General features: G+C 56.8%; 537 protein-coding genes, 8 tRNA genes, 3 rRNA genes and 1 riboswitch (1 of these 549 only partly in view). Of the genes, 239 read left to right on the top strand and 309 right to left on the bottom strand.

Features of this window, described 5'->3' with window-relative positions; all coding sequences use genetic code 11:
• The 4 genes from IEW09_RS05675 to rpsL all read right to left on the bottom strand — a co-directional run.
• Nucleotides 1–123, bottom strand: a 123-nt coding sequence (locus IEW09_RS05675; protein ID WP_229739126.1) for a GTP-binding protein, incomplete at its 3' end; no start/stop codon positions are given.
• A gap of 64 nt (nt 124–187) precedes the next feature.
• On the bottom strand, nt 188–2,281 hold the full coding sequence (gene fusA, locus IEW09_RS05670) for an elongation factor G (RefSeq protein ID WP_188553112.1): 2,094 nt from the start codon (nt 2,279–2,281) through the stop codon (nt 188–190).
• Nucleotides 2,282–2,373: 92 nt separating this feature from the next.
• Entirely contained in the window at nt 2,374–2,844 is a 471-nt protein-coding gene (gene rpsG, locus IEW09_RS05665; protein WP_188553111.1) for a 30S ribosomal protein S7, read from the bottom strand.
• 94 nt (nt 2,845–2,938) lie between these two features.
• The gene (rpsL, locus tag IEW09_RS05660; protein ID WP_014263802.1) at nt 2,939–3,322 is read right to left on the bottom strand and encodes a 30S ribosomal protein S12; all 384 of its coding nucleotides are present in this window, start codon (nt 3,320–3,322) and stop codon (nt 2,939–2,941) included.
• A gap of 647 nt (nt 3,323–3,969) precedes the next feature.
• Between rpsL and IEW09_RS05655 the strand changes: the two genes are divergently transcribed.
• The 3 genes from IEW09_RS05655 to IEW09_RS05645 all read left to right on the top strand — a co-directional run bounded on the left by IEW09_RS05655 (nt 3,970) and on the right by IEW09_RS05645 (nt 10,078).
• Nucleotides 3,970–5,502, top strand: a complete 1,533-nt coding sequence (locus IEW09_RS05655) for a tetratricopeptide repeat protein (protein WP_188553110.1) — start codon at nt 3,970–3,972, stop codon at nt 5,500–5,502.
• A 39-nt stretch (nt 5,503–5,541) separates the two neighbouring features.
• Nucleotides 5,542–7,590: a S9 family peptidase gene (locus IEW09_RS05650; RefSeq protein ID WP_188553109.1), complete on the top strand. Its 2,049-nt coding sequence runs from the start codon at nt 5,542–5,544 to the stop codon at nt 7,588–7,590.
• Nucleotides 7,591–7,705: 115 nt separating this feature from the next.
• On the top strand, nt 7,706–10,078 hold the full coding sequence (locus IEW09_RS05645; protein WP_188553108.1) for a hypothetical protein: 2,373 nt from the start codon (nt 7,706–7,708) through the stop codon (nt 10,076–10,078).
• Nucleotides 10,079–10,190: 112 nt separating this feature from the next.
• On the opposite strand, the gene IEW09_RS05640 is transcribed toward IEW09_RS05645, so the two are convergent.
• The 4 genes from IEW09_RS05640 to IEW09_RS05625 form a co-directional block, all read right to left on the bottom strand.
• Nucleotides 10,191–10,769, bottom strand: a complete 579-nt coding sequence (locus IEW09_RS05640; protein WP_188553107.1) for a nucleotidyltransferase family protein — start codon at nt 10,767–10,769, stop codon at nt 10,191–10,193.
• Between the two features lie 51 nt (nt 10,770–10,820).
• Complete coding sequence (locus IEW09_RS05635; protein ID WP_188553106.1) at nt 10,821–11,927, bottom strand: XdhC family protein; 1,107 nt, start codon at nt 11,925–11,927, stop codon at nt 10,821–10,823.
• Nucleotides 11,928–12,012: 85 nt separating this feature from the next.
• Entirely contained in the window at nt 12,013–12,849 is an 837-nt protein-coding gene (kdsA, locus tag IEW09_RS05630; RefSeq protein WP_188553105.1) for a 3-deoxy-8-phosphooctulonate synthase, read from the bottom strand.
• Between the two features lie 38 nt (nt 12,850–12,887).
• Nucleotides 12,888–13,223: a winged helix-turn-helix transcriptional regulator gene (locus IEW09_RS05625; protein WP_188553104.1), complete on the bottom strand. Its 336-nt coding sequence runs from the start codon at nt 13,221–13,223 to the stop codon at nt 12,888–12,890.
• Between the two features lie 155 nt (nt 13,224–13,378).
• Between IEW09_RS05625 and IEW09_RS05620 the strand changes: the two genes are divergently transcribed.
• The gene (locus IEW09_RS05620) at nt 13,379–13,786 is read left to right on the top strand and encodes an anthrone oxygenase family protein (protein WP_188553103.1); all 408 of its coding nucleotides are present in this window, start codon (nt 13,379–13,381) and stop codon (nt 13,784–13,786) included.
• Nucleotides 13,787–13,841: 55 nt separating this feature from the next.
• Here the strand turns inward: IEW09_RS05620 and IEW09_RS05615 are convergent, their stop codons facing one another.
• The 5 genes from IEW09_RS05615 to IEW09_RS05595 form a co-directional block, all read right to left on the bottom strand.
• Nucleotides 13,842–14,798, bottom strand: a complete 957-nt coding sequence (locus IEW09_RS05615; RefSeq protein ID WP_188553102.1) for a bifunctional helix-turn-helix transcriptional regulator/GNAT family N-acetyltransferase — start codon at nt 14,796–14,798, stop codon at nt 13,842–13,844.
• 83 nt (nt 14,799–14,881) lie between these two features.
• Entirely contained in the window at nt 14,882–15,106 is a 225-nt protein-coding gene (locus tag IEW09_RS05610; RefSeq protein ID WP_188553101.1) for a hypothetical protein, read from the bottom strand.
• A gap of 43 nt (nt 15,107–15,149) precedes the next feature.
• Entirely contained in the window at nt 15,150–15,611 is a 462-nt protein-coding gene (locus IEW09_RS05605; RefSeq protein WP_188553100.1) for a helical membrane plugin domain-containing protein, read from the bottom strand.
• A gap of 25 nt (nt 15,612–15,636) precedes the next feature.
• A complete protein-coding gene (fdhF, locus tag IEW09_RS05600) occupies nt 15,637–18,654 on the bottom strand; it encodes a formate dehydrogenase subunit alpha (protein ID WP_188553099.1) in 3,018 nt (1,005 codons plus the stop codon).
• A 90-nt stretch (nt 18,655–18,744) separates the two neighbouring features.
• Nucleotides 18,745–19,500: an ATP-binding protein gene (locus IEW09_RS05595; protein ID WP_188553098.1), complete on the bottom strand. Its 756-nt coding sequence runs from the start codon at nt 19,498–19,500 to the stop codon at nt 18,745–18,747.
• Nucleotides 19,501–19,729: 229 nt separating this feature from the next.
• Here IEW09_RS05595 and rpmE point away from each other — a divergent pair, with 229 nt between their 5' ends.
• The 3 genes from rpmE (at nt 19,730) to IEW09_RS05580 (ending at nt 21,534) form a co-directional block, all read left to right on the top strand.
• Nucleotides 19,730–19,966, top strand: coding sequence for a 50S ribosomal protein L31 (gene rpmE / locus IEW09_RS05590; RefSeq protein ID WP_188553097.1), 237 nt, complete (start codon nt 19,730–19,732; stop codon nt 19,964–19,966).
• A gap of 72 nt (nt 19,967–20,038) precedes the next feature.
• Nucleotides 20,039–21,268: a tRNA dihydrouridine synthase gene (locus IEW09_RS05585; RefSeq protein ID WP_188553096.1), complete on the top strand. Its 1,230-nt coding sequence runs from the start codon at nt 20,039–20,041 to the stop codon at nt 21,266–21,268.
• Nucleotides 21,269–21,270: 2 nt separating this feature from the next.
• The gene (locus IEW09_RS05580) at nt 21,271–21,534 is read left to right on the top strand and encodes a hypothetical protein (RefSeq protein WP_188553095.1); all 264 of its coding nucleotides are present in this window, start codon (nt 21,271–21,273) and stop codon (nt 21,532–21,534) included.
• 197 nt (nt 21,535–21,731) lie between these two features.
• Here the strand turns inward: IEW09_RS05580 and serA are convergent, their stop codons facing one another.
• The 4 genes from serA to IEW09_RS05560 all read right to left on the bottom strand — a co-directional run bounded on the left by serA (nt 21,732) and on the right by IEW09_RS05560 (nt 25,081).
• Nucleotides 21,732–23,348: a phosphoglycerate dehydrogenase gene (gene serA, locus IEW09_RS05575; protein ID WP_188553094.1), complete on the bottom strand. Its 1,617-nt coding sequence runs from the start codon at nt 23,346–23,348 to the stop codon at nt 21,732–21,734.
• Nucleotides 23,349–23,368: 20 nt separating this feature from the next.
• The gene (locus IEW09_RS05570) at nt 23,369–23,587 is read right to left on the bottom strand and encodes a type II toxin-antitoxin system HicA family toxin (protein ID WP_188553093.1); all 219 of its coding nucleotides are present in this window, start codon (nt 23,585–23,587) and stop codon (nt 23,369–23,371) included.
• On the bottom strand, nt 23,584–23,784 hold the full coding sequence (locus tag IEW09_RS05565; RefSeq protein ID WP_188553092.1) for a type II toxin-antitoxin system HicB family antitoxin: 201 nt from the start codon (nt 23,782–23,784) through the stop codon (nt 23,584–23,586). Before IEW09_RS05565 ends, IEW09_RS05570 begins: the two co-directional genes overlap by 4 nt.
• A gap of 109 nt (nt 23,785–23,893) precedes the next feature.
• Complete coding sequence (locus IEW09_RS05560; protein WP_188553091.1) at nt 23,894–25,081, bottom strand: pyridoxal-phosphate-dependent aminotransferase family protein; 1,188 nt, start codon at nt 25,079–25,081, stop codon at nt 23,894–23,896.
• Between the two features lie 77 nt (nt 25,082–25,158).
• On the opposite strand from IEW09_RS05560, the gene IEW09_RS05555 reads away from it, so the two are divergent.
• The gene (locus IEW09_RS05555) at nt 25,159–25,626 is read left to right on the top strand and encodes a GatB/YqeY domain-containing protein (protein WP_188553090.1); all 468 of its coding nucleotides are present in this window, start codon (nt 25,159–25,161) and stop codon (nt 25,624–25,626) included.
• Nucleotides 25,627–25,720: 94 nt separating this feature from the next.
• Nucleotides 25,721–26,557, top strand: coding sequence for a TIGR03435 family protein (locus tag IEW09_RS05550; protein WP_188553089.1), 837 nt, complete (start codon nt 25,721–25,723; stop codon nt 26,555–26,557).
• Nucleotides 26,558–26,726: 169 nt separating this feature from the next.
• Here the strand turns inward: IEW09_RS05550 and IEW09_RS05545 are convergent, their stop codons facing one another.
• Nucleotides 26,727–28,562 (bottom strand): TonB-dependent receptor plug domain-containing protein, encoded by a 1,836-nt coding sequence (locus IEW09_RS05545; protein WP_188553088.1) that lies wholly within the window; start codon nt 28,560–28,562, stop codon nt 26,727–26,729.
• A 118-nt stretch (nt 28,563–28,680) separates the two neighbouring features.
• On the opposite strand from IEW09_RS05545, the gene IEW09_RS05540 reads away from it, so the two are divergent.
• Nucleotides 28,681–29,184, top strand: coding sequence for a MarR family winged helix-turn-helix transcriptional regulator (locus IEW09_RS05540; protein ID WP_188553087.1), 504 nt, complete (start codon nt 28,681–28,683; stop codon nt 29,182–29,184).
• 8 nt (nt 29,185–29,192) lie between these two features.
• Here IEW09_RS05540 and IEW09_RS05535 read toward each other — a convergent pair whose 3' ends face one another.
• The gene (locus IEW09_RS05535; RefSeq protein ID WP_188553086.1) at nt 29,193–29,822 is read right to left on the bottom strand and encodes a ribonuclease HI family protein; all 630 of its coding nucleotides are present in this window, start codon (nt 29,820–29,822) and stop codon (nt 29,193–29,195) included.
• 228 nt (nt 29,823–30,050) lie between these two features.
• Here IEW09_RS05535 and IEW09_RS05530 point away from each other — a divergent pair, with 228 nt between their 5' ends.
• The 4 genes from IEW09_RS05530 to IEW09_RS05515 all read left to right on the top strand — a co-directional run bounded on the left by IEW09_RS05530 (nt 30,051) and on the right by IEW09_RS05515 (nt 33,959).
• On the top strand, nt 30,051–30,803 hold the full coding sequence (locus IEW09_RS05530; protein ID WP_188553085.1) for an RNA polymerase sigma factor: 753 nt from the start codon (nt 30,051–30,053) through the stop codon (nt 30,801–30,803).
• Nucleotides 30,804–30,884: 81 nt separating this feature from the next.
• Nucleotides 30,885–31,847, top strand: coding sequence for a HEAT repeat domain-containing protein (locus IEW09_RS05525; protein ID WP_188553084.1), 963 nt, complete (start codon nt 30,885–30,887; stop codon nt 31,845–31,847).
• Nucleotides 31,848–31,859: 12 nt separating this feature from the next.
• Nucleotides 31,860–32,837, top strand: coding sequence for a PDZ domain-containing protein (locus tag IEW09_RS05520; protein ID WP_188553083.1), 978 nt, complete (start codon nt 31,860–31,862; stop codon nt 32,835–32,837).
• 63 nt (nt 32,838–32,900) lie between these two features.
• Nucleotides 32,901–33,959, top strand: coding sequence for a radical SAM protein (locus IEW09_RS05515; protein WP_188553082.1), 1,059 nt, complete (start codon nt 32,901–32,903; stop codon nt 33,957–33,959).
• Between the two features lie 108 nt (nt 33,960–34,067).
• Here the strand turns inward: IEW09_RS05515 and IEW09_RS05510 are convergent, their stop codons facing one another.
• Nucleotides 34,068–34,754, bottom strand: coding sequence for a DsbA family protein (locus IEW09_RS05510; RefSeq protein WP_229739107.1), 687 nt, complete (start codon nt 34,752–34,754; stop codon nt 34,068–34,070).
• Between the two features lie 154 nt (nt 34,755–34,908).
• Here IEW09_RS05510 and IEW09_RS05505 point away from each other — a divergent pair, with 154 nt between their 5' ends.
• From IEW09_RS05505 to IEW09_RS05485, 5 genes are all read left to right on the top strand, one after another.
• Entirely contained in the window at nt 34,909–36,336 is a 1,428-nt protein-coding gene (locus tag IEW09_RS05505) for a TolC family protein (protein ID WP_229739106.1), read from the top strand.
• Between the two features lie 105 nt (nt 36,337–36,441).
• Nucleotides 36,442–37,779, top strand: coding sequence for an MFS transporter (locus tag IEW09_RS05500; protein ID WP_188553081.1), 1,338 nt, complete (start codon nt 36,442–36,444; stop codon nt 37,777–37,779).
• Between the two features lie 37 nt (nt 37,780–37,816).
• Nucleotides 37,817–38,560: a hypothetical protein gene (locus IEW09_RS05495; RefSeq protein ID WP_188553080.1), complete on the top strand. Its 744-nt coding sequence runs from the start codon at nt 37,817–37,819 to the stop codon at nt 38,558–38,560.
• 86 nt (nt 38,561–38,646) lie between these two features.
• Entirely contained in the window at nt 38,647–40,314 is a 1,668-nt protein-coding gene (locus IEW09_RS05490; RefSeq protein WP_188553079.1) for a molybdopterin-dependent oxidoreductase, read from the top strand.
• Nucleotides 40,315–40,340: 26 nt separating this feature from the next.
• Complete coding sequence (locus IEW09_RS05485; protein WP_188553078.1) at nt 40,341–40,973, top strand: HPP family protein; 633 nt, start codon at nt 40,341–40,343, stop codon at nt 40,971–40,973.
• Nucleotides 40,974–40,984: 11 nt separating this feature from the next.
• Here the strand turns inward: IEW09_RS05485 and gatA are convergent, their stop codons facing one another.
• Genes gatA through IEW09_RS05460 form a run of 5 tightly spaced genes read right to left on the bottom strand, consistent with a single transcriptional unit; the run spans nt 40,985 to nt 44,933 of the window.
• The gene (gene gatA / locus IEW09_RS05480; RefSeq protein WP_188553077.1) at nt 40,985–42,424 is read right to left on the bottom strand and encodes an Asp-tRNA(Asn)/Glu-tRNA(Gln) amidotransferase subunit GatA; all 1,440 of its coding nucleotides are present in this window, start codon (nt 42,422–42,424) and stop codon (nt 40,985–40,987) included.
• Between the two features lie 44 nt (nt 42,425–42,468).
• Nucleotides 42,469–42,795, bottom strand: coding sequence for an Asp-tRNA(Asn)/Glu-tRNA(Gln) amidotransferase subunit GatC (gene gatC, locus IEW09_RS05475; protein ID WP_188553076.1), 327 nt, complete (start codon nt 42,793–42,795; stop codon nt 42,469–42,471).
• A complete protein-coding gene (locus tag IEW09_RS05470; RefSeq protein ID WP_188553247.1) occupies nt 42,792–43,082 on the bottom strand; it encodes a DciA family protein in 291 nt (96 codons plus the stop codon). The genes gatC and IEW09_RS05470 overlap by 4 nt, the downstream gene beginning before the upstream one ends.
• Nucleotides 43,082–44,278 (bottom strand): glycosyltransferase, encoded by a 1,197-nt coding sequence (locus IEW09_RS05465; protein ID WP_229739105.1) that lies wholly within the window; start codon nt 44,276–44,278, stop codon nt 43,082–43,084. Before IEW09_RS05465 ends, IEW09_RS05470 begins: the two co-directional genes overlap by 1 nt.
• The gene (locus IEW09_RS05460; RefSeq protein ID WP_188553075.1) at nt 44,265–44,933 is read right to left on the bottom strand and encodes a sugar transferase; all 669 of its coding nucleotides are present in this window, start codon (nt 44,931–44,933) and stop codon (nt 44,265–44,267) included. The genes IEW09_RS05465 and IEW09_RS05460 overlap by 14 nt, the downstream gene beginning before the upstream one ends.
• A 426-nt stretch (nt 44,934–45,359) precedes the next feature.
• Here IEW09_RS05460 and rfbC point away from each other — a divergent pair, with 426 nt between their 5' ends.
• The 7 genes from rfbC (at nt 45,360) to IEW09_RS05425 (ending at nt 54,646) form a co-directional block, all read left to right on the top strand.
• Nucleotides 45,360–45,929, top strand: a complete 570-nt coding sequence (gene rfbC / locus IEW09_RS05455) for a dTDP-4-dehydrorhamnose 3,5-epimerase (protein ID WP_188553074.1) — start codon at nt 45,360–45,362, stop codon at nt 45,927–45,929.
• A gap of 11 nt (nt 45,930–45,940) precedes the next feature.
• Nucleotides 45,941–47,278 carry an ArnT family glycosyltransferase gene (locus IEW09_RS05450; RefSeq protein ID WP_188553073.1) on the top strand — a complete coding sequence of 446 codons (1,338 nt, stop codon included), beginning with the start codon at nt 45,941–45,943 and terminating at the stop codon, nt 47,276–47,278.
• Between the two features lie 363 nt (nt 47,279–47,641).
• Nucleotides 47,642–49,459, top strand: coding sequence for a CRTAC1 family protein (locus IEW09_RS05445; RefSeq protein WP_188553072.1), 1,818 nt, complete (start codon nt 47,642–47,644; stop codon nt 49,457–49,459).
• A gap of 150 nt (nt 49,460–49,609) precedes the next feature.
• Nucleotides 49,610–52,555 (top strand): sensor histidine kinase, encoded by a 2,946-nt coding sequence (locus IEW09_RS05440; RefSeq protein ID WP_188553071.1) that lies wholly within the window; start codon nt 49,610–49,612, stop codon nt 52,553–52,555.
• Nucleotides 52,548–53,174 (top strand): response regulator, encoded by a 627-nt coding sequence (locus tag IEW09_RS05435; RefSeq protein ID WP_188553070.1) that lies wholly within the window; start codon nt 52,548–52,550, stop codon nt 53,172–53,174. Before IEW09_RS05440 ends, IEW09_RS05435 begins: the two co-directional genes overlap by 8 nt.
• Nucleotides 53,171–53,692, top strand: a complete 522-nt coding sequence (locus tag IEW09_RS05430; RefSeq protein ID WP_229739104.1) for a hypothetical protein — start codon at nt 53,171–53,173, stop codon at nt 53,690–53,692. Before IEW09_RS05435 ends, IEW09_RS05430 begins: the two co-directional genes overlap by 4 nt.
• 105 nt (nt 53,693–53,797) lie before the next feature.
• Nucleotides 53,798–54,646, top strand: coding sequence for an IclR family transcriptional regulator (locus IEW09_RS05425; RefSeq protein WP_188553069.1), 849 nt, complete (start codon nt 53,798–53,800; stop codon nt 54,644–54,646).
• Between the two features lie 32 nt (nt 54,647–54,678).
• Here IEW09_RS05425 and IEW09_RS05420 read toward each other — a convergent pair whose 3' ends face one another.
• Nucleotides 54,679–56,031 (bottom strand): alpha-L-fucosidase, encoded by a 1,353-nt coding sequence (locus IEW09_RS05420; protein ID WP_229739103.1) that lies wholly within the window; start codon nt 56,029–56,031, stop codon nt 54,679–54,681.
• Nucleotides 56,032–56,337: 306 nt separating this feature from the next.
• On the opposite strand from IEW09_RS05420, the gene IEW09_RS05415 reads away from it, so the two are divergent.
• Entirely contained in the window at nt 56,338–58,923 is a 2,586-nt protein-coding gene (locus IEW09_RS05415) for a fibronectin type III domain-containing protein (protein ID WP_188553068.1), read from the top strand.
• A gap of 64 nt (nt 58,924–58,987) precedes the next feature.
• Here IEW09_RS05415 and IEW09_RS05410 read toward each other — a convergent pair whose 3' ends face one another.
• From IEW09_RS05410 to IEW09_RS05395, 4 genes are all read right to left on the bottom strand, one after another.
• Complete coding sequence (locus IEW09_RS05410) at nt 58,988–62,512, bottom strand: TonB-dependent receptor (protein WP_229739102.1); 3,525 nt, start codon at nt 62,510–62,512, stop codon at nt 58,988–58,990.
• Between the two features lie 322 nt (nt 62,513–62,834).
• Complete coding sequence (locus tag IEW09_RS05405) at nt 62,835–64,031, bottom strand: sialate O-acetylesterase (RefSeq protein WP_188553067.1); 1,197 nt, start codon at nt 64,029–64,031, stop codon at nt 62,835–62,837.
• A 38-nt stretch (nt 64,032–64,069) separates the two neighbouring features.
• The gene (locus tag IEW09_RS05400; RefSeq protein WP_188553066.1) at nt 64,070–65,302 is read right to left on the bottom strand and encodes a glycoside hydrolase family 88/105 protein; all 1,233 of its coding nucleotides are present in this window, start codon (nt 65,300–65,302) and stop codon (nt 64,070–64,072) included.
• Between the two features lie 98 nt (nt 65,303–65,400).
• Nucleotides 65,401–65,736: a cupin domain-containing protein gene (locus IEW09_RS05395; RefSeq protein ID WP_188553065.1), complete on the bottom strand. Its 336-nt coding sequence runs from the start codon at nt 65,734–65,736 to the stop codon at nt 65,401–65,403.
• A 66-nt stretch (nt 65,737–65,802) separates the two neighbouring features.
• Between IEW09_RS05395 and IEW09_RS05390 the strand changes: the two genes are divergently transcribed.
• A complete protein-coding gene (locus IEW09_RS05390; RefSeq protein WP_188553064.1) occupies nt 65,803–67,836 on the top strand; it encodes an EAL domain-containing protein in 2,034 nt (677 codons plus the stop codon).
• A gap of 40 nt (nt 67,837–67,876) precedes the next feature.
• On the opposite strand, the gene IEW09_RS05385 is transcribed toward IEW09_RS05390, so the two are convergent.
• From IEW09_RS05385 to IEW09_RS05365, 5 genes are all read right to left on the bottom strand, one after another.
• Nucleotides 67,877–68,053 carry a hypothetical protein gene (locus tag IEW09_RS05385; RefSeq protein ID WP_188553063.1) on the bottom strand — a complete coding sequence of 59 codons (177 nt, stop codon included), beginning with the start codon at nt 68,051–68,053 and terminating at the stop codon, nt 67,877–67,879.
• Nucleotides 68,050–68,463, bottom strand: a complete 414-nt coding sequence (locus IEW09_RS05380) for a DUF6677 family protein (RefSeq protein WP_188553062.1) — start codon at nt 68,461–68,463, stop codon at nt 68,050–68,052. Before IEW09_RS05380 ends, IEW09_RS05385 begins: the two co-directional genes overlap by 4 nt.
• Nucleotides 68,464–68,483: 20 nt before the next feature.
• On the bottom strand, nt 68,484–69,653 hold the full coding sequence (locus tag IEW09_RS05375) for a M24 family metallopeptidase (protein ID WP_188553061.1): 1,170 nt from the start codon (nt 69,651–69,653) through the stop codon (nt 68,484–68,486).
• A gap of 324 nt (nt 69,654–69,977) precedes the next feature.
• The gene (locus IEW09_RS05370) at nt 69,978–71,216 is read right to left on the bottom strand and encodes an ABC transporter permease (protein ID WP_188553060.1); all 1,239 of its coding nucleotides are present in this window, start codon (nt 71,214–71,216) and stop codon (nt 69,978–69,980) included.
• A complete protein-coding gene (locus IEW09_RS05365; RefSeq protein WP_188553059.1) occupies nt 71,209–72,126 on the bottom strand; it encodes an ABC transporter ATP-binding protein in 918 nt (305 codons plus the stop codon). Before IEW09_RS05365 ends, IEW09_RS05370 begins: the two co-directional genes overlap by 8 nt.
• A gap of 91 nt (nt 72,127–72,217) precedes the next feature.
• On the opposite strand from IEW09_RS05365, the gene recG reads away from it, so the two are divergent.
• Nucleotides 72,218–74,488 (top strand): ATP-dependent DNA helicase RecG, encoded by a 2,271-nt coding sequence (recG, locus tag IEW09_RS05360; protein WP_229739124.1) that lies wholly within the window; start codon nt 72,218–72,220, stop codon nt 74,486–74,488.
• A gap of 112 nt (nt 74,489–74,600) precedes the next feature.
• Here recG and IEW09_RS05355 read toward each other — a convergent pair whose 3' ends face one another.
• Entirely contained in the window at nt 74,601–75,038 is a 438-nt protein-coding gene (locus IEW09_RS05355) for a response regulator (RefSeq protein WP_188553057.1), read from the bottom strand.
• A 666-nt stretch (nt 75,039–75,704) separates the two neighbouring features.
• A complete protein-coding gene (locus IEW09_RS05350; protein ID WP_229739101.1) occupies nt 75,705–76,658 on the bottom strand; it encodes a PhzF family phenazine biosynthesis protein in 954 nt (317 codons plus the stop codon).
• 353 nt (nt 76,659–77,011) lie between these two features.
• On the opposite strand from IEW09_RS05350, the gene IEW09_RS05345 reads away from it, so the two are divergent.
• From IEW09_RS05345 to IEW09_RS05325, 5 genes are all read left to right on the top strand, one after another.
• Nucleotides 77,012–77,671 carry a peroxiredoxin gene (locus IEW09_RS05345; protein WP_188553056.1) on the top strand — a complete coding sequence of 220 codons (660 nt, stop codon included), beginning with the start codon at nt 77,012–77,014 and terminating at the stop codon, nt 77,669–77,671.
• Between the two features lie 90 nt (nt 77,672–77,761).
• Complete coding sequence (locus IEW09_RS05340; protein WP_188553055.1) at nt 77,762–78,424, top strand: peroxiredoxin; 663 nt, start codon at nt 77,762–77,764, stop codon at nt 78,422–78,424.
• A 114-nt stretch (nt 78,425–78,538) separates the two neighbouring features.
• Nucleotides 78,539–78,614, top strand: a tRNA-Cys gene (locus IEW09_RS05335).
• 177 nt (nt 78,615–78,791) lie between these two features.
• Nucleotides 78,792–79,685 (top strand): SMP-30/gluconolactonase/LRE family protein, encoded by an 894-nt coding sequence (locus IEW09_RS05330; RefSeq protein WP_188553054.1) that lies wholly within the window; start codon nt 78,792–78,794, stop codon nt 79,683–79,685.
• A 198-nt stretch (nt 79,686–79,883) separates the two neighbouring features.
• Nucleotides 79,884–82,214, top strand: coding sequence for a glycoside hydrolase family protein (locus IEW09_RS05325; protein ID WP_188553053.1), 2,331 nt, complete (start codon nt 79,884–79,886; stop codon nt 82,212–82,214).
• 71 nt (nt 82,215–82,285) lie between these two features.
• On the opposite strand, the gene IEW09_RS05320 is transcribed toward IEW09_RS05325, so the two are convergent.
• The 7 genes from IEW09_RS05320 to IEW09_RS05290 all read right to left on the bottom strand — a co-directional run bounded on the left by IEW09_RS05320 (nt 82,286) and on the right by IEW09_RS05290 (nt 94,476).
• On the bottom strand, nt 82,286–83,359 hold the full coding sequence (locus tag IEW09_RS05320) for a glycoside hydrolase family 172 protein (protein WP_188553052.1): 1,074 nt from the start codon (nt 83,357–83,359) through the stop codon (nt 82,286–82,288).
• Nucleotides 83,360–83,434: 75 nt separating this feature from the next.
• Nucleotides 83,435–84,763: a sugar porter family MFS transporter gene (locus tag IEW09_RS05315; RefSeq protein WP_188553051.1), complete on the bottom strand. Its 1,329-nt coding sequence runs from the start codon at nt 84,761–84,763 to the stop codon at nt 83,435–83,437.
• Entirely contained in the window at nt 84,760–86,343 is a 1,584-nt protein-coding gene (locus tag IEW09_RS05310; protein ID WP_188553050.1) for a ribulokinase, read from the bottom strand. Before IEW09_RS05310 ends, IEW09_RS05315 begins: the two co-directional genes overlap by 4 nt.
• A gap of 40 nt (nt 86,344–86,383) precedes the next feature.
• The gene (locus IEW09_RS05305; RefSeq protein WP_229739100.1) at nt 86,384–87,868 is read right to left on the bottom strand and encodes a fucose isomerase; all 1,485 of its coding nucleotides are present in this window, start codon (nt 87,866–87,868) and stop codon (nt 86,384–86,386) included.
• 241 nt (nt 87,869–88,109) lie between these two features.
• The gene (locus tag IEW09_RS05300; RefSeq protein ID WP_188553049.1) at nt 88,110–89,564 is read right to left on the bottom strand and encodes a tetratricopeptide repeat protein; all 1,455 of its coding nucleotides are present in this window, start codon (nt 89,562–89,564) and stop codon (nt 88,110–88,112) included.
• A 4-nt stretch (nt 89,565–89,568) separates the two neighbouring features.
• On the bottom strand, nt 89,569–93,303 hold the full coding sequence (locus IEW09_RS05295) for a TonB-dependent receptor domain-containing protein (RefSeq protein ID WP_188553048.1): 3,735 nt from the start codon (nt 93,301–93,303) through the stop codon (nt 89,569–89,571).
• A 129-nt stretch (nt 93,304–93,432) separates the two neighbouring features.
• Nucleotides 93,433–94,476: a LacI family DNA-binding transcriptional regulator gene (locus IEW09_RS05290; RefSeq protein ID WP_188553047.1), complete on the bottom strand. Its 1,044-nt coding sequence runs from the start codon at nt 94,474–94,476 to the stop codon at nt 93,433–93,435.
• A 246-nt stretch (nt 94,477–94,722) separates the two neighbouring features.
• On the opposite strand from IEW09_RS05290, the gene IEW09_RS05285 reads away from it, so the two are divergent.
• Nucleotides 94,723–95,868: a hypothetical protein gene (locus IEW09_RS05285; protein ID WP_188553046.1), complete on the top strand. Its 1,146-nt coding sequence runs from the start codon at nt 94,723–94,725 to the stop codon at nt 95,866–95,868.
• 4 nt (nt 95,869–95,872) lie between these two features.
• On the opposite strand, the gene IEW09_RS05280 is transcribed toward IEW09_RS05285, so the two are convergent.
• Genes IEW09_RS05280 through IEW09_RS05270 form a run of 3 tightly spaced genes read right to left on the bottom strand, consistent with a single transcriptional unit; the run spans nt 95,873 to nt 98,395 of the window.
• Nucleotides 95,873–96,523 carry a 3-oxoacid CoA-transferase subunit B gene (locus tag IEW09_RS05280; protein WP_188553045.1) on the bottom strand — a complete coding sequence of 217 codons (651 nt, stop codon included), beginning with the start codon at nt 96,521–96,523 and terminating at the stop codon, nt 95,873–95,875.
• Nucleotides 96,520–97,224 (bottom strand): CoA transferase subunit A, encoded by a 705-nt coding sequence (locus tag IEW09_RS05275; protein WP_188553044.1) that lies wholly within the window; start codon nt 97,222–97,224, stop codon nt 96,520–96,522. Before IEW09_RS05275 ends, IEW09_RS05280 begins: the two co-directional genes overlap by 4 nt.
• Nucleotides 97,225–97,282: 58 nt before the next feature.
• A complete protein-coding gene (locus IEW09_RS05270; RefSeq protein ID WP_188553043.1) occupies nt 97,283–98,395 on the bottom strand; it encodes an aldose epimerase family protein in 1,113 nt (370 codons plus the stop codon).
• 171 nt (nt 98,396–98,566) lie between these two features.
• Here IEW09_RS05270 and IEW09_RS05265 point away from each other — a divergent pair, with 171 nt between their 5' ends.
• The gene (locus tag IEW09_RS05265; protein WP_188553042.1) at nt 98,567–99,796 is read left to right on the top strand and encodes an SGNH/GDSL hydrolase family protein; all 1,230 of its coding nucleotides are present in this window, start codon (nt 98,567–98,569) and stop codon (nt 99,794–99,796) included.
• A 61-nt stretch (nt 99,797–99,857) separates the two neighbouring features.
• On the opposite strand, the gene ndk is transcribed toward IEW09_RS05265, so the two are convergent.
• Complete coding sequence (gene ndk / locus IEW09_RS05260) at nt 99,858–100,274, bottom strand: nucleoside-diphosphate kinase (protein ID WP_188553041.1); 417 nt, start codon at nt 100,272–100,274, stop codon at nt 99,858–99,860.
• A 104-nt stretch (nt 100,275–100,378) separates the two neighbouring features.
• On the opposite strand from ndk, the gene IEW09_RS05255 reads away from it, so the two are divergent.
• The gene (locus tag IEW09_RS05255; RefSeq protein ID WP_188553040.1) at nt 100,379–100,540 is read left to right on the top strand and encodes a hypothetical protein; all 162 of its coding nucleotides are present in this window, start codon (nt 100,379–100,381) and stop codon (nt 100,538–100,540) included.
• A 25-nt stretch (nt 100,541–100,565) separates the two neighbouring features.
• Here IEW09_RS05255 and sucD read toward each other — a convergent pair whose 3' ends face one another.
• Both sucD and sucC read right to left on the bottom strand, forming a co-directional pair.
• Nucleotides 100,566–101,441 (bottom strand): succinate--CoA ligase subunit alpha, encoded by an 876-nt coding sequence (gene sucD, locus IEW09_RS05250; protein WP_188553039.1) that lies wholly within the window; start codon nt 101,439–101,441, stop codon nt 100,566–100,568.
• Nucleotides 101,441–102,619 (bottom strand): ADP-forming succinate--CoA ligase subunit beta, encoded by a 1,179-nt coding sequence (gene sucC / locus IEW09_RS05245; RefSeq protein ID WP_188553038.1) that lies wholly within the window; start codon nt 102,617–102,619, stop codon nt 101,441–101,443. The genes sucD and sucC overlap by 1 nt, the downstream gene beginning before the upstream one ends.
• Before the next feature lie 180 nt (nt 102,620–102,799).
• Between sucC and IEW09_RS05240 the strand changes: the two genes are divergently transcribed.
• From IEW09_RS05240 to IEW09_RS05215, 6 genes are all read left to right on the top strand, one after another.
• Nucleotides 102,800–104,782, top strand: coding sequence for an ulvan lysase-like protein (locus IEW09_RS05240; protein ID WP_188553037.1), 1,983 nt, complete (start codon nt 102,800–102,802; stop codon nt 104,780–104,782).
• Nucleotides 104,783–104,810: 28 nt separating this feature from the next.
• The gene (gene trpD / locus IEW09_RS05235; protein ID WP_188553036.1) at nt 104,811–105,848 is read left to right on the top strand and encodes an anthranilate phosphoribosyltransferase; all 1,038 of its coding nucleotides are present in this window, start codon (nt 104,811–104,813) and stop codon (nt 105,846–105,848) included.
• Nucleotides 105,849–105,914: 66 nt separating this feature from the next.
• Entirely contained in the window at nt 105,915–107,138 is a 1,224-nt protein-coding gene (locus IEW09_RS05230) for an MFS transporter (protein WP_229739098.1), read from the top strand.
• Nucleotides 107,139–107,187: 49 nt separating this feature from the next.
• Nucleotides 107,188–107,898: a methyltransferase family protein gene (locus IEW09_RS05225; RefSeq protein ID WP_188553035.1), complete on the top strand. Its 711-nt coding sequence runs from the start codon at nt 107,188–107,190 to the stop codon at nt 107,896–107,898.
• Between the two features lie 100 nt (nt 107,899–107,998).
• Entirely contained in the window at nt 107,999–108,367 is a 369-nt protein-coding gene (locus IEW09_RS05220; protein ID WP_229739097.1) for a YbjQ family protein, read from the top strand.
• A gap of 43 nt (nt 108,368–108,410) precedes the next feature.
• Complete coding sequence (locus IEW09_RS05215; protein WP_188553034.1) at nt 108,411–109,010, top strand: thymidine kinase; 600 nt, start codon at nt 108,411–108,413, stop codon at nt 109,008–109,010.
• A gap of 9 nt (nt 109,011–109,019) precedes the next feature.
• On the opposite strand, the gene IEW09_RS05210 is transcribed toward IEW09_RS05215, so the two are convergent.
• Nucleotides 109,020–110,519 (bottom strand): S10 family peptidase, encoded by a 1,500-nt coding sequence (locus IEW09_RS05210; RefSeq protein WP_229739096.1) that lies wholly within the window; start codon nt 110,517–110,519, stop codon nt 109,020–109,022.
• A 176-nt stretch (nt 110,520–110,695) separates the two neighbouring features.
• Here IEW09_RS05210 and IEW09_RS05205 point away from each other — a divergent pair, with 176 nt between their 5' ends.
• The 5 genes from IEW09_RS05205 to IEW09_RS05185 all read left to right on the top strand — a co-directional run bounded on the left by IEW09_RS05205 (nt 110,696) and on the right by IEW09_RS05185 (nt 116,628).
• Entirely contained in the window at nt 110,696–111,223 is a 528-nt protein-coding gene (locus IEW09_RS05205; RefSeq protein WP_229739095.1) for a superoxide dismutase family protein, read from the top strand.
• Between the two features lie 728 nt (nt 111,224–111,951).
• Nucleotides 111,952–112,566: an RNA polymerase sigma factor gene (locus IEW09_RS05200; RefSeq protein WP_229739094.1), complete on the top strand. Its 615-nt coding sequence runs from the start codon at nt 111,952–111,954 to the stop codon at nt 112,564–112,566.
• Between the two features lie 154 nt (nt 112,567–112,720).
• Nucleotides 112,721–113,698 (top strand): anti-sigma factor family protein, encoded by a 978-nt coding sequence (locus IEW09_RS05195; protein WP_188553033.1) that lies wholly within the window; start codon nt 112,721–112,723, stop codon nt 113,696–113,698.
• A complete protein-coding gene (locus IEW09_RS05190; RefSeq protein WP_188553032.1) occupies nt 113,695–114,894 on the top strand; it encodes a B-box zinc finger protein in 1,200 nt (399 codons plus the stop codon). Before IEW09_RS05195 ends, IEW09_RS05190 begins: the two co-directional genes overlap by 4 nt.
• A gap of 3 nt (nt 114,895–114,897) precedes the next feature.
• Entirely contained in the window at nt 114,898–116,628 is a 1,731-nt protein-coding gene (locus IEW09_RS05185) for a DUF4097 family beta strand repeat-containing protein (RefSeq protein WP_188553031.1), read from the top strand.
• Nucleotides 116,629–116,678: 50 nt separating this feature from the next.
• Here IEW09_RS05185 and IEW09_RS05180 read toward each other — a convergent pair whose 3' ends face one another.
• The 6 genes from IEW09_RS05180 to IEW09_RS05155 form a co-directional block, all read right to left on the bottom strand.
• Nucleotides 116,679–117,827 carry an acyltransferase family protein gene (locus IEW09_RS05180; RefSeq protein WP_188553030.1) on the bottom strand — a complete coding sequence of 383 codons (1,149 nt, stop codon included), beginning with the start codon at nt 117,825–117,827 and terminating at the stop codon, nt 116,679–116,681.
• 108 nt (nt 117,828–117,935) lie between these two features.
• Nucleotides 117,936–118,052 (bottom strand): 5S ribosomal RNA (gene rrf, locus IEW09_RS05175).
• 150 nt (nt 118,053–118,202) lie between these two features.
• A 23S ribosomal RNA gene (locus IEW09_RS05170) occupies nt 118,203–121,145 on the bottom strand.
• Nucleotides 121,146–121,525: 380 nt separating this feature from the next.
• Nucleotides 121,526–121,601, bottom strand: a tRNA-Ala gene (locus tag IEW09_RS05165).
• 35 nt (nt 121,602–121,636) lie between these two features.
• Nucleotides 121,637–121,713: transfer RNA gene (locus IEW09_RS05160), tRNA-Ile, on the bottom strand.
• Between the two features lie 295 nt (nt 121,714–122,008).
• Nucleotides 122,009–123,508, bottom strand: a 16S ribosomal RNA gene (locus IEW09_RS05155).
• The 16S, 23S and 5S rRNA genes sit together here with 2 tRNA genes alongside, the layout of an rRNA operon.
• A gap of 885 nt (nt 123,509–124,393) precedes the next feature.
• Here IEW09_RS05155 and IEW09_RS05150 point away from each other — a divergent pair.
• Nucleotides 124,394–124,945, top strand: a complete 552-nt coding sequence (locus tag IEW09_RS05150; RefSeq protein ID WP_188553029.1) for a DUF4337 domain-containing protein — start codon at nt 124,394–124,396, stop codon at nt 124,943–124,945.
• Between the two features lie 17 nt (nt 124,946–124,962).
• Here IEW09_RS05150 and IEW09_RS05145 read toward each other — a convergent pair whose 3' ends face one another.
• The 6 genes from IEW09_RS05145 to IEW09_RS05120 all read right to left on the bottom strand — a co-directional run bounded on the left by IEW09_RS05145 (nt 124,963) and on the right by IEW09_RS05120 (nt 130,272).
• Nucleotides 124,963–126,243 (bottom strand): Gfo/Idh/MocA family protein, encoded by a 1,281-nt coding sequence (locus tag IEW09_RS05145; protein ID WP_229739093.1) that lies wholly within the window; start codon nt 126,241–126,243, stop codon nt 124,963–124,965.
• Between the two features lie 27 nt (nt 126,244–126,270).
• Nucleotides 126,271–127,215, bottom strand: coding sequence for a sugar phosphate isomerase/epimerase family protein (locus tag IEW09_RS05140; RefSeq protein ID WP_188553028.1), 945 nt, complete (start codon nt 127,213–127,215; stop codon nt 126,271–126,273).
• Between the two features lie 115 nt (nt 127,216–127,330).
• Nucleotides 127,331–127,777 (bottom strand): hypothetical protein, encoded by a 447-nt coding sequence (locus IEW09_RS05135; protein WP_188553027.1) that lies wholly within the window; start codon nt 127,775–127,777, stop codon nt 127,331–127,333.
• Nucleotides 127,778–127,858: 81 nt separating this feature from the next.
• Nucleotides 127,859–128,332 carry a carboxymuconolactone decarboxylase family protein gene (locus tag IEW09_RS05130; protein ID WP_188553026.1) on the bottom strand — a complete coding sequence of 158 codons (474 nt, stop codon included), beginning with the start codon at nt 128,330–128,332 and terminating at the stop codon, nt 127,859–127,861.
• 91 nt (nt 128,333–128,423) lie between these two features.
• Nucleotides 128,424–129,545: a DUF5700 domain-containing putative Zn-dependent protease gene (locus tag IEW09_RS05125; protein WP_188553025.1), complete on the bottom strand. Its 1,122-nt coding sequence runs from the start codon at nt 129,543–129,545 to the stop codon at nt 128,424–128,426.
• Between the two features lie 46 nt (nt 129,546–129,591).
• Nucleotides 129,592–130,272 (bottom strand): MarC family protein, encoded by a 681-nt coding sequence (locus IEW09_RS05120; protein WP_229739092.1) that lies wholly within the window; start codon nt 130,270–130,272, stop codon nt 129,592–129,594.
• 69 nt (nt 130,273–130,341) lie between these two features.
• On the opposite strand from IEW09_RS05120, the gene IEW09_RS05115 reads away from it, so the two are divergent.
• The gene (locus tag IEW09_RS05115; protein WP_188553024.1) at nt 130,342–131,301 is read left to right on the top strand and encodes a branched-chain amino acid transaminase; all 960 of its coding nucleotides are present in this window, start codon (nt 130,342–130,344) and stop codon (nt 131,299–131,301) included.
• Nucleotides 131,302–131,366: 65 nt separating this feature from the next.
• On the opposite strand, the gene IEW09_RS05110 is transcribed toward IEW09_RS05115, so the two are convergent.
• The 3 genes from IEW09_RS05110 to IEW09_RS05100 all read right to left on the bottom strand — a co-directional run bounded on the left by IEW09_RS05110 (nt 131,367) and on the right by IEW09_RS05100 (nt 133,971).
• Entirely contained in the window at nt 131,367–131,846 is a 480-nt protein-coding gene (locus tag IEW09_RS05110) for a DoxX family protein (protein ID WP_188553023.1), read from the bottom strand.
• Between the two features lie 194 nt (nt 131,847–132,040).
• The gene (locus IEW09_RS05105) at nt 132,041–132,541 is read right to left on the bottom strand and encodes a DUF6982 domain-containing protein (protein WP_188553022.1); all 501 of its coding nucleotides are present in this window, start codon (nt 132,539–132,541) and stop codon (nt 132,041–132,043) included.
• The gene (locus IEW09_RS05100; protein WP_188553021.1) at nt 132,541–133,971 is read right to left on the bottom strand and encodes a sigma-54-dependent transcriptional regulator; all 1,431 of its coding nucleotides are present in this window, start codon (nt 133,969–133,971) and stop codon (nt 132,541–132,543) included. The genes IEW09_RS05105 and IEW09_RS05100 overlap by 1 nt, the downstream gene beginning before the upstream one ends.
• Nucleotides 133,972–134,482: 511 nt before the next feature.
• Here IEW09_RS05100 and IEW09_RS05095 point away from each other — a divergent pair.
• Nucleotides 134,483–135,574 carry a sigma-54 interaction domain-containing protein gene (locus IEW09_RS05095; protein WP_229739091.1) on the top strand — a complete coding sequence of 364 codons (1,092 nt, stop codon included), beginning with the start codon at nt 134,483–134,485 and terminating at the stop codon, nt 135,572–135,574.
• Between the two features lie 72 nt (nt 135,575–135,646).
• On the opposite strand, the gene IEW09_RS05090 is transcribed toward IEW09_RS05095, so the two are convergent.
• The 6 genes from IEW09_RS05090 to IEW09_RS05065 all read right to left on the bottom strand — a co-directional run bounded on the left by IEW09_RS05090 (nt 135,647) and on the right by IEW09_RS05065 (nt 142,727).
• Nucleotides 135,647–137,023, bottom strand: coding sequence for a TIGR03013 family XrtA/PEP-CTERM system glycosyltransferase (locus IEW09_RS05090; RefSeq protein WP_188553020.1), 1,377 nt, complete (start codon nt 137,021–137,023; stop codon nt 135,647–135,649).
• A 316-nt stretch (nt 137,024–137,339) separates the two neighbouring features.
• Complete coding sequence (locus tag IEW09_RS05085) at nt 137,340–138,311, bottom strand: CpsD/CapB family tyrosine-protein kinase (protein WP_188553019.1); 972 nt, start codon at nt 138,309–138,311, stop codon at nt 137,340–137,342.
• Nucleotides 138,308–139,243, bottom strand: coding sequence for an ExeA family protein (locus IEW09_RS05080; RefSeq protein ID WP_188553018.1), 936 nt, complete (start codon nt 139,241–139,243; stop codon nt 138,308–138,310). The genes IEW09_RS05085 and IEW09_RS05080 overlap by 4 nt, the downstream gene beginning before the upstream one ends.
• Nucleotides 139,244–139,245: 2 nt before the next feature.
• The gene (locus IEW09_RS05075) at nt 139,246–140,772 is read right to left on the bottom strand and encodes a GumC family protein (protein WP_188553017.1); all 1,527 of its coding nucleotides are present in this window, start codon (nt 140,770–140,772) and stop codon (nt 139,246–139,248) included.
• Between the two features lie 9 nt (nt 140,773–140,781).
• Nucleotides 140,782–142,098, bottom strand: a complete 1,317-nt coding sequence (locus tag IEW09_RS05070) for a hypothetical protein (protein ID WP_188553016.1) — start codon at nt 142,096–142,098, stop codon at nt 140,782–140,784.
• On the bottom strand, nt 142,095–142,727 hold the full coding sequence (locus tag IEW09_RS05065; RefSeq protein ID WP_188553015.1) for a polysaccharide biosynthesis/export family protein: 633 nt from the start codon (nt 142,725–142,727) through the stop codon (nt 142,095–142,097). Before IEW09_RS05065 ends, IEW09_RS05070 begins: the two co-directional genes overlap by 4 nt.
• Before the next feature lie 556 nt (nt 142,728–143,283).
• On the opposite strand from IEW09_RS05065, the gene xrtA reads away from it, so the two are divergent.
• From xrtA to IEW09_RS05050, 3 genes are all read left to right on the top strand, one after another.
• The gene (gene xrtA, locus IEW09_RS05060; RefSeq protein WP_188553014.1) at nt 143,284–144,216 is read left to right on the top strand and encodes an exosortase A; all 933 of its coding nucleotides are present in this window, start codon (nt 143,284–143,286) and stop codon (nt 144,214–144,216) included.
• Complete coding sequence (locus IEW09_RS05055; RefSeq protein WP_188553013.1) at nt 144,213–144,890, top strand: exosortase C-terminal domain/associated protein EpsI; 678 nt, start codon at nt 144,213–144,215, stop codon at nt 144,888–144,890. Before xrtA ends, IEW09_RS05055 begins: the two co-directional genes overlap by 4 nt.
• Nucleotides 144,891–145,008: 118 nt before the next feature.
• Entirely contained in the window at nt 145,009–147,306 is a 2,298-nt protein-coding gene (locus IEW09_RS05050) for a tetratricopeptide repeat protein (RefSeq protein ID WP_188553012.1), read from the top strand.
• Between the two features lie 48 nt (nt 147,307–147,354).
• Here IEW09_RS05050 and IEW09_RS05045 read toward each other — a convergent pair whose 3' ends face one another.
• The 5 genes from IEW09_RS05045 to IEW09_RS05025 form a co-directional block, all read right to left on the bottom strand.
• The gene (locus tag IEW09_RS05045; RefSeq protein WP_188553011.1) at nt 147,355–147,936 is read right to left on the bottom strand and encodes a hypothetical protein; all 582 of its coding nucleotides are present in this window, start codon (nt 147,934–147,936) and stop codon (nt 147,355–147,357) included.
• Nucleotides 147,937–148,130: 194 nt separating this feature from the next.
• Nucleotides 148,131–152,093, bottom strand: coding sequence for an Ig-like domain-containing protein (locus IEW09_RS05040; RefSeq protein ID WP_188553010.1), 3,963 nt, complete (start codon nt 152,091–152,093; stop codon nt 148,131–148,133).
• A 1,369-nt stretch (nt 152,094–153,462) separates the two neighbouring features.
• On the bottom strand, nt 153,463–154,647 hold the full coding sequence (locus IEW09_RS05035) for a glycosyltransferase family 4 protein (protein ID WP_188553009.1): 1,185 nt from the start codon (nt 154,645–154,647) through the stop codon (nt 153,463–153,465).
• Nucleotides 154,644–155,792: a glycosyltransferase family 4 protein gene (locus IEW09_RS05030; protein WP_188553008.1), complete on the bottom strand. Its 1,149-nt coding sequence runs from the start codon at nt 155,790–155,792 to the stop codon at nt 154,644–154,646. The genes IEW09_RS05035 and IEW09_RS05030 overlap by 4 nt, the downstream gene beginning before the upstream one ends.
• Nucleotides 155,789–156,547, bottom strand: a complete 759-nt coding sequence (locus IEW09_RS05025) for a polysaccharide deacetylase family protein (RefSeq protein ID WP_188553007.1) — start codon at nt 156,545–156,547, stop codon at nt 155,789–155,791. Before IEW09_RS05025 ends, IEW09_RS05030 begins: the two co-directional genes overlap by 4 nt.
• Before the next feature lie 188 nt (nt 156,548–156,735).
• Here IEW09_RS05025 and IEW09_RS05020 point away from each other — a divergent pair, with 188 nt between their 5' ends.
• The gene (locus IEW09_RS05020; protein ID WP_188553006.1) at nt 156,736–157,683 is read left to right on the top strand and encodes a glycosyltransferase family 2 protein; all 948 of its coding nucleotides are present in this window, start codon (nt 156,736–156,738) and stop codon (nt 157,681–157,683) included.
• 8 nt (nt 157,684–157,691) lie between these two features.
• Here IEW09_RS05020 and IEW09_RS05015 read toward each other — a convergent pair whose 3' ends face one another.
• The 6 genes from IEW09_RS05015 to IEW09_RS04990 form a co-directional block, all read right to left on the bottom strand.
• The gene (locus IEW09_RS05015) at nt 157,692–158,672 is read right to left on the bottom strand and encodes a glycosyltransferase family 2 protein (RefSeq protein ID WP_188553005.1); all 981 of its coding nucleotides are present in this window, start codon (nt 158,670–158,672) and stop codon (nt 157,692–157,694) included.
• Between the two features lie 56 nt (nt 158,673–158,728).
• On the bottom strand, nt 158,729–159,319 hold the full coding sequence (locus IEW09_RS05010) for a serine O-acetyltransferase (protein WP_229739090.1): 591 nt from the start codon (nt 159,317–159,319) through the stop codon (nt 158,729–158,731).
• 33 nt (nt 159,320–159,352) lie between these two features.
• On the bottom strand, nt 159,353–160,144 hold the full coding sequence (locus IEW09_RS05005; RefSeq protein ID WP_188553004.1) for a holo-ACP synthase: 792 nt from the start codon (nt 160,142–160,144) through the stop codon (nt 159,353–159,355).
• Nucleotides 160,144–161,556 carry a 2-oxo acid dehydrogenase subunit E2 gene (locus tag IEW09_RS05000; RefSeq protein WP_188553003.1) on the bottom strand — a complete coding sequence of 471 codons (1,413 nt, stop codon included), beginning with the start codon at nt 161,554–161,556 and terminating at the stop codon, nt 160,144–160,146. The genes IEW09_RS05005 and IEW09_RS05000 overlap by 1 nt, the downstream gene beginning before the upstream one ends.
• Nucleotides 161,553–163,436, bottom strand: a complete 1,884-nt coding sequence (locus tag IEW09_RS04995; RefSeq protein WP_229739089.1) for a dehydrogenase E1 component subunit alpha/beta — start codon at nt 163,434–163,436, stop codon at nt 161,553–161,555. Before IEW09_RS04995 ends, IEW09_RS05000 begins: the two co-directional genes overlap by 4 nt.
• Before the next feature lie 230 nt (nt 163,437–163,666).
• On the bottom strand, nt 163,667–163,903 hold the full coding sequence (locus IEW09_RS04990; RefSeq protein ID WP_188553001.1) for a hypothetical protein: 237 nt from the start codon (nt 163,901–163,903) through the stop codon (nt 163,667–163,669).
• A gap of 45 nt (nt 163,904–163,948) precedes the next feature.
• Between IEW09_RS04990 and IEW09_RS04985 the strand changes: the two genes are divergently transcribed.
• Nucleotides 163,949–164,905 (top strand): glycosyltransferase family 2 protein, encoded by a 957-nt coding sequence (locus IEW09_RS04985; RefSeq protein WP_188553000.1) that lies wholly within the window; start codon nt 163,949–163,951, stop codon nt 164,903–164,905.
• Between the two features lie 8 nt (nt 164,906–164,913).
• Here the strand turns inward: IEW09_RS04985 and IEW09_RS04980 are convergent, their stop codons facing one another.
• Nucleotides 164,914–166,407, bottom strand: coding sequence for a lipopolysaccharide biosynthesis protein (locus tag IEW09_RS04980; RefSeq protein WP_373282798.1), 1,494 nt, complete (start codon nt 166,405–166,407; stop codon nt 164,914–164,916).
• Between the two features lie 385 nt (nt 166,408–166,792).
• On the opposite strand from IEW09_RS04980, the gene IEW09_RS04975 reads away from it, so the two are divergent.
• Genes IEW09_RS04975 through IEW09_RS04965 form a run of 3 tightly spaced genes read left to right on the top strand, consistent with a single transcriptional unit; the run spans nt 166,793 to nt 170,509 of the window.
• Entirely contained in the window at nt 166,793–167,905 is a 1,113-nt protein-coding gene (locus IEW09_RS04975) for a glycosyltransferase family 2 protein (protein ID WP_188552998.1), read from the top strand.
• Nucleotides 167,906–167,960: 55 nt separating this feature from the next.
• A complete protein-coding gene (locus IEW09_RS04970) occupies nt 167,961–169,298 on the top strand; it encodes an O-antigen ligase family protein (protein WP_188552997.1) in 1,338 nt (445 codons plus the stop codon).
• Between the two features lie 50 nt (nt 169,299–169,348).
• The gene (locus IEW09_RS04965; RefSeq protein ID WP_188552996.1) at nt 169,349–170,509 is read left to right on the top strand and encodes a glycosyltransferase; all 1,161 of its coding nucleotides are present in this window, start codon (nt 169,349–169,351) and stop codon (nt 170,507–170,509) included.
• A 69-nt stretch (nt 170,510–170,578) separates the two neighbouring features.
• On the opposite strand, the gene IEW09_RS04960 is transcribed toward IEW09_RS04965, so the two are convergent.
• The gene (locus IEW09_RS04960) at nt 170,579–171,946 is read right to left on the bottom strand and encodes a nucleotide sugar dehydrogenase (RefSeq protein ID WP_188552995.1); all 1,368 of its coding nucleotides are present in this window, start codon (nt 171,944–171,946) and stop codon (nt 170,579–170,581) included.
• Nucleotides 171,947–172,311: 365 nt separating this feature from the next.
• Between IEW09_RS04960 and IEW09_RS04955 the strand changes: the two genes are divergently transcribed.
• Entirely contained in the window at nt 172,312–173,283 is a 972-nt protein-coding gene (locus IEW09_RS04955) for an SDR family oxidoreductase (RefSeq protein ID WP_188552994.1), read from the top strand.
• A gap of 130 nt (nt 173,284–173,413) precedes the next feature.
• Here the strand turns inward: IEW09_RS04955 and IEW09_RS04950 are convergent, their stop codons facing one another.
• Nucleotides 173,414–174,124, bottom strand: a complete 711-nt coding sequence (locus IEW09_RS04950) for a PEP-CTERM sorting domain-containing protein (protein WP_188552993.1) — start codon at nt 174,122–174,124, stop codon at nt 173,414–173,416.
• Between the two features lie 505 nt (nt 174,125–174,629).
• Between IEW09_RS04950 and IEW09_RS04945 the strand changes: the two genes are divergently transcribed.
• From IEW09_RS04945 to IEW09_RS04920, 6 genes are all read left to right on the top strand, one after another.
• A complete protein-coding gene (locus IEW09_RS04945; RefSeq protein ID WP_229739088.1) occupies nt 174,630–175,409 on the top strand; it encodes a hypothetical protein in 780 nt (259 codons plus the stop codon).
• Nucleotides 175,410–175,546: 137 nt separating this feature from the next.
• Entirely contained in the window at nt 175,547–176,608 is a 1,062-nt protein-coding gene (locus IEW09_RS04940) for a type III polyketide synthase (protein WP_188552991.1), read from the top strand.
• A 220-nt stretch (nt 176,609–176,828) separates the two neighbouring features.
• Nucleotides 176,829–177,092, top strand: coding sequence for an acyl carrier protein (locus tag IEW09_RS04935; RefSeq protein WP_188552990.1), 264 nt, complete (start codon nt 176,829–176,831; stop codon nt 177,090–177,092).
• A gap of 27 nt (nt 177,093–177,119) precedes the next feature.
• Nucleotides 177,120–178,358, top strand: coding sequence for a beta-ketoacyl-[acyl-carrier-protein] synthase family protein (locus IEW09_RS04930; protein ID WP_188552989.1), 1,239 nt, complete (start codon nt 177,120–177,122; stop codon nt 178,356–178,358).
• Nucleotides 178,355–179,029: a ferric reductase-like transmembrane domain-containing protein gene (locus IEW09_RS04925; protein ID WP_188552988.1), complete on the top strand. Its 675-nt coding sequence runs from the start codon at nt 178,355–178,357 to the stop codon at nt 179,027–179,029. The genes IEW09_RS04930 and IEW09_RS04925 overlap by 4 nt, the downstream gene beginning before the upstream one ends.
• 96 nt (nt 179,030–179,125) lie before the next feature.
• The gene (locus IEW09_RS04920) at nt 179,126–179,944 is read left to right on the top strand and encodes a glycosyltransferase family 2 protein (protein ID WP_188552987.1); all 819 of its coding nucleotides are present in this window, start codon (nt 179,126–179,128) and stop codon (nt 179,942–179,944) included.
• Nucleotides 179,945–179,979: 35 nt separating this feature from the next.
• On the opposite strand, the gene IEW09_RS04915 is transcribed toward IEW09_RS04920, so the two are convergent.
• Nucleotides 179,980–180,318 (bottom strand): hypothetical protein, encoded by a 339-nt coding sequence (locus tag IEW09_RS04915; protein ID WP_188552986.1) that lies wholly within the window; start codon nt 180,316–180,318, stop codon nt 179,980–179,982.
• Between the two features lie 69 nt (nt 180,319–180,387).
• Nucleotides 180,388–180,792, bottom strand: a complete 405-nt coding sequence (locus IEW09_RS04910) for a DoxX family membrane protein (RefSeq protein WP_188552985.1) — start codon at nt 180,790–180,792, stop codon at nt 180,388–180,390.
• A 158-nt stretch (nt 180,793–180,950) separates the two neighbouring features.
• Between IEW09_RS04910 and IEW09_RS04905 the strand changes: the two genes are divergently transcribed.
• The gene (locus tag IEW09_RS04905; RefSeq protein WP_188552984.1) at nt 180,951–181,640 is read left to right on the top strand and encodes an RNA polymerase sigma factor; all 690 of its coding nucleotides are present in this window, start codon (nt 180,951–180,953) and stop codon (nt 181,638–181,640) included.
• A 2-nt stretch (nt 181,641–181,642) separates the two neighbouring features.
• Here IEW09_RS04905 and IEW09_RS04900 read toward each other — a convergent pair whose 3' ends face one another.
• A complete protein-coding gene (locus IEW09_RS04900; RefSeq protein ID WP_229739087.1) occupies nt 181,643–183,454 on the bottom strand; it encodes a mechanosensitive ion channel family protein in 1,812 nt (603 codons plus the stop codon).
• Nucleotides 183,455–183,553: 99 nt separating this feature from the next.
• Between IEW09_RS04900 and glmS the strand changes: the two genes are divergently transcribed.
• Nucleotides 183,554–185,422, top strand: coding sequence for a glutamine--fructose-6-phosphate transaminase (isomerizing) (gene glmS / locus IEW09_RS04895; protein ID WP_188552982.1), 1,869 nt, complete (start codon nt 183,554–183,556; stop codon nt 185,420–185,422).
• Nucleotides 185,423–185,847: 425 nt separating this feature from the next.
• Here the strand turns inward: glmS and IEW09_RS04890 are convergent, their stop codons facing one another.
• The 3 genes from IEW09_RS04890 to IEW09_RS04880 form a co-directional block, all read right to left on the bottom strand.
• Nucleotides 185,848–189,576 carry a TonB-dependent receptor gene (locus IEW09_RS04890; protein ID WP_188552981.1) on the bottom strand — a complete coding sequence of 1,243 codons (3,729 nt, stop codon included), beginning with the start codon at nt 189,574–189,576 and terminating at the stop codon, nt 185,848–185,850.
• A gap of 454 nt (nt 189,577–190,030) precedes the next feature.
• Nucleotides 190,031–191,251 (bottom strand): tetratricopeptide repeat protein, encoded by a 1,221-nt coding sequence (locus IEW09_RS04885; protein WP_188552980.1) that lies wholly within the window; start codon nt 191,249–191,251, stop codon nt 190,031–190,033.
• The gene (locus tag IEW09_RS04880) at nt 191,214–191,975 is read right to left on the bottom strand and encodes a GntR family transcriptional regulator (RefSeq protein WP_229739086.1); all 762 of its coding nucleotides are present in this window, start codon (nt 191,973–191,975) and stop codon (nt 191,214–191,216) included. Before IEW09_RS04880 ends, IEW09_RS04885 begins: the two co-directional genes overlap by 38 nt.
• A gap of 113 nt (nt 191,976–192,088) precedes the next feature.
• On the opposite strand from IEW09_RS04880, the gene IEW09_RS04875 reads away from it, so the two are divergent.
• The 6 genes from IEW09_RS04875 to IEW09_RS04850 all read left to right on the top strand — a co-directional run bounded on the left by IEW09_RS04875 (nt 192,089) and on the right by IEW09_RS04850 (nt 198,542).
• Nucleotides 192,089–193,057 (top strand): proline racemase family protein, encoded by a 969-nt coding sequence (locus tag IEW09_RS04875; RefSeq protein ID WP_308420530.1) that lies wholly within the window; start codon nt 192,089–192,091, stop codon nt 193,055–193,057.
• Nucleotides 193,054–194,175 (top strand): NAD(P)/FAD-dependent oxidoreductase, encoded by a 1,122-nt coding sequence (locus IEW09_RS04870; RefSeq protein ID WP_188552979.1) that lies wholly within the window; start codon nt 193,054–193,056, stop codon nt 194,173–194,175. Before IEW09_RS04875 ends, IEW09_RS04870 begins: the two co-directional genes overlap by 4 nt.
• Nucleotides 194,168–194,419, top strand: coding sequence for a (2Fe-2S)-binding protein (locus IEW09_RS04865; protein WP_188552978.1), 252 nt, complete (start codon nt 194,168–194,170; stop codon nt 194,417–194,419). The genes IEW09_RS04870 and IEW09_RS04865 overlap by 8 nt, the downstream gene beginning before the upstream one ends.
• Nucleotides 194,416–195,729: an NAD(P)/FAD-dependent oxidoreductase gene (locus tag IEW09_RS04860; RefSeq protein ID WP_229739085.1), complete on the top strand. Its 1,314-nt coding sequence runs from the start codon at nt 194,416–194,418 to the stop codon at nt 195,727–195,729. Before IEW09_RS04865 ends, IEW09_RS04860 begins: the two co-directional genes overlap by 4 nt.
• A complete protein-coding gene (locus IEW09_RS04855) occupies nt 195,726–196,649 on the top strand; it encodes a dihydrodipicolinate synthase family protein (RefSeq protein ID WP_188552977.1) in 924 nt (307 codons plus the stop codon). The genes IEW09_RS04860 and IEW09_RS04855 overlap by 4 nt, the downstream gene beginning before the upstream one ends.
• Before the next feature lie 102 nt (nt 196,650–196,751).
• A complete protein-coding gene (locus IEW09_RS04850; protein WP_188552976.1) occupies nt 196,752–198,542 on the top strand; it encodes a DUF885 domain-containing protein in 1,791 nt (596 codons plus the stop codon).
• A 66-nt stretch (nt 198,543–198,608) separates the two neighbouring features.
• On the opposite strand, the gene IEW09_RS04845 is transcribed toward IEW09_RS04850, so the two are convergent.
• From IEW09_RS04845 to IEW09_RS04830, 4 genes are all read right to left on the bottom strand, one after another.
• Nucleotides 198,609–200,123 (bottom strand): APC family permease, encoded by a 1,515-nt coding sequence (locus IEW09_RS04845; RefSeq protein ID WP_188552975.1) that lies wholly within the window; start codon nt 200,121–200,123, stop codon nt 198,609–198,611.
• 2 nt (nt 200,124–200,125) lie between these two features.
• Entirely contained in the window at nt 200,126–201,601 is a 1,476-nt protein-coding gene (locus tag IEW09_RS04840) for an alpha-N-arabinofuranosidase (RefSeq protein ID WP_188552974.1), read from the bottom strand.
• Between the two features lie 139 nt (nt 201,602–201,740).
• Entirely contained in the window at nt 201,741–203,672 is a 1,932-nt protein-coding gene (locus IEW09_RS04835) for a glycoside hydrolase family 127 protein (RefSeq protein ID WP_188552973.1), read from the bottom strand.
• Nucleotides 203,673–203,702: 30 nt separating this feature from the next.
• Nucleotides 203,703–205,994, bottom strand: coding sequence for a S9 family peptidase (locus IEW09_RS04830; protein ID WP_229739084.1), 2,292 nt, complete (start codon nt 205,992–205,994; stop codon nt 203,703–203,705).
• Nucleotides 205,995–206,274: 280 nt separating this feature from the next.
• Here IEW09_RS04830 and IEW09_RS04825 point away from each other — a divergent pair, with 280 nt between their 5' ends.
• A complete protein-coding gene (locus IEW09_RS04825; protein WP_373282795.1) occupies nt 206,275–207,468 on the top strand; it encodes a glycoside hydrolase family 27 protein in 1,194 nt (397 codons plus the stop codon).
• An 88-nt stretch (nt 207,469–207,556) separates the two neighbouring features.
• Entirely contained in the window at nt 207,557–210,337 is a 2,781-nt protein-coding gene (locus IEW09_RS04820) for a DUF5695 domain-containing protein (protein WP_188552972.1), read from the top strand.
• A 261-nt stretch (nt 210,338–210,598) separates the two neighbouring features.
• On the opposite strand, the gene IEW09_RS04815 is transcribed toward IEW09_RS04820, so the two are convergent.
• Nucleotides 210,599–210,982, bottom strand: a complete 384-nt coding sequence (locus IEW09_RS04815; RefSeq protein WP_188552971.1) for a DoxX family protein — start codon at nt 210,980–210,982, stop codon at nt 210,599–210,601.
• A 179-nt stretch (nt 210,983–211,161) separates the two neighbouring features.
• On the bottom strand, nt 211,162–212,034 hold the full coding sequence (locus tag IEW09_RS04810; protein WP_188552970.1) for an NmrA family NAD(P)-binding protein: 873 nt from the start codon (nt 212,032–212,034) through the stop codon (nt 211,162–211,164).
• A gap of 168 nt (nt 212,035–212,202) precedes the next feature.
• Between IEW09_RS04810 and IEW09_RS04805 the strand changes: the two genes are divergently transcribed.
• The gene (locus IEW09_RS04805; protein WP_188552969.1) at nt 212,203–212,883 is read left to right on the top strand and encodes a TetR/AcrR family transcriptional regulator; all 681 of its coding nucleotides are present in this window, start codon (nt 212,203–212,205) and stop codon (nt 212,881–212,883) included.
• Nucleotides 212,867–213,790, top strand: a complete 924-nt coding sequence (locus tag IEW09_RS04800) for a DMT family transporter (protein WP_188552968.1) — start codon at nt 212,867–212,869, stop codon at nt 213,788–213,790. Before IEW09_RS04805 ends, IEW09_RS04800 begins: the two co-directional genes overlap by 17 nt.
• A 63-nt stretch (nt 213,791–213,853) precedes the next feature.
• On the opposite strand, the gene IEW09_RS04795 is transcribed toward IEW09_RS04800, so the two are convergent.
• On the bottom strand, nt 213,854–215,140 hold the full coding sequence (locus tag IEW09_RS04795; protein ID WP_229739083.1) for an amino acid deaminase: 1,287 nt from the start codon (nt 215,138–215,140) through the stop codon (nt 213,854–213,856).
• A gap of 89 nt (nt 215,141–215,229) precedes the next feature.
• On the opposite strand from IEW09_RS04795, the gene IEW09_RS04790 reads away from it, so the two are divergent.
• From IEW09_RS04790 to IEW09_RS04775, 4 genes are all read left to right on the top strand, one after another.
• Nucleotides 215,230–216,678 (top strand): N-acyl-D-amino-acid deacylase family protein, encoded by a 1,449-nt coding sequence (locus tag IEW09_RS04790; protein ID WP_188552967.1) that lies wholly within the window; start codon nt 215,230–215,232, stop codon nt 216,676–216,678.
• A 33-nt stretch (nt 216,679–216,711) separates the two neighbouring features.
• Nucleotides 216,712–217,104, top strand: coding sequence for a RidA family protein (locus tag IEW09_RS04785; RefSeq protein WP_188552966.1), 393 nt, complete (start codon nt 216,712–216,714; stop codon nt 217,102–217,104).
• Between the two features lie 74 nt (nt 217,105–217,178).
• Nucleotides 217,179–218,525, top strand: a complete 1,347-nt coding sequence (locus tag IEW09_RS04780; RefSeq protein ID WP_188552965.1) for a GntT/GntP/DsdX family permease — start codon at nt 217,179–217,181, stop codon at nt 218,523–218,525.
• A gap of 65 nt (nt 218,526–218,590) precedes the next feature.
• Nucleotides 218,591–219,814: a lactonase family protein gene (locus IEW09_RS04775; protein ID WP_188552964.1), complete on the top strand. Its 1,224-nt coding sequence runs from the start codon at nt 218,591–218,593 to the stop codon at nt 219,812–219,814.
• Nucleotides 219,815–219,887: 73 nt separating this feature from the next.
• Here IEW09_RS04775 and IEW09_RS04770 read toward each other — a convergent pair whose 3' ends face one another.
• Complete coding sequence (locus IEW09_RS04770; protein ID WP_188552963.1) at nt 219,888–220,154, bottom strand: hypothetical protein; 267 nt, start codon at nt 220,152–220,154, stop codon at nt 219,888–219,890.
• 109 nt (nt 220,155–220,263) lie between these two features.
• On the opposite strand from IEW09_RS04770, the gene IEW09_RS04765 reads away from it, so the two are divergent.
• From IEW09_RS04765 to IEW09_RS04755, 3 genes are all read left to right on the top strand, one after another.
• A complete protein-coding gene (locus IEW09_RS04765; RefSeq protein WP_188552962.1) occupies nt 220,264–221,232 on the top strand; it encodes a hypothetical protein in 969 nt (322 codons plus the stop codon).
• Nucleotides 221,233–221,238: 6 nt separating this feature from the next.
• Nucleotides 221,239–221,577, top strand: a complete 339-nt coding sequence (locus IEW09_RS04760; RefSeq protein WP_188552961.1) for a hypothetical protein — start codon at nt 221,239–221,241, stop codon at nt 221,575–221,577.
• 75 nt (nt 221,578–221,652) lie between these two features.
• Nucleotides 221,653–222,294 carry a BON domain-containing protein gene (locus IEW09_RS04755; RefSeq protein WP_188552960.1) on the top strand — a complete coding sequence of 214 codons (642 nt, stop codon included), beginning with the start codon at nt 221,653–221,655 and terminating at the stop codon, nt 222,292–222,294.
• Nucleotides 222,295–222,401: 107 nt separating this feature from the next.
• Here IEW09_RS04755 and IEW09_RS04750 read toward each other — a convergent pair whose 3' ends face one another.
• The 4 genes from IEW09_RS04750 to IEW09_RS04735 are packed head-to-tail and all read right to left on the bottom strand — an operon-like array spanning nt 222,402 to nt 224,827.
• Nucleotides 222,402–223,190, bottom strand: a complete 789-nt coding sequence (locus tag IEW09_RS04750; RefSeq protein ID WP_188552959.1) for a LytR/AlgR family response regulator transcription factor — start codon at nt 223,188–223,190, stop codon at nt 222,402–222,404.
• 58 nt (nt 223,191–223,248) lie between these two features.
• Nucleotides 223,249–223,803 (bottom strand): zinc ribbon domain-containing protein, encoded by a 555-nt coding sequence (locus IEW09_RS04745; RefSeq protein ID WP_188552958.1) that lies wholly within the window; start codon nt 223,801–223,803, stop codon nt 223,249–223,251.
• Nucleotides 223,800–224,195 (bottom strand): hypothetical protein, encoded by a 396-nt coding sequence (locus tag IEW09_RS04740; protein WP_188552957.1) that lies wholly within the window; start codon nt 224,193–224,195, stop codon nt 223,800–223,802. The genes IEW09_RS04745 and IEW09_RS04740 overlap by 4 nt, the downstream gene beginning before the upstream one ends.
• Nucleotides 224,192–224,827, bottom strand: coding sequence for an RNA polymerase sigma factor (locus tag IEW09_RS04735; RefSeq protein WP_229739082.1), 636 nt, complete (start codon nt 224,825–224,827; stop codon nt 224,192–224,194). Before IEW09_RS04735 ends, IEW09_RS04740 begins: the two co-directional genes overlap by 4 nt.
• A 378-nt stretch (nt 224,828–225,205) precedes the next feature.
• On the opposite strand from IEW09_RS04735, the gene rlmB reads away from it, so the two are divergent.
• A complete protein-coding gene (gene rlmB, locus IEW09_RS04730; protein ID WP_188552955.1) occupies nt 225,206–225,991 on the top strand; it encodes a 23S rRNA (guanosine(2251)-2'-O)-methyltransferase RlmB in 786 nt (261 codons plus the stop codon).
• A gap of 2 nt (nt 225,992–225,993) precedes the next feature.
• On the top strand, nt 225,994–227,892 hold the full coding sequence (locus IEW09_RS04725; RefSeq protein ID WP_188552954.1) for a M1 family aminopeptidase: 1,899 nt from the start codon (nt 225,994–225,996) through the stop codon (nt 227,890–227,892).
• Between the two features lie 2 nt (nt 227,893–227,894).
• On the opposite strand, the gene IEW09_RS04720 is transcribed toward IEW09_RS04725, so the two are convergent.
• The 4 genes from IEW09_RS04720 to IEW09_RS04705 all read right to left on the bottom strand — a co-directional run bounded on the left by IEW09_RS04720 (nt 227,895) and on the right by IEW09_RS04705 (nt 232,763).
• Nucleotides 227,895–229,595 (bottom strand): AsmA family protein, encoded by a 1,701-nt coding sequence (locus IEW09_RS04720; RefSeq protein ID WP_188552953.1) that lies wholly within the window; start codon nt 229,593–229,595, stop codon nt 227,895–227,897.
• A gap of 43 nt (nt 229,596–229,638) precedes the next feature.
• Nucleotides 229,639–230,454, bottom strand: a complete 816-nt coding sequence (gene lepB, locus IEW09_RS04715; protein WP_188552952.1) for a signal peptidase I — start codon at nt 230,452–230,454, stop codon at nt 229,639–229,641.
• Nucleotides 230,455–230,744: 290 nt separating this feature from the next.
• A complete protein-coding gene (gene lepB / locus IEW09_RS04710) occupies nt 230,745–231,560 on the bottom strand; it encodes a signal peptidase I (protein ID WP_188552951.1) in 816 nt (271 codons plus the stop codon).
• Nucleotides 231,561–231,635: 75 nt separating this feature from the next.
• Nucleotides 231,636–232,763: an SIS domain-containing protein gene (locus IEW09_RS04705; RefSeq protein WP_188552950.1), complete on the bottom strand. Its 1,128-nt coding sequence runs from the start codon at nt 232,761–232,763 to the stop codon at nt 231,636–231,638.
• Nucleotides 232,764–232,808: 45 nt separating this feature from the next.
• On the opposite strand from IEW09_RS04705, the gene IEW09_RS04700 reads away from it, so the two are divergent.
• From IEW09_RS04700 to IEW09_RS04685, 4 genes are all read left to right on the top strand, one after another.
• Entirely contained in the window at nt 232,809–234,221 is a 1,413-nt protein-coding gene (locus tag IEW09_RS04700) for an APC family permease (RefSeq protein WP_188552949.1), read from the top strand.
• A 130-nt stretch (nt 234,222–234,351) separates the two neighbouring features.
• Nucleotides 234,352–237,003 (top strand): glycoside hydrolase family 3 protein, encoded by a 2,652-nt coding sequence (locus tag IEW09_RS04695; protein WP_188552948.1) that lies wholly within the window; start codon nt 234,352–234,354, stop codon nt 237,001–237,003.
• Nucleotides 237,004–237,225: 222 nt separating this feature from the next.
• Complete coding sequence (gene glpK / locus IEW09_RS04690; protein ID WP_188552947.1) at nt 237,226–238,725, top strand: glycerol kinase GlpK; 1,500 nt, start codon at nt 237,226–237,228, stop codon at nt 238,723–238,725.
• A complete protein-coding gene (locus IEW09_RS04685; RefSeq protein ID WP_229739081.1) occupies nt 238,722–240,290 on the top strand; it encodes a glycerol-3-phosphate dehydrogenase/oxidase in 1,569 nt (522 codons plus the stop codon). Before glpK ends, IEW09_RS04685 begins: the two co-directional genes overlap by 4 nt.
• A gap of 23 nt (nt 240,291–240,313) precedes the next feature.
• Here the strand turns inward: IEW09_RS04685 and IEW09_RS04680 are convergent, their stop codons facing one another.
• The 4 genes from IEW09_RS04680 to IEW09_RS04665 all read right to left on the bottom strand — a co-directional run bounded on the left by IEW09_RS04680 (nt 240,314) and on the right by IEW09_RS04665 (nt 247,134).
• A complete protein-coding gene (locus IEW09_RS04680) occupies nt 240,314–241,126 on the bottom strand; it encodes an MIP/aquaporin family protein (RefSeq protein ID WP_188552945.1) in 813 nt (270 codons plus the stop codon).
• A gap of 48 nt (nt 241,127–241,174) precedes the next feature.
• Nucleotides 241,175–242,332 carry an ROK family transcriptional regulator gene (locus IEW09_RS04675; protein ID WP_188552944.1) on the bottom strand — a complete coding sequence of 386 codons (1,158 nt, stop codon included), beginning with the start codon at nt 242,330–242,332 and terminating at the stop codon, nt 241,175–241,177.
• Nucleotides 242,333–242,600: 268 nt separating this feature from the next.
• Nucleotides 242,601–243,563 (bottom strand): sugar phosphate isomerase/epimerase family protein, encoded by a 963-nt coding sequence (locus tag IEW09_RS04670; protein ID WP_188552943.1) that lies wholly within the window; start codon nt 243,561–243,563, stop codon nt 242,601–242,603.
• A gap of 115 nt (nt 243,564–243,678) precedes the next feature.
• Nucleotides 243,679–247,134 carry a TonB-dependent receptor gene (locus IEW09_RS04665; RefSeq protein ID WP_229739080.1) on the bottom strand — a complete coding sequence of 1,152 codons (3,456 nt, stop codon included), beginning with the start codon at nt 247,132–247,134 and terminating at the stop codon, nt 243,679–243,681.
• 182 nt (nt 247,135–247,316) lie between these two features.
• Between IEW09_RS04665 and IEW09_RS04660 the strand changes: the two genes are divergently transcribed.
• Nucleotides 247,317–248,180 carry a sugar phosphate isomerase/epimerase family protein gene (locus IEW09_RS04660; protein WP_188552942.1) on the top strand — a complete coding sequence of 288 codons (864 nt, stop codon included), beginning with the start codon at nt 247,317–247,319 and terminating at the stop codon, nt 248,178–248,180.
• A 140-nt stretch (nt 248,181–248,320) separates the two neighbouring features.
• Here the strand turns inward: IEW09_RS04660 and IEW09_RS04655 are convergent, their stop codons facing one another.
• Nucleotides 248,321–249,508, bottom strand: coding sequence for a glycoside hydrolase family 27 protein (locus IEW09_RS04655; protein WP_188552941.1), 1,188 nt, complete (start codon nt 249,506–249,508; stop codon nt 248,321–248,323).
• A 303-nt stretch (nt 249,509–249,811) separates the two neighbouring features.
• Here IEW09_RS04655 and IEW09_RS04650 point away from each other — a divergent pair.
• Nucleotides 249,812–249,904, top strand: a tRNA-Ser gene (locus IEW09_RS04650).
• 671 nt (nt 249,905–250,575) lie between these two features.
• On the opposite strand, the gene IEW09_RS04645 is transcribed toward IEW09_RS04650, so the two are convergent.
• The 3 genes from IEW09_RS04645 to IEW09_RS04635 are packed head-to-tail and all read right to left on the bottom strand — an operon-like array spanning nt 250,576 to nt 256,388.
• A complete protein-coding gene (locus IEW09_RS04645) occupies nt 250,576–252,033 on the bottom strand; it encodes an efflux transporter outer membrane subunit (protein ID WP_188552940.1) in 1,458 nt (485 codons plus the stop codon).
• Nucleotides 252,026–255,220, bottom strand: a complete 3,195-nt coding sequence (locus tag IEW09_RS04640) for an efflux RND transporter permease subunit (RefSeq protein WP_188552939.1) — start codon at nt 255,218–255,220, stop codon at nt 252,026–252,028. The genes IEW09_RS04645 and IEW09_RS04640 overlap by 8 nt, the downstream gene beginning before the upstream one ends.
• A 13-nt stretch (nt 255,221–255,233) precedes the next feature.
• A complete protein-coding gene (locus IEW09_RS04635) occupies nt 255,234–256,388 on the bottom strand; it encodes an efflux RND transporter periplasmic adaptor subunit (protein WP_229739079.1) in 1,155 nt (384 codons plus the stop codon).
• A gap of 394 nt (nt 256,389–256,782) precedes the next feature.
• Here IEW09_RS04635 and IEW09_RS04630 point away from each other — a divergent pair, with 394 nt between their 5' ends.
• Both IEW09_RS04630 and IEW09_RS04625 read left to right on the top strand, forming a co-directional pair.
• Entirely contained in the window at nt 256,783–257,463 is a 681-nt protein-coding gene (locus tag IEW09_RS04630; protein WP_188552937.1) for a helix-turn-helix transcriptional regulator, read from the top strand.
• Nucleotides 257,464–258,339: 876 nt separating this feature from the next.
• On the top strand, nt 258,340–261,777 hold the full coding sequence (locus IEW09_RS04625; protein ID WP_188552936.1) for a hypothetical protein: 3,438 nt from the start codon (nt 258,340–258,342) through the stop codon (nt 261,775–261,777).
• 175 nt (nt 261,778–261,952) lie between these two features.
• Here IEW09_RS04625 and IEW09_RS04620 read toward each other — a convergent pair whose 3' ends face one another.
• Entirely contained in the window at nt 261,953–265,474 is a 3,522-nt protein-coding gene (locus IEW09_RS04620) for a TonB-dependent receptor (protein WP_188552935.1), read from the bottom strand.
• Nucleotides 265,475–265,985: 511 nt separating this feature from the next.
• Here IEW09_RS04620 and IEW09_RS04615 point away from each other — a divergent pair.
• A complete protein-coding gene (locus tag IEW09_RS04615; protein WP_188552934.1) occupies nt 265,986–269,705 on the top strand; it encodes a carboxypeptidase-like regulatory domain-containing protein in 3,720 nt (1,239 codons plus the stop codon).
• A 73-nt stretch (nt 269,706–269,778) separates the two neighbouring features.
• Here the strand turns inward: IEW09_RS04615 and IEW09_RS04610 are convergent, their stop codons facing one another.
• From IEW09_RS04610 to IEW09_RS04545, 14 genes are all read right to left on the bottom strand, one after another.
• On the bottom strand, nt 269,779–273,345 hold the full coding sequence (locus IEW09_RS04610) for a TonB-dependent receptor (protein ID WP_188552933.1): 3,567 nt from the start codon (nt 273,343–273,345) through the stop codon (nt 269,779–269,781).
• Between the two features lie 226 nt (nt 273,346–273,571).
• Nucleotides 273,572–275,083: a sialate O-acetylesterase gene (locus IEW09_RS04605; RefSeq protein ID WP_188552932.1), complete on the bottom strand. Its 1,512-nt coding sequence runs from the start codon at nt 275,081–275,083 to the stop codon at nt 273,572–273,574.
• Between the two features lie 102 nt (nt 275,084–275,185).
• Nucleotides 275,186–276,427, bottom strand: coding sequence for an MFS transporter (locus tag IEW09_RS04600; protein ID WP_188552931.1), 1,242 nt, complete (start codon nt 276,425–276,427; stop codon nt 275,186–275,188).
• A gap of 105 nt (nt 276,428–276,532) precedes the next feature.
• Complete coding sequence (locus IEW09_RS04595) at nt 276,533–277,693, bottom strand: acyl-CoA dehydrogenase (protein WP_229739078.1); 1,161 nt, start codon at nt 277,691–277,693, stop codon at nt 276,533–276,535.
• A 98-nt stretch (nt 277,694–277,791) separates the two neighbouring features.
• Entirely contained in the window at nt 277,792–278,679 is an 888-nt protein-coding gene (locus IEW09_RS04590; protein ID WP_229739077.1) for a tetratricopeptide repeat protein, read from the bottom strand.
• A 239-nt stretch (nt 278,680–278,918) separates the two neighbouring features.
• Complete coding sequence (locus IEW09_RS04585; RefSeq protein WP_188552930.1) at nt 278,919–281,021, bottom strand: DUF5054 domain-containing protein; 2,103 nt, start codon at nt 281,019–281,021, stop codon at nt 278,919–278,921.
• Between the two features lie 59 nt (nt 281,022–281,080).
• The gene (locus IEW09_RS04580; protein WP_188552929.1) at nt 281,081–283,975 is read right to left on the bottom strand and encodes a glycoside hydrolase family 38 N-terminal domain-containing protein; all 2,895 of its coding nucleotides are present in this window, start codon (nt 283,973–283,975) and stop codon (nt 281,081–281,083) included.
• 152 nt (nt 283,976–284,127) lie between these two features.
• The gene (locus IEW09_RS04575; RefSeq protein ID WP_229739076.1) at nt 284,128–284,604 is read right to left on the bottom strand and encodes a hypothetical protein; all 477 of its coding nucleotides are present in this window, start codon (nt 284,602–284,604) and stop codon (nt 284,128–284,130) included.
• A gap of 160 nt (nt 284,605–284,764) precedes the next feature.
• Entirely contained in the window at nt 284,765–286,825 is a 2,061-nt protein-coding gene (locus IEW09_RS04570; protein ID WP_188552928.1) for an alpha-L-arabinofuranosidase C-terminal domain-containing protein, read from the bottom strand.
• A gap of 81 nt (nt 286,826–286,906) precedes the next feature.
• The gene (locus IEW09_RS04565) at nt 286,907–287,860 is read right to left on the bottom strand and encodes a tetratricopeptide repeat protein (protein WP_188552927.1); all 954 of its coding nucleotides are present in this window, start codon (nt 287,858–287,860) and stop codon (nt 286,907–286,909) included.
• A 196-nt stretch (nt 287,861–288,056) separates the two neighbouring features.
• Nucleotides 288,057–291,740 carry a TonB-dependent receptor gene (locus IEW09_RS04560; protein WP_188552926.1) on the bottom strand — a complete coding sequence of 1,228 codons (3,684 nt, stop codon included), beginning with the start codon at nt 291,738–291,740 and terminating at the stop codon, nt 288,057–288,059.
• A gap of 660 nt (nt 291,741–292,400) precedes the next feature.
• A tRNA-Thr gene (locus IEW09_RS04555) sits at nt 292,401–292,476 on the bottom strand.
• A 56-nt stretch (nt 292,477–292,532) separates the two neighbouring features.
• Nucleotides 292,533–294,002, bottom strand: a complete 1,470-nt coding sequence (locus tag IEW09_RS04550; protein WP_229739075.1) for a glycoside hydrolase family 28 protein — start codon at nt 294,000–294,002, stop codon at nt 292,533–292,535.
• A 452-nt stretch (nt 294,003–294,454) separates the two neighbouring features.
• Entirely contained in the window at nt 294,455–295,636 is a 1,182-nt protein-coding gene (locus tag IEW09_RS04545; protein ID WP_188552925.1) for a DUF6599 family protein, read from the bottom strand.
• Between IEW09_RS04545 and IEW09_RS04540 the strand changes: the two genes are divergently transcribed.
• Nucleotides 295,635–295,775: a hypothetical protein gene (locus IEW09_RS04540; RefSeq protein ID WP_188552924.1), complete on the top strand. Its 141-nt coding sequence runs from the start codon at nt 295,635–295,637 to the stop codon at nt 295,773–295,775. The genes IEW09_RS04545 and IEW09_RS04540 overlap by 2 nt on opposite strands.
• Nucleotides 295,776–295,986: 211 nt before the next feature.
• Nucleotides 295,987–296,709: a carbohydrate-binding protein gene (locus IEW09_RS04535; RefSeq protein ID WP_229739074.1), complete on the top strand. Its 723-nt coding sequence runs from the start codon at nt 295,987–295,989 to the stop codon at nt 296,707–296,709.
• A 210-nt stretch (nt 296,710–296,919) separates the two neighbouring features.
• Here the strand turns inward: IEW09_RS04535 and IEW09_RS04530 are convergent, their stop codons facing one another.
• The 5 genes from IEW09_RS04530 to IEW09_RS04510 all read right to left on the bottom strand — a co-directional run bounded on the left by IEW09_RS04530 (nt 296,920) and on the right by IEW09_RS04510 (nt 304,423).
• Nucleotides 296,920–299,106 (bottom strand): N-acetylmuramoyl-L-alanine amidase, encoded by a 2,187-nt coding sequence (locus tag IEW09_RS04530; RefSeq protein WP_188552923.1) that lies wholly within the window; start codon nt 299,104–299,106, stop codon nt 296,920–296,922.
• Nucleotides 299,107–299,390: 284 nt separating this feature from the next.
• Nucleotides 299,391–300,575, bottom strand: coding sequence for a serine hydrolase domain-containing protein (locus tag IEW09_RS04525; protein ID WP_188552922.1), 1,185 nt, complete (start codon nt 300,573–300,575; stop codon nt 299,391–299,393).
• Between the two features lie 228 nt (nt 300,576–300,803).
• Entirely contained in the window at nt 300,804–302,774 is a 1,971-nt protein-coding gene (locus tag IEW09_RS04520; protein ID WP_188553219.1) for a 30S ribosomal protein S1, read from the bottom strand.
• 296 nt (nt 302,775–303,070) lie between these two features.
• Nucleotides 303,071–303,838 (bottom strand): class I SAM-dependent methyltransferase, encoded by a 768-nt coding sequence (locus IEW09_RS04515; RefSeq protein WP_188552921.1) that lies wholly within the window; start codon nt 303,836–303,838, stop codon nt 303,071–303,073.
• 60 nt (nt 303,839–303,898) lie between these two features.
• Complete coding sequence (locus tag IEW09_RS04510) at nt 303,899–304,423, bottom strand: hypothetical protein (RefSeq protein WP_188552920.1); 525 nt, start codon at nt 304,421–304,423, stop codon at nt 303,899–303,901.
• A 117-nt stretch (nt 304,424–304,540) separates the two neighbouring features.
• Here IEW09_RS04510 and IEW09_RS04505 point away from each other — a divergent pair, with 117 nt between their 5' ends.
• Nucleotides 304,541–305,155 carry an HIT family protein gene (locus IEW09_RS04505; protein WP_188552919.1) on the top strand — a complete coding sequence of 205 codons (615 nt, stop codon included), beginning with the start codon at nt 304,541–304,543 and terminating at the stop codon, nt 305,153–305,155.
• 80 nt (nt 305,156–305,235) lie between these two features.
• Complete coding sequence (locus IEW09_RS04500) at nt 305,236–305,517, top strand: hypothetical protein (protein WP_188552918.1); 282 nt, start codon at nt 305,236–305,238, stop codon at nt 305,515–305,517.
• Between the two features lie 112 nt (nt 305,518–305,629).
• Here IEW09_RS04500 and IEW09_RS04495 read toward each other — a convergent pair whose 3' ends face one another.
• The 4 genes from IEW09_RS04495 to IEW09_RS04480 form a co-directional block, all read right to left on the bottom strand.
• Entirely contained in the window at nt 305,630–306,214 is a 585-nt protein-coding gene (locus tag IEW09_RS04495) for a nuclear transport factor 2 family protein (protein ID WP_188552917.1), read from the bottom strand.
• A 248-nt stretch (nt 306,215–306,462) separates the two neighbouring features.
• On the bottom strand, nt 306,463–307,575 hold the full coding sequence (locus IEW09_RS04490; RefSeq protein ID WP_188552916.1) for a tetratricopeptide repeat protein: 1,113 nt from the start codon (nt 307,573–307,575) through the stop codon (nt 306,463–306,465).
• Between the two features lie 153 nt (nt 307,576–307,728).
• Complete coding sequence (locus IEW09_RS04485) at nt 307,729–308,016, bottom strand: putative quinol monooxygenase (protein WP_188552915.1); 288 nt, start codon at nt 308,014–308,016, stop codon at nt 307,729–307,731.
• A 9-nt stretch (nt 308,017–308,025) separates the two neighbouring features.
• Nucleotides 308,026–309,336 carry an adenylosuccinate synthase gene (locus IEW09_RS04480; RefSeq protein ID WP_188552914.1) on the bottom strand — a complete coding sequence of 437 codons (1,311 nt, stop codon included), beginning with the start codon at nt 309,334–309,336 and terminating at the stop codon, nt 308,026–308,028.
• A gap of 293 nt (nt 309,337–309,629) precedes the next feature.
• Between IEW09_RS04480 and IEW09_RS04475 the strand changes: the two genes are divergently transcribed.
• From IEW09_RS04475 to mutM, 3 genes are all read left to right on the top strand, one after another.
• Complete coding sequence (locus IEW09_RS04475; protein ID WP_188552913.1) at nt 309,630–310,850, top strand: acyltransferase family protein; 1,221 nt, start codon at nt 309,630–309,632, stop codon at nt 310,848–310,850.
• A gap of 80 nt (nt 310,851–310,930) precedes the next feature.
• Entirely contained in the window at nt 310,931–312,970 is a 2,040-nt protein-coding gene (locus IEW09_RS04470; RefSeq protein ID WP_188552912.1) for a fused MFS/spermidine synthase, read from the top strand.
• 37 nt (nt 312,971–313,007) lie between these two features.
• Nucleotides 313,008–313,814, top strand: coding sequence for a bifunctional DNA-formamidopyrimidine glycosylase/DNA-(apurinic or apyrimidinic site) lyase (gene mutM, locus IEW09_RS04465; RefSeq protein WP_188552911.1), 807 nt, complete (start codon nt 313,008–313,010; stop codon nt 313,812–313,814).
• A gap of 79 nt (nt 313,815–313,893) precedes the next feature.
• Here the strand turns inward: mutM and IEW09_RS04460 are convergent, their stop codons facing one another.
• Both IEW09_RS04460 and sthA read right to left on the bottom strand, forming a co-directional pair.
• Nucleotides 313,894–314,790: an ROK family protein gene (locus IEW09_RS04460; RefSeq protein WP_188552910.1), complete on the bottom strand. Its 897-nt coding sequence runs from the start codon at nt 314,788–314,790 to the stop codon at nt 313,894–313,896.
• Between the two features lie 30 nt (nt 314,791–314,820).
• The gene (sthA, locus tag IEW09_RS04455) at nt 314,821–316,218 is read right to left on the bottom strand and encodes a Si-specific NAD(P)(+) transhydrogenase (RefSeq protein ID WP_188552909.1); all 1,398 of its coding nucleotides are present in this window, start codon (nt 316,216–316,218) and stop codon (nt 314,821–314,823) included.
• 228 nt (nt 316,219–316,446) lie between these two features.
• Between sthA and IEW09_RS04450 the strand changes: the two genes are divergently transcribed.
• From IEW09_RS04450 to plsX, 6 genes are all read left to right on the top strand, one after another.
• On the top strand, nt 316,447–317,034 hold the full coding sequence (locus IEW09_RS04450) for a thiamine phosphate synthase (protein ID WP_188552908.1): 588 nt from the start codon (nt 316,447–316,449) through the stop codon (nt 317,032–317,034).
• Between the two features lie 276 nt (nt 317,035–317,310).
• Entirely contained in the window at nt 317,311–318,405 is a 1,095-nt protein-coding gene (locus IEW09_RS04445) for a hypothetical protein (protein ID WP_188552907.1), read from the top strand.
• 55 nt (nt 318,406–318,460) lie between these two features.
• Complete coding sequence (locus tag IEW09_RS04440) at nt 318,461–319,033, top strand: hypothetical protein (protein WP_188552906.1); 573 nt, start codon at nt 318,461–318,463, stop codon at nt 319,031–319,033.
• Nucleotides 319,034–319,076: 43 nt separating this feature from the next.
• The gene (locus IEW09_RS04435; protein ID WP_188552905.1) at nt 319,077–319,634 is read left to right on the top strand and encodes a YceD family protein; all 558 of its coding nucleotides are present in this window, start codon (nt 319,077–319,079) and stop codon (nt 319,632–319,634) included.
• A gap of 69 nt (nt 319,635–319,703) precedes the next feature.
• Nucleotides 319,704–319,889, top strand: coding sequence for a 50S ribosomal protein L32 (rpmF, locus tag IEW09_RS04430; protein WP_188552904.1), 186 nt, complete (start codon nt 319,704–319,706; stop codon nt 319,887–319,889).
• A gap of 36 nt (nt 319,890–319,925) precedes the next feature.
• Entirely contained in the window at nt 319,926–320,942 is a 1,017-nt protein-coding gene (gene plsX / locus IEW09_RS04425; protein WP_188552903.1) for a phosphate acyltransferase PlsX, read from the top strand.
• 143 nt (nt 320,943–321,085) lie between these two features.
• On the opposite strand, the gene IEW09_RS04420 is transcribed toward plsX, so the two are convergent.
• Nucleotides 321,086–321,472 carry a DUF1634 domain-containing protein gene (locus IEW09_RS04420; RefSeq protein ID WP_188552902.1) on the bottom strand — a complete coding sequence of 129 codons (387 nt, stop codon included), beginning with the start codon at nt 321,470–321,472 and terminating at the stop codon, nt 321,086–321,088.
• Nucleotides 321,472–322,308, bottom strand: coding sequence for a sulfite exporter TauE/SafE family protein (locus IEW09_RS04415; protein ID WP_308420529.1), 837 nt, complete (start codon nt 322,306–322,308; stop codon nt 321,472–321,474). Before IEW09_RS04415 ends, IEW09_RS04420 begins: the two co-directional genes overlap by 1 nt.
• A 129-nt stretch (nt 322,309–322,437) precedes the next feature.
• Between IEW09_RS04415 and IEW09_RS04410 the strand changes: the two genes are divergently transcribed.
• From IEW09_RS04410 to IEW09_RS04395, 4 genes are all read left to right on the top strand, one after another.
• Nucleotides 322,438–323,385 (top strand): oxidoreductase, encoded by a 948-nt coding sequence (locus IEW09_RS04410; RefSeq protein WP_188552900.1) that lies wholly within the window; start codon nt 322,438–322,440, stop codon nt 323,383–323,385.
• Nucleotides 323,386–323,648: 263 nt separating this feature from the next.
• The gene (locus IEW09_RS04405) at nt 323,649–324,830 is read left to right on the top strand and encodes a PP2C family protein-serine/threonine phosphatase (protein ID WP_188552899.1); all 1,182 of its coding nucleotides are present in this window, start codon (nt 323,649–323,651) and stop codon (nt 324,828–324,830) included.
• Nucleotides 324,827–325,270, top strand: coding sequence for an ATP-binding protein (locus tag IEW09_RS04400; protein ID WP_188552898.1), 444 nt, complete (start codon nt 324,827–324,829; stop codon nt 325,268–325,270). Before IEW09_RS04405 ends, IEW09_RS04400 begins: the two co-directional genes overlap by 4 nt.
• Nucleotides 325,271–325,290: 20 nt before the next feature.
• The gene (locus tag IEW09_RS04395; protein ID WP_188552897.1) at nt 325,291–325,656 is read left to right on the top strand and encodes an STAS domain-containing protein; all 366 of its coding nucleotides are present in this window, start codon (nt 325,291–325,293) and stop codon (nt 325,654–325,656) included.
• Between the two features lie 172 nt (nt 325,657–325,828).
• Here the strand turns inward: IEW09_RS04395 and IEW09_RS04390 are convergent, their stop codons facing one another.
• Together IEW09_RS04390 and IEW09_RS04385 are read right to left on the bottom strand one after the other, a co-directional pair.
• A complete protein-coding gene (locus tag IEW09_RS04390; RefSeq protein ID WP_188552896.1) occupies nt 325,829–327,874 on the bottom strand; it encodes a PP2C family protein-serine/threonine phosphatase in 2,046 nt (681 codons plus the stop codon).
• Between the two features lie 38 nt (nt 327,875–327,912).
• Nucleotides 327,913–328,515 (bottom strand): hypothetical protein, encoded by a 603-nt coding sequence (locus tag IEW09_RS04385; protein ID WP_188552895.1) that lies wholly within the window; start codon nt 328,513–328,515, stop codon nt 327,913–327,915.
• A 236-nt stretch (nt 328,516–328,751) separates the two neighbouring features.
• Here IEW09_RS04385 and IEW09_RS04380 point away from each other — a divergent pair, with 236 nt between their 5' ends.
• The 4 genes from IEW09_RS04380 to IEW09_RS04365 all read left to right on the top strand — a co-directional run bounded on the left by IEW09_RS04380 (nt 328,752) and on the right by IEW09_RS04365 (nt 334,294).
• Nucleotides 328,752–330,083 carry an MFS transporter gene (locus IEW09_RS04380; protein ID WP_229739072.1) on the top strand — a complete coding sequence of 444 codons (1,332 nt, stop codon included), beginning with the start codon at nt 328,752–328,754 and terminating at the stop codon, nt 330,081–330,083.
• Complete coding sequence (locus tag IEW09_RS04375; protein ID WP_308420532.1) at nt 330,080–332,098, top strand: YjhG/YagF family D-xylonate dehydratase; 2,019 nt, start codon at nt 330,080–330,082, stop codon at nt 332,096–332,098. Before IEW09_RS04380 ends, IEW09_RS04375 begins: the two co-directional genes overlap by 4 nt.
• Nucleotides 332,095–332,922, top strand: a complete 828-nt coding sequence (locus tag IEW09_RS04370; RefSeq protein ID WP_188552894.1) for a fumarylacetoacetate hydrolase family protein — start codon at nt 332,095–332,097, stop codon at nt 332,920–332,922. The genes IEW09_RS04375 and IEW09_RS04370 overlap by 4 nt, the downstream gene beginning before the upstream one ends.
• A 97-nt stretch (nt 332,923–333,019) precedes the next feature.
• A complete protein-coding gene (locus IEW09_RS04365) occupies nt 333,020–334,294 on the top strand; it encodes an ABC transporter permease (RefSeq protein WP_188552893.1) in 1,275 nt (424 codons plus the stop codon).
• A gap of 149 nt (nt 334,295–334,443) precedes the next feature.
• Here IEW09_RS04365 and rplI read toward each other — a convergent pair whose 3' ends face one another.
• The 8 genes from rplI to ispE form a co-directional block, all read right to left on the bottom strand.
• Nucleotides 334,444–334,917 (bottom strand): 50S ribosomal protein L9, encoded by a 474-nt coding sequence (gene rplI / locus IEW09_RS04360; protein WP_188552892.1) that lies wholly within the window; start codon nt 334,915–334,917, stop codon nt 334,444–334,446.
• A gap of 77 nt (nt 334,918–334,994) precedes the next feature.
• Nucleotides 334,995–335,342: a 30S ribosomal protein S18 gene (gene rpsR, locus IEW09_RS18765; RefSeq protein ID WP_188552891.1), complete on the bottom strand. Its 348-nt coding sequence runs from the start codon at nt 335,340–335,342 to the stop codon at nt 334,995–334,997.
• A gap of 164 nt (nt 335,343–335,506) precedes the next feature.
• Nucleotides 335,507–335,950, bottom strand: coding sequence for a 30S ribosomal protein S6 (gene rpsF / locus IEW09_RS04350; protein WP_188552890.1), 444 nt, complete (start codon nt 335,948–335,950; stop codon nt 335,507–335,509).
• Nucleotides 335,951–336,032: 82 nt separating this feature from the next.
• Entirely contained in the window at nt 336,033–336,662 is a 630-nt protein-coding gene (pth, locus tag IEW09_RS04345) for an aminoacyl-tRNA hydrolase (RefSeq protein ID WP_188552889.1), read from the bottom strand.
• A 72-nt stretch (nt 336,663–336,734) separates the two neighbouring features.
• Nucleotides 336,735–337,406 (bottom strand): 50S ribosomal protein L25, encoded by a 672-nt coding sequence (locus IEW09_RS04340; RefSeq protein WP_188552888.1) that lies wholly within the window; start codon nt 337,404–337,406, stop codon nt 336,735–336,737.
• 68 nt (nt 337,407–337,474) lie between these two features.
• Nucleotides 337,475–338,587: a ribose-phosphate diphosphokinase gene (locus IEW09_RS04335; RefSeq protein ID WP_373282792.1), complete on the bottom strand. Its 1,113-nt coding sequence runs from the start codon at nt 338,585–338,587 to the stop codon at nt 337,475–337,477.
• 244 nt (nt 338,588–338,831) lie between these two features.
• Nucleotides 338,832–338,905 (bottom strand) — tRNA-Gln (locus tag IEW09_RS04330).
• Between the two features lie 31 nt (nt 338,906–338,936).
• A complete protein-coding gene (gene ispE / locus IEW09_RS04325) occupies nt 338,937–339,986 on the bottom strand; it encodes a 4-(cytidine 5'-diphospho)-2-C-methyl-D-erythritol kinase (protein WP_188552887.1) in 1,050 nt (349 codons plus the stop codon).
• A gap of 150 nt (nt 339,987–340,136) precedes the next feature.
• On the opposite strand from ispE, the gene trpC reads away from it, so the two are divergent.
• The 3 genes from trpC to mug are packed head-to-tail and all read left to right on the top strand — an operon-like array spanning nt 340,137 to nt 342,218.
• Complete coding sequence (trpC, locus tag IEW09_RS04320; RefSeq protein ID WP_188552886.1) at nt 340,137–340,940, top strand: indole-3-glycerol phosphate synthase TrpC; 804 nt, start codon at nt 340,137–340,139, stop codon at nt 340,938–340,940.
• 3 nt (nt 340,941–340,943) lie between these two features.
• Complete coding sequence (locus IEW09_RS04315) at nt 340,944–341,627, top strand: phosphoribosylanthranilate isomerase (protein ID WP_188552885.1); 684 nt, start codon at nt 340,944–340,946, stop codon at nt 341,625–341,627.
• 36 nt (nt 341,628–341,663) lie between these two features.
• Nucleotides 341,664–342,218, top strand: coding sequence for a G/U mismatch-specific DNA glycosylase (gene mug / locus IEW09_RS04310; RefSeq protein WP_229739071.1), 555 nt, complete (start codon nt 341,664–341,666; stop codon nt 342,216–342,218).
• Between the two features lie 40 nt (nt 342,219–342,258).
• On the opposite strand, the gene IEW09_RS18825 is transcribed toward mug, so the two are convergent.
• From IEW09_RS18825 to IEW09_RS04285, 5 genes are all read right to left on the bottom strand, one after another.
• Nucleotides 342,259–342,762 carry a methylated-DNA--[protein]-cysteine S-methyltransferase gene (locus IEW09_RS18825; RefSeq protein ID WP_188552884.1) on the bottom strand — a complete coding sequence of 168 codons (504 nt, stop codon included), beginning with the start codon at nt 342,760–342,762 and terminating at the stop codon, nt 342,259–342,261.
• 102 nt (nt 342,763–342,864) lie between these two features.
• Complete coding sequence (locus IEW09_RS04300) at nt 342,865–344,397, bottom strand: DNA-3-methyladenine glycosylase 2 (protein ID WP_188552883.1); 1,533 nt, start codon at nt 344,395–344,397, stop codon at nt 342,865–342,867.
• 80 nt (nt 344,398–344,477) lie between these two features.
• On the bottom strand, nt 344,478–347,735 hold the full coding sequence (locus IEW09_RS04295) for a family 78 glycoside hydrolase catalytic domain (RefSeq protein WP_188552882.1): 3,258 nt from the start codon (nt 347,733–347,735) through the stop codon (nt 344,478–344,480).
• 318 nt (nt 347,736–348,053) lie between these two features.
• Nucleotides 348,054–349,388 (bottom strand): sugar porter family MFS transporter, encoded by a 1,335-nt coding sequence (locus IEW09_RS04290; RefSeq protein ID WP_188552881.1) that lies wholly within the window; start codon nt 349,386–349,388, stop codon nt 348,054–348,056.
• A 281-nt stretch (nt 349,389–349,669) separates the two neighbouring features.
• A tRNA-Val gene (locus tag IEW09_RS04285) sits at nt 349,670–349,746 on the bottom strand.
• 166 nt (nt 349,747–349,912) lie between these two features.
• On the opposite strand from IEW09_RS04285, the gene IEW09_RS04280 reads away from it, so the two are divergent.
• Entirely contained in the window at nt 349,913–350,398 is a 486-nt protein-coding gene (locus IEW09_RS04280) for a CDP-alcohol phosphatidyltransferase family protein (RefSeq protein WP_373282791.1), read from the top strand.
• A 6-nt stretch (nt 350,399–350,404) separates the two neighbouring features.
• On the opposite strand, the gene IEW09_RS04275 is transcribed toward IEW09_RS04280, so the two are convergent.
• Nucleotides 350,405–350,569, bottom strand: a complete 165-nt coding sequence (locus IEW09_RS04275; protein ID WP_188552879.1) for a hypothetical protein — start codon at nt 350,567–350,569, stop codon at nt 350,405–350,407.
• A 210-nt stretch (nt 350,570–350,779) separates the two neighbouring features.
• Here IEW09_RS04275 and IEW09_RS04270 point away from each other — a divergent pair, with 210 nt between their 5' ends.
• The 4 genes from IEW09_RS04270 (at nt 350,780) to IEW09_RS04255 (ending at nt 353,682) form a co-directional block, all read left to right on the top strand.
• Complete coding sequence (locus IEW09_RS04270; RefSeq protein ID WP_188552878.1) at nt 350,780–351,247, top strand: RrF2 family transcriptional regulator; 468 nt, start codon at nt 350,780–350,782, stop codon at nt 351,245–351,247.
• 72 nt (nt 351,248–351,319) lie between these two features.
• The gene (locus IEW09_RS04265; RefSeq protein ID WP_308420528.1) at nt 351,320–352,588 is read left to right on the top strand and encodes an IscS subfamily cysteine desulfurase; all 1,269 of its coding nucleotides are present in this window, start codon (nt 351,320–351,322) and stop codon (nt 352,586–352,588) included.
• Between the two features lie 54 nt (nt 352,589–352,642).
• Entirely contained in the window at nt 352,643–353,062 is a 420-nt protein-coding gene (gene iscU / locus IEW09_RS04260; RefSeq protein WP_188552877.1) for a Fe-S cluster assembly scaffold IscU, read from the top strand.
• Nucleotides 353,063–353,184: 122 nt separating this feature from the next.
• Complete coding sequence (locus IEW09_RS04255) at nt 353,185–353,682, top strand: HesB/IscA family protein (protein ID WP_188552876.1); 498 nt, start codon at nt 353,185–353,187, stop codon at nt 353,680–353,682.
• Here IEW09_RS04255 and IEW09_RS04250 read toward each other — a convergent pair.
• Nucleotides 353,679–354,410, bottom strand: a complete 732-nt coding sequence (locus tag IEW09_RS04250; RefSeq protein WP_188552875.1) for a DUF6624 domain-containing protein — start codon at nt 354,408–354,410, stop codon at nt 353,679–353,681. The genes IEW09_RS04255 and IEW09_RS04250 overlap by 4 nt on opposite strands.
• A 49-nt stretch (nt 354,411–354,459) precedes the next feature.
• Here IEW09_RS04250 and hscB point away from each other — a divergent pair, with 49 nt between their 5' ends.
• The gene (gene hscB / locus IEW09_RS04245) at nt 354,460–355,071 is read left to right on the top strand and encodes a Fe-S protein assembly co-chaperone HscB (RefSeq protein ID WP_188552874.1); all 612 of its coding nucleotides are present in this window, start codon (nt 354,460–354,462) and stop codon (nt 355,069–355,071) included.
• A gap of 5 nt (nt 355,072–355,076) precedes the next feature.
• Here hscB and IEW09_RS04240 read toward each other — a convergent pair whose 3' ends face one another.
• Nucleotides 355,077–355,556: a DinB family protein gene (locus tag IEW09_RS04240; protein WP_188552873.1), complete on the bottom strand. Its 480-nt coding sequence runs from the start codon at nt 355,554–355,556 to the stop codon at nt 355,077–355,079.
• A 43-nt stretch (nt 355,557–355,599) separates the two neighbouring features.
• Nucleotides 355,600–356,043: a VOC family protein gene (locus IEW09_RS04235; protein ID WP_188552872.1), complete on the bottom strand. Its 444-nt coding sequence runs from the start codon at nt 356,041–356,043 to the stop codon at nt 355,600–355,602.
• Nucleotides 356,044–356,197: 154 nt separating this feature from the next.
• On the opposite strand from IEW09_RS04235, the gene hscA reads away from it, so the two are divergent.
• Both hscA and IEW09_RS04225 read left to right on the top strand, forming a co-directional pair.
• Nucleotides 356,198–358,213, top strand: coding sequence for a Fe-S protein assembly chaperone HscA (hscA, locus tag IEW09_RS04230; protein ID WP_188552871.1), 2,016 nt, complete (start codon nt 356,198–356,200; stop codon nt 358,211–358,213).
• Between the two features lie 2 nt (nt 358,214–358,215).
• Nucleotides 358,216–358,650, top strand: coding sequence for a 2Fe-2S iron-sulfur cluster-binding protein (locus IEW09_RS04225; RefSeq protein ID WP_188552870.1), 435 nt, complete (start codon nt 358,216–358,218; stop codon nt 358,648–358,650).
• Between the two features lie 51 nt (nt 358,651–358,701).
• Here the strand turns inward: IEW09_RS04225 and IEW09_RS04220 are convergent, their stop codons facing one another.
• The 5 genes from IEW09_RS04220 to IEW09_RS04200 form a co-directional block, all read right to left on the bottom strand.
• Complete coding sequence (locus IEW09_RS04220) at nt 358,702–360,186, bottom strand: UbiA family prenyltransferase (RefSeq protein WP_188552869.1); 1,485 nt, start codon at nt 360,184–360,186, stop codon at nt 358,702–358,704.
• A 237-nt stretch (nt 360,187–360,423) separates the two neighbouring features.
• Entirely contained in the window at nt 360,424–362,220 is a 1,797-nt protein-coding gene (gene glgP, locus IEW09_RS04215) for an alpha-glucan family phosphorylase (RefSeq protein WP_188552868.1), read from the bottom strand.
• 168 nt (nt 362,221–362,388) lie between these two features.
• On the bottom strand, nt 362,389–363,774 hold the full coding sequence (locus IEW09_RS04210; protein ID WP_188552867.1) for a pyridoxal phosphate-dependent decarboxylase family protein: 1,386 nt from the start codon (nt 363,772–363,774) through the stop codon (nt 362,389–362,391).
• 3 nt (nt 363,775–363,777) lie between these two features.
• Entirely contained in the window at nt 363,778–364,071 is a 294-nt protein-coding gene (locus IEW09_RS04205) for a hypothetical protein (RefSeq protein WP_188552866.1), read from the bottom strand.
• 33 nt (nt 364,072–364,104) lie between these two features.
• Nucleotides 364,105–365,010, bottom strand: a complete 906-nt coding sequence (locus IEW09_RS04200; protein ID WP_188552865.1) for an alpha/beta hydrolase — start codon at nt 365,008–365,010, stop codon at nt 364,105–364,107.
• A 208-nt stretch (nt 365,011–365,218) separates the two neighbouring features.
• Between IEW09_RS04200 and IEW09_RS04195 the strand changes: the two genes are divergently transcribed.
• Nucleotides 365,219–367,540, top strand: coding sequence for a glycoside hydrolase family 31 protein (locus IEW09_RS04195; RefSeq protein ID WP_188552864.1), 2,322 nt, complete (start codon nt 365,219–365,221; stop codon nt 367,538–367,540).
• A 3-nt stretch (nt 367,541–367,543) separates the two neighbouring features.
• Here IEW09_RS04195 and IEW09_RS04190 read toward each other — a convergent pair whose 3' ends face one another.
• Complete coding sequence (locus IEW09_RS04190; RefSeq protein WP_188552863.1) at nt 367,544–369,175, bottom strand: adenosine deaminase family protein; 1,632 nt, start codon at nt 369,173–369,175, stop codon at nt 367,544–367,546.
• Nucleotides 369,176–369,379: 204 nt separating this feature from the next.
• Between IEW09_RS04190 and IEW09_RS04185 the strand changes: the two genes are divergently transcribed.
• Together IEW09_RS04185 and IEW09_RS04180 are read left to right on the top strand one after the other, a co-directional pair.
• Nucleotides 369,380–369,454: transfer RNA gene (locus IEW09_RS04185), tRNA-Phe, on the top strand.
• A gap of 892 nt (nt 369,455–370,346) precedes the next feature.
• Nucleotides 370,347–371,441 (top strand): LacI family DNA-binding transcriptional regulator, encoded by a 1,095-nt coding sequence (locus tag IEW09_RS04180; protein ID WP_229739070.1) that lies wholly within the window; start codon nt 370,347–370,349, stop codon nt 371,439–371,441.
• A gap of 98 nt (nt 371,442–371,539) precedes the next feature.
• Here the strand turns inward: IEW09_RS04180 and IEW09_RS04175 are convergent, their stop codons facing one another.
• The 5 genes from IEW09_RS04175 to IEW09_RS04155 all read right to left on the bottom strand — a co-directional run bounded on the left by IEW09_RS04175 (nt 371,540) and on the right by IEW09_RS04155 (nt 385,440).
• Nucleotides 371,540–373,558 (bottom strand): glycoside hydrolase family 97 protein, encoded by a 2,019-nt coding sequence (locus tag IEW09_RS04175; protein WP_229739069.1) that lies wholly within the window; start codon nt 373,556–373,558, stop codon nt 371,540–371,542.
• A gap of 146 nt (nt 373,559–373,704) precedes the next feature.
• Entirely contained in the window at nt 373,705–377,247 is a 3,543-nt protein-coding gene (locus tag IEW09_RS04170; RefSeq protein ID WP_229739068.1) for a TonB-dependent receptor, read from the bottom strand.
• A 349-nt stretch (nt 377,248–377,596) separates the two neighbouring features.
• The gene (locus IEW09_RS04165) at nt 377,597–379,030 is read right to left on the bottom strand and encodes a sugar porter family MFS transporter (protein WP_188552861.1); all 1,434 of its coding nucleotides are present in this window, start codon (nt 379,028–379,030) and stop codon (nt 377,597–377,599) included.
• Between the two features lie 2 nt (nt 379,031–379,032).
• Nucleotides 379,033–382,461, bottom strand: a complete 3,429-nt coding sequence (locus tag IEW09_RS04160) for a DUF5107 domain-containing protein (RefSeq protein ID WP_229739067.1) — start codon at nt 382,459–382,461, stop codon at nt 379,033–379,035.
• Between the two features lie 432 nt (nt 382,462–382,893).
• Entirely contained in the window at nt 382,894–385,440 is a 2,547-nt protein-coding gene (locus IEW09_RS04155) for an alpha-galactosidase D (protein ID WP_188552860.1), read from the bottom strand.
• 256 nt (nt 385,441–385,696) lie between these two features.
• Between IEW09_RS04155 and IEW09_RS04150 the strand changes: the two genes are divergently transcribed.
• The 3 genes from IEW09_RS04150 (at nt 385,697) to asnB (ending at nt 391,541) form a co-directional block, all read left to right on the top strand.
• A complete protein-coding gene (locus IEW09_RS04150) occupies nt 385,697–386,671 on the top strand; it encodes a DUF5107 domain-containing protein (protein ID WP_188552859.1) in 975 nt (324 codons plus the stop codon).
• 81 nt (nt 386,672–386,752) lie between these two features.
• A complete protein-coding gene (locus tag IEW09_RS04145) occupies nt 386,753–389,152 on the top strand; it encodes a glycoside hydrolase family 95 protein (protein ID WP_229739066.1) in 2,400 nt (799 codons plus the stop codon).
• Nucleotides 389,153–389,750: 598 nt separating this feature from the next.
• The gene (gene asnB / locus IEW09_RS04140; protein ID WP_188552858.1) at nt 389,751–391,541 is read left to right on the top strand and encodes an asparagine synthase (glutamine-hydrolyzing); all 1,791 of its coding nucleotides are present in this window, start codon (nt 389,751–389,753) and stop codon (nt 391,539–391,541) included.
• A 94-nt stretch (nt 391,542–391,635) separates the two neighbouring features.
• On the opposite strand, the gene IEW09_RS04135 is transcribed toward asnB, so the two are convergent.
• From IEW09_RS04135 to IEW09_RS04120, 4 genes are all read right to left on the bottom strand, one after another.
• Complete coding sequence (locus IEW09_RS04135; protein ID WP_188552857.1) at nt 391,636–394,728, bottom strand: TonB-dependent receptor; 3,093 nt, start codon at nt 394,726–394,728, stop codon at nt 391,636–391,638.
• An 82-nt stretch (nt 394,729–394,810) separates the two neighbouring features.
• Nucleotides 394,811–396,775: an anti-sigma factor gene (locus tag IEW09_RS04130; RefSeq protein WP_188552856.1), complete on the bottom strand. Its 1,965-nt coding sequence runs from the start codon at nt 396,773–396,775 to the stop codon at nt 394,811–394,813.
• On the bottom strand, nt 396,762–397,310 hold the full coding sequence (locus tag IEW09_RS04125) for an RNA polymerase sigma factor (RefSeq protein WP_188552855.1): 549 nt from the start codon (nt 397,308–397,310) through the stop codon (nt 396,762–396,764). Before IEW09_RS04125 ends, IEW09_RS04130 begins: the two co-directional genes overlap by 14 nt.
• 515 nt (nt 397,311–397,825) lie before the next feature.
• A complete protein-coding gene (locus tag IEW09_RS04120) occupies nt 397,826–398,026 on the bottom strand; it encodes a hypothetical protein (RefSeq protein WP_188552854.1) in 201 nt (66 codons plus the stop codon).
• 175 nt (nt 398,027–398,201) lie between these two features.
• Between IEW09_RS04120 and IEW09_RS18860 the strand changes: the two genes are divergently transcribed.
• From IEW09_RS18860 to IEW09_RS04105, 3 genes are all read left to right on the top strand, one after another.
• Nucleotides 398,202–398,534 (top strand): substrate-binding domain-containing protein, encoded by a 333-nt coding sequence (locus IEW09_RS18860; protein WP_188552853.1) that lies wholly within the window; start codon nt 398,202–398,204, stop codon nt 398,532–398,534.
• A gap of 267 nt (nt 398,535–398,801) precedes the next feature.
• Nucleotides 398,802–399,323 (top strand): hypothetical protein, encoded by a 522-nt coding sequence (locus IEW09_RS04110; protein ID WP_188552852.1) that lies wholly within the window; start codon nt 398,802–398,804, stop codon nt 399,321–399,323.
• A 2-nt stretch (nt 399,324–399,325) separates the two neighbouring features.
• On the top strand, nt 399,326–400,597 hold the full coding sequence (locus IEW09_RS04105) for a D-tagatose-bisphosphate aldolase, class II, non-catalytic subunit (RefSeq protein WP_188552851.1): 1,272 nt from the start codon (nt 399,326–399,328) through the stop codon (nt 400,595–400,597).
• A gap of 48 nt (nt 400,598–400,645) precedes the next feature.
• On the opposite strand, the gene IEW09_RS04100 is transcribed toward IEW09_RS04105, so the two are convergent.
• The 7 genes from IEW09_RS04100 to IEW09_RS04070 form a co-directional block, all read right to left on the bottom strand.
• Complete coding sequence (locus IEW09_RS04100; protein ID WP_188553209.1) at nt 400,646–402,076, bottom strand: efflux transporter outer membrane subunit; 1,431 nt, start codon at nt 402,074–402,076, stop codon at nt 400,646–400,648.
• A gap of 32 nt (nt 402,077–402,108) precedes the next feature.
• Entirely contained in the window at nt 402,109–403,371 is a 1,263-nt protein-coding gene (locus tag IEW09_RS04095; protein WP_188552850.1) for an efflux RND transporter periplasmic adaptor subunit, read from the bottom strand.
• Between the two features lie 3 nt (nt 403,372–403,374).
• Entirely contained in the window at nt 403,375–406,659 is a 3,285-nt protein-coding gene (locus tag IEW09_RS04090) for an efflux RND transporter permease subunit (protein ID WP_188552849.1), read from the bottom strand.
• A 467-nt stretch (nt 406,660–407,126) separates the two neighbouring features.
• On the bottom strand, nt 407,127–408,335 hold the full coding sequence (locus IEW09_RS04085) for a hypothetical protein (RefSeq protein WP_188552848.1): 1,209 nt from the start codon (nt 408,333–408,335) through the stop codon (nt 407,127–407,129).
• Between the two features lie 3 nt (nt 408,336–408,338).
• Entirely contained in the window at nt 408,339–409,541 is a 1,203-nt protein-coding gene (locus IEW09_RS04080; protein ID WP_229739064.1) for an alkaline phosphatase family protein, read from the bottom strand.
• Between the two features lie 84 nt (nt 409,542–409,625).
• Nucleotides 409,626–411,041, bottom strand: a complete 1,416-nt coding sequence (locus IEW09_RS04075; RefSeq protein ID WP_188552847.1) for a tetratricopeptide repeat protein — start codon at nt 411,039–411,041, stop codon at nt 409,626–409,628.
• Nucleotides 411,042–411,137: 96 nt separating this feature from the next.
• Nucleotides 411,138–414,959 carry a TonB-dependent receptor gene (locus IEW09_RS04070; RefSeq protein WP_188552846.1) on the bottom strand — a complete coding sequence of 1,274 codons (3,822 nt, stop codon included), beginning with the start codon at nt 414,957–414,959 and terminating at the stop codon, nt 411,138–411,140.
• A 536-nt stretch (nt 414,960–415,495) separates the two neighbouring features.
• Between IEW09_RS04070 and IEW09_RS04065 the strand changes: the two genes are divergently transcribed.
• Together IEW09_RS04065 and IEW09_RS04060 are read left to right on the top strand one after the other, a co-directional pair.
• A complete protein-coding gene (locus IEW09_RS04065) occupies nt 415,496–419,128 on the top strand; it encodes an FG-GAP-like repeat-containing protein (RefSeq protein ID WP_229739063.1) in 3,633 nt (1,210 codons plus the stop codon).
• A 99-nt stretch (nt 419,129–419,227) separates the two neighbouring features.
• A complete protein-coding gene (locus IEW09_RS04060) occupies nt 419,228–421,009 on the top strand; it encodes a CRTAC1 family protein (RefSeq protein WP_188552844.1) in 1,782 nt (593 codons plus the stop codon).
• 35 nt (nt 421,010–421,044) lie between these two features.
• Here the strand turns inward: IEW09_RS04060 and IEW09_RS04055 are convergent, their stop codons facing one another.
• Nucleotides 421,045–422,688, bottom strand: coding sequence for a tetratricopeptide repeat protein (locus IEW09_RS04055; RefSeq protein WP_229739062.1), 1,644 nt, complete (start codon nt 422,686–422,688; stop codon nt 421,045–421,047).
• 393 nt (nt 422,689–423,081) lie between these two features.
• Between IEW09_RS04055 and IEW09_RS04050 the strand changes: the two genes are divergently transcribed.
• Nucleotides 423,082–426,435, top strand: a complete 3,354-nt coding sequence (locus tag IEW09_RS04050) for a TonB-dependent receptor (protein WP_188552843.1) — start codon at nt 423,082–423,084, stop codon at nt 426,433–426,435.
• 37 nt (nt 426,436–426,472) lie between these two features.
• On the opposite strand, the gene IEW09_RS04045 is transcribed toward IEW09_RS04050, so the two are convergent.
• Both IEW09_RS04045 and IEW09_RS04040 read right to left on the bottom strand, forming a co-directional pair.
• On the bottom strand, nt 426,473–428,371 hold the full coding sequence (locus tag IEW09_RS04045) for a family 2A encapsulin nanocompartment cargo protein cysteine desulfurase (RefSeq protein ID WP_188552842.1): 1,899 nt from the start codon (nt 428,369–428,371) through the stop codon (nt 426,473–426,475).
• The gene (locus IEW09_RS04040) at nt 428,358–429,275 is read right to left on the bottom strand and encodes a family 2A encapsulin nanocompartment shell protein (RefSeq protein WP_188552841.1); all 918 of its coding nucleotides are present in this window, start codon (nt 429,273–429,275) and stop codon (nt 428,358–428,360) included. Before IEW09_RS04040 ends, IEW09_RS04045 begins: the two co-directional genes overlap by 14 nt.
• Before the next feature lie 238 nt (nt 429,276–429,513).
• Here IEW09_RS04040 and IEW09_RS04035 point away from each other — a divergent pair, with 238 nt between their 5' ends.
• Entirely contained in the window at nt 429,514–430,017 is a 504-nt protein-coding gene (locus IEW09_RS04035; RefSeq protein WP_188552840.1) for an Lrp/AsnC family transcriptional regulator, read from the top strand.
• Between the two features lie 79 nt (nt 430,018–430,096).
• Here the strand turns inward: IEW09_RS04035 and IEW09_RS04030 are convergent, their stop codons facing one another.
• The 3 genes from IEW09_RS04030 to IEW09_RS04020 form a co-directional block, all read right to left on the bottom strand.
• Nucleotides 430,097–432,622, bottom strand: a complete 2,526-nt coding sequence (locus tag IEW09_RS04030) for a glycoside hydrolase family 31 protein (RefSeq protein WP_188552839.1) — start codon at nt 432,620–432,622, stop codon at nt 430,097–430,099.
• A 96-nt stretch (nt 432,623–432,718) separates the two neighbouring features.
• Nucleotides 432,719–434,740, bottom strand: a complete 2,022-nt coding sequence (locus IEW09_RS04025) for a tetratricopeptide repeat protein (protein WP_188552838.1) — start codon at nt 434,738–434,740, stop codon at nt 432,719–432,721.
• The gene (locus IEW09_RS04020) at nt 434,643–438,251 is read right to left on the bottom strand and encodes a TonB-dependent receptor (RefSeq protein ID WP_188552837.1); all 3,609 of its coding nucleotides are present in this window, start codon (nt 438,249–438,251) and stop codon (nt 434,643–434,645) included. Before IEW09_RS04020 ends, IEW09_RS04025 begins: the two co-directional genes overlap by 98 nt.
• A 263-nt stretch (nt 438,252–438,514) precedes the next feature.
• On the opposite strand from IEW09_RS04020, the gene IEW09_RS04015 reads away from it, so the two are divergent.
• The 3 genes from IEW09_RS04015 (at nt 438,515) to agaR (ending at nt 442,994) form a co-directional block, all read left to right on the top strand.
• Nucleotides 438,515–439,780 (top strand): hypothetical protein, encoded by a 1,266-nt coding sequence (locus IEW09_RS04015; protein WP_188552836.1) that lies wholly within the window; start codon nt 438,515–438,517, stop codon nt 439,778–439,780.
• Between the two features lie 333 nt (nt 439,781–440,113).
• On the top strand, nt 440,114–441,943 hold the full coding sequence (locus tag IEW09_RS04010) for an MFS transporter (RefSeq protein ID WP_188552835.1): 1,830 nt from the start codon (nt 440,114–440,116) through the stop codon (nt 441,941–441,943).
• A gap of 229 nt (nt 441,944–442,172) precedes the next feature.
• Nucleotides 442,173–442,994 carry a transcriptional repressor AgaR gene (gene agaR / locus IEW09_RS04005; RefSeq protein WP_229739061.1) on the top strand — a complete coding sequence of 274 codons (822 nt, stop codon included), beginning with the start codon at nt 442,173–442,175 and terminating at the stop codon, nt 442,992–442,994.
• Nucleotides 442,995–443,023: 29 nt separating this feature from the next.
• Here agaR and IEW09_RS04000 read toward each other — a convergent pair whose 3' ends face one another.
• Together IEW09_RS04000 and IEW09_RS03995 are read right to left on the bottom strand one after the other, a co-directional pair.
• On the bottom strand, nt 443,024–444,790 hold the full coding sequence (locus IEW09_RS04000) for a chloride channel protein (RefSeq protein WP_229739060.1): 1,767 nt from the start codon (nt 444,788–444,790) through the stop codon (nt 443,024–443,026).
• A 6-nt stretch (nt 444,791–444,796) separates the two neighbouring features.
• Nucleotides 444,797–445,972, bottom strand: a complete 1,176-nt coding sequence (locus tag IEW09_RS03995) for a tetratricopeptide repeat protein (RefSeq protein WP_188552834.1) — start codon at nt 445,970–445,972, stop codon at nt 444,797–444,799.
• Between the two features lie 645 nt (nt 445,973–446,617).
• Between IEW09_RS03995 and IEW09_RS03990 the strand changes: the two genes are divergently transcribed.
• The 7 genes from IEW09_RS03990 to IEW09_RS03960 all read left to right on the top strand — a co-directional run bounded on the left by IEW09_RS03990 (nt 446,618) and on the right by IEW09_RS03960 (nt 458,885).
• The gene (locus IEW09_RS03990) at nt 446,618–448,186 is read left to right on the top strand and encodes a hypothetical protein (RefSeq protein WP_188552833.1); all 1,569 of its coding nucleotides are present in this window, start codon (nt 446,618–446,620) and stop codon (nt 448,184–448,186) included.
• Between the two features lie 70 nt (nt 448,187–448,256).
• Entirely contained in the window at nt 448,257–448,658 is a 402-nt protein-coding gene (locus IEW09_RS03985) for a hypothetical protein (RefSeq protein WP_188552832.1), read from the top strand.
• On the top strand, nt 448,658–449,350 hold the full coding sequence (locus tag IEW09_RS03980; protein WP_188552831.1) for a C39 family peptidase: 693 nt from the start codon (nt 448,658–448,660) through the stop codon (nt 449,348–449,350). Before IEW09_RS03985 ends, IEW09_RS03980 begins: the two co-directional genes overlap by 1 nt.
• A 16-nt stretch (nt 449,351–449,366) precedes the next feature.
• On the top strand, nt 449,367–450,644 hold the full coding sequence (locus IEW09_RS03975) for a transporter (protein ID WP_188552830.1): 1,278 nt from the start codon (nt 449,367–449,369) through the stop codon (nt 450,642–450,644).
• 444 nt (nt 450,645–451,088) lie between these two features.
• Entirely contained in the window at nt 451,089–452,924 is a 1,836-nt protein-coding gene (locus IEW09_RS03970; RefSeq protein WP_188552829.1) for an ABC transporter ATP-binding protein, read from the top strand.
• A gap of 85 nt (nt 452,925–453,009) precedes the next feature.
• Nucleotides 453,010–457,506: a glucoamylase family protein gene (locus IEW09_RS03965; protein WP_188552828.1), complete on the top strand. Its 4,497-nt coding sequence runs from the start codon at nt 453,010–453,012 to the stop codon at nt 457,504–457,506.
• 83 nt (nt 457,507–457,589) lie between these two features.
• Entirely contained in the window at nt 457,590–458,885 is a 1,296-nt protein-coding gene (locus IEW09_RS03960) for a DUF2264 domain-containing protein (RefSeq protein WP_188552827.1), read from the top strand.
• Between the two features lie 12 nt (nt 458,886–458,897).
• Here IEW09_RS03960 and tdh read toward each other — a convergent pair whose 3' ends face one another.
• Nucleotides 458,898–459,941: an L-threonine 3-dehydrogenase gene (gene tdh, locus IEW09_RS03955; RefSeq protein ID WP_188552826.1), complete on the bottom strand. Its 1,044-nt coding sequence runs from the start codon at nt 459,939–459,941 to the stop codon at nt 458,898–458,900.
• Nucleotides 459,942–460,188: 247 nt separating this feature from the next.
• Here tdh and IEW09_RS03950 point away from each other — a divergent pair, with 247 nt between their 5' ends.
• From IEW09_RS03950 to IEW09_RS03940, 3 genes are all read left to right on the top strand, one after another.
• Nucleotides 460,189–463,650 (top strand): DUF4450 domain-containing protein, encoded by a 3,462-nt coding sequence (locus IEW09_RS03950; protein ID WP_188552825.1) that lies wholly within the window; start codon nt 460,189–460,191, stop codon nt 463,648–463,650.
• Between the two features lie 158 nt (nt 463,651–463,808).
• A riboswitch (cobalamin riboswitch) is annotated at nt 463,809–464,011 on the top strand.
• Nucleotides 464,012–464,112: 101 nt separating this feature from the next.
• Nucleotides 464,113–466,509, top strand: a complete 2,397-nt coding sequence (locus IEW09_RS03945; RefSeq protein ID WP_229739059.1) for a ribonucleoside-diphosphate reductase subunit alpha — start codon at nt 464,113–464,115, stop codon at nt 466,507–466,509.
• A 15-nt stretch (nt 466,510–466,524) separates the two neighbouring features.
• Complete coding sequence (locus IEW09_RS03940; RefSeq protein ID WP_188552824.1) at nt 466,525–467,544, top strand: ribonucleotide-diphosphate reductase subunit beta; 1,020 nt, start codon at nt 466,525–466,527, stop codon at nt 467,542–467,544.
• A 17-nt stretch (nt 467,545–467,561) separates the two neighbouring features.
• On the opposite strand, the gene IEW09_RS03935 is transcribed toward IEW09_RS03940, so the two are convergent.
• From IEW09_RS03935 to fusA (IEW09_RS03915), 5 genes are all read right to left on the bottom strand, one after another.
• Nucleotides 467,562–469,088 (bottom strand): efflux transporter outer membrane subunit, encoded by a 1,527-nt coding sequence (locus tag IEW09_RS03935; protein ID WP_188552823.1) that lies wholly within the window; start codon nt 469,086–469,088, stop codon nt 467,562–467,564.
• A gap of 24 nt (nt 469,089–469,112) precedes the next feature.
• Nucleotides 469,113–472,232 carry an efflux RND transporter permease subunit gene (locus IEW09_RS03930; RefSeq protein WP_188552822.1) on the bottom strand — a complete coding sequence of 1,040 codons (3,120 nt, stop codon included), beginning with the start codon at nt 472,230–472,232 and terminating at the stop codon, nt 469,113–469,115.
• On the bottom strand, nt 472,229–475,546 hold the full coding sequence (locus IEW09_RS03925; protein ID WP_188552821.1) for an efflux RND transporter permease subunit: 3,318 nt from the start codon (nt 475,544–475,546) through the stop codon (nt 472,229–472,231). The genes IEW09_RS03930 and IEW09_RS03925 overlap by 4 nt, the downstream gene beginning before the upstream one ends.
• The gene (locus tag IEW09_RS03920) at nt 475,543–476,793 is read right to left on the bottom strand and encodes an efflux RND transporter periplasmic adaptor subunit (protein ID WP_188552820.1); all 1,251 of its coding nucleotides are present in this window, start codon (nt 476,791–476,793) and stop codon (nt 475,543–475,545) included. Before IEW09_RS03920 ends, IEW09_RS03925 begins: the two co-directional genes overlap by 4 nt.
• 260 nt (nt 476,794–477,053) lie before the next feature.
• The gene (gene fusA / locus IEW09_RS03915; protein ID WP_188552819.1) at nt 477,054–479,225 is read right to left on the bottom strand and encodes an elongation factor G; all 2,172 of its coding nucleotides are present in this window, start codon (nt 479,223–479,225) and stop codon (nt 477,054–477,056) included.
• 568 nt (nt 479,226–479,793) lie between these two features.
• Here fusA (IEW09_RS03915) and IEW09_RS03910 point away from each other — a divergent pair.
• Nucleotides 479,794–483,135, top strand: a complete 3,342-nt coding sequence (locus tag IEW09_RS03910) for an alpha-mannosidase (protein WP_188552818.1) — start codon at nt 479,794–479,796, stop codon at nt 483,133–483,135.
• 133 nt (nt 483,136–483,268) lie between these two features.
• Here IEW09_RS03910 and IEW09_RS18760 read toward each other — a convergent pair whose 3' ends face one another.
• The gene (locus IEW09_RS18760) at nt 483,269–483,400 is read right to left on the bottom strand and encodes a hypothetical protein (protein ID WP_268235724.1); all 132 of its coding nucleotides are present in this window, start codon (nt 483,398–483,400) and stop codon (nt 483,269–483,271) included.
• A 135-nt stretch (nt 483,401–483,535) separates the two neighbouring features.
• Between IEW09_RS18760 and IEW09_RS03905 the strand changes: the two genes are divergently transcribed.
• Both IEW09_RS03905 and IEW09_RS03900 read left to right on the top strand, forming a co-directional pair.
• The gene (locus IEW09_RS03905) at nt 483,536–487,060 is read left to right on the top strand and encodes a TonB-dependent receptor (protein ID WP_229739120.1); all 3,525 of its coding nucleotides are present in this window, start codon (nt 483,536–483,538) and stop codon (nt 487,058–487,060) included.
• A 57-nt stretch (nt 487,061–487,117) separates the two neighbouring features.
• Complete coding sequence (locus IEW09_RS03900; protein WP_188552816.1) at nt 487,118–488,725, top strand: GH39 family glycosyl hydrolase; 1,608 nt, start codon at nt 487,118–487,120, stop codon at nt 488,723–488,725.
• 3 nt (nt 488,726–488,728) lie between these two features.
• On the opposite strand, the gene ligA is transcribed toward IEW09_RS03900, so the two are convergent.
• The 4 genes from ligA to IEW09_RS03880 form a co-directional block, all read right to left on the bottom strand.
• The gene (gene ligA / locus IEW09_RS03895; RefSeq protein WP_188552815.1) at nt 488,729–490,855 is read right to left on the bottom strand and encodes an NAD-dependent DNA ligase LigA; all 2,127 of its coding nucleotides are present in this window, start codon (nt 490,853–490,855) and stop codon (nt 488,729–488,731) included.
• A gap of 59 nt (nt 490,856–490,914) precedes the next feature.
• On the bottom strand, nt 490,915–492,510 hold the full coding sequence (locus tag IEW09_RS03890; RefSeq protein WP_188552814.1) for a GH35 family beta-galactosidase: 1,596 nt from the start codon (nt 492,508–492,510) through the stop codon (nt 490,915–490,917).
• Between the two features lie 252 nt (nt 492,511–492,762).
• Nucleotides 492,763–493,590 carry a hypothetical protein gene (locus tag IEW09_RS03885; RefSeq protein ID WP_229739058.1) on the bottom strand — a complete coding sequence of 276 codons (828 nt, stop codon included), beginning with the start codon at nt 493,588–493,590 and terminating at the stop codon, nt 492,763–492,765.
• 35 nt (nt 493,591–493,625) lie between these two features.
• A complete protein-coding gene (locus tag IEW09_RS03880) occupies nt 493,626–494,843 on the bottom strand; it encodes a glycine C-acetyltransferase (protein ID WP_188552813.1) in 1,218 nt (405 codons plus the stop codon).
• A gap of 174 nt (nt 494,844–495,017) precedes the next feature.
• On the opposite strand from IEW09_RS03880, the gene IEW09_RS03875 reads away from it, so the two are divergent.
• Together IEW09_RS03875 and IEW09_RS03870 are read left to right on the top strand one after the other, a co-directional pair.
• The gene (locus IEW09_RS03875; protein ID WP_229739057.1) at nt 495,018–495,890 is read left to right on the top strand and encodes a hypothetical protein; all 873 of its coding nucleotides are present in this window, start codon (nt 495,018–495,020) and stop codon (nt 495,888–495,890) included.
• Between the two features lie 110 nt (nt 495,891–496,000).
• Nucleotides 496,001–497,437, top strand: coding sequence for an MBL fold metallo-hydrolase RNA specificity domain-containing protein (locus tag IEW09_RS03870; RefSeq protein WP_188552811.1), 1,437 nt, complete (start codon nt 496,001–496,003; stop codon nt 497,435–497,437).
• Nucleotides 497,438–497,560: 123 nt separating this feature from the next.
• On the opposite strand, the gene IEW09_RS03865 is transcribed toward IEW09_RS03870, so the two are convergent.
• The 5 genes from IEW09_RS03865 to IEW09_RS03845 are packed head-to-tail and all read right to left on the bottom strand — an operon-like array spanning nt 497,561 to nt 501,160.
• Nucleotides 497,561–498,070, bottom strand: coding sequence for a hypothetical protein (locus IEW09_RS03865; RefSeq protein ID WP_188552810.1), 510 nt, complete (start codon nt 498,068–498,070; stop codon nt 497,561–497,563).
• Complete coding sequence (locus IEW09_RS03860) at nt 498,067–499,017, bottom strand: heme-binding domain-containing protein (protein ID WP_188552809.1); 951 nt, start codon at nt 499,015–499,017, stop codon at nt 498,067–498,069. The genes IEW09_RS03865 and IEW09_RS03860 overlap by 4 nt, the downstream gene beginning before the upstream one ends.
• Before the next feature lie 29 nt (nt 499,018–499,046).
• Nucleotides 499,047–499,979 carry a tRNA (adenosine(37)-N6)-dimethylallyltransferase MiaA gene (gene miaA / locus IEW09_RS03855; RefSeq protein ID WP_188552808.1) on the bottom strand — a complete coding sequence of 311 codons (933 nt, stop codon included), beginning with the start codon at nt 499,977–499,979 and terminating at the stop codon, nt 499,047–499,049.
• A complete protein-coding gene (locus IEW09_RS03850; protein ID WP_188552807.1) occupies nt 499,973–500,131 on the bottom strand; it encodes a hypothetical protein in 159 nt (52 codons plus the stop codon). The genes miaA and IEW09_RS03850 overlap by 7 nt, the downstream gene beginning before the upstream one ends.
• A gap of 6 nt (nt 500,132–500,137) precedes the next feature.
• Complete coding sequence (locus tag IEW09_RS03845) at nt 500,138–501,160, bottom strand: energy transducer TonB family protein (RefSeq protein ID WP_188552806.1); 1,023 nt, start codon at nt 501,158–501,160, stop codon at nt 500,138–500,140.
• A gap of 153 nt (nt 501,161–501,313) precedes the next feature.
• On the opposite strand from IEW09_RS03845, the gene IEW09_RS03840 reads away from it, so the two are divergent.
• Both IEW09_RS03840 and IEW09_RS03835 read left to right on the top strand, forming a co-directional pair.
• Nucleotides 501,314–501,826 (top strand): MogA/MoaB family molybdenum cofactor biosynthesis protein, encoded by a 513-nt coding sequence (locus IEW09_RS03840; protein WP_188552805.1) that lies wholly within the window; start codon nt 501,314–501,316, stop codon nt 501,824–501,826.
• 14 nt (nt 501,827–501,840) lie between these two features.
• Nucleotides 501,841–502,497: a YqaA family protein gene (locus IEW09_RS03835; RefSeq protein WP_188552804.1), complete on the top strand. Its 657-nt coding sequence runs from the start codon at nt 501,841–501,843 to the stop codon at nt 502,495–502,497.
• A gap of 147 nt (nt 502,498–502,644) precedes the next feature.
• Here the strand turns inward: IEW09_RS03835 and IEW09_RS03830 are convergent, their stop codons facing one another.
• Nucleotides 502,645–503,193: a DUF6580 family putative transport protein gene (locus IEW09_RS03830; RefSeq protein ID WP_188552803.1), complete on the bottom strand. Its 549-nt coding sequence runs from the start codon at nt 503,191–503,193 to the stop codon at nt 502,645–502,647.
• 199 nt (nt 503,194–503,392) lie between these two features.
• Here IEW09_RS03830 and IEW09_RS03825 point away from each other — a divergent pair, with 199 nt between their 5' ends.
• Nucleotides 503,393–504,673, top strand: coding sequence for a hypothetical protein (locus IEW09_RS03825; protein WP_188552802.1), 1,281 nt, complete (start codon nt 503,393–503,395; stop codon nt 504,671–504,673).
• Here the strand turns inward: IEW09_RS03825 and IEW09_RS03820 are convergent, their stop codons facing one another.
• The 8 genes from IEW09_RS03820 to IEW09_RS03785 form a co-directional block, all read right to left on the bottom strand.
• On the bottom strand, nt 504,674–507,388 hold the full coding sequence (locus IEW09_RS03820; protein WP_188552801.1) for a TonB-dependent receptor: 2,715 nt from the start codon (nt 507,386–507,388) through the stop codon (nt 504,674–504,676).
• A gap of 155 nt (nt 507,389–507,543) precedes the next feature.
• Entirely contained in the window at nt 507,544–507,849 is a 306-nt protein-coding gene (locus IEW09_RS03815) for a carboxymuconolactone decarboxylase family protein (protein WP_188552800.1), read from the bottom strand.
• Between the two features lie 101 nt (nt 507,850–507,950).
• Nucleotides 507,951–509,024: a metal-dependent hydrolase gene (locus IEW09_RS03810; protein ID WP_188552799.1), complete on the bottom strand. Its 1,074-nt coding sequence runs from the start codon at nt 509,022–509,024 to the stop codon at nt 507,951–507,953.
• A gap of 35 nt (nt 509,025–509,059) precedes the next feature.
• Nucleotides 509,060–510,364 (bottom strand): dihydroorotase, encoded by a 1,305-nt coding sequence (locus tag IEW09_RS03805; protein WP_188552798.1) that lies wholly within the window; start codon nt 510,362–510,364, stop codon nt 509,060–509,062.
• The gene (locus tag IEW09_RS03800) at nt 510,361–511,371 is read right to left on the bottom strand and encodes an aspartate carbamoyltransferase catalytic subunit (RefSeq protein ID WP_229739119.1); all 1,011 of its coding nucleotides are present in this window, start codon (nt 511,369–511,371) and stop codon (nt 510,361–510,363) included. Before IEW09_RS03800 ends, IEW09_RS03805 begins: the two co-directional genes overlap by 4 nt.
• A complete protein-coding gene (pyrR, locus tag IEW09_RS03795; RefSeq protein ID WP_308420527.1) occupies nt 511,371–511,958 on the bottom strand; it encodes a bifunctional pyr operon transcriptional regulator/uracil phosphoribosyltransferase PyrR in 588 nt (195 codons plus the stop codon). Before pyrR ends, IEW09_RS03800 begins: the two co-directional genes overlap by 1 nt.
• An 81-nt stretch (nt 511,959–512,039) precedes the next feature.
• On the bottom strand, nt 512,040–512,720 hold the full coding sequence (locus tag IEW09_RS03790) for a zinc ribbon domain-containing protein (protein ID WP_188552797.1): 681 nt from the start codon (nt 512,718–512,720) through the stop codon (nt 512,040–512,042).
• 107 nt (nt 512,721–512,827) lie between these two features.
• Nucleotides 512,828–513,424 carry a hypothetical protein gene (locus tag IEW09_RS03785; RefSeq protein WP_188552796.1) on the bottom strand — a complete coding sequence of 199 codons (597 nt, stop codon included), beginning with the start codon at nt 513,422–513,424 and terminating at the stop codon, nt 512,828–512,830.
• Between the two features lie 178 nt (nt 513,425–513,602).
• Between IEW09_RS03785 and IEW09_RS03780 the strand changes: the two genes are divergently transcribed.
• Nucleotides 513,603–514,121: a MerR family transcriptional regulator gene (locus IEW09_RS03780; protein ID WP_188552795.1), complete on the top strand. Its 519-nt coding sequence runs from the start codon at nt 513,603–513,605 to the stop codon at nt 514,119–514,121.
• On the opposite strand, the gene IEW09_RS03775 is transcribed toward IEW09_RS03780, so the two are convergent.
• Both IEW09_RS03775 and IEW09_RS03770 read right to left on the bottom strand, forming a co-directional pair.
• Nucleotides 514,118–515,074 carry a YeiH family protein gene (locus IEW09_RS03775; RefSeq protein ID WP_308420526.1) on the bottom strand — a complete coding sequence of 319 codons (957 nt, stop codon included), beginning with the start codon at nt 515,072–515,074 and terminating at the stop codon, nt 514,118–514,120. The genes IEW09_RS03780 and IEW09_RS03775 overlap by 4 nt on opposite strands.
• Nucleotides 515,075–515,129: 55 nt before the next feature.
• Nucleotides 515,130–516,050: a LysR family transcriptional regulator gene (locus IEW09_RS03770; RefSeq protein WP_188552794.1), complete on the bottom strand. Its 921-nt coding sequence runs from the start codon at nt 516,048–516,050 to the stop codon at nt 515,130–515,132.
• A 90-nt stretch (nt 516,051–516,140) separates the two neighbouring features.
• Here IEW09_RS03770 and murJ point away from each other — a divergent pair, with 90 nt between their 5' ends.
• The 3 genes from murJ to IEW09_RS03755 all read left to right on the top strand — a co-directional run bounded on the left by murJ (nt 516,141) and on the right by IEW09_RS03755 (nt 522,085).
• Nucleotides 516,141–517,736: a murein biosynthesis integral membrane protein MurJ gene (gene murJ / locus IEW09_RS03765; RefSeq protein WP_229739118.1), complete on the top strand. Its 1,596-nt coding sequence runs from the start codon at nt 516,141–516,143 to the stop codon at nt 517,734–517,736.
• Between the two features lie 38 nt (nt 517,737–517,774).
• Nucleotides 517,775–518,941 carry a VWA domain-containing protein gene (locus IEW09_RS03760; RefSeq protein WP_188552792.1) on the top strand — a complete coding sequence of 389 codons (1,167 nt, stop codon included), beginning with the start codon at nt 517,775–517,777 and terminating at the stop codon, nt 518,939–518,941.
• A gap of 108 nt (nt 518,942–519,049) precedes the next feature.
• Complete coding sequence (locus IEW09_RS03755; RefSeq protein WP_188552791.1) at nt 519,050–522,085, top strand: LssY C-terminal domain-containing protein; 3,036 nt, start codon at nt 519,050–519,052, stop codon at nt 522,083–522,085.
• 43 nt (nt 522,086–522,128) lie between these two features.
• Here the strand turns inward: IEW09_RS03755 and fabF are convergent, their stop codons facing one another.
• Complete coding sequence (gene fabF / locus IEW09_RS03750; protein ID WP_188552790.1) at nt 522,129–523,379, bottom strand: beta-ketoacyl-ACP synthase II; 1,251 nt, start codon at nt 523,377–523,379, stop codon at nt 522,129–522,131.
• Nucleotides 523,380–523,384: 5 nt separating this feature from the next.
• Entirely contained in the window at nt 523,385–523,630 is a 246-nt protein-coding gene (locus tag IEW09_RS03745) for an acyl carrier protein (protein ID WP_188552789.1), read from the bottom strand.
• A 222-nt stretch (nt 523,631–523,852) separates the two neighbouring features.
• On the opposite strand from IEW09_RS03745, the gene IEW09_RS03740 reads away from it, so the two are divergent.
• From IEW09_RS03740 to IEW09_RS03730, 3 genes are all read left to right on the top strand, one after another.
• The gene (locus tag IEW09_RS03740; RefSeq protein ID WP_188552788.1) at nt 523,853–525,289 is read left to right on the top strand and encodes a DNA recombination protein RmuC; all 1,437 of its coding nucleotides are present in this window, start codon (nt 523,853–523,855) and stop codon (nt 525,287–525,289) included.
• Nucleotides 525,290–525,462: 173 nt separating this feature from the next.
• Nucleotides 525,463–526,512 (top strand): VWA domain-containing protein, encoded by a 1,050-nt coding sequence (locus tag IEW09_RS03735; protein ID WP_188552787.1) that lies wholly within the window; start codon nt 525,463–525,465, stop codon nt 526,510–526,512.
• Between the two features lie 21 nt (nt 526,513–526,533).
• Nucleotides 526,534–527,208, top strand: a complete 675-nt coding sequence (locus tag IEW09_RS03730) for a YukJ family protein (protein ID WP_188552786.1) — start codon at nt 526,534–526,536, stop codon at nt 527,206–527,208.
• Here IEW09_RS03730 and folP read toward each other — a convergent pair.
• Nucleotides 527,205–528,107, bottom strand: coding sequence for a dihydropteroate synthase (gene folP, locus IEW09_RS03725; RefSeq protein WP_229739056.1), 903 nt, complete (start codon nt 528,105–528,107; stop codon nt 527,205–527,207). The genes IEW09_RS03730 and folP overlap by 4 nt on opposite strands.
• 49 nt (nt 528,108–528,156) lie before the next feature.
• Here folP and dacB point away from each other — a divergent pair, with 49 nt between their 5' ends.
• The 4 genes from dacB to IEW09_RS03705 all read left to right on the top strand — a co-directional run bounded on the left by dacB (nt 528,157) and on the right by IEW09_RS03705 (nt 531,380).
• Nucleotides 528,157–529,788 (top strand): D-alanyl-D-alanine carboxypeptidase/D-alanyl-D-alanine endopeptidase, encoded by a 1,632-nt coding sequence (dacB, locus tag IEW09_RS03720; protein WP_188552785.1) that lies wholly within the window; start codon nt 528,157–528,159, stop codon nt 529,786–529,788.
• A 74-nt stretch (nt 529,789–529,862) separates the two neighbouring features.
• The gene (locus tag IEW09_RS03715) at nt 529,863–530,627 is read left to right on the top strand and encodes a sulfite exporter TauE/SafE family protein (RefSeq protein WP_229739055.1); all 765 of its coding nucleotides are present in this window, start codon (nt 529,863–529,865) and stop codon (nt 530,625–530,627) included.
• Nucleotides 530,628–530,654: 27 nt separating this feature from the next.
• The gene (locus IEW09_RS03710) at nt 530,655–530,999 is read left to right on the top strand and encodes a c-type cytochrome (RefSeq protein WP_188552784.1); all 345 of its coding nucleotides are present in this window, start codon (nt 530,655–530,657) and stop codon (nt 530,997–530,999) included.
• A gap of 18 nt (nt 531,000–531,017) precedes the next feature.
• Nucleotides 531,018–531,380 (top strand): hypothetical protein, encoded by a 363-nt coding sequence (locus IEW09_RS03705; protein ID WP_188552783.1) that lies wholly within the window; start codon nt 531,018–531,020, stop codon nt 531,378–531,380.
• A gap of 83 nt (nt 531,381–531,463) precedes the next feature.
• Here the strand turns inward: IEW09_RS03705 and IEW09_RS03700 are convergent, their stop codons facing one another.
• The 14 genes from IEW09_RS03700 to IEW09_RS03635 all read right to left on the bottom strand — a co-directional run bounded on the left by IEW09_RS03700 (nt 531,464) and on the right by IEW09_RS03635 (nt 544,945).
• On the bottom strand, nt 531,464–532,219 hold the full coding sequence (locus tag IEW09_RS03700; RefSeq protein ID WP_188552782.1) for a Yip1 family protein: 756 nt from the start codon (nt 532,217–532,219) through the stop codon (nt 531,464–531,466).
• A 152-nt stretch (nt 532,220–532,371) separates the two neighbouring features.
• A complete protein-coding gene (locus tag IEW09_RS18820; RefSeq protein WP_188552781.1) occupies nt 532,372–532,911 on the bottom strand; it encodes an acyl-CoA carboxylase biotin carboxyl carrier protein subunit in 540 nt (179 codons plus the stop codon).
• Nucleotides 532,872–534,386 carry an acetyl-CoA carboxylase biotin carboxylase subunit gene (locus tag IEW09_RS03690; protein WP_188552780.1) on the bottom strand — a complete coding sequence of 505 codons (1,515 nt, stop codon included), beginning with the start codon at nt 534,384–534,386 and terminating at the stop codon, nt 532,872–532,874. Before IEW09_RS03690 ends, IEW09_RS18820 begins: the two co-directional genes overlap by 40 nt.
• A 107-nt stretch (nt 534,387–534,493) precedes the next feature.
• Nucleotides 534,494–535,312, bottom strand: a complete 819-nt coding sequence (locus tag IEW09_RS03685; protein ID WP_188552779.1) for a tetratricopeptide repeat protein — start codon at nt 535,310–535,312, stop codon at nt 534,494–534,496.
• 216 nt (nt 535,313–535,528) lie between these two features.
• Nucleotides 535,529–535,963 (bottom strand): ExbD/TolR family protein, encoded by a 435-nt coding sequence (locus IEW09_RS03680; protein WP_188552778.1) that lies wholly within the window; start codon nt 535,961–535,963, stop codon nt 535,529–535,531.
• 64 nt (nt 535,964–536,027) lie between these two features.
• The gene (locus IEW09_RS03675; RefSeq protein WP_188552777.1) at nt 536,028–536,474 is read right to left on the bottom strand and encodes an ExbD/TolR family protein; all 447 of its coding nucleotides are present in this window, start codon (nt 536,472–536,474) and stop codon (nt 536,028–536,030) included.
• Nucleotides 536,475–536,638: 164 nt separating this feature from the next.
• Nucleotides 536,639–537,379, bottom strand: a complete 741-nt coding sequence (locus IEW09_RS03670; RefSeq protein WP_188552776.1) for a MotA/TolQ/ExbB proton channel family protein — start codon at nt 537,377–537,379, stop codon at nt 536,639–536,641.
• A gap of 121 nt (nt 537,380–537,500) precedes the next feature.
• The gene (locus tag IEW09_RS03665) at nt 537,501–538,229 is read right to left on the bottom strand and encodes an energy transducer TonB (RefSeq protein WP_188552775.1); all 729 of its coding nucleotides are present in this window, start codon (nt 538,227–538,229) and stop codon (nt 537,501–537,503) included.
• Nucleotides 538,230–538,334: 105 nt separating this feature from the next.
• Nucleotides 538,335–539,297, bottom strand: coding sequence for a protein translocase subunit SecF (gene secF / locus IEW09_RS03660; RefSeq protein WP_188552774.1), 963 nt, complete (start codon nt 539,295–539,297; stop codon nt 538,335–538,337).
• Between the two features lie 64 nt (nt 539,298–539,361).
• A complete protein-coding gene (gene secD / locus IEW09_RS03655; protein WP_188552773.1) occupies nt 539,362–540,969 on the bottom strand; it encodes a protein translocase subunit SecD in 1,608 nt (535 codons plus the stop codon).
• Nucleotides 540,970–541,101: 132 nt separating this feature from the next.
• Nucleotides 541,102–541,419 (bottom strand): preprotein translocase subunit YajC, encoded by a 318-nt coding sequence (yajC, locus tag IEW09_RS03650; RefSeq protein WP_188552772.1) that lies wholly within the window; start codon nt 541,417–541,419, stop codon nt 541,102–541,104.
• Between the two features lie 183 nt (nt 541,420–541,602).
• Nucleotides 541,603–541,995, bottom strand: a complete 393-nt coding sequence (locus IEW09_RS03645) for a DUF3037 domain-containing protein (protein ID WP_229739054.1) — start codon at nt 541,993–541,995, stop codon at nt 541,603–541,605.
• Nucleotides 541,979–542,761, bottom strand: coding sequence for a HipA family kinase (locus tag IEW09_RS03640; protein WP_188552771.1), 783 nt, complete (start codon nt 542,759–542,761; stop codon nt 541,979–541,981). The genes IEW09_RS03645 and IEW09_RS03640 overlap by 17 nt, the downstream gene beginning before the upstream one ends.
• Before the next feature lie 99 nt (nt 542,762–542,860).
• Nucleotides 542,861–544,945 carry a M3 family metallopeptidase gene (locus IEW09_RS03635; protein WP_188552770.1) on the bottom strand — a complete coding sequence of 695 codons (2,085 nt, stop codon included), beginning with the start codon at nt 544,943–544,945 and terminating at the stop codon, nt 542,861–542,863.
• A 137-nt stretch (nt 544,946–545,082) separates the two neighbouring features.
• On the opposite strand from IEW09_RS03635, the gene IEW09_RS03630 reads away from it, so the two are divergent.
• Nucleotides 545,083–545,589, top strand: coding sequence for a heme-degrading domain-containing protein (locus IEW09_RS03630; RefSeq protein ID WP_188552769.1), 507 nt, complete (start codon nt 545,083–545,085; stop codon nt 545,587–545,589).
• Nucleotides 545,590–545,591: 2 nt separating this feature from the next.
• On the opposite strand, the gene IEW09_RS03625 is transcribed toward IEW09_RS03630, so the two are convergent.
• Nucleotides 545,592–547,013 carry a phytoene desaturase family protein gene (locus IEW09_RS03625; RefSeq protein ID WP_229739053.1) on the bottom strand — a complete coding sequence of 474 codons (1,422 nt, stop codon included), beginning with the start codon at nt 547,011–547,013 and terminating at the stop codon, nt 545,592–545,594.
• A gap of 16 nt (nt 547,014–547,029) precedes the next feature.
• Nucleotides 547,030–548,160 carry a tRNA guanosine(34) transglycosylase Tgt gene (tgt, locus tag IEW09_RS03620; RefSeq protein WP_188552768.1) on the bottom strand — a complete coding sequence of 377 codons (1,131 nt, stop codon included), beginning with the start codon at nt 548,158–548,160 and terminating at the stop codon, nt 547,030–547,032.
• 259 nt (nt 548,161–548,419) lie between these two features.
• Here tgt and IEW09_RS03615 point away from each other — a divergent pair, with 259 nt between their 5' ends.
• From IEW09_RS03615 to IEW09_RS03595, 5 genes are all read left to right on the top strand, one after another.
• Nucleotides 548,420–549,289, top strand: a complete 870-nt coding sequence (locus IEW09_RS03615; protein ID WP_188552767.1) for a 2,3,4,5-tetrahydropyridine-2,6-dicarboxylate N-succinyltransferase — start codon at nt 548,420–548,422, stop codon at nt 549,287–549,289.
• A gap of 52 nt (nt 549,290–549,341) precedes the next feature.
• Nucleotides 549,342–550,079, top strand: coding sequence for a hypothetical protein (locus IEW09_RS03610; RefSeq protein WP_188552766.1), 738 nt, complete (start codon nt 549,342–549,344; stop codon nt 550,077–550,079).
• 11 nt (nt 550,080–550,090) lie between these two features.
• On the top strand, nt 550,091–550,576 hold the full coding sequence (locus IEW09_RS03605) for a hypothetical protein (RefSeq protein WP_188552765.1): 486 nt from the start codon (nt 550,091–550,093) through the stop codon (nt 550,574–550,576).
• Nucleotides 550,577–550,638: 62 nt separating this feature from the next.
• On the top strand, nt 550,639–551,544 hold the full coding sequence (locus IEW09_RS03600; protein WP_188552764.1) for a hypothetical protein: 906 nt from the start codon (nt 550,639–550,641) through the stop codon (nt 551,542–551,544).
• Nucleotides 551,541–552,302, top strand: a complete 762-nt coding sequence (locus tag IEW09_RS03595) for a hypothetical protein (RefSeq protein ID WP_188552763.1) — start codon at nt 551,541–551,543, stop codon at nt 552,300–552,302. The genes IEW09_RS03600 and IEW09_RS03595 overlap by 4 nt, the downstream gene beginning before the upstream one ends.
• A 54-nt stretch (nt 552,303–552,356) precedes the next feature.
• Here IEW09_RS03595 and IEW09_RS03590 read toward each other — a convergent pair whose 3' ends face one another.
• From IEW09_RS03590 to IEW09_RS03520, 15 genes are all read right to left on the bottom strand, one after another.
• Nucleotides 552,357–553,943 carry a phage baseplate assembly protein V gene (locus IEW09_RS03590; protein ID WP_188552762.1) on the bottom strand — a complete coding sequence of 529 codons (1,587 nt, stop codon included), beginning with the start codon at nt 553,941–553,943 and terminating at the stop codon, nt 552,357–552,359.
• 80 nt (nt 553,944–554,023) lie between these two features.
• Nucleotides 554,024–554,749, bottom strand: coding sequence for a PP2C family protein-serine/threonine phosphatase (locus IEW09_RS03585; RefSeq protein WP_188552761.1), 726 nt, complete (start codon nt 554,747–554,749; stop codon nt 554,024–554,026).
• 84 nt (nt 554,750–554,833) lie between these two features.
• Nucleotides 554,834–557,002, bottom strand: a complete 2,169-nt coding sequence (locus IEW09_RS03580; protein ID WP_188552760.1) for a 3-keto-alpha-glucoside-1,2-lyase-like domain-containing protein — start codon at nt 557,000–557,002, stop codon at nt 554,834–554,836.
• Complete coding sequence (locus IEW09_RS03575; RefSeq protein WP_188552759.1) at nt 556,999–559,644, bottom strand: ATP-dependent Clp protease ATP-binding subunit; 2,646 nt, start codon at nt 559,642–559,644, stop codon at nt 556,999–557,001. Before IEW09_RS03575 ends, IEW09_RS03580 begins: the two co-directional genes overlap by 4 nt.
• A gap of 9 nt (nt 559,645–559,653) precedes the next feature.
• Nucleotides 559,654–561,495: a type VI secretion system baseplate subunit TssK gene (tssK, locus tag IEW09_RS03570; RefSeq protein WP_188552758.1), complete on the bottom strand. Its 1,842-nt coding sequence runs from the start codon at nt 561,493–561,495 to the stop codon at nt 559,654–559,656.
• Between the two features lie 24 nt (nt 561,496–561,519).
• The gene (locus IEW09_RS03565; RefSeq protein ID WP_188552757.1) at nt 561,520–562,470 is read right to left on the bottom strand and encodes a type VI secretion system baseplate subunit TssG; all 951 of its coding nucleotides are present in this window, start codon (nt 562,468–562,470) and stop codon (nt 561,520–561,522) included.
• Nucleotides 562,467–564,173, bottom strand: a complete 1,707-nt coding sequence (locus tag IEW09_RS03560) for a hypothetical protein (protein WP_188552756.1) — start codon at nt 564,171–564,173, stop codon at nt 562,467–562,469. The genes IEW09_RS03565 and IEW09_RS03560 overlap by 4 nt, the downstream gene beginning before the upstream one ends.
• A 20-nt stretch (nt 564,174–564,193) precedes the next feature.
• Nucleotides 564,194–564,559 carry a hypothetical protein gene (locus tag IEW09_RS03555; protein ID WP_188552755.1) on the bottom strand — a complete coding sequence of 122 codons (366 nt, stop codon included), beginning with the start codon at nt 564,557–564,559 and terminating at the stop codon, nt 564,194–564,196.
• Nucleotides 564,560–564,658: 99 nt separating this feature from the next.
• A complete protein-coding gene (locus IEW09_RS03550; protein WP_188552754.1) occupies nt 564,659–565,108 on the bottom strand; it encodes a hypothetical protein in 450 nt (149 codons plus the stop codon).
• Nucleotides 565,109–565,135: 27 nt separating this feature from the next.
• Entirely contained in the window at nt 565,136–565,612 is a 477-nt protein-coding gene (locus IEW09_RS03545; protein ID WP_188552753.1) for a hypothetical protein, read from the bottom strand.
• A gap of 40 nt (nt 565,613–565,652) precedes the next feature.
• On the bottom strand, nt 565,653–566,132 hold the full coding sequence (locus IEW09_RS03540; protein ID WP_188552752.1) for a hypothetical protein: 480 nt from the start codon (nt 566,130–566,132) through the stop codon (nt 565,653–565,655).
• Nucleotides 566,133–566,206: 74 nt separating this feature from the next.
• A complete protein-coding gene (locus tag IEW09_RS03535) occupies nt 566,207–567,544 on the bottom strand; it encodes a hypothetical protein (RefSeq protein ID WP_188552751.1) in 1,338 nt (445 codons plus the stop codon).
• A gap of 2 nt (nt 567,545–567,546) precedes the next feature.
• On the bottom strand, nt 567,547–568,047 hold the full coding sequence (locus IEW09_RS03530) for a type VI secretion system contractile sheath small subunit (protein ID WP_188552750.1): 501 nt from the start codon (nt 568,045–568,047) through the stop codon (nt 567,547–567,549).
• Nucleotides 568,048–568,088: 41 nt separating this feature from the next.
• Entirely contained in the window at nt 568,089–569,531 is a 1,443-nt protein-coding gene (locus tag IEW09_RS03525; RefSeq protein ID WP_188552749.1) for a vWA domain-containing protein, read from the bottom strand.
• A gap of 43 nt (nt 569,532–569,574) precedes the next feature.
• Complete coding sequence (locus IEW09_RS03520; protein ID WP_188552748.1) at nt 569,575–570,525, bottom strand: FHA domain-containing protein; 951 nt, start codon at nt 570,523–570,525, stop codon at nt 569,575–569,577.
• A gap of 174 nt (nt 570,526–570,699) precedes the next feature.
• Here IEW09_RS03520 and IEW09_RS03515 point away from each other — a divergent pair, with 174 nt between their 5' ends.
• The 5 genes from IEW09_RS03515 to IEW09_RS03495 all read left to right on the top strand — a co-directional run bounded on the left by IEW09_RS03515 (nt 570,700) and on the right by IEW09_RS03495 (nt 574,433).
• Entirely contained in the window at nt 570,700–571,788 is a 1,089-nt protein-coding gene (locus IEW09_RS03515; RefSeq protein WP_188552747.1) for a ThiF family adenylyltransferase, read from the top strand.
• A gap of 95 nt (nt 571,789–571,883) precedes the next feature.
• A complete protein-coding gene (locus IEW09_RS03510; RefSeq protein ID WP_188552746.1) occupies nt 571,884–572,609 on the top strand; it encodes a hypothetical protein in 726 nt (241 codons plus the stop codon).
• A gap of 5 nt (nt 572,610–572,614) precedes the next feature.
• Nucleotides 572,615–572,875: a hypothetical protein gene (locus IEW09_RS03505; protein WP_188552745.1), complete on the top strand. Its 261-nt coding sequence runs from the start codon at nt 572,615–572,617 to the stop codon at nt 572,873–572,875.
• Between the two features lie 38 nt (nt 572,876–572,913).
• Nucleotides 572,914–573,444: a ubiquitin-conjugating enzyme E2 gene (locus IEW09_RS03500; RefSeq protein ID WP_188552744.1), complete on the top strand. Its 531-nt coding sequence runs from the start codon at nt 572,914–572,916 to the stop codon at nt 573,442–573,444.
• A complete protein-coding gene (locus IEW09_RS03495) occupies nt 573,441–574,433 on the top strand; it encodes a serine/threonine-protein kinase (RefSeq protein ID WP_188552743.1) in 993 nt (330 codons plus the stop codon). The genes IEW09_RS03500 and IEW09_RS03495 overlap by 4 nt, the downstream gene beginning before the upstream one ends.
• A 36-nt stretch (nt 574,434–574,469) precedes the next feature.
• On the opposite strand, the gene IEW09_RS03490 is transcribed toward IEW09_RS03495, so the two are convergent.
• The 9 genes from IEW09_RS03490 to dnaB all read right to left on the bottom strand — a co-directional run bounded on the left by IEW09_RS03490 (nt 574,470) and on the right by dnaB (nt 585,024).
• Nucleotides 574,470–575,471, bottom strand: a complete 1,002-nt coding sequence (locus tag IEW09_RS03490; protein WP_188552742.1) for a VWA domain-containing protein — start codon at nt 575,469–575,471, stop codon at nt 574,470–574,472.
• 170 nt (nt 575,472–575,641) lie between these two features.
• Nucleotides 575,642–577,993 carry a GH92 family glycosyl hydrolase gene (locus IEW09_RS03485; RefSeq protein WP_188552741.1) on the bottom strand — a complete coding sequence of 784 codons (2,352 nt, stop codon included), beginning with the start codon at nt 577,991–577,993 and terminating at the stop codon, nt 575,642–575,644.
• A 162-nt stretch (nt 577,994–578,155) separates the two neighbouring features.
• Nucleotides 578,156–579,040, bottom strand: a complete 885-nt coding sequence (locus IEW09_RS03480; protein WP_188552740.1) for a hypothetical protein — start codon at nt 579,038–579,040, stop codon at nt 578,156–578,158.
• A gap of 557 nt (nt 579,041–579,597) precedes the next feature.
• Nucleotides 579,598–580,635, bottom strand: coding sequence for a Gfo/Idh/MocA family protein (locus IEW09_RS03475; RefSeq protein ID WP_188552739.1), 1,038 nt, complete (start codon nt 580,633–580,635; stop codon nt 579,598–579,600).
• Complete coding sequence (locus IEW09_RS03470) at nt 580,636–580,842, bottom strand: hypothetical protein (RefSeq protein ID WP_188552738.1); 207 nt, start codon at nt 580,840–580,842, stop codon at nt 580,636–580,638.
• Nucleotides 580,843–581,123: 281 nt separating this feature from the next.
• A complete protein-coding gene (alr, locus tag IEW09_RS03465) occupies nt 581,124–582,308 on the bottom strand; it encodes an alanine racemase (protein WP_229739052.1) in 1,185 nt (394 codons plus the stop codon).
• A gap of 39 nt (nt 582,309–582,347) precedes the next feature.
• Complete coding sequence (locus tag IEW09_RS03460) at nt 582,348–583,076, bottom strand: helix-turn-helix transcriptional regulator (RefSeq protein ID WP_188552736.1); 729 nt, start codon at nt 583,074–583,076, stop codon at nt 582,348–582,350.
• A 10-nt stretch (nt 583,077–583,086) separates the two neighbouring features.
• Entirely contained in the window at nt 583,087–583,470 is a 384-nt protein-coding gene (locus IEW09_RS03455) for a VOC family protein (RefSeq protein WP_188552735.1), read from the bottom strand.
• A 156-nt stretch (nt 583,471–583,626) separates the two neighbouring features.
• Complete coding sequence (gene dnaB / locus IEW09_RS03450; protein WP_188552734.1) at nt 583,627–585,024, bottom strand: replicative DNA helicase; 1,398 nt, start codon at nt 585,022–585,024, stop codon at nt 583,627–583,629.
• A 132-nt stretch (nt 585,025–585,156) separates the two neighbouring features.
• Here dnaB and IEW09_RS03445 point away from each other — a divergent pair, with 132 nt between their 5' ends.
• Entirely contained in the window at nt 585,157–585,456 is a 300-nt protein-coding gene (locus IEW09_RS03445; RefSeq protein WP_188552733.1) for a DUF5076 domain-containing protein, read from the top strand.
• Between the two features lie 6 nt (nt 585,457–585,462).
• Here IEW09_RS03445 and msrA read toward each other — a convergent pair whose 3' ends face one another.
• The gene (gene msrA, locus IEW09_RS03440) at nt 585,463–586,083 is read right to left on the bottom strand and encodes a peptide-methionine (S)-S-oxide reductase MsrA (RefSeq protein ID WP_373282797.1); all 621 of its coding nucleotides are present in this window, start codon (nt 586,081–586,083) and stop codon (nt 585,463–585,465) included.
• Between the two features lie 109 nt (nt 586,084–586,192).
• The gene (gene mnmG / locus IEW09_RS03435; protein ID WP_188552732.1) at nt 586,193–588,202 is read right to left on the bottom strand and encodes a tRNA uridine-5-carboxymethylaminomethyl(34) synthesis enzyme MnmG; all 2,010 of its coding nucleotides are present in this window, start codon (nt 588,200–588,202) and stop codon (nt 586,193–586,195) included.
• A 92-nt stretch (nt 588,203–588,294) separates the two neighbouring features.
• On the opposite strand from mnmG, the gene IEW09_RS03430 reads away from it, so the two are divergent.
• Together IEW09_RS03430 and IEW09_RS03425 are read left to right on the top strand one after the other, a co-directional pair.
• Nucleotides 588,295–589,404: a mechanosensitive ion channel family protein gene (locus IEW09_RS03430; RefSeq protein ID WP_188552731.1), complete on the top strand. Its 1,110-nt coding sequence runs from the start codon at nt 588,295–588,297 to the stop codon at nt 589,402–589,404.
• An 18-nt stretch (nt 589,405–589,422) separates the two neighbouring features.
• Nucleotides 589,423–589,794: a VOC family protein gene (locus IEW09_RS03425; protein ID WP_188552730.1), complete on the top strand. Its 372-nt coding sequence runs from the start codon at nt 589,423–589,425 to the stop codon at nt 589,792–589,794.
• Between the two features lies 1 nt (nt 589,795).
• On the opposite strand, the gene IEW09_RS03420 is transcribed toward IEW09_RS03425, so the two are convergent.
• The 7 genes from IEW09_RS03420 to lpxC form a co-directional block, all read right to left on the bottom strand.
• Nucleotides 589,796–593,098, bottom strand: a complete 3,303-nt coding sequence (locus IEW09_RS03420) for a TonB-dependent receptor (protein ID WP_188552729.1) — start codon at nt 593,096–593,098, stop codon at nt 589,796–589,798.
• Between the two features lie 262 nt (nt 593,099–593,360).
• Entirely contained in the window at nt 593,361–596,798 is a 3,438-nt protein-coding gene (locus tag IEW09_RS03415; RefSeq protein WP_188552728.1) for a TonB-dependent receptor, read from the bottom strand.
• A 365-nt stretch (nt 596,799–597,163) separates the two neighbouring features.
• A complete protein-coding gene (locus IEW09_RS03410) occupies nt 597,164–597,652 on the bottom strand; it encodes a hypothetical protein (protein WP_188552727.1) in 489 nt (162 codons plus the stop codon).
• Nucleotides 597,649–598,215, bottom strand: coding sequence for an RNA polymerase sigma factor (locus tag IEW09_RS03405; protein ID WP_188552726.1), 567 nt, complete (start codon nt 598,213–598,215; stop codon nt 597,649–597,651). The genes IEW09_RS03410 and IEW09_RS03405 overlap by 4 nt, the downstream gene beginning before the upstream one ends.
• Before the next feature lie 10 nt (nt 598,216–598,225).
• A complete protein-coding gene (locus IEW09_RS03400; RefSeq protein ID WP_188552725.1) occupies nt 598,226–598,678 on the bottom strand; it encodes a hypothetical protein in 453 nt (150 codons plus the stop codon).
• A gap of 155 nt (nt 598,679–598,833) precedes the next feature.
• Nucleotides 598,834–599,313, bottom strand: coding sequence for a 2-amino-4-hydroxy-6-hydroxymethyldihydropteridine diphosphokinase (folK, locus tag IEW09_RS03395; protein ID WP_188552724.1), 480 nt, complete (start codon nt 599,311–599,313; stop codon nt 598,834–598,836).
• 266 nt (nt 599,314–599,579) lie between these two features.
• A complete protein-coding gene (gene lpxC, locus IEW09_RS03390) occupies nt 599,580–600,494 on the bottom strand; it encodes a UDP-3-O-acyl-N-acetylglucosamine deacetylase (protein ID WP_188552723.1) in 915 nt (304 codons plus the stop codon).
• A gap of 154 nt (nt 600,495–600,648) precedes the next feature.
• On the opposite strand from lpxC, the gene IEW09_RS03385 reads away from it, so the two are divergent.
• Nucleotides 600,649–601,785 carry a M20 family metallopeptidase gene (locus IEW09_RS03385; protein WP_188552722.1) on the top strand — a complete coding sequence of 379 codons (1,137 nt, stop codon included), beginning with the start codon at nt 600,649–600,651 and terminating at the stop codon, nt 601,783–601,785.
• Nucleotides 601,786–601,806: 21 nt separating this feature from the next.
• Here the strand turns inward: IEW09_RS03385 and IEW09_RS03380 are convergent, their stop codons facing one another.
• The 4 genes from IEW09_RS03380 to IEW09_RS03365 all read right to left on the bottom strand — a co-directional run bounded on the left by IEW09_RS03380 (nt 601,807) and on the right by IEW09_RS03365 (nt 604,788).
• Nucleotides 601,807–602,313, bottom strand: coding sequence for a P-loop nucleotide/nucleoside kinase family protein (locus IEW09_RS03380; protein ID WP_188552721.1), 507 nt, complete (start codon nt 602,311–602,313; stop codon nt 601,807–601,809).
• 96 nt (nt 602,314–602,409) lie between these two features.
• Nucleotides 602,410–602,997 (bottom strand): Maf family protein, encoded by a 588-nt coding sequence (locus IEW09_RS03375; protein ID WP_188552720.1) that lies wholly within the window; start codon nt 602,995–602,997, stop codon nt 602,410–602,412.
• 42 nt (nt 602,998–603,039) lie between these two features.
• Nucleotides 603,040–603,942 carry a D-hexose-6-phosphate mutarotase gene (locus IEW09_RS03370; protein ID WP_188552719.1) on the bottom strand — a complete coding sequence of 301 codons (903 nt, stop codon included), beginning with the start codon at nt 603,940–603,942 and terminating at the stop codon, nt 603,040–603,042.
• Between the two features lie 42 nt (nt 603,943–603,984).
• A complete protein-coding gene (locus IEW09_RS03365) occupies nt 603,985–604,788 on the bottom strand; it encodes an NIPSNAP family protein (protein ID WP_188552718.1) in 804 nt (267 codons plus the stop codon).
• Between the two features lie 114 nt (nt 604,789–604,902).
• Between IEW09_RS03365 and IEW09_RS03360 the strand changes: the two genes are divergently transcribed.
• Nucleotides 604,903–605,505 carry a hypothetical protein gene (locus IEW09_RS03360; protein ID WP_188552717.1) on the top strand — a complete coding sequence of 201 codons (603 nt, stop codon included), beginning with the start codon at nt 604,903–604,905 and terminating at the stop codon, nt 605,503–605,505.
• Between the two features lie 10 nt (nt 605,506–605,515).
• On the opposite strand, the gene IEW09_RS03355 is transcribed toward IEW09_RS03360, so the two are convergent.
• From IEW09_RS03355 to IEW09_RS03340, 4 genes are all read right to left on the bottom strand, one after another.
• Nucleotides 605,516–606,616: a hypothetical protein gene (locus IEW09_RS03355; protein ID WP_188552716.1), complete on the bottom strand. Its 1,101-nt coding sequence runs from the start codon at nt 606,614–606,616 to the stop codon at nt 605,516–605,518.
• Between the two features lie 164 nt (nt 606,617–606,780).
• On the bottom strand, nt 606,781–608,301 hold the full coding sequence (locus IEW09_RS03350) for an ArnT family glycosyltransferase (RefSeq protein ID WP_188552715.1): 1,521 nt from the start codon (nt 608,299–608,301) through the stop codon (nt 606,781–606,783).
• 19 nt (nt 608,302–608,320) lie between these two features.
• Entirely contained in the window at nt 608,321–608,953 is a 633-nt protein-coding gene (locus IEW09_RS03345; RefSeq protein ID WP_188552714.1) for a CDP-alcohol phosphatidyltransferase family protein, read from the bottom strand.
• Between the two features lie 58 nt (nt 608,954–609,011).
• Nucleotides 609,012–609,485 carry a GreA/GreB family elongation factor gene (locus IEW09_RS03340; protein ID WP_188552713.1) on the bottom strand — a complete coding sequence of 158 codons (474 nt, stop codon included), beginning with the start codon at nt 609,483–609,485 and terminating at the stop codon, nt 609,012–609,014.
• A 319-nt stretch (nt 609,486–609,804) separates the two neighbouring features.
• Between IEW09_RS03340 and mltG the strand changes: the two genes are divergently transcribed.
• The 5 genes from mltG to zwf all read left to right on the top strand — a co-directional run bounded on the left by mltG (nt 609,805) and on the right by zwf (nt 616,291).
• Nucleotides 609,805–610,812, top strand: coding sequence for an endolytic transglycosylase MltG (gene mltG / locus IEW09_RS03335; RefSeq protein WP_188552712.1), 1,008 nt, complete (start codon nt 609,805–609,807; stop codon nt 610,810–610,812).
• A 285-nt stretch (nt 610,813–611,097) separates the two neighbouring features.
• On the top strand, nt 611,098–611,982 hold the full coding sequence (locus tag IEW09_RS03330) for a DUF4292 domain-containing protein (RefSeq protein WP_188552711.1): 885 nt from the start codon (nt 611,098–611,100) through the stop codon (nt 611,980–611,982).
• Between the two features lie 75 nt (nt 611,983–612,057).
• Nucleotides 612,058–613,650, top strand: a complete 1,593-nt coding sequence (locus IEW09_RS03325) for a VWA domain-containing protein (protein WP_188552710.1) — start codon at nt 612,058–612,060, stop codon at nt 613,648–613,650.
• A 173-nt stretch (nt 613,651–613,823) separates the two neighbouring features.
• Nucleotides 613,824–614,846, top strand: coding sequence for a phosphogluconate dehydrogenase (NAD(+)-dependent, decarboxylating) (gnd, locus tag IEW09_RS03320; RefSeq protein ID WP_188552709.1), 1,023 nt, complete (start codon nt 613,824–613,826; stop codon nt 614,844–614,846).
• A 32-nt stretch (nt 614,847–614,878) separates the two neighbouring features.
• Entirely contained in the window at nt 614,879–616,291 is a 1,413-nt protein-coding gene (gene zwf / locus IEW09_RS03315; protein WP_188552708.1) for a glucose-6-phosphate dehydrogenase, read from the top strand.
• A 156-nt stretch (nt 616,292–616,447) separates the two neighbouring features.
• Here the strand turns inward: zwf and IEW09_RS03310 are convergent, their stop codons facing one another.
• A complete protein-coding gene (locus tag IEW09_RS03310; RefSeq protein ID WP_188552707.1) occupies nt 616,448–617,950 on the bottom strand; it encodes a sulfatase-like hydrolase/transferase in 1,503 nt (500 codons plus the stop codon).
• 223 nt (nt 617,951–618,173) lie between these two features.
• On the opposite strand from IEW09_RS03310, the gene obgE reads away from it, so the two are divergent.
• The 3 genes from obgE (at nt 618,174) to IEW09_RS03295 (ending at nt 623,257) form a co-directional block, all read left to right on the top strand.
• Nucleotides 618,174–619,310: a GTPase ObgE gene (obgE, locus tag IEW09_RS03305; protein ID WP_188552706.1), complete on the top strand. Its 1,137-nt coding sequence runs from the start codon at nt 618,174–618,176 to the stop codon at nt 619,308–619,310.
• Between the two features lie 195 nt (nt 619,311–619,505).
• The gene (locus tag IEW09_RS03300; protein WP_188552705.1) at nt 619,506–622,304 is read left to right on the top strand and encodes a response regulator; all 2,799 of its coding nucleotides are present in this window, start codon (nt 619,506–619,508) and stop codon (nt 622,302–622,304) included.
• Nucleotides 622,301–623,257: a GGDEF domain-containing response regulator gene (locus IEW09_RS03295; RefSeq protein WP_188552704.1), complete on the top strand. Its 957-nt coding sequence runs from the start codon at nt 622,301–622,303 to the stop codon at nt 623,255–623,257. Before IEW09_RS03300 ends, IEW09_RS03295 begins: the two co-directional genes overlap by 4 nt.
• A gap of 33 nt (nt 623,258–623,290) precedes the next feature.
• On the opposite strand, the gene IEW09_RS03290 is transcribed toward IEW09_RS03295, so the two are convergent.
• On the bottom strand, nt 623,291–624,352 hold the full coding sequence (locus tag IEW09_RS03290; RefSeq protein ID WP_188552703.1) for an oxidoreductase: 1,062 nt from the start codon (nt 624,350–624,352) through the stop codon (nt 623,291–623,293).
• Between the two features lie 145 nt (nt 624,353–624,497).
• Between IEW09_RS03290 and IEW09_RS03285 the strand changes: the two genes are divergently transcribed.
• The 6 genes from IEW09_RS03285 (at nt 624,498) to rsfS (ending at nt 629,970) form a co-directional block, all read left to right on the top strand.
• A complete protein-coding gene (locus IEW09_RS03285) occupies nt 624,498–625,103 on the top strand; it encodes a hypothetical protein (protein ID WP_188552702.1) in 606 nt (201 codons plus the stop codon).
• A 94-nt stretch (nt 625,104–625,197) separates the two neighbouring features.
• On the top strand, nt 625,198–625,809 hold the full coding sequence (gene nadD, locus IEW09_RS03280) for a nicotinate-nucleotide adenylyltransferase (protein ID WP_188552701.1): 612 nt from the start codon (nt 625,198–625,200) through the stop codon (nt 625,807–625,809).
• Nucleotides 625,810–625,989: 180 nt separating this feature from the next.
• Nucleotides 625,990–626,220: a hypothetical protein gene (locus IEW09_RS03275; protein WP_188552700.1), complete on the top strand. Its 231-nt coding sequence runs from the start codon at nt 625,990–625,992 to the stop codon at nt 626,218–626,220.
• Between the two features lies 1 nt (nt 626,221).
• Nucleotides 626,222–627,604, top strand: coding sequence for a class I SAM-dependent methyltransferase (locus tag IEW09_RS03270; RefSeq protein ID WP_188552699.1), 1,383 nt, complete (start codon nt 626,222–626,224; stop codon nt 627,602–627,604).
• A 25-nt stretch (nt 627,605–627,629) separates the two neighbouring features.
• Nucleotides 627,630–629,219 (top strand): sulfatase-like hydrolase/transferase, encoded by a 1,590-nt coding sequence (locus tag IEW09_RS03265; RefSeq protein WP_188552698.1) that lies wholly within the window; start codon nt 627,630–627,632, stop codon nt 629,217–629,219.
• 175 nt (nt 629,220–629,394) lie between these two features.
• On the top strand, nt 629,395–629,970 hold the full coding sequence (gene rsfS / locus IEW09_RS03260; RefSeq protein WP_188552697.1) for a ribosome silencing factor: 576 nt from the start codon (nt 629,395–629,397) through the stop codon (nt 629,968–629,970).
• A 250-nt stretch (nt 629,971–630,220) separates the two neighbouring features.
• Here the strand turns inward: rsfS and IEW09_RS03255 are convergent, their stop codons facing one another.
• Complete coding sequence (locus tag IEW09_RS03255) at nt 630,221–633,631, bottom strand: TonB-dependent receptor (protein ID WP_188552696.1); 3,411 nt, start codon at nt 633,629–633,631, stop codon at nt 630,221–630,223.
• A 460-nt stretch (nt 633,632–634,091) separates the two neighbouring features.
• On the opposite strand from IEW09_RS03255, the gene IEW09_RS03250 reads away from it, so the two are divergent.
• From IEW09_RS03250 to IEW09_RS03240, 3 genes are read left to right on the top strand one after another with little or no spacing between them, the layout of a single operon-like run.
• Nucleotides 634,092–634,547: a 23S rRNA (pseudouridine(1915)-N(3))-methyltransferase RlmH gene (locus tag IEW09_RS03250; protein WP_188552695.1), complete on the top strand. Its 456-nt coding sequence runs from the start codon at nt 634,092–634,094 to the stop codon at nt 634,545–634,547.
• 56 nt (nt 634,548–634,603) lie between these two features.
• On the top strand, nt 634,604–635,461 hold the full coding sequence (gene accD, locus IEW09_RS03245) for an acetyl-CoA carboxylase, carboxyltransferase subunit beta (protein WP_188552694.1): 858 nt from the start codon (nt 634,604–634,606) through the stop codon (nt 635,459–635,461).
• A 7-nt stretch (nt 635,462–635,468) separates the two neighbouring features.
• On the top strand, nt 635,469–636,314 hold the full coding sequence (locus IEW09_RS03240) for a class I SAM-dependent methyltransferase (protein WP_188552693.1): 846 nt from the start codon (nt 635,469–635,471) through the stop codon (nt 636,312–636,314).
• 76 nt (nt 636,315–636,390) lie between these two features.
• Here the strand turns inward: IEW09_RS03240 and IEW09_RS03235 are convergent, their stop codons facing one another.
• Nucleotides 636,391–636,720, bottom strand: a complete 330-nt coding sequence (locus IEW09_RS03235; RefSeq protein WP_188552692.1) for a hypothetical protein — start codon at nt 636,718–636,720, stop codon at nt 636,391–636,393.
• Nucleotides 636,721–636,739: 19 nt separating this feature from the next.
• Between IEW09_RS03235 and IEW09_RS03230 the strand changes: the two genes are divergently transcribed.
• From IEW09_RS03230 to IEW09_RS03210, 5 genes are all read left to right on the top strand, one after another.
• Entirely contained in the window at nt 636,740–637,519 is a 780-nt protein-coding gene (locus IEW09_RS03230; RefSeq protein WP_188552691.1) for a hypothetical protein, read from the top strand.
• A gap of 437 nt (nt 637,520–637,956) precedes the next feature.
• Nucleotides 637,957–639,489 carry a GGDEF domain-containing protein gene (locus IEW09_RS03225; protein WP_188552690.1) on the top strand — a complete coding sequence of 511 codons (1,533 nt, stop codon included), beginning with the start codon at nt 637,957–637,959 and terminating at the stop codon, nt 639,487–639,489.
• 61 nt (nt 639,490–639,550) lie between these two features.
• A complete protein-coding gene (locus IEW09_RS03220; RefSeq protein ID WP_188552689.1) occupies nt 639,551–642,076 on the top strand; it encodes an amylo-alpha-1,6-glucosidase in 2,526 nt (841 codons plus the stop codon).
• Nucleotides 642,077–642,110: 34 nt separating this feature from the next.
• A complete protein-coding gene (locus IEW09_RS03215) occupies nt 642,111–643,139 on the top strand; it encodes a tetratricopeptide repeat protein (protein ID WP_188552688.1) in 1,029 nt (342 codons plus the stop codon).
• A gap of 314 nt (nt 643,140–643,453) precedes the next feature.
• Complete coding sequence (locus IEW09_RS03210; RefSeq protein WP_229739050.1) at nt 643,454–646,963, top strand: TonB-dependent receptor; 3,510 nt, start codon at nt 643,454–643,456, stop codon at nt 646,961–646,963.
• A gap of 211 nt (nt 646,964–647,174) precedes the next feature.
• On the opposite strand, the gene mnmE is transcribed toward IEW09_RS03210, so the two are convergent.
• A complete protein-coding gene (gene mnmE, locus IEW09_RS03205; RefSeq protein ID WP_188552686.1) occupies nt 647,175–648,560 on the bottom strand; it encodes a tRNA uridine-5-carboxymethylaminomethyl(34) synthesis GTPase MnmE in 1,386 nt (461 codons plus the stop codon).
• Nucleotides 648,561–648,681: 121 nt separating this feature from the next.
• Between mnmE and IEW09_RS03200 the strand changes: the two genes are divergently transcribed.
• Together IEW09_RS03200 and IEW09_RS03195 are read left to right on the top strand one after the other, a co-directional pair.
• Complete coding sequence (locus IEW09_RS03200) at nt 648,682–649,185, top strand: GNAT family N-acetyltransferase (protein ID WP_188552685.1); 504 nt, start codon at nt 648,682–648,684, stop codon at nt 649,183–649,185.
• 77 nt (nt 649,186–649,262) lie between these two features.
• Entirely contained in the window at nt 649,263–650,342 is a 1,080-nt protein-coding gene (locus IEW09_RS03195) for a glycoside hydrolase family 88/105 protein (protein ID WP_188552684.1), read from the top strand.
• A gap of 89 nt (nt 650,343–650,431) precedes the next feature.
• On the opposite strand, the gene IEW09_RS03190 is transcribed toward IEW09_RS03195, so the two are convergent.
• The gene (locus IEW09_RS03190) at nt 650,432–651,256 is read right to left on the bottom strand and encodes a hypothetical protein (RefSeq protein WP_188552683.1); all 825 of its coding nucleotides are present in this window, start codon (nt 651,254–651,256) and stop codon (nt 650,432–650,434) included.
• Between the two features lie 114 nt (nt 651,257–651,370).
• On the opposite strand from IEW09_RS03190, the gene IEW09_RS03185 reads away from it, so the two are divergent.
• Nucleotides 651,371–652,243, top strand: a complete 873-nt coding sequence (locus IEW09_RS03185) for a TIGR03435 family protein (protein WP_188552682.1) — start codon at nt 651,371–651,373, stop codon at nt 652,241–652,243.
• 13 nt (nt 652,244–652,256) lie between these two features.
• Here IEW09_RS03185 and IEW09_RS03180 read toward each other — a convergent pair whose 3' ends face one another.
• Nucleotides 652,257–653,177 (bottom strand): SPFH domain-containing protein, encoded by a 921-nt coding sequence (locus IEW09_RS03180; RefSeq protein ID WP_188552681.1) that lies wholly within the window; start codon nt 653,175–653,177, stop codon nt 652,257–652,259.
• Between the two features lie 93 nt (nt 653,178–653,270).
• Between IEW09_RS03180 and IEW09_RS03175 the strand changes: the two genes are divergently transcribed.
• The gene (locus tag IEW09_RS03175; protein ID WP_188552680.1) at nt 653,271–653,963 is read left to right on the top strand and encodes a DUF2461 domain-containing protein; all 693 of its coding nucleotides are present in this window, start codon (nt 653,271–653,273) and stop codon (nt 653,961–653,963) included.
• Between the two features lie 14 nt (nt 653,964–653,977).
• Here the strand turns inward: IEW09_RS03175 and IEW09_RS03170 are convergent, their stop codons facing one another.
• Together IEW09_RS03170 and IEW09_RS03165 are read right to left on the bottom strand one after the other, a co-directional pair.
• Nucleotides 653,978–656,491, bottom strand: a complete 2,514-nt coding sequence (locus tag IEW09_RS03170; RefSeq protein ID WP_188552679.1) for an ABC transporter permease — start codon at nt 656,489–656,491, stop codon at nt 653,978–653,980.
• A gap of 32 nt (nt 656,492–656,523) precedes the next feature.
• On the bottom strand, nt 656,524–656,850 hold the full coding sequence (locus tag IEW09_RS03165) for a PadR family transcriptional regulator (RefSeq protein WP_229739049.1): 327 nt from the start codon (nt 656,848–656,850) through the stop codon (nt 656,524–656,526).
• Between the two features lie 170 nt (nt 656,851–657,020).
• Here IEW09_RS03165 and IEW09_RS03160 point away from each other — a divergent pair, with 170 nt between their 5' ends.
• The 3 genes from IEW09_RS03160 to IEW09_RS03150 all read left to right on the top strand — a co-directional run bounded on the left by IEW09_RS03160 (nt 657,021) and on the right by IEW09_RS03150 (nt 659,493).
• Nucleotides 657,021–657,746: a DUF899 family protein gene (locus tag IEW09_RS03160; RefSeq protein ID WP_188552678.1), complete on the top strand. Its 726-nt coding sequence runs from the start codon at nt 657,021–657,023 to the stop codon at nt 657,744–657,746.
• Nucleotides 657,747–657,843: 97 nt separating this feature from the next.
• The gene (locus tag IEW09_RS03155) at nt 657,844–658,626 is read left to right on the top strand and encodes a coiled-coil domain-containing protein (RefSeq protein ID WP_188552677.1); all 783 of its coding nucleotides are present in this window, start codon (nt 657,844–657,846) and stop codon (nt 658,624–658,626) included.
• A gap of 69 nt (nt 658,627–658,695) precedes the next feature.
• Nucleotides 658,696–659,493, top strand: coding sequence for a tetratricopeptide repeat protein (locus IEW09_RS03150; protein ID WP_188552676.1), 798 nt, complete (start codon nt 658,696–658,698; stop codon nt 659,491–659,493).
• A 132-nt stretch (nt 659,494–659,625) separates the two neighbouring features.
• Here the strand turns inward: IEW09_RS03150 and IEW09_RS03145 are convergent, their stop codons facing one another.
• Complete coding sequence (locus IEW09_RS03145) at nt 659,626–660,561, bottom strand: AraC family transcriptional regulator (protein ID WP_188552675.1); 936 nt, start codon at nt 660,559–660,561, stop codon at nt 659,626–659,628.
• Between the two features lie 329 nt (nt 660,562–660,890).
• Here IEW09_RS03145 and IEW09_RS03140 point away from each other — a divergent pair, with 329 nt between their 5' ends.
• On the top strand, nt 660,891–661,775 hold the full coding sequence (locus tag IEW09_RS03140) for an SDR family oxidoreductase (RefSeq protein ID WP_188552674.1): 885 nt from the start codon (nt 660,891–660,893) through the stop codon (nt 661,773–661,775).
• 135 nt (nt 661,776–661,910) lie between these two features.
• Here the strand turns inward: IEW09_RS03140 and IEW09_RS03135 are convergent, their stop codons facing one another.
• Together IEW09_RS03135 and IEW09_RS03130 are read right to left on the bottom strand one after the other, a co-directional pair.
• On the bottom strand, nt 661,911–662,498 hold the full coding sequence (locus tag IEW09_RS03135) for a dihydrofolate reductase family protein (protein ID WP_188552673.1): 588 nt from the start codon (nt 662,496–662,498) through the stop codon (nt 661,911–661,913).
• Between the two features lie 96 nt (nt 662,499–662,594).
• Nucleotides 662,595–663,344: a Type 1 glutamine amidotransferase-like domain-containing protein gene (locus tag IEW09_RS03130; RefSeq protein WP_188552672.1), complete on the bottom strand. Its 750-nt coding sequence runs from the start codon at nt 663,342–663,344 to the stop codon at nt 662,595–662,597.
• A gap of 181 nt (nt 663,345–663,525) precedes the next feature.
• Between IEW09_RS03130 and IEW09_RS03125 the strand changes: the two genes are divergently transcribed.
• Nucleotides 663,526–663,984 carry a VOC family protein gene (locus IEW09_RS03125; RefSeq protein ID WP_188552671.1) on the top strand — a complete coding sequence of 153 codons (459 nt, stop codon included), beginning with the start codon at nt 663,526–663,528 and terminating at the stop codon, nt 663,982–663,984.
• Here IEW09_RS03125 and IEW09_RS03120 read toward each other — a convergent pair.
• From IEW09_RS03120 to IEW09_RS03110, 3 genes are all read right to left on the bottom strand, one after another.
• Entirely contained in the window at nt 663,981–665,243 is a 1,263-nt protein-coding gene (locus IEW09_RS03120; protein WP_188552670.1) for an RNA polymerase sigma factor, read from the bottom strand. The two genes, IEW09_RS03125 and IEW09_RS03120, sit on opposite strands and share 4 nt — an antisense overlap.
• Entirely contained in the window at nt 665,240–665,662 is a 423-nt protein-coding gene (locus tag IEW09_RS03115; protein WP_188552669.1) for a YciI family protein, read from the bottom strand. The genes IEW09_RS03120 and IEW09_RS03115 overlap by 4 nt, the downstream gene beginning before the upstream one ends.
• Before the next feature lie 152 nt (nt 665,663–665,814).
• Nucleotides 665,815–667,284, bottom strand: coding sequence for an FAD-dependent monooxygenase (locus IEW09_RS03110; RefSeq protein WP_229739048.1), 1,470 nt, complete (start codon nt 667,282–667,284; stop codon nt 665,815–665,817).
• A 245-nt stretch (nt 667,285–667,529) separates the two neighbouring features.
• On the opposite strand from IEW09_RS03110, the gene IEW09_RS03105 reads away from it, so the two are divergent.
• The 3 genes from IEW09_RS03105 (at nt 667,530) to IEW09_RS03095 (ending at nt 671,028) form a co-directional block, all read left to right on the top strand.
• Nucleotides 667,530–667,943, top strand: a complete 414-nt coding sequence (locus tag IEW09_RS03105; RefSeq protein WP_188552667.1) for a nuclear transport factor 2 family protein — start codon at nt 667,530–667,532, stop codon at nt 667,941–667,943.
• 106 nt (nt 667,944–668,049) lie between these two features.
• Nucleotides 668,050–668,415, top strand: coding sequence for a PadR family transcriptional regulator (locus IEW09_RS03100; protein ID WP_188552666.1), 366 nt, complete (start codon nt 668,050–668,052; stop codon nt 668,413–668,415).
• Between the two features lie 3 nt (nt 668,416–668,418).
• Complete coding sequence (locus IEW09_RS03095; protein WP_188552665.1) at nt 668,419–671,028, top strand: ABC transporter permease; 2,610 nt, start codon at nt 668,419–668,421, stop codon at nt 671,026–671,028.
• A 94-nt stretch (nt 671,029–671,122) separates the two neighbouring features.
• Here IEW09_RS03095 and IEW09_RS03090 read toward each other — a convergent pair whose 3' ends face one another.
• A complete protein-coding gene (locus IEW09_RS03090) occupies nt 671,123–672,007 on the bottom strand; it encodes an aldo/keto reductase family oxidoreductase (RefSeq protein ID WP_188552664.1) in 885 nt (294 codons plus the stop codon).
• Nucleotides 672,008–672,130: 123 nt separating this feature from the next.
• Here IEW09_RS03090 and IEW09_RS03085 point away from each other — a divergent pair, with 123 nt between their 5' ends.
• Together IEW09_RS03085 and IEW09_RS03080 are read left to right on the top strand one after the other, a co-directional pair.
• On the top strand, nt 672,131–672,772 hold the full coding sequence (locus tag IEW09_RS03085; RefSeq protein WP_188552663.1) for a TetR/AcrR family transcriptional regulator: 642 nt from the start codon (nt 672,131–672,133) through the stop codon (nt 672,770–672,772).
• Between the two features lie 145 nt (nt 672,773–672,917).
• Nucleotides 672,918–673,487: a GrpB family protein gene (locus IEW09_RS03080; protein ID WP_188552662.1), complete on the top strand. Its 570-nt coding sequence runs from the start codon at nt 672,918–672,920 to the stop codon at nt 673,485–673,487.
• Nucleotides 673,488–673,520: 33 nt separating this feature from the next.
• On the opposite strand, the gene IEW09_RS03075 is transcribed toward IEW09_RS03080, so the two are convergent.
• Entirely contained in the window at nt 673,521–674,543 is a 1,023-nt protein-coding gene (locus IEW09_RS03075) for an LLM class flavin-dependent oxidoreductase (RefSeq protein ID WP_188552661.1), read from the bottom strand.
• A 178-nt stretch (nt 674,544–674,721) separates the two neighbouring features.
• On the opposite strand from IEW09_RS03075, the gene IEW09_RS03070 reads away from it, so the two are divergent.
• Nucleotides 674,722–676,245, top strand: a complete 1,524-nt coding sequence (locus IEW09_RS03070; RefSeq protein WP_188552660.1) for a PAS domain S-box protein — start codon at nt 674,722–674,724, stop codon at nt 676,243–676,245.
• Nucleotides 676,246–676,315: 70 nt separating this feature from the next.
• Here IEW09_RS03070 and IEW09_RS03065 read toward each other — a convergent pair whose 3' ends face one another.
• The 4 genes from IEW09_RS03065 to IEW09_RS03050 form a co-directional block, all read right to left on the bottom strand.
• On the bottom strand, nt 676,316–677,383 hold the full coding sequence (locus tag IEW09_RS03065) for an alpha/beta hydrolase (protein ID WP_188552659.1): 1,068 nt from the start codon (nt 677,381–677,383) through the stop codon (nt 676,316–676,318).
• Nucleotides 677,380–678,039: a hypothetical protein gene (locus tag IEW09_RS03060; RefSeq protein WP_188552658.1), complete on the bottom strand. Its 660-nt coding sequence runs from the start codon at nt 678,037–678,039 to the stop codon at nt 677,380–677,382. The genes IEW09_RS03065 and IEW09_RS03060 overlap by 4 nt, the downstream gene beginning before the upstream one ends.
• Nucleotides 678,036–678,365 (bottom strand): PadR family transcriptional regulator, encoded by a 330-nt coding sequence (locus IEW09_RS03055; protein WP_188552657.1) that lies wholly within the window; start codon nt 678,363–678,365, stop codon nt 678,036–678,038. The genes IEW09_RS03060 and IEW09_RS03055 overlap by 4 nt, the downstream gene beginning before the upstream one ends.
• 114 nt (nt 678,366–678,479) lie before the next feature.
• Nucleotides 678,480–679,385, bottom strand: coding sequence for a LysR family transcriptional regulator (locus tag IEW09_RS03050; protein ID WP_229739047.1), 906 nt, complete (start codon nt 679,383–679,385; stop codon nt 678,480–678,482).
• A 99-nt stretch (nt 679,386–679,484) separates the two neighbouring features.
• Between IEW09_RS03050 and IEW09_RS03045 the strand changes: the two genes are divergently transcribed.
• A complete protein-coding gene (locus IEW09_RS03045; protein ID WP_188552656.1) occupies nt 679,485–680,468 on the top strand; it encodes an aldo/keto reductase in 984 nt (327 codons plus the stop codon).
• Between the two features lie 59 nt (nt 680,469–680,527).
• On the opposite strand, the gene IEW09_RS03040 is transcribed toward IEW09_RS03045, so the two are convergent.
• Nucleotides 680,528–680,818 carry a YciI family protein gene (locus tag IEW09_RS03040; RefSeq protein ID WP_188552655.1) on the bottom strand — a complete coding sequence of 97 codons (291 nt, stop codon included), beginning with the start codon at nt 680,816–680,818 and terminating at the stop codon, nt 680,528–680,530.
• A 107-nt stretch (nt 680,819–680,925) separates the two neighbouring features.
• Between IEW09_RS03040 and IEW09_RS03035 the strand changes: the two genes are divergently transcribed.
• Nucleotides 680,926–681,891: a GlxA family transcriptional regulator gene (locus tag IEW09_RS03035; protein ID WP_188552654.1), complete on the top strand. Its 966-nt coding sequence runs from the start codon at nt 680,926–680,928 to the stop codon at nt 681,889–681,891.
• A gap of 37 nt (nt 681,892–681,928) precedes the next feature.
• On the opposite strand, the gene IEW09_RS03030 is transcribed toward IEW09_RS03035, so the two are convergent.
• From IEW09_RS03030 to IEW09_RS03020, 3 genes are all read right to left on the bottom strand, one after another.
• Nucleotides 681,929–683,470, bottom strand: coding sequence for an MFS transporter (locus tag IEW09_RS03030; RefSeq protein WP_188552653.1), 1,542 nt, complete (start codon nt 683,468–683,470; stop codon nt 681,929–681,931).
• A gap of 92 nt (nt 683,471–683,562) precedes the next feature.
• The gene (locus IEW09_RS03025) at nt 683,563–683,952 is read right to left on the bottom strand and encodes a cupin domain-containing protein (RefSeq protein WP_188552652.1); all 390 of its coding nucleotides are present in this window, start codon (nt 683,950–683,952) and stop codon (nt 683,563–683,565) included.
• A gap of 74 nt (nt 683,953–684,026) precedes the next feature.
• Nucleotides 684,027–684,827 (bottom strand): SDR family oxidoreductase, encoded by an 801-nt coding sequence (locus IEW09_RS03020; protein ID WP_188552651.1) that lies wholly within the window; start codon nt 684,825–684,827, stop codon nt 684,027–684,029.
• A 183-nt stretch (nt 684,828–685,010) separates the two neighbouring features.
• Between IEW09_RS03020 and IEW09_RS03015 the strand changes: the two genes are divergently transcribed.
• Complete coding sequence (locus IEW09_RS03015) at nt 685,011–685,250, top strand: hypothetical protein (protein ID WP_188552650.1); 240 nt, start codon at nt 685,011–685,013, stop codon at nt 685,248–685,250.
• A 56-nt stretch (nt 685,251–685,306) separates the two neighbouring features.
• Entirely contained in the window at nt 685,307–686,227 is a 921-nt protein-coding gene (locus IEW09_RS03010) for an RNA polymerase sigma-70 factor (protein ID WP_229739046.1), read from the top strand.
• 66 nt (nt 686,228–686,293) lie between these two features.
• Here IEW09_RS03010 and IEW09_RS03005 read toward each other — a convergent pair whose 3' ends face one another.
• Nucleotides 686,294–687,124 (bottom strand): hypothetical protein, encoded by an 831-nt coding sequence (locus tag IEW09_RS03005; RefSeq protein WP_229739045.1) that lies wholly within the window; start codon nt 687,122–687,124, stop codon nt 686,294–686,296.
• A 141-nt stretch (nt 687,125–687,265) separates the two neighbouring features.
• Between IEW09_RS03005 and pdxR the strand changes: the two genes are divergently transcribed.
• The 7 genes from pdxR to IEW09_RS02970 all read left to right on the top strand — a co-directional run bounded on the left by pdxR (nt 687,266) and on the right by IEW09_RS02970 (nt 694,238).
• A complete protein-coding gene (pdxR, locus tag IEW09_RS03000; protein WP_188552647.1) occupies nt 687,266–688,720 on the top strand; it encodes a MocR-like pyridoxine biosynthesis transcription factor PdxR in 1,455 nt (484 codons plus the stop codon).
• A 122-nt stretch (nt 688,721–688,842) separates the two neighbouring features.
• A complete protein-coding gene (locus IEW09_RS02995; RefSeq protein ID WP_188552646.1) occupies nt 688,843–689,544 on the top strand; it encodes a PEP-CTERM sorting domain-containing protein in 702 nt (233 codons plus the stop codon).
• A gap of 134 nt (nt 689,545–689,678) precedes the next feature.
• Nucleotides 689,679–691,376, top strand: a complete 1,698-nt coding sequence (locus IEW09_RS02990; protein ID WP_188552645.1) for a hypothetical protein — start codon at nt 689,679–689,681, stop codon at nt 691,374–691,376.
• A 217-nt stretch (nt 691,377–691,593) separates the two neighbouring features.
• Entirely contained in the window at nt 691,594–692,046 is a 453-nt protein-coding gene (locus tag IEW09_RS02985; protein WP_188552644.1) for a MarR family winged helix-turn-helix transcriptional regulator, read from the top strand.
• Nucleotides 692,047–692,099: 53 nt separating this feature from the next.
• The gene (locus IEW09_RS02980) at nt 692,100–692,660 is read left to right on the top strand and encodes an isochorismatase family protein (protein WP_188552643.1); all 561 of its coding nucleotides are present in this window, start codon (nt 692,100–692,102) and stop codon (nt 692,658–692,660) included.
• 19 nt (nt 692,661–692,679) lie between these two features.
• Nucleotides 692,680–693,009, top strand: a complete 330-nt coding sequence (locus tag IEW09_RS02975; RefSeq protein ID WP_188552642.1) for a hypothetical protein — start codon at nt 692,680–692,682, stop codon at nt 693,007–693,009.
• The gene (locus IEW09_RS02970) at nt 693,006–694,238 is read left to right on the top strand and encodes an MFS transporter (RefSeq protein WP_188552641.1); all 1,233 of its coding nucleotides are present in this window, start codon (nt 693,006–693,008) and stop codon (nt 694,236–694,238) included. The genes IEW09_RS02975 and IEW09_RS02970 overlap by 4 nt, the downstream gene beginning before the upstream one ends.
• 2 nt (nt 694,239–694,240) lie before the next feature.
• Here IEW09_RS02970 and IEW09_RS02965 read toward each other — a convergent pair whose 3' ends face one another.
• The 3 genes from IEW09_RS02965 to bla all read right to left on the bottom strand — a co-directional run bounded on the left by IEW09_RS02965 (nt 694,241) and on the right by bla (nt 696,876).
• Entirely contained in the window at nt 694,241–695,512 is a 1,272-nt protein-coding gene (locus IEW09_RS02965) for an RNA polymerase sigma factor (RefSeq protein ID WP_188552640.1), read from the bottom strand.
• Between the two features lie 11 nt (nt 695,513–695,523).
• Nucleotides 695,524–695,865, bottom strand: a complete 342-nt coding sequence (locus IEW09_RS02960; RefSeq protein WP_188552639.1) for a YciI family protein — start codon at nt 695,863–695,865, stop codon at nt 695,524–695,526.
• Between the two features lie 135 nt (nt 695,866–696,000).
• Nucleotides 696,001–696,876, bottom strand: a complete 876-nt coding sequence (bla, locus tag IEW09_RS02955) for a subclass B3 metallo-beta-lactamase (protein ID WP_188552638.1) — start codon at nt 696,874–696,876, stop codon at nt 696,001–696,003.
• A 252-nt stretch (nt 696,877–697,128) separates the two neighbouring features.
• Between bla and IEW09_RS02950 the strand changes: the two genes are divergently transcribed.
• Nucleotides 697,129–697,515, top strand: a complete 387-nt coding sequence (locus IEW09_RS02950) for a DUF2089 domain-containing protein (RefSeq protein ID WP_188552637.1) — start codon at nt 697,129–697,131, stop codon at nt 697,513–697,515.
• A protein-coding gene (locus IEW09_RS02945) for a hypothetical protein (protein WP_188552636.1) crosses the window boundary here: on the top strand, nt 697,512–697,658 show its 5' portion. The gene runs 114 nt beyond the window's last position; only the first 147 of its 261 coding nucleotides appear in the window; it begins with the start codon at nt 697,512–697,514; the stop codon falls past the right edge of the window. Before IEW09_RS02950 ends, IEW09_RS02945 begins: the two co-directional genes overlap by 4 nt.

Here is a 697,658-nt window from a genome sequence, read left to right as displayed (position 1 = left end):
CGGGTTGTGCTTCGACAACACCTTCGTAATCGCCGCCGTCAGCGTCGTCTTGCCGTGATCGATATGCCCAATCGTCCCTACGTTTACGTGCGGCTTTGACCGGTCAAACTTTTCCTTGCCCATGACTCTCTCCGTGTTTCGTTACTTCTAAAGTGATACTGCTAAATTCGTTTTACTTCGCGGCAGCTTACTTGCTTTCCTTGCCCTGCACCTTGGCAATGATCTCTTCCGAGACCGACCGCGGCGCTTCTTCGTACTGCTTGAACTGCATCGAGTAGTTCGCGCGGCCCTGCGTGGACGACCGCATGTGTGTCGCATAACCGAACATGGTGCTTAGGGGAACGGTCGCCTTGATCGCCTGCGTGCCGCCAACCATCTCCATGCCTTCGATACGGCCACGACGGCTGTTCAGATCGCCGATGATCGTACCCATAAACTCTTCAGGAACCGTAACTTCGACATCCATCATCGGCTCGAGCAGAACCGGCTTGGCCTTCTTCGCGGCCTCCTTGAACGCCATCGAACCGGCGATCTTGAATGCCATTTCGTTCGAGTCAACGTCGTGATAGCTGCCGTCGTAGAGCGAAACCTTGATATCGACCATCTCGTAGCCCGCCAGAATGCCACGCAGCATGGCGTCCTGAATACCCTGGTCGATCGGCTTGATGTACTCCTTGGGAATCGCGCCGCCCTTGGTGTCGTTCGTAAACTCGTAGCCCTTGCCCGGTTCGTTGGGGCTGATGCGAATCTTGGCGTGGCCGTAGTTACCCGAACCGCCGGTCTGACGGATGTACTTGCCTTCCGCTTCAGCGTTGGCACGGATCGTCTCGCGGTAAGCAACCTGCGGCTTACCGACGTTGGCTTCAACCTTGTACTCGCGCATCATGCGGTCGACGATGATCTCAAGATGAAGCTCACCCATACCGGCAATAATGGTCTGACCCGAATCAGCGTCCGTGTGAACGTTGAAGGTAGGATCTTCCTGCGCCAGCTTGGCGAGGGCCATACCCATCTTCTCCTGGTCCGCCTTCGTCTTCGGCTCAACCGCAACTTCAATAACCGTCTTCGGGAAGTCGATCGACTCAAGAACAACAGGGTTCTTCTCGTTGCAGATCGTATCACCCGTAACCAAGTTCTTCAGACCAACCGCAGCGCAGATATCTCCCGCCAGAATCTCTGTAATCTCTTCGCGCTTATTGGCGTGCATCTTCAGCAGACGGCCAATACGCTCGGTCTTGCCGGTGCGCGGATTCAGAACCGAGTCACCCGTCTTGAGCTGACCCGAATAAACACGGATGAAGATAAGCTGACCGACAAACGGGTCAGTCATAATCTTGAAGCCCAATGCCGCAAACGGCTCGTTATCGTCGGCCTTGCGGATGATCTTCTCTTCCATGTTCTCGGGGTTCGATCCGACAACAGCGGGAATATCGAGCGGGCTGGGGAGATAGTCCACCACCGCGTCGAGCAGCGTCTGCACACCCTTGTTCTTGAAGGCCGAGCCGCAGAGCACCGGGAAGATCTTCATCCCAATGGTCGCCTTACGAATGCCAGCCTTGAGTTGCACTTCGGTCGGCTCCTCACCCTCAAGATAGAGGTGCATCAGCTCGTCGTCGTTCTCCGCGACAGCCTCAATAAGGTTGTGGCGCGCCTCTTTGGCCTTCTCCAGAAGGTCAGCAGGAATCTCTTCCACCGAGTACTGAGCACCCATCGTCTCATCGTGCCAGAGGATGGCCTTCATGGTGACCAGGTCAACCACGCCGGCAAACTTTGCCTCTGCGCCGATGGCGATATTCAGAGGAACTGCACGTGCACCCAGGCGATCGACGATCGTCTTGGTCGCGTAAACAGCATCCGCTCCCGCACGGTCCATCTTATTAATGAAGCAGATACGCGGAACCTTGTACTTGTCAGCCTGCCGCCACACCGTCTCCGACTGCGGCTGAACACCGGCCACAGCGTCGAAGCAGGCAACCGCACCGTCGAGCACACGCAACGAGCGCTCCACCTCGGCGGTAAAGTCTACGTGGCCGGGGGTGTCGATGATATTGATGCGGATGTTCTTCCAGGTGCAGGTCGTCGCAGCCGACGTAATCGTAATGCCGCGCTCCTGCTCCTGCTCCATCCAATCCATAGTCGCAGTGCCCTCGTGCACCTCACCGATACGGTGCGTGATGCCCGTATAGAAGAGGATGCGCTCGGTCGTCGTCGTCTTGCCGGCGTCGATGTGCGCCATAATTCCGATATTTCGGCAACGATTCAGAGGTGTAGTGCGTGCCACGGTCAATCTCTCATCTGCGAGCTTCTGCTCGCGGTAAAAAAAGCGTTAAAGCAAAACCCAAGACAAAAGCTTTCTTACTAAAAAGCTTTTCTTTACCACCGATAGTGAGCAAACGCCTTGTTAGCTTCAGCCATGCGGTGAACATCTTCCTTCTTCTTCATCGCGGCGCCACGGCCATTGGCGGCATCGAGCAGCTCGGCGGTCAACTTCTCCACCATGCCCTTCTCGCCACGCGCGCGGCCATAAGTCACCAGCCAGCGAATTGCCAACGAGGTGCGGCGCTCGGGGTTTACCTCGATCGGCACCTGATAGTTAGCACCGCCGACGCGGCGGCTCTTAACCTCGAGTAAAGGCTTGCAGTTCTCAATGGCCTTCTTGAACAGCTTGAGGGCCTCGTCGCCACCCTTCTGCTCCAGATTGGTCATAGCGGTGTAGAAGATACCCTGCGCGGTCGACTTCTTGCCGCCCCACATCATGGAGTTGACAAACTTCGTAACCAGGGTCGAGTTGTACACCGGATCCGGTGCAACTTCACGCTTCGCGATATAGCCTTTTCTCGGCATTGCTTTCTCTTCTCGTCTTCCTTCAGGACCGTCGACTTCTCAAGGCCTGAACTTGAATTGCAACTCTAAAAATTCATGCGGCGAACCGCAGGGTTTACTTGGCAGCAGCCTTGGGACGCTTCGCGCCATACTTCGAGCGACTCTGCTTGCGGTTGGCAACACCCACCGAGTCCAGCGTTCCACGAACCACGTGGTAACGAACACCCGGCAGATCCTTCACACGACCACCGCGGATCAACACAATCGAGTGCTCCTGCAGGTTATGGCCGATGCCCGGAATGTAGGTCGTAACTTCAATTCCGTTAGTGAGGCGAACACGCGCAACCTTGCGGAGAGCCGAGTTCGGCTTCTTGGGGGTCTGAGTGTAAACGCGGGTGCAGACACCACGGCGCTGAGGTGAACCCTGCAACGCGGGGCTGGCGGTCTTATAACGTGTGGGCGTGCGGCCCTGCTTGACGAGCTGATGGAACGTAGGCACTCGAACTCCTTGATGATGCAAACCTAAACTTTTGTCAGGCGCGCAGAGGGGAGAGTGACTTCGCAATTTGTGCCGTACACACAAAAAGAATGAGGACGCTGAAGCGCCTCTTGCGAAGATCTGCCCTGCTTCGCGTCTGTAAAACCATAACCAGACGAAAACAGTCGACGGTGGCCGAGCGTATTTCCTAAACAGGAAGAGCCGACTCCGTTTCGCTGTTCCGGCCCGCATAGCCCATCCAGGGTGGAGGGTGTCGCAGGCACGATTGCGATAGGCCGCAGAGTAACGACACTCCAAAACCAAACATCGGATTCAGGAATGTCCTGCGGTGAAATCTCTTGTATCCAGTGTAACCCAAGCGGATATTCTCTGCCTGCGCGGGGTTTGTCTCCACCCCAATTACGCGTCAAACTGAGTCATTCTTAGCTGACAGCGCAATCTGGATACTCGCGGAACCTTCTAACAATAGCAATTCCATGTGATTCCGTCAACAAATTCCCGGCATTTCTTGGCCTCAATCCTCCCAAAACGCGCTGAAATCACCTTTGGCCATCACCGGAACCTGAATCCTGCCCGAATCGCTCTCTCCGAACGGCGAAAAACGCGCCGATTTTCACAAGGGTAAGCTCTCTTTAGAGGGATCACTCTTGCCGAAATACCGCCTTCTCCTCGCCTGCGCTCTGTCCGTCCTGTCACTGGCATCCGCCTCTGCGTCTGGAGCCGAAAAGTCCGGATTCGGTGACGTTCACTTTCCAACCTCGTGCCAACCCCAGGTCCAGGCCCATTTTGATTATGGACTCGCTCTGCTCCACTCCTTCGAGTTCAAGGAAGCCGAAGCAGCATTCAGCCAGGTTGAACAAGAAGATCCCAAATGCGTGATAGCCGCATGGGGGATTGCCCTTGCGACCACCGAACGCAACGGTGCTAACGCTCCCCCAAAAGATCTCGCGAAAGGGTGGTTGCAACTCCAGCCATGGCTTGCCATCAAAGCCGGTACAGAACACGAGCAGATGTATGTAGATGCCGTTCGCGCCATGTACGAGGGGTACGACAAAACATCCGGTGATGAACGATGGCAAAAATATCTCGTCCACATGCAGGAGCTTCGCCAGAAATATCCCGATGACATCAATGCAAGCCTCTTTTACGGTCTAGGATTGACCTGGACGGCAGGACCGGGAAAACAAGGGATAGAGCAGCGCAAGAAAGCGTTAGCGATCTTCTTGCCCATCTTCCAGCAGTATCCAGACAATCCCGGCGCAGCACACTACATCATTCACGCAGCCGACACCGCCGAGTTGGCCGAAATAGCGCTCCCCGCAGCTCGCAAATATGCATCGATCGCCCCTGACTCTCCCCACGCGCTCCACATGCCATCTCATATCTTCAATCGACTCGGTTATTGGAAAGAGTCCATCGAGACCAATCAGGCGTCAGCTCGCGTAGCCGCCGAGTGGGTGAAGACTGGCCGCGACGGCCGGTTCGACGAACTCCATGCCTTGAACAACATGGAATACGCCTATCTTCAATTAGGTCAGGACCGGCAGGCGCAACAGATCATCCGACAGATAGACGAGATCGCAAAGACCGACCCCTGGCTTCCCATCGACGCAAGAATCTACTATGACCTTGAGACGCACAACTGGCAGGATGCCGCCATCATTAAGCCGCCCGCAACATCTCAGTTTGACGAAAACTTTGATGCTTACTGGATACAAACCATTGCCGCAGCCCATCTGGGCGATCCTCATACAGCAGAGCAGGCCCTCGAGCAATATCGAAGATCATCAGCCGCATGGATCAAGGGGCATGGTTGGGGAGACGTTCTGGGACTGGCACTGACCGAGGCTGAGGCTTGGACGCTCTTCTCTAAAGGAAAGCACGACGAGGCGGTCGCTCACCTCAGAAACGCAGCCCAGTATGAGCGTGACCATCCAATGTACTACGCCGATATCCTGCCCCGCCCAACCGGCGAGATGCTCGGAGAGATGTTGCTGCGAATGAATCGACCAAAGGAAGCACTCGAAGCCTACCAAGCCGCGCTGAAACTCGCTCCGAACAAGCTCGATTCCCTTCTGGGAGCCGAGACCGCCGCCGCAAAGTCAGGAAATATCCCGCTGTCGCAGGATTACGCCGCCAAGATACGAGCGGAAGGTGGTCTCATCGCATCAAGACCGTGAAAGACGTCTGCTAATCGGCCTCCATGCTAGCCTTTTCGCATGAATTGCGCCCTCCTCCCGCTGCGGCTTTCGGCCATCTTCGTAGTCGTCTCAGCCTCTGCTCTCAGCCCTCTCGCTGCTCAAACCACAACTTCGGCGCCTCATCGGGACGAGCGCATCCCCTCCCTGATCCAGATGCTCGGCCAGACGAAAGAGCCGACCGAGGCCGCTATCTCTCCTGACGGCAAGACGGTGGCATGGTCGGTCGAGACCTCCGACGGCTCACAAATTCACCTGACCGATATCGCCAACCCGGCAAAGGACAACCTGCTCAGAACCGAGGCTGAAGCGACTGACTGCTCCAACGAAGTCCCCATCTGGTCGCCCGACGGCCAATGGCTAGCGTTCGAGTCCACTTGTGCAGCAAAAGAAGACAAAGCCGATCAGGAGCAGATCTTCATCTGGTCAAAGAAGACCGGCCAGTGCCGACAACTCACCCACATTGTTGGCGAGATCGACATGCCCGCATGGTCACCCGATGGCCGCTCCATCGGCTTTCTCTTCGTCGAAAACGCCACCCGCAACGCCGGAGCGCTCGCCGCGATGAAGCCGTGGAACGGCGTCATCGGCGAGGACGGCATCGAGATCCAACGGGTAGCCGCGGTGGACGTAGCCAGCGGCACGGTCACACAACTCACCCCGGCCAGCCTGCACGTCTACGAGTTCGACTGGTCACCAGACTCCAGGCACCTTGCCTACGTCGCCGCCAACCCTCCCGGCGAAAACAACTGGTGGGTCGCCCAACTCTACGTCCAGAAGGCAGACCAGACCGCACAGCCGCAATCGATCCTGAAGCCGACAGAAATCTCCGGCTCCCTGCACAACCTTCAGATCGCCGTCCCTCGCTGGTCGCCCGACGGCAAGCAAATCGCCTTCATCGGCGGCCTGATGAGCGATCAGGGCTCGACCGGCGGCGACATCTATTTAATCTCCTCCACCGGCGGCGAGCCGCAAGACCTTACTCCCGGAAGAACCTCGTCGGTGGCCTTTATCCAGTGGCTCTCCCCCAAGCTCATCGGCCTTGCCGAACACGTCGGCGGCAGCACGCACATTACGGCCCTCAATGTAGAGACAGGCACCGACGCAAAGGCGGTCGACATCACCCTTCCCGAAACCATTTGGGCAAACGAGCTGGTCATGAGCATCTCCACCTCGAAGACCGAGGACGTCGCGCTCGTGCGAACCTCCTTCGAGCAAGCCCCCGAGGTCTGGGCCGGCCCGATCAATCATCTCCGGCAAATCACTCATCTCAACGACGATCTAAAGCCGCGCTGGGGCAAGACGGAAGACATCAACTGGAGCAATGAAGGCTTCAACGTGCAGGGCTGGCTCCTCTACCCCGCAGACTACGACCCCGCCAAAAAATATCCGCTCCTCGTCTATATCCACGGTGGCCCCTCAGCAGCCGTCACACCCCGCTGGCCAAGCGCCAGCTATGGCGGCGTCCCCTTCTCTGCGCTCGGCTACTTTGTCTTCATGCCCAATGCGCGCGGCAGCTTCGGTAAAGGAGAAAAGTTCACCCAGGCGAACGTCAAAGACTTCGGCTACGGCGATCTGCGCGACACGCTCGCCGGAATGGACTTCCTCGAAGCGCACTTTCCCATCGACAAGTCCCGCGAAGGCATCACCGGCTGGAGCTACGGCGGCTTCACGACCATGTTCGCCGTCACCCAAACCGCCCGTTTCAAAGCGGCCGTCGCCGGAGCAGGCATCAGCGACTGGAAGAGCTACTACGGCGAAAACTCCATCGACCAGTGGATGATTCCCTTCTTCGGCAAGTCCGTCTACGACGACCCAGCCATCTACGCAAAAAGCTCTGCCATCAACTACATCAAAAACGTAAAGGCCCCAACTTTACTCGTCGTAGGCGATCGCGACGGCGAATGCCCCGCTCCACAGAGCTTCGAGTTCTGGCATGCCCTCCGCGCCGAAGGAGTAAAGACTCAGCTCGTCGTCTACCCCGACGAAGGCCACCATTTCGTCAACCCAGACCACACCCGCGACGTCCTTGAACGGGCCCTGCGCTGGTTCGAAACCGAGATGCCCTGATCTTCAGTTTCGCCCTCATTTGCTTCCCGCTCATGCACCTTTTACACTGGTGCTTCGGTAATTCAGAGTGCGGTGAGACCGTTCAACTGAGGGTCCGGTTGGACGGGGAGGTTCAATGCGTAGGTTTGTCGGCTTAGTAATCCTTCTTCTTTTCACGATTCCTTTTGGTGTCTCGATCTCAGGCTGCGCAAAGAAATCTGCAGCCGTAGTTTTTTGTAATGGCGGAGATTCCGGACCTCAGGTAGGCCAACTGACAACCATTACGCTGACGCCGAAGGTCTACGGCATCTCGCTTAATTACGGCTCGATCGGTCAGATCACCGCGCCTTCTGCGACCGATTGCAAAGGCAACAGCGTTAGCGTTCCCTCCTACACCTACGGCTCGTCCGACACCTCCAAGAGCATCGTCGACGTGCAGCCCACCACGGGCCGCGTCTGCGCCGGTACATGGAACCGCAACTCCGGCGCCGGTGTCGCGGATTACACCTACTGCATTCCCAACAATAAGACCGGAACCTTCTTTGTGGTCGCCAGCGCCGACGGCGCCAACAGCAATCCATTGCCGGTTTACGTGCACCCCGTCGTCACCAGCGTCGTTCTGGGTCCACCATCAGCGACATCGGCAGACTGCACAGGAAGCGATCCTGCGACCAACTGCAGCCCTGCCGCCTACTCCACATCGACGACCAGCTGCACGATCAACCCCAGCAACGGATGCTGCACCCAGCCCCTGGCAACCAGCACCGCCTACGTCTCTAATGCGTGTCTCTCTCAAGGGACCACCGGCCAGCTTGCTGCCCGCGTCTATGCCGGCACCGGCTCGTCGCAGGTTAACATCAGCTGCCAGGTCGGCCATCCCACGTATACGCCTCAAACCGCGTCCATTGTGACTATCGACCAGAACGGCGTCGCCACCGCACAGGCACCGGGCTCAACCATCATCACCTCCAACCTGTCCAATGCCGGCAGCTCCGCGGGCTTCTTCTCCACCTGCCCGCCAAAATCGATCGTTCTCAGCGCTCCCGGCTTTAGCGGGGACTCTGCCAGCATCAACCCCAACAATCCCCTTCCGCTCAACGCAGTCGTAACCGACACAAACGGCACTGTCCTCACCGGGCTTACGCTGGAGTTTGTCTCCACCACCCCGACGACGATTCCCGGCAACTCGACGATTACACCGCTCTTTCCCGGTGCCGCCGGCATCACTGCCATCTGCCAGCCCCCCTCGTGCAATCCTTCGCCGTTCAATCAGATCGGCCTCTTCGGCAACGGAACCCCGATCCTGTCTAACGAGTTCAACGTCACCTCCATCGGCAAGAACAGCACGGCGCTCTATATCGGCAGCACCAATTCGCAGTACATCGTGCCTGTGGATTTCACCACGAACGTGATCGGCAACCCGGTGCGTCTGCCCTACGTCCCCAACTCGATGGTCATCAGCAACGATGGCTCCTCGATCTACATGGGCAGCGCAAACGAGCTGATGACGTTCAACGCGCTGACCAACAGCCTCTCCGCCCAGGACATCACCGTCATGGGGCAGGTGCTGGCAGTCTCGCCCGACAACACTCTTCTGGTCGTCACCGATCCTAGCCGGCAGTTAATCTATCTCTACAGCACAACGGGAACCACCGCTACCGCCTCCGCCATCCAGACCCAGTATGGCGGCATCGGAACCCACGCCGAGTTCTCCCCCGATAGCCAGACCGCCTACATCACGACCACAACCAACCAGTTGCTGGTGCACTCCACCCTTACCGGATGGTCGAGCATCAACCTCAGCGATCCGGCAACCGACGTAGCCATCACCGTGCCCAGTGCAGGAGCCTTCCTCGCCGGCAGCACGACCACGGCGCGCGGCCAATGCCCCGTCACCACCACGACCACGATCAATGGGCTCCCATCCACCACCAACGTCTTCTACCCCGATGCCGGAGTCACCGCACCGGCAACCGATCTCATCGCCGCCACCAACGACGGCAAGCACATTCTCGGCGCCACCGCGGCGAGCGACAGCCTGATCGATATCTCGCTACCGAACGGTGTTCCGACTGGTCAGTGCGATCCAGCAGGGACGAAGTTTGATGCTACTCCGGGCGCTCCTCTGACCCTGGCCGGAGTCACCCCGACCGCAATCACCGGCGTCGATCCCACCTCGGACTCCACCGTCGCCTTCGTCACCTACACCGGCACCGGCGGAGTTGTCCCTTACTACACGCCAGGCACAGGCACCATCGCCAACATCCCGCTCCTGCAGGTGACCGGTAACCCCAGCGCACCGATTGCTCCGGTAGCCGGAGTCGTCAGCGCCGACAACTTCACCTTCTACGTCGGCACCTCCGGCGACAACGAAGTCCACCTGATCGACCGCACCACGCTGGTCGATCAACCCACCAAGGCAATCGCTCCCAACCTGCCTCCCATCTCAGGCAGCGGCTACGCCGTACCTAACCTGCTGGTACAGCGCCCTAGGAAGAGCACCTCGTAATCTCATACTGCTGTACCCCACAAAAAGACCCGCCCGAATGATTCGGGCGGGTCTTTTTATGTCTCATGCTCGTCGAAAAGACACGGTCAGCCATTGCAGCAAGACGCAACTCTCACTCGTGGCCGAACAGCTTCCGAGCTCGCTCCAAATCCTCTGGAGTGTCCACATCCAGCTCTCCTTCTTCCAGCTCCACGGTCTCGGCAGATCGCAGCAGCTCTCGCGCTCCCACATCGCCGCTCAACTCTTTCAACTCGTCAAAATACTGTGCGGGGAAGAACGCCGGAACACCCTTTCTTCCCGCGTATCGCGAGGCCTTCGCCACAGGCTGAGTCATCAGCCGCCGCAGATGCTCTGCCGTCACTGCAGGCTGATCACAGGTCATCACCACCACCCCAGCAACCTCTTTGCTCTCACAAGCCTGCACCCCCAGTGCAATCGAGGAGCCCATGCCCTGCTCCCAATCATCGTGAAGAACTGTTATCGCGTCACCCAACAGGCAACCTGCCGACACCCGCTGATGCTCTGCACCCAACACAACAATAACCGGCGAGCAACCAGCCGCACGTGCCACTCGTACCGCTCTCTCAAGCAGGGTCTCGTCTCCCAGCATCGCAAGCTGTTTCGGCGAACCCAGTCGCCGCGAAGCTCCTGCTGCCAGTATCACTGCCGCGATATCCGCCGAACCTTCCATGCTCTCCTCTGCCACATCGTCGAGCATCAGCGACGGAAGGCCTCTACCGCATCACTGTTCCATCGCGCACTGCATCTGCAGATACCGCGAAGCCCCACCCAGTTCTATCTGCCGCGCTATGCTCTCTGCCGTCAGCCGCCGTGAGATCCCTATCTTGCCCTGGCAGTACGCCTGCACCTCTGCAATCACTGCCAGCGCAATCGCCTCCGGACCCTCGCCCCCCAGGTCGAGCCCCACCGGAGCGTGAATCAACTCGCAGCACTCAGCCACCGTCCAGCCAAGCCTCGACGCAGCCTCGCTCACCAACAGGCTGCTGCGATGCCGGGCACCCAACAACCCGACATATCCCGGCGCCATCGGCAACAGCGACGCCAGAATCTCCCGATCCTGCTCATAGCTATGCGTCATCAGAACCACCGCGTCACTTCGCCTTATACCAAGTTCCGAAGCTCCTGCCTCGCCGAGTGTCACCACCCGCTCCGCCTCGGCAAACCGCTCCGCTCGCGCCAGCTGCGCTCTTCCATCCGCTACAATCACACTCCAGCCCAGCAAAGAAGCCATACTCACCAGCGGCCTGGCATCGTCTCCCGCACCCAGCATAAACAGACGTTGCGGAGCACGCAGTTCCTCCACAAACCGCCCCTCGTATCTTCCTCCCGCCAGCAGCCCCCTCGCGCTGTTAATCGTCTCCTGGTCCAACCCCGCACTCGCAAAGACAACCCCACCATCGGAGCCGAAGATCACCCGCCGCAACTCCTTCCCTTCTCCCGGCAGCCACGTCACGACGGTGGCCTCATTGCCGCGCAGCGAATCTTCCATAGCCTCCATCAGAGCGCGACACTCCAGGCTCTCCGCCGGCTCTACCAGCAGATCGACGATCCCTCCGCAGCCCAATCCAAACGGAATCTCTTCCGTGTCATCGAATGCGGTGGAGTATCGCTCCACCGTTGCCCCGTCTCGCACCATCCACGCCGCCTTGCGAGTCAACTCCGTCTCGAGACACCCTCCGCTGATCGTTCCTGCGTACTTCCCTTTGGTGTCGAGCAGCAGACGCGCCCCTACCTGCCGATAACTCGATCCCGCCACCCTGACCAGTGTCACCAGCACCGCAGCATTGCCCTGCCGCCATAGCCGAACGATCTGCCGCCGCTCCCTCATGCCAAAAGCTTAGTCCTTTTGCCAGTCACCATAAACTCCACCGTCACATCATCGAAGCCCAAGGCTGCGAGAGCGCGATGCATCTCTAAACCCTGGACGCGCTTACCGCCTGATGAACAGCAAGAAGCTGATCGAGAACCGGTTTCAACTTCTCAAGGTGAAGGGCGTTCGCGCCATCCGATTTCGCCTGGGCAGGGTTGTCATGCACCTCGAGGAAGACGCCGTCGATCCCGGCAGCTACAGCCGCACGCGCAAGCACAGGGATAAACTCTGGCTGTCCACCCGAAACTCCATTCCCGGCAGACGGCGTCTGCACGGAGTGGGTACCGTCGAAGACGACCGGTGCAAAGCCACGCATCACCGGCAGCGAGCGCATATCGACGACAAGGTTGTTGTAGCCAAAGCTTGCTCCTCGCTCAGTAAGGAAGACTCGTTGATTGCCGCTCTCGCGAATCTTCTCAACAGCGTGACGCATGTCCCACGGAGCCACAAACTGGCCCTTCTTCACATTGATGGCCCGGCCAGTCTCGGCCGCAGCGATCAGCAGGTCAGTCTGGCGGCAGAGAAAAGCAGGAATCTGCAGAACTGCTTCGACGTCGCCAAGCGCTTCGCTCGCATCCTTGCAATCCTGCGGGGTGTGCACATCGGTGAGAACAGGCAGGCCAGTGTCCTTGGCAACCGCGCGCAGAATGCGGCAGCCTTCAACCAGACCGGGGCCGCGAAAGCTCTTGATCGAGGTGCGGTTGGCCTTGTCGTAACTGGCCTTGAAGATATAGGGCACGCCAAGATCGGAGGCGATGCGCTGAATGGAGTCGGCCATCTTGCGAACATGAGCCTCAGACTCAATGACGCAAGGGCCCGCAATAAGGAAGAGTCGGCCGCGACCTACAGGCACGCCGGCAATGTCGAATGGATTGGTCACAGAGTTATTTCACCACATTCGGCAACAAATATTGCGCATCACCCGGCAGCCTGAAGCGCGAGATGCTTTCGTCCCCACGTGCAGATCTCTTCTAAGACAGGCAATAGCGTCAGACCATACTTCGAGATTGAGTAACGAACGCAAGGAGGCGTGCTTCTCTCCTGATGCCTCTCTAAAATCCCGTCCTGCACCAACTCATGCAAGTGCCGAATCAACATGCGTTGCGTAATCCCGGGGATAGTGCGATGCAGCTCACTGGTCCGCATCGGTCCCTCTGACAGCCGCCACAGAATCGTTCCCTTCCAACGCCCGTCGATGACCGACAGCATGGCGTCAATAGGGCACGCCGAAATTTCCTTCTTCGAAACCGCCATCCTTGGCACCTCGCTGCGCTACATCTTCTCTGTGCTGACAAATTTGTCAGTACAGATCTTTGAGTCAGTGTACGCCGCACACGCGTCTGAAGTTCAAGTTCAGGAGGGGAAGAATGGCTGGCTTTTTATATATCGCGACAACGATTTGCATTGGATTGCTGATTGGCACCGAGCTTGCCGTATCCGTCTTCATCAACCCGGTGCTGCAAAAACTTGATGACCGCGCACACGCCAAAGCAATCAGCCTGTTTGCAACCCGGCTCGGCCATGCAATGCCCTTCTGGTATGGGTTCAGCCTGGTGCTTCTCATCACTGAAACCATCGCCAAGCGCCACGAATCCGGCAGCACTTTGTTAATCGCAGCCAGCGCCATCTGGCTTGCCGTGATCCTCCTTAGCGTGCTCGTTCTCGTGCCCATCAATAACCGAATGATGCAGCTCGATGCCAAATCCTTTCCCGAAGAAGCGCAGCGCGAGCACAGAAGATGGACTAACCTTCACCACCTGCGAGTGGCAGCCCTCGTTGTAGCGATGATTTGCTTTCTTCTCGCAGCACATCAGTGAATCATCCGGCCTGCTTGCACCTCGGTCCAACCTCGCCAATGCCGTGCGATCGCAATTACCTCCCATTCAGCTTCAGGTCCCATGTCTGCTCTATCAGATCAACACCGAAGCTATGATGTGGGGCTTCATGTACCAATTTGAATCCGGCTTGCTGGTAGATGTGGTGAGCACTAGTAAGGATGCTTTGCGTCCACAGCGTTATTTTCTTATACCCCGCAGTACGGGCGAAGCTCACGCACTCGTTGACCAGCGCTTTACCAAGGCCAAGACCTCGCGCGCTTGGCTCTACTAACAGTAGACGGAGTTTCGCAACGTCTGCCTGTTCGGGATGCTTAACCAAAAAGATGCAGCCGAGGCGTTCGCCATCACGTTCGGCGATCCAGCAGCGTTCACGCTTTGGCTTGTAGCCGGTGATGAAGTCGGCGACGATGCGCGCAACCAGCGCTTCAAAGTGCTCGTTCCATCCATACTCCTGCGCATAGAGAGCACCGTGGCGCTCAACGATCCAACCCATATCTCCGGCACGATGCGAGCGCAGAATATAGGGTTGAGATGACGCGGCAGTGGCCGTTGGATTGAGCAATGATTCAATAGACGACATGGAGCCGATGAGTTGGCGCTGCTGATTAGCGTTGAGATGCTCAATCATCTGCTGGACCTGTTGGCTGGAGCGGCCATCAAGGGCAGCAAACTCCTTTCGGCCAGCCGGAGTGAGGGACAGAAGAGTCTGGCGACCATCGCTAGAGGAGGTCTTTCGGCTGATCAGCTTGCGGGCCGTAAAGGTACGAAGGATACGGCTCAGATACCCCATATCGAGATTGAGTTCGTTTGCAATCTCTGAGGCGGTTGGTTGATTGCGAGATGCAATCTCGTAAAGGACCCGGGCCTCGGCAAGCGAGAGTGCGCTCTTAAGGAGCCCCTCCTCCAAAGTGCCAATGGTGCTCGTGTAAAAGCGATTGAAGCGGCGAATGGCAGCTATCTGCTGAGAAGTAGAAACAGGATGTGGTTCCATGGCAGGCAACACCTCTGCTTGACATCGTCAACCATATAGTTGACGATGTCAAGTATCGAGATGCAACATCCCAGGCGTGATTGCTAGCTATCTTTCCGATAGAGCAGATTGCGCATCGCCTGCCTGCGCGCCTCGTTGGCCTCAGCGGCAGACTTGCGCTCGTCCGCGTCCATGCGGTGCTTTGCGGTGGAATCAGTTGACTCTTCGGGGACACTGCACTCTGGGCAGCGATTAGCAAAACCCGGCTTATCGGGCTTCAGCGCAAACTCTTCGTTGCAGACGACACAAACTTTGATCGGAAACGCCATACATCTTTATGATACGACGCCAAGCAAAAAGTCCACTGATCTGCTATGGCCTCTTGAGTGACTTGCCAAGGCCCGATAGCAGAAGCGTAAGAAAAGACAGGCCGCGACGACCATCCTCGCTGCTGGCGCGTTTGAAGAGCTGCCAGAGGCTGGGCGGCTTCTGCTCCTGCCCGTGCTGCTGCGATGCCTCAGCAATCGACCTCGACAGCCGATCCAGAGTCTCAGAATCAAGCGCAGCGACGATCTTGGCAGACGCCAGTACATTGCGGATGCCGGCCTCTCCCTCCGGCGTCTTCGCATACTCAGCGAGCTTGCCAAAGATGGCGTCTCGGGCACTCACGAGACCATGCGCAGTATCGAGCAAGCCATTGTCGTGAGCCGCCTGCAAGATGTCGTAGACCACAAGCAGTGCCTCTGCATGCTCGCGCGGAGCGGCATGCAGCCGACGCTCCAGCTCGAGATGTGGATCGACGGGAAGCGGCTTGAAGGTGATCGGATTGGCCATGATGAAAGCTCCTGCGTTTGAGCCGTTATACCGTAGTGGATTTTATCTGGACGAGTTTATCGGCAGACGAGGTTCCGGGCAGGCGATAGTCAGGCCGCGCCCACTTGCGTTCGACCTCGACCCCGCTCTGCGGCGTTCGCGTGCCGTAGCGGAAGTTGCGGCGCGGTAGCGGATTCTCGCCTTGCTCAGGCAGAACGGTCATGCTGACAGCGGTCTCCTTGAAGGCGGGCGTGTGTGTCTGACGATCGGTAAAGCTGCTGGTAGTTTTGTTGACCGGCTCTGTTACCGAGTTGAGGGTCATGTAGAGCTGCTTGCCCTGAACGCGACTGGAGACAAGGACCTGCACGCGCACCTTTCCGTGTTGCGAGGCAATCTGCACATAGCGACCGCTGGTTATGCCGCGTTCGGCAGCAAGCTCGGGGGAGACCTCGATGAAGCTGTTGGGCGTGATCTCTTTGATGCCGGGGGTGCGATAGGTCATACTGCCCTGCTCGAAGTGCTCGAGCAGGCGGCCGTTGTTGAGGTGAAGATCGTAGACATCGCTCGACTCTTCGCAAGACTCGAGATATTCGACAGGAAAGAAGCGGGCCTTCCCGTCAGGAAATGGAAACTTTTCTGTAAAGAGCAGCGGTGAATCTTTGCCATCCGCGGCAACCGGCCACTGCAGGCTTTTGAAGCCTTCAAGCCGCTCATAGTTCACACCCGCAAGCAGAGGCGTAAGCCGCGCAACCTCATCCATGATCTCGGAGGGATGCTTGTAACTCCACTTGGCGCCCAAACGGTTGGCGATCAACTGAATGATCTCCCAGTCGGCCTTCGAATCTCCCAGCGGATCAAACACCTTGTAGATGCGCTGAATACGGCGTTCGGTACTGGTGAAGGTGCCGTCTTTTTCGAGCGAAGCAGCTGCAGGAAGAACCAGGTCCGCATAACGGCAGGTCTCAGAGAAATTAATGTCCTGCACGACGAAGAACTCCAGCTTGCTCAGCGCGCTGGCGACGTAGTTGGCATTCGAGTCCGAGGTGATTGTGTCTTCGCCTTTGATGTAAAGCACCTTCAGACTGCCAACGAGGATGGCGTCGATCATCTGGTGATTGTCCTTGCCGGTCGTCGTAGGCAATGTCACTCCCCAGTCCGCAGCAAACTTGGCCCTGACAGCCTCATCGTCTACCTTCTGATAACCGGAAAACACATTCGGCATCGAGCCGAGATCGCTGGCTCCCTGAACATTGTTGTGCCCGCGCAGAGGATAGGCACCCGCGCCCGGACGCATGTAGTTACCCGTCAGCAGCAGAAGATTCGAGAGGCTGGTAGCGGTGTCGGAACCACCACAGTGCTGCGTCACGCCCATAGCAAAGAGAATGCAAACGCCGTCAGCAGCGGCGATCTCATTGGCAACGGTGATCAGCGTATCCTGCGAGATGCCCGTGATGCGCTCGACATATTCAAGCGTGTAAGGTTCAAGCGATTTGGCGTACGCATCGAAGTGATTGACCCACTGGTCGATAAACTCAGGCTTGTGCAGCTTGTGGTCAAGAATGTACCGGGCGACGCCGTTCATCCAGACCGCATCGGTAGCAGGCTTGGGGCGAAAGAAGATATCGGCGCGCTCGGCCATCTCGTGCTTGCGCAGATCGGCGACGATCAGCCTCTGACCGCGGTATTTGTGGCTACGCTTGATGCGAGTGGCAAGGACAGGATGGTTCTCCGCCGGGTTAGCTCCCACGATGAGAACAAGGCCGGCCTTTTCAATATCGGCAATAGAACCAGAGTCGCCACCATAGCCAACCGTCCGCTGCAACCCCATCGTTGCCGGGTTCTGACAGTACCGGGCGCAATTGTCGACGTTGTTCGTTCCGACAACAGCACGCGCGAGCTTCTGCATCAGATAGCTCTCTTCGTTGGTGCACTTCGAAGAAGCAATAAAAGCGAGCGCGTCCGGGCCATGGTCTTGCTTCACCTGCTTAAACTTCTTCTCGATGATGTCGAGCGCCTCGTCCCACGCGATCTCGCGAAAGGTATCGCCATCGCGCAGCAGCGGCTTGGTCAGGCGGTCTTCTGCATTGATGTGGCCCCAGGCAAACTTACCCTTGATGCAGGTAGAGATTCCATTCGCCGGTCCATGACTCGGCTCGATCTTAAGGATGTGACGGTCGCGCGTCCAGACCTCAAAAGAACACCCGACAGCACAGTACGTACAAACGGTCTTGGTGCGCTTCACGCGAGCATGGCGCATCTCCGACTCAATCTCAGAGAGCGCAAGAATAGGACCGTAACCGATAGGTGGTTCGATCGCCTTGACGACGTCGATCATGTCATCCAGAACCTTGCCCGGCAGGTTGGTGAGATAACCCGCATGGCCGAGCATCGACTTTTCCATCAGCGCGTTGCAGGGGCAGACAGTGACGCAATGTCCGCAGGAGACACAGCTTGATCCATCAATCTTTTCGCCGCCATCCCACAAAACGCGAGGATGGTCACTCTCCCAGTCAATCGAAAGCGTCTCGTTGACCTGCACGCTCTGGCACGACTCGACGCAGCGACCGCAAAGAATGCACTGGTCAGGATCGTACCGATAAAACGGATTGGAGTGGTCCTGTGGATAAGGCTTCGGCGTATATGGGCGCGACTGGTGCTTCACATCGAGCAAAGCCGTGGTGTTGTGCACCGTGCAGTTCTGATTGTTGTTATCGCAGACCGTGCAATAGAGCATGTGATTTTGCAGAATTCGGTCGAAGGCTTCGCGCTGGGCGATGTCGACAGCCTCGCCCGTAGTCTCGACAACCATGCCGGCAACAGCACGTGTGCCGCAGGCGCGAGCCAGCTCTCCGTTGACCTTGACCATGCAGGTATCGCAGGTCTGAATCGGACCCATCTGCGGCAAATAGCAGACCTGCGGAATCGGTTTGCGGCTCCGAGTCTCGGCATAGAGATTGAGGACATCAATCAGAGGTTCGCCGGAGTGAACAGGAACCTGAAGCCCGTCGATGCTGAGATGCGTATTCGGTGCAACGTCGGCAGGAGTGTTAAGCAGCTTTTTCATCGCGCCCTCTGTAGCCTTCTGATGCGTAGGAGCATAGTAGGCGTTTCACCGCAAGGAATCGAGACGCTTTACACAGCGGAACAGGATCAGTTATGCGAAGCTGGCCCGCTTGACCTTCTGGCGAAAATCTTCGCCCTGCATCTCAACCACGACACACATCTCCTGCAACCGCGAACGCATGCGCTCTCCGATGCGGTCGCCCAGTGTCTCTTCGCGCATCGACACCCGTGTACCCGGCTCCGCGCCAAGCGGACCCATGTTCGCATAGTTCGTGGTGATAATGGTGGTGCGGCGGTCGTTGTACCGAGTGTTCAAAATGTGCGCGACCGTGTCCCACACCCAGTCCGTCGGCTTCGATGCGCCCAGTTCATCCAGTACCAGGACCTCAGCCTCAAACACCGGCGCAAGAATCTCCAGCTCCGTCGCCGAAACCTGCCGGTTATAGCTGTTCTGCACCTGCTTCAGCAAATCGCGATAATCAAAAAATAGCCCCGTCGCCCCGCGCTCCGTCACCAACGCCTGCAAGATGCCGACAGCAAGATGCGTCTTACCCACCCCAATGGAACCAGTGAGCAAAAGCCCCGTCCCCGCAGTTTCAACGGGATACCCCTCCACAAACTTTCGCGCACGCAGATGCGCCGCTCCCAGTGTCCGGTGCGACGAGGGAAAGTTCGTCTCATAGCTCTCAAGCGAGCAGTGCTCGTAGCGCTTCGGAATATGCGCCCGCTCCAGCATCCGCGCCGCCCGCCGCTGCACGCGGCAGGTGCAGTCACGCACAAACTGCTTGCCATCCTGCCGGATCACCTGCAGGCCGGACCCCTCGCATATCGGACAAATCTCAATCATGGCCGTACCCTAGTATGGCAGCACCTGAATCGAAATGCCGCTGTGCGAATCTAGATGTGAATATCGGATAAGTAGGATAAACTGAAGAAAGCGCCTGCAGTCTCCCAAACAGGGGTCTGCCCGGCAATCGCGACAGGCATTCGATGTGACGTGACCATACCGTTCGCAAGCGAACCGCGACCCGGAAAGCGCCAATCAGCACTACATCAGCCAAAGGATAATTAGAATCATGCCCAAAGAAGGAATTCACCCGAATTACGAGACCATCACCGTCAAGTGCGCCTGCGGTAACCACTTCGAGACCCGCTCCACGCACAAGGGCGATATCGTCCTTGAAATCTGCTCTGCCTGCCACCCGTTCTTCACCGGTAAGCAGAAGCTGGTCGACACCGCAGGCCGCGTCGAGCGCTTCCGCCGCAAGTTCGCCAAGTCCGACGCCGGCAAGGCAGAAGCCGCCGCGAAGTAAGCGGAGCCAAGCAACCCGAAGGCCTCCGCTTTGGCGGGGGCCTTTCGTTTTCACCAACCTTATTTTGACCTTATGAAGAAGCGCTACACACTCGAGCAGAAGCACTGGGACGACCCAGCGGAGCACGCCATGCCCGAGCACGCGCGCGTCCCGGCCACACTCACCATCGGCAATGTGAAGATCGCTCCCGCGACCGTTCTCGCACCCATGGCCGGAGTGACCGATACAGTCTTCCGCCGCTTCATCAAGAACGCCAGCCAGTTCACCGCCAACGCCGACAGCGCAAACGTAGAACAGGCGACGACGAACCAGCAATCCGGCTGCGGCCTCATCATGACCGAGTTCACCTCGGCCGACGGCCTCTCGCGGATGCGCGAGACCAAGCGCAAACGCTACCTCACCTACTACGACGACGAGCACCCCATCTCGGCGCAACTCTTCGGCTCAAACCCCGAGACGCTTGCCGACTCGGCACGCATCGTTCAGGATGCCGGCTTCGATCTCGTCGACCTCAACCTCGGCTGCCCCGCCAAGCGCGTCGTTGCCTGCAACGGCGGCTCCGGCCTGCTGCGCGACCTGCCTCTGATTGAGACCATCTTCAAGGCCGTTCGCGCTGCCGTCACAATTCCCTTCACCGTAAAGTTCCGCATCGGCTGGAACGATGCCAACATCGTCTGCGTCGAGCTGGCAAAGATGGCCGAAGACTGCGGCCTCAACGCCGCCGCACTCCACGCCCGCACCCGCGAAGACGGCTACACCGGACAGGCGCGCTGGGAGTACATCGCCGCCGTCAAAGATGCCGTCAAAATTCCAGTAATCGGCAACGGCGACATTCGCACCCCCGAAGATGCTGCCGCCATGGTCGATGCCACCGGCTGCGATGCCGTGATGATCGGCCGCACCGCCCCGTCGAATCCGTGGATCTTCCGCCAGATCGCGCAGTACACCGCTTCAAAAGAAGCCACAGGCATCGGCACCTACGACAAGCCGACCGACGAAGACCGCTACCGCATGATTCGCACCTATTTTCAGATGATGGTCGACGAGATCGCTCTCGAAGAACAGGCCGAAGCCGCCCGCGCTGCAGCCATCACCGCCTCCGGCCAGATCGCCCGCGACCAGCGCCACCGCGACTGCGTCGGCAAGATGAAGCAGTTCGCCAGCTGGTTCACGCACGGCGTTCCCGGCGGCTCCGCGCTGCGCAAGCAGATCTTCGACGCGAAGAATGGCGCAGCGGTACTCGACGCCGTAGAACACTTCTTCGAGACGAAGCGGGAAGAAGTAGACGCTATACTCGTCTAAGAATGCAAACGCCCGCAAAGACGGCCAGATGGGCAAGATGCCTGGCTATCTCCGTTCTGGTCGGCCTGTCGATCGGCATCCTCACCATCGCCATCTCCAGCTTCTTCTTCTACCAGCACTACTCCAGCCAGTTCCCCGCCGACACACAAAACCTTCTGAGCGCATTGACCTCAGGCGTTCTGGTCGGCATCGGAGTCGGCGCAATCGCAGCAGTCGCCACCGCTGGCGTCTATCTTCTCTTCGGCACCCTCAGGGTCCAAGGCTAAACAGCTTGCCATTGATTGCTTGGAAGCTAATTCCCTTTGCAGCTTTAGACAAAGCCCCTCTCCTACCACAACCGAACGTCATCTCGACCGGAGCGAAGCGCAGTGGAGAAACCCCTGTATTTCGCTTTTAGGTTTACCACCCCCAAAAACAAAAGCCGTGGACTCATAAGAGTCCACGGCTTCGTTAGAGCAAATAACTACAGCTTGCCGAGTTCCACCAGCCGAACGCTGGCAATCGCCTCTACCTTACGCAAAGCCTCGACGGCAGCGTTGGCCGAAGCTGCGCTGGGAACGTCGATCTGCACCACCGCCAGCGCCTGTCCCTGCGGAACGCGGCTGGAGCGGCTGGAGCCGTTCGACCGGCCAAGAGCGAAGTTCGCAATATTGACCTGGTGTTCGCCAAGGATCGTGCCGATGCGGCCCACAACACCGGGAACATCGTGGTTGCGAATCGAAACCAGCGTTCCATTCAGGGGAGCCTCGATGTCGATGCCATCGTAGGTCAACAAGCGCGGCGAGGTTCCATGAAGAACCGTCGCCGATGCACTGGTTTCACCATCAGAGGAGTGCAGCACGAGCTTCAGCACGGAACCCGCGCCCCCCGTGGTGAACTCCTTCTTATCTTCCTGAATGCGAATGCCGCGCTCAGCAACCACCGAAGCTGCGTTGATGCGGTTGACGCCCTCTTCTTCAGCAAAGATGCCCGCGATAGCAGCGTTCCGAATAAGGTCGGTCTTACCCTGCGCGATGCGTCCCGTATAGGTGATCTGGATATTCTCCAGATTGCCCGGCGTAGCATGCGAGAGGAAGTGGCCAAGGCGCTCCGCCATCTCGATGTACGGCGCAACTTCGATGTACTCCTCGTGCGACAGGCTGGGCAGGTTGACCGCGTTCTGCACCACACCAAGCTTGAGGTAATCACGCACCTGCATCGCAAGCTGGATGCCGATGGCCTCCTGCGCCTCGTCGGTCGAACCGGCGATGTGTGGCGACAGAATGACGTTGTCAAGGTTGTGGAAGATCGACTCTTTGAGCGGCTCCTGATGGAAGACGTCAAGGGCAGCACCGGCAACGTGGCCGGACTTGATCGCATCGGCCAGCGCCTGTTCGACGATCAGCTCGCCGCGAGCGCAGTTAACGATGCGGACGCCCTTCTTCATGATGGCCAGCGAGGTCGCGTTGATCAGCCCCTCGGTCTGCGTAGTGAGACCGACGTGCAGCGTCAGATAATCGGACTCCTTGAAGATCTCGTCGATAGGAACCAGCGTCACATCGTTCTCGCGCGCGATCACCGGCGCGATGAACGGATCGTAGCCGATCAGGTTCATGCCGAACGCCTTGGCGCGACGTGCAACCTCAAGTCCGACGCGGCCCAGGCCGACAATGCCGAGCGTCTTGCCGCGAAGCTCCTGCCCCTGCAGCGACTTCTTCTCCCACTTGCCCTGGTGCATGGTCGCGTTGGCACGAGGCACGGAGCGGGCCATCGAGACCATCAAGCCAAGCGTCAGTTCGGCAACGGCGACGGCGTTGGCGCCCGGCGTGTTCATCACGACGATGCCGCGATGCGTGGCAGCCGGGGTGTCGATGTTGTCGACGCCGACACCGGCGCGGCCAATCACGCGCAGCTTCGGCGCGGACTCAAGCAGCTTGGCATCGACCTGAACGGCGGAGCGGACGACAAGCGCGTCAGCATCGGCAAGTTCGGCGGCGAGGCCGTTCTTAATCTGGTCAGGCGTGACAACATTCCAGCCTGGCTCCTGCTGGAAGACGGCAAGGGTGGCAGGCGAGACTTTTTCGGCGAGAACGATCTTCATGAGGCCTTTCTTTGTACGAGCTATAAGTCTTCCGGTTTGAGGCCGGTATGTTTGGCGATGCGAGCAAGCATCCTGGGGCCTATCTCTTCGCTATCGTGAAAGGCCCATGTAAAGTCCGGGTAGCCGGAGCGCTTGAGTTGCTGGTGTGAACTGCCTTTGACAATGTGATGTTCGACCCAGCCGATTCGTTGAAGTGCTTTCAAAACTTTTCTGGCTTTGGAGCTGGGCCACTGGCTCATGCGACTGCGAACTCGACCTGGCTCATGGTCTTATGTTCGCGTTCGATACGGTCTGCGATCACGCGCAGGGCCATGGCCTCAACATTCGATTCAGCATCGGTCTTCGAGGAGCCGTAAGCCATGACGCCGGGAAGATCTTCAATCTCTGCGATCCAGCGGCCATCTTCTTCCTGCTCAAAATCGATCTGATATTTCATGCCTGCTCCTGAAGCGCCACGTAAATATAGGGTATGACAACTTCCGTGTTCGCGAAAGATTCGGGAGCCCCCATCCGGACTTTCAGACGGGGGCTCTCGGAGTTATGGACTATTTTACGGTGGAGTCTTCGGCAAACGTCTTTTGCGCGGCAACAAGGCCGGTGCCGAAGGCAAGGTTCGAAAGCGGAAGCTTGGCTGCAATTGCTACCTGCTCGAGCGCACCAATAACCGCGATCGTGTCCATATAGTCGAAGAAGCCGATGTGAGCGATGCGGAAAAGCGACCCCTTCATCTCGCCCTGACCGTCGGTGACGATGATGGCGAACTTCGAGCGCAGGCCCTTCACGATCGTGCCGGAATCCGTACCCTCCGGAGCCATAATGGCAGTCGCAGCACCGGCCTCGCGGCCCTTCGGCGCGAAGAGCTTGAAGCCCATCGCGGTAGCAGCCGCGCGAGTCATGGCAGCGCAGGTCTGAGCGTTATCGACAAGCTTCTTACGGCCTTCGACAAGGTTGCCCTCAGCCTGTCCAGCAATATAGTCAAGCGCCGCGCCCATGGCTGCGATTAAGGCGACGGAAGGCGTATAAGCCGACTCACCCTTAGCTGCATTCTTGCGCTCCTTGCGGAGATCGAAGTAGTAGCGCGGGTTGTAGGTCGACTCCATGCGGTCCCACGCACGCGGGCTGACCGCGAGATACGAGAGCCCCGGAGGAATCATCAGCGCCTTCTGCGAGCCGCCGATCAGAACGTCGATGCCCCATGCATCCATGTCAATATGCGTGGTGCCAAGACCGGTGATGCCGTCGACAACAAACAGCGCCTCGGACTTCTCATCCTTCAGCAGCTTGCCGATGGCCTCGATATCGTGGCTCACGCCGGTCGAGGACTCAGTAGCCTGTACGAAAACAGCGCGGGTCTCAAGCTTCAGCGCGGCCTTGATCTGGTCGAGCGTAAAGGTGCTGCCATAAGGAGCCTCAACGACGTCGACATGGCAACCGAAGGCCTTGGTGATGCCGGTCCAGCGCTCGCCGAACTTTCCAGCAGTCAGCACGAGAACGCGATCACCCGGCGAGGTCAGGTTCGAGACGGAGGCTTCCATGGCTCCCGAGCCGGAGCTGGCGAGGATGAGCACATCGTTGGTGGTGCCGACGAACTCCTTGAGCTGCGAGAGGACGCGGGTGAAGAGGGCGCGGAACTCAGCGGTGCGATGGTGGATGTCTGCGGCAGCCATAGCAAACTGGGCGGCGGGAAGAAGAGGGGTCGGTCCAGGAGTGAAAAGGCGAGTTTTGCGGATCATGCTTATATTGTAGCGGCGGCCAGCCCGCTTGCGGGTTTTCTATAATGAAGTGTTTAGCGATTGAGGAGAGTGCGGCAATGAGTATCGGCGAAAAGATTCAGGCAGACATCATCACAGCCATGAAGGCCAAGGACGAGCACCGTTTGACGACGCTGCGCATGGTTAAGAGCGCTCTCAAGAATAAGGAGATCGACAAGCGCGAGGCCCTCACCGACGCCGAAGAGAGCCAGATCCTCACCACGCTGATCAAGCAGCGCAAGGACTCGGTCGAACAGTTCACCAAGGGCAATCGTCCCCAACTGGCCGAAAAAGAGCAGCTTGAGATCGCCATGATCGAAGCCTATCTGCCCAAGGCCGCCAGCGAGGACGACATCCGCGCCGTGGTGCAAGGCGCAATCTCGCACCTGACGCAGGATGGAAGCAAGCTCAGTCCGAAGGACATGGGAACCACAATGCGCGTCGTCCAGCAGCGGCTGCAAGCCAGCGGCGTCCGTGCCGACGGCAAGCTGGTCAGCGAGATCGTCAAGGCGGAACTGGCGAAGTAAAAGAGAAGCCGCTGCGCTCTCCGAAGCGATCATTAAAGTTCGTTAAAGTCGTCTGTCCATCCTGGGTATTGGCTTAATCGAGGAGATCACTTCAATGCGGGCCAACTGCGTTGTTCGAGAGAATCTGCACAAAGCACTGCTCTTCTTCGCAGCCGCTCTGCTCGTCTTCGCAACCCCGGTCGTCATCGCTCAACAAAGCGGTACAGGACAGCAAACTGCCTCGCCCATGTCACCCATGGCGGCGGACGCTCATCCATCCTTTGAAGTCGCAACAATCAAGCCTGCCGACCCCAGTGAAACCGGAAACTTCATCGTAGGCGGCCATCGCCTTGTCATCGAAGGCCAGACCGTTAACGATCTCATCTCCTTCGCCTACGCGGTCCATCGCAAGCAGATCGTAAACGGCCCGGCGTGGCTGGAGACCGAACGGTTCGACATCGACGGACAAGCCGATCAACCGGGCGTGGCAAATCTCCACCAGGTTCAGGAGATGCTGCAAAAGCTACTCCAAGACCGATTCGGCCTCAAGCTCCATCGTGAAAAGCGCGACCTCCCCATCTATGCGATCACGCTAGCCAAGGGAGGCCCAAAGCTCACGCCCAGCCCCAAGAACACTTACGGCCTACCGACACAGAGCGGTCACGGACAGGGCGGTCAACAGCAGAGGAAGTTCACCAACAACTCCATGTCAGACTTCGCCCTCGGCATGCAGAACTATATGGACAGACCGGTTATCGATGAAACAAACCTTCCCGGCAGATACGACTTCATCCTGAGATGGACCCCCGACAACGTACCCACCACCGAGCCGGGCGCGCCTCCCGGCATCTTCACCGCCATTCAGGAGGAACTGGGCCTGAAGCTCGAAGCCACAAAAGGCCCCGCCGACGTCCTCGTGATAGACCACATCGAGCGACCATCAGCAAACTAGAGTGCCATCTACCCACCTCAAACGCACGTCATCTCGACTGAAGTACTCGATCGAAGCAACTCAAACACACGTCATCTCGACTGAAGTACTCGATCGAAGCAACTCAAACACACGTCATCTCGACCGGAGCGAAGCGAAGTGGAGAGATCCCTGTATTTCGCCTTTGCACTCACCGTCGACGAGGCCACGTAAAAGCCGTCCCCGCCATAATCGTGCGCCCCTGCAAAGGCACACCCGGAATATCCTGATACCCCGTATTGCTCAGATTCAAAAGCCGCACATACGGGCGCAACCAGCCACTATTACGAGCCAGAGAAATATCCCACAACGGATAGGCTGTTTGAGTCGTCTTCTGAATAACTGCGACCTGCGTATGCGCCGTAAGCTGGTGAAAATCTCCCGTCCAGACAGCGATGGCGTTCTGCGCAGCATAGTTGAAGGCGTACTCAGAGATCAGCCCCTTCGGCGGCGAAGTGGCGCGCACACCCGTATAGCTGAGATCCAGATGCTCCGAGCCGGGAAGGCGCAGACGAAGCTGAGTCTCCGCCCCGTTGTAGTTGAAGTTGCCGACATTGGTAGCCTGCCACGGAGCGTCGAGCGAATACTTCGAGTAGTCGATGCCGTCCTTCTGATGAAGACTGAACCCCGTAGCCGTAAGCGTCAGACGCCCGTTCGCGGGCGTCCAGTCAACGCCCCCCTCATAGCTCCACGAAGACTCCGGCTTGAGGTTTGGATTACCGATATTGGTCGGATCGGAGTAGTAGAGGTCGACATAAGTCGGCAGCCGAAAGCCGTGTCCCGCCGAGGCTCGCAGCCGAACAGTGTGCGTCAGCGTAAATGCCGCTGCAGCATTCGGAGAAAAGATCGCATCCCCACCCGAGAAGATCTCTTCGCGCCCACCAAGCGAGAGCGAAAACCTCCCCAGCGAAGGCAGCGAGAGGTTCGCATACCCCGCCCCTTGATTGCGGGCATGGCGGCCCAGGTTCGTGCTCTGAATCGCATCGCCATTGGCTTCGAGTCCATAGGAGAGCGTGACATTCGCAGCAAGCTTGTCAGCGCGCCGCAACGCCGACTGCCACGCAGTATCGATGTGATTGTTCTCATAGATGCTGGGATCGTCGACGAAGAGGACGAACATATCCGTATGTCGGCGATAGGCAAAGCTCGCCGCAGTCCGTGTCCCCAACTGCTGCTCGATCGAGGCGAACCAGCCCTTCGTTCGCTCCCACGAGGGGTAAGCTCCATAAAACTGGTTGGCTCCGTAGGGGCGATCGCTGGCAGCGACAAGAATATCGGTCGTGCCCGGCTTGAGGTTCAGCCACGTCTCAGCAGAAATAGCGTTGCTGGCGTAGTTGCGGTCGGCGATGAAGCCGCCGGACGTATCCCTACTGGCGCTCAACTGAGCCGAGAACGGCTTGGTCGCGTAGTCGGCCCGAAACGACTGCTCAGTCGAAGAATAGTTCCCTCCCCCCGCCTTGGCCGTAAACGAGAATGGGCTTCCGGTAAGCGGCACAACAGGCTCGGTCGTGATGAGGTTCACCGCTCCCCCAATGGCGTCGGAGCCGTAAAAAGTCGAGCCCGAGCCATGCAGTATCTCGATGCGAGAGACCGCGTCGAGCGGTACAGGAATGTCGAGATTGAGATGGCCCGTCTCAGGATCGTCGATACGAAGGCCGTTGAGCAGAATAAGCGACTGCTCAAATGTAGTGCCTCGAATTGAAAGATCCGACTGCACACCTACAGGCGCGCGCGATTGCAGGTTGAGTGAGGAGTCGAGACTAAGGTAATCGACAACACTGTTGAACAGAAGCGGATACTGCCGTGTGTCGAGCGTCTGCACCGAGCGGTCGCTCTCCGACAGCGGAATGGGCTCTACCGTCGTCGTGACCGTAACGGATTGAGCAACAGGTTGAGCGGCAGGCGCAGGAGAAGCTTGTTGCGCAACGGCATCGAGACAAAGAAGTGCAGAGAGCCCGAAGAGGAAGAATTTTGTGTGGTTCAGCATGATCTGCTTCGATCATGCATCGAAATTCCGGCCTCGGGGAGGTAGTTTTGTTCGATAGTAAATAGTTTAGTCATTCAACTATTTAGTCTATAAACTATATTAGCTCTGGACTTCATTTATGAGAATCGAATCCTTCCTGAAACAAAGCCCTGTCTTTCAGATCAGCCGGGCCGCCCGCCGTCTGGATTCGCTACTCACCCGAATCCTTCGCAACGAGGAGATGACATTCCTTGAGGCATTGGTACTGGCGGCGATCTTCTTCGAGAAGAAGCGCGGCATCAAGCCGTCGGAGCTGGCGGAGACCTTTCACACCACGCGGGGCAATGTAAGTCATTGCATCTCTTCGCTTGAGGCCAAGGGGCTGATCCGGCGACGGATGGACCCCGAGGATGCACGGGCATTTCAACTGACCCTGCAGCCTGCCGGAAGGAAGCGTGCAGCCCGCGTCGTGGGGATTCTCGACAAGATGCAGAGTCAGTTCGAGGCAATCAGCCGCCCACATGACTTCGAAGCGATGCTGGCGCAAATACTCATCATTGAGTCGCTTTGCACAGGATTGGCGCAGTCGGCTGGTGAGCCCGAACAACGATCTGAAAGCGATTTGAAAAGCGCAGAAGAGTAAACGATCAGCTACTCGCGGATGATCTTGACGAAGATGCCGTCGGGCAGGGTCGCGCCGCCGAGCACGTGGATTACTCCGTCCTTGGTGAAGCCGCGCAGCATTGCGTCTGCCTTGGCGTAAGGATTGGGTGGGGCCTCGGCCTTCTGTGGATAGGGAGTCGCTTTGAGTGGTGCAGGAGCAGGGGTTCCGGGAGCGTGAGGCCGCTTCGTGCCCCGGTCCATAGCCTCGTTGGCGAGCCGGTCGGCGTCCTTGTTCTTGTGACGCAGGGCGTGACTGATCTCGAACTTCTCGAGTTTGGCGATGCGGCGCTTTGCCTCTTCATAAAGCGGCTTCAGGTCAGGGCTTTTGACCTGGTACTTCCCCTGAATCTGCTTGACCATCAGTTCCGAGTCCGAGACCACGCGGAGGCGGCGATGGTTGTTATCGAGGGCGAACTGGAGACATCCCAGCAGTCCGGAGTACTCTGCAAAATTGTTGGTGCGGATGCCGAGGAACTCGCTCAGTTCGGCCAGAACCATGCCGTTGGCGTCCTGAATGAGGGCTCCATAGCCGGCCGGGCCGGGGTTACCGCGGGCGCCGCCGTCGCAGTGGGCGGAGATCCAGTCGGTCTTCTCGGGAAAAAGGCTGCTTGAGGACATTTTGTGAGTTTACCGGATAGGGGTCGGGGCTTACGGTGGAGACGAAATGCAGGGATATCTCCACTACGGCGGCAAAAGCGCCGCCTTCGGGTCGAGATGATGTATTTTTGGGGCAGGAATTGAGCAAAACAGCAGATTTTTTCAATAAAAACGTTTCTCTGCTTACCTTTTGGGAAGTGGATGGGTCTATTGAAGCGAAATCGATTTCCTGACTCCGGGGTCAGACAGATGGGCATTGAAGCAATTGGGATAGATCCTCTTGGGCGGCGGCCAGGTCCGTTCGCTTTGGGATTGCGTGATGCCGCAGCGGTAGAATCATTGCCAGGGATGGCAAAAGCGGCCACACAATCCGGTGCCAGAAATGGCAAACTGACGCAGGCGCAGATCGAAGCGCGCGCGCAACAGCGTATCGAAGACGACGAGTTGATCCGCGAGGCCCAGCAAGGGCAGCGGACCGCCTTCGACGCCCTGGTGCGACGTTACGACCAGTCTGTGCTTCGACTGGCGCTGCATATGCTTGGCAATGAGCAGGATGCACAGGACGTTCACCAGGAGGCCTTTATCAAGGCGTACCGCCACCTGGGCAACTTCCGCTTCGAGTGCTCGTTTTACACGTGGCTGTACCGGATTGTTACGAACCTTTGCCTGGACCAGTTGCGCAGGCGAAAGAGCCGCCGGGAAGATCCGGCAACCGTGCTCGATTCGAGCGGCGGCGAGATGGACCTGATGGCGAATATCACCGACGACCGTTCGATGGCCAATCCGGCACGAGAGCTTGACCGGAAGGTGATGAGCCTGAGGATCGGCGAGGCGCTCGATAAGTTGACGCCGCGTGAACGAACCGTATTTGAGCTGAAGCACTACCAGGGGCTGAAGCTGCGGACGATTGGCGAGATGTTGAGCACGACCGAAGAGACGGCAAAGAACACGTTATTTCGGGCAACCCGCAAACTGCGGGCAAATCTTGCCGGAGTACGGTAGCAGTCCAATGAAAGAACGACGGGCAGATCTTATAGACCCGAGAACAGTAATAAATTTTTTGAGGCTGGTTGAGGTAGGGCGATGAAGTGCGAAACCGCAAAAGAGAACATCCTTCTGGCAAGCTACGGCGAGCTGCCCGATGAGTATGCGATTCCTCTGGAACAGCATCTGGATCAATGCGAAGACTGCCGAAGCGAACTCGACGCACTACGCGAACTCGATGAACATCTCGCACTGTATCCGGTCGTAGAGCCGTCACCGAACTTTCTGGCTCAGGCAAGGGTCAGGCTGGACGAAGAGCTGGACGCGATTCCTCCGCATGGAATCTTTACCCAGTTGCGTCGCGGCATGTTTGCATGGATCGGCCATGTGCAGAGCGCTCCCGCACTGGCTACGCTGCTGCTGGGAGTAGGTTTCCTGGCAGGCAACTTCACCTATCGCTATGAAGTGGCCCACGCGCCGAAGCCCAAGAGCCCGGTAACGCTGAGCAATCCCACGCAGGCGACGATTGCGAACGTGACCGGCATCGTGCAGACACCGAACTCCGAGCTGGTGCAGGTGAAGTACAACAAGGTAGTTCCCGAAACAATGGAAGGCTCGCTGGACTCGCCGGAGATTCGCCAGCTCCTGCTGGCAGGAGCGAATGCGGCAGCCAACAGTGGCGTGCGTGCCGACTCGGTTGCGCTGCTGGCGCATGAGTGCAATGCAGGCCACGAGTGCACCGGCGGGACTGATGGCCGGGGCATTCGCAGCGCTCTGCTGGTCTCCTTGCGCTACGACAAGAATGCGGGGGTACGGTTGAAGGCCCTCGAAGGCTTGCAGCGTTACATCGGACAGGACCAGCACGTGCGTGATGCTGTGCTCGAGGCGCTGATGCATGACTCCGACGCCGAGGTACGGACTACCGCGATCGGCATGCTTGAGCCGGTGCAGGCGGATTCGAGCGTGCGCGAGGTGCTGCGTACGGTCTCGACCCAGGACGAGAATCCTTATATCCGAACGGCCTCCTATCAGGCGCTGCAGGGCGCTGCAGACATTCAGTAGGCGATGAAACTAATGAAGATTCAACACCATGTACGAATGGTGACGCTGACCTCGGCGATGTTGCTGGTGTTGCCGGGATTTGCGTTTGCCCTTTCGCACACTGCGGCCAATACTGCCCTGCCTGTCTCGGCAAAGATCCACGGTGCTGCCAGGTCGGGTGCGCCGCCGCGCGTTCCCCAGGGATATCTGGGCATCGACCTGCGCGATGTGGGACAGGATGAGGTCTCGTCCCTGAAGCTGAGTGACACCCGCGGCGCAGAGATCGTACACGTCGATCACGACGGCCCCGCCGGCAAGCTGGGGCTACAGAGAAACGACGTCATCTTGCAAATGAACGGCGTCCAGATTCAGGATCAGGAGCAGTTGCGGCAGATGCTGCGCGAGATGCCCGCGGGCAAATCGGTGACCTTCGTGATCAGCAGAGACGGCCAGCAGCAGACGCTGACGACGCAGCTCGCCAACCGACAGGAGGTCGAGCGGCGGGCATGGGAGCAGCATCTCGTGGTGCCAGACCCCGGATCGGACTACGGGCCTCCGCCGCAGATGGGGAGCGGGTTTGTGCACTCTGACTCCGGCAACACCTCGCTGGGCAAGGGAGCGAAGGCGCATCGAGATTTCCTCGGGGCGACGACCGTTCTGAGCGCGTCGTTCACCGGCGCACAACTTGAGGTGATGGGGCCGCAGCTCGCCGAGTTCTTCGGAGTCGAAGGCAACGCCGGTCTGCTAGTACGCAGCGTCGAGGCCAATAGTCCCGCCGAAGACGCCGGCCTGCGCGCAGGCGATGTTGTCATGCAGGTAAACCAGGTTCCGGTGACGACCGCAAGCGAGTGGTCGAAGACGATCCATCAGAATCGGGGCAGGCCCGTCGCTCTGCTGGTGCTACGCGACAGGCACGAGCAGACCCTTACCATGACCCCAGACAGCAAGAAACGTTCGAGTGTGGCGTGGCCCTTTACCAGCACCAATTGCCCTCAGATCGCTGAGCTTTAACCCCGGTCCGGTCACGGCTACATACCCTTGTCGTCGACCGGTTCTATATACTTAGCAGTAAGTATGGAATCTCCCTCGACCCAAGGAACTGGCCGCCGTCCGATGACCGCAAAACGGCGATGGAAGGCCGTAACCCGCAAGCTGCGTGAGCTTGGCTCGATCGGTTCGGCGCTTGCCTCGACCGGGCACCCTTACATGGCGCATATCGTGCCCATGCGGCGTTGCAACCTGTCCTGCACCTACTGCAACGAGTTCGACGATGTCTCCGACCCTGTGCCGCTCGACGAGATGTTGCGGCGCATCGACCACCTTGGCCGCCTCGGCACCTCTGTCATCACTATCTCGGGCGGAGAGCCGCTGCTGCACCCCGACCTCGACCAGATCATTGCGCGCATCCGCAAGACCGGCGCCATCGCTGGAATGATCACCAACGGCTATCTGCTGATGCCTGATCGCATCGAGCGGCTGAACAAGGCCGGGCTCGACCACATGCAGATCTCCATCGACAACGTGATGCCGGACGCCGTCTCCAAAAAGAGCCTGAAGGTACTGGACAAGAAGCTCCAGATGCTGGCCGAACACGCCGACTTTCACGTCAACATCAACTCCGTCGTCGGCGGCGGAATCGCCAACCCGAACGACGCGCTGATCGTAAGCGAGCGGGCGCTGGGACTGGGCTTCAGCTCGACTATCGGCATCATTCACGACGGCAGCGGACAGTTGAAGCCGCTGGGCGAGGCCGAGCGCACCGTGTGGGACAAGGTCCGCAAGCTGACGCGGCGCAGCTACTCGCGCTTCAACCACTTTCAGGAAGCCATCGCCAACGGCAAGACCAACGACTGGCGTTGCCGTGCGGGCGGGCGCTATCTCTACATCTGCGAGTTTGGGCTGGTGCATTATTGCAGCCAGCAGCGCGGATATCCCGGCGTTCCTCTGGCGGGCTACACCACCACCGATGTGAAGCGCGAATTTCTCACAGAGAAGAGCTGCTCTCCCAACTGCACCATTAGCTGTGTGCACCAGGTAAGCTATATCGACCACTGGCGCGCGCCGCAGAAGACCACCATCACCCCGGGCGGTGCAGGACACGAGACCAACCCTGAGCTTGTGCAGATTCGCTAGGAGCCGGCTCGTTACCTGATATCGAAGACAAACAAAAATGCCGTCCTTCCTCGTGGAAAGACGGCATTTGATCTTTAGCCATGGTTGGCGACTGCTCGCCGAACCGGTCTAGCGTTGCGGCTTGGATGCGCGCCGCATCTTCGAGCTTGCCACTGCGGGCGTCTCCGCCAGAGCGGTATCGATCGTCTGATAAAGCTGGCTGACATCCGTCACCTGCACCCAGTGCCTTGGCGTGACCACAAAGATTGTGGGGGTCTGGGTCAGGCCGACGCGCTCGCCGAGCTGATAGTCCGTCTGCACCTCGCGGGAAAACTGGCCGGTGGGGTCGACAACAAAGGGCATCTCGCGCCCGTGGGTCTGGAAGAAGTGTCGCGAGAAGTTTTGCATATCTTCCTTGGAAGCGATGGAGTTCTGATTGGCAAAGACCGCGCGGCGATAATCTTCAGCCATCTGCGGAGAGATCTTGTCCTGTATGTAGCGGGCAATGACGGCCGCGTCCCGGCTCCAGATGTGCATGCTCAGGGGGAAGTCGTGGTGCAGCAGGGGAATCTTGTAGTGCTCGGCAGCAGCGCGGGTAATGGGGAAGGCGTGGGCGCAGGCCGGGCATTCCAGGTCTTCAAACTCGATGATGGCCACCCGCTCTCCGGCAGGGGGCTTCAGCATGGAAGTATCTTTAAAGGCCGTCCCTGTATTTGGCGGCATGGAAGTTTGTGCAAAGACGGGGGCACAAAGCGGAAGGGCGAGCAGGAGGCTGGCTGCGGACAGCGCGATGCGATTCATGGATATAAGACGCATAGGATTGTGTTAAGTATTTTAGCTGATCGAGTTTACCCTTCGAGAGATGGCCAGGAATTTGGGGTTCAGATTTCGCAACCGCAGGACGGTATAGGTAATCTAAACAAAGTAAGAGCTGAGAGGATATCTGAGTCGTTTTGCTTCCAATGCGAAGGTGTGTCTGCTGCTGGTACTCTGCGGCAGCCTAAGTGTAGCCGCGCACGCGCAGGGTTCGGCTGGAGATCTGCCCTCGGCGCCCACTCCTCACACGCTCACTACGAATTTTCCCGGCGGCGTCACCGTCGAGCAGGCCACGCCCTCGGCCCTGCCGTTAAGTCTCGACGACGCCATCGATCGTGGTGTGCAGCACAATCTGGAGATGGAGCTTGCGCGCCAGAACCAGCGGATCGTGCATGGCCAGGTTCTGACTGTCGCCAATAATCTTCTGCCCTCCGTCACCGCCGAAGCGTTTACCGAGACGCAGATGATCAATCTGGCAGCTCTGGGCTTCAAACCATCGCTGATAGCGAAGTTCGGTCTTGACCCGGCGACCTTTCCGACGATCATCAGGCTGGATACGACGGGCGCGCAGCTCAATCTGAACCAGCAGCTCTTCAATGTTCCGGCCTACTATCTTTATCGCTCCGCGCAGAAGGCTGAATCGGCAGCCTCGCTCACCACTCGCAACTCCGAGGGCACTGTTGTGCTGAAGGTGGGAACGCAGTACCTTCTGGCACTGGCGGATGCCTCGCAGATCGAGAACGCTCAGGCGCTCGAAAAGGCCGATGAGCTGGTCCTGCAACAGGCCACCGCATCGCACGACGCAGGCGTGGGAACTAATCTCGACGTGCTGCGCGCACGCGTGCAGCTACAGACGCAGCAGCAGACGGTCATCAACGCCGAAAATACCTTTGCCAAGGACAAGATCGCGCTCAACCGCCTGATCGGCCTGCCTGCGGAGCAGGAGCTGACGTTGACCGACAAGACGCCTTACTCCGAGTTTGCGGAGCTTCCGCTCGATCAGGCTAAGGCGCTTGCCTATACGCGACGTAAAGATCTGCTGAGTCTCCAGGCACAGATGGAGGTCGCACAGCGCGCGGAGAAAGCTGTGAAGTACGAGCGCCTGCCGACCCTCTCCTTCGACGGTCATTATGGAGTTCTGGGCGAGACCCACGGTCTCTATCACGGCATCTTTTCGGCAACGGGCAGCCTGAAGGTTCCCATCTTTCAGGAAGGGCAGCTTCGCGGAGAGCGTGAGGTTGCGGATGCGCAGGTCAGCGCTCTGCATCAGCAGATCACGTCGCTGCAAGTCACCATCGAGCAGCAGATTCGTTCGGCGATGCTCGATGTGCAGTCCTCCGCTCAGCTTGTAAAGGTAGCGCGCAGCAACGTCGATCTGGCCACGGAAGAGCTGCAACAGGCCAGCGACCGCTTCCAGGCCGGTGTCTCCGACAACCTTCCCGTCGTTCAGGCTGAAGCCGGACTGGCCGATGCACAGAGCAAGCTGGTGCAGACGCTCTATCAATACAACCAGTCGAAGTTGATGCTCGCCCGCAACACCGGTGTCGTCGAGACCCAGTACAAGGTCTATCTCGGACGCTGATTTGGAGCGTTTGCATTGTTAGAGCAATGCTAAAAAGCGGAATTTCCTGCGCGGATAAACCGATCGCTCGCTGCTTTTACTTCATGAAATGTGAAAACATACGGTATGTCTGAGGGTGGCAGTAATACAGCAATCACAGAGGCAGCCGCGGGAAGCGCCTTTCGCTCGCGTGATTTCCGCCTCTATCAGTCAGCACGCCTCATGGTCATTGTGGGAGCTGAGGCACAATCGGTTGCGGTAGCCTGGCAGGTCTACGCCATCACACACTCTGCGCTCGACCTTGGCCTCACCGGTCTTGCCCTCTTTTTTCCGGGATTATTTCTCGTACTGCCCGCCGGTCATGTCGCCGACAGGTTCGACCGGAGAAAGATCATCCTCCTCTGTTATGGCCTGCAGGCGCTTTGTACCGTCACCCTGCTCTGGCTCTCGCTGACGAAGACTTACATCTCGAATGGCCAGGTCTGGCCTATCTATGCGGTCCTCGTCGGCATTGGAGTGGGCCGCGCCTTTAGCGGCCCGGCATCGAGCGCCATGCTACCCAGCCTCGTTCCCAAAGACCACTTCGTCAATGCTGTCACCTGGGGAGCCACCATCTATCAGGCGGCAAACATGGCTGGACCCACCGTGGGCGGTCTGCTGTTCACGCTGCCGCTGACCGGCATGTTGCTGCGCTGGAACGGCGCCCCCATCGTCTATGCGCTGACCCTGGTCATGCTCATCGGCTTCCTCATTCTGGTGGGCATGATCCGGACCAAGATGGACGGCGCATCCAAAAAGGCCTTCAACGCTAAGACCGTACTCGCAGGACTTGAGTATGTCTGGAAGACCAAGCTGCTGCTGGGGTCGATCTCGCTCGATCTCTTCGCCGTGCTGCTTGGCGGAGCGGTTGCACTGTTGCCTATCTTCGCCACCGATATTCTGCACGCCGGCCCGCGCGGCCTCGGGCTGCTGCGCGCGATGCCCGCCGTGGGTGCTCTCTCCGTATCGCTGCTGATGGTGGTCAAGCCCATTCAACGCCGGGCGGGATGGCTCATGCTCGGCTGCGTCGGATTGTTCGGCGCGGCAACGATCGTCTTTGGCCTCTCGAAGAATATCTGGATCAGCCTGATTGCTCTTGTCATCGTCGGCGGCAGCGACATGGTCAGCGTTGTCATTCGAGGCAGCGTTCTGCAACTGGCTACGCCGCCCGAGATGCGCGGTCGCGTCAGCGCCGTCAACTGGCTCTTTATCGGCGCATCCAACGAGTTTGGCGAGTTCGAGAGCGGCCTCACGGCGCACTGGTGGGGAGCCGTCCGTGCCGTCGTCATCGGCGGCATCGGCACCATCGTCACGATGGCCGCAGCAGCAGCGTTCGTTCCTGCCCTTCGCCGCGCCGACGCTCTGACTGCGGAATCCCTGATGAACGCCGAACAGGAATTGAGTGTGGCCGAACCGGTCGATTAAATGAGAAAGTAGTGAGTGGCATCAGGAGGGGTAGCGAATGCAGAGTGGGGCAAAGGCAGCAATTGCAGGGACCATCATCTTGCTGGCGGCCGTCGGCGCACGTGTCGGCATGATCTACCACGAGCGTAACGCCCCCGCGAAGCTCCCGGCTGCAGCCGCAACCGAAAAACTCTCCGACGACGATCTCGTCTTCCTAAAGAAGAAGCGCCCCGATTCGATGGCCGACATCAAGACCCTCTACGGTACGACGGTCTGGGTCTCCGCCGGTGGCCAGTTGGACTACTACCCCTACGCCGCGCACCACGTCGCCTACGGTAAGAGCGCAGGCACACTGCTCGGAGCACAGGCGCTGCTCATCAAGGACGCAGTCGAGCAGGTCGCCCCCAAGAGCGCCACCTTCCGCATTCCCGGCGGCGACCGCCAGGTCTCACTCGTCTTTACCATGCCCCAGTCAACCGACCCGGCGAAGGAATATGCAGTCCCTGTAGGCTATCGGCAAGACGGCACGTACACCTTTTACACCGACGAGATCTTCTTCTACGACGATCCCCATCAGCTCTACCAACACTGGGGCCCGGAGATCTGGAAGGCCGTCGATGCGCATCAGGTCATCCTCGGCATGAACGAGCGCCAGGTCGAGCTCTCTCTCGGCCAGGTCAGCAAGAGCCTGAGCCAGGACTACGGCAACCGGATGGTCGTCTTCGCCAACCTCGGTCACCCTATGGCCGTCACCTTCGTCAAGAACAAGGTCACCGCCTTCCGCCAAGATCAGGGCTATTAACGGAAGACAGCGGTATAGCCTAATCTCGTGAAGTAACGTTTCAGTTGATTCCTTGCGTCGTTCTCTCCCTCTAAGCGAGGTATTCGATGATTCCCTTCGACGATGCGCACCGCGCCGTACACTATCCTCCCGACCGGCGTCTCCGTATCTGGATCCGGCCTTCTGCTCTCGTAATCCTGATCGTGCTTGTGCTGGTGCCGTTGCTCCTTGCCTGGACGCAGGCTGCGCTCTTCGGCATGCCCTATATCGCGCCGTCCTCCGCTTCGATCGAAGGCGCACTGAGCGGCCCGCACGGCTTTCCCGTCTGGATTCGCTGGACGCACTTCTTCAACATGTTCTTCCTCTTCATGCTGATGCGCAGCGGCTTGTCGATTCTGATGGACCACCCGCGCCTCTATCTGAATGACAACTGCACCCCCGGCAGCGAGTGGCTGCGCTTTACCCCGCTAAAGGTCCCCACCGATAAAGTCTGGACAGCCAAGCAGGACGCACGCTACCTCTCGCCCATCGTCTCCACACCGGGCTACCGGCACACCGTAGGCATCGCCCGTGCGTGGCACTTCATCACCGTCTACGGATTCGTATTCACCGGGTTCTTCTTCGTCTGCGGCCTGCTCACCAGCGACCAGTGGATGCGCCTCGTACCAACCTCCACCACCGTCTTCGTCGATGCGTGGAACACCTTCGTCCACTATGCCAACTTCCACTTCCCGCCCGAGCCGAACGGCTTCTACGGATATAATGCGCTGCAACAGCTCGCCTACTTCGCAACCGTCTTCGTCATGGCTCCGCTCTCCATCATGACCGGGATGGCCATGTCGCCGGCGCTGGTCAACCGCTGGCCACGCTACGCCAAGCTCTTCGGCGGACGCCAGTGCGCGCGCTCCATCCACTTTCTGATGCTCGTAGGCTTCGCCTGCTTCGTCGTCGTGCATGTCACGCTGATCGCGATGACCGGCCTGCGCCGCAACATGAACCACATCGTCCTCGGTGTAGACGACATGCAGTGGACAGGGCTCGTCCTCGGCCTCATCGGCATCGCCGTCGTCGTGCTCTCGTGGGTGGCGGCGCACTACATCTCGTGGTACTTCCCTCGCGGCCTGCAACACGCCGAGCGCACCATCACCGAACCGGTGCGGCTCATCACGCTCGACAGCCTCATTCCGCAGCAGACCTACACCCGCGACCAGATCTCGCCGCACTTCTGGCCCAACGGCAACATCCCGATCCGCGAGGACTGGAAGCAGATGGAGGCCAACGGCTTCAAAGACTTTCGCCTCAAGGTCGGCGGCCTCGTCGAAAATCCGGTGGAGCTCTCGCTCGACGACATGCGCGCCCTCGAGGAAGAAGAGACCATCACCATGCACCACTGCATTCAGGGCTGGTCCGGCATTGCCGAGTGGCGCGGCCTCTCGCTGCGCAAGCTCATCGAGCACGTCAAACCCAAGCCCGGAGCGCATGTGCTGGCCTTCTACTCCTTCGGCAACTCGCTCTATGGGGGCACTTATTACGACACGCAAAATATGGAAAACGCGATGAAGCCGCAGGCCATGCTCGCCTTCGACATGAACGGCGCGCCGCTGACCGGCGTCTACGGCGCGCCGCTGCGCCTGCGCGTCGAAAACCAGCTCGGCTACAAGATGGTCAAGTGGATCGAGCGGATCGAGTTCGTCGAATCGATCGAGCTGCTCGGCAAAGGCGAGGGCGGATCGAACGAGGACGACGAGTACTTCGATCTCATCCCCAACATCTAACCTGTCACGGTCCGCCGAGGTGAAGATTGCATCGTTCCCGGCATCAATCCTGGTTCGCAGAAGAAGAGCATCACGCAGCTCTCCATGTCGAAGAGTTCCTGCGCCGCATCCGCCTCGACTGGCTGCTCCGGCATCTGCCTCCGCGCCTTGTCTGGGCAGGCTATGTCTTCATCAATAGCTTCATCACCATCGCCATCCTCTCGCTGCTGGCAGGATTCACCGGCAGCCCCTTCGTCTTCCCCTCGCTCGGCCCCACAGCCTACCTCTTCTTCTTCGCACCCATGGGCAAGTCTTCGAGCCCACGCCACGCCATCCTCGGTCACGCCATCGGCCTCATCTGTGGATATGCCGCCTATGTTGTTATGGGGAGCCACGGCTTTGCTGTGACGTCGCTGGGTGAGGTCTCGTGGCGCGAGGTCATGGCCGCAGCGCTCTCGCTCGCAGCCACGGGAGCCATCATGGTGCTGCTCCGCGTCAGCCATCCCCCGGCAGGCGCAACCACGCTGATCGTCTCGCTCGGCATCCTCACCAAACCCGAGTACCTCGTCATCATCGAAGTCGCCGTCATCCTTCTGACCGCGCAGGCCTGGGCCATCAACCGCGTCGCCGGGCTCGACTATCCTCTCTGGGAGAAGAGCACGACCGACTCCGCAGCATAATGCCTGCGCCTTTAGCCCTGCATCTTCTCGACGGCCAGGCCCACCCGCAGCATGGTCCCCTCGTCGAAGTGCTTACCCATAATCTGTACACCGATCGGCAAACCGTCTTTCGTCTGCCCGCAGGGCACGCTCACCCCACAGATTCCCGCGAGGCTCGCCGCAACCGAGTAGATGTCCGCCAGATACATCGCCACTGGGTCGTCCGTTTTCTCTCCGAGTTTGAACGCCGGTGTGGGCGTCATCGGCCCGACGATCACGTCGACCTCGTTGAACGCGGTCAGAAAATCCCGCGTCAGCAGCGCTCGAACCTGCTGCGCCTTCTTGTAATAGGCGTCGTAGTATCCCGCCGAAAGCGCATACGTTCCCAGCAGAATGCGGCGCTTCACCTCAGGCCCAAATCCTTCATCGCGCGTCTTGCGGTACATCTCCGAGAGCGTCTTAGCCTCGGCGCTCCGCAGCCCGAACCTCACGCCATCGAAGCGCGACAGGTTCGACGAAGCCTCCGCCGTAGCGATCACGTAATAAGTCGGAATCGCGTACTTCGTGTGCGGCAGGCTCACCGGCTTGATCACGCACTTCTCCGCCTTGAGGCCATCGAGAACCTTCTCAATCGCGGCACGAATCTCCGGGTCCAGACCTTCGCCGAAGTACTCCGCGGGAACGCCGATCCGCAGACCTTCCACCGGCTTCTCCAGTGCGCCGACATAATCTCCGACAGGCCGATCCGACGAAGTAGCGTCCATCGCATCCTGTCCGGCAAGCACCTGCAGAACGGTCGCAGCGTCCTTCACATTGTTCGTAAATGGCCCAACGCGATCGAGTGAAGAGGCAAACGCAATCAACCCATAACGTGAAACGCGTCCATAGGTCGGCAACACACCCACGACTCCGCAAAACGCCGCAGGTTGCCGAATCGAGCCGCCTGTATCCGTCCCCAGCGTAGCCACGGCAAATCCAGCCGCAACCGCCGCCGCCGAGCCGCCGCTCGACCCGCCCGGAACACGGTCCAGAGCCCGGGGATTCAGCACCGGTCCATAAGCCGAGTTCTCATTCGAGCTGCCCATGGCAAACTCGTCGCAGTTCAACTTGCCCAGCAGAACTGCTCCCGCCGTCTCCAGCTTCGTCACCGCAGTAGCATCGTAGGGAGGCCGATATCCCTTCAGAATCAGCGAACCCGCCGTCGCCGGCGAGCCCTTCATCGTCAGCACATCCTTGATTCCTACCGGAACCCCGGCCAGAGCGGGAAGCTCTTCACCCTTCGCAGCCAAAGCATCGATCTTCGCTGCCTGAGCAAGCGCACGCTCCTTGCTCAAAGCAAGAAAGCTATTGATCCCTTTGCCTTTGTCTCCATCGTCGGCAGCAATCCGCGAGTAGTGCAGCTCCGCCATCGCCGTAGCTGTAGCCGACCCATTCGCTACACCAGCCCGCACTGTATCAATCGTAAAATCCATCACTCTATCTTTCTTTCTCTTTTGATATCTCGGAAGTCTTGGCGTTAGCGCTCAATCACCTTGGGAACCTTGAAGAACCGGCCATCCGTTTCGGGAGCAGCCGCCATCACCGCAGCGCGATCCAATGAGGGAACGACGACATCCTCGCGCAGCGTCTCGCCGCGCTCGTGCCGTTCTCCACCCAGCATCTCGCCCACCTGTGCCATCGGCAGAACGTCCTTCGTATCCAGCTCATTCAATTCGGCAATATGACCCAGAATTGCATTCAGATCTCGCTGCATGCGCGGCTCTTCCTCGGCAGTCAGCTCCAGATTCGCCAGCTCTGCCACCCGCCGAACATCCTCGATCGTTACCCCAGCCTGCTCACTCATCGCGCGTTATCCCTCTTCACCTTAAAGTGTATCCTGCTCACCTTCACGCCCGCGATGCGCCCCATCTGTCCGGCAAGCTGTCCCTGCATACTCATCATCTGCTGTAGCCACGCGCCCTCCTGCACCTCGATCGAGACCTCGCCGTCGACATATCCCACCACTGTTCCGCGCTCGGCCATGGCCTTACCGCAGGCCACCGGCCACGCCGCCGCCAGCTTGTCCTCAGGCCGCATCGCCTGCAAGCTCCGTCCCAGCGTTCCCCGCAGCAGATCCCGCATTCCCTCCATCACATCGTCTCCGCGATGCCGGGGGTCATCACACTGGCAGCCTCCGGTATCTTTTGCAGGATAAACTCGCGCATGCGCCGCAAAAATACCGGTGTAGCAAACTCTGCTGCCCATCGCTGCGTCTCCGCAGAGTCAAATCTCCCGGCGTCATCCGCAGCCTCAAATTGCAGGATTCCATCCATGACAGACGCTACCGTCTGCTCTGCAAAATAGATCCCTGTCGCCCGATCCTTGACCACATCCAATCCCCGAACCGTCTCCAACGATCCACCGGCCCCATACGCAACCACCGGACGTCCGCAGGCCTGCGCCTCCAGCGGAACCATGCCGAAGTCCTCATCGGCCGCAAACAGAAGCGCCCGGCACTTTGCATACTCCTGCCAAAGCGCCTCCGTGGTCATCTCCCCCAGAAAGCTGACATCTGCCGTGCCGGCAAGCTTTCTCAACCGGCTCTCCTCAGGCCCGGCACCGGCAATCCTCAGTTTTCTCCCTAGCCGCACACACGCCTCCATCATCAGCTCGGTGCGCTTGTACCCAACTAACCGTCCGGCACAAAGATAATGCTCTTCCGGCTGAGCCACGCACGCTCGATGGAGATCAATGGGAGGATGAATCACCACACTCTCCCGCCCATAGCAGCGTCGAATCCGGTCGGCCACGTACTCCGAGTTCGCAATAAAGTAACTCACCCTCTGCGCCGCACGCTCATCCCAGGCTCTTACCCGCCCCGCCGTGGCAGAAAATGCAGCGCGGGTCACGCTTCCCATCTGCGCCCGATAAGTCTCGTAACCGTCGTAGAGATACCGCATCGGCGAGTGGCAGTAGCAGAGATGCACTGCTCCCGCATCCACACGTACTCCCTTGACCGGACCTGAATCCGACGAGATCACCAGGTCGAATCCTCGCAGATCCAAACCTTCTGTAGCCATCGGATAAAGCGGCATCATATGCCGGTGATAGTTCCTGGCCAGCGGAATCCGTTGCAAAAACGAGGTATGCAGCCGTCGCTCCTGCAGCCCCTGCGGAATCCCGGGAGCGTCGGCCACCAGAGTGAAGATCTCCGCTTCCGGAAACAGCGAAGCGATGCACTCTGCCACGCGTTCGCCGCCGCCCCGCGTTACAAACCAATGATGAACAATGGCGACCCGCACCAGTCTTCCTAACTCTCCGCTGCGTTCTTTTTCAGAACGCGCCATCCTGGTTCACGACGGTAGAGAACGTCTTGAGTAAAATCACCGTGTCCTTCGACAGCGACCAGTTCCCCACATATTCGCAGTCCAGAGCCACCCGCTCGTCATAGGTCAGCGAGCTTCGCCCCGAGACCTGCCACAGTCCCGTCAACCCGGGCTTCACCTTGCAGTAGCAGCTAAAACAGCCGCCGTACTTCTCGACCTCAGCCGCCACAATCGGCCGGGGCCCTACCAAACTCATCTGGCCGGTCACAACGTTCCAAAGCTGCGGCAGCTCATCCAGGCTGTATCTCCTTAGAAATGAGCCAATCTTGGTAATTCGAGGATCGTTTCGCAGCTTGTGAGTCTTGTTCCACTCCGCACGGGCCTCGGGATGTTCCGCCAGATGCTGCTCGAGCACCTCGGCAGAGTTGACGCACATGGTTCGAAACTTCCACATCGAAAAGAACGCACCGTGCCGCCGAATCCGCCGGTGCGAGTAGAAGATCGGCCCCGGAGAGTTTAACGCCACCACTATCGCCACGATGCCAAGCACGAGCAGGCTCACCGGCAGCGACACCGCCACCAGGAACAGATCAACAGTCCGCTTGATCACACGGTAACGAAAGTACTCCGATGGCAGCTCCGTCTCCCACTGCAGTCGCCGCAACGGGGGTGCCATGACTTCCGAATACGAGTACGAATCTTCAATTACCGCAACCGGCGATTCGGGAGATTCAGCCTGCATTGCAATCCTATATCTGTGCAAACCATAAGCGACGCCATGCTCTGCGCCTGTAATCCGCACTGTTGTTTGCTTCTCTAAAGTTTGACGGATGTATGCCATCCTGCATCTCAACCAGCCTGCAGGCATCCGCAGCTCTGCTTCGTTTTCTGTCTCGCCGATTCTCTGCTTGCGCCTGTCTCTTGTTTGGACTGGTCGCTGCTCTATCGTCAACCCGGAAAAGGAGTTCAGCTACTTTATTTCGATTCAAACAGTTTACTAGCCCGATGCCCCACGGGAACAATCTCCCCTTATAGATTCGTTTTTTGTTCGTTCCATTTCGGTATCGAGTCTATTGTTGTCATCTCACGGTATCCTACTAGGATGCTCATTCTCAACACCACGCTCACAGATGTCAAACTGATTCAACCCAAGCGGTTTGGCGATAGTCGCGGCTGGTTCACTGAAATTTTCAATCAGAGCTCCTTCACCGAGGCCGGTCTGCCCTCCAGCTTCGTCCAGGACAACCAGTCCTTCTCCACGAAGGGTGTGTTGCGCGGGCTGCACTACCAGTTGGGCAAACCCCAGGGAAAGCTTGTCCGCGTGCTCTCGGGCCACATCTGGGATGTGGCCGTCGACCTGCGCCGCAACTCTCCTGATTTCGGCAAATGGGCCGGTTTTCACCTTAAACCCCTTACCGACGAGGGTGAGATCCAGTCGCTCTGGATCCCTGAAGGTTTCGCCCACGGCTTCCTCGTCCTCTCCGAGACCGCCGAAGTCCTCTATAAGACCACCAATCTTTACTACCCCCAGGGCGAGCGCTCCATCCTGTGGGACGACGCCACCCTTAATATTGCGTGGCCGCTGGAGGCCCTGAACGGCACTGCGCCTTCCGTCAGCGCCAAGGACGCGCAGGGTAAACTCTTCCTCGAAGCCGAGCTGCCGCCGGTATAGTCGAATCCGTGATGGAGAACGCCATTTTTTCAGAGACCACGTTTGTTCGATCATTCCGTCAGAGATCGACGAGCACCCAGCTCTCCATCATCGTCCTCACCGCTCTCGTCATTCGCCTTATTCTGGTCGCCTTCGTCTTTCGCCAAACCGTCGATCCGACCGACCACTTCGACGAGTTCGGCTGGGAGATGGGCTGGGTCGCCCGTTCCATCGCCCAGGGGCACGGCTTCAGCTCGCCTTTCTGGCCCGCGACCGGACCCACCGCCCTTGTTCCTCCTATCTTTCCTTATTTTGTAGCCGCCATCTTTCGCGTCTTCGGCGTCTACACTGCCGCATCGGCCATCGTTATCCTCTCCATTAACAGTCTCTTCTCGGCGCTCACCTGCATTCCGCTCTACTTCAGCACCCGGTACGCGCTGGACGAGCGCACGGCCGTCTTCGCCGCCTGGGCCTGGGTCTTCTATCCCTTTGCCATCTACTTCTCGGCGGCACGTGTGTGGGACTATGCCCTGACCGGCCTGCTGTTCACCACCTGCTTCTGTCTTGCCCAGCGCCTTCATCGCTGGCGGCGCATCCTCGGCTGGCTGGGATTCGGCCTCCTCTACGGCATCGCTGGCCTCTCCAACCCATCCGTCCTCTCCATGTTTCCGGTCTTTCTGATCCTCACGGTCATCGTCCTTCAACGCCGCAAAGAAAAGTGGCTGGCACACAGTCTCGTCGCCGCCCTCGGCGTAATCGCCGTCCTCACTCCCTGGACCGTCCGAAACTATCGCGCCCTTCATCTCATTACCCCTGTTCGCGACAACTTCTGGCTCGAGTGCTGGGCTGGCAACGACGGCAGCACCTTCGAGTCGAACGACCGCTGGGCGCATCCGGCCAGCAACCCCGCCGAGATGCATCGCTTCGAGTCGCTCGGCGAGGCCCGTTACCTTGCTGAAAAGCACACACTCGCCGTCAACTTCATCCGCCAGCATCCAGATCTCTTCCTCAAAAACTCTCTTCGCCGCGCGCTCTGCTTCTGGACGGCATACTGGAGCTTCAGCCGCGCCTATCTTGCAGATCAACCTACGCAGATACCGGACATGTTCTTCTCCATTGCCCTAACCTGCTTCATGCTCGTGGGAGCGCGAAGGTTATGGCGCGAAGACAGGACCGCAGCGCTTCCCTATATCATCCTCATGGCGCTTTTCCCCCTGACCTACTTCTTCACCCACGCCTCGCCTGACTATCGCCAGCCCATCGAGCCGGAGATCATCGCTCTGGTAAGCGCCGGGGTGCTCTCGTTGAAGTCAGCCAGATCGGCAAAAAAATCTGTCAAGCCCCCTCTGCCCTCAACGGTGTCCGATTAAATTCCATAAAGCAAACAAAACAAATTGTTTCCGCGACAGGGACATAAGCAGGGAAATCCTGCAAATCAGTTTCACCGAATTCGTTACACTGAAATAGCAGAGAAAAACCGATCAGGCCCAGCCGAAATGCTGGGCCTAAGTTATTTAGAAACAATGTTTTGGACCTATCTCTTGAAGAATGAAGACTTTACAAATTAAGTTCAATCAAATCAATACTTTGCATCAAAAGTACACCGGGGATATACCCCCTGAAAGAAACGCCTTCACTGTGATAAACCTGATGCGGGAACGGTCCGCTCCTTCAGCCGGTTCGCAAAAAGTATCTTCGCCACCCTTCAACAAATTGTGTCAGGAATTAGCCCTATGTCGTTTCACCGCCGCTCGCACCGGGACTTCGCAGCATCGATCCTTGCTCTCAGCACCCTTTTCGTCCTCGCCATAGGAGCGTCGATCGCACAACCTCCGGCACAGGAAAGCCAGCCTGCGGGCATGGGCGTCAACACCGGCGAAGCACACGCAGCTGTTCTTGACAGCGAGCATCGCCCCATCACGGCCGGCGGCTTCGTCAAAACCGGCCCTATCCTCTTTGAGGACATCGCAAAAAAGGCCGGTCTCACCTCGTGGACCCACATGATGGGAACGCCGGAGAAGAACTTCATCATTGAGACCAACGGCTCCGGCGTCGGGCTGCTGGACTACGACAACGACGGCTGGCTCGATATCTACCTGGTCAACGGCTCGACCTACGACGCGCTCTCGGGCAAGACGACTCCGCCTCATGCCGCCCTGTTTCACAACAACCACGACGGGACCTTTACCGACGTCGCCGCCAAGGCTGGAGTCACCAACGACCGCTGGGGCGTTGGCGTCGCTATCGCCGACTACGATAACGACGGCTGGCCCGACATCTATGTCAGCAACTTCGGCAAGAACCGGCTTTACCACAACAACCACGATGGGACCTTCACCGATGTAGCTGAAAAGGCAGGGGTTACCCTGGGCAACTGGTCGACCGGCGCAACCTGGGGCGACTACGACGGCGACGGCAGGCTCGACCTCTTCGTTCCCGGCTACATCCACTACGACATGGCGAACCAGCCCTCTTACGGCTGCCAGTTTCGCGGTGTGAAGGTCATGTGCGGCCCTCGCGGCCTCAAAGGTGAGCCCGACCACCTCTTCCATAACAACGGTGACGGCACCTTTACCGACGTAAGCGAAAAGGCCGGAGTCTCCGACAAGAACGGATATTACGGGCTTGCCTCCGCCTTCATTGATGTGAACAACGACGGCAAACTCGATCTGGTCGTCGCCAACGACTCCACGCCAAACTATCTCTATATCAATAAAGGTGACGGCACCTTTGAAGACGACAGCTATGCCTCAGGCTATGCCCTTAACGAGAACGGCCGTGAGACTGCCTCGATGGGCATCGCCATCGGCGACTATCGCAACAACGGCCTGCTCGACCTGTACAACACCACCTTCTCCGACGACTACAACCCTCTCTACCGTAACGACGGCGATGGAAACTTCACCGATGTCAGCTACCAGATGGGCATCGCCGAACCCACCATCCCCTTTCTGGGCTGGGGTGATGCCTTCCTCGACTTCGACAACGATGGCTGGAAGGACATCTTCATCGCCAATGGCCACGTCTATCCCCAGGTCGACCAGACCACCTGGGGCACGACATGGAAGCAGCGTCCTTTGCTCTTTCACAACATCGACGGCAAAAAGTTCGAGGTCGAGCCTGCGGTCGAAGGCACTGGTCTGGCCCAGTTGTATGTAAGCCGCGGCATGGCCGAAGGCGATCTGTTCAACGACGGCAAACTTGATGTTGTTATCAATGTCCTCGATGGACACCCCGCGTTGTTGCGCAACGTCTCTGCCGACCATCATCACTGGATCGAGTTCAAGCTGATCGGCGGTCCCAAGAGCCCGCGCGATGCCATCGGGGCCAAGATTTATGTGACGGCAAACGGGATGCGCCAGCGTGACGACATCTTCTCCGGCGGCAGCTTCGCCTCAACGCACGACCCGCGCGCGCACTTCGGTCTCGGCGATGCCACAAAGATCGATGCCATAGAGGTGAACTGGCCCGACGGCGCCAAAGAAAAATTCACTGTATCCAAAGTCGATCAGATTGTTACTCTCACTGAAGGCAAAGGAACGAAGATGTAGCGGGCAGGCTGGAAGCTGCCTTAGCAGGTTATGTATTTGGATAGAACAGGCGACCACAGGAACAACGGCGAAATACAGGGGTCTCTCCGCTGCGGCGGCAGAAACGCCGCCTTCGGTCGAGATGACGTTTTTATAGTTCTCCATTCGGTCGTGCGCCTGCTGTTCTTCTGGACGCTCTGCGGAGTTGTTGCTCTCTCCGCCAGCGCGCAGGACATTAATAATCTGGGGCATCAATCCTGGTCGACCGAAAATGGGCTGCCGCAGAACAGCGTCCATCAGATCTTTCAGTCGAGCGACGGTTACATCTGGATCGCCACCGAGGACGGCATCGCCCGTTTTGACGGCATCGACTTCAAGATCTTCAACCACGAGAACGTCCCCGCATTTACCAGCAGCGATACCTGCTGCATCGTCGAAGACGCTCATGGAGCGCTCTGGATCGGAACCTCCGATGGCCTTGTTCAATATGCCAAGAACGCCTTTCGTCATTACCCTCTTACCGATGTTGTCGTCTCTCTCGCAATCGGAGACGACGGCGATCTCGTCGTGCTGAGCGGCAATGGTCTGCTGCGCTTCGATGGAAAGAACCTTTCTCCGCTTGCGCTTCCCTCTTCGGCCACGCCGATTGCGCTCGCCAAGGCAGCTGACGGAGGGCTCTGGATTGCATCGACTGCGGGGGTCTTCGAGTATCGGCACGGAGACTTTCGCTCCGTACCGCTTCCAGGCATCGCAGCGGGAAGCATCGAAGCCATGGGCTCGCTGCCCGGCGGTATCTGGATACGCACCACGAGTCACATCACCCTGATTCAGAGCGGGCATCTGCGGACCCTTGAAGCTGGCCACGATCTCCCGGTGACTCGCATTCAGTCTGTGCTGGCCGACTCTCGCGGAGACCTCTGGATTGGGACGAATCAAGGTCTCTTTGTGCTGGACCTGCGGGATGGTAATAACAGTCCGCAACGCCAGTCGGCGCTGTCGACCAGCAGCATCCTCTCTACCTTTGAAGATCGCGAGGGAAATCTCTGGGTCGGGACCGAGACCAGCGGCCTCGACATTTTGCGCCGGCAGAACTTCCGAACGGTGCCGGAGCTCTCCGATCGGGTGATCACGGCCATCGTGCAGACATCGGACGGAGCGATGTGGGCAGGGACCAACGGCGATGGCCTGGACCGCTGGCAGGGAGGAAAGCTTCAACATTACTCCGTTCACAACGGCCTGCTCAGCGAGATCATCCTCGCACTGGCTCCCGGAGCCGATGGCAGCATCTGGGTTGGCACGCCTGATGGACTGAACCACATCGAAGCCGGCAAAGTTACGGCTTACACTTCCGCCGATGGCTTACCCGACGACCTGATTCGTTCGCTGCTGGTCGGCGGTGACGGCTCGCTGTGGATAGGGACGCGTCGCGGCCTCGCACACTGGGCGGACCAACGCTTCACGGTGTTTACCCAGGCCAATGGATTGAAGAGCAATCTGATCGGTGCTTTGCTACAGCCTCGCGCTTCTGATTCTTCGCATGACCTTTCTCACGATCTATCCCATAATCTATGGATCGGCACGCTGAACGGCCTGTCGCGGCTGCACGATGGCAGTATATCGACTTACACCACAAAAGACGGCCTTTCGGGAGACGTGATCACCTCGCTCAGCGAAGGCCAGCACGGCACACTCTGGATCGGCACAAAGGGCGATGGCTTGAGCAGCTACGCCAACGGCGTCTTCACCTCGCTGCATCGAAGCGACCTTCCGCAGACGATCGACTCTATTTTGAAAGACGATCATGGCAATCTCTGGCTAAGCTCGATCCACGGCATTACGCGCCTCTCTGCAGCCAGCCTCGTGGCCTGCGGTGCATCGCCCGAGTGTAATCCTCGGCCTATCTCCTATGGCCGCTCTGACGGCATGCCTACGGAAGAGGCATCCGCAACTGGACATCCGGCGGCGTGGAAGACCATCGAGGGCCAGCTCTGGTTTGCTACGCGTAAAGGTGTGGCTATCGCCGATCCCGATCATCTCTCGGAAAACCATATCCCGCCGCCGGTCGTCATCGAACGATTCATGCTCGACGACATGGAGCTTCCGCTCTCGGCGACAGAGCAGAGCATTCCGCCCGGACACAACAGTTTTGCCTTTCAGTATGCGGGCCTTAGCTACGCCGCGCCCGCGAAGGTGCGTTATCGCTATATGCTCGAGGGCTTCGATAAGCAGTGGACGCAGGCCGGATCGCGCCGCATTGCGTATTACACCAACCTGCCTGCCCGTCACTACCGCTTCCATGTGCAGGCGGCAAATAACGACGGCGTATGGAACGAAACCGGGGCATCACTTCGCTTCTATGTGAAGCCGCCCTTCTATCGCAGGCTATGGTTCCTTCTGCTGGTTGTTCTAGGCATCGCTGCCATCGTCGTCCTGCTCTATCGTCTTCGTCTTCGGCGGCTGCATCAGCAGTTTCAGGCAGTGCTGGCCGAGCGCAACCGCGTAGCCCGCGAGATTCATGACACGCTGGCACAGAGCTTCGTAGGGGTCTCGGTGCAGCTTGAGCTGACCGCACAGCTACTCGCCCACTCACAGATCGACGCAGCCGGCCAGCAGATCGACCGCACCCGCGAGTATGTGCGTGATGGCCTCGCTGAAGCGCGTCGAAGCATCTGGGACCTTCGCGCGGCGACCGCTCAGCACACGCTGCCTACGCGACTTACTCGGCTCGCCGAACGATCAAGCACCGAGAACCTCCCTATCCAACTCAACATCGGGGGCACCTACCGTCCGGTCGCCGCGGCGCTCGAAGACGAGATTCTTCGCATCGCGCAGGAGACCCTGAGCAATGTGGCCCGCCATGCAAATGCAAGCCGCGTCGCCATCGATCTGCGCTATCATTCAAATCGGCTGACATTGACCATTGCCGACAATGGCCGCGGCTTCGATGCGACCGACAACTCGCTGACCGCCAAGGGTCACTTCGGCCTGCAGGGAATGCGCGAGCGGGCAATGCAGATTCATGCTCAACTAGTGATAGAAAGCGCGCCGGGGCAAGGCACGACAGTGAAGCTGGAAGCTCCTATCCCCGCACAGAAAGGCACTGCAACCAATGGCTGAACCGATTCGCATTCTTGTAGTCGATGATCATCACGTCGTCCGACAGGGTCTCGTAGCGTTGCTGAACATCATGCCCGAGATTAAAGTCGTGGGCGAAGCCAGTGATGGGCTCGAGGCCATTGAGCTCTATCGCAGCCTGCGCCCCGATATCACGCTGATGGACCTCCAACTCCCCAAAATGACGGGCGTCGAGGCCATTCAGAAGATTCGCGAGGGCGATCCGAATGCGCGCTTTGTCGTTTTGACCACCTTCGATGGAGATGAGGACATCTTCCGCGCGCTGCAAGCCGGAGCTAAGGCTTATCTGCTGAAAGGCATGACGCTCGAGGAGCTGCTCTCGACCATTCAGGCCGTGCATAGCGGCAAGACGCGCATCTCGCCTGCGATTGCGGAGAAACTGGCCGAACGGATGAGCAGCCACGCGCTTACGGCACGCGAGCTGGGAGTGCTCGAACGCATCGTCGCCGGACGCGCCAATAAGGAGATCGCCTCTGATCTCGACATCAGCGAGGCGACGGTGAAATCGCATATCAACAATTTATTGAGCAAGCTGGGTGTCAGCGATCGTACGCATGCAGCCACCGTTGCCTTGCAACGCGGTATAGTACATCTCAAATGAAACGGCCCTTCATGAAGATCCTCGCCCTCGTCCTGCTTCTGCCCATGATGACTCCCCTGTTCGCGCAACCTAGGTCTTCCTGGCGTTCTGCAACATCGGCAGAACTTCAGAGTGTGCTGCCGGCGCGCGCGCAGGTTGAAAAAGAGCGTATTGAGACCGAGATGCGCACTGCCTCCGGCATCATCAACTCGCAGGGAAAGATCATCGCCGGGGTCGTTCTCATCACCGCCGGGTACTCGGCCGACGGAAAGTACTCTCACTATTTCCTGGTTCAGGCACCGATCACCATTGGGGACGTCGCTCTGCCTGCGGGCAACTACGTGCTGGGATGGCAGCGTGGTGAGGACAGCCTCGACGTCAAGTTTTATGACGCCGCGACCGGCGAAGAGAAAGGCACGGCAATCGCTCATCGCCTGCCGACGGGGTCACGTGTCGAATCGTTTCGCATCTGGCCTCCCTCGGACCACCAGATGATTCAGATTGGTCGCTTCGCTCTTTCGTATACCCCTGGCTCCTAGCAGCACAGGAGCCGGAATGCAGACCTCTGCCTGAATATTCGACACACCCGGTAGAACATTTGTTACCTTGGGTGGAGGTTTAATCCTTTATTTCCGGGTACGTTCATGGCAAAAGTGAAATCTGCGTTAAAGCGGTACTACCCAACTCCAGCCCTTGAAAAAGGCCTGGACATTCTGGAACTCTTCGCGAGCACGCCCTCGGGGCTTACGGTCAGCGAGGTTGCACGCAGGCTGAACCGCACCGTCTCTGAGATCTTTCGCATGTTGCTCTGCCTGGAGCAGCGGGGATATCTAGCGCAATCTGCAAATAAGGAACGCTATCAGCTCACGCTGCGGCTCTTTCGGCTGGGACAGGAGCATCCGCCGACGAAGCGGCTGGTCACCGATGCGCTACCTATCATGCATCAAGTGGCCCACGAACTTCGCCAGTCCTGCCATCTGGGTGTACTCGACGGAGGACACGTCGTTATCCTCGCCCAGGTCGATTCGCCGGAGTCTACCGGCTTCTATGTAAAGGTCGGCTCCAAGGTCGATCTGATGCATGCGGCAACCGGCCACGTCATCCTTGCGCATCAGGACGAAGATTCCTGCCAGCGAGCCATTGACGAGTGGTCGATGGAGACGAAGAAGAAAAAACCGGCTGACCTTGAAGAGCACCTCGCCAAAATTCGCGTGCGTGGATACGAGCGCCGCGCCAGCTACGAGGTAACCGGGGTCATCAATATCAGCTTCCCTATTCTGAATGCCCAGGGAAATGCAGTGGCAGGGCTCACTGTCCCCTACGTCAAGCGTATCGAGGACACCATCGGCATCCAGGAGATTATCGTCTCGCTGAGAAGGGCCAGCCAGCAGATCTCGGAGGCAATCGGAGCGCGGTCGCCGGTTGAAGAGGAAGAACAAAAGGCCGCGCAGAAGCGCGTGTCAAAGCCGAAAAATAAGGCCCTGCACGAGTAAGGCTTGGCAGGGCCTGGAGGTTGCAACTCTGGCTAAACTCCGGCGCGGGGCTTCTCCCTGCGCACGAAGTCGGTGTCCTGGATCGGCTCTGACTCGCACTCAAGCACGAGGGTGGTAACTGGCGAATCCGGTGCCTCCATCGGCAGCTCGACAAGATGTACGCGGTAGGGATCCTGCGTGAACTTCACACTTTGGCCGCCCTTGAGAAAGTGCGCGGATTTCACCTTGGTCTTCAGCCCCGAGATCGCAACATCTCTACCGGGCCAAAAGTGAACGTGCATAAACAGCGTATTTCCCGTGCGGGTAAAGCTGGCATAGGACGACCGGTGCGGCTGGCAGATATCGGATTGATAGATCGTCGCGCCATTCGTATCCATCCATTTGCCCACTTCATTCAAAACCTGAACTGACTCCTCCGGCACCGATCCATCCGGCTTCGGCCCGATATTGAGCAGATAGTTTCCGCCGCCGCTTGCGCATTTAATGAGGTTGCGAACGATCGTCTTCGACGACTTCCAGTCGTCGTCGGCGCGCTGATATCCCCAACTGTCGTTCAGCGTCATGCAGCTCTCCCACGCGCGACCGTTGGTCTCGGCGACGATCTTCTGTTCGGGAGTGGAGAAATCTCCTGTCAATTTGTTTCGGTTGTTCACGATGATGTCGGGCTGCAGCTCGAAGACCATCTTGTTCATGCGCTCCGACTCCCATCCCTGCGCATCCAGAGGCCAAGCAACGTCGTACCACAGCACATCGATCTTGCCGTAGTTGGTCAACAGCTCACGAATGAGGCCATGCGTATAGGCGACGAAGCGCTTACGGGCTGCCTCGTCGGTGGCGCACCGCGCACCATCAGGATGGTGCCAGTCCATCAACGAATAGTAGAAGCCAACATGCATGCCTTCGGCCCGGGCTGCCTCCACATACTCACGCACCAGATCGCGCTTCGGCCCCTGCTTCGTCGCACAGTAGTCCGTGAGCTTGGTGTCGAAGTTACAGAAGCCCTCGTGATGCTTGGTCGTCATTACCATGTACTTCATACCGGCAGCCTTGGCCAGCTTCGCCCATTCGCGGGCAAAACCAGGCTTGGGGTTGAACCGGGGAGCCAGCGCCTGATACTCGCCAATCGGAATAGCCTCGTTCTCCATCGCCCACTCGTGCCGCTCGTGAACGCTGTACAAGCCAAAGTGAATGAACATGCCAAACTTTGCCGCGTGCCACCACTGCATGCGTCGGATCTGGTCTGGCGTCGACGCCTGTGGAGCGGCATCCCCTTCTCCTGCCATGGGTTTCGCAGCAGCCTGCGCCGTCCCACTTACCGCCATTGCGGCAAGCGATGCCCCTGTGCCCAGCAACATATTCCGTCGGCTTATCTTGCAAGATTCCATCCGCACTCCCTGTTTTCTTCCGAGATAAACTCTCGAACCTGAAATTGTTCGCACTTGCTGCAATAAGGGTTTTATCGAGACGCGGAAACGATTGTCAAGAATAAAATGATTCTTTTATATGAAGAAGTAACTTGAGATAACGGATAGATATGGGCTTAACATTTTCATGTTCGGTCTCTGAATAAATAAAAAATGATTTTTGCATACAAAATATTGACAATGACGGATATGGTTTAAACGGAACGCGCAAATCATGCTCTCCATGCGCGACTTACTCACAACTTCTGCACGATGAACGGACCTAAAATGAATTTGAAAATCAATACTCTTCCCCGCATTCGTTGCCTTGCTCTCGCGCTCCCAACCATGGCACTGCTCTGTGCCTCATCAATTCAGGCACAGATCTACGTCTCTCCAAAAGGCAGCGACGCGGGCTTGGGAACGGTAGAACATCCAGTACAAACGCTCGTTCGCGCCCGCGATCTGGCACGCACGACGAAGCAATCGAAGATATTGTTGGCAGGCGGAACTTATCGCCTGACAAAGACGCTTGAGCTCTCAGAACAGGATTCTGGAGTGAGCTTTGCCGCAATCGGGGGGTCGCATCCCATCATCAGCGGGGCAGTGCAGATCACAGGGTGGAAGAAGGTCGATGCCAAGCGTAATCTGTGGCAAGCCCCTGCCCCTGCTGCTCTCACCGATAGCCGCCAGCTCTACGTCAACGGCGTTCGCACCCAACGTGCCAAAGGACCTGTGCCAGTTACGCTCGAGATGACGCCGACGGGATACATCGCCAGCGACGCAACCATGAGCCAGTGGAAGAACATCTCTGACATCGAATTTGTTTACACCGGGGGAAACTCTATCTGGAACCTTCCCTCCGAGGGCCTCGGGTCGTGGACGCAGCCTCGCTGTCCCATCGCATCCATCAAGGGAACAGTGATTACGATGGCGCAGCCCTGCTGGGACAACTCGACCAAGCGTGTCATGTTGCCTAGTGGAGTGCGCACGGCGAACCTTGTCGGGCCAATGAGCGTGGGCAAACAACCCTCGTATGTAGAAAATGCCTTCGAACTTTTGCAGACACCGGGCCAGTGGTACTTCGACCGCTCATCGTCGCTGATTTATTACATTCCTCGTCCGGGCGAAGACCTTGCGCGTGCCGATGTTGAAGTTCCGGTTCTTCAATTTCTGGTTGCGCTGAAGGGCACGGCATCACAGCCCATTCACGACGTAACCTTCTCAGGGATTCAGTTCTCTTATGCCACGTGGCTGGGACCCAATACTGGAACGGGCTTCTCGGAGATTCAGGCAAACTATCAGGTCACAGGGAAAGACGGATACTCCAAACAGGCGCTGTGCCATCTTGTTCCCGGCGGCGAGTGTCCTTATGCAAACTGGACGAAGGCGCCCGGCAACATCAGCGTTGCCTACGACCGCCACATCCAATTCCTGAACGATGTCTTTGCGCATCTCGGTGCGGCTGGACTGGACTTCGCCAGCGGCTCCCAGGATAACGTTGTTGAGGGCTCGATCTTTACGGATATCTCCGGCAACGGGCTTCAATTAGGCGGCGTCGAAGCTCCGCTTGCTCCCATCGCGGACTTCACCAGTCATAACCGGATCGACAACAATCTCTTTCGCAACGTAGGAGCGGAATATCGCGGAGGCATCGGCATCGTTGTCGGCTATGCGAGAGATACGGTCATCGCACATAACGAGATGGAGCAACTGCCTTATGCTGCCATCTCCATTGGTTGGGGCGGCTGGCCCGACAAGATAAAACTGCCGGGACAGGCCAATAATTCGGCCAATAACCTTATTGCAGACAACTCCATTCACGACTTCATGCTTGTCCTCTCAGACGGCGGCGGCATCTACACCCAGGGGCGCACGGGCAAGGATCTTACCGATGGCGAAAAGATTACCGGCAACGTGATTCGCGACCAGTACAGCTCCGGACATGGTATCTACGCCGACAATGGTTCAGCGATGATGACCATTCGCAACAACGTCGTCTTTCATACGGAGCATGACAACATTAATTCGCGCCACCGCGATTACTACGATGGGCAGCAAGGTGAAAACTTCAATCCGCTCGACATCAGCAATAACTGGTGGCAGCAAGGCGATGTCGATTCAGATAAGGAACAGGTACGCGTTCAAGGCAACCGCATTATCTACGCCCTCGCCGAGGCGCCTGCTGCTCTGCTGCACAATGCCGGATTGCAACCAAAGTTTCGCGGTCTTGAACAAAGGCAGTTTGCTGTGCCATCTGCTCCCGAGTCGCCAAGTCGCGTTGCCTCTTTCGGCGTCGATAGAGCCGCTTATGTTACCTGGAGTCCGTCGGTCTTCGAGGGCGGCTCGCCGGTGACCTCCTATACGGTCACCGCGTCCAATGGCAACAAGACAACCATCTCCGCAGCACAGTTTATGAAGATGACCTATATGAAGTTCAATGGCCTTACCAACGGGCAGTCCTACACCTTCACGGTCAGGGCGACCAACGCGCAAGGCACGAGCACTCCATCGCTTCCGTCGTATGCTGTAACAGCGACAGATCAGAAGATTGAGCTGCCCGGCCCTCCAGCCAAAGTCGAAGCCTTCATCGACCACGGTAATGCAAGCATCCACTTCCAGACTCCGGATTCCACCTTACCTAAGTCGCAGGAGCCGCCAATCATTGCCTACGTGGTCACCATTCACCCATCGGGCCGCAAGGTTTACTTCACGGGCAGAAACGTAATCGCACTTCAGGAATCGAAACACGTTACCTTCAGCGTGATCAACGGCCTCAAGCCAGGTGAGAACTACAGCTTTAGCGTCTCGGCCATCAACCCCGCGGGCGAAGGAAAGCCGGCAACCACGCAAGCGATCCCTGTATCCAAATAAATTACAGACAGTAAAAGCGGCGCGGAGAAATCTCCGCGCCGCTTTTGCTTGCTTGTTCGTTTAGTTAGAAGACCAGCTTCGCAGCAAACTGAAGCAAACGTTCCGTGCTTGCAGTGCCAGTGATCGTACCGAAGGCACCCTTCGCAGCGTTGATTGCAGTGCTAGGCGTGCCGAGAACAGTGTGGTTCAGCACATTGAATGCCTCTGCACGAAACTCGGCATGGAAGGAATCCCTGATGGGAAACTGCCGAAAGACCGAGAGATCGACGTTGTAGTATTTCTGGTCCTGTAGGTTATTTCGGCCGCTGTTTCCCTCACCGATCGTGGGGTCTTCGCTGACGACTCCTGTTTTGCTGACTGTAGCGTACGGCAGGCCATAGGCAGAGGTATTGAACCATGCTGCCGCAGTTGGATGCGCCAGATGCGGATCTCCCTGAACCAGCCCTCTTACATAGGTGTTGCCGTTGCCGGTGTTGGCAATGTCACCGGTAGCTCCGACTGTGAAATTCTGACCCGACCGGGCCAGAAAGATCGTGTTGAGCTGCCAGTTACCAAGAACATAATCGGCGATCCCGTTCCCGGTTGACCATTGTTTGTTCTTCCCTACAGGGAGAGCATAGTTGATGCTCGCCGAAAGCAATTGAGGAATATTGTAGGCAGCTACGCTTCTACTTCCGCGAATATTGTATGGATTTTGAAGTTCATTTCCTTCTACGCCGAAGTATCCCGACTGACCTTCGTCGATCGCCTTGCTCCACGTATAGGAGACGGTATAGGCCAGGCCATTGGTAAGGTTTTTGGCCAACGACGCCTGCAACCCATTGTAGGCACCTTTGCCGATCGATCGATCCCAGGATTTAACCGCAGGCATATAGCTGTAGAGCTGACCGTTCTGCTGTGGTCCTCTCGGGCCTTCCTGGTTGGCACGGCGCGAATCGTACATGGGATAGGGAGAAGGCATACCAGTGTTGTAGTAGCCACCAATATCGAGCCGGTGCGACTGCGAACCAACATAGTTCAACGAAAAGACCATGCTATTGCCGAACTGCTGCTGAATGCCGAAGTTGTACTGCTCGGAGTAGGGATTTTTCGTCAACGGATTTACGTAGTAGTTATTCGTACCCAGCACTAGCTTTCCAGTAGTTGGCGAGATGTAGTTGAACGGTGTAGGCGGCGGCAACGTCGCTGCTGTTGTGCCGAAGGGATTATGCGGATCGGTATAGGGCTGTCCTGAGGCATTGATCTGGCCTGTATCGAGTGTCGCCACATCGGGCCACGATCCCTGATAGTTCTGTGTCAATTGGATCGCAGCGGCCCAGTTGTCATAGAAGATTCCGAAAGAGCCACGAACGGCCATCTTGTCGTTCACGCGATACGCCAAGCCAAACCGTGGGCCCCAGTTATTGGTTGTGTCATGCATGATCTTCTTGTTCGAGCTGACAACGACATTCGCGGGCAACGGACCGGGCAGGCACGGTGCATGCAACCGTACGCTGCATAGCGGCGGTGCAACCTGCAGAATGTAGGTTCCGTTATTGAAGTCATAATCGCCCGTCTCAATGCTGCCCTGCTGCCCGACCGTGTCTTCTTTTCCATAAGCAGGGATGAAGGTACGGTCATAGCGCAGGCCGAAATTAAGCGTGAGACGCGAGGTGAACTTCCAACTGTCCTGACCATAGAAGCTCATGATCCCGCCGGGACGTTCGGTGATGTTGACGTTGCGCTTATTCGCATCGTTGGGATAGCCGAGCAGAAACGATGCCGACGCATCTCCTGCTGATGCCACCTTGGACACCGGATCGACGCCCGAAGTCTGCGCAGCGCCGAAGGTCTCGGTGCCGTTGCGAATCATTTCGCTGTAGTTGATCTGGTCCCAGCTACCGCCAAACTGAAGCTGATGCCTGCCTAGTGTCTTTGAGAGCGTCGCCTTGTATTGGTGAATGCTCGAAAGATTTGCTGCCGGGCTCGCATTTTCTCCACCGGAGAAGTATCCCGAGACATTCAGGTTTGCCATTTGTGTCTTTCCACCAACAAAGCCCGAGATCGACGGATCAAGGCCATAGATGGCAGTCACGTTCGGAATATCGAAGGTCGAGGCTGTATTTTGCTCGACGTGCGCTCGGCCATACTGCACCTGCAGGCTGGTCGTCGGGCTAAACATGTGTACCCAGCTCGCACCATATTGCTGTGAAGGAATCTGGGTCAAGCTCACAAGATGAAGTAGAGAGGACGGAGCGGTTGTGTCGATCTCCTGACCGGAATAACGAAAGAAGATGAAGTCTTTCGAGCCGATATTCTGATCGATGCGGCCGCTGTAGTTCCATTGCGTCGTTACGCTGGCTCCTACATTTTCGGCGTTGTGGGTGGTATCACCGGGAATGACGATCGGTGCAGGAAGCACTGCTTTCGCATAGGCAACAGCTGCCGGATCGACTTCCGATTTTCCGTTTGCGTCTACGAGTTGGTTATTAGGAAATGGCTGACCTGTGTGCGGATCGTAGAGCACTCCCTTGCCGTTCGGCTGTGCCAGCAGCGCGCTGTAGTCTCCATTCAGCTCCTCCGGCGTCGGCACGTTGAAATAAGAGTTCTGCGCCTTCGTATAGTGAAAGCCTTCGGCGGCAACGAAAAAGAAGGTTTTATCGTGGCCGTTATATAGCTTGGGAATCCACACCGGCCCACCCAGCGTTCCGCCAAATTGGTTTTGGTGATAGGGCGTCACAGACTTTTGGAAGTGGTTTCTCGCGTCGAAGGCATTGTTGCGAACATACTCCCAGGCCGATCCGTGGAACGCATTTGTCCCAGCCTTGGTCGCCACATTGATAACGCCGCCGCTTACCTGGCCAAACTGAGCGTCGTTGTGCGAGTTCACCTTAAACTCTTGAATCGAATCGATGATTGGAGCCACAGCATAGGTGTTGTACCATGCCTGCTGGTCGTTCATGCCGTCGACCATAAAGTAGTTTTCGCGATTCCCCTGACCATTGATTGAAGGAAAGGTGTAGGTAGAACCGGGAGTGACCGCGGTATTGCTGGCGCTGCTGTTTTGCCCAACGCTGATGGGCGTAACTCCTGGCGTCAAAGTCAGCAACTGAGTGAAGTTGCGGCCGTTCAGAGGCAGACTGTGTACCTGCTGCTGCGCGATCACCGAGCCAAGTTCCGCGGTAGAGCTTTCAACCGTGGCGCCCTCGGCCTCGACCGTCACCGAGGTATCCACACTGCCGACTGTGAGCACGCCTTCGAGAGTCAGGGTCTGGTTCACGCTCAGCTCAAACGCCGTAATCTTCTCTGACTGAAAGCCCTTCTCCGAGAACTCCATCGTGTAGCGCCCAGGCGGCACGTTCAGAAATGTGTAGTTGCCGGCGCCATTTGATACGGTCTGCCTCAGCGTATTGGTATCGACATTTTGCAGCTTAACCTGTGCGCCGGCGATATTGGCCCCCGTCGCGTCCTTCACCAAGCCAGTCACCGAGGCAGACGATTGCTGACCATACCCCACACTACTGAACATCAACACACAGAACACAATGACGCTGCTGAATACAGCCGCCTTGATGGCGATCTTACTACGCACTACGAACAAAATCTGCATCAAAAGATCTCCCTGTCGAGCCTTATAAGAATTGAAGGATGACCCGCGAATCCTATAAAGGATGCAAAGCAACTGTCAAGAAATTTTTCACTAATCGTTTTATTTTTTATTTAATGAAATCAATTCAACAATTTCAAGACGCACCAAGCTGTATATCTCCTAATGAATAAGGACGAGAATACATGCCAAAATTCAAGGAAATAACGAGTCTTACGATTGAGACACCGATAACCGCGCACGCTGGATCGGCTAATTGTTGCAACCAAGCCGTAATTGGGAAGAGCAGCCTCGAAAACCCGCGAGAGTACCGCGGTTACCTACCCTAACGCAATACTTTATCGAGGTAGATCTCCACCGCGTGAGCCCACAACGCCCCGTGCATCTTCAAACCCGCGTCGTTGAAGTGGACACCCTTCCCGTTGTTCTGCCGGTATTGCATCGTGAGGGTGTCGGTATCGGGTCCTTCTAATGCGATGCCGCTCTCCCACATGCTCCGCTGCGCAGCCCGAATCGGTGGACACTCGCGATCGGACGGCGAATGATAAGTAGCCTCCGCTACGAACCACGGCATATCCCAACCAGCCTGTTTTCGCGCGGCCAAGATCAAGCCTCGAAGCATCTTTTCATACACTGCGGCCGAGATATCGTGCCCCTCTGGCTGATGGGAGTCCGACTCCCCCTGATGCCACAACACTGCTCGAAATCCGTGCGCTCCAAGCTGATTCATCCGAGTCAGCATTCCATTAAAGAGGGTTCCATCGCTGACGAGCGTTCCGTCCTTACGCCGAATCACGTAGCTTTCCTTTGTCGGCATCACTTCAACCGGCTCGCCTGCAGGCAGCCACTGGCGCACACTGGTGGAACCATGGCCCACAGAAGCTACTCCAATCGGCACTCCATATTTGCGATATAGCTCATCGCCAAACGATGGAATGAAACTTCCTTTTGTGCTTCCATCCTGCACTCCAGGCTGAGGATCGTCAGCCAGTCTCCAACTCTCTCCACTGAAGGTCGAGACCATCTGCGTCTCAGTCTTTTGTCGCACTTCTCCGTAATTGGTTGAGTTCGACTGGCCTGCGATTACGAAGACCTCGCCCACGCCCACATGCGCGACTGAGACCTCAGCAGTCTCGTGTTTTCCCATCATCGCCTTGACATCGACCTCGTAGAAGCCACCCGCGACCTCTACCAGCTTTGCAGAAAAATCTCCTGTCTTTTTGTCGAAGGGGATATCTTTCCATCGTCCGGGGAGCGGGCCCAGCAATGATTTGCCTGCAATACGTACCTGCATGTGGTCGGTGGGCACAACCACATGCCCACTCACCACAATTGTTCCGCGTAGTCGACTCTGCCGTTGAAAGACCTGATAGTCCAAAGGTGACGACAGACGCACGACCGCGTCAGGCAGTGCAGGCGTACTGATCCCCTGGGCTGCAGCGGCGGCCTGGGCCACAAAGAACAGCATTGAACACCCCACCAGCTTCCAAGCTGCTTCAGGCCAGCTACCAAACGTTCCCATCACTCCCTCTCCATCACGATCAAGGCGCTTGCTCCAACTTATCGCGCCTTCGCTTCCTTGGCTCGTATCTTTGCTACACAGGGCGCATTGCGCATCTGCTCGTTCATGATCAGAAACGCTCCCAACCCATGCTCATCGTTCGTCTTGCGTGGGCGGTCCAAATAAAACTGGAGATCGCCAACGTTTGTCCCTATACAGATATTGGCGATTTCAACGCCACCGGCGGTGTTGCTTGAGATCTCACTCAACACACCACGATAACCTTTGCATGCTACCTTCTGATACTTTCTGGAGACATAGCCATGCTGCACTGCCTTTGAGATCGTGTACACATACATCGAAGACGCAGAGGTTTCCAGCCAATTGCCTGGCTGCTGCGGCTTATTTACGACGTTGTACCAAAGCCCGGTATGCGGGTCCTGATATCTGGCATAGGCCTGCACCAGTTGCCGCACCAGAGCAATCAGCTTCGGGCGATTGGGGTGATCCGCAGGCATCTTCTCGAGCACATCGACCAGCGCCATGCCATACCATCCGATTGATCGCGCCCAGAAGATAGAAGAGTGATGCGTCGCAGGGTCAGCCCACTTCTGCGTGCCCGACTCGTCGTATGCATGAAACAGCAGACCTGATGCCGGATCGTTCAAATGACTTGCGTAGAGCAGCAATTGCTTCGAAGCTTCGTCGTAGGCATACTTCTGCTGCCCAAAGTCATCTCCATAGTGCACCATGAATGGCAGCGCCATGTAAGTTCCATCCAGCCACAACTGATGCTGGCGCGTCGTTGCATGCCATAGGCCGCCATCGCTGGTTCGCGGATAGGTCGTCCTCAGCCGGTCCCATATCTCAGTTGCAGCCGCCTTGTACTTTGCCTCGCCCGTCTCGCGATAAAGCACCAGCATCAGATTGCCCGGAAGCATGTAGTCGAGTGCGTTGATCGGCTTGTCGATCTTTCCGTCGGCATCCACATGAGCATCGGCCCAGCTTTTGATGTACGCCAGGTAACGCGGATCATGGGTCCGCTCGTAGACCAGGTACTCTCCATAAAGATAGAGCGCCTGCGTATAGCCCCAATTGCCCAACGAGGTGGAGGCTGGATACTCGTTCATCGTTGTTTCGACGACAGCCCTGGAGAGATCGGCAGGTAGCTTTCTGCTCTTCAACGACGATTGCGTAGCATCCACCTGACCCCATGCAGAGGCAACAATACCTAGCACTGCTATCAGCAGCCAACCCCATCCGACACGCGCCAACACTTTTCTTCGATTCATTCGCTGCTCTCCCGAACTCACAACCTTATATCTGGAGAAGCATCGCAAATACAAATTTGCGCCGAACAACGAACAATATCAGCGGCAAAGAAAGTAGCCTACCTTACCAGCTCGCGATAGTCCTCGCGCACGGGCGTGAACACGTCCAGCACCTCGGAGGCCTCGAGCGCAGAGGCCTGGTGTTCGACGCCGCCATCAACGATGAAGCTGTCGCCTGTAAACACATCGAACTCTTCCCCTGCCACATTCACGTGCAGTGCACCTTTGACGACATAGACCAGTTGGTGGTGCGGATGACTATGTCTCTCTCCGACCCAGCCCTGTTCGAAATAGTGTCGAACCAGCATCAATGCATCGCTATGTGCCAGTACCTGCCGGATCATGCCCGGCTCGGGTGTAAAACTGCGCGCCTCGTTCGTTCTCATCAAACTCATTTATGACTTATCCTCAAGAAAATACAATGCAAAATTCACCTGTAAAGAGTATCCTTCTGCGCAGCTATGGTTGCCGCCCACCCAACCGATCTACGCAAGGCACTCAACGCGGACGAAATTACCCCTTACTTTCAGCCTATCGTAGAACTGCGTACCGGCGTCCTCACCGGCTTTGAGGCACTCGCGCGATGGCGGCATCCGATTCAAGGCCCGGTTTCCCCGGATATCTTTATTCCCCTTGCGGAAGAAAACGGCCTTATCGGCATACTGACTCGAAACCTGTTGCGCCGGGTCTTCACAGTCGCCACATCCATTCCCGAAGAACTTTCCATCTCGTTCAACATCTCTCCTCTTCAATTTGGCGACCGCTCCTTATCCCAGCAGATCAGCTCGGCGGCTAAACTCGCAGGCTTTTCCCTCAAGCGCTTGATCCTCGAGATTACGGAAAGCGCCCTGATCGGCAATATGGATCAGGCGCAGTCCATTGCTCAGGAACTGAAAGATCTCGGCGTATCGCTTGCGCTCGATGACTTTGGCACCGGTTATTCCAGTCTTCGCCATCTGCAGGCTTTGCCCTTCGACGAGCTGAAGATTGATGCCAGCTTCGTCCGCGAGATGTCGGATACGCGAGAGAGCAGAAAAATTGTCGCAGCCATCATCGGCCTCGGCCATAGCCTGAGCCTCACCACGGTTGCCGAGGGCGTCGAAACTACCGAACAGGCAGAGATGCTTCTGCGTCTGGGTTGCGATATCGGACAGGGATGGCTCTATGGGCCTCCAGTCCCTCCCAGCGATCTTGCGGCCTTCCTCTCGACACAGTCGTTGTCACCTTCGACCGGCATCTCCACAAAGACGAACGAGGGAGGCGCTCTGCTTAATCTCGAGGCCATGCCCACGCAGCGTCTCGCACAGTTGCAGGCCATCTACGAGGGAGCTCCCGTAGGCCTGTGCTTTCTCGATCGCAACTTGCGTTATGTCAATATCAACCGACAGCTCGCAGAGATGAATGGAGTTTCGATTGCACAGCACCTTGGCAGAACCGTAGCCGATGTAATTCCTGAGTTGTTTCCTGAGATCGAGCCATACCTGCGGCGCGTCCTTCAGGGTGAGACCTTCACTGATCTCGAAATTACTACTCCTCGCAAGGACGCCGAGGGTCACAACACTACCCTGCTGGTAGCCTATCTGCCAGTGCTCGACGAAGCCGATGAGGTTGTCGGTATCTCCGCCGCTATCATCGATATCACCAGCCGCAAGCGCATCGAGGAAGCACTTCGAGAGAGCGAAGAACACTTTCGCAGCTTTGTCGAACTCAATCCCCAGATTCCATGGACCAGCGATGCACAGGGCAGAATTCTCACCGCAGGGCCTCGTTGGGAGACGGCCACAGGATGGAAGCCGGAAGAGGCGCTCGATCAGGGATGGGTCAAGGCGCTCCACCCCGCCGATGTGATCCGCACCCTACGGCGATGGGCGGATTGCCTGCGAACCGGCGAGCCAATTGACGTTGAGTTTCGCATAGGGCGAGGTGACGGCGTCTGGCGCTGGATGCGTTCCCGCGCCGCGCCACGGAGAGATTCCGAGGGCAATATCGTTCGCTGGTATGGCACGGTCGAAGATATCGACGATCAGAAAAAAGCAGAGCGCTCGCTGCGTGAAAGTGAGGCACTGCTGCGAGCAGTATTTGATGCCGTTCCAGTGGGCCTCATTATCTCGGAGTCACCGAGCAACGGCATCATCATGTCCAATCCTCGCGCAGAGGCGATCTTTCAGCGAGGGATCCCACTTGGCTCAAAGATCGACAGCTATCGCAACACGAACCTGTTCCATCATGATGGGCGGCCCTTCGGGCCCGAAGAATATCTCTCGGAGCGCGCCGTCCGTAGCGGCGAGATCACAGAATCTGACGACATTCTCTATCGGCGTGATAATGGCTCCCATGTCTGGATCAAGGTCACAGCCGCTCCGGTCCATGGAAAAAACGGCGGCATCGCCGGAGTCGCGCTCTCTATTCAGGACATCGGCAAATCCACGCTGGAAAAACAGCGATTACTCGATCGGATCGCAGAGCTGGAACAGCAACTGAAGAATCGCTCCTGACCATCTGCAGAAAACGAGAGCCTTATATACGTATTGATTTTTAGTGCTTGACCAGCCACATCAGCCAGCTACCCAGAACTGTTCCCAATACAAACAGCACGAAGCAGAACGCGCCAAAGCGAATCATCATTCGCGGTTCCGTCCGTTGCGTAATACCGAAGACGATCGAGGCGAAGAGGGAGAACAGTAAAACAGCATCAAAGTGCGTAATCGTCACGAGGCCTTCCTTCCGGTCGCCAGCGAATGCGCATCCACCGCTGCAATCACATTCAACAACCCTGCCACTACGACGAACTTCGTCCCGTAGTCTGCCGAAACGGTTACTACGGCTGCAGCACCCAGATCGAAGATCTTTGCCACAACATAGAGCAGCCCGGTTCCCAGATCGCCTGCAAAGTTCAGGATATCCAGGAGATCGCCCGTATTTGGCGAGTAGATCTTACCCTGGAGCGCCAGGCCAATGCTGAACATCAGCACCAGGCTGACAAACAGCAGCAATCCCCGCACCCACTTGCCCAACATAAAGTGCCCGGCACCGGGAACCAGCCATCCGGCGATCAACACCAGAAGCGCCATCGAAGAAGACTTGCCAGCGGCGCGCGCTGGGACCTGTACAGTGTTCGCCATCTCAGTAGCCATCATAGCAGTTACACCCGTACCAGTTCGGTCTGTATCCGTCCCGTGACCTCGGCCCTGCCTGTCCGGGCCATCATATCCACCTCACTGCGTACCCCGAACTCACCGGGAAAGTAGATCCCCGGCTCAACCGAGAAGCAGGTATTTGGCAGGATCAGTCGCTCGTCATGCGTCTCGAGATTGTCCAGGTTCGCCCCGTTTCCATGCAGCACCGGGCCGATATTGTGCCCTGTCCTGTGGGTGAACCATTCTCCAAATCCGGCTTGTCGAATCACATTGCGCGCGGCATCGTCCGCCTCCCAACCAGCAATTGGCCTGCGTGCCGCAAACGCCTCTTGCACCTTCGCGATTGCGGCGTCACGAGCGTCGCGCACGGTCACAAAAATCTCCTGCTCTCGTTCGGTGGGCTCACGGTCCACCACTCCGGTCCACGTGATGTCGTAGAAACAAGCGTTGGCGCGCTCGAGCTTCGCCCATATGTCGATCAGCACAAAATCGCCCCGGCGGATCGGCTTTGAACTCGCAGGACTGGGATCATAGTGCGAATCGGCAGAATTCGCGCCTACACTTACGTTCGGCCCATGGTCCCACAGCAATCCCTCGCGCCCCATCGCCTCGCAGAAATACTCGACCATGGCAAACTCATCGGTTCCTCCTGAGCGCACCCGGCTGCCCATCTCTTTCCATCCGGCGTCCAGAATCGCATCGATCTTCTGCTGCGCTACGAAGTGTGTGGCAATCTGATCCTCAGTAAGGACTGCTTCAAACTGACTCACCAGATTGGCCGAGCTGACGATCTCTTTGCCCATGCCGCGCAGCAGTTCTACCGTGCCCGCGTCTACCAGCGAGATATACATAATGGCGTTTCGGGGGGAGTATTGCATCGCGATCCGGTTGCGGCCAGCCAACATCGCATCGAGTTGCTGCTCCAGTTCCTGCCACGAGGAGTAGGCCGCCTTCGACCCCGGGAGCGCATCCAGCTTCCCAGCCTCAATCCGATGCACCAGTTTCTTCGGCTCTCCCTCGGCCGGAATCAGGTAAAACCACCGCCGCGAGACCAATGACGTCTCACCCAATCCCAGAATCCTATATGCCAGAGGGTCCCGGTAGTGGTGGTCATAGAACAGCCATCCGTCCAATTTTTGGTCACGAAGTGCAGCCTGAATCGAAGCAAGGTTCATGCCCGCAATCTTAGCCGTCCGATGCACAAATATCCAAAGGCCGCGGCACAAGTCATGCGAATCACTCCTCGAAAAGCTGTCAAGTCCTGAATGGCCACTTTACCCAGGCATCTAAAACAAAATAAACAGCTTAGTCCGAAAACCAGAAGTGCGGATTAGTTCAGCTTGATTCAGTACACTATCCATAGAAGAGAAATAAACAAGGCTTCAGTTTTGAACTGGAGCCTAAGTCATTTAGAAACAAGACTTTGAAAATTAAGTCCTGAAGAATGAAGACTTTGCAACTAAAGTAGGGGGAGGGGGTACCCTCATCCCTATCAACAACTAGCTGTATTTGAGCCAGCGCAGAATCTCGGGGAGCGTCGGCTTTTTGCCGTACATCAGGATGCCAACGCGGTAAATCCGGCTTGCCACCCAGAGAATTGCATAGATCGTAACCAACATCAGCCCTATCGAGAGCGCGAGCTGCCATGACGGTACCGCCGTTATGGAGAGACGAAGATACATAATCAGCGGCGTCATGAATGGGATGAGCGAAAGAATCGTCGACAGAACAGAGTTCGGGTTCGAGACGATGATGCCCAGTGCAAAGAAGCAGCAAGCCAGCGGCATCACCAGAAACATATTGAGTTGCTGTAGCTCCTGCTCCGAGTTGGTCATCGCTCCCAAAGCGGCGGCAATGCTGGCATAGAGCATAAAGCCAAGCACAAAGAAGACGACAAAGAAGACGATCTGCATCGCGCTGAGCGAGATATGCACATGGCCGCCTGCCATCGACGACACCAACGATGTGCTGGTAAGCAGAATGGCGGCAATCAACCAGATAAATACCTGGGTCAACCCGACGGAACCCACTCCGAGCATCTTGCCGGCCATCATCTCTTCTGGCCGAATGGTGGCAAGCAGCACCTCGAAGACTCGCGAGGTCTTCTCTTCGATGATGGAACGCGCTACGTTCATGCCATACAGCATGATGACGAAGTACATCAGGAAAAACAGAACATAGATCGCAATAAAAGTTGACGTCGTGTCAGCGTTCTTCCCTGCTTGCGTCGTATCCACCTCAACCGGCTGCATCAGCGAGTTGACGTCCGCAGCCACCATGCCCTGGTGCGTAAGCCGCTCCCGCACCAGAACCGTTCGCAGCGCGGAGCTAATTGCGTTTTTGGTGGCGATGTCGCCTGCCGAGCGAGGCGTGTAGGTAAATTTGGGCCTGGCATTCGCCTCGGTTGCCGGCGTAATCCAGAGATAGCCGTCGAGACTCTTTTCTGCAAGCTCTCCGTCGAGAACGCTGTGAGTATCGCTGGCCGGAGGTGAGATGACATCGACCGTCATCCTGCTATCTTTGCCATCCTGCAACTCGGCCTGCAGATCCATAGCAAGCTGCTGATCGTGCGAGACCACAGCAATATGCGAGGTCGACTTTGCATGAGTGCTGGTAATCGCTTCGACGGCGATTCCCCCAATCATCAATAAAGGAAAAAGAACAGTGAAGAAGAGGAAGGCCTTGGTGCGGATGCGCTCAAGATACTCGCGCTTTGCGATCAGCCAGACGTTATGCATCGACCTTGCCTCCAACTTTTTCAATGAAAATCTCTTCAAGCGTCGGTTCCTTCACCTCGAAACGATTGATCCGAGTGCCGCGCTGAATGGCATCGGCGAGCAATGGCTGCGCGTCGGGAGCAATTCCGTCAGTCGTACGCAGCTTGATCTCGGCCCGTCCGCTGTAGGTCTTGGCTTCTTCGATAGAAGGGTGCTGAAGGAAACCAGTATCCCCTTCAAAGAGCATCTCGACCCGATTGCGTGGATACTTTGATTTGATATCGCGCATCGTGCCTGACAGGACGAGGTTGCCGTTGTGGATAAGCGAGATGGAATCGCAGAGCTTCTCAATCTGGTCCATGCGATGCGTCGAGAAGAGAATGGTCCGTCCTTGAGCGCGAAGATCAACCAGAGTGTCCTGCAAAATCGTAGCGTTGACAGGGTCGAGGCCGCTGAAGGGCTCATCCATAATGATGAGTTCAGGCTCGTGCAGCAACGTCGAGATAAACTGAATCTTCTGCTGCATTCCCTTGGAGAGTTCTTCGGTCTTTTTGTGGATGGAAGCCGATATGCCCAGTTTCTCGCACCATTCATGCGACCGGCGGCTGGCCGTCGAGGCGTCGAGGCCGTGAAGCTGGCCTAGAAAGATGAGCTGATCCATGACCTTCATCTTTTTGTAGAGGCCGCGTTCTTCGGGCAGGTAGCCGACGCGATGAAGATTCTTTCGTGTAAACGGCTGCCCGAAGAGGCTGATCGAGCCTGAATCGGGCACGGTAATGCCGATCATCATGCGGATGCTGGAGGTTTTTCCGGAGCCATTGGGACCAAGAAGACCGAACATGGTGCCGGGTTCGATGTTGAAGCTAATGTCGTTTACGGCGACTTTCGTGTCGTAGACCTTACGGACTTTCTGGAGCTCGACGATGGACATGGGTTCTCTTAATGTCAAGTTTAGCAGGGGTGATTGCGGCGGGCGGGCAGCTTCTTGGTAGCATCGCTTTGTGCTGGAACTCTCGACTCCAATTAAGTATGTGAAACGCGTAGGGGAACGCGTCGCCGATGCGCTGGCGAAACGAGGAGTGGAGACCGTCGAAGATCTGCTGTATCACCTGCCCTTTCGTTATGAGGACAGGCTCAATCCGCTGCCCATCGGCAGCCTGACGGCTGGAGCGATGGCCAGCGTAATTGGTGAAGTCCGCGGCACTGTGCTACTGCGGACACGCAACATGCCGCTATTTGAGATGACCGTCGGGCAGGGCCTGAGCACCGTAAAGTGCATGTGGTTTCACGGCGAATATCTGCGGGACAAGTTTCGCGTAGGACAGATGGTAGCGCTGTACGGCCGGGTCGAGGCGTCGCGGTCGACCGCCGGGCGATTCAAGATGATTCAGCCTCAGTTTGAGGTTCTGCCGACCAAGGATGGGCCGGAGGCAGAGTTCGTGCGGCTGGAGATGGGACGAATTGTCCCTGTCTACGAGTTTTTAGGCGGAACGACGGCGTGGGGCGCCAAGCTGACCTCGCGATGGCTGCGGCGGGTGTTGTGGGGAATCTTCGAGGAGTTGGAAGGGAATGCAGGCGCGGTTCCGGAGACATTACCGACAGCCTTGCTCGAGCGGCTGAAACTGCCGGGAAGAATGGAGGCGCTGCGGTCTATCCACTTTCCTGAGGCGGGAACACCGATGGTGGAACTGATGTCGGCGGCGACGCCAGGGCATCGGCGACTGATCTTTGAAGAGCTGTTTTATCTGGAGTTGGGGCTCGAGCTGAAGCGGCGCAGGATGCGCGAGCGCGAAGGCACAGCATTTGTAACCAATGTAAAAGTGCGCGAGGCGATCAAGCAGGTGTTGCCTTTTCATCCGACTACGGCACAGAAGCGTGTGCTGGGGGAGATTGCGAACGACATGCGCAAGGCTCAGCCGATGCGGCGTCTGTTGCAGGGCGATGTCGGCTCGGGCAAGACAATCGTGGCCATGCAAGCGGCCTTAGTGGCGATTGAAAACGGCTACCAGACGGCGCTGATGGCTCCGACAGAGATTCTGGCGACGCAACATTATCTGTCTGCTCGGAAGCTGCTGGGAGGTGTGCTCTCGCCACGAACCGGAAAATCTTATCGAATCACGCTGCTCACCGGCTCGCTCGATGAAGCGGCGAAGCGCGAGGCTCGCGGCAGAATTTTTCGCGGAGAGACCGACCTCGCAATCGGAACACATGCTCTGATCGAGGACAAAGTCGACTTTGAAAATCTCGGCCTCGTAATCGTCGATGAGCAGCATCGCTTTGGAGTGCAGCAGCGCTTTCGCCTGATGAAGAAGGACACCTCGCTCGATCCCGATGTGTTGGTGATGACGGCTACGCCTATTCCGCGGACGCTGGCGCTGACGTTGTATGGCGACCTCGACGCCAGCGTAATCGACGAGCTGCCCCCGGGACGGACTCCGATTGTGACACGGAGGACAACGGAGGAGCGAGCCGAGGATGTCTGGGGTTTTGTGCGGAAGCAGGTTGCGGCTGGACGACAAGCCTACATCGTCTACCCGGTGATCGAGGGAACGAAGGACGACCAGCCGGAGCTGGATTTTGCGCAGGACGAAGCCACACAAAGTGCTCAAACCGAGAAGCCGGCAAAGGCCGCGAAAAAAACACGAACACCTAAGACAGAAAAGTTGTTTGAGCCTAAGAAAGCTCTTCGCGCGGCCAGCGATATGTATGAAGAGCTGCGCAACGGAGCACTGGCCGGGCTACGTCTCGGGCTATTGCACGGAAGGCTGAACGCGGACGATAAAGAAGCGACAATGCAGCGGTTTCAGCGCGGCGATATCGATGTACTCATCGCCACAACCGTTATTGAAGTTGGCGTCGATGTTCCCAACGCTTCTGTCATGGTGATTGAACATGCAGAACGATTTGGCCTGGCGCAAATGCATCAGTTGCGCGGGCGCGTGGGACGCGGAGCGGCGAAGAGCTACTGCATCCTGATGACGGGTGGGAGAGTGAGCGAACAAGCCGAGGCCAGGCTGGATGCGATGGTGCGCACACAAAATGGGTTTGAACTAGCCGAGCTTGATCTGCAGCAACGCGGCCCGGGCGAGTTCTTCGGTACGCGGCAGGCTGGATTGCCGGAGTTTCGTGTAGCGAACCTGATGCGTGATCGTGTGTTGCTGGAGCTTGCCAAAGCCGAAGCTGCGCGATTCGCCGGGCAGCCTGATCCCGCGATTTCACGCGAAGAGACCGAGGCTGTGTGGGAGAGGCTGAAGCTGCAATGGCAGCGGCGATATGGGTTGGTCGAGGCCTGAACGCAAACTGCAAAGGCAACGGCAAATACAGAGGGTCTCTCCACTACGCAGCGCACGATGGCACTGTGCGCTGCTCCGGTCGAGATGACGTGGGGTAAGGGGCTCGCAATAACTAGGAAGCCACAGAGGTAAGCATTACGGCGTTTGCCGGTTGCAGGACGAACGCCTTCTTGGGGCCACGTTTGCGGGCTACTAGAACACGGATACGCTCGATCATCTCGGCGGCAGAGCACGCGCCCTTAGGCAGGAAGACGTCGGCTGAGCAGGCGCGATCGAAGGCGTTGACGGTGCCGGAGACGATCATTGCGGGCAAGCTTGGGTGAAGCTGCTTAGCGCGGCGTACAAGCTCATTGCCGTCCATCTGGGGCATCAGGAGATCGCAGAGAAGAAGATCGAGTGATCCGGGAGCCGACTGTTGAACAATGTCGAGCGCTTGTTGTGCGCCGGTTGCGGCGATGACGCGATAGCCGCGGGTTTCGAGCAAAAAAGTACGGACGGAAAGTACTTGTTCGTTGTCGTCAACACAGAGGATCGTCTTCTTAGGGCGCATGCGGTCTCACATTCTGCCGGACGCCACAGGTAGGTGGGCCGGCCGATGGGCCAGTCTGGAGTACCTGCTGGTTGGCAGGCGCTCCAGACTGGAGCGGTTGAACATTCCCCACGGTGCGGCGCATCGCCCGGAACTGACTCCGAAGCGTAAGAGGCCGGCTGCTCCGGAGGAGCGGCAGTGCGAGCGACAAAGCTCTCCTGTCCGCTCCACGAAGGAACAGTGCCACCAGTCTGGCAAACGATGCAGCCAAACCGCGGGGTGTGAGAGAGGCCGGTTGCGCAGGTTGCCACGCGACTCCTCGGACGCAGGAGATCGGTCTGTTGCGATTACAGTGAGGCCAGAGCCGGACGAACCGGATTGACCTCACTGCGTTGCAGGCAGCGATGGTGCGTGCGGGGGGAGGCGCGACTGCGGACAGTCGAAGCCTTCTCTCAACTCAAATTGTCAGAAAACCAGGCGAAAGCAATTTCGTTTCGCTAAGAAGGCATCCCACGTTGCATGCGATGACTTCGTTAACGCTTGCCAAGAGTAGGAAGGTTTGGCGCGTAACGCAACAGCGAAGTTTGAGCGAAGATAGGAGAGATTTGCGCTTGCGCATCCACCGCTCACTGCAAACCTGCATGAACACTGGGGATTTATGTTACAGTCCTGTTGAAATCTGGTGCATCACGGCAGGAAAAGGCGTCCCATTGCAACGGAAATGGTGCGTCCTCCGACGAACACTTCTGACACAACTTCTCCGTCGATTGTTGCACTCGTGTAAATGCGACTTGGGCGAAGCATCTCAACTCCCTGCTCGATGACCACCCTATGCCCGCTCGCAACGACACCGTGGCGCACAAGATATGCAATGGTACAGCCGGAGGCAGAACCGGTAGCAGGATCTTCTCCGTTGTAGAACTGCATGCGGGCGTGCCAGTCCGCGCCCGAACCTCCATCGGCGCGGGTGATGCAGTGAAAGAACTTCGCATCGCTGCGCTCGAGATAGGCACGCGCCTTTTGCATTGGAATCTCCAGTCGCTTTGCCACCTCCAGTGACTTCAAAGGCACAATGCAAAAAGCCATTCCGGTTGAGACCGTCTGAACAGGAAGATCCGGATCAAGATCTTCGACAGAGAGACCGAGCACTTCAGCAATTGTTACGCCATCGTGAATCTCTCCGAACGTTGGGTCGTTCTGCTTCATCGTGCCGAAGATACCCAACTCACCCTCCGCCGGAGAACTGAAGCGTACCGGAATAGGACCCACGCGAAGGTCGAGCGTGATCTGCTCTGAGCCGCGCAGAGTGGCATGGTTCTGGTAGAGCCAGCTTGCTGTGCCCAGAGTAGGATGCCCGGCAAACAGAAGCTCCTCGACGACCGTAAAGATGCGAACCTGGACACCGTGTACTCGCTCGACCTTCGGGTCACGCGGGAGAATGAAAGTGGTTTCAGAGAGATTCGTCTCGCGCGCAAGTGCCTGCATCTCGTCGTCGGAGAGACCGCGGGCATCGGTGAAGATGGCAAGCTGGTTCCCTTGAAGAGGACGCTCGGCGAAGACGTCTACAAGGGCATAGTTAAGCTCGCGGCTCGACGCTGTAACACGTGCAAATGATTGCATTGCGGGCAACTGGTTTGACATCGAAGCTCCCTGGTCGTATGTTTTTGGTAGACCGCAAATGGGCACAACAGTTCCATGCTAGCTTGGCTGGCAGCGGTACAAAAGATTTAGCGATGACGAGAATGCTCAACACGAACTCCACGCTTGACTGCTGTTGCTGTCGGCGAAGGTGGGCGTGCGCATAACCGAATCGTAGCGGACAGTTTACAGATTCGAGCAGCACGAAACCCACCCCAAAGAAACAAGCCGGGTGGGTTTTTTACTGGGTGCATAAGCATCAAGGCACATCCGGTAATTGTTCAGGGCCTGATATCTCTGTAGTCATTTGTTGGATAAAAATTCTCGAAAGAATATTTCAATAGAAAGAGGAAACAATGTCACTTCGCATTAACGATGAAGCTCCTAATTTCACTGCTGAGACTACGCAAGGCCCTATCAACTTTCACGAGTGGATCGGCGACAACTGGGTTATTTTGTTCTCCCATCCCAAGGACTTCACCCCTGTCTGCACCACCGAGCTGGGAACCATGGCCGGCCTCGAGGGCGAGTTTCAGAAACGTGGCGCCAAGATTATCGGTCTCAGCGTAGACCCCGTTGAAAATCATGCAAAGTGGGCCGTCGACATCGAAGAGACCCAGGGACACAAGGTGAACTACCCCATGATCGGCGACCCCGAGCTGAAGGTAGCCAAACTCTACAACATGTTGCCTGCCGATGCCGGCAACACCTCCGAGGGCCGCACCCCTGCCAACAACGCCGCGGTGCGTACCGTCTTCGTGATCGGTCCCGACAAGAAGATCAAGCTGATGCTGATCTATCCCATGAGCACTGGACGCAACTTCGACGAGATCATTCGCGTCCTCGATTCCATCCAGTTGACCTCGAAGCACAAGGTCTCCACGCCTGCCAACTGGAAGAATGGCGATACGGTCATCCTCGCCGGTACCGTATCCGACGAAGAAGGACAGAAGCTGTATCCCGATAGCTTCAAGAGAATCAACTCCTACATCCGCACGGTTGCCCAGCCTAAATAGCTGAATCACACGTTTGGTTTGTTGCGCTGTAAAAATCCGCCACGTAGCCCGGCTGCGTGGCGGTAAGCATTAAAGCGAAAGCGAGTATCGATGGCCGAATCACGCATCCCCCGCATCATGGAACCAGCACCGGACTTTGAAGCCAAGAGCACGCATGGGCTCATCCGGCTAAGCGATTACACATCGCGGGGCAAATGGGTGCTCCTCTTCTCACACCCGGCTGATTTCACGCCGGTGTGCTCGACGGAGTTCATTGAATTTGCGCGGAGCTACGATGACTTTGAGAAGATCAACGTACAGTTGATCGGCGTCTCGATCGATTCCGTGTTTTCGCACATCGCATGGGTGCGTGACCTGGAACAGATTGGCGGCGTCCAGGTGAAGTTTCCTGTAATAGCCGACCTCGATCAAAAAGTCTCGTCAGCCTATGGTCTGGTGCACGAGGCCGCAGCAGATACGGCAACGGTCCGAGCCGTGTTTGCCATCGACCCAAAGGGTACTGTTCGCGCGCTGATCTATTACCCGATGCAGCTCGGGCGAAATATCGACGAGCTATTCCGCATATTCCAGGCACTGCAGACTGCCGATGCGAACGGCGTCTCGTGTCCGGCAAACTGGCGTCCTGGCCAAGCGGTGATCGTCGCGGCTCCTGCAACGGTGGAGGATGCAGCTAAACGAACCAGTGGCGCCGGCAGCGGGTTGAATGTACAGAGCTGGTATCTCTCAAAGAAAGATCTACCCATCGCAAAGTAGTAAAAAATAGGTAAGATGAAGACAGGCATCTCGGTTCACTCTTTTTGGGCTTCTAACCCAAAAGAGAACAACCTGATCTCGTGTCGAGCCTGAAGTTCTGGCTGGCAGCGATGAGCACCGATGGCGAAGTGGCTAACGCGCTGGTCTGCAAAACCAGTATTCATGGGTTCAAATCCCATTCGGTGCTCCAACGATCCTTACTGGACCGATCTCTATACCTCACAGTTATCAGGATGATGTACTGCATTTGAAGAGCCGGAATGCTCTCGAGATGCGGAGACGTGTCTCGTGCGTGAAGATGTCGTAAATAGGGCCTGAAAAGATCGAAAGGCTGCTAATCTGGAACCGCAATCAGAGGAGATTGACGATGTTCAGGTTAGGTGCACGACAGCTTATCGCCAGCATTGCGCTATTAACGGGACTTGTACAGGCTGCGTCTGCCGCTGAAATTCTTATTGTCGATGCGAAATCTCAACCGGAGAGTTTGACTGTTGCACCGGGTGGGGTACTTTTCGTCGGCAGCGCCAGCACCCCGTTCGTCTATAAGGTTCACCCGGACTCAGCCACCGTCGAAAAGTTCGTTGATGCCAGCTCTGAAGGTGCCGGCACTTTCTTCTTCGGTATGCTCGCCGACGCCGCTACCAATACATTGTGGACCTGCCAACTGACTCCTTTGCCCGGGACAACAACGGTGAAGCGTCACACTGCCTTGAGGGGCTTTGATCTCTCCACTGGCGCCCAGAAGCTTCGCTGGAACCTACCTGGTGACAACAGTACCTGCAACGATTTCTCGGTTGGGCCGGACAAGGCTCTTTACATCACCGACACAGCCAACGGAAAAATCTACAGATTGCCAGCCGGTACTACGAGTGCCGAACTGTTTGTGGAAAGTCCCGCACTCGTCGGTGTTGATGGAATCACCTTTTTGAATGACACGCTATACGTGAACAATGTGATCTCGAACAACCTCTATCGTATTCCGGTAGACGCTGCCGGCAAGGCCGGGCGGCCTGTCGATATCTGGATGGATCAGCCCGTGAAAGGGCTGGATGGCATGCGAGCAGTCAACGGGAAGCTACTCCTTGCTGAAAATGGCAGTGGCAAGATCTCCGTGATTACTGTGAACGGCGATAAGGCCAGCGTCACCGTAATCAAGGAAGGACTCAAGACACCAACTGCAGTCGAACCCGCAGGCGATACGATTTGGATCGCCGAACGCGGCGCTGGCAAGGCGGTGTCGATTCCGATGCCGAAGTGGTAGAAGAAAATTTGGTGAACAAATTCTCCGATTCCACCGTGTCGTAGTGCCTGAGTCTGCCGACCACGTTAGAAAAGCGAATTGACGATCGCGCTCCAGAATGCTTCAATTGCTGTGTTTTAAATGTTTAAATTAATTGAAGCTGTCCCGAAAGGCTTTGGCCGGGAGCTTCAAGCACAGCATTACGGAGAACGCTCATCGATGCCATCAAGCATGCGAACCGCAATCATCTTTTCTTCTTTGATCCTTTCGACATTTCCGCTCTGCGCTGTCAACCGACTCGAGTCCGCTGGTGGGGCCATTCGAATCGAAGTCGACACAACGAACCCCGCTCAAAATGAGGTTGTATCCATCAAGGAAGACGGCGTCTGGGTTCCAGCTCTGCTGTCGACCGCATCGCCAACCAGAGTCATCTCTGAAGGGACCCCGGATGTTGTTCACTCCTGCACCATCAAAGAGATATCAGCCATTCCTAGCGGATTATTGTTGCGAGAGGACTGCTCCGTTGGCTCACTGGAAGAGAGGGTACTTCTTACCTCTGAACCGGACGTCCTTGCTGTAGAGGCAAGGTTCACGCCCAAAGCAAGCATAAAGATCCGCTCCGTTGAGGATCGTTATGACTTCGCGCCAGGAAGACGTGCATCGAGCTCTCTAACCTCGGGGCTCGTCGACTTCGTCTGGAGCCAGAACATTAAAAACGAGGCAGACGACATCGTTCCGAACTGGTCGTTTAAATCTCCCGCGGTCATGCTTCAACAAGGGAAGGTCTTCACCGCTCTCATGCCTGAGTTGAGCGACAGACACAGCGACCCACTTGCCCTCGATCTCGATGTAACCTCAGACAAGCTTCCCTGGCTCTCCTACGGCGCCGTGGCCTCTCAGCCATACGGGCACAGTTACTTCCGACGCTCTCCCGATGCCGGACCTCGCGTCGTTGCAGGAGAGATCGAGTATCGCTACTCCATCGTTGCGTCTGAGCAACCCTACAAGCTCGGCTATCGCAGAGTTGTGCGTCGTCTCTGGTCGCACGAGGGGCATAAAGAACTTCTGCAATCGAATGATCTGCAGCAAAACGTTACGCGACCGGAGTTGGTTACCTTCGATGATTGGCGAACAGATACCTGGGTACGCTATGCGAATACGGTGTATCGGGGATTCGATTGCGGTAATCAACGCTGCGGCACACTGGTCAGCAATCGAAATTCAGAGGGAGATTGGGGGAAGCCTGCTCCGGACGCCTGGTTTAATGCATGGTTTCAGACCCTGCGAAGTGCCTATGGCTGGTATCTCTATGGGCAGCGCAGCAATAACAAAGACATCGAAGAGAAGGCCGAGAGCATTCTGAATCTTGCGCTGAAGAGCCCACAGGATCATGGCGCCTTTCCTACCGTCTACATGCTGAATACGAAGCAGTGGATCCGGGATGACGGATGGGCTGGATATGCCGACGACTACCATACCTTTTGCATGTCATGGACGGCTTATTGGATGCTGCAATGGGGTAAAAATCTCACTCCAAACCGAGAGAAAGAGATTCTTGCATTTGTACGTCCCTATGGTGACTTCCTCGTCAAGCATCAGCTCTCCAGTGGGGTTATTCCTTCTTGGTATGACAGCAATCTTGAACCACGAAGCGAATTTCGCGACTTCAACGCGGAGACCGCTGCATCGGCGCTGCTGCTCGCATCACTCGGCGAGGCAACAGGAGATCACACCTATGCCAACGCAGCAGAGCAGGCAATGAACTTTATTACAAAAGAGGTGCTGCCCCGACAGCGCTGGTTCGATTTCGAGACGTTTAAATCCTGCGCTCGTAAACCTTTCGATTTCTATGATGCGTGGACAGCACAATATCCGCAAAATAATCTTGCGACCATTCAGGCAGCAAAGGCCTACCTTCAGCTGTATCAGGTGACAAAGAATCGTGAGTATCTCCAACAGGGAACGCAGGTACTGGACTATCTCTTGTTGACGCAGCAGGTGTGGAATAATCCGGCCTTCTCGCCAAAGGTCGTCGGTGGATTTACCACGCAAAACACCGATGCTGAATGGAGCGACGCTCGTCAGGGATACGCCGCAGTCTTGCTATGGGACTATTACAAAGCGACCGACAACCAAGAGTATCTGGAACGCGCTGTCGCCGCAGCCCGTTCCACCTTCGCGGTGGCGCCATGGGAGAACTGGGCGCACACCGGCTACCTCGACGAACAGGGAGCGCTTACAGGATTTCACTGGGGGCCTGGCAGCGCTCTGACCTCGGTTGAGATGATGTCACCCACACTGGGAGACGCATTCATCAACCTGAAAGAGAAGCAGGGCGTCGGCTTCAACGCTTGTTCGTTACGCAACATCACTGTGATCGGTCACTCGATCACATTTGATCTAGAGACTTTTCCGTCCTCGCGCTCGATCAAGCTTCGATTCTCAGGAGTCGATCCACACACCAAATACAAGATTACCTGGAACGGCAGCCACTCAAGCATGGTCGATGGCAGTACCTTAGCTCGGGATGGTTACGTCGTACAGCAATAAATCATCACTCGTGCGAACTGCTCTTTGATCAGAACTCCTCAAAGAAAGCGGCTCGCACGAGTGCTTTTCTTTTAATGAGTACTGCTTCCATTTCCAGGACCGCCCACCATCTGTAATGCAGGGATTCTCTGCTCTACAGGAGGCAGCGCAGGAAACGGCGCATGAGGCTCCGCCTGATACCAATAGGCGACCGAGTAGTAGTTATCGGAACGATGGTTTGCGTGACCATGCTCAATCGTTGCCTTGATGGATTTTGTGAAAGGAATGGGAGCATCGAAATGAAAACGGTAGACACTCGACCTTGCACCCGCCAGCTCCTCACCTACAACGGGCGCACCGTAGAGCTGATAGGAGAATGACTTGCCTCCGAAATCCCACGCGCCGAGAAAATAGTCTTCACTGCCGGTGCCGTTGATTGAAGGAAGCTTGGCTCCGTCGATAAAAAACATATCGTCGCCCTCGCCCCACCATCCGTCCTGATTCTGCAAGACGGACATCGTGACGCCAACATACTGACCGTGGCCCTTCGCATCGAGCCAGACATAATTATCTTTGCCGTCTAAATTCGCCTTGTTGTTTGTAAGTGGCACATAGTTATTCGGCCAGTCATTCGTCCATCCGTGATTGGGTTGTGCCTGCCGATACTGCGCATGGAAATATAGAGTGTCCTCCGGAAGCTGATGCGACTCCGTACGATAGTCGACGTTGTAATAAAGACTGTCGATCGGCTCCTTGCCTTCATTGGTCACTGTAATGCGAGCATGTTTTCGATAGGGCATTGGAAAGTAGCTATTCAATGCCTTGATACTGCCAACCGAGAGCATCTCCGATTGCCAGTTGTGATATGTCCCCAACCCAAGACCGAAGAAATCCCCAATGGGGGTCTCTACACTGGGGGTCGCTTCCCCGTCCCAGTAGATACGCAGAACAATCCGCTTGAGATGGTATGCTTCTCGGTCGTTAATCGTGAACCAGATATGCGAGATTGTGCCGGGGCCATCCGTATCTAAGACGGTATAGGTAGCGCCTGGGGCGACAGTACGAAAATCTGCATTGCCGCCGGAAGGATCGAAACTGGAGGCACGGTGCAAGGTATAGGTCTGTTGTTGCGTTATATCGGGCTGCCAATTTTGTGTTTGCGCCATAGCCATACAGCCGGCTGCTAATAGAAAAAGAGCAGCTATTTTCATCGTAATAACCTCATTAAAGTTGGAATGAATTTAGTCGATACCCAAATTGGTCTGCAGATGTTCAAGCGAGATATTGCTGGTTTCTGGGTAATAGAACAGAACCAGGAAAAAATCGATTACCATCATCGCGGCAAAAAATATAAACGGATATGCGCCGGAAGACATTGCCATCAGAGGAAACACCAACGAGATGGCAGCGTTGGTTACCCAGTGCGATGAACTACCCAGGCTCTGACCTTTAGAGCGGACCCGGGTCGGAAAGACCTCACTGATATAGACCCAGACCACCGCACCTTGAGACACCGCAAAGAAGGCGATGTAAATCATGAGGAGCCATACAAGCCAGTCGAGATGCCGGTGGGTAAGAAAGACATAGGAGACAGCGGACAGGCATAGCGCAAGCCCTGCAGTCCCAAAGAGCAAAAGCTTCTTGCGGCCAATCTTGTCGATCACTGACATTGCAAGCAATGTGGCCACAAGATTCGCAGCTCCGACAGCTACGGCCTGCAGATCGCCAGACACCTTCGAGGCCCCGGCCAGGGCAAAGATATCGTTCAAATAATAGAGGATGGCGTTGATACCCGATAACTGGCAGAACATCCCTACCGTAATGGCAAGAAACACCGGAAGCCGATACCGCTTGGAGAACAAGGGGTCGGAAGAAACGGATCGCTCCAAGTGGATAGAAGCAACGATCTCATCAAGATCTTCTTTCGGGTTTGGAATGCCAGTGAGGTTAAGCACATTTAATGCCTCTTCCAGCTTCATCTGCATAGCGAGCCAACGCGGGCTACGCGGAATACCAAACAAGGCAATCAGGAAAAGAATCGCGGGCACAGCAGAGATACCAAGCTGCCAGCGCCACTCATGCGCTCCCAGATGCATCGTGCCAATCAAAAAGTTAGAAACATAGGCGAGCAAAATTCCCACAACGATATTGACCTGAAAAAATCCGACCAGCCGTCCTCTCCATTCCGTGGGAGCAATCTCCGCGATATACATCGGCCCCAGCACGGACGAGCCGCCTATCCCAAGCCCTCCAATAAAGCGGAAGATGATGAGTGCAGGCCAATTCCAGGCAAGAGCGCATCCCAGCGCCGAGATGACATAAAAGACGGCCATCGCGCGAAGACTATCCCGGCGGCCAAATCGCTGGCCGGGGATGCCTGCAGTCATAGCGCCAATCACTGTACCCACCAGCGCGCTCGATACCGTTACTCCAAGGAGCGCAGGAGAAAGGTGGTAGACCTCTGTAAGCGCATGCGTCGTGCCAGAGATAACGGCCGTATCAAATCCAAATAACAGCCCGCCGAGTGCGCCTACGATAGTGCTTTTGATCACATGAGAATTGATTGTCATTTAAGCTCCGATACTTCGCTTGCCATCTTACGCAATGTGGGCAAGACATGCCCGATACATGCAGCAGGCGCATCCTGTGTGCCAAGGGAAAAATAAAGTTCGCGATAAAGAGAATAGAGTTTGTCGTACAGCGAGGCTTCACGCTCATCGGGCAGAAATAGCTTATGAGGCGGGCAGAGCGCGTCTTGGGCATCTTCGATTGAGGCATAGTCGCCGCTGGCAATAAAAGCAAAGATTGCCGATCCCAAGCTGGTTACATCACCCGAAGGCACAAGAACAGGCTTGTTCAGTACATTCGCGTAAACCTGATTCAGCACATCATTCTTTCGAGGAATGCCCCCGCCATTAATAATGCGCTTGACCGGGGTTCCTCCCTCTTCCATCCGTTCGAGGATGATGCGTGTATGAAATGCTGTTCCTTCAATCGCGGCGAAGAGCTCATCCTTCGCTGTGCTCATCAAAGTCCACCCAAAGGTGACACCACCAAGGTTCGGGTTCACCAGAACAGTGCGGTCACCGTTGTCCCACGACATTCGTAGAAGTCCAGTCTGTCCGGCACGGTAGCTGTCGAGCCCCTGCATGAGGGTAAGAACGTCCGAATCTGCCCGGCTGGCAATACTATCGAAGATGTCGCCAACCGCAGACAAGCCCGCTTCAATGCCAACAAATCCAGGCAACACCGAACCCGGTACGACTCCGCATACTCCCGGCACCAGCGTCTGCTGTTCGCTCACCCCAATGATGCAAGTCGAGGTGCCGATGACATTCACCACATCGCCAAGCCTAATGTTCGCGGCAATTGCATCCCAGTGCGCGTCCAGTGCCCCCACAGGGATCGGTATACCGGCACGCAAGCCAAGCCGTTCGGCCCATGGAACGCTCAGGTAGCCCGCAATGCGGTCTGAAGTCTGATAACACCCGCCAAGCTTCTCTCTTATTCCCTCCAAAAGCGGGTCGACCGATCTGAGAAATTCTGCCGATGGCAGACCGCCCCATCTCGCATTCCACATCCACTTGTGCCCCATCGCACATACACTGCGCGGCAGGTCGGCAACCGAGGTGAATCCACATAGCATTGCAACGACCATGTCGCAGTTTTCAAGGACAGTCGCAAATCGCTCGCGTTTTTCAGGATTATTTCTCAACCAATGCAACAGCTTGGAGAAGCCCCACTCCGACGAATAGGTTCCACCGCACCAATCAATGGCCTCAAGTCCTTGCGCGTGAGCAGCAGTTGTAATCTCCTGCGCCTCACGCCATGCCCGGTGATCGCACCACAGATAGTAGTCATCAAGCGGTTGCAGATCTTCTCCAACAGGAATGACGCTCGATCCTGTGGTATCGATCGCAAGCGCCTTCACTGCGTCGCCACTTACCTCACCTGCATCGAGCGCCTTCCGCATCGCACGTTCAAGAGCGTTCATCTGCGCCGCATGGCTCTGCGTAGCAAAGTTAGGGTCATGAACCGCTCGATCGAGCGGATACTCCGCGACTCCAGACGCCAGCCTTCCCTCTTCTTTATCAAAGAGCGATACGCGAACACTCAATGTTCCAAAATCAACACCCGCAACGATACCCACAACCTGCTCCTGATCAGAAGATCAATGCACTTTCATCTTCCTAATCGAAGCTGACGGCACCGCATAAATGGACCTTTACCCCGAGCTCATGAAACATCGCGGATTTCGCGGCTAATGCCTTACGAGCTGTCTTCGTATCGGGAGCATATGCAATGCTGACGTGATTCGCCCTATGCCGCGCCATAAATGAGTCGCGCGAAATGCCATTGAACACTGCGCTCACCATAGGCCATTGAATCGTCGTCTGCTGCCAACGGCGCATCGTCTCTTCATCGGGCAATCTAACCACCTCGCCAAGCCCAAGGTCCACGTGCAGCGCATTACCCTCAACAAATACTCGACTCCAGACAATCTTGCCCGGCCTGCCAACACCCTTCAAAGTTCCCCCGCCCAAAGGGAAATACATCGGAGGCTGCCGCTCGCTCGATGCTCCATGATAGCCACTGACAAAGTGGTTCGCCGGAGCAGCACCAGAAATCTGTAATACCCAAACAAAGTTATCGATGTCCTTACCTTGATAAGGCTCACCCCACCGCAGATCATGCAGTGTTGTAGAGGGATCCAGCTTAAGCGCATTCCAGCAGCGATTGGTGACCAGTGCATCCAGGCCAGCGCACTCGTCCACTTCGTTGAAGTGAGGCAGCGGCCCACCGGCATATAGCTCTTTGCCGGATTGCCTGTCATAGACAGGAGGCCGATCAGCATTATTAAGCAAGCCTTCTACGAGATCCGAAGCCGGAACCATGTCCTTGAGCCCTTGCTGATACTGAATACCAATCGCATCGCAACCAAACTCATCCGCCATACGCGCTGCTGCAATATACATCTTGCACTGCTCGTGAATCTGCGCATCGGTGAGTTCAGTCTTATCGTCTTTGCCAGTAACGAAGCGCACACCTTTCTCATCCAGCCATTGCCTTACTCCCTTTGCGTCATCGTCTGAGATGGTACGCATCCGCGCCACCAGTGCAGATTGACTGAGCCGCTCTTTAAACACTCCAGCAGCGTTAAGCAATTCATCGTCGATAATCGCGTTGTACATCCCCATGCATCCCTCATCGAAGACGCCAAGGATGGCCTTTCGTTTCTGAAGAGATTGCGCAAGCTCTTTGCCCAGATTCGCTGCATCGGCAGGTAACGCTGCGATGTCCAGATCGCGTACATGCGAAAGATCGTGCGTTACCCTTCCCTCTTTGATCCACTGCCTCATTCCGCGAAGGAAATAATCATCTGTAAAGTCTTCGCTCCAGAGCGAATTGAACTTCACGCCTGCCTTGATCAGAGAGCCATTGAGATTCAGCAGACCAACCAGTCCCGGCCATTGTCCTGACCAGTTCGCAACCGTCAAGATAGGGCCTCGATGGCTACGCATGCCCGGCAAAACATGATGGCTGTACTGCCATGCTGCTGTTGCAAATACGAGATTGGCATCGGGATCGATGCCGCTGAAGATATCCATCCCCATCCTCTGGCTCGAGATGAAGCCATGCCCTGCGCGAGTATCGACAGGAAAGGCTCGCTTCACCGTCACGCCTTCATCAGCAAAACATCTTGTCAGCTTGCGTTCTAACTCTTCCTGGGCCGGCCAACACACCTGGTTTGCAGATAGCCGCAAATCTCCGCTTGTAATTAGAACAACCTCTTTAATTGGCATACCTACCCGTGAAGCTGACATCGGCAAATCCTTTCATCATTTTGCATTTCTGTTTTTCGTCGATTCGAGATCATGGAAAGCTCCATGCCCTGCGCACATTAATGGTTATCGTCTACTTGCCTACTCCATCCTTTAATTCGGCTGAATTCTCTGCAATCTGGTTTCTGCCGCTAAGATAGTCAAGCTCCTTCTGCGCAACGCTTCGCTCCTGAGCATCCTGAGAAGTTGCTCTGTAAAGGTTGAGCGCATGGTCCATCTTCTCTTTATCCCCGTCCCCTCTGTACGCTTTTGCAAGCAGATAATAGGCGCTGGAGTTGTCTTTCACAACAGACACATAGTGCGTGAGCGCACTGATAGCGTCTCGATAATCGTTGCGTCTCAGATCGAGCTTTCCAAGCAGGCTATACGTCTCTAATGGAGGCCTGTCCATCTGAAGAGCGCTATTCAGCATCTTTCCTGCCCCCGCATCATCTCCCATCATCAACATAGCGCGCCCGGCATTCATATGCGCCGACGCAGAGCGTGGTTGAATTTCGATCTCCGCATTAAATTCTTTGAGCGCTTCCGGCAAGCTCCCGGCACGCACTAAATTACGCCCAATCGCCTCGTGTATCCCTGGCAAATCCGGCTTCAATCTCAATACAGTTCGATACTCCTGAATGGCCTTGCTGGGCTGTTGCGCCGCATCGAAGGCATCTGCCTGTATCTGATGGGCTCGATACGAGTCAGGCGCAATCTGCATGACATGCTCAAAGGCCTCGCGCGACTTTTGTTCTGCATTGTGGGCACGCAGGTAAAGAGCATCTTCCTCATCCGTCTTCTGTGGCGACATATCGCTCGGTCCTGTCGCTTTACCGCCCAACTCGATCACAAGCGCTCGCAACTCCTTGATGTCTGGACGGCGATCAAGAGCTGCTTCATAGATCTCAAGCGCCTTCTGGCGATCTCCACGCAACTGCAATTGCTCTCCAGCAAGCTGCTGAGCACGAGCGCCGTTTGGCGCGACTCGAAGCAGCTGAAGAGTCGCATCTTTTCCAATCTGCAGATAAGACTGGCCAAGCGCATACCAGGAGTCGACATCGTCAGGTGCAAGCTTGCAAGCTGCGTCAAACTCTTTTGCAGCAGCTTCATATCGAAGCTGTGCAACGTAGGCATATCCCAACCATGTATGCGCAACCGTATCCGAAGGATTGATCTGAACAGCCCTCTCCAGCTCCGGCACCGCGGCATCAGGATTTGCAAGCCGGTACCAGGCCAGCCCCGAGAAGAGATGCGGTGTAAATAGCTTTGGGTTAAGCATGATCGCTTGATGGAACACAGCAGTCGAACGCTCGAGATCATGATCGAAATACAAAGCCACTCCAAGATTGCTCAGAACTTCGGCGTTCTGAGGTAACAGTTTTGCCACACGTTCATATTCAGATACTGCCGTGTGAAAGTCGTTTTGCCGTTCTGCCTGCTGCGCTGCGCGAGCATGGGTGGCAATTTGGTCGGAGATAGTTTGTGCCATGACAGGCACAGCCATGCTTGCAAAAATAATTGATTTTGCAAGCATGGTCAGGGCCATCACTCTAGAACTCCAGTCTCATGCCGAATTGTATGATCCTTGGTGCATTCTGCTGAGCCGTCATCAACCCGAAGACTGTGTTCGAGTTTTGGAGACTGTTCGTACTCAGGTCTGGGGGAGCGCCATTGATGATGAATGTCTGCGCATTGCCGCCAGATGAAAAAATTGTACGGTTGAGTGCGTTGAAGAAGTTCGCCTGGAACAGGAGATCCATTCTGTCATAGATCATCGTTCGCTTGGTAAGCGACAAGTCCTCATTGATATAGGCCGGCATCCGCAACGATGAGAACAGATTCGGCGCGTCACCAAAATTCCCCGGTGCCGGAGTGGCAAATGCCGCCGGATTGATCAGGAACTGGCAAGGCGTGCGTCCCGAGGTCGCCAGAATCGGGCCTGAACACTTCTTACTATAAGCAGGGTTCTTCAGCGGCACTCCCGGAACAACGTCCGGACGGAAACTGAATCCATCGCTCGAATAGTAGGGATTGTTCGCGCCAAATGCATCGTACTCAATATGGATCGGACGTCCACTCTGATAGTGGTGAATCCCTGAGACCGACCATCCGCCCACAGCTCTGCCGACGACGCCTTTGTGATTGAGGAAGCGCTTGCCGGGCCCAACCGGAAGCTCATAGGTATAGCTGAGCGAAAGAACATGAGGGATATCGGAGCTGGTTACAGAACGCTGCGATTGAGGGTTGTAATAGTCCTGATAGAAAGAGCCCGCATAGATCGCATTCTCAGCTCCCGACGTAGCGCCATTGTTGGAATCTACGTCTCCAATCGTCTTTGAGAACGTATAGGAAAGCAGAAGCGTCAATCCGTTGGAATAGCGCTTTTGCAAGCTTGTCTGAAGTCCGTTGTACGATACGCTGCCGATCGGGTTCAAAGGATTGTCCACATCGCCATACTGCGGGAATGGCCGCAGAGACTGTCCTACTGTTGCACCCGCGCCGAACGTCTGGATGAAGCCAGCCCACGGAGTTTTAATTCCTGCCGCTACGGCCCTGGGGTCGTTGACGGGGAGAACCAAAAACTGGTTCAGTGGCAGGCCAGCCGTTGCCGCAGCACCGCTATATTGCGCTGCAACGGCCGGATCAACCTGGTTTGGCTTGGACCACACACCGAGATGGTAGGTGTGCATACCGACATATCCTATGCTGGCAACCATTCCTCCTGGCATCTCCTGTTGAACCTGCGTTGACCAATATATTTGAGTCGGCGGAGTTCCGGAGCTCGGACGAATCATCGGCGGATTGTCATTGCCGACAAGCGCCCCCGGATCCAGGTCCGGACCGTTGCTGATCGATGCTGCGGGGTACGGATTGTCCCAGTAGTAAGCAGGCGAGCCTACATAATCCTGCGGCCTGTTGACTGTAGCTAATCCGGCAAAGCCAGTGTTGTAGAGACCGCCACCGATTCCATTCTCTGCGTTGTCATTGCCGATAGGCCGGGTAATCGCGAAGCCTCCGCGAATTGCAGTCTTATGCGCCGCATCGGGAGAGTAGGCAAAGCCAAGCCGGGGCTGAAATCCGAGATAGTCGATATTGCCGATGCGGGTCTTTCCATTGCGTCCCGCGCCGTTGCCGTAATAGGTAAACGCACCAGGAAGTCCACCGGCTGCAGGGTTAGACAATGTCGGATTCATCGTAGAGACTTTTCCATTGATATCTGTCCGAGGAATCTGGAGATCGTAGCGCAGTCCAAGATTAAGCGTCAGATTCGGTGTTGCCTTCCAGTCATCCTGAGCATAAAGCCCTCCTTGCCACCAGCTATATGCCGCTTCTACCGGATAATCGAACCGCGAAAAATCGAGGCCGCCAAAGAGGAAGCTTGCGGCTGGTGCGCCCGTTCCGGCGGGAATGGAAACAGCTGTGTTCCCATTCACAAATCCTGTTCCGTTGAGGCCTGATTCGGTAGGCTCAAAGGTGAAGCTGCCACCCGGTAACCCACCTTCATCTCTTCTCAAACGCCTCAACTCGCCGCCAAAGGTTAGCGTATGTTCGCCGCGAACCAGCGTTACATTATCACTGACGATGTAGCGGTTTTCAGAGTCAGTCGACGCACTCGCAGAGCCAATACTGTTCTGTACCGTTCCAATTCCAATGTCAGGATATGGGCTGTCGCTCGCAAGCGGAGGCAGTCCCTGAATCCCCAGCGCGGCAAGTCCCGGTCCTGCCTGCAAAGGACCTGTGAACCCGGTATCTCGGATGAAGCCAACGTTCAGATTATTTACCAGCGTAGGCGAGTGCGTGTAGTTATAAGTGAATCGTATCTGCGTCGTCGGCGAATTGGTCGTCGATGAATCAAGCAGATTCAAACCGCCATTATTACTGTTGGAGTATCCACCGACAAAGACACTCCCGGCAAGAGCGTGCTTCTCTGAAAGATGCTCGTCGATCTTCACAACCAAGCGGTGCTCATCGATCTTCGAACTCTGAAGGCGGTGAAAATTGTTATTGATAGCGTCGTTGTCCGCCACGGGGAAGCTCTTCAGAATCGTCTGCGAGACTGTGCTCAAGCCAGGCAATCCGGCAGGGATGATATTACCCGGGAATGGATCGCGTACCTGATAACTACGGCCATCCTCCGGTCGTACGAATGTATGAACAGAGAGAGGATTATAGATTTGACCGCTGTAAATTGGGCGTCCCTCAGGGTCAAAGACAGGCTGGCCCGATGCGGAATCCACCAATTGCGGCCCCAGCGCCTGTGAAAAATTCCCTGCGCGAAATGCATTGGGAAATGTCGTCAGCGTGCCATTGTTAGAGCTGGGGCGGTATTTGAACCCGGTGTAATCGACAAAGAAAAATGTCTTATCGCGGCCGTTGTAGAGCTTGGGAATCCAGACTGGGCCACCGAACGTTCCACCGAACTCATTCTGTTTTAGCGGAGCCTTCTTCAACCCCAGGGCGTTCGTCACATAACCGGCAGCATTGAGAGCATCGTTCTGCAGATAATCGAACAGACTCCCGTGATAGGTATTCGTACCTGAATTGAACGCAAACGAGACGATGCCACTTGCCAGCCCATACTCTGCGCTTTGATTGTTGTTGATGATCTTGAACTGGCCGATTGCATCGATCGGTGGGTGATTGGCACCGATGTCGCCGCCAAGGTTCGTATTCATCACTGGAACGCCATCGATGTATACCTCGTTCGCATAGCTATTGGAGCCGCTGATGTGCAAGCGGTAATCCGGCGAAGGCCCCGGTGTTGAACCGCTAACGCCGGGCGTGAGCGTAACAAAGTTCAGCGGATTCCTCATGTCTCCGTTCAGCGACACAGGCAGGTCTTTGATCTCCTGCGGAGTAATTACGGTTCCGATATCCGAGGTCTGCGTCTCTACCGTGGCAGCATTTCCCGAAACGGTCACCGTCTGCTCTACCTGGCCAGGCTCCAGCGTCACAGTCACCCCAAACGTGCTTCCGACACCGACTGTAATGTGCTGCTGTACCGAGGTGTTGAACCCCTTGGCCGTCGAGTTCAGGGTGTAAACGCCTGCCGACAGGTTGAGAAAATTGAATTGCCCCGAGGAACCGGAGGTAGTCGTTACGACCACGCCGGTCGCTTCGTCTTTCAGCGTGATCTGGGCATCAGGAATACTCGCATGTTGCGTATCCTGAACCTCCCCTTTGATGGCGCCGCGATCCGCCTGCGCCCATGCCTTACTCGTCAAACCCAGGATGGTCATCAAAACCATAAAAACAACAACTGGCAGTGCTCTCCACGTCTTCATTGGCGCTCTCCTGAAAAAGGTCGATCCGAAGGAAATATTTAAACCTTTAAATTTCGAAGGTCATTTCAGCACGCAATGAAAACACCTGTCAAGATATTTTTTCAGTCGAATCGTAGATCAGATCGAAGTCTAGCGAATGGAATTACTTTCGCGGAGCGATGACCGCGGCTTTCGTGCCCGTGTCGACTCGCGAACCACAAGGGTAGGAACAATCCGGACAACAAATGGTTCATTCGTCAACTTGCCCTCAACCCTGTCCATCAGGATGGTTGCTGCCCGCGCGCCCATCTCGTAACCAGGCTGTACCACCGCGGTCAAATGAGGATGAAAAGAGCGGTCCACAGCGAGATCGTCGAACGTTGCCAGCGAGATATCTTCCGGGCAGCGCACGCCCAGCTCCTCAAATGCCTTCAGCACACCGACTGTCATCACGCCATTGCATACAAAGACCGCGGTGGGTTTTACGCGCCTCTTCAGCAATTCCTTTCCCAGCCGATAGCCCGATTCGTATCGAAAGTCTCCTTCAAGCACAAGGTTTCGATCGACCTCGATATCCGATTCGCGGAGCGCTTCCTCATAGCCTCGCAGCCTCTCAAGTCCCGTCTGCAACGACAGCGAGCCTGTAATAATCGCGATCTTCGAATGCCCCCCCTGTATCAGGTGCCGCACGCACTCGCGACCGCCGCGAACGTTATCTAAAAGAACCGCGTCGGTATTGATGCCGGCGACGGTTCTGTCCAGGCATACGACCGAGATACCTCCCTGCATAATGCTGCGAATGTGTCCAGAGTCCTTACCGGGCGCAGAGGCCAGTAGAATTCCATCGACGCGATAGGAGCGCAGCGCCGACATGATCCTTCGTTCACGGCCGATCTGCTCATCGGTATTAGCTGTCATCAGAAAGTAGCCGCGATCGAAGGCGGTATCCTCAGCTCCGCGAATGATCTCCGGAAAGAAGGGGTTTGTAATATCGGGCAACACCAGCGCGAGCATCCGAGTCTGCTTCACCTTCAGACTCCGTGCAATCTCGTTTGGCGAATAGTCCAGCTCGCGAATGGCCTTTTGGACACGGTCTTGCAACGCAGGACTTACGCGCCTTGTGCCTCTGATTACATTGGATACGGTTGCGATCGAGACTCGAGCATGTTTCGCTACTTCCACAATGGTGGGCATAAAATGTGAATCCAGCCTCAGTGACCAATTGGCGTATCTGGTTCTTCTACAGCTCTTTGTACACTCTTTATCCTATTCCGATTTTCCCCAAAACCGAGCATACAATCCATGGCAAATGAGCACTGCCCGCAGCTCTGGGGCTTAGCAATATCCAGCTCGCAATGCTCCATTAGCACAATAAATTCTTTAAAGGATTAAATTTAATGGCAAAATTACCCACAACCATTACAGCTTCCCTCTGATCTCATGAAAAATTATCTTCGCTTCTCTCGAATAACATCTGCGGCCTCATCACGCGTGCTGCTAAAGATCGTGATCCTGCTCATTACCTCGCTAGCTCTGTTCTCGAAAGCCCTTGCGCTTGAGCCTCCATCGGCGCAGGCACCAGTCGCAAATGCCGCAGATTCCCAGTGGATTCGCCCTCAAAAGCCAGGTGATCCTCTTATCTGGGGACGAAGAGACGGTATCGTATTCGGCCTGCCCTCCGCCGGAGGCCTGCTTGGCCCTCGCGGCCTGATCCGTGTCGGCGTCATCTCCCCTAAGACGGGAAAGCCCGAGTTGCTTAACTACATCGCAATTGAACCAGTCATACTCGGCCCCGGCACTCGCTTCAGCCGCATGGCCTTCAGTGAACTCGAGCCCAGCCGCATGGACCCCGGCTCGCGCGGCAAACGACTGTGGGTCGACCCCGGAACATCTGCTCCGAGCGATTCATACCGAGGCGAGCTGCACACCTTTCCCAACCATGACGGCCCTATTCAAAGGCTCTCCATACAGATCGATGTGGAACGGTTCACCGCAAACAACGCGCATGTCTACCTCATCGCATCGATCGACAGCGATCATCCCGACGAGCTTCGGCTCGCCGTTCATCAATACGACGATAGCCCCGCGCTGGAGGAACTCACCGTCACCGCAACCATGGGCAACTACGAGCGCCTGCGTCAGCTATGGCTCAAAGGCCGCATTGTGAACAGCCATGATTTATACGGCACCTACACCGCAGACGCATTCGTCGAGCACGAAAACTATCCGCTTGACGAGATGCTGCAGAACGCTGATGGCGATGCCATTGCACTCTGCACCTCTGACGAGACCGCGCCTTCAGAGGTTCCCGTCATCGGTGCCGAACACTGGCGCTATCGCCTTCCCAAGCTCACGCAGTACTGGAGAGTCCCTGCACACGACATCCAGCCTGACCTCCGCGTCCGAGTCAACGGCCGACGCGTCTATTGGGCATCGCACAATCCGCTTCCAGGCGGCGCAGCCTTCGAGAACTTCGAGGTTCGGCAGCGATATCTACCAGGCCAGGTCTTCATCTTCGGCGTGACCAGCAAAGCACCGTGGCAATTCGACCCTCCGATTCCCTACCTCTCTCCATCGCACCCTTGAAGCATCACAGCATCGGCTTCAAATCAGGCGAAACGATCAGCTTCGCCTCCGTTCGCGCCTGCACAGCAGCGACGTCGAAACCCTCAGCCACTTCAGTCAGCACCAGTCCTTCTTCTGTTACGCGAATCCAGCACAGCTCCGTCACAATATCATGGACGACTTGTTTGCCCGTCAGCGGCAGCGTACACATCTTCAGGATCTTCGGTGTCCCGTCCTTTGTCTGGTGCTCCATCGCCACCACTACACGCCGCGCGCCTGCAACCAGATCCATCGCCCCGCCCATCCCCTTCACCATCTTGCCGGGAATCGTCCAGTTCGCCAGATCGCCCTGCTCATCCACCTGCATCGCGCCCAGGACGCTCATGTCCATATGTCCGCCGCGAATCATGGCAAACGACTGTTCACTTCCAAAAAAGGAGCATCCTGCCAACTCCGTCACCGGCTGCTTGCCCGCATTCAGCAGATCAGGATCAGCACTCTCTCCCATCGGCGGAGGCCCAACTCCAAGCATCCCATTCTCCGACTGAAAGACGACATTGATTCCGGCAGGCACATACGCCGCGATCATCGTCGGCAGACCGATGCCAAGGTTGACGTAAAAGCCATCCTTGATCTCCCGCGCGATCCGTCGGGCAATGCGCTCCTTGCCGTTCATGCCGTGCCTCTCGCCTGAATGAACTTCGACTCGATCGGCTTCACATAAGCCGCGCCTACAACAACGCGGTCGACGTAGATGCCCGGCGTAACGATATGGTCGGGATCAAGCACACCCGGCTCAACCAACTCCTCTACTTCAACAATCGTAAGATCAGCAGCAGTCGCCATCACCGGGTTGAAGTTTCTCGCTGTCTTGCGATAGACCAGGTTTCCGTGGCGATCTCCTCGCCACGCCTTGATCAGCGCAACATCGGCGTGCAACGCCTCTTCCAGAACATAGTTCCGATCACCAATCGTGCGTGTCTCTTTACCCTCCGCCACAATCGTTCCTAGTCCTGTAGGCGTATAAAACGCTGGAATCCCCGCGCCGCCCGCGCGAATCCGCTCGGCCAGCGTCCCCTGCGGCACCAGCGTCAGATTCAGTTCTCCACGCAGTACCAGCGTCTCCAGCCTGCGATTCTCGCCGACGTAGCTGCCGATGTGCGACGCAATCATCCCCGCCTCCAGCATCAGTCCCATGCCAAAGCCATCGACACCCATATTGTTGCTGATCGTGTGTAGCCCGCTGATGCCCCGCCGCACCAACGCTGCAATAAGGTTCTCCGGAATCCCACACAGACCGAAGCCGCCCAGCATCACCATTGCACCACTGCCTATATCGGCGACAGCAGCATCGGCAGATGAGACAACCTTATCCATAGCCTCAACCCAAAACACCTCGTGCGCGGCAGACTCAATAGCCGCCGCGCACCGAGATTTACTTGGCCTGCGTGGTAAACGTAAACGTCGTAGTGCTATGCCGCGGTGCCCCCGGCTTCAACTCCGTGCTGGGAAAGTTCGCGTGATTGGGCGAATCCGGAAAGTGCTGCGTCTCCAGGCAAAGAGCGCCATTCTTGACGAAGGGCTTGCCACTTGGGCCGGAGATCGTCCCATCCAGAAAATTTCCGGTATAGAACTGCACGCCCGGCTCTGTCGTCGTCACCGTCAACACACGACCTGTCTCTGGATCATAGACACGCGCAGCCGTCTTCGTCTCTCCATTGGGTCCACGCAGCACCCAGTTGAAGTCGTAGCCGCCTGCACGCTTGAGCTGCTCATTGTCGTCATGAATGCGGGCTCCGATCGCCGTCGGCTTGCGGAAATCAAAAGGGGTCCCCTCGACCGGGGCAAGCTCGCCCGTCGGAATCAGACCTGCATCTACCGGCGTGTACTTGTCGGCGGGAATCGTTACGATATCGTGAAGAATCGTCCCATTGCCTTCACCCGAGAGATTGAAGTACGAGTGGTTCGTCAGATTCACCACCGTATCCTTGTCGGTCGACATGCTGTAGTCGATGCGCAGCGCGTTATGGTGCAGCGTGTAGCGCACATGCGCAGTCAGCGTCCCCGGAAATCCCTGATCGCCATCCTTGCTCACCAGCGTCATCTCAACGCCATCGGGAATCTCGCGCCCCTGCCACACCAGCGAGTCGAAGCCCACCGTGCCACCGTGCAGCATGTTGATACCGTGGTCATTCTTCGGAGCCTGATACGCTTTGCCGTCTACCTTGAAGCTGCCACCAGCAATGCGGTTGCCGTAGCGACCCACAATCGCACCGAAGTAGGTGTTCTTGTCCGACGTATAGCCTGCCAGCGTATCGTGTCCCAACACCACATCGGCCTTCTTGCCGTCTTTGTCCGGCGCCTCGAGCGAGACGATGCGCGCGCCGTACGTCATGATACGCACTTGCAACACGTCGCTCTTCAGCGTGTAGATGTCTACGGCCTTGCCGTCGGGTGTCGTTCCAAAAGCTGCCTTCGTCACTGCTCCATGTGCTGCCATTCCGGTTGTCATGGTAAGCAGAATAACCTTTGCCAGAGTCTTCGTCATTTCTTCCTCAGTTCTTTCGCCTTCAGCAAGTCTGTGGTGCGGTCCGATCTCATCTCGTTCAGCGCCCGGTTGCGCGCCTTTCAGCAACCACCGCCACTATACTGCAAGGCACCTGCGCCTACGAAACAGCGATAAGATGAGAGCGTCAACTCAATCCCACCAAGGATGGTTATGAACCTGAAACGCAGAACGCTCCTCCCGCTTGCCCTTCTCCTCTTTTGCCTTTGCTGCTTCAGCACCAACAGCGCCTCCGCCGCATCGCCCGACCACTGGGTCGGCACCTGGGCCACCGCTCCCATGGCCCAGGACAATCACGAAGTACGAGTCGCCGCTGACACCACCTATCGCGAGATCGTCCACGTCTCCATCGGCGGCCCCGCCGTCCGCGTCATCCTCACCAATGAGTTCGGCGTCGGTCCGCTCACCATCGGCGCTGGCAACGTCGCACTCAGCGCGGGCGGCAGCGACATCAACACCGCCGCCTCGGCCCCTCTCACCTTCAACGGACGGCCCTCCATCGTCATTCCTGCAGGCGCCTTAGTGGTCAGTGATCCGGTCAATCTGAAGCTTGCTCCCACTTCTGATCTCGCCGTCAGCGTCTTCATCCCCGCACAGCCCATTCAGCAGGTCTCAGCGCATGGCTTTGCGGACCAGACCAACTACACCGCCGCCGGCAACGTCGTCAGCGCGAAGTCTCTCGATGCCCCGCAGAAGATCTACTCCTGGCCCTTCCTCAAAGGCGTCGATGTCCGAGCCGATAGCAAAGCCGCAGCCATCGTAGCCTTCGGAGACAGCATCACCGACGGAGCGCACAGCACCCGCGACGCCAACGCTCGCTGGCCCGATGTCCTCGCCGCCCGCCTCCAGTCCAACAAGGACACCGTTGATCTTGGCGTGCTCAACGAAGGCATCGGCGGTAACCGAATCCTGCACGACGACACCGGCCCCAGCGCGCTCGCACGCTTCGACCGCGACGTTCTCGCTCAGGCTGGCGTCAAGTACCTCATCATTCTCGAAAGCATCAACGACATCGGCCACGCCCAGGACCCTCGCCGTCCCTACGACGTGGTCACCGCTGACGATCTGATCGCCGGTCTCAGCCAGCTCGCCACCCGCGCCCACACCCACGGCATCAAGGTCTTCGGTGCGACGCTCACCCCCTATGTCGGCGCTGGCTACTCGTCACCCGCTGGCGAAGCTATCCGCGAAGCCGTCAACCAGTGGATTCGGACCACCAACCAACTCGACGGCGTCATCGACTTCGACAAGGCCACAAGCGACCCCGCCCACCCCAACGTCTTTCTGCCTGCCGACGACTCCGGCGATCACCTTCACCCCAACGATACCGGCTATAAAGCGATGGGCAATTCGATTGACCTCAAAATCTTCAAAGATAAATAGCCGCAAACGCAGCAATGGCAGGAGCATCGCTCCTGCCATTGCTTTTTAAATCGAACCCAAACTACTTCAGTTCATAACCGGCGAAGAAGTAGCCAATCTCAAACGCCGCCGTATCCTCGGCGTCGGAGCCGTGGATCGCGTTCTCCCCAATCGAAGCTGCAAACTTCTTGCGGATCGTACCTTCCTCAGCCTGCGCCGGGTTGGTCGCGCCCATCAGCTTGCGCAAATCGGCAATGGCATTGTCCTTTTCGAGCACCATCGGAAAGATGGGGCCGCTGGACATGAACTCCGTCAGCTCACCAAAGAATGGGCGAGCCGCGTGAACGTGATAGAAACCCTCGGCCTGAGCCTTGGAGATAGACAAACGCTTGATAGAAACGATCTTGAAGCCCGCCTTTTCAATCTCGGCGAGAATGGCCGCGGCATGGCCCTTACGGACCGCGTCCGGCTTAATAATGCTGAATGTACGCTGTGACAACGGAGATCTCCTCTGTGAATGCTTATATATCCAGTGTAAAACAATCAGGTAAAGCCACACCCACAAGCCAAATGCCCGTCTAAGGTAAGACTGGAGCCTGCCGCATGCGTAAAACAGCCTGGATATGGTTCGCCGGTTTCGCCGCCTGGGTCATCGACGGCTTTGTCAGCATCCATTACCACAACTGGCTGCACGCCCGTCTGGCCTTCATCGTGGCCATGGTCTTCTTCGCAGCTGCCCTGTTCTACCGCAAGCAGCCTCGCTGAATCACGCGGCTGCCTGCCGGTTGAACTAAGCTTTACCCAGCACCCGGGCCATTGCCTCGCCGATCTCGGAGGGGGTCTTCACCACAGTAATTCCGGCATCGCTCATCGCCTGCATCTTGCTCGCAGCCGTACCTTCGCCGCCCGAAATAATCGCGCCCGCATGGCCCATGCGCCGTCCCGGAGGCGCCGTCTGGCCGGCGATAAAGCCAACCACCGGCTTCTTCACGTTCTTCTTGATAAAGTCCGCTGCCGCCTCTTCTGCCGAACCGCCGATCTCGCCTATCATGATGATCGCCTCGGTTTCGGGATCCTCATTCAGCAGTCGCAGCGCCTCAATGTGGGTCGTCCCGATGATCGGGTCGCCGCCGATACCAATCGCGGTGGACTGGCCGATGCCGCGAGTCGTCAACTGATAAACAGCCTCATAGGTCAGCGTTCCCGACTTCGAGACGATACCGACGTTGCCTTCCTTATGAATCCGGCCCGGCATAATGCCGACCTTTGCCTTGCCCGGCGAGATCACGCCCGGGCAGTTCGGCCCGATCAGGCGCGACTTCGACTCCTTCACAATCTCCCACGCCTTCACCATGTCCAGCGTCGGAATGCCCTCGGTAATGCAGATAACCAGCGGAATCTCCGCGTCCACGGCCTCGAGAATTCCATCGGCAGCAAACGGCGGCGGCACAAAGATCACCGTAGCATTCGCGCCCGTCTCCTTCACAGCCTCTTCCACGGTATTGAAGACCGGCCATCCCTCGTGGGTCGTTCCACCCTTGCCCGGCGTCACGCCGCCAACGACATTCGTTCCATACTCTGCACAGCCCTTGGCGTGGAAGGTGCCTTCACGCCCCGTAATTCCCTGCACAATCAGCCGCGTATTCTTATCGACCAGAACTGCCATTACTTACCACCTTTCGCAGCGGCCACTGCAAGATCAGCGGCTTCCTTCATCGTTGTTCCCACTTCAAACTTCAAACCCGACTCTTTGAGGATGCGGCGGCCTTCTTCAACGTTTGTGCCTTCGAGTCGCAGAATAATCGGCACCTGCACATTCAACTTCTTCGCCGCAGCAACAACCGCCGTAGCCAGCACATCCACGCGCAGAATTCCACCGAAGATATTGATAAAGATCGCCTTCACGTTCGGATCGCTCAGCAGAATGCCAAAGGCATTCTCAATCTGCTCCTGATTCGCGCCGCCGCCAACATCAAGGAAGTTCGCCGCAGCGCCGCCAGCGTGCTGAATAATGTCCATCGTAGCCATCGCCAAACCAGCACCGTTCACCATGCAGGCAATCGAACCATCCAGCTTGATGTAGTTCAACGCATATTTGCTGGCTTCAACCTCGAGAGGATCTTCCTCCGACAGGTCGCGCAGCTCCTTCAAATCCTTATGCCGGAACATCGCATTGTCGTCGAAGTTGATCTTGCAATCGAGCGCCAGCAGCTTGCCATCCTTGGTCGTAATAAAAGGATTGATCTCCATCAGCGTCGAGTCGGTATCGACAAAGGCCTTATAAAGACCGGTCATAAACGCGACCGCCTGGTTAATCTGTGTCGGCTGCAATCCCAGCTTGAACGCCAGCCGCCGCGCCTGATATGGCTGAAACCCTACCGCAGGCTCGATGTACTCCTTATAGATAGCGTCGGGCGTCTTCGCTGCAACCTCTTCAATCTCCATGCCGCCGGCCTGCGAGGCCATAAACACCACCTTCGCCGAAGCCCGGTCCAGCACCAGTCCGAGGTAAAGCTCGCGGTCAATCGCCGATCCCTCTTCGATCAGCAGACGCTGCACCTTCTGCCCCTGCGGCCCGGTCTGGTGCGTGACCAACTGCATCCCCAGAATCGCCTTCGCCGCGGCGTTCGCGTCTTCCAGCGACTTCACCACCTTCACGCCGCCGCCCTTGCCGCGTCCGCCTGCATGAATCTGGGCCTTGACCACCACCGCCGCATTACCGGCAGCAAACAGGCTCTTGGCAGCCGTATCGGCCTGCTCCAGCGTGGTCGCCATCTCCCCATTAGGGACAGGAACGTTGTACTTGCGAAGAATCTCTTTTGCCTGATACTCGTGAATTTTCATAGGTATTGTCGCGATCTGCCTGCCTCTGAAGTGTAGCGGACGCCAATAAGCCGTCGCAACCAAATCTCGCACAGCAGTGCGGTTATCGTCCCGAAACCTAACTCCTTTTACCTATTGTTTACGAAGCCGTCCGCCGCCCTCGTAAAGCACAAATTGTGCCATTGATCTAAGATGCCTTCGATGAGCAAATATAGTCCTAACCATGAACTAACTCGCCGCGACCTTCTCCGCCTCTCCACCGCCGGAGCAACCGCCCTCGCCGCCAACCTCGCCTTTCCGCATCTTGCCTCGGCAGCGCAGCCTCCAAACCAATCAGCTCCTAACGCGACAAGCGCAAATCTCTACGCTCAGCTTCTGCAAACCTGGTGCGATGGCCTGCTGGTCCATCAGGAAACCTCCATCCAAAGTCCCTCCCTCCATGGAGCACTTCTCTGCCCCGCCTGCGCGCTCATCCACGGACGCTGCGGCGACGCCGTCTACCCGCTGCTGCACATGGCTCACACCACCGGCAACGAAAAATATCTTCGTTCTGCACTGCTCGTACACGACTGGTCAGAGCGGCAGGTAAGCCGCGCCGACGGCAGCTGGATCAACGATGTCACTCTCAGCTCCTGGCAAGGAATCACCGTCTTCCACGCTATCTCACTCGCCGAAGCGCTCCACCACCACGGCTCCATCCTCGATACTGCTACCCGTCAGCGCTGGACCGATCGCCTTGCCCGCGCCGCAAAGTTCCTCGACGGCTTCATCACCATCGAAACCGGTAACATCAACTACCCCATCACTGCCTCTTTCTGCTTCGCTCTCTGCGCCGAGGTCCTGGGCGCCCCTCACTACCTGGATCGCGCCCGCACTCTCGCCCACACCGCACTCGACTACTTCACTCCCAATAACCTCCTCTTTGGCGAAGGCCATCCGCAAACCGGGCTCTCGCCAAAACACTGCCGCCCCGTAGACCTCGGCTATAACGTAGAAGAATCCCTTCCCTCCCTCGCCCAATACGCTCTGCTCGCCAACGACAAAGCCGTCCTCGACCAAACCATCTCCGCTCTTCGCACCCACATGGAGTTCATGCTTCCCGACGGAGCATGGGACAACAGTTGGGGCACCCGCAACTACAAGTGGAGCTGGTGGGGCAGCCGCACCAGCGATGGTTGCCACCCCGCTTACGTCCTGCTCGCCGCACACGAGCCGCGCTTCCTCGAAGTGGCCCATCGCAACCTCGAGCTCATGGCCGCCTGCACCCACAACGGGCTCCTCTACGGTGGCCCCGACTATTTCGAACACGGCGACCTCCCCTGCATCCATCACACCTTCACCCACGCCAAATCGCTGGCCACCGTACTCGATAGCGCCGCCAGGCTCGAACCCGCCCCACGCCTGTCGCTTCCGCGCGAAGAAGCCTACGGACTCAAGACCTATCCCGAGATCAACACCCATCTGGCCGCCATCGGCGACTGGCGGGCCACCGTCACCGGCTACGACTGGGAGTATGTCGAAGATGTTCAACCCGGCCATGGTGGTGCAGCAGGCGGAGGCCACGCATCCGGCGGTGCCCTGTCACTGCTCTACCACCGCGACCTCGGCCCTCTCCTCACCGCCAGCATGACCAAATACCAGATGATCGAAATCTCAAACCAGCAGGCATTCCGCGACTCGCCGCACATGCCGCTCACCCCGCGCATCGAGTACGCACCTCACGAAACCTACACCAGCCTCAGCGACTTCAACGCAACTCTCACCGCCACCAGCTCTCCCACCCAAATCGACATCGATGCCCGTGGACAGCTACTCACCGCCGCGCACCAGCCTGTCCCCGATAGCGGCCTGGATTACCACCTCGTCTACAACCTCACCGAATCCTCTATCCAAATCACTGCCGAAATCGCGCCGAGCACAATCTCTGCACCATCCCTACGCTTCATTCTCCCTGTCATCGCCGGTTCCGACGAAACCGTCACCCAGCCCAGCCCCCAAACCATCCGCATCACCAAGCCAAACGGAACCCTGATCATCTACACCGACGCTCCACAGGGCTTCGAGCCCGTCCCACAACAACGCACCTTCAACCTCGTTCCTGGCTTCGAGTGCGCCCCGCTCGCCATCACCATGCGTGCAGGCCAGCCCATTCACATCAAGATGGAGGCTGCCGCGAAAAAATAACAGTGCGTCACCTGCTACGCTTAACTCAATGCCCCCGCAATCTCATCTCAAGCAGATCGTCGAAGAGCGCCAGACGCTCAACCGCGAGGCCGCACGCGCGCTCATGCAGCAGATCCTCGCTGGCGAACTATCGGAGATCCAGCTCGCCGCCACACTCAGTGCTCTCGCCGCCCGAGGCGAAGTCCCCAGCGAGATCGCAGGTTTCGTCGATGTGATGCGCGCCGCCGCAACTCCCGTCCCGCTCGACCCAGCCGAGCGCGATCTGCTCGTCGACACCTGCGGCACCGGCGCCGATCTCAGCGGCACCTTCAACATCTCCACCGCCGCCGCCCTCGCCGCCGCCGCTGCCGGAGCCTCCGTCGCCAAACACGGCAATCGCGCCGTCACCTCCGAATGCGGTTCAGCTGACGTCCTCGAAGCCCTCGGAATTCCCGTCGGCCTCTCCCCAGCCGAGGGCGCAGCCGCTCTGCGTAAACATCGGTTCGCCTTCTTCCATGCGCCCGCTCTGCACCCAGCCATGAAGATTGTCATGCCCGTCCGCCGCGCTATCGGCATCCGCACGATCTTTCATCTCGTCGGCCCGCTCTCCAACCCTGCCGGAGCCTCCGCACAGGTCATGGGTGTCTACGCCGCGCATCTTGTCCCCGTCGTCGCCGATACCATGGCCCTGCTTGGCACCCGCCACGCCTTCGTCGTGCACGGAATCGCCGAAGCTTCCGACGGCACTCACACCGGTCTCGACGAGATCTCCATCTCCGGCCCCAGCCAGATCGCCGAAGTCCGCAACGGAACCGTCACGCTCAGCACCCTTACCCCCGAAGACCTCGGCCTCGAACGAGCCTCTATCGAAACCCTTCGCGGAGGCAACGCCGAAACCAACGCCGCCATTCTCGAAGCCATCTTCTCCGGCGAACGCAGCCCCCGCCGCGACATCGTTCTGCTCAACGCCGCCGCCGTCCTCGTAGCCTCCGACCTCGCAGACACCCTCACCGAAGGAATAGCCAAAGCAGCCCACGCCATCGACACCGGAGCCGTCAAAGCCTTACTCGCCAACCTCCGCACCTGATAAGCCTTCCACTTCGATACAATCCCGCATAGCTCAAAATGCAGGAGAACCCGCATCGAAGTTCTATTGCCATCGCAAAACGAGCAGAGCACCCCGGGCTGGCAGTTCGCCGTCACCTCCGGCATCCTCGGCTGGGTTCTCGACGCCTTCGACTTCTTCGTCGTCATCTTCCTGCTCGACGCTCTCGCCGCGCACTTTCACGTCGAAAAGAGCGCCATCGTCTGGACCATCTCCATCACACTGGCCATGCGTCCCGTCGGCGCTCTCATCTTCGGCGCACTCGCCGACCGTTACGGACGTAAAAAACCTCTCATCGCGTGCGTGGTCTACTTTTCAGCCGCCACTACCCTAAGCGCCTTCGCCCCCAACTACATCCTCTTCTTCGCTCTGCGTGCGCTTTACGGCATCGGCATGGGAGGCTACTGGGGTATCGGCGCGTCCTTTGCCATGGAGAACGCTCCTCGCGAGCGGCGCGGCATTCTCTCCGGCATGATGCAGGGAGGCTACCCCTTCGGCTATCTCCTCGCGTCCGTCGGCATGATGACCATCGCGCCGCACTTCGGATGGCGTGCCATGTTCATCGTTGGCTCCTTCGTAGCAGTCGCCATCGTCATCCTCACCGTCCTCTCGTCCGAATCCGAAGCCTGGAAGATGCACCGCATGGGCTCTATCGGCAGCATCTTCAAGACACTGCTGCAACACAAGCGCAGCTTCTTTTATCTATTGATGGTCATGGCCGTCATGACCTGCCTCTCGCACGGCACGCAGGACCTCTACCCCGACTTCCTCAAGACCCTGCCCAGCATCAAACACGCCCTTGTCCTCGGCGTCCAACCGCTCTACGGAATCCCCATCCTCTACAACATCGGGGCCATTGTCGGTGCACTCTTCTTCGGCCAGATCTCGGAGCGGATAGGCCGCCGCTACTCCATCATCGCGGCACTCGTAGTCTCATTGCTCTCCATCCCCGCATGGGCCTTCGGTGGTTCTATGGCCATCCTTGTGCTCGGCTCCTTCATGATGCAGGCAGGAGTACAGGGAGCATGGGGCGTCATCCCCGCGCACCTGAACGAGCTCTCTCCCGACTCAGTGCGCAGCCTCTTCCCCGGCGTCGTCTATCAGCTCGGTGTTCTCATCGCCTCACCAGCGGTCTCGTTCGAGTTCCTCCTGCGCGATCACTTCGGTTATCCCTGGGCGCTCACTCTTTTTGAAGGCGTAGTCATAGTTGCACTCATCTTCGTCTTCGCCTTCGGCCCCGAACAGCGAGGCCGCAGCTTCCGCCAGCAGTAGGTAACAGGCCATACCTGCGTACAATTGATCTCGTTTTGAAGGAGGCCATTTGGATAAGCAATCACTCCAACAGAGCATGTACGACATCCACGAAACCTCCTCAGCGCCCAAAATTGCTCTCGTCGGCTCTGTCGCTCTTTGGGTCGTGCTTTCATGGTGGCTTTTACTTGATGGCGGCCTCACGCAGCTCGGTGCACACCTCGGCCATATGTGGCTTGCCAGCAGCCTGCTTCGTCGCGATTGTCTCCTGGCAGCATTTTCTATATATTGCCTCCGGCTCTACTTCACCACCTTCGTCTTCCTCAAGCGGGGAGTCACCTGGAGCGGAGCCATCACAGTCAGCCTTTGGGTACTCTTCATTTTTGTGACCATGTGCATCGGTGGCGGTATCCATGCAGCTCCTTTCGGTACTGCGGCCATTCTGGGCATCCTTCTCTTTCTCTTCGGCTCGTGGATAAACTCCTGGTCGGAATATCAGCGGCATGTCTGGAAGCGGGATCCTGATAACAAAGGAAAGCTCTATACCCAAGGGCTCTTTCGCATCTCCATGCATCCGAACTACCTGGGCGATGTCATTCTGTTCTCTGGCATGTCGCTCATAACGGGCGCGTGGTTCACCGCTGCCATTCCCGTCATCATGCTCGCCGGGTTTGTCTTTGCAAACATTCCTATGCTCGACTCGCACCTGCACGACCACTATGGCGCAGCCTTCGACGACTATGCAAAACGGACCAGCAAGTTGATTCCCTTTATCTATTGATAGATCGGCTTATTACACTTCTTGATCGATCGTTTCAAACGTCAAATACTCCTCACCCTGACTTGGCAAGTACAATCCTCCCTAGCCAAAGGAGAGCCTCATGTCCTCATACCCACCACCATCCATCGCCTTCGATCCCACCATGATCACCACCGCCCTCGAGCTGCCCGGCTACCGCATCGTCTGCAACTTGGGGGTCGTTCGTGGCATCGTCGTGCGTTCGCGCTCGATCTTCGGCACCTTTGGCGCGGGCCTGCAGACCATCCTCGGCGGCAACATCACCCTGCTCTCTCAGCTCTGCGAAAAGACCCGTCAGGATGCCTTCGCCATGATGGCCCAGCACGCCGCCGAGCACGGAGCCAACGCCGTTATCAGCTTCCGCTACGACGCCAACGAGCTGATGCAGGGAGTCACCGAAGTTCTCGCCTACGGCACCGCCGTCATCGTAGAACGCACCAGCCAAGGATAGATACGGACGCAAAATCCACCGCCAATCCCGCTACCATAGCCCAATGACCACCGTCCCAGGCCGCATTGAAGTGATTACCGGCCCCATGTTCTCGGGCAAGTCCGAAGAGCTGATTCGCCGCCTGAAACGAGCCAGAATCGCCCGTCAGCGCGTCGCCTGCTACAAGCCCGACATCGATCTTCGTTATCACCGCACTGCCATCGCCAGCCACAGCTCCCAGACCCACGACGCCACCACCGTCGCCACCGTTGAAGAGCTGAAAGCCGCATTGTTTCCTCAACTTAACGAGGTCGACGTCATCGGGATCGACGAGGCCCAGTTCTTCGACACGCGCCTCATCCCGCTCTCGGTTGAACTCGTCCACCTCGGCAAGCGAGTCGTCATGGCGGGTCTCGACACCACCTTCAACGCCGAGCCCTTCGGCCCGATTCCCGCCCTGATGGCGATCGCCGACGAGGTCACCAAGCTCTCCGCCGTCTGCATGGTCTGCGGCCAACCAGCGATTCACACCCAGCGGCTAGGACAGAGCCAGGAGCTTGTAGTCGTCGGCGCCGCAGGCGTCTACGAAGCACGATGCCGCGCCCACTTTCAACCCTTCACCGACGAGCACAACTCCGAGCAGCTAGAGCTTCACGACTTGTAAGCTGCCGCATCAGTGCGCCTGGAACATCTCCATCACATCTTTCTGGAGCGCCATCTGACTTGACGGGCGGCTGTAGAACATATGACCGCCAGGATATTCCTTGACCTGCACGCGGTTGGGGTCGCCCATCATCGGCATCTGATCGACAGTCAGGATCGAACCCATGAACGGGCAGGAGAGATCATTCCAGCCATGGACGATCAGCACATGCATCTTCGGATCGTTGGCGACAGCCTCGCGCAACTGCTCGACTGAGCCTTTGCGCAGCTCGTCACCGCCGTCCCACAACCGATTTACGTTGCCGCTCAACGCCTCGTAGCGCGCATCCGTCTTCCAGCCAACGGTCTGGGTCACGAAGTTGACCATTGCTGTCGTCGTTGGAGCGATGATGCTTTCGAGAATGGGATCGTTGCTGCGCTGATCCGGATCGTTCGGGAACGGGTCCCATGCGGTGACGTTGGGATCATAGCGGCTGCCGAGTTTTCCTTCGGAGCGATAGACCTCGCGCAGATAAGCCTGCGTCTCCAGACGACCGCCGGAGCGCTTGACGAAGACCGGATCGAGGCCAGTGAGTTCGGTCACGTGCTGAATCATCTTTTCGGTCGCCTCAGGGTTGGAGCGGCCTTCCATCAGCGCGGCAGCGTAGTCGGAGCGCGTGTAGGCGATGACCGGAGCCATGGCTTCTGCGCTCAGCTTGTGCTCGCGCTCCATGTGGGCGGCGACGATTGAAGGCAGCGTCATCATCCACGGCAGCGGCGAGAGATCGCCGTTGTCTTCAACCGTCGGATTCAGATAGGGCGAGACCAGAACGACTCCATTGAGAGCCACGCCGAGCTGAGTCTGTAGATAATGCGTGACGCGCGGGCCGCGGAAACCGCCGTAGCTCTCGCCGACAAAGTATTTACGCGAATCGAGACGGCCGTTTTTGACCAGCCAGTCGTAGACCATTCTTGAGAGATATTGGATATCGGGAACGGTGCTGTAAAAAAGCTTTTTGGTCTGGTCCTCGGAGACGAGCGAGCGGCTGTAGCCGGTGCCGATGGGGTCGATGAAGACCAGATCGGTGAAGCCGAGCCAGGTTCCGGGATTATCGGTCAAAGTCGCCGGATCGGAGGGGCTGTCGCCCTCTGCGCCGAAGGCTACATGTTTGGGGCCGATGGCTCCGAGGTTAAGGTAGACCGATGATGCGCCGGGACCGCCGTTCATCGCGAAGGTGACGGGGCGGTCTTTTCCTTGGACCGTGTATGCGGTGTAGACGACCTCTCCGACCTTCTTGCCATCCTTATCGTTCACCGGCAGCGTTCCTACCGTGACGGTGTAATGTAGCGGCTTGCCGTCGAGCTGCATCGTCTGCTCGACGTGCGCGTCTGCGGGCAAGGGAGCCAGATCAGGCTTGGGCTCGGCTGCTTTAGCTGGCGCAGGCTTCGCATCGGGAACATCCTGCGCGTTTGCCATCGGCAGCAGGAACAGGGTTGAGGCAAACGCGAGACACACCGCAAATCGGGACACCGAGGAAACTCGTGACGAGGTCATCTAATTAAACATACATCCCAGACTTTTTATAAACATACACATCACAGGCTTTTAGTACCATCTATCGCACGGCTTAGAACGACGTTCTAAACTGTCAACATACAATTCCGGCATTCGCCGCAGGTCCACATCGCACCTCAGGAGACAGCACCATGCGCATGACCATTGGCCTACTGGCCTTAGCCACCGTTGCCGCCACACCTGCACTCGCCAAGCCCAGCAATAAGCTGGTTGTCCCCATTAAGACGAGCGCAGGTCAGGATGCCGGAACAGCTACCTTCCGACAACTGAAGGACGGCAAGCTCTCCATCAAGCTCAATCTCAAGAACCTTCCCTTTGGCGAACATGCCGTCCATATTCACGAGCACGCGGTCTGCAATGCGCCGGACTTCAAGAGCGCGGGAGGCCACTTCAACCCTGCTGGCAAGCAGCATGGGACGATGAACCCTGAGGGACATCACAACGGCGACCTGCCACAGAATGTCTCCATCGGCGAGGACCACATGGGCTCGATCAGCTTCAAGGTCGACGATCTCTCCATGACGCCGGGTGAGGCCAACAACATTCTTGCCGGAACGGCCATCGTGGTGCACGAGAAGGCAGATGACATGAAGACCGACCCGACTGGAAATGCCGGTAACCGGATCGCCTGCGGCGTGATCTCAGCGCCTACGCCCTAACCGGCAGCCAGTACCCGGGGCACCCCCCTGTACTTTTTCCGCAAAGTCTTCATTGCAAAGGGTTTAATTTCTAAAGTCTTGCATCGAAAGGAGTTAGGTCCAGCGACTATTGCTGAGCCTAACTCCTTTCTTTTCTATTTCTAGTTTAATAAATGGGGTGAAACTGATTTGCAGGCTCTCAAGGTTTATTTTCTGGGAAGCAAGATTCTTGTTTTGTAGTTGTTATGGGGAACGGTTCTGGATTTTTCTGCGTTCCAGGGCTTGACACTACTTAGACCGAGCGTTCAGCCCTCATCATTTTGAGGTGACAGAGGCAAAATACAGGGGGTCTCTCCACTCCGTAGCTGACATAAAGCCGTCCGCTGCTCTGGTCGAGATGACGTGGTTTTGAGTTTGGACAAGTTTAAGCAGCTGCTTCGCTGGAGCGAATTAGCTGGGGACAGCCGAGCTTACTGCTCCATGTAGTTTAAGTCGTGTCCCTGGTGCTTCTTCAGGCGGATCTCGCGATAGCATATTTCAGCTTTGTGTTGAACTACGGTGAATGCCTCTGCGTACAGGCATCCATGGGCGTTCTTCACATCGCGGTTCCAGCACCAGGCCGGCCAGCCGGACGCAAATCAACGCCCCGCGTACTTGCCCACTCCGGGCACGGAACCTCACATCCAAACACCTCGACGCCTGCGCCGCGAGGTACACTTCTTCCACCACTTAAGACGTCAGAGGCAATATTGGAGCGTACGCCCGAGCAGGAAGCCGCGCAGGAAGCTGTCGCCAGACTGGTACGCCAGTGCATGGCCGGCGACTCGCACGCCTGGCAACAGCTCGTAAGCTCGCAGCATCGCCGGATCTACGCCATCTGTTACCGCTTTACCGGTTCGAGCAGCGACGCCGAAGACCTGACGCAGGATGTCTTCCTTAAGCTCTACAAGAACCTCTCCAGCTTCGACACGCAAAAGGGCAGCTTCCAGACGTGGATTACGACGCTCGCCCGCAACCTGCTCGTCGACCACTTCCGGCGAACACGGCTGGACCGCGCCAGCGACTCGCTCGATGTAAGCTTCGACGGCGAGGACGGCAGCCCGACGATGGGCGACCGGCTGGCCGATAACCGCCCCTCGCAGGAGCAGCACGTTGCTTCGATGGAGATGAAAAGCCAGATACAGTGCGCCCTCAAGCAGCTTTCGCCCGAACTTCGCGAAGCCGTCATTTTGCGCGATCTGGAAGATATGGATTACAAGGAGATAGCACAGGTGCTTCGCATTCCCGAGGGAACGGTTAAAAGCCGCATCAGTCGCGGTCGCGGGGAACTTGCGAGGCTTTTGCAACGTATAGAAAGACAGTAGAAACAGTGGTTGAAAGACAGTAGAAGTAGTGGATTGAAAACAGGAAACGCGGTAGAAAGACAGGCAGTAAAAAGGCAAGCAGAACGGGCAACAGAAACAAGAGCAATACCGGAAGCAAGAAGTAACGGGATTGATAGAAAGGCAGGTGATGTAAGTGGCAGAGTTCAACCAATTCGGAAGCGCACAGCCTCCCCAGTCCGGGGAAGCCGGGCACTGCGCTCAATGCGAGGCGATGCTGGCCGACGCGCTTGACGGGACGCTCTCCCCGACAGAACAGGCGATGTTCGATCTGCATATGGCCTCCTGCCCCACTTGCAGCGCCATGTTGGCCGATGCCCGGCGTGGGGCCGCGTGGCTCGAGATGCTGCGGTCACCCCGGCCCGAACCCTCGGCGGCACTTTTGGAGCGTATTCTTGCCCAGACCTGCAACGCTCAGCCTGATGTCGGCACCTCCAACCAACTCCAACTCGTGTCCGACAAGCAGCGTGCCGGCCACGGTCTGTGGCAATCCAGCACTCTCCTTGGGCACTCCGGCCCGGTCCCGGCTGCGGCGCGATCTTCGGCAGGAGCAACGTACGCCCCGACCAACGTTCTTCCCTTCCGCAGCCGTCTACGCTCCATCGGGCAGACGCTGCTGCAGCCCAGGCTCGCAATGACCGCCGCGATGGCCTTCTTCTCCATCGCGCTTACGTTGAACATCACCGGGGTTCGCTTCAGCCAGCTTCGTGTCAGCGATCTTCGTCCTACCAGCATCAAGCGCAATCTCATTGATGCGAATGCTTCGGTGCATCGCTACTACGACAATCTGAAGGTCGTCTATGAACTCGAGTCGCGTGTGCGCGACCTGCAGCGCTCGAGCAACGACAACGACCAGTACAACCTGCCGTCGAGCCAGAGCGCTCCATCGGCCCAGCCCCAACAACCGGCCACACAGCAAGCACCGGCGCAGAAACCAGACTCCAAACAATCGCGCCCTAAACCCGGCCCCGGCTCCAGCCGTCGTGAGACCCAGAGCGGCAATGTGCAGTTTGCCGACTTCATGGAACGGCCAGCCCCTGTCCCCGCCACCCAGGTTTTTGTTGTCTTTACTCCCAGTGTTATGAAGTACCTGCAGGAAGGGGAACTTGTATGAACTGCGCAAACCATCCTGATCGTGAACGAGCTGCATTCTGCCAGAACTGCGGCAAGCCTCTGTGCCAGGAGTGCACCCGCGCTGTCGGCTCGAGCATCTTCTGCGAGCCCTGCCTGGTTACCAAACTATCTGGAGCAGGCACCCCCAATCCTGCTGGCGGTCCCGCTCCCGGAGCAAGTTATCCCGCCGACGGAACGATCCCGCCGCCACCTCCGCCGGACGAGCCTAATCCAGGTCTCGCCGCGCTGCTCGGCTTCATTCCCGGCGTGGGCGCGATGTACAACGGCCAATATGCCAAGGGCATCGTCCATCTGATCGTCTTTGCCGTGCTGGTGAGCCTCTCAGGTGAGAACGGCATCTTCGGCCTCTTCATCGCCGGTTGGGTCTTCTACCAGGTCATCGAAGCCCACCACACCGCTCAGGCACGCCGCGATGGTACGCCGCTGCCCAATCCCTTCGGCCTCAACGATCTGGGCGAACGTCTGGGCTTCGGCAAGGCATGGCCCAGCAGCACTGCCCAAGGAACAACGAATACGCAGTACACAGCCCCAGACACAACCGTTCCTCCCGCCGCAAACTACGTTCCACCGGCATCGGACTACCAGCCCTACACAACTCCACCCGCGGCGAATTGGAATACGCAGTGGGAGAACTATGTTCCGCCGGGAACACCTTTCGTCAGCCCGGTTACTCCCCCGGCAGCCCCCAATCCTCCTTATACCGATAACCGCTTCCCTAGCGGCGCGATCTGGTTGATTGGCCTGGGCGCACTGTTTCTTATCGGCAACTCCGGCCTGTTTCACGGCGATACGATGCGCTGGTTTCTGCCGATGCTCTTCATCGGGTTTGGAGTATGGCTATTCGTCCATAAGATGACGGAGTCCGGCCCGCTCGCCGACGACGGAACCGCCGTCTACAAGATTCGCTTCTTCCATGCGCTGCGCGGTGCAATCTGGATCATCCTGGTGGGCGTGCTCTTCCTGCTCGACAGCTCGCACATTCTTTCGTGGGGACGAAGCTGGCCGCTGTTCATCATCGTCGCCGGCGTCATGGCCGTACTGCAACGAGCGACCTTCAGTGCTGCCGCAGCCGCTCCGCCTTATCCACCTTATTCGGCTCCACCTCCCTCCAGCCCTGCCCCGACAACCAGCACATCGATCGTTCCCTCCAACACGCACGATGAGGAAGGGAAATAAGCCATGGCCACTAATCCTCCACCCTACCCGCCGCCCGGCCCTCCCTACGGCAATGACTGGAAGTATCAACGTCGCATCATGAAGGAGCAGGCCCGGGTGCAACGCGATGTGCTACGCGCCCAGGCTGCGGCGTATCGCTACCAGATGCGCGGTGCACGCCACGGTTCGATCGTCGGGCCACTGATCCTGATCGCGATTGGCGTTGTCTTCCTTCTGGTGCAGATGGGCCGTCTCGACGCCCGCCAGGTATGGGATTGGTACGGTCACTGGTGGCCGGTGGTGCTGATCGGCGCAGGCCTGGTGATGTTTCTTGAGTGGGCATTCGACCGCTACATCGCAGCCGATCCCTCCCATCCCGTCTATCGCCGGAGCATGGGAGGAGGAGTCTTCTCGCTGCTTCTGCTGCTGGTGATCGCCGGCGTTATCTTCAGCGGATTCCGGCATGGCAACGGAAGCTTCTACGAGCATAACTTCGGCATCAACCAGAACGACCTCGATCAGTTTCTCGGCGACAAGCACGAGAGCGATCAGACCGTCGTTCAGGCTCTTCCAGCCGGCAGCGGCTTCTCCATCGACAACCCTCGAGGCGATGTCATCGTCTCCGGGACCAGCGACGACAACCAGATCCATGTCGCCATCCACAAAGAGATCTATAGCCGCTCTGACTCCGACGCTACTCACAAGGCCGAGCAGCTCAATCCTCAGTTCAGCACTGGTGACAACACCGTTACGCTCAACATGCCTTCTCTTCCCGGTGGCCGCGGCGACCTGACGATCACAGTTCCCCCAACAGCAGTCATCAACGTCAATGCCAATCATGGCGACGTCCACGTCAGCGGCATCAAAGCCCCCGTAACCGTCACGGCAAACCACGGCGATGTCGAGCTGAGCGCCATCACCGGGCCTGTCACAGCGCGCATCAATAACAGCGACTCCTCCTTCTCAGCGCACAGCATCACCGGCCCGCTCATCATCGAAGGCCGCGGTCAGGACCTTACCCTCTCTGACCTGAGTGCGCCGGTCAAGATCAACGGCGACTTCTTCGGCACCACCCATCTTGAACACATTCGCGGTCAGATCATGTTTCACTCGACGCGCACCGACATGCAGCTCGGCCGCCTCGATGGCGAAGCCGATATCAGCAATAATGCTGACCTCTCTGCAAGCGAGGTCGTCGGACCGCTCACGCTTAGCACACGAAGCCGCAACATCACGCTCGACCGCATCGCCGGCGACATCTCCGTCAGCAACAGCAATGGCTTTGTGAACGTCACCAGCGCGCCACCGCTCGGAAACGTCACCATCGAGAACCGCAACGGAGACATCTCGCTCACTGTCCCCGAGCACTCCGGCTTTGTAGTCGACGCTCAGGCTACTGACGGCGATCTGGACAACGACTTCTCCTTCGCCACCCAGGGGACGGACACCCATAGAACCTTCAGTGGCACCGTCGGCAAGGGCGGCCCAACGCTTCGCCTCACCACCACCCACGGCGATATCTCGTTCAAAAAGACCTCTGTCCTGCCGCTACCGCCTGCTCCCCCCGCACCGCCGAAGCTGACGCTGATTGCACCGGATGCCAAGATCGCCATCGAAGGCGCCAGAGCTGAAGCAAAGGCAGCCGAGCGGATGGCCGCTCAAGAGGCAAAAGCAGCCAAAGCCCAGGCAAAGGAAGCTGCCGCCGAGGCAAAACGCGATGCGAAAGCACAATCCTCAAACGATAGCTCGCAGTAGTCAAGTCAACATCTTCATGCATGACGCGAATGCATGGAGATAGGTTCCTGTCATTGATCGGAGAGCCGATTTGGCCGCCAGGCCGACGCAGCAGCTATCCGCCTGGACGTTAAGTATCTGCGAATCGGAATGTCATAGAGCTCCATCACGACATATGCGACCCCCGAGAGAAGGAGCACGCCAGTCGTTACGATAAGAGCCAACTGCGCCGTCCCCGGCTTATGACTGTTGTAGTAATTCATAAATACCCAGATCGCGGCATAGTGCGTCATGTACAGCGGATACGAGATCTTCCCGGAGAATATGCAGATCGGCTCAGACCTCTTCGTAAGCAGAGCGCCAGCTCCCAGGCTGACTAGCAGAGGGAAATAAAACAAAATCACCAGCGCCTCTGCCAACACATTCCATTTGAAGTACGGCATCATGAATGCGGCCAGCAGCAACAGGGATAAGCTCGTAAAACCGAGCCTCGTCTTGATAATCCAGTTAGAACGATAGATAAGCAGGCCCGCTAAGAACGAATAAGCAACGCGGGCGCCTCCATCCCAGAAGGTTGGACCGCTCCACCCGCCACTTAACGATCCGGAGTGATAGCCGACCACGCAAAGAACAACCGCAGCGAGGGTAATCAACGTCAGCAACGAGCGTCGGCCGAGTCTGCAAAGGATAAAAGCATAGAAGATATTCGCGACATATTCCCAAAATAGCGACCACGCAGGAGCATTGAAGCTGAACAAATTAAAGCTACGCTCCGCCATCGCGGGGAAAGGGATAAGAAGGATCGAGGCGAGAAAGATGAGAGTAACTCTGCCTATGCTGTAGGCATGCTGAATACTCGTAAATGGATTGAAAAGAAACGCGAACAAGCCAAGAATCGACCCCAGAATCACCAAAGGGTGCAATCGGATCAGTCTTGATTTGAGAAATTCGATGATGCCGATCTTGCCTATCCGATCATCGTAGGCATATCCGATAACGAACCCGGAGAGACAGAAGAAGAAATCGACAGCAAGAAAGCCATGCCCGATGAAGTTCTTACTGTAGTCGCTGATGGCCATCTCCATGAAGTGGAAGGTGACCACCGACAAAGCCGCAATCCCTCTTAGTCCATCCAGAACATCAAAGTGCTGCTTGGTCTTCAGAATGTCAGCGCTTAGTTGGCTGGTTCCGGCCTTCGTCGTCTGCGTCGCTTCCCCCATTGGTTATTGCCTCTTAGTTGGCAGCGTGTGCCGCCGCGGAAGTGCGCTTAGTTGTCCTGGATCATAAATGAAAAGCCCCATCCTCGAAAGGATGGGGCTTCTGTATTATGCCGGCGATCACCTAATCTCCCACACACTTACGCGTGCAGTACCATCGGCCCAACGAGGCTTAACTTCCGTGTTCGGGATGGGAACGGGTGTGACCCTCGCGGTAAACTCACCGGCAAACTTGAGAATTTCGCTCTCGCGATCTTCCACAACTGAATAGATTGAGCAGACATTTACCAAAAACGTATTAGTTATATCTCGTATAACTACAAAGCTTGTATTGAATGACTCTTAGAACAGTGGACTTCACTGCGCAGAGTAAATTCTATGGACAAGCCGAACGGGCGATTAGTACTGGTAAGCTTCACACATTACTGCGCTTCCACATCCAGCCTATCAACCAGGTGGTCTTCCTGGGCCCTTCATTTCCCTTTTGGGTTGGGAGATCTCATCTTAGAGCGTGCTTCCCGCTTATATGCATTCAGCGGTTATCACAACCGAACTTCGCTACCCAGCCGTGCCATTGGCATGACAACTGGAACACAAGAGGTTCGTCCATCCCGGTCCTCTCGTACTAAGGACAGCCCTCTTCAAATCTCCTACGCCCACAGCAGATAGAGACCGAACTGTCTCGCGACGTTCTGAACCCAGCTCACGTACCACTTTAATCGGCGAACAGCCGAACCCTTGGAACCTTCTACAGCTCCAGGATGTGATGAGCCGACATCGAGGTGCCAAACCATTGCGTCGATATGAACTCTTGGCAATGATCAGCCTGTTATCCCCGGCGTACCTTTTATCCGTTGAGCGATGGCCCTTCCATACAGAACCACCGGATCACTAAGGCCTGCTTTCGCATCTGCTCGACTTGTAGGTCTCGCAGTTAACCACACTTATGCCTTTGCACTCGACGGTCGATTTCCAAACGACCTGAGTGTAGCTTCGCGCGCCTCCGTTACAATTTAGGAGGCGACCGCCCCAGTCAAACTACCCGTCTTACTATGTCCCTCTCCCGGATCACGGGAGCAGGTTAGAATCACAACACTCGCAGGGTGGTATCTCACCGTTGGCTCCACCGAACCCAAAAATCCGATATCAAAGCCTCCCACCTATCCTGCGCAGCAAGAGCCGTAACTCATAGTAAAAGTATAGTAAAGGTGCACGGGGTCTTTTCGTCTAGCTGCGGGTAACCGGCATCTTCACCGGTACTACAAGTTCGCCGAGCAACTCGTTAAGACAGTCGAACGATCGTTACTCCATTCGTGCAGGTCGGAACTTACCCGACAAGGAATTTCGCTACCTTAGGACCGTTATAGTTACGGCCGCCGTTCACCGGGGCTTCAGTTCAAAGCTTCGAGCTTGCGCCCTAACCTCTCCCTTTAACCTTCCGGCACCGGGCAGGAGTCAGCCCCTATACGTCGTTTTAGACTTTGCAGAGACCTGTGTTTTTGTTAAACAGTCGCCGTTCGCGTTTCACTGCGGCCCACCTAGGCTTGCACCCAGGGGGCGACCCTTCTCCCGAAGTTACGGGTCTAATTTGCCGAGTTCCTTAACAAGCTTTCACTCGAGCGCCTTTGGATATTCTCCTCGTCTACCTGTGTCGGTTTGTGGTACGGTTCCCAACCCCTCTCCTTAGAGGTTTTTCTTGGCAGCATGAAATCAGCAGCTTTCAGCCATACGGCTTACTGCTTTGCGCCTCACTGTTAAGTCTCTCCGGATTTGCCTAGAGAAACCAGCTTACGCGCATCGAACCCCATAGCCATAGGAGGTCCTGCTTATCCTTCTGCGTCACCCCATCGTATAACGAGGTATTGGGAGGTCCGGAATATTAACCGGATTTCCATCGCCTACGCCTTTCGGCCTCGGCTTAGGGACCGCCTAACCCTGAGCGGATTAACCTTCCTCAGGAAACCTTAGACTTTCGGCGTGAAGGGTTCTCACCTTCATTATCGCTACTTATGCCGGCAGGGTCTCTTCTCTAATGTCCACGTATCTTCCCAGTTACGCTTCATCCACGAGAGAATGCTCTCCTACCACGTCCTTACGGACATCCGCAGCTTCGGTATACAGTTTTAGCCCCGTTGTATTGTCGGCACCGGACCTCTTGACCAGTGAGCTATTACGCTTTCTTTAAAGGATGGCTGCTTCTAAGCCAACCTCCTGGCTGTCTGAGAGTTCCGACTTCCTTTCCCACTTAACTGTAATTTTGGGACCTTAGCTGGCGGTCTGGACTGTTTTCCTTTTGACTGTGAAGCTTAGCCCCCACAGTCTGACTGCCGGGCTGGTTGTAATTGGCATTCGAAGTTTGATTGGATTCAGTAAGCCGGAAAGCCCCCTAGTCCATCCATGTCTCTACCACCAATCCAAATCACCCGACGCTAGCCCTAAAGCTATTTCGGAGAGAACGAGCTATCACGGAATTTGATTAGCCTTTCACCCCTACCCTCAGCTCATCCGAGCTTTTTTCAACAAACACCGGTTCGGTCCTCCAATGGGTGTTACCCCATCTTCAACCTGGCCAAGGGTAGATCATCCCGCTTCGCGTCTATTCCTGCCAACTTATCGCCCTATTAAGACTCGCTTTCGCTGCGGCTCGCTCACGCTTAACCTTGCTGACAAGAATAACTAGCCGGCTCATTATGCAATAGGCACGCGGTCAGACATTCCCTTACGGGCATAGTCCTCCCACTGCTTGTAGGCACACGGTTTCAGGTACTTTTCACTCCCCTCAATGGGGTGCTTTTCGCCTTTCCCTCACGGTACTGGTTCACTATCGGTCAGAAACGAGTATTTAGCCTTACGGGATGGTCCCCGTGGATTCAAGCAGGGTTTCTCGTGCCCCGCCTTACTCAGGTACCTGCTTCGAGTCTGGATCAATTTCGCCTACGGGTCTGTCACCCTCTTTGGATCTCCTTTCCAGAAGATTCAGCTATCGACCAGATTGGTAACTCTACTGTTGCAGGCCCTACAACCCCCGATACACCTTGATGCAACGGGTTTGGGCTGTTCCGAGTTCGCTCGCCACTACTATCGGAATCGAGGTTTCTTTCTCCTCCTGGAGGTACTGAGATGGTTCACTTCCCTCCGTTCGCTTGTTCCTACCTATGAATTCAGTAGGACATACCATGGTTTTACCATGGTGGGTTTCCCCATTCGGAAATCTCCGGATCAACGCCTGTGTGCGGCTCCCCGAAGCTTATCGCAGCTTGCCACGTCCTTCATCGCCTGTTTCTGCCAAGGCATCCACCGTGCGCCCTTAGTAGCTTGACCATAGAATTTACTCGCACGCAGCAGAGTGAAAACCTCTGCAACATAGAGCGTTCTACGTTTGATATAGTCCACGCCTGTGTCGCACTCTCGTCATCTCAACTTGCGAGAATCAGATTGCTGACACGAAAAATTATTCTAAAGACACTCAATACTGATTGACAGCTTTCTTCGGAAACTACCCGAAGACATGCTGCTCAGCCTTGTAGTTATATTTACCCAATCTATTCAGTTGTCAAAAATCATAAGGCGAATCGTATTGCTACGTCATCGCATCGCGCCCTCAGGCGGCTTGAGCATTCCTGCTCAAGGTTCAAACTCCGTCTTGACGGAGTCTCAACCTCAAGCAGACATCGCTTGGTGAAACTCTAATCGAGTGATCATGGTGGAGCTGAACGGGATCGAACCGTTGACCCCCTGCTTGCAAAGCAGGTGCTCTCCCAACTGAGCTACAGCCCCATGACTACCAGTATAACCAGCAGTTTAGATAAAGATGGTGGGCCTGGGTAGATTCGAACTACCGACCTCACCCTTATCAGGGGTGCGCTCTAACCAACTGAGCTACAGGCCCGACTCTACAGCATCGAGCCCGAAGGCGTGATGCGCAGGCTGCTCTGTTGTTGACTCCTAAGAATCAAAAATCGAGCTCTCTCGAAAGGTTTCGAGGACACAGTTGAACGTGCATAGCAGCTACGCCGCTATTGACCATCGGTGTTGACAGATATCGAAAAAAAGAAGGTTTAGTTCAGGCTCATCTGCACTTGCCGAAGCTTATACAGATGGTGCTCGGCAACATCACTTCAACTCAGCTCGAAGGCTGCCTGCAATCGCAGGGCGTTGAAATGTGCCGAGGCGTTCTCTTTTAGAAAGGAGGTGATCCAGCCGCAGGTTCTCCTACGGCTACCTTGTTACGACTTCACCCCAATCATGAATCACACCTTGGGCGGCTGCTCCCTTGCGGTTAGCGTACCGACTTCTAGTGCAACCCACTTTCGTGATGTGACGGGCGGTGTGTACAAGGCCCGGGAACGTATTCACCGTGGCATGCTGATCCACGATTACTAGCGATTCCAGCTTCATGGAGTCGAGTTGCAGACTCCAATCCGAACTGAGGCCGACTTTTTCCGATTAGCTCCCCCTCGCGGGTTTGCAGCGGTTTGTATCGGCCATTGTAGCACGTGTGTAGCCCTGGACATAAAGGCCATGAGGACTTGACGTCATCCCCACCTTCCTCCCCGTTATCCGAGGCGGTTTCGACAGAGTGCTCAACTAAATGGTAGCAACTGTAGATAAGGGTTGCGCTCGTTGCGGGACTTAACCCAACATCTCACGACACGAGCTGACGACAGCCATGCAGCACCTATATAGCGGTCTATTGCTAGACGCCGACGTTTCTGCCGGATTCCACTACATTTCGAGCCCAGGTAAGGTTCTTCGCGTTGCGTCGAATTAAACCACATGCTCCACCGCTTGTGCGGGCCCCCGTCAATTCCTTTGAGTTTCAGCCTTGCGACCGTACTCCCCAGGCGGATTGCTTATCGCGTTAGCTTCGACACGGCAGGATTGGGTACCTGCCACATCAAGCAATCATCGTTTAGGGCTAGGACTACCAGGGTATCTAATCCTGTTTGCTCCCCTAGCTTTCGTGCCTCAGCGTCAGTAATGGTCCAGTGAGCCGCTTTCGCCACAGGTGTTCCTTCCGATATCTACGCATTTCACCGCTACACCGGAAATTCCACTCACCTCTCCCATACTCAAGCCCGGCAGTTTCTTATGCAGACTTTGGGTTGAGCCCAAAGATTTCACACAAGACTTGCCAAACCGCCTACGCACCCTTTACGCCCAATAAATCCGAACAACGCTTGCCCCCCTCGTATTACCGCGGCTGCTGGCACGAAGTTAGCCGGGGCTTCTTCTATAGGTACCGTCATTATCTTCCCTATCGAAAGGAGTTTACATCCCAAGGGATTTCATCCTCCACGCGGCGTTGCTGCGTCAGGGTTTCCCCCATTGCGCAAAATTCCCCACTGCTGCCTCCCGTAGGAGTCTGGACCGTGTTTCAGTTCCAGTGTGTCCGTGCGCCCTCTCAGGCCGGATACAGATCATCGTCTTGGTGGGCCATTACCCCGCCAACTAACTAATCTGCCGCGAACTCCTCTCCAAGCGCATTGCTGCTTTGACTCGTAAGTGTTATGCGGTATTAGCTAAGATTTCTCTCAGTTATTCCCCACTCGGAGGTAGATAATTCACGTGTTACTCACCCGTGCGCCACTTTACTCAGGTATTGCTACCCTTTCTCGTGCGACTTGCATGTGTTAGGCACGCCGCCAGCGTTGATTCTGAGCCAGGATCAAACTCTCGTTTAATCTTGGTTTGACTGCCGTCCATCGACAGGGGTCGGGACGGTTCAGTCGCCTTCGGATGCTCGAAAGATCCGAGGGATATAACTAGTGAGAATGACTAAACCAAATTTCGTATCATCTCACGACTGGCACGTTCAACTATGTTGTCAAAGATCCTGACTGCATCCACCTAAGCGGGCAGCTTTGGATCAAGGACGAAATCGGCAAAGCCAGATTCGTGTCCTCGAACTTGATGCGCTGTTTTCGTCTGTATTTGCTACTTACTCCGGCTTCGCTTGCTTCTTACTGGCTTTATTTCAACCGTTTAGCGTACCGTTCAGCAGCTCGTGACGTTTTAGCGAACTTTTTAAGTTTATCGAAGTTTTCATCGTCTGTCAACTTCTTTTTTCTAACTTTTTTCAGGCCGCTTGCTTGGCGCATTTGCCTGAAAATCATTGTTCGCACAGCACAGATATCTCAAAACATCGTGACGATCAAAACATGATCGCGGAGCACTTAGCTCCTGAACTTCATTCAATTGCAGTGGCTTGGGTTTGGTTACCGGCTGGCCGTTGGCTCATTGCCGATCAAACGCTTGGACTGCGCTCCGTCATCCCTTTACAATCTGCTCACTCACTTCAGAGCTAAGGTGCGAAGCTTTTACATCTACTTCTCTTACTGCCTATTCAGAGTACCGTGCTTTTCAATTCCTTGCAAGCACTGCGTTTCTGCGACTTCCTGAGATTAGCAGCGGTACCGGCTTCATGCAACCTTTCTGCCTGTTGAAAACTCTGCATTCCTGTAGAAAAGCTGTCCATCCCCTGTAAATACAGGGTTATTTTAATCTTTAAAACACCTGTTTTTCTTGCAGGCCCCTCGAAAAGGTCTGCTCAGGCTAGAATCCCCTTCATGGAACCCACAGAAATGCAGGAGTTCAGCAATCAACTCCACGAAGCCAATGAAGAGGGCGGCGAGTCGCTTACCCGTATCTCGCTATCCATCTCTATCCTTGCCGTCCTTGTTGCTATGGTCACCGTGCTTGGACACCGCAGCCATACCGAAGCCATTCTGATGCAGTCGCGCGTCGCTGATCAGTGGAATCTCTATCAAGCCAAAAAGATCCGCATGGATAATCTTTCAGTCACGGTAGATCTGCTCTCATTGCAGAGCTTCGCTAACGCCGCCGGCGCAGCCGCCAAGCAGCAGGAGTACAAAGCACACATCGAGAAGTGGAAGTCCGACTTGGCCGAAGAGCAGCAGAAGGCCCACGAGTACGAGCATGAGGTCCATCTCGCCGAGCGCCGTGCCAGTCATTATGATCTCGGAGAGGCACTGCTGCAGATTGCCGTCGTTCTCTCTTCCATCACACTCTTCACTCGCCGCCGATCTTACTTCTTTCTCGGCATCGGCATTGGAGCTGTCGGATTGGTTATCGCCTCGCTGGCTTTATTCGTGCACTAGCCAACCTTGTTCGCTCGCTAGCTGAAGCGGCTGACGTCCATCCCGAGCGCAAATTTCTCTCCATGCGTCTGCAGCTCCTCCCACGTCACCTCGCGCCGGGTATAGCCGGCCATGCGCCCCAGCATGCAACTCTGCGCGGTCTCCACACCTGCCGCAATCTGGTTGTGGAATTTCCCTGAGGTGATGCTTTCGATGAAGCTGCGATCTTTCTCGCGATCGGCGAACTCCAGGTTGTCCTTGAAGTCGCCGCTCGCGGAAAATTTGCCCGGCTCAGCCGAGGTGCCCTGACCATCCTGCCACGACCACGGCGACTTGCCGAGGATTCGTACCTGCCCGGCGTATGGAATATCCGCAGAACCCTCAGCTCCGAAGGCCCGCAGACCTGCCTCGAAGAAGCCATAGTCGCCAAACTGCGTTGAGGCGAAGCTCACGTGCACGTCATTGGGATAGGTGTAATCCACCTGGTAGTTGTCCCAACAGTCGCCTGCGTGCGTCAGGATATTCCTGCCTCCGGTCGCTGTGGCCTTCAGCGGATGCGCGCCCAGAACCCAGTTGCACAGGTCGATGATGTGGATGTTCTGCTCGACCAGAATGTCGCCTGAGAGCATCCTGTCCCACAGCCAGTTCCGCAGCCTCCACTCATCATGTGAAGCGCCCGCAGGCGCCGTCTTCTCCGTAGAGGCTGGCGCATAGTAGCTCGCAGAGATGGACGCTATCTTCCCCAACGCGCCGGCCTGCACCTTTTCGATCACCGCGGCAATCGGCGGAGCCTTACGCACTTGAAAACCTACATCGACGCTGAGCTTGCCCTCCACCCTCTTCGCAATCTCCAGCGCTTTCTTCGATTGAGCCACATCTACGCCGACCGGCTTCTCGCAATAGGCGTGCTTACCTGCGTTGACGACGCCTTCGAGGTGCTCGACGTGAAACCACGGTGGCGTCGAGATCTGCACCATGTCGATGTCTTTGGAGTGTGCAAGCTCCATAAAGGCATTGTGGCCATGAAACGTCAGCCTATCCTCGATGGCCGAATGACCGAGCCCTGCATTCAACTGGTCGAAGTGCTGCTTGCCCAACGCGAGCTTGTCGGGAAAGATGTCAGCAAGTGCCACTACACGCGCCGTCGTGTTTTTCGCGAACGAGCTGGCCACCGACGTTCCCCGGTTTCCGCAGCCAAGCAGCCCCATCCGCACAGCGGAGTTGGCTTCATAACCAAACGCCGTCTTCGACTTCAGTAGCAACAGGCCCGATGCCGCAGCTCCTGCCTTAACAAACTCCCTTCGATCCATCCCCTTCATGCGCTCTCCCTTTTCTGCTCGCAATCGTCAGCCAATCACATCAGCCAGAATCTTCTCTAAATACGTCTTTTCCTCGCGTACATCTGCAATCTGTTGTGGACCCGAGGTTTCGCGCTCAATCGTCACAGCGCCGTTGTAGCCCAAGTGGTGCAGCTTGGCGAACACCTTATGAAAGTCCACCAGTCCTGTACCAATCAGCACCTCTTCGCCGAGCTTGTTGGGATCAGTCGGCCATCGGCCATCCTTGGCATGGATGCTCTTCACATGCGGCCCCAGAATGTCGACCGCATCGACTGGATTCGCCTTGCCATAGAGAATCAGGTTGGCCGTATCGAGCCCGACGCCGAGATTTGGCAGCGCCACATCGCGCAGCATCCGCGACATTGTCGTCGGCGTCTCCTGCCCGGTCTCCATCAGGAAGTCCTGACCATTGCCAGCGCAGTGCTTTGCTACCTCGCGAATCGCAACGACTGCCTCCGCATAGAGCGGGTCGGCAGGGTCTTCGGGGATGAATCCACAGTGCGTCTGCACCTGTCCCACGCCCAGCAGCTTTGCAAAGTCTGAGACCTGGCGCAGCGCGTCCATCCGCACTGCACGCGTGGCTCGCGGAACTATCCCAATGGTCGACGGTCCCTGCATGAAATCCCACACCAGCTTGCCCGGCCCCACGACCTCCACTGTCGTCGCTCTCAGGCCATAGCGGTCCAGCAGACCGCGCATCTCGGTCGCCAGCTCAGGCGTGAATTTTCCAATATAGCCATCGAGTGAAAGAAAGCAGGTCGTCAGGCCCAGGTCATGCACCCGCTTGATCGTCTCCTCTGGCCCGTGAAACGGCGAGATCACCAGCCCCAGTTCCATCGTTCTGCCCACCCGCACCGGAGTTCCCCTCGCCGCAGGCGTCGCCTCGGCCACCCCAGATGCACCTGCCAGTGCAGCCCCAGCCGCTAAACCCAGAAAATCTCTCCGTCGCATCGATCCCCCTTGTTGAAGACATTCGCAACGCCGATGGGCGGCAAACGTCCAACGCGCCCACCTTACCAGAAGTGCATTGGGAATGACCAAATTGAGTGGAGAAAAGCAGACGTTTTTATCGAGCGAAGTGGCTGACCACAAGCGCAACAGGAAGCCCGACGAAGCAGATGTGGATCGCCAGCTGAACCAGGAACGCCTTTGCTGAAAACACTCGCTTGGGAGCCGCCGACAACGGAAGCACGATGCGGCTCATCACTACATGAACGGCAGCGCCGTAGACCGCTCCCCACACCCAAGGCGTCTCTACCAGAACCGGCCACACGCGACTCAGCGCGTAGTAGACAGCAGCGACCACGAATGCAATCACAAAGTGAAAGAGCAGGCCGACCGCAGCGATCTTCTTCCCCCCGCTGAATGCACGTGCACCCAATGCACCGCTGGCAATTCCCTGCCAGAGCCTCTCGAGCGAAAGGCCCTGCAGAGCGAACAGCGTCGATGTCGCTGTAATGTCTAACGTACCAGCCAACAAGCCGGCAATCGCAACCGTCCCGAGTCCTGTCAACGCATCCCTCGCTACCGATTTTTTTGAAATAGAAGTTGCGAGACCCCGGTATAGAAGGAGGCCTCGCGAAATAATTGGAGCCTACTGCGTGTGAGACTTATAGGCCCCAACCTTATACGTTCCCGGAGTCGTCCGCGCGGCAATACTAAGCCGGTTCCACGCATTGATCGTCGTAATGGCGATGCTGAGATCGGTCAGTTCTTTCTCATTGAACTGCTTACGCGTCTCTTCATACACTGCATCGGGAACATGGCCTTGCGTGATCAGCGTCAGCGCCTCGGTCCAGGCCAGCGCTGCCCGCTCGCGATCGCTGTACCATGGGCACTCCCGCCAGGCATCCAACGAGTACAGCCGCTGCTCCTCTTCGTCCAGCGCGCGCAGGTCCTTCCAGTGCATGTCAAGGCAGAACGCACAGCCGTTAATCTGCGATGCCCGCAGCTTGACCAGATGCAACAGACCTTCCTCGAGCCCACACCCGTGCAGATAAGATTCCAGCCCGCTCATCGCCCGATAAGCATCGGGTGCTGCCTTGAAGTAGTTAAAGCGCTGTTCCATGAACTAGAGATCTCCTTACAGGGATTTTTCAAATGTCCTTTGGATGAACGGAGAGAGAGCTGCGCTCCAAAGAAAACGCAGGAAACAATCCTCAGCGATCTTTCCCCATCGTCTCCAGCTTCTTCGCTAACTCAGGGGTGAATCGGAATGATTCCTGCCGCGTCTCCGCGCACTGGTTGTACACGGTAAGCAGGCTCCGGGGATCGTCCATCACGGCGAGAACACCCGCCTTGCCGCGCACTTCTTCGATCACATACAGCAGCTTTGCGCCGGTAGCGTGATATCCCTCGTTAAAGAAATCTGACAGCGCCGCCTGATACTCCTGCTCTGACAGCTTTCCATCCAGCAACTGCTGCAAGATCTGCTGCGACTCCGGCAGCAGCTTTGGCAGCCGCGCCAGATCAGCCTGAATGTGCCGTTGGCCTTCCAGCTCCTCCCAGCTTCCGTGCGCGTTGATCAGCAGTGTCGCACTTCCCTCCATCAATACATCCACAAGAAAATTCCATGCCTGTACCTGTCCGGCTTGTAGATGGAGCTGCTCGCGCTTTTTATCGAGAATACGGCCATAGCCGACGTGATGCGTCTCGTGGGCGAAGAACTCCACCATCTCCTGCTGCGTCATCGGGTCGGAGTGGTCCTTCGACCTCCAGAGATCGTCGAGCAGATCGATATAAATCCCTTGTTCGGAGGCCGCCGCACCTGCACGCCCGCCCATGACGAAGTACAACTTCGGCGACAGCTCTACTGGCTCTGGCAGATTCTTCTGGGCAAGGGGAATCACTCCGTCGAACCGCTGGTTGGCTTCTGCCTCCTCTAATCTTTTTTGCAAAAGATCAACGTGCTGCCTTGCCCAGATCAGGGATGGGGCCACGTCCTCGGTCAATCCTTGTACGCCCTTCTCTGCTCTCGCTCCTGCTTCAGACGGCTCTATGCGCGCAATTGCACCTTTGCACGCGGCGATAAGAACATCTCTGTACTGTGCCTTTATAATGCGGCGGGAGATATTCTGCTGGCCAATGATGAGCTGCGTACCCGGCATCGCGATCACCCGGTCGATAGTCTGTGCTGACGCGGACCCTACGCTGCATTGCCGCAAAAGTTTGAGCATTGCCTGAGCCTGTGTGGCATCCACATGAGTCATTGCGTAGCCGGGGGCGGCACTCGCAACGGCAACGCAAACCAGCACCGTTCTCACCAGCTGAATTCGCAGCATATTGATGGTACGGACGCTTCTCAGATTTAGTTCGAAGCCGCAGTAACTAGGGTTTCGCAATCACGCCCAGGTCCACCATGCCGTTCACGAAATACTGAACCGCCAGCGCCACCAGCAGCAGTCCCATGATGCGCACCAAAATCCTGATTCCGGTATCTCCCAGTGCTCGGGCCACCTTGTCGGAGTTGCCCAGTACGAGGTAGCAAATCGCTGCCGTAATGAAGATCGAAATCAGGATTGCCGCCATCTGCCACCGCGTCTGCGCCTGGCCTACCAGCACCATGACGCTGGTGATCGCACCCGGCCCGGCCAGCATGGGAATTCCCAACGGAACAATTCCGGCATCGTCCTTCGCTGCCGCCTCCGTCGTATCCTCGCTGGACTCCTGCGTCGGCGACCGCTTCGCCTCCAGCATGTCCAGTCCGATCAAAAGCAGGATAATGCCGCCCGCGATTTCGAACGCCGGCAGCGTAATCCCGAACATCCTGAAGATGTACTGTCCCGCAATCGCAAATGCCGACAGAAACACCAGAGCCGTCAGCGAAGCCTTCCAGGCCATCCTCCGACGCCGCTGTTTATTCGCCCCCGCCGTGACCGCCAGAAACGTCGGCAGCGCGGCAAATGGGTCTACGAGGAAGAAAATGGAGCTTAGCGCCAGCACGGAGAACCGCACGTACGCCGATCGCTCCAGCACCGCCAGGCTCATCGAATGGGCGTCAAGAATCACTCTTCATTCTCCCACGCCCCCGCCAACACACGGCTATAATTAAACATTCAGCCCTCAGGAGCGAATCGTATGGCCCTTCAGACCACCAACAATATCTGGCACAACGGCAATCTCATTCCATGGGACAAAGCCCAGATTCACGTCATGTCCCATGTCGTCCACTACGGGTCTTCGGTCTTCGAAGGCATCCGCTGTTATACGCAGCCCGGCAACGGCTCGGCTATGGGCACCGCCGGCGTCTTCCGCCTGCAGGAGCACATGCAGCGCCTGCTCGACTCCGCCAAGATCTATCGCATGCCCGTGCCCTATACCGTCGATCAGCTTTGCTCCGCCGTCGTCGATGTCGTCGAGGCCAATGGCATTGCCCCCTGCTACATCCGCCCCATCGCCTTCCGCGGCTATGGCGAGATCGGCGTCAATCCCCTCAAGTCTCCCGTCGAGGTCTACATCGCCAACTTCCCCTGGGGTAAATATGTTCCCGGCAACGAAGGCGCCGACGTCTGCGTCTCCAGTTGGAGCCGCCTCGCACCTAACACCATGCCTTCGCTGGCAAAGGCCGGCGCCAACTACATGAACTCGCAGCTCATCCGCATGGAGGCCGAGGTCAACGGCTACTCCGAGGGCATCGCACTCGACGTCAATGGCTACCTCTCCGAGGGCTCTGGCGAGAACCTCTTCATCGTGCGCGGCGGCGTTCTCTACACCACGCCTCTTGCCAACTCAGTGCTCAGCGGCATCACCCGCGCGTCGGTCATCACGCTGGCCAAGCAGCTCGGCATCGAAGTGGTCGAGCAGGCCCTGCCCCGCGAGATGCTCTACATCGCCGACGAAGCCTTCTTCACCGGCACCGCAGCTGAGGTCACACATCTGCGCTCGGTCGACCGCATCCTGGTGGGCGACGGCACCATGGGCCCCATTACCAGTGCGCTGCATGAAGAGTTCTTCGCCATCGTCAACGGGCTCAAGCCCGACCGCCACAACTGGCTCACCCCGGTCAACGTCAAGGTCGCCGAGCCTGTCGGCGCGTAGACTCCCTTACCGCTTCAATAAACTGGCCCTCCTTTTTTCGGGAGGGCCAGTTTATTGGCTCTGCATTACTCAGCAGCAGGCAATCGCCGGTTTCTAAGGAACCCGTCAATCGACCACGGTCCCGGGCCACCCAGAACAAGAGTTGCCAGACAAGCAAGGTATAGAAGATCGCACTCGTATCCTGGCGGCCCGAGCTTTGCCCCCGCAGCAGTCACAGCTATCAGCTTGATCGAGCTGAATCCATAGGGAAGATGCACGGTAAAGATGGCCACGATCAGAACGGCGGCCATCGGCAGGCTCGCCAGTGTTACAAAAGCACCTAGCAGAATTGCCAGGCCACCAAACAGTTCAATCAAAATCGTGGCCGACGCCATCAGGTGCGATGACGGCACGCCAAGCGCGTGCAGTATTGTGGCAAATGCCTCTGGGCCTTTAGTCAGCTTGGCCACTCCGTGCTCCATGAAGCCGTAGCCGACGATCAGACGCAGCGGCACCGTGGCCCACCTTCCGGAACCACCCCACCCGTACCTCGCTTCGCTCTTCATCTCGACATCCTCCAGTGAGCGCGACCGGACTGACGAACAGACAGATGCAGCACACCTTCACGAAGGATGGTCTGCTTTATAGGCTCACTGAATACGACGACTCAGTCACAAAAAGAGTTACAGGCGCTCGCAAGCGCCCGTAACGAAAAGAAGTGAAGATTGAAAGAGCAGGACCGAAGTCCTGCCGCAAAGGTCTAAGCCTTGTGAAGGCTCTTGGAGGGGTTTCGCAGGCCCAGCACGTGAAAATCTTTGAGGCCGCCCTTCAACACGTAGACCAGCTTATTGTTGCCGTTCGGGTCGGTCGGCATCAAAAAGAAGCCGTTCTGCAGCACAAAGTCGGAGTTGTTGCTGACGATCCCCTCGATCATCTCATTGTCGTTGAAATAGACACGCACCCAGAGGCCCTCAAGCACGGGGGCATGCCCATGAAAGTGGAGTGCCCGATGCTTCAGATCCCCCTCAAACGTCTTGACGAAAAAGACCGCTTTGGCGTCCTTGGTCGGCACCTCTTCGATCGTCTGCGAGTCCTGCAGACGCAGACGGATCGACTCGAGGGGAGACTCCTGCGTGCTATGCAGAAGTTCCTCCACCGATCCCAGATCATCTATTTCTGCAAAACCGCGCACCGCACGGTCTTCGTACCGGACCACGATCCGGTGTGTATTCGCTGCTTCTCCATCTCCTCGTTGTGCCACTAAGCCTGACTCCGTGGAGAGAGATCGTACTGCTTGATCTTGTAAAGCAACGCCTTGTAGCTGATCTGAAGGTCACTGGCCGCGGCCTTCCGGTTCCAACCCGTCCCCTCAAGCACACGGGCGATTGCCGTCGCCTCCGCGTCGCCTTTCAGGCCGCGCACCAAAGCCTTGAGTCCTGCTCCGCTCGATGCCTCCCCGGCAGTGCCGGAGGAGTTCTGCTCATTTCCGCTCGATGGGGAGAGCTCATCCAGGATTGCCTTCTCGTCTCCCAGAACCAGGTAGCGGTTGACGACGTTCTCCAGCTCGCGCAGATTGCCGGGCCACGCATGCTCGGTCAGCGTGTTCATCAGCCTTGGCGAGAAGGGAAGCTCATCACGCCCATACCGCTTTGCTCCCTTGCGCATAAAGTACTCGGAGAGCACAGGAATCTCCTCCCTGCGCTCACGCAGCGGGGGGATACTCAGGGTAAAGCCGTTCAGGCGATAGTACAGGTCCTCTCGAAACGTCTTCTGCGCCATCGCCTCTTTCATATTGATATTGGTTGCGGCGATTACACGCACATCGACCTTCATCGGAGCGCGGCTGCCCAAGCGCGAAAAAGTCCCATCCTGCAATACCTGCAATAACTTAGCCTGCAAGATCGCAGGCATCTCCCCGATCTCGTCGAGAAAGATCGTTCCGCCTGTGCAGACTTCAAACTTGCCCGGCTTCGTTTTGATAGCACCGGTAAATGCGCCCTGCTCGTAGCCGAAGAGCTCGCTCTCGAGCAGCTCGGCTGGGACCGCGGCGCAATTGACCTTGAGGAAGATATGTTGGCTGCGGGCCGACATCATGTGCGTGTAGAGCGCAAGAATCTCTTTTCCTGTGCCGCTCTCTCCAAGAATGAGCAGAGGAATATCGGCACGGGCCACCAGCGCGGCCTGTGACTCCAGATCGCGCATACGCTTGCTGGAGCGCACAAAGGAGTGCGTCTCGTTCAGAGGGATCTCGCGAGGCGTATCGGCCGTCGTCTTCCTATCGGCGGAGGCGAGATGCTCCTCGATCGTCGCTTCGACGTCGCAGCCGACAAACGGCTTCATCACGATAGCCTTAACACCCAACCTAATGACGGTCTCGATGTCGCGCAGCTCGGACGAGCCGGAGAGCACAATTACAGGGAGATGCGGCTTGCTGCAGCGAATCTGGGTCAGAAGCGGAAGCGGATCGCGATTGCTATGCAGCGCAAGCAGAAGAAGATCGGACTCCTCCTGGTGTTCGAGCCGGTCGAGCAGCATATGCTCTTCCGAGAACAGGCTCAGGGCGTACTTTCCTCCAAGCGTCGAACGGAGATAGTCAAGAACCGCCAGGTCCGGTTCCAGAATGAGAATCTGGGCCCGCGACTTCGCAGTGGACTTCGAGGCAGAGACCGGGTAAGACAGCGAAGTTGACATACCAAAAACCTCTTTTTGTCACAGACCCTGATCGAAACCAGAGCTTGCGATACTTCTGGGGCCGGATCTGCTGTCCGGATCATCCTTAACTGGAACCCAACTTGCTTTCAATCGATTCGTCAAAGGTGCTGACGACCTTGCTGCGCAGATTTTAGATCGTCACGAAACAATGACGATAGAAAAAATGTTAACAACTTTGCCGACAAAAGAGATAAAGGTTTTCCATTTCTCTTCCTCGAACAGGTCTAGCTTACTATGCAACTTATCGTCCGGAAGAGAAGAATATGCCATTTTTTTGCAGATTACTTTGGTAAACATTTTCACTGTAACCTGCCAAAAGCTGATGAATATGGGATTACATCGCCAATTCGGAGAGGTCTACTGCTCGAGTGCCTCAGTTTGCGACAGAAAGATCACCTCAGCTTCATCTCTTTGAGCCAATTGGTTATTGACGTGCAAGATAACAAGTATTGCATCACTGTGACTCCTGCACTTCGATAGGAAAATACTCTTGATTCACCATGCTGAATCCGTTGCTGCTCTGAACCTGCCGCCACTCGACATCATCTTCGGGAGGACTGCAGCCATGCAGGCCGTCCGAAATAAATTGGAACGGGTCGCAGAGACTGATGTCCCTGTCCTGATCCAGGGCGAAAGTGGTACAGGCAAAGAGGTTTGCGTTCGTCTGCTGCATGCTCTCTCCAAGCGTGCCAGTGGCTCTCTGGTTAAGGTAAGTTGTCCCGCGATTCCCCATTCACTGCTTGAAACCGAGCTGTTCGGATACGAAAAAGGCGCCTTTACCGGTGCCATGTCGACCAAACAGGGCCGGGTGGAACAGGCACACATGGGAACGCTGTTCCTCGACGAAGTTGGAAGCCTTGATCTCGCCGTTCAGGCCAAGCTCCTGCAAGTTCTTCAGGATGGGACGTTTACGCGGGTTGGGGGACATGATCCGCGCTCCATTACAACCCGGCTGGTCTCGGCTGCCAACTGCGATCTTCGCAATCAGGTAGAAGATGGGACATTCCGCCTCGACTTTCTCTTTAGAATCAATGCAGTAACGATCAACCTTCCGCCTCTGCGGCAACGCATTGCCGATCTGCCTGTTCTCATCGACTACTTTATCGAGCACTATGCAAAAGTTTTCCACCACGCACCGGAATTGCTCTCCAAGAGTGCCGTGCGATTGATGCAGAACTATCACTGGCCGGGAAATATCCGTCAGCTCGAGAACCTTATTCGGAGTTATGTCCTGATCGGGAGCGAAGATGCCCTGGTTGCAGAGCTGATGCCGGAGACTCCGCGCAGTGGAATCACTACGGAGATCGATCTGAGCGAACCGATATCGCTCAAGAACATTACCAAGAAGGCGACCCAAGACCTGGAGCGGCAGATCATCCTGAAGGTCTTGCAGGAGAACAGTTGGAACCGTCAAAAGACAGCTAAGTGGTTGCAAATCAGCTATCGGTCGCTGCTCTACAAGTTGAGCGAGGCGGGAATGCCGGAGGTTCCACCACGTCCGCTGCGGATTCCGGGGCTGGTGAAGAAGACCTCGGAGAGAACGCTGAAGCCGGCGCTTTCGTCTCGAAGCAGAATTTATTAAGGTATTTCTACTCAAAACCCCCGGCTTTGGCCGGGGTTTTGTTGTCTACCAGCTTTCAGGCAATCTCAGTATCTATTGAGCGCCCTGGCGGCGGATGATGGTCTTGACCGTCTCGAACATGATGAGCAGGTCAAGGCCGAGCGTCATGTGCTTGATGTAGTAGAGATCAAACTCCAACTTTTCGCGACTCTGTGCCAGCGTGGCTCCGTAGCCATATCGGACCTGCGCCCAGCCGGTGAGACCGGGGCGGATCATGTGGCGGAGATCGAAGTAAGGAATCTGTTCGGAGAGCCAGGGCACGAACTCGGGCCGCTCGGGGCGGGGCCCTACGAAGCCCATGTCACCGCGCAGAACGTTCCAGAGCTGGGGAACCTCGTCGAGCCGGGTCTTGCGCATGAACATGCCTACGCGGGTAACACGAGGATCGTTCTTGGTGGCCCACTTGGCGCCTGCGGCTTCGGCGTCGGTGCGCATGGTGCGGAATTTGTAGACGGAGAAGTTGCGGCCGCCCATGCCGACGCGCGTCTGTCGGAAAAAGATAGGGCCGGGCGACGACATGCGAACCAGCAGAACGACGAAGGGAAAGAACGGAAGAAAGAGAAGCAGACCGATGGCCGCGGTCAGGGTAGAGACGATACGGCGGGCGATCTGCTGTGAGGGCTTTACGCGAAAGCCTTCACTGTAGATAAAGTTGCTGGGACGCAGGCCATCGAGGTAGAGCTTGCCGGTCAACCGCTCCAGCAGCGCGCCGGCCTCTTCAATGACGACGCCGTTGAAGCGCAGCTTGAGCAGCTCACGCATCGGGAGAGTGCCGCGACGATCCTCGAGCGCGACCACTACCCGGTCGATGTGATGCTTCGAGCCGTCCATATCAGCCAAGGCAGCACCGAAGACCTGCTGCCTCTCTGCCTTGTCGTCAGTAAAACCGTCGCAGCCAACGACTTCCATTCCGGCGTCTTTGCGATTACGCAGAAGATTGACGACCATCTGGGCGCGTTCGCCCGCTCCGAGGACGTAGACCCTTTCACGAAAGGCATCCCTGCCGATGAGCCACTCATAGATACCGCGCCATACCACCAGCGCGATGGTCAGAAAGACAAGACCGAGCAGAAGAGCAGAGTGGGCAATGTCGACGGCAGGAAAAAGGTAGATGATGCCGGAGAGAAGGAAAGAGAGAAAGCCGAGGACGAGCAGGAGTCGGAAATAGATCTCCCAGCTTTCGGAGATGCGCTGTGGCTCGTAGAGATCGAAATAGTAGGAGATCAGAAGCGTAAGAATGATGAGGGCAGCGATCTTGACCCAACCGTATTCGAAGTTGAGGACGAGGTAGGTGTCCGGCCCGGCGATCAGGGCAGTCGCCAACAGGAAGCAACCACCAATAATCAACGCCTCGCACAACAGCAGAACAATGGTACGCGTCGGGTAGTACACGTTGAATAGGCGAATCATTGCTCTCTCTTACCAGTAATCTGCTGTAGACCGGGAACCATAGACGACGACATCAATATTCTCCATAGCTGATGCGCATCGGACGCTGCCATCATCCGAATACGATCAACCTTTGGCGAGTAACAACAACATAAGAGAGCATACCCCAACAGTTAGAGCTCTTTTTTTCATGCGCTTCCGTAACGGCCCGCAACGAAGATCCCAAGGCTCAGCCGTAAACGAAGTCGATTCGTCAATTTCCATTTAATTTACGGCAAGATAGAGATGACGGAATATCAATCTCCATCATTTTTCCGTATTGTCCCAAGTCCGTCACTCACTCGTTAGTGGAATCGTAGCCATAGTAGCTGCCGACCTGTGGAGCCTCATGCACCGCGTTGAGCACAAAACCGAGGACCTTCGCGGCCTTCAGCTCACTTTGCGCTCGTTGTGCAATGGGGAACTTGGTGACTCCACCACGGGCGACCAGCAGGACGCCATCGCAAGAGCGAGCGAGATTGACTGCGTCCGAGACCGGCAGAACCGGCGACGAGTCGACGATGATCCAGTCGAAGTAGGGAGATGCCTGGCGAATAAGATCGCCAAAGCGCGGACTGCCGGAGAGGTCCGCAGCCCTGTCTCCGCCATTGCCCCCAGCGATAAAGGTAAGGTTGGGCAGTGCGGGCTGCTTGACGGAGTCGGTGGACGGCATCTCCTGTGGGCGCTGCATTACTTCGACGAGACTGGCCTTCCCAGCTAGATAGTCGGCCAAACCGGGCTGCGATTCGCAACCGAGAATTTGGTGCATCGTATAGCGGCGCATGTCGCCGTCGATCAGCAGAACCTTGCTGTTTTTGTGACGCGCGAGGCTGAAGGCCAGGTTAACGGAGACGAAGCTCTTGCCCTCCTGGGGCAGACCGCTGCTGATGAGGATCGTCTTGAGCGGGCCGAGGTCGCGTAGCTCGAAGATACGCGAGCGCAGGCTGCGAAACTGCTCGACGGCAGGGCCGCGATGCAAAAGTGCCGGAAGCCGGGCAAAGACCGGGCTCCAGGGGCGACGTTCGATCTTATTGAGGTCGAGCGGCTCTTGCATGACGGCTGCGGCAGTCGGAGCAGCCGGGCGAGGACGCGCAGGCGCGGGGATGGCTGACTCATACTCTGCTTCGACGACAGCAGTCTGCGGGAGCGGCTCGAAGTTGACCGAAGGCGCCGGATTTGCCACTTGCTCCGGAGTGCGCGGCGTGCGGGTGCGATCTTCCTGGGAGCGCTCGGACTCTGCTTTTTGGAGTGCTTCGTAAATGCGACTCATCGATCTTGCCTTCCCGTGGGTTCACCATTAAAAACTGTGTTGAAGTTGGGAGCGTCGCCGGAGACGGTGAGCGGCGACGACATGCCCCCGCCGCCCATGGCCGCGGAGGAGATAAGAAATGGCTGCGTTTCAAGCTCAAGCTCTATCGCTACGCCTTCGACAATGGCTGGGGTGATCTCCCGGGCCTGTTCAACATAGCCTACGATCAGCGAGTGCTCGCACAGTAGGTTGATAATGCGCGGAATCCCGCGGCTGAAGCGATGGATCAGTCTCAGAGCCTCCTGCGTGAAGATAGGCCACGACGCACCGGCGATGCGCAGACGCTCGGCTACATAGGCGTGAGTCTGGCTCTCGCTGAGCGACTGGGTGCGGCACCACAAGGAGACTCGCTGACGAAGCTGGCGAACGCTGGGGTGGCGGAGCTTCTCTTCAAGCTCGGGCTGGCCGGAGAGGACGATCTGGAGCAGCTTCTCCGACGAGGTTTCAAGGTTGGTGAGCAGCCGAATCTCTTCGAGCAACTCCCAGGAGAGGTTCTGCGCCTCATCGACGACGACAACGCAGGTCTCTTCCATGCGGAAGCGTTCGATGAGCCAGCGATTAAGCTGGAGCAGCATTCCGGACTTGGTACGGGTCGCCGGGGTGATACCGAAGTCGGTGAGCACGAACTCGAGGAAGTCCAGCGTCTCGAGGCGCGGATTGAAGACGAACGAGGTGGACACACGGCGTCCGCTGAAAGAGCTGAGGGCCCGTCGCAGCAGCGTGGTCTTTCCGGTACCAACCTCGCCAGTGAGTACGGTGAAGCCCTTGCGCGCGGAGATACCATACTCCAGGCAGGCAAGCGCCTCCCGGGTATGCGGCATCATGTAGAGGAAGCGCGGGTCGGGACTGGTGCCGAAAGGATTGCTTTGCAGCTTGTAGAAGCTCTTATACATAATCAGCTACCTGTGTTCACGAGCGGCTTCGAGTCCGCTGCAAGCTCTGGCTGACGGCGGAACGGCCATCTGCGTTTGGACGGCACAGGTTGCTCCTCCTCGCCGGTGAAGCCGATGACAGCCAGCGTCGGCAGCTTGGTGAATGCCCAGATATCCCGCTCACTACGAACTGCGGTGTCACGATACTCGATGAGGCCCACAATCGCAAGACCGAGCACAAGCCCGCCGATAAAGCCGCCCAGTACGAAGACCAGCCGGTTGGGGAAGGTCGGAGCTTCAGGAAGGTTGGGCTCATCCATGACCTTGAAGTTCTCGCCCTGCTGCCGCTTCTCGAGATCTGTTCCCATCTTGGCAAGGTTCATCTTATTGAGGAGATCATCATAGAACTGTTGAGCAGTGGCATGGTCGCGGGTAATGTTCTTGAACTGCTCCTGCACCGCCGGAGTGGACTCGATACGTCCTTGATAGGCACGAATCTGGCTCTGAATCTGGGCCTGATCGCGCTTCTTCTGAATAATTCCCTGCTCGACGGCGCGAAGTTGAGCACGAAGCTGTTGCACGCTCAGAGAATCGTGGGTGCTGGGAGTGGAGATCGACGACGGCTTCGCAGGCTCGGGAGCTTTGGCCATCTGGGCGCGAAGCTCCTTGATCTTGCGTCGAACCGTAACCACATCGGGATAGTCGTCGGTGTAGCGGGCCGTCAGGTCGGCTTCCTGGCTGAGAAGCGAATCCAGTTCAGTCTGCTGCGCCTGCGGGGCTACAGCACCGCTAACGCTTGAGCTTTGAGCTGCGGTCTGCTGTGCCAGCATCGCCTCCTCGTAGCTCTTGTCCTGCTCCAGACGCGCGAGCGCCTGGGTGGCCGCATCCAACTGGGTGTTGAGGGTGGTCAACATATTCATGTTGGTCGCCTCTTCACCCGGAAGTCTGCCGGCGTACTGCTCCTGAAAGCGCGCCAGCTTGGAATCCTGGTCGTCGAGTTTGCTCTTGGCGTCAGCGAGCTGAGCCTGGAGGAAGGCGGTGGTGCCCTCGGCGGAAGCAGTACGATCGCTGAGATTTTCGCTGACGAAGAGCGAGGTGATCTCGCCGCAGACGAGCTGGGCCGTACGGGCATCACTCGCCTGATAGGAGATATAAAAACCTGGCATCCCCGACGAACCCGCCGATTGGATCGGCTTGATATCGATGTTCTTGCGGACGGCATCGATGCGGTCGTCCATCGACATCTTGCTGGTGCCGTACAGGTTGAAGCGCTCGATGATGGGTTGGATGCGGGAGCGACTGAGGATCTGCTCCTTCATCGAGGCGAGGCGGGCGCTGAGATCTTCGGTAACGACCGGCTTGACGTAGCTGTCGGGAACCTTCTGCTGCTCAACCAGGACGAGCGTCTGCGAGACGTAGCGGGGCTGGACGAGATGGCTGATCCCGTAGGTAAAGATGGGGAGGATAAGCGCCGGGATGACGATGATCCACCACCTGCGCTTGAGGATGGCGGTATAGTCTTCCAGACTGAGTGCGCGATGGCCAAGCATGATAACTCCTTAAAACTGACCGAGGCGGGTGGAGCGGGGAGAGAAGGTAATCCCGACGCCAAACGTCTGCGTAAGACCGCTGAAGGCATTCTGTAAAGCCAGCGAGCTGTCAATGGATTGATGTTGAACGTTATAGCTGGCGAATGCAGAGAGAGAATCCGACAATCTGCGCGATACCTGGGCACCACCGTAGGTCATATTGGAGGTTCCACCAAAGTAGAGAAAGTTAAGATTGGTGCCGGCAGCAGCTCCAGTCTGCACCAGACCTGAGGAATGAGTATAGTTTGCGCTGACCGAAGTCATCCAATCGCGTCCATAAGTCCGGCCGATCGAAGCCGAGACACTATCGGCCAGAGTGCCAGCCTGAACGCCTGAGCCGCCCTGGACGCCACGGGTGTAATTGAGGCCGCCTGTTACCTCGCGACGGGAATAGTTGAGACTGAGATCGGTAGCCACGGTAAGGTTCGAAGGCACCACAGCGCTGTTGGAGCTGCTAATCCACAAGGGGCCTGCGGAGGCGCTCATCGAGAGACTGCGGCTTAGAACGCGCTGGAATACGCCGTTGATGCCACGCGTCTGGATCGACAGATTGATTCCTGAACCGTAGCTCAGGGTGGAGTAGCTTACATTGCCACTGATCGTGTCGCGCACGTCGAGACGGTGATTCAGCCCAACCTCACCCATAACCTGCGAGTTGTCGAGGCCATTGCTGTTGGGAAAGCGGAGGATCGACCATGTGGCGCTTCCGCTTACCGAGGTGCGGCCGCTGAGGCGGCGTTCGACATCGCCGGTCAGGGCATTGCTGACGTTCGTAGCATTAGCAGTCAGAATTCCACCGGCAGGGCCGCTTGAGGGGCCAGAAGTCGGTTGCGAGCCGAGATCGCCGACACCGGGAATTCCGGAGAGGCCGGTGGTCGGGGACTCGGGCAGATAGCTCACAGAATCGGACACGCCAAAGTTCCATGCTCCCTTCACTAGCCCCTGCGAGATGGCGAAGTTCTGGTAAGGCGTCAGACTATTTTTGTAGAGATTTCCTAATAGAAGACCGCCTGCGTAGAGCATCCCGAACGGATGGGCGACGCTTCTCGAATTATAGGAAGCCGAACCGGACAGGGCGGTTGAATACCCTACGCCCGTATTGAGATCGCCGAACTGAAACTGCTCTGAGGCGCTCAGAGAATAGTGGAAGATACCGTCGACCGAGGGAAGCCCCGGACCGACACTCGGCGACATGGTGCTGGCCGGGGCCGCCTGGGCAAAGGCGACCGAGGCCGTGGCAGCAACGAGCGCCAGGCTAGCAACACAAATCTTGAGAGAACGGCTCATGGGACCACAATCGTGTCGCCAGGTTGAAGCGAAACGCCCTGTTTATCGTCGCCTTTCAGCGCCTTTTTATAGTCGTAGGGGATCTTCTTCTGGGTAGCTCCGGTGCCACGCAGAATATAGATGTGTTTGGAGTGAGCAAATGGCGACAGACCGCCGGCTGCGGCGATGGCCTGCAAGGGGGTCATGCCCGCGGTCATCGAGATGGCTCCGACATGTCCCACCTCGCCGATCATGAAGACCCTCTGGCTGTTGACGGCAAGAACGACGACCGAAACGATGGGGTCCTGAACGTATTTCTTAAGCCGCTGAGTGATATCGGCAGCGAGTTGCATGGGGGTCATGCCAGCAGCCTGCAGGTCGCCCAGAAGAACCAGCGAGATTCTGCCGTCGGGGCGCACGGGAACTGTGCCGGAGAGCGTGGGCTCCTTCCAGACCGTGATCTGAAGGGAGTCTTCGGGCCCGATAATATAGTGGGCAATATCGCTGGAGTCCGTTGTCGATGGCTTCTGCGTTGCATCCGACACGGTATTCTGCGCAGTGGCTGCGGCTGGAGATTGCGCTTGCTGGGCTACCGCAACAGCAGGCATCGCAGACGACATTGCCATGAGCAAAACAAGAGACCACTTCATCAGGTAACTCCCCCTATTCGAGCCGTTAACCGGCTTCTCCCATTTTGCCTCATCTGCTTGCTGGTGCAGCTTTTTTGTCCTGAACATCCAATCATGTCCCAATAGGGAACTCTGCGCCAGAGGAGTTAAATCAACTACCAGACGAGTTGGGTTACCCTCCCGATCGATGCACCCTCGATTTCGTTTTGTAAACCCTGCAATCATAGGAATCCTTTGCTTAGTACCCGGTTTTCAAGCACGAGGAATGCCAAACCGGAGAACGGGGCAGGGTTTTATCAGGTTTTATTAAACAGCTGCAATTTTTTGCCAGTTCTGCCGATAGTTGTCATGCCATCTCATTTGCTTATGGTCTATAGTTCCGAGAAGGAGCGCCGAGGCACCAATACGACTGCATTGGTGTGCAAATCGACAGCACTTGTAGGAAATGTTTTTCCTATCATTTGTCCGACCGTCTTCCACTTTGACGGTTATCGGAGTCCTTTCGACGGTAAACCGGTCGCATGACTGCGGCATGCAAATTGCATACAGGGGATATGTGAAGTATAACGTCTTACGAATGACAGGCAGCACTCAAGCCGAGTCCTACCCTCCTGAGCTGATCGCGGACCGGCAAGGCCGCGAGCCAAGCGGCTCGAACGCCGCGAACGGGACACAGAAATACGGCTGGCTACCTTATGCCATCATCGCCGCACTTCTGGTCGCAATCTACTACCATATTGCCGCCAAACTGGTTTACGACTGGTACACCATTCCCGACTACTCGCACGGTTTCCTGGTGCCGCTGTTTGCCGGGTACCTGATATGGGACAAGAGGGCAAAGCTAAGTACCATTCCGGTAGAGCCGACATGGCGCGGGTTCTCGCTGATCGTACTCGGGATTATCCTGCTGATTCTCGGCGTCTATGGGGTAGAGCTGTTTACCACCCGCATGTCCTTCCTTTTCCTGATGGCAGGACTGATATGGACGTTCTTCGGCAGCCGGATGCTGCGCGAGTTGCGGTTTCCCCTTTTGGTACTGATCCTCGCCATTCCGATTCCCGCCATTATCTTCAATCACATTACCTTTCCGCTGCAGCTTATGGCGTCGCACATTGCGAGCAACATTCTGCCGATGCTGGGTGTTCCGGTGCTGCAAGAGGGCAACGTCATTCAGTTGCCGGTGATGAAGCTGGAAGTAGCCGAGGCGTGCAGCGGCATCCGTTCGTTGATGAGCCTGTTTGCGCTGGCAGTCTTTTACGGCTATTTCCTTGAGCGCACTACATCGCGCCGGACGATTCTGGCGCTGGCCAGCATTCCCATTGCCGTCGCCGCCAATGTCGTCCGCATCGTCGGCACAGGCTTGTGCGTTCAATACTGGGACCCGGACAAGGCGCTTGGGTTCTTTCACGAGTTTTCCGGTTGGGTGATGTTCGTCATCTCACTCTGCTGCCTGTACCTGGTGCACCGGACTATGCAGCTCATTCGACCGACGACTGGGAAAAAAGCATGAAATCGCCGAAGTTCTGGACAGTCGTCCTTCTCCTCTTCGTTACCGCACTTATCCTGCACAGCCGTGGGGATAAAGATCGCGTACCGTTCAGCCAGCCTTTGAGCCAGATGCCGGAGACGATCGGCCAATGGACGGGCCAGGACCTGCCCATCGCAGACGATGTTCTCGCCATATTGGGAAAGGGTGACTTTCTCAATCGGGTCTACACCAGCTCGCTGCCCATCCAAATCGGCCAGGATTCAACGCCGGTTGGTTCTAATCTTCCGATCGGTCTGTTTATCGGCTACTTCCCCACCCAGCGTACGGGCCAGTCCATCCACTCGCCGCAGAACTGCCTGCCAGGTGCGGGCTGGACGTTCGATTCCCGCCGCTACATCACGATGCAGGATGTGAACGGTAAAAGCTATAGGGTCGGCGAGTACCAGATCAGCAATGGGGACACGAGACAGTTTGTCATTTACTGGTACCAGGCGCATGGGAGAAGCATTCCCAATGAGTATGTCGCCAGGGCTTACATGGTCGCCGACGCGATCCGCATGAACCGCACCGATGGAGCGCTGGTACGCGTCATCACACAGATTGCGCCGACAGAGACGGTTGCGGAGGCGCGGAAACGCGCACTTCGCTTTACTGCCTTAATGGCACCGATGCTGCCCCGATTCATCCCAAACTAGAGACGATATGGAACAAGAATTGCTCAGGGTATAAACAAGGGTCCAATACCATGCGACGGCAGGTATAGCACGCACTACAAGATAAAGTTTGTTTTGAACAAGGATCGAGGAAAGCGCAATGAAGAGATTACTGACTCCGGCAAGATATCGGGTTTTCGTGGTTTTGGGTCTGGCCGTAACACTGAGCCTCAATATGGGCTGCAAACGCGACCCCAATAAGCTGAAGCATCGGTATCTGGACAGCGGAAAGCGCTATGAAGACCAGGGCAAGCTAAAGGAAGCCGCAATCCAGTTCTCGAATGCGTTGAAGGTGGACCACAACTTCGGCGACGCGCACTATGAGCTGTCGAAGGTCTACCTGAAGCAGGGTGCGATGATGCAGGGCTATGCCGAGCTGATGCGTACCGTCGATCTGCAGCCGAACAACCTGAAGGCACGCATTGACCTGGGCAATCTGTTGCTCGCTGGTCATCAGCCGGACAAGGCCGCCGACCAGGCCAATGCGGTTCTCGCACTCGACAGCAAAAATGCCGATGCCTACGCTCTGCTCTCAAGCATTGCGGCGACGAAGGGCGACCGGGCCGAGGCTCTCAAGCAGATCAACCAGGCGCTTGCTCTCGATCCAAACCGTGCGGGCTTCCATGCCTCGCTCGGATTGCTCGAAAGCTCTGATCCGACCAGCGGCACTGCTGCTGAAGGCGAGCTTCGCAAGGCCGTCTCGCTTGACGGCAAGAATGTGACGGCGCACCTGGTGCTGGCGGCGCTGCTCGAAAAGAAGAACGATCTGGCAGGAGCTGAGACCGAGCTGAAGAATGCCATCGCCGCCGATCCGAAGAACATCATCGCGCGCGCGAGCCTCGCCAACTTCTATATCCGCCGGAACGATACGGGAAATGCAGAGGCGACATTGCATCAGGCGACCGAGGACCTGAACGATACGGGTACGGGCGCCGATCTGCTGGCTTCCTACTACTTGCGCACCGGTCAACTCGACAAAGCAAATGCCGCGTATGCCGACCTGGTATCGAAGCATCCGAAGAGCGCTCCGCTGAAGCTCGTCTATGCGCAGATTCTGCTGCGCAAGGGCGACATTCCGAAGGTGCGTGAGATCTCCGACGAGCTGAACAAGACGGACAGCAATCTTCCCGAGGTAGCTGTTCTAAAGAGCATGCTCCTCCTCAACGACAATAAGACGGACGAGGCGTTCGGCGTGTTGCAGAAGGCGGCCAAGGCCAATCCGGAGAACCTGCAGGTCAAGCTCTGGCTGGGCCGTGCGGCACTTGCAAAGGGCGACACCAATACAGCGCAGCAGAGCTTCCGCGATGCATCGCGCATCAATCCGAAGAGCCTGGAAGCGCAGAGCGGCCTGGCGCAGGTTTCGTTGCAGCTCCATGACTATACGACGCTGGCACAGGTGGCCGAGGCGAGCATCGCCATTGCACCGCAGTCGGCGATTCCCTACCTGTGGCGCGGTATGGCCGAGGGAAGCCAGAAGCTATGGGACAAGGCTGAGGCTGACTTCAACCAGGCCATCAAGCTTGATCCGAAGAACGCGGGAGCATATCTGGAGCTGGCCCAGCTTCGCCTGATCCAGAAGAAGGTTCCTGAAGCACAGAGCCTGCTGGAGCAGTCGCTGCAGAACAACCCCAACTCGGCACGAGCCCTGAGCCTGCTGGCCTCCACCTACATCTATCAGAAGCAGCCCGCAAAGGCGCTGAGCCGGGTACAGGAACAGATCGCCAAGTCTCCGCAAAACAGCGAGATGTATGACCTGCTGGCAGGGCTGCAGATGCAGTCGGGAGATGCCAATGGATCGCTCGCCTCGGCGCAGAAGGCAATGCAGATCAATCCGAAGGACCAGTCTGCCGTGATGGCCTATGCTCGTGCGCAGGTTGGTGTCGGCGATACACCGAAGGCGATTGCCACTTGGCAGCAGTGGACGAAGGACCATCCCAACGATGCTCAGGCGTTCACCGTGCTGGGTTCGTTGCAGGAGGCACAGGGCGATCGCAGCGGTGCTACCGATTCGTACAAGAAAGCGCTGTCGATCGAACCTGATCAAGCAGTCGCCTCGAACAACCTCGCCTACCTGATGACGGAGACGGGCGGCAATCTGGACGTCGCCCTGTCGCTGGCACAGACGGCACGCCGCCAGATGCCTAATTCACCCGATGCTGCCGACACGCTGGCGTGGGTCTACTACCAGAAGGGGAACTACGATTCAGCCCGCGATGTGCTGGAAGATACGGTCAAGACCTCCCCCGACAGCGCATCGATCCAATATCACCTGGGGATGATCTACAGCAAGCTCTCTGACAAGACGAACGCCGAGCTTCATCTGAAGAAGGCCGCTGCCCTGGCTCCAAATACGCAGACAGCGAAGGACGCAGAAAAGGAACTGGGCCTTATCGGTTGATAAGGCCCGGTCCACGGCGCGAAGCGATAGGAAGACTACTGAAGACGGCTAGCGGAAGCGAAAGACAAAACCGGTGCTGAAGCTAAGCAGCCTGGAAGCTGGGATACTTCCGGTGCCACCAATGGTCGAGCTGCTGGCAGTCTGAAGAGAGTTGAAGCCTACTTCGACGACACGGAAATCTACGTGCCGGTTGAGTGGGTAATCTGCTCCGCCGAAGACTCCATACTGAGCACGATTGATGCGCACGGTGCTGGTAGGTGGACGGGTCGTGCCGAGACCGACCGAGGCTTGGATATATGGCTTCAATGGGTTCTTGAAAGGCTGGGTCGCGACCCGAAGCCCCAGCATGAAACTGTTCAGCGATGCATTGTTGCCGTGCACGATGGAGTCGCGGACATCCACGCCGACCTCATTTTTACCCTGCTTATAGAAGTTGTAGTAGCCTCCCATATCCACACCGTAGAACATCCTGGAGGTGGTGTTTGCTCCAAGGAAAGCAAAGGGGCCTGTATCGGCCTGCGAGTTACTGACTCGAGTGGCAAGGGGGTTGAGATAGAGGCCGAACTGGGCCTGGGCCGCAACGGTCGTCAGAGACAGGCAGACGACGAAAGCAATAAACCGAAATTTCATGAATAAGTACCCTCGAAGCAAACGTACCTTATGAGTCTACCGAAACATTGCCATGAAGCGCGGGTGTGATGGCAGAAGCAGGCTCGTCGCAGAGTTGATTGCAGCGGTTCGCACCGGCGTTAAGCCAAAAGCCCCCGGATACAAGCCAGTTCCATGGCTGCTCCAGGGCTTATGGGAGATGCGGCTCGATGCGTCTAGTGGCAGTTCGAGTAGCGCGTGTTGTATCTGCCGCTTCCGGCTGCCTGGTTGATAAGCTCTGCGGTTTCGGCGATGGTATCGGTTGCGCCCACATTTGGGGTCGCTGTTCGAGGAACGGCGTAGCCCAGATTGGGGAGATAGGCAAACCGCGTCGGCATCTCGCAGACCGCGGATGGAACGCTCTGCACAGCGGTAATGGCGGTGCCGAGGGTCCATGAGGTGCGGTCAAACGGTATTGATCCGGAAGTTTTGATGTCGTTCTTGTCGAAGCCGGTCAGGTGGTTATCCAGAGGCAGACTTCCCTGGTAAGCAACGGCACTCGAATCCACGCTCCAGCCAGTGCCAGTGCCTCCCGTCGTAAGATCGCTTCCCCAATTCGAGGTCAGAAGGTTACCGCCACCAACTCCAATAAATGCAGAGTAGTTATTCCACTCGAAGTAAGGCTTGGCGACACTGTCCATCCATATAACGTTGTTATAGGCTTGAACGGTCTGAAACTGGGCCTGAGGAAAGTAAGTACCGTTTCCTCCCGTGGTATCGAACAAGGTCCAGACAGAAGAACATGTCGTGCAGGCTTTCTGGTAGAAGGTGTTGTTGTACCAGTAGAGCGAACCTTTTCGTGCAAGCTCGCCGCCAGCAGTATCCATCGAGAAGTGAATTGGTGCCGCGGAGGTGCTGTTCTGATAGATATTTCCGTAGACAAAGTGCGAGTTCCAAGCCTCCTGCTCGGCTGCAATGCGGTCGGCAGGATAGCTGTCCTTGCTATACAGCGCGTGGAAGGAGTTAGTTCCGCCACTTAGAAATCCTGTAAAAGACATGTAGGCTGGAGCATCCTTGACATCGACCAGATCCATCTCTCGCTGTGTGCCGTCACCGAGGTAGTTATAACGGATGATGTCGTTCAGGCCGCGCGACTTGATGTTGGCGCCTAGAGCTCCCTTAGTGTAGTTGTCGATGCGATTGAACTGCACAATATTGTTCCACGATTGTAGGTACATCTGATGATCCTGGTTCGAGCCGGCAATTCCGTTGTTATGGATATTGTTGCCCTCCCAAAGCACATTCACATCGGATGCTCCCCAGCCGGCGTTGCTGTTGAAGTCGCTCAGAACGCCGTTGCCGCAGCTTCCGATGTCGTTTCCAACAAATGTTACGTTCTGCGCCTCGCTGATATGAATGCATGCCGCAGAGCTCTGCCAGGCATGAGAAGAACCTGTCGGAGCGGTGTAGCTGGTTACGGGGTTTGCATCGCGGAACTGAATTCCTTCAACAACGATGTATTGTGCAGCTATAAACTTTGGCCAGTAGGCAAAGGCATCGGAGTTATGAAGAGTCAGAAGGCCATAACCTGCGATGTCCGTACTTGTATCAGGACGCCCGGTAGCCTTTGTTCCGTCGATAATTGGCAGGTGGCCTGAAGCATCGGGCACACCGCACAGGCGGAAGGGCTGCTCTGCCGTAGCAGGCTGCGATATCTCGACATACTCGTGATAGGTGGTTGGATTCAACCCAGTTTTATCTTCATTGTGTAACCGAACTGTCGACCCGGGAAGCATCGTCGGGAAAGGCACCGACGCCAGAGTCTTGAATGTCTGCGATGGCCCCACCTCGTAGACTGCACCCTGCATGGATGGATCTACCGAGCAATCAACAGGCTCGGTCAGATTTGGTGTAACGCGATACGGCATCTTGTGGCCGGTAACATAGAGAATTGCGGTCGCGCTCTTTCCTGTGTTCGCTACGCTTGTTGCGGTAAGCTCATAACGTCCTGGAACAGTTCCAACAAAGAGGGTGTCGCGAGAGGCGGAATCGGTTAATTTTCCGTCACCTCCCTTGGGCTGCGATGTAATTGCCCAATGTACATTCTGATTGACGGCACCAAGTACAAGGCTCTGTACATCGGCAGGCTGGTTGGCATAGAGCGCGCGATAGAACGGAACAACAGAGACTTCAACGGTCGGATTGCAAACATTAAAAGTGGCAGTCGCGACCTTGGCACCACTCTCAGCCAAGGCCGCTTCTATGGTGAATTGGGTCGACGAGCTTACGCCATACTGCGCGCTGGTCCCCGTGTAAGAACACGAAGACCCCGTTGCCGGTGCAGTCACATCAACCCATGGTCCAGTCGTCGAAGAGATCTGCGCCGAGCCTGATTTAACAGACCAGGTAATTTGGCTTGAGGTTGCATTGGTTGCCGTAGCAAAGACCCGCCGAGTCGAACCCGGGATCACATTGAACCCGTAGTTCGGCTGGCTGATCGTGATTGCTGCCGTCCCCGGGGACGAGCCCGTCACCGGAGGTGGCGAGCTCGTTACGGGTGGAGGTGTACTTGTCACCGGTGGCGGTGTGCCTGTTACAGGGGGCGGCGTGCCTGTTACCGGTGGAGGTGTAGTGCTGCTGGTACCGCTCACAGTAACGGCTACGGCGTTCGACGTTCCTGCACCGTAGTGTGAGTCGCCGGAATATACGGCGGTCACTGTGTAGTTTCCGGCAGCAAGAGATGAAAGTGACAAGGTGGCTGTGCCGGAATTACTCAAAGTGGCCGTACCAAGCGATGTCGATCCATTCATGAACGAGACCGTTCCGGTCGGCACCACACTGCCGCTCACAGCCAGCGTGGCCGAAAGCGTTACCGGCTGTCCCGCAGTAACAGTGCTCGACGGTACGGATAATGTTACTGTCGCGGGCTGGGAGGTTGGCGCAGTAGTGGTGCCTCCGGTTCCGGATCCATACTCAAATGCACCGATGGAAGGATTCGAAACAGGACGTGATGCATCGGCAAAGTCTGTAGCCATCCCAGTGATCGGTATACCTGCTCCGATTGCGGGACTACTTGCAGTCAGTGCCGGATTGATGTTGTCGTAATCCGTCTCCGCAACAAGTTTGGGGTTCGCGCACACTGCATTCGTCTCATAAGTGACATCCTGCGGACATGTTCCAAACGGAGCTGCACCCCGCACACCATACCAGAGGTTATGAGAGATCGAGCTTCCCTGATTCGCAAACGGATCGGTTACCGCAAACGGCGACTCGCCGAAGTACATACCGGCCGGAACAGGGTTATCTCCTGAGTCCGGATCATTAATCCCAAAGTTCAAATTATTGAGGAATACAACCTGGGTTGCGGTACTGCATGTCTGCCCTTCGACACATAAGAAAGCCCACATAGTCTGGCTGTATCCAACCGACGTATTATTCTCGATCGTCGAAGAACGGCCGTCTAAAAGCTGAATAGCTATAGAGATTGGACCTGCTCGGCAGAAGTCTCCCAATTGAGCGTTATACCCATTCGGATTCGGTGCAAATGGAGTGGAAAGTCGACGGCAATTTCCGTTGAACCAACTGTTCGTGAGCTTGATCGATCCGCCCGTCTTCAGTTGTTGGCCCATATTACCCTGCGCGCTCAGCCGAGTAATATTGACCACCGGATTTGTTGTTGGATCGTCTCCCATGTGAAGGCCATCAAACCCATCCTGCGTATTCCAATTGACGGAGATATCGGAGACATTCCAGGTGCTGTTACCTTCAGCAATCATGGTGAAACCATCGCCGTATCCTGAATGAGACTGGTCCGTACAGTCGGTGTAACCATTGCCTCCGATCGTGCCGCCGTTGGGCTTCACTTCAACGCAACCGTTCCAGTTAACGATCCAATGATTGATATTCACCGTGCCTACCGACTCACACGAATTTCCGCAGTTACCTGCATCTGAATCGAATCCGGCTCCGCCATTACCGTAGATGTAGATATCCGATAAGTTCATCACATCACTGGCTGATTGATTCATTTTGCCGCCGCTGACTGCCTCGTTCGAAAGTCCGTGAATCGAAAGGTCAGATACGGTTGAGTTAGAAGGACCCTGCCCAGTCAGATAGCTCAGCATCAAACCGTGTTTCACATAGTTATTGACGCCGTTCGAGCACACCTGATCGGCCGGAAGAAAACCAGTACCGCCCATTGAGCATTGATCAGGCTGTGTGAAGTCAAAGCATTCAACATCAACATAAGATGTGTTCTGAATACTTAGCATCCAGAAGTCGCCATTGAGTCCTATCCATTGTGTCGGATTTAAAGTTCCTGTATGACCAGCGGTATGACAACTCCCTGCGTTCTTTCCCAGAAACCTGGTTGGATTACCCGCAGTACCTGCCGGAAGGTTAGGAAGCACGCAATCAAGGTTGTCCGAGGCGCAAGCCAGCCACGATTGCCCGAGACCATTGAATCCTTGTCCAATGTAGTAAGGGCCAACATCTTCGAATTGGACTGTATCCCCTCCGGCAATTTTCCAGGCGAAGGGGGTTGTATCGACGTTATTTGTAACGAGGTAAAAAGGGTGGTTATAAGCACATGGCTGTGCAGTACCTGATCCGGAATACGCAGCGTTTACAAGACCTGTGCACTGTGTGGCCGTGCCACCATCGGTGCGGATATACCATGTTTTCGCATGTGCCGAGACACAGCTAAGAACAAGAAAAAGGGAAAGCAAAATTTTCTTCATTAAATCACCACGGGTGCTATGAGGTTCATTGAATTCTGGCCGCCCGCCTTGCACGTGTAGCGGAGAATTCTATTGAGGTCATGGGATCTTCGAGAGAAACACACCCGAGACTGCAGAAGCATTCCCATAGAAAAGAGTTCCACGCTATAGCACCTTGTCCTGAATAAAAAGGAGATCGAAATTTCAATGTGCTCTTCACTAATAAGAACGGTTTCCATTACAGATGGGAGAATAACTAGCAGCAACAATCCAAATTTAGGTAGTAACTCTCTTAGCTTTACATCCCACAGGGGCGTAGGGGTATTCCACGTTCGAGGTGCAAATACCTCTTTTGGGTCATATGGCGAACGCAGTATATGCGAGATATAAGCGGTAATTGCCCGAATAGGGTCCGAAGCCGTGTGTAAGTTCGCTGCACACTGCCTCTAGGAGCCCTGTTGAGTACAAGAAGAATTACAGATCGATCAAAAAATATAGCCATAACTGCCCAGGAACTATTCGATGGGGTCGAGTAGTTCAGTAAGGAGAAAACTAAGGCAGAAATAGCATAATGCTGTCCCGTTGCTCTACGTAGATGCGGAAACAAGCAGTTGGAGAATGTGATTTTTTTATATCACACAGAATTGCTGTGCGAAGAAGCGGATGAGAACAGTAACTATTCACCAGATAGTCGATGCAACAGCTAAATAGGGACAGTGCAATAGTTAGCAACATCGATTCGGCGAACCTTGAATTGCATTATTTTAAAAATCGATCTTAAGCGAGCATTGCAGCGAATCGTATTCGATAAAGAGATCAACGTTCACTGCATCTGCGCCAATCAGGAAGATCAGTCAGACAGGAGTTGCTCGTAGGCAGTCGCGGTCTGTTTCGCAATAGCACGCCACGACTCATCACCGAAGTTCATAGCCCGCACATTCTCCGCAAGTTCTGTCCGCAATTGAGGGTTGCTTACGAGCTTAATCAGCGCAGATGCAAGCCCGTCAGAATCCAGTGGGTCTACCAACAATGCATTCTCTCCGTCTCTCAATAACTCTCGAAAGACAGGAAGGTCGCTGGCAACAATGGTCTTACCCAGCGCGAGACCAGTGGCCAAAGCTCCACTAGTTGTTATCGCACGATAGGGGTAAACGACAATATCTGCTGCGCGATAGAGAGCGACTAGCTCCTGGGTCGAGATAAAACGGAAGTGGATTTTTACAGTCTTCAGGCCCAAATAACTTATCTGGCCACGTATCTGTTCCAGCAATTCAGGAGAACCTGTTCCGGCAATCACAAGACAGACAGCTTCATTCGCAACTTCAACTCTCTTCCAAGCTTCCAGTAATAGATCGATCCCTTTATAAGGGAAGATAATTCCCTGCCACAGAACAAGTGTCTTACCTAATCCGATTTCAAAATCTCGCAGTATGCCTTCCTCGCTCTTTTCCGGTAGATCATAAAAGAATGGGCCATGAGGAATAACAAAAATATTCTCCAGCGGAACAAGAAACTCTGTATTTAATCTAGTTTTAATATGATCCGAGTGGCAGATGATTCCATCAACCATGTGATACAGATTATGGAATGTATTTTTATGAGTTTCTGCTGTGTCGTGCGGGAGTAAGTCATGGACAGTTAAAATAATTTTGGCCCCACGTTTACGACAAAAGGTTAGAAACCAAAGATCTAGCGGCAATCGCCATTGCAGCATCGGCAGGTACTGCACATGAATTACATCAGGTAACAAAAATAGAAACCGGATTGATAGCGCGAGTAGATTCAGAAGCGCCTCAGCCAGCTTGAGAACCCTTCGCGGTAGCCGGGGCAAATTAAATCGACCCACAATATTAATTAATCCGGGATCTACTTTTATTCCACGTCTTGAGTAACAGTCGGGATCAAGATAATAAGTGATCGAACCTACAGTTAGATCAATGCCATCTTGCAGAAGAGCCCTCGAAAGATATGCCGTGTAGTACGGAACGATTGCCCATAGATCCATCATGAAGACAGTTGGACGACGATTACTCACCGCTCCACCCGCTTCAGGGTATCTGCATTTTTTGCGGCAAGAGAAATATCAATTCCTATTACTTCACTATAAATACGCATATAGTCTGTAGCCATCCGATCTGCTGAAAACTCGCTCTCGACACGTCTTCTCGCAGCAGCCCCCAAACGTCTTCGCAGTGCTTCATCCTGAAGCAATTTGATCATTGCCTTTGCCAGCAATTTCACATCTTCCGGAGGCACCAAAATTCCATTGGAATTGTCCTGAATTACATTTGGCACATAGCCAACCTTCGTTGCAACCAATGGGAGCTTGCTTGCCATGCCTTCCAGAATCGCCATAGGCAATCCTTCCTGTCGCGATGAGGAGGCCATAACATCCAATGATGCATAGATAGAAGGCATATCATCCCTGCGACCGATCAGAGATACGTTATCTCTAATGTCTAATTCATCGACAAGACGTACGAGAGTATCGCGCTCCGGTCCGTCGCCCACCATCACGAATTGAGTGTCCGGACAAACGGCCAAGACCTGCACGACAGCTCTAAGGAAGATGTCCGGACCTTTTTCACTAGAAAGTCTTGCAATCCAGCCAACAGTAAGCTTCCTTTTGTCCCTATTGAGCGAAGCTATAGGATCGTCAAATGGTCGGAGATCAATACCGTTACGAACGAAATGAATCTTGTCCTTACTAACTCCACTCTGCAGCAGCTTTTGTTGTATCTCATACGACACGGCTATAACTGCTGCAAACTTTCGAAGAACAAGTCGATCCATAACGCTATAGAGCATCGTAGCTAAACCATGGTTAAACCAGCTATGACAAGTGGAGATAAAAGGTATTGATCCTCGGCGAAGAGCGAGATAAACATAGACATCGGCTTTGTAGCCGTGTGCATGAACGACATCAGCACCTGTCTTCGCCGCCAGATTTCGGATACTTGCGATTACCGTCTTATCGATCTGGCCATTGCAGGGGATCAGGGTTGATTCCACATTTTCTCTGAGTGCGGTCTCGTGTAATTGGAAGTTAGGATTCGAGAAACTTGCAAATACACCAATGACACTTGAATGGTGGCTTTCATTGAGAGCCCGTGAGAGATTGAGAATCACAGCCTCAGCGCCGTACATTCCCCCACTGCTGATAATATGCAGTACTTTCATTCTCTGGTTGCCTCCGCAGCGTGGGCATCGGGCTCCTCACGATTCAATATGGCCCAGAGTTTTTCATACATACGATCGCCCATCAACGCCTGTGCAGCAGCCTTAACTTGATATAAACGCTCCAGGCGCGGCAATGCACTCTTGGATGGATTAAATAGATCTTCAATCCATGCGAGCTTCATATCTTTTCGAATATTCAAACGACCTATGGTCAGCCCGTGGCGCTCCGGTTCCGATCGAGGAATCGAAGTATAGATCTGCTTATATCCTGCCTCCTCACAAGCAGTGAGCACTCGGCGATTGTATCGCCCTCCCGGCAGAGACATAGCTGTAACAGGAGCACCTAATTTATCCTCTAATATCATCCGGGAATTATTCAGTTCAGCATGCAGCTCTTTTGCATTGCAATGTGTAAGAAGGGTATGGCTCCATCCATGTGCTCCAATCGCTTGACCGCTCGCATGGAGAGACCTTAATTCCTGCCAGCTCATGTAGCCGGGCTTATTTCCAGTCCAGCCGGCGGTTATAAAAAAATGCGCTTCAATACCTCTTTCTTGAAGAATAGGAAGTGCATATTCGAAGTTTGAGATATGGCCGTCGTCAAAGGTTACACAAGGATAGAGCTCTAGATCATTTCTGGCTCTCATCGCCACCATGAGATCAATGTGTTTTTTAAAATCTTCGACATCAATTACATACGAATACTCCGTCTGGGTAGGCCGTATTTCGTGATAAAGAAAATGGAGGCTGCGCAAGGGCCTTGTCCTTTGTTCCTTCGAGATTGATTTATTATCCAAAGCTGATTACGCTGATGCAGCATCCTTATTTCTGTTAAGAGTATCGTAATAATAGAGTTCTGAAATAATCACATCAATACGTCTTAACGGTGAATAGATTGAGTATGGCAAGTGATACGGCCCCCATCAATAACTCTGCCGACTTTGTGAGCGTTATCATTCCAGCCTATAACGCAGCTTCCTATATAAAAGAGACCATTGAATCAGTCTTCTCACAAACTTATCGCCATTTTGAAGTCATCGTAGTTAACGACGGCTCGCCGGACACCATCATATTAGAAAAAGTCCTGCAGCCTTACCTCGAATCGATCGTCTATCTCACGCAGGAGAACCGCGGCCTAAGCGGCGCGCGCAACACTGGCCTTCGTGCTGCAAAAGGCAATCTGATCTCGCTGCTCGACGCAGATGATATCTGGCTGCCGGATTACCTGGGGCAACAGGTTGCATTCCTACGCGACAATCCCGAAAGGGATCTGGTCTACTGCAACGCCGAATTCTTCGGCGAGGGCATCACGCCGGGCCAGTTTTACATGAATGCATGCCCCTCCGAAGGGGAGGCCGACGCTGCAGCGATCATTTCAAAGCGATGCACGGTCTTTGTATCCGTTACGGCACGCAAAGAGGCATTGCAGTCCATTGGATTTGATGAGTCGCTTCGGTCCTGCGAAGATCTCGACTGCTGGCTGCGTTTTGCCGCTGCAGGCTATCGCATTGGTTATCAGCGAAAGGTCCTTGCCCGATATCGCAGACATGCTGCAAGCCTCTCTGCCAATGCCGAGCGGATGCTCGGGTTCAATATTCAGGTGATGACGAACGCGCTTAGCTTATTTCCAGCCCAATCTAACGAAGCCGATCTTATCCATGAGGCAATCGAGAAGCGGAAGGCTGAACTGGATATAGTCAAAGGAAAGAAGGCGCTGAAGAGCAGGGAGATCGAAGCGGCAAAGGCTCACTTCCAAAATGCCAATCTGCATTACCACAGCGCTAAGAACTGGTGGCTTCTACAAGCTTTGAATGTAGCGCCAGTTTTAGTCGTATGGTTATTTCGGATGCGATCGATGGTGTCGATCAAACATCGGCAAAATAACGGATAGCTCAAGCATCACGCGGTAATATCTTTCACAACACTCTTCCAGCCATTAAAGTACCGACGGTATTGATTCACCCGGGGAAGAACTTTTGCCAATCGCATCAGCCGATTTGCGGGCAGCTCTGATCTCATCTTTAGCAGCGCCATTCTTCCTTCAATGTATTGAATATCCGGTTGGTATCTCGCATCCTGTTGCGAGACGAGGCGCTCGCGAAGCTCCGAAAGCTGTGGCTGCGATTCTATCCAATACTGCGCTGCCGACTGCTTCCATTTGCGTACCCGTTCTGCAAAGGATGGCACCGAGGCCCCCACCTGCTGAGTAGGATGAATGCGATAGCAAAAGAGCGGCTCGGAGACGAAGGCCAATCGGGAATAGACAGCCGTCGTACATGCGAACCAGGCGTCGAACCACCAGCTTGGAGGAACCGGAAGAATCTTTTCAAGTAGCCTAGCGTCAACCATCAGGGTGCAGCCATAGACCTTGGTCATAGCAAGCAGGATCGACAAAGTCTCTCCCTGCGCCAGCCTTGCCTGCTCCTGAGGTGTAAAACCACTTGTCTGCGATAATAGAGCGCCTGTTGGCTGCGACTGCCTGTCGACCAGCCGCGCATCCGAAAATACGCCTCCCAGGTTGTGGTCTTCTTCCATCGTTACTGACAGACGAGCTAATTTTTGCGGAAGCCAGATATCATCCTGATCACAAAAAGCGATTAAATCGCCGCAGCAAAGCCTACTGACGTTTTCAAAGTTCCTCGTAACTCCCTTTTTTGCAGATCCTATATTTTGAGGATTTTCAATGAGCCGTACCTCGAAAGGGGCCGTAGCTGCGAAGTCCTTGATGATAGCTACTGTTGTATCAGTAGAGCGGTCGTCACAAATAACTAGTTCGGACGGCAATCTGGTTTGGGCAGCAATACTTTGTAATTGCTCTGCCAGATATTTTTCACCGTTATATGTACACATCGCAACTGAGATACTTTTATTTTGCGCCATGACTCCTCTTCTGTATCTCTGCCACTTTTATTGCACCTAATAGGTGTTACTCCAGTTCACGATTGAGTATCTTCGCCGAAAACTCTATTCACATATCTTTCGGAGCCTGAATGTCCAACGATAATGCCGGGATTGCCTAAAACTACCCCGTTGACTGGAACATCAAAATAAACATAGGCTCCCGGGCCGATTAAGGCTCCGGACCCGATCGTGATCTTTCCCACGATGACCGCGTTCGCTCCGATCCACACCTTATCTCCAATGGTGGGAGCACCCTGCCGTGGGCCCGAGCTGGTGGAGCCGATCGTAACCCCCTGAGCGATGTTCACGTTCGACCCCAGAGTCGCATACGGGCTGATGACCACGCCACCAAAATGACCGATGTATAAACCATGGCCGATCGAGGTTGCAGGAGAAATATCGAATCCATACCTCATCCGATAGTGATGCAACATGATCCTGTTATAGACGTAGCCGAATATACCAAGCGATTTCTTTCGTGGGCTGTAGAACTTCACCTTACGCAGGTAATAAGTAAAGCGAAATCCTGGTTCATGAAGATATGCGGCCACCAGATCCCTGGCGCTTGCTTTGCCACGGTATCGGTACATATCTGCACACAACACGTTCCAGAGTTTCAGCGCCAATTTTGCTCCTCTTTCATCTTCTGTTCGTCGAGATTACTTCAGAAGGGCCAAGCCCACGGCAACCAACGATATCAGAAACGCCAGAATGGCCAGCACGAGCGGTTGTTTACTGGATTGGGGAGCTGGAATAGCTTCTGCCTCGGAGGGCCTTACTGCAATAGGTAGCGATACCTGCTGCACCGGCGGTTTCGATTCGAAGACAACAACTGCCAACGCATAGTCTTTCGTATGGCTCAAACTCACGGAACAAGGAATCTGATCCTCACCCGATTTGAAAGTCGGCACCCCGTCAGATGTATGAGCAATCTCCGTCTGTTGCCAGTCCACGCCAAGCCAGCGGCCATCTGCCTTTCTTAGAGCTTCTTTCGCACACCAGGTTGCAGCAAAGCTCTCGCGCGGAGCAGGCTGCAACAGCGCATAAGCGATCTCCTGCCGTGTGAAATGTTGCTGATAAAACTCGGCCTCCCAATAATCCGCCACCTCGGGTAGATCGGAAACTGATTGAATATCGACACCGACAGCAACATTCTGTCCTGTAACTTCACGCAAAATAGCCTGCTTGCCATTATTCGTGGGCAAAGAAGAGATGCTGGGACCTCCTACACCTTCGGTGCCTGCGAGCTTGCATAGCTCACCAAAGCTCTGAACGACGTATACGCCGGGATCGGAAAAGTTCAGCCGCGACCGCAACGCAGCATCCAGCCGTGCTCGCCCCAAAGAACTGGCCAGAACACTACCTGCAAAGACGGTCGAGTCCCCAATCTGATCTTCGGAGACCTGCATCAATTCGCTGACAATCGATCGAAGCTTCTCCGTCTCCGGCATTAGAGCCCCACCATGCAGATGTTGCAGAGATATCCGGGCGGAACCGCGGACTGTACCATATAAGACTTTTCATCGGGAAGATCGGCGCTGCCTCGTCCACAACGCGCACAGACGATCGCCTCAGGCTTAAGGGCATCCCTCATGACTGCCTTCTCATAGTGCAGCAGCCGATCCTTCAGGTCATTCAGGAACAAAGCGGCAGTGCGCCCCTCGCTAAGCTGGTGATCAAATCCAAGAGTCAGGGTATAAAAACCGTCCCTGCTGCCTGGGACAAACTGCTCGCCGCCAACTCCGAGAATTGCACTCTGGCCTTCGCTGATCAGCGGAGCAAAGCTGGAGACTCCAATGCCAGAGAGATCGCTGATCGTAAATGTTCCATCGGTGATCTGCACCGGTGTGAGCTTATCTTCCAGATAGTTAAGCACTAGCTCGCGCAGTTCAGCAGTGATCTCACGAAGGCTCTTCCGGTCGCAATCGCGCAGGACGACGACCTTCAGACCGCGGCCATCGTCGACTGCATAGCCAATGTTGACCTGGTCATAGCTCAACATCGTGCCCGAGCTGTGGGTAGCGTTGAAGCTGGGATACTTTCTCAGGAGACGCGCGCACTCATAAACCACCAGCGCGCCCACATTTCCGGCCAACGCCGGATCAGCCTCGAGCGCAGCCCGCAGACCGCGGGTCAGGCAGGTAACCGACACCGAACTCGGAATCGTATTCTTTGCTCCGCCGGCCAGGGATTTCGCCTCGCTCCTCTTCATGCGAGAGAGAGGTACCTCCGTCACAGGAAGCCGAGACAGGTTCTGTGGCTGGCATTCCGTCTCGCCTTCCGAGGATGTCTCTCTTATTCTTACCGGACTAGCCTTCACAGAGGACTTGCCATGCAGGAGCTCAAGAACATCGTCACCACGCACCAGAGAAATTCCAGCAAAGCGCTCCTCAGTGAGGTCATGCGCCTTCATCAACTCGCGCGCCTTATGAGAGACCTGCTGAACATAACCAGTCGAAGCCGTGAAGACCAGAGAATCCTTATGAGATGGGCGCACCTTCTCTGCTCGCGCTTGAGCCGCAACTGTAGTCTCCGCCACAACGGAACTGCTCTTTGCGCTCTGCGGAGGAGGAACCACGGAACTCTTCGGAGGGCTCGTCAGCAATGAACCTGCGGGCAAAGGTTCGGGGAGAATATGCCCGATGGGATCTGAGAGCGGAAGCTCTGCTTTTTCCGCGAAGCTCCAATGAAGATATCCGGAGTGCGATGCTAGCACTTCCACATTGGCCTTACTGGTTTCGATTTCGGCAATCAACGTACCGGCGTCAACCTTCTCGCCGTCTTTTACAAACCAGTGGGCAAGCACCACGACATCGTCGTTGACGTTGTCGCGCTCAAGCAGAATAGGTACTCCCGCATTCATCGATCTGCCCCCAGTACTAATGCTTCACGCACAATTCGCGCAGCATTAGGAAGCACTTCCAGCTCCAGCGGCTTCGCAGAAGGAATGTGCTGCGAATGCGAGTAGACTCTGCGAATACGCACATTGGGATCACGCTCGTAGATCTCCGCAAGCACCTCAGCAGTAAACCCGCAGAAGCCGTGCCCTTCTTCCACCAACAACAGTCTCCCGCTTTGCCGAACGATCGACAGGATCGCTTCTATCTGCAGAGGAAATATCTGAGTTGGGCAAAGAGCTTCTGCGATGATATCGTGCTCTAAAAACAACTGCCCAATCGCCTTCTCCACCTCTGACAACATTCCGCCCATGCACAAGATCACAAGGTCGGACGGTGTCTCTGTATGCAGGTAAGAGATGGGAAAGCGATGACTGCTATGAAACCACTTGTAGCCGTCGATGGCCTCAGAAGATGCCTTCTCGCCATACAGAACCTTGTTTTCGATCACCAGCGTTGGCCGGTCGATGTCTTTCATCAGCGAGCCGTAGATCAGGGCCGGATCGTAACGATTGTGGAGCGCAAGCACCTGCGTCCCCGGAACGCCTAGCAGATGCTTCTCCAACGACTGGCTGTGCGTAGGACCATAGCCGCGCTTACCGCCCATGGGCGTCCGCAGCACCAGCGGCACCGTTACTTGATTGGCGTACATATATTGAAACTTCGCTGCATGGTTAATCCATTGATCTGCGGCCAGCATGACGAAGTCGCCGAACATGATCTCCGTCACCGGATGCATGCCTCGCAGGGCCAGGCCATTGCTCACGCCTGTGATGGCAAGCTCGCTGATAGGCGTGTTCCGTACTCGTCCGGGGAAGATCTGGCTCAAATCCTTGGTGACTTTGAATGCACCACCGTAGGGGCCTTCGATGTCTTCTCCCAGCAATATCACCCGCTCGTCCTGCTCCATCGCAGAGCGCAGACCGGCATAGATTCGATTGACGACGCGATCTTTCTCCTCAATCAGCGTCTCACTCCATGTGGTTGCCGGTTCCGGAAGAGAAGTTTCCAGCTCAGACGAGAGAGGAGACTTCTCTGCCTGCGCTACGGCATCGTCGAGCATTTGCTCCAACTCCGCCGTCAGCGGCTCCATCACCTCGCGATGCGTCTCGCGTGCGCTGTGCAGTACATCCCTCTGCCAATACCCTTCCACCTCATCGCGGCTGCGATCATCGTCGGACTTGGAGTGCGCCATGAGGCGATAGGTGTCGATGCGGAAAAAGAGGGGCTGGCGGGTCTCGCGCACCTGCTCAACCGCTTTGCCGACCGATGCAATCAGCGACGTCGGCTCCCAGGTATTGCCATGCATCGTTGCGATGCCGAAGGCCTGTGGTCGTGCCAGAATATCTCCGCTCAAAGTCTGCTTCTGAGAAGTGCTCTGCGCGTAGAGGTTATTTTCGAGAATAACCAGCAGTGGCAAACCCCACATCGAAGCGATGTTCAGGGTCTCGTACACCGCACCTTCGCCGAGCGTCCCGTCTCCGATAAAGACAACGGTAATTGCATTGCCGTCCTCTATCTTCTGAGCGTAGGCAATGCCTGCCGAGACCGGCATAATGCCACCCTGAATGCCGTTGCTGAAGACATTAGAATCGCAGATATGCTGGCTTCCGCCGCGGCCTGCGCAGATTCCAGCCTCGCGGCCCATGATCTCGGCAAACAGTCCCTCAAAGTTTCCCGTCCGGGCAAGGTAGTGGCCATGGCAGCGATGATTGCTGAAGATGACATCGGCCGGCTGCAAGTGCTCAGCAACAGCAACGCCCGTCCATTCCTGGCCGATGCAGGTGTGCACAGTACCGAAGAGTCGCCCCTCTGAGAACAGCTTCAGAAGACGCTGTTCAAACAAGCGGATTCCCAGCGCTTTCCGGAGGAGTCGGATCTCCGGAATCGTTGAATTTGCCAAGGTTACGGGCTCAGTTGTAGAAGCTAAAGCCATCGCTTAAGACCACCAGAAACACTACACATATACTACATTCCATTCCGCAAAACACTTCCTCAAATTTGGCTTACAGGGTGGCTAAATCGTGGGATTCGCTCACCCGGCAAAAGGCCCTATGCTCCCCTCACAAGATCACATCACAGATAGAGGAAGCAAGCCGATTTCATCTTGATTTCATAGAGATTTAGCATTTTGCTTCGATCTTCCCTCTTGAAGACTACAATCAGCCCTTTGGCATTTGCGCCTTTGCCTGACGATACAATGAGAGAAAAAACAAGATGCAGAGCCCACCGCCAAGTGCAAATCGCTTTATCATCATGAGTTCCATCTAAAACTCTTCCTGCAAAAGGAGGAATCAGCAATAATGTCTTCAAAAATCGCGAGCTATGCTAACGGAAGGATTCCAACGGCCCCTCCCCATGACAAAGATCAGCATTGCCATCCCGGCCTATAACTCCGAACCCTGCCTCCGGGAAACACTGGAAAGCGCACTAGCACAAACATATCCGGCTCACGAAATTGTTGTAGTAGATGATGGGTCCAAGGATCGTACCGAGGACATTGCCCGCTCGTACGGAGATCGCATCCGCTATATCAAGCAGGAGAACACAGGCATAGCCGGAGCTAGAAATAGGGCTATCCAGGAAGCCACCGGCGACTGGATAGCCTTTCTCGACCACGACGATCTCATCCTCCCAGACAAGCTTGAAAAACAGGTGGCACTGATCGAAGCCAATCCAAACCTTGTGGTCGTGTACTCCACCTTCAAATATCTCTACACGGACGGCTCAACCAACAAGGTTCCGGTTTTCCCTGCAAAAGAGCTTTGGCCTGCAATCCGCTACAGGACGCCGATCCTCCCCTCAACATCGATCATCCGCCGATCCGCGATTCAGGAGATCGGAGGCTTCAGCACAGACCCTCGTCTGCGTATGATCGACGATTGGGACATGTGGTTTCGCATGGTTCGCCGCTACTCGTCCGATGCATTTCAGGAGATTCCCGAGAGCCTGACGCTGTATCGCTGGTGGGAGAACAATGCCAGCAAGAGCTTCATCCCCTTAGCAGCGAATGTTCTGGGGCTGCTCGATAGATCGCTATTGAACGATCTCTCAGGGATAACGAAAACGATCTGGAAGCGCAGGATTGAAGCCCGCGTCTATTACCGGCTGGCGCTTTCGATGCGCGAAGCGCAAAACGAGCGCTATTGGGAGTTTGCGGTCGAATCATTTTGCAAATGGCCGATGTGGGGAACCATAGTGCCGTTTGAACGCTATCGCGTCCTCGCTCATATGCTGTTGACGCGGCTACGCAACTTCCGCTTCGACCTACGCTATTGGTGGCCAAAACGTGACTGCCGCAATCTCATAGGCTGACCGATTGCCTAAGAGGAGACTTGTGTCCGAGCAAGCCGGGAGGCCTGCCATCGTCGGAAAACACTTCCCGCCTCGGACCGAAAGACGATCAGGACAACGATCACATAAACCGGCAGAGTGGCAAATACCTGTCCGAAAAAGATCGTTTTTGATGAGGCATGCCAATATTTGTCGGCGATCACGCACACAATGCCGAAGGGAACGGTGCACAGCGTAATCTTTGTCCACCCTTCCCATACATATTTCCGTATCGGAATACCAACCATCTTGCGAACATGCAAAGGCCAGAAGCAAAGATGAAAGAGGGCCATCGAAACCGTGGTGCCCCATGCAACTCCATAGATGCCGACAGTCTTTACCAGGATGATACTCAGCGTAAGGTTAGCGATCGCTTCGCCAATTGCCTGTTTAGCCACAGACTTGTGCTTCTCTGTTCCATACGCGATCTGCCCGGCCGTTGAATTTGCAATCGTAAAGAACTGGCTAACGATTAAAATCTGGAGGATAGTTCCCGATACTTCACTGTACTGGTGTCCCATCCACAAACCGATGAAAGTCTTGCCGCGCACCATCAATACGGCGCAGATCGGCAACACAAGCCCCAGCGCGGCTTGTGTGCCCCGCAAAAGCAGCTTCTGCAGATCATCCGATCTGCCCGATGCATCGAGACCACTTGCAAGCGGGATGAAGGTTGTTCCCATCGCCGAAGCCACCTGGCCTGAATATAGTGCCAGGCTTCCAGCAATGGAATAAAACGTCACCATTCCAACCGATAGAAACGCTCCAACAACTATATTGTCGGAGTAAAACACGATTTGCACGGCGATGATGATCAAGAACGTTGTAAAGCTATACGACCAAATCGCCCGCAGCATAGTCATGTCTGGCCGCGTGAACCTGACCCGGCATACCGGATAGATCTTCGCCGCTGCGCCCCACGTAGCGAGACCTGCCAGAGTGACAATGGTGAACTCCCAATATGCCAGCGCAATCAGGCCTCTCCCACTACGAAGAATCAGGATGACGCCGACCGCCCTGGCAAGCGTCTGCACCATCGTGATGGAGCTCAGAATATCGAACCGATTGATCGCCGAGAGCACGGCGCCGAAGACACCGGACGCAAGCGTAACCGCAACCCCCAAGGCGCAGAGAAGAACCGTGATCTGGCCTGCCCGTTGCATGTCGTGAGGAAGCTTGAACAGGTGCGGGAACACCAGCGCGAGGACGACGCTCAACACGGCAACGCCACCCGAGATCAGCAGCCTAAACCACAACGCGGCACCAATGGCGCTTCGCGCCTCATCGGTTTTGCCCTGAGTGTCTGCCTTGGATACGTACCGGATAATGGCGCTGCGTAAACCTAAATCCAAAAGCCCCAGATACGCTACGGTCGAAACCGCAAGTATCCAGACTCCATATGCGACTTCACCAAGACTATTGACGACAAACGGCGTCAGAAAAAAAGGCACGACCATGCTTACTGCCATAGCGGCCCAATTCATCATTACATTGAGTGCAAATCGTTTAGTGCTGGGCATGATATTCAGTGCACGAAACAACGATACTAACAGTGTTGTTCCTCAGATGCCCGCATATCGGCATCCGGCATTTTGCTCCCTGGTTAATTTCTGGGCCAAACACGACTCCTTCTGATACAGCGCATCAAGTATCATCAAGATGCGGCTCTCGTCTGGAACGGGCCTGGAATCGTGGCAAGTCAAAAGAGGAATCCTTGACTCCGGCAACCATTGGCGATCATCAAACGGCGAAGAGCCTTCATGAAACGAGCGTACGCCAGATTCACCGCTTTCACCGTTTCGATTCTGCAACTTACGGTCTATTGATCCGCTCCCGCTCCCTCATCATAATGCTTTACCTAGAGGGACAATGAAGCTTCTTTTCTGGCTCTGCTTCGCGGCCACGGTCTACACCTATGTGGGATACGCAATCTTTCTCTGGCTTTACGCCAGGTTGCGCCCGATGCCATTTTTAATGGCACCCATTGAGCCCAGCGTTTCCATCATCATCGCGGCACGCAACGAAGAGGCCAACCTGCCCGCTAAACTCGAGAACCTGAATCGCCTCGATTACCCGAAAGACCGTCTTCAGATCGTTATTGCCTCCGATGGATCGACCGATGGAACCGCTGACATTCTGCTCGCGCAGCCGTCCCAGGTTGTGGCCGTCATCTTGCCCCAATCAAATGGAAAGGCCGTCGCCCTGAATGAAGCAGTCAGACATGCCAGCGGCGAGATCCTGGTCTTTCTGGACGCACGGCAGAGCATCGAACACGATACCGTCTCTCATCTGGTCTCCTGCTTCGCCGATCCGGCAATAGGCGCGGCGAGCGGTGAGCTATTGCTCGATGCCGCGCTGGGTGCAAATACGGGCGATGCACTGGGGATCTACTGGAAGATTGAAAAGGTCGTGCGCAGGCTCGAGTCCGCTTCGGGCTCCGTCGTCGGAGTGACCGGGGCAATCTATGCGATGCGCCGCGAACTCTATGCAGAGATCCCCGCCGGAACCCTGCTCGATGATGTCTTCGTCCCGATGAATGTAGCCCGACTGGGCAGACGTGTCGTCTTTCAACCGCTGGCCATCGCTCGCGACCGCCTCTTCAGCGCAAAAGGCAAGGAGTTTTCACGAAAAGTCCGCACGCTTACCGGCAACTACCAACTGTTACGGCTCGCCCCGTGGCTGCTCTCCCCGGCAAATCCCCTGCTCTTCCGCCTGATCAGCCATAAACTTCTGCGTCTTTTGGTTCCCTTATTCCTAATTGGCATGCTGGCCACTTCGGCACTGACTACCGGGTTCTTCTATAAAGCAATCTTCTGGCTTCAGGTTGCGTTCTATTTGCTCGCCATCTTTGGAATGGCGAGTCCATCTTTCAGGAGGTTCAAGCCTGCCTCTATCTCCAGTACCTTTGTCATGCTCAATGCGGCTGCGGCGATGGCGTTCTACAATTTCATAGTGGGCAAAAATAAGGTATGGACCCGATAGCCGCCATTCCGTTCACCGTGCTGCTTCACCGGCTACGCTCCAGGGAGACTGTGTCTTGGGATTAGGACTCGTACATTACATTCCAATGATCGCCTACCTCGGCTTCTGGGTTGCGACTCTGCTGTCGCTAGGGGGACGCCCCCTGTGGGGCTTGTACTACCTCTTACCCTTCCTGCCCTACCGTACCCTGCGCGACCACTTCCTCGACTATCCACTGGGTGCCAATGTTACGACCATCCTGGTTCTGGCCATCGTTTTAGGCGCCCTGATCCATGGCAAAAAGCTTCCAAAATCGAAACTCTATATCACTTGGCTCGTCTTCGCCGTCTACACCTATCTGTCGATGTGGCTCGGAACAGCCCTTGGCCACGCCAACGCGCCCCTATGGATTCACGATGCCAACTTCGCGACATGGAAAGATTACATGCTGCTGCCGCTGGTCTTTGTGGCGGCAGGTTTAGTCGTCGAAGACCGTAAAGCCGTACGAACGGTGATTCTGATCACCGGCATCTCTTTGCTCTTTATCGATCGAAGCGCATTGATGGACAGCATGTCCCGGTCCTGGGGCACATTTGACGAGAACAAGCGTGACGGAGGCCCACTTGGCTTTGCCGGCTCCAATGGTCTGGCGGCATTTCTAGCTCAGTTTTCGATGTTTTTCTGGGGATTCGGTCAATTTCTCAAACGGAAAAAAGCTAAACTGCTGTGCTACGCCCTGGTCGCGACCACGATATTCGCGACAATGTATACCTTTTCGCGCGCCTCTTATATCGCCATCGTTGTGGGCACCCTGCTGCTTGGAATATTCAAGGATCGCAAGATGATCATCGTCGTTGTTGCCTTCCTGTTCACATGGCAGGCCATCGTGCCCGTAGCTGTCACAGAGCGCGTGATGATGACCACAAACGCCAACGGCCAACTGGAGGCATCGGCACAAGAGCGCGTCGATCTCTGGGAGAATGCGAAGAAAACCTTCTATAGCGAACCGATCTTTGGAACCGGCTTTGCCACCTTCCAATACGGCGATCATACTGACAACCTGAAAGATACCCACAACTGGTATGTGAAGGTCCTGATCGAGACCGGGATTATCGGCGGCATCATCGCCGTAATCCTTCTCGCCCAAATGGTTGCGCTGGGATACCGCCTCTTCAGAAATGCCAAGGATCCGCTCTATCAGGGGCTGGGGTTCGCCCTGTTTCTCACCATGTGCGCCAGCATTATCCTCAACTGTTTCGGAGATCGATGGATGTATCTGGAGATCAATGGGCTCCTGTGGGCGCTCATGGGAGCCGCAACGTCCGCAGTCTATCTCACCGAGCCGGAGGTCGTTACGGAACCTGTCGCTCGGGACGAGGCTGTCTCCGTCAACCCATATATGGCCTATCGCTAACGTAAAAAAGCCAAATCTTCTTTTCTGCAACCGGGTTCTTTATAAACATCATGATTACTTCTCTGCAGCGGACACCAAAGCTACACCGAAGCCAAGACGCCGATCTGCCCCACGTCCTCTTTGTCATCGATCAGTTCTCCAAAAATCTTGGCGGCGGCGAGCGAATCGCCCTCAAACTGGCCGCCCGGCTTCCGCAGTATGGATACCGGGCCTCAATCCTGACGTTTTCTGCCGATCCGGCTGATCCTGTCTTTGAATCCGCCCCTTGCCCGGTTTACCTTCTCCCGTTGCAGCGTACCTATGATCGGGCTGCACTGGCTGGCGCCATTGAGCTTCGCCAGTTTCTGAAGCAGCAGAAGATCCAGATCGTCCAGACCTTCTTTGAGAGCTCCGATATCTGGGCAGGATCTGTGACCAAGCTCTTCTCCAATGCGAAGCTGATCTGGAGCCGCCGGGACATGGGGATTCTCCGGACCCGCAAGCATGAGATCGCCTATCGCCTGCTGGCCGATCTCCCCGATGCAGTCTTTGCAGTCTCCGATCTCGTCCGTCAACATTGCATCGAAGAAGACCACATCGATCCGGATCGCGTCGAGACCATCTACAACGGCCTTGACCTCGACAACTGGGGTGCCTCCTCGCAATCCACACCTCAGCGCGACAAAATTCTTGTCACGACCATCGGCAACATCCGTCACGTTAAAGGCCACGATGTCTTCGTCAAAGCTGCAGCCGTTATTGCTCCGCACTTTCCCAATGTCTACTTCAGCATCGCAGGCGGCGTGCTGGAGCCGTCTTACTTTGAGGAGCTGCAAGCCCTCGTCCGCGATCTGAATCTTGAGGAGCGCTTCCACTTTACAGGCGCAATCACCAACCTTGAGCAGCATCTCTCAGCCGCCGATATCTTTGTCCTTCCCTCTCGAAGCGAGGGCTTCTCGAACGCTATCGTCGAGGCGATGGCCACCTCTCTTCCCGTCGTCGCGACCAACGTCGGCGGCAATGCCGAAGCCGTTCAGAACGACGTCAGCGGCCTCATTGTTCCAGCTGAAGATTCCGACGCTCTTGCCGCAGCCATCATCCGTCTGCTCGCCGATCCGGCCATGGCAAAGGCGATGGGCATAGCCGGCAAACAAAGGGTTGCAGAGAGGTTCACGACAGAGGCTATGCTTCTGCAAACAACTGCGACCTACAGAAAGCTACTCACCGAATAGCTCCCTTGCCGCAAAAATAAAGGGCGGGAGAGTATGAACTCCCCCGCCTTTCCGGCTTAAATCTAACTTCTAGCAGCGAACAACCTTGGGAGAACTAATCCCCTTGGTGGCATTGCGCGAATCCACAACAAGCTGCGATTGGCTGACGATCTCCTCATAGTTATAGTCGGAGTGGTCCGTCACAATCAGCACACAATCATACTGCCCCAGATTGTCCAGCGGCGTGCAGGTCATATCGAGGTTGTAGTGCCGTCCGCGTCCCACGGTCGGGAAGTACGGATCGTTGTATAGCACCTCAGCTCCCTCTTCGCGCAGCAGCTCAATGATCGTCAGCGACGGAGACTCGCGCAGATCGTCGATGTTCTTCTTGTAGGCCATGCCCAGCATCAGAATCCTGGCACCGTTGACAGCCTTCTTGTGCTGATTCAGAGCCTTGCCGACTGCATTGACCACATGCGCCGGCATCGCCTCGTTGACCTCCCCGGCCAACTCGATGAACCGCGTGTTGAAGTCATACTCCTTGGCCTTCCAGCTCAAATAGAACGGATCAATCGGAATGCAGTGACCACCAAGGCCGGGGCCCGGATAGAAGGGATGAAAGCCGAATGGCTTGGTCGCCGCGGCATCAATCACTTCCCATATATCGACGCCCATCTTCAGCGAAAGCTGCTTCAACTCATTCACCAGCGCAATATTCACGCAACGGTAGATGTTCTCCAACAGCTTGGTCATCTCGGCCACACGGGTCGACGAGACCTGCACCGCGCGGGTAAAGATTCCCTCGTACAAAGTCGCAGCCAGCGTCGTGGCAATCACTTCATGGCCGCCGACCACCTTGGGAATATCGCGTCGCGCCACCGTATCGTTGCCCGGGTCTTCGCGCTCCGGCGAGAAGGCCACATAGAAGACACCATGCTCGGCAGCCGCCCCTGCACTCTGTACCTTCAGCCCCTTGGTATTGCCCGCCTCAAGCACAGGAATCATCAGCTCTTCCGTCGTTCCCGGATAGGTCGTGCTTTCAAGCACAACGAGCTGGCCTTCGCGAACCCATGGAGCAGCAGCCTTGGCCGTATTCTCGACGTAGCTTAGATCGGGCTCGCGATGCTCTGTCAGCGGCGTGGGAACGCACATGATGATGGCGTCCATATCCGACAGATTGGAAAAATCAGCAGTAGCGGTAAATCCATGCGCACGCGCGCTCTGGATCTCGCTGGCTGGGATGCGGAAGATATATGAGCGACCGGCCTCAAGGTCCGTCACCTTCTTTTCGTCGATGTCGAAGCCCGTTACTCTAAAACCGGCCTCGGCAAGCAGCAGCGAAAGTGGCAATCCAACATAACCGAGTCCAATGACTCCAATTCTGGCAGTGCGACTCTTTAGGCGATCAAAGCGTTCCTGGGCAATTTGAGGAAGAACAACGGGGCTCTTGGTCAACATATACTGAATTATCGCATTCGCCCCGTGAAACCGGCAGCTTTCCTTTCGTTATAAACCGTTCTTTGATTTCCCCTGAATGCGGGCCATCTTTCATCATTCCTTTATCAAAACTCGCTATGCAACTGGTAGGCATGAGATTGCAGCGTCGATCATGAAAATGTCAGATAATGGGTCATCCAGTTTGATACGTCACACAGCATGAAGACACTGCTTATCTTCGCACCGCACCAACAGCACAAAAGTTGCATGGACGCTTCCAAAACGATATTGACAAACTGATTGTTCCTGACCGCACCGATAGATTTGCGAATCTCTCTGCTCGATAAACTTTGATGACACCCAGGGATGCTCCTGGTGGAGGATAGATGGCTCGTTATTTGATTACAGGAATTGCCGGTTTTATTGGTTCAACCTTGGCCCATGCATTGGTCGAGCAGGGACACGAGGTTCACGGCATCGACAACCTTTCGACAGGGAATCTTGAGAATCTGGCCGACATCCGGCAGCAGATCAATTTTCAGGAGATGGACCTGCAGGATGTCGCCGGAGTAAAGTCCGCCTGCGAAGGCGTTGATTTCATCCTCCATCAGGGCGCGCTCGCCTCGGTTCCCCGCTCGGTCAAAGATCCGGTCACATCGCACGAATCCAACATCAACGGCACCCTGAACCTTCTGGTCGCCGCCAAGGACGCGGGTGTGCGCCGCATCGTCTATGCCGCTTCGTCTTCAGCCTATGGCGACCAGCCCACGCAGCCCAAGCAGGAAGATATGCTGCCTCGGCCTCTGTCTCCATACGCCGTCCAGAAGCTCACCTGCGAGTACTACATCCAGTCTTTCTATCGCGCCTATGGGCTCGAAGGGGTCTGCCTCCGCTACTTCAATATCTTTGGGCCGCGGCAGGCGGCAGACTCACCCTACTCAGGCGTCATCGCGCAGTTCACCTACAAGATGATGGCCGGGCAGACCCCGACCATCTTCGGCGACGGGCTTACCAGCCGCGACTTCAACTACGTCGATAATGCCGTCAGCGCCAATCTGCTGGCTTGCACCGCGCCGAGCGAAGTCGCCACCGGACGGGTCTTCAATATCGGCACCGGCAAGAGCCATAACCTCAACGAGGTCTATGCCACCATCGCAGAACACCTCGGCTTCACCGCAAAACCTATCTACGGCCCTACACGCGAAGGCGACATTCAGCACTCACTGGCAGACATCAGCCGGGCGACCGCCGAGCTGGGCTATAGCCCCAAGGCCCACTTTCACGAGGGCCTGAAGAAGACGGTGGCGTGGTATCTCGAAGAAAAACAAAAGAACGAGGCCGCCGCTCTCAAAGCCTAAAGCCACCTTCGTCTTAATCAATTCTCCGACAAAGAAAATAGCCGCCAGAAAAATCTGGCGGCTATAACCTTTGCTTCTGACCCCATAGAAGATCGCTCCCGGCAATCTCCTCTAAAGCCAGGGCGCAAAGTTACGAGCGCATCTTGCGCATCAAGGCTCCGGCGCTACCAATCAGCCCTGTTCCCAAGAGAATCAAGGAGCTGGGTTCCGGAACAGTCGAAACCGATCCGCTGAAATCCAGACCGTAATCAGCATCGTTGGCCTGGGTTACCTGGAAGGTCAGCGTATTGACGCCGCTGATGAAGTCTCCCGAGTTCAAATCGATCAGGGTTGCCGTGCCAATGCAGGTCGGAACACCATTCGAGCAGTGAGGATAGCTTGTTCCCGTCGGCACATTCAATTGGTGCCCATTCAGAAACACTGTAACCGTGTCGTCCGCAAGCACGGTCAGATAACCGCTTGCATCGCCAGGAGTCGCAGTGGTCCCGATGTCAAATGTGCTGGTAAAGAAGTAGTTTCCGTTTGGGGTATTGACGAACGGGCTGGACGACGGCCCCGTCTGGGCATAGGAAACCCAACTGGAGTGCGCCTGTGCGACATCCCAAACCGAGCCATCCGAAGCCAGGTTCACTGTACCCGTGCTTGCCAGACCAAAGTTTGTAAACCCGTTGTTGTAAGCAAAACCGGGAACGGTAGTAGACCCTGCAAGGGCGCTGTTTCCATTTCCCATGTTAGAAGTGCCTGTTCCATAGCTTCCCAATTGAATGGTGTCAGCCGACGCGAAGGCGGTAGTAAGCACGAGTACCGCCCCCAGAGCAGAAAGTTTCGAGAAAAGCCTCATATAGTTCTCCTAGTTCCGCAAGGTGCGGGGTACGATCAAGGATTACCGCGATAACGTCTCTTCGAGATCTCCTGCCGTCCTTCTGCTTCGTCGATCTTTTGGATCTAGTGCAGGATTTCTTGACATTCTCGATTGCATCTGAAACACCAAAGTAAAATCCATACAGATCAACCAGATAGCTTTTCCTGCCCAAAATGAACTGCAAGAAGTTGCACAGCAAGTGACGATAAAAGTTACATCTCATCGCTCTCGGCGACACTTATGGAGATATCTACCCACTTTTGGCTCTTTCGTCCGCTCCATACGCCATCCGCCGATTACGCATCTCACTTCAAAATGGAGTCAGACCCTCGAAGTATTCATGCAGGATTATCAGAGCTATCTATTTATTAAAGGATCAGGCCATCAGAAGATGTCAGCACACCATGCGGAAAGAACCTCGACCAGCTCCCCCCGCATCCACCCCTTGGGTTTGCTTCTCCTTATTTTTCTAGCTACATGCCCCTTGGCCTTCGCGTTCAGCCCTCTGCTCAATGGCTCGGCCCTCGATCAGGGCTACTTCGACATGTACAACCTCGACTTCCCGGCCGCTCATCAGCAGTTTCAGCAGTGGATGTCGACCCACCCTCAAGACCCAATGGGGCCCGCCTCGGACGCCGCGGCGTGGCTCTTCGGCGAGTTTGATCGCCTTCATGTCATCGACGTTCAGCTCTTCGCCGACCAGAGTCGTTTCGACAACCGGCAGCGCCTCACTCCCGATCCTACGGTTCGCAAGTCGTTCGACGACCGAGCCGACCAGGCTGACCGGCTCGCCGACGCGGCCCTCCAGCGCAACCCCAAGGACACCAACGCGCTCTACGTCAAAACTGTCATCTGCGGGATGAGGTCCGATTACGCCCTCATGATCGACAAGCGCGATATTGCAGCTCTGAATCTAAGCAAGCAGGCCAGCGCCTTCTCCCGGCAGGCCCTTGCAATTAACCCAACGCTCTACGACGCCTATCTCGCCACCGGGGTTGAAAACTATATGCTTAGCCTCAAATCGGCCCCTGTCCGCTGGATTCTCAACCTGACCGGTGCCAACACGGACCGCGAAGAGGGCATCCGGCTGCTTCGCCTCACCGCCGCAAAGGGCCACTACCTTGCGCCCTTCGCCCGCATGATGCTCGCCGTCGCCGCTCTGCGCGACAACCGGCCGCAAGAGGCCAAGGACATCCTAGGCGCTCTCTCCAAAGAGTTCCCTCAGAACACCCTCTATCGGCGCGAACTGACAAGAATCCCCTGATTTTTCTCTCACTCCTCCGAATACGCGACCAAAATACACGTCTGCGTGTAGGCTGAAGGAACTATTTGCAATCGGCCATCGTCAGCATAGCAACTCACAGTTCAGTTATAGACAACAATAAAAAGGTCCCTATCAGCATGCGTATCTCGTCAGTTGGAACGGCCTACCCTTCTTATCGCTACTCCCAGGCAACGATTACGGAAGCACTCAGAAACCGCTGGCAGGACCGCCTCGAAGAGCCCCGTCTGCTCAACCGTCTGCACGCCAACTGCGGCGTCGACTTCCGCAACCTCGTCTTTCCGCTCGAGGTCTACGAGAACCTCTCCGGTTTCGGTCCAACCAACGACGCCTGGATCAAAGCCGCTGTCGAGTTGGGTCAGCAGGCGATCACTAAGGCGCTCGACCGCGTCGGTCTTACCCCAGCGGATATCTCCGCCATCTTCTTTGCCTCGGTTACCGGCATCGCCAGTCCTACCATCGATGCTCGCCTCATTAACCTGATGCCCTTCCCCACCAGCGTGAAGCGCACCCCCATCTTCGGCCTCGGCTGCGTCGCTGGAGCGGCCGGAATCTCCCGCGCCTCGGACTACGTTCGCGCCTTCCCCGACCAGTACGCCCTGCTCCTCTCGGTCGAGCTATGCTCTCTCACCTGGCAGGACAACGACCAGTCGATCGCCAACCTCATCTCCACCGGTCTCTTCGGAGATGGCTCAGCCGCCGTCGTCATCTCAGGCTCCGAGACCCCCCTCGCCAAAGAAGGATGCGGCCCGCGCGTTCTCGACACCCGCTCGACCTTCTACCGCAACACCGAATACATCATGGGCTGGGACATCGGTGACCTCGGCTTCAAGATTGTCCTTTCCCCGGACGTTCCCAAGGTCGTCAACGAGCACCTTCGCGGCAACGTCGAGAGCTTCCTCGCCGACAACAACCTCACCCTCGACGATATCTCCAGCTACATCTTCCATAGCGGCGGCCCCAAGGTTCTCGAGGCGATGGAGACCTCGCTGAACCTTCCCCCCAACGCTCTCGAGCCTTCGTGGAGAAGCCTCCGCGAGGTGGGCAACCTCTCCGCGGCGTCTGTGCTTGCCGTCATGGAAGACTACCTGCTCAACACTCCCGGAGCTCCCGGCACCTATAGCATCCTTGCTGCCATGGGACCGGCGTTCTGCTCCGAACTCGTCCTGCTGCAGTGGTAGTTGCACTAACGGTCATGGCGATTCGGCGCAGGGAACACTGAGGCGAGCAGTCTTTCTGCTGTTTCCGCTAAATATCTTTTGCTGCCGTTTTAACTAAAAATAATGTTGCCTGTTCTTGCGCTCCCGGCCTTTTCCTCTGCACCGGGACGCAAGCTGCCTTTACACTGACACAGGCATCCCTGTAAGTTGAGCTAGCACCAAGAGGAAGCTGGGTAGGACTATGGACGACATCACACAGCGCTGCATTGAGATCATCGCAAAGTCGAAGAGCATTCCCGCGGACTCAATCACCTTGGACAGCACCTTCGACTCACTCAATATCGACTCTCTCGACAAGATCAACATCTCTTTCGAGGTCGAAGAAGCCTTTTCCATCGAAATTCCCGACGAAGCACTTGGTACCATTAAGACAGTCGGCGACATGGTGCGCGGCGTCAGCGAACTCCGCGCCAGCCATCCCCCAGCGACCGTCACCACACCCTAGCCGCGGCTACCGCGAGGAAGAGATCAAGTGAATCGCGTTGTAGTTACCGGCCTCGGCTGTGTTACCCCCATCGGCAACACCCTCGAAGACTTCCGCACCTCTCTGTTCTCCGGCAAAACCGGCATCGCCCCCTTCCCGGACTTCCCCGAAGCCCCCGGTGAGACTCAGGGTCTTCGCTTCACCCAGTCGGGCCGCGTCAAGGACTTTGACCCGCGCCAACACCTCGAATCGGGTGTCGTCGTCTCCACCGACCGCACTACCCAGTTCGCCATCGTCGCCGCCCGTCAGGCCGCGCAGCACAGCAACCTTCTCCAGCACCATGCTCCGGATAACGTCGCCATTATCGTAGGCTGCGCCTGCGGAGGTCGTCAGGCCGAGGAGACCGAGACCGCTAAGCTCTACACCCGCGATGCCCGCGTGCATCCGCTGACCGTCACCCGCACCATGGCCTCCGCAGGAGCCAGCCATATCTCCATCGACCTCGGTATCACCGGGCCAGTCCTCAATATCTCCACCGCCTGCTCCTCCGGAACCCACGCCATCGGCCTCGCCTTCCAGATGGTCCGGGCGGGCATCGTCTCCGCAGCCATTACAGGAGGGCACGAGGCTCCACTGACCTTTGGATTTCTACGCGCCTGGGACTCCATGCGGGTCGTCTCCCCCACCCAGTGCCGCCCCTTCTCCGCCGACCGCGACGGCATGACGCTGGGCGAAGGCAGCGCGATGCTGGTGATCGAATCGCTCGAGTCGGCGCAGGCGCGCAATGCCCCCATCTACGCCGAGATCGTCGGCTTCGGCAGCTCCGCCGACGCCCACCACATCACCCAGCCAGCTCCCGAAGGCGCAGCCGCAGCGATGCGAAAGGCTTTGAGCGACGCTAACGCCTCACCCGATCAGGTTGACTATATTAACGCTCACGGCACCGGAACTCAGGCCAACGATGCCACCGAGGCAGCCGCCATCCAGCAACTCTTCGGCGACCGCGTACCCAAGATCCCGGTCAGTTCCACCAAGGCGCTCCATGGCCACTCCATCGGAGCCACAGGCGCCCTTGAAGCCTTGGCGACGATTCTCTCGCTTCATCACGGCCAGCTTCCCGCGAATGTGGGTGTTACCCAGATTGACCCGGCGATCAATCTCGACGTCATCCTAAATGCTTCCCGCGAAACCACCGCCGAGCTGGCTCTCTCCAACTCGCTGGCATTCGGCGGCCTCAACGCTGTGCTCGCCATCCGCCGGGCTGATCGTCATCAGGGCCAGCGATGAAGCGCAGCCGATATTGGGTGCGTCGCATTAATCGACACCTGATACTGGCAGTCTTCGCAACCGCCGCTACGGCGCTGATCTACCTCGCTACCGCTCCACCAGACCTGCGCCATCGCCTCAGTATGGCGACAGCGTACAGTAGCCTGCTCTTCCTTTGCGCCACCCTGCTGCTTGGCCCATGGAACATCTTTCGCTGCCGCCCCAATCCCGTCAGCTTCGATCTCCGCCGCGATATCGGCATCTGGGCTGGCCTGCTTGCCCTGCTGCACACTGGCATTGGGCTAACCGTCCATCTGCGCGGCCGCATGTGGATGTACTTCCTCAAGCAGCGTCACCCGTTAAAATTCCAGACGGGTCTCTTCGGTTCAGCCAACGATGTCGGCCTGCTCTCGGCCCTACTCTTCCTGATGCTCCTCGTAATCTCGAACGATATCTCCCTCCGCACCATGGGGTTACAACGATGGAAGTCGTTTCAGCGATGGACCTATGTCGCAGCCGGTTTAGCCGTCGCTCATGGGGTTCTGTTCCAACTGGTCGAGAAGCGCCACCTACCCTGGGTTATCTTCTTCGCTACGCTGGCGCTCTTTATCCTCGTCGTCCAGATGATTGGAATCCTATATACCCGGAGCGGCCACCGAAGTGAGAGTGAAGCTCCTGAGCAAAAGTCATAATTTAGAGAGCAAAAGCCTCGATACCAGATCCTTCGCTGCCATATTTTCAACTACGGCTGCGACAATGGTTAAAAGCGCTCCTTCAAGGAAACCTCTTTGATTTCGATCCTCATCCTCACTCGCAACGAGCAGCGCGACCTGCCGGACTGCCTCGCTTCTGTCGGCTGGTCCGATGATGTTCACGTCTTCGACTCCTTTTCGACCGACGACACTGTCTCCATTGCCAAGGCTGCCGGAGCCCACGTCCACCAACGCACCTTCGACGACTACGCGACCCACCGCAACGCCGCTTTTGCCACTGTCCCCTTCAAGCATCCCTGGGTTTTTTTGCTCGACGCCGATGAGCGCCCCACCCCGGAGCTCTCCCGCGAGATGCAGCAGATCGTTCTGGCCGCTTCGAACGAAATCTCAGGCTTCCGCCTGCGCCGCCGCGACTTCCTCTTCGGAACCTGGCTCAAACACGCGCAGATCTCGCCCTTTTACATCCGGCTCGTCCGGCCCGAGCACAGTCGATATACCCGCGCGATCAACGAAGTCATCGAGGTGGAAGGCACCATCGCCGACCTCAATTATCCGCTTGATCATTTCCCATTTTCGAAGGGGATCGCCCACTGGCTCAACAAGCACAACCTCTACTCCACGATGGAAGCCGAGCTGATCCACCATCAGCAAGGGCTACAGGATCCATCCTGGAAGACCGCACTCAGTGATCCTGACTTCCACACCCGCCGCCTGCATCAGAAAGCGATCTTTTATCGCCTGCCAGGCCGTCCCATCATTAAATGGCTTTATATGATGTTTGTGCGCAGGGCCATCCTGGACGGTCCTGCCGGTCTCACCTATGCGACCCTACAGTCCATCTACGAATACTTTATCGTTCTGAAAACAAAAGAATTGCAGCGCGGCGGAGCCTAACCGGTTCTCCGCCGTCCCAGTGCAAAGAACAAGCCCTAGAGCAGTTTGATCGAGTCAACCTTCAGCGTGTCGCCGTCGACATCGCCCTTGACGTTGACGCGGAGGTGATCGGCTTCCTTCGATTTCTGCAACTGCCTCATAATCTTGGCATTACCAGCCGCATCGAACTTCAGGAATTGCTTGTCTTCGGTGACAATACCGAAGCCGCTGTCCTTACACTTCAAAGCACATTCACGGGTGTGCGCGTCAGCATTATCGGCGACCTTGCTGGAACAGTTCACATCCACAACCGAGACATTTTTGAACGACTTTGGAGCGGCCAGTGCCGGCGTTGCCAGCAGGCCCGCAGCAAGTAGGGTAACCAGTGCTTTCATGATGTTCTCCATTCGTATTGAATTTTACTCATTCCGCGTTGCAACAAACTCTGGCACTGCAACGATACTCTAGTTCACTGCCTCCTGCCCATAGGTCTCGCGCGCTGCCGAAAGCTGCGAGAGCACAAATGCGCCGACGGCAATCTCGAGGTCGCGAACGGCGATGTCATAGAACATCCCCGTTGTCAGCAGGTTTAACGCAATCGCAACCAGCCACAGCATGACGATGTAGCTGCCGATCTTCGTCCAGCGGCTCAGCACGATCAGGCCGGCAACAATCTCCACCGCACCGACGACATGCATGAAGGTTGGCGTGCTGATGGGAACAATCTTCGTCGCATACGGACTGAGATACATCTCCCAATCCGTCAATTTGTTGAAATATTTATCAATGCCGGAGAGGATAGGCCCCACACCCAGCGCAATCCGCAGTGCCCACCAACTGGCATTGAGGCTCTTATTGAATGTCGTCATCTTTCGACCTCACGCAAAAGACTGCAGGCGGCGGCATCCGGTTACAGAGTTTCTATGGGCAAACCGTAAAGCAGGATGCGAAGGCGCATGATTGTAACCAGCCGTGCCTTACGCACTCTATTAAAAAGAGAACAGCACAGAAATAAGAAGAGCAGCCTATGGAGACAACCGGGATTCTCGAACGCTCGAAGGCGTTGACCGACGATGAGGTGGTAGCCCGCGTTCGCGCAGGAGATCTTGCCCTGTACGAGGTCATCATGCGCCGCTACAACCAACGTCTTTATCGCATCGCCCGGGCCATTCTTCACGATGACGTGGAAGCCGAAGATGTGATGCAGGACGCCTATGTTCGCGCCTATACGCACCTCGATCAGTTTGCAGGCCGCTCTGCATTTTCCACCTGGCTAAGCCGCATCACCGTCCATGAGGCGTTGACCCGTCTTCGCTCGCGCAATCGGCACCCGCAGGTAGATGTCACCGAATATGACGGAGAGATCTCGATGAAGACGCCCAGCAATGCACTCGATCCGGAAAAGAACGCCTCCACCGGCCAGTTGCGAGAGTTTCTGGAGGAGGCCGTTCTGAACCTTCCGGAGAGCTATCGAACCGTCATCATGCTGCGAGATATCGAAGAACTCAGCACGGCCGAGACGGCCCAGGCGCTCGACCTGACCGAGGAAAACGTCAAGATACGTCTGCATCGCGGCCACGGCATGATGCGCAACTGGCTCTTCGAGCGCATTGGACCAGCGGCAAAGGAGGCCTTCCCTTTCATGGGCGCTCGCTGCGATCGCGTCGTGCAGAATGTCTTCGAGCGTCTCATTAAGCTCGCCGATGTTCACCTATAAAGCTACGACTTCGACTCGGAGGGGAGTGCGTTTTTCTCCTCCGGCTTGTGCAGAAGATTAATGACGGACTGATAGAGACGGTTCCTCATCTCAAACCGGTCACCGGCACGCGTCACATAGCGCACCAGGATGTCGATCCCAGATCCGGCCGGACGCATCTCCACCGAGGGGGTGGCGGAGAACAGGCTTAAATTCGACTGTTTGGCCGCTCGCTGCCACTCCCTCTCTGCCTCCTTGCCGCCTTCCCTGGTCTCCTTCAGTACCACATCCTGAATCGCGTCGATCATCTTGAAGGTGTCTTCTCCCGTCGGCACATTCAGGCTGATCTCGTCCCACATCCACTGTCCGGTCGTCGAGAAGTTAAGGAACTGGCCCGAGATTGCGTACTTATTGAGGAAGGTTACTCGACGGCCAGTGGGATGCCCTTGCGCACTCCAGTTGCCTGTCTCCAGCAGCGAGGTGCGGAACAGGCCAATCTCGATGACCTCGCCGGCTACACCGTTAATCTCCACCCAATCGCCCAGACGGATGCCGTTTCTGCCCATCAGCACAAACCAGCCGAAGAAGGCGAGGATGAAGTCCTGAAAGACGACCGTCAACCCGGCCGTGGCCAGTCCAAGGATCGTCGGAGTTTGACTGGGAGGCCCAAAGATGACCAGCAGCACCAGTAATAGCGTGACAAATTGAATTGCGAGATGCGCGATGGTCCTTAGCGTATGCAGACTGCGTTGCTCCATCTTCGAGCGGTCCAGCATCATTCGGACAAATGCGCCCAGCAACGAAGCACACAGCAGCAGAAATGCGATCAATGCGAACGACTGGAAAAGCAGGTGAGTGATGATGCTGTGCTGCAACTGCACCTGTGCCAGCCACTGCTCGTAGACGCCCGAAAGCTGCTGCTGCGTCTGTAGCCTGTCATCCAGAATGGAATGGATCTGCGCGATGGCATGCATCTTTCCCATCTGCGCCACGCGTCCTCTTACAGCGTCAGAATCGGCTGGCGTTCCCGTATCGGTCGACGCAGAACCTACTCCGGCCTCAGCCGCACTGGCCTTCTTCTCGATCTCCGCGTGCTGCGCTGTCAGCGCCACAACATCGGCATCCGCCTCCGCCTTTGCCTGACTGATCAGGTCCATCCGGCTGCGCTGATCGAACCATGATTTCAACCGCGTATACAACGTCCCATGCTGCTTCGCCGAAGCCACCGCCGTCGGCGCAGCGCTATCCATCTGCTCATCGAACTTCTTCATCGACGCTTCCCGCGTCGTTAGTTCCTGCTGAATCGCTCCGCGCTTGTCTCCGCTTACCCTGGCGAGATCGTCCGTGGCATCCGCCAACTCGTCGCTATCCAGCGTCAACTGGGCCTTCGCCACATCCAGTTCGTCCGACTGCACCGTACCATCCGGCCCCTTAGGCAGCTTCGCCGTCGCCGCACTCACGCGGTCCACTGCCGCCTGGTCCTCTTTTACCGTCTCTTTCAGCGCAGTGACCTTCTGCGAGAGAGCCAGCGCATCCCCCTTCAGCACCGGAGGTTCGAGCGCCGCCATCCGCAGCGCCTGAGCAAATGCCTGATCGACTTCATGGTCTGCCAGACGCTCGGCGTTACGGGCAAGCCTCTTCTCTTCCACCGAGACCGCAAGCGGAGCCAGTGCCTGTGCCGTCTGCCAGGGTCGTTGGTCCACAAGCGTCCCAGCTGGCGTTCCGTGCGTTCCCCGCAAAAACGGGAGGTTCGCCATCGCACCCCGGGTCAGGTAGCTCGCTACCAGAAGCACCACTAACGCCGCTGCCGGCACTGCAATCAGAAGTTTCCTCATATCCTTCATCTCTACCAGCCTATATGTTTGATGCCCTCCCACAAAAGTCACACAAATTCATCTGGCACAAAATTGCCCGTCACCATCTACACTCAGTTCATGTGCGGAATTGTTGGTTACATCGGTCCCCAGCCCGTCGTCCCCGTCATCATTGAAGGCCTGCGTCGCCTCGAATACCGCGGATACGATTCTGCCGGCATCGCCGTTGCAGGTAATTCAACCGGCCTCGAGCTTCGCCGTGCCCCCGGCAAGCTCCGCAACCTCGAAGCCGTCATTGCCGACAACCCCATCCACGGCAGCTTCGGCATTGGCCACACTCGCTGGGCCACCCACGGCCGTCCGACCGAAGAAAATGCCCATCCCCACCGGGATTGCACCAAGACCCTCGTCGTCGTCCACAACGGCATCGTCGAAAACTATCTTGCTCTTAAAAAAGAGCTTGCCGCCGCCGGACACAAGTTCGTCACCGAGACCGACACCGAGATCATCGCCCACCTCATCGAAGAAGAGATCAAGCAGGCCCCCGGCATCGTGCTCGAAGAGGCCGTCCGCCGCGCCGTCCACCGCCTCACCGGAGCCTTCGCCATCGGCGTCCTCTCCGCTAACGAGCCCAACAAGCTCGTCGCCGCCCGCATGGGCCCGCCTGCCGTCATCGGTATCGGCGACGGCGAATTCTTCCTTGCCTCCGACGTTCCCGGCATCCTGCACCACACCCGCAACATTCACTTCCTGCAAGACGGCGAGCTCGCCGTCCTCACCCCCACCGGCGTTACCCTCAGCGACTTCGAAGGCAAGCCCCTGCCATTAAAGGTTCAGCGCATCACCTGGGACCCCATCATGGCGGAAAAGGCCGGCTACAAGCACTTCATGCTCAAAGAGGTGAACGAGCAGCCCCGCGCCATTCGCGACACCACTCTCGGCCGCGTCTCTCTCGACACCGGCAAAGTCTTCCTCAGCGAGATGCAGATCTCCGACGAGGACTTCCGCACCGCCAGCCAGATCACCATCGCCGCCTGCGGCACAAGCTGGCACGCCGGACTCGCCGGAAAATTCATGATCGAGCGCCTGGCTAGACTGCCTGTGGATGTCGACTACGCCAGCGAGTACCGCTACCGCGACCCCATCGCCGACCCGCACGCCATCGGCCTGCTCATCACCCAATCCGGCGAGACCGCCGACACCATCGCCGCCCAGCGCGAGCTCATCTCGAAGGGCAGCAAAACCCTCGCCATCTGCAACGTCGTCGGAGCAGCCGTCACTCGCGAAGCTCAGGGCACCATCACCACCAACGCAGGGCCAGAGATCGGCGTCGCCTCCACCAAGGCCTTTACCGCCCAGCTCACCGCCCTCTTCGTCCTCGCGCTGCACCTCGCGCAGGTCCGCGGAACCATCACCGACGCCGAATCCCTCCACCTCGTCACCGAGCTATCCAAGGTTCCCTCCAAGATCGAGGACATCCTTCGCTCAGTAGACGACCAGTGCCAGCAACTCGCCAAGGTCTTCCACACCGCCGACGACTTCCTCTTCCTCGGCCGGGGCATCCACTACCCCATCGCCCTCGAAGGCGCGCTCAAGCTCAAGGAGATCTCCTACATCCACGCCGAAGGCTACCCCGCAGGCGAGATGAAGCACGGCCCCAACGCCCTGATCGACGAGTCCCTTCCGGTCGTCACCATTGCGACCAAAGACCCTGACGACCCATCAAGCGTGCTGAAGTACGAAAAGACCTTGAGCAACATTCAGGAAGTAACCGCCCGCAGCGGCCGCGTCATTGCAATCGCCATCGAAGGCGACGAAGAGATCAAGCACCTGGTCGAACACACCATCCAAATTCCCCAGGCCCCCGAACTCCTCCTACCCATCCTAGAAGTAGTCCCCCTACAACTCCTCGCCTACCACATCGCCGTAAGAAGAGGCTGCGACGTAGACCAACCGAGAAACCTGGCCAAATCCGTCACCGTGGAGTGAGAAGACTTTTTTCCACCGAAACTTGGAATTGAATACTGATTCTGCCTACTGGTAACGGACACCAGTTCAATTAACTGGCGCTTTGACGTGGGCCAGCAGCCCGAATTAAAGGGAATGTGGCGTGACAACTATTTTGGTAACTTACAAATCGGACAAGTAATTCTGGCAATTTTAACAACCAACTATTTTGCTGAAACTGCTGATTTTGCGCTCTAATTCTGGACAGTAATTTGGTAACTGGATCTTAATTTCGGTAACCAACAATCTGGAAACGGACATCATTATCCCGAACTAGTGGCTCAAAATGTTGAAAGAAAGGGGGCCTTCTGCACTTGCAAAAGCTCTTTCCTTATTTTCAATAAAGACAACTAAAAAGAAAAGCCGGATGCCCTGTAAAGCGCATCCGGCAGAGAGATCAAATCGTTTTAGAAATCTACATTTGCTCGCAGCTCAATTAGGCGACTGCTATTGGAGATGCCGCCAAGGCCAAAGCTATTGCTCTGCACACTGGAATTGATGGAGCCTGCAGCACCTATTTCATTTGACGAGTTGCCAAAAACCGGATGATTGAAGGCGTTCAGAAGCTCTGCCTGAATACGGAAATTCATTTCGCGGCGAATTGGAACGATCTTTGTAACAGAGATGTCGTCATAAAACCCGTGAGGACCATGAAGATATATAACTCTGCCAATCGTTCCGGGCGTTGTGTTCGGGCTGATGTAAGTTGCGTTTGCGCCTCCTCCTGTGGCGCTAGCAAGATATTTCGGATCGATCAGTGCAACAAAGGTCTGCCCCGGGATTCGATGCACTCCGATCGATTTCTGCAGTTGCGCCGGCGTGACACCGTTAAGAGTAACTCCGCCATCTCCGTAGTCATTGAATGTCTGATTTCCGCCGGTGAGAGCGAAGGGGTAGCCGGTTTGGAAGGTGAGAATGGTACCAACGGTCCAGCCACCTACCACCTTGTCTGCGATCGCATTATTACTGAGGAAGCTTTTACCGTGCCCAAAGGGCAGGTCGTATGTTCCATGGATATGGGTAACGTGGGTCAGATCAAACTGGCTTGGACCATAGCTCCGATGGAGATTACGCAGGGTGAATATGTTGAGCGATCCAGTCCAACTCTGCGGAGTCGAAATTCCCAGGCTCTTGCTGTAGGTGTAATTTGCATCAAACTGAAGTCCTTTCCACGAAGCCTGGCGGAACTCGACCTGAAGCGCGTTGTAGTTTGAATAGCCTGCCGCGGTCATGTAACCGGTCTGCGCTCCGGCTGCATAAGGATTTGCCTGGAAGAAGTTGATGGGATATCCGGCACCAGCGGTCGTTACGCCAGCATTTGTCACGCACGGAGCGAACTTGCTGCCAACGAGGTTGCAGAAGTATGGATGCGTTCCGTTGACTCCGCTCAGAGTATTTGCAAAGCTACCGACATCGCCGTTGACCAGGTATTGAATGAACTGTCCGTTGCTAAAGTCAGAGTCATTTGCTGAACCACCAAACGCTGCGGTGATGATCGGCATACCCGGACCAGCGAAGGACGGATTTGCGGCGTTGGGTCCACCGTTAGCCGCAAGGTTAGCCTGCGCCTTCTTGAACTCGGCGAGAAAGCCATTTTCGAAGACATTGACTTCGTTAGGATTGATCGGAATCCACTGATGGATCGATCGGTTTCCGTTGTACCGAACCTCGAGGACTCGCGAACTCCCAAGAGCGCGCTGAACTCCGAAGTTCCACGATTCACTGTAGGGCTGCTTGATATGCGGATCCATCCCATTCACGCCAGGTGCTCCGCTAATAAAGGTGAACTCGGCTTGTTGCGCAGTAGTCTCGTACGTGGCGGGGGATATCGCATAGGGCGGTAGAGTTTGTCCAAGCAACAGACTACCGGGAGCAAATGTGCCGGTCGTTCCCGTGTTATTCGGATTGAGTGAGAAGTTCTGATAAAAGAAGGAGCCAAAGTCAGATGCCTGGTTCCAGTAGTACTGATATGGCTCCGTGAATCGTCTGAGGGCGAAGCCTCCGCGTATTACGGTGCTGCTGCCGCCTAACAAGGCGCCGAGCGGCCCGTCGCTAACAGTTGGATTCCAGGAGAAACCAAAAGCTGGCTGAGGCGTCACCTTCCAAGGAGCATAGGCATGCTCCTTGGCGGTCAATAATGGATTCATGTTTCCTGTCAGCGATCCAGGATTAAAAAGATTGCCGTATCCTGAGGGGCCGTAGATGTCGCCCGGAGATGCAGAATGATAAGCTCCGGTCAGGTCGTGCTGGTCGCCGACAAAGTCCCAGCGCAAACCGTAATTGAGAGTGAGGTCACGCCTGACCTTCCAGGAGTCCTCAGCGAACAATCCAGCCGCACTTGAGACTTCGTCAAGATTGTAGGCGCCTACTCCAGTTTGATAGGTATTATCGTGTGGATTTTTCGCAAACTGACCGTTGATGTTTGAGATTCTTCCGGTCAGGATTGCGTAGAGTTGCTGTGCTTCTACAAGATCGTTTGCGCTCGCTCCAGGGAAATTGGACCTATTGAATGCGTTGGCGGCCGGATCCCCACTCGCAAGACCTGAGGTAGTGCTGAGAGTGTAGTTGGGAAAACCTTCCGGTGGATTGTAGTAGTGGTCCTGCTCCCGGTACCAGGATGCGCCAAACGAGATGGCATGCGTCCCTTTCTCCCAGGTTACTGAATCCGAGGCGTTCATAATCGGATAGAAGGTGGTAATCGGAAGCGGATAAGCTTGGCCAGACATCGTTAGACCCGCAGTACATGTAGGGCAGGCCGAGGTAGACGAGCTACCGATGTTCCATGCCACCGTGGGAAGCGTAGCGTAAGAAGGTTTCACGCCAGGGGCATACTGCGTGTTGTCGTAGAGGTATCCCAGCTTAAGCTGATTGATGAGGCGTGGCGTGATGATGAGGTCGAGACCGTACGACGTCGTATAGTTTTTGGCCGAAGAACCAGCTACCTGGTAGGCAAATCCTGAACCCGGGAAGTTGGCCGCTGTCGATGTCGGTTGGCTGTTCTTGTTATAGAGAAAGGATAGATACATCCTGACCCGTTCCGAGAGGACATAGTCGAGACGGCCGCCGGGAAAGTAATTGGTGATGGAAGAGTTGTTGTTCCAACTGATCTGGTTGTAGTTGGGATCTGCCGTTGCGGTTACGGCTCCATGGCTTACTGCATCGTTGATCGCGGCTAATTGGGCACTCTGCTGTGAATTTACAGTCCCAGGGAGTGCTGGGTTATAGGCGCTCACAACATTGAGAACGTTGACCGTACCACCCGAATAGGTAAAGTTGCCCTGTTGTGCCGCCGCTGTGAAGACATCGTTTGAGGCTGTAAAAGACCCAGGCTGCTTGGACATGGCAAAGCTTCCGAAAAAGAAAAGCTTGTCGTGGAATATGGGACCACCAAAGTTGCCGCCAAAGTCATTCAGGATGAGTTTGTTTTTACGTACGCCAGCGGCATTGTTAAACCAGCTATTGGCATTAAGACCGGAGTTGCGAAAATCCTCATAAACGCTGCCGTGAAAGCGATTGCTTCCACGCTTCGAAACAAAATTTAGCTGAGTGCTGGATTGACCGAAGCCGGAGTTCAAGCTGAGCTGATCGGTCTGGATCGACATCTCTTCTATATTTTCAAGGCGAGGCGATACGGCGGGCTGGGTATTGCCTCCGAACTTCATACGGCTGGAGTTGCCAATGACACCATCGATGTTGCTTCCCTGGTCATTAGAGGGCAAACCGTTGAAGGTGCCGTTATAGCCGGCAACAAGCGTGGAGAACGATGTCAGATCGCGTCCTTCAAGGGGGAGATTCTGAATCTGCTTCATGTCGACGACAGTGCCGATTTCATTGGAGCTGACCTGCAGAACAGGGGTTCGGGTGCCGGTAACACTGACAACCTCTGACACCTCGCCGACTGGAAGGGCTGCTGCAATAGAACTGACCTGCGACGCTTGAACCAGCACAGAACTATAAACTTTGCTGGCGTAGCCTGTCTTCGAAATGGTGAGCTTATAAACGCCAATTGTCAGGTTCACGAACCGGTGAGATCCGTCGCTAGCTGTCTCAGCCTTGCGCAGACTATTGGTCGAAGCTTCTACCAGTTCAAGATCGGCGCCAGGAATAACCGCGCCGCTTGCGTCCGTAACTGTCACGATAACGGTTCCCTGAGAGCCGCTTTGTCCGAGAGCTGTAGACGTAAGCCCGAGCACGCAAACAACACTTAATGCCAAGCAGAACAGATAGCAACACTTCTTGCGCAACATAACGCCTCCTGAAATTTATCCCGCGTGAAAACCTTTTCTTTCTTTTGCAGCGGTGCCGCGCCCGGAGCTCTGATTCAAGTCAGAAGATCCACAGATGACTGGAAATTAATGGCCCTGAAACTTGGGAAAACTATTATGTATAGCTCTAACAGAAGCAGATACAACTTTGTATCCTTATATGTATTTAAAGTCAAACACCAAAATACATACTTTTCCCGAATTTATGGAGCTTTCGAGCATCCTTCTCTCGTTGTTAGGTTTAGCGGCACCTTCAGCACTGAGTGCCGGGATATTTCCAACAATTACTCCAGACAATGGGGCGCTCAAAGGAGCGAAGGAGGGTTTATTGCTTGGCGGACACTGCGCTTTTTTCCTGAAGCAGACCGGAGAGGACCTTCAAGCATTCCTGCGATCTTTCTCGCTCTCCCAGACGCCGATAAGCATCTGCGAGGCTGGGATAGATTGCAGGGTTGCGAGGCTCCAAACTGCGGCCGATCTCAAGATGGATTACCGCTTCGTTTGCGCGGTTCTCCATAAGATAAAGCTTTCCTAACGCTATCTGAGAGGCGGAATAGTTGGGACGCGCTGTCACCGAGGCCTCTAACGCTTTGCGGGCCTCGGCAAACTCTGGCTGCTCGGGCTCTACCCCCAAATGCAGAAGAATTGTCCCCAACAGAGAGAGCATTTGATAATCGCCATGTCCTGCCTTGATTGCTTTGCGGACAGAACGAAGTGCTTCAGTGAAGTTGTCCTCGTAAAGCTCCTTCTGGACAACCGCAAGATAGGCAATGTCGGTTTCAGGCGCAAGCTCACTCACGCGGTCAAACTCAAGCTTCGCATCTTCGAAGCGATCAAGGCGAGAGAGAAACATGGCTCGTTCATAGTGAAGCCGTGCAGATTGCGGGAGATCTTTTAGCCCCAGATCGACTACGCGAAGTCCGAGGGCATACTCGTAATGGTCAGTACATGCATCGGCGACATAGGCATACAGTTTTTCATCTTTTGGAGCCTTCCTGGAGGCCTCCGTTAGCGCTTTAATTGCCTGCTCTGGCTGCCGGTTGCCGACGTAGGCCTGCGCAAGCAAATTATTCACCGCCGCAGTGTTATGCGAGCTTGAACGCAGATCTTTCAGGATTTCTATGGACTGTCGATAATTGCCGGTGCCGAAGTAGCAGAGCGCAAGATTGAAGCGGTCCGCATATTCCTCAACGACCTTCCCTTGTGCTTGCAACAAAGGAACAATCGCCTCCTGGAACAAACCCCGTCGCGTCAGGGCAATGCCCTTCTGAAGAGCGTCTTCAGCATCAACGCCAGTCTGGGCCGATTTAACTTCCCCATTCTGTATCGGCGAAGCACTGGCACGCTGCGCCAATAAGGTGAGCGCAAGCGCAATACTAGCGACGATTCCTAATAGGGTTCCCTGAAGTGCCCCGCAGCGCAGCATTTTCTGATCCCGTCCGGCCAGAGTATTTATTGATAGCAATGCTGCGGCGTCTAGCTTCGAGAGGACATCTACTATCTCCTCATTACCAACTGCCACGCTCTCCGAAGATATCGATGACATGCCCAAGGCGCTCCGCGCCCTTTTGCCAGTTCTTTTGCAAGCCTGCCTCTACCGCTCCTGCATCTCCGGAGATAATACCCGCAATAATCCGCTCATGCTCCTCGACTGAGGTATGCAGGTTTTTGATAATCGAACTTGCATACAGACGCCAGTAGCGTTCCGTCTGAGGTTCGATGGCTGAATGCAGCGTTAACAGTCGTGTACCTGCACCGGAGCGCACCACAAGGCTATGAAAATTTCGGTCCAGCTCGAAGATCTCACCGGAATTACCACTTCCATCGGCAATTGCCAAAAGCTGATCATTAATCTTTGTGAGCTGCTTCGCAATCTCCAACCGTTCGGCCTTCGGAAGTTCAGCAACCCCACGTCCTGCAATTCCTTCGACACGGCCAATGATCATATAGAGTTCATTAGCGTCTTCTTTGGTAAGCGGCGCAACGATCATGCGCGATTTACTGACATTCCGATGCTCAATCACGTAGCCTTCACGCTGCAGCCAATGGATCGCGGCGCGAACAGGAGTTCGGCTCATGTTCAGCCTCTCAGCCAGATCTGCCTCAACAATCCACGTGCCCGGCGACATTCGACCATGAACGATCAGCTCGCGAATCTCCTGAAATGCCGTCGATAGGCTGGTTCCATGTTCTGCCTTCTCGCGCTTTTTTGCTGGGGGCGTGGATTTTGGATGCCGTTTCGCTTTAGCCGTCTGGGTCGGGTTAGACACTCTCGTATTCAAGGTTTAGCCTCTTGTCCCAGAGTAACGCAGGCAATGATTGAAAATACTTTGAGAGGCGAATAGAAATAGCAACATATTAGTATCCAAAATAGTCTACAATTATGACGATGACACCACGCAACTCAGTGACTAGCCACGTTCAAGTCGTTGATTCTCATACCGGAGGCGAGCCGACCAGGGTCGTAATCGCTGGTGCACCCCCTCTGGGAGAAGGCAGTTTGCAGGACAGACTAAACCTGCTCCGCGATGAGTACGACAGCTTTCGAGCGGGTGTTGTATGTGAACCTCGAGGCTCCGAGGTAATCGTCGGCGCTCTACTTTGCAAGCCCGTGGATCCAGAAGCAACGGCAGGCGTCATCTTTTTCAATGATGTCGGTTATCTCGGGATGTGCGGCCACGGGACGATAGGGCTAGTGACTACTCTTGCCCATTTGGGACGCATAAAGCCCGGCAAGCACGCGATTGAAACGCCCGTGGGGACTGTTTATACGCATCTCCATGACAATGGCAGTGTGTCCGTACAAAACGTGCTGAGCTATCGTCATCGTAGCGATGTTACAGTTGACGTTCCCGCTTACGGCCAAATTACAGGAGACGTGGCTTGGGGCGGTAACTGGTTCATGCTGGTCAAGGATCATACTTTTGATCTGAAGATTGAGAACCGGCTCAACTTGCTGGCGATAACAACTGCAATCCGCTCTGCGCTGGCAGATGAAGGCATTACCGGCAAAGGCGGAGCATTGATCGATCACGTCGAACTCTTTGCGCCCCCCTCAAATCCGGAGAATTCCAGCCGCAACTTTGTCCTCTGCCCAGGAGCATCTTTCGACAGGTCGCCCTGCGGTACCGGTACCAGCGCCAAGCTCGCCTGCATGCATGCTTCCGGCATGTTTGCTCCGGGGATGGAATGGCGCCAGGAAGGAATTCTGGGTTCCGTCTTCGTTGGGACGGTAAAAGAGACACCGGAAGGCGTAATCCCAACAATCACCGGTCAAGCATGGATTACCGCTGAATCAACTCTGATCTTCGATCCAACCGATCCGTTTCGCGATGGGATTCGCTTCGAATGAATAGCTTTGACGTTCTCATTCTTGGAGCCGGCATCATAGGATGCGCATGTGCGAGAGAGTGCGCGCAGGCAGGCTTGAAGGTGGGAATTGTCGAGGTCAATATCCCAGGCGGCGGAGCCACGGCAGCCGGCATGGGGCATTTGGTCGTGATGGATGACTCGCCGGCACAGCTTGCGCTGACGCGGTATTCGCGTTCGTTGTGGCAAGAGCTTATGACGCAGCTACCGCCGACGGTCGAGTACGAAAACCGCGGAACAATATGGGTAGCGGCAGATGAAGAAGAGATGGCGGAGGTTCATGCCAAACAAAATATCTATGCGTCGGCAGGGGTAGACTCAATTGTTTTAGACAGCGCTGCGATCGCGTCTGAGGAACCCGAGCTACGCGCCGGACTCGCGGGTGGTTTGCTTGTACCGGACGACGCTGTTATCTATCCACCAACAGCGGCAGCGTACTTCCTCGCCGAAGCTATGCAACATGGGGCACTATTGTTGCGCGGACACGCCGCGGTGAAGACAGGAACAGGCGTTGTCACTCTCGACGATGGGTCCACGCTGACTTCGGGACGCATCATACTGGCTACAGGGGCAGATAAGACCATTCTCCCGTGGCTGCCTCTCCAAAAACGCAAAGGACATCTGGCCATCACGGACCGGTATCCCAATTTTCTTCGGCATCAACTTGTCGAGTTGGGCTACCTGAAGAGCGCACACAAAATTACGGAAGATTCCGTTGCATTCAACATTCAACCTCGCACCACCGGACAACTACTCATCGGTTCCTCGCGGCAGTATGGCAATGAATATGCCGCGGCAGACAATGCTATCCTCCGCGAGATGTTGAATCGGGCGTGTAACTATATGCCTGCGCTTGCCCATCTTTCTGCAATCCGAGTATGGACGGGATTTCGTGTAGCGACTCCCGATAAGCTGCCGTACATTGGCCCAACAGAAGACCCAACATTATTCCTTGCAATGGGATTCGAGGGGCTGGGCATCACGAATGCTCCCGGAGCTGCTCGTTTGCTGGCAGACGAGTTTCTGAACCGCCAGTCTGAGATTGATCCAACCCCTTACCTCCCGTCGCGGGTTGCGAGGATGGAGGTGGCGCATGGCTAAGCCGCCGACTCTAATCGTTCATATCAATGGTCGCGCGACTACCGTTGACGCGGGGTCAGTCGTCAGTGCAGCAATACTTGCGGCAGGCGTCCCTTGTCGTCTCTCTATCTCTGGAGCGCCACGTAGCGCTCTCTGCGGCATGGGAATATGTTTCGAGTGCCGCGCGGTTGTCGACGGAATACCGCATTGCCGCACGTGCCAACTTGTCTGCCGCGATGGCATGACAGTGGGGACGCAGCGATGATGCGAAAGGTTGAGGTGCTTATTGTCGGTGCAGGACCTGCTGGAATCGCCGCTGCGACCGCAGCCGCACAGCATAGGCGAAGCGTGCTTTTGCTGGATGATAACGCCTCCGCTGGAGGGCAGATATGGCGGAACGGCGTAGCGTCGCTCAACCAGGAACGAGACGCGGCGAAAACAGCTGCCGTTGCCGCTCTGCACTCATCTGGCGCTGAAGTGCTTATGGGGCGCCGTGTTATCGATGCCCCGCAGCAGGGTGTTCTTCGTGCAGCGATTGAAGGCTCCTCTGCAAACGCAGTGGAAACTTACGCATGGGATCATCTTGTGATAGCCACTGGAGCCAGGGAGCGATTTCTGCCTTTTCCCGGTTGGACGCTGCCCAGTGTCTTCGGGGCGGGTGGCCTTCAGGCACTGGTAAAAGGTGGCTTCGATGTAGCAGGTAAGCGAATTGTAATTGCAGGCACCGGCCCACTTCTTCTTGCCGTGGCTGCTCATCTAAAGGAATACGGTGCAACTATCGTATGTATCGCCGAACAGGCACCGTGGCAGCAGATATTTCCCTTTATAGCCTCGTTGTGGTCGCAACCGGCCAAGTTGCTCCAAGGGGCGCAGTACCGCATTGCCCTGGCAGGTGTCCCCTACCAAACTGGATACTGGCCAACAGCGGCACTTGGAGAGGACTCTCTACGTTCTGTTCGTCTCTCCGATGGCAGACGAAGCTGGGAAGAACATTGCGATCTACTCGCCTGCGGATTTCACCTCGTTCCAAATACAGAGTTGCCCGCACTGCTTGGCTGTGCCTTTGAGGGAGACTTTATCAGAGTCGATGAACAACAACGAACCTCGATTGAGAACATATTCTGCGTCGGTGAACCTACGGGAATAGCTGGCCTCGGCGCTGCACTCCTACAAGGAAAGATCGCGGGGCTTGCTATTTCAGGGAAAATCCAGCAAGTCACAGCGCTGCAAAAACAGCGCGCGTCGGAACTCCTCTTTGGAGAACGTCTGAAGAAAGCATTCAGGCTGCGGTCGGAACTGCAGTCACTGGCAACCTCCGAGACGATTGTCTGCCGTTGCGAAGATGTTCGTTACGATCAACTCAAAGGGCAACCCTCGTGGACCGACGCGAAGCTGCAGACTCGCTGCGGCATGGGTCCCTGCCAGGGACGGATCTGTGGCCCTGCCACGCAGGCGCTCTTTGGATGGCGAACAACTTCGGTGCGCCCACCAATCTTCCCCGTATCGCTGAATCTTTTGTGCAACGACGATCACTCACTCTCACATGAAGCAATAGCCCCTCAGGAGAAGTTATGAATTGGTTTGGAGTAATGCCTGCGATGACCACCCCCTTCAACAGCGCCCTTGCAATCGATCACGAGTTTCTTGCGCGACATGCAGCATGGCTGTTGGAAAACGGATGTACTGGTCTTGTCATGCTGGGGTCGCTCGGCGAAGGTGCAACGCTTGAAGCCTCCGAAAAGGTTGCAATTTTGAAGACTGCTGTTCGCGCGGCAGGCAAGTCGCCTGTTGTTGCGGCAATCTCCTCGCTCTCAACGGTGGGCGCGGTAGATCTGGCCAAAGAAGCAGAAGAGGCTGGATGCGCTGGCCTTATGGTCTTGCCGCCGTACGTTTACACATCAGACTGGCGCGAGATGAAACAACACGTCGCCACTATTATTAGCGCAACCAATCTCCCCTGCATGCTCTACAACAATCCAGTTGCCTACAAGACCGACTTCATTCCTGAACAGATTGCTGAGCTGGCAAAGCAACACGAGAACCTGCGCGCAGTGAAAGAGTCCAGCACGGATGTCCGACGAATCGCAGCAATCCGAGAGATTCTCGACGACCGCCTGCAAATCTCAGTCGGAGTAGATGATGCGATTGTCGAAGGCATAAACGCTGGCGCAAGGGGCTGGGTCGCTGGCCTAGTCAATGCCTTCCCCGCAGAGTCCGTTGCACTCTTCAATCTTGCCAAAGCCGGTAAACACGAAGAGGCCTTTTCGCTTTATCGTTGGTTTCTTCCACTGCTTCGTATGGATACGGTGCCAAAGTTTGTACAACTGATCAAATGGGTGCAGAGTGAGACGGGGACCGGCAGTGCTGCAGTTCGGCCACCCAGGCTTGAGATCACAGGCGATGAACTGGCGGAAGCACAAAAGATGTTCAACACAGCACTCGCAAATCGTCCGGCAATTAGGTCATCCGAATTAATACCCGCTCAAAGAAGCTAGAGTGATTCTTGTGTTGCGGGCATAACTGCTCCCTTCAACTGCAAGTGAACTAAAAAGCAGTGTGCATCGCAGTTCGTCAAAGCGGAAGGAACATCTTAGGATATGAACGAGTTCCCTAAAGTAAGCGGCCTTCTTCTCGTGGTGCTACTCACAGTGCCTGTGCTGACAAGGACTTCTCCAGCGCAGGCGCCGAAGCCCTCTTTTGATGCACGACGGCTTGATGCTTTTTATGCAGCAGAGTGGGAGTATGAGCTTGAACACCACCCTGAGCTGGCCACTTATGTAGGAGACACGCGATTCAACGATCGTCTCAGCGATTACTCGGCCGAAGAACAGGCGCGGGAGGCAACACATGCTGCAGAGCAGCTTCGCCGCCTGCGCGCCATGTCTACAAACGGACTTGATAATCAGGAGACAATCAGCCGCGAGATGATGCTCAGACAGCTTGCAGCATCTGTTGAAAGCTATCGCCTCAAGGAGTGGGAGATGCCGGTCAGCCAGATGAACGGAGTTCATCTGGACCTGGCATCCATGTACTCGCAGATGCCCTTCCGCACCGTTCGGGACTATCGCAACTACATTTCGCGGCTGCGACAGGCTCCTCGTGTGTTCGCACAAGAGACTGCCGTGATGCGACTGGGGATGCGCGATCATTTGATGGAGCCCCGTTACCTGCTGGAGAAGGTCGCTGTGCAGGCAAACGACATAGCGGCGTCAACACCCGATAAAAGTCCGTTCGCTATGCCACTCGCACAGTTTCCTAAAGAGATCAGCCCCACAGACCAGGCAAAGATCCGCACAGAGCTGCTGGACGTCATCCGACAGGATGTCCTTCCTGCGTATGCTCGTTTCGCTGTCTTTGTTCGAGAGACCTATGCACCTGCAGGACGTACCGAACCAGGAATCTGGGCGCTTCCAAACGGTGAAGAACTCTATCGAAATGCCATTCGCGAGCATGTGCAAACAACGATGGATGGAGATGCCATCTTTGCCGAGGGCATGCGTGAAGTGAAGGAGATCCAGAAGCAGATGCTTGCGTTGGCTGAGACACAAGGTTTTCACGACCTGACCAGCTTCAACGCGCACATCCTTACCGATCCAAAGCTTCACGCAACCTCGGCCAAACAGCTTATGGGTCTTTACCGGCACTACGAAGATCAATCTCAGGCCAAGCTTCTGGAGGTAGTTCCAGTAGCACCGAAGCTGCGTTTGGAGGTCGTCCCGATGGACAGCTTTCGCGCACCGACAGCTGTACCTGCGGACTACTCTCCCGGTTCTATAGCAAGCGGGCGACCGGGCCGCGTCAATGTCAATCTCTACAATCCAAGCAGCCGGCTGTTATTGAATGTGGAGGCGATTGCCTATCACGAAGGCCTGCCTGGGCATCATCTTCAATTCTCCGTTGCCGATGGGCTGAAGGATCTGCCTGCATTTCGCCGCTTTGCTAGTTATGACGCCTACTCCGAAGGCTGGGCCTTATATGCAGAACAGCTCGGACATGAACTCGGCTTCTACCAGGATCCCTACAGCGAATATGGCCGTCTAGAAAATGAGATGTGGCGTTCGATTCGACTGGTGGTAGATACAGGCGTCCATCAAAAACACTGGACACGCCAGCAGATGGTCGATTTCTTCAAACAACATACTGCGATGGATGATCAGAATATTCAGACCGAGGTTGATCGCTACATCTCTTGGCCTGGTCAGGCACTGAGCTATCGCCTTGGTCAGCAAAAGATCCTTGATCTACGAGCCAAGGCCCGTGCACGGCTTGGAAAGCGCTTCGATATACGCCAGTTTCATGCCTGTGTTCTTTCGCTCGGGCCTGTGCCGCTGGATATATTGGACGAGAACGTAACACGATGGATCGACGAGCAAGCCAGAACCCACTGAAGACCTGCATCGCAGTCTTGAAAGGTTCTATAGAGAAGCGAACAATGCCTGTCCGAAGACGCGATACTACGGGGATACACTCTTCTTCGGCAGCCTATGCCGTAGCAGAAAATAAACAGGTACACCACTCGCAATAATCAATAGACCGGGCCATGTCGTAGCCGTGCGATAACAGAAGAGGGCAGCCAGAATTACGGAAGCGCCAGCAATGTACGTCGCAGGAAGCCAGGGGTATCCCCATGCGCGATAAGGACGATGGGCATCCGGCCGGATACGACGCAAACGGAACAGCCCTGCAACCGTAAAGATGTAAAAGAGCAAAGCGGCGGAAATCACGTAATCCAGTAGATTGCTATAGAGATTGCCGTATGCTCCTGTGGTTGCGGAATAGGTGCGGGAGAGAACCAGAAAGAGCGACCATACACACTGTAAAACCAGAGCCCAGCCGGGTACTTGTGAGCTATTAAGAAGGCCTGCGCGGCGAAAGAACAAGCCATCCTGCGCCATGGCATAACAGGCACGCCCGCCAGCAAGCGTCAATGCATTGACCGTGCCGTAGGTAGACACCATAATCAACAACGCCATAGCAAGCTTTCCAATTCCAGGCAAAACGGTATCGACGACTAGCGTGGCAACACGATCATCCGGCGCTGTCTGAATCGCATGTAGTGGGAGTACGGCGAGGTAGCAGAGATTACAAAGCAGATAGAGCACGATGACCAGCGAGGTTCCAATCCCTAGCGCGAGTGGAAGATTTCGCCTGGGATTGCGCACCTCGCCTGCGACGAAGGTGATGTCATGCCACGAATCCGCAGAGAAGAGAGAACCTGTCTGCGAAACGCAGACAGCGATGATCATGCCGAAAGCGGTCGTTATTTCAGTGTTGCCAATCTTCGTTACGTTGAGCGGTTTCCATGCGCCAGCGAAATTCACGTGGAAGATACCAGGATGCAGGAAGAAGGCAACCGCTCCCAACGCCAACAGCGCCACCATGCCGATAAGCTTGGCCATGGTGAAAAGGTTCTGAATGAATTTTCCCCACTGAACGCCATAGCAGTTGATGGCGGCTATTACCAAAATGATGCCAAGCGCGAGCGCCTGCGCCGTCGAAAGGGAGATAGCATAACCGGGCAGCACGTGAATAGGCGCAATAAGATAACGACTCTCACTAATAATAGGGAAGGCAACGCCACTGAAGCGAGCAAAGGCAATTGCCACCGCAGCGATAGTACCGGTCTGGATGACTGTAAGTAGAGTCCACCCATAGAGAAAGCCGAGCATAGGTGAAAACGCTTCGCGCAGGTAAACATACATGCCGCCCGCCTCTGGCATCATGGCCGCGAGTTCCCCATAGCTGAGTGCACCAGCAACGGTGAGAACGCCAGTGATGAGCCATGTCACGAGCAGCCATCCAGCAGAACCAACCTGCCGCGAGATCTCCGCACTAACAATAAAAATTCCCGAACCTACCATGATGCCAGCAACAATCATGATGGAGTCGAAGAGGCCGAGCGCTTTGCGGAACTCAGGTTCTACCGCAGTACTCCCGTTCGCGACAGATAGCTCAGGCAAGTTAGCCATGGTTATGCCTCTACCGTGGCTGTTGCAACTGAGAGCGGAGGCAACTCGACGATGAGAACTCCATCTTCGAGACGCGGCGAAAAAGTAGTGGGATGAAGAAGATCTGGCTGCTCAAAACTGTTATAAGCATTGAGATCATTAGAATGGAGCATCTGGCCGGAGACCCGCGTGCCGGGGAAGCCCAAGATCTTGCAACGCACCGTAACCGCCTTTGTCGCACTAGAATTAACCAGGCTGACTACCAAGCTGCGATCGGTGCGAGAAGCAGATAGAGATACAGAGTGGGGCGAATCGCTGTCGGCACGCGTCATGACCGACATATTTCCGCGATGGGCCTTGAAGAGCATGAAGGCAAAATATGTCGTTGTACGTACCGAGTTCTTTCCTTCTGGGCCGTCCGTCAGAAGTAAGGATTGCAGGACATTCATTACCTGGGCAATGTTGCACATATAAAGCTTGTCTGCCTGACGATTGAAGAGATTCAACCCTAGCCCAGCGGCGACGGCACTACGCATCGTGCTCTGTTGCCACAGCTTGCCGCGCTTTTGCTCGTCGATAGGATCGGTCGCATCCCACACGCCCCACTCGTCTAAAATGAGTGCGGTCTCGTCACCATGGTAGTAGCCGTTGACGACCTCACGTTGATGTATGATCGCCTGCTCCACGCTCTGAAAAATTGCGAACTGTTCTTCGGCTTGTTTTGCTGAAAAATGTGTCGCTTCTGCGGGACCACCGGAATAGTAGTGCATGCTGAGGCCCGCAGGCATGTGGGTTTGACAGACGTCCAATAACTCCCGCGTCCATCGCACATCGTCGCCAGAAGGACCGCTGGCAATCAGAAACAACTCCGTTCCGCCTATATCGTGCAAAAAGGTAGAGTAGCGCCGATAAAGCTCGCCATAGTAGTGCGCAGGCATATTACCTCCGCAACCCCAACTCTCATTGCCAACTCCCCAATACTTTACCCTGAAAGGTTCCTTCGCACCGTTACTGATACGCAGATCAGAGAGCGTCGTACCTGAAGGCTGGTTGCAATACTCCACCCAGTCGCGCATCTCGCGTGGCGTAGCGCTGCCGACATTGCCTGCCAGGTAAGGCTCGGCGCCGATTAATCTGCATAGCTCCATGAACTCATGCGTACCGAAGCTGTTGTCCTCAATCACATTTCCCCAACTGACGTTCAGGCTCCGAGGACGGCTCTTCGGAGGCCCCACCCCATCGCGCCAATGATAGTCGTCGGCAAAACATCCACCGGGCCAGCGCAGCACAGGGACACCCAATTCTTTTAGCCAACGCACAGCATCAGCACGAAACCCATTCGTATTTGGGATAGGGGATTCGCGGCCAACCCATAATCCGCCATAGATGCACGAGCCGAGATGTTCCGCAAATTGGCCGTGCAATTCAGGGTGGATTCGTGCGATCTCGACATCGGCTCGAATCAATATCTCCTGAGTGCCAGATGGGTCTGATGGCATGTGCTTTTTTCCATCAGCCCATGCTGGAAGTGCAAGAGCGCCAATGGCAAGCGATGTAGCGCGTAAAACATCCCTGCGAGAGTACCGCGTGCTGAACAATCAATCCCTCCCGAAATACACTACGAGACTTTGGCACCGACTACACTGACGTGTTTCTTAAATAGACCGAGTAGCGTTCATCTGTGATCTGGTTGAGAGGGACGAGCGAGTGAATGGGCTCGTGCCCCTTACTACGGAAGTGCAATGTGTAATTCGGTAACGCTTCCGCACGCTCGAACCAAACACCGGGCTCTGTGACCTCAGGCATCGGTATGCCTCGATCCGTGTCATCGGGTCCGTTGCTTGCGTAGATCATCGAGGTTGTTAGTCCCTCAGTCCCAAGACGGGCAGCAAGCACCACCGGCCCATACATCGCTGCCTGAACCTGCTTATCATCCGGTGCCATATTGATGTGCAACGTCATTGGCAGATCCATTTCAATGATGTCGCCATCCTTCCATGGATGTTCTAGCGTTAGATAGCTGGCGGGAGTGGCAACGGATTTTTGAATAGCTCCATTGATCCGGACAAAGACTCCATTCGTTGCCCAATATGGCACACGAATCTTGATTGCTGTTGCCCGCTGCGGCGCGCTTTCGATTGTGAGCGCGGTCTTCTCTTCGTTGGGGAACTTCGTCGTCTGGTGCAACTTTAAGCCGCGCTCCGTCCAGTCGAGCTTCGATGGAATAAATAAGTTGACATACACGGTCTGGTCATCATGAAAGTAGATAGAGTCGCTCAATTTTGCGTACTCCTCGCTCCCTGTTCCCGTGCAGCACCAGAAGGCATCGAACGGTGTTCCAAATGTCTTATAGAGCCCCGGATGCAGGGAAACGTAGTACATCAACATACCGTTCCGGTCCTGTGTGCCGTAGCGCATGTTCAACAGTTGACGCTCATAGTAATCGAAGTATTTCGCATCCGGCTGCTGTCCGAAGAGGTGTCGCGTCAATTTCATCATGTTGTACGAGCAGCAACATTCCTGCGCTGCTCCTCCTAACTCGGTCGATACAGCGTCAGGCTTGTGCCAGAACTCGCCATTGCTGGTGCCCCCCGTGCAATAGCTGTGATGCTCTACGACAGCGTCATAAAAAACTTGGCTGATGCGGCTGTAGCGCTCATCGCCAGTAAGTTCGTACCCGCGTGCTGCGCCAATCACCTTTGGAATATTGGTATTTGCATGATTGCCCGCAAGCTTGTCTTCGCCTGCCGCGAGGGGATCAAAGATCTTCTTATGCTCAAAGCGGTATCCAAGATCTCGATATTTCACCTGGCCAGTAATGGCGTAAAGATTGAATGCAGCTTCGTTCATGCCCCCATGCTCAGTGAGCAACACTCTCTGCCAATCCTCAGCCGTAAACGGCTTCGACCATGCATCGGCCCAATCAGCCATTCGAACTGCCACCTGTAGCGCCTGCCGATTGCCGGTATGCTGATACATCTCGAGCATCCCAGCCAGAATCTTGTGATAGGTGTAAAAGGGAGCCCATACCTTTTCATGATTACGCAGGCGGTCGTAGAACGTCGCAGGATATGCTCCCAAATAACCATCTTTCGCTTGGCACTCGGCGAGAATTGCCACCAGCGCATTCGCCTTGTTACGAATTTCAAGATCGCCGGTGCTTGCGTGAAGTAGAGCGCACCCAGATAGATAGTGCCCGACATAGTGCCCACGCAGTTCGCAATCCGGGGCCTCCCATCCACCAAGCGGAACCGCATCCGAAGGGAGTCCCGCCGTCACGCGAAAGTTATGCGCAAGCCGATCATTTGGAAGAGAGTATAGATAACTGCGATTCAACTCCATCATGTCCATCCAGAAGCTTGGCAATAGACGGACCTGAGGCATCGGGAAAGGCTTGGCCTTCCAGGCAACCTTCTCTACCGCAGAGTTGGTCAATGTAGCATTCTCAGTGTCTTCCACAATAGAGACGTTGAGAGTTTTTTGGGCTGCTGCGTCCTCCGGCATGAGCGCGATTCCGCTTGCGGCTGCTATCCCTGCCAGAAATCCTCTACGAGTCACGTTGTTGCTCATTGTCTTCCGCCTTCCTGCATTCTGTCTTTGCTATTTATGTTGAACCGTTGAGGGCGCCGCATTCCAGTTCACTGTTTTCTCTCCCTCAAGAGAACGAACGAAGAAGTCCAATAGACGGCGCTCGCCGTATTCCCCGCCTGCTCCATGGCCGCCGCCAGGAACCTCCAGCAGTTCAAAATCTTTATCTGCCTTGATCAAGGCATTGACGACCTGCAACGTCGAGGACGGGTCGACATTATGATCCATCTCTCCAAACACAAGTAACAATCTGCCCTGTAAACGATATGCATTATCCACATTCGACGAGGCCGCATACTGCGGTCCTATTGGCCATCCCATCCACTGTTCGTTCCACCACATCTTGTCCATACGGTTGTCGTGGCTCCCACTGTTTGCCACCGCAGCCTTGTAGAACTCCGGATGAAAGAGCAAAGCACCCAGAGCGTTCTGACCACCTGCCGAGGTGCCATAAATTCCGACGCGCGTGTCGTCGTACCAGGGAAACTTTTGCGCCGCTGCTTTGTGCCAAAGAATGCGGTCCTCAAAGCCGCCATCTTTCAGGTTTTTCCAAATGACATCGTGAAACGCTTTCGATCGATTGTTGGTTCCCATGCCATCAATCTGTACAACCACAAATCCAAGTTCCGTCAGCGGCATCCCACGGAGATTGAATGATTTCGGCACAAACGAGCCCTGTGGCCCTGCGTAGATTGCCTCGACAACCGGATATTTCTTTGAAGGGTCAAAATTAGCTGGCTTATAGATCAAGCCCCAGATATCTGTCTTGCCGTCGCGCCCTTTTGCAACAAAGACCTCTGGCGCATGCCAACCCGCGGTAGGGAGCTTTGTCAGATCGCCCTTTGCAATGGTTGCAATCGTTTGACGATCCGCCGTGCGCTTCAGCACTATCACCGGGGCAAGGTCGACGCGGGACCAGCTATCGGTATAGAACTGGCCGTCGGACGAATAGCTTATCTGATGATTCGCCGGCGCATCCGTCATTGCAATCATGCCGGTTCCATCAAAATTTATCCTGTACCCCTGCACGAAGTAGGGATCGAGCTTAGGATCGACCCCGCTTGCCTCAAAATAGATCTGGCGATGTTGCTCGTCGACTCGATCCACACCACGCACAACCCAGTCACCGTGCGTAATCTGGTTCTCTACCTTGCCCGTTGTTCCGTTGTAAAGATAGAGATGCGCCCAGCCGTCCCGCTCAGACAGCCAGAGAATCTCCTTTCCATCCTCTATATCGTGGCGATAGAACTTGCCCGTTCCAAACTGATCTGGATTGAGCGCAGTGTATTCAATAAACGTGCGACTGGTTTCGACGATGACCTCGCGGGTTTTTCCAGTCGCTGCATCAACCGAGATAACACTCAACTTCTGATGCCCGCGCTGGTTGTAGTTGAACGTAAACGCAGAGCTGTCCTTTCGCCATACGAAATCGGTTAGTTCGTAGGGATTTGGAAAGAGGTCTGATGAAATATTCAACTCGCTTCGAGTCTCGGGGTTGAAGAGCACAGGTTGTTCAAGATCGAGCACATCACCGGGCTTGGCGTAGAAGTGTTCTGATGCAATCGGCTGAATCTGACCGGACGGTGACGACTCTACATAATGCACCTGCCGCCGCATACCCTGCAAAACGCGGCGCGCTAATAAATGTTTTGAGTCCGGAGACCACGCAAGAGAACTACGCTGGTAGTAATCACCCTCATTTCCATTTGTACTCAAGGGAGTGGCTGGATCTTCGCTGCCAACCCGATGCAGAAATACATTGAAGTTCTGTATCGTCGCCTCCCATTTCCCGTCAGGAGACGTAACTGCGCGATGTTCGTCGTTGCCCTCAAAGCCAGGCGCCTTCGACCGGTCGTCGTCGGAATCCCCTCCCGAGTTCTGGTTCAAAGTGCAGGCATAGTCCGGAAGTGTGCAGTGCCATGCTCCCCGCAGCGTCACAAAGGAAAAGCCGGCCTCCTTTGCGTCGAACTGGAGGTCCATAAGAGCGAGATGGTCCGCTGCTATCGGCTTAGGAAGTCCTTTGCTGATAGCAGCAGCGATTTTCGCGTTGTCAAGACTAGAGCGCTGCTGCGTGTGCGCATCGTAGATCACATAATGGTGTGTTGTTCCATCACTTTCCTCGAACCAGAAACGCGAGGAATCATCAATCCAGTGGGGAGCTTCCGGCAACATTCCGGCCGCTTTGCGATATTCACTGCTCCGATCAAGCGCATGCGCGAAGGCTTCCCTGGTGACCTCGCATACGGCCACAGAGGCAGAGAGCGCGAGAACTGAGACCACTAACAGTGAACGTCCGAATCGCAAAGCATCTCCATTAGTTCGGTTGATATCGGTTCAGATTGCCGCCAGCCGACACAGTCGACGGAGAAAGAGAGAAGAAGAGGCGCAAAAATGAGTTCACTCCCTGAACCGCATATTGCTTCAAAATGAGTACAATGAAAAATACAATATTGCGTTTATCAACGATTGAATATTTCTTCTCTTGTGTCAATAGGAATATCGAAGATCTGGATCTTTCTTTCTTGAAGCAGTCCTGATGCAATTCTGAATTGGATAAGAGCACTACAACCTGGAGGTATCTGCTTTGAAGTCACCGGCCGCTATTTTCTGCCTGCTTCTACTTGTCATGCTGGGCTCTTCATCGATTAACGCCGCGGTGCCACTTGCTGCGACACCGCCTATGGGATGGAATAGCTGGAATCATTTTGGCGATAAGGTTGACGACAAAATCATCCGTGCCGCAGCAGATGCAATGGTCGCTTCCGGCATGCGCGATGCGGGATACGTCTATATCAACATCGATGACACTTGGCAGGGAACGCGCGACGCCAACGGCAATATTCACCCCAATAGCAAGTTTCCCGACATGAAGGCCCTTGCCGACTACGTGCACAGCAAGGGATTGAAACTCGGCATCTACTCCTCCCCTGGGGCAAAGACGTGTGCCGGCTATGAAGGCTCGCTCGGCCATGAGCAACAGGATGCGGACACCTATGCAAAGTGGGGTGTCGACTATCTGAAGTACGATCTCTGCTCCTATACCAAGGAGTTGAAAGAACGCGCGGGTAACGATCCCGATAAGTCACGTGCTGTCATGATCGAAATTTACAGCAAGATGCACGAAGCATTAGCCCACACGGGAAGGCCAATCATCCTTTCGTTTTGTCAATATGGTTGGCAGGCAGTCTGGCGATGGGGTGCAGCTTCTGGCGGTAACTTGTGGCGCACCACTGGCGACATCGAAGACAACTACAACTCCATGGCATCGATTGGCTTTTCGCAAGCTGGGCTCAGCCCATTTGCCGGTCCCGGACACTGGAACGATCCCGACATGCTCGAGGTTGGCAACGGCGGCATGACGCCCATGGAATATCGTACGCACATGAGTCTGTGGGCGCTTCTCGCAGCGCCGCTGCTCGCAGGCAATGACCTCTCATCGATGTCTCCCGACACTCGCAACATTCTCCTCAACCGCGAAGTCATTGCCATCGATCAGGATCCCGCAGGCCGCCAGGGCGACCGTGTCTACACGGAAGGGCCGCTTGAAGTTTGGAGCAAGACCCTCGCGGACGGCAGCGTTGCTGTCGGCATCTTCAACCGTTGGACGATGCCGTTAACGCTTGATGTGCCCCTCGCTCGACTTGGCTTCAACAAGGGCGTCGTCGCTGGCCGCGATCTTTGGGCACACGTTGATCTTTCACCGATCCACGACACCTATCATGCGCACGTACCCCCTCACGGAGTAGTGCTCCTGCGCCTCCGCCAGACTGTCCAATAACAGGCTTCTCTCACCCTTCGACGATTACATTTCACTTGTCGAAGGAGCTGCATTTATTCCTAATTCGATCATGCTGGAGTTGATTCTCATGCCCTCAACAAGTCTTTGCTATCGAACCTTTTTGCAACTGGCTCAACTCTCAGCATTCACGGTTGCGTTTTCCGTCGTCGGCATCGCGCAGGGCCCACCGAAGCCGTTACCGCCTGGCCCGATGCTCGATGAAGGCACCGTCAAGTTGATCGGCCCTTCACTCGACCTGACACTCCTGCGTTCCTCCGGCACAGTCGCTGCGCTCAATCCCGCTTCCGATCCAACTCTCGACTACACACCAGGAGACATTCTGAAGGAGAGATCAGCCGACACGTTCTATCATCTCGGCGATCTGGACCTGCGACTACGCATCGGCGATGCATCCGACTGGAAAGACTACTCCACTGCCTTCCGCCGTCAGCCTGTCCGCATGATCAGCATGGATGCGACACACTTCTCGGCAGATCTCGCTCCTACCTTACCTGCCGATATCCCCCTTGACGTTACGCGAACCTGGACTATGGAGAACGGCGAACTCTCCCTTCGCTACACTCTTACAAATCGCTCCAACGCAACCGTTCATCTTGGTGGCCTTGGCATACCAATGGTGTTCAACAACATCATGAACGGCCGCGACCTTGAGCAGGCTTACTCCAAATGCAGCTTTTACGATCCTTATATCGGTGAGGATGCTGGCTACGTCCAGGTCGCGCGACTTACCGGTCTTGGTCCGGTATTGCTGGCCGTGCCCGACGGCCATACGCCATTTGAAGTATGGAAACCAATCCTCGACCATCGTTCACGCGACGGCAAGGGTCTCCTTCTGAACGATCCTACGCCGCGCGGCGCTACCTTCGAGGGCTCGTATGACTGGATGGTGCACTCCGCAGGCTTCACCGAGACAGATTGGAAGGGAGTGCAGGAGTGGAACCCAGGAACGGAAGCCGCGATCGCACCGGGCGAAACGATCTCCTACGGGCTGCGCTTCTTCGTGGCCCCATCTCTTAGGCAGATTGAGCCAACGCTTGCGGCGCATCACCGTCCTGTCGCAGTCGGAATCCCCGGTTACATACTCCCCCAGGACATTCAGGCACGCCTGTTCCTGCGGTATCAGTCGCAGGTGCACTCAATCGTAAGTGAGCCTGCCGACGCCATCACAATCCATGACGACGGTTATGCGCAAGACAAAGATTGGCATGCCTATACCTTGCGAGGAAAGCAGTGGGGACGAGCACGGCTCGTCATAACCTACGACGATGGCACCACGCAAAGTATTGGTTACCGCACCATCAAGCCCGAAGCCGAAACTGTTGCTGACATGGGCCGGTTCCTCTTCCACCAACAGTGGTACACCGATACGGCAGATCCTTTTCATCGTGCTCCTTCAGTCATCAGCTATGACGATGAAGCTGGCAAACAGATACTGCAGGAGTCACGCGTCTGGATCGCTGGCCTCAGCGACGAAGCTGGCGCCGGTTCATGGATTGCAGCCTCCATGAAAGAGTTTGGAATGCCTGATCGAGAAGAGGTGGCAAAACTCGAGAGCTTCGTCAATCAAACCGTATGGGGACACCTGCAGGAGAATGCAGGAGAACACAAATACGGTGTCCATAAGAGCCTCTTCTATTACCAGCCCGATGCTATGCCCTCGGACTATTATGACTCGAAGATCGACTGGAAGAGCTGGACAAGCTGGAACCTTAAGGATGCAGCAGACGTAGGCCGATCGTACAACTATCCCCACGTTGTCGCGGCCTACTGGTCGCTCTATCACATCGCGCGCAATTCAACGGGCCTTACGACGAAGCCATGGCAGTGGTATCTCGATCAGGCATTCGAAACTACAATGGCGATGCATACCCAGGCACCGTATTACACGCAGTTTGGCCAGATGGAGGGCACAATCTTCCTACGGGTGCTTGATGACTTAAAGGCCGAAGGATGGACTACAAAGGCGTCCCAGCTCGAAGCGATGATGCGCGAGCGCGCCGACCATTGGCGAACCGAGCCTTACCCCTTCGGCAGCGAGATGCCCTGGGACTCAACTGGACAAGAGGAGGTCTACGACTGGACGAGATACTTCGGCTTCGACGATAAAGCTACCGTTACGCTCAATGCGATCCTTGCCTATACTCCCGTGCTTCCCTCATGGGGCTATAACGGAAGCGCTCGCCGCTACTGGGACTTTCTCTATGGAGGGAAATATCCACGCATCGAGCGCCAATTGCACCACTACGGCTCCGGACTGAATGCCATTCCACTCTTAGCGGAATATCGTTTGCACCCCACTGATCTCTATCTTCTGCGCGCAGGCTATGGCGGAGTCATGGGGCCGCTCGCCAATATCGATCAAAAAGGCTTCGCCTCTGCAGCCTTCCACTCCTTCCCCGATCGCATGGCCTACGATCCATACAGCGGCGACTATGGGCCAAACTTCTTCGGCCATGCCCTCAACACTGCCATGTATCTGACGCACGACAACAAATTCGGCTGGATCTGCTTTGGCGGTAACGTCGAGGAGCACAACGGGATTATTCAGGCTACAACGCTCGACTCTTTTCGCAATCGCATCTTTGTCGCACCAATCGGTCTCTGGCTGACGCTCGATGCCGGAAAGTTCAAGTCGATTGAGTACAACCCTGCGGGCCGATCCCTGCGCATCCACCTAGCTCCCGCCAGCGAGACCGTAGCGATAGCTCGCCTGCATGTGCACAAGACGAATGGAGCCGAGGGTCTCGGTCATACCATAAAAATAGAGGGGAATCCCAAGACAGAGCGCGGAGCCTACATCTTCCCGCTCGGCAATAAAGATCGCGTCGTACACATCCCTATTAATTGATGCAACTTCGTCTCGCGATTCAGCTGCCTTCGAGATGGGTCGACCCCTGACATGAGTGCCTGACCTCTGCTTGTGAGCTGTAATCATACCGCCAATCAGGCTCTTGCCTACAGCAAACGGTCTGCCCAAAAGTTTATCTGGCTGGAAATGCAAATTTGCTGGATGTGAAGTTCCAGTAAACTATTTTGAACATTCCGGACGCTCGTCCCTCTGGGCAGCATGTTCTTCATATCGACCACTTGTTTGCGCGCATGCAGCGTCTTAGAACATACGAAGCAAAGATGAACGCCATGACGAAAATCGGATCAAATTTATCCCAGGTACTGCCATCGCCATGCAGTTGTGAATAGAACCAAGTAAAAGGTTGATTGCGAGACCAGCATAAACCCACTCCGTCAATCGAGGCACATTGGGAATCAGAAGGCCCACACCACCAAGGATGTGGGTCACGCCAATCAGAGGGATGATATAGATCGGGTATCCGAGCTGATGATGGGCGATTCTCCATTCGCCAGGATCGTGAATTAGATATAACCTTCCGAAGTACATCCAGATGAAGGCGACAAGGCCGGTTATTACCATCGCGACTATTTGAGTTGCTCGACCTGTCTGCACGGATATATCTATTGTTTGTTCAGCTTTCATAGTAAAAGGATCCTCTTCTTGCGATCACAATGGGATGGCCTTTCGCCAGCGCGGAGCCGGACGATCAGCCGTCCGGTTCCGCCCATTGCACCCAAACAAGAACTTTCATGTTTGAACTCAATCTTTTTGACGTTAGCGCCGCAGTTTCTAATGAAACAAGATAGTTAGCTTGCCCGGACTTACGCCTTCACGGCGTTCTGTGCGGCCGCGAACATATCACGTGCGGACGTCGTACCCGCTACGTGTTCCGTCCCCTCGGCTCCGAGATCCATCCATCCCGCGTTCACGGCCTCAAACATTTCTTCGGCAGGCCCAGTGTGGCCCTTCGGAATGCCGAACTGCTCGAACGCTTCCGCCCACCCTGCACGCGGAATCGCAAAGGCTTTTACGTCGAGTGCAAGGACTTCACCCAATTGTGCGGCCACTTCATCCGCGCTTACCATCGAGCCCAGCTCGATGACGCGATGCCCCGACCACGCCGGCCCGGTCAGAAGCGTTGCCGCCTCTGCACCGATGTCCTCTGACGCAACCATTGTCGATCTACGGTTTGTAGGGTTGTAGAAGACCGGTAGTGTTCCGCCCTGTGCGGCCTGCAAGCCATAAAGAAAGTTTTCAAAGAAGCCGCCTGCGCGCACAAATGCGACCAAAGATGGCAAGCTGCGAAGACCTTGCTCCAAGAGGGATAAGGCCGTGACATTGCCCACCCCGCTTGTTCTATTCGCGCCCATCGACGAGAGCGCAACCACCCGCGGTGGCACTACCCTAGTCAATGCCTCGACATAGTTCGCAATCACGCCCTTTGCTTCTCTGTAATCAGGCGAGGGCGCCCACACAGCCGGCAGCATCACAAACACGCCCTCAACCCCTTTGAGCGCCGTCGCTATGGCTGTCGCATCGTTCCAGTCTCCATCCATCAACTCCACACCTCGGTCTGCCCACTTCGCCGCTTTCGCGTGATGGCGCACAAGTGCTCGCACCTGTTTGCCTTGCTTCAGCAGATGCCGCGCGGTCGCGCCCCCGACTTTTCCGGTAATGCCCATGACTAAATACATGCCCGTTTCCCCTTTTGCCTCGTATTCGGCCGCCCATCGCAAATAAGCGACCTGAGGATTAGAGGCTCATAGTAACCATTGGTTACAAAATAATCATCGGTTTATTTACCAATGGTCATAAATCAACGATCGGTCGAAAAAATCGTCAAAAAGGATTAGGCTGTTGAAGTGACGACCACATCGCCAAGTCGCCGGGTAGAGCGCAAAGAGAGGTTGCGGGCCGAAATCCTAGCGGCTGCAAGCAAAATGTTTGCCGATCGCGGCTACGAAGCCGTGACGCTTCGCGAGATCGCTAAAGAGATCGGCTATACGCACGCCGTGATCTATCAGCATTTCCCCGACAAATGGCATATTCTTGCCGAATTGAGCAGCGAGACGATCGGGCTGCTGATTCAGAACTTCGACGCGATTATCGCTAAACATTCTGCCCCGAAAGAGCGCCTCTTTGCGACTTCACGTGGCCTGATTCAGTTCTGCACGACCCATCCGCAGCAATTTCGCAACGTCTTCTTCGGGCCCGAGAACCGCAACGGCATCCGCGCCGGACAATATATCGACGACATTGGCAGGCCGTTGTTCCAACGTTTCGTACAGTTCTTTTTCGATGTTGCCAGGGCTGAAGGATTGCCAAGCAAGAATGACATCGTGGTAGCCCACACCTGGTGGTACACGATCTTCGGCCTCGCCACCCTCATGGTCATCCAAGGGGTTGTGCCTGACTTGCCTGACCAGGCTCTCGTGGTCGAACAAACGATCGCCACACTTTGGGCGGGAGTCCAGGCTGTTCCGCGATTGCCGAAGAGCGCAATCCCTAAGCAATCCGGCCTATCCCATGCCTCAAAGCAATAACAAGATGCAGAGACAGGGAGCACAGCTTTCGGATTTGAGGGCGATTGGGTTTGCACTGGCTGGATTCACCTTTTGGGTGCTGGCAGATACCTCAATTAAATTGGTAGGGCAGTCGGGGCTACCCGCTTATGAGATGGTCGCGTTTCTAGGGTTGTTTATGGCTATGTTTCTGGCTATGTATGCATTGTGGCGACATCAAATGCATACGTTGCGACCACATCGCCTGAACCGACAGGTGGCGCGGGCTTGTCTGGATATGGGGAACAATGTATGCGTCGTGATTGCGCTACGACATCTGACACTAACGCTTTTCTACATCCTCGTCTTCATGGCGCCGATGGTGATTGCGCTCCTGTCATCTGTGTTTCTGCGCGAGGGGTTGGCCTGGAAGAGGGTAACGGCGATTGGTGTCGGGTTTGCAGGAGTGGTTATTGCGGTACACCCGTGGAGCAGCATCCGCGAAGGCGACTGGATTGGGTTCGGCGCGTGCATGGTGTGCGTTGCATGCTTCTCCGTGAATATGGTGTGGTCGCGTGTGCTGACCCGGACCGAATCACCGGAGAGTCTGGCCTTTTTTTCTGGTCTGGTGACCGCAGCAGTAGGGCTTGCACTGATGATGATGCATGCCAAACCGCTAACCATTCGACTAACAGCGGGCTTATTTGCCATGGGCTTGTTTTGTGCACTTGGAACGCTCTGCTTCTACATCGCAGTGAAACACACCTCCGCAGCGAATGTGTCCCAGTACCACTACACCCAATTAGTTACTGGAACGCTGGTTTCCTATCTTGTGTGGCATAACAAGCCCGGCTTGTATGTATTGATGGGTGGATCGCTGATTCTAGGGTCAGGGCTTTACATTGCCATGGCGGCGCGTGAGATCGTGCCGCTGACCGAGGGGAACTGAGTTCCGAACCCACTTGGCGCACTGAGTCCACGCAACCTTTACCCCTGAGCTCTAACGATTGACTTAGAAGAAGGTCTGCACCGCGTCGATGATATCGTATTCAGCATTTAGCATCGGCAGGCAGCGCCACTTGTCAAAGGTAAGGCACGGATGCGAGATATCGAATCCGATCATGTCGCCAACGCGAATATCGTCGCCCTCGGCGATCTGAAGATAGGCGTGCTGGTCCATCATCTTGGTAAGTTGCCAGCCGGACGGAGCCGCCACAGGAGCCGCAGTTCCCGGCCTATAGCGCAGAACGGGTATAGGAAGACCGGCGTCGAATGCGGCATCCCGCTTTCCCAAAGCCACAATGGCGCGGTCTTTCTCCGGAACCGATTGGACATACGCCCACAGTTGCAGCGCCGGTTGCAGGCTCGAGTGCATCTGTTTCGCAATCGGATTGCGCGCGAGGATCTGTTGTTGCGCCTCGCGGTAGATACCGACATCGTGGGTCAGATAGCATCCGGGTCGCAACACCACATCGACCAAATCTCCCAGCTCGGCCTTTGAGAAGACATCGGCGACCACGTCGTACCAGGCAGAACCGGCACCCGAAAGCAGGATGCGTTTGCCACCAAATCGTTTTTCCAACATGAGCTTCCGCGTAATATCTACAGCGCGTTGCAGGAAACTACGAATAGACGCTCCATCTTTCAGTACGCCTTCATAAACCTCTATTCCGCAAAGAACCAGTTGTTCGTGCCATGCTTCCAAAGCTGTCAGAACGGATTGCACCTGCTCGGCATCGCGAACGCCGGTGCGGCCACCTTCTACTCCCAGTTCGATCAGCACCTGCAAGCGCTGGTCCTTTGCGCTAAAGAACTTGCCGAGTTGTTCTACCTGCTCCGCTGAGTCGACCAGACAGTAAAAATCGAACGTCTCGTCTTCGAGCAGCCTCGAGATGATGGCCATGTTCTGTTTGCCAACCAGTTGGTTCGCCATCAACACACGACGAACACCATGCTGATAGGCAACCGATACCTGATGTGCGGTAGCCAATGTGATTCCCCAAGCGCCGCCCTTCAGTTGCAGGTCAAACAGCTTCGGAGCCATGGTCGTCTTACCGTGCGGCGCCAGCTTAACTCCATAGGCCGTGATGAATTGCTGCATCCAGTGCAGGTTGTGCAGCAGCTTTTCCTGATACAGAACAGCCGTCGGCAGGCTCAGATCTTCGCGCAGCAGGTTCCATCCCAGCTTCGCCATCTCCTCCGGTGCAAGCGGATGGTCGAAGGTCCCTAAGCCTTTGTTGAGAGGTGTAATGTGCGAATCGAATGCGGCAATTCCGACCATAAAATTTCCCTCTGTCATCGAACAGATCTCATTGAAATCAATGTACAGGAATGGCTGCGATCGAGGTATTCTGACGCGCTACCGAATGTTTCCTGTAGAAAGATAGTATGCCTCTCTGCGACACGCTGATTCGCAACGCATACATTATGGACGGAAGCGGCGGCGAAGCCTGGGCCGGCGACGTCGCCATCGATGACGGCCATATCTGCGCCGTCGGGCAGATCCCGGAGTACAGCGCGCGTCAGGTTATCGACGGCAGCGGTCACATCCTCGCTCCCGGCTTTATCGATGTTCATACCCACGATGATACAAACGTAATCCGCACACCGGAGATGCTGCCGAAATTATCACAGGGGGTTACGACGGTGATCGTCGGCAACTGCGGCATCAGTGCTGCGCCTGTGCAACTCACCGGTGCACCTCCCGATCCGATGAACCTGTTAGGCACTGCGGATGTCTTCCGCTATCCAACGTTCAGATCCTATGTCGCAGCCATCGAAGAGGCGCAACCCGCGGTTAATGTAGCCGCGCTTGTAGGCCACACGTCGCTGCGCAACAATCACATGGACCGTCTTGACCGCGCCGCAACCGCAACGGAGACCGAGCGTATGCGCACGCAGTTGAGCGAAGCGCTGGATAGCGGAGCACTGGGTATGAGCTCAGGCCTGGCCTACCTGTCGGCCAACTCAGCACCCACAGAAGAGGTTCTAGCGCTAGCAGAGCCACTTGCAGAGGCCGGTGCGATCTATACGACGCATATGCGAACGGAGACGGAGGGAATCCTCGATGCGATGAGCGAAGCCTTCCGCATCGGTCGTCAAAGCTCCGTACCGGTAGTCATCTCTCATCTGAAGTGCGCCGGCATCGCTAATTGGGGACGCAGCGAAGAGGTATTGCAGGCATTCGATGCAGCCCTCGCCTCGCAGCCCGCAGGCTGCGACTGCTATCCCTATGCAGCGGGTTCAAGCACGCTTGATCTGCGTCAGGTCGATGAGCGCGTTGAGATCATGATCACATGGTGCGAGCCGCATCCAGAGATGGCAGGCCAAACGCTCGCCCAGATCGCCGCAACCTGGAAGGTCGAGCAGATAGAGGCCGCGCGACGCTTGCAGCCTGCGGGCGCCATTTATCACAGCATCTCGGAAGAAGACATGCGGCGCATCCTCAGCCATCCTGCAACCATGATCGGCTCGGATGGTCTGCCGAACGATCCCCTGCCCCATCCGCGGCTATGGGGAACCTTCCCTCGTGTGCTAGGCCGCTATAGCCGCGAGTTGAAGTTGTTTCCCATGGCAATCGCGATTCATAAGATGACAGGTATGCCCGCTGTACGATTTGGGCTGGCCAATCGCGGGTTGATCAAGGAAGGCTATTGCGCTGATCTTGTGCTCTTCAATCCAGAGACCGTGCGGGACACCGCCACATTTACCAAGCCAATCAGTCCGGCGGAAGGAATCGCAGCGGTGTGGGTTAACGGGGTGTTGTCTTATCGAGACGGCGCTTCAACCGGCGAGCGAGGCGGAAGATTTCTGTCGCGTCAGTCATCACACATTTGAGTGTCCACTTTAATAGGAGCAAAGGAGCAGATGATGAGCATCAAGCGATACGGCGTAGAGGGCGGTAAAGGAACCGGCGGTCAGCACCTGCCGTTTGCCAGAGCAGTCGAGGCGAATGGGTGGCTGTACGTTTCCGGTCAGGTCCCCATGGTCGACGGCGAGGTGGTCGTTGGAAATATTATCGTCCAATCGCATCAGGCCATTCGCAATGTGCTGTCGATCTTAAAAGAGGCAGGCTACGGTCCGGAGCACGTCGTACGCTGCGGCGTATGGCTGGACGATCCTCGCGACTTTCAATCCTTCAACGGAGTCTTTCGGGAGTACTTCGGCGCGAATCCGCCTGCGCGCGCTTGTGTCGTTTCGAGCATGGTGGTTGACTGCAAGGTCGAGCTCGATTGTGTCGCTTATAAAGAACCCACAACCTGATAGGCAGGGTCAGCCGTCTTCAAATCGTCTATAAGATTTACTTTGATCAAAGAAAGTTCAATGGTTCTCGGCCTATGATCGACCATCATGCGATGGTTCTGCTTGTCTCGGCATCCGTTGCGGTCATTACGCTCATCCTGCTGATTGCTGTCTGCAAGCTGAATCCGTTCATCGTCCTTTTTCTGACTTCGCTTGGTCTGGCAATGGCCACCGGCATGCCGATGCATGCGATTGTGCAGTCGTTTGAGGCCGGACTCAGCGGCACGATGGGGCATATTGCGATCGTGGTAGCACTAGGCACCATGCTTGGCAAGATGATGGCGGAGTCCGGCGGCGCCGACCGCATCGCATATACGCTGATTCACCTGTTCGGAGAAAAGCGCATTCACTGGGCCATGATGGTGATCGGCTTTGTGGTGGGGTTGCCGGTCTTCTTTGAGGTCGGCTTCGTGCTCCTTATCCCCATTGTGTTTACAGTGGCGCGGCGCACGCGGACATCGCTGATTCTTGTCGGCCTCCCTCTCGTGGCTGGACTCTCTGTGGTCCACGGACTCGTGCCGCCGCATCCGGCGGCACTCGTCGCAGTATCGATCTATAACGCCGATATGGGCCGCACCATCTTTTATGCCCTGCTCGTCGCCATTCCTACCGTTGTTATCGCTGGGCCGCTCTATGCGAAGTTCATCGCTCCCAAAATCCATCTCGATCTCGACAACCCCATGGCTGCGGAGTTCGTCGATCATGGCGAAGAGCGCAGTCTCCCCGGCTTCGGTCTCACGCTCGCGACAATACTACTTCCCGTCATATTGATGTTGCTGGGCAGTTGGGCCGACACACTATCGTCCCCCAAAAGCGCATGGAACAATGCCTTGCACCTTCTAGGCAATGCCGACATCTCGCTCCTTGTCGGCGTCCTTGTAAGTTTCATCACGCTTGGCAAGATGCGAGGGTTCAACCGCGAGTCAATCCTTAAATTTTCCAACGAATGCCTTGCTCCCACAGCAACCATCACCTTGCTGGTCGGTGCCGGCGGAGGCTTCGGCCGCATCCTGCAGGACAGCGGTGTCTCTCAGGCGATCGTCCAGGTCGCGCTCCACGCTCACGTGCCGATTCTTATCCTTGCGTGGACAGTCGCCGCCTTAATCCGTCTGTCCACCGGCTCTGCCACCGTGGCCATGACCACAGCAGCCGGCATCGTAGCTCCTATTGCCCTGCATATTCCAGGTGCCCGGCCTGAGTTGCTGGCGATTGCCACCGGCGCCGGATCGCTCTTCTTCTCACACGTCAATGATGGTGGTTTCTGGCTGGTGAAGGAGTACTTCAATATGAGCGTCGCGGATACGATCAAAACCTGGTCGGTTTGCGAGACCATTATCTCGGTCGTTGCGCTGTTACTGACCTTGGCGCTATCGGTAGCATAAAAAGAATCGGCTCAAGACAAAGAGGGGGATCAGTGGCAACGGAAGATTTGGTCAAACATATTGGCATGAATGAGACGTTCTCACGGCGCGGATTTTTGAAGGGCGCTGCGGCCCTTTCGATCGCCCACTCTGTTTCAGCGATGGCAGAGACCTCGGAAGGCGACTCGCGCAAAGGCAGAACTTTTGCATATGCCGGCTGCTACACAGGAGCCGTCGGCGACGGCAGCAACGGCAAAGGGATTTATCTGTTCGAGATGGATCCGCACACCGGGGCGCTATCGCTGCTCAAACTTGCAGCCGAAGCGGCCAGTCCCTCGTGGCTCTCTCTTGACCCCTCTGGACGATACCTCTATGCGGCCAACGAGATCACAAACTTTGATGGCACTAATGGATCAGTAAGCGCCTACGCGGTGGACCGCACCAGCGGCGATCTAAGATTGATCAACACGGTAAGTTCTGAAGGCGGCGGCCCGGCCTATCTCACCACCGATGCCGACGGAAAGTACGTCTTCGTTGCGAACTATGCCGGCGGAAGCATCGCAGTATTTCCTATCCTCGCCGATGGCTCTCTCGGGCGTGCCTGCGATGTGCACCGCGATAGCGGATTGGTTGGAAGCACAACTCCGACTAACGCGCCTCCGGGAAGCTTTGCATGGAGCGGCCACGATGCTCCTCATGCGCACATGATCCTAGCCGATCCAAAGAACCGCTTCGTTCTGCACACCGATCTTGGGCAAGACCGAATCTACGTGCATCGCTTTGACCAGAGCAAAGGCAAGCTGTCTCCTGCCGCCACTCCTTTCATCTCCCTTCCCACAGGCGATGGGCCACGGCACCTCGCATTTCATCCCAACAGCCGTTGGCTCTACTCCATTCAAGAAGAGGCCTCCACGCTGACTTTTTTCCACTACGATCCTTCCACCGGCTCTCTTGCCCCTCAACAGACGATCTCGACCTTGCCTTCGCGCTTTACCGGCACCAGCTTCGCTTCGGGTGTAAGAGTATCGGCTGATGGGCGATTTCTCTATGCGGCCAACCGGCTGCACGACACGATTGCCGTCTTTTCTATTGAGAGCGATGGCAGTCTGAAGTATCTCGGAGAAGTCTCCACCATGGGCGACTATCCCAACCAGTTCAACATCGATCCCAGCGGAAGGTTTCTGTATGCTTGCAATCGTAAAAGCGATGTCATCACGGCATTTTCGATTGACCGCGATACCGGGTTGCTGACCTTCACCGGCCACTATACCCCCGTCGGAAGCGCGAGCTGCATCGTCTTTGCGGGATAAAATTTCCGCCTAAGAGAATCGCCGCTTGATACTCGCGCCACTGCATATATTAGGCTGCTGTGATTTGCAGAAGCTACTCCCACTGCATCTTATGCCGCTCCACCCACCAGCAGGCGGGGTTTCCATTCTGGGGAAAGATTGACCGGCTGCAATTTACCGGCACCACACCCATAAAGTCGTACTCCATCTTGTTCCCCTTTAGCGGAGTGGCCAACAGCTGGTTCACCTGGATAACGCCCATCGGCCCTTTACGGGCCCGAAATACCACCCAGTCACCCGCGTAAATCAACGCTGCCAGAGCCACCACCGCCAACAAAATTCGCGCAATCCATCGCTTCATACGGCCCTCCGACCTAAAAAGAACAGCTTGCTGCAGCAGTTTTTCCTTGCACGATCCTAACTCTTTCGACCATAGTTGCTTCTTTACCTGCTTCTTCCAAGAGGCTGTGATGACGATCCCGCGCCAGATTTACGCACACCGAAGAGCGCTCCTCGCGCTTGTAATCCTGTTGCTGTTGACGGGCTGCGTCCCCGATCAGGACTACACTCCCGTCGTCAAACAGTTTCAGCAATCCTCCGATACCCTCGCTCGCTCCTTCGAGATGCTGTTGACCAACGCCAATCTGGTGGAGTACGAGCATTACATCGACACCCAGACCTTTGACCACGCTCAGCTCAGCCCGGCCGAGATCGATAGCCGCGCTGTTATCACTCCTCAAGAACTCAAACTCCGTTCAGACACCGTTGTTGCGCTCGCGCAGTACACCTCGACGCTGGCCACGCTCGCCCAAGGCAAGCAGGAAGGGAAGATCGTTGAGGATGCCACGACCGCCAGCACCGACTTTTCGACCCTGGCCAGTGATGCCCAGACAGCGGCCGCAGGCCGTCACCTCATCCCCAGTACTGCTGACTACGCCGGGCCCATCTCAAGCGCGGCCTCTGCAGCAGGCATCATCCTCGGCCTTATCGAGCGTCACCACACTCACGAAGAGATTCGCGAGAGCATCGAGAAAAATGACCCCGCTCTTTCTGCTCTCTTCGACACACTCGGCACCGAATCGCAGGTCATCTACGAGCGAATGAAGAGTACGCAGCGCGCCCAGGGCGTTCTCCTCTTCGCCGACTACAACCGCGAAATCACCCAGCCTGCCCCAAATCAAGGCTACCTTCTCCAGTTCAGCGACCATATCAAAGAGTTTCGCCGCAACCAGGCCCTTGTAGACAAGGCCAACCCGGCAAGGGCAATTGCGGCCTTCAAAAAATCTCACGACGCCCTTGTCACTGTCATCCTCGCACCCAAAGACGCCAAGCCTCACTCCCTCGACGAGCTTATCGCATCAGTAAAGTCCTTTGCTGCCGAGGTGGAACCACTGGCAGACGGTGTTCAGACGACCAACAGCAAGAAGGATAAAAACTAAGGAAAGGTGGCAGACCGAATGACCCAGGCCGACCTTGTTACCGCCATCGGGAACACCCTCACCCAGATCGATAGCACCCTGATGAATCCGGATCTCATTAACCAGGCTGCAAAGTGGCAGCAGGTCTACGCGATGCGAAAGCATCTCGACGATCAGCAGCGCGTGCTGGTCGCCGCTACCATTCAGGCCGATGACGCCAGCTTCCAGGCGTTGACAGCGCAGATTCAACAGGCCATCAAGCAACTTCAGCAAGTCATCGATAATCTGAAGAAGATTGACAGCATCATCAATACCATCGCGCAGATCTCCGCCGATCTTGATGAAATTCTGAAAGCCGTAAGCTAAACCGCTGGACTCAGCTATCCTCAGGCAGTATCTTTTTTTCGAGCCGCAAATTCCATCTGCTACAGGAGAGAATCAATGGCACGTTCGAAATTTCTAACAATTGCAGCCGCCGCTTTGCTCAGTTTCACTTTCTCCGCTGCTCCGACATTCGCTCAGAGCGCCCAATCCACCTGGTCGCAAGACGACACCGTTCGCATTATCAAGGACGTCCAGAAACAGATCGGCAGCCTTACTAACTATGCAGTCTTCGACTGGATCACCTTCGGTATCCACGGCAAGACACTTGTTCTTAACGGCTATGCCTCTCGCCCCACCCTCAAGGACGACGCTGGCCGCGCGGTCAAAGGTATTCCCGGCATCGCTTCGGTCGAGAACAATATCGAAGTCTTACCGAACTCACCGAACGACGACCGCGTCCGTGCCGCCGTCTATAACCGCATCTACACCGCACCCAGCCTTCGCCGTTACAACGCCAATCAAGGAAGACTCGGCCGTGGGCTCAGCGTGGCACGCATGGCTGGCGGCATCACCGTCGATCCGCCTCTGGGCTATCACGCCATTCACATCATCGTGAAGAATGGTAACGTCATCCTCTACGGCGTTGTTTCGAACGCGAGCGATGCGGCCATCGCAGGGATGCAGGCCAACTCTGCCCCCGGTGCCTTCGGCATTACCAACAACATCGTCGTTGAAGGCGCACCAGCTAAAAACAAGTAGTCTCTGAACGGAGTGGCGGTCGACTTCCGTCACTCCGTTGTAAATCATAGAGGCTTTTAGAGCAGTGTCGTCAGTACAGATGGGTGTAAGCCATAGCTCAGAACCTGCTACAGGTTGAACAATTCTCGCAACCTTTTCGTTTGTGCTCGGCTGACTGGAATCTCTGTCTTCTTTGGATCGTCCATGCGAAGCTGGTAGCTTGATTTGAACCACGGCACCACCTCGCGGATATGCTGAATGTTCACCACAAAGGAGCGGTGCGCCCGCCAGAATGTCTCTGGATCGAGCTGATCCATCAGTTCTTCCAACGTCCGGCAGTTCGAGTGCCCCTCCACCGTGGGCGTCACCACCGTAATCGTGCCCTCTTCGATGGAGGCAAAACATATCTCTCGCTGATTGACGAGAAGCAGCCGACTCTGTGCGCGCACAATGACCTTGCCCGAATGCGCCTTCCCCCCCTGTGACTGCTCTTCCATCAGCCGCAACAGCGCATCCAGCTTGGCCTCGCTGGCCGACTCTGCCGGTGTGGTCAGACGCGCCGCCGCCTTCTCGATCGTCTGCATTACCCGCTTCTGGTCAAAGGGCTTCAGCAGATAGTCCACCGCATTGACCTCAAAAGCGCGCACAGCATACTGATTGAATGCCGTCGCGAAGACGACCTGCGGCATCGGCACCTTGCGGTCCAGCAGCTTTTTCAGCACGGCGAAGCCATCCAGACCGGGCATCTGCACATCGAGGAATACGACATCGGGTTTGTGTGTCTGGATCAGGTCCACGGCTTCGATCCCGTTGGTTCCGTGGGCCAGCACCTCGACGCCGCCACCCCGCTCCAGCAGATACTGAAGCTCCTGTCGCGCCAGCGGTTCGTCATCGATGATGAGCGCGGTCAATGGCATACAACAATATTAGTCGCTCTGGACTCGCCAGCCGCTATCGGTCAGCGACAACCTGCAATTATGATTGATCGCTATAGATGCGCAACCGCGCAGGCGTCTGATCTTCGGCAAGATCATGTCCGCACTGGGTGCAGTAAACATCGGTAATCTGCACACCGCGAAAGCAGCGCCCGCACACTGGAGCCACCTGAAACTGGCACTGCGGACAGAAGTGAATGCTTGAGGCAATCTCTGTATTGCAATGCGGGCAACGCGAAAGAATCGGCTGCCGCAGCAGGAAGTAGACTACTGCGCCAATTCCACCGGGCATGACGATCACCACCAGCATCCACAGCCCCGCCGACATATTGCGCCGCTTCACATCACGGCTGACATAGCCAATCAGCAGAACGTAGGTGGCAAATGCAGTTCCCCACGAGTAGCCCATGATGATGCGCATGGGCAACATCTCGTGCCGATGATGTGGCATCACGACCTGAAAGAGATACTGAACTGCTCCGAAGACAACGATGGCCAGAATGACAGACCATGCCGGAATAAGGCTAAGCTGGTCTTCATCCGTCGCTGCAGCCCCCTGCGTTCTATCCGATTTGTGGTTCCAAGGCATTGTCATCGCATCGTCTCGCTGCCGGAGCGTTTACGCATCCGCCGAAACCATACCGTAACCAATAGCGCCATTGAAAGAGGAAAGAACCACAGAGCCAGCACAAGGAATTGATCGCTCGAATCGGGAACGCCGATCGGGATCAGCTCATAGCCGTCAAGCACCGTCCACACCGCGGAGCAGATCAGGAGCAGGAACACAGAGCTAACCGCCAGCGGAATCCAGAGACTGCGAATCCGGCTGCGACGCGCCTCCAGCATCCTGGCCCGCTCTCGCACTACCCGGTGCGTCCGATTGACCATCGATGCCTTCGCCGCCACATTGATCTTTGGCAGTCCGGAGCCGCCGCCCGCTCGGCCTGTCTCCATCAATAAAGAGTGCTCATCGAGAATGCTCTTCATAGAACCGCCTCCCCCACGGGACGGGATGCGCGCAACTGTTCCATCTCCGGCTTCAAAGCCGCGAGCCCGCGATAGAGCCTGGATTTTACCGTGGACAAAGGCGCGCGGGTAACACCGGCGATCTCTTCAAGCGAGAGTTCCTCGTAGAAGCGCAGCACCAATACCTCGCGGTAGTTCGGCTCAAGCTTCAGCAGCACCTCACTTACCTCGGCGCAGTTCTCTCGTTCCTCAAGCTGCTCCAACGGCGAAGGGCCGGACATGGCAACCTCAAACGGGCGATCATCTTCTTTGCTGTCGCTCATCTCGTCGAGGCTCGCCATGGTGCGCTTCCGCGAGAGGTCAATCACCAAGTTGCGTGCGATCGTAAACAGCCAGGTATCGAAGCGGGCCTTGCCGTTATATTGCGTGCCCCGCAAAAGAACGCGCATCCAGGTTTCCTGAAACAAATCTTCGGCGACCTCGCGTTTGCCGGTGAGAAACAGCAAGTAGCGCATCAGACGATGTTGATAGAGTTCAATCAACTGGTCGAGCAGCTCGGGGTCCTGACGTTTTAAACCCTGTGCAATGGCCACATTCTCGCTCTGGGTCAAGACGGCCGCTACGTTCGTCAGCGAGATTGTTCCATCATGCACACTCTCTCTGACGCGAGTGCGTTTAAAAAAGACTCGGTTGGAGTTGCTTTTATCCATACAAAAACAACGAATCCCTATCCGGGGAGCGCCTACCGTAACGCTTCCGACTGAATTCATTCTAAATTGCCTATCGCAGCAACCGGGTCGCGTCTTTCAGGTCACCTCGGGATCTTCTCCAACCGCTTCCACTCTTTATAAGACCGAGTTCCGACACTCAACGCAACTTCAACAGAATCAGTAAGATATGCGAGCCAGCGCACCAAGCACGAAAATTGGGTCTTTTAGATGCCCGTTCGAGTAGAGAAACCTTTCGTACATTGGGCATCTCTGGACACCTGCGTTTCGAAATATCGCCACCAGCCTGCGATACTTGAACTTATGGAAGTTCTGTACGGTCTTCATCCAGTCGAGGAGGCCATCCGTTCCGGTTCGCGCCAGCTTGACCACGTAAGCGTCGCCCGCGAGCGCCGCGACGAACGCCTCGAGCGCCTTATCCAGCTCTGCCGCACTGCGGGCATCCGCGTCGCGCTCGAACCGCGGGAGCAGCTCACCCGCCTCGCCCGTACCGATGCGCACCAGGGCGTGCTGGCTGTCGTCAGAGAGCGTCAGTTTCTCGGCGTCGAAGACCTTCTGACGCCCAAAGAAGAAGGGCAGCATCGCTTTTTTCTCGCGCTCGACGGCGTTGAAGACCCCCACAATCTCGGCGCCTTGCTTCGTACCGCCGACGGTGCCGGAGTTGACGGGGTCATCCTGCCCGAGCGCCGCTCCGCACCGGTCACCGCCACGGTGGCAAAGACCTCTGCCGGAGCCTCCGAGCACGTCCGCATCGCCCGCGTCACCAACCTTGTCCGCGCGCTCGAACAGATGAAGCAAAAGCACGTCTGGGTCCTGGGCCTCGACGAGCGCGGCACGCCCGACTACACCGAGTTCGACTTCAAGACCAACTGTGTCCTTGTACTGGGACGCGAGGGCGCAGGACTACACGATCTGGTCAAAAAGACCTGCGACCATCTTCTGCGCATTCCAATGGCGGGCCAGGTCTCATCGTTGAATGTCTCGGTTGCAGGCGCAGTCGTGATGTACGAAGCCATGCGCCAGCGTCGCCCGCAGGCCGAGAAGCCGGCGAAGAAGCCAGAGAAAGCCCGCAAGGGACTAGGATCTTGAATTTGAAGCTGATATCCATCTTTCCGCAAAACCGTTTCCAGAATCGCCTTTGCCTGCTCACGCTCTCGGTCTCCCTGTGCTCCATCGTTGTGACTCAGTCCGCAACCGGGCAGCAAGACAAGGTCCTCTTCAGCAGCGACCATCCTCCTACACAGTCCGAGACGAAGAGCGCGAAGTCCATCGATACTATCAGCGACGCGGAGCGCAGCTCGCTCAACTTTGTCGACTACGACCTGGACGTGCACTTGATTCCGGCCAAGTCGCAGCTCTCGGTACGAGCAAAGCTCGTCGTACGAAACGTGGGAACCGAGCCACTCACCGATCTGGCCTTTCAACTGTCCTCATCGCTCACGTGGGAGAGCTTCGCGATGCGCAACGGCGATCGCATCGTTCCGCTGGTCTTCGCGCAGCACCTCGTCGACACAGACACCGATCACACGGGGCAGGCAAAAGAAGCGATCGTAACCCTACCGCAGCCTCTGGCCCCCGGAGCAACGATTGAGCTGACAACGTTCTACTCCGGTGAGATACAACAGTCGGCCAAGCGCCTGGAACGTATTGGCGCGCCGGTCGATCAGGCTGCAGCGGCAGATTGGGACAAGATCGCCCCGGACAGCACGGCGCTGCGTGGCTTCGGCAACGTATTGTGGTATCCCACAGCATCCGCGCCCGCGTTGCTGGGCGATGGAGCCAAGCTCTTCCAACTCGTCGGCAAGACCCGGCTACAGCAGGCCGATGCCACGATCCATCTGCGGCTCGCCGTCGAATACACCAGCAATCCACCCGATGCAGCCTTCTTCTGCGGCCAGCGCCAACCGCTGGTTGCTGTCAACGAGAACGTCGATGCGGCATCGGCAGCCAATGCGCCGGGAGTGGCGACAGCAGACTTCCCTCGTCACCCTCTGGGTTTCCGCTCTCCCAGCCTCTTTCTCACAGCAGGAGCCGCCACCACGACGGACAACAACGAGATCGCAGCCGTCACAGACCACTATGACACGGTACCCAGCTACGCGGCAGCCGCCATCAAAGTGCAACCGCTCCTGAAGGAGTGGCTTGGCCCGGCTCCTCTGACCACGCTCAATATCATTGACCACAGCGGCCAGCCGTTTGAGGACGACTCTCTTCTCGTTGCGCCGATGCGTGCCATCGATTCGGATGCATTGGCCCCATCGCTAATTCACTCCCTTACACACGCATGGTTCCGCTCCTCTCACGTGTGGCTCGACGAAGGAGTGCCGCAGTTCATGTCGCTGTTGTGGCTGGAACATACGCAAGGCCGCGACATTGCCTTGCAACAACTACAACAGCAGATCAATACACTTGCCCTGGTCGAGCCCGCATCGACTGAAGCAGTAGACCAGCCACAAGGCGGCCAAAGCCTGATTCAGGCAAGTGACGAGATTTACTACCGGACCAAGGCAGCAGCAGTGTTGTGGATGCTGCGTTCAATTGTCGGAAACGATGTGCTCAAGCAGGCGCTTCAGGGCTATCGTCAAATCGGCAGCCAGGACGACGATCCAAAGGAGTTTCAGCGAGTGCTGGAGCGGGCGTCGCACAAAGATCTCAATTGGTTCTTCAACGACTGGGTTTATCAAGACCGCGGCCTGCCTGACCTGACCATCGCCAGTGTGACACCGCGCCAGTTGCCGGCACAGGGGCTGAAGGCCGCAAGCTGGCTGGTCGCCATCGAGGTGCGCAACAACGGCGACGCTGCCGCCGAGGTTCCCGTCACGGTCCGTTCAGGCGCGCTGACGACGACTGAACGGCTTCGCATCATGGGTCGATCGAGCGCTTCGACGCGCATCGTCTTCGAAGGCACTCCCGATGAGGTCATCGTGAATGATGGCAGCGTACCGGAGATTGGGGCAAGCACGCATACCAAGCAGATCGTAATGCATTAAGCTTAGCGATGTGTTGCGTGGCGCGAGTGGTGCGCAGCCGGATGCGCCAAACCCGATGTCCAGACCTGCACGCCCGACCATGGGCGAACCGCAGTTAGATCGACAAACGTGGGCGTTGCCGCGTGGCTGGGCGGCAAAACAGCCGTCAAGCCATCTCCCAGCTCAGGCAGCGCTGTCCCCAGAGCAAGCAGGCGAGAGGGGGATGCCATGCCTGTAAGGTGCAGCGTGTAGCCGGTCGCGTCGAAGTGACCTTCCAACGTTGCAGGCTCTTTGCCTCCAAGCGCCATCAAGGTGGGAGCCAGTACAAAGCTGCTACCGGTTGTTGCAGCCGGAGCAACGTGATGCGCACGTGAATGCATTTTGACTTCAGGCTCCTGAACCGAGCGAAGTGCGATATTACCGGAGACTAGCGAAGGGGCATCGGCATGTGCACTCATCAGTTTGGCTCCCGTAACAAAGATCGCGCCCTGCCATGCGGGAGCACCGGGCAATGCTTCGGGGTGATGAGAGATGCTTCCCGTCAGCGTTCCACCCATCGAGACGTCTTCAGGAAGACGCTCATTGACGACATGCAGCCAGTCCAGGAACGTATCCGCCGGAATGCCGGGGATGGAGATATCGACGGTCGCAGAGTTGAGGTTATGGACGTCCGGCAGCGATCCAGAGAGCATTAGCACCTGAGTGCCGGATGAGTTGGATGGAGGCCAGCTGCAGCGAACCTTGTCGTAGGAGTGGAATAAATTGGTGGCCGTGCCCAGGCACTCCAGCTCGATATTCAGGGGCTGCTTTGGAATAAAGTCGGCCCGTCGCGCATCGTTGGCACTGAACCGGGTCTCGACCGAGCTATGCCCGACAGTTCCCTGAATGTTCGCTACGAGCGTCATACTTCCGCGCCAACCGGCGTCACGGCCAAAGAGAACGCGGCTTGCTCCACCGAGCGGCGCATCGCGCCACTCCCCTTGAAGGCGAATCGGAACCTGGCTCAGAGAGGCGGCGCGCCCCAGAGTGCCCTCCATCTGAATTGTGCCCGCACCTGAGACGACAGTATCGGTTCGAGCGGGATCGGCCTTCAGGCGAAGGTGCCATTGTTCAGGGCTCGGCAGCCAGAGTGCGAACTCGGCATCGGTAAACGAAAGCGGAATCTTCTCCTGCCCAAGCTTGATATTCAACCGTGCGCCGGTTGCCTCAATGTATGGAAAGCGTGGAGTTGGCCCGGCCTTCTTCTGCGCGGTCGGGGCGGCTTCAATGTGCGATGCCTGCAGAAGAATGCTCTCAAGGTTCCACTTACCGTTTGGCAGGTGCACCAGATTGACGCTGGGGTCGGTAAAACTGATCGTCGAGAACTCGACGCGTCTGGTCCACAACGAGCTGATGCGCAGGGTCACGCGCACGGAGTTGGCACGGATAATCGGCTCGGAGCCAAAGGCCGGATCTTCATTGACGACCAAATTGTCCAGGGTAAATCCCGGTAGCGGCAGCAGGTTTAGTGTGACTTGATCCAGGTGAACAGGACGACCGAGGCTCTGACTGATACTGGTGGCAATTCGCCGCTGGAGGCGGTTAACGGTGATCAGCGGAGGAACGATCGCCAGCAACAACAGGGCCACAAGGGCCAGCCAAAGAAAGAGAAAGCGACGGAAGATACCGCCGGAGCGGGGTGACTCCGTGTCACTTTGCGCGTGAGTTGAATCCGTTTCCTGCATGAATAATTGTTCCGCGTGGAACACTCACACGCGGTTTCAGCCTTTATCGAGTGATGTGGAATGTGCGGTGCCAGCGCGTCTCGTCGAAGAAGTGAACGAGAATATGGCCCATGAAGCTGAGGCGATCACCAAGGCCTGTTTTGTTGATCTGATCGGCAGGGGTTTCAAACGACCAGTAGACGAACAAGGGACGGCCTACGATGTTCTGCCGAGGAACGAAGCCCCAATAGCGCCCGTCGAGGCTTTCGGTGCGGTTGTCGCCCATGGCGAACACCATGCCAGGCGGAACAACAAGGTCACCGTTTTGAACGTGATTGGGAAGATCGAGTGCCCAGCTTGCGGTGATGCCGCCCGGACCTATTTCCATCGGGTTCGGAGGAACGGAAGGAAAATCGTCGCGGTAGGCGTTGAAGGCGTGTTCAGGGTCGCCGTCATCGGCAGGCTTGCCCGCCTGCGGCTCATTCTGAGCGACGCCGTTGAGATAGACAATCCCATTGTGAAGATGAATGCGATCTCCAGGGATACCGATGGCCCGTTTTACCAGAAAGAGATCGGGAGTCTCGGGGTTGGGCTTATAAAAGACGATGATGTCGCCGCGGCGAATATCGCGGTAGTGAACAAAAGGAGCCCATTTCGTGGGTGGTGCAAAGGAGGTCCGGTCTACCAGAACGTGATCGCCGATCAACAGCGTCTTTTCCATCGAGGCAGAGGGGATCTCGAAGTTCTGGAAGACAAACGTCATGACGAAGAGACCAATTGCAAGCACAACGCAGATGGAAGCCAATGATTCCAGAGGAGTTTCGGTCTGATCTTCCTGCTTGGCGATCGTCTCTTCGGGTTGGGATGCGGTTGTGCTCATTCAGTGCTTGTCTCCACGGATACAACAGTCAGTGTATCGCCGATTTGCGATCTTGACGCGGTGGAATGTGAGCTGATGCTGGTGGCGATACGGCACTGCAGGTGGTTAACTGTGATCAGCGGCGGAACAATTGCCAGCAGAAGGAGCGCCACCAAGACCTGCCATAGCAGTAAAATAGCGCGGAAGATGCCTCCGGAGCAGATGACTCCTCGTCGCTCTGCATGTGAGTTAGATCAGCTTTCTGCATGGATCGTGGTTCCGCGTACGACACCCGAATGCGGCTTCAGCCTTTATCGAATGATGTGAAATGTGCGACGCCAGCGAGTCTCATCGAAGAAGTGCACAAGAATGTGGCCTATGAAGCTGAGGCGGTCCCCAAGGCTGGTCTTAGACATCTGGTCGGCCGAGGTTTCGAACGACCAGTAGACGAACAGGGGGCGGCCGACGATATTCTGCCGGGGAACGAAACCCCAATAGCGCCCGTCTTCGCTTTCGGTGCGGTTGTCGCCCATTGCGAAGACCATGCCCGGCGGAACTACAAGGTCTCCATTTTGAATGTGGTTAGGAAGATCGAGCGCCCAGCTTGCCGTGATGCCAAGCGGCTGTATCTCATAGGGCGGAGGCGGAACGGACGGAAAGTCGTCCCGATAGGCGTCAAAAGCGTGCTGCGGATTACCATCTTCGACCGGCTTGCCTGCCTGCGGCTCGTTCTGCGCGACGCCGTTGAGATAGACGATTCCGTTAACGAGATGAATGCGGTCGCCCGGAATGCCAATGGCCCGCTTCACCAGGAAGAGATCGGGGGTTTCAGGATTTGGCTTGTAAAAGACAATGACGTCGCCGCGGTGGATATCGCGGTAGTGAACGAAAGGAGCCCATTTCGTGGGCGGCGCAAAAGAGGTCCGGTCTACCAGAACATGGTCGCCGATGAGCAGGGTCTTCTCCATCGAACCGGAGGGTATCTTATAGTTCTGGAAGATGAATGTCATGACGAACAAGCCGATCGCAAGAACGGTGCAGATGGATGCCAATGATTCCAAAGGAGTTTCGGTTTGATCTGCTTGCTTCACCGTCGTCTCCTCGGGCTCGGATGCCGCTGTGCTCATTGAGCGTTTGCCTCCATTATGCAAGTGCAGTGTATCGCTGGTTTACTGTCTTGACGTGGGCGGAATGTGGTCGATCTACTCCTGCACCACCGCTTTAACCAGATTGCGGGGATTGTCCACATCGATGCCGCGACCGATAGCCATAAAGTAGGCAAGCAATTGAAGAGGAACGACTTCGTAGAGGGGAGCGATGTATTCCGCACAACGGGGAATGGCGACGGTGTGAGTGCTGAGCTCGGCGATACGGGTGTCTCCCTCGTTAACGATCGAAAGCACGACCGCTCCCTGCTTGCGCATGTCGCGAAGAAGATTGACCGTCTTCTCGTAGCGTAGAAGCGAGTCGGGAGCATGAGGATCGCTGGTGGCAAGGACGACAAGAGGAGTGTTGGAGTCGAGGAGAGCGTTGGGGCCGTGCTTCAGTTCACCGGTCGGGTAGCCTTCGGCCTGAATGTAGGAGGACTCCTTGAGCTTCAGGGCTCCTTCGCGGGCAATGGGGTAGTGAACGCCACGGCCAAGGAAGAGGAAGGACTCGGCCGACTGAATCTTTGGAGAGAGTTCGGCGATCTGCGACTCCCACTGGGAGAGGATGGCCTGCATGGCGGCGGGGACAGCCTGTATCTCTTCGAGGTGAGATTCGACGACAGCGCGAGTCATGCGGCCACGAATGCGGGCAGCGAAAAGGGAGAGCAGCGAGAGCACCGTGAGCTGCGTGGTGAAGCTCTTGGTGGCGGGAACCGCGCGTTCGATGCCGGCCATGGTGGGCAGAGAGCAGCTAGCCAGCTTGGCCATGGTGGATTCAGGCTTGTTGGTGATGGCGATGGTGGAGGTGCCGCGAGCGATGGCCTCGCGCAGAGCCTCGGAGGTGTCGGCGGTTTCGCCGGACTGCGAGATGGCGAGGAAGCAAGGATTTTTTAGGGTATGGGTGGAGCGATAGATGTATTCGCTGGCATACTCGACGTCGACGGCGATTCCGGCAAGGTCTTCGAAGAGGATCTCGCCGACAAGACCGGCGTGGCGGCTGGAGCCGCTGGCAGAGATGAGCAGGCTCTCCTTGCCGACGAGGGCCTGAAGCGCGGTGCGGAAGGTGTCCTCGCGAAGACAGTTGGCCTCGGTGTATGCGGCGAGGGTCTCGGCGATAGCGTTAGGCTGTTCAAAGATCTCGCGGAGCATCGCATGCGGAAAGGTTTTGTTCTGCGAAAGCATGGCTGGTTGCACCCCTTCTGTATCTTCTAGTTATAAATGAGTGCGATGAAGCGAGTGGTCGGGCCAAAACCGTTGGAACTTGAGCGCGGGCTGTCTACCAGCTCGGCGCTGGGGCTGAACATCATCGACATGGTAGGCGTAGGACCGTTTATTACCCTGCCGCTGATTGTCGGCGTGATGGGTGGGCCACAGGCGATGCTGGGATGGGTGCTGGGCGCTCTGCTGTCGTTGTGCGATGGGCTGGTATGGAGTGAGTTAGGAACGGCTTATCCCGAAGCCGGGGGATCGTACGCGTATCTGAAGCATCTTTATGGCGAGCATGGGCTGGGGCGAGGATTCTCGTTTCTCTATGCGTGGCAGTTGCTGTTCAGCGCTCCACTCTCCATCGCTTCGGGCTGCATCGGGTTTTCGCAGTATGCCTCGTTCTTTGTCCACAACGCTGGGCACGCATTCTTTTCGGCGCGGTGGCTGGGGGTTCCGATTGTGCTGAGCGGGCAGACGCTGATTGCCATGACAGCATGTTTAATTGCGGTGGTAGTGCTGTATCGCAGCATTGTGAAGATCGACCGCGTTGTGCGCTGGCTGGGAGTTGTGGTCGTGCTGACGCTGCTGCTGATTATCGTCGCCGGATTTCTGCACTTCGATGCACGCCGAGCGTTTGATTTTCCTGCCAGTGCCTTTCATCTGAACAGAGCTTTCTTTGTGGGCCTGGGTGCGGGAATGCTGATCTCGGCCTATGACTACTGGGGCTATTACAACGTTTGCTTTGTGGCGGGAGAAGTGCGCGATCCGCAGCGGACGATTCCTCGGGCCGTGCTGGGAGCGATTGGGATTGTCGGTGCGCTTTATCTGCTAATGAATGTGAGTGTGCTGGGTGTGCTGCCGTGGCGTGAGCTGGCCACCGATACTGATAGTCACGCGCGGATGTTTACGATGGCCGTGTTCATGGAGCATCTCTATGGACACACAGCCGCCGGAGTTGTCGTCGTGTTGATTGCCGTGGCGGCGCTGGCTTCGGTGCTTGCCCTGCTGCTGGGGTATTCGCGGATTCCTTTTGCGGCAGCGCGAGATGGAAACTTTCCGTCGTGGTTTGGAGCAATTCACGAGAAGCACAGGATTCCACAGCACTCGCTGCTGACGCTTGGTGCGATGACGATGGCCTGTTGCGTGTTTCGATTGCAGGAGGTGATTACAACGCTGGTTGTGATCCGCATCCTGTTTCAGTTTCTGCTGCAGGGGCTGGCAGTTTTACTGCCGCGGCATCGACGCGAACGGAAGCTGCGTGGGTTTCGGATGCCGCTTTATCCGCTACCAGTGTTGCTGGCGCTGGGCGGGTTTGTGTTCATTCTTTTTTCGCGTCCCAACTTTGCCAAAGAGATGCGGACAGCCGGTCTGATTTTGATTGTGGGCGCCTTGGTCTATGGAGTGCGCTACCTCACAAGCCGGGATGCTGCTTGATTTGATAGGTCGCGGCAGGAAAAGAAGCAGTTAGTTTTAACGATTTATCTCTGGATTTATTGCGTTCCCCTATCACAACCAGCTACATTGGCAGTGCAGATTTTTATCCTTTGAAAGCTGGTACGAAACGATGTCGCGAAAGATGCTGCCCGTGTATGCGGGCTTGATTGCAACGGTCTCGGTGATGATGGGAGGGGCTGCGGCGACAGCGCAGACGACGCCAGTCTACATGGACTCTTCGCAGCCGGTGTCCAGACGTGTGGATGACCTGATAAGCAAGATGACACTCGAAGAGAAGGTCTCACAGATGCAAAACCACGCTGCGGCGATTCCGCGGCTGCATGTGCCGGAGTATGACTGGTGGAGCGAAGGTCTGCACGGGATTGCGCGGTCGGGCTATGCGACTGTGTTTCCGCAGGCGATTGGGCTGGCGGCGACGTGGGACACGCCACTGATGCATGAAGTGGCCACCACCATCTCGACCGAGGCAAGAGCGAAGAATGCAGAGGCGCTGCGGCACGGTAACCATAGCATCTATTTCGGGCTCGACATCTGGTCGCCGAACATTAATATCTTTCGCGATCCGCGCTGGGGACGTGGACAGGAGACCTACGGCGAGGACCCATTTCTGACCTCGCGGATGGGAGTGGCGTTTGTTGAGGGATTGCAAGGAAACGATCCGCACTACTTCAAGACGATCGCCACGCCGAAACATTACGTTGTGCACTCGGGACCAGAGAGCACACGCCATGTAGCGAATATTGACGTCTCGCCGCATGATCTGGAGGACACCTACCTGCCAGCCTTTCGCGCGACGATAAAGGAGGCCCACGCCGGAAGCGTAATGTGCGCGTACAACGCAATTGATGGCGAACCGGCTTGCTCGAATACGTTTCTGCTGACAGACATTCTGCGGAAGACGTGGGGCTTCAAAGGCTACATCACGTCGGATTGCGGAGCGATTACGGACGTCGCTGAGGGACACAAGTTTGCGCCGGACATCGAGCATGCTTCGGCCGTGTCGGTTAAGGCGGGAACAGATACGAGCTGCGGAGATGAGTATGCCAGCCTGACCAAGGCGGTGAAGGATGGATTGATCCCAGAGGCCCAGATTGACCAGGCAGTGAAGCGGCTGTTTACTGCTCGGTTTGAGCTTGGGCTGTTCGATCCGGCATCGAAGGTAGCTTATGCGCGGATACCTTTTTCAGAAGATGACTCCGTGGCGCACCGCGAGCTGGCGCTGCATGTGGCCGAGAAATCGATGGTGCTGTTGAAGAACGATGGCATCCTGCCACTGAAGAAGGGCGTGAAGACGATTGCGGTCATCGGACCTAATGCGGCTGCGCTGTCATCGATCGAGGGGAACTATAACGCGATTCCATCGCATCCTGTGTTGCCGTTGGCAGGGATGGAGGCGAAGTTTGGCGAGTTGGCAAAGATCCTTTATGCGCAGGGATCGCCTTATGTCTCGGAGCTGCCGGTTCCGGTGCCACGGACGATCCTGCATCCGGCGAAGGGTAGCACGGCGTTTGGGCTGAAGGGGGAGTATTTTGACAATATCGAGTTCGCAGGCAAACCTGTAGTGACCAGAGTAGACCAGCAGGTGGACTTCGATTGGGACGTGGCTGCTCCGGTGCCCGGCGTACAGGCTTCGGCCTTTAGTGTGCGCTGGACCGGGACTATTATGCCACCGATGCTGGGCAAGTATGAGTTCAGCTTCCGCAGAGAAGCTAAGGACGTGCGCGTCTTCCTCGATGGCAAGCAGGTAACGGAAGAGCAGGCGCAGGGGAAGAAGCACTCGCGCAGGGCACAGCAGTTTGTGCTGGACCTGAGCGATGGACAGCCGCACAATCTGAGGATCGACTACACGCATCACACTCCGCTGTTCGATGCGGGAATCTCGTTCGACTGGAAGCCACCGGTGAAGGCTGAGCGCGCAGAAGCAGTAGAGGCGGCGAAGCAGGCCGATGTTGTGGTCGCGTTTGTGGGGCTCTCTCCGAACCTCGAAGGCGAGGAAATGCCGGTGCATGTCGACGGCTTCGATGGCGGCGACCGCACCGAAATCGAACTGCCTACCGTGCAACAGGAGATGCTGAAGGCCGTAGCTGCAACCGGCAAGCCGGTAATCGTCGTCTTGATGAACGGCAGCGCGCTGGCAGTGAAGTGGGCCAAAGAAAATGCAGCGGCAGTGCTGGAGGCATGGTATCCGGGCGAAGAGGGCGGAGCGGCGATCGCCAATACGCTGGCAGGCGACAACAACCCAGCGGGACGGCTACCGATTACGTTCTACACGGGCACGAAGGAGCTGCCACCGTTCGACAACTACTCAATGGCGAACCGGACGTATCGCTACTTTAGCGGAACAACGCTTTGGGGTTTTGGATATGGGCTCAGCTACTCGAAGTTCAAGTGGAGCGATGTGAAGCTGTCGACTGAAAAGCTGACGGCGGGAGAGCCGCTGACGCTGGATGCTGAGGTGGAGAATACTAGCGCGGCGAAGGGAGATGCGGTTTCGGAGATCTACCTGAAGACTCCAGCATCGGCTACGGCTCCAATTCATTCGCTGGTGGGGTTTGTGCGGACTCCGCTGGCTGCTCATGCAAGCCAGCATGTGCATGTGGTGATCGATCCTCGCAGCCTGAGCACCGTCACTGGGGATGGAAAGCGCAGCATCGAGGCTGGGGAGTACACACTCTTTGTGGGCGGCGCGCAGCCGGGAGCCGACGACAATGGTGTGACAAAGCAGTTTACGATCGTCGGATCGAAAGACCTGCCCCGCTAGAACACGTCGCAATACGGCCCCTGTCTCCCGTAAGTGCGATGGGAGACAGGGGCTTTTTATTGCTTCTTATGGAAGAAGACCAGCATCTACGATAGTTATTCTTCATTCATACGAGTTACGTTTAGAATCCTCTACGGGAACGTCGCGCGATTGCAGAAGTTGCGAAATTATCCGAAAGTTACCGGTAAAGAATTCCCTTTGCCGGGTTTAGGGAGCTGGTTCATGGAGAAGCAATATATCCTCGCGCTCGATCAGGGAACGACGAGTTCGCGGGCGATGGTGATCGATGGTGCGGGCAATGTGGTTTCCATCAGACAGCGCCCTTTCAAGCAGATCTTTCCTAAGCCGGGTTGGGTAGAACACTCGCCGACAGAGATATGGTCATCGCAGAGCGGAGTAGCAACTGAGGCGCTGGCGGCAGCTGACCTGACGGAGCGCGACATTGCAGCCATCGGCATTACAAACCAACGCGAGACGACAGTGCTGTGGGACCGCGAGACGGGCGAGCCCGTCCATAACGCAATCGTGTGGCAGGACAGGCGGACGGCGGAGTTCTGCGATGGACTGCGAAACCACGGGGATGCACCGATGATTCAGGCGAAGACCGGCCTGCTGCCCGATGCCTATTTCTCCGGAAGCAAGTTGAACTGGCTGTTGAACAACGTTCCCGGCGCGCGGGAGCGGGCAGCGGCGGGCAAGCTTGCATTTGGCACAGTCGATAGCTGGTTGATCTGGAAACTGACGCACGGTGAGAGGCACGTCACCGATGCAACGAACGCCTCGCGAACAATGCTCTTCAACATTCATACGCTCGAATGGGATGAAGAGCTGCTGAAGCTGCTGGATATTCCTCGGTCAGTACTGCCGGAGGTGGTTGCGTCGAGCGGACACTGCGGTACCACGAAGGGCATCCTGCATGGCATCTCCATCGCCGGGATTGCGGGAGACCAGCAGGCGGCGTTGTTTGGGCAGATGTGTACCGAGCCTGGGATGGCAAAGTGCACCTTCGGCACGGGCAGCTTCATGCTGATGAATACTGGAACCAAGTCCATGAGCTCGCAGAATAAATTACTAACGACGATTGCCTGGAAGATCGGCGATACGGTGGAGTATGCGCTCGAAGGAAGCATGTTGATGGCTGGCGCCGTAGTGCAGTGGTTGCGAGATGAACTCCAGATGATCCGCACTTCGGCGGAGATTGAAGCTCTGGCCGCTTCGGTTTCAAGCACAAACGGAGTGGTGCTGGTGCCAGCATTTGCGGGACTGGGCGCTCCGCACTGGGACCAGTATGCACGCGGCGCGCTGCTGGGAATGACGCGAGGAACCTCGCGGGCGCATATTGCACGGGCAGCGCTCGAGGGAATTGCATTGCAGGCCATGGATGTTCTGGAGGCGATGCAGACAGACTCCGGGTTGCCGCTGGCGCAGCTACGAGTAGACGGGGGAGCATCTGCGAATAACCTGCTGATGCAGATTCAGTCGGACGTCTTGGGGATCGACGTCGTTCGTCCCAAAAACGCCGAGGCGACCGTGCTGGGCGCAGCGTATCTCGCCGGGCTTGCTGTGGGATATTGGCCCAATAAAGAGACGATCGCTCGTCAGTGGCAGATGGATCACGTCTTCAAACCGCAGATCGATGATGCGGCGCGACACAAGGTAAAGGCCACATGGCACAGAGCACTGGATCGTGCCCGGGATTGGGCGGGGGAGACACAGGATTGAGCGAACGGTCTGAATTATTGCGGCGGCTGCAGGAGCAGGGTGAGCCGTGGGACGTACTCGTCGTTGGCGGGGGCGCCAGCGGATTGGGAGCGGCGGTCGAGGCTGCCTCGCGAGGCTATCGCACGGTGCTGGTGGAACGCTTCGACTTTGCCAAGGGAACTTCAAGCCGCAGCACCAAGCTGGTGCACGGTGGCGTGCGCTATCTGGAACAATTAAACATCACGCTGGTGATGGATGCCTTGCGGGAGCGCGGACACATGTTGCGCAATGCGCCGCACCTAGTCCACAACCTGCAATTTGTAGTGCCTGCATTCGATTACTTCTCGCTTCCCTACTATGGTTTTGGCCTGAAGGTTTATGAACGGATGTCAGGCAGACTTTCGCTCGGAGCCTCGAAGCTGCTCTCGCGGGAACGGACCGTGGAGATGCTGCCGGGGATCGCCGATACCGGCCTGCGCGGCGGCATTCTTTATCACGATGGTCAGTTCGACGATGCGCGGTATGCCATATCGCTATTGCGGACGCTTCAAGATCTGGGCGGAACCGCTGTCAACTATGTGGAAGCAACCGGTCTGTTGAAACGGAACGGGAAGATCGCCGGAGTACGGGTACGCGACTGCGAAGAGGACGTTTCGTTCGATCTACAGGCGAAGGTTATTGTGAATGCCAGTGGCGTCTTTACGGAAGAGATTCTTGCCATGGACGGCCAAGCTGCGGAGTCGCTGCTCTCCGTGAGCCAGGGAACACACTTTGTTTTGCCTCACTCCTTCCTGCCGGGCAGCACGGCATTGATGATCCCGAAAACAGCGGATGGACGGGTGTTGTTCGCTATCCCGTGGCACGAATCGACCATCGTGGGCACAACCGATGTACCGGTTGATGGAGCTTCCGTCGAGCCGCGCTCGATGGCTGAGGAGAGAGCGTTTCTGCTTGAACACATTGCCCGTTACTTTGGGCGCAAACCACGTGCGGAAGAGATTCAGAGCATGTGGTCGGGATTGCGGCCGCTGGTGCGCAAAGGCGGCGGCAAGACATCGAAGCTATCGCGCGACCATACAATTCTTGTCTCGAAGTCCGGACTGGTAACGGTTACGGGAGGAAAGTGGACCACCTATCGGCGCATGGGAGAGGACACCATCAACCATGCTGTCGAAGTTGCAGGACTTGCAAAGACGGCTTCACGAACTCTTGATCTTAAGCTACATGGATGGACAGACAATTCGGCCGGCATGGCGGAGGCAGAGCGAGTGTATGGAGCCGATCTACCTCTGCTGCAAAGCCTGTCGGATCACGATGCGGCATTAGGAGCGCTCTTGCATCCGCGACTGCCGTACCGGTTACGCGAGGTGGTTTGGGCAGTGCGCTACGAGATGGCTCGAACCGTTGAGGACGTGCTTGCGCGACGCACACGAGCGCTCTTTCTTGATGCGCGGGCCGCGATCGAAGCGGCTCCGGTGGTTGCGAACATGTTGGCTAAAGAACTAGGTCGAAGCGATGCATGGCGCGACAAGGACTTACAACAATTTGTGAATTTAGCGAACGGGTACATCTACCGGGAACAGTAAGTGACGGATTCCGCAGGCAGCCCTTAGCTATACTTCGACTCTCCGCTTAGAGCGCGAACGCGGGCGGGAAGATACGGTCGAACCAGATATTGGTAGACTCCTCCACCGATAACGCCACCTATCAGCGGACCGACTATTGGTACCCACCAGTAGTTTTCCGGCGAAGGAAAGGCCGAATTGCCCCACCCCGTCATGAAGCAGAAGAGCCTCGGCCCGAAGTCACGTGCCGGGTTGATGGCCCATGCTTCCAGATATCCCATCGACGCGCCGATCAGTGCAACGAGCAGGCCGATCATAAGCGCGCCCGAGTTCGCTCCCGGAGCCATCTCGTTATAGGTTTCAGTAATAGCGAAGATGCCAAAGATGAGAAAGGCGGTGAGAATGATCTGATCACTGAAGGCGTGCATGGGCGTAATCGCCAACCCGGGATGGGTAAAAAAGACCCCGGCTGCTCCACCGGCTGCACGGGTAAGATGCGCGGCTTCGTTGAAGTGATCGATGACCGGCGAGTACAGCGCATAAACCAGCGATGCACCTAAAATTCCACCCACGACCTGGGCGATGCAATACGGGATAACCTTGACCCACTCAAATTTTCTGTAGAGAGCAAGTGCAAGTGTGACAGCCGGATTCGCATGCGTACCCGAGACAGATCCCGTGGCATAGATCGCAATAGTGACCGCCAGCCCCCAAGCGATGCAAACACCCCAATAGGCTCCCTGATAGGGGCTCGGTGTATAGAGGGAGTACATGCCGGCAACGGAGTCGCCGAACGCAATGATGATAAAAACGGCTATCGTCTCGGCGATCAGCTCCCCAACCAATTGTCGCTTCATCGTTCCCAGCCTCTTTGTCGATTTAGTTGCAAAATGATCTTTCCGTCTCTAAACCATGCCTTCGCTCAAGACCAGAGCAACGGCGCTACGGAGCCGGGCGGCGTTGCCATCATAGGCTGGGCGCAGAACAGGCGACTTCGACAGGGAATGCTTTCTGAGCTCTGCTTCGACGATGGGGCCAAAGGTATGCCAGACGCCGGTAATGTCGCCGACGACCACAATCTCCCGGGGGGCGAGAGCAGAGGCGATCATACGGATGCCGCGACCTAGCTGGAGAGCCGTCTTTTCGAGCGCGCTGACCGCCTTTTTATTTCCGCTCTGCGCCAGCTTGAGAACATGATCGAAGCTGTCGGCCACGGACGAAGGTGAGAGGTCGTTGTAGTAGCGCAGCGCGGCTCGATTGGAGGCCAGCATCTCCCAGCAGCCATGATTGCCGCAGGCGCAGAGCGGGCCGTCAGGATCGATCTGGACGTGGCCGAACTCGCCAGCCATGCCGTTGTCACCGCGAAGAAGCTGGCCGTTGGCGAAGATACCGGTGCCGATTCCCTCCGACACATTGACGACGACCAGATCGTGCATACCATCGCTGTCGCCAAACCAGACCTCGGAGAGGGCGCATGCATTCGCTACGTTGTCCATCTCAACCCGCAGGCCAGTGGCTCGCTGAATACGGGACTTGATACTGAGAACCGGCCACTTGAGATTGGGCGCGAAGATAAGTTTTTGCAGGTGCAGATCGGTACGGCCAGGCAAACTAATACCGATGCCGTCGAAGGATTTGTCCTTGTGCGCGGTGATGAGTTTGCGGATGCCGGAGACGATAGCAGTGAGCGCTTTGCCTGCATCGGAGGGAAGAACGATGACGTTCTGCGCGATGATCTTTCCGCCAAGATCGGCGACGGCGACAGTAGTTTGTGCCGGGTGAATGTCGAGCGCGATGACAGCGCGCTGGTCGTTAAGCTTGATGAGCGTGGGGCGACGACCACGAGGAAGACGACCAGTAGCGCCCTCCAATATCCAGCGGTCGGCGATCAGTTCTTCGACTATAAGGGAAACAGTGCTGCGCTGAAGTCCGGAGAGCCGAGCGAGATCGGCACGAGAGACCGAGGGGCGCGTGCGAATGAAGTTGAACAGCAGTTTCCGGTTAATCTGACGAGGTGTCTTGTTGGAGGCGGTTTGTTTGCCGGCAAAGATAAAGTGCTGCATAGTTAGATTTATTTCCGCCCAGATGCGGCCATCCTTTCTGGGCCGGCACTCTGTTCATTCACATAGATTCATCAACGAATTTTGTGTGTAGCCTTTATACCATCGGAATTAAGCATTTCTCCATTCAGCAATCGCGAATTGCGCACCGGTACTCCGAGCGTACCGTGAGGCCGGATATACGAAATGGGATTCGGCTGAGAGAGCCCGAACCCCATTTTCAACTGCAAAATCGCAAAAATGTGGCTTCAGAACAAGGTCCAGGCTCTTGTCAGAGGGTTCCTGAGTTCTGGAGAGCCGCCTTCATGCCCGCCCAACTGATGCGAGTGGACTCTTCGTGCGTTGCGGCGCCATGCCAATGCGTCTCCAAGCTGACGGCCCCGTGGTAACCGATGTTTTTGAGATCGCGGAACTGCGCCGTCCAGTCGATGAAGCCCTTGTCCACCGGAGACCAAGCAATCTTCCCGTCCGGCCCCTTCACTGCATTTTTGACGTGGCAGTGGAGAATGCGGTTCTTCGGTAAAAGATTCCAACCGACAGGAAAGGCATCGAGTTCGCCGCGCATCACCGCGTTGGCAGGGTCCCAGTTCAACCCGAAGTGCCGTGACGGAATCGCAGCGAGAATCCGCGCCGCCTCAGGTGCGGTTGCTGTGTTGCATTCGAACTCGTTTTCGATGACGAGCAGCAGACCGTTCTTACCGCAAGTCTCTGCCGCCTTCTTCAACTGATCGTCGATCGCGGCACGATGAGGCTTCACATCATCGAGCCTCCAGAAGTCAAAACAACGAATCTTGTCGGTCTTGAAGCGCTTTGCGAGCGCCATGTATTTGTCGAGCAGCTCGCCCTGCTGCTTGAAGCTGTCGTTCGCGCCAAAGTCATGCTTTGGACTAAATGAGGACTTCGGAGCGTCGGGCCAATCGACCTTGAAGAGCGGACTGCCCATATCGGTGACGCGCAGGCTGTATTTGGCAAGAATCTTCTCGGCATCGGAGAGCTGGGAATCGGAGAGCTCGTGCAGGCTCTTGCCCCACATGCTGCGAAGCTCAACCCATTGCAAACCGAAGTCTTTGGAGATGACGGAGCAGGCGTGATCGAAGTCCGGTGAAATCTCGTCGCTGATGACGCCAATCTTAAATGGTGACTTTGGCACCAGAGCAAAGAGTGGCCGTACAGAACAGGCCGCAGCGGCAGCACCTGCTCCGGCGAGAAAATTACGTCGTGAAAAACCTTCCATTATTAGTCCCCTTCTACTCTTCTGACTTAGTTCGAATTAATTAGTTTGCTCAAGCTGGAGAGGCCGGGCACCCTGAGCGCCCGGCCTTTGGACGAATCTCAATGTACTGACAATTCTAGAACGAGATTCTTGCCGACGCCTGCAGCGTGCGGCCGCCTCCAATTCCGTTGACACTACCCTGACCGCTACCAAGCGTGCTGGTAACGCGGCCAAAGTTTCCTGATGTAAAGATGTTTCCGCTGCCGCTGTTGGGGTTATTGAACTGAGGCGTGTTGCTCAACTGAAATGCCTCGATGCGCATCTCCAGTGCTGCCTCACGGAAGACGTTGAAGCTCTTGAACAACGAGATGTTGTCCTGAATGTAGCCGGGCCCGCGGAATTGGTTTCGTCCGGTTGTGCCGAGTCCTACATTCTGCAAGGTGCACGGTGGCGGAACCTTGCTTGGAGGTATCGCCGCAGGGCATCCGCTGGGCTGGCCAAAGGCAGTGGGATCGAGCCAGTACTTATTCGCCCCAATACCATGGGTCACCTTGTAGGGACCGACAAGGCTTGCCGTCTGCGCCGTGCCTGGCGTATTCAGCGAGCCTCCGTTTGCATAAACAGAGAACGGTGTGCCGGACACAGCAGAGATAATGCCGGCAACCTTCCAGCCACCAAGAGCTACAGCAGCAACTCCTGTATTGAGATGGTTATGACCACGGCCAAAGGGCAGCTCGTAGGTAAAGCTTTGTTCATAATTCAAGAGCCGGTCGAAGTCATTGGGAGCATAGTTTCTACGTTGATTGATAAAGAACATGAGGCCGCCGTCATCGCCGCTGACATAGCCTAATCCCTTGCCCCAGGTGAAGGCTGTTGTAAACGACAGCCCATATGAGGTGCGCTTATTTAGTTGAGCCTGCAAGGACTGGTAATTTGAGGAGAAACCTTGGAAGTATAGGTTAGTGGCGGCAGTTCGTTTGAAAGCAGCATACTCAGGAACGGAATTATTGCCACCACCATAGAAGTTGGGCAGATTGATGTTCTGGCTACCCGCAATATCTACTCCGTGGTTTGCAACATAGGCGAGTTGCATGGAGAGGTTACCGGCAAACGCCTGCTGCACAGCTACATTCCACGATTCGACATAGGGATTTTTGAAGTTCTTGGGGATAACCGTGTAAACCTGGCTGGTAAGCGCTGGAGTACTTGCAGAGATAATTCCATTGCTAGGAATGGCGACAGGCACCGGTGCTGGAAATCCTGCCTGGAACGTCGCAACAGTGACTCCATCGCTCAAGACCGCCGGATTGAAAGCCGAGGTTCCACCAGGTTGGTAGCTGTTGTTGGCGCGAATTGGATAGTTATACGCATACGTGTTATCTGGGAAGGGAGCATAACTGATACCAAAGCCTCCACGGATAACCGTATTGTCGGTAGCGCGATAAGAGAAGCCGACGCGCGGGGCGAAGTAACGATAGCGCGTTTGCATTCCCAGGTTCGATGGATTACCACCAAGCCCTGCAAGCACAAGGTTATTGGTTGTCGGATCGTAGTTGGAGAAGCCGCCTGCAATCTTCGGCGTGGCCGGTGGATAGAACTCCCAACGAACACCAAGATCGAGCGTCAGCTTGGAGGTTGCCTGCCACTTATCGCTGGCAAAGGCAAAGAACCACCACTGCCGATAAGCCGGGAAGAAGGTATTCAGATCGCGGCCAGTCTGGCTTGGCACATCGAGAAGAAAACTGGCGATATCATTCGCGACGTTAGTCTTGGCACCAGCCTCAGATGTCTGGGGCTCTGCAAAGGTAAATGCTCCGCGCGGGCTGAAGGTCTGATCCTGTAGAAGATCGTCGCGTACACGGCGAAGATCAGCTCCCATCTTTAGCGTGTGATTACGGATAACTTTGGTCCAGTTGTTGACGAGGTCGATATTAGCTTCGGCCCGGACCCATGGCATCGACGCTGAGTAGCCCATCGTCGGGCCAGTGAAGTTGCCGATGGTTACAGCCGCCTGTCCTGACGTAAACGGCTGACCACTAATATTCACACCGGGGATACCGATCGTTGTCGCATCATTGGTTCCATAGTCGCTCGGTTGCGAAGTGTTATGAAGATGCGCAACTCCGAATCGGAACTCCGTAAAGAGAGTAGGCGAGAAGACATGATCGTAGTTCACGCCAGTGCTGTATGAATTCTGAGTGCCAGTACCTTCAAAGCCTCCACCAGCAGGACCACCTAAAAACGACCCGAAGGCAGGAGCCTGGAAGGTGAGGACGCGCTGATAGCTATATCGCCCACTGAAGTGGTCTCGGCCGGTCAGGGCATAATCCACCTTGGTATCAAAGCTGTCCGTTGTCTTGGTGAAAGGCAGGTTCGTAACAAAGTTATTGGTCGGCGATGCGAGATTAGATTGGTTCTGGTTTGGTTGCGCCACCTTGCCCATTGCCTGGAGGATCGCAAGGGAGACAGGGTTCACCTTTCCGATGGGAATCTGGTTATTCGCAAAAGGTGTTCGTGGGTTTCCCACGGATCCGTCGCCGGTGGTGGGATCGTAGACCTGCCCGGTTCCGTCTGCTTTCAGAGGAGCGCTTAGATCGATAAATCCAGATGCGTTCGGCGTATAGAACGTAGGAGGAGGAATCGTGAAGGTATTCGAAATTTTTTCGTGGTCGGTGGTGCGGAGATAATCCCCAAAGAAGAACAGCTTGTCCTTCAAGATAGGACCGCCAATGCTACCGCCGAAGTAGTTGTACGAGAGATGGCCGAGCGGCCCACCGAAGTAGGAGCGCGCATTCACATCGTTATTCTGAATGAACTCAAAGACCGAACCGTGGAAGGCGTTGCTACCCGACTTCAGGATGACATTGGTTACAGCGCCAGTGGCACGTCCAAGCTCTGCTTCGTAGTTGTTCGTGGAGATATCGACGGACTGAATTGCTTCTGCCGGTGGAATGATTATCTGGAGTAGACCGGTTCGCTCGTCGTCATCGATGCCTTCAATCTGGTAGAGATTTCCCATTCGCGCATTTCCATTGGCCTCGGTTTGCAGCGAACTCTGCGCATTGAAGAACTGTGAGTGCTGAAAGGTTGCCGGCGATGTTCCGGGGACAAGGTTGAGCAGAGACTGAAAGTTGCGGTTCGTACCTAGCGGCAGATTTTCTACCTGATGCGCTTCGATCTTGGTGCTGATGTCGGCGCGGTCCGTCTGGAGCACTGGCGGAGCCGTGGTGACAAGCACCGTCTCGGAGACACTTCCTAGTTCAAGACTTACATCGACACGCGTCGATGTATTGACCAGTAGGGAGATGTTTTGATGGGTATCCTTCTTGAACCCCTTGGCCTCGACCGTAACGCTGTAGGTGCCGGGAGGTAGATCAGGAAAGGTGTAATTGCCGCTTGCATTCGAAACGGACTGATGCGCGACGCTCGTCTTGGCTTCGGTAGCAGTAACGTTTGCATCGGCAACCGATGCGCCGGTGCTATCGGTGATGGTGCCCAGCAGGGTAGCGTTAACGGCCTGCCCAAACATGAAAGGTGTGGAACACAACGCAAGAACGATGGCAACAAAGACAAGTATTTTATTGCGAATCACGTGAACCTCCAGGAGTAGTACATAAATTCAGGGTCAAGCAATTTATTGTTCGAAGAACGAACGAAACGTTATCAGGACGATTAGAAAATAGCAACAAAAAATAGTTGGAAAATATTGAGCGATCTGGCTTCTATTGAAATCGCGCTGGACGAGCCTACATCAGCGGGGGTAGGATGCCCAGCATGAGCCTTTCAATGTCCCGACGTAACCTGTTGCGTGCAGGCACGATGCTGAGCGCCTCGGCCTTTCTTTCCAACCCTGGCTTCGCTTTTGCCGAAGAGAACAAGCCAGATACCTCCTCTTCCCCAATACGGTTGGGGATCGCCAGCTATACCTTCAGAAATTTCGATCAAGCTCACTTGATCGATTTCATGAAGCAGCTCAAGACGCCTTATTTGAACCTAAAAGACACACATCTCCCCATGACTCCTTTAGACCAAGTAGCCGCCAAAGCAGCCGAGTACAGAGCAGCCGGAATGACTTTGACTGCACTTGGAACAATTTATTTCCCCAAAGATGATGACGATGATATCCGCGCAAAATTTGAGTATTGCAAAGCTGCCGGCGTATCTCTCATTGTTGGTGCGCCAACACACGAGACGCTGCCACGCGTGGAAAAATTCGTGAAAGAGTACAACATTCGTGTGGGAATCCATAATCATGGCCCAGAGGACAAACAGTGGCCTTCGCCACTGACAGTGCTCGATGCTGTGAAAAATATGGACCCGCGTCTGGGTTGCTGTATCGACGTAGGTCACACTATGCGTACTGGCACCGATGTCGTCGAGGCAATCCGCAAGGTCGGATCGCGCCTGTTCGATATCCACATGAAGGACCTCGCCAAGAGCAACGTGAAGGAGAGCCAGGTCGCAGTAGGCGACGGATTGATGCCAGTCCCGCAGATATTCAAGGCACTGATTGAAATGCGCTATCCAGGTCAAGTCGATCTGGAGTATGAGATTTTCCCGTCGGATCCAATGCCTGGCGTCATCAAGAGCTTCGCTTATATGCGTGGCGTACTGGCAGGAATGGGGTATAAAGGATAACCTGAGACGCAATATGAGGTATTTAAAAAGAATGCAGACCGCACATTAGTGCACAGTTGCTACTTTTTATTTGTAAAAAATACGGCCGTCAAGAATATCCGAAATATCTCCGGAAACAAAATCCTGACGACCGTATTGGTTTACTTCGATACACGCAAGAAGAAAACGCCGTGTCCCGGCACCGTTACGGTGTAAGGCTCGCGAATAGTCCCAAGATCCTTTGCCTGCCAAAGATCCTTTGCCTTAACTGCGTGACCGAATCCCAACTTGCTGAAGTCTACCTGTGTAGTCAATGGACTGGGAGCGCGGTTGAAGACACCGACGGCCTTTGAGCCATCCTCCAACGGCTTAGCCCAAATCTCTATCGGACCTTCAGCGCTGACACGATCTCCCTGCTTCCCTGCCGCATCCTGATCGACAGCGATCACATCTCGGTTAGTTAGAATCGCGATAGTCTCAGGCGTCATTGTGGTCAGATCGTTGCCGGCCAACAGCGGCGCCGTAAGAATGGCCCACAGCGCCATGTGCGTACGATACTCATCCGCGGTCATACCCCCGTTGCCGACCTCGAGCATGTCTGGATCATTCCAGTGTCCTGGCCCTGCGAAGCGCGACAGACCTGCCTGGCTGAAACCGATCTCCGCCATGCGAGAGTAGTGGTCGTTAATGTCTCCAGTTGTACGCCAGAGGTTACCGCCAACGGTCGTACCCCATCGCCAAACCGCATCGTTGCCATATTGGCAGAGGCTATACACAATGGGTCGCCCAGTACTGCGCAGTGCATCGCGCATCTTTATATAAGCGTCCACCATAATTTTGTTGCCGGCCTCAGGGGTGGGAGCGGCTTTTATCTGATCGCGCAGACCGCACAGATCGTACTTCAGATAATCGATGCCCCACGCGGCGTAGGTCTGCGCGTCCTGCAGTTCATGCCCATAGCTTCCCTCGAATTTCGCACAGGTCAATGTTCCTGGCGAAGAGTAAATGCCGAGCTTCAATCCCTTGCTGTGAACGAAATCAGCCAGCGCCTTCATATCGGGAAATCTGCTATTTGGATGAATGATGCCCTGCGCGTCGCGCGTGCCCTGCCAGGTATCGTCAATATTGATGTAGGTATAACCCGCATCGCGCATGCCGCTTGAGACCATGGCCTCCGCCTGTGCGCGAATGGTTGCGTCATCGATCTTGCGATGAAAGTGATTCCAACTGTTCCATCCCATCGGAGGACGCATGGCCAGGCCGTTCTGCTGCGCCGATGCAGCGCCCGGAAGAAGCAAGAGAGAGGATGCAAGAGCAACGCAGGCAATGCGTATCCGTAAGAGCTTCATAAGAAAATGACTCCAATGTGAATTCTGTCCGTAACTGCGATGGCAAAACAGTGAGATTTATACGTGAAGATATAGATGAAATGCAAATCACTAATTTTATTTGTAAAAATTAATTTTTACCATCTGTAAAACGATACAGCCTTGACAAAGATGGGACGTCGCATCCCAGTTCCAGTCGAAACCGCCTCGACCTAAAAGTCGCTCTCATTCCCCAACCGCGCACAAATTTATCGCACGAGTGACATACATCTCCATCGGCAAGTTATAATCGCTAAAGCCGATAACACAATCGCAACAAAAGTCGGAGAGTTGGCCGAGTGGCTGAAGGCGGCGGTTTGCTAAACCGTTATAGGGTCAAAAGCTCTATCGGGGGTTCGAATCCCCCACTCTCCGCCAGTTAGTCGTTTCTCCTGCTTTTAATTGGATAAACCGGCACTTACTCGCCAAATTCTTGCCAAATTATTGATCCTTTGATTGTATTGATGCCGATAGAGAGTCACGTTGGCCGACGATTGCCCGGCTTATCGAGGTGTCTTCTCTGCACCCCGACCATGCGGAGAATCGCTCGCGGAATCAATAATTAGGTAGGCGGTCTTACTGCCAAAACCGATATCGTTGAGACTCAGTCTCACCCTATGGGCATGAGCTGGCGCATATACCAATTCTGGCAAGTAGGTTCAATTCACAGTATCCTGACTCAAGCTGCCTAGCCATTCTGAATCAGGATGAAGGATTGACCGAGCATCTTGTCGTTGACGACTTTGTTGCCGCCCATGTCTTCATTTTCGGTCAAGATACAGGTTGGTCTTCTGCCGACATTGTCAGGCAGATGTCGATTTTGTCGCCTAGGCGCAGGCGCCGAACCTCTCAAGGAGGAGCGTGGTCTGCGAGCTTTCGTGCCTGCAACTAGCAGCGGAAAATATATTCACATCTCCGAAAACCTCGGAGACAAGAACAACGAAACGAACGAACCGGATGTTTTGCGGTCTCGGCACTCCCGTACTCAAGAGATTGTGAATCGCTTGGTCATGATATGCACCAGGAAATAGCGTCGCGTTTTGGCAATATCAATGTTTTTGAGCCTTTGTGTGCGGCGCCATGTTCGACGGCAGTCGTTGTGGCCAGCCGCCAGCAAGCGCCCTGTATAAGGAAACAGCCGCTATCCCGCTGTTAGAGCGACTTTCGGCGAGTGATTCTTCGGCCTGAAGTTGCACTCGCTGCGCGTCGAGTAGGTCCAATAATCCCGTGGCACCATCTGTATAACGCACACGCGCAAGTTTCGTGGCCTGTTGGCTGTCTTGCGTCGCGTGTTCCAGTTGGATGGTTCGGTCCTGCGAACGCGCATACCGTACCAAAGAGTTTTCAACATCCTCCAACGCCAGCAGCACGGTTTGCTGATACTGTGCGAGCTGAGCGGAGGAATCGGCACGGGTTGCATCCAGCCGCGCGCGTACACGGCCCACGTCAAGAAAGGACCAGTCGATACCAAGCGCAACCAGACTGGTTGGACTAATGCTGTCGAAGGGAGTGCCCGAGCGAGAACCATAGCCTCCGAACATGCCGGAGAAGCTCAGGCGAGGAAATAAATCGGCTGTGGCAATACCAATCTGCTCTGTCGCAGCGTGCAACCGCTGTTCTGCGGCTGCGATATCAGGACGGCGACGCACAAGATCGGTAGGCGCGCCGGGATCGATACTGGGTGGCAACGCTGGTAATGGCTTCGCGGTATCGAGTTCCGCAACCAAAGCATCTGGCGTGTGTCCGCACAACACCGCCAGACGATGCTCGTCGACGGCGATGGATGTTAAAAGAGTGGGTATAAGCGCGAGCGTCGATTCCAGCTGGGCACGCGCACGTGCCACATCGAAATCAGTGTCACGGCCAGCCGCGAGGCGCGCTTCTATCAGTTGCACGGTCTCGCGCTCGTTATCGGCATTTTCGCGTGCGATGCGTAGACGTTCCTGCTGGCCGCGCAGATCCATATAAGTACTGGCGACATCTCCGACGATCGTTACCTGCAACGCCGCAAGATCGTTCGCGCTTGCCGCAGCCAGCTCTCGTTGCGCTTCAATGTTATGGCGTACACGGCCCCAAAAATCGAGCTCCCAACTAGCATCCATGCCAGCGCTAAAGAAGCGGCTGACAGGAGAATAGCCGTACGCCTGGCTTTCACCGACCTGTTGACGGCCGCCTTGTGCATTCATGGTGACAGTTGGGTAACGGTCGAATTTGGCTGCGCGCAACAGCGCGTTGGAGCTGTCATAGTGGGCGAGAGCGGCTTGTAGATCGTTGTTCGCCTTGAGGGCCTGATCTACCAGCGCGCTGAGTTGTGCGTCCTGAAAACCATGCCAGAACTCGGCGTCCCCTGCATCGGCGACAGGCGTTTGACTATGGCTTTCGTCAGCAGAAGGAGCGGTAAATTGTTGAGGCAAGGTGACGTCTGGCCGCTTATAGTGCGGCCCCACAGAGCAGCCCGTCAAAGACAGGGCGAGAACTACGGGAAGGATTTTAATCGAGTTATACATTCGTGGCTTCCAATACATCTCTGTCGTCTTCCATGGAGCTGTAGCTGCCTTCTGCAGCCAGATTTTTTCCTGAGAGTTTGCGCAAGGCAACGTAAAAAACCGGGGTAAGAAACAGACCGAACAACGTTACGCCGAGCATGCCGGAAAACACGGTGATTCCGGTGGCTGCACGTACTTCGCTTCCAGCGCCATGTCCGAGCAATAGAGGCACCGAGCCGGCGATAAACGCAATCGACGTCATCACGATGGGGCGCAGACGTAGACGGCAGGCTTCGAGCGCAGCTTGCACAGTACCCATTCCCTGAATTTCGAGTTCGCGTGCAAACTCTACGATCAAGATGGCGTTTTTGCACGCCAGGCCCATCAGTACAACCAGACCTACCTGCACGAATACGTTGTTGTCGCCGCCCGTCAACCATACGCCCAGCAGAGCCGCACACATGCATACCGGCACAATCAGAATGACCGCGAGCGGCATGGTCCAGCTCTCATACAGCGCAGCAAGCACAAGGAATGCAAGCATCACCGCGAGCGGGAACACAATCGCCGCTGCGCCGCTCTGGGTCACCTGTTGGTAGCTCAAATCGGTCCATTCCAGCACCATGCCTCGTGGGAGAACTTTGTTGGCGATCTCCTGAAGCTTCGCAATCGTTTGTCCGGACGAAAGAACGTGCGGGTCGGCATCGCCGATCAAATCGGCAGCGGGATAACCGTTATAGCGCATCACCGGATCAGGGCCGTAGGTTGGAGTAATCGTCACCAGCGAACCGACCGGCACCATCTCACCGCGCGCATTGCGAACACGCAGATTGCCGATGTCCTCTTCGCGTTGGCGAAACGTGGAGTCGGCTTGCACCATGACGCGGTAGACGCGACCAAATATGTTGAAGTCGTTGACATAGGCAGAGCCGAGGTAGGTCTGCATAGTGTTGAACAGATCCGTCAGATCCACTCCCTGCGCCTTGGCCTTGTCTCGATCCACCTTAACTTCGAGCTGCGGAGTATTGGCCTGATAGGAGCTGACTGGAAAGGTCATGCCAGGGGTCTGCGCAACAGCGCTCTGAAAGGCAACGACAGCGTTTTGTAGAGCGCCATACCCAAGCCCCGCGCGGTCTTCAATATACAGCGAGTAGCCCGAGCCGTTGCCAAGACCCTGAATGGGAGGCGGCATAAGCGCGTAGGCATATCCCCCTTTGATGCTGGCGAATTTGGCGCTGAGTTCGTCGTTGATCGCCTTCGCGCTGCGCTTGCGTTCGTCAAACGGCTTGAGGATGATGTAGGTCGCCGTAAGGTTGGGCGTATTGACTTGTTGCAAGGCGTTGAAGCCAGCATTGCCCATTACCTTTTCGACGCCTTCGACCTTGTCCCCCATCTCGACCAGTTTGTGCGTAACCTCTTCGGTACGGGCCAGTGACGATCCCTCGGGCAACTTGGCCCCAGCAAAGAGATAGAGCTTGTCCTGCGTTGGGATAAACCCCGTTGGGACCTTGTTGAATAACAAAACTGTAGCCGCCAGAAGACCGGCGTAAACAAAGAACACCACCCCGCGCAGCTTCAACGAGCGTCCCACGGTGCCGTGGTAACGATCGGAGCTGCGCTGGAAGAATCTGTTGAATGGCCTGAAAAACCAGCCCAACGCCTTATCGATGCCTCGCGCTAACTTGTCCTTGGGAGCATCATGGTCCTTAAGCAGTTTTGCCGCCAGCGCAGGAGACAACGTCAACGAGTTGATTGCGGAGATTACGGTCGAGATCGCAATCGTGACTGCGAACTGTTTGTAGAACTGGCCGGTGACGCCAGTGAGAAACGCCATGGGCACAAACACGGCGCATAACACCAATGCAATGGCGACGATGGGGCCGGAGACCTCTTTCATCGCCTGGTGCGCGGCAGCTCGTGCATCCAGCCCTTGCGCTATATTGCGCTCAACGTTTTCTACTACAACGATTGCATCATCCACGACGATACCTATCGCAAGCACCATCCCGAACAACGTCAATGTGTTAATGGAAAAGCCTAATAGATATAACCAGGCGAAGGTGCCGACAATCGAAACCGGCACTGCAACCAGCGGAATAATTGAAGCACGCCAAGTCTGCAAAAACAGAATCACGACGATGACAACCAGCAGTACGGCTTCTATCAGCGTGTGCTCTACCGCACGAATTGATTCGCGTACAAATACGGTGGGGTCCCAGATGGGGCTGTAAGCCATGCCTTTAGGAAAGCTCTTGGAGAGCTCGTCGAGCTTCGCGTAGACCGATTTAGCGACACCAAGCGCATTCGCACCGGGCGTCAGAAAGATGCCGACAGCAACCGCGTTGTCGTTGGTGTCGGCGTGAAAGGTCATGGTGTAATCGCCGGAGCCGAGTTCCACCCGCGCCACATCGGAGAGATGCACGATCTGGCCGTCGGCGCCGCTCTTCAGCACAATATTGCCAAACTCCTGTTCACTACGAAGGCGTCCACGCACATTGATCGAGATGAGAAAGTCCGCCGACTTGGGAGAGGGTGGCGCGCCAAGTTGACCGGCAGAGACCTGAACATTTTGCTCACGAATAGCGTTGAGCACATCAGTGGTCGTCAGGCCGCGCGAGGCAAGACGGTTCGGATCGAGCCAGATACGCATGGCATAGTCGCCCGAACCTATCATCTGCACGTCACCGATGCCGGGCAGGCGCGACAGCTCGTCCTTGATATGAAGCACAGCGTAATTTCTCAGATACAGCGAGCTATAGCGATGATCGGGAGAGGTGAAGTCCACATACATCAACGGCGTGGGTGATTGCTTCTGTGTCGTGACGCCGAAATCACGCACCGCTTCCGGCAATCTTGACTGGGCCTCGGCAACGCGGTTCTGAACACGCACGGCGGCCGTATCTGGATCAACGCCAGGGCGGAAGGTGACCACAACCTGAAGGCTGCCGTCGGAGCCGCTAACCGACTTCATATACATGATGCCTTCAACGCCATTGATCGCCTCTTCCAGAGGTTCCGCCACCGATTCTGCGATCTCTTTCGGATTAGCGCCCGGGTAGTTTGCCCGCACTACGACGCTCGGCGGTATCACCTCCGGATATTCGCCAGAGGGAAGAATCGGAATCGCAATCACGCCAAGCGAAAAGATGATGATCGATAACACAACCGCAAAGATCGGACGATCAATAAAAAAACGTGAGAAGTCCATGTTCGTAAATTCCTTAGTTTGCTGCGATCTGAGACACAGCAGGCGATGCAGACGAAGAGACATCCATCGCGGTATCTTTCGGCGTAACGGGCACACCGGAATAGAAGATCTTCTGCAGGTTGCTCACAATCACCTTGTCGTTCGAAGCCAGGCCTGACTGCACCAGGCGAAGTCCATCGACGAGAGGGCCAAGCGTGACATCTTTGCGCAGTGCCTTATCGCCAGGGCCAAGCACATAGACATACTTGCGGTCCTGATCGGTCATCACAGCTTTATCGTCAATCAGCATTGCCTGCTGCTCGGACTGGTTCTCGAGCTGCACACGCGCATACAGGCCGGGCGTAAAGGTGTGATCTGGATTGGCGATCACAACACGCGCACGGATAGTACCCGTCGACGGATCGACCCTATTGTCGAGAAAGTCTATCCGGCCGGCATGCGGGAAACCCGTTTCATTCGCCAGAGCGACCCGTACAGGATTTTCCGCATTTACACGCTCGCCTTTGCCTGCACGATTTTTGTAGTGCAGATAGCTTTGCTCGTCGCAATCGAAGTAAACATAGACAGGGTCCTGCGAAACCACTGTAGTCAACACGGTCTGGTCTGCCTGGGCGAGATTGCCGGCGGTAAGTTGGGCGCGGCCGACCCGGCCATTGATCGGAGAGCGCACCTCGGTGAACCCGAGATTCAACTCCGCCGTCGCCACTGCAGCCTCTGCCGCGTGGACGTTTGCAATGCTCTGGCTCAGATCCGAACTGCGGTTCTGGTACTCCTCGCGCGAGATCGCCTTGGCGGAGTCCAGTGTCTGCGCCCGCTGCTCCTGGATCTTGGCAAAGTCCGCTACCGCGCGCGCGTGATCGAGCCCTGCCTTGGCGCTTTCAAGAGCATCGCGGTATGGACGCGGATCGATTGCGAATAATAACTGGCCGCGCTTCACCGCATCGCCTTCATGAAAGACAAAACGATCTACATAACCGGTGACCCGCGGACGGACATCGACGTATTCAACAGCCGCAACACGGCCATTAAATTCATTCGATAGTCGCACCTCGCGCGATACGACGGAGGCAACACCAACCTCTGGCGGCGGATTATTGGAAGCGGCGATCACCGCCGGCTTACAACCGATCACAAGCAGCGTTAGCCCAAGGGCACATACACCTTTCAACAAGGGACGTATAAGAGCAAATTGTCTTTCAAAGTTGCGCAAAGCAGTGTCTCCATATAGGTCGGCGAAAGCATTCCGGGCACGGATGAGGCGATTGTTCATCGACTCAATAAGCCTAATTTCAAAGATATTTCTTGTATAAATAGCGGGCTACAGTATGCCAAAAACAAGCTTGGAAAATTATTTACATTCATTGGCGAAATCCTCTCCGCAGAGGTCTTTGCGTTCGATGCTAAAGGTTGAGGCAGACGATTCTTTTTTAGTTACAGAGGAACGGAAATACCTTTAGAAATTAGAGACTTCGACAACTAGTTATGGTCTAGTAAAGATGCGATCGCTCCGCGCCAGGATTCAATAAAATCTTGCTTCGGTTGAATTTTCGTATAATAGTGCTATGGCAGGTATATCAAGTATTGACTTGGAAAACGAGCATGCTTGTCGAACACAAGCGGATCGATTACTCCTGCAACTGAAAGTCAATGGTCCGCAGACCGCGTCTGACCTGGCTCTTTCGCTAAAGATCACAGGCGAAGCTGTTCGTCAGCAGCTTCAAAAACTGGCAGCAGACCACCTGATTAAATTTCAATCCGAGAAAAAGGGAGTCGGACGTCCCTGCCAGAGGTGGAAGCTAACAAAATTAGGCGAGGGAAGATTCTCCGATGCTCATAGCCTGACTACCGTACAACTCATTCAGGGAATCCGGGAAAGCCTTGGTGAAGGAGCTCTCAACACCATCCTTCGTTTTAGAGAAGAGGAGATGGAGGTTGCGTACCGCACTGCGCTTAAGGATGCCAAGACTCTATCAGCCCGCGTACAACGGCTCACAGAGATCCGAAGCCATGAAGGCTATATGGCGGAGTGGCGCGAAGAAGAGGATGGCACATTCCTGTTGATCGAAAATCACTGCCCCATTTATACGGCAGCCACAACGTGTCAGGGATTCTGCCGATCAGAACTCTCGCTCTTTCAAAGATGTCTGGGCGAAGACGACGTCCGCATAGAAAGAACGGAACACATTCTCGGTGGTTCAAGACGATGCACCTACAAAATATGGCCTGCCCCACATAACGCTTGAAGAAGCACCGCAATAGGTTAGCTGTGTGGATTCCTGCAGAGCCTCTACCAACTATTCCGCGAATAATGTAACGGGGGCACCTGTCGTCACCATACGGATAAGCTTGAACTTCAGCTTCTTCGCCAAGCCCGTGATCTCTTCTTTCGTAAAATGCTGCCTGACCTGCTGGGCTTTGTCATCGCAGAAACGTCATAGCTGAGAATTTTCAGATGTTGCTACTGAGAACCTTGAACCTTTCCGACAGTATGCGTTTTGCCAATCAGAACTTCTGTTTCTTCGATCCCACTACGATAGACAACGGTCTGCAGAAGCATATGCCACCAAAGCGACGCTCCTACCTATCGAAACAGGATTCTGGAGAGGTACTGGCCAACGCTTCAAAAACTGGTTCAATAATCATGGTTTTCAACAGCTACACATCTGGCTGATATTTCTGTGTGTCTGAAACGCATACCATTCCTAAAGAGGTTGATCTGCCAAGGAAGGCCGCGCAACAATGACTGATACTGTAGGTGTAACCATATTGTAAGAACACACTGCTGGGCTCGCGTCTTCGGTGACAAGCACATTCCAAAGCTGAGAGTTTTACTTTATGAAACGAACTTACCCTCTGTAGTGACTACTTATAGTGCATATCTAGAAACAACGCGGCATATAAGAATCCGCGTTTTTGCTGCAAATTGCTTCAGTCAAAGAAACTATCTTCCAGAAATAGAAACGTAAAAAATGAAACGCCTGACATCGAAGAGATTGGGTGGGTCGTTCATATTGACACGCCTTTGTACTGCGGACTACAAGGCTCGTGGAATTTATAAACCCAATATGTTGAAGCCTCCTGTCCCTATTAACTAAGGGTAGAAGGCTTAGGAGACCCTTATGCTTTCGAAACGAGGTTGGCTAGCATTCTTTGCGATCCCCTGGCTTTTCGTTCTGCTGATAAGTGCGACGATCAGCCACGCTCAAGTGAGCTATACGACCACGTGGGTGGGCAACACGTATTCAACTACTCCCACGTATGTTGGCAATGCTATGCGATCCATGTGGGTGGCGCCAGAAGGTGTCATCTATACATCATCGATGTGGGACGAAAGTCAGGGAAGTATCAACATCTATCAGAACGGCCAGAAGACAGGCTCCATCGGCGCTCATGGGGAAACCCAGGGCGGAGCGATCAGCGGCGATACCACCGATCTCTTCGCTGCGCTGCAATTCAACACTACTCTGGGCGGTAGCGGCTATATAGGCCGATACAACCGCAGCACCAAGACGCGGGATCTGACGTGGTCGGCGAGTTCGGACAAGACCGAGCGACTTGCCGACGTGATCACTGGAATCGCCGATACCGGCACACTCGTTTATGCGAGCGATCATCCTGACAATCTGGTGCGGTGCTACACCACCGCTGGGGTATGGCAATCGGATTGGAGTCTCACAGATCCCGGCGCAATCGCGATCGACGGATCGGGGAACATATGGGTTGCCCAGAAGAACGAGGGAACAATCCAGGAATTCTCGCCGACAGGGAGCATGCTGAATACGATCAGCATGGGTTCCAGCGCGCGGCCTTCGGCGCTGTACTACGACAGTGCTAATAACCAGTTGATGGTCGGCGATCAGGGGCCGAACATGAACATTCAGATCTATGGGAATCTGTCGAGCACGCCGACTCTGGTGAGTTCCTTCGGCGTGCAAGGCGGATATCTGGACACGACTGCGGGAGTGAAGGGACAAACCGGGAGCCAACGCTTCACGCGCATAGTTGGTATCGGAAAAGACAGCACCGGCAATCTCTACGTTCTAAATAATCCCTGGGGAGGAACCTGGGACCTGGGACGAAATGGGAAGACCGATCTTCATGCTTACAACAGTTCCGGCGTTCTGCAGTACACGCTGGAAGGACTGAACTTCGAAGGCAACGCTGCTTTCGACCCCGGCACGAACGGCGCTTACTTATATAGCGGTCAGGACGTTTACACGGGTTCAGGTGGAGCAGGATACGTTGGCAACAGCGTCGATTCACTCGACTATCCAACCGATCCACGTGTGGACGTGACTAACAACAGCCGCGGATTCGATTTCGGCCTTATGACCAGTGTTGGCGGACATCGAATCCTCGCGGCCGCCGGGCAGAACCCGGATATTTTCCTGTTCTCCTATTTCCCCACCAATCAATATTCGTCTGTCCCATTCGGCACGCTGCCGGGCCAGACCAGTCCGGCGGGCTACACGAATTACTTCAATACGACAGCTCGGGTTCGGAATGGATTTGCCCTTGATACGAATGGAGACATCTGGGTGGGGTTAGACAAGACCAACGCCATCACGCATTATCCGTTGACCGGCTTTGACGCGAATGGCATGCCCCTCTACGGAACACCGACAACCACGCCGACGCCATCGACCATTGCGCCTTTGGCAGGCATCGAGTACATCCCATCCACCGACACGATGATCCTGATGACGGCCAATGGCACCGATTGGACTTCGCTTGGTGGCAGGGTCGAGGTGTATCACGGCTGGAAGGCAGGCAACACCACCAATCCCAATCCTGTCATCAATCTAAAGACCACCCAGAATCCCAAGGGACATGCGGCGGCGGGCAATTATCTATTTATCTCGTATGTCCACACTGTGCCTGATATTGACGCGTACAACCTTACAACTGGCTCTAACGACCTGACGATGACGAGCGCCGACCCCAACGTGGCAGTCGGCAACGATGTCGATTCGATGTACGGCATTCGGGCTTACCAAAAGGCCAACGGCCAATATGTGATCAGCAAGGACAATTACAACAACAACTCAATCGTCATTCACACGATGACCGTTGGAAACCCGCTGCCGGATTTCAGCATCTCGGCCACACCGAGTTCGCAGACGGTGGCGCAAGGGAACAATACGACTACTTACACGGCGACGGTCACCGCCCTGAACGGCTTCACCGACACGGTGAGCCCGAGTGTGAGCGGATTGCCTGCCGGGGCGACGGCGAGTTTTGTGCCAGCGTCGGCCGTAAACCCCAGGACTTGGGCGCTGAGAGTGGCAACCACCTCGACGACTCCGGCGGGAACTTACACCCTGACGATCACGGGCACCAGCGGTACCTTGTCGCACTCGGCTACTGTGATGTTGATCGTGCAAGGAGCGCCGGACTTCAGCATCTCGGCAAGTCCGAGTTCGCAGACGGTGACACCGGGCAATAGCATTACCTATACAACGTCGATTAGTGCGTTGAATGGCTTCGCATCCACAGTGAACCTGAGTGTGAGCGGATTGCCCAACGGCGTGACGGCAAGCATCAGCCCGGCGTCGGTCTCCGGCTCCGGAAGCGCGACGTTAACGGTCTCGACGGCAACCACGACTGCGATGGGAACGTACACCCTGACGATTACAGGCACAAGCGGCACCCTGTCGCACTCGGCCACAGCAACATTGGTAGTACCGGGTCCGGACTTCAACATCACGGCGAGTCCTGGTTCGCAGACGGTGACGCAAGGCAATAACACTACTTACACAGCGTCTATCAACGCGCTGAACGGCTTCACCAACGGGGTAAACCTGAGCGTGAGCGGACTACCTGCCGGGGCAACCGCAAGCTTCAGTCCAACATCTGTTTCCGGTTCCGGAAGCGCGACGTTAACGGTCTCGACGGCAACCACGACTCCGACGGGGACGTACACACTGACGATCTCGGGAACCAGCGGCACGCTGTCGCACTCGACGACAGTGACTCTGGTGGTCAATGCAACCACGGGTGGCGGTCTGCCAACCGGCTGGACCGATCAAGATATTGGAAGCGTGGGCATCGCTGGTAGCGCCAGCTACAGCAATGGCACGTTCACAGTGAATGGTTCTGGGACCAGTATTACCGGTACGGCTGATCAGTTCCACTATGCATATCAAGCCGCAGGCACAAGCTACACAATTACAGCCCGGGTAGTCAGCATGACCAATACCAACAGTGGAGCGCAGGCAGGTGTGATGATCCGCGAGACCCTCGATACCGGTGCGGCAATGGCGAACGTCAACCTCACACCTTCGAACGGCGTCACCTGGGTCTATCGCACGGCCACGAGCGGCAGTTCGAGCGGGAGCAGAACTGCGGGCCTCGTAGCACCCTATTGGGTCCGCGTCGTGCGCAACGGTAGCACCTTCACCGGTTACCTTTCACCGGATGGAGTGACCTGGACGCAGCAGGGCACGGTCAGCATCTCGATGGCGAGCAACGTATATATCGGACTGGCGGTCAGCAGCCGCAATAGCTCCCAGCTATGTACAGCAACCTTCGATAATGTGTCCGTCACCACGCCTTAGTCCAAGACATGGAAGTCAAGCAGCGGTTCGACGGAAGGCATTATCCCTGCACATGAAGTCAAAATGAATTTTCCTCCTGTCCGCGACTCCGAGTGAATTCACTCGGAGTCGTGTGCAGGAGGAAAAACTCGTTGGGCGACTTTCCAGAGGGAGCATTCTAGAAAGTCGGGATGGATTAGAAGTTGTACTTCAGAGAAAACTGAGCGATGCGCGGGTCTCCCTGGGTGGATGTGATCGTGCCGAAGCTCGAGCTGCTGAAGCTGGTGTTGGGGTTAGCAAGTTGTGTGTGATTGAGGACGTTGAAGTACTCAGCACGGAAGTCCAGGGATGTTTCGCGATAGATGGGGAAAGAGCGGATAACAGCGGCGTCCCAGTCGGTGAGAGAAGGTCCGCGGTAGGTGCCCTTGATGATGTTGCCGAAGCCAGTTCCCGGACCACTGTTGACAGGCGTGGAGAAAGCAGCGTCGTTGAACCAGTTGACGCAGGATTTTCCGGCGCCGCAGTGACCTCCTCCAACCACGTTGTTATAAGCCACCTTAGTGAAATCGCGGTTGGGCCGGTCCTGACCAAGGTTGGTGAGTGAGATGTCGCTGCCCATAGAGGGAGTAAGGACGTCGCCGGAGCGGAAACGGAGGAGCCCCGTAGTGCGCCAACCGTTGACCACATAGTTGACCGCGCGGAAGTCAGAGTGCGCCTTGGGAAAGTTGTAGACATAAGACATGGAGATGACGTGAGTATGGTCGATGTCCGAGAGACCACGATCAAGCGCCTTGATGTCCGTAACATAAGCCGCGACAGGAATGTTGACTGCGTTGGCAGGATAAAGCGGGTAGACGTAGGACTCACCGGGGTTGACGTCTTCCGTATTGGAGACGCGAGTGGCCTGGGGCATGTCATCGTAAGACTTTGAGAAGGTGTAGTTGAACAGGACCGAGAAATCGTGTGTCATGCTCTTCTGAAGTGTGGCCTGCAACGAGTTGAAGTGGGCATTGCCGATCATCGCTGTTTCGACGATCTGCGAATACGCCGTGGCGCAACCGGTAGAGGTGATGCATGGACCGACAACCGGCGGCGAGTTGTAGACACGACGCTGGTTGGTGCTCCCAATACCATTATTGACGGCAGGGTTAAGCTCAAGGTTCACAAGCTGGTGATGCGAGGTGGAACCGACATAGGCCAAGTGCATCGACCAGTTTTGCGCTAGCTGTTGCTCGACTGCCAGGTTGAAGTCGTTAGTAACAGGAACCTGGAAGTTACCGGATGGATCGTATTCGGCAACCTGGAAGGCGTTGGGGAAGACCTTATCCTTCGGGAATGGCAAGGTGAAGGGGAAGGGATTCGCGACTGCGCCAGCGGAGCAGCCGGTGCAGTAAGGGTTGCTGAAGGGGCCACCAGGGTTAGTGCCTGGCGCAGTGCCATACATGCCGGGGTTAGTCAGCGCAAGAGAGATCGTGTTGGGAACGAAGCTGCCCTGAGTGAGGTTGAAAAAAGCGGGCAGGCGGTCTTGATAGAAGATGCCGAAGCCACCACGAACAGCAGTTTTGCCGTCACCGAAGACGTCATAAGCGAAGCCAACGCGAGGCATGAACTGGGTATACCTGTTACGGACACCATTGTGAGGGATGCCGGGGTCGCCACTGACAAGCAAACCGGCAGGAAGGTTCGTGTAGACCTGCGACTTCTGGTTGGCAATATAAGCCGAAGGAACCATCTCGGTCATAAGGTTGCGGCGATCAGTCCAAGGAGCAAAAGACTCCCAGCGCACGCCATAATTAAGTTGCAGGTGACGCGTAGCCTTCCAACTGTCCTGGGCATAGATGCCGGGGAAGTGGTTGCGGTCGTTAACTAATTCATAGTTGCCTTGACCGAAGCTGCTCATAAAGCCCATCAGAAAGTTGCCGTAGGCGTTTGGATAGGAGTAGGTGTTAGAGCCGATCTTATTCGTGACACTATTGAAGCCGAATGCTCCATACGAGGTGTAGACGTTAGTGACGTCGACCTTGGAGAGCTCGAAGTGGCCGCCAAAGGCGAAGTTGTGGCTGCCCTTGACCCAGTGAAGATCGTCGTTGAAGGAATAGTTGTTGCGGCCCCAGGCTGCGAATGCAGAGGAAGTTGCGCCGAAATATCCGGTAATGGTCGCCTGGAGGAAGGGGCCAGTGGCGGGCTGCCAAATATTGGTTACGCCATAGTCGGTAATCTTTGTGCTGCCCGGAGGGCCACCGCGAAGAGCGACTTCACGTTGATAGTTCAGAACCAGCGAGTTCAGGATGTGGTCGGTAAAGGCGTGTGTCTCTGAAAGCAGCGCGTTCTGATAACGAGTGTTGAAATACGAGGCGTAGCTCAAGAGGTTATTGGGGTTGAAGACGCCGGACTGTGTATACCAGTCGTAGAAGTAGCGGCCAAAGATATGATCGCGAGATCCGAGGTCGTGATCGACACGTGCGGTGTACTCGTCAAAGGACTGAAGGACAGGCTTGGAGTAGTTCACAAGATTGCCGATAAGACCGGCACCGGCATCGGAGGTAACGGTAGGAAAGTGTGACTGGTAGTTGACCGAGGCCGGATCGAAGGCCGCCTGCGGAATGTGGTTATACGGATAGACAACATTGGTAAAGGGGTTACGAACCTGCTGGCTGGCAGTAAGGCAGTTTCCGCTGGTGTCGAAGCCGGCTTTGCAGAGATTGCTGAGGTCGGCGTATGCGGCCAGACCACCCGAGGCTGTACGACCTTCTTCGGCAAGGGTCGGGACAGTGCTGCTGGCTGTAGAAATCTGGTTGGCAATTGTGTGCTGGTAGCCGAAGAAGAATTGGGTGGCGTTTCCTTTGGACAGATGCGGAATGATGACCGGCCCACCAATGGTGCCGCCGAACTGGTGGCGGTGGAGATTGTCGGCAACGCTAGCGAAATAGGGGCGGGCGTTGAAGTAGCCGTTGCGGAGGAATTCAAAAGCTGAACCATGGAAGTGGGAGGTGCCCGCCTTGGTAACAATATTGACTACAGCACCCGCGCTCTGGCCGAACTCGGCGTCGTAGTTGCTGGTCTGGATGCTGAACTCTTGCACGGCATCTGGCATGGGGAAGGGTGCATTGACATTCGTAAGCTCATCAACGTTGTTACCGCCATCGAGCAAATAGTTGGACTGATTGGGAAGAGTTCCGTTCGATGTAACAACCACCGCCGCAGGGAAGGTCTTACCGTTACCCTGATTAACGCCGTTGCCTTCATTCGTGGCATCTCCTACACCGGCGACCAGAGTCATCAGCGAAGCGGCATTTCGGCCATTGAGCGGCAGATCAACCACGCGCTCGCGGTCGATGACCTGCGACATGGTGCCGGTGGTCGTGTCGACCTGCGGCGGTGCGGTGGAGACGTCAACAACCTGCGTGGCCGCCCCAACGGTGAGCTTTGGATTGACAGTCAGCGACTGGTTGGCCTGAAGAACGGCTTTCTGCTCATAAAGCTGGAACCCTGAAGCTGTCACCTTGAAGTCATAGCTGGCGGGCGGCAGTGTAGTGAAGACGAAGGCACCGTTTTGATTGGACGTAACCGTAGTCTCATGCCCCGTATCGACCTGAGTAGCGGTAACGCTGGCGTTGGCGATGGCTGCGCCTGAAGGATCGGTCACTGTACCGGAGACAGAGCCATAGCCTTGCGCGAGCAACTGAGAAGCAGACAGGGCGAAGAAGATCAGGGTCATCAGGAGACAAGAAGCTCTCCATAATTTCCTATTCAGAAATTGTTTCGGCATAGAGGTCATGATGGTGAGCACTTTAGCCGTCTCATTTTAGAACTGTCAAGAGAAAGTAAAAAAACAGAAATCCATGAGCGTATCTGCAAGAAAATAAAAGAAATATGGGACAACAAGACGAGCAAAGACGTGGAAGACTCCGTCGAATGACGATGGACTGAGGAAAAGAAGGAATAAAAAAATCGAACATCTTTCCTCCCTCACATCCTTCCCAAACACGAAATCACGTGTTGTTCCGTATTTCGGTACGAATAAGAAGGCAGCACGAGCACATTTTGCGACAGACGCTGAAAGTCAATCTCTGCCAACAGAAAGAAGACAAATCAAGCTCTGATATATTTTCTAAGAAAAAATTTCTCTATTGACACTATGTTGCCACGATCTCTAAAATTTGGGGCGGTCAGATAAATCATTCTTACTCCTGACGCATTATTTTCATTCCTAAAATTACTGAGGCCAAATGATTGCGTATTTAGTTCCCGCTTCTTTTTCCAGTTCACGGGCCCTGTTTCGAACCTCCCTCCTCTGCCTTTTCGTTTTTCTGGTAAGTTTCGTACCAAAGACGGAAGCTCAGATCGGCGGACAAGGTGCCATCTCCGGAACCGTCCAGGACAACACTGGAGCCGTCATTCCCAATGCCAGCGTTACCGCCATCAATATCAACACAGGCGTCAAGACGACGCGCGTCTCCAGTGCAAGCGGTTATTACCTTATTTCGCCACTCATTCCTGGTGAATATATGGTGACCGCTACCGCGCAGGGTTTCGCGACGCTTACCCAGGAGCACATCACCGTCGATGCCCTGCAAACCGTTGGTTTCAGCCCAAAGCTTTCCACGGGCAGCGTCGATCAGACAGTTACCATCACGGATGCGCCACCCGCCCTCGAGACCGAGAACGGCACCCTTAATATGACCATGGAGCAGAAGGAGTACACCAACCTTCCGCTGACCATGAGTAACGGCCCCCGCAACCCGACATCATTTGTACAACTAATGCCAGGCGTACAGGGTGGAGGTCGCTCCGGTGAATTCAGCGGCTCCGGTTCGGCTGCTTATCTCGATGAGGTGTATATCGACGGTATTCCGGTTACGGCGCCGGTTCAGCAAGGTGATAATCGTGCAGTCGCCTACACGCTCGCTCCTGAAGCCATCGAGCAGTTTCAGACCCAGACCAGCGGTTCTCCGGTTGAGTTTGAAGGTCAGGGCGTACAGAACTACGTAGTCAAGTCCGGCACCAACCAGTTCCACGGCGGCGCCTTCGCTTTTGTCCGCAATACTATCTTCGATACCTGGGGCTTTGGAGGAAAGGTCTCCAACATTAATCAGCTCACCGGCCAACCAGTGAAACCTGTCGAACACCAGCTTGAGTGGGGTTTTACAGTGGGCGGACCGGTAATTAAAGACAAACTCTTCTTCTTTACCTCATACGACAAGTACTTCTACCACTCCACCCCGAATCCCACGCAATACACAGTTCCTTCCGCGCTGGCCCGCACGGGAGACTTCACCGAATACTCCTATCCGATCTACGACCCCTCCACCACTGCGGCCTGCACGGCAGCAAACCATGGAGTGAAGTGCCGCTATCAATTTATGGGCTTAAAGAACGGCATACCTACGCCCAACGTTATTCCGCAAGGCGACCTCTCTCCCATCTCTCAGGCACTCGCCAAGACTCTTCCAGCCCCGAACCTGCCTGGCCTTGCCAACAATCTCTCTACTGCAATCCGTCAAGGTACGAACTACTGGAAGACTGCCAGCCGGGTCGACTACGACATCAATCCCACGCAGCGGCTCTCGGGCATCATCCTATTAGGCAACTACGGCACAATTGGTCCGGACTACACCACCAAACTTCCCATCCCTTACGGCACAACCGAGTATGTATCGCAGTTCTCTACGACAGCCGATATCGAACATAGCTGGACTCTTACTCCTAACCTGGTCAATCAGGTCAAGTATGCGTTCAACCGTCTCTCCGCGCCCGATGTCAACGCTACGTTGAATACGCCGTATACGGCCAATGCTGCCGGTCTTACCGGTCTGCCTGCCGGTGAAGCGTCCGACACATTTCCGGCTATCAGCTTTTCCGGCGGTCAGGATTCTCCCCAATCATGGCATGCCATCTCCGGCTCTGTATCGAATAACGAGATCGTCAACACCTTCGTTCTGCTGGACAATCTGCAGTGGGTCAAAGGCAAGCATGCATTTACGTTCGGCGGTCAAATCCAGTGGCTGCAGGACAACTACAAATATCCAAACAACAGTTCCAGCTTTCCTATGAGCTACAGCTTCTCTAATGCCGAAGTGGCTGGCTATTATCCAGACTCCAATACCAAACAGGCCGGAACGATTGATACTGCCGATACCGGTTTGTCTTATGCCAGCTTTCTCGTGGGTGGATTGAGCTCTGGGCAGCTTCAAACAACTTCCCTGCCGGAGACAGGTGCTCGCTATAAGACCTATGCTCCTTATGTTCAGGATGACTACAAGGTTACGAAGAACCTGACCGTCAACCTGGGATTGCGCTGGGAGCTCTGGACGCCCTTCCACGAAGTTCACAACCGCGCCTCATTCTTCGATCCGACCGAGACTAACCCCATCACCGGCAATAAAGGCGCACTCCGCTTTTACGGTCATGGGACAAATAGCTGTAACTGCTCCTCTCCTGTGCCGTTCTGGTGGAAAAACTTTGCTCCGCGTGTGGGCTTCGCCTTCTCCGCAAACAACAAGACCGTCTTCCGTGGAGCTTATGGCATTAGCTATGCGCGTCAGGCCGCTGAAGGTGGACATAACTCCGGTGCACGCACTGGCCCCAGCCAACAGGGCTTTGCCGGGTCGACGACTCTGAGCGACGACAGCCAGGGCACCGCCGCGTTTTTCTGGGATCAGCAACCAAACTTAGTGGCGGATAGTGTGTACGGTAACGGATCCTTTCCGGGTAGCGTTCCTGTGCTTCCGAACACCGATCCATCTCAACAGACTGGATACACCAGCCTCATCAACAACGGCGCTAACGGCGGCTCGCTCGGCTACGGAGATCCGGTTCTCGGTCAGCGTGTACCGTACTTCCAGAACTTTAACTTCGGCATTCAGCGGGCTGTGACAAACAGCACTATGATTCAGGCAAACTATGTCGGAAGCGTAGGACACTTTGTTCCCGGTCAAACCCGCGGTTACTGGTCCGATAAGCTTGACCCTCGCTACCTCGTTCTGGGTTCTCTTCTAACCCAATCTGCTACCCCGGCAAACATTGCCAAGGCAAATGCCATCATCCCTGGAGTGTCGCTGCCTTATCCAACATTTGCAGGCAAGTCGGCTACAGTCGCTCAGGCATTGCTTCCCTTCCCTCAATACAACGGACTCTCCGACGTATGGGGCAACATTGGCAACACAAGCTATAACTCTCTCCAAATCACTCTCGCCCAGAGAACGTGGCAGGGGCTGACGTTCAACGTGAACTATACCTACTCCAAGGCACTCGGCGATGTCGATACTACTCGTGGAGGCTATCCTCTACCGGCCGGTGTTGTCGTCGGCTCAACCCGCAATTACGCGCAAGGCGAGATCGACCATAGCTGGCAGGCAAACGCCCAGAAGCAGCGCCTCGTCGTTTACGGGGTGTGGGAGCTGCCTATCGGCAAAGGGAAGCTCTTCAGCGGTGGACCAGCCTTCATTCGCCCTCTCACAACCGACTGGCAGTTCTCTTCGATCTTCCAGTACAACTCCGGTGCACCCCTACAGGTCAGTGCATCCACCTGCACGGTCTCGCTGGTGACAGCGACCTGCTTGCCTAACCTCACTCCCGGTTACAGCGGCTCTGTGCGCCAGAACGGTAGTCTCGGCAATAACTATGTGGCAGGTGGCACATCTCCCGTATACCTGAATTCTGCCGCCTTCCAAAAGATGTCGAACTTCCCTTATCAGATCGGCAATGCTCCGGATCGCGCACCTTACGATCTCTGGTCACCTGGAACACATAACTTCGACATGAGCGTGCGTAAGAGCTTTCCGATCTGGGAGCAGGTCAAGTTCACCTTCCAGGCAGATTGCTTCAACGTAGAGAACAAGGTGACCTTCGGCTACGCCTCAACCAATATCGATTCAACCAGCTTCGGACAAACCAACCTCGGTAGCGGTAACCGCGATTGGCAGTTTGCTGGCCACATCGATTTCTAAAAAACAGAACGGACGAAACAACGGCGGCATCCATGCAGGATGCCGCCGTTGTCTTTTGCACATGATTTTCTTATTAGAAAAGAACCTTCAGCGAGAACTGCATCTGTCGCGGAAAGTTCTGTTGTGTCGAACCAACCGTTCCATAGCCTGACCATGCTCCCGGCTGTGTCGGATCGGCAACGCTCGTATTCCGCGAGGGTGCCTGCTCCGGCGATCCAGTGTTGGGGCCACCGAAGATCGGAGTATTGGTTGCGTTGAACATTTCGGCCTTGAACTGCGCCTTGACCCCTTCTCGGATGGCGAATTTCTTCTCCATTCCTAGCGAAGTCTGCTGTGCATACGGATTACGCAGCTTCGTCGTGCGCGGCAATTGCGTCACTGCCGTGTACTCCGGAAACGTTGTGAAGCATTGGTTTTCGCTGTTGTTCAGATAGCTCTTCCACGACCGATGCGCCGGTCGCTCGTTGTACTGGCCGCCGCAGGTATAGATATCGTTGTTGGGGAAGCCGGCAGGCGTGCCGCCGTCATTGGTAAATATCCAATCCAGTTGCCAGTCGTTCACTACTGCACCGAGCAAGCCATGCGCGTTGGAGAGATACGTACCGCCACGCCCAATCGGCAGGCCGTATAGTCCACTGAAGGCAAAGTCCCACGGACGATCGCTGCCATCGACCGCGTTGTATGGCTTTGTATCGACCAGGCCTGCACCGCTGTTGTTCAACAGCCCGGTAGCCGACATCAAACGCGACCAGGTGAATGCCGAGAGGAAGCTGACCCCTCTGCTCAATGCACCGCCGCCAGAGAAGCGCTTCTCCATCTTTGCCAGCATTGCGTTGTAGTGGCTGTATCCACCGGCATAGGTGTAGATATACAAATTGCCGTCAAACTGCGGATACGGCACCATCAGGTACTTCGCTTGAATCGTGGGATTCTGCCCCATCGAAACCGACTTGGGCAGTACACCATAAAACGGGTTCGGCACCTGCTGATCCAGATAGTTAGGATCGTCATGTCCCTTCTGGAAGTCAGATGGATTCAAACCATTGAACTGCTTGGAGGCGCGCAGCCGTGTAGTGTGTGCTCCCAAGTAGGCAAGGTTGGCAACAATGCCGAAAGGCATCTGCACCTCGAAGCCTGCCGTGAACTGCTGCACGATAGGAATTTTGCGATCACGCTGGTCAATACCGAAGCCGGTACCCACCAACGTTGCCGCCCCCTGCGAGTTACCGGGCGGCACGATGAACCCATTCGGATACGGCGTACCGCTGCGGAAGGACGTCGACGGATGCAACCCTCCATCAGGCGTCGAGTTGTAGCTCGTGTCCTGGCTCCATGCCGATGCGCCACCAAGCTCGATTCCAAAGGCCTTCGAGATGGTATATCCGCCATGGAATACGATGTGCCTGTTCGGCGTAAACGAGAGTCCAAGCTTCGGTTGCCAATAACCGCTCTGGTTGTCGTACGCCGTAAGCTTGTCGCTCGCAAACTGTACGGCGCCCAACATCGGATTCACCATCGTTGCTCCATTGGGCAACACGTTGCCCGCCGGGTAGGTGATCTCGCTCGAGATAGGATTCACACAGGTCAGGCAGACGCCCGCCAGCAGCCGGTTATGGCGCTCTCTTGGCGACAGCTCCTCGTCCCAACGCAGGCCCGCATTCACCGCGAACTTATCATTGACCTTCCAGTCGTCCTGAACGAAGAAGCCAAAATACTTGTACGACTCGTAGGGCGCGAACCCGTAGTGCACACTCCCGCCATTGGCATATCCCATCAATGTTTCAGCAATAGAAGAGCCGTCTTTGTTCGACTTGAACGGATTCTCCTGCGTAAAACCATCAGCGAAGGAGAAGTTTCCATTTGCCTGCCCAATCCCGCCTGAGACATCGTGATAAAGCGAGAACTCACCGCCATAGTGCAGCGTGTGTCGACCCAGCGTCTGCGTAATCGACGGGCCCAGATCATATGTCTCAAAGATGGTTGGATCTCCCTGGTTTCCAACAACTCCCGGATAACCATCGCTGAATGAAAACTCCGGCGCATAGGTATGCGTCGTCGTCGGAATCTGCGGCATACTCAACCCCAAGTCAGTCGGAGTAAGCTTTGCCAGACCTGCCGAGAGTGCCCCGTCTGGAGCGAGCGTGTAGTAGCGATTGAAAGAAAGCCGTACGTCCGCCACTAGTGTGTTCGAGAAGGTATGCGTCAGGTCCAGCACCTGCGTCAAGCTCGAACGGTAGTTGTTGATATTTCCCGTAACGGCTGGCCCGGTAAATCCGTTGCCATTGCGGTACTCATACCCAGCCCACCACGCAAAGATGCCATACAACCGTGTCCGGTCGGTGAAGTTGTAATCCACGCGGGCAATGGGCATGTTATAGCGGTACCGGTCTTTCCCATTGAAGACATAGTTGTTCTGGTACCCGGGCCGGTTCGGTGCAGGAAACAGACTTAGTATCTTCAATCCGATCGGACTGATCCGCGCGGACGGAATTGTATTGTTAGCAAACTGCGTGCGGCCATAAGTGGTGCATCCACCGTTACCTGATGGAACGACGCAGGTTGTCGTATCAGGATCATAGATCCCGTTTGTCTTGTTCACCGCGGCAAGATAGTTCGTCAGATTCACGTTTCCGCTCGCATCCGGCAACATATCGGGCGTTGGCACCGACGTAACTACGCCAGCCGGAAGGACCTGTCGATATCCTTCATAACTGAAGAAGAAAAAGCCATTGTGCTTCAGGAAGGGACCGCCAATCGTTCCTCCAAAGTCATGCTCATTGTGGAATGGCTTCGCTTCACCCTCCTGGCTCAACTGATAGGTATTTGCATCAAAGATCGAGTTCCGCCAATAGTCGAACAGTGTGCCATGAAAGTGAGGCGACCCGCTCTTCAGGATTGTGTTCATCGCTCCACCGCCGACACGCCCATACTGCGCATCAAAGGTGATCGTCATTACCTTGAACTCCTGCACCGCGTCGATGCTGGGTGAAATGTTCCAGGTCCCGGCAGGTCCGCCACCCTGTACCGAGATCGGCGCACCGTTCAGCAAAAACTGGTTGGTAATTCCCTGCTGCCCCGTAATCGAATACGCATTCGACGTATCCCATCCGCGCGTACCGGAGTAGCCTCCCGCACCGAACTGCGTCTGGGTAAATCGAACGCCCGGCGTCAGCGCCATCAGCATATAAACCTGCCTTCCATTCAGAGGCAGGTTCTGCACCTTCTCCGGATCCATGACCGTACCGCCGGAGGCGTCCGTCGTAGACAGCTGAATCGGGTTTGTCGTTACGGTGACCGTCTCTGTCTCTCCGCCGGCAGTAAGAGCGATGTTCAGGTTGATCTTTTGTGCTACATCGAGGATCAGGTCAGGCCGTTGTTCTGTCCGAAAGCCTTTGGCCTTAACTGTCACCGTATAAGTTCCTGGCTGAACAAAAGGAATAACGAAATATCCCTTGTCATTGGTTGTGATCTTGTAATCCTGCTGTCCGCTCTTTGCCTCAACCATAGCCCCATCAATAACATAGCCTTTGGCATCGGTTACATTCCCTTGAATGGTTCCCCTATATTCCTGTGCTGCCGCAGGTAGTGAACAAGATAGCGCTACCATAAAGCAGACGACGACTGGCCCAAATATCTTCATAGTATTTCTCCAAAATATTGATAAAAAGCATGTTGGAAGACCATGGCAGAGAGGACTTCAGCCGTGCAGGAAAGTTGTTCAATCTGATAGCGCAACCACTATACCCGCGCACGACAAAATTGAGGAGGAAAAATTTTGCACACAATCTTATAAGTGGACTTATATCAAGAGGTACGACAAGTGGGGTCACACCCGCCCCACTCTCGCGTTAGAAAATTACACCCGCCTACTCTGAGGTAAACGTAGAGGCCGGAAGTCCCACAGCATTGTAAAGATTCGCCGTCGTAACGTTCTGCCATCCATAACGTACATATTCCGGAGTCTTTACTGTCGCATTGCTCACCTCGACGGATGTCCCATCGATCTTCGCTGTAGCCGGAACAAATTGCTTGTCCGCTCCTGCAATCTCAAAGCCGGTCAGCTCACCACCCTTGGCAGTTAAACCTTTAGCGTGGTCAAACCAAACCCGCATTCCCGCACCATCTCGCGTGGCCTGACGAAACATTGGACCCGAGTAATCCACAGCCTCTCCATAGACCATTCCGCGCGCAGCCACCGCCAATCGCGCTCCAACGGTCTGCTTATCCGGAGGATGCACATTGTCCGGCGTACCCACGTCGAGCGACACCGCCATCGCCGTATTCGTCACCGCCAGCGTCCGACGCTGCTGGTCGCGCAACATTCCCCAATGCTCGCCAGGAGAATCGAAGCTGGAGATCTGCACAAAAAGAAACGGAAAGTTCCCTTCCCGCCAATGATTTCTCCAGTCTCCAATCATCGCGGAGAAAGACCTCGTATAGATCGGAGCGGTCGCCGGTGCGCTGTCGGTCTCACCCTGATACCAGATCACGCCCTTGATCGAATACGGCGTCATCGGAGCAATCATCCCGTTGAACAACGCAGCCGGCAGCCACGATGTCTCATCCGGATGCCACGGATGCTTCGGCAAAGGCTGATGAGCAGCAAGCGCCGCCGCGTCCTCCCGTTTCTCCGCAGCCTCGACCCTCCGAGCCCTGCTCTGTTCATCGGCGAAAAGTGCACGATTTGCAAAGATTGGCATCAGCGATGCATCCGCGCCGATCCCATCCAGGCTGATCCACGAAGCCACCGGCGTTCCTCCCCAGGTTGCATCGATCAGGCCAACCGGAACATGCTCCTTCTGGCTGATCTCACGACCGAAAAAATAAGCAATAGCCGAAAAGTTGGCAGCCGTCTCCGGCGTACACAGCGTCCAGCTCCCGTCGACATCCTCCACCGGTACGTCTGAGCTTTTGTGTTCGATCCGAAGCAGACGCACTGTGGGCACCGTGGCATTCGCAATCTCCTCGGCGCCGTTCTTCAGTACCGTAGTTCCGCCAAAGCCCTTCAGCGGAAACTCCATATTCGATTGACCCGATGCCACCCACACATCCCCGACAAGAACATCCGAAACCGTGACTGTCCCGCCTGCATTACCCTGCGCGGTCAGCGTATAAGGCCCTCCAGCCTGCTCCGGCATCAACCACAGGCTCCACTCGCCTTCAGCATTCGATTCCGCAGACCGCGTCTGCGCATGGAAGTGTACCGTTACCTTCTCTCCCGGGTCCGACCATCCCCACACATGAATGGGAGCTTCCCGCTGCAGTACGGTGTGATCACTGAAAAGGTGCGGAAGACGAACTTCCGCAGCCGCGCTTCCCACTACGGGGAGAAGAAAAAGCCCTAAAGCCCCAACCAATCTCAGCTTCTGATTCAGCATCCAGTCCAGTCCTTTCGGAAGGGTTCGCAACAAAACACAACGGCTCGTCACATCTCGATGACGATACCATTGCTTCGCTACAGCCTTCCACAGACCGTCCTTTTACGCCTCCATCAGCTCATCCTCAATGGTCAGCTTATGGCTGTCGAAGTGCGTTTTGCTCTTGTCTCCGACCGCATGGCGTAAAAATGCCAGTCCAATCAGTGCCAGTGCCAGCACGCTTACGCCCGTCCACTGCCAATGCACCCAGGCCACCGTCGCCAATGCCGACCCCACTGCGGCGCCGCTGAAGTAGACCGTCATATATACCGTGTTCAGACGGCTTCGCGCCGACGCATCCAACCCGAAGATCCGCGTCTGGTTGGCGACCTGCGTCATCTGCGCCCCCATATCCAGCACCACGACGCCCACAATCAGCAGAACCATATGAAGCGCCGTTGAAAGCCGTGCGCACTCCTCGCCCCACAGCAGCAGATACGAAACCGCCAACAGCGAGATTCCTACCGACACCACCCACCGCGAGCCATGCTTGTCCGACATGCGCCCGGCGATAGGAGCCACCATGGCACCCGCTGCACCTACGACGCCGAACGTACCGGCAACTCCAGCCCCCAGACCATAGTGGCTATACAGCATGAACGCCAACGTCGTCCAGAAACAGCTGAACGAGGCAAACACCAACGCTCCCAGTTCGCTGGATTCGCGCAGTAACGGCTGTGTCCGGTACAGTGTCCACAACGATTTCATGGCATCGGCATAGCGCAGCTTCTGCTTTGGCGGCAGCTTCGGCATCATTCGCCACAGCATCGGCACAAATGCCGCATTCATGATCGCCGCAATGACAAAGACAGAGCGCCAGCCGGTAATGTGGCTCACCCATCCGGCAAAGGTCCGCGCCAGCAGAATGCCCAGCAACAATCCCGTCATCACAATGCCGATTGCTCGTCCTCGCTGCTCGTTCGACACCAGGTCCGGAGCAATTGGCAGCACCACGTGGGTCACCGATGCAAAGATCCCGATCAGAACGCTCCCCGCAATCAACAAGCCCAGATTAGGAGCCAGCGACACCAGCACCAGCGACACCGCGACTGCGGCGAACATACGCATCATCAGCGCACGCCGCTCTAGCAGGTCGCCCAGCGGCACAAAGAACAGTAGCCCCATGGCATAGCCGACCTGCGTTGCCACCGCCACAAACCCGGTGCGCCCGGCGGCGGTGCCAAAGGTGTGGCCCATCTCCAACAAAAGCGGCTGGTTGTAATACATAGTGGAGACGCCCACGGCACACGCAAGCCCAAGAAAGGGCAGCGGCGCGCGGGATGCGGCACTGGAAGTCTTTGTCATGATTCAAGAGGCCTGACCACTAGTGTAAAACGATCACCCGATAACATTCACTCCTAATATTCATCAGGTTCCATCAACCGGCACATCGGCGCCTCTTTCGATCCTTCAAAGCACCAGCTTGGCGATCGTCGCCAGCTGCATAAAGGAAGTCCCTTCATAGATCTTCCCGATCTTCGCATCGCGGTAGAGCTTCTCCACCGGATAGTCCTTCACGAATCCTGCCCCACCGAAGACCTCCACCGCCAGGCTCGCTACCTTCTCCGCTACCTGCGAGGCGAAGTACTTGCACATCGCCGCCTCTTTCACGAAGTCAGCACCTGCATCCTTTAACCGCGCAGCGTTGTAGACCAGCAACCGCGCCGCCTCTATCTCCGTTGCCATCTCCGCCAGTTGAAATTGCATCGCCTGAAACTCAACCAGCGCCTTGCCGAACTGCCTGCGTTCCTTGGCCCATCTTGCCGCGTGGCCCCACGCCCCGGAGGCCAGCCCCAGCATCTGTGCGCCGATCCCGATCCGCCCCTCGTTCAGCGTCTCGATGGCAATCCTGTAGCCCTTGCCAACCTCGCCCAAAACCTGGCTGGCAGGAACAACGCAATCGCGAAAGATCAGTTCGCATGTACTCGAAGCACGAATCCCCAGCTTGTCTTCCTTTTTGCCCAACGAAAAACCGGGCGTTCCCTTTTCCACCACAAACGCCGTAATTCCCTTGTACCCCGCCGAAGGATCAACCGTCGCAAAGACGATAAACAGCCCTGCCTCCTTCGCATTGGTGATCCACAGCTTCTGTCCGTTCAGAACATAGTTGTCCCCGTGCGGAACCGCCCGCATCTGCAAGGCAAACGCATCGGACCCCGATGCCGCCTCGCTCAGCGCGTAAGCCCCCACCGTCTCCGCAGCCAGTCGCGGCAGCCACCGCCGCTTCTGTTCCTCCGTCGCCCAACGCAGCAGTGCATTCACGCACAACGTATTCTGCACATCGACCAGTACACCCACTGCCGGGTCGACTGCGGAGATCTCCTCAACCGCCAGAATCGCCTCGAAGAAGCTGCCATCCGCTCCGCCATAACTCTCAGGGATAGAGATGCCCATCAGCCCCAGGCCAAACATCTGCCGAACCACACCGGCGTCCATCGCCTGAGTCTCATCCATGCTGCGCACCAGTGGCGCAATCTGCTCTGCGGCAAACTGTCGCACCGTCGCTCGAAACATCTGCTCGTCTTCGCTTAGCTGTGTCAGCGGAGCGGCGCCTCTTCGTTGCTCATCCATCCATTCACCTCAATTAAACAAAAGAGGTTAAGCACGATTAAAGAGGTTAACCCACCCGGCGCCCGCATTGGCCATAAAGTAACGCCCGACGATGAAATTTATCCCGCCGCCTTCACTAACCGTCCACCCCGGCTCACGATCGACAGCTTCTCCGCGTTCAGAATCTTGCGCGCCTGGTCTTTTGCATGGCTCGACCACGGCCCCGTCGGGTCCAGCCGCACGTACGCCAGCCAGTGACGCAGAGCGCGCCGCCGCTGCCCCTGTCGCTCGTACGACAGCGCAAGGTTGTAGTGTGCATCTGCATAGTGAGGTACCAGGGCTACCGCCTTTTGGTAAGCCGCCGTGGCCTGGTCTAGTTGCTGCATCTCATCCAGCACATTGCCCAGGTCGAAGAACGCCAGCGCATAGTCCGGGTCTGCCACCGTCGCCCGCCGGTACAGGTTCTCCGCCAGTTCATACTCGCGCAGGTTGTAGTGAATCGTCCCCAGGTTAATCAGCGCAGGTGCATGTTCCGGTCGCACTGCCAAAATCTCCCGGTAGATCTCGATCGAAGCCGGAATCGTCGCCGGATTCTCCTCCAGCTTCACCGCGCGCAGAAACATCTCCTGTAACTCGGCAGCCTGCCGCGCAGGGTCTTGCCCTCCGCTCCTCACCACGCTCAACTGCCGTGCGCCGGTCGTGTCGAAGTCAAAAGCAAGCTGCTGCGTCAGCGGATCGACCAGCGCACCTCCATGTCGAAACGCCAGCCGCGACCCCCGCCGCACGGCGCTCGCCTCCATGAGAGGGTTCCTCATCCCACCGACGCGCTGCATCGCATCCACCGAAGCCCGGATGCTCTTGGCCGAAATCCGCGTCGTAGCCTGCAGATCGCGCAGCGTGCGCAACCGGCCCAGCTCTTCAAAACTGTAATGTTCGTTGGGGGAGATCAGCCCCGCTCGCTCCCACGCCACTAGCTGGCGCGCATGCAAGTGCAGGATTCGCAACACGTCTTGACGGCAGTATCGGGTCACGTCGCTATCTCTGTTGCCCCGTCCGGAGATCCGCTCCAGCAGAACTCTTGTTGCAGTATGCCGTCCAACCCCGCACCAATCAAGCCCTTTTCATGCAGCCATATTAAAAAATGGTGGATATCTTGTACCAAATCGGGTACAGAGGCCAAAGGATGCCCCATGTCCGGGCTTTCGGATATGGGGATGCAACCTCGGCTCCTCATCGCAACCTCATTTCAGCTCGCTATGGTGAAGCGATACATCCAGTCTCCACCAGCCCACTGCGGATAGTTCGTGCCCCATGCATTGTTGAAGAGGTTCACATGCACGCCTCGCCGCAGATCAGGCAACTCCTCGCTGAAGTTCAGCGGCGATCTCGCGCCCAGTGCCACCACCGAAGCATCAAGCGTCGTAATCATCAGCCTGTCCGCTCCATCTTTGCAGGCAAACTGCGAAGTCACCGCATGCATCCTGCGGCCACCACCCCGCACAACATCATCCGCCGAGACTTCTTGGTTTACCTTCTCGAAACTCCATTTGGGATCGCCCGCCGTCTCCGGCATAAAGGTGAGCCACATCGACTCCGGCATACGGTTCGGAGCCTTGCCCATCGCATAAAATGTAACCTGCGCCACAGGCTCAGTCTTTGGAAAAACTAGTTCGAGATACATCGACTTCGGCCATGCCACCAGTCCATGCTGCTCACTCGCAGCATCATCCACCGCAAGCTCCATCAAGACTCGATAACGTTCCGGGTGCTCCTGCACCCACATCTGCTTCAGCACCGGGTGCCACTCGCGCGACTCTGCATGAAAGCGCTCAATGTTCGGTTTGCCGAAGTCCTGCGGAGCCCACCACTGCTTGCTACGCACATACGCCGCCAGAAATGCGGTATAGTCAGCCTGCGAAAGCGTCTGGTAGGTGAATAGCGCCAATGGATGCTTCTGCGATGCCCATGTCTTCTCCGTCCGCCGATTGACGAGCTTCACAATCGAGCCTGTAGCCGGATCGAGCATCAACTCAAAATGCTCCGTGCGAATCTCTTTCTTCGCATCGTGCACCTGCATTCCGGAGTGGTCCGGTGCCGTAACACGCAGCGCCTCCAGCCGCGTCTTCGCCTCCCTCTGCAATCCCTCCGGCAGATTCGCCACACCCGCATCGACGTCGTCGCGCTTCTCCTGCCAACTTCGTTCCATCGTCTGATAGCCGGGCTTGTTAATGTACTCCGCCAATTCTTTCGGCGAATAGTGATCGTGGTCAATGTAACGCTTCGTATCCGTCCCCCACGTATGCTCCACCGCCAGCACCAGCCTGCGGAGCAGTTGCCGGTCCGTCGCATCGCCCACGCTCATCCGCTTGCCTGCGAGCCACTCGCCGCGTAACCGCGCCATCTCGCGATATCGCGCAATCTTCGGCGGATCACTCGGCGCTCCATAGATCCACGTATCGCCGATCTCCTCCGTCACGACCGGCAGTCTCGTGCGTGTACTCTCCATCGCCGTCGCTACATCGCTTAGGCTCCCCGCAACGATCTTCGCATTCGGAAACTGCCGCCGCAGCCCGGTGTACATATCGTCGATCTCTTTCATCGTGTGCGGGCCGGAGTTGTCACTCCTTACCATGACCGACACTGCCAGGTCCGAGCCTGGCACACGTACTACGCTTCCATAATCGTGTCTGTGATACAGCACCGCAATCTCGGCTCCCTCGGGCTCCTTCCACAGAAAGACATCGGGAACCTCAGGCGGCGTGCTCGCCGGATTCACCCCAATATCCAGCAGCCGCACCCCACCCGCAGCCAGCGGAGCGACAATCCCCCGCGAATGGCACGGAACGTCCGTCATCTTCCCCGCAATCGTCGTATGCCCAAAGCGCTTGTCGAGCGCAGTCGAAAGCCCCAAGCATCCCTCAATCATTGAGCGGTCGAGCATCTCCGTCTGCCAGCTGAACGGCAGCGAGTGCCACGCAATATCTCCCTGCGCAATCGACTGCTCCATCCTCCGCCGCTCGTCGCTGCTTGCCTGCTCCAGATACTCGTAGAGCAGCCACGATCCCGTCGTCCAAACATAGCGGTCCTGTCCTGCCTCTCTGCGCTGCGCCGCCAGTGCCATCGCCTGCGGATAGTACTGTTTGAAGTATTTCTGCATCACGTTCGCCTGCGTATCCGTGAAGCCGATATCGAGATGACACTTGAACACCGCAATCACCCGCTTCACATCTTCCTGAACGGCTGGGGCCTCCACACCCTGCTGCGCCATGGCAACCCTCTGCCACGGAGGAAGCGCAGCCGAGGCCGCAGCGGTCAACGCCGCAGACCTGAGAAACTCTCGTCGCTTCATCACTCCTCCATCCTCTATCGGTGAATTAGATTATCTTTCGCCTCTATGCCAGGCAAAGATTAAGCATGATCGGCGCGCAGCGTCACAAGGTCCCATCCCGCAATCGTAACCTCATGCTCCACGCGATTCACCCGCTGCTCGTTCAGGTCGCTGATCCAAAGCTGGGGAGCCACCGGCGCAGTCCACGTCAACTTCGCGCGTCGCTCTTCGCCGGAAGCTCCAAACAACCGAATCACCGTCGCTCCACCGTCATTGCTCGTCTTCAACGCCAGCGCGAGCACATCCTGCGGCTCAACCCGCAGCAACGCCGGCTTCACTTCACCTGCACGCGCCACGGTCGTCACCAAGGGCTGTGACAACCCAATCGCAAATCGGCTCGCAGCCGCCGCATCGTATCCTGCATGAGGCCGCAGCGCGTAGCGAAACTCAACCACGCCTTCCTGGTAGGCGCGATAGTTCGTTCCCCAGTGGTTGTTCATGGCCCACGAATAAAACTTCTGCGTCGACGCAATATGGTGACGCCACAACTTCGGGTCACGCTGCGATCCCAACATGTTCGCCGAGATCTCGCCCACCTCCACCAGCGGCGCATCCAGCGTCACCCAGGTAACACCATGCTCCGCATTCGACACATCAATCCAGCGCCCTACCGGAAGCCAGTTCTTACACGCCCCCGGAAGCTGGTCGATCTCCGGCCGCATCATCCCCAGTGGAATATCCATCCGCATTGCGCCATCGCGCACGACAAACGGAAATGCGAACTGCACACTCTCCTTCGCCTCCCGCTGCGCGAAGTCATCTCCCGGCCCACCTTTGCCGGGATGAGGATTCAGTGGCGCGCGCTTCTTGTCGACAACATTGGTCAGCTCAACGTGATCCTCCCCGGCAATCAGCCGAACCCGACGCACCAGGCTATTGCATCCCGGTGCAGCCGACTCAACGCGCACCGAAACCACCAGCGGCCCCGCCTCTTCGACATGGATCGTAGCCGTTCCACTCTGCTGCACCTTCGACACATCACTGCCTTCGAGGAAGAGATACTCATTCACTGCTTGCCCCTGGCTACGATCAACCAGGTTTTCCGCCTTGCCGTGCAGCGACATCTCCACCAGATCGCCGGTCGCCGCGTCGATCTTCACATGCACCATCCCGTTTTCAAGCACTCCATCCTTGAACGTCACATGCTTCGCCGGAGCCAACGCCTTTCCCCGTGAAAGATGAAACCTCGTGCTACCAAACGCCGGAACATCTCTCGCCACAAACGCCAGTTCCCCACTCGACAGGCGCTGCGACGGCACCGAAACACCACGCTCCGTCTTCACATGGTCTCCCGCAGCAGACATAGCAGCCGACAACACCACCAGTTCGCTCCTAGGCCACGAAGTCGAATTATGCACATCAATCGCCGTAGCGTCCGAACCTGCACCCGCAGATTTCAGCACCTCATCCAGCAGCGCCTTCGACATACTCTCCGCATCCACCGCGAACTGCCGCTTCACGTCCCACTGCTTCTTCGTAAAGTCGCTCTCCGAATCCGAGACACTGCACCACGCACCCCATGTGTGCTCGGAATACAACAGGATGTTCCGCCACGCCTCATTCACCTTCGCCGTACTCAGCGCCGCAGGTGAGAACATCGCACCCAACACCTCTGCCTGGGTCAGCCGATCCGCCGCCACGCGATTCATCTTCGTTTCCAGCGCCGACGACCCCGCACCATCCTCCCAATACGGCGTCAGGTCTCCGTGCATCTCCGGCACCTCGCTGCCATGCCGCTTCTCAAACGCAGAGAACGCCTCGCTCGTCGAAGAGATGTGGAACCTCGGCCACTCATACTCCTCGTTCCATCCTTTAATAAACTCGCTCAGCTCCGGGTCAGGCACCGCGTTGTCGCCATGCCCCGACCAGCGAATATACGAGATGTCGTACTTAAACCCCGCCGTATCCAGACGGTCCTGATACTTGCCCACCCACTCCGGACTCAGCTTCATCACATGCGACATCGCATAGCCCGTCCACGGAATCCACACCAGTACCTTCTCCTTGCCCGAAGGCGACACCGCCCAAAACGGCTTGTCCTGCCATTCCGCCATCAAACTTCCAATGCGATCGAAGAAGTTCGGCGCCGCCGAAAAATACCGTATCCCCGCCTGCGACATCGCCGTCACCGTTCCCCACGTATACCCCGGCACGTCGCTGATCATCGCCGAGTCCACACGCACACCGCACGTCTTTCCCAACTCGGTTCCATAGCGAAAGAGTTGCATCAACTCCTCCGGTCGGCACAACCCCGTCAGCTCATTCGCATACATTCCATTGATAGCCACCCACCCCTTCTTCACCGCTTCGACAAACGCATCCCTCTCTGCCTGCGGCCTGCGCCGCATAAACAAGTCGGCTCCCCACAGCACCTCAAGGTTCCACACAAACCGCGAACCCTCGGGATACCCCGCCGTCTTCTTCGCCAACTCCATACCGAGCGTGATGTTCTGCATCTGCTTCTCTTCCACGTTTGCCTGCAGATCGGTATATCCAAGGTCATGATGTGAGTGCGGCAGCACATAGACCAGCACCTTGCGCACCGGCTGCAGCTTCACCACCGTAGAGCTCGTATTCTCTCCAACCTTCACTGCAACCGAGCCATCACGAGCCTCTGTCACCGCATCGATCAACACATTGAAGGCGTGCTGCCCCGCAGACAACGTTCTTCTGTCGATCTCTTTTCCATCAAGCGTCGTTACTAGCGCTGTATCCGCGTCCGCACTTCTTACGGAGATCTGAATCGGCTGCATCAGCCTGCCGTCTTTCCTCGCCAACCCGCGAATCGCCATCGCCAACGGAAGCGCAGCCACGGGCTTGTCGTCACCCAACGCAAACGCCGACAGCGCAGGCGTCGAGCACAACGCTCCCCCAGCCACAATCGAAAGCCCCTTCAACACGTCCCGTCGCTTCATCCTGAGATACCCCGTTCTATCTGCGTTTAAACGTCCTAGTCGCCGGCAGCATTCTTTGGACAGAGATCAGTTAGTCCGCACAACACAAGGGCGGTGGAGCTTTACGCCCCGCCGCCCTTGTACTATGTATGGCTTGATTCGGCAACCGTCAGCTAACGATGACCGCCATCGTGACCGCGTCCACCACCATGGCCACCACCGCGCCCGTTGCCGTGTCCGCCGCCACGGTATTCTCCTCTAGGGCCGCCTCTATGGCCATGGCCCCTATAGCCAGGCCTGTAATAATGGCCCCGCGCATAGTGATGACCTCTTCCGTCCCCGTAATATCTTCCGCCGCCCGGCCCTATAAATCGATGATTGCCCCAGCCATGGCGATATCCCCACTGATACCAGGGACCAACACCTAAGAAGATGCCGTTATAGAAATATCCTGGCCCGTAAAAGCCCACCGGCGCACAGGCATAGGGAGCATAGTCATAGTAGCCATACGGGCAAACCGGCGGCGGGCCTCCAATGCCAATACCAATGGAAACCTGAGCATGAGCCGTCGACACCGGGCCTACAGGCGCAAGCAAAGTTACACTTGCAAGGAAAGCTGCACTCCAAAGTAAAACTTTGAACCTACGCATTATGCATACTCCTAAAGAGTCTGCGCTTGTGAAATTGCACACACTGCGAATGATGACCATCTGAGGCTTAGAAGCCGCTACAGAAGAAATGGTTACTTCGTGAAGCCAGAAACTTCGCAATCCCAATATGGGAAAAGACACGTTCTGGATAACTCACCAACTATTGCATAGGAATCTCAATAATCGTCACGCTCGCACTGGGAAACTTATGCGTAAAGGTTCTATGCACCTCTTCGGTGCTGGTCACCGGCTTCACTTTGTCCGGATTCTCCTCACTATTCTCAGCAAAAATATTGTCGGCAACTATCGTCGTCACCTTCGCAACACTTCCCTTCACCCCAAGACTGGCGAAGTCGAAGTTCGCTGTCAGCGCCTGCGTCAGATAACGGTTCACGCAGAAGAGCACAAGCGATCTTCCACCTGCGGACTCCGCAGCGTCGACATCGAGATAAGGAACATCGCTAATGTCAGGCAGGCGTCTTACGCCATGCGTCACAGAGTAAACCGGCGAGTTCGATTGCACTCGCAGCAGCGTGCGCGGCTCCGCATTTGCATACTCGCGCAGAACCCAGTACGCAGGCGCTCCGTAGACCTGGCCACGCTTGCTCCATATTCCTCCAAACTCCATGATCCCTGTCATGTCAGAGATAGGAACGATCTTCGAGTTGCGAATGACCATATTCAAGAAGCCACCGGCGAAGAGCGCTCCACCCATATTGGTAAAGTGCAGCCCGGTATGAGAATCAGAGATCATCAGCCACTCCGTAAAGGCTGTGTTCACATGATCGCGATGCGAGCTCTGCTGAATTTGCTCATGAATGGCGTGCATCCGATCTTCCAGACCGATAGGCAGCGCAAGGCTCGCCATCGTGCGAAACTGAGCAGTGGAGTTAGCCATCTGCACGTTATCGTCAACCACGAAGTGAGTCGAGAGAAAATCGAATGTTCCAACAGGGTTGGACAACTGCGCAGCGTTCCAGTCGTGGAAATGATCCTCATCCGCGCCTGTCGCAATTAAGCGCGACGTTGGATCGACCTTGCGAACAGCCTCGCTGGTAGCGAGCGTCTTCTGGGCCACGCGTTCCAGGCTCGGATACCCTACCTGAAAGTCGCCCCAAAGCTCATTGCCTAGCTCCCACAACAGACCGCCTTTGCGATCGCCCCAGTGCTGATCGACATACTTCACCCACGCAGCGGCATCCTGCGGCGTTCCGGTGCCGAGGTTCAATGCGATCTGCGGCTGAGCATGGATGAGCTTGCAGAATTCAAGAAACTCATCAGTGCCAAAGGTGTTGTACTCCGGAATACCCCACGAGACATTCAGCTTGCTGACACGCTTATCTCGCGGGCCGATACCGTCTCTCCAGTCATAGGCTGAGGTGAAATTGCCACCAAAGCGAATCAGCGGCGAGTGCAGATCGCGGGCCATTGCGATCACATCGGGATCCATACCGTCGATGTTGTCGGCAGGCATCAGCGATGCCTCATCCACCTCGGCGCGCGCATCGTTCTTCAGCGCAATCACGAAGTCCACCGGAGCCAGCGGAGCAATCTGTCCCGGCTTGAGCACAAACTTGAAGGTATACTTCGTCCACGTCGTTGCCGCTGCATCAAGACTCTGCGTAACAAGAATGCTGTCCTTCTGATCGTGCGCGCGAAGAGAAACAGTGACATCGGTTGGCCCCTCGACATGCTTCAGCCAGACACTCCCCGTATAAGTCAGTTCGCGATGCACCGGTAGGTAGACCATCTGACGAACGCCGACCTCCTTACCCGGCAGCGACATCACCAGCAGCGAGCGCGTGGAGTTTGCCGCGTCTCCCCACACCGGAAGATAACGAGCACCCTGCGCCTGATTGAGCGGCTCCCACGGCAGAGGAATTCCCAGCTGCGATGCACGCCGCAGTTCAGGTCGCGCGTGCAGCATCCCTGCAATGTTCCCCGCGCTCCACAATCCATCTTCGAAGCTCGGATTCTCCAACACATCGGCCCAGAGTCCACCGTATGTCGACTTGCCGATAGGCTCGAGAAAGCTGCCAAAGACCGAGGTCGGAATCGCCTCAGGAGTCTCCGTTCGCAGAATATGCACCTCAATGGGCGTGTCCGTGACGGCGGTCTCATTGATAACCTGAGCCGAAAGCGAACATGCGATCACACACGTAAACGCGGTAATGGAGGCAACCTGCACAAAGGACTTGATGAAAGTTGACATGCGGTTCATGAAAAGCGTCTCCTTGCGAAAATAAAAACTGGCACATGGAATTGCAGCGCCTTCGAATAGAAAGGTACGCACGTCTACTCTCTACTGCGTGCTCTGCGTTGTTGGCATAGCAGGCTTCTGTTGCAGACTTGCGGCAATCTTCAATTCCTGTTCGGCCTCTGCTTTCTTGCCGACATGCGCGAGCACAAGGCTGTAGTAGTAGTGAGCCGGCTGATATTTAGGTGCGCTGACGATAGCTTTTGCGAGATACTCTTCTGCTTCGGTGTAGTTCTTCGCACGAAAACAGAGAATGCCCATTCCGGTAAGTGCTCCGCCATGGTTCGGATCGCGCGCCAGGGTCTTGCGGAACAGCGGCTCCGCCTCTGCATCGTGTTGTGCGTCAAGCGCGATCTGGCCAAGTGCGTAGTACGACTCTGTCTGTACCGGTTGCAACTCGATTGATCGCCTGAACTCTTTCGTCGCCTCTTCCGTCTTGAGCTGCATCTCCAGAAGATGGCCCAATCCATAGTGTGCTGTGGCGTCGTCCGGTCGAGCGGCCAGATAGGCACGGAAGTGCTTCTCCGCCGCCACCGAATCCATCTGATCGGTCTCCACGCGCGCCAAAGCATAAAGCGCCGTGAGATCGTTAGGTTTAAGCTTGAGCGCTGCATTCAGGGATTCATTAGCAAGCGTCAATCGATCCATCGCCTGTGCTTGAATCCCGAGATCTGTAAGCAACGTAGGATCATCCGGAAGATTTTCGCGAGCATGCTGGAGACAAGCAAGCGCAGCTTCTGGACTTTCACCGCGTACCTGCAGCGCAAGTGCCACGGCCGATGAAAGCTCGCCGTGACGAGCTTCGGAGTCACGCAGGTTTGTAGACAGCACGGCTTCGAATCGCTCCATCGCCTCCGGATAGCGATGTTGCTCAAAATATAGTTTGCCCAGCGCGTTATTGGCAGCGGGATGAGTAGGACTCACCGCGATAGCCTGCAGCAGAAGCTGCTGCGCGGTGCTTTGATCTCCCTGCTGAAGACTGTGCAATGCCTGGGCCACGAGCGCGTCCGCCTGACTGGAAGAAGATAAAGCGTTGTTCGTCTTCTGTGCTGTTGCAAACAGCGGTGAGCACAAGCAACCAGTTCCGATACCAATCAGCAGCAGAATAGCGAAACGAAATTGGAAGCAAGATTTCATAAAATAGCAGAGGGCTCGTACAAGCCCTCCGCCGGAATTATCACATGAGGACAACAAGCTAGAACTGGAACCGCGCTGTGAGCTGCATCTGGCGTGGACCGTTGATCGTTCCTGTCGGCACACCGAAGGTGTAGTCATAGGGCTGAGTATCCGGTGTGCTGAAGGTGTGCCGGTTGAAGGCATTGAGAAGTTCTACCTTCAGGATCAACAGCGTACCTTCAGTGATGGGTGTCTTCTTCAGGAAGCTGAAATCTTCGTTGAGGTACTTGTAGTTTCGAATCTCTCCGGTAACACGTGGAATGTCTCCGAATTCGAAGTTGCCGTTATCGCACGTCGCGCAGTCTCCAGACTGAACAGCACGGGTACGGCGATTAATGCTGTTGTTCTGGCTATAAATAGCCGGAGCTGTCTGGAATTTTGAATAATCGGAATTTCCAGTATTCGTTAGGCCATTGAATTCACTATCCACATTCGGATCAGAACTCAAGTTAGACGGATTTCCCGCACGGAACCGACGGAACGGATCAATATGACCCTTCCGTGCCGGGCTGGCGAGGCTCGAACCCGGAACTCGAGAGAAGGCTATGCAATTTTGATAGCCGGGAATACCATCGGCGCAACCGAACGAAGTTGGCTGACCCGACATATAGCGCTGCACAGCACCAATCTCAAATCCGCTGATCGCCGCCCGCACGAATCCGTTTGTCCCTCCAAAGAAATGTTGTCCTTTTCCGAATGGCAACTGATAAATATAGCTAACAACAAAGGTATGCGGGATGTCCTGAATCGAGAGGGCCTTTGTGCTCTTAGGATTGGACGGATCCTGTTCCTGATTAACTCCAGCGTTCGTTCCCGGCAAAGCAGAATCCGCATTGGTGATCGACTTCGACCAGGTATAGGAAGCCTGCAGGCTGAGCCCGTTAGAGAACCGCCGCTCCAGTGTTGCGATCAGAGCGTCGTAGGAAGAGTGGCCAACGTTCTGTAAGCAGCAGTCCGTCGCAATGTAGTCATACTGAGGGAACGGTCGAAGCGCTTGAAAGTATTGAGCCGATGTATTGAAAGTTGCATACGGCAGCTTGGTTCCCTGCGCTGGCGCACTCTCTGAGTAGTGCCGGCTGAGAATGTCGCCAAGCGGGAAAGTTGAAGGAGAAGTATTGTTGACGTTTTCAATTCCAGACTTGAGGTGCGAGGCCGACGATCCGATATAGCCAATCGTCATGATCAGATCCTTGGCAAGCTCTTGCTGAACCTGAAGGTTCCATTGATTGACCTGAGCAGGACGACCATAAGACGGCTTAATATAGTTGCTGAACGGGGTCGGAGAAGCAGAGTTCTTGCTATCGAATAGACCCGGATCAAGGTTAGGAGCAACCGTATATGGTTTGAATCCCATATCGATGGTATAGGCAGTATTAAACCCATCGCTGTTCTGAACGATTGGAAGAGCAAACCCCGCAATCTCTGAGCCCCCAAAATCGCTGTATTGAAGCGGAGCGTAAAGAGTTGCAAAGCCGCCACGAACTGCAAGCTTGCCGTTCCACCTAGAAGGCGAGTAGGCGAATCCGATGCGCGGAGCAATGTCTTTGTACCATGTATCAGCCCAGCGCGTATTGCAGCCATTGCAGTTTGTTCCAAATACCAGCGCACCCGGCAGACCACTATAAGGATCGATAGCTGTTGGGCTGAAGTTGGAGGTTCTGTTCGTCGCTTCTTTACGCGGCTGGTCAATGCTATAGCGAATACCCAGATTCAAGACAAGATCCTTCGTTGCCTTGAAGTCATCTTGTGCAAAGCCCGCCATGTAACTGGACAGCCAGCGCGGCTGATGAGTTACGATCGTCGCTCCACTGTTATCCACAAGCCCCAGAAGGAAGCTCGCTCCTCCCAGACCGGTTCCATCCTGATAGGGACTAATCTGAGCTGATTTTGTCTCATTCCCGTTAAAATTGAAGTGCCCGTTTTCCGAGTCGTGCGCAATGTTCGAATACTGCTGATAGCGATAGTCGACACCGAACTTGAAGCTGTTGCGGCCTCTCTGCCAGCTCACAGAATCGTTAACACGAATTCCATTGTCGATATTGTCATCAAATTGATTACGGCTCAGCGAGACATAACCACTGATATTGATCTCCGGAAATCCCCGGAACACATTCGGAATGCCAAGTTGCTTGGCATAGTTGTTATTGACATAAGCGGGCTGGTTTTCGATGGCACCATTAATCGAATTGGAGCGGTTATAACCCACGTTCAAGTGGTTGAGCAGGTTCGGCGTAAAGATATGGTCCCAACCGCCACGACCAAAATGAGTGATGAAATCTTGGGTTTGAACGTTCGGCGTGACCGGCGGAGGTAGTTGGAAGTTCTGCGGACTAAAGCGGAAGTTCTCACGCGTGCTGTAGGAGCCGAAGAACTTATCGTTCGATCCGATGGAATGGTCAATACGAAGGGAGTACGTGGTGTTCGTTAGAGGAGACGAGGTGCTGAGCGTGTAATTGTTGGAGATGCCAGGCGCATTTGGGGTTGGATAAAACGCAAGGATGTTCTGGGAAACACCGTTGATACGACCCTGGGGAATCACGTTAAGCTGCCCGTTGGTCCTGAATGGCAGACGGCACGGAACGCCATTGACAGTCTGCGTGGTGTTCGGATCGAAGATCTCTCCGTTATACATTGGGCTGCCGTCACACGGATTGAGGATCGGATTGCCGTTCTTATCAAGCTTTTCCGCGCCGAGCTGATCGGTAAAGTCTCCGCCTCGCTCTGCCATGGTAGGCACCGTGCTTGTAATCGGGCCGCCCATCGTGTGTCGATACTGCTCCCATGAGAAAAAGAAGAAGCTCTTATCGTGCCCGTTATAGAAGTGCGGAATAACAATCGGGCCGCCCATGCTTCCGCCGTAGTCATTCTGTTTATCGTTTCCACGGTTGTACTTGGCTTCGACCGGATTTCCCTGGCTCTGATAAAACGCCTTGTAGCCATTATTGAACCAGTTATTTGCATTCAGGTCTTCATTACGGAAGATGTCGAATGCGCTGCCGTGATAGTCGTTGCTTCCACTCTTGGTAACGAAGTTCTCGATACCGCCCGAGGTACGTCCAAACTCGGCCGCGGGCGTGTTCGTCGTCACCTTGAACTCGGAGATCGCCTCCACCGAGGGCGCTTCTTCATCGAACGAGGAACCATTCTCCGAACGAGTCTGCGAGGCACCGTCGAGCAATACCTCGTTGCCAAAGTTTTGACCGCCGCCAATCTTAGAGATGAAGATACCGTTCGCGCTGTTACCGGTGCCAGGACCCGCCGTGCCGGGGATCAGGAAGACGAACGCTTCAGGAGAGCGCAACGCGCCTACTCCACCCAGCGCCAGCGGCAGGTCGATAATCTGCCTGGTTGAAACCGTGCCGCCAACGTCGGAAGACTGAGTTTCCACAGTGGACGCATTCGCTGCAACCGTAATCGTATCCGTCGCCGCGCCAACTGCAAGGTGAATGTCGAGGGCGGTGACGCTGCCTACGCGAACCACCACACCAGTGTTAACCGACGGACTGAAGCCCGATGCCGTCGCCGTCACGGTGTACTGACCAAGAGCAATCGAGGCAAAGTGATAGCTTCCGCTGCTTGTCGACTTAATGCTGTAAGTCGAACCTGTCGCGTCGTTCTTAGCGGTGATCTGCGCGTTCGCGACCTGAGCGCCAGTGCTGTCCAGAATATTTCCCGAGAGCTGACCTTCATTGGTCTGAGCCATACCAGGAATTGCAGCGAGAACAATCATCGCCACAACGACAGCACATCGGAAAAGTGCTCGTTTAAATTCAAAAATTTTACTCACAAAGACCTCCAGAAAATTGTTGCCACTCTGCCAAATTCCGCTTCTATTTCTGAGTTACCGCTAAAGGGGGCGAAAATTTGAATCGTTTATATTTCTGTTGCCACACATCGCCAAAAACCGCATTTTCACAGTTCAAAAACTTGTGTAACCGGTTACAAATATGGGAACGTCCTGAATACTACGTAGTTATTTACACCCTGTCAATCAAAGGTTGGAGATTAATTTCGACCTCACTAAAACTACCCTTCCGCTGACACACTTTTACACGCCCTATCCTTCTGAAAATGAAATGCTTGTAATCGTTTTCATTAAAATCGCTTGCTGTGAAAAAAGTGCCTCAAAAATTAACGATCATCCTGTCCGCGACCTTGAAAATGTATCTTCCATCTCGCAGCAAGAGATCTTTTCTCAACACACGAAGCCTTAAATTCACCCTGCAATGTCAGCTTAGAGAGATCACCAAACACAGATCCCGGAACGCAGCCGAACCCACCGCCGCAAGGGCTGAAGCTCTCACGCCCTGGAAAAGTGTGCAACAGATTGATCTGGTGGAAAGGGATTCATGAAGAAGGGGAATGGAGCCGATGAGCGGAGTTGAACCGCTGACCTACTGATTACGAATCAGTTGCTCTACCAACTGAGCTACATCGGCCTGCCTCACCTATTCTAGCGGCACACCCCCTGTACCGCCAAATCAGAGCGAAGACTCTACTGCATCGGAACAAATCTTCCGTCGCAGCCGAATCCCGTCTCGCCCCCCGCAACCCCTTTGAACGGTATGACTTTGATTGTTGTCCCGCTGAAATCGAGGTTCGTTCCGCGCGGCCCCAGCGCCACCGTGGCAAACCGTCCATGCACCTGCGCGGGCGTAATCCCCTCCACCCGCACGCCATCCAGCATAATCTCTGTGGTGTGAGCATCGTCTAACCCGGCCAGCAATACATTGCCTGGCGTGGTGTCCAACACATTGCGAATCGTAATCGCCTTATAGTCCGGAATCCGGTCACCGACATACTTCGGGTCGACAAACCCCTCCGTCGTCTGGTTCGTGTAATAAGGGCTGATGGCAATCGGATTCGCCACATCCTTCATGCAGATGTTCTGATAGACCAGATCATGCACCAACCCGCCCCGTGTCACGTTGCTTTTAATACGGATGCCGCTGGTCGTATGGTCTTCCGTCAGACCATCCACCAATAAATTGCTGTCGCCTGTATAGGTTTCGCTACCGATCGACATCCCATGGCCATCATAAAAATGGTTGTCGAGCACACTCATATGCGTGACTCCGGTCTTGATCGCGATATTATCGTCGCCGTTGTCGATCCAGCTATGCGCGATCGTAATATTCGTCGAACTCCCTGGATCGATCCCATCCGTGTTCCGCGCATCCATGCCCTTCGTCGTCGGCGTCTGCAGATGTACATCCCATGCGGTAAATCCATCCGTGTTGTTGACGCTCACGTGATAGTTCGTCGAGTTGTGCAGCGTAATCCGATACAGCGTCAGGCCATCGGCATGGCTGGCCACAATCATGCGCGGCGTAAAGTAACGCTGGTTCTGCGGCTCTGCCTTACGGGCCATCTCCCACCAGCTATAGTCCTTGCCCAAAATCTTCGCGTATCCTCGCCCATCGATTACGCCATTGCCCATGATGCCGACATCTTTTGCATCCATCACGCTGATGAACGGTCGGCAGCCTCCGCGCGTCTTCAACTGTCGCTGCGGCGCAGGAAAGACAGTAGGAATTCCCGTCGCAATCGTCCCGCACAGTCCTGGGGTCACTCCTTCGCCCTTCATCTCATACAGCTTTGCATCACGCGAGCCAAACAACGTTACGCCCTCATCGACCAGCAGCGTCACGCCGGTCCGCATCTCCAACGGGCCGCTCAAAAATGCGTTGTTCCCGCTCGCAGGCTTTAGCTCCACCGCCATACCCGGCTTGCACGTATCAAGAGCATGTTGAATGCGCTCCGTGTCCAGCTTGCTCTCATCGGCAGGGGCCAGCAGGTTGTTCATCGCTCTTAGCTGTGCCGGCAGCTGTACACACGACTCTGGAATCTTCGGCTCCGTCACCTGGCGCGTATCCTGCGCGGCTGCGGATAAGCTCATCAAAATAAAAACTCCCGCGCACATCGCTGCAACACCGACAGGCACATCTTTCCATCGCGAAATCATTGGTCCACCCTCTTGTAAGCCCCTTCTGCCAAACTAGCATAAGCAATCCGCGCAGGTCGCAACGCACGCGAGCATCAGGACCTCCCCTCTTCGAATCTGCGCTCCATCCCACTCTTTTCCCCCTTCCGACATCACCCATCGGTAATTCCACACAAAAAGTGAAGAGGCCACCCGGCAACAGGGTGGCCTCTTCTTTAGGGAGAATAGTTCCAACGGAGGCAAAGCCATCAGAACTTTCTGGCGAAATACTAAGTTTGCCAAAATCAGGTGTCAAGGCTTAAAGATCATCAACATAAGTCGTTATTTAGTAATTAGTTACGGGGGTTACTTCCCATACAACATAGCCAAACATATTCGCTTTTTATTTGCCTAATATGGTCTGGCAAATTTTCAAAACACCTTCAAATCAGCCGCTTAGCCTCCGCCCTGCACCATCCCCGGTGCAGACATCTTCACCCTTGCGTCGGCGGGAGCTCCCCTTCGAGATGAATCTTCTCTGCCCGGCCGCTCAGGTCGATCCGCAGGAACTCAGGCTCGGTCGCCGCTGGCTTCCCCTGCAGCACGCGGATAGCCGCCCTGCCAAATCCGAGAACCAACCCCAGGATGATCGCCGCCAGCGCCAGCAGGCCCGACAGGAGGGCAATGCTGGTCAGCAGGCTCACCGTCTTGCGAACCTCCGTCCGGAACTCCGGCGGAGGGGTCTTCTCCACCGTCAGCACTGCGTTCAGGTGAACTCCTTCGACCGCCTTCTGAGCCTCCTCGGCACTCCACGCCCCGGTCGTCATCGCCACCAGAGGCCCCTCACGACGCAGCTTCACCGTTCCCGCCGCCGCGCCCTGACGGTTCATCTCCGCCACAATCTCTCGCCCGTAGTTGCCCGCAATCTGCGGCGTCGGATAGAGCAGCAGCGTCAACAATCCTCGGCCCTTATACTTCGCCATCACCACTTCGGCACTCTTATCGAAGCCGACAATATCTCCCGGCAGCACACCGCCCATCGCCTGATAGCCGATCGGCCCCAGTGCATACCGCTCGCTCTCGACATCCAGCCCCTTGGTCGGCAGCAGGGTCGGCAGCAGAGGAGGCTGCGCCCGTGGCCCGCCGATCTTGGGCAGCGTCGACTCCAGCAGCCGCAGGTCTCCTACCGCCGGAGCTCCCGCCTTGCTCGCGTCCACCACGACTACGGTCGTGCCGCTGCGAAAGATATAATCTGCTCCCGAAGCCGCCATCTCCGCGCCAACCTGGCTGTCTTTCGACTGGACCATGCGCGACTCCGGCTTACGCAAAAACGTAAATGCACTCGCCGCTCCTGTCGCATCGCCAAACTGATAGGCGTCCAACGTAATCGTTCCCGGTTTGTTCAGCCGATGGTAGGCCGCATGACTGATGCGGCTTACTCCATCCTCCTTCAACACCGCGCCCGTCACTCCCTCCACGGGAGGACAGTCCGAACACGAGGGCGAACTTCCATCCGGCTGCCACGCCCCAAACTGGGCTGGCAGGAGCGGGGTAGGAGGCTCGACGAGCATCGTCTTTGTGCTCTGCCCAAAGGCCGCAGGCATCGCACCCACCAGGCACAACAACACGACGCGTTGCGCCGTCCTTCGAAGCTTGAACTCAATCCTATCGACCATGAAGCATGACCCTGCTATCGGTCAGACTACACCACCTCCAACACGTAAGCGAAGCGGCTATCCCCCGCTTTCAACGCAGAACAACACCAATGCAAGCGCAACACCAGCCACACGTCATCTCGACCGAAGCGAAGCGTAATGGAGAGATCCCTGTCTTTCGTCTTTACCGCCGCCCTCTCATTCAATCCAAAGCCAACAACATCAACACAGCGCGATGCAGAAGAAAGCATCACCGCCCTTGAGTTCGCCAAAAATCTCCATATAATTGGCGAACCTAAACCTTACCGCAACAAACGTTTGTCTAAACAGGATTCCCGATTCAGACCTCAATCCCTCGGAGGCATCTTCCCTTGCAAACACGCACGCTCCACTCCCGCACGGTTCTCTCCACCCTGATCGTCGCTTTCGCGGCGGCCACCCTCTCCGCATCCGCAGCCAGCTATCAAAAGACCTACAAGGGAACTCCCTATAACGACGACCACTCCAAGGCAGTCCAGAGCATTCCCGGCCGCGTCCAGTGTGCCTTCTACGACCGCGGCGGCGAAGGTGTCGCCTATCACGACACCGAGGCCAAAAACCTCGGCAGCGGAACCCTGAACCCAGCCGACGGAACCTACCTCAACCAGTTCCGCATGGACGAGGGCGTCGACACCTCCTACACCAAGTTCCACAACTTCCAGCATCAGCCTGAGGTCATCGACAATAGCCCCTACGACCTTGTCCAGCCAACTGAAGGCCAGCTATACGTCGGCTGGACCGAACCCGGCGAGTGGTTCAACATCACCGTGCAGGTCGCCCACGCAGGCACTTACACCGCCGACCTCCTCTATACCTCCAACCGCGGCGGAGCCATCTCAATCGACGTCAACGGCAAACCAGCCAGCGGTCCCCTCAATATCACCTCCACCTTCAACGCCGTCGACCCCATCGCCTGGCGCCAGTGGCACCACTGGAACCTCGCCCCTGCCATCACGAAACTCAGGCTCCCCGCAGGAAAGAGCGTCCTCACCGTCCACATCCTCAAAGGCGGCAACATGAACCTCGCCTACTTCGACTTCAAGCCAGTTCACTAAGCTCAGAACTTTTAGATTTCAGTCTGGACGAAAAAGTACATCATCTCGACCGAAGCAGACCACCCAACTGCACGTCATCTCGACCGAACAACAGGCTGCTACAACCGTACGTCATCTCGACCGGAGCGAAGCGGAGTGGAGAGACCCCTGTATTTGCCCTTCGCTAAATCCGGTAAACAATCTATCGGCAGCCAAAACGAATCACCCAACCTACTTCGTGCTGGCCCGCTCCACCGGCAATTTCACGCCGCTCAACCCGGCCTCGTACTTTGCCACGCCGCGATACAAGCTCTCGGCCACCCGCTCACGATACGCCGGCTCTTCCAGCTCCCGCGCATCGTTCGGGTTGGTCACAAACGAGATCTCCGCCAGAATCGAAGGCATATTCGCGCCGATCAGCACCACAAACGGAGCCTTCTTCACGCCACGGTCCTTCAACCCCGGATTCCCCTTCTCCAGCCCGCCATACAGGCTCTCCTGCACATCCGAAGCGAACTCCCGCGACTCCGCAATCTTGTCCTTCAGCGCAATCTTCTTCACCAGATCGCTCAACTGATGGATCGACTGATCGGAAACCGCGTTCTCTCTCGCCGCCACTTCCAGCGCATCGAGTTGCGTCGTAAAGTTCAAATAATAGGTCTCCACACCCCGCGCGCTCTCATCCCGCGAAGAGTTTGCATGGATCGACAAAAACAGGTCTGCCTGAGCCTTATTCGCAATCGCCGTCCGCGTCTCCAGCGGAATGAACGTATCGTCCGACCGCGTATAGATAATCTCCGCGCCCAGCCGCTCATGCAACAGCTTGCCCAACCGCAGCGCTACATCCAGCACAACATCCTTTTCTTCAATGCCGCCATAGCCCAGCGTGCCAGAGTCATGTCCGCCATGCCCCGCGTCGATCACGATGCGCCCAATCTTCAATCCCAGCGCCCTTACCAGCGAAGTCTCCCCATCCGCCGTCGGCACCGCCGCCCGCGCCGGAACAGCCCCCGCAACCTCCGCCCTGCTCTTCTTCGTCCGTCGCGCGGAGCTCACCGTATCATCCGGTCGCGCCTCAGCAACCCCCGAATCCGGGTCCTTCACCACCGCCGAGATCGGCTGCGAGGTCGGCCTGTGCGTCGCCTCCACCCTTCCCGGCTGATCGCTCAACGAAGCCACCTCGACCAGGCTGTTCGACCTGGCCTCAACCGTATTCGGCACAGGACGCGCCGGCGTAACCTTCGCCACGACCGCAGTCTCCGGCGGAGCCGAGTCCGTCTTCGCCACCTCCGTCGGCGCCCCCTGCTCTCCATTTCCTCCATGAATGTCAATAATCAGTCGATAAGGATTCGGCAGCAAGAACGCCGAATACTCCGTCACATGATTCACATCCAGTACCACTCGCGTCATGTCGTTGGTAAATTGCGCGGCGCGAACACGTTTCAAAAAGCCATCATCCGTCACCGTAAAACTCTTGCCCACCAGTTGCGGAGCCAGCCGCGTCCCATGCAGATCAAAATAGATGCGGTCAGGATTCGGCACCCGCGCCGCTTCATACGTCACGTCATCGCCAAGATCGATCGCCACCCGGGTATAGTTCGGCGTCGACCAGTGCCGAATCCCCGTTACCTGCGCCAGTCCATGCCGCTTCGACTCCATCGCCACATGCGTCGGCCCAGCCTCTTCGACTCCAGCCGCCTTATTATTTGCCGTCTCCACCACCGCAGACGGAGCCTGCGCCGGAGCACTCGTATCCACCACATTCCGCGCAGCCGACTTCCGTTTCGTCACCGGCATTGGGGCAAACGAAGCCGTATCAGTAGCAGCCCTATTCGCGGTATCCCTATCGCTCCCCGCAGCCTGCTCCACACTCTTCTGCTCTCTCGCCCCTCGCTCCTGTCTCCTGGTCCCTGCCGTAGTCGTTCCAGTCCCCTGCTCTCTGCTATTTAAAGAAGCCAGCCCAGCCCGAGCCTCTTCTGCCAGCTCGCTCTTGGGATAGTCCTTCACCAGCAGCGCATACTGCTTCCGCGCCCCGTCCGAGTCACGCAGATCGTTCTCATAGATCTGCGCCTCGGCCAACAACGCGCCCACGCGCAGCGAGCTGCCCGGATACTGCTTCCGCAAAAACTCATACTGACCCACCGCATCCTTCAACGCCTTCGTGTCATGCGATCCGCGCCCCTGCTCGGCCAGCAACTCCGCCACGGCATTCACAGCCGCAGCCGCATACTGATCGCCCGGCGTCTGGTGATAGATCGCGCGATACCGGTCCATCGCCTCGGTATACTCCGCCTTGGTCCGTGCCCCCGCCGGAATCGACTCCAGCTTCTCCCGCCCCTGCATCGCCTGCTGCCATGGCGACAGCTCCACCCGGCGATGTGCCACCTTTCTCGTCTTTGCCGAAACTCCGTGCACCATCGCGCAGCAGCAAAGCACCGCCACGCAACCCCCACACAACCACCGCTGCGTCTGTATCCTCAGGCCCATCATCTCTCTAAAGTTTAAGAGAGCAAGCCCCCCAGCGCGTGTGAAAAGAACGGCGGTATTCCCCGCGATACCCCCACAAAAGCCGCAGGCGCTTAATCATTCCGGCTAAATCTTTGCAGATTCCCTCAGCGGTTTGGCCGCTGGCATTCTCCGCAAGCCGCGATGGGATCCGGCTCAGATCTCACCTCTGCTCAAGGAGTGACTTGGCAAGAAAATTATGATTTCCCGGCGTAGTCTCCATACTCCCACTCGTAGGGCACGCCAGTATCGCCAAGGAGAAAGCGAACCAGATCGGCGAACTGCGCCTCTGAACGCACATCGTTCGAGAGGATCAGGGCACAGCGCTGCCTTCGCTCGATGCAAACCATGGTGTTGGCGGTCTGGCCGTCATGGCCGCCCTTGTAAAAGCCCGGTCCCTGCGGCCCATCGAATACAACAACGCCCAGCCCGGCGTTAAGGTCTTTGCGCTGCTCGCTCACCGGAAGATCAGGCTGGAAGAGCGGAAACTGTGTCCGCGTCGTAATGTGCAGCGAAGGCTTAACCATCTCGGCGCGCGATGCGGCTGACAGGCCATCGCCGCGCACCAGTGCGGCGGTAAACTTCGCCATGTCCGAGATAGTGGTGTTCATCGACCCGGCTACGCGCACCTTGCTGCGCTTGGAGTGAGGCTCCGGTTGACCATGATCGTTCCAGCCGTCCGCAACATTCGGGTTCTGGCCCTCGCGCCACGTCAGGCTTGTGCGCGTCATTCCTAAACGTACAAAGTTCGCATGGGTCAGGTCGCCCACATCGAGCCCCAGCCCTTGCGACTTTCGACCATGTTCGACAACAAATTGCAGCAGGCCGAAACCCTCACCCGAATAGCTGAAGTGCGTGCCGGGATCGAAGTGGATATGCAGCTTATGGTCCGGCTCAATAAACCAGAAGTTGCTGAAGCCGGTCGAGTGATCGAGACACATGCGCGGCGTAATCTTCTTCCAGCGCGGATCATCGGCAAGGTCTTTGTATGGGCCGTACTTGTCAGGAAAGACAGGATCAGGTCCGTAGGTCGGCAGCGGTCTGTCAAGATCAGCCGCGATCGGTGTATCGAGGTTCAGCTTGCCTTGATCCACCAATTGCAGCACCGTATACGCGAACACGGTCTTGGTGAGAGACGCTCCATACATGACAGTGTCCGTCGTCAGCGGGTCGCCCTTCGCATTGCGGATACCGTAGACATGAACATACTTCACCCGGCCGTGGTCGATGACGGCAACCGCCATGCCTTTGACGCCTGTCTGCGTCATCAGGCCGTTCACCTTCGCATCGATGGCAGCTCCCGACGGAATCTTCTGTGCAACCAGAGAAATGGAAAGAGAGAGCACTGCAAACAGAGAGCCTAGCTGCCTCAACTTGATCATAGATGGCGTCCTGTAGTCCCTTTTGAAATACCGGAGTCTTCTCGTCACAGATACGCGTCGGCGATGAGATGTTCCATCATATCCGTGCGCGTGTACGGAGTGAGTGCAAAATCGTCCCTGTACTCATCGAAGGTGCGGAAATGCCACTTAAGCTGTCGAGTAGATAGAAATATATAAAAGAAAGGGCCGCTCCTAAGGAGCGGCCCTCCGTACTTCCTGTGACTGAGCTTACTCGCGCTCAGATCGCTTCCAGTTGATCAGATCGCCCAGCGTGGTGCTGCTGCTCGACGAGGAGGACGAGGACGAACCCGACCCACCCTTCGGCGACTTCTCACGCTCCTTGTAGCTCTCCACCTCAGCGCGGCTGGCCTCTTCGCCAACTGCCCGAATGCTGAGACCGACCTTCTTCTCTTCCTGGTTCATCTTGACGATCTTGAACTCGTGCTCCGAGTCCACATCCATCGCCACCGGCTGGTGGTTCGCATCGACCGCCTCGGAGACGTGGCACAAGCCCTCGACTCCTTCCGCAATCTCAACGAAGGCGCCAAACTGCGCCGTGCGCAGAATCTTGCCCTTGATGACGTCGCCCACACGGTGCTGGGCAAAGAACGTGTCCCAGACATCGGGCTGCAACTGCTTGACGCCCAGCGACAGGCGGCGGTTCTCCGGCTCAACGCCCAGAACGATCGCCTTGACCTTCTCGCCCTTCTTCAGGACCTCCGAAGGATGCTTGATGCGCTTAGTCCAGCTCAGGTTCGAGACGTGTACCAGGCCGTCGATGCCATCTTCGATCTCGATGAATGCGCCGAAGTCGGTCAGGTTGCGAACACGGCCCTCAATGATCGCGCCAGTCGGATACTTGTCCTCCAACTGCTCCCAGGGATTGTCCTGCAACTGCTTCATGCCCAGCGAGATGCGGCGGTCGTTCGGGTTCACGCTCAGAATGATCGTGTCGACCTCATCGCCCGGCTTCACCATCTTCGACGGATGCTTCATCCGCTTCGACCAGGTCATCTCCGAGACGTGAACGAGTCCTTCGATGCCCTGCTCCAGCTCGACGAACGCGCCGTAGTCGGTAACCGAGAGAACGCGGCCACGAACCTGCGCCCCAATCGGGTAACGCTCGATCGCGTCCAGCCATGGGTCAGGCGTCAACTGCTTGAAGCCCAGCGAAACCCGCTGCTTCTCCTTGTCGAACTTCAGCACCTTCACCTGAATCTCGTCGCCGACATTGACCAGATCACGCGGATGCGTCAACCGGCCCCAGCTCATGTCGGTGATGTGCAGCAGGCCATCCAGACCGCCCATATCCACGAATGCGCCGTAGTCGGTCAGGTTCTTGACCGTTCCGGTCAGAACGCTGCCCTCTTCCAGGGTCGCCAGCGTAACCGACTTCTTGGCGTTCTGGTCTTCTTCGAGCAGTTCCTTCCGGCTGATCACGACATTGCCGCGCTTCTTGTTCAGCTTGATGACGCGAACTTCGATCTCGGTACCGATGTAGCCATCCAGATTGCGGACGGGGCGAACCTCGACCTGCGATCCGGGCAGAAACGCCTTGATGCCAATATCGACGGTCAGACCACCCTTGACGCGGCTGAGAACCATGCCCTTGACGGGGGTCTTCTCATTGGCGGCAAGCTCCAGCTTGTCCCAGACCTTGTGGCGCAACGCCTTCTCGTAGCTGACCAGGTAGCCGCCTTCCGGCTCCTCACGCTCAACCACAACCTCAACGGAATCGCCAACCTGGAACTTCGGTGCGCCATGGATGTCCAGCACCTGTGCCAGCGGAATCAAACCTTCCGACTTGAGCCCGATATCGACAACAACATACTTGTCCGTAATCTTGAGGACGGTACCGGCGACAATCGCCTCTTCGGCGGTCAGATTCTGGGCGGCGGCGGCATCGGCTGCCTGCTCGCGGTCAAAATTCGCCAGCGCTGCCGCAAAGTCAGCGGCATCGTAGTTCAAGTCGTCGTCGGCAGACTCTTCGGCGGCGGCCGTAACGGTTGCAACATGCCCGGATTGAGCATCTTGTTGCGCGTTGTTGGCGGCGGCTTCGTGGACAGCTTCATGCTGTTGGGTTGAGGTGGATTCAGAAGACAGTTCGGTGTTGGCCGCTGTCGCTTCGGGCGCTAGGGTTTCCAGTTCGGTGGTCAGGGGTTTGCTCTCGGTGTGTTCAGGATTATGGTCGTCTACCATGATGAATGCGGACTCCGGAACCCAAGGTTCCATTCCATCGCGGGCGGCGCTTGTCCGGGGAGCAATCAGCAATCCAATAGGGGACGCTGGTTGATTCTGAATCCCCCGTAACAGCTTCGGCAGGCAGGAATGAACTACATCTAGCAGAGGAGCTGCTGCACTTGGGTCCCACACGCAGTGGCTCACCTAAAAGCATAGAACTTTGGGTTCTATACGTCAACCAACTACGCTCTTAGAGTCAGCCAATTTGGATACTTTTGAGCAAATTTACGAAGACGTAACCTAACAAACACCCTCTAGCCTGACAGTCGCGCCAGAACCAGAGGTTGGTAAAAGCCACTTTCAGACGGCATAAGCCAATCAATCTCTCCGAAGCCAGCAGTCCTCAGAACATCTGAAAGCTCATTCCGCAGCATACATCGATATTCCGAAACGAAATGATGTGTCTTCCATTCCTCGTCTGATTTGGCCGTAATGTACAGGTGTACGACATATCTGGTGTCGTCGATCCAATCCCATACCTGATGGACAATGCGCCGATTCTCATGCGTGCCATAAAACGTCGGTTCTTGAATCGTCGGTTTTTGGAGGATGAGTTTGTCGTAGTCGCGAATACTTGCGAGGAACAACCCCTTTGGTTTGAGCTTTGAGACTATCGCTCGCGTTGCTTGTCCAAGTTGAGCGGCATTCAAGTGTGGCAAGGCATTGTCCATAGCTACTACAACATCAAATTCGCTCTCGGCAATCTCTCGGAGCGACGTCATGTCTGAAACGTAGAACGAGAGATTCAGAGAGCGACAGAGAGCCTCCTGTTGTGCTCGTTTGACTTCACTCGGGCTCAGGTCCGATGCGACGACGTGATGACCCATCGCCGCAAACCCGATTGCCTGAGTTCCAATCCCGCACGCGCAATCCAAAATCTTTAAAGGATATACAGAGGTTTGAGATGCCAAAAGACCACCTAAAATCCTGGACTGACGTTCAATGGCACTATCCCAATCCTCGAAGATAAGGTGGTAATGGTCAGCGAGTGCTTCGTAAAATTTCAGGGTTTTCTCGGCCATCGTGAAGCCTATATTTTCTGATTATTATTGTGGCTCGCAAAACGGAATTCTTGCAGCGTATCAGCGACTGCGCTCGCGCACGAAATTCGCTGCCGGAAGACCCAGCCACTGCGGAATCATCATCACCCGCGGAAAGCCGATCAGCGGGCCAGTCGCAAGGTTCGTCAACATCTTCTCCGTAAAACCCGGCATCTCCTTCGCAACCTGTTTCCACGTCATTCCCCGCCTGCCGCGCTCCGCGTTGAGCGCCGCATGCATGGCCGCCGTATCGAAGCGGAGGATGCGGCAAGGACCACCTTTAGGCAGCGTTTCGCCCAATAACGGCGCGGATTGCCGACCTGTGCAGAAGCTCTCCGGCGTACGCCCAAGCCACCGCAAAACCTGAAGCACTACCGCGCTGGTGACCGACCGCTTGGCGTGCATGCTACGAAGCGTCGTGACGCTGATCGGGATCGAGGGCGTGCCCCGGAACGGCTCGTTGATCTCCCCCGTCAGCGCAACCCAGGTCAGTTCGCGCGCACAACGCTGCTCCTCGAGCGCAGCCTGCAATGCATTCATATCAAAGTCGCAGAGTTGAACTCCCATGAGTCGGATTCTGCCACAAGGCTCATGAACGCCACGACAACGCCGCCACCGACGCCCCTCGCTCTTCGGCAGCGGTCTTCATAAAATTCTCAGAAATTTCACCTTATACTCGCTTCTATGGATCGTCTCTGGACCCCTTGGCGCTACAACTACATCACCCGGGCCGACGAGCAGGCCCGCACCGGCGTCCCCCCTGCGCTCTCCGGCTGGCCTGCCTCCGAAGACAAGCACTGCGTCTTCTGCAACATGATCGCCGCCACCGACTACGCCATCGCCCACGGCATGCCGCAGGAGAAGGCCGAGCAAGCCGCGCACATCCTCCATCGCGGGCCTAACTGCTTTGTCTGCCTCAACGCCTACCCCTACGCCACTGGCCACGTCCTCATCCTGCCCTACCTGCACGTCGACTCGCTCGCCGCCCTTCCCCCCGAGCCCGCGCAGGAGATGATCCTCACCGCGCAACGCATCGAGCGTAGCCTTCGCCACGTCTACCACCCCGACGGTCTCAACCTCGGCATGAATCTCGGCGAATCCGCCGGCGCAGGCGTAGCCAACCATATCCATCTCCACGCCCTGCCGCGATGGAGAGGCGACACCAACTTCATGACCGTCACCGCCGAGACCCGCGTCCTCCCCGAGACCCTCGACGTCACCTGGACAAAGCTACGCGAGGCCTTCTCCACAAGTTCATCGAGCGCCGCTCCATCGAGTGCAACTTCCGCACCGAAGTAATCATCCTATGCCTTATACGACGGCGAAAACCTTCGCCATTCGAGGGCACAATGTCCATCCTTCATTCCTCCCCTGCCTCCTTGAGGGCGGACTCCCCGATCCCCAATCAGCATCGCGGAAGTTTTACCCCTCAGCCCCGTCCCTACCTCGTCAATATCAACATCAACGGCCAAAAACGTAAGTCCATAAAATCTGCACAACAATACCTCGCGCTCTTTCCCCACGAAGCGGAAGATGCGCGCCTCACAGGGTGTACCCGTTCTCTCTACCGTCGCCTTCTTGCGCTCAATCTTCCCGGTTCTCTTACCCGCATCCAGGCACACTCCGAGACAGTTCTGGTCATCGACTCGAAGATAGCCTGAGCGATAACTCCTTCAATTTAGAGTGAAACGGCCCTGCCAACGGCAGGGCCTTCTTATGTCGCAGAGCATCTACGGTGCTTGAAATCTAAAACTCTCTGCTTGCAATCCTTTTTTATTTCGATTCCGTCGCAGGCTGAGGCTCGCCAGGGGCCACTGGAGGAACCTGCGAATCGGCGGTCTGTCCATCGTGCCGGTGATGGTGCTCGCGCGTAGCCTCGAAGCTCGTGATCCTCCACTGCCCCGTCGGCAGATGCCGATAAATCCTGGTGTAGCGATACGTTCCCTGCACCGAGATCCCATCATTCGTACCCTCGACCTGCGCCTGCGAGGTCACAATCGCGACCGCCCCCACCAGCTTTACCTTCATGTCACTCAACTCGATCTTGGTCAGCACCATCCGCCGATCCGTCACCCGGCGTAGCTGCTGCGCCTTGGTATCCACCTCTCCCGTCATCGAGATGCCCACATAGTCGTCCGACAACATCTTGCCCATCGTCCCGGTATCACCCGCAAGCTGCGCCACCCGCCACTGCTCCTCCAGGGCCTCCACCTGCTCCTTCAGGCTGTGCTTCTTCACGTGCACCGCTGGATCTGCAAACGCCCGTTGCCCCGCTACCCCGACGGAGATCACCGCGAACGCTGCGAGCGCCGCGATCAGACCACGACGAAGACGAATTGGTTGACCATGTAACGTCATAATGCGTACCGGATGGTAGACCGCTTCACGCCAAGAGTCAAAATAACTTTCGTTACATCCTTGAGATGCCCAGAATTCCTTGGAATTCATGCTCGTCCCCCACAAGCTTCAAGGCGCACGCTGAAAGTAACCGGGCGCTATAGAGGTTAGACTCCTGCGAAGCTCCGAGAGGTTTCTCCATGCCGTTTTTGTCAGGGAAAAGACGCACCCCACATCGGCAGATCGAACCACCGCGACGAACATAAAGACTACGAGTGTTGTCCTACGGCAGCGGCCTGCTTGTCCTTCAACTTCTTCAACTCATCGAGCGCGTGCAGCGAGTCTTCTCTTCGCCCCAGCTTCTGGTACACCCTCGACAACTCGTAGTAGCCGCTCTGTTTGATGAAGTCCGAGGGATCGCTCTGCATCGATCTCTCCAGCCACTTCGCCGACTCCTCGTTCTTGCCCACCTTCGACAGCCCCAGCCCCAAATAAAAGTAGCTCGGCGCCGGACTCGCATGTGCCTCAATCGCCTGCCGCAGCAGCGCAATACCCGCCTCCGGGTCGCCACGCTCCACGTCGATCTTGCCCAGGTTATAAAGAGCGATTCCGTTGTGCGGATCGAGCTTCGCCTCCTGCTGGTACGCCTTGGTCGCATCGTCGAAGCGGCTCAGCTTCTGATACTCATCCCCCAGCGACTCATAGAGATCCGCATTCGTCGGCTCCTTTGCCACCGCCTTCTCGAACTCCTCGACCGCCTTCTCCGGCTGCCGCAGCGCCGAATAGCTCTCTCCCAGCGCCTTATGAACGCGCCATGAATCGGGATCGAGCTGGTACAAAGCCTGGTACGACTCCTGCGCGATCAGGCTGTGCGCCCGCGCCCGCAGGTAGAGCAGGTTCGGATCTTTTGGCGATAGCTCCACAGCCTGATCGAGCGGCGGAGCCGCCTTGTCCGCGTCTCCTACGCCCAGCTCTACGATGCCCAGCCACGTCAGCGCCTCTACGCTCTGCGGCTGAAGACGAATCTCCTCCCTCAGATTTGTCGCCGCTTCGTCCACCTCGCGCATCTGATACTTCGCGATGCCCAGAAACATATGCGCGCCCTGTAGCTCCGGGTTCAGCGCAATCGCCTTTGCCAGCGAGACCTCGGCGGCATCCGGCTTGCCCTCGCGCAGTTGGATCAGTCCCAAGTCTAGAAACCCCTCGGCAAACCCGGGCGCTGCGACCGTCGCCTGCGAGAAGTACCGCTCTGCCGCAGCAGCATTCCCCTGCCGCATAGCGGCTGCTCCCTGCTGCATCAATTGCATGGCCTGCGCATTGGGTTGCTGCCCTTGAGCCGAAGGAGAAAGTAACAGGAACGGCACAAGGAACAGACCGCACATGGGAGTACGAAATCTAGTAAGAGAGATCATGAGAGATTTCAACGAGACCTGATTATAGCCTCGCAACTTCACCCCGCAGCACAAGCTTCCGGCAACAAAAATGCTCCCCCTCAGGGGAGCACTCATGCCTTTCAGTTAGAGGTTGCCGGCAGCTCAGCAGACAGCCGTAAGGTTCTCCACCTGCCGCTCGCGCATCCTCTGGTAGAGTCCGCCAATCGCATATTGGTGAAAGTGCGGCGTCGTCCGGTGGTGCTCAAGCGCAGCTTCGTCCGCATACTGCTCATAGATCAGCACCGTGCCCAGATCGCCCTCAAGAAAATGCGCGATATAGCTGACGCATCCCGGCTCCTGCCGCGAAGCCACCGTCAGATGCCGCAGCATCTCGGTAATCTCCGCATGATCGTCATGCGCAAACGTCATTCGTACCGTAAAGCTCAACATACCTGGCTCCTAAGAATTCAGCGCTTCTTCAAACCCTGCAATCGTGATCGTCTGGTCGCGGTCCGGCCCGGTCGAAACCATGCCGATCTTCGCACCCGACTCCTTCTCGATAAAGTGCAGATAATCCTGCGCCAGTTGCGGCAGTTTGTCGAACTCCGTAATTCCCTCGGTCGAAGACTTCCAGCCCTTCAGCTTGGTGTACACCGGCTCAATCGCCTCAAAACCGCGCATGTCTGCCGGAATCACGTCCGTCAGCTTACCGTCGATCTTGTAGCCCGTGCACACAGGAATCTCGTCGCACTCGTCCATCACGTCCATCTTGGTGACGACCAGCCACTCCGTGCCATTAATCATGTTGCTGTACCGCAGCAACGGCAGGTCCAGCCAGCCGCAGCGCCGCGGACGGCCCGTCACCGCGCCATACTCCTGTCCGCGAGCACGCAGCAGGTCAGCAGAGCTGTCATGTATCTCCGTCGGGAACGGCCCCTCGCCTACGCGAGTCACATAAGCCTTGGTCACGCCGATCACAGTCCCGATCAGCGTCGGCCCAACTCCCGTACCCGTCACCGCCCCGCCGGACGTAGCCGACGACGACGTAACAAACGGATACGTTCCATGGTCGATATCGAGCAGCGCACCCTGCGCTCCCTCGAACATCACCTTCTCGCCGTTCTTGATCGCCTCGTTCAATAGCACCGCAGTATCCGTCACAAACGGTGCCACTTGCTCGGCCAGCCGCGAATACTCCTCATACATCCCCTTGGGGTCCAGCGGCTCCGTCCCAAACAGCGCATGCGCAATGGTGTTCTTCTCGTCGCAGGCGTTCTTGATGTGCGTCCGCAGCAGCGCCGGGTTCAGCAGATCGACCACCCGCAGCCCGTTGCGATGAACCTTGTCCTCATACGCCGGCCCAATGCCGCGCCGCGTCGTCCCAATCTTCGTCCGCCCCGGAGCCGTCTCGGCCGCCAACTCGATCATGCGGTGGTAGGGCAGAATCACCTGAGCCCGGTTCGAGACAAAGAGCTGGCCGTCGACCTTCAGGCCAGCGTCCTTCAGCTTCTTCACTTCGCTCAAAAACGCCATCGGGTCAAAAACGACGCCGTTGCCGATCACGCCCTTGCACTCCGGCCGCAATACGCCGCAGGGAATCAGTTGCAGCACAAACTTCTTGCCCTTGATGATGACCGTGTGCCCGGCATTATGGCCGCCCGCATACCGTGCCACGACGGAGAACTTCTCCGACAGCACATCGACGATCTTGCCTTTGCCTTCATCGCCCCACTGGGCACCCAAAATAACCGCTGTTTTGCGTTGACTCACGAGAACTCTATTCTCCAAAGGATTGGTTTGGCCGGAAAGAAGCACATCGCAAAAAGCAGCGCTTCCCTTCTATCATACCGTGTCCCACGCCAACCCACCCTCCATCCTCATAACCTGTCTAAAAACTCAACAAATCCAAACTCGAAAGCAACGTCATCTCGACCGGAGGCGGCGTTCTTTGCCGCCGCAGTGGAGAGATCCCCGTATTTCGCTCTTATTCTTGTGGTTGCATATTCTCTACCCGGATGCGCCACAATTTAAGCGTATGGTGGGAATGTCCTCGCATACTATCTATGCCTGAACCACTTCCGCCAGAACCCCTCCCATCTTCTCCAAGACACACCGGCGCGGCATCGCGTTACTACATCGCTTTGGATGGGCTCCGCGCCGTTGCGGTCATAATGGTCTTCAGTCAGCACTATTTATCGAGTAAATCGGCAATTTTCGGCTGGGGATGGGCCGGAGTCGATATCTTCTTCGTTCTCTCAGGCTTCCTCATCACCGGCATCCTCTACGACAGTCGGCAAAAGCCACACCGCTACCGCGATTTCTACATCCGCCGTACCCTCCGCATCTTTCCGCTTTACTACACGCTGTGGCTCGCCATCCTCCTCGCAACGCCCATCGCGCAATGGCAATGGAACTGGAGATGGGCGCTCTGGCCTGCCTACGTCGGCAACTACGCCCGCTTCCTGTTCCTCCATCAACCCGGCGATCCTTATCGTTTTGTGCGAATCACCTTCGGCCCTCTCGTTCAGGGATGGTTCAAAAGCCCGATGAATCTCTACATCGGCCACTTCTGGTCGCTCTGCGTCGAAGAGCAGTTCTACCTCCTATGGCCCTTTATCGTATACACCGTGCGAAAGCGAGAGGCGCTCATCAAAATCTGCCTCGGTGTCATCATCCTGATGCCGTTGTTTCGCTGGCTTCTCTCCGTCCTCGTCTCTCCCCAGATGCTGAGGATGGAGCTCTTCTACCGCAGCCTGCCCACGCGCCTCGATGCATTGCTCATCGGCGGTCTGATCGCCCTTTGCCTGAGAGGCCCCGAACAGGCATGGCTGCGCCAATGGCGGCGATGGCTGCTGGTTGCCGTCGCATTTCTCTTCGCCTTCACCTATTTCATTGCGATGGACATCATGCACCTGCCGTTCTACGGCTCCGCTACGAACTGGGTCGGCATCATCGGCTTTACCTGGATCGATCTCTTTGCCGCCGCCCTTATTCTGGAATGCATTCACCCCGGAAGCACGCTCGGTCGCGTGCTCAGCCTGCGCCCACTTCGCAGCCTCGGCATCGTCAGTTACGGCTTTTACGTCTACCACGATCTCTTTCACGACTTCTACAGCTGGTTCGGCAACCGCTTCTTTCCTGCCCACGCCTTTGCCGTCACCACCATCAGCGCCTTCCTCTGCTCTATCGCAATCTCGGCCGCCAGCTACAAACTCCTCGAACAGCCCTTTCTAAAACTCAAAAACCGGTTCACAGATCAGGTTCACAAAACTCCCTCTGTCTAGAAGCGAGCCGAATAGCATAGACTGGCTCGTCTCGCGGATCCCCTGTTTCCAGATCGTCCATTTCCGGATCGCCTACCCCTATGCCCTCAACGCGCTCGCTCTACGGCTTCGCCATCTTCCTCTCGGCCTTCCTCCTCTTCCTGGTCGAGCCCATGTCGGCAAAGCAGCTCCTCCCCGCGCTGGGAGGCTCCTCGGCGGTCTGGCTCACCTGCCTGGTCTTCTTCCAGCTCACCCTTCTGCTCGGATACGTCTACGCGCACTGGCTCACCCGCCATCCTTTTAACCGCAGCCAACGGCTGCTCTACTTCGCCGTGCTCGGACTCGCCATCGCCCTGCTGGCCTCGCAGCGGCTCCTCCACCCCGACCTCAGCCAAGGCTCGGAGCATCCAGTCACCACCATCTTCTTCGCGCTGACGCTGACCATCGGCCTTCCCTTCCTTCTGCTCGGCTCCACCAGCCCTCTCTTACAGATATGGCTCTTCCGCAAACAGGGAGGCCAAGTCCCCTACCGCCTCTTCGCCCTCTCAAACGTCGGCTCGCTGCTCGCCCTCATTGCCTACCCCACGCTGGTCGAACCCCACCTCACCCTCAAGCTGCAACGCCTTCTCTGGGCCATCGGGTTCATCGTCTACGCAGTCCTATGCGCCATCCTCTCAAGACAAGTGCCCGCAATAACACAGGCCACGCCACAAGAATCCGCCGCCCCCACCGCTCTCCCAGCGTCATCCGCCGCAAAATGGCTCTGGTTCCTCCTCCCCATGGCCGCTGCCATGCAGTTGAGCGCCGTCACCAGCCACATCACCAGCAACATCGCCGCCATCCCCCTGCTCTGGATTCTTCCGCTCGCCGTCTACCTCATCACCTTCATCCTCGCCTTCGAGTTTCCCCGCCTCTATCGCCGCAGCATCGTCGTCCGGCTCATGGTCGTCATGCTGGCCAGCCTCGGCTACGCCATCTCCAAGATGGACACCAGCATCCCCATCGGCCTCGCCATCCTCTTCTTTCTCTTCGAGTGCTTCATCGCTTGCCTCTTCTGTCACGCCGAAACCTACGCCCTTCGCCCCCGCCGCCCATCCGAAACCACGCTCTTTTATCTCCTCGTCGCCGCCGGCGGAGTCACCGGAACCTTCTTCATCGGCATTGCCAGCCCATTGATCTTCGCCGCCAACTACGACCTCTCCATCACCTTCCTCGTCACTGCCGTACTCGCCCTCGTCGTCACCTGGCCTGACGGCTGGGGCCAGCGCCTGCTCTGGGCCACCGGCAGCGTCCTCGTCGTCTTCCTCAACTTCGCCCTGCACGCCGCCTACAAGCAACAGGCCCTGCTCGAAACCCGCAACTTCTACGGCAGCCTCCGCGTCAAGGAGTCGGTCACCCACGAGGGCCAGCCGCTGCGGTCGCTGCTCAACGGCACCATCCAGCACGGCAACCAGATCTTCAGCCCCGGCCTCACTCGAACCCCCACCACCTACTACGCCAAAGACTCCGGCATCGGCCTCGCCCTCGCCAACTGCTGCGCCAACCGCCCGCGCAATATCGGCGTCGTCGGCCTGGGAGCAGGCACCATCGCGGCCTATGGCAATGCAGGCGACCGCATCCGCTTCTACGAGATCAACCCCCACGTTGAACCCATCGCACGCCACCTCTTCACCTACCTTCGCGACTCACCCGCCGCCATCACCGTCACCGAAGGAGACGCCCGCACCTCGCTCGCACAAGAAGCTCCGCAACACTTCGACGTACTCGTGCTCGACGCCTTCTCCGGCGACGCCATCCCTCTGCACCTGCTCACCACCGAAGCCCTCCGGCTCTACCAGAAGCACCTCGCCCCCGGCGGCATCCTCGCCTTCCACGTCTCCAACCAATACCTCAACCTCGCCCCCGAGGTAGCGCAACTGGCCAACTCCATCCACATGCAGTCGATGATCTTCGACACGGCATCCGCAGACGCACGCGGAGAGTTCCGCTCGACCTGGGTGCTGGTCACCGCCAGTCCAACCTTCTTCACTCAGCCCGGAGTCGCCCTCATCGCCGCACCCATCACCGCCGTCCCCAACCTAAGGGCCTGGACCGACGACTACTCCAGCCTGCTGCCCATCTTCGAGCCCACAGGCCACTAAAACTCTATTCACCGCCTCCCCTATACTCGAAAAAGTCATGCCCGAGCTTCCTGAAGTAGAGACCGTCGCCAACGGCGTCCACGAACGCACCCACGGCCAGACCATCCGCGCTGTCTGGACCAGCAACAAGCCGCAGACCTTCAAGACGCCGCCTGACCAGATCATCGAGACACTCACTAACAGCCGCATCGAGCGGGTCCATCGCGTAGGCAAGACCATCGTCATGGACGTCATTCGTAATAAGAAGCCCGCACAGTTTCTCATCCACCTGGGCATGAGCGGACGCCTGCTCGTCTCCGATCCTAAAGTTCCTGTGCCCGCACACACCCACGGCATCCTCACGCTCAGCGGCGGACGCGAGATCCGTTTTGTCGATCCCCGCCGTTTTGGGCGGCTGTCTATTGCTGAAAGTACTTACGAAGGGCCGGGCAAGGAGCCGCTGACTATCTCGCTCAAAGATTTCATCGCCCTCTTCCGCAATCGCAAGACGCCTATCAAAGCTGCGCTGCTGAACCAATCGCTGCTGCACGGAGTCGGCAACATCTACGCCGATGAGAGCCTCTTTCGCGCCGGAATTCGCCCGCGCCGACAGGCCGGACGGCTCACCCATGCAGATCTGGGTCGCTTGCGGACTGCTTTAATTGACGTTCTGAAGCATGCGATTAAATTGGGTGGATCGTCAGTCTCCGATTATGTCGATGCAGAGGGAATTGCAGGATTTTTTCAGCTTCATCACAACGTCTATAGCCGAACGGGCGAGCCTTGCCGCGTCTGCAAGACTGCGATTGAGCGCATTGTTGTCGGAGGGCGAAGCACCCATTTTTGCCCTCACTGTCAGAAGTAACCGGTAAAAGCGCGAATTACCGGTTACACTGCTACGAGTGTAACCAGAGAAAACTACTTTTACCGGTTACATTGAGAATTTAGCGCTCGAGAGCCTGCTCTGCCGAGATCGCCGCACCGATCACTCGCGTGACCGGCTTGTCTTCGACAATCTCGAACGAATAGCTCTGCAGAGGGCTCATCTTGACCATCTGCTGCATGTAGTCCCGCAGCATCGCCAAGTCGAGAAAACGCACGTTGAACCCAGTCAAAAAGACGCGTCCCGGTCCGGACATGTGGATCGATGTAGCGGTCGCCGCAGCCAAAGCCTTGTGCCACATACGTTTGAACTCCAGGCAACGCGGATCGCCGTTCTTCGCAGCTTCGAAGACCTCTTCCGGCTCCATGTCGAGGAAGCGGAGCCGCATCGCGCGATGTCCCATAATTCCTTCAAGATGGCCTCGGCCGCCGCAGCCGCAGAAGTGCTCCTTTTCGTCGAGGGTCACGACCGTATGGCCGCCCTCCCAGACTCCCGGCAAAAAGGGATAGCGTCCGTATCCGATGCCCACGCCGAGCGACCACACGCGGATAGTGCTGTCGAGCTTGCCGTGCGCCGAGGCCAGCCCGGCGGCCATGGCGTCGGCGTCGTTGACGGCAGTTACCGAAACGTCGAGGTCGTGATTGCGCAACTGGGTGCGCAGCAGCTCTTCGATGCGTGCGCCCTTCAACTGGGGCAGATTCGGAGACTCTTCGACGACGCCGTTCTTGATCAGCCCCGGCAGAGCGACGCCTACGGCCGTAACGCCCTTGGTGCCGTTGACAGCAAGCACCACCTGCTCGCAGATGGTTTTGACCAGACCTTCGGTCGGCATCTCGACCAACGCGTAGCTGTCGTCCTCGTGCTCAGGAAAGCGGTGCAGCTCCCCCACCAGTTTGTGGTCGACCACCAACCCGGTCGACATCTGGTTCGATACCTTTACGCCAACAAACTTTGTCATGCCTCGTCCGCCTCATCTTCGGCGCCGCGTCTACTCAAACTTGCTAACGCGATTCAACCCGTTGAAAGCTGCAACTTTATAACATTCAGCCAAAGTTGGATAGTTGAAGACCGTATCCACGAAATACTCAAGCTTTCCGCCCAGTGCCATCACCGCCTGGCCGATGTGCAGCAGTTCGCTGGCACCTTCGCCGATGATGTGTACGCCAAGGATGGAATGGTCGATGCGGTGGAAGATCAGCTTCAACCGTCCGGTCGTATCGCCGCGAATCTGACCGCGGGCGATCTCGCGGTAGTAGGCCACACCGACCTCGTAGGGAACGTCCTCTTCCGTCAACTGCTCCTCGGTCTTACCGATAAAGCTGATCTCGGGAATGGTGTAGATGCCGTAGGGATAGAGCCCGGGGTTCGACAGCACCTCTTCGTCGCCGAAGGCACGCGCTGCGGCGATACGTCCCTGCTCCATCGAGACCGAGGCCAGCGACGGAAAGCCGATGACATCGCCACCGGCAAAGATCGTCGGCACCTTGGTCCTGAAGTCCTTGTCCACCGGGATTCTGCCGCGTGAATCGGCCTCGATGCCAACGGCTGCCAGATTCAGCTCGTCCACATTGCCCTGCCGACCGACGGCGTAGAGCAGCGCATCGCCCTGAACCTTCTTCTTACTTTCGAGGTTGGCGACGACCGTGCCGTCGGGCATCTCTTCGACCGACTCCACCTCTTCGTTGAGGCGCATCGTCACGCGGGAGTCACGCAGATGGTAGCTCAGCGCCTCGACGATCTCCTGATCGGCAAACTCGAGCAGGCGCGGACGGCGCTCGATGAGAGTGACGCGCACGCCGAGGGCCGAGAACATACAGGTGTACTCCACCCCGATGACACCGCCGCCGACCACGATCAATGTCTTGGGCAGGTTGACCATCTCGAGGACGAGATCACTGTTGATGATGCTGTGTCCGTTGATGGGCACCTTGGGCGACGCAGCCGGCTTAGTACCGGTCGCAATCAGAACGTTTTTGGCCTCGTAGACGGTCGAGCCGCGCGAGTTGGTGACCTTGACGTGGGTCGCGTCTTCAAAGCTGGCGACGCCGACCAGCATCTCGATGTTGTTGCGGGAGAGCTGCGCCTCGGTCACGTCGACTTCGGTCTTGATGACGTGCTGGACGCGGAAGGCGAGGTCCGCCATGGTGATGCGTTCCTTGACCCGGTAGTTCATGCCATAGATGGACTTGTAGTTGTAGCCGGAGAGGTGCAGTACGGCCTCGCGCATCGTCTTCGAGGGAATCGTCCCTGTATTGATGCAGGCCCCGCCCACCACCTCGCGCATCTCTACGAGCGCAACCTTTTTGCCCAGCTTGGACGCATAGATGGCCGCCCTCTGCCCGGCAGGGCCGGAACCAATCACGATCAGATCGTAAACACTACTCATATGCAATGACTCATCGACAATTTTCTTACCCCAGCTTACTCAGCGATGATTAAAATCCACGCTGCGGTGTAATGAATCGTCCGGTTAGCGGCCAATAATCGCACTGTCCATGACCGATTTTTTTTGAAAAACGCGCCAATTCCTAACCTATCACAGCAACATCATCATCCTACGCCTGCGCGGCGGCACCGGATCATGCAAAACTCATAAATCCCATACACTTACACCGTGCGCCGCTACGCCATCACCGACCGCTTGCTGTTGCCGGCAAGCTCCTCTCTGCCGCAGCAGACCGCCCTTTGGGCTGCCGAAGGTATCGACTATATCCAACTTCGCGAAAAAGACCTGCCCGCCGGGGCGATTGCGACGCTGGCGCGGCAGATGCTTGAAGCGCTGCAAGGCAGCCGAAGCAGGCTGCTGATCAACTCGCGGCTGGACATCGCTGTGGCCACTGCCGCCCATGGGGTGCATCTCACTGCTGCTGCCGGGGAGCTTACTCCTGCACAGGTTCGGAAGGTGTATGCCGCGGCCGGTCTACCGCGGCCCGTCATTTCCGTATCCTGCCATACGCTGGCTGAGATCGAAGTGGCCCGAAACGAAGCAGATCTGATCCTCTTTGCTCCGGTCTTTCAGAAGTCCATCGCGGGGAAGGTCGTAACCCCCGGACAGGGCCTTGAGGCGCTGCGCTCGGCTTGCCTTGCCGCCGCGCCTACTTCGGTCTACGCGCTTGGCGGCGTTACAGGAGAGAATGCCGACTCCTGCCTGGGGGTTGGAGCTGCGGGGATTGCCGCAATTCACCTCTTCCATACACTCTGAACGCTTCTCGATAGAAATAATGACGAAATACAGGGGTCTCTCCGCTGCGCTGCGCTCCGGTCGAGATGACGTGCAGTTTGGGTGGCTCGTGGGATCGGCTCATGAGAAATACATCTATAGCTCATCCCTTGGTTCAAGAGAGCTTCGTCAGCTATGGCTAACCGGCGGACGGCCAACAGAATCTTCTTCCCGCAAGTGAGGCTCCGGCGTATGATTTGCCATCCGGCCCCTATCGATCGGCGCTTAAGGTCAGCGCTCAGTGCGGAGAACCTCCCTATGTTTCGATGGAATGAAAGCACACAGTCCACCACAGCTTCTCCGGCTTCTTTTAAAGACGCCCTTTGCGACTCGGAGCGCCTGCTGAAGTACGCCGCCGAGACCGGCGTCGAGGTCGATGCGGCGACTCGTGCCGCCGTGTTGCTGGCTCGCAGCACGCCTCCTGATAACTGGACCGAGCCGATCATCGACGGCCTGCTGGAAGCGCTGACCAAGCTGGCCGCGTTGCTGAAGCCGGTGACCGCCGACAGCCTGAAGGCGTGGACGCAGGACACGGGTGCGACGGTCCGCTATTACCTTCGCTGGGCGATCATTCTGGCCTGCGTTATCGTTCCGGCGTCGATCGCCAGCTTTACGACTTCGGCGCTATCGAACTCGCTGCGTACCGATATTGCTTCGGCCAACGACCTTGCCGTGAAGCTGCGCGCGCAACTCGGCGTCGCTCCGGTGGGGACCGAAACCGGCGGCCAGGCTGGAACAGTGGCAGTGACGCTTCCGCCGGGCATCAGCGACTCGGAGATCATCTCCGAGCTGCAGGACTATGCATCGACGATTCGTCTGATCGATGCGCGGGCGCGCGAGTTGAACTGGCTGGTGCTGCCCCGGGTCTCGCCGCCTGCGCAGACCGAGCGCAGCAATCCTTCGCAGCGGGCCGTCTATGAGCTAGACCCTCGGCTTCCTAACTACTATGTGGCTCGCGACACGGCCACGGCCACCTACCAGTCCGTCCGCTACTTTGCGCAGAGCCTGCTGAATAATGTCTCCATCTTTTATGGAGCGCTCAATACCTGCATTCTGCCGGTACTCTATGCGCTGCTTGGAACGTGCGCTTATCTGCTGCGCAACTTCGAGAGCCAGATGAGCAACCACACGTTTATCCCGTCGCCGGCCAACTCGGCGCGCTTTCTGATCGCCGCCATCGGAGGGGCCGTTGTGGGCCTGTTCAACAATTTCACGATCACCCCCGAGGCCTCTGTTCCGCCGCTGGCGCTGGCGTTCCTGGTCGGCTATGCTGTCGACGTCTTCTTCGCTTTTCTCGAAGGGCTGCTCAAAGTTTTTTCCAGGACAGAAGTGCCGCCACGCACCCCGGCTTAGCCTCTGCCCGTCATTGTGAATTTTGAAGTTCAACGTCACAACCAAAGGAATGACCATGACAAGAATTGCTTCGCTCGCCGCTGTGCTTGTTCTCTGCGGCCCACTCGTCTCCGCGCAGACCCCAACAGCGGCACCGACGCCCGCACCAACCGCGCAGGCTCCGGCGACTGCGCCCGCTCCGGCCGTCAAGCCTGATCTGAGCGGGACGTGGACGCTGAACCTCTCCAAGAGCGACTATGACCAGGTTCCCCCGCCGCAGGACGAGATCCTCGTCTTCAGCCACAACGGCTCGACCTTCAGCGTCGCCACGACTTCCGATAATGAGCGCGGCAAAGAGGTTTATACGCTGCCCTTCACCATCGACGGCAACGAAACCCCGACACCCAAGGGCACCTTCGCTGACACCGCGACACTCCAGTTTCTGAGCACTAAGGCGGAGTGGGACGGAACTTCGCTTATCCTGACGCAGAAGATCACCTATCAGGGCGGCGCGGGGACCCTGAAGTCGACCTTTACGCTGTCTGCTGACGGAAAAACCCTGACCCGGATGATGCACATCTCAGTCGATCAGGGAGAGTTCGATACGACCTCCGTCTACGACAAACAACCCGTCGTTGCCGGGGCTTAGGCCCCGGTTTGACCTCAACCCCCAACCTGCTACCCTTAAAGACGTGCTTATAACCCCGCTCCAACTCGTCGATGAACCTCTTGAGATAGACGAAACCGTCCAGCCCGGCACCATCGAGTACACCCCGGACCTTCGCCAGACCGGCCCTCTGCCGGTCAAGGGAACCGCCGATCTGCTGGTCGAGCGCCGGGACGAGGGCTCGCAGGTCAACGATATCCGCCTGCGCGCCGGGTATCATGGCGACTTCGAGATTCTCTGCGCCCGCTGCGTCGAACCAGTCGCTTTGGCCCTGAATGGGGAGTTCGATCTGCTGTTTCGCCCCGAAGACGCCGATGCAGGTGGCGGGGAGCACGCAATTACCCCGGAAGAGACGGAAATCGGTTATTATCAGAAGAGCGGTCTTTCGCTTGAAGATGTGGTGCGTGAGCAGGTGTTACTCTCCCTGCCCGGCCGTACCCTCTGCAAAGAAGATTGCAAAGGGCTTTGCCCGCGCTGTGGCCAGAACCTGAATCTTGCAACCTGTTCCTGCGGGGAGGCTCCGGCCGATCCGCGGTGGAATGCTCTTGCGGATCTGGCGTCCAAGCTCGAGCTCAAGCACTGAAAAAAGTTTTGCTTCGTCGTCAGCGCGTGATTCGCCTGACTGCCGCGGCCCACTGAAAGGGACACTGCAATGCCTAATCCAAAACGGCGCCACTCCAAGCAACGGACTGCCAAGCGCCGCAGCCACGACTTCCTCACCCCGACCGGCGTCTCCGAATGCCCGAACTGCCACGAGCGTAAGCTGCCCCACCGTGTCTGCCGCAAGTGCGGTAGCTACAAGGGTCGCGAGGTTCTCGCGGTCAAGGAAGCCAGCTAGCATTACCTACATTTACAAGCTCCAAGTCCCCTGCTGATGCCGATCGATATCGTTGTAGACGCAATGGGTTCTGACAAGGCCCCCGAATCCGAGATTCGCGGGGCCATCCTCGCTGCACGCCAGTACGACGTCAGAGTCCACCTCGCCGGCCCGGAACACATCATCCGCCCCATCCTTCGCCAGCACCTGCGCGGCCAGCATCTGCCGGTGTTTATCGTGCCTGCGTCGGAGTGGATCACGATGGACGACAAGGCGGCGCAGGCGGTTCGCTCGAAGCGCGACTCATCGATGCGCGTGGGCCTGAAGATGGTGCGCGAGGGACGCGCTGCCGGATTTTTTACCGCGGGCAATACCGGCGCGGCGATGGCGACGGCCAAGATGGTTTTGGGCATGCTGGCCGGAGTCGAGCGACCGGCGCTGGTCGCGGTACTGCCGACGACGCAGGGAACGCCCTCCCTTCTGCTCGACGTCGGCGCCAATGTGGACTGCGACCCGGACAATCTCGTTCAGTTTGCGGTGATGGGCCACATGTACGCGCAGAACGTCCTCAAAATTCGTGCGCCGCGCGTGGGATTGCTCTCGATCGGCGAAGAAGATTCCAAGGGCAACTCACTGACGCGGGACACGCTTCCTCTGCTGCGCGCGCTGCCCGGCATCAACTTTACGGGCAACGTCGAAGGCCGCGATCTTTATAACGGCAACAATGATGTGGCTGTGTGCGACGGCTTCGTCGGCAATGTTGCGCTGAAGACCAGCGAGGGCATCGCCAAGCTGGTCACGGCATCGCTGCGCGAGTCACTGAAGTCGACCGTCACCTCGCAGGTCGGCGCTCTGCTTTCGCGCAAGGCGTTTGCGAATTTCAAGAAGCGCCTCGACTACTCGGAGTATGGCGGTGCACCACTGCTTGGGGTTCGTGGGGTTTGCATCGTGGGGCACGGCTCTTCGAATGAGAGGGCTGTGATGAACGGGATTCGCGTGACCGCTGAGTTTGCTCAGGCTGAGGTCAATGCCAGCATCGAGGCTGCGTTGGCGGCTCCTGCTGCGAATGGGTAGAGCGGGCTGTTTGGAAGCTGCTTTAAAAACAAGCAACAGTAAATGCGAAATACAGGGGTCTCTCCACTCCGCTGCGCTCCGGTCGAGATGACGTAGTTCAGGTGGTTCTCTTCTGCCAAGAATGACGTGTGATTGAAGCGGCTTCAGGAAGAAAAGAACAGGCTGGCTGCCAGGACAGCGAGAACGATCAGGCTTACTGCAACATAGAAGCGATCGCGCTCGAGCGCAAAGCCGACGACGGCGAAGACTACGCGGGCGACGGGAGTGGCAATCAGAAGGATCGCTCCCAGTTGGATCACGGCCGCCGGATCACCGGCTCTCAACAGGCGGAAGAGTCCGCTGATGCTGCGCAGATTGGCGGGCTCTCCGGCGAAGGTGCGGTAGTCGACGCTGCTGCCAAAGTGTCTGCGGACGTAGAGGACTCCTCCTGCAAGGACCACGGTCGAGGCCAGCAGCACACCGGCCTGCAACAGCCGGCCCATTATGATCTCCATCCGCTGGTCGTCGAATCTGGATCCTCGAGGTTCCATTACATTCTCCCCATCGCGCCGTTCAGGATCATCTCGACCCCCAGCGCCAGAATCACTACCGTAAAGATGCTGCGTAGTACCGAGACCCGCGCGCGGACCAGAAGCCTTGCGCCGAGCAACGATCCGGCCAGGACGCCGAGCATGACCGGAAAGGCCAGCCCTGGATCGACGTAACCGCGATGCAGATAGATTCCTGCGCTGGCCGCGGCGGTTACGCCGATCATAAAGTTGCTGGTCGTAGTCGAGACCTTGAAGGGGATGCGCATCACCTGGTCCATCGCCAGCACCTTGACCGCGCCCGAGCCGATGCCCAGCAGGCCAGAGAGTGTGCCTGCTCCGAACATAGTCGCAAAGCCTGCGGAGATACGATCGACCTTGTAACTCTTCTGGCGGCCTGTGCCGTCGGGATAGGAGCCCGAGAGCCGCAGACGATCAGACCACGGACTGCTGTGGCCGCTCTCTTCGGTATGGCAACGGCTCTGCCGCCACGACAGCCACGCCGAATAGAGCAGCACCACGCCGAAGATGATTGCCAGCGCGCGGGTCGGCATGCGCGTGGCCAGGAATGCGCCGAAGACAGCGCCGATGGTGGTCGCGATTTCGAGGAACATGCCGATGCGGACGCTGGAGAAGCCCTCGCGCACGTAGGCGGCAGCAGCTCCCGACGAAGTAGCGATGACGGAAATGAGCGATGCTCCGATGGCGTAACGAATATCTACGTGGAAGACGACGGTGAGCAGAGGCACCAGCACAACGCCACCGCCGAGGCCAGTGAGCGCTCCCAGCAGCCCGGCGCCGATGGAACCGGCAAAGACGAGTAGGGTAAACAGCAGCACCGGCAATGTGGCTAAATGTTCGATAACAGAACCCTATGAGACTAATTTACTTTGATGATGAAAGCCCGGTTATCACAAGCGTAACGCAATAACTTTGTGTCGGAATCTGCCGTCAAACATCCAACACAAATGGTTAGTACGTGGACATTAGCCGATATCCCCTCGCAAGCGGGCAAGCGCATTCTCATCACCGGAGCCAACAGCGGCATCGGCTATTACGCGGCTTTCACACTGGCACGCAAGGGAGCACACGTCATCTTCGCCTGCCGCGACCGCCGCAAGGGCGAGGCCGCGTTGGCGCGGCTGGACGCCGAGGCTCCAGGGACAACGACGGAGTTGGCGATGCTCGACCTGGCCTCGCTCGCTTCGGTACGCGAGTTCGCCGCGCGCGAGCTTGATCTTGGACGGCCTATCGATATCCTCATCAACAATGCCGGAGTGATGGCGCCGCCTGTTCGTCAGCAGACGGCCGACGGCTTCGAGCTGCAGTTCGCCACGAACGTTCTTGGCCACTTTGCTCTGACCGGGCTGCTGCTTCCGGCGCTGCGGCAGGCTGCGGAGAGGTCTTCCGAGATGCCACGCATTGTTACGATTGCGTCGATCGCGCACAAGCGCGGGCGGCTGAACTTCGACGATCTGCAATATAAGCAGAACTATGGCCCGATGAAGAGCTACCAGCAATCGAAGCTGGCGAACCTGATGCTTGCGCTGGAGATGGATCGCCGTCTGCGTGCCGCAGGCTCAAACATTCTGAGCGTTGCGGCGCATCCGGGTGTGGCGAATACCAATCTGTTTCAGACTGGGCAGCGCTCAGCCGCGGAGAACGCTGCGCGCAAAGTGCTGGGGCATCTGATCGGTGCGTTTCTCAACACTGAGGCGGAGGGCGCGCTGCCGACGCTGTATGCGGCGACAGCGTCCGCAGTGACGGGCGGCGGCTACTATGGCCCGCAGGGATTTCAGGAGATGTGCGGCGACGAGATTGGACCGGCGAAGATAGCACCGCAGGCAAGCGATGCAACGGCGGCGGCGCGGCTGTGGGATGCGTGCGAGAAGCTTACAGGAGTTAAGTTTTTATAAGAACCGGCCTGATGCGTTTTGTGGGTGAGTCTAACAATAGTGGCGAGAATGACTGGGGAAATACAGGGGTCTCTCCCCTACGGCGGCAAAAGGCGCCGCCTTCGGTCGAGATGCGTGCAGTCAGGGCAGGTGTGAGTCTTTGTTCGAGACATGGAGAAGTGAGGTTACAGCCGAGATGATGTGGTTATAAATCTCTCTTCTTCCATTGCTACTTTCGCATATACTCATCCCGACAACGGGCCCTGTCGTGACAGGTATCTCGAATGGAGTTCGCTGAAACACTTTTGGCGCAACAGCAGGTCGTTCGCCTGCAAGCGCTACTCGAGGCAAGCCGCCAGATCCACTCGACCATCAAGCTGGACGAGGTGTTGCGCATTGTGCTCGAGATCGTCGTGCGCGAGCTGGAGCTGGCCGGGGCGTTCTTTACGGCGTTCGAGCAGACTTATGGCGATGTTCCGTCCAATCTGAAAGAGTCTTTCAGCGCAAACGAAGTTACCTCCGTAATGGCTGGCGATCCGTGGCTGCGGTTCCCGCTCTGCGATAAACAGAAGAACCGTTTCGCAGACCTTGTAGTTCTGCTGCCTGAAGGCCGCACGCTCGATCTGGACGAGATCGACTTTCTTGAGGCGCTTTCGATGCAGGCCTCAGTGGCCATCGAAAATGCGCGGTTCCATGAGCGCACCATCGAGTGGCAGCGCATCGAGAGCGACCTTGCATCGGCGCGGCTGGTGCAGCAGAGCCTGCTTCCGCAAGAGATGCCGCGGGTTCCCGGCTATACGCTGGCGGCGCGCTCCGTCACCTGCTACGAGGTCGGCGGCGACTATCTCGATATCGTCGCGATGCCCTCGGGCGACATCGCTATTGTGGTGGGGGACGTTGCGGGCAAAGGGCTGACATCTGCCCTGGTCGGCATGTCGTTCCGTTCGGCGTTTCGGGCCATGTTGCAGGCCGACCTTTCGCTGGTCGAGATTGCGACTCGGATGAACCTGCTGCACTACAACGAAGGCGCGGAGTCTCGCCGCCGCTATGTCACGGCTTTTCTGCTTCGGCTTAGCCCCGGCAATAACATGATCGAGATGGTCAATGCGGGGCACAATCCGGCGTTTTTGATCATGGAAGACCACAGGCCGCACAAGATCGCGGCGTCGGGGACACCGATCGGAATGCTTCCCTTCTCCACCTACGAGTCCGAAAAATATGCGCTGGTCGGAGGGGCGAGGCTGCTAGTCTACACAGACGGAATGACCGAGGTCTTTCGCGGCGAAGAGGAGTTTGGCGAGGCTCGCCTTTTTCAGGCTTTTCGCAATTGCAAAGCGCTCACCTCGGAGGCAACGCTGGCTTCGTTGTGGAGCACCCTGGAGCAGTTCTCCGAGGGGCAGGAGCAATCCGATGACATGACCGCACTTGTACTGTCGAAAAATCCTCATTACGGAGATTGCCAATGACAGACAACAATCCGGGCATCATCGAACTTCACATTCCGTCGCGGCTGGGCTACGAAAAGATAGCCATGAATACCGCCGCGAGCACGGCCCGGATGATGGGCTTTACCGACGAGCGCGTTGAAGACCTGAAGACCGCTGTGGCCGAGGCCTGCATCAATGCGATGGAGCATGGAAATAAATTTGACGAGTCTCTCAGCGTCGGGGTCATCCTGTCGATGAACGACGACTCGCTCGAGGTCAAGGTGGTCGACACAGGCGCAGGCACGCAGGGCCATGGAACCGCCCCCGACATCGACAGGAAGATGCATGAGGAAGAGAAGGCGCGCGGCATGGGCATGTTTTTGATTCAGGCCCTGGTCGACGAGGCGGAGTGGGTCAGTTCGCCGCCGACCGGAAGCTATGCGCGCATGGTCATCCGTCTTCATCACACACACGACTAGAGCCGAAAGGAACTACCGCCATGCAGGAAAAAAGCACGCAGGTGAAACTGGACGAGGTGCAGTGCGGAGCAGGCGCTCCCATCACGGTGCTCCGCTTTGCAGGCGACATTACCAGCGCCTCGCAGGCCGCGGTGCTGGGAACATACGAGACGCTGGGGCAAGATGCACGGCGCATCCTGCTCGACTTCTCAAAGGTTGAGTATCTGAACTCGAGCGGCATCGCTCTCGTCATTCAATTAATGATTGCGGCCAGCAAGCATGGTCAAACCATCAAGACCTTCGGTCTCACGCCGCACTTTCAGAAGGTCTTTACCATGGTGGGCATCACAAAATACACCAGCCTTTATTCGGACGAGCAGACGGCGTGTGCTGCGTTTACGGCGTGACGTGTTGTCGCAAGGTCTGATTTCGCTGGTCCGACAAAGAACAAATACAGGGGTCTCTCCGCTGCGGCGGCAAAAACGCCGCCTCCGGTCGAGATGACGTGTGCGGAGAGGTGAGTGGGCTCCGGTCGAGGGAACGTGCGTTGTTCGCCGACAATCTCATCGTTGCAACGGCTCAGGTCTCGGCCATGACCGGCTCTACATGCGAGACCGTCTTCGGCTCGCTGCTGCGCTCGATCCTCAACACCAGAATGTCGTCCTCCTGCCCGAAGTCCTGTGCGGCGGCAGCCAGTTCTGCAGCGGTGATGGGATGGCTCAACATGTGGTCGATGCGCTCGAATCCGAAGAGAAGCCCATGCTCGTTCTGCGCCTCTGCGATTCCGTCTGACATCAGCATCAACGTGTCGTCGGCCTTCAAACGGAAGTACATCACGGGAAATTCAGTGTCGGCCATCATGCCCAGCGGAAGCGCGCCTTCCATCGGCATCCCCTCTCCATTGAGGTAGGGCGGCAGGTGGCCTGCGTTGGCCAGCGTCACCATGCCGTCGGCTGTGATTCGCAACACGAGGCAGGTCGCGCTGGCGTGCTCGCGCTCGCACAGCTCTGCATTGAGAGAGTTCAGAATGGTCAACGGGTCGGAGCTGTGCTGCACGGTAGAACGGATTGCGCCGACGATCAGCGCCACCAGCATCCCTGCCTGCAAGCCTTTGCCGGTTACGTCGCCCACGACGATCAGCACGCTGCCGTCGTGCTCGCCGGGGATGATCTGGAAGAAGTCGCCGCCGACCTCGCGCGCCGGACGGTACTCGCTCTCGATGCTTAACCCGGCGATGATCGGAGGGTTCTCGGGGATCAGTACCTGCTGCACATGCTGCGCCTGCTTGATCTCGAGCCGCCATTGCTCCTGCCTGCGCTGGGAGTGCAGAAAGCGCCGCGACAGCATCACCGTGACCAGCAGCAGAGAAATCATGGTGGAGACGGTGCCGAGCGAGATCTGGAAGCCGAAGAGAGAGAACGCGGTGGGGATGTGGATCAGACGCAGCTCGTGCTGGTACTGCGAGATCGCGGCCAGCAGCACGGCGGGTAGCGCCAGCCATCCCTCGGCCTCGTGCCTGCGAATGCCCTGATACGTCACCCAGAACAACAGGGCCGCAAGAGCCAATTTCACCACAAGAAGGAACGGCACCAGATATGTTGCCGCATCGACTGGAACGACCTGGCCATAGAGCGGCGGGCGCAGCAATGCAGTTCCTGCTGCCAGCAGAAACACCAACCCCCACACCTCTCGATGCAGCCTGCCGATGGGGGCGATACGAAACCAGTAGCCCCAGAAGATGACCCACAGGCCGATACGCACAGGCGTCAGAACATCGTCGATCAGAATGACACTAGGGGATTGGCCGATCAGGGCGGTGAAGTTGACGAGCAGGACGATGGCGTTGCCGATCAGAGTGATCAGTGAGACCAATCCCAGCCAGAGATAGGCTGCCTCGGTGCGGTCGAGCCAGAAGAGGCTCATGGCCACGATCAAGGCCAGCAGGAGGATCAGCATCTCGAGAAAGCCGGTGCCTACGCCGTGGGCGACGTCGTCCCAATCCAGGCGAATCTGCGCCGCAATCGCCGAGGCGCGCCCCAACACGGGAGGCTCGTGCAGGCCGCCCGCGTCCGGGCTGTTGAAGGGAGTGGCGCTATCCATCCACATGCGGATCGCAATCGTCATGCGGCCGCTGCGAAGCTCGCGCGGAAGACGAAAGGCGCGCGGGAGCGTGCTATAGGCTGTGACGCCATGGGATGTGAACTTGCCGAAGGTCCCGATCAGGTCACCGTCGACGTATACCTGGTAGGCGTCATCGGCATTGTCGGGCATCTTGAGCGCCAAGGGATCGTCGGCTCCCTCGACATTAATAGTCAGCCGATACCATGCGTAGCCGGAGTAGCCCGCAAAGCCGCGATCGGTCCAGCCGGGGATGTATCCGCTGCTACCCAGGGTGGCGTCCGCCGTGCCGGGCGGCGGCGTCAGATCCATCTCGGTCCAGCCGGAGTCATCGAAATCCGGCTGGGCCCAGGCCATGTTATCTCCGGTGTGAAACTTCCACGGGCCGGAGAGCTCTACCGCTGCATTGCCCAGCGTGACCTGCATGCCAACAGCGCTGCTTTGTGCCGCGACAAGCTGGCCGCCCGATGACAGCAACAACAAGAGGCATAGCCAGAAGCGATGCATAGGCAGTCATCCTGAAAGCAAACACAGATACAGACAACTCAGCAGAGCGGAGAGGCGCGCAACACGCGCAGCCGTTCCGCGTAGAGCAGGCAACCGAAGAGCAGGACACCAGTCGAGAGCAACACCATCGGCTCCGGTTCCGGCGTCAGCACTGTTGCTGTTACCGAACCGGTCGGAAAATCTTCCGGCGGAACGACGCCATCTTCGGTGATGAAGAAGTAGTCGCCGTTGTGAATGACTCCCTCCGAGAAACCCAGATCGAACGCGCCGTTCGCAGGATCGAGCGGACAGTCGGTCGCACTGAAGATGTTGTCGGAGGGCGCAGGCGCGCAGCTCGCGGTCTGCCCGGTCAACACGCCGCCGGACGGGAAGGAAAAGTCCAGGCCGACCCAATCCAACCCCGAGATGTTGCGCGCCGCGAAGCATCCGTCAGCCGTCATTCCCGATGGCAGCTCGCCTGTAAGGCAGGGAGTGAAGGAGACATCGAACGAGGTTGCGGAGATGAGGTAGAGCGGATAAGAGGGGTTCGCAGGAGGCGGCGGATCGAGAACCCTGATGTGGAAGTCCACGGGATCTGCTTTAGCCTGCCCCATGCACCCAAAGACCAACGCGATTAAAACCAGACAATAAAAAGCTTTCATGGCTGACTCCTCTTTCTCTCAAAACATTCCCGTAATGTCTCACCGTGAAATGAGGGGAGGAAAGATAAAGGGGGCCGGCACGTGAGACGACTTGGCACCCACTATAGGAGGACTGCCTGTGCGAGTCAATCAAATCGTCGTGTGGCCGAGTGCATTCGTCTGCATCGTTGCAGTAGCGAGCCAGCACAGCCGCAAGAGCGATACTATGCTTTCTGAAGAACCCGGAGCCCTCCTCTGTGAACCAGACCTCTGCCGAAGAAGTGACCGCCAACCTGCGCAGGCGCTGGCTGCTGCTTCTGCCCGCGGTCTTTGTGACCTACAGCCTTGCCTATCTGGATCGCGCCAACTATGGCTTCGGCGCAGCAGCGGGACTGGCCGCGACGTTGCACATCACCGACTCGCAGACTGCGCTGCTGGGTTCGCTGTTCTTTCTGGGATACTTCTTCTTCCAGGTGCCGGGCATCGCCTATGCGCGGCGCAGAAACACTAGCCGATTGATCTTTTTCACGCTGATCGTATGGGGTGCGCTGGCTGCGTTGACCGGCGTCATCCGCAGCTTCTGGCTGCTGGCCGTCGATCGCCTTCTGCTCGGCGTCGCCGAGAGCCTGATCTTTCCGGCGATGCTGCTTCTGCTGACGAACTGGTTCACGCGCTCGGAGCGCTCGCGCGCCAACGCCATCCTGATCCTCGGTAACCCCGCCACCATTCTGTGGATGTCGGCGATCACCGGCTTCTTGATTCGGTTATTCGGATGGCAGATGACGTTCATCCTCGAAGGCGCTCCCTCAATCGTGTGGGCCTTCGTCTGGATAATGATCGTCCGCGACCGTCCGGAAAAAGCGTCGTGGATGAGCACAGAGGCGAGCGCACTACTCAATAGTCAGCTCGCGGCAGAACAAGCCAGCTTACCCAAGATGGGCAGCCTTGGCCGTGTCCTCATTCGGCCTGACGTGCTTCTGCTCTCGGCGCAGTATTTTTGCTGGAGCATCGGCGTCTATGGCTTTGTGCTCTGGCTGCCCACGATCATTCGCCAGGGCAGCTCGCTGGGCATCGGCATCACCGGACTGCTGAGCGCGATTCCGTATCTGTTCGCAGTGCTGGCGATGCTGCTGGTGGCCTATCTCTCAGATAAAAGTCTTCGCCGTCAATCATTGGTGTGGCCGTTTCTTATTTTTGCGGGAACCGCTCTGCTTGGCTCTTTCCTCTTTGCGGCTCATAGCTTCTGGCTGGCGTATGGATGTCTCATCATTGCAGGCGGCGCGATGTTTGCGCCCTATGGCCCCTTCTTCGCCATTCTTCCTGAGATCGTTCCCAGCAACGTCTGCGGCGAGGCGATGGCACTGGTCAACAGCTTTGGAGCTCTGGGAGCGTTTTTCGGCTCGTGGATCGTAGGCCTTCTGCAAAGTCGCACCGGCAACTCGCGCGCAGGCTATCTTTTGATGGCCATCGCGCTGATCGTCTCCGGATTTATCATGATCCTCGGCTTCCGCAAGTCTGTGCCTGCAAGCAGAGACCAGCCTGATGAAGTTAGTCTTGATGCAGAGATCGTTGCCCCACGCATACCATAAGCAGAGCAAGCCAACCTGGAGCCAACAACATCCCACCGATCCCCATTACGTCGATTCTTGAGAGCCCCGGTTTCGATCACAGCGCCGTGAAGACACACGCTGCCGGCCCGCAGGGTGCTTTACCGATCACACCGGAGATGCTGCTCACGCAGCCTTCCGGCAATCTCTTTGGTTTGAGCCAGGACGCGGGCATGGGATGGGAGCCGCAGCGGCTGCTCGATCCGGAGTTCCTCATCCTCAGCACTCATGGCGGAGTGCGCGCGGCTGACGGCACTCCTATCGCGCTCGGCTTTCACACCGGACACTGGGAGGTCGGCCTGCTGGTCTCCGAGGCCGCCGGGGAGCTACGCGCGCAGCACTGCATCCCCTTCGCGGGAGCGTGTACCGATCCCTGCGACGGCCGCACGCAGGGCACCGAGGGCATGCTCGACTCGCTGCCTTATCGCAACGACGCCGCGATTGTGCTGCGCCGCCTGATGCGTTCGCTGCCGACACGTAAGGGCGTATTGGGTGTTGCGACGTGCGACAAGGGGCTGCCCGCCATGATGATGGCGCTGGCGTCCTCGGGTAAAGTTCCCAGCATCCTTATTCCGGGCGGAGTCACGCTTCTGCCCGACGAAGGCGAAGATGCGGGCAAGGTACAGACTATCGGCGCACGTTTTGCCCAGAAGCAGATCACGCTGGAGTATGCCGCCGACATCGGCTGCCGCGCGTGTGCTTCGCCGGGTGGAGGCTGCCAGTTTCTGGGTACGGCTGCAACAGCGCAGGTGGTGGGCGAGGCGCTTGGCCTTTCGCTGCCGCACACTGCGCTTGCGCCATCGGGACAGCCGATCTGGCTCGACGCCGCGCAACGCTCGGCCCGCGCCATCGTGCGCATGACGCAGACTGCGATGGGCACCGACGCGATTCTTACTGCGGCCTCGATCAAGAACGCAATGGTGCTGCACGCTGCCTTTGGCGGCTCGACTAACCTTTTACTGCATCTGCCTGCCATCGCCCATGCGGCAGGGTTGCCGCGGCCAACCGCGGCCGACTGGGCCGAGATCAATCGCAGGACGCCGCGACTGGTCGATGCGCTGCCGAACGGCCCGCGCTACTTCGCCACGGTGCAGGTCTTTCTCGCCGGTGGTGTGCCTGAGGTGATGCTGCACCTTCGACGTGCAGGGCTGCTCGACACTAGCGTAAAAACGGTGGCGGGAACGACGCTCGACGAGTGCCTGAACTGGTGGCAGGACAGCCTGCGCCGTCGCGAACTTAAGGAACAACTGCTTACGCAGGACGGCATCGATGCTGACGACGTCATCATGTCACCCGATGTCGCTCGCTCGCGCGGCCTGACTTCGACTGTCTGCTTTCCTTCCGGCAATCTTGCGCCGGAGGGCAGCGTGATCAAGAGCACGGCCATCGATCCCTCGCTGATCGACGAAGCCGGAGTCTATCGTCATCGCGGCCCCGCGCGTGTCTTCATCACGGAGAGCGCAGCCATTGATGCCATCAAAAACGGCGCCGTGCTTGAAGGCGATGTGATGGTGCTTATCTGCGGCGGCCCTCTCGGAGCCGGCATGCAGGAGATCTACCAGATCACTGCTGCGCTCAAGGCGCTGCCTCACTGCAAGCATGTCGCTGTGCTTACCGATGCTCGCTTCAGCGGCGTTTCTACAGGAGCTTGCATCGGTCACATCTCTCCTGAAGCTCTCGCCGGCGGGCCCATCGGCTGCATTCAAGAGGGTGACACGATCGAGATCGTCATCGATCGCAATGCGCTGGCCGGAAGCGTCGATCTCGTTGGCGAGAGCGGCGAAATTTTCTCTCGCGAAGAAGGAAGCCGCCGCCTCGCTGCGCGCTCTCCACGGCCTGATCTTGCGCCGCATCCGGCGCTTCCAAACGACACGCGCCTGTGGGCCGCACTCGTGCAGGCGAGCGGCGGAGTCTGGGGCGGATGCGTTTATGACACTGACATGATCCTCGCTCGCCTCGCGCCACCGACATCCAAACCAGAAAGGTCAGATACGTGAGACTCTATCGCACCCAGCAAGGCCCTTACCTCCTCAACGACAATCTCTACTACCGCATCGAAGACACCTCCTGGGACGCGCTGATCACTCGCGAAGACCTGCACGCGTTCTGCCGCTCCGTCATCGAGCGCGGCGAGCGTACTAAGGCCTTTTCCTACGGCACGCTGCTTGCACCGATTGAAAGCCAGGAGGTCTGGGCCGCGGGTGTCACCTACTACCGCAGCCGGAGCGCCCGCATCGAGGAGTCGAAGGATGCAGGCGGCGGCGACTTCTATGACCGCGTCTACTCTGCCACGCGGCCTGAACTCTTCTTCAAAGCCACCGGCGCTCGCGTCGTCGCGCCCAACCACAAGGTCAGGGTTCGCAGCGATGCCACCTGGTCGGTGCCCGAGCCGGAGCTTACGCTGCTGATCAGCCCTAAGGGGACGATCCTCGGCTACACCATCGGCAACGATATGAGCTCGCGCGACATCGAGGGCGAAAACCCGCTATACCTTCCGCAGGCCAAGGTCTACGACGGAAGCTGCGCGCTCGGCCCCTGCATCTTCGTCGACCCGGAGCCTTTGCCGACAGCGACCCGCATCGCCATCCAGATCGTTCGCAACGGCGAGACTGCCTTCTCGGGCAGCACGGCGCTCTCGGAGCTGAAGCGCGACCCCAAGACGCTGGTCAGCTTCCTGTACCGTGATAACAGCTTTCCCAAGGGCTGTTTTCTCATGACCGGCACCGGCATCGTTCCGCCCGACTCCTTTACTCTTGCCAGCGGAGACCAAATTCGCATCGTCATCGATCCGATTGGCACGCTGGTCAACGAGGTAGCTTAGGCCATCCCTTCGGCCGTAAAAGTTAGCAGGAAAGGGTGCACCGCTGCGATACTTTAAAAGTCGAATCTGTATTTAACAGAGTCAAATCATTAAGACGATGGCGATCACCTCTTCCCCAAAATCGGGCTCGTTCGAACGCACGCTGGCCAGTGCGCGTTCGACCATGCTCTTCAGCGAAATTGTGCGACTCGCCGTCGACAGCTTTCGTGCCAATAAGATCCGCTTTATGTTGACGATGCTGGGCATGGTCATCGGCTCGGCCTCGATCATTCTGGTCGTCACCATTGGCAAAACCGGCAAGGAATACGCCCTAAACGAGTTGACCAGCATCGGGCCCAACAAGGTCGAGATGCAGTATGTCGGCGGCACCCAGCCCGGCCCCAACAACACCACCACCCCTGACCTGATGACCTATGAGGATATGAATGCCGTCCTCGAACAGGTGCCGGACATCGTTGCCTCGTCGCCCATGCTGGAGGTCCATTACAACGTCGGCATCGGCGGCGGCGTGACCAGGGACGCTATGCTGCTCGGCGTTTCTCCTGAGTATAAGCAGGTGCGAAATCTCGAAGTCATTGCGGGGCGGTTCTTCGACGATCAGGACACGGTCTCGCGCACCAAGGTCGCCGTTATCGTTGAACCTTTTGCCAAGTCGCTGTTCGGCAGCAGCTCAGGAGCAGTCGGCCACAATATCACGGTGGAAGGGATCCCCTTCATCATCATTGGCGTCTTTAAGGAGAGCGTTGCAACCTTCGGCCTCTCCGAGATCAGCGACCAGACGCTGCTGGTTCCCTATCCCGTCGCCCGCTACTTTACAGGCAGCGACAAGGTGAAGGAGATCTTCTTCACCATGCGCGATGCGGCCGACGTGCTTCCGGCCTCCAAGCAGATTCTGGCGATCATCAAGAGCCGCCATCGTCCATCTTCTTCGTACTATCCGTTCATCATGACGGGATTTCTGAGCATCATGGCGAAGATCGCCGATATGCTTACGGTCGTGTTGTCGCTGGCAGCAGGCATTACCCTGATCGTCAGCGGCGTCGGCATCATGAATAGCATGCTGGCCAATGTGCAGGCCCGTCTCAGGGAGATCGGAATCCGCAAGGCGCTCGGAGCCACCAGCCTCGAGATTCGCCTCCAGTTCCTCACCGAAGCTGTCTTCCTGTCGCTGGCGGGAGGATTAGTCGGCACCATACTGGGGCTGGCGTTGCCGCTCTCGGTCAGCCTGCTGACGCCCTACAAGATTCCTATCAGCCTGTGGTCAGCGGTGATTGCATTGGGCACGTCGATGCTGGTCGGCATTCTCTTCGGAACGCTTCCCGCCAACCGCGCGGCAAAACTCGATCCAGTGCAGACGCTGAAGTACGAGTAAAGATACCCAAGAAAGAAAAAATACAGGGATATTTCGCTCCAACCGAGATGCCGATCGATGGGGGTTCAAAAGACAAAGAGCGCATCCGCCTTTGCGGGAAGACCCGCGAAGACAGATGCGCTCTTTGCAATTAAAACGGTTGGAGCAGATTACTCGGCTGCGACTGCTTCGGCTTCCGGCTGATCGCCCTTGACCGTGACCTTGATGTGGCTGGTCACTTCGCGATGCAGCTTGACCGGAACGTGGTACTCGCCGATGGTCTTGAGCGGCTCTTCGAGAGAGATCTTGCGACGATCGATCTTGAAGCCCTTCTCTTCGAGCTGGTGCGCGATGTCGCCGGAGGTTACCGAGCCAAAGAGATGCTCGTGCTCGCCAACCTTGCGCTCGAATACCAGTTCCACTTCGTTGAGCTGTGCCGAAAGAGCTTCGGACTCAGTCTTCTCCTTGGCCGACTTGCGAACGGCGGAGGCCTTCATCTGCTCGATGACTGCCTTGTTGGCGGCGTTCGCTTCGATGGCGAGCTTGCCCGGCAGCAGATAGTTACGCCCGTAGCCGTCGGCGACTTTGACCACATCGCCACGGTGTCCGAGCTTGTTTACGTCTTCCTTCAGAATGACTTCCATTGCAGTTTCTCCGATTCCTGTCTGGCGTATCTCGTAGGCCAGCCTTGCGTGACTCGTAAAGCCCGGCTTGCGGGCAACTAGAAGCGTGCGGCGAACGCAAGCAGGGCGATGTTGCGCGACTGCTTGATCGCCAGGCTCAGGCGGCGCTGGTGCCGGGTGCAAACGCCGGTGAGGCGGCGCGGAACGATCTTGCCGCGCTCTGCCACAAAGCCCTGCAGCAGACGGACGTCGCGATAGGAGATGGCGTCGATCTTCTCGGTGCAGAACTTGCAGACCTTCTTGCGGCGGAAGAACTTGCGGCCACCGGGGCCGCCCGATCCGCCGGGACGGGGTGTGCGCGGAGCGCCTGCTCCGGGGCCGGAGTGCGCGGGACGAGATGAAGGTGCCTGCTGCTCAGATGATTGCGTGCTGGTTTCGTCAGCCATGTGTGTTTCCCTCTCAGGTACGTTGTGCTCTCACCCGCTCCAGACCCGCGATGGAGTCTCTGAACATTTGGCCCGGAGGGCCGAACGGAAGTGGGATCAAGCGATTCGTAAAACGTTGCGCGATGCGGCGTCAGGCAGGCATCGCAGATCTTGTGGCGATGAAGCTAGACGGCGGCGTTCTCGACGGGCGCGGCAGCGGCGTCAGGAGCTTCCTCTGCGCTCTCGGCAGCAGGAGCCTGCGACGATGCAGCAGCCGGCTGTGCGCTGCGCTTGACCTTGGAGTCGCGCAGGGCCTTCACCTTGGCGAGGCGCTTCTCTTCTTCGTCCATGCGCACGGTGATGAACTTGATCACCTGCTCGGAGACGCGGAGGCGACGCTCGATCTCGGTGATCAGCGAGCCCTCGGCGGCGATGGTCAACAGGATGTAGAAGCCGTCGTTGAACTTGCGAACGGTGTAGGCGAGCCGGCGACGGCCCATCTTCTCGACGCTCTTGACCTCGCCGCCGCCACTGGTGACGTTGGACGAGAATCCTTCGATGAGCTTGTCGATCTCTGCTTCTTCAACGTCCGGGCGGACGATGAACATAATTTCGTAAGTGCGATTCATTCGTTTACTTCTTTCTGCGAAGTTCTACTTCGCACCGTGCCGGCGTATCGTCTGCCGGTCCGGTTTGGAAAATCAGCTATTGCTACTTCCCGTTCAACCCTTCCGTTCCCTTCTCGGGTTCGTCAGGCCGGCGGTTAAACTCGTTCATTGCAGCACCAACCCCTTTAGTCAGTACCACCTCGACAGCGCTGCGTGCGCGGTCGAGCACTTCATCCAACACCGCAAGCTCCTGCTTGCGGAACGGCGACAGCAGATAATCTTTGCCGCCCGCCTTGATCTCTCTGCCATCCTCGAGCGCCGGTTTCCCAACGCCGATGCGGATGCGCAGCCACTCTTCCGTTCCGAGCGCACCGGAGATCGACTTCACCCCGTTGTGCCCGTTCGCCGAGCCACGCTCGCGGATGCGAATCGTGCCCAGCGGAATCGCCAGTTCGTCATACAGGACGATCAGGTCCGTCGACGGAATAGCGATGTCCAACTCCTGAACCAGCGCGGCCACCGAAAGCCCGCTCAGATTCATGAACGTCTCAGGCTTTGCCAGCAGAATCTCTTCCCCTGCCAGCCTTGCCTTCGCCGTTAGCGCTCGTCCCCGCCGGTTGGTGAGCGACACACCGCAATCGTCTGCGATGCGGTCTACCGCAAGAAACCCGGCGTTATGCGGTGTGAACTGATACTCAATCCCGGGGTTGCCGAGTCCGACAATCAGCTTCACGCGAACGCTTCCCTTCCAAACCTTGCGATGGCGGCCTCGAAGTTCACTATCAGCTTCAAGACCACCGTCACATTACTTCTTTTTGGCATCGGCAGCCGGAGCAGCTTCCGCATCCGTCTTGCCCTTCTTGGCAACCTCGGGCTCGGTCGGAGCAGCGGCAACAACCTCAGCCGGAGCCTCTTCCTTGACCGCGGTGACGTGAGCAACGGTTGCATTCTCATCGCCGAGGAACTTGATGCTGCCCGAGTGCGGCAGGTCGGAGACGCGAATCACGCCATGCAACTCGAGGCCGGTGACATCGACGTCCAAGTGGCTCGGAATATCACCCGGAAGGCACTCGATCTCGACCTCGCGGAGAACGTGATCTAGGATGCCGCCCTGGTTCTTCACGCCGGTTGCAGTGCCTACAAGCTGGATTGGCACGGAGACGCGCATCGCCTTGTCCATCGCGATCCGCTTGAGGTCGATGTGCAGCAGACGGCCCTTGAGCGGCTCATTCTGCCAGTCCACAATCATGGCCTTGACCACAGCCGAGCCTTCGACGTTCAGATCGAAGATGGTGTTGTGGCCGGAGTCCGAGTGAAGAATCTTGGTGATCGCCTTCGGATCGACCGCAACCGCGACCGCATCCTGACCTGCGCCATAAACCACGGCAGGGATCTTGCCGGCGACGCGAACGCGGCGAGCCGCATTCTTGTTGAACTTGCCTGTACGAGGTGTTGCGACTACTGTCTCTGTTGCCATAACGAAACTTCTTCCTTTCGGGCACGAGGTTGAGCCTCGCTCCCTTTACTGCTCGTTGAGATAAACCGCTAGTTGAACAGCGTGCTAACGCTGGTCTCCATATGAATGCTCTCGATAGCGCGTCCCAACAGCCCGGCGATCGAAAGCACTTTAATCTTCGGCACCCGCAGCGCATCTTCGCGCAGCGGAATGGTATTCGTCACGATCAGCTCTTCCAATCGTGAATTTGCGATACGCTCAACTGCCGGCCCGGACAGCACCGCATGCGTCGCGCACGCATAAACTTTTTCCGCGCCCTGATCGAGCAGCGCATCCACCGTCTTCACCATGGTTCCGGCGGTGTCGATAATGTCGTCGAGGATCAGGCACGTCCGGCCCTTTACATCGCCGATGACGTTCATCACCTCAGTTACATTAATGTCGGTCCGCCGCTTGTCGACGATGGCCAACGGTACTTCCAACTTCTTGGCGAAGAATCTCGCCCGCTCCACGCCGCCCGCATCCGGCGAAACCACCGTCAGATTCGAGAGGTTCAGATCCCGGAAGTAGCTCACCAGCACCGGACTGGCAAACAGGTGGTCCACCGGGATATTGAAGAAACCCTGAATCTGCGCTGCATGCAGATCGACCAGCAACGCCCGGTTTGCACCAGCCGTGGTGAGAAGATCGGCAACCAGCTTCGATGTAATCGCCACACGAGGCCGGTCCTTGCGGTCCTGTCTCGCATAGCCGTAGTACGGCATGACAACCGTGATGCGTCCGGCCGATGCGCGCTTCAGCGCATCCATCATGATCAACAGCTCGACGAGATGCTGATCGACCGGAAAACACGTAGGCTGCACCAGAAAGACGTCCGCGCCGCGAACGTTTTCGAGCAGCTGAAAGTGAACCTCGCCGTCGGAGAATCTCTGCAACCGGGTCTCGCCCAGCGGCACACCGACGAACTTGCAGATCTCCTCGCACAGTGCGGGGTTGGACGATCCGCAAAAAATCTTAATGCGCTTGCTCTCGCCCAGCTTGCCGGAGCGCTTCTTCTCCGACGATGGCGCGTCGGCTGACCGCGACGCCTTACTATGCGTGCCCTGAGCGGCTGGCGCTGGCGCAGACTGGGAGCCCGTTTCCGTCTCCTCAGCCTGCCCTGAAACAGGGGAAAGAACTGCAGTCGTGTCTTGTTCGTTCACGTTGAAACCCTCCAGGCTGGTTGACCTTGGTAGTTCCTGCTGCCTTGTCTCGCGAAGCCTTGTTGCGGCCCCGTAGGTCTCTCGAAAAATCCTTGTTGCGAATACTGCGAAAGCTAAAGACGATGTTCCTTCAAAACTTCACTTCTTTGTTCGCCATGTTGCTGCGAACCAAAAACCGTTCTACTCCTGCGGCACATTGCTGCCGCAAAAACCCTGAACTCCGTTGCATCCGGCGTCGACATATTGGTTGGGCGACTAGGATTCGAACCTAGACAAAGAGATTCAAAGTCTCTTGACCTACCGTTAGTCGATCGCCCAGTATGCCGCCGGCCTGCGATTGCCGGCCAGGCTACCCTGCGAACATTCTCTCCCAGTAAGCCGCCCTGGGCAAAGTCTCCGTCAGCAAAGTCCTGACCCCAGCCTGCGTTACAGCCGACTGGACACGCTGTTGAGCTATCCGCGCTTCTGCATCGGACCGGTAAAGTCCAAACAGAGCCGAACCCGAGCCCGAAAGCGCCGCATACAAAGCAGGAGCTTCAGAGTCGGTACCCATCAATAAACGCTTGGTTTCACGCAAGGAGGGATAAGCAGGAAAGACGACCTTTTCAAAGTCGTTTTCAACCCCGGTGCGGACAAGCGAGAGAAGGGTATTCTCCGCGAGATCGTTCCGCACACCACCCTGAACATCATCAGAGTCTCCCTGTTTTTTCTCAGGACTGAGGTTGCGAACGATACCGGAAGTGCCGGGCTCTGCATACAAGGATGCATAAGCGAGGCTCAACTTCATAAGTCTATCGTGTTCAACAGACGGCGTCAATCCATCCCCGGCAGCCAGCGTGTCCCAGTCGCGAAAGGCCTGCGGCGTCGAGACGCCCACGTTCGGCACCACGACCAGGCAGGCTGTTGGCGGCATATCGGGCAACGGAACCACCTGCTCCCCCCGCCCCAACCCCAAAACCGCGCCGCCCAACAGAAATAGCGGCACATCCGAGCCGACAGCGGCGGCCAGTTCCAGCCGCTCCGTACCCGGCAGCGCCACTCCCAGCTCCCGCTCGAGCGCGATCAGCGCCGCGGCAGCGTTTGCGCTTCCTGCACCCATACCACCTTGAATCGGAAGGCTTTTTTCGATCAAAACCTCAACCTCGGCAGCTACACCCAAACGCTCCAGACATTTTTCGACGATCTTCCAGGCGGTATTTCGGCCGTCGAGCGGAACCCGGGGATGATTGCTGGTCAGCGTAAGGCGCGTGCTGGCTGCCTGTCGCGCCGTAACTGTAACTACATCATGCAGATCCAATGTCTGATACAACGTCGTGAGAGCATGAAACCCATCAGCCCGCGCAGGCCCAATCGCCAACCCCAGATTGATCTTCGAGTAAGAACGAACGCGCGTAGCCATCGCCTCTGATTCTAACTGGCCTGCACATTTTGCAGCTGATTGCTTGCAGGAGTGAGGACTTTATCTCGTACCCCGCTCCGGTCGAGATGACGCTTGGGGAGTTGCGGGGGCTCGCAGCGGGATTCTCCCCACAATCGGTAGAATGAAAGTATGGCGACAAAGCTCGATGAGATTCTTGCGGACACCCGGGCAAAGGTAGACGCACGCAAGACCACAGCAGACTATGCAGCGCTCGAGCGGAGGGCGGCCGCTCATATGCCGCGCGGCTTTGCCGCAGGACTGCGCGCAGCCGCCGCGAAACGGCCCGCTATCATCTCTGAGATCAAAAAGGCTTCTCCTTCGAAGGGATTGATTCGAGGCGACTTTCACCCGGAGAGTCTGGCCCGTATGTTTGAAACGGCGGGGGCGGCAGCGCTGTCTGTCTTGACGAACGAAGCCTTCTTTCAGGGCTCGCTGGAGTATCTCGAAGTCGCCTCGGTAGCGGTGAAGATTCCCTGCCTGCGCAAAGATTTTATGGTCGACCGCTTTCAGTTGCTGGAGGCGCGGGCCTCCGGGGCCGACGCCATTTTGTTGATCGTGGCCGCCCTTACCGATCCGATGCTGACTGAGTTGCGTGACGAGGCGGCGCGCATGGGTCTCGATGTGCTGTGCGAGGTGCATGACCGGCAGGAGCTGGAGCGTGCCGTGCAGTTGGGCTTTAAGTTGATCGGGGTAAACAGTCGCGATCTGCGAACCTTTACCGTCTCACCGGAGCTGGTGATCGAGCTTGCCCAGTGGAAGCCGGCAGACACCTTGATGGTGGCAGAGAGCGGCATCGGATCGGCGGCAGATATTGCGCGTTACAGCGCAGCCGGATATGAGGCCTTCCTGGTGGGGGAGGCATTGATGAGACAGCCGGACCCGGGAGCAGCGCTGGCCGCTTTGCTCGCGTGCGAATGCCCGGCGGAGATTTAAGCGATGTGGATCAAAATCTGTGCGAACACGAACCTTGACGATGCACAAATGGCAGCAGAGCTGGGAGCCGATGCGGTTGGCTTTGTCTTTGCGCCCAGCCGTCGGCGAGTCACGGCAAAAGACGTCGCGCAGATTACACCGCACCTGCCTACAAACGTGGAACGAATCGGGGTCTTCGATTCGCTCTACGCCGAAGAGATTGCAGCCTCTGTGCGCGAGGCGGGATTGACCGCAGTACAACTTCACGGCGGCGGAGAGCTTGTTCTGGCACGGCGTTTAAACGACCTCTTCGAGGGGAAGATAGGGATCATTCAGACCGTCCATTGGTCGGTAGATGCGGGCGAGGAGAGCGCGAAGGCAGTGCGGCAACGGCTGAACGCTATTCAGGCGGGCGCCGTCATTGAGCGTGTTCTGATCGACTCCAAGGTAGGCCAGGCAACCGGTGGAACCGGCGTCTCCTTTGACTGGGCCGCAGCACGAGAGGTTCTGCAAAGCGGCGGCAGCCGATTGAAGATGATTGTCGCTGGAGGTCTGCGTCCAGACAACGTAGCAAAGGCGATCTCTGAACTGAACCCCTGGGGTGTGGATGTGGCCAGCGGCGTTGAAAAAGGCCCGGGTCGCAAAGATCCCGAGAAGCTGCGTACGTTTATCCAGAATGCCCAGGCAGCGAAGAGCACACACGTCTGAGAGATGGCGACGCGAAAAGGTTCGATGAGACAGGAGATGATTGAGCCCACGATGGGCGGCTTCTCTCTCTCGAAAGGCCATCCGGTTCAAGGGCTTGCTGACATCCTTGCAAAAGATTTGAGCGTGGTCTTCTGCGGAATCAATCCCGGGATGAGTTCGGCGGTAGTCGGCTATCACTTCGCCAGTCGCAGCAACCGGTTCTGGCGAGCGCTTCATCTCTCGGGATTCACGCCGGAGCAGCTAATTCCGCAAAATGCCGCCTCGCTGCTCGACTATCGCTGCGGGCTTACCTCGGCGGTAGATAGACCGACCATTGGTGCGAGCGATCTTAGAAGAGATGACTTTATTAACGCGCGCCCTGGCCTTGAACAGAAGATCAGGCGATATAGTCCGCGCTATATCGCCTTCCTGGGCAAGCCTGCGTGCGCTGCAATCTTCGATCAACGGGAGGTCCGCTGGGGCAGACAGAGTATGCGATTCGGCGGAGCACAGGTGTGGGTGCTGCCGAATCCCAGTGGGCTCAACCGGGCGTTCACCCTCGAAGGTCTGATTACTGCCTACCGGGAGCTGTCGCAAGAGGTGAGCCTATAGTTGACCACTGGACAAAGTGTCTGGATGGCTTTGATTGCTCTCAGACAAGTTCAAGCTGACGCAGTTGTGCAACACCCTCAAGTTCGAGCAAGAATTTCTTTCGCTCAAGACCACCCGCATAGCCTGTCAGGCTGCCATCGCTTCCGATGACTCGATGGCATGGAACGACAATGCTGATCGGATTACGGCCGTTGGCCAGACCGACGGCGCGAATCGCTGCACGGTTGCCGATGGCATCGGCAAGCTGGGCATAGGTTCGCGTCTCTCCATAGGGGATCTTGCGAAGATGCCTCCATACGTTCTGCTGAAAGGATGTCCCTTCGGGTGCAAGCCGAAGCGTGAACATCGTACGGCCTTGCTCGAAGTACTCCTGCAGCTCGGCGGCAGCCTGCTCGAAGCCTGAACGTACTCGAGTACCCAAAGCTTCGGGCATGGGGCCGCGCTTGTGCTCCGGCATGTAGATACCGCTGAGGACTCCGTCGGTGTTGACCAAGGTTAGCGTTCCCAGCGGGGATTCCATCAGGAAGTGCTCTTTCACGGACATAAAGGTCTCCTTCTTGCTCAGGTCTTTTCTGTATGCAAGACACGAGCGATTCGATACACAGACTAGCCTTGCTTTGTCGCCGGAACACTCCGCAAAGGATCTTCAAACTCGATCCCTCATCGGAGAAGGTCTTAATTCCGAAGTTCGTTTGATCGAGATCAGAGCCGGATCGACCGCCCAGAGATGTTGCGCGGCATAGGCTCTCCACGGCCGCCACGATTCGGCCTGGCTGAGCAGACTCATGGCATTCGGTCTGCCTCCTTCAGCGAGTGCTGCAGCACCGCGCAGCAGACCGATGTCGGACGAGGGAAATGCATCCATCTCGCGAACAGCGCGCAGAGCGATGTAATGCGCCGTCCACTCGCCGACACCGCGAATGGTCTTCAGCCGCTCAACTGTCTCTTCGAGTGTGCCGAACGGGCTGAAGAGATTCGGGTCTGCGACGGATGCCTCAGCAATTGCGCGCAGGGCCTGCTGCCGCGCACCTGGGATGCGCAGGCCGATCTCCGTCGCTGTTGCAAGTCGCTTCGCCGTGGGAAAGACATGTGTCAGCGCTGGATGAATCGCATATTCCTTAGACACGGGCTTGCCGTGAAGCTCGACGAGTCTTCCTGCAAGGCCGCGTGCGGCAGTGACGCTGATCTGCTGGCCGAGGATGGCGCGAATCGCCAACTCAAAGCCGTCCCATCCACTGGGCGCACGCAGTCCACGGCGCTGATTGATCAGCGGCCTCAGCAGAGGATCGCTGCTCAGGTGCGCCTCGATGGTCTCGATATCTGCGCCGGTGTCAAACTGGCGTCTTACGCGGGCCACGATGACCGGTAGCAACTTCACATCTGGAAATCGGATGGTGACGCCGAGGCTCTGTCGCTCTGGGATGTTCCAGACCTCAATGCTCCCGGTTTGCCCGCGCACCTCGACAGTACGCAGGTAACGGTTGTTCTCAACGACCTCGACGCCGGGGATGGCTCGCGCTTCGAAGAACTTGAGGATCGACTCCCAGTCGTAGGGCGGACGATATCGGATTCGCAGCGTTACACCCGCATCCGCGGCGACAGTAGCTGCAGACGTCTTGCGCCGGAGTGCGATGGGAGGGCGATGGAACAAGTTTTGAAATGTCTCGTTGAATCGCCGCGTGCTGCCAAAGCCCGATGCAGACGCAACCTCACCCATCGGCATGCGGGTCTCGTGAATGAGCTGCTTAGCGAAGAGAACGCGCCGCGTCTGCGCGACGGAGATCGGCGAAGCTCCGAGATGCTGCAGGAAGAGGCGGCGAAGCTGACGCTCGCCTACTCCCAGACGATCGGCCAACCGTGTGACGCTTGCGGCATCGCCGTCGAGAGCACCTTCTGCGATCAATGCAAGGGCACGCGAGACCGTATTCGATGTGCCGCGCCAGGAGGCCATATCAGGCGCAGTCTCGGGGCGGCAACGCAGGCAAGGACGAAAACCGGCGACCTGCGCCGCTGCCGCCGATCCATAAAATTGGCAGTTCTCGAACTTTGCCGTACGGGCAGGACAGATTGGCCGGCAATAGATCCCCGTCGAGGTGACGCCGACAAAGATCAGCCCGTCAAAACGGGTGTCTCGGCTCTGCAGCGCTCGATAACAGACGACCTTATCGGGTAGTTCCATAGCTCAATCCTCTCACGCAGGACGAGCTAAATTAGCGGTTTTCGGACATGGTCACTTTTGTAAATCTGAGGATGTCTTTGCTATGGATTCTTCAACCTCACAGTAAAGTCATAGCTTCCAGCAGCGAGTTCATAGACGTTCTCGTCGCTGCCTTTTCTTACCAGCGGACTCTTTGAGAGCGGCTTGCCATCGATCACGTAGTTCGCTGCGTCAGCGTCAGAGATCGGCAACCGTGCGCTCGTGTTCGGTGGAATGGTGACATGCCACGCTGCGCTGTCTCCGTTCACTGTCCATTGCGAACGGACCGTGCCGTATCGAGATTCGTAGGAGAAGTCCATCTTGCCCAGGCGAGCGTCGAAGTTCGGATGAAGCACGATCGTGTGCAGACCGGCGTCTGCGGTTGTCGCGTCGATACCGGCGGCGTAACGGTAGAGCCATTCGCCCACAGCTCCGTATGCATAGTGGTTGAAGGAGTTCATGCCGGGATCGGCGATCATCTTGTCGCCGTTCCAGCGCTCCCACATGGTGGTTGCACCGTGATCGATCATGTAACCCCAGGATGGATATTGCGTGTTCAGCAGAAGCCGGTACGCTACGTCGGCATGGCCGGAGTCGCTAAGCTCTTCCATGAGATACGGTGTCCCAAGAAAGCCTGTCCCAAGCTTCCATCCATTTGCCTCGATCAGGTTGACCAGCCTTGTGGCCGCCGCAGCGCGCAGGTTGTCGGGCAACAGTCTCATGTGCAGCGCCAAAACATAGCCGGTCTGGGTTTCGACGGGTCCTGTGCTATGCCTGTCGCCGCCAGCGTCGGCCATCGGGTTCGACTTTATTTCCCCACCAACAAATCCGTCGGGGTGAACGTAAGCCTGAATGAAGGCCGCCTTGATCTTTTCGAAAAGTGCAGCGTAGGTCTGCTCGTCCTCGGTTCTACCGACGGCGTGGGCCATCTGCTGCATCAGAGAGACGTCGTAGGCCCAATAGGCCGTTGCCACAAGCTCTTGCGAGGTAGGCCCCGTTGGAGAGAGCCAATCGCCAAAAGGAATGCCGCCTTCGTTCTTCCAGATGTAGTCCGGGTTTGCGGCGAGAATGGCTGCGAGGTACTTCGACATTGCATCCCAGTTCTGCCGGATGATCTCCTGATCGCCATTCTGGACCCATGAGGTCCACGGGACGATAACGCCTGCGTCGCTCCAGCCAGGGCCAAAGCCCGGATTCGGCTTCGCTGTTCCGGGAGCATAGATGCCGTACATCGCGGTTCCGACCTGCGTACCACGAAGATCAGTGGCATACTTTCGCGAGAAGGCTGCGAGATCCATATTGAAGGTTGCAGTGCGCCAGAAGACCTGCGCGTCCGCAGACCATCCCAGACGTTCGTCACGCTGCGGGCAGTCAGTCGGCACGCTTAGAAAGTTAGAGCGCTGGCCCCACAGGATGTTGCTCCATAGCTGATTCACCATCGCATTGCCGGTCTTCATCTGCGCCGTGATTGGAGCGTCGGTATTGAGCGCTACAGCCTGCACGGAGCTAAGACTGGGAGCCGCGGGCAACCCTGTGATCTCCATGTAGCGGAAGCCGTGGAAGGTGAAGGTGGGCTGATACTCTTCCACGCCGCCGCCTGCGAGGATGAAGTGGTCGGTGGCTTCGGCGTTTCTAAGGTTGGCTGTATAGAGCGTGCCATCAGGGTTCAGTAACTCTCCGAAGCGCAGCTGCACATTGGTTCCGGCTCTTCCCTGAACATGGATTCTGGGAACTCCGGCAAAGTCCTGACCAAAGTCATAGATATAAACGCCGGGGCGCGGAATGGTAACCGATTTTGGCCGGAGAACCTGCGTGGCGTGAATCGGCTGAAACGACTGCCATAGTATCTCGGGCTCATTGGGATGGACGAGCGCGACGGAATGCCAACCGGCATCAGAGAAAGAGGCCGTATCCCATCCCTTCTGATGGCGACGTGCGTCGTAGGTCTCGCCGTTATAAATTTCGGCGGAGAGGATCGGTGAGGTATCTGCCTTCCATGATGAGTCGGTCGCGATCCAATCCACGGTGCCGTCGGTGTATGCAACTCTGAGTTGCGCCTTCAGCGCATTCTGCGTATCGCCGTAGTTGTTCCCTTGCCCGATCCATTCCAGCGGAGTCGAGTACCAGCCCGGCGCAAGGTAGGCTCCAATAGCGTTTTCTCCTTTTTGCAGAAGCGCGGTCACGTCGTAGTCCTGATAGGTCACGCGAGCGCGATAGTCGGTCCACCCTGGCGATAGGACCTGATCGCCGACAGGCTTTCCGTTCAGGCTGAACTTGTAGGCTCCGAGCGCTGTGGCATAGAGCCGTGCGGAGGCTACCTGCTTATTGACCCGGAAGCTATGCCGCAACGCTGCGACTGCGGCGGTCGGCAACGGATCTCCAAGCTTGTCCTGTCCGCCAAAGGCATCCTTCTCTGGAGCATAGGGGATGGCGTCGGCCCAGTCCGCATCACCGTCATTCGCTGTGTACCAGTTGCCGGACGCATTGAACTGCGCCTTCCACTCCTGATCTCCAGTCTTGATCACCTTGCTGCTGCCGTCTGCCGTCTCTATATATAGAGCAGCACTCATCGGCGTCCGCCCCTGATTGCCTCCATTGAACCGCGTTACCTCGATGGCGAGAAGATCCTGGCCCGGATGCAGCTCTTTGCTGACGTCCACCCTGGTATATGTCTTCCATGGAGTGCGTCCCCATGCCGGTTGCGTCTCGGGATTGAGCACCTTCACTCCGCCGATCCACGCTGTCACCGTATCTTCGCCGGTAACATATAAAACCGCCCGCTTGACTCCGGCGGGCGCATCGAAACGCAGACGGAAGTCGTGCCGCGTGGCCCCTTTTGCCGGAACATCTGCCGGCGAGGGATTGGTGATCCACTGCGCATGGGCCGCGCGCAGGCTGGCCTGTTCGGCGTCTTCATAGCCGATCCACTGCGCGGTCCAGTTCGACGGCTCGAGCAGGCCAGTCTCCCACCAGCTCGCATCGCTGGCCGGATAGGCCTTGCCATGCATGTCCCACGACTGAACGCGCCAGTAGTAGCGCTTCTCCGGCGCTAGCTGCGGGCCGCCGTAAGCGACATCCACCGTACGGTCTGACTGGACGCGGCCGCTGTCCCACACATCGGGATGATCGCCCGCGAGCCGATCGGGCGTGCTTGCAACAAGAATCCTGTAGGCCGTCTGCTTTGCGCCGGTGCGCCCATCCTCGAGCTCCCACGACAGAAGCGGCGTCTTCGAATCATCGCCCAAAGGCGTTATCAGCGAGTCGCACTCCAACGCTGTCGGCTTACCAGCTTCGGCACGCGTTTGCTGTTTCTGAGCCATAACAATAGGTGCTGATGCAAGAAGAAGAGCGGCGCAAATTGATCGCGTTCCAATGAAAAATAGTTTCATCCTGGCACGGCCTTTAGATGGATTGAAAGAGCACGGCCATTCTACGGAAAGAAGCTCAATCTGTCTCATGGGAGTTGGCACGCAGCATAGGCGGCCACGCTGCACGTAATTCACTTCCTTCCTGCGCCACCGCAACGACACATTTCAGGTCGTAGATGGTTACGTCGTCCCAATATTTCGCCCCATTATCAAAAAACTAGGGCATATTGGCGTCTGCCGCCTCTCGTCCTGCCTTTCGATGCGGCGGAGTTAACTCTCTGCAATTCGGAGCTTCGCCTGTACCTGCTCAAGCGAAAGCCCCTTCGTTTCGGGAAAGAGGAAAAGGGTAATAAAAAACTGGGCAACCATGAGCACAGCGAAGAAGACAAAGGGAAGCGAGGCCGATTTGGCGGCCAGCGAAGGAAATATCAGAGAGATCATGCCATTCATGACCCAGAGAACGGTGCTGCCGAGCGCTTGGCCCTTGACACGGATGGCGTTCGGAAAGATCTCGCTCACGTAGACCCAGATTACGGAACCTGAAGAGAGCGCGAACGAGGCGATGTATCCGCCGAGAAAGAAGATCAGCGCGCCGCGCCAGCGACCAGTGATAAAGGTGGTAGCGATGCCGCTAAGACCAATCGTCATGCCAACGCAACCGATGAGGAGCAATGTCTTGCGACCCAGCCTGTCGATGAGCGCCATGGCCAACAGTGTGGAGACCAGATTGACGGCGCCGATGATGACCGTCTGCACTCCTCCGGAAATACTGTCGAAACCCGCAGAAGCAAAGATGTCGTTGAGGTAGTAGAGCACCGCATTGATGCCGGAGAGTTGGTTGAAGGCAGCGATGGTAATCGCAAGAAAGATAGGATAGCGGTACTTCTTTCGGAAGAGCGGCTCTTTGCTGCTATCCCTACTCGCGTGAATGGAGGCTGCGATGGCATTTAACTCGGCTTCCGCGTCCGGACCGCCTATGGCGAAAATCGTGGTACGAGCTTCGTCCACTCGACCCTGCATTACGAGCCAACGCGGACTGTGAGGAATGCCGAAGAGCATCAACAGAAAGAAGACTGCCGGCAGTGCGGCGACACCGAACTCCCACCGCCACTCGCTCAGTCCCAGGTGAAACGATGCGACGACGAGATTTGAGAAGTAAGCCAGCAGGATACCGACGACGATATTGATCTGGAAAAGACCGACGAGGCGGCCACGATAATTTGCGGGAGCAAGCTCTGCAATATATACCGGCCCCAACACCGAAGAGCCTCCGATGGCAAGGCCGCCGATGCAGCGCGCAATGAGGAAAATAGGCCAGCTCCATGCCAATGCACAGCCAGCGGCAGAGAGAACGTAGAGCACAGCCAGGACGCGCAGGACGGCGCGACTGCCGTAGCGTTGGCCGATATCTCCAGAGCAGATCGCACCGACGACAGTGCCCCACAGCGCAATAGAGACAGTGAAGCCAAGTTGAAAGGGAGTGAGATGAAATTGCCCGGTCAGCGCATGAGTTGTACCGGCGATGACGGCGGTGTCAAAGCCGAAGAGCAGGCCGCCCAGTGCCCCGGTGAGCGCACTGCGTATAAGGAATGTATTGAGCGCCAAATGCCTATTCCGCCTTTCCGATATTCGAATAGTTCCCGAAGCCGATGTGTAGCGCAATCTCCAGAATGGGTCTGATCCGTCTCCACCCGCAGGCGCTGCGTCACAGCAATATTAAGATTAAGACCACATTGGGAATCTACAGCCACGCCGCTGGCTCCAGGTAGTTGGAGGCTTAGGGACAGTTTCTCGCCACGTTGCTCTGCAACGCGTTTGTCCAATAGCGAAATGGAATGGGGAAAAGGGTAAGAATGGATCAGATGTTCGTATCTGATTGAAAAATATGGTAGGCACGATTGGATTCGAACCAACGACCTCTACCGTGTCAAGGTAGCGCTCTAACCAACTGAGCTACGCGCCTGTGCGTTTTTTTAGTCTAAATGGAGTGAGAGGGTTAGAGCAACAAGAGGCACGATATAGGTTAAGATTGACTGACCACTGTGCCTTTTTTGAAGCAATTTCGCGCCGCTCCAAACCTGCTCACAATGTTGCGGCTGTTCATTATTCCTTTTCTTATCATAGAAATCATGGACGCCCAGTACGCTGGAGCTCTGGCACTGTTTATTTTGGCCGGCGTAAGCGATGCGCTCGATGGCCTTTTGGCACGGTGGCTGAGCCAGAAGACGACGCTGGGGCAATACCTTGATCCGATCGCCGACAAGTTGCTGCTAAGTACTTTATTTGTAGTATTTACGCATGTCGGCCTGATGCCTCGCTATGTTACGGTCCTGGTCTTCAGCCGCGATCTGGGAATCCTGCTGATTGCAACGCTGCTGTTTGCTACGGGGACGCTGCGGGATTTTCGCCCGAGCTGGTTCGGCAAACTAAATACACTGATGCAGATCATCGCCTTACTCTCAGTGCTCTGCCAGAAGGTCTTCGCATGGCATCACCTCGCGGCGATGAGGGACGGCCTGCTTGAGATCATCGCAGTGATGGCTCCGCTGTCAGCGGCCCAATATGCCTGGATTGTCTTTCGGCGGATGAACGCGCAACAGCCTACCGTGGTCTAGCCGTCTCTAGTCTTCGGCTGGGCTTTCGTCAGTGTTCTCGGCCTCTTCGATGGCGATATCACTAAACTCTGCAGAATCAAATACCTCTCCGCAGCTTTGGCACTCAACAAATTCGGCATCGTCCTCGCGGGCGACGACTTTAACGATGGGATGTTTGCACTTTGGAGTCATGAATGGAGAGAGCGAATGGTATGGATTCTGCCCGTCTTGAAGCGGCTTGTCAAGGCGCTTTTCAATGAGTTTTCGGTAACATCCACGGTTCAAACACAGGAATCGCGATAGGGACGAAGCTGGTTGCAAGGCATCCGTTCCGGACGTACACTATCTAGGACTGTAATTGTCGGCATTCTGGCGATTTTCTGTCCGAGGGCAAGATTTAAGATGCTTCGTCTGACTAAAAAAGCGGATTACGGTCTGATGGCCCTGAAGTATCTGGCCGAGCAGCTAAGCGGCAGCGCGCACAGCGCCAAAGACATTGCGGAGGCGTATCACATTCCTCCCCAACTGCTGGCCAAGATTCTGCAGACGCTGGCCAAGGCCGGCCTGCTGGTCTCGCACGCGGGCACCAACGGCGGCTATGCTCTGGCGCGGCCTGCAGCCGAGATCTCGGCATTTGAGGTGATCCGGGCGATTGACGGGCCGCTTTTCATTACAAGTTGCATAACGATTCACGGTGCCTGCGACCTGACCAGCACCTGCACCATCAAAGAACCATTGCGCAAGGTGAACGACAGCATCAAGGACCTGTTGAGCGGCATTTATATCGCTGACCTGGTCGAAGCAACCGATGGGGAGCATCCCAGAGCAAGCGCTCCGGTAGGCGGCGGACTAGTCAGCATTGCGATCTAGCGACAGAGAGCAAAGCGACGAGACAACTGAAATTTCGGGAATTTCAAAAGACAAGAAAGATGAGCATCGATTATGAGCGATAACGGGATGATAGTTACAGAGTCTGCTACAGCGCTGCCGGCGGGCGTGCATCTGCCGATCTACATGGACAACCATGCAACCACGCCTCTCGATCCCCGGATTCTGGAGGCTATGATGCCTTACTTCGGAGCAAAGTTCGGCAATGCGGCCAGCCGCAACCACTCGTTCGGCTGGGAAGCCGAGCAGGCGGTGGACAAGGCACGCGAGCAGATCGCCAAGCTGATTGGCGCGACCTCGAAGGAGATCATCTTCACCAGCGGCGCGACCGAGTCCAATAACCTTGCGCTGAAGGGCATCGCCGAGATGTACCGCGAGCGCGGCAACCACATCATCACCCAGGTCACTGAGCACAAGGCCGTTCTGGATACGTGCAAGAAGCTGGAAAAGCAGGGCTTCCGCGTGACCTATCTGCCGGTGCAGGCCGATGGGTTGATTGACATCGAAGACCTGAAGCGCGCCATCGACGACAAAACCATCCTGATCTCGATCATGTACGCGAACAACGAGATCGGCGTGGTCCAGCCGATCCGCGAGATCGGCCAGCTCTGCCACGAGAAGGGCATCATCTTCCACACCGATGCGGTACAGGCGGTGGGCAAGATTCCCGTGGACGTGCAGAAGGACAACATCGATGTCCTCTCGCTCTCGGGCCACAAAATCTACGGGCCGAAGGGCGTCGGCGCGCTGTATGTTCGCCGCCGCAACCCGCGCGTGCAGATTTCGGAACAGATCAACGGTGGCGGCCACGAGCGCGGCATGCGTTCGGGCACGTTGAACGTCCCCGGTATCGTCGGCCTGGGTGCTGCCTGCGAGATTTGCAGCCAGGAGATGGAAGCCGAGGCCAAGCGTGAGACCGAGCTTCGCGATTACCTGAAGAACAAGCTCGAGAACGCGCTTGACTACGTTCATGTGAACGGAAACATGGAGCACCACCTGCCGGGTAACCTGAATATGAGCTTTGTCTACGTCGAAGGCGAGAGTCTGCTGATGGGAATCAACGACATCGCGGTTTCTTCCGGTTCGGCCTGCACCTCGGCGACACTTGAGCCATCTTATGTGTTGAAGGCTTTGGGGCTTGGCGACGATGTGGCACACAGCTCAATCCGGTTCGGGCTTGGACGTTTCAATACCAAGGCCGAAGTAGATTACGTTTCGGACAAGATCATCGACGTGGTATCGAAGCTGCGCGAGCTCTCTCCGTTGTACGAGATGGTTAAAGAAGGCATCGACCTTACCAAGATTGAATGGGCGGCACACTAGGCGCAGCGTCCGTCAAACAAATAGAGATTAGAACAGGCAGGCAAGGAGAATCAGATGGCATACAGCGATAAGGTAATTGACCACTACAACAATCCCCGCAACGTCGGACAGATGGACAAGAGCTCGAGCGAGGTTGGCACAGGTCTGGTCGGCGCGCCGGAGTGCGGCGACGTGATGCGTTTGCAGATCAAGGTGAACCCCGAGACCCAGGTGATTGAGGACGCGAAGTTCAAGACCTTCGGCTGCGGGTCGGCGATTGCCTCTTCCTCACTCGCGACCGAGTGGGTGAAGGGCAAGACGGTTGCCGAGGCACTCGCGATCTCGAACACGGACATCGTGAAAGAGCTGGCGCTTCCTCCGGTCAAGATTCACTGCTCGGTTCTCGCAGAAGATGCGATCCGTGCGGCGATTGGCGACTGGAAGAAGAAAAATAACGTCACCGAGACAGCGGCTGCTACAACTGCGGCTCACTAGTTTCAAAGCAGGGTGCGACCGCGGATCAGTGTGGATAGTCGCGGATGGAACGTTCGGGATCGATCTGTTCTTATCCGTGCAGTCCACGTAAATCCGTGGTCGTTTTGTTGAGGATGTGAATGATGGCGATGGTAAGTCTACAAACCGAGACGAGCAGAGCAGCCCATGCGGCTGGTCCGGGTGGAGATACGAAGAATCCGCTGGCTGGGATGACCGTCTTGACAGCCGAGGGGCAGGAGCCTGCGCAGAAGGGCATCCAGATTACGGAGAAGGCGCTGAAGCGGATTCGCGTCGCCATGGCGAAGGAAGGCGTGTCGCCCGAGCAGGGTGGTCTGCGTGTCGGCATTCAGGGTGGTGGATGCTCGGGACTGAGCTACAACATTCGCTTCGATTCACAGCCTCGTGAACGCGACCGCGTATACTCGTTTGGCGCTGGGATCGAAACGGTGGGAGATCCTACGAACGGTGCGCCAATCCGAGTCTTTGTCGATCCCAAGAGCTTTATCTATCTGCACGGTATGGTGCTGGACTTTGAAGAGACGCTGATGCGGCAGGGATTTAACTTCATCAATCCGAACTCTACCAAGAGCTGCGGGTGCGGGTCGAGCTTTACCGCTTAATTCTCTTTTGCCGTTGGCGAAGTAGGGCTAACGATGGCGTTGCTCGCCTTCAGATGATAGATCTGCGACAGCGTCTGCTTATAGACGTCGATGGGCGGTAGCAACGCCCGCGCGCGGATGCGGTCGAGGTCACCGGGATCTTCGACACCGTACATTGCCATCTCTCCGTTGACGAACTTGAACTGCGTGCCGTAGCGCTGTAACTTCCCTTCCGCGATCAGTTCCTTGTCGATCACCAGCGCAAGCTGCGAAGCGTCGATTCGTCCCGCATCGGCAAGCTGTTCGAGCTGCGGTAGCAACTTCGCCTGCCAGGCGTGGTCGGCGCTGTGCGTAAGCACAAGCATGGCTCCGTTGGAGGCGTCGATGCCGACGAGAGAGATGGTGGGCCAGCCCTTCTGGTCGACGATTTGCTTGAGCTCTTGCGTAAGCTCGGCATCGGTTGCGGGCATCTTCGCAATCATGTCGGGTGTCATGCCGGAGACTTGTTTGCCTCCAGCGAAACCACGTATTGCCTGATCTTTATCGCGCATGGCGAGCAACTGGTTGCGAAGTGCAACGTCGGTGCCGGGACCGTTCTGCTGAATGAGCTGCTCGCGACGAGCTTTGATGGCCGCCTGCCAGGAGGATTCCGATGCGGCAGCGGGGGCTTTCGATATTTGCTGTGCAGACAGCGAGACAGGAAGGAGAACAAGGACAGCGGCGAGCATCAGCAGAGACTTCGAGGACATTGCCGTATTCTAAATCTGTCCTCTCCATGAGGGCGGAGATCTTTTGCTTATGCCCAACTACTTCGAGATTTTTAATCTGCCGTCCAAATTGCAGATCGATACGGCTGCACTCGAGAAACAGTTCTATGTACTCTCGCGCAAGCTGCACCCGGACCGTTTTGCGTCGAAACCAGTGGCGGAGCAGGAGGCTGCTCTGGCGCAATCGTCTCAATTGAACGATGCCTACCGCGCTCTGAAAGATCCCGTGCTGCGGACGCAATACCTCCTGAAGCTCGAGGGCGTGGAGCTGGAGGAGCAGTCGAAGGCAGCTACCGATGCGGCCCGGGCGACAGGCGGGCAGAAGAAGCAGATCGTTCCACCGGAGCTGCTCGAAGAGGTCTTTGAGCTGAACATGCAGTTGCAGGAGATGCGTGCCGCCAAGCAGATGGGTGAGGATGAGCCGGAGCTGCGGCGCGATCTGATGACGGCCAAGGACTCGTTCGACGCAAAGATGGTGGAGACGCAGGCGGAGCTTGAGGGGTTGTGGGCGCGTTGGGATGAGGCGCTTGAGGCCGGTGATGAAACAGGAAAGGCCACTGCCCGCGATGCAATGGTTGCTCTGCTGAACAAAAGAAGCTACTTAAGGAATCTTGTACGTGACGTGAACGAGGCTTTGGAGTAGCTGGCCTAAATTGCAGCAAGGCGCTCGATCTGTTGCAGGTGGTTGATATCGTGGCCAGCCATGGTTTCGACCAGAGTCCAGAAGGTCATAGTGCCGCGCTCGGGGTGGGTCGTGGGACGGTGGCGGTCTTCTTCGGAGACTGTGGTGAGCAGCCGGAGGTTCCAGTTACGGGCTGCTTTGAAGAGAGCCAGTGCCGAATCCAGATCGTAGGCGGCGTAGCGCGTAGCCCATGCCTTTTCGTCGAAGGGGCGGATGAGCGCGTGTTTCTGGCTGAGGGTTTGGCGTAGACGAAAACTGAAGACGATCTCGCAGTCGGCAAGGTGAGCGGCGATCTCGCGGATGCTCCATTTACCCGGAGCGGGGGTACGGTCGATCTGCGCGCCGGAGAGCGGAGCGGTAAGCGCGGCGAGGCGGTCGGCGGTGGACGTGAGGACGGGAATTGGTTCCTGACCGACCAGGAATTTCTCGTAGGGGTTGAGTTCCATGGAGAGACGGTATCACGGCTCGGCAATGTATTGAAGGGCTGTTTTAACCCAACGCTTCGGACTGCCATGGATTGTAAGTACCAATGCTCCAGAGATGACCTTCGAGGTCGCGACAGGTGAAGGCGCGACCACCATAGTCCATGTCTGCAATATCGGCGACGATGGTCGCGCCCGCGGCTTTGGCCGTCGCATAAACTACATCCGCATCGGGAACGACAAGGTAAGGGCTCTGCGTCTCGCGAAGGTTAACCTCATCGGGTTGAACGATATTCTTGCTGTACTCACTGCCGTTATCGACCGAGCCAAGCATGATCATTCCGCCGCCAAAGGTGAGTTGGGCATGGGCGACCGTGTTATTTTGCCCCATGTATACGGCATTTTTCTGAAGTCCGAAGGCGCGACCAAGCCAGTCGATGGCGGCGACAGCATCGCGGTAGCGAAGACAGGGGATAAGGGTGGAAGAGCCGCTCATAACTTGATCGCTCATGCTTGAAAGGATGCCATAGCAATTGAGGAGGTTGTCGTAAAAGTGCGGTAAATGGATCTTGGCTGAGAGCGCATCTAAAGTAACCGGGGCATACCATCACCGCCATTTGTAGGACAATAGAAAGAGCATTGAAACGACAGAGGATTTGCAGGTTATGGCTGAGCAACGTGTTGTAGGGATTGATCTGGGAACGACGAATTCGCTGGTGGCGTTTATGGAGGGGGAGACGCCGGTCGTGATTCCAGGCGAGGACGGCGAACGGCTGGTGCCGTCGGTCGTGGCATGGACCGATGAGGGTGTCGCCGTAGGAAATGCCGCACGCGGAACCCTGCTGGCGGATTCGGCAAGCGCCGTCTATTCCGCCAAGAGACTGATGGGGCGTGACCTTACCGATGTGCAGGAGGAGTTGAAGCTGTTTCCCTTCAAGCTGGCCGAAGGATTGCAACCCGGCGAGGTGCTGCGGCTGAATGTAGGCGGCCTGACGATGACTCCGCCGGAGATCTCAGCCTATGTATTGATGCAGTTAAAGAAGAATGCAGAGCGGTTTTTTGGCGGCCCGGTGACGAAGGCGGTCATTACGGTTCCTGCTTACTTCAACGACGCCCAGCGGCAGGCTACCAAGGATGCAGGGCGTATCGCCGGGCTGGAGGTGCTGCGCCTGGTGAATGAGCCGACGGCGGCGGCTCTGGCTTACGGTCTGAACAAGAATAAGGATGGACTGATCGCGGTTTATGACTTCGGCGGCGGCACGTTCGATATCTCAATCCTGAAGCTCCATGAAGGGATCTTCGAGGTGATTGCCACGGGTGGAGATACTCACCTTGGCGGCGACGACATCGACAACCTGTTGATTGCGATTGCGTTGGACGACATCGCCGGTGATCTTGGCGAGGATGTGCGCGGCAACGGCGAGACAGTGCAGAAGATTCGCAAGGCAGTGATCGAAGCCAAGATTCGACTGTCGGACGCAGAGACAGCAGCGCTCGATGTGGAGCTGTCCATCATTGAGGGAAGCGTGCGGTATCAGCGCAAGATCACACGCAGCCAGTTTGAGGAGCTGTCGGCTGGCGTGATTGCGCGGACGTCCGGACCTTGCAAGCAGGCTTTGAAGGATGCCGGCTTGTCGGTGGAACAGATCGACGAGGTCGTGCTGGTTGGCGGATCGACACGGATTCCAGCGGTACGGCGGTTGGTCGATGAGTTGTTCGGGCTGAGCGCGCGCGGCAAGAAGCCGCATACCGAGCTGAATCCCGACGAGGTTGTGGCTCTAGGTGCGGCAGTGCAGGCGCAGATTCTGGCTGGCGGTTCGGCGGCTACGGAGGACCTGCTTCTGCTTGACGTCACACCGCTTTCGCTGGGGATCGAGGCGCTGGGCGGCGTGGTGGCGAAGATTATTCAACGCAACTCTACGATTCCGGCGAGCGCGACCGAGCACTTTACGACCGGCGTGGACGGGCAGACGAATGTGGCGATCCATGTCGTGCAGGGAGAGCGAGAACTAGCGAAGGATTGCCGGTCACTGGCGCGGTTCGATCTGAAAGGGATTCCGCCGATGGTGGCAGGACTGCCGCGCATCGAGGTGAAGTTCCTCATCGACGCCAACGGCATTTTGCATGTGAGCGCGCGCGAGCAGCGCAGCGGCAAGGAAGCCGAGGTCGAAGTCAAGCCGACCTATGGACTCACCGATGAGCAGGTGGAGTCGATGATCCTCGCTTCATTCGATTTTGCCGAGCAGGACATTCAAGAGCGTCAGGTCATTGAGGCAAAGAACGAGGCTGAGACGATTCTGACGGCAGTAGAAAAAGGCAGGAAGCACGAGGCATGGCAGAAGCTGACCTCAGATGAGATTGCGAAGATTGAACAGGCGATCAACGAGCTGAAGGCTGCGGTAATAGGCGGAGATTACAAGCTCATTCGAAAGTCGATCGAGGGACTGGATCAGGCCACGCGGCGGTTCGCGGAGCTGATGATGGACACTGCCGTCTCCGGCGCGATGAAGGGCAAGACGATGAGAGCCGCGGGTGAGAGCATAGGTGAGGGGCCGACGGCGCCGCATCCCTTTGCAAAGGCGCAGGTATTGGATTCTAAGGCTGAAGTCGAAGCCGAGACTGCGCGGATTGAAGATTCTATAAACGATGAGGCTACGGCCGGAGAGTCGACGGAAGATTGATTATGTCTGAAAACAATAAAAATGAAGTTGTGGATTTGTCGAAGCCTGCGGGCGAAGGAATGGTTCGGGTCACGTTTGAGCCGGAGGGACGGACGGTCGAGTTTCCGTTTGATTCCCTGCCGTATGAAGGGCATGGGCAGCCCATGTCGTTTCTCGATGTCGCGGAGAACTATGACATCTTTCTCGACCACGCCTGCGGCGGCGTATGCGCCTGTACCACCTGTCACCTGTGGGTGAAGGAGGGGATGCAAGGCGTGAGCGAGCCGGAAGATCTGGAGCTTGACCGTATGGAGACGGCTGCCGATATTCAGTTGAACTCGCGACTCGGGTGCCAGGCAGTGATTGAAAAACCGGGGACTTATGTGGTCGAGATTCCTAAGTGGAACCGGAACTATGTACAGGAAGGCAAGCCTCGGCACGGACCCGGAAGTGAATAATCAGGCCGGAACAATATCGTATTTGATTGCCAGAAATTGCTGGAGGTCGGTTCACAGCGCCAGAAGAACGATGGCAACTACAGCCAGACCGAGAAGCAGGCTACGCCGGTCGGTGACCGCGTAGACAACGGGATCTTCGTCGAGTTCACCGCGCGAGGCACGCAGCCAAAGCAGGCTGATCCAAAGCAGCAGAACCGGCACCAGCAGCCAGAGCCGGTTGGTGTGGTGGTAAAGCTCGACGGCGTTCAAGTTGGAGATGTAGAGCGTAAGAACAGCAACCGAGACATAGCCACTGGCGGAGCCGAAGCTGCGAAGCTGTTCGATATCGGAGACATGGTAGCTGCGCCCCCCTGCGGTTACGCCGCCCCGCTCGCGCAGATTTTCAAGCTCCGCATAGCGCTTGACGAATGCCAGCGACAGGAAGAAGAAGATGCTGAAGCTGGCCAGCCAGGTGGAGACGGCAACCCCTGTGGCAGCCGAACCGGCGAGAATGCGAATGGTATAGAGCCCCGACAACACAATCACATCCACCATGACCGCCCGCTTGAGCCGAAGCGAGTAGGCCAGCGTCGTCACCGCATAGATCCCGAGCCATTCGAGGAAATGATATGGCCGCGCGAGCCCGAGAGAGGGCGAGATGAGTTCCACGACGTGGGGAAGAAGAATGGCGAGGCAGACCGAGGCAACCAGGAAGAGCGCGATGACGGCAACGCCGCTGATCGCAGACAGATCGCCTGAGGCAAATGGCCGTCTCCTTTTGCGCGGATGCTGGCGGTCTGCCTCTAAATCCAATAGATCGTTGACGATATAAGTTCCGGACGCGCACAAACCGAAGCTGAGAAAGGCGATGAACGCGCCGGCAAAGAGGGCTTTGTCCCACGCATGGGCGAGCAGAAGCGGCAGAAAGATCAGCGTGTTCTTTGCCCACTGGTGAATGCGGATGGCCTTCGGCCACGCACGAAGGGGGCTGACTCGTTCTTCAAAGGAGCGGACGGGAACGATCCCATTGGCGCGGAGCGCAGAACGCAGGCCTGCCGTGGGGTTGGCCACCATCGGTTCTTTGCAGTTTTGCAGGAGCGTAAGGTCGGGCCGAGCGTTGCCGATATAGGTGAAATCATCGCCGAAGGTCTGCCGGAACGCAGCGAGCTTGTTGGAACCGGCCAGATTAGTTGTGCCATCGGAGGCAAGAACCCCGGCGAAGAGATTGAAGTGGGTGGCGATGCGGTGGGCCAATACGGAATCGGCCGCAGTGGCGAGATAAATGGAACGGCCAGCGGCTTTTTGCTGCTCTAGATACTGTAGCAACTCGCGATTGTAAGGAAGATGGGCGACATCCAGCTCGACATTGCTGGTGATATGGCGCTTCAGGGCGGCTTTCCCCTCGGTCAGCCAGCGCGGAAGCTGGAGAAGAGCAGCCGGATTTCGGCGTGCGAGTGCAAGGGTCGAGTCGACCAGAGTGTCGGATTTGACCAGAGTACCGTCAAGGTCGACGCAGAGCGCGGGGAGCGAGCCGATGCCGGGAGCGGAGGTAGACAAAGATATCCCTTCGATTTGGGGAGTTACGATTACCAGTCTTATTTATACGGGTTAGATGCCAAAACTCGTTAAACTTTGGGCTTTTATGTGCCTTCTATAGAACGCCGGTTGCGAGCAAAAAATCGTCCGGACAGAACGCCATTCCCTAATTGCCCGAAGAACGGAATGGGAAGCTAAACAGCCACGCTAATTTGACTTAGCGTGGCTGCCTGGAAACGATGATGCCAGAAAGGATGGCTAGGCTAACGCCGGTTCGTTCAAAAGAGTCTGAACCGCAGGCTCGTTTACGGGAACCGACGGAGAGGCTGCATCGGCAAGACGGGGAAAGGGGAAGTAGGCGTTGCAGACGTACTGCGCCAACATGCGGTGCGTGTTGAAGAAGCTGCCATTGATGGCAATACAGTGCTGCTGCATTCGCGACCAGGCGGCAGGGTTGGCGTACATGGGCGCGATGTGCTTTTCGAGTTTTTCGTATAGGTTGGCCGCCTCGGCCGCTTCGGTTTCAGCATCCTCAATGGCCCAGCCTGTGACGTTCTCGGCACAGCCCTCGATCCACCAACCGTCGAGCACAGAGAGCGAAGGGACGCCGTTGAGAGCAGCCTTCATTCCTGAGGTTCCCGAAGCTTCATAGGGGCGGCGAGGTGTATTGACCCAAACGTCTACACCCTGGGTGAGCAGAGCACCCAGCTCCCAATCGTAGTTTTCGAGGTAGTGAATCTTGAGAGCGCTGGAGTTCAGACGAGCGGCTGCAGCATAGACGTCGCGGATGAGGCTCTTGCCGGCGCCGTCGGCTGGGTGAGCCTTGCCGGCGTAGAGAATCTGGAGGCCGCCGATCTTTTCGGCGATAGCGACGAGGCGCGCCGGGTCTTCGAGCAGAAGACTGGCTCTCTTATAGGTTGCTACGCGCCGGGCGAATCCGAGAGTGAGGACGGAGGGGTTAAAGTGATGGCCTGTGCGTTTGGCCAGGACGTCGAAGAGACGCTGCTTGCCTTTGAAGTGACAGGCGGAGATACGGGCCGGGTCGATGCCATAGACCGAGCGAAAGTATTGATTGTCGGTGCGCCAATTGGAGATCTCAGCGTCCAGAAGTTCCTGAAAGTGAGGCGAGACCCAGGTGCCAGCGTGGACTCCATTAGTGATGGAGTGAACCTTGTAGTCAGGGAACATGAGCTGCGAGACCTTGCCGTGTTGCATGGCGACTCCGTTGACATAGCGGGAGAAGCGCAGGGCGATGTAGGTCATGTTCATTAGACCGTTGTGGAGACAACCCGCGTGCTCGATGGCAGCGCCGCGGTCGTGGCCGAGGACCTGATACATCTGGTCGAGGCCGAATTGGTCGTGACCGGCAGGAACAGGGGTGTGCGTGGTGAAGACGCACTGGCGGCGAACGGCTTCGAGATCGATCTCCTGCGCCTCACGGAGAGGATTGCCGGCGAGATGCTCTTCGAGCAGGCCGATGCTGAGCAGGGCGGCGTGGCCTTCGTTCATGTGATAGACACTGGGTTTACAATCCAGCGCACGTAGAAGAGCGACGCCCCCGAGGCCGAGAACGGTCTCCTGACAGAGACGGTAGTAGGTGTCGCCACCGTAGAGATGGTCGGTGAGACGGCGGTCCCACTCGTCGTTGCCTTCAACGTCGGTATCGAGCAGAAAAACAGGGATAACATGGCCGGTGACGCCGACGACATCGAAACGCCACGCGCGCACGAGCACCTGACGGCCTTGCATGGTGAGCGAGATGACCTTGTTGGCGCTGGGGAGAGTGGTCTCCGGCGACCAGGGAACGTCAGCCTCGGTCTGCTGCCCCTGCGCGTCGAGAATCTGGCGGAAGTAGCCGCGCCGATGCGTGAGCGAGATGGCAACCATAGGGCGGCAGGTGTCTGCCGCGGAACGAAGGGTATCGCCAGCCAACATGCCCAGACCACCGGAGTAGGTGGGTACCGAAGGAGAGAGGGCAATCTCCATGGAGAAATAGGCAATGCTGCGGGAAGTGAGGTCGGGTGAAGTTTTAGCGAGCGCGTTGGAGAGGCTCAAGTGGTATTTCCTTTTCTCATCCGAATCTACGACCGGTAAGGCCGGGCCCGGGTGCCAGGTTAACGCTTACTATCGGCGGAGTCGCTGAGAACACGACCTCCGGGGATGGAAGATCGTAACCCCGAATAGCGGTTAGTTTACCAAAGAAGCAACGAGGAAAAGAGGAACTTATCGTGGTACAGGGGTGGTATTGACCCTCTCTGCGGCAGTTATCGCGTTTGAGAGACGCTCCCAGATCTGGTCGATCCAGGCCAAATGCTCGGGCTTCATCAGAACAGAGCGGAGGCAGGTAACGCTTGCCGATTGTTCCGTTTGCGGCCAGGTCTCCGGAGGAAAGAAGCGAGTTGGCAGAGTTGCGAGGGCGAGGTGAAGATCATGCCGGGCGGCTTCGTCAAAAATCCTCTGCGCGAGAGCAGAAGAAAGTTCAGGAGTCGACGATTTTGCTGTCCAAAAGGCAATATCGAGAGCGGGCAGGAAGGACGGCGTGACGAAGTGGGGGCTGGCAGCGAGGCGGCGGTAGAGTTCGAGGGCAGCTTCGTGGCTTGATTCCAGGTCTTGTGCGAAGGCGCCACCGGGGATGTAGGGCACGAGTTGCTGCGTGGCCCAGAGCGCGACCGCTGAGGCTCCGGCGCGGGAACACTCCAACGAGATCTCGCCCAGGTGAAGATCTTTGGAGGAGAAGTAGGTATAGGGTGAGTCGTGTTTGTAAAAGCGGCCTACGGTTGAATCGCGGAAGAGGACGCAACCGCAGCCGTAGGGCTGGAGGCCGTGCTTGTGCGGATCGATGACGATGGAATCGGCTTGTGAAATGGCTTCGTAGGCAGCTCGAATTTGTGGGGTGAGATTTGCGGCTAGGGTAAAGTAGCCTCCGTAGGCTGCATCGACGTGAATGCGGAAGTTGTAGCGTTGCTGGAGCTTCAGAATTTCATCGAGCGGGTCGACCGAGCCGATGGCGGTGGTGCCGAGGGTAACGACTACTGTGCCGATGGTTTGAGTTTCGAGTAGAGACTCGAGAGCGCGGAGATCGATACGGCCAGTGTTGTCGGACGGAATTTTTACGAATGGTAGACCGAGAACGGCGGAGATGCGGCTGTGGGTGTAGTGGGCCTGGTCGGATGCGGCGATGGATTTTCCAGGGGCTAGTTGGCCAGCGATCCAGAGGGCTTCGAGGTTGGCGAAGGTGCCGCCGCTGGTGAGGTGGCCGAGGTGTTGCGGCCAGCCAAACATCTTTGCGAGGGCAGCGACAGCTTCGATCTCCATGGCGGAGCTGGCGCGACCACCGTCGAGCGCATGGTTATTGGGATTGACCGACATGGCCAGCGCATAGGAAGCACGAGCGATTGGATGGGGCGGCTTGAGCATCTGCCCGGCGTAGAGCGGGTGGGCGTAGGGATAGTTGTCGTGGAGCTTGATCGCCACTTCGTTGAGGATGGCGGTCGCGGCTTCGTCGAGCGGCGGCAGCGGACTCGCCGGAAGATGAGCGAACGAAGCGTCGAGACGGCGCTGCGCTTCAGCGAGTCGCTGAAAGAAGCCATCTAAAGGTTCATCCGCCATGAGCTAAAACTCGTGGGTGATGAAGCCGAACTTCATGACGTAGCCGAGGACCATGGCAAGGACGAAGGCGATGGTGGTCCAGGTGATCTGACAACGGCGCTTCATCAGGGTTTCGCCCAGCACAATCAAGATATAGAGAGCCAGAGCGATGAGGAGACCGTCCAGAACGAAGATGTGCGTATAGGTGGGAGTTGAAGCGACAACACGCTGGATATGGAAGGGGGGAAACAACGAACCAATGGCGTAGACAAGGAGGAACATGACGAACTGAAGAACAGTGGACAGTAGTTTTTTCATAGTTTCTCTCGTAGTGAGTTTAGCGCGGATGAGTTACTGCTTCGATGCAGATGAACCTCCAAGGACATGGATGGTGTGGAGCCAGGTTTCGGCCAGCGCGGGCCAGTGAGTGATGGGTAAATTCGTTGGACGCAAGCCGTAGCCGTGGCCACCCTGCGCGAAGATGTGAAGCTCGGCTGGGACCTTTGCTTCCTTTAATGCCTGGAAGTAGACCAAAGAGTTCTCTTCGTGAACGGGATCGTCTTCGGCCTGGAGCAGGAACGTGGGCGGCGTGTTGGCGGTGGGGTCGATGCCGCGGGCCAGCTTGTTGAGCGCCGGCGCGTCGGATAGATAGCCAGGGTAGATGATGAGGGCGAAGTCTGGACGGGCGTTGGGCTGGTTCGCTGGCTCGCCGGGGCGCTTGTAGTCGGCGTGATTGCTGAGGACGGCGGCGAGATGTGCTCCGGCTGAGAAGCCGAGGACGCCGATGCGGCTGGGATCGATGTGCCATTCGGCGGCGTGGGTGCGGGTGATGCGCATGGCCTGCTGCGCGTCTTCGAGATCGGCGGTATTTTCGGGATAGTGGTTAGCGAAGGGGACGCGATACTTGACCAGAACGCAGGTCACGCCAATGGAGTTGAGCCAGATGCAAACCTCGGTGCCTTCGAGATCGTAGGCGAGGATGCGGTAGCCTCCGCCGGGAAAGACGAGGACGGCGGCGCCGGTGTTCGCCGTTGTTGGCGGGTAGACGGCGAGGCTCGGCTTGCTGATGTTGGTGAGGTGCATCAGCTTCTTTCCAGCTACGAGCGCGTCGGTGGGTTTGGTGATGTCGGTCTCGGGTCCAGTGATCTGCGTGGTCTCGGGGGCGCCGTTTGGCCAGAGGGGGAGGGTTACTTTTTGCGCGAAGGCGATGGGTGTGGCAGCGAGTAGAGCAAGGGTGAGGACGAGGGATGTGCGCACGGAAACATGGTAATGCCTTTGCGCGAGCAGGCAACTACAAAAACGACCGCAGATCCTTCGACTTGGCTGCGCCTTCGATCAGGATGACAACTTAATTGGAGGAAGGAACTGGATGGTCATACATAATGGATGCGCGCTGCATTTGAGGAGAACGATGTTTTCAACGACTTGCTTATCTATATATAGGGACCGTTTAGCCCGCTTTGTCTTGCTTGCCGGAATTTTCGCGGGCGGCGCTTCCCTTTCGACTGCCTTTGCACAATTCAATCCTGGCCACGCCTTGCCTGCGATTACGGTGGAGCAGACGGCGCATGGGTTTGTGGCGAAGATCGGCGATGAGAGTCTGCACGTCACGGTGTGTGGCGATGACGTGATTCACGTGGTTGCTGGGCCGGGCGATCCGACAGCGAGCTCGCCGGTGCAGCCATGGATGCTGGAAGCGAGCAAGTCTTGTCCGGGGGCGAGCTTTCATTTTGTGCAGGATGAAAAAGAAGCGACTTTGACCACTGCCGCTCTGAAGGTGGCGTTTTCGCTGAAGAACGGCAACCTTGCCTATAGCGACCTGCAAGGGAAATCGCTGCTGCGGGAGAGCAGCAACGAACCGCGCACCTATGACAAGGCAGAGGTGAACGGTGAGACGACTTACCATGTGACCGATCGTTTTTCTCCAGACAGAGTTGAAGGCTTGTATGGATTGGGGCAGCACCAGAACGGGATGTTCAACTATCGCGGCGCGACGATTGAGTTGGGCCAGAACAATACCGATGTAGCGATTCCGCTGCTGGTCTCGAGCAAGGGCTATGCCGTGATGTGGAACACGGCATCGCTGACTTATGTGGACAACCGCTTCCCTACTGAACTTTCGTTCAGAACAATGGCGGGCGATGCGGTGGACTACTACCTGATCTATGGGCCGGAGCTGGATGCGGTGATTCATCAGTACCGCAATCTGACGGGGCATACGCCGCTGTTTCCGAAGTGGGCTTATGGATTTTTTCAATCGAAGGACCGCTACGTCTCGCAGAAGGAGGTGCTGGATGTGGCCGCGCGATATCGTGCGGAGCATATTCCGATCGATGGAATCGTGCAGGACTGGTTCTGGTGGCAGAAGGAGGGCGATCCTGTCTTCAATAAGAACTTTCCTGATGTGCGCGGTGAGTTAAAGACGCTGCATGATGAGCATGTCCATGCCATGCTGTCAGTGTGGGGATTGTTCGATCCGGATTCGGAGAACTTCAAAAAGATTTCAGCGAAGCACTTCGATATCTATAACGCGCATGTCTACGATGCAACCAATCCTGCAGCTCGGGATTTCTACTGGAACAATCTTGCGGGCAAGCTGTTCGACATGGGCTGGGATGCCTTTTGGCTGGACAGCGCGGAGCCGGAGGAGTCGTGGCCGCATGTGGGTGATGCGATTTTGCAGAACAAACATCTGTCGATTGGCAGCGGAGCGCGGTATACGAATATCTTTCCGCTGGTGCATACGGGTGGGGTGCAGGAGCACTGGAAGGAGACGAACGATCAGAAGCGCGTGTTTCTGCTGACGCGGTCAGCGTTTCTGGGGCAGCAGAGAAATGGCGCGACTACGTGGTCAGGAGACATCTACAGCACTTATATGAACCTGCAACGACAGGTGCCGGCTGGATTGAACTTTGCGCTGTCGGGAAATCCTTACTGGACGACCGATATCGGTGGATATTTTCAGCCGTTTGACCGGCCTGCGAATGATCCTGCTTACCAGCAGCTTTATGCGAGATGGTTTGAGTTTGGCGCATTCTGTCCGGTGTTTCGCACGCATGGGCATCGCGATCATAACGAGATGTGGACATATGACAAGGTGGAACCGATTCTGCTGAAGTACGACAAGCTGCGGTATCGTCTGATGCCTTATATCTACTCGCTGGCGTGGCGGGTGACGAATGAGGATTACACCATCCAAAGGCCATTGGTGATGGATTGGCGTGGAGATGAGAAGACGTGGGATATAGGCGACCAGTTTATGTTTGGGCCTGCACTGATGGTGAATCCGGTGATGCGCGAGGGTGCGACAAAGCGGGATGTGTATCTGCCTGCTTCTCCGGTTTGGTATGACTTTTGGACGGGTGATCGCATAGCAGGACGAGGATGGATTGAGGCCGAGGCTCCGCTGGATCGGATTCCGCTGTATGTGCGGGCTGGGTCGATTGTGCCGATGGGGCCGGAGATTGAGTATGCCGATGAAAATCCTGACGGGCCGATTGAACTGCGGGTGTACACCGGCGCGGACGGGAGCTTCAACCTCTATCACGATGAGGGGAATAACTACGACTACAAAAAGGGCTTGCATAGTGTGATCCCGATTCGCTGGGACGAGGCAGCGAAGACGCTGACGATTGGAACGCGCAAGGGAGAGTATCCAGGGATGCCGAAGGAGCGAACCTTCAACATTGTTTGGGTTGGACGGGAGCATGGCGCGGGAGAGGCGCTGGCTTCACGGCCTGACAAGACGATTCGCTATTCGGGGGCGGCGGTTGTGGTGAAGAGATAACTGCTAGGGCAGCGTGGACTCGAACACATCGTAGCGATGTTCGAGTTGCCATTGTTCGGTTGCCTTTTCGCTGGACTGGAGGAATGCTTCGCATTTGGCAGATAGCTTTTCTGAGCCGAGAGGCTGGGTCGCACAAGCTATGTTGGTGCGAGTGAAGTTATCGGATTGTTGCCAGAGGCTGAGACCGGGAAGGAAGCTATGCTCGAGCGAGGTACGGGCCATGTCTTTTAGATCGGCGTAGCTCAGGTTGAAGTCGCGGGCCGCGCGGACGTACTCGTTGGTGAGGTCGATGCGGGAGACACCTTCGTCGTCGGTGGAGAGCGCGACGGGGACGTGCGCGGCGCGGTAGATCGGCAAGGGATGGTGAGTTGGGTCGATGCCGAGGATGACGTCGTTCGAGGTGAGGTTGATTTCGACCATGATGTGATGGGTGGCCATCTCTTTTAAGAGTGCCTGCGGATTATCTTCGTACATGATATCGACGCCGTGGCCAATGCGTTCGGCGTGGCCAAGCTCGACGGCCTCGCGGATGTGGAAGCGGAGGCCTGCGGGCGGGACGAGGCCAGGCGCGAGTTCCCCGGCATGAAGCGTGATGTGAACGCGGGGATAGACGCTGTGCAAATAGTCGAGCATCCGCATCTGGCGGTGGTATTCGGACATGGAGTAAAAGGCGTCTTCGGGCTGGACGAAGTTGATGCCGACGACGTCCGGGTCTTGGGATGCGAGTTCGAAGCCGAGCAGTGTTTGGGCGAAGACCTGCTGTGGAGGAAAGGCGCGGAGGACCTGATAGAGAAAACGGATTTTGACCGAGCAGGCGGGAGCAGCATTCGGTCGGCCGCAGTGCTCGATGCGGTTGCGAGATTCGAAGGCATCGCTGAGCTGCTTGCGGTCGATGGCAACTTCGTTCTGGAGACCGCCAGCGAGAAGAGCGTCGCGGAAGTGGGCGAGGTCGGACGGGTTGGTTCCGGTGGCATCCCCGGTGCGGCTGTCGGCGGAATCAACCGGCGTAGTTGGCCAAGGGATAGTGGAGCTGAGTCTGGCTACATCGGCGAAGGTGGGCGTGCTCATAATTTCGAGGTACTGCTCGTTTTGGGTTGCGGCGCGGGTGGCGACTTCGTCAAGCCACTCGCCGTAGTGCGAGTCGCTGACCTTGCCGAAGCGATCGAAGGTATTGAAGAACTGATCGTGACCGCTGTTGCCTGCGCTGGGGACAAAGCTACGCATGGAGAATGAGTCGACGAGCGCGTCATAAAGATGCTGGTTGGTAAAGACGCTATCGGCGCGGACGTCACCCTTGGCACAGACGGGCTGTGGGGGAAGACCACGCATTGTACCAATATTTTTGGCAAAGCTAAGGGTGGCGGGATCTACGCAGAGCAGATCAGTAGCAGCGTCTTTAAGGAAAGTCTCGGCATAGACCGCACCGGATAGATGCATGTGGAGATCGGCCCCCTTCGGCATTTGCGCGAGAAAGGCCCGGAGTTGTAAGGGATTTTTCTTAGCTACGTTGAATGCCTGAGCGGCTCTCTGCTCCTGTCGTGCCCGCGATAGTTTTGGTATCGCTGCCTGAGCTGTAGCGGCGGTGAAAAGGCAGAGGAGGGCGGCAGTGGCGTACCGTTGAAGACGACTCAGCATGAGAGCTTTCCTTAGGATTGCAGGATGAGAAAGGATAGCGCGGGGGAGGAAGTTGGCGGTATGGTCAGGGATTGCTATACTAAAGATGCGTTTGCGTCCCCGGCTCCCGCCGGTGACGCGCTTCCCTGAAAAGGCTGGGGCAACAAGCGTAGATTCTGCGCACGGGCGTTCTTGGCGATCCCCGATAAAGGCGTTAGATGCCAAGGCCAGATAGCTCAGTGGTAGAGCGCGGCCCTGAAAAGGCCGGCGTCGGCGGTTCGATCCCGTCTCTGGCCACCATCTTACACACTTCTTATATTCCTTTGCATATCCCTATCGCAGGATTATCGCTGCAATTGGCGCTGTAATTGAGTTGGACCGTGCGCCGTGACAGTTACGCAAACTGATTACATCTAATTATTTAATGGGCGTTAATGGCTAACGACAGCACCCTTGAGCATTCAAAAACGCTGGGAAAATCGCAGATTCCAAATTTCAGTACCCTCGCCAGCACCCTCCAGGCAATCTAAGCGGTTTCATTGAATTCACGACGGCGGCGCAGTGGCGTGCTTTCGTCGCCTCGTTGGTCTGGCAACGGGGATTCCTGAGATAGTGACAGCAAAATTCCAGCGAGTGCCGATGCTCTATTTCTTGGCGTGGCTCTATAAAGACGTAATCAAAGCTGGAGGGTTGATGGCTCTGGTAACGCTCGAACTCGTCCTAAATGATTTCTACAGGTCAAAGGTCAAAAAGCGCGGCGCATACAGATCGTTCGCTGATTTGCGAACCTACATCACTCAGGACGGCCTGACAAATGACAAAATACCCACGATCAAACGGTGCGGAGAGTCGCCATTGACTTCATTAACAATGCGGATGCGAGTTTCTCGCCAAACGCAGTTTACCTGCTATGTGTCTGTGTTGAACGAGGTGCATCAATCAAAACATCCTCAAACACCATCCCTGTTGCCACAAGAGCGAAGTCGACAAATTATTAGATAAGTCTCTCGTGCAATCTCTAGTGCCATCCGTAACTACTAGATGAAGAGGCGGCTTCAGTTAAGGATATTGACCCCGTTCCATCGCATTTTATTTTGTAAGTACTGGAAATGGAAGCTATGTCTCGAGGTGATGCGGACAAAGTTCGTGCGACAGACAAGGAATCGCCGTAACATGGACGTACGATTTGATTGTGACATTTGCCAATATGACTATTGCGCCGAAGACTTCTGGTATCAAAGACATCGCTAAAGCTCTCGGGATTTCGATCGGCACGGTCGACCGTGCCTTGCATGATCGAACTGGTGTGAACCCAAAGACCAAGGCTCGTGTTTTGCAAAAGGCTGAGGAATTGGGCTATAAGCCGAATTTGGCTGCGCAGGCATTAAAGCTCAACCGCAGAATCGAAATCGCCATCGTTCTTCCAAAACAGATCTCTCACTTTTTCGATCCTCTCCGTGCGGGAATACGTTCCGCAGCGGAGGCAACTACCGGGATTCACGTGAACCTTACTTTCCATGAGTATCCCCGGATGGGTCAAGGTGACATCGAGCTGCTTGAGGCCAGACTAAAGGATAAGTGCGACGGCATCATCTTTACCCCTGGCAATCCCAGAAAGCTGGATCCGATCATCCGCCGCCTTACGGCTCAAGGGACGGCAATGCTCTGTGTGGCGAGTGACGCGCCCGCCAGCGGACGAGTTGGCCTTGTTTCCTCACATGCCTATTCCAGTGGCGCGATCGCTGCTGAGCTTCTGGCATTCAAACTCTCTCGCAAGAGTTATGTCGCGACTATTACCGGTGAGCTGACCACGCTTGATCATGCAGAAAAACTGCGCGGCTTTGCGGCTACTCTCGCCATGCTTGCTCCGCAGCTTAGCCTGTTACCTGCAGTGGAATCGCATGAGCGCCCCAAGGAGGCCTATCGCCAAACCATTGCCCTGCTGCATGGAGAAACAAAACCGCAGGGTCTTTATATTAGTACGGCCAATAGCCTTCCGGTCTTGCAGGCTATCGAAGAAGAAGGCCTCCTTGGGAAGATTCAGGTAGTCACGACCGATCTTTTTCAGGAGCTTGTCCCGCTGATCGAGACGGGGAAGATATTAGCGACTCTTTACCAGCGTCCTTTTACACAAGGGAAGGTAGCATTCGAAAGCCTCATTAATTATCTGCTGGAAGATAGGAAGACATCTCCAATAACGCGGTTGGCACCGCATATCATCTTCCGAAGCAATCTTCCTCTTTTCATCGATCGCCTGGACAGCCTGACAGAATATGAGGAAACCTAGAGATCGGGATACTGGCTCTTTATCGATTCGGAGCAAGCCTAGAGACGGGAGCTAAACGATCTTCGTTTCTACTCCCGTCCTATTCGGCTGCTGCATGATCAGTTGCTGTGCTGTGGGATAAACCGGATTGCGCAGCCGCCGCCCGAAGCTAGCTTAAGAGTCAGCTTCTCCCCTTTGGTCACAACCTGCTTCCTAATAGTGACGTGTTGAGGATGTAGCGCCGCATCCGGTGCATCTTCATAGATCTCGGCAACGTAGTGTCCGGCACCCAGAAAATCCAGCGGGACACGAAGCTCGCGTGGCGTCCAGTTCGTTGTGCTGCCTAGATACCATTCCTGACCATGGCTGCGTGCGATCGTGACGAATTCACCAGGTTCACCATTGATGACATGCATGGAGTCCCATTGCGTGGGGACATCATGGATGAATTTGAACGCCGGCTGGTTAGCATACGCCTGGGGGCTGTCGGACACCATTTGGAAGGGAGTCTGGAAGACCACGTATAGCGCTAACTGCTGCGCGCGCGTACCCATGATCATAGGACTCTGGTCTCGCGCGACAAATCCATCTTCCGTTACGTTGTTGAAGCCACCAGGAGTATAGTCCAGAGGGCCGGCAATCATGCGAGTGAAGGGGAAGACACTGCGATCGACGGGGCTATCCCGCCTTCCAACCTTGTTGTTTTCTGCGCCAAGAACTGCCTCGTAGCTGAGGACGTTGGGATATGTACGCTCAATGCCCCATGGCTTGCTGGCTCCGTGAAAGTCAACCATAAGATGATGAGCGGCGGCCTCGCGAGCGACATCATAATAGAACTTAATTCCCTCCTGGTCGTCGCGATTAACGAAATCGATCTTCACACCGGCTACGCCCCACTTTTCATAGAGGGGGAAGGCCTCCTTCATCTGATCCATTACTGAAACGGAGTAGAGCCAGATCCAGACTTTAACATGCTTCGTAGCGGCGTACCGCACTAGCTCCGGCACGTCGACGTTGCCGCGCAGTTTGGTGATGTCTCTACCGTCTGCCCAACCAGCGTCAAGCAGCATATAGGGAAAGCCTGACTTTGCAGCGAAGTCTACGTAATACTCCATGTTCTTCGTGGTGAATGCCGACTTACCATCAGGCCCGATATCCCCAGCCCACCAGTTCCAAGATGCCTTTCCAGGCTGTATCCAACTCGTATCCCGTACTCTATTGGGCGAGTTCAGATCTGTGATGATATTGGATTCCATCAACTTTCCGGGCTGGTCCGCGACTAAAAGAACTCGCCAGGCAGAGTGGTAAGGCAATGTAGTCGAGAGTGCCAGGCTGGGGTCATCGATTCGTGGAGAGAGCTTCGATACAAACCAATGCCCTGCCCAGTTTCCGGAGGGATTGGTGACATACATCCCTGCGTTGCCTTCGAGATCGGCTTCTGTCAACGCCATCCATGCTGTTCCCGGCGAATGCAGTAGCAGAGGCAGACCAATGAGAAAGTTGCTTGAGACACCACCTTGATTACTGAAAGCCGAGATAGGAAGCTTTACATACTCGCTCTCGTAACTGCTGCGATAGTTAGGCAGCTCCAATGCCCAGGTTGTTGCATCGGTACTGATGCGAAACTCGGTGTCTTCCTGTTTCAAACGAAGTTCTTTAATCGCATCTTGTTCAGGAAGGACATAGCGAAAGGCGATTCCATCGTTATATGCACGGGCTTCAATGAGGAGTGTCCTTTTCGGGCCACTGTTCTCGACAACGCGTAGCTCAATCTTGTTGTACTGATCATGGACCTTGCCAGCCTTTCCAGCAATCAACGCATAGTCGTCACTTCCTTTCCCTGGAGTGCTTTCAACGATCTGTACATTGCTTCCCAACGCTGGCTGATTCGTCAACTCAAGCGCCAATGCGGAGGCATCAAGCAGCTGTTTGCCGTGGAATGTCACAGAGTAAACAAGCTTTCCTTCACTGCTAGCAGCTCCCTTTTCAGTTATGGTTGTGAACTGCATAGCTAGCTGCTGGTCGGGGGAGGAGAGCATGACTGGTCCGGTTTGCGCGAACCCTACTCCGCTGCAAAAAATGCTGAAGACAGTAGTGGCGAGAAAGCTTCTCTTGAACGACCAATGCATAGATGACATCAACCTCTTTGTGAAGGATATGAACTCAAACTGGTTGAAAGGAAAATCTGAACTCCAAAAATAAAACTATGCAGTGACAGACGGGAGCGAAGGGAAAATTGTCTGCATTGTCCCTTCACTCCCGCGAATCAGTAAATCACAATCTGCTAAAACACATACTTAAGAGACAGCTGGAAGAAACGAGCATCCGGCGTGTTGTTCTGAAAGAACTTTGGTCCGGAGATCAGACCTCCATTTGCATTCATAGAACCGTTAGGTGTTCCCAGCGTTGGATGGTTCAGCACGTTGAAAGCGTCTGCTCGGAACTGCAGGTTCTGCTCACGCCAGGTGGGAAATGTTTTGAACATCGACATGTTCACCTGATAGTAGCCGGGGCCGTATACATTATTCTGCACCCCGCCAAGTAGCGCGATCGCCGTAGCTTTGTCGGTTACAGGTGCCTGATAGAGAACAGGAACACCGTCCGAGTTAACCGAACCTACTGGATGTGTAGCGTCAGAGATCGTTTCTCCCGGAATCGGGTTACGGAAAGCGCAGGGGTTGATGTAGTTCAGCTTTGTCCGAACCTCTGCCGGGCAGGAAGTAAGGCTTGGGTTAGATGGATCGGGCGTGCCGCCTCCGCTGAATGGATTGCGGATAGTATATGCGCGGCCGCCACCATTGGCCGCTGTACTGATATTGGGCGAGACCGTAAATGGTACACCAGTCTGGGCTGCCCAAGTCAGGCTCGTCGCCCAGCCGCCGACTGTCTCGTCGGCCCAGCGTGAGTGATTCAGAAATGCCCGTCCCTTACCAAATGGCAGCTCGTAGTTACCATTGATAGTGACACGATGGCGAATGTCAAAGACAGAGTTAGTAAGTTCATCAATAAATGGAATTAGTGCCTGATTGCGATCGCCGATCGCAGTGAAGAGACCACCTGCATCGCTGGCATCATCAAGTGCATGAGACCAGGTATACGTTGCCAAGAATGACAGCCCGTGTGAATAGCGCTTCTCCAATTTCGTCTGCAGCGAGTTGTAGGTGCTCACGCCTCCATAGTGGATCTGACCTATGCCACCAAGATCCGGGAAAGGATTGAAGGGGTTGGTGTTTGTGCCTGGTCTCCATAGGCCAGGCGCAGTATTCGGTGCGGCGTACAACTCCAAGTGTCGAGAAACATTGCCAACATAGCTGATGGTGGCAGCCAGGTTGGGAGAAATCGATTGCTGCATCCCGAAGCTGTAATTCATCGTGTACGGAGTCTTTACATTTGGATCGGTAGAATGGAAACCCGGCTGGGAGACGAAGGTCTGCAAACCTGCTCCGATGGATGGTTGTAGACCTGCCTGAAGCGTGATGCCTTGCGCTGCCAACGACGGACAGTTGTCTGTTGAACAGGTGGGAGCATAGAAGCTGGCCTGATTGGAGTAGGGGAAGTTCGCTCCCAAGTTTCCATTTCCCTCTGACTGAAGACCGCCATAGAAGATACCAAAGCCAGCACGGAAGACCGTGCTCGGATGTGCCTGATAGGCAAAGCCGATGCGTGGAGCGAAATTCGTCTTTTGCCCTGTTATCAGGCGATCGTTATCAACGTACTTCACGCTGACATTGTCCTTCGCCAATATACTGAGAAAAGGAGCGCCCAAAGGAACATTTTGCTGACTCTTTGGCAACTCATAGACTCCCGAACCAGTACCAATGCCGAGCGGACCGGTAACAACGAAGTTGGCCTGCGCTCCTGAGTTTTCCTTATAAGGTTGGTAATAGTCGTAGCGGATGCCCAGATTCAAGGTGAGCTTCGGCGTCAGCCTCCAATCGTCCTGTGCGTAACCAGCCTTATACCACTGCGCATCATTAACATTCGGCGATTGCGACACGGCAGCGTAGTTCTCCTGGTCCACCAACATGTCTGCAACTGCTGAGCCAGTATTTGCTACGCCGGGCAATCCCGTGAATTGGCCGTCGTAATGATATTGACCAAGGTCTGCGGGAGCATAGATATAGTAAAAGCGCACCGCCTGCAGTGACACTCCAAACTTGAGAGAGTGATTACCCCATACCTTCGTCACGTTGTCCAATATTTGATATACGTTCTGAGATTCTCGGCTGATGCCCACTGAACCCCACTGCTGGATCGTGCCATTGACATAACCAGATGGCAGACCATACTGACCTGGCTTCAAATTAGGCGACTGCGGGCCCAATCCCAACGAGGAGGCAGCGTTGGGGTTATAAGCATTTGGTTGCTGAAAGTTAAATACGCCCCAGTTATAGCCAAAACGAAACTCATTAGTAAGCAAAGGGGTAAAGATATGGGTCTCGCTACCCATAAAGTTCATAGCAAGGTTCGTGTCGTACTGACCGCCATAGCCGCTTCCATCCAGGAGCGGCCCTAGAGGAAGACCATTGGTCTTGATCTCATGCAGGTAGCTGTAACGAGCATAAGCCTGATCGCTTGATCGAATGTTCCAATCCAAGCGTTGGTCCCACTGGACGATATTATCGCTGTTACCAAGGTTGACGATGTAGTTGTTATAAGTCTTGCCATTGTTGGCGTTCGGAGTTGGATAGAGATTGAGGATTCTCGAAGCGACTGTATTGATCTGGCTGGGACACAATACATTTTGCCGCCCATTGCATATCATTGGCTTATTAACGTCAGCCGAATTTGGCTCGTAGAGCAAGGTCGGTGCACCAACTCCAGTCAAACTTCCATTCAACAGTTCAGAAAAATTTCCCTGTCTCATTAGTGCCGTAGGTACATTGATCGGCGTTGGATTGCTGATCGAGATACGGTTAACCTCGATGTCTCCGAAATAGAACAGTTTGTTCTTCCAGATCGGCAAACCAAGCGTTGCCCCAAACTGGTTCTGATGATATGGAGGAACCTTTGCACCAGGACCGGCGTTCCAGTTGATCGCATCTAGGTTCGTGTTGCGCAAGTACTCCCATATATCTCCATGGATCTGGTTCGTACCTGATTTAATGCTAGCATTCATGACACCACCGGCCGAATGCCCGAACTCCGCGCTGAAGTTGCTGGTTTGAAGACTAAACTCAGAGAGTGCATCGGGGGGTGGTCGCATAACATAGCTAGAGCCGTTGAGGAAGTCGACCAGATTGGTGTTATTGTCCACGCCATCGAGGATGAAGTTATTCTGCTCGGCACGCTGTCCGTTCGCTACAAAGTCGCCGCTGCCGCTGCCACGCGTATTTCCAAGAGGAGGGGCGACACCCGCAGTTAATTGCGCGATATAAACCCAATTACGTCCATTGAGAGGCGTATTGTTAATCACGTCTGTGCTGATAACCTGACCAACAGCGCTACTTTGGGTTTGGAGCAGCGGAACTTCATCTGTGACAGTTACCGTATCTGAAACTGCACCCGGCTTCAAAGCCATAACAATGTTGAGCCGCTGCTCCGCATCGAGATGAAGATTTTCGCGCCTCGTTGTCTGAAATCCCTTCGCCGTGGCGCTCACAGAGTAATGGCCAATCTTCAGTGGTGAAAATACATAGACGCCACTCCCGTTCGTAGTCCCTTGCAATACTAATCCTATATCCGTGTTCGTCACCGTAACCTGCGCATTGGGAACAACCGCACCGCTGGTATCCTGCACGACACCTGTGATCGCGCCTTGATCAACTTGTGCGATGGCAGCATGATTGGCAAGCTGAATCCCCAACAAGCACGCCAGAAGCAACATTTGCTGTCCGATTCGTTCGCATAAGTCTTGAAATCTTTTCCTCGCCATCGAAGTTTGCCTCCCGCAATTTTGCTCTACCGATCTCATCTGTATGGCCTCTCTGAACTAAACATGGCGCCCAAATCCTCCGCACGTATTTACGGATCTGAACAACAATTGTGTACGTTACCGGTAAACCACCTTATGCTTGATTCTAGATAACTGTCAAGGAAAATTATTTATAGAAGATATGCCTGTAAATATTTGTAAATGCGATGATTTATAGAATTGCCTGATACTTTCGTGAACGTTTCAATCTATCTAGTTAGAAATGAGCCGAATGGGGAAACGCTTAGCTGCCGAGAAGTAGCTAATTCGAGTGAAGGCTTTTGGATTCGATTTGCTCTAGCGTCTGCCCTTTAGTCTCCGGCACAAAGAAGTACACAAAGGCGGCCCCGAGGATACAGATTCCACCATATCCGAGGAAGGTGCCTGAGCTACCTAGTTTATGGTCAATCCATGGAAACGTATAGGTGAGGGCAAAGGATGATAGCCATAAAGCGCATACTGCAATCGACACTCCCTGAGAACGAATGCGGTTGGGGAATATCTCCGAAATCAGTACCCATGTAACAGGTGCCAAAGTGAGAGCGTAGCAGGCAATAGCGCTAAGCGTAAGCAGCAACACTGGCCTGCCATGCCAGCCTGCGTGATAGGCCAGAGCGGCAAAAAGATGTGACAGCCCTATTCCCAAGCAGCCATACAACATCATTGGGCGACGGCCGATCCTATCGACGATCAGCATGGCCATGACCGTGAAGATCAGATTGATCGTCCCGGTGATTACGATGTTGAGGAAGATATCATTCTGCCCATATCCGGCACTACGATAAACCTCTGCGGCATAGTTAAAGAGAATGTTGATACCTGTCCACTGCTGGAGAACAGCGAGGGTTACACCGATCAGCACGATCTTCCTGATTCCAGGCATTCCAAACTCTCGCAAGGATATTTTCATTCGTGCTTCGAGATCCAGAACCTTTCTGATGTTCGATATCTCTTCCAGCGCATACGAACGCCCTCCTATTCTGGTGAGCACATCGCAAGCTGAAGTCTCTTCGCCTTTGGTCAACAACCAGCGAGGACTTTCAGGGATAAAGAACGATGTAACGGTGAATATCACCGCTGGCACGACTACCGCGCAGAACATCCAACGCCATCCGTACTGAACGTTCCAGGATCGCAAAAATGCAAGTCGGCTCATATGGTCGGGAATCGGACGAGCAATCTGCCAATTCGCAATCTGTGCCAGAAGAATGCCGATCACGATGGCGAATTGATTCAGACTAACGAGACGACCACGGACCTTAGCTGGACTTATCTCGGCGATGTAAAGAGGAGACATATTAGAACTAAGCCCAATTGCGGCTCCGCCGACGATGCGCCAGAAGACGAAGGATGAAAAAGAATAAGACCATCCTGTAAGCGTTGAAGAAATTGCAAATAAAATTGCCGAAACGAGAAGGACACGCCTACGACCGAAGCGTTCACCTGCATATCCTGCGATTAAAGAACCGACGAAACACCCGAGTAAGGCGCAGCCGTTGGCCCAGCCGATAAGTTGTTCTGAGGTGAGATGGAAGTAGCTTTCGTAAAATTGACGTGCACCTCCAATCACTACCCAGTCATAACCAAAGAGCAGCCCGCCCATAGCTGCTACCAACGCGATCGTCCAAAGGTAAGCGGTATTTTTGCTTTGAACTGCGGGCGCATTTGTACTCGTATGTACGGGAACAATCTGCATAGCTAGACCACAGCCATTTCAATAGCTGACAATAAATCAGCTGCTCCTGAATGATTTGCGTCAAGAGTTCGCACCTCGTTGAGCAAAGCGGTTCCTTCAAATACGCGTCCAAGACCAAGGAGAGCTTGAGCGCGAAGAAATTTTGCTGAAATCTTCTGCCGCAGATCCAGATCATCATCAAAGAGCAGCATCGTGGGGAGCGAGGTCGCAAAATAATCTATTCGTGAGGGCTGATCTTCGAGTCTGATGGAGTAGTCGTATATCTCTTGAAAGACATCCTTCGCCTCATCATTCCTGCCAAGCCTGGCGAGCGCCTTTCCGTTCCAGTACGTCATATCCGAGATGGAATGAACCTGCATCTGTTGGAAGTCAGCCCGCACCATTGCTGCACGCTCCCAGTGGAGGGACGCTTGATCGTTATCTCGATTAGCAGCATGCGCGACTCCCAGCCAATAGTCGATCATGCTGAGATTCATTAGAAGGTGTTTTGCTTCCCCAAGACTTTCAGGTAGATTCCATGCGGCTCCAAATCTGCAAATTGCAACCTCGGGTTTGCCCTCAGCAAGCGCCTTATGACCGAGAAGAAGATTTGCTCGGACGAATTGCGTCAGCACTAAACCTTCGCCGCCTTCCCATGGTTGGAATCGACGCGAGAGTAAGACCTTTAATGCGTCTTGTGGACGTCCAACCTGGTTATAAAGTGTGGCAAGCTCCACAGAGAGATCGTCGCGCGATGCCACCAACTTCTGTAATTGCTCGAAGGATGCAAGTCGACGCTCAGGACTTGCATCCGTGCGCTTTAGCAACTGATCTTGCTCATAGGCTATGCGGGCATCGTTAGGTGCGGCTGCTCGTGCTCGAGCGAATGCCGCAAGAGCACTCTTTTGATCATGACGGATGTTGGAGTAAGCAAACCCAAGGTTTCTCCAAACCGTGGGAAAATGAGGGTCCAGCTCCGCAGCGCGCTCCCATAACTCGATAGCCTCTGTATGCCGTCTTTTGTCATATAGAAGATTGCCCAAATAATACCGAGCCCTTGCGTCAAGCGGATTTCGGTCTATAGCAGACTCCAACAGCACAAGCTCTTCCAGCCTGCTAGGGAAAACATAGGCTGGCTCCGCAGCAGCCGCGAGTTGGTATGTCTCATCACTCATCTTTTTGCACCCTAGCAGGAGATAAACATGTGCCAGACCATAAAGCTGCATAGTTGACAGCGCACTATCCGTATTTACGCAATTCGTCGAAAGGATGTCAGCAGCTTCTTCCAATAGATTGGCTCGCAGGTGATCAAAGGCTAAATCAAGTCTTTGCTGCTCATTCAACGGTTTTGTTCGCGAGTTCAGATAGCGGCTCCAATTGTCGAGAGGATCAAGCTCACATGTCGCTGAGAGGAAGAGCGCTGCCTCTTCGTCCCTGCCTAGTTTTCGGAGCACAACGGTCTTCAGATTGCGTGCATTCAAGTTGTCTGTATCTGCTCTCAAGGAACGCTCAAGGTGATCGAGAGCGTTCTTCCATTGAAGCCGCCCACAATCGATCTCCGCTAGACGATGGTAAGCGGGTCCTCGCCACGCGGAATTCCAGGTGGACTTGTAAAAAGCTTCATAGGCTTCGGAGATTCTCCCCTGATAGTTTAAGGTCAATCCTAGGTTGTAGTAAGGCTCGCCGTCGTATGGATTCGGGTTCCGTTCGGTAAGACGCTCAATGGAAGTACGGAGATAACGTTCAGCTATGGAGAATTCGCCGCGTCGGAGATGCCACCGCCCCAGAGCATGGTTGGAGCGGCTGTCTGCGCTATCTCGTCGAACAGCTTCCTGCCAGTACGAAACGGGTTCTCGAGTTGCATGACGGTACTGCTCCAAATGCAATCCGACAAGGTAGAGTTCATCACTTGAACGGATATTTTCCGGCAATTCTGGTTCCGTCGCAGTTGCCGGGCGAGGTGCAACGGCTATTTTGGCAGGAGCATAATGGAGGATTAAATCCTCGTTTTCGCTAATTTCCTTCACGACCACTTCTATGTCTTGCAGATCGCCGTCAATCGCTAGCTCGGTATGCAAGGGATGTTCAGGCACGAGACGACCACGCCATCTACCTATCTCGTGTCCACCAGACTGAACCGAGACTACTGCATTGGAGATCTCGCGAGTTACAAGAAGGTGAACGATCATATTGTCAGAGCTTCTCTCAATGCGTATTGCAGCGTCGAGATTAGCAAGATCGGGCACACCAATCTCGCGGATTGGATACCAATATTGATTGAAGGTTTTGGTCTCCCCTGGGGCAAGGAAGGAGAAATCGGGCTGGTTGTCCGTATAGACGCCAGCCATCAACTCAACATAGGGGCCATCAGAGTCGGTTAAACTTCTGTCCCATGCATAACCGAAATCGTGGTTTCCCCATGTCCACTGTTTTTTGCCGGGAGAAATATGATGGTTGGCTATGTGCACCATGCCTGCCTGCAAAGCGTGATCATAGCCACCGGCAAAATCACCTTTTGAGTTGGCAATCATGTAACTTGTCGGAACAGGAATATTTGAGTACCAACTTAGATCATTCGGCGGATATGATCCATCCGGGCAAAAATGAGTGGGCTCCTCGTTATCCGGCACTCCCTCAATAGCGCGACGGCCATAGTCGACGCCGTAGTAACTTCCTTGACTGAGAGGAAACTCCGTGACGGCACGTTTGGCATGATCGGCAACAAAACGGACATCTTTGGGAAAGAAGGATTGATACTTCTCATTTACTTTGGTCGCGACGTTTGCCCACCAAAGAAAGGTCTGCGTATCCTGAGTTCGGTTGTAAAGCCTAACTCGTAGATCGATGTATGCTTTTCCCGGGTGCAGGCAGATACCATGCATGCCTTTCATATGCACCATGGGATCATGATCGCTACACCAGATCGTCACGGATCCATCTGGATCGCGTTCGATGCTCAGTTCAACCGGCATAAAGGTCGCGGGACGGTGATGTTGTGGCCAGTTGAATTCAACTCCCCCTGATATCCATGGCCCTGCAAGACCTACAAGGGCAGGTTTGATGACATTTTGCCTATAGAAAAAATCGTAGCCATTGACCTTGTCCAAGCCAACGTGGATTCGTCCACCAATCTCAGGGAGGATCATCAGTCGAATGAATTCATTTTCGATATGAGCAGCCTTCCATTGATGAATTCGTGGCTCGGTGTCGACACGATCGATGACGGGCAGAGGATAGACTCGCCCACTACTGCCTTGATAGACCCGCTTCTCGAGAAACAATGGATTGGGATCCGGAGTTGCAGGCATATAAGCCCTGATCAAAACTGGCTCCTGCCAGGCTTTGACCGAACCTGTTTCGCTAAGAGGTGCCGCCGGCAGTTGTAATTTCGAAACTTCCGTGCTCTCTGACACCATATTTACCTGCTCCTTACAAACTTTGTGCTGTTCCATGCTCTATTCCCAATGCGACCCCAGCTACTCTTTCAAAGCGCAGATCAGAGGCTGCTTTCTTCCCGCCAATCAACGTATTTTCATAATGCCGTTTACGTTACCGCAAATCTCACTCTAGGTAGCTATCCAGACGATTGTCAAGAAGAGTTATAAGTCTTGACCACTATAAAGCGAAAGTAATTTCGTTTGAGATCAATTCTGGTTTCCCAACTTGAACGGATCGCAGGATATTTCTTGATTGGAATGAGCGATCCGTTGGCAATATCAAGCCGCCCGTTCAATCGGTAGGCTCTTCAATGAAGTTGACTCAAGTTGAGGCAGAAATACAGCCCTAGTATCCAAAAGCGCTGCAGCTGAAGCTGCAGCGCCCGTCCGATGTTCTGTCTTATTCACAACACCTAACTGAATTTCAGGTAAAGAGCTGCGTGCATGTCATCGTTTCTCATTACTGTCGACAAAGTTGCCGACCTCCGCGCCATTATTGGCAGAGAACACTATGCCAACATTAAATCGCGCGTTCGCTGAGCAACGGGAAAAATCAAGAGGCACATCGACATCGACGTGCGCTCCAGCCGAAACATCCTTAGCCATAATCGGTAGTTTCGCAAGTATGCGTGGATGGCATGAGCCTTCACCAGTAGATTGTGTCACTGAAAACATATTGATCTGAACTCCTGTACCTCGCCCTGTTCCTAAATTGTTGAGTGAAATCTTCCATATGCGGAGGCCATCTCCACCAGTTTTGGCTGCAATTGCTCCTGTCAAGTCCGAAGACGCCACAACGGGTGCGATTGCGATGCGGTCTAAAGCGGGGGCATAGCCGTCATCGTTGCCAAACTGAATCGTATTCGTTCCTGCCCGCAATTGCACCGGGATCACTGTGCTTGCAGGAAGGCTGAAGCTGCTTCCATTCAGATCGAGCTCTGTGTTGGCCGCGCCGTTGACAGATACAAAGAATGATCGTGGCCCACTCGTCAGGTAATCGATCTCCATCAAATATGTTCCGGCTGTGACAACATTGACGTTTTGAAATGTAACGGTATTACCGCTGCCCCCACCAATATTTCCAGCTTCACCAGCTCCAGAACAGTATTCGCAATACGGTGGGGTTACTGTTCCCGCCAGCGTCGCGTTTTCGGCTTCGTATGTCGTTGCATGAGGAAGCGGTGGCGCTCCGAAGCCACTTCCACTAATTACGATCCTGTCCATGTCTGGCGGATAGCTAGTAGGGCTACCAAAGAGAATACTGTTAGTTCCTGCATGCAGAGCGACGGAAACTGTTGTGCTTGATGGAAAGAAAAAACTGCCGCCACCGACGTTCAAAGTATTGAGCGGGCCACCGTTTACCTGATAAATAAGCGATCTTGGCCCCTGCGTCATGGAATCGATCTGCATTTGATAGACACCACTACGCCGCACGATAATGTTATTGAAAGTGACATTGTTATTTGAACCCAAGCCAAGACCGCCGACCTTTTCTCCTCCAGAACAGGCAGAACATGTAGCGATCACAGCCGAGCCATTCAAGGTAGCCGCCTCCGCCTCGTAGCTCTGTGACTCGACCGGCTGAACATCTCCTTCTGCATCTACCTTCAAAAGGCGCACGCCGTGCCCAAGAATCGTTGTGCTAAAACCGTGATCATAAGATCCGAGCTCGATGTGATTCCAGAGGTCGCGTACATGGGTTGCTCTTGCGAACCCCAAACTCGACCATGGAACAGCTATCTGCAAAGGAAGCGCATTTAGGTTGAAGATCGCTACATAGTAACTGCCATCCCCAAGATCAGTAAACCACACCGGCGTATCGCTGCCGATGGCTTGTTTCGCAGGCCGACCAGATTGGTCAACAGCAATCACTTCATCGTTCGAAAGCAACTGTTTTCCGAAGTCATCCAGCGTTGTGAGATCTCCACCCAGATACATTGGCGCATTCGCCATCGCCCAAAGTGTAGTTGCAGATTGCCGCTCCTCGTAGCTCAGGCCGGATGTTGTATTGTTCATGACTTCGAGAGAATCCAAATCATTCCATCCGGTACTTGGACCTGCATCGTTCTGCCACCCGACCATGTCGTAAAAACGCCACGATGTCATCGCCCAATTCGTAATTGTCGAACAGTTTCCTTCGCAATCGATATCCCCTTCAATCCTCCGCGCATTTGCATATTGCTGCCACGTGCTGAGATAGTCCTTATCGAGTGCCCAGGAGATTGTGAACCAGATAGGTCGGCCGCTTTGCGCAATTGCCTTTGCCCATGCTTTCACGTCGGCTCGATTGTCGATCGACAAGTTATAGCTGTACGAACCAGGGGTTACGCCATCGAGCTTAATTGCGTCAATGCCCCAGGAAGCAAACAGATCCACAACGGAGTTGATATATTCCTGAGCGCCGGGCTTCGTAAAATCGATCTTATAGTGATATGGGGATGTTCCCGGGCCACCAAAGGCATTGCCTGCCGTGTAAGGGACAGCCAATATATCTTGAATATGATACGGAGTTCCCAGAATAGGAGAATTAGCAACAACTGCAGGATACTCCACACCTGGAATCCAGTAGATTCCTGCTTTTTGTCCGTTCGAGTGAATATGCGCAACAAGAGCAGCGATATCAGGAAACGTCGACGTATTGGGGATAGGGCGACCGTTAGCATCGAAGCTTCCCTGCCAACCTGAATCCATGTTGATGTAGTTAAATCCATGCGGCTGCAATCCAGAAGCAGCCAGTGCATCAGATTGGGCTGTCATATTGGCCTGAGTAAGAAAATTGCTCGAGATTGTCTGTTGACTGAAACTACTCCATCCCTGATAAGGTCGCTCTGCAATTCCGGGCGTCTGTGCACCCGCTGATAAAAGACCGCCTATGAAAGATACGAAGAGAAGGGCGACAATGGTAAGTCGGGAGAAGGAAGATTCTTTATGCGGAATCTGATATGAAACACTCAATCCCTTTGATGTAGCGAACCGACTTGTGTTATTTGCCATAATTCTCTCCTGCTTGCTGGTTTTGAAGAACAGTTCCCAGAACCAAAATGCCTTCCCAGCCAGGGAATATCTATAGAGATAGAAAGATAGGCAGGGTAGTGTAAGTACACGTTTCAAACATATTTAATACTTGATTAAATCAACGATCATCAGATACGTTTACGTTACCGACAATGAAGGTGCCATACTAAAACGCAAGTTGTCAAGATATTTTTCCTACGAAGTTGACAATCCGAATTCAGAGAAATGAGCATGCATGACAATAGATGCAATGAGAGCACTCTCTATTGAGAACGAGCTGCTAGAGGTAAAGATCTTACCGATATTCGGCGGAAAGATTTCTTCCATACGTAGCAAGCTGAGCGGAGAAGAATTTCTGTTGCCACCTCTGACCAGCTACCACCACGTCTCCCCACACGCCGATTTTGATCAGAGCGACGGAGGAGGCTTCGATGAGTGCTTGCCAAGTATAGCGAGCTGCGAAGAGATATCGGGAGAAGCGGCGGTGCCTGACCATGGGGACCTGTGGCGAACTACTTGGCAGGTTGATTCATCAACCGCCCGGGATGTTGTCATGCATGTCGATTCGACATCACGGCCCTTTCGGCTAACGAGGTCGGCTACGCTTGTGAAATCATCTCTAATTCTGGATTATTCTCTCTACAATCTCTCCGATTCACCCGCCACATGGCTATGGTCGGCCCATCCATTACTACGAGTGGAAGACGGAGACTTGATCTTGTTGCCGCAGGAGATCAAAGAGTTGGCGGTTGAGTATTGTTCAACCAGTCAATTCCAGCAACGCAGTCGCATTGCTTGGCCTTGCGCCCAAACCCTGTCAGGCATAACGGTGGAGCTCAGCAAAGTAAAGGCGCGAGATGGAGCGACCGCTTACAAACTATTTGCACAAATGGGTAAAGCTGGATGGGCCTCTCTTTATAGACGAAGGACAGGACAGGGACTGGTGTTCCGCTTCAAGCCTTCAGAAATCCGATTTCTTGGATTGTGGATCTGTTATGGGGCGTGGCCTGAATACGGAGAGGATAAGCAATATACAGTTGCTCTTGAACCCACGAATGCTGACTTTGACTCATTAGTAGACGCATATCATAACGGACGTGCAAATAACCTTGATGGTCGTAAATTTCAGCATTGGAGGTTGGAAGTTCAACTTCTCGGAGCGTCGTCGCCTCTGAGTGTCGAGGAGTTTGCTAAACAATGTATTGGCTAGGGTGATGATGATGTCGAGTCGCAACGGCAGCAGGACTGATCTTCTCAATCGAAATTTTGATGATACAGCGAAGAGGACTTAATGAAACCAACAAGACGTGATTTCCTGCGCGGTAGTGCAGCTCTTGCGGTTTTGCCGCCCAAAGTAGACATGGCATTTACCGAGAATATAGCACTGCACAACATGCTCTGGTACCAAGGCGAAGCAAAGCGATGGCTTGAGGCTCTTCCGATCGGAAATGGCAGGATCGGGGGCATGGTCTTCGGAGGTATACAGCAAGAATGCATTGCGCTCTCAGAATCAACCGCTTGGTCTGGCTGTAAAAGTTCCACCGACATTAATATGAGCGGACTGAATCACCTCCAACACATTCGAGAGCTTTTCTTTCAGGGAGACTATGCTCAAGGGAAACAACTCTGCGAAGAAGACATCCTGAGTCATCCAACATCATTTGGAACCAATCTTCCTCTGCTGGATCTTTTAATCGACTTCGATACCCCGCAAAATGTAAGGCAGTATAAACGAAGTCTCGATCTTGATGAAGGAATTGCCAAGGTCGACTATTGGGAGAATGGACATCATTATCGACGCGAATCGTTCGCTTCAAACCCCGATAATGTGCTGGTCGTGTATCTTACAAGCGATACGCCTGAATCTCTTAATTTCAAGACCTCCTTCGGAAATATCAAAGTACCAGGGTCGCTTATCGATTCGGGAAGTGAAACCATCGCTTTTCGGGGACATGCGTTCGAAACCATGCACAGCAATGGAAGTCAGGGAGTCGACATTGAGGTCCACGTTCAGATCCTCCACCATGGAGGCACGGCCTCATTGGGCGAAGGCAGATGCGATATACGCGCCGCCAACTCAGCAATCTTGTTGATTGCAATTACGACAAGTTATGGTGGGCTGGAACCAGGAGCCGCCTGCGAGAGCGCATTGCGGAGGGCTGCTGCGAGGAACTACGATAACCTTCGTCAACGCCACATCTCAGATCATCAGACACTTTATCGTCGAGTTCATCTCGATCTTGGCTCCAGCAACTCTGCCGCAAATCTTCCAACGGACCAGCGCAGGCGGGCTATGGCAAAAGGAGCAGATGATCCGGAGCTTTGTGTGCTGTTTTTTCAATATGGACGTTATCTCACCATTGCTGGTTCTCGAGCCAATTCGCCGCTGCCCTTGGCCCTTCAAGGAATCTGGAATGACGGACTGGCCTCCAGCATGGGCTGGACGGACGATTTCCATCTGGATATCAATACCGAGCAGAACTATTGGCTGGCCGAGGTTGGAAATCTAAGCGAATCTCAGGCACCTCTCTTTGCTCTGATTGAAAAACTGAGCAATTCAGGCCGACAAACAGCAAAAGAATTGTATGGTTCGCCCGGGTGGGTAAGCCACGTTGTTACGAACCCATGGGATTATACAGCTCCGGGATGGGGGTTAGGATGGGGGATTTTCGTCACTTCTGGTATCTGGATTGCATTGCAGATGTGGGAGCATTTCCGGTTCACAGGCGACATCCATTTCCTCCGCGACCGCGCCTATCCGATTTTTCGTGAAGCTGCCGAATTTTTTCTCGCCTACATGGTGCAGCATCCAAAATATGGATGGCTCGTTACTGGACCTTCTGTGTCACCCGAAAATGCTTTTCGCACACCAGCGGGTGGGACTTGTAGTGAGTCTATGGGGCCAACATGTGATCGTGTCCTCGTCTACGCCCTATTCAGCATCTGCCTTGAGTCTCAGTCATTGTTGTCAGTGGATGCAGCCTTAGGTAAAAGAATCGAACAGGCACAGAAAAAATTATCACCCCTTAAGATTGGCAAATACGGACAGCTTCAAGAGTGGCTCGAGGATTATGAAGAGGCTATACCGAATCATCGCCATACCACCCACCTGATCGCGTTATACCCGGAGAATCAGATCTCTCCTGAAACAACTCCTGACTTAGCCCACGCTGCGCGGGTCACCCTGGAAAGGCGTCTAAACCACGCTGACTGGGAGGATACGGAATGGACCCGCGCGAACTTCGTAAACTTCTATGCGAGGCTATGGGATGGTGAAGCTGCGCACAAGCATTTGCTCGGGTTGCTCTCAAACGCTACCGAAGATAATTTGCTGACATACTCCCGAGGCGGAGTGGCCGGAGCCTCACAAAATATTTTTGCCATAGATGGCAATACTGCGGGTGCTGCGGGCATCGCCGAAATGTTATTGCAATCACAAGCCGATTCCATCCATCTCCTGCCTGCTCTGCCATCAGCATGGCCTGATGGGTCAATCAGTGGACTGTGTGCGCGTGGTGGATTTCAGGTTAGTCTCCGTTGGCGATCCCATCGCCTCGTTTCAGTAACAATTTCAAGCAGAAAAGAAGGTAACTGTAGTGTCCGCTATGGAAACAATAGAGTTGCCGTGCAAGTGAGTGCCGGCAGCTCTACTCAGCTCACGCATGCTTCTTTCGACAACAAACGAGCATAGTGATTATGCGATGGTGTAAACAAAGCGCCGCCAGACGGTTTAGAAAATTGAAGCGGGCCGGTACTTATTTTTGTCAAATGACGTCAAGCGCCTACTTCTCCGAAAATGGCGCATCTCGTCCGTAAATGCTTTGCCCACGATCGAGTTTCCTCTCGAAGTACGAGGATTAACTCTGCACTCGGTCGACGGATTCTGACAATTCGCACTATGCGATAGTAGTTCCTGCTCAGGCCCACTACTGATCGAAATACTCTTTCCTCGCTCAATTGCAATTTCACCTGTATTAGATAGGTTCAGCCCTCGTCGTTGTTAATAGCGGTCAAAGTTCGGGGGCGTCGATCATCTGATGTCGTTTCTAAAGAGGATTGCAGTGAGCATTCAAACATGCATAGTAACCATGAGAGTCAGATGTTGGTATCTGCTAAGCCTTAGGCCTGTAAAGCGCTGCTAGAGCGCTTAACCTTCGTAAGCGAAAAGTTCCCCTGTCTCAATATTCATGGACGCTCGTCTTTCTAAATGAAGACAAAAGTGAGAGCGTAACCGGCGGTCATCTGCAAAGACGAAGCCGCGGTGTGTCAGAACGGGGACAAAAGAACGAATGTGCGGAATCGCCGGTTGGGTTAACTTCGGAGAGTATTTTCCGAATGAAAAGGTGCAGAGAAGCATCCTTGATTCGATGAAAGAAAGAGGTCCTGATGATGAAAGAAGATGGGTTCACCCTGAGAAAAAGGCTCTCTTACTTCATCGGCGATTGACCATTCGCGATTTGAGCGCGAATGGCGCTCAGCCAATGACTACATCTGACGGCAAGTTGACTATTATCTTCAACGGAGAAATTTATAACTCCGATGAGCTGCGCAGTTGGGCGCTTGGATACCCATTCAAGGGAACATCCGATACCGAATGCATTCTTGCGCTTTATCAAAAATTTGGACCGCAAGTGCTCACCTACCTACGCGGCATGTATGCATTTGCAATTTGGGACGAAGAAAAAAGCTCTTTGTTCGTAGCGCGAGATCCTTACGGAATCAAACCACTTTACATCGCACAGACTCGCAATGGCTTTTGGTTTGCATCGCAGGTTAAGTCGCTACTTGAAGTTCCCGAAGTCGATCTTTCTCCTGAGCCCGCCGGTCATGCTGGCTTCTTTCTTTGGGGCAGCGTTCCAGAACCTTATACCCTCTATAAAGGGATTCGTTCTTTAAGAGCGGGTCATTGCCTTTGGCTTAAAGATGGAACCGAACCCCAATTTCACCAGTTCGCCTCCGTGTCTAAGTCGTTGGCTGAGGCATTGCCTTCAGCAGAGGACGACGTGCCTATCTTCGCCCGGCTTCGTAATGCACTTCACGATAGTGTCAAAGTGCATTTCGCTTCCGACGTACCTGTTGCTGTCTTCTTGTCAGCAGGCCTGGACTCTTCCACGATTCTCGGCATAGCATCCGATGTTATGCCCTCCGAAGCGCTGAAGGCTCTCACATTGGGGTTTGACATGTATCAGAACACTCCTGGAGATGAAACCGCGGAGGCAGCTCTCATTGCAGAACATTATGGAGTTGCTCATCAAACCACAATCATCTCTAAAGAAGATTTTTCGTCTGAGGCGACTCGTTTGATTCAGGTAATGGATCAACCAACAATTGATGGGATCAACAGCTACTTTGTTGCAAAGATGGCGCGAGAGGCTGGATTTAAAGTAGCGTTTTCTGGTGTTGGGGGAGATGAGCTTTTCGGCGGCTATGGAAGTTTTCGGCAGATACCACAAGCTGTGACACTTGTACGGCGCTTTAACCTATCGCGGAGATTTGGCAGGCTGTTCAGAAGATACACGGAACGGCTTCTCGGACAGATTACATCTCCGAAATATGCGGGGATTCTTGAGTATGGGAATACCGTTGAGGATGCCTATCTTCTGCGCAGAGGGCTGTTCATGCCGTGGGAGCTTCCTCAGGTACTCGATTCCGACTTAGCGCTGGCTGGCCTGGAGGCATTGGATAATGATGCATTTGTGGCAAAAGAGTTGAGCGATATTAAAACTCTGCCTTTGTACGCGCAGGTCAGCGCTCTGGAAAGCACACGCTATCTGCGTAACCAACTGTTGAGGGATGCCGATTGGGCGGGCATGGCACATTCGGTTGAAATCCGCACTCCCCTAGTGGATTACTCTTTGCTGAAACAGCTCGCATCGCTCATCCGGTCAAACCATCCTCCCAGTAAGCTGGCTATGGCGATTACACCAAAGAGAGCATTGCCTCCACAAATCATGAACCGCAAGAAATCAGGTTTCGCAGTACCTGTCCGGGATTGGCTGGCATCATCTCTACCAGAGAAACCAGAACGTGGTTTGCGCTCCTGGGCAAAGTTTATATACAAGTCCAAGTGGATCGGTTAGAGCAACATCGTAATGCACAGATCAGCTTCTGTGCGACACCTCTTGCCGGCACAAGAATCGCATTCATGTGATTGATATTGCCATCTCCACTGAGTCAGAAGCTCAGACGAATTGCAAGCTGTACAGAACGAGCACCGCCAATCTGGAACTCTTTTTGCGGTCCGCGACCTCCCAAGCTGTTATCCAACATCGAAGTGACCTGTCCGAATGAAGCGTCTCTGGTCAGCTCTCCACTCTGAACGTCACCCAGACCGGAATTCGGATCTCCAAAAAGCGGATGATTAAATGCGTTAATGAATTCTCCTCTCCATTGGAGTCGAATACTATTCTTCAGGGGGAAGTCGCGGCGAACACCTAAATCAACCTGCCAGAAAGGAAGTCCACGGATGGAGTTTCGATGAAGTGCTCCCTGCCCTCCTCCAGTCGGTATCGTAAAAGCATCTGGATTCAGAACCATTCCACCTGGCAACGATGGCTCTCGGATATATATAGGTTGGCCCGAAGCAAGATTGGGCCGCATTGGAAACGGAAGATCGGCAACCCAATCGTTGTATGTGACATCAATCGGCATCCCACTTCTTGTCCAAGCAAAGCTGGAAATTCCCCAATGCTCAAAAACTCTTTGTGTCCATTTGCCACTCGCAATCGAGGGCACATCGTAGGTAAATGCTGTGCCTAGGCTGTTATGGAGATCGAAGTCAGAATTACCATACTCCCCCTTCAGACTGCTGGCTAATTGTGAGTTCGACGAAACAGGTATATCTTCTGAGGCATCGTCCCGGCTGTGCGACCAAGTATATGAAGCAATAACTTCCAGACCTCGAGAGAGGCGGCGCTTATATTGGACCTGGAGAGAATGGTAACTGGAGTTTGCATCGCTTCGATTGATGGATACGACTGATTGATTGATAAAGCTTGCATTTGGATCTATAAGAGACTGTTGAACAAATAGTCTCCTTCCCAAGGACCCGACATAAGCTACATCAATAAATTGGTCGGGAGTAAAAGACTGTTCAAGTCCAATATTCCATTGATATGTTTTCGGTGCCGCATAGTTTGTGCGGTAACCTTGGAAGAATTGGCCATCGAATGGAGGTTGCAACTTTGGAGTAGGAGGATAGGGCAACGTAACTGCACCTGCAGGAAAAGAAACGTTAGATGCTCCAATCTGACTTGTGTGAGGAAATGTGCTCGTATCGTACATCGAGCTCGTGTTGTTGAGTGAATAGCTGATACCAGCTCCCGCACGCAGCAGCAATTCGTGTCCTGCCTGCGAATTCAACAAATAAGTTAAGCCCATGCGAGGCGCGAAGTCGGTATAGCGAGTTGGATAGAGAGGTGATTTTCCATTCGCTAGACGAATCGTATTCGTGTCGCTAACGCTGTATAGTTGTTGTCCATCCAATGCCCGCGGTGCGGGATTCAATTCCCATCGAATCCCATAATCCATTGTCCAACGATGATTGGAGTGCCATATATCCCGAAGATAGAGCGACAGGTTGTGCTGTACAAACCGGATGTTATCTTGGGCTGCGACATAAACATAGTCTGCTATCCCGGATTGCACACTTGCTGGTGATAGATAATCCACCGATACGGCGGTGTGATTGGGCAACGTATCGGCCAATTGAGAAAGCCAATCTCCACCTATAGTGAAAGCATGATGACTTCGAGTGGTAGTTAGATTGTCCACGATATTAATTTGTCGAACGGAATTAACTGCCGGGGTCGCAACGGCGTATTCGGAATCGAGGAATGTATACACCGCACTATAGCTCTTGCTTTGCCACGCATAATTAGGTAGCAAAAGGTCCTCTGGAAGAACGGACGAATCACCTACAACGGAAAGGTAGCTTTTAGTGCTCCCAATATCTTTACCGTAGTTTGTCGCCAGATTGTTTGTTGTACGCGGACTAAGAGTCGATGTCACCCCAAATGTTGCACTCTGAGATCGGCTCTTCGAAATCGAAAGATTCCACCCAGTCCAGGTTGACGTTACCTGAGAAGGCGAATAGCTATATCGTGCAAAGAGGGCCAAATGATCTCCTTGAAAGTGATCAATCCGGAGACTGAACGCATTGGAAGATGCCGGAAGAGAGTTGCTTGCTGTATATGTGGCAGTCTGCGCGGACACATCCTCCGGACCATTAGGAAGCGGAAACACATTCAAATAAGGCTGCACGGCGGCTGGTGCTCTTTGCCGCAGTTCCAGAGCGGGAACATCTGTATTGAAGGCTGTAGGCTGAAGAGATCGCAATCCCTCGCAGACGAAGAAAAAGTAGTTGGAATTATGCTTCTCTCCATCATGAAGCCATAATGGGCCACCCAGAGTTAGGCCAAAATCATTCAGGTGCAATTGTGCTCGTGGCAGACCCGCATGATTGGTGAACCAGTCCGATGCATCCAAAGCAGAATTTCGAAAATATTCAGAAGCAGTACCATGAAACTTATTTGTCCCCGAGCGACTTGTGAGTGCAATGTGTCCTCCCGCTTGTCGCCCGAATGTGGACGGTAAATTACCGGCCTTCACTTGTATGTCCTGAATCGCATCGATCGGCAGAATATTCATCGTGGTGCCTGCAACGCCATAGCTAACATTTTGACCGAGATCCAGTTCATCACCGTCAACACCTACCGCCGTATTCATGCTCACACCATCGACGGTGAAATAATTCGCGTTCGTTGGCTGACCATCAAAACTAAACTCGCGATCATTAGAGAGAGATTGCTGTGCTGGCATTAAGACAACGCCAGGAACAAGCAGGAACAGGGACGGAAAACTTCGCCCTGGTATTGGAAGATTTTGGATAAGGTTTTGATCGACCATGGTCACTGTAGTGACAGAATTTATGGGATCTCCATATACCGTGACAACGGTGTATGGAAATTTGAGTATGAAGTGGATTCCAAGGGTGCGATGATCGCCAACTCCAAGTGTTATATGTTTGAGTTGAAATGCAGCAAACCCATCACCATATGCTTCGAGAGTATAACTCCCCGGCAGCAATTCGGGAACGACAAAATAACCATCCACGCCTGTAGCTACATGACGGCGCACCTGGTTCTTGTCACCGACGATGAAGATTTGAACAGAGCGAACTGGCCTTTCTGCAGGATCGGAGACGGTTCCCATTAGCAGCGCTGCGCGATCTTGCGCCTGAATGGTCAGACTCGCAATGACTGACACAAGAAGGAGCGCTCCTATGTGGAGAATCTGGAAGCAAAATCGCCTTTTATGATGCAAATACAGCATGACGCTATTGTCCCAATCAAGGCTGCACAAAACTACTACTCTGCATACTTTGCATGATCTGGTGTGACAGATGTTCTTCTGTTTCCAGCGAGTGCAGCAGATCCGTTAATGAAGGCGCTGCAGCTGATCCGCTGTTCTGCGGAGGTACCAGAATGTTCCACAGCATCTTATCGTTCATGTTAGACAATGTATATAGATGATCGGCTTGAGTGTGTAAACCATCAACTGGAACATTGGCCTGATTAGACAAGTTGCGAGATTGAGACGAAGTAATTAGTGACAGTTCATCATGAAGACTTACAGCCTGCTGCTCAACTACTTCGGCATGACGGCCCACGAGAGTATGCCACTGCTTGAGAGCGGCTACGCTTAGAGTATCTTGTGTATCTTCCGGGATTGCATTCATAAGCAGGTGGACTGCCGACGCATTTTCTTGTGCCTGTGAAGAGTGATCGAATGCAACAGCCATGAAATGCTGTACCGCATCGTCAAGTGTAACCCCGGTGAGGTGCCTCTGTGTTGCAAAATAGTGCCGTAAACTTGAAGTTATCGCCAGGTTATTTACAGGGATATCAACTCTCTGAGCTTCTAGCGGCTTCACGTTTGATTTCGACTGAGAGTGGTTTATCTCGGCTGCCGTCTGAATATCCAGGTAGACGTCAGGGAGGTTGAGAATCGGCCCGAGCGCGGTGAGGATCGCAGCTTTTCGAGCATCGCCTGAAACTACACCGCGAATCTTCAAAGTGTTCCCCTCACGCTCAATTTCGATCTGGTCGTTAGTTAGCGCGTCAATGCTATCCAATCGAGAGAGAGCTTCAACGAGTGTGTCGCCATTCTTTTCCACTCTCGGTTGAGATTTTGGAGCCGCCGGCTGCCCCAATAGATTATCTGGCGCGTCGGAAACGACATCCCAAAGAGATGAATTGAATTTACTTAATGGGAGAATCTGATAATCCAGTTCAGCAATCTCATATGTTTGTGTCGCTTCTTCGGTAGCTACGATAAAGTTCTCCTGAACAGGATGCCAGTCTTTTGCCCGCACAACGATTTGAATTGCGCGCAACTTGTGGTCTGCAGGTGGCCCCTCGACTTCTGAGGTAATGCGGTAGCCTTTTGCGCTTCCATCCAATGCCAACTCCTGGACTGTCTCTCTTCTATCCGGCGATGAATTACTCCACTGCGAGAAGTCAGACAATGAGATTGGAGAGCCTTCCTTAAAGTGGTTATCTCTATATATAGATCTGATTTCATGCAGAAGACGAGGCGGGCTTGAGTGATTTTCCCCATCCTTCTCGTGTCTCTGCCGATTTACATCGGAGTGAGCATTTAGGGATTGCGGCTCTTTATTTCCCGTTATGACTTGAGACCAATCTTCTGTTGATTCGCGCAACCGGAGATTTTCCACGTCGCTCCAGGTTTCAAGAACCATGCTTTCTGCTGGAGAAGACCCCGAGAGAGTTTTTTCAATCCTTACTTTCTGGTACACGACTGGATGTTGAATTGCCGCAAGATCTCGCGCCTGCATGTTTTTTGCGGTAGCAAGAATCTCTGCAATGGACATACGTGGTTTTTGGGGCGATCCCATGAAAAAGAGAACGACAACCACAACAACAATTGCTCCGATGAGCCCTATGGAAAACCATTGCAGATTGAAAAATATTCTGCGGCTTTGCTCAGGTATCAATCGAAGTTGGGCGGGATCGTTGTCCTTTTCTACAAGGCATGCAGCCAATTTTGCTTCAAACTCTTGCCATTGATTGGGCGGCGGCGAAAACTGCTCGGAATAGGCGACTCGATGAAACTCCTGAGAGCTGGAGATGGCAACTTCTATCTCTTCCAACTCGGCACAGCAGAACGTGCATTGTGAGAGGTGGTGCCGAATGGACTCCATCGCATCCGCAGGCAACTCGCCTTCTGCGAACAGCACCAGCAGATGCTCTTCTACATGAGGAATGGTGTCGTTGGTTCTATCGCTGGCCATGGCTTCCTACCTTCATCTTTGCAATCGCACGACGTACATGTGCCGCAACAGCAAACGTGCTGAGGGACATAATTTCCCCGATCTCCCGATATCCGAGACCCTCGGTCTTGAGAATCAGGACTTCGCGTTGCTGGCTTGTTAGCTTGTGCATGGCATCAGCCATGTATGCATATCGTTCTCTTTGGATGAGACTTTCCTCTGGGTTCGGAGACGAATCATAATGCGCCTCCACAAAACTATCCCAAACAGGTAGGTCCACCTCTCGTGTATATCTAGCACTCTTATGTCTGTCCAAAAGAAGATTGTGCGCAGCGTGAAATAGCCACAATTTTGGATTATCTATCTGATTGCCTTTGCGCAAATAGCGGTAGAGCCGGAGAAAGCACTCCTGGGTCAGATCCTCTGCATCTGAGGCGCTGCCGGTCCCGGCAAGGAAATACCGATACAACGGCAATCGCAGCGAAGCAAATAATTCAGATATCTCGGTCTGAAGATGGCTGTGGGCCTTCTGATTGCTTGGTTCTAACCCTGACAAAAACAGCCTCCCCATCACCCTCATCGATGTCCAGTCAGAACGAACGTTACGTTGAGACTTTATTCGAACGGCAGCTCTGCCTGTCCTCAAAGAGGAACTCTTCTGCTACACCTTCTAGCAGCGACTGAATATGCCCGCGAACATCACCATTTTATATGGAATATTTGACATGCTAATTAGGCATGATCGGGATAAGAGATTAGTCTCTAATTTATGGGTGGTACGTGATTTCTGTATTTTTTGAGGTACTTATTTCCAGACTAGATCGTCTTTGATAATTCGCGTTTACCGCAAAAACTGGCCTTGGCATTCCACACGGGCAAAATCCTCATGGGTGTTTGCCTGCCACTTCAACGAAAAGCCCAGTCCGAGTGAGTTGCAAAGTACTTGACAATGACCAGATATCGAGCCAGTGCAAGTGATAAAGATCGCAACAACCGTCAAGCTGATTTGACGGAGACGGCCAATGCAGACTTACTCGAGTAGGTGACAGGATTAAGAGCGAGGCGACGATCTCACCAATATGGATGCCAGGCACCAACGTTCGGTATCGGCGATCTGGTTTTTATTTTTTGAGCGGCAAGCCACATATCTTCGTCCATGTAGATCATGGTTATCACTTCACGCAGACGATAGGTAGTGTTTGCTCCAGGGTGATGGAATGTCCATCCGCCGGTATGCAGGCAGCGGTGAGACATCTGATTGAACTCAGACATCGCGATCTCCTTTTCGTCCGCAACTCTCAAAAGAGAATGCCCGCTTGCTGTCGCACAAGCTGCGCGATGAGGACTTTGAATCAGCGGTACGAACCACAGCTCATTTCGATTGAATACGAGTACGGTCGAAATCTCAGGCCTAAGCGCAGACGCTGGTGAACGCTCCATTGCTTACGTGATTGGTCGAATCCACTTCACAGGCATAGTTATAGTTACAGATACGGTTGCAATGGGTAGCTACCGCGGCCTGCAAGCTTGCAAAGTGTGCATTCCCCAGGATGTCTTTGTAGTCCGCTTCGACAATGCGTATTTCGTCTGGTTTCTGAATCCTCCCCTGATGACCATCAATATCTCCCGCAAAGCACTAAACTACATGACAATGGAAGCACTTTTACAACCGCGACTTCAGGCAGGACGGAGGGGATCATTCAAACTTGGAACTGACTTGATTTTGCGTGAGTCAACAGCACCCCCAAATGCGAGGAGCAGGACCATGCGATTCGATTGATCTACGAAGCGGTAACAAGTGCTTTTCTCGAAAGATGAATCGTATAAAGCAAGTGCTGCTCAACACGGAATTGAAGTTGCTAAAGGCCAGCGTCTTGGAAAAATAACGCAAGTCAGGCTCTCGTGGCAACGCAGGGATTTCTAACCTCAATGATCAGGTAGAACCCCTGCTGTTTTTGTCACCAAAACTAATTATATATATTACTATTGCTTATGTTTAATTATGTTTATTGATTTAAAGTTTTTAAAATAATGAGGGCTTACTCCCGTGGCACCCCATTCAAGATTTGTTGACCAACCAATAGACGAACAAAAAGCGCGCGGTCTCTTCTTTACAGCGCGTGAGATCGCACAGCAACCAGATATATTGGGGACAACGCTAAACATCTTTAAGCAAAATCAGAAGAACATCTGTCGCTTTTTGGAAGAACTCGGCCTGCAAGACCGATTGCAGGATCGGCCCGTCGTAATGTTGGTTGGAGTTGGGACCTCCGACTATATTGGGCACGCATTGAAACTTTTGCTGCGGCAGAAGTGGGGCTGCGAAGTGCTGACATACGCGAGCACTGAGCTGCTGCCTATTCTTGATGAATATATCGTTCCCGGGAGGAGATACCTCTGGATCTCATCTTCGAGATCCGGCGATTCGGACGCCCACAGACCGGTTGTAGATGTTATCTTTGGCCAGTTGTTGGGCCTTTATTGCTCGGTGACGCGTGGCCTGAAACCCAATTCGCCCAGTCCCAGCGGTGTCATCAGCAGAGTTGTAGAGAAGTTCAGGATCTATTAGCTATGAGTTCTCTTCTTCAGAAGCATCTCGCAAAACGCAGCCAGGGAGTTTCAAACGGCATCTATTCAGTATGTTCTGCGCACCCCTGGGTAATTCGCGCGGCAGCTGAGCAAGCCGCGGAAGATGGCTCGCTGCTGCTGATAGAAGCCACCAGTAACCAGGTCAACCAATTTGGCGGATACACAGGAATGCGGCCCGCCGATTTTCGCGGCTTTGTGCTTGAACATGTCGCTCGCGCCGGATTAGATGTAAAGTCGCTGATTTTAGGTGGAGATCATCTCGGGCCCAATCCATGGCGCAAGATGCCCGCAGAGAAGGCAATGGAACATGCGGTGGCGATGGTGACGCAATATGTACAGGCAGGGTTCACCAAAATTCACCTTGATGCGAGCATGGCCTGTGATGGCGATCCCATCCATCTCTCCGACGAAGAGGTCGCGGAACGAGCAGCCCAGCTATGCAAAGCCGCTGAAGCTGCATGTAATCCAAACAATCCCCCGGTGTACGTCATTGGAACCGAGGTTCCAGTGCCGGGAGGAGCCACCCATTCGATCGAAGACCTCGATGTAACTTCAATCTCTGCTGCTGCGCACACACTCGAAGTTCACAAACGCATCTTTGAGGCGCATGGACTTAGCGGAACCTGGCCACGAATCATTGCACTGGTCGTCCAGCCAGGAGTCGAATTCGATCACGATTCCGTAGTTGCCTACGATCGAAAGAAGGCCAAGCCGCTGGCAGATTGGCTTCGCACACAGAGAGAAGAGATCGTCTTCGAGGCACACTCGACCGACTACCAATTACCAGAAGCATATAAGGCGCTCGTAGAGGATGGTTTTGCTATTTTAAAGGTGGGTCCTGCATTAACGTTTGCCATGCGAGAAGCGCTATGCGCGCTTGAGGATATGGAATCGCAGTTAGTGTCGGAGCCACAGCACTCGCTGCTCACCCAGACAATCGAAACTATTATGCTTCGTGAACCTGGCAACTGGGAGCCTTATTACAGCGGCAGTCCAGAGGAGCAGAGGTTGCTACGACTCTATAGCTATAGCGATCGCATCCGATACTATTGGAACCATCCTGAGATCGCAGGGGCAGTGGATAAACTAATCGCCAACCTGTTCAAGATCCCAATCAGCATGAGCATGTGTAGCCGTTATCTGCCTGCACAATATGTACGGCTTCGCCGAAAAGAGATCGCTGGCGATCCTGTATCGCTGATCGTAGACCGCATTCGCGACGTGCTACGCATCTACTCCGCAGCCTGCCGTTAGCACGTACAGCAAATTCTGCATCCGTAAATCAATCGAAGAGAGATTGATTTATGGATTGGGTAATTGAGTAGTATTCCAGCCACCACCTAATGCTTTGATAAGAGCGACGCTGGCTACAAACTGCCGGGTGGTAATATCGGCGCTGGTTCGTTCATTATTCAATTGCGCCGTTTGTGCAGATAGAACTTCAAGATAGGTAGTAACTCCACCTTTATAACGCTTCGTACTGAGAAGCAATGACCGCTTCGCCGAATCGACAGCTGCAGATTCAACCGTGGCTTCTTCATTTAGGACGCGTAGTGCAACAAGATTGTCTTCTACCTCCTGAAATGCAACGAGTACAGTCTGCCGATAATTTGCCACTTGCATATCGTACGCATCGCGCGTCTGCTGGGTAATCGCATGACGGCGTCCAGCGTCGAAGAGTGTCTCAAGTGCTGAACCGCCAAGTCCCCAAAGCGCGCTGGGACCTTGAATCCAAGTGCCGGGATTAGTGGATTCAAAGCCTCCTACTCCATTAAGACTAATAGTTGGGTAGTAAGCAGAGATTGCTACACCAATCTGTGCATTGGCCGCAGCGGTACGACGCTCAGCCGCAGCGATGTCAGGCCGTCGCTCCAGCAATGCCGAAGGAACACTGGATGGTATGTCCGAGAGACGAAGACGAAGCGGCATAGCAGGCAGAGAGAAGCTGGATGCTGTAACACCGACAAGCGTTGCGATAGCATGCTCATATTGGGACCGGGCTACGGCAATATCAATAGCTTGAGCCCTCGTAGTCCTCAATTGCGTCTCAGCCTCGGCTACATCTACGTCAGTTGCTACGCCGCCTTTGAAACGAATCTTGGTGAGATTGTAGTAATCCGTATAGTCACTGACGGTTCTATCGAACAATACTTGCTGTGTATCGAGGCCTCGCATCTCAAAATAATCCGTTGCAAGTTCAGAACGAATACTGAGTTCGACATTGGCCAGATCGGCGGCACTTGCCTGCGCGTTTGCGCGAGCTTGTTCAACAGTGCGCCGTACCTGTCCCCAAAGGTCCGGCTCCCAAAGTGCCTGACCTTCTAAAGTGAAGGTGTTGTATTGATATTTGGTAACGGAGCGCTGTGTATTGGGCTGATTATAGGATTCACGAGTGCGTGAGACGGAGGGACCTGCGCTCACGGTGGGATAGTAGTTAGAGCGGGCGACACGTACCTGCTCGCGTGCCTGGAAGTATTCGTCCATAGCTGCTTTGAGCGTCTGATTGGAGATCGTGATCTTCTCCTCAAGCTGGTTCAACTGAGAGTCTTGATAGATCTCCCACCACTTGCCACGCAGAGCCGTATCCTCTGGCTGCGCCTGTTTCCAACCTCCATTAAGAGGATTTGGCGGAGATGTCACTTGGCTAAAAGCAGGAGCCATAGGGACAGAGGGGCGGTGGTAGTTAGGACCCACAGTGCATCCAGCCAATACGAAGCATAGAGACGCGAGCATGGTCGGAAAGAACGAACGTTGACAATCGATCTTCACTTGTCTTCACTCTGTTGTGCTTGGGAAGGCTGACCGGCTGATTGCATCCGAGGTTTCACAATATGCACTTTCTCTCCGTCAATCAGCGAATCAGGTGGATTCTGAATGACTTCACTCTCCGGCTGAAGACCGGATACGACCTCTACAACTCGCCCATCATCACGACCGATTGTGATAGGTGTCAATTTAGCAGTATCGCCGTCCTGCACGACACCAACGCGCAACCCTTCGGCGCGGAACATCAGTGTCGATACTGGAATAATTAGCGATGGGTTAGCATTGCTAAGCTTGAAGTGAACCTGCGTATAAGCGCCAGGCAATAGCTCCCCTTTACTGTTATCAACATCAACCTCTACAAGCAAGGTACGAGATGCGGGATCAATCGCTTTAGAAGTGCGAACAATCTTTCCCTGAAAACGCCTTCCCGGATATTCGTCGAAAGTAAGGTCTGCGGAGAGGCCAGGCACACAATCATGAGCATAGATCTGCGGAACATTAACATAGACACGCAGGACCCGCTCAGATGCTATATGGAAGAGCTCTTTATTGGCACCTGCATCGATGAGAGTACCTGTATCTATATCACGCGCTGTAATAATGCCATCGAACGGTGCAGATACTTTTTCAAAACCAACGAGCTCCTCCAAACGTTGAACGTTAGCCAAGGCAGATTTAACTGCAGTACTGGTAGAAGCTGCCTGCGTTGTGAAGGTATCTGTATCCTGCTTCGAAACCGCATTGGACTTGAGCAAATCCTGATAACGTTTTGATTGGATCTGCGCGTTACCGGCATTCGCCTCCGCAGTAGCTAGATCGGCCTTTGCCTGCATCAATTGCTGATCAACCTCCGGACTTTCGATAACGGCAAGAATTTGGCCTTGCTTAACGTGTGCACCTATATCGAAGTACCACTGTTTTAAATAGCCACTGGTCCGAGCATAGAGCGGCGAGTCCTTATAGGCATAGATATTGCCGGGTAGTACGACCTCTTGCGAAGGCTGTCCTAGTGTCGGCTTTGCTGTAATAACATCAGGGGTCGCAAGAGCTTCTGTCTGTTGCTGCAAAGTAGTATGTGCACGAAGCCGTGGAATAATACCAGCGCCAGCGAGTATGACGGCCACGGCCAGTAGGACAAAAACCAGCAGGATCGCCTTGCGGCCCGAGATGGGCGACTTGCCGTTCTCCGTAGGAAGATGACTATCATGGCCCTGAATAGGAGTCTGGGGATCACGCGGTTCAGGGTGAGATGATTGGCTCATAAGCTAAAACTCCGACGTTGCTGACAGGTTGTGCTGATGACGGGCCTCGTGTTCTTGGCGCCGCTTTTCGAGCCTGCCGTGCAAGACACTGAAAAAAGTAGGGACAAAGAAAAGAGTAGAGACTGTAGCGAAGAGCAGGCCGCCGATCACAGCACGTCCCAACGGAGCATTTTGCTCTCCGCCATCACCCAGCCCAAGCGCCATCGGCACCATGCCGATAATCATAGCGAGTGCGGTCATCAATACGGGACGGAACCGTACGAATCCCGCGCTCAAAGCGGCATTGCGAGCATCGCCCACTGTGACGACCAGTCGCTCTCGAGCAAAACTTACAACCAGAATCGAGTTGGCTGTGGCCACTCCCATGCACATGATGGCGCCCGTAAGCGCTGGCACGCTGACACGGGTGTGAGTGATAAACAAGAACCATACAATGCCAGAGATCGCTGCAGGCAAAGCCGAGATAATGATGAACGGATCAAGCCACGATTGAAAATTGATGACAATAAGCAAATAGACAAGCAAGATAGAAAGCGCAAGACCACTAAAGAGCCCAGCAAATGAGGTTCTCATCGTCTGCACTTGGCCGCGCACGCTAATCAGAGATCCATGCGGAAGTTGCCCCTTCGAATCATCAAGAATCTTTTCTATTTTCTTGTCGACACTTGCAAGATCGGTATTAACAACATTGCCATAGATATCAATAACCGGTGCAATATTGTAATGACTTACGGTGCCAAGTTCCGTGCCCGGAGTGATCGTAGCAACATTACCCAATATCTGCACCGGCCTGCCGCCCATAGGTAGATTTGCATTGGCTGCGTAACTCCCTGCTCCATTGCTGGAAGACGCTGCAGAGTTCACATCTGCATTGCTGCCTGGGGTAAGCGGAATATTCCTGAGATCCTGAAGCGTATCGAGTGAATATTGTGGTGACTGTACGGCAATGTTGTAGCTAACACCATTTCTTGGATCGAGCCAGAAGCTGGGCGTAGTTTGAAAGCTGCCGCTGGTAGCGACAAGCAGACTCTGCGCAACATCGCGCTGTTGTAGGCCGATCTGCTGCGCCTTTGTACGATCAATATTGATCATTAGATTTGGGTTGTCGAATGGCTGTTGAATGCGAAGATCGGCTGTTCCGGCAACGTACTTGATCTTATTGAGGAGTTGCTCAGCATAGGTGCGATTTGCCGTAAGGTCCGCACCAACTACCTGAATATCAATCGGAGCAGGCAGTCCAAAATTCAATATCTGGGTCACCATATCAACAGGCAACGTGTAAAAGGTAACGCCAGGGAAGTCTTTCCCCAGTTCTCTTCGTAGCCGCTGCACATAGTCGTCAGTAGGATGATGCTTCTCCGCCAGTGACACTTGGATATCCGCATCTCCAGGCCCGACAGGCGCGGAGTTTGAATAAGACGTATTGATTCCGCTGTAGGGAAGACCAATATTATCGATGATGGATACCAACTCATCTTTCGGAATGGTCTGCCGAATCACATTATCAATGTGATCGCAGAGTTCGGCTGTATCTTCAATACGGGTACCAGTACGAGCACGTACATGCAGCTTGAACTGGCCGCTATCTACCGAAGGAAAGAAGTCCTCGCCTAGGAACGGATAAAGTGCAGATGCCGACAGGATGGCGAATGCCATGAAGAGTACCAGAAAAACTCCGGCATGATTGACACAGAGTTCCAGCAAGCGATAGTAACCGCCTCGGAATTTCTCAAAGTAGTGTTCAAACCTCTGCTGCATGCGCACAAAAGGATTGCGCGTATTCTGCTTCTTTGCATTGGCTTCTTCATCATGCTCATGCAGTAGATACTTGGCCATCGTTGGTACGATTGTGCGCGAAAGAATATACGAGGCCAGCATAGCGAAGACAACGGCTTCCCCAAGCGGCACAAAGAGAAATCTCGCCACACCACTCAAAAAGAACATGGGGACAAACACAATGCAGATGGAGATTGTCGAGACCAGCGCAGGAATAGCAATCTGCTCTGCTCCGTCGAGGATGGCCTGTTCGACAACCTTCCCTTCTTCGAGATTGCGATTAATGTTTTCGATCTCGACAGTCGCATCGTCGACGAGGATGCCGACCGCCAGCGCCAATCCTCCCAGTGTCATAATGTTGATGGTCTCGCCGAGAGCACTCAGCACCAGCAGAGAGGACAAAATAGAGAGAGGAATAGAGACTGCAATAATCAGCGTGCTGCGCCAGCTTCCGAGGAAAACCAAAATCATGATCGCCGTTAGGCAAGCAGCAATAATAGCTTCACGTACAACGCCATCTATCGAGGCACGAACAAAGATTGATTGATCCGCCAGAGGAGTAATTTTAAGAGCGGCAGGCAGCTGTGACTTGAGCGTTGCCAGCTTGGCACGAATTCCCTTAACGATGTCAAGCGTTGAGGCATTGCCTGTCTTGATGATGGACATCAAAGAAGCACGCTGGCCATTGACACGAACAATATTCGTCTGCGGCGGAAAGCCATCACGAACATGAGCTACATCATGTATATAAACCATGGCACCATTGACTGCGCGAATGGGAAGGTTATTGAGGCCCGCAATAGTTGAAGGCGCACTATTCGTTTCGATCTGATACTCGAAGGGCCCAACCTTGGTCGTTCCTGAAGGAAGAATCAGATTCTGCGCCGCAATTGCATTCACCACATCTGCAGGAGAAAGCCCCTTGGCCTGCAACGCTTGAATATTGAGATCAACCTGTACCTGACGCTGCTTGCCACCATAAGGATAAGGAATGCCGGCACCAGGAACAGTAACCAACGGCGTACGGATGAAGTTAAGGCCAAAGTCATTAAGCTGCTGCTCAGAGAGCCCCTGTCCAGACAATCCCAGTTGCAGAATAGGAACGCTCGAAGCGCTATACTGCAAAATGAGCGGCGATGTAGTTCCAGGAGGCAACTGCTTAAGCTGGGTCTGGCCAATAGCAGTCACCTGCGCCACGGCATTGGCAATATTCACATTCGGCTGAAAGAAAATCTTAATAACGCCTATGCCATTTAGCGACTGCGATTCAATGTGCTCAATGTTATTGACTGTCGTAGTGAGCGATCTCTCACTACGTGTGACGATGCGGTCAGCCATCTGTTGCGGGGACAGGCCCGTGTACTCCCATATCATCGAGACAACAGGGATATTAATGTTCGGAAAGATATCTACTGGCATATTACTGACTGCCAGTGGCCCGAGGATCATCAATAAGATCGTCAGGACAGCAAATGTATATGGCCGTCGCAGGGCGAGGCGAACGATCCACATGAGTTTTTAGTTCCTCTCTAAACAATCTCGCAGTAGATCCAACTGGACACGACGTGACACTAAGCTGCAACAAAGCGGGACGAACTTCACTGGCTGAAGATTTAAACGTATACGCGTGGCGTTCGTCGACAAATATCAAATTGGCGATCAGGATAGAAACAAAAGCTGTTACCCGAAAGCAGGCCGTAAATCAAACTATGTGTATTTATTCTTCTAATCGTTATACGAAGAAGCTGCTAAGACAAAACGAGAGCTGCACTAAGTACTGATAATGAGTAGACGGTCCAATACAGGAAAAGGATTCGCAGTAGAAAAAGGCCTTATAGAGAGGCTGGCCTTTCCGTTACGATATTCGCTCAAAAATCCGCGATTAACCTAGCAATGTCAAGCAGAACGAGTCGTGAAAATTTCTTAAATTCCTGAAGGCCAGCTCGAAACGGGGGGCCTCTTCTGCTTTGACATCGAATTCAGCTTACCGCTAAAGAGAGCAGTTGCTTGAGATCCATTGGGGAGTCTGATTTTGTTCCTCGTGGCAACGATGGCGCAATTACCAGAGCTTGGCTGTGGCCTTCAAACCAAACAAGAAAAGACGCCTGTTCTGCGCCATTCAGCCGCTGCTGATTGATCCAGTGATAGTAGGCGGCCATATCAGCATCAACAAGAGAACCAACAGGATCGAGTTCCGGATTTGCATCGGGTCTGGAGAGCAATTCGTTCATCGGCCGCTGTCTCTGGCGCGGAGCATAGCGCACCAGCATCGTCAGCGGCTGAGCCCGTCGCAATGCTTCCCGCGTCGTCCATTGAGCAAATGTTGTGCTGAAGATCTGAGTGCCGGAGCCTTCGGTAAATACCCTTACCTGGAACCGATCCAGAACAGGGTCTCCAGCCCTTTCCATACCAAGATCCCCGGGCAGCAAGAGCGCCAGATTAGAACGCAACTCTTCTGGTCCCATACCTGGTCGAGCAACCTGTGCTTGAATATATTTCAGCAGGTTGTCTCGTACAGGTTCGAGTGCTTGATAGCTGACGTTGGACAATAGTTGGCTCTGCTTGACTGCTTGCCCTCCGTCAACATACCAATGACCGTATGGAATAGGATGAGCCTTTGCGCGTGCCTCAACCTCAGCGAGAAGCAACTCAAGACCATTATCTGGCTTGATTTGTCCGAAGTAAGTACCATGCGCGCGCAGATTACGAAACAGCGGTGAATCATACGACGTTACACCTTGTCCAACGACAGCAATTCCAAGCCTGCGCATGGGGAGTGGCTCAACGGAAAGTGACGATCGCAAACGATCACCATACTCTATTGCTGCCCGACTAAAAGCATCTAGCTGATGGGTAGCCCATAGGTAAGCTGATTCTTGCTCGATGAACTGAGCAGGGCGATTAATCCAATCAATATCTTCGAGTTTGGAAGAGAGCGATAGCGCTGCAAAGGAATGAAACCACTGCTCGATCTGCGCAGAGGAAAGAGAGCTGAGAGTAGCAAGTTCTTTATCAATAGAGGTACGCTCTGCAGGGAATTTGAAGTCGTACTCGATCACCTCGCGTAGCAGCGCAACCAGAAAGCTAAGAGGAAGCTGTCGAAATACTGTCATGTGGGCAAGCGCCAACTTCTTTGCGTATGGCGGGTACCGCACAAACTGATCGGGCTGGAGATCTTGGGGCAGCATAAATTAGAGCAGATCCTTAATTGGTCTTCCTTGAGCTTGCGCAGCAGAAAATCCCATCATCGACCCGATTGTAGGAACAAGATCGATAGACTGTACCGGACTGTCATAGACAACACCGGAACGGACCCCCGCACCAAGGGCCATCATCCAAGTGGTACGAGAGGCAGGATCCCCCGTACGGTGGTGCTGAAAGCCATTTCCACCAGAATCCTGATCAGCGTCCCGTCCAAAATCGGGGAGGATAAGAAGCGTGGTATTGCCGGCATACTCAGGTTCCTCCTGCACGGCCTTCCATAGCTCGGCGCAGAGTCGGTCCGTGCGACGAATTGCATCGACATAGAGCGAGTATGCTCCCGAATGCGCGATATCGATATCATGCATGGTAATCCACAGAAGACTGGGAGATTCCTGTTTCATCAACCGCTTGGCAATATACACCGAGAGTTCATCCGGACTCGATAGCGTCTTAGCATGTGCCTTGAAGTCGTCTACAGAAAGCTTTAAGATTTGCTCCAGTTGTTGAAGCTCAAATTCACCACCGCCGATCTGCGGAGCATAGAGCGGAGTTTCATAATTGTCATGCAGCAAATGTCCATAGTGATCATCGGCGCCTGAAGTTGCAGCAGTCAGAAGATGTTTCGGCAAAATGACTCGAGCACCAAGCCCAGAACCATAGGAGCGACAATCACTCTCTCCAATCCTGTTGAAGCCATTGCTTGGTGCAACAACCCATGCATCCGAGACGGGACGTCTAAGATCCTTGCGAAAATACTCGAAGATAGTCGGATGTTCTGGAGGGACGGCAGAAAAGTTATTGAGCGTTTCGTATACGCCAGTGGCCAAACTTGCAGTTGCAACATAGTGACCGAGAATTCCGTGGTTTGTAACTTGCGTAAAGAAACTCGATTGCGGAATGAGTTCACCCAGCATATGCGGAATATTGATCTGCCCTTCAGGTGCAAAGGTCTCCTGATCGCGAGCACCACCGCCAAATGTAATGACGATGACCTTCCTCTTCTTCGCGGCAGTTGCTCCGTAAACAAACGGGCTTGCTCCCATAAGCGATGCCCCTAAAGCTACACCTGTGACCTCACGCAAAAAATCTCGTCTGGTGCGACCAAGATGACGCGCAATTTCCTGAGAACTGAGTTCCCTTCTGTCCATAGACCGCGCCATAACCCCTCTGCGGAATGATGCTTGACTCATCGAATCTTCCTGTTCCCTCTTGCAATCTCTTAGGCTCAATACATCATCGAATCTATTTGAATCTTGAGATATACAACTCATCAGTCATGGCTTCACATCGGGTGTCGATTTAGAGGAATAGATGAACTGCTGCACCTCAGCTCGCTCCTTGTCCATTTCAGCCATGTGTTGTGCCCGAAGCTTTTGATAAATCGCGAACTCAGCTTGCGCACGATCTTTTTCTCCCATATGAACATAGTCCGTTCCCAGGCGATAGTGAGCGTCAGGAAGATTTGGATTCAGTTGAAGCGCTCGGATATACTCAGGAATTGATATCTCAAACCGATGCTGATCTGCATATAGATTGCCCAACTGCATATGGGCTTCCGGGATTGAGCCATCAAGTGCTATCGACTTCTTGAGCAGATTCTCAACCTCTTGAAAGTCCAGGCCCGAACCCTCAACCCGTTTCCCTTTCCACAAACTCATCGCGTAATAATACTGCGCCAAAGCATTATTTGGTTCGAGAGCAGCATATCGCTTAAATCTTTGAATTACCTCATCTGCTTGATTCGGAGAGCTATCATACGCCTTGGATAAGAAGAGATAGCATCGAGAATCGGAGGGATTTAAATCAGCCGCTGCGAGTAAAGCCTTCACAGCGTCCTCGTAAAATCCTCGCGCATAAAGCGCCATTCCCAAGCCGATCATCAACCGCGGAGACTTCGGATAATGCTGGGAAGCTGCACGGAATACTTCAATTGCAGGCTCGTAGGTGCGGTGCAAGAGCAGTTCGCTTCCCCAATCAAATAAATTATCTTCGCTTGAATCCATATGAGCTGCGGTTTCAAACTCATTTACAGCCGTTACATACTTCCCATCTTTCTCTTCAATTTGGCCTAGTAGATTGTGCAGTTCTCCAGTGTTCTGTTTTTGAAGAAGATTTTGGACAATTTGTCGCGCTTCTACTAGTTGGCCGGTGATAAGATCGGCCATTGCGAGATCGTAGCCATTATCGTACGAAGAGGAATCGATCGTCTGTGCCTGCTTCAATAGCGGAAGCGCCTTTGTGATCTTTCCCGACTTGATATAGAACTCACCCAGATTATGGTTTGTCGTGTATTCATGAGGTGCAAGCTCGAAGGCCTTCTGCAGTTGTTTACCGGCCGACTGAGTATCACCAGCACGGGAAAGACTAGCTGCCAGGTTAGTCCTTGCAGCTGACGAGTTTGGCTTCAAGCGAACTGCTGTTTTTAGATGCACGATCGCTTTTGCATCTTGGGACATCGAGGCGTAGACAAGACCCAACAACTCCTCTACTTCAAAGTTATTCGGAACATGAGGCAATAAATCTTCGAGCTGCGCCGCTGCCTCTTGAAATTGACCAGCGTTGTACTGCGCCACCGCCGATTGAAATTGACGATCTAATTTCTGCTGCTGATTGCCTTCAGCTGTCGCAAATGTCGTCCAGACCAACAAAGAAAACAATAATGCATGCCGGCACCAGGCCCTTCTGCTCACAATTCCGCCTCCATCATAGCTACGTGAGCAAAACGCTCCACAAAAGGATAAACCCCGGAAAGGCTGTTCACCTTTCCGGGGTATTTCTATCCTGCGCTAGTAATACAGCTTCAGAGCGAACTGGATCTGCCGCGGATCATAAGGAGCATCCCTGGTAGACCCAATCTCTCCGAAGTTGGAACTATTGAAGTTACCAGAATTGTTAATAGCCACAACTCCGTTACCGCCAAAGTTAGGCGCATTGAAGTTCGGATGGTTGAAGATATTGAAAAATTCTGTTCGGAATTGCATGGAGAACCGATCGTTGATCGGAATTGCCTTGAACAACGAAAAGTCCAAACGATGGAATCCGGGGCCGGTTGTGACTGAGCCTGCGTCGCCCAAGACTGCGCTCCCCGTGTAGGGAATGCAACCAGCAGGCTTGTTTAGAATTGTTCCGCCAGGACCCAGTTCGCAGGGTTGCTGAAATGCCTTAGCATTTCCGATCCAATTCACCGCACCCTGCGAGTCTTTGTAGATGCCGAGTTTTGGACTCTGACCCGCAACTCGAACATCGTGGCAACTAGTTCCAGCAGTCGTCGAAGTGGGGCAACTGAATCCTAGAGGCTGACCACCCTGAAGCGACGCGATCCAGTTTGCTGACCATCCTCCGACCAAGGCATTCGCTGCTCTCCCAGAGTTACCGAGGAAGCGTTTATTTTTTCCGATTGGAAGTTCATATCCACCGCTAAAGTGCACTACATGACGGATATCGAAGTCGGCCAGTCCCCAATCGAACATAGGACCAAGACCCGGTACAGAAGCTGCACGCAATCCGCTTGCGCTTCCGCCGTTCAGCAAATCGCCAGCGTCCGAGAGCGTCTTGGAGTAGGTGTAGGTGAGAAGGAAGCTGAGGCCATTCGAGTACTGCTGCTCGAGCGTCATCAGCAAGCCGTTATAGTCGCTTTGCCCTATATTTGCTTGATAACTTCCCCCCGAGAAGTCTGGGAAAGGCACTGTTCCGCCAGCTCCTGGACTCGCGGTATTGTTTGTTGCTTCTCCCGCAGGCAGGAGTGCGGTGACATTGTTTGCACCAATCCCTTGCTGAAGGTACTTCGCCTGAGTGAAGACATATGCCGTTGTCAGGGACATGCTATGTGTTATCGAATATTGCAGGGTGGCGTTCACGCTGATCGTACGGGGCGTCTGAGCGTTGAATTGAAGCCCCTGCAAACCCAGCCCCTTTGCATTCACAGCCAACGGCGTGAATTGCACGCAAGAGAGCCCAGAGCTAAGGGTTGCGACACTACCTGGGCCAGCCGTGGAACAGCCTGCCCAAGGCGTGTTGTAGCTGATTGGCGCAACTGCCGAAAGTCCGGTGGGACTATTGGCAGGCACAATTGGCGAGTACCCGAAGTTGAAGACGAAGGGATAGTTTTCGCCAATGTTCGGGCCATATCCCTGATTTTCAAACGCGTTGTAGAATAAGCCAGCGCCTCCTCGTGCGACCAACCTTGGAGTGATTTGATATGCGAAACCAGCACGCGGTGCAAAATTGTTCTTCGGCGTTTTTACTAGTCCCTGGCCGTATTCGTCTGTCTGGTCCAGCGCAATTCCGTCCTTGGCCAACAGCGTCGTAAAGCTGGTAGACAAGCTTCGATCATCCTTTCCAGAGGCCGGAATAAGGAAGGTCGGAACACCATTTCCGGTTGGTCCGTCTGGCACAAAATTAGCTTGGCCGCCATTGGTTTCCTTGATGGGGCTGAAGTAATCCCACCGCAGACCGAGGTTGAGGGTCAGCTTCGGACTAACCTTCCAGTCATCCTGGAAGTAGGTGGCCAGATAAGTTCTGGCGTCATAGGTCTTATTGACGTTAGAAGCATTGATAGAGTCGGAACCACCCGAATAGTCGACGCCGTTCGGGACAGTCGCTGCTGTCGGAATAAGCAGGAGTTGCGCAAGGCCCGTCCCGCCGTTATTCTGCTGCGGAACATCGGTGTATTGACCGTTGAAGTCGAAAGTGCCACGCGAATACGCCGGCTGAAGTACCGAAAACTTCACGTGCTGCGATTCAATGCCCATCTTGAAGCTGTGATTTCCCCAGATCTTGGTGAAGTCGTCGGTAATCTGGAGGGTCTGGCTAACTTCGTCAGACGGCAGGAAGGAATTGCTGCCGAGTGTTGCCAAACCACCAATGGATATGGCAGGAAGGCCGCCGTTTTCGGAAAACTGTGGGATGCCCTGAATTCCATACTGCTCAGGAATGCCATTCGTCCCGCCTTCGGGGCCAAAACGAGTTGTGTGAAGGTGATTGAAACCTACATGAGCTACGTTGATCGTTTTTGGTGTAAATACGTGAGTGTAGCCCACAACAGACTGACTGGATTTGGCTGTCTGAATACCCTGCTGGAATCCGCCGCCATCCGCAATACCTTGAAAAATACTGGGAATGAATTGCGGATCATCAACATAGCTGAATCGTCCGAAGACCTGATCGCTTGAACTTGGGTTGTAATCGATGCGGGCATCCATTGAGTTCTTATGTTCATACAGGTTGGGGCTGCGTACATAGTTGCTGCTGATGCCACTACCAGCATTAGCAGCAGGATAAAGAGTTAACAACTTGAGAGCGACTGGATCTAATCGGCTGGATGGCAGACGATTCAGGCCACAAGCAGCGAGCGTAAAAGTCGGTGTACTAGCGGGACAAGTTCCGAAAGGGTCGCGAACATATCCGGTTGACCCTCCATTCGATGCGTCAGGTGTAATTCCACTTACAGGATCTGGGGTGTTAAGCGTCACTAGGCGCGTTGTCGCTGGGTCTAGCACCGTACCAAGCGGGATGATACGGCCGAGACTATCTTTTTGAGTTCCATTCTGGTACGTGACAAGATCACTCAGATTAGTGAAACCGCTGCTGATCTCATTCGCTGTTGGCACTGACCCTTTCGCGACAGTGCCTTGAACACGCCGAAACCCTTCATAGTCCCCAAAGAAGAAAACCTTATTTTTGATAATAGGGCCGCCAGCAGAGACGCCGAACTGGTTCTGGCGCAATGCACCTTTCTGAGTACCCGCGGAAGTACGTTCAAAGTAGTCGGCAGCATCGAGTTTATCGTTACGGAAGAACTCCCATGCAGCTCCATGGAGGCTGTTCGTACCGGACTTGATCGTAGCGTTGAGAACGGCACCAGCAGAACGACCCAACTCAGCGCTGAAAGCTGCCGTCTGAACCTTGAATTCCGAGATTGCATCCACCGGAGGCAGAACGGCGAAGTTTGTGCCGTTCAGAAAGTCGACGGCGTTGGAATTGTTATCAATGCCATCCAGCAAATAGTTATTTTGCGCTGGGCGCAGGCCATTGGCGGAAAAGGCACCGGAGGCCGCATTACCGCGCGTGTCAGCCTGGGGTGATTGAGCGCCAGCGCCGAGCTGGGCGAGAAAGGTAAAGTTACGGCCATTGAGCGGGAGATCGTTCACGCTCTTTTCGGTAATCACCTGGCCGACCGAAGACTCATCGGTCTGCAGAAGCGGCGGAGCAGTATTCACCTCAACCGTCTCAGCCGCAGTACCTAGCTTGAGCTGAACGTTGACCTGCAGAGACTGCGCGACGTTAACAGTCAGATTCTTTTGGGTCGTCGTGGCAAACCCGGCTGCACTAACAGTTACAGCATAGTGCCCGATCCTGACCGGGGAGAAGGTGTACTGTCCGGCGGTATTCGTTTTTACGTTGAGGGTGATGCCCTGGTCCGTGTTCAAGAGGGTAACCTGAGCGTCAGGTACAACCGCTCCAGTAGCATCTTGAACCGTTCCGGTAATCGAGCCTTCGTCGACCTGGGCTGCTGCATAATTCGTCGAGACTAAGAAAATGCAAAAGCACGCGAGTGCTATGCAGCCACTTCTTTTCAGCCAGCTAAGTGTATTGCGGTCAGTAGCCATCCTAATGTCCTCAAATTTCATCATTGTCTTCCTAAGTCCGTTTCTTTTCTTCTAATCATTTAGTCATTACTGAGAAGCGGGGCCCAAACTTTGACTAAGCTGTAAACGGTTACAGGTTGTGCGATTGCAAACAATATTACATATCAAAACCCATGTCAACAAAAAGATTTGATCCGGTATCAACCAAATGATGGAGTCGCTCGCACAATCATCTAAATGGGTCTGTATCCAGAGTTATAAGTTTGATTTCTAAGACTCGAAGTTGCACTTTAAGAGTCAATGCGGGGTGATATTCTGCGGGCATCTTTCCTATTCACCGCTCCCTGAAAATCATGCCAGATCGAAGCAATACGAAAACGCTACTCTCACGACGGGCACTTCTTAAAAGCGCTAGCCTCGCTCCTCTCCTGCTTCGGCCTGCTCCCTTTTGGGGCTCATCCTTTTTTCTGGCTCCCTCCTCTGATCCCTCCAAACCGCATTCCGAATTCCCTTTTACCGACGTTCGTTTCAAGCCCCACTACCCCATAAAGTCTCCATTGGCGAACGTTCTTGGCCTGGTAGCTCCGGGCTCAGATGAATATCTCACCGAGAAGTACGCCTTCGAGATCGATTCGCTCCTTCAGCAGTGGGGTCAATCCCTTCGAGAGTCCGTTCATAACCTTCCAAACTTATCGAAGCTCTTATCACCCTCTATTCAAACTTCCCTTCTACAACCGATCAAGGAAGTCCAACTGCGCTCGAGATATGGAATCAGCGCAACGAAGAGACAGTTTAGCGAGGCAGCCCCCTCCCAACCTGAACGGTTTGTTAAGGAGCTTCAAAGCTGGCTTGGTCCGGTCGCAAAGATCGAGACTGCCGAATTTGAAATCTATGAGATCGAGGTAACTCCCGCCGCTTCTCTTACGGTTCAACTGTCAATTCGGTACGACATCGTCGCGATCCATAAGGATGCTCAACGCGAAGAACGAGTTGGGACATGGCGAACCGAATGGTCGCGCAGCCCATTGAACGAATGGATCGCCCAAAAGTGGGAGGCTGGCGAAGAGATACTCAGCGTCGGGAGCCATGCTGCATTTCTTGATGTATCGTCGCAAGCTCTGAATGGTGTTGAGTCTTATAAAAACCAGATGCTTCACGGAGCCGACTATTGGCGAACTATCCTGGACGGCGCTTGCGGCATCGATCTTTATGGAAACAATGGTGTGGCTGCCGGCGATTACGACAACGACGGTTTCGATGACTTATATATTTGCCAGCCGGCAGGACTACCGAATCGGCTTTATCGCAACCGCGGCGACGGAACCTTTGAAGATGTGACCGAGAAAGCCGGAGTCGGTGCGCTCGACAACACGGCCTGCGCGCTGTTCGCAGACTTTGACAACAGAGGGCTTCAAGATCTCCTCGTCGTTTGCGGTAGCGGACCGCTGCTCTTCCAGAACCAGGGAAACGGAACGTTCTCGCTCAAGCGCGATGCCTTCAAGTTTGCGAGTCCGCCTCAGGGGACTTTTACGCATGCTGCAATCGCCGACTACGATGGCGACGGGCGTCTCGATATCTACTTCTGCACTTACATGTACTACTTCGGCCTCGATCAGTATCACTACCCTGTTCCCTACTACGATGCACGCAATGGGCCGCCAAACTGCCTTTTGCACAATGAAGGAAATGGGCAATTTGTAGAAAAGACTGAGACCGCGGGACTAAACGTAGACAATAACCGATACAGCTTTGCGTGTGCATGGGGAGAGTCGCGTTCGAACGGCCTGCCCGATTTGTGCATCGCTAACGATTTCGGAAGCTCGCAGATCTATCGCAATAACGGAAATGGGATTTTTACCGTTGCATCCAAAGAGTCGCACATTGAAGATGTCGGCGCCGGAATGAGCGCCTGCTGGTCCGATTTCAATAACGATGGGCAACAGGATATCTACATCACAAGCATGTGGGAGGCCTCTGGCCAAAGAGTTTCAGGGCAAGCGCAATTTCATCAGGAAGCTCCGCAAAGCATTCGCGCTCTCTATCAACGACACGCACGCGGAAATGCTTTGTATCGAAACCAGGGAGATGGCACATTTCACAACGTTGGCCAGCAGGCTGGAGTCGCAATGGGCCGATGGTCCTGGTCCTCAGATTTTTGGGACTTTGACCATGATGGTTACTCCGACTTGTACGTCACCAACGGCTATATCTCTGCAGTAGATCGAAACGACATCGCAAGTTTCTTCTGGCGACAGGTTGTGGCGAAATCACCCGACGACGCTACGCCTTCATTAGCTTATGAACATGGCTGGAATGCCATCAATGAATTGATCCGATCAGATAGCTCTTGGAACGCCTACGAAAGAAATGTGATGTTCGCGAACAACCGCGACGGCACGTTCTCCGAAGTCTCCGGCGTTACAGGGCTGGACTTCATCGAAGATAGCCGCTCCTTTGCACTCGCAGATATCGATCATGATGGCCGGCTGGAGGTCATCCTTAAAAACCGCAATGCTCCTCAACTGCGGATTCTGCACAATGCAATGAGTGATCTGGGCGACTCAATTGCATTTCGATTGCGCGGGCATAAGAGTAATCGTGATGCAATCGGAGCCGCAATTACGGTTGAGACAGACACGATCACCCAAACGAAATACTTGCAGGCAGGCTCAGGATTTCTTGCACAACATTCCAAAGAAGTCTTCTTTGGGCTTGGAAGGCCAAAGGGAGTATTAAAGGTAACGGTTCGCTGGCCGAGCGGGATAGTTCAGAAGTTTGAAAATGTGCCTCTAAACCACCGCATCGAGATAGAAGAGAGCGTAGAACAATATCGCGCCAAAGCCTTTGCCGCAACGCCTGAGGCTTATACGCGAGAGGGATTGCCTTCGCCGCCGGAGACGTTGCCATCTCAAGTGGAGACCTGGTTGATCTCTCCATTGAAAGCTCCCGAATTTTCGTTGCCGGACTTGACCGGGAACATGAGAGAGCTGCGACAGCTACAAGGTAATTTCGTGCTTCTCAACTTCTGGGCGACAACATCTCTGCTCTGTCGCGAGCAGCTGCGATCTCTTCAGCAGCACCGATCGAAGTTTGCAGCAAACCGCATGGAGATTGTCGCCATCAATATTGACGAGGCTGCTGACGTCCCATCCGCGCGATCAATCGCAACAATGGAGAAACTTTCCTTCCCTGTTCTCTTTGCGACAGAAGAGGTGGGGTGCATCTACAACATCATCTATCGCTACCTCTTCGATCGTCGCAGAGATCTTGCAATTCCGACGTCCTTCCTATTGGACGCAAAGGGCATGATCGTCAAGATCTACCAGGGCGCAATCGATCCCGAGCACGTGCTCGAAGATGCAAGAACCGCACCGACTAATGCTGCCGAGCGAACCTCTCGCGCTATTCCTTTGAAGGGCGAGCTCTTTCAGGGATCATTTCAACGCAATGATTTCACCTATGGAGTTGCACTATTCCAGCATGGATATCTTGACCAGGCAGCAGAGTCTTTCCAGCAAGTAATCGCCTCTAAACCTGATAATTCTGAAGGATATTACAACCTCGGCACTCTCAATCTGCGCAGAAACGATCTTCAACAAGCGCGTAGCTATCTCGAAAAAGCCCTCAAGCTGCGCCCGAACTATCCAGAGGCGTGGAGCAACCTGGGAATGATCAATGCTCAGGAAGGACACTCCGAAGATGCCATCGCAAACTTTGAGCAGGCGTTGCAGCTAAGACCAGACTACGAAATTGCACTGCTGAATCTCGGAAATGTTTACCGGCGCCAGAGGAACTTCGGAAAAGCAGAGGAATCCCTGACTCATGCGCTGAGAATCCAGCCTGATGATCCTGAAGGCAACTACAGTCTTGGCATGGTTTATGCGCAGCAGAACCAGCTTCCGGCGGCTGCTATTTATTTGCAAAAGGCGCTTTCGTTTCGCCCCGCATATCCTGAAGCCTTAAACAACCTTGGCATCATCTTTGTGCGATTGAAAGATTATGAAAAAGCAGAGGAGCAGTTCAAAACTGGGATACGGATGGCCCCTGGCAATGAACAGGCATATCTCAACCTTGCGCGCCTTTATGCAATGGAAGCTCAAAAGGAAAAGGCAAAGCAGGTCCTGCAGGAGCTACTGCTCGCACAGCCACTGAACGCAGAAGCAAAGCAGGCTTTGGAGATATTGCGATAGCCATTGCAAGTGAGTTCTTACTTTGATCGAAAAGGCTTTTATCCATCACCGGTCTGCCTTCTGTCGATCAGAAAACTATCGCTATAATTGCACCCATCTATGATCTCTCCGCGACGGCGCTTTATCGGATCTTCCCTCTTTTTACTTGGTGGCGCATTGACGGATGCACTGACCACTCCTCTTTGGAAATGGAAGCATTCTTTGACCGTAGAAGCGGCTGCGTTAGATCCAAAAGCATCCGACGTCCAATTTGTGGATGTAGCTCAGCAAGCCGGGCTTAACGTTCCCAATGTATGGGGCGGCATCGACCATAAGCGTTCGATTATTGAGACGAAGGGCAGCGGTCTCGCATTTTTTGACTACGACAACGACGGATGGCTGGACATCTACCTGACGAACGGCAATCGTCTCGATACAACCTGGCCCGCTGGTAAAGCGCCCACTTCGCATCTCTTTAAGAATAATCGCGACGGCACGTTCACTGATGTAACCGAGAAATCAGGGCTGGGCATTACAGGCTGGCAGACAGGCGTTTGCGTAGGCGACTACGACAACGATGGCTGGGATGACCTCTTTTGCTGCTTCCTTGGCCACAACATGCTCTTTCACAATAACGGCAACGGCACCTTTACCGATGTGACTCGAAAGGCCGGCCTCTATCAGGAAAAAGGACGCTGGGGCGCTGGCTGCACGTTTCTCGATTATGACCGTGACGGCCATCTCGATTTATTCGTCTGCAACTACATCAAGATCGACCTGGACAACATCCCATCTGCCAGTGCAACTCACTACTGCCAATGGAAGGGTGTCCCCATCCTTTGCGGGCCGCGCGGGCTTCCCGGTGACACGAATATCCTCTATCACAATAACGGTGACGGAACCTTTACCGATGTCTCCGAGAAATCCGGAATCCTCAAGCCCGGCCCACGCTATTCGATTACGCCCGTATCCTACGACTTCGATAACGATGGGTGGCCGGACATCTACATTGCGGTGGACTCGGAAGCCAGCATTTTATTTAAAAATAATCACGACGGCACATTCACCGATGTCGCAGTAATGGCTGGCTGTGCCTATAACAACGACGGACACGAGCAGGCCGGGATGGGCGTTGCCGTAGCCGACTATGACTGCGATGGCTGGTTCGATATCTTCAAGACAAACTTCGTCGACGATACCTGCAATCTCTATCACAATAACGGCGACGGCACGTTCACCGATGTAACCTCACCTTCAGGAATCGGGGTCAACAATCGCTATGTCGCCTGGGGCTGTGGCTTCATCGACTACGACAATGACGGTTGGCAAGACATCCTTCAGGTCAACGGACACGTCTACCCGGAGGTTGATCATTACAACCTGGGCGAACCATTTAAGAATCCACGGCTCGTTTATAAGAACCTTGGAAATGGGACATTTAAGGATGTCTCCGCAGAGATGGGCCCCGGAATCAGCGAGCGCTTTTCGAGCCGCGGTGCCGCATTTGGAGACTACAACAATAACGGCAACATGGATGCACTTGTGCTCAATCTAAACGATCTCCCATCGCTTCTGCGGAATGATGGAGGCAACAAGCAGAACTGGATCAAGATCAAGCTCGTGGGGACCAAGTGCAATCGAACCGCGATAGGCGCCCGCGTCAGGGTGATCACCGGCAAGCACGCACAAATGGATGAAGTGCATAGCGGCACCAGCGTAATGTCACAAAGCGACCTGCGTCTTCACTTCGGCATCGGCAAGGTAGATACCGTTGATCTTATCGAGGTAAAGTGGCCGACGACACAGAAGATAGAGCGATTCACAAAGGTCAAAGCGAACCAAATTATCACTATTCGCGAAGGCGATGGAATCATCACCTCCTTTACCCCTAAAGCATCATGACATTGCTTTGAACAACAGCTGGAATCGTAGAAGCTTTACTTCATTGCTGGTCCTACCGAATCTCCTGATTTGACGATCAGGAATTGTTTGACCTCTCTTCGCTGCTGCTCAACAGCTTCGGCCTGTTCTCGCTTGAGCTGGTCATGAAGCTGCAACTCCTGCTGAGCCTTTGACGACTGGCCTGTACGATCGTAGGCCATTGCCAAACGATAGTGAGCATCAGCCAGTTGAGGATTCGCTTCAATTGCTTTTTTGTAAAAATCAATCGCCTTATCAAAAGATCGTTGCGATGCAGAGAGGATTCCGAGCTGCAGGTAAGCTTCACCACACTTCGGATCAATCGCTACAGCCTTCTCCAATAACGACGAAGCCTGTTGCACCGCTTGTTTGTTCGGAGATGCCTCCTGATGCTTCAGGATAGACATTGCATAGAGATAATTTGCGACCGAGTTTGTAGGCTCCTGCTGCACAAAGTATGCCAACTTTGGCTCGATGCAGGGCAATGGATTTGGCGCTGCCATCTGGATCTTCCCCATGAACAAGTAGGGATTAGGGTCACCTGGATTCAAATCGGCAGCACGGCAAAGATGACCAGCGGCCTCATCATAACGTGCGCCGGCAAAGAGCGCAGTGCCTATTGCGGTCTGCATCCTGGCAGATTTGGGATAGGCCTCTGCTCCTTTACGAAAGACCTCCTGTGCTTGCCAAACAGCACGATGCAGCAATAACTCGGAACCCCAATCAAAGTAATTCTGTTCGCTGGGGTCAAGCTTTACTGCCTTCTCATATTCATCAACAGCCGACAGAGGATCTCCCAGCTTTTCATCCAGCTCTCCCATCAACTGATACAGTCCGGAGTTTTGATGATCCACTAATAGTTCATGGATGTGTTGGCGCGCTGTCGAAGGTTCTTCGCTCTGTTCATACGCTAACCCGAGAGAGAATTGATTTCCCACATTGGCCGAATCAATCCGATATGCCTTCTCTAGCAAGGGAATAGCCTCTTGATATCGCTTGCTTCTGAGATAAAACTCTCCCAACGCATGGTTTGCAGCAAAGCTATTGGGAGAGCTGGCCAATGCTGCACGCAATTTACCCTCAGACTCCATCTTTCCCCTGGGGCCCAAAGCTTCGCCCTCCGTGGCATGATCCGTATCTTCTGGCTTAAGGGTGACTGTATCCTTGGCGAGTGATTCGCTGGTTCGCAGGATCGAATCCGATCCATGTCCTCCAACAGCAGTCCAATCGGTAACGCCCGCAACGGTAAAGTTCGGCTTATCGGTAAACTCCATGGTTTGCGTTTCGGACTGCGCCGATGCTCCATAACTTGAAGCGAGTCCCGGCTCCTGAAGTACAAGTCTTATCTCTTCGGTATTTTTCTTGGGCGATACAAGGATCGCGACGACCTGACTTTGTAATCCTGCCTTCGTTGCCGCAATCTGATAACTGCCGGACGGTATAGATGAAAACACGAAGGCACCATCTGCCTTGGTCCTCATCTCTAAACTTCTCGGGGCGCTCTTCCTGCTCAGAAGAACGTCAGCGTCGCTCACCGGCTTTCCATCGACGCCAAGAACAATGCCATGTATCGTCTCATCACCGGAGAACACTGGATTCGCTTGCTGTGCGCTCGCTGCTGAAAGCATCAACATCATCAAGGCTATAACAACAGAGACCACTCTGAAGAGCCCTCCACGGGCCTCAGTTTGTTGGGAGCGTAACTCGTAGAAATCTAACATGGCAGAAATCACAAATGGCGGTTAGGAAGAAATAGGTGCAGATTGGCGATCTATGCATCAAGCGCAGTGATTACCTACCTGTCGCAAAGCAATCCTATTGTAAGGCCCCCGTAAGTTTCGCGGAACAGGAAGGCAGTTATCGAAACACAATCGGTCGCAAGCATGAGCCTGCCTATTCACAGCAGGAACATATGGCTAGCTACAGACTGCGAGTGATCAGTAATATAGATCGACTAGATTCTCGCCGGGAATAGGATGCCGAAAACCTTCACTCAACATACAAATGAGAAAAGCCTCATCACGCAAGCACTGGCTCGATGGATCTCTATAGGGATGGCGTTGACACTCACTGTCATTCTTTTAACGGCGACAAGAGCGCTAGCTCAAAATAACGCGCCCATCACCTGGCGCGGAGTATTGCATAACGCTTCCGGCATAGCAATACAAGGAGCATCCGTCCATCTAAGGGGGATGAACAGGAACATAAGCGCCACGACTGGCAGTGATGGGCACTTCCACCTGGAAGGAGTTCTCGCAGGCTCGTATCAGCTCTCCGTTGAGGTTAACCACCACACGATTCGAGATACTCAGCCAATCAACATATCGGATCCGACCTTGACGGTTACCATCACGCTTTCAGACCAGCAAAGCCTCTCCGTGGCCATGTTGAACGAACAGCATACTGGCACCGGCGGCGAAGCACTCTCAAGTCAGGCGGTGAGCGAACTGCCCCTGAACAAGCGTGATTTCAGCCAGTTGTTGCTATTGGCTGCCGGTACGATGACAGATACAAACGGAGCGACCAACTTTACGCAACAGTTTGCCATCAACGGCCAACGCGGCGTCGAGGCTGTCTTCGCAATGGATGGAGCAGATATCAGTGACCCTGAGATGGGCGGCTCCACCTTCTCTAACTTCAACGTAGACGCGGTGCAAGAGATTCGCTCAAGTTCCGGCTGGATGCCTGCTGAGATCGGCCGAGGCGCAGCAGGCTTCACCAATATTGTCACTCGCTCAGGAAGCGGCGGATTTCATGGCTCGGTATTTGAGTTTGTCAGAAACTCTGCATTCGATGCCCGCAACTACTTTGATCATGCATCGGCCGAACATCCAGAACGAATTCCGCCATTTCGCCGAAATGAATTCGGATTTACAAACGGCGGTCCTGTAAAAATACCCGGCATTTATAACGGCCAGGGCAAGATGTATTACTTCGGCCAGTATCAGGGCTTTCGCCAGGTCCTCGGGACCACACAGGTCTTCCCCGTGCCAACAGCAGAAGAGCGCCTGGGAATGGACACAACAGCCTATCCCGGCGATACGTTAGTTGTTCCCATAGATCCCGAAATCGCCAAGGTCCTGGCACGATATCCGCTACCCAATCTTCCAACCGGCTCTTATGGAGCGCATACCTATGCGACTTCATCGAAGGTCGTCACCAATGCGAATCAGTTCTCTATTCGACTTGATGACAATCTCTCCGCAAAGAACCATCTCATGGCTCGCTTCAACTTCAATAATCTAACGGGCCCCACGACCAATCCTGACCAAACCGCAATTGATCCTTCCTTTGGAATCCAATACGTCGACCGACAGCGCAATGTGGTCGTCAACTTTACCCGCACCATATCGCCGCACTTTACAAGCGAATCATCTCTGAGCATTACGCGCAGCACGCCATCTTTCCCCACGCCAAATAGAACAGATCCGGCACTGAAGTTCAGCGACGGCTCTTACGAAGCCTTCAACTCAGCGGCTGGATCGGTAATGACTGCATTTGGCAATTTATTCCAGGCACAACAGAACTTCGTGATAACCATAGCCCGGCATACTTTTAAGTTTGGCGGCGAAGTTCGCTTGAACCGGGATACAACATATTTCGGCACCAGCCCGAATGGAGAATACGACTTCGGCGGCGGCACTGCGTATGCAAGATCCAATATACCGTCGTTAAGTGGAACCCACGATATCCACGCCGGAGATCCACTGCCAGATACCCTGACAGGCCTGCTCTCAGGCAGCCCCTTTGTCTATACCGTTGCTGTCGCACCAAGTTATTTTTCTAACGGAGAACATATTGGAGCAGCAGCGATCAATCGAAGCGCGGGAGCTATCTATGCCCAGGATAGCTGGAAGCTGAGCGACCGCTTTATTTTGGACTATGGCGTTCGGTGGGAGATCTATACGCCCATCTCAGAGCGCGCAAAGCGAACTGCAGGATTTCTCAATACAAGCGATACACAGGAATACGTCATCAATCCGCAGCCGGGCTACAAGGAAAACCTCAATGGCTGGGGGCCTCGGTTGCAGCTTACATGGCGCGCTTCACGACAACTGCAGTTTCATGCCGGCGGCGCAGTGACAGTCATACCGCCGAACATCTGGCAGGATAACTTCCTTACGGGATCTACACCGTTTGCCGTCTATCCCAGGTTAACGGCAGCCAAAGGAGCTCCGGTTCCATTTGGCTTCACTATCTCGCCGTCGCAGCTACCGCGAGCCTACACACCCACCGGTGTAGATATCTTCGCAAGCGGCAATACAAAAGATGTAGCTCCCAATACTGTCATGGACATTAACCGATACCAGAGAGATGTTGCAGCCCTCACGCCAAGCCACGTCATCAGCCCCCTCGGTCTTAGCGGCATCGACCGATCTTTTGGGAATGGCGCGCTCTATACCTGGACCGCTGGTTTTGAAAAACCCCTGGGAGGCCTGACAGCAGATGTGAACTATGTCGGGACTGCGGGTGTAAAGTTGCCACGTACAAGTTTTCCGAACGCCTACCCCGGAGCAGATCCTGAATTTGCTCGCTATACGCAGTTTGACTCGTCAGGCAACGTGATCGGCGGCTTTGGCCTCGAAAGCATCATCACCGCAACAGCACACTCCACCTACCACGCACTGCAAGCCTCGCTCACAGGCAATGCAGGCCATAGCGGTCCTAGCCTTCAGGCCAGCTATACCTGGGGTAAGGCACTCGACGATACGAGCTCCGTCTCAGGCGGACTGGGAGCGACGGGCGCAGTAGCCCAGACCTATCCACAAAACCCCTTCGATACCCATCCTGAAAAGGGACCGGCAACATTCGATATCGGACAGGCATTCACGGTAAGCGCAGTCCAAGACCTTCACATCGAGAACCTGGGCTTTCTTACTGGAGCTAACCGCAAAATGACGACAGGGTGGCAGGTCCTTGGCATCTCGACTATCACAAGCGGCTCACCGTTTACCGTCTACTCAGGAGTTCAGCAAACCGGCGCTGGCTCAAATGGCGCCGACCGTCCTGATCAGATCGCAAAGCCGCATCTTTCTACATCAAGGAACATCAGGGAAGATTACTTTGGAAAAGGAGCAAACAATGCTTCTTACTTCTCTATCCCAATCAATCTACCCAACGGCACCGGGCCAAACAAAGGGCGATTTGGCACTCTGGGCAGAAACACCTTTCGCGGACCGGCCTTTTATAACTACGATTTTGCCCTAATCAAAGACACACCCTTCGGCAAGCGAAAGAGCGGCTCCGAACTGGTCAACGTACAGTTTCGTTCGGAGTTCTTCAACCTCTTCAACATCGTGACCATGGGACTTCCCGCAAACACCCTTGAAGGTTCAGGCTTTGGCGTCATCAGCAAAACTGCCGGTAACTCGCGCCAAATTCAGTTTTCTCTAAAACTCATCTACTGAGGTCGCAGAGAATCACGCGCCAAGCACGAAGGCAAATCTACCCCTTAAGCTGCTTGAGGCGCCGCAGAGCCGCAACAAGCGCATCGATATCATCGAAGTTGTTGTAGAGCGCAAGCGATGGACGAACCGTTGTCTCTACTCCAAATCGGCGTAACGTAGGCTGTGCACAATGATGCCCCGAGCGTACGGCGATGCCTTCACGATTGAGTGCTGCACCAACCTCTTCGGTGCGGAATCCATCGAGCACGAATGAGAGAACACCGGCCTTTTCTTTCGCAGTACCAATCAGGCGCAAACCAGGAACGGTCAGTAATTCTTTCGTGGCATAGATCAAAAGCTCATGCTCATAATGAGCAATATTCGCCATACCAATGCGATCGAGATAATCGATCGCAGCGCCGAGCCCGACCGCATCGGCGATATTGCCCGTTCCTGCTTCAAAACGCGACGGAGGCGGTTGGTAGATCGTCTTCTCAAATGTGACATCGACGATCATGTTTCCCCCTCCTTGCCATGGAGGAGCTTCTGCTAATACATCCGGCTTGCCGTAAAGAACCCCGATGCCGGTCGGTGCAAAGACCTTATGGCCCGAAAAAACATAAAAATCACAGTCCAGTGATTGCACATCGATCGGCATATGCGAGACGGCCTGCGCACCATCCACTAAAACCCGTGCTCCATATCGATGCGCCATCTGCACCATCTGATGCGCAGGCGTAATCGTTCCCAGCGCATTGGAAACCTGCGTTATCGAAACGAGCCGCGTCTTGTGATTCAGTAGCTTCTCATACTCATCGAGCAGAATCTGTCCATCGTCGTCTACTGGAGCCACCCGCAGACGCGCACCCTTCTCAGCGGCTAGCATCTGCCAGGGAACAATGTTGGCGTGATGCTCAATCCAGCTGATTACAATCTCATCGTCTTTGCCAATATGTCGTCGTCCCCAGCTCTGCGCTACCAGATTGATAGCTTCCGTTGCGCCGCGGACAAAGACAATCTCTTTGCTCGAAGAAGCATTGAGGAAATGAGCAACCTTGCTACGAGCATCTTCATAGGCATCCGTCGCGCGGGCCGCAAGCTCATGGGCTGCGCGATGAATGTTGGAATTTTCATGCTCGTAAAAATAAGAGATGCGATCAATCACACTTTGAGGCTTTTGCGTCGTCGCCGCATTATCCAGCCAGATCAACGGATGACCATTGACACGTTCCTGAAGAATCGGGAAGTCCCGGCGTATCGAAGCAACATCGAACTGCTCACGCGGCAGCTTCAAATCCGGCAGCGTTGTCATGCGGACATCAGACAAGTTGAGCCGAGAGTCTGAAACAGGTTTGGAGAGAACACCTGCATCCTGGAGAAAGTACAGCGACGCGGGCGAGTTGAGAGTAGCAGCCGCATCTTCCTGTGTCGGGAAGACTGGTGACAGAGGAATAGAAGAAAAGGTAGAACCCAGCGAAGGAAACGGTATATCGAAAGCTGGCAGCGGTAGAGAGAACGGCGACAACTGAGCCTCCCGCGAGCTGCCGCGTGCAGCGGTCAGCGCAAGCCCAGGCTCCGAAGGAATAGACCCGGCATCAGCTATAAGAGCAGGATCGGAGGCTGCCATCTCCCCTTGCGACAAAGAGGACAACGTAGCAGGAGATTCTACTTTTCCAGGAAGCCTCTCCATGACTGATGGTGATGGCATAGACGGAGCCGATCCTCCAAACTGCGGAAGTCGAGTCTCAAATCCTGGCGCCGCCTGTGCCATATCCAGCGAAGGCTGCACAGCAACAGGCCCTGACACCTGCGGAACCTGCCCGCGGAAAAACTCGTTCGCCAGTTGCGTCAATACAGCGACGTCGGGCAACTCCCTGAACGCAGCACCGCTCTCCGCAGCGGGCATATCCGCAGTCGGACGCAGATCGCCTATTCTGTTTTGCTCACTTGTACTCATAGTAGTGTCCGACCTCAACGTTTTCGAGCACTCCTAGCGCGTCCTCGGTGAGCACTGCCGCCGAGCAATAAAGAGAGATCAGATAAGAAGCAATCGAGTTGCGATCGATGCCCATAAAACGAACAGAGAGCCCAGGAGTCTGTTCTCCCGGCAGCCCCGGCTGGAACAGACCGACGACACCCTGCTTCTTCTCGCCCGTGCGCATCAACAGGATGCTCGTCTTGCCCGCCGCATCAATACCCAGCTTGTCCGTCGGGACTAGGGGAATCCCGCGCCACGTCAGGAACGGTGAGCCAAACATGGTTGTCGTAGGCGGTGGAACACCTCGGCGAGTGCACTCACGGCCAAAAGCAGCGATCGCACGTGGATGTGCCAGGAAAAAAGCCGGCTCCTTCCATACCAGCGCAAGCAACTCATCGAGATCGTCCGGAGTAGGCGCGGCCTTTCGCACCTTGAGCTTGAATGGCGATTTGACGTTGTGCAAAAGGCCATAATCCGCGTTATTGATCAGCTCGCTCTCCTGACGCTCCTTCACCTTTTCAACCGTCAGACGCAACTGCTCACGAATCTGATCGTGAGGATGGCTATAAAGATCGGAGACGCGGGTATGAACATCCACCACCGTCGATATGGCACTCAGCGTATATTCACGAGGCTTCTCCACATAATCGACAAAGGTTTCAGGCAACTTCCGCTCATCACGCGATCCGCACGCAACTTCAATATCGAGTTCATTTTTTACCTGATTGACTCGATAGGTACCGGACTCTACCGGCACCCACGAGAGCAGTTGCACAAGCCAGCGCGGAGTGATTACAGATAGCTGAGGGACTGTCTTTGTTGTATTCGCTAACTGACGTGCTGCTACATCGCCGACGGAACGCCGATTTTCATTTGTGGCCACGGACTTGCTCCTTTAAATTCGAATGCGCAGATACTTTTATCGTGCCAGCGCAATATTCTTTGGCACTCCAATACCGATTCCTCCCGATCATAGCCCTCACTACAAGAGGATTGAATGATGATTGTGCGGTATTTGTCGAAAAATATTCCACAATGAATGGCATAATCAGAATTTCGCCTTATATCCTAAAGATCAAATCGCACACGCGACAAGACACAAAGAGCATGACAGGTGGCCTATGACTGGATTTAACACACCGTCCATTGATGACATCGATTGTGAAATTCTGGCGGAGCTTCAAACGAACGCGCGCATCCCCTTTGCCGAGCTTGGCCGCCGCGTAGGCCTATCAACGCCAGCGGTGATTGAACGAGTCCGCAGACTGGAAGACAGTCATGTGATTATGGGCTATCGAGCGCTTGTAGATCCCAGCAAGGTCGGACTTCCTGTAAGGGCATTCGTCAAAGTGACCGTGGCTGGTGACAAGCTCGTAAAGTTCGCTGCCCTGATACGAAACCTGCCCGAGGTATTAGAGTGCCACCGCGTAACTGGCGCCGAGTCTTTCATGGTGCAAGTGGCTGTGCGTGATGTAAGCCACATGGAGGAGGTTATCGATTCGATGATGCCTTATGTGGCAACCAATACATCGATGATCCTGGCCTCTCCTGTACCGTGGAACAAAGTCTTGCCGGCCGTTCGGCATACCAAAAAAGTGCGGTCGCAAAATCAGACGCAAAAATAGTATCTGTCGTCCATATTTTTCGACTGCCGTGATCTTCATTTCATAAACGAATCTATGGTCTTAATATAAGGCCCACCTCTTAGCGAATCAGCAGATCGTCTCCCTTGCCATCGTCCGCAAAGACGACATCAACTCCATGAGGCAAAGACTTCAAAGCAGTCTGCCCTTCAGATCTTCCGTTGAGGCTGATCTGCTTCGTCTTCGGACTCCAGCCATAGACCTCGGCACTGATCTCCTTCCACCAAGCCGGATATGAACCTTCGTGAGCAGAGACATGCAGATGGAATCCCTTGTCATCAACCTTGCAGGTAAACTGCATCCTCAAAAACTCACCCTTGCGATAGGCATATGTCTTCCCGTCATCTGTGTAGAGGCTGCCGGCACACTGCTTGCCGGGGCCACCATAATAAACACGCAATGTAAGTGGCCCACGAGGTGTTTCGTTGGTGCTTTGCACCAGCGGCTCCATAGGAAGAATCGCACCTCCACGAACAAATACGGGCAGTGAAGCCAGCTCAGGTTGAAGATTCAAAGTAAGAGGAGATTGCCCCGCGTTCCCAGCCCCACCATCTTCCAAAACTTGTCTGCCGGTCCAATAGTCATACCAGTCTTCCGCGGGAAACTCTGCTAGGTAGTGGTCCAGTTGCTCCGGCCATGGAGAAGGAGCTATCAATAAATCAGGCCCGAGAAGAAATTCACCAGAAGCAGGAAGGTCGATATCGAGAGGATGATGATCAGGCGCTGCGTCTGGAAACTCAAGAAAGAGCGGACGCACCATAGGTAGTCCCGTGCGCGACGACTCTTCTGCAAGGGTGTAAAGGTAGGGCATAAGTCGATACCGCTCTTCAATAAAACGGCGCCGTATCGCTTCCTGTTGGGGACCACCGACCCATGGCTCCTGATCGCCGGTTCCCGATTCCGTGTGGTCCCGATCGATTGGCTGAAAGGCAGCGACCTCAAGCCACTTTGTCAGTAGATCCGGCGGCGGAGTTCCAGCATAGCCACCCACATCGGCACCCGCAAACGCAAACCCACTTAATCCGAGATTCTTGAGCATGGGTGTTGTAAGTCGCAGATGATTCCATGTGCTGCTGTTATCTCCTGTCCAGGTCGCAGCATACCGCTGACCACCGGCATAGGTCGCTCGAGTAAGGACGAAGGGACGTACATTTGGAGCAAGTGCAAGCAGCCCATCGAACGTCGCACGAGAGTTCTCCATGCCATAGACATCATGGATCTCTGCATGGGTAGCTGTACGCTTCAAAAAGCCGGGCTCATCGATACGATGAATCACATCGACAGGCATCGTCTTGGTCGGTGAATCGAAGATGGAAGGCTCATTCATGTCATTCCAAAAACCTTCGATACCATCATGTTGAAAGTTACGATACAAAGTTCCCCACCAGGCTCGCGTCTGCTGCCGGGTAAAGTCAGGAAAAACGCTTGGGCCAGGCCAAACAACCCCCGTGTAAACAGAACCATCAGGGTTTTTGACAAAGTGGTCGCCGGCAATGCCTGAATCATACGGAGCATAACCTGCGTTGGGCAGATTCGCGATGTGCAAATCAGTGATGGCAACGACGTGAAAGTTTTTCGCCTTGAGCTGTGCAATCATTCCCGAAAAGTCTGGAAACCTTTTCTGATCCACCGTGAATGGGCGATTCTTTTCCTGGAAGCCTATATCGAGATAGATCGCATCAGCCGGAATATGATCCGCCCGAAGATGATTCGCTATCTCCATCACTCGCGCCTGCGACTCGTAGCTGTACCGCGACTGTTGAAATCCAAGCGTCCACCGCGGCGGCAACGGCGGCTTACCGGTAAGCCACGCATATGATTCGACAACCTGCTTCGGCGAAGGCCCATAAAGGATGTAGTAATTAAGCGGTCCATTTACTGCCCCAAATGAGTAGATATTAGGCAGTTCTTTACCGAAGTCAAAGCTTGTGCGCCAGGTGTTATCAAGAAGAACGCCAAGGGTCACCCCAGCTTTATAGGTCAGAAAAAAAGGAATGCTCTTATAAAGAGGATCAGTCGATTCCTGAAAGCGGTAAGCATCGGTATTCCAAAGTGCAAATGCTTCCTCTCTCCGATCAAGAGGCCCCGTTTTGTCACCTAATCCGAAGTAGTGCTCATCAAGCGGCATCGTCTTGAACACTCGAAACGCTGTGCCATCAAACTGTGCCGGGCGCACATCCTGCTGAAGGATATTTCCTTCTAAATCGCGAACTGTAAGACACAAGCTCTTCTTGTCGACTTCAACAATCAGCGAGTGTGTGCGAAACCCATAATGTTCTGCATTAATATCAGGTGTAGTGGCGACCGAGCTCTTTCGTGCCTCTGTGAGAACTGCCCATGATGCATTTTCAGACATAGCCCCTTGCCGTGTCATACGGACTCTCAGAACATCATCGCGCAACGCTGTAATTACTTCGTGCGCAGGACCATCGCTGATCTCGATTCCATCTGGAAGCGATGAAAACGCAGTTGCATGATTGAACTGAAACAGGCCTGACGGCGTAATCGTTTGCCCGTAAAGGATAGTTACTGCCTGAGTGAAAAAGGTGGCGGCCATAATGGCGCAAAGAAAGTTAGAGCGTCGCATGGTTCTTCCTGAAGTAAGATTTCCGCCGATCGAGAGGCGGTCGATGGCTATCGTTCTGCTACGAACGGGTCGAGAGACTGATGTAAACACTCTCAGCTATGGCCCATCATCCAGTGCTGAAGAGCGAGAGTCCTGCAAAGCAACAACCGCACCCTGTCTGTATTGCTGTTGAATAACTTTCATCTGATCGATGGCCTCAGCAGCAGCTTTCGTATCGCCCGTTTTGCGATAGAGTCTTGCGAGTTGATAGTGAAGACTGCCGTCTTGATCGCTCGGCAAGCCCAGCTTAAGCTCTTCGATGGCCTGCTGCGTTTTACCAGCCTCTGCATAGACTTGCCCCAAAAGGGCATGGACATGGGGAAGCATCTGAGATTTCGCCGCAAGGGACTTCAACAAAAATGGCTCAGCATCGGCATACTGATGGCCCGACACAAGTGCCTCCCCCATAACCAGGTTCAACTCAGCGTCATTGGGAGCTTGATTCAACCCCGATTGCGCTACCTGAATCGTCTTCTCAGTATTGCCATTACCTAGATAAGCCGATGCCAAGCCGAGCAGTGCAGCAAGATCATTCGGATCAGCAGCCAATGCTTTTCGGTACTCGGCCTGCGCATCGTCAAAGCGCTGGCGCTGACGATAGATGTCGCCAAGAAGAAGATGACTTCTAGCCGAGTTCGGTTCAAGCTGTTGAAACTTATCGAGGGCAATAAAAGCAAGGCGTTCGTTGGCTTTAATAGACCAATACAATGCTGTCGCCGAGTGCGGCGCTACCGCTGCAAGCGATGCCGAGCCATCGGCCGCCAACTCATAGTCGCCAGTAAAATAAGCACAGGCCGACAGCGTCTGAAGCCTGCCCGCATCTTTTGTTACGAGGCTCTCCTGCAACTGAGCTGCACACTGCCCATAGCGGCCAGCCAAATAGTTCTCCTGTACCGGAAGCTTTGTTGCACCCAACCGCGAGAGAGATTCGTTTGCAGGTTGCGATTGGCCACGAAGAATACTGGACAGCAATTGATATGCATCAGGACCAATCGCTCCGGCAACCTGCTTCTGCATGAGAAACCGCTGAAACTCTTCAGCGCGCTCCGGCACCAGTCCATCGATAAGCACCGAAGCATTGGCCTGAAGAAACCCTCGGTCCCTTCTCCATAAATCATCGAGCAGCTTGAATGCATCCTCGTCAGAGCCGCTATCCATTTGCAGGCGAGCCTGTCCAAGAGTCGCTAAAGAACAGCTATTACCTTTTTTTTGTTCAGCCTTAAACTCCGTCTCTGCTTGTCCGGCATCTCCCTGTTTAAGCCAGAGAAGACCCAGTTCAGCATGAATGCAGGGCGGCTGAGGCTCTGCGACAAGCGCACTCTTATAGGAAGTTGCAGCTTCTTTATAGCGAGCCTGCTTTACAAGCGACTCCGCATAGAGCGCTTTCGCAAATGAAGAGTTCGGAAATTCACCGGACATGCGACGAGCAGCTTCTTCCACCTGATCCAAGCGAACGATACCCAGCCCAAACCACGCTTCGCTCTTTTGCGGATCGAGCTTAATTGCTCGTTGATATGCATGTGCTGCGGGGAGAAATTTATCCAAAGTAGTGTACGCACGCCCGAGGGTAAGCGGTGGCAGAGAATCGGCGCTGTTCATCTTCTCCGCTCTCAACAAATATGGAACTGCTTCCTGAGTCTTCCCCATGCGGATGTAGTCCATTCCCATAAAAAGATTCGGCACGTAGAGCGATGGCTTTAACCTTAAAGCCTGCTGAAATGAGCGTGCAGCTTCGGCATACCTCTTCATCTCGTGCTGCATCAATCCAAGATTTGCCCACAGCTCCGGAATATCCGGACGAAGTTTTACTGCCTGCGTATAGTCGTTGACAGCCGTTGCATAGTCAGCACTCGCCTGGGCATGTTGGGCAGAGGCCAGCAGCGACGCGAGCGCATCATCCTGTCTCTGCTGGCCCAGCACCAGATTGGGCAAGGCCAGCAGCGACAGAAACAGGATTGTGAGACAAGACTTCAAGAACAGATCACCAATAAAACTTTCCTGCGAATTGTACGGTTCGCGAAGGGAAGGTGTTCGTGATCTGGCCCAAAGTAGAGGAGCAGTTGTTATTGCCGGCGGCATTGGGATCGCAACCAGTATAGGTTTCGCCCCCACCTTGCGGCGCATAAAACTGCGGGCGGTTGAAGGTGTTGTACATCTCACCGCGAAGTTGGAACCGCATCGACTCGGTGAAATGCCAGTTCTTCATGATTGCGGTATCCCAGTTTTGATAGCCAGGCCCGCGGAGGTTGGAGAAGAACCGTGGCGCAGTGCCAAATGTTCCATAGGGAGCATAGGCAAACGCCGCGGTATTGAACCACTCATGAATCGTGCGATGGCTTAGATGAGGATCGCCGATAACATCGGGCCTCGGGTTTCCACCAAAGGTAGGCTGGTTTGCTCCGCTGACATTGAGAGGGATACCTTGCTTGAAGGTCACAATTTGCGAGACCTCCCATCCTCCGACGACAGCATCGGCCACGCGGTTCATGTGATTGCCAACAGCGCGACCACGCCCAATCGGCAGTTGATAGATGTAATTCGCCACAAGGCTGTGAGGCGTATCGGAGCCGTCCACACTCTTCTCCGCCGCCAGGTTGTAGGTGTTTGCAGGTCCGCCGCTGCCGGTATACGACCAGGAGTTGTTTCCTTCGACGTTATCGAGGAACTTGGAGTAGGTGTAAGAGACCAGCGCCGTAAGCCCCTTGCTGAATCGATGGTTATAGGAAGCCTGCAGCGCGTTGTAGTTTGAGAAGCCATACGTCGGCCCGTTTTCCGTCACGTTGCAGTACTGCGGATACGGAGACAGAAGATGAGCCTGCACGATCTTAGGCTGGTCCAGTTGGCAAGGACTTGTACCTGCAGCAATCGCTCCATAAAACGGGTTCGGCACCAAAGTATTTAAGGCATCGGCCCCCATGGAGAGATACTTCGGATCAAGCTGGCTACGGTTAATGTTCGCATTCATCATGTGTGTTCCACGATTGCCGACATAGTTGACTTCGAGCGAATCGTTTGGCGTGAAACCCCACTGAAAGCCCGCCATGAACTGCTGCACATAGCTGGACTTCCGGCTGATGAAAGAGCTGCTGACGTTATCGCCGACCTGCTGCAGCTCTCCCCGTGAGTTGCCTGTGATGGGAACGTATCCGTTGGGGAAAGGATTCGCCACACTAACAGCAGGGTTCGGCGTAATACTATCCAGCGTTACAGGTGAAGTCGTCTGACTGGCAAACCCGGCACTCTCTCCAGGGAAGCAGCAGGTGATCGACGGCGGATAGAAGATCCCATATCCGCCATGGAGAATCACATTATGGGACGTCTCGTAGTTGAACCCGATACGCGGGGCGACGTTGCCATAGTTGTTGTGATAGACGCCGCGCTGACTGTCAGAGAGGAACTGCAGCGCTCCCGGCAGTGTTTGACCAATCGTAGTTCCAATAGGATTCAGTGCGGTCGGGTTGAAGGTCGACGCAACATTATGGCGATAAGTAGGCGCCGTCTGAACCTCGTAACGAATACCAAGATTCAAAGTCAGCTTCGGTATCGGCGTCCAGTCGTCCTGAACATATCCACCGAAGTAGTGTGTAGCCACAGCAGGGTTGTAGGTCGTACCGGTCGTGGCACCATCAAGCACGCCGAGCAGAAGCTGTGCCGTTCCGCTACCCGTATTGGGATCAGGATTATTCGGATTGGGACCGGCCGTAAAAGTACCGGCAGAAGCAAGGGTCGATTGGAAGTAGTTTGCCTGATCGTCTTCTAGCTCTACAAACATGGCTCCAAAGTTAAGCGTGTGCCGCCCATGCGTCTTGATGAAATCGAGCGCAACGCTTCCCACGGGACCGTGATTCGTCACCGTCTCATTCGTTGTAGGCCCAAGTGGCGACTCGCCGCCAACCGTCACAATCGGAAACTCAGGACTGTTCGCATCCAGATAGGTCGGAAGGCCAATACTCGAAGGTTTAAAGCCACGAGACTGGTTCGTGGAAGTCTCGTGCCAGAGCTCTACGCCTGTACTGAGGTTCATCGTCAAAGTCGGCGAAAAGATCTGACTGTATCCGGCGGCCATGTTGTAACGGTTGTTCGGACGTGCATTGCCGGGGCCGGCCTCGCTGTTGCCCCAGTAATTCGGTGTGCCTGTTTTGAACTCCTGCTTGTACGAATAGCGGAAGTACAACCGGGCCGAGTCATTAATATTGTGGTCTACACGAATCAGATACTCGTTGGAGCGAGCAGGTGCTGTTCCGGAAGCAAAAAAGTTATTAGAAAGATTGGAGTTCGTCGGCGTAGGGTAGTAGCCCATCAATTTAGCTGCAATTGGATCAATCTGACCAACCGTGGTGATGTCATTATTCGCAATCGGATCGCGAATATAGCCGGTTGAGGTAGCAATGCGGCCGGTCTTGGGATCAACCTGCCCCTTGGTAATGGCGCGTACACTATGGGGATCGTAAATTTGGCCGTTGTAGACAGGACGTCCAAGAGCATCGAACACCAGGTTGCCTTGGCCGTCCGTCTCCTGTGATCCTAAAAGCGCGGCAAAATGTCCGGCGCGGAAGTCAGCCGTTGGAACCGAAAAAGTTTGATTGGTCGGTGTGGCCAGAGTAAGGCGCTCATAGAGACCAAAGATGAAAGTCTTCTCGCGCTGGCGATAGAGCCCCGGAATATAGAGTGGACCACCGGCAGCAACGCCATACTGATTGCGGTTGAAGTTCAGCCTTGGTTGACCATTATGGTTGTTGAACCAGGAATTCGCATCGAGCGCGTCATTGCGGTAGAACTCATAGGCATCGCCATGAAATGCATTCGTTCCCGACTTCGAAACAACATTGACGACATTTCCCGTGCTCCATCCATACTGCGCCGTAAAAGAGTTGTTCTGGACCTTGAACTCCTGAACAGCATCCACTGAGGGAACATAGATGACCGCTCCCCACTCAGGATCGGTGTCCCACACGCCATCGAGCATGTAGGCCGAAGTTCCAAAGAAGCCGCCGGCAAAGTTCAAAAAGGAGATGTCCTGATCGGCATTATCGGTGCTGGGTCCGCCGCCGCCCAGAAGCATCTGTCCTTCTGAGGTATTGTTAACCGAAGAGTTAAGGGTAGCCAGGCCATATACGTTGCGCAGGTTGAGAGGCAGCTCGACTACCTGCTTGGCGTCGATGTCGGCCGAGATATTCGCGTTCTCCGTATTAAGCAGGGATGCCTGCGAGGTGACGACCACCTCCTGCGTATCGGACCCTATGGTCAGGGCCACATTCTGGCTCGCCGACTGGGCAGCATCCAGTACGATTCCGTTCTGCTTGTACTCCTTAAAGCCTCTCGCTTGAATATCGAGGTTATAGGTGGAGGGGGGAAGCTGGCTGAAGGAATAGTGTCCGTTGGCATCGGTAACCAATGAGCGGTTCACGCCGTTGGTCGGACTGCTGAGCTTGACCGTCCCCTGAGGGATGACTGCCCCGGAGGGGTCTGTCACTGTTCCGCTCAGAGTTGCCGTAGTTACTGCCAGTTGGGCCTGCGTCCAGGGAACGCATCCTACTAACAGGACGAGCAGGATTGAAATCCCGCTCCAATATACTTTGTGTCGTTTCAAGGTAAAGCCTCCAAAACTGAATCGCTCGCCCAGTCGCTACCGCAGAAAAGCTCAATACCGACCAACGAAGGAATCAGGAATTTTCAAGCGAGAGCCTTTATATGGATTGGCAATCGGGCGTATAAGGTCTTTGCAGCAAGTTCACTGTTCTTATCAGGTAAATTCCACGCAAATCTTTTATTCACGGTAGCTTAGAGGAATTTTTCTCGGGCGACGAACCAAGATAATTTACGTTACAATCTTCATTCTTGGGAAGAAGATGAATGTTGGTCGACTCAGCAACCGGTAATCCGGCAGATCTTAGCGAGGAAGAAAAAACTGCGATCCATCTTCAGATGGAACGTCTGCTGGCGAACCCCTACTTCAGTCACAGCCGGCGCTTCCCCTCCTTTTTGCGTTTTGTCGTCAAGCACACCATCTCCAAACAGACCGACTTACTGAAAGAAAGAACGCTCGGCATAGAGATCTTCGGCAAGAACGCCGACTACGATACGGCCTCCGATCCGATCGTACGGGTGACGGCCGCCGAGATACGCAAGCGTATCGCACAGTATTACCAGGACCCGGGCCACGAGAACGAGCTGCGCATCTCGCTTCCCATCGGCTCCTACATTCCCCAGTTCCACTGGCCCAGCAGCACAAAAGAAGAAGCACCCCCCGCCGAGCCTCCCTCGCCTGCCCTCCCGGAAGCTCCAGTTATTGCAACTCAGGAGGCCCTTCCCGTCGAAGTGCCCGTGCACCACCATGGCAGGCACTGGAAGACGGCGTTCTTCTCGGGACTGGCCCTGGCGGTTGTGGGCATCGCGCTTGTTCTATTTTGGAACTCCACTCATCGCAGCGCCTACGACTACTTTTGGGGACCGGTGCTGAGCAGCAGCGACCCGGTCTTATTTTGCGTGGCGGATCAGAACCAATACTCCGCCATCGCCCTGCGAGATGCTGCCGACCCTTCGCGCCAGATTATTCTGCCTGATAACCTTACCGCTCTTGTCATGGACGACCTCAACCCCATCGTCCGCATGGCAGGCGTCCTCCAATCCAACGGCAAGAAATACAGCCTGAAGGGCGAGGGCGCGACGACACTCCTCGACCTGCAGAGTGGCCCCACAGTCTTCATCGGGGCCTTCGATAACGCATGGACCCTCCGGCTGACGAAACCTCTGCGTTACCACTTTGCTAATAACACCGACATGACAGAGTTCCGCATCGTCGACAGCCACTCCCCGACACAGGCAAGCTGGGTCGTGAGCCGCACGCAACAAATGGCCACCAATAACTACCGCGATTACGCCATCGTGGCACGCTTCACCGACACCAACACCGGGCGCATCGCCATCATCGCAGCCGGGGTTGGACGAGGAGGGACCATCGCAGCCGGAGAGTTCCTAACCAGTCCCGAAGATCTGGCACTACTCGAACACGCAGCCCAAGCTGCCGGCAACAAGAAAAATCTCGAAGTCGTCCTGAGCACGCAGATCATCGACGGCGAGCCCGGCACACCGAAGATCGAAGCGTCCTATTTTTGGTAAGCACCACACGCAGTCGAAACCCGGTGGTGTCTCAGAAGGTAATGACTCGGATCAGATTGAGCGATTCGTCGGAGTTCAACCCTTTCGCCAGTCCTACGTAACTTCCGAAGAGCTGTTCCACGCGACGTATCCAGCCAGTTCAGCCTCGCAACAATAGCACATAAAACATAATATAAAGAAATAGACATCTCATGCCGAAACCAATGATGATGGCTTCATCTTCTGCGCACTCTCTCCTATGAATACGGTGAGCCTGCAAAACATAGAAGGAAGATTGCCCGCTCATGACATGATCGATAGTTAAAGGTTAGGCACACAGCTTTTGGAGAGTTCATGCCGAATTACATTCCCAGCAAAAGCGATTCCCCCTCGGCCCCCGACGCACATGCAGGTTATGGCCGATTTCTACTCATGGTTGCCGGCCTTGGAGGCCTTCTCTATGGAGTGGATGTAGGCATCATTGGGGGAGCTTTACCTTATCTCGAGGCCACCTCCGGGCTCAACGCCGGGCAGCTCTCGATCATCGTAGCGGCAGTGTTGCTGGGAAGTGTCTTCTCAACCCTGTTCGCCGGGATTCTCGCCGACTGGATGGGACGTCGTCCCCTGATGATCTTGAGCGGGATAGCGTTTGTACTCAGCATCCCGATCATCGCGCTCTCGCATGGCTACGGTCCGTTGTTTTTTGGGCGTCTACTGCAAGGCATCAGCGGTGGGCTAATCGGCATCGTTGTTCCTCTGTATCTTGCCGAATGCCTCTCTGCCTCAAATCGCGGCAAAGGAACGGGTGTCTTTCAATGGCTGCTTACGCTGGGAATCGTGGCGGCTGCACTGATCGGCATCTACTATAGCTACCGCGTCGAAGCAGTGGCGCGGGCATCGAGTGCCGCTGCCCTGTTTGCCTTCAAAGACCAGGCCTGGCGACGCATCTTCTGGCTCTCGCTCCCTCCCGGCGTCCTTTTTGTTCTGGGCAGCATCTTCGTGTCGGAATCTCCTCGTTGGCTCTTCCGCCAAGGCAAGTATGAAGCTGCGAAGGCGGCGCTGCTGCGTTCGCGCTCAGAGGAGCAGGCCAATATAGAGATGGAGGAGATGCGCGCAATTGCCGCTCCAGACACGCAGTCCGTCGGCGGGAGAAAGGCGGCTGGCTCGTTGCTACAGCGGAGATATGTCGTTCCCTTCCTGCTGGCCTGCGTCATTCTCTTCTGCAATACGGCAACCGGCGTCAACTCCATCATTGGATACAACACCGGCATCCTGCTCCAGAGCGGCCTCTCCGACCTTTCGGCTCACTGGGGTTATGTGATCTTTACCATCGTCAACTTCATCATGACGATGATCGGCATGTCGCTCGTCGATAAGGTGGGGCGGAAGATCCTCTTCATCATCGGAACGGCAGGCATCATCTTCTCGCTCACCAGCGTCGGTCTCCTCTTTCTGCGGTCGGAAAAGGTCAGCGTGGACCGCAGCAGCGCCGTTCAGGCGATGATCCAGCCCGACCAGACGCTATCCTTAAAGTTCACGCCTGACGTGGCGCAGCAACTTCTCTCCGTCGGCGCTCAACCAAACCGGGCATTGGACAGCCATCGCGTCTCTCTGGTCGTGGTGTACTCCTGCGGCGACTTCACTGCTGCGACAAACTTTGTCCGCTCCGACGACGAAACGGCTCCGCTGACAGTCTCCCGCGGCGATTGTCTCCCGCTGAACAAATTCGACGCGTTCCTCAAAAATCCCTTTGCCGATCTCGACACCGCACGTTCAGCACCGCTAAAGATCGACCATGCCCTTATCAGCGATGTTCCCCAAAAGCAGCATGGCTGGCTCGTTGCATTGGGGCTTTATCTCTTTATGGGCTTTTATGCCGTGGGACCCGGCGTATGTGTCTGGCTTGCACTTACCGAGCTGATGCCGACCCGCATCCGCTCCAACGGCATGAGCATCGCCCTTGTGATTAACCAGCTCGTCTCAACAATTCTTGCCGGTATCTTCCTTCCCTTTGTCAGCAAATACGGATATTCAACAATGTTCTTTGTCTTTGCCGGCTTTACGATCATCTATATTCTGACCGTCGCCATCTTCCTGCCTGAGACAAAAGGAAAGACCTTGGAAGAAATTGAAGGGTACTTTGAAGCAAAAGGAAAGCAAGGAAAACCGTTACCTTCGGCCTAGTCGCCATTGCATCCAAATAACTTGCGCTGAGCTAACTTCCAGCGACGACTTCCGTGTCGCTGGACCAAAATCTGTTCTGATATAAAAGGAAAGTCTTTGAATCGATCAACCTAGAATCGATCAAAGGCAATGACTGCTATCTGCTGGAATCTCTGCAGTTCGTTGAAGTCACTGCGAAGAATCAAACGCTCAGGAAGGTACATGGGCATTCGAGATGAAGACTCTAAACATGAAGACAAAAAACCGGGCACACGACACGCAATCGGACTCCAGCAATGACACCAACAAGATGTTGATCGGTGAGCGCCGGCAGCACATCCTGTCGCTCATCCATCGCGACGGGCGAGTTCTGGTATCCGAGTTGTCGGAGTCTCTCGGCATCTCGCCGATCACCATTCGGAAGGACCTCGACCATCTTGAGTCTCATGGCCTGGCCCAGCGAACCCACGGCGGAGCACTTTCTCCCCAGGGCAGCACCATGACCGACCCTTCCTTGAAGGAGAAGGAACACCACCAGATCAAAGAAAAACAACGCATCGCTGCGGCCGCCGTCAAGATGGTGAAAAACGGGCAGTGCATCCTTCTCGATTCAGGTACTACGGTTACAACCATTGCCCGCTCGCTCCGCGAGTTCTCGAACCTGACTATTGTCACCAATGCCGTGAATATAGCGGCAGAACTAAGCGATACCAACTTCGAAATCATTCTCACCGGAGGAACGCTGCGCAAAAACTCGTTCTCTCTGGTTGGCCCCATGGCGGAAGATATGTTGATGCAGATACGCGCCGACATTCTCTTTCTAGCGGTCGATGGGTTCGACCCGAAGATCGGCATCACCACGCCCAATGTTCTGGAATCCCGAGTCAATCGGGCCATGGTCAAGGCGTCTCGCAAGGTTGTGGCGGTGTGCGATTCCACAAAGTTCGACCGCTCCAGCATGGCGTTGATCGTTCCCCCGACAGCCGTCCACACCGTCATTACCGACGATCAGATCTCTGAGGCGGACGCAGACTCACTCCGAAGCGCCGGGATTGAACTCATCATCGTGTAAGCGAAGGCCTCTTCCTGAGGTTTCCTTACCTATCGCACCTGATATCGCTTCAGCACATCAGACATGGAGACTGTTCCTTCCAACGCTCCACGCATCGCGCGGTTCGTAATTGGCAACAGCGGCCACCGTTTGAAATGCGGCAAAGTACTCGATAACGGAAGGTCAGGAAATAAGATGGGAGTCCGCTCCGTTCCCAAACTCATTTCAAGCGTAGTCATCGGATCTTCGCCGGCTTTTGCGAATATACCTTGCAGCTCCTCATACCTCGCGGCATACCAGAGTCCTTCCCTGCATTGAACGAGTACAGCCGAGGAATCTTCCATTCCGCTGTACTGCGCCATGGATTTCGCCGCATCGGCAATCATCTCCGAGCCCTGCAGAATGGGCGCAACAACCGGCTGCATCGCATCCTCGATATGCAACTCGTTCTCTTCGCGCTGTTCCTCCATCGACGGCAGGTACAACCCATCCTGATGGGTCAGCATTTCAAAGACAGGAACAGGCTGGAAGCTGCGCGAGATAACATAGGCGATCGTGTTGGCCAGAATCACCGGAACGATGATCGAGTAGTTTCCGCTAACCTCCAGCACCATAAATACCGAGGTGAGAGGCGCGCGCAGAAAGGCCGCAAAAAGTACGCCCATGCCAACCAGGGCATACGATGCAAGCGAGCCGGTGAGATGCAGGTGCGGAAAATAAAGCTTCTCAAAAGAACCGATGGCCGCTCCCAACATCGCTCCGATAAATAGTGTTGGAGCGAACATTCCGCCGGGCGTTCCGCTCGAAAACGACAGCGTCGTCGCAATGATCTTGAAGATGGCAAGAACGAGCAGCATCTTCCACGCAAACTGGGCGTGCATCGCCTGATCGATTACTTCGTACCCTGCACCCATGACCTGCGGCAGACCAAAATAGCCGATTCCACCCACCAGCAAACCCGCCAAACTGGGCTGCAACATCTGCTTCCATGCCGATTGCCTGCGCAGACGCGGCCTGAGATAACCAAGCGCCTTGGAAAAGATCAACGCTGCAATGCCGCCAAAAACACCAAGCACCGTGTAAGCGAGCAGTTCACGCGAGCTGAACGTCACCGTCGGAATGCGGAACATCGGCTCCGATCCCCAGAACGAACGCGCGACGACGACGCTCGAGACCGCAGACAAAACGATAGAACCGAGGACCGCTGCGTTCCATTGCCCGATTACCTCTTCGATAACGAACAGGATTGCAGAGATCGGAGCATTGAAAGCGGCAGCAAGACCAGCCGCAGCGCCGATGGGCGCGAAGAGCCGCAGCCGCTCGCGCGACATGCCCACGCGCCGACTGATCAACGACGCGACTCCAGCGCCGATCTGAAGCGATGGGTCTTCGGGCCCAAGAGAGTGTCCTCCACCGATGGCAAGCGCCGAAAGCACAAACTTGCCGATTACAGTGCGGAACGAGATATAGCCATTGTTGATATAGAGAGCAGCTTTGGTCTGGTTGACGCCGCTGCCACGGACCTGAGGGAAGACATACCGCGTCAACACCGCAACAATCAGACCGATAACGGCCGGGACGATGAAAAGCCTTGGCTGGTGAGGGTTGGGCGCAGAGCCGAGCAGAAGCACCTGCAGCCAATCGATAGCCATGCGAAACGAGACGACCAGCAGACCGGAGATGATGCCGATAAAGATAGAAAGCAGCAGAAAGAGCCGCTCTTCACGAGCAGGGGCAATAGCTGCCTTGTCTGCGAGCGAGAACGCGGAATCCTCTCTTCGCTCGGGCTCTTTCTCCATGAGGTTCTCTGGTTTCATCGCTCCCTATCGCTCCGCCGTCTCCGGAGATTTGGCCAGCAGTAGAAGCAAGGCATCATCGCCTGTGGCCACACCGCAAAACTGGCTGGTCTGTAGTTCGGTATCGAAGATTAATTGTTCGGCAGCATCCTGTTGCACGAGACTCCGCAAAAGCACCGAACGGGTCATCGTGACATCACCGCTTGTCCATCGCAATTTAAGCTGCTGCAACAACGGAGGCAGTCCGTTGCTCGCATCGAATTGAGCGATGCAACCATCGAAGCGCTTCTTCGCGATAACACCGTCCTCAACCAGGCGGTCGACTCGCTCCACCGGCCGCAGCTTGCTCGACGGTCTCAGCTCGAGAATCCGCTTCGAGTTTGCAAGCATGACAGCCAGGTCCCCCGACACGTTCTCTTCCTTCTCGGGAGATGCCTTTGCTTCGATTGCGCGCTCGAGCAAGGAATGAGCGATCGCAAAATTGCCCAAACTATAAGCAGCGCGCCCCGCGCCTTCCAGCGCCGTCTGGTTCTTTGGATCGTCCTGAAGCGCCTTCTTGTAGTAGTTAAAGCCATTGGCAATATCACCAGTCTGCACCAGCAGGCTGGCCAACGTAATGTTGAGCTTTGGATCGCTCGGTGAATTGCCCGCAGCGATCAACAACTCGATGCGGGCAGCGTTGAAGTCCTTCTGCGCAATCAGATAACGCGCCAGCTCCAGTCGAACCTCGCGCCTGCGCACGACGCCATCGCCTTCCCATGTGCCATAAATGGATGCCCTGTAATACTTGATGGCATCTTTCGGATCATTCTTTGTGGCCGAGAGCCGCGCCAGCTCCAGATTAATAAAGCCGTCTCCCGGCTGCGTCACCCACAAATTCATGAAGTAGTTGGATGCTTCCTCTGTATGTCCAGCATTGGCCAACGCTTGCGCGAGCAGCAACTCGTACGAACGCGTGCCGGGAGCGTAGGAGAGTGCCGTTCTAAGAGCGACCATCGCCTGCTCAGGCTTGCCTGCATCGAGCGCCGCCTTGCCCCGGCCTGACCAACGCACTGCCAGATCCTCTCGATGCGTGGTGAATGACCGGAACATGAAGAGTGTGAACAGAAAAAGTACAGCCGTCACAAGGATCAGGATCAAAAACGTCAGCGAATCATGGAGAAAGAGCCGTCGCTTCGCAAGCGAAACTTCAGTTTTGCTCATAATTCGTCTGCTATCCCGATTGGCGTTTCGATGCGCACAACTTTCCCCCCTTGGTTAGTCTATGACCTTTGCCAAGCTTTCGCTATTGCACAAGCATTCTACGAATTGTTAGCCGCCTTCTTGTCATAAAACACGAAAAATCTGCGAGAAAACGTCTGCAAAGGCAAAAAGTCTTCTCGTAAAAACTGCAAAGCCATGCAACATATCTCTTCGCAAAAATGCGAATCCCTTGATAAATCATACAAAAAGGATTGGAAGCACAATTGCACTAATAGGCGCGCCGCTCGTTGGCCCGGCCCACATTGAATTTGTAACCCAAGCCGCGGTTATAGCGTTGCCAAGGCTCTATTCCCCGTGAATCTGCTGCGCGTAGCGCAGCTCAGGCCCCGGTACATAAGTGCAATTACGAGGCTACGTACGAATTGGGTTGAATAGCGCGATTGAATCGATCCATCCGCGCATGATGTCTTGAATCCCGCTTACTGCCTTTACTCAGCCCCATTGGCCTCACGTCTATCAGTGCGCAGTTTGCCGGCTCTTCCATCGCGAGGAGCATCGCGGACTTGCGTCAAACTGGCTCGCGCGCAGTTCGTCTTTGCTGCGTGCACGGTCGTGTTCGTTCTCAACATGCCCATGGAGGCAGCAATGAATAAGCTTATCTGTACCTTGATCACCGCTTCAGTCTTTACTGCCGGCGCAGCATACGGCCAGGCAAAACCTCAGACCAACAACAAAGCTCCGCAGGCCATCAGTGACAGCCAGATGGATAACGTCACTGCTGGCCAGACTGACACCTCTTCTGGCAGCGCAGGAGCAATTGCAGCCAACAACTCCTCTGTCACCACCACGGACAGCAGCAGCGTCAGCCTCTCGGGCAGCGCGCTGAACGGCGCCAAGGGCGTCAACGTGGTAAGCGCTTCGGGCAGCTCTGTTGCCGACGGCGTCAACGTCTATGATGGCAGTCTCACCACCGATGCTCCGAACTCCGGCGCGACCGTCAACCAAGGCAACTCCGTTGACCAGTCCGAGACGACAGGAGCAACGCTCTCCGGCTACAAACGTGGCCAGAACAGTCAATACGAAGACACCAAGTCTTCTGATGTCACCAAGAGCAGCACGAGTTCGTCGACGATCAATGCATCTTATAACCACACCAAGACCGACAACAAATCTTACACAGAGAGCAATGCCGATACTCACAGCTCCACTTACAGCACAACCTCCAGCAAGAATGCCGCTGAGAGCGAAAGCGCCAGCAAGAGCGCTTCTTCTGCAAACATGTCGTCTGCTGCCAATAGTGGAAATAAGAGCTCAGCTACAACGGACGCTTCGTCATCGAGTGCAGCAAACACAGCAAGCAATGTGAAGTCTGCAGCAGCCAATCAAAGCGCGTCTGCAAACAAAGCAAGCAGCAGCAACGATACCGCGAGCGCCAACTCCACCTCGAACACGGCCTCGGCCGGAACAAATGGATCGTCTACGTCAGTAGGCAATTCATCGTTCAGCAATCCGTCGTCGAGTGGCGGAAGCACATCGACAACCTCGGGCAATGCAGCTAACAATCTCAGTGCATCCAAAGGTGCGTCGGCGAGCAATGGCACGAGCAATTCTTCCAGCACAGATACAGATGCATCCAACAGCGCAAGCCAGTCGGCAGCGGCCAACAACTCGGCATCGAATGTAAGTTCGGCAGCCAATAGCGCCAAGAATGCAAACTCTACCTCCAACTCGTCATCAGCCCATGCCTCACAGTGGTCGAAGTCATCGAGCAATAACAGTGCTTCGCAGAATGCTTCCGCATCGAACAGCGCAAGCAGCAGCAGCACGAATACTGCTCATAACTCCTCCTCAAATCACAGCACGAGCTCGAGCAATGACTTCTCAACCAGCACAGCAGCTACCCTTGCAACCACCGACTCAAAATCCAGCAATAGCAGCTCCGTCAAGAGCGACCACGTCGTTGATAACATCGAGGGCGCGGTTAGCTTCGACTCTGCCGCTGCGCAGAACATCGCGGTCGACGGTTCGACGGTCACTGCAAGCAACACTTCCAGCATCGATCTGTCAGGGACCGCCCAGCAGAATGCCACGGCGATCAACCTTGTCAACGCTGCCGGCAGCATGGTGGCCAACGGCGTCAACATCGCCCGCACGACCAACATGAACTCGACCCCAACCCTCAACCAGATGAATGTCATTTCGCAGACTCACTAAGACAGCCATCGGCGGTGCAGCTGAATATAAGCTGCACCGCTGCGCTGTTCGCGAGCGACGAGGAGGTCTTATGCATCGCATGTTAGTGATCGCGAGCCTGGTGCTGCTGAACCAGGCGGGCATCTCTCAGACCAGCAAAAAGCCGAAGCCGATGGACGACAGCACGCTCAGTCGTGTTACAGCAGCCGGCGTCACAGCCAATGCTTCCAATGGGGTCATCAATTTCCAGGGCCAGACTTCCACCCCGAGTGGGCTGGTTTCGAGCGTTGGCTCGCTTGCTATGCAGAGCGGCCCCAACACCGGTACCTCGGTTGGCACACTCACTCTTAACGGTAGCGCGCAGCAAAATCTCAGCTCATTGATCAACATCAACGCGGTCAACTCGAAGGTGAACGTGCTGCTGAATCTCAACGTCAATATCAACTCGACAGTCGGCACCATCATCCAGACGAACATCAATGGAAAGCACTGATGAACTTGCGCGGCCTCATTCTTAGCGCTGTCCTCATGGCTGTGGCCATGTGCCTCGGGCTGTTGGCGATCCCTACTCAAGCCCAGACCTTCACTAATATGAAGGAGACGCAGGGAAATAAACCTCTGCGCACGCTAAAAGACATACGCGACGACGGCGTCGTACACCAGCGCTGGGATATGAGCTGCGGCGCTGCGGCGTTGAGCACTATTCTCACCTACGACTTCAATGACAATACGCCCGAGGCGGCGATCGTTGTATGGATTCTGCACCGCGTCGATGCCTCTCGCGTTCGCGCTCGCGGTGGCTTTTCGTTGCTCGAGCTCAAACAGTTTGCCCAGGCACGAGGTTACACCGCCGAAGGCTTCAGCGGTATGTCGATTGAAGATCTCGCCGCTGAAGACTCCTGGGTCATCACCCCTATTCATTTCAAAACCTTCGACCACTTTGTCGTCGTCAAGGGAGTCGTAGGAGATCGCGTCATTCTTGCCGATCCAGGCTTCGGCAATGTCACAATGAAGACCACCCGCTTTGCGAATATCTGGAAGAACGGAATAGTCTTTGTCGTTCACCCTCCCGATCCTAGAATGCTGGCGCCAAAAAACGTCTCCGCAGAATCCCGTGTTATTCCCAACGAGACACTCATCTCACGCGGCATAGGAGTTGAGATCCCGGCCAACGCTCTGTATTAGGTGAAGGAGTCAAATCATGTTGCGACAGATATTGCTCCTGGGCTCGATTCTCTGCTGTGGCACGCTCTCTGTTTCGGCACAAAGCTCCTCTGCACCTGCATCCAATTCGACTGCGCCACGCCACTCTCTCACTGCGCCTCCTGCCCGAGAACCGCTCGATCCACGTATCGAACAGGCTCTGCGCGAGCGAGACGCGATCATTCGAAATCTGCTCGAGCGGGTACAGCAGCTGGAGGACCGCCTCAATGCGGTCAATACCTCTTCCAGTGCCGCAGCACATGTTGCCCGCATCGCCGAGACGACAACCGTTCCCTCCTCCGCCAGGGTAGAGGCTGTGGTCAACAATGCCACTTACGACGAGACGGAACGACGCGCCACCGAAGCGCTGGATCAGGCTCTGGTAATGCGCGGCGGCCTCTTGCTGCCTCCGGGCACGCTCGAGATCGATAACACGACCTCCTACTTCAGCGCATCCTCCGATCACGTTACGGTTGATGGGTTCGCTCTTTTGCCCATTCTTGTCGTTGGCGACATTACCTCGCAGCGCGTAAGAGAGGACATTCTACTGCCGACATTCACAACCCGCCTGGGTCTTCCTAAACGCTTCCAGATGGACTTCACTGTCCCATACGGATACATCCTGAATCGCACCGTCGACGCACTCGGCAATGAGACCTCGGCCAGCCAGTTCGGATTGGGTGATATTCAGGCAGGCGTCTCCCGCCAGTTGACCTTCGAGCATGGGCACACACCTGATCTGCTTGCCAATATTCGCTTCAAATCCGTCACTGGAACCAACTCGTACGATCTTGCCAGCAGCCAGACCAATCTCGGTTCCGGTTTCTATGCTGTGCAGGGAAACCTAACCGCCGCGAAATCGAGCGATCCAGTCGTCTTTTTCGGCAACCTCTCTTACACCGAAAATTTGGCCGGCCGGCATACCGTCCCTGCAGACGATCCGAACAATCCGGGCGCAACGATGGTCGGACACTTCCGGCCCGGCAGCTCCTACGGCTTCCAGTTGGGTTCTATTCTCGCACTCAACACTGAGACCTCCATGACTCTCGGCTGGGACCAACGCTTCACTCGCGCCACCCAGTTAAATGGTGCGACTTTGCCGGGCTCATACCTAGTTGAAGGGACTCTGAGACTCGGCACCTCTTATCTCTACGCGCCGGGTCGAACCATCGACCTGAGCTTCGGTGTAGGCCTGACTCCTGACACACCAAACCTGCAATTCTCCGTGGGACTGCCTTTCCGGTTGTCGCTGTGGAAGCCGAAGGTCGTTCGCTGAAGGTAGTTACGTCTACAGTCTCCTTTCTTAATAAGGAAGGCCCGGCAAGGATTTGCCGGGCCTTCTTGTTTAGCTTGCAACTGTTTTAAGAATAACGAATGGAATAAAACTAATTTGCAGTTTTCGAAGATTTATTTTCAGGGAGATAAGTTTCTTATAATGAGATATTTACTCGAACCAACCCAACTCATTTCGATGTCCTGGGGGCTTGACAGAAAATGCGGGCAGGCAAAATCCAGACCGCAGATCAGAGGGTAGCTTGACGCTTTAGAGAATCGTTCATGGCAGAAGCAAGAGCAAAATACAGGGGCCTCTCCACTCCGCCTGCGGCCCCGGTCGAGATGATGTGGGGGAGGGCAGGCTGAGGTTGACCAACGCATGTCGGCTCATTGGCATCACAACAGTCTATGCTCGTCGAATAAAACGAGCTTCTGATAGAACCTTATGAACGAAGCCCCCATTCATAAAAAAGTGGAAAGCCCTTGGCGCGACCGGTTGACCGCTTTGCGAAACCTGCCGCCGGTGCTTCGCATCCTGTGGAATTCAGGCCCGGCCGTCGTGATGTGGGGATTGGTTCTACGCGTCATTGTGGCTTTATTACCTCTCGCTATCACAAAGGTGGCTGCCCTCATCGTTCAGGACATTGGAGAGGTGTTGCGAGGAAGGCCGCTCTCACACAATTTCTGGATTTTGGTAGGGACAGAGGTCGGACTGAACGTTGTCTTCGGTCTGATCACCCACGCGATCGACTACTCCGACTCGCTGCTGGCTAACCGCTACACGCAATATGTCAGCGTAAAGGTAATGGAGCAAGCTTCGCGGCTTGATCTGACTACGTATGAGAACCCGGTCTTCTACGACCGGCTTGAACGGGCACGGGTGCAGGCGACCGACCGGTTGGCGATGATCCAGCAGATGGGGCGGTTATTCCAGCAGGTGATTACGACGCTCAGCTTTACCGTCGCGCTGGCATGGGCCTCACCGTGGTTAGTGTTGTTACTCGGCGTGGGTTTGCTGCCGTCGTTTCTCGGCGAGACCCATTTTGCCTTCCTCGGCTATGCCAAAAACTTTCGTCAGACGCCAGCGAAGCGGCAGATGGACTATCTTCGCCAGGTAGCGGGAAGCCGCGAAGGGGCAAAGGAGGTAAAGCTCTTTGGGCTGCACAGGTTCTTTACCGACAAGTTCGAGACGCTTGCCCGCCAGATTTATGTCGAGGATGTTGCACTCTCTCGTTCGAAGCTGATCGTGGGCGGACTGCTCGGAGTCATCGGCACGCTGGGCTACTATGGCGCTTATATCTATGTTATCTGGCGGACGCTCCAGGGTGGGCCGGAGGGATATGATCTCGGTAAGTTCATCTTCCTCACGACGTCGATTCAGCAGGCTAGTTCGAACCTGCAGCAAGTCTTCTCGACCGTCTCGGGCATCGCCGACCAGGCTTTGTTTCTTACCGACTTGATCGCCTTCTTCGAGATGGAACCCACGGTCAACTCCAATCCCGATGGCAATAAAATGCCTGTGCCGATACGGCGTGGCTTTGAGTTTCGCAATGTCTCCTTTACCTATCCGGGGACCAATCGTACCGTGCTGCATAATTTCAACTTCACGCTTTCACCGGGAGAGCGGATCGCTCTAATCGGTGAGAACGGCCAGGGAAAGACAACCGTAGTAAAGCTGATTACGCGGTTGTATGACCCAACGGAGGGCGAGATCCTGCTCGATGGGGTCAACCTGCGCGACTACTCGCTTGAAGACCTTCATCGGCACATCGGCGTTATCTTTCAAGACTTCATGCGCTTTGAGATGACGGCGAGGGAGAACATCGCTGTCGGCCGCGTCGATCAGCCGCACAGCGAGAGCGACCTTGAAGACGCAGCGCACAAGAGCCTGGCCGATGAGGTGGTGCGAAAGCTATCGGGCGGATACGACCAGATACTGGGGCGACGTTTCGAAGGCGGTGTAGAGCTATCAGGCGGCGAATGGCAGAAGATCGCGCTTGCCCGAGCCTATCTGCGAGATGCACAGCTTCTTATACTGGACGAGCCAACAGCAGCACTCGATGCACGCAGCGAGCTGGAAGTTTTTGAACGTTTTGCCGAACTAACCCTGGGTAAGATGGCGCTGCTAATCTCGCACCGCTTCTCGACAGTCCGCATGGCAGACCGAATTGTGGTTCTCTCCGGCGGACGCCTGATAGAAGAAGGAAATCACGAACAATTAATGCGTGCCGGCGGTTTGTACGCCGAAATGTTCGAAATGCAGGCTGCGAGCTACCGGTAAACGCGGCGCACTAAATCTGTCATCAGAACCTATGTCCCTGCAAGGTGTTGCAGGGACAGTTGCACCACCGATAAGGAAAAGCTTCATGTCCCTGTTCCCAAATGATTCTGACGCTGCAAGCCATCCGCCGCCAACGGCCCCTGTGCCCGATCTGCCGACGAAAGGCCTGCCGGAAAAGCCTACGATCCCTGACGAAGAGCTGCGGCAACATGCAGACACCCTTATTCGGCATCTGTCCATTGTTGCTTCGGCAACAGGTAATACCGATCTTGAAACACGCTTGGGCAAGCTAACAACTCGGCTTACTCAACATCTGGCAGCATTTCGCGAGCAGACAACGGGCATGGAGCTAACACCGCAGCTTGAAATGCTTGAGAATACGCGCGTTCTAAAAGCCGCGATCACTAGCACAAAAGGCGCGATGGATGAATTTTCGCAGCTGCCCCATGTTCGACTTCCCTCAGGAGATGTGCTGCCGCAAATTATCTTTTTGGCCGAGGGATACCTTTCAGTCGCGCGCATATGGTCGCCGGAGTCGCTCGCTGTCTACGTGCAGCAGTTCCAGCGGCGCGATCCTCTTTTGCTGCAGGAGATCACGCTTCTGCCGCAGGCACTGAAACTCGCTCAACTTGAGTTCATCCTTGATCGGGTAGACGAAGCGGTTGCAGCAGGGAAATTGCCACCTATCGAAGAATCTCCTTTCTCCGCTCCCCTTCATGGGCTGCGGCGCCTCGATCAGTGCGAGTGGAGACCTGTGCTTGAGCCATTGATTGCATTTGATTCGATTCTGCGCGAAGACCCGGCTGGGACCTTCGCAAAGATGGAAGATGAGACGCGCAGCATGTATCACCAGCGCATCGCGATGATGGCAAGCCGCGCTAACTTCAGCGAAGTCGCAACCGCGCAGGCGGCGCTTGATTTAGCACGCGAGTCGACAAAGACACCGCACCCCGATCCTCGGCTGGCCCTGCGCAGAGCACACATCGGATACTATCTCGTAGCGGAAGGCGTCGCGCAACTGCACCATCGCATTGGCTATCATCCGCCTCCGATGGAGCGGTTGCGCGCGATGGTGCGTCAAGAGAATGAAGAGTTTTACATTCTTGGCACCTTTACGCTGTCAGTACTACTCATCACTGCGATTATCCTTCCGCTGGTTCCTCATCACGACTACTGGGCAGTGATCGGCGCGTTGCTGTTTGCTCTGCTGCCGGTGACACAAGGCGCGGTCGATCTGGTCAATGGCAGCATTACGGCCTTGATGAAGGCTGAGGCTCTGCCGAAGTTGGACTTCTCAAAGGGTGTTCCCGCGGAGATGACAGCTCTGGTAATTGTTCCGACTCTTCTCATGCACGAGAAGCAGGTCAATGAGTTGTTTGAAGAGTTGGAGGCACGCTATCTGGCCAATCAAGACCAGAATATCCACTTCGGATTGCTCACCGATCTGCCAGATACAACGACGCGTCCCGTGGATGAAGACAATCATCCGTTAGTGCTGCTGGCGCTTCGTCTGGTTGATGAATTGAATGCAAAGTATGCCGAACAGCAGGGAGGCTCCTTTTTTCTGTTGCATCGCCATCGCGTCTTCAATGCTCGTCAAGGAGTATGGATGGGTTGGGAGCGCAAGCGCGGAAAGCTACTCGACCTCAACAAGCTATTAGTCCATTCCTTTGATACCTTCCCGATCAAGGCAGGGCCGCTTCATCTCCTCGACCGCGTGCGCTATGTCATCACGCTCGACTCCGATACACAACTACCCCGCGGAGCGGCTGCGCGCCTGACAGGCACGATTGCACATCCGCTCAACCAGGCAATCATCGACCCCCGGCTGCGCATCGTCACGGCTGGTTACGGAATTCTGCAACCACGTGTCGGCGTAAGTGTAGGTTCAGCCTCTCGCTCACGGATGGCTGCGCTGTATTCGGGGGAAACCGGCTTCGATATCTACACGCGCGCAGTCTCCGATGCCTATCAAGATCTCTTTGGAGAAGGCATCTTTACAGGCAAGGGGATCTACGAGGTCTCCGTGCTGCATGAGCTGCTGGAAAATCGATTTCCAAACAATGCGCTGCTCTCGCACGACCTGATCGAAGGAGCCTATGTACGTGCGGGACTGGCCACGGATATCGAGGTTATCGACGATTATCCGTCGCACTATTCTGCCCACACACGTCGTAAGCACCGTTGGCTCCGTGGCGATTGGCAGATCATGCGTTGGCTCTTCAGCCCAGTACCCGATGGGCTGGGCCGGTCTGTCGTCAATCCCATCAGCACCATCTCACGCTGGAAGATCTTCGATAATCTGCGTCGTAGTTTAATTGAGCCGGTCACATTTCTCCTGTTTCTCTTTGGATGGTTCTTCCTTCCTGGCGGCCCTATTTACTGGACGATCGCAACGCTGATCGTTCTTCTGCTTCCTGGGCTGGTTCAGCTCGGCTTCAACTTCAGCAGGGCCGTATCGAGTGCAAGCATTGTTGCAATCAAGGGAAGCTTCTCCACCTTTGCCGCGTCGTTTGGCATCACCATCCTGAACCTCATCTTCCTTCCGCATCACATGCTGCTCTCGCTGGATGCGATTGTGCGCTCGTTGAATCGAACGCTGATCTCGGGCAGGAATCTGCTGGATTGGGAGACGGCAGCTCAGGCAGAGGCGGGGACATCGGCAAGTTCGCTCGATAGCTATCTCAACTTATCGCCAGTAATTGCACTGCTCATTGCGGGAGCTCTTGCGTGGGTTCATCCTCATGCACTTCTCGCAGCGGCACCCGTGTTGATCCTCTGGGCGCTCGCTCCTGTTGCCGTGTTCTGGCTCGATTCCCCACCGCGCCGCGTCGAAGGCCCGCTATCCATAGAAGATAGATCGTTTCTACACAACCAGGCATTGCATATCTGGCGATATTTTTCTGAGTTCGGCGATAAAGAGAACCATTGGCTCATTCCAGACAACGTGGAGGAAGAGGGAACACTCCAGGTCCGTACGCTCTCACCTACCAATCTGGGCATGCTTCTCAACGCACGGCAGACAGCTTATGAGTTCGGGTTTATTACTCTTCCAGAATTTGCCACGCAAACACTAGGAACGCTGGAAACCTATAACAGGCTCGAAAAACATCGTGGACATATCTATAACTGGTACAACATCGAAACCCTGCAGCCCATTGCACCAAAGGTTGTCTCCACGGTAGATAGCGGTAACCTTGCAGCCTCCTTCTATACCCTGCACGCCGGTTCGCTCGATCTGCTGAAGCGTCCCCTGCTCAATCCAAATACCTTTACATCTTTAGACAAGATGCTCCATGGCGAGTTTGGCACGGGCCATCATCGTCACAGAGAGAAGCACCGTCAAACCGGCAGCTTAGAGACGATACAGGAGCTGGTTCGTAGAGTGATGGAAGAACCGTTGCCTTCTTCGAATACCGAGGCTGGATCGCAGGGGTGGGTCGCGGAAGAGGCCTTGCGTCGGCGGCACGCTGTGATCCAGTTCGTTGAAGAATATACGCCGTGGTTGCTTCCTCGTTTTGCTCCCTTATTTGAATATTTCGGCCTGGCCGCATCCGAGAACAAGACAGATCTTCAAAACAAGCAAGACAAGCAGGTGCCAACACTGCAAACGGCAACACAGTATGTCGCTGCGCTCGAGAGACGCATCATCGATACTCCGGCTACCCATGCAGAGGGATCGAGCCTGAGCACACTCGCCGCAGAACTGCGTTCGTTGCTGCCGCAGGCACGGGAAAAGCTATCGCAGCTGAGCGCCGAGATAGCAACGATTGCCGCACGGGCCGAGCAGTGCGCCGAAGCGATGGAGTTCGGCTTTCTCCTGGTCGAGTCGCGACAGCTCTTGTCCATTGCCTATGACAGCACCACGGAAGAGATTCATTCGGCTTGCTACGATCTGCTCGCCTCAGAGGCACGCATTGCATCGCTGCTTGCTATTGCCAAGGGAGATGTGCCGCAGCAATCATGGTTCCGGCTAAGCCGGTCGCATGTGATCGTCAATGGCCGGGCCGCATTGCTCTCCTGGACCGGGACCATGTTTGAATACATGATGCCCGCGCTATGGATGCGGACTTATCCCGATACGCTGATCGCCCGTTCTCTACAGGCGGCCGTACGGATTCAGCGCGAGTATGTTCGCGATATTCCATGGGGCATCTCAGAGTCAGGCTTTGCAGAAACCGAGGCCTCGGGCCGCTATCGATATCAGGCATGGGGAATCCCATCGCTTGCGCTTAAGTACGGCGCAGAAGATGGGCCAGTCATCTCTCCCTACTCCACCTATCTTGCACTGACGCTATTGCGTAACGATGCTCTGAACAACCTGCGCCGTATGGTCTCGATGAATTGGACAGGTGCCTATGGCTTATATGAGGCTGCCGACTTTACGCAAGGTAAGCAACCGCGTCTGGTCCGCTCATGGATGGCCCATCACCAGGGAATGTCCCTGCTGGCAGTGGCAAATCTGCTGCACGATAACATCGTGCAGCAGTGGTTTCATGCGAATCCCTGCGTAAAAGCTACGCAGCTACTGTTGCACGAGAAGCCGCTGAGCAAAGACATGATCAATTCACTAAAGAAATAATCTGAAAGATCAGAAGACCGTTTGACGTTTGATGAGGGCACAACCTATGGTTGCTTCTGGTGAACTCTTTCAGAGGAAGATGCATGGATCAGCCTGATTCGAAGACCCGTCGTAATTTTCTACTCAACACCATGGCCGTCGGCGCAACGACTCTACTGGCAAAAGACGGCACAGCCCAAACCAAAGCTGCTGCAATAAGCTCTGTCACAGTGCCCTCTTCCGGAGCGGAAGATCGAGCCTCCTGGCTTACATATCTCGAGAAGGTCTCCGAGCCTGTACTGCATGCTCTCAGCGAGCACAAGTTGCGTGCAACCATGCCGATTATGGCTGCTCCCGGACTAGCTGCTGAACGCGCAGTCGGCTCTCCCCTTGAGGCTTTTGGACGTCTTCTGGCAGGTCTCGCACCCTGGCTCGAACTGGAACCCTCTGCTCAGGAATCACAACAGGAGACGGCGTTGCGAAGTCGCTATCGGAAGTGGGCGCTCGCTGCGATCACGTCTGCTGTCGATCCGGCTTCGCCCGACTACATGCGCTTCGGTGCGTCCTCGCAGACCGTCGTTGACGCCTCGTTTCTTGCTCTGGCGCTGCTTCGTGCGCCACGCCAACTTGTGCAGTCGTTAGATGCAGCCACGCGTCAGAGGCTGATCCAGGCGTTGAAGGCAGAGCGCATCGTGCTGCCGGGTTATAACAATTGGCTACTGTTTGCAGCAATCAATGAAGCGCTGCTGATGACCCTGGGGGCTGATTGGGATCGAGTCCGCGTTGACTATGCCCTGCGCAAACACATGGAGTGGTTCGTCGGCGATGGCACCTATGGCGATGGCCCTCACTATCACGCGGACTACTACGATAGCTTCGTGATCCATCCCTATCTGCTGCAACTGATCGAGACACTGGGAGACACTGAGCCGGCATGGAAGAATATGCGTCCTGCGATCCATGCTCGTGCCCAAAGATATGCTGCGATACAGGAACGAGTGATCAGCCCTCAAGGCGAGTACCCAATCGTGGGTCGCTCCATTACCTACCGTTGCGGAGCGTTTCATCTGCTCGCAGATTGCAGCCGTCGCCATATGCTGCCTGAGATCGTTCTTCCGCAACAGGTACGCTGCGCTCTAACTGCTGTTCAGCATCGAACGCTTACACCAGCCGGAACGTTTTCATCAGACGGATGGCTGCAGATTGGACTTGCAGGGCTCCAACCTTCGCTGGGCGAAACCTACATCTCAACCGGAAGCCTCTACCTCGCCAGTGCAGCGTGGTTGCCCCTCGGCCTGCCCCCATCAGATACATTCTGGTCGGCACCCGCATCGCAATGGACACAACAAAAGGCATGGTCAGGAATAGATATTCCGGTTGACCATGCCCATGACGAGTAGAGCGCAGGCAGCTTAAGCATCAGGAATAAGGCTGGTCCAATCGAGAATTACCTTGCCCGTCATTCCCGACATCATCGCCTGAAAGCCCTGCTCAAAATCGGCGTACGAGTACCGATGCGTGATGATGGGAGAGATATCGAGCCCAGACTCGATCAGGACGCTCATCTTGTACCAGGTCTCATACATCTCTCGCCCATAGATGCCTTTAATCGTGAGCATGTTAAAGACAACCTGCCTCAGATCGATCTCCATCGCTTTAGAAGGAATACCGAGGATCGCAATCTTTCCACCATGGCTCATGTTCGAGATCATCTCGCGAAGCGCTACAGCATTTCCCGACATCTCAAGACCGACATCGAAGCCTTCCTGAAGTCCAAGCTGCTTCTGCACCTCTGCGATCGGCGTCTCCATCGGATTCACCGCGAGCGTGGCCCCCATCTTTCGGGCGAGTTCGAGACGATATGGGTTGGGATCGGTGATAACGATGTGCCGCGCGCCTGCGTGGCGAACAACCGGGATGCACATGATGCCGATAGGACCTGCTCCCGTTATCAAAACATCTTCTGCGAGAACATCGAACGAAAGCGCCGTATGAACGGCATTGCCAAAGGGATCAAAGATGGCAGCGACCTCCTGATTGATATCAGGATGGTGACGCCAGATGTTCGTCATAGGTAAAGCGATGTATTCCGCAAAAGCGCCAGGACGGTTTACGCCCACTCCCGATGTAGCAGCGCAGAGATGCCTTCTTCCTGCAAGACAATTTCTGCATCGTCCACAGACAACGTGGCCCTCGCCGCTGACGATATCTCCAGGATGAAAGTCGTTGACATTGGAGCCTACCTGCACAATCTCTCCGACAAATTCGTGGCCGATCGTCATTGGCACGGGAATGGTGCGCTGGGCCCACTCGTCCCAGTGATAGATATGAACGTCTGTTCCGCAGATTCCCGTATAACGAACACGAATGAGAACGTCGTTGATGCCGATGACCGGCTCGGGAACATCCTCAAGCCACAAACCTGGTTTTGCATGTGCCTTTACAAGAGCCTTCATTAAATCCCCCTGTACCAGTGAAACATCTTTCGCCGCCATCGCGATGTAAAGGCAAGTTGATTATCTTTCGCGGAATTTATTTTCCATTTGAAAAAATTCTCCTGCCGTCCTAGCATTCCACTTATAGAACGTTTACCTCTTACCCTAAGAATCCATGCGTGCAAGTCTCCAACCCTTCTGTTGTCTGTAAGCCTCCTATTTTTCCGCGCACAACCTTCTGCATATAGCATTCGAGTGCCTTCTTCCCATGATCTCTTTCTCTGATTGGACGCGTCGCCGATTTCTCACCCGCTCCGCTGCTGCTGCCGCACTCTCTACTGGCCCGCTGGAACGCCTTCTCGCTCAAAGTGCTCCTGCAAAACGAGTGCGCTCTGCCGGCGATTCGCCTGAGGTTATTTCCGGTGGCATTCGACCACTCCTCAAAGACAATACCTCGCGGCCTCTTCGATACATTCCGGAGAACGGTGACTTTCTGATTGCAAATGGCAAGGAGTTTTTCAACCGTCCTCTTTACGGTCCTAATAACGCCTTCCGCGTCGACGCTGGCGACCTGCCGGAGTTCTCGCTCTACCTTCCCGGACATGGAGGAAATCTCCGCATCGGCATCGCAAACGGAACCACTTCCAAATGGGCCTTTCAAGCAGATACGGTGACGACGCGTTATCGCCCCGGTCGCATGATTTATGAAATTCGAGATCGGCTGCTTAGTAATGGCTTGCTAAAACTTGAGCTCATGACGCAAGGCGAAGGCGCGGGTATCTACCTCGCTGTTACGCCGCAAGACCTCCCTTCGAGAACCATGCTTACATGGGCATTTGGAGGTGTCAGCGGACGCAAAGGCCGACGCGGCGGCGATATCGGTTGCGAAGTTGAACCAGTTAGCCAGTTTTTTCAACTCCGCCCGGAAGAGTGCTCTGGGAATAGCTACAAGATAGAAGGCTCTACTGCTTATCAGCAAAGCCACGCCGCGAGCATGCAACTTAGCTTTCCTTCCGGAGCAACGCTTGGCACTGCCAACGCAAAGGACTGGAATACAGATTGGGAAACTCTTGCAAATTCAACAGCAGGCGAGCTTCCCATTCTGACGGGTTCAGTCCCGCTTGAAACAGCACCGTTATATATCGCTATCCGCCGCGTCTTTGCTCAAGAGACATTGCCTGTAGCACACGATGCCGTAGCTTTCTCGGCTCGTAGTCAGCAGATTGCCGCTATAGCCTCTTCCGTTCAGTTTGCGACTCCAGATGCGTATATCAACGCTGCTATTCCAGCACTGAATATAGCTGCCGATGCTCTGTGGGACGCGCAACAACAATGCGTCATGCACGGTGCTGTCGCCTGGAGAAACCCACTCGCAGGATGGCGCGGCCCGTATGCGCTCGATGCTCTTGGCAACCATGACCGCATGAAGCAGCAGTTGCGTCATTGGATCGCGCGGCAGAACCTGGCACCACTTCCAACGCGCTCCGCCGACGATTCGTCCGCCACCGGGCCTGCTGATCCCAACACTCATCTCACGCGTAAGGAGTCCCTGCTCCACTCGAACGGTGACATTTCGCACAATCACTACGACATGAATCTCGTCTTCTTCGACGCGCTGCTCCGGCATCTTCGCTGGACCGGTGATCTCGAATTTGCACGGGAGGTATGGCCCGCGCTCAATCGTCATATCCAGTGGGAGCAGCGTCTCTTCCGTCGCACCTATGACGACCTGCAATCCACCTCGAACAAAAAAGAACTTCCACTCTACGAAGCCTACGCCTGTATCTGGGCCAGCGATAATCTTCAATACAATGGAGGCGGCGCTGCTCACTCCACCGCATATAATTTTTTTCTCAACAAGACTGCTGCATCCATCGCGCGGCTTCTCAAAGAGGACCCTACGCCCTATGAGTCCGAAGCCTCCCTTATTTATGAGGCGATGCAACAGCTCTTGTGGCTTCCGGAGCAAGGCACTTTTGCCGAATCCAAAGACATTCTCGGCCTGCAGACGACCTACACCAATCCAGCTCTTTGGAGCATGTATCACGCCATCGATTCCGAAGTTCCTTCGGCTCGACAGGCATGGCAGATGGTGGCTGAGTCTCTTGCTACACTTCGGCACGTCCCCATCCACGGCCCCGATGTTCCTTCTGGCGATTGGTTCCTTCTGCCCTGTTCCGACTGGTTGCCATACGTATGGTCTTTGAATCTTCTTCTGCTCGCCGAAAACAGCCATGCTGCATTGGCCCTTTGGCAGACCGGGATGCGAGACGAAGCATTCGCGCTCCTGAAAGGTAATCTCCTCGATTCGATGTTCATGGGCCTATGCCCGGGCAACCTGCACATGACCTCGCAGCTCGATGTTCATCGCCAAGAGTCTCAGCGCGACTTCGGCGATCCCATCGGCATTACTTCCCGCGCTTTGATAGAAGGTCTCTATGGCATTCAGCCAGACCTTTTGCACAACTCCCTCGTTATCCGCCCAGGCTTTCCTGCGTCCTGGAACGAAGTCGCACTTCATCATCCCGATATCGACTTTACCTGGCGCCGCGAGGGCCTCAACGAGACGTTCGAGATCGTCAGTCATCTGCAAAAGCCTGTAGAACTCGCTTTGATACTGCCTGCAGCCACGATGACTCTCCCCGTTATCACCGCAAATGGAAGGCCTGTCACTGCTCACTTCGATTCTGAAGCAGTCGGCTCTCCCTCCATTCGCATCCGTTTTGCAGCAGAGCCATCGTGGAAGATATCCATCCACTGGCATGGCGTTGCTCCTCTCGCTCGCCCTGTGCTCCGCACCTATCACTTGAATGAGACTGTTTCACTTCCCTCCGGCCTCACTTATTCACTCATCGACGATCCGCAGTCTTGTCTGCGAGATGGCGTTGCGATCAAACCGGGACACCACACAATCTTTGCCCGAATGCAGCAGCAGGATTGCCGATACTGGCTTCCGATCAGCTTCGAGGTAATCGCTCCACAGCTTCTGCTCGGCGATACTGCTGCCTCTGTTAGCTCCTCCACGATCATTGATCCAATCGAACTGGCTCCCTTCTTTGAAGGGCATATCAACGATATCTTTACCCGTTCTTATGCTGCACCGCGATCGCCTTTCTGCTCACTTGCTTTGCCCGAGACGCTTCTCGGCGGCTGGGCTAACTTCGATCAGCAAGCTGCTATCGACGATACCGGTCTGCGCAATGCAAAAGGGACACTTCACACCAGCATCAATGTTCCGTTCCTTACTCCGGAAAGCCCCTCTGCGCCTAATTGTTCCTTCATCTCGCAATGGGAGCTCGATCAGCAGGCGATCGAATTCTCCGTGTCCGGCAACGCACGCATACTATATCTGCTGATGGCCGGAACGACCTATCCGCAAGCCAGCCATATGCAACATGGCACGGTAAGCGCGATCTACAAGGATGGAACCAGTTCAAAGCTCGTCCTGCGTACACCGGAGACGTGGTGGCCCATCGAGCAGGATTATTTGCTCGATGATTATCTGTTTATCAATGACGCTCCACTGCCACCACGAGTCGATCTACGTACTGGACAGACGCGACTTCTCGATCCTGCCACCTTCAGGGGGAAAGGAAGACCGATTCAAGGAGGTTCTGCGACCATTCTCACACTTGACCTGCATCCCGAACGAGAACTGGCCTCGATCAAAATCGAATGCAGCCTTTATGGAGTCGTTCTCGCCTTGCTCGCGGCTACATTGATTCGTTAGCAGCAGCTCTTTAAATACCGTGCATCGCAGTGCCTCTTTCAGTAAAGTCGAATGCCTTGACCGCGGCAAACCCAGGGTGTTTTGCTATTCCATGCAAATAGCCGGATATGCACAGATGCCCCTACATATTGTGATTGACGCATAAAAAAGCGCTTGATATAGTCGTTTTACTTCACGGCACCCAATTGCGAAATTGGGTTTAATAGGGAACCCGGTGAGATTCCGGAACTGCCCCGCAGCGGTAAGCAGGAACGAACATCCCGTACGAGCACTGGTCCAGTATCAAAAGAAATGGGCTGGGAAGCTGGGATAAGTAGGTGGCCTGCAAAGTCCGAAGACCTGCCATGAGATGTGCCGATATGGCACAAAATTCACGCGCCTCCGAGGGGAGGATGGGGTGATCGGCGTCTGTCTCGGCGATCCTTCCATCTGTGTCTTCCCGGAGCGAAAGGACACCTCCCCGTGGCGACTCTACAGACGACGCTCTCTGACCTTGATCCACAATTTCCTGCTGCCGACATTGCTCCGCAGATGCAGGTTCGTAAGCGCAGCGGCGCTCTGGAACCTGTCGACGTTAATAAGATCGTTCGCGCGGTCGAGCGCTGCTGCCATGGTCTGCCCCATGTCGATCCGATCCGTGTAGCCAGCAAGACTATTGGCGGGTTGTTCGATGGCGCATCGACCCGAGAGCTGGATTCGATCTCGATTCAGACTGCGGCTGCCCTGATCGCAGAAGAGCCGGAGTATTCGAAGCTGGCAGCACGGTTGCTGCTGGCGACGATCTCGAAAGAGGTGAGCGGGCAGAATATTTATTCGTTCTCGCAGTCGATTGAGGTAGGCCATCGCGAGGGCGTGATCTCGAAGGATGCCGCGGAGTTTGTTGGCGCAAATGTACGCAAGCTGAACAGCGCGATCGACGACCGCTTCTCCGACCGCTTTGAATACTTCGGCCTGCGGACGGTGTATGACCGCTACTTGCTGCGACACCCAATTACGAGACAGGTGATCGAGACGCCACAGCATTTTTTTATGCGGGTTTCGGCGGGCCTGTCGGTGCGGGTGAATGAGGCCGTCGAGTTTTACAAGCTGCTGGCTTCGCACGATTACATGCCGAGTTCGCCAACGCTGTTCAACAGCGGAACGAAGCACTCACAGATGTCATCGTGCTACTTGCTGGACTCTCCGGCGGACTCGTTGGACTCGATCTACGACACCTATAAGCAGGTCGCGTTGCTGTCGAAGTTTTCGGGAGGCATTGGGCTGGCATTTCATCGCGTTCGAGCGGAAGGTTCGCTGATTCGCGCCACCAATGGAATCTCGAATGGCATCGTGCCGTGGCTACGAACCTTGGACTCTTCAGTCGCAGCAGTAAATCAAGGCGGCAAGCGGAAGGGCGCGTGCTGCGTCTATCTTGAGCCATGGCACGCAGACGTCGAATCGTTCCTCGAGATGCGCGACAACACCGGCGATCAGGCGCGACGAACCTACAACCTGAATCTGGCGAACTGGATTCCTGATCTATTCATGCGTCGCTCCGACGAGGATGGCATGTGGTCGTTGTTCGATCCGAAGGATGTTCCTCACCTCACCGATCTGTATGGCGAAGATTTTGATAAAGCCTATGTGGAAGCGGAGGAAAAGCAACTCTATCGGCGACAGGTGAAGGCCCGCGATCTGTACGCACGGATGATGCGCACGCTCGCAGAGACCGGTAACGGATGGATGGTCTTCAAGGACGCTTGCAACATCAAGAACAATCAGACGGGCGCCGCAGGAAATATCGTTCACCTCTCGAATCTCTGCACGGAGATTACAGAGGTGACCTCTTCGGCGGAAACAGCTGTATGCAATCTTGGCTCTGTTAATCTTGCACGTCACCTGACAGATGGCGTATTCGACTTCGAGAAGCTGGCTGCGACGGTGCGTCATGCGGTGCCGATGCTCGATCGCGTCATCGACATCAACTACTATCCTGTCGCACAGGCAGCAGCCGCAAACAGCCGCTGGAGACCAGTGGGACTTGGCGTGATGGGGTTGCAGGATGTGTTCTTCCAGATGCGGATTCCGTTTGATTCCGCAGAGGCGCGAGTTCTCTCAGCAAAGATTCAGGAGGAGATTTACTTCCATGCGTTAAGTGCGTCGTGCGACCTGGCGGAGCAGCATGGACCTCATGCTGCCTTTCAGGAGACGCGAGCCGCAAAGGGCGAGTTTCAGTTTGAGCTGTGGGGCACAACTCCCACCGACAAGGAACGCTGGGAGCTGTTGCGCCAAAGGATGAAGACAGTAGGACTGCGTAATTCCTTGCTGATTGCCATTGCGCCCACTGCGACGATTGCCTCTATCGTTGGCTGCTATGAGTGCATTGAGCCGCAGATCTCGAACTTGTTCAAGCGTGAGACGCTTTCGGGCGAGTTCATGCAGATCAATAAATATCTTGTCGGCGAGCTGCAGCAGCTTGGGTTGTGGTCAGAAGAGGTTCGCTCACGGATCAAGATGGCTGAGGGTTCGATTCAGAAGATCGCTGAGATTCCAGAGGAGTTGAAGCTGATCTATCGCACGGTGTGGGAGATGCCGATGCGGTCGCTGATCGATATGGCAGCGGATCGCGGCGCTTACATCGACCAGAGCCAGTCTCTAAACCTCTTTGCCGAGTCTCCAAACATTGGCCGCCTCAGCTCGATGTATATGTATGCGTGGAAGCGTGGAATCAAGACGACGTATTATCTGCGGTCGCGCCCGGCGACGAAGATTGCAAAGACTACGGTTGCCGCTGGCAATCGCGTGGACCTACAAGCAGCTGCGAGCGCGAATGTGAGCTGCTCGCTCGATAACCCCGAGTCCTGTGAGGCTTGCCAGTAAAGGCGGAAGATAACTATGTCAACGAAAGCACCTAACTCTATTCTCGATCCAGGCTTGTCTCTTACGCTGCGACCGATGCAGTATCCCGTGTTCTTTGAGATGTTCAAGGATGGGATTAAAAATACATGGACCGTAGAAGAGGTTGATTTCTCAACCGACCTCGTGGACCTGCGGTCGCGCCTTACACCTGCCGAGATTCACCTGATTCAGCGGTTGGTTGCGTTCTTTGCCACAGGAGATTCAATCGTCTCAAACAATCTTGTATTGAATCTCTATAAGCACATCAATTCGCCCGAGGCGAGACTTTATCTGTCGCGGCAACTGTACGAAGAGGCTGTGCATGTGCAGTTCTACCTGACACTGCTTGATAACTATGTTCCCGATCCGGATGCCCGGGCGGCAGCGTTTGCAGCAGTCGAGAACATTCCTTCCATTACGAAAAAAGCACAGTTTTGCATGCGCTGGATGGACTCGATCCAAAAGCTCGATGAGCTGCGCACGCCAGAGGAGCAGAAGCAGTTTGTCCTGAATCTGATCTGTTTTGCAGGATGCATCGAAGGCCTCTTCTTTTTTGCGGCATTTGCCTATGTCTATTTTCTGCGCTCGCGCGGATTGCTGAATGGACTAGCAGCAGGAACGAACTGGGTCTTCCGCGACGAGAGTTGCCATCTGGAGTTTGCGTTCGAGGTAGTAAATGTAGTGCGATCACAACATCCGGAGCTGTTCGACGCTGCACTCGAATCAGATGTTGTTGCAATGATGAAAGAGGCCGTGGACTGCGAACTGCAGTTTGCCGAAGATCTTCTCTCCGGCGGCGTTGCAGGGCTCTCCGTGCGTGAGATGCGACAGTATCTGGAGTACGTAGCGGATTCGCGCGTGGTGCGGCTGGGAATGAAGCCGATCTTCGGCTCAAAGAACCCGTTTGCGTTTATGGAGCTGCAAGATGTGCAGGAGCTGGCGAACTTCTTCGAGCGTCGAGTCTCTGCCTATCAGGTTGCGGTTGCCGGCGAAGTCGCCTTTCACGACGACTTTTAGCAGCAAAGCCGACATCGCTATTTTTGGATAGCGGTGTCGGCTTTGCTGGGCGCAGCGCTGACCTGGGATGGGGTCGGAAGCTGCGTCCTATCCCACCCTCCGCCAAGCGCCTGTATCAGTTGCACCGATGATGTCATGCTCTGAATCTCAAGCGTGGCAAGCGTGCGCTGATTGGTGAGCAGCGTAGTCTGTGCCGTAACGACGTCGACATACGGATCGATTCCAGTCTTATAGCGCGCAGTCTCCAAATCGACAAAGCGTTGTGCCGATAGGACTGCTTCCTGCTCCTTAAGGATCTGCTGGGAGAGGATGCGGACCGAAGCAAGATAATCTTCAACCTGCTGAAAGGCGGTGAGGACCGTCTCGCGATAAGTGGCAACGCTGGCATTGTAGGTGGCGGTGTATTGTTGTGCGCCTGCGGTGCGCAGGCCCACATCGAGGACGGTCTCCGAGATGGATGGGCCGATAGACCAAAAGCGGCTCGGCCAATCGAAGAGTTTTCCGAGGGAAGAACTGTTGAAACCTCCTGAAGCACTCAGAGTAAGGTTTGGATAGAAAGCAGCGTAGGCTATGCCAATCTGTGCGTTGGCAACTGCCATCGCGCGCTCGGAGGCGGCAATGTCGGGACGGCGCTCCAAAAGCTGCGAAGGCATCCCAATAGGAACAGCAGGTGGTTGAGCGTTGAGCGGCTTGACCGGAATGGAGAAGCTGGATGGGTTGGTGCCTATAAGAACCGCAATGGCATGCTCATATTGAGCACGGGCTACGCCGAGATTAATTGACTCCGATTCGGCACTCTGTAACGTGTTCTGTGCTTCGACAACGGAAATTTGATCGTCAACGCCGGTCTCATAGCGGGCGCGAGCGAGGTCGAGCGCTTTTTTGTCGGCTTCGATCGTAGAGGCATAGAGAGCCTGCAAAGCGTCCTGGCCCCGAAGCTCGAAGAAGAACTCAGCAAGATCCGCCTGTTCGCTAAGACGCTCGTTCTCCAGATCGGCTGCACTGATCTGTGCCTGGAAACGCGCGGCGTCAACAGTATTGCGAATGCGGCCCCACAAGTCCGGCTCCCACGATACATCGAGAGGCATCGAGATGAGCGAGCTTTGCGCACCGGCGCTGGTACCACCCGTTCCAGTCGAATTTTTAAGATTAGCTGAGGAGCGAGAGCGCGTATACGACGGGCCAATCGATGCCGTTGGAAAGAATTGAGCGCGAGCTTCGCGAACAAGCGCGCGCGCCGCCATAAAATTTTGAAAGTATTCTTTTATGTTCTGGTTGTTGATGTTGACCTGATCTTCGAGCGCATTCAACTCGGAGTCGTTGTAGATCTCCCACCATTTGCCATGAAGCATGGCATCCTGGGGTTGAGCGACCTTCCAACCATCGGTGTCCTTGAACTGCGTGGGGGATTCTTTGTACGAGATCGGCGGGGCCTGGGCCGTCGCTGGAGGAGTGTGATATTTGGGGCCGACCCGGCAGCCGGTAAGAAGCACAGCCGCTGCGATGGCGGGGTAGATGGCGACTTTGAAACGAAGTGTAGTCATAAGTTTAAACCGTGATGGCTCGAATTAATCTGTGGCCGGTGTTGGGCCGACCGCAGCATGAAACGTGTCGTGTTTTCTGCCCTGGATGCGAAGACGCAAGCGGTCGAGGGTAAGGTAAACGACGGGAGTGGTGTAAAGCGTCAGGAGTTGGCTCACGAGCAGACCTCCTACGATAGTGATGCCCAGTGGACGACGCAGCTCCGAGCCCATGCCAGTTCCAAACGCAAGCGGGATGGCCCCAAACAATGCGGCTGTCGTGGTCATCAGAATAGGACGGAAGCGAAGCATGCAGGCTTCGAAGATGGCATCCTCGGGACTCATCCCCTGCTCGCGCTCGACCTGAAGTGCGAAGTCGATCATCATGATGGCATTCTTTTTTACGATGCCTATCAGCAGCACGATACCGATGATAGAGATTACGTTCAGGTCTTCGTGGAAGAGAAGAAGTGCCAGCATAGCACCCACGCTGGCCGACGGCAGCGTCGACAGAATTGTGATGGGATGAACCAAACTCTCGTAAAGAATACCGAGCACAATGTAGACAGCAAAGAGCGCGGTCAGTACGAGAATAGGCTCTGTGCCGAGCGAATCCTGATAGGCCTGCAGCGTACCGGCGAAGAAGCCGTGAACAGTAGCGGGAATCCCCAAGCGGTCCTGCATCTGATTAATCGCAAGAGTCGCATCGCTCAGCGAGACACCAGGAGCAAGATTGAAAGAGATGGTCGTAGAAGGAAACAGCCCCGTATGCGGCAGCGACAGTGGAATGGTATCGGCCCGGCTCGTTGCCATCGTGTAAAGAGGAACGTTGCCGGTGGAGGTCGGATTAGTAGTTCCTCCAGGGCGCAGGTAGATATTTTTGAGGCCCTCGGGGCTCTGCCAATACGGCGGCGCAACCTCAAGAACAACATAGTACTGATTAAGCTGAGTATAGATAACAGAAACTTGGGACTGGCCAAAGGCACTGTAGAGTGATGAGTCGAGCGATTGAGCCGTCTGTCCCAGGCTGGCAGCTCTGACGCGATCATAATTCAGTAAAAGATCGAGTCCGCCATTTTGCTGATCTGTATTGACGTCCTGCAGACCAGGCAGATGCTTCATATGCTCCAACACAATCGGACCCCATTTTGAGAGGTCGGCGATATTATCGGCTTGCAGCGTGTACTGATAAAGAGCGTTGCTCGAGCGTCCACCGATACGAAGGTCCTGCGAAGCCTGAAGAAAAGTAGAAGCTCCGGTAAGCTTATCGAGCTTCGGCCGCAAGCGGTTGATGACTTCAGGAGCACCGATCTTACGCACATCAAGCGGCTTCAGTGTGATATAGACAAAGCCCGTGTTGCCGCCACCCGTAAATGCAATCACGGTCTGGACGGCTGGATCTTTCATGACGACATCTTCTACCTGCTTCGTAGCAGCGTCCATCGCCGGAAAAGATGCGTCCTGCGGGCCCTGGATTCCGCCTGCAATCGCACCTGTATCCTGCTGGGGAAAGAAGCCTTTGGGGATCTTCAGGACAATGGCAACATTCAACAGAATGGTAAGAAAGAGAACGGTGAGCGTAAGACCAGGGTTGTCGAGAACCCAGTGCAACGTTCGACGATAGAGTGAGAGCACCCACTCAAAGAATCTCTCGTTCGCCATGTAAAGGCGGCCATGCTTTTGTTTGTGCTCGTCTTTCAGGATGTACGCGCACATCGTAGGCGTGGTCGTCAGAGAGATGACCATCGAGACGAGGATGGCGGTCGAAAGCGTAATCGCGAATTCACGGAAGAGCCTGCCGACGATCCCGCCCATCAGAATCAACGGAATAAATACCGCGATGAGCGAGAAGCTGATCGACATGACGGTGAAGCCGATCTCCTGCGCACCTTTGATCGTCGCAGCAAAAGAGCTCATGCCAGCTTCAAGATGGCGAGTAATATTTTCCATGACGACGATAGCGTCGTCGACGACGAAACCCGTAGAGATGGTGAGCGCCATCAGCGACAAGTTGTCGATGCTATAGCCGAAGAGATACATCACAGCCAAGGTGCCGATGAGGGAAACAGGCACCGCAACCGCTGGAATAAGCGTTGCGCGCACATTCCTGAGAAATACAAAAACGACAAAGATGACGAGAATGATCGAGAGCAGAAGCGTCCATTCCACGTCGTGAACCGAAGCCCGAATAGTGGTCGTGCGATCGAGCATGACCGTGATATCGATCCCCTGCGGAATAGAGGCCTTCATCGAAGGAATCGCAGCGAGAATCCGATCGTTGGTGTCGATGATGTTGGCGCCCGGCTCGCGGTGAATGATGATGTTGATGGCTCGTTTGCCGTTGAGATATCCACCGTTGCGGATATTCTCCACAGAGTCGATCACATCCGCGACATCGGATAGATGAATTGCCGCACCGTTTTTATAGCCGACGATCAGGGGCTTGTAATCCACCGCCTTTGATATCTGATCGTTGGCCAGAATATCTGCGGTGATGTTGCCGTCGGTAATCTGTCCTTTGGCAAGGGCAGAGTTCTGCAGACTGAGCTGTGCCTGAAGATTGGCCATCGTCAGTCCATAGCTCGCCAGCTTGGTGGGGTTCACTTCGACACGAACCGATGGGAGCGCACCACCACCGACGCTTACCTGTCCCACACCCTCAATCTGCGAGAGCTTTTGCTGAAGCACCGTGGAGGCTTCGTCATAGAGGGTTCCCGGATCATACTTGTCCGACGTCAGCGTAAGGATCATGATCGCGGCGTCTGCCGGATTGACCTTACGATACGTGGGGTTTCCGGGAAGGTTGGCGGGAAGATAGGTGCGCGCTGCATTGATCGCAGCCTGAACATCGCGTGCCGCGCCGTCGATATTGCGGCTCAGATCAAACTGAATGGTGATCTGCGTCGAGCCGAGACTGCTCGAAGAGGTCATCTCGGTGACGCCGGCAATATGGCCAAACTGCCGCTCCAGCGGCGTAGCCACAGACGAAGCCATAATCTCCGCGCTGGCTCCGGGAAGACCTGCATTGACCGAGATCGTAGGAAAATCGACCTGGGGCAACGGAGAGACAGGAAGCACGGTGAAGGCTATCGCTCCAGCGATTGCGATCGCGATCGTCAGTAGAGTCGTCGCAACAGGTCGATGGATAAAGGGCGCGGAGATGTTCATGGCTGCCCTGCGGATTGTGGCTCGTTACCTGGATGCGGGCTTCCTCGCTTGCTCGAGAAACGCGTCGCGATGCCATCGAAGAAGATATAGATGACAGGCGTGGTGTAGAGGGTGAGTATCTGGCTAAGCAGCAGGCCGCCGACCATGGCAATGCCGAGCGGTTTGCGCAACTCCGAACCTTCGCCGGAACCGAAGGCCAGCGGGACACCAGCCAGCAACGCAGCCATCGTCGTCATCATGATGGGACGGAAGCGAAGCAGGCACGCCTCATAGATGGCGTCAGTCGCACTCTTGCCACGCTCTCGCTCAGCTTCCAGAGCGAAGTCCACCATCATAATGCCGTTCTTCTCAACAATACCTATCAATAGAACAAGTCCTATGATCGCGACGATACTGAGAGATTGATGAAAGATAATAAGCGCGAGAAACGCGCCTACTCCGGCAGAGGGAAGCGTGGAAAGAATTGTGACCGGATGAATGAAGCTCTCGTACAGTACGCCGAGCACGATGTAGACGGTGACGAGAGCAGCGAGGATAAGGAGAGGTTCATTCGAAAGTGAGTTACGGAAGGACGCAGCCGTTCCCTCAAAATCCGCCTGCAGACTGGCCGGCATGTGCATATCTTTCTGCACCTTGGTGATCGCATCAATCGCGCCGCCAAGAGATCCGTTCGGTGCCAGGTTGAAAGATACAGTGATCGCCGGGAACTGTCCCTGATGGGTGATAGAGAGCGGCTCGGTCGTACGCTCAAAGTGCGAGAACGCGCTGAAAGGTACAGCGCTGCTCGTAGCAGAGCTTGTACCTCCCGCGGACCCTGCGCCACGGTTGATGGTAGCTGCACTGGCAGTAAGCGCACTTGCAGGCGGCGTAAGCGTATTTGCTGAAGGAGTGTACAGAGCAGAAGTAGTCAGCGTGTTCGAACCTGCCGAGGTCGATCCTCTGCCGGAAGCCGATGAGCCGCCGGCGCCAGTTGTGCCTGCAGCAGCATTGGACTGGATATAAAGATGGCTCAACATGTTGGGGTCCAACTGAAACTGCGGCTGGGCCTCGAGAATGACGTGATACTGGTTCAGCTGCGTGTACATCGTGTTGATCTGGCGCTGACCAAAGGCATCGTAGAGCGTGTTGTCGATTGTCGTGGGAGCAATGCCAAGGCGAGACGCCGTTGCTCGGTCGATAACAAGGTCGACGGCAAGGCCGCCCATCTGCTGATCGGTAGCGACGTCTTCGATCTCCGGCAACTGCTTCATCTTATCGACCAGCCGCGCTGTCCACTCGTTCAACTCGTTCTGGTCCGGGTCTTCGAGTGTGTACTGATATTGCGTGCGACTGACACGGTCATCGACCGTGATGTTCTGCACCGGCTGCATGTAGAGCTCGATGCCCTGCACATCCTTCAGCTTGTTTTGCAACCGGCGAATGACGTCCGAGGCGCTAAGATCGCGTTCGGACAGCGGCTTGAGATTGATCGACATTCTGCCACTGTTGATCGTGGTGTTCGTCCCGTCAGCACCAATAAAGGAGGAGAGACTCTGAACCGCCGGGTCCTGCAGAATGATCTTTGCCAGCTCCTTTTGCTTGGCTGCCATCGATTTAGACCCGATCGTCGGTGAGGCCTGCGAGATACCCTGAATCACGCCCGTATCCTGCACCGGGAAGAAGCCCTTAGGAATAATGATGTAGAGGAAGACAGTAAGCACCAGCGTTGCAAGCGCGACCAGAAGCGTGATGGTGCGGTAGCGGAGAACGACCTTCAATGTTCGTCCGTAAAAGGCAATCATGCTCTCGAAGACGCGCTCGGACGATTTGAAGAAGCGTCCCTGCTCCTCGGGCGGGGTGTGCTTAAGGATGCGCGAGGACATCATCGGCGTCAGCGTAAGCGAGACCACGGCCGAGATGATGATGGTAACGGCAAGCGTAACGGCGAATTCGCGGAAGAGGCGGCCAACGATGTCTCCCATAAAGAGCAGCGGGATCAAAACCGCGATGAGCGAGACCGTCAGCGACATGATCGTGAAGCCGATCTGCTCTGCACCTTTGAACGCCGCCTCCATGGGCGTGTCACCGTCTTCGAGATAGCGCGCGATGTTTTCGATCATGACGATGGCATCGTCGACAACGAAGCCGGTCGAGATCGTAAGCGCCATGAGCGATAAATTATCGAGGCTGTAGCCTAGGGCGTACATCACCGCGAATGTTCCGACTAGAGACAACGGCACCGCTACACTGGGAATAATGGTGGCGTAGAGGTTCCTTAAGAAGAGAAAGATCACCATCACAACCAGGAAGATGGTGAGCAGCAACTCGAATTCAACGTCGTTGACCGAGGCCTGAATGCCGGTGGTCAGGTCCGTCATCGTCGTGATCTGAATACCGGCAGGAAGATCGGCTTTCAGCTGCGGCAGAATCTTCTTGATGCTCTTGACGACGCTGATCGTATTGCCGCCGGGTTGTCGTTGAATATTGACGATCACGGCCGGAGTCTGATCCATCCACGCAGCCTGAACGCTATTTTCAACACCATCCACAATCGTGGCTACGTCCGTAAGCATGACCGGAGCGCCGTTCCGATAGGCGACCACGACCTTTTTGTAGTCTCCGCTGGTGACCAACTGGTCGTTAGCGTCGATCTGATAGTCCTGGCGCGGACCATCGAAGTTTCCTTTGGCAGCATTGACGCTGGCCTGCGACACGGCCGTACGTAGAGCTTCAAGATCAATACCGTACGAAGACAGCGCCGAAGGATTCACCTGAATCCGCACTGCCGGTTTCTGACCGCCGCTGATGCTGACCAGTCCGACTCCGCTGAGCTGCGAGATCTTCGGCGCAAAGCGAGTATCGATCAGGTCTTCCACTTGCGAGAGCGGCAAGGTCTTCGATGTGATGGCCAGCGTCAGAATCGGCGCGTCGGCAGGATTGGTCTTGCTGTAGATCGGCGGAGAAGGCAGGTTTGCCGGAAGATAACTTTGCGATGCGTTGATGCCCGACTGTACTTCTTCTTCAGCAACGTCGATATCCAGGTTGAGATTGAACTGGAGCACGATGACAGAGTTGCCGCCCGAGCTGCTGGAGGTCATCTGGCTAAGTCCCTGAAGCTGGCCAAACTGCCGCTCCAGCGGAGCTGTGACGGTAGTGGCGACGACCTCCGGACTCGCTCCCGGATAAAAGGTGACGACCTGAATGGTCGGATAGTTCACCTCAGGCAGCGCGGAGACGGGCAACTGCGTGAAGCCCACAAGGCCCACCAGCAGAATGGCCGCCATCAGCAACGACGTTGCAACAGGACGAAGAATAAACGGGCGTGAGGGACTCAAGGAGCTTCACTCCCAGTGGTGGTGCTGGCCGGAATAGGCTTCTTGGAGATGATGACCTTGGCGTTATCCTGCAACTTCTCAAAGCTGCTGTCGGCAACGACATCGCCGGGGTTGATGCCTTCGACCTGCGTGGTGTTGTCGTCCGTTACTCCCGGCTTCACACTGCGAACGTGCGCCACATTGTTTTGAATGATGTAGACGAAGGATTCCTGCCCGTTGTGCTGTACCGCCGACGAGGGAATCAGAGTCACGTCATGCAGTGTGTTGACCAGCAACCGAGTGTTGATGAACTCGTTGGGAAAGAGCACGCCGTTCTTATTGTCGAATAGGGCACGGGCCTTGACCGTTCCGGTCGTCGTATCGATCAGGTTGTCGAGCGTAAGCAGCGAGCCCGTAGCGATCTTATTCAGCGATGTCCGGTCGAAGGCATAGACAGGAAGCTTTGCCTGTTGGTGCAGGCGAGGCTGAACCTGTCCGAGATTGTCCTCGGCAATCGTAAAGATGGCCGTGATCGGCTGTATCTGGGTAACGACCGCAAGCGTTGTTCCGCCCGACGATTGAACGACATTGCCGGGGTCTACCAAGCGTAGACCGACCCTGCCGGTGAAGGGGGCCGTGATGTGGCAATAATCCACCTGGACCTGATCGAACTGCACTGCACCCTGATCATTTTTAACCGTGCCCTCGTCCTGCAGGACGATCTTTTCCTGATCGTCGAGTGTCTGCTTCGGAATCGCGTTACGATTCCAGGCATCACGATAGCGAACAAGGTCCATCTTGGCCTGGGCAAGGATGTTTTGATCCCTCTCCAGAATGCCCTGCGCCTGCAGCAACGTGGCGCGGTACGTTCTCGAGTCGATGTCGATCAGAGGAGCGCCCTGGCGAACGATCTGCCCTTCCTGATAGTGCACGGCCGTCACGATGCCGTTCACCTGACTGGTGATCGATGCCGTATGTACCGGCGTGACCGTACCGATGGCGTCCAGATAGACACCGATATCACCCTTTTGCGCAGTCGCCGTGGTGATTGTCGTCGTTCCTCCCGCACCGCGCCGTGACGGCTTCTTTGCCGTGGTGGCATGCTGCCGCATAATCAGGAAGAATGCGACCGCGAAGATCAAGAGAATAACGACCCATACGATAATCCGGACACCCTTATGGTTCTGGTGCTCGCGCTGCTCCGAAGTAGGGGCCGGAAGTTGATGGTCCGGGCTAGTAGTCGGGTGTTCCTTTGAATCGGATGACAATGTGTCTCCTGGCCAAACGGTTAAATTTGGACTTGAATGCTGTGAGTCCGTCTACGTATGGACGTACGAGTACCCCGGTATAGACTCACCCGAGGCAGAAGCATCTTGGTTTATTGGCAATTGGGTGAGAAACAATCGTTTTTCTCTACCGAGAAGTGAAGTTCCCCTGCCTTGCCTATCCGATTATCAATCAAAACCGGACCGCTCTGGTTGGAATCCTGTAACGTTTCACATACAAGAGATCGAACGCCCTATCTTCGCTATTCTTCCGCCTCGTCCTGCACCGTCTTCTTCGCTGTAGCCAATATCTTCTCTGCCACAAGCTGCGGTACGACATCGTAGTGGTCCATCTCCATGTGGAAGCTGCCGCGTCCCTGGGTGATGGAGATAAGCGTCGTCCCATAGCTAAGCATCTCAGCCATAGGGACTTCTGCGCGCACAATGGTGCCCGCACCGCTGCTCTCCATGCCCTGTACCCTGCCACGACGGCCGTTCAAATCGCCGATCAGAGCGCCGGCAAACTCGTCGGGTGCCTCGATCTCGACGTGCATCACCGGCTCCAGCAGGGCCGGCTTCGCCAGCTCCATACATTTGCGGAACGCGGCGCGCGCAGCCAGCTTAAAGGACATCTCGCTGGAGTCGACATCATGATAGCTGCCGTCGAAGAGAGAGACCTTGAAGTCGACCACTGGATAGCCCGCCAGATAGCCGCGAGCCGCCGACTCATGAATTCCCTTCTCGACCGCCGGGACGAACTGGCGTGGGATCGCCCCGCCGAAGATATCGTTCACAAAGACAATGCCGCTGCCGCGGGCAAGCGGCTCCATGCGAATCTTGCAATCGCCAAACTGCCCATGTCCGCCAGTCTGCTTCTTATGGCGCCCCTGCGCCTCGGCATGCCCGCGGATGGTCTCGCGATAAGGCACCTTTGGAGCTTTCAGCGTCACCTCCGTGTGATATCGGCGCTTCAGCTTGGAGACGATGGCCTCAATATGAGGCTGCCCCGCCCCGGCGACCAGGAACTCGTTCGTCTGCGGGTCGCGGAAGAACCGTATCATCTGGTCTTCTTCCATCAGCTTATGTAGCGCCGGGCCGAGCTTGTCTTCATCGGCGCGGGTCTTCGGCTCGATGGCATAGGTCATCGCCGGCTCCGGCATCGAGACTGGCTCAATGAAGATCTCGTTTGCCTTGTCCCCCAGCGTGTCCCCCGTGAGGGTAACCCGTAGCTTAGCGACCGCACCCAGATCGCCAGAGTGCAGCTCCGGCACCTCGACCGCCTTGCGTCCCTGCATGATAGAGAGGTGCGCCAACCGCTCTGGCTCCTGCCGGGTATAGTTCTGTACCGTGGCGTCGGTCCTGACCATGCCGCTGACGACTTTAAAGAACGAGATCCTGCCCGCAAACGGGTCCGTCATTGTCTTATAGATATAGAGGGCCACGGGTTCGGTATCGTCGACCCGCCGCATGACGATCTCTTCCTGAACGTCCTCCGGCATGCTTGTGGCTTCGCCATTGCTCGCGTGCGCCGCAGTGGCAGGTGGGGTTAGAATCCCTCCCGCTGCCACCGGCCCGCGCTCAACTGGAGCGGGTGCATAGACCTTCAGGAAGTCGAGAAGATGGTCCGTGCCCACATTTCTCAAGCCGCTGGCATACAGCACCGGAAAGATCCGATCCTCGCGTATGGCCTCATGCAGAGCACCAATAAGGTGATGCTCGGGAATCGTGCCTTCCCGAAAGAACTCCTCCATCAACTCATCTTTACCCTCGGCAACCAGCTCGACCAGCGCCTCGTGTGCCGCCTTCGCATCCGCGGCAACCGCCTCCGGAATCTTGCCGGCCTCTCCATGGCCGTCACCGTCGGGCTCATACAGAAACGCCTTCATCGTCACCAGGTCCACCACACCGTGAAAGCCATGCTGATCGACAATGGGCAACTGAACCGGCACCACCTGCCGCCCCCACTTCTCCTGCAGCAGCTCGATCATCTTCTGACGCCCGATCCTGCTGTCCGCCTTAGGGTGGTCGATCTGGTTCATGACCACAATGCGCGGCAGATTGACCTCAGCCGCATACTTCCACACCCGGTCCGTCACCGCCTCGGCTCCAATCTGGGCATTCACGACGATCAGTGCCGCTTCGACCGGCAGCATCGCCGCGCGCGCCTCGTGAACGAACATATGGAAGCCGGGAGTATCCAGCAGGTTGATCTTCACGCCGTTCCACTCCGCGAAGGCAAGAGCATTGGCCATGGTCGTCCGGCGCGCAACCTCTTCTTCGTCATACGCCGTCACCGCCGACCCGTCCTCAACCCGGCCCTTCACAGGCGTCATCTTTGCGGCATGGAGCAGTGCGGAGATCAGGGTGGTTTTGCCGCTATGGGAGTGTCCTACGACAGCGACATTGCGGATATCATTGCCCGAATAAACCTTCATTCGAAGAATCCTCCTGCATCTGGTGGATCGTCACACTCTTCCGCGGCAACCTCGCCACTCTCTCCCCGGTTCGATACGACAGCAGCAGCCGCACGGAAATTCAGCCCCGCCGAAGGCCCTCCTTCCGAGGAAGTGGGATGCTATCACAGACCGAAATAATCCTTTGTTTACCACTCGGCCTAAAATTTGGACTAGACTCCCGCTGTATAGAAAATTGGACTTTTCGGTCACGTAATCGGTAACGTCAACAAAGCAGCAAAACTTTTATTTGACAGATGAATACTCGAAACGTAAACATGTGACCGTGTGATAGCGCAATCATGTTTGGCCGTTGAAACTTGCATCAACGAGGACCGGGCCGGAACGTTCAAAAGAATTGCGAAGCAATGGGACGACAGGTGTGCAGGTTTTCGGACCTCTGCTCCTTAGCTCCAGCCTTCGTCTTCTTCCATTGCTGTATCCCCAGACCGCTCTGGAGCAGTGATGTCGAATGCGAAGGCATGAACTGAAACAAGACAGCCGCTGCTGTCTCAGAACGAACAGGTATCCATTAAGTAAGGAGTTGTACATGATCGTTTTCTCGCGTCTCCATACGGTACGCAACTACGCTGGAGCGCTGTTGGCTTCGGCGATATTTCTCGCGCCGTTCTGCCTCGGCACTCCTGCCAGCGCCCAACATCGCAGACGTGGCGTTGAGATTCCGTCAACGCTCTCCCCCGAGTCGCAAAAGGTGGTGGAACGGCTCGGCACCTTCGACTATCTGCCCGCCGAGTCCTGGCGCTTCCACGCCGGGAACGTCGCCCATGGCGAAGCTGCCGATCTGGACGACAGCAGCTGGCCGGTAGCAAAACCGGGAAGCGAAGGCGGCACCGACGCAGTCTGGTATCGCCAGCTTGTGGAGATTCCCAAGACACTTAATGGATATGACCTGACCGGCGCGCGCATCTGGTTCAAGTTCAACGCCCGCGGCGATCGCTCGATGCCCCAGATCATCTACTTCAACGGCCGCCGCGTCGCTCTCGGCGACGACCTTGAGCCCATCGTCCTCTTCGACAATGCTAAGCCGGGCGACAAGATCCTGGTCGCGGTCAAGCTGCTGCCCACAGTCGGCAACAAGCGATTTGGCGGCTCGATGATGAAGATCGACTTTGCCTCCAACCGGCCCGACCCGTCGGACCTGCAGCAGGAGTTCATCTCGACTGCCCTGTTGATCCCGTCGCTCTCTAAAAATGCGACCGCGGACATGGCTACGCTCGAGAAGGCCATCACCTCCGTCGATCTGAATGCACTGGACGCCGATAACCAGAAGAAGTTCGACACCTCTCTGGCTGAAGCGAAGAATGAGATCGAGCCGCTGAAGCCCATGCTGCAGCAGGCGACCTTCCATCTCACCGGCAACTCGCACATCGACGCCGCATGGCTTTGGCCCCGCACCGAAACCGTCGATGTCGTAAAACGCACCTTCGGCACCGCATTGCAGTTGATGAACGAGTATCCGAACTACACCTATACTCAATCGGCCGCACAGTACAACGAGTGGATGCTCGAGAAGTATCCCGAGATGAACGCCGAGATCAAGAAGCGCATCAAGGAAGGTCGATGGGAGGTCGTCGGCGGCATGTGGGTCGAGCCCGACCTGAACATGCCCGATGGCGAATCGCAGGTGCGTTCCATCCTGCTCGGCAAGCGCTGGTTCCAGAAAGAGTACGGCGTCGATGTTCGCATTGGCTGGAACCCTGACTCCTTTGGCTACAACTGGCAGCTTCCCCAGATCTACAAGCGCTCCGGCATCGACTACTTCGTCACCCAGAAGATGACCTGGAACGATACCAACCAGCTTCCGCTCAAACTCTTCTGGTGGGAGTCGCCGGACGGCAGCAAGGTGTTGACCTACTTCCCACAGGGCTACGGAAACACCGACCTCGGCCCGGTGCGGCTCTCCAACGACCTGGTCTCGGCGCGCAAGCGTTCGCCCGGCCTCGACGAGATGATGGACCTCTACGGCGTCGGCGATCATGGCGGCGGTCCAACCCGCTCCGTGCTCGATCAGGGCGACCACTGGATGGAGTCGGACAAGATCGTTCCCAACATGAAGTACGGTCTTGCACAGCCCTTCTTCACCCACGTCGAGCAGGAGATCGCCAGCGATTCTCCAACATGGAACTACAAGTCCATCGCTCAGGGATACACATACCCCACACCAGAAGAGGGCAAGATCCACATCCCGACCTGGGATGACGAGCTGTACCTCGAATACCACCGCGGTGTCTTTACCACCCAGGCCAACCACAAGCGCAACATGCGCGAGAGCGAAGAGTGGACGCTGAACGCAGAGAAGTATGCTTCGCTGGCGTGGCTCCAGGGCGACTCCTATCCCAATGATCGGCTCACCGACGCGTGGGAGAAGATCACCTTCAACCAGTTCCACGACCTCGCCGCGGGCTCCGGCATCGGCATCATCTATAAGGATGCCCAGAAGGACTACGATCAGGTTCGCTGGGAGACCAACGAAGCCTCAACCAAGGCACTTCATACCCTCTCGGCTGAAGTGGATACGCACACAGCCGTTGGCGTTCCCGTGTTCGTCTTCAATCCGCTCGCTTGGGAGCGTTCCGGCAACGTAGAAGTTGACGTTCAGTTGCCGTCAGCTTCGGCGAACGGTGTCTCCGTCCTTGACGCAAACAATCGCGTTCTGCCTTCGGAGGTGTTGGCCAGCGATGCGAAGACCAATAGCTACAAGCTGCTGGTCGATGCAAAGAATGTTCCTTCGATGGGCTACGAAGTACTGCACGTCGTTCCCGGAACCAAGCCCTTCGTTAGCGACCTGAAGGCCAGCGGATTCACTTTGGAAAACGCTGCACTTCGTGTCGTCGTCGATCCTTCAAACGGCTGCATCACCAGCATCTTCGATAAAAAGTCGAACTTCGAGACGCTGGCCAAGGGTGCCTGCGGCAATCAACTCCAGACGTTTGTCGACAAGCCCAAGGACTACGACGCCTGGAACATCGATCCCGGCACGCTCGACCACAACACGCCGATCAGCGAGGTTGACTCCGTCAAGCTCGTCGACAAAGGACCCATGCGCGCCACCATTCGCGTAACGCGCACCTGGCAGAGCTCGAAGTTCGTTCAGGACATCACGCTCTACGCCGGTTCGGACAAGGTCGTCGTCGGCAACAATATCGACTGGCACGAGACCCACGTTCTGCTGAAGGCAGCCTTCCCGCTCTCAGCATCCTCACCGGAGGCGACGTACGAGATTCCGTACGGCACCATTCAGCGTGCAACCACACGCAACAATAGCTGGGAGAAGGCTCGCTTCGAAGTTCCGGCCATTCGTTGGGCTGACCTTGGAGATGAGCAGCATGGCTTCAGCCTGATCAACGCGACGAAGTACGGATACGACGGACAGGACAACGTGTTGCGGCTCTCGCTGCTGCGTTCTCCTGTCTCGCCTGATCCTGATGCCGATCGCGGCCCACACCACTTCAGCTATGAACTCTATCCTCACGCCGGAACCTGGAAGACCGCTCTGACCGAGCGCGCCGGATACGAGTTCGACTACAAGCTGCGTGCGAGCCAGGTGGAATCGCATACCGGCACTCTGCCACGTGAACACTCCTACGTCGCGGTAAGCCCTGACAATGTTGTTCTGACCGCTGTGAAAAAAGCGGAAGACGACAACGGTCTTATCTTCCGTGTATTCGAGTGGGCTGGTAAGCAGTCTGACGTTACCTTCACCCTACCCAAGGGCGCGACCTCAGCCACAGAGACCAACCTGATGGAGAAGCCAATCGGCTCTCCTCTGACCGTCTCTGGAGACAAGGTCACTGTCCCCATTCACCCTTACGAGATTCTGACCATCCGCGCCGACTATCCACACGCGCAGACCATGGCACAGAACAAGTAAGCGATCCAGTAAAACCGAAAGAGCGATGCCGCAGAGTAACTCTGCGGCATCGCTCTTTTAAGTCATGCCAGGCCAATGCTATAGCTCGAAAAATCCCTCGCAATTATTTTCTCTCGCGGACAAACTACAGTAATCATCCGGCATCACAACGCATGTCGGTGTTGCGTTCGACTTTCGGCATTCCCAATGCCGCTGCTGCCTTAATTTCAGGGCCGCGTGGAGCTTCGTCTTCAAGAAGCCCTATAGCGATGCTGGCCTTAATCATTCTCCGAGATGATGGGCGTCTGTCTCCGAACGAAACGAACAACCCCACAACTCACCCCACTACACCGACAGCAGGATAAAGGACCAATCATTCCCTCGGAGGCAGTTCATGACCGCCAGATACTCTCGTTTTTTGATGCGATTTGCGCTGATCGCACTGGCACTTTGTCTATCGGCACAGGCCCACGCACAGTTCAACGCCAACCTCTCCGGTACCGTGCAGGATTCAACAGGGGCGATCATCCCGAATGCGACCGTGACGTTGACCAATCCTGCCACGCATCAGTCGCAGAAGACGACAACAAGCGACAGCGGCGTCTATCACTTTAGCGAGCTTCCTCCTGCGCATTACACCCTTGCGGTCACGGCAACAGGATTCAAGGCCTCCACCTTTGACGATGTTGCGCTTGCAGCAGAGACACCGCGCAATTTAAATGTGACCCTCAGCACAGGCGATGTCTCCGAGACCGTGACCGTCAATGCCAATCAAGTCTCCGCTCTGCAAAATGCAGACGCAAGCATCGGCAGCACTATCTCCACCGAAGCAATCCAGCGGTTGCCCATCATCGGCGGCAACCCCTACGAGCTTCTTCGCACCTCTCCCGGAATCACAGGTGACGGCGCACGCGCCGGCAACGGCAACGCCGTTTTCCTTCCCAACGGCGGAGGCCCCGGCGGATCGTCGCGTGGCATCTTCCAGACCGAGAACCAGACGCAGATCTCAGCCAACGGACAGCCTGTGGCCGACAACACCTACAGCGTCGACGGCGTCACCGTCGACTCGCTGACACATGGCGGCTCGGCTGTCGTTACCCCCAATCAGGAGGCCATCGGCCAGATCACCACACTCTCTACCTCCTACGACGCCGCCGATGGCCGCAACTCAGGAGCACAAATCAAAGTCGTCACCAAGAGCGGCACCAACGATCTGCACGGCTCTCTCTACTTTCTCTACGATGAGCCGGGCCTCAATGCCTTTGCCAAATACGGCGGCCCCGATGGGCAGCTTCCGCTACGCGTCGAGACCAAGCAGCGCACCTACGACGCCTCCCTCGGCGGCCCCATCATCAAAAACAAGCTCTTTGGATTCGCCTCCTACGCCGGCTTCAGCTATGGCGGAAACACTACAATCTCGCAGTACGTCGAGACTCCACAATACCGTTCACTGATCCCCACCATTCGTCCCGGTGGCATCACCACCAGCATCCTTACCTCGGCTGGTGTCGTGCCACGAATCGTCACCCTTCTCCCCATGAACTGCTCCGATTACGCCAACAACCAAAGCCTGTATGCTCCGGTCAACGGCGTTCGGCAAACAGCTAACGGAGGCCCGTACTGCAATCCAGTAGGTGGTGGAGTCGACATCGGCTCTCCAACTCCTGGCGGCGCGACGCAACTTGGCGTCTACACTCCTTCGGCGGCCACGAACCCCGCAACCTATACCGGCGGCGGCCTCGATGGCGTGCCCGATGTAGAGTACGCACAGCTTCTCGTGCCCAACCACTCTCGCGGAAATCAGTTCAATGGCCGCGTCGATTGGTATGCCAGCACGAAAGACCAGTTCGCAGGCAGCTTCTACATCACCAAGCTGGACAACTACGGTACCAGCGGCGCGACCGACTCACGTCCACAGTCGGACGTTCCCTTCAAACCACTTAACACCGCCGTTACGCTCATCTACATTCATACCTTCTCGCCAAGCTGGCTCAACGAGCTACGAGGTAACAGCACTCGCTTTGCCGAAAACGCCCTTCGCGACGGAGCAGGCACGGTGAACTTCGGTATACCCTACATCAACGTGCAAGGCCTGCCGTTCTCCAACAACATCAACTTCGGAGTAGAGCAGAGCAGCACCAACCCCGCCATCTTCGCCGAAAACACCTATGAGGTCCGCGATCAGGTGACACATACCTTCGGCTCGCACATTCTGCGTTTTGGCGGCGAGATCCGCTTCGAGCAGGACAACGACAAGCTCTCCGGAACGACTCGCCCTGTCTACGCCATGCAGGGCCTGTGGAACTTCGCCAACGATGCTCCCATCTACGAAGGCATCACCGCCAGCACCCTTACCGGCGGCGCACCCAACACGCAACTTTATCTTCGTTCCAAAGATATAGCCGGCTTCGTCCAGCACGACTGGAAGGTGACGCCAACTTTCACTCTCAATACCGGCTTTCGTTATGAGATCTATACGCCGATCAGCAACAAGACCGGCAACGTCAGCAAGCCTGTCCTCGGGCCTTCCGGATCCGAACTCTCCGACATGACGCTGGTCCCCACTCACGATCTCTACAACACCGACTACGGCCACTATGCGCCGAAGATCGGCTTCGCATGGACCCCCGCCATGTACAACAACAATGTCGTCCTTCGCGGCGGCTTCGCAATTGCCTATAACCACCTCGATGCCGGATTGTTCAACACGCAGGCCATCGACAACGTTCCCGGCGCAGCGACCTTCAACGTCTGCTGCGGCCAGGACACCAGCCCCTTCGCAGGCGGACAGATCAAATACGCTTTAGGCAGCAGCAATGCCGCCGATAGCTATCCGGCGAACCCGGCTTTCGCCGGCGGCGTAAATGCCAACGGCTTTCCTGCCAATGGAGCGCAGATCGAGCTGTACGGCGTCGCTGGCCGCATCCGAAATCCGGTGAGCTATCTCTACTCGCTCGACACCCAGACCCAGTTGCCTGAGCAGATCGTGCTGACCGTCGGCTACGGCGGCAGCCTCGCTCGACACAATCCGCGCCTGGTCAACCAGAACTTCCTCTACAACAACACCGGCTCGCCAACCTATCAGGCATTCTTCGCGCAGACCGATTCGATCCAAGCCTACAACTCGCTCAACGTTCGCGTCGCGCGCAACTTCAGCCATGGCTTCCAGATCGAGGGCAGCTATACCTTCTCGAAGAACATGGACCAGGTCTCGAACGGTGACGGTGCCAACTCCAACGCTAACCAGACCAACCCGGCCAACAACAAGTCGGAGTATGGTCCCTCCGACTACGACACACGCAATCGCGCCACCATCTCCGGCCTGTACACTACGCCCAAGGTTCACTCCAACAACTTCCTTGTTAAAGCTGTAGCCAATGGATGGCAGATCAATGGCATCGCCAGCTTCCACTCAGGCTTTCCCTGGACGCCGGTTACTTACAACCTGCAATCCAATATCGTTCCCAACGCAGCGGTCGTGTCACCGACGCGTCCGTTGGCAATCCTCTACGGCGCAGGCCCCATCGGCCGAAGCTGCTCCAACAACGCCTACGTTACCGGCTCTAACTTCCCCAATCGCACTCTGCCGGGCGGAACAGCGGGCACTGCCGGAGGCCAAAACTACTTCGACACCACTCCTCCGACCTTGCCTCCGGGCCAGAACTACGTTTACACCCCAGGCATCGGACGTAACAGCTTCACCGGCCCGTGCTATCGCGACATCGACATAAGCCTCGCCAAAGAGGTGCAGCTTGAAAGCTGGGGCCACACCGCAACCCTGCGCTTCCAGGCAAATATGTTCAACGCCTTCAACCTGCTCAATCTGGCCCCCATTCAAAACGGAAATGCTGATCCCGCTGCAAATATTCAGAACGCCGATTTCGGCAAAGCCACCACTGCCGACGCCGGACGCCAGATTGAATTCCTGATGAGACTAAACTTCTGACAGGCATATAGGGGCGGAGCCACAACTCCGCCTTACCTCACACCACCGGAGCGCTCGATGAAATCAATCTCCCGCCGCCTGCTGTCAGTCGGCTCTGCAATTCTCCTCTCTGCCTGCATCTGCATTTCATCTCCGGCTCAATCTTCTACTTCACAGATGACAACGCTCCGCATCGACGCCAAAGCCGCCACCACGCCCTTCCCCCACTTCTGGGAGCAGACGTTCGGCTCAGGCCGCGCCATTCTTTCGCTGAGGCAGGACTACCGCGAAGACCTCCGCACCGTAAAGCAAGCCACCGATTTCAAGTCCGTTCGCTTCCACGGCATCTTCATGGACGACGTGGGCCTCTACGATCCTGACCGCAGGCCCATCAAATTTGCCCAGATGACGAATGCCGACGTGGCCGCGAACTCTGATTCCGGCATCTACAACTTCTCTTACGTCGATCAGATCTACGATGGCCTGCTCGCCAATGGCATTCGCCCCTTCGTCGAGTTGAGCTTCATGCCGAAGAAGATGGCCTCTGATCCGAACGCGCTGCACGCCTTCTGGTACAAGCAGAACGTCTCTCCGCCAAAGGACTACAAACTGTGGGACGACATGATCACCGCCTTCGTCGAGCATCTCGTTGCACGCTACGGCATCGACGAAGTAGCACAGTGGGACTTCGAAGTATGGAATGAGCCCAACATCGACTTCTGGGCAGGCAATCCCAAGCAGCCGACTTACTTTGAGCTGTACGACCACACTGCGCGCGCCATCAAGAAGGTCAACGCTCGTCTGCGCGTCGGTGGGCCATCGACCGCGCAGGCCGCATGGGTCGCAGACTTCCTCGCGCACTGCAAGAAGGACAACGTTCCCGTCGACTTCGTCAGTACCCACGTCTACGGCAACGACACTGCGAAGAACGTCCTCGGCACCGACGAAGATGTCCCCCGCGACCACATGGTTGCTCGCGCCGTAAAGATGGTGCACGACGAGATTCTCGCGTCGCCCTATCCAAAAATTCCGCTCATCATGAGCGAATACAACGCCAGCTACGCCAACGAGCCTGACGTCACTGACTCCGTCTACATGGGGCCGTGGCTCGCCAGCAACATCAGCCAATGCGACGGCCTCACTCAGTCGATGAGCTACTGGTCCTTCTCCGACGTCTTCGAAGAACAGGGCGTCGTACGTACACCGTTCTACGGCGGCTTCGGTCTTATCGCCGAAGACGATATTCCCAAGCCCTCGCTCAACGCCTTCGCCATGCTGCATCGGTTGGGCGACCGTCGCATCAAGCTCGACTCCGACTCCGCGCTCGCCACCCGACGCGAAGACGGCTCACTCGCTATCGCTCTCTGGAACTACGCCGCACCCTACGGCAGCGGCCCAGCCTACACGCCACCGCCTACCGATCCTGGCCCATCGAAGATCTTCACTGTAAAGCTTGAGCACGTCTCTCCCAACGCGCCCATAGAAATCTGGCGGCTCGACGCTGACCACGGCAACGTCATCAAGACCTACGACGCGATGGGTCGTCCCGCATTCCCAACACGCGATCAGGTCGCCAAGCTTCGCGAGGCAGGCAAGGCATCGCCGCCCGAATCCTCTTCGCTAAAGAACGGCAACCTGACCATCACCATTCCGCCACAAGGACTTGTCCTCATCACCACTCGCTAACCTTTAGGCTGGCGTTGCCGAACCATCCTTCAGCAACGCCAGCAACCCAGCCTCGTCGATCACTGCAACTCCAAGTGAGTTCGCCTTATCCAGCTTCGACCCCGCCTCTTCACCCGCGACCACATAGCTCGTCTTCTTGCTCACGCTGCCTGAGACCTTTCCTCCAGCAGACTCAATCTTTTCCTTTGCAATCTCACGCGTAAGATTCGGCAGCGTCCCCGTCAGCACAAACGTCAGGCTCTCGAGCGTCGAAGTCTTCACACGCTTTTCAGCCGTAAACGTCAGGCCCAGCGACTCCAGATCACGCACCAGTTGCAGGTTCTTCTCCACCGCAAAGAACTCCACAATTGCCTGCGCCACCTTTGGTCCCACCTCGTTCACAGCCTCCAACTCCTCCGCCGAGGCTTTCATCAGCTCACTCATTGAGCCGAAGTGCTCCGCCAGTAGCTGCGCTGTTCTCTCGCCAACAAATCTTATTCCCAACCCAAGCAGCACCCGCGCCAATCCTGCGCTCTTCGATTGCTCGATTTGGGCCAGCAGTGCATCCGCTGTCTTCTCTCCAACGCGCTCCAGCTCCAACAGCTTCTCGCGCTTCAGGCGGTATAGATCGCCGATCGTATGGATCAGCGGCTTACGAATCTCGATCGGCGCACCCTCGTCGGTCACTACCTGATCGACACTGCTGCCCAACTCCGCGCTCTGTCCCAGAAGCTGCGCCACCATCGCATCTCCCAGACCCTCGATATTCATCACACCCCGCGCCGCCCAATGCAGCAGCTCTTCGCGCACCCGCGCCGGACAGGAGTTGTTCACGCAACGCCAGTCGACCTCGCCCTCAACCTTCTTCAGATCGCTTCCGCATACCGGGCACTTCTCCGGAAACACAATCTCTTTCTTGCCTCGCGGATGCTGCTTATCGTCGACCACAGCGACGATCTTCGGAATCACATCGCCGCCGCGCTCCACCTGCACAAAGTCGCCGATGCGCACGTTCAACCGCGCAATCTCATCCGCGTTATGCAGCGTCGCCCGCGTCACCGTAGTTCCGCCAATCGACACCGGCGTCAGCGCGGCCACGGGAGTCACCTTGCCCGTTCGTCCGACCTGAAATAGCACATCCTCAAGCTTCGTAATGCCCGCGCGCGCGGCGAACTTATACGCAATTGCCCAGCGCGGAGCCTTGCCCGTAAACCCCAGCCGACGCTGCTGCGCGGTCGCATCGACCTTGATCACAACACCGTCGATCTCATAGCCCAGCGTGTCGCGCAGCGGCTCCGCATCGGCGATGAACTTCACCACTGCGTCGATGTCCTTCACCGTCTTCGCATGAGGATTCACACGGAAACCCGACGCTCGTAGCGCATCCAGTGTCTCCGTCTGCGACCCCAGCAGGGTGTCGCCATCCTGCAACAAAAAGTATGCGTAGAAATCCAATCGCCGCTGCGCCACGATGTTCGGCTCAAGTGTGCGAATCGTTCCCGCTGCCGCATTCCGTGGATTCGCCGCTGGGGTCAGGCCCTGCGCCTCGCGCTCCTCGTTCATCTTCACAAACGCCGCGTGCGGCAGCACCACCTCGCCGCGCACCTCGAACTTCTGCGGCAAGGCTGCCGTCTTCAACTTCGCTGCCGAAACACTCAGCGGCACTGACCGGATCGTACGCACATTACTGGTCACGTCCTCGCCGATCGAGCCGTCGCCGCGAGTAAGTCCTCGATCGAGATGCGCCGCTCCATGTGTACCTGCCGCGTAATGCAGAGCCAACGAGAGGCCGTCGAGCTTCAACTCGCACACATAGCGTACCGTCTCCGCGCTTGGCAGCGCTTCGCGCACTCGCTGGTCCCATGCTCGCAGCTCCTCTTCGTTGTAGGCGTTGTCGAGCGACAGCATCGGGCGCGAGTGCGGTGTCTTTACAAATCCTTCGCGCGGCTTGCCGCCCACGCGCTGCGTCGGTGAATCGGTCGTCACCAGATCCGGATGTTCGGCCTCCAGCTTCTTCAGCCGGTTCATCAGCACGTCGTACTGCGCGTCTGTCAGCTCTGGCGTGTCCAGAACGTAGTAAAGATGCTCGTGATGGCGAAGCTCATCGCGCAACGCCTGAATCTGTTGATCGGGACTAAGCTCAGCCTTCATAGTGAGGATTATAAAGAGCGACGCATCGCCGCACGAATGGCTTGCTCAATCTCGCGACATCAATAATGGTAGAGCGCCGCTTTCTCGATCTTCACGCTGCGCGAATCGAAGCGCCAGTAGTTTCCCTGGTCGTTCTCATCGCCGTTGAGCCTGCGCCCGGCGATCCATTTCCCATCTTCAAACTTGCCTTCGTCTACCGAAGCCAGTCCGACCCGCGTCGCAGACGATCTTGTGCTGAACGAGACACGGAAGCCTTTGCCTGCACCGATAAACTCTTCCGGCCCGGTCACCATAATCAGCCCAAAGCCCTTTTCGGTTCCCTGACCAAAGATCTCATCGAGACTGACATGGACTACATAGCCGTCCATGTTGAAGTCCACCGACGGATGGCCCTTATCGAGGAGGAAGCCGTGCGCTTCGCCCTTGCTCTGCGCCTCCAGCAGCATCGGAGCCAGTTGCTCGATGACGCTGTAGCTCTTGCCCAGCTCTTCATCCTGACCGAGCCATCCGTCGATACCGAACGGTGAAAATCCCAGCGCCGCATGTTCGCCAAAGGCGTAAAACATATTCGCCGCGCCCACCGGACCGCCATTGGTCTCCGGAATCAACAACGGATTGTCCGCACGGTGATAGCGATTGCACCACCCTTCAAAGGGAGACGCATAAAGGTCCGGCGCGTAGATGTCGATCGCCGATCCGGCAGCCTTCCATATGTCGATCACCCTTGGCTGCGCGCCTCCGCTGGGATAATCGCCGGGCGTTACATCGTTGCCGCCGAGCCATGCATTCACATACATCGGCAGGTCGTACGCAGCCTTTCCTTTAGCGGCGACCGCCTGCACGTAGCGCGCGTAGTGCCATGCCATAAAGATCTCGTCGGCACGCGAGGTATCGCCGAAGACCTGCGCCCATGTTCCGGCGGTCTTCGCTCCATTCTTCTCCCAGAGCTCGCGCAGCTCTGGGTTCAGCGAGCCGCGATGCGTCTTGAGATAGCTTGTCAGCTCCTCGGGAACTGCTCCGTCAAACGCCTTATTCGCCACGGCGGAGTGATCGCGGGTATCACCAAGGACACCGACCTCGTTTTCCACCTGCATCATCAGAACGGTGTGGTCGCGACCATCGACCTCACTCAGATGCTTCATCAGGGCGGCGAAGGCGCGTGCATCGGCGTCGCGGGTCGCGTCGCCGAAGGTGCTCAGGATATTTACCTCGTTGCCATTCTCGACAGCGCGGGGAAACCGCTTTGTATCGCGCTTGACCCAAACCGGATCGTAGCTCGACATACCGTTCTTCCACGAGGCCAGCCAGAGGAAGACGATATGCAAATGCTGCTCGCGTGCCTGCGACAGCAGACCGTCGACCAGCGAGAAGTCGAAGGTTCCTTCGGTCGGCTCGATCAGCTCCCACGAGAGCGGCGTCAGCACCGTGTTCAGAGGAATCGCCGCCAGCTTCGGCCATGCGGGCTTCATGTAGTCGAGGCTCGAGGAGCTGGAGTTATGCAGCTCTCCGGCGAGCATCAGAAAGGGCTTGCCATCGACGACCAGTTGCGTGGTTACGCCGCGCTTTTCCAGATGAGGCTGCTGTGCGTGAAGGTTTTTCGCACCGAGAGTTGCAAGAGAGAAGACGATTGCCAAAGCGGAAATTTGTCCTCGCATATCGGCTGCCAATCTATCACAGCGATTACGCTCCCAAGGTACAAACAGAGGTACCCCACCCCCTGGACTAAAGTACGCAAAGTCTTCAAAACAAAAACCTTAAGTCCAAACTAGAGGGCGAAAGTCTTGATTTTACCTGTATAAGTCCGCTAAAGTATTCAATCTATTGCTTTTAGATGAACACTTTGTGTCGTCAACGACGCGGAATTGCGGTATTGCCCCCTACTTCTATTGTAGGGGGCAGTGTCAAGTTTAGTGAGTATGGAAGAACTTGTGATTGATGTCGGGCCAGAACTCTTTGAAGGTGAAGCTGGCGCTGTCGATCAGGTCGCTGGTGAGCCACTTCTGGCCGACCTTGGTCCAGGTGCGATAGCTGCTGGGGTAATAGAGCGACGAGACGCCTGCGGATGCGCCTGAGCCGATGATCTCGGAGTAGTTGAAGGTATTGTTGCCGTCGTCTTTGCGGGTGATCAGAACACGGGTGGCGGCATAGAGGGCGCGATGACCGATGGAGCCGTGGCCGAGGGTGTAGTAGCGGTTGTCCTGATGGAAGATGACAGGGCCGACGCCGCCAACCATAAAGTTTTCACTGGCTGTATCGGCGAGGGTATGCCAATAGTAGCGGCCATAACCTGCCGCACCCTGATGGAACTCAGGATAGGACTTGGTATACATAGAGAAGCCCGCCTGAATGCCAGCCAGAAGAAATGAGGAGTAATCGAAGGTATCGTGGCCTGCGGCGACGAACTTGTCCTTCGCCGACTGCGGGGGCAGTTTGGTGTCTGCCGAGACTGAGCGGAAGTTCGGCATGATGTCAAGGATCCGCTTGGTCTGCTGAGGATCGGTGGAAGCAGAGTTAGCGGCCGGCGTGGTCGCCTGACCGGATTGCATGGCCGATGCGGGAATGGGAGCGTCAGGCAGCGAGTCCGCTACGGAGTCGTTCGCGGAAGCGAGTGAGGAAGAGGTTCCGGCGGTAAGTTGTTGAGCCTGAAGGGCGGGAGCACACGTCCAGACGGCCAGCAGCAGGGCAGCAGCATACACTGCCGCCAGCTTCGACGAAGTATTTAAACAAGATGGCATTTTAGATGAGACACAGATTCGGGTGATTCGATTCGTCATGCGGGGAGAATATTCATCTTTCTTGCAACAGTGATGAGAATTTCGAGGGCCTGGTCGATCTGTTCGCGGGTGTGTTCGCTGGTCATGATGGTGCGAATGCGAGCTTTGCCCTCGGGTACGGTGGGAAAGGCGATTCCGGTGGCCATGAGGCCGGCCTGGAAGAGAGAACGTGAAAAGTCCATTGTCGCACGGCCATCGCCGATGAGGATGGGAGTGATGGGGGTCTCGCTAGCAGGCGTGGTGCGGCCTCCGGTGTCGAAACCGGCTGCAGTGAGCTGCTGCTTGAAGTAGTTGGTGTTGTCCCAGAGGCGCTGGATGCGCTCGGGTTCGATCTCGAGCAGGTCGAACGCTGCGATGCAGGTGGCTGCGACCGAGGGTGGGTGCGAGGTGGAGAAGAGGAAGGGCCGGGCGCGGTGGTAGAGGTAGTCGATGAGGTCGCGGCTGCCGCAGACGTAGCCGCCGAGAGCGCCGATGGCTTTGGAGAGCGTGCCTACCTGCACGTCGACGCGCTGGGTGCAGTGGAAGTGATCGACCGAGCCGCGACCGTTGCGACCGAGGACACCGCTGGCGTGGGCGTCATCGACCATCATGATGGCTCCATATTGGTCAGCGAGATCGCAGAGCTTGTCGACAGGGCCGATGTCGCCATCCATCGAGAAGACGCCGTCGGTGATGAGGAGCTTGCGGCCGGGCTCGTGCTGGATCTCTTTGAGCAGATCTTCGGCGTGGGCGATGTCTTTGTGGCGGAAGACTTTGATCTTGGCGCGAGAGAGGCGCGCTCCGTCGATGATGCTGGCGTGGTTGAGCTCGTCGGAGAGGATGAAGTCTTCTTTGCCGAGGATGCTGGAGACGGTGCCAGCATTCGCGGTGAAGCCGGATTGAAAGACGACGCAGGCTTCGACGCCTTTGAAGGCGGCGATCTTCTCCTCAAGCTCCATGTGGATGTGCATGGTTCCGGCGATGGTGCGGACGGCGCCTGAGCCGACGCCGTATTTTTTCGTGGCGGCGATGGCGGCTTCGCGGAGTTTGGGGTGGTTGCAGAGGCCGAGATAGTTGTTGCTGGCGAGGTTGATGACGCGCTTGCCGTCGTAGGTGCAGACGGGCGCCTGCTCGTCATCGAGGACGCGAAGTTTGAAGTGGGTGCCGCGTTGACGCAGGTCTTCGAGCTGTGCGGTGAGGTGGGCGAGCTGGGGGCGGGGGGTTTTGTCGCTCATGGGCTTCATCCTAAACCTTTTATATCGAGACAGTACGCAGAGGGGAAATGGGCATCTTAGAACATTAGCGGCACCGGTTATCGGCAGCCGCACACGGATGTACCAACAGTCTGATACGAAGGATGAGGGCCAAAGATGACATTTTCGGGAAAGTTTTTAAAGATTACGGGGGCAATGGCATTAGCAGTAGCTTTGCTGGCAGGATGCAAGTCGAAGGAAGATGCGGCGATTGACGCAGCCAAGAAGCAGGCGGCAGCTACAGGACAGCCGCAGCAAGTCGTTTCGGTCGACAAGAATGGAACGACGACTACGGTGACCGTGCAGCCACCGGCTCCGGGACAGACGGCCCAGACAGTGACGACGACAGTGACTCCCGGAGCGGGGACTCCGGCAAATAATGGATCATCTGCACCTGCGGTTTCGCCGGCGCAGCCTGCGATTGCAGGAGAGAACGGCGGAGCAGCGCAGCCTGTTGCGACGCAGCCGCCTCCGGCAGCGACGCCGGGCGGCGCTCCGGTGGTTCAGCCAGCGGATGTGAGTGTGCCTGCGGGAACGAACCTGACGATTCGCATCAATCAGCGCATCAGCGTGAAGACGAGCCGGGCAGGCGACCACTTCGACGGCGAGATTGTTGAACCGGTCATCGGCGACAACAATGCCATCCTGATTCCGAAGGGCGCACCCGTAGGCGGGATTGTCGAGGCCTCGCATCGCCGCGGACACTTCAAGGGAGCTTCGATCCTGGAGCTGCGGCTCACCTCGCTGACGCTGAACGGCACTCAGTATCGAATCGATACTCGCGACCTGACACGGACGAAGAAGGGCAAGGGCAAGCGGTCGGCTGCGTTTATCGGCGGCGGAACCGGACTGGGCATGCTGGTCGGTGGCGTTGCCAGCGGCGGTGTTGGTCTGCTGGTCGGCGGCCTCGCCGGTGGAGGCGCAGGAACAGCCGTGGCAGGAATGACGGGCAATCGCGATATCGAGATTCCGTCGGAGTCGATTGTTCACTTCAGACTGGCAAACGATCTCGTCGTTCAGCCTAACTAATACGATGTGTTGCAAGAATGGAGGCCCATCCCAACGGATGGGCCTTCGCTGTTATCTGTGCGTGTCTTCTGTTTCGATTAGGATGGCTGTGAATTTCAAGAGGAGCGTCAATGGGGATTCGATTGCATTTTTGGGGCGCGGCACAAACCGTTACCGGGTCTTCGCATCATCTGGAGTGCGCGGGACAGAATGTGCTGCTGGACTGCGGGCTGTTTCAGGGACACAGGCAACAGGGCCGGGAGATCAATGCGCATCTTGCATTGCCGGTGGAGCAGTTGAACGCGGTGGTGCTCTCGCATGCGCACATCGACCATAGCGGCGACCTGCCGCTGCTGGCGAAGCAGGGATATCGCGGACCTATTTATACGACTCCGGCAACGGTGGATTTGTGCGAGAAGATGCTGAAGGACAGCGCACACATTCAGGAATCGGACGCGGAGTTTGTGAATAAGCGCTGGCGACGGCGAAAGGCGATCGGCATGAATGGCGAGGCCGATGGAGCGACGCCGCTGTACACGCAGGAAGACGCCGCACAGGCGGTCGAGCAGTTCAAGCCGGTAAAGTTGCATACGCCGCAGTTGCTGGCTGGCTCGACGGCGGATGCAGGGTTTACGACGACGACCTATGATGCGGGGCACATGCTGGGTTCGACTTGTGTGCTGGTCGAGGCAAAAGAGCAGGGGCAGACGACGCGGCTGCTGTTCTCGGGAGATGTGGGACGCAAGGGGCTGCCGATCATCCACGATCCGGATACGGCACCGGCGGCCGAGTATCTCATTATGGAGAGCACGTATGGAAACAGGCTGCATCAGCCGATAGGGCCGGTGAAGAAGAAGCTGGCGAACCTGGTGAATCGTACGGTCGCGCGTGGCGGACACATTGTGATGCCCGCGTTTGCCGTTGGCCGCACGCAGCAGGTGGTGATGCTGCTGCATGAGCTGATCGATGCCAAGGCGATTCCTGACATTCCTATCTTTGTGGATAGTCCGTTGGCTGTGAATGTGACGGACGTGTTTCGCAAACACGAGGAAGAATGGGATGAGGGCGCACGCGCCTTCGCCGATCTTCATGAAGATCCGTTTGGATGGAGGCGGTTGAAATATACGCGTACGGTGGAGGAGAGCAAGGCGCTGAATGGGCTGCATGTGCCGTTCATCGTGATCTCGGCCTCGGGAATGTGCGAGGCGGGACGGGTGCTGCATCATCTGAAGAACAGCATCGAAGACCCGAGGAACCTGGTATTGATTACCGGCTTTCAGGCGCAGAATACGCTGGGCCGCGCCATCGTAGAGAAGCAACCCGAGGTGAAGATCTTTGGTGAGCCGTTGCGGCTGCGGGCCGAGGTGGACTCGATTGGCGAGTTGAGCGGACATGCCGACCAGCGCGAGCTTCTGGAGTGGATGCAGCCGATTGTGCCTACTCTGAAGCAGGTATTTCTGGTACATGGCGAGCCGGATGCGCAACAGGCGTTGAAGGCAGAGATTGAGAAGATGTACAAGCTGAACGTCGTCTGTCCCAAGCGCGGCGACCGGTTTGAGGTGGGATAGTGACGGTTCTCCTCCCGATGTAGTTTTGGTGATTCGAGCAAAACGCAGATTTCCTTCGGGAATGACAACCAAAGGAAGCTACGCCTAAAAGAAATCGTTCTAGTGTTATGCAGCGTGCAGTCGTCAGGGCATGACGGCTGCACGCTGCGAGATAAGATACTGTGCCTGCGGCGTCGGCGTGGGGGCCTGCTGCTCGAGAGTCTGTTTGAGCGGCGTGCCTTCATACGATTCGTAGGTGTACGACGTCCGATGATCGGCGCCGGCCTTCACGATGACGTACTCGACGGATTTAACCTTTGCCGGTATCCTCGCACCGAACCAGCGCGGATCTTCCTGCTGCGTCCAAGTGACGAGAGAGAGCGTCGAGCCAATGGGATAGTCCTGCTGCTGGCTGGTGCGGGCGTACTGAACGGCGATATCGTTGCCGAAGAGCGTGGACATGGTTCCATGCTGTTTGTCGATCCATGAAGTGATGACTCTGTCCTGCAATGGATTGGAGGGAAGATTGCCGGGCAACGCGGCGCTCTTATTCAGCGTCGCCACGACGGGGGGATAAGGATTTGAGCAACCGAGAATGCTGAGGATGCTCAACGAAAATACTGTGCCGAGAAGATAGCTCCTCTGCGCTCTCACTGCTGGCCTCCGATCGGCAGGGTGTAGACATAGTCGCTGTTGCGTACCGGAGCATGGCAATTGATGCATTCACTGGTGAAGGCCGCGTCTTTTCCATAAGGGACGAGGTCGGCTCCGCGCCATCTCGCCCATCCCCAGCCTTTGGTGGAGGCGTATTTGTCGCTGTCGCGAATCATGAACTCTACCTGGATAAAAGCTCCGGTCCGGATGATGCCCTTGCCATCGGGTAGTTGCCGCCACGCAACCTTAGCGAAGGCAGTTCCATCGGGCCACGGGTTGATGTGGTTTTCTGCGATGGCCTTAACCGCGATGTCGTTGCCGAGGATCTCGCGCATGGTGTGGTTGTCGAAGCGGTCGGTGCAGCTGATGACCTTCCAGTTTCTGTAATCGGGCATGAACTCGATGCCATTGGGAGAGGGATGCACATCGGGGACTACGCTGCTTGCCTGAATCCATCGCTCGTAGCCTGCGTCGGCTGCGCTTGTATTGGCTGCACCGGTTGGAGCCGGTGGGTTGAGCCATGACTTCAATACCGCCATCTGCGCCAGCGTCACTCTCGATCCGGGATGCACGCGACGATACGACGGCAGAGGCATTGCGCCGGTTTGAATGTTGCTGATGGCCTCGAAGAGAAGCCCTTTTTGCTGCGCGACGCGAAGTTTGCCGATCTCGGAGAAGTTCAGGTGCTTGCGCGCCTCTTTAACATCGCTGGTGGCAATCCAGTATGCCGGCGCAACCTCGTCGAACCATGGCAGCTTCGTCTCGTTCGAGTGGCAGCTATAGCACGAGGTTTTGAGAATCTGTTTCACCTCCGGCGGCGCCTGAAGGTCAGCCGTTACTGGAGGGTTCTTCAACTCTGGCCGAATAAACTGGATGCCGATAAAAACTACTCCCAATATCACTGCCGTCTTGATGAGCCTAAGGCGCTCAGACGATGTCATAGCCATGCATGTTCCCTACATTCAATTTGTGGCACTTATTTGTTGAGATGCAAGGAAACGAGCTGATGGGCTTGCTCAACGATATCTTGTTGATTTCCAAAGCCTTTAAGCCAGTGAATTTCGGTATCGCGGCGGAACCAGGTAGCCTGGCGCTTGGCATAGTTGCGATGCCCCTGCTGAGCCTGTGTGACTGCCTGCTCGCGAGTGAGCTCGTTGCGGATAACGGCTGCGGCCTCGGCATACCCTAGCGAGGTAAGCGGACGGCAGTCACGGCCGTATCGCTCGATGAGGCGCTCAGTCTCTTCGATGAGGCCGCCGTCGAACATGGCCGCGGCACGCTGGTTGATGCGCTCGTAGAGCAGCGGGCGGGGCGGTTCGAGGCCGAGGCGAAGGATTTCGTATCCGGTGAGCGCATCGCGGCCCTTCTGCCATTGCTCGGTCAAAGGCTGTTTGGCGGCGAGCGATACTTCGATGGCGCGAACGACTTTGGAGACATCGTTGGCATGGATGGCCGCGGCGGCGGTCGGGTCAAGGCGGGTGAGCAGACGATGAAGGTAGGCTGGGCCGCGCGTCTCAGCCCGACGGCGAAGGACTTCGCGACGGCCGGGATGGGTGGGCGGTGAAGGGAAGAGGCCGTCGATGAGAGCGCGGAGGTAAAGGCCGGTGCCACCGGCGACGATGGGGAGATGGCCGCGCTCGGTGATGCCTGCGAGGGCTTCGCGTGCCTGTCGGCTGTAGTCTCCGGCGGTACAGGCCTCGTCGGGCCACGCGATGTCGATCATGTGATGCGGAATGAGGGAGCGCTCTTCGAGCGATGGCTTGGCCGTGCCGATCTCCATCTCGCGATAGACGGCGACCGAGTCGCAGCTTACGATCTCGCCGTTGAATTCCTCGGCAAGACGCAACGCAAGCGAGGTCTTTCCGCTGGCGGTGGGGCCGACGAGAACGATGAGCGGGTTGATCACCATAGCCGCCACCAGCCGGGGGTGAAGACGTGGTGTGCGCGAATCAGGCTGAAGAGGAGCACGACGGCTGCGAGCAGAAGCAGAGCACGGAGCTGGCGGCGGCGCTCCTGCTGTCGCGGCTGCTCCGGCCTCTGCTGTGAGGTAGGCGCGGGCATGTCTGTCTACTCGGGATTCTTATTGACGAGGTAGTGGATGCGCAGCTCGAGGTTCGGGCCGTGGAACTCCTTGGGCAGCGGCGGGAACTGGCCTACTCCTGTGATGGAGCCCCAGGCAGCGCGGTCGATGGCCTGGTCGTGCGTGGAGCCGTCGAGGGTCATGGCCCCGATGCGGCCGTCAGGCAAGATGGTGAAACGGATGAGGGTTTCGCCCTGCTTGTTGAGCGGAGGCCGCGCTTCCTCGGGGATGAGCGGAAGCCAGGTGTGGTAGATCTCGTAGATGATCCGCTTGAGGTAGGGGTTAAAGTCGACCCCCATGGTATCGGAGAGGATGTCGACGCCGGTGTTGAGGCCCTGATGCGCTACGGGGATGCCGGTGCCAAAGTCGCCATCACCACGATTTTGTGCTGCTGCCTGAGCCGCATTGCGGATGGTCTCACCGGCACTCTGATTCGGGTTGCCGAAGTTTGGCCGCGTAGGCGCGGGCTTCGGAGCGTCGACAATCGCATCCTGCTGGGGGTGAATTGGCTGCGGCTGCGGGGTTGGAGGAGTCTGCTGCCGGGCCTGCTGCGGCGCAGGTTGTTGCGCTGCCGGCGCGGGGGTTGGAGCGGGAGGGGCCGGGGCAGGTCGCGCTTTCTCCATGGCCTGAAGCTGCTTTAACGTCTTTTGATCGATCGTCGGCTTTGGCGTCTTGACCGGCTTTTGCGGCAGCGCCTTCGAGATGTCGCTTGGCGTATTGAGATAGGTGATGTTCTTGTCCCGCTCTTTGAGAACCGACATCGGATCGATGACACGGGGCTGGTGGAAGATGACGCGCGGGCCATAGAAGAGGAACCATGCCAGGGCAAGATAGACGATAACGGAGATATAGATGGACTCGCGGAAGCGGGCGCGGGAGCGCTCGTCATCCAGCGAATCAAGCAGATGGATGAGTTCGTGTTCTTCGAGTTCGCCGAAACGTCCGGAGCGCACCTTGACCGGTGTAGTTGGCGGCGGGACGGAATGAGGCGGTGTTTCGACAGGTGGCATTGATTATGTGTTGAGACGGCTCCACGGAGTGAAAGTTGCGCCTCAGAAGATGATTGACCAGGAAATGAACCTGGATTGCACAGTTCTTTCTATTTTCTCATTGTTTAGAGCGATGGACTTGGTCGCAGGAGGTCTGCGCCGTAAACTGTACGGGTGAATCAAGGGTTTTCTGCCGATACACGTGCGGTTGTGCTCACGGTCAGCGATCGCTGCTCCAGGGGCGAACAGGTCGATGTCTCCGGGCCAGCCGTCGCCCGGTTGCTGAAGGCCGCTGGAATTAGTGCAGTATCCATGCGAATCCTGCCCGATGAGATGGATGCAATCATCACGGCCCTGCGGCACTATGCGCGTAATGCGCAGCTGATTGTCACCACCGGAGGGACAGGGCTGGCGGCACGGGACGTGACCCCGGACGCTACCCGGCTGGTGTGCGAGCGGCTGGTTGAGGGCATAGCGGAACGGATGCGGGCTGATGGCCTGCAACACACTCCATTCGCGGCGCTTAGTCGTGCAGTTTGTGGGATTACAGGAAAGACTCTGGTTGTGAATCTGCCGGGAAGTCCAGCAGGGGCGGAGAGCTCGCTGCGATCGGTGCTTCCGCTGCTGCCGCATGCCCTGGCTCTGTTGGCGGGAGACACGGCGCATCTTGCGTCCAATGCAGGATAGAATAAGGTTTCCTCGTGAAAATCCATCCGGTTGCACTCTTTCATAAGCTGAACACCGCGCTGCTTGTCCTGATGAAGCCTTTGGGAGCCTGGGGACTAGGCGCGCTGGCGATCGTCGATACGTCTTCGATTCCCGTGCCGATCGATGCGCTGGTGATCGACTACGTGGCGCACGATCACGATAAGTTCCTTCTTTACTGCCTGATGGCTGCCATGGGCTCAGCCATCGGAAGCATGGTCCCTTACTACTTTGGCCGTGCCGGAGGCGAGCTCTTCCTGCTGAAGCGCATTAATCGGCATCGCTACGAGGCCTTGCGCGATAAGTTTGAGCGGCAGGAGTTTCTGGCGATCATGATTCCGGCGATGATGCCCCCTCCTATGCCGGTGAAAGTAATCGAGTTCGCGGCGGGTGTCTTTGAGATGAAGCCGCTGCTGTACTTTGGCGCGATCTTTGCCGGTAAGTTTGTGCGCTTTGGTCTGGAAGGACTGATCACCCTCCTCTACGGACCCGCCATTCTCAGTACTATCGGCGTGGCCTTTCATGAGCATCTTGGCTATGTGCTTGGTTTTATTGGAATTATTGTCGGATTGCTGGTATTTTTCATCGTTCGCAAGCTCTTCGCAAAGCGGCGGGGAACACAGTTTCCGGCAGAAGACAGCCCCTCGGAGTAGTCACCGCTTAGCGCCCCGGTGTGTCGTACGGTTTGTGCAGTCACAAGGTAAGTGACGAAATTGCCATTTCATTGCACAGAGTTGTCCCAAAATGGGAACAGGGCTGCGAAGTTCGCAGCCCCGTTTTCTTTATAGAAGAGTTTGATCTTAGGCGATGTGGTTGCCGTGCATCTCGTCCATGGTCTGGGCGATGCTCCGAACCAGAGCGGGAAGGCCAAAAAGAGCCCCTGCGGTGATGGCGGTGGAGATCAAATCATTGGCATAAAAGGGGATGGCCGCGATATAGCAGGCGCTGAGACCGGCAGCCGTGTGCGGATACATGATGCTGCCCATCCAGACAGCCAGGTTGCTGAAGATAAAGAACGACGTAGCCGAAGCCAGAACGCCAGCAGTCACGCGCAGAACCGAGGGCTTGCCGCTCAACATCTGGTGCCCCAGCAGGCAGATCGCGCCGTACCAGATCCAAGTGACGAGATAGGCGCTGGTGTGGAAGGCATAGCCATAGGCAAAGACGGTGAGGTAGTAGTCGACTCCCATTAAGGCAAGGACAGCGATGATGGCCTGCCAGCGGCTGCGGCGCGCTCCGAAGTAGAGAAGACCGCCGCCGACCGCGGTAAAACCGATGGCGGTGGTGTGGAACAGGTGCGGCAGCAAGCGGCTGAAGACGGCAAAGAGCAGAACGAGATAGGCGACCATGATGAACCTCTGTTTCAGGAAAAGCTGTGATCTCGATTGTCGGCTTTTGAAAGAGCGCGGTCAAGATTTCAGGGCCTGGGGTGGATGAAGAGGAGCATCAAGCCGTCTCGACGCATCTTGCGCCGCAACGTGTCTGCGTATCTGTTGCTTGCTTCGCCCAAACCCTTTATATCTTTGAAGACCATAAAAGAGAGTTTTCGTGAAACTTCAACTCGATGAAATTGTGGAGCATCCGGACGTCGACCTGGTTCTACGCACGCTGGAGCATTCTCTCCGCGAAGTCTCGCTTGAGACCGTCCGCGATGGAGATGAACTTACCGTCTACGGCCTCGGACCTTCGTTCCGGACGATGAATCGCAATGACAAGACCATCGTTCAAGCGGCATCTCGGCCAACTGCCACCGCGCTCCATATCGATGCAAACTTTCTGGCCTCTGCCCTGGTGGGTGACATCTCCCAAGGAGATATCGTTCGCTCCAAGATCGAGCGGGCGTTTACATCCCTGAGGACCGAGCTCAATTGCGATGTCATCTCCTCCGAGTTGATCTCTTCCAAACCAGACTCAGAGACATCACAGGCCGACGAGCCGGAGCCGGTCGCTGCCGTCGACACGATGGCACCAATCATCGCCGAAATAACTTCGCCTGCTCCCGTCGATGTGGAACCGGAACCTCTTCCGCCGGTGGAGCACGAGCCAAGTATTCCGGCACGGCCAGCCACCGAATCCTCCATCGAGCTAGAGCCGAGATCAGAGCCGGAGCCAAAGCCTGAATCGAAGAGCGACGAGCCTGTATTGATCGCAGCGCGCCAATCCTTATCTACTCCATCTAGTCCATCTACTCCCCCTACTTTACCTACTCCACCTTTAACGAAGATAGGAGAAGTCTCGGACAAGAAGGCGCGCTCCATAACTCTATTGCTGCTGCCTGTGCTGGTCCTTCTTCTGGTTGTCGCAGGCTACTTTGTGCAGCGTCGCGCTGCATTGCAAAATCTCTTGGCATCAAAATCAGAGGTGCAAGCCAGTGTCCCCAGCGCAGAAGACACCGCCGCGGCAAAGGTGCCTCCAGCGCCACCCGCACCCGCCGTATCAGCGCCACCCGTGCCTGCTGCGATGCCCAGAGATATCAAGGCATGGGTCGAAGCGTGGGCTGCCGCAATGGGCACGAGCGATGTAGAGTCTCAACTCTCGTTTTATGCGACTCCCCTCGACCGCTATTTTCTCAGTGCGGGAGTCAGCAAAGAACAGCTACTCAAAGACAAGCAGTCCGAGATTGATAGCCGAAAAGGACCGATTACGTTTAAGGCCGAAAAGGTCGTGGTGGAGAAAGAGACACCGACGAACGCTGTCGTTACCCTCATCAAACACATCACCGTAGAGCTTCCCTCATCGACCATCGAGGAGCAGCACCTCAAGACGCAGCTCAAGCTGAAGCTCGTCGATGGTGGGTGGAAGATAACATCGGAGCGCATCATCGGCTGATTAGAAGCTGTAGCGTACACCTGCCTCGACGCGGCGACCGTTATCTGCTGCATAGGGACGACCAAAGAGCGGGGAACCGAGGACACCGCCTACGCTGGTGACGTTTTCGTGGTTGAGCAGGTTTGAACTGCGCACGTTGAACGTCAACGACTGCGGATGGTCAGCCTTGGGGTTGTTCAGCTGGAACTTGCGCTCGATGTTCGTGTCCATATGAACCGTCCACGGAGTTCGTCCAGCATTACGTGGAAAGGCACCGATGCCTCCGCTCGACACCAACAGCCCCCATTGCGTGGGGATAGCATTGGGATCGCCCGCGGGAGCGTACTGTGGACGGTCGTTGAAGTTACCGTCGCCGTTGTTGTCGAAGCCGGTGGTGATGTTGTAGGGGATGCCGCTCTGGACTTGCAGGTTGGTGCTCAGCTGGAGCTTCTCCGGCAACTTAAGCATTCCGTTGCCGAAGATCTGCCAGCGGCCCTGACCGTTTCGCGGCGCGAACTCACCTGCGTCTGTGCGCGAGCTCTGCGGAGTAAAGAAAGTGTCGTCGTTGGTGTTGTCGATCAGGTCGACGCGGACGGCACCGAAGAAGAAGTTTAGGTGCTTCAGCTCATGCTGGTTGATACCGAAGAACTCCACGTTGGCTTTGCCCTGACCACTGTTGGCGGCCTGCAGGATGTTGAGATTAGGTGCGATTGGACGCGGACCGGTAGGGTTATCGTTGAGCGGTGAGTTGATGTTGAGGGTGCGCGTATAGTTCCAGATGCGGCCCCAGTAGACGTCGGTGTTGACTGACCAACCGTGCGGGAAGGTGTGGGTGCCGCCCAGATTATCGATCACATAGGTGATGTTTTGCAGGTGCGGCGAGGCCTGGCGGATGGAGTGGATGACGGTCGCGCCGTCGAAGGGATCGTTGTAGATGGGGTTGTAGACGGTGCTGGTGATGCGATGGACGCCGTCTTCGCGTTGCAGCTCCTGGTAGTCGGAGGTTCCGTACTGTCCGGTGAAGAGGCCGATGTGCGCGTGCAGTTGCCACTTCTCCTTTTTATCGGGCGACCATGCGATGCCGAGGCGCGGCGTGGCTCCGTTCATGGTGAGCGGTGAGGTTTGCAAGTAGTAGCGGAAGCCCATGGCGATTTGCAGCTTTGGCCGTACCTTCCACGTGTCCTGAATGTAGAGCGCGTTGCGTACCTGGGTGAAGTTGACCTGCGGAGTTCCGGTTACGTTGTTGAAGGCTGTGGGTGTTCCGCCAGCGAGGCCGAGCTTAGCACGGCGATATTGCTCGAGGCCTGAGATGATCTCGGTCTGGCCGGGGATGGGGTTGCCGCTGGCATCGAGCACAGGCGCGCTGCCGCCGCCGAAGGTATAGAGGCCGTTGAAGTTTGTGGTGAGCTGATCGCTCACGTTATACATCTTGAACTGCGTGCCGATCTTGAGCAGATGCTTCGCTGTGCTGAGGATGGCGTCGTCGTCGGCCTCGATCTCAAAGGTGTGCAGCCGCTGCTGGCCGATGGACGCGCCGCCGCTGGTGAAGGCGCCTGCAACCTGTACCTGTGGCGTTGTCGCACTGGGCACATCGGTCTCGCCGGTCCAGTCGAAGGCGAGACGCGCCTCATGCATCAGCTTGGGTGAGACGGTGGTGACGTTCAACAGGCGCAGGGTGTGGTCGTAGGTTCCGCTGCTGTAGCCGGTCTCAGCCAAGGATGTTCCGCCGACGCCTACGTTCTGCGAATGATTGACGTTGCCGTTATACGAGGTGGTGAAGGTGTTCTTCTCGTTGAGCTGCCAGCCGAGACGCGCTGTTGCCAGCCAGAGCTGCTGCGGCGCGGCGACGTTGGCGATGGTGTTTTGCTGGTTGCCCTGGTCGTCGAGTGTAATGGCGTTGACGACGGCATAGTTGTCGATAGTGCGGTGCTCTAATGTGAGCGCGAAGTCACTACCTTTTTTGCGCACCGGGCCGTTCAATTCGAAGCCGTAACGCTGCTTACCCAGTGCTGCGCGGCTGGTGGAAAAGGGATCGCGGGCGTTCATCCAGGGGCTGCCGTTGGTGGTGAAGAGTGCGCCGTGAAATACGCTTTGACCGGGCCTGGTGTAGACCTCGACGCGACCGCCGTCGAACGGTGGCTGACGATACTCTGCGGAGAAGAGGTCGGGATTGACCTTGATGTACGCGATAGAGCTCTTAGGCGGAAGCGGCGCAGAGCTTTGGAAGCCGTCCACGGTGATGGTGGTGTTGGCGGCGAGGCCACCGCTGGTCGCGGCCAGTTGTTGCAGCTCGCGCTTAAGGTCGTCGGGATCGTCGGCGAGCGTGCTGAGCTGATCACCTGCAATGGTTTGAGAGGTGCCGCTGGCCGCGGCGTTTACTTCATTGCCGCTGTCTTCGCCGACGTTGACGGACGTAGTCACATCTTCGGGCTGCAGAATAACGACCAGTTCTGTCTTGGGTTGCGGTACATGCACTTTGATATCTTTGGCCGCGAAGCTGGTGGCGCTGACTTGCAGGTCGTGCTGACCGGCGGCGGCACAGGCAAATCGAAACTGACCGGCATCGCCACTCTGCGTTGTCTCACCTCCGTCAAGCGTGACGCTGGCTCCGGGGATGATTGCACCCGTGGTGTCTCGTACGGTGCCGGCCACTTTGGAGCCGCTGCACGGGGTCTGCGCCGACAGATTTAAGCACAGCAGTATCGCGCACGCCGCCGAGGCATGAAGTATCTTCATATGCGTCCTTTCGATAGGGAGCAGGCACCTGCTCCTTGCAACTATCAATACGCAGCGATGCGTTCCGCAGTTCCCGAAATCGCCACGAGCCGGACGAAAACCAGATCTTCTGAGCTAACTGTTTTGGTTCCTTCTTTAAGCAGCTTAAAGATTGATCAGCTCTTAAACAGGTGCGTTGCGTGAGTGATGGCGGCACCAGCACGCATTGCAGCGGCCACTGCAGCAGTCTCCGCAAGCATCTGGTCGGTCGCGCCGGCGTCGCGCGCCGCCTTGGTGTGCAACTCGATGCAGTAAGGACACTGGGTTGTCAGCGCAACTGCAACAGCCATCAACTGCTTATGCAGTACATCGATTGTGCCTTCGGTGAAGACGGCCTTGTCGAAGGCCCAGAAGGCTTTCATCGCGTCCGGCGCGTTTTCGTCCAGCCGCTTCAATTTGGTGAGATTTTTCATGTCGAACATGCTGCACCTCGGATTTGAAAATTGGCCCACGTGCGGACTCTCGCCATAAGAGTCAGTCGACAGAAGATAAGTTACAGCATACTGATTGGCTTAGTGTCAGTTTAATGCTGGATGCGGCCGTCCATCTCCATGCGGGTGACGCGATGGGCAGCGTCGAGGGTAACGGTGCCGGAGAGTGGCGGGGCTTCGGCGTTTTCGCGGCCTTGTGTGAATAAGGTGTCGTACTGGAAGCGGAGATCGCGGAAGGTTACGGTGACCACTCCGGTGACGGGGTCGGTGTCAGATTGCGTGACGAGAGGAATCGCAGACCAGTCGAGATAAACATGGCCGAGCCAGCTCTGTTTGGCGGCGAGTGTGACGGCTGTCTCCGCTGGCTTGTAGAAGATGTCGGAGTTCGCGCTGGTGGCTACGGTATTGATGAAGGTATCGACGGTGCCTAACTGATAGAAGTTAGGCGTGTCGACGACGACCTGCCAGCGAAAAGGATTGGTGGGGTAGGGTTCGGCATAGACGTGGAGAATTTGCACGTTGCCGGGATCGGGGCCGAAGTCCTGACTGTTGAGGGTGAGTTGAATGGCCTGTTGCTGCTCGACGGCGCGCCAGCCCCACAGGGCGACGATGGCGATGAGCGCGGCGATGGCCCAGCCGCGTCCGCGAAACGTCGGCTTGCGTGCGCCTACTTCGCTGTTGACGAGGCCGAAGAGAGCGGGGGCGATGAGTGCGATCAGAAGAAGGGCAAAGATGACGGGTTCGAAGATGAAGACTAGCGAGCCTGCATACCAGTGCGGATTAAAAGGGAAGAAGGGACGAATGCCGTAGTTGTTTGTCCAGTCGAGCAGCAGATGACTGAATAACGCGATGAGTGCGAAGCCGTAGAGCAGGCCCCAGCGCACGGGAGCGGATTGCTTTGTGGGTTTATTGCGACGAAGACGCCAGCGATGGAAGAGATAGACGGCACCGACGACGACGGCTGCTTCGAGAGGGAGGCCCAGGAACGTGTGCGTCCATCCGCGATGATGCTGGAAGGCGGCGATAGGACCACGGATGGACCATAGTGTGTCGAGGTCAGGCGCCTCGGCGGCAAGCGTCATGGCCAGCGTAGCGTAGGCGGCCTTGCGGTTGAAGCCGCTGCGGGCGAGGACGGCTCCGGTCATCAGGTGCGTGATGGGGTCCATGGGGTTCCAGCATATCGCGGCTGGCCTGCCCACGTTTATTGACGAAAGACGATGCGGCCTTCACTGATGGTCGCGTGAACGCGTCCGAGCATGGGTGCGCCGTCGAAGGGAGTGTTCTTCGACTTCGAGCGCGACTGCTTTGCGGCGAAGCTCCACGAGGCTGCGGGGTCGAAGATCACTATATCGGCGAAGCTGCCGACGGAGAGCGAGCCTCTGCCGGAGAGCGATACGATTCCTGCGGGAGCGGCGCTCATGAGCGCGAGGATCTTGCTCAGCGACAAGCCCTGTCCCCGATGCAGAACGCGCAACGCCAGGCCCAGCGCGGTCTCAAGACCGGTGATGCCGTTGGGAGCGCGTTCGAACTCCTGCTCCTTCTCGTGTGCGGCGTGCGGAGCGTGGTCAGTGGCGATGCAGTCGACTGTGCCATCGGCCAGTCCGGCGAGGACGGCTTGACGATCGACCTCGGCGCGCAGGGGAGGATTCATTTTGGCGTTGGTGTCGTAGTCGCCGATGGCCTCGTCGGTGAGGGTGAAGTGATGCGGCGCGGCCTCGCAGGTGACGTGCAGCCCCTGAGCCTTCGCCTCGCGAATGGCATCGAGAGCACGGCCTGTCGAGACATGCTGCACATGCAGATGAGGACGCAGCCCTTCGGAATTTTCGATCTCCTGCAACAGGCGAATGTCGCGCTCTACGATCCGCGACTCGGCTTCGACGGTCATGCCGCGCAGGCCAAGTCGAAACGCTACGGTGCCGTAGTTCATGCTGCATCCACCGGTGAGATGCGTGTCTTCGGCGTGCTGCGAGACGGGCACGCCCAACCGTGCGGCGGCAACGAGCGCCTCGCGCATGATGGCGTCTTCGAGGATGGGCTTGCCGTCGTCGGTGAAGCCCACGGCTCCGGCCTTGTGCAGCGCAGCAAAATCAGTCAGCGTGGCTCCCATGCTGCCCATGGTGGCGGCGGGCATGGCAAAGAGTTTCACAACAGAGCCGCGTTCGGGTGCGAGCATCCATTCGAGCCCGGCTACGGAGTCATTCACGGGAATCGTGTTAGGCATGGCGACGACGGTGGTGAAGCCGCCTGCTGCTGCCGCTGCTGTTCCTGTGGCGATGGTCTCCTTGTAGGTCTGACCCGGCTCGCGCAGGTGGACGTGAACATCAACCAGCCCGGGCGCAACCACCAGGCCGGAGGCGTCAATCGTCTCTGCGACTTCGGCGTTTTTCAAACTGCCGGGCTTTTCGATTGCGGCGATCTTTCCATCGCAAAGCAAAAGGTCGCGGGCTTCGTCGAGGCCGTTTGCCGGATCGATCACGCGGCCGTTCAGAATCAATATGCCACTCATACAGTTACACTCTCGAATCCACCGGCGTTCAGGGCACGGAGCAGCAGGGCCGAGCGTACGGAGAGTCCGTTGCTCACCTGCAGCTCGATTGCGGAGTTGGGGCCGTCGGCCACATCACCCGCAATCTCCAGCCCGCGAATCATGGGGCCGGGATGCATCACCAGAGCGTCGGGCGCTTGTGCGGCGAGACGCTCGCCATTCAACTGGTAGCGGGCAATGTAGTCAGCGAGGTCAAGCTCAAGTCCAGCCAGGCGCTCTTTTTGAATGCGCAGCATCATAGCTACTTGCGAGCGTCGCAGAGCCGCATCGAAGTCGCGCACAATCTCTACGCCAGAGCCGAGGCCGAGTGCCGTTTCAGGCAGCAGTTGTTCCGGCCCACAGAGTAGAACCTTTGCGCCGAGTTGCGGCAGGAGCAGTGCATTCGACCGCGCTACGCGACTGTGCAGAATGTCTCCGGTGATGACGACGGTTACGCCGTCAAGGCTCTTCGCGTTCGCCTTTGCGGCGTTGCGGCCTGGGAGCCGCATCAGCATCGTGCGTGCATCGAGCAGCGCCTGCGATGGATGCTCGTGCATGCCGTCGCCCGCATTCAGAACGGGCAGCCCTGTCTCTCGCGCCAGCACGAACGGAGCGCCCGACGATGGATGGCGGAGGATGACGCACTCGGCACCGAGAGCACGCAGGGTGAGGCCGGTGTCCTTGAGGCTCTCGCCTTTTTCGATGGACGAAGACTTGTCGCTGACGAGGGTAGTGGTTGCGCCGAGCGACTTTGCCGCCAGTTCGAAGGAGGTACGTGTTCGCGTGCTCGACTCGTAGAAGAGAAGGGCGATGCGACGGCCCGCCAGCAGAGCTACGCGCTGGGCATGGGGCATCTGCTCAAGCCGTGTGGTGACTGTCAATATGGCGGAGACGTCCGCCACGGAGAGGTCGGCCACGCTCAACAGCGAGCCGGGGGCGTAGTGAAAGATTTTCTTTGAGCCTTGCGATTCCTGCGTCATCGATGCGATCAATCCACCAACTCGACCAGCAGCACCTGCTCCTGCTCGTCGATCTCTTTGAGCTTCACCTCGATGATTTCGCGTTTCGAGGTCGGGATGGTGCGGCCCACGAAGGTCGCTTGAATGGGCAGCTCGCGGTGGCCACGGTCGATCAGAGCCAACAGTTGCACGCTACGAGGACGGCCGTGGTCGAACAGAGCGTCGAGCGCCGCACGAATCGTGCGCCCGGTGTAGAGAACATCGTCTACCAGCACGATGTCGCGGCCAGTCACGTCGAAACCGATGTCGCCGGGAGCGACCTTTGGCCGAGCTCCATCGGTCGAGAGGTCGTCGCGGTAGAAGCTAATGTCGAGTATGCCGGTGTCGACAGGACATTTTTCGATCTTCGAGATCAGCGAGCCCAGCCGCTGGGCCAGGGGAACGCCGCGCCGCTTGATGCCGACCAGCCCGAGGTTGTCGCAGCCATCGTGCTTTTCGACGATCTCGTGGGCGAGGCGCACCAGCGTCCGTTCAATCTCGGAGGCCGACATGAGTCGGCCCTTCTCGCGTATCTTGGGTTTGCTATCGGGCTTCGTGTTATCGATGGTTTCACTCATAGCGATTGCGCTTGATGATATCAGCAGCCCAGTTTCAATTGAAGGGGCCAGGAAATGTGCGAAGACCGCACGATGGTCCCTTTACGCAGAAACCTTGTGCCGCGTCCGCAGAAGGCCGCCCACAGCGCCGCCAACCGTTGAAAGTACAAGCAGAATACCCGAGACCAGGCCGAACCCGGCAAGCATCATTCCTGCGCGAAACTCGGGCGAATAGAGATAGCCCTGCATTGATTTTGCCTCGGGATTGGTAGCGAGTGCATGTTCAACCTGCAGGTGAAGCTGCTGGGTCAACTGGGCATCGAATCCGGCCATGTTGTGCAACAGGTAACGCGCTATCAGCCCGCCAGCCGCCATGGCGACCGCCAGGCTGCCGATCAGGACCACTCCGACGACGACGCCGATCCGCGCGCCGATGCCTGCATCCATGCCTGCCTGTGGGCGACGCTTCTGGTAGAGGGCAAGGGTGATCAGCGAGCCGCTCACCGTCCACAGCCAACTCAGCGGCGAGATCGACTCGAACCGGGCTGCCACCAGAGTCAGCACGGCGGCGATACCGGCCACCAGCAAGGCACAGCGAATCGCCGTCTTCCACTCGATCTGACGAGGCATAGGCGGAGGTGCCGCGCCGGTCGTATTCTTCCCCGGTTCTGCCGGTTGCTCATAGTCCAGCAGGTAGATCTGGGGAGCGCCGCAATGGGGGCAGAAGGGCGACAGGACATCGCCCGAGAGCTCTCCGCCACAGCGGTGACAAAATTCACGCATATCTATGAAGCTACCGCAGCCCATAGGACGCGGCAAGCTTTGCTATTCGGCATATGCTCCAGGTTTGGGTCTTAAGCAGGGAATCCTGTACCAACTCCTCAGCTAACCTATTGCACGCTCTCCTTGCCATCAGAGGAGTGTCCGGGAAGATCCAGTACCACCAGCCCCAGCTTCGTCCCTGTGCCATTTGGATCAATCGCGACAATATGCTGATGCTGTTTCGAGCCGGCCTTCAGCTCCAGCTTGCGGGAGATGTCGTCGTTGATGGCAACGTGCTGGGTGTCGTTGTCGCAAGTTAAACCCTCTGTCGTGTGCGTCGGCTCTCCTACGGACTTGTCATTCGAGCACTCGATGACGTCGCCATACGCGCCGAGTGCCTTGCGATAGAACGCCTCGACCTTGTCGGAGCTGTCGGGCGTCTCGTAGCTCGCGGCCTTGACTCGCAGATGGAAATTTCCAAAGTTCATGTTCACGTCCGCCGCGCCGTGGTCGTGGTCCTTCTTCACCAGCGTCGCGCCGGGATAGCCCGGCAGTCCCATACCCTCCAGCACCGTCGTATCGTTCGTCTTTACCTGCACGCCGCCGAACGGTGTGGCGATTCTCACGTTCTCGTTGCCATCTTGTTTGTTTGTCTGAACCCGGCATCCGCTCATCAGCACTGTTGCGACCATTGCCGCTGCCGCTGCTATCTGTGTCACACGCATACCAAATCTCCTTCGCACAACAAACAATACGCCTGTTCCGCTCCACTAGTTCCCGCCATTCAGCATAGCGAAGCATGGAATTTCGAAGAAGAAAACGCTGGAATTCTGCTCACAAACCCGTCTTCGCTGTCCTATACTGACAGGAAGCCGGAAGTGTCGGCTATCCGGGAGCTTTGGCATGGCGCAGCACCAGCCAATTCGCAGAACGCCTCCACCAGCCGGGTCTGAGATCCCGGACAAGCTGTACTTCCGCATCGGCGAGGTCTCTAAACTCTGCGACCTGCCTGCCTACGTCCTTCGCTTCTGGGAGGGTGAGTTCCCCAGCCTCAAACCGCATAAGGGCGGCACCGGACAACGACTCTATCGCCGCCGCGACGTCGAGATGGTACTGCGCATCAAGAGCCTGCTCTACGACGAGGGCTATACCATTCCCGGTGCGCGTCAGGTTTTTAAGGCCGAGCTGCACCACAAGGAGCCGCAGCTCAGCCTTGGCATCGAGGATGCGGCCGCTCCGGTTGCCCCATCGAAGCAACTGCGCAAGCTGCAGAAGGAACTTCGCGATCTGCACGCTCTGCTCTCGAAGCCGGTGACTCGCGCTGCCGTCCATCCCATCCGCGCGCCGCGACATAGCAACAACTCACGCCATGCCACACCGAAGCTCTTCGACATTCCGCAGAACTCCGAAGGCTCCGACTAAAGCGCGATCCATCCCGCGTGAATGGCCCAAAGCGAGATGCTCGCCACCACAATCCACAGTGTTACCCCCTGAATCAGCGGCCTTACGCCGACTTCCTTCAACGTGTTGCGCGTGATGCCTGTGCCGATCAGAAACAGCACAACGGTCAAGGCCGATTTTCCAAGTCGATTCAACGCGGCAAAGATTCCCATGGTCTGTGGCAGATATCGCGGGACATAGCTTGCCAGCACCGCAGCTACGCAGAAATAAAGGATGAACCACGGCCAGTAGATCTTTGACTTGCTCTTGCGCAGGGTTGCCGTGGCGATTGCCAAGGGGACGATCCACAGCGCCCGCGCCAGCTTGACGGTTGTTCCAACCGCCAACGCCGTAGCTCCGTATTTCGCACCGGCACCAACGACTGAGCTGGTGTCATGAATCGCGAGCGCGGCCCACAGGCCGAATTGCGTCTGCGTGAGATGCATGCTCCAGCCGATCAGAGGGAAGAGCAACAGCGCCACAGAGTTGAGTACGAACACCGTGCCCAGAGAGACGCCCATCTCCTCTTCGCCTGCATCGAGCACCGGGCCCATCGCAGCAATGGCGCTGCCGCCGCAGATTGCGGTGCCGACCGCGATCAACAATGACTGTGTCTTTTCGACGCGCAGCAGTTTGCCGAGAAGTACACCGAGGCTGAGCACGAACGTGATACTGATAGCGGTATAGAGAAACCCAGAGCGGCCCGCATGGACGACCTCTTTCAGGTTCATCCCGAAGCCAAGGCAGACGACCGCCGCCTGCAGCAGGAATTTAGAAAGCTGCCTGCTCTCGACGTGGAAGTGGTGCACCGTCGTCAACCCGAATACCAACCCTGCCGCGAGAGCAAACGGCGGCCCGATCAACCCGCTCGCCGAAACGATAATGCCGATGTAGAAGAGGTTGCGTACCATGTCTTCCAGCATGGCTTGGGCCACAGCCTATGTCGAGACGTACTTTTGAATGGGCGATAATTTTTACTTATTGCCCCAATCATCCAATCGGAGCTATGCCGGTCCCCATTGCAAATCGCTGAAACGCTGCTGCTGCGCCACTAACTTCAGCCCCGGCGAGATGGATGAAGCTAAAGTCCCGCACGATCTCCAGTCCCTTCACGGGCACGGTCCGAACTGTGCCCAGACGCATGGCCTTGCCAATGGCGCAGCGCGAGACGAAGCCCACGCCAAGCTCCGCCTCTACGCCCGAGATGATGGCCTCCGTCGAATCCAGTTCCATCGCCACATGCAATGACCGCAATGGAATCCCGGCTTTCTTTAGAGCCCGTTCGACCACACGTCGCGACCCCGACCCACGTTCGCGCAGTAGCATCGATGTCTTCGTCAACTCCGCAGGGGCGATCTTTCCCGCTCGCGCCCATGCGTGTCCTGGTGCGACGATCAGCACCATCTCATCCTCGACCATCCGCTCCGTCTTTACGTCGCGCCTCATCGCAGGCCCTTCGATGAGGCCAAGCATCACTTGTTCTTCGGCGACCACCTCGGCAATACGTTCGGTGTTTCCGCTCATCACCGAGAGATGGACGTTCGGATACTGTCGCAGAAATGCTCCGAGGATTCTGGGCAGCACGTACTGAGCAATCGTCGTCGAAGCACCCAGCCGTAGCTCACCAGCCACGTCATCATTCAAGGCTGCGAGCGCGCGCTGCGCCTCGGCCATCGTCTCTGCCGCCGCCGTCGCGTATTCGAGCAGCACCCGGCCAGCTTCAGTAAGGGAGATCTGGCTGCCATGCCCATCGCTGTTGCCGCGGTCGAACAGACGGGCCCCAGCCTCCTCTTCGAGCGAACGAACCTGCTGGCTGACGGCTGGCTGGCTCAGATGCAACACCTCGGCCGCCTTGCGAAAGCTCATCTCCGCAGCGACCGCCCGAAACACCTTGAGCCGAAAGTTCTCCACGTCATCATCCCCTTGCATCGCAGGCGAACCAGCCCCGCCACCCCACCAGCATAAGCCCGCCCGATAGAATCAACATAAGCCTTGAAAACAGTGACCGCCACCGATAATCCCATTCCGCCCGTTCCCGCCAAACGCTTCGGCTGGCTTCGGCCTTCTCACAAACACTCGGCGGTCTCGGCGACGGTACTGCTCTCTGTCTTCGCGCTGCTCTCGCGCATTATCGGCCTCGTACGCGACAAGTACATCGCCTACACCTTCGGCGCAGGCCCCGGCACAGACGCCTACAACGTGGCCTTCCAGCTACCCGACCTGATCAACTATCTACTCATCGGCGGCGCAGCCTCCATCAGCTTCGTCACCATACTTAGTCGCTATCGCGAGGCCAACCAACACGAAGAAGGCGATCGCGCGCTCTCCGTTATTCTCACCACGATGCTGCTCGTCCTTGGCGGAGCCATTTTGCTGGCCGAGTTCTTTGTGCCGCTCTACACTCATCTCTACTTTCCCAACAGCCCCTCCGAGGCTGTGCTCTGCACTTTCATGACGCGCATCCTGTTGCCAGGGCAACTCTTTTTCTTTGCTGGCGGAGTCCTCGCTGCTGTCGCGCTGGTTCGCAAACAGTTCACCTATCAGGCGGTCTCGCCGCTCATCTACACGCTCGGCATCATCTTCGGCGGCGTAGTTCTCTCGCATTCCATCGGCATCCCGTCGTTGGCATGGGGCGCACTCGCCGGAGCCTTCGCTGGCCCCTTCCTCGTCAACGCCTACGCCGCGCGCCGCGCCGGTGTGCACTACCGTCCTCTCCTCGACTTCAGTAACCCCGGCCTGCGCTCGTGGGTGCGTATGTCTCTGCCCCTGATGCTCGGCGTCACTGTCGTCTTCATGGACAACATCATCCTTACGTGGTTCGCCAAGCACAGCGCCGGCGACATCACACGCCTGATGTACGCCAAGCGTCTCTTCACCGCGCCGATGGCCATCATCGGGCAGGCAGCCGGAGCCGCATCGCTGCCCTTCTTCGCCTCGCTCTACAGCCGCAAACTCTTCGGCGACTATGCCTCGGCAGTCAACCGCGCCGTGACTCGCATTCTCTCGGTAGCCATCCTGCTCTCCGCCGCCATGTTCGCACTCGCACGCCCCGCCGTTGATCTTGTCTTACGCGGAGGCTCCTTCAACCGCGCCGATGCCGAGCTTACCGCGCTCTACTTCGCCATTTTCACCATCTCGCTGGCCCTGTGGGCCTCGCAGGCCATCTACTCCCGCGCCTTCTTCGCTGCCGGTGAGACCTTTGTGCCCATGCGCGCCGGAACCATCATCACCGTTATCTCCATCCCCTGCTACTGGCTGCTTCATCAGCGCTTCGGTGTCATTGGACTGGCATGGGCCTCGAACCTTGCCATTCTCGTCCACACGGTCACACTGGCTGTATTACTGCATCGTCGCCGCATGGTCTCGCTTGCCGGGCTGGACCGCCTGGAACTGGGGCGCGCTCTTCTTGCCGCAGTGGCTAGCCTCGCCGGAATTACTCTTCTGCTCCACGCACTGCCCCATTCTCACATCCAGACCTACCTGGGTGACCTGATCGCGCTTCTCGTCGGCGGCGTTCTTTGGGCTGTCCTCTGCTACGGTGTGCTCTACCTTACCGGCTCCACGCTCCCAAGTCAGCTCCGCTCTCGTCGGGCCTGATTTCTGGAGGAGCGTTCGCGGCGGTTATAGTAGCCATCATGCACCTCCGTGCCGCCGTCGCGTTGCTCTTTCTCCCCGTTGCGGTGCTCTACGCGCAGAATGCGTCCGTTAACGCACCCATTCCCGCAGCACCGGTTCCGACCATCAGTGCGCAATCCACACTGGTGCTTGTTCCGACGCTGGTAAAGACGAAGAAGGGCGACCTCGTCTTCACGCTTACTGCCAACGACTTCACTATCACCGATAACAATGTCGACCAAAAGGTACATCTCGAAGAGGACACCGGCGATCAGCCGCTGGCGCTGGTCGTAGCCATTGAGACGGGCGGCGGCGGAGCCAGCCAGTTCGACAAGTACCGCAACCTCGCCACCATGATCGAGTCGATTGTGGGTCAGGTGCCTCGCCGCGTCTCGGTCGTCACCTTCGACAGCGAGCCTGAGATCTTGCAGGGCTTCACCTCGAATATGGCGTTGATGGAGGACGCTCTCCAGAACCTACCCGCCGGTGACAGCGGTGCCGCCATCCTCGATGCCGTCGATTACTCAGTCGATCTACTGCGCAAGCAGCCTCCGCAATATCGCCGCGCGATTCTGCTCATCAGCGAGACCGTCGACCACGGCAGCAAGGTAAGAATCGAGGATGCGCTGCGCGCCGTCAGCGACACCAACACCGCCATCTATAGCCTCGCCTTCTCCTCTTCCCGCAGCGGCATCAGCCACGAAGCCTCGAAGCTCTCCGACCCGACGCCTGGCCCCGAGCACGGCTGCTTCTCGCACGACCCCAAGACCGATCCCACGGTGAGAGACGACGGCAGCGAAGGCAAGCCGGAAGAGTCGAAGGGGACGCAATACTATGACTGCATCGCCGAGCTGCTGCCGCCGCTGCGTCTGGCCAAGATGGCCGCGATCGTCGGCATGAACGGCCTGCACAAGAATGCGCCTGAGACGGTGGCCAAGCTGACCGGCGGAGAGTACTTCCACTTCAACAGCCAGCGCGATCTGGAACGCGGACTTGCGACCATCTCCAACCACGTTCCCAATCGCTATGTCCTGAGCTTCCAGCCACAGATGCCGCAGTCCGGTCTCCATGCCATCACTGTCACGCTCAAGGATCATCCCGATCTTATCGTTACAGCGCGAAGCAGCTATTGGGCTGGCGACTCGGCGGAGACAAAGCCTCAGTCCTTAGAACCTGTCCAGAAGTGACTCTGATTAGCCTTTCGTTCTGAAAGAAGCCAAAGACCGGAAGCGAAATACAGGGCTCACAACCCGGTGATATCCTCAAACCCACTCCCCGCATCATCGACCTGAGCGATGCCTATGCGAAATTCTGCTGCTGCTGCCGTTAGGACGACCGCGCTTCTCCTCGCTCTGTTCGGCGTGATGCCCATCTCCGCCAAAGCCGCCGATACCACATCCCCTGTCACCGCCATCACCATCGTCCGCAAGGATGGCCACAAAGATGGCGTGGCCACGATGACGGTGAGCGGCAGCAAAGCCAAACTGCGCAGCATCACCAGGCACGCCATGCAGGCGTGGCCGGTTCGGGATGGACAGGGTGCGCTCATCCTTGTCGTCGAAAAGAAGCACTACCTACTGCGCTATTACGATCTTGACTCTGGCCGCCGCCGCAATCTCGGCGCAGTTCCTTTCGACTATGCCTCACTGCAAGAGACCAAGCTTGCCGGTGAAGGATGGGCCTTTGCCCTCAGCGGCACCGATCCAGCCACTGGCCAGCCGCTTACTCTGGTCGGAAGCACCGACGCCATGCCCGGCGTTTTACCCGGTGAAGCATCGCCGATGTTCACCGGCGACACGCTCACCTGTTCCACTCCAGAGGGCAGAAAGACAATCAAAGTCGCCTCGCTGCTCGGCACCAATCTCGACGACATCTACACTCCACCACAGACCTCCGCCGCATCGCCCGAGTACCTGCAGGTCTTCCCCAACGGCACCGCCATGACCGTCAATCACGACGGCACCGTCCACAAGGGCCGCTGGCACACCGACGGCACCACGCTGCACATCATCAGCGGCTCGATAAATTTGTCCATCCCACAGTCCTCGATCGAAAAGGTGACAGGAGTTCCCGCTGGAACAAAGTTCTCTGTCCGCCTGTTGCAGCCTCTGTCTTCCCGCGTCGAGAAGGAGGGCATGATTGTTCACGCTGTCTCCATCGAGCCGCTGGTAGTGGACGGCAGCATCTTCTTGCCCGAAGGCTCCGCCATCGATGGCACTGTTACGCACGCCAACGGTGTCGGCTGGGGATTCAAGCACGAGACCGCTGCGCTGACTATCGTCTGGAACCGCGCCACGACTCCTGACGGCCACACGCTTGCCATTGACGCGCGCACCTTCGAGGTCGAAAACGCGCAGGAGAAGGTGAACGCAAATGGCAGAGTGCAAGGTATCCGTTCCACCGGCACGGCAGGCAACTCCGCCGAAAACGGTGTGCTCACCTTCGCGGGCATCGACCCCATCGCATATATCTTCGCCTCAGCAGCGGGCAGTGCTGTGCTCGGCTTTGCCGAGCCGGAGATTCTCTACAACGGCGGTACTGAACTCATTCTCGAATACGTGAAGCCGGTCATTACCACGCAGACCTACCCCTTCTCCGTATTGCCGTCAGCCACTACCACTGCCCAGCGCGAACATCTTCAGGCGTTAGTCAAAACTCTCCCTTTCCGCACCCGCACCAAGGCGGGCAATAAGGTCTCCGACCTTACCAATCTGGTCTTCATTGGCTCGCCCGAGGCGCTGCATCGTGCGTTCGCGGCAGCCGGGTGGCTGCCCTCCGATGAGCTGAACGCCGGTTCGACCTTCCGTACGCTGAAGACGCTCAGCGGTAACCACACCTATACTCAAGCGCCGATGTCTGTGCTTCTGCTCGATGAGCGCGCACCCATCTACACGCTCAGCAAAACCACCAACACCTTTGCCTCGCGTCATCATCTGCGCGTCTTTCCCACCACGGCCGAATGGGACGATCAAACGGTCCTCACCGCCTCATCCACGCAAGACATCGGCATCGCCTTCTCGCGCAAGCAGAAGACCTTCATCCACGTCATCGACGAGCACATCGACAATGAGCGCTCCAAGATCGTCAACGACCTGAAGTTTACCGGCTGCGTCACCAGCCTCGACATGGTGCCGCGCCCATGGGTGCCGACTGACGCTTACAACTCCACCGGCGACCGCCTGCTGACCGACGGCCAGGTCGCGGTCGTCCACCTGAGCTCCTGCGATAACCCCCGCACTACACCGGAGGTCGTGCCCCCGCCTCCGAACCGTTTCCAGCGCAGCACCCGCAACACCGCGCTCACCATTCGTAACAGCCTCTATCGCGGCAACCTTATCTATCAGGGAATCTCCGGCAGCTTCAAGGTGCGTGACTACCTCCGCAGCAGCAGCGAGTTGCCCGAGGACTACGGAGCGTGGCGCAAGACCGATGCTTCGGGCACGCAGTACCAGGAGGCCGGAGCCGGGCCGCGTCTGCTGCAGCGCACCTTCCGCCCACACGACCGGCTTGCTACCCCTGATGTGCCCTATCAACCCGCGGTAAACCACAAGTGGGACCCGCCGCGCTACGAGCTGGCGCTCGAAGGCGGCTATCTCCACTTCCGAGAGACCGATCTCAGCTTCGTCGATACGCTGCTTGTATCGGCCGACCCTGCCGACCCCTACTTCGAGTTGGACCTCTACGATCAGGTCAACGACGGTTGGACAGCTGGAGGCACGGTCACCGTCAATAGCTGGAAGTACTTCTCCAACGAGTTCTCCTACTTTCGTCAGCAGGGAAAATACACGCTGGGCATCGGAGTCTATGTAGGCGATCCGAACCATCCCGACGACGATGAGGACTCGGCATTCGATTCGGCACGCGTGGGTCTCACGACACGCCAGTTCGAGTACAACCTGCTGGCCCACATGCGTCCACCCACTTCGCGCTGGAGACCCTATGTCGCGGTTGGGCCGACCTTCCAACTCATCTCGCTCTCGGACTCGCCACTCAAGAAGCCCGCGGGCCCCTTCAAGCTCGGGTTGAGTAATCTTGGACTGATCAAGGCGGCGTTCGACTTCGGCAGGACGGCACCGCTCGATGGCGGAGGCACCTTCCAGTTCGGCCTGCAATATGGAGGCGGCATCAAGTACCGCATCTCACCGCGCGTGATGATGCGCGCCGACTACCGCGAGACCTGGAGCCGCAACCCCGACATCATCCGCAATAGCTATGAGAATTTTGATATCGACTTCAACGACGGCAACTATACCAGCGACGTCTTCGTGGTGAAGCCGACAGCAAAGTTCTTTCAGGATCGCTTCACCCTGGGCGTCGCCTTCACCTTCTGAGGAAATGGCGGCAGCAAGCACGGTGCTATCACAAAGAAGAGCCTTACTCGGTCCAGCGCTTGAAGACGAGCGAGCCGTTGGTTCCACCGAAGCCGAAGGAGTTCGAGAGAGCGTAGTCAATCTTCGCAGCTTGCGGCTTATTGGGAACGTAGTTCAGGCGGCACTGAGGATCGAGCTCGACAATGTTCATGGTCGGCGGTGCCATCTGGTTGAGCATGGCGAGGATCGTGATGCCCGCTTCAAGTCCGCCTGCGCCGCCGAGAAGGTGACCGGTCATGGACTTAGTGGAACTGACGAGCAGCGTGTGGTTCTTTGCCCGCTCGCCGAAGACGTTTTCGATCGCCTGCGACTCCAGCGCATCGCCCAACGGCGTGCTGGTAGCGTGGGCGTTGACGTAGTCGATCTTATCCGGCGAGATACCGGCGCTCTTGAGAGCGGCATTCATGGCGCGGAAGCAGCCTTCGCCCTCTGGCGCCATGCCGGTCATGTGGAAGGCGTCGGCGGACATGCCGTAGCCGATGACTTCGGCGAGGATCTTTGCGCCACGGGCCTTGGCAAACTCCAGCTCTTCCATGATGAGGATGCCCGCGCCTTCGCCGACGACGAAGCCATCGCGGTCTTTGTCAAAGGGGCGGCAGGCGTGCTCGGGATCGTCATTGCGAGTCGACAGTGCCTTCATGGCGGCGAATCCGCCGACGCCCATGGGCGTGATGGCGGCCTCGGTGCCTCCGGCGATCATGGCATCGGCATCGCCGCGCTGAATGATGCGGAAGGCGTCGCCGATGGAGTGTGCGCTGGACGTGCAGGCGGTCGCGGTGGCCTCGTTTGGCCCCTTGGCGTTGTAGCGGATGCTGACGTGGCCGGCAGCGAGGTTGACGATCGAGCCCGGGATAAAGAAGGGCGAGATTTTGCGCGGACCACCGGCGAGCATATTGGAGTGCTCGCGCTCGATGACATCGAAGCCGCCGATGCCGGAGCCGATGTGGACGCCGAAGCGGTCGGCGATCTCAGGCGTGACCTGGAGACCGGAGTGCTTCATCGCCTCTTCGGAGGCGGCGAGCGCAAAGTGGATAAAGCGGCCCATCTTGCGAGCCTCTTTTTTATCAACAAAGAGCAGCGGGTCGAAATCCTTGACCTCTGCCGCGAAGCGGACAGGGTGGCCAGTGAGATCAAACGCTTTGATCTCAGCCATGCCGCTTTTGCCCGCAAGCAGGCCGTCCCATACTTCGGACGCGGTTTTACCGACCCCGCAGATGAGGCCGAGGCCGGTTACGACGACGCGACGCTGCTCCATGTTAGTTACTTTCCTGCCTTCTGGTGTTTTTCGATGTAATCGACGGCATCCTTGACGGTCTTGATCTTCTCGGCATCTTCGTCGGGGATCTGGATGTCGAAGGCCTCTTCGAACTGCATGACGAGCTCGACGACGTCGAGGGAGTCGGCCCCGAGGTCTTCCTGGAAGCTGGCGCCGGGGGTGACTTCGGCTTCATCCACTTGAAGTTGCTCGACGATAATCTGTTTTACTTTTTCATCTACTGCGGCCATTTGTTTCTCCTGTTTACGTCTTGCAATCAAAATTTGGATGCCGGTGCGTGAAGTCAACACCACCATGCTCAAGAATACTGAGCGCCTAGCAGAGTGTAAAGCAAACGACTGGTTGAGGGGTTGGTGAGTTCATGAAAAGGTGTTTGAATTGCAAATCTTTGTGGTTGATCAGGCGAAGACTTCGAGATGGGAATTAGCGAAAATTTGGCGTAGATTGGGGACATGCAAGAGTGGATGATTATATGGTTTGTCGTTGGCTGCGTGGCTGGCGCAGTAGTGGGTTGGCTGATCGTTAACAGCCGTTCGCAGAGCATGCGCGCGGCGGCAGTAGCTCAGGATACAGAGATAGCACGGCTTCGCGAACTGATCGCCACGCAGAAACAACAGATGGAAAGAAATGAGCAAGAGCTGGTGAAAGAGCGTGGGACAGCCGCAGCAGCGCGTGAAGACGCAGCAGGTTTACGAGCGAAGATGCTGGCAGAGCAAGAGTCCGCAAAAGAAAAAGTACAAGCACTCATAGATGTGGAAAAAAGTTTGAAGGAAAGCTTCGAGTCATTGGCGGCGAGCGCTCTCAACGCAAACAGCAAGCAATTGATGGAATTGGCGAAAGGAGAGCTAGGCAAACAACAGGCTGAAGCAGCGAACAAGCTGACAGAAAAGGAATCTGCAATTGCGACGCTGCTGGGACCAATGAAGGACTCGCTGGCTAGGCTGTCTGCACACAGCCAGGAATTGGAGGTGAAGCGCGAGGGAGCATACACCGCGGTTCTGGCTGAGATACAGAATATTCAGCGATCGCATTTAGACCTGAGAAAAGAGACGACTCAGTTGGTGCAGGCACTGCGAGCTCCCAAGGTGCGCGGCAATTGGGGAGAGATGCAGTTGCGTCGCTGCGTCGAGTTTGCAGGTATGGTGGAACATGCGTCGTTTGACGTGGAAAAATATGTGAAGGGTGAAGATGTAACGATTAGGCCTGACCTGATCGTGAAATTACCCAATGGCAGAAGCATAATCGTGGATGCCAAGACGCCGTTGGATGCATTTCTGGATGCTACAGCGTGCGAGGATGAGGCGCTCCGACAAGGACACATGCTCGCCCATGCTAGGCGGGTGAAGAGTCATCTGGACGCGCTTTCAGGCAAAGGATATTGGAAGCAGTTTCCGGAGTCACCGGATTTTGTGGTGTGTTTTTTGCCGAGTGAGGTGCTTTTTAGTGCGGCGCTAGAGCATGATCCTGGGTTGCTGGAGTACAGCGCATCGAGCAATGTGTTGCTGGCGACACCGACGACTCTGATCGCTTTGCTGAAAGCCGTAGCTTACGGATGGCAACAGTCACAGATTGCCCGGGATGCTGAAATAATTCGAGATGCTGCGATTAAGGTCCATGAAAAACTAGTGGGAATGCATGGCGCAATTCTTAATCTCGGCAAGCGCCTAGAGTCAGCTGGAGATGCATACAACGACATGCTAATCAAAGCGGAAGGCCGCGGTGGACTGTTCTCGGTATCGCGGAGGTTGCGAGAGCTTAAGATTGGCGAGAAAGACCTAACGGAGAGCAAGGCGGTTTCGGTGCAGATGCGAGGGATGGAAGCCGATGATTGGCAGCAAGTTGGTTTGTCACTAGTGGCAGATGCTGAGATAGATGAGACGGGGGAATAGGCCAAATGGAAGCTGAGGCAGCTCTTTCTTTTGGCAATTTCGGCTACAGCTTCAATTTATTAGACTTACCTATGCCAGGTCGCGTCTATTCTTCTAGATGGTCGCGCTTACGTATTCCAACCGCGATGTCTCTCACGAGGGATTCTGGTCTTCGTCCGAGAAAAAGGGAAGACATGTCAATCGAGACTCGTTTCTGCGCTCTGCTCCTCCTTCTGCTTTTACCCTCTGCTGTTCCAGCCTTCGCACAGGAGGGTGCACCCACAGCCCAGACTTCCAACAGCATTCACCTGGATGTCGTGGTCACACCAAGATCGGGAACACCAGTCCCGGACCTGAAGGAGCAGGACTTCTCTGTTCTGGACAATAAGGTTGCACAGCCGATCACATCTTTTCAGGCCGTCCGCGGTTCCCAGGCTCCGGTCGAGATCATTCTGCTCGTCGATGGGGTCAATACCCCATATATGCGTCTCGCCTATGCGCGCGAGGAGATCGACAAGTTCCTGCGGACCAACGGCGGCCACCTCGCGCACCCTCTTTCGCTTGCGATCTTTACCGACACCGGCACCCAGATTCAGAACGGCTTCTCCACCGACGGCAATGCACTGAGCACGGTTCTCGATCAATCCGCCATCGGGCTTCGCGCCATTCGGCGTTCCAGCGGCATCTACGGCGCCGATGAGCGCATTCAACTCTCGCTCGAGACGCTTCGCCGACTCACAGCGGCGGAGGCAGGCCATCCCGGACGCAAGATCATTCTCTGGATCTCTCCCGGTTGGCCGCTGCTCTCAGGCCCTCGTATCGATCTGACTTCGAACCAGCAGCGGAAGATCTTCAGCGAGGTCGTCGAGCTCTCGACAGGCTTGCGGCAGGCGCACATCACCCTCTACAGCGTCGATCCCACAGGCGCCGGCGAGTCTATTCTCAGCAACTCCTACTTCTACCAGGAGTACCTCAAGGGCGCCACCAAGCCGAGCGATGTGCAGCTTGCCAACCTGTCACTGCAGGTACTGGCCGCACAGAGCGGCGGCCTGGTTCTGAACGGCAACAACGACATCGCAGGTCTGCTCCAACGATGCGTTGCAGACACAAGCGCCTACTACGAGCTGACCTTTGATCCGCCCCCTGCCGAACATGCCGACGAGTATCACCATATCGAAGTGAAGATGGCAGACACCGGTCTGACCGCTCGCTCGCGACAGGGATATTATGCGCAGCAGCGATAGCCTCTCTGCCGAGGAGGATCCATGCCAATTACAAACTACAGCGTCCTGGCCGGTGACCCGGTCTCGGGCAAGGTGGTCACGGGATCGAGCACGCATTATCAGATCACGATGAACGCTCCCGGCGGCCCGTTTACCGTTGCGGTGAACATTCAATCGGTTGACGGGTCGGAGGTTCTGTATGCGATTGAGGAGGGATTTACGCCTCCCGATGTTGCAGGACTGCTGGCGCTGCCGATGGGAATGACCGCCCTCGAGAGCGTGCCCGGCGGACTGGCGCTCGACTATGTGCGCTCGCAGGTGAGCGGGCGACAGATGATTACGCGGGAGCAGATGACGCTGTTGCCGCAGGTACCAGCCAAAAATTTCAAGGGCAACGAACAGGAGCGCATGCTGGCGCAGGCACGCTCAAGCGCTCTGCAGAACGCCGTAGTAACGCTGTTGAACATGACCATCGCCGACAAAGATGGCGTCATCTACGCCTTTGGCAGCTCGTACGCCGATAAAGGTCAGATCGATGGGATTCACGATATTCACATGAACCAGGGAAACCCTGTGAATAACCACGGCAGTGACAACGGAGTCTGGCAGGACGGCGCTCTGCTGATCCATTTGCCCTCGAAGGGCACATGGACCGCCATCTTCATCGCGTTCCAGACCGAGTCGTGGACGACTGACTCCAACGGAAATCCCGCTTAGACCGCGGCAAGAATACGGTCGGCGACCGCCGCGGCTTCGACGGCAGGGCGAACATCGTGTGTGCGGATGACGTGGGCTCCATTGAGGATGGCCGTTACGTTGGCCGCAGTGGTGGCATGCAGGCGTGCTTCGGGTGGCGGCGGCGCGTCTTCATAAACCGGGGCCAAAGCCTCGGCCAGAAAGCTCTTGCGCGAGACCCCGGCGAGGATGGGCAGGTTGAGCGTCTGGAGACTGTCGAGGCGAGCGATCAGAGGGTAGTTCTCGTCGTGCCGCTTGCCGAAGCCGAAGCCCGGGTCAAGAACGATCCTGCTCCGTGCAATTCCGGCCGAGGTCGCTGCATCGATACGTTCCTTCAACTCGCGGAGTACTAGCGGAACAACCTCCTCGGTTGGGATCGAAGGCTGCTCGCGCCACTCGCGCGGACGACCCCGTGTATGCATCAGGACGGTGCCGCATCCCAATTGAACACAGTTTTTGGTCATGGTGGCATCCCATAGATGGCCGCTGACGTCGTTGACGATTTCGACCCCGGCCTCAACGGCGCAAACGGCGGTCGAAGCGTGATGGGTGTCGATCGAAAGAATGGCCTCAGGTCTATCGATGAGGATCGCTTCGATGACAGGAAGAATCCGCGACTGCTCCTCGTCGGCCGAGAGCGGTATGGCATTGGGGCGGGTGGATTCTCCGCCGATGTCGAGAATGTGCGCACCCTCGTCGAGCATCTTGTGCGCCTGCGCGAGGGCGCGTTCGGGCGCATGCTCGGGAGTATAAAAGTGGCCACCGTCGGAGAAGCTGTCTGGAGTGACGTTGAGGATGCCCATGATCAGGGTGTGCTGCCCGAGCGCAAGGGTCCGGCTGCGAAGACTCCAGTCAAAATGCGGACGGCGTGTGAGTGGCATAGGTGAAGATTAGACGCAATTTGAAGAATTGGGATGCTAGACTGCGCGGATGATGAGGTTCGTCGGGCGTTGTGCTGTGATTTTGCTGGGTGGGATGATGTGCATGCCGGCGGGGGCGGGAACCGGCTTCACGAAGCTCCACAAGACGCATCGTGTGAAGCCGCTGAAGTTACAGGTGGCAAGGCTGCTGGCCGACCCGGCGGTGTCGCGCTCGCACTGGGGCATCGCCGTCACGAAGATGGATGGCAAGCCAATCTATGCGTTGAATGCAGGACAGTTCTTTCAGCCGGCCAGCAATGCGAAGCTGTTCACCACGGCAGCGGCGATGGCTTTGTTGGGGCCGGAGACGACCTTCGACACACGAGTGGCGGCGCGCGGAGTGTTTGACGGCACTGCGAAGCTGACAGGAGACCTCGTGTTGATTGGAGGCGGGGATGCAAACCTCTCCGGACGTGCATTGCCGTATCTGTCACCTGCGGAGAGGCCAGTCCCACCTCCGCCCGCTCCCGCAGCATTGCGCTATCTGGAGCAGATGGCGGACCAGGTGGCGGCAACCGGGTTGAAAGTGGTAAATGGCGATGTGGTGGGCGACGACACGCTGTTCCCATGGGAACCGTACGCGGCAGATTGGGCGATCGATGACACGATCTGGGGATATGGAAGCCCCCTCTCGGCGCTGACGATCAATGACAACCAGATCAAGGTGACGGTGACACCCGGCGATGCTGCGGGGAAGCCCGCGACCGTGGCCATCGATCCTGCGGTGCCGTACTACACGTTGGACGTTTCAGTAACGACAGGCGCGGCGAAGAGTGAAAGCTCAGTGCAGATGGAGCGGCTGCTCGGATCGAAGGTTCTGCACATTTATGGAGCGATTGCTCTGGATGCGCAGCCCGATGTGGAAGAGGTGGCGATTCAAGATCCAGCCGAGTATGCGGCGATAGCGTTGAAGGCGATGCTGGAAGCCCGTGGGATCGAAGTGACTGGGGTGGCTCGGTCTGAGCATTGGGACCTTCGTGAACGGCGCGGCTTTCTCGACCAGACAAACGAGCCACTCGATCCGGGCCTTCTGGACGGAAGACTCGGGACGGGATGCGGAGACGCTGGCCGCCCTGAGCTGCGTGCCGGAGAGAAGGTGATTGCCTCGCACCAATCATCCACCCTGCTGGAAGATGTGGTGGCGACCAACAAGGTCTCACAGAACCTGCATGCTGAGCTGTTGTTGCATCACCTTGGGAAGCGCCTGACGTGTACTGGATCGACAGCGCAGGGAGCGCGAGTGGTCCGGTCTTTTCTTGAGAACGCAGGAATTGATAAGGACGATTTCGTCTTTTTCGATGGTTCAGGCCTGAGCGGGCATGACCTGGTGACACCACAGGCCACGGCAAAGCTGTTGCAGTATGCCAGCACACAGCCATGGTTTGAGGATTGGAAGTCTTCACTTCCAGTCGGTGGCGTGGATGGAACGCTCGCCGGACGGTTCACGCAAACCCCGTTGAAGGGGCATGTCTTCGCCAAGACAGGCACGCTGGGGGAGGCGCGTGCGCTTTCGGGCTATATCGATTGCGCGAGCGGGGGGACGGTGATCTTCTCCATCATGGTGGATAACCACGCTCCCCACAGCCGCGCGGACGAGGCTGTAATGGACAAGATCGTGGCGGCGATTGCAGAGACGAATTAGCGTTTGTTCGATGGAAAAGCTGATGCAATCCGCTCGTAGAATAGAGAGATGAAGCGTAGCGGATTGTCTCTTGCGTGGAACGCCGATGTGTTGACCAGATGATGGATGTTGCTACCTTACAGGTGCTGGTTGTGGTGTTTCTGGCTACGTTCATCCGGTCGGCGTTCGGGTTTGGCGAGGCGCTGTTCGCTGTTCCGCTGCTGGCGCTTTTTATTCCGCTTAAAGTCGCAGCGCCGCTGGCCGTGCTGGTGTCGATTACGATTGCCGCGGTGGTCGTCGTGCAGGACTGGCGCAAGATTCATCTACGCAGTACCGGCTGGCTGGTGGGGGCGACTCTATTCGGCATTCCCGTCGGCCTATTACTCCTGACCAGCAGCCACCAGCAGGCGGTGAGGATCGCGCTGGCGATCTTCATCATGGCCTTCGCCGCGTATTCGCTGCTGGGCAGCAAGCCACCTGAGTTAAAGCACGACAGCAAGGCGTGGCTGCTGGGCTGCGGCTTCGTCGCCGGTGTATTTGGCGGAGCCTACGGGATGAACGGACCTCCGCTGGTGATCTATGGAGCGATGCGGCGATGGTCTGCACAACACTTTCGCGCCACGTTACAGGGGTATTTTCTTCCCGCAAGCGTCATCGGCATGGCCGGATACTGGCTGGCGGGACTTTGGGTTCCAGCGGTGACGCACTACTATCTGCTGAGCCTGCCGGTGCTGCTGCCTGCAATCTGGCTGGGTCGCGTGGTGAACCATCGCCTGCATGGAGACACGTTTCTGCGCTATGTCTATGTGGGTTTGGCTGGCATTGGCGTGGTGCTGCTGGCGCAGTCGGTACATAGGTAGGGCGATGACGGATGAGAGAATAAATCTATGGTTCGAGCTTGTTTTTTGCTGATGCTGGCTTGTGCGCTGGCAGGGTGTAAGTCGGTGCCTCCGCCAACGCCGCTCTCGCAGTTGAACGAGCAGCAGATGCATGGCCACGCTCTATTCGAAACACACTGCGGAGCTTGCCACTATGACCGCCGCGATGCCGCACTGCACGGGCCTTCGCTGCTGGGTGTCTACAAAAAGCCCTATCTGCCGAGTGGCGCCCCGGCCAATGACGACCGCGTGACCGCGACTATTATGCATGGACACGGCCTGATGCCTGCGGTGGGAAATCAGATGGACCAGCAGGATCTCGACGATCTGCTGGCCTATCTGCATACGCTTTAGAGAATAGGAGCAGAAGCGATGGCGGACGAACGCAAGGCTGTTGTAGGGCAGATGCTGCCGGGAGTGGCCGGCATCTGCCTGTTTATGTTGTTCCTGACGCTGATGAACGTGTTTGGCGCACTGCGCAACACCTTTGGCATGGGCTTGGCGAAGTATGGCGTGTTGGCACTTTGCACGCTGCTGGTAGCAGGCATCTTCGGTTTGCTGCGAATGCGCCGGTGGGGATGGGCGCTGGTGCTGGCAGGATGCGTCATGCTGTTTACCGGGGACTTCTTCTTCTTTGAGAAGACCCACAGCGGCTTCTTCCTGATTCGCGGCATGTTCTCGCTGGTTTTTTTTCTGTATCTGGTGCGGGATGAGGTACGTAGACGGTTGCGTTGAAACGCATCGCCTTTTGTAAAACCCAGCAGAGACACCGAACCGGTTACGTGTGACCGGATCGGCTTATTCAGACGTGGGAGCTTTTAGTTGAAAGCTGCCGCCGCGGCTGCGCTGATGATGAGGATCAATACCCACCATCCGATGATTGCGGCCGCTGCCTTACCGCGGCTTACCTTTGCGACAATCGACGTCCCCAGGATCAGCAAAATTAGCGACCAGATGCCAATTATGTCGAAGAAGCCAAGCGCCGCTTTCAGCCCCGCGCCCGCGTCAGGAAAGTAGTAGCCGAGATTGGTTCCGACCGGGTTCTTCAAGTCGTAGCTTTCCGCGTTGCCACCGACGTAGAGCATCAGGATCGTCAGCAGCCCGATAATGAGCTTCGGCAGACCGCAGTACATCCACAGACAGAACATCTCGCCGAAGGTGGTGCGCGCACCGAGGCCGAAGTTGAACGTTGCCCAGAGTCCCAGCGCGGCGATCGCCGAGAAGAGCAGCACCAATACCGGGAAGGCATAGGAGGTGTATTTATACCCGATGCTCATACCGTGCACGCGGGCCGCACGTTGCTCCGGGGTCAGGCTCGCTAGCGCGTCCTGCTGCTTGGGGCTGGCCTGGATCTGGTTTTCGACGACCCGTTCCCACCCGACCTGAGAGGTGACCGCAAGTGTTACTCCCCACGAGATCACCACGATCAGTAGAAAGGGAAGCCACCAACTCCGGTTTCGCAAAATGTCGTTAAATGTCTTGGAAGGAGCGATAAACGTATCAACCACTCGCTCCACCTGAGTTAACCCCGGTCCTGACGCCTGCCCTTCAGTCGCTACGGCAACATCGCTCATAAGGCCACCCTCAATCGGCAAGATTTTTGTTCGAGGGAATTGTAGCGCCGAAGATCGCAGTTGGCATGAGGATTCGCCGCTTAAATGTGCCGGAACTCACCCATCTGCTTTATTTCCTCCTCTTCCGCGACCAGGAAAAGTTGATCACCCGCCTACTCGACCATCGCCAAGACGTCACCCGCACCGACCGCGTCACCCACCGCGATCGCCACCCGGGCCACCCTTCCAGCCTTGGGAGATTTCAGCTCGTTCTGCATCTTCATCGCCTCGATCACGACGACTCCCTGCTGCTCTGCCACCTCGTCGCCTGCCTTCACCAGTACCCGCACCACGCGCCCCGGCATAGGCGCTTTGACGGCCCGCGGCCCGGTGGCGCCCCCTCCCGCGCTGCGCCGCCCCTGCAACGAACGAGGATCCTCTCTCTCGAATGCAAACCGTCTGCCTCCGATTATCACACCGTTCCCATCGAGGACGCAGCGATACTGCCGTCCCTCGATCACCAGCGACATCACCCCGGGCTGCAACATGCATGCATTCGCGGTGATGGCGCTGCCATCCACCACGCACTCGACGGCACGCTCTGTTCCACCGTCAAACTCGACTGGCAGCAGCTCGACTCGGCGTTTTTTCCCTTCCACTTCGAGCCAGACAGTCACGAACGCATTCCCTCCTGTCGCGCTGCGGCGAGCCATTTGCTGACTGGAGTACTGCCTATTGTCGAAGGCGATACAAGCGACTTTTCCGCCGATGTGCTCAGCAAGACGGCGGCAATCGCTATGACATCCTCTGGAACCATTGCCGAATCAACCGGTGCCGCGTATGCCAGCAATCTTTCCAGATAGCCGGTATCGATGCGCGCTGCGCGAAAGTCCGCATTCTGGAGGATTCGGCGGAAGAGACCGATGTTCGTCTTGATACCGCCAATCGAATACTCATCGAGCGCCCGCAGCATTCGATCAATGGCCATCTCGCGCGTCTCGGCAAAGGCCACCAGCTTCGAGAGCATCGGGTCGTACTCAAGCGGCACCGTCCATCCGGCATAGACTCCGCAGTCCTCGCGGATACCCGGTCCGCCAGGCTGCACCAGCCGCGTAATCAGGCCGGGCGACGGAAAGAAATTGTTCTCGGGGTCTTCAGCGTAGATGCGGCACTCGACGGCGTGGCCGCGTAGCTTTACCTGCTCCTGCCGCAGATTCAGCGGCTCGCCCATGGCAACCATGATCTGCATCCGTACCAGATCAAGTCCAGTGACCAGCTCTGTAACTGGATGCTCGACCTGCAGGCGGGTGTTCATCTCGAGGAAGTAGAAGTTCTCCGCGCTATCGACTAGAAACTCGACCGTACCTGCATTGACGTACCCCGCCGAAAGCGCCAGCCGCACTGCTGCCTCGCCCATATGTCGGCGAAGGTCATCGCTGACCACTGCGGACGGAGCCTCTTCAATGACCTTCTGGTGCCGCCGCTGCACCGAGCACTCGCGCTCTCCCAGGTAGAGGCAACTGCCGTGCTCGTCAGCCATCAGCTGAATCTCTATATGTCGGGGCCGCTCGATGAGCTTCTCAAGGTAGACCTCACCCGAGCCGAAGCTGCGCTCAGCCTCACTACTGGCCGCCACATAAGCCGCAGCCAGATCTTCGGGCGCTGAGATCGCACGCATCCCCTTGCCACCGCCGCCCGCAGCAGCCTTGAGCATCACCGGATAGCCGATCTCCGCGGCGACCCGCAGCGCTTCCTGCGGAGAGGTCAGCCCGGTAACGCTGCCGGGCACACGCGGCATCGCTACTGCATCGGCAGCCTGTCGCGCTCTGGTCTTCGAGCCCAGCAGTCGCATGGCACTGGCTGGCGGCCCAATAAAGATCACATCCGCAGAGGCACAGGCCTCGGCAAACTCGGCGCTCTCCGAGAGGAACCCATAACCGGGATGAATGGCATCGGCTCCGGACCGCCGCGCGACATCGAGGATGACGTCGCCGCGAAGATAGCTCTCAGACGCTGGCGCTGGCCCCAGACGGTACACCTCGTCGGCATGAAGTGCATGCAGCGCCGCGCGATCGGCATCGGAGTAGACGGCCACCGTCCGCAACCCCATCTCGTGGCAGGCGCGAATCACCCGCAGCGCGATCTCGCCGCGATTCGCAATCAGGACTTTTTGTATGGTCCGTCGCAAGCGGCAATTTTACCCTAGAAGGCATTGCTGCGTAGAGTCGTCTGCAAAGAGAAAGGCCTCCCATGATGGGAGGCCTTTCTGATGCTTCCGGATGAGGAAGACAGCGACTACATGGTGACTCCACCAGGGGTCTTTGCTTCCTTCTTCTTCTCGTTGATCTTGCGAGCACCCAACGCCTTGTTGTTCCAGTCGTCGGCCTCGGCCAGATCGGCCTTGCGCGCTGCATCGTCGCCGCACTCCATCTGCGCCTTGATGCGATTGGTCAGGTTGAGGTAGGACATCGCCTCGTCGTAGGTTGGGTTAATGTCGACAGCCTTATGCAAGTTCTGCAAGCCATCGGTGACGAGGTCCGTGTTCTGGTCCTTCATCTTCTGGCAGGCTGCCTTGCTCTTCTTCACGTTGCCATTGGCATCGTCCGTAAGACCGTCAGCCGCAAGGATTGTGATCATGTTCTTGTACGCCTGCATCCAGTCCACAACGCCGATGGTGTAATACGCTTCAGCATCGTTTGGATCGATAGCAATGACCTTCTTTTCGTACTCTTTGGCCGGCTCAAACCGCTTGATGTTGCGGTTAATCGAAGCGACCTGTCTGAGCGCGGTCAGATCGTTCGGATCCTTGGCGAGAACGGCATTAAACCCATCGAGGGCCTTTTGGGCAATCGCGATGTTCTCCGGCGTGTCGAGGTTCGGCACCACCTGATAGGAGTATGCGGTGGCGAGATACAGCTTCGCGTCCTCGTAGTTCGGGTCGAGCGCGATAGAGTTCTGAAAGTGGTTGACAGCCTCTTCGTATTGAGCGTTCTTAAACGCCTGTACACCCTTGGTGAGCTGGTCGCGTGCCTTCAGGCGGTTGCATCCAGTTACAGAACCAAGCAGCAGCGCCAGCAAAGCTGCAGTAACCGGAATCCGTGCGGTTAATTTCATGGGGTGTATCGTCTCCTTCAAATAGGCGCGTTGATCTCTGGGACAAAAAAATTGATAAATCGAATTCTTCAGCTTGCCCGCTTGATTGTAATGTTATACGCCCCAGCGTGGCTAGAGGACGCATCGTTTGTCCTGCGAAACAGATTTTTGATAAGACAAGCAACGGGCGGTAGCCAAGGTAGCCACCGCCCGCGCCCGCAATTTAGTGCGAGCCGATCACTGGCCCGCCGCAATCCTTGGGGTGATGATGCCGATGTTGTCTACGCCGGCCTGATGACCGAAGTCAACGACCTCTGCAATCTTGGAGAAATCAAGGTCCTTGTCGCCCTTGATGAACATTACCTTTTCCTGGCGGGTCGCAAAGATCTCTTCCAGCTTTGGCTCCAGCTGTGACTTATTGAAGGGGGTCTCATTGATCTGATAGGACGGAGCTCCTGCACCGTTCGCCATGACCTGAACCACGATCGTGCGATCATTCGGCTGGTCTTGCGTCTTGTTCTTGGGCGGCTGAGGCACCAGTGTCTGCAAGCCCTTGGGGGTTACCGGCACAATGACCATGAAGATAATCAGCAATACCAGAAGAACGTCGATAAGCGGGGTTACATTGATCTCGGAAACCGATCCGCCCGAAGTTCCAGCGCTCATTCCCATAGCAAATCTCCTTGTCTGCTCCGGCTGCTCGATCTTTTTCGAGTCCGCCGTCCTGCAACGGGCACTATTGGCCCGTCATTACGTTTGTTTCGTTATCAGTCTTCTCGGTGAGAAGACCCAACTGGTTGACACCAGCTGCACGGATACCATCGATCGCGTCCATGACCTTACCGTAGTTAGCGCGCTGATCCGCACGCATATAGACCTCTTTGTCGGTCTTGTTCTGGAGCAAATTCGAAATCTTGGTGCCAAGATCATCATCGGTGACCTGGTCGGCGCCGAGGAACGTCCTGCCATCTCGCGTGATCGCCACGGTGATCGCATCTTCCTTGTTGGCGTTATCCATCACGATTGCCGAAGCGGCAGTCGGCAGATCTACATTGACCTTGTTGTTCAGCATGGGGGTGATAACCATGAAGATGATCAGCAGCACCAACATCACGTCCACCATGGGCGTCACGTTGATGTTTGAGTTGACCTTCTTGCCTTCATCCCGCTTATTGATGCTCATAACGTCGGCTCCGTCCGGTGTGTCCGGCTTTGCTATTTCTCGGCGATCCCTGCGGTAGCACTCCGCCCTTCGGACGCCGTTCGCTGGCGGCGTCCGAAGGGCCTCGACTGAGGCATGATTCTCGCAGGTTTGTTGCCTTGCCTGTTGTCTTTACGGCTTACAGCTTAGCGGTGGCTCTGCTTGATGAAGTAGTCAACGAGTTCGCTGGAGCTGTTGTCCATCTCGACGTCGAACGCTTCCACCTTACCAGTGAAGTAGTTGAACGTCATAACGGCGGGGATGGCGACGAGCAGACCCATAGCGGTCGTTACCAGGGCTTCCGAGATACCGCCGGCGACTGCGCCGATACCGGAGGTCTTCTGGGTTGCGATCTGTTGGAACGCGTTCAAGATACCGACGACGGTTCCGAACAGTCCGATGAACGGTGCGGTCGAACCGATGGTCGCCAGACCACCGAGGCCGCGCTTCAGCTTGGCATGAACGATCGCCTCAGAGCGCTCGAGGGCGCGCTTGGAGCTCTCAACCTGCTGCTCGGTGATGTTGCCGCCGGAACCGAAGCTGCGGAACTCCTGCAGACCGGCCGTGACAACCTCTGCGAGGTGCGACTTCTTGGAGCGGTCAGCAACCTTGATTGCCTCGTCGAGACGGCCATCCTTCAACGCACCGGCAACCTTCGGCGCGAACTCGCGGGACTGCTTGCGGGCGGCGGAGAAGTACAGAGCGCGATCGATGATGACAGCCAGCGACCAGATCGACATGATGAAGAGAATGATGACGACGCAACGCGCCAGCCAACCCATGTTGGCCCAGAGGCCGAGGACGCTGAAGCTGACCTGGGCATCATCAAAAAAGAGGCCGAGGGAAGTCGGTACGTGAGCGAAATTTGTGAGATGAGCGAGAATCACTTGGATGTTTCCTCCTGGTGTAAATCTATTCTTCTGAAGCTTGACCCGTGAATCCCCCGAACGTGCGATGAAGCTTCAGGGAGGCTCACGGATAGACGACGCAGAGCCTGCAAAGGTTGTTCTAACCGCCCATATTGAAGTTGACGGACACGGTGGTATCAACCTCCGTGGGCTCGCCATTCAAGATGTATGGCTTGTAACGCCAGGTGCGAACGGCATCGACCGCGCTGGCACGCAACATCTCCGGCCCACTGATCACCGTCAAGTTGGTAATGGTTCCCGTCTTGGAGATGATGGCGTGCAGAACAACCGTACCGGATACATGCGCTGCGCGAGCGATCGGAGGATACGTCGGGTTGACCCCGCCAATCTTCGAACCCGCGACAACACCGCTGGAGACCCGAACCGGGCCCTTCGGCTTCTCGACGCGCACCACTGGGGTCGGCGCGCTTCCAATGCCTCCCATGACACCGCCGGGGACGCCGCTTCCGCTACCCATGCCGCTCATACCGGCGACACCGGCTACCTGCGGAGGCGCAGCCTCTTCCTTCAGCATCTTGATGTCCTTGGGAATCTTGGTCGGAGCATGAAGGCCCTGATCGATCTCCGACACCATCTTGATCGGTTTTACGATCTGCTGCGGCGGTGGCGGTGGCGGCGGTGGCGGCGGTGGCGGCGGAGCCGTCAACATGGCCGTCAACGCGGTATGCGGCAGCGCATCAGGATATAGCAGCGGAATCAGGATCATGGTCGCAACGATCAAAGCATTGAAGACGAGCGTAACAATCATCCAATACTTGGATTTGCTCTTGATCTTTCCACCGGACTCGATAATTGAATCTTCAAACATAATATGCAGCCTCTTTACTGTGAAGAAGAGCTATCTTCTTTAGACACCACCCCGTCAGGATTTGTTCCCGGATGAGGTCACACCCCGGAAAGCCACCCAAACGGCCTACGTTCTGGCCCTCTTTGCCGCTGGCAGAACGGCTGTCTTGCCCCGCTTTGACCGCCACTCCTGGTACGCCACCAGCATCGGTGCCGCCACAGCAATGGAGGAGTACGTTCCAATCAAAATACCTACGACGAGTGCGAAGGAAAATCCGTTCAACACTTCGCCGCCAAACAGATACAAACAAAGAACCGTCAGAAAGGTCAGGCCCGACGAGATGACGGTCCTGCTCAGGGTCTGATTGATGCTGCGATTCACCAGGTCGGCCAAAGGTTCTCTCCGCGAGAGTGCGAGGTTCTCGCGGATGCGGTCGAAGACGACGATCGTGTCGTTCATCGAGTAACCGATCAGGGTGAGGATTGCAGCGATAACGGTAAGCGTAATTTCTTTGTTCGTCAAACTGAAGGCGCCGATGGTGATCAGCGTGTCGTGAAAGACCGCCGCAACCGCCGCCACGCCATAGATCAGCTCGAAGCGGAACCACAGGTAAATCAGCATTCCCAGCAGCGAGTAAAGGGTTGCCTGGATTGCTTGCTCTTGCAGCTGCTTGCCTGCGGTGGGGCCTACAATCTGTACCTGCTCGATGGTGAAGCCGGAGTCATGATAGTTGGCCGACAGTGCATTCTCGACCGCCTCGCGTCCAGCATCGTGCGCCGTGTCGGATGCAGTAGACTCGGGCAGCGCGATGATGACCTTGTTGGCTGCGTGACCGCTGGGATCGCTGACACGCTGAATAGTGAAATCGCGGACGCCGGCCTGGTCCATCGCGTGACGGACATGCTCTTCGTTCGGCATCTGGGTAAAGTCGACCCGGATCTGCGTTCCGCCCTTGAAGTCGACGCCCAGCGGAATGTGGTGCCAGAACGCCAGGCTGAGAATGCCGGCGATCGAAAAAATCAGTGAAAACCCGAGGAAATACCACTTCTTCCCGAGCCAGTCGATATTCGGATTATGAAACAGTTCCACGCTCTTTAACCTCTTTGACTGCTAGCTTCCAGCCATTAACTTTCTAAATCGACAGCGCCGCGAGCTAAATCGACAACGATGCGCCGCGTTCTTTTCTTTCGAGAACCGCGTCGAAGATCACTCGCGACACATAGACCGCCGTAAACAGGTTGGCCAGAAGACCGAATACCAGCGTCACAGCAAATCCCTGCACCGGTCCCGATCCGAACAGGAACAGGATAGCCGCCGACACGATGGTCGTAACGTGAGTATCGAAAATAGTGGTCCATGCATGGGCAAAGCCCTGCTGCACCGCAACCGGCGTACTCTTGCCGTTGCGCAGCTCTTCGCGGATACGCTCGAAGATCAGCACGTTCGAGTCGACGCCCATACCGATGGTCAGGATGACGCCCGCGATGCCCGGCAGCGTAAGCGTAGCCCCGGCAAATCCCATAAAGCCCAGCAGGATGACCAGGTTGAGGATCAACGCAAGGTCGGCGTTGATGCCCGCACCCTTGTAGTAGATCAGCATGAAGATCATGACCGCCAGCATGCCGGCGACGGCTGCGATGACGCCCTGGCGAATAGAGGCCGCACCGAGGCTCGGTCCAACGACACGCGTCTCGAGATAAGAGATCGACGCAGGCAGCGCGCCCGTGCGCAACATTAGAGAGAGGTCCGATGCCTGCTGTTTGGTAAAGCCACCCGTAATCTCGCCGTTATCGCGGATGGCGCTGTCAATTCCGGCAACCTCGCGCACTTTGTTATCGAGCACGATCGCCATGGAGCCCGGAGTCGAGCTGCTCTTGCTGTGCGTCGAGGTGTACTTGTAGAAGCGGTCGCCTGCTTCGGTCGTCAGGGTGAAGCGAATGTTCGGTCGCCCGTTCTGGTCGGTCGAGGGCTGCGCGTCGCGGAAGTCAGTACCTTCCACCTCGCTGGTGCGCTTCAGCAGCCAGACCTGATCAGGCATTCCGGCAGAGCCTACGCCGTGCACCAGCATGGAGTCAGGCGGAATGACTCCGTTATTCGCCTGCAGAGCGTCGGCGTCGGTGCCGTAGGGGCCGCCCACCACCGCATGAATCGAGAGCTTGGCCGTCGATTGAATGACGTCTTCTACCTCGGCGGGATCTTTGACGCCGGGCAGCTCGACGAGGATCTCATTCTCGCCAAGACCATACTTCTGAATCTGAGGTTCGGTCACGCCCAGCTTGTCGATGCGCTCGCGAATGGTGTCGATCGACGTATTGAGCGTTCGCGTGTACAGGTCGGCAATAGCCGACTGCTTCATCGTCAGCGTCGTATTGCCCGTCGCGTTGGTAGCTACGTCATAGCTGCTGTAGTCTGTGCCTTCCATGACGCCACGCGCATCGGCGAGCCGGGTCGATGGAATTCCGCTGACAACAATGGTCTCGGGGTTCTGCGGATCGGTCTTGCCCACCGTCGTTCCAGTGATGCCGGCCTTCTGCAGATCAGCTTCGAGCCGTGCGACATCATGATCGGTCGCCGAGGTCAGCGCCTCGGCAACGTGCACCTGCAACACAAGGTGGACGCCGCCCTTGAGGTCGAGCCCTAAATTGATATGCCTCAGAATCGACTGCTTCAGGCCACCATGCGGTATGCCAAGGAAGCCGAAGACGAAGACCAACAATATCCCTACGATGAATGCCGCCTTAGCGGTCAGATTCTTGCTCATGATCTTTATTGAAGGTGCGGCTGGCAGAGCCAAGTTGCTACCCCGCCATCGTCATCCTTACTTCTTCCTCGTCCGTAAATTAACGGTTAAATCTCTGCTTGCTGAAATGCTTTGTCGAATGTCCTGCAAATTCTATGCTGCCGGGGTATCGGTCGTCACGGCAGCGACGGCCTGCTTGGCGAACTCCAGCTTCACTCCGTCCGGCTGTACGCGCAGGACGAGAACATCATCCTTCACCGAGATAATCGTTCCCTTGATGCCGCCATTGGTGGTGACGCGGTCGCCGGCCTTCAGCTCCGACAACATGTTCTGCCACTTTTTCTGCTTCCTCTGGTTCGGCACAATCATCAAAAAGTAAAGCGCAACAAAGAACAGGATCGGCAACGCCAGTCCGCCTAAATTGCCCAGCCCGAATCCACCTGCTGCACTCTGCAACCACATTGCCAGCATCTGTAAAACTCCGTTCCACCGCTTAAAGATTGCAGCCTGCGCCGTTTAGAAACGTGCGCAACCGAAGCGCTCATACCGACGCGGCTTCGCTATCAGGCCATAAAGGGTGCCTAGCCCCTAAGCATCGCGTAACCGTACGCCTCTGTCAAGGCGGCCATCCTGCGCACCCGCGCCAAATCAGGCTCACCCAGCCAGCAGCCGCCGCGAAAGCTGGTCTATCGTCTGCCTCAGCGTCTGCCCCTGCCCCTCGCACAGCCCCGTGTGCACCGGTGAGACCTGAATGATCGTGCTGCGCGGTGAGACCAGCCAGTGAAACCGCTCGCGCTGGCTCAGTCGCGCAATCGGGCCCGCCGACACATCGCCAGCGCAGATCTTCGGGATCGCCTCCAAGTGCTTTCGTACCAGTTCGATATCGATCTCCGGCCACAGAGCCTTCAGCCGCGCCTCATCCACCTGCACCCGCGCCTCCAGAAAGCGATGCTCCAGGCAGAAGACAATGACGCCCGCATTGATAAACTCTCCCCGCTCGACGCGCGGCACCACACGCACGACGGCGTAATCAAACGAGCTCGGCACGGGCACGGATCGCCTCCTCAACAAAATTCGATGAACCGTTCAGCCGCCGCGTGAAGAAGTCGAGATACACCGCTCGCTTCTCCTCAGCACTCAAATCCTTCGCCTCCGGCAGCAGCCACGCCTCAGGCACATCCTCCAGAATCGCCGCGAAGACCTCCGGATTCAACCGCTTATGCGCCACAGCATCAGCCTCCGCAAGCGCACTGGCCCACGGCAGCAGGATATGCTGCTTCACCTGTGCGAACGGATTCTCCGCCTTATCCGCCATGCTCTTCCAGTCATGGTGAAAGTACAGCGCCGCGCCATGGTCGATGAAGTAAAGCTCCCGGTGCCAGCACAGCAGGTTCGCGTTGCGCGGCGTGCGGTCCACGTTAGCCACAAACGCGTCGAACCACACCGCCAGCGATGCCGTCACAGCATCCGCCATATCTCCCGCCGCCGGATCGAACATCGACGACCCCGGCAGATAATCCAGCGCCATATTCAACCCGGCGCTAGCCCGCAGCAGGTCGCGGATCTCCTCATCCGGCTCGTTCCGTCCCAGCGCGGCATCGACCTCCACCAGCACCAGCTCCGGAACCCGCAGCCCCAGCGCACGGCCTATCTCGCCCGCAACCAGCTCCGCCACCAACGCCAGCGGCCCTTGCCCCGCGCCGCGAAACTTCAACACGTACAGACCCAGATCGTCCGCCTCGATAATCGCAGGCAGCGATCCACCCTCGCGCAGCGCCGTGACATATTGTGTCGCTCGAACTGTTCGAATCATTCCCTCACACAGTGACCCAAATTACCGCCGACCATCGGGAGGCCCGAGGCGAAGCCGGTACACACCCCACGAAGTGGGCGCCGCCCGCGCAGGGCACACTTACTTCTTTGCCTCCGTCTTGGGCGAAGTCTCAAACTCCACCATCATCCAGCTCTTCAAAGCATCAATACTCTGCGGACGCCCCAAAAAGTCCTTCACCAGCACCGCAGCAGGCTTCGTCGCACCCGGCTCCAGCACCGACCTGCGATAGTGCATCGCCGTAGGTCCATCCAGCAGATTGCCCTTGTCGAACTGCGCAAAGAAATCGACCGCAATCACCTTGTCCAGCACATACGTGTAGTAGTTCGAAGCATATCCGGCCAGATGCGTGAAGCTGGTATACATACGGTCGCCATCGACAAACGTAAACGGCGAAAACCGCTTCGTATCCTCCTGCAACAGTGCATCGAAGTCCACATCCGCTGGCGCACGATCATGCAACTGCAACGCATAGTTGGAGTACAGCAACTGACGCTGCACCCAGCGCCCACGCCCATAGGCATCGGCTCTATTCATCCGCTCAAACAGGTCCGCCGGAATCGTCGCGCCGGTCTTATAGTCCTTCGCAAACGAAGAGATGATCGTCTTGTCGCGGAACATCTCCTCCAGCATCTGCGACGGAGCCTCCACAAAATCTCCCTCGACGTTGAAGCCGCCCTGTCCCGACCAGCGCCCCTGCCCGCCGAGAACGTGGTGCATCAAGTGGCCAAACTCGTGGAAGAACGTCACCACCTCGCTGTACTCCATCAGCCCCGGATCGCCCGCCGTGCCGCCGGAGAAGTTGCAGATCAGCGCACCCTCAGGAAGCTGCCGTCCACGAATCCCCGGAACCAGCGGTGCACTGGAGAACCACTTATCCTTGCCCTCGCGCGGATGCATGTCGAGATAGATTCTGCCCAGCTTCTTTCCCGCCCCCGGTTTTGCCGCATCGAAGACATCGAAGACCGCCACCGAGGCATCCCACGTCTTCGCATCCGTCACCGGCCTGAACTCCACATGGAACAGCCGCGCCGCCGTCTTCAAAATTCCCGCCTGCACCTCGTCATAAGGAAAGTAAGGCCGCACGCTCTGCGCGTCGAAGTCATACTTCGCGCGCCGGTACTGCTCCGACCAGTAACCCGCATCTGCGTCCGAGATGCTGGTCAGCCCCGGCTGCTGCTTCTGCGCATACTCCAGCAGCAACCCATACTCCCGCTTGCCGATGTCCCTCGAAGCGTCGTCCACCTGGTTCAGAAACGCCTTCAAATTACTCGCCGAGCCGATCATCTGATCAGCCGTCGCCAGATCGGCATAGGTCGCATAGCCCAACGTGGTCGCCAGCTCCTGCCGCGCCTCCAGAATGTCCTTTAGCACGGCAACGTTCTTCGGATAAGCCCGCTCCGTGTAAGCCAGGAACATGCGCTTGCGCAGGTCGGCATCCTTGGCAAAGCTCATCACCGGCGTGCTGTCCGGCGAATCCGTCGTCAGCGTATACGTGCCATCCGCACCGGGCTTGTGCCGCGCGATATAGTCGGCGGGCAGACCATCGAGCTGCTCCTTCGTCGCCGTCACCTTGCGCACATCGTCGGCGATATTTCTGCCGAAGACCAGCGTCGTCTGCGTAATGCGGTCCTGCAACTGGCGAATCTTCGCCCGCGTTGCATCATCCTTGTCCACGCCCGAGAGCCGATACTCCAGCAACGTCCGCTCCAGATAATGCTTCGTCGCCGCATCGTTCGCAGGCAACGGCACAGCAGCCAGCGCCTGATAGACCTTCTGGTTCAGGCTCAAATCCGTGCTCGCAGTGGAGACCGCCGCGACCATCTCCTGTCCCTTATTGCGCAGATCCGCCGCATCGCCCACCGCAAACATCAGGTAAGCCTCATTGCCCGCGATCGCCAGCTCATTCTGTGCATCGTCAAAGGGCAGCAGAGTGTTCTCCACCGTGTGCGCGCCCTGCACCGAGGTCACCTTATCGATATCGGCCTGCGCCGCCGCCAGTCGCTGATGCACCCACGCATCGAGCGAAGCGGGATCGCTGCCCGCATTCCACGCATGAAGCGGATCGGTGGTCTGCGCTGGCGCTGCACTCGAGAGCGCCACCATCAACGCCCCCGCTCCGGCAATCCACAGGACACCACGAACGATCTGATTGCGTCTCGGCATGAATTCCATGGCCACATAACCCTCCTCATGTAAAAAGGTTGAAGCTGCAAATACTTTCGTTCCGCGAGTATATCGCCGCGAAGCTACCAAAGAGCGCGAAGCCCGAAAGACAGACGCAGCCGAAAAGGAATTTACCCATGGCCATTCACGAAGACCTCGCACTCATTACCCAGCAGGAAGCCGAGCTCGTCTTTCCCGCCTTCGATGCAGAGACCGCCTGGCGTCTTGGCCTCTTCCTCCGCGGACTCGCCATCACTCGCGACCACTCCATCGTCATCGACATCCGCCGCTTCGGCCAGCCTTACCAGCCGCTCTTCTACACCGCGCTCAACGGCACCACGCCCGACAACGCCCGCTGGGTGCAGCGCAAATCGAACGTCGTAGCCCGCTTCCACCGCAGCTCCTACCAGCTCGGCCTCTACCTCAGGCACAACAACACCACGCTCGCCGAAAAATACTCGCTGTCCGACGCCGACTACGCCACCCACGGCGGCAGCTTCCCCATCCACGTCGCCGGAGCGGGCATCATCGGCTCCGTCACCGTCTCCGGCCTGCCCCAGCGCGAAGACCACAACCTCGTCGTCGAAGCCCTCTGCCACGAGCTCGAGCAAGACCACGCCACCCTGCGTCTGCCCTCGGAGTAGCTCTAGCCCAAATCCTCCAGCGCCCGCACCGCCGCCAGATGTCCGCACATCCCATGCACCCCACCGCCTGGCGGCGTCGAAGCCGAGCACAAATACAGCCCCTTCGTCCCCGTTCGATACGCCGACAGCGCAGGCCGAGCCACCATCTGCCCCAGCGTCATCGCGCCGCCGCCAATATCGCCGCCGATCAGATTCGCGTCCCACTCCTCCAGCGCCTGCGTCCCCATCGCATGCCGAGCCAGCACGCACTCACGAAATCCCGGCGCAAACCGCTCCATCTGCGCCTCAATCGCATCCACCGCCGACCCCTCCCACCCATTCGGCACATGGCAATAGGCCCACGCCGTATGCTTTCCCGCAGGAGCCCGCGTCGCATCGAACAGACTAGGCTGCGCCACCAGCACAAAAGGCCGCGCAGCAGCCTCACCGCGCCACGGAGCATCCTCCGCCGCCGCAATCTCCTCCATCGTCCCGCCCACATGCACCGTAGCCGCTTGCAGACACTCCTTCGCCCGCCACGGAATTGGCTCGCTCAACGCCCAGTCCATCTTGAACGCACCCGGCCCATACGCAAACCCCTCCATCTTCTCCGCATACTCAGGTGACAGCTGCTGCCCGGCGATCTGCCGCAACTGCCGCGGCGAAACATCGCACAAAATCGCATCCGCATCCCCCAACTCGCGCAGGTCCGAGACGCGAACCCCCGTCCGAATCTCTCCGCCCAAACTCACAAGATAAGCCGCCAGCGCATCCGACAAAGCCTGCGCTCCGCCCTCCACAATCGGCCACCCCACCGCATGCCCAGCGGCCGCCAGCACCAATCCCACCGCCGAACTCGCCGCACTCTCCAGCGGCCTCATCGAGTGCGCCGCGCACCCAGCAAACAAAGCCCGCGCCCGTTCACCACGAAACAGCATTCCACCAAGCGCTGTCGCAGGCAGCATCGCAAACAACCCAAATCGCCCTAGCAACAAAGGATGCCGTGGCAGATGCACCACCGGCCCAAGAATCTCGCCACACAACTCCGGCCATCTCTCCACCAGCGGCCCGATCAGCCGCCGCCACGTATCGCCATCACGTCCAAGCCCCGCCGCCGTGGCCTCAACGCTATGCTCCAGCATCACCGCCGATCCATCGTCCAAAGGATGCGCCATCGCCGCCGCAGGCTCAATCCACCGCAGCCCAAACTGCTCCAGCGGAAGCTCGCGAAAGAAAGGCGACGCCACGCCCAGCGGATAGACCGAAGACCCCACATCATGCCGAAATCCCGGCAGCGTAAGCTCCGCCGTCCGCGCCGCACCGCCCACCGTCTCCGCAACCTCAAAGACAGTCGTAGCCACGCCAGCCCAGGCCAGAGTAATCGCCGCGCTCAAACCATTCGGTCCCGCTCCGACAATCGCCGCCCGCCTCATCAAGCCGAGCATAGCGCATTCCCGCCCTTCACCCCGCCAGATCGCCCCGCACCCGAGCCATGGTATCCAGATAAAAAGCCAGATTGTGCACCGAGTTCAGCGTCAACCCTAGCGCCTCGCCCGACACGAACAGATGCCGCAGATAAGCCCGCGAGTACCTTCGGCAAACCATGCACCCGCACGACTCATCAATCGGCCGCGCATCCTCCGCATACTCCTTGCGCTTGATGTTCATCCGAACTACTGGCCCACCAGCCTCCTCGCGCATGAACACCAACCCATGCCGCCCGGCTCGCGTCGGCAACACGCAGTCCATCATGTCCACGCCCATCCGCGCATACTCTTCGATCTCGTCGGGATAACCCACGCCCATCACATAACGCGGCTTGTCCTTTGGCAGCCACTCCAGCGTGCGCGCAATCATCTCGCGCGTCACCTCGCGCGGCTCGCCCACCGCGAGGCCGCCAATGGCATATCCCGGCAGCTCCATCTCCACCAGCCGCTCGGCGCTCTCCTTACGCAGGTCCGCATACATGCCACCCTGCACAATGCCGAACAAGCTCTGCGTCTTCCCGCCGCGCTCCTCAAACCACGGCACGCGTTCCTTGTTCGTCTCAAAGTGGTCCTTCGACCGCTGCGCCCAGGCATGCGTCAGCGCCATCGAATCGCGCGTGCGCTCATACGTCGCCGGATGCTCCACGCACTCGTCGAAGACCATCATCACGTCCGCGCCCAGTGCAATCTGCACATCCATCGAGTGCTCCGGCGAAAAGAAGTGCTTGCTCCCATCCAGATGCGACCGAAACTCCACACCATCCGGTGTCACCTTGCGCAGACTGCTCAGACTGAAGACCTGAAACCCGCCCGAGTCCGTCAGCATCGGGCGTTCCCAGCTCATAAACCTGTGCACGCCACCCATTCGCGCAATCAGCTCATGCCCCGGCCGCAGATAGAGATGATACGTATTCGCCAGAATGATCTGCGCCCCCACACCGTCCGAGCCGGTCTCCTCCAGCACGCCCTGCTCGACCGTCTTGACGCTCGCCGCCGTCCCCACCGGCATAAACACCGGCGTCTCCACCACACCATGCGGCAGCACCAGCCGTCCGTGCCGACCACCGCCGGCATCCGTTCTATCCACTTGAAACACAAGGCCCATCTCAAGATTGTAGAGGGTGGGTTTATTGTCCCCGCTTCGAACAGGCCGAGCCGCTGTCCTCTCCGGCTACAATCCGTCGGATCGAAGTAATCCGCAGTAATTCAACGCCTCGAAACCGTCAGAACGATTGATCGAAGTTTCACAGATGAATGATTGGGATTTCACAAACAAATCGGCGCAACTCCCGGCTAGGCTATACTTAGCTCAGGCAAAACGCCGAAAGACTCGCTTCAAAGACGACCAGCTCAGGGAACCTAAAATGAGTGCGCAGCCTTTTACGATGCCATCCGATCCGAGGCAGACCCCCGATACCTCCAATCCCGAGCCAACCTCCAGCACAAGCTGGGCAGATGTGCTTTACGATCGCTACCATCTCTTTCAATCTGCCGAAGCAGATTCCATAGAACGTCAAGCCATTCTGATTGAGATCCTCTGCGCTATCGAACACGGCCAGCTGCGGGTTGCCGAGCCAAACCCTTCGGGTGGCTGGATGGTCCGAGGCTGGGTCAAGCAGGCCCTCGTCGCGCTCAGCAGCAGCGGTACCATCGCCACCCAGACCGGCCCCTTGCCTGGCACCGAGATGACCATGCTGGGTTGGCGCGAGACTCGTGAGCTGGAGACGCGTGTTCCCGCAGGCAGCCATCTTCGCCGGGGATGCTATCTGGCACCCGGCGTCTCCATCATGCCTCCTTCCACAATTCAGGCCGGTGCCTGGCTCGGATCAGGAGTGCGCGTCGATTCTCATGTGCTCGTCGGAAGCTGCGCGCAGATCGGCGAGCATGTTGTCCTGGGTTGCGGCACAATGATCGGCGGTATTATCCTCCCCGAGCCCGCCCTGCCGATCATCCTTGAGACCCGCGTCCTTGTTGGCGGCAACTGCGGCTTATACGGCTCACTGTGGATCGGCGAACATGCCATCCTTCGACCTGGCACCATCATCCAGGCGTCCGAGGGGGTCTACGACAGCACGACAGGAGAGTGGCTTCGACCCAACCCTGACGCCGTTCTGCGCATCCCATCACGGGCTGAACTTGGTATGGGCCTGCCTCCGCTCGAACACGCACGTAACGGCGTTCAACGCCTGGCACCCATCATCTTTAACTATGCCGTCGCATCCGACGCTGTATGACTTTTACGAACGAGCCCTGGTTCTGACCATATTCCAAAAGGGAGCATAACGTATGGCAGTCTTCAATGCAGATGTTCAAACTCCGCGAGTGACCGGCGACCCCGGCACCGACCATATCTTGCCGCCTGCCGGATCTTTAAGCTACGGTGGCATCACTTCTCAGAGTGCCCTGGCCGGAACGAACGGGGTCGACACATTGCTTGTCTCCGGTGACCGCGACCGCCAGATGAACGGCAACGAAAGCACGCGCATCACGCAGAACCGCACGCACACGATCGGCGGAAATCAACAGAAGAAGATCGTCGGCAACAAGGTTGAGAACGTCATCAGCAACTTTACCCAGACGACGCTTGGAAATCTGCACCGTTCCATCATCGGAGCCACAAACGATCTTTACACCGCGGCGCATACTGTCGCGCACAAAGCGAACCAGATGTTACAGGAGCCTGTCTCCTACTTCCATGACGTTGCCGAGCACTTCGTTAAAACAACAGAGCACCATGACGAGTACCAGTTCCTGCAACTCTATGCGGGCTCGGTCATTAACGTCATCGGTGTCAACATGGACTTCAAGGGCGGCCAGCTAGCGGCAATCATCGGAAGCGCCGAAAAAACCGCGTTCTCCTGGGCCGAACATCTCGCCAAGCTACACGATGCGGCAGTAGACCAGCGATTTGAGGCGCTTGATGGCAAGATCGGCGCCATCCAACCTGTCGTTCACGTCACAATGCTGCATGAGGTTGCCATCACGCAGAAGATTCTCGTTGTCGGAATCAATCAGTACCTCTAAAAGGCCAGCGAATGAAACTAATCTCTATCATCTCCAACACGAACGGTAACCTCATCGCCGAGCAGCATCCACAAACGGCTGGCTTTCTAATAGGGGTCTTCACGCTCGCCCTCATCGGCCTGGCCGTCTACCTTGTATGGACACGTGCGTGGACGATGCTGATTCTTCCTATCCTGGGATTAGCTCTTATGCTGTTCCTCTCTCGTATAGGGCAAAAGACGACCTATCGCGTCGACATCGATCAGCAGACGCATCAGATCACTTCGGAACAACTGAAGGACGGCAAGGTCATCTCGACAGCGACGACGCCTGCAAGCGATCTCACCTCCGCCGAGATGCAGTTCAATCGCGGTGCCCGCAAGATCGTGCTGATCCATCGCGACGGCCACCAGAGCTTCCCCCTGGGCGAGCAGGAGCTGCAGGATGAGCCCGATCAGTATGTGGTTCTCAATGCACTGCGGCAGGTGATTGGACAAAGCCCTGCGGTGCCGCAGTAGATCGGGGTTTCGTAGTACTTGCTCGGATGCACCACGATCGTTCCAGAAAAGGTGCCTTATCGATGTCGGAAGTTGTAGAAACAGATCGCCGTCGGCGGCTCGAAAAGCACGACGACTCCAACCGTTTCCGTCCCTGGCAGCGAGCCTGGCAGATAGGAACGTGTCAGCTTTACTGGATGCCAGTCAATGCGTACCCCGTCTCTTTCAGACAGAGACAATGGCTGCTCCGTTTTTATGAACTGCTGGCGGTGCGTCTTCTCGAGAAGCACGAGATTTCGCCCGAACTGTTCCTGCAGATGAAGACGATTCATCCGCATCTACGAGATATCTTCATCAAGACCTCTCGCGAGTATCACCCCATCTTCGGATTGGGTAGGCATCCCGCTCATTCGCTTCCGCAGGTGCCCGATGAAAAATATGCGGAGGACCTGCAAAAGGGCAAGGTGAAGTACGATCACAAGGCGCTGCAGCCGGATTACTCCTACTGGTTCCTGACGAAAAAGCCGCGTGAGCAGACACAGACCTTTCTCGGCTTCGGCGGGTTAACGACGCTGTTCTTTCCTCCGGCAGACCCGGAGATGCAGAAGCCGCGCAAGCCGAATATGACGAGCGTGCGCGATCCTAAAATGCGGGAGCTGATCGAAAAGACTGACGTGAATGCCATGATGGCAAGGCTGAGTTCATTGCAGGCTCCTTTTCTCAAACGCAGCAAAGACCTCTTTGCCGCCGACCTGACTGACGATCCGCAATACCCCGGCCTGCTCTTCGCTCTTCCGCTGCTGGGCTCACGCGACTTCTTCGCCGCAAATCCCGCCGCCATCGACGAGTGGTTTTCACTTTTCAACGTTTACCTGCGCGAGAGTCCCGAGGATGGCGGCCTCATCCTGGCATCCAACAAAGACATTGAGCAGGACCTGGAAGATTTACTCTCCTCTATGCGTGATGAAAAACTCGAGTATCCCGAATGACCTCTTTGTCAGGCTCAACAACATCGCGTCTTCGCCTGCGCGAGATGGCCTGTCCCGACAGTTGGACTGCTGCCGTCCTCGAAACACCGTTTGCTCCGGATGGCGGGCCTCACCCCGATTATCAGGCAGCGGTGGATTGCCTTCTCACTCATCTCGAACCTTTCGAGCACACGATTGGCCAGGAAGTAATGCTGCAGTTCGATCGCTGCCGCCCCGATGCAGAGATTTCTCTGCTGCGCACCAACGCTCGCATTTGGCAGCCCGAGATCGGACTCGGCGTATGGCCGAATCAAGATGCGCCCACCACCTGGACCAAAGAAGAGTTTCTTGCCGCTGCGCCCGGCACCTTACGCCCCGTGATGTACCGCGTCTTTCGCGTTCAGACAGAGGATCCTGCCGCACAGATCTCGGCATGGAAAGCCCTGCTCGGGTCGGGCGTGCTGATTCGAATCGCGACATCCAAACCGGGTGGCTTTCTGCCCGCAGCGACAGCGTTTTTACAACCCAGAATCACCGACGTCTCACTCGAAAGCTTTCCTTTCTATATACCCTTGCTGACCGAGGGTGCGCTTGCTCACCCGCATCCTGCCTTCACCGCAGAGTTGGATGCATGGCTTCCTGCCTGCAAAGGTTACATGCGCGAGAGCGAGGAGGATGGAGGACTGCTGGTTCTTTCCCGCCAGCTTCCGGAGCAGTTCTGGGGCGCACTTGCAAAGACGAAACCGCCTTTCGATGCGGTACGTCTCACACGAGATTGACGCTCCGTCTTTGCAAATGCAGCATTGAAATAGGTGGAGACAGTACCGCCGGAATCAACCTGTCTCATGCGAGCGAGTCGCACTGCGGAAATGGATGCGTCCTTGCGGTGCTGAGAACAGAATGTCTCCCTGCGATTCGAAGACGATGGCAGGGCGTCCTGTCTCGTTTGCCTTTTCCGTCATCGTGATGCGCACATTTTTAGGAGTCGCCAGCGTAATCGTCTCCTGACCGGGATTATCGGCCAGCGTAATGCGATGGCCCGACTTGGTGACAATGCGCTTAAGGTTATTGTCGGCAAACTCCGATCCATTCACCTCGCCGGCTGACCAGTAGCCCGCACTCGGCGGCTGTTGTACTCCTGTCCAGAGCGATCCAAGAATATAGGGACGCTCTACATCGCCTTCTTCAAACGCGATGGCTACCTCGTCACCCACTTCAGGAAGAAAGAGTATGCCGCGGTCTGCTCCTGCATGTGCCGAGATCAGCCGGACCCATGTCGACTCCGACTTGTCCTGCCAGTAATACTGAATACGGATTCGGCCCTGGTTATGCGGATCGTGATTAGCGATGACGCGTGCGGGATAGAGCCCGTCGAGATTGGGTCTCTCAAGCCGCTCAGGATTCGACCAGCGCTGTGCCGGTGTTGCCTTGAAGTGATTTTCATAGCCCTTGGGCGTCCAGCGATGAACACACTCGACAACACCGTAAGTTGCGTCAACCTCTGACAGTCCGGCGACAGTAACGGTGCCTCCTGCACACACACGCGGCTCACGGCTCACACCATTGCAGGTAACCGAAGAAGCCAGCGCTCGTCGCGATTCCTTCTGAAGAAGATCGTGATAATGGTCGAGCGTGATGGCACGATTTCGGTCAGAGACCGAGGCAGGAGGCAGGTTCGCACCCTGTTGTTTCACGGCGGCAACCATCTTCTCCGCCGCGCCGCCATAAAAGACAGCGTCGCTTTTAACACCGTTATAAGACTGGGTCTTCATCGGCAGCGCGTCATAGTGAGTGCCCTCATACAGCAGCGGGCGAAGCTGTCCGTTGGTCTGCCACTCCAGCAATCCAAACTCTCCCTGTCGCCACTCGAGAGTAGGACCAGACTGAAAAGCCGTCTGTACTTCGATTCCCGGAGACTCGAGCGACGGCCGCAACCACGCTTCAGATCCATCCACGAGACGAAGCAAAAATCGATAGTCGGTCTCCTCCCACTGCACATAACTCATCTCCGGCTGCGAGGGAATTGAGCCTGTAAGGCTGAGCCCGTTGTTCGATAAGATCGTGCTGGCCACTTGTTGTGTCGACTCTTTTTTGAAGTATGCCTGCCGCTCTGCCTGATCGAGTTTCCAACTGTCTGAGAACGCCTCGATCACAGCCCCGTAACTTCCAGTGACCTCGTAGATCAAACGGCTCTCGACAACAGTGCCCGAAAAGATAACATTTTCACCACTCTCTACGGTGGAGGTAGAAATCTTAAGCGGTTGGCCTAACAAATTTTCGACATTGGGGCGCGCATCAAGCGTATTGCGAAGCGTGATGCTGCAATGCCAATGCTGATTGAGTATCTGGTGTACTTCGATCACACTCCAGAGCGTTCCGAGAATCTCATTTGATCCAATAACGACACTTGCCTGTGCCATATTCGACTCCTTATTGCCGTGATCTGATGTTGTTGCCGCTCACCTTGCAAATCGATCCATCTGTTGCTTTACCAAATTCATTAATCGATCTGAACCACCATGCAGGTAATGTTGTCGCTGCCTCCAGAACGATTGGCAGCGCTGATTAGTTGATGACAAGCATGCTCCGGAGAGACGGATGCAATCAGGTGAGACTGTATCTCCGAGTGCGAGATCGTGCGCGTCAAGCCATCCGTCGCCAACAAAAAACAGTCTCCGATTCTTACTCGTATCGTCGTTACCACCGGCACAACGAACTGGCCGGCGCCGAGCGCCTGTGTTAAGACGCCTTCGAGCTTTGCGGTCTGAGCCTCCGACATCTTTCTTCGCCCTGCGCGCATATGCTCCACCAGCAAGGAATGATCTTCTGTCAGTCGGTGCAGGGAAAGGTCGCGCATCAAATAAGCTCTGCTGTCTCCAACATGCGCGATCGTCATGCGCTGGCCGTCGAAGTGTGCAGCGACGACAGTCGTACTCATTCCCGCATAAGCAGGTTCGGAGCGAGAGGAGTCATTCAAGATGCGATTGACTCGTTGGATCGCTCGATGAAGCAAGTTACCTCCTATGTTCTCCGTCGTTTGCCGAACAAATGTCTCAAGCAGGGAATCGACGGCGAGACGACTGGCCACCTCACCGGCACGGCGTCCGCCAACGCCATCGCAGACCACGAAGAGTCCTCGATCGAGATCGAAGCCGAACGCATCTTCATTCGTCGTCCGCACCTGGCCAACATGGCTCTCTGCTGAAGCTTGAATCCGTATCTGCATCGATATCCGATCTTCCCGTGTTCATAAAGCTCTTCCAGTCTCTTGCCTGTTCTATCGGGCATTTATTTTTTACTGACGAGCTGCCTACGTTTGCCTCTTCTTCTTTTCAAAATCAAACCGCAATACCGTCGAGCCGCCGAGATCAATCTTCGATCCCTTGCGAAGTGCGATAGGCTGGCTCGGCCGCGCCGGCTCTCCATTGACTTTGGTTCCATTCGAGCTGTTGGTGTCGATAAGGAAAAAGTGGCCGTCTTTCTTCCGTACCTCGCAGTGGAAGCGCGAGATCATGTGCTCCACATCGCGGATGACGATATCGTTCTTCTGCGCTCCGTCCTGGGCGATGCCGCCAATCCGCACCACATCGCGATCCACCGGGTACAGCCTTCCCTGATCGAGCCCTTGAACAATCTGCAGCACGGGAAAGCGGACGCGTCTTCGTGACCGCCAGAACAGGCCGCCCACACCGAATAGAGCTAGAATGCCCGCTCCTGACGCCAGATAGACAAGCCGGTGTCTCAAGCTGAATGCTGCGTCGATTCTCGACCGGAGATCGCGAGCCAAAGGATTTTCAGGTGCGAGGCGCTCTGCCACGCTTAATAGCTTGTCTGCATGCTTCAGGTCTCCACTCAGAAAAGCGCTCTGCGCGGCCGCCAACGAATCCGATACCTGGCGATCACGCTGACTTGCGCTTACCTCTTGCTGCTGGGCCTGATTTTGTTGCTGCTGCTGTTGCTGCTGTTGCGCTGCAGCTTTGGCCGCTGCCTCTTTATATCCCTGCACTGCGGCAGCGTTGTTAGGATCGATGCGAACAACCTGGTCGTACAACTGCATCTGTTGTTGTGGATCGTCGGTCTTCAGCGCCTCGCTCATCAGTTGCGCCACCTGCTGCCGGGCCTGCGGAGTTGGAGTACCCAGTGCAGCCGCAATCTGTGCCGTCTGTGCGGCAATGCTCGCAGATTGCGCTGGCGCAGATACTTCTGATGTCGCCGCAGACGGCACGGGCTTCGGCACAGCGGCATGGACAACACCGCCAAACGAGTTCGGAATCGACTCAACAGCGACGTTGCTAACGTCGATCGATTTCACATCTTCCGGCATATCCAGGCTGATAGTGCCTGTCTTGACCCTTGCTCCAGTTTTCGTCGTAGCACTCTCCGGACGCGTGTCGGTATAAAGCGTCGTCAGCGAGCCATTAATGAAGATACCGATCACTCGGCCTCCGGCGACGACCGTCTCCGACATGGCCGGCTGTGTTGCAAGCGGCTTCAGGGGCCGCGCCAAGCCACGCAGCTCTCCACTTTTGTTTCCGATTCCCAGTGGATAGCCCGTCGCTATGCTTCCCGCTTCATTTCTGAAATAGATTGCAGGGAATGCATCTTTCTTCTTCTCTTCCACCTGGGCACTGCCTGTAATCTGCAATACGAAATCATCGTACGACCCAGTTGTCTCAAGGGAGCCTGGTCCGCTTTCACCATGTATCTTCCCGCCTTTTACCGACCAGTTTGCAGTATGAGATTTACCGCCGGAACCGAAGCTGAACATCTTTGCCAACGAGTGGCCTACACCCTCTCCCGGCTTCGGAGTAAACGGTATGTTCTTCCAGCCGGAGAGGTCGACGTTGTTGAATACAGAATTGACGTTGAGCGGTTTCACATAGATGTTGCGAAGATCGAGACCTGCTCCACGAGCCGTCTGAAACTGGATGTATCCAGCCTTTGCACTGTCGTCGGTCGTCTCTGCCGTCCGCTGCCCATCGATCTGCACGACGATATGGCTGCCGTTCGCCTCAATGGAAACCTTGTGCCATACATTCAATGCAGGGGTCGACAGGCTGCTTTTACTCTTCAGCACGACGCTGCCTGCGGGCCAATCGGGCTTCGAATCGCCCAGGGTAATCCAATAACCACTGCCCTCCGGCTCGCCGCTGTGAGGCACTCGAATCCGAACCGCAGCGCCTGAAGGCGTAGCATTCGAACGAAACTCAAAGTTCAGAATGAAGTCCGCGAAGGGAAGTGCAGTAACGATTCGCCGGTCGGCCGCCATCGACGTGCTAAGCGACTGTTGCTGCGTCGTCCAGCCGCTCGTCGAGTCCCATCCATTCGTAGAGGCACCATCAAAAAGATTCAACCAGCCGCTATATGCCTCGGCGGCTGTCAGCTTGTTCTGTGCCTGTGCAGTAATGGCTAGCCCCGGTAACAGAACCAGGGCTACACCAGACCAAAGTATCTTCTTCACAATTTTATTGACGCTCATCGCGTTACGGTCTCCTGCGTGTCGGTCGCAACGTCGGGTTCTACTACGTTAAAACTCAGACCATCCTCATCCGCATCGAGCTGAACATGCTGCCCTGGAAGAATGTCCTGGGCCAGTAGTGCATTGGCCAGAGGAGCAAGCACCATCTGCTGCATGACGCGGCCAGCCGGGCGTGCGCCATATTCAGGGTCGTACGAATGTGCCGCAAGCAGAGACACCGCGCCCGGACTTACTGCTAGCCGGATATCGCGATCTTCTTCCAACTTTCTGGTCAGGCCTGCCAGATGGACACCGACGATGCGCTCCAGCTCCGGTTCGCTGAGTGGATTGAAGGCAATGATCTGGCCGATGCGGTTGTACAGTTCAGGACGCAGACTCGCACGCACAACTTCAAGGATGATCTGCTTACGCTCGCTATCGTTTTCCGCACCCATAGATTCGCGCACGCCGAGGTTTGAAGTGAAGAGCACGATCGTATTGGAAAAGTCGCAGAACCGCCCCTTGGCATCCGTCAAACGGCCCTCGTCCAGAACACCCAGCAACAGATCGAGAATCTCGGGATGGCCTTTCTCCACTTCGTCGAAGAGTACGATCGAATAGGGAGAGCGACGAACCTGTTCTGTCAGGAAACCTCCCTCATCGGAGCCGACCAGACCCGGCCGCGAGCCGATCAGGCTGGCCGCGGAAGACTTATCTTTGTACTCCCCCATATCAATGCGAATCAGCGCACGTTCATCGTCAAAGAGCGCCTCAGCCAGGGCTTTTGCCAACTCTGTCTTGCCAACACCGGTCGGCCCTACAAAAAGGAACGAGTTTGGACTTCGCTTCAATTGCAGGTCCGTGCGCATCCGTCGCGCGGCCTCTGCTACAGCTTGAATTGCATCCGGCTGACCAAAGACCCGCTCTGCCAACCGCTCATCGAGCTTAAGCAGGCGGTCTCGCTCGCTCTCGAGAAGACGGCTTACCGGAATGCCCGAACGTTCTGCGATCACCTCGGCGATGTGCGATGGCTGCACCTCGTCGGACACCATCGGGGACTCTCGCACCGTAGCAGTCTTCGTCTCAAGATCAGCCTTCTGTTGCTCCAGATATTTGAGCGCGCCATACCGTATCTCTGCGGCCTTGGTCACGTCGCCTGCAGCCTCAGCCGCCTGCAGAAGACGGTTCTGCTCTTCAATCGCTTGAAGCGTCTTCTTCAGCTCCGATGAAGCCATCCGTTGGCTGTCCCATGCCTCCACCAGCGTCGAAACCTGAGGATCGAGCACAGCAATCTCTTCTTCAAGCGCCGCTATCGATTTTTTCTGCTGCGCACTCGCCGACGCACCGCGCAACGATTCCAGTTCAGCCCGCTTTCGCAGCAACAGCCGTTCCTGCTGATCGACGTGCGTAGGCTTCGATTCAATCTGCATACGCAGACGCGCCGTTGCCGCGTCGATCACATCAATCGCCTTGTCCGGAAGAAACCTGTCGCGCAGGTAACGCCGCGACAACTTCACTGCAGACTGCAATGCCTCATCCGACAGCTTTACCCCATGGAAGGCCTCGTATCGCTCGCGGATGCCGCGCAGGATATACAGCATGGACTCGTCGGTCGGTTCCTTAACCTGTACCTGCTCGAAGCGGCGCGCCAACGCTCCATCTTTTTCAATGCGCTCGCGATACTCGTCAAAGGTCGTCGCTCCAACGCAGCGCAGCTCGCCCCGCGCCAGCGCCGGCTTCAGAAGATTGGCGGCGTCCATACCGCCCTCTGTGCCGCCTGCGCCAACCAGTTGATGCAGCTCATCCAGAAACAGGATGATCTCACCCTTCTTCAACCTCACTTCGTCGATGACACCTTTGATTCGCTCCTCAAACTCACCGCGATACTTTGCTCCTGCAACTAGAGCTGCCAGATCAAGAGAGATGACGCGACACATCCGCAGACTCTCCGGAGCATCGCCTGCCGCAATGCGCAGCGCCAATCCATCGACGATGGCGGTCTTGCCTGTACCGGGATCGCCGACCAGTACCGGATTGTTCTTCGTCTTGCGCAGCAGCGTCTGAATCAGCTGACGAATCTCTTCGTCGCGCCCCACCACCGGCGAGAGCTCTCCGGCGCGCGCCGCAGCAGTCAGGTCCCGACCAAAGCGCTCCAGCACTCGACCCGATGCTGCGCCTTCCGAACGTGATGCCTTCTCCGGCTCATACGTATCCTTCAGTGTCTTTTGCGCTTCGTCAATTTTTTCAACAGACTCTTTCGTAATTCCAGCTTCGCGCAGGTCTGCCTTCAATGCGGTTTCACCTAACTCCACCGCGGAGAGAAGCACGTCAATAGGTTCAACGTTCGTACCTCTGCGCCCGCTGGTGCGCTCCAGGCTTTTTTCAAGCAGCTTTCGCAGGGCCTGTGAAGCCACTGGCCTGCGCCCCGGTTCGAGCGTACCGCCGTCAGAGCCATTCACCTTCATCGCAAGAGCATCCAGCAACGCGCCGCACGCTACGCCGTTGCGCTCCAGCAACGCAAACAGGCTGCTCTCATGGTCGAAGAGTGTATATAGCAGATGTTCAGGCTGGATGAGCGACTGCTTCCGTCGCTCTGCAAGCAATCGTGCCGCTTCCAGCGCGCGCTCCATATCATCCGATAAAAGACTCAGGTCCAATGCCAAGGCGTTCTCCTATTCCAAACGCCGTCGTCGCGGACGGCTTGTTGCACTATCAAGCTCATTGGCTCCAGAGTCATCTTCACGCTTTCGCGGACTCCATGGCGGCAGAGTGTCGCCTGCATCTACAGCCTGGGCACGATCAGTCGAAGTCTGTGTCTTCGCATACTCAGCCGCTCGCGAAGAGACGTCTCCCCGGCTTCTTACCGTTGCAGCAGCACTGTAGCTCTCATCGAATCCCGATGGATCAAGACGGTTGTTCTCTCGCGCCCCAAACCGGGTAGCTGTCAGATCATCTGGCCACACTGTGGCCGGTTCACTCGCTCGGCCGCTGCTCTGACTGGCGCTCTGGCTATCGAACGTCCGTCCGGCAAAGAACCTGTGCCGGGTAAACAGCAGCGCGGTATGGATCGCATGATAGGCCTGCACCGTTACGCGCACATCCGTGATGGTGGGCACGTCCTGCGCTTCGAAGTCCAACTCGAAGTTGTACTGGTCGTCGAGCTTGGCCTCGGCCTGCAGAATGATCGCCTCTCGACGAAAACCGCTTCCTTCATTCAGGCGAATCTCGGCACTGATGGTCGTCCCTCTGGGATAGGGTTGATTGCGATCACCTACAAGAATGAGCCGATAACGATCTCGCCCTTCGAGCCGCAACTGCGAGAAGAAGATGGTCAGCTCATCCACCACACCCTGTACTCGCGAAGGCTTCGCAGCCAGCTTGTAAAGCACCTTGCCCTGACGGTCGAAGATGAAATTCATGCCTTCGAGCGAAGGGCTGCGGCGGAAGTCGATGTACTTTCCTTCGAGCGCGCGTTCCAGCTTTTCGAGCACACCGAGCGACTGCAATGCAGATCGCAGCTCCACACCGAGATCGTCATTAAGCCGCAGCGTGCGCCCGGTCTGCAGCGTGTGCTTCTGTATCTCAATCAGCGCGATCAGCTCCGTCTCACCGGTCTCGCGAAGCGTCTCATAGTACTGCTGCATCCCGGGAGCCAGATCAAAGAACGTCGCCGCCTGGTGCAGCAGCTTCCGAATGCTTCCGAAGAAGCTCTCCGGAGATTGCTTGCGATCAAGCACCTGGTAGGCGGTTTCCTGCAGCACCATCACCATGCGCTCTGCAAAGTTGAGCGAGTCGCGGTCGACCTCGGTCTCAATGCCGCGCTCGGTGAACAACACCAGAAACTCCCGCATGGCACGGTGCAGTTCCGCATATCCTGCTGCCAGGTGATTGACCGCCTCCATAATCTCCCGCCAGCCCGAGGTCAGCTCACTATAGGCGGAAAGCGACACGCAAGGCGGAATGTACTGCGGGTCCTTTTCGTAGTGCATCCCCGCGGAAGGCCGTCGCAGCCGCGCCACTGCAATAGCGTTCTCCTTTTCTGCAGCAGTCACGTCGAGGGCAATTCTGTAGGAGAACGTCCGTTCCGTCTTCATCTGCGGATTGAACGCATCGGGAGCACCTTCGATCTTCTGCTTTTCGCTAAGGTCGCAGATAACATAAACGATGGCCTCAGCCACACCTGCTAGCTGCTCCTTCGCGAATCTCTCCGACAGCACCGATCCCTCTTCGATCTCAACGATCCAGCCTGAAGACGTCAGACCGCGGCATTTGCTGATAGAGAGGCTCAGCGTCTCCGGCCCCTCTTCAAGCACAACCGTAGGATCATGACGTACCGCGCCAAGATCGCTTGCAGGCAGGCGAACACCGCCGCCGACCAGCCCCGATCCCGTCGTCAGATAGCCGATGTTCCAGAACAACAGCGACTCGACGTAGTGCTCCTGACGCAGAAAATGCTCGGGAGTCAACAGCATTCCGTGTTCCCAGTTGACCGACTTCAGTCGGATATTATCCATCCCGTCTCACCTCAAAGTCCTCTCTCACACGGCATCGCCCAGGTACATATTGACGCCAAGTCGGCTATTCCGTTCCGCCATACCCAGCCAGGGGCACCGCTGCGCATCCGCGACCGTCCACACAATCTCGTAGTCCAAAAATGCAGGCATCAGAAAATCGAACGCGCGCCGCAACAGCCGGGCCTGTTCCCCTTCGGCAAAGGCTTCATAGGTCTTGAGCGAAACCGGGCCAAGCGTGATTCGAAGATGCGCAAGGTCTTCCACCGCATCGCCGACGACCGTATCGATGCCGAGTCGGCTCGCTCTAACACCCAGCAGCGTGGACTTGTCGCGATGAATCATCGCCACCGATCGTTGATAGCGTAGACTCTCAATCGGAATTTGAAAGAGCACGCCGAGCACCAGCCGCATTCCCTCTTCGCTGCAGGCAAGTGCCGGAAGCTGTGCCAGCAGGCTCGACAGCCGAAACCACAACTCCCGCGGCCAGTCTGCGCTGTTCACACCAAACAACGCCATCCATCGCTCGCAGGCGAGCTTGTCGGTATTTGAGAGACGAAAAAGAGTCGCGCCTTCACGAGTCCAATGGGTCAGCTTGTCCAAAGGATCGTCGATGCCTTCGAGCAGCTCCTTGGTCCCCGGCTCAGCCTCGCCGCCGGAGTCCCACATACCGACCGGCAAAGCATGATTGAAGCCCAATCCGGCGACATCGAGAGAGATCTGCGTATCCGGTTCAAGCATCGCACCGGGCGCCGGAGATTGCGCGACAACTGTTCCGTCCGGAACCGCCTCTCGCCCCGTGCGCCGCAGATGAATACGCGACGGAGAGATTCTCATCGCCGCAAGACATGCCATCGCCGAGTCTGCCGAGTGGCGAAAGGCATGCGTGCCCGAAGCCAGATTTGGCATCACCGGCAAAACCGCCGTCTCATTGACCGGTGGAAGACCCATCGCCGAGGCTCGTTTTGGAGTCATCATGGAGCAGTACCTCCGCTCCATTCGAACCGCACCTCCAGCAGAATTCCCTGGATCAATCTTTGCTTCAGATAGCTTTCAAGTCCTTGCTGCAACACAGGCAGCTCGACCTCGGGCTCCGTGAAGCCATCTTCGTCAAGCGTCACCCAAAGCCGTTCCATGCGCCTCAAGCCCTCAGGCTGCCGCTCGATCTGGGAACGTACTTCGACAGCAAGAATCCTTCGGTCGAAGCTCAGCGTCGAAGCCTCAAGGTCTGCACGGGTGACGATCCTTCCGCGGCTTAGCAACGCTTCGGCAAAACGTCGCTGCGTGCTTGGATAGTCATCGCCGTTGGTGCCGCCTGCTGCAGCCGTTACATGGCTGACGCTGATGTCGTCGAAGGTTGCACTGTGGGCAAAACCGGTGATGTCGCCCGGTCCCACGCGATTACCGAGGCTCCCGTTCGTAAGCCATAGCCGCACGTTCGCCGCCGTCTGTGCCTGACCATTCGGATCGATGCCAGGATGCAGCGTCAATCGATCGTTGTGCAGCTCATACCAGCCCACCGATGCATCCCTGCGCGGCCGCAGCCCTGCCTCATACGGCTCATTTGCCAAACTGCTTACCGATAGCGGAGCCACCAGCATCTCGCGTACTCCAACACTGTTGTGCCCCACTGGAATGGATCGCCCATCGCGCTCAAATTGAACCGTCTGATTGCGGCAAAAGACATTCGATGCCGTCATCGCATGCAGCATGATGCCGTTGACGGCGTTACGCAACGCGGGAATCCCCGGCGGAAGCGGTATCTTGATCCAGACTCTCGGCGTGCTCAAAAAATTGCTCATGTCCCGGCCGCAGATCTTTGCCAGCGCACCATCCAGGAATTTTGGGACCTGGCATAGCAGCCGGCGATCCTCCGACATGTCGGGAAAGATAAATTGCCTTCCGGAGTAGAACCCATCCGGAATCTCCGGCAACTCCCGCTCGCTCTTCGCAGTCCAGTCCGCCTCTAGCTGCCAGCCCAACTCGTAGACTCCGCTGTTAGCGCGTCGCGGTCGCATCAACCCCGTACCGTCCAACGTTCCGTCTTCGTTGAAGATCCACCATGGCTCTTTGCGAAGCGCCTCGCGCAGCAGAAAAGAGCCCGGCCCCAACTCGAAAAAGAGTGCATGCCGGCGAAGAAGTGTCGGAGGCAGGTTCTCAATTGCAATTAACAGCGCCGGCTGTACCCCCAGGTTGACCTTCACCGGATCGATCGAAGGCCGATAAGGTTGCAAAGACTCTGCTGTCTCTACGCCGGGCAATAACTGCAACTGCTGGTCTTGATATGCCAGCGCCAACGCAATTCGTGCTGCCGATACCTGGATAGTGGCATCCAGTCCAAACGTGAGCCGCTCCCCTGTGGAGGCCTTTGCATTCAGCTCCGTGCCTGCACGCAAAACCTTCGCGCGGTGCGAGCGCGAAGTGAAGCGAACGACCGTCTGGGCTGGATGCGCAAGCCTCTGCGAAAGCTGAAGCCCAGCCATCAGTTCGTCCAGCAACGACTGCCGCATCCGTCCGGTGTCCGCGTAAACAGTCTCGATCTGTTGCGCAAAGGTTCGGAACAGGACAGCCAGCACCGGGTCCGTTGCATCGACAGAGATACCGAAGTCCTTCACGCGTCGGCGAAAGTCGTCGCGCAGGCTGCGGTCGATATCGAGAATGGTCGGCGGCTGAAAAGTCATCGTCTTACACTGGTGGTGCCTTAAACAGATTCTGTGCTGATGCGGGTGGAGTACGTCTCCGCGCTGCGAGTCGCAACCAGCGTGATGGAGTAGACATCGAAGTCAGTGCGTTGCGCGTTCTCGCGTACGATCTCCTGCACGCGATAGTCGGTGATGCCGAGATCGTCAAACGCGCGATTGGCACGTTCCATCGCGAGCCGCGGTGAATCTGCGCGCTGCCTCCCGGATTCGAGAAGATCGCGAAATCCAAAGTTTGGACATGCGGCCCATGAACCTCCAGGGGTCAGCGCCATTGTCTGCAGAAACGACAACAGTGCAGAAGACTCTTCGGTTCGATGAAGCGTGCCGCCCTCTCGAAGACGCAGAGGGAAGGACAAAAACGGCATAGGCGCACCCTCCTTGCATTTCGTCGTGCGATCTGGAAACAAGCAAAGCCTGCCCGCGGCTATTGGCCGCAGGCAAGACTTCACAGGCAATCTGTTTCGCTAGTTGCTGATCTTGATCTCGCTGAAGTTCTGTTGATTGAGGGAGGGCTCGAGGTCCAGCACAAGAACGTGATTGATGCCGGTCTCGCCCGACTTCACCGCGTCATCGCTCTGGTAAGGATTCAACGTGTGAAACCCGCTGATCCAGCCCTTGAAACTGTAGCTGCAAAGAGCGTCGTTATGCGAGTCATCTTTCCAGAACTCCAGCTTGACGTCTTTGACCTTGTCCTTGGTCACGACATTGGCAAGACCGAAGAGCGAGTTCATCGTCGAGTAGGGCATGTTCTGGTCGTCGTGAAAATCCACATATGCGCGGATATTCGTTTGCAGGCTGCCCATCTGAGGCATGCCGGCGCGGTCCTTGTCGGTTGCAAAGGATACGGAGATCGACAGGCAATCGAACTTGTTGCCGTCGATCGTGCAGGTGCTGCGGTACGGTGAGGTCGCCATAAATTTTTCCCTTTTCTTGAAATCGGTCTAGTTGCTCATCCGGATGTCTTGGAAATTCTGCTGATTCATCGCAGGCTCCAGGTCAAGCACCAGCATGTGGTTCAGGTCGGGTGCCGCGCCGTCAGTCAACAGATCTTCCGTGCTTGCTGCCTGCGAGCGTGGGATAAAGTCCAGAGGATTGCTCGTTTCGAAACGGCGAATCCAGCCATTAAAGCTGTAGGTGCAAAGAGCATCCTGCTGCGATTCGTCTTTCCAGAACTCGATCTTGATCGGCTTGATCTTGTCTCGCGTTACTACGTTGGCCAGATCGAAGAACTGTTTGATCGACGAGAAAGGAATGTTCTTGTCGTCATGCAGATCGGCCCACACGCGGATCCGTGTCGAGAGGCTGCCCATCTGCGCAACGCCTGAGCGATCTTTCTCTGTAGTGAACTTCACGCTGGTGGTTACGGCGTTGAACTTTGTGCCGTCGATTGTCACAGTCGTTCTATAGGGAGTTGCCACGTTGTTCTCCTTGCGGTCAATTTAGATTTGCCATGCTCGATTAGGATTGCTTCTTGTCCTGCTCCGGCAACGTACGCGAAAACAGATCTCGAAGGGTTTGAAGTGGAGATCTCGGCGGTATCTGAGCCTCCTTGTCAAATTTGCGGGGTAGAACACCCTCTTCGAAAACCGAATGATTCCCGGTTGGGGTAGAAAACTTGTCGGGCCTCGATGCAGGCCGAAACGACGATGTCAAAATAGCGTTGCCGCGCCGCCGATCTTCGGGTACGCTCTGCTGCTCCTGCGACGAAGAACTCTTCTTCTCCGCCGCAACGTCGGCAAGAGTAAACGGCTTTCCTGTTCGCGCCTGCATGCTCATGCTGTAAGGGCGCTGCGCTGCAATAGGAGCTTCGTTCTCCGCCATCCGTGCCGCTGTGCCGCCACGAAGATGGATCCGCGGACGGGGCCCTGCACTCTCGCGCTCCTGCTCCTCTTGCTCCGCGCGGCGCGCAGCGGTTCCTGCTGAGATATTGAACCTCATCTTTGGAATGCTCCCCTGTCCATCGTTGCCGTCCCTTGTCACACGAAGCCATTGAAGCCGGGCCACGCACAGATCTACTCTTCTTTGGCCTGCTTGTTAAAGTCGGGGACATCGATCTTCAATACAAATGTCTCCGCCGGTCCGGTCGGCATCACCGACAAAGTAATGTCGCAAATGCCCTGCATCCGTTTGTTCGAGTCCTTGTCGACGAACAGGTCGTAACCAATAATCGTTCCCTGTTCTACCTGCTCATCCAGCAGCCGCTTCAACGGCGTCTCAATCTGCTGATCCATAAAATCGCGAGTCAGCACTTGTCCTGCAACCTGCAATAGATAGTGGCGGCAGCAGCGTTCGAGATAACGCAGAATACGGTACGACGTAAAGAACTTCAGCACGCCGTAAGGATCGTCTGCCTGCGTTCTGCAGCCATAAAAGCAAAGATGGTTGTCCGCATCCCGAATGATGGGGATTAGTTGCCTCTCCATGCTGAGGTGCTCCATCTCTCCGATCAACGGCTCGATGCGCGCCTTCTCGGCACCAACGACTCTGCCGAAGCGCGAGCCGACTGGCCCCTGCGCCATGCCCTGCGCATCGTCTGCACGTGCCACAGCGCCTGCAAAGACGATCGAGGGAGGTCCGTACAGCCCTTCCTTTGCTTCATCCTTTTCAAACCAGTACGGTGCTCGCAGTTGCAAGTAGCCCATCAAACACACATCTGCAGCAGCGGCATCGTCCGGCCGCTTCAAGAACTCGTACTTGCCTCCGGGCAAGAAGTTCCGTTCGACATTCTTGAACGACTTCTCATCGTCGAGGTCACCGATCAGCAGCATTCCCCATGCATTTGCAATCTGCTCGAGCTTCTCTCGCACCGGCTGCGGATAGAAGCCAGGCACCACAAGATTGCAGATGTCGTCGCGGAAGTTGAAGTTGTCATTGCGCTGCACTACAAAATTTTCAATCGCGGCAACACTCATGCTGAAGACGTCCCGCATCGCCTTCGGATCGGCATTCAGGAGGTACAGCTCTACTGGCTTGCGTACCTTGCCGTCGTTAACCTTGGTGTTCTCAAAGAACATCTGCAGTTGCCGATAGCTCAGCTCGATCGGACGAATCTCCTCAAAGACCTGCGCCAGCAGCTCGTCGCGCACACTCTCCGCATCGTCGATCTTTGCCTGCAGCTTCTTGACCGTCGTGTCATAGTGGTCTTCCGGGCTCAGCAATTGCTCGAAGTTCATCAACTGCGCAAGAAAGTCCTTCGCAGACTGTGCGGTAAAGATGCTGGCAATGTCTCGCTTCTCATCGGTAAGCGCGGGATGGAGATCGGCGAAGATATCCTGCAGCAGCTCGTGCGCCGGCGACTGAGCGATGATCTGCTCCGTCGTAACTTTGGTCGTGATGGGTGCAGTCGCCATGATTACTTTCCTCCCTGTGCGACGCGCTCAAGTTCCCCGCGAAGCTTGCCAAGTGCCGTAATAATCTCTTTCCGCTGTGCCTCGTTGGACCACGCGCGCCGCACGGTCGGCAGCTTCCAACGGTCTTTCAGGCGATAGAGCAGGTCGATGTTCGTCTTCAAATCCGCCAGATCGTTGCGGAGATACTCCGATTCGCCGTCGGCATTCTTGATCTCCTGCTTCTTCTGCAGATTGTCCGGCTCAAAGTCCTTAATGCTGCGAAAGCGAAACTCTGCACGGAACTCTGCCTCTTCCGGCCCCGCATTCCCTCTGAAGTTAAGCTTCGGCTCAAACTTCTTGAAAGCATCGCCCAGGTCTTCGACCTTGGTGAGATCTTCGTTTTCCGATCCGGCTTCGCTACCTACGCGCCCAATCGTCATGGGCAGCATCAAAGCGGCCGTCGATGTAGGAACCTTTCGTACCGAGGGTGTTACTCCCTTGCGAATTACTTTGACTAGCGGCATCGTTCCTCTCTTTCATCTTTCCCAGCACTATGCTGGCCTGGTTAGTGCGTATCTCTTACAATCTCAGCCTTGGAATACTCTGTTCTCGGCTGTACCTGGGTAATCTGTCCGGCGGAACGCTGCTGCTTACTTCGTAGCTGATCCGCATCGAAGCCATCTGGTGCATTCGTCACCGTTCTCATCTGAACGGCTGAAGCCTTTACTCCCGTATCCTTGCCCCAACGCCTGCCCCCATCGCCAGCGCCCAGGCCGCTCGCATATTCGTTCCCCCAAATAAGCCGCGGAACCCAAAGCCATAGCAGGAGTAGCAGCGTACTGCACCCGGCAAAGACCAGCAGCCCTCGCAGTACCGTGTCCCAACCGGAGCTGGTCGCAGGCCTTACAGCAATCAGGGCCGTCATCTCTTCCGGAGTTGCTGTCCGCTCATAGAGCGGCGTACCCATCGCCGGTGTCACATAACGTACCGGCACGCTCATCAACTTGCGGCCATCGGGCAGCGTCAACGAAAAGGAGAACTGCGGATCTCTCGATGCAAGCGAAGAGCGATCGCTCCACGGAGACAGAAACGTTACCTGAAGATTGGCCGACTGCAACGGCGTAGTCGCATGAAGGATCTGAACCAGCTCGTCCCCGGTCGTCGCCAGGAAGATGCGCTTGGAGAGCCGCTGCAGCGCTTGCGTATCAATCTGGCTACGGTCACCAAAGCCGATTCCGATCACGTCCAATCCCGAAGACGCAACCTTCGCCACCGCCTGCTGCATACCGAGCGGCCCATCGAGAAGATCGGCATCGTCTCCGCGCGCCACCTCGTTTTTTCCGTCCGTCATGACGATCACTCGCGGCTGAAAGTCCGCAGCCGTCGTTCCCGGCTTCACTAGCGTCGCCATCTCGGCCTGCATCGTCTGCACGCCGGAAAAGACCGCCTGAAAGAGCGCGGTGTTGTTGTTCGGGGCGGGCTGCGGCATCGCTTTCAACTGCGCCATCGCTTCACTTCGGCTGCCGGTAAAGACCGCTGCGCGAATCGTCGGCACAACATGATGGCTCTCGAAGGGAACGATCGCAATCTGATCGACACCCTCCTGCATGCTGTCCACATACTTTGCAATCGCTGTCCGCGCCGCCTCAAAGCGCGATACTCCCGGGCCGACCGGCGAGTTCATGCTGCCGCTGATGTCCACCTCGATCAGCACAATGTTCGGCCGCCGGGTCGCATCGGAGCCTGCACCCGCAGAGACATAAAACGGAGCGATCGTCTCTCCGTTCGAATTGACCTGCACCGACTGCAGCAATCGGTCCTTCGTCGGCAGCGCTACAGCAACAGGCTGTCCCGCATCGTTCGATGGCGTAACACTCACAGAGAGGCACGGTGTCATGCTGATCGGCGTACAACGAACGAGCTCCGGAGCGCGCACGACAGAGAGAGCTGTCGCCCCGCTTCCCTGCGCCCAGCTACTGATTGCGCCCGCCAGTAAAAGCGCGCACATCGCAATCCCGAATTTTGCGGCCCGAGCTACCAAGTCACCATTCCTAGTCGTGAAGTTTTTTGCTGGAAAAACGGAGGGCGGTGCGGCCAACCAATATGTCGTCTGATTCGTGAAGCTCCTGAGAAGTTGTTACTGTCTTTCCACGAACCCTGAGTATGAACTTTGCAATGCCCGCCGGACCACCGGCATCCGGATGCCGGGCGATGAAGTAACGACCTTCTTTTGAGAACAGTACGGCGTGACGCGGAGACAAAAACGAGTCCGGAACAAAGATGTCGACACCCTGTTGAAATCTGCTGCCCGTATCTGACGTAGCGATATTGCCAAGAACATAGCTCTCGCCCGGCTCAAGCGGCCACTGCTTGCCGGTGCGGCCAAGCTTGCTCTGCGCACGCGCATCACCGCTGCTGATGAACTGCACCGCTCCATCGCGCATCAGCATGGGCGAAAGCGCCGCGCCAAGTCCTGTGCCTGCGCCCGTCAGCATCAATCCAAAGGCCTGGCATATCTCCGGAGAGTGCGGCCCGAGAAAAGTAAACAGCAGACCACCCACTAGACCGCCCGCCAACCCTCCCGCATAGGTATGCAACACCCTGACCCGATTGTTCTTCACCCAGCGCAGGCCAACTCCCATGCCGATCAGCGATCCTGCCAGCGCCCACGCCACCAACCGAAACAATGTCGGCGACTCAACCTGAATATGCGTCTGCAGCAGCGAGAGAATCAGCGTAACGACAACCGCCGAGCCTAACCCACAGAGCGCTCCCCAGCCCACCGTGGCCCAACGCATAGGCTTACCGGCGGCGTAATCCATATATCGAAAGACAAATAACGCCAACAGAAATCCAAGCAGGAAGACCACCGTTGCATCCGGTATCCATAGCCCGCGTTTGACGTCCAAAGCAATTAACAGCAAACTGCTTCCACCCCAGGTGAGGATCCCAGCCAGAGCGCCGACGAGCGCAGCGAAATAGATATTTTTGTAAAGACTCATGGCTTCAATTTCAGCTAAGGTTTGAGAATCTTAGCATGCGTAAATTAATTTACGCCTCGTAAATCAACGTCTATCAAGAGTTAAAGTGAAAGAAGTTTTTATGTCATCAAAAAAATGTGCGCCGGTTCTTCACCTATGCCAACTTTTAACTCGTTAATTTATGAACGTCTTGAGATGACCTCGTACACTCGCGAGGCAATCGGAGGACTTGCAGTTGCCGTGGTTGGATGCGGCGCTCTGGGCTCAGAGGCAGCTCGTTTACTCGGACTTCTCGGGCTCGGCACCGTGCTGTTGATCGACCCCGACAGAGTCGAAGCGACCAACCTTATCCATAGTCCTTATCTTCGATCGAAAAATTCACTCGGCCGTCACAAAGCCGAGGTCCTTGCAGAAAATCTCGCGGCGCATTTTCCTGACACCCACTGGCAGACGCTTGCATGTGAGATCGCCGACGTCGGCTTTCAGCGCCTTCGGCGTTGTGCTCTTCTGCTCTCCTGCACCGACAACACGCTTGCCCGAGTCGAAACCGGCTACGCAGCCCACCGTCTTCGTCTTCCGATGATGGATGCCGGACTCAAGGGGCGCGCCGTCTGGTCGGGCCGTGTAGCGTGGCTCCCCGGAGGCCGTGCAGCGTGTTATCTCTGCCAACTGGGCGAAGCCCGCCGCGCCGAACTGCTCTCCTTCTCGCTCTCTGCCGCGCAAAGCTGTTCTGCTCCTCTTCACACCGATCAGCCCTTGCCCAGCACGCCAACCATGGCATCAATAGTCGCTGCGCTCCAGGTCGATCTCGGCCTTCGTCTTGCCTTAACTCCTTCAGAACTCACAGAGCAGGCATACGCATGGGAACTTTCGCTGCCATTGCCTGAGACAAGCTGGCACTCCTTCACCATTCGGCCCAGCGCCGATTGCCCCTGGCATAGCTCCGAAGATTCGTCAGATATGGTGATCCTTCCCATGGATCAGCCATTGAATGAGTCGCTTGCACAGCAGAGCGCTCAGACGGAAAATCAGCCCGCGTCCCTCGAACTAGACTGGCCTCTCTGCGTGAAGGCACGCTGCAACCGATGCCGGCATCTCTGGAGCCCTATGCTTCGCCTCGCCGTCTTGCGGCGGCGGGGTGTGTGTCCGGCCTGTGGAGAATCCTCGTTGTCCGCTATCGAGACTCTCGCGCGCGTGACCATCGGAGACTCTTTTGCACATCTCACGCCGCGCCAGCTCGGTCTTCCGCCCGATCATCTCTTCACCATCGCGCGCTCTTTGTAACTGCATCGTGAATAGGCCGATACTTTTTTCAGCAGCCCCTGACCACTCTTTAGCAAGATTCTGAGTCTCAGCTAAGATGCTGGAGGAGAGTGCACGTGCGTCTGAATCAGGTCGGTCTACTCGTTGGGTTTGTTGTCTTCTGGCTCTCGATCCAGTTTCTCGGGGCGCTGGCTGGCCCACTTGCGACTCTCTTGCTCGCAATCCTGATTGGCGTATTGGGAACCTTCACCGCAAATTTCTTCTCATTGCTCGAGCGCCCGCTATGGCTGCTCCCCGTCGTGCTCGGATGCTGTTCACTCGTAGGCCTTGGCATCAGCTCTATCAATCACCAGCCCGTTGCTTATGAGTGGCTGGCCGCACCACTATGCCTGCTCGCCAGCGGCGGTGTCGTTCTGCTCCAAACTATGAGTCGCAAGCGCTGCGGCCTGTGCAACCGTCGCTTGAACCCGAATGCCCTCACCTTCACCTGTCCTCGCTGCGCTCTCGTCGTATGTGACGAAAAGTGCTGGGACTTCGAGCATCGCCGCTGCCAGCTCTGCGTCGAGCATCACGTCCCCATCCTTTCCGCGCAGAAGCAATGGTGGGACCGCACACTCGGCCCTGCCACAGTCCATGGCCGCTGTCAGGTCTGCATGGCCTCCTTCGATCAGGCCGATCTACGCCTTTGCGGTCGCTGCCGCCGCCCCCAGTGCCGCGACTGCTGGGATAATCTTAACGGCGAGTGCTCCCGATGCGGCTGGGTCATCGCCGATCTTCCTGAATCTCTTAAGCTGATTCATACTTCTTACAGCGAAACGCTACCATCGCAACAATACGAGTAAAAGCCATGGCCAAATATCAGATGTACTTCGACACCGTTCGCGGAGAAACCAAATACAACGTAGATATCGACGAAGACGAAAATCTTAACGTCGTCCTCGACGAGATACTCTTCGACCTCCGCGAGCGCGGCGACGTGTTGCAGGGTGATGGCGAGCCCGAGGTCAACTGGAACAACCAGAGCCTCGATTTTTCTCTGCCGCTTCCCAAACAAGGCGTTCGCCCCAACGATGTCCTTCGCGTCTCCACCATCTCCACCAACGGTTGATGGCGGCAGCCCGGTAGCGAACTGCATCCTATCTCACCATGCGTACACGCCGAATCGAGAACGAGTGGATTTTGCTGGAGACGCTGCAACAGGCCAACCCGGGCCGGTTAAACCTTGCGCGGAATCACGATCTCTTTCTGCTTGAGGTCGACGGCCTGCCGGCATTGCCGCTGCCGTCTCCTGATCATGTAACCGCAAACGATACAATCAGCACTCGCCACCGGCTTCGTATCGTCTTTCCGCGTTATTATCCCAGCATGTCCGCAGAGGTCTATCTCGACACGCCGGTCTTCCACCCCAACGTGCATCCGGAGACCGGCTTCATCTGCCTCTGGGCAAAGCACCGTGTCCAGACAACGCTCGAGCAGACGCTCGCACAGCTTCAACGCATTCTTGCATGGCAGAGCTTCAACGAAAACATCGAACACGTTATGCAGCCGGATGCTCTGCTCTGGTATGCGCACGATGAGGCACGCGCGCGTCTCCCCCTCCCCTTCGTTCCGTTTACGCCCGTCCACACCGAAGCTTGGGTCCCTCGCACGATGCCAATGCGCAGGCGGCTTTCATGAAGACTCTCATCCGCAAGCCGGGCACCGCACGCGCAAATGCGCCGCTCGATACGCGGGAGATCGCCGCACGGCTTGCCATCATCTTCGCCGGACGCTACCAGGTCCTTCGTCTCGTCGGCATCGGCGGCATGGCAAGCGTCTATCTTGTGCGTCATCGCATTCATCACGGACACTTCGCCGTAAAAGTCCTGCATCCGGCCCACGTCGAACAGGCAGACCTTCTCGCGCGGTTCCGTCGCGAAGGCCTGCTCGGAGCACGGCTCGCCGGCCATCCCAACATCGTTCCCGTTCTCGACGTCGGCGAGGCCGACGGCCTGCACTACCTCGTGATGCCATACATCCGCGGCGAAGACCTCGACCATCTGCTTGCCCGTGTCGGCCCACTCAGCTTTGAAGATTCCATCCTGATCACAACACAACTGAATGAGGCACTCCTCTACACATGGAGCAAAGGAGTGATCCACTGCGATCTCGCTCCCGGTAACATTCGCCTTAATGAGTTCGGGCAATTTCTCCTCGTAGACTTTGGCCTCGCAAGTCTCTCGCGGCACAGTCGAACTATCCCTCCTTCCAGAACCAGCCACCCGGGCACGCCGCTCTACATGAGCCCTGAGCAGATCCTCGGCGATCATGTCGATATCCGCAGCGATCTCTACGCACTCGGCGCCATCCTCTACGAGATGCTCACCGGCAAGGCCGCCTTCCACGGCAACACGCTTCAGGAGATCGAACAAAACCATCTCACGCCGAAGCTGTCGTTCTCGCATCCTCGTCTTGCGGCGCATCCGGGCATCAAGCCTCTTCTTCAGACGCTTCTCGCGCTCTCCCCCGCACAGCGCTTCACCGACCCCATCGCTCTGCAACACGCTCTCGCTCACTTGGTCGCTCGTCCGGCACAGCCATCCCTCCGTCCCGAGATCGAGCCCGAACGCGAGAGCACCGCACCGCGCCGCAGGCTTTCTTTCATCAAAGAAAAAGCTCAGAGCTAAGCCGCATCATCGCAACCGAAGCAGTATCTGTAGTGTCTACGGCTGCGCCTCAAGCCAGTAATTCCTTCTGGCCGAAACCTGCATCTCGGGATGCTGCGGCAGCCGCACCGTAATCGTATGCAGCCCCACCGTCTGCGAAGTTGGATAGAAGCTCAAAATATAACGATTGCGAATATGGTTGTTCAGCACGTTAAGATCATTGCCCAGGTCAACCGCATTATCGAAGCTGCTCGTCTCTCCGCCCGACAGCGCAGCAATCTCAGCAGACATGTTCTTGTGCATCGCCCCAATCGCAGCATTAAGAGGAACGCTAAGGTCGACGTAGCCGAGAAACGAACCTGCTGCTGGATTAATCGTAATCGGAGGATGCTTATGCGACGACTGCTTGAACTCCTCCCGCAGCGTCGTCTTCTCCGCCGAAAACGTCATGCTGTAGACCGCCGTATTCGTCTCACCCAGATCGCGGACAACGTCCTTCACCTTCGCCTGACTGCCGTCATCATGCTCCTGACTGATCAGCAGAATCGCCCGCCGCGTATTCGCCGGCTGCTGCTTCAGCAACCCAATCGCATACTCCAGCCCATCAAAAATCGCCGCGCCACTATTGCCCACATCCGGATGATCGATCGCATCCTTCCACTGCTCGACATCTGACGTAAACGGCGAAGCCGCCTCCGGCCTGCTATCAAAATTCACAATCGAAACCTTATTGGGCGCAGGCCCAAGAATCGTCGAAATCATCGTCGACAGATTGGCATAGCTCGGAAACTGTCCCCGCGCCGCGCCGCCAGTCTGCATCAGCACCACCAGAGACAGCGGACGCGTGCTCTCATCCTCCAGCGTCACCTTCTGCGGAACACCATCGTCGGTCAAAGCAAAGTCATTCGCCTTCAGCGAAAACACAAGAGCGTTACCCGCCGTCTGCACCAGCGTCGGCACTACCACCAGCGTCGTCGTCGTATGCAGCGTAGTCTGCGCCAACACCACACCCGTCAACACAACAGCCACAACGCCGGATTTGAGAACCGTGAAGTTCATCAGCCAAGTTCAATCTACTAGCGAAGTACGCATCTCGATCCCAATGGCACAAGCGTACGTCATCTCGACCGAAGGCGTGCGGTTTCATCGCACGCCGTAGTGGAGAGACCCCTGTATTTGCCTTTCGTTAGCCCCGAAGCAATCTATGCGATCTGCAAGTACGCTGCGCATCAATGCGCCTCCGACATAGAAAAAGGCCGCGCCGCAACTGAAGTCGCCCAAGTCCTATTTGGCGCGCCGCCCATCACAAACCGCAGCTCGCCACCAGCAACAATCTCGTCCTGCCGCAGAAAGCTCCGCGTCAGCGGCTTGCCGTTCAGGCTCACGCTCTCCACATAAGGATGGCTCTTACTCAACCCGTCCGCCACCACCTCGAACTTTTTCCCACTCGGCAGATGCATCGTCGCCCGCTCCACAAACGGCCGCCCAATCACATACTCGTTCGACGCAGGAGCCACCGGATAGAACCCCATCCCGGTAAAGATCATCCACGCCGACATCTGCCCCAGGTCGTCATTCCCCACCAACCCATTGGGAGCAGGCCGGTACTGACTCTCCACAATCTGCCCCAGCCGCTCCTGCGTCCGCCACGGCTCGCCCGCATAGTCGTACAGATACGCCAGATGATGGCTCGGCTCATTGCCGTGCACATACTGCCCAATCAGCCCCGCCATGTCCTCCACATCCGCATACTGCTTCGGGTCCACCTTCGCGTCGAACATCGCATCGAGCTTCGCCACCAGCTTCTGATCGCCGCCCAGCAGCTTGATCATCCCCGCCTCGTCCTGCGGCTCATACCACGAGTACTGCCACGCATTGCCCTCGGTAAAGCCGCTGTCCGCGCCCGCACGCGCCGGATCGAACGGCTCGCGCCAGCTCCCATCCGCCAGCCGCGGCCGCACAAACCCCACCTTCGGATCGAAGACATTCTTCCAGTTCTCCGACCGCTTCTCGAACCGCTCAGCAACATCGTTCCGCCCCAGCTTCCGCGCCATCTGCGCAATCGTCCAGTCGTCGAACGCATATTCAATCGTCTGCGACACCGCCTCCTGATGCGAGTTCGCCGCGCCGCCATCCACCGGCACATAGCCCAGCTTCATGTACTCGCCCAGGTGCCCATACGGAGCGTAGTCCGCCGTCGCCACCATCGCATCCAGAGCCTTGTTCGCATCGAAGCCGCCGATGCCCTTCATGTACGCGTCCGCAATCTCCGGCACTGCGTGGTAGCCAATCATGCACCACGTCTCGATCCCCTGAAACTGCCACACCGGCAACATCCCAAACGGGCTCTCCTGCTGCGAAGCCAGCATCGACCGCACCAGATCGCTCGTGCGCGACTCCGGCTCAATCAGCGTCATCAACGGCTGCTCCGCGCGATACGTGTCCCACAACGACAGGCTCGACACAAACTGAAATCCCTGCGCCCGATGCACCTGGTTGTCCGGCCCGCGATAACTCCCATCCACATCCATCGACAAGCTCGGAGCCAGCAGCGCGTGATACATCGCCGTATAAAGATTCTTCCGCATCGCCGGTTCGGCATCGAAGCTCACCACGCTCAACGCCTTCTCCCACGCCGCTCGCGCCGACGCATGCACCGCATCGAAGTCGAACCCCGGAACCTCGGCATCGAGATTCGCAATCGCGCCGTCCTCGCTCACCGGCGAGATCGCCACCTTCACCACCAGCGGCGCATTCAGCTTGCCAAAGTCGAACGTGGCCACCAGCCCACGTCCCTCCATCGCCTGCGTATTCTCCGGCGTGTCTCCCGGCGTCTTGAACCCCTTGTACTCCACCGGCAGCGGCTCGCGGTCCACCAGCGAGTGCCCGGTCACAGGCCGCGAAAACCGCATCGCAAAATAAAGCTGCCGCCCCGGAGCCCACCCCCGCGTCTCGCGCATCCCCGTCACCGTGCCATCCTGTCGAACGCGCACCCGCGACCAAAGCACCTTGCCCGCATAGTTATAGATCGACGACCGCATATCCAGCAGCAGGTGCGCCTCGCGGTCCGACGGAAACGTGTAGCGATGCACGCCCACCCGCGCCGTCGCCGTCAGCTCCGCACGAACGTCATAGTCAGCCAGCGTCACCGCATAGTAGCCCGGCGCAGCCTTCTCCGTTGCATGGCTAAACCGCGACCGATACCCCGAGAGCGGCTTGTCCACATCGCCCGGCTCCAGCCGAACCTCACCTGCAATCGGCTGAATCAGAAAGTCGCCAAGATCGGAGTGCCCCGCCCCTGAAAAGTGCGTCTCCGAAAAGCCAAGAATGGTCGAGTCCTCATACCGATACCCGGCAGCCCACTTATAGCTGTGCTTGAAGTTGTTGATCTGCGTATCCGGGCTAAGCTGCACCATGCCAAACGGCACCGTCGCCCCCGGAAACGTATGCCCATCGGCACCCGTGCCAATAAACGGATCGACCGAATCATAGCCAGCCGACTGCGCCGCAGCACGTCCCCACGCTGGCAACGCAACTAAGGCAATCGTCAAAAAGCCGACACAAACAGAACGCACAGACATCCGGGCAAACGCACCATTAACCATGTCATCGATTGTCGCAGCAGATTGCGGCCCAGTACCTGCACTCCAGCAAAATTGTCTCGTCAGCAATTCAGGGAAAAAGGAAATTTTAGGAGCCTGTTCAAACCTCAAAACATCAAGGATTACTTCTCAGAAGCCGACTTATGAGGACCGATTCTTAGTATCGCGCCTTTGTGCCATCCAAAGCGTGAAGGCACTCATCAGGGCTACCACCACGCACATAATGCTCGCGATCTTGATCGTTGTCAGAATGTGGCCCTGGGACAGTGGATGCAAATGAAATTGCCGTATTAGGGCAACGACAGCTCCAAGAAAATCCAAAGCGAAGAAGATTCGAAAAGCGAGCTCAACCCACGGACGATAGGGCGGCTTAACCCAGAACCTCATGGTTTGCTTCCACTTGACGTTCCACCATAATGTCCAACATGCTGCGGTGAAAAGTGCAGCTGTGGTCACCTCTTGTTCGATCGGGTCATTCTCCGCTCTCTGCTGCCACTGCCGTTGTCCTTGAGACTCAATAGTCGCGGACTGTGCAGGTGTTGGAACGTCTCCTCTTGGCACTTCCAACTTCAGAATCCGACCATCTCGGTAGGAGATGCGAACAGGCAGTCCGGCCCGGATCGGCCCACCATGCGAGGTGGCATTGTGAAAGCCAGGTGCAATTTCATAGTCGGAATAGCAGAACCGCTGGTCAGCTACCGAAAAACACTCGTCTTGGTGTCCCTCGTATGGCATCGGGTGGAAATCGCTGACGATTCCCTCAACCGTTTGGTATTCGCCGTCCCTATAGGCGTTGTACGCGGCTGAATCTGCATGGATGGTGCTGAACCCGACCACTGAGACCCACAAGAGTCCGAAGAGAAGGCAAAACACCGCAAAGAGCCAATGTGGCTGTGCCCACTTGAAGCGTCGTTTACCCCAGATGATTACCGCGCCTGCTATTAACGGGATGAAGCCAACGCAGGCAAAGGGCCAGTCCGGGGCGCGTTGGGAAATCTCATAGGCTGTGACGTAGTCGACGGGCATCCGAACAAGTATCACATTCTGTGGGAGCAATCTCTACCTGCATTTCCATAACTCCTCATAAACGCCTATCCGTTAAGCGAAGCATAGCTTGGCAATTTAACTACTTGATGCGTTGTTTGTCAGACTTGCCATTGCCGCTAGGTACAGCGAGGCTTCAGCCTCGCGTCTCAATCAAACCACCGCGAAGCGGCTTCCGCTCTGCCGAAGGCCGGAGTGAAGGCGAAGCCGAAACGACAGATTCAATCGCCCACGCCTTCCCAAATCCTCAAAATCCCGGCAAAATCTCTGTCAAGCCCTCCATCCCTCTCGACAGATCAATTAACTAAAACAAAATAAACAACTTAAACCCTGAAAATATAGTCCCAAAAGCTGCAAACCAGTTTAGACCAATTCATTAAAATAGACCCAGCAGAAGAGGAAAAGCCCAGACAAAAAGGCTGGGCCTAACTCATTTAGAAACAATAGCTTGAGTCTAAGTCGCAAAGAATGAAGACTTTACATTTTAAGTCTCCTGAAATCAAGACTTTGAGACCAAAGTACCCCAGGGGGGAGTACCCCTAAAGTCCGGTTCGCTCCGCATGATCCGCAATCGCCCGGTTGATCTCCAGCGCCAGCGCCAGCGCAGCGCGCCCGTCCTCACCCGAGACCACCGGAACCGAACGCTCACGTACCGCCGTCAAAAACGACTCAATCTCCAGCCGCAGCGGCTCGCCCTGCTCCACCGCAACCTTGCTCAGCGAAAGCCCAGCCGAAGGATGCTGTCCCGCAGACTGCGCCATAGCCGCCAGCGCCGCAAGCTGTGCCGGGTCCATCCCGGCAGCGGCGGCCACATCGATCATCAGCAGATCCTGCCGCGCAAAGTCGAGCGAAAGATACTGATGCGGCTGAAAGAACCGCAGCTTCCGCACCCGCTCCGTGCTTACGCGGCTGGCGGTAAAGTTGGCGACGCAGCCGTTCTCGAACTCCAGCCGAACGTTGGCGATGTCCACCTTGTTCGAGAGCACCGGCAGTCCAACCGCTCGCACCTCGCGCACCGGCGAAGCCACGAGACTCAACACAATATCCAGATCATGGATCATCAGGTCGAGCACAACATCGACATCGAGCGACCGCGGCGTAAACACGCTCAAACGATGCGCCTCAAAAAACATTGGCCGATGCAGATGCCGCCGCGCCGCCGTCACCGCCGGATTAAACCGCTCCAGATGCCCGGCCTGCACAATGCGACCATGCGTCCGCGCCAGCTCCAGAATTCTGTCAGCATCGGTAAGGTCCGCGGCCAGCGGCTTCTCCACCAGCAGATCGACGCCCGCAGCCAGCAAAGGCTCCGCCGCCGTCGCATGATGCACCGTAGGCACGCAGACCGAAGCAGCATCAAGCTTGCCCACCGCACTCAGGCAGGCAGCAACGCTATCGAACGCGGGCACGCCAAACTTCGCCACAGCCTCAGCCGCAACCGCGGCGTTCTGATCGACGACAGCAACAAGCTCGACATCTTTGCCGGCATCCTGAAGCTCGCGATAAACGCGAAGATGGTTGCGCCCAAAGGCTCCCGCCCCGACGACAGCGACACGCAGTGGACTCGAACCCGCCACTTATTTAATAGGAGCTTCGACGGCCTGGCGGCAACGCGCATACAGTTCGAGCAGGTGAGTTACCTGGTCATCCGACTTGGGAGAAGCGGTCACGCCAAAGCCTGTGGCTCCCGCGCCCTTGCTGCCGACATTGGCCTGTGCCGCGACAAACTTCAGCAGATCGAGCGCGATATCTTCAGTGCGCCGCGCCGTTGTGATGGATTCCATGAACTCGTCCCTCATTTCTCTTTAGCCGATCTTAATTGGCCATGCGACAAGGTGCAAATAACGCCCCGCATGGGTAGTTGGTTAGGTTGAGTTAAGGAACAGGCTTAAGAAGGCCCAATAGAAATCGCAAAAGTCCATAATGGCCGATGCAATACACGCTCGCTGCGATAGATAAGACGCCTAAAATTATCTGCACCCACGTCGGTAGCCGATCTATAGCTTTTGAGACGATTCCCATTGCAAGTCAATCCTCTCAGAAACCTTATCGAATCACCATCACCTCACACCAGCCGCGATTCCACCCTCATGCCGCAAACAATCTCATACGCAATCGTATGCGCCAGCCGAGCATGATCGTCCGCAGTAACGCCATCGCCCAGCAGCACCGCTTCATCACCAACACTGACGCCCGCAATCTTCGTCACATCCACGATCGTAAGGTTCATCGAGACGCGACCCACAATCATCGCCCGCTGACCGCCAATCATCACCCATCCGCCCGAAGCCGTATCCGATCCCGAAAGCTCGCGCCGCAATCCATCCGCATATCCAACCGGCAAAAGCGCCAGCCGCATCGGCCTCTGCGCTGTAAAGATCGCGTTATAGCCAACCGTATCGCCAGCCTCAACCTCGCGCACGCCGATCACCCGCGTCTTCCATGCCATCACCGGACGAAGCGCAGGCTCGACCATCGCCTCGCCACCTTCAACCGGCAGGCAATATCCATAAAGCGCAATCCCGGTACGAACCATCGCCCGCGCACCAGCGCCTGCCGCGACTGCCCGCAGCCAGACCAGCGATCCGCGATCACGCTCGCTCACCGCACTGTTATCGACAGTAGAAGAATTCCCCGCATGAACCCAAACCGGGCGCAAACCCGATGCAGCAACAGCCGCCATCGCCTGCTCGAACCGCTCCCGCTGCTTGAGCGTAAGCGGCGAGTCCGCAACCTCCGACGAGGCGAAGTGCGTCATCACGCCCTCAAGCCTTAAGCTCGGCTTCGCAGCCAGCCAAGTCAACAACTCACGCAGCTCCTCGCCCGGAACAACGCCCTGCCGCGCCATTCCTGTATCAATCTCCAGATGCACTGCCAGCGGCTCCGCATTTAGCCGCGCAACCGCCTCAGCCAGCCACTCCATCTGCTGCCGCGTCCACACCACCGGCGTCAACCCATGCCGAACAATCGTCTCAGCATCCTCTTCGAGCAGTCCCGACATCACCAAAATCTTCGGCTGGCTCTCTGCCGCAGTCAGAGAAGCTCGAACCGCAACGCCCTCTTCGGCATCCGTCACACCCAGCCACTCAACGCCAGCACGCGCCAGCACAGGAGCACACACTTTCGCACCGTGGCCATAAGCATCCGCTTTGATGACCGCCAGCACAGCCACGTCCTCGCCCGCGACCCTGTCAAGCGCAGCATAATTTACAAGCAACTGCTCTTCGGAGATCTCCACCCAACTCTTCACAACTCTTATCCTAACCGCCGCCCGCATCGGCTCTTTATCCTAATCGCCGCCGGTCACCAACCCTTGACGGCTTGGCAACCGCTCGTCCCTCGGCGTCGCCGCACGGATAAAGTCCTCAAGCGTCTGTCCTTTGCGCGGAACGAAGGTGCGGTCGAGCACCAGCACGTCCTCCATGCGGTCGATGCGAAAGGCACGAAAGTCCTTGCGCAGCTCGCACCACGAGGCCAGCGTCCACACGCCGCTCCAGAATGCTAGCGCCAGCGGACGCACTGCACGATTGCTGCGCTCGCCGTCTTCGCGCGCATAGCCAAACTCGATGGCGCGCTTCGCGATGCAGGCCGCGTGCAAGGTGTCGATCCGTTCGCGCAGATGTTGCGCCATGTGAAAGCCACCCGGCGCGAACAGCAGAATCGAGTCCAGCTCGTTACGCAGCTCCGCAGGCAGCACGGCCTCAATCCGTTGCAAAGCCTGATTCGCCGCAATGACGTTCTCCGCACCACCCCACGCGCTGACCAGCCGCATTCCCAACACCAGCGCCGTTAATTCACTGCGCGTAAACATCAGCGGAGGCAGATCGTGGTCGCGGCGCAGGGTGTAGCCGACGCCAGCCTCACCCTCAATCGGCATGCCTGAGAGTTGAAGGTCCTGAATATCGCGATAGATGGTCCGCTGCGAGACCTGCAACTTCTCGGCCAGCTTCTGCGCCGTCAGCAGACGGCCGAGGCGCAGAAACTGTACGATGCGGAAGAGTCGGTCAGCACGTCGCATAAGTGTGATCTTAGTGCGAGTGCAGCCCGATGTGGTTGCCTTCGGTATCGCGCAGACAGGCAAAGTGGCCATACCCGCCGGGAACCTCTGTCTTGGGCATCAGCACCAGACCACCCGCCTTCGAGACGCGGGCCAGCACAGCATCCAGGTCACCGTCACAGTTCAGGTAGACCATTGGACCGGTCGCGCCCGGCTTGTGGAAGACCCGCTTCACCAGCGTCCCTCCCGTCCCCGATTGATCGACCGGGAACAGCGACATGGGAACGCCCATGTTCTCGCGTCGCATCTTCTCTCCCAGCAGGGTCTCGTAAAAGGTCGTGGCACGGTCCAGATCTGCGCAAGGGATCTCGAACCAGTTGATAGCATTCTGGCGAACAGTCGTCGTCTTGCTCATGTGTCGCTCTCCTCAAATTCGGCTGACTTGAGTCCAAGCATAGCGAGGGTCTGCTGACAGCATTATGTCAGTAGGATTTGAGATTTGTATGGCGAATAAAATTCGAAACAGTTTCTGTCTTTTGCGCCGTTATCGCATCTGCAAAACAGCAAACCCTCAGTAGCCTCCGCCGCCACCGTCGCCCGCAAGATTCTCAAACCTCGTATAGTCAGCCAGATACGCCAGATGAACACTGCCCGTCGGCCCATTTCTCTGCTTGGCGATGATGATCTCGGCCTTGCCCTTCGATTCAGGGTCCTCGTCGCCGTTCTCGTCCTTGTTGTAGTAGCTGTCACGATGGATAAACGCCACCACGTCAGCATCTTGCTCAATCGAGCCCGACTCGCGCAGGTCGCTCAACATCGGCTTCTTGTCGCCGCCGCGCTGCTCGCTCGAACGCGAGAGCTGCGACAGCGCAATCACCGGAACCTTCATCTCCTTGGCCAGCGCCTTCAGGCCGCGCGACACCGACGAGACCTCCTGCGTGCGGTTCTCGAACTTCTTCTGACTGCCGCTCGCCGAGCCCGTCATCAACTGCAGGTAGTCGATCACGATCAGGTCGAGCCGACCCTCCTGCTGGTGCAGCCGCCGCGCCTTGGCGCGCATCTCGGCCAGAGTAATGCCGGGTGTGTCGTCGATGAACATCTTCGACTCCATCAATCGCTCGAGCGCGGCCAGCAGCTTGCTCTTGTCTTCCTTCGGCAGAAATCCGGTCTGGATCTTGCGCGAGTTCACCAGCGCCTCCGACGCCAACATACGTCGCAGCAGGCTCTCCTTCGACATTTCGAGCGAAAACACCGCGACCACCTTGCCACCATGCACCGCTGCGTTCTGCGCGATGTTGATCGCCCACGCCGTCTTGCCCATTGAAGGCCGCGCCGCAATAATAATCAGCTCCGAGTCCTGCAAGCCGCTGGTCATGCGGTCGAACTCGATGTAGTGCGTCGCCAGGCCGGTGATCTCACGGCCCTGCTCGTACAGCTTGTCGATCGACCCGAACGACGACTTCACAATGTCGCCGATGTCGGAGAAGCCACCTGTCACTGCATGTTCTGAGATCTCCATCAGCCTGCCGCTGACGTTGTTCAAAACATCCAGCGCTTCCTGGCTCTGGTCGGCCGCGTCGATCATGCCCAGATCGCAGACCGCCATCAACTGCCGCATCAGGCTCTTGTCGCGCACGATGCGCACGTAGCTCTCGATGCTCAGCTTCCGCGGCAGGCCTTCGCTCAGCGACGCGAGATAAGGCAGGCCGCCAATCGAATCCAGCTCCTTGCGCTTGCGCAGCTCCTCGCCCACGGTGACGATGTCGACGGCGTGTCCGATCTCCGACAGATGCACCATCACGGAGTAGATACGGCGGTGCGAGTCCAGCGCGAAATCGTCCGCCTTCAGCAGCATGGTCGCGTCATTGATCGCGACCGGCTCGACCAGCATGGCGCCGAGAATGGTCATCTCGGCGTGGAGGGAGGCAGGACGTTCCTGCTCGCCGACAATTTGTGGATAGGTTGCCATCGATTGTTACCCTAGCTGAAGAGGCCCTGCGGATACCGCATATCGCTTGTGGATAAAGCGGAAAACACGCTCTCCACAAAGTCTACTCTTATACTTACAGCACACTCGCACATCTCAGAGGAGAGCATCAAGATGGGATCAGAGAAAGTTCTAAACGTTCCACCCGCCGCCCAGCGCGACAAAGCGTCCTTCGAGGTGCTTCGCGTCTGGATCGCCGAGCAGGGTCAACACGTTAGCATCCGCAGCGGAGCCTGGGAAGACCCCTTCGCGTGGGGAATCGTCCTCGCGGATTTGGCCCGCCACATCGCGCTCGCCCATGAGTTACAGGGCGAAGCCGTCGACAAGGACGCCTTTTTGGAGCGGCTGCTCGAAGGCTTCACCGCCGAGATCGACAATCCCACCGACGAACCCGAGGGCGAAGTCACCCAGTAGCTTCGTCTACTCGCCCTTGTACTTCTGAAACAGCTCAGGAAAGTCCCGCTTCAACGTCTCGATCTTCGGTCGGTCGCAGACCATGATGTAAGGATTGTTGGGGTTATTGGTCGCGTAGTCCTGATGGTAGGACTCGGCATCGTAAAAGCCCTTCAACGGAACCACCTGCGTCACAATCGGCTTGGAAAAGATATGCGCCGCTTCCATCTGCGCGATGTAGGCCGTCGCGATCTTCTTCTGCTCGTCGTTTGAATAGAAGATCGCCGAACGATACGACGTGCCCACATCCGGCCCCTGCCGGTTCAACTGCGTCGGGTCGTGCACCGAGAAGAAGATCTGTAAAAGTTGCCCATACGTCAGTCTCGACGGATCGTAGACCACCTTCACCGACTCCGCATGTCCCGTCGTCTCGGTCGTTACCTGCGCATAGGTCGCCGTCGAAGCCGATCCACCGGAGTACCCGGCAGTCGTCGCCGTAACACCTTTTACCCGCTGAAAGACCGACTGCGTTCCCCAGAAGCATCCGCCAGCAAACACTGCTGTCTCGTGGCCCGACTTGGCCGTCTTTGTCTCATCGACGGCAGGCACGGGAGCCTTCGCCTGCGCGCTCACCTGGGTCATCTGCATCCCACGCCACGCCACCAGAACCACCGCAACCACCAGCAACGCCATCCATGCGAACCGCGACAACATTTTGCCTGTTTGCATCTCGAACCTCCACTGCATCCCGCTACTTTTAATACGCGCTCATGCCGGACGCAGATTCATTAAGTTGGGCTGCCGCGCTCCGTCGCCGCCCCTGAATCTCGATGTATCCATGAATCAGACTGACCGCCGCAGGCGTAACCCCGGCGATGCGACTGGCCTGCCCCAGCGTCTGCGGTCTCACCCGCGAGAGCACCTGCTTCATCTCAGTCGACAGGCCGCTCACCGCCGCATAGTCGAACCACTCCGGGATCAAGCGCTTCTCCGCCTTGCGCAGCTTCTCGATCGACCGCCGCTGCTGGTCAAGATAACCCGCATACTTGATCTCCGTCTCGACCGTCTTCATCTCGTTGCGAACCCATGCAGGCAACCGCGCATCGCCAGCCGCATCCATCGCCGCAACCCAGACTGCAAGCGTCTCGCCCTCGTTCGCCAATCGCTCTCGCATTAGCGGAGCAATCTCTTCCACCGCAACCTCGGGTCGCTTCAGCAACTGTGTAAACGTCTGTCCCGCAACGGCACCATCGCCATCGAGCCGCGCCACCAACTCCGCTGGCAGCTCACCGGTCTTCACCCGCACCGTCTCCAGCAGCTTCTCAAACGCCACAGCACGCGCTTGCTTCGCCTCGTAACCGGCCCACGCCTCATCGTCAATCAGGCCCAGCCGACGCCCATGCGGAGTCAGCCTGCGATCAGCATTGTCGATCCGCAGATGCAGCCGGAACTCCGCTCGCGAGGTAAACATGCGGTAGGGCTCGTTCGTTCCCTTGCTGATCAGGTCATCAATCAGAATGCCCGTATAGCCTTCCGTGCGGTCCAGCGTAAAGCCCTCTTCGCCGCGCACGGCAAGCGCAGCATTGATGCCCGCCATCAAGCCCTGACACGCAGCCTCTTCATAACCGCTGGTGCCGTTGATCTGTCCGGCAAGATACAGCCCCCGCATCGACTTCACCCGCAGCGTCCGATCAAGCTCCGTCGGATCGATCGCGTCATACTCAATCGCATAGCCGGGTCGCAGCATCTCCGCATTTTCCAGCCCCGGAATCGACCGCACCATCGCCGCCTGAATCTCCATCGGCAGGCTAGTGCTCATGCCGTTGATGTAGACCTCGTGCGTGTTCAGCCCTTCAGGCTCCAAGAAAAACTGGTGCCGCGTCTTTTCCGGAAAGCGCACAATCTTGTCTTCGATCGAAGGACAATAACGCGGCCCGATGCCTTCGATCTGCCCTGTGTACATGGGCGAGCGATGCACGTTCTCGCGGATCAGCCGCAGCGTCTCCGGCGTCGTGTGCGCGATGTGGCACATGATCTGCCGCAACGGCAGCGAGCGCGTGCGAAAGCTGAACGGAGTGGGATCGGCATCGCCCGGCTGCTCCTCAAACTTATCCCACTCAATCGTGCGGCCATCGAGCCGCGGTGGCGTGCCTGTCTTCAAGCGGCATTCGCGCAGTCCCAGCCGCTTCAAACTCTCGCCCAGCAAAACACTCGCAGGCTCGCCACTGCGTCCGGCGGTGTACTGCTGTTCACCACAGTGAATCAGCCCGTTCAGAAATGTTCCCGTCGTCACAACTGTTGCAGCCGCGTGAATCGTGCGGCCATCGCGCAGCTTCAACCCACGCACCACGCGTTCTGATGAACCTTCCACCTCTTCCACAATCAGGTCCACCACCTCGGCCTGCTTGATGAAGAGATTCTTCTGCCCCTCCAGCACCTCGCGCATCTTCACGCGATACAGCGCCTTGTCGCACTGCGCCCGCGGAGACCACACCGCCGGCCCACGCGATGTATTCAGCAGCCGAAACTGGATGCCGCAGGCATCGGCCACCTCGCCCATCACGCCGCCCAGCGCGTCTACCTCGCGCACCAGGTGTCCCTTGGCCACGCCGCCAATCGCCGGGTTACAGCTCATCTGCGCAATCAGATCAAGGTTCAACGTAAAGATCGCCGTACGCAGCCCCATGCGCGCCGCAGCCATCGCCGCCTCGCATCCAGCATGACCTGCGCCCACTACGACCACATCGTATTGTTCGGTAAAGCTCACTTCTCTATTTTAGGCTTCGCCGAAAAATCTGTTTGTTCCAATGCCGCCCGTGCAGGTCACTCACCCCGCGCCCCCAGCATCCAAGCTGAATAATGAATTCGATCTTCCATTTCAAACACGCCTGGTTTGTCGCAATCTTTTTCTTTTGTGCCACGCTCGTCATCGCCAATGTGGTGCATTATGTTCTCTTCCGCGTGCTCAAACGCAAGGAAAACCAGAAGCTTGGGACAGGTCTGGGCCTGCAGCGCTATCTCGGCGGCCCATCACGCGCTATCTTCCTGCTTACCTGCGTCCTGCTCGCACTGCCCTTTCTTCCCGTCCCTGACAACATAGAAAAGCTTCTCCAACACGGCTTCATCATGGCGATGGTCCTCGCTCTCGGCTGGTTCGCCGTCGGCTGTATTTATGTCCTGCAGGCCTTCATGCTGCGGCGCTACGACATCACCGCTGCCAACAATATCCGCGCCCGCCGCATCCATACCCAGTTCCAGGTCTTCCGGCGAATGCTCATCACCTTTGTCATCGTCATCGATATCGGTGTTCTGCTCTGGACCTTCAACGACCCACGCATCTGGCACTATGGCTCCGGCCTGCTCGCCTCCGCCGGAGTCGCCACCCTTGTGCTCGCCGCCGCCGCTAAATCGACTGCCTCCAACTTTCTCGCCGGCCTGCAGATCGCACTCACCGAGCCCATCCGCATCGACGACGTCGTTGTCGTCGAAGGCGAGTGGGGCCGCATCGAAGAGATCACCTCTTCCTACGTCGTGCTCCGCATCTGGGACTTGCGCCGACTCATCATCCCTCTCACCTTCTTCATAGAAAACTCCTTCGCCAACTGGACCCGCGAGTCGTCCGACATCCTCGGCACCGCCTTCCTCTATGTCGATTACTCCATCCCGGTCGAAGCGCTCCGCGAGCAGCTCAACCTCATCGTCAAGGCCGCACCGCAGTGGGACAAAAAAGTCTGCGGCCTCCAGGTCACCAATCTCTCCGAACACACCATGGAGATCCGCTGCCTCGTCAGTTCGCCCGACTCCGGCTCCAGCTTCGACCTGCGCTGCCTCATCCGCGAAAAGATGACGGCATGGATTCAGCAGAACTATCCCAGCGCCTTCCCCACGACCCGCTTTGCTTCCCGGCCTCACTCCGAGACTCGCAGCCAGCAATCTTCCAATCCGCACCCCATGGCTCAGCTAGACTGATTGCGAACAGGAGCGGCCATGACTCCCGACAGCAAACTCATCGGCTTCATTCCCACCCGCGACGCAGCCCGTGCTCTGGACTTCTATCAAAACCTCCTCGGCCTGCGCTTCGTCAGCGACGACGCCTTCGCCATCGTCTTCGAATTGAACGGCAACATGATTCGCCTGGTTCGCATCGAGGAGTTCACACCCGCCCCCTACACCATCCTCGGCTGGCAGGTCGAAGACATCGAGAGCTCCGTAAAAGAGCTCGCCGCCAAAGGGCTCGCCTTCCAGCAATACTCCTTCCTCGAACAAAGCGAAGAAGGCATCTGGACCGCCCCGGGCGGAGCCAGGATCGCATGGTTCCACGACCCCGACGGCAACACCCTCTCCCTCTCGCAGGATTGAATTAAAACTCCACCCGCAGCCCAAGCTGCACCCGCCGCTCTCCCGACTGCCCCGTCGAAGCCGAAGTAAACGTTCCGAACGGCTGCACGTTCAATTCCTCCGCAGACACCGTCGCTGCATTCTGAAACACCAGCGGCGTCACGCCATTGACCGCTGTCCCCACCAGAAACGCGCGCTGCATGATCCCCGAATAATTCACTCGATTCGTCACATTGAAGATCTCAGCCACACCCCTCACCTTTGCCTTCTCCGATGCCCTTAGCGTCCGGCTTATGCGTAGATCGAGATTAGCCGCATCCGGTAGCCGCAGCGTATTGCGCCCCACCGTCGGCAGATACACCGCGCCACCCGAGCCATTAATGCTCTGATGCCCACCAGTCAAACGCTTGCCACCGTAGATATTCAGGCTATACGGCCTGCCGCTCCGCTCCGTAAACACCGGAGCCACCGCCCACCCATTCCCCGCCGTCCGTAGCCATCGCCGACTGCTCGAAAATCTCGGCTCCCACACCGCGCTCGCCACCAGCTTATGCGGATAGTTCAGCGACGAAAGCCCCTTGTCATAGCGCAGATCGAACGGATCGAACTGCCCGTTCGTTCGCGGCGCCGCTCCGTTGCTCTCTCCAAAGTCGATCGCCTTCGACCACGTCCAGCTTGCGCGGAACTCCAGCCCCTTCGCGCTACGCCGCCGCGCTTCAATCACCAGTGCGTTGTAACTCGCATTCGCATCTGAGACGATGTCTGTCACTGGCCCATAGCTGGCATCGACGCGCTCGGAGTACACGGGCACGGCAAACATCTCGCCGTCGCGCACTCCCGGCGCACCCGTCCCGCCCTGCAACTGAAATGTCTCCACACTCGTCGCCGGAGCAATATTAATGTCCACCGAATCCGGAAGCTGCCGGTCCAGATTCATCAGATAAGTTGCGCTTCCCACCACGCCCGCGCCCACCTTGCGCTCGACCGTCAGACTGGCCTGCTGCACTGCGGGCAGTCGAAAGCGGCGATCGAAGACTGTGGCCGAGGTCGTCGTTCCCACTGCCGCCGGAGGCGTCGTCAGGTAAGCGCACGCATAGCCGAACCCCTGGTTCGCTACCTGCGGGCAGTCCGTCACTGTCGTCGGCGTAATTCGCACATGCGTCGCCGAAGTCGGCAGCGCCGTATTCACCAGCGCACTGCGAATCGTCGCTCCCGGCAGCCTTCCATAAAACAGCCCATAGCCTGCACGAACCACACCGCGCCCTTCGCCCAACGGCTCCCACGCCACACCCACGCGAGGGCCAACGTTGTTCCTGTCCTCGGGAAAGACGCCGGTAGCTCCGCGGGCGCCGAATTCGGCATCAAGCGCTATATTCGGCCGCTGCGGCAGCGGCAGCAGCTCATACTCATAGCGCAGCCCCGCATCAACTGTAAGTCCGCGCCGCACCTGCCAGTGGTCCTGCACATATCCGGCCCATTCTTGCGTATCGAACGTCACCGCCGCCTGCCCAAAGCTCTGCGTAAACGAGGTGAAACAGAAATAATGCGGCTGCGATCCAATCGTCGGGCAGCCGCCATTCGGGTAGGCATTCACGTTGAAGGTGTAATCGGTGATCCAATCCACCAGCCCACCGGCATGGCCGCTCGTCACACCGCTGTCGTAGTGAAACGCCCCCTCCTGCCCGCTCAATGAATCGATATAGTCATGCACGAGGCTAAGGTCGCCGCCCATCTGCAACTGATGCCGCCCATGCACCCAGGTCGCCATCTCCGCAAACTCCACTCGCCGCTCATCGGGATACGCCTTGCGCCCCAGCGAAGGCGGTGTGCCGAACGTCAGCCCATTCGGCCCAATCGCCACCTCGGGAGCGTAGCCGCCCGGCCCGACCGCAGGTTCCTGCGGCAACGGAGCGGACGCTTCCTCATACTGAAAGTCCCTGCCCACCGCGACACGCAGCTCATTGCTGAACTTCGCACTCTTCGACCACAGCCATCGCCCCAGCAGCGTGTCCACCTTTACATAGCTGCTGCCCAGGCTCGCTCTCCCCCGGTCGACTACCGCCGCCGACCTCACCCCACCGGGAGCGCTCGACCGCGCACGGTCATACTGCACACCCAGCCTGTTCTTCGCAGTCGCCTGCCAGTCCAGCTTGCCGAAGTTTACCGTCTGGTCCTGCCGGCGCGGCACCATCCCGGTCAGGCTGTCGAGATAGTCGAGCGCAGCATTCGACTCCGACGGCGTCACCCCGCGCACCCCCAACAGAACCAACTGTCCCGGCGTCAGAGAATAAAACCCCGGCTCCTGCGGCGAAGAGATCGCCGGAAACCCTCGCCGCTGCTGATCGAAGGCATAAAAGTAGAACAGCTTTCCCGGCACCGCCGCACCGCCCACGCTGCCGCCGAACTGCTGCCGCAAATCGTGCGGCTTCACCACGCCACTGGTCACCACGCCATCGGCATAATGCGTCGCAATCGAAAAAGGATTTGCCGCCGCCCACGCGCTGTCCCGAGCCAGATAAAACCCCGAGCCATGCAGCGTATTCGTTCCACTCTTCGATACCGTCGTCACCACGCCGCCGGCTGCATGGCCGTATACAGCCGAATAGTTTTGCCCGCTTACGCGAAACTCCCGCACTGCCTCCTGTGAAAACGTATAGGCCGCACCCGTGAGGCGCGTCCCACCGCGTTCACTCTCCGCGCCCGCTCCTCGCGGTACCGCGCCAAAGCTCTGATCGTCGCTCACTCCATCCACAGCCGTACTGTTCTGCGTCACCCCCAGCCCGCGAAAGCTTAACAGCCCTGCAGCATCTGCGTTTGCCGTTGGAGTCAGCAAGGCAAAGCTCTGCCATCGCCGCCCCCGCACCGGCAGCTGTTGAATCTCGTTCGCCGTCACCGTACTCGCCACCGCCGTCGACTCTACCGTCGAGCTTCTACTCGCCGTCACCGTCACCGTCGCGGACACGCCCGCCACACGCAGCCGGGCATTCACGCCGGTTACCGCGCCCACCTCCACCACAACGCCGGTCAGAACCAGCCGCTCGAACCCCGTAGCCTCTACCGCCACGCGATACGTCCCCACCGGAACCCGCGCCACAAGAAACTCACCGCTTTTATCTGAAATAGCACGAAGCGCAAATCCGCTCGCCGCGTCCTTCACTTCGATCGAAGCACCACGCACCGCGGCACCGCCTGCATCCATCACCACGCCATGCACCGCGCCGTCCACCGCCGTCTGCCCCCACGCAGCCGTCAGCACACTCAACAACATCAGCATCAGCGACAAAAGAATCGCGCGCAGACTCACGCGACCAGGCCCAGACGACATGCTCTCTCCGCAAACCTCGAAAACCGCTCAACCTCCGGACCGCAGGAAGACAGAACAACGATGCACACCGCCCATCCTCGTTACGAGGCACAGCACGTCACAGCAAGACTGATTCATAGTCAGCCGCAAATTATGTAGATCAGCCGCAGAGTAACGAACTTCCGGGCAATAAGGAAATGCCACCTTCGTTCTACAAGCAAAAAGGCCGCAAAGAAAAAGGGCGGCAGCCGAAGCCACCGCCCCTGAGATCATCCCTCCCCAGCTAGAACAGGAAACGGAAGCCGATCTGCACCTGTCGCGGCGTATACAGGAAGCCGCTTGAGTTGGAGTTGTTCGGCGTGCCGAACAAAGCCGTGCTTCCCGTTCCCGACTGGAACGTCGCCGTGGCCGTATTCGCCGCTGCGCCGCTGCCAGACTGGAGCTGATAAGCCAGGCTCTGCACGCTGGTCACGTTCTGGTGGTTGTAGAGGTTGAACAGATCGAGCCGCAGCTCCGCGCGATACCGCTCGGTAAAGGCAAGCTGTTTCTGCACCCGCAAGTCCTGCACGATGTCGCGCGGATACTTGTAGGTATTCCGCCCGATCACCGGGATCCATGACGTTCCGCCCGCTCCATTCCAGCTACTGTTCAGCGCGCCATAAGACGCATAGCCGCTCAGCGTGGCAGAGTAAGGCAATCCGTTTTGCATCTGGAATGAACTGTTCAAGGCCCAGTCATTCGCCACGAACTTCAGCCAGCCAGCCTGCTGCCGATTGGGGAAGTTGTAAAGCACATACCCCGCAAGGCGATTCGGAACGTTATAGTTCGAGTTTCCGTAGTCGGCCTTCTGGCTACCGTAAGGGTCATACTGGCTGTTCGTCGTGCCGTTCGTCTGTGCATTCTGGTTGTAGTCCAGCGCATGCGACCACGTATAGTTCACGTCGAACTGGATCGAGTGCAGCGACCGGTTTTGAATCTCGGCAACCATGCCGTTGTAGTTCGAGTTGACGTTGCTGGCCAGCTCGGTAATGCTGGTGAACTTGCTGGCCAGAGCGCCGAACAGCGCAGTATTGCCATATGCGGTGTACTGCGGAACCACATAGGTCGCGCCGTTCTGCAACGGCCCCTTTCCGCTTGGGTCGGAGATGGTGATCGTTGTCGGCGTTGTGTTGGGGTTCAGGTTCTTGTCCAGATAGTTCGTCAGCTCGCGGCCCAGCGCGCCAAGATAGCTCACCGAGAAGACCGTGCCCTTGCCCATCTGCTGCTGCACCACGAGGTCGAACTCATGCACCATCGGGTTCTGCAGGTTGTGAGCGAGGTAGAACGAACTTGGCGTCGGTGGTGTCGCGCTTGCAATGATGTTCGGAAAGACTGGCGCGTTCGAAGCCGCAGGCTTGATGCTCGCCGTGTACTGACCCAGCGGGCTGCCCGTGTTGAGCAACGTATTTAGTATCACGCCGTTGGTAAGACGGCCATAGAACATGCCGTAGCCTCCACGCAACACCGTCTTGCCATCGCCAAACACATCGTAGGCGAAGCCCAGACGCGGTCCGAAGTTGTTATTGTCGCTCGGCGCATTCGTCAGCTGGGTGTATGGGTTGAATTTGACAGGTCCAATGGGAGTTTGTACCGTCGCTGGCGCAGTCAAATTCGCGTTCGCAGAATTTCCCGGCAGGTTCTCCTTGTCATAGCGCAGACCAAGCTCTAGTGTCAGGCGCGGCTTGATCTTCCAGTTGTCCTGCACGAAGACGGCATAGTCGAACGTCGAGATCGCAAAGACCGGTGGACCGAAGCCCTGTGCGAACGTGCTATAGCAGGGAGATGTACCCACCGCGCTCGTAATCTTTCCCGTCTTCGGATCCATGGTGGCGGCGGCAAGCGCCGTGGTGTTGCAGGTAGGCGTGCCGTTCTTGCTGGCCAGGTCGGCAAGGAAGTTTCCGGTATAGCCGTAGGTGATATAGCCGTTGCTCTCGTACGTATTGTTGATCAGGTCGTAGTTGTGCACCGCATCAAGACCAACCTTGATGCTGTGGTTGCCGTGGTTCAGATAGAGCGTATCGCCCACCTGCCACTTGCGCTCATCCGGCTGCGCCTTGCGGTAGGAGTAATAAGGCGATCCAAGATAGAACCCGGTCGAAGTCGCAAGACCTACTTCGGGAACATTGCCGCCTGTACCCACAAGGTTCTGTTTGGTGAAGTTGCTGTACGGCTGCTGGCCTTCGTCGTTCAGCTCGCGTCCGTACTGGTACAGCAGCTCGTTGCTGATGTTCGAGGTCAGCAGCGTCGTCAATTTGGCCACACCATAGTCCAGCTTCACGAAGTCCGTGCCGAAGGTATCGACAGCGTAGTTGTTGGTCGCCTGTGTCTGCACGCCACCCGGCGAGTCCCAGCGCAGACGGTTATAGAGCACACTGACATGGTTCTTCTCGTTGACCTGCCAGTCCAGCTTCGGCATGTTGACTTCCTGATCGCCGGTACGCGGCACGCTGCCAAGGTCGGTCAGCAAGTTGCCCAACCCGGCACCATAAGCCGCAGCTCCCACTGCGTAGCTTGAGAGCTTTTCGCGCGCTGCCAGCGTGCAGGCATAGCTGTCGAGCGTGTAGGTGGAGAAGTAGTTCGAGGCCGATGGGGAAGAGCTGCCGGTAAGGTAACCCGTCGTGAGATCGCAGGTCGGCGAGCCGTTCAGTCCGGTCAGCGAAGCATCCGGCTGGCTGAAGAACGACGAGGGCGAGTTCGCCTTTGCCGTGCCGGGGAAGTTCCTATGATGCTGGTCATAGGTGTAGTACCAGAACAGCTTGTCCTTGATCAGAGGGCCACCCGCCGAGAAGCCCCAGATCCTGCGCGAATCCGCCGGCTTGTACGGTGTGGTCGTGAACGTATATCCACCCGAAGAGTTCTGCGTCCCTACTGTGTTCGTCGTGTATGGGTTATACGCACCCCAATCGGCCTCGCGGTCGTAGAAGTATGCCTGTCCATGGATCTTGTTGGTTCCGCTCTCGGTCACCGAGTTGATGACGCCGCCCGCTGCGCGTCCAAGCTGCGCCGAGTAGACGCCGGTGTTCACCTGGAACTCGCGGATCGCCGTCGGAGGCGTCGAGTACGCCTCACGCGTACGGCCGCGCTCCTCAGAGTAGTACGCCTGATTATCGTCCGCACCGTCGATCAGTACGTTGTTCAGGATCGGGCTGATACCGCGAATGCTCACCAGACCAAAGCCGTTCGAGTCCGATACCACACCCGGCGTCGTCATCGCCAGGCTCGACCAGCGAAGATTGTTTACCGGCACATTGTCCAGCGCGCGCCGGTTCAGGTTGGCCGAGAAGTCAGGAGAGTCGAAGTTCAGCACCGGAGCCTCTGCCGTCACTTCCACCACCGAGGTCGATGCTCCCGTCACCAGCTTCGGCGAGACATCGGTCAACTGGTTGACCTGCACCATCACCTGGTTGGTCTTCGAGTCGCTGAACCCCGGGCTGGTCACGGTGACGGTATAAGCTCCCGGTTCGAGCAGCGGAGCCTTATAGTAACCGCTGCCGTCCGCCGTCAGGTGAATCTCGGCGTTGGTGCCGTTGTTGTGAATGGTGACGCTGGCATTGCCGATAACGGCGCCCGTCGTATCGAACACCGTTCCGCCGATTGCGCCCTGCGTGCTCGACTGCGCCAGCATCGTACCGGCTGTTAGACACACGGCAGCAAAAAGCCCAAGCCTTTTTAGCATCTTCATATCTGGTCTCCCGAAAAAATAATCCCGTGCATCCGCCCACAGGCATCCTTACAGTCTTCGCTTGCAGGTTCGGATACCTTTATTATGGGTTATTTTCACCCTCGCACATATTTGTAAATGGACGATAAACGTTGCACTATCGTGCTTTAGCAGTAAAGCAACATGAACTCCAATAGGTTCAATCCGTTGCAGCAAAAAATGAGAGGTGCCGGAGGGCACCTCTTTTGGAGAGCATTACTGAAACCGTTACAGCCAGCCTAGACCGTGTCTCGACCGCTGTCATCGCCACAATGACCTGTTCTCATCTCCACCTTTCGGTGGATACCCCTAAAGCACGGTCCTCGAAACCTGCACATCACCAACCCTTAAGAAGCCCCATTCCAAACCCCTCGCTGCCTGTCCTCTCGCAGCATAATCAGCGCTCCCACACCGATACATGCCACTGTAATTGCCACACCGATCACGGCTGTCTCCACGCGCGCGCCAGCCCAGGCATGTATCCATGCTCTATAGTCCACTCGAGAGAAGCCCCGCAGCGCCCACAGCGCAAAGGCCAGCACGCAGGCCACGCTCAGCCCGCGCATCACGATCAGCGGCCGCGTCGCCCGCTTCAAAATCATCGCCTGCCGCTCCGCCTGCGCCCGCCGCCAGATCGCATCGACATTGCCGGCCGCATTATCCGCACCACTCGCCGCCTGTAATGTCGTGGCATACCGCAGCAGACTCCCCGCCACTCGCCGCGTCTCTTCGCAAGCAACGCACGCAGCCACATGATCCTGCAACTCCGCCGTCCAAACTCCCGTCCGCAGGGCCTCTATCACTTTCCCCTCGCACTCGCACCGGTCACGGTTCATGCCTTCTCCTCTCCCGGCTGCAGCAGCAGCGCCGCTTTTCGTCGCGCTCGAAACAGCAGCAGACGAACGCTCATCGCGCCGAGCCCCGTCGACTCCGCAATCTCAGCATGGCTCATTCCCTCGACATACGCCAGCCACAGCAGCTCGCGTTCTCTTGGCTTCAGCGCCCGCATCGCCCGGCGTACGTCCATCTGCAGATTCAGGTCCGGAGCGTTTGCATCCAGCAAAGGCTCATCCTCTGCGATCTGCCGCTCCTCAATTCTGCGCCAGCGATCGCGCAGCAGATTGCTCGCAATCCGAAAGAGGTATCGCCGAGCATGATCCTGCGCCATCGCCGCCGGTTGCCGCACCAGAAACCGGCAGTAGGTCTCCTGCAAGACATCGTCGGCGACATCCCTGCGCCCGGTCACACCTACCAGGTAGGCCAGCAGGGGCGGAGCAGTCGCTTCATATAGAGACTCAAACGCCTCCTCGCCCATGGCGAAGCTGTCCCGCTCCCTCCACCGGAGCGGTGCCATCAGCGCGTCGGTCTTCACGATGGTAGGCATCGTAGGCCTCGGCATCCAAACCTCGCTACGCGCGCTCATCCCGCTTCAACAGGCCAAACGAATGCGACAGAAAGTAGGTCGCCAGCGCCGCCAGCTCAAAGCCGATGCCAAGCGCGATTGCCAGCGTGCCGAAGAAGCGGCACACCTGCGGGCCATCTCCATTGACCACCGATTGCAGCGATACCAGCGCCACGCCCAGCGCGATCAAAAGAATCCCGGCGCGTACGCCGCCCAGAATACTCCGGTGCGGAGCCGACCGCTCCGTCTGCTCCACCGCCAGCGAGTTCAAAAAGTGCCGCCCCGCCTCGGTCTCCGCATACGCCAGCACAGACTGGCTCGAATCGATCTTGTCCAACAGCTTCAACTGCACATCCGATTGCAGCCGCGCGATCTTGTACCGGCGAATCGACGACAGCACCACCCACGCAATCCACCCAATGGTGAAGAACACAATAAACGGTACGCCAACACCTTCCATATCTTTCCTCTTTCCGCAAAAACTGCCTTCACCCTCTACAACGCACGAAAGGGGCAAAAAGTTAACAGTCAAAGCGAAAAAAGAAGAATCACCCTATAGCCGCATCCGGTAAAAAGCACATCATCTCGACTGGAGCCACAATCCGAACCAATCCCCTAAGCTACCATCCCGACCACCAGCATCTCCGCCACTGTCCTGCCGATCACCGGATGCACCATCTCCGGCGCGATCTCGGCCAGCGGCTCGAGCACAAACCGTCTCATATGCATCTCGGGATGCGGCAGCGTCAGCTCCGCCGTCGTCATCACCACCGCGTCGTATAGCAGAAGGTCCAGGTCGATCACCCGCGGCCCCTTCGCAATCATCCTCTGCCGCCCCATCTCCTGCTCGATCGCCAGCAGTGCGCGCATCAGCTCCAGCGGCCCGAGCGCCGTCGCGAGCACCAACGCTGCATTCAAAAACCGCGGCTGCGACAGATACCCCACCGGTTCCGTGTCATAAAACGACGACACCGCCCGCACCGTCCCCAGCGTGCCGATCCGGCGCACGGCCTCACGCAGGTTTGCCTCACGGTCGCCGAACTCCGACACCAGGTTCGACCCCAACGCAATCGCTGCTACTCCTGCCAAAGTCATGCACCCGCCTCAACCGATGAGATGAAGAGAAGATTTGAAGAACTCTTATTTTAAAGAACTCTTCCGCCAATCATCTTCCCTTGGCTCTTTTAGATACGTACTTCCCTCGAGTTGAGAGAGATGTATTCCCTGAACTCTTCTAGAAAGGAATTAGAAACTCTGCGATTGAGAATCTCTGAATTGGAAGGAAGGCCCGCCATGTGTGGCCCGCGCTACGCCCTACAAAATACCACGTCCGCCGTCGCTGCGGCCACGACAACCTCGCCTCAGGCGGAAACCTGCTGTAACCCCAATGGAACCGTCTCTGCCTCTGCCACCTCGTCGTAGCCGTGGGCCAGCTCCCACGCCGACCGGTCGCGCATCAGCCGCTGCACCAGCGCCGTATGCATGGCATGGCCCGCCCTTTCGGCCACGACCCGCCCCTGAATCCGTCGCCCCGCCAGCGCCAGATCGCCGATCAGGTCCAGCACCTTGTGCCGCACAAACTCGTCATCAAACCGAAGCGGCCCATTTTCAACACCATGGCGCGACAGGATAATCGCGCTGTCGTCGGAGACGCCGCGAATCAAACCCATGTCCCGCAGCATGGCCTCGTCTTCCTTGAAGCCGAAGGTCCGCGCGGGAGCGATCAGCTTCACGTAGTCGCCGGTTGCCAAGTCACCCGTAAACCGTTCACAGCCAATCGGTGCAGGGAAGTCGATCGTGTACTCGATGCCATAACCCGACCCCGGATAAACGCCGATGAACTTGGAGCCGTCACGCACCTCCACATCCTTAAGGATGCGGATATACTCGCGCTTGCGCCGCTGCTGCTTCAATCCCACCGCATGAAACGCCTGCACATAAGGCAGCGCGCTTCCGTCGAGGATCGGAACCTCCAGGTTGTCCATCTCGACGATGACGTTGTCCACGCCAAACCCGATCAGCGCCGACAGCAGGTGCTCCGTCGTCGAGATCAAAACACTCTGCCGCATCAGGCTGGTCGCGTAGCTCACCTTGGCCACATTGCGCCCAATCGCAGCAATCTCGAAGTTATCCAGATCCGTGCGGCGAAAGACGATGCCCGACCCCGCAGGTGCCGGAACCAGCCGCATCGTGACCGGTGCGCCGCTATGCAGGCCCACCCCACTGAACCCTATCTCCGACCGGATTGTCCGCTCAAAGTGAGCCTCAAATGCCACGAATCTACATCTCCTGCAAACAGCCTCGGGTAGATTACAACCGGATCAACATCCGGCAATGTGGTAAAAATGCCACATCCGTCAAAATGGTTGACCAATTTTGTCCCTCCCTGCGGTATCCCTATAAGCCATCCATTTGCTATAACATCCGTCCATGAACCCCAAAGCTGTACTCGTCTGCGCCGAAGCCCGTAGCGAATGGATCTGCACCAGCCTCCGCGACCTCGTCCGGCAGGAATCGCCAAGTGAAGACCCGGCAGCAGTTAACGCCGCAGTAAGCCTGGTCGAAGCCCATGCCCGCGCCCTCGGTGGCCGCATCAAGCGCCACCGGCAAAAGAAATTCGGCGACGTTCTGGAGCTACGCTTCGGACCCACCCGCTCCCCGCGCAAGCCTCTCCTCTTGCTCGGCCACCTCGATACCGTTTGGCCGATGGGCACCCTCAAGTCCATGCCCTGGCGTGAAGCAGGCGGTCGCTTGTATGGTCCCGGCGTGCTCGACATGAAGGCCGGAGTCATCATGGCGCTGGCCGCCGTCGACATCCTGCGTGAGCTGAAGCTCTCCCGCCCCGTCATTCTTCTGCTCAACAGCGACGAAGAGGTCGGCAGCGACGTCTCCCGCCCCATCACCGAAAAGCTCGCCCGCGAGTGCTCCGCCGTCTTTGTGCTGGAGCCCGCCCAGGGCCTCGCCTATAAGACCGCCCGCAAAGGCGTAGGTCAATACAATGTGCAGGTTACAGGCGTGGCTGCGCACAGCGGCGTCGACTTCGAGCGCGGCCACTCCGCCATCCTCGAGCTGGCAAAGCTCATCCAGACCATCTCCGGTTTCACCGACCTCGCACGTAGCCGCACCGTAAACTGCGGCGTCATCTCCGGCGGAACCCGCTCCAACGTCATCGCCCAGACCGCTACGGTAGAGGTAGACGTCCGTATCGCCAAGGCCGGCGATGCGCCCCGCGTCGAAAAACTCTTCCGCAGCCTCAAGCCCTCCGACCCTCACTGCAAGCTGCGCATCACCGGCGGCCTCAACCGCCCACCCATGGAGCGCAAGCCCGGCACCATCGCTCTCTTCAAGCAAGCCCGCAAGCTGGCCGCTGAACTAGGCTTCGACCTGCCCGAAGCCTCCACCGGCGGGGGCTCTGACGGCAACTTCACCGCCGCCCTGGGTATTTCCACACTCGACGGCATGGGAGCCATCGGCGAGGGCGCACACGCCGCCCACGAGCACGTCATCACCGAGCACCTCGTCCCACGCACCGCGCTGCTGGCCGCCATGCTCGCCACCGCCAACTAAAACTCTTCCGCAACGAGACCTTCAGCCAACCCGAAAGAGACCTCCATCAATCCCTTCGCGGATACGCCGTGCCAACGACCGCGCATCCGCCGCATCATCGCAGATCTCGTGGCGAGGCGCTCCCTCAAACATCGCGTAGAAGTCGCGATACATACTGTAATCGGCGATCGTTCCCTCCGGCCGTGCGCCAGATCGAGCCTCGCAGATCTCGAGGCTCGGCCGCAGCACCACAAAATCCAGCGGTACCTCTTTGAGGATCTTGCGCGCCGTATCCAGAAAGTCCAACGGAAACGAAAAATCCAGCAGCACCTCGTATCCGCCTCGCGCCAGAGGAATCGATGCCGCAGTGATCGAGCGCATCAGCAGCCGGAAGCGTTCTCTTCGCTGCGCCGCATCCGGCTTCACGAACACAGGCCAGAACGTGTCCCCTTCGAGATAGCAGAGTGGCCCAGGCGATATTGCCTTCAGCTCCTGCGCAACTGTAGTTTTACCGGCACCAATAGGACCGGACAGCATCACAACCGACATAGCGAGCCTCCTTCTGCCGCATTGTAGGCCGCAACGTTAATCAAGCCATGAAATCAAAGTCGCTACCGGGAACAAAGCCGCGCATGGAAGAACGCGTTAGCTCGCCAGTCCTGCCTCTGCCTCCGCAAGCAACGCAATGGTGCACGCAATCGGCAGTCCAACCACGTTGAAGTAGCAGCCCTCGATACGTGGAATCCACCGCGCGGCATAGCCCTGAATGGCGTATGCTCCCGCCTTGTCGAGCGGCTCGCCGGAGGCGACGTACTCGTCAATCTCCTCGTCGTGGATGACATTGAAGGTCACCTGCGTGATCTCCACCTCGCTTTTGACGCCCTTACGCGTCACCGCAGCCAGCCCTGTCAATACGGCATGGGTGCGGCCGCTCAAAAGCTGCAACATGCGGCGAGCATCGGCAGCATTGGCTGGCTTGCCCAGAATGTTTCCCTCGCTCACCACCGCCGTATCCGCCCCAAGCACGATCAGCGGATCGGCATCCGAATCGTCGGCTGCATGACGAGCCCACACCGCCTGCGCCTTTTCGACAGCAAGCCGCTGAACATAGGCCGCAGCGGCCTCTTCCGGCAGTCGGTCTTCGTTCAGATCGGCGGCTTCGACGGTAAAGGAGACTCCCGCCTGGGTCAGCAGTTCACGGCGACGAGGCGAGGCAGACGCAAGTATCAGCATGGCAGTCGAAATTCCTTCTGAGGCATGATGAAACAGGCCTCTTCAATTCACAAGAGGGGTCTTCTCCACCGAAACCACGGCCTGCATCGCGTGCGTCTCTCCCGGCGCCAACGTCACAGTGTTAGCAGCCGCGTTGACCGTCTCGACGCACAGCATCTCGTGCCACTCATCTTCGCCCATGTCCGCCATCGCCTTCCACGGGTTAAAGACAACGGTAGTATTCGAGTTCGTCTTAGCCACCGTAATCCGGCGTCGCCCGGCACCATCGTGCAGAACGCAGGTCACAGCCGTGTTCTGGTAGACACGATCGGTCGGCCCGGTAAAGCTCAGAGGCGCATGCGCCGCGGGTTTCTCGCGCATCGCATCGGTCTTATCAATAAATGGCGTCGGCTCCAGCCCGGTCACGGTTACCTCGTGAATGTCGTCGACCGCGTAGTAGGTATGCAGCGCCTCTTCAAAGACCAGAGGTGTCGCGGCATCGTTGGCCACCGCAAGCTGCATCGTGAGCGTTCGGCCAATCACCAGCCGATACGCCAGCCGGAAGTTGTCGAAGCCAAGCTCGCGGCTCATCGCCGTCGGAGCCAGCGTGAAGGTCAGGTGCAGGTCTTCTCCCGCAAGCGCGGCAAAGGCAAGCGTCCAATCCTGAATGCGGGCAAAGCCGTGCGACGGACCGGCCTTGCCATCGTGCCGGTTGGCAAACCACGGAAACGCAATCGGTGCGCCGCCGCGAATAGGCTTGCCCTGTTCAAAGTCGCTCTTGCGGCTGAGAAACAGTACCGGCTGCTCGCCCGCCGGCTGCCACGCCGTCAGGTGCGCCCCTTGCAGGTAGATCGTTGCCGTCGCATGCGGCGTTGTGACGTCGGCATAGATCAACCCGCTCGGGGTCTGGTGAAATGCAAGCACGCCGGGGATGGCGAAGTGTTCGTTAAGCTGCGTAAGTTCCATGTACTTCTACAATTGCCTTTCGTTGTTCTCTCTTTGCCGCGATTAAATCTGCGAGTACGGTGCCGGGCTGAGAATCAGGTTCGAGATGTTGCTCACGATCTGCTCAAACGCGTAGCGCGGATCGCTCGACAGCTTCTTCCAACCCGGATCGGCGCCGAATGCCTTCCACTTCTCGGTCAGGTCCGACAGCTCCGGATAGCTGAGCATGTAGGTCAGGTTAGGCATTCGCTGCCCAATCAGCGTATCGCCATAAAACACCTGGTCGAAGCCCGCATTCTGGAAGTACTCGAACTCTCCTTTATGGAACATCTCCACCTTGCGAACGTGGTCGGCAAAGCTGGGGCTCTCGTAGGTACGAAGCTGGAAGACGCGCTTGCCGTGCTGCGCCGTCGAGGGCGGAGGAGTCAGCTTGGGATGGCCGGGAAAGGCGCTGAGCAGTGTGCTCTCCGTACGAATGAACGCGGGAGCCGTGGCAGGTGCGCTCCAGAACGGCTCCGCTGCCTTCATAAAAACCTCGTCCTCGACGAGCTTGTGATCGATGTTCACCAGAGTTTCAAGATTGGTCGAAGGCATCAGCACATACAGCGTTGGCGTCTCCGGCCCCAGGTCGAGATGAAATGCACCCACCGGCGCTATGCCCAGCCGGTTCAGCGCAGGAATCAACGCGTCGCCCACAAAGTTATCGGTCAACTTCGTCTGCGGCCCGGTCTGCATATGGTACTTGCGCAGGTGATAGTACTCGCGAGGACCGGCAGCAGCCGATGACTGTGCCTGCGATTTTGCCTGATTCGTGAGTGCAAGGGTGGATGCGGCAAGCGACGAGGTCAAAAATTCACGCCGTTTCATTGAATCTCCTGAAAGTAGATCGCCCGCCGGAGCGGGACAAGAACGCACCTCGAAGCATACCGCGAACCGGCTATCGATGTCCGCTCACCCCGCCCATGGCTTTATGCTGGAAGCATGGTGCGCCGCATCCCGGTCGGTCTTCTGCTCCTCTGTGCTCTGCTGCTCGGCGTCACGCGCGCCGCATCCGCCATCGAGGTCAAGATCTCGTCGCAGGCGCTCGAACGCACGCTGCGTGCACAGTTATTCAATGGCCCCGAGGGCCGCTACTACATGCGCGGCAACATCAAATCAGCCTGCTACGTCTATGCCGACTCGCCGCATGTCACCTTCGCGCAAGACCGCATCGTCGTCCACGTCCATGCACGCGCCAAACTCGGCACCTCGGTCCACGGCGTCTGTATCGGCGTGTCCATGGATACCGAGGCAGACGTCTCCATGATCCCGGAGGCGCAGGAAGAGAGCATCGGCTTTCGCGACGCCCACATCGAGCACCTCAGCGAATCGAAGGAGTTGAACTTTCTTCTGATACCTTTCCTCGACCGCAAGCTTCCGGATCAGATGAAGGTAAACGCCGCGACTCTGATGCGCCAACTCCTTAGCCAATCGACCCAGACCACGGGCTACGCCTTTACACTCAGCTCGTTGAAGCTGCACTCTCTGTTTGTCGAAGGCACGATGCTGGTGCTCGACGCCGATGCAGGATTAAACGTGGACTAAAGCCGCGCGCCTATTCAGCCGGAACGCCGCCCGGTGCTATCGGAGAAGAGAGAGTCGGCGTGGAAGGATCAGAAGGAGCCGAATCATGATGATGCAGTTGCGGCTGGCCCTCTGAGGCCTGCTGCACGGATCTCGTCGATTCATCGACAGTGCCGGCCTGCGTTGCGCCAATGCTCTGAATATCTCCCGGCAGCAGCTCACGCGGCGAATCCTTCGGAGCCTTGAAGCGGCCATCCGCCAGATAAGCGACGATCATTCCCGCCGTGATCTGCGGGCTCAGCACAAACAGCGGCACCACGTACTTCTTCGACTTCACCAGCGACTCCACCACACCATTAATCGGATGGCTGCGGTGAATGTCACCCGGCACCTGCGGAATTACGAAGGTCGAAAAGTCCAGCTCCGGGTGCCGCTTCGCATACTTGGTCAGCGAGCGTGCCACCTGCTTGGGTGTCGTGATGCCGAGGTCGATAAAGAAGTTGCGATGAATCGAATGCGGATAGTAGACGTTCAGCAGCGTCCGCGAAAAGTCGGCGCAGTTGTGAAAGAAGAGATTGAAGTGGCTAACGTTGCGGTTGTCGTTGAACTCCGCGATAAAGCGCGCATCCGCCTCGCGCGTCGTCTCTACCTGAAAGCCGTAGATCTTGCGGTCGTACGATGCGCCGATCAATTGAATCCAGTCTCCCTTGGGAGCTTCGCCTGCGTCTTCTCCCTCGCTGACATCGGGAATGATATCGAGCAGATGCCTGCGCCGGTATGCATCGCGCAGCTTTGCCTCCAGCTCCGGATCTGCCGTCGCCGGTATGTCCTCGACCCGGTCCACAGCGTAGAGATAGGGGACCAGCGGAATCGCCAGCCAATCGTAGCCCGCGACCCTGTGGTAGCGGCTGATGACGACGCCAAACTCGCCGGGACGACACGCACGCAGCTGCGTCGGGGTCTCCGCGCAGATGTGGTTCAGATAGATCGCCGCATGCCCGGTCGGATTGATGGCTCCAAAGGTGCCATATGGCTCTTCCATCAACAGCGCTGCATCGGCATGGGCACGCACTCCGCCCGCCACTGCAACCAGCGCCATCAACACCATCAGAGCCATTCGTATCTGTTTCATCCACACCTTTCCGGTTGCGCGATTCTGCTGTCTCTCGATAAGACACCGTTCTGGCCCCCAGGTTGTGGGATGCCGAATAGAACATGTCTGGAGCGAACGATCGCAATGATTTATCTGGATAATTTAATGAGGGGCGAGCCTAGTGGCCAAGTCTTGTACTGTCCTTATTCGTGCAGGCAGGCTGCCGTAGATATACGTAGATAGAGCCGATATCCATCTCTATGATAACTGCGCCCGGCAGGGAAGTCGCGCTCGTTCTGCAAGCGGTAGCAGTCGCCAAGAAGCGCTGCCAGTTGCGGCCAGCGATCGAGTTTGGCATAGTGATACGGCCCTGCAGGAAACAGCCGCGGCGTTACTACGATTACCTGCGGCGGATTGGCTTGAATCTTACTAAGAAACTCTTCGCGCAATGCCGTCTGCACGTTAGCCTCTCGCGCCGTCATCTCATTCGGTGCAGTCAATAAAAATTCGTCATAGACAAACCCTGTGCTCTGCACCAGCCGCATGTCATATAACGTCTCGATGCATCCGTCGACCGTATCCAGACACTGCACTTTGCCGGAGAGCGCATTATCGCCCAGCGCATTCAAGTCGTTTGCCAACGCGGTGACCTGTTCACCGGACCAGTGTTCGCGCAGCGCTCGCTTGAGTGAAAGCCCGGAGAGCACCGTGCCGAACAGAAGCCCAACTACACCCAGACATCTGCGATAACCCGGCGAGCGCAGCGCATGAGTAAACTCAACCGCTGCGAACAAAAACAGAAAAGCCGCAAAAGGATAGCGATGGTCGGGGTATCCCTTCGCCTGCACAAAGTAAGAGATCAGGCCATACACCATGCCCGCGCCCAGCAGAATCCGCAGCCTGCGCAGCTCGCGCTCAGGATCGTTAAACGCAAGCACCAGCGCAAGCAGCAGCAGCGTTCCATGCGAAGCCGTGATGCAGTGAGTGGCCAGAGGCCAGAACCCCAAATGGCCCATATGCGCGTGGAAGGGAACGTAGACGGTAAGCGTCCGCCAGAACGCTGCCACGGCGTGCATTCGCCATAGCCACAGAAGCGCAGCCAACGGCGCGATCAAAAATCCACTGAGAACAACGCCGATGGAACGCCACGGTCTTCGCAGTGATATCGGCGTTTCAGCATCTGGAGCCAACCAAAGCAGCGGCAACGCAACCACCGCCGTAGGCTTGACCGCCGCTGCCAGACCAATGCAAAGCCCGAACAGAAAAAAACGCAACGTCCGCCGCTTGTCTCCATAGGCAGCCAGCGCCACAGCGACCAGTACCAGCGCTGTAATCAGCAGGTCGCGCTGGCCCGACTGACCTGCGCCATCGCGCGCATGAAAGCAGACAAACAGCATCGCCGCGAAGAAGCCCGCGAACCGGCTCCAGGGACGCGCAATCCGGTACATGGCAATGCCCGCCACCGTCAGCAGCAGCAGGTCATACACTCTCCACGCCAGCGCGGAGACGCCCAGCGTATGCGTCACCAGCCAGTCAAAGAAGTACGAGCCGGGAAGGTTGTAGTCCTGAATATCGCGGTACGGCGCAAAATCGTGCGCCATCAGGAAGTTCACATAGCGAATCAGCGCCGCGTCATAGACGAACGGCCACCGCAGCGTGAGCACGACAAACACCGCCAGACAAACTGCAAGAGCAACAGCGAGGACGGCTTTCAGTCGCTTCATCGTGGGTTGGGAGACACGGCTACGAGGTCGGCATCAGCTTGCGGCGTTCTGTTTCGAGGTACGTGTAGCGAATGCGGTGGATCACCGTCGTCGTCGAGAAGAAGGCGAGCACCCAAAGCGCGGCGGCCATCACGCCCCAGTGGTTGAACAGTGCACCCAGAATCACGCAGACGATGCGTTCGGGCCGCTCCATGAATCCGACCTTGCAGCTTCCGATCAGCGCCTCGGCGCGCGCGCGTGTGTAGCTCACCATCAGCGACGCCGTCATCACAAAGGCCACCAGCCCGACGTAGAACAGGCGGTTGCCGCGCGCATAGAAGACCAGCAGGCCGAAGAAGATCACAACGTCGGAGTAGCGGTCGATCACCGAATCGAAGAACGCGCCGAAGACCGAAACCTGATTGGTCTGCCGCGCCACCCGGCCGTCCACCATGTCGAAGATACCCGCCCCGATGATGATCAGCCCCGCATAAAGAAACATGCGGTCGGCGTTGCGAACGCGGGCGAAGCCGAAGAAGAGTGCCGCAACAATATTGATGCAAAGCCCGATGAAGGTAAGCGCGTTGGGCGAGATCCGAGTCAGTGCAAGACCGTTGACAATCTTCTGCAGCAACCAGCCGCTGCCTTTGCCGAATGCACTTGTCCAGGTCAAAAACTTGCCTCCCAAAAGACTGCTCTACATCGAAGATAAAACCGGCTGCCCGGCTGGCCTACTCAGCGCTATCGTGAATGGTGACCAGCTTCAGAATCTCCAGCTCGCGTTTGCCGTTCGGCGTCACGACGGTGGCCACATCGCCGACCTTTTTGCCCAGCAACGCGCGGCCGATCGGCGAGGTCGTCGAGATCAGCCCCTGCGCCACATCGGACTCTTCGCTGGTGACCAGCTTGTACTGAATCTCTTCGTTCTTGCTCGAGTCGAAGACCGTTACCGAAGCGCCGAAGCCGACCTTGTCCTTAGGAATATTGACGAGGTTGACCATGGCCAGCTCACCCATCCGCTTCTTGAGCTGACCCAGGCGCGCGTTGACGAAGACCTGCCGCTGCTTGGCCATGTGGTACTCGGCGTTTTCGCTCAGATCGCCCAGCGCAACCGCCTTCTTGATCTCGGCTGGAAGCTCAGTCGTGAGCTCGTACTCAAGCTGCTTGATCTCTTCTTCGAGCCGTTTCTTTACTTGTTCTGGCATGGGGCCTTCCGGGTCGCGCTGGCAAATTCGCAACATGATTGCGTCAGCGGGTTAGAAAATCAAAAGACCATTATACGATGCTGGCCCCTCCAAGGACCTGATGCAGTGCCTAACGCAACGACAAGCCCAACTCCAACTGCATATCATGCCCCGGCAAGCACACCTGTTCGTTCGGGTGCAAAGCAACTTTTGTCACCATAGTAAAAATCTCAGCAGACCCAAAATGCCGGGGCCTCCCCACCTTTCATCCTGCAGCAGACATCCACCCGTAAAATAGTCCAAACACGATGCGCTAAACGCATCGCCGGAGGTCGCAGGCTTGAAGTTTCTGGGAACGCTGTTGCTGCTGGCTCTTATCGCCGCGGGTATCGCGGGCTACGTGATCTACGTCCCCTTCGGCCCGCAGACCGAGACCTTCGTCGATATAGCGCCCGGCACCGGCACGCCGGCCATCGCGGCACAACTTCAAAAGAACGGCATCATCCGCAACCGCTACGCCTTCGATTTTCTGCACCTCAGAAAGCACGGCACGCTCAAGGCGGGCGAGTACCGCTTCGACCATGCCGCACCCATGACCGAGGTCTATGCTCGCATCGTCCGCGGAGACGTCTACACCGTCAGCCTCAAAATTCCCGAGGGCTATAACATCTTCGACATCGCCCAGGCCGTTGCCGACGCCGGGCTGGGATCGCGCGACGCCTTTCTCGCCGCCGAGCGCCAGCACATCGAGCTGATCGACTGGCTGCCCCAGTCGGGCGTGTCCTTACAAACCGGCGCGCCGCCCTCGTCACTCGAAGGCTTCCTTTTTCCCGACACCTATTCCTTCTCCCGCCACGCCACGCCGGTACAGATCCTCACCGTCATGGTGCATCGCTTCCGCCGAGCCGCCGCTGAACTGGGCCTCAGTGGAGACATCCGCCAGACGGTCATCATGGCATCGCTGGTCGAAAAAGAGGTCAATCAGGACTCCGAACGCCCACTCGTGGCCGGAGTCTTCGTCAACCGCCTTGCCCAGGGAATGCCGCTGGCCACGGACCCCACCATCATCTACGCCGCCCTGCTCAACGGACGCTGGACCGGTGTCATTCACGCCTCCGACCTGCAGGCCGACTCGCCCTACAACACCTACAAGCACAGCGGCCTGCCGCCCGGCCCCATCTGCAACCCCGGCATGGCATCGCTGCGGGCGGCCATGGCTCCGGCAAAGACCGACTATCTTTACTTTGTCAGTGACGCCGCCGGCCACAGCCGCTTCTCTACCGATCTCAAAGAGCACGCAGCCCAGGTCCAGGCCTACCGCAAGGCGCAAAAGGCCCAAACTCCCTGAAGCTCAGCAGGCAATACAAAGGCAAATACAGGGTCTCTCTACTATGCTGTGCTCCGGTCGAGATAACGTGAATGATTGCTACTTTTCTCACATCTCACAGCTAAAAATCCGCAGCCGATCTTTTTGCCGATATCCTCCCACCCCACAAAAAAAGAAACGCAGCCCCGCCTGCCGACATCCAATTTGCTGAAGCAGAGAAAAAACTCCAACCTCACGCATACGTATAGATACCTCCCTCTTCTGCGTGGCGGCGTTCGCGGATAGATATACTTGAAGTTTGTGCCCATGAGTTTTAAAAAAGCAGTTGCGGTGGGATTGATCAGCCTGGTTCCAGCCTTGACCGGCTGTCTGACTCATACCCGCATCGTGCCTCGCACACACCTCGCTGAGATGGTGATCGGCACCTCGCTCGATCAACTCGTCCATCAGATCAATACCCAGTACGACGCCATTAACACCTTCAAAGCCTCAGTCGAGATCACCGCAACCACCGGCGGCTCCCTTCAGGGCCATGTCACCGAGTACCCCAGCTTCAGCGGCTACATCTTCATGCGCAAGCCCGAAGACCTGCGGGTCATCCTGCTGGTCCCCGTTCTGCGCAACCAGGCGATGGACATGGTAAGCGACGGGAAGACCTGGAAGCTATGGATTCCCCCCCGGAACCGCGCCATGGACGGCACCAGTCAGGTGACCACCCCCTCAAAGAACGGCTTTGAGAACCTTCGTCCCGCCGTCTTCTTCAACTCTCTGTTTATCCGCGGCCTCGATCCCGACGAGATCGCCTCGCTCACCACCGACATTCGCATCGTGCAGGACGCGAAGAAGAAAAAAGATCTGATCGAAGAGCCCGATTACGAGTTGCAGATCCTCTCGCAGCCTCAGGGCCAGACGGCACACACGCACCGCGTCATCCATATCAGCCGCATCGATCTGGAGCCCTTCCAGCAGGATATCTACGACGCCGACGGCAAGATCGTCACCCAGGCGGTCTACAGCAACTACCAGAAGTACGGCGACATCTCCTTCCCATCGAAGATCGTCATCACCCGGCCACTGGACCAGTACAGCCTGACTGTCAGCATCACTAAGCTGACGCTGAACCAGCAGATGGACAACGACCAGTTCGACCTGAAGATCCCCGACAACGTCCCCGTCCAGCACATGAATTAGCCCCCTTCACGGCTCTTCTTGCTTTAGCATGACGCTCACCCCTGTACAGGAGTACCTTTAACGCGAGGGTCTTCCATGCTATCGGCGCGTGCAGTTCTCTCGGGAGCCCTGCTGTTGAGCGCTCTGGTCTTTCAAGCGGCAGAGGCTCAAAGCGCTCCCTCATCAAATCAGCCTCCGGCCAGCGACGTTTCTACTCTTCACGTCACTTCGCAGCTTGTGTTTCTCGACGTCACCGTCCTCGACGCAAAAGGCCATCCCGTCGTGAGTGGCCTCACCCAGAACGACTTCACCATCACGCAGGATAAAAAGCCGCAGAAGATCTTCTCCTTCGAGGCTCCCGACGCCCATATCATCACCGCCGACAGCTCCGCGAGCAAGGCCCCCGTCACCATCTTTGTGCTCGACCGGCTAAACTCCACCTTCGAGCAGCTCGCCTACATCCGGTACTGCATGGACAAGTACCTGGCAAACCAGCCTCTCGAGCTGGATGCCCCCGCAGAGGTCATGGTGCTGGGCAACGAATCGCTCGAGATGGTGCAGGGCTACACCCGCAACAAACAAGAGCTGCTCTCCGCCGTCGACCACCTTCCCTCCGTGATTCCCTATAAGGACACCCGCTCCTTCTTCGCCGAGCGCTTTGTTCAGTCGATCGACGGCCTGCGCCAGATCGCGCTCGAGAACAGCGGCGTCCCCGGACGAAAGAACATCGTGTGGATCGGACACGGCGGCCCCAGCCTCTATACCTCGCTGCTCGACGACATCACCGCCGACAAGGTCACCACCTACATCCACCAGACCGCCAACATGCTGGTGAACTCGCGCATGAGCCTCTTTCTCATCTATCCGGGGCTGGAGGTCGCCAATCCCCTCGGCAGGCCGACCAGCGTCATCTCAGCCGAGCTTCCCATCGGCGATGACGATCCCTTCTCTGGCGACGTCAACTTCGGGGTCTTTGTAAACGAGACCGGCGGCCAGCTCTTCTACAACCGCAATGACCTCGACCAGCTCATCCGCACCTCCATCGAGCTCGGCTCGCACTACTACACGCTCACCTACCAGCCGCCTGAAAACATCGCAAACGGAAAGTTTCTCCGCGTACGCGTCACCATGCGCAACCCCGCCCTGCACGTCCTCACCAAGGCAGGCTACTTTGCACCCGATAAGGGGCAGCCATCCGATCCTCGCTTCGATGCGCTCTACCATATCGCCGAAGCCGCGCAGGCCGACGTGCCCTTCTCGAGCCTCGGCTTAACCGTGCAGAAGGTCGTGCGTCATCGCGACACTAACTCCGCCGAGATCACCGTCGCCGTAAATACAAAAGACATCGGATGGAAGCCCCGAAACGATGGAAAAAGCACGGTCGATATAGGATTCGCCGCAGCGAGCCTCTCTGCACGACACGACATACTGGCCTCGAAGACCGAGGCGCTCACGCTGATCAACGCTTCGCAGGACTCCGATCATCTGGAGAAGGTCCAGGGCCACCTTACGATGGCCCTCCGTATTCCCAGACGCACCCGATCGGTGCGTCTGGTGGTCGGCTCGCTGGTCGGCGGCCGCATCGGCTCCGTCGATGTCGACCGCAAGACGATCGACGCCGCCTCCGACGTGCCTACACCGGAGCCGAAACTGATCATGCAACCGGCAAAAGCACCGCCGCCCCGATAATCTGTCGAACGCTCCTCATCTCACCCTTTCCCATCTCGCTGCATCCTACTTGTTGTGTACCCGCAGTATCCTCATCCTCTGTCACTTCCATATGTTGCAGGGAGAGTAGTCTATTGAGCGTCTTCAGCCGAGCGCCGAAGACGCTTCGACAAACAATTCGCAAAGGGGGCGGTATGCAGCTTGGAATGGTAGGACTGGGAAGAATGGGTGCCAACATGGTCCGGCGGCTGATACGCCAGGACCACGAATGTGTCGTCTTCGACATGTCGCCCAAAGCCGTCGACGAGCTGGCCAAGGAAAAAGGAGTCACCGGTTCCTCTTCACTAGCTGACCTCGTCAGCAAGCTCGCCAAGCCCCGCGCTATCTGGCTGATGATTCCGGCCGGCTTCGTCGAAGAGACGATCGACAAAATCGCTCCCCATCTCGAATCCGGCGACATCCTGATCGACGGCGGCAACTCCTACTACATCGACGACATTCGCCGCGCCAAAGCGCTCGCCCCCAAAGGCATTAACTATGTCGATGTAGGCACCAGCGGCGGCGTCTGGGGACTCGATCGTGGCTATTGCATGATGATCGGCGGCCCTGACGACGCCGTGAAGCACCTCGATCCTATCTTCAAATCCATCGCCCCCGGCATCGGCGACATTCCCCGCACCCCCGGCTTCGATAAGATCGGCGGCACCGCCGAGCAAGGCTATCTCCACTGCGGCGCTAACGGTGGCGGCCACTTCGTCAAGATGGTGCACAACGGCATCGAGTACGGCATCATGGCCGCCTACGCCGAAGGCCTCGGCGTCCTCAAGGGCGCCAACATCGGCAAGCAGACCGGAGAGGTCGACGCCGAGACCACGCCGCTGCGCGACCCCGAAAACTACCAGTTCGACTTCAACCTCACCGAGGTCACCGAAGTCTGGCGGCGCGGCAGCGTCATCGCCTCGTGGCTGCTCGACCTCACTGCGGCTGCACTGACCGAAGACCCCGCACTGTCGAAGTTCGGCGGCCGCGTCTCCGACTCCGGCGAAGGCCGCTGGACCATCAAAGCCGCCATCGACGAGGCCGTGCCCGCTCCCGTGCTCACCACCGCTCTGTACGAGCGCTTCAGCTCTCGCGGACAGGCGGACTTCTCCGATAAGCTTCTCTCGGCGATGCGTTACGAGTTCGGCGGTCACTTGGAAAAGCCAGCCGCAAAATAACCTGCAACCTAAGAGAGTGAGATCAAAAGAATATGGCTCCACAGCACTCCGACGCGCTTGTCTTCTTCGGCGCCACTGGCGATCTGGCATACAAGAAGATCTTTCCGGCGCTGCAATCGATGGTCAAACGCGGCACACTCAACGTCCCCGTCATCGGCGTCGCCAAGGCCGGATGGAACCTCGATCAGCTCAAGGCCCGTGCAAAGGACAGCCTCGAACAGCACGGCGGCCTTGACGCCGATGCGTGGCAGAAGCTCAGCGGCCTGCTGCGCTACGTCGATGGCGACTATGCCGACCTAGCCACCTTCACCGCCGTGCGCAAAGAACTCGGCTCCGCTCAATGCCCCGCGCACTATCTCGCCATCCCTCCCTCGCTCTTTGAAAAAGTGGTGGAGCAATTAGTGAAATCGGGCTGCGGCAAAGACGCGCGCATCATCGTCGAAAAGCCCTTCGGCCATGACCTCGCCTCGGCGCAGGAGTTGAACCGCATCCTGCTCTCGGCCTTTCCGGAGACCTCCATCTTCCGCATCGACCACTATCTCGCCAAGGGGCCGGTGCACAACATGGTCTCCTTCCGCTTCTCCAATTCTTTCCTCGAACCGCTCTGGAATCGCAACTACATCGAGAGCGTCCAGCTCACCATGGCCGAGAACTTCGGCATCCAGGGCCGAGGCGCGTTCTACGACCAGACCGGCGCCATCCGCGACGTCGTGCAGAACCACATCTTTCAGGTCATGTGTAATCTCGCCATGGAGTGCCCCGCGCGCAGTGATAGCGAATCCATGCGCGACGAGAAGGTCAAGGTGCTCAAGGCTATCCCGGCCATCGACCCGAAGAACCTCATCCGCGGCCAGTTCAACGGTTACCTCAACGAAAAAGGCGTAGCCCCCAACTCGAAGGTCGAGACCTTTGCCGCACTGAAGCTGGAGATCAAGTCGTGGCGCTGGGACGGCGTGCCCTTCTACATCCGCGCCGGAAAAAACATGCCTGTCACCTGCATGGAGGTGATGGCGCGCTTCCGCAAACCGCCCACCACCAACATCACCGAGCCAGGCACGCCGCAGAACTACATGCGCTTCCGCATCAGCCCTGAGGTGACGGTTGCCATGGCAGTCTCCGTGGTATCGCCCACCGGCACCGGCAGCCGCGCCGCCGTCGAACTGGTGGCCAGCCGCCATCCCCGCCCCAACGAAATGGAGGCCTATGAGCGTGTCCTCGGCGACGCCATGGCCGGCGACGCCACGCTCTTCGCCCGGCAGGACTACGTCGAAGAGGCATGGCGTATCGTCGATCCCATGCTCAAGGCAGAGACCCCCGTCTACACCTACGAGCCGCAGACATGGGGTCCGAAAGAGGTAGACCAAACCGTCCAACCTCCCGGTGGATGGGACCAGCCCAACGGCGAAGAGCAGGAAGACTTCCGCCTCGTCGGCCAGCCGAAGTAGAGCAACTCAAGCAACGCAGCAATTAACTTGTCATCCTTCGCGAAGCGGAGGACCTGCTTTCCCCCAACCCAGCCCCAAACGCACGTCATCTCGACCGGAGGCGGCGTTTTGCCGCCGTAGTGGAGAGACCCCTGTATTTCGCCTTCGACCTCGCCACTACGGCCGCAGGTTCTCCGGCTCCCACGCCCATGGGGGCACCGGCGCGCCGAACGGCCTCGGCGAAGCCCCCGGCGGCGTGGTGATGTCGCCCTTGTTCTCCTTCAACTTCGCATATGCCTCGACCACGTGCGGAGGAAACGAAGGCATCTGCGCCTCCAGCTCCTGCATCAACTCCGCCACCAGCTCCGGGTGAACCTTCGCCACATCGCAGCTCTCCGCCGGATCGCGCGACAGGTCATACAACTCCGGATGCTGCAACCACGCACTCCCCCGCGCTCCGGTCGTCCTGTCGTTGATGTAGATCTCGCCCTTGACGCCCTGCGCCACGCGCAGCTTCCACGACTCCTTGCGAATGCAGTGGACATCGTTCCCGCCATTGCCCATCGCGCTGAAATAGATCAGCGGCCTGCGCTTCAACTCACCCTCATGCCCCAGCAGCACCTTCGACATATCCACGCCATCCAACGGCTTCTGCGGCAACTTCAGCTTGCACAGCGAAGCCATCGTAGGCAGCACATCAAGGTTCGAGCACCACGTCTCCACCACCTTGCCCGACGCAATCACACCCGGCCATATCGCCAGAAACGGCACGCGAAACCCGCCCTCGAACGTCGAAGCCTTGCGCCCGCGCAGCAGCCCCGGACTGCCCTGATACCACGGCCCATGGTCGCTGGTGAAGCAGATCAGCGTATCGCCGCCGAGCCCCTTCTCTTCGACCGCGCGCACAACCTCGCCCACGCTCCAGTCGATCTCGGCCACCGCATCACCAAAGTCTCCAAAGCCGGTCTTGCCGCGAAACCGCTCGGACGCCCGCGCCGGATCGTGCGGATAAGAGAACGCCAGATAGAGGAAGAACGGATGCTCACCGTTCTGCTCGCCGATAAACTTCACCGCCTCCTCGGTATAGCGCGGCGTCAGCAGATCGCGATCGGTGTTCTGCTCAAGAATCTCTGTATCCCGCATCAGCGGCAGCGGATTCATGTCGTCGCTGTAAGGCACGCCGTAGAACGAGTCGAAGCCGCGGCTCGTCGGCAGATACTCCATAGCCTGTCCCAGATGCCACTTGCCGATCGCCTTCGTCCTGTAGCCACCATCATGAAACAGGTTCGAGAGAAACGTCTCATCGAGCGCCGTTCCCTCTGCCTTCGCGCCGGGCGTATACGGTCCAAAAGCTCCCGTCGTCCCCGTGCGCTGGCCATAGCGCCCGGTCATCACCGCCGACCGCGAAGCCGAGCAGATAGGATGCCCTGCATTAAAGTGCGTGAACCTCAGCCCATGCGCAGCCATACTGTCGAGATTGGGCGTAGGCAGCTTCGAGCCATAGCAGCCGGGATCGCCATAGCCAAGGTCGTCGCAGATCATGAAGATCACATTCGGACGTCGCCGCGGCGCACCCGTCTTCATATCAGCCGCAGCCTCACTCGCAGGCGCCGCAAACGAAGCCACCGGAGCAGCCGCAACACCCGAAGACATCAGAGCAATAAACTTACGACGATCCATCATCTCTCCCGAAGAAACCCACAAAATTATAGGTCGCCGTTTTAAACATCACGTCGCCTTCTCACTACCGCACGTCATCTCGACCGAAGCTAGCGGGGTCCTCGACGAGCTTGCTCGTTGGGGTGCAAGCGCAGTGGAGAGCCCTCTGTATTTCGCCTTTGCCAGAGTCACCACACCAACCACAGGCCGCTCCCACCCACCCTAGTACACTAAATATTGACCAATGTTTATCGATGAAGCACGAATCCGAATCAAGGCCGGCGACGGCGGCAACGGCTGCATGGCCTTCCGCCGCGAAAAGTTCGTTCCCCGCGGAGGCCCCTCCGGCGGCGACGGCGGCCATGGCGGCGACATCCTCATGTCCTCGTCCCTCAGCCACAACACCCTCGTCCACTTCCGCTTCAACCCCGAGCACAAGTCCAAGCGCGGCGAGCACGGTATGGGCTCCAACTGCTCCGGCCAGTCCGCCGAGCACCTCGTCCTCAAAGTCCCCGTCGGCACGCTCCTCTACGACGACGACACCGGCGAGCTCGTCCACGACTTCGCCCGTCCCGACGAGACTATCGTCATCGCCCGCGGCGGTCGCGGCGGTCGCGGCAACCAGCACTTCGCCACCAGCACCCATCAGGCCCCGCGCGAGCACGAGCTGGGCCGCCCCGGCGAGGCGCGCAACTACCGCCTCGAACTGCGCCTGCTCGCCGATGCCGGTCTGGTCGGCTACCCCAACGTGGGCAAATCCACGCTAATCTCGCGCCTCTCTGCCGCCAAGCCCAAGATCGCCAACTACGCCTTCACCACGCTCCAGCCCAACCTCGGCGTCGTGCAGGTCGGCGAGTTCCCCCACACCGAGTCCTTCACCATCGCCGACCTCCCCGGCCTCATCGAAGGTGCGCATCTGGGCCACGGCCTCGGTATCCAGTTCCTTAAGCACATCGAGCGCACCAGCGTCATCGTTCACCTTGTCGACGTCTCCGATTCCGGCGCCACCGAAGGCACCGCCCGCCCCGACGCCGTAGCCGACTTCAAGGTCATCACCGAAGAGCTGCGCAGCTTCGACCCCTCACTCGCCACGCGACCCACCATCGTCGTCGCCACCAAGTGCGACGTGGCCAACCCCGACAAGCTCAAAAAGCTCACCGCGATGGCCAAGCGGCGCAAGCTGCCCTTCTTTGCCATCTCCGCCGTCACCGGCGAAGGCATCGAGCCGTTGAAGTACGCCATCGCAGAAGCCGTAGCAGCCCATCGCCCCGCCCGCATCGAGATCGAAGCCGTAGTCGAGACCCTGCCCAAAACCGGAGAGAAGATCCGCCACAAGTCCAACTACCCTCCGCCCGCACCTTCAGCCCGCCGTCGCGGCTGACGCTGTATTGAGAAAGACGGGTGTTCCATGTCCCAAAAGCGGGACATGGAGCACCCGTCACCGCACGACCCCAAATCTCACAAAACACCATGTTTTGAGTCGCATAGCGATATAAACCGTAGCTCAAAAGTGCTACATCATTGAACTCGCCAAGGTGTTAACTTCAGGCGTATTGGATTTACCTGAAGGTACTCGATGAACCCCCACCCACCCTTGCTCGTAGGTTTTTACGACACCCGCCTTGTAGTCGTCTCCGTCCTCATCGCAATCCTGGCAGCCTACGCGGCACTCGATCTCGCGGGCCGCGTTACGGCTGCGCGCGGAGTTGCTCGCTTCCTCTGGCTGACCGGAGGCGCTTTCGCCATGGGCCTTGGCATCTGGTCGATGCACTACGTCGGCATGGAGGCGCTCCGCCTGCCGGTAGACGTTCGTTACGACTGGCCAACCGTCCTGCTCTCCATGCTGGCCGCCTTTGTGGCCTCGGGCATCGCCCTGTTTGTCGTAAGCCGCAAGACCATGACGATGACGTCGGCCATTGTAGGCAGCCTGTTGATGGGCACCGCCATCGCCGGGATGCACTACATCGGCATGGAGGCGATGCGCCTGCCTGCGATGTGCACCTACTCCGCCGGGCTGGTCACTCTCTCCGTTGTGCTCGCGGTGGTCATCTCGTTTGTGGCTATGCTGCTGACCTTCGGCCTGCGCGATCAGATGTCGACCTGGAGCTGGCGCAAGTCCGGGGCCGCCATCGTGATGGGCCTCGCGATTCCTGTCATGCACTACGTCGGCATGGCCGCTGTCAGCTTTATGCCTGCGCCCCTGCCCGCGTCCGAGCTGAAGCACGCCGTCAACATGTCCGAGCTGGGCCTGATCGGCATCGGCCTGGTGACGCTTACGATCCTGACTATATCCTTCCTGGCCTCCATGCTCGACCGCCGCTTCTCGCTCAACGCCAAGGAACTGGAGATGAGCAGGGAGCGCTATCGCCTGATGGCACAGATGACCGAGGAACGCGAGAAGGCACGCACCGCCGAGGCAGGCAGCCAGGCTAAGAGCGAGTTTCTCGCCAACATGAGCCACGAGATCCGCACGCCGCTCAACGGCATCATCGGCATGACCGACCTTGCGCTCGAGACAGAGCTGACCCGCGAGCAGCGCGACTACCTCGAGACCGTCAAGCTCTCCGCAGATTCCCTGCTCAACGTCATCAACGACATCCTCGACTTCTCCAAGATCGAGGCCGGCAAGGTCGACCTCGAGGAGATCGACTTCGACCTCTGCGACTGCATCGAAGGCGCGCTCAAGTCGCTTGCCCTCAAGGCCGACGAGAAGGACCTCGAGCTGCTATGCGAGGTCGCGCCGCAGATTCCCGAGACCGTTGCAGGCGATCCCGGCCGTCTGCGCCAGGTGCTGATCAACCTCGTCGGCAACGCGCTCAAGTTCACCTTCGAGGGCGAGATCGGCCTCAAAGTCCAGACCGAGGTGATCGAAGAAAAGTTCATCACCCTGCACTTCATCGTCTCCGACACCGGCGTCGGCATCCCCACCGACAAGCTCAACGCCATCTTCGACTCTTTCAGCCAGGCCGACACCTCCACCACCCGCGAGTTCGGCGGCACCGGCCTCGGCCTCACCATCTCCAAGCGACTCATTGAGATGATGGGCGGTCGCATCTGGGTCGAAAGCGAGATGGGCGTCGGCTCCCGCTTCCACTTCACCGCGCGCCTCGGCACCGTCGTCGAGCGCGCTCCGGTCGTCGAGACGGACTCCACTCCCACGGTGTTGACCGGCGTCCGCGTGCTGATCGTCGACGACAACCGCACCAACCGCCGCATCCTCGAAGGACTGGTCAGCCGCTGGGGCATGCACGCCACCGCCGTCTCCGACGCCGACAAGGCACTGGCCGCGCTGACCGCCGCCCGCGAGGCCAACGAGCCCTACGGCCTCATCCTGACCGATATGCACATGCCCAAGATGGATGGCTTCGGCCTGGTGCAGGAGATCAAGCAGAGACCCCTGCTCTCCACCTCGACTATCATGATGCTCACCTCCGGCGCGCAGCGCGGCGACGCTGCCCGTTGCGGAGAGCTGGGCATCTCCGCCTATCTCGTCAAGCCCGTCCGTCAGGCCGAGTTGCGCGAAGCCATCGCACGCGTACTCACCCCGATCGAACAGACTGGAGCCGTTCCCATGATTACGCAGAACACGCTGCACGAAGATCGCGACCCACGTAAGGCGCTTCACGTTCTTCTCGCCGAAGACAACCCCGTCAACCAGAAGCTCGCCATCCGCCTGCTCGAAAAGCGCGGCCACCAGGTCGTTCTCGCCAACAACGGAAAGCAGGCGCTCGCCGCGCTCGAAAAGAGCGATTTTGATCTCGTGCTGATGGATGTCCAGATGCCCGAGATGGACGGTCTCGAGGCCACCCGTCTGCTGCGCGAACGCGAACGGAGCACAGGCAAACACCAGCCCGTCGTCGCTATGACCGCACTGGTCATGAAGGGCGACCGCGAGCGCTGTATCGACGCCGGCATGGACGGCTATCTCTCGAAGCCCATCCGCCAGCAGGAGCTCGACGAGGTGCTCGACGCCTATGTCATCCGCGAGCGCGTCGACTTCGCCGCTGCCCCTGACGCCGCCAAACAAGAGCCCTCTGTCGCCACCGACGAGCTGCTCGAGCGCGTCGACGGCGACCGCGCCTTCCTCGCCGAGCTGCTCGAGCTCTTCCGCAGAGACTATCCTGCCCAGTTGCAAGCCCTCCACGCGGCCGCCCGGAACGGCGATGCCGCTACCTTGCAGCGCGTAGGCCACGCGCTCAAGGGCGCGCTGGGCAACCTCTCCGCACCCGTCTCTTCCCGTCTCGCCGGAGAGCTTGAGACCATGGGCCGCTCCGGCAACATCGAGGCGGCAGCTTCCACAGTCGAGGCGCTCGAGCAGGAGATGAACCACGTCCTCGAGATCCTCGACAGCCTCTGCATGGAGGCAACCCGGTGAAGATTCTGCTCGCAGATGACGATCCGGTTTCGCTCCGGCTGATGCAGCGGACCCTCGAGAACTACGGCTACGAGGTCGTCACCGCCACCGACGGCTTGCAGGCCGCGCAGGCGCTCACAAGCCCCGGCGGCCCGCGGCTCGCACTGATCGACTGGATGATGCCCGAGCTCGACGGACCCGGCGTCTGTCGCGAGGTCCGCGCTAGGCACGAGGACGCCTACGTCTACATCCTTCTGCTCACCTCGCGGCAATCGAGCGAAGACGTCGTCGTCGGGCTCGAAGCAGGCGCCGATGACTACCTCACCAAACCCTGCCACGCCGCCGAGCTGAAAGCTCGCCTGCACACCGGCCACCGCGTGCTCCAGCTTGAAGACAAATTGGTGGAGGCGCGCGAGGAGATGCGCTTCAAAGCGACACATGACGCGCTCACCTCGCTGTGGAACCGCGCCGGCATTCTCACCCTGCTGCGCTCCGAGCTTAGCCGCTCCATCCGGCACCAGATTCCACTGTCGCTGCTGGTCTGCGACATCGACCACTTCAAAAACATTAACGACACCTACGGCCATCCCGTCGGCGATGAGATTCTGCAGCAGGTCTCCTCCTACCTTCGCCACCTGGTGCGGCCCGAGGACTGCGTTGGCCGTTTCGGCGGCGAAGAGTTCCTCATCGTGCTCAGCGGCTGCGACCACGCCTCCCTCGAGGTGCGCGCCGATGAGATCCGCGAAGAGATCAGCCGCGTCCCTTTCCTGACCCAGGAAGGAGCGGTCTCAGTCTCACTGAGCTTTGGCGCCATCACCATCGAACCTCCGTGCGAGGCCGTCGATCTCGATCTCTACGTCAAAAAGGCCGATGCCGCTCTCTATCGCGCCAAGGCCGCCGGCCGCAACCGCGTCGTCTTCGCGGAGTCACCAGTCGTAGTAAGCCAGTCCGAGCATCTCAACCTTGTTCAGTAAAAGTTAAGCGAAGAAAAATACAGGCTCTCTCCACTACGCAAGCTCCGCCGCCGTCAGCGCAATCGGCAACACCCTTCCCTGCGCGCCCGACGCAAACGAAGCCTCAAGGATCGCCATCACCGCAACCGCATCTCTTACAGAAACCGGCGGCGCACCTTCGCCGCGAATCGCATCGCGCATCGCAGCATAAAACCCGCGCTGATCGCCCCTCGGCGACGACACCTTGGTCTGCGTTCCGCTCGCGCCGTCGAACACCACGCCGGGACTGGCATCATAACCAAATGCCGGATCGTTCGGCGACATCCCGCTTTGTAGTTGCTGCTCCTGCAGGTCGGCGCCGAACTTCGCCCAACTTCCCCGCGTGCCATGCAGCACCGACCGCGGCCCGCCGCCCGCCACCAGCAGCGACGCATGAAGCACGACCCTCAGACGCTTATAGTTCAACTGCACATGCGCCCAGTCCTCCGTCAGCCCACCCTCACGCAGCGTGGCAAAGCTCGCATTCACCGAATCAGGAAGCCCGAACAGATACAACGCCTGATCGATCAGGTGCGGCCCAAGATCGAACCACAGCCCTGCGCCCGGCCCCGGGTCCTCGCGCCAGCGCTGCCGTACCGCCGGGCGAAAGCGGTCCATGTGGCACTCGTAGTGCGACACCTCGCCCAGCACCCCGCTCTGCAGAACCTCCTTCGTCGCGCGGACCTCGCTCTCCCATCGCCGGTTATGAAAGACCGAGAGGATGCGCCCCTGCTGCCGCGCCGTCTCCGCCAGCGACCGCGCCTCGTTTAGCGTCACGGTAAAGGGTTTGTCGACCACCACATGCTTTCCAGCGCGCAATGCGGCCTCGGCCAGTGCATGGTGGCTCTCATTCGGGCTCGCGATCACCACCAGATCAACCTCCGCATACGTCGCCGCCTCCATCGCCGAGCAGACGACAACCCCCGGATGCGCCGCCTGCACCTGCTCGCGCCGGCTCGATCCCACCACCGTCAGCCGCAGCCTGTCCACCGCGTCGATCAGCGGAGCATGAAACGTCCTGCCCGCATAGCCATAGCCGATCAACCCAACGCGGATCTCTCTGTCTCTCGTACTCATTCGTCCAGACTAGAGCGGCGAAGCCGCCGATGTACACCAGCACAAGCCGAAATCCCACGAAAACAGCCATCCCTGCAATCGCATCTGACAAAAAATGCGCCCCAAAATCCCCCGCCAACACCGCAACAGGTAAACTAGACGCTACATGAACTTCCGTAAAGCACTTCTCCTCCTGGCCGTCGCCCTCTTCGTCACCGCCACTGCCCACGCCCAGTTCGGCGTCTATGGAACCTTCACCGCGAACCATCTCAGCGGCATCAAGTCTTCGCCGGACGTGACCACGACCAACGCCGTCAACAACGATGTCTCTCCCCTCGGCGGCACCGGCGGCATCTACTATGACTTCTTCAAGCTCGGCCACCTCGCCAAGCTGGGCGTCGACGCTCGCGGCACCATCACCACCACCAAGCGCGGAGCCTACGTCAATGCCAACGGCGGCGGAAGCCGCATCAACTCCGGCCTGTTCGGCGTCCGCGCCGTCTTCGACGCTCCCGTGCTGCACACCATCCTGCGGCCCTACGTGCAGGGCTCGGTCGGCATCGGCAGCTCCAACTACGGCATCCTCTACGGCAGCAACGGCGTCGTCACCCGTAACAACTTCGAGTACATGGGCTTCGCCGGTGTCGACATTCCGCTCGCGCCATTCATGGATCTTCGCCTGGTCGAGCTGGGTGCCGGTGCCCTCAGCAACAGCCACACCTATCCTCTGCAATCGGTAAGCTCCGGCATCGTCTTCCACCTGCCTTTCTAAAGAAGAAAGGGCCAATCCCGGCATATAAGAAGGATGAGCTAATCCCGGTATAAAGGATGAGCCGATTTTGATATGATAACGGGAGGGTCAGGCCTTGCGCATCGCTCTGTTCGGCGGCACCTTCGACCCTCCCCATCTGGGCCATCTGGCTATCGCCAAGGCTGCCGCCGACGCCTTCCACCTCGACTTGGTCCTCTTCGCCCCCGCAGGTCGCCAGCCGCTCAAATCCCATGCCAGTCCCACCTCATTCGACCATCGCCTGGCCATGGTCACGCTCGCCTGCGCCGAAGACCCGCGCTTCATTCCCTCGACCATCGACGCACCTCGACCCGACGGTCAACCCAACTACACCGTCGACACCCTCGCCCAGCTCCGGCAACAGAAGCCCGAAGACACCCTCTTCAACCTCGTCGGAGCCGATAGCTTCCTCAGCCTACCCCACTGGCGCGATCCCATCCGCCTGCTCGACTTGGCCGAATGGATCGTCGTCAGCCGCCCGGGCTCCCCGCTCGACCTGTGGCACGACGACCTCTCCTCGCTCCGCCTGACGCCCGCTCAAGGCGCCCGCATCCATCTGCTCGAGACCATCCACGAAGATATCTCCGCGACCCATCTGCGCCAGCGCCTGCACAGCGGAGACCCCTGCGCCGACCTGCTCCCATCTGCGGTGGCAGACTACATCCAAATCCACCACCTTTATCGCTGATCTCTGAGCATTCTCCAGGGCCCTTCAGCACATACCTTGACGGCTAATTCATAATCCCAAAACAGAACCATCATCAATGCACGATTAAAAAAATACTTCCGAAACTATTGCAACTCCTCAGGGTTCTCTCATAACTAGTAGCAGAGGCCTCAAGTTCCCATTCGCCCTCGGAGAGTTACTATGGCATTGAAACTAAAATACTTCGCACTAACAGCAGCCTTTTTCATCGGGCTCACTTTCTGCTTCGAACGTCGCGCCTATGCCTACGTCGATCCTGGCTCAAGCCTTCTTCTCTTTCAAAGCATCAGTGCTATCGTCACTGGAACCATCTTCTACTTTCGCCGCCGGTTAAAAGCCCTCTTCACGCGCTCGTCCACCGACACGACCGACCTGTCGGGCAAGTCGCGCTAATATGGCGGAGACGTCTTCTTTCTCCTTTCTCCCCACATTTCGCGACCCTGCCGGACATGTAGAGATTCAACCGGACGCCGTATACCGCACTATCCGCCCTCCCTTCGACGCCGAGATTCTGGAGTTCCTCGACCTGCCGCTGGCCTCCGCCATGGTGGCCGACAGCCGTCTCGTCGCCAGCGAGAGGATCGACCGCGGCACCGCCTCGCTCACCCTGCGCCATCCGCGCATCTCCTTCCAGTCCTATCCGTGGGAGTGGTCTCCGGCGCTGTGGCTCGCCGCCGCCGAGCTGACGCTCGAGCTGTGCAGCGACCTAATCCGCGAGGGCTGGATACTCAAAGACGCAACCCCGCTCAACGTGCTCTTCGAGGGCATCCGCCCGGTCTTCGTCGATGTGCTCTCCATCCAGAAGATGGACCCCACGCAGCCCATCTGGTATCCCTACGGGCAGTTTGTGCGTACCTTTCTGTTGCCCATGCTCGCCTACTCCCGGCTCGGCTGGCCTTTGCAGGCGACGCTGACGCGGCGCGACGGCTACGAGCCCGAAGAGATTTACACCTCGCTCTCCTGGTCGCGACGACTGCGGCAGCCGGCGCTCTCTACCGTGACGCTGCCCTCGCTGCTGGCAAGCAAAGTCAGCTCCAACGGCGTCTCCCCCCGTTCCGTGCAGGACCCCGAGGTGACGAAACACATTCTGCTCAAGACACTCAAAGGCCTGCTCGCGCAGATGCGCAAAGTCACCCCGGCGCACAAGAGCTCCACCTGGTCCGACTACGCAGAGACGGCAGTCCACTATAGCGAGCAGGACCACGAGCATAAACGCAGCTTCGTCGCTCAGGCGCTGGCCGCCGCCCGCCCCGCGCGCGTCCTCGACGTCGGCTGCAACACCGGCGTCTACTCCATCCTCGCCGACGACGCTGGCGCCGAGGTCGTCTCCATCGATACCGACCTGCAGGCCGTCGACAGGTTTGCGACCGCGCTCAAGCAGAGCGGCCGGAAGATCCTTCCGCTCTCGGTCGATCTCGCGCACCCCACGCCATCGGTCGGCTGGGAGAACCGCGAGTACGCCTCCTTCCTCAGCCGTGCCTCCGGCCACTTCGACACCGTAATGATGCTCGCCGTCATCCACCATCTTCTGCTGCGCGGCCAGATTCCTCTCGACAGCATCGCCTCGCTGTGCAGCCGCCTCACCACGCGCAACCTTATCCTCGAGTGGGTACCGCCCACCGACCCCAAGTTCCAGGAACTGCTGCGCGGACGCGACAGCATCTACGCTCACCTTACCGAAGCCGCCTTCCGCGACGCCTTCGCCGTGTACTTCACAGTCCTCAACGAGCACACATTACAGAACGGGCGAGTTCTGCTCCATCTGCAAAGAAAATAAGAAGTAATTCGTAAAGAAAGTGATCATGAAGCGGTTCTTCCTTTCAGCCTTTGTCGCCTTCGGCATCGCTACGCTCTGCCTGCTTGCCATCCTCGGGCCGCTGATCTCTCCCTCGCACACCGTCATCTTTCACACCAGCGCTCCTGCAACATCGCTGTTTACCTCCGTCTTCCTCGATCTGTTTGCCCTCTGGACCCTGCTTACGACGCTCCTTCTGGTGGCCGGAAAGCCGGGACGCCGTCAGTTCATGATCTGGTCAGGCATCGTTCTTGCTCTTCCTCCCATCCTGCTCAAGAACATCTCGATGCTCCAGGGGTTTCAACTGCATCACTGGATGACCTTCTCGCTAACCAGCGCGTGCCTGGGTTCGTTCGTCCTGCTCTCGCTCTGCTGGAGCCCGAACCTGCTCCCGGCCTTCACGCGCGTGCAGCGATTTCTCATCGTTGTCTTTGGATTCGTCGCCCTCAACGGCATCGTCATCGTGGGCCAGCTTCTCTGGTATCGCTGGCAGGTACGCGATCTCAATGCTCCCGCCATGCTGCATCAACGCTCTCTCAGCGAAGTTCACAGCCCCGCACACGCACGTGTCATCTGGATTCTGTTCGATGAGCTTTCTTACCAGCAGGTCTACGAACATAGGTTTCCCGGCCTCGCACTTCCCACATTCGACGCGCTCGCACAGCAGTCCGCCGTCTTTACCCATGTTGTTCCCGCAGGTGCTTACACCGAAGCGGTAGTCCCATCGCTATTAACCGGTTGGCCGGTAGACAGCATTCGCGCATCCTCCGATGGCCAACGACTCTCCCTGCACAATCCTGCAACAGGAGCGTGGCAGCGCTTCGACCAGCACCAGACCATCTTTCAGGATGCGCTGAACGACGGCTACAGCACCGCAGTCGCCGGATGGTACAACCCCTACTGTCGCGTCCTTTCGCAGGTCCTCGACCGCTGTTTCTGGACGCTGCAACTCCCATATCCCGGCGGGATCGTGCCCGGGCAGTCGGTCCTCGCCAACTTACGCACTCAGGTGGCTCACCGACGCGATGCCATACTCTCTTTGTTGCTGCCTCACTATCACAGGCCGGCAGGCCAGGACCTCGACACAAAACTCCATGTCGACGACTACGTTCGTCTCCGCAGCGCCGCCGACGCGATGCTCAACGATTCCGCCGCCGATTTCCTCTTTCTGCACATGCCCATCCCGCATCCTCTAGGCATCTACGATCGCCGTCGCGGCGTGCTGACGGGACATTCCACCTCTTACATCGACAACCTCGCGCTGGCCGACAAGTATCTCGCCCATGTTCGCCATCTGCTTGAGCAGCGCGGCGAATGGGACTCCTCAACCATCATCATCATGGGCGACCACTCCTGGCGCACCAGCTTTGTCTGGTCGGGGATGGATGGATGGACGCCGGAGGATGAGGCTGCCAGCCACAACGGCCAGTTCGACGACCGCCCCGGCTACCTTGTAAAGCTCCCCAACCAGCAGCAAGGCGCGCGAATCGATACTTCCTTCAAAGCGATCCACACGCGCGCTCTTCTCGACGCTCTACTGGCAAACCAACTACATACGCCCGACGAGCTCAGAGCCTGGACAAAGACGCAGCAATAGAGAAAGCCCACCCAATCAAGGCACCATCAAACGCTCTTCATCTCGACCGAAGCCGTGCAGCTTTACCACGCGGTGTAGTAGAGAGACCCATATTTGGTCTTTGCCGTTTTTCCCGCCTGCACAGCACTCTGGCTTCTCCGGCCACAACCCGCTACCATTGACTACAAGGAGCCTCATGCCATCCACGGAAAGCAACCAGCTACTGCTCGTCGCCGCCGCAGCCTGCGAAGACAAAAAGGCTGAAGATATCAGGATTCTCGCGCTGGACCCGTCGGAAAGCGGCCTCGCCGACTACTTCTTAATCTGTAACGGAACCAACGAACGGCAGAACGTCGCAATCACCGACGAGATCGAGATGCGCCTCAAGCGCGACTTTGGCGTCTATCCCAACTCCGTCGAGGGGCGGCGCCAGGCCGAATGGATCCTGATGGACTACGTGGACTTCATCGTCCATGTCTTCTCCGCGGAAAAGCGGGCCTTCTACGGCCTCGAACGGCTGCGCAAGACTGCTACCTCGCTGAGCGTCGCTGACCTCAACGCCGAGTTGAAGGCAAAGATCACAACCGCTCGCGCGAAAAAAGCGCCGGCAAAGAAGACCGCAGCAAAAACAGCAAAGCCCGCCGCAAAGAAAAAACCAGTAAAGGTGGCGGCGAAAAAGACGGTGGTTAAAAAGACAGCAGCAAAGAAGGTCGCGGCGAAGAAAGCTCCGGCAAAGAAAACAGCCGCAAAAAAGAAGGCCGGCAAAAAGTAACTCGTCTCACTCCATCAAAATCAAACCATAAAAGATCAGCGGCCCGCTTGAAGTTCAGGCGGGCCGCTGATCTTGTCTCTCTCAACAAACATCATAAAAACAAGCCACTCATATACACGTCATCTCGGCGAAGACATACAGCCTCATCGTATGCCGCAGCGGAGAAACCCGTGCGTTTCGCCGTGAAAGCAAACGGCTGTTCCTTCCATTGCAATGGAAAGAACAGCCGCAGCGATACAGTTTTTGCCGTTTAGAAGATGATCTTCACAGCGCCCTGAATCTGGCGAGCGCCTGTGGTGCCATCGTTCTGGCCAACCTGCGAGGTCGCCACACCGAAGGTCGGCGAACCAAGGGTCAGCGAGTTGTGGGTGACGGTATCCGGCGCAGACATGTTGGGATGGTTGAGGACGTTGTAACTCTCAGCGCGCAGAACCACCTTGAACTGCTCATGGATAGTCTGTGTCTTCTGCAGAACAACGTCGGTGTTGACGAAGCTCGGACCGTAGAACTTATTGCGATGGATGGCGACGTTCTCGCCAAACGGCGCATTCGCAAAGGCAGCCATCGAGGGGCCGACGATCTTACCCTTCGAGGTGATTTGACCGCGATGGGAAGGATACGGCGCTCCAATCAGCTCCGGACGATTGGTGACGCTGGTGTGGAGATTATCGACCCTGCTGCGAAGATCGAATGGCAGACCACTCTGCGCCTGCTGAATCCCCGAGAGTTGGATACCCTCCAAGATGTGGCCTAGAAGACCGCTGCTCAGGTGCGCAGCGCCCAGACCCACAGGCAGGTTGTAGCTGGCCGCCACGGTGCCGCGGTTGCGGACGTCGGAGTCCGAGTTTCCATACTCCGGTCCCAGGTCAAAGCTGTTACGTGGAAGGCCGCTGTCACCCGCACCGGGGACGATGGGGTCGCTGCCGTTGTCAAGCGCGTGCGACCAGCTGTAGCTGCCGGTGAGGGTTAGTCCGCCGATCTGGCCGACCACCTTGGCCTGTAGCGAGTTGTAGCTGCCGCTGACGACCGCCGTCTGAAAGAGCTCATGATAGAAAGCAGTGTTATTGACCATTGGACCGAAGCTGTTGTTATTGACATCGGTGCCGCCGGTGTAAAGGCTGGTACTCTGCAAGGCAGCTGGATCGATACCCGCAGCCAGAGCGGCCTGCACCAGATTCGGCTGTGGTGGAGCACCATCAATCTCACGAAGGGCGTGCAGAGTGTGGCTGCCGACGTAGTTAACTTCGAGCGTCAACTGCCGGCTGATCTGATGCTGGATGCCGATGTTGTAGCTCTGGCTCGTGGGAATCTTCAGAAACGGATCGATAACCACCGGGGTGTTGAAGTCGCCGTCGGTGATGCTGTCCGACGGAGTCAGTTGCCCGGGGAAGGGGAAGGTAGACAAGGTCGAGATGCCCGATTCAAACGGATATTCGTTCAACGATGCCTGATAAGGCGGATTCGACTTTGCATTGCCGAAGAGGTTGTCGAAGATGCGGTCGTGGAAGATGCCGAAGCCACCGCGAATCGCCGTCTTGCCGTCACCGTTAAGGTCGTAGGCAAAGCCAACGCGAGGCTCAATCAACTTCCAGCTATCGGCATAGAGCTGATGCCCGGTGCCAGGACCGACCGACGTAAAGACGAACCCATTCGCCGGGGTAGCCGTCGAGGCGTTTCCGTAGAAGTTCGCGAAGTTGCCGTCCTTTTCGTAAGGAACACCGTTGAAGGCGTAACGCAGACCGAGGATCGCCGTGAACCGGGAGTTGACCTTCCAGGTATCCTGCGCAAACAGAGCCCACTCATGCTGACGGAAGCGGCTGAGGTCGTTGCCGCGACGAACGCCCTCGCGGGTGAAGAACTGATTCTCCGTGTTGTTGGAGACAACACCCTGCGCGCCCCATATGAGATCTTCAAACTGCGAGCCGACCGGCGAGAGGCTGGGATCGGGACCGTTGAACGTGTAGGACTTTGCCTGGAAGTTGCTGTAGTTATCGAAGGTCAACGCATCGCGCGAGGAGAAGTCGTCGTAGTTGGTGTCCTTCACACTGCGATACTCACCGCCGAACTTCATGGAGTGAGCACCCTTGGTCAGCGTGAAAGTATCGGCGAAGAGCAGCGTCGAGCTGAGTCGCGCCTGGCCATTACTGTCGCCCAGAGGAGAGCAACCAAAGTTGATGCTGAAGTAGGGAAGGGTGACATCGCGCCCGTTACCGAAGCTGTCCAATCCGTTGATCGCGTCGATGCCTGCATGATTGCAGAAGAAGCCGGTGTTATTGAGGTTGTAGCTTCCGCGAACCAGGTTCGTGGCATTGGCAGAGAGCGACGACGCGATGGAGACAACGCCGTTGTGTGCGGTTCCCAGGTTGGAGGTGTTGCCGTAGCCCGGGAGAACCTCGTCGTGGAAGGGATCGGTCTCCGCAAAGTGACCGTAGATGTAACGCACGGTGAGTTGATGCCGGTCGGTCAGCTTGTGGTCGAAGCGGCCAGTGAGGTTATAGGAGTTGAATGCGTCGGGCGAGGCAAAGTTGTAGGTTGTGCTAACACCGTCGCCGTTATCGGCTCCTACCGGCATCAAGGCCAGAATCTTTTGGATCTGAGGATCGATCCCGAGACCGGTCGCGTTGTTGGGGTTAGTAGGATCGGTCAAGTCCACCGGTGTCACTAAACCGCCTGGCGACTGGTCGATAAAGTTGAACTTGCCGGTCTTGAAGGCAGCCGTCGGCGTCGTCTGGCTTGAGGTACGCGTGGTGCGGAAGCGCTGCACCTCGCCGTTCAGGAAGAAGAAGGTGTGGTCCTTCCAGATGGGGCCGCCAACCGAAGCACCGAAGTCGTTGCGGACGTAGGGGTTCTGCGGGGTGCCCTTATAGTTGAAGAAGTCGCGAGCGCCCAACGCGTTGTAGCGGCCAAACTCGTACACGTCGCCGTGGAACTGGTTGCTGCCACCACGGGTAATCACGTCGATAACTGCGCCGGTGTTGCGTCCGAACTCGGCATCAAAGTTATTGGTGATGACGCGGAACTCCTGCGTCGAGTCGGGATTGGCCGACGAGATGCCGCCCGGAATGCCGGGGACCGAGGTGTCGTTGTTGTCGGCGCCGTCGAGCATAAAGTTGTTGTTGCGATCACGCTGGCCGTTCACCGAGAAGCCGCCGTCATTGTTGGTCGCCGTGACCACGCCCGGAGACAGTAGGGTGAGCTGGTAGGGATCGCGCAAAATAAGAGGCAGGTCATTCATCTGCTTGGAGTCGATGACCGTCGAGATCTGGAAGCTATCGGTCTCGACCGGGGCCACCGTCACGTCCTGCACGTCGACCGAGGCCACCGCGCCGGCAAGTGCGAGCGTAAAGTTCACCGGTAGCGTCGCCGCAACGTTCAGCACGACGTGATTGCGCGTCATCGCCTGGAAGCCCTGGGCTTCGACGGTGACCGTATAGACCGAGGGCGGCAGCGCAGCAAAGTTGTAGATACCTGCCGAGGTGGTGGTCGTCGTGCGCGTCAGCGCTGTCGTCTCGGACTTCGCCGTCACCGTGGCATTGGGAACGACTGCCCCGCCCGGATCGAAGACCTGGCCGGTAACGCTGCCGGTCTGCGCGAAACCTACTCCAACCAGAGACAAAAGAACCAATAAGACAATACCTGCACTCTTAAAACGATGACCCATGAATCGCTCCTGCCCCACAGCGCCCGGCTCACAACCCACCTGACGGCGCTTATTTTTTGTTTTATCTATATAGATAGCCGCGAGATGGCCGCTCAAAAAATAGATAGTTGTCCGATCAATAACTACTCACGATTTCGATTCGCTGTTTCGTCCAGACCTTTGCAAAGAAGGCAAAACAAGAAGCTACATCTCGAACGCATGCGTTAGTACAAGCACGTAGTGTGCCATTATGGATCATCTGCAATAAATTGCAAATGCTGGCGATACGATAGAAATATCAGTAATTAGATATGAAATATGGGATATTGCGGTCGGATAATCTGTGAAACAGGATTGTTTGATGACAGTTACCGGTTTCAGTCACGTTATGCTTATCCTTCGTCTTTAGAGATCTGCCTGGAGCGTGCTTCTAAACTTAACCCTGGGCCCCTGCTGTAACGAAGCTGTTCCAAGTAATTCAATGAGAATTGTTCTGATTGCAATTGTCCCCCGACGCGCACGCACCAAATCGGAGGCGACCGACCGTCTGCTGGCGGACTATATCGAGCGTTGCGGACGGTACGTACCCTGCGATTCACAGATCTTCGAGCAGGAGGCCGACTTTTTGGAGTGGCTCTCCAAGCAGCCTGGTCGCACCCCGGCCTACACCATCCTGCTCGACAGCCGCGGCCAGCAGTTCTCGTCCGAAGACTTCGCGGCGCGCTTCGGCGCCCTGCGCGACGGAGGCAGCCAGCGCGTGGTGCTGGCCGTGGGACCGGCCGATGGATGGTCCTCGGCGGCTTTGCAGCGTGCCAGTCTGTTGCTCTCTCTGGGCAAGATGACGCTGCCGCATCAACTGGCGCGAGTAGTAGCAGCCGAGCAGGTCTACCGCGCCCTTACGATCCTGGCCGGACATCCGTACCACTCCGGTCACTAAGACAGGCCGAGAGATCGGTACAATGAACAGGCACGACGCAAAGGGCGGCAAAGCACATGAGTTGGTTCAAACGCGAAGACAATGAGATCGTCAACGATCCGGAGAAGACCGTCCGCACCGAGGGGCTCTGGGTGCGCTGCGACGGATGCCGCGAGATCATCTTCAAGGCCGATCTCGAGGCGAACCTTCAGGTCTGTCCGAAGTGCGGCAAGCACTTCCGCATCGACGCGCGGGCACGCATCGCCAACCTGCTCGAGCCGGGTTACGAGCTGGTCGACCTCGATCTGCGCTCGACCGATCCGCTGGAGTTTACCGATCTCAAGCCCTACAAGCGCCGCCTGGCCGAAGCCCAGAAGAAGACCGGCCTCAACGACGCCATCATCAACGCTACCGGCTCCATGGGTCCGCACGCCGTCGTCCTGAGCGTGATGGAGTACAACTTTATCGGCGGTAGTATGGGCGCCGTCGTCGGCGAGACCATCGCCCGCGCCGTCGACCGCTCGCTCGCCACCCGCAACCCTCTCATCATCATCTCGGCATCGGGCGGCGCGCGCATGATGGAAGGCATCGCCTCGCTGATGCAGCTCGCCAAAGTCTCCGCCGGTCTGGCGCGCATGGACGACGAAGCCATCCCCTACATCTCCGTCATGACCGATCCCACCACCGGCGGCGTCACCGCCAGCTTCGCCATGCTGGGCGACCTCAACATCGCCGAGCCCGGAGCCTTGATCGGCTTCGCCGGCCCCCGCGTCATCGAGCAGACCATCCGGCAGAAGCTGCCCGAGGGCTTCCAGCGCTCCGAGTTCCTGATGCAGCATGGCTTCCTCGACGCCATCGTCCCACGCAAGCAGATGAAGCAATATCTGACCCAGGCGCTCTCGTGGATGACCGACAACAACACCAAAACCGCCTGACGACTCGATGGAAGAAGCCAAACCCTCTCGAACCGCACTGCGCGTAGCCATGCGCCGCGCCGCGCACCAGATCTACGACGACAAGCCGCTCGTCTTCGAAGATCCCTTCGCCGTCTCCATCCTGGGCGACACCTACGCCGAAGAGGTTCGCCGCACTCCCACCAACCCCGACCGAATCTTCTCCGTCTCGCTGCGCGCCTTTCTGGTAGCACGCAGCCGCTACGCCGAAGACAACCTCGCCCGTGCCGTCGAGCGCGGCGTCACGCAGTATGTCCTTCTCGGCGCAGGCCTCGATACCTTCGCCCATCGCAACGCCTACCCCGGCCTGAAGGTCTTTGAGGTCGATCATCCCGCGACCCAGCAGTGGAAGCGCGATCTGCTCGAGGCAGGCGGTCTCGCCGCGCCCGAGAGATTGACCTACGCGCCGGTGGACTTCGAGCGCGAGTCGCTGCCCGAGCAACTCGCCGCAGCAGGATTCGACACCACCGCACCCACTTTTTTCGCATGGCTGGGAGTCGTGCCCTACCTCACCGCCGAGGCCTTCCGCACCACCTTATCCTTCATCGCATCGCAGCCTCAGGGCAGCGGTCTCGTCATGGACTACGGCCAGCCTCGCCACGTTCTCCCCTGGCTCGAACAGCTCGCGCACGACTCGCTGGCCTCACGCGTCGCGCTGGCAGGCGAGCCCTTCCAGCTCTTCTTCACTCCAGAACAGATTGCCGAGGAGCTGGCAGCCTTTCGCGAGATCGAAGACCTCGGCACCGGCGAGATCAACCACCGCTACTTCGTCGGACGCAGCGACTCGCTCTGGCTTCGCGGAACCGCAGGACGGTTGCTCTGCGCCTGGCTTTAGGGCTTAAAACACCATCTGGAACCACCGCACATGCATAGGTAGGTGAAGTTAAATGACAGGTGAAGAAGTTCCCTGTTCAGCCCTTGCGCAGCTTGCGCTTGATCCAGAGCGTTCCCAGATATGCCAGCGTCAGCGCCAGCACAACGATGCCTGCCGGTAGCCCCACAAACTTATAGGTGATGGTGAAGTCGGGCATGCGACCAGTGATCGCCTTGTCGAACAGAAGAACCACGATGGCGACGAAGGTCGCGGCAAAGAAGGCGGCAAAGCCCACCGCGAAGCTCATCAGCAACGTGGCGAAGAGTCCAAGGTCGCCCAGAGGAACGCCGAACAGATAACCTGAGCCGAATGCGCGAGGTGCTGTCAATGTCCCGTTCAGTGTCCCATCCTGCGAGGTCTGCGTCATACCAGTAGAATACTGCTTTATGGCAGAGAGCGTTCAGAACGGGTTGGTGCAGGCGGCGCAGGTCGCGCGGGAGACGGCAGTACAGAGAGCGGCAAACGGCGTCCGCTATGCCATATTCGGCGACAACAGTTTGGAACAGAAGGACTTCGACCGCATGGTGCAGGCCGTCCCGGCGGCCATCGCCAACGCTCTCGAGCGCAAGACCTACTACTTTGTGCCGCTCGCGCTCAGCGAGAGCCGCGGCAGCGAGACCACCCTGGTCGCCCCTGCCTTTACCCCCGAGCTGGGCGATCAGGCCACCTGCCACCGCAACGTCTCGCTCGACAACTCCGAGGGCGTCTTTATCTCCACGCGCCTGCTCGGCGACCGCTTCGCCCTGGCCTTCGAGTTCTTCATCAACGTTGGTCACGCCTTTGTGGACCTCGCCGGCGTGCCCGAGGAGTTCAACCAGATGGCATGGTCGCAGGCCACCGCCGATGTGCGCGGAGAGACCAGCCAGGACTCGTGGGAGAGCCGTAACCTCGCCCTCGCCGGACGCAACAATGGCGTAGGCGCAAGCGACGCCAGACCGGCCATCGACGAGAAGGCCAAATCGAGCTTTCTCGAATCGGCCTTCTCCGACGCCGTGGCCATCTACCTGCTCTCGCTCTCAGTCGACTTCGACTACTCCGAGCTGCGCGAGCGCGAGTACCCCTTGCTGGCACCGCAGGCGCTCGCCAACCGGCTGCGGCTGGCGGCAAAGCTCTTTCCGCCGAACCCCGGCTATGAATTCGCTATCCGCTATCGCCGCCGCGCCTAGCCGCCCGAGTCTCGGCTGAGAGCCAGTCGATCTCTCAAAATATCCGGCTTGAAATTTACGCCTTCTTTTTAAAGCCCGACCCTCTTCAACCCGATCTGAACCTTAAGGGGGCGAGAAACTTTGCCGCCGCAGGAGTGTTTGTCAGAACACTGCGACATGTGCCCGTGTATCTTGGGCGCGTATCTTGGCCACGTATCGAAGGGATTAAAGTGGAAAGCTAAAAGGTTGTATTACCCGAACTGGTAATTGCATTCATTTCAAAACGCTGTAACTTCAGCAACAACGGGCAGAAACAGACAAAAGCAAATCCAGTTTTTGGCATCTAATGTTGTATTGGTAACCGATTGCAGCGCTGCATCTCCTTATTCTTCTTCTGGAAGCAGATATTCATGCGTTTCGTGACCACGAAAAATTCCAGGCGTTCGACGGACCGTTCCTTGAAATCGAAGCACGTTGTGTGGGCATCGATCGTGTATCTCGGAACGCAGGCCCTCTGCATCAAGTTGTTTCCGTCGCATGCCATGGGTGTCTCCTATCCGTTCATGATCCTGGCGCCGTGGCTCGCACTTGCGGTCTGCTGGTGGCATGCTCGCGACTGTGCCCAGCGCACCCGTCTGCTGTGGACGCTCGTCTGCACGGCGCTGGTCGTCTGGGGCATCGGCATCCTTTTTGCGGCGTGGGAGGACCTCTCCTTCTATAACCCCATGGCAGGCGCCGACTTCTCAGACTTCCTCTTCTTCGTCTACGGCATGCCGATCCTGCTCGCCATCTCGTCGCCGACCGAAGGCGAGCATAACTCCGCCTTCGTATGGCTCGATGCCGTTCAGGTAGTCATGACGGCGCTTCTGATCTACGTTGCCGCCTTCTCGGTGCTGCCCTTCACTCCTCGCAACGGACATACGCTTTCGATCTCGCGTCTTCTGGTCATCTACAACTTCGAGGGCTTTGCCCTTGCTGCGGTAGCAACCCTGCGCCTGCTGGCCTACACCAACGACGGCGAAGAGCGCCGCTTCTACCAAATCCTGTGCAGCTACCTCTGGATCTATGCCTCTCTGGCCGCGCTTTATAACCACATCACCATCTCGACCAACGAACATACCGGCCTGTACGACCTGTTCACCGTGCTTCCGTTCGCTGTCCTCTCTATCCTCGCCGTCACTCTCTTCTCCGAGCGCGAAGAGACCGTGCAGTCGGCACGGCGCAAGCCGCTGACCCTGTTTATCGACAACGCCAGCCCCATCTTCTTCACCATCACGCTGCTGGTATTGGCCGCGGCGCTGGTGCGAGAGCACTACTACATCGGCATGAGCGGTATCGCAGTCGCGCTTGCGGTCTATGCCATCCGCGCGACGATGCTTCAGAGCCGTTACATGCATGCCCAACAGGAATTGCAAGTGGCGCGCGACAAGATGGAGGCCATGTCGCTGACCGACAGCCTCACCGGCGTCGCCAATCGCCGCAGCTTCGACCGCACGCTCGAGGTGGAGTGGCGCCGCTCCGTGCGCCGCAAGAGTCCGCTGTCGCTGCTGATGATCGACGTCGACTTCTTCAAGAATCTCAACGACAAGTACGGCCATCCCTATGGCGACTCCTGCCTCATCGAGATCGCCAACGCGCTGCAGACCGCGCTGCCGCGCTCTTCCGACCTGCTCGCACGCTACGGCGGCGAAGAGTTCGGCATCATTCTCTCTGCTACCGACGCCCGCGGTGCCGACACCGTCGCCTTCCGTGTGCGTGAGTTTGTCCGCGCTCTGCACCTCAAAAACGAGACCCCCATCGGCCAGTTCGTCACCATCAGCATCGGCGTCGCCACCTACGAGTTTCCCCACGAAGGCGCCTCTGCCGATCTTATCCAGTCCGCCGATGAAGCGCTCTATCGCGCCAAGCGCCATGGACGCGACCGCATTGAGTTCGCCGTCCCGGCCACCATCACCCGCGAAAGCGCGGCGACCTCTGCAAAGGTCCGCTAACCCCTCACACCCCGCACCACACGCAAAAGGTAGACTACTCTCGGTGATTGGAGAGGTGCCTATGCGCTTTTCTTTCTGGGGACTCATTGCACTCTGCAGTGTCGCTGCCGCGCAGACGACAACACTGCGTCCGATCGACAACTTCCCGCTTCAGGACCACGGCCTCGTCATTCGACGCCATATCGAAGCCAACCAGCCCTTCACCGTCGCAGGCACACGTGGCCTCGTCGTCGGCCAGCAGGACGGCCAGTTCGAAGCCTGGGTGCTTCCCATAAAGATCCTCAGCCACTTCACCATCGAGGCCAACGTCGAAGGCTACGATGTTCCCATCGACGTCAATCAGGCCGCGCGCGAGATCGAGGTCTACCCCGACCACACCACCATCACCTATTCGCACATCGCCTTCACCCTGCGCCAAACCATCTTCGCGCCCGACGAAGCAAAGCAGGGAACCGGCGCCGTCGTCCTCTTCCAGATCGACTCCATCCGTCCCGTCGACTTCACCTTTCGCTTCACGCCCGAGATGCGCCCCATGTGGCCCGAGCGCGGCAGCGGAGTTCCATCCGCCGAATGGGTCAAGCAGGGCGCGAGTGGCTTCTACATCCTGCACACCGACTATCCCGACCTCGCCGGGGCCGTCGCCATTCCCGGAGCCCAGCCCGGCATCATGGCTCCCTATCAGGAGAAGCCGCACGTCTACCCGCTCGAGCTCAAGCTGCACTACGATCCCAAGCGCGATGGCAAGCGTTTCTTCCCGCTCCTTCTGGCCGAAGGAACGACGCAGGCAACCGCAACCAACGCCGCACTCGCCGAAAAAATCTCCACGCTCGACACCACGCTGCCCACGCTCTACGCCGAACACGCGGCCCGCTACGCGTATATGCTCTCCACGCTCACCTCGATCGAGACGCCCGACAAACACCTTAACAACGACTTCCAATGGGCCGAGATGTCGATCGAACAACTCCGCGCCGCAACCGTCGACAAGACCGTCAACCGCAATACAGAAGAGATCGGCCTCGTCGCCGGTTACTACTCGTCGGGCGATTCAGCGCGTCCCGGCTTCGGCTGGTTCTTTGGCCGCGACACGCTCTACACGCTCTACGCCGTCAACAGCTTCGGCGACTTCACCCTCTCGCGCAATGCACTCGAGTTCCTCATCGAGCGTCAGCGCGACGACGGCAAGATCATGCACGAGTACAGCCAGACCGCGATGAACACCGATTGGCGCTCGCTGCCCTACATGTACGCCGCTGCCGACTCCACGCCGCTCTTCCTTACCCAGATGCTCGACTACGTGCGAGCCAGCGGCGACATCTCCTTCCTGCGCGAGCATCGCGAAGCCGTCGAAAAAGCATGGCGCTTCGAAACCACGCACGACGCCGATGGCGACGGCATCTACGACAACACGCAAGGCACGGGATGGGTCGAGAGCTGGCCCCCCGGCATGCCGAAGCAGGAGATCTACCTCGCGTGCTTAGATCAGCAGGCATCCGCCGCAATGGCAAAGCTCTCCGAGTTGTTGGGCGACACTGCCACATCCTCTGCCGCATCGTCACGCGCCGCAGCAATAGCCAAGAAGATCGAAGCCGAATACTACATGCCCGCCACGCAGAGCTACGCCTTCAGCAGTAACACGGGCACGCTCGACCGCACCGCCACCATCTTTCCCGCCATCGCATGGTGGAACAGCGGCGAAGGCTTGAGCCATGCAACACCGAGCTTCGAGCACTGGGCCTCGCACGACTTCTCCACCGACTGGGGACTGCGCGACATCGCCGAAAGCGATCCTCTCTACGATCCCATCAGCTACCACCAGGGCTCGGTGTGGCCGCTCTTCACCGGCTGGCTCTCCATGGCCGAGTACAGAACCGGTCGCGCGCTCGCAGGCTACGCCTACCTCATGCAGACCGCCAACCAGACCACCACGCAAGACCTCGGCGCAGTCACCGAGCTGCTCTCCGGCGCGTACTTCGAGCCATTCGGCAGAAGCACCAGCCACCAGCTCTGGTCGTCTTCGATGGTCATCACGCCCGCCATGCGCGGCCTCTTCGGCATCGACATCGACGCACCCGCCAAGACAGTGCACCTCGATCCGCACCTGCCCGCAGACTGGAATGACGCCGAAGTGCATCAACTACACATAGGCGACTCCATCATCGACCTCAGCTACCACCGCGAAGGACAGCAGATGGTAGTCCACGTCAAGCAAGTCTCAGGCGCAGCAGTTAAACTGGCCGCAGATAAAGAAACTGTAAAAGTCACAAATAACGGACAGACGGCAATCTTCCAGCTTCCCGCAATCGAAGTCACACTGCCGCAACATCTGCCACTACCCGGCGCTCGCACATCCCAGCCAAAGGTCCTCTCACAAACCACCGACGCCCACTCCATGAAGCTCGATCTCGAAGCACAAGCCGGATCGACCGTCACCTTCAAGCTGCGCAAAAACGCAGAGGCACCAAATCTAACCGCCGAAGGCGCAACCATTGTTCCGCCCACCGCCTCCGGCAACCTAAGCCAATTGCAGATCACCTTACCTGCAGGCAACGGCTACCAACGCAAGACCATCACCCTCCACTGGTAAGCTTCGCACTCGCACGAGAGCGTATCGTACCTCTATGCGAGCACACTGTTTTGCAGCTGCGATTATTGCAACAGCACTCACCCTGCAACTCCACGCTCAAACCGCCACCCAGACCAGCAGCATGAGCGTAGCCACTGCACACGCTCTGCTTGAGCGCGGCGACGTCACCGACGCCATCGCGATGCTCGAGATGTTGCAAAAGCAAACCCCCAAAGCACCCGGCATTGCGCACGAGCTCGGCCTCGCCTACTACCGCAGCGGCAAGCTCGTCGAAGCAGAAAAATCCTTCGCCGAAGCCATGCAGCAAGATCCCACCGACGAAGAGTCCGTCCAGCTTCGCGGCCTGACGCTCTACCGCCTCGGCCACCCCGCCGAAGCCATCCCCTATCTCGAAAAGATTCGCAAGTGGACGCCGAACGGCAACGCCGACGCGAACTACGTCCTCGGCCTCTGCTACATGAACGCGCAGCGCTTCGACGAGGCCCGCGCCGCCTTTGCCACCCAATACGGATTCGCGCCCGACTCCGGCGCCGCATGGCTGCTCATGGGCAACATGCTGCTGCGGGCTAACTTCGCAGAGATGGCGTTGCAGGCTGGGCAGAAGGCGCTCGCGGCAACTCCCAACCTTCCACTCGCGCACTTCCTCATGGGCGAGGTCTACCTCTACAAATCCGATCCACAGAAGGCGCTCGCCGAGTTCAACCAGGAGCGCCGCATCAACCCTGCCTATGCTCCCATCTACGATCGCCTCGGCGACGTCTACACGCAACTCGGCGACTACCAGCAGGCGCAGGAGTCACTCACCCGCGCTCTCTCGCTCGACCTCTCTAGCACCGGCCCCTTCATCCAGATGGGCAAAGTCCTGCTCAAGAAAAATGATCCGCAGACGGCAGCGATGTATCTCGAGCACGCCGAGAAGATGGACCCCGGCAACTCCCTCACCCACATACTGCTCGGACAGGCCTATCGCGGGTTGGGCAAGAAGGACGAGGCACGGCAGGAATTTGAAAGCGCTGCAAAGATCAGCGCCGCCAGCCGTCCCACACTGCAATCAATCCAATAAGGGGAGATAATTCCCCTCGTTGCCGTGGTTGAGTCCTTCCCGGAAAAATCGTTTTCATCCGCTGGAACCCGGCATCTCATCTCTACGTAGTTAAGAGTAGAATTCTTCGCGTAGGTGCGCGTCCTTTCAAGCGCTCCTCGTTCGCATGCTGTCTTTTCCCACGCACGTTCTGTGCAAGCAAGCCGAACACAAGATCCGGCCACTTTAGAAAAAAGAATATTGATTTCGACACTCGAAGATCAAGATTCAGACTTTCTTTGGAGGCATATATGGAATCCCAGAACTCACTGTCTATACGTTTAGTAAAGTCAGAAATGCTGGGCTTTGGCCGCGGTATTTTGCTGGCCGCCGGAATCGTCTTTCTCTTCCTCCTGCTCGCCGACACGACCGCACACGCGCAGGCCGTCTACGGCTCCATCATCGGCACCGTCACCGACCCCAGTGGAGCCGTCGTTCCCAACGCCACCGTTACCGTCACCGACATCGCCAAGGGAACCTCCGTGCAAGTGCAGACCAACGGCGACGGCCAATACACTGTGCAGCACCTGATCTCCGACGTCTACCAGGTCACCGCTGATGCCACCGGCTTCGCCACCGCGACGCAGAAAGGCGTTCAGGTCTACGTCGATACCGCGCCCCGTGTCGACCTCAAGCTCGCCGCGCAGGGAACCGTGCAGACCGTCACCGTCACCGCCGGTGCGCCGCTGCTCGAAACCGATCGCTCCGACGTCAGCACTGTGCTCAACACCCGTGCCGTCGAGCAACTTCCGAATCTCAATCGCAACTTCACCGCCTTCGAGCTATTAACGCCGGGTACAACCTACATCGGCTGGAACGTCGGCGAGTCGCAGAACCCGCAGCGCAGTCAGCAGATCGAGGTCAACGGCCAGCTCCCCTTCGCCACCGGCTACGAGCTCGACGGCACCGACAATCAAGACCCCATCATCGGCGTCGCCGTCATCAATCCCAACCTCGATGCCGTCTCCGAGATGAAGGTGACCTCGCAGAACTATGACGCCGAGCAGGGCAAGGCCGTCGCCGGCCTCGTCACCGCGCAGACCAAGTCCGGCAGCAACGAGTTCCACGGTTCCGCCTTCGAGTTCCGCCGCTCCGACGCCAACCAAGCCCGCGATCCCTTCGCCCAGTCCACAAGCGACCCCGTCTCCGGACGCTACATTCCTTCCTTCCTGCACAACCAGTTCGGCGGCTCCATCGGCGGGCCAATCAAAAAAGATAAAGCCTTCTTCTTCGGCGACTATCAGGGCCTGCGCGAAAAGACCGGCCTCAGCATCCTGCAAACCGTTCCCACCGCACTCGCCCACAGCACCTGCACCACCGGTCCCACCTGCAACCTAAGCGACTACCTGCAAGGCGGCCAGGGCCAAATCTACGATCCCACTACCAATCCCAACAACAACACCGGCCGCACGCCCTACGCCGGAAACCTCATTCCCACCTCGCAGCTCTCAGCACCCGCCGTTAATCTCCTGAAGCTGCTGCCCCAGCCCAACACCGGCGCAGCGGGCCTCATCGTCAATAACTATGTCGCCTCCGGCTCCGGTGCCTTCAACTCCAACCAGGCCGATGGGCGCGTCGACTTTCAAGTGACGCAGAAGTTGCACACCTTCGGCCGCTACACCTACTTCAGTTCGAACCTCAACGGCGCACCCTACTTCGGCGGCGCAGGCGGCGGCGGATTCGGCAGCGGCAACTTCGCCGGAACCGACACAGCAAAAGATCAAAGCATCGCCGCAGGCGGAGACTACGTCGTCTCTTCCAACTGGCTCACCGACTTCCGCTTCGGCTGGTTCCGCATCCACATCAACGAGCAGGGCCCCGACTACAACCAGCCCGAGGGCACCAATCTCGGCATTCCCAACGTCAACCAGGGAGACCTCTCGCTCAACGGCGGTCTGCCGCAGTTCAACATCGACGGCATGTCCGAATACGGAACCTCCACCAACCAGTTCCTTCAGACCGAGAGCCAGTTCCAGTTAGTCAATAACTGGACCCATGCCATCGGCAATCATTCCATTCGCTTCGGCGTCGATGGCCGCTACGCGCTCAACCATCTCGTCGGTCTCGACAACAACAACGTCCGCTCCGGCAACTTCCACTTCTTAGCCACCGAAACCCAGGGCAGCACCGGCAGCGGCCTCGGCCTCGCCACCTTTCTGCTCGGCGACGTCGGCCAGTTTCAGCGCACGCAGACCCAGAACACCAACGCGCAGGAGCGCCAGAAGCGCTTCTTCTCCTACGCGCAGGACCAATGGCGCGTCACCAACAAGCTCACCGTCAATTACGGCCTTCGCTGGGAGATCTACTTCCCTGAGAGCGTCAACGGCAAAGGCCAGGGTGGCCTGCTCGATCTCGACACCGGCAACATCCGCATCGCAGGCTACGGTCCCTACGGCACCAACCTCAACGTCAACAACGAGCTGGCCCATCTGGCTCCGCGCATCGGCGTCGCCTATCAGGCCACCGACCGCATCGTCGTCCGCGCCGGTTACGGTCGCGTCTACGGTCAGGGCTGGTCGGGCGACACCTTCGGCGAAGTCCTCACCTTCTCTTATCCCACGCAGGTCTCGCAGAACCTCAACGCGACAACGTCTTATGCCTCTCTGTTCAACCTGCAACAGGGACCACCCAGTTACACCTTCCCGCCGATTCCCACCAGCGGCGACTATCCGTTACCTAACGGAGTCGGCGTGCCCACACGTCCGCTCACCACACGCATCCCCACACTCGATGCATGGAACGTAGCCGTCGAGCAGCAGCTCTCGCCCAGCTCGTCGATGCGCATCATGTACGTCGCCAGCCACGGCATCCATAACATGTTCGACTCTTCGAACCAGGCCAGCCCCAACCAACCAACCATCGCCGGATTCAAACAGGTCAATCCGAATGCAGCCATCCCCGGCACTTTGTACACACAGAGTGATCGCCGCCCCTACTTCGACGGCATCGCGCAGACGCTCGGCGTCGGTTACGGCCATCCCTTCGGATGGACACAGGACCTGCGCTATAACGCCAACGAAGCCACGACAAGCTACGAAGCGCTGCAAGTCGTCTACGAGAAGCGCATGAGCCACGGCTTCCAGATCCTCACTCACTACACCTGGTCCAAGGCCCGCGCGCACGAGTCCGACTACTTCTTCATCAACCCACGCGCAGACTACGGCAACAGCTACTACAACCGTCCGCAGGCCTTCGTCTTCACCAGCAACTGGGATCTACCCTTCGGTCGCGGCAAAGCCTTCGGCAGCAACATGCCGCGCTGGATGGACGCTGTCGTCGGAGGCTTCGCCTTGAATGGCTCCGCTACCTACCAAAGCGGCCTGCCCTTCACCCCCAGCTACGCAGAGTGTATCAGCGATCAGGACATCGATGGCCAAGGTGGTTCGCTCTGCCGCCCCAACCGCACCGGCCTCGGCTACGACCTCGCAGTAGGGGCCTTTGACCCGGTTGCTCACACCGTCAAATACTTCACCGCAGGGCCGCCGCTAACCAACAACGGAGACTCCTTTGGAGCCTACTCTCGCCCGGCTGTCGGCACCTTCGGCAACATCCAGCGCGACTCGCTCTTCGGCCCGCACCTCTTCAACACCGATTTCTCCGTCGCCAAAAACTTCTCATTGACTGAGAAGCTCAGGCTGCAACTCACCGCACAGGCCTTCAACGTCTTCAACCACGTCAATCTCGCCGGCCCCAACAGTTGCGTCGATTGCCAGAACGCAAACGCAGGATTAATTACCGGCACCGTCGGCAGCCAGGACGGATCGTCGATGCGGAGAATCCAGTTCGCAGGCCGCCTCCAGTTCTAACCTCAACCGAAGCAGGATAAGAAACCGGGTGCCCACGTCCCGATTCTGGGACGTGGGTTGAACCACCACGTCACACCCTCAACGACCGCATCCCGTATTTGTCACCCCCAAATCCAAAGGGAACAGGCATGGCTTCCTTTTCTTTGTCATTCCCGAAGGGAATCTGCGTCTTGCTCGAATCACCAAACAACATCCGAAGGAGAACCACCCATCACTTCCCAATACAAAACGTACTGAAGATCAAATGAAGAATATCGTCCGTAGTAGTAGCTCCCGTCAGCCCATCGAGCGCCTCGAGCGCCTCATAAAGATCCAGCAGAATCATCTCATGCGGCACTGCGTTATCGACCGCGGCCCGTGCTTGCTTCACTGCCGCCAGCGAAGCCGAAACCGCCTGCTGCTGGCGAATGTTCGTCAACAGCGCCGTCTCCCCACCCGGCGCGCCACTCGTCATCAACGCAACAATGGCGCTGCGAAGCTCCGCAATGCCCTCACCAGTCAACGCCGAAGTCTTAATCACGCGATGCCGTTCGTTCGGCAGCGACACCTCCGGCGCAAGATCACACTTGTTGCACGCAATCAGCAGAGGCCGCGTCTCATGCGCAGCCATCGCAGCCACATCCTCGGCGTGCAGCGCCTCCGTGCCATCAAGCACCAGCAACACCATATCCGCCTCGGCCATCGCCTCACGCGATTTGCCGATGCCGATGGTCTCTGCCTCATCGGTCGCTTCGCGCAGCCCCGCCGTATCCACCAGCTCCAGCGGTATGCCATCGAGCGAGACCCGCTCCGTCACCAGATCGCGCGTCGTCCCCGGCATCGCCGTCACAATCGCGCGGTCGCGCTCAATCAGCCGATTGAACAGCGACGACTTGCCCGCATTCGGCCTGCCCACAATCGCCAGCGTAAATCCGTCGCGAACGATGCGCCCATAGCCGAACGTCTTCTCCAGCGCCTCCAGCGAAGCCGCAATCTCCTCCATCTGCGCAGCCATCGCCTCGTTCGGCAACAGATCGATATCGTCCTCGGCAAAATCAATCCCCGCCTCAAGCGTCGCAATCAGATGCACCAACTGCTCCTTAACCGGAGCCACCCTGCGCGACAACGCACCCCCAAGCTGCTGTGCCGCCACCCGCGCCTGGTGCAGCGTCGTCGACTCAATCAGATCGTGCACCGCCTCGGCCTGCGTCAGGTCGAGGCGGCCCGCAAGAAACGCACGCTGCGTAAACTCCCCCGGCTCCGCTAGACGCGCTCCGCCCGCGATACACGCACGCACCAGATAATCGAGCAACACCGGCGAACCATGCGCCGCTATCTCGACAACATCTTCGCTCGTGTATGAGTGCGGCCCCGCAAAATAAGTAACGACCGCCTCATCCAAAACCTCACGCGCTTCTTCCGATCGCGTCTTATCTTTTTTTTCTATATCGAGTATCTCGGCAAACCGCGCCTGCCCCGCCGCCAACGGATGCCGCAGCCGCAGCAGCGGCTCAGCAATCGCACGAGCAAGCGCACCGGACAACCGAACCACGCCAATGCCTCCGCGCCCCGGCGGCGTCGAGATCGCCACAATCGTGTCATTCACAAACTCACTCATACAACTTCGATTGTCACTCTTTTTGCTCCCGCAATACAGCACGTCATCTCGACCGAAGGCGAAGCCGAAGTGGAGACCCCTGTATTTCGCCTTTCCCCAACACTCCATGCGATCCTAGGTAATGCATCTGCGGCCAGCCCAGCCCGAAGACGCACTCGCCGTAGCCCGCGTCCACGTGCGCTCGTGGCAGGCGGCCTATCGCACGCTGCTACCCGACGATTACCTCGACCAGCTTCGGCCCGAAGATCGCGCACCGCACTACAACTTCACCACTCGCGATCCACAAAAACCTTACACCATCGTCGCCGCAGAAGAAGGCATCATCCAAAGCTTCGCCACCGCCGCGCCCTCGCGCGATTCCGACCTGCGTGGCCACGGCGAGCTCTACGCGCTCTACGTCGATCCCGTCTACTGGAACCAAGGCGTAGGCGTCGCACTCATCACCGCAGCCCGCACATACCTCGTGCAATCGGGCTTTCAACAAGCGCTCCTCTGGGTATTGACCGGCAATCTCCGCGCCGAGCGATTCTACGAACGCAATGGCTGGACAACCGACGACCATCACCGCACCGTCACGCTGTGGGGCATCGACGTCGAAGAAGTCCGCTATCTCAGCGTTCTTTGAGCAGCCCCAAGACCATCGACATTCGCCATGCGTAGAATGTTTCACGTAGAAACCCCACCCATTCTGGAGATTTGAAGATGAACAAGATGTTGTTGTCCGGATGCCTGTTACTCGGCTGCCTTGGTGTAGCCTCGGCCCAACAGAACTATTTCGACCAGTGGCCCGCCGGCGATTCGCCGCAAGAGGTAGGTAAGGCCCTCTCCGAACACTTCGTCACCAGCCCACACCAGTACACCAAGACCATTCACTACTCCGAGGTCTGCGCCTGGTACGGCGCGCTCCAGTTCGCCGAGCTCACCCACGACGACGCCCTCCGCCAGGAGCTCATCAAGCGCTTCGATCCGCTCATGCCCGGCGGCGCCGAAGCCGACCGCATCCCCAAGCGTCACCACGTCGACGACCAGATCTTCGGTGTCGTCCCCATGGAGATCGCCATCCAAACGAAAGACCAGAAGTACCTCGACTTCGGCAAGTCCTTCGCCGACGAGCAGTGGAACCATCCCTCTGCCGACGGCATGTCCGACGAGACCCGCTACTGGATCGACGACATGTACATGCTCACCATGCTGCAGCTCGAGGCCTACCGCGCCACCGGCGACAAAAAATATCTCGACCGCGACGCTCATGAGATGGTCGCCTACCTCGACAAGCTGCAACAGCCCAATGGCCTCTTCTTCCACGCGCCCGACGTGCAGTTCTACTGGGGCCGCGGCGACGGCTGGGTCGCGGCAGGCATGGCCGAGATGCTGCGCAGCCTCCCCGAAAATCACCCCGACCGCGCTCGCATCATGAAAGGTTATCGCCTTATGATGAGCGGCCTGTTGAAGTACCAGGGCAAGGACGGCATGTGGCGTCAGCTCATCGACAAGGACGACGCGTGGCCCGAAACCTCCAGCTCCGCCATGTTTAGCTTCGCCATGATCACCGGCGTCAAACACGGCTGGCTCGACGCTGCCACCTACGGACCCGCCGCGCGCAAAAGCTGGATCGCCGTCGTCGGCTACGTCGACCAGAACCACGACGTCACCCAGGTATGCGAAGGCACCGGCAAGAAGAACGACCTCGAGTACTACTACCAGCGCAAGCGCCGCACCGGCGACTTCCACGGCCAGGCCCCTGTCCTATGGGCCGCCGACGCTCTGCTGCGCGACAAATAACAAGGCAGCAGCAAAACAATAAAAAACCGCACGTCCTCTCAACCAGAGGCCGTGCGGTTTTTATTGCACGCTGCAGACTTTCCGCACCTTCACTTCCCGTCCTCGACCTTCCAGCGAATCCGAATATCCTCTCCAATAATGTGGACCCTGTCGTACTCGTACTTGTTGTCGCTACTCACCGGCTTGTGCGACGCATACATCTTCATATTCGGCAGCGGCACCAGCGTAACCGTCGTCTTCAGCGTCGTCGTTCCAAAGGTCTGCACCCAGTAGTCCTGCTTCCTCTGCCGCAGCGTGAACTTGAAGAACGACTCCAGCTTGTCTCCCGTCTTCAGCTTCGCAGCAGGCGCAGCGTAGTCGGTCGTCATCGGATCGCGGTGCGTTACGGCTGATGTATCCGACGCCTTCCACTCGGCGAGCTTCGTCGATGCGCCTGTGCGCTTCGCCCACAGCTCCTGCAGCTCGCCATGTTCCGTATCCTCAAACTCCACGCCGAGTTTATAGTCGCACCCGGTCAAGGCAGTGACCCGGCCTTCGAGCGTAATCTCGAGGATTACCTCTTCCCCTTCAATGCGCAACGCCTCAGCCTTAATCGAGAGCGAATCGCGATAGTACTCCAGCTCGCGCAGATAGATGCGCAAGCGGTCCTGCATCGCCGGTGGCAGATCGAAGCCGATGACGTGATAGAAGATGCTCTTGTTCACCTCATGCGTCAGCCGCTTCTTCACAAACGGATCAACGGTCAGCGTCAGCGCCGAAGCAATGCAGATCGCCTCAATCACGCCATGCCACGGCCCGCGTTCAGGATAGAAATAAAGCCCCGCCAGACTGCCGAGCAACACCGCACCCGCCAGCAGATAGAGCCAATACGCCGCAAGAAAACTCTCGTCGTCCTTCGTCTCAGACGTAGACATAGCAACACTCCTGCGGGGAGGAGCCAAATTCTACGCCGCCCAATCAAGAGCGTCCAACGCTTGACACACATTAGAGTAGAATGCTACATAGGTTGAGACCGGAACCCATTATTCATGATTCTCACCAGACTTCTTCTTCCCGGCATCCTCCTTCTGTGCAGCACGGCACCTGCACAGCTTCTCCATCCCGCATCTCCCATGCCCAGCTTCGACGTCGTCAGCGTGCGCCCCACCGACCCCAACCAGGAGCTCTCAAACGGCGGCGTCAGTCCCGACAGCTACCGCGCCGAGCGCACCACCATCGATCAGGTGCTCGCCTACGCCTTCGGCCTCGGCTACGACAAAGAGCTCGTCAATGCGCCCTCGTGGACTGCAAACGAGCACTTCGACATTCAGGGCAAGCTCGATGACCATCAGGTCGCCGCCCTTCACCAGCTAAGCCGCGACGACCGCGAGCAGCAGATGCGCCTGATGGTGCAGTCCCTGCTCGCCGAGCGCTTCCACCTCACCTATCACCTCGAGACGCATGTACTTCCCGTCTACCTCCTTGAAGTTGCGAAGGGTGGCCTCAAGTGTTCACGCGACATCACCTCGAAGCCCGCCATCGCTGATCCCTCCCGTCCGCGCTTCCGCTGGTCCACCGCGCCCGCGCCTCCGCCACCTCCGCCCGGCTGGCACCCGCCCTCACCCTCCGAGCAGAAGACGCTCATGCAATCGCTGCATCTGCGCACCAAGGGCTGGCCGTTCTGGCTCACCGTTACGATGCTCAGCCACCAGCCCGAGCTTCAGGGCCGTCCCGTGATCGATAAGACCGGTCTCGAAGGCGCCTACGACTGCGAGATGAATTGGTCACAGGCCAACTCTGATAGCACAGGCCAATTCTTCTTTACCGCAGTGCACGACCAGCTCGGCCTTACGCTCCACCCCTCCAAAGGCCCGGTCGAAGTTCTCGTCATCGACAGCATCAGCCGTCCCTCCGAGAACTGACATTCAAAATGCCCTACGGGTGCGGAGGCGGAGTACTGTTCCCCTTAAGCCCGGCAAGAATCTGCGTCATAAAATCGTTCGCCGCGCCGGGACTGTTCGGCAGAAAGATCGTATTCGAGCCGCCCCGCGTGCCGATATCGCGCAGCGTATCGAAGTACTGCGTCAGCAGCACCAGCGCCATCACATCGTCAGCCGTCGTCCCCGGCACCGACTCGCGGAAGTGCTCGATCGAAGCGCGCAGACCGTCGATAATAGCCTGCCGCTCCGCAGCAATACCCTTGCCCTGCAGCGCCTTCGATTCGGCCTCAGCCTCAGCCTGCTTCACCTTCAGAATCTTGTCGGCCTCGCCCCGCGCCTGCGCCGCTACCTGCGCCCGCTGTGCCGCATTGATATCGTTCATCGCAGTCTTGACCTTCACATCAGGAACGATATCGGTCACCAGCGCCGTAAGAATGTTGTAACCAAACCCCGACATGATGCTGTCCAGCTCAGTCTTCACATTCACCGAAATCCCCGACTGCTGCTCAAACGTCTCATCGAGCGAGAGCTTCGGCACATGTCCAAGAATCGAATTGAAGACGAACGACTCAATCTGCTTCTGCGGCGCGCTGAGCTTATAAAACGCATCATAGATCTTGTCATCGAGTACCTGATACTGCACCGAAACAGGTATCTGTACAAAGACGTTATCGTGCGTCTTCGTCTCAACAGAGAACTGCGCCTGCTTCACCTGCAAATCGACAAAGAAGACGCGCTCCGCATAAGGCACCAGCACATGCAACCCCGGTCGCACAATGCGGTTGAACTTGCCAAACCGCTCGACGACTCCAGCCGTATAAGTGCGAACCGTAAACAGTGTCTTAAGAACGGTAACCAGCACAACAATCGCAGCGATAAATAAAAGGACGAGCAGAAAAGCGTTCAATGGCTCCATGCAAATAACCCTCGCAGCGAGAATACACGACACCGGTTGCGCGAAAGTCTCTGTGACAGTACATGTCAGCACGACCGAGTTACGATAAAAGCCATGGCGACGCACTTCTCCAACGAAGCCCTCAAATTCCTCCGCGGCCTCAAGCGCAACAACGACCGCGAGTGGTTCACCGCGCGCAAAGACGTCTACGAGCGCGAGCTGAAGGCCCGCATGCTCGCCCTCATCGCCGAGATCAACGACGCCATGATCGACTTCGCGCCCGAAAACGTCCGCCCCCCGCAAAAAGCCATCATGCGCATCTACCGCGACATTCGCTTCAGCAAAGACAAGCGGCCTTACAAAATCCATCAGGCCGTATGGTGGGCGCGGCAAGGGTTGGAGAAGACCTCGGGCGGCGGCTTCTACTTCGACGTCAGCGGCACCGAGGTCACCATCGCCGCAGGCGTCTTCATGCCCGAGCGCGAACAGCTCCTCGCCATCCGCCGCTATCTCCTCGAACACCACGAAGAGATGCGCCGCCTCCTCGCAGCTAAAAAGTTGAAGGCGACCATGCAGCCCATCGACCGCGAAAGCCTCACCCGCCCGCCCAAAGGCTTCCCCACAGACCACCCCGCGATGGACCTTCTGCTCGCCAAGCAATGGGGAGTCATCGCACGCCTCCCCGCCGACTTCGCGCTGCGCCCCACGCTGGTCAAAGACGTGGTGACACACTTCAAACTCGCCGCGCCCATCGTAGCGCTGCTCAACACGCCATTAATCCCAAAGCACCGTAAGCCGCTCTTCTAACTCGCCACCCTGCATCAGTCGTGATGTAATATCGAACCCAGATTCATCCGCAGCGTACGCGCAGCAGGAACAAGCATCGATGCCGCAACGATCAGCGAAAGCACCACAATCGCCGTTGTATAGCTTGCCGGATCAAGGTTACTCACGCCGTAGAGCGCGACCCGCAAAAACTTCGACCCAAGCGCTGCGAATCCTGCTCCCACCGCCAACCCCACCAACGTCGGCCAAAGAAATTGATGCAGCACCGCAGTCAGCACCGCGCCCGGCTGCGCTCCCAGCGCCATGCGAATCGCAATCTCCTTGGTGCGCTGTGTCACGATGAGTGCGACCAGACCAATGATGCCCACCGCAGCGAGCGACACCGCAACCATTCCTACAAAGCTCGCTATCGCAGCCACCCTTGCAATCTGCTCCACGTCACGGCGATAGAGCACCTTCAGCTGTCGAATCTCAGGAAACAGCGAGCCATCAAGATTTGCACTCATCGCCTTCACCGCAGGCACCAACGAACCCGGCTCTCCGCTCGATCGAGCGATCAGCACCATATCCGGCATGTTTTCCTTCTGCGCTGCCCAATACTGTTCGGTTGCATCGTCATTGCTCAGCGCATTGATGTGCGCATCTCCCACCACGCCAATGACCGTGTCTTTCGTCGTTCCATCTCCCAGCATCTGCCCCAGTGGATTCTCTCCCGGCCACTGCGCGCGCGCAAACGACTCGCTCACCACCACGGCATTTTTTTCCTCCGGGTAAAAGGTGCGGCCCAGCCTCAGCGGAATCCCCATCGTGCGAAAGAAATCCGGCGCCACCCAATTGGGATAGGCCGTCACCTTGTGTCCGCGAATCTCGGTCTCGCTCCGCGAAACAATATGCCCCATCGGCGGAAGCTGCACCAGAGACACCGCACTCACACCCGGAATTGCGCGCAACCGTGCCTGCATCGCATCCAGGTACGTCTCTGCCGCCGTTGTCGTATATCCATGGTGGCTGAGCTGCGGATCGATCGATATGATCTGTTCATATCCAAATCCCGGATCGGTATAAAGCGCGTGATGCGTCGCATGCACCAGCAATGCCGCAAGAATCAGCAGCACCGAGCTCGCCGCAATCTGCGCTCCCACCAGAAGCTGCCTTGCAATCGTCTTCTGTTGCCGCTGCCGCGCAATCTGCAGCGCAGGCAGCAGACCAAAACAGAACGTCGCCACCACCGTCATCGCAATCGTAAACAGCACCACTCGCCAGTCCGGCACCGCGCTCAGCCACCCCGGCGCATTGATCTTACGCAACACTATCTGCATGACTGCACAGGCAAGCGCCAGCCCCGCTGCTGAGCTAATTACGCCCAGTAACAGGCTCTCGGTGCACAGTTGCCGAAAGATGCGCCAGCGTCCGGCACCGATGGCGATACGAATCCCCATCTCATGCTGGCGGCTCACCGCCCGCGCCAGCATCAGGCCGCCAAGGTTGGCACAGGCGACGATCAAAATCAGCAATGTGAGTACGCCAATCATCACCGCCACCCGATACATCTCCGGTGTAATCACCTGCAAATGCCCACCCGCAGAGACCTGAATAAACTCGTCCTTCCAAACCGCATCGGGATGCTCACCGCGCAGAAGATTCGTCAGCGACCGCAGCTCCTCCTCCGCGGCCTTCGCGCTTACACCCGGCGCCAGCTTGCCCCACATCCGAACGCTTCCGCTATTCCAATCTGCTAACACCGTGCTGTGCTCAATAAAATAAGGCTGCTGCGCGATCGGCATCCAGATATCGGGCCCCTGCCCGCCGAGGCTGGCAAACTCGTACGGCGTAATGCCAACCACGGTCGCGGACTTTTGATTCAGATGAATTACGCGACCCACCACCGCAGGGTCGCCGCCGAAACGTCGTTGCCACAGGCCATAACTCAGCACCACCGCTGGCGGCGCAGACGGACTGGCGTCGTTCGCCGCGTTCAACATGCGCCCATACACGGCCTGCGTTCCCAGCTCCGTAAAATAATTCGGCGTCACAAAAGAAGCGCTCGTCGGCTGCAGGTCGTCATCGATCTGCATCGGTGGCACACCCAGTACCGCCATCGTCGCCGAAAGCGTCTTCGCATGCTCGCGATAAAAGTCGAAGGACGGATACGCCATCTCGCTGGTGTAGTTATCGGGCGACCTCCGCTCCAACCGCACAATGCGATCGGCCTGCGGCACAGGCAGAGGCTTCAAAGCAATCATGTCGAACAGGCTGAACGCCGCAACATTCACACCAATGCCAATCGCGAGCACCAACACCGCCACCAGCGTAAATCCCGGCGCGCGAGCCAGAATCCTGATGCCATAGCGCAGGTCCCGCATCAGCCGGTCCAGCCACATCCACCCGCTCGCTTCATACGCCTGCTCGCGCAGCCGCAGCACGTTGCCGAAGTTGTTGCGGCCCGCGCGGGCCGACATCTCGCGATGGAACTCCATATCGTTTTCAAGCTCCTCATCGAGACGGCGCCTGTTGATCAGGTAATGAATCTTACGAAGCAGATCGCGCATGCGTGAACCTCCCAAACCTTATCCGCCTTCGATTACGCCGTTCGCAAAACATCCCGAATCGCCTGGCTCACGCGATCGTAGCTATGCAATTCTTTCTTCAATTGCTGCCGCCCCTTCGCCGTCATGCGATAGAAACGCACTCTGCGGTTCGTCTCCGAGATGCCCCACTCCGCTTCGACCCACCCCTTCAGCAGCATCTTCTGCAGCGTGGGATAAAGCAGTCCCTCCTCCACAGCCAGCACCTCGCTCGACAGCAGATGAATCCGCTGTGCAATGGCATAGCCATGAAGTCCCCCGGTCTGGAGAACACGAAGAATCAGCATCGGAAGAGCACTGGCAGGGCTAACGGGATCAGGCATATTTTCCATAGGCATAATATTTATATGCCTATGGAAAATATGTCAACACCTTCCCATAGAAGCTGAACAGATCCGCGCACGGCAAAACACAACTCCCGAACCCCTATAAAATTCCCCCAGGCATTCGACGCAGCACCAGCTGCGATCCTAACCCGCAATAGGAGAGCACGATGTCCGACAAGACTATCCTCGCCCCAGCAACAGAGCTCGCCGCCAAAAACCCAGCCCACTTTCCCAACGAGTCCGCCGAGTACCGCGCCGCACGCACCGCGCTGCTCGCCGAGGAGATCGAGCTGCGCCGCCACATCGAGCGCGTCTCCGCCCTCCGTCGCGCCCTTCCTCCCGGCGGCATCGTCCCCGACGGCTACACCTTCATCACCGAAAGCGGCCCGCGCACCTTCGCCGAACTCTTCGGCAACAAGCAGACCCTCGTCCTCTACAGCTACATGTTCGGCCCCCAACGCGAGCGGCCCTGCCCCGTCTGCACCTCGCTGCTCTCCGCCTGGGACGGCACCGCCCCCAGCGTCTCTCAACACACCGCGTTCGGCATCGTCGCCCGCTCGCCCATCGAGCGCCTGCTCGCCTTCAAAAAAGAGCGCGGCTGGCAAAACCTCAACCTCTACTCCGACATGCAGGGCGACTACACCCGCGCCTACGTCAGCGCCGAAGACGGCGACGCCGCAGGCATCAACGTCTTCACCCGCCACAACGGCGTCATCCGCCACTTCTGGAGCGGCGAGATGGGCCCCGGAACCGCCGACCCCGGCCAGGACCCACGCGGCGCGCCCGACATCGACCCCCTCTGGACTCTGCTCGACCTCATCCCCGAAGGCCGCCCCGCCACCTGGTATCCCAAACTCGACTACACGCCCACACCACTCACCACCATCAAATAGCAATCCAAACACCGGATGCCCCACGTCCCGATTCTGGGACGTGGGTTTACGAAGCACCACCACCCCTCGGCTAAACTAGAACTTCCACGGTAAGCCGATGCCAGCCGAAATCATCCTCCAGCAAACCCCGGACGATCTCGCCCTTCTCAACAAGCGCGAGCAGCTCGCCGCCGTTCGCAGCACACTCGCCGAACGCGAGTCCGAGCTTGCCCAGCTTCGCGCCCAGCTCAAAACCTTCGAAGGCCGCTATCTCCGGCAAGTTGGCATCCTCTACGCCGAGCTCGACGAGCTCGAGGCCCGCATCGCCGAACGCGAGGTCGACCTCTACGACTCCGAATCCGCCCGCCGCCGCGCCGAAGAGGCTCGCCAGCAAGCGCAGGAGACCCACGACGCCGCATTCGGTGACGCCGCTGTAGCTGAAGAATTCGATCCGCCGCCCAGCCTCAAGACCCTCTTCCGCGACGTCGCCAAACGCATCCATCCCGACTTCGCCCGCGACGACGACGAGCAGCGCCACTTCACCCTGCTCATGGCCCGCGCCAATCAGGCCTACAGCCGCGGCGACCTCGAAACTCTGCAGCGCATGCTCGACGACCACCGCGAGATCAACGCCTCCATCGCCGGCGAAGGCGCCACCGCCGAGCTGCTCCGCATCACCCGCCAGATTCAGCACGCCCGCCGCGACATCGCTCTGCTCGACGCCGAACAGCACACGCTGCTCTCAAGCGACATCGCCCATCTGCATCGCGATGCCGAGGCCGCCGCACGCGAGCACCGCGATCTGCTCACCGAGCTCGCCGCCAGTCTTCGCGACCAAATCGCCGACGCCCAGCACCGCTTCGAGCTCATCGACCGCCAGATCAGCGCTCATGGAAAATAGAAATAGCAAAAAATAAGGCCGCGATAGACAACAAACATCAGGCCAGCGCGAAACATAAATAGCCCCAGCATGGACGATCAAGACAAAACCAAATCCGGCCTGCAGCACGTCCCCACCGCCGGAGCCACGCTCACGCTCGGCTCCACGCGCTCCGGCATCATCGCCCGCGGCCGCCGCGACGCCGCCAACGCAGCCTCCAACCCGCACTACAAGCAGGCCGTCACCGACTACAACGCAGGCAACTTCACCGCCGCCGCATCAGGCTTTCGTCTTGCCGCCGAGCAAGGCCACGCCGAGTCGCAGTACCTTCTCAGCACCATGTACGACGAAGGCAAGGGCCTCCCCGAAGACGACGCCCAGGCCGCCCACTGGGAGCGCAAAGCCGCCGAGCAGGGCCACGCCTACGCGCAGGCCAACCTCAGCTTCCGCTACTACGCCGTCAACAATTTTGCCGAAGCCTTCGTCTGGTGCCAGCGCGCCGCCCACAGCAACCTCGCCTGGGCGCAGTACAACATCGGCCTCATGTATCGCAAAGGCGAGGGCGTCGCGCAGAGCAACACCGAGGCCGCCCACTGGTATCGCCTCGCCGCCAACCAGAACTTTGCCGAAGCCCAGCAAAAACTAGCCGACCTCTACTACTTCGGGCAGGGTGTCCCTCGCAGCTACCCGCAGGCAGCCGCGTGGTATCGCAAGGCCGCCGATCAAGACAACGCCGAAGCACAGTTCCAGCTCGGCCACCTCTACGCCATCGGCCAGGGCGTCGAGCACGACTACACCCAATCCCGTCACTGGATTCGCCAGGCCGCTCTGCAAGGCCACGAGCAGGCACTCCGCGAACTAAAGCGCCGCGAGTACCGCGACCCCTAGCCCCATTTTTCACACAGTAGCTTTTTTGTGCGGCGCATTGGCTCTGTGCGATCAACCGCGAAGAAGAGGCGCTCCAAAAGGCGCACCCGTCAGTCCTCCGTCAACCATCAACTCGACAGCCGCCACAGCAACTTACCTAGCCGCAACCATCTCTACACCATCCATCGCACCCCGGCTATACCGTCGCGGCGAACAACCCATCACCCTGCGAAACGCCTTGCCGAACGCGCTCTCCGACTCATACCCCAGCGACGACGCAATCGCCGCCAGCGAATCGCCCGTGCACCTCAGCCTGTCGCCCGCCAGCAGCATCCGCCATCGCGTCAGATACTCCATCGGCGTTATCCCCACCATCTTCTTAAACCGCTGCGCAAAGACCGACCGCGACATGCCCACCCGCTCCGCCAGCGTCTTCAGCGTCCACCCATACCCCGGCTCGTCGTGCATGCACGCAATCGCCGCGCCCATCTGCTTGTCCGCCAGCGCAAACAGCCAGCCAACATTGTCGCGTCCGCCATCGGCCAGATGCAGCCGCAGAGCCTGTATCAACATCATGTAAGCAAGCTGCTGTGCAATCAAACTCCCGCCCGGCTGCGGATCGCGCAGCTCCTCCTTCATCCGCTCCAGCGACCACCGCATCGCCTCCTTGTCCGACTCCTTCTGTATATGCACAATCGGCGGCAGCGACCGCAGCAGAAACCCGGCATGGCTGCCAGTCAGCACAAAGTGTCCACCCACCAGATACCGCTCGCAGCCCTCCCTGCCGACAGCCGCGCCGTCCTTCTTCCACGTCGCCCGTAGCACCTGAAAGTCACCCGGCGGCAACGACAGATCAGTCGCCAGCCGAAACGGCAACCCTCGCGGCAGCAGAAAGCAATCCCCAGCCGTCATCCGCACCGGCTCCTCGATGCCCTCGACCGACAGCCAGCACTCGCCCGCGATCATCGCATAGCACTTGATGCCTTCATGATTAGGAAACTGAACGGCCACATCGCCATCCATCTGAAAGCCACCGGAGATATAGCTCCGAGGTTTCAGCAGCGACAACACATCCGAGAGCGGGTCCATTGGTCGTATCAATCCTCAACTTCATAGATACCCAACCCCCACCCAAAGACTCTAAAACTCAATCAAAACAGGTACAAAACGGGTGCCCCATCTCCCGCCTCTAGGACATGGGTTAAACCACCACTGCGCTACTCAAAAGCACGTCATCTCGACCGAAGGCGTGCGGCTTTATCGCACGCCGCAGTGGAGAGACCCCTGTATTTGCCTTTAAATCCGCCCCAATCCGCGGCCGCTCTGCGGACGATCAAACCAAAACTCCGGACTCCCAACCCAGATCGTACGTCCTCCACCCCACATCTACTCAGCAGCAACAAAAAGGAGTACACCTCATGCGTATCTTCGTCACCGGAGCCACCGGCTTCATCGGCTCCGCCCTCGTTCCCGAGCTCATCCGCCACGGCCACCAGGTCCTCGGCCTCACGCGCTCCGACGCCGGAGCCCAATCCCTCCTCGCCGCCGGGGCCCAGCCCCACCACGGCGACCTCGAAGACCTCGACAGCCTCCGCCGCGGTGCAGCCTCCGCCGACGCCGTCATCCACCTCGCCTTCATCCACGACTTCTCCAAATTCCTCGCCAACTGCGAGATCGACAGCCGCGCCATTGAAGCCCTCGGCTCCACGCTCGCCGGCTCCAGCCGTCCGCTCGTCATCACCTCCGGCACCGGCATGGGCAGCGCCGCGCCCGGCCAACTCGCCACCGAAGACCACTTCGATCCCGACCACGCCAACCCGCGCAAGTCCTCCGAGCTAGCAGGTGCAGCTCTCACCGACCGCGGCATCAACGTCTCCGTCGTCCGCCTCCCCCAGGTCCACGACCCCTTCAGGCAAGGTCTCATCAGCTACGCCGTCGCCGCCGCTCGCGACAAGGGCCGCTCCGCCTACGTCGGCGACGGACAGAACCGCTGGCCCGCCGTGCACGTCCGCGACGCCGCCCGCCTCTATCGCCTCGTCGTCGAAAAACAGCAGCCCGGCGCCCGCTACCACGCCGTCGCCGAAGAAGGCGTCCCCGTCCGCGATATCGCCGAAGTCCTTGGCAAAGGCCTCAAGCTCCCCACCGCCTCCCTCTCGCAGGAAGAAGCCGCAGCCCACTTCGGCTGGCTCGCGCCCTTCGCCGCCTGGGACATGCCCGCCTCCAGCACCTTGACCCAACAGCGCCTGAACTGGCACCCCACCGGCCCCACCCTCATCTCCGACCTGGAACAGATGCGCTTCTAAACCCAAACGCGCACCGGCGTAAACAAACCACCGGTGCGCTTCAGCCTACACATAAGCGCGTTCATCAAAACTGAACTGTACCTTAACTTAACGAAGCCATCCTCACCATTGCCTCTGCACCGGGAACGGCGCTCCTCATCTCAAATTCTGCAAAGCTCCAGCGGCCTTGTAATGGTTGATGATGATGCCCGACGGCAAAGCCTGCGTGCTCTCCAGCGTAAACGCGCGTGGCGGAGTTCCCTCCGCAAAAAGGCGCTTTCCTTTGCCCAGCAGCACAGGGTTGACCAGCAGAACCACCTCATCCGCCAGCCCATGCTCGAGCAACACCGACGTCAGTGTCGAGCTGCCCGCGAGGATCAGGTCCGCACCGTCCTTCGCCTTGATGCCGCGCACACCCTCCACGAGGTCCGGCCCAATCCCCTCAACCGGCCCCCATTCCAGGCTCTCCGGCCTGTGGGTCGCAACATACTTCGTCGCCGCATTCAGGCGGTCCGCCATCGGACTCTTCGGTGCCTTCGGCCAGTAACCCGACCACATATCGTAGGTCCGGCGCCCAATCAGCAGATCGAAGTTCTCGCCGTAGATCGCAAGCACTCTCTCCAGCCCGGCAGGACTGCGATACGGCGCGGTCCAGTCGCCATAAGGAAAGCCCTCATCGCCCGGACGTCCAATCTCAATCACGCCGTCCAACGAAATATGTTCCATGATCTTGAGTTTGCGCATGCTGAATCTCTCCTATCGATTTTGTGCCACTACGTCACGATCACAACAAACAGCAAAATCGGAAATCGACAGATTGTTCCCGGAGAATTTTAGTTCTTAAGTTCGAGTGCAGTGCGAAGTAAATAGTCTCCAGTGCCCCTCGGAGACTACTTCTATGTTGCCGTCGATCACCTTGATAGCGGTCTGATCGTCAATCGCATACACTGGCACAGGTATCTTCGCAGCCCACTGTTCTGCATTCGCTAGAGAAGCATCCGGATGATCCTCGTGATCAAGATGCGGAATCAATGCAAAGTCGACCATTCCCGCTCCCTGCGCTGTGGCTAGGATCCTGCTCATTCCTCCCTTTGGTGTAGCGAACACGATGTTTTCCGATGTGAGCACGTTGCGGCTGCCGCTGGGTGGATTGCTGTAGGCTTCTCCGAAGGTGGTCGATACCGCCATGCTCCCGGCACTGACTCCCACATAGACCGATTCGCGTCGCAACAGCGGTAGCAGGTCGGTCAGTCCTGACTGTCGCATCCATTGAGACAGATAAAGAGGATCGCCACCCCAAACCAGTAGAGCGTCCGTCTCTTCGACCATTGGGACCCAATCGTTTTTATCGATGCTGGGCAGCGCGGTAAGTTCCAGCACTCCCAGAGACTTCCAACCCAATTCGCACAATGGGGTCTTAGCTTTTCCGCAGAACGCCTGCCATGCCATAGCAGCATGTCGCGGGAATGGGTACATTGCAGTGGGAATGAAGAGGGCACTCGATTCGGTAACCGGTTTGCCCAGAAGATCGACCAAAGCATCGTGGATGCTCGTGTTGCTGATGCCAGAGGAGGTGAGGAGAAGTTTCATCAAGGCGCTCCCAAGGTATTCTGCTCTGCTTTATAAGCCTATCTTCTATTCGCTGTTCCTGGGTTCAGCAAGGAGAATTACTCCCGTGAAACGCGTCTCAGCACTCATTAAATATTAAAGGCGCAGTTATACCGACAAGCGTTTTATCGCAATGAATCCTCAAGCTGATACCATGCCTCCCATGAATAATCTCGCGCCATTCCTCTGGTTCAACGACAACGCCGAAGAAGCCGCCGATTTCTACCTCAGCATCTTTCCGCGCGCCCGCAAGGTCGAAGAGATGCGCTCCAAAGGCGTCGGCCCCTGGCCCGTCGGCAAAATCGCCACCATCACCATCGAGCTTGAAGGTCAGCAGATGGTCTTCATGAACGGCGGCCCCGCGCAACAGCTTACCCCCGCCTTCTCCTTCTTCGTCCGCTGCGACTCGCAGCAGGAGATCGACAGCTACTGGGACAAGCTGATGGAAGGCGGCGGCAAGCCCATGGCCTGCGGCTGGCTCACAGACCGCTTCGGCCTCTGCTGGCAGATCGTGCCGCGCAACATCGGCGCGCTGATCAGTCACCCCAAAGCCATGGAAGCCATGATGGGAATGATCAAAATGGATCTGGTCGCTCTCGAAGCCGCCGCACGAGAGGGCTAAAAGCCTTTTTCATCCATCATCTGCAATTTTTTCCTCAATAAAATTTGTTCGGCCTCGTTCTGCGTCATCCCCAGAGCGCGTTGCAGCTCTTTGCGGGCTTCGGCAAATCGTCCGAGCTTGATGAGCAGATCTCCCCGAACCGTTGGAAGCAGGTGATAGTTCGCCAGCCCAGGCTCGTTGGCCAGAGCGTCCACCGCATCGAGCCCGGCGGCGGGGTACGCCATACCGACCGCTACCGCCCTATTCAGCGCCACAATCGGAGACGGCCTGATCTGCAACAGCGCGTCGTAAAGAAGAACGATGCGCTCCCAGTCAGTCTCGCTGGCCGTGCGTGCTCGCGCATGACAGGCTGCAATGGCCGCCTGCATCGCATAGTTGCCCGCGCCTCCGCCTAGCCCCTGCGCGCGCTCAAGCGCGGCCATGCCTCGCTGAATCTGTGCATAGTCCCACAACGACCGGTTCTGTTCGAGCAGTAACACCGGCGCGCCATCGGGCCCTGTTCGCGCTGCGGCACGCGAGGCCTGCAGCTCCATCAATGCCAGCAGCCCATGAATCTCAGGCTCCGCAGGAAGCAGTTGCGCCAGCATGCGTCCGAGGCGAAGCGCCTCTTCGGAGAGCGCTGCCCGCATCCACTCACCGCCCGATGTCGCCGTATATCCCTCGTTAAATATTAGGTAGACGACCGAGAGCACCGTCTCGACTCTTCTGCGCAGCTCCTCTCCGCGTGGAGACTCGAAGCGAACATGCGCCTCGGCGAGCGTTCGCTTGGCGCGAAAGATACGCTGGCCCAGCGTCTTTTCCGGAACCAGAAATGCGCGGGCAATCTCCGCCGTGGTCAGGCCGCAGATTAAGCGCAGCGTGAGCGCGATGCATCCTTCTACCGCGAGCACCGGATGGCACGCGATAAAGATGAGGCGCAGCACATCGTCATCGATGACCTGATCGAGAGACTGATCGAGCGCATCGCCAAGCCGCCGCTGCTCCAGCTCAAGCTCGCGAGCGATCTCGCCATGCTTCAGCTCGAGCATCCGCCCGCGGCGCAGCTGGTCGATGGCGCGCCGCTTCGCCGCCGTCATCAGCCACGCGGCAGGGTTGTCGGGAATGCCCTCCTCCGGCCACTGCTCCAGCGCTGCAACCAGGGCCTCCTGGGCAAGCTCCTCCGCAATCCCGACATCGCGGATGACACGCGCAATTCCGGTGATGAGGCGTGTGGATTCGATTCTCCACACCGCCTCGATCGTCCTGTGAATGTCGCTCATGCCTTCGCGGCGGTCACGTTCGTCAGATCTTCAAAGCCCGCCGCAGCCTTCCGCACATCCTCAGGGAAGTCGGTCATCTCGTGGATCTGCCGCACCTCGATGATCTCGTTATTCCGCATCGGCGCCCGCTTGGCCCATTCAATCGCCTCTTCGCGCGAACGCACCTGGATGATCCAGTAACCTCCGACAACCTCTTTCGCCTCAGCGAAAGGCCCATCCGTAACCGTGGCCTTGCCATCCGTGTACGAGACACGAGCGCCGGCCGAAGGCGGAAGCAGCCCGTCCAGCGCCAGCAGAACGCCCGCCTGTTGCAGGCTCTTGTTGTACTCCATCATCTTCGACACTGCCTCCGCATTCGGAACTGCGTCCGGAGCTGCCGTCTCATATCCTTTGGGAATCACGATCATCATGAAGCGCATAGATTTATCTCCTCGTCGATCTCCAGCCAAACCGGCTGTTCTACCTATACGTCGAACGCAGCCGACCGATTTCTACCATGCAGCGAAAATTTTGGCCCACGCCCCGACAGCATAGCCTAATCCTTCCGCATCAACCTCCGGTCACAATCCCATTACGCCGCAGCAGGCGGCCCGAACCAGTTGCTCAGCGCATCTGCCAGTCCCTGTCCACCCATCTCTCCCACCCAAGCCACGTATCCGTCAGGCCGAATCAGCACCGCCGCAGGAGCAGCAACCTCTCCCAGCGCAGGAAGCTCCCACCTCCCGTCATACCTGCTGTCGACCAACTGAACGCGATCCGCCCACGGAGCGATATCGAAGCCGTTCCGCTCACCGAGGTTCAGGAGCAGCGGCCGCGCATCATGCAACAGCGTAAACACTCGCAGCAATCCCGCGGCCGTTGCCACCTCAACATCAGGCATTCGTCGTCCCAGCAGAGGATGCCCCTCGCCCAAGTCGTAATGGATGTCCAGTCCGGCCTTTTCCACGGCCACCTGCCGACGAACCTCATCCAGCTTCATCAACTCGGCAAGCGTCTCTCGCAACGCCTTGGTACGTTCATCCGGTCGCTGAAGCGCAACAGACGTCATCGTCGCGCGCAGCACACCAGCCACCACCGGATGACGCTCGGCCTGGTAGCTGTCCAGAAGGCTCTCCGGCGAAACCCGCTTAACCACCTGCGCCAGCTTCCATCCCAGATTCATCGCGTCCTGTACACCCAGATTCAAGCCCTGCCCACCCATCGGCGGATGCACATGCGCCGCGTCGCCCGCCAACAGCACTCGTCCGTTGCGATACGCTACCGCCTGCCGCGTTACATCGGTAAACCTCGTGATCGGGCCTGGGCTGTGAGCTCCAAAATCAGTCCCGTAGACAGCAATAAGCGCCTCGCTGACATCGCTCAGCGTCGGTTCGCCGCCGACCTTTCGCTCCTGTTCGGTCAGCACAACCCGCATTCCCGTGCCATGCTCCAGCTTGCCGATCGCATGGGTACCGGTCGCATCTTCGCGAAAGCCCCACGCAGGCTCCTCAGTCACCTGCACCTCCGCCATCAGCCAGCTCTTCGTCGCATCCCATCCGGCAAACTCGATGCCCGCCGCCTTGCGAATCGCGCTGCGCCCCCCATCGCAGCCCACAAGGTACGCCGCTCGCAGCGTCTCACCATCCGACAGCGCAACATCCACGCCCGATTCATCCTGCGCAAAGCCATTAACCTCGCGTCCGCGATAGATCCTCACCCCAAGCTCGTCGACCCAGCCAGCGAGGATGCGCTCGATCTGCTGCTGCCGCAGCGCCAGAAAGTAGCTATGCCGCGTAGGCATGTCGCTGATATCGGAGATAGTGTGGTGAAAACCTAACCCCTTCCGATGCAGCTCTCCCTGCGAAAGAAACCGGTCCGCAATTCCGCGCTGATCGAAGACCTCGATCGTACGCGAGTGCAAACCGCCCGCCCTCGCCCCCACAAGATCCTGGCTAGTGCGCCGCTCGACGATGGCCACATCCACACCCGCCAACGCCAGCTCAGCCGCCAGCATCATCCCCGTCGGCCCTCCTCCTGCAACCACAACCGCATGCTCAGTCATCATGCCTCCCGTTTCAACGATCTCTAACTGCAGTCGTTGATCATGAGGCACGAACCGGGTCTTGCCGCAAGCCCCCGTGTGCGTTATATCTTAAAAGTGGGGAGAGGAAATAACTCCCCTTTGGCTCGTCCGCAACGATCGGACGAGTTTTTTACGCAGCCATAACACTATCAGCATGCGTAAACGCCCCATCTTCCGGGGCAGGCCATCACACTTTCGGGCTCCATCCCACGAGGTAGCTCAACATGGCAGCCGAACACATCCCACAGCAATCGACCGAAGAGAACCAGATACGCGAGGCCCTGAACGCGCACTGGCGCGCATCGGCAGCCGGCGACGCAGACGCCGAGCACGCTATCTACACCGACGACGCCATCTGCGACTATCCGCAGTCGGGCGAGCGCATCCTCGGACGAAGCAATCTGCAAGCACTGCGGAGTCACCACCCCGGCAAGCCCTCCGGCTTCAACGTCAGGCGAATGCTCGGGCAAGGCAACCTCTGGATCACCGAGTACACCATCACCTATCAGGGGCGCCCTGCATACACGGTCAGCATTATGGAGTTCCGCGACGGCAAGGTCGTGCACGAGACACAATACTTTGCCGATCCCTTCGAGGCTCCCGCATGGCGACGCCAATGGGTTCAGCTCACCACCTGAGCACCTCCCTCGAACCCAGGTGCCACGCGACTGAAGGAAGTCGTCGAGGACCAAATTTTCAGCTTCATGTTGACATCCGACCCAAGCGATGCCATTCTTGGGTTGGATGCCTTCCCAAACCAATCCCGACGACCGCGTCACCCTTCTTCAGGGCACGCTCGACCTGCTCATTCTAAAAACGCTCGTACTCGGTGCCTGCCACGGCCAGGGCATAGCGCGCTCCATCCTTCGCCAATCGGAAGAGGCGTTCTTTGTCGATCATGGCTCGCTCTATCTCGCGCTACAGCGGCTTGAAGACAAAAAATGGATCAGCGCCAAATGGGGCGTCAGCGAAAACAATCGCAAGGCGCGCTTCTACTCGCTAACGGCTAAGGGACGTCAACAGCTTGCAGAGAAGACGAACGAGTGGCAGCGACTGACGAGGGCAATGGGACTGATTCTCAATGGAGGACCAGGCACCGAGGAGGTCTAGGTTATGTTCAGGCGCAGACGCAGTGCAGACGATTTTGCCGAAGAGATCAAATCGCACATCGAGCACGAGACTGACGATCTACAGCGTGAAGGCTTGAATGAAGAGCAGGCACGCCGCAGGGCAAAAGTAGAGTTCGGCAACGCGCAGGCTGCCCGCGAGCGCTTCTATCTCAAAGACTGCATCGCCTGGATCAACAACCTGCTTCGCGATCTTCAGTTCGCCATTCGCCAGCTAGCAAGAAGGCCCGGCTTCGCCTCCATTGCACTTCTCGTCCTCGCTCTTGGCATCGGTACAAGCGTTGCCATCTTTGCCTTTGTTGATGCCGCACTGCTCGAACCGTTGCCGTATGCGCATCCTGATCGCGTCATGTCGGTCAGCGAAAGCGACACCTCGCTGCCGGGCTGGCCGCTCTCCTATCCTGACTTTCTCGACTGGCAGGCCCAGAACAAATCCTTCAGCTCGCTCGATATCTACACCGGCAGCGGCTATCTTCTGCGCACCGCCACAGGCGCGGAGCCGGTACACGGCGAACGCGTAAGCGGTGGGTTCTTTCACACTCTTGGAGTCCGCCCTATTCTTGGGCGCGACTTCAACCCCGGAGAAGATCAGCCCGGCGGCCCCAACGTGACGCTCCTCAGCTACGACGCATGGGTCCATCGCTACGGCGCGCAGCCGGACGTGGTTGGGCGAACGATCGATCTCGATAATAAGCCTTACACAATCATCGGCGTCCTGCCGCAGTCATTTACCTTCGCACTGAGCGGCGACGCAGAGTTCTGGGTTCCCATTAACAACCTCAGCTCCCACGAGCATTCACGCACCTTCTACGCCTTCTTCGGCATTGCAAGGCTGCGCGATGGAGTAACGGTGCAATCAGCGCAGAGCGAGATCAGGGGAATCTCACAGCGGCTGCAACAGCAATACGCCATCACCGGGCACGACCTGACCGCCAGCGTCACACCCTTTTCCGAAGTTGTCACCGGCGATGTGCGCCCCATCCTGCTGACGCTGCTCGGCGGAGCCGGTCTGCTGTTGCTCATTGCCTGCATCAACGTCGGCAGCCTCGTTCTGGTGCGCGCAGAGAACCGCAGGCGCGAGATTGCAGTACGCGGCGCGTTGGGCGCATCTCCTGCGCGGCTGATCAAACAGTTCGTCACCGAAGGACTCGTGCTTGCCCTACTCGGCAGCGTTACCGGTATCTTCATCGCCGCCGCACTCATGAGGCTCCTCGTTCATCTGGTTCCCAAAAACATGGCAGCAGGCATGCCGTTCCTCAACGGTGTCGGACTCAATGCGCACACTGCGGCCTTCACTGTCGCAGTCGCATTGTTGGCTGCGCTGCTGCTCGCAGTGACGCCCATGCTGCGACTCTCCCTTCGGCAACTGCGCATTGGACTCACCGACGGAGATCGTGGAGCAGCGGGCCAGCTCTGGCGGAGGCTCGGCGCGAATCTCGTCATCTTCGAGCTCGCCATCGCCGTCATGCTTCTGGCAGGCGCCGGATTGTTAGGGCGCAGCTTTTATCGGCTTCTACATGTGCCGCTGGGATTTGAGCCAAGCCACCTTGCAACGGCCGACGTCTCTGTACCCGGCTCGATGTATGCGACCAGCGAACAGATCGTCGAACTCTATCGCGAGGTAGTGCGCCGCGCCACCAGCCTGCCCGGCGTCGAATCGGCAGGAATCACCAGCAGGTTGCCCGTCCAGTGCGATTGCAATACCGATGGCATCAGAATCGTCGGCAGGCCATATCACGGCGAGCACAATGAGGTGGACGAGCGCCACATCAGCGCCAACTATCTGTCCACGCTTAAAGCAACATTGCGCAGGGGACGATTCTTCACCGAGGCTGACGACACATCGAAACCAGGCGTAGCCGTAATCAATCAAACGCTAGCGCAAAAATACTTCCCCGGCCAAGACCCCATCGGTCAGAGCATCGCCAATGACGAAGGCGGAATACCCTCCGTCTGGCAGATCGTCGGCGTAGTCGACGACGTGCGCGAAGGCCCGCTCGATGCCCCCGTTGCGCCAACAGAGTACTTCCCCATGAACCAGATCGGCGAGCACTCCTTTACTCTCGCCGTGCGTACCTCGCAACAAGCAAGCACACTCCTCCCCGAACTAGTCAGCACGCTGCATCAGATTAATCCGGACCTCGGCATCTCCAACGAAACCACCATGATCGAGAAGATCGACACGACGCAGGCCGCCCTGCTGCATCGCTTCTCCGCATGGCTGGTGGGGGGCTTCGCAGCCATGGCGCTGATCCTCGGCGTCGTCGGACTCTACGGTGTCATCTCCTATTCGGTAGGCCAGCGAACGCGCGAGATCGGCGTGCGCATGGCACTCGGAGCACAACGCGGCACGGTCTACAGCCTCGTCATGCGCCAGGCAGCATGGCTGACGCTCACCGGGCTGAGCATCGGTCTGCTCTGCTCTCTGGCAACATCGATGCTCATGCGCAGCCTGCTCTTCGGCGTTCAGGCGTGGGACGCTGCAACTTTAATCTGCGTCTCCTTGCTGCTTGGACTGGCATCGCTCGCGGCCAGCTTTCTCCCCGCGCATCGTGCAGCAAAGGTAAATCCTGTAGAAGCTCTTCGCGCCGAATAGCCGCGCGTAGCCAGCGCATTCATCTTTAATTTGCAGATAGCCTCTCCCCATGGTCGATCACGATCCGATCGAAGTCGCGGAGAATCTCGCCAAGCTAAGCGCCGCGACTCGCGCCAATTGCGTCGAGCGTAGCAACGACCTCTCGCGAAAGCTCAATCGTTGCCGCCTTCAGGTTCTCGCGCAGATGCCCGACCGAAGACGTCCCCGGAATCAGCAGCATGTTAGGCGAGCGTTGCAACAGCCACGCAAGCGCAACCTGCATCGACGTGCTCCCCAGGGAAGCCGCCACCGCATCCAGCACCGACGACTGCAACGGCGTAAATCCACCCAACGGAAAGAAAGGCACATACGCTACGCCGCGCGCTGCAAGATCGTCGACAAACGCATCGTCGCTGCGCTGCGCCACGTTGTACAGGTTCTGCACGCACACAATCTCAGCAATCTTCTGCCCCTCGGCAAACTGCGCGGCACTAACGTTGCTCAGGCCGAGATGCCGGATGAGCCCCTGCTGCTTCAGCTCGGCCAGAACCGTCAGCGGCTCCTCAATCGATCCCTCCGTCGGCCCCATCACGCCTCCAACGCGAAGGTTGACGACATCGAGCGCATCGAGCCCGAGGTTGCGCAGATTGTCGTGAACGCCATCGATCAGCTCCTGCCGCGAGAGAGCATGAATCCACGACTTGTCCTCGCCGCGGCGCGCGCCCAGCTTGGTGACGATCACCAACCCATCCTTATAAGGATGAAGCGCCCGCCGGATGATCTGGTTTGTCACATGCGGCCCATAGAAGTCGCTCGTGTCGATATGGTTCACGCCCGCGTCCACAGCCTCGCGCAGAACCGCAACCGCAGCGTCAACGTCGCGCGGTGGCCCCCACACCTGCGGCCCCGCCAGTTGCATCGCGCCATAGCCCATGCGGTTCACGGTCATCGATGTATTCGGAAAAGTAAATGTACCGCCAAGGGTCGCCGACGTGCTCATGCTGTCTCTCCTGATCCGTTCAAGTTCTATGCAAAACTTCGTTCAAAGATTCTTCGCCGCTCGCCTACTTCCATCCAGCCGCTTGTGGTTAGATGAAGAAAGCTTCACATAAGGAGTTCGCATTTGCCTCCGCGTTCCCAGGTGCTCTTGCAGCCGCGTAAATTGCCGGTCCAGGCGCGTTCGGCCGCAAGCGTTGACGCCATTCTTCAGGCGACCATTCAGGTTTTGCTCGCCGTCGGAAAAGAGCGTCTGACCACCACGCGGGTCGCAATGCGCGCCGGTGTCTCGGTCGGAACCCTCTATCAATACTTCCCCAACAAGAGCGCGCTCCTGCAAGCCGCCCTGCGGCGTCACATGGATGAGGTCACAGCAACAGTCGAGCGCGTCTGCAAGGAGCAGAAGGGAAGCACGCTCCGGCAAATGGCGACCGCGCTCATCACCGCATTCCTCACCGCCAAGATGAAGGACGCAAAGACCAGCGTCGCGCTCTACTCCATCAGCTCCGATGTCGACGGAGCGAAGATCGTGCAGCAGACGTCCGTGCGCTCCAACAAGGCAATCGTCGGCATGCTGACCACTGCCAGCGATCCGTTCAGCAAAGACCCGCATCTCGTAGCTTCGATGCTGCAAGGCGCCATGGTCGGCATCAGCCGCCGCCTGCTCGAATCAACCGCCCCGGAAAAACACTTCGACACCCTAAAGCAGGAGCTCATCTTCTTCGTCTGCGCCTATCTAGAAGCCTGCTCCGCGCCGCAACAGCTATAGCGATCTCCTCTCAAGCCCAGCTTCCTTTGCTTGCCCTTTTATTTGTCCCTTTGTTTGTCTTTTTATTTGCCATTCCCGAAGGGAATCTGCGTCTTGCCCGAATCACCCAACCACATCCGGTGCAGAACCCCTCTAAACTGATCGCATGTACAACCACGAACACGCGAGGCAGGCGCTAGGCCATGTTTCGATCGCACCTCCCGACCCCTGCTGGCCCATCTACTTCTCGCAAGAGCGCGATCTGCTCCGTCCCTTGCTCGGCAGCATCGCCGACGAGCTTCAGCACTACGGCAGCACCGCCGTTGCCGGCCTCAGCGCAAAACCCATCATCGACATGATGGCGCCCGTCGCCTCGCTCACGCAAGCCGATGCATTCGACGCCCCTCTCGATAACGCAGGCTATCGCAGGATCGACGCCGGCTTCTTCAAGCGGCGCTTCTTCCGCAAAACAGTGGCAAACTCCGATCTCGCCTACCATTTGCATCTAGTGGTCGCGCCCGACTGGCCCATCAAAAATGAGCTGCTGCTGCGCGACTGGCTGATCCAACACCCCGAGGTCGCCCGCGCCTATGAAGCACTGAAGCTCGAGCTGGCATCGGCCTGTGGCGACGACATGCCGCGCTACACCGACGGAAAAACTTCATTCCTGCACAAAGCCGTCAACGACGCACGCCGCAGCCAAAACCTCCCCATCGAGCACGACTGGGCAGAATAGATGCATCCGATATAAGCAAGTCAAAGGCTCAACTCAACGCCAGCCCAAAGCAGGCGCCACCGTCGTAAGAATCGCCTCGAGCACATGCACGTTGTACTCAACACCAAGCTGATTCGGAACCGTCAGCAACAGCGTGTCAGCCTCGGCAATCGCCTCATCCTCTCTAAGCTGCTCGACCAGCACATCCGGCTCAGCAGCATAGCTTCTGCCGAAGATCGCTCGCGTCGATTGATCGATGAAGCCGATCTTGTCGCCCTCCTGGCCACCCCGCCCAAAATAAGCACGGTCGCGGTCGTCCATCAGCGCGAAGATGCTGCGGCTCACCGAGACGCGTGGCGTGCGCGCGTGGCCGGCCTCCTTCCACGCCGCGCGAAAAGCGCGAATCTGCGCCGCCTGCTGCACGTGAAACGGCTCACCGGTCTCATCATCCTTCAACGTCGAGCTCTGCAAGTTCATCCCAAGCTTCGCCGCCCACACCGCCGTCGCATTCGATCCCGCGCCCCACCAGATGCGGTCACGCAGCCCATCCGAGTGCGGCTCCAACCGCAGCAACCCCGGAGGATTCGGAAACATCGGACGCGGGTTCGGCTGTGCAAAGCCCTGCCCGCGCAACAACTCGAAGAACTCCCTCGCATGACGCCGCCCCATCTCCGCATCGCTCTCGCCCTCCTCCGGGCGATAGCCAAAGTAGCGCCAGCCGTCGATCACCTGCTCCGGCGAGCCGCGACTGATCCCCAGTTGCAGCCGTCCTCCGGCAATCAGGTCCGCCGCGCCCGCATCCTCCGCCATGTAATGCGGATTCTCATACCGCATGTCGATCACTGCCGTGCCAATCTCGATCGTGCTCGTCTTCGCGCCCACCGCAGCAAGCAGCGGAAACGGCGATGCCAATTGCCGCGCAAAGTGATGCACTCGAAAGTAAGCGCCATCCACTCCCAGGCGCTCGGCCTCGACGGCGAGATCAATCGACTGCAACAGCGTATCGGCCGCACACTGCGTCTGCGACTGAGGCGAGGGCGTCCAATGGCCAAAGGAGAGAAATCCAATCTTCTTCATGCAAACTCAGTCTACCGTCTCGGAGTCGTACCCACTTTCCCCTCGGCTAAGTCCTCCCGCAGCGAGCGGAAACCACTCTGTCTACCCTCGAAGCCGCAACCATGAGCACAAAACCATCTCACGCTCCACTATCTTCATCCAACAATGAGAAGATTGCAGGAACACTCCATCGACCTTCATGAACAAGAACGCCACCAACGAGCAGCTTACCCACCGACTGGCAGAGGCGGAAGACGCTCTGGCCAATGCTCGTGCTCATGAGGGCGTCTATCGCACCCTCTTCGAATCCATCGACGACGCCTTCTGCATCGTCGAGTGCATCGTCGACGAGACCGGCCAGGTCGTCGATTGTATTTGGCGCGAAGTCAACCCAGCGTGGCTGCGTCATACCGGCCTTCCCGACCCCATCGGCAAGCGCGCAAGCACCCTGATGCCCAGCCTTCACCAGAGCTGGTCGGCCATCCTCACCCGCGTCATCGCTACCGGAAACCCTGAACAATCCGAAGGCGACTACAGCGTCGACCTCCATCGCTGGTTTCGCTCTCACTATGCGCGCGTCGGCGACCACGGCAGTCGGCTCGCCGCAATCCGAGTCGAAGACATCACCGAGCAGCTCGCTGCCGAGCGAGCGCGTTTCCATCTAGCGGCCATCGTTAACTCTGCCGACGACGCCATCGTCGGCAAAGATCTCAATAGCATCGTCACCAGTTGGAACCCCGCCGCGGCACGCCTCTTCGGCTACAGCGCCGACGAGATGATCGGTCAAAGCATCCGGCGAATTATCCCCGACGAGCTACAGTCCGAAGAAGACATGATCCTGCACAAGGTGCAGTCCGGCGAGCGCATCGAGCACTTCGAGACGACGCGCCTAAGAAAAAACGGCCAGCGCATCAACGTCTCTGTCACCGTCTCTCCCGTACGCGACGATGCCGGGCGAATCATCGGCGCATCCAAGATCGCCCGCGACATCTCCGAAAAGATGAAGCTTCAGCAGCTCCTGATTCAGGCCGAAAAGATCGCCGCCACCGGAAGGATGGCCGCCACCGTAGCGCACGAGCTGAACAATCCTCTCGAAGCCGTGTTGAACCTGATGTATCTTGCCCGCCATTGCTGTTCGGTAAATGACGAGGCCAGCTCATACCTCGCCACGGCAGAGATAGAGCTGCAAAGAGTCGCGCACATCAGCCGGCAGACACTCGGTTACTATCGAAGCACCGCCCGGCCCGCCGAGTTCTCCATCAGCGGCGCACTCGACGAGCTGCTGAAGGTCTACACCTCAAAGCTCCAGAACGCCGCCGTCGTCGTCGAGCGCCGTTACACCCCATCCCGCAACGTCGTCGCCAATCGCGGAGAGATGCTCCAGGTCTTCTCCAACCTGATCGTCAACGCAATCGATGCCATGCGGCACGGAGGCACCCTCACCGTCGCCGTTGCGCCGGCCGAACGCGAAGGCAAGCCGGGCCATCTCGTCACCATCGCCGACACCGGCACCGGTATCCCGCCCGAAGACCTCAGCCGGATATTTGAGCCGTTCTTCACCACCAAGGGTGATCTCGGAAACGGCATCGGCCTCTGGATCAGCAAAGAAGCCGTCGAAAAACATGGCGGCACCATAACCATCGAGAGCATATCCACCGGCGACAACACTGGAACCATCGCCAGTGTCTTCCTCCCGCAAGCCACCCTCCCGGAAGAAGACTGAGCTCCGCACCTAAGCTGACTTTACCGGGGCCTATCGATTTTCTCGAAAGAAGTCCCAGCCCTAATCCAGGCTAGAATTCCAGGTGCTGCTGGAAGAATGGCAACACATCAGCAATTACGCGGCCCTCTGCACCCCAATAGGGGTCCGCGTCCCAAAGCCCGTTGTACTCCTCGGCTTCGTGCATAATGCCAAACTCATTTAGCTTGTGTGTGAACGCCTGGTTCGAGTACACATGGTCCCAGATCGCATCGTTGCGCGACCAGTCAAACTTAAAACCACGCAGCGTCTTCAGATTGTCCGCATACTGCGGGATCATGGACTCAAGAAAAAAGCTATCTCTTAATCGCGCGGTGAGCTTCGAGTCGATCACCAGCTTTCCGCCCTCCCGATGCGCAGGCAAATCAACATAGAGCGGTGGCTTCTCCGGGTTCGGCAAGTGGGCCTGAAAGATCGATGTGAAGATCGCAGAGAATCCATCCTTCTTCACCTCATCCAGAGAAGTCGCATGTGCGAGCAAATCCCAATTCGGACGCGAATCCATAATCTGCACACCTGATCCTGTGCCCACGGGATTCATGCCGTAGACCGAACCAAAAACATCCGCGTGCGTCATGCCGATACGGATGGCGCCATAGGCTCCCATATGTTGTCCCACAAGTCCGCGCGCATCTCGCGCCGATATGGTGCGGAAGTTGGCATCGACATAGGGAACAAGCTCCTGCACCACAAAGTCTTCCCAGTTTCCGGTTACAGGAGAGTTCACAAACCACGAAGCTCCCAGCGGAGTCGTCATATCCACAGAGACAAGGATGAAGCTGCGAACTGTGCCTCGCGCAATTGCGCGGTCGAACAGAGCCTGTGCGCCACTCTTATCGAAGAGCGTCTGGTATCCATCGATTGGACTCGGGAAAAAATAGAGAACCGGATAGCGCTTCGACGATCCGTCATACCCAGCAGGCAGATACACCGCCAGCCTTCGGTCGGCGCTGACGCCAATCTTGTTCCCCTCAAAGTTCTTCGAATGAATCACTCGTTCCACAATCTGGCTCTTGCTCCCATTGCTTTGAGCGACCGCGGAAACCGCACTCAAAATAAGTGTGCAGAACATCGTTACAAATTGTTTCTTTTGCGTCTTCATACCGCCGCCTTTTTGCTGGGGAGTTTCGATCGTTCTGCATGAGCCACAAGCCACCATGCGGGCAGGAAAAAGAACCAGTTCCGCATGTACATGCCGCCCCAAACCAACATCAGCGCAGTCATCGCTATTGCCAACGTCAGCGCTGTCCTATGGGACAAGCGTGCACGACGCATTCCCTGCACGGCACCGGCCACACCCGGCAGCAGAAACAAGAGCACGCACAGACGCGAGAGAGAGGTGTCCTGAAACCGAAGCACACAGGAGAGGCACGGGACCGCGCAGAGAATGCCGCTCACCCATCGCGTCTTCCCGGAGAGTGACCCCACCACAAATCCGCTCGTCCACGCCCACAACAGCATCAACAAAGCTTCACAGAGCACGCTGCCATACCCACGCTCGCCGCGCAGAAGATAACGCGAGTCCATCGATAGTCCAAAGGACACACTCAGTAAGAGCAAACTCCCCGCCAAGGCAGTGCTGCTCGCAACCCACGGCTGCCACGCGCGCCAAAGCTCCATCTGCTGTCGCACTACAAGTCCCAGCACAGAACCAAGAGCGCTCCATCCATTGGCGCCCGTCTCCGCCAGATCGCCCAGCACCGCATCCCGATCCTTCGGCGCAAGCAAGATCGTCGCTATCTCTGCCAGTGAGTTCATGACGCGCGCTCCGGCTTGCCCGTAGCCCATGAAGCGTTACGGCTTACGCGCATCATTGCTTCGTAGAACTCCTTCGCCGCACGCATGCCCTTCGGCGTCATGCGCACCATGCGTTTTGCTCTGCCGCCGCGTTGCGCTGTAGCCTCGCCCATCCACGTCTTGAGGAGGCCTTTCTTCTCCAGCCGCTCAATCGTCGTGTACAAAGCCCCAATCGAGCAGCTTCGGCCAGCCACCTTCTCAATCTCTTCGCGAATGGCCGCACCATAGGCGCTCTCGCCCAGGCCAGCCGCTACAGTCATCAGAACGTATTCAAATTCACCGAGCATAATATGTACTGCATTGTGTAATTAATCGAAATGGCTGTCAAGCGCGATCCGCAAATGACTCGCCCTGAAGTTTTAAATTTGAGGCTTAGACAAACAGGATCGCGCCCCGACCACTCAACCCTTCAGGCGCAGCGTACTGATCAACGCTGCCAACGCGCCAGGCTGATTCCGGCGGCTCGGGTAGTACAGAAAGTAGCCCGGAAACGCAGGACACCAGTCCTTCATTACCTGGATAAGCCTTCCGTCTTTGATCATCGGCATCAGCGTGTGTTCCATCGACATGCCAATACCGGCGCCAGTCAGGATCGCCTGAACCACAAGGTCAATATCGTCGAACGAAGCTGGCCCTAAAGGGTTGAAGGTCACCATCTTCTTTCCCTTCTCGAACTCCCAGCGATACATTCCGCTGCTGAATCGAAACCCGATGCAGGCATGGTCCTTCAAATCGAGAGGGGTCTTCGGCGGCTTCCGCGACGCGAAATAAGCAGGCGAGCCGACAAGCGCGAGCTTCAGGTCTGCACTCACTCGGACTGCGATCATGTCCCGTTGAATGAACTCGCCAATCTGAATACCGGCATCGAACTCTCCCGCCACAAGGTCCACCGGATCGTTCGTGATCGTGACATCGAGAACAATCTCGGGATATGCCTTCGTAAACGCCTCCAGCTTTGGCAACAGCACGGTCATCGCCGCCGATTTGCTGGTCACTAAGCGAAGCCTGCCTGAGGGCCGGTCACGCAGGTTTCGTACCTTCTGCAACGATTGCCGAATTCGTTCCAGCGCAGGTGCCAGGTCTTGCAAAAGAGCGTTTCCCGCTGGAGTCGGCGAGACGCTTCTCGTCGTCCGCGCCAACAACTGCAGCCCGAGCCGTCGCTCCAGCGCCCGAATCGTATGACTCAGTGCCGATTGCGACACGCCCAGCCGCGCCGCTGCGCGGGTAAAGCTTCGCTCTTCGGCAACAACTGCAAAGGCGGCCAAATCGGAAAGATCTCCGCGAACGGATTCATGAATCATGCTCATAAAGCTTTCCTGTGTATTGAGTCTAGTCACATAAAGATACCAGGCCTAGACTCAACAATGTCGGACGTTAGACGCGAGTCGATACGAAGGAGAACAGACATGCAAACACGTGAATTAGGAAAAAGCGGCCTGAAGGTCTCTGCCCTGGGCCTCGGCTGTATGGGCTTGAGCTTCGGGCTCGGCCCGGCGGTCGATGACAAGACAGGCATCGCGCTGGTCCGCGCCGCCGTCGAACGCGGCATAACGTTCTTCGATACCGCTGAAGCATACGGCCCGTACGCAAACGAAAGCCTCGTCGGCGAAGCTCTGGAGCCTTTCCGCGATCAGGTCGTGATCGCCACGAAATTCGGCTTCAAAGAAGGCAAGCCCGCCAACGGTATGGACAGCCGGCCCGAGACCATCCGCTCTCATGTTGAGGCCGCCCTCAAGCGTCTGCGCACCGACCGCATCGACCTGCTCTATCAACACCGTGTCGATCCCAATGTGCCTATCGAAGACGTTGCCGGGGCCGTGAAGGAACTCATCGCAGCAGGCAAGGTCAAACACTTTGGCATGTCGGAAGCAGGCGTCGGAACGATTCGGCGTGCCCACGCCGTGCAACCTGTAACGGCGCTGCAAAGCGAATATTCGCTTTGGTGGCGAGAGCCTGAAGAAGAGATTCTGCCGACACTTGAAGAGCTCGGAATCGGCTTCGTGCCGTTCAGCCCTCTGGGCAAAGGCTTCCTCACAGGAGCGATCGACGAGAACACGCAGTTCGACAGCAACGACTTTAGGAATATCGTGCCGCGCTTCTCAGCCGACGCTCGCAAGGCAAATCAAAAGCTCGTCGATGTACTCGGAGAGATCGCAGAGAGTAAGCACGTCACCCGCGCTCAGATTGCACTCGCGTGGTTGCTCGCTCAGAAGCCCTGGATTGTGCCGATTCCCGGGACCACCAAGCTCCACCGCCTCGAAGAAAACGTGGGAGCAGCCAACGTAACGCTTTCACCTGAGGACCTGCAAAACATCGGGGACGCACTCGCCGAAATCGAGATTCAAGGCGCTCGCTATCCCGCACAGTTCCAGGCAACAATCAACCGTTAGCCTCCCATCGCAAAACAGGAGAGCGCCGGCCGATCCTGCACCGGCGCCTCCATCCTCAACTACTTGCCCTGAATCAACAGCCCCAACGGTGCGAGTGGCCCCACTGGCCAGAACTGATACTTCGCCAAACCGTCGATGACAAGCGGCATGTCATCGACAATCGCCCTGGCCTCTTCGACCGAATCAACATCCATCAGAAAGACCGGCCCCGTGTCCGGCCTGAACCAGAACTGTTCGATCTTGCCATCGAGATAGAGCTTGAGCGTGTGCGGCACCTCCCTCGGCATAACCTGCTGCCGTTGTTCCGGGGTCAGTGGTGCGCCGACTGTTCCAATAGCCATCACCTTCATGAGTTGTCTCCTTGTCGCATCGTCACGATGTCCGACAATGACTAATCTAGCCACCGGCGCGGTAAAATGGCAGAGTCGTAAACGTCAACTTTGAGGTCAATTACGCCATGCGAATTGTTGTGCTCGCGCTTGAGGGAGTCTTCGACACCGGACTTACCGTAACGCTCGACGCCTTCTCCACCGCCAACGCCCTCTCTGCCAGACTCTTCGGTGGAACGCCTCGCTTCAACCTCACCGTTGTCGGCGTTCGGCGCAGGGTCCGCACAGGCCAGGGACTCACCGTGCCCGTAAATCCCATCACGCCCAGCCTTAGGCCAGACTGGGTCATCGTTCCCGCACTCAAAGCTGTAACCCCCGCAACGCTGCTATCTGCTCTCAACCGCCCCGACGTGCACGAAGCAAAGTCTCACTTGCTGAAGTGGAACGCGAAAGGTGCACAGATCGGCGCCGCCTGCATCGGCACCTTTTTGCTCGCCGAAACTGGCCTCCTCGATCATCGCGAGGCGACGACGACATGGTCGCTCGCTCCCTTCTTCCGACAACGCTATCCGCACGTCCAGCTCGACGAGTCGCGCATGCTGGTGCCAACCGGCATAGGCGCCACCGCCGGGGCCGCGATGGGGCATCTCGATCTTGCATTGTGGCTCATCCGCCAGGCCAGTCCCGAGCTTGCAGGCACCGTCTCGCGCTACCTGCTCGCCGATATCCGTTCGTCACAGGCCCCTTACATCATCCCCAACCATCTCGCGCAGGCAGATCCCCTGATCCTGCGCTTCGAACGCTGGTCCAGAGAACACCTCCGCGAAGGTTTCTCGCTACAGGAAGCCGCAAAAGCACTGGCGACCAGCGCTCGCACACTCCAGCGTCGTTGCGACGCCGTGCTCGGCAAATCCCCCCTCGCCTACTTCCAGGACCTTCGCGTCGAGCACGCGCAATCGCTTCTGCGCGGCAGCGGCAACGACATCGAAGCCATCGCAGCCGAGGTCGGCTACGCCGACGGCGCAACGCTGCGCGCTCTACTGCGTCAGCGACTAGGCCGCGGAGTCCGCGAAATCCGCACCGAACTCCAATAATCTCAGCATCCAATCAGGCATAAGCGCGACATCTCATTCACGGTCTCGAAGCGCTGCCATCGGCGCACTTCATCGCGAGGTCTTTTCTTCTGATAATCAGCCACGCCAGCATCGCACTCAACGCCGCCAGTCCGGCCGCTATCCAGATCACAGTGCGGTAGCCGCTCAAAAATGATCTTGCAATCGCATCCTGAACCATCGGGTCAGCACTATGAATCGCTGCAAGCAGCGACCGGTTCGCATCCACCTGCGCGCGAACACTCGCGCTTACGCTCAGCCGGGAGAGCTGCCGATCCAGCGAGCGATTGAAGACCATAACCAGGACCACCCCTAAGATCGCCACGGCAAGCAGCGAGGCCAGCCGCGAGACCGCGTTGTTCACCCCCGAGCCCAGCCCCGACTCCGACTCCGGAATAGCGTTCATCACCGTCGTAGTCAGTGGCGCAACGCTGATCGTCATACCAAACCCCATCACCACGACCGCCGGAAAGAACGCCGTCCAATAACTCCCATTCTGCGGCGCAATCGCGAACAGCACGAAGCCGCACGCCGCAACCAGCGGGCCGACAGTAAGCGGCAATCGCGATCCATACCGCGCAACCAGCCCGCCTGCCCAACGCGACAGCCCAAACATAATGGCGACAAAAGGCAGAAAGGCCGCACCAGCCTGCGTAGCCGTGTAATGTTGAATCTGGATCAGGTCCATCGGAAAGAAGAACATCAACCCGCCGAGAGCCGCATACAGAAACAGCGTCAGCAGGTTCGCACCGGCAAAGTTTCGCGAGCAAAATAGCTTCAGCGAAACCATCGGCGCAGGCGACCAGTGTTCGACGGCAAGAAATGCCGCCAACGCCATCACTCCCAACACCGCGGCAGCATCGATCAGAGCAACATCATGGTGCGTGCGCGTCGGCCACTCGATCAACGCATACGTCACGCTGCCAAGTCCCAGCGTCACCAGCAGCGCGCCCAGCCAGTCGAGGCGATGCGAAGCCTGCTCGTTGCGGCTCTCCGGCACTTTGACAGACAGCAGAACAACCGCCAGCGCAAGCGGAAGATTCAGAAAGAAGACCCAGCGCCACGTCGAGTGTTCAATCAGCCAGCCGCCGATGATCGGCCCGATGGCGGCAGTGATCGCAGAGAAGCCGGACCACGTTCCAATCGCATGCCCTCTCTTTTCTTCAGGAAAGTAGGCCGTGATCAACGCAAGGCTTCCCGGTACCAGCAAAGCCGCGCCCAGCCCCTGTACCGAGCGCGCCAATATCAGCATGTCGATGTTCTGCGCCAGCCCGCACCATGCAGAAGCAGCCGCAAAGACGCTGACGCCGATGACGTATATCTTGCGTCGCCCGAAGATATCTCCGAGAGAACCGCCCACAAGCAACAACGCAGCCAGCATCAGGGCATACGATTCGACCACCCACTGCACGTCCGAGATCGAAGCGTGCAAAGCATTCTGCAACGCCGGAAGCGCAACATTGACGACCGTTCCGTCGATAAACGCCATGCTCGATCCCAGGATCGTGACCGCAAGCACAGTCCGTTCGCCCGCCCGCGAGTTCGAACCGTCATGTTGCATCTGTGGAATCTCGCCCCTCGATCAGGGATGTCCGTCCGCCGCGTACATGGCTCGCTCAGAATACAAGGCAACTCCAATCCCCGTCATCAACATCACTTGACGGGAATCAGCACCGGCGCGCCTTTGTCCTTCACCAGGAACACCACAAACTTCGCCGGCATGGTCTTGCTCGCGTTCCTTCCAACGACGTGGACATCGTCAGGGCCTTCATAAAAGCTCTGCCCCGGCGTCAGCGTCACTTCCTTTCCGCCGCGCACCTGCATCACAATCGAGCCCTCCAGCACATAGATAAATCCATATGCATTATGGCGATGCACAGGGTCAGACGCGCCCGGCGGATACACAACCGTAATCATCAATCCCTCTTTACCGGGAATCGTTGAGAGATCTTTCGACATGATCTCGGTCACCTTGGCCTGCTGCGCCATCAGCCAACTCGGACTCAGAAACACCAGACACAACACCAGCTTCGCAATCTTCATCGCTCCATCTCCTCGCTGTTCTCTATTCCTTGTTTTCAAACAGAAGCCGGGCCCACCGCACCCGGCCTCCATCTCTATTGCGCTGCGCCCACCGCAGACTTCGCGGACTCAGCAAGCCACGCATCAAAGCGCGTCTCGCCCAGCCGAGCATCTTTACCCGGAACAAGCGCGCTCTCATCGATCTCGACACCGAAGTAGCCCGCGGCAGGGTCCGCCACCACCGTGCGTGGATCGTTGTAAGCGCGAAGCCCCTGTCGAACGAACTCGTCCAAACGGAACTGCTGCGGCCCGCCCACTTCGACCACTCCATTCACAGGCGAGCCAACCGCAACCCGTCCAACCGCTGCGGCCACATCCTCAGCCGCCATCGGCTGAATGAGCACAGGCGCCACTCGGACCGTCGTGCCTACAGTCGAAACATCCGCAATACTTTTGACGAACTCGAAGAACTGGGTCGCATGAACAATCGAAAAGGGAATCGAAGATTCCTCGATCAACTTCTCCTGCGCCAGCTTCGCGCGAAAGTACCCGCGAATCGTCTTCTCCGCATCCGACGGCTTTTTTTCTGCAAGCCGGTCGGTGCCCACAACAGACAGCGCGACATAGTGCCCCACGCCCGCGGCCTTGCCGTACTGGATAAGGTTGCGCGTCGCGGTGTTGAAGAAGTTCATCGCCGCCGTCTCCTCGAATGAAGGAGAGTTCGATACATCCACCACAATGGATGCACCCTTCAGCACCTCCGCAAGTCCCTCGCCCGTAAGCGTGTTGACACCCGTGTTGGGTGAAGCCGGCACAGCCTCATGCCCGTGCTCGCGAAGCTTGTTGACGAGCTTTGATCCGATAAGACCAGTACCGCCGATCACTACGATTTTCATAATTTGCTCCCTTCCGTCTTTTGAATGGCATCTGTCGTATCTGCCGCTTGTACCCGCTAAGACCGAACAGCGCGAAGATTTGTGACACGAGCACTCAAAAAAAGAAATTTTCCAAAACCTGTCACAAAACACGGCGCCATCTGGTCTTAGCGAACAAGCGCAGCAACAGGGGAGATCACAGCGATGGACACATACAACGACGACTACTACGAAGAGCAGGCCAGCCAGGAAGAGATATACCTCGAAGAGACCGAAGAAGAACTCCGCCTGATCCTGGAGTGCGACGATCTGTATCCAAATTCAGGCCCACCTCAACCTGAGAGCATCAATGAACAACAAGCCATCGCAACACGGAGCACCGGCAACTGCGACGATCCTCCACTCAGTCAAGAGATAGTCGAAGCAATGCTCCGATCAATTTGAGCTTTCGTTAACTCTCGATCCGCCACGATGGAGCACGGTAGACTATGACCATCGCAATGGCAGAAGAGAGACCATCTCCGCCTGTTCGGTCGAGTGCAGAGGCCAGCGCATACGACGACGGCCTCAGCGCCTTTGCCGAAGCACGTCCACGCCTCTTCGGCATCGCCTATCGCATGCTCGGCAGCGCCGCAGAGGCCGAAGACATCGTGCAGGATGTCTGGCTGCGATGGCAGGCCACCGATCGCAGCGTAGTCGAAAGCCCATCCGCATTCCTAGCCACGACAACGACACGCATGTGCATCAACTTCGCGCAGAGCGCCCGCGCCCGCCGCGAGAGCTACGTCGGCCCCTGGCTCCCCGAACCCGTCGACACCAGCAGCGATCCATCCTTAGGCGCCGAGCGCAGCGAAGCACTCGGGTTCGCCATCCTGCTGCTGCTCGAAAAGCTCTCTCCCACCGAACGCGCCGCCTATGTTCTGCGCGAGGCCTTCGACTACTCCTATCGCCAGATCGCGGACATTCTGCAGATGGAAGAAGCAAACGCCCGTCAGCTCGTCTCCCGCGCGCGCAAGCACATCGTCGAAGGACGTCGCACTCCCGCCAGCTCCGCAGAGCGGCAACGCCTCCTCACCGTCTTCATCGCCGCCGCGCAAAAGGGAGACCTCGCCACCCTCGAAGGCCTCTTCGCAGAAGACGTCGTCTCTTACTCCGACGGTGGTGGCGTCGTGCGTACCGCCGCGCGCGCTCCCGTCTCCGGCCGCCAGCGCGTCGCCAAATTTATCGCCTCTTTCGCTTCGCACTTCTGGACCGGCATCACGCTTACACAGATCGAAGCCAATGGCCAGGCATCAATCCTCATCTCGCGCGACGGCGTCCCCGTCGCATTCGCAACCATCGACGCCTCCGAAAAGGGCATCGATCAGATCATGTGGATTCTGAGGCCAAGCAAGCTCGCAGCCATTCCAGCCTCGAAGTAGAGATGATTACCTCGCAGCCCAGGGCCGCGTGAAGAGAAAGACACCATACCCATCATTGCAACTGAATCACGCAACCATAGGATCGGCGCGTGACATGGTGACATTCTCCGCCGGATCGATTCGTTCCGCATCTGCGCGGCTTACGAGAAACTCGGCGAATATCCAGCATGCCCCTATCGCAACCAGGTTGTAGACAGCAGCACCCCACGTCGCCTGATTGTGCGATCGAATAAAAATAGGAGGTATCTCTACAAGGCCTTCAAACAGCAACAGCATCAACGCAAGAAGCCTGGCCGCCGGAACATCCATAACTCCCGAGCAAATTGCACACCCTGCCAGGAAGAAAGCGACTCCGGTCAGCCCAGCCCAAAAAATCCCAAACCCCATCCAATGCGGAACGATCCTCGCGAAGAGGTGAATGCTCGTAAGGTGAAATAAGCCGAAGATGACAGGAGGCAATCCCAACATCCAGCGTGCAACGACAGCTGCTCTCTTTTGCAACCGGGAATCCGGCGACGTAGTGGACGCATAAATGATTGCTGCCGGAGCGGCCAGCATTACCTGTTGAGCAAACCCGAAAGAGATACCTATGATCACATCGAGTCGCCAGCCAAGCACATGAATCCCGCCATAGTACCGAGGCAGCCACAATGCCGCAAAAATCAAGTAGATGATGCCGCATGCCACGGCGCCAATCCTTGCGCTGCGCCGCCACAGGATTGCAAGCCCCGCCGCAATCAGCCAGATACCCGCGACATAGGCCAGCATGTGTTGACCAGGAACATTCTTGCCCAGCGCTTGGATGGGTTGATGAGAGGGATCGAATGCACCCCAGGCGATATCCAGAATGCCGGTGAGAACGGTGCCCACGCCATAAAACCAAACTCCAGCTTTCATCTGTTGATCTCCCATAAGTCGCTCAGCGAGAAGCCGGAGCCCAATGACAATCCATGCACTTCTCAATTTCAGAACTGATACTATGGCAGCCGTGGTACATCGAATAGAGCCATTTTCGCTAAATTTATTGGACCATTTGAGATGCCAAAAGCCATTAGCTCATTCGAGCTCACGCTCAAAAGCCGGTCGCGCCATCAGACCCTGACCAACTGGTTATACGGCGAACTGCGCTCTGCCATCCTTGACGGTCGGCTCGCACCCGGCGCCAGGCTGCCCGCGTCCAGAGACTTCGCCAGCCAGTACGAACTCTCCCGGGGAACCGTCGTCAGCGTTCTCGAGCGTTTACAAGCCGAGGGCTATGTCACCTCCCGCGTCGGATTCGGTACATGGGTCAATCATGTGGAGACGCCCCGGCCGCCCCGCCAGACAACCAGAACACCGGCATACATTCGCAGCGTCATCTCGGCATATAAACGGCCGCAACCCTGGGTCGACCTGGCTTTTATTGAAGGGATCCGCCCCTTTCGAATTGGGGTTCCAGCCATCAGCGAATTTCCCTCCGAGGTCTGGGGACGTATTGCCGCAGACCGGGCACGTAATTTCAGGACATGGCTAAAGAAAGAGGCCGACCGGGGCGGGTATGGCCCCTTGCGCGATGCAATCGCCGAGTATTTACGCACCTCGCGCGGGGTACGATGCACTGCGGAACAAATCGTCATCGTCTCCGGAATACAACAGGCGCTCGACCTGTTGGCACGGCTGCTCTTGAAAAAGAGCGATCCGATATGGATGGAGGACCCCGGATACTTCGGGGCCAGGATCGCGTTCGACAATACCGGAGCCAGGACGATCCCTGTACCGGTCGATGATGAAGGGCTGTCCGTCTCCGCCGGAATTAAAATCTGTCCCGATGCGAAAGGCGCGTACGTAACACCGGCTCACCAATTCCCGTTAGGCGTAACGATGTCGCTCGAGCGGCGCATGGCCCTTCTTCGCTGGGCCTCACGCACCGGCGCTTTTATTATCGAAGACGACTATGACAGCGAATACAGGTTTGAGGGCCCGCCTCTACCTGCCCTGCAAAGTCTCGACCATCACTCAAGCGTTATCTTCATCGGATCATTCAGCAAGACGCTCTTCCCGGCCTTGCGCGTCGGCTACGTCGTATTGCCCCCGTCGTTAGTAGATTTCTTTCTCGGCTTCCGTTACCGAACCGATTTCCGTAATTCGTCCTTTGATCAGGCGGTGCTCCACGACTTCATCGTTGATGGGCATTTGGCGCGTCATCTGCGGAGAATGCGGAATCTGTACGCGGAGCGCCTCGCAATCCTCATGGAAGGTACCACGCAACATCTTGATGGACTGCTTGAGATCTCGAACGTCAGGGCTGGCCTCTATACCATCGGCTACCTCAGGAATGGAATGACTTCACGACAAGCAGAAAAGTTGGCAGCGGCTCAAGGCATTGAGGTTCTCGGCGTCGACCGCTGCACCCTGAAACGCCCTGATCCGAATGCATTGCTCCTCGGCTTTGGCGGATTCAACGAACTTGCGATACGGCAGGGGCTCATTCGACTCGCAAAGGCATTAAGCTAACCACTTGCAAAGACTTGCATAGCACCGCTCTCGAGAAATTTCTCGAGAGTTTAATCAGCAGGTCCATATACACATGTTCCACTTTGGTGGTATTGACAATTCACTTAAAAGAGGGACTAAGAATGAATCTGAGGCCAGTTTTCTCGACATTTCGTTTCAAACAATCATCGCTTCCTCTGCTTCTGGTTGCACTCGTCGCCATGTTCAGCCTGGATGCTTCCGCACATGCAAGCAACCTTGTTGTCGATGGCGGCTTTGAGGCGGCAGGCGGCGGCAATATCTACTATGCAGGGCAGAGCATCGATGGTGGATCATGGACCGTCACCGCGGGAAATATCTACGTCGATACCCAGGATCCGTTTGTTTATGACGGCAACAACTCGGTCAATCTGACCCTGGCAAATCCTTACGTGCCGAACACGCTTTCGCAGGTGCTCTCCACGCTGGTGGGCCAGACGTATGTGGTGAACTTCTGGGCCAACGCCGATTCGTCCAATACCTTTTCGCTTACAGCGAATGGATTGACGGTGGCCGGCACTCCAAGCAGCATCGCAGACAATGGCTTCCCCGGCATGACGAGCAATAGCTCACTGTTCACAGACTATTCCGGCGAGTTCGTCGCAACTTCCACCTCCACCACCCTCGACCTCACATCTGTCGGCGATCCTGCCATCGGTTCGGAGAACGGATCGGTCATGGTTGACGACATCAATGTTCAACCAGTCCCGGAGCCGGGATCGGTGGTTTTGATGCTGACGGGAATCCTTGGTCTGGGATTGTTGGTTGGAAGGAAGCGACTGGGAAGTTCCGTTTTCGCCAGCTAAATCCGGGCCAAAGTTGACATCGAGCTAACACCACACCGAGCGCTGCGGGCTACGGCTCGCGCTTTCTCGGCACCTTTATCGGCTTTCCGCGCAGGCACGCGGAACCATACATCAGGTTCGTAAGGAGCCACTTCATGAACGGATTTACCTCTTCACCTCGAATCGCCATCACCTGCCGCGCGCTGACTCTTCTGGCGTTGAGCGCCGTGGCCACTGGCCTCACCGCGTCCGCACAGACCTTCACGCCCGGCAACATCGTCGTCAGCCGCTCGGTCTATTCCGCTACCCCTGACTCCGTCACGATCGGCCAGACATTACCTCCAGGCTGCGTCCCCAACTCCAAAAACAAGGTAACCTGCGGCACTGCGGCGCTTGATGGGACGTATCCATATGTCTTCAACAACGTCACCGTCTCCGATCCCAGCTTCGGCATCACTTCTCCCATCTTTCTTGATGTGATGACGCCTACCGGCAGCCTGATCACCAGCATGCAGGTTCCCAACAGCTCTACGACTTCGGGCGATCAGCTCGTAACGAGCTTCAGCTCCAAGTCGGAAGAGTCGCTCCATCTTTCCACCGACGGCAGCTATCTGACCTTTATGGATTATGTGGCCCCGCTCAACACAATTGATGTCTCAAACGCCAACACCCCGGCAGTCATCGACCCAACCAATCCCGTACCGGGAGCCTACTATCGCGCTGTCGCAACGGTGAACGCACAAGGCCAGTTCAGCTTTACTGAAACCAACGCCTACAGCGGCAACAATGGCCGTTCCGCTCTGTACGTCAACACCAACGGCAACAACTTCTTCTATACCGTTGGCAACGCCGGTAACGGCGGCAATCCAGAGCCCAAGCAAGTCGTCAACGGCGCTGGCGTTCAGATCATCCCGGCGATCCTGAACCAAAGCGAGTCCTCGCAGACCCCCGGTTTTCCAACACCGGTGGCCAGCTTCAGCGTTACCCAACTGGGCGATGCGGCGGACAAGGTAGGTAAGGATGATAACTTCCGCGGAATGACCCTCTATAACAACGTCCTTTACGTAACGAAGGGCAGCGGAGGCAATGGTGTGAACACCGTGTATTTTGTCGATACGACGGGCAAAGCGTGCCCTGCCGGCAGCGCTACTCCCGGCGTTGGATTGCCGATCCCCGGTGCACCTCTACCCACTACCAACCTTGCACCAACGTATAACTCGGCCACCGGTCTGGAGAGCAACATGTGCATTCTCGCGGGCTTTCCCACGGTGTCGAACAAGACCTCAAATCCTGTTGCCTATCCCTTCGGTCTCTGGTTCGCCGATGCAACGACACTCTATGTGGCCGATGAAGGTGACGGCGTCAACACATACGACCCCAATAGCAACAGCTACACGGACGCTGCCGGGCCGACCAACACAGGCGGACTGCAGAAGTGGATTTTCAACTCCAGCACTCAGACGTGGCAGCTTGCTTACACTCTCACAACCGGGTTGAATCTGGGCACTCCGTACACCGTGGCAGGTTTCCCCACGGGATACAACAACGGTACCGATGGCACGAATCTTCCATGGGCACCCGCGACGGATGGCCTGCGCAATATCATTGGAACGATCGTAGGTAATCGGATTCAGGGTTACAGCGTCGTCATCTGGGCTGTCTCGTCGACCGTTAGCGGTAATGGAGACCAGGGAGCCGACCCCAACAAGCTTTACCTCATCACAGACAGACTCAGCAATACCTCCGCCGCGGTTGCCGCTCATGAGACCTTTACGGATCTTCGCGACGCTGCCAACGGAGAGGTCCTGCGCGGCGTTTCGTTCACGCCGGGAACTCCAGTTACGTCGTACTAACCAGTCTGATCGCACCAAGGAAAAGTCAGAAAACTTTCGATTAACCACTTCTGCGATAAAGCAATTTGTTTTTGAAGTGGAATTGCCTAAGCTGGAGTTTTCATTAAAGGCAGGCCGGACTTGCTTCCGTGCCTGCCTTTTCTTTTTCCACCGACATCGCCACGCATATCTACAGCTAAACTTTACAGTCTAACTGTAGATATGCGATATTGGTCCTGTGAGCAACCGAAAGCCCTCTCCTCAAACCGAACTGACTCGTACGCTTGCGACGGAACTCCGCGCCGTCTACCGCAAGCTCAAGCTGCGCCTGCGCGAGCATGGTGGCGCCAACGATCTGACGCCGTCGCAGGCCTCCGTCATTCTTCGGCTCGAAAAGGACGGCGCATCCACAGTCTCAAGTCTTGCGCGACTCGAAGGCATGCGTCCGCAGTCCATGAGCGCCATCGTCGCGCCGTTGCAGCAGTCCGGCCTTGTCCGTGGCGCGCCTGATCCCAGCGACGGACGGCAGACTCTAATGTCTCTCACGCCCAAATGCCTGAAGTGGCTTCAGGAGGGCCGCGCCGCGCGGCAGGACTGGCTCGCCACCACCATCTCTCAAAAGTTATCCGTGCACGAGCAGGAAAAACTCCAAACCGCACTCGAGCTGCTTACGCGCCTCGTTGAAGACTAAGCCCACAACGCCCGCTCATACAGCGCCAACTTTATCTCCAGGGAAAACAAACCATGCAGCTTTCTACTCTCGACCCCAACACCGCATTGATCGTCATCGACCTGCAAAAAGGCATCGTCAGCGGAGACTTCATTCATCCCATCGCCGACATCATCGACCGCACCCGCGCACTCATCAACACCTTCCGCGCAAAGAACCTTCCCGTCGTTCTCGTCAACGTTGCCGGACGCGCACCCGGACGAACAGAGCAGGCCCCGCGCAGCACCGCATCCTTCTCCGAAGGATGGACCGACCTTCTGCCGCAGCTCGATCAGCAACCCGGCGACATCACCGTCACCAAGCGAAGCTGGGGTGCATTCGCAACCACCGACCTCGAACACCAGCTCAAGACACGCGGCGTTACTCAGGTTGTCATCACCGGAGTAGCCACAGCCACCGGCGTCGAGGCAACCGCCCGCCAGGCCTACGAGCAGGGATTCAACGTAACTCTCGCTACCGACGCCATGACCGACCTCCGCGAAGAAGCGCACCACTACAGCATCAGCCACGTCTTTCCTCGCCTCGGCGAAACAGGATCGACAAACGAAATCATCTCGCTGCTCGAAAAACTCTAAAAAGAAAGAAGCAGGAATCATGCACTGGCCCTGGCTTATCGCCTACTTCTTCGGCGGCCTCTTCGCGGCAAACGCCGTTCCGCATCTCGCCGCCGGCACCATGGGACGTCCCTTCCAAAGCCCCTTCGCCAAACCGCCCGGCAAAGGGCTCTCCTCTTCCACCGTCAACGTCGTCTGGGGATTCTTCAACGCGCTCGTCGCCTATCTACTGCTCGCACGCGTCGGTGACTTTCATCCGCGCACAACAAGCCACATCCTTGCGCTCGGCCTCGGCGCGCTGCTCATCAGCCTCAACCACGCGCATCACTTCGGCCAGTTCCACGGGGGCAACACACCGTCGGGCGCATGACGAGGCCACTCTCCGGCACCTTCCGCTCCCTCCGCAGCTTCAACTTCCGCCTGTGGACCGCGGGCAGCCTCGTCTCCAACATCGGCACGTGGATGCAGCGCGTCGCGCAGGACTGGCTCGTCCTCACGCAGCTCACTCACCACGATGCCTCAGCGCTGGGCATCGTGATGGCCCTCCAGTTCGCTCCGCAACTTCTCTTCCTTCCCTGGACGGGATCAGCCGCCGACCGCCTCAACCAGCGCAAGCTCCTCATGCTCACCCAGGCAACGATGGGCGCACTCGCGCTCGTGCTCGGAGCCCTCACCATCGCAGGCGTCGTTCGCCTCTGGCACGTGTACCTCTTCGCCTTCCTCTCCGGCTCCGCCGCTGCGCTCGATGCACCCGTCCGGCAAACCTTCGTTGCAGAGATGGTCGGCGATGCCGATCTCCCCAACGCCGTCGCCTTAAACTCAACCTCGTTCAACGCCGCCCAGATGATCGGCCCTGCCGTCGCCGGTCTGCTCATCGCAAAGGTCGGCATCGGCTGGGCCTTCCTTCTCAACGGATTCTCCTTCGCAGCCGTTCTCCTCTCGCTCTCCCTCTTCCGCCTCTCCGAACTACGCACCAGCGCCCGTGCGCACCGCAGCGCATCCGGATTCATGGATGGCCTTCGTTACGTCTGGAGTAAACCCGACCTCAGAGCAATCCTCATCATGCTCTTTCTCATCGGCACCTTCGGCCTCAACTTCCCCATCTTCATCTCCACCATGGCCGTCAACGTCTTCCACTCCGACGCCCGCGGCTTCGGCCTGCTCTCCTCCATCATGGCCGTAGGCACGCTCTCAGGAGCCCTCTTCGCCGCAGGCCGCCAACGGCCGGGCCTCGCATCGCTTCTCGCAGGAGCCGCCGTCTTCGGCATCGGCTGCACCCTCGCCGCCATCGCCCCCGGATACTGGTGGTTCGGTGCCGCGCTCGTCGTCATCGGCGCCGCCGCGCTCACCTTCACCAACGGCACCAACAGCATCATGCAGCTCTCCACCGAACCCGCAATGCGCGGCAGAGTCATGGCCCTGCGCGTCGGCATCGCACTCGGCGGAACCCCCATCGGCGCACCGATCCTCGGCTGGATCGCCAACCACTTCGGCCCCCGCTGGGCACTCGGCGTCGGAGCCGCAGCAGGCTTCGCCGCCGCCCTCGCCGCAGCCTGCGTTCTCACCCGCCGCCAAAAAGAAGCACTCTTAACTCAGTGACACTACGAGCCATGAAGTTGTATCGAAACCATCGCCAGTTGCCGCTGTAAAAAGCGCTTCTCCGGCAACGTACAATCGCACTCCAGCGCTGCCGAAAACGCTGCCTTCGCCTCATCCAGACGACCCAATGCCGCCAGCACATGGCCGCGCACTGCGGGCAGCAGATGATACTTCCGCAAAGCGCTCTTTCCCTGCAGAGGTATCAGCGCAGCCAGAGACGCCTCTGCGCCGTGTACCTTCATCACCACCACTGCGCGATTCAGCGCGACCACCGGCGAGTCCGTCATCTCCATCAACTGGTCATAGTGCTCGAGGATCGCGGCCCAATCGATCTCTGCCGAGCTTGCCGCGCTCGCATACGTAGCTGCAATCGCCGCCTGAACGTGCCACTCCGAGATCTCGTCTCCTGCAATCGACCGGTCGAAGTAAGTAAATCCAAGCGCGATCAGGCTCTCATCCCACAGCCTGCGGTCCTGCTCTTCCAGCAAAACAAGATCTCCGGCAACGTCCGTCCGTGCCGGCAAACGTGCTGCCTGCAATGCCATCAAGGCGACCAGCGCATCTACACGCGGTGCGCCCATCGAAGAAGACGCCACCAGCCGTCCCAGCCTCAAAGCCTCCAGGCAGACATCGCCGCGAATAAGATCTTCGCCCGAGTGTGCAGCGTAGCCTCCGCTAAACATCAGGTAAATCACCTTCAGCACCGAGCTGAGTCTCTCCTCCAAATGGGCCTTCGCAGGCATCGCCAGCGTCAGATTTTGTTCGCGAATCAATCGCTTCGCTCTCACCAGACGCTGCGCAATCGTACTCGGCTCAGAGAAAAAGATGCGCGCAATCTCCTCCGTGCTGAACCCTCCAACCAGCTTCAAGCTCAGCGCCACCTGCGCATCCGGAGCGAGTTTTGGATGACAGCACATAAACACCATGCACAACTCATCGTCACGCAGGCTCTGCTCCGCATCGAGATCCAACACAGGCTGGCTCACCGTCTCAAGCGCGGCAACCAGCGCATCGGCCTTGCTGCTGAAGACAACGCCCCGCCGCACCGACGAGATCGCATAGTTGTGCGCCGTGCGAAACAGCCACGCCTCAGGCTTTGGCGGAATCCCCTCGAACGCCCACGTCTGCGCCGCCCGCAGCATCGCCTCCTGTGCCGCATCCTCCGCCAGTTGCAGATGTGCCGAACCAAGCAGCCCTGCCAGCCAGGCAACAATCCGTCCGGACTCGCGACGGAAAAGATGCTCCAGCAACGCGGGACTGCCTGACTCTTGCATCGCAAATACTCCTACGTGTTGTAGACCATCACCTGGCGAATCTCGATCGTGCCGAGACCGATATGAGGAATATCGAGCGACAGCTTGACCGCCTCGTCATAGTCTGCCGCTTCGATGGTGTAAAACCCGCCCATCACCTCTGCCGACTCGCTGAACGGGCCTTCGGTCACGCTTACGCCGTCACCCTTCGCCCGAATCACCCGACCCGTATCCCGAACCAGCCCCGCGCCGTCTACGACAAAGGGCTTGTTCCTCCACGCAAGATACTTCTCGACCTTCTTCTGCATCTCTTCCGGACTCAACTTCTTCCAGGCTTCGCCATCACTATGTAGCAGCAACACAAATTTCGCCATCAGAATCCTCCTCTTCTCGCTTGAGTAAGCGTACCTCTGCACCAATAACGAAGATGCCTGCCAAAAATCGACACGCTCGATGACAATTTGCCAAAAAAATTAGCCGCACTCCCAAAAAATTCGCCCGCCACTCCTTCAGCGTGCAGCAAGCGCCTGCTCGAACGTATGCTGCGCCTCCGCAACGAAACGCTCATAGCCAGCACGATCAATAAATACCCGAGGCCCCTCCTGCCGATAACGCTGAAGCTTGGCCAGCATGCCGAAGTAGCTCCCATGTGCCCCCAGAAACACATCGCACGGCAACCCACGCAACGTAGCAAACGTGTGCTGAAAGTCCTGAGCAATGCCGGGATAGCTCACGCGATGACCCGGCGTCGCGACGAAATGATACTCCGACCAAAAGCTGACTCCGCCCACAATAACAATGTTGCTCAACGTCCCTGCCGGTTCCCCCGGCACATGCAAACGCATCGTCCACGTAGTGCAGCCCCGCGTGTGGCCCGCAGTCTTGTGCGCTGTCAGCGTCACACCACCCAGGCTAACCGTATCTCCATCATGAAGTACGCGGTCCACATGCACCGGCGTATAGCGCACGATATTAGGCGACGGAGCAAGAAAATCCGTCCGCGCACCGGTCTCCATCACGCTGACATCGCCATCCATCACCATGTTCTTCGCATGCGTCTCACGAACCACCTCAGCCGCCCCGCCCGCATGATCAAAGTGCGCCTGCCCATTCAGCAGAATCTTCGTATCTCTCCAGCGAAATCCCAGCTTCTCCACGCTCGCGCGTATCTGCGGAGGCGACGTGCTGAGATTCGCATTGATGAGGATGTTCCCCTTCGGCGTGACCACCAGATAACTGGCAAGGTCGCGGCTGCCCACGTAATAAAGATTGTCGGCAATCTGAAATGGAGCGATCGGCGTCGTCCACGCCGGGTCAGTCGCCGCACGGGAGAGCGTGGAAACAGAGAACAGAATGAGCAACAGCCACAAATGACGCACGCGCATACCCGTTTATACAACGGCGCTCCAACGACTTAGCTGCGGCAATCCCACCCCTGTTGGCGCTTAAGATTCCGTCAAAACACCGCGAAAGATCCCCTGCTCCGGCAACTGCCATCGCCAAATGCAAGCCCCCACCGTTCTGAGTATTTTTGTCTCCTCCCCGAATACGTAATAAATAAATTTAAATAATGTATTGAAATTATTAATAAAATTAATTATTGTGATTCTAGTACTTGAGAAACGAGATCAGTAACCATGAACTCATCCCCAAAACGCGCCTCAGACTGGCAAGACCTGCTCCGCATCGCCCAGGGCAGTCCGATCCTCATCGAACGCGTCTCCATCCCCGAAAAGGGAATCGCCGTCGAAGGCCAGTTCACCCTCCCCGAGCTTGCCCGCCTCACCCTCGAAGACCAGGTCTTCGTCGTCGCCTTCCTCCGCTCCCACGGCTCCATCAAAGAGATGGAGCAGACCTTCGGCGTCAGCTACCCCACCATCAAAGCCCGCCTCAACCGCATCTCCGGACAGCTCCAATTCATTGAAACCAACCCGTCTCCATCCCGCGCGGAGGTGCTGGAGCGGCTCAACGCCGGCGAAATCACCGCCGACGAAGCCATCCGCGCACTGGAGGCCCTCAAGTGACTCCGAACTTCGCCGTCCTCGGCATCGACACCCCCGGCTTCCACTGGCCCAAACTCTGGCTGCCCATTTTTCTCCTCTGGATTCCGGTCATCCTGCTCGCGCCCATCATCTTCCTGGCATTCGCGGCTCTCGCTATCGTCTCC

The organism is Edaphobacter dinghuensis, assembly GCF_014640335.1.
GTDB lineage: Bacteria > Acidobacteriota > Terriglobia > Terriglobales > Acidobacteriaceae > Edaphobacter > Edaphobacter dinghuensis.
This window is presented reverse-complemented; position numbering and strand designations above follow the sequence as displayed.

Coding starts and splice junctions, on each gene's coding strand:
- rpsG (WP_188553111.1), bottom strand. CDS start 2,844: ATGCCGAGAAAAGGCTATATCGCGAAGCGTGAAGTTGCACCGGATCCG.
- IEW09_RS05650 (WP_188553109.1), top strand. CDS start 5,542: ATGAATTGCGCCCTCCTCCCGCTGCGGCTTTCGGCCATCTTCGTAGTC.
- IEW09_RS05645 (WP_188553108.1), top strand. CDS start 7,706: ATGCGTAGGTTTGTCGGCTTAGTAATCCTTCTTCTTTTCACGATTCCT.
- IEW09_RS05640 (WP_188553107.1), bottom strand. CDS start 10,769: ATGGAAGGTTCGGCGGATATCGCGGCAGTGATACTGGCAGCAGGAGCT.
- IEW09_RS05635 (WP_188553106.1), bottom strand. CDS start 11,927: ATGAGGGAGCGGCGGCAGATCGTTCGGCTATGGCGGCAGGGCAATGCT.
- IEW09_RS05625 (WP_188553104.1), bottom strand. CDS start 13,223: ATGGCGGTTTCGAAGAAGGAAATTTCGGCGTGCCCTATTGACGCCATG.
- IEW09_RS05615 (WP_188553102.1), bottom strand. CDS start 14,798: ATGGAACCACATCCTGTTTCTACTTCTCAGCAGATAGCTGCCATTCGC.
- IEW09_RS05610 (WP_188553101.1), bottom strand. CDS start 15,106: ATGGCGTTTCCGATCAAAGTTTGTGTCGTCTGCAACGAAGAGTTTGCG.
- IEW09_RS05605 (WP_188553100.1), bottom strand. CDS start 15,611: ATGGCCAATCCGATCACCTTCAAGCCGCTTCCCGTCGATCCACATCTC.
- fdhF (WP_188553099.1), bottom strand. CDS start 18,654: ATGAAAAAGCTGCTTAACACTCCTGCCGACGTTGCACCGAATACGCAT.
- IEW09_RS05595 (WP_188553098.1), bottom strand. CDS start 19,500: ATGATTGAGATTTGTCCGATATGCGAGGGGTCCGGCCTGCAGGTGATC.
- rpmE (WP_188553097.1), top strand. CDS start 19,730: ATGCCCAAAGAAGGAATTCACCCGAATTACGAGACCATCACCGTCAAG.
- IEW09_RS05585 (WP_188553096.1), top strand. CDS start 20,039: ATGAAGAAGCGCTACACACTCGAGCAGAAGCACTGGGACGACCCAGCG.
- IEW09_RS05580 (WP_188553095.1), top strand. CDS start 21,271: ATGCAAACGCCCGCAAAGACGGCCAGATGGGCAAGATGCCTGGCTATC.
- serA (WP_188553094.1), bottom strand. CDS start 23,348: ATGAAGATCGTTCTCGCCGAAAAAGTCTCGCCTGCCACCCTTGCCGTC.
- IEW09_RS05570 (WP_188553093.1), bottom strand. CDS start 23,587: ATGAGCCAGTGGCCCAGCTCCAAAGCCAGAAAAGTTTTGAAAGCACTT.
- IEW09_RS05565 (WP_188553092.1), bottom strand. CDS start 23,784: ATGAAATATCAGATCGATTTTGAGCAGGAAGAAGATGGCCGCTGGATC.
- IEW09_RS05560 (WP_188553091.1), bottom strand. CDS start 25,081: ATGATCCGCAAAACTCGCCTTTTCACTCCTGGACCGACCCCTCTTCTT.
- IEW09_RS05555 (WP_188553090.1), top strand. CDS start 25,159: ATGAGTATCGGCGAAAAGATTCAGGCAGACATCATCACAGCCATGAAG.
- IEW09_RS05550 (WP_188553089.1), top strand. CDS start 25,721: ATGCGGGCCAACTGCGTTGTTCGAGAGAATCTGCACAAAGCACTGCTC.
- IEW09_RS05545 (WP_188553088.1), bottom strand. CDS start 28,562: ATGCTGAACCACACAAAATTCTTCCTCTTCGGGCTCTCTGCACTTCTT.
- IEW09_RS05540 (WP_188553087.1), top strand. CDS start 28,681: ATGAGAATCGAATCCTTCCTGAAACAAAGCCCTGTCTTTCAGATCAGC.
- IEW09_RS05535 (WP_188553086.1), bottom strand. CDS start 29,822: ATGTCCTCAAGCAGCCTTTTTCCCGAGAAGACCGACTGGATCTCCGCC.
- IEW09_RS05530 (WP_188553085.1), top strand. CDS start 30,051: ATGGGCATTGAAGCAATTGGGATAGATCCTCTTGGGCGGCGGCCAGGT.
- IEW09_RS05525 (WP_188553084.1), top strand. CDS start 30,885: ATGAAGTGCGAAACCGCAAAAGAGAACATCCTTCTGGCAAGCTACGGC.
- IEW09_RS05520 (WP_188553083.1), top strand. CDS start 31,860: ATGAAGATTCAACACCATGTACGAATGGTGACGCTGACCTCGGCGATG.
- IEW09_RS05515 (WP_188553082.1), top strand. CDS start 32,901: ATGGAATCTCCCTCGACCCAAGGAACTGGCCGCCGTCCGATGACCGCA.
- IEW09_RS05510 (WP_229739107.1), bottom strand. CDS start 34,754: ATGCGTCTTATATCCATGAATCGCATCGCGCTGTCCGCAGCCAGCCTC.
- IEW09_RS05500 (WP_188553081.1), top strand. CDS start 36,442: ATGTCTGAGGGTGGCAGTAATACAGCAATCACAGAGGCAGCCGCGGGA.
- IEW09_RS05495 (WP_188553080.1), top strand. CDS start 37,817: ATGCAGAGTGGGGCAAAGGCAGCAATTGCAGGGACCATCATCTTGCTG.
- IEW09_RS05490 (WP_188553079.1), top strand. CDS start 38,647: ATGATTCCCTTCGACGATGCGCACCGCGCCGTACACTATCCTCCCGAC.
- gatA (WP_188553077.1), bottom strand. CDS start 42,424: ATGGATTTTACGATTGATACAGTGCGGGCTGGTGTAGCGAATGGGTCG.
- gatC (WP_188553076.1), bottom strand. CDS start 42,795: ATGAGTGAGCAGGCTGGGGTAACGATCGAGGATGTTCGGCGGGTGGCA.
- IEW09_RS05470 (WP_188553247.1), bottom strand. CDS start 43,082: ATGGAGGGAATGCGGGATCTGCTGCGGGGAACGCTGGGACGGAGCTTG.
- IEW09_RS05465 (WP_229739105.1), bottom strand. CDS start 44,278: ATGGCGCGTTCTGAAAAAGAACGCAGCGGAGAGTTAGGAAGACTGGTG.
- IEW09_RS05460 (WP_188553075.1), bottom strand. CDS start 44,933: ATGGCACCCCCGTTGCGGCGACTGCAGTGGGAGACGGAGCTGCCATCG.
- rfbC (WP_188553074.1), top strand. CDS start 45,360: ATGCTCATTCTCAACACCACGCTCACAGATGTCAAACTGATTCAACCC.
- IEW09_RS05450 (WP_188553073.1), top strand. CDS start 45,941: ATGGAGAACGCCATTTTTTCAGAGACCACGTTTGTTCGATCATTCCGT.
- IEW09_RS05445 (WP_188553072.1), top strand. CDS start 47,642: ATGTCGTTTCACCGCCGCTCGCACCGGGACTTCGCAGCATCGATCCTT.
- IEW09_RS05435 (WP_188553070.1), top strand. CDS start 52,548: ATGGCTGAACCGATTCGCATTCTTGTAGTCGATGATCATCACGTCGTC.
- IEW09_RS05430 (WP_229739104.1), top strand. CDS start 53,171: ATGAAACGGCCCTTCATGAAGATCCTCGCCCTCGTCCTGCTTCTGCCC.
- IEW09_RS05425 (WP_188553069.1), top strand. CDS start 53,798: ATGGCAAAAGTGAAATCTGCGTTAAAGCGGTACTACCCAACTCCAGCC.
- IEW09_RS05420 (WP_229739103.1), bottom strand. CDS start 56,031: ATGGAATCTTGCAAGATAAGCCGACGGAATATGTTGCTGGGCACAGGG.
- IEW09_RS05415 (WP_188553068.1), top strand. CDS start 56,338: ATGAATTTGAAAATCAATACTCTTCCCCGCATTCGTTGCCTTGCTCTC.
- IEW09_RS05410 (WP_229739102.1), bottom strand. CDS start 62,512: ATGCAGATTTTGTTCGTAGTGCGTAGTAAGATCGCCATCAAGGCGGCT.
- IEW09_RS05405 (WP_188553067.1), bottom strand. CDS start 64,031: ATGGGAACGTTTGGTAGCTGGCCTGAAGCAGCTTGGAAGCTGGTGGGG.
- IEW09_RS05400 (WP_188553066.1), bottom strand. CDS start 65,302: ATGAATCGAAGAAAAGTGTTGGCGCGTGTCGGATGGGGTTGGCTGCTG.
- IEW09_RS05395 (WP_188553065.1), bottom strand. CDS start 65,736: ATGAGTTTGATGAGAACGAACGAGGCGCGCAGTTTTACACCCGAGCCG.
- IEW09_RS05390 (WP_188553064.1), top strand. CDS start 65,803: ATGGTTGCCGCCCACCCAACCGATCTACGCAAGGCACTCAACGCGGAC.
- IEW09_RS05380 (WP_188553062.1), bottom strand. CDS start 68,463: ATGGCGAACACTGTACAGGTCCCAGCGCGCGCCGCTGGCAAGTCTTCT.
- IEW09_RS05375 (WP_188553061.1), bottom strand. CDS start 69,653: ATGAACCTTGCTTCGATTCAGGCTGCACTTCGTGACCAAAAATTGGAC.
- IEW09_RS05370 (WP_188553060.1), bottom strand. CDS start 71,216: ATGCATAACGTCTGGCTGATCGCAAAGCGCGAGTATCTTGAGCGCATC.
- IEW09_RS05365 (WP_188553059.1), bottom strand. CDS start 72,126: ATGTCCATCGTCGAGCTCCAGAAAGTCCGTAAGGTCTACGACACGAAA.
- IEW09_RS05355 (WP_188553057.1), bottom strand. CDS start 75,038: ATGCGCCCTAAGAAGACGATCCTCTGTGTTGACGACAACGAACAAGTA.
- IEW09_RS05350 (WP_229739101.1), bottom strand. CDS start 76,658: ATGTCAAACCAGTTGCCCGCAATGCAATCATTTGCACGTGTTACAGCG.
- IEW09_RS05345 (WP_188553056.1), top strand. CDS start 77,012: ATGTCACTTCGCATTAACGATGAAGCTCCTAATTTCACTGCTGAGACT.
- IEW09_RS05340 (WP_188553055.1), top strand. CDS start 77,762: ATGGCCGAATCACGCATCCCCCGCATCATGGAACCAGCACCGGACTTT.
- IEW09_RS05330 (WP_188553054.1), top strand. CDS start 78,792: ATGTTCAGGTTAGGTGCACGACAGCTTATCGCCAGCATTGCGCTATTA.
- IEW09_RS05325 (WP_188553053.1), top strand. CDS start 79,884: ATGCCATCAAGCATGCGAACCGCAATCATCTTTTCTTCTTTGATCCTT.
- IEW09_RS05320 (WP_188553052.1), bottom strand. CDS start 83,359: ATGGCGCAAACACAAAATTGGCAGCCCGATATAACGCAACAACAGACC.
- IEW09_RS05315 (WP_188553051.1), bottom strand. CDS start 84,763: ATGACAATCAATTCTCATGTGATCAAAAGCACTATCGTAGGCGCACTC.
- IEW09_RS05300 (WP_188553049.1), bottom strand. CDS start 89,564: ATGGCCCTGACCATGCTTGCAAAATCAATTATTTTTGCAAGCATGGCT.
- IEW09_RS05295 (WP_188553048.1), bottom strand. CDS start 93,303: ATGAAGACGTGGAGAGCACTGCCAGTTGTTGTTTTTATGGTTTTGATG.
- IEW09_RS05290 (WP_188553047.1), bottom strand. CDS start 94,476: ATGCCCACCATTGTGGAAGTAGCGAAACATGCTCGAGTCTCGATCGCA.
- IEW09_RS05285 (WP_188553046.1), top strand. CDS start 94,723: ATGAAAAATTATCTTCGCTTCTCTCGAATAACATCTGCGGCCTCATCA.
- IEW09_RS05280 (WP_188553045.1), bottom strand. CDS start 96,523: ATGAACGGCAAGGAGCGCATTGCCCGACGGATCGCGCGGGAGATCAAG.
- IEW09_RS05275 (WP_188553044.1), bottom strand. CDS start 97,224: ATGGATAAGGTTGTCTCATCTGCCGATGCTGCTGTCGCCGATATAGGC.
- IEW09_RS05270 (WP_188553043.1), bottom strand. CDS start 98,395: ATGACGAAGACTCTGGCAAAGGTTATTCTGCTTACCATGACAACCGGA.
- IEW09_RS05265 (WP_188553042.1), top strand. CDS start 98,567: ATGAACCTGAAACGCAGAACGCTCCTCCCGCTTGCCCTTCTCCTCTTT.
- IEW09_RS05255 (WP_188553040.1), top strand. CDS start 100,379: ATGCGTAAAACAGCCTGGATATGGTTCGCCGGTTTCGCCGCCTGGGTC.
- sucD (WP_188553039.1), bottom strand. CDS start 101,441: ATGGCAGTTCTGGTCGATAAGAATACGCGGCTGATTGTGCAGGGAATT.
- sucC (WP_188553038.1), bottom strand. CDS start 102,619: ATGAAAATTCACGAGTATCAGGCAAAAGAGATTCTTCGCAAGTACAAC.
- IEW09_RS05240 (WP_188553037.1), top strand. CDS start 102,800: ATGAGCAAATATAGTCCTAACCATGAACTAACTCGCCGCGACCTTCTC.
- trpD (WP_188553036.1), top strand. CDS start 104,811: ATGCCCCCGCAATCTCATCTCAAGCAGATCGTCGAAGAGCGCCAGACG.
- IEW09_RS05220 (WP_229739097.1), top strand. CDS start 107,999: ATGTCCTCATACCCACCACCATCCATCGCCTTCGATCCCACCATGATC.
- IEW09_RS05215 (WP_188553034.1), top strand. CDS start 108,411: ATGACCACCGTCCCAGGCCGCATTGAAGTGATTACCGGCCCCATGTTC.
- IEW09_RS05205 (WP_229739095.1), top strand. CDS start 110,696: ATGCGCATGACCATTGGCCTACTGGCCTTAGCCACCGTTGCCGCCACA.
- IEW09_RS05190 (WP_188553032.1), top strand. CDS start 113,695: ATGAACTGCGCAAACCATCCTGATCGTGAACGAGCTGCATTCTGCCAG.
- IEW09_RS05185 (WP_188553031.1), top strand. CDS start 114,898: ATGGCCACTAATCCTCCACCCTACCCGCCGCCCGGCCCTCCCTACGGC.
- IEW09_RS05180 (WP_188553030.1), bottom strand. CDS start 117,827: ATGGGGGAAGCGACGCAGACGACGAAGGCCGGAACCAGCCAACTAAGC.
- IEW09_RS05150 (WP_188553029.1), top strand. CDS start 124,394: ATGGAACCCACAGAAATGCAGGAGTTCAGCAATCAACTCCACGAAGCC.
- IEW09_RS05145 (WP_229739093.1), bottom strand. CDS start 126,243: ATGAAGGGGATGGATCGAAGGGAGTTTGTTAAGGCAGGAGCTGCGGCA.
- IEW09_RS05140 (WP_188553028.1), bottom strand. CDS start 127,215: ATGCGACGGAGAGATTTTCTGGGTTTAGCGGCTGGGGCTGCACTGGCA.
- IEW09_RS05130 (WP_188553026.1), bottom strand. CDS start 128,332: ATGGAACAGCGCTTTAACTACTTCAAGGCAGCACCCGATGCTTATCGG.
- IEW09_RS05125 (WP_188553025.1), bottom strand. CDS start 129,545: ATGCTGCGAATTCAGCTGGTGAGAACGGTGCTGGTTTGCGTTGCCGTT.
- IEW09_RS05115 (WP_188553024.1), top strand. CDS start 130,342: ATGGCCCTTCAGACCACCAACAATATCTGGCACAACGGCAATCTCATT.
- IEW09_RS05110 (WP_188553023.1), bottom strand. CDS start 131,846: ATGAAGAGCGAAGCGAGGTACGGGTGGGGTGGTTCCGGAAGGTGGGCC.
- IEW09_RS05100 (WP_188553021.1), bottom strand. CDS start 133,971: ATGTCAACTTCGCTGTCTTACCCGGTCTCTGCCTCGAAGTCCACTGCG.
- IEW09_RS05090 (WP_188553020.1), bottom strand. CDS start 137,023: ATGATTCGCCTATTCAACGTGTACTACCCGACGCGTACCATTGTTCTG.
- IEW09_RS05085 (WP_188553019.1), bottom strand. CDS start 138,311: ATGAGTCGCATTTACGAAGCACTCCAAAAAGCAGAGTCCGAGCGCTCC.
- IEW09_RS05080 (WP_188553018.1), bottom strand. CDS start 139,243: ATGTATAAGAGCTTCTACAAGCTGCAAAGCAATCCTTTCGGCACCAGT.
- IEW09_RS05075 (WP_188553017.1), bottom strand. CDS start 140,772: ATGCTTGGCCATCGCGCACTCAGTCTGGAAGACTATACCGCCATCCTC.
- IEW09_RS05070 (WP_188553016.1), bottom strand. CDS start 142,098: ATGAGCCGTTCTCTCAAGATTTGTGTTGCTAGCCTGGCGCTCGTTGCT.
- IEW09_RS05065 (WP_188553015.1), bottom strand. CDS start 142,727: ATGAAGTGGTCTCTTGTTTTGCTCATGGCAATGTCGTCTGCGATGCCT.
- xrtA (WP_188553014.1), top strand. CDS start 143,284: ATGACAGGCAGCACTCAAGCCGAGTCCTACCCTCCTGAGCTGATCGCG.
- IEW09_RS05055 (WP_188553013.1), top strand. CDS start 144,213: ATGAAATCGCCGAAGTTCTGGACAGTCGTCCTTCTCCTCTTCGTTACC.
- IEW09_RS05050 (WP_188553012.1), top strand. CDS start 145,009: ATGAAGAGATTACTGACTCCGGCAAGATATCGGGTTTTCGTGGTTTTG.
- IEW09_RS05045 (WP_188553011.1), bottom strand. CDS start 147,936: ATGAAATTTCGGTTTATTGCTTTCGTCGTCTGCCTGTCTCTGACGACC.
- IEW09_RS05040 (WP_188553010.1), bottom strand. CDS start 152,093: ATGGGCGGTACTGGTTTTCTTCCGGCCGATCAGGTGTGCTCGAACGGC.
- IEW09_RS05030 (WP_188553008.1), bottom strand. CDS start 155,792: ATGAAAGTACTGCATATTATCAGCAGTGGGGGAATGTACGGCGCTGAG.
- IEW09_RS05015 (WP_188553005.1), bottom strand. CDS start 158,672: ATGGCGCAAAATAAAAGTATCTCAGTTGCGATGTGTACATATAACGGT.
- IEW09_RS05005 (WP_188553004.1), bottom strand. CDS start 160,144: ATGCCGGAGACGGAGAAGCTTCGATCGATTGTCAGCGAATTGATGCAG.
- IEW09_RS05000 (WP_188553003.1), bottom strand. CDS start 161,556: ATGAATGCGGGAGTACCTATTCTGCTTGAGCGCGACAACGTCAACGAC.
- IEW09_RS04985 (WP_188553000.1), top strand. CDS start 163,949: ATGACAAAGATCAGCATTGCCATCCCGGCCTATAACTCCGAACCCTGC.
- IEW09_RS04980 (WP_373282798.1), bottom strand. CDS start 166,407: ATGAATTGGGCCGCTATGGCAGTAAGCATGGTCGTGCCTTTTTTTCTG.
- IEW09_RS04975 (WP_188552998.1), top strand. CDS start 166,793: ATGAAGCTTCTTTTCTGGCTCTGCTTCGCGGCCACGGTCTACACCTAT.
- IEW09_RS04965 (WP_188552996.1), top strand. CDS start 169,349: ATGATTACTTCTCTGCAGCGGACACCAAAGCTACACCGAAGCCAAGAC.
- IEW09_RS04960 (WP_188552995.1), bottom strand. CDS start 171,946: ATGTTGACCAAGAGCCCCGTTGTTCTTCCTCAAATTGCCCAGGAACGC.
- IEW09_RS04955 (WP_188552994.1), top strand. CDS start 172,312: ATGGCTCGTTATTTGATTACAGGAATTGCCGGTTTTATTGGTTCAACC.
- IEW09_RS04950 (WP_188552993.1), bottom strand. CDS start 174,124: ATGAGGCTTTTCTCGAAACTTTCTGCTCTGGGGGCGGTACTCGTGCTT.
- IEW09_RS04940 (WP_188552991.1), top strand. CDS start 175,547: ATGCGTATCTCGTCAGTTGGAACGGCCTACCCTTCTTATCGCTACTCC.
- IEW09_RS04935 (WP_188552990.1), top strand. CDS start 176,829: ATGGACGACATCACACAGCGCTGCATTGAGATCATCGCAAAGTCGAAG.
- IEW09_RS04925 (WP_188552988.1), top strand. CDS start 178,355: ATGAAGCGCAGCCGATATTGGGTGCGTCGCATTAATCGACACCTGATA.
- IEW09_RS04915 (WP_188552986.1), bottom strand. CDS start 180,318: ATGAAAGCACTGGTTACCCTACTTGCTGCGGGCCTGCTGGCAACGCCG.
- IEW09_RS04910 (WP_188552985.1), bottom strand. CDS start 180,792: ATGACGACATTCAATAAGAGCCTCAATGCCAGTTGGTGGGCACTGCGG.
- IEW09_RS04905 (WP_188552984.1), top strand. CDS start 180,951: ATGGAGACAACCGGGATTCTCGAACGCTCGAAGGCGTTGACCGACGAT.
- IEW09_RS04900 (WP_229739087.1), bottom strand. CDS start 183,454: ATGAGGAAACTTCTGATTGCAGTGCCGGCAGCGGCGTTAGTGGTGCTT.
- glmS (WP_188552982.1), top strand. CDS start 183,554: ATGTGCGGAATTGTTGGTTACATCGGTCCCCAGCCCGTCGTCCCCGTC.
- IEW09_RS04885 (WP_188552980.1), bottom strand. CDS start 191,251: ATGTCATCGATATCTTCGGAGAGCGTGGCAGTTGGTAATGAGGAGATA.
- IEW09_RS04875 (WP_308420530.1), top strand. CDS start 192,089: ATGACGATGACACCACGCAACTCAGTGACTAGCCACGTTCAAGTCGTT.
- IEW09_RS04870 (WP_188552979.1), top strand. CDS start 193,054: ATGAATAGCTTTGACGTTCTCATTCTTGGAGCCGGCATCATAGGATGC.
- IEW09_RS04865 (WP_188552978.1), top strand. CDS start 194,168: ATGGCTAAGCCGCCGACTCTAATCGTTCATATCAATGGTCGCGCGACT.
- IEW09_RS04860 (WP_229739085.1), top strand. CDS start 194,416: ATGATGCGAAAGGTTGAGGTGCTTATTGTCGGTGCAGGACCTGCTGGA.
- IEW09_RS04855 (WP_188552977.1), top strand. CDS start 195,726: ATGAATTGGTTTGGAGTAATGCCTGCGATGACCACCCCCTTCAACAGC.
- IEW09_RS04850 (WP_188552976.1), top strand. CDS start 196,752: ATGAACGAGTTCCCTAAAGTAAGCGGCCTTCTTCTCGTGGTGCTACTC.
- IEW09_RS04845 (WP_188552975.1), bottom strand. CDS start 200,123: ATGGCTAACTTGCCTGAGCTATCTGTCGCGAACGGGAGTACTGCGGTA.
- IEW09_RS04840 (WP_188552974.1), bottom strand. CDS start 201,601: ATGCCATCAGACCCATCTGGCACTCAGGAGATATTGATTCGAGCCGAT.
- IEW09_RS04835 (WP_188552973.1), bottom strand. CDS start 203,672: ATGAGCAACAACGTGACTCGTAGAGGATTTCTGGCAGGGATAGCAGCC.
- IEW09_RS04820 (WP_188552972.1), top strand. CDS start 207,557: ATGCCCTCAACAAGTCTTTGCTATCGAACCTTTTTGCAACTGGCTCAA.
- IEW09_RS04815 (WP_188552971.1), bottom strand. CDS start 210,982: ATGAAAGCTGAACAAACAATAGATATATCCGTGCAGACAGGTCGAGCA.
- IEW09_RS04810 (WP_188552970.1), bottom strand. CDS start 212,034: ATGTATTTAGTCATGGGCATTACCGGAAAAGTCGGGGGCGCGACCGCG.
- IEW09_RS04800 (WP_188552968.1), top strand. CDS start 212,867: ATGCCTCAAAGCAATAACAAGATGCAGAGACAGGGAGCACAGCTTTCG.
- IEW09_RS04795 (WP_229739083.1), bottom strand. CDS start 215,140: ATGACAGAGGGAAATTTTATGGTCGGAATTGCCGCATTCGATTCGCAC.
- IEW09_RS04790 (WP_188552967.1), top strand. CDS start 215,230: ATGCCTCTCTGCGACACGCTGATTCGCAACGCATACATTATGGACGGA.
- IEW09_RS04785 (WP_188552966.1), top strand. CDS start 216,712: ATGAGCATCAAGCGATACGGCGTAGAGGGCGGTAAAGGAACCGGCGGT.
- IEW09_RS04780 (WP_188552965.1), top strand. CDS start 217,179: ATGATCGACCATCATGCGATGGTTCTGCTTGTCTCGGCATCCGTTGCG.
- IEW09_RS04775 (WP_188552964.1), top strand. CDS start 218,591: ATGAATGAGACGTTCTCACGGCGCGGATTTTTGAAGGGCGCTGCGGCC.
- IEW09_RS04770 (WP_188552963.1), bottom strand. CDS start 220,154: ATGAAGCGATGGATTGCGCGAATTTTGTTGGCGGTGGTGGCTCTGGCA.
- IEW09_RS04765 (WP_188552962.1), top strand. CDS start 220,264: ATGACGATCCCGCGCCAGATTTACGCACACCGAAGAGCGCTCCTCGCG.
- IEW09_RS04755 (WP_188552960.1), top strand. CDS start 221,653: ATGGCACGTTCGAAATTTCTAACAATTGCAGCCGCCGCTTTGCTCAGT.
- IEW09_RS04750 (WP_188552959.1), bottom strand. CDS start 223,190: ATGCCATTGACCGCGCTCATCATCGATGACGAACCGCTGGCGCGACAG.
- IEW09_RS04745 (WP_188552958.1), bottom strand. CDS start 223,803: ATGACAATGCCTTGGAACCACAAATCGGATAGAACGCAGGGGGCTGCA.
- IEW09_RS04740 (WP_188552957.1), bottom strand. CDS start 224,195: ATGAAGAGCATTCTCGATGAGCACTCTTTATTGATGGAGACAGGCCGA.
- rlmB (WP_188552955.1), top strand. CDS start 225,206: ATGGAAGTTCTGTACGGTCTTCATCCAGTCGAGGAGGCCATCCGTTCC.
- IEW09_RS04720 (WP_188552953.1), bottom strand. CDS start 229,595: ATGCAGGAAACGGATTCAACTCACGCGCAAAGTGACACGGAGTCACCC.
- lepB (WP_188552952.1), bottom strand. CDS start 230,454: ATGAGCACAACCGCATCCCAACCCGAAGAGACGATCGCCAAGCAGGAA.
- lepB (WP_188552951.1), bottom strand. CDS start 231,560: ATGAGCACAGCGGCATCCGAGCCCGAGGAGACGACGGTGAAGCAAGCA.
- IEW09_RS04705 (WP_188552950.1), bottom strand. CDS start 232,763: ATGCTTTCGCAGAACAAAACCTTTCCGCATGCGATGCTCCGCGAGATC.
- IEW09_RS04700 (WP_188552949.1), top strand. CDS start 232,809: ATGAAGCGAGTGGTCGGGCCAAAACCGTTGGAACTTGAGCGCGGGCTG.
- IEW09_RS04695 (WP_188552948.1), top strand. CDS start 234,352: ATGTCGCGAAAGATGCTGCCCGTGTATGCGGGCTTGATTGCAACGGTC.
- glpK (WP_188552947.1), top strand. CDS start 237,226: ATGGAGAAGCAATATATCCTCGCGCTCGATCAGGGAACGACGAGTTCG.
- IEW09_RS04680 (WP_188552945.1), bottom strand. CDS start 241,126: ATGAAGCGACAATTGGTTGGGGAGCTGATCGCCGAGACGATAGCCGTT.
- IEW09_RS04675 (WP_188552944.1), bottom strand. CDS start 242,332: ATGCAGCACTTTATCTTTGCCGGCAAACAAACCGCCTCCAACAAGACA.
- IEW09_RS04670 (WP_188552943.1), bottom strand. CDS start 243,563: ATGGAAGGTTTTTCACGACGTAATTTTCTCGCCGGAGCAGGTGCTGCC.
- IEW09_RS04660 (WP_188552942.1), top strand. CDS start 247,317: ATGAGCCTTTCAATGTCCCGACGTAACCTGTTGCGTGCAGGCACGATG.
- IEW09_RS04655 (WP_188552941.1), bottom strand. CDS start 249,508: ATGAAGCTCTTACGGATACGCATTGCCTGCGTTGCTCTTGCATCCTCT.
- IEW09_RS04645 (WP_188552940.1), bottom strand. CDS start 252,033: ATGTATAACTCGATTAAAATCCTTCCCGTAGTTCTCGCCCTGTCTTTG.
- IEW09_RS04640 (WP_188552939.1), bottom strand. CDS start 255,220: ATGGACTTCTCACGTTTTTTTATTGATCGTCCGATCTTTGCGGTTGTG.
- IEW09_RS04630 (WP_188552937.1), top strand. CDS start 256,783: ATGGCAGGTATATCAAGTATTGACTTGGAAAACGAGCATGCTTGTCGA.
- IEW09_RS04625 (WP_188552936.1), top strand. CDS start 258,340: ATGCTTTCGAAACGAGGTTGGCTAGCATTCTTTGCGATCCCCTGGCTT.
- IEW09_RS04620 (WP_188552935.1), bottom strand. CDS start 265,474: ATGACCCTGATCTTCTTCGCCCTGTCTGCTTCTCAGTTGCTCGCGCAA.
- IEW09_RS04615 (WP_188552934.1), top strand. CDS start 265,986: ATGATTGCGTATTTAGTTCCCGCTTCTTTTTCCAGTTCACGGGCCCTG.
- IEW09_RS04610 (WP_188552933.1), bottom strand. CDS start 273,345: ATGAAGATATTTGGGCCAGTCGTCGTCTGCTTTATGGTAGCGCTATCT.
- IEW09_RS04605 (WP_188552932.1), bottom strand. CDS start 275,083: ATGCTGAATCAGAAGCTGAGATTGGTTGGGGCTTTAGGGCTTTTTCTT.
- IEW09_RS04600 (WP_188552931.1), bottom strand. CDS start 276,427: ATGACAAAGACTTCCAGTGCCGCATCCCGCGCGCCGCTGCCCTTTCTT.
- IEW09_RS04595 (WP_229739078.1), bottom strand. CDS start 277,693: ATGGATGAGCAACGAAGAGGCGCCGCTCCGCTGACACAGCTAAGCGAA.
- IEW09_RS04585 (WP_188552930.1), bottom strand. CDS start 281,021: ATGAAGCGACGAGAGTTTCTCAGGTCTGCGGCGTTGACCGCTGCGGCC.
- IEW09_RS04580 (WP_188552929.1), bottom strand. CDS start 283,975: ATGAAGCGACGGGACGTGTTGAAGGGGCTTTCGATTGTGGCTGGGGGA.
- IEW09_RS04575 (WP_229739076.1), bottom strand. CDS start 284,604: ATGCGTAGGTTCAAAGTTTTACTTTGGAGTGCAGCTTTCCTTGCAAGT.
- IEW09_RS04570 (WP_188552928.1), bottom strand. CDS start 286,825: ATGAACCGCATGTCAACTTTCATCAAGTCCTTTGTGCAGGTTGCCTCC.
- IEW09_RS04560 (WP_188552926.1), bottom strand. CDS start 291,740: ATGGCTCAGACCAATGAAGGTCAGCTCTCGGGAAATATTCTGGACAGC.
- IEW09_RS04550 (WP_229739075.1), bottom strand. CDS start 294,002: ATGATTTCGCGATGGAAAGATGTGCCTGTCGGTGTTGCAGCGATGTGC.
- IEW09_RS04540 (WP_188552924.1), top strand. CDS start 295,635: ATGAAGCATGACCCTGCTATCGGTCAGACTACACCACCTCCAACACGT.
- IEW09_RS04545 (WP_188552925.1), bottom strand. CDS start 295,636: ATGGTCGATAGGATTGAGTTCAAGCTTCGAAGGACGGCGCAACGCGTC.
- IEW09_RS04530 (WP_188552923.1), bottom strand. CDS start 299,106: ATGGTGCACGGAGTTTCGGCAAAGACGAGAAAGGTGGCACATCGCCGG.
- IEW09_RS04525 (WP_188552922.1), bottom strand. CDS start 300,575: ATGATCAAGTTGAGGCAGCTAGGCTCTCTGTTTGCAGTGCTCTCTCTT.
- IEW09_RS04520 (WP_188553219.1), bottom strand. CDS start 302,774: ATGGTAGACGACCATAATCCTGAACACACCGAGAGCAAACCCCTGACC.
- IEW09_RS04515 (WP_188552921.1), bottom strand. CDS start 303,838: ATGGCCGAGAAAACCCTGAAATTTTACGAAGCACTCGCTGACCATTAC.
- IEW09_RS04510 (WP_188552920.1), bottom strand. CDS start 304,423: ATGGGAGTTCAACTCTGCGACTTTGATATGAATGCATTGCAGGCTGCG.
- IEW09_RS04505 (WP_188552919.1), top strand. CDS start 304,541: ATGGATCGTCTCTGGACCCCTTGGCGCTACAACTACATCACCCGGGCC.
- IEW09_RS04495 (WP_188552917.1), bottom strand. CDS start 306,214: ATGACGTTACATGGTCAACCAATTCGTCTTCGTCGTGGTCTGATCGCG.
- IEW09_RS04490 (WP_188552916.1), bottom strand. CDS start 307,575: ATGTGCGGTCTGTTCCTTGTGCCGTTCCTGTTACTTTCTCCTTCGGCT.
- IEW09_RS04485 (WP_188552915.1), bottom strand. CDS start 308,016: ATGTTGAGCTTTACGGTACGAATGACGTTTGCGCATGACGATCATGCG.
- IEW09_RS04475 (WP_188552913.1), top strand. CDS start 309,630: ATGCCTGAACCACTTCCGCCAGAACCCCTCCCATCTTCTCCAAGACAC.
- IEW09_RS04470 (WP_188552912.1), top strand. CDS start 310,931: ATGCCCTCAACGCGCTCGCTCTACGGCTTCGCCATCTTCCTCTCGGCC.
- mutM (WP_188552911.1), top strand. CDS start 313,008: ATGCCCGAGCTTCCTGAAGTAGAGACCGTCGCCAACGGCGTCCACGAA.
- IEW09_RS04460 (WP_188552910.1), bottom strand. CDS start 314,790: ATGACAAAGTTTGTTGGCGTAAAGGTATCGAACCAGATGTCGACCGGG.
- sthA (WP_188552909.1), bottom strand. CDS start 316,218: ATGAGTAGTGTTTACGATCTGATCGTGATTGGTTCCGGCCCTGCCGGG.
- IEW09_RS04445 (WP_188552907.1), top strand. CDS start 317,311: ATGTTTCGATGGAATGAAAGCACACAGTCCACCACAGCTTCTCCGGCT.
- IEW09_RS04440 (WP_188552906.1), top strand. CDS start 318,461: ATGACAAGAATTGCTTCGCTCGCCGCTGTGCTTGTTCTCTGCGGCCCA.
- rpmF (WP_188552904.1), top strand. CDS start 319,704: ATGCCTAATCCAAAACGGCGCCACTCCAAGCAACGGACTGCCAAGCGC.
- plsX (WP_188552903.1), top strand. CDS start 319,926: ATGCCGATCGATATCGTTGTAGACGCAATGGGTTCTGACAAGGCCCCC.
- IEW09_RS04420 (WP_188552902.1), bottom strand. CDS start 321,472: ATGGAACCTCGAGGATCCAGATTCGACGACCAGCGGATGGAGATCATA.
- IEW09_RS04410 (WP_188552900.1), top strand. CDS start 322,438: ATGGTTAGTACGTGGACATTAGCCGATATCCCCTCGCAAGCGGGCAAG.
- IEW09_RS04405 (WP_188552899.1), top strand. CDS start 323,649: ATGGAGTTCGCTGAAACACTTTTGGCGCAACAGCAGGTCGTTCGCCTG.
- IEW09_RS04400 (WP_188552898.1), top strand. CDS start 324,827: ATGACAGACAACAATCCGGGCATCATCGAACTTCACATTCCGTCGCGG.
- IEW09_RS04395 (WP_188552897.1), top strand. CDS start 325,291: ATGCAGGAAAAAAGCACGCAGGTGAAACTGGACGAGGTGCAGTGCGGA.
- IEW09_RS04390 (WP_188552896.1), bottom strand. CDS start 327,874: ATGCATCGCTTCTGGCTATGCCTCTTGTTGTTGCTGTCATCGGGCGGC.
- IEW09_RS04385 (WP_188552895.1), bottom strand. CDS start 328,515: ATGAAAGCTTTTTATTGTCTGGTTTTAATCGCGTTGGTCTTTGGGTGC.
- IEW09_RS04365 (WP_188552893.1), top strand. CDS start 333,020: ATGGCGATCACCTCTTCCCCAAAATCGGGCTCGTTCGAACGCACGCTG.
- rplI (WP_188552892.1), bottom strand. CDS start 334,917: ATGGAAGTCATTCTGAAGGAAGACGTAAACAAGCTCGGACACCGTGGC.
- rpsR (WP_188552891.1), bottom strand. CDS start 335,342: ATGGCTGACGAAACCAGCACGCAATCATCTGAGCAGCAGGCACCTTCA.
- rpsF (WP_188552890.1), bottom strand. CDS start 335,950: ATGAATCGCACTTACGAAATTATGTTCATCGTCCGCCCGGACGTTGAA.
- IEW09_RS04340 (WP_188552888.1), bottom strand. CDS start 337,406: ATGGCAACAGAGACAGTAGTCGCAACACCTCGTACAGGCAAGTTCAAC.
- ispE (WP_188552887.1), bottom strand. CDS start 339,986: ATGGCTACGCGCGTTCGTTCTTACTCGAAGATCAATCTGGGGTTGGCG.
- trpC (WP_188552886.1), top strand. CDS start 340,137: ATGGCGACAAAGCTCGATGAGATTCTTGCGGACACCCGGGCAAAGGTA.
- IEW09_RS04315 (WP_188552885.1), top strand. CDS start 340,944: ATGTGGATCAAAATCTGTGCGAACACGAACCTTGACGATGCACAAATG.
- mug (WP_229739071.1), top strand. CDS start 341,664: ATGATTGAGCCCACGATGGGCGGCTTCTCTCTCTCGAAAGGCCATCCG.
- IEW09_RS18825 (WP_188552884.1), bottom strand. CDS start 342,762: ATGTCCGTGAAAGAGCACTTCCTGATGGAATCCCCGCTGGGAACGCTA.
- IEW09_RS04300 (WP_188552883.1), bottom strand. CDS start 344,397: ATGGAACTACCCGATAAGGTCGTCTGTTATCGAGCGCTGCAGAGCCGA.
- IEW09_RS04295 (WP_188552882.1), bottom strand. CDS start 347,735: ATGGCTCAGAAACAGCAAACGCGTGCCGAAGCTGGTAAGCCGACAGCG.
- IEW09_RS04280 (WP_373282791.1), top strand. CDS start 349,913: ATGGACGCCCAGTACGCTGGAGCTCTGGCACTGTTTATTTTGGCCGGC.
- IEW09_RS04275 (WP_188552879.1), bottom strand. CDS start 350,569: ATGACTCCAAAGTGCAAACATCCCATCGTTAAAGTCGTCGCCCGCGAG.
- IEW09_RS04270 (WP_188552878.1), top strand. CDS start 350,780: ATGCTTCGTCTGACTAAAAAAGCGGATTACGGTCTGATGGCCCTGAAG.
- IEW09_RS04265 (WP_308420528.1), top strand. CDS start 351,320: ATGAGCGATAACGGGATGATAGTTACAGAGTCTGCTACAGCGCTGCCG.
- iscU (WP_188552877.1), top strand. CDS start 352,643: ATGGCATACAGCGATAAGGTAATTGACCACTACAACAATCCCCGCAAC.
- IEW09_RS04255 (WP_188552876.1), top strand. CDS start 353,185: ATGGCGATGGTAAGTCTACAAACCGAGACGAGCAGAGCAGCCCATGCG.
- IEW09_RS04250 (WP_188552875.1), bottom strand. CDS start 354,410: ATGTCCTCGAAGTCTCTGCTGATGCTCGCCGCTGTCCTTGTTCTCCTT.
- hscB (WP_188552874.1), top strand. CDS start 354,460: ATGCCCAACTACTTCGAGATTTTTAATCTGCCGTCCAAATTGCAGATC.
- IEW09_RS04240 (WP_188552873.1), bottom strand. CDS start 355,556: ATGGAACTCAACCCCTACGAGAAATTCCTGGTCGGTCAGGAACCAATT.
- IEW09_RS04235 (WP_188552872.1), bottom strand. CDS start 356,043: ATGAGCGATCAAGTTATGAGCGGCTCTTCCACCCTTATCCCCTGTCTT.
- hscA (WP_188552871.1), top strand. CDS start 356,198: ATGGCTGAGCAACGTGTTGTAGGGATTGATCTGGGAACGACGAATTCG.
- IEW09_RS04225 (WP_188552870.1), top strand. CDS start 358,216: ATGTCTGAAAACAATAAAAATGAAGTTGTGGATTTGTCGAAGCCTGCG.
- IEW09_RS04210 (WP_188552867.1), bottom strand. CDS start 363,774: ATGGCGGATGAACCTTTAGATGGCTTCTTTCAGCGACTCGCTGAAGCG.
- IEW09_RS04205 (WP_188552866.1), bottom strand. CDS start 364,071: ATGAAAAAACTACTGTCCACTGTTCTTCAGTTCGTCATGTTCCTCCTT.
- IEW09_RS04190 (WP_188552863.1), bottom strand. CDS start 369,175: ATGCTGAGTCGTCTTCAACGGTACGCCACTGCCGCCCTCCTCTGCCTT.
- IEW09_RS04175 (WP_229739069.1), bottom strand. CDS start 373,558: ATGTCATCTATGCATTGGTCGTTCAAGAGAAGCTTTCTCGCCACTACT.
- IEW09_RS04170 (WP_229739068.1), bottom strand. CDS start 377,247: ATGTTGCTTCTGGCGTGCTTGTTGGGGATTCAGCTTGCCAATCATGCT.
- IEW09_RS04165 (WP_188552861.1), bottom strand. CDS start 379,030: ATGCAGATTGTTCCCGTACATACGAGTACAAATGCGCCCGCAGTTCAA.
- IEW09_RS04160 (WP_229739067.1), bottom strand. CDS start 382,461: ATGGAACAGCACAAAGTTTGTAAGGAGCAGGTAAATATGGTGTCAGAG.
- IEW09_RS04155 (WP_188552860.1), bottom strand. CDS start 385,440: ATGGCAAATAACACAAGTCGGTTCGCTACATCAAAGGGATTGAGTGTT.
- IEW09_RS04150 (WP_188552859.1), top strand. CDS start 385,697: ATGACAATAGATGCAATGAGAGCACTCTCTATTGAGAACGAGCTGCTA.
- IEW09_RS04145 (WP_229739066.1), top strand. CDS start 386,753: ATGAAACCAACAAGACGTGATTTCCTGCGCGGTAGTGCAGCTCTTGCG.
- asnB (WP_188552858.1), top strand. CDS start 389,751: ATGTGCGGAATCGCCGGTTGGGTTAACTTCGGAGAGTATTTTCCGAAT.
- IEW09_RS04130 (WP_188552856.1), bottom strand. CDS start 396,775: ATGGCCAGCGATAGAACCAACGACACCATTCCTCATGTAGAAGAGCAT.
- IEW09_RS04120 (WP_188552854.1), bottom strand. CDS start 398,026: ATGTCTGAGTTCAATCAGATGTCTCACCGCTGCCTGCATACCGGCGGA.
- IEW09_RS04105 (WP_188552851.1), top strand. CDS start 399,326: ATGAGTTCTCTTCTTCAGAAGCATCTCGCAAAACGCAGCCAGGGAGTT.
- IEW09_RS04100 (WP_188553209.1), bottom strand. CDS start 402,076: ATGCTCGCGTCTCTATGCTTCGTATTGGCTGGATGCACTGTGGGTCCT.
- IEW09_RS04095 (WP_188552850.1), bottom strand. CDS start 403,371: ATGAGCCAATCATCTCACCCTGAACCGCGTGATCCCCAGACTCCTATT.
- IEW09_RS04090 (WP_188552849.1), bottom strand. CDS start 406,659: ATGTGGATCGTTCGCCTCGCCCTGCGACGGCCATATACATTTGCTGTC.
- IEW09_RS04085 (WP_188552848.1), bottom strand. CDS start 408,335: ATGCTGCCCCAAGATCTCCAGCCCGATCAGTTTGTGCGGTACCCGCCA.
- IEW09_RS04080 (WP_229739064.1), bottom strand. CDS start 409,541: ATGAGTCAAGCATCATTCCGCAGAGGGGTTATGGCGCGGTCTATGGAC.
- IEW09_RS04070 (WP_188552846.1), bottom strand. CDS start 414,959: ATGGCTACTGACCGCAATACACTTAGCTGGCTGAAAAGAAGTGGCTGC.
- IEW09_RS04060 (WP_188552844.1), top strand. CDS start 419,228: ATGATCTCTCCGCGACGGCGCTTTATCGGATCTTCCCTCTTTTTACTT.
- IEW09_RS04050 (WP_188552843.1), top strand. CDS start 423,082: ATGGCGTTGACACTCACTGTCATTCTTTTAACGGCGACAAGAGCGCTA.
- IEW09_RS04045 (WP_188552842.1), bottom strand. CDS start 428,371: ATGAGTACAAGTGAGCAAAACAGAATAGGCGATCTGCGTCCGACTGCG.
- IEW09_RS04035 (WP_188552840.1), top strand. CDS start 429,514: ATGACTGGATTTAACACACCGTCCATTGATGACATCGATTGTGAAATT.
- IEW09_RS04030 (WP_188552839.1), bottom strand. CDS start 432,622: ATGCGACGCTCTAACTTTCTTTGCGCCATTATGGCCGCCACCTTTTTC.
- IEW09_RS04025 (WP_188552838.1), bottom strand. CDS start 434,740: ATGCCGCCGGCAATAACAACTGCTCCTCTACTTTGGGCCAGATCACGA.
- IEW09_RS04015 (WP_188552836.1), top strand. CDS start 438,515: ATGTTGGTCGACTCAGCAACCGGTAATCCGGCAGATCTTAGCGAGGAA.
- IEW09_RS04010 (WP_188552835.1), top strand. CDS start 440,114: ATGCCGAATTACATTCCCAGCAAAAGCGATTCCCCCTCGGCCCCCGAC.
- agaR (WP_229739061.1), top strand. CDS start 442,173: ATGAAGACAAAAAACCGGGCACACGACACGCAATCGGACTCCAGCAAT.
- IEW09_RS04000 (WP_229739060.1), bottom strand. CDS start 444,790: ATGAAACCAGAGAACCTCATGGAGAAAGAGCCCGAGCGAAGAGAGGAT.
- IEW09_RS03995 (WP_188552834.1), bottom strand. CDS start 445,972: ATGAGCAAAACTGAAGTTTCGCTTGCGAAGCGACGGCTCTTTCTCCAT.
- IEW09_RS03990 (WP_188552833.1), top strand. CDS start 446,618: ATGAATAAGCTTATCTGTACCTTGATCACCGCTTCAGTCTTTACTGCC.
- IEW09_RS03985 (WP_188552832.1), top strand. CDS start 448,257: ATGCATCGCATGTTAGTGATCGCGAGCCTGGTGCTGCTGAACCAGGCG.
- IEW09_RS03980 (WP_188552831.1), top strand. CDS start 448,658: ATGAACTTGCGCGGCCTCATTCTTAGCGCTGTCCTCATGGCTGTGGCC.
- IEW09_RS03975 (WP_188552830.1), top strand. CDS start 449,367: ATGTTGCGACAGATATTGCTCCTGGGCTCGATTCTCTGCTGTGGCACG.
- IEW09_RS03970 (WP_188552829.1), top strand. CDS start 451,089: ATGAACGAAGCCCCCATTCATAAAAAAGTGGAAAGCCCTTGGCGCGAC.
- IEW09_RS03965 (WP_188552828.1), top strand. CDS start 453,010: ATGTCCCTGTTCCCAAATGATTCTGACGCTGCAAGCCATCCGCCGCCA.
- IEW09_RS03960 (WP_188552827.1), top strand. CDS start 457,590: ATGGATCAGCCTGATTCGAAGACCCGTCGTAATTTTCTACTCAACACC.
- tdh (WP_188552826.1), bottom strand. CDS start 459,941: ATGAAGGCTCTTGTAAAGGCACATGCAAAACCAGGTTTGTGGCTTGAG.
- IEW09_RS03950 (WP_188552825.1), top strand. CDS start 460,189: ATGATCTCTTTCTCTGATTGGACGCGTCGCCGATTTCTCACCCGCTCC.
- IEW09_RS03940 (WP_188552824.1), top strand. CDS start 466,525: ATGTCAACGAAAGCACCTAACTCTATTCTCGATCCAGGCTTGTCTCTT.
- IEW09_RS03935 (WP_188552823.1), bottom strand. CDS start 469,088: ATGACTACACTTCGTTTCAAAGTCGCCATCTACCCCGCCATCGCAGCG.
- IEW09_RS03930 (WP_188552822.1), bottom strand. CDS start 472,232: ATGAACATCTCCGCGCCCTTTATCCATCGACCTGTTGCGACGACTCTA.
- fusA (WP_188552819.1), bottom strand. CDS start 479,225: ATGAAGGTTTATTCGGGCAATGATATCCGCAATGTCGCTGTCGTAGGA.
- IEW09_RS03910 (WP_188552818.1), top strand. CDS start 479,794: ATGATCGTTTTCTCGCGTCTCCATACGGTACGCAACTACGCTGGAGCG.
- IEW09_RS18760 (WP_268235724.1), bottom strand. CDS start 483,400: ATGATTAAGGCCAGCATCGCTATAGGGCTTCTTGAAGACGAAGCTCCA.
- IEW09_RS03905 (WP_229739120.1), top strand. CDS start 483,536: ATGCGATTTGCGCTGATCGCACTGGCACTTTGTCTATCGGCACAGGCC.
- IEW09_RS03900 (WP_188552816.1), top strand. CDS start 487,118: ATGAAATCAATCTCCCGCCGCCTGCTGTCAGTCGGCTCTGCAATTCTC.
- ligA (WP_188552815.1), bottom strand. CDS start 490,855: ATGAAGGCTGAGCTTAGTCCCGATCAACAGATTCAGGCGTTGCGCGAT.
- IEW09_RS03890 (WP_188552814.1), bottom strand. CDS start 492,510: ATGCGAGGACAAATTTCCGCTTTGGCAATCGTCTTCTCTCTTGCAACT.
- IEW09_RS03885 (WP_229739058.1), bottom strand. CDS start 493,590: ATGCCATCTTGTTTAAATACTTCGTCGAAGCTGGCGGCAGTGTATGCT.
- IEW09_RS03880 (WP_188552813.1), bottom strand. CDS start 494,843: ATGAGCGACAAAACCCCCCGCCCCCAGCTCGCCCACCTCACCGCACAG.
- IEW09_RS03875 (WP_229739057.1), top strand. CDS start 495,018: ATGGCATTAGCAGTAGCTTTGCTGGCAGGATGCAAGTCGAAGGAAGAT.
- IEW09_RS03870 (WP_188552811.1), top strand. CDS start 496,001: ATGGGGATTCGATTGCATTTTTGGGGCGCGGCACAAACCGTTACCGGG.
- IEW09_RS03860 (WP_188552809.1), bottom strand. CDS start 499,017: ATGGCTATGACATCGTCTGAGCGCCTTAGGCTCATCAAGACGGCAGTG.
- miaA (WP_188552808.1), bottom strand. CDS start 499,979: ATGGTGATCAACCCGCTCATCGTTCTCGTCGGCCCCACCGCCAGCGGA.
- IEW09_RS03850 (WP_188552807.1), bottom strand. CDS start 500,131: ATGCCCGCGCCTACCTCACAGCAGAGGCCGGAGCAGCCGCGACAGCAG.
- IEW09_RS03845 (WP_188552806.1), bottom strand. CDS start 501,160: ATGCCACCTGTCGAAACACCGCCTCATTCCGTCCCGCCGCCAACTACA.
- IEW09_RS03830 (WP_188552803.1), bottom strand. CDS start 503,193: ATGGTCGCCTATCTCGTTCTGCTCTTTGCCGTCTTCAGCCGCTTGCTG.
- IEW09_RS03820 (WP_188552801.1), bottom strand. CDS start 507,388: ATGAAGATACTTCATGCCTCGGCGGCGTGCGCGATACTGCTGTGCTTA.
- IEW09_RS03815 (WP_188552800.1), bottom strand. CDS start 507,849: ATGTTCGACATGAAAAATCTCACCAAATTGAAGCGGCTGGACGAAAAC.
- IEW09_RS03810 (WP_188552799.1), bottom strand. CDS start 509,024: ATGGACCCCATCACGCACCTGATGACCGGAGCCGTCCTCGCCCGCAGC.
- IEW09_RS03805 (WP_188552798.1), bottom strand. CDS start 510,364: ATGAGTGGCATATTGATTCTGAACGGCCGCGTGATCGATCCGGCAAAC.
- pyrR (WP_308420527.1), bottom strand. CDS start 511,958: ATGAGTGAAACCATCGATAACACGAAGCCCGATAGCAAACCCAAGATA.
- IEW09_RS03790 (WP_188552797.1), bottom strand. CDS start 512,720: ATGCGTGAATTTTGTCACCGCTGTGGCGGAGAGCTCTCGGGCGATGTC.
- IEW09_RS03785 (WP_188552796.1), bottom strand. CDS start 513,424: ATGCGTGTGACACAGATAGCAGCGGCAGCGGCAATGGTCGCAACAGTG.
- IEW09_RS03780 (WP_188552795.1), top strand. CDS start 513,603: ATGGCGCAGCACCAGCCAATTCGCAGAACGCCTCCACCAGCCGGGTCT.
- IEW09_RS03760 (WP_188552792.1), top strand. CDS start 517,775: ATGCACCTCCGTGCCGCCGTCGCGTTGCTCTTTCTCCCCGTTGCGGTG.
- IEW09_RS03755 (WP_188552791.1), top strand. CDS start 519,050: ATGCCTATGCGAAATTCTGCTGCTGCTGCCGTTAGGACGACCGCGCTT.
- fabF (WP_188552790.1), bottom strand. CDS start 523,379: ATGGAGCAGCGTCGCGTCGTCGTAACCGGCCTCGGCCTCATCTGCGGG.
- IEW09_RS03745 (WP_188552789.1), bottom strand. CDS start 523,630: ATGGCCGCAGTAGATGAAAAAGTAAAACAGATTATCGTCGAGCAACTT.
- IEW09_RS03740 (WP_188552788.1), top strand. CDS start 523,853: ATGCAAGAGTGGATGATTATATGGTTTGTCGTTGGCTGCGTGGCTGGC.
- IEW09_RS03735 (WP_188552787.1), top strand. CDS start 525,463: ATGTCAATCGAGACTCGTTTCTGCGCTCTGCTCCTCCTTCTGCTTTTA.
- IEW09_RS03730 (WP_188552786.1), top strand. CDS start 526,534: ATGCCAATTACAAACTACAGCGTCCTGGCCGGTGACCCGGTCTCGGGC.
- folP (WP_229739056.1), bottom strand. CDS start 528,107: ATGCCACTCACACGCCGTCCGCATTTTGACTGGAGTCTTCGCAGCCGG.
- dacB (WP_188552785.1), top strand. CDS start 528,157: ATGATGAGGTTCGTCGGGCGTTGTGCTGTGATTTTGCTGGGTGGGATG.
- IEW09_RS03710 (WP_188552784.1), top strand. CDS start 530,655: ATGGTTCGAGCTTGTTTTTTGCTGATGCTGGCTTGTGCGCTGGCAGGG.
- IEW09_RS03705 (WP_188552783.1), top strand. CDS start 531,018: ATGGCGGACGAACGCAAGGCTGTTGTAGGGCAGATGCTGCCGGGAGTG.
- IEW09_RS03700 (WP_188552782.1), bottom strand. CDS start 532,219: ATGAGCGATGTTGCCGTAGCGACTGAAGGGCAGGCGTCAGGACCGGGG.
- IEW09_RS18820 (WP_188552781.1), bottom strand. CDS start 532,911: ATGGCTCGCCGCAGCGCGACAGGAGGGAATGCGTTCGTGACTGTCTGG.
- IEW09_RS03685 (WP_188552779.1), bottom strand. CDS start 535,312: ATGAAATTAACCGCACGGATTCCGGTTACTGCAGCTTTGCTGGCGCTG.
- IEW09_RS03680 (WP_188552778.1), bottom strand. CDS start 535,963: ATGGGAATGAGCGCTGGAACTTCGGGCGGATCGGTTTCCGAGATCAAT.
- IEW09_RS03675 (WP_188552777.1), bottom strand. CDS start 536,474: ATGAGCATCAATAAGCGGGATGAAGGCAAGAAGGTCAACTCAAACATC.
- IEW09_RS03665 (WP_188552775.1), bottom strand. CDS start 538,229: ATGTTTGAAGATTCAATTATCGAGTCCGGTGGAAAGATCAAGAGCAAA.
- secD (WP_188552773.1), bottom strand. CDS start 540,969: ATGAGCAAGAATCTGACCGCTAAGGCGGCATTCATCGTAGGGATATTG.
- yajC (WP_188552772.1), bottom strand. CDS start 541,419: ATGCTGGCAATGTGGTTGCAGAGTGCAGCAGGTGGATTCGGGCTGGGC.
- IEW09_RS03640 (WP_188552771.1), bottom strand. CDS start 542,761: ATGATTCGAACAGTTCGAGCGACACAATATGTCACGGCGCTGCGCGAG.
- IEW09_RS03635 (WP_188552770.1), bottom strand. CDS start 544,945: ATGCCGAGACGCAATCAGATCGTTCGTGGTGTCCTGTGGATTGCCGGA.
- IEW09_RS03630 (WP_188552769.1), top strand. CDS start 545,083: ATGGCCATTCACGAAGACCTCGCACTCATTACCCAGCAGGAAGCCGAG.
- IEW09_RS03625 (WP_229739053.1), bottom strand. CDS start 547,013: ATGCTCGGCTTGATGAGGCGGGCGGCGATTGTCGGAGCGGGACCGAAT.
- tgt (WP_188552768.1), bottom strand. CDS start 548,160: ATGGGCCTTGTGTTTCAAGTGGATAGAACGGATGCCGGCGGTGGTCGG.
- IEW09_RS03615 (WP_188552767.1), top strand. CDS start 548,420: ATGAGTGCGCAGCCTTTTACGATGCCATCCGATCCGAGGCAGACCCCC.
- IEW09_RS03610 (WP_188552766.1), top strand. CDS start 549,342: ATGGCAGTCTTCAATGCAGATGTTCAAACTCCGCGAGTGACCGGCGAC.
- IEW09_RS03605 (WP_188552765.1), top strand. CDS start 550,091: ATGAAACTAATCTCTATCATCTCCAACACGAACGGTAACCTCATCGCC.
- IEW09_RS03600 (WP_188552764.1), top strand. CDS start 550,639: ATGTCGGAAGTTGTAGAAACAGATCGCCGTCGGCGGCTCGAAAAGCAC.
- IEW09_RS03595 (WP_188552763.1), top strand. CDS start 551,541: ATGACCTCTTTGTCAGGCTCAACAACATCGCGTCTTCGCCTGCGCGAG.
- IEW09_RS03590 (WP_188552762.1), bottom strand. CDS start 553,943: ATGGCACAGGCAAGTGTCGTTATTGGATCAAATGAGATTCTCGGAACG.
- IEW09_RS03585 (WP_188552761.1), bottom strand. CDS start 554,749: ATGCAGATACGGATTCAAGCTTCAGCAGAGAGCCATGTTGGCCAGGTG.
- IEW09_RS03580 (WP_188552760.1), bottom strand. CDS start 557,002: ATGAGCGTCAATAAAATTGTGAAGAAGATACTTTGGTCTGGTGTAGCC.
- tssK (WP_188552758.1), bottom strand. CDS start 561,495: ATGGATAATATCCGACTGAAGTCGGTCAACTGGGAACACGGAATGCTG.
- IEW09_RS03565 (WP_188552757.1), bottom strand. CDS start 562,470: ATGATGACTCCAAAACGAGCCTCGGCGATGGGTCTTCCACCGGTCAAT.
- IEW09_RS03560 (WP_188552756.1), bottom strand. CDS start 564,173: ATGACTTTTCAGCCGCCGACCATTCTCGATATCGACCGCAGCCTGCGC.
- IEW09_RS03555 (WP_188552755.1), bottom strand. CDS start 564,559: ATGCCGTTTTTGTCCTTCCCTCTGCGTCTTCGAGAGGGCGGCACGCTT.
- IEW09_RS03550 (WP_188552754.1), bottom strand. CDS start 565,108: ATGGCGACCTCACCGTACCGCAGCACCTGCACGATCGACGGCAACAAG.
- IEW09_RS03540 (WP_188552752.1), bottom strand. CDS start 566,132: ATGAGGTTCAATATCTCAGCAGGAACCGCTGCGCGCCGCGCGGAGCAA.
- IEW09_RS03535 (WP_188552751.1), bottom strand. CDS start 567,544: ATGGCGACTGCACCCATCACGACCAAAGTTACGACGGAGCAGATCATC.
- IEW09_RS03530 (WP_188552750.1), bottom strand. CDS start 568,047: ATGCCGCTAGTCAAAGTAATTCGCAAGGGAGTAACACCCTCGGTACGA.
- IEW09_RS03525 (WP_188552749.1), bottom strand. CDS start 569,531: ATGTGCGCGCTTTTACTGGCGGGCGCAATCAGTAGCTGGGCGCAGGGA.
- IEW09_RS03520 (WP_188552748.1), bottom strand. CDS start 570,525: ATGAGTCTTTACAAAAATATCTATTTCGCTGCGCTCGTCGGCGCTCTG.
- IEW09_RS03515 (WP_188552747.1), top strand. CDS start 570,700: ATGACCTCGTACACTCGCGAGGCAATCGGAGGACTTGCAGTTGCCGTG.
- IEW09_RS03505 (WP_188552745.1), top strand. CDS start 572,615: ATGGCCAAATATCAGATGTACTTCGACACCGTTCGCGGAGAAACCAAA.
- IEW09_RS03500 (WP_188552744.1), top strand. CDS start 572,914: ATGCGTACACGCCGAATCGAGAACGAGTGGATTTTGCTGGAGACGCTG.
- IEW09_RS03495 (WP_188552743.1), top strand. CDS start 573,441: ATGAAGACTCTCATCCGCAAGCCGGGCACCGCACGCGCAAATGCGCCG.
- IEW09_RS03490 (WP_188552742.1), bottom strand. CDS start 575,471: ATGAACTTCACGGTTCTCAAATCCGGCGTTGTGGCTGTTGTGTTGACG.
- IEW09_RS03485 (WP_188552741.1), bottom strand. CDS start 577,993: ATGTCTGTGCGTTCTGTTTGTGTCGGCTTTTTGACGATTGCCTTAGTT.
- IEW09_RS03480 (WP_188552740.1), bottom strand. CDS start 579,040: ATGCCCGTCGACTACGTCACAGCCTATGAGATTTCCCAACGCGCCCCG.
- IEW09_RS03470 (WP_188552738.1), bottom strand. CDS start 580,842: ATGGAATCCATCACAACGGCGCGGCGCACTGAAGATATCGCGCTCGAT.
- IEW09_RS03460 (WP_188552736.1), bottom strand. CDS start 583,076: ATGCGACGTGCTGACCGACTCTTCCGCATCGTACAGTTTCTGCGCCTC.
- IEW09_RS03455 (WP_188552735.1), bottom strand. CDS start 583,470: ATGAGCAAGACGACGACTGTTCGCCAGAATGCTATCAACTGGTTCGAG.
- dnaB (WP_188552734.1), bottom strand. CDS start 585,024: ATGGCAACCTATCCACAAATTGTCGGCGAGCAGGAACGTCCTGCCTCC.
- IEW09_RS03445 (WP_188552733.1), top strand. CDS start 585,157: ATGGGATCAGAGAAAGTTCTAAACGTTCCACCCGCCGCCCAGCGCGAC.
- msrA (WP_373282797.1), bottom strand. CDS start 586,083: ATGCAGATGACCCAGGTGAGCGCGCAGGCGAAGGCTCCCGTGCCTGCC.
- IEW09_RS03430 (WP_188552731.1), top strand. CDS start 588,295: ATGAATTCGATCTTCCATTTCAAACACGCCTGGTTTGTCGCAATCTTT.
- IEW09_RS03425 (WP_188552730.1), top strand. CDS start 589,423: ATGACTCCCGACAGCAAACTCATCGGCTTCATTCCCACCCGCGACGCA.
- IEW09_RS03420 (WP_188552729.1), bottom strand. CDS start 593,098: ATGTCGTCTGGGCCTGGTCGCGTGAGTCTGCGCGCGATTCTTTTGTCG.
- IEW09_RS03415 (WP_188552728.1), bottom strand. CDS start 596,798: ATGAAGATGCTAAAAAGGCTTGGGCTTTTTGCTGCCGTGTGTCTAACA.
- IEW09_RS03410 (WP_188552727.1), bottom strand. CDS start 597,652: ATGAACCGTGACCGGTGCGAGTGCGAGGGGAAAGTGATAGAGGCCCTG.
- IEW09_RS03405 (WP_188552726.1), bottom strand. CDS start 598,215: ATGCCGAGGCCTACGATGCCTACCATCGTGAAGACCGACGCGCTGATG.
- IEW09_RS03400 (WP_188552725.1), bottom strand. CDS start 598,678: ATGGAAGGTGTTGGCGTACCGTTTATTGTGTTCTTCACCATTGGGTGG.
- folK (WP_188552724.1), bottom strand. CDS start 599,313: ATGACTTTGGCAGGAGTAGCAGCGATTGCGTTGGGGTCGAACCTGGTG.
- IEW09_RS03385 (WP_188552722.1), top strand. CDS start 600,649: ATGAACCCCAAAGCTGTACTCGTCTGCGCCGAAGCCCGTAGCGAATGG.
- IEW09_RS03380 (WP_188552721.1), bottom strand. CDS start 602,313: ATGTCGGTTGTGATGCTGTCCGGTCCTATTGGTGCCGGTAAAACTACA.
- IEW09_RS03375 (WP_188552720.1), bottom strand. CDS start 602,997: ATGCTGATACTTGCGTCTGCCTCGCCTCGTCGCCGTGAACTGCTGACC.
- IEW09_RS03370 (WP_188552719.1), bottom strand. CDS start 603,942: ATGGAACTTACGCAGCTTAACGAACACTTCGCCATCCCCGGCGTGCTT.
- IEW09_RS03365 (WP_188552718.1), bottom strand. CDS start 604,788: ATGAAACGGCGTGAATTTTTGACCTCGTCGCTTGCCGCATCCACCCTT.
- IEW09_RS03360 (WP_188552717.1), top strand. CDS start 604,903: ATGGTGCGCCGCATCCCGGTCGGTCTTCTGCTCCTCTGTGCTCTGCTG.
- IEW09_RS03355 (WP_188552716.1), bottom strand. CDS start 606,616: ATGAAACAGATACGAATGGCTCTGATGGTGTTGATGGCGCTGGTTGCA.
- IEW09_RS03350 (WP_188552715.1), bottom strand. CDS start 608,301: ATGAAGCGACTGAAAGCCGTCCTCGCTGTTGCTCTTGCAGTTTGTCTG.
- IEW09_RS03340 (WP_188552713.1), bottom strand. CDS start 609,485: ATGCCAGAACAAGTAAAGAAACGGCTCGAAGAAGAGATCAAGCAGCTT.
- IEW09_RS03330 (WP_188552711.1), top strand. CDS start 611,098: ATGAGTTTTAAAAAAGCAGTTGCGGTGGGATTGATCAGCCTGGTTCCA.
- IEW09_RS03325 (WP_188552710.1), top strand. CDS start 612,058: ATGCTATCGGCGCGTGCAGTTCTCTCGGGAGCCCTGCTGTTGAGCGCT.
- gnd (WP_188552709.1), top strand. CDS start 613,824: ATGCAGCTTGGAATGGTAGGACTGGGAAGAATGGGTGCCAACATGGTC.
- zwf (WP_188552708.1), top strand. CDS start 614,879: ATGGCTCCACAGCACTCCGACGCGCTTGTCTTCTTCGGCGCCACTGGC.
- IEW09_RS03310 (WP_188552707.1), bottom strand. CDS start 617,950: ATGGATCGTCGTAAGTTTATTGCTCTGATGTCTTCGGGTGTTGCGGCT.
- obgE (WP_188552706.1), top strand. CDS start 618,174: ATGTTTATCGATGAAGCACGAATCCGAATCAAGGCCGGCGACGGCGGC.
- IEW09_RS03300 (WP_188552705.1), top strand. CDS start 619,506: ATGAACCCCCACCCACCCTTGCTCGTAGGTTTTTACGACACCCGCCTT.
- IEW09_RS03290 (WP_188552703.1), bottom strand. CDS start 624,352: ATGAGTACGAGAGACAGAGAGATCCGCGTTGGGTTGATCGGCTATGGC.
- IEW09_RS03285 (WP_188552702.1), top strand. CDS start 624,498: ATGAACTTCCGTAAAGCACTTCTCCTCCTGGCCGTCGCCCTCTTCGTC.
- IEW09_RS03275 (WP_188552700.1), top strand. CDS start 625,990: ATGGCATTGAAACTAAAATACTTCGCACTAACAGCAGCCTTTTTCATC.
- IEW09_RS03270 (WP_188552699.1), top strand. CDS start 626,222: ATGGCGGAGACGTCTTCTTTCTCCTTTCTCCCCACATTTCGCGACCCT.
- IEW09_RS03265 (WP_188552698.1), top strand. CDS start 627,630: ATGAAGCGGTTCTTCCTTTCAGCCTTTGTCGCCTTCGGCATCGCTACG.
- rsfS (WP_188552697.1), top strand. CDS start 629,395: ATGCCATCCACGGAAAGCAACCAGCTACTGCTCGTCGCCGCCGCAGCC.
- IEW09_RS03255 (WP_188552696.1), bottom strand. CDS start 633,631: ATGGGTCATCGTTTTAAGAGTGCAGGTATTGTCTTATTGGTTCTTTTG.
- IEW09_RS03250 (WP_188552695.1), top strand. CDS start 634,092: ATGAGAATTGTTCTGATTGCAATTGTCCCCCGACGCGCACGCACCAAA.
- accD (WP_188552694.1), top strand. CDS start 634,604: ATGAGTTGGTTCAAACGCGAAGACAATGAGATCGTCAACGATCCGGAG.
- IEW09_RS03240 (WP_188552693.1), top strand. CDS start 635,469: ATGGAAGAAGCCAAACCCTCTCGAACCGCACTGCGCGTAGCCATGCGC.
- IEW09_RS03235 (WP_188552692.1), bottom strand. CDS start 636,720: ATGACGCAGACCTCGCAGGATGGGACACTGAACGGGACATTGACAGCA.
- IEW09_RS03230 (WP_188552691.1), top strand. CDS start 636,740: ATGGCAGAGAGCGTTCAGAACGGGTTGGTGCAGGCGGCGCAGGTCGCG.
- IEW09_RS03220 (WP_188552689.1), top strand. CDS start 639,551: ATGCGCTTTTCTTTCTGGGGACTCATTGCACTCTGCAGTGTCGCTGCC.
- IEW09_RS03215 (WP_188552688.1), top strand. CDS start 642,111: ATGCGAGCACACTGTTTTGCAGCTGCGATTATTGCAACAGCACTCACC.
- IEW09_RS03210 (WP_229739050.1), top strand. CDS start 643,454: ATGCTGGGCTTTGGCCGCGGTATTTTGCTGGCCGCCGGAATCGTCTTT.
- mnmE (WP_188552686.1), bottom strand. CDS start 648,560: ATGAGTGAGTTTGTGAATGACACGATTGTGGCGATCTCGACGCCGCCG.
- IEW09_RS03200 (WP_188552685.1), top strand. CDS start 648,682: ATGCATCTGCGGCCAGCCCAGCCCGAAGACGCACTCGCCGTAGCCCGC.
- IEW09_RS03195 (WP_188552684.1), top strand. CDS start 649,263: ATGAACAAGATGTTGTTGTCCGGATGCCTGTTACTCGGCTGCCTTGGT.
- IEW09_RS03190 (WP_188552683.1), bottom strand. CDS start 651,256: ATGTCTACGTCTGAGACGAAGGACGACGAGAGTTTTCTTGCGGCGTAT.
- IEW09_RS03185 (WP_188552682.1), top strand. CDS start 651,371: ATGATTCTCACCAGACTTCTTCTTCCCGGCATCCTCCTTCTGTGCAGC.
- IEW09_RS03180 (WP_188552681.1), bottom strand. CDS start 653,177: ATGGAGCCATTGAACGCTTTTCTGCTCGTCCTTTTATTTATCGCTGCG.
- IEW09_RS03175 (WP_188552680.1), top strand. CDS start 653,271: ATGGCGACGCACTTCTCCAACGAAGCCCTCAAATTCCTCCGCGGCCTC.
- IEW09_RS03170 (WP_188552679.1), bottom strand. CDS start 656,491: ATGCGCGATCTGCTTCGTAAGATTCATTACCTGATCAACAGGCGCCGT.
- IEW09_RS03165 (WP_229739049.1), bottom strand. CDS start 656,850: ATGCCTGATCCCGTTAGCCCTGCCAGTGCTCTTCCGATGCTGATTCTT.
- IEW09_RS03160 (WP_188552678.1), top strand. CDS start 657,021: ATGTCCGACAAGACTATCCTCGCCCCAGCAACAGAGCTCGCCGCCAAA.
- IEW09_RS03155 (WP_188552677.1), top strand. CDS start 657,844: ATGCCAGCCGAAATCATCCTCCAGCAAACCCCGGACGATCTCGCCCTT.
- IEW09_RS03150 (WP_188552676.1), top strand. CDS start 658,696: ATGGACGATCAAGACAAAACCAAATCCGGCCTGCAGCACGTCCCCACC.
- IEW09_RS03145 (WP_188552675.1), bottom strand. CDS start 660,561: ATGGACCCGCTCTCGGATGTGTTGTCGCTGCTGAAACCTCGGAGCTAT.
- IEW09_RS03140 (WP_188552674.1), top strand. CDS start 660,891: ATGCGTATCTTCGTCACCGGAGCCACCGGCTTCATCGGCTCCGCCCTC.
- IEW09_RS03135 (WP_188552673.1), bottom strand. CDS start 662,498: ATGCGCAAACTCAAGATCATGGAACATATTTCGTTGGACGGCGTGATT.
- IEW09_RS03130 (WP_188552672.1), bottom strand. CDS start 663,344: ATGAAACTTCTCCTCACCTCCTCTGGCATCAGCAACACGAGCATCCAC.
- IEW09_RS03125 (WP_188552671.1), top strand. CDS start 663,526: ATGAATAATCTCGCGCCATTCCTCTGGTTCAACGACAACGCCGAAGAA.
- IEW09_RS03120 (WP_188552670.1), bottom strand. CDS start 665,243: ATGAGCGACATTCACAGGACGATCGAGGCGGTGTGGAGAATCGAATCC.
- IEW09_RS03115 (WP_188552669.1), bottom strand. CDS start 665,662: ATGCGCTTCATGATGATCGTGATTCCCAAAGGATATGAGACGGCAGCT.
- IEW09_RS03110 (WP_229739048.1), bottom strand. CDS start 667,284: ATGACTGAGCATGCGGTTGTGGTTGCAGGAGGAGGGCCGACGGGGATG.
- IEW09_RS03105 (WP_188552667.1), top strand. CDS start 667,530: ATGGCAGCCGAACACATCCCACAGCAATCGACCGAAGAGAACCAGATA.
- IEW09_RS03100 (WP_188552666.1), top strand. CDS start 668,050: ATGCCTTCCCAAACCAATCCCGACGACCGCGTCACCCTTCTTCAGGGC.
- IEW09_RS03095 (WP_188552665.1), top strand. CDS start 668,419: ATGTTCAGGCGCAGACGCAGTGCAGACGATTTTGCCGAAGAGATCAAA.
- IEW09_RS03090 (WP_188552664.1), bottom strand. CDS start 672,007: ATGAGCACGTCGGCGACCCTTGGCGGTACATTTACTTTTCCGAATACA.
- IEW09_RS03080 (WP_188552662.1), top strand. CDS start 672,918: ATGTACAACCACGAACACGCGAGGCAGGCGCTAGGCCATGTTTCGATC.
- IEW09_RS03075 (WP_188552661.1), bottom strand. CDS start 674,543: ATGAAGAAGATTGGATTTCTCTCCTTTGGCCATTGGACGCCCTCGCCT.
- IEW09_RS03070 (WP_188552660.1), top strand. CDS start 674,722: ATGAACAAGAACGCCACCAACGAGCAGCTTACCCACCGACTGGCAGAG.
- IEW09_RS03065 (WP_188552659.1), bottom strand. CDS start 677,383: ATGAAGACGCAAAAGAAACAATTTGTAACGATGTTCTGCACACTTATT.
- IEW09_RS03060 (WP_188552658.1), bottom strand. CDS start 678,039: ATGAACTCACTGGCAGAGATAGCGACGATCTTGCTTGCGCCGAAGGAT.
- IEW09_RS03055 (WP_188552657.1), bottom strand. CDS start 678,365: ATGCTCGGTGAATTTGAATACGTTCTGATGACTGTAGCGGCTGGCCTG.
- IEW09_RS03050 (WP_229739047.1), bottom strand. CDS start 679,385: ATGAGCATGATTCATGAATCCGTTCGCGGAGATCTTTCCGATTTGGCC.
- IEW09_RS03045 (WP_188552656.1), top strand. CDS start 679,485: ATGCAAACACGTGAATTAGGAAAAAGCGGCCTGAAGGTCTCTGCCCTG.
- IEW09_RS03040 (WP_188552655.1), bottom strand. CDS start 680,818: ATGAAGGTGATGGCTATTGGAACAGTCGGCGCACCACTGACCCCGGAA.
- IEW09_RS03035 (WP_188552654.1), top strand. CDS start 680,926: ATGCGAATTGTTGTGCTCGCGCTTGAGGGAGTCTTCGACACCGGACTT.
- IEW09_RS03030 (WP_188552653.1), bottom strand. CDS start 683,470: ATGCAACATGACGGTTCGAACTCGCGGGCGGGCGAACGGACTGTGCTT.
- IEW09_RS03025 (WP_188552652.1), bottom strand. CDS start 683,952: ATGAAGATTGCGAAGCTGGTGTTGTGTCTGGTGTTTCTGAGTCCGAGT.
- IEW09_RS03020 (WP_188552651.1), bottom strand. CDS start 684,827: ATGAAAATCGTAGTGATCGGCGGTACTGGTCTTATCGGATCAAAGCTC.
- IEW09_RS03015 (WP_188552650.1), top strand. CDS start 685,011: ATGGACACATACAACGACGACTACTACGAAGAGCAGGCCAGCCAGGAA.
- IEW09_RS03010 (WP_229739046.1), top strand. CDS start 685,307: ATGGCAGAAGAGAGACCATCTCCGCCTGTTCGGTCGAGTGCAGAGGCC.
- IEW09_RS03005 (WP_229739045.1), bottom strand. CDS start 687,124: ATGAAAGCTGGAGTTTGGTTTTATGGCGTGGGCACCGTTCTCACCGGC.
- pdxR (WP_188552647.1), top strand. CDS start 687,266: ATGCCAAAAGCCATTAGCTCATTCGAGCTCACGCTCAAAAGCCGGTCG.
- IEW09_RS02995 (WP_188552646.1), top strand. CDS start 688,843: ATGAATCTGAGGCCAGTTTTCTCGACATTTCGTTTCAAACAATCATCG.
- IEW09_RS02990 (WP_188552645.1), top strand. CDS start 689,679: ATGAACGGATTTACCTCTTCACCTCGAATCGCCATCACCTGCCGCGCG.
- IEW09_RS02980 (WP_188552643.1), top strand. CDS start 692,100: ATGCAGCTTTCTACTCTCGACCCCAACACCGCATTGATCGTCATCGAC.
- IEW09_RS02975 (WP_188552642.1), top strand. CDS start 692,680: ATGCACTGGCCCTGGCTTATCGCCTACTTCTTCGGCGGCCTCTTCGCG.
- IEW09_RS02970 (WP_188552641.1), top strand. CDS start 693,006: ATGACGAGGCCACTCTCCGGCACCTTCCGCTCCCTCCGCAGCTTCAAC.
- IEW09_RS02965 (WP_188552640.1), bottom strand. CDS start 695,512: ATGCAAGAGTCAGGCAGTCCCGCGTTGCTGGAGCATCTTTTCCGTCGC.
- IEW09_RS02960 (WP_188552639.1), bottom strand. CDS start 695,865: ATGGCGAAATTTGTGTTGCTGCTACATAGTGATGGCGAAGCCTGGAAG.
- bla (WP_188552638.1), bottom strand. CDS start 696,876: ATGCGCGTGCGTCATTTGTGGCTGTTGCTCATTCTGTTCTCTGTTTCC.
- IEW09_RS02950 (WP_188552637.1), top strand. CDS start 697,129: ATGAACTCATCCCCAAAACGCGCCTCAGACTGGCAAGACCTGCTCCGC.